Source organism: Streptomyces acidiscabies (genome assembly GCF_020010905.1).
GTDB classification, from domain to species: domain Bacteria; phylum Actinomycetota; class Actinomycetes; order Streptomycetales; family Streptomycetaceae; genus Streptomyces; species Streptomyces acidiscabies.
Genome location: NZ_JAGJBY010000002.1, coordinates 2,992,822 through 3,915,567 on the forward strand (window position 1 = coordinate 2,992,822; position 922,746 = coordinate 3,915,567).

Annotated in this window: 746 protein-coding genes, 3 tRNA genes, 15 pseudogenes and 1 riboswitch (2 of these 765 cut by a window edge); of the genes and pseudogenes, 380 read left to right on the forward strand and 384 right to left on the reverse strand. The window is 71.4% G+C overall.

Features of this window, described 5'->3' with window-relative positions; translation table 11 throughout:
* The 7 genes in view from J8M50_RS39800 to J8M50_RS39830 are tightly spaced (at most 22 nt apart) and all read left to right on the forward strand, a layout consistent with a single transcriptional unit that may run on beyond the window.
* Positions 1–13,529 carry the 3' portion of a non-ribosomal peptide synthetase gene (locus J8M50_RS39800; RefSeq protein ID WP_010357633.1) on the forward strand. Its footprint begins 10,027 nt before the window's first position, so the window shows 13,529 of its 23,556 coding nt (coding positions 10,028–23,556); the start codon falls outside the window, past its left edge; it ends in the stop codon at positions 13,527–13,529.
* A gap of 4 nt (positions 13,530–13,533) precedes the next feature.
* Positions 13,534–13,746 (forward strand): MbtH family protein, encoded by a 213-nt coding sequence (locus tag J8M50_RS39805; protein WP_010357635.1) that lies wholly within the window; start codon positions 13,534–13,536, stop codon positions 13,744–13,746.
* A 1-nt stretch (position 13,747) separates the two neighbouring features.
* The gene (locus J8M50_RS39810; RefSeq protein ID WP_010357637.1) at positions 13,748–14,971 is read left to right on the forward strand and encodes a cytochrome P450; all 1,224 of its coding nucleotides are present in this window, start codon (positions 13,748–13,750) and stop codon (positions 14,969–14,971) included.
* 8 nt (positions 14,972–14,979) lie between these two features.
* Positions 14,980–15,729: an SRPBCC family protein gene (locus J8M50_RS39815; RefSeq protein ID WP_029184358.1), complete on the forward strand. Its 750-nt coding sequence runs from the start codon at positions 14,980–14,982 to the stop codon at positions 15,727–15,729.
* A 13-nt stretch (positions 15,730–15,742) separates the two neighbouring features.
* Complete coding sequence (locus tag J8M50_RS39820) at positions 15,743–15,931, forward strand: hypothetical protein (RefSeq protein ID WP_010357640.1); 189 nt, start codon at positions 15,743–15,745, stop codon at positions 15,929–15,931.
* 18 nt (positions 15,932–15,949) lie between these two features.
* Positions 15,950–16,726, forward strand: a complete 777-nt coding sequence (locus tag J8M50_RS39825; protein WP_010357641.1) for a thioesterase II family protein — start codon at positions 15,950–15,952, stop codon at positions 16,724–16,726.
* Positions 16,727–16,748: 22 nt separating this feature from the next.
* Positions 16,749–17,621, forward strand: a complete 873-nt coding sequence (locus J8M50_RS39830) for a cytochrome P450 family protein (RefSeq protein ID WP_010357643.1) — start codon at positions 16,749–16,751, stop codon at positions 17,619–17,621.
* Between the two features lie 7 nt (positions 17,622–17,628).
* Here J8M50_RS39830 and J8M50_RS39835 read toward each other — a convergent pair whose 3' ends face one another.
* Both J8M50_RS39835 and J8M50_RS39840 read right to left on the reverse strand, forming a co-directional pair.
* Positions 17,629–17,922 carry a fascin domain-containing protein gene (locus tag J8M50_RS39835; RefSeq protein ID WP_010357644.1) on the reverse strand — a complete coding sequence of 98 codons (294 nt, stop codon included), beginning with the start codon at positions 17,920–17,922 and terminating at the stop codon, positions 17,629–17,631.
* A 275-nt stretch (positions 17,923–18,197) separates the two neighbouring features.
* Positions 18,198–18,572: a hypothetical protein gene (locus J8M50_RS39840; protein ID WP_010357645.1), complete on the reverse strand. Its 375-nt coding sequence runs from the start codon at positions 18,570–18,572 to the stop codon at positions 18,198–18,200.
* Positions 18,573–18,706: 134 nt separating this feature from the next.
* Between J8M50_RS39840 and J8M50_RS39845 the strand changes: the two genes are divergently transcribed.
* From J8M50_RS39845 to J8M50_RS39895, 11 genes are all read left to right on the forward strand, one after another.
* A complete protein-coding gene (locus J8M50_RS39845) occupies positions 18,707–19,720 on the forward strand; it encodes an ArsR/SmtB family transcription factor (RefSeq protein ID WP_010357646.1) in 1,014 nt (337 codons plus the stop codon).
* 168 nt (positions 19,721–19,888) lie between these two features.
* Positions 19,889–21,481 (forward strand): phosphorylase family protein, encoded by a 1,593-nt coding sequence (locus J8M50_RS49870; RefSeq protein ID WP_010361067.1) that lies wholly within the window; start codon positions 19,889–19,891, stop codon positions 21,479–21,481.
* Positions 21,475–24,420: an AAA domain-containing protein gene (locus tag J8M50_RS39855; RefSeq protein WP_223786396.1), complete on the forward strand. Its 2,946-nt coding sequence runs from the start codon at positions 21,475–21,477 to the stop codon at positions 24,418–24,420. Before J8M50_RS49870 ends, J8M50_RS39855 begins: the two co-directional genes overlap by 7 nt.
* Positions 24,417–25,499 carry a hypothetical protein gene (locus J8M50_RS39860; protein WP_010361068.1) on the forward strand — a complete coding sequence of 361 codons (1,083 nt, stop codon included), beginning with the start codon at positions 24,417–24,419 and terminating at the stop codon, positions 25,497–25,499. The genes J8M50_RS39855 and J8M50_RS39860 overlap by 4 nt, the downstream gene beginning before the upstream one ends.
* Before the next feature lie 209 nt (positions 25,500–25,708).
* Positions 25,709–27,883, forward strand: a complete 2,175-nt coding sequence (locus J8M50_RS39865) for a vWA domain-containing protein (protein ID WP_050987439.1) — start codon at positions 25,709–25,711, stop codon at positions 27,881–27,883.
* 22 nt (positions 27,884–27,905) lie between these two features.
* Positions 27,906–31,283 carry a tubulin-like doman-containing protein gene (locus J8M50_RS39870; RefSeq protein ID WP_010361070.1) on the forward strand — a complete coding sequence of 1,126 codons (3,378 nt, stop codon included), beginning with the start codon at positions 27,906–27,908 and terminating at the stop codon, positions 31,281–31,283.
* Entirely contained in the window at positions 31,280–33,556 is a 2,277-nt protein-coding gene (locus tag J8M50_RS39875) for a hypothetical protein (RefSeq protein WP_223786397.1), read from the forward strand. Before J8M50_RS39870 ends, J8M50_RS39875 begins: the two co-directional genes overlap by 4 nt.
* A complete protein-coding gene (locus J8M50_RS39880; protein ID WP_050987294.1) occupies positions 33,553–34,506 on the forward strand; it encodes a protein kinase family protein in 954 nt (317 codons plus the stop codon). The genes J8M50_RS39875 and J8M50_RS39880 overlap by 4 nt, the downstream gene beginning before the upstream one ends.
* A gap of 1 nt (position 34,507) precedes the next feature.
* The gene (locus J8M50_RS39885; protein WP_050987293.1) at positions 34,508–35,584 is read left to right on the forward strand and encodes a hypothetical protein; all 1,077 of its coding nucleotides are present in this window, start codon (positions 34,508–34,510) and stop codon (positions 35,582–35,584) included.
* Complete coding sequence (locus tag J8M50_RS49450; RefSeq protein ID WP_141655602.1) at positions 35,568–37,688, forward strand: hypothetical protein; 2,121 nt, start codon at positions 35,568–35,570, stop codon at positions 37,686–37,688. Before J8M50_RS39885 ends, J8M50_RS49450 begins: the two co-directional genes overlap by 17 nt.
* A gap of 166 nt (positions 37,689–37,854) precedes the next feature.
* Positions 37,855–39,876, forward strand: a complete 2,022-nt coding sequence (locus J8M50_RS39895; protein ID WP_010355925.1) for a phosphocholine-specific phospholipase C — start codon at positions 37,855–37,857, stop codon at positions 39,874–39,876.
* Between the two features lie 77 nt (positions 39,877–39,953).
* Here the strand turns inward: J8M50_RS39895 and J8M50_RS39900 are convergent, their stop codons facing one another.
* The 3 genes from J8M50_RS39900 to J8M50_RS39910 form a co-directional block, all read right to left on the reverse strand.
* The gene (locus tag J8M50_RS39900) at positions 39,954–41,582 is read right to left on the reverse strand and encodes an eCIS core domain-containing protein (RefSeq protein ID WP_010355924.1); all 1,629 of its coding nucleotides are present in this window, start codon (positions 41,580–41,582) and stop codon (positions 39,954–39,956) included.
* 335 nt (positions 41,583–41,917) lie between these two features.
* The gene (locus J8M50_RS39905) at positions 41,918–42,985 is read right to left on the reverse strand and encodes a DMT family transporter (protein WP_010355923.1); all 1,068 of its coding nucleotides are present in this window, start codon (positions 42,983–42,985) and stop codon (positions 41,918–41,920) included.
* Positions 42,982–43,776 carry a phosphatase PAP2 family protein gene (locus J8M50_RS39910; RefSeq protein WP_040837191.1) on the reverse strand — a complete coding sequence of 265 codons (795 nt, stop codon included), beginning with the start codon at positions 43,774–43,776 and terminating at the stop codon, positions 42,982–42,984. The genes J8M50_RS39905 and J8M50_RS39910 overlap by 4 nt, the downstream gene beginning before the upstream one ends.
* 176 nt (positions 43,777–43,952) lie before the next feature.
* On the opposite strand from J8M50_RS39910, the gene J8M50_RS39915 reads away from it, so the two are divergent.
* Entirely contained in the window at positions 43,953–44,564 is a 612-nt protein-coding gene (locus tag J8M50_RS39915; protein WP_010355921.1) for a TetR/AcrR family transcriptional regulator, read from the forward strand.
* Between the two features lie 160 nt (positions 44,565–44,724).
* Here the strand turns inward: J8M50_RS39915 and J8M50_RS39920 are convergent, their stop codons facing one another.
* Positions 44,725–45,960: a DUF2510 domain-containing protein gene (locus J8M50_RS39920; RefSeq protein ID WP_029184158.1), complete on the reverse strand. Its 1,236-nt coding sequence runs from the start codon at positions 45,958–45,960 to the stop codon at positions 44,725–44,727.
* 287 nt (positions 45,961–46,247) lie between these two features.
* Here J8M50_RS39920 and J8M50_RS39925 point away from each other — a divergent pair, with 287 nt between their 5' ends.
* Positions 46,248–48,911 carry an ATP-binding protein gene (locus tag J8M50_RS39925; RefSeq protein ID WP_010355919.1) on the forward strand — a complete coding sequence of 888 codons (2,664 nt, stop codon included), beginning with the start codon at positions 46,248–46,250 and terminating at the stop codon, positions 48,909–48,911.
* 402 nt (positions 48,912–49,313) lie between these two features.
* Here the strand turns inward: J8M50_RS39925 and pcaDC are convergent, their stop codons facing one another.
* The 7 genes from pcaDC to J8M50_RS39960 all read right to left on the reverse strand — a co-directional run bounded on the left by pcaDC (position 49,314) and on the right by J8M50_RS39960 (position 55,812).
* Entirely contained in the window at positions 49,314–50,435 is a 1,122-nt protein-coding gene (pcaDC, locus tag J8M50_RS39930) for a bifunctional 3-oxoadipate enol-lactonase/4-carboxymuconolactone decarboxylase PcaDC (RefSeq protein ID WP_029184157.1), read from the reverse strand.
* A complete protein-coding gene (pcaB, locus tag J8M50_RS39935) occupies positions 50,432–51,751 on the reverse strand; it encodes a 3-carboxy-cis,cis-muconate cycloisomerase (RefSeq protein ID WP_010355917.1) in 1,320 nt (439 codons plus the stop codon). The genes pcaDC and pcaB overlap by 4 nt, the downstream gene beginning before the upstream one ends.
* Positions 51,748–52,347, reverse strand: a complete 600-nt coding sequence (gene pcaG, locus J8M50_RS39940; protein ID WP_010355916.1) for a protocatechuate 3,4-dioxygenase subunit alpha — start codon at positions 52,345–52,347, stop codon at positions 51,748–51,750. Before pcaG ends, pcaB begins: the two co-directional genes overlap by 4 nt.
* Complete coding sequence (gene pcaH / locus J8M50_RS39945) at positions 52,347–53,120, reverse strand: protocatechuate 3,4-dioxygenase subunit beta (RefSeq protein WP_010355915.1); 774 nt, start codon at positions 53,118–53,120, stop codon at positions 52,347–52,349. Before pcaH ends, pcaG begins: the two co-directional genes overlap by 1 nt.
* 93 nt (positions 53,121–53,213) lie before the next feature.
* A complete protein-coding gene (locus J8M50_RS39950) occupies positions 53,214–54,416 on the reverse strand; it encodes a thiolase family protein (protein ID WP_010355914.1) in 1,203 nt (400 codons plus the stop codon).
* Positions 54,413–55,057 carry a CoA transferase subunit B gene (locus J8M50_RS39955; protein WP_010355913.1) on the reverse strand — a complete coding sequence of 215 codons (645 nt, stop codon included), beginning with the start codon at positions 55,055–55,057 and terminating at the stop codon, positions 54,413–54,415. Before J8M50_RS39955 ends, J8M50_RS39950 begins: the two co-directional genes overlap by 4 nt.
* On the reverse strand, positions 55,057–55,812 hold the full coding sequence (locus tag J8M50_RS39960) for a CoA transferase subunit A (protein ID WP_010355912.1): 756 nt from the start codon (positions 55,810–55,812) through the stop codon (positions 55,057–55,059). Before J8M50_RS39960 ends, J8M50_RS39955 begins: the two co-directional genes overlap by 1 nt.
* A 194-nt stretch (positions 55,813–56,006) precedes the next feature.
* Here J8M50_RS39960 and J8M50_RS39965 point away from each other — a divergent pair, with 194 nt between their 5' ends.
* Entirely contained in the window at positions 56,007–56,498 is a 492-nt protein-coding gene (locus J8M50_RS39965) for a MarR family winged helix-turn-helix transcriptional regulator (RefSeq protein ID WP_010355911.1), read from the forward strand.
* 3 nt (positions 56,499–56,501) lie between these two features.
* Here J8M50_RS39965 and J8M50_RS39970 read toward each other — a convergent pair whose 3' ends face one another.
* Together J8M50_RS39970 and J8M50_RS39975 are read right to left on the reverse strand one after the other, a co-directional pair.
* Complete coding sequence (locus J8M50_RS39970) at positions 56,502–57,467, reverse strand: DUF3048 domain-containing protein (RefSeq protein WP_010355910.1); 966 nt, start codon at positions 57,465–57,467, stop codon at positions 56,502–56,504.
* 86 nt (positions 57,468–57,553) lie between these two features.
* Positions 57,554–58,627 carry an ATP-dependent DNA ligase gene (locus J8M50_RS39975; RefSeq protein WP_010355909.1) on the reverse strand — a complete coding sequence of 358 codons (1,074 nt, stop codon included), beginning with the start codon at positions 58,625–58,627 and terminating at the stop codon, positions 57,554–57,556.
* 64 nt (positions 58,628–58,691) lie between these two features.
* On the opposite strand from J8M50_RS39975, the gene ligD reads away from it, so the two are divergent.
* The gene (gene ligD / locus J8M50_RS39980; RefSeq protein ID WP_010355908.1) at positions 58,692–59,702 is read left to right on the forward strand and encodes a non-homologous end-joining DNA ligase; all 1,011 of its coding nucleotides are present in this window, start codon (positions 58,692–58,694) and stop codon (positions 59,700–59,702) included.
* A gap of 35 nt (positions 59,703–59,737) precedes the next feature.
* Here the strand turns inward: ligD and J8M50_RS39985 are convergent, their stop codons facing one another.
* Positions 59,738–61,876, reverse strand: coding sequence for an OmpL47-type beta-barrel domain-containing protein (locus J8M50_RS39985; protein ID WP_050987295.1), 2,139 nt, complete (start codon positions 61,874–61,876; stop codon positions 59,738–59,740).
* Between the two features lie 59 nt (positions 61,877–61,935).
* The gene (locus tag J8M50_RS39990; protein WP_029184153.1) at positions 61,936–64,392 is read right to left on the reverse strand and encodes a ThuA domain-containing protein; all 2,457 of its coding nucleotides are present in this window, start codon (positions 64,390–64,392) and stop codon (positions 61,936–61,938) included.
* A 205-nt stretch (positions 64,393–64,597) separates the two neighbouring features.
* On the opposite strand from J8M50_RS39990, the gene J8M50_RS39995 reads away from it, so the two are divergent.
* Both J8M50_RS39995 and J8M50_RS40000 read left to right on the forward strand, forming a co-directional pair.
* Entirely contained in the window at positions 64,598–65,533 is a 936-nt protein-coding gene (locus tag J8M50_RS39995) for a multicopper oxidase domain-containing protein (protein WP_010355905.1), read from the forward strand.
* 105 nt (positions 65,534–65,638) lie between these two features.
* Positions 65,639–66,847 carry a LacI family DNA-binding transcriptional regulator gene (locus J8M50_RS40000; protein ID WP_010355904.1) on the forward strand — a complete coding sequence of 403 codons (1,209 nt, stop codon included), beginning with the start codon at positions 65,639–65,641 and terminating at the stop codon, positions 66,845–66,847.
* A gap of 655 nt (positions 66,848–67,502) precedes the next feature.
* Here J8M50_RS40000 and J8M50_RS40005 read toward each other — a convergent pair.
* Entirely contained in the window at positions 67,503–68,285 is a 783-nt protein-coding gene (locus J8M50_RS40005) for a VOC family protein (protein WP_010354452.1), read from the reverse strand.
* A 146-nt stretch (positions 68,286–68,431) separates the two neighbouring features.
* Between J8M50_RS40005 and J8M50_RS40010 the strand changes: the two genes are divergently transcribed.
* Positions 68,432–68,671, forward strand: a complete 240-nt coding sequence (locus J8M50_RS40010; RefSeq protein WP_010354453.1) for a WhiB family transcriptional regulator — start codon at positions 68,432–68,434, stop codon at positions 68,669–68,671.
* A gap of 103 nt (positions 68,672–68,774) precedes the next feature.
* On the opposite strand, the gene J8M50_RS40015 is transcribed toward J8M50_RS40010, so the two are convergent.
* The 4 genes from J8M50_RS40015 to ssgD form a co-directional block, all read right to left on the reverse strand.
* Positions 68,775–69,749, reverse strand: a complete 975-nt coding sequence (locus tag J8M50_RS40015) for an acyl-ACP desaturase (RefSeq protein ID WP_010354454.1) — start codon at positions 69,747–69,749, stop codon at positions 68,775–68,777.
* A 225-nt stretch (positions 69,750–69,974) separates the two neighbouring features.
* Positions 69,975–70,751 (reverse strand): dimethylargininase, encoded by a 777-nt coding sequence (gene ddaH, locus J8M50_RS40020; RefSeq protein WP_010354455.1) that lies wholly within the window; start codon positions 70,749–70,751, stop codon positions 69,975–69,977.
* Between the two features lie 128 nt (positions 70,752–70,879).
* Positions 70,880–72,481: an ABC-F family ATP-binding cassette domain-containing protein gene (locus J8M50_RS40025; RefSeq protein WP_010354456.1), complete on the reverse strand. Its 1,602-nt coding sequence runs from the start codon at positions 72,479–72,481 to the stop codon at positions 70,880–70,882.
* 252 nt (positions 72,482–72,733) lie between these two features.
* Positions 72,734–73,150, reverse strand: a complete 417-nt coding sequence (gene ssgD / locus J8M50_RS40030) for a spore wall synthesis regulator SsgD (RefSeq protein ID WP_010354457.1) — start codon at positions 73,148–73,150, stop codon at positions 72,734–72,736.
* 279 nt (positions 73,151–73,429) lie between these two features.
* Here ssgD and J8M50_RS40035 point away from each other — a divergent pair, with 279 nt between their 5' ends.
* Positions 73,430–74,518 carry a WD40/YVTN/BNR-like repeat-containing protein gene (locus tag J8M50_RS40035; protein ID WP_223786399.1) on the forward strand — a complete coding sequence of 363 codons (1,089 nt, stop codon included), beginning with the start codon at positions 73,430–73,432 and terminating at the stop codon, positions 74,516–74,518.
* Positions 74,519–74,565: 47 nt separating this feature from the next.
* On the opposite strand, the gene J8M50_RS40040 is transcribed toward J8M50_RS40035, so the two are convergent.
* Positions 74,566–75,018: a hypothetical protein gene (locus tag J8M50_RS40040; RefSeq protein ID WP_010354461.1), complete on the reverse strand. Its 453-nt coding sequence runs from the start codon at positions 75,016–75,018 to the stop codon at positions 74,566–74,568.
* Between the two features lie 151 nt (positions 75,019–75,169).
* On the opposite strand from J8M50_RS40040, the gene J8M50_RS40045 reads away from it, so the two are divergent.
* Together J8M50_RS40045 and mmpA are read left to right on the forward strand one after the other, a co-directional pair.
* Complete coding sequence (locus J8M50_RS40045) at positions 75,170–75,877, forward strand: endonuclease V (RefSeq protein ID WP_010356574.1); 708 nt, start codon at positions 75,170–75,172, stop codon at positions 75,875–75,877.
* Between the two features lie 65 nt (positions 75,878–75,942).
* Positions 75,943–76,089: a morphogenic membrane protein MmpA gene (gene mmpA / locus J8M50_RS40050; RefSeq protein WP_010356576.1), complete on the forward strand. Its 147-nt coding sequence runs from the start codon at positions 75,943–75,945 to the stop codon at positions 76,087–76,089.
* Positions 76,090–76,108: 19 nt separating this feature from the next.
* Here the strand turns inward: mmpA and J8M50_RS40055 are convergent, their stop codons facing one another.
* Positions 76,109–77,287 (reverse strand): saccharopine dehydrogenase family protein, encoded by a 1,179-nt coding sequence (locus J8M50_RS40055; protein ID WP_010356578.1) that lies wholly within the window; start codon positions 77,285–77,287, stop codon positions 76,109–76,111.
* Positions 77,288–77,439: 152 nt separating this feature from the next.
* Here J8M50_RS40055 and J8M50_RS40060 point away from each other — a divergent pair, with 152 nt between their 5' ends.
* The 5 genes from J8M50_RS40060 (at position 77,440) to J8M50_RS40080 (ending at position 85,095) form a co-directional block, all read left to right on the forward strand.
* Positions 77,440–78,561 (forward strand): CaiB/BaiF CoA transferase family protein, encoded by a 1,122-nt coding sequence (locus J8M50_RS40060; RefSeq protein ID WP_010356579.1) that lies wholly within the window; start codon positions 77,440–77,442, stop codon positions 78,559–78,561.
* A gap of 64 nt (positions 78,562–78,625) precedes the next feature.
* Positions 78,626–79,840: an acetyl-CoA C-acetyltransferase gene (locus J8M50_RS40065; RefSeq protein ID WP_010356581.1), complete on the forward strand. Its 1,215-nt coding sequence runs from the start codon at positions 78,626–78,628 to the stop codon at positions 79,838–79,840.
* A 35-nt stretch (positions 79,841–79,875) separates the two neighbouring features.
* Complete coding sequence (locus tag J8M50_RS40070) at positions 79,876–82,047, forward strand: 3-hydroxyacyl-CoA dehydrogenase NAD-binding domain-containing protein (RefSeq protein ID WP_010356584.1); 2,172 nt, start codon at positions 79,876–79,878, stop codon at positions 82,045–82,047.
* Positions 82,048–82,206: 159 nt separating this feature from the next.
* Complete coding sequence (locus J8M50_RS40075; protein WP_010356586.1) at positions 82,207–83,088, forward strand: adenosine kinase; 882 nt, start codon at positions 82,207–82,209, stop codon at positions 83,086–83,088.
* A 60-nt stretch (positions 83,089–83,148) separates the two neighbouring features.
* Entirely contained in the window at positions 83,149–85,095 is a 1,947-nt protein-coding gene (locus tag J8M50_RS40080) for a Xaa-Pro dipeptidyl-peptidase (RefSeq protein ID WP_010356587.1), read from the forward strand.
* A gap of 100 nt (positions 85,096–85,195) precedes the next feature.
* On the opposite strand, the gene J8M50_RS40085 is transcribed toward J8M50_RS40080, so the two are convergent.
* On the reverse strand, positions 85,196–86,140 hold the full coding sequence (locus tag J8M50_RS40085; RefSeq protein WP_029184237.1) for an FAD-dependent oxidoreductase: 945 nt from the start codon (positions 86,138–86,140) through the stop codon (positions 85,196–85,198).
* An 89-nt stretch (positions 86,141–86,229) separates the two neighbouring features.
* Between J8M50_RS40085 and J8M50_RS40090 the strand changes: the two genes are divergently transcribed.
* Entirely contained in the window at positions 86,230–87,870 is a 1,641-nt protein-coding gene (locus tag J8M50_RS40090) for an ABC-F family ATP-binding cassette domain-containing protein (RefSeq protein ID WP_010356589.1), read from the forward strand.
* 81 nt (positions 87,871–87,951) lie between these two features.
* On the opposite strand, the gene J8M50_RS40095 is transcribed toward J8M50_RS40090, so the two are convergent.
* Positions 87,952–90,303: a Tex family protein gene (locus tag J8M50_RS40095; protein WP_100216843.1), complete on the reverse strand. Its 2,352-nt coding sequence runs from the start codon at positions 90,301–90,303 to the stop codon at positions 87,952–87,954.
* A gap of 160 nt (positions 90,304–90,463) precedes the next feature.
* On the opposite strand from J8M50_RS40095, the pseudogene J8M50_RS40100 reads away from it, so the two are divergent.
* Together J8M50_RS40100 and J8M50_RS40105 are read left to right on the forward strand one after the other, a co-directional pair.
* Positions 90,464–91,354: pseudogene (locus J8M50_RS40100) on the forward strand (GlxA family transcriptional regulator); the annotation flags it as partial.
* Positions 91,355–91,615: 261 nt separating this feature from the next.
* Positions 91,616–92,260 carry a DJ-1/PfpI family protein gene (locus tag J8M50_RS40105; protein ID WP_010356595.1) on the forward strand — a complete coding sequence of 215 codons (645 nt, stop codon included), beginning with the start codon at positions 91,616–91,618 and terminating at the stop codon, positions 92,258–92,260.
* Here the strand turns inward: J8M50_RS40105 and J8M50_RS40110 are convergent.
* Positions 92,244–92,987, reverse strand: a complete 744-nt coding sequence (locus J8M50_RS40110; protein ID WP_010356597.1) for an enoyl-CoA hydratase/isomerase family protein — start codon at positions 92,985–92,987, stop codon at positions 92,244–92,246. The two genes, J8M50_RS40105 and J8M50_RS40110, sit on opposite strands and share 17 nt — an antisense overlap.
* Before the next feature lie 219 nt (positions 92,988–93,206).
* Here J8M50_RS40110 and J8M50_RS40115 point away from each other — a divergent pair, with 219 nt between their 5' ends.
* Entirely contained in the window at positions 93,207–93,710 is a 504-nt protein-coding gene (locus tag J8M50_RS40115) for an ATP-binding protein (RefSeq protein ID WP_050987323.1), read from the forward strand.
* Between the two features lie 45 nt (positions 93,711–93,755).
* Here the strand turns inward: J8M50_RS40115 and idi are convergent, their stop codons facing one another.
* The gene (gene idi / locus J8M50_RS40120; protein ID WP_010356600.1) at positions 93,756–94,349 is read right to left on the reverse strand and encodes an isopentenyl-diphosphate Delta-isomerase; all 594 of its coding nucleotides are present in this window, start codon (positions 94,347–94,349) and stop codon (positions 93,756–93,758) included.
* 271 nt (positions 94,350–94,620) lie between these two features.
* Complete coding sequence (locus J8M50_RS40125) at positions 94,621–95,562, reverse strand: cation diffusion facilitator family transporter (RefSeq protein WP_029184240.1); 942 nt, start codon at positions 95,560–95,562, stop codon at positions 94,621–94,623.
* 413 nt (positions 95,563–95,975) lie between these two features.
* On the opposite strand from J8M50_RS40125, the gene J8M50_RS40130 reads away from it, so the two are divergent.
* From J8M50_RS40130 to J8M50_RS40220, 19 genes are all read left to right on the forward strand, one after another.
* Positions 95,976–97,760, forward strand: a complete 1,785-nt coding sequence (locus J8M50_RS40130; RefSeq protein ID WP_010356603.1) for a DUF5941 domain-containing protein — start codon at positions 95,976–95,978, stop codon at positions 97,758–97,760.
* A complete protein-coding gene (locus tag J8M50_RS40135) occupies positions 97,757–98,494 on the forward strand; it encodes a phosphocholine cytidylyltransferase family protein (RefSeq protein WP_010356604.1) in 738 nt (245 codons plus the stop codon). The genes J8M50_RS40130 and J8M50_RS40135 overlap by 4 nt, the downstream gene beginning before the upstream one ends.
* The gene (locus J8M50_RS40140; protein WP_010356606.1) at positions 98,482–99,543 is read left to right on the forward strand and encodes an iron-containing alcohol dehydrogenase family protein; all 1,062 of its coding nucleotides are present in this window, start codon (positions 98,482–98,484) and stop codon (positions 99,541–99,543) included. The genes J8M50_RS40135 and J8M50_RS40140 overlap by 13 nt, the downstream gene beginning before the upstream one ends.
* Positions 99,521–100,300, forward strand: a complete 780-nt coding sequence (locus tag J8M50_RS40145) for a CDP-alcohol phosphatidyltransferase family protein (RefSeq protein WP_075660927.1) — start codon at positions 99,521–99,523, stop codon at positions 100,298–100,300. The genes J8M50_RS40140 and J8M50_RS40145 overlap by 23 nt, the downstream gene beginning before the upstream one ends.
* A gap of 44 nt (positions 100,301–100,344) precedes the next feature.
* Positions 100,345–101,190, forward strand: a complete 846-nt coding sequence (locus J8M50_RS40150) for a glycosyltransferase family 2 protein (protein WP_040837461.1) — start codon at positions 100,345–100,347, stop codon at positions 101,188–101,190.
* 136 nt (positions 101,191–101,326) lie between these two features.
* On the forward strand, positions 101,327–102,256 hold the full coding sequence (locus J8M50_RS40155; protein ID WP_029184241.1) for an ABC transporter permease: 930 nt from the start codon (positions 101,327–101,329) through the stop codon (positions 102,254–102,256).
* Positions 102,249–103,031, forward strand: a complete 783-nt coding sequence (locus J8M50_RS40160) for an ABC transporter ATP-binding protein (RefSeq protein ID WP_010356612.1) — start codon at positions 102,249–102,251, stop codon at positions 103,029–103,031. Before J8M50_RS40155 ends, J8M50_RS40160 begins: the two co-directional genes overlap by 8 nt.
* A 358-nt stretch (positions 103,032–103,389) precedes the next feature.
* Positions 103,390–104,283: a squalene synthase HpnC gene (gene hpnC, locus J8M50_RS40165; protein WP_010356614.1), complete on the forward strand. Its 894-nt coding sequence runs from the start codon at positions 103,390–103,392 to the stop codon at positions 104,281–104,283.
* Positions 104,280–105,230 (forward strand): presqualene diphosphate synthase HpnD, encoded by a 951-nt coding sequence (gene hpnD / locus J8M50_RS40170; protein WP_010356617.1) that lies wholly within the window; start codon positions 104,280–104,282, stop codon positions 105,228–105,230. Before hpnC ends, hpnD begins: the two co-directional genes overlap by 4 nt.
* A gap of 121 nt (positions 105,231–105,351) precedes the next feature.
* The gene (gene hpnE / locus J8M50_RS40175) at positions 105,352–106,743 is read left to right on the forward strand and encodes a hydroxysqualene dehydroxylase HpnE (protein WP_010356619.1); all 1,392 of its coding nucleotides are present in this window, start codon (positions 105,352–105,354) and stop codon (positions 106,741–106,743) included.
* Positions 106,744–106,850: 107 nt separating this feature from the next.
* A complete protein-coding gene (locus J8M50_RS40180) occupies positions 106,851–107,918 on the forward strand; it encodes a polyprenyl synthetase family protein (RefSeq protein WP_029184242.1) in 1,068 nt (355 codons plus the stop codon).
* 122 nt (positions 107,919–108,040) lie between these two features.
* Positions 108,041–110,167, forward strand: a complete 2,127-nt coding sequence (gene shc / locus J8M50_RS40185) for a squalene--hopene cyclase (RefSeq protein ID WP_010356622.1) — start codon at positions 108,041–108,043, stop codon at positions 110,165–110,167.
* Complete coding sequence (locus J8M50_RS40190; RefSeq protein ID WP_010356623.1) at positions 110,167–110,808, forward strand: phosphorylase family protein; 642 nt, start codon at positions 110,167–110,169, stop codon at positions 110,806–110,808. The genes shc and J8M50_RS40190 overlap by 1 nt, the downstream gene beginning before the upstream one ends.
* A 5-nt stretch (positions 110,809–110,813) precedes the next feature.
* Positions 110,814–111,836 (forward strand): adenosyl-hopene transferase HpnH, encoded by a 1,023-nt coding sequence (hpnH, locus tag J8M50_RS40195; RefSeq protein ID WP_010356626.1) that lies wholly within the window; start codon positions 110,814–110,816, stop codon positions 111,834–111,836.
* On the forward strand, positions 111,833–112,990 hold the full coding sequence (gene ispG, locus J8M50_RS40200; protein WP_075692597.1) for a flavodoxin-dependent (E)-4-hydroxy-3-methylbut-2-enyl-diphosphate synthase: 1,158 nt from the start codon (positions 111,833–111,835) through the stop codon (positions 112,988–112,990). Before hpnH ends, ispG begins: the two co-directional genes overlap by 4 nt.
* 29 nt (positions 112,991–113,019) lie before the next feature.
* Positions 113,020–114,954 carry a 1-deoxy-D-xylulose-5-phosphate synthase gene (gene dxs, locus J8M50_RS40205; RefSeq protein WP_010356629.1) on the forward strand — a complete coding sequence of 645 codons (1,935 nt, stop codon included), beginning with the start codon at positions 113,020–113,022 and terminating at the stop codon, positions 114,952–114,954.
* The gene (locus J8M50_RS40210; protein WP_010356631.1) at positions 114,951–116,336 is read left to right on the forward strand and encodes an aspartate aminotransferase family protein; all 1,386 of its coding nucleotides are present in this window, start codon (positions 114,951–114,953) and stop codon (positions 116,334–116,336) included. Before dxs ends, J8M50_RS40210 begins: the two co-directional genes overlap by 4 nt.
* A gap of 105 nt (positions 116,337–116,441) precedes the next feature.
* Positions 116,442–117,056, forward strand: coding sequence for a helix-turn-helix domain-containing protein (locus tag J8M50_RS40215; protein ID WP_010356633.1), 615 nt, complete (start codon positions 116,442–116,444; stop codon positions 117,054–117,056).
* On the forward strand, positions 117,049–117,174 hold the full coding sequence (locus tag J8M50_RS40220) for a DUF6126 family protein (RefSeq protein ID WP_010356634.1): 126 nt from the start codon (positions 117,049–117,051) through the stop codon (positions 117,172–117,174). Before J8M50_RS40215 ends, J8M50_RS40220 begins: the two co-directional genes overlap by 8 nt.
* A 21-nt stretch (positions 117,175–117,195) precedes the next feature.
* Here J8M50_RS40220 and J8M50_RS40225 read toward each other — a convergent pair whose 3' ends face one another.
* Entirely contained in the window at positions 117,196–117,996 is an 801-nt protein-coding gene (locus J8M50_RS40225) for a tyrosine-protein phosphatase (RefSeq protein WP_010356635.1), read from the reverse strand.
* 205 nt (positions 117,997–118,201) lie between these two features.
* Between J8M50_RS40225 and J8M50_RS40230 the strand changes: the two genes are divergently transcribed.
* The 18 genes from J8M50_RS40230 (at position 118,202) to J8M50_RS40315 (ending at position 138,282) form a co-directional block, all read left to right on the forward strand.
* Positions 118,202–120,274, forward strand: coding sequence for an alpha-galactosidase (locus J8M50_RS40230; protein ID WP_010356637.1), 2,073 nt, complete (start codon positions 118,202–118,204; stop codon positions 120,272–120,274).
* A gap of 276 nt (positions 120,275–120,550) precedes the next feature.
* Positions 120,551–120,714: riboswitch (cyclic di-AMP (ydaO/yuaA leader) on the forward strand.
* Positions 120,715–121,713, forward strand: a complete 999-nt coding sequence (locus J8M50_RS40235; protein ID WP_010356639.1) for a LysM peptidoglycan-binding domain-containing M23 family metallopeptidase — start codon at positions 120,715–120,717, stop codon at positions 121,711–121,713.
* Between the two features lie 213 nt (positions 121,714–121,926).
* Complete coding sequence (locus J8M50_RS40240) at positions 121,927–124,665, forward strand: exo-rhamnogalacturonan lyase family protein (RefSeq protein ID WP_010356642.1); 2,739 nt, start codon at positions 121,927–121,929, stop codon at positions 124,663–124,665.
* Positions 124,662–125,708, forward strand: coding sequence for a GDSL-type esterase/lipase family protein (locus J8M50_RS40245; protein WP_010356644.1), 1,047 nt, complete (start codon positions 124,662–124,664; stop codon positions 125,706–125,708). Before J8M50_RS40240 ends, J8M50_RS40245 begins: the two co-directional genes overlap by 4 nt.
* Complete coding sequence (locus tag J8M50_RS40250; RefSeq protein WP_010356646.1) at positions 125,692–126,411, forward strand: DUF6250 domain-containing protein; 720 nt, start codon at positions 125,692–125,694, stop codon at positions 126,409–126,411. Before J8M50_RS40245 ends, J8M50_RS40250 begins: the two co-directional genes overlap by 17 nt.
* 113 nt (positions 126,412–126,524) lie before the next feature.
* Positions 126,525–127,310 carry an SGNH/GDSL hydrolase family protein gene (locus tag J8M50_RS40255; RefSeq protein ID WP_010356649.1) on the forward strand — a complete coding sequence of 262 codons (786 nt, stop codon included), beginning with the start codon at positions 126,525–126,527 and terminating at the stop codon, positions 127,308–127,310.
* 176 nt (positions 127,311–127,486) lie between these two features.
* Positions 127,487–128,251, forward strand: a complete 765-nt coding sequence (locus J8M50_RS40260; protein ID WP_010356650.1) for an SIMPL domain-containing protein — start codon at positions 127,487–127,489, stop codon at positions 128,249–128,251.
* Between the two features lie 234 nt (positions 128,252–128,485).
* Entirely contained in the window at positions 128,486–129,658 is a 1,173-nt protein-coding gene (locus J8M50_RS40265; protein WP_010356651.1) for an MBL fold metallo-hydrolase, read from the forward strand.
* Positions 129,659–129,978: 320 nt separating this feature from the next.
* A complete protein-coding gene (locus J8M50_RS40270; RefSeq protein ID WP_010356652.1) occupies positions 129,979–131,874 on the forward strand; it encodes a sensor histidine kinase in 1,896 nt (631 codons plus the stop codon).
* A 120-nt stretch (positions 131,875–131,994) separates the two neighbouring features.
* Entirely contained in the window at positions 131,995–132,432 is a 438-nt protein-coding gene (locus tag J8M50_RS40275) for a roadblock/LC7 domain-containing protein (RefSeq protein ID WP_010356654.1), read from the forward strand.
* A 5-nt stretch (positions 132,433–132,437) separates the two neighbouring features.
* Complete coding sequence (locus tag J8M50_RS40280) at positions 132,438–132,803, forward strand: DUF742 domain-containing protein (RefSeq protein ID WP_040837468.1); 366 nt, start codon at positions 132,438–132,440, stop codon at positions 132,801–132,803.
* Positions 132,781–133,401: a GTP-binding protein gene (locus J8M50_RS40285; RefSeq protein WP_010356656.1), complete on the forward strand. Its 621-nt coding sequence runs from the start codon at positions 132,781–132,783 to the stop codon at positions 133,399–133,401. Before J8M50_RS40280 ends, J8M50_RS40285 begins: the two co-directional genes overlap by 23 nt.
* Before the next feature lie 28 nt (positions 133,402–133,429).
* Positions 133,430–133,963, forward strand: a complete 534-nt coding sequence (locus tag J8M50_RS40290; protein WP_010356657.1) for a GAF domain-containing protein — start codon at positions 133,430–133,432, stop codon at positions 133,961–133,963.
* Positions 133,964–134,111: 148 nt separating this feature from the next.
* Complete coding sequence (tdh, locus tag J8M50_RS40295) at positions 134,112–135,140, forward strand: L-threonine 3-dehydrogenase (protein ID WP_010356658.1); 1,029 nt, start codon at positions 134,112–134,114, stop codon at positions 135,138–135,140.
* 9 nt (positions 135,141–135,149) lie between these two features.
* Positions 135,150–136,367 (forward strand): glycine C-acetyltransferase, encoded by a 1,218-nt coding sequence (locus J8M50_RS40300; RefSeq protein WP_010356659.1) that lies wholly within the window; start codon positions 135,150–135,152, stop codon positions 136,365–136,367.
* A gap of 43 nt (positions 136,368–136,410) precedes the next feature.
* A complete protein-coding gene (locus J8M50_RS40305; protein ID WP_010356661.1) occupies positions 136,411–137,313 on the forward strand; it encodes a LysR family transcriptional regulator in 903 nt (300 codons plus the stop codon).
* A 36-nt stretch (positions 137,314–137,349) separates the two neighbouring features.
* Positions 137,350–137,895, forward strand: a complete 546-nt coding sequence (locus J8M50_RS40310) for a GNAT family N-acetyltransferase (protein ID WP_010356663.1) — start codon at positions 137,350–137,352, stop codon at positions 137,893–137,895.
* 30 nt (positions 137,896–137,925) lie between these two features.
* A complete protein-coding gene (locus tag J8M50_RS40315; RefSeq protein WP_029184244.1) occupies positions 137,926–138,282 on the forward strand; it encodes an MmcQ/YjbR family DNA-binding protein in 357 nt (118 codons plus the stop codon).
* A 2-nt stretch (positions 138,283–138,284) separates the two neighbouring features.
* Here the strand turns inward: J8M50_RS40315 and J8M50_RS40320 are convergent, their stop codons facing one another.
* Both J8M50_RS40320 and J8M50_RS40325 read right to left on the reverse strand, forming a co-directional pair.
* Positions 138,285–139,196, reverse strand: a complete 912-nt coding sequence (locus J8M50_RS40320) for a transketolase family protein (protein ID WP_010356667.1) — start codon at positions 139,194–139,196, stop codon at positions 138,285–138,287.
* Between the two features lie 38 nt (positions 139,197–139,234).
* Positions 139,235–139,960, reverse strand: a complete 726-nt coding sequence (locus tag J8M50_RS40325) for a thiamine pyrophosphate-binding protein (protein ID WP_010356668.1) — start codon at positions 139,958–139,960, stop codon at positions 139,235–139,237.
* 137 nt (positions 139,961–140,097) lie between these two features.
* Between J8M50_RS40325 and J8M50_RS40330 the strand changes: the two genes are divergently transcribed.
* The 5 genes from J8M50_RS40330 to J8M50_RS40350 all read left to right on the forward strand — a co-directional run bounded on the left by J8M50_RS40330 (position 140,098) and on the right by J8M50_RS40350 (position 144,659).
* Positions 140,098–140,171, forward strand: a tRNA-Pro gene (locus J8M50_RS40330).
* A gap of 187 nt (positions 140,172–140,358) precedes the next feature.
* A complete protein-coding gene (locus J8M50_RS40335) occupies positions 140,359–141,507 on the forward strand; it encodes an acyl-CoA dehydrogenase family protein (RefSeq protein ID WP_010356669.1) in 1,149 nt (382 codons plus the stop codon).
* A 32-nt stretch (positions 141,508–141,539) separates the two neighbouring features.
* On the forward strand, positions 141,540–141,803 hold the full coding sequence (locus J8M50_RS40340; protein ID WP_010356671.1) for a MoaD/ThiS family protein: 264 nt from the start codon (positions 141,540–141,542) through the stop codon (positions 141,801–141,803).
* 2 nt (positions 141,804–141,805) lie between these two features.
* A complete protein-coding gene (locus J8M50_RS40345; protein ID WP_010356672.1) occupies positions 141,806–142,633 on the forward strand; it encodes a hypothetical protein in 828 nt (275 codons plus the stop codon).
* Positions 142,634–142,856: 223 nt separating this feature from the next.
* Positions 142,857–144,659 (forward strand): ABC transporter ATP-binding protein, encoded by a 1,803-nt coding sequence (locus tag J8M50_RS40350; RefSeq protein ID WP_100216840.1) that lies wholly within the window; start codon positions 142,857–142,859, stop codon positions 144,657–144,659.
* A gap of 56 nt (positions 144,660–144,715) precedes the next feature.
* Here J8M50_RS40350 and J8M50_RS40355 read toward each other — a convergent pair whose 3' ends face one another.
* From J8M50_RS40355 to J8M50_RS40370, 4 genes are read right to left on the reverse strand one after another with little or no spacing between them, the layout of a single operon-like run.
* On the reverse strand, positions 144,716–145,111 hold the full coding sequence (locus J8M50_RS40355) for a (2Fe-2S) ferredoxin domain-containing protein (protein ID WP_010356675.1): 396 nt from the start codon (positions 145,109–145,111) through the stop codon (positions 144,716–144,718).
* A 7-nt stretch (positions 145,112–145,118) separates the two neighbouring features.
* On the reverse strand, positions 145,119–145,658 hold the full coding sequence (locus J8M50_RS40360; protein ID WP_029184246.1) for an NUDIX hydrolase family protein: 540 nt from the start codon (positions 145,656–145,658) through the stop codon (positions 145,119–145,121).
* 15 nt (positions 145,659–145,673) lie between these two features.
* Positions 145,674–146,786, reverse strand: coding sequence for an amidohydrolase family protein (locus J8M50_RS40365; protein WP_010356677.1), 1,113 nt, complete (start codon positions 146,784–146,786; stop codon positions 145,674–145,676).
* Between the two features lies 1 nt (position 146,787).
* The gene (locus J8M50_RS40370) at positions 146,788–148,191 is read right to left on the reverse strand and encodes a glutamine synthetase family protein (protein WP_010356679.1); all 1,404 of its coding nucleotides are present in this window, start codon (positions 148,189–148,191) and stop codon (positions 146,788–146,790) included.
* Positions 148,192–148,496: 305 nt separating this feature from the next.
* Between J8M50_RS40370 and J8M50_RS40375 the strand changes: the two genes are divergently transcribed.
* Positions 148,497–149,369 carry a Cof-type HAD-IIB family hydrolase gene (locus J8M50_RS40375; RefSeq protein WP_010356680.1) on the forward strand — a complete coding sequence of 291 codons (873 nt, stop codon included), beginning with the start codon at positions 148,497–148,499 and terminating at the stop codon, positions 149,367–149,369.
* On the opposite strand, the gene J8M50_RS40380 is transcribed toward J8M50_RS40375, so the two are convergent.
* The 3 genes from J8M50_RS40380 to J8M50_RS40395 all read right to left on the reverse strand — a co-directional run bounded on the left by J8M50_RS40380 (position 149,366) and on the right by J8M50_RS40395 (position 152,071).
* Positions 149,366–150,082, reverse strand: coding sequence for a response regulator (locus J8M50_RS40380; protein ID WP_010356681.1), 717 nt, complete (start codon positions 150,080–150,082; stop codon positions 149,366–149,368). The two genes, J8M50_RS40375 and J8M50_RS40380, sit on opposite strands and share 4 nt — an antisense overlap.
* An 892-nt stretch (positions 150,083–150,974) precedes the next feature.
* Positions 150,975–151,658 (reverse strand): ABC transporter ATP-binding protein, encoded by a 684-nt coding sequence (locus J8M50_RS40390; protein ID WP_010356682.1) that lies wholly within the window; start codon positions 151,656–151,658, stop codon positions 150,975–150,977.
* A 41-nt stretch (positions 151,659–151,699) separates the two neighbouring features.
* Positions 151,700–152,071 (reverse strand): DUF4333 domain-containing protein, encoded by a 372-nt coding sequence (locus J8M50_RS40395; protein ID WP_010356683.1) that lies wholly within the window; start codon positions 152,069–152,071, stop codon positions 151,700–151,702.
* Positions 152,072–152,267: 196 nt separating this feature from the next.
* On the opposite strand from J8M50_RS40395, the gene J8M50_RS40400 reads away from it, so the two are divergent.
* Positions 152,268–153,485, forward strand: a complete 1,218-nt coding sequence (locus J8M50_RS40400) for a sensor histidine kinase (protein WP_050987321.1) — start codon at positions 152,268–152,270, stop codon at positions 153,483–153,485.
* Between the two features lie 65 nt (positions 153,486–153,550).
* Here the strand turns inward: J8M50_RS40400 and J8M50_RS40405 are convergent, their stop codons facing one another.
* Positions 153,551–154,024 carry a hypothetical protein gene (locus J8M50_RS40405; protein ID WP_010356686.1) on the reverse strand — a complete coding sequence of 158 codons (474 nt, stop codon included), beginning with the start codon at positions 154,022–154,024 and terminating at the stop codon, positions 153,551–153,553.
* A gap of 115 nt (positions 154,025–154,139) precedes the next feature.
* On the opposite strand from J8M50_RS40405, the gene J8M50_RS40410 reads away from it, so the two are divergent.
* Together J8M50_RS40410 and J8M50_RS40415 are read left to right on the forward strand one after the other, a co-directional pair.
* On the forward strand, positions 154,140–154,784 hold the full coding sequence (locus tag J8M50_RS40410) for a PASTA domain-containing protein (RefSeq protein WP_010356687.1): 645 nt from the start codon (positions 154,140–154,142) through the stop codon (positions 154,782–154,784).
* 24 nt (positions 154,785–154,808) lie between these two features.
* Entirely contained in the window at positions 154,809–156,050 is a 1,242-nt protein-coding gene (locus J8M50_RS40415; RefSeq protein WP_010356688.1) for an amidohydrolase, read from the forward strand.
* On the opposite strand, the gene J8M50_RS40420 is transcribed toward J8M50_RS40415, so the two are convergent.
* Positions 156,019–156,822: an alpha/beta fold hydrolase gene (locus J8M50_RS40420; protein ID WP_010356690.1), complete on the reverse strand. Its 804-nt coding sequence runs from the start codon at positions 156,820–156,822 to the stop codon at positions 156,019–156,021. The genes J8M50_RS40415 and J8M50_RS40420 overlap by 32 nt on opposite strands.
* 97 nt (positions 156,823–156,919) lie before the next feature.
* On the opposite strand from J8M50_RS40420, the gene J8M50_RS40425 reads away from it, so the two are divergent.
* Positions 156,920–157,693, forward strand: coding sequence for a sulfite exporter TauE/SafE family protein (locus J8M50_RS40425; protein ID WP_010356691.1), 774 nt, complete (start codon positions 156,920–156,922; stop codon positions 157,691–157,693).
* On the opposite strand, the gene J8M50_RS40430 is transcribed toward J8M50_RS40425, so the two are convergent.
* Positions 157,620–158,504, reverse strand: a complete 885-nt coding sequence (locus tag J8M50_RS40430; protein WP_010356692.1) for a methylenetetrahydrofolate reductase — start codon at positions 158,502–158,504, stop codon at positions 157,620–157,622. The genes J8M50_RS40425 and J8M50_RS40430 overlap by 74 nt on opposite strands.
* A 95-nt stretch (positions 158,505–158,599) precedes the next feature.
* Between J8M50_RS40430 and J8M50_RS40435 the strand changes: the two genes are divergently transcribed.
* The gene (locus J8M50_RS40435) at positions 158,600–159,412 is read left to right on the forward strand and encodes a cobalt-precorrin-6A reductase (RefSeq protein ID WP_010356694.1); all 813 of its coding nucleotides are present in this window, start codon (positions 158,600–158,602) and stop codon (positions 159,410–159,412) included.
* On the opposite strand, the gene J8M50_RS40440 is transcribed toward J8M50_RS40435, so the two are convergent.
* The 4 genes from J8M50_RS40440 to J8M50_RS40455 form a co-directional block, all read right to left on the reverse strand.
* Positions 159,399–159,848 carry a hypothetical protein gene (locus tag J8M50_RS40440; RefSeq protein WP_010356696.1) on the reverse strand — a complete coding sequence of 150 codons (450 nt, stop codon included), beginning with the start codon at positions 159,846–159,848 and terminating at the stop codon, positions 159,399–159,401. The genes J8M50_RS40435 and J8M50_RS40440 overlap by 14 nt on opposite strands.
* Positions 159,849–159,900: 52 nt before the next feature.
* The gene (locus J8M50_RS40445) at positions 159,901–161,964 is read right to left on the reverse strand and encodes an MDR family MFS transporter (RefSeq protein WP_010356698.1); all 2,064 of its coding nucleotides are present in this window, start codon (positions 161,962–161,964) and stop codon (positions 159,901–159,903) included.
* A 106-nt stretch (positions 161,965–162,070) separates the two neighbouring features.
* Complete coding sequence (gene cobF, locus J8M50_RS40450) at positions 162,071–162,844, reverse strand: precorrin-6A synthase (deacetylating) (RefSeq protein WP_029184249.1); 774 nt, start codon at positions 162,842–162,844, stop codon at positions 162,071–162,073.
* A 49-nt stretch (positions 162,845–162,893) separates the two neighbouring features.
* Entirely contained in the window at positions 162,894–163,361 is a 468-nt protein-coding gene (locus J8M50_RS40455) for a DUF309 domain-containing protein (RefSeq protein ID WP_223786400.1), read from the reverse strand.
* A gap of 83 nt (positions 163,362–163,444) precedes the next feature.
* On the opposite strand from J8M50_RS40455, the gene J8M50_RS40460 reads away from it, so the two are divergent.
* Positions 163,445–163,518, forward strand: a tRNA-Pro gene (locus J8M50_RS40460).
* Positions 163,519–163,639: 121 nt separating this feature from the next.
* A complete protein-coding gene (locus J8M50_RS40465) occupies positions 163,640–164,827 on the forward strand; it encodes a fumarylacetoacetate hydrolase family protein (protein ID WP_010356702.1) in 1,188 nt (395 codons plus the stop codon).
* A gap of 3 nt (positions 164,828–164,830) precedes the next feature.
* Here J8M50_RS40465 and J8M50_RS40470 read toward each other — a convergent pair whose 3' ends face one another.
* The 4 genes from J8M50_RS40470 to J8M50_RS40485 are packed head-to-tail and all read right to left on the reverse strand — an operon-like array spanning position 164,831 to position 170,323.
* On the reverse strand, positions 164,831–167,194 hold the full coding sequence (locus J8M50_RS40470; RefSeq protein ID WP_010356703.1) for a beta-xylosidase/alpha-l-arabinosidase: 2,364 nt from the start codon (positions 167,192–167,194) through the stop codon (positions 164,831–164,833).
* Positions 167,195–167,215: 21 nt separating this feature from the next.
* The gene (locus J8M50_RS40475) at positions 167,216–168,109 is read right to left on the reverse strand and encodes a carbohydrate ABC transporter permease (RefSeq protein ID WP_010356704.1); all 894 of its coding nucleotides are present in this window, start codon (positions 168,107–168,109) and stop codon (positions 167,216–167,218) included.
* A gap of 1 nt (position 168,110) precedes the next feature.
* On the reverse strand, positions 168,111–169,013 hold the full coding sequence (locus tag J8M50_RS40480) for a carbohydrate ABC transporter permease (protein ID WP_010356705.1): 903 nt from the start codon (positions 169,011–169,013) through the stop codon (positions 168,111–168,113).
* The gene (locus J8M50_RS40485; RefSeq protein ID WP_010356707.1) at positions 169,010–170,323 is read right to left on the reverse strand and encodes an extracellular solute-binding protein; all 1,314 of its coding nucleotides are present in this window, start codon (positions 170,321–170,323) and stop codon (positions 169,010–169,012) included. Before J8M50_RS40485 ends, J8M50_RS40480 begins: the two co-directional genes overlap by 4 nt.
* A gap of 218 nt (positions 170,324–170,541) precedes the next feature.
* On the opposite strand from J8M50_RS40485, the gene J8M50_RS40490 reads away from it, so the two are divergent.
* The 4 genes from J8M50_RS40490 (at position 170,542) to folE (ending at position 173,384) form a co-directional block, all read left to right on the forward strand.
* Positions 170,542–171,570, forward strand: a complete 1,029-nt coding sequence (locus J8M50_RS40490; RefSeq protein ID WP_010356708.1) for a LacI family DNA-binding transcriptional regulator — start codon at positions 170,542–170,544, stop codon at positions 171,568–171,570.
* Positions 171,571–171,670: 100 nt separating this feature from the next.
* Positions 171,671–172,033 carry a 6-pyruvoyl trahydropterin synthase family protein gene (locus J8M50_RS40495; RefSeq protein WP_010356709.1) on the forward strand — a complete coding sequence of 121 codons (363 nt, stop codon included), beginning with the start codon at positions 171,671–171,673 and terminating at the stop codon, positions 172,031–172,033.
* Positions 172,034–172,122: 89 nt separating this feature from the next.
* Positions 172,123–172,791, forward strand: coding sequence for a 7-carboxy-7-deazaguanine synthase QueE (locus tag J8M50_RS40500; RefSeq protein WP_010356710.1), 669 nt, complete (start codon positions 172,123–172,125; stop codon positions 172,789–172,791).
* Positions 172,788–173,384, forward strand: coding sequence for a GTP cyclohydrolase I (gene folE / locus J8M50_RS40505; protein ID WP_010356712.1), 597 nt, complete (start codon positions 172,788–172,790; stop codon positions 173,382–173,384). Before J8M50_RS40500 ends, folE begins: the two co-directional genes overlap by 4 nt.
* Before the next feature lie 14 nt (positions 173,385–173,398).
* Here the strand turns inward: folE and J8M50_RS40510 are convergent, their stop codons facing one another.
* The 4 genes from J8M50_RS40510 to J8M50_RS40525 form a co-directional block, all read right to left on the reverse strand.
* A complete protein-coding gene (locus tag J8M50_RS40510) occupies positions 173,399–175,180 on the reverse strand; it encodes an ABC transporter ATP-binding protein (protein ID WP_010356713.1) in 1,782 nt (593 codons plus the stop codon).
* 82 nt (positions 175,181–175,262) lie between these two features.
* A complete protein-coding gene (locus J8M50_RS40515) occupies positions 175,263–177,086 on the reverse strand; it encodes an ABC transporter transmembrane domain-containing protein (protein ID WP_010356714.1) in 1,824 nt (607 codons plus the stop codon).
* A 39-nt stretch (positions 177,087–177,125) separates the two neighbouring features.
* A complete protein-coding gene (locus J8M50_RS40520; RefSeq protein ID WP_010356715.1) occupies positions 177,126–178,058 on the reverse strand; it encodes a UDP-glucuronic acid decarboxylase family protein in 933 nt (310 codons plus the stop codon).
* On the reverse strand, positions 178,059–179,219 hold the full coding sequence (locus J8M50_RS40525; RefSeq protein WP_010356716.1) for a glycosyltransferase family 4 protein: 1,161 nt from the start codon (positions 179,217–179,219) through the stop codon (positions 178,059–178,061).
* A gap of 182 nt (positions 179,220–179,401) precedes the next feature.
* Here J8M50_RS40525 and J8M50_RS40530 point away from each other — a divergent pair, with 182 nt between their 5' ends.
* Entirely contained in the window at positions 179,402–180,292 is an 891-nt protein-coding gene (locus tag J8M50_RS40530) for a glycosyltransferase family 8 protein (RefSeq protein WP_010356717.1), read from the forward strand.
* Here J8M50_RS40530 and queC read toward each other — a convergent pair.
* From queC to J8M50_RS40545, 3 genes are all read right to left on the reverse strand, one after another.
* Positions 180,270–181,004, reverse strand: a complete 735-nt coding sequence (queC, locus tag J8M50_RS40535; protein WP_010356718.1) for a 7-cyano-7-deazaguanine synthase QueC — start codon at positions 181,002–181,004, stop codon at positions 180,270–180,272. The two genes, J8M50_RS40530 and queC, sit on opposite strands and share 23 nt — an antisense overlap.
* Before the next feature lie 155 nt (positions 181,005–181,159).
* Positions 181,160–183,940 carry an ATP-binding protein gene (locus tag J8M50_RS40540; protein WP_202950056.1) on the reverse strand — a complete coding sequence of 927 codons (2,781 nt, stop codon included), beginning with the start codon at positions 183,938–183,940 and terminating at the stop codon, positions 181,160–181,162.
* Between the two features lie 72 nt (positions 183,941–184,012).
* Complete coding sequence (locus tag J8M50_RS40545; protein WP_100216842.1) at positions 184,013–184,915, reverse strand: class I SAM-dependent methyltransferase; 903 nt, start codon at positions 184,913–184,915, stop codon at positions 184,013–184,015.
* A gap of 234 nt (positions 184,916–185,149) precedes the next feature.
* Between J8M50_RS40545 and J8M50_RS40550 the strand changes: the two genes are divergently transcribed.
* Entirely contained in the window at positions 185,150–187,879 is a 2,730-nt protein-coding gene (locus J8M50_RS40550; protein ID WP_010356721.1) for a LuxR C-terminal-related transcriptional regulator, read from the forward strand.
* Between the two features lie 44 nt (positions 187,880–187,923).
* On the opposite strand, the gene J8M50_RS40555 is transcribed toward J8M50_RS40550, so the two are convergent.
* Positions 187,924–188,292 carry a hypothetical protein gene (locus tag J8M50_RS40555; protein WP_010356722.1) on the reverse strand — a complete coding sequence of 123 codons (369 nt, stop codon included), beginning with the start codon at positions 188,290–188,292 and terminating at the stop codon, positions 187,924–187,926.
* A gap of 145 nt (positions 188,293–188,437) precedes the next feature.
* On the opposite strand from J8M50_RS40555, the gene J8M50_RS40560 reads away from it, so the two are divergent.
* The 3 genes from J8M50_RS40560 to J8M50_RS40570 all read left to right on the forward strand — a co-directional run bounded on the left by J8M50_RS40560 (position 188,438) and on the right by J8M50_RS40570 (position 194,009).
* On the forward strand, positions 188,438–191,833 hold the full coding sequence (locus tag J8M50_RS40560) for an AfsR/SARP family transcriptional regulator (RefSeq protein WP_223786402.1): 3,396 nt from the start codon (positions 188,438–188,440) through the stop codon (positions 191,831–191,833).
* A gap of 9 nt (positions 191,834–191,842) precedes the next feature.
* A complete protein-coding gene (locus J8M50_RS40565) occupies positions 191,843–192,202 on the forward strand; it encodes a zinc ribbon domain-containing protein YjdM (protein WP_010356725.1) in 360 nt (119 codons plus the stop codon).
* A gap of 121 nt (positions 192,203–192,323) precedes the next feature.
* Complete coding sequence (locus J8M50_RS40570; RefSeq protein WP_010356726.1) at positions 192,324–194,009, forward strand: SulP family inorganic anion transporter; 1,686 nt, start codon at positions 192,324–192,326, stop codon at positions 194,007–194,009.
* Here J8M50_RS40570 and J8M50_RS40575 read toward each other — a convergent pair.
* The 3 genes from J8M50_RS40575 to J8M50_RS40585 are packed head-to-tail and all read right to left on the reverse strand — an operon-like array spanning position 193,996 to position 195,329.
* Positions 193,996–194,337, reverse strand: a complete 342-nt coding sequence (locus J8M50_RS40575) for an ArsR/SmtB family transcription factor (RefSeq protein WP_010356727.1) — start codon at positions 194,335–194,337, stop codon at positions 193,996–193,998. The two genes, J8M50_RS40570 and J8M50_RS40575, sit on opposite strands and share 14 nt — an antisense overlap.
* Positions 194,321–194,542, reverse strand: a complete 222-nt coding sequence (locus J8M50_RS40580; RefSeq protein ID WP_223786403.1) for a hypothetical protein — start codon at positions 194,540–194,542, stop codon at positions 194,321–194,323. The genes J8M50_RS40575 and J8M50_RS40580 overlap by 17 nt, the downstream gene beginning before the upstream one ends.
* Positions 194,543–194,585: 43 nt before the next feature.
* Positions 194,586–195,329 (reverse strand): TetR/AcrR family transcriptional regulator, encoded by a 744-nt coding sequence (locus J8M50_RS40585; protein ID WP_040837486.1) that lies wholly within the window; start codon positions 195,327–195,329, stop codon positions 194,586–194,588.
* Positions 195,330–195,419: 90 nt separating this feature from the next.
* Between J8M50_RS40585 and J8M50_RS40590 the strand changes: the two genes are divergently transcribed.
* The 5 genes from J8M50_RS40590 to J8M50_RS40610 all read left to right on the forward strand — a co-directional run bounded on the left by J8M50_RS40590 (position 195,420) and on the right by J8M50_RS40610 (position 199,093).
* Positions 195,420–196,853: an MFS transporter gene (locus J8M50_RS40590; protein WP_010356732.1), complete on the forward strand. Its 1,434-nt coding sequence runs from the start codon at positions 195,420–195,422 to the stop codon at positions 196,851–196,853.
* Between the two features lie 302 nt (positions 196,854–197,155).
* On the forward strand, positions 197,156–197,404 hold the full coding sequence (locus J8M50_RS49875) for an alpha/beta hydrolase fold domain-containing protein (protein WP_010356735.1): 249 nt from the start codon (positions 197,156–197,158) through the stop codon (positions 197,402–197,404).
* Entirely contained in the window at positions 197,401–197,667 is a 267-nt protein-coding gene (locus J8M50_RS40600) for an alpha/beta hydrolase (RefSeq protein WP_202950057.1), read from the forward strand. Before J8M50_RS49875 ends, J8M50_RS40600 begins: the two co-directional genes overlap by 4 nt.
* 204 nt (positions 197,668–197,871) lie before the next feature.
* On the forward strand, positions 197,872–198,426 hold the full coding sequence (locus J8M50_RS40605; RefSeq protein ID WP_010356738.1) for a Uma2 family endonuclease: 555 nt from the start codon (positions 197,872–197,874) through the stop codon (positions 198,424–198,426).
* A gap of 61 nt (positions 198,427–198,487) precedes the next feature.
* A complete protein-coding gene (locus J8M50_RS40610) occupies positions 198,488–199,093 on the forward strand; it encodes a 3'-5' exonuclease (RefSeq protein WP_010356739.1) in 606 nt (201 codons plus the stop codon).
* A gap of 443 nt (positions 199,094–199,536) precedes the next feature.
* Here the strand turns inward: J8M50_RS40610 and J8M50_RS40615 are convergent, their stop codons facing one another.
* From J8M50_RS40615 to J8M50_RS40625, 3 genes are all read right to left on the reverse strand, one after another.
* A complete protein-coding gene (locus J8M50_RS40615) occupies positions 199,537–200,343 on the reverse strand; it encodes an SAM-dependent methyltransferase (RefSeq protein ID WP_010356741.1) in 807 nt (268 codons plus the stop codon).
* A gap of 109 nt (positions 200,344–200,452) precedes the next feature.
* Positions 200,453–201,784, reverse strand: a complete 1,332-nt coding sequence (locus J8M50_RS40620) for an enolase C-terminal domain-like protein (protein WP_010356743.1) — start codon at positions 201,782–201,784, stop codon at positions 200,453–200,455.
* 47 nt (positions 201,785–201,831) lie between these two features.
* On the reverse strand, positions 201,832–203,163 hold the full coding sequence (locus J8M50_RS40625; RefSeq protein WP_010356744.1) for a gluconate:H+ symporter: 1,332 nt from the start codon (positions 203,161–203,163) through the stop codon (positions 201,832–201,834).
* Between the two features lie 177 nt (positions 203,164–203,340).
* On the opposite strand from J8M50_RS40625, the gene J8M50_RS40630 reads away from it, so the two are divergent.
* The 3 genes from J8M50_RS40630 to J8M50_RS40640 all read left to right on the forward strand — a co-directional run bounded on the left by J8M50_RS40630 (position 203,341) and on the right by J8M50_RS40640 (position 205,975).
* Positions 203,341–203,913 (forward strand): TetR/AcrR family transcriptional regulator, encoded by a 573-nt coding sequence (locus J8M50_RS40630; RefSeq protein ID WP_010356745.1) that lies wholly within the window; start codon positions 203,341–203,343, stop codon positions 203,911–203,913.
* Positions 203,914–204,035: 122 nt separating this feature from the next.
* Positions 204,036–205,214 (forward strand): acyl-CoA dehydrogenase family protein, encoded by a 1,179-nt coding sequence (locus J8M50_RS40635; RefSeq protein ID WP_010356747.1) that lies wholly within the window; start codon positions 204,036–204,038, stop codon positions 205,212–205,214.
* 2 nt (positions 205,215–205,216) lie between these two features.
* A complete protein-coding gene (locus J8M50_RS40640) occupies positions 205,217–205,975 on the forward strand; it encodes an SDR family NAD(P)-dependent oxidoreductase (RefSeq protein WP_010356748.1) in 759 nt (252 codons plus the stop codon).
* Here J8M50_RS40640 and J8M50_RS40645 read toward each other — a convergent pair.
* Positions 205,972–206,757 carry a GntR family transcriptional regulator gene (locus tag J8M50_RS40645; RefSeq protein ID WP_010356750.1) on the reverse strand — a complete coding sequence of 262 codons (786 nt, stop codon included), beginning with the start codon at positions 206,755–206,757 and terminating at the stop codon, positions 205,972–205,974. The two genes, J8M50_RS40640 and J8M50_RS40645, sit on opposite strands and share 4 nt — an antisense overlap.
* A gap of 207 nt (positions 206,758–206,964) precedes the next feature.
* Here J8M50_RS40645 and J8M50_RS40650 point away from each other — a divergent pair, with 207 nt between their 5' ends.
* The 5 genes from J8M50_RS40650 (at position 206,965) to J8M50_RS40670 (ending at position 211,433) form a co-directional block, all read left to right on the forward strand.
* Positions 206,965–207,987, forward strand: coding sequence for a sugar ABC transporter substrate-binding protein (locus J8M50_RS40650; RefSeq protein WP_029184253.1), 1,023 nt, complete (start codon positions 206,965–206,967; stop codon positions 207,985–207,987).
* Complete coding sequence (locus J8M50_RS40655) at positions 207,987–209,036, forward strand: ABC transporter permease (RefSeq protein WP_010356752.1); 1,050 nt, start codon at positions 207,987–207,989, stop codon at positions 209,034–209,036. The genes J8M50_RS40650 and J8M50_RS40655 overlap by 1 nt, the downstream gene beginning before the upstream one ends.
* Before the next feature lie 5 nt (positions 209,037–209,041).
* Positions 209,042–209,914, forward strand: a complete 873-nt coding sequence (locus J8M50_RS40660; RefSeq protein ID WP_010356754.1) for an ATP-binding cassette domain-containing protein — start codon at positions 209,042–209,044, stop codon at positions 209,912–209,914.
* Positions 209,911–210,807 carry a sugar phosphate isomerase/epimerase family protein gene (locus J8M50_RS40665; RefSeq protein WP_010356755.1) on the forward strand — a complete coding sequence of 299 codons (897 nt, stop codon included), beginning with the start codon at positions 209,911–209,913 and terminating at the stop codon, positions 210,805–210,807. The genes J8M50_RS40660 and J8M50_RS40665 overlap by 4 nt, the downstream gene beginning before the upstream one ends.
* Positions 210,808–210,899: 92 nt before the next feature.
* On the forward strand, positions 210,900–211,433 hold the full coding sequence (locus J8M50_RS40670; protein WP_010356757.1) for a GNAT family N-acetyltransferase: 534 nt from the start codon (positions 210,900–210,902) through the stop codon (positions 211,431–211,433).
* Here J8M50_RS40670 and J8M50_RS40675 read toward each other — a convergent pair.
* Entirely contained in the window at positions 211,342–212,274 is a 933-nt protein-coding gene (locus J8M50_RS40675; RefSeq protein WP_010356758.1) for a helix-turn-helix domain-containing protein, read from the reverse strand. The two genes, J8M50_RS40670 and J8M50_RS40675, sit on opposite strands and share 92 nt — an antisense overlap.
* Before the next feature lie 103 nt (positions 212,275–212,377).
* Between J8M50_RS40675 and J8M50_RS40680 the strand changes: the two genes are divergently transcribed.
* Positions 212,378–213,808: an MFS transporter gene (locus J8M50_RS40680; protein ID WP_029184255.1), complete on the forward strand. Its 1,431-nt coding sequence runs from the start codon at positions 212,378–212,380 to the stop codon at positions 213,806–213,808.
* On the opposite strand, the gene J8M50_RS40685 is transcribed toward J8M50_RS40680, so the two are convergent.
* From J8M50_RS40685 to J8M50_RS40700, 4 genes are all read right to left on the reverse strand, one after another.
* Positions 213,789–214,232: a GNAT family N-acetyltransferase gene (locus J8M50_RS40685; RefSeq protein WP_050987322.1), complete on the reverse strand. Its 444-nt coding sequence runs from the start codon at positions 214,230–214,232 to the stop codon at positions 213,789–213,791. The genes J8M50_RS40680 and J8M50_RS40685 overlap by 20 nt on opposite strands.
* 102 nt (positions 214,233–214,334) lie before the next feature.
* A complete protein-coding gene (locus J8M50_RS40690) occupies positions 214,335–215,339 on the reverse strand; it encodes a Gfo/Idh/MocA family protein (protein WP_010356761.1) in 1,005 nt (334 codons plus the stop codon).
* A 48-nt stretch (positions 215,340–215,387) separates the two neighbouring features.
* Positions 215,388–216,155, reverse strand: coding sequence for an SDR family oxidoreductase (locus J8M50_RS40695; RefSeq protein WP_010356762.1), 768 nt, complete (start codon positions 216,153–216,155; stop codon positions 215,388–215,390).
* A gap of 10 nt (positions 216,156–216,165) precedes the next feature.
* Positions 216,166–217,308: a phytanoyl-CoA dioxygenase family protein gene (locus tag J8M50_RS40700; protein ID WP_010356763.1), complete on the reverse strand. Its 1,143-nt coding sequence runs from the start codon at positions 217,306–217,308 to the stop codon at positions 216,166–216,168.
* Between the two features lie 150 nt (positions 217,309–217,458).
* Between J8M50_RS40700 and J8M50_RS40705 the strand changes: the two genes are divergently transcribed.
* Entirely contained in the window at positions 217,459–218,496 is a 1,038-nt protein-coding gene (locus J8M50_RS40705; protein ID WP_010356764.1) for a LacI family DNA-binding transcriptional regulator, read from the forward strand.
* A gap of 54 nt (positions 218,497–218,550) precedes the next feature.
* On the opposite strand, the gene J8M50_RS40710 is transcribed toward J8M50_RS40705, so the two are convergent.
* Complete coding sequence (locus J8M50_RS40710) at positions 218,551–219,705, reverse strand: Gfo/Idh/MocA family protein (RefSeq protein ID WP_010356765.1); 1,155 nt, start codon at positions 219,703–219,705, stop codon at positions 218,551–218,553.
* Positions 219,706–219,838: 133 nt separating this feature from the next.
* On the opposite strand from J8M50_RS40710, the gene J8M50_RS40715 reads away from it, so the two are divergent.
* The 3 genes and pseudogenes from J8M50_RS40715 (at position 219,839) to J8M50_RS40725 (ending at position 221,467) form a co-directional block, all read left to right on the forward strand.
* The gene (locus J8M50_RS40715; protein ID WP_010356766.1) at positions 219,839–220,849 is read left to right on the forward strand and encodes a LacI family DNA-binding transcriptional regulator; all 1,011 of its coding nucleotides are present in this window, start codon (positions 219,839–219,841) and stop codon (positions 220,847–220,849) included.
* Between the two features lie 221 nt (positions 220,850–221,070).
* Positions 221,071–221,261 (forward strand): annotated as a pseudogene (locus tag J8M50_RS40720) (GntR family transcriptional regulator); the annotation flags it as partial.
* Positions 221,207–221,467 carry a PIG-L deacetylase family protein gene (locus J8M50_RS40725; protein ID WP_010356767.1) on the forward strand — a complete coding sequence of 87 codons (261 nt, stop codon included), beginning with the start codon at positions 221,207–221,209 and terminating at the stop codon, positions 221,465–221,467. The pseudogene J8M50_RS40720 and the gene J8M50_RS40725, both read left to right, overlap by 55 nt.
* 150 nt (positions 221,468–221,617) lie before the next feature.
* Here J8M50_RS40725 and J8M50_RS40730 read toward each other — a convergent pair whose 3' ends face one another.
* Positions 221,618–222,229, reverse strand: coding sequence for a TetR/AcrR family transcriptional regulator (locus J8M50_RS40730; protein ID WP_010356768.1), 612 nt, complete (start codon positions 222,227–222,229; stop codon positions 221,618–221,620).
* A 131-nt stretch (positions 222,230–222,360) separates the two neighbouring features.
* Between J8M50_RS40730 and J8M50_RS40735 the strand changes: the two genes are divergently transcribed.
* Together J8M50_RS40735 and J8M50_RS40740 are read left to right on the forward strand one after the other, a co-directional pair.
* On the forward strand, positions 222,361–223,095 hold the full coding sequence (locus tag J8M50_RS40735; RefSeq protein WP_010356769.1) for an SDR family NAD(P)-dependent oxidoreductase: 735 nt from the start codon (positions 222,361–222,363) through the stop codon (positions 223,093–223,095).
* Between the two features lie 33 nt (positions 223,096–223,128).
* A complete protein-coding gene (locus J8M50_RS40740; RefSeq protein ID WP_010356770.1) occupies positions 223,129–223,752 on the forward strand; it encodes an NADPH-dependent F420 reductase in 624 nt (207 codons plus the stop codon).
* Positions 223,753–223,812: 60 nt separating this feature from the next.
* Here the strand turns inward: J8M50_RS40740 and J8M50_RS40745 are convergent, their stop codons facing one another.
* The 7 genes from J8M50_RS40745 to J8M50_RS40775 all read right to left on the reverse strand — a co-directional run bounded on the left by J8M50_RS40745 (position 223,813) and on the right by J8M50_RS40775 (position 239,410).
* Positions 223,813–224,886 carry a class I SAM-dependent methyltransferase gene (locus J8M50_RS40745; protein ID WP_010356771.1) on the reverse strand — a complete coding sequence of 358 codons (1,074 nt, stop codon included), beginning with the start codon at positions 224,884–224,886 and terminating at the stop codon, positions 223,813–223,815.
* Positions 224,883–226,067, reverse strand: coding sequence for a glycosyltransferase (locus J8M50_RS40750; protein ID WP_010356772.1), 1,185 nt, complete (start codon positions 226,065–226,067; stop codon positions 224,883–224,885). Before J8M50_RS40750 ends, J8M50_RS40745 begins: the two co-directional genes overlap by 4 nt.
* On the reverse strand, positions 226,064–226,867 hold the full coding sequence (locus tag J8M50_RS40755) for an alpha/beta fold hydrolase (protein WP_010356773.1): 804 nt from the start codon (positions 226,865–226,867) through the stop codon (positions 226,064–226,066). Before J8M50_RS40755 ends, J8M50_RS40750 begins: the two co-directional genes overlap by 4 nt.
* Before the next feature lie 9 nt (positions 226,868–226,876).
* Positions 226,877–227,170 carry an acyl carrier protein gene (locus J8M50_RS40760; RefSeq protein WP_010356774.1) on the reverse strand — a complete coding sequence of 98 codons (294 nt, stop codon included), beginning with the start codon at positions 227,168–227,170 and terminating at the stop codon, positions 226,877–226,879.
* Positions 227,167–231,645 carry a type I polyketide synthase gene (locus J8M50_RS40765; protein WP_040837455.1) on the reverse strand — a complete coding sequence of 1,493 codons (4,479 nt, stop codon included), beginning with the start codon at positions 231,643–231,645 and terminating at the stop codon, positions 227,167–227,169. Before J8M50_RS40765 ends, J8M50_RS40760 begins: the two co-directional genes overlap by 4 nt.
* A gap of 115 nt (positions 231,646–231,760) precedes the next feature.
* A complete protein-coding gene (locus J8M50_RS40770; RefSeq protein ID WP_010356776.1) occupies positions 231,761–238,381 on the reverse strand; it encodes a type I polyketide synthase in 6,621 nt (2,206 codons plus the stop codon).
* A gap of 450 nt (positions 238,382–238,831) precedes the next feature.
* Positions 238,832–239,410: a TetR/AcrR family transcriptional regulator gene (locus J8M50_RS40775; RefSeq protein WP_010356777.1), complete on the reverse strand. Its 579-nt coding sequence runs from the start codon at positions 239,408–239,410 to the stop codon at positions 238,832–238,834.
* 130 nt (positions 239,411–239,540) lie between these two features.
* On the opposite strand from J8M50_RS40775, the gene J8M50_RS40780 reads away from it, so the two are divergent.
* On the forward strand, positions 239,541–240,962 hold the full coding sequence (locus tag J8M50_RS40780) for an MFS transporter (protein ID WP_010356778.1): 1,422 nt from the start codon (positions 239,541–239,543) through the stop codon (positions 240,960–240,962).
* Positions 240,963–241,007: 45 nt separating this feature from the next.
* Positions 241,008–241,081, forward strand: a tRNA-Pro gene (locus J8M50_RS40785).
* A gap of 217 nt (positions 241,082–241,298) precedes the next feature.
* Here the strand turns inward: J8M50_RS40785 and J8M50_RS50475 are convergent.
* The 5 genes and pseudogenes from J8M50_RS50475 to J8M50_RS40810 form a co-directional block, all read right to left on the reverse strand.
* Positions 241,299–242,121 (reverse strand): annotated as a pseudogene (locus tag J8M50_RS50475) (ISL3 family transposase); the annotation flags it as partial.
* Between the two features lie 372 nt (positions 242,122–242,493).
* A pseudogene (locus tag J8M50_RS50480) lies at positions 242,494–242,793 on the reverse strand (transposase family protein); the annotation flags it as partial.
* A gap of 305 nt (positions 242,794–243,098) precedes the next feature.
* Positions 243,099–244,325: a tyrosine-type recombinase/integrase gene (locus tag J8M50_RS40800; protein ID WP_010356782.1), complete on the reverse strand. Its 1,227-nt coding sequence runs from the start codon at positions 244,323–244,325 to the stop codon at positions 243,099–243,101.
* Positions 244,326–245,178: 853 nt separating this feature from the next.
* On the reverse strand, positions 245,179–245,487 hold the full coding sequence (locus J8M50_RS40805) for a helix-turn-helix domain-containing protein (RefSeq protein WP_010356783.1): 309 nt from the start codon (positions 245,485–245,487) through the stop codon (positions 245,179–245,181).
* A 74-nt stretch (positions 245,488–245,561) separates the two neighbouring features.
* Positions 245,562–245,807, reverse strand: a complete 246-nt coding sequence (locus J8M50_RS40810) for a hypothetical protein (RefSeq protein ID WP_141655617.1) — start codon at positions 245,805–245,807, stop codon at positions 245,562–245,564.
* Positions 245,808–246,280: 473 nt separating this feature from the next.
* On the opposite strand from J8M50_RS40810, the gene J8M50_RS40815 reads away from it, so the two are divergent.
* Both J8M50_RS40815 and J8M50_RS40820 read left to right on the forward strand, forming a co-directional pair.
* On the forward strand, positions 246,281–246,565 hold the full coding sequence (locus J8M50_RS40815; protein ID WP_078481119.1) for a DUF397 domain-containing protein: 285 nt from the start codon (positions 246,281–246,283) through the stop codon (positions 246,563–246,565).
* 245 nt (positions 246,566–246,810) lie between these two features.
* Positions 246,811–247,635, forward strand: a complete 825-nt coding sequence (locus J8M50_RS40820; protein WP_075692559.1) for an SAM-dependent methyltransferase — start codon at positions 246,811–246,813, stop codon at positions 247,633–247,635.
* Positions 247,636–247,670: 35 nt separating this feature from the next.
* Here the strand turns inward: J8M50_RS40820 and J8M50_RS40825 are convergent, their stop codons facing one another.
* Entirely contained in the window at positions 247,671–248,606 is a 936-nt protein-coding gene (locus J8M50_RS40825) for a helix-turn-helix domain-containing protein (RefSeq protein WP_010356785.1), read from the reverse strand.
* Positions 248,607–249,402: 796 nt separating this feature from the next.
* A complete protein-coding gene (locus tag J8M50_RS40830; protein ID WP_010356786.1) occupies positions 249,403–249,723 on the reverse strand; it encodes a hypothetical protein in 321 nt (106 codons plus the stop codon).
* A gap of 181 nt (positions 249,724–249,904) precedes the next feature.
* Between J8M50_RS40830 and J8M50_RS40835 the strand changes: the two genes are divergently transcribed.
* Complete coding sequence (locus J8M50_RS40835) at positions 249,905–250,762, forward strand: hypothetical protein (RefSeq protein ID WP_029184258.1); 858 nt, start codon at positions 249,905–249,907, stop codon at positions 250,760–250,762.
* Here J8M50_RS40835 and J8M50_RS40840 read toward each other — a convergent pair.
* From J8M50_RS40840 to J8M50_RS40860, 5 genes are all read right to left on the reverse strand, one after another.
* On the reverse strand, positions 250,750–251,607 hold the full coding sequence (locus J8M50_RS40840) for an aldo/keto reductase (RefSeq protein WP_029184259.1): 858 nt from the start codon (positions 251,605–251,607) through the stop codon (positions 250,750–250,752). The two genes, J8M50_RS40835 and J8M50_RS40840, sit on opposite strands and share 13 nt — an antisense overlap.
* The gene (locus J8M50_RS40845) at positions 251,541–252,737 is read right to left on the reverse strand and encodes a JmjC domain-containing protein (RefSeq protein ID WP_010356790.1); all 1,197 of its coding nucleotides are present in this window, start codon (positions 252,735–252,737) and stop codon (positions 251,541–251,543) included. The genes J8M50_RS40840 and J8M50_RS40845 overlap by 67 nt, the downstream gene beginning before the upstream one ends.
* Before the next feature lie 85 nt (positions 252,738–252,822).
* Positions 252,823–252,993: a hypothetical protein gene (locus tag J8M50_RS40850; RefSeq protein ID WP_010356791.1), complete on the reverse strand. Its 171-nt coding sequence runs from the start codon at positions 252,991–252,993 to the stop codon at positions 252,823–252,825.
* 96 nt (positions 252,994–253,089) lie between these two features.
* Complete coding sequence (locus tag J8M50_RS40855; protein WP_050987326.1) at positions 253,090–253,455, reverse strand: hypothetical protein; 366 nt, start codon at positions 253,453–253,455, stop codon at positions 253,090–253,092.
* Positions 253,452–253,943: an ATP-binding protein gene (locus tag J8M50_RS40860; RefSeq protein ID WP_075692557.1), complete on the reverse strand. Its 492-nt coding sequence runs from the start codon at positions 253,941–253,943 to the stop codon at positions 253,452–253,454. The genes J8M50_RS40855 and J8M50_RS40860 overlap by 4 nt, the downstream gene beginning before the upstream one ends.
* A gap of 251 nt (positions 253,944–254,194) precedes the next feature.
* On the opposite strand from J8M50_RS40860, the gene J8M50_RS40865 reads away from it, so the two are divergent.
* From J8M50_RS40865 to J8M50_RS40895, 7 genes and pseudogenes are all read left to right on the forward strand, one after another.
* The gene (locus J8M50_RS40865) at positions 254,195–255,535 is read left to right on the forward strand and encodes an NsdA family TPR-like regulatory protein (RefSeq protein WP_010356794.1); all 1,341 of its coding nucleotides are present in this window, start codon (positions 254,195–254,197) and stop codon (positions 255,533–255,535) included.
* Between the two features lie 91 nt (positions 255,536–255,626).
* A complete protein-coding gene (locus tag J8M50_RS40870; RefSeq protein ID WP_010356795.1) occupies positions 255,627–256,799 on the forward strand; it encodes a serine hydrolase domain-containing protein in 1,173 nt (390 codons plus the stop codon).
* A 116-nt stretch (positions 256,800–256,915) separates the two neighbouring features.
* Positions 256,916–257,407, forward strand: a pseudogene (locus J8M50_RS40875) (transposase); the annotation flags it as partial.
* A gap of 828 nt (positions 257,408–258,235) precedes the next feature.
* On the forward strand, positions 258,236–258,481 hold the full coding sequence (locus J8M50_RS40880; protein ID WP_223786405.1) for a PDDEXK family nuclease: 246 nt from the start codon (positions 258,236–258,238) through the stop codon (positions 258,479–258,481).
* 105 nt (positions 258,482–258,586) lie between these two features.
* Positions 258,587–259,765, forward strand: a complete 1,179-nt coding sequence (locus J8M50_RS40885; RefSeq protein ID WP_075692555.1) for a tyrosine-type recombinase/integrase — start codon at positions 258,587–258,589, stop codon at positions 259,763–259,765.
* The gene (locus tag J8M50_RS40890) at positions 259,762–262,392 is read left to right on the forward strand and encodes a tyrosine-type recombinase/integrase (protein ID WP_075693844.1); all 2,631 of its coding nucleotides are present in this window, start codon (positions 259,762–259,764) and stop codon (positions 262,390–262,392) included. Before J8M50_RS40885 ends, J8M50_RS40890 begins: the two co-directional genes overlap by 4 nt.
* Positions 262,389–262,970, forward strand: coding sequence for a DUF6262 family protein (locus J8M50_RS40895; RefSeq protein ID WP_010360948.1), 582 nt, complete (start codon positions 262,389–262,391; stop codon positions 262,968–262,970). The genes J8M50_RS40890 and J8M50_RS40895 overlap by 4 nt, the downstream gene beginning before the upstream one ends.
* Here the strand turns inward: J8M50_RS40895 and J8M50_RS40900 are convergent, their stop codons facing one another.
* Entirely contained in the window at positions 262,971–263,666 is a 696-nt protein-coding gene (locus tag J8M50_RS40900) for an IMP cyclohydrolase (RefSeq protein WP_075693088.1), read from the reverse strand. It lies immediately after the preceding gene.
* 154 nt (positions 263,667–263,820) lie between these two features.
* Here J8M50_RS40900 and J8M50_RS40905 point away from each other — a divergent pair, with 154 nt between their 5' ends.
* From J8M50_RS40905 to J8M50_RS40920, 4 genes are all read left to right on the forward strand, one after another.
* Positions 263,821–264,573, forward strand: coding sequence for a DUF5655 domain-containing protein (locus tag J8M50_RS40905; protein ID WP_050987168.1), 753 nt, complete (start codon positions 263,821–263,823; stop codon positions 264,571–264,573).
* A gap of 464 nt (positions 264,574–265,037) precedes the next feature.
* Positions 265,038–265,436 carry a hypothetical protein gene (locus J8M50_RS40910; RefSeq protein WP_010352138.1) on the forward strand — a complete coding sequence of 133 codons (399 nt, stop codon included), beginning with the start codon at positions 265,038–265,040 and terminating at the stop codon, positions 265,434–265,436.
* Positions 265,437–265,458: 22 nt separating this feature from the next.
* Positions 265,459–265,860, forward strand: coding sequence for a hypothetical protein (locus tag J8M50_RS40915; RefSeq protein WP_010352137.1), 402 nt, complete (start codon positions 265,459–265,461; stop codon positions 265,858–265,860).
* A complete protein-coding gene (locus J8M50_RS40920) occupies positions 265,857–267,074 on the forward strand; it encodes a type I-C CRISPR-associated protein Cas8c/Csd1 (protein ID WP_010352136.1) in 1,218 nt (405 codons plus the stop codon). Before J8M50_RS40915 ends, J8M50_RS40920 begins: the two co-directional genes overlap by 4 nt.
* Before the next feature lie 384 nt (positions 267,075–267,458).
* Here the strand turns inward: J8M50_RS40920 and J8M50_RS40925 are convergent, their stop codons facing one another.
* Positions 267,459–268,841, reverse strand: coding sequence for an IS110 family RNA-guided transposase (locus tag J8M50_RS40925; protein ID WP_010352135.1), 1,383 nt, complete (start codon positions 268,839–268,841; stop codon positions 267,459–267,461).
* Positions 268,842–269,007: 166 nt separating this feature from the next.
* Here J8M50_RS40925 and J8M50_RS50315 point away from each other — a divergent pair, with 166 nt between their 5' ends.
* Complete coding sequence (locus tag J8M50_RS50315; RefSeq protein WP_368431573.1) at positions 269,008–269,319, forward strand: helix-turn-helix domain-containing protein; 312 nt, start codon at positions 269,008–269,010, stop codon at positions 269,317–269,319.
* A gap of 256 nt (positions 269,320–269,575) precedes the next feature.
* On the opposite strand, the gene J8M50_RS40930 is transcribed toward J8M50_RS50315, so the two are convergent.
* From J8M50_RS40930 to J8M50_RS40975, 9 genes are all read right to left on the reverse strand, one after another.
* The gene (locus tag J8M50_RS40930; RefSeq protein WP_010352133.1) at positions 269,576–270,391 is read right to left on the reverse strand and encodes a hypothetical protein; all 816 of its coding nucleotides are present in this window, start codon (positions 270,389–270,391) and stop codon (positions 269,576–269,578) included.
* 206 nt (positions 270,392–270,597) lie between these two features.
* A complete protein-coding gene (locus J8M50_RS40935; RefSeq protein WP_010352132.1) occupies positions 270,598–271,887 on the reverse strand; it encodes an SPDY domain-containing protein in 1,290 nt (429 codons plus the stop codon).
* Positions 271,884–273,038, reverse strand: a complete 1,155-nt coding sequence (locus J8M50_RS40945; RefSeq protein ID WP_010352131.1) for a DnaB-like helicase N-terminal domain-containing protein — start codon at positions 273,036–273,038, stop codon at positions 271,884–271,886. Before J8M50_RS40945 ends, J8M50_RS40935 begins: the two co-directional genes overlap by 4 nt.
* Positions 273,038–274,234: a DNA cytosine methyltransferase gene (locus J8M50_RS40950; RefSeq protein ID WP_010352130.1), complete on the reverse strand. Its 1,197-nt coding sequence runs from the start codon at positions 274,232–274,234 to the stop codon at positions 273,038–273,040. Before J8M50_RS40950 ends, J8M50_RS40945 begins: the two co-directional genes overlap by 1 nt.
* Positions 274,231–275,106 carry an adenine nucleotide alpha hydrolase family protein gene (locus J8M50_RS40955; RefSeq protein WP_010352129.1) on the reverse strand — a complete coding sequence of 292 codons (876 nt, stop codon included), beginning with the start codon at positions 275,104–275,106 and terminating at the stop codon, positions 274,231–274,233. The genes J8M50_RS40950 and J8M50_RS40955 overlap by 4 nt, the downstream gene beginning before the upstream one ends.
* A gap of 488 nt (positions 275,107–275,594) precedes the next feature.
* On the reverse strand, positions 275,595–276,197 hold the full coding sequence (locus tag J8M50_RS40960) for a hypothetical protein (protein WP_010352128.1): 603 nt from the start codon (positions 276,195–276,197) through the stop codon (positions 275,595–275,597).
* A 69-nt stretch (positions 276,198–276,266) separates the two neighbouring features.
* Positions 276,267–277,103, reverse strand: coding sequence for a hypothetical protein (locus J8M50_RS40965; protein WP_010352127.1), 837 nt, complete (start codon positions 277,101–277,103; stop codon positions 276,267–276,269).
* Between the two features lie 224 nt (positions 277,104–277,327).
* Positions 277,328–278,050: an SPDY domain-containing protein gene (locus tag J8M50_RS40970; protein WP_010352126.1), complete on the reverse strand. Its 723-nt coding sequence runs from the start codon at positions 278,048–278,050 to the stop codon at positions 277,328–277,330.
* Positions 278,051–278,328: 278 nt separating this feature from the next.
* Positions 278,329–279,189: a hypothetical protein gene (locus J8M50_RS40975; protein ID WP_010352125.1), complete on the reverse strand. Its 861-nt coding sequence runs from the start codon at positions 279,187–279,189 to the stop codon at positions 278,329–278,331.
* A 257-nt stretch (positions 279,190–279,446) separates the two neighbouring features.
* Between J8M50_RS40975 and J8M50_RS40980 the strand changes: the two genes are divergently transcribed.
* On the forward strand, positions 279,447–279,671 hold the full coding sequence (locus J8M50_RS40980; protein ID WP_158002780.1) for a hypothetical protein: 225 nt from the start codon (positions 279,447–279,449) through the stop codon (positions 279,669–279,671).
* Between the two features lie 301 nt (positions 279,672–279,972).
* Here J8M50_RS40980 and J8M50_RS40985 read toward each other — a convergent pair whose 3' ends face one another.
* The 13 genes from J8M50_RS40985 to J8M50_RS41045 form a co-directional block, all read right to left on the reverse strand.
* Positions 279,973–280,461: an XF1762 family protein gene (locus J8M50_RS40985; protein WP_010352124.1), complete on the reverse strand. Its 489-nt coding sequence runs from the start codon at positions 280,459–280,461 to the stop codon at positions 279,973–279,975.
* The gene (locus tag J8M50_RS40990; RefSeq protein WP_050987170.1) at positions 280,458–282,194 is read right to left on the reverse strand and encodes a type IV secretory system conjugative DNA transfer family protein; all 1,737 of its coding nucleotides are present in this window, start codon (positions 282,192–282,194) and stop codon (positions 280,458–280,460) included. The genes J8M50_RS40985 and J8M50_RS40990 overlap by 4 nt, the downstream gene beginning before the upstream one ends.
* A gap of 90 nt (positions 282,195–282,284) precedes the next feature.
* Complete coding sequence (locus tag J8M50_RS40995) at positions 282,285–283,055, reverse strand: SPDY domain-containing protein (protein ID WP_010352122.1); 771 nt, start codon at positions 283,053–283,055, stop codon at positions 282,285–282,287.
* Positions 283,052–283,576, reverse strand: a complete 525-nt coding sequence (locus J8M50_RS41000) for a hypothetical protein (protein ID WP_010352121.1) — start codon at positions 283,574–283,576, stop codon at positions 283,052–283,054. Before J8M50_RS41000 ends, J8M50_RS40995 begins: the two co-directional genes overlap by 4 nt.
* Positions 283,577–283,764: 188 nt before the next feature.
* Positions 283,765–284,523, reverse strand: a complete 759-nt coding sequence (locus tag J8M50_RS41005) for an SPDY domain-containing protein (RefSeq protein ID WP_010352119.1) — start codon at positions 284,521–284,523, stop codon at positions 283,765–283,767.
* A 70-nt stretch (positions 284,524–284,593) separates the two neighbouring features.
* Positions 284,594–285,433 (reverse strand): SPDY domain-containing protein, encoded by an 840-nt coding sequence (locus tag J8M50_RS41010; protein ID WP_010352118.1) that lies wholly within the window; start codon positions 285,431–285,433, stop codon positions 284,594–284,596.
* Between the two features lie 124 nt (positions 285,434–285,557).
* Positions 285,558–286,361, reverse strand: a complete 804-nt coding sequence (locus J8M50_RS41015; RefSeq protein ID WP_010352117.1) for an SPDY domain-containing protein — start codon at positions 286,359–286,361, stop codon at positions 285,558–285,560.
* Positions 286,358–286,741 carry a hypothetical protein gene (locus J8M50_RS41020; protein ID WP_010352116.1) on the reverse strand — a complete coding sequence of 128 codons (384 nt, stop codon included), beginning with the start codon at positions 286,739–286,741 and terminating at the stop codon, positions 286,358–286,360. The genes J8M50_RS41015 and J8M50_RS41020 overlap by 4 nt, the downstream gene beginning before the upstream one ends.
* 254 nt (positions 286,742–286,995) lie before the next feature.
* On the reverse strand, positions 286,996–287,757 hold the full coding sequence (locus tag J8M50_RS49880; protein ID WP_010352114.1) for a DUF317 domain-containing protein: 762 nt from the start codon (positions 287,755–287,757) through the stop codon (positions 286,996–286,998).
* Between the two features lie 519 nt (positions 287,758–288,276).
* Positions 288,277–288,906 carry a hypothetical protein gene (locus tag J8M50_RS41030; RefSeq protein WP_141655553.1) on the reverse strand — a complete coding sequence of 210 codons (630 nt, stop codon included), beginning with the start codon at positions 288,904–288,906 and terminating at the stop codon, positions 288,277–288,279.
* A gap of 160 nt (positions 288,907–289,066) precedes the next feature.
* Positions 289,067–289,825, reverse strand: a complete 759-nt coding sequence (locus tag J8M50_RS41035) for a hypothetical protein (RefSeq protein ID WP_010352112.1) — start codon at positions 289,823–289,825, stop codon at positions 289,067–289,069.
* Positions 289,826–290,026: 201 nt separating this feature from the next.
* Positions 290,027–290,869: a hypothetical protein gene (locus tag J8M50_RS41040; protein WP_010352111.1), complete on the reverse strand. Its 843-nt coding sequence runs from the start codon at positions 290,867–290,869 to the stop codon at positions 290,027–290,029.
* Entirely contained in the window at positions 290,866–291,288 is a 423-nt protein-coding gene (locus J8M50_RS41045; protein ID WP_010352110.1) for a hypothetical protein, read from the reverse strand. The genes J8M50_RS41040 and J8M50_RS41045 overlap by 4 nt, the downstream gene beginning before the upstream one ends.
* Before the next feature lie 523 nt (positions 291,289–291,811).
* Between J8M50_RS41045 and J8M50_RS41050 the strand changes: the two genes are divergently transcribed.
* Positions 291,812–292,510 (forward strand): alpha/beta hydrolase, encoded by a 699-nt coding sequence (locus J8M50_RS41050; RefSeq protein ID WP_078480598.1) that lies wholly within the window; start codon positions 291,812–291,814, stop codon positions 292,508–292,510.
* On the opposite strand, the gene J8M50_RS41055 is transcribed toward J8M50_RS41050, so the two are convergent.
* Positions 292,494–293,368, reverse strand: a protein-coding gene (locus J8M50_RS41055) for an IS5 family transposase (protein ID WP_370516671.1) whose coding sequence is annotated in 2 segments (ribosomal slippage) — positions 292,494–292,976 and positions 292,979–293,368 — 873 coding nt in all. Because the reading frame shifts where the segments join, the coding sequence is not laid out codon by codon here. The genes J8M50_RS41050 and J8M50_RS41055 overlap by 17 nt on opposite strands.
* Positions 293,369–293,697: 329 nt before the next feature.
* Here J8M50_RS41055 and J8M50_RS41060 point away from each other — a divergent pair.
* Positions 293,698–294,180, forward strand: coding sequence for a hypothetical protein (locus J8M50_RS41060; protein ID WP_010352106.1), 483 nt, complete (start codon positions 293,698–293,700; stop codon positions 294,178–294,180).
* A gap of 200 nt (positions 294,181–294,380) precedes the next feature.
* Positions 294,381–295,175: pseudogene (locus J8M50_RS41065) on the forward strand (site-specific integrase); the annotation flags it as partial.
* A gap of 189 nt (positions 295,176–295,364) precedes the next feature.
* Here J8M50_RS41065 and J8M50_RS41070 read toward each other — a convergent pair.
* From J8M50_RS41070 to J8M50_RS41095, 6 genes and pseudogenes are all read right to left on the reverse strand, one after another.
* Positions 295,365–296,663 carry a tetratricopeptide repeat protein gene (locus J8M50_RS41070; protein WP_223786406.1) on the reverse strand — a complete coding sequence of 433 codons (1,299 nt, stop codon included), beginning with the start codon at positions 296,661–296,663 and terminating at the stop codon, positions 295,365–295,367.
* An 11-nt stretch (positions 296,664–296,674) separates the two neighbouring features.
* Positions 296,675–298,576, reverse strand: coding sequence for an AAA family ATPase (locus J8M50_RS41075; protein ID WP_029184595.1), 1,902 nt, complete (start codon positions 298,574–298,576; stop codon positions 296,675–296,677).
* 176 nt (positions 298,577–298,752) lie between these two features.
* Positions 298,753–298,944 (reverse strand): annotated as a pseudogene (locus J8M50_RS41080) (ISKra4 family transposase); the annotation flags it as partial.
* 334 nt (positions 298,945–299,278) lie between these two features.
* Entirely contained in the window at positions 299,279–301,081 is a 1,803-nt protein-coding gene (locus J8M50_RS41085) for a vWA domain-containing protein (RefSeq protein ID WP_223786407.1), read from the reverse strand.
* Positions 301,078–302,178 carry an AAA family ATPase gene (locus J8M50_RS41090; protein ID WP_010359839.1) on the reverse strand — a complete coding sequence of 367 codons (1,101 nt, stop codon included), beginning with the start codon at positions 302,176–302,178 and terminating at the stop codon, positions 301,078–301,080. Before J8M50_RS41090 ends, J8M50_RS41085 begins: the two co-directional genes overlap by 4 nt.
* Before the next feature lie 362 nt (positions 302,179–302,540).
* On the reverse strand, positions 302,541–302,762 hold the full coding sequence (locus J8M50_RS41095) for a hypothetical protein (RefSeq protein WP_010359841.1): 222 nt from the start codon (positions 302,760–302,762) through the stop codon (positions 302,541–302,543).
* Between the two features lie 285 nt (positions 302,763–303,047).
* On the opposite strand from J8M50_RS41095, the gene J8M50_RS41100 reads away from it, so the two are divergent.
* Complete coding sequence (locus J8M50_RS41100) at positions 303,048–303,926, forward strand: hypothetical protein (RefSeq protein WP_010359842.1); 879 nt, start codon at positions 303,048–303,050, stop codon at positions 303,924–303,926.
* Positions 303,927–303,980: 54 nt separating this feature from the next.
* Here the strand turns inward: J8M50_RS41100 and J8M50_RS41105 are convergent, their stop codons facing one another.
* The 13 genes from J8M50_RS41105 to J8M50_RS41165 all read right to left on the reverse strand — a co-directional run bounded on the left by J8M50_RS41105 (position 303,981) and on the right by J8M50_RS41165 (position 313,703).
* Positions 303,981–304,478 carry a hypothetical protein gene (locus J8M50_RS41105; RefSeq protein WP_010359843.1) on the reverse strand — a complete coding sequence of 166 codons (498 nt, stop codon included), beginning with the start codon at positions 304,476–304,478 and terminating at the stop codon, positions 303,981–303,983.
* A 21-nt stretch (positions 304,479–304,499) separates the two neighbouring features.
* Entirely contained in the window at positions 304,500–305,606 is a 1,107-nt protein-coding gene (locus J8M50_RS49465) for a hypothetical protein (RefSeq protein ID WP_010359845.1), read from the reverse strand.
* 789 nt (positions 305,607–306,395) lie between these two features.
* Complete coding sequence (locus J8M50_RS41115; protein ID WP_010359847.1) at positions 306,396–307,523, reverse strand: hypothetical protein; 1,128 nt, start codon at positions 307,521–307,523, stop codon at positions 306,396–306,398.
* Positions 307,520–307,687, reverse strand: a complete 168-nt coding sequence (locus J8M50_RS41120; RefSeq protein WP_158002842.1) for a hypothetical protein — start codon at positions 307,685–307,687, stop codon at positions 307,520–307,522. The genes J8M50_RS41115 and J8M50_RS41120 overlap by 4 nt, the downstream gene beginning before the upstream one ends.
* Positions 307,688–307,735: 48 nt before the next feature.
* Positions 307,736–308,002 (reverse strand): hypothetical protein, encoded by a 267-nt coding sequence (locus J8M50_RS41125; protein WP_010359849.1) that lies wholly within the window; start codon positions 308,000–308,002, stop codon positions 307,736–307,738.
* A gap of 308 nt (positions 308,003–308,310) precedes the next feature.
* Entirely contained in the window at positions 308,311–308,853 is a 543-nt protein-coding gene (locus J8M50_RS41130) for a hypothetical protein (RefSeq protein ID WP_010359850.1), read from the reverse strand.
* Positions 308,850–309,917, reverse strand: coding sequence for a hypothetical protein (locus J8M50_RS41135; protein ID WP_010359852.1), 1,068 nt, complete (start codon positions 309,915–309,917; stop codon positions 308,850–308,852). The genes J8M50_RS41130 and J8M50_RS41135 overlap by 4 nt, the downstream gene beginning before the upstream one ends.
* Positions 309,914–310,255 (reverse strand): hypothetical protein, encoded by a 342-nt coding sequence (locus J8M50_RS41140; RefSeq protein ID WP_010359853.1) that lies wholly within the window; start codon positions 310,253–310,255, stop codon positions 309,914–309,916. Before J8M50_RS41140 ends, J8M50_RS41135 begins: the two co-directional genes overlap by 4 nt.
* On the reverse strand, positions 310,252–310,983 hold the full coding sequence (locus J8M50_RS41145; RefSeq protein WP_010359854.1) for a hypothetical protein: 732 nt from the start codon (positions 310,981–310,983) through the stop codon (positions 310,252–310,254). The genes J8M50_RS41140 and J8M50_RS41145 overlap by 4 nt, the downstream gene beginning before the upstream one ends.
* A gap of 20 nt (positions 310,984–311,003) precedes the next feature.
* The gene (locus J8M50_RS41150; RefSeq protein ID WP_010359855.1) at positions 311,004–311,639 is read right to left on the reverse strand and encodes a hypothetical protein; all 636 of its coding nucleotides are present in this window, start codon (positions 311,637–311,639) and stop codon (positions 311,004–311,006) included.
* 17 nt (positions 311,640–311,656) lie between these two features.
* The gene (locus tag J8M50_RS41155) at positions 311,657–312,199 is read right to left on the reverse strand and encodes a hypothetical protein (protein ID WP_010359856.1); all 543 of its coding nucleotides are present in this window, start codon (positions 312,197–312,199) and stop codon (positions 311,657–311,659) included.
* On the reverse strand, positions 312,196–312,951 hold the full coding sequence (locus J8M50_RS41160) for a hypothetical protein (RefSeq protein WP_010359857.1): 756 nt from the start codon (positions 312,949–312,951) through the stop codon (positions 312,196–312,198). The genes J8M50_RS41155 and J8M50_RS41160 overlap by 4 nt, the downstream gene beginning before the upstream one ends.
* Positions 312,948–313,703 carry a hypothetical protein gene (locus J8M50_RS41165; protein ID WP_010359858.1) on the reverse strand — a complete coding sequence of 252 codons (756 nt, stop codon included), beginning with the start codon at positions 313,701–313,703 and terminating at the stop codon, positions 312,948–312,950. The genes J8M50_RS41160 and J8M50_RS41165 overlap by 4 nt, the downstream gene beginning before the upstream one ends.
* Positions 313,704–313,948: 245 nt before the next feature.
* On the opposite strand from J8M50_RS41165, the gene J8M50_RS41170 reads away from it, so the two are divergent.
* Positions 313,949–314,158, forward strand: a complete 210-nt coding sequence (locus tag J8M50_RS41170) for a hypothetical protein (RefSeq protein WP_158002843.1) — start codon at positions 313,949–313,951, stop codon at positions 314,156–314,158.
* A gap of 240 nt (positions 314,159–314,398) precedes the next feature.
* On the opposite strand, the gene J8M50_RS41175 is transcribed toward J8M50_RS41170, so the two are convergent.
* From J8M50_RS41175 to J8M50_RS41235, 12 genes are all read right to left on the reverse strand, one after another.
* Positions 314,399–315,748: a hypothetical protein gene (locus J8M50_RS41175; RefSeq protein ID WP_010359861.1), complete on the reverse strand. Its 1,350-nt coding sequence runs from the start codon at positions 315,746–315,748 to the stop codon at positions 314,399–314,401.
* Between the two features lie 53 nt (positions 315,749–315,801).
* The gene (locus J8M50_RS49470) at positions 315,802–317,262 is read right to left on the reverse strand and encodes a hypothetical protein (RefSeq protein ID WP_029184600.1); all 1,461 of its coding nucleotides are present in this window, start codon (positions 317,260–317,262) and stop codon (positions 315,802–315,804) included.
* A complete protein-coding gene (locus tag J8M50_RS41190) occupies positions 317,192–317,944 on the reverse strand; it encodes a hypothetical protein (RefSeq protein ID WP_010359863.1) in 753 nt (250 codons plus the stop codon). Before J8M50_RS41190 ends, J8M50_RS49470 begins: the two co-directional genes overlap by 71 nt.
* A 13-nt stretch (positions 317,945–317,957) precedes the next feature.
* Complete coding sequence (locus tag J8M50_RS41195) at positions 317,958–318,731, reverse strand: HAD family hydrolase (RefSeq protein WP_010359864.1); 774 nt, start codon at positions 318,729–318,731, stop codon at positions 317,958–317,960.
* A gap of 62 nt (positions 318,732–318,793) precedes the next feature.
* Positions 318,794–320,296, reverse strand: a complete 1,503-nt coding sequence (locus J8M50_RS41200) for a putative type IV secretion/conjugal transfer ATPase (RefSeq protein WP_010359865.1) — start codon at positions 320,294–320,296, stop codon at positions 318,794–318,796.
* 28 nt (positions 320,297–320,324) lie between these two features.
* Positions 320,325–320,804, reverse strand: coding sequence for a DUF6238 family protein (locus J8M50_RS41205; RefSeq protein ID WP_308010578.1), 480 nt, complete (start codon positions 320,802–320,804; stop codon positions 320,325–320,327).
* Between the two features lie 16 nt (positions 320,805–320,820).
* Entirely contained in the window at positions 320,821–321,366 is a 546-nt protein-coding gene (locus tag J8M50_RS49475) for a hypothetical protein (RefSeq protein ID WP_010359869.1), read from the reverse strand.
* 71 nt (positions 321,367–321,437) lie between these two features.
* Positions 321,438–322,907: an SCO6880 family protein gene (locus tag J8M50_RS41215; protein ID WP_010359870.1), complete on the reverse strand. Its 1,470-nt coding sequence runs from the start codon at positions 322,905–322,907 to the stop codon at positions 321,438–321,440.
* Positions 322,908–322,994: 87 nt separating this feature from the next.
* A complete protein-coding gene (locus J8M50_RS41220) occupies positions 322,995–324,341 on the reverse strand; it encodes an SCO6881 family protein (protein WP_010359871.1) in 1,347 nt (448 codons plus the stop codon).
* 42 nt (positions 324,342–324,383) lie between these two features.
* Positions 324,384–325,082, reverse strand: coding sequence for a hypothetical protein (locus J8M50_RS41225; RefSeq protein WP_010359874.1), 699 nt, complete (start codon positions 325,080–325,082; stop codon positions 324,384–324,386).
* Positions 325,082–325,396, reverse strand: coding sequence for a DUF6112 family protein (locus tag J8M50_RS41230; RefSeq protein ID WP_010359875.1), 315 nt, complete (start codon positions 325,394–325,396; stop codon positions 325,082–325,084). The genes J8M50_RS41225 and J8M50_RS41230 overlap by 1 nt, the downstream gene beginning before the upstream one ends.
* Positions 325,397–325,529: 133 nt before the next feature.
* On the reverse strand, positions 325,530–326,645 hold the full coding sequence (locus tag J8M50_RS41235) for a C40 family peptidase (RefSeq protein ID WP_010359876.1): 1,116 nt from the start codon (positions 326,643–326,645) through the stop codon (positions 325,530–325,532).
* Positions 326,646–327,083: 438 nt separating this feature from the next.
* Here J8M50_RS41235 and J8M50_RS41240 point away from each other — a divergent pair, with 438 nt between their 5' ends.
* The 19 genes from J8M50_RS41240 to J8M50_RS41335 all read left to right on the forward strand — a co-directional run bounded on the left by J8M50_RS41240 (position 327,084) and on the right by J8M50_RS41335 (position 341,793).
* Positions 327,084–327,839 carry a DNA-methyltransferase gene (locus J8M50_RS41240; RefSeq protein WP_029184601.1) on the forward strand — a complete coding sequence of 252 codons (756 nt, stop codon included), beginning with the start codon at positions 327,084–327,086 and terminating at the stop codon, positions 327,837–327,839.
* 237 nt (positions 327,840–328,076) lie between these two features.
* A complete protein-coding gene (locus J8M50_RS41245) occupies positions 328,077–328,604 on the forward strand; it encodes a DUF4913 domain-containing protein (RefSeq protein WP_029184602.1) in 528 nt (175 codons plus the stop codon).
* Positions 328,601–329,122 (forward strand): hypothetical protein, encoded by a 522-nt coding sequence (locus J8M50_RS41250; RefSeq protein WP_223786408.1) that lies wholly within the window; start codon positions 328,601–328,603, stop codon positions 329,120–329,122. The genes J8M50_RS41245 and J8M50_RS41250 overlap by 4 nt, the downstream gene beginning before the upstream one ends.
* A complete protein-coding gene (locus J8M50_RS41255; RefSeq protein WP_010352566.1) occupies positions 329,112–329,795 on the forward strand; it encodes a hypothetical protein in 684 nt (227 codons plus the stop codon). The genes J8M50_RS41250 and J8M50_RS41255 overlap by 11 nt, the downstream gene beginning before the upstream one ends.
* 838 nt (positions 329,796–330,633) lie before the next feature.
* A complete protein-coding gene (locus J8M50_RS41265; RefSeq protein ID WP_078480685.1) occupies positions 330,634–330,945 on the forward strand; it encodes an SH3 domain-containing protein in 312 nt (103 codons plus the stop codon).
* A gap of 93 nt (positions 330,946–331,038) precedes the next feature.
* A complete protein-coding gene (locus J8M50_RS41270; RefSeq protein WP_010352568.1) occupies positions 331,039–331,518 on the forward strand; it encodes a hypothetical protein in 480 nt (159 codons plus the stop codon).
* On the forward strand, positions 331,515–331,958 hold the full coding sequence (locus tag J8M50_RS41275) for a hypothetical protein (protein WP_010352569.1): 444 nt from the start codon (positions 331,515–331,517) through the stop codon (positions 331,956–331,958). The genes J8M50_RS41270 and J8M50_RS41275 overlap by 4 nt, the downstream gene beginning before the upstream one ends.
* A gap of 10 nt (positions 331,959–331,968) precedes the next feature.
* Positions 331,969–332,379, forward strand: a complete 411-nt coding sequence (locus J8M50_RS41280) for a hypothetical protein (protein WP_010352570.1) — start codon at positions 331,969–331,971, stop codon at positions 332,377–332,379.
* A gap of 40 nt (positions 332,380–332,419) precedes the next feature.
* Positions 332,420–333,274, forward strand: coding sequence for a winged helix-turn-helix transcriptional regulator (locus J8M50_RS41285; protein ID WP_010352571.1), 855 nt, complete (start codon positions 332,420–332,422; stop codon positions 333,272–333,274).
* Positions 333,271–333,804, forward strand: a complete 534-nt coding sequence (locus J8M50_RS41290; RefSeq protein ID WP_010352572.1) for a hypothetical protein — start codon at positions 333,271–333,273, stop codon at positions 333,802–333,804. Before J8M50_RS41285 ends, J8M50_RS41290 begins: the two co-directional genes overlap by 4 nt.
* Complete coding sequence (locus tag J8M50_RS41295; RefSeq protein ID WP_029183690.1) at positions 333,801–335,036, forward strand: MFS transporter; 1,236 nt, start codon at positions 333,801–333,803, stop codon at positions 335,034–335,036. The genes J8M50_RS41290 and J8M50_RS41295 overlap by 4 nt, the downstream gene beginning before the upstream one ends.
* 20 nt (positions 335,037–335,056) lie before the next feature.
* Positions 335,057–335,362, forward strand: coding sequence for a hypothetical protein (locus J8M50_RS41300; RefSeq protein ID WP_010352574.1), 306 nt, complete (start codon positions 335,057–335,059; stop codon positions 335,360–335,362).
* Positions 335,363–335,455: 93 nt separating this feature from the next.
* Positions 335,456–336,673 carry an ATP-grasp domain-containing protein gene (locus J8M50_RS41305; protein ID WP_010352575.1) on the forward strand — a complete coding sequence of 406 codons (1,218 nt, stop codon included), beginning with the start codon at positions 335,456–335,458 and terminating at the stop codon, positions 336,671–336,673.
* Entirely contained in the window at positions 336,670–337,839 is a 1,170-nt protein-coding gene (locus J8M50_RS41310) for an MFS transporter (RefSeq protein WP_010352576.1), read from the forward strand. The genes J8M50_RS41305 and J8M50_RS41310 overlap by 4 nt, the downstream gene beginning before the upstream one ends.
* Positions 337,836–338,495, forward strand: a complete 660-nt coding sequence (locus tag J8M50_RS41315; protein ID WP_010352577.1) for an HAD family hydrolase — start codon at positions 337,836–337,838, stop codon at positions 338,493–338,495. The genes J8M50_RS41310 and J8M50_RS41315 overlap by 4 nt, the downstream gene beginning before the upstream one ends.
* A 41-nt stretch (positions 338,496–338,536) precedes the next feature.
* Positions 338,537–339,379, forward strand: a complete 843-nt coding sequence (locus tag J8M50_RS41320; protein ID WP_010352578.1) for an SPDY domain-containing protein — start codon at positions 338,537–338,539, stop codon at positions 339,377–339,379.
* 37 nt (positions 339,380–339,416) lie between these two features.
* Positions 339,417–339,905 carry a hypothetical protein gene (locus J8M50_RS41325; protein ID WP_010352579.1) on the forward strand — a complete coding sequence of 163 codons (489 nt, stop codon included), beginning with the start codon at positions 339,417–339,419 and terminating at the stop codon, positions 339,903–339,905.
* Between the two features lie 48 nt (positions 339,906–339,953).
* Positions 339,954–340,745: an SPDY domain-containing protein gene (locus J8M50_RS41330; protein WP_010352580.1), complete on the forward strand. Its 792-nt coding sequence runs from the start codon at positions 339,954–339,956 to the stop codon at positions 340,743–340,745.
* A gap of 31 nt (positions 340,746–340,776) precedes the next feature.
* Positions 340,777–341,793: a SpaA isopeptide-forming pilin-related protein gene (locus tag J8M50_RS41335; protein ID WP_029183692.1), complete on the forward strand. Its 1,017-nt coding sequence runs from the start codon at positions 340,777–340,779 to the stop codon at positions 341,791–341,793.
* Positions 341,794–341,935: 142 nt separating this feature from the next.
* On the opposite strand, the gene J8M50_RS41340 is transcribed toward J8M50_RS41335, so the two are convergent.
* Positions 341,936–342,780 (reverse strand): IS5 family transposase gene (locus J8M50_RS41340; RefSeq protein ID WP_370516674.1). Its coding sequence is split into 2 segments (ribosomal slippage): positions 341,936–342,441 and positions 342,441–342,780, totalling 846 coding nucleotides; the frame shifts between segments, so codons are not numbered across the junction.
* A gap of 642 nt (positions 342,781–343,422) precedes the next feature.
* Between J8M50_RS41340 and J8M50_RS41345 the strand changes: the two genes are divergently transcribed.
* Positions 343,423–344,793 (forward strand): hypothetical protein, encoded by a 1,371-nt coding sequence (locus tag J8M50_RS41345; protein WP_010352582.1) that lies wholly within the window; start codon positions 343,423–343,425, stop codon positions 344,791–344,793.
* 800 nt (positions 344,794–345,593) lie between these two features.
* Here the strand turns inward: J8M50_RS41345 and J8M50_RS41350 are convergent.
* Entirely contained in the window at positions 345,594–346,502 is a 909-nt protein-coding gene (locus J8M50_RS41350; RefSeq protein WP_010352583.1) for an ETEC_3214 domain-containing protein, read from the reverse strand.
* 56 nt (positions 346,503–346,558) lie between these two features.
* Here J8M50_RS41350 and J8M50_RS41355 point away from each other — a divergent pair, with 56 nt between their 5' ends.
* The 3 genes from J8M50_RS41355 to J8M50_RS41365 all read left to right on the forward strand — a co-directional run bounded on the left by J8M50_RS41355 (position 346,559) and on the right by J8M50_RS41365 (position 348,673).
* On the forward strand, positions 346,559–346,717 hold the full coding sequence (locus J8M50_RS41355) for an integrase core domain-containing protein (RefSeq protein ID WP_141655564.1): 159 nt from the start codon (positions 346,559–346,561) through the stop codon (positions 346,715–346,717).
* Positions 346,718–347,547: 830 nt separating this feature from the next.
* Positions 347,548–347,838 carry a hypothetical protein gene (locus J8M50_RS41360; RefSeq protein WP_010352585.1) on the forward strand — a complete coding sequence of 97 codons (291 nt, stop codon included), beginning with the start codon at positions 347,548–347,550 and terminating at the stop codon, positions 347,836–347,838.
* A gap of 16 nt (positions 347,839–347,854) precedes the next feature.
* Positions 347,855–348,673 (forward strand): SPDY domain-containing protein, encoded by an 819-nt coding sequence (locus J8M50_RS41365; protein WP_010352586.1) that lies wholly within the window; start codon positions 347,855–347,857, stop codon positions 348,671–348,673.
* A gap of 150 nt (positions 348,674–348,823) precedes the next feature.
* Here the strand turns inward: J8M50_RS41365 and J8M50_RS41370 are convergent, their stop codons facing one another.
* From J8M50_RS41370 to J8M50_RS41380, 3 genes are all read right to left on the reverse strand, one after another.
* Positions 348,824–349,507: a hypothetical protein gene (locus J8M50_RS41370; protein WP_010352587.1), complete on the reverse strand. Its 684-nt coding sequence runs from the start codon at positions 349,505–349,507 to the stop codon at positions 348,824–348,826.
* Positions 349,508–349,585: 78 nt separating this feature from the next.
* The gene (locus J8M50_RS41375; protein WP_370516616.1) at positions 349,586–349,987 is read right to left on the reverse strand and encodes a hypothetical protein; all 402 of its coding nucleotides are present in this window, start codon (positions 349,985–349,987) and stop codon (positions 349,586–349,588) included.
* 139 nt (positions 349,988–350,126) lie between these two features.
* On the reverse strand, positions 350,127–351,881 hold the full coding sequence (locus tag J8M50_RS41380; protein ID WP_010352590.1) for a relaxase/mobilization nuclease domain-containing protein: 1,755 nt from the start codon (positions 351,879–351,881) through the stop codon (positions 350,127–350,129).
* A 93-nt stretch (positions 351,882–351,974) separates the two neighbouring features.
* Here J8M50_RS41380 and J8M50_RS41385 point away from each other — a divergent pair, with 93 nt between their 5' ends.
* Positions 351,975–352,451 carry a hypothetical protein gene (locus J8M50_RS41385; protein ID WP_141655565.1) on the forward strand — a complete coding sequence of 159 codons (477 nt, stop codon included), beginning with the start codon at positions 351,975–351,977 and terminating at the stop codon, positions 352,449–352,451.
* Between the two features lie 9 nt (positions 352,452–352,460).
* Here J8M50_RS41385 and J8M50_RS41390 read toward each other — a convergent pair whose 3' ends face one another.
* From J8M50_RS41390 to J8M50_RS41420, 7 genes are all read right to left on the reverse strand, one after another.
* The gene (locus tag J8M50_RS41390; protein WP_010352593.1) at positions 352,461–352,979 is read right to left on the reverse strand and encodes a plasmid mobilization protein; all 519 of its coding nucleotides are present in this window, start codon (positions 352,977–352,979) and stop codon (positions 352,461–352,463) included.
* A gap of 110 nt (positions 352,980–353,089) precedes the next feature.
* A complete protein-coding gene (locus J8M50_RS41395; protein ID WP_010352594.1) occupies positions 353,090–353,323 on the reverse strand; it encodes a hypothetical protein in 234 nt (77 codons plus the stop codon).
* Between the two features lie 86 nt (positions 353,324–353,409).
* Positions 353,410–353,601, reverse strand: coding sequence for a hypothetical protein (locus tag J8M50_RS41400; protein ID WP_010352596.1), 192 nt, complete (start codon positions 353,599–353,601; stop codon positions 353,410–353,412).
* Positions 353,598–355,385, reverse strand: coding sequence for a hypothetical protein (locus J8M50_RS41405; RefSeq protein WP_223786410.1), 1,788 nt, complete (start codon positions 355,383–355,385; stop codon positions 353,598–353,600). The genes J8M50_RS41400 and J8M50_RS41405 overlap by 4 nt, the downstream gene beginning before the upstream one ends.
* Positions 355,382–356,014 carry a WhiB family transcriptional regulator gene (locus tag J8M50_RS41410; RefSeq protein WP_010352598.1) on the reverse strand — a complete coding sequence of 211 codons (633 nt, stop codon included), beginning with the start codon at positions 356,012–356,014 and terminating at the stop codon, positions 355,382–355,384. The genes J8M50_RS41405 and J8M50_RS41410 overlap by 4 nt, the downstream gene beginning before the upstream one ends.
* A gap of 154 nt (positions 356,015–356,168) precedes the next feature.
* Positions 356,169–356,885, reverse strand: a complete 717-nt coding sequence (locus tag J8M50_RS41415) for a zinc finger domain-containing protein (protein ID WP_010352599.1) — start codon at positions 356,883–356,885, stop codon at positions 356,169–356,171.
* Positions 356,886–356,887: 2 nt separating this feature from the next.
* Positions 356,888–357,769, reverse strand: coding sequence for a helix-turn-helix domain-containing protein (locus J8M50_RS41420; protein WP_010352600.1), 882 nt, complete (start codon positions 357,767–357,769; stop codon positions 356,888–356,890).
* 1,271 nt (positions 357,770–359,040) lie between these two features.
* Here J8M50_RS41420 and J8M50_RS41425 point away from each other — a divergent pair.
* Positions 359,041–360,435: a helix-turn-helix transcriptional regulator gene (locus tag J8M50_RS41425; RefSeq protein WP_162947196.1), complete on the forward strand. Its 1,395-nt coding sequence runs from the start codon at positions 359,041–359,043 to the stop codon at positions 360,433–360,435.
* Positions 360,436–360,483: 48 nt separating this feature from the next.
* On the forward strand, positions 360,484–360,894 hold the full coding sequence (locus tag J8M50_RS41430; protein WP_010352602.1) for an acyl-CoA thioesterase: 411 nt from the start codon (positions 360,484–360,486) through the stop codon (positions 360,892–360,894).
* Between the two features lie 183 nt (positions 360,895–361,077).
* On the opposite strand, the gene J8M50_RS41435 is transcribed toward J8M50_RS41430, so the two are convergent.
* The 5 genes from J8M50_RS41435 to J8M50_RS41455 all read right to left on the reverse strand — a co-directional run bounded on the left by J8M50_RS41435 (position 361,078) and on the right by J8M50_RS41455 (position 369,601).
* Positions 361,078–362,043 carry a DNA polymerase Y family protein gene (locus J8M50_RS41435; RefSeq protein WP_010352603.1) on the reverse strand — a complete coding sequence of 322 codons (966 nt, stop codon included), beginning with the start codon at positions 362,041–362,043 and terminating at the stop codon, positions 361,078–361,080.
* Positions 362,040–365,501 (reverse strand): DNA polymerase III subunit alpha, encoded by a 3,462-nt coding sequence (locus tag J8M50_RS41440; protein ID WP_010352604.1) that lies wholly within the window; start codon positions 365,499–365,501, stop codon positions 362,040–362,042. Before J8M50_RS41440 ends, J8M50_RS41435 begins: the two co-directional genes overlap by 4 nt.
* A 503-nt stretch (positions 365,502–366,004) precedes the next feature.
* Positions 366,005–366,487 (reverse strand): hypothetical protein, encoded by a 483-nt coding sequence (locus J8M50_RS41445; protein ID WP_223786411.1) that lies wholly within the window; start codon positions 366,485–366,487, stop codon positions 366,005–366,007.
* Between the two features lie 275 nt (positions 366,488–366,762).
* On the reverse strand, positions 366,763–367,668 hold the full coding sequence (locus tag J8M50_RS41450) for a hypothetical protein (protein WP_010352606.1): 906 nt from the start codon (positions 367,666–367,668) through the stop codon (positions 366,763–366,765).
* A 1,429-nt stretch (positions 367,669–369,097) separates the two neighbouring features.
* The gene (locus tag J8M50_RS41455; protein WP_162947194.1) at positions 369,098–369,601 is read right to left on the reverse strand and encodes a hypothetical protein; all 504 of its coding nucleotides are present in this window, start codon (positions 369,599–369,601) and stop codon (positions 369,098–369,100) included.
* Between the two features lie 93 nt (positions 369,602–369,694).
* Here J8M50_RS41455 and J8M50_RS41460 point away from each other — a divergent pair, with 93 nt between their 5' ends.
* Positions 369,695–370,102: a hypothetical protein gene (locus J8M50_RS41460; RefSeq protein WP_010352608.1), complete on the forward strand. Its 408-nt coding sequence runs from the start codon at positions 369,695–369,697 to the stop codon at positions 370,100–370,102.
* Between the two features lie 978 nt (positions 370,103–371,080).
* A complete protein-coding gene (locus tag J8M50_RS41465) occupies positions 371,081–372,577 on the forward strand; it encodes a hypothetical protein (protein ID WP_010352610.1) in 1,497 nt (498 codons plus the stop codon).
* 233 nt (positions 372,578–372,810) lie between these two features.
* On the opposite strand, the gene J8M50_RS41470 is transcribed toward J8M50_RS41465, so the two are convergent.
* The 15 genes from J8M50_RS41470 to J8M50_RS41540 form a co-directional block, all read right to left on the reverse strand.
* A complete protein-coding gene (locus tag J8M50_RS41470; RefSeq protein WP_010352611.1) occupies positions 372,811–373,701 on the reverse strand; it encodes an SAV_2336 N-terminal domain-related protein in 891 nt (296 codons plus the stop codon).
* Positions 373,702–374,252: 551 nt separating this feature from the next.
* On the reverse strand, positions 374,253–374,420 hold the full coding sequence (locus tag J8M50_RS41475; protein ID WP_158002785.1) for a hypothetical protein: 168 nt from the start codon (positions 374,418–374,420) through the stop codon (positions 374,253–374,255).
* A 584-nt stretch (positions 374,421–375,004) separates the two neighbouring features.
* A complete protein-coding gene (locus tag J8M50_RS41480) occupies positions 375,005–376,204 on the reverse strand; it encodes a nucleoside 2-deoxyribosyltransferase domain-containing protein (RefSeq protein WP_223786412.1) in 1,200 nt (399 codons plus the stop codon).
* 15 nt (positions 376,205–376,219) lie between these two features.
* Positions 376,220–376,738, reverse strand: coding sequence for a hypothetical protein (locus J8M50_RS41485; RefSeq protein WP_010352613.1), 519 nt, complete (start codon positions 376,736–376,738; stop codon positions 376,220–376,222).
* Positions 376,739–376,798: 60 nt separating this feature from the next.
* Positions 376,799–377,974: a KOW domain-containing RNA-binding protein gene (locus tag J8M50_RS41490; protein WP_141655566.1), complete on the reverse strand. Its 1,176-nt coding sequence runs from the start codon at positions 377,972–377,974 to the stop codon at positions 376,799–376,801.
* A complete protein-coding gene (locus tag J8M50_RS41495) occupies positions 377,971–378,138 on the reverse strand; it encodes a hypothetical protein (RefSeq protein ID WP_158002786.1) in 168 nt (55 codons plus the stop codon). The genes J8M50_RS41490 and J8M50_RS41495 overlap by 4 nt, the downstream gene beginning before the upstream one ends.
* Positions 378,135–378,767, reverse strand: coding sequence for a 2'-5' RNA ligase family protein (locus J8M50_RS41500; protein WP_010352615.1), 633 nt, complete (start codon positions 378,765–378,767; stop codon positions 378,135–378,137). The genes J8M50_RS41495 and J8M50_RS41500 overlap by 4 nt, the downstream gene beginning before the upstream one ends.
* A 173-nt stretch (positions 378,768–378,940) precedes the next feature.
* Entirely contained in the window at positions 378,941–379,741 is an 801-nt protein-coding gene (locus J8M50_RS41505) for a protein phosphatase 2C domain-containing protein (RefSeq protein WP_223786413.1), read from the reverse strand.
* A 397-nt stretch (positions 379,742–380,138) separates the two neighbouring features.
* Entirely contained in the window at positions 380,139–381,098 is a 960-nt protein-coding gene (locus tag J8M50_RS41510; protein WP_075692518.1) for an endonuclease/exonuclease/phosphatase family protein, read from the reverse strand.
* A 116-nt stretch (positions 381,099–381,214) separates the two neighbouring features.
* Entirely contained in the window at positions 381,215–381,904 is a 690-nt protein-coding gene (locus J8M50_RS41515) for an SAM-dependent methyltransferase (protein WP_010352618.1), read from the reverse strand.
* 354 nt (positions 381,905–382,258) lie between these two features.
* Positions 382,259–383,371: a hypothetical protein gene (locus J8M50_RS41520; RefSeq protein WP_079187962.1), complete on the reverse strand. Its 1,113-nt coding sequence runs from the start codon at positions 383,369–383,371 to the stop codon at positions 382,259–382,261.
* An 80-nt stretch (positions 383,372–383,451) separates the two neighbouring features.
* The gene (fxlM, locus tag J8M50_RS41525; protein WP_010352620.1) at positions 383,452–385,533 is read right to left on the reverse strand and encodes a methyltransferase, FxLD system; all 2,082 of its coding nucleotides are present in this window, start codon (positions 385,531–385,533) and stop codon (positions 383,452–383,454) included.
* A 21-nt stretch (positions 385,534–385,554) separates the two neighbouring features.
* Complete coding sequence (locus J8M50_RS41530; protein ID WP_010352621.1) at positions 385,555–386,829, reverse strand: lanthionine synthetase C family protein; 1,275 nt, start codon at positions 386,827–386,829, stop codon at positions 385,555–385,557.
* The gene (locus J8M50_RS41535; RefSeq protein WP_078480673.1) at positions 386,826–389,897 is read right to left on the reverse strand and encodes a lantibiotic dehydratase; all 3,072 of its coding nucleotides are present in this window, start codon (positions 389,895–389,897) and stop codon (positions 386,826–386,828) included. Before J8M50_RS41535 ends, J8M50_RS41530 begins: the two co-directional genes overlap by 4 nt.
* A 76-nt stretch (positions 389,898–389,973) precedes the next feature.
* Entirely contained in the window at positions 389,974–390,147 is a 174-nt protein-coding gene (locus tag J8M50_RS41540; protein ID WP_010352623.1) for an FxLD family lanthipeptide, read from the reverse strand.
* A 298-nt stretch (positions 390,148–390,445) separates the two neighbouring features.
* On the opposite strand from J8M50_RS41540, the gene J8M50_RS41545 reads away from it, so the two are divergent.
* A complete protein-coding gene (locus J8M50_RS41545; protein ID WP_010352624.1) occupies positions 390,446–391,834 on the forward strand; it encodes an NsdA family TPR-like regulatory protein in 1,389 nt (462 codons plus the stop codon).
* Between the two features lie 72 nt (positions 391,835–391,906).
* A complete protein-coding gene (locus J8M50_RS41550) occupies positions 391,907–392,389 on the forward strand; it encodes an SAM-dependent methyltransferase (protein WP_010352625.1) in 483 nt (160 codons plus the stop codon).
* A 401-nt stretch (positions 392,390–392,790) separates the two neighbouring features.
* Here the strand turns inward: J8M50_RS41550 and J8M50_RS41555 are convergent, their stop codons facing one another.
* The 14 genes from J8M50_RS41555 to J8M50_RS41625 form a co-directional block, all read right to left on the reverse strand.
* Positions 392,791–393,687: an aminoglycoside phosphotransferase family protein gene (locus tag J8M50_RS41555; protein WP_010352626.1), complete on the reverse strand. Its 897-nt coding sequence runs from the start codon at positions 393,685–393,687 to the stop codon at positions 392,791–392,793.
* Positions 393,684–393,857 (reverse strand): hypothetical protein, encoded by a 174-nt coding sequence (locus tag J8M50_RS41560; RefSeq protein ID WP_158002787.1) that lies wholly within the window; start codon positions 393,855–393,857, stop codon positions 393,684–393,686. Before J8M50_RS41560 ends, J8M50_RS41555 begins: the two co-directional genes overlap by 4 nt.
* 546 nt (positions 393,858–394,403) lie before the next feature.
* Positions 394,404–395,276 (reverse strand): GntR family transcriptional regulator, encoded by an 873-nt coding sequence (locus J8M50_RS41565; protein ID WP_141655567.1) that lies wholly within the window; start codon positions 395,274–395,276, stop codon positions 394,404–394,406.
* Between the two features lie 243 nt (positions 395,277–395,519).
* Entirely contained in the window at positions 395,520–396,056 is a 537-nt protein-coding gene (locus tag J8M50_RS41570; RefSeq protein WP_078480674.1) for a DEAD/DEAH box helicase family protein, read from the reverse strand.
* 95 nt (positions 396,057–396,151) lie between these two features.
* A complete protein-coding gene (locus tag J8M50_RS41575; RefSeq protein WP_010352628.1) occupies positions 396,152–397,063 on the reverse strand; it encodes an endonuclease/exonuclease/phosphatase family protein in 912 nt (303 codons plus the stop codon).
* A gap of 80 nt (positions 397,064–397,143) precedes the next feature.
* Positions 397,144–398,094 (reverse strand): endonuclease/exonuclease/phosphatase family protein, encoded by a 951-nt coding sequence (locus J8M50_RS41580; protein ID WP_010352629.1) that lies wholly within the window; start codon positions 398,092–398,094, stop codon positions 397,144–397,146.
* A gap of 49 nt (positions 398,095–398,143) precedes the next feature.
* The gene (locus tag J8M50_RS49885) at positions 398,144–399,841 is read right to left on the reverse strand and encodes an SAM-dependent methyltransferase (protein ID WP_010352631.1); all 1,698 of its coding nucleotides are present in this window, start codon (positions 399,839–399,841) and stop codon (positions 398,144–398,146) included.
* A gap of 217 nt (positions 399,842–400,058) precedes the next feature.
* Positions 400,059–401,327 carry an acyl-CoA dehydrogenase family protein gene (locus J8M50_RS41595; protein ID WP_010352632.1) on the reverse strand — a complete coding sequence of 423 codons (1,269 nt, stop codon included), beginning with the start codon at positions 401,325–401,327 and terminating at the stop codon, positions 400,059–400,061.
* Between the two features lie 100 nt (positions 401,328–401,427).
* Complete coding sequence (locus J8M50_RS41600; RefSeq protein WP_010352633.1) at positions 401,428–402,045, reverse strand: hypothetical protein; 618 nt, start codon at positions 402,043–402,045, stop codon at positions 401,428–401,430.
* Positions 402,042–402,659, reverse strand: coding sequence for a GTP-binding protein (locus J8M50_RS41605; protein WP_010352634.1), 618 nt, complete (start codon positions 402,657–402,659; stop codon positions 402,042–402,044). Before J8M50_RS41605 ends, J8M50_RS41600 begins: the two co-directional genes overlap by 4 nt.
* Before the next feature lie 5 nt (positions 402,660–402,664).
* Entirely contained in the window at positions 402,665–403,111 is a 447-nt protein-coding gene (locus J8M50_RS41610; protein ID WP_010352635.1) for a DUF742 domain-containing protein, read from the reverse strand.
* A complete protein-coding gene (locus J8M50_RS41615) occupies positions 403,108–403,593 on the reverse strand; it encodes a roadblock/LC7 domain-containing protein (RefSeq protein WP_010352636.1) in 486 nt (161 codons plus the stop codon). Before J8M50_RS41615 ends, J8M50_RS41610 begins: the two co-directional genes overlap by 4 nt.
* Positions 403,594–403,659: 66 nt before the next feature.
* On the reverse strand, positions 403,660–405,144 hold the full coding sequence (locus tag J8M50_RS41620; protein WP_010352637.1) for an ATP-binding protein: 1,485 nt from the start codon (positions 405,142–405,144) through the stop codon (positions 403,660–403,662).
* Between the two features lie 3 nt (positions 405,145–405,147).
* Positions 405,148–406,053: a hypothetical protein gene (locus J8M50_RS41625; RefSeq protein WP_141655568.1), complete on the reverse strand. Its 906-nt coding sequence runs from the start codon at positions 406,051–406,053 to the stop codon at positions 405,148–405,150.
* Between the two features lie 474 nt (positions 406,054–406,527).
* Between J8M50_RS41625 and J8M50_RS41630 the strand changes: the two genes are divergently transcribed.
* The 4 genes from J8M50_RS41630 (at position 406,528) to J8M50_RS41645 (ending at position 411,097) form a co-directional block, all read left to right on the forward strand.
* On the forward strand, positions 406,528–407,913 hold the full coding sequence (locus J8M50_RS41630; protein ID WP_010352639.1) for a helix-turn-helix domain-containing protein: 1,386 nt from the start codon (positions 406,528–406,530) through the stop codon (positions 407,911–407,913).
* Entirely contained in the window at positions 407,910–408,641 is a 732-nt protein-coding gene (locus J8M50_RS41635; RefSeq protein WP_010352640.1) for an HAD family hydrolase, read from the forward strand. Before J8M50_RS41630 ends, J8M50_RS41635 begins: the two co-directional genes overlap by 4 nt.
* Positions 408,642–408,746: 105 nt before the next feature.
* Positions 408,747–410,225, forward strand: coding sequence for a helix-turn-helix domain-containing protein (locus tag J8M50_RS41640; protein WP_029183704.1), 1,479 nt, complete (start codon positions 408,747–408,749; stop codon positions 410,223–410,225).
* A gap of 2 nt (positions 410,226–410,227) precedes the next feature.
* Positions 410,228–411,097: a phosphotransferase family protein gene (locus J8M50_RS41645; RefSeq protein ID WP_223786414.1), complete on the forward strand. Its 870-nt coding sequence runs from the start codon at positions 410,228–410,230 to the stop codon at positions 411,095–411,097.
* A gap of 86 nt (positions 411,098–411,183) precedes the next feature.
* Here J8M50_RS41645 and J8M50_RS41650 read toward each other — a convergent pair whose 3' ends face one another.
* A complete protein-coding gene (locus J8M50_RS41650) occupies positions 411,184–412,077 on the reverse strand; it encodes an ISAs1 family transposase (protein ID WP_223786415.1) in 894 nt (297 codons plus the stop codon).
* A 758-nt stretch (positions 412,078–412,835) separates the two neighbouring features.
* Between J8M50_RS41650 and J8M50_RS41655 the strand changes: the two genes are divergently transcribed.
* The 8 genes from J8M50_RS41655 (at position 412,836) to J8M50_RS41690 (ending at position 419,636) form a co-directional block, all read left to right on the forward strand.
* Positions 412,836–413,663 (forward strand): endonuclease/exonuclease/phosphatase family protein, encoded by an 828-nt coding sequence (locus tag J8M50_RS41655; protein ID WP_010352644.1) that lies wholly within the window; start codon positions 412,836–412,838, stop codon positions 413,661–413,663.
* A complete protein-coding gene (locus J8M50_RS41660; RefSeq protein WP_010352645.1) occupies positions 413,660–414,478 on the forward strand; it encodes a hypothetical protein in 819 nt (272 codons plus the stop codon). The genes J8M50_RS41655 and J8M50_RS41660 overlap by 4 nt, the downstream gene beginning before the upstream one ends.
* Positions 414,471–415,214, forward strand: a complete 744-nt coding sequence (locus tag J8M50_RS41665) for a phosphotransferase family protein (protein ID WP_010352646.1) — start codon at positions 414,471–414,473, stop codon at positions 415,212–415,214. Before J8M50_RS41660 ends, J8M50_RS41665 begins: the two co-directional genes overlap by 8 nt.
* Positions 415,215–415,270: 56 nt before the next feature.
* Complete coding sequence (locus tag J8M50_RS41670; protein WP_010352647.1) at positions 415,271–416,086, forward strand: FkbM family methyltransferase; 816 nt, start codon at positions 415,271–415,273, stop codon at positions 416,084–416,086.
* Positions 416,087–416,262: 176 nt separating this feature from the next.
* Positions 416,263–417,129, forward strand: a complete 867-nt coding sequence (locus tag J8M50_RS41675) for a 3-hydroxyacyl-CoA dehydrogenase family protein (protein ID WP_010352648.1) — start codon at positions 416,263–416,265, stop codon at positions 417,127–417,129.
* Entirely contained in the window at positions 417,126–417,407 is a 282-nt protein-coding gene (locus J8M50_RS41680; RefSeq protein ID WP_010352649.1) for an acyl carrier protein, read from the forward strand. The genes J8M50_RS41675 and J8M50_RS41680 overlap by 4 nt, the downstream gene beginning before the upstream one ends.
* Positions 417,404–418,516: an acyl-CoA dehydrogenase family protein gene (locus J8M50_RS41685; protein ID WP_010352650.1), complete on the forward strand. Its 1,113-nt coding sequence runs from the start codon at positions 417,404–417,406 to the stop codon at positions 418,514–418,516. Before J8M50_RS41680 ends, J8M50_RS41685 begins: the two co-directional genes overlap by 4 nt.
* Before the next feature lie 37 nt (positions 418,517–418,553).
* On the forward strand, positions 418,554–419,636 hold the full coding sequence (locus J8M50_RS41690; RefSeq protein ID WP_010352651.1) for an HAD-IIIC family phosphatase: 1,083 nt from the start codon (positions 418,554–418,556) through the stop codon (positions 419,634–419,636).
* A 6-nt stretch (positions 419,637–419,642) separates the two neighbouring features.
* Here the strand turns inward: J8M50_RS41690 and J8M50_RS41695 are convergent, their stop codons facing one another.
* The gene (locus J8M50_RS41695; RefSeq protein WP_078480676.1) at positions 419,643–420,446 is read right to left on the reverse strand and encodes an AfsR/SARP family transcriptional regulator; all 804 of its coding nucleotides are present in this window, start codon (positions 420,444–420,446) and stop codon (positions 419,643–419,645) included.
* 108 nt (positions 420,447–420,554) lie between these two features.
* Positions 420,555–421,223: an O-methyltransferase gene (locus J8M50_RS41700; protein ID WP_010352653.1), complete on the reverse strand. Its 669-nt coding sequence runs from the start codon at positions 421,221–421,223 to the stop codon at positions 420,555–420,557.
* A 424-nt stretch (positions 421,224–421,647) separates the two neighbouring features.
* Between J8M50_RS41700 and J8M50_RS41705 the strand changes: the two genes are divergently transcribed.
* Positions 421,648–424,356 (forward strand): ATP-binding protein, encoded by a 2,709-nt coding sequence (locus J8M50_RS41705; protein WP_010352654.1) that lies wholly within the window; start codon positions 421,648–421,650, stop codon positions 424,354–424,356.
* On the opposite strand, the gene J8M50_RS41710 is transcribed toward J8M50_RS41705, so the two are convergent.
* Entirely contained in the window at positions 424,323–425,636 is a 1,314-nt protein-coding gene (locus J8M50_RS41710) for an acyltransferase domain-containing protein (protein WP_010352655.1), read from the reverse strand. The two genes, J8M50_RS41705 and J8M50_RS41710, sit on opposite strands and share 34 nt — an antisense overlap.
* Before the next feature lie 213 nt (positions 425,637–425,849).
* Between J8M50_RS41710 and J8M50_RS41715 the strand changes: the two genes are divergently transcribed.
* The gene (locus J8M50_RS41715) at positions 425,850–427,181 is read left to right on the forward strand and encodes a PucR family transcriptional regulator (RefSeq protein ID WP_141655569.1); all 1,332 of its coding nucleotides are present in this window, start codon (positions 425,850–425,852) and stop codon (positions 427,179–427,181) included.
* 30 nt (positions 427,182–427,211) lie between these two features.
* On the opposite strand, the gene J8M50_RS41720 is transcribed toward J8M50_RS41715, so the two are convergent.
* The 4 genes from J8M50_RS41720 to J8M50_RS41735 form a co-directional block, all read right to left on the reverse strand.
* A complete protein-coding gene (locus J8M50_RS41720; protein WP_010352657.1) occupies positions 427,212–428,366 on the reverse strand; it encodes a substrate-binding domain-containing protein in 1,155 nt (384 codons plus the stop codon).
* Positions 428,367–428,424: 58 nt separating this feature from the next.
* A complete protein-coding gene (locus J8M50_RS41725) occupies positions 428,425–429,513 on the reverse strand; it encodes an ABC transporter permease (RefSeq protein WP_010352658.1) in 1,089 nt (362 codons plus the stop codon).
* On the reverse strand, positions 429,513–431,066 hold the full coding sequence (locus J8M50_RS41730; RefSeq protein WP_010352659.1) for a sugar ABC transporter ATP-binding protein: 1,554 nt from the start codon (positions 431,064–431,066) through the stop codon (positions 429,513–429,515). Before J8M50_RS41730 ends, J8M50_RS41725 begins: the two co-directional genes overlap by 1 nt.
* Before the next feature lie 132 nt (positions 431,067–431,198).
* Entirely contained in the window at positions 431,199–431,993 is a 795-nt protein-coding gene (locus J8M50_RS41735) for an IclR family transcriptional regulator (RefSeq protein ID WP_029183707.1), read from the reverse strand.
* A 179-nt stretch (positions 431,994–432,172) separates the two neighbouring features.
* On the opposite strand from J8M50_RS41735, the gene J8M50_RS41740 reads away from it, so the two are divergent.
* From J8M50_RS41740 to J8M50_RS49895, 4 genes are read left to right on the forward strand one after another with little or no spacing between them, the layout of a single operon-like run.
* Complete coding sequence (locus tag J8M50_RS41740; RefSeq protein ID WP_010352661.1) at positions 432,173–433,147, forward strand: cyclase family protein; 975 nt, start codon at positions 432,173–432,175, stop codon at positions 433,145–433,147.
* On the forward strand, positions 433,147–434,220 hold the full coding sequence (locus J8M50_RS41745; RefSeq protein ID WP_010352662.1) for an NAD(P)-dependent oxidoreductase: 1,074 nt from the start codon (positions 433,147–433,149) through the stop codon (positions 434,218–434,220). The genes J8M50_RS41740 and J8M50_RS41745 overlap by 1 nt, the downstream gene beginning before the upstream one ends.
* A complete protein-coding gene (locus J8M50_RS49890; protein ID WP_010352663.1) occupies positions 434,217–435,155 on the forward strand; it encodes an NAD(P)-dependent oxidoreductase in 939 nt (312 codons plus the stop codon). Before J8M50_RS41745 ends, J8M50_RS49890 begins: the two co-directional genes overlap by 4 nt.
* A 3-nt stretch (positions 435,156–435,158) precedes the next feature.
* Positions 435,159–436,043, forward strand: a complete 885-nt coding sequence (locus J8M50_RS49895) for an NAD(P)-dependent oxidoreductase (protein ID WP_223786416.1) — start codon at positions 435,159–435,161, stop codon at positions 436,041–436,043.
* A 7-nt stretch (positions 436,044–436,050) separates the two neighbouring features.
* On the opposite strand, the gene J8M50_RS41760 is transcribed toward J8M50_RS49895, so the two are convergent.
* Entirely contained in the window at positions 436,051–436,245 is a 195-nt protein-coding gene (locus J8M50_RS41760) for a ferredoxin (RefSeq protein WP_010352667.1), read from the reverse strand.
* A 12-nt stretch (positions 436,246–436,257) separates the two neighbouring features.
* Complete coding sequence (locus tag J8M50_RS41765) at positions 436,258–437,445, reverse strand: cytochrome P450 (RefSeq protein ID WP_010352668.1); 1,188 nt, start codon at positions 437,443–437,445, stop codon at positions 436,258–436,260.
* Between the two features lie 282 nt (positions 437,446–437,727).
* Between J8M50_RS41765 and J8M50_RS49900 the strand changes: the two genes are divergently transcribed.
* Both J8M50_RS49900 and J8M50_RS41775 read left to right on the forward strand, forming a co-directional pair.
* Positions 437,728–439,881: a helix-turn-helix transcriptional regulator gene (locus J8M50_RS49900; protein WP_010352669.1), complete on the forward strand. Its 2,154-nt coding sequence runs from the start codon at positions 437,728–437,730 to the stop codon at positions 439,879–439,881.
* A 5-nt stretch (positions 439,882–439,886) separates the two neighbouring features.
* Complete coding sequence (locus tag J8M50_RS41775) at positions 439,887–442,169, forward strand: ATP-binding protein (protein WP_010352670.1); 2,283 nt, start codon at positions 439,887–439,889, stop codon at positions 442,167–442,169.
* An 11-nt stretch (positions 442,170–442,180) separates the two neighbouring features.
* Here the strand turns inward: J8M50_RS41775 and J8M50_RS41780 are convergent, their stop codons facing one another.
* Together J8M50_RS41780 and J8M50_RS49905 are read right to left on the reverse strand one after the other, a co-directional pair.
* The gene (locus J8M50_RS41780; protein ID WP_010352671.1) at positions 442,181–442,945 is read right to left on the reverse strand and encodes a thioesterase II family protein; all 765 of its coding nucleotides are present in this window, start codon (positions 442,943–442,945) and stop codon (positions 442,181–442,183) included.
* Positions 442,946–442,951: 6 nt separating this feature from the next.
* Positions 442,952–448,534 (reverse strand): annotated as a pseudogene (locus J8M50_RS49905) (thioester reductase domain-containing protein); the annotation flags it as partial.
* A 280-nt stretch (positions 448,535–448,814) separates the two neighbouring features.
* Between J8M50_RS49905 and J8M50_RS41805 the strand changes: the two are divergent.
* The 13 genes and pseudogenes from J8M50_RS41805 to J8M50_RS41865 all read left to right on the forward strand — a co-directional run bounded on the left by J8M50_RS41805 (position 448,815) and on the right by J8M50_RS41865 (position 518,135).
* The gene (locus J8M50_RS41805) at positions 448,815–451,643 is read left to right on the forward strand and encodes an aminotransferase class III-fold pyridoxal phosphate-dependent enzyme (RefSeq protein WP_010352673.1); all 2,829 of its coding nucleotides are present in this window, start codon (positions 448,815–448,817) and stop codon (positions 451,641–451,643) included.
* Between the two features lie 28 nt (positions 451,644–451,671).
* On the forward strand, positions 451,672–452,865 hold the full coding sequence (locus tag J8M50_RS41810) for an acyl-CoA dehydrogenase family protein (RefSeq protein ID WP_010352674.1): 1,194 nt from the start codon (positions 451,672–451,674) through the stop codon (positions 452,863–452,865).
* Positions 452,866–452,885: 20 nt separating this feature from the next.
* Positions 452,886–454,235, forward strand: a complete 1,350-nt coding sequence (gene ccrA, locus J8M50_RS41815) for a crotonyl-CoA carboxylase/reductase (RefSeq protein WP_010352675.1) — start codon at positions 452,886–452,888, stop codon at positions 454,233–454,235.
* Positions 454,232–455,104, forward strand: a complete 873-nt coding sequence (locus J8M50_RS41820) for a 3-hydroxybutyryl-CoA dehydrogenase (RefSeq protein ID WP_010352676.1) — start codon at positions 454,232–454,234, stop codon at positions 455,102–455,104. The genes ccrA and J8M50_RS41820 overlap by 4 nt, the downstream gene beginning before the upstream one ends.
* Before the next feature lie 46 nt (positions 455,105–455,150).
* A complete protein-coding gene (locus tag J8M50_RS41825) occupies positions 455,151–456,146 on the forward strand; it encodes a 3-oxoacyl-ACP synthase III family protein (RefSeq protein ID WP_010352677.1) in 996 nt (331 codons plus the stop codon).
* Between the two features lie 177 nt (positions 456,147–456,323).
* Positions 456,324–476,258, forward strand: coding sequence for a type I polyketide synthase (locus tag J8M50_RS41830; protein ID WP_010352678.1), 19,935 nt, complete (start codon positions 456,324–456,326; stop codon positions 476,256–476,258).
* A gap of 22 nt (positions 476,259–476,280) precedes the next feature.
* A pseudogene (locus J8M50_RS41835) lies at positions 476,281–489,702 on the forward strand (type I polyketide synthase); the annotation flags it as partial.
* Positions 489,703–489,759: 57 nt separating this feature from the next.
* A protein-coding gene (locus J8M50_RS41840; RefSeq protein WP_107116120.1) for an IS3 family transposase occupies positions 489,760–490,940 on the forward strand; the annotation gives its coding sequence in 2 pieces (ribosomal slippage) (positions 489,760–490,024 and positions 490,024–490,940; 1,182 coding nt in all).
* 44 nt (positions 490,941–490,984) lie between these two features.
* Positions 490,985–498,202 (forward strand): annotated as a pseudogene (locus tag J8M50_RS41845) (SDR family NAD(P)-dependent oxidoreductase); the annotation flags it as partial.
* 21 nt (positions 498,203–498,223) lie between these two features.
* Positions 498,224–513,985 carry a type I polyketide synthase gene (locus J8M50_RS41850; RefSeq protein ID WP_223786419.1) on the forward strand — a complete coding sequence of 5,254 codons (15,762 nt, stop codon included), beginning with the start codon at positions 498,224–498,226 and terminating at the stop codon, positions 513,983–513,985.
* Positions 513,986–514,256: 271 nt separating this feature from the next.
* The gene (locus tag J8M50_RS41855) at positions 514,257–515,375 is read left to right on the forward strand and encodes a sensor histidine kinase (protein WP_010359818.1); all 1,119 of its coding nucleotides are present in this window, start codon (positions 514,257–514,259) and stop codon (positions 515,373–515,375) included.
* 138 nt (positions 515,376–515,513) lie between these two features.
* Positions 515,514–516,722, forward strand: a complete 1,209-nt coding sequence (locus J8M50_RS41860) for a DUF418 domain-containing protein (protein ID WP_010359816.1) — start codon at positions 515,514–515,516, stop codon at positions 516,720–516,722.
* Between the two features lie 138 nt (positions 516,723–516,860).
* A complete protein-coding gene (locus tag J8M50_RS41865) occupies positions 516,861–518,135 on the forward strand; it encodes a cytochrome P450 (RefSeq protein WP_040838461.1) in 1,275 nt (424 codons plus the stop codon).
* On the opposite strand, the gene J8M50_RS41870 is transcribed toward J8M50_RS41865, so the two are convergent.
* Complete coding sequence (locus J8M50_RS41870; RefSeq protein WP_078481415.1) at positions 518,062–519,048, reverse strand: EamA family transporter; 987 nt, start codon at positions 519,046–519,048, stop codon at positions 518,062–518,064. The genes J8M50_RS41865 and J8M50_RS41870 overlap by 74 nt on opposite strands.
* Before the next feature lie 31 nt (positions 519,049–519,079).
* On the opposite strand from J8M50_RS41870, the gene J8M50_RS41875 reads away from it, so the two are divergent.
* Both J8M50_RS41875 and J8M50_RS41880 read left to right on the forward strand, forming a co-directional pair.
* On the forward strand, positions 519,080–519,631 hold the full coding sequence (locus J8M50_RS41875; RefSeq protein WP_010359813.1) for a MarR family winged helix-turn-helix transcriptional regulator: 552 nt from the start codon (positions 519,080–519,082) through the stop codon (positions 519,629–519,631).
* Positions 519,632–519,781: 150 nt separating this feature from the next.
* Positions 519,782–520,888 carry an NAD(P)/FAD-dependent oxidoreductase gene (locus J8M50_RS41880; protein ID WP_010359812.1) on the forward strand — a complete coding sequence of 369 codons (1,107 nt, stop codon included), beginning with the start codon at positions 519,782–519,784 and terminating at the stop codon, positions 520,886–520,888.
* Positions 520,889–520,938: 50 nt separating this feature from the next.
* On the opposite strand, the gene J8M50_RS41885 is transcribed toward J8M50_RS41880, so the two are convergent.
* From J8M50_RS41885 to J8M50_RS41930, 10 genes are all read right to left on the reverse strand, one after another.
* Positions 520,939–521,085, reverse strand: a complete 147-nt coding sequence (locus tag J8M50_RS41885) for a hypothetical protein (protein WP_158002840.1) — start codon at positions 521,083–521,085, stop codon at positions 520,939–520,941.
* A gap of 43 nt (positions 521,086–521,128) precedes the next feature.
* Complete coding sequence (locus J8M50_RS41890) at positions 521,129–523,222, reverse strand: histidine kinase (RefSeq protein WP_010359810.1); 2,094 nt, start codon at positions 523,220–523,222, stop codon at positions 521,129–521,131.
* Between the two features lie 83 nt (positions 523,223–523,305).
* Positions 523,306–523,989, reverse strand: a complete 684-nt coding sequence (locus tag J8M50_RS41895; protein WP_010359808.1) for a response regulator transcription factor — start codon at positions 523,987–523,989, stop codon at positions 523,306–523,308.
* Positions 523,990–524,074: 85 nt separating this feature from the next.
* Entirely contained in the window at positions 524,075–525,196 is a 1,122-nt protein-coding gene (locus J8M50_RS41900; protein WP_010359806.1) for an NAD(P)-dependent alcohol dehydrogenase, read from the reverse strand.
* Positions 525,197–525,267: 71 nt separating this feature from the next.
* Positions 525,268–526,830, reverse strand: coding sequence for a GMC family oxidoreductase (locus J8M50_RS41905; RefSeq protein WP_010359805.1), 1,563 nt, complete (start codon positions 526,828–526,830; stop codon positions 525,268–525,270).
* Positions 526,827–527,360: a VOC family protein gene (locus J8M50_RS41910; protein ID WP_010359803.1), complete on the reverse strand. Its 534-nt coding sequence runs from the start codon at positions 527,358–527,360 to the stop codon at positions 526,827–526,829. Before J8M50_RS41910 ends, J8M50_RS41905 begins: the two co-directional genes overlap by 4 nt.
* On the reverse strand, positions 527,357–527,773 hold the full coding sequence (locus tag J8M50_RS41915) for a cupin domain-containing protein (RefSeq protein ID WP_010359802.1): 417 nt from the start codon (positions 527,771–527,773) through the stop codon (positions 527,357–527,359). Before J8M50_RS41915 ends, J8M50_RS41910 begins: the two co-directional genes overlap by 4 nt.
* Before the next feature lie 44 nt (positions 527,774–527,817).
* Positions 527,818–528,549: a cupin domain-containing protein gene (locus J8M50_RS41920; protein WP_010359800.1), complete on the reverse strand. Its 732-nt coding sequence runs from the start codon at positions 528,547–528,549 to the stop codon at positions 527,818–527,820.
* Positions 528,542–529,756, reverse strand: coding sequence for a sedoheptulose 7-phosphate cyclase (locus J8M50_RS41925; RefSeq protein WP_010359798.1), 1,215 nt, complete (start codon positions 529,754–529,756; stop codon positions 528,542–528,544). Before J8M50_RS41925 ends, J8M50_RS41920 begins: the two co-directional genes overlap by 8 nt.
* 721 nt (positions 529,757–530,477) lie before the next feature.
* Positions 530,478–531,302: a TetR/AcrR family transcriptional regulator gene (locus tag J8M50_RS41930; protein ID WP_010359797.1), complete on the reverse strand. Its 825-nt coding sequence runs from the start codon at positions 531,300–531,302 to the stop codon at positions 530,478–530,480.
* A gap of 195 nt (positions 531,303–531,497) precedes the next feature.
* Here J8M50_RS41930 and J8M50_RS50320 point away from each other — a divergent pair, with 195 nt between their 5' ends.
* The 13 genes and pseudogenes from J8M50_RS50320 (at position 531,498) to J8M50_RS41985 (ending at position 545,329) form a co-directional block, all read left to right on the forward strand.
* Complete coding sequence (locus J8M50_RS50320; protein ID WP_319061084.1) at positions 531,498–531,611, forward strand: putative leader peptide; 114 nt, start codon at positions 531,498–531,500, stop codon at positions 531,609–531,611.
* Positions 531,612–531,711: 100 nt separating this feature from the next.
* Positions 531,712–532,587 (forward strand): glutathione S-transferase C-terminal domain-containing protein, encoded by an 876-nt coding sequence (locus tag J8M50_RS41935; protein WP_010359795.1) that lies wholly within the window; start codon positions 531,712–531,714, stop codon positions 532,585–532,587.
* Between the two features lie 461 nt (positions 532,588–533,048).
* Positions 533,049–534,026: an amino acid ABC transporter permease gene (locus J8M50_RS41940; RefSeq protein ID WP_029184590.1), complete on the forward strand. Its 978-nt coding sequence runs from the start codon at positions 533,049–533,051 to the stop codon at positions 534,024–534,026.
* A complete protein-coding gene (locus J8M50_RS41945) occupies positions 534,023–534,817 on the forward strand; it encodes an amino acid ABC transporter ATP-binding protein (protein WP_010359792.1) in 795 nt (264 codons plus the stop codon). Before J8M50_RS41940 ends, J8M50_RS41945 begins: the two co-directional genes overlap by 4 nt.
* An 83-nt stretch (positions 534,818–534,900) precedes the next feature.
* The gene (locus J8M50_RS41950) at positions 534,901–535,923 is read left to right on the forward strand and encodes an ABC transporter substrate-binding protein (RefSeq protein ID WP_010359791.1); all 1,023 of its coding nucleotides are present in this window, start codon (positions 534,901–534,903) and stop codon (positions 535,921–535,923) included.
* 40 nt (positions 535,924–535,963) lie between these two features.
* Entirely contained in the window at positions 535,964–536,791 is an 828-nt protein-coding gene (locus J8M50_RS41955; RefSeq protein ID WP_010359790.1) for a GNAT family N-acetyltransferase, read from the forward strand.
* A 54-nt stretch (positions 536,792–536,845) separates the two neighbouring features.
* Positions 536,846–536,935, forward strand: a complete 90-nt coding sequence (locus J8M50_RS50325) for a putative leader peptide (protein ID WP_316685692.1) — start codon at positions 536,846–536,848, stop codon at positions 536,933–536,935.
* 107 nt (positions 536,936–537,042) lie between these two features.
* Positions 537,043–538,245 (forward strand): LLM class flavin-dependent oxidoreductase, encoded by a 1,203-nt coding sequence (locus tag J8M50_RS41960; protein ID WP_010359789.1) that lies wholly within the window; start codon positions 537,043–537,045, stop codon positions 538,243–538,245.
* A 20-nt stretch (positions 538,246–538,265) separates the two neighbouring features.
* Positions 538,266–539,639, forward strand: a complete 1,374-nt coding sequence (locus J8M50_RS41965; protein ID WP_010359788.1) for an NtaA/DmoA family FMN-dependent monooxygenase — start codon at positions 538,266–538,268, stop codon at positions 539,637–539,639.
* Positions 539,636–540,700, forward strand: a complete 1,065-nt coding sequence (locus tag J8M50_RS41970; RefSeq protein WP_010359787.1) for an LLM class flavin-dependent oxidoreductase — start codon at positions 539,636–539,638, stop codon at positions 540,698–540,700. The genes J8M50_RS41965 and J8M50_RS41970 overlap by 4 nt, the downstream gene beginning before the upstream one ends.
* Positions 540,701–540,718: 18 nt before the next feature.
* A pseudogene (locus tag J8M50_RS41975) lies at positions 540,719–541,061 on the forward strand (LLM class flavin-dependent oxidoreductase); the annotation flags it as partial.
* A 308-nt stretch (positions 541,062–541,369) separates the two neighbouring features.
* The gene (locus tag J8M50_RS41980; protein WP_370516670.1) at positions 541,370–542,410 is read left to right on the forward strand and encodes an MsnO8 family LLM class oxidoreductase; all 1,041 of its coding nucleotides are present in this window, start codon (positions 541,370–541,372) and stop codon (positions 542,408–542,410) included.
* Between the two features lie 405 nt (positions 542,411–542,815).
* The gene (locus J8M50_RS41985; protein ID WP_010359784.1) at positions 542,816–545,329 is read left to right on the forward strand and encodes an ABC transporter permease; all 2,514 of its coding nucleotides are present in this window, start codon (positions 542,816–542,818) and stop codon (positions 545,327–545,329) included.
* 180 nt (positions 545,330–545,509) lie between these two features.
* Here J8M50_RS41985 and absR1 read toward each other — a convergent pair whose 3' ends face one another.
* Positions 545,510–546,574: a beta-glucuronidase AbsR1 gene (absR1, locus tag J8M50_RS41990; protein ID WP_010359783.1), complete on the reverse strand. Its 1,065-nt coding sequence runs from the start codon at positions 546,572–546,574 to the stop codon at positions 545,510–545,512.
* 93 nt (positions 546,575–546,667) lie between these two features.
* On the opposite strand from absR1, the gene J8M50_RS41995 reads away from it, so the two are divergent.
* On the forward strand, positions 546,668–548,551 hold the full coding sequence (locus tag J8M50_RS41995) for a helix-turn-helix transcriptional regulator (RefSeq protein WP_223786420.1): 1,884 nt from the start codon (positions 546,668–546,670) through the stop codon (positions 548,549–548,551).
* 73 nt (positions 548,552–548,624) lie between these two features.
* Here the strand turns inward: J8M50_RS41995 and J8M50_RS42000 are convergent, their stop codons facing one another.
* Positions 548,625–551,228, reverse strand: coding sequence for a CHAT domain-containing protein (locus J8M50_RS42000; protein WP_075825527.1), 2,604 nt, complete (start codon positions 551,226–551,228; stop codon positions 548,625–548,627).
* Positions 551,229–551,537: 309 nt separating this feature from the next.
* Between J8M50_RS42000 and J8M50_RS42005 the strand changes: the two genes are divergently transcribed.
* From J8M50_RS42005 to J8M50_RS42015, 3 genes are read left to right on the forward strand one after another with little or no spacing between them, the layout of a single operon-like run.
* A complete protein-coding gene (locus J8M50_RS42005) occupies positions 551,538–552,965 on the forward strand; it encodes a S8/S53 family peptidase (protein ID WP_010360970.1) in 1,428 nt (475 codons plus the stop codon).
* Positions 552,966–553,000: 35 nt separating this feature from the next.
* Entirely contained in the window at positions 553,001–553,600 is a 600-nt protein-coding gene (locus tag J8M50_RS42010; RefSeq protein ID WP_178855141.1) for an RNA polymerase sigma factor, read from the forward strand.
* Positions 553,597–554,103 (forward strand): hypothetical protein, encoded by a 507-nt coding sequence (locus J8M50_RS42015; protein WP_010360968.1) that lies wholly within the window; start codon positions 553,597–553,599, stop codon positions 554,101–554,103. Before J8M50_RS42010 ends, J8M50_RS42015 begins: the two co-directional genes overlap by 4 nt.
* Positions 554,104–554,105: 2 nt before the next feature.
* On the opposite strand, the gene J8M50_RS42020 is transcribed toward J8M50_RS42015, so the two are convergent.
* The 4 genes from J8M50_RS42020 to J8M50_RS42035 all read right to left on the reverse strand — a co-directional run bounded on the left by J8M50_RS42020 (position 554,106) and on the right by J8M50_RS42035 (position 559,790).
* Complete coding sequence (locus tag J8M50_RS42020; RefSeq protein WP_010360967.1) at positions 554,106–555,320, reverse strand: cytochrome P450; 1,215 nt, start codon at positions 555,318–555,320, stop codon at positions 554,106–554,108.
* 49 nt (positions 555,321–555,369) lie between these two features.
* A complete protein-coding gene (locus J8M50_RS42025; RefSeq protein ID WP_100216962.1) occupies positions 555,370–556,206 on the reverse strand; it encodes an N-formylglutamate amidohydrolase in 837 nt (278 codons plus the stop codon).
* Positions 556,207–556,391: 185 nt separating this feature from the next.
* The gene (locus tag J8M50_RS42030; protein WP_010360965.1) at positions 556,392–558,608 is read right to left on the reverse strand and encodes an NADP-dependent isocitrate dehydrogenase; all 2,217 of its coding nucleotides are present in this window, start codon (positions 558,606–558,608) and stop codon (positions 556,392–556,394) included.
* Between the two features lie 117 nt (positions 558,609–558,725).
* Positions 558,726–559,790, reverse strand: coding sequence for a mechanosensitive ion channel family protein (locus tag J8M50_RS42035; RefSeq protein ID WP_029184743.1), 1,065 nt, complete (start codon positions 559,788–559,790; stop codon positions 558,726–558,728).
* Positions 559,791–560,145: 355 nt separating this feature from the next.
* Here J8M50_RS42035 and J8M50_RS42040 point away from each other — a divergent pair, with 355 nt between their 5' ends.
* Both J8M50_RS42040 and J8M50_RS42045 read left to right on the forward strand, forming a co-directional pair.
* On the forward strand, positions 560,146–563,922 hold the full coding sequence (locus J8M50_RS42040) for a hypothetical protein (RefSeq protein WP_223786421.1): 3,777 nt from the start codon (positions 560,146–560,148) through the stop codon (positions 563,920–563,922).
* Positions 563,912–564,253: a hypothetical protein gene (locus J8M50_RS42045; RefSeq protein WP_010353525.1), complete on the forward strand. Its 342-nt coding sequence runs from the start codon at positions 563,912–563,914 to the stop codon at positions 564,251–564,253. Before J8M50_RS42040 ends, J8M50_RS42045 begins: the two co-directional genes overlap by 11 nt.
* A 38-nt stretch (positions 564,254–564,291) precedes the next feature.
* Here J8M50_RS42045 and J8M50_RS42050 read toward each other — a convergent pair whose 3' ends face one another.
* Positions 564,292–565,257: a lysylphosphatidylglycerol synthase transmembrane domain-containing protein gene (locus tag J8M50_RS42050; protein WP_010353524.1), complete on the reverse strand. Its 966-nt coding sequence runs from the start codon at positions 565,255–565,257 to the stop codon at positions 564,292–564,294.
* Between the two features lie 119 nt (positions 565,258–565,376).
* Here J8M50_RS42050 and J8M50_RS42055 point away from each other — a divergent pair, with 119 nt between their 5' ends.
* Positions 565,377–567,269 carry an ABC transporter ATP-binding protein gene (locus J8M50_RS42055; RefSeq protein WP_029183825.1) on the forward strand — a complete coding sequence of 631 codons (1,893 nt, stop codon included), beginning with the start codon at positions 565,377–565,379 and terminating at the stop codon, positions 567,267–567,269.
* A gap of 43 nt (positions 567,270–567,312) precedes the next feature.
* Here the strand turns inward: J8M50_RS42055 and J8M50_RS42060 are convergent, their stop codons facing one another.
* On the reverse strand, positions 567,313–568,704 hold the full coding sequence (locus J8M50_RS42060) for an aminotransferase class V-fold PLP-dependent enzyme (RefSeq protein ID WP_010353522.1): 1,392 nt from the start codon (positions 568,702–568,704) through the stop codon (positions 567,313–567,315).
* 291 nt (positions 568,705–568,995) lie between these two features.
* Here J8M50_RS42060 and J8M50_RS42065 point away from each other — a divergent pair, with 291 nt between their 5' ends.
* The 3 genes from J8M50_RS42065 to J8M50_RS42075 all read left to right on the forward strand — a co-directional run bounded on the left by J8M50_RS42065 (position 568,996) and on the right by J8M50_RS42075 (position 571,410).
* Entirely contained in the window at positions 568,996–569,796 is an 801-nt protein-coding gene (locus J8M50_RS42065; protein WP_010353521.1) for an acyl-ACP desaturase, read from the forward strand.
* A gap of 2 nt (positions 569,797–569,798) precedes the next feature.
* On the forward strand, positions 569,799–570,275 hold the full coding sequence (locus J8M50_RS42070; RefSeq protein WP_141655581.1) for a GNAT family N-acetyltransferase: 477 nt from the start codon (positions 569,799–569,801) through the stop codon (positions 570,273–570,275).
* Positions 570,276–570,495: 220 nt separating this feature from the next.
* Positions 570,496–571,410 carry an SGNH/GDSL hydrolase family protein gene (locus J8M50_RS42075; protein ID WP_086013994.1) on the forward strand — a complete coding sequence of 305 codons (915 nt, stop codon included), beginning with the start codon at positions 570,496–570,498 and terminating at the stop codon, positions 571,408–571,410.
* 11 nt (positions 571,411–571,421) lie between these two features.
* On the opposite strand, the gene J8M50_RS42080 is transcribed toward J8M50_RS42075, so the two are convergent.
* Positions 571,422–572,066 (reverse strand): ScbR family autoregulator-binding transcription factor, encoded by a 645-nt coding sequence (locus J8M50_RS42080; protein ID WP_010353518.1) that lies wholly within the window; start codon positions 572,064–572,066, stop codon positions 571,422–571,424.
* Positions 572,067–572,171: 105 nt separating this feature from the next.
* Between J8M50_RS42080 and J8M50_RS42085 the strand changes: the two genes are divergently transcribed.
* The 4 genes from J8M50_RS42085 to J8M50_RS42100 all read left to right on the forward strand — a co-directional run bounded on the left by J8M50_RS42085 (position 572,172) and on the right by J8M50_RS42100 (position 576,649).
* A complete protein-coding gene (locus tag J8M50_RS42085) occupies positions 572,172–573,095 on the forward strand; it encodes a ScbA/BarX family gamma-butyrolactone biosynthesis protein (protein WP_029183824.1) in 924 nt (307 codons plus the stop codon).
* 63 nt (positions 573,096–573,158) lie between these two features.
* Entirely contained in the window at positions 573,159–573,788 is a 630-nt protein-coding gene (locus J8M50_RS42090) for an aspartate/glutamate racemase family protein (protein ID WP_010353516.1), read from the forward strand.
* 109 nt (positions 573,789–573,897) lie between these two features.
* Positions 573,898–575,349, forward strand: a complete 1,452-nt coding sequence (locus tag J8M50_RS42095; RefSeq protein WP_010353515.1) for an FAD-binding protein — start codon at positions 573,898–573,900, stop codon at positions 575,347–575,349.
* A gap of 118 nt (positions 575,350–575,467) precedes the next feature.
* Entirely contained in the window at positions 575,468–576,649 is a 1,182-nt protein-coding gene (locus tag J8M50_RS42100; protein WP_010353514.1) for a transglycosylase family protein, read from the forward strand.
* Between the two features lie 104 nt (positions 576,650–576,753).
* On the opposite strand, the gene J8M50_RS42105 is transcribed toward J8M50_RS42100, so the two are convergent.
* Entirely contained in the window at positions 576,754–577,905 is a 1,152-nt protein-coding gene (locus tag J8M50_RS42105; protein ID WP_010353513.1) for a DMT family transporter, read from the reverse strand.
* 211 nt (positions 577,906–578,116) lie between these two features.
* On the opposite strand from J8M50_RS42105, the gene J8M50_RS42110 reads away from it, so the two are divergent.
* From J8M50_RS42110 to J8M50_RS42140, 7 genes are all read left to right on the forward strand, one after another.
* Positions 578,117–578,902 carry a (2Fe-2S)-binding protein gene (locus J8M50_RS42110; protein ID WP_050987218.1) on the forward strand — a complete coding sequence of 262 codons (786 nt, stop codon included), beginning with the start codon at positions 578,117–578,119 and terminating at the stop codon, positions 578,900–578,902.
* 14 nt (positions 578,903–578,916) lie between these two features.
* Positions 578,917–580,077 carry a glycogen synthase gene (glgA, locus tag J8M50_RS42115; protein WP_029183823.1) on the forward strand — a complete coding sequence of 387 codons (1,161 nt, stop codon included), beginning with the start codon at positions 578,917–578,919 and terminating at the stop codon, positions 580,075–580,077.
* Positions 580,078–580,129: 52 nt separating this feature from the next.
* Positions 580,130–581,350, forward strand: a complete 1,221-nt coding sequence (gene glgC / locus J8M50_RS42120; RefSeq protein ID WP_040836385.1) for a glucose-1-phosphate adenylyltransferase — start codon at positions 580,130–580,132, stop codon at positions 581,348–581,350.
* A gap of 148 nt (positions 581,351–581,498) precedes the next feature.
* Entirely contained in the window at positions 581,499–582,917 is a 1,419-nt protein-coding gene (locus J8M50_RS42125) for a wax ester/triacylglycerol synthase family O-acyltransferase (RefSeq protein ID WP_010353509.1), read from the forward strand.
* A 63-nt stretch (positions 582,918–582,980) separates the two neighbouring features.
* On the forward strand, positions 582,981–584,465 hold the full coding sequence (locus tag J8M50_RS42130; protein WP_010353508.1) for an SDR family NAD(P)-dependent oxidoreductase: 1,485 nt from the start codon (positions 582,981–582,983) through the stop codon (positions 584,463–584,465).
* Positions 584,466–584,617: 152 nt separating this feature from the next.
* The gene (locus tag J8M50_RS42135; protein ID WP_010353507.1) at positions 584,618–585,367 is read left to right on the forward strand and encodes a peptidoglycan recognition protein family protein; all 750 of its coding nucleotides are present in this window, start codon (positions 584,618–584,620) and stop codon (positions 585,365–585,367) included.
* 73 nt (positions 585,368–585,440) lie between these two features.
* Entirely contained in the window at positions 585,441–585,983 is a 543-nt protein-coding gene (locus J8M50_RS42140) for a hypothetical protein (RefSeq protein WP_010353506.1), read from the forward strand.
* A gap of 4 nt (positions 585,984–585,987) precedes the next feature.
* Here the strand turns inward: J8M50_RS42140 and J8M50_RS42145 are convergent, their stop codons facing one another.
* Positions 585,988–587,700: an IlvD/Edd family dehydratase gene (locus J8M50_RS42145; protein ID WP_010353505.1), complete on the reverse strand. Its 1,713-nt coding sequence runs from the start codon at positions 587,698–587,700 to the stop codon at positions 585,988–585,990.
* A gap of 50 nt (positions 587,701–587,750) precedes the next feature.
* Between J8M50_RS42145 and J8M50_RS42150 the strand changes: the two genes are divergently transcribed.
* Genes J8M50_RS42150 through J8M50_RS42160 form a run of 3 tightly spaced genes read left to right on the forward strand, consistent with a single transcriptional unit; the run spans position 587,751 to position 590,422 of the window.
* Positions 587,751–588,533, forward strand: coding sequence for an IclR family transcriptional regulator (locus J8M50_RS42150; protein ID WP_010353504.1), 783 nt, complete (start codon positions 587,751–587,753; stop codon positions 588,531–588,533).
* A gap of 21 nt (positions 588,534–588,554) precedes the next feature.
* Positions 588,555–589,415 (forward strand): fumarylacetoacetate hydrolase family protein, encoded by an 861-nt coding sequence (locus tag J8M50_RS42155; protein ID WP_010353503.1) that lies wholly within the window; start codon positions 588,555–588,557, stop codon positions 589,413–589,415.
* A complete protein-coding gene (locus J8M50_RS42160; RefSeq protein ID WP_010353502.1) occupies positions 589,415–590,422 on the forward strand; it encodes a zinc-dependent alcohol dehydrogenase in 1,008 nt (335 codons plus the stop codon). Before J8M50_RS42155 ends, J8M50_RS42160 begins: the two co-directional genes overlap by 1 nt.
* Before the next feature lie 42 nt (positions 590,423–590,464).
* On the opposite strand, the gene J8M50_RS42165 is transcribed toward J8M50_RS42160, so the two are convergent.
* The 4 genes from J8M50_RS42165 to J8M50_RS42180 are packed head-to-tail and all read right to left on the reverse strand — an operon-like array spanning position 590,465 to position 594,590.
* A complete protein-coding gene (locus tag J8M50_RS42165; RefSeq protein ID WP_010353501.1) occupies positions 590,465–591,463 on the reverse strand; it encodes a sugar phosphate isomerase/epimerase family protein in 999 nt (332 codons plus the stop codon).
* An 11-nt stretch (positions 591,464–591,474) separates the two neighbouring features.
* Positions 591,475–592,665: a Gfo/Idh/MocA family protein gene (locus J8M50_RS42170; protein WP_010353500.1), complete on the reverse strand. Its 1,191-nt coding sequence runs from the start codon at positions 592,663–592,665 to the stop codon at positions 591,475–591,477.
* A 45-nt stretch (positions 592,666–592,710) separates the two neighbouring features.
* Positions 592,711–593,601: a sugar phosphate isomerase/epimerase family protein gene (locus J8M50_RS42175; RefSeq protein ID WP_010353499.1), complete on the reverse strand. Its 891-nt coding sequence runs from the start codon at positions 593,599–593,601 to the stop codon at positions 592,711–592,713.
* The gene (locus J8M50_RS42180) at positions 593,598–594,590 is read right to left on the reverse strand and encodes a substrate-binding domain-containing protein (protein ID WP_010353498.1); all 993 of its coding nucleotides are present in this window, start codon (positions 594,588–594,590) and stop codon (positions 593,598–593,600) included. The genes J8M50_RS42175 and J8M50_RS42180 overlap by 4 nt, the downstream gene beginning before the upstream one ends.
* A gap of 145 nt (positions 594,591–594,735) precedes the next feature.
* On the opposite strand from J8M50_RS42180, the gene J8M50_RS42185 reads away from it, so the two are divergent.
* The gene (locus J8M50_RS42185; protein WP_010353496.1) at positions 594,736–595,737 is read left to right on the forward strand and encodes a LacI family DNA-binding transcriptional regulator; all 1,002 of its coding nucleotides are present in this window, start codon (positions 594,736–594,738) and stop codon (positions 595,735–595,737) included.
* 17 nt (positions 595,738–595,754) lie between these two features.
* On the opposite strand, the gene J8M50_RS42190 is transcribed toward J8M50_RS42185, so the two are convergent.
* From J8M50_RS42190 to J8M50_RS42205, 4 genes are read right to left on the reverse strand one after another with little or no spacing between them, the layout of a single operon-like run.
* The gene (locus J8M50_RS42190) at positions 595,755–598,184 is read right to left on the reverse strand and encodes a TIR-like protein FxsC (RefSeq protein WP_010353495.1); all 2,430 of its coding nucleotides are present in this window, start codon (positions 598,182–598,184) and stop codon (positions 595,755–595,757) included.
* Complete coding sequence (locus J8M50_RS42195) at positions 598,181–599,182, reverse strand: AAA family ATPase (RefSeq protein ID WP_100216755.1); 1,002 nt, start codon at positions 599,180–599,182, stop codon at positions 598,181–598,183. Before J8M50_RS42195 ends, J8M50_RS42190 begins: the two co-directional genes overlap by 4 nt.
* Entirely contained in the window at positions 599,179–601,347 is a 2,169-nt protein-coding gene (locus J8M50_RS42200; RefSeq protein ID WP_010353493.1) for a VMAP-C domain-containing protein, read from the reverse strand. Before J8M50_RS42200 ends, J8M50_RS42195 begins: the two co-directional genes overlap by 4 nt.
* The gene (locus tag J8M50_RS42205; protein ID WP_010353492.1) at positions 601,340–602,542 is read right to left on the reverse strand and encodes a hypothetical protein; all 1,203 of its coding nucleotides are present in this window, start codon (positions 602,540–602,542) and stop codon (positions 601,340–601,342) included. Before J8M50_RS42205 ends, J8M50_RS42200 begins: the two co-directional genes overlap by 8 nt.
* 175 nt (positions 602,543–602,717) lie before the next feature.
* Here J8M50_RS42205 and J8M50_RS42210 point away from each other — a divergent pair, with 175 nt between their 5' ends.
* Positions 602,718–603,302, forward strand: a complete 585-nt coding sequence (locus J8M50_RS42210) for a TerD family protein (RefSeq protein ID WP_010353491.1) — start codon at positions 602,718–602,720, stop codon at positions 603,300–603,302.
* Positions 603,303–603,367: 65 nt separating this feature from the next.
* On the opposite strand, the gene J8M50_RS42215 is transcribed toward J8M50_RS42210, so the two are convergent.
* The 3 genes from J8M50_RS42215 to J8M50_RS49910 form a co-directional block, all read right to left on the reverse strand.
* Positions 603,368–603,634, reverse strand: coding sequence for a GlsB/YeaQ/YmgE family stress response membrane protein (locus J8M50_RS42215; protein ID WP_010353490.1), 267 nt, complete (start codon positions 603,632–603,634; stop codon positions 603,368–603,370).
* Positions 603,635–603,767: 133 nt separating this feature from the next.
* On the reverse strand, positions 603,768–604,337 hold the full coding sequence (locus J8M50_RS42220) for a hypothetical protein (RefSeq protein WP_010353489.1): 570 nt from the start codon (positions 604,335–604,337) through the stop codon (positions 603,768–603,770).
* A complete protein-coding gene (locus tag J8M50_RS49910; RefSeq protein WP_178854881.1) occupies positions 604,325–604,489 on the reverse strand; it encodes a hypothetical protein in 165 nt (54 codons plus the stop codon). The genes J8M50_RS42220 and J8M50_RS49910 overlap by 13 nt, the downstream gene beginning before the upstream one ends.
* A gap of 192 nt (positions 604,490–604,681) precedes the next feature.
* On the opposite strand from J8M50_RS49910, the gene J8M50_RS42225 reads away from it, so the two are divergent.
* The 4 genes from J8M50_RS42225 to J8M50_RS42240 all read left to right on the forward strand — a co-directional run bounded on the left by J8M50_RS42225 (position 604,682) and on the right by J8M50_RS42240 (position 610,989).
* Positions 604,682–606,877 carry an MMPL family transporter gene (locus J8M50_RS42225; RefSeq protein ID WP_010353488.1) on the forward strand — a complete coding sequence of 732 codons (2,196 nt, stop codon included), beginning with the start codon at positions 604,682–604,684 and terminating at the stop codon, positions 606,875–606,877.
* A 143-nt stretch (positions 606,878–607,020) separates the two neighbouring features.
* Positions 607,021–608,193 (forward strand): sensor histidine kinase, encoded by a 1,173-nt coding sequence (locus J8M50_RS42230; protein ID WP_010353487.1) that lies wholly within the window; start codon positions 607,021–607,023, stop codon positions 608,191–608,193.
* Entirely contained in the window at positions 608,190–608,870 is a 681-nt protein-coding gene (locus J8M50_RS42235; protein WP_010353486.1) for a response regulator transcription factor, read from the forward strand. Before J8M50_RS42230 ends, J8M50_RS42235 begins: the two co-directional genes overlap by 4 nt.
* Positions 608,871–609,057: 187 nt before the next feature.
* The gene (locus tag J8M50_RS42240) at positions 609,058–610,989 is read left to right on the forward strand and encodes an ATP-binding protein (RefSeq protein ID WP_223786422.1); all 1,932 of its coding nucleotides are present in this window, start codon (positions 609,058–609,060) and stop codon (positions 610,987–610,989) included.
* Positions 610,990–610,995: 6 nt separating this feature from the next.
* Here the strand turns inward: J8M50_RS42240 and J8M50_RS42245 are convergent, their stop codons facing one another.
* Positions 610,996–611,559, reverse strand: a complete 564-nt coding sequence (locus J8M50_RS42245; RefSeq protein ID WP_010361114.1) for an MBL fold metallo-hydrolase — start codon at positions 611,557–611,559, stop codon at positions 610,996–610,998.
* Positions 611,560–611,719: 160 nt separating this feature from the next.
* Between J8M50_RS42245 and J8M50_RS42250 the strand changes: the two genes are divergently transcribed.
* Complete coding sequence (locus J8M50_RS42250) at positions 611,720–613,069, forward strand: hypothetical protein (RefSeq protein ID WP_010361115.1); 1,350 nt, start codon at positions 611,720–611,722, stop codon at positions 613,067–613,069.
* 68 nt (positions 613,070–613,137) lie between these two features.
* Here J8M50_RS42250 and J8M50_RS42255 read toward each other — a convergent pair whose 3' ends face one another.
* Entirely contained in the window at positions 613,138–613,527 is a 390-nt protein-coding gene (locus J8M50_RS42255) for a cold-shock protein (protein WP_029184760.1), read from the reverse strand.
* A gap of 447 nt (positions 613,528–613,974) precedes the next feature.
* On the opposite strand from J8M50_RS42255, the gene J8M50_RS42260 reads away from it, so the two are divergent.
* The gene (locus tag J8M50_RS42260) at positions 613,975–614,736 is read left to right on the forward strand and encodes a hypothetical protein (RefSeq protein WP_223786423.1); all 762 of its coding nucleotides are present in this window, start codon (positions 613,975–613,977) and stop codon (positions 614,734–614,736) included.
* Between the two features lie 49 nt (positions 614,737–614,785).
* Here the strand turns inward: J8M50_RS42260 and J8M50_RS42265 are convergent, their stop codons facing one another.
* A complete protein-coding gene (locus tag J8M50_RS42265; RefSeq protein WP_223786424.1) occupies positions 614,786–616,120 on the reverse strand; it encodes a right-handed parallel beta-helix repeat-containing protein in 1,335 nt (444 codons plus the stop codon).
* Between the two features lie 94 nt (positions 616,121–616,214).
* Positions 616,215–616,613 (reverse strand): DUF5997 family protein, encoded by a 399-nt coding sequence (locus J8M50_RS42270; protein ID WP_010354676.1) that lies wholly within the window; start codon positions 616,611–616,613, stop codon positions 616,215–616,217.
* A 57-nt stretch (positions 616,614–616,670) separates the two neighbouring features.
* Between J8M50_RS42270 and J8M50_RS42275 the strand changes: the two genes are divergently transcribed.
* A complete protein-coding gene (locus J8M50_RS42275) occupies positions 616,671–617,396 on the forward strand; it encodes a LysR family substrate-binding domain-containing protein (RefSeq protein WP_010354675.1) in 726 nt (241 codons plus the stop codon).
* Positions 617,397–617,470: 74 nt separating this feature from the next.
* Here J8M50_RS42275 and J8M50_RS42280 read toward each other — a convergent pair whose 3' ends face one another.
* From J8M50_RS42280 to prcB, 3 genes are all read right to left on the reverse strand, one after another.
* Positions 617,471–619,957: a beta-L-arabinofuranosidase domain-containing protein gene (locus J8M50_RS42280; RefSeq protein WP_010354674.1), complete on the reverse strand. Its 2,487-nt coding sequence runs from the start codon at positions 619,955–619,957 to the stop codon at positions 617,471–617,473.
* A 121-nt stretch (positions 619,958–620,078) separates the two neighbouring features.
* A complete protein-coding gene (locus J8M50_RS42285; protein ID WP_010354673.1) occupies positions 620,079–620,555 on the reverse strand; it encodes an Lrp/AsnC family transcriptional regulator in 477 nt (158 codons plus the stop codon).
* 120 nt (positions 620,556–620,675) lie between these two features.
* On the reverse strand, positions 620,676–621,515 hold the full coding sequence (gene prcB / locus J8M50_RS42290; RefSeq protein WP_010354672.1) for a proteasome subunit beta: 840 nt from the start codon (positions 621,513–621,515) through the stop codon (positions 620,676–620,678).
* 249 nt (positions 621,516–621,764) lie between these two features.
* Here prcB and J8M50_RS42295 point away from each other — a divergent pair, with 249 nt between their 5' ends.
* Positions 621,765–623,027 (forward strand): FUSC family protein, encoded by a 1,263-nt coding sequence (locus J8M50_RS42295; RefSeq protein WP_010354671.1) that lies wholly within the window; start codon positions 621,765–621,767, stop codon positions 623,025–623,027.
* A 159-nt stretch (positions 623,028–623,186) separates the two neighbouring features.
* Here J8M50_RS42295 and J8M50_RS42300 read toward each other — a convergent pair whose 3' ends face one another.
* Entirely contained in the window at positions 623,187–624,104 is a 918-nt protein-coding gene (locus tag J8M50_RS42300; RefSeq protein WP_029183990.1) for a sirohydrochlorin chelatase, read from the reverse strand.
* Between the two features lie 184 nt (positions 624,105–624,288).
* On the opposite strand from J8M50_RS42300, the gene J8M50_RS42305 reads away from it, so the two are divergent.
* The 8 genes from J8M50_RS42305 to J8M50_RS42340 all read left to right on the forward strand — a co-directional run bounded on the left by J8M50_RS42305 (position 624,289) and on the right by J8M50_RS42340 (position 637,906).
* Positions 624,289–624,966 (forward strand): uracil-DNA glycosylase, encoded by a 678-nt coding sequence (locus J8M50_RS42305; protein ID WP_010354669.1) that lies wholly within the window; start codon positions 624,289–624,291, stop codon positions 624,964–624,966.
* A 562-nt stretch (positions 624,967–625,528) separates the two neighbouring features.
* Positions 625,529–627,043, forward strand: coding sequence for an arabinofuranosidase catalytic domain-containing protein (locus tag J8M50_RS42310; RefSeq protein WP_010354668.1), 1,515 nt, complete (start codon positions 625,529–625,531; stop codon positions 627,041–627,043).
* A 340-nt stretch (positions 627,044–627,383) separates the two neighbouring features.
* A complete protein-coding gene (locus J8M50_RS42315; protein WP_010354667.1) occupies positions 627,384–628,808 on the forward strand; it encodes an arabinofuranosidase catalytic domain-containing protein in 1,425 nt (474 codons plus the stop codon).
* Positions 628,809–628,850: 42 nt separating this feature from the next.
* Positions 628,851–630,488 (forward strand): glycoside hydrolase family 27 protein, encoded by a 1,638-nt coding sequence (locus J8M50_RS42320; RefSeq protein WP_010354666.1) that lies wholly within the window; start codon positions 628,851–628,853, stop codon positions 630,486–630,488.
* Between the two features lie 134 nt (positions 630,489–630,622).
* Positions 630,623–632,065, forward strand: a complete 1,443-nt coding sequence (locus J8M50_RS42325; protein ID WP_078480874.1) for an arabinofuranosidase catalytic domain-containing protein — start codon at positions 630,623–630,625, stop codon at positions 632,063–632,065.
* Between the two features lie 37 nt (positions 632,066–632,102).
* Entirely contained in the window at positions 632,103–634,499 is a 2,397-nt protein-coding gene (locus J8M50_RS42330; RefSeq protein ID WP_010354664.1) for a ricin-type beta-trefoil lectin domain protein, read from the forward strand.
* Between the two features lie 35 nt (positions 634,500–634,534).
* Entirely contained in the window at positions 634,535–636,517 is a 1,983-nt protein-coding gene (locus tag J8M50_RS42335; protein WP_029183986.1) for an alpha-L-fucosidase, read from the forward strand.
* 81 nt (positions 636,518–636,598) lie between these two features.
* Complete coding sequence (locus tag J8M50_RS42340) at positions 636,599–637,906, forward strand: ricin-type beta-trefoil lectin domain protein (RefSeq protein WP_010354662.1); 1,308 nt, start codon at positions 636,599–636,601, stop codon at positions 637,904–637,906.
* 65 nt (positions 637,907–637,971) lie between these two features.
* Here J8M50_RS42340 and J8M50_RS42345 read toward each other — a convergent pair whose 3' ends face one another.
* Complete coding sequence (locus tag J8M50_RS42345; protein ID WP_010354661.1) at positions 637,972–639,060, reverse strand: WD40/YVTN/BNR-like repeat-containing protein; 1,089 nt, start codon at positions 639,058–639,060, stop codon at positions 637,972–637,974.
* A gap of 273 nt (positions 639,061–639,333) precedes the next feature.
* Between J8M50_RS42345 and J8M50_RS42350 the strand changes: the two genes are divergently transcribed.
* Entirely contained in the window at positions 639,334–639,981 is a 648-nt protein-coding gene (locus tag J8M50_RS42350; RefSeq protein WP_010354660.1) for an Rv1733c family protein, read from the forward strand.
* A 35-nt stretch (positions 639,982–640,016) separates the two neighbouring features.
* Here J8M50_RS42350 and J8M50_RS42355 read toward each other — a convergent pair whose 3' ends face one another.
* Both J8M50_RS42355 and J8M50_RS42360 read right to left on the reverse strand, forming a co-directional pair.
* On the reverse strand, positions 640,017–642,863 hold the full coding sequence (locus J8M50_RS42355; RefSeq protein ID WP_141655591.1) for a hypothetical protein: 2,847 nt from the start codon (positions 642,861–642,863) through the stop codon (positions 640,017–640,019).
* Between the two features lie 71 nt (positions 642,864–642,934).
* Positions 642,935–644,584, reverse strand: coding sequence for an acyl-CoA dehydrogenase family protein (locus J8M50_RS42360; RefSeq protein ID WP_010354658.1), 1,650 nt, complete (start codon positions 644,582–644,584; stop codon positions 642,935–642,937).
* A gap of 74 nt (positions 644,585–644,658) precedes the next feature.
* Here J8M50_RS42360 and J8M50_RS42365 point away from each other — a divergent pair, with 74 nt between their 5' ends.
* Positions 644,659–645,462: a PaaX family transcriptional regulator C-terminal domain-containing protein gene (locus J8M50_RS42365; RefSeq protein ID WP_010354657.1), complete on the forward strand. Its 804-nt coding sequence runs from the start codon at positions 644,659–644,661 to the stop codon at positions 645,460–645,462.
* A 116-nt stretch (positions 645,463–645,578) separates the two neighbouring features.
* Here the strand turns inward: J8M50_RS42365 and J8M50_RS42370 are convergent, their stop codons facing one another.
* Both J8M50_RS42370 and J8M50_RS42375 read right to left on the reverse strand, forming a co-directional pair.
* Positions 645,579–646,307: a pectate lyase gene (locus J8M50_RS42370; protein WP_370517681.1), complete on the reverse strand. Its 729-nt coding sequence runs from the start codon at positions 646,305–646,307 to the stop codon at positions 645,579–645,581.
* 136 nt (positions 646,308–646,443) lie between these two features.
* The gene (locus J8M50_RS42375) at positions 646,444–647,400 is read right to left on the reverse strand and encodes a pectate lyase family protein (RefSeq protein ID WP_010354655.1); all 957 of its coding nucleotides are present in this window, start codon (positions 647,398–647,400) and stop codon (positions 646,444–646,446) included.
* Between the two features lie 341 nt (positions 647,401–647,741).
* Here J8M50_RS42375 and J8M50_RS42380 point away from each other — a divergent pair, with 341 nt between their 5' ends.
* Entirely contained in the window at positions 647,742–649,031 is a 1,290-nt protein-coding gene (locus J8M50_RS42380) for an extracellular catalytic domain type 1 short-chain-length polyhydroxyalkanoate depolymerase (RefSeq protein WP_010354654.1), read from the forward strand.
* A 61-nt stretch (positions 649,032–649,092) separates the two neighbouring features.
* On the opposite strand, the gene J8M50_RS42385 is transcribed toward J8M50_RS42380, so the two are convergent.
* Positions 649,093–650,418 (reverse strand): nucleobase:cation symporter-2 family protein, encoded by a 1,326-nt coding sequence (locus tag J8M50_RS42385; RefSeq protein WP_010354653.1) that lies wholly within the window; start codon positions 650,416–650,418, stop codon positions 649,093–649,095.
* Positions 650,419–650,534: 116 nt separating this feature from the next.
* Positions 650,535–651,866, reverse strand: a complete 1,332-nt coding sequence (locus tag J8M50_RS42390) for an FAD-dependent oxidoreductase (RefSeq protein WP_010354652.1) — start codon at positions 651,864–651,866, stop codon at positions 650,535–650,537.
* A gap of 180 nt (positions 651,867–652,046) precedes the next feature.
* On the opposite strand from J8M50_RS42390, the gene J8M50_RS42395 reads away from it, so the two are divergent.
* Positions 652,047–652,499, forward strand: a complete 453-nt coding sequence (locus J8M50_RS42395) for a DUF6214 family protein (protein WP_010354651.1) — start codon at positions 652,047–652,049, stop codon at positions 652,497–652,499.
* A 19-nt stretch (positions 652,500–652,518) separates the two neighbouring features.
* Here the strand turns inward: J8M50_RS42395 and J8M50_RS42400 are convergent, their stop codons facing one another.
* Positions 652,519–653,166 carry a DUF305 domain-containing protein gene (locus J8M50_RS42400; protein WP_010354650.1) on the reverse strand — a complete coding sequence of 216 codons (648 nt, stop codon included), beginning with the start codon at positions 653,164–653,166 and terminating at the stop codon, positions 652,519–652,521.
* A gap of 179 nt (positions 653,167–653,345) precedes the next feature.
* Here J8M50_RS42400 and J8M50_RS42405 point away from each other — a divergent pair, with 179 nt between their 5' ends.
* Positions 653,346–654,851 carry an LVIVD repeat-containing protein gene (locus J8M50_RS42405; protein ID WP_029183982.1) on the forward strand — a complete coding sequence of 502 codons (1,506 nt, stop codon included), beginning with the start codon at positions 653,346–653,348 and terminating at the stop codon, positions 654,849–654,851.
* Here J8M50_RS42405 and J8M50_RS42410 read toward each other — a convergent pair.
* The 7 genes from J8M50_RS42410 to J8M50_RS42440 form a co-directional block, all read right to left on the reverse strand.
* Positions 654,836–655,498 (reverse strand): TetR/AcrR family transcriptional regulator, encoded by a 663-nt coding sequence (locus tag J8M50_RS42410; RefSeq protein WP_010354648.1) that lies wholly within the window; start codon positions 655,496–655,498, stop codon positions 654,836–654,838. The two genes, J8M50_RS42405 and J8M50_RS42410, sit on opposite strands and share 16 nt — an antisense overlap.
* A 117-nt stretch (positions 655,499–655,615) precedes the next feature.
* Complete coding sequence (locus J8M50_RS42415) at positions 655,616–656,305, reverse strand: HAD family hydrolase (RefSeq protein ID WP_029183981.1); 690 nt, start codon at positions 656,303–656,305, stop codon at positions 655,616–655,618.
* Positions 656,306–656,420: 115 nt separating this feature from the next.
* The gene (locus tag J8M50_RS42420) at positions 656,421–657,107 is read right to left on the reverse strand and encodes a phosphatase PAP2 family protein (protein WP_010354646.1); all 687 of its coding nucleotides are present in this window, start codon (positions 657,105–657,107) and stop codon (positions 656,421–656,423) included.
* Positions 657,108–657,257: 150 nt separating this feature from the next.
* On the reverse strand, positions 657,258–658,193 hold the full coding sequence (locus tag J8M50_RS42425) for a M56 family metallopeptidase (protein WP_010354645.1): 936 nt from the start codon (positions 658,191–658,193) through the stop codon (positions 657,258–657,260).
* 89 nt (positions 658,194–658,282) lie between these two features.
* Positions 658,283–658,879, reverse strand: coding sequence for a DUF5134 domain-containing protein (locus J8M50_RS42430; protein ID WP_029183980.1), 597 nt, complete (start codon positions 658,877–658,879; stop codon positions 658,283–658,285).
* A 197-nt stretch (positions 658,880–659,076) separates the two neighbouring features.
* On the reverse strand, positions 659,077–659,838 hold the full coding sequence (locus J8M50_RS42435; protein WP_010354643.1) for a VOC family protein: 762 nt from the start codon (positions 659,836–659,838) through the stop codon (positions 659,077–659,079).
* Between the two features lie 679 nt (positions 659,839–660,517).
* The gene (locus J8M50_RS42440) at positions 660,518–660,910 is read right to left on the reverse strand and encodes a VOC family protein (protein ID WP_010354641.1); all 393 of its coding nucleotides are present in this window, start codon (positions 660,908–660,910) and stop codon (positions 660,518–660,520) included.
* Positions 660,911–661,441: 531 nt separating this feature from the next.
* On the opposite strand from J8M50_RS42440, the gene J8M50_RS42445 reads away from it, so the two are divergent.
* A complete protein-coding gene (locus J8M50_RS42445; protein ID WP_010354640.1) occupies positions 661,442–661,993 on the forward strand; it encodes a GNAT family N-acetyltransferase in 552 nt (183 codons plus the stop codon).
* Between the two features lie 60 nt (positions 661,994–662,053).
* On the opposite strand, the gene J8M50_RS42450 is transcribed toward J8M50_RS42445, so the two are convergent.
* Positions 662,054–662,722 carry a glycerophosphodiester phosphodiesterase gene (locus J8M50_RS42450; RefSeq protein ID WP_029183979.1) on the reverse strand — a complete coding sequence of 223 codons (669 nt, stop codon included), beginning with the start codon at positions 662,720–662,722 and terminating at the stop codon, positions 662,054–662,056.
* 263 nt (positions 662,723–662,985) lie between these two features.
* Between J8M50_RS42450 and J8M50_RS42455 the strand changes: the two genes are divergently transcribed.
* The 5 genes from J8M50_RS42455 (at position 662,986) to J8M50_RS42475 (ending at position 668,066) form a co-directional block, all read left to right on the forward strand.
* Complete coding sequence (locus tag J8M50_RS42455) at positions 662,986–664,383, forward strand: DUF6421 family protein (protein ID WP_029183978.1); 1,398 nt, start codon at positions 662,986–662,988, stop codon at positions 664,381–664,383.
* 41 nt (positions 664,384–664,424) lie between these two features.
* Positions 664,425–665,171, forward strand: a complete 747-nt coding sequence (locus J8M50_RS42460; protein WP_029183977.1) for an SDR family NAD(P)-dependent oxidoreductase — start codon at positions 664,425–664,427, stop codon at positions 665,169–665,171.
* Positions 665,168–666,238, forward strand: a complete 1,071-nt coding sequence (locus J8M50_RS42465) for a threonine aldolase family protein (protein WP_010354636.1) — start codon at positions 665,168–665,170, stop codon at positions 666,236–666,238. Before J8M50_RS42460 ends, J8M50_RS42465 begins: the two co-directional genes overlap by 4 nt.
* A 71-nt stretch (positions 666,239–666,309) precedes the next feature.
* Positions 666,310–666,903, forward strand: a complete 594-nt coding sequence (locus J8M50_RS42470; protein ID WP_010354635.1) for a transglutaminase domain-containing protein — start codon at positions 666,310–666,312, stop codon at positions 666,901–666,903.
* Between the two features lie 35 nt (positions 666,904–666,938).
* On the forward strand, positions 666,939–668,066 hold the full coding sequence (locus J8M50_RS42475; protein WP_010354634.1) for a hypothetical protein: 1,128 nt from the start codon (positions 666,939–666,941) through the stop codon (positions 668,064–668,066).
* 2 nt (positions 668,067–668,068) lie between these two features.
* Here J8M50_RS42475 and J8M50_RS42480 read toward each other — a convergent pair whose 3' ends face one another.
* The 3 genes from J8M50_RS42480 to J8M50_RS42490 all read right to left on the reverse strand — a co-directional run bounded on the left by J8M50_RS42480 (position 668,069) and on the right by J8M50_RS42490 (position 670,530).
* A complete protein-coding gene (locus J8M50_RS42480) occupies positions 668,069–669,085 on the reverse strand; it encodes a hypothetical protein (RefSeq protein ID WP_010354633.1) in 1,017 nt (338 codons plus the stop codon).
* Positions 669,086–669,192: 107 nt separating this feature from the next.
* The gene (locus J8M50_RS42485) at positions 669,193–669,921 is read right to left on the reverse strand and encodes a lysophospholipid acyltransferase family protein (protein WP_059048331.1); all 729 of its coding nucleotides are present in this window, start codon (positions 669,919–669,921) and stop codon (positions 669,193–669,195) included.
* Positions 669,922–670,113: 192 nt separating this feature from the next.
* Positions 670,114–670,530 carry a DUF4395 domain-containing protein gene (locus tag J8M50_RS42490; RefSeq protein ID WP_010354631.1) on the reverse strand — a complete coding sequence of 139 codons (417 nt, stop codon included), beginning with the start codon at positions 670,528–670,530 and terminating at the stop codon, positions 670,114–670,116.
* Between the two features lie 75 nt (positions 670,531–670,605).
* Between J8M50_RS42490 and J8M50_RS42495 the strand changes: the two genes are divergently transcribed.
* The 4 genes from J8M50_RS42495 (at position 670,606) to J8M50_RS42510 (ending at position 673,776) form a co-directional block, all read left to right on the forward strand.
* Positions 670,606–671,019 carry a TlpA family protein disulfide reductase gene (locus J8M50_RS42495; protein ID WP_010354629.1) on the forward strand — a complete coding sequence of 138 codons (414 nt, stop codon included), beginning with the start codon at positions 670,606–670,608 and terminating at the stop codon, positions 671,017–671,019.
* Positions 671,020–671,215: 196 nt separating this feature from the next.
* Positions 671,216–671,725 (forward strand): flavin reductase family protein, encoded by a 510-nt coding sequence (locus J8M50_RS42500; protein WP_010354628.1) that lies wholly within the window; start codon positions 671,216–671,218, stop codon positions 671,723–671,725.
* 220 nt (positions 671,726–671,945) lie between these two features.
* Positions 671,946–672,734, forward strand: coding sequence for an electron transfer flavoprotein subunit beta/FixA family protein (locus J8M50_RS42505; RefSeq protein ID WP_010354627.1), 789 nt, complete (start codon positions 671,946–671,948; stop codon positions 672,732–672,734).
* 79 nt (positions 672,735–672,813) lie between these two features.
* Positions 672,814–673,776, forward strand: coding sequence for an electron transfer flavoprotein subunit alpha/FixB family protein (locus J8M50_RS42510; RefSeq protein WP_010354626.1), 963 nt, complete (start codon positions 672,814–672,816; stop codon positions 673,774–673,776).
* 79 nt (positions 673,777–673,855) lie between these two features.
* Here J8M50_RS42510 and J8M50_RS42515 read toward each other — a convergent pair whose 3' ends face one another.
* Positions 673,856–674,785 carry an endonuclease/exonuclease/phosphatase family protein gene (locus J8M50_RS42515; RefSeq protein ID WP_010354625.1) on the reverse strand — a complete coding sequence of 310 codons (930 nt, stop codon included), beginning with the start codon at positions 674,783–674,785 and terminating at the stop codon, positions 673,856–673,858.
* Positions 674,786–675,024: 239 nt separating this feature from the next.
* Here J8M50_RS42515 and J8M50_RS42520 point away from each other — a divergent pair, with 239 nt between their 5' ends.
* Complete coding sequence (locus tag J8M50_RS42520; RefSeq protein WP_010354624.1) at positions 675,025–676,311, forward strand: DUF6986 family protein; 1,287 nt, start codon at positions 675,025–675,027, stop codon at positions 676,309–676,311.
* Between the two features lie 93 nt (positions 676,312–676,404).
* Here J8M50_RS42520 and J8M50_RS42525 read toward each other — a convergent pair whose 3' ends face one another.
* Both J8M50_RS42525 and J8M50_RS42530 read right to left on the reverse strand, forming a co-directional pair.
* A complete protein-coding gene (locus tag J8M50_RS42525) occupies positions 676,405–676,791 on the reverse strand; it encodes a VOC family protein (RefSeq protein WP_010354623.1) in 387 nt (128 codons plus the stop codon).
* Between the two features lie 92 nt (positions 676,792–676,883).
* Positions 676,884–677,672 (reverse strand): hypothetical protein, encoded by a 789-nt coding sequence (locus tag J8M50_RS42530; RefSeq protein WP_010354622.1) that lies wholly within the window; start codon positions 677,670–677,672, stop codon positions 676,884–676,886.
* A gap of 82 nt (positions 677,673–677,754) precedes the next feature.
* Between J8M50_RS42530 and J8M50_RS42535 the strand changes: the two genes are divergently transcribed.
* Positions 677,755–678,903: a class I SAM-dependent methyltransferase gene (locus tag J8M50_RS42535; RefSeq protein ID WP_010354621.1), complete on the forward strand. Its 1,149-nt coding sequence runs from the start codon at positions 677,755–677,757 to the stop codon at positions 678,901–678,903.
* A 653-nt stretch (positions 678,904–679,556) separates the two neighbouring features.
* Here the strand turns inward: J8M50_RS42535 and J8M50_RS42540 are convergent.
* Entirely contained in the window at positions 679,557–680,606 is a 1,050-nt protein-coding gene (locus J8M50_RS42540; protein WP_010354620.1) for a LacI family DNA-binding transcriptional regulator, read from the reverse strand.
* Between the two features lie 223 nt (positions 680,607–680,829).
* On the opposite strand from J8M50_RS42540, the gene J8M50_RS42545 reads away from it, so the two are divergent.
* The 3 genes from J8M50_RS42545 to J8M50_RS42555 all read left to right on the forward strand — a co-directional run bounded on the left by J8M50_RS42545 (position 680,830) and on the right by J8M50_RS42555 (position 683,449).
* Positions 680,830–681,783, forward strand: a complete 954-nt coding sequence (locus J8M50_RS42545) for an ROK family protein (RefSeq protein WP_223786425.1) — start codon at positions 680,830–680,832, stop codon at positions 681,781–681,783.
* Between the two features lie 275 nt (positions 681,784–682,058).
* On the forward strand, positions 682,059–682,253 hold the full coding sequence (locus J8M50_RS42550; protein WP_010352981.1) for a hypothetical protein: 195 nt from the start codon (positions 682,059–682,061) through the stop codon (positions 682,251–682,253).
* Positions 682,254–682,393: 140 nt separating this feature from the next.
* On the forward strand, positions 682,394–683,449 hold the full coding sequence (locus tag J8M50_RS42555) for an NUDIX hydrolase (protein WP_010352980.1): 1,056 nt from the start codon (positions 682,394–682,396) through the stop codon (positions 683,447–683,449).
* Here the strand turns inward: J8M50_RS42555 and J8M50_RS42560 are convergent.
* Together J8M50_RS42560 and J8M50_RS42565 are read right to left on the reverse strand one after the other, a co-directional pair.
* Positions 683,407–684,405, reverse strand: coding sequence for a protein kinase family protein (locus tag J8M50_RS42560; protein ID WP_010352979.1), 999 nt, complete (start codon positions 684,403–684,405; stop codon positions 683,407–683,409). The genes J8M50_RS42555 and J8M50_RS42560 overlap by 43 nt on opposite strands.
* Before the next feature lie 41 nt (positions 684,406–684,446).
* Entirely contained in the window at positions 684,447–685,802 is a 1,356-nt protein-coding gene (locus tag J8M50_RS42565) for a dipeptidase (RefSeq protein WP_010352978.1), read from the reverse strand.
* A 192-nt stretch (positions 685,803–685,994) separates the two neighbouring features.
* Here J8M50_RS42565 and J8M50_RS42570 point away from each other — a divergent pair, with 192 nt between their 5' ends.
* A complete protein-coding gene (locus J8M50_RS42570; protein ID WP_029183748.1) occupies positions 685,995–687,254 on the forward strand; it encodes a geranylgeranyl reductase family protein in 1,260 nt (419 codons plus the stop codon).
* Here J8M50_RS42570 and J8M50_RS42575 read toward each other — a convergent pair.
* On the reverse strand, positions 687,244–687,693 hold the full coding sequence (locus J8M50_RS42575) for a nitroreductase family deazaflavin-dependent oxidoreductase (RefSeq protein WP_010352976.1): 450 nt from the start codon (positions 687,691–687,693) through the stop codon (positions 687,244–687,246). The genes J8M50_RS42570 and J8M50_RS42575 overlap by 11 nt on opposite strands.
* A gap of 149 nt (positions 687,694–687,842) precedes the next feature.
* Here J8M50_RS42575 and J8M50_RS42580 point away from each other — a divergent pair, with 149 nt between their 5' ends.
* On the forward strand, positions 687,843–688,550 hold the full coding sequence (locus J8M50_RS42580) for a TetR/AcrR family transcriptional regulator (protein WP_040836076.1): 708 nt from the start codon (positions 687,843–687,845) through the stop codon (positions 688,548–688,550).
* A gap of 192 nt (positions 688,551–688,742) precedes the next feature.
* Here the strand turns inward: J8M50_RS42580 and J8M50_RS42585 are convergent.
* Together J8M50_RS42585 and J8M50_RS42590 are read right to left on the reverse strand one after the other, a co-directional pair.
* Positions 688,743–689,242: pseudogene (locus J8M50_RS42585) on the reverse strand (VOC family protein).
* Positions 689,243–689,284: 42 nt separating this feature from the next.
* The gene (locus J8M50_RS42590; protein ID WP_143576489.1) at positions 689,285–689,632 is read right to left on the reverse strand and encodes a hypothetical protein; all 348 of its coding nucleotides are present in this window, start codon (positions 689,630–689,632) and stop codon (positions 689,285–689,287) included.
* On the opposite strand from J8M50_RS42590, the gene J8M50_RS42595 reads away from it, so the two are divergent.
* Positions 689,631–690,851, forward strand: a complete 1,221-nt coding sequence (locus J8M50_RS42595; RefSeq protein ID WP_010352973.1) for a sensor histidine kinase — start codon at positions 689,631–689,633, stop codon at positions 690,849–690,851. The genes J8M50_RS42590 and J8M50_RS42595 overlap by 2 nt on opposite strands.
* Entirely contained in the window at positions 690,848–691,513 is a 666-nt protein-coding gene (locus J8M50_RS42600) for a response regulator transcription factor (protein ID WP_010352972.1), read from the forward strand. The genes J8M50_RS42595 and J8M50_RS42600 overlap by 4 nt, the downstream gene beginning before the upstream one ends.
* Here the strand turns inward: J8M50_RS42600 and J8M50_RS42605 are convergent.
* The 3 genes from J8M50_RS42605 to J8M50_RS42615 all read right to left on the reverse strand — a co-directional run bounded on the left by J8M50_RS42605 (position 691,474) and on the right by J8M50_RS42615 (position 694,312).
* Complete coding sequence (locus J8M50_RS42605) at positions 691,474–691,791, reverse strand: DUF6332 family protein (protein ID WP_010352971.1); 318 nt, start codon at positions 691,789–691,791, stop codon at positions 691,474–691,476. The two genes, J8M50_RS42600 and J8M50_RS42605, sit on opposite strands and share 40 nt — an antisense overlap.
* A gap of 33 nt (positions 691,792–691,824) precedes the next feature.
* Positions 691,825–692,556, reverse strand: coding sequence for a maleylpyruvate isomerase family mycothiol-dependent enzyme (locus J8M50_RS42610; RefSeq protein WP_010352970.1), 732 nt, complete (start codon positions 692,554–692,556; stop codon positions 691,825–691,827).
* Between the two features lie 529 nt (positions 692,557–693,085).
* Positions 693,086–694,312 carry an MFS transporter gene (locus J8M50_RS42615; RefSeq protein ID WP_010352969.1) on the reverse strand — a complete coding sequence of 409 codons (1,227 nt, stop codon included), beginning with the start codon at positions 694,310–694,312 and terminating at the stop codon, positions 693,086–693,088.
* A gap of 1,079 nt (positions 694,313–695,391) precedes the next feature.
* Between J8M50_RS42615 and htpG the strand changes: the two genes are divergently transcribed.
* The 6 genes from htpG (at position 695,392) to J8M50_RS42645 (ending at position 703,260) form a co-directional block, all read left to right on the forward strand.
* The gene (gene htpG / locus J8M50_RS42620) at positions 695,392–697,275 is read left to right on the forward strand and encodes a molecular chaperone HtpG (protein ID WP_010352968.1); all 1,884 of its coding nucleotides are present in this window, start codon (positions 695,392–695,394) and stop codon (positions 697,273–697,275) included.
* 160 nt (positions 697,276–697,435) lie between these two features.
* A complete protein-coding gene (locus J8M50_RS42625) occupies positions 697,436–699,868 on the forward strand; it encodes an MFS transporter (protein ID WP_029183746.1) in 2,433 nt (810 codons plus the stop codon).
* 122 nt (positions 699,869–699,990) lie between these two features.
* Positions 699,991–700,551, forward strand: coding sequence for an AMIN-like domain-containing (lipo)protein (locus tag J8M50_RS42630; protein WP_010352966.1), 561 nt, complete (start codon positions 699,991–699,993; stop codon positions 700,549–700,551).
* 100 nt (positions 700,552–700,651) lie between these two features.
* The gene (locus J8M50_RS42635) at positions 700,652–701,464 is read left to right on the forward strand and encodes an alpha/beta fold hydrolase (RefSeq protein ID WP_010352965.1); all 813 of its coding nucleotides are present in this window, start codon (positions 700,652–700,654) and stop codon (positions 701,462–701,464) included.
* 70 nt (positions 701,465–701,534) lie between these two features.
* Positions 701,535–702,404 (forward strand): SIS domain-containing protein, encoded by an 870-nt coding sequence (locus tag J8M50_RS42640; RefSeq protein ID WP_010352964.1) that lies wholly within the window; start codon positions 701,535–701,537, stop codon positions 702,402–702,404.
* A gap of 16 nt (positions 702,405–702,420) precedes the next feature.
* Positions 702,421–703,260 (forward strand): class II fructose-bisphosphate aldolase, encoded by an 840-nt coding sequence (locus J8M50_RS42645; protein ID WP_010352963.1) that lies wholly within the window; start codon positions 702,421–702,423, stop codon positions 703,258–703,260.
* On the opposite strand, the gene J8M50_RS42650 is transcribed toward J8M50_RS42645, so the two are convergent.
* Complete coding sequence (locus J8M50_RS42650; RefSeq protein WP_010352961.1) at positions 703,247–704,383, reverse strand: methyltransferase; 1,137 nt, start codon at positions 704,381–704,383, stop codon at positions 703,247–703,249. The genes J8M50_RS42645 and J8M50_RS42650 overlap by 14 nt on opposite strands.
* A gap of 66 nt (positions 704,384–704,449) precedes the next feature.
* Here J8M50_RS42650 and J8M50_RS42655 point away from each other — a divergent pair, with 66 nt between their 5' ends.
* Together J8M50_RS42655 and J8M50_RS42660 are read left to right on the forward strand one after the other, a co-directional pair.
* A complete protein-coding gene (locus J8M50_RS42655) occupies positions 704,450–705,145 on the forward strand; it encodes an alpha-ketoglutarate-dependent dioxygenase AlkB family protein (RefSeq protein ID WP_010352960.1) in 696 nt (231 codons plus the stop codon).
* Complete coding sequence (locus tag J8M50_RS42660) at positions 705,142–706,383, forward strand: ROK family protein (RefSeq protein ID WP_010352959.1); 1,242 nt, start codon at positions 705,142–705,144, stop codon at positions 706,381–706,383. The genes J8M50_RS42655 and J8M50_RS42660 overlap by 4 nt, the downstream gene beginning before the upstream one ends.
* A 29-nt stretch (positions 706,384–706,412) precedes the next feature.
* Here the strand turns inward: J8M50_RS42660 and J8M50_RS42665 are convergent, their stop codons facing one another.
* The 3 genes from J8M50_RS42665 to ilvY form a co-directional block, all read right to left on the reverse strand.
* The gene (locus tag J8M50_RS42665) at positions 706,413–707,180 is read right to left on the reverse strand and encodes an SDR family NAD(P)-dependent oxidoreductase (protein ID WP_010352958.1); all 768 of its coding nucleotides are present in this window, start codon (positions 707,178–707,180) and stop codon (positions 706,413–706,415) included.
* 83 nt (positions 707,181–707,263) lie between these two features.
* Complete coding sequence (locus J8M50_RS42670; protein WP_010352957.1) at positions 707,264–707,851, reverse strand: TetR/AcrR family transcriptional regulator; 588 nt, start codon at positions 707,849–707,851, stop codon at positions 707,264–707,266.
* A gap of 32 nt (positions 707,852–707,883) precedes the next feature.
* On the reverse strand, positions 707,884–708,765 hold the full coding sequence (ilvY, locus tag J8M50_RS42675; protein WP_010352956.1) for an HTH-type transcriptional activator IlvY: 882 nt from the start codon (positions 708,763–708,765) through the stop codon (positions 707,884–707,886).
* Between the two features lie 88 nt (positions 708,766–708,853).
* Here ilvY and J8M50_RS42680 point away from each other — a divergent pair, with 88 nt between their 5' ends.
* Together J8M50_RS42680 and J8M50_RS42685 are read left to right on the forward strand one after the other, a co-directional pair.
* The gene (locus J8M50_RS42680; protein WP_010352955.1) at positions 708,854–710,329 is read left to right on the forward strand and encodes a ketol-acid reductoisomerase; all 1,476 of its coding nucleotides are present in this window, start codon (positions 708,854–708,856) and stop codon (positions 710,327–710,329) included.
* 350 nt (positions 710,330–710,679) lie between these two features.
* Complete coding sequence (locus J8M50_RS42685) at positions 710,680–711,591, forward strand: NAD(P)-dependent oxidoreductase (RefSeq protein ID WP_010352954.1); 912 nt, start codon at positions 710,680–710,682, stop codon at positions 711,589–711,591.
* Positions 711,592–711,729: 138 nt separating this feature from the next.
* On the opposite strand, the gene J8M50_RS42690 is transcribed toward J8M50_RS42685, so the two are convergent.
* The 4 genes from J8M50_RS42690 to J8M50_RS42705 are packed head-to-tail and all read right to left on the reverse strand — an operon-like array spanning position 711,730 to position 714,228.
* Positions 711,730–712,641 (reverse strand): phosphotriesterase family protein, encoded by a 912-nt coding sequence (locus tag J8M50_RS42690; RefSeq protein WP_040836123.1) that lies wholly within the window; start codon positions 712,639–712,641, stop codon positions 711,730–711,732.
* Positions 712,638–713,225, reverse strand: a complete 588-nt coding sequence (locus J8M50_RS42695; RefSeq protein WP_029183745.1) for a DUF4865 family protein — start codon at positions 713,223–713,225, stop codon at positions 712,638–712,640. The genes J8M50_RS42690 and J8M50_RS42695 overlap by 4 nt, the downstream gene beginning before the upstream one ends.
* A gap of 9 nt (positions 713,226–713,234) precedes the next feature.
* Entirely contained in the window at positions 713,235–713,642 is a 408-nt protein-coding gene (locus tag J8M50_RS42700; RefSeq protein WP_010352951.1) for a (R)-mandelonitrile lyase, read from the reverse strand.
* A 10-nt stretch (positions 713,643–713,652) separates the two neighbouring features.
* Positions 713,653–714,228: a TetR/AcrR family transcriptional regulator gene (locus J8M50_RS42705; protein WP_010352950.1), complete on the reverse strand. Its 576-nt coding sequence runs from the start codon at positions 714,226–714,228 to the stop codon at positions 713,653–713,655.
* Between the two features lie 163 nt (positions 714,229–714,391).
* On the opposite strand from J8M50_RS42705, the gene J8M50_RS42710 reads away from it, so the two are divergent.
* From J8M50_RS42710 to J8M50_RS42720, 3 genes are read left to right on the forward strand one after another with little or no spacing between them, the layout of a single operon-like run.
* Positions 714,392–714,664, forward strand: a complete 273-nt coding sequence (locus J8M50_RS42710) for an SHOCT domain-containing protein (protein WP_010352949.1) — start codon at positions 714,392–714,394, stop codon at positions 714,662–714,664.
* Complete coding sequence (locus tag J8M50_RS42715) at positions 714,664–715,431, forward strand: ABC transporter ATP-binding protein (RefSeq protein ID WP_010352948.1); 768 nt, start codon at positions 714,664–714,666, stop codon at positions 715,429–715,431. The genes J8M50_RS42710 and J8M50_RS42715 overlap by 1 nt, the downstream gene beginning before the upstream one ends.
* On the forward strand, positions 715,428–718,043 hold the full coding sequence (locus tag J8M50_RS42720; RefSeq protein WP_010352947.1) for an ABC transporter permease: 2,616 nt from the start codon (positions 715,428–715,430) through the stop codon (positions 718,041–718,043). The genes J8M50_RS42715 and J8M50_RS42720 overlap by 4 nt, the downstream gene beginning before the upstream one ends.
* Before the next feature lie 56 nt (positions 718,044–718,099).
* Here the strand turns inward: J8M50_RS42720 and J8M50_RS42725 are convergent, their stop codons facing one another.
* From J8M50_RS42725 to J8M50_RS42735, 3 genes are all read right to left on the reverse strand, one after another.
* Complete coding sequence (locus J8M50_RS42725; RefSeq protein ID WP_010352946.1) at positions 718,100–718,876, reverse strand: aminotransferase class IV family protein; 777 nt, start codon at positions 718,874–718,876, stop codon at positions 718,100–718,102.
* 65 nt (positions 718,877–718,941) lie between these two features.
* Positions 718,942–719,439 carry an ATP-binding protein gene (locus J8M50_RS42730; protein WP_010352945.1) on the reverse strand — a complete coding sequence of 166 codons (498 nt, stop codon included), beginning with the start codon at positions 719,437–719,439 and terminating at the stop codon, positions 718,942–718,944.
* Between the two features lie 230 nt (positions 719,440–719,669).
* A complete protein-coding gene (locus J8M50_RS42735) occupies positions 719,670–719,981 on the reverse strand; it encodes a hypothetical protein (RefSeq protein ID WP_010352944.1) in 312 nt (103 codons plus the stop codon).
* Positions 719,982–720,223: 242 nt separating this feature from the next.
* Here J8M50_RS42735 and J8M50_RS42740 point away from each other — a divergent pair, with 242 nt between their 5' ends.
* On the forward strand, positions 720,224–721,339 hold the full coding sequence (locus J8M50_RS42740; protein WP_010352943.1) for a PLP-dependent cysteine synthase family protein: 1,116 nt from the start codon (positions 720,224–720,226) through the stop codon (positions 721,337–721,339).
* A 51-nt stretch (positions 721,340–721,390) separates the two neighbouring features.
* Here the strand turns inward: J8M50_RS42740 and J8M50_RS42745 are convergent, their stop codons facing one another.
* Positions 721,391–721,870 (reverse strand): SRPBCC family protein, encoded by a 480-nt coding sequence (locus J8M50_RS42745; protein WP_010352942.1) that lies wholly within the window; start codon positions 721,868–721,870, stop codon positions 721,391–721,393.
* Positions 721,871–721,954: 84 nt separating this feature from the next.
* Positions 721,955–722,782, reverse strand: a complete 828-nt coding sequence (locus J8M50_RS42750; RefSeq protein WP_010352941.1) for a DeoR/GlpR family DNA-binding transcription regulator — start codon at positions 722,780–722,782, stop codon at positions 721,955–721,957.
* A gap of 302 nt (positions 722,783–723,084) precedes the next feature.
* Between J8M50_RS42750 and J8M50_RS42755 the strand changes: the two genes are divergently transcribed.
* The gene (locus J8M50_RS42755) at positions 723,085–725,352 is read left to right on the forward strand and encodes a membrane protein (RefSeq protein WP_010352940.1); all 2,268 of its coding nucleotides are present in this window, start codon (positions 723,085–723,087) and stop codon (positions 725,350–725,352) included.
* 5 nt (positions 725,353–725,357) lie between these two features.
* Here J8M50_RS42755 and J8M50_RS42760 read toward each other — a convergent pair whose 3' ends face one another.
* The 5 genes from J8M50_RS42760 to J8M50_RS42780 form a co-directional block, all read right to left on the reverse strand.
* A complete protein-coding gene (locus J8M50_RS42760) occupies positions 725,358–726,812 on the reverse strand; it encodes an alpha/beta hydrolase (protein ID WP_010352939.1) in 1,455 nt (484 codons plus the stop codon).
* Between the two features lie 83 nt (positions 726,813–726,895).
* Positions 726,896–729,340: a right-handed parallel beta-helix repeat-containing protein gene (locus J8M50_RS42765; RefSeq protein ID WP_010352938.1), complete on the reverse strand. Its 2,445-nt coding sequence runs from the start codon at positions 729,338–729,340 to the stop codon at positions 726,896–726,898.
* A 120-nt stretch (positions 729,341–729,460) separates the two neighbouring features.
* The gene (locus tag J8M50_RS42770; protein ID WP_010352937.1) at positions 729,461–730,066 is read right to left on the reverse strand and encodes an Rv1733c family protein; all 606 of its coding nucleotides are present in this window, start codon (positions 730,064–730,066) and stop codon (positions 729,461–729,463) included.
* 191 nt (positions 730,067–730,257) lie between these two features.
* On the reverse strand, positions 730,258–731,082 hold the full coding sequence (locus J8M50_RS42775) for an MOSC domain-containing protein (RefSeq protein ID WP_010352936.1): 825 nt from the start codon (positions 731,080–731,082) through the stop codon (positions 730,258–730,260).
* Between the two features lie 41 nt (positions 731,083–731,123).
* The gene (locus J8M50_RS42780) at positions 731,124–731,618 is read right to left on the reverse strand and encodes a DUF6643 family protein (protein WP_010352935.1); all 495 of its coding nucleotides are present in this window, start codon (positions 731,616–731,618) and stop codon (positions 731,124–731,126) included.
* Between the two features lie 226 nt (positions 731,619–731,844).
* Here J8M50_RS42780 and J8M50_RS42785 point away from each other — a divergent pair, with 226 nt between their 5' ends.
* Positions 731,845–732,999 (forward strand): TerD family protein, encoded by a 1,155-nt coding sequence (locus J8M50_RS42785; RefSeq protein ID WP_010352934.1) that lies wholly within the window; start codon positions 731,845–731,847, stop codon positions 732,997–732,999.
* 62 nt (positions 733,000–733,061) lie between these two features.
* Here J8M50_RS42785 and J8M50_RS42790 read toward each other — a convergent pair whose 3' ends face one another.
* Positions 733,062–734,240, reverse strand: coding sequence for a glycosyltransferase (locus J8M50_RS42790; RefSeq protein ID WP_010352933.1), 1,179 nt, complete (start codon positions 734,238–734,240; stop codon positions 733,062–733,064).
* Between the two features lie 57 nt (positions 734,241–734,297).
* Here J8M50_RS42790 and J8M50_RS42795 point away from each other — a divergent pair, with 57 nt between their 5' ends.
* The 4 genes from J8M50_RS42795 (at position 734,298) to J8M50_RS42810 (ending at position 738,071) form a co-directional block, all read left to right on the forward strand.
* Positions 734,298–735,083 carry a glutamate racemase gene (locus J8M50_RS42795; RefSeq protein WP_029183740.1) on the forward strand — a complete coding sequence of 262 codons (786 nt, stop codon included), beginning with the start codon at positions 734,298–734,300 and terminating at the stop codon, positions 735,081–735,083.
* 74 nt (positions 735,084–735,157) lie between these two features.
* Entirely contained in the window at positions 735,158–735,712 is a 555-nt protein-coding gene (locus J8M50_RS42800; RefSeq protein WP_010352931.1) for a hypothetical protein, read from the forward strand.
* A gap of 92 nt (positions 735,713–735,804) precedes the next feature.
* A complete protein-coding gene (gene lnt, locus J8M50_RS42805) occupies positions 735,805–737,412 on the forward strand; it encodes an apolipoprotein N-acyltransferase (protein WP_010352930.1) in 1,608 nt (535 codons plus the stop codon).
* A 173-nt stretch (positions 737,413–737,585) separates the two neighbouring features.
* Positions 737,586–738,071 (forward strand): NUDIX hydrolase, encoded by a 486-nt coding sequence (locus tag J8M50_RS42810; protein WP_010352929.1) that lies wholly within the window; start codon positions 737,586–737,588, stop codon positions 738,069–738,071.
* Between the two features lie 194 nt (positions 738,072–738,265).
* On the opposite strand, the gene J8M50_RS42815 is transcribed toward J8M50_RS42810, so the two are convergent.
* Positions 738,266–738,670 carry a VOC family protein gene (locus tag J8M50_RS42815; protein ID WP_010352928.1) on the reverse strand — a complete coding sequence of 135 codons (405 nt, stop codon included), beginning with the start codon at positions 738,668–738,670 and terminating at the stop codon, positions 738,266–738,268.
* A 299-nt stretch (positions 738,671–738,969) separates the two neighbouring features.
* Between J8M50_RS42815 and J8M50_RS42820 the strand changes: the two genes are divergently transcribed.
* The 3 genes from J8M50_RS42820 to J8M50_RS42830 are packed head-to-tail and all read left to right on the forward strand — an operon-like array spanning position 738,970 to position 743,358.
* Entirely contained in the window at positions 738,970–740,964 is a 1,995-nt protein-coding gene (locus tag J8M50_RS42820; RefSeq protein ID WP_040836072.1) for a carbamoyltransferase family protein, read from the forward strand.
* Between the two features lie 40 nt (positions 740,965–741,004).
* Positions 741,005–741,955 (forward strand): SAM-dependent methyltransferase, encoded by a 951-nt coding sequence (locus J8M50_RS42825; protein ID WP_010352925.1) that lies wholly within the window; start codon positions 741,005–741,007, stop codon positions 741,953–741,955.
* Positions 741,952–743,358 carry a cytochrome P450 gene (locus tag J8M50_RS42830; protein ID WP_010352924.1) on the forward strand — a complete coding sequence of 469 codons (1,407 nt, stop codon included), beginning with the start codon at positions 741,952–741,954 and terminating at the stop codon, positions 743,356–743,358. The genes J8M50_RS42825 and J8M50_RS42830 overlap by 4 nt, the downstream gene beginning before the upstream one ends.
* A gap of 44 nt (positions 743,359–743,402) precedes the next feature.
* On the opposite strand, the gene J8M50_RS42835 is transcribed toward J8M50_RS42830, so the two are convergent.
* Positions 743,403–744,578 (reverse strand): cytochrome P450, encoded by a 1,176-nt coding sequence (locus J8M50_RS42835; protein WP_029183739.1) that lies wholly within the window; start codon positions 744,576–744,578, stop codon positions 743,403–743,405.
* A 169-nt stretch (positions 744,579–744,747) separates the two neighbouring features.
* Between J8M50_RS42835 and J8M50_RS42840 the strand changes: the two genes are divergently transcribed.
* Genes J8M50_RS42840 through J8M50_RS42855 form a run of 4 tightly spaced genes read left to right on the forward strand, consistent with a single transcriptional unit; the run spans position 744,748 to position 748,218 of the window.
* On the forward strand, positions 744,748–745,572 hold the full coding sequence (locus J8M50_RS42840) for a class I SAM-dependent methyltransferase (RefSeq protein ID WP_010352920.1): 825 nt from the start codon (positions 744,748–744,750) through the stop codon (positions 745,570–745,572).
* Positions 745,569–746,744 carry a cytochrome P450 gene (locus tag J8M50_RS42845; RefSeq protein ID WP_029183738.1) on the forward strand — a complete coding sequence of 392 codons (1,176 nt, stop codon included), beginning with the start codon at positions 745,569–745,571 and terminating at the stop codon, positions 746,742–746,744. Before J8M50_RS42840 ends, J8M50_RS42845 begins: the two co-directional genes overlap by 4 nt.
* Before the next feature lie 5 nt (positions 746,745–746,749).
* Positions 746,750–747,766, forward strand: a complete 1,017-nt coding sequence (locus J8M50_RS42850; protein WP_158002790.1) for a Rieske 2Fe-2S domain-containing protein — start codon at positions 746,750–746,752, stop codon at positions 747,764–747,766.
* An 8-nt stretch (positions 747,767–747,774) separates the two neighbouring features.
* Entirely contained in the window at positions 747,775–748,218 is a 444-nt protein-coding gene (locus tag J8M50_RS42855) for a VOC family protein (protein ID WP_010352917.1), read from the forward strand.
* Here the strand turns inward: J8M50_RS42855 and J8M50_RS42860 are convergent.
* Positions 748,178–749,527, reverse strand: coding sequence for an NDP-hexose 2,3-dehydratase family protein (locus J8M50_RS42860; protein ID WP_010352916.1), 1,350 nt, complete (start codon positions 749,525–749,527; stop codon positions 748,178–748,180). The genes J8M50_RS42855 and J8M50_RS42860 overlap by 41 nt on opposite strands.
* The gene (locus tag J8M50_RS42865) at positions 749,515–750,444 is read right to left on the reverse strand and encodes an NAD-dependent epimerase/dehydratase family protein (RefSeq protein ID WP_010352915.1); all 930 of its coding nucleotides are present in this window, start codon (positions 750,442–750,444) and stop codon (positions 749,515–749,517) included. Before J8M50_RS42865 ends, J8M50_RS42860 begins: the two co-directional genes overlap by 13 nt.
* A 187-nt stretch (positions 750,445–750,631) precedes the next feature.
* Between J8M50_RS42865 and J8M50_RS42870 the strand changes: the two genes are divergently transcribed.
* Genes J8M50_RS42870 through J8M50_RS42880 form a run of 3 tightly spaced genes read left to right on the forward strand, consistent with a single transcriptional unit; the run spans position 750,632 to position 753,926 of the window.
* Complete coding sequence (locus J8M50_RS42870; protein WP_010352914.1) at positions 750,632–751,909, forward strand: nucleotide disphospho-sugar-binding domain-containing protein; 1,278 nt, start codon at positions 750,632–750,634, stop codon at positions 751,907–751,909.
* On the forward strand, positions 751,906–752,997 hold the full coding sequence (locus J8M50_RS42875) for a polysaccharide pyruvyl transferase family protein (protein WP_010352913.1): 1,092 nt from the start codon (positions 751,906–751,908) through the stop codon (positions 752,995–752,997). Before J8M50_RS42870 ends, J8M50_RS42875 begins: the two co-directional genes overlap by 4 nt.
* A 2-nt stretch (positions 752,998–752,999) precedes the next feature.
* The gene (locus tag J8M50_RS42880) at positions 753,000–753,926 is read left to right on the forward strand and encodes a Gfo/Idh/MocA family protein (RefSeq protein ID WP_010352912.1); all 927 of its coding nucleotides are present in this window, start codon (positions 753,000–753,002) and stop codon (positions 753,924–753,926) included.
* Here J8M50_RS42880 and J8M50_RS42885 read toward each other — a convergent pair.
* Positions 753,923–754,216, reverse strand: a complete 294-nt coding sequence (locus tag J8M50_RS42885; protein WP_010352911.1) for a carbohydrate-binding module family 14 protein — start codon at positions 754,214–754,216, stop codon at positions 753,923–753,925. The two genes, J8M50_RS42880 and J8M50_RS42885, sit on opposite strands and share 4 nt — an antisense overlap.
* 213 nt (positions 754,217–754,429) lie before the next feature.
* On the opposite strand from J8M50_RS42885, the gene J8M50_RS42890 reads away from it, so the two are divergent.
* The gene (locus J8M50_RS42890; RefSeq protein WP_079187953.1) at positions 754,430–756,634 is read left to right on the forward strand and encodes an ArnT family glycosyltransferase; all 2,205 of its coding nucleotides are present in this window, start codon (positions 754,430–754,432) and stop codon (positions 756,632–756,634) included.
* A gap of 18 nt (positions 756,635–756,652) precedes the next feature.
* Here J8M50_RS42890 and J8M50_RS42895 read toward each other — a convergent pair whose 3' ends face one another.
* The 3 genes from J8M50_RS42895 to J8M50_RS42905 are packed head-to-tail and all read right to left on the reverse strand — an operon-like array spanning position 756,653 to position 760,923.
* Positions 756,653–756,808: a hypothetical protein gene (locus J8M50_RS42895; RefSeq protein ID WP_158002789.1), complete on the reverse strand. Its 156-nt coding sequence runs from the start codon at positions 756,806–756,808 to the stop codon at positions 756,653–756,655.
* A gap of 39 nt (positions 756,809–756,847) precedes the next feature.
* Positions 756,848–758,794 carry a glycoside hydrolase family 84 protein gene (locus tag J8M50_RS42900; RefSeq protein ID WP_010352909.1) on the reverse strand — a complete coding sequence of 649 codons (1,947 nt, stop codon included), beginning with the start codon at positions 758,792–758,794 and terminating at the stop codon, positions 756,848–756,850.
* A gap of 11 nt (positions 758,795–758,805) precedes the next feature.
* The gene (locus tag J8M50_RS42905) at positions 758,806–760,923 is read right to left on the reverse strand and encodes an endo-beta-N-acetylglucosaminidase (RefSeq protein WP_010352908.1); all 2,118 of its coding nucleotides are present in this window, start codon (positions 760,921–760,923) and stop codon (positions 758,806–758,808) included.
* Positions 760,924–761,083: 160 nt separating this feature from the next.
* On the opposite strand from J8M50_RS42905, the gene J8M50_RS42910 reads away from it, so the two are divergent.
* From J8M50_RS42910 to J8M50_RS42930, 5 genes are all read left to right on the forward strand, one after another.
* Positions 761,084–762,127 carry a LacI family DNA-binding transcriptional regulator gene (locus J8M50_RS42910; protein WP_010352907.1) on the forward strand — a complete coding sequence of 348 codons (1,044 nt, stop codon included), beginning with the start codon at positions 761,084–761,086 and terminating at the stop codon, positions 762,125–762,127.
* A gap of 156 nt (positions 762,128–762,283) precedes the next feature.
* Complete coding sequence (locus tag J8M50_RS42915; RefSeq protein WP_010352906.1) at positions 762,284–763,564, forward strand: ABC transporter substrate-binding protein; 1,281 nt, start codon at positions 762,284–762,286, stop codon at positions 763,562–763,564.
* Positions 763,561–764,460, forward strand: coding sequence for a carbohydrate ABC transporter permease (locus tag J8M50_RS42920; RefSeq protein WP_010352905.1), 900 nt, complete (start codon positions 763,561–763,563; stop codon positions 764,458–764,460). The genes J8M50_RS42915 and J8M50_RS42920 overlap by 4 nt, the downstream gene beginning before the upstream one ends.
* Positions 764,457–765,269: a carbohydrate ABC transporter permease gene (locus tag J8M50_RS42925; RefSeq protein ID WP_050987198.1), complete on the forward strand. Its 813-nt coding sequence runs from the start codon at positions 764,457–764,459 to the stop codon at positions 765,267–765,269. The genes J8M50_RS42920 and J8M50_RS42925 overlap by 4 nt, the downstream gene beginning before the upstream one ends.
* Positions 765,270–765,282: 13 nt before the next feature.
* Positions 765,283–765,714: an LLM class flavin-dependent oxidoreductase gene (locus J8M50_RS42930; protein ID WP_223786426.1), complete on the forward strand. Its 432-nt coding sequence runs from the start codon at positions 765,283–765,285 to the stop codon at positions 765,712–765,714.
* Here J8M50_RS42930 and J8M50_RS42935 read toward each other — a convergent pair.
* From J8M50_RS42935 to J8M50_RS42970, 7 genes are all read right to left on the reverse strand, one after another.
* Complete coding sequence (locus J8M50_RS42935) at positions 765,612–766,169, reverse strand: SMI1/KNR4 family protein (RefSeq protein WP_010352902.1); 558 nt, start codon at positions 766,167–766,169, stop codon at positions 765,612–765,614. The two genes, J8M50_RS42930 and J8M50_RS42935, sit on opposite strands and share 103 nt — an antisense overlap.
* A 42-nt stretch (positions 766,170–766,211) precedes the next feature.
* On the reverse strand, positions 766,212–769,070 hold the full coding sequence (locus J8M50_RS49510) for a caspase, EACC1-associated type (protein WP_010352901.1): 2,859 nt from the start codon (positions 769,068–769,070) through the stop codon (positions 766,212–766,214).
* A 7-nt stretch (positions 769,071–769,077) separates the two neighbouring features.
* Positions 769,078–769,491, reverse strand: a complete 414-nt coding sequence (locus tag J8M50_RS42950) for an effector-associated constant component EACC1 (RefSeq protein ID WP_010352900.1) — start codon at positions 769,489–769,491, stop codon at positions 769,078–769,080.
* 92 nt (positions 769,492–769,583) lie between these two features.
* Positions 769,584–770,420: a polysaccharide deacetylase family protein gene (locus tag J8M50_RS42955; protein ID WP_010352899.1), complete on the reverse strand. Its 837-nt coding sequence runs from the start codon at positions 770,418–770,420 to the stop codon at positions 769,584–769,586.
* A 290-nt stretch (positions 770,421–770,710) separates the two neighbouring features.
* On the reverse strand, positions 770,711–772,084 hold the full coding sequence (locus tag J8M50_RS42960; protein WP_223786427.1) for a carbohydrate binding domain-containing protein: 1,374 nt from the start codon (positions 772,082–772,084) through the stop codon (positions 770,711–770,713).
* Between the two features lie 14 nt (positions 772,085–772,098).
* Positions 772,099–772,926: a hypothetical protein gene (locus tag J8M50_RS42965; RefSeq protein ID WP_010352897.1), complete on the reverse strand. Its 828-nt coding sequence runs from the start codon at positions 772,924–772,926 to the stop codon at positions 772,099–772,101.
* Positions 772,927–772,949: 23 nt separating this feature from the next.
* Positions 772,950–773,417, reverse strand: a complete 468-nt coding sequence (locus J8M50_RS42970; protein WP_010352896.1) for a hypothetical protein — start codon at positions 773,415–773,417, stop codon at positions 772,950–772,952.
* 299 nt (positions 773,418–773,716) lie between these two features.
* Between J8M50_RS42970 and J8M50_RS42975 the strand changes: the two genes are divergently transcribed.
* From J8M50_RS42975 to J8M50_RS42985, 3 genes are read left to right on the forward strand one after another with little or no spacing between them, the layout of a single operon-like run.
* Positions 773,717–774,898, forward strand: a complete 1,182-nt coding sequence (locus tag J8M50_RS42975) for an RCC1-like domain-containing protein (protein WP_010352895.1) — start codon at positions 773,717–773,719, stop codon at positions 774,896–774,898.
* Positions 774,888–776,039, forward strand: coding sequence for an RCC1 domain-containing protein (locus J8M50_RS42980; protein ID WP_029183734.1), 1,152 nt, complete (start codon positions 774,888–774,890; stop codon positions 776,037–776,039). The genes J8M50_RS42975 and J8M50_RS42980 overlap by 11 nt, the downstream gene beginning before the upstream one ends.
* A 16-nt stretch (positions 776,040–776,055) precedes the next feature.
* Positions 776,056–777,222, forward strand: a complete 1,167-nt coding sequence (locus J8M50_RS42985; RefSeq protein ID WP_029183733.1) for an RCC1 domain-containing protein — start codon at positions 776,056–776,058, stop codon at positions 777,220–777,222.
* Positions 777,223–777,288: 66 nt separating this feature from the next.
* On the opposite strand, the gene J8M50_RS42990 is transcribed toward J8M50_RS42985, so the two are convergent.
* The 3 genes from J8M50_RS42990 to J8M50_RS43000 form a co-directional block, all read right to left on the reverse strand.
* On the reverse strand, positions 777,289–778,113 hold the full coding sequence (locus J8M50_RS42990) for an SAM-dependent methyltransferase (protein WP_010352894.1): 825 nt from the start codon (positions 778,111–778,113) through the stop codon (positions 777,289–777,291).
* A gap of 322 nt (positions 778,114–778,435) precedes the next feature.
* Positions 778,436–780,139 carry an ABC transporter permease subunit gene (locus J8M50_RS42995; RefSeq protein WP_010352893.1) on the reverse strand — a complete coding sequence of 568 codons (1,704 nt, stop codon included), beginning with the start codon at positions 780,137–780,139 and terminating at the stop codon, positions 778,436–778,438.
* Positions 780,136–781,632, reverse strand: coding sequence for an ABC transporter substrate-binding protein (locus J8M50_RS43000; RefSeq protein ID WP_010352891.1), 1,497 nt, complete (start codon positions 781,630–781,632; stop codon positions 780,136–780,138). Before J8M50_RS43000 ends, J8M50_RS42995 begins: the two co-directional genes overlap by 4 nt.
* 201 nt (positions 781,633–781,833) lie before the next feature.
* On the opposite strand from J8M50_RS43000, the gene J8M50_RS43005 reads away from it, so the two are divergent.
* Positions 781,834–782,352, forward strand: a complete 519-nt coding sequence (locus tag J8M50_RS43005) for an NUDIX hydrolase (protein ID WP_040836069.1) — start codon at positions 781,834–781,836, stop codon at positions 782,350–782,352.
* Here J8M50_RS43005 and J8M50_RS43010 read toward each other — a convergent pair.
* The 3 genes from J8M50_RS43010 to J8M50_RS43020 all read right to left on the reverse strand — a co-directional run bounded on the left by J8M50_RS43010 (position 782,349) and on the right by J8M50_RS43020 (position 785,663).
* Positions 782,349–783,794: a glyceraldehyde-3-phosphate dehydrogenase gene (locus J8M50_RS43010; protein WP_010352889.1), complete on the reverse strand. Its 1,446-nt coding sequence runs from the start codon at positions 783,792–783,794 to the stop codon at positions 782,349–782,351. The two genes, J8M50_RS43005 and J8M50_RS43010, sit on opposite strands and share 4 nt — an antisense overlap.
* A gap of 82 nt (positions 783,795–783,876) precedes the next feature.
* Positions 783,877–785,286 (reverse strand): MFS transporter, encoded by a 1,410-nt coding sequence (locus J8M50_RS43015; RefSeq protein ID WP_010352888.1) that lies wholly within the window; start codon positions 785,284–785,286, stop codon positions 783,877–783,879.
* Positions 785,283–785,663: a hypothetical protein gene (locus J8M50_RS43020; RefSeq protein ID WP_010352887.1), complete on the reverse strand. Its 381-nt coding sequence runs from the start codon at positions 785,661–785,663 to the stop codon at positions 785,283–785,285. Before J8M50_RS43020 ends, J8M50_RS43015 begins: the two co-directional genes overlap by 4 nt.
* A 110-nt stretch (positions 785,664–785,773) precedes the next feature.
* Here J8M50_RS43020 and J8M50_RS43025 point away from each other — a divergent pair, with 110 nt between their 5' ends.
* Complete coding sequence (locus tag J8M50_RS43025; RefSeq protein ID WP_010352886.1) at positions 785,774–786,400, forward strand: MerR family transcriptional regulator; 627 nt, start codon at positions 785,774–785,776, stop codon at positions 786,398–786,400.
* Between the two features lie 57 nt (positions 786,401–786,457).
* Here J8M50_RS43025 and J8M50_RS43030 read toward each other — a convergent pair whose 3' ends face one another.
* The 5 genes from J8M50_RS43030 to J8M50_RS43055 all read right to left on the reverse strand — a co-directional run bounded on the left by J8M50_RS43030 (position 786,458) and on the right by J8M50_RS43055 (position 792,405).
* Complete coding sequence (locus tag J8M50_RS43030; RefSeq protein ID WP_010352885.1) at positions 786,458–787,720, reverse strand: beta-ketoacyl-[acyl-carrier-protein] synthase family protein; 1,263 nt, start codon at positions 787,718–787,720, stop codon at positions 786,458–786,460.
* Between the two features lie 44 nt (positions 787,721–787,764).
* The gene (locus tag J8M50_RS43035; protein WP_010352884.1) at positions 787,765–788,010 is read right to left on the reverse strand and encodes an acyl carrier protein; all 246 of its coding nucleotides are present in this window, start codon (positions 788,008–788,010) and stop codon (positions 787,765–787,767) included.
* Between the two features lie 145 nt (positions 788,011–788,155).
* On the reverse strand, positions 788,156–788,995 hold the full coding sequence (locus J8M50_RS50485) for an IclR family transcriptional regulator (RefSeq protein ID WP_075660853.1): 840 nt from the start codon (positions 788,993–788,995) through the stop codon (positions 788,156–788,158).
* Between the two features lie 243 nt (positions 788,996–789,238).
* The gene (locus tag J8M50_RS43050; protein WP_010352882.1) at positions 789,239–790,216 is read right to left on the reverse strand and encodes a hypothetical protein; all 978 of its coding nucleotides are present in this window, start codon (positions 790,214–790,216) and stop codon (positions 789,239–789,241) included.
* Positions 790,213–792,405 carry an MMPL family transporter gene (locus tag J8M50_RS43055; protein WP_223786428.1) on the reverse strand — a complete coding sequence of 731 codons (2,193 nt, stop codon included), beginning with the start codon at positions 792,403–792,405 and terminating at the stop codon, positions 790,213–790,215. Before J8M50_RS43055 ends, J8M50_RS43050 begins: the two co-directional genes overlap by 4 nt.
* Positions 792,406–792,713: 308 nt before the next feature.
* Between J8M50_RS43055 and J8M50_RS43060 the strand changes: the two genes are divergently transcribed.
* From J8M50_RS43060 to J8M50_RS43105, 10 genes are all read left to right on the forward strand, one after another.
* Complete coding sequence (locus J8M50_RS43060; protein ID WP_010352879.1) at positions 792,714–793,415, forward strand: TetR/AcrR family transcriptional regulator; 702 nt, start codon at positions 792,714–792,716, stop codon at positions 793,413–793,415.
* Between the two features lie 361 nt (positions 793,416–793,776).
* Positions 793,777–798,453, forward strand: coding sequence for a type I polyketide synthase (locus J8M50_RS43065; RefSeq protein WP_029183732.1), 4,677 nt, complete (start codon positions 793,777–793,779; stop codon positions 798,451–798,453).
* Between the two features lie 162 nt (positions 798,454–798,615).
* A complete protein-coding gene (locus J8M50_RS43070) occupies positions 798,616–799,731 on the forward strand; it encodes a Gfo/Idh/MocA family protein (protein WP_010352877.1) in 1,116 nt (371 codons plus the stop codon).
* The gene (locus J8M50_RS43075) at positions 799,732–801,384 is read left to right on the forward strand and encodes an acyl-CoA dehydrogenase family protein (RefSeq protein WP_059042693.1); all 1,653 of its coding nucleotides are present in this window, start codon (positions 799,732–799,734) and stop codon (positions 801,382–801,384) included.
* A gap of 46 nt (positions 801,385–801,430) precedes the next feature.
* Entirely contained in the window at positions 801,431–801,583 is a 153-nt protein-coding gene (locus J8M50_RS43080) for a hypothetical protein (RefSeq protein ID WP_159060509.1), read from the forward strand.
* Positions 801,580–802,593 (forward strand): AvrD family protein, encoded by a 1,014-nt coding sequence (locus J8M50_RS43085; RefSeq protein WP_010352875.1) that lies wholly within the window; start codon positions 801,580–801,582, stop codon positions 802,591–802,593. The genes J8M50_RS43080 and J8M50_RS43085 overlap by 4 nt, the downstream gene beginning before the upstream one ends.
* Positions 802,590–803,273, forward strand: a complete 684-nt coding sequence (locus J8M50_RS43090; RefSeq protein ID WP_010352874.1) for an AAA family ATPase — start codon at positions 802,590–802,592, stop codon at positions 803,271–803,273. The genes J8M50_RS43085 and J8M50_RS43090 overlap by 4 nt, the downstream gene beginning before the upstream one ends.
* 37 nt (positions 803,274–803,310) lie before the next feature.
* Positions 803,311–804,399 (forward strand): NADH:flavin oxidoreductase, encoded by a 1,089-nt coding sequence (locus J8M50_RS43095; protein ID WP_010352873.1) that lies wholly within the window; start codon positions 803,311–803,313, stop codon positions 804,397–804,399.
* A gap of 41 nt (positions 804,400–804,440) precedes the next feature.
* Positions 804,441–805,715, forward strand: coding sequence for a nucleotide disphospho-sugar-binding domain-containing protein (locus J8M50_RS43100; RefSeq protein ID WP_010352872.1), 1,275 nt, complete (start codon positions 804,441–804,443; stop codon positions 805,713–805,715).
* Entirely contained in the window at positions 805,712–806,656 is a 945-nt protein-coding gene (locus J8M50_RS43105; RefSeq protein ID WP_010352871.1) for a dTDP-glucose 4,6-dehydratase, read from the forward strand. The genes J8M50_RS43100 and J8M50_RS43105 overlap by 4 nt, the downstream gene beginning before the upstream one ends.
* Positions 806,657–806,915: 259 nt before the next feature.
* Here J8M50_RS43105 and J8M50_RS43110 read toward each other — a convergent pair whose 3' ends face one another.
* Entirely contained in the window at positions 806,916–807,809 is an 894-nt protein-coding gene (locus J8M50_RS43110; protein ID WP_010352870.1) for a helix-turn-helix transcriptional regulator, read from the reverse strand.
* Between the two features lie 170 nt (positions 807,810–807,979).
* On the opposite strand from J8M50_RS43110, the gene J8M50_RS43115 reads away from it, so the two are divergent.
* Positions 807,980–808,768, forward strand: a complete 789-nt coding sequence (locus J8M50_RS43115; RefSeq protein WP_010352869.1) for an IclR family transcriptional regulator — start codon at positions 807,980–807,982, stop codon at positions 808,766–808,768.
* A gap of 150 nt (positions 808,769–808,918) precedes the next feature.
* A complete protein-coding gene (locus J8M50_RS43120; protein WP_010352868.1) occupies positions 808,919–809,470 on the forward strand; it encodes a cysteine hydrolase family protein in 552 nt (183 codons plus the stop codon).
* 72 nt (positions 809,471–809,542) lie between these two features.
* Here the strand turns inward: J8M50_RS43120 and J8M50_RS43125 are convergent, their stop codons facing one another.
* Genes J8M50_RS43125 through J8M50_RS43160 form a run of 8 tightly spaced genes read right to left on the reverse strand, consistent with a single transcriptional unit; the run spans position 809,543 to position 817,404 of the window.
* The gene (locus J8M50_RS43125) at positions 809,543–810,925 is read right to left on the reverse strand and encodes an FAD-binding oxidoreductase (protein ID WP_010352867.1); all 1,383 of its coding nucleotides are present in this window, start codon (positions 810,923–810,925) and stop codon (positions 809,543–809,545) included.
* Positions 810,922–812,028: an acyl-CoA dehydrogenase family protein gene (locus J8M50_RS43130; protein WP_010352866.1), complete on the reverse strand. Its 1,107-nt coding sequence runs from the start codon at positions 812,026–812,028 to the stop codon at positions 810,922–810,924. The genes J8M50_RS43125 and J8M50_RS43130 overlap by 4 nt, the downstream gene beginning before the upstream one ends.
* The gene (locus tag J8M50_RS43135) at positions 812,025–813,017 is read right to left on the reverse strand and encodes an ABC transporter substrate-binding protein (RefSeq protein WP_029183731.1); all 993 of its coding nucleotides are present in this window, start codon (positions 813,015–813,017) and stop codon (positions 812,025–812,027) included. The genes J8M50_RS43130 and J8M50_RS43135 overlap by 4 nt, the downstream gene beginning before the upstream one ends.
* Positions 813,018–813,033: 16 nt before the next feature.
* Entirely contained in the window at positions 813,034–814,134 is a 1,101-nt protein-coding gene (locus J8M50_RS43140) for an LLM class flavin-dependent oxidoreductase (RefSeq protein WP_010352864.1), read from the reverse strand.
* 27 nt (positions 814,135–814,161) lie between these two features.
* Positions 814,162–815,127 (reverse strand): ABC transporter substrate-binding protein, encoded by a 966-nt coding sequence (locus tag J8M50_RS43145; protein WP_010352863.1) that lies wholly within the window; start codon positions 815,125–815,127, stop codon positions 814,162–814,164.
* The gene (locus J8M50_RS43150; protein ID WP_010352862.1) at positions 815,124–815,840 is read right to left on the reverse strand and encodes an ABC transporter ATP-binding protein; all 717 of its coding nucleotides are present in this window, start codon (positions 815,838–815,840) and stop codon (positions 815,124–815,126) included. Before J8M50_RS43150 ends, J8M50_RS43145 begins: the two co-directional genes overlap by 4 nt.
* A gap of 2 nt (positions 815,841–815,842) precedes the next feature.
* On the reverse strand, positions 815,843–816,709 hold the full coding sequence (locus J8M50_RS43155; protein WP_010352861.1) for an ABC transporter permease: 867 nt from the start codon (positions 816,707–816,709) through the stop codon (positions 815,843–815,845).
* Positions 816,706–817,404: an alpha/beta hydrolase gene (locus J8M50_RS43160; RefSeq protein ID WP_010352860.1), complete on the reverse strand. Its 699-nt coding sequence runs from the start codon at positions 817,402–817,404 to the stop codon at positions 816,706–816,708. Before J8M50_RS43160 ends, J8M50_RS43155 begins: the two co-directional genes overlap by 4 nt.
* Positions 817,405–817,707: 303 nt before the next feature.
* On the opposite strand from J8M50_RS43160, the gene J8M50_RS43165 reads away from it, so the two are divergent.
* Entirely contained in the window at positions 817,708–818,556 is an 849-nt protein-coding gene (locus tag J8M50_RS43165; protein ID WP_029183730.1) for a LysR family transcriptional regulator, read from the forward strand.
* A gap of 33 nt (positions 818,557–818,589) precedes the next feature.
* Here the strand turns inward: J8M50_RS43165 and J8M50_RS43170 are convergent, their stop codons facing one another.
* The 6 genes from J8M50_RS43170 to J8M50_RS43195 all read right to left on the reverse strand — a co-directional run bounded on the left by J8M50_RS43170 (position 818,590) and on the right by J8M50_RS43195 (position 823,743).
* Positions 818,590–818,982: a MarR family winged helix-turn-helix transcriptional regulator gene (locus tag J8M50_RS43170; protein ID WP_010352858.1), complete on the reverse strand. Its 393-nt coding sequence runs from the start codon at positions 818,980–818,982 to the stop codon at positions 818,590–818,592.
* Between the two features lie 65 nt (positions 818,983–819,047).
* Positions 819,048–819,398: a VOC family protein gene (locus J8M50_RS43175; protein WP_010352857.1), complete on the reverse strand. Its 351-nt coding sequence runs from the start codon at positions 819,396–819,398 to the stop codon at positions 819,048–819,050.
* 169 nt (positions 819,399–819,567) lie between these two features.
* Entirely contained in the window at positions 819,568–820,599 is a 1,032-nt protein-coding gene (locus tag J8M50_RS43180) for a LacI family DNA-binding transcriptional regulator (protein WP_010352856.1), read from the reverse strand.
* Entirely contained in the window at positions 820,596–821,501 is a 906-nt protein-coding gene (locus J8M50_RS43185; RefSeq protein ID WP_010352855.1) for a carbohydrate ABC transporter permease, read from the reverse strand. Before J8M50_RS43185 ends, J8M50_RS43180 begins: the two co-directional genes overlap by 4 nt.
* Positions 821,498–822,424, reverse strand: a complete 927-nt coding sequence (locus tag J8M50_RS43190; protein WP_010352854.1) for a carbohydrate ABC transporter permease — start codon at positions 822,422–822,424, stop codon at positions 821,498–821,500. The genes J8M50_RS43185 and J8M50_RS43190 overlap by 4 nt, the downstream gene beginning before the upstream one ends.
* Complete coding sequence (locus tag J8M50_RS43195; RefSeq protein WP_010352853.1) at positions 822,421–823,743, reverse strand: ABC transporter substrate-binding protein; 1,323 nt, start codon at positions 823,741–823,743, stop codon at positions 822,421–822,423. Before J8M50_RS43195 ends, J8M50_RS43190 begins: the two co-directional genes overlap by 4 nt.
* A gap of 228 nt (positions 823,744–823,971) precedes the next feature.
* Here J8M50_RS43195 and J8M50_RS43200 point away from each other — a divergent pair, with 228 nt between their 5' ends.
* Both J8M50_RS43200 and J8M50_RS43205 read left to right on the forward strand, forming a co-directional pair.
* Positions 823,972–825,990, forward strand: a complete 2,019-nt coding sequence (locus J8M50_RS43200; RefSeq protein WP_010352852.1) for a beta-galactosidase — start codon at positions 823,972–823,974, stop codon at positions 825,988–825,990.
* A gap of 146 nt (positions 825,991–826,136) precedes the next feature.
* Positions 826,137–827,705, forward strand: coding sequence for a glycoside hydrolase family 53 protein (locus J8M50_RS43205; RefSeq protein ID WP_010352851.1), 1,569 nt, complete (start codon positions 826,137–826,139; stop codon positions 827,703–827,705).
* 80 nt (positions 827,706–827,785) lie between these two features.
* Here the strand turns inward: J8M50_RS43205 and J8M50_RS43210 are convergent, their stop codons facing one another.
* Complete coding sequence (locus J8M50_RS43210; RefSeq protein ID WP_010352850.1) at positions 827,786–828,172, reverse strand: VOC family protein; 387 nt, start codon at positions 828,170–828,172, stop codon at positions 827,786–827,788.
* A 286-nt stretch (positions 828,173–828,458) separates the two neighbouring features.
* Between J8M50_RS43210 and J8M50_RS43215 the strand changes: the two genes are divergently transcribed.
* From J8M50_RS43215 to J8M50_RS43265, 11 genes are all read left to right on the forward strand, one after another.
* A complete protein-coding gene (locus J8M50_RS43215) occupies positions 828,459–828,752 on the forward strand; it encodes an ArsR/SmtB family transcription factor (RefSeq protein WP_010352849.1) in 294 nt (97 codons plus the stop codon).
* Between the two features lie 128 nt (positions 828,753–828,880).
* Positions 828,881–829,837, forward strand: a complete 957-nt coding sequence (locus J8M50_RS43220; protein ID WP_010352848.1) for an SMP-30/gluconolactonase/LRE family protein — start codon at positions 828,881–828,883, stop codon at positions 829,835–829,837.
* 67 nt (positions 829,838–829,904) lie between these two features.
* Complete coding sequence (crcB, locus tag J8M50_RS43225; protein ID WP_078480718.1) at positions 829,905–830,333, forward strand: fluoride efflux transporter CrcB; 429 nt, start codon at positions 829,905–829,907, stop codon at positions 830,331–830,333.
* Positions 830,330–830,710: a DUF190 domain-containing protein gene (locus J8M50_RS43230; protein WP_010352846.1), complete on the forward strand. Its 381-nt coding sequence runs from the start codon at positions 830,330–830,332 to the stop codon at positions 830,708–830,710. Before crcB (J8M50_RS43225) ends, J8M50_RS43230 begins: the two co-directional genes overlap by 4 nt.
* Positions 830,707–831,072 carry a fluoride efflux transporter CrcB gene (crcB, locus tag J8M50_RS43235; RefSeq protein ID WP_010352845.1) on the forward strand — a complete coding sequence of 122 codons (366 nt, stop codon included), beginning with the start codon at positions 830,707–830,709 and terminating at the stop codon, positions 831,070–831,072. The genes J8M50_RS43230 and crcB (J8M50_RS43235) overlap by 4 nt, the downstream gene beginning before the upstream one ends.
* An 86-nt stretch (positions 831,073–831,158) precedes the next feature.
* Complete coding sequence (locus J8M50_RS43240; protein WP_010352844.1) at positions 831,159–831,998, forward strand: undecaprenyl-diphosphate phosphatase; 840 nt, start codon at positions 831,159–831,161, stop codon at positions 831,996–831,998.
* Positions 831,999–832,155: 157 nt separating this feature from the next.
* Positions 832,156–832,833, forward strand: a complete 678-nt coding sequence (locus J8M50_RS43245; protein WP_010352843.1) for a FadR/GntR family transcriptional regulator — start codon at positions 832,156–832,158, stop codon at positions 832,831–832,833.
* Positions 832,830–834,269, forward strand: a complete 1,440-nt coding sequence (locus J8M50_RS43250; protein WP_010352842.1) for an amino acid permease — start codon at positions 832,830–832,832, stop codon at positions 834,267–834,269. Before J8M50_RS43245 ends, J8M50_RS43250 begins: the two co-directional genes overlap by 4 nt.
* A gap of 37 nt (positions 834,270–834,306) precedes the next feature.
* Positions 834,307–835,323: an asparaginase gene (locus J8M50_RS43255; protein WP_010352840.1), complete on the forward strand. Its 1,017-nt coding sequence runs from the start codon at positions 834,307–834,309 to the stop codon at positions 835,321–835,323.
* A gap of 134 nt (positions 835,324–835,457) precedes the next feature.
* Entirely contained in the window at positions 835,458–836,867 is a 1,410-nt protein-coding gene (gene aspA / locus J8M50_RS43260) for an aspartate ammonia-lyase (protein WP_010352839.1), read from the forward strand.
* A 230-nt stretch (positions 836,868–837,097) separates the two neighbouring features.
* A complete protein-coding gene (locus J8M50_RS43265) occupies positions 837,098–838,582 on the forward strand; it encodes an alpha/beta hydrolase (protein WP_010352838.1) in 1,485 nt (494 codons plus the stop codon).
* Here J8M50_RS43265 and J8M50_RS43270 read toward each other — a convergent pair.
* Positions 838,579–839,661 carry a hypothetical protein gene (locus J8M50_RS43270; RefSeq protein ID WP_010352837.1) on the reverse strand — a complete coding sequence of 361 codons (1,083 nt, stop codon included), beginning with the start codon at positions 839,659–839,661 and terminating at the stop codon, positions 838,579–838,581. The genes J8M50_RS43265 and J8M50_RS43270 overlap by 4 nt on opposite strands.
* 111 nt (positions 839,662–839,772) lie before the next feature.
* Here J8M50_RS43270 and J8M50_RS43275 point away from each other — a divergent pair, with 111 nt between their 5' ends.
* The 3 genes and pseudogenes from J8M50_RS43275 to J8M50_RS43285 all read left to right on the forward strand — a co-directional run bounded on the left by J8M50_RS43275 (position 839,773) and on the right by J8M50_RS43285 (position 844,013).
* Positions 839,773–841,092: a tetratricopeptide repeat protein gene (locus J8M50_RS43275; RefSeq protein WP_010352836.1), complete on the forward strand. Its 1,320-nt coding sequence runs from the start codon at positions 839,773–839,775 to the stop codon at positions 841,090–841,092.
* A gap of 60 nt (positions 841,093–841,152) precedes the next feature.
* Positions 841,153–842,655 (forward strand): annotated as a pseudogene (gene mptB / locus J8M50_RS43280) (polyprenol phosphomannose-dependent alpha 1,6 mannosyltransferase MptB); the annotation flags it as partial.
* Between the two features lie 20 nt (positions 842,656–842,675).
* Positions 842,676–844,013: a glycosyltransferase family 87 protein gene (locus tag J8M50_RS43285; protein ID WP_029183729.1), complete on the forward strand. Its 1,338-nt coding sequence runs from the start codon at positions 842,676–842,678 to the stop codon at positions 844,011–844,013.
* Positions 844,014–844,096: 83 nt separating this feature from the next.
* Here the strand turns inward: J8M50_RS43285 and J8M50_RS43290 are convergent.
* The 3 genes and pseudogenes from J8M50_RS43290 to J8M50_RS43300 form a co-directional block, all read right to left on the reverse strand.
* Positions 844,097–844,951 (reverse strand): annotated as a pseudogene (locus J8M50_RS43290) (D-alanyl-D-alanine carboxypeptidase family protein); the annotation flags it as partial.
* Between the two features lie 88 nt (positions 844,952–845,039).
* The gene (rho, locus tag J8M50_RS43295; protein WP_010352833.1) at positions 845,040–846,179 is read right to left on the reverse strand and encodes a transcription termination factor Rho; all 1,140 of its coding nucleotides are present in this window, start codon (positions 846,177–846,179) and stop codon (positions 845,040–845,042) included.
* Between the two features lie 381 nt (positions 846,180–846,560).
* Positions 846,561–846,944 (reverse strand): nuclear transport factor 2 family protein, encoded by a 384-nt coding sequence (locus J8M50_RS43300; RefSeq protein ID WP_010352831.1) that lies wholly within the window; start codon positions 846,942–846,944, stop codon positions 846,561–846,563.
* 54 nt (positions 846,945–846,998) lie between these two features.
* Here J8M50_RS43300 and J8M50_RS43305 point away from each other — a divergent pair, with 54 nt between their 5' ends.
* Positions 846,999–847,703 carry a class I SAM-dependent DNA methyltransferase gene (locus J8M50_RS43305; RefSeq protein WP_010352830.1) on the forward strand — a complete coding sequence of 235 codons (705 nt, stop codon included), beginning with the start codon at positions 846,999–847,001 and terminating at the stop codon, positions 847,701–847,703.
* Between the two features lie 22 nt (positions 847,704–847,725).
* On the opposite strand, the gene J8M50_RS43310 is transcribed toward J8M50_RS43305, so the two are convergent.
* The 4 genes from J8M50_RS43310 to J8M50_RS43325 form a co-directional block, all read right to left on the reverse strand.
* The gene (locus tag J8M50_RS43310; RefSeq protein WP_010352829.1) at positions 847,726–848,865 is read right to left on the reverse strand and encodes an EstA family serine hydrolase; all 1,140 of its coding nucleotides are present in this window, start codon (positions 848,863–848,865) and stop codon (positions 847,726–847,728) included.
* A 103-nt stretch (positions 848,866–848,968) separates the two neighbouring features.
* Entirely contained in the window at positions 848,969–849,943 is a 975-nt protein-coding gene (locus tag J8M50_RS43315; protein ID WP_010352828.1) for an acetylxylan esterase, read from the reverse strand.
* 105 nt (positions 849,944–850,048) lie between these two features.
* On the reverse strand, positions 850,049–850,642 hold the full coding sequence (locus tag J8M50_RS43320; protein WP_010352827.1) for an Rv1733c family protein: 594 nt from the start codon (positions 850,640–850,642) through the stop codon (positions 850,049–850,051).
* 59 nt (positions 850,643–850,701) lie between these two features.
* Entirely contained in the window at positions 850,702–851,373 is a 672-nt protein-coding gene (locus J8M50_RS43325; protein WP_010352826.1) for an NUDIX domain-containing protein, read from the reverse strand.
* A 49-nt stretch (positions 851,374–851,422) separates the two neighbouring features.
* On the opposite strand from J8M50_RS43325, the gene J8M50_RS43330 reads away from it, so the two are divergent.
* Positions 851,423–852,181 (forward strand): DeoR/GlpR family DNA-binding transcription regulator, encoded by a 759-nt coding sequence (locus J8M50_RS43330; RefSeq protein ID WP_010352825.1) that lies wholly within the window; start codon positions 851,423–851,425, stop codon positions 852,179–852,181.
* A gap of 111 nt (positions 852,182–852,292) precedes the next feature.
* On the opposite strand, the gene J8M50_RS43335 is transcribed toward J8M50_RS43330, so the two are convergent.
* The 11 genes from J8M50_RS43335 to J8M50_RS43390 all read right to left on the reverse strand — a co-directional run bounded on the left by J8M50_RS43335 (position 852,293) and on the right by J8M50_RS43390 (position 864,435).
* Entirely contained in the window at positions 852,293–853,225 is a 933-nt protein-coding gene (locus J8M50_RS43335; RefSeq protein ID WP_010352824.1) for an LLM class F420-dependent oxidoreductase, read from the reverse strand.
* 53 nt (positions 853,226–853,278) lie between these two features.
* Positions 853,279–854,208: a squalene/phytoene synthase family protein gene (locus J8M50_RS43340; RefSeq protein ID WP_029183728.1), complete on the reverse strand. Its 930-nt coding sequence runs from the start codon at positions 854,206–854,208 to the stop codon at positions 853,279–853,281.
* Between the two features lie 148 nt (positions 854,209–854,356).
* The gene (locus J8M50_RS43345; protein WP_010352822.1) at positions 854,357–854,878 is read right to left on the reverse strand and encodes a hypothetical protein; all 522 of its coding nucleotides are present in this window, start codon (positions 854,876–854,878) and stop codon (positions 854,357–854,359) included.
* 161 nt (positions 854,879–855,039) lie between these two features.
* The gene (locus J8M50_RS43350) at positions 855,040–855,705 is read right to left on the reverse strand and encodes a response regulator transcription factor (protein WP_040836096.1); all 666 of its coding nucleotides are present in this window, start codon (positions 855,703–855,705) and stop codon (positions 855,040–855,042) included.
* A gap of 252 nt (positions 855,706–855,957) precedes the next feature.
* The gene (locus tag J8M50_RS43355; RefSeq protein ID WP_010352820.1) at positions 855,958–856,626 is read right to left on the reverse strand and encodes a DsbA family oxidoreductase; all 669 of its coding nucleotides are present in this window, start codon (positions 856,624–856,626) and stop codon (positions 855,958–855,960) included.
* A gap of 160 nt (positions 856,627–856,786) precedes the next feature.
* A complete protein-coding gene (locus J8M50_RS43360) occupies positions 856,787–858,412 on the reverse strand; it encodes a S53 family peptidase (protein ID WP_029183727.1) in 1,626 nt (541 codons plus the stop codon).
* 121 nt (positions 858,413–858,533) lie between these two features.
* A complete protein-coding gene (locus tag J8M50_RS49515; protein WP_308010577.1) occupies positions 858,534–861,278 on the reverse strand; it encodes a helix-turn-helix transcriptional regulator in 2,745 nt (914 codons plus the stop codon).
* Positions 861,279–861,363: 85 nt separating this feature from the next.
* Entirely contained in the window at positions 861,364–862,371 is a 1,008-nt protein-coding gene (locus tag J8M50_RS43375) for a S66 peptidase family protein (RefSeq protein WP_010352816.1), read from the reverse strand.
* A gap of 25 nt (positions 862,372–862,396) precedes the next feature.
* On the reverse strand, positions 862,397–863,017 hold the full coding sequence (locus tag J8M50_RS43380; protein ID WP_010352815.1) for a histidine phosphatase family protein: 621 nt from the start codon (positions 863,015–863,017) through the stop codon (positions 862,397–862,399).
* A gap of 73 nt (positions 863,018–863,090) precedes the next feature.
* Positions 863,091–863,837, reverse strand: a complete 747-nt coding sequence (locus J8M50_RS43385; RefSeq protein WP_010352814.1) for a ferredoxin reductase — start codon at positions 863,835–863,837, stop codon at positions 863,091–863,093.
* The gene (locus J8M50_RS43390; protein WP_010352813.1) at positions 863,830–864,435 is read right to left on the reverse strand and encodes a sulfite oxidase-like oxidoreductase; all 606 of its coding nucleotides are present in this window, start codon (positions 864,433–864,435) and stop codon (positions 863,830–863,832) included. The genes J8M50_RS43385 and J8M50_RS43390 overlap by 8 nt, the downstream gene beginning before the upstream one ends.
* A 160-nt stretch (positions 864,436–864,595) precedes the next feature.
* Here J8M50_RS43390 and J8M50_RS43395 point away from each other — a divergent pair, with 160 nt between their 5' ends.
* Together J8M50_RS43395 and J8M50_RS43400 are read left to right on the forward strand one after the other, a co-directional pair.
* Positions 864,596–865,516, forward strand: coding sequence for an NADP-dependent oxidoreductase (locus J8M50_RS43395; protein ID WP_010352812.1), 921 nt, complete (start codon positions 864,596–864,598; stop codon positions 865,514–865,516).
* Positions 865,513–866,211, forward strand: coding sequence for a GNAT family N-acetyltransferase (locus J8M50_RS43400; protein WP_010352811.1), 699 nt, complete (start codon positions 865,513–865,515; stop codon positions 866,209–866,211). Before J8M50_RS43395 ends, J8M50_RS43400 begins: the two co-directional genes overlap by 4 nt.
* Before the next feature lie 27 nt (positions 866,212–866,238).
* On the opposite strand, the gene J8M50_RS43405 is transcribed toward J8M50_RS43400, so the two are convergent.
* Entirely contained in the window at positions 866,239–867,018 is a 780-nt protein-coding gene (locus tag J8M50_RS43405) for a response regulator transcription factor (RefSeq protein ID WP_010352810.1), read from the reverse strand.
* 52 nt (positions 867,019–867,070) lie between these two features.
* A complete protein-coding gene (locus tag J8M50_RS43410) occupies positions 867,071–867,670 on the reverse strand; it encodes a TetR/AcrR family transcriptional regulator (RefSeq protein WP_010352809.1) in 600 nt (199 codons plus the stop codon).
* A gap of 446 nt (positions 867,671–868,116) precedes the next feature.
* Here J8M50_RS43410 and J8M50_RS43415 point away from each other — a divergent pair, with 446 nt between their 5' ends.
* The 4 genes from J8M50_RS43415 to J8M50_RS43430 are packed head-to-tail and all read left to right on the forward strand — an operon-like array spanning position 868,117 to position 871,944.
* Complete coding sequence (locus J8M50_RS43415) at positions 868,117–869,181, forward strand: ABC transporter substrate-binding protein (protein ID WP_063748048.1); 1,065 nt, start codon at positions 868,117–868,119, stop codon at positions 869,179–869,181.
* Positions 869,178–870,083, forward strand: a complete 906-nt coding sequence (locus J8M50_RS43420) for an ABC transporter permease (RefSeq protein WP_010352807.1) — start codon at positions 869,178–869,180, stop codon at positions 870,081–870,083. The genes J8M50_RS43415 and J8M50_RS43420 overlap by 4 nt, the downstream gene beginning before the upstream one ends.
* Positions 870,080–870,874 carry an ABC transporter permease gene (locus J8M50_RS43425; RefSeq protein WP_010352806.1) on the forward strand — a complete coding sequence of 265 codons (795 nt, stop codon included), beginning with the start codon at positions 870,080–870,082 and terminating at the stop codon, positions 870,872–870,874. The genes J8M50_RS43420 and J8M50_RS43425 overlap by 4 nt, the downstream gene beginning before the upstream one ends.
* Before the next feature lie 2 nt (positions 870,875–870,876).
* Positions 870,877–871,944 carry an ABC transporter ATP-binding protein gene (locus tag J8M50_RS43430; RefSeq protein WP_050987196.1) on the forward strand — a complete coding sequence of 356 codons (1,068 nt, stop codon included), beginning with the start codon at positions 870,877–870,879 and terminating at the stop codon, positions 871,942–871,944.
* A gap of 74 nt (positions 871,945–872,018) precedes the next feature.
* Here J8M50_RS43430 and J8M50_RS43435 read toward each other — a convergent pair whose 3' ends face one another.
* Positions 872,019–872,594: a helix-turn-helix domain-containing protein gene (locus tag J8M50_RS43435; RefSeq protein ID WP_223786429.1), complete on the reverse strand. Its 576-nt coding sequence runs from the start codon at positions 872,592–872,594 to the stop codon at positions 872,019–872,021.
* Positions 872,595–872,682: 88 nt separating this feature from the next.
* Between J8M50_RS43435 and J8M50_RS43440 the strand changes: the two genes are divergently transcribed.
* From J8M50_RS43440 to J8M50_RS43470, 7 genes are read left to right on the forward strand one after another with little or no spacing between them, the layout of a single operon-like run.
* Complete coding sequence (locus tag J8M50_RS43440) at positions 872,683–873,573, forward strand: DODA-type extradiol aromatic ring-opening family dioxygenase (RefSeq protein ID WP_010352803.1); 891 nt, start codon at positions 872,683–872,685, stop codon at positions 873,571–873,573.
* The gene (locus J8M50_RS43445) at positions 873,570–874,343 is read left to right on the forward strand and encodes an HpcH/HpaI aldolase family protein (RefSeq protein WP_010352802.1); all 774 of its coding nucleotides are present in this window, start codon (positions 873,570–873,572) and stop codon (positions 874,341–874,343) included. The genes J8M50_RS43440 and J8M50_RS43445 overlap by 4 nt, the downstream gene beginning before the upstream one ends.
* Complete coding sequence (locus J8M50_RS43450; RefSeq protein WP_010352801.1) at positions 874,333–875,601, forward strand: glutamine synthetase family protein; 1,269 nt, start codon at positions 874,333–874,335, stop codon at positions 875,599–875,601. The genes J8M50_RS43445 and J8M50_RS43450 overlap by 11 nt, the downstream gene beginning before the upstream one ends.
* Positions 875,602–875,626: 25 nt before the next feature.
* A complete protein-coding gene (locus J8M50_RS43455; RefSeq protein WP_010352800.1) occupies positions 875,627–876,475 on the forward strand; it encodes a fumarylacetoacetate hydrolase family protein in 849 nt (282 codons plus the stop codon).
* Positions 876,475–876,840 carry a cupin domain-containing protein gene (locus J8M50_RS43460; protein WP_010352799.1) on the forward strand — a complete coding sequence of 122 codons (366 nt, stop codon included), beginning with the start codon at positions 876,475–876,477 and terminating at the stop codon, positions 876,838–876,840. Before J8M50_RS43455 ends, J8M50_RS43460 begins: the two co-directional genes overlap by 1 nt.
* A gap of 8 nt (positions 876,841–876,848) precedes the next feature.
* The gene (locus J8M50_RS43465; protein WP_370516648.1) at positions 876,849–878,348 is read left to right on the forward strand and encodes an aldehyde dehydrogenase; all 1,500 of its coding nucleotides are present in this window, start codon (positions 876,849–876,851) and stop codon (positions 878,346–878,348) included.
* Positions 878,345–878,995, forward strand: coding sequence for a gamma-glutamyl-gamma-aminobutyrate hydrolase family protein (locus tag J8M50_RS43470; RefSeq protein ID WP_010352797.1), 651 nt, complete (start codon positions 878,345–878,347; stop codon positions 878,993–878,995). The genes J8M50_RS43465 and J8M50_RS43470 overlap by 4 nt, the downstream gene beginning before the upstream one ends.
* Here the strand turns inward: J8M50_RS43470 and J8M50_RS43475 are convergent.
* Complete coding sequence (locus J8M50_RS43475) at positions 878,982–879,470, reverse strand: MarR family winged helix-turn-helix transcriptional regulator (protein ID WP_010352796.1); 489 nt, start codon at positions 879,468–879,470, stop codon at positions 878,982–878,984. The genes J8M50_RS43470 and J8M50_RS43475 overlap by 14 nt on opposite strands.
* A gap of 161 nt (positions 879,471–879,631) precedes the next feature.
* Here J8M50_RS43475 and J8M50_RS43480 point away from each other — a divergent pair, with 161 nt between their 5' ends.
* The 4 genes and pseudogenes from J8M50_RS43480 (at position 879,632) to J8M50_RS43495 (ending at position 883,409) form a co-directional block, all read left to right on the forward strand.
* Positions 879,632–880,741 carry an ABC transporter substrate-binding protein gene (locus tag J8M50_RS43480; RefSeq protein WP_010352795.1) on the forward strand — a complete coding sequence of 370 codons (1,110 nt, stop codon included), beginning with the start codon at positions 879,632–879,634 and terminating at the stop codon, positions 880,739–880,741.
* Positions 880,742–880,880: 139 nt separating this feature from the next.
* Positions 880,881–881,003: pseudogene (locus J8M50_RS43485) on the forward strand (threonine dehydratase); the annotation flags it as partial.
* Positions 881,004–881,130: 127 nt separating this feature from the next.
* Positions 881,131–882,714: an alpha/beta hydrolase gene (locus J8M50_RS43490; protein WP_040836081.1), complete on the forward strand. Its 1,584-nt coding sequence runs from the start codon at positions 881,131–881,133 to the stop codon at positions 882,712–882,714.
* Between the two features lie 56 nt (positions 882,715–882,770).
* Entirely contained in the window at positions 882,771–883,409 is a 639-nt protein-coding gene (locus J8M50_RS43495) for a nucleoside/nucleotide kinase family protein (RefSeq protein ID WP_010352793.1), read from the forward strand.
* A 3-nt stretch (positions 883,410–883,412) separates the two neighbouring features.
* Here J8M50_RS43495 and J8M50_RS43500 read toward each other — a convergent pair whose 3' ends face one another.
* The 7 genes from J8M50_RS43500 to J8M50_RS43530 all read right to left on the reverse strand — a co-directional run bounded on the left by J8M50_RS43500 (position 883,413) and on the right by J8M50_RS43530 (position 892,024).
* Positions 883,413–884,327, reverse strand: a complete 915-nt coding sequence (locus J8M50_RS43500; RefSeq protein WP_010352792.1) for a UTP--glucose-1-phosphate uridylyltransferase — start codon at positions 884,325–884,327, stop codon at positions 883,413–883,415.
* A gap of 71 nt (positions 884,328–884,398) precedes the next feature.
* Complete coding sequence (locus J8M50_RS43505) at positions 884,399–885,160, reverse strand: SDR family NAD(P)-dependent oxidoreductase (protein WP_010352791.1); 762 nt, start codon at positions 885,158–885,160, stop codon at positions 884,399–884,401.
* 85 nt (positions 885,161–885,245) lie between these two features.
* Complete coding sequence (locus J8M50_RS43510) at positions 885,246–887,711, reverse strand: carbohydrate-binding protein (protein WP_010352790.1); 2,466 nt, start codon at positions 887,709–887,711, stop codon at positions 885,246–885,248.
* An 82-nt stretch (positions 887,712–887,793) separates the two neighbouring features.
* Complete coding sequence (locus tag J8M50_RS43515) at positions 887,794–888,615, reverse strand: carbohydrate ABC transporter permease (protein WP_075660835.1); 822 nt, start codon at positions 888,613–888,615, stop codon at positions 887,794–887,796.
* The gene (locus J8M50_RS43520) at positions 888,612–889,532 is read right to left on the reverse strand and encodes a carbohydrate ABC transporter permease (RefSeq protein WP_010356962.1); all 921 of its coding nucleotides are present in this window, start codon (positions 889,530–889,532) and stop codon (positions 888,612–888,614) included. The genes J8M50_RS43515 and J8M50_RS43520 overlap by 4 nt, the downstream gene beginning before the upstream one ends.
* A 2-nt stretch (positions 889,533–889,534) precedes the next feature.
* Positions 889,535–890,866, reverse strand: coding sequence for an ABC transporter substrate-binding protein (locus J8M50_RS43525; protein ID WP_010356963.1), 1,332 nt, complete (start codon positions 890,864–890,866; stop codon positions 889,535–889,537).
* Positions 890,867–890,986: 120 nt separating this feature from the next.
* Positions 890,987–892,024 (reverse strand): LacI family DNA-binding transcriptional regulator, encoded by a 1,038-nt coding sequence (locus J8M50_RS43530; RefSeq protein WP_050987333.1) that lies wholly within the window; start codon positions 892,022–892,024, stop codon positions 890,987–890,989.
* A 47-nt stretch (positions 892,025–892,071) separates the two neighbouring features.
* Between J8M50_RS43530 and J8M50_RS43535 the strand changes: the two genes are divergently transcribed.
* Positions 892,072–894,204: a glycoside hydrolase family 36 protein gene (locus J8M50_RS43535; RefSeq protein WP_040837558.1), complete on the forward strand. Its 2,133-nt coding sequence runs from the start codon at positions 892,072–892,074 to the stop codon at positions 894,202–894,204.
* 45 nt (positions 894,205–894,249) lie between these two features.
* Here the strand turns inward: J8M50_RS43535 and J8M50_RS43540 are convergent, their stop codons facing one another.
* From J8M50_RS43540 to J8M50_RS43555, 4 genes are all read right to left on the reverse strand, one after another.
* A complete protein-coding gene (locus J8M50_RS43540) occupies positions 894,250–894,708 on the reverse strand; it encodes a peptidoglycan-binding domain-containing protein (RefSeq protein WP_010356966.1) in 459 nt (152 codons plus the stop codon).
* 153 nt (positions 894,709–894,861) lie between these two features.
* Entirely contained in the window at positions 894,862–896,349 is a 1,488-nt protein-coding gene (locus J8M50_RS43545) for a family 43 glycosylhydrolase (protein ID WP_010356967.1), read from the reverse strand.
* Positions 896,346–899,606, reverse strand: a complete 3,261-nt coding sequence (locus J8M50_RS43550) for a discoidin domain-containing protein (RefSeq protein WP_010356968.1) — start codon at positions 899,604–899,606, stop codon at positions 896,346–896,348. The genes J8M50_RS43545 and J8M50_RS43550 overlap by 4 nt, the downstream gene beginning before the upstream one ends.
* A 149-nt stretch (positions 899,607–899,755) precedes the next feature.
* The gene (locus J8M50_RS43555) at positions 899,756–900,784 is read right to left on the reverse strand and encodes a LacI family DNA-binding transcriptional regulator (protein WP_010356969.1); all 1,029 of its coding nucleotides are present in this window, start codon (positions 900,782–900,784) and stop codon (positions 899,756–899,758) included.
* A 193-nt stretch (positions 900,785–900,977) separates the two neighbouring features.
* Between J8M50_RS43555 and J8M50_RS43560 the strand changes: the two genes are divergently transcribed.
* The 4 genes from J8M50_RS43560 (at position 900,978) to J8M50_RS43575 (ending at position 906,106) form a co-directional block, all read left to right on the forward strand.
* Positions 900,978–902,264, forward strand: coding sequence for an ABC transporter substrate-binding protein (locus tag J8M50_RS43560; RefSeq protein WP_029184275.1), 1,287 nt, complete (start codon positions 900,978–900,980; stop codon positions 902,262–902,264).
* A 68-nt stretch (positions 902,265–902,332) separates the two neighbouring features.
* Positions 902,333–903,280 carry a carbohydrate ABC transporter permease gene (locus J8M50_RS43565; protein WP_010356972.1) on the forward strand — a complete coding sequence of 316 codons (948 nt, stop codon included), beginning with the start codon at positions 902,333–902,335 and terminating at the stop codon, positions 903,278–903,280.
* The gene (locus tag J8M50_RS43570; RefSeq protein ID WP_010356973.1) at positions 903,277–904,089 is read left to right on the forward strand and encodes a carbohydrate ABC transporter permease; all 813 of its coding nucleotides are present in this window, start codon (positions 903,277–903,279) and stop codon (positions 904,087–904,089) included. Before J8M50_RS43565 ends, J8M50_RS43570 begins: the two co-directional genes overlap by 4 nt.
* A 133-nt stretch (positions 904,090–904,222) precedes the next feature.
* Complete coding sequence (locus J8M50_RS43575) at positions 904,223–906,106, forward strand: glycoside hydrolase family 127 protein (RefSeq protein WP_040837573.1); 1,884 nt, start codon at positions 904,223–904,225, stop codon at positions 906,104–906,106.
* Between the two features lies 1 nt (position 906,107).
* Here the strand turns inward: J8M50_RS43575 and J8M50_RS43580 are convergent, their stop codons facing one another.
* The 12 genes from J8M50_RS43580 to J8M50_RS43630 all read right to left on the reverse strand — a co-directional run bounded on the left by J8M50_RS43580 (position 906,108) and on the right by J8M50_RS43630 (position 919,206).
* Positions 906,108–907,526 carry a GntP family transporter gene (locus J8M50_RS43580; RefSeq protein ID WP_010356976.1) on the reverse strand — a complete coding sequence of 473 codons (1,419 nt, stop codon included), beginning with the start codon at positions 907,524–907,526 and terminating at the stop codon, positions 906,108–906,110.
* Entirely contained in the window at positions 907,523–908,440 is a 918-nt protein-coding gene (locus tag J8M50_RS43585; RefSeq protein ID WP_223786431.1) for an NAD(P)-dependent oxidoreductase, read from the reverse strand. Before J8M50_RS43585 ends, J8M50_RS43580 begins: the two co-directional genes overlap by 4 nt.
* 106 nt (positions 908,441–908,546) lie before the next feature.
* Positions 908,547–909,947 carry a four-carbon acid sugar kinase family protein gene (locus J8M50_RS43590; protein ID WP_010356978.1) on the reverse strand — a complete coding sequence of 467 codons (1,401 nt, stop codon included), beginning with the start codon at positions 909,945–909,947 and terminating at the stop codon, positions 908,547–908,549.
* A gap of 39 nt (positions 909,948–909,986) precedes the next feature.
* Positions 909,987–910,679 carry a FadR/GntR family transcriptional regulator gene (locus tag J8M50_RS43595; protein ID WP_010356979.1) on the reverse strand — a complete coding sequence of 231 codons (693 nt, stop codon included), beginning with the start codon at positions 910,677–910,679 and terminating at the stop codon, positions 909,987–909,989.
* A gap of 113 nt (positions 910,680–910,792) precedes the next feature.
* Complete coding sequence (locus J8M50_RS43600) at positions 910,793–912,406, reverse strand: dipeptide ABC transporter ATP-binding protein (protein WP_010356980.1); 1,614 nt, start codon at positions 912,404–912,406, stop codon at positions 910,793–910,795.
* Between the two features lie 58 nt (positions 912,407–912,464).
* Entirely contained in the window at positions 912,465–913,343 is an 879-nt protein-coding gene (locus tag J8M50_RS43605; protein WP_010356981.1) for an ABC transporter permease, read from the reverse strand.
* A complete protein-coding gene (locus J8M50_RS43610; RefSeq protein ID WP_010356982.1) occupies positions 913,340–914,299 on the reverse strand; it encodes an ABC transporter permease in 960 nt (319 codons plus the stop codon). Before J8M50_RS43610 ends, J8M50_RS43605 begins: the two co-directional genes overlap by 4 nt.
* A gap of 4 nt (positions 914,300–914,303) precedes the next feature.
* Positions 914,304–915,914 (reverse strand): ABC transporter substrate-binding protein, encoded by a 1,611-nt coding sequence (locus J8M50_RS43615; protein WP_010356983.1) that lies wholly within the window; start codon positions 915,912–915,914, stop codon positions 914,304–914,306.
* Positions 915,915–916,048: 134 nt separating this feature from the next.
* Entirely contained in the window at positions 916,049–916,165 is a 117-nt protein-coding gene (locus J8M50_RS50490; protein WP_435032965.1) for a putative leader peptide, read from the reverse strand.
* A 156-nt stretch (positions 916,166–916,321) separates the two neighbouring features.
* Positions 916,322–916,900, reverse strand: a complete 579-nt coding sequence (locus J8M50_RS43620) for a hypothetical protein (protein WP_010356984.1) — start codon at positions 916,898–916,900, stop codon at positions 916,322–916,324.
* 60 nt (positions 916,901–916,960) lie between these two features.
* Complete coding sequence (locus J8M50_RS43625; protein ID WP_010356985.1) at positions 916,961–918,082, reverse strand: PP2C family protein-serine/threonine phosphatase; 1,122 nt, start codon at positions 918,080–918,082, stop codon at positions 916,961–916,963.
* Between the two features lie 176 nt (positions 918,083–918,258).
* A complete protein-coding gene (locus J8M50_RS43630; RefSeq protein WP_010356986.1) occupies positions 918,259–919,206 on the reverse strand; it encodes a methionyl-tRNA formyltransferase in 948 nt (315 codons plus the stop codon).
* A 255-nt stretch (positions 919,207–919,461) separates the two neighbouring features.
* Here J8M50_RS43630 and J8M50_RS43635 point away from each other — a divergent pair, with 255 nt between their 5' ends.
* The 3 genes from J8M50_RS43635 to J8M50_RS43645 all read left to right on the forward strand — a co-directional run.
* Positions 919,462–920,808, forward strand: a complete 1,347-nt coding sequence (locus tag J8M50_RS43635) for a lysine N(6)-hydroxylase/L-ornithine N(5)-oxygenase family protein (RefSeq protein WP_029184277.1) — start codon at positions 919,462–919,464, stop codon at positions 920,806–920,808.
* Positions 920,809–920,888: 80 nt separating this feature from the next.
* Positions 920,889–921,947: a FecCD family ABC transporter permease gene (locus J8M50_RS43640; RefSeq protein ID WP_029184278.1), complete on the forward strand. Its 1,059-nt coding sequence runs from the start codon at positions 920,889–920,891 to the stop codon at positions 921,945–921,947.
* Positions 921,944–922,746, forward strand: partial view of a FecCD family ABC transporter permease gene (locus J8M50_RS43645; protein ID WP_010356989.1) — the 5' portion only. The gene runs 268 nt beyond the window's last position; only the first 803 of its 1,071 coding nucleotides appear in the window; its start codon is at positions 921,944–921,946; its stop codon lies beyond the right edge, outside the window. Before J8M50_RS43640 ends, J8M50_RS43645 begins: the two co-directional genes overlap by 4 nt.

Genomic DNA, 922,746 nt, shown 5'->3' on the forward strand with positions numbered 1-922,746 from the left:
GCCGTCAGGGCGCGAGCCTCTTCATGGTGCTCCAGGCCGGTCTTGCCGCGCTGCTGAACAAGCTCGGCGCAGGCGACGACATCCCCGTGGGCAGCCTCATCGCGGGCCGCACCGACCAGGCGCTCGACGACCTCGTGGGCTTCTTTGTGAACACCCTGGTCCTGCGCACCGACACGTCCGGCGACCCGACGTTCACCCAACTCCTGGGCCGCGTACGGGAGTCGGCCCTCGCCGCCTACGACCACCAGGAGCTGCCGTTCGAGCACCTGGTCGAGGCCCTCAACCCGACGCGCTCGCTGGCCCGGCAGCCCCTGTTCCAGGTGCTGCTGGCGCTCCAGAACGTACCCGGCGGGACCTTCGAACTCCCCGGCGTCCAGGCCGAGATCGTGCCGGTGCACGCGCCCACGGCCATGTTCGACCTGTCGTTCCACCTGCTGGAGCGGGACGGCGCGGGCGTCCATGGATACGTGGAGTTCGCCGCCGACCTGTTCGACACGGACACCGTGGAACGGCTCCTCGCGCGCTGGGTCCGGGTACTGCAAACGGCTGTCGCCGAACCGGAGTCGAGCCTCAGCCGGTTCGATGTCCTGCTCGACGACGAACGCACGCCCGTACCGGAACTCGCCCTGGGGCAAAGCGAGTTCATCCCCCTGCCCGCCCTCTTCACCCGCCGGGCCGCCGAACTCCCCGACGCCCCCGCCGTCGTCTTCGAGGACAGCACTCTCACCTACGCCGACCTCGAAGCCCGCGCCAACCGCCTCGCCCACTCCCTGACTTCACGCGGGATCGGCCCTGAGGACATCGTCGCGATCTCCCTGCCGCGAGGCGTCGAAGCGGTCGTCGCGACCCTCGCCGTACTGAAGACGGGCGCCGCCTACCTCCCCGTAGCCCCCGAATACCCCGCTGCCCGCCGCGAGTTCATGCTCGCCGACGCCCGCCCGGCCCTCGTCCTCGACGACCCGGCCACCGTCGACCCCGGCCCCGGCCACCCTGACACCGCCCCCGAGGTGTCGTATGCGGCGCAGCACCCGGCGTACGTGATCTACACGTCTGGCTCGACCGGACGCCCCAAGGCGATCGTCATGCCCGCCGAGGCGCTCGCGAACCTCCTGCACTGGCACCACACCACCCTCGGCGGCCAATCCGGCACGCGCGTCGCGCAGTTCACCGCCGCAGGCTTCGACGTCGCCGTCCAGGAGACCCTGTCCGCGCTGCTGTACGGCAAGACGCTGGTCGTGCCCACGGACGACGAACGGCGCAGCGCCGAACGGTTCGTGGGCTGGCTGGAGCGGCACCGGGTCGAGGAGCTGTACGCCCCGACCCTGATGCTGGAGGCGGTCGCGCAGGCCGCCGAGGAGCAGGGCAGGGACCTCCCGGACCTGCGGCTGATCGTGCAGGCCGGCGAGGCCATGCGGGTCGGCGGGCTGCACGCCTTCCGGGACCGGCGGCTCCACAACCACTACGGCCCGGCGGAAACGCACGTAGTAACCGCTTACGCACTGCCCGCCGGACACGACACGCACCCCGTGCCCATCGGCCGCCCGATCGACCAGGTCCGCGCCCACGTCCTGGACCCGGCCCTGCGCCCGGTCCCGCCCGGCGTCCCCGGTGAGCTGTACCTGTCCGGCACCTGCCTGGCACGTGGCTACCTCAACCGCCCGGCCCTGACGGCGGATCGCTTCGTCGCCGACCCCTACGGCCCGCCCGGCGCTCGCATGTACCGCACCGGCGACCTCGCTCGCCGTCGCACCGACGGCGAGCTGGAGTTCCTGGGCCGCGCCGACCAGCAGGTCAAGGTACGGGGCTTCCGCATCGAACCCGGCGAGGTCGAGGCCGCGCTCACCGCGTACCCCGGCGTGTCCCGGGCGGCGGTGCTCGTGCGCGACGACCGCCTCGTGGCCTACGTCGTCCCGGCGGACGTACCCGCGGCCCCCCTCCTCGCTCATCTCCGCGACAGGCTCCCGGACTTCATGGTCCCCTCGGCCGTACTCGCCCGGGACGCCCTGCCGTTGACCCCCAACGGCAAGCTCGACCGCGCCGCCCTGCCCGCACCTGCCCCCGAGACGACGGGCCGAGCCCCGCGCAGCGCACGCGAACAGCTGCTGTGCGACCTCTTCAGCGAGGTGCTCGGCGTCGCCCAAGTCGGCCCGGACGACGACTTCTTCGCGCTCGGCGGCCACTCCCTGCTCGCCACCCGCCTGATCTCCCGCATCCGCGCGACCCTCGGCGTCGAACCCGAACTCCGTGCCCTCTTCGAGGCCCCCACCCCGGCCGCCCTCGCTGCCCGCCTCGGCGACGCGGACACGGCGCGCCCCGCGCTCACCCGCCAACTCCGCCCCGGCGTCCTGCCGTTGTCGTTCGCCCAGCGCCGCCTGTGGTTCCTGCACCGCATGGAGGGCCCGAGCGCCACCTATGCCATGCCGCTCGCCCTGCGCCTGACCGGCCCCCTCGACCGCGAGGCACTCCGCCTCGCCCTCGGCGATGTGACGGATCGTCATGAAAGCCTGCGGACGGTCTTCCCGGACGTGGACGGCGTCCCCCACCAGCACATCCTGACGGACGCCCACCCCGCCCTGACCGTCATCGACACCGACGAGGCCGGCCTCCCCGAGGCACTGGCCCGCGCCGCGAGCCACGGATTCGACCTGGCCACCGAAATCCCCCTGCGCGCCAAGCTGTTCACCCTCGCGCCAGAGGAACACGTCCTGCTCCTCCTCCTGCACCACATCGCGGGCGACGGCTGGTCGCTCCGGCCGCTGTCGCGAGACCTGGCGACGGCGTACGCGGCCCGCAGCCGGGGCGAGGCGCCGGACTGGGCCCAACTCCACGTCCAGTACGCCGACTACACCCTCTGGCAACGCGACCTCCTCGGCGAGGAGTCCGACGCCACGAGCGCCTTCGCCGGACAGACCGCCTACTGGCGCGAGGCGCTGGCGAGCCTCCCCGAACAGCTCCACCTCCCCACCGACCGCCCCCGCCCGGCGGGCACCACCCACCGAGGCGGCCTCCTCGCGGCGACCGTGGACGCCGAACTCCACGGCGCGCTCCACGAGTTGGCCCGCCGCAACGGCGCGAGCCTGTTCATGGTGCTCCAGGCCGGTCTCGCTGCTCTGTTCACGCGGCTCGGCGCGGGCACGGACATCGCGGTCGGGAGCCCGGTGGCGGGCCGTACGGACCAGGCGCTGGACGACCTGGTGGGCTTCTTCGTCAACACCCTTGTCCTGCGCACCGACACGTCCGGCGACCCCACCTTCACCGACCTCCTCGGCCGCGTCCGGGAGAGCGCGCTGTCGGCCTACGACCACCAGGACGTGCCGTTCGAGCACCTGGTGGAGACCCTCAACCCGGTTCGCTCCCTCGCCCACCACCCCTTGTTCCAGGTCCTGTTGGCTCTCCAGAACACCCCCGAGGGCGACTTCGCCCTCCCCGGTCTGCACACCGCCCCGGTCCCCGTCGGCAACGGCACCGCCCGCCTCGACCTCGCGATCGCCGTCACCGAACACCGCCGCCCCGACGGCACCCCCGACGGCCTCGAAGCGGTCCTGGAGTACAGCGCCGACCTCTTCGACGAGGACTCCGTACGCACCCTCTTCGACCGCTGGCGACGGCTGTTGACCGCTGCCGCCACCGGCCCCGGCCGCCGCATCGGCACGCTCGACGTCCTCGACGCGCGGGAACGCCTCACCCTCCTGCACGACCGCAACACCACCCGCGAGGTACCGGAAGCCGTCCTCCCGGACCTGTTCCGGCGACAGGTGAGCCGCCGCCCCGACGCCCCCGCGGTCGTCAGTGGCGAAACAACGGTCACGTACGCCGAACTCGACGCCCGCGCCAACCGGTTCGCGCACCAACTGATCCAACAGGGCGTCGGCCCCGAGGACTTGGTGGCGCTGAAGCTGCCCCGGTCCGTCGAGCTGATCGTCGCCATCCTCGGCGTCCTGAAGGCGGGCGCGGCCTACGTCCCCGTCGACCCGGAGTACCCGGAGGCGCGGATCGCGCACATGCTGGACGACGCGCGGCCCGTGCGCGTCGTCGAGGCCCCGGAGACCGTTGCAGCAACCGATTACCCCGACACGACACCGCAGGTCCGCAGCCTGCCCCAGCATCCGGCGTACGTCATCTACACCTCGGGCTCGACCGGCCGCCCCAAGGGCGTCGTCGTCACCCACGCCGGCATCCCGAGCCTCGTCGCCACCCAGGTCGAACGCCTCGCCCTCGACGACGACAGCCGCGTCCTCCAGTTCACCTCCACCGGATTCGACGCCTCCTTCTGGGACCTGTGCGCCGCACTCCTCACGGGCGCCGCCCTGGTCCTCGCCCCCACCGACGCCCCCTTGCCCGCGCTGACGGACCTCGACGTGACGCATGTGACGGTTCCGCCGTCCGTACTGGTGGCGCTGGAAGGAGAGTTGACTGCTACGACACTCGTGGTCGCGGGGGAGGCGTGCTCGCCGGAACTCGTCCAGCGCTGGGCACCCGGCCGTCGGATGATCAACGCGTACGGCCCGACCGAGACGACGGTCTGCGCCACGGCGAGCACCCCGCTCACCCCGACGGGTCAACTCCCGCCCATCGGCGGCCCGATCACCGGCGCCCGCGTGTACGTCCTCGACGCCGGCCTCCAACCTGTGGCGCCCGGAGTCGCCGGTGAACTCTATGTCGCGGGCGCCGGGTTGGCGCGTGGCTACCTCAACCGGCCCGCCCTGACGGCGGATCGGTTCGTCGCCGACCCCTACGGTCCTCCCGGTGCCCGCATGTACCGCACCGGCGACCTCGTCCGCTGGACGCGTGACGGCGAGCTGGAGTTCGCCGGACGCGCCGACGACCAGGTCAAGGTGCGCGGCTTCCGTATCGAACCGGCGGAGATCGAGGCCCAGTTGGCCGAGCACCCCGAGGTCGCGCACACGGTCGTGGCGGTACGGCGGGAGCGGCTCGTCGGTTACGTCGTCCCCGTGCCGGGCGCCGAGCCCGCCCCCGCCGCGCTGCGGGCGCACCTGAAGGAGCGGCTGCCGGACCACATGGTGCCCAGCGCGTTCGTCGTGCTGGACGCGCTGCCGCTGACGCCGAACGGCAAGCTGGACCGAGTCGCCCTGCCCACCCCGGAGTTCACCTCAACCGGTCGCGAAGCCCGCACACCCCGCGAGCAGTTGCTCGCCGGACTCTTCGCCGAAGTGCTCGGCGTCGCTCAAGTAGGCGCGGACGACGGCTTCTTCGACCTCGGCGGCCACTCCCTGCTCGCCACCCGCCTCGCCTCCCGGGTCCGCGCCACCCTCGGCGTGGAACTCCCGCTGCGCACCCTGTTCGAGACGCCTACCGTCGCCGGACTCGCCGCCGCACTGGACTCCGCAGGACAGGCCCGGCCCGTCCTGACGAGCCAAGTCCGCCCGGACGTCCTGCCGTTGTCGTTCGCCCAGCGCCGCCTGTGGTTCCTGCACCAGATGGAGGGCAGCGAGGCCACCTACAACATCCCCCTCGCCCTGCGCCTCACCGGACAGCTCGACGAACGCGCCCTCGAAGCGGCCCTCGCCGATGTCGCGGACCGCCACGAGACCCTCCGCACGGTGTTCCCCGAAGGCCCGGACGGCACCCCGACCCAACACGTCCTGGACGCCGTCCACCCCCGCCTCAGGGTCACCCACACCGACGAAGCCCGCCTGCCGGAACTCCTCTCCAGCGCGGCCCGCTCCACCTTCGACCTGACCGCTGAACTCCCCCTGAAGGCCGAGCTGTTCGCGCTCACCGGCGAGGAACACGTCCTGCTCCTCGTCATGCACCACATCGCCGGCGACGGCTGGTCCACCGGCCCCCTCTCCCACGACCTCGCCGAGGCGTACGCCGCCCGCCGCGCCGGCCGCAAACCGGACTGGCAGCCCCTGCCCGCGCAGTACGCCGACTACACCCTGTGGCAACGCGCCCTCCTCGGTGATGAGTCCGACCCCGCGAGCACCTTCGGCGGACAACTCGGCTACTGGAAACACCAGTTGGCCGACCTCCCCGACCAACTCCGCCTCCCCGCTGACCGACCGCGCCCGGCGGTCGCCGGATATGACGGCGCCCACCTCCTCGTCGACCTCGACCCGGAACTCCACCAGGGCCTGCGCGACCTCGCCGGGCGGCAGGGCGCGAGCCTGTTCATGGTGCTCCAAGCAGGTCTGGCAGCGCTGTTCACGCGGCTGGGAGCGGGCACGGACATCGCGGTCGGGAGCCCGGTGGCGGGCCGTACGGACCAGGCGCTGGACGATCTGGTGGGGTTCTTCGTCAACACCCTTGTCCTGCGCACCGATACATCCGGCGACCCCTCCTTCGAGGAGCTGGTCCGGCGGGTCCGGGAGACGTCCCTGTCGGCGTACGCCCACCAGGACCTGCCGTTCGAGAACCTCGTCGAGGAACTCAACCCGGTCCGTTCCCTCTCCCATCACCCGCTGTTCCAGGTGATGTTCGCCCTCCAGAACGCCCCGATGGGCACCTTCGACCTGCCCGGCCTGCGCGTCACCCCGCTGACCGTGCCGACCGGCACCGCCAAGTTCGACCTCGGCTTCAACCTCTACGAGCGCCCCGAGGGCGGCATCTCCGGAGCCGTCGAGTACGCCACCGACCTCTACGACCCCGACACGGTCACCGGCCTCGTCGACCGCTGGACCCGCTTGCTGCGAGCGGGAGTTGAAGAACCCACCCGGCCCATCGGTCGCGCCGACATCCTCACCGCCGACGAACGCCGCCGCCTGCTGGAGCCCGCCGCCGACAGCGGCATCCCCGCCGAGCCCCTCCCGACCTCCTTCGCCCGCCAGGTACGGACGACGCCCGACGCCGTCGCGCTGGTCGCGGGGGAGCGGGAGCTGTCCTACGCCGAACTCGACGCCCGCGCCAACCGGTTCGCGCACCACCTGATCCAACAGGGCGTCGGCCCCGAGGACTTGGTGGCGCTGAAACTGCCCCGGTCCGTCGAACTCGTCGTCGGCATCCTCGGTGTCCTGAAGGCGGGCGCGGCCTACCTGCCCGTCGACCCGGCGTACCCGGAGTCCCGGATCGCGTTCATGCTGGACGACGCGCGACCGGCGGTCGTCGTCGACTCCCCGGAAACTGTTGCAGCAACCGATTACCCCGACACGACACCCCCGATCCACGCCCTCCCGCAGCACCCGGCGTACGTCATCTACACCTCGGGCTCGACCGGCCGCCCCAAGGGCGTCGTCGTCAGCCACTCCGGGCTCGCCCACCTGGTCGCGGGCCAGGTCGAGCGGTTCGCCATCGACGCGGACAGCCGGGTCCTCCAGTTCGCCTCGCCCAGCTTCGACGCGTCCGTGTCCGAGCTGTACACGGCCCTGCTGACCGGCGCGACCCTCGTCCTGCCGCCACCCGGCAACCCGCTCCCGGCGCTCACCGAACTCGACGTGACGCATGTGACGGTGCCGCCGTCCGTACTGGTGGCGCTGGAAGGGGAGTTGACGGCCACGACGCTGGTCGTGGCGGGTGAGGCGTGCTCGCCGGAACTTGTCCAGCGCTGGGCACCCGGCCGTCGGATGATCAACGCGTACGGCCCGACCGAGACGACGGTCTGCGCCACGATGAGCGACCCGCTCACCCCGACCGGCCAACTCCCGCCCATCGGACGCCCGATCACCGGCGCCCGCGTATACGTCCTCGACGCCGGCCTCCAGCCGGTCCCGCCCGGAGTGCCGGGCGAACTCTACGTATCCGGCGCCGGGTTGGCGCGCGGCTACCTCAACAGGCCCGCCCTGACGGCGGATCGGTTCGTCGCCGACCCCTACGGTCCTCCCGGCACCCGCATGTACCGCACCGGCGACCTCGTCCGCTGGACCCGTGACGGCGAGCTGGAGTTCGCCGGACGCGCCGACGACCAGGTCAAGGTGCGCGGCTTCCGTATCGAACCTGCCGAGGTGGAAGCCCAGTTGACCGACCACCCGGCCGTGGCGCACAGCATCGTGACGGTACGGGACGATCGCCTGATCGCCTACGTCGTCCCGGCCACCGCACGTCGTGACCACGAACTGGACATCGTGGAGACCTGGCGGGAGACCTACGACGCCCTCCCCGTGACCGCAGCGCAGACCGCGTTCGGCGAGAACTTCACCGGCTGGAACAGCAGTTACGACGGCCGCCCCATCCCGGAGGCGGAGATGCGCGAGTGGCGGGACGCCACCGTCGACCGCATCCGAGCGCTCAAGCCCCGCCGCATCCTGGAGGTCGGCGCCGGAACCGGCCTGCTGCTGGCGAAACTCGCGCCCGACTGCGAGACGTACTGGGCGACCGACTTCTCGGCGACCGCGATCGGCGTCCTCAGCGAACACGTCGAACAGCGGCCGGAGTTGACCGGCAGGGTGGTCCTGCGCACCCAGCCCGCGCACGACGTGACCGGCCTGCCCGAGGGTGAGTTCGACACGATCGTCATCAACTCGGTGATCCAGTACTTCCCGAGCGGCGAGTATCTCCGGGACGTCGTGGGCAAGTTGACGGGTCTCCTTGCACCCGGAGGCGCCCTGTTCCTCGGCGACGTCCGCAACCTGCGGCTGTTGCGCCCGTTCCTTGCCGCCGTCCACGGCATGGACCCGGACGCGATCGACCAAGCGGTACGGCGCGAGGAGGAACTCCTCGTCGACCCCGACTGGTTCACCATGCTGGGCCAGAACCTGGACGTCTCCATCGAGATCCGCCGGGGCCGCCACCACAACGAACTCACTCGCCACCGCTACGACGTCACCCTCCGCAGGGCGACCGGGACCACAGCACAGTCCCTCACTCAACTCGCCTGGGGTCAGGACGTGTTCACCCTGGACCAGGCCCTCGCGGCAGCCGCCGCGACCCCCGCCCTGCGGATCACGGGTGTCCCCAACACCCGCCTCGCCACCGAGACCGGCCACGACCCGCAAGGCGTTCCGGACCCCGAGGACTGGTACACCTGCGGTCGCCCCACCCACGTCACCTGGTCCCCGGACGGCCCCGACCTCCTCGACGTCAGCTTCGTCGCCGAGAGCCACCCCGCCGCCTACGGCCACACCACTCCCCACGGCCACTCCATCTCCCACGGCCGCCCCACCCCGTACCGCCCCGCAGCCAACAAGAGCACCCCCCTCACCAACACCCCCCGCGCCACCGGCAACCTCCCCGCCACCCTCCGCACCCACGCCCGCGATCGGCTCCCCGAGCACCTCGTCCCATCGGTCTTCGTCATCCTCGACGACCTCCCCCGCACAGCCAGCGGAAAGCTCGACCGCGCCGCCCTGCCCGCCCCCGAGGCGGACCGCACGACCACAGGACGCGCCCCCCGCACACCCCAAGAGGAGCTGCTGGCCGACCTGTTCGGCGAGATCCTGAACACCGGACGCGTCGGCGTCGACGACAACTTCTTCGACCTCGGCGGCCATTCACTCCTCGCGACCCGCCTCGCCTCCCGGGTCCGCGCCACCCTCGGCGTCGAACTCGACGTCCGGGCCCTGTTCGAGGCGCCCACCCCGGCTGCCCTCGCCGCCCGCCTCGACCAGGCCGGCACCGCAAGGCCCGCGCTGGTCAAGGCCGAACGGCCCGAACAGGTACCGCTGTCGTTCGCCCAGCGCCGCCTGTGGTTCCTGCACCGCATGGAGGGCCCGAGCGCCACCTACAACATGCCGCTCGCCCTGCGCCTCACCGGCCGTCTCGACCGCGAGGCCCTGGAGTCGGCACTGCATGATGTGACGGACCGTCACGAAAGCCTGCGGACCGTCTTCCCGGACGTCGGCGGCGTGCCTCACCAGCGCGTCCTGGCCGACGCCCGCCCCGCGCTGCCCGTCCTCGACGCCGACGAGGAGCAGCTCCCAGGACTCCTCGCCGAGGCCGCCGCGCACGGCTTCGACCTCGCCGACGAACTGCCCCTGCGCGCCCACCTGTTCAGGCTCGGCGCCGAGACGCACGTCCTGTTGGTCGTCGTCCACCACATCGCGGGCGACGGCTGGTCCATGGGCCCGCTCTCCCGCGACCTGGCGAGCGCGTACGCCGCTCGCTGCCGGGGCGAGGCGCCGGATTGGGCCGAACTCCCTGTCCAGTACGCCGACTACACGCTCTGGCAACAGGACCTGCTCGGCGACGCCGACGACACGGACAGCCGCCTCGCCGGACAACTCGCCTACTGGAAGCGGGCATTGGCGGGCATCCCGGATCAGACCCCGCTGCCCACCGACCGTCCCCGCCCCGCCACCGCGTCCCAGCGTGGCGCCCAGCTCGCGCTGCACATGGATGCCGAACTCCACGGCAAGCTCCGCGAGTTGTGCGCCCACCACGGCGCCAGCATGTTCATGGTGCTGCAAGCCGGTCTCGCCGCACTCCTCACCCGGCTCGGCGCCGGCGAGGACGTGCCGGTCGGCAGCCCCGTCGCCGGGCGCACCGACGAGGCCCTCGACGACCTGGTCGGGTTCTTCGTCAACACCCTTGTCCTGCGCACCGACACGTCCGGCGACCCGACATTCGCCGAACTCCTCGGCCGGGTCCGGGAGACCGCCCTGTCCGCCTACGCCCACCAGGACGTGCCGTTCGAGCACCTCGTGGAGGTCGTCAACCCGGCCCGCTCCCTCGCCCACCACCCCTTGTTCCAGGTGATGTTGGCCCTCCAGAACGCCCCCACGGGCGAGTTCACGCTCCCCGGACTCACCCTCGGCCACGAGTCCGTCCCGACCGGGACCGCCCGCTGTGACCTCACGTTCAGCCTCGCCGAGCGGTACACCGAGGACGGGCGGCCGGACGGGCTGGTCGGCGCGGTCGAGTACGCGACCGACCTGTTCGACCCCGAGACGGTCGGCGCACTCGTCAGCAGGTGGGTGCGGTTCCTCGAAATCGCCGCCCAGCACACCGAGATGACGCTCAGTCAGGTCGATGTTCTGGACGACGAGGAACGCCGGCACCTCCTCGCCGTCGCCACCGGCGCCGAACTCGCCCCGGTTCACCCCCTCACCGACCTGTTCGCCGAGCAGGTGCGGGCCACCCCCGACGCCGTCGCCGTAGAGCAGGACGGCACGACCTGGTCGTACCGGCAGGTCGACGAGCGGGCCAACCGGCTCGCGCACGCCCTCGCCGGGCAGGGAGTCGGCCCCGAGACGGCCGTCGCCGTCCTCATGGAACGGTCGGCCGAACTCGTCGTCGCGCTCCTCGGAATCCTCAAGTCGGGCGGTACGTATGTGCCGTTGGACCCCGGCTTCCCACCCGCGCGCGTCGACCTCGTCGTCCGGGAGACCGGCGCGGCACTCGTCCTCACGGAGGACGTCCTCACCGCGCTGATCCAGGCCGAGACGCGCACCGAGGCACCGGAGATGACGTGCCGGGCGGATCAGGCGGCGTACGTGATGTACACGTCCGGATCGACCGGACGGCCCAAGGGAGTTGTCGTCACGCACGGCGACGTCGCCGGGCTCGCGCAGGCGCCCTGCTTCGCCGGGGGCGCGCACCGGAGGGTGCTGTTGCACGCGCCGGTCGCGTTCGACGCCTCGACGTACGAACTGTGGGTGCCGCTGCTCAACGGCGGCACGGTCGTCGTCGCTCCCCAAGGCCGGTTGGACGTCCGGGAGTTGGCGCGGGCCATCGGCGTTGGCCGGGTGACCGGGCTGTGGCTCACCGCCGGGCTGTTCCGGCTGCTCGCCGAGGAGGAGCCGGGGGCGCTGGCCGGCGTGCGGGAGGTGTGGACCGGCGGTGACGTCGTGTCCGCCGCCGCGGTCGCCCGGGTCATGGCCGCCTGCCCCGGCCTGCGGGTCGTCGACGGGTACGGCCCCACCGAGACGACCACCTTCGCCGCCCACCACGTCATGGACACGGAACCCGACCAGGCCCGCCCGGTCCCGCTCGGCCGTCCCCTGGCCGGGATGCGGACGTACGTCCTCGACGGCCGCCTGCGCCCGACGCCCCCCGGCGTCGTCGGCGACCTGTACCTCTCCGGTACGGGGGTAGCCCGGGGCTACCTCGGCCAGCCCGCCCGCACCGCCGAACGCTTCCTCCCCGATCCGTACGGCCTGCCCGGCACCCGCATGTACCGCACCGGCGACCTCGCCCGGTGGACGCGCGGCGGCGAGCTGGAGTTCGCCGGACGCGCCGACGATCAGGTCAAGGTACGAGGCTTCCGCGTGGAGCCCGGCGAGGTCGAGGCCGCCCTCGCGGCCTGCCCCGGGGTGGCCCAGGCGGCGGTCGTCGTGCGGGAGGACCGGGAGGGGGACAAGCGGCTGGTGGCGTACGTAGTACCTGAGAGGGACGGGGTGTACGACGCTCCGTCGGCGGCTGAGGACGGTACGGGGGGTGGGGTAGTACCACTAGCCCCTGAGGCGGATGCCGCGCGTGATGCCCCCCTGAGCCCTACCACCCTCACCCCCCACCTCCGCCGCCACCTCCCCCCGTACCTCATCCCCTCGGCCTACATCCCCCTCCCCACCCTCCCCCTCACCCCCAACGGCAAGCTCGACCACGCCGCCCTCCCCACCCCGGACCACACCCCAGCCACCACCCCCCACCGAGGCCCCCGCACCCCGCAGGAACAGGTCCTGTGCGACCTCTTCGCGGAAGCGCTCGGTGTCGAGCGGATCGGCATCGAGGACAGCTTCTTCGACCTCGGCGGCCACTCGCTGCTCGCGGCCCGCCTGGTCGCGAGGGTCAGGGACACCCTGGGCGTCGAGATCGGCATGCGGACCCTGTTCCAGGCCCCGACCGTCGCCGAACTCTCCGGCAGGCTGGCGCTCCAGGACGCGGACGGCTCGCTGGACGTCGTCCTGCCGCTCAGGCCCACCGGCACCGGCACGCCGCTGTTCTGCGTTCACCCCGGCGGCGGCGTGAGCTGGTGCTACAGCGGACTGCTCAGCCACGTCGACCCCGAGCACCCCGTGTACGCCATCCAGGCGCGCAGCCTCGCCCGGGACGAGCCGAGGCCGGGCAGCTACGAGGAGATGGCCGCCGACTACGTGGAGCAGATCCGCAAGATCCAGCCGGAGGGCCCGTACCTCCTCCTCGGCTGGTCGGCCGGCGGACTCATCGCGCACGCGGTCGCCACGGAACTCCAACGCCTGGGTCGGCGCACGGCGTTGCTCGCGATCCTCGACGCGTACCCGGTCGTCGACCTGACCTTCGACGAGGCGCCGGTCCCGGCCGAACGGGACGTCCTGGTCGGCATGTTGGACTGCGACCCCGACGAACTCCCGGCCGGGGAGCTGACGTACGACGAGGTGATGGCCGTCCTCAGGCAGCGCGGCAGCGCGCTCGCCGGCCTGGAGCGCCGCCACCTCGAAGCCGTCGTCGCCGTGATGATCAACAACGCGAGCCTGGCCCTCACCTTCGAACCGGCCGTGTTCCAGGGCGAGATGCTCCTGTTCAACTCCACGATCGACCGTGAGCAGGACTCGCCGGGCGCCGACGTGTGGCGGCCGTACGTGGACGGCCCGATCACCTCGTACGACATCACCGCACGCCACGACCGCATGACCCGGCCGGGCGCACTCGCCCAACTCGGCCCCGTGCTCGCCGCACGCATCGCCGAACTCACCAACTCAACCGATACAGAGGAGATCTGACGCCATGTCGACCAACCCCTTCGAGGACGACGACGCCCGCTACCTGGTGCTCACCAACGACGAGGGCCAGCACTCGCTGTGGCCGGCGTTCGCCGAGGTGCCGGACGGCTGGACCGTCGCACATCCCGAGGACACGCGCCAGGCGTGCCTGGAGTACGTCGAGCGGAACTGGACGGACATGCGGCCCAAGAGCCTCGTGGAAGCCATGGGCGCCTGAGATGACGGCGACCCCCACCGACACCCTCGACTACCCGGCGGCGATGGCGAGCGACGCCTTCCGCCGGGACCCGTACCCCTTCTACGCCCGGATGCGGGACAGCGACCCCATCCACCGTACGGCGCAGGGGATTTGGTACGTCTTCCGGTACGACGACATCGAACAGGCCCTGGGCGACCTGCGGTTGTCCAACGACAAGGACCGGATGACCGGCGCGCTCGTTGCGCAGGACGGGCGGATGCGGCAGCTGAGCCGGCTGGTCGCGCGGCTCGGACGCGTCATGAGCAACACCGACCCGCCGGACCACGCGCGGCTCAGGAAACTCGTCAACAAGGCCTTCACCGCACGGCGGGTGGAGGAACTGCGGCCCAGGATCCAGGGGGTCGTGGACCGGCTGATCGACGAGGCCGACGGCTCCACGTTCGACGCGCTCGCCGCCGTCGCCTCCCCCCTCCCGCACGCCGTGGTCTGCGAGCTGTTCGGCATCCCCGAGGCGGACCGCGCCCAAGTCAAGGAGTGGTTCCGGGGGTTGGGCCGGATCCACGAGGACATCGAGAAGGCCGAGAAGGTCGTCGACGCCTTCGAGACGTACCTGACCGGCCTCGCCCGCGAGCGCCGCGCCGACCCGGGCGACGACCTGATCAGCGCACTGGTCACCGCGCAGGCGCAGGACGACCGGCTCACCGACCACGAGGTCCTCTCCACCTGCTTCATGCTGATCACGGCGGGCGACGAGACCACCACCAACCTCGTCGGCAACGGCCTCCTCGCCCTCCTGCGCCACCCCGACCAGCTCGAACACCTGCGCTCCGAACCGGAGTTGATCCGCCAGGCGGTGGAGGAGTTCGTCCGGTACGACACCCCGAGCCAGGCCATCGTGCGGGTGGCCGCCGAGCAACTCGACCTCGGCGGCCGTACGTTGCCCCCCGGTGACCTGGTCTACCTGCTGCTCGCCTCGGCGGGCCGCGACCCCGGACGGTACGACGACCCCGACCGCCTCGACCTGACCCGCGCCCACCCCCGGCACCTCGGCTTCGGCCACGGACCGCACTTCTGCCTGGGCGCCCCGTTGGCCCGCCTGGAGGCCGAGATCGCCGTCTCCACGCTCCTCGCCCGCTGCCCCGGCCTGCGCCTCGCGGCCGGCCCGGACGCGCTGGACTGGCGCCCCAACCCGCTGCAACGCCGCCTCACCGCGCTGCCCGTCACCCACGACTCAAGGAAGTGATCACCGAGGTGACCGAGACTCAGGAACTCACCCCCACCCGCGAGTTGAAGGTGAACCGCGAACAGGTCCTGCCCCGCACGCCGGACCGTGTCTTCCGGGCCGTCGCCACCACCGAGGGCAACGTCGGCTGGCTGTACCCCATGGACGTCGAACCCCGTCTCGGCGGCGCCGTCTCGCGCGGCTCCTCCACGGTCGTCGCCTGGGACCCGCCGCACGAATTCGCCTGCCGCACACCGGACTTGGACGGCTTCACCAACACCCTCAGCTACCGCGTCGAGCCGCACCCGGACGGCTCCCTGCTGCGGATGGGCATCCACTGGGTGCACACCGGCACCCCCGACGACGGCTGGGACACACGCGCCGACGCGGCCGAACGGCACGTCGACTTCTACCAGCACAGCCTCGCGGAGTACCTGCGGCACTTCGACGGCCGCCCCGCCACGTACGTGAAGGCGTCCAGGCCCGGACCGCCGACGTCGCCGGATGCCTTCGACGCCGTACGGGAAAGGCTCGGTGTGCCCCCGGAAGCCGCAGCGGGAGACATCGTCCGGGCCCTGCTGCCCGGCGGCCCGGTCGAGGTCCAAGTCGACCATCGCGACGGGGACTTCCTCGGCCTGCGCGGTCCCGACGGCCTGTACCGCTTCTACAACGGGGCCCGCTGGGGCTGGCCGTTGTGGGTCGGCCACCACCTGTTCACACCGGTGCCGGACACCGACGACGCCACGTGGGACACGTGGCTCACCGAAACGGCCCCCTGAAAGGAGCACACCCATGCAGACGCAGACCCCGACCCTCGTCTACTCCGCCGAACTCGTCGAGCAGGACGGCGTCTTCACCCTCGTCGTCACCGACCGGACCCACGACACCGTGCAGTCCGTCCAGGTCCCGAAGCGGGCCGTCGACAAACTGCCCTACTTCCTCTCGCTGCTGACGTCACGTCAGTTCGGCATGTTCCGCTAGCAGTTAGGCGCCATCTCCATGCCCCACCTCGCTCCCACCCGGCACCTCGCCCCGCCCCCACAGCACACCGCCGACCGCTGGTTCCGCGTCCACCGCACCGCCCGCCCACCCCGCCGGCGCCTGATCTGCTTCCCCCACGCGGGCGGCACCGCCCAGTTCTTCCACGGCTGGAGCGCCCACCTCCCGGCCGACGTCGAAGTGCTCGCCGTCCGCTACCCCGGCCGCCAGGACCGGCTCATGGAGCCGTGCATCGCGGACATGACCGCGATGGCGGACGCCGTCACCGAGGCCCTCGCCGGTCAACTGGACCTCCCCGTCTCGCTGTTCGGCCACAGCATGGGCTCCGCGATCGCCTACGAGGTCGCCCTCAGGCTGGAGCGGCGCGGCGTACGCCCCGAGCGGCTGTACGCGTCCGGCAGGGCCGCCCCGCACCGCGCCCGCCCCGCCGGGGTGGACCCGGACGACGAGGCAGGACTGATCGCGACCGTGCGCGCACTGGGCGACTTCCAGGCCGAGGTGTACGACATCCCGGAGCTGCGCGAACTCCTCCTGCCCGCCCTGCGCGCCGACTACCGCCTGATCGAGACCTACCGCCCGCCCCGCGCGATCCCCCTGCGCACCCCCGTGACCGCCTACACCGGCCTCGACGACACCCACTGCCCTCTCGCCGACGTCCACGCCTGGTCCGAACTCACCACCACCGACTACGAATTGCGCACCTTCCCCGGCGACCACTTCTTCCTCGTCCCCCACGAGGCGGAACTCGTCCAGGACATCGCCGTCCGCCTGCACTGAACTCCCCGCTCTGGAGCACCACGTGACCGACCTGACGGACACCCCGCCCAGCCGCCCCCCGAACGAACTCCTCCTTCTCGACCCCGACTTCCTCGCCGACCCGGCTGCCAGCTTCGGCGCGGTCCGCGAGCAAGGCCCTGTCGTACGCGGCTGGTTGACCGAGACGCAGCCCGTATGGCTCGTCACCCGCTACGACGACGTCCGCGAGGGGCTGCGCGACCACGCGCGCTTCGTGCACACCCCCGCGAAGATCGACGGGCACACCGGCGAGGACCCGCGCCGCGTCCTCGTCGACATGCTCAACCTGCCCGAGGAGATGCGGAAGTACTTCCTCGTCTCCGCCCTCGACGCCGACCCGCCCGCCCACACGCGGCTGCGCGGGGCCGTCGCCCGCACCTTTACCGCCCGCCGTATGCAGGCGCTGCGCCCGCGCATCGCCGAGATCACGCACGACCTGCTCACCGAGGCGCTCGCCAACTCGGTCGACGGGACACTGGAGTTGGTGGAGATCGAGACGATCACCCGGCTGCTCGACGAACGCCGCCCGGCCCCCGGCGAAGACCTCCTCAGCGGGCTCGCGTGCGGGCTGGACGAGGTCGAAGCCGTCGCCATGGTCATGAACATCGTCATGGCCGGCTACGACAACACCGCCCAGCTCCCGACATCGTCGTCCGGATGCGGCTCGCCGCCGAGGATGTCGAACTGCACGGGGTGCGGGTGCGGAAGGGGGACTGCGTGCAGTTCGTCCTCGTCTCCGCCAACCGCGATCCCCGGCGCTTCCCCAACTCCGGCTGGCGGGTGGGGCGGAGAGCCTGAAGCGGGACGTCATTCCGGGGACCGCGCCGAGACTTCCGGAGCTGCGGGTACTGGTCTGACGGCACCGTCGGCTCCCTGATATCCCATCACCCGGTGCAAGTGAGGTGGAACAGTTCCCACGAGCCGAAGGTCGCCAAAGTCGCATCCGTATGGAGGGCTTCGGTGGTCCGGCCACCCCCACCCACAGCAGTGAGAAGATGCCCGTCGACCACTTGGATGAGATTCGGGTTGGAGAAGAAGCGGAACTCCTCCCAGGTCGACAAGACGGTCGCATCTGTGTGGATGGCGTCGGCGCTGGCCTGACCTCCTCCGCCCACGGCGGTGAGGTAGTTCCCGTTACTGGTTCTCAGCCCGTAGTGGAGGTTGTCTCCCGCAGGCACGAACGTGAACTTCTCCCATGCCCCGGCAACGGTCCGATCGGTCTGGATCGCGTTCGTCGTGTGCCCTCCCCCGTCGACCGCCGTCAGGTGGTTTCCGTTGACGGTCCGGATGGTGCAGGCCTGTAGAGCCGCCGGCTAAGCCTCGCTCGCCGACGCCTCTGCGGGCAGGTTCAGCCCCACGATCCCGGCTGCGGCAACCGCAACGCCCGCAGCACGCCCGAGCTTGTTCCTGATGTTCATGCTTCATTTCCTCGTTCCAGCAGAACGGCGTCCGGTCAGCAGTGCGGAATGGACCCGTTGGCTGCGGCGCTGTTGTCCACGTACGGTGCGTACGTCCATCCGGTGACGGTCAGTTCGAGTCCGCCGAGGTGGGCGTAGCGCTCGTCGAGGGTGTGGTACCAGATGTTTCCCCGGCCCAGGTTCTGACCGGTGCTCCAGCAGTTGGTCAGGAGCTGGTCACCGCTCCAGAGGTCCGGTACTCCGACCGTGCCGGAGGCCAAGTTGGTGCTGACGAAGACGGCCGCGCCGACCTGCACGGTGAGCAACGAGCTCGCGGACGCGCTCCCCGCCGTCGCCAGCACCAGCCCCCCGGCACTCAGCGCGGCAACTGCCGCCATCGAGGCGCCACGGCGCCGGATCTTGACTCTCATATCTGCCTCCCGATCACTTGGGTGAGCACACCATCCCGGCCGCCGGCGGCGGGGAAAATACGTTTCGGCCCTCGCCGAAACCTGGGACGATCGCCATCGCCAGCACGTCCCGACGTACCGCGGAGGGCAATACGGTGTTGCGCATCCACTTCACGCTCACCGACCTGGCGCGTACCCGGCTGGCAGATGCACCGAGTCCCCTCGGCGTGACTGCCTTCAGCGCCAGCCGACTTGTGCACCGTACGGGGACCTCGGAACTCGACCTGTGGCGTCGTACCGTCAGAACCGCGTTGAAGCCGTCCGCGCCGCCACTGCTGAGCGGGCTGACACCGACCTCGTCCTCCCACCCCGTGCCCCGCTTCCTCCGTCCTCAACAGGGCCTGCACACGCTGGAGGAGGAACTGGACCGGCTGCTGGCCACGCCCCGACAGGAGTTGCGCGCGGACCTGGAGTACGTGGCCCAGCACCGGAGTCTGCCCGGGTGGGCCCGCGAGCTTGCCGACGGTGACCGGGCCGCCGCGGCCAGGCTTGCCCAGTCCATCCGCGACTACCACCGCATCGCCGTCGCACCGTACTGGCGCGGCCTGGCCTCCACGATCGCCGCGGACCTGGCGGAGCGTGCACGGCAGTTACGGCACGGCGGCCTGGAACAAGTGCTGAGCACCTTGCACCCGCGCATGCGCTGGCGCCCGCCACACCTGGAGATCGAGGCCCCGGACGACCTGGACTTCCACCTGGGCGGGCGGGGACTGCTGCTCGCCCCGGCCGCCTTCATGTCCTACGTTCCCTGCGACCCGGACGAGGAACGGGCGACCGAGCAGCCGACGTTGTACTACGACGTCGCCGGCGACGGCCCTCCCCGGGCTCTGGCAACCGGCCTCCACGGTCCCCATGGCGGGCTGGCCGCCCTGCTGGGGCACAGCCGCGCGGCTGTGCTGGAGGTGATCGCGGAGGGGGCTTCCACCAGCCAACTCGCCCGCAGGGTGGGCCTGTCGATCGCCTCTGCCAGCGAACACGCGACGGTCCTGCGGCACGCTGGCCTGGTGACCACCCACCGCACCGGCAGGACCCGCCACCACAGTCTCACCCCCCTGGGCGCGGAACTCCTCCTCCACGCCGCGGCCTCACCCCTGCCCGACCGCCGCTGACCCCTCCAACTGAGGTCAGGAAAGGCTCACTATCAACTGAGTTCGAAAAACGGCTCAGTTGTGCGAATTCCGCCGCGCCCCGGGGATTGCCGAATTCCTCCCTGGTCCCCGTATTCCCGTCGCTAAAGTGGCCGTGCTGTCAACCGGTCAGGGTGAGGGGAGGTACGTGTGCGCGATACGCGGGAAAAGGAGAACGACGGCCCCACGGTCGTCGTTCTCACCGCGTCGGACATCGAATTCGACGCGGTGGAACGGCTGTTGGCGGGGGACCCGGAGAGTGCCGCCCGCGACGAGATCGGCACCGTGTACCGGCTCGGCTGGATCGACGGGACACCCTGGCGGGTCGCTCTCGCGGAGATCGGTACGGGGAACGGGGGAGCGGCGGTGGTCGCGACCCACGCGGTGAAGCGGTTCCAGCCCCGGCTGGTGATGTTCGTCGGCACCGCCGGGAGCCTGAAGGAGAGCGTGGCCGTCGGGGACGTGGTGGTCGCGACCAAGGTGTACGGGGTCCACGGCGCCAAAGTCACCGACGACGGCTTCCACGCCCGGCCCGAGTCCTGGCAACTCGCCCACGAGGTACGGCAGTCGGCGACCACAGTGCACCGCCGCTGGCGCCGGGACCCCGCCGCACCGCCCGTCCACTTCAAGCCGGTCGCCGCCGGGGAGGTCGTCCACGCGGGGGAGGACACCGCGTACTCCAGGCAGTTGCGCCGGCACTACGAGGACGCCGTGGCCGTCGAGATGGAGAGCGCGGGGGTGTCGCAGGCCGCGCACATGCATCGGGGGTGGCCTGCGGTGACCGTACGGGGGATCGGTGACCGGACGCGCGAGGGGACGGAGTTGGGGGCCCGGAACGCGGCGGCGTTCGCGGTGGCGGTGATCCGGGAGGTGGAGTGCGACGAGGGCGAGGTGGCCGTACCCGAGGTGGTCGTACGGCGGGCAGGGGCTCCGCGCGGGTGGCGGGCGGGGGCCTCTGTGCGCGTCGGACACGCGGAGTTTCTGCTGGAGGCCGATCAACTCGGTGAGCTGGGTGGGGAGTTCTGGGGGAGGGCGCTGTGGCTCGGCCGGAGACAGCAACATGCCTGGCTGCGGCGGGTCGACGGGCCGGGGGACGGGCGGGAAGCGCTGCGGTTGGAGAACGAGTTCCTCACGCGAAGGCCGTACGGGGCGCTCCCGGGACGCGGAGTCCATGAGGAACTGGGCGGCACCGCCGTGCTGGCTCTGCCCTGGCCGGGCCGGTCCAGGGGGCCGGCGCCGACCGCTGCGGAGGCCTACGGCACGGAACCGGTGTTCGGCAGCGCACAGGGATGGGTCCTCCTGGCCTGCGGCCACTTGGCCGAAACGCTCGGCGTCCTCCACGAACAGGGTGTGACCCACCGCTGCCTGGCCCCGGAGACCGTCCTCCTGTGGACGGCGGGAAAGCCGCGTCTGCGCGACCTCGGCGCCGCCTTCCGCCGCCCCCGCCCCGGCGAGGGCTACGCCGGCTACCGAGCCCCCGAGCAGGAGTACGCCACCTACCGCCCCGACCTCATCGGCCCGCCCACCGACGTGTACCAACTCGCCGCCCTCACCTACCGCTTGCTCACCGGCACACCCCCGACCCCACCCCGCGTCCTCCCCCTGCGGACGTACCTGCCGGACGCCCCCGCCCACCTGGACGACCTCCTCCGCGCCGCCCTCGCCCCCGACCCCGCCGCCCGCCCCACCGCCCCCGAACTCGCCGCCCACCTACGCCGATCCGAGAACCACACCTCATGCTGACCCGCACCCTGGACCTCCCCACCCCCCTGGTCCTCACCCCCTCCCGCTCCCTCGACGGCATCCTCGCCCGCCTCTGCCGCGACCACCCCCATCTCCCCGGCACCATCGAGGAGTTGGAGGCCGACCTCGCCGCGAGGGACGCCACCCCCGCCACCTTCCCCCCGCCCGGCAAACGCCAACAGGCCCTCGCCCTGTACGGCAGGGGCTGGCTCGCCCTCCTCGTCCCCGCGCCGGACGCCCGTGGCTACCAGGTCCGCACGGTCACCCCCCTCCGCTTCGACGACCACCACCGCCTGGCCCGGGGCTGCCTCCTGCTGCGCCCCACCGCATGGACGGTCCGCGACACACCCCCGGCCCACGCGGACACCCACTGGGACCGCCTCACCGCCGAATGGGACCTCCTCCGCAAGGAGATCGCGACGAAGGGCCACACGGCCCCCGACGGACGCGAGGCCCGCCACCTCGACCTCCTCACGAAGGCCGTCGACACGGAACACGAGCTGCAACGCGAACGAGCGGCGGCGGCACGGCCGTTCACCTACCGGGACGTCCTCCCGACGGCCCACCGCGCGACGTACACGTTCGTCCTGCACGGACGCCGGTTCCCCGCCGAGGACGAGGTCCTCAGGATCGGCGGCGAACCGGCCCTGCGCGGCCAGGTGTTGTCGGTCGACCAGCGAGGCGCCCGCCTCACCCTGGCCCTGGACCGGCCCGTCGACTGGCAACACCTCCCGAAACAGGGCGAGTTGCAGCGCGTCGAGAACACCACGGTCCACGCCCGCCGCACCGACGCCCTCACGGCGCTGCGCGACGGCCACACCCGCAACCCCCACCTCCTCCCGATCCTCGCGGGCACCCGCGCACCCCGCCCGGGTGCGGGCACGGAACCCCGCAGAGCCCTGCGGGGCCAGCGCAACCCCCGTACACAGCACGACACTTCGGTTCTCGACCAATGGCAGCAAGCCGCCCTCCACACCGCCCTCGCCACCCAAGACCTCACCGCGATCATCGGCCCGCCCGGCACCGGAAAAACCACCGTCATCACCGAACTGGCCCGCGCATCAGCCGGATCGGGCCAACGCGTCCTCCTCACCGCCCACAGCAACACCGCCGTCGACAACGTCCTCACCCGCCTCCCCGCCGACCTCGTCACCCTCAGAGTCGGCCCCGAGCACCGCGTCGACCCCGCCGCCCGCCACCTCCTCCTCGACCACCGTGCGACGGACCTCCGCCAGGGCATCCTGGACCGCGTCGGCGCCCGCCTCTCCGCGCACACCTCGGGCGGCCCCGGCGCCGACCACTGGCCGAAGGCGCTGTACGAGGCCGTCGGCGCCCTGGAGACGGCGCTGGGGCGGGAGCGGGACGCGAGGGCGGCACTGGACGAGGCCCGCCGCAGCGTCGCGGGCCCGGCGCAGCTGCGTCTTGACCGCATCGCCGTACGCCTGAGCCGCACCCTGGACCGCAGGACCCGCACGGCGGACCGGCTCACAAAGCTCACCGACCTCACCAACCCCACCGACCTCGCCGAGGAACGCCCAGGCTGGTGGCGCCGACGCCAACTCGCCCGCGCCGAAAAGGCATTGACCGTCTACGACGAGGCGATCGAGCAGGCCGAACGTGAGCGCCGTACCGCCGAGGACGCGCTCGACGAGGCGACCCGCGACCACCCCGCCGTGCACGAGCAGCGTGAGAACGTGGAGCGGGCCGCGCGGGAGGTGACCCGGTGGCGCAAGGAGGCGGAGTACGCCGAGGCCCCGTGCCGCGCGCTGCTCGCGCCCGTGGGCGACGCACCGGAGGACCTGTACGAGTTCGCCCGCTGGACCCGCACCGCGCACCCCCTCCTCGCGGCCCGCCGCACGGTCCTCGCGCAGTGGCGGGACGACGTCCGCGCGGCGAACGGCCAACTGCACGCCGAACTCGTCCGGTACGCCCATGTCGTGGGCGCCACCAGCAGCGGCTCCGCCGGACCGGCGCTGCTGACCGGCGTCGAGTTCGACCTCGTCGTCGTGGACGAGGCCGGGCAGATCACCACGGCCGACGCGCTCGTCCCCCTGGTGCGCGCCCCGCGCGCGGTCCTGGTCGGCGACCACCGCCAGCTCCCGCCGTACGCGGACGACGAGACGGTCTCCCGGGTCCACGCCGAACACGGCCCCGACGCCGCCGAGTTGACCGTACGCAGCATCCTCGAACTCCTCCAGGACCACCTCCCGGACACGGCGGTCGCCCACCTGCGCACCCAACGCCGCATGCCCCGGGAGATCGCCGACTTCTGCTCGAAGGCGTTCTACGACGGCCAGTTGCTCACACCGGCCCCCCCGGACCCCGGCAGCACGAGCCACCCCCACCACTCAGCCAACCCCCGCCGCCCCCACACCACCCCCCTGGAAATCCCCGACTGGCCCACCCTCACCCCCCTCTTCCGCACCCCCCTAGCCCTGATCGACACCTGCGACCTCCCCCCGACAGACCGCGCCGAAAGCGGCGACCCCCGCTCCCGCGTCAACCGCGCCGAAGCCGACCTCCTCGCCGCCCTCGCCCGCCGCTGCACGGCCGACGACGAGGAGTGGGCGGTCATCGTCCCCTACCGCGCCCAAGCCGCCCTGATCCGCAACCTGTTGAAGGACCTCCCGCCCGGCACGGGCGACATCGCGACCGTCGACTCCTTCCAGGGCGGCGAACGGGACGTGATCCTGTACGGCTTCACCCGCTCCAACCCGAGCGGAGCGGTCGGCTTCCTGGACGAACTCCGCCGCGCGAACGTCGCGTTCACCCGGGCCCGGCGCCGCCTGATCCTCGTGGGCGACTTCGACACCCTCACCCGGGCCACCGACGAGGGCTTCCGGGACCTCGCCCGCGCCCTGCGCGAACACACGGCGGACGTCGGCGAGTTGCTGCCGTCCCGCGACCTCGAAGCACGCCTCGGAGCCCGCACCGCATGATCCCCCGCCAGCGCAACAACCCCCTCGGCTTCCCGCCCGCCCGCGCCGTCGAGCACGCGGCGTTCCACCTGAGGGCCGCCCCCGAGACGGTCCACCACCTCCTGCTGCCGGTGTGGCGGGTGGAGGTCGAGGCGAAGGTGACGACCGCCGAGCCGTACCAGCTCATCGACCGCTACCTGATCCGAGCCGTGGCCGAAGCGGGGGTCACCACTCCCGAGGGACTCGCCTCGTTCCTCGCCCTGGACCCGGCGCTGACCCGCCAGGCCCTCGCCTACCTCACAGCCGTCGGCCACCTCACCGAAAACCAGGGCGAGTTGGCGCTCACCCCCCTCGGTGAACGCTCCCTGGAAGCGGGCGAGATGTACACGGTGAAGCTCGGCGACCGCCGCATCGTGTACTTCGACGCCTGGACCGGCACCCCCCTACCCGAGAGCTACGCCGAACGGGGACCGGCAGGCCCGTCCCCCCTGGACACCTGGACCTCACCCCCCGCCCTCCTCGCCCCCGACCCCTTCCGCCCGGAGGCCGCCGAGGCCCTCGCGGAACCCGGCGTCGCCGACCCCAAGGCCCTGGCCTGGGACGTCGAGTACCTCCTCGCCCACGTCGTGCGCACCGCCGACGGCCGCCACCTGGTCTGCACCCGCCCCCACCGGGGCGAACCCGACCCGGTGCTGAGCCGCGCCCTGGACGGCGCCCCCGGCTGCGTCAGCGCCCTCGCGGTGGCGAGCGGTGACGCGCGCCGGCGGTTCGAGGAGGAGGCGGGCCGCTGGCTGAGCCGCCACAGCCTCGCCGACCACCGCCCCCACCGCGACCCCGGGGGCCCGCACCGCGTACGTCTTGCGGAGGACGCCTGGGCCGAAAACGCCGGCCACCCCGACCTCCCCCCGCTCGGCTCGGTCGTCGTCCTGCGCTCCGGCGGCTTCTTCCAGCTCTGGTGCGAGGACCCCCGGGCCCGCCGCCGCGAACTGCGCCGCCGCATGGACGCGTTCGGGACGGCCCGCCCGCGCGACACCGAGACGCTGCGCCTACAGGAATTCCGGTTCGCCGCACTCCTGGACGTCCAACCCGGTCAGAAATAGTCACCGGAAAGAGAAAAAAGAACACAGTCAACCGCTGATCGATTTCGCATCGAACTCCCCGCAACTAATTCGCCACGCTCTTATGGAAATCAGACACGTCGGCTGCCCGGCGGGAATAGCGTGAATGTCCACACGGAGGTGCCCCTGGGGAGAGGGGCGCCTCCTGAGGTGACGCGATTTCCGGACGCGATTTCAGGGGAGCACCGAGATTGACCATTTCACGGGTACTGTGCGCCGTCACGGCCGCCCTGGCCATACCCGCAGCAGCCGCACCCGCCGTGCAGGCCGCACCCGCCCCGGCGTCCGACCGTCCCGTCCACTATGTCGTGGCCGCCGACGAGTCCGCCAGCCTGGACCCCACCGACGTCGACCGGGAGCGTGAGGCCGTCGGCGCGATCGCCGTCAGCGAGCCCTCGAACCGCTCCACGCTGGAGGTCCTGGGCTTCGCGAGCGCAGAGAAGGAGGGCCAGACCGCCGTCGACAAGGTGTGCCCGGCCCGCGCCCTGGACGCGCTGGCGCGGGCCAAGACGGCCGACTGCGCCCGGCAGTTGCGCCGCCGCGAGCAGAGCGAGGGCGCGGGCACGGACTTCATCGAGGTGATCCGGCAGGCCGTCGCCGACCTGCGGACCGCGCCGGACACCGACCCGCGCGTCCTGTTCCTGATGACGGACGGCGTCCTGGAGGTGAAGGACAGCCTCAAGTACCGGAACCTGGACGCCCGTACGGCCCAGGACGCGGCGGAGAAGGACCTCGCCGACGCGCTCGCCGAGGCCGCCGCCGCACGGGTGCAGATCTGGCCGCTCGGCTTCGGCAAGGCCGACGAGGAAGCGCTCAAGAAGATGGCCGACGCCGGCTACCGGGCGGGCTGCGCGAACCTGAAGGACGCCCGCCCCCGCCCCCACATGGCCGTCGACCCGCAGCAGATCAGCGGCGCCCTCCAGGACGCCTTCGCGACAGCCCGCTGCTACTACCGCGAGGAGGGCGGCTCGAAGCGCCCGCCGGGCGAACTCGCCGTACGGATCTCGCCGTTGGCGACGGAGGGCACGATCGTCGTCGAGAAGGGCGACCCGGCCGTCACCGTCAAGTACTACGACCCGAGAGGCAGGCGCGTCGACCCCGGCACGCGGGACGCGGACTCGACGTACGCGTTCACCGGCCAGGGCACCGCCACCGAGTCCCTGCGCATCACCCGCCCCCTGCCCGGGAGTTGGCGGGTCGCGCTGGACGCGCCCGAGGGGCACCGGGACAAGGCGGCCAGCGTCAGCGTCCTGTGGCACGGCGCGGTGCGCTCCACGATCTCGCTCAGCGAGTACGCGCCCGCGCCCGGCGCGAAGGTCGAGATGCGGGTGCCGATCCTGACCCGCGAGGAGTCCGTCCCGGACCCGCGCGACCTGCGCGGCATCACGGTCACCGGCACCCTCACCGGCAAGGGCATCGACAGGCCGGTGCCGTTCGCGCTGGCCGGGGACGGCCACGGCAGGTTCGCCGGCACCGTCACCGTCCCCCGCCAGGCGTCCGGCGCCCTCATGTTCACGTCAACCGTGTCCGCCGTCGGCCTCCAGCCCGACGTACGCAGCCAGCCCGCCGCGATCTTCACCGCCGGCCGGGCCGTGGAAGCCGCCCTCGCGCTCGGCGGCGCCGAACTGCACCCCGGGGACACGCACGAGGCGCAGCTCACCGTCACCAACACGGACACGAAACCCCACACCCTGACCCTCGCCTTCGCCGACACGAAGGCCACCGGACTCACCCTCACCCCACGCCACGTGACGGTCGGACCCGGCGCCGAGGCCCACCGCACGACGGTGAAACTGACCGTCGGCGACCACCTCGGCTTCCGCGTCCGCACCGACCCCACCGCCCTCGGCGGCAAGATCGTCGTCACCGACGACACCGGCGTCGTCCTCGACGACCAGCTCCTCGACGTGGTCTCGGTCAGCAGGAAAAGCAACCCGTTGAAGTGGATCGTGGCGGGCGCTGCCCTGCTCCTGCTGCTCGCCGCCGCCTTCTACGGCCTGCGCCTCTACACCCGCAGGCGGGCCGCACGCCCGCGCGGGACGCTCGTCCTGGAGGACCCCTGGGGCCGCGAACTGGCGACCCACCCGGTGCTGGACGGCCGCGCGGGCTGGTACCGGTTCGACGTCGAGGACGACGGCGACAGCCCCCGCGTACGGCGCTCCGCGCAAGGCGAGTGGGCCATGCGCCGCACCCCCGAGGGCGACGTCCAACTGCGGCGCGGCGCCGAGGAATCGGTGACCGTACGGCCCGGCGAGGGCGCGAGCGCCGGCGCCGACCTGGTCCTGAAGGTCGTCGACGGTACCCCCTCGCCGCCCCCGGACACCTGGTCGCCGTACGCCTCCGAGGTCGGCCACCCCGACCTGTGAACCGCCCGCAGGAAGGCACCCCATGAAGATCAACCAACCGATGCTGTACGTCGGCCTGGGCGGCACCGGCGGGCTCGTCGGCGCCGAACTGGAACGCCGGCTGCGCGCCGCCCTGTGCGGCCCGGACGGCACCGCGCTCGCCTCGCGCGGCATCAACCAGCGCTACCAGCTGCCCGAATGCCTCCAGTTCGTGTACGCCGACTACAGCGAGGCCGAACTCGCCCGGCTCCCGCACCTGAGCGTGGAACCCGCGCTCCAGGGGGCGTACGCGCGCACCGCCCGCGCCACCCACGATCTCCTTCCCGGCTACGACAGTTCGCCGAGCGTGACGCGCGAACTGCGCGCCGCGATCCCGCGCGAGACCCGCGACTGGCTGCCCCCGCAGGCCACCGAACCGAGGATCACCCCGCTGCGCAACGGCGCGGGCCAGCTCCCCACGGTCGGCCGCGCCGCCCTGTTCGGGACGCTCCTGCGGGACGATCTGACGCCGGTGATGGGCCCGTTGCAGCAGGCCATCGACATCATCGGGCGCTCCGGCGGCGAGTTGAGCCGCCTCGGCGGCGGACCGATCTCCGGCTGCGACGTGTTCGTGGCGTTCTCCGTCGCCGGGGGCACCGGCACCGGGATCTTCCTGGACTACCTGCACTTCATCGGGCAGGCGTTCAAGGAGAAGAACTTCAGCGGCGCCCGCATCTACCCGCTGGTCGTGATGCCGTCCGCGTTCCCGCTCGCCAAGGGCGGCGGCCGGGACGCCGAACTCAACGCCGCACGCGCGGTGGTGGACCTGTTCCGGCTGGTCGACGAGCAGAACGTGCCCGTCGCCGACGACGTGATCGGCGACGTCGACCACGCCTCCGGGACCGCGATCCGCTACCCGCACGACCGCGTCGTACGCCTGGACGCCGGGGTCATGCCGACGGCGTTCCTCTTCAGCCGCACCGCCGGGATCCGCCCGGACGACCTGCGCCGGTCGATGGTGTCGCTCATCATGTCGCTGATCGGCGCCGAACTGGGCGACGCGCCCGGACGGGACGACGAGCACCAGACGTTCGCGTCCAGCTTCATCAACTCCGATGCCAAACGGCGGATCCGCGCGAAGTCGGGCATCGGTCACCGGGGCGTCTCGACGAGCCTGGTCGCCTCGATGACCGTCCCCTTGGAGCCCCTCGCCGACCTGGTCTCGGCGCGTCTGCTCGCGCACGGCGTGTCCCGGCTCGCGGACTCCTCCGCGCAGCACAGCCACGAGTACGCCGGGACGGTGCGCCGCATGTTCGCGGACGCGGGCCTGGAGGAGCTGTGGAACCGCGACCCCCTCCCGCCGCCCGAGGCACGCCCCGCGCAGCGCGGCGGCGCCGGCATCGAGGAGTCCCTGACGACCCGACTGCGCGAGATGCAGGCGACGTTGGAGGATCTACGGCGCCGGGTGGCGCGCCGCGTGCCGGTGCTCGCGGAGCAGTTCTCGCCGCAGACGGCGCTGGAGCGCGCCCTGCGCACCATGGACCCCTTCCAGGTCGAACGCGTCGTCAAGGGCGTCCCCGGCGACCCCGACCCGGTCACCCGGCAAGGTGTCCTCGGCATGCTGGAGAGCCGGGGCCGCGAACCCGGCGGCGGCGAGCACCGGGCCCTGCTCCCGCCGCCCGTACCGAAGTTCAAGGACGGCATCACCGCCCGCCTCGCCCGCACCCGGCACGACGAGCTGAGGGCGCGCACCGAGGCCGAGCAGAACACCTGGTACGCGGCGCGCTCCAAGGCGATCTGGCACGAGGCGTGGCGGGCGGAGGAACAGCGCTGGCGCCCCAAGGCCGCCGCGCTCACCGCCGAGATCACCGCCCTCGTCGAGGTGTTCCACAAACACCGCGAGGAGGAGCCGCGCGCCTACAAGGCGCAGGTTCTGGAGCTGTACGACGACCGCACGGGTGTCTCCTACCTGCTGCCGCCGCAGAACAACCTCACCGATTTCTACGACGACCTGCGCGAACGCCTCACGAAACGCGAGAACTTGAGGGACAGCGACGACGAGGCGGCGCTCGTGCACGCGCTGGTCGGCGCCGACGCGTGGCAGGCCGCGCGCACGACCGCCCGCCGCAACCCGGACGCGGCCGTCGCGCCCGTGAAGGCGGCGATCGAGCAGCGGATCAAGCAACTCTTCGCGCAGAGCGGCACGTTGCACGACGAGAAGCCTCTCCTGCCGTCCATGGCCATGCTGCTGGAGGCTGCGGCCGGGGTCGGCGCCGCCGCCGAGTCCGTCGGCAAGGCCGCGCTCGACCAATTCCGGTTCAAGATCGCCGGGTTGATCCCGCACGGCTTCGTCCCCGAGGGCGGCGGACCGCTCAAGGTCCTTGTCGTCTACCCGCGTTCCTCGGCGAAGGACACCGTCGAGGACTACCTCCGCAAGCACCTCTCGCTGCCGCGCGGGAGCACCGAGTTCAACGGCGTGGACACCGACTCGATCACCGTCGTCCTGTTCCGCCGCGAGATGAGCCTCACCGAAGTCCCCGAGGTCCGCAAGGTGTTGAAGCGCTGGGCGAAGGCGCGCGAGACGGAGGTCGCGGCCGACTACCTCGACTGGCGCCAGCGCCTCGGACGCGGCGGCGAGTGGCTCGCGGCGACCACCGAGGACCGCCGCGAGATTCTGCACCGGCTGCTGTGCGCCCTGTGGAAGGGGCAGGTCGAGGTCGTCGAGGGCACCGACCACGAGCCCGTGAAGGTCCTGGTCCGCCTGCACAGCAGCCTCCCCGACGACGTCACCACCGACGTCCCCGGCATCGAACTGCGCCTCGGCGACCGGCCCCAGCGCGGCGTCTCCGGCTGGGCGAGGCTCCTGCACGCCTACGAACAGATCGCCCTCCTCACCGAGGACGCCGTCGTCGAGACGTACTGCCAGGCCCTCATGGAACGCAGCGCGAACAACCTCGGCGAGGAGCCCCACCCGCTGTACACGTACGTCGTCGAGGAACTGGCGCCCCGTCAGATCGCCCTGATCCGCGACCGGTTGACGCGCTCCGTGCACACCTCCGGCGAATGGGCCGACTCCCTCCTGGAGTTCTGGACCGACCTCCTGCCCGCCGCCCTCGACATCCCGTTCGCCGACAAGAACGCCGTCGCGCCGACCCTGCGCTCACTGCGGCACGCGCTGCGCGAGATCGACGTCATCGAGGTGACGGAACGTCAGGAACCGCGTGCCCGGGGCGCGTTCCCCTGGGACAACCGCCCCGACGCCGGGGAACCCCAGCGCGAACGGCCCCTGCCGCCCTTCGCCGGTGCCACCGCCGGGTCCGACGGCTGGCCCGGCGAGGAACCCGACACCCCCGCCCCCGTCTGGGCCGAGGCCCGCGAACAGGAGCCGGTCCGGCGCCCCGGCGCGGGCGAGGCCGGCGACCCGTGGAAGGACGTCGAATGACGAGCCCGGTCATCGTCCTCGACCTCAGGCAGGGCGCGAGCGGCCTCACGGACGCGGCCGGGCTGCGGTCCGCCGTCGCCGAACGGCTGCGCGAGGTGGGCCGGCCCGAACCCGCCGACGGCCACTACCGGTTCCTGATCGTCGACACGCCCGCCGGGCTCGGGCTGCGGCACAGCGTGTACGAGCGCGTCATCGCCTACGGCAAGCGGACCTCCGTACTCGCCCTGGCCGTCGGGGAGTTGACGCCGCCGCCGGAGCCGCCCGCGCCCACCGCCGAGGCGTGGGACCCGCTCGCGGGGCCGTGGGACTTCGGGCCGGGCGACGGCTGGGGCGCTTCCCCGGGCTCCGCCACAGCACCGGCGTACGCGCCCGCCGACCCCTGGAACCCCGGCGCCCCCGACCCCGCCCGCCCCACCCACCACGGCCCCCGCCTCACCCGCCCCGCCGCCCTCCGGGGCGAGGGCTGCGGGCTCCTGTGGGCCGGCGACCTTCGCGCGGCCCGCACGGCGGGCGACCCCGACGTCACCCCCGACGACCCCCGCGCCCTCTCCGTCCTCGTCGATGTCCTGTGCGGCCTCTTCGACGACGTCCTCGACCGGCTCGCCGCCCTCACCGACTCCGCCGCCGTCCCCGCCGTCCGCTTCCTGGAGCACGACCTGTCCCCGGCGGCCCGCGACCGGGCCTGGACGGACGCCCTGCTGCGCCTCGCGGGCGACACCGAACAGCCCCTGCCGGAAGGGGTGCTGGACCTGGGCGACCTGCTCTCCGGAACCGGCGCGGACGTCCGCGCCACCCCCGGAGGCCGCCTGGACCGCTCCCGCAGGCGCTGCGCCGACACCCTCGCCGCGCTCGCCCGCGCCCGCCGCACCGGCGCTGCCCCCGACGCGCTGGCCGACGCGGTGGAGGCCCTGGAACGCCACCGGGCCCTGATCGTCGAGGTGTTGAGGTTCGAGGACCCGCCGACGGCGGACGTGACGGTCGCGCCGAGCGCGCTCACACGCGAGGACCTCGCGCGGGCCCTGCGCGTCGCGACCGAGCAACTCCTCGACCGGGGAACCCCGTTGCGCGCGGTGGCCGCGCAACTCGTCGCCCTCGGCGAGGAGATCGTGCCCGCCGCGAGCACGGAAGCCGTCTCGGAGGCCGACCGCCGCTGCTCGCCCGACCGCATCGCCGCGATCACCTCGCACCAGCCGTACCCCGTCCGCCCCAGCCTCCCGCTCGCCCTCCTCGCGGGCGCCGCGTCCGGGCTCGTGCCACTGGGCGCGCCGGTCGTGCTGGCCGCGATCTGGGCGGGCCTGCGGAACCTCAGGGCCGGGCTCCTCGCGACCGCCGCCTTCGTCCCCGGCGTCGCGGCCGGCGTCCTCGCGGCCCGCGCGCTCGACCTGCCCGCCTGGACCCCCGTACCCGCCCTGACCTGCGGCCTGCTCGCCGCCCTGCTGCTGGCCCGCCTCGGCCGGCGGGCCGCCGCCGACGCCTGGTGGCGGACCTCCGGCGCCGACGGCACCGGCCGTATCCTCACCGACCTCGACGCGGCCCTCGCCGAGGGCGCCGCCCGCCGCTGGTGGGCCGCCGGGCACCGCCGCGACCTCGCCGACCTGGCCCGCGCCGCCGCTGGGGTCCTGCGCGCCGCCGCCGACACCGCCCAGGAGTGCGCGGGCGTCCCCCGGCCCCGGCAAGGGGCGTACGACAGCCTGGGGGAGGGCCTCAGGCTCGTCCCGCCGGAGCTGCTCGACCCGCCGACGGCCACCGGCGCCGACGTACCCCGCTGGCTGGGCCGCGAGGCCGGCGAGGGCGGACCGGCGCTGGTCGCGACCCTGCGCGACGACCTCGACGCGGCCGTACGCACCACCCTCAGCTGGAGCGCGTCCCGGACGCGCGGTGACGTACGCGCCCTGTTCGACGCGGCCCGGCGGCACATCGACCGGCACGGCGTCGTCGCCCCCTCCCCGCACCGCCCCGACCGTGAACGCCCCGACACGGAGGCGCTGTTGGGGGTCGCCGCCCGCGAATCCGATGATGACGCGGCGGATACGGCGGACCTCGTCGAACTGGTCACGCCGAAACAGTCCGCGCTGCTCAGCAAGGACCCCGGCCAGGCCCGCCGCATCCGGTTCGCCCCGCACACCGCGCGCCGCCCCGCCTGGGCCGCCGACCAGCCCGTCCTCTTCCCCGGCCGCTACAGCGGCACCCTGCGCCTCACCCCCCTGCGCCACGGCGTCATCGACACCGTCCGCCGCACCGCTGCCGCCGCCGACACCGAGGACACCTGGTGAACGACACCCCCAAGGGCCGCCTGTCCTTCCTCACCCCGCAGGGCGTACGCCGCACCGAGCCCGTGACCGTCGGCGAACCCCGCCGCCGCACCGTCCCGCCCCCGCTCACCGCCCGCGACGCACGCCTCGCCGACCGCCCCGTCGTCCGGCTCACCGCCGCCGACCCCGAGACCGGACCCGCCCGCCTCGAAGCCGAGGCCCGCGCCGCGCTCACCGTGCACCGCGCCTTCGGCACCACCCCCTACCGCAGCCTGTTCCCGGCGCTCGTCGGCCACGACATGGACGCCGACGAGCCGTTCCTCCTCTACGAGCCCCCGCGCGGCGAACCAGCCGCCCGCCTCTCCTACGGCATCTCCACCACCGAACAGCGCACCGTGGAACGCGACTTGGTGCTCGCCGTCCGGCTCCTGGAGAGCGTCGGGCTGGTCCACACGGGGCTCGTCCCGGCGGCCGTGCGCTGGGACGGCAAACACGTCCAGCTCTGGGACCTCGCCTCCGCCGCCCCGCTCGGCGCACCCCGGCTGCCCGCCGGGACCCCGCCGTACGCATCTCCCGAACAACGCAGGGGAGTTGGCCGCTACGACGCCCGCGACGCCCTGTGGAGCGCCGCGCAGATCGTCTACCAGCTCGCCGCCGGACACCCCGGCGACCCCGACGGGCCGCCCGCCGACCTCGCCTCCTACCGCTCCCTCGAACTCGGCGACGCCTTCGCCCCCTTGGCCGACGCCCGCCCCGAACCCGCCCTGGTCCTGGCCCGGTTGATGCCGGGCCCCGACCCGGCCGCGCTCGCCGAGGCCCGCCCCGACCCCCTCGAACCCCACCGGCAGGAGTACGACCGCGCGATGGAACGCAAACGCAGGGCCGCCGGCGTCGTCCCCGACCGGCCCCCCGCCCCCGCCGGGCCCGGGCCCGCCCGGCGCCGCACCTGGTTCGGCGGGAGGGCCTACTGAGATGACCGTCCACGAACGCGTCCTGTGCCCCTACTGCCTCGACCACGTCCAGTACGACGAGTCCCGGCTGCACCGCCGCACCGAGACCTTCAGCTACGAACGCCTCGACCCCGCCGACCTCGTCAGCCCCCTGCGCCGCGCCGACGTCCTGCGCTCCGCGTTCCAGGCGTGCGCCGGCGCCGAGGGCGGCGAACCCCACTTCGTGCCCGTCCCCTACCTCACCAACGGCCGCCCCTTCACCGTCGCCATGATCGGCGCCTCCGGCAGCGGCAAGAGCCACCTCCTCACCCAGATGGTCGCCGAGGTCATCGGCGGCGGCCTCGACCCCTACGGCGTGCGCTGGCAGTCCGTGAACCCCGCCGACCACGCCGCGTTCGTCCGCGAACGCGTCGTACGGCTGCGCCAGGGACGGCAGTTGGAGGCCACCGGGCAGACCTCGTTCGCCGAGTTCGTCGAAGCGCTCCTGCTCACCGGCGCCGACCGGCAGGTACGGCCCGTCGCCTTCTTCGACCTCGGCGGCGAGGACCTCATGCGCACCGACAGCCTGCTGCGCTTCCTCCTCGGCGTCGACGCCCTCGTCTTCGTCGTCGACCCGCTGCTCGCCCTCAAGCTGCCCCACCTCGACGAGCCCCGCAAGGACGCCGGGCTCGAACTCACCGGCAGCGACCCGGCGTTCGAGACCGTCCTCGACCGGCTCCCGCTGCGCGACGGCTACCTCGACATCCCCTGCGCGCTCGTCGTCGGCAAGGCCGACCTGCTGCGCTTCGAACCCCCGGTGGACCGCTGGCTCGGCCAGGACTCCTCGTACGACCCCCGGCTGCTGCGGGAGGAGAGCCGCGACGCGTACGCCTTCCTGCGCCGGCACGCCGACCCCGGCTGGCTGCGGCCCTTCGACAGCGCGCTGCGCTGCACGCTGCACTTCGCGTCCGCGACCGGGGGCAGTGCGCGTGACAGCCACTTCCCCCAAGGGGTGCGCTCCCGGCGGGTGTTGGGGCCACTCGTGTCCATCCTCGCGATGTGCGGCATGTTCACGAAGGAGACCGCTGCGGGGGGTGTCGCCGGTGGCGGACTCCGCTGACGCCGACCTCCTGCTGTTCCGCTGGGAGGGCAACCGCGACCGGTACGGCACCGGGATCGCGGCGAGCGCGCACTCCTGCGGGGAGGCGCGGGCCGAGGAACTGCGGCTGCTGCTGGCGCCGTTGCTGCGGGTGGAGGGCGCGCAGAGCCGCCGCTCCAGCGTCGTACGGTGCTTCGACCCGGCCACCGGCGAAGCCGTCGTCGTCCACCGCCGGCCCGCACTCGACGCGCGCGGCCGGGAGTCGACCGTCTCCCGCGTGCTCGTCGGCGACCCCGCGCTCCTCACCGCCCGCGACTCCGTCACCCTCGCCGACCAGCACTGGGAGTGGCTCGGCGTGCCCGACGACGTGTCCGGGAAACTGGAGCGGGTGCCCACCGACACCGTGCGCGGGCAGTTCGCGGAGGCGTTTCCGCGCTACCTGAACAACGTCGCCTACATCCGTACGCCGCTCGAAGTCGCCGTCGCCCAGCTCATCCGGACGCCGGGGCACCGGCTCACCTTCCTGCGCCGCGAGGTGCAGAGCCTGGAGAAGGCCAGCTATGCGCCGCTGCTCATCTGGGGGGTGTGCGCGATGCTCGGGGAGTGGCTCGGGGACACGTCGTTGACGTACGCCAGCTTCGACACCCAGGCCGATGCGCGGCTGCGGCTCGTCTGCGTGCCGGAGTGGCCCCGGTCGGCGGTGGGGGGAGTCGGCGTGGAACGGATCTCCTTCGCGCAGGCGCCCCGGGACGAGGCCCGGCAAGTCGCCGCGCGGCTCGTGGAGTTGTTCCTCGCCGAGCCGGAGAGGCCGGAGGCGCTCGCGGCGGTGCTGCGGGGATGTCCGGGGCCCGGGGACATGGGGGCGGGGGAGCGGCTGGACCGGTTGATCGGGGGGTTGGTGGGGGGTGGGGGAGAGGTGCGGGCAGTTCCTGTGGTGGAGAGGGGGCCCGAGGTGGTGCCTGGGCAGGGGCCTGAGGTGCTGTCAGAGGTCGTGTCCGAGGCGGTGTCCGAGGTGGTGCCCGAGGTGCCGGCCGCGCCGGAACCCGTACCCGTAGTACCCGTGATACCCGTAGCACCCGCGCCGGAGCCGACACCCGTCTCCCCGCTGGTCATCCCCGTACCCTCCGTAGTACCCGTCGTACCCCTCGTGGTCCGCGCAGTTCCTGTGGACCCTCCTCACCCCCCACCCCCCGACCCGCTACCCCCCGTCGCCGCCTACGTCCCCGTCGACCCCCTACCCGTAATGCCCGTAGTACCCGTAGTACCCCCCCTCCCCAAGTCCTACGACCACCCCGCCCCGCAACTCCCCGCCCCCGAACCCCCGCCCCGAGCCGACCGCCACCTCCCCCACCGCACCCGACGCCTCGGCCGTCTAGTCAAGTACTCCTCCCCGGAGTGGTGGCGTCAGCGGCCCACCCGGGAGGCACCCGGCCCCCTCCTCACCCGGCTGACGGGACTGGACCGCCTGTCCGACGGCACCCTCTGCGGGGAACTCGCCCGCCCCGACCTGTCCCCCCGGGCCGCGCAGGAGATCCTGCGGGCGCTGGAACGCCGGACCAGGTGGCGTACGTTCGCGGAGGCCGTCGCCCTCGCCGGGACCGTCTTCGGCCACGGCATGTTCCTGCGGAGCGAGTGGCGGACGGCGCTCGCCGAGGAGGACACCCGGCACGGGGGAGTCGCGGGCGCCGTACGGATGTTCCGCTGGGCGGTGCTGCCGTACCTGGGCCGGCCGGAGCTGGCGGCGAGGGTGACCGGGATGCTGGCACCGCTGGCGCACCGACAGCCGCCGGAGGTACGGGAGTTCTGGCGCCGCGCGCTGTTCGAGCAGGACCCCGCGCCGGAGCTGCCGGCCGTGCTGTGGCGGGAGCTGGCGAGGACCCGGCCGTGGGAGGAGCACGTACCGGTACCGGACGAGCTGAGCCCCATCATCGAGTTCGACCACCCGGCCCCGGCGGACCACGTACCCCCTCAGTCGTACCCGGTGACTACCCCCGCCCCTCCCCTCACCCCCATCCGCACCACCCACCGCACCCCCTCACCCCCCGACGACACCGCGAAGTTCGTCACGATCGCCCTGGCCCTGCTCGCCCTCTTCGTCCTGCTCATCCTCCTGCTGAACCGGTAAGCCTCTTACCTCCCTCCGACCCCGCCGCCCCCACCCGTACCCGTCGCCTTCACGCCACCGCCACCCACCCCACCCCGCTCGTTCGACCCCCCTCGCGACACTCCTGGCGCACGCATTCCGACACGAACCGGCCGGCAGACGTCCGCCCAGGTCGAGAGGGACCCCCATGTCAGAGGTCAACCGGCGCCGCTTTCTCCAACTCGCGGGTGCCACCACGGCGTTCACCGCGCTGTCCGGGAGCATCGAGCGGGCGGCGGCGCTGCCCGCGAACCATCGGACGGGGTCGATCGAGGACGTCGAGCACATCGTCGTCCTGATGCAGGAGAACCGCTCCTTCGACCACTACTTCGGCCGGATGAGCGGCGTACGCGGCTTCGGCGACCCGCGCCCGGTCGTCACCCGCCAGGACGGCAAGCCGGTCTGGTACCAGTCGGACGGCAAGAAGGACGTCCTGCCCTTCCGCCCCGACCACGACGACCTGGGCCTCGCCTTCGTCCAGGACCTCCCGCACGGCTGGAACGACGGCCACGCCGCGTTCGACGGCGGCAAGTACGACAAGTGGGTCCCCTCGAAGGGCTCCACGACGATGGCGTACCTGCAACGCGGCGACATCCCCTTCCACTACGCGCTCGCCGACTCCTTCACGATCTGCGACTCGTACCACTGCTCGTTCATCGGCTCGACCGACCCCAACCGGTACTACCTGTGGACGGGTCACACCGGTAACGACGGAAAGGGCGGCGGCCCGGTCCTCGGCAACGACGAGGCCGGGTACTCCTGGACGACGTACCCGGAGCGGCTGGAGAAGGCGGGTGTCTCCTGGAAGATCTACCAGGACGCCGGTGACGGTCTCGACAAGGCGGGCGGCTGGGGCTGGATCCAGGACGCCTACCGGGGCAACTACGGCGACAACTCGCTCCTGTACTTCACCCAGTACCAGAACGCGAAGCCCGGCGACGCCCTCTACGACAAGGCCCGCACCGGCACTGACGCCAAGAACGGCGAGGACTACTTCGCGCAGCTGAAGGCCGACGTCAAGGCGGACAAGCTCCCGCAGATCTCCTGGATCGTCGCCCCCGAGGCGTTCACCGAGCACCCCAACTGGCCCGCGAACTACGGGGCTTGGTACGTCTCGCAGGTCCTCGACGCGCTCACCTCGAACCCCGAGGTGTGGTCGAAGACGGCCCTGTTCATCACGTACGACGAGAACGACGGCTTCTTCGACCACGTCGTACCCCCCTTCGCGGAGGAGGGCCGCTCGACGGTCGAGGTCGGCACCGAGGTCTTCAAGGGCGATGCCGCAGGGCACGTCCCCGGCCCCTACGGGCTCGGCCAGCGCGTCCCGATGATCGTCGTCTCGCCCTGGAGCAAGGGCGGTTACGTCTGCTCCGAGACCCTCGACCACACCTCGGTCATCCGGTTCATGGAGCGCCGCTTCGGCGTCCACGAGCCCAACATCTCGCCCTGGCGGCGCGCGGTCTGCGGCGACCTGACGGCCGCGTTCGACTTCTCCCGCAAGGACGTCCGCCCGGTGACGCTGCCCTCGACGGCCGCGTACGAGCCCGCCGACCGTAACCGGCACCCCGACTACGTCCCGACCCCGCCGGCCCACCCCGCCCTGCCCCGGCAGGAGCGCGGCCACCGGCCCACCCGGCCCCTCCGGTACGCGCCCAGCGTCGACGCGAAGACCGGCTCCGGGGCGCTGACCCTGACGTTCGCCTCCGGGGCGCACGCCGGGGGCGCGTTCCTCGTCACCACGCCCGGCGTAACTCCCCGGAGCTACACGACCGGCGCGGGCAAGAAGATCTCGGACACCTTCACGGGCGCCTCCTACGACCTCACGGTCCACGGGCCGGCCGGCTTCCTGCGCACCTTCAAGGGCGAGACCGCGCACACCGGCCCCGAGGTCGTCGCCCGCCATGTCGGCGACCACGTCGAGCTGACCTTCACCAACAAGTCCAAGGACACGGTCGAACTCCGCGTCACCGACGCGTACCGCTCCCGTACCACCACGGTGAAGCTCCGCCCGAAGGCCGTCCTCAAGCGCACGGTCGAGACGAGTAAGGGCCACCGCTGGTACGACCTGACGGTCACCTCGCACGCCTCCTCCACGTTCCTGCGCCGGTTCGCGGGGCACGTGGAGAACGGACGGCCGGGGGTCAGCGACCCGGCGATCATCACCGAGTAGTCGTACCCGGGTAGTACTACGGGACCACTCACCCGAGGGGGCGGGTGGTCCCGTAGTACTGGGTCACACGTACCGGATCACACGTACTGGGCCGTCTTGTACTTGCCCTGCTCCGTGCGGTCCACCACGTCGTCGCTCCACGAGTTGGGAGTGGTCAGCCCCCACTCCTCCCGCAGCGCCGCGTGCTCCGCCTTGTTCATGCTCACGTACCACTGGCCCCAGCGGCACCACCCCATGGGCTCGTCGCTCTCCGTCGCCACCGCCTTCACCAACTGCGCCACCACCGGCCGCATTTCCGCCGCCTGCGCCTCCAGGTACTGGTTCTGCCGGTAGGTGGCCTGGTCGCCGTGCTGGAACATGGCGTACGCGGAGTCCTCCATGTGCAGGCCGTGCCCTTCCAGCTTGGCCGTCCCCTCCCGCCGCACCGGCACGGAGGAACTGTTCGCGACCCCGGCGTTGAGCCGGTTCAGCAGGTTGACCTTCTCGGTCGACGCCTCGGCGATCTGGCCGCCGCCGGCCATCGCGCCCATCGTGGAGTACGCCTCGTGCAGGTCGTAGTCCCCGGTGTACAGGTACGTCTTCCAGTTCGGGAGCGACTTCAGGGCGGTCAGCTGCGGGCCGCCGCCTTGTGTCAGCACCGTGACCGGCACGTACTGCTCACTCCGGGCGCCGGTCCGCACGATGCCCAGGTCCAGGACCTCCTGGGCCGGGTTGTCGACGCGCACCCCCAGCAGCCCGCCCTGCCCCCAGTGCCCGACGAAGCCGTCCAGGTCTTCGTCAGCGAGCCACTTCAGCACCGCGTCCGGGTCGGCCTGCGAGCCCTCGCGCCCGTACTCCTTCTTCACCGAGGACGGTTTGATGGACTTCTCCAGGATGGTGTGCGGCTTGGGCTTCGCCCCCTCCGCGATGCGCTTGACCGAGAACTCGCCGGTCTCCCGCACGGCGATCGTGTAGTGGTACTTCTTGCACACCTCCGCGATGGGAGCCCAGTGCTCCTCCCACGCGATCTGCCGGAGCACCGCCGCACGGGGGCCGGGGGTGACGGCGCCGTCGGAGTCGGTCGTGGCGGCGGCGAAGTCCCGCAGGGGGTTGGCGGGTTGCTGCTGGGCGGGCTCGGGGTCCTCGTCGTTGAACATGCGCTGGAGGGATGTCTCCGACGCGGGCCGGACCACGGTTTCCGCAGCCGCCTCGACCGCCGCCCCCGGCGCCCGCTGGACGGACGCCCGCTGCGCCACCCCGGACGACTCCGCCGCCGGCACCGGCCCCGCCAACACCCGGTGCGCCGTCCGCTCCGCCTCCCGCTCGAAGCGGTCCGACGGATCCGACACCCGCAGCCCCGAACCGTTGTCCGTGCCCGACACCGGCCCCGAACGCTGCTGCACGACGTGGACGAGTTCATGCGCGAGCGTGTGCCGGTCGCCCCCGCCCTCGCCGATCACCACATGGTGCCCGGACGTGTACGCCCGCGCCCCGACCTCCGTCGCGGACCGCTGCGCGGCCGGGCCGTCGTGCACACGGACGTCGGAGAAGTCCGCCCCGAGCCGCTGCTCCATCTCGGCGCGCACGGGTTCCGCGAGGGGACGCCCCGGCGAACGCAGCACATCGGGCACGGCCGACCGCTGCACGGCCTGTCCCTCCGGCCCGGCCTCGTCCCGCCACCGCTGCATCATCCGGGCGACGGCCGCGTTCCCGACGGCACGCTGCATAGGCGCAAGGCCCTGCGGTAAAAGAAACCCGTCCCCATCACTCCGCCGAACCGGACCCGCCCCACGACGCCCCTCGACGGCCGTCTCCGGCTGTTCCTTCTTGGCGTACATGACGAACCCACCCCACTTCTCTCCGCGATCTTTCCCCCTTGCTACGAGCACCCTCACCACGGATGAAGAGCCGAAGGGGCAGCACGGAGGCAACACCGACTGCCCGAAGGGAGCCCCGGTGGGACGTGGACGGGCGGAGGCCGGTTCGGCGGGGTGTGCGCTCAGTTCAGCCGCTTCACGCTCCCCGCCACCTGACGGCCCCCGCCCTGATCGTGGGCGCGGGGCTACAACGCCGTCAGCTGGCCAGGACCCGTCGTCGGGCGCGGCAGCATCGCCGGTTCCTGCGACGCCGACTCCGGCCGCAGCGCGAGGACCGCCGCGACGGGGTGCTCGTCGTGCGGGACACCGGCGGGCTCAGGGAGCGCGATGTGGTCGGGTACGACGATGTCGCCGGGTACGCCGTCGTCGTGCGCGACCTCGCCGGTGCGCTCGACATCCTCGTACCGATCGGAATCCTGTACGCCGCTCCCGGCCACCTCAGGCGTCGCCCGGGACAGCAGCACCACGCCTCTGCCCGCCAGCCCCGCCCCCGCGGCGGCGACGAGGATGCCCCCGGCGCCTCCCTGGAGGCTCTCGCCCAGCAGGGTCAGGCCGATGACCGCAGCGGCCACCGGGTTGGAGAGCGTGACCATGGAGAGGGGTGCGCCGAGGCCGTCCTGGTAGGCGGTCTGGGAGAGGAGCAGGCCCGCCGTCGCGAACGCGGCGACCAACAGGGCGATCCCCAGGACCTGGTACAGCGGCAGCGACCCCGTGTCGGTGAGCGCCACCGTCACCGTCTGGGTGAGCGCCGAGGCGACCCCGGAGGCGATGCCGGACGCGGTCGCGTGCCGGAGGCCGGGCTTCGCGCCGGGCTTCGCCAGGAACGCGATCACCGCGACGGTCGCACTCGCGACGGCGATGGACTGCGCACCGTCGAGCGTCTTCTCCGGCGCGGGCCCCGACGCGACGACGAGGATCGCCGCGAGCCCGGCGAGGGTGTACGACGTCCCCCGCCACTCGGCCCGGCTGACCTTGCGCCCGGCGATCCGCGCACCGAGCGGCACAGCGGCGACGAGCGTGAGCGCCCCCAGCGGCTGCACGACGGTCAGCGGACCGTAGTTCAGCGCGACGACGTGCAGCAGCGCGCCGCCCCCGTTGAGCAGCACGGACCCCCACCAGGCACCCCGCCGGACCATCCGCATGATCCCGGCCCCGGACGACTGGGACGCCAGCCGCTCCTGGGCGACCGCGGCGGCGGCGTACGCGACCGCGGAGAACAGTGACAGGACGACCGCGACGAGGGTGGCGTTCATCGGCCAACTCCCACGAGTTCCTTGACGGGCTCGGCCGTCGTCTCCGGTTCGGGTAGTACTTCAGGGGTACGGGTCCTGGGCGGCCGGACGAAGGCCAGCGCGACCCCGAGCAGGGCGCCCGCGACGATCGCGTCGAGCCAGTAGTGGTTGGCCGTCCCGACGATCACCAGCAGCGTCAGCGCGGGGTGCACCAGCCACAGCCACCGCCACCGGGACCGCGTGGCGACGATCATCCCGATCGCCAGCATCAGCGCCCACCCGAAGTGCAGCGACGGCATCGCGGCGAACTGGTTGGAGAGGTGGTCCGTCTGCGGCGGCCCGTACACGGAGGGCCCGTAGATCCGCGCGGTGTCGATCAGCCCCGTACCGGACAGCATCCGGGGCGGCGCCAGCGGAAAGAGGAGGTGGCCGACGAGCGCGGCCCCGGTGACGACGGCGAGCACCCGCCGCGCCCACACGTAGTGCGCGGGGCGGCGGAGGTACAGCCAGACCAGGAAGGCGAGCGTCGCCGGGAAGTGGACGGTCGCGTAGTACACGTTCGCGGCCTTCGCGAGGCCGTCCCCGTGCAGCAGGAGGCCCTGCACGTCGACCTCGGAGGGGAGGCGGGCCCAGCGTTCGAAGTCCCACACGTGATGCGCGTTGCGGAACGCTTCCCCGGTATGGCCGGTCGCCAGCTGACGGCCGAACTTGTAGACGAGGAAGAGCCCTGCGACCAGCAGCAGCTCGCGGACTATCGGAGGCCGGGCCGCTGTGGACCCCGCTCCCTCTCCAGGCTCGGTGCGGGCATTCATCCCCATGCCTTTTCGTTCACGGTGGTGCGCTGCGACGGTGGCCGCAGTGTCGATACGAAAGCGTATCGATACGACAGTGTACCGATACGATCGAGTACCGGTACACTGGAGTATCGATTGACTTACGCCACATCGATCCGGTCCCCGGACCGGGAATGAAACGGAGAGGGAGAACGATGACGTCGCAGGCCGCGGAGGTGCCGGAGACGGCCGCGTCGCGCCGCTCCAAGCTCACGCCCGAACGCGAGCAGGAGTTCTTCGACGCCGTCCTCGAACAGCTACGGGCGTGCGGGTACGAGGCCGTCACGATGGACGGCGTCGCCACGAGCACGCGATGCAGCAAGTCCACGCTGTACCGGCAGTGGAAGACGAAACCCCAGTTCGTCGCCGCCGCCCTGCGCTCCTGCCGGGAGGTCCGCTTCGCCGGCATCGACACGGGCTCCCTCGCGGGCGACCTCCGCGCGGCGGCCCTCGTGGGCACGGACTCGGCGGGCAAGGACACGGCGCTCATGCAGGCGCTGGGCCACGCGGCCATCCAGGACCCCGAACTCCGCCAGGCCCTCCGGGAGACGCTGATCGAACCCGAGGTCGAGGCGGTCCGCCAGATACTCCGCCGGGGCGTGGAGCGCGGCGAGATCCCGGCCGACCACCCGGCGCTGGAGTTCGTGCCGGTCCAGCTGTACGGAGTGCTGCGCGTCCGCCCGGTCCTGGAGGGCAAGGAAGCGGACCCGGACTATCTGCTCCGCTTCGTGGAAGCCGCCGTCCTGCCCGCCCTCGGCATCCCCTAAACCCAGGTCGGACGTCCACGGGATGACTGGACGCCGACCTGCCGCGCCGCACCGTGGGGACGGGGGCGGCGCACCACCCGGCCGGGTGGGCCCCCTCTTGAGCGGAGAGGGGTCCCACCCGGCCGAACATTTTCCGGGGCCAGTTTTTTTCCGGGGGCCGTCAGATGTCGTGCCCGCTGCCTCCGCCGGAGGCCGGCTTGATGCCCGTGGTGATCTGGTCGATCACCGTGAGCTTCTGGTCCGCGTCGACGCCGAACCGCAGGACGACGAAACGGGTGGGGTCGGCCGGGGACGGGAACGCCACGGACTCCACGATCCCGTCCGCGCCCTTGCTGGTCACCGCCTTCCAGCGGATCTGGTAGCCCTTCTGCCCGGCGACGGTCACCGCCTTGGACGCGAGGACCTCGTGGGAGGTGATCGCGCCGTACGTGGTCCCGCCGTACGACTGCTCCGCGTTCGCGGAGATGTCGGCCTTGGCGACCTCCTCGGCGGTGGACCCGGCGATCCTCAGCGCGTCCGCGGGGGCGGAGTAGACGCCGCCCTTCGTGCAGCTCTTGGACGTGTCGCCGGGGCAGGGGTACGAGGAGTCGGAGTTCACCTGCGCACCGACGCCCATCTGCTGCCCGGTCCAGCCCTCGGGGATGGGGATGCTGATGCCGTTGACGGTGTCGGTGACGGCCCCGCTCTTGATCTCGGGCGCCTCGGACTGCCCGGGAGCGGGACCCCCACCGCCGGAACCGCCCGAGCCGCCGGACCCACCGGAGCCGCCGGACCCTCCGCCGTTGCCCCCGAAGGGCCCGCCCTGCCCGCCGCCAGGCCCCTGCGCGGTCCCGGGCCCGTTGCTCCCCCCGCTGTCCTTGGTCAGCGCGTACACCCCGACCCCGATGCTCGCGAGCACCGCGACAGCGGCGGCGACGGCTATCCCGATCCGCACACCGGTCCGGGACCCGCCCCCGGGCGCGGCCGGATACCCGGGCTGCCCCGGATAGGGGTCCTGCCCGGGGTACACGGGGTACGCCTGAGGCGCGGTGGGATACCCGGAGGCGAGCACGTCCCCCTGACCGCCCCCGTAATACCCAGGAGCTCCGGTACTAGTACCTGAGACCCCCACCCCCGAGAACTCGGCGGGCCCCACGGCCCCTATAGCCCCTGAGGACTCCGCGCTCTTCTCGAACTCCACGCCCGGCGCGGAGTCTTCGCGCCCTTCTTCGGCCGCACTCCCTTCCTCGGAATGCTCCGAACCGCCCGTCGACGGCTCGGGGGAAGCGGAGCCGTCCGCCCCCACGACCCGGGTCCGTTCGGTCCACGCCCCACCGTCCCACCACCGCTCGGAGGAAGGACCGTCACTCGTCTGCCCCGGGTCGGGGTACCACCCGGGTGGTATCGCCTGCGTCATGCCCCCACCGTATGAGGCATCGGTGAAAGCCGTATGAGAGGAAGCCCCCGGGCACCGGGGAAATCCCCCCGGCATGGCGCGATCTCGCCGCCCGACGCCCGTCAACCCAGCTCCCCGCGCACCGGAGTTGACCCGCACCCCCGTCCGGCGCAGGCCGCGAGGCCCCCGTACCCCACCCCGATGTCACCCACCCGAGGAACGCCTCCCCGGACCGGCCCCTAACACCCCTCCCGTGCGGCTACGCTCAAGGTTTGTACGTCGTTCGGGCGACTCGGGGAGGTAACGGGATGACGGAGGCAGGGCCACCGCCGGCCACCTCGGCCTCCCTGTGGGAGCGCGACGCGGAAGTCGTCACCATCGCCCGGGCGGTGGCCGACCTGCGCGCCGACGCGCCTTCCCGGGGCCGTCTTCTGGTCTTCCGGGGCGAAGCGGGCCTCGGCAAGACCGCGCTGCTGGCCGAGACCCGCCGCCGGGCGGAGGCCGCGGGCTGCACGGTCTGGTCCGCGCGGGCCGGCGAGACCCTCCGCTCGGTCCCCTTCCACGTCGTACGCCAGCTCCTGCAACCGGCGCTCCTGTCCCTCATGGAGGAGGAGGCCCGCACGTACCTGGGCGACTGGTACGACATCGCGGGCCCGTCCCTGGGCCTGACGCGACCGGGCCTGACCCCGAGCGACCCGCAGGGCGTGTACGACGGCCTGGTGGAACTCGTACGGCGCCTGGCGGCCCGCGACTACCCCCTGGTCCTGCTGATCGACGACGCGCACTGGGCGGACCAGGAGAGCCTGCGCTGGCTGGCCGCGTTCGCGGAACGCCTGGCCGACCTGTCGGTCCTGGTCGTCGTGGCGCACCGCCCCGGCGAGGCGGACGAGGCGGGAGCGGCGTACCTGAGGGCGGTGGACGACCTCGCGGGCGACGCCGTGCGCGGCCTGGCCGTCCTCTCCCCGCCCGCCGTCGCGGAGCTGACCCGCGCGACGCTCGGCGACCGGGCGGACGACCCGTTCTGCCGCGAGGTGTGGGCGGTGACCGGCGGAAACCCGTACTACACGGTCGAGTTGCTCGCGAAGGTCCACGACCGGGACCTGGAACCGACGGAATCGGCCGCCGAGGAACTCCGCGCCATCAACAAGGCGGCCCACGACGGCGGTTTCCTCGCCCACCTCGAAGGACTCGGCATCGAGGCGACCCGCTTCGCGTGGGCGGCGGCCATCCTCGGCACCGGCATCTTCGTCGACCACGCGGCCGGCATGGCGGGCCTCGGCCGCGACAAGGCCGACCAGTGCGTCGAGGTGCTGCGCACCGCCCGTATCCTCACCGCGCCGGGCCCGGCCGACGACGGCGACCTCGTCTTCGTGCACCCGCTGATAGCGACCGCCGTCTACAGCAACATCCCCGAGTTCCTGCGCGGCGCGATGCACGGCGTCGCCGCGAAGGTCGTCCTGGACGCGGGCCGGGGCATCGCTGCCGCCTCCCGCCACCTCCTCGAAGTGCACCCGGAGGGCGACGCCGACCTCGTCGAACAGCTCCGCGAGGCCGCCCGCGCCCACCTCTCCGTCGGCGCCCCCGACGCGGCCCGCCGCTGCCTGGAACGCGCGCTGGAGGAACCCCCGGCCGCTCGGGTGCACGCCCAGGTCCTGTACGAACTCGGCTGCGCGACCCTCCTCACGTCCCCGTCCCAGACGGTCGCCCACCTCAGCCGCGCCCTCGAACTCCCCGGCCTGGAAGGGGAGTCGCGCGTCGACGCCGTATGCCGTCTCTCCCAGGCCCAGATGCACAACAACGAGCTGGACGCGGCCGTCCGCACGGTCCGTACGGAAGCCGCCCGGCACGAACCGGGGCCCGCGCGGATGCGGCTGACGGCCGTCCAGTTCATGTGGGAGCGCCTCGTCCTCGGCGAGGCGTCAGCCCCCGGCAGCTCCGAACGGCTCGCCGAACTCGCCGCGACCTGCACGGGCCGCGACAACGGCGAACGCGCGCTGCTCATCCTGCGCGGCTTCGACGCGACGTGCCGGGGCGAGAACGCGGAGGAGATCGCCGAACTCTGCGACCGCGCCCTGGAGAACGGCGGCCTCGCGCCCGGCATCGACTGGACCGGCACCGAGTGGGGCATCGAACTGCCGATGATGCTCGCGTCCGCGTACGCCTACACGGACCGCCTCGACCGTGCCGACACCCTCTTCAACGGGGCCCTGCGCGCGTACACCTCCGCCGGCTGGAGCGGGGGCCATCTCTCGCTGGCCCACGCGTACTTGGGCCTGGGGCTGCGGCGCCGGGGCCGCTTGCGGGAGGCGGAGGAGTCCCTGCGCGAGGCACTGCGCCTCGCGGAACGCGTGGGCCGGGGACTCCCGCTGTACTGGTCGGCGATCTGCAACCTGGTCGATGTCCTGCTGACGCGGGGCCATATCGAGGAGGCGTGGCGGGTGGCGCAGCAGTACGACTTCGTCGCGCCCTACCCCTCGACGATCGTCCTCCCCGACCCGCGCTCGGTCCGTGGCCGTCTGCTTCTGGCGGTGGGCCGCACGACGGAGGGCATCAACGAGCTGGAGGAGGCGGAGAAGTCGGCAGCGGCGCGGGGCCACTTGAACCCGGTGATGGTCCCCTGGGCCCTCGACCTGGCCCGAGCCCTCTCGACAGAGGACCCCGCCCGAGCCTCCCGCCTGGCGGCCGACGCCCGCACCCGAGCGGAACGCCTGGGCACGGACACGGCGATCGGAGAAGCACTGCGCTGCGCGGCATCACTGGAAACGGGCCAACGAGCGGTCCGCCTGGCAACGCAGGCGGTCACGTACCTGGAATCGTCCCCGTGCCAGTACGAACACGCGGCGGCGAGGATCGAGTACGGGGAGCTGTCGCGCTCGGCGTCGGAGTTGAAGAGGGGGTTGGCGTTGGCGCGCTCGTGTGGGGCGGACGGTTTGGTACGGCAGGCGGAGGGGGCGTTGGCGGCGCTGGAGTAGGGGTGCCGTCTCAGGGGGGGGGCGGGGCGTGGAGCGGGGCTGTCTTGTGAGGCGGTGGCTGGGGTAGCGGTGTCTTTTGGGATGGCGGGCGTGGGGCTGGGCTGCCGTTTCAGGCGGTGGCTGGGGTAGCGGTGTCTTTTGGGATGGCGGGCGTGGAGCTGGGCTGCCCTTTCAGACGGCGGCTTGGGGTAGGGCTGCCGTTTCAGGGGGAGGCTGGAGCAGGGCCGACTTTTCGGGCGACGGCTGGAGCTGGGTGCTTTTCATACGGCGACTGGAGAGGCGGTGTCTTTTCAAGCGCCGGCGAGCTGTGTTCTTTAGGGGCGCGGGGAACTGCGCGACCAGCCACGACGGCGCCGCACCAGCCCACTCACAAGCCCACCCACACAGCTCACAACCACCCCCTCACCCCGCCTCTTCCTCCGCCAAAACCCTCTGCGCCACGGCAAACGCAGAATTCGCCGCAGGCACCCCGCAATAAACAGCCGTCTGCAACAACACCGCCCCAATCTCCTCCGGCGTCAACCCATTCCGCCGAGCAGCCCGCACATGCATCCCCAACTCCTCATAATGCCCGTGCGCGACAAGTGCCGTCAGCGTCACAAGACTCCGCTCCCGCCGAGACAACGTCGGATCAGTCCATATCTCCCCCCACGCATACCGAGAGATGAAGTCCTGAAACCGCGAGGTAAAAACGGACTGCCGCTCCTGAGCCCGATCAACATGCGCATCCCCGAGAACCTCCCGCCGCACAGCCATCCCCAACGCGGCCCCACCCCCAAGATGCACACGCAACGCACTCAACACGGCGTTGGGACACTGCACAGGAGCAAGATGCGCGGCCCCGGGAATCTCCACCAGCGTCGAACCAGAAACCCCGTCGGCGATCTCCCGAGCATGCGAGGGAGGCGTAGCCGGATCCTCCCGCCCGGCGATCACCAGGGTCCGAGCCTGAATCTCCCCCAGCCGCTCCCGCACATCGAAGGACGCAAGGGCGTCACAACAGGCGGCATACGCCCCGGAATCGACGACGGCAAGGTCCCGCAACAACGAGGGAACCCGAAACTCCCCGGCGAACCACCGCCCAGCGGTGCTCTCAAGAAGCCACTCCACGCCCTCCTTCCGCACACGAGAGGCCCGCTCCTCCCAAGGAGCAGCCCCACCGAAATACGCGGAAGAACACACCACGGCCAACGAGGAAACCCGCTCGGGATACTCCAAGGCCAACTGCATCCCAATGGCCCCACCGATGGAAACCCCGGCATAAGCAAACCGCTCGATCCCCAGAGAATCCGCCAACCGCACAACAAGCGCGGCAAGTTCACTCATACTCGCCCCGGCAGAAACCAACTCCGCCGCAGACCCCCCATGCCCAGGCAGATCCCACCGCACGACCCGATGAGTCACGGACAACTCAGGCGCAACCTGATCCCACAACGCGTACGAGGTCCCCACCGAAGGCCCCAGCAACAACGGCGGAGCCGAAGGAGCCCCCTCGGCACGATAGTTGAGCAGCTTCTCGGTCAACGTCGCTCCAACGCACGATCGGTGAGAACACCGGCAAGCCCGGTATAACGAACAGGATCGGCAAGATCCGAAAGATCAAGCCCCTTCAACTCGGCCTCGTCCGAAAGAAGTTCCACGAGAGACCGCCCCTCCGCATAGGTCCGCCGAGCAAGGGAGGACAACAACTCCTTGGCCCGCCCCCGCCCAAGAACAACGGCCAACTCGGCGGCAAGCCGCTCGGACATGATCAACCCATGCGTGAGCCCGAGATGCGACCGCATCACCTCGCCCAACACCCGCAACCCCTCGACAAGTTGCACAGCATCCCGCGCGGCCCCACCAACGAGCCGCAGCAGATCCCGAAGCGGCTCCCACTCGGCATGCCAGGCCCCCGCAGGCCGCTCGTCCTCGGCGACAAGCGCCCCGTACAAGGTCGCGGCAAGCTGCGGCGCCCGCCGAGCCGCAGCCGAAATCAGCGTGGACCGCACCGGGTTGGCCTTGTGCGGCATGGCGGAGGACCCGCCCCCACTGCCCTCGGCGACCTCCCCCACCTCGGTGCGCGCCAGCGTCAGCACATCGACGGCGACTTTCCCGAGCGCCCCCGCCGTGAACGCTAGCGCCCCGGCAAGATCCGCGACCGGCGTCCGCAGCACATGCCAGGGCAACTCCGGCTCCCGCAGCCCGACTTCGACGGCGAAGACCCCCGGCAGAGAGCTCACATCACCGGCGCCGTACACGGTGAACGCGGCCAACGTCCCCGCCGCACCCCCCAGTTGCGCAGGCAGCGAGTCCCGTACGGAGGCCACCCGATCCCGCGCGTCCAGCACCAGGGCCCGCCAGCCGGCGGCCTTGAGCCCGAAGGTCGTCGGCACGGCGTGCTGGGTGAGCGTACGGCCCGGCATCACGGTGTCGCGGTGGACGGCGGCGAGACCGGCCAGCGCGTGCGCGGTGCGGTCGAGGTCGGCGAGGACCAGGTCGAGGGTGCGGGCGGCGACCAGCATCGCGGCGGTGTCCAGGATGTCCTGGCTGGTGGCACCCCGGTGCACGTACGGCCCGTACTCCGCGCCGACCGCCGCCGTGAGGTCGGCGACCAGCGGGATCACCGGATTCCCGCCCGCACGGGCGCGCTCGGCGAGGGCGTGCACGTCGAACCGCGCCGGATCGGCCGCCTCGGTGACGGCGACAGCGGCCTCGGCGGGCGCCAGGCCCAGCGCCGCCTGCGCACGGGTCAGCGCGGCCTCCGCGTCGAGGAGGGCCCGCAGATACGCGGCGTCACTCGTCGCGGCTGCGGCCGGAGAACCGGTCCAGCCGGGAGCGAGCAGGCCGTCGTCACTCACCGGAACTCCAGGAAGACCGTCTCGCCCTCGCCCTGGAGCCGTACGTCGAACCGGTACGACCCCGGCCCGTCCTCGGCGGCGACCAGCGTGCCGCGCCGCTCCGGGGCGACCCGCGTCAGCAGCGGGTCGACGGCGTGCGCGGCCTCGTCGCCCGGCAGATAGATCCGCGTGTACAGATGCACCAGCAGCCCGCGCGCGAACACGCACACACTGACGTACGGCGCACTCGCCCCGCGCGCCGCCGGGCGCAGCGTCCGCGCCGACCAGTGCCCGTTGCTGTCGGTCTGGACCCGGCCCCACCCGGTGAACTCCACGCCGTTGCGCCCCAGGAACCCGCCGGTCGCCGGGTCCCTGCGCATCGACCCGTCCACGTGCGGGATCTTGCCCTCGGGGTCGGCACTCCACAGTTCGAGCAGCGCGTCCGGCAGGGGATTGCCCTCACCGTCGTACACGTACCCCTGGAGGGTGATCGTCCCCGGATGCCCCACCGGCGCGATCTCCCCACCGCCCGGGAACGGCAGCGCGTGTCCGTAGAACGGCCCCACGGTGTGCGAGGGCGTCGGCAGTACCGCCCCGCTCGTGTCGTCGATCCTCATCAGCGCCCCTCCTCCATCCACGTCGCCTGCGGCCCGTCCAGCACGATGTCCCACCGGTACCCCATCGAGAACTCCGGCACCGACAGCCCGTGGTCGTAGGTCGCGACGAGGCGCTGGCGCGCGGCGTCGTCGGTGACGGACTGGATGATCGGGTCGTACGGAAACAGCGGATCGGCGGGAAAGTACATCTGCGTCACCAGCCGCTGGGTGAACGCACTCCCAAAAAGGGAGAAGTGAATGTGAGCGGGCCGCCAGGCATTTACATGCTGCCGCCAGGGATAAGGACCGGGTTGAATGGTGGTGAACTGATAGAACCCGTCCTGATCGGTCAAAGTCCGCCCGACCCCGGTGAAGTTGGGATCCAGTGGCGCATCATGCTGCTCACGCTGATGCGCATACCGCCCGGCAGAGTTGGCTTGCCAAACCTCAACAAGCTGCCCCCGCAAGGGCTTTCCCCCCCGATCAACAACCCGCCCGGAAACGGTAATCCGCTCCCCAACAGGCTCCCCGTTGTGCTGCCGGGTCAGATCATTATCGACCTCGGTAATATCCCGCTCCCCGAAGGCGGGGGAGGAGAGCTCAACGAGTTCGGGATCTTTGCTGGTGTCGATGGAGACGAGGGGCTGCTTGGGATGACGCAGGACGGACGAACGATAGGGTGCATAGCCACGCCGAGGATGATGCTCAACGGGAGCCCCATCACCGACCCGCTTCTCATAAGCGGCGTGCTCGGCGGCTATCTCAAGGTCAATATCATGCTGGGTGAGAGTCATAAGAGGGGAACCTTTAGCTACCTAGGGGCGCGGGGAACTGCGCGATCAGCCACACACAACCCGCACCAGCCAGTGAACAGAACCAGGCAGGACCTACCGCTCAAACACAACCGCGAGCCCCTGCCCAACACCGATACACAACGTGGCAACCCCAACCCCCCTCCCCTTCCGAGTCAGTTGATGAGCCACAGTCCCCGCCAACCGAGCCCCAGAAGCTCCCAACGGATGCCCAATGGCAATAGCCCCACCCTGCGGATTAAGAACCGCCGGATCAAACTCAGGCCACTCAGCCACACACCCCAACACCTGCGCAGCAAACGCCTCGTTCAACTCCAACACATCCAGATCCCCAAACCCCTTACCAGCCTTACCCAACGCCCGCTGGACAGCCTCAACAGGAGCCAACCCAAAATACTGAGGCGCGATCCCAGCAACCCCCACAGCGGAAACCCGGGCAAGAGGCTCACGCCCGGTCCGGCGAAGCCCTTCCTCATCCACCAACAACACCGCAGCCGCACCATCATTCAACGGCGAAGCATTTCCAGCGGTAACACTCCCACCCTCGGCCCGGAACGACGGCTTCAACTTGGCCATAGCCCCCAGCGAAGCATCCCCCCGCACACACTCATCCACCCCGAAGGCAACATCGCCCCCCTTCCGCTGAGGAACGGAAACGGAAGCCAACTCAACGTCGAACAACCCTTGTTCCCGAGCAGCCGCAGCTTTCCGATGCGACCCCAACGCGAACTCATCCTGCTGCTCACGCGTGATCTTATGCTTATCGGCAATCAACTCGGCCGACTCCCCCAGCGGAATGGTCCACTCGGGCGCCATCTTGGGATTGACCATCCGCCACCCCAGCGTGGTCGAGTACAACTCGGCGTTGCCCGCAGGGAAAGGCCGATCACTCTTGGGCAGCACATACGGCGCCCGAGTCATCGACTCCACCCCACCGGCGACAACAACAGACGCGTCCCCGACGGCAATAGCCCGAGCCCCCTGAACCACCGCCTCCAACCCGGACGCACAGAGCCGATTGACGGTCACCCCAGGCACACTCACCGGCAACCCCGCGAGCAACGCGGCCATCCGCCCGACGTTGCGATTCTCCTCGCCCGCCCCGTTCGCGTTCCCGAAGTACACGTCCTCCACGAGCGCGGGATCCAACTCAGGCGTACGCCCGAGCAGTTCCCGGATCACATGCGCCCCGAGATCGTCGGGCCGCACACTCGCGAGCCCCCCGTTGTAGCGCCCGAAGGGCGTACGGACCGCGTCGACGATGTAGACGTCCTTCATTCCAGACCCTCCGTCACGATCACCTTGGCCTCGGTCTTGGCCGCGATCTCCTCCACGCGCACCCCGGGAGCCGTCTCGACGAGCACGAGCCCTTCCCCGGTGACGTCGAGCACCCCCAGGTCGGTGATGACCCGGTTCACGCACCCCTTGCCGGTGAGCGGCAGCGCACACTCGGAGAGGATCTTCGGCGACCCGTCCTTGGCCGTGTGCGTCATGACGACGATGACGGTCCGCGCCCCGTGCACGAGGTCCATCGCCCCGCCGATCCCGGTGATGAGCTTCCCGGGAATGGCCCAGTTGGCGAGGTCACCACCGGCGGAGACCTGCATCGCCCCCAGCACGGCGACGTCGATGTGCCCGCCCCGGATCATCCCGAAGGACAGCGCGGAGTCGAAGAAGGAGGCCCCCGGCAGCACGGTGACGGTCTCCTTCCCGGCGTTGATCAGATCCGGGTCGACGTCGTCCTCGTACGGGTACGGCCCGGTCCCGAGGATGCCGTTCTCGCTCTCCAGGATCACTTCGACCCCGGCGGGAAGGTAGTTCGGGATGAGCGTCGGCAGCCCGATGCCGAGATTGACGTACTGCCCGTCGCGCAGCTCGCGCGCCGCCCGCGCGGCCATCTCCTCGCGTGTCCAGGCCATCAGCTGCTCACCGTCCGCTGCTCGATCTTCTTGTCGGCGGCCTGCGAAGGGGTCAGCGCGATCACGCGCTGGACGAAGATCCCCGGCAGATGCACGGCGTCGGGGCCGATCTCGCCGGGCTCCACCAGCTCCTCCACCTCGGCGATCGTGACCCGCCCGGCCATCGCCGCGAGGGGGTTGAAGTTCCGCGCCGACTTGTTGAAGACGAGGTTCCCGTGCCGGTCGCCCTTCGCCGCCCGGACCAGCGCGAAGTCGGTCCGGATGCCGCGCTCCAGGACGTACTCCACCCCGTCGAACTCCCGCACCTCCTTCGGTGGCGAGGCCACGGCGACGCCGCCCGCACCGTCGTACCGCCACGGCAGCCCGCCGTCCGCGACCTGCGTGCCCACCCCGGCCGGGGTGAAGAAGGCCGGGATTCCCGCACCTCCCGCGCGCAGGCGCTCCGCCAGCGTGCCCTGGGGGATCAGCTCGACCTCCAGCTCACCGGCGAGGTACTGGCGCGCGAACTCCTTGTTGGCCCCGATGTAGGACCCGGTGACCCGCGCGATCCGCCCGGCCGCGAGCAGCACCGCGAGGCCGGACTCCATCGCACCGCAGTTGTTGGAGACCACCGACAATCCGCCCGACCCGCGCGCGAACAGCGCGTCGATCAGCACGGTCGGCACACCGCTCAGTCCGAACCCGCCCACCGCGAGCGACGCGCCGTCGGGTACATCGGCCACCGCCTCCCGGGCCGTGGCGACCACCTTGTCCATCCGTCGAGCCCCATCTCTCCCATTGCTCAGCGCACTGAGCATTTCAGCGAGGATGTCCTCACGCTCCCACCGTGACGGCCGACCGTCAAGACTCTTGCATTGAAGCAGGTAGGACGTGTGCGGAGAGTAAAGACAGCGAGTGGACCGTGCAGGTATCGTTCAGTGCACCAACGAATTCGACGAGGGGAGCGTCCATGGGCGCGGTGGACCTCACCACTCATCCCGGGCACCTGGCCCGGCGGCTCCAGCAGGCCCACTACCTGCTGTGGAACACGATGGTCTCGGAGGAGACCACCTCCCCGCAGTTCGCCGTCCTGAACACGCTCGTCGACGAACCCGGCCTCGACCAGCGGACGGTGGGGGAGCGGGTGGGGCTCGACCGGTCGACGATCGCCGAGGTGATCAGCCGGCTGAGCAGGCGCGGACTCATCGACAAGGTCCGCGACCCGCAGGACGGCCGCCGCTCCCTGCTGCGGCCGACCGAGGAGGGCGTCCGCGTCCACCGCAAGCTGACTGTCCGTACGGCGCGCATGAACCAGGTCTTCCTCGCGCCCCTGTCGGTCACCGAACAGGCCCTGTTCTTCGCGCTCGTCCAGCGGCTCGCCGACGCGGCGGAGAACCTGCGCCACCCCGGCGAACCGGCGTACGCGCGCGAGACCGCCCCCGACCCGCAGACCGCCCGCTGACCCTCAGGACGCCCGCGCGAACACCACCCACACCTGCCCGCGCGCGAAGTTCACGCCCTTCCCGTCCCGCGTGGTGAACCGCGTCCCGTCCGCCGCCCTAGCCCGCTTCCAGACGACGTCGTACGACCGCCCGCCGCGCAGCACGGTCGCCCGCCCGGAGCCGACGGTCTGCGGATACGGCGTGTGGTTGCCCAGGACGTCGTGGAAGCGGCTCCTGCGGACCTTCACGTACTGCACGACGACCGTCGCCGGAGCCACCCGCCGGGCCGCCGCCCCGTCCATCCGCACCAGCCAGCGCGCCCGGCCCGCCGACCAGGTGAACGTGAACCGCGCCGCCGGATAGCGCACCGTACGGGAGTTCACCGCCCGCCCTCCCGCGGGCGCGGGCCCGAAGCGGAACCCGGTCGCCTCCAGCGCGCCGGCCCCCGGCGCAGAGCGCACCAGCCGGTCGGGGCGCAGATAGAGGTTGTGGGGCGCCGGTTTCGCGCGGCCCCGGTAGTACGCGCCGGACACCTCACCGGGCTCGATCGCCCTGAGCGGCGCCCTGTCGATCAGCGGGTGCAGCTTGCGCTGGGCGCCCGAGAACGCGAGCACCGGCCGGTCGAACTGGCGCAGCAGCTCCAGGTCCGACTGGCGCGCGCTGCGGACCGGTCCGACGGCCTGGGGGAGCTTCGTCGCGTACACCGCCATCAGGCGGCTCATCCCGCCCTCGACCGGCTCGACGTACACGACGTCCGCCGCGTCGAGGCCAGTGTGGGGGCGGGCGGCGCGCGCGTTGTCGATCTTCACGGCGAGGACGGGGCCCGTGCGCGTACGGGGCTTCAGGGCGCCGTTCACCGCGTCGTCGCCCGCGCGCGGGGTGATCGTACAGCCCGCCGCCAGAGCCGTCGTGAGGGTCGCGGTCAGCAGGAGCGCGGCTGTGCGGGCCGTACCTGTCAGATTCGGTCGTGCGATGTTCACGGGTGCCACCAGTCCGTATCCCTAAGAGGTGCGCCGAAGAGGTCGCTGGTGGCCATACCCGATCAAAAGCGATCAGGCTCGATCTGTTGCGCCGTTCAGGTGGCGGGCGTCCCCAGGATCTCCCCGAGGTCGTACCGGACCGGCTCCTCCAGCTGCGCGTACGTACAGCTCTCCGGCGTCCTGTCCGGGCGCCAGCGGCGGAAGCGGGCCGTGTGGCGGAAGCGGACGCCGTTCTCCATGTGGTCGTACGCCACCTCCGCGACCCGCTCGGGCCGTACCGGCACCCAGGAGAGGTCCTTCTTCCCCGACCAGCGGCTCGGCGCCCCCGGCAGTCTGGCCGCCTCGTGCGCCGCCGCGTCCCCCCAGGCCGCCCACGGATGCGCCGAGGCGTCCGCCATCCGCAGCGGCTCCAGCTCCTCGACCAGCTCCGCGCGCCGGGCCATCGTGAACGACGCCGACACGCCCACGTGCTGGAGGGTGCCCTCACCGTCGTACAGGCCCAGCAGCAGCGAACCCACCACCGGGCCGCTCTTGTGGAAGCGGTACCCGGCGACGACCGCGTCCGCCGTGCGCTCGTGCTTGATCTTGAACATCGCGCGCTCGTCCTGGAGGTACGGCAGCGCGAGGGGCTTCGCGATCACGCCGTCCAGTCCGGCGCCCTCGTACTGCTCGAACCAGCGCGCGGCCACCGCCGTGTCGGTCGTCGCCGGGGCCAGGTGGACGGGCGCGGGCACGCCGTCCAGCGCGCGTTCCAGGAGGGCGCGGCGGTCGCTGAGGGGGACGTCCAGGAGGGCCGTGTCGGCGAGCGCGAGCAGGTCGAAGGCGATGAACGACGCCGGGGTGCGCTCGGCGAGCGTGCGGACCCGGGAGGCCGCCGGGTGGATGCGCTCGGTCAGCGCGTCGAAGTCCAGCCGCCCGTCCCGCGCGATCACGATCTCCCCGTCCAGCACGCACCGCTCGGGCAACCGCTCCTTGAGCGCCGCCACCAGCTCGGGGAAATACCTGGTCAACGGCTTCGTCGTCCGGCTGCCCAGCTCGGCGGCGTCCCCGTCGCGGAACACGATCGCGCGGAAACCGTCCCACTTCGCCTCGTACTGCATGCCCGGCGGGATCTTCGCCACCGACTTGGCGAGCATGGGCTTCACGGGAGGCATCACCGGCAGATCCATGGGGGAATTCTGCTCTTATGTGACAGAAAATGCCTGATATGTGAGGTTCGCCTACCGTGGCCCCATGGGCGATGCGGTCGAGCTGGAAGCGGGCGGACGGACGGTACGGCTGTCCAGTCCCGACAAGATGTTCTTCCCGGAGCGCGGATTCACGAAGCTGGACCTCGCCCGGTACTACCAGGCGGTCGCCCCCGGCATCCTGCGCGCCCTGCGCGAGCGCCCCACCACCCTGGAGCGCTACCCCGACGGCGTGACCGGCGAGAACTTCTTCCAGAAGCGCGCCCCCAAGAACATGCCCGACTGGATCCCCACCGCCCACATCGCCTTCCCCAGCGGACGCAGCGCCGACGAGATGTGCCCCACCGAGGAGGCCGCCGTCCTGTGGGCCGCGCAGTACGGCACCCTCACCTTCCACCCCTGGCCCGTCCGCCGCGCCGACGTCGACCACCCCGACGAACTCCGCATCGACCTCGACCCCCAGCCCGGCACCGACTACGACGACGCGGTCCGCGCGGCCCACGAACTGCGCGCCGTGCTCGACGAGTTCGGCGGGCTGCGGGGCTGGCCGAAGACCTCCGGCGGGCGCGGACTGCACGTGTTCGTCCCCATCGAACCCCGGTGGACGTTCACCGAGGTGCGGCGCGCGGCGATCGCGGTCGGGCGGGAGATGGAACGCCGGATGCCGGACGCCGTAACCATCAAGTGGTGGAAGGAGGAAAGGGGGGAAAAGATTTTTCTTGACTACAACCAGACCGCCCGCGACCGCACCATCGCCTCCGCCTACTCCGTACGTCCCCACCCGCACGCCCCCGTCTCCGCCCCCCTGCGCTGGGACGAGCTGGACGACGCACACCCCCGGGACTTCGACCTCGCGACCATGCCCGCGCGCTTCGCCGAACTCGGCGACGTGCACGCGGACATGGACGATCACGCGTACTCGCTGGACGCGCTGCTGGAGCTGGCGCGCCGGGACGAGCACGAGCACGGGCTCGGCGATCTGCCGTACCCGCCCGAGTACCCCAAGATGCCGGGGGAACCCAAGCGGGTACAGCCGAGCCGAGCCCGCGCTGACTAACGGCGCTTGGCCGCAGGGGAGTTGAGGCAGCTGGGCTACAACTCCTTGATCCTGACGTCCCGGTACGACACGACGTCCGTCACGCTGTGGACCTGGAGCCCGATGTACCCGGCCGCGTACCGCCGCCCGTCGGTCCCCGGATCGTCGCTGCGCGGCGGCTCGAAGACCTGACCGCCGATGTTGTCGAACTCGTTGATCAGCACGCCGTTGCGGAACACCGAGTAGTGCTGGTCGACCACCCGGATCTCGTAGTCGTTCCAGGTCCCCTTCTGCGTGACCTGCGCCCCGGCGAGCCCGACCCGGTCGAAGCCGTACACCGACCCGGTCTTGTACATGTCGCCGGTGGGCGAGTCGAACACCTGCACCTCGTGCCCGTACTTGATGGCCGCCCACTCCGGACGCGGCTCCTCGGGGTGGTCGTGGACCCACGGGAACCGCACGAACACACCGGAGTTGGCGTTCCCGGTGCCCGGCGCGTCGTCACGCCACTGGAGGCGCAGCGAGAAGTCGCCGTACGTGCGCTGCGGGAACCACAGCATGCCGAGGCCCGCACGTGTCGTGCCGCTGGTGATCGAGCCGTCCGCGTTCAGCGCGAACGAACCGCCGCCCACCTGCTGCCACTTGGCGAACGATCCGGCCGTCCCGTCCATGATCGTGCGGTAGCCCTCGGTCTGGCCGGGCGTGCCGATCCCGGACTCCCGGGCCGCCGCGTCGATCGCGTCGTACTCGCGCTCGTCGACGACGCCGTCCCTGAACAGCCCGTCCAGGACGGTCTTCACGTGCTTGAGGAACAGCGCGTGGGACGTCCACTCCTTCTCGTCCTCGATCAACTCGTTGATCCTGCACCGGCTGTTGGTGAGCCGGTTGGGTACGCCGGAGTCGACCGTCCCGACGATCACGGTCAACCGCTCGTCGAACTCGGGGCAGTTGGGCGCCGGGACCTGGCTCCCCACGACCGTGAAGGTGACGTTCCGCGCGGCCGACGTGTTCCCGGCCCGGTCCGTCGCCCGGTAGGCGAGCGTGTGCGTGCCCGCCCGGTCGACGACCACGGGTGCCCCGTACGCCAGATAGGGCCCGGCGTCGATGGAGTACTCGATCCGGTCGACCCCCGAACCGCCCGCGTCCGTCGCGCTCACGGTGGCACGCGCCGAACCGACGTACGCGCCGTCGGAGTTGCGCGTCCCGGCGACGGCCACACCGGTCACCGGCGGGACGGTGTCGGGAGCAGGGGCCGCAACTACCGTGAACTGCACGGACTTTGCCGCCGAGGCGTTGCCCGCCTTGTCGGTGGCCCGGTAGCGGACCGTGTGCGCGCCGAGCTGGTGCACCATCACGGGCGCGGTGTACGGCTGCCAACTCCCGTCGTTCACCGCGTATTCGATGGTGTTGACGCCCGAACCGGTGTCGGACGCCGTGACGGTGACGGTCGCCATGTCGATGTACGTGCCGTCGGGCCGCTGTTCACCGCTGACCGTCGCCGAGGTCTCCGGCGCGGTCGTGTCGTCGCTCTGCGGCGCGACGACCGTGAACCGGACGCTCTTCTCGGCCGACACGTTCCCGGCCTTGTCGAACGCCCGGTAGCGACCGCTGTACTGGCCCACCTGGTCGACGACGACCGGCGCGGTGTACGGCCGCCAGACGTCCTCGTCGCCGATCGCGTACTCGATCCGGTCGACGCCCGAGCCCGCGTCGGTCGCGGTGAGGGCGACGCTCGCCGAACCGACGTACTCGCCCTGGGCGTTCTGCGTGCCGGACACAACAGCGCTGGTCTCAGGGGCCGTTGTGTCCTCCCCGGTGCCCTCGGTGACGACGAGGATGCCCTGCATCTGGCCGTGGCCCGGGATCGTGCAGTGGTAGAAGTAGCGGCCCGGGGTGAGGGTCACCTCGGCGGTGTGCCGACCGCCCCCGTCGTCGAACGGGTTGGCCAGGATGTTGAGCTGGACGTCACTGTTGAACTCGGGGTCGCTCGTCACGAACGTCAGCGTGTGCGGCATCCCCGTCGTGTTGCCGGTCGCCGCGCTGTTCTCGAAGACGATCGTCGCCTTGCCGGCCACGGCGGTCTTCGGCGCCGAGACGTACTTCGTGATGTCGTCACCGGCCGTCCAGGTCAACACCTGCTCCTGCACGGCCTGTTGACGCGCGCTGCTGGGCAGGGCCTGGACCCCCAGCACCATCAGTACGGCCGCCAGCAGGGCCGTCCAGAGGCGTTGGCGTTGTCGTTGTTGTTTCACCGTCACCACCCCCGCGCCAGTTGCCCGGCGGCCGGGGTCGGCCCGCCGCCCGTGTAAGTGACCTTCCACAGCGCAGACTTGGCGTCGGAGGTGAAGAAACCCCGGCCGTAGTCGAGGACGTACAGCGCGCCGTCGGGACCGAACTTCCAGTCCATGAGGTTCTTGATGCGGTCGTTGCCGACCGGCACGATCTTCTTCAACGACTCGGAGTGCACGGGGAGTCCGCCGTCACCCTGGTTCGCCGGGTCCATCACGACCGCGTTGCGCGGCTGGTCGGCGTCGTAGAAGTCGCCCACGAACCACTTGCCGTCCCAGTACGAGGGCCACTTGTCGGCGCTCGTACTCGCCGCGTCGTACCGGTAGACCGGGCCGTTCATCGCGGCCTGGCCGCCGCCCTTCAGCCACGGCAGCAGGTAGGTGGCCTGCGACTGCTGGTAGGAGGGGATGCCGTTCGCGTCGCGCGGGTAGTCCGGGGCGCCGCCCTGCGGCGAGTACCAGATGTTGTTGCCGGTGACCGGCGGCAGGTTGACCAGTCCGTCGTTGTTCGGCGACTCGTTCTTCGGGTGGTCGCAGTCGTACCAGCCGAGCGGCTGCGACGGGTCCGGCAGATTGCGGTCCCGGTAGGGCTGCTTGTTGCCCATGCAGTACGGCCAACCCCGGTTGCTCGCACGGGTGATGACGGCGAACGTGTCGTACTTCGCCGGACCCCACGTCGTCGAGGGGGCGCCCGCGTCGGGGCCCACCCACCCGGCGTACAGGATGTCCGTCTTCCTGTCGACGAAGATGCGCGCCGGGTTGCGGACGCCCATCACGTAGATCTCGCCGCGCGTCTTGCCGCCGCCCTCGGCGGTCTCCTTGCCGGTGAACAGGTTCCCTTGGGGGAGCGTGTACGTGCCGTCGGGCTCCGGGTGGATGCGCAGGATCTTGCCGTTGAGGTTGTTCGTGTTCCCGGCGGTGCGGCGCGCGTCCGCGAAGGAGACGCCCTTGTAGTTCGGCGCCGGGTTGTTGCCCGAGTAACCCTCGCTGAACTGGCTGGAGTTGTTGTCACCGGTCGCGATGTACAGGTTGCCCTTCGAGTCCCAGGACATCCCGCCGCCCGAGTGGCAGCAACTGTGCACCTGCACCGGCCACTTGAGGAGCACCTTCTCGCTGCCCAGGTCCAGCTTGTTCGTCGCCAGGTCCAACGTGAAGCGGGAGACGCGGCGTTCGGCGATCTGCGTGTCCCGGTTCAGCTGCGCGTGCGGCGTGTAGTGCAGGTACACCCAGCCGTTGTCCTCGAAGCGCGGGTCCAACTCGATGCCGAGCAGGCCCTCTTCGACCTTGACCAGCTCGTCGCCGCCGCCCTTGTTGCCGAAGACGGTCAACGCCCCGGCCAGGGTCACCTTCTTGGTCCTCGGGTCGTAGACGTGGATCTCGCCCTTGCCCTTGCCGATGTCCGGGTTGTTCCAGTCGGTGATCACCGGCTGGGAGGAGTCGGCGCCGCCCCGGCCGATGTACAGCACCCGTCCGTCGGGCGCGGTCACCAGCCCGTGCGGCTCGCCGATCTGGTCGTTCTGGCCCGGCTGGTTCGGCTGAGTCAGGCGCTCCGCACGGTAGTTGGCGTTGATGGTGGCCTTGCAGTCGGCCTGGACGAGCCGTGTCGTCCACAGCAGGGCGCCGCGCAGATGCGCCCGGAACTCGGTCTCGTCGTACGACGACACCGTCCCGCCCATCCCGGTGTAGAAGGACCGGCCGCCGTCGTAGTCACGGCACCAACTCACTGGATGATCAGCGCCGTTGGCACCCGTACCGGGCTGGTACGACCGCTCGCGGACCCGCGCGACCGTGTGGACCTCGCCGGACGGGTTCTTCGCCCAGTTGAACCACTGGTCGGCCCGCTTCCACTGCACCGGCACGTCCTTCGTCGCCGGATGCTGCCGGTCACCCACCTCAACGACCGCGCGCTGTACGGCCGTTGGGCTCGACGCGGCCGGGCGGGCGCCGATCAGGCCGGTGAACCAGTCCGAGTACGGCTCGGCACGGGCCGCGTCGTGGACGCCGAGGAAACCGCCGCCCGCCTCCATATAGGCCTCAAGACCGGCCTCTTGGTCCGGATCGAGGACGTCGCCGCCCCCGGTCAGGAACGCGACCGCGTTGTAACTCCCCAGCGCCGTACCGTCGGTGAAGATCCGCGCGTCGTCCGTCGCGTCCACCGCGAACCGCTGGTTCGCCGGGCCCGTCAGGCCGATCCGCTCGATCGCCGCGATCCCCGCGTTCACGACCGGCGACTCGTCACCGGCCGCCGCCGAACCGTAGAAGACCAGCACCCTCACATCCGCGCCGCCCGGCGGCGACTTGATAGATATCGTTGTCGGGGGTGGCAGCGCCTGCGCGGCGGTCGGCGCGGTCAACAGCCCCGCTACGACCACCCCGGTGGCCAGCCAGATCCGTCTTCTCGTGCTCGATCCTCGTAAGTGCACGGGCACCTCCTCGGTCACGGCTCCTCGGTCACGGCGGACAGCGCCAAGGAAGCTAGACGGCTTTGTGCCGTTCGCCAACACCTAAAACCGGAATTCCCCGAACTTTGTCCTGAGTGTGGAGAAACAGCCTCAGGGCCGGTACCGTCTCACAGGCTCATCACAGGCACGCCTGCGCACAAACCTTCTCAGGACGGGGAGTTGGGGCATGGACGGACGCGGCTTCGACCGGCGGACCCTGCTCGGAGGCGCTGCCGCAGCCGCCTCGCTGAGCCTCGCGCCGACCACCCGCAGCGCCGCCGCCGCGCCGCCCGGCGGCACGGTCCGCCACCTCACGATGTACGCCGAGAAACTTCCCGACGGACAGCTCGGCTACGGCTTCGAGAAGGGCAAGGCGACCGTCCCTGGTCCGCTCATCGAGCTGTACGAGGGCGACACCGTGCACATCGCCTTCGAGAACACCCTCGACGTACCCGTCAGCCTCCACGTCCACGGCCTCGACTACGAGATCACCAGCGACGGCACGAAGATGAACCACAGCGACGTCGCCCCCGGCGCGACCCGCACGTACACCTGGCGCACGCACCTCCCCGGGCGCCGCGCGGACGGCACCTGGCGGGCCGGGAGCGCCGGGTACTGGCACTACCACGACCACGTCGTCGGCACGGAACACGGCACCGGCGGCATCCGAAAAGGCCTGTACGGACCGGTGGTTGTGCGCCGCAAGGGCGACGTCCTCCCCGACGCGACCCACACCATCGTCTTCAACGACATGCTCATCAACAACCGGCCCGCGCACTCCGGGCCCAACTTCGAGGCCACGGTGGGGGATCGGGTCGAGTTCGTCATGATCACGCACGGGGAGTACTACCACACGTTCCACATGCATGGTCATCGCTGGGCGGACAACCGCACGGGCCTCCTGGCCGGGCCCGACGATCCAACTCGCGTGATCGACAACAAGATTGTGGGTCCTGCCGACTCGTTCGGGTTCCAGGTGATCGCCGGGGAAGGGGTCGGGGCGGGGGCGTGGATGTACCACTGCCATGTCCAGAGTCACTCCGACATGGGGATGGTGGGGCTGTTCCTGGTGAAGAAGGAGGACGGGACCATTCCGGGGTACGAGGGCGGGCACGAGCACTGAGGGGGCGGCCGGAGGTGCTCAACTGACCTGCGCCAAGGGGTTGTTGGGTCCGGGCACGTGAGCGGTGACTATTCTGAACCGCAGACCGGCCCTGGAGGAGACGACGTGACCGACACCGCCCCGCGCCCCACTCTGGAGGCCGTGGCCGCGCGGGCCGGGGTGTCGCGGGCGACCGTCTCCCGTGTGGTGAACGGCGGCGACGGGGTGCGCGAACCCCTCGTCGAACGGGTTCGGCGGGCGGTGGAGGAACTCGGGTACGTCCCGAACCGGGCGGCCCGCAGCTTGGTGACCCGACGCCACGACGCGATCGCCGTCGTCATCGCGGAACCGGAGGCCCGAGTCTTCGCGGACCCTTTCTTCGGCCGCCAACTCCGGGGCATCAGCAAGGAGTTGACGGCCCACGACAACCAACTCGTCCTACTGCTGACGGAAGGCCGGGACGATCACGCGCGGGTGGCCCGATATCTGGCGGGCGGGCATGTGGATGGTGCGCTGGTGTTCTCCCTGCACCTTGACGATCCGCTGCCGGGGTTGATCCAGGGGGCGGGGGTGCCGATGGTGATCGGGGGGAGGCCGGGGTGGGGTGGGGAGGCGGCTGCGGGGGAGTGGCGTACCGCGTGGAGTGGTGGGGCGCGTCGAGGTGGCCGTGCTGCGGGCGGTGCGGGGGCGCAGCGAGGCGCCGGGTATCCGGTGGGTGGCGGTCTCGCCCGTGAGCTGGACGCGTACGTCGGAGCAGTCGGCGGTGAGCGTGAGGCGGGGCGGCGTTTCGGTGGCGGCATCCTCTACGTCGACAGCGACAACCGGGGTGGCGCCCAGGGCGCCGTACGTCATCTCGTCGACCTCGGTCGTACCCGTGTCGCGCACATCACCGGTCCCCTCGACCAGACCTCGGCGGTCGACCGGCTCGACGGGTACCTCGATGTCATGGGCGACGCCGATCCGGCACTCCTCGCCGAGGGCGACTTCACGTCGGCCGGCGGGGAACACGCGATGCGGGAACTCCTCGCCCGGCGCCCCGACCTGGATGCCGTCTTCGCCGCGAACGACCTCACGGCGTCGGGTGCGCTGCGCGTCCTGCGGGAACAGGGACGCCGGGTGCCCGAGGACGTCGCGGTGATCGGCTTCGACGACATGCTCCCGATCCCCGAACAGACCGACCCTCCCCTCACGACTGTCCGCCAGGACATCGAGGAGATGGGCCGCCTGATGACCCGCCTCCTCCTGAACCGCCTCGCCCGCACCCCGTCGACGACCGAGGCCCCCCTGAGAAGCGTGGTCCTCCCGACAAGGCTGATCCACAGGTCATCGGCCTGACCCCGGACTCCCGAACTCCGCACGGGGCCAAGGCGCTTGAGCCTGAACGACCCGGCCGCATCGAGACCGACCCCGGACGTACACCCCCACCCACGTACCCTCCCCGCAGCCCCGCAGCCCCGCAGCCCCGCAGCCCCGCAGCCCCGCAGCCCCGCAGCCCCGCAGCCCCGCAGCCCCGCAGCCCCATCACCCAGCCGCGCCCCCCGACCTGTCGCCCGACCGCCCCACCCCGGACACCCACCCAGCTGCTTCACCCAGCCGCTTCACCCCGGAACCGTCACCCAACCGCACCGCCCCAACGCCTCCGCCCGACCGCACCGTCTCAGGCACCCCACCCGGCCACACCACCCCCGGCCCGTCGCCCGACCGCACCGCCCTGGACACGCCACCCAACCGCCCCACCCCGGAACCGTCGCCCGGCCGCACCACCCCCGCCCCGTCGCCCGGCTGCGCCGCCTCGGATACCCCACCCGGCCGCCCCTCCTCCGGCACCCCACCCAGCCGCGCCACCTCCGGCCCGCAGCCCCGCAGCCGCACTGCCTCAGGCCCGTCACCCAGTCGCCCCGCCCCGGACCCGCCCCCCCAGCCGCGCTCCCCCGGCCCGCAGCCCCGCGTTCAGTCCATCGCCTCCCCCCTCACCGCGCCCTGCCCCTCCTCACCCCTCCACCCGCGTCGCGCTCTTGATCACCGCGAAGCGTGCCCCGTACGGATCCGCCAGCTTCGCGAAGCGCCCCACCCCCTCCAGGTCCACGGCCGGCAGGCGCACGCTTCCGCCCCGTTCCACCGCCGTCGCGACCGCCGCGTCCGTGTCGGGGACCTCGAAGTACGGGAGCCAGTAGGCGCTGTCCTCGTCAGGAGCGTCGGCGAGAGGGACGAAGCCGGCGAACATCGCGTCGTCGCCCATGCCCTGCGGGTTGACGCAGGTGTACGTACCGCCGGGGAACGGCATCGCGGAGGTCTCCAGACCGAGCGCGGAGCGGTAGAACGCGGCCGCAGCGGCGATGTCGGCGGTGTAGAGCTCGGCCCAGCACAGGGACCCCGGTTCGTTCACGACGTCGAGCCCCGGCATAGCGGCCGGCTGCCAGAGCCCGAACGGCACGTCCGCCTCGTCCGCGAGGACCGCCATCGTGCCCTGCCCCAGCACCTCCATCGGCTGGACCAGCACCTTGCCGTGCGCCTTCTCGGCGGCCAGCGCGGTCGCGCGCGCGTCCAGCGTCTGGAAGTACAGCGTCCAGGACGGCGCCCCCTCGGTCGTCTGCATCCCCGCCGCCACGGTCTTCCCGTCGAGCTGGAAGAACCCGTACCCGCCCGCCTCCGGCCCCGCCGACACGAACCGCCACCCGAACAGCGCGCCGTAGAACGCGCTCGCCCCCTCGATGTCGGCCGTCCCGAGATCGATCCAGTTCGGTGCGCCCTCGACGAATCGTGTGGTCAGCATCGCCAGCCTCCTCGCTAGGAACCCCTGCCCTGCCGAGTCTTGCACCGCCCACTGACAATCGCCCCCGAACCCCCCGCCCGACCCCCGCACCGGCCCGTTGATCGGCCGTTGATCAAACGTTTTCCCGCATCCGGCACGATCCCGGCATGTCCACCGACACGAAGCCCGTACCCGACCTCTCCTGGCAGCAGGAAGCCCTGTGCGCACAGACCGGGTCGGAGTTCTTCTTCCCGGAACCGGGCAGCTCGGTCCGCGAGGCGAAACAGATCTGCGGCCTGTGCCCGATCCGCCCCGCCTGCCTCGACCACGCCCTCACCCACGACGAACAGTTCGGCGTCTGGGGCGGCCTGTCGGAGAAGGAACGCCACCACCTCAGACGCCACTGACGGCAGACACCGCTGACGCGCCCGCGTACGACGAAGGGCGGCCCGGAAACCCCGGACCGCCCCTGTCACCGCCCGCAGTCACCCCGCGAGCCGAAACCGACGCCTACGCGCTCGCCCGCGCAGCCATCCGCGCTTTGCGCGCCGCCAGCTTCTCGTCGAACTTCGTCGCCTCCGCGTTGAGCCCGCCCATGAACATGCCGAGTTCCTCCTGCGCCTGGCGCCCGTCGGGACCGAGCCCGTCGATCTCCATGACCTTGAGGAAGCGCAGGACGGGCGCGAGCACGTCGTCGTGGTGGATGCGCATGTTGTAGACCTCGCCGATGGCCATCTGCGCGGCGGCCCGCTCGAAGCCGGGGATGCCGTGCCCGGGCATCCGGAAGTTGACGACGACGTCGCGGACGGCCTGCATGGTCAGATCGGGAGCGAGCTCGAACGCGGCCTTCAGGAGGTTGCGGTAGAAGATCATGTGCAGGTTCTCGTCCGCGGCGATGCGCGCGAGCATCCGGTCGCAGACCGGGTCACCGGACTGGTGCCCGGTGTTGCGGTGCGAGATGCGGGTGGCGAGCTCCTGGAAGGACACGTAGGCCACGGAGTGCAGCATGGAGTGGCTGTTGTCCGACTCGAAGCCCTCGCTCATGTGGGACATCCGGAACTGCTCCAGCTTGTCCGGGTCGACCGCGCGCGAGGCGAGCAGGTAGTCGCGCATGACGATGCCGTGGCGCCCCTCCTCGGCCGTCCAGCGGTGCACCCACGTGCCCCAGGCGCCGTCACGGCCGAAGAGGCTCGCGATCTCGTGGTGGTAGCTCGGCAGGTTGTCCTCGGTCAGCAGGTTGACGACCAGCGCGATCCGCCCGATCTCGGTGACCTTCGACTGCTCCTTGCCCCACGCCTCGCCGTCCTCGAAGAAGCCGGGGAAGTTGCGCGCGTCGCTCCACGGGACGTACTCGTGCGGCATCCAGTCCTTGGTGACCTGCATGTGCCGGCTGAGTTCCTTCTCGACCACTTCCTCCAGCGCGTACAGCAGCCGCGCGTCGGTCCAGCCGGCGGAACTGCCCAGGTGGGGAGAAGTGATCGTCACAAGAACTCCAGGGACGTGAAAACGGAGCGGAACACTCCGGCGAGCGGTGCCGGAACCTACCGGAACCTACGGGATCGTAGGCTACGAAACCGTAGGTTACGGGACCGTAGGTTAAGTGTGTTGTAAAGGCTGCTGATCAGCAGGGACGCGGTCGATCTTCCGAACGCTCCGACGCCCCGGAACCCCCCCAGGTCCCGGGGCCGTCCGAGTGACGTCGTCAGCCGGTCAGTCGTACAGCCCGCGCAACCTTACCGAGAGGCATGTCACACAGCCCTCCAGCTTCTCGAACTCGCTGATGTCGACCGTGACGACCTCGTGCCCGAGGTCGGTGAGCAGTTCGGCCGTCTTCGGCGCGCTCGCCGCCATCAGCAGCTTGTGCCCGCCGAGCAGCACCACGTGCGCGCCGGACTCCTCCGGCACGGACAGGAAGCGCGGGAACAGGGCGGGCCGGTCGACCTGCGGGATGTGCCCCATCACGGTCCCGTCGGGCAGCGCGGTGACCGCCGACTTCAGATGGAGTACACGGCTGACCGGAACGGCCACCACGCGCGCGCCGAGCGGTTCGAACGCGGCCCGCAGCTGCTGGATGCCCGCCGCGTTCGTGCGCCCGCCGCGCCCGACGTACACCGTGTCGCCGACCTTGAGGACGTCGCCGCCCTCCAGGGTGCCCGGCTCCCAGATCCAGTTCACCGAGCAGCCCAGCCGCGCCACCGCCTCCTCCACACCGGCCGTCTCGTCCCGCCGGGAACGCGCGCCCGGGCGGGTGATCAGCGCGACGTTGCGGAACATGACGACGGTGTCCTCGACGAACACCGCGTCCGGGCAGTCGTCGGCGGGCTCCACCTCGGTGGTCTCCCAGCCGTGCGCGGCCAGCGCCTCGACGTACCCCTCCCACTGTTCCAGGGCGAGGTCCGGGTCGATCTTCTCGCGCTCGATGTGCGTGACCAGCCCTTCCGAGAGGCGCGGGCCGGGGCGGCGGATGAGGGCCTTCTTGCTGGGCACGTCCAGGTCTCCGAATCGGCGGTTTCCCGGCGCCCTGGAACGGGGCACCGGTCCGCCATCATGCAACCCCGCGCGCGTGGCGCAAAAGCCCTCCCGTGCGGCTGTGGCTCAGCTGAGATACCGGTGGGTCACCCCGCGTCGCCCTCGCGCAGCTCACCGTCGAGCTCCAGCCAGCGCGTCACCCCGATCGACCTGAGGAACGGCAGGTCGTGACTGGCCACGATCAGCGCGCCCTCGTACGACTCCAGAGCCGTCGTCAGCTGGCGCACGCTCGCGAGGTCGAGGTTGTTCGTCGGCTCGTCCAGCAGCAGGAGCTGCGGAGCGGGCTCCGCGAGCATCAGCGCCGCCAGCGCCGCGCGAAACCGCTCCCCGCCCGACAGCGTCCCGGCCCTCTGGTCCGCTCTGCCGCCCCGGAACAGGAACCGGGCCAGCCGGGCCCGGATCCGGTTGTTCGTCGCCTCAGGCGCGAACCTGGCCACGTTCTCGACCACCGTCAGCTCGTCGTCCAGCACATCGAGCCGCTGCGGCAGGAACCGCATCGGGACATGGACGGCGGCCTCGCCCGCGACCGGCGCCAGCTCCCCGGCCACCGTCCGCAGCAGCGTCGTCTTGCCCGCCCCGTTGCGCCCCACCAGCGCGACCCGCTCCGGGCCGCGCAGATCGAGGTTCCCCACGCGCGCGCCGTACACGATCTCCAGGTCCAGCAGCGTCAGCACGCCCCGGCCCGGCGGTACGGCCGTGTACGGCAGGTCGACGCGGATCTCGTCGTCCTCCCGGACCGCCTCCGCCGCCTCGTCGAGCCGCTCCTTCGCCTCCGCGAGGCGCTCCTGGTGCAGGATCCGGTGCTTGCCCGCCGACTCCTGCGCGGACCGCTTGCGCAGCCCCATGACGATCTTCGGCTCGCGCTTCTGGTCCTGCATCTTCTGCCCGAACTTCTTGCGCTTGGCCAACTTGACCTGTGCGTCGCTCAGTTCGCGCTTCTGCCGGCGCACGTCCGCCTCGGCGACGCGCACCATGCGCTCGGCCGCGTCCTGCTCGACGGCGAGTGCCGCCTCGTACGCGCTGAAGTTGCCGCCGTACCAGGTCACCTCGCCCGCGCGCAGGTCGGCGATCTGGTCGACCAGGTCCAGGAGTTCACGGTCGTGACTGACGACGACCAGGACACCCGACCACGCGGAGACGGCGGCGTACAGGCGTGCGCGCGCGTGGAGGTCGAGGTTGTTCGTCGGCTCGTCCAGCAGCAGGACGTCCGGGCGGCGCAGCAGCAGGGCCGCCAGCCGCAGCAGGACGGACTCGCCGCCGGACACCTCGCCGATCGTGCGGTCCAGGCCGACATGGCCCAGGCCCAGTTCGCCCAGCGTCGCCAGGGCGCGCTCCTCGACGTCCCAGTCGTCGCCGAGGACCTCGAAGTGCTCCTCCGAGGCGTCGCCGCCCTCGATGGCGTGCAGGGCGGCCCGCCGCGCGGCGATCCCGAGGGCCTCGTCGACCTTCAGGGCCGTGCCCAGGGTGACGTTCTGCGGGAGGTAGCCGACCTCGCCGGCGATCCGTACGGCGCCGTCCGCCGGAGTCAGCTCCCCGGCGATCAGCTTCAACAGGGTGGACTTGCCGGACCCGTTGACCCCGACGAGCCCGGTCCTGCCGGGGCCGAAGGCGAGGTCCAGGTCCTCGAAGACGGGGGTGCCGTCGGGCCAGGCGAAGGAGAGGGCGGAAGCGGTGATGGAATGACTCAAGAAAGCCTCGCGGTGTGCGCATGCGGTCAGGGGCAGACGCGTGTCGAGACACCGGAGGTCGGCTCGGGATGCCGTAGGGCCGCGGGGACGGCTCGTACGCCGAGGTCGGACGCAACGCACACAGCTCGCGAAGGCGGTGGCTGTGCGACGCGGTGTCTCGGGACCTCAGACGAGCAACGTCCTTCTCCAATCGGCGGCAACAGAAGCGGGATCAACCGTAGGGAGGGCGCTGTGAGGGTGTCAAAGGATTAATCAGTACGCGTCGCGCATCAGCTCCGCGAGGTCGTGGTCCAGGTCCAGCTGGAGGTGTTCCAGACCGACCGGGACCAGCTCGCTCGTCGCCCGCAGGAAACGGCGTACGTCCGCCGAGTGCACGTGCACGATCGCCGTACCCTCCGGGGCGTGGAACTCCAGCACCGTCCGGTCGAAGCCGTACGGCCGCACCCGTACGTCCCCGTCGCCCTCCGCCTCCGTCAGGCCCGCCGCGAGCAGTTCCCTCGCGAACGTCCAGCACACCTCCACGCCCTCCAGCGTCGCGGGCGCCGGGAACGCCATCCGTACCGCGAACGGATCGGTCCGGTCGTACTGCAGCGTGGCGGGGATGCTCTGCATCCGAGGCGCGGCGGCGACCAGACGGGCCTCCACGGGCTGCTCGATGACGGTGGACATCGCCTTGCTCCCTTGTGACTGCTGGACGAACTTCCTGCCGGACGACACTCGACACTTGAAGAGACGCCGGAACCCCCGGATCCGTGCACCTGAATTCCACGTGACATCGGTCACCGTACGAGGGGGACCAAGGGGGCTTGTGGGGACATCGGGGATGACGGTGGTGGAGGGGACGGAGGGTGGGGGGTACCCAGGAGTGGCGGAAGCATGCGGGAGAGGGCCACTGGACGGAGCCGGAGGCGTCCGCTAGCTTCGCCCGGCATGAGGCGCTCGGGGATCATGCGACGTGTTGCGGGCAGAGGACGGAAGAGTGCTGCCCTGGGGGTGGTCTGCGGGGTGATGCTGGCCGCGCTGGGCGCTGTTCCCGCGCAGGCCGGTACGGCGCCGTCCGGCGGCCCGCAGTGGGCGCTCAAGGACACCGGGACGCCCACCGTACGGTTCCGGGGGCTCGCGGCCGTCAGCAGGGACACGGCGTGGCTCGCGGGGACGCAGGGGACCGTCCTGCGGACCACGGACGGCGGGGCGAGCTGGCGGAACGTGTCGCCGCCCGGCGCGCAGGACCTCCAGTTCCGGGACGTCGAGGCGTTCGACGCGCGCCGCGCGGTGGTGCTGGCGATCGGCGAGGGCGAGGCGTCGCGGATCTACCGCACGGACGACGGCGGGGCGACCTGGACGGAGTCCTTCCGCAACACCGACGCGCGCGCGTTCTACGACTGCCTGGCCTTCTTCGACCACCGCCACGGCCTCGCGATGAGCGACCCCGTGGACGGAAAGTTCCGCATCCTGTCCACCGCCGACGGCGGACGCACCTGGACCGTCCTCCCGGACACCGGCATGCCCGCAGCCCTCGACGGCGAGGCGGGCTTCGCGGCGAGCGGACAGTGCCTCGTCACCTCCGGCCCGCGCGACGTCTGGCTGGCGACAGGAGGCGCCGCGCATGCACGCGTACTGCACTCCGCTGACCGGGGCCGCACCTGGACCGCCGCCGACACCCCGATCCCCGCCGGTGACCCGGCCCGGGGCGTCTTCGCCGTGACGTTCCGCGACCCCCGCCACGGCATAGCGGTGGGCGGCGACTACCGCGCCGACCAGCCCTCCCCACAAGCGGCGGCCGTCACCACCGACGGGGGCCGCACCTGGCAGCCCGCCTCCACGCCCCCGCCGTCCTACCGCTCCGGCGCCACCTGGCTCCCCCACAGCCGCACCGCGGCCCTGGCCGTAGGCCCCACGGGCACCGACATCACCACCGACGCGGGCCGCACCTGGCACCCCCTGGCCCCGGGCTCCTTCGACACGGTCACCTGCGCGCCGGACCACACCTGCTGGGCGGCCGGCGAACAGGGGCGGGCGGCCCGCCTGGAACGGTGATTCCGCGCGCGGGGACCTGGGCGACCGGGACCTCGCGCGCGGGGGGTTCAGCCGGCGTAGACCCTGCCCTGCTTCACCACATAGTGCACGGGGTCCGAGCAGCCGAGGGAGGGGGTGAGCAGCAGGCTCACGGTCAGCGGCGCGGGCTCGGTGCTTGCGGCCGAGAACTGACAGACCGCGCCCTTGCCGGTGAGCGGGTACCAGAACCAGCCGTCGACGTCGCCCACGGTGACGCGGTCCGACTCCTTCCAGGCGCCGCCCGCCTGCGTGTAGACCTGCAACCGCACGGAGGCGGCGTACTCGTCCTCCGTCGAACGCAGCGCGGTCAGGGTGATTTTGTAGTCGGAGCCGAGGGTGGACGAGGCGATCTCCCGCGTCTGCGGCGGTATGGCGGCGGTTGCGTTCGAGGCGCCCGCGCCGGCGGCGCCGAGGCCGGCCGCCGTCAGGAGGGTGAGGGCCGCGGCCGTGCCGCGGCGGGTACGAGTGCGTGTCGAGTTCATGCGTTCCCCCGTGGAACGAGTTGGTCCGGAACGTCTGAATGTTCCGTTGTCGGTGAAGACGCGTCAGATGGTTCGAAGGTTGCACGGCGATTCCCGTGTGGCCGGTCCACGAAGGCCGGGGGAAGCTCCCACCCCGTACCCTCGACCCACCATGACGACCGTACAGATCCCCGCAGGCTGGCCCACCACCGAAGCGGAAGCCCGAGCCGTCCAGGACGCCCTCCGCGCGCGCGTGGTGCTCGACGAACCCGGCCCGCCCCCGGGGACGGGGCACATCACCGGCGTGGACGTCGCCTACGACGACGAGCGGGACGTCGTCGCGGCGGCGGCCGTCGTGCTGGACGCGGGGAGCCTGGAGGTCGTCGCGCAGGTCACGGCGGTGGGGCGGATCTCGTTCCCGTACGTCCCCGGACTGCTGGCGTTCCGGGAGCTGCCGACCGTCATGGCGGCGCTCGACGCACTGCCCTGCGCTCCGGGGCTGGTCGTGTGCGACGGGTACGGCCTCGCGCACCCGCGCAGGTTCGGCCTGGCGAGCCACCTGGGCGTTCTCACCGGCCTGCGCACGATCGGCGTCGCGAAGAACCCGTTCACGTTCACGTACGACGAACCGGAGCCCGCGCGCGGGGCGTCGGCGCCCCTCAGGGCGGGCCACGAGGAGGTCGGCCGGGCGCTGCGCACACGCGCGGGCGTGAAGCCGGTGTTCGTCTCGGTGGGCCACCGCACCACCCTGGACGCCGCCTGCGCCCACACCCTCGCGCTCACCCCCGAGTTCCGCCTCCCGGAGACGACACGCCGGGCGGACGCCCTGTGCCGCAGGGCGCTCCAGGAGGCCACGGACACCTCGGCAGCGCGGATCTGACACCCAGACCGATCTGAGTACCTGTACGGATGTCACGCCCGGTACGCCCCGGCAGGCTGGCACCCATGACGAGCCACCGCGCCCCCAAGCCCCTCACCGACCCCGACCGCCCCGTCGAGCGCGCGGTCAACGCCGCCCTCATCCTCGCCGTCCTGGCGGGGTTCGGCTGGATCGTGGGCATGATCTACACCCTCGTGGAGTGGCAGATCTGACCTGGCCGGAACGCGCCCCTCACACCCGGGCCGCCACCCGGAACCGGATGCCCGCCTTCTGCAACCGCCCGATCAACGCGTCCCCCATGGCCACGGCGGTCGTCACCTGCCCCGCCACCGGCGGAAGTTCATCGACGGCCAGCGACATGGCGCTCTCCGCGAACATCTTCGCCGTCTCCCCGTACCCGGGATCCCCGCCTGACACCTCGGTGAACACCCGCTGTCCCCCGCCCTCGCCGACGAACCGCACGGAGAACCAGCTCCGCGCCCGCTTCTCCTCGCTGGGCCCCTCTCCAGGCTCCAGGCGCGCGGACAGCCACCGGCGCGCGGGCGGCACCTGCGCGGCGGCGACGAGCGCGCCGACCCCGGCGACACCCCCGAGGGCGACCGGCAGCCGGCGGACGGCGGCGTAGTGCCGGTAGCGGAAGTCGGGCCCGTATCGGGGCAGCGCCCGCGCGGAGCGCACGACGACCTGAGGGTCGAGGGTGGGCAGCGGCAGCGCCCACGCGCCCACCTCGGAGGCGAACCGGGGCGCGGCGGCGGGCGCGGTGGCCCGGCGCCCGACGAGCCGGGGCTCGTACCGCGCGCGGTCGCGGGCGGCGGCGAACACCTGGCGCCCGCGCGCGAACTGGTTCAGCGCGGAGGCGAGCGTCCCGCCGGAGATCATCGCGTCGGCGCTCACGAACCCGTCGACGCCGATCGGCACCCCCTCGGGCAGCTGACGCACCGTGAAGTACGCGCCCAGGTCGTGCGGCACGGAGTCGAACCCGCACGCGTGCACGATCCGCGCCCCGGTCTCCCGCGCGCGGGCGTCGTGCCGCACATAGGTCAGGTCGACGAACTCCGGCTCCCCGGACAGGTCGAGACAGTCGGTGCCGCTGTCCGCGCACGCGGCGACGAGGTCGTCGCCGTAGGTCACGTACGGCCCGACGGTCGTGGCGACCACGCGCGCCTGCTCGGCGAGCGCCCGCAGGGACGCCGCGTCGGCGACGTCCGCGCGCAGCACCCCGACGCCCTCGCCACCGGGCAGCCGCTCGCGCAGCGCCTCCAGCTTGGCCTCGCTGCGCCCGGCGACGGCCCACCGCAGCCCGTCGGGGGCGTGCGCGGCGAGGTACTCCGCGGTGAGTGTGCCGACGAAGCCGGTGGCCCCGAACAGCACGACGTCGTAGGGACGGTCCGACTTCTTCGGCCTGCTCATGACACCCCTCGGGTCGTTGTCAGTGCCCGAGGCTAGCGTGGGAGGTGCGGCACTCGATCAAGCACCCAGGCGGCCTAGTTTCTAAGCGCTTGCTCTTGTGTTCGACCGGAACACGTTCCTAGCATCGGCGGTGACGACAGCGAGGGGGCTGGATGACGACGGCAGGGCACGGACCGCTCGCCGGAGTGCGCGTGGTCGAGCTGGCCGGCATCGGCCCCGGCCCGTTCGCCGCGATGCTCCTGGCCGACCTCGGCGCCGACGTCGTCCGGGTGGACCGCCCCGGCCGCCCGGTCCTCGCGATCGACCCGGCGTACGACGTCACCAACCGGAACAAGCGCTCGGTGGTCGTCGACCTCAAGTCCCCGCAGGGCGCGCAGCAGGTGCTCGACCTGGCCGCCCGCGCGGACGTCCTGGTCGAGGGCCTGCGCCCCGGCGTCGCCGAGCGCCTCGGCGTGGGCCCGCGGGAGTGCCACGCCCGCAACCCCGCGCTGGTGTACGGCCGGATGACCGGCTGGGGCCAGGAAGGTCCCCTCGCGCACCGCGCGGGCCACGACATCGCGTACATCGCCGTCACCGGCGCCCTCGGCATCACCGGCACCCCCGACCGACCCCCGCCCGCCCCGGCGAACCTCCTCGGGGACTACGCGGGCGGCTCGCTCTACCTCGTCGTCGGCGTCCTCGCCGCACTGCACCACGCGCGCGCGACGGGCACCGGCCAGGTCGTGGACGCCGCGATCGTCGACGGCACCGCACACCTGACGTCGATGCTCCACGGCATGCTCGCCGCCGGCGGCTGGCAGGACCGGCGCGCGGCCAACCTCCTGGACGGCGGCTGCCCGTACTACGGCACGTACGAGACGGCCGACGGCGGCCACATGGCGGTCGGCGCGCTGGAGCCGCAGTTCTACGACGAGTTCACCGCCCTCCTCGGCCTCGACGGCTTCGCGGACGCCCGCAAGGACCCGGCCCGCTGGCCCGCCCTGCGCGAGGCGGTCGCCGCCCGCTTCAAGGCCCGTACGCGGGACGAGTGGACGGCCCGCTTCGAGGACTCCGACGCGTGCGTGGCACCCGTGCTGTCGCTGCGCGAGGCCCCGCACCACCCGCACCTCGCCGCGCGCGGCACCTTCACCGACCACGGCGGCATCACCCAGCCGGCCCCCGCGCCCCGCTTCTCCGAGACCCCCACCACGATCCGCACGCCGCCCCCGCAGCCGGGCGCGGACACGGCGGACGTGGCCCGGGACTGGGGGATACCCGGCCTCACGACCGACTGACCGACACCACCGGACCCCGCCCCACCCGAAAAGCTCGGCTCACGACCCCCGAAAGGCCCACCCCTTGAGCACCGAAGCGTACGTGTACGACGCGATCCGCACCCCCCGCGGTCGCGGCAAGGCCACCGGCGCGCTGCACGGCACGAAACCGATCGACCTGGTCACCGGCCTCCTGCACGCCCTCCAGGAGCGCCTGCCGAGCCTCGACCCGGCGGCGATCGACGACATCGTGCTCGGCGTCGTCGGCCCGCACGGCGACCAGGGCTCCGACATCGCACGGATCGCGGCGATCGCGGCGGGCCTGCCGGACACGGTCGCCGGGGTGCAGGAGAACCGCTTCTGCGCCTCGGGCCTTGAGGCCGTCAACTCGGCGGCGGCGAAGGTCCGTTCCGGCTGGGAGGACCTCGTGCTCGCGGGCGGCGTCGAGTCGATGTCGCGCGTGCCGATGGGCTCCGACGGCGGCGCCTGGTTCAACGACCCGATGACGAACCTGGCCGTCAACTTCGTGCCGCAGGGCATCGGCGCCGACCTCATCGCCACCATCGAGGGCTTCACCCGGCGCGACGTCGACGAGTACGCGGCCCTCTCGCAGGAGCGCGCGGCGACCGCCTGGAAGGAGGGCCGCTTCACGCGCGCGGTGGTCCCGGTGACCGACCGCGCGGGCCTGACGGTCCTCGACCGCGACGAACACCCGCGCCCCGGCACCACCGCCGACTCCCTCGCCGCCCTGAAGCCGTCCTTCGCGGACATCGGCGAACTCGGCGGCTTCGACGCGGTCGCCCTCCAGAAGTACCACTGGGTCGAGAAGATCGACCACGTCCACCACGCGGGCAACTCCTCCGGCATCGTCGACGGCGCCGCCCTCGTCGCGATCGGCTCGAAGGAGGTCGGCGAGCGCTACGGCCTCACCCCCCGCGCGCGGATCGTCTCCGCCGCCGTCTCCGGCTCCGAGCCGACCATCATGCTCACCGGCCCCGCACCCGCCACCCGCAAGGCCCTCGCCAAGGCCGGGCTGAGCATCGGCGACATCGACCTCGTCGAGATCAACGAGGCGTTCGCGGCCGTCGTGCTGCGCTTCGCCAGGGACCTGGACATCCCCCTGGACAAGATCAACGTCAACGGCGGCGCCATCGCGCTCGGCCACCCGCTGGGCGCGACCGGCGCGATGATCCTCGGCACGCTCGTCGACGAACTGGAGCGCCAGGACAAGCGCTACGGCCTCGCCACCCTGTGCGTGGGCGGCGGCATGGGCATCGCCACCATCGTCGAGCGACTCTGACCCCCTCCCGACGGATCACCGAGAAGGCACCCTCCATGAACTCCACCACCATCCGCTGGGAACAGGACCGCGAAGGCGTCGTCACCCTCGTCCTCGACGACCCGGACCAGTCCGCGAACACCATGAACGCCGCCTTCCGCGCCTCCCTCGCGGCGGTCACCGGCCGCCTGGAGGCCGAGAAGGACACCGTCAAGGGCGTCATCGTCACCTCCGCGAAGAAGACGTTCTTCGCGGGCGGCGACCTGCGCGACCTGATCCGCGTCACCCCGGACACCGCGCAGGAGCTGTTCGACGGCGGCCTGGAGATCAAGCGCAACCTGCGCCGTATCGAGACCCTCGGCAAGCCGGTCGTCGCCGCGATCAACGGCGCGGCCCTGGGCGGCGGTTACGAACTCGCCCTCGCCTGCCACCACCGCGTCGCCCTCGACACGCCCGGCACGAAGATCGGCTGCCCCGAGGTCACCCTCGGCCTGCTCCCCGGGGGCGGCGGCGTCGTCCGCTCCGTACGCCTCCTGGGGATCGCCGACGCTCTGCTGAAGGTTCTCCTCCAGGGCACCCAGTACAACGCCCCCAGAGCCCTTCAGAACGGCCTGATCGACGACGTGGCCGGCACGCGCGAGGAACTCCTCGCGAAGGCCCGCGCGTTCATCGACGCCAACCCCGCCTCCCAGCAGCCCTGGGACCGGCCCGGCTACCGCATCCCCGGCGGCACCCCGGCCAACCCGAAGTTCGCCGCCAACCTGCCCGCCTTCCCGGCGACCCTGCGCAAGCAGACGGCGAACGCCCCCTATCCGGCGCCGCGCCGCATCCTCGCCGCCGCCGTCGAGGGCGCGCAGGTCGACTTCGAGACCGCGCAGGTCATCGAGGCCCGCTACTTCGTCGAACTGGCCGCCGGGCAGATCTCGAAGAACATGATCCAGGCGTTCTTCTTCGACCTCCAGGCCGTCAACTCCGGCGCCAGCCGCCCGCAGGGCGTCGAACCCCGGCCGGTCCGCAGAGCGGCCGTCCTCGGCGCGGGGATGATGGGCGCGGGCATCGCCTACGCGTGCGCGCGTGCGGGCATCGACGTCGTCCTCAAGGACGTCACCGCCGAGGCCGCCCGCAAGGGCAAGGGCTACTCCGAGAAGCTGTGCGCCAAGGCCGTCGCCAAGGGCCGTACGACCCAGGAGAAGGCCGACGCGCTGCTCGCGCGCATCACCCCCACCGCCGACCCCGCCGACCTCGCGGGCTGCGACGCGGTCATCGAGGCCGTGTTCGAGGACGCCTCCCTCAAGCACAAGGTGTTCCAGGAGATCCAGCACGTCGTCGCCCCCGACGCGCTGCTGTGCTCCAACACCTCCACGCTCCCCATCACCGCCCTCGCCGAAGGCGTCGAACGGCAGCAGGACTTCATCGGCCTGCACTTCTTCTCGCCGGTCGACAAGATGCCCCTCGTCGAGATCATCAAGGGCGAGCGGACGAACGAGGAGACGCTCGCGCGCGCCTTCGACCTGGTCCGGCAGATCCGCAAGACGCCGATCGTCGTGGGCGACTCGCGCGGGTTCTTCACCTCACGGGTGATCGGCCACTTCATCAACGAGGGCGTCGCCATGGTCGGCGAGGGCATCGAGCCCGCCTCCGTCGAACAGGCCGCCGCGCAGGCGGGTTACCCCGCCAAGGTGCTCTCCCTGGTCGACGAGCTGACGCTCACTCTGCCCCGCAAGATCCGCAAGGAGTCCCGGCAGGCCGTCGAGGAGGCGGGCGGCACCTGGACCGCGCACCCCGCCGAGGCCGTCATCGACCGCATGGTCGACGACTTCGGCCGTCCCGGGCGCGCGGGCGGGGCGGGCTTCTACGACTACGACGACAGCGGCCGGCGTACGGCCCTGTGGCCGGGCCTGCGCGAGCACTTCACGCGCGCGGGCGCCGAGATCCCCTTCCGCGACATGCAGGAACGCATGCTGTTCGCCGAGGCCCTGGACACGGTCCGCCTCTTGGAAGAGGGCGTCCTCACATCGGCAGCCGACGCCAACATCGGCTCCCTCTTCGGCATCGGCTTCCCCGGCTGGACTGGCGGCGTCCTCCAGTACATCAACGGCTACGAGGGCGGCCTCCCCGGCTTCGTAACCCGAGCCCACGAACTGACGACCCGCTACGGCACCCGCTTCACCCCACCGGCACTGCTCGTGGAAAAGGCGGAGAAGGGCGAGACCTTCACGGACGCGTAACCCCGCCAAGAAGCTGCCCGACCTGACGAAACAGCAGGTCAGCCCGATTGTCAGTGGCGTCGCCTACCGTGGTCGCATGTCGGAGATCACGTACACGAGGGGTGACGCCACCACACCATTGGTGAAGGGCGTCAAGGTGATCGCCCAGGAGGGCCTGAGTTGAGCCGTAACGACATCGACGTCCTCGTTCTCGGCGGAGCCGGCGTCGACACCATCATCTCCGTGCCCGAGCTGCCCCTCCCGTACGCCGACAGTCATATGGTCGACGGCATCCACGCGCGGGCCGGGCAGACCGGGGACTTCGTGGCGTTGGGGCTCAGTGCGCTCGGGCTCGTGGTGCACCATCTCGACTTTCTCGGTGATGATCCGGAAGGCGTGCTGGTGCGGGACTTTCACCGGGAGCACGGCATCGCGCTGACCGCCCTGCCGCAGGCCGCCGGGACCAAGCGGGCCACGAACCTGGTGGCGCCGGACGGGCGCAGGCTGTCCCTGTACGACACGAGCCGCACCCGTTTCGAGGACCGGTTCCCCGAAGGCACCCTGCGGGAACTCGCCGCCCGCAGCAGGCACGTACATGTCTCGCTCACCCAGCCCTGCGCCGACGCCCTCCCGGTCCTGCGCGAGACCGGCGTCCCCCTCTCGACGGACCTGCACGACTGGGACGGCGAGAACCCGTACCACGAACCGTTCGCCCTCGCCGCGGACATCGTGTTCCTCTCGGCGGCGGCCCTCACGGACGTGGAAGCGACGATGCGCCGCATCGTGAGGGACGGCCGCGCGAGGACGGTCGTGGTGACGGCCGGCGCGAAGGGCGCGTACCTCCTCGAAAAAGGCGACCTGATCCACGTACCCGCGTCCCTCCCACCCGCCCCGGTCGTCGACTCCAACGGCGCCGGCGACGCCTTCGCCGCGGGCTTCCTGTACGGCACCCTGACCGGTGCGACCCCGCAGGAGAGCGCGGGATACGGCGCCCGCGCGGGAGCGTACGCGTGCACCGTCCCCGCCACCCGCGCCGCCGCCCTGACGAGGGCCGACCTGTGATGCCAGAACTTCACAAACACCCTCTACTGCGCAGGAGTTCGCAGAGGTACCGTCCCGCCCATGCCTCTACGCAAGCGCTTCACGACCTGGAGACCCCTCGCGGCCACCACCCTCACCGTCCTGGCGGCCTCCCTCCTCACCCCCACCGCGGCGCAGGCGGGTTCACGGGAGAGCCTGCCGGTCTACTCGTACGACAAGGCGATACGCCAGTCGGTATGGGTCGACACGGGCCTGGACGGGGACGGCGACGGCAAGAAGGACCGGGTCGCCGTCGACATCGTCCGCCCCCGGGAACCGGCCCAGCAGGGCCGTAAAGTGCCGGTGATCATGGACGCCAGCCCGTACTACTCCTGCTGCGGCCGGGGCAACGAGAGCCAGTTGAAGACGTACGACGCGAACGGCAACGTCGTCCAGATGCCGCTCTTCTACGACAACTACTTCGTCCCGCGCGGCTACGCGTTCGTCGGCGTCGACCTCGCCGGCACCAACCGCTCCGATGGCTGCGTGGACATCGGCGGCCCCTCGGACATCGGCTCCGCGAAGGCGGTCGTCGACTGGCTGAACGGCCGGGCGACCGCGTACACGACCCGCACGGGCACGACGACCGCGAAGGCCGACTGGACCAACGGCCGCACCGGCATGATCGGCAAGAGCTGGGACGGCACGATAGCCAACGGCGTCGCCGCGACCGGCGTCAAGGGCCTCAAGACGGTCGTCCCGATCAGCGCGATCTCCTCCTGGTACGACTACTACTTCCAGCAGGGCGCCCCGCTGTACGACGGCGGCCCCGACGACCTCTCCGACTACGTCGACAGCCCGGACGCCCGTGCCAAGTGCGCCGCCGTGCAGCAGCAGCTCAAGAACGGCGCGCCCCGCACCGGCGACTGGACCCGCCTGTGGACCGGCCGGGACTACGTCAAGGACGCGGGCAAGGTGAAGGCCAGCGTCTTCGCCGTGCACGGCATGCAGGACCTCAACGTCCGCACGAACCACCTCGGCCAGTGGTGGAACGCCCTCGCGAAGAACGGCGTCAAGCGCAAGATCTGGCTCTCCCAGACGGGCCACGTCGACCCCTTCGACTTCCGGCGCGGCGCCTGGGTCGACACGCTGCACCGCTGGTTCGACCACGAACTCCTCGGCTACGACAACGGCATCGACCGCGAGCCGATGGCCGACGTCGAGCGCCACCCCGACCAGTGGGAGACGTCCCGCGCCTGGCCCCCGTCCGGCACCCGGACGACGACCCTGCGCCCCGCGGCCGGCACGCAGCCCGGCGTAGGGAGCCTCGGCCTGCGCAAGGGCACCGGCACGGCGACGTTCACCGACAACCCCGCGCTGGACGAGACCGACTGGTCCGCGAAGATCGACACGGCGACACCGGAGAAGGCCGGGTTCACGACAGGGCCCCTCACACGCGACCTGCGCCTCGCCGGTTCCCCGACGGTCACCGTCACCGCGACGCCCACGACGCCGACGGCACACCTCTCCGCCGTCCTCGTCGACCTCGGCCCCGACACGATCCGCGACTACGCGGCGGCGGGCGAGGGCATCACGACCCTCACGGACCGCACCTGCTGGGGCGCGAGCACGGCCGGCGACAGCGCCTGCTTCAAGCGGACGGCGGCGAAGACGACGGCCGTCGACTACACGGTCGTCAGCCGGGGCTGGGCGGACCTCGGTACGTACGCCGACCCGGGCCACGGTGTCCCGCTCACCCCGGGCAAGCGCTACACCCTCACGATCGCGCTGGCCGCGACCGACCACGTCGTCCCGGCGGGCCACCGCCTCGCGCTGATCGTCGCGGGCACGGACAAGAACCTCATCGAACCCCCCGCCGACAAGCCGACGCTGACCCTGGACCTGTCCCGCACCTCGGCGAACGTCCCCCTCGTGGGCGGCGCCCCGGCCTTCGCCCGCGCGACGGCGGGAACGGTCACGAAGCCGCCGAGGACGACGGCTCCGCTGGAGGGCGTGGGCCCGAACGCACAGGCACGGCGCGTGCCGTAACCGGAACGCCGGGGACGCTGCCGCGTACGGCACTGTCCAGACGTACGGCGTCCCGCTGACAACCGGCGCCGCAGGGCTCACCTGCGGCGCCGCACCCCCCTCACCCACCCCCCTCCACCAGCTCCGCCGCCTCCCGCGCGCACCCCCAAGCCACCGTCACCCCCGCACCCCCGTGCCCGTAGTGATGCACCACGACCCGCCCGTCGCCCAGCACCCCCCGCTCCAACCGCACCACCCCCCGCGCGGGCCGCAACCCCACCCGGTGCCCCAGCACCCGCGCCCCCGCGATCTCCGGCCGCAGCCGCGCGCAGCGCCGGACGATCGCCTCCGCCACGGCGGGATCGGGTACGAGGGACCAGGCGCCCTCCTCGGCCGTGCCGCCCAGCAGCAGCCGACCGGGCTGGGGGAAGAAGTACGTGAGGGAACCGTCCGCGCCGTCGGACACGGCCCAGTTGTCGATGCCGGGGTTCTCGACGATCACCAACTGCCCGCGAACCGGGTGTACGTCGGGATCGCCGGCCAGCTCCCGCGCCCCGAGCCCGGCGCAGTTGACGACCACGGGCGCGTCGGCGTCGGCGAGACCGGTCACGGCACGCACCTCGACCCGGCCCCCGGCCTCCTCGAACCGCCTCCGCAGCCACGGCAGATACACGGCCATGTCGACCAACGGCAACCGGGCCCACAACCCGGCCCCCGCCGCGTACTCACCCGGCGTACAGTCCCGCAACCCCAACGCCGCCCCCTCCAGCCACCCCACCTCGTCGAGGGACGTCCCCCCGAGCACCCCCTCTGCCATCCGCACCCCGGCCGCCCCGCCTTGCCGCGCCAACTCCCGGTACACGTCGAGCGACTCCAGCGCCCAGGCGCGCGCGGTGAGCCGGGGCTCGATGTGGTACGGCCACCACAGCGCACCGGCGACGGCCGAGGTCGTCGCCTCACCCACCTCGCGGGCCCACACCCGCACCCGCCACCCCCGCTCGGCCAGCACCACTCCGGTCGTCAGCCCGACGACCCCGGCCCCGATGATCACGACGTCACGATTCATCCCCGGAACCTCCCCGGAGAACCCCCGCCTCATCCCCTCCTGGAACCCGGAAGCCCCCACCCCCCGACCCCCGCTAGGATCTACCCTCTGTGACCGCCACCCTCGTCGCCAAGAACCTCGCCGCCGGCCACGGCGACCGCTCCCTCTTCTCCGGACTCGACCTCGTCGTGGCCCCCGGGGACGTGATCGGCCTGGTCGGGGCCAACGGTGCGGGCAAGTCCACGCTGCTGAGACTGCTCGCGGGACTGCTCGCCCCGGAGGAGGGCGACCTCAAGCTCTCCCCGCCGACCGCGACCGTCGGCCACCTCCCGCAGGAACCCGAACGGCGCCCCGGCGAGACGATCCGCGACTTCCTGGCCCGCAGGACCGGCGTCGCCGAGGCACAGCGCCTGATGGACGAGTCCGCGCAGGGCCTCGCCGACGGAGTCCCCGGCGCGGACGACGCCTACTCCGTGAACCTGGAGCGCTGGCTCGACCTCGGCGGCGCCGACCTCGACGAACGCGCGGAGGAAACCGCCGCGACCCTCGGCCTCGCCGTGGGCCTGGACCAGCCGATGACGTCCCTGTCCGGCGGCCAGGCAGCCCGCGCGGGCCTCGCCTCGCTGCTCCTGTCCCGCTACGACGTCTTCCTCCTCGACGAGCCCACCAACGACCTCGACCTCGACGGCCTGGAACGCCTGGAACGGTTCGTGAAGGGCCTGCGCGCCGGCACGGTCGTCGTCAGCCACGACCGCGAGTTCCTCACCCGCACGGTCACCAAGGTCCTCGAACTCGACCTGGCCCAGGGCCAGATCAACCTCTACGGCGGCGGCTACGAGGCGTACCTCGAAGAACGCGCCACCGCCCGCCGCCACGCTCGCGACGACTTCGAGGAGTACGCCGACAAACGCTCCGCGCTCCAGGACCGCGCCCAGATGCAGCGCTCCTGGATGGACAAGGGCGTCAAGAACGCGCGGCGCAAGGCGAACAACGACAACGACAAGATCGGCCGCAAGTTCCGCAGCGAGGCCAGCGAGAAGCAGGCGGCGAAGGCACGCCAGACGCAGCGCATGATCGAACGCCTCGACGTCGTCGATGAACCCCGCAAGGAGTGGGAACTGCGGATGGAGATCGCCTCCGCACCCCGCTCGGGCGCGGTGGTCGCCTCCCTGCGGGACGCGGAGATCCGTCTCGGCGACTTCGCCTTCGGCCCGGTCACCCTCCAGATCGACTGGGCGGACCGGGTAGCGGTGACCGGCGCGAACGGGGCAGGAAAATCAACCCTGTTGGCAGCGCTCCTGGGCCGCCTCCCGCTGGACTCCGGTACGGCGACGCTGGGTTCGGGCGTCCTGGTCGGCGAGGTGGACCAGGCCCGCAAGCTCTTCTACGGTCCCGAGTCGCTGCTGGACGCGTTCTGCGCGGCGGTCCCGGACACGGAACCGGCGGAAGTCCGCACCCTCCTGGCCAAGTTCGGCCTCAAGGCGGACCACGTCCTGCGCCCGGCGGCGACCCTGTCCCCGGGGGAGAGGACGAGGGCGGGCCTGGCGTTGCTCCAGGGCAGGGGCGTGAACCTCCTGGTCCTGGACGAGCCGACGAACCACTTGGACCTACCGGCGATCGAACAGCTGGAATCGGCGCTGGAGGAGTACGAGGGAACGCTGCTCCTGGTCACTCATGACCGCAGAATGCTGGACGCGGTACAGGTGACACGCCGCCTAGAGGTAGCGGCAGGAAAAGTAACAGAGCGTTAAAGCCCCTTTAGGGCAACGCCCCAAAGGGGCGCGGGGAACTGCGCGACCAGCCACATCGGACCCGCAGTCCCCCGCGAACCTTTAGCGCTTCCCCCTCTTGGGATTTACCAGCCCAGCCTTCCGCAAGGCATCAGCCATCGCACTGTTGGCCGGCGCGGGCGCAGAAGCCGACCGCTGACGCTGCTGAGGCTGACGCCGAGGACCGGACCCCGCACTCGGTTTCGCCGCTTCATCCTCAAGCCGCAGAGTCAACGAAATCCTCTTCCGGGGAATGTCGACGTCAAGCACCTTCACCTTGACGATATCCCCGGGCTTCACCACGTCCCGAGGGTCCTTGACGAAATTCCGCGACAAAGCGGAAACATGCACAAGCCCATCCTGATGCACACCGACATCGACGAACGCCCCGAACGCGGCCACGTTCGTGACAACCCCCTCCAGCACCATCCCGGAGGACAAGTCGGCGATCTTCTCGACCCCGTCCTTGAACGTCGCCGTCTTGAAGGCAGGCCGAGGATCCCGCCCCGGCTTCTCCAGCTCCTTGAGAATGTCGGAAACGGTAGGAAGCCCGAACGTCTCATCGACGAAGTCACTTGCCCGAAGCGACCGCAGAGTAGCCGTATTACCGACGAGCGAGGCGACTTCCTGCCCGGACGTCTTCACCATCCGCCGGACGACGGGGTACGCCTCGGGGTGCACGCTGGACGAGTCGAGCGGATCGACCCCGTCCCGGATCCGCAGGAACCCGGCACACTGCTCGTACGCCTTGGGCCCGAGCCGGGCGACTTTCTTCAGCTCGGTACGGGACCGGAACGGCCCGTTGGCATCGCGGTGGGCGACGATGTTCTCCGCGAGCGTGGAGGTCACCCCGGACACGCGGGCCAGCAGCGGCGCGGACGCCGTGTTGACGTCGACCCCGACGCCGTTCACACAGTCCTCCACGACCGCGTCGAGGGACCGCGACAGCTTCACCTCGGAGAGATCGTGCTGGTACTGCCCGACCCCGATGGACTTGGGGTCGATCTTCACGAGCTCGGCGAGCGGGTCCTGGAGCCGCCGCGCGATGGAGACGGCGCCGCGCAGCGACACGTCCATGTCGGGCAGCTCCTGAGAGGCGAACGCGGACGCCGAGTACACGGAGGCACCGGCCTCGGAGACCATGACCTTCGTGAGCTTCAACTCGGGGTGCTTGGTGATGAGTTCACCGGCGAGCTTGTCGGTCTCGCGGGACGCGGTCCCGTTGCCGATCGCGACCAGCTCGACCGCGTGCTCCTTCGCGAGGCGCGCGAGCTTGGCGATCGCCTCGTCCCACTTGTTCGCCGGGACGTGCGGGTAGATGACGTCGGTGGCGACGACCTTGCCGGTCGCGTCGACGACGGCGACCTTCACGCCCGTACGGAAACCGGGGTCGAGGCCGAGCGTCGCGCGCGTGCCCGCGGGGGCGGCGAGCAGCAGGTCGCGGAGGTTGGCGGCGAACACGTTGACCGCCTCGTCCTCGGCGGCCGTCCGCAGGCGCAGGCGGATGTCGATGCCGAGGTGGACGAGGATGCGGGTGCGCCAGGCCCAACGCACCGTGTCGAGGAGCCACTTGTCCCCGGGACGGCCGCGCTCGGCGATCCCGAACCGCGAAGCGATGATCGGCTCGTACGACGAAACCGAAGAACCCGAACCGGCACCCGCACCCGCAGCGTCCGCCGAAGGCTCCTCCGGCTCCAGCACGAGATCGAGGACATCCTCCTTCTCCCCCCGCAGCATCGCCAGAATCCGGTGCGAGGGCAGCGCCGTGAACGGCTCCGCGAAGTCGAAGTAGTCGGCGAACTTCGCGCCCGCCTCCTCCTTCCCGGCCCGCACCTTCGCGGCCAGCCGCCCGCGCGTCCACATCCGCTCCCGGACCTCGCCGATCAGGTCGGCGTCCTCCGAGAACCGCTCGGTGAGGATCGCGCGCGCCCCGTCCAGCGCGGCCTGCGGATCGGCGACGCCCTTGTCCGCGTCCACGAAGGCGCTCGCGGCGGCCAGCGGGTCGACGGACGGGTCCCCGAGCAGGCCCTCGGCGAGCGGTTCGAGCCCGGCCTCGCGCGCGATCTGGGCCTTCGTACGCCGCTTCGGCTTGAACGGCAGGTAGATGTCCTCCAGCCGCGCCTTCGTCTCGGCGCCCCGGATACGCGCCTCCAGCTCGCCCGTCAGCTTGCCCTGTTCGCGGACCGACTCCAGGACCGCCGTCCGTCGTTCCTCCAGCTCGCGCAGGTAGCGCAGGCGCTCTTCGAGCGTGCGCAGCTGCGCGTCGTCGAGCATCTCCGTCGCTTCCTTGCGGTAGCGGGCGATGAACGGCACCGTGGAGCCGCCGTCGAGCAGCTCCACGGCCGCCCTGACCTGCCGCTCCCGTACGCCGAGTTCCCCGGCGATCCTGCCTTCGATGGACCCTGCTTCGGTCACGACCCGTACCGCCTTCTCCAACGTCAGCTTGCGTCGCAATTGTGGCAGGTGCCACTGACAGCGGGTGACCTGGTGCACGAACTCGTCCCGGACGGCCGTGGCCGAAAAGGTGGGAAGCGCGTCATTGCAGCCGCCCCGCCACCCGCGAAGAATCGGCGGCATGGAAGAGCGCACCGTCCTCGTCGTCCTCTTCGACGGCGTCCAGAGCCTCGACGTGAGCGGCCCGGCGGAGGTCTTCGCGGGCACGCACGTGCTCGCCCCCGGCAGCTACCGGATCGTCACGGCTTCCCTGGACGGCGCCCCCGTACGCACCACCAGCGGCTTGACCCTCGTCCCGGACACGGCCCTGTCCGACGCACCCGTCCCCGACACCCTGCTGGTGCCCGGCGGCCAGGGGACGCGGGGCGAGGCACCGGAACTCGTCGCCTGGCTGCGGGACAACGGCACGCGCGCACGGCGCCTGGTGTCGGTGTGCACCGGCGCGATCCGGCTCGCGCAGGCGGGGTTCCTCGACGGGCGGCGGGCGACGACGCACTGGGCGTACTGCGCGAAACTCGCCGAGGACCACCCGGAGGTCGACGTCGACCCCGAGCCCATCTACGTCCGTGACGGCGCCGTCTCCACCTCGGCGGGCGTGACCGCGGGCATCGACCTCGCGCTCGCCCTCGTCGAGGAGGACCTCGGCCGCGACATCGCCCTCGCGGTGGCCCGCAACCTCGTCGTGTTCCTGCGCCGCCCGGGAAACCAGGCCCAGTTCAGCGCCCAGCTCACCGCGCAGATGGCCCGGCGTGAACCCCTGAGGGAGGTCCAGCGCTGGATCTCCGAGCACCCGGCGGCCGACCTGGACGTCGATTCGCTGGCCGCTCGCGCGGCTCTGTCTCCCCGCCACTTCGCGAGAGCCTTCCGCGCCGAGACCGGCACCACCCCGGGCCGCTACGTGGACCGCGTCCGCCTCGAACACGCCCGCCGCCTCCTGGAGGACACCACGGCCGGCATCGAACAGATCTCCCGCACGAGCGGCTACGGCACCCCCGAAGCCATGCGCCGGGCCTGAGAGCCTGTGTCACATCCCCGGCCGGGCGCCCGCCGCCTGGCACGCACGCTCGCGGCGTTGCCGAACCGCCCACGTGACTCCGCCACGCGGGCGCTCCGGCGCCTTGCGATCGCACGCACCAGACGACGTGCGCTGATCCGACCGGGGATGCGACACAGGCTCTCATCAAAGCCCTCGGCACACCCCCGGCGGAATACCGCCGCCGCTTCCGCCCGACCACGACCTGAGCCACCCGCCCACGACCGGAAGGCCCCACCCATGCAGATCGCCGTCCTCCTGTTCGACGGATTCACCGCCCTCGACGCGGTAGGCCCCTACGAGCCCTTGGCGGGCGTCCCCGACGCCGAGATCGTCTTCGTCGCCGAGCAGACCGGCCCCGTCCGCACGCACACTGGACACCTCGCCCTCACCGCCGACCGCACGCTCGACGAGGTCACCCGCCCCGACATCGTCGTGGTCCCCGGCGGCCCCGGCCAGACCCGGCAGATGGACAACGAACGCCTCCTGGACTGGCTGCGCGAGGCCGACGGGGCCAGCACCTGGACGACGTCCGTGTGCACCGGCTCGCTGCTCCTGGGCGCCGCGGGCCTGCTCGAAGGCCGCCGCGCGACCTCCCACTGGCTGGGCCTCGACACGCTGCGCACCTTCGGCGCCGAACCGACCGGCGAGCGGGTCGTGTTCGACGGCAAGTACGTCACTGCGGCGGGCGTCTCCGCCGGCATCGACATGGGGCTCGCGCTGCTCGGCCGGATCGCCGGTGACACCGTCGCGCAGACGGTCCAGCTCGTCATCGAGTACGACCCGCAGCCGCCCTACGGCGCGGGCTCGCCGCAGAAGGCTCCCGCGGAGATCGTCGAGTCCCTGCGCGCCCGCAGCCGCTTCGTCCTCAACGGGACCAGCTGAACCTCGGCGCCCTGCGCTCCAGGAACGCGGCGACCCCCTCGGCGCCGTCGCCGCTGCCGCGTTCCGCCTCGGCCCAGTACGCGTCCCGGTCCGTGCGCCCGTTGGCGAACTCCTTCGCCGCCGCCTGCGTCAGCCGCGAGCGGGAGACCAGGATCCGCGTGAACTCCCCGACCCGCTTGTCCAGTTCACCGGCAGGCACCACCTCGTCGACGAACCCCGTGCGCAGCGCGCGCTCCGTACCGATCAACTCCCCGGAGAACAGCAGCCACTTCGCGGTCGCCGGCCCCACCAGGGACACCAGCCGCCGCGTGGTGGACGCCGGATAGACCAGCCCGAGCTTCGCGGGCGTCACCCCGAACAGCGCCCCCTCCTGCGCGAACCGCAGATCGCAGGCCGCCGCCAACTGCGCCCCGCCGCCCACACAGTGCCCGCGTACGGCGGCCAGGGTGGGCCGGGGGAACGCGGCCAGCGCCTCCTCCGCGAGGACCGGCAGCTCCCGCGCCTCGGCGGTCGACCCGCGCAGGCTGGAGATGTCGGCGCCCGCGCAGAACGTGTCGCCCTCCCCGGTGAGCACCAGCGCGCCCACGCGCGGGTCGTCCGCGAGGGACGCGAGCAGCGGCGGCAGGGCCCGCCACATGTCCGGGGTCATGGCGTTGCGCCGCGCGGGATGGCCGATGACGACGGTGGCGACCGAATCGGCCACCCGGTGGGACAGACGGGGCTCCATGTCAGGGGATGCTAACCGCCGCCCGGAGGAACGTTTCGGGCAACCGCCTGATCAACGAAACGGTCGTATCCGTAAACCGTCACCCCTAGGGACCTGCGATCCGATCAATATCGATCTATTTACGGCCAGTCAACAGGAGTGGACGGCGCCGTTGCCAACACTCGACGTGTGGTGACAACCGAGTACAGCGGCATCGAGGACAGAGGCGGCGACCGGACGATGGACGATCACGGGCGCGGGCCCGACCCACGCCCAGAGGGCGGCGACAGCACGACCGGGGCGGCGCCGGAGCCGCTGCCGTACGAGGGGGTGTGGCGGTTCACCGCGCCCGCCGTGGACGCCTCCGTCCCGCAGGCGCGGCGCGCCGTACGAGACCTGCTGCACCGGCAGGGCGTGCCGGTCGCGGACGACATCGTCGACGGGCTCCTGCTGATCGTGTCGGAGCTGGTGACCAACGCCGTCAAGCACGCGGCGCTGCTGTCGCCGACGCTCGCGCTGGAGGTGGCGGTCGGCGCGGAGTGGGTGCGGGTGTCCGTCGAGGACAACCACCCCTACCGCCCGACCGCCCTGGAGAACCCCCACAGCGAGACCGGCGGCCGGGGGCTGCTGCTGGTGCGGGAGTTCACCCGGGAGGCGGGCGGCGTGTGCGACGTGGAACACACGACGACGGGCGGCAAGGTCATCTGGGCGGCGCTCCCGCTGAAACCTTTGCGCAGGGGCTGACCAGGGAACCCGGGAGGCGGCCGGCCGCCTCCCACCGGTCCGTCCCTACCAGCCCGCCGCGTCGCCCGTCAGCTCGCGTACCGCCGGGCGCGCGGCGTCCAGGACGGTCATGAACCAGGAGGAGAACGGGTCCTTCGCGTGCCGCTCGGCGAGTTCCGCGGCCGTCACGAAGACCGTGTCGCCGACCTCCTCCGGGTCCGGCCGCACCGGCGACTGCACGAGGCCGACGAAGAGGTGGTTGAACTCCTGCTCCACCAGGCCCGATTCGGGGTCGGGGTGGTTGTAGCGGACGGTGCCCGCCTCGGCCATCAGCGAGGGGGAGACGCCCAGCTCCTCGTGCGTGCGCCGGGCCGCCGCCGCGAACGGGGCCTCACCGGGGTACGGGTGGCCGCAGCACGTGTTCGACCACACGCCGGGGGAGTGGTACTTGCCGAGCGCGCGCTGCTGGAGCAGGAGACGGCCCTGTTCGTCGAAGAGGAACACCGAGAACGCGCGGTGCAGTTGCCCCGGCGGCTGGTGCGCGGTCAGCTTCTCGGCCGTGCCGATCGTGACGCCGTTCTCGTCGACCAGTTCCAGCAGGATCGGGTCCGCGGTGCCGCTCGGTGAACTGTGCGTCGTGGTGGCAGGTGTGATCGGCATACCCATCCTTAGCATCGGTCCTCGCGCCCCCAGTCTGCCGTACACGTCCGGCACTCCCGGCGCGAAGCGGTGCCGGGAACGGGGCCCGATGGGTGATCTTGCCCGCCCCGGCAGCCCCGGAACCGCCCCCTGCGGGGCGCGGGCCGACAACCAACCCGGACGAGTGGTACGTCGCAAACACGGCCGAAAATCGGATGGTCCGACCACGTCCGCCGCAGCCCCGCAGCCCCGCAGCCCCGCAGCCCCGCAGCCCCTCAGCTCCTCACGCCCTTCAGTGACAGAGCCGCGCCTCATGCTGCGCGTGCCCGCTCGGCTCCAGCTGGAACGTGCAGTGCTCGACGTCGAAGTGGTGCCCCAGACAGCCCTGGAGATCGTGCAGCAGCTTCTCGTGGCCGATCGCGTCCAGGACGTCGGAGCGGACGACGATGTGCGCGGACAGCACCGGCAGGCCCGAGGTGATCGTCCAGGCGTGCAGATCGTGGACGTCCTCGACGCCGTCCAGCGCGAGGATGTGGTCGCGGACCTCGGTCATGTCGACGTCCTTGGGCGCGGACTCCAGCAGCACGTCCAGCGTCTCGCGCAGCAGCTTGACCGTCCTCGGGACGATCATCAGGCCGATCACCAGCGAGGCGATCGGGTCGGCGGTCTGCCAGCCCGTCGTCAGGATCACCGTGGCCGAGATCAGTACCGCGACCGAGCCGAGCGCGTCGGCGGCGACCTCCAGGAACGCGCCGCGCACGTTCAGGCTCTCCTTCTGGCCGCGCATCAGGAGCGTGAGCGAGATCATGTTCGCGACCAGGCCGATCGCGCCGAACACGACCATGAGGCCGCCCTCGGTCGGCGCGGGTGTGAAGAACCGCTGCACCGCCTCGTACAGCACGTACCCGCCGACCCCCAGCAGCAGCAGGCAGTTCGCGAGCGCCGCGAGGATCTCCGCGCGGGCGAGCCCGAACGTCCGGTGCGTACTCGCCGGCCGCCCCGCGAACCGGATCGCCAGCAGCGCCATCCCGAGCCCCACGGCGTCGGTGGCCATATGGGCCGCGTCCGCGACCAATGCCAGCGAGTCCGCGGCGAGTCCGCCGACGATCTCCACCACCATTACGCTCAGCGTGATCCCGAGCGCGATCCGCAGCCGCCCCTTGTACGCGGCGGCGGCCGTCCCGCTCGGCGGCGCATGACTGTGCCCATGACCGTGATCGTGTCCAGCACCCACGACAACACCCTCCCGGCGCTAGTTCCGGATCACAGTGAACTACGGGTGGGGGGTATCCGGCAACGCGGCACTGAACACCGTTGTCATGTGCTCTGACCTGCGCAAATGAACCGCAGGTCAGAGTCGGGGCGAGGGTTTCGCGAGTACGTGGACACAGGGGCCCGTGACAGAGGGATCACCGGTCGTCACCGCCCTGCCGGCACGGTTTGGCCGGAACCCCCTTGATCACCGATGATGATCTCGCCCGAGCCCGGTGTGGACGGTCTTGAGCACGGTTGAACGGGCAGTGAACGTAAGCCTTCGGGTATCCGATAGCCTCTGCCGTCATATCGCCCGCCCGGAGTCCGGGAGCAGGGCGCGGAACATTCGTCGTACGTGGCCGGGACGCGCCGGCTCTCAGGGAGTGAGTTCGGTTGTCGACCGCCATCCTCACCGGCACTCCGGTCCCCGGATCGTCGGTCGAGGCGGATCTGAGGTCCCTGGGGTTCGAGGTCAGGGTTGTCGAGGGCGCCGAAGAGGCGGAACGGGCCATAGCCGAGTCGCCGTGCGAGGGACGCGTCGCGCTGGTCGACGCCCGGTTCGTGGGGCATGTGCACGCGCTGCGGCTGGCCCTCACCGACCCCCGGTTCCCGCTGTCCGCCGTACCCGGCGCCGTCACCGCCCGCCCCGACGCCCGCGCCGCCCTGACGCGGGCCCTCGCGCGGGAGACCTCGGCGGGTGGCCGTACCGCGATAGCCGTCGACAGCGTCGCCGACCGTGTCGTCCAGGCCCTCGACGCGGAGGGCACCCCCCCGCACCGCCCCGCGCTGGGCAGCCTCGTGGCCGTCGTCCCGCAGGACCCGCAGGCCCGCAACGAGGCGCGGCAGGCGGTCGCCGCCGTCGACGACGAGGCCGTACGCCTCAAGTCCTCCGTGAAGTCCGGCGACGGCTTCTTCACGACCTTCTTCATCAGCCCATACTCCCGCCACCTCGCCCGCTGGTGTGCGCGCCACGGTCTGACCCCGAACCAGGTCACCACCGCCTCCCTGCTCACGGCCCTGATCGCGGCGGGCTGCGCGGCGACCGGCACGCGCGGAGGGTTCGTCGCGGCCGGCCTCCTGCTGATCGTGTCGTTCGTCCTGGACTGCACGGACGGCCAGCTCGCCCGCTACGCACTCAAGTACTCGACCCTTGGCGCCTGGCTGGACGCGACCTTCGACCGGGCCAAGGAGTACGCGTACTACGCGGGCCTCGCCCTCGGAGCGGCGCGCGGCGGCGATGACGTCTGGGCCCTGGCGCTCGCCGCGATGGTCCTCCAGAGCGTCCGCCACATGGTCGACTTCGCGTACCACGAGGCCGAGGACGACGTCGCGCCCCCCGCGACCGGACCGGTCAAGAAGGTCGGCCTGTCGGTGTGGATACGCCGCATGATCATCCTGCCGATCGGCGAACGCTGGGCGATGATCGCGGTCCTGACGGCTGTCGCCACCCCCCGCATCACCTTCTACGCCCTGCTGATCGGCTGCGCCTTCGCCGCCGCGTACACCACGGCCGGCCGCGTCGCCCGCTCGGTCCGCCGCCGCACCCCGAACACGGACCGCTCCGCGCAGGCGCTGGCGGACATGGCGGACAACGGCGCGCTCGCGACCCTGCTGGCCCCCCTCCTGCGGGGCAGGACCCCGCGCACCGGCCCCCTCAGCGCCGCCCTGGGCGCGGTTCTGGTGGTGGCCGCGAGTGCCGCGTGGGAGCCGGACCGGTGGACGGTCCTGCTCGCGGGCGTCTACGTCCTGCTCTCCGCCGAGGCGCTCGCCCACCCCCTGAGCGGCTCCCTCGCCTGGCTGGTCGTCCCCCTCTTCCGCACCGCCGAATACACCACCGTTCTGTTGCTCGCGGCCCAAGCCGACGTGAACGGAGCGCTTCCGGCGGCTTTCGGGCTGGTGGGTGCCGTCGCCTACCATCACTACGACACGGTGTACCGCATCCGCGGTGGCGCCGGAGCGCCGCCGGCCTGGCTGGTGCGCGCCATCGGGGGGCAGGAAGGACGGACGCTGCTCGTCTGCGTCCTCGCCGCCCTGCTCGACGGGAAGCCGTTCACGCTCGCGCTCACGGCGCTCGCCGTGGCCGTCGCCCTGCTGGTGCTCGTCGAGAGCATCCGCTTCTGGGTCGCCGCACACAAGGCCGGCGCCCCTGCCGTACACGACGAAGGAGAACTCGCATGATCGGCCTCGTGCTGGCGGCCGGCGCCGGCCGGAGACTGCGCCCCTACACCGACACCCTGCCCAAGGCACTGGTGCCGGTGGACGGCGAGACGACCGTCCTCGACCTGACCCTCGGCAACTTCGCCGAGATCGGCCTCACCGAGGTCGCGATCATCGTCGGGTACCGCAAGGAGGCCGTGTACGAGCGACAGGCGGAGCTGGAGGCCAAGTACGGCCTGAAGCTCACCCTCATCGACAACGACAAGGCCGAGGAGTGGAACAACGCCTACTCCCTGTGGTGCGGCCGTGACGCCCTCAAGGACGGGGTGATCCTCGCCAACGGCGACACCGTGCACCCGGTCTCCGTCGAGCGGACGCTGCTCGCCGCGCGCGGCGAGGGCAAGCGGATCATCCTCGCGCTGGACACCGTCAAGTCCCTGGCGGACGAGGAGATGAAGGTCGTCGCCGACCCCGAGAAGGGCGTCAGCAAGATCACCAAGCTGATGGACCCGGCCGAGGCGACCGGCGAGTACATCGGGGTCACCCTCATCGAGGGCGAGGCGACCGACGACCTCGCCGACGCGCTCAAGACCGTGTGGGAGACCGACCCCCAGCAGTTCTACGAGCACGGCTACCAGGAGCTGGTCAACCGCGGCTTCCAGATCGACGTGGCGCCCATCGGCGACGTCAAGTGGGTCGAGATCGACAACCACGACGACCTGGCCAAGGGGCGGGAGATCGCATGCCAGTACTGACCCGGCTGATCCCGTCGCCGGTCGTCGTGGACATCCGCGCGGGTGCCCTCGACGACCTGGCGTCGGTGCTCGCCGACGAGCGCATCTCGCACTCGGGAAAGCTGGCGGTCGCCGTCAGCCCGGGTTCGGGAGCGCGCCTGCGGGAGCGGCTCCAGCCGAGCCTGCCGGGCGCGAGCTGGTACGAGGTCGGGGGCGGCACCCTCGACGACGCGATCAGCCTCGCCAACGACATAAAGGCCGGCCACTACGACGCGGTCGTGGGGCTCGGCGGCGGGAAGATCATCGACTGCGCGAAGTTCGCCGCCGCGCGCGTCGGGCTGCCGCTGGTCGCCGTCGCCACCAACCTCGCGCACGACGGCCTGTGTTCGCCGGTCGCGACCCTCGACAACGACGCGGGGCGCGGCTCGTACGGCGTACCGAACCCGATCGCGGTCGTCATCGACCTCGACCTCGTCCGTGAGGCCCCCGTCCGCTTCGTGCGGTCCGGGATCGGGGACGCGATCTCCAACATCTCGGCCGTCGCGGACTGGGAGCTGTCCAACCGGGTCAACGGCGAGAAGATCGACGGCCTCGCCGCCGCCATGGCCCGCCAGGCCGGCGAAGCGGTGCTGCGCCACCCCGGGGGCGTCGGCGACGACGGGTTCCTCCAGGTCCTCGCCGAGGCGCTGGTCCTCACCGGGATCGCGATGTCCGTCTCCGGCGACTCGCGGCCCTCCTCCGGCGCCTGCCACGAGATCAACCACGCCTTCGACCTGCTGTTCCCCAAGCGTGCCGCGGCACACGGCGAGCAGTGCGGACTCGGTGCCGCGTTCGCCATGTACCTGCGGGGCGCGCACGAGGAGTCCGCGTACATGGTGGAGGTCCTGCGCCGCCACGGGCTGCCGGTGCTGCCGGAGGAGATCGGCTTCAGCGTGGACGAGTTCGTCCAGGCCGTCGAGTTCGCCCCGCAGACCCGGCCGGGCCGCTACACGATCCTCGAACACCTCGACCTCAAGACCGACCAGATCAAGGACGTCTACGCCGACTATGTCAAGGCCATCGGTAGCTGAACTCCGGCCGGTAGTCCACCCCGCCGGGGTCAAGGACCGCCGCAGCGGCGAGCACTGGATGGGCCGCCTCTACATGCGCGAGGTGTCCCTCAGGATCGACCGCTACCTGGTCAACACCCGCGTCACACCGAACCAGTTGACGTACCTGATGACGGTCTGCGGCGTCCTGGCCGCACCCGCCCTCCTGGTGCCCGGCATCTGGGGCGCGGTCCTCGGTGTCGTCGCGGTGCAGCTGTACCTCCTGCTGGACTGCGTGGACGGCGAGATCGCGCGCTGGCGCAAGCAGTACTCGCTGGCCGGGGTCTACCTGGACCGCGTCGGCGCCTACCTGACCGACGCGGCCGTCCTCGTCGGCCTCGGCCTGCGCGCCGCCGACGTGTTCGGGAGCGGCCGTATCGACTGGCTGTGGGCGTTCCTCGGGACGCTCGCCGCGCTCGGCGCGATCCTGATCAAGGCCGAGACGGACCTGGTCGGGGTGGCCCGGCACCAGAACGGGATGGCGCCGGTGAAGGAGTCGGCGTCCGAGCCGCGCTCCTCCGGGATGGCGTTCGCCCGCAAGGCCGCCGCCGCGCTCAAGTTCCACCGGCTGATCCTCGGCATCGAGGCGTCCTTGCTGATCCTGGTCCTCGCGGTCGCCGACCACTACCACGGCGACCTGTTCTGGACCCGCCTCGGCACCGCCGTCCTCGCCGGTATCGCGCTGCTCCAGACGCTGCTGCACCTGGTGTCGGTGCTGGTCTCCAGCAGGCTGAAGTGACCACCGTCGAGGCCGGCCCGAAGGTCGGCGCCGTCGTCATCACGATGGGCAACCGCCCCGAGGAACTGCGGGCGCTGCTCGACTCGGTCGCCAAGCAGGACGGCGACCCGGTCGAGGTGGTCGTGGTCGGCAACGGCTCGCCCGTCCCCGACGTACCCGAGGGCGTGCGCACGGTCGAGCTGCCGGAGAACCTCGGCATCCCGGGCGGGCGCAACGTCGGCATCGAGGCGTTCGGGCCGAGCGGGCGGGACGTCGACATACTGCTGTTCCTCGACGACGACGGCCTGCTGCCGGAGCACGACACCGCCGAGCTGTGCCGCAGGGCGTTCGCCGAGGACGCGCGGCTCGGGATCGTCAGCTTCCGCATCGCCGACCCCGAGACGGGGGTGACGCAGCGCCGGCACGTGCCGAGGCTGCGGGCCTCCGACCCGATGCGCTCCTCGCGGGTCACGACGTTCCTCGGCGGCGCCAACGCCGTACGCACCCAGGTGTTCGCCGAGGTCGGCGGGTTGCCGGACGCGTTCTTCTACGCCCACGAGGAGACCGACCTCGCCTGGCGGGCGCTGGACGCGGGGTGGGGGATCGACTACCGGTCCGACATGGTGCTGTTCCACCCGACGACGGCGCCCTCGCGGCACGCGGTCTACCACCGGATGGTGGCCCGCAACCGCGTGTGGCTGGCCCGCCGTAACCTGCCCGCCGTCCTGGTCCCGGTCTACCTCGGGGTGTGGCTGGCGCTGACCCTGGTCCGCCGGCCCTCCATATCCGCGCTGAAGGCGTGGTTCGGAGGTTTCCGGGAAGGCTGGAGAACCGACTGCGGCCCACGCAGGCCGATGCGGTGGCGTACGGTGTGGCGGCTGACCCGACTGGGCCGTCCGCCGATCATCTGAAAAGCTCGTCCCTCAGGCCCGGTCGGCAACGGGAATCCGGCGACAGGGCCTACCAGGTCACCCCCGGCCGCGAGACGGCCCCCGCCTCGTGCCAGGCCCGCCCAGGCCGCGCATCCCGAGACGAAAGTTTCCGCTTGTGAGTGAGAGAACCCATGAAGGCGGCGTCATGACGAGTGAGCCCCCGTCACCGGACGACGGACTCACGCCGCTCCAGCTCGCCGAGAAGTACGGCCTCGCGGTCAGCGGCGCCCGGCCGGGCCTGCGCGCCTATGTCCGCCAGCTGTGGGGGCGGCGCCACTTCATCCTGGCCTTCTCCTCGGCGAAGCTGGCCGCGCAGTACAGCCAGGCCAAGCTGGGCCAGCTGTGGCAGGTGGCGACGCCGCTGCTGAACGCGGTCGTGTACTTCCTGATCTTCGGGCTCATCCTGAACGCCGGGAAGGGCATGCCGAAGGACGTCTACATCCCGTTCCTCGTCACGGGCATCTTCGTCTTCACCTTCACGCAGAGCTCGGTCATGTCGGGCGTGCGGGCGATCTCCGGCAACCTCGGCCTGGTGCGCGCGCTGCACTTCCCGCGCGCGTCCCTGCCGATCTCCTTCGCGCTCCAGCAGCTCCAGCAGCTGCTGTGGTCGATGCTGGTGCTGTTCCTGGTCGTGATGGCGTTCGGCAGCTACCCGGACCCGTCCTGGGCGCTGATCGTGCCGGTGCTGGCGCTCCAGTTCCTCTTCAACACCGGCCTCGCCCTGATCTTCGCCCGCGCGGGCGCCAAGACCCCCGACCTCGCGCAGCTCATGCCGTTCGTGCTGCGGACGTGGATGTACGCGTCGGGCGTCATGTTCTCCATCCCGGTGTACCTCGCGGAGCGGCCCGGCTGGGTCTCCACGGTGCTCCAGTGGAACCCGACGGCCGTCTACATGGACCTGATGCGTTTCGCCCTGATCGAGGACTACGGCTCGTCCAACCTCCCCGACCACGTCTGGATGGTCGCGGGCGGCTGGGCCGTCCTGTTCGCCGTCGGCGGCTTCGTGTACTTCTGGCAGGCGGAGGAGAGGTACGGCCGTGGCTGAGCAGAACCCGAAGGTCCCCACCGTCATCGCGCAGGACGTGCACATCGTCTACCGCGTCAACGGCGCCAAGGGCGGCAAGGGCAGCGCGACCGCCGCGCTGAGCCGGATCGTCCGGCGGAAGAAGACCGGCGAGGAGCGCGGCGTCCGCAAGGTCCACGCCGTACGGGGTGTGTCGTTCACCGCGTACCGGGGCGAGGCGATCGGGCTGATCGGCACCAACGGCTCGGGCAAGTCGACGCTGCTGCGGGCGATCGCCGGGCTGCTGCCGCCGGAGAGCGGCAAGGTGTACACCGACGGGCAGCCCTCGCTGCTCGGCGTCAACGCGGCCCTGATGAACGACCTGACCGGCGAGCGCAACGTCGTCCTCGGCGGGCTGGCCATGGGCATGTCCCGGGAGCAGGTCAAGGAGCGCTACCAGGAGATCGTCGACTTCTCGGGCATCAACGAGAAGGGCGACTTCATCTCGCTGCCGATGCGCACCTATTCCTCCGGGATGGCGGCGCGGCTGCGGTTCTCCATCGCCGCCGCCAAGGACCACGACGTCCTGATGATCGACGAGGCGCTCGCGACCGGCGACCGCAAGTTCCAGGTGCGCTCCGAGGAACGCATCCGGGAGCTGCGCAAGCAGGCGGGCACGGTGTTCCTCGTCAGCCACAGCAACAAGTCGATCCGCGACACCTGCGACCGGGTCCTGTGGCTGGAGCGCGGCGAGCTGCGGATGGACGGTCCGACGGACGCGGTGATCAAGGAGTACGAGAAGTTCACGGGCAAATAGCCCGCCGGACACCGGGGCCCCGTCGGAACCTTCCGGCGGGGCCTCGCGTCTGCAAAAGAAATGTCAACTCGGCGGGCCCCAAGGAATCTTGACGGCAATCGGTGTGTTGTTGTGATCTGCGGGAGACCCCGACGAACCACCGTGCGCTGTACAACGTAAGCTGTAGCGGTCTCGAATCGCGGCAAGTGGGGCGATAACGTGCGCGGACGACTTCAGCTGGACACCGCCGCGCGGGGGTCCGGGCGGCGTGTCCGAAATAGTGTGTATTGGGTCGGCAGTGTAGAACGGGAGATGTGACGGCAATGGCTACGGAGACCCCCAGGACCGACGCACAGCGTGCCGTCTTGGGCGGCGGCCGATGACCGACACCACCCTCGCGCACGACGCCCGCAGCACGCTCGACAAGGCCGCCGACGAGAATTTCCCCGTCGCCCCCTTCTTCCTCCCCCGCGCCTGGCGCGACGACCTCATGGCCGTCTACGGCTTCGCGCGCCTCGTCGACGACATCGGCGACGGCGACCTCGCCCCCGGCGGCGCCGACGCCCGCCACCTCGGCGTCCCCGACTCGCAGGCCGACGACCGCGTCGCCATGCTCGACGCCTTCGAGACCGACCTGCGCCGCGTCTTCGACGGCACGCCCCGCCACCCCCTCCTGCTGAACCTCCAGCCCACGGTCCGCCGCCGCGACCTCACCCCCGGGCCCTTCCTGGGCCTGATCGCCGCCAACCGCCAGGACCAGCTGGTCAGCCGCTACGCGACGTACGACGACCTCCTCGCCTACTGCGAGCTGTCCGCCAACCCGGTGGGCCGCCTGGTCCTCGCCGTCACCGGCACCGCGACCCCCGAGCGGATCCGCCGCTCCGACGCGATCTGCACCGCCCTCCAGATCGTCGAGCACCTCCAGGACGTCGCCGAGGACCTCGGCCGCGACCGCATCTACCTGCCCGCCGAGGACATGGACCGCTTCCGTGTCACCGAGACCGACCTTGCGCAGGCGCACGCCGGCGCGTCCCTGCGCGCACTGGTCGCGTTCGAGACGGAACGCGCCTGTCAACTCCTGAATGAAGGCGCCCCCCTTGTGGGTAGCGTCACCGGCAGGCTCAGACTGCTGCTCGCGGGGTTCGTGGCGGGGGGACGGGCGGCGGCGCACGCGATCTCCGCCGTCCGGTACGACGTACTTCCCGGCCCGCCGAGGCCCGGCAAGCTCAGGCTGCTGCGCGAGGTGGGCGTGACCCTGCGAGGAGAGGGGTGATCCGGTCCGTGGAACCGTCACCGAACGTGTCCGCGCCGGTACTCGCCGCCTACAGCTACTGCGAGGCCGTCACCGGCACACAGGCCCGCAACTTCGCTTACGGCATCCGGCTGCTGCCCACATCCAAGAGACGCGCGATGTCCGCGCTGTACGCGTTCTCCCGACGCGTCGACGACATCGGCGACGGCGACCTGAAACCCGAGGTGAAACGCACCCGTCTCGACGAGACCCGCGTCCTGCTCGCGCGGGTGCGCCAGGGCGACGTCGCCGAGGACGACACCGACCCCGTCGCGGTCGCCCTCACCCACGCCTCCCACGTCTACCCGGTGCCGCTCGGCGGGCTCGACGAGCTGATCGACGGCGTCGAGATGGACCTGCGCGGCGAGACCTACGAGACCTGGGACGACCTCAAGACGTACTGCAAGTGCGTCGCCGGAGCCATCGGCCGGCTCTCCATCGGCGTCTTCGGCACCCGCCCCGGCGCGCGCGGCGTCGAACGGGCCCCCGAGTACGCCGACACCCTCGGCCTCGCCCTCCAGCTCACCAACATCCTGCGCGACGTCCGCGAGGACGCCGAAGGCGGCCGTACCTACCTCCCCGCCGACGACCTCGCCAAGTTCGGCTGCGCGGCCGGCTTCGCCGCCCCGACGCCCCCGCCGGGCTCCGACTTTGCGGGCCTCATCCACTTCGAGGTACGGCGCGCCCGCGCGCTGTTCGCCGAGGGCTACCGCCTGCTGCCGATGCTGGACCGGCGCAGCGGTGCGTGCGTGGCCGCGATGGCCGGGATCTACCGGCGCCTGCTCGACCGCATCGAACGCGACCCCGAGGCCGTCCTGCGCGGCCGGGTCTCGCTGCCCGGCCACGAGAAGGCGTACGTCGCCGCGCGCGGCCTGTCCGGACTCGACGCCCGGCACATCTCCCGACAGACCGTCAGGAGGAACCCCTGATGGGCTCACACGCCCCACGGGCACCTCGGGCAACCTCCGGCCCCGGCGCGGCGTCCCTGTCTGCGACAGCCCCCGGTGCACAGTTCATCCACCACCGCGGGGGATCAGGAAAGGGCGCACGATGACCGACGAGAGCACCGGCCGTTCAGCCGTCGTCGTCGGCGGCGGCCTCGCCGGGGTCACCGCGGCGCTCGGCCTCGCGGACGCGGGCGTGGAGGTCACCCTCCTGGAAGGCCGGCCACGCCTCGGCGGCCTCGCGTTCTCCTTCCAGCGCGGCGAGTTGAGCGTCGACAACGGCCAGCACGTCTACCTGCGCTGCTGCACGGCCTACCGCTGGTTCCTGGAGCGCATCGGCGGCGCCGCACTCGCCCCGCTCCAGCCCCGGCTGGACGTACCGGTCGTCGACGTCGCCAGACCCGAGGGACGGCGCCTGGGCCGGCTCAGGCGGGACGCCCTGCCGGTGCCGCTGCATCTCGGGCGCAGCCTCGCCACGTACCCGCATCTCTCGCTCGCCGAGCGCGCCAAGGTGGGCCGCGCCGCGCTCGCGCTGAAGGGGCTCGACCTCGCCGATCCGGCGCTGGACGACCAGGACTTCGGCGGCTGGCTGGCCGCGCACGGCCAGTCCGCGCGGACCGTCGAGGCCCTGTGGGACCTGGTCGGGGTCGCCACCCTCAACGCGGTCGCGGCAGACGCCTCGCTGGGGCTCGCCGCGATGGTGTTCAAGACCGGTCTGCTGTCCGACCCGGGCGCCGCCGACATCGGCTGGGCCCATGTACCGCTGGGCGAACTGCACGACCGGCTGGCCCGCAAGGCGCTCGACTCCGCGGGCGTGAACATCGAGGTCCGAACACGCGTCACCTCCATCTCCCGCCAGGACAACGGCCGGTGGACCGTGGAAGTTCCCGGCCGCACCATCGAGACGGACGCGGTCGTCCTCGCCGTACCCCAGCGCGAGGCGTACGACCTCCTGCCGGACGGCGCGCTCGACGCCCCCGAGCGGCTGCTGGAGATCGGCACCGCGCCGATCCTGAACGTGCACGTGATCTACGACCGGCCGGTCATGAACGTCCCCTTCCTCGCCGCGCTCGGCACCCCCGTGCAGTGGGTCTTCGACCGCACCGCCGCCTCCGGGCTCACCGAGGGCCAGTACCTGGCGCTGTCCCAGTCGGCCGCGCAGGACGAGATCGACGCGCCCGTGGCGACGCTCCGCGAGCGCTACCTCCCCGAGCTGGAGAAGCTGCTGCCGAAGGCGCGCGGCGCCGCCGTACGCGACTTCTTCGTCACCCGCGAGAAGACCGCGACCTTCGCCCCCGCCCCCGGCGTCGGGCGGCTGCGTCCCGGCGCCCGCACGAAAGCACCCGGCCTCTACCTGGCCGGCGCGTGGACCGCCACCGGGTGGCCCGCGACCATGGAGAGCGCGGTCCGCAGCGGTACGAACGCGGCGGACGCCGCGCTCGGCGCGCTCGGCCGCCCACGACCCTCCCGGCTCTTCGCATCTGAGGAGGCCGCCTGATGCTCCGCCAGCACAGCACGGCAGGTTCCCGCACCTCCGGTACCGCGGCCCCCGATCACGCCGCGCACGCCGCGCACACCGCGACAAGAGGAGAAACTGTGCCCACTGTGCCCCCGGCTACGCCGGCCGCCGCTCGAAGGACCGCGGTGGACGTGGCCGCGCTCCTGGAGCGCGGACGCACCCTGGCCAGCCCGGTGCTGCGGGCCGCCGTGAGCCGGCTCGCACCCCCCATGGACACGGTCGCGGCCTACCACTTCGGCTGGATCGACGCCCTGGGCAACCCCACCGAGGGCGACGGCGGCAAGGCCGTACGCCCCGCGCTCGCCGTGCTCTCCGCCGAGGTCACCGGCGCCGACCCGGCCGTCGGCGTACCCGGCGCGGTCGCCGTCGAGCTGGTGCACAACTTCTCCCTCCTGCACGACGACCTGATGGACGGCGACGAGCAGCGCCGCCACCGCGACACCGTCTGGAAGGTGCACGGCCCCGCCCAGGCGATCCTCGTCGGCGACGCCCTGTTCGCGCTCGCCTACGAGGTCCTCCTGGAGCCCGGCACCGCCGGCGCCGGCCGCGCCGCACGCCGGCTCACCGCCGCGACCCGCGCCCTCATCGACGGGCAGGCCCAGGACATCTCCTACGAGCACCGCGACCGCGTCAGCGTCGAGGAGTGCCTGGAGATGGAGGGCAACAAGACCGGCGCCCTCCTCGCCTGCGCCTCCTCCGTCGGGGCCGTCCTCGGCGGGGCGGGCGAGAAGGACGCCGACACCCTGGAGAAGTACGGCTACCACCTGGGCCTCGCCTTCCAGGCCGTCGACGACCTCCTCGGCATCTGGGGCGACCCGGACGCGACCGGCAAGCAGACCTGGTCCGACCTGCGCCAGCGCAAGAAGTCCCTGCCCGTCGTCGCCGCCCTCGCGGCCGGTGGCAGCGCCTCCGACCGGCTCGGCGACCTGCTCGCCGCCGATGCGAAGAGCACCGACTTCGCGAACTTCTCCGAGGAGGAGTTCGCGGCCCGCGCCGCCCTCATCGAGGAGGCGGGCGGCCGGGAGTGGACGGCCGCGGAAGCGCGCCGCCAGCACACCATCGCCATCGAAGCCCTCGGCGACGTGGACATGCCCGAGCAGGTACGGGAGAAGTTCACGGCGCTCGCCGACTTCGTCGTCGTACGAAAGAGATGATCACTATCGGTCGAATAGCCCTCGCGTAGTCGCCGGCCGGTGCCGCGAGGAGAACGGAAGCACCGGCCGACGGCGGACCCACAGCAGCACGACTTCGCACGACTGCACTGATAGGGGAAGCCATGACAGCGACGACCGACGGAAGCACCGGTGCGGCACTCCCGCACCGCGCTGCCTCGGCCAGCGAAACCGACATCACGATCCCCGTGGCGGCCGGGGTACAAGAAGCCGCCGAGCGCGCGATGCGCCGCGCCACCGACCACCTGCTCGCCCACCAGGACGCGCAGGGCTGGTGGAAGGGCGACCTGGAGACCAACGTCACCATGGACGCCGAGGACCTGCTCCTGCGGCAGTTCCTCGGCATCCGCGACGAGAGGACCACCCAGGCCTCCGCCCTCTTCGTGCGCGGCGAACAGCGCGAGGACGGCACCTGGGCCACCTTCTACGGCGGCCCCGCCGACCTCTCCGCGACCATCGAGGCGTACGTCGCCCTGCGGCTCGCCGGGGACGACCCCGGGGCGCCGCACATGGCGAAGGCGTCCGCCTGGATCCGTGCGCAGGGCGGCCTCGCCTCCGCCCGCGTCTTCACCCGGATCTGGCTCGCCCTGTTCGGCTGGTGGAAGTGGGAGGACCTGCCCGAACTCCCGCCGGAACTCATCTACTTCCCGCGCTGGTTCCCGCTGTCGATCTACAACTTCGGCTGCTGGGCCCGGCAGACCATCGTCCCGCTGACCGTGGTCTCCGCGAAGCGCCCGGTGCGCCCGGCGCCCTTCCCGCTGGACGAGCTGCACACCGACCCCTCGGTGCCCAACCCGCCCAAACCCCTCGCCCCGCTGGCGAGTTGGGACGGGCTGTTCCAGCGGCTCGACAAAGTCGTGCGCGGCTACCGGCCGTTCGCGGTGCGCAGGCTCAGGCGTTCCGCGCTGAACTCCGCCGCCCGCTGGATCGTCGAGCGGCAGGAGAACGACGGCTGCTGGGGCGGCATCCAGCCGCCCGCCGTGTACTCCGTGATCGCCCTCCACCTGCTCGGCTACGACCTCGAACACCCCGTCATGCGCGCCGGGCTGGAGTCGCTGGATCGTTACGCCGTGTGGCGCGAGGACGGCGCCCGGATGATCGAGGCGTGCCAGTCGCCGGTGTGGGACACGTGCCTGGCGACCATCGCGCTCGCCGACGCCGGAGTGCCCGCCGATCACCCGCAGTTGGTGAAGGCCGCCGACTGGATGCTCGGCGAGCAGATCGTGCGGCCCGGCGACTGGTCCGTGTCGCGGCCCCAACTTCCGCCGGGCGGCTGGGCGTTCGAGTTCCACAACGACAACTACCCGGACATCGACGACACCGCCGAGGTCGTCCTCGCGCTCCGCCGGGTCCGCCACCACGACCCGCAGCGCGTGGAGAAGGCGATCGCGCGCGGGGTGCGGTGGAACCTCGGGATGCAGTCCCGGGACGGCGGGTGGGGCGCCTTCGACGTCGACAACACGAGTCCCTTCCCCAACCGGCTGCCGTTCTGCGACTTCGGCGAGGTCATCGACCCGCCGTCCGCCGACGTCACCGCGCACGTCGTCGAGATGCTCGCGGTCGAGGGCCTCTCCCACGACCCGCGCACCCGGCGCGGCATCGCCTGGCTGCTGGCCGAACAGGAGCCGGACGGCTCGTGGTTCGGGCGCTGGGGCGTCAACTACGTGTACGGCACCGGGTCGGTGGTCCCCGCGCTCGTCGCCGCCGGGCTGCCCGCCCAGCACCCCGCGATCCGGCGGGCCGTGACCTGGCTGGAGCACGTCCAGAACGAGGACGGCGGCTGGGGCGAGGACCTGCGCTCCTACCAGGAGTCCACGAAGTGGGCGGGCAGCGGCGACTCCACGGCGTCCCAGACCGGTTGGGCCCTGATGGCGCTCCTCTCGGCGGGCGAGCGCGACTCCCGCGCCGTCGAGCGGGGCATCGCGTGGCTCGCCGAGACCCAGCGGGAGGACGGTTCGTGGGACGAGCCGTACTTCACCGGTACGGGCTTCCCGTGGGACTTCTCGATCAACTACCACCTGTACCGGCAGGTGTTCCCGCTGACCGCGCTCGGGCGGTACGTCAACGGGGAGCCGGTGTTCGCGAGGACACCGGACACGGCGCAGAGGGGGGCCGGTTCAGGCGGCCGGCCCTCCACCGGCGCCGGGCGGGGCGGCACGACGGTCTCCGCCGACAGCCGGGGCTCCCGGGAAGCGCCCTCCGCCGGGTCGCCCGAAGTCAAGGCGAGCTGATGGGGGCCCCGCCCGCCCCGGCCCCGCTGCTGATCGCCTGTGCGCTGGGCATCGAGCATGTCGCCCTGCGCCTGGGGGACCGCAGCGGGGCCGCCGGGCCCGTGACCGTCCTGCGCACCGGGATGGGGCCGAGGGCCGCCGAGCGGTCGGTCGGGCGGGTGCTCGGGGATCCGGTGCTGGCGGGGGCCGCCGTCCTCGCCACCGGGTTCTGTGCGGGGCTCGCTCCCGGGATGCACCCCGGTGACCTGGTGGTCGCCGAGGAGACCCGGGACCCGCGCGGGAGCGTCCCGTGCGTGGATACGGAACTGCTCGTCAAAGAACTCGCCCGCACCCTGCCGGGGTGCACCGTCCACACGGGCCCCCTCGTGGGGTCCGACCACGTCGTCCGGGGCCCGGAACGTTCCGCGCTCAGGGCCACCGGCGCGATCGCCGTGGACATGGAGTCCGCCGCCACGCTCCTGAGCGCCGTGCGCGCGGGCACACGCCCCGTTGCGGCCGTCCGGGTGGTCGTGGACGCTCCAGAACATGAACTCGTCCGGATCGGCACGCTGCGCGGTGGAATATCGGCTTTCCGCGTCCTTCGTTCCGTCCTGCCTTCTTTCTTCGAATGGCACCGTAATGTGCTGCTCCCTCGGAGGTGAGCCAGATGGCCATGCCGCTGCGTCAGTCCATCAAAGTCGCCACATACCTGGTCGAACAGAAGCTCCGTAAGCGGGACAAGTTCCCGCTGATCGTGGAGCTGGAACCCCTGTTCGCCTGCAACCTGAAGTGCGAGGGCTGCGGCAAGATCCAGCACCCGGCCGGTGTCCTCAAACAGCGCATGCCCGTCGCCCAGGCGGTCGGCGCGGTCCTGGAGTCCGGCGCGCCGATGGTGTCCATCGCGGGCGGCGAACCCCTGATGCACCCTCAGATCGACGAGATCGTGCGCCAGTTGGTGGCCCGGAAGAAGTACGTCTTCCTCTGCACCAACGCCCTGCTGCTGCGCAAGAAGATCGAGAAGTTCACGCCGTCGCCGTACTTCGCGTTCACCGTGCACATCGACGGGCTGCGCGAGCGGCACGACGAGTCGGTGGCCAAGGAGGGGGTGTTCGACGAGGCCGTGGAGGCGATCAAGGAGGCCAAGCGGCGCGGCTTCCGCGTCACCACCAACTCGACGTTCTTCAACACCGACACCCCGCAGACCATCATCGAGGTCCTCAACTACCTCAACGACGACCTCAAGGTCGACGAGATGATGATCTCGCCCGCCTACGCCTACGAGAAGGCGCCCGACCAGGACCACTTCCTCGGCGTCGAGCAGACCCACGAACTGTTCCGCAAGGCGTTCTCCGGCGGCAGCCGGCGCCGCTGGCGGCTCAACCACTCCCCGCTCTTCCTGGACTTCCTGGAGGGCAAGGTCGACTTCCCCTGCACGGCCTGGGCGATCCCCAACTACTCCCTCTTCGGCTGGCAGCGACCCTGCTACCTGATGGCCGACGGCTACGTCCCGACGTACCGCGAACTCATCGAGAAGACCGACTGGGACAAGTACGGGCGCGGCAAGGACCCGCGCTGCGACAACTGCATGGCCCACTGCGGCTACGAACCGACCGCCGTCCTCGCCACCATGGGCTCGCTGAAGGAGTCGCTGCGGGCCATGCGCGAGACCGTCGCCGGAAACCGCGAGTGACCTCGGTCCCTCTGGGCGTCCCCGAGGTACCGGCCCGTCCGATCGCCGCGCGACGCGTCTCGCGGCGGATCGACGTCGGGCCGGTACCGGTCGGGGGCGGGGCCCCCGTGTCGGTGCAGTCGATGACGACGACCCGTACGTCGGACATCGGCGCGACCCTCCAGCAGATCGCCGAACTCACCGCGTCCGGCTGCCAGATCGTCCGCGTCGCCTGTCCCACGCAGGACGACGCGGACGCGCTCGCGACCATCGCCCGCAAATCGCAGATCCCGGTGATCGCGGACATCCACTTCCAGCCGAAGTACGTGTTCGCCGCGATCGAGGCGGGCTGCGCGGCCGTCCGCGTCAACCCCGGGAACATCAAGCAGTTCGACGACCAGGTCCGCGAGATCGCGCGGGCCGCCCGCGATCACGGGACGCCGATCCGGATCGGGGTCAACGCGGGGTCGCTGGACCGGCGGCTGCTCCAGAAGTACGGCAAGGCGACGCCGGAGGCGCTGGTGGAGAGTGCGCTGTGGGAGGCGTCGCTGTTCGAGGAGCACGGGTTCCGCGACATCAAGATCTCCGTCAAGCACAACGACCCCGTCGTCATGGTCGAGGCGTACCGGCAGCTGGCCGCGCAGTGCGACTGTCCGCTGCACCTCGGGGTCACCGAGGCGGGGCCCGCGTTCCAGGGGACCGTCAAGTCGGCCGTCGCGTTCGGGGCGTTGCTGGCCCAGGGCATCGGCGACACCATCCGCGTCTCGCTGTCCGCGCCGCCCGCCGAGGAGGTCAAGGTCGGCATCCAGATCCTGGAGTCGCTGAACCTGCGGCAGCGGCGGCTGGAGATCGTCTCCTGCCCGTCCTGCGGGCGCGCCCAGGTCGACGTGTACAAGCTCGCCGACGAGGTCATGGCCGGGCTCGACGGCATGGAGGTGCCGCTGCGGGTCGCCGTCATGGGGTGCGTCGTCAACGGCCCCGGCGAGGCGCGGGAGGCCGACCTCGGGGTCGCCTCCGGGAACGGCAAGGGGCAGATCTTCGTGAAGGGCGAGGTCGTCAGGACCGTACCCGAGTCGAAGATCGTCGAGACCCTGATCGAGGAGGCGATGAAGATCGCCGCACAGCTGGAGAAGGACGGCGCCGGGACGGGAGAACCGGCCGTCACCGTGAGCTGAGAACAGCACGGACCGAAGGGGGACCGAGCGTGACGATTCTGGAGAGCATCCGGCAGCCGCGAGACCTGAAGGCGCTGAACGAGCCGCAGCTGCGCCGACTGTCCGAAGAGATCAGGGAGTTCCTGGTGCACGCGGTCGCCAGGACCGGCGGCCACCTCGGACCCAACCTGGGCGTGGTGGAGCTGACGATCGCCCTGCACCGGGTGTTCGCCTCGCCCGTCGACCGCATCCTGTGGGACACCGGCCACCAGGCCTACGTCCACAAGCTCCTGACGGGCCGTCAGGACTTCTCCAAGCTGCGCGGCAAGGGCGGCCTCTCCGGCTACCCCTCCCGCGAGGAGTCCGAGCACGACGTCATCGAGAACAGCCACGCCTCCACCGCGCTCGGCTGGGCCGACGGCCTCGCCAAGGCGCGGGACGTGCAGGGCGAGAAGGGCCACGTCGTCGCCGTCATCGGGGACGGCGCACTGACCGGCGGCATGGCCTGGGAGGCGCTCAACAACATCGCCGCCGCCAAGAACCGGCCCCTGATCATCGTCGTCAACGACAACGAACGCTCCTACGCGCCCACCATCGGCGGCCTCGCCAACCACCTCGCGACCCTGCGCACCACCGACTCCTACGAACGCGTCCTCGCCTGGGGCAAGGACGTCCTCCAGCACACGCCGGTCGTCGGACGGACCGTGTACGAGGCGCTGCACGGCGCGAAGAAGGGGTTCAAGGACGCGTTCGCGCCGCAGGGGCTCTTCGAGGACCTCGGCCTGAAATACGTCGGCCCCATCGACGGCCACGACATCAAGGCCGTCGAGTCCGCGCTGCGCCGCGCGAAACGTTTCCACGGGCCCGTGCTGGTGCACTGCCTCACGGAGAAGGGGCGCGGGTACGAGCCCGCCCTCGCGCACGAGGAGGACCACTTCCACACCGTCGGCGTCATGGACCCGGAGACCTGCGAGCCCCTCGCGCCCTCCAACGGGCCTTCCTGGACTTCGGTGTTCGGGGAGGAGATGGTCAGGATCGGGGAGGAGCGGGACGACGTCGTGGCGATCACGGCGGCCATGCTGCACCCCGTCGGGCTCGGCAGGTTCGCGGAGCGGTTCCCCGACCGGGTGTGGGACGTGGGGATCGCCGAGCAGCATGCGACGGTGAGCGCGGCGGGGCTGGCCACCGGGGGGCTGCATCCCGTCGTCGCCGTGTACGCGACCTTCCTCAACCGGGCTTTCGACCAGCTCCTCATGGACGTCGCCCTGCATCGGTGCGGGGTGACGTTCGTCCTCGACCGGGCCGGGGTGACCGGGGTCGACGGGGCGTCCCACAACGGGATGTGGGACATGTCGATCCTCCAGGTGGTGCCGGGGCTGCGGATCGCCGCGCCTCGGGACGCCGATCAACTCCGGGCGCAGTTGCGGGAGTCGGTGGCCGTGGACGACGCGCCCACGCTGATCCGGTTCCCCAAGGAGTCGGTGGGGCCTTCGATCCCGGCCGTCGAACGGGTCGGGGACATGGACGTGTTGCGGGCGGGGGCGGACGTCCTGCTCGTCGCCGTCGGGGTGATGGCGCCGGTCTGTCTCCAGGCCGCCGAACTGCTGGCGGCTCGGGGGATCGAGTGCACGGTCGTGGATCCTCGGTGGGTCAAGCCCGTCGACCCCGAGCTGCCCGGTCTTGCCGCGCGGCATCGGCTCGTTGCCGTGGTGGAGGACAACTCGCGTTCGGGCGGGGTGGGTTCGGCGGTTGCGCTGGCGCTGGGGGATGCCGAAGTGGACGTTCCCGTACGGCGGTTCGGGATTCCGGAGCAGTTCCTCGCGCACGCGAAGCGGGGGGAGGTGCTGGCGGACATCGGGCTGACGCCGGTGGAGATCGCGGGGCGGATCGGGGCGAGCCTCGCGGTCAAGGACGTGGCCGGGCAGGGGGGTTCCGCTGTCGCGGACGGGGCCGTCAAGGATGTCGCAGTCAAGGAGAAGGAATGAGCACGGAGTTCGACCTCGGCGCCCTCCTCGCAGCGCGCGGCGGCGAGCGCTACGAGCTGCACGGCAAGCACCTCAACCCCCAACTGCCGCGCATGCTGCACACCATCGGCTTCGACAAGGTGTACGACCGTGCCGAGGGCGCCCACTTCTGGGACGCCGACGGCAACGACCACCTCGACATGCTCGCCGGGTTCGGAGTGATGGCCCTCGGCCGCCACCACCCCGTCATCCGCAAGGCGTTGCACGACGTCCTCGACCTCGACCTCGCCGACCTCACGCGCTTCGACTGCCAGCCGCTGCCCGGACTCCTCGCGGAGAGGCTCCTCGCGCACAGCCCGCACCTGGACCGCGTGTTCTTCGGCAACAGCGGCACCGAAGCGGTCGAGACAGCGCTGAAGTTCGCCCGGTACGCGACCGGCAAGCCGCGCGTCCTGTACTGCGAGCACGCCTTCCACGGCCTGACCACCGGCGCCCTCTCGGTCAACGGCGAGGACGGCTTCCGGGACGGGTTCGCGCCGCTGCTGCCCGACACGGCCGTACCGCTCGGCGATCTCGACGCGCTGGCACGGGAGTTGAAGAAGGGTGACGTCGCCGCGCTGATCGTCGAGCCGATCCAGGGCAAGGGCGTGCACGAGGCGCCGCCCGGGTATCTGCGGGGCGCGCAGGAGTTGTTGCGCAAGCACAAAGCGCTGCTGATCGCCGACGAGGTGCAGACCGGGCTCGGGCGGACCGGGGACTTCTACGCCTACCAGCACGAGGACGGGGTCGAGCCGGACCTCGTGTGTGTCGCCAAGGCGCTGTCCGGCGGGTACGTGCCCGTGGGGGCGACGCTCGGGAAGGACTGGATCTTCAAGAAGGTCTACTCGTCGATGGACCGCGTCCTCGTGCACTCCGCGAGTTTCGGGTCCAACGCGCAGGCCATGGCTGTCGGGCTCGCCGTCCTCAGCGTCATGGAGAACGAGCAGACCGTCGCCCATGTCCGCCGGGTCGGGGAGCTGCTGAAGTCGCGGCTCGCGGCGCTGGTCGGGAAGTACGAGCTGCTCGCCGATGTGCGCGGGCGCGGGCTGATGATCGGCATCGAGTTCGGGAAGCCGTCCTCGCTGAAGCTGCGCAGCAGGTGGGCGATGCTCCAGGCCGCCCGCAAGGGGCTGTTCGCGCAGATGGTCGTCGTCCCGCTGCTCCAGCGGCACCGGATCCTCACGCAGGTCTCCGGGGACCATCTGGAGGTCATCAAGCTGATTCCGCCGCTCGTCGTGGACGAGGCGGACGTCGAGCGGTTCGTGGACGCGTTCACCGAGGTGATGGACGACGCGCATGGCGGGGGCGGGCTGATGTGGGACTTCGGGAAGACGCTGATCAAGCAGGCGGTGGCGAACCGGTGATCGAGTGGGGGGCGGCGGGCTGGTGACTGGCGGGCCGCTGATCCGGGATTTTGCCTGTGAGGCAAGAAAGTTGCCTCACAGGCAAGCTCGCGGCTGAATGGAGGCATGAGCACTCCGGACGCCGAGCCGACCACGGCCCTCCCGGCGATGGCCCCGCACCTGCGGGCCCTGCGCCGCCGCGCCTCCCTCACGCTGGAGGCCGCCGCGCGGTCCGCCGGGCTCTCGCCCGCCTACCTCTCCCGGCTGGAGACCGGCCAGCGCCAGCCCTCGCTGCCGATGCTGCTCGCGCTCGCCCGGGTCTACGGTACGACGGTCTCCGAACTCCTCGGCGAGACGTCCGCCGTACGGGACGCGGTCGTGCGCGCCGGGGACATGGAGCCCACCGAGGCGGGCGGCTGGACGTACGTCCAGGCCGGGGCCGCCGGGCGCGGGATGCAGGCCCTGCGGGTGCGGGTGCCGCACGGCGCGCAGGGCGACATCGTGCGCGTGCACCCCGGTGAGGAGTGGCTGTACGTCCTCAAGGGGCGCCTGCGGCTGACCCTCGGCGACTCCACGCACCTCCTCGACCCCGGGGATAGCGCGCACTTCGACTCGCTGACCCCGCACCGCATCGCCGCGCGCGACGCGTCCGGCGTCGACCTTCTGTTCGTCCACACCCTGCTGCAGAGCCCCACGGCCACGCTGTGCCTGGGGACCGACCCTGGAGAACGCCATGAGTGACAACCGTGAGGAAGGCTTCCCGCGTGCGCTGTGGATCAGGCTGCTGATCTATGTCGTCGGCGGCCACGTCCTGGCGCTGTTCATCTGGTTCCTGTTCGAGGCGGGAGCCCGGCAGTAGGCGGGTCGAGGGCCGGGGGGATCACTCCAGGAAGCGGTCCTTCAGGCGGGCCCGCAGCTCCGGCGTCACCCCGAGGCCCTGCTCCAGATACGCGTCCACCGACCCCCAGTGCTCGTCGATCGCGGTGAAGGCCGCCTGGAGGTACTCGGCGCGGGCCTCGAACAGGGGGCTGAGGAGTTCGGTGATCTCGGGGTCGCGCGCGGGGGGCACGGAGCCGTCCGTCCGGCGCAGCTGGTAGCGGCGGTGGGTCGCGTTGGACTCCAGGTAGTCCGCGACGATCGCCTCGCGCTCTACGTCCAGCGCGAGGAGCGTCACCGCGATGGACAGGCCCGCGCGGTCCTTGCCGGCGGCGCAGTGCATCAGCGCGGGCGTGCTGTCGTCGGCGAGGGCGGCCAGCACCTGGGAGTGCTCGGGCGTGCGCCCCTTGATGATCGTCCGGTACGAGGCGATCATGCGCCCGGCCGCCTTGCCCCCGCCGAGGAGCTCGCGCAGCTGCTCGATCCTGCCGTCGCGGACCATCGCCCAGAACTCCGCGCCGTCCGCCGGGTCCGACAGCGGCAGGTTCACATTGCGCGTGCCCGGCAGTTCGACGTCCGGGCCCTCCAGCTTCTGGTCCGCCGCGTTGCGGAAGTCGAAGACCGTGTGCAGCCCCAGCGAGGCCAGGAACGCGGCGTCCTCCTCGGTCGCGTGCGCCAGATGGCCGCTGCGGAACAGCACGCCCTGGCGCACCCGGCGCCCGTCGGTCGTCGGCAGGCCTCCGACGTCACGAAAGTTGCGCACGCCTGCCAGCTCGGGTTCGGTCGAGGGGATCTGCTGCGTCACGGGGTCTCCCTCCCAGTCGGTCCCGGACCGGCGCGGCTCAGGAAAATGGCCGGTGGGACACGCTGTCGACGATACGACATGGGGGTGACACCTCATGAGTTATCCACAGGCGTTGCAGGCGGCCCCCGGGACCCCCGATGATGTTGCTGTCTGGTCGTACGTGTTCGTATGTGTTTTAACTGATTTTCGATCGTGTGAGGGTCTGATGCTGGAAACCGCTGAGAACGGGCGTACGTGGCTCCTGTCGGGCCCCACGAGCAGTTACGCCCTCCACCTCACCGAACGCGGCGAACTGCTGCACCTGCACTGGGGACCGGCGATCGCCCTCGCCGACGCCGAGGCGCTGGCGGCCGTCCCGCTGCCGCACGGCTCGTCCTTCGAGTCCGCGCTCGACGGCCGTGAGGAGTACCCCGTCGAGGGCGGCCCCCGCTTCACCCGCCCCGCGCTCTCCGTGCGCACACCCGCGCGCCGGGGCACCGAGTGGGCCTTCGAGTCGTACGAGGCGGACGGCAATGAACTCCGGCTCGCGTTCCGGGACGGCGGACTGACCGTCGCGCTGCACTACCGGATGCGCGGGGACGTCGTCGAGCGCTGGGCCGTCCTCGGCAACGACGGCGCCGAACCCCTGGAGCTGCTGCGCGCCGACTCCGCGACCTGGACCCTCCCGCACCGCGAGGGCTGGCGCCTCTCCCAGCTCCACGGCCGCTGGGCAGCCGAGTCCCGCCTCACGCGCACGCAGCTCACCTACGGCGAGAAGGCCATCGGCAGCCGTCGCGGCCACACCGGCCACCCGCACCTGCCCTGGGTCGCCCTCGACACCGACGCCACCGAGGAGACCGGCGAGGTCTTCACCACCGCCCTCGGCTGGTCCGGCTCCTGGCGGATCGCCGTCGCCCAGCTCCCCGACGCGCGCGTACAGATCACCGGCGGCGCCGGGCACGACGACTCGGGCCTGCTCCTCCTCGCCGACGGCGACTCCTTCACGACGCCCGTCTTCGCGGCCCTGTGGTCCGACGGCGGCTACGGCGGCGCCAGCCGCGCCTGGCACGTCTACCAGCGCGAGCACGTCATTCCGGACGCCCACGAGAACCGCCCGGTGCTGTTCAACTCCTGGGAGGCGACCACCTTCGACATCTCCGAGGAGCAGCAGCTCGTCCTCGCGCGCAAGGCCGCCGACATCGGGGTCGAGCTGTTCGTCGTCGACGACGGCTGGTTCGGCAAGCGCGTCAGCGACCGTGCGGGCCTCGGCGACTGGACGCCCAACCCCGACCGCTTCCCGCAGGGCCTCAAGCCCCTCGCCGACCAGGTGCACGGCCTCGGGATGCAGTTCGGCATCTGGGTCGAGCCCGAGATGGTCAACCCGGACAGCGACCTCTACCGCGCGCACCCCGACTGGGTGCAGTTCCAGGAGGGCCGCACGCGCAGCGAGTTCCGCAACCAGCTGATGCTGAACCTCGCGCGCGAGGACGTCCAGGAGTACCTCTGGGAGCAGCTCGACACGCTCCTGTCCAGCGCCCCCATCGACTACGTGAAGTGGGACTTCAACCGCTGCTTCACCGACGCCGGCTGGCCCGGTGACCCCTACCCGCAGCGCCTGTGGGTCGACCACGTGCGCGCGCTGTACCGGCTCCTGGACCGGCTGCGCGCGGCGCACCCCGGTGTCGCCTTCGAGTCCTGCTCGGGCGGCGGCGGCCGGATCGACCTCGGCATCCTCAGCCGCACCGACCAGGTGTGGACCTCCGACAACACCGACCCGTTGGACCGGCTCGCCATCCAGCACGGCTTCAGCCAGATCCACCCCGCGCGCGTGATGGCCGCCTGGGTCACCGACAGCCCCAACACCCAGCTCAACCACCGGGTCAGCTCGCTGAAGTTCCGGTTCGTCAGCTCCTTCGCCGGGGTGCTCGGCGTCGGCGGGGACCTCTCGGAGTGGACCGACGCGGAACTCGCCGAGGCGCGCGAGTGGGTGGATCTCTACAAGAAGATCCGGCCCGTCGTCCAGCAGGGCGACCTGTACCGGCTGCGCGCCCCCGAGGGCGGTCTCAGCGCCGTGCAGTACGTGCGCGGTGACGACACCGTCGTCCTGGCCTGGCTCCAGGCCCAGCACTACGGGGAGCCTGTACCGGCGGTGCGGCTGCGCGGACTTGACGCGACGGCGTCGTACGAATGCCTCGAAACCGGCGAAATCCACCGAGGTGCGGTGCTGGTGCATCACGGGCTGCGGACCGGGCTGAGCGGTGACCTCGATGCGGCGGTATTCCGGCTGCGCCGCATCTGAGGTTTCTGTCCGAATTGGGAAATCTGTGAATCGGTCGCGTGAGCAGGGTCATATTTCTGGCCCTGCGCCACGCGTCATGCGCACGTAATAGGCCGGATTTTCAAGGGGATTCAGGGGTTCGGGAGGGTTTTCACGCGGTGTGCGGAGACGGTCGAAACGCACCATGAATCGGCAGGAAAAAGATTCATATACAACTTCTGCTTGTCCCCGTGCGTCCGCGTCGCCTACGTTCATCACCAATCCGGACGGACGCCGAATCCTGCCGCGGTCCGGAGCCGAACACATCCACCAACGAAACGGCAGGAGCGGGGGACCCACAGGCAGTTCCGCCTGGTCCGGTCTTCCCGGAGCAGGCTTGGGGTAAAGCGGCGCCTCGGCGCCGCCGGACATCTCCTGTCCGCACCCGACAGCTCACCTCGTAGGCGCAGGAGAGGAAATCCATGCCCGCCAGGGGTAAGCACCGCCGCCCGAAGCCGCCTCGTTTCTCCCGGTCGCTCGCCGTGGCCGGAACGGGTGGCGCGGCGCTCGCCATTCCGCTCATCGGGGCCACCGGGGCACACGCCCAGACGGCGTCCGCCGCGGGCACCACCGCTACCGCCGCCTCCGTGGCGCCGGTCTCCGGGAAGACGGTCCAGGCCGTCCCGGTCGCGCGCACGGCCTCGGCGACGACGTCGGCCACCACGCGCAAGACGACCACCTACACCGTCCGCTCCGGCGACTACCTCTCGAAGATCGCCGATGAGCAGAACCTCACGGGCGGCTGGCAGCGTCTGTACGAGGACAACCGGGACGCCGTCGGCTCCGACCCGTCGCTGATCCACCCCGGGCTGCGGCTGTCGCTCGGCGCGAAGGCGGCGCGGGCGGAAAGCTCCTCCGGCTCCTCGTCGTCGAGTTCGTCCTCCGGCTCGTCCTCCTCCGGCTCGCGGTCGTCGCAGAAGTCGCAGGGTTCCTCGGACTCCTCGGCTTCCTCGAAGGGCTCCTCCTCGAAGAGTTCCTCCTCGAAGGCCACCACCGAGAGCGCCTCGTCCTCCTCCGGCTTCACCCTCCCCGTCCGGGGCGCGATCATAGGCACCGGCTACCGCGTCGCCGGCAGCATGTGGTCCAGCGGCTACCACACGGGCGTCGACTTCGTCGTCCCGAGCGGTACGACCCTGCGGGCGGTCGGCGCCGGTACGGTCGTCGCGGCCGGCTGGGGCGGGGCGTACGGCAACCAGGTCGTCATCAGGCTCGCGGACGGCTACTACGCGCAGTACGCGCACCTCTCGGCGCTCAACGTCTCGGTCGGCCAGACCGTCGGCGAGGGCCAGCAGATCGGCTACTCCGGCGCCACGGGCAACGTGACCGGAGCGCACCTGCACTTCGAGATGCGCACGACCCCGGACTACGGCTCGGACATAGACCCGCTCGCGTACCTCCGCTCGCACGGAGTCTCCGTCTGACACCAGCATCGTCTGTACACGCCTCCGAAGGCCGGACCCCCGATCCCCGGGTCCGGCCTTCGGGGCGTTCGCGGACGTTCACCGGGGGCAACGATGTTGCTTCTTGCGCGAACATGATCGTTCTGTTGCGGTCGTGTGGCATCCGTCGACAGCCGGGAAAGCGCGGAGACACAGTGATCTCCGTTCCCTCGCAAGCGCTTTCCTGGAGGTCCCGTGTCCGGCGTCCACCGACGTACCGTCATCAAGGGCGCCGCAGTCGCGGCAGCCGCCACCTCGTTCTCCTGGGCCCTGTCCCGCCCCGCAGCCGCAGCCGCAGCCGCAGCGTCCGGCACGGCCACCGGCACCGAGCTGCACTGGCTGGAGGGCACCCCCGACGCCCACGCCGGCACCACCTGGGGCGTCCCCTGGGCGCGCGGAACGCACAGACCCGGACAGCCCCTGAAGCTGACGACCGCCGACGGCACCGACGTCCCCGTCCAGACCTGGCCCACCGCCTACTGGCCCGACGGCTCGGTCAAGTGGACGGCCCACGCGATCGCCCCCGACGCCCCCCGCTCCGACCGCTACCTCCTCGACGCGGGCACCCCGGCCGCACCGGAACACCGGGTGACGGTCCGGCGCGCGAAGGGCGGCGTCGAGGTCTCGACCGGCGTCCTGACGGCGCTCTTCGCGGAGAAGGGCGCCGACACCGTCGTACGGAGCCTGAAGCGCGGCGGGGTCGAGGTCGCGCGGGACGGGCGGCTGGTCGCGCTGCGGCAGGGGAGTGTGCGGGACGGGGCCGACGTGGAGGCGTTCGCCGGGCGGGTGGAGAAGGTGGAGGTCGAGCAGGACGGGCCGGTGCGGGCCGTCGTACGGGTCGAGGGGCGGCACCGGCACGGCGGGCGGGGGTGGCTGCCGTTCGTGCTGCGGTTCGCGTTCTCGGCCGGGGCGGAGTCGTTCCGGCTCGTGCACACCTTCGTCTGGGACGGCGAGCAGGAACCCGGCCGCGACCAGGGCGACTTCCTGCGCGGGCTCGGGGTGCGCTTCACGGTCCCGCTGCGCGACCAGGCGTACGACCGGCACATCCGCTTCGCCGACTCGGGCGGGGGCCTGTTCGCCGAGGCCGTCCAGGGCATCACCGGCCTGCGCCGCGACCCCGGTGCGGCGGTCCGGGCCGCGCAGGTCGCCGGGGAGAAGCTGCCCGACCTCGCGACCTGGGACACGCGCGTGTCGAGCCGCCTCGCCTACATCCCCCAGTGGGGCGACTACACGCTGGCCCAACTCACCGCCGACGGCTACCAGATCCGCAAGCGCACCAAGGCCGGTCACGGCTGGATCCCGGCCGCCGCCGGTCAACGTGCCGGTGGATTCGGGTACGTCGGCGGCGCGAGCGGCGGACTGGCCTTCGGCGTACGGGACTTCTGGCAGCGCCATCCCACCCAGCTCGACGTGCGCGGCGCCGCGAGCAGCGCCGCCGAGGTCACCCTCTGGCTCTACGCCCCGGAGGCCCAGCCGCTCGATCTGCGCTTCTACCACGACGGGTTGGGCCAGGACACGTACGACAAGCAGTCGGACGGCGGCCTGGAGATCACGTACGAGGACTACGAGCCCGGCTTCGGCACGCCGTACGGGATCGCGCGGACCAGTGAACTCACGTTCTGGGCCGTGGAGAAGACACCGGCCGCCGCTCAACTCGCCGGTTTTTCTAGAGCTGTTGCGGCCCCGCCCCTTCTGACCGCCACGCCTCAACGCCTGCACTCCGCCGGGGTGTTCGGCGACTGGGCGCCCGTCGACCGTTCCTCGAAGGCCCGCGCGGTCGTCGAGGACCACCTCGACGACCTGTTCGCCTACTACCGCGACCAGCGCGAGGAGCGGCGCTGGTACGGGTTCCTCGACTACGGCGACGTCCAGCACACCTACGACACCGACCGGCACGTCTGGCGCTACGACGTCGGCGGATTCGCCTGGGACAACTCGGAGTTGGGGACCGACCTCTGGCTCTGGTACCACTTCCTGCGCACCGGCTCCGCCGAGGTGTTCCGGTTCGCGGAGGCGATGACGCGGCACACCGGCGAGGTCGACGTCTACCACCTCGGCAAGTGGGCGGGGCTCGGCACCCGGCACGGCGTCCAGCACTACGCGGACAGCGCCAAGCAGGTGCGGATCTCGACGGCGGCCAACCGGCGCTTCTTCTACTACCTCACGGGCGACGAGCGCACCGGCGACCTGCTGCGCGAACTCGCCGACGTGGAGCGGACGTTCCTCGCCGTCGACCCGCAGCGCAAGGTCCGCACCGACGGCTACACCCCCGGCGACCGGCACGCCCTCTCCGTCGGCTTCGGCACCGACTGGGGCGGCATCTTGGCGGCCTGGCTCACCGAGTGGGAGCGACGTGGACCGCGGGCGGAGCAGGCCCGGACGAAACTGGTCAACTCCCTGCGGACGATAGCCGCGCAGCCCAACGGCTTCTTCACCGGCGCCGGTCTCCTCGACGCCGACACCGGCCGGTTCGCGCTCACGGCGAGCACGGCGGTGAACGTGTCGCACCTCAGCGCCGTGTTCGGGCTCGTGGAGACCACCAGCGAGATCGTCGCTCTCCTGGGCGACCAGGAACCGGAGTTCCGCACGGCCTGGCTGAACTACGCCCGCTACTACAACGCGACCGACGCCCAGAAGCGCCAACTCACCGGCTCCACCTGGAAGTCGGCCCTCCCGGCCGCCCACTCCCGCATCACCGCGTACGCCGCCCGCCACCAGGACGACCCCGCCCTCGCGAGCCGCGCCTGGAAGGAGTTCTTCACCGGCGCCGACACCTACTTCCCGTCGAACGACTGGTCCCGCGTCACCGTCCCCACGCCCCAAGTCCTGCGCACCACGCGGGAGATCCCCTGGGTCTCCACCAACTCCTCGGCGCAGTGGGCACTCGCGGCGATCCAGAACCTCGCCCTGATCGGAGATGAGATCCCGTCATGAAACGCCTCCTGATACCGGCGCTCGGCCTCGCCTTCCTCGTCCCGCAACCCGCCCACGCGGTAGGCACGGACACGGTCCGCCCCGACGACCGACGCCTCGCCTACGAGGGCCACTGGAGCCGGAGCGCCGAGGCCGCCGTGACCGTCAACTCCGGTTCCCGGCTGCGCTTCTCCTTCACCGGGAACACCGTCCACGCCCTCTTCGACGTCGCCTCCGTCACCGTTCCCGCGCAGGTGTACGTGTCCGTCGACGGCGGCCCCAAGCAGCGGTACGACGTCGACCGCGCCGACATCGAGATCACCGCGCAGGGGCGCGGACCGCACACCGCCGAACTGTCCGTGAAGGACGTGTTCTCGCGGGTGAACCGGTGGGTGCCGCCGCTCCAGACGGGGGTGACGCTCACCGGGCTCAAGGGGCGGGTGATCCCTCAACGCGCTGAGCACAAGCGGCAGTTCGCGTTCTACGGCGACTCCGTCACGCAGGGCGTCAACGCTCTGTGCGGCAGCAGTACGACCGACTGCGCCGACGGAACGGCCGCCTACCCGACGCTGGTCGCCGACGCGCTGCACGCCTCGCTGACCCAGGTCGGGTTCGGGCGGCAGGGCGTGATCCTCACCGGGAACGGGGGAGTGCCGAACGCCCGGGACGCGTACGGCTGGAACTACGCGGGATCGGCGGCGAGTTCGGACCGCGAGGCCGATGTCGTCGTGGTCAACCAGGGGTCGAACGACGCGGCGTACGGGGCCGAGGAGTTCACCGCCGCCTACCGTGCGTACCTCGCGCAACTGCGTCAAGCCGCCCCGCACGCACGGATCTTGGCGCTGCGGCCCTTCAACGGCACGCACGCGGCGGACGTTTCGGCGGCCGTCTCCCAACTCGCCGATCCCCGCACCGAGTTCGTGGACACCACCGGATGGATCTCCACGGAAGATCTCAACGACGCGGTCCACCCGAGCGTCCAGGGCCACCGTAAGGTGGCGGACCGGTTGATCACTCTGCTGACCCCGACCGAAGGAGCGCACCGACATGACGACCACGCGTAGAGCGTTCGGCGCCCTCGCGGCGGGAGCCGCCCTCGCCGCCGTCGCCCCCGCGACGCAGGCCGCCGCCGCACCGCGTCGCCGGCTCCTCGCCCACGACGACTTCTGCCACGGGCTCGGGAAGTGGGCCGTGGAGCTGGAGAAGGGCGGCACGGTCACGGCCTCGCGGGGTGTGCTCGAAGTGGACGTGCCCGCCGGGGCGACCATCTGGCTCCGGCAGCCCCTCCAGGGGCCGTACGTCATCGAGTACACCGCGACCCCCGTTTCCGCCGGGGGTGTCAACGACCGGGTCTCCGACCTCAACAACTTCTGGAACGCCGTCGACGTCCGCTCGCCGGACGACCTCTTCGCGACCGCTCGCGGGGGCGCGCTCGCGGAGTACGACTACCTGAAGACCTACTATTCCGGGTACGGCGCCAACTACAACACGACGACCCGGCTGCGGCGGTATGTCGGTCAGGCGGGGGTCCGGCCGCTGATCTACGACTACACCGAGCCGCTGCTCGTCGCGAACGAGCCGAACCGGGTGCGGATCGTCTCCGACGGGTCGACCGTGCAGTGGTGGGACAACGGGCGGCTCGTCTTCGACTACCGCGATCCCGAGCCGTACACGGGCGGGCATTTCGCCTTCCGGACCACCTGGAGCCATTTCCGGATTGAAAGGTTCCGGGTGTGGGGCGTATTCCCGGGTTGGACAACTCTTTAGAAGTGTCTTATCTCACCGTCCGTCAACCCTTTATTACGGTCGCGTAGGTCACATTCGAAGGTGAATCATGGGCTGTTGTGGCAGACGATTCGAAGAGTGACAGCAAGACAGTGATGATCGGGTCGTACGTGGCGGTGGGGGACAGCTTCACCGAAGGCGTCGGCGACCCCGGTCCCGACGGGGCGTTCGTCGGCTGGGCCGACCGGTTCGCGGTACTCCTCGCGGACCGGCGGGCCGAGGGCGACTTCGCGTACACGAACCTGGCGGTGCGCGGGAAGCTGCTCGACCAGGTCGTCGCCGACCAGCTTCCCCAGGCCGCCGCGTTGGCCCCCGACCTGGTGTCCCTGTGCGCGGGCGGCAACGACATCCTGCGCCCCGGGACCGACCCCGACGAAGTCGCCGAACGGTTCGAACTCGCCGTCGCGCAGATGGTGTCCGCGGCCGGCACGGTGATGGTGACGACCGGGTTCGACACCCGGCAGATGCCGGTCCTCAAGCACCTGCGCGGCAAGATCGCGACGTACAACGGACACGTCCGTGCCATCGCCGACCGGTACGGGTGTCCCGTCCTCGACCTGTGGTCCCTGCGCTCCGTCCAGGACCGCAGGGCCTGGGACGACGACCGGCTCCACCTGTCCCCGGAGGGGCACACACGCGTGGCGCTCCGCGCGGGGCAGACGCTGGGCCTCGACGTTCCGGCCGACCCCGAGCAGCCGTGGCCCGCGCTCCCGCCGCGCGGGCCGCTGGACGTCCGGCGCGACGACGTGCACTGGGCGCGCGAGTACCTCGTGCCGTGGATCGGGCGCCGACTGCGCGGCGAGTCCTCCGGGGACCATGTGACGGCGAAGGGCACGCTGTCGCCGGACGACATCAAGATGCGGATCTCGGCGGTGGCCTGAGGCGCCGGCGTACGGAGTGGCGCCGTTCGCTTGTCACGGGGGCTCGGCCAGTGAGGTGATCGTACGGGAGTGGTGCGGATGGGGGTCCCGGTGCGGGTGCTGGGATGGCCGGACGCCTCCGGGGGTTTCCCGGGCGGCGGAACGTCGTCCCCGATCTGCGTAAAGGACCGGCCCGCATGCCCCGTTCCCGTACGTCCCGAGCCACCGCCGCGCTCGCCGTGACCCTCCTCTCGCTGGGCCTGTCCGCGCCCGGTGCCGCCGCGCTGGACGCGGGGCACGCCTCCGCGCCCGTCGCCGCGCGCGCCGCGTCCGCGCCGACCACGGTCACCGTGACCGGGGACGGCACCGCGAGCGCCGAGCCCGACCTCGCGGTGCTGGGCGTCGGGGTCGAGGCGACCGCGAAGACCGCGAAGGAGGCGATGGCCGCGCAGAACAAGGCGGCCGACGCGCTGCTGAAGGCGGTGCGCGGGCAGGGGGTCGCCGACAAGGACATCCACACCGACGGCGTCGCCCTGAACCCCGTCTACGACTACACGGACGGCACCTCCGTCCTCACCGGCTACCGCGCCGCGCAGTCCTTCACGGTCAAGGTCCGCGTCATCGACCGCACCGGCACCGTCCTCCAGGCCGTCACCGACGCCACCGGCGACGCGGGCCGCGTCAACTCCGTCGTCTTCGACCTCGCGAACCGTGAACCCCTCCAACGCGCCGCCCGCAAGGCCGCGTTCACGGACGCCCGGTCCAAGGCCGAGCAGTACGCCGCGCTGAGCGGGCACCACCTCGGCCGCCTGGTGACCTTGAGCGAGGGCAGCACGGGGTACGCGACCCCGGCCCCGCCGATGGCCGCGGACATGCCGGCCGGCGGCCTCGGCGCCGTACCGCTGGCACCGGGCGAGATCAAGGCGACGTCCTCGGTGACGGTGGTGTACGAGCTGGACTGAGCGGGGTCGTGTGCGCAGGCCGTCCGGGCTGGGGCTCGGGCGGCCTGCGGTGTTTTTATCAGGTCACCTTCCGGCGATGCGGAATCAAGTCGGCTGTCGCAGCGTTTTCCCAGATGGTCCGGCGGCGCCGGGGCGCGGCTCGGCGGAGGGTTCGTGCAGGGTCCTGGGGCCCGGGCCGGTTGTCAGAGGGGCCGACCATAATGGGAAGTCTCAGCAGAACCATCTGGAGGTACCGTGGCCGGTTCCCGTTCCCTCAGCTCCGGGCTCCGCGCGTTGACGCCCGCGGCGTTCGGCGTGGACCCGAGCGGTGAGCGTATGGCGCGGATCCGCAGATCGCCGCATTTCAAGGACGGGGTCTTCGTCAATCCGGGTGGCCCGGCGACGGTCAGGCCCGCCGGTTCCGCCGCCGACTTCGCGCGCGCCTTCTTCGACAAGGACACCCGCCCCCAGCGAGCCCCCTCCGGCACCATCCCCGTCCACGCCACGACCCTCGCCGACCTCGCCAAGCCCCCGGCGACGGGCCTGCGCGTGACCTGGATGGGCCACTCCAGCGTGCTCGCCGAGATCGACGGCCACCGCGTACTGTTCGACCCGGTCTGGGGCGAGCGCTGCTCCCCCGTACCCTTCGTGGGCCCCAAGCGCCTCCACCCCGTGCCCCTCCCGCTCGCCGCCCTCGGCCCGGTCGACGTCGTCGTCATCTCGCACGACCACTACGACCACCTCGACCTGCCCACGATCAAGGCGCTGGCCGGCACGGACACCCTGTTCGCCGTCCCCCTCGGCGTCGGCGCGCACCTGGAGCACTGGGGCGTCCCCGCCGATCGCCTGCGCGAGCTGGACTGGCACGAGGAGACCAAGGTCGGCGGCCTCACCCTGACCGCGACCCCGGCCCGCCACTTCTGCGGACGAGGCCTGCGCAACACGCAGCACACGCTGTGGGCGTCCTGGTCGGTCGCCGGTTCCGAGCACCGGATCTACCACAGCGGCGACACCGGCTACTTCGAGGGCTTCCGGGACATCGGCGCCGCGCACGGCCCGTTCGACATCACGATGATCCAGATCGGCGCGTACTCGGCGCTGTGGCCGGACATCCACATGACGCCCGAGGAGGGCATGCGCGCCCACCTCGACCTCCAGGGCGGCGCCCCGTCCGGCGTGATGATGCCGATCCACTGGGGCACGTTCAACCTCGCGCAGCACCCGTGGGCGGAGCCGGGGGAGTGGACGCTGGCGGCGGGCGAGGCCGTCGGCCAGGCCGTCGCCGTACCGATCCCGGGCCAGCCCTTCGAACCCGGCGGCGAACTGCCGACGCGGGCCTGGTGGCGGAGCATCTCGGCGCCGCTGGAGAAGGAGTGGCCGGTGCCGACGGTGTCGCGGGGCGACCTGGGGCTCGTCGGCGAGGGCTGAGACCGGTCGGTCGTACGCCGGGGTGGGGTTCTTTCGAGCCCGCCCCGGCTTTTTGTTGGCCAAAGCGAACACGCTGAGTGACCGGCGTCCGGGGCGGGTGTCCGGCTTCCGTACGGGACCGCTTGAGACCGTCCCTGATCAGTTCTTTTCCCTACGTGACACCCGTCCGCAGCGGGTTATCGGGCAGGCGTGCGAGCGCTCATACCAGAGCGGGACGATTGCCGCAGGAGTTCGCCAACTGCCCGCCGTACCTGCCTCGTTGGCAACTACTGTGAGTCGCCGCACAGCCAGGGACCCGACGGATCAGGACGAGGACACGGATGTCGCACCTCCGCGCACCCGCCGCACGCGCAGACCGCCGTGAGGGCGGACGGCACGGACGACCGGTCGCCCGCACGACCGAGACCCACATACGGCCGCACCTGCTGCGGCTCGCGGTACTGCCGCCGACCGCCGTCGCGCTCGGCGCGTGCGCGGTCGTGCTGTTCACCGTGCGCGCCACCGGCGTCCCGCTCGGACCCACCCTGTGGGCCGTCATCGCGGGCGCGGTCGTCGTCACCGGCGCGGGGATCGGGGTCGCCGCCGTCGCCGCGGGACGTACCGCCCGGTCGGTCACCGACCGGATCGACGCGCTGCGGCGGGCCGCCGCGCGCGGAGAGGCCGATCTGCGGGCGCTGGTCGAGGCGTTACGGCGCGGGGAGGCGCCGCCCCAGCGCCGTACGCGGGGGCTGCCGCCCGGGGACGCCGACGAGTTCGAGCTGCTCGCGGCGGATCTCGCGCGGGCGCACGACGGGGCTGTGGCGGCGGTCGTCCAGGCGACGCAGTTGTCCAGCCGGACCGGGAGCGAGCAGAAGCTGGAGGTGTTCCTCAATCTCGCGCGGCGCCTCCAGTCCCTCGTGCACCGGGAGATCCTGCTCCTCGACGAGCTGGAGAACGAGATCGAGGATCCCGACCTGCTGAAGGGGCTCTTCCACGTCGACCACCTCGCGACGCGGGTGCGGCGGCATGCGGAGAACCTCGCGGTGCTGGGGGGTGCAGTGTCGCGGCGGCAGTGGAGCCACCCCGTCTCCATGACCGAGGTGCTGCGGTCCGCGATCGCCGAGGTCGAGCAGTACTCGCGCGTGAAGCTGGTCCCGCCCGTCGACGGCGACCTCCGGGGGCACGCCGTCGCGGACGTCATCCACCTCCTCGCCGAGCTCGTCGAGAACGCCACGGTCTTCTCCGCTCCCCACACCCAGGTCCTCCTGCGCGCCAACCTCGTCACCTCCGGCCTCGCGGTCGAGGTCGAGGACCGGGGGCTCGGCATGCCGCCGGAGGAACAGGCCCGCATGAACGCGCTCCTGGCGGACCCGGACCAGGTCAACGTCGGCCGCCTGCTGGCCGACGGCCGGATCGGACTGTTCGTGGTCTCCCAGCTCGCCCGCCGGCACGGGATTCGGGTGCGGCTCCAGAACAACATCTACGGCGGGGTCCAGGCGATCCTGGTGGTGCCGCAGGCGCTGCTGGGGGAGGCGGGGCGGGGGCCGTTGGGTACGACGACGGCGGGGCCCCAGTCGACGGACGGCACCGGCATCGTCGTACCGGAGGCCGCGCCGACCGCCACGCGTGTGACGCCGACGGCCACCCCACCGCACGGTACGCACACGCCGTCACCCGCCACCCCGGGTCCCCGCCACGCGAGCCCCCGGACGGCACCGAGAGCCAACGGCACGCAGCCGCCTGCCGGGGCACACCGGGTCAACGGCACGCACCCCACCGACCCCGCCCCCGGCAACGGCGTACGCCCCGCCCCTCTCCCCACGCGCAACACCCGGGAAGCGCGGCCCAACCCCGCCGAGGCGCGGCCCGGGATCAGGGTCGGGGACCGGGCCGCCGTCGAGGAGGTGCAGGGGGAGGTGCCGGTGCCGAGGGTGGGGGCCGTGCGGGGGACGATCGGGAAGCCCAGGCTGCCCCGGCGCCGGGCGCAGGAACACCTGGCTCCGCAGTTGCGCGGGGGGCCCGTACCGAGGCCCGAGAACGAGGAGCCCGGGGGACACGATCCGGGGCTGATGGCGGCGTTCCAGCGGGGGATGGGCCTCGCGGAGGCACAACTCGGCATGGAAACGGCCGAACTCGGCCAGGCCCAGGCCCCCGACACCCCCCTGACTTTCCCTACTCCTTTGACTTCCCCCACCCCCCTCACCCCGACCTCCGACGGAAACCCCCTCTCACGATGACCCCGTTACCAAGCCCCACCGCCACCCCGTCCCCCGAGCCCCCCACCCACCGCGGCCCCCCGAACCACCCCGCGCCCCCACCCCACACCTCCGCAACCCCCCTCAAGGAGTCGATCCACCATGGCGAGCGACGCGCCGGCCACCGGACACGCATCCGATCTCGACTGGCTGATGAGCGGCCTCGTGCAGCGTGTGCCTCACACGACGAGCGCGGTGCTGTTGTCGTGCGACGGGCTCGTGAAGTCTGTGCACGGGTTGGACCACGACAGCGCGGACCATATGGCGGCGCTGGCGTCGGGCCTGTATTCGCTGGGCCGCAGCGCGGGCGTGAGGTTCGCGGACGGCGGGGACGTGCGGCAGGTGGTGGTGGAGCTGGACTCCGCGCTGCTGTTCGTGACGACGGCCGGATCGGGCACGTGTCTCGCCGTGATGGCCGGCCGGGAGGCCGACGCGGCGGTGCTCGGCTACGAGATGGCGATGCTCGTCAAGAGCGTACGGCCGTACCTCGTGACCGCCCCCCGCCAGCACCCCGCCGAACCCCCGGCGATGAGGTCGTGAACGTGATGGCGGCCGACGGGCCGTGGCTCGACGACGCGGCCGGCCGCCTGGTGCGTCCCTTCACCGTGAGCAACGGCCGCACCAGGCCCACCGTCGCCCTGGACCTGATGTCGCAGGTACGGGTCACCGGGACGAGCCCCCTCGGCTATCTGGGCCCGGAGCACGCGCAGGCGCTCGACCTGTGCCGCGCCCCGGTGCCGGTGGCCGAGGTGGCCGCCCATCTGAAACTCCCGGCGGCGGTCACCAAAGTGCTGCTGTCGGACCTGGTGGACTGCGGGGCTCTGACCACGAAACCCCCGGAGTTCCACCACAACCCCACCGACCGGGCCCTACTGGAGGCGGTGCTCGATGGACTACGACGACAGCTGTGAGTACGACGCGTACGGCTCCCGCGATGATCAGACCCCGTTCCCGACCGCGCTGAAAGTGCTGGTCGCGGGCGGGTTCGGGGTCGGCAAGACCACCTTCGTCGGCGCGGTCAGCGAGATCGCGCCGCTGTGCACGGAGGAACTGCTCACGACCGTCAGCGCCGGCACCGACAGCCTCGACGGCGTCGAGAACAAGGTCGAGACGACCGTCGCCATGGACTTCGGCCGCATCAGCCTGGACCCGGACCACGTCCTGTACCTGTTCGGGACGCCGGGCCAGCAGCGGTTCTGGTTCATGTGGGACGAACTGTGCGAGGGCGCCCTCGGCGCGGTGATCCTCGCGGACACCCGCCGCCTCCAGGACTGCTTCGCGGCGGTCGACTTCTTCGAGGAGCGCGGCCTCGGATTCATCGTCGCCGTCAACGAGTTCGACGGCGGCCACCGCTATCACCCGGAGGAGGTTCGGGCCGCTCTGGACCTCAACCCGGCGATCCCGGTGGTCCGTTGCGACGCGCGGATCTCCGCGTCCGGCGTCCAGACCCTGCTGACCCTCGTCAAGCACCTGATCGCCCACACACCCGCCGAGAACGCCCGTGCATGACCCTCAACTCGCAGAGAGGAGCCCTGGGATGAGCTACGGACCGCCGCGGCCGGTGGGGCGGCTGCTGGTCACGCCGGAGGACCGGGAGGCCCCCGCACGGGCCCGGAGGCTGAGCCGACTCGGCCTCGGGGAACGCGCGGAGCCGATGCTGGACCGCCTCGCCGAACGCCTCGCGGAGATCACCCGGACGCCGTACGCGATGGTCAACTTCGTGGGCGAGGAACGCCAGTTCTTCGCCGGTCTGTACGTCGCGCCGGGCGCCAAAGGGTCGTTGGAGCGCGCGCTTCCCCGCGACCACGGCTACTGCCCCCATGTCGTCGTCAGGCGGCGCGCGTTGGCGCTCGGCGACGTCGGCGACTACCCGCGCTTCGCCGGCAACCCGATCGTGGACGAGTACGGCGTCCGCTCCTACCTCGGCGCCCCCCTGATCGACAGCACCGGCATGGTCCTCGGCACGGTCTGTGTCGCCGACCTCACGCCAAGGGCCTGGGGGACCACGGGACTTGAGACGGTCAAGGCCGCCGCCGCCGAACTCGTGGTCCGGCTGGAGGAGAGGGCGTGAAGCGGAGCTGCGGCGCCGTTTAAGAAAAGCTCGATGGACCGGGGCGGCCCGGGTACGGCAGATTCGTCGTCGTATCCATCCCCCTCCCCGGACCCGGGTCACGTCGTCGTGCCCGCGAGCCGGTCGACTCACGTCAGGAGCCGCTGCGTTGAAGGCGCTGGTCAAGGAGAAGGCGGAGCCGGGACTGTGGCTGCGGGACGTCCCGGAGCCGGCGGTCGGCGCCGGGGACGTACTGATCAAGGTGCAGCGCACCGGGATCTGCGGCACCGACCTGCACATCCGGTCCTGGGACGGCTGGGCGCGGCAGTCGATCCGGACGCCGCTGGTCGTGGGGCACGAGTTCGTCGGCGAGGTCGTCGAGGTGGGCGCCGCGGTCACGGACGTCGCGATCGGCGACCGGGTCAGCGGCGAGGGGCACCTCGTGTGCGGGAAGTGCCGCAACTGCCTCGCCGGGAGGCGGCACTTGTGCCGGGCGACGGTCGGTCTGGGGGTGGGCCGGGACGGCGCGTTCGCGGAGTACGTCGCGCTGCCCGCGTCCAACGTGTGGGTGCACCGCGTCCCCGTGGACCTCGATGTCGCCGCGATCTTCGACCCGTTCGGCAACGCCGTGCACACGGCCCTGTCGTTCCCGCTCGTCGGGGAGGACGTCCTCATCACCGGCGCGGGGCCGATCGGCTTGATGGCGGCGGCAGTTGCCCGCCACGCCGGTGCGCGCAACGTCGTGATCACCGATGTCAGCGAGGAACGCCTTGACCTCGCACGGAAGGTCGGTGTGAGCCTCGCGCTGAACGTGGCTCGTTCCAAAATCGCCGACGGGCAGCGGGAGTTGGGGCTGCGCGAGGGCTTCGACGTCGGCCTGGAGATGTCCGGCCGCCCCGAGGCGCTGCGCGACATGATCGCCAACATGACGCACGGCGGCCGGATCGCCATGCTGGGCCTGCCGACCGAGGAGTTCCCCGTCGACTGGTCCCGGATCGTCACCTCGATGATCACCCTCAAGGGCATCTACGGCCGTGAGATGTTCGAGACCTGGTACGCGATGTCCGTCCTCCTGGAGGGCGGCCTCGACCTCGCCCCCGTCATCACCGGCCGCTACGGCTACCGCGACTTCGACGCCGCCTTCGCCGACGCCGCGAGCGGCAGGGGCGGCAAAGTCATCCTCGACTGGACGACCTGAAGGATCACCATGTTCGACTCCGTACGCGACGACCTGCGCGCCACCCTCGAAGAGATCCGCGCCGCCGGGCTCCACAAGCCCGAACGGGTCATCGACACCCCGCAGTCCGCGACCGTCAACGTCAGCTCCGGCGGCCGGCCCGGCGAGGTCCTCAACTTCTGCGCCAACAACTACCTCGGCCTCGCCGACCACCCCGACGTGATCGACGCCGCGCACCGCGCCCTCGACCGCTGGGGCTACGGCATGGCCTCCGTCCGCTTCATCTGCGGCACCCAGGAGGTCCACAAGGAGCTGGAGGCCAGGCTCTCGCGGTTCCTCGGCCAGGAGGACACGATCCTCTACTCCTCCTGCTTCGACGCGAACGGCGGCGTCTTCGAGACGCTGCTCGGCGAACAGGACGCGGTGATCTCCGACGCCCTCAACCACGCGTCGATCATCGACGGCATCCGCCTCTCCAAGGCCCGCCGCTTCCGCTACGCCAACCGCGATCTCGCCGACCTGGAACGGCAGTTGAAGGAAGCGGGGTCGGCCCGGCGCCGTCTGATCGTCACCGACGGCGTCTTCTCCATGGACGGCTACCTCGCGCCGCTGAAGGACATCTGCGACCTCGCCGACCGGTACGACGCGATGGTCATGGTCGACGACTCCCACGCCGTCGGCTTCACCGGGCCCGGCGGACGCGGCACCCCCGAGCTGCACGGCGTCATGGACCGGGTCGACATCATCACCGGCACCCTCGGCAAGGCCCTCGGCGGAGCCTCCGGCGGGTACGTCGCCGCCCGCGCCGAGATCGTCGCCCTCCTGCGCCAGCGCTCCCGGCCGTACCTGTTCTCCAACACCCTCGCGCCGGTCATCGCGGCGGCCTCCCTGACCGTCCTCGACCTCCTGGAGTCCGCCGGTGACCTGCGGGAACGGCTCGCCGAGAACACGGCGCTGTTCCGGCGGCGGATGACCGAGGAGGGGTTCGACATCCTTCCCGGCGAGCATCCCATCGCGCCGGTGATGATCGGGGACGCGGCGAAGGCGGGGCGGCTGGCGGAATTGCTGCTGGAGCGGGGGGTGTACGTGATCGGGTTCTCGTATCCGGTGGTGCCGCAGGGGCAGGCGCGGATCCGGGTGCAGTTGTCTGCGGCGCATTCGCTGGAGGACGTGAATCGGGCGGTGGAGGCGTTCGTGTCGGCGCGGGAGGAGCTGGAGGCGTCGGCTGGGGCGGAGCTGGAAGGCTGAGGGCGTTTCGAGAGGCTTGGGATATCTTGCGATAATCGGACCCATGATCGAAGCTCGGCGGCTCCACATCCTCCGCGCGGTGGCCGACCACCGTACGGTCACCGCGGCTGCCGCCGCGCTCTACCTCACCCCCTCCGCCGTCTCCCAGCAGCTCGCCGCCCTGGAACAGGAGACCGGCCACCGCCTCGTCGAACGCGGCGCCAAGGGCGTACGGCTCACCCCGGCCGGCGAGATCCTGCTCGGCCACACCAACGCCGTGCTCGCCCAACTGGAGCGCGCGGAAGCCGAGTTGGCGGCGTACAGCAACGGCGAGGCGGGCACGGTCACCGTCGCCGCGTTCGCGACCGGCATCGCGCTGGTCGTCGCGCCCGCGATGACCCGGCTCGCCCGTACCGCCCCCGGCATCCGGCTGCGCGTCCAGGACGCGGAGGGGGACGCGAGCCTGCCGATGGTCCTCGACCGGCAGGTGGACGTCGCCGTCGCCGTCGAGTACCGGGGCGCCCCCGCCGCCGACGACCCCCGCCTCACCCACGTACCCCTCTACGCGGAACCCTTCGACGCGGTCCTCCCCTCGCACCACCGCCTCGCGGACACGCCCGAGGTTCCGCTCGCGGAGCTGGCCAAGGACACGTGGGTCGGCCCCTACCCCGGCAACCCCTGCCACGACGTCGCCGTCCTGGCCTGCGAGAACGCCGGTTTCCAGCCGCGTATGGAACACGCCTCGGACGACTTCCGCGCGGTCGTCGCGCTGGTCGCGGTAGGCGCGGGAGTCGCCCTCGTACCCCGTTCCGCCCTGCTCGGAACCGACCTCGCGGGGGTCCGTGTCCGGCCCGTGGACGGGGTCGCGCCGACGCGGCGGGTGTTCGCGGCGATAAGGCGGGGCGCGGAGACACATCCGCTGATCAGACCTGTCCTGGAGGCGCTGGGCGAGGTGAGTCATCCGTAACGGAGGTGTCTCGCGCCGGGGATAACGTCTCGGGGTATGACGCGCTTTGTGGGTGATGACCCGATCGTACGACTGGACCCCTCCGCCCTGGACGGCCTCGCCGACCTCCTCGTCGAGGTCGTGGACGACGGCGCCTCCGTCGGCTTCCTCGCGCCGCTGGACCCTGCGGAGGCCCTGGCCTGGTGGTCCGCGCGGGCGGCTGACCCCCAGCTCGCGGTCTGGGTCGCGTACGACGGTCCGCGCGTCGTCGGGACCGTGTCGCTGGCGTACCCGGACAAGCCCAACAGCCGGCACCGGGCGGAGCTGGTGAAGCTGATGGTCGCGAAGGACGCGCGGGGCAGGGGGCTCGCGCGGCGGCTGCTGGGCGTCGCCGAGGAGGCGGCCGTCGCCGCCGGGGTGACGCTGCTGCATCTCGACACCGAGACCGACAGTCCCGCCGAGCGGCTGTACGCGGGGGCCGGGTGGACGCGGGTCGGGGTGATCCCGGACTACGCGGCCGATCCCGGCGGGGTGCTGCGGCCGACCACCTTGTATTACAAGCGGGTTGGGGTTCTGGAGGGGGGATCGTCCTGCGGAGGGTGACTGTCAGTGGCGGCCGGTACGGTCGGGAACATGCCGGACGCCGAAGATGTACGCCGAATCGCCCTGTCGCTGCCCGACACCACGGAGAAGATCGCCTGGAACATGCCGACCTTCCGGGTCGCCGGGAAGATGTTCGTCACGCTCCCCGAGGACGAGACGTCCATCGCGGTGCGCTGCCCCAAGGAGGAGCGCGACGAACTCGTCCTCGCCGAGCCGGGGAAGTTCTGGATCGCCGACCACGAGGCCCAGTTCGCGTGGGTGCGGGCGCGGCTCGCCGAGGTGGAGGACGAGGAGGAGCTGAGGGCGATCCTCGCGGACTCGTGGCGGCAGGCCGCGCCTACGCGGCTGCTGGAGGCGTATCCGGGGCTGGGGGTGACAGAGGTGTGACGTCAGGCGGCGGCCGTCCTGCTCAGGAAGCTCCCGATCCGCTCCCGCAGGGACCCGGCGTCCAGACCGTGAGCTGCCGTGTGCTCCTCGACCGTGCCGTACCTGCGCAGTTCACGGCGGCCGACCCCCATCCCGAGGACCCGGTGCGGGCGGTCCGCCAGCGCGTCGTTCGCGGCGGGCGTCGAGGTGCCCGCGAGGTACGGCTCGACCAGGACGACGTCCGTGCCCGCCGCGTCCGTCGCCCGGCGCAGGGCCTGCGCGTCGAAGGGGCGGACCGTCGTGCCGTACAGGACCGTCACGTCCAGGCCCTCCGTCGCCGCGAGTACCGCGTCCAGCGTCGGTCCCACGGCGAGGACGACTCCGCGCCGGCCCTCCCGTACGGTCAGGAAGCCGTGTCCGTCGACCGGGCGGGCCTCGGCGTTGGACAGTTCCGACAGCCGGACGTACACCTTGTCGTCCCCGGCGCGCGCCGCGTGCCGCAGCAGCGTCTCGGCCTCGTCGGGGTGGCCGGGGACGTGGACGGTCCAGCCGTCCAGCGTGTCCAGCAACGCGACGTCGCCGGGCGACATGTGCGTGAAACCGCCCGCGGGCCAGTCGTACGACGCCGCCGCGCTGACCAGCACCGCGCCCACGTCCTGGTGCCCCAGATCCAGCTTGACCTGCTCGAAGGGGCGCTCCACGAGGAAGCTGGCGAAGGTGTGCATGACGGGGCGCATACCGGTGAGCGCCAGCCCCGCGCCCGCGCCGATCAGCAGCTGTTCCCTGATGCCGACGTCGATGACGCGGCCGGGGTGACGGCGGGCGGCTTCGGCGAAGCTGTCGGAGCCGATGACGGCGAGGACGACGGCGAGGCGGGGGTCTTCGTCGAGGAGGCGGGTGAGGGTGGGGGCGAGGCGGTCGCGCATGGTGTCCATAGGGGTTCCTTCGGAGTGCCGGTGCTTTGTGTGGAGCTTCAGACCCGTCGGGCCTGGGCCGGGTTCTTCGGTTCCACCCGGGCGATCACCGCGTGCGGCCGTCCGGCGTGCGGCGCTGTGTACGCCTCGTACAGGGCCGTGTGGTCCCGTCCGTCGACCGTGGCCGTCGACCAGCCCGCCGCCTCGAACCGCGCGGCGATCCCGCCGGGCCGGGCGTGGCCGGCGGAGGCGTTGTCGACGACGACCGTGTGCAGGCGGTCGAGGCCGGCCGGACCGGCGTACGCGATGGCCTCGTGGTTGCTGCCCTCGTCGAGCTCGGCGTCTCCGGTCAGGACCCAGACGGCGGGGTCGGGCCGGTGCTGGGCGCGCAGGCCCAGCGCCGTACCGACGGCGAGCGGCAGACCGTGCCCGAGGGAGCCGCTGCCGATCTCCGCGCCGGGGACGAGGACGCGGTCGGGGTGGTGGCCGAGGGGCGAGTCGTACGAACCGAAGCCGTCCAGCCACTCCACCGGCAGGAACCCCTTCGCGGCGAGGACCGCGTAGTACGCCATCGGCCCGTGCCCCTTGGACAGCAGGAACCGGTCCCGCTCCGGATCCTCGACTCGCTCGGGCGTGACCCTCAGTACCCGGTCGTACAGCACCCACAGCACGTCCAGCGTCGACGTCGCCGCCGGTCCGTGCTTCTCCGCGCCGGTCATCCGCCCCATCAGCCCGGCCAGTTCGTCGTACCCGTACGCCCGACGTGTTCCCTCGGTGATCGTCATGCCACCGATCGTGCAACCTCGACCAAGCTTGAGGTCAACTCCGCGCCGCCGCGGAAAGGGATGCGCGACCAGCGATCCGAGTGCGGTATATTTTCCCTGCGCGTTCAACCAGGGGAAACCCCAGGTCAAACGGGCAACGGGACGTGGCGCAGCTTGGTAGCGCACTTGACTGGGGGTCAAGGGGTCGCAGGTTCAAATCCTGTCGTCCCGACTTAGATAGTCGGAGGCCAGAGGCCGTGTCAGAGAAATCTGACACGGCCTCTGGCTCGTTCTTGGGGGCCATCTGAAGGAGCCTCCCCCACCGGGCGGAGCGCTTCGTGCGCCCGGGGGCACGCTCTGCCCGCGCCGGTCCGCCGTGTGTCAGCGTGGCGGTGACCTGACCGAAAGGGCACCAGATCATGACGACGCAGATCCACGACCTGTCCGGCGACGCCATCGGTGAACTCGTCGGAGAGCGGTGGGGCGGGCTGCTGGAGGAGATCGGCGCCGGAGCCGCCGAGCGGTACGCGGCGGGAGAAGCGTTTCCCAGGAGCTTTCTGGCCCGGGCCGCCCAGGCGGGTCTCCACCGGCTCTCGATGCCGAAGGACGTCGGCGGGGAGGGCCTGGGATCGAACGTCTGGGGCCGTGTCCTGGAGGAGATGACCCACCGGTGCGACGAGGCGGCGTTCCCCCTCGTGGTGAGCATGTCGACGAGCATCGCGTTCACCCTGCACCAGTCCGGGGACGCCGCCCTGACCGAGAACTACGTGAGGCCGCTCGTGTCCGGCGAGCTGACGGCGACCCTGGGCTTCACCGAGGACGCCGACTTCTGGTCCTGGGAGACGGAGTTGACCCGCGACGGGGAGTGCGGGGTGCTGTCCGGGAGGAAGTCCTACCTGACGGGAGGGCTCCTCTCCCACGTCTTCCTGGTGTACGCCGGCTCGGGCCAGGGCCGGCTGGCCGCCTGCCTGGTGCATCACGACGATCCGGGGGTGACGGTGACTCCGGCGAACGGGATCGGCCTTCAGTCCGCCGGCATGGCCGTCCTGGACCTGGCCGAGGTCCGGCTCGGCCAGGAACGGATCCTGACCTGGACCGACGGTCTCGACCACTCCCAGCTGTACCTGAACGAGCGCCGGAGCATGCAGGCGGCGTGGACCGTCGGCAGGATGCGCGCGCTCGTCGACCGCTGCGCGGCCCGGCTGCGCACCGCGACCCGGCAGGGCCGGCCAGTGCTGGACTACCCCAATGTGGCAGCGGGGCTCGGGCGGATGCACATCGTCACGGACGCGGCCCGGACCATGACGCACGACGTCCTCGACCGGCAGGCACGCGGCGAGACGGATCTGACCTACGACGCGAAGATCTCGGCGGCCAAGCACTTCTCCGCCGAACAGTCGATGCTCATCGCCCACGAGGCACTGCGCGTGCTGGGCGGCCACGCCTTCTACGGCGACGAGTTCTACGGACGGTACCTGCGGGACTGCGCGGGCCTGATCCCCGCGGGCGGCACCCAGCACTCTCTGGAGATCACCATCGGAAACATGGTGGCCAAGCACCTGATCTGACCGTTCCCGCGGCAACGAAGGCGAGCCCTTTCATGGACGTACACTTCTCCGGCCTGCTGCTCCGGTTCACCGACTACGAACGCACCGTCAGCGTCCAGGCCGACACCGTCGGGGACGCGATGGAGGCCCTGCGCCTGCGCTTTCCCCGGCTGGGCCCCGTCCTGTGGGACGACGAGGGCGGCCTGCGGCAGGTCCACCGCCTCATCGTGAACGGGGAGGTCGTCCCCGTCGACGTCGCCCATCCCCTGCTGGACACCGACCGGCTGGAGTTCCTGACCGCGGTCGCGGGCGGCTGACCGTGCCTCGCCGGATCAGCTACACCGAACCCAGCGCCACCACCATGTTCAGCCCGCTGCAACTGCGCCCGCGGATGCTGCTGAGCCACGTCGCGTCGGGGGTCTCCCGCTGGCTCGCCGAGTACGTCACCCCGTTCCCGTCGATGGTGGACACCTACCGCAGCGCGGTCGTGGTCACTTCGGTGCGTATCGACTACGCCACCCCCTGCCCGGGGTTCTCCGACGCGCCCTGGCTGACCGTCCGATTCGGTCTCCGCGTCGATCCCAGCGGGGAGCGGATGCACGCGGAGACCGACTGCACGGCCGACGGTCGGCCCGTCGCGCAGGTCTCCACCACGATGCGCGTCCTCGTGGTGGCCGACGGCGACAGCCTGTCCGCGAGCCCCGGTGTCCTGCACCCCGAACTCCGCAAGGCGTTCACCCCGGCCGAGACCGTCGCCACGCCGCGCCCGCCCGACCTGTCTCCCGGAGGGGCGACGGTCGTACTGCCGCCCCGGGAATGGCACACGTTCATCAGCCGCAGCCATGCCGAGGTCGCCGACCAGTGGTCGTTCATCGAGATGATCGAACTGGCCACCCAGGCCCGGGACCGGCTGTTCGCCGAGAAACTCCACGCCCCGCTGCCGCCCCGCCAGGTGATCGGCACCCCGACGCGCACCCTGCACGCCGTCTTCCGCCGCCCGATGTTCGTGTACGACCCCTGCGTGGTCACCACTTCCGCCCACCGTGCCCCCGGCGCTTCCGGCCTGTACTTCCACCACGAGATCGGTCCCCCCGACTCCCCGCAGCCCCACCTGACCGTCCGGGAGACCCTCGATCCCACGGACTGACGAGCCGGGCGTCCACGTGCCGCGCGCAACTCTGCTGGAACAGTGGCGTGTTGGCGGTAGTACGCGTTCCTGTGTTCGACCCGGCCGAAAACCCCTGCCGCCGCCGAAAAACGCTTGGACGCCGGCCCCGCCCGCGCGGGAGACTTCCCGTTCCTCCTCCGATTTGTCCCGCTTGCGCGTGCCGTTTTTCGCGTGCCCGGGGCCTGAGCGATGCAGGGACGGGATGAATACGGCTGAATCACGCAAGGGCGCGGTGATGCTCGCCCTTCGGTACTACGGACGGGAGTTGGGACGGCTGAAATGGCTGGCGCTGCCGGCGTTGCTGCTGCCCGCGCTGGGGAACGCGGGCATCAACTACGTGGCGCCGCTGGTGGTGGCGAAACTGGTGGGGCGGATCGCGGACGACGGGGATGTGGTCGTCTCGACCGCGCTGCCGTACGTCGTGGGGTTCGCCGTCGTGATGCTGACGGCCGAGGTGCTGTGGCGGATCGGCATCCACTGCCTGAACCGGGTCGACGCGCTCGGCATCGAGAACCTGTACGTCGTCGGCATGGACGAACTCTTCGCGAAGGACGCCGCGTTCTTCCACGACAACTTCGCGGGGTCCCTCACCAAACGGGTGTTGAGTTTCGCCGGGCGGTTCGAGGATTTCGCGGACACGCTGGCTTTCGAGATCGTGGGGAGCCTCGTACCGCTGGTGTTCGGGTCGATCGTGCTGTGGCAGTACGAACCCTGGCTCGTCGTCTGCCTGTTGACGATGATCGTGCTCACGGCCGTCGGGGTGACGCCGCTGATCCGGCGCAGGCAGCGGCTCGTCGCCCAGCGCGAGGAGGCGATCGCCCGGGTGTCGGGGCACGTCGCCGACAGCCTCATGAACATGGACACCGTGCGTGCCTTCGCCGCCGAGGAGCGCGAGGCCGCCGAACACCGGGTGCGGGTCGCGGAGTCGAAGCGGCTGACGCTGAGGTCGTGGGACTACGGGAACCTGCGCATCGACACGTTCGTCGCGCCGATGTCCGTCCTCACCAACGCACTCGGTCTGCTGCTCGCGGTCACGCTGGCCGGGGGCGGGCACAGTGTCGAGGGCGTCATCGTGGCGTTCATGTACTTCATGAGCGCCACGCGCATCATGTTCGACTTCAACCGGATCTACCGGCGCATGGAAGGTTCCATGACCGAGGCGGCGCAGTTCACCGAGCTGCTGCTCACTTCGCCGACCGTCGTCGACCCGCCCACCCCGGAAGCGCTGGCGCCGCGCTCCGCCGACGTCCGCTTCGAGCAGGTCACCTTCGCGCACGGCGGGGGCAACCCCCTCTTCGAGAAGCTCGACCTGGACGTGCCGAGCGGTACGAAGATCGGGCTGGTCGGCAGGTCCGGCGGCGGGAAGACGACGCTCACGCGGCTGCTGCTGCGGATGACCGACATCGACGGCGGACGCATCCTCGTCGGCGGCCAGGACATCAGCCGGCTGCGCCAGGCCGACCTGCGCGGCCTCATCGCGTACGTCCCGCAGGAACCCGCCATGTTCCACCGCAGCCTGCGCGACAACATCGCCTTCGCCCGGCCCGACGCCACCGACGCGGACATCCGCCGCGCCGCCGAGGCCGCCCACGTCACGGAATTCGCCGACGGGCTGCCGGAGGGCTTCGACACGATGGTCGGCGAGCGGGGCGTCAAACTCTCCGGCGGCCAGCGCCAACGCGTCGCCCTGGCCCGGGCGATCCTGCGCGACGCGCCGATCCTGCTGCTCGACGAGGCGACGAGCGCGCTGGACTCCGAGAGCGAGGTCCTGGTGCAGGACGCGTTGTGGCGGCTCATGGAGGGCCGTACGACGCTGGTCGTCGCCCACCGGCTCAGCACCGTCGCCGGGATGGACCGGCTCGTCGTCCTCGACCGGGGGCGGATCATCGAGCAGGGGAGCCATGGGGAGCTGCTGGCGGCGGAGGGGGCGTACGCGAAGCTGTGGCAGCACCAGTCGGGCGGGTTCCTGGACGATACGGAGGAGCCGACGGGGGTGAGGGCGTGAGGTGAGGGGCGGGGGTGAGCGGCGGTTTCGAGGAGAGTCGCCCCCGAGTTGCCCCCTCAGCGTCGATTCCGCGCCTTGCTCCCCCTCGGCGCCTTCACGAACTGCATCTCCAGCGTGACCGGCGGCTCGGCCACTCCCGGGCCGCCCGCCTCTGCCCACGCGATGACCTCCTCCGTCGCGTCGTCGTCCGTGGCGAAGCCGATCCACACCGCCCGCGCCCCGGCGAGGCGCGCGGCGGTGGACGGCTGGACGACGAGGACGTTCGCCTGGTCGCAGGGCCCGAGGCAGTCGGTCGTACGGACCGTGAACGTACCGCCGGACGAGGCGGCCGAGGCGCGGAGCCGGTCGAGCTGCCAGCCGTGGTCGAAGCCGGGGTGTTTGCGGCGGTCGCCGCAGCAGCAGCCCCTGCACACCACGACCGTGCAGGGGGCGCCGCGCTGGGAGGGGAACATCAGAACGTCAGGACGCCGAGAGGCCGACGTGCGCGAGGGCCTGGCGCAGCAGGAACCCGTGCCCGCCGGGCATCTCGCTCTGCACGGCCGGGGACGCGGCCTCCTGCGGCTCGAACCACACGAGGTCCAGCGCGTCTTGACGCGGCTGGCAGTCACCGGTCACCGGAACGATGTACGCCAGCGACACCGCGTGTTGACGCGGATCGTGGTAAGGAGTGACGCCCTGCGTCGGGAAGTACTCGGCCACCGTGAACGGCTGGAGCGCGGCCGGCAGCCGGGGCAGCGCGACCGGCCCGAGGTCCTTCTCCAGGTTGCGCAGCAGGGCGTCGCGGACGCGCTCGTGGTGCAGGACCCGGCCCGAGACCAGGGTCCGGCTGACGTCGCCGTCCGGTCCGATGCGCAGGAGCAGGCCGATGCTGGTGATCTCGCCCCGCTCGTCCACGCGGACGGGCACGGCCTCGACGTACAGGATCGGCATCCGGGCGCGGGCCAGTTCCAGCTCGTCCTGGCTCAGCCAACCGGGCGTGGTCTCGGTCATGTCAGACATTGCTTGATCATACTTTCAGAACCGGTCGGACAACCGGTAGACCCGGCGGGCGTTCTCCGCACCCGCCCACCGCGCGAGGCGCACCGCGTCGGGCGGACTCAGCTCGCCCGCGTCCACCCGGTCCTGGAGCAGATCCCCCAGACCCCGGCGGAACGCCAGCGCGCCGAGCGCGTAGAACTCGGCCAGACCGTACGCGTCGGAGCTGTACAGCAGCTTGCCGAACGGTGTCATCTCCAGCGCCTCCGCCAGCACCGCCCGCGCCCGCACCGGCCCCACGTGGTGCAGCGTGAGCCCCACATCCAGGTACACCTGAGGAAACACCGAGGTCAGATAGCTCGCCTGCCGCTGAAACGGCCAGCAGTGCAGCAGCAGCACCGGCACGTCCCCCGGAACCGCACGCAGCCAGTCGGTCAGCAGACTCGGGTCCACCTGATGCAGCCGGATGTCCCTGTCCCCGAACCCGGTGTGCAGCTGGAGCGGCAGTCTCAGGTCGACGGCCGTCCACAGCAGATGCCGGACGAGTACGGGGTTGTCGAGGCGACCCGCGTCCCCGAACCACTCCCGGGCGGCCCGTTCGATCTCCTGCGCGGCCGGGCGTGTCGGCGCGAGAGCGAACCCGGTGCGGTAGGCGGCCACCGACTTGACGCCGACGACTCCCGGGGCGCGCACGGCGTCGTGCACGGCCCGCGTGAACTCCTCGGCGTAGGCGCTCGGTTCGACTCCCCGCGCCTTCAACTCCTCGGCGACGGTCTCCAGCCGGACCACCTCGTACGTGGTCGTCCGCCCGGCGTCGGCGAGTTCGGCCGGGGTGGTGAGGGGGAGCGGGGTGTGGCCGGTGTCGACGAGGTGGGCGCCGGTGCGGGAGGCGTGCAGGAAACGGCGGTTGACCTCCTCGGCGCCCAACTCGGCGCGCCGGTCCAGGTATTCGTCCGGCGGCGCGTGCGGCGGGAGGTCCAGGACGGGCGCGCAGTGGCGCCGTACCGCGATGCCCGTCGGGGTGTCGAAGGGGGTGATGCCGCCCTCGGTGAGCAGGGACTCGAAGGCGGGGCGGGTCAGGTCGTGGGCGGTCACGCCGTGGCAGTGGTGGTCCACCAACTCCAGTTCGGCGAGCGCCTCGTGGACCCGCATGTCAGTAGGCCCAGCGGTAGGCGGCGGCGATCTGCTCGCCGTCCAGGCCCTGGACGGCGTCGAGTTCGCCCGCGCGGACCGCGAGCACGGCGTCCGCGAGGTGCGGGCCGAGGGCGGCGCGCACGACTTTGTCCTCCCGGAACTCGGCGATGGCCTCGGCGAGGGAGGTGGGCAGTCGGCGAACTCCCTTTTCGTGGGCCTCGGCCGGGGTCAGCGTGGCGGGGTTGCCCGTCGTCTCCTCCGGGAGGGTCCTCTGCGCCGCGAGTCCGTCGAGCCCGGCGGCGATCAGGCCGGTCAGTGCCGCGTACGGGTTCGCGGCCAGGTCGACCGGCTTCACCTCCAGGTTGGCCTGCTCGGCGCGGTGGCCCTTCGTGCCGGGGACCAGACGGACGGCCGTCTCCCGCGTCTCCAGGCCCCACGCGGTGAACACCCCCGCCCACTGGGACGGTTTGAGCCGCAGGTAGCTCGCCGGACTGGGCGCGGTGAGCGCCATCAGTGCGGGCAGGTGCGCGAGGACACCGGCTGCGAACGACTCCGCCTCCGGGGTCAGGCCGTGCCTGCGGTCGCCGCCCGTGTGCAGGTTGCGGCCCTCGCGCCATGCGGAGAGGTGGACGTGGCCGCCGTTGCCGACCCCCGTCGCCGCCACCGCCGGGGCGAACGAGACGCGCAGACCGTGGTGCCCCGCGACCGCGCGGATCGTCTGCCGGGTCAGCACGCAGCGGTCGGCCGCCGCGACCGGGTCCGCCGCGCCCACCGAGATCTCGAACTGGCCCGCCGCGTACTCCGGATGGACCTGGTCCACGTCCAACTCCTGCGCCGCGCACGCCTCCAGCAGGTCCGCGAGGAACGCGCCCAGCTCCACCTGGCGCGTCGCCCCGTACGCCGGAGCCGTCGTCGCCGGCACGAACTCGCCGGGGGCCGCCGTGCCCAGGCCCAGCATCCACTCGACCTCGATCGCCGCGCGGAAGGCCACGCCGTGGTCGAGGGCCGCGCGCTCGGTGATCCGGCGCAGGGCCGTGCGGGAACAGCCCGGGTGCGGTTCGCCGTCCTGCGTGATGCGGTCGACCGGCGCCCACGCCCAGCCGGGCTGCGCGGCCAGCACCGTCAGCAGGTCCAGGTCCGGGTAGAGGCGCAGGTCGCCGTCCGGGGAGCCGAGGACGTCCGTCGTGGCGATGTGGTCGTTCGCGAGGAACGTGTCGAACACCGGCGACATGCCCACGCCCCAGGCCGCGGCGGCGGGGAGCTTCGCCGTGGGGACCGTCTTCACGCGGTGCACGCCGGCCGTGTCCACGTATGCGAGGACGACGCCGTGCACCTTCCGGGCGGCCAGGGTCTCGGCGAGGGACACGGCCCGCTCGACGTCCCCCGGCCTGCCGCCGGGGATCGGGTCGGTGAGGGTGGTCATAGAGGGCGCTCCTCGGGCAAGTCGGGCTTTCGGGCCAGGGTTTCACGTCCGGGGGGTGGGGGTGGGGTGTGGTCGTTGCGCGGGGGGCTTGTGGCGTGGGGTGTTTGTGGTGCGGGGTGCTCGTGGTGCCCAGGTCCGGTGGGCCTCGTGCCTGTGCCGGTTCGTGCCGGTGGCGTCCGGTGGTGGAGTTCACCCGTACCGGTGTCGTGCTGTGCCGGGGTGTTCCCGCCGGTGGGACGGGGCGGGGGGCTTTTGGGTGCCCCGGTAGTCTGACAATCGGACCGCCTCCGTACAGAAAGCAGGACATGCCCTCCTCCGCCGCGCCCCATCTCGCCCCGACCGAGCCGTCCGCCCCCGCCGCCGACATCCGGCTGATCGTCACCGACATGGACGGCACGCTCCTCGACGACGACAAACGGCCGCCTCAGGGCCTCGCGGACATGCTGGGCCTGCTCCGCGAGCGCGGCATCCTCTTCAGCCCGGCCAGCGGACGCCAGTACGCCACCCTGGAGCGCGACTTCACCGGCCTCGCCGACGGCATGGTCTTCATCGCCGAGAACGGCACCTACGTCGTCCGCGACGGCCGCGAACTCAGCTCCGACCCGCTGGATCCCGCCGTCGCCGCCGAGGTCGTCCACACCGTACGGCGGCTCGCCGCGGCCGGGGTCGACGTGGGTGTCGTCGTCTGCGGCAAGCGGTCCGCTTACGTCGAGCAGACCGACGCACCCTTCCTCGCCGAGGTACGCAGCTACTACCTGCGCAACGAGATCGTCGAGGACGTCACCACCGTCGACGACGACATCATCAAGGTCGCCCTCTACTCCTTCGGCTCCGCCGAGCAAACCGTCGCCCCCGCGCTCGCCGCCTTCGCCGAGGCCCACCAGGTCGTCGTCTCCGGCGAACACTGGGTCGACATCATGAACCGCACCGCCAACAAGGGCGCCGCCCTCCGCCGCCTTCAGGGGGAACTCGGCATCACCCCGGCCCAGACCATGGTCTTCGGCGACTACCTCAATGACCTGGAGATGCTCGACGCCGCCGAGTGGTCCTTCGCGATGACCGGCGCCCACCCCGACGTGATACGCCGGGCCCGCCACCTCGCCCCCTCCAACAACGACAACGGCGTCCTGCGCACCATCGCCCGCGTCCTCGACCTCGGTCCCGACGCCGCCCGCTAGACCGGGTTCACCTGCCCGTGCCGCCAGGCCCACGCGGCGATCTCCACCCGGTTCCTCGTCCCCAACTTCACCTGCACGCTGGAGAGATGCGTCTTTACCGTGGACAAGGAGACGAACAGCTCGGTCGCGATCTCCGCGTTCGTCCTTCCCAGCGCCACCAGTCGTACGACCTCCAGCTCCCGGTCCGTGAGCGGGTCGGCCGGCGAGGGCGCCGGCGCAGTGGATCTGGCGGCTCGGGTCTCCTCCTGCTGCGTCAGGTGCTTCAGCAGCCGGACCGTCACCGACGGCGACACCAGTGAGTCGCCCGCCGCTGCCGCCCGTACCGCCTCCGCGAGCAGCGTCGGCCCCGAGTCCTTCAGCAGGAACCCGCAGGCCCCACCCCGCAGCGCCCCGTACACGTACTCGTCGAGGTCGAACGTCGTCACCACGACGACCCTCAGCGGATCCTCCACGCCCGGCCCCGCCAGCAGCCGCGTCGCCTCCAGGCCGTCCAGCCTCGGCATCCGGATGTCCAGCAGACACACGTCCGGCCGCAGCTGCCGGGCCAGTGTCACCGCTTCCTCCCCGTCCGCCGCCTCCGCGACCACCGTCATGTCCGGCTGCGCGTCCAGGAAGAACCGGAATCCCGTACGCACCATCTCCTGGTCGTCGGCGATCAACACCCTGATCGGGGCGGCGGGGTTCGGCGTCGGGGCGGGGGAGGGGGCGATCATGGGACAGATCATGCCTCAAGGGGAGGGTGGGGGCGGGCGTGCGCCTTGGCGGGGGTTCGAGGGAGTGGGGGAGGCGGGTTCGGGGCGGGGAGAGGGGGCCGGGGGTCTGGTTCTGGGGTGGGGGGAGAGGGTTGGGGCGCTGGGCCCGGGATGGAGAGAGGGGGTCGGGGCGCTGGGTCTGGGTCAGGGAGAGGGGGCCGGGGCGTTGGGCTTGGTGTGAGGGGAGAGGGTCGGGGCGCTGGGCCTGAGGTGGGGAGAGGTGGTTAGGGGGCTGGGCTCGGGGTGGGGAGAGAGGTCCGGGGCTGTGAGGCCGGGGTGGGGAGGGGTGGCCGGGGCGCTGGGTCCGGTTCGGGCCGAGGAGGTGAGGTCGTCGAGCCTGTGGTGAGGTGGGGTGGCTGGGGCGCTGGGCCCGAGGCAGGCCCAGGAGACGAGGCCGTCGAGCCTGCGGTGAGGCGAGGCGGCGGTGGCATCGGGTCCGGTGTGGGGTGAGGGGACGGGGGTGTCGGGTTCGAGGTGGGCCGAGGGGGCGTGGCCGTCGAGCTTGTGGTGAGGTGAGGCGGCGGTGGCATTGAGCCCGGCGCGGGGTGAGGGGATGAGGGCGTCGGCCTCTGGGCGTGCCGAGGGGATGAGGGCGCTGGCCCTCGGGCGGGCGGAAGGGATGGGGGTGTCGGCCACAGAGCGGGCCGAGGCTGTGGGGGCGGTGAGGAGGGCCGTTCTCGGTGTGGGGGCGCTTTGTCACGTGGCCTTGCCTTCTTTCTCGGGTTCCTCCGGGGCGTTTTCTGTGGCGTGTCCGACGGGGTCCGTGGGGGCGGGTGCTGTGCTGGCGGTGGCCGTTCGGCGGGAAGCCGGTGTCGGGGCGGCTGGGTTCGTGTGGGCCCGTGCTTCTGTGCCCTCAGGCCACCGTGTACTGCGTGTGCCCGCTGATGCGGCCGTCCCTGACCTGGAGGATGCGACCGCAGTGGGCGGCGACGTCGGGGTCGTGGGTGACCATGACCAGGGCGGCTCCCTGGGCTCGGGTGACGGACGTCAGGAGCGTGACGACCTCCGTGCTGGTGCGCTGGTCGAGCGCGCCGGTCGGCTCGTCGGCGAAGACGACGTCCGGCTCTATGACGAGGGCGCGGGCGATGGCGACCCGCTGTGCCTGACCGCCGGACAGGGCACCGGGGCGGCGCGCCTCAAGCCCCTCCAGACCGAGCGGCGCGAACCAGCGGCGGGCCCGCTCCACCGCCTGCTTGCGCGGCACGCCCTCCAGCATCAGCGGCAGCGCCACGTTCTCCTCGGCCGGCAACTCGGGCAGGAGCTGGCCGAACTGGAACACGAAGCCGAACCGCTTGCGGCGCAGCGCGCTCAGCCGGTTCTCGCCGAGCCGCTCGATGCTCTCGCCGCGCAGCATGACCGTCCCCGAGTCGGGGCGGACTATGCCGGCCAGGGTGTGCAGCAGCGTCGACTTGCCGGAGCCGGACGGACCCATGATGGCGAGCGAGTCACGCTCCTGTACCTGGACGTCCACGCCGTCGAGCGCGACGGTCGAGCCGTACTTCTTCACGAGGCCGAGACCGGCCAGAACGGGGGTCATGAGAGGGAGGGCCTTTCGTCAGGTGGTGAGTGAGCCTCTGCTCAGCGTTCGAACTTCCAGGTGACGGAGGACGTCGTCGCCTTGACGACGCGGACCGGTATCTCGACGCTCCGCCCGTCGTTCCTCTCTCCCCTGCACGTGATCGTCGCGCCGGCGACCGCCTTCAGACCGGTCGGACAGTTCACGCCCTTGAGCTTGTCGCCGACCCACGGCAGCGGGTGGTACCTGCTCTGGATCCGGCCCTCGGCGATGTCCTTGGGCAGGGCCGGATAGCCGTTCACCCGCACCGCCGACCGCGCGTTCAGCCCCGTCGTCGACTGGGTGCCCGACAGCAGGTGCGTACCCACCGCGCCCACGGCGACGGCGGCGGTGGCACAGCCCACCAGACCGATCACGAACCTGTCGCGCTGCATGACATGCCTCCGAACCATGAGCAGGGGAGAAGAAGAGGAGAAGCGAAGCGACCGTTTCGCTCCGTGCCTCCACTTTCGCCGCTCGGCCCCGCCCTCCGCCTCGGCCGTCCGGCCAGGTTCTCGGCCCGTTTCACCCACTCGCCCTCGGCCGTTCGGCCGATACGGGGAGGGGTCCGGCGGCGCTACCGTGATCGCCATGTCATCAGTCACCGGCAGGGCCCGGGGCTGTGCACGGGGCCTGGCTGCCGGGACCCTGCCCGCCGCCGCGGTCCTGGACCTCGTGTACGCCGAATCCGTGGGCGGGTCGGTCTGGGCGGTGGGTGCCGTCCTCGCCGCAGGCATCGCCGCCGTGCTCTGGCCCGTGAAGAAGCGGCCCGCCTGGCTCACCGAGCAGGTCCGCACCGCCGTACCCGCCCTGCTCTCCCTTCTCTACACGGGAGTGATGCTGGGCCTCGGGCGGCCGGCGGCGTTCGGGCCGGGCGAGGTTCTCGTCCTGCTCTGTCTCCTCTTCCTCGCCGTGCGGCAGGTGCCGGGGCCGTGGGCCGCCGGGTGCGCCGTCCTGGACGGCGCCGCGCTGTTCGCCCTGCCGGTGCGCTACCTCCAGTCCTTCTCCCTGCGTGACGACGAGCTGCTCGCGACGCTGGTCATCGGCTTGGTGCTCGTCGGGCCCGTCGCCGGGGTCGCCGGATATCTGCGGTCGCTGGACTACCGCCGCGTCGTCGCCGTGGGGGAGACCCGGCGCGCCGAACGGCTCGCCATCGCCGCCGACCTCCACGATTTCGTGGCGCATCACGTGACCGGCATCCTCGTCCAGACCCAGGTCGCCCGGATGATGTCCGACGCCCCGCAGTACGAGATCGACGGCGTCCTCGCCGGCATCGAGCGCGCCGCGACCGAGGCGCTCGCCTCGATGCGGCGCACGGTCGGCGTCCTGCGGGACGTCGGACCCGAGGCCGTCGAACGCCGTCCCGTCGGCGACCTCGACGGCATCCACGAACTCGTCGACCGCTTCCCCGGCCCCGGCCAGCGCGCGATCCTCCACCGCGACCCCGAACTCCCCTCCGGCCTCCCCCACGAGATCCAGGCCGCCGCCTACCGTGTCGTCCAGGAGTCCCTCACCAACATCCGCCGCCACGCCGCCGACGCCACCGACATCCTCGTCACCCTCTTCCCCCACGCCGGCCGACTCGTCGTCATCGTCCAGGACAACGGCCACGGCACCACCCACCTCCCCACCGAGGCCCACGGCGGCGGCTTCGGCCTCGTCGGCCTCAAGGAACGCGTCACGGCCCTCGACGGCGAGCTGACCGCAGGGCCGCGACAGGGGGAGGGCTGGGAGGTCCGGGCGGAACTTCCGACAGGGGTGAAGTCCCGGGCGAGGAGCGGGGGCACGGGGGAGAGGGAGCTGCGGTGAGGCGAACCGGGGCTGGAGGAGGGTGCAGGTCTGCTCCCTTTAGGGACGGTCGAGTCCTGGGCAGGTCACGGCCGGTAGGCCGACGGCGGGCCTGTGCGTACGCCGAGGAGGCTCATCTGCACCAGAGCGGGGCGGTCGTCGGTACGGCCCGTGGCAGCGGCGGCGAGGGAGACCATGCGGGTGCGCAGGTCCTCGGCGGGCTCGGACAGGGCGTACGTGCGCAGGACGAGTTCCAGCATCACCGCGTCGAACTCCGCCCCGAAGTTCAGGTACCGGTCCGGGTCCCGCTCAGCCTCGGCCCGGACGATGCGCCACCCGCCGCCCTCGGACGCGTCCACCGAGCCGAACTCGGCCCAGTAGATCTCGTGTCCCGTCCAGCTCCTCAGCAGCCGGACGATGTCCCCCTCGGAGGCCACGTTCCACTTGCCCTCCATCTCCCGGCTGACGTGACCGAGCCGGATCGCGTCCCACTCGTCGTCACTCCATACGCAGGTGGGAAGCACGGTCAAGGACTCCGGGCGCACCAGGGAAGTCTTCATGGGCGGGATCGTAGCCGCCCGTTTTTCCTCGCCGAGCAGGGCGAATCGGCAATCGTCGCCACATTCAGTGCACGGGCGCGCATCATGGCCTTCGGCGCCAAAATGTGGGGGGACCATGCACCAGCGCACCGTCATGACCGTTCTGGCCGTCACCGGGATCCTGGCTCTCTCGGCCTGCAACCCGGCCGCGAGCAACAGCGGCAGTGCGAAGACCAGCCCCGCCGCCTCGGCACCCGGCACGCCCGCGCCGACGGACACGGCCAAGACCGGCAGCGCATCGGCGAAGGCCGGCACGTTGCCGGAGATGAAGGGCAAGGGGCTTCAGGCCGCCCAGGACCAGGCGCAGGCCGCCGGGTTCTACCACCTCACGTCGCACGACGCCCTCGGCCGTGGACGCATGCAGGCTTTCGACCGGAACTGGAAGGTCTGCTCGCAGACCCCGGCCGCCGGTGGGCATCCGACGGACACGAAGGTGGACTTCGCGGCGGTCAAGCTGGAGGAGAGCTGCCCCGCCAAGGACGAGGGTGCTGTGCGGCAGGCGGGATCGACGATGCCCGACTTCAGAGGCAAGTCGGTCAAGGTTGCCCGCCAGGCCCTCGACTCCTCCACCGGCATCACCGTCAAAGACGTCTCGGGCGAGAGCCGCATGATTCTTCTGGAGTCCAACTGGAAGGTGTGCACCCAGACCCCGAAGCCGGGAGCCAAGCTCGACGGGCAGCCCGTCGAGTTCGGCGCGGTGAAGTTCGGGGAATCTTGCTGACGCCCGGCCAAGAAGGGAAACCCCATGTCAGCCCCCCACACCCTCGACCTCACCGCAGCCCTGAAGGCCGCTGACCTGGAGGACTTCTACCAGGACCTCCACCGCCACCCCGAACTCGCCTTCGAGGAACACCGCACGGCAGGCAGACTCGCCGCACGCCTCAAGACCGCCGGTTACGAGGTCACGGAGGGCGTCGGAGGCACCGGCGTGGTCGGTGTGCTGCGCAACGGCGACGGGCCGGTCGTGTGGCTGCGGGCCGACATGGACGCGCTGCCCGTGCGAGAGGCGACGGGGCTGCTGTATGCCTCGACGGTCGACGGAGTGATGCATGCCTGCGGTCACGACCTGCACGTCACCTGGCTCGCCGCTGCCGCCGAGGCGTTGGCCGGCGGGCGGGACGTGTGGGCGGGCACGGTCGTGGCGATCGGCCAGCCCGGGGAGGAGGCCGGGAGCGGCGCTGCGGCGATGGTCGCGGACGGGTTGCACCAGCGATTCCCCCGGCCCGATGCCGTTCTGGGGCAGCACGCCGCGCCCGGTCCCGTGGGCTTCTATCCGCACACCCCCGGCCTGACCATGTCCGCCTCGGACGACATCGACGTCGTCGTGCACGGCGTCGGCGGACACGGCTCGCGGCCCGAGTCGACGGTCGACCCCGTCGTCATCGGCTCCTACATCGTCACCCGGCTCCAGACCGTCGTCGCCCGGGAGATCGCGGCGAGCGAGTCGGCCGTGCTGACCGTGGGCGCGTTCCAGGCAGGGGCCACGCACAACGTCATTCCCGCCGAGGCACGGCTCGCCCTCAACCTCCGTACACAGAACCGGCGTACCCGGGACAAGGCGCTCGACGCGATCCGGCGGATCGTCACCGGCGAGTGCGGCGCGGCCGGCTGCCCGCAGGCGCCCGAAGTGGACGTCGTCTCCAGCTATCCCGTGACCGTCAACGACGCCGCCCTCGACGGACGTATCGCCGAGACACACCGCCAACTCTTCGGCGAGCACACCGTGTTCGACTTCGGGCCCGTCATGGGGAGCGAGGACTTCTCCGAACTCGCCCCCGAAGGCGTCCCGTACGACTACTGGTACGTCACCACCACCCCCGCGGACGTCTGGGAGGCCGCGCAGGGCGAGGAGTTGAGGGAGAAGTTCGCCAACGTGCCGGGAAACCACAGCCCGTTGTTCGCCCCCGACCTGTCGGCGCTCGTGCCGGGGGCGCAGACCCTCGTCTCGGCGGCACTCACCGTACTGCTGAGTCCAGGAACCGCGTGAGGTCCCCGAACACCTCCGCGCGGTTCGTCTCCGCGAACACCTCGTGCCGGGCCCCCGGATAGACGTACGAGGTCAGCGAGCCGCCCTCGGTGAGCCGCTCCACGCCGGGGCGGCTCCCGGCGAGCGGGACCAGCCGGTCGTCCTCGCCGTGCAGCCACAGCACCGGCACCCGCCCCACGCCCCCGCCCGAAGCGACCGCCCCCAGCGTCGTCGTGAACGCCTCCAGCGTCGCCCGCTTCATCGCCCCGTGCCACACCAGAGGGTCCGCCGTGTACGCCGCCCCGACCGCCGGGTCCCGCGAGAGCGCGGCGGGGCTGATCGGGACGTCCGGGATCTCGTCGTACGCCAGGAGCCGGCCCGGCAGCGCCCAGTTGCCGATGACCGGCCCGGACAGGACCAGCGCGGCGAGCTGTTCGCCGAGGCGCTGAGCGATGCGGGCGGCGATCAGGCCGCCCATGGAGTGGCCCACGACGACCAGCGGCACCCCCGGCCACGTGTCCCGCGCCACCGACACCACCGCCTCGGCGTCCGTGACCACGTCCTCGAAGTCCCCGACCAGCACCCGCTCCCCGTCCGACAGCCCGTGCCCGGCGTGATCCGGCCCCAGGACGGCCGCACCGTGCGCCCGCAACACCCCCGCGACCTCCTCGTACCGGCCGAGGTGCTCCCCGTAGCCGTGGACCAGCAGCGCGACGTACCGAGGCCGGGGCGTCGGCCACTCGTGCACCGCGATGCGGCCCTGTACGCCGGTCAAGTAGCGGATGTCGGCCACATTGCCTCCGATGATCTGAAAAGCGCCGTTATGGGGTTCACGCGGTGAGACGGTCTTTCCCTACCCCGGATGCATGGGCATAGCATCGGTCAACGCAATGAACACGATGACTCTGTGGCACATCACCGGCTGGGAATTCGCCGCCCTCGCCCTCGCCGCCCTCCTGGTCGGCTTCTCCAAAACGGCCGTCAGCGGCGCGAACACCGTCAGCCTCGCCGTCTTCGCGGCGGTCCTGCCGGCCCGCGCGTCCACCGGCGTCCTGCTGCCGATCCTGATCGCCGGGGACATCCTCGCCGTCCTGACCTACCGCCGGCACGCCCACTGGCCCACGCTGTGGCGGCTCTTCCCGGCCGTCGCGGCGGGGGTGATCGTCGGGACGGTGTTCCTCGTGTGGGCCGACGACAAGGTCGTACGGACCTCGATCGGGGCGATCCTGCTGTTCATGACGGGGGTGACGGTGTGGCGCCGGCGTCGGGCCGACGCCGCCGACGACCCCGATGCCGTCGTCACCCGCGCCGGGCGGTTCAAGGCGCGGTCGTACGGGGTGCTCGGGGGGTTCACGACGATGGTCGCGAACGCCGGGGGGCCGGTGATGTCGATGTATCTGCTGTCCGCCGGGTTTCGGAAGCTGGGGTTCCTGGGTACGTCCGCGTTCTTCTTCCTCATCGTCAACGTGTCCAAGGTGCCCTTCAGCGCCGGGCTCGGGCTCATCGACGGGAACTCGTTGCTGCTCGATGCGGCGCTGGTGGGGTTCGTCGTGCCGGGGGCGGTGATCGGGCGGTGGGCCGTCGACCGGATCAACCAGCGGTTGTTCGAGAGGCTCGTGATCGCGGCGACCGTGCTGGGAGGGGCGCAGTTGCTGCTCCGGTGAGCCACGCCGACGTCGCTTCCAGGCCGCCGAACGTGTAGAAGTGCAGGGCCACTTCGCCGTGCCGCTCCGGTACGAGGTCCGCCGCGAGCGCCCGCAGGAAACGGTCCGGGCCCGCCGTACCCATCAGGTGCGTCAGCGAGAAGCCGTACTTGCGGGCTATGCCGGTGCTCGTGCTGACGCCGAAGCGGCGGGCGTACGCGACGAGACGCCGTACGCCGGCCGGGCCCGGGACGCCGATGCGTACGGGGACGTCGATGCCCCTCGCCCTCGCCTCCTCCAGCCACGTCAGGACCGGTTCCACCGCGAAGCCGAACTGGGTGGTGACGGTCGCTGTGAGGGACTGTTCCTTCAGCGCCGCCGTCTTCTCCTCCAGCGCCGACCACAGGGCCGGGGTGCCGATCGCCGGGTGGCCCTCCGGGTAGCCGGTGATGCCGACGTGCCGTACGCCGTGCTCCTCCAGCAGGCCCGAGCGGATCACCGACAGGGCGTCGGGGTACGGGCCGTGCGGGGTCGTGGGGTCGCCGGCGACGACGAACACCGACTCCGTCGCCTGCGCCGAGCGCAGGGCTGCGAGGGTTTCGCCCAGCTCGGCCGGGGAACGCAGGCGGCGGGCCGAGAGGTGGGGTACGGGTGTCAGGCCGTGCTTTCCGACAGCCCGCGCGGCGTCGATCCTGGTGTCCAGGTCCTCGGACGCGAGGTGCGTGATGTTGACCCGGGTCCCCGGCGCGAGCGCCGCGCCCTCCAGGGCCGGGGCGTCCTTCCCGGTCATCTCCAGGGACGCGTCGAGGAACAGGGGGTGCGGGGCCGTCATACGTCGTCGAGTTCCTCACCTGGAGAAAGGGGCGGGCCAGGCTAACAAGCGGGGGTACGGGTGCGCTGTGGCGGAGGTCTCGTAGGGTCGGGGGCATGCATGTGCTGATCCTTGGGGGGACGACGGAGGGGCGGGAGCTTGCCGCTGCGCTGAGCGGGGTGGGGGCGGAAAACTCCGAGGCGCGGGGGGTTGCCGCCGAGCTGAACGGGGTACGAGGGTCCGCTGCCGAGGTTCAGAAGGTTGCCGTGCGCGTCACCACCTCCCTCGCCGGACGCGTCTCGCGGCCCGCTGCCCTCGCCGGGGACGTCCGGATCGGGGGGTTCGGCGGGGTCGACGGGCTCGCTGCCTGGGTGCGGGAGCATCGCGTGGACGCCCTCGTCGACGCCACCCACCCCTTCGCCTCGCGGATCACCGCCAACGCCGTCGCCGCTGCCGCCCTCACCGGCGTACCGCTCGTCGTGCTGCGGCGGCCGGGGTGGGAGGCGGGGGAGGGGGACCGGTGGTACGACGCCGGGTCGCTCGCGGAGGCCGCCGCGTTGCTGCCCCGGCTCGGACGCCGGGTGCTGTTGACCACCGGGCGGCTGGAGTTGGCCGCCTTCGCCCGGGTCGCCGGGGCGCATTTCGTCGTACGGTCCGTCGAGGCGCCCGAGCCGCCGCTCCCGGCCGACTGCGAAGTGCTGCTCGCGCGCGGGCCGTTCACCGTCGAGGACGAACTCCGGTTGCTGCGGGACCGCCGTATCGACGTCGTCGTGACGAAGGACAGCGGGGGCGCCGCGACGGCCGCGAAGCTCACGGCCGCGCGGGAGTTGGGGGTGCCGGTGATCGTCGTACGCCGGCCCCCGGCGCCGTACGGGGTGGACGTGGTCGGCGATGTCGCCGGTGCGGTCGCGTGGGTCAGGGGTTTGTGACCGACGTCCGCAGGCGGTCGATCGTACGGAGGATCTCGGCGCGGTTCTTGGCGGACTTGATCCAGGTGGGGAGCTTGCCGACGTAGGTCATCCGGCGGTGCTCGTGCTCGTACCAAGGGGCGTGTTCGCGGAGGTCGGCGGCGACGAAGTCCCGTAGGACGGTGAGGTGTTCGAGGTTGTAGGCCCAGATCGTGCCGTGGCGGGTGTCGGCTTCGAGCCAGAGGGACAGGGAGTGCGGGTCGGGTCCACAGCGGCCCTCCCGTACCCAGGACAGTCCGCACGAGCGGCAGACCACCCGCCTCTGCGAGGCTTCCCCGGCCGTCCCGCGCCGGTGCTCGCGGTGCGCGAGGCGGTCGCAGCGCGGGCAGTGCACGAGGGCCGAGTCCGCGTAGTGGAACAGCTCCGTGCGGCGGTCGTAGAAGCGGGTCGGGGACATGGGAGGAGAGTATGCGAGGGGGTGGGGGAGCGAGGCATCCGGTTTTCGGCGCCTACCCCGCCGTGACCTCCTTCCGTTCCCGCATCCCGCTGCTCAGGTCCTCCACCAGCAGCCTCTTCGCGATCGCGTCCACCGCCGCGTGGAGGTCCCCGCTCGACGGGCGGCCGAGGTCGCGTTCCACGTGGTCCTTCAGCCAGTCGCCCCACGCCTCCGAGATGGTGTGCGCCTCTCGGGTGCCCGCGTCCGTGTGGGAGAGGAGGGTGCCGGTGCGGGTCAGGTAGCCCTCCTCGACCATGCGGTCGAAGACCGGGAGGAGGACCTCCGGGGGGAGGTGGCGGCGGGCCGCGATGAGGCCGAGGCTCGCGTGGCCGACCATGCGGGTGTGGAGTTCGACCTGCATGACGGCCCACGCGCCGGCGATGTCGAGGCGGGTGTCGGAGTCCTCGACGATGCGGCGGGTGGTCTCCAGGTCCGTGCTGCCGATGATTTTGGCGACCGAGGCTTCCAGGACCCGGCGGGAGTCCGCGCCGCTGGGGGACGCGAAGCCCTCGCCCATGTCCGTGGAGCCGGCGCGGGCGCTGTCGCGCAGGGGGACCTGTCTCAGCAGCAGGGCGACCAGGAAGCCGAGCGCCGCGACCGGGACCGTCCACAGGAACACCGTCTGGATGGTGTCGGCGTACGCGCCGATGATCGGCCCGGCGGCCCGCGCGGGCAGGCGGTGGACGCCGTCCGGGCTGCTCGCGGCCTTCGCCAGCGACGCCACGTCCGCCGTACCCGTCGCCGCCGCCTCGCGGATGCCGTCCCGCAGGTTGGGGGTCAGCGCGTTCGTGTAGATCGTGCCGAAGACGGCCGTACCGAAGGAACTCCCCAGCGTACGGAAGAAGGTGACGCCCGAGGTCGCGGTGCCCAGGTCCGCGTACTCGACCGTGTTCTGCACGGCGATCGTCAGCACCTGCATGCACAGCCCGATCCCGAAGCCGAGGACGAACATGTACAGCGACTCCAGCCAGGCCCCCGTACCCGGCCCCATCCGCGACATCAGGAACAGCCCGAGCCCCATCACCAGCGAGCCGATGATCGGGAACACCCGGTACCTGCCGGTCTGGCTGATCACGTTGCCGCTGCCGATCGACGCGATCAGCAGGCCGAGCACCATCGGCAGCGTCCGTACCCCGGAGACGGTCGCCGAATCGCCGTCCACGTACTGGAGATAGCTCGGCAGGTATGTCATCGCGCCGAGCATCGCGAACCCGACGATGAAGCTCAGCACCGAGCACACCGTGAACACCGGGTTCCTGAACAGCCGCATCGGCAGCATCGGCTCCGCCGCCCGCGTCTCCGTCCAGCAGAACAGGCCGAGCGCGATCACACCGCCCACGAACAGGCCGACGATCACACCGGAACCCCACGCGTACTCGTTGCCGCCCCAGCTCGTCGCCAGGATCAGGGCGCTCGCGCCGAGCGCGACCCACGCGATGCCGAGGTAGTCGATGACCGGGCGGGACACGGACTTGACCACCGGGATCGTGCGGGCCGCCGCGATGACGACCACGATCGCGATGGGGACGTTCACGTAGAACGCCCACCGCCAGGTGAGGTGGTCCGTGAACAGGCCGCCGAGCAGCGGGCCGATCACCGTCGCGACGCCGAACACCGCGCCGATCGCGCCCTGGTACTTGCCGCGCTCCCGCAGCGGGATGACGTCCGCGATCAGCGCCATCGCCGTCACCATCAGGCCGCCCGCGCCGATGCCCTGCACCGCGCGCCACGCGATCAGCAGCGGCATGTTCGTCGCCAGACCGCACAGGAACGAGCCCGTGATGAACACGATCGCCGAGACCTGGAAGACCACCTTGCGGCCGAACAGGTCGCCGAACTTGCCGACCAGGACCGTCGCGACGGTCTCCGCGAGGAGGTACGCCGTCACCACCCACGACATGTGGGAGGCGCCGCCGAGGTCCGACACGATCGTGGGCAGGGCCGTGCCGACGATCGTCTGGTCCAGGGCCGCGAGGAGCATGCCGAGCACGATCGTGATGAACACGACGTTGCGGCGGCGGGGGTCCAGTACGGGGGGCTGCGCGGCGGCCGGTGGGGAATCCTGGGTGACGGTCACGGGGACACCATCGCGCCGGGGGGTGGAGGGCGCACGCGGGGAGGGCCGACCGGGGGTGTCTGGTGGGGGAGGGCGCCGGTCACTCTTCCTTCGGCCTCACCCCGCCTTACCTCTCCGTGGGCCTGCGCCGCAGCAGGTACGTGTCCATGATCCAGCCCTTCCGCTCCCGAGCCTCCGCCCGTGCCTCCTCGATCCGGGGCGCCGCCTCCGCGATCGGACCGGACACCAGGATCTCGTCCGGTGTGCCGATGTACGCCCCCCAGTAGATGTCCACGTCCTCCTGAGCGAGCCCCCGGAACGCCTGGTGCGCATCCAGCATCACCACCACGTCGTCCACCCCCTCCGGGAACCCCTCCGCGAGCCGCCGCCCGGTCGTGATCTGCACCGGCCTCGCCACCCGGTTCAGCCCCGTACGGTGCCGCGCGACCAGCGCGGAGACACTGCTGACGCCCGGGATCACGTCGTACGCGTACGCGACGTTCCCCCGCGCGAGGACCTCGTCCAGGATCGCGATCGTGCTGTCGTACAGCGCCGGGTCGCCCCAGACCAGGAACGCGCCGGTCTCCCCGTCGGCGAGTTCCTCGGTGATCAGCCGCTCGTAGATGTCCGCGCGGGCGCTGCGCCAGTCGCCGACGGCGGGGGAGTACGCGGCGGTGTTCGCCGTACGGTCCCGCTCCGGGTCACGGGCCTCGACGACCCGGTACGTCCCCTCCGGCACATGCGTCCGCAGCATCTCCCTGCGCAGGTCCGTGAGGTCGCTCTTCACCTCGCCCTTGTCCAGGACGAAGAACACGTCCGCCTCCCGCATCGACCTGACCGCCTGGAGGGTCAGGTGTTCCGGGTCGCCCGCGCCGATACCGATGACATGAATCCTTCGCACGTCCCCGAGTGTGCCGTACGGCACTGACAACGAGGTCGGCGCGGGGTGATCAACGCAGTCTCGGCGCCCGCGCCACCGGGTCCACGGGGTGTCCGTCGACCTCGTCCGCGAGGGCCCGCGCCCAGGTCACGACGCCGGGGAGGTCCATGCCGTACGCCGCTCCCGCCCACCGCTCGACCTCGTCCGCACCGCGCCGCAGCAGCCGTACCCCGCCGGTCCGGTTGCCCCGCGCCGCGTGCGTCAGCCCCACGGCGAGCTGCGCGAGCGCCCGCCACAGGGGGCGCTCCTCCTCGGGGCCCGTCTTCCAGGCGTCCTCGAAGACCTCATGGGCATGGAACGGCTTACCGGCGTCGAGCAACGCCTGCGCCTCGGTGACGGTCTCCTCGGGGCGGCGTGCGATCCCCTCCGGCTGCCTCGGCACGCCCTCCGCCCCGTACGCCAACGGCCGCCCCAGCCCGTCCCTGGGCCGCGCACTCCTCGCCCGACCCGCACTGTCCCTGTCCCGCGCCTCAGCCATACCCCGATTGTCCCGCCTGCGGAGCGGCATCCCGGGTGGGGTAGAGTTCGGTTCGCGCGATCGCCTACGTGTGGGCCGCGCATCGGGACGTGGCGCAGCTTGGTAGCGCACTTGACTGGGGGTCAAGGGGTCGCAGGTTCAAATCCTGTCGTCCCGACTTAGATAGTCGCAGGTCAGGGGCCTTGCCGGAGAAATCCGGCAAGGCCCCTCGATCGTTTTGTCATTCATCGGCTCATTTAATGATTGCGTGCCCCCTCGAACCCGGGAGAGCATCGATCGTGGAATCGGCAGCAGCACGCCCCCGTCCGGTCCTTACGGCCGCCTCCGTCCTGCCCGCGGACGCCGGCCGGGCCGCCCTCGTCGCGCGTGTCCACGACCCGGAAGGGGACGGGCCGTGTGTGGCCGCGGTCCGCGGTGAGCAGGTCGTCGACCTGACCGCCGTCGCGCCCACCGTCTCCGACCTCGTGGAACGCGACGACGCGGTGGCAGTCGTCCGCGAGGCCGACGGCGGACAGGTCTGGCGCCTGGACGAACTGCTGGCCGCACCGCCCGGCCGCCGTGACGTTCCGCGTCTGCTCGCCCCCGTCGACCTGCAAGTGATCAAGGCTGCGGGCGTCACCTTCGCCCGGAGTCTGCTGGAACGCGTCATCGAGGAGCGCACGGGCGGCGATCCGGCGCAGGCCGCGCAGATACGGGCCCGCGTCGGGCAGGCGGTGGGCGGCACGCTCGACGGCATCCGCCCCGGATCGCCGGAAGCGGACAAGGCCAAGGAACTGCTCGTCTCCGAAGGACTGTGGTCGCAGTACCTGGAGGTCGGGATCGGTCCTGACCCGGAAGTGTTCACCAAGGCCCCGGTCCTGTCCGCGGTCGGCACCGGCGCCGACATCGGCGTGCTCGGCGCCTCGGTGTGGAACAACCCCGAGCCCGAGGCCGTCCTCGTCGTGGACTCGCGCGGCCGGGTACGCGGCGCGACGCTCGGCAACGACGTCAACCTCCGCGACATCGAGGGACGCAGCGCCCTGCTGCTGTCCCGCGCGAAGGACAACAACGCCTCGTGCGCGATCGGCCCGTTCGTCCGCCTGTTCGACGAGGACTTCGGCCTCGACACCGTACGCGGGCTCGACATCGACCTCCGGATCGACGGCACGGACGGCTACGTACTGCGTGGCAGCAGCTCCATGCGCGAGATCAGCCGCGACGTACTGGACCTGGTGGCCGCCACGCACGGTCCGCACCATCAATACCCGGACGGCTTCGTGCTGTTCACCGGAACGCTGTTCGCCCCCACCGAGGACCGACAGGCACCCGGCGCGGGCTTCACCCACGAGTACGGCGACGTCGTGCGGATCTCCAGCCCGCGCCTGGGCGCCCTGGTCAACACCGTCGTCCCCAGCGAGCAGGCCGCGCCGTGGACGTTCGGCGTACGAGAGCTGATGCGCAGCCTCGCCCGGCGCGGCCTGCTGTGAGCTTCAGGCCCCCGCGACCGGTTCCTGCACGATGGTGGCGTGCAGGCGCCGTGTGTGGTCCACCCGGCGCTCGGCCCCGGTCAGCGTGACCCTGGCCGTCAGGCGCGGATCCGCGCTGGAGGCAGCGAGCCGCACCTCCAGCTCGCCCGGTTCGACGGCCCGGCGGCCGTCACGTCCGGTGAAGGAGGCGAGGTCCGCCGGGACCGTGACCCACAGCCGCCGCGCCTCGCCCGGCCCCAGAGCCACCCGCGTGTAGCCGACGAGGCGCTGCACCGGCTGGACGACGGAGGCGACCGGGTCGTGCAGATAGAGCTGGACGACCTCGGTCCCGGACCGCTCGCCCGTGTTGCGGACGGTGAAGGCGAGGGTGAACTCGCCGTCCGTCGGAGCCTCCTGGACGTCCACGGTCAGGTCCGTCCAGTCGAACCGCGTGTAGGACAGACCATGACCGAAGGCGAACGCGGGGGTCGGGTCGACGGCGGACACCTCGCTGACGTGAGCGAGCCGCGCCCCGAGGTACGTGGCCGGCTGGGAGCCCGGCCCGCGCGGCACGCCGACCGGGAGACGCCCGGAGGGATCGGTACGGCCACTGAGCACCCCGGCGATCGCGTGCGTGCCCTCCTCGCCGGGGAAGAAGGACTGCACGATCGCGGCGGACTCCTCCACGGCGCGGCCGAGGGCGTACGGCCGTCCCGCGAGCAGGACGGTGACCACGGGTGTCTCCAGGTCGAGCAGGGCGTCGAGCAGTTGCTGCTGTGCGCCGGGCAGCAGCAGCGAGCCGACGTCGCATCCCTCGCCGCTGGTGCCCCGCCCGAAGACCCCGGCGCGGTCGCCGAGCACGACCACGGCGATGTCGGCCTCGCGTGCCACCCGGGCTGCCTCGAAGATGCCCGAGAGATCACCGTCGTCGATCCCGGTGCCCCGGGCGAGTGTGATCTCGGCGTCGGGGAACTCGGCGGTGAGCGTGTCGCGCAGCGTGGGCAGCTCGATGCCGAGGGGGGTACCGGGGTGGCGGACGCCGATGTGCTGGGGGAAGGAGTAGCAGCCGAGCACGGCGCCCGGCTCGTCGGCGTTGGGGCCGAGCAGGGCGATGCGGCGTGGCCTGCGCAGCGGCAGGGTGCCGTCGTTGCTCAGCAGCACGACCGCTTCCTCGGCGACCGTGCGGGCCAGCGCGCGATTGGCGGGACCGTCCAGGTCGATCAGGCCGCGCAGGGCGGCCGGGTCGTCCAGGTCCACCCCGTCGAGCGCGGGCGGCACGGGGTTCCAGTCCGGGTCGAGCAAGCCGAGCAGCACCTTCTGGGTGAGTGTCCGGCGCACGGCGCGATCGACCAGCGCCTCCGGTACGCGGCCGTCGGCGACGGCTCCGGCCAAGGGGGCGCCGTACGTCTTGACCGTGGGCAGTTCGACGTCGATGCCCGCGCGCAGTGCCGTGCCGGCGGCGTCGGCCCAGTCGCCCGCGATGCCGTGCAGCGTCTTCAGGAAGGCGATGGCGAAGTAGTCGGCGACGACCGTGCCGTCGAAGCCCCACGTGTCGCGCAGCAGCCCGGTGAGCAGATCCTCGTCGGCCGCTGAGGGGATGCCGTCGGTGTCGGTGTAGGCGTTCATCACCGACCGGGCGCCGCCTTCACGGACCGCCATCTCGAAGGGAGGCAGCAGAACGTCGGCGCGTTCACGCGGGCCCATGGAGGAGGGGGCGAGGTTGCGGCCGGCGCGCGAGGCCGAGTAGCCGGCGAAGTGCTTGAGGGTGGCGACGATCCCGGCGGATTCGAGGCCCTGCACGTAGGCCGTCCCGATGGTGCCGACGAGGTACGGGTCCTCGCCGATGGTCTCCTCGACCCGGCCCCAGCGGGCGTCGCGCACCACGTCCAGGACGGGGGCGAGTCCCTGGTGGACGCCGACGGCCCGCATGTCGCGGCCGATGGCGGCGGCCATGCGCCGCACGATGTCCGGATCGAAGGTGGCGCCCCAGGACAGCGGAACGGGGTAGGCCGTCGCCCCCCAGGCGGCGAAGCCGGCCAGACACTCGTCGTGCGCGAGAGCGGGGATGCCGAACCGGTTCGTGGCGGCGATACGGCGCTGGGTGCGGGCCAGGGAGAGCGCGCCCAGCGCCGGGTCGACCGGGACCGTGCCGAAGGGCCGGGTCAGCTGGCCGAGGCCGTCGGGCAGGAGCGCGTCGAGATCGACGGACTCCTCCATGTCGTGCTGGTGGGGGGCCACTTCACCGCCCTGATCGGAGGCGCCCACCCACACTCCGTACAGCTGGGCGAGCTTCTCCCGAAGGGTCATCGCCCCGATCAGGGCGTCGACTCTCGCGGCGACAGGAAGGGCGGGGTCGTTCCAGGTTCTGGTGGTGGTCTCAGCGGTCACGTCGGCGTTCGCTTTCCTCGGTCAACGGCTGAATCCGGCGGTCAGGCCGCTCAGCAGCTGACGGCGGCCGAACACGTACAGGATGATCAGGGGCAGGGTGGTGAGGACGACGGCGGCCAGGAGGGCGGGGACGTTGACCCCGTACTCGCCCTGGAAGGTCCACAGGGCGAGCGGCAGTGTCCGCCGGGAAGGGCTCTGGGTGAGGATCAGCGGCAGCAGGAACCCGTTCCAGATGGTCAGCGCGTTGAAGATGGTCACGGTGAGGATGGCCGGGCGGGTGAGCGGCGCCACCAGGCGCCACAGCGTCCCCCACTCGGTGGCTCCGTCCACCCGCATCGAGTCGAACAGCTCTTTGGGCACGTCGCGGATGAAGTTGGCGAGGATCAGCACGGACAGCGGGATGGCGAAGGCGATCGACGGCAGGATCAGCGCCAGCAGGCTGTCGTACAGCTGCAACTTGATGATGATCAGATAGATCGGGATCACCGTCGCTTGCAGCGGGATGGCGAGGCCCATGAGGAACAGGCCGTTCACCACGCGCAGGAACCGCATGCGCCAGCCGCGCACGATGGCGTAGGCGGCCATGAAGGAGACCGCGACCGCCGGTACCACCGCGCCGACGGTGACCACGATGCTGTTTGTGAGGTAGCTGACGAAGTCGGACTCGAAGACCAGTCTGTAGTTGGCCAGCGTGGGATCGGTCGGCGGCGCCAGCGGGTTGCTCGCGTAGTAGGTGCTCTGCTCCTTGAGGCTGGTGATGAGGATCCAGTACAGGGGGATGACGACGACGGCCAGCCAGAGCCATCCGGCCAGACCGCCCAGCCAGTTGCGCCGCCCGGCGGTCGTCCCGCGACGGTGTCCCCGCTCACGGCGGGGCGTCTTCTGCGGCTGCGGTTTGGTCAGTGTGGTGGTCATGTCACACCCCCTCCAGTTGGCTCTCGCCGGCGTCCCGGCCGCCGAGCCGGCGCAGCAGCAGGGCGAGGGCGAGGCCCACCAGGACGAGGATGACCGCGATGACGCTGGCCGGCCCCATCAGGCTGGCCTGGAAGCCCCGCTTGTACATGTCCAGCGCGAGGACCCGGGTCGCGTCCGACGGGCCGCCCTCGGTCAGGACGAAGATGAGGTCGAAGAAGGTGAGCGAGCCGACCACCATCAGCGTCGACGAGGTGATGATGGTGTACCTGAGCTGGGGCAGCGTGATGCTGAAGAACTGGCGGATCTGCCCGGCGCCGTCCAACTGCGCTGCCTCGTACAGGGACCGCGGGATCTGCTGGACACCCCCCTGGTAGATCAGCGAGTGGAACGGGACGAACTGCCAGGAGACGACGAAGATGACGACGCCGAAGGCGAGCCCGGAACGCCCCAGCCAGTCCTTGCTGAGCCACTCGACCCCGAGCCCCGCGCCCAGCCCGAAGTTGGGGTCCAGCAGCGCCTTGTACGCGACCGCGATCGCCGCGGAGCTGAGCAGGAGCGGGACGAAGTAGACCAGGCTCAGCACCGCACGGTAGCGCTGGCGGCCGGCCAGGAACGTGCCGAGCAGAATGCTCGCCGGTGTCTGGACCGCCCAGGACACGGCCATCACCAGGAACGTCACCCACAGGGCGTGCGGCAGCCCGGGGTCGTTGAGCACCGCACGCCAACTGGTCAGCCCGGACGGGTGGATGGCGCCGATCCCGTCCCACGTCGTGAAGCTCAGCACGAAGACGCCGACGAGCGGGACCACGGCGAAGCCGACGAAGAACAGCAGCGCCGGCACGGCCAGCCAGGGCAGGATGCCGCTCCGGCCCTCGTGCCCCGCGGAGCCCGTGAGTGCGCTCACGTGCCGATGACCTTGTTGAGATTGCCGGCGAACTGCTGCGGCGTTATGGACAGTTGGAACAGCTTGCTGATGTTGTCCAGCAGCGCTTCGGCGGCCGTCGGGCTGAGCGCCTGGTCCCAGGACTGGCTGAACGACTTCGCGTTGCTCGCGACGCCGTACACGAACTCCAGGAACTCGGAGCCCTTGGCCCCGGCCAGCAGTTTCTGCGAGTCCTTCCGGATCGGCACCGCCCCGGTCCCGATCCACTCCTTCACCTCCTCGTCCGTGAGGACGCCGGTGGCGAAGAACTTCTTCGCGATCTCCTTCTGCTCGGCACTGGCCTTCGAGGAGAGGGACAGGTACTGGGCCGGGTTGCCGACGGAGTTGCTCGGATCGCCCTTGCCGCCTTCGACGGGCGGGAAGTTCATGAAACCGAGGCCGCCGCTGGAGACGAAGTCCTTGCCCTCGGTCTGCTGGATGCCGTACGACCAGGAGCCGTGCAGCATCATCGCGGCCCTGCCGGTGTACAGCAGCGCCTGGTCGGCGTTGGAGTCCGCGGTGATCGAGGAGAAGCCCTTGATGAATCCGCCCGCCTTGACCAGGTCCTGGAGTTTGGTCAGCGCCTCGATGGCGGCCGGGTGGGACCAGGCGTCCTTCTTGCCGTCGTAGGCGGCCTGGAACACCTCGGGGCCGCCGATGCGGTCGAACAGGAACTCCAGCCACATCATGTTCGTCCACCGGGACTGGCCGCCGAGGGCGAACGGGGCGATGCCCTTCGCGTTGAACCGGGGCACCAGGGCCATGATGTCGCCCCACGACCGGGGCGGCTGGACGCCGACGTCGGCGAAGACCTTCTTGTTGTAGAACAGGACGATCGGCTCCACGCTCTCAGACGGCACCGCGTAGATCTTGCCGTCGACGGTCGCCGGGCCGAAAGAGTTCGGGAAGAGCCGGTCCTTGAGGTCGGGGTGTTCGGCGAACCACGGGGTGAGGTCGTCGACCTGGCCGGCCTTCACGTAGCTGCGCAGGGTGCCGCCGCCCCACCCCCAGATGATCGTGGGTGCCTTCCCGGCGCCGACGGCGGTCTTGATCCTCGTCTTGTAGGGGTCGTTCGCGAAGGTGGTGACCTTGATCTTGCCCTTGGGGTTGGCCTTGTTGAACCGCTCGACCGCACCGGTTCTGACGCCTTCCTGAGGCTGGCCGCTCAGGTGCCAGTACGTGGCCGTTCCGTTGCTGTCGCCGGGGCCGGACGAGCCGCCGCAGGCCGCGAGGGCCGTGGAGGCCGGCACGGCGGCGGCCAGGCCGAGGAGTGTACGTCGGGAGAGCGCCATGTTCTTCTCCGTGAGTCATCGTGAAAGGTTTTCGAAACTGCTTTCTCCGAGCTCTGTTCGTGCAACGTAGGTTTCGAACTGACGGCCTGTCAAGGTGCGTGCAGGCTTGTTGTCGTGCTGCGAACTGCCCAGTAATATCGGGCAATGATGACCCTCAGGAGATCTTGACGGGGACCGAAACTATTTCGAAGCCGACTGGCTGAGGACGGGAGGGACCGATGCGTCCGAACGCCAGGCGTACCACCTTGGCCGACATCGCCCAAGCGGCGGGAGTCTCCGTCGCGACCGTGTCCAAAGTGGTCAACGGCCGCGGTGACGTGGCGCCGCACACCCGCAGCCGGGTGCAGGAACTGCTGCGTCAGCACGACTACCTCGCGCCCGTGTTCCGCCACACCGAGGTCGTCGAGAGCCCGACCGTCGAGGTGCAGTTCCAGGGTGGCCTCAAGGCGTACGTGGCCGAGACCCTGGAAGGCATCATCGACTCCGCCGCCGCGTCGGGGGCCTCGGTGGTGATCAGCAAGGCGTCCCATGCCCCGAACTGGGCCCGGGACCTGGTCTCGGCCGGGCGCAGCGCCGTCATCGCGGTCACCAGCGTGTACACCACGGCGCACCTGAACGAACTGGCCCGGTTCGGGCTGCCGTTGGTCGTGCTGGACCCGCTGCACCTGCCGGACAGCCGTGTCCACAGCGTCGGGTCGACCAACTTCGGCGGCGGCCTGGCCGCGACCCGGCACCTGCTCTCCCTGGGGCACCGCCGCATCGCCTACATCGGCGGACCGGCCATGGCCGTGTGCAACCAGGCACGCGTGCACGGCTACCGCGCCGCCATGGAGGCGGAGGGAGCGCAGGTGCCCGACGCCTACGTCCGGCCCGGGGAGTTCACGTACGAGGCCGGGTTGCTCGGTGCCACGGCGCTCCTGGGTCTGCAGGAGCCGCCGACGGCGATCTTCGCGGGCAACGACGAGATCGCCATCGGTGTCATCGAGGCCGCCCGCACGCGGGGTCTGCGCGTCCCCGAGGACCTGAGCGTGGTCGGCTTCGACGACACGAGCGTCGCCCGGATGGCCTCGCCGCCACTGACCACGGTGCGCCAGCCGCTGCGGGAGATGGGCGGTGCCGCCCTGCGCACCGTCCTTCGGCTGGCGGGCGGTGAGAAGGTCGAGTCCCACCACATCGAACTCGCCACGGAACTCGTGGTACGCGCCTCTACGGGGCCGCCCCGGGAAGAGAACCCGGCGCGCAGGTAGCGGTGGCCGGTGCCTTCGGAGGGTGGCCCCGGGTGTTTCGGTCCGGACCGTGATGTGCCGGTCCTCGCTCGATCGCAGCATGGAGCGAGGAGGTCGAAGCATGGGTTTTCGGATCAGCAAGGAGTTCCACTTCTCCGCCAGTCACCGGCTCGACGGGCTGCCGGAGGGGCACCAGTGCGGCCGGATGCACGGCCACAACTACCTCGTACGGGTCGAGCTGTTCGCCGGCCCGGACGACCTGGACACAGTGGGTTTCGTCCGGGACTACGGCGAACTGGGCAAGGTGAAGCGGTGGTTGGACGACGAACTCGACCACCGGCATCTGAACGACGTCATGGACCGCAACCCCACCGCCGAGCACCTGGCGCAGTGGATCTTCGAGCGCTGGAGCGGGCACTTCCCGGAGCTGACGGCGGTACAGGTCTCCGAGACGCCCAGGACGTGGGCGGAGTACCGGCCGTGAGCGCCGAGGTGCTCGCGGAGCTCGAAGGGGGTGGTGCCGCAGTGGGTCCGAAGCTCGTCGTGAACGAGATCTTCGGCCCCACATGAGCGGTGCAGGGTGAGGGGCCGTCCCTCGGCCGCCGGTGCGCGTTCGTCCGGCTCGGCGGCTGCAACCTGTCGTGCCGCTGGTGCGACACGCCCTACACCTGGGACTGGAAAGGCGTCGCCGACTCAGGGGTCGCGTACAGCCCCGGGGCCGAACTGCACACGGTGCACTGGCGGGACGTCCTCGACCGGCTGACCGGGTACGGCGTACCGATGGTCGTCGTCTCCGGCGGTGAGCCGCTGGGGCAGCAGCGCAGGCTGGTCCCCCTGCTGAGAGCACTGGCCGAGAGCGGGCACGCCGTCGAGATCGAGACCAACGGGACCGTCGTACCGGACCCGGACGTCGCGGAACGGGTGCGGTTCAACGTCTCGCCTAAGCTGGCGCATTCGGGCGACCGGAGCGGGCGCCGGATCGTGCCGCGCGCGCTGCGGGCGTTCAGCCGGCTGCCCGGCACCGCCTTCAAGTTCGTCTGCCGGGACAGCCGCGATCTCGACGAGGTGGCCGAGGTGGCGGGCATGTGCGACGCCGAATCCGTCTGGATCATGCCCGAAGGCAGAACGGCGGACGAGATCCACCGGACGCTGCGCATCCTCGGCGACGAGGTCATCGAACGCGGGTGGAACCTCACCACCCGGCTCCATGTAACCCTGTGGGACAACCGAAGAGGTGTGTGACCGTGAGCGATTTCGACAGCCCCGAGTCCGTCGACACCCCCTTGTCCGTGCGTGACCCCCTGGAGGACATCGCGCGCCGCCTGCTGACCGAGATCGGTGAGGACCCCGACCGGGACGGCCTGAAGGAGACGCCCGCCCGGTTCGCCCGCTGGTGGCGGGAGTTCAGCGGCTACGAGGCCGGCAAGGTGGACACCCGCTTCCCGATGTTCACCCAGGGCCAGATCGTCATGGTCTCCGACATCGACGTGTGGTCGCTGTGCGAACACCACTTGCTGCCGTTCTCCTGCACGCTGACCATCGCCTACCGGCCGGACGGCGAGGTGCTGGGCCTGTCCAAGTTCGCCCGGATCGCCCACCGGCACGCCCACCGTCTCCAGGTCCAGGAGCGGCTGGTCCGCGACATCGCCGAGGAGGTCGTCGCGACCACCGGCTCCGCCGACGTGGCGGTCGTCGGCCGGGGCGAGCACCTGTGCATGAGCATGCGGGGCGTGCGCGCCTCGGCGCGGATGACGTCGTCGGTCTTCACAGGCGTCTTCGAGGAGTACGGACCGGCGCGCGAGGAACTCATCGCGACGATCTCCGCGGCGCGGTGACACCAGCCGCGCGGCTACCGTTCGTCGCGCCATGAGCGCCACAGCGCGGCGTACGCGCCGTCCGCGGCGAGCAGTTCGGCGTGGCTGCCGTACTCGGCGATGCGGCCGTCCTCGACGACGGCGATCCGGTCCGCGTCGTGGGCGGTGTGCAGGCGGTGGGCGATGGCGATCACCGTGCGGCCTGCCAGCACCCGGCTGAGCGAACGCTCCAGATTCCGCGCGGCACGGGGGTCCAGGAGCGAGGTGGCCTCGTCCAGGACGAGGGTGTGCGGATCGGCGAGCACGAGGCGGGCCAGCGCCAGTTGCTGGGCCTGGGGCGGGGTCAGGTGATGGCTGCCGGAACCCACCCGGGTGTCCAGTCCGGCCGGCAGCGCGTCCACCCAGTTCCCCGCGTCCACCGCGTCCAGCGCGGCGCGCAGTTCGGTGTCGTCGGTGCCGGGCCGGGCGAGCAGGAGGTTGTCGCGCAGGGTGCCGACGAAGACGTGGTGCTCCTGGTTGACGAGGGCCACATGGGAGCGGACGCGCCGGGCGGGCATCCGGGCGAGTGCCGCCCCGCCCAGGGTGACGCTGCCGGTGCGGGGCAGGTAGATGCCGGCGAGCAGCCGGCCCAGCGTGGACTTGCCCGCGCCGGACGGGCCGACCAGGGCCAGCCGGCTGCCCGGGCGCACGTCGAGGGTGATGCCGTGCAGCACGTCATGGCCCTCGTGGTAGCCGAAGCGGACGTCCCGCGCCCGCATCTCACGTCCGTCGGGCCGGACGGTCTCGTCCACTTCCGGGTCGGGGATCTCCCGGACGCCGACCAGGCGGGCCAGCGATGCCTGGCCTATCTGGAGTTCGTCGTACCAGCGGAGGATCAGGTCGACCGGTCCGGAGAGCATCTGCGTGTACAGGACGCCCGCGGTGAGCTGTCCGACCGTGATCCAGCCGTGCAGGGTGCACAGGCCGCCGAAGGTGAGGGTGGCGACCACGGCGAGGGCCGGGGGCAGACCGACGGTGGGGAGGAAACAGCAGCGCAGCCACATGGTGTAGCGGTCCCAGGACAGCCACCGGCCGATCCTCTCGTCCGTCGCCCGCACGCGCTCGGGGCCCAGCCGCAGCGCTTCCACCGTGCGTCCGGCGTCCACGGTCTCCGCGATCGCCGTGTTGACCGCGGCGTAGGAGACGGCCCTGGCGCGGTAGGCCTGCGGGGCGCGGCGGAAGTACCAGCGTGAGCCGGCCGCCAGGATCGGCGTGCCGATCAGTGAGGTCAGCGCGAGCAGGGGGGAGACGACCAGCGTCGCGCCGAGGACGAGCAGCACGGAGGTGACGGCGACGGCGAGTTCCGGTACCGCCTCACGGGCCGAGCCGGCCAGCCGGTCCACGTCGGTGGTGGTGCGGGAGACCAGGTCGCCGGTCCCCGCCTGTTCCAGGACGCGTGGGGGCAGGGAGACCGAGCGGACGAGAAAGTCTTCACGCAGGTCGGCCAGGAGGCGCTCGCCGAGGACCGCGCCGCGCAGCCGGGACAGGCCGGTGAAGGCCGACTGGGCCAGGACGGCGGCCAGGTACCACGCGGCGGCCTCCGCGATCCGGGCCGATGTGGTGGTCGTGCTCAGGTCCACGACGAGCCGGCCCATCACCCAGGGCCCGACGAGCCCGGCCAGGGTGCCGACGGTGTGCAGGCCGATCACCGCGAGGAAGGCGCGGCGGTGGCGGTGGGCGAGCTGCCGTACGTAGGCGCGCACGCCTGCCGGTGAACCGACCGGTAGCAGGGTGGCGGTCTCCCGCTCGTGCCGGGCGGGGTCCGCGGGCGGTTTCATCGGGGCTCTCCTTCGTGGACGCCCCGGCCTTCGGAGCGGGGAGGGCTGGTCTGCACGTTCGGCTGCGGCGTCCCGGCCGCCGTCAGACGGTTTCCCTGGCGGCGTCGGCCGGGAATCCCTGCCCGGTCTCGTCGCGGGTGACCACGGCGCGGTAGCCGTGGTCGGTGCCGATGAGGTGGCGATGGGTGCCGGCGGCGGCCACGCGGCCACCCTGGACGAACAGCACCCGGTCGGCACGGTCCAGGAGCAGCGGGCTGGTGGCGAAGACGACCGTGGTGCGCCCGGCCCGGATACGCCGCAGCGCGGTGGCGATCCGGTTCTCGGTGTGCGCGTCGACAGCGCTGGTGGGTTCGTCCAGCACGAGTACCGGTGGATCGGCGACCAGCGAGCGGGCCAGTGCGAGGCGCTGGCGCTGGCCGCCGGAGAGCGAACGTCCGCGCTCGGTGATCCGGGCGCGCATCGGGTCACCGCCCGCGTCCGGGCTGCCGTCGGCGAGGGCGTCGAGGGCGTCCCGCGCCTGTACGGCCCGTAGTGCTTCGGCGGGCGTGACCCGCCCGGACGCGGGCACGGCGAAGAGTTCCGCGAGGGTGCCGGACAGCAGCGCCGGGTCCTTGTCGTGGACGAGTACGAGGGCACGCGCCCGCTGGAGCGGCAGGGCGTCCAGTGGCACGCCGCCGAGCAGTGTCCGAGGCCGTGCGGGCGCGTGTTCCGCGTCCGGGGCGGCAGAGCGGGGCAGGTGACCGCCGAGGCGTTCCGCGATGGCACCGGCCAGATCGGGGTCGCCGCAGACCACCGCGGTCAGGTGTCCGGCGGTCGCTGTCATCCCGGTCACCGGGTCGTGCAGGTCCGAGCGGGCGGCTTCCTCGGTGGTCAACTCGCCGTGGCCCGCCGTCTGTGAAGGCTCGTCGGGATCGAGACCGAGTCCGAGAACGCGGACCGCGCGTGCCGAGGAGACCCGGGCCACCGACCAGGCGTGCGCGGTCTCGCCGAGCACCAGGAGGGGCCCGGCGAGGAACGCGGTGGCGCCGTAGACGCCGATCAGGTCGCCGATGCCGATCCGGCCCCGCACCGCGAGGGTGGCGCCGTACCAGGTGACGGCGACGACGAACAGGCCTGGCAGCAGCACCTGCTGGGCACGCATCAGGAACTGGACGCGGGCCACGCGCACCGCGGCGACGCGTACTTTCTGGGAGGCCGTCCGGTACCGGCTCAGGAACAGCTCCTCGCCTCCGATGCCCCGCAGCACCCGCAGCCCCGCGACCGTGTCGGCGGCCAGCTCGCTCGCCTCACCGCCGAGCTCGCGCTGCCGGTCGATACGGCGCTCCAGCGGGGCGATCAGCGGCCACACCGAGATCGCGAGCACCGGTACACCCAGCAGCACGGTCAGGCCGAGCAGCGGATGCAGGAAGAGCACCCAGGCACTGATGCCCAGCCACACCAGGACCGCACCCCACAGCCGGGCCAGGGCCTCGACGTACCAGCCGATCTTCTCCACGTCACCGGAGCTGACCGCGACCACCTCCCCGACGGCGATGCGCCGGGAGAGGCCCGGACCCAGCACCGTCGCCCGACGGGCGATCAGCTGCCGGATCTGGGAAGCCGCGTGGACCCAGTTCCACGCTCCCTGGCGGAGCTGGAGCACGGTGGCGGCCGACGTGACCGCGCTCAGCAGCAGGGCTCCGGCACCCGCGAACCAGAGATCGGTGCCACGCCCGTCGATCACGGCCTGCACGCCGCGGCCGATGACATACGGCTGGGCGGCCTGGGCACCCAGGCCGAGGGCGCTCCAGAGCACGGCCTTCAGGCGTCCGCGCCGCTGGGAACGGCCCAGCCAGGCCAGGAATCGGCCCGCGGACCGCAGATCGGGCCTGCCGGGGTCGGACAGGGGCAGATGAATCAGCGGCATGACACTCCGAGGTCGGTCCGGCGCCGGAGACGGCGCGTTTCACAGGCGGCCCTCGAACCAGTCGATCGTCCTCGCCAGGCCGTCCGCCCGGGTCACCCGGGGTTCCCACGCCAGCGCGCCCTTCGCCGCGGTGATGTCGGGCAGCCTGCGTTCCGGATCGTCCTGCGGGCGCCCGATGAACTCGACGTGAGAAGGCGAACCTGTGAGGTGTATGACCTCTTTGGCCAGGTCGAGCATGCTCACCTCCTCGGGGTTCCCCAGGTTCAGCGGGCCGCTGCCGTCGCTCTTCGCGAACTGGAAAATTCCTTCGACGATGTCGTCGACGTAGCACAGCGATCGCGTCTGCGAGCCGTCGCCCGCGACCGTCAGAGGCTCTTTGCCCAGCGCCTGCCTGATGAACGTGGGAACCGCACGGCCGTCGAACAACCGCATCCTCGGTCCGAAGCAGTTGAAGATGCGGACGATCCCGGCGTTCGTGTCACGATGGCGGCGGAATGCCATCGTCAGAGCCTCACCGAAGCGCTTCGCCTCGTCATAGACGGATCTGGGCCCGATGGGGTTGACATTGCCCCAGTAGGATTCGGGCTGCGGGTGGACAGCCGGATCCCCGTAAACCTCCGAGGTCGAGGCGAGAACGAAACGGGCATTCATCGACATCGCCAGGTTCAGCGCGTTGAGAGTTCCCAGAGAGCCCGCGCCGAGTGTTTCCACGGGAAAGCGCAGGTAGTCGATCGGGCTGGCCGGAGATGCCAGATGGATGACCACCGAGACGGCTTCGGGACTGTCGAAGGGGACGGTGACGTCGTGCTCGATCACTTCGAGGGCGGGATTGTTTTCGTGCGCACCGATGTTCTCCCGGCTTCCGGTGAGGAAGTTGTCGATACAGACGACCCGGTGGCCCGTTTCCAGATAGCGTTCCACCAGGTGGGATCCGATGAATCCCGCACCACCGGTGATCAGTATGTTTTCCATTCAGGATTCCATCATCCGCAAGAATTGTTCCGCGACCGCGGCGGGCGTATAGGAAGCGGTCTGCGACGGTCCATGGCGTGAGGCCGTGTGATAGCCGTCATGGTCGTCGAGAAGGCCGGTCGTGGCGTCCCACAGCGTGCGCATGTGCCGTGCCACCGAGGGCATGTGCGCCGCCGGCCCCGTCAGTACCGGGAGGCTCTCCTCCCCGGTGGATGTGACATCCACCGTGCGCCCACCGGGTCCGGCCAGCACGGGCAGGTGTCCCATCCGGAACCCGAGCACGGGAGTGCCCACGGACAGCGCTTCGGCGGCGACGTTGCAGAAGGACTCGGGTGCGGTCGAAGGCACCACCGCCACCGCCGCACCCGCGAAGAACGACTGGACCTCGTTCCAGGGCAGCGGCGGCAGCAGCTCCACGGCGTCGAGGGCGTCGGCCAGCTCGGAACACTCGCGCAGATACGCGTCCTGCAACCCCGGCGAGATCTCGAATCCCGCTTTCGCCAGCACGATCTGCACCGGACGGTTCAGCTCCGGCGGGACGCACCGCAACAGGTCGGCGACACCTTTCGCGGGGTCGGCACGTGCCACCACACGGACGGGGCCCGTACGGCGGAGCTCTTCGCGCCGGGCACGGGCCGGCGGATCCTCCTTGCACAGAAGCGCGTTGGGCAGCGTCCTCCAGGTACTGGAGTCGATCCCGGCGCGCGCCGCCTCCTCGACCATGAAGGGGCTCACGGTGATGACCGCGTCGGGCTTGTGCGCGAGGCTCTGGTGCATCCCGTCGTCCGTGCGCGGGAAATGCACCATCAGCGCGGTCCGCGCCGACCGGGGCGCCGGACCGAGGAACCCCAGACCCGATACGGCGTCTCCCCAGACGACGATGTCCGTCTCGTGGTCCTCGAGGATCTGCCGGACCTCCTGCCCGATCGTCGCGGTGTCGGCGAGCAGCGCCGGGATCTCCTCGTACGGAACAGGACGGGGGAACGTCACCGAGGTCAGGTGGACGACGTCCGGGTCGGTGACGGCGTGCCGCGAGCCTGCGGCGACCACGATCGTGCGGTGTCCGAGCTCACGCAGCCCGGCAGCCAGCGAGGCCAGGGAACGTTCGATCCCCGCCGGCTCGTCCGAGTGGTACGGAAGCATGACAAGTGCGATGTTCACAGGTCCACTCCTTGCACGGAAGTGCAATTCTCGCTTCGAATATCTCCGCCCGATCCGATGAATGCATCACGGTCGCCACCGATAGATTTACCGGACTCCCGCGAAGGAGTTGTAGCGGACCTTTCGGCTGCTTACCATGCAAGCATCCGCCACCATCCACCGATTTCGTTGCAGGAGGTCCGGTGAGCACCAGTACGAGCGGAGTGGTCCTGTGTTTCGATTCCACCTACACCTGGCCGGCGTGCGTGGCCATGCATTCGGTCATCCAGACCTGGGAATCCCCTGATCCGCTGAACATCTACTGCCTGTGCAACTCGACTCTCACGCCAGCGGACAGGGCTGCGGTCGAATCGGTGGGAAAACAGCGGAACACCCGACTGCACATCATCGACATCGACATCTCGGTCCCGGAGATACGCATCGAGCATCTCAGTGCCATGGCTTATGCGCGTGCTGTCGCCCCGGAGCTGATCGACGCCGAATTCCTGGTGTACATCGATTGTGACGTCATCGCATGCGCCAGTCTGCACACGCTCCTGCGCCCGATAGCGTCGGACTATCCGTTGGCGGCAGCACGAGATGTCTACGGGCCTGAACTCGCGGCCCCTCACATCGGCCCCGACCGTTTTCCGTTCGGCCGACGCGCGGGAACCTTTCCCTACTTCAACTCCGGAGTCATGGCGATCGACGTGGCCCGATGGCGGAAGCAGAAGATCACGCCGCGCGTCAGGGACCTCATGCGCGATCCGGACTGGCGGCCCGCACTCGACGACCAGGACACCCTGAACCACGTCCTGGACGGCCGGTTCGAAATGCTCGACCCCCGCTGGAACGTCGTACCGGTCGGCTTCCTCAACCGGAGTTTCAACTCGACGTCCATACCGGGCGACCGCTATGTGCCCGCCGAGTACCAGCGCGATCTCGAAGAATCGCCCTGGATGGTCCACTACCTCACCGGCCGGAAGCCATGGCTGGTGGACTACGGCGACGATCCCCTGGGCCACAGGTGGCACGCCGTGGAGACCGAGGTGGCCGGTGTGCTCGGGAGGGTCACGGCGCCGCGAACCGGGTGACGCTGTCCAGGTACGCGGTGGGATCGGCGACATCCGCCTCCCGGAAGGCTTCGCGCCGTTCGTAACAGGTCCCGCACGTGCCGCAGTGGATGTCGCCGCCCTTGTAGCACGACCAGCTCAGCTCCAGCGGCGCGCCGAGTCGCGTCCCGTGCAGGGCTATGTCGCGCTTGGACCAGGTCATGAACGGCGCTTCGATCCGCGGCACGACGAATCCCTCGTTGGCCACCGCCGCCAGGTGGCGCAGGGCGTCGATGAAGGCCGGGCGGCAGTCCGGATAGACGAAGTGGTCGCCGGCGTGCATGCCGAGCGCCACCGTGTCCGCTCCGCGGGCCACCGCGACCGACAGCGCGATATTGGCCAGTACGGCGTTCCGGTTCGGTACGACCGTGGCCCGCATGGCATCCTCCGCGAAATGCCCGTCGGGTACGGCGACATCGGCGTCGGTGAGTGCGGAACCGCCCAGCAGCCGTCCGAAGCCCGCGAAGTCCACCACATGGTGCGTCGCGCCGTAGTGCCGCGCGATCCGGCGGGCCGAGTCGATCTCCTTCCGGTGCCGTTGCCCGTAGTCCACGGTCACCGCGACGAGCGTGAACCGCAGCGCCGCGTAATGAGCGAGCAGTGTCGTGGAGTCCATCCCTCCGGACAGCACCACGACAGCGGTGAAGGGGTCCCGGCCTGCGTCGTGGTGCGCTGCGGTGTCCTGGGTGTCCATGGGCCTCTCCTCATGTCCGGGGCGCGGCACCGGGTCCGGCACCACGGCCTGTCGATCCGACGTGCTGACAGCGTTGTGCTCCCGGCCTCTCGGCACATCACGGTGCACCACCGAAGTATTCGGGCCGGCCCGCCGAAGCGGCGGAGAACCCGGCGTCAGGTCCCGCCGACCAGGATTTCCCACTGGCCGGGACTGCCGAGGATCTTGCCGAACTCGTTCCGCCCGGAGATACCGAGTTTTCGGTAGGCGCTCGACAGGTGCAGTTCGACGGTGCGGCGGGTGATGTGCCGGTTGCTCGCGATCCGGTTGTTGGCATGGCCCTGCACGGCGTCGATGAGGATCTGCCGTTCGCGAGGTGTCAGCGAGAGAATGCCCCGTACCGAGACGTCCGGCGAGGCGCGCCGCTCCAGAGCCACCAGGTGCCGTCGTATCCTCGCGCCGAGATCGCGTGCTCCGCAGTCGGCCGTCAGACGCGCCGACCGGATCAGTGCGGCGACCGCCTCCTGACGTCTGCCCTGCCGCGACAGCGCGATGCCGAGTTCGGCGGCGGTACGTGCCTTCTCCAGGTCGTCGCCGCCTTCCAGCAGATCCGCGGCCGACGTCAGCAGCGCTACCGCCTGCGGCCCTTCGGCGAGCGTGCCCAGCACACGCAGCGCCCGTGCCCGTTCGCGTGGCGAGCCGGTGAGCTCCGCGAACTCCACCTGACGGCGGGCGTGTCGCAGCGCCTCGCCGCGTTGCCCGGTCTGGTCGAGGAGAGCGGCTCCCTCGCTCCGCCAGCAGATCGTCCCCGGCCCGCGGATGCCCGCCGACCGGTAGCGCCGGACGATCTCGGCGAGTTCGTCACCACCGCCGGTGAGGTCGCCGGCCCGCACCCGCAGCCGCGCCCGGGCCAGGAGCACATCGGCGTAGTACCACTCGGGGAGCAGGTCGCCGTCGCAGTGATGACGGCGCAGCAGTGCTTGTGCTCCGGCCGGGTCCCCGAGGTCGAGGTGGAGGTTGGCCAGGACGCCGATCACACCGGTCCGGATCTGGTGGAACGCGGGGCCACCCCGCTCGGTGAGGTCGGTGAGCTGATCGGTGAGCAGCCTTTGTGCCGTCGGCAGCCCGCCCGCGGTGCGGTGTCCGACAGCCTCGACGAACCTGACCGCGGCACGCACCCAGCGGGGCAGCCGGGCGTCGTCGTCGACGAGCAGGCGCCACCGTGCGAGGGCCTCCTCCTGGTATCCGCTGCTGATGAGGACGGTGAGAGCGGCCGGCAGTGCGAACGGATGAAGAAGAAGGTCGTCGACGGGGTGGTCGAGCGCCTCCCGCGCGCCGCGCAGCGCGGCCTGCGGATCCGTACCCGCCAGGTGCACCGACAGAGCGGCGACCGCCGCTGCCGCGGGGCCCGGCCACGCGTCGGCCGGCCCGCGCAGGACGCCCGGTTCTCCCGCGCCGGGCCGCGAAGGCAGCGACCGGGCCAGGGCGAGGTAGGCGTGCGGCCAGTCGTGGAACTCCGTCCCCGCGACAGCGGACCGCACCGCCTCCAGGACGTGACGTTCGTCGTCGCCGAGCCCGGCTTCGCACAGGGCGGCCCCGATGGTGCCGAGCAGGCGCCGGCGCACCGGTACGTCGGTGGTGCGGCCGAGCATGTCCACCGCACAGCGCAGACCTTCCGCCCGGTCCAGTTCGATCCGCGCGGCGACGAGTTCGGGTACGACACGGGGCCAGACGTCATCGGCACTCGCGCGGGCCGCTCGTTCCAGGTAACGCACCCGGTCCTCGGCCGTGGTGTCCACCGACCGGGCCGCCGTGACCAGGAGATCGACGGACCACGCGCTGTCCAGCGGCACTGTCGATGCCACGAGATGGCGGGCCACCCGCTGAGCGGCGTCGTGGCGCTGATGGAGATACGTGGCAGCGGTCAGATGCGCCGCGTTGCACCTCATCCGCGTCATGGTCCTGAGCAACGCGGTGCCCAGGAGCGGGTGGCGCAGCGTCACGGCGTGGTCGTCGGTGACAAGACGCATCCGCACCAAGCGGTCGAGTGTCGCCAGCGTGCCCTGGAGCGGCTCCCCGCAGAGGTGCGCTATCAGGGCCGGGTCGGCTTCGCCGGAACTCGCCGCGATCGCGATGGCTTCGGCCACCGGCCGGGCCCGTGGATCGATCCGGCCGGCCCGGCTCATCATCACGTCGGCGACCGACGGAAGCACGACGTCCCGAAGGCCGGCCGGACGGCCCACCCGGCCCGGATGTTCGCGGATCCAGTCGCACAGCTCACCGATCAGGAACGGATTGCCGGCCGTGATCCGATGACACATGGAGACGAACTCGGTGTCGAACCGCCGGTGCAGCCGGGTGTGCAGCAGGGTCGCCGTCTCCTGCTCGGACAGCCCGGCCAGGACGGCCGTACGCGCCCCGAGCAGCAGGTCCGCGAGTTCCACCGGCGCGACGGGGGGCTCTCCGCTCCGGGTCGAGGCGATGAGCGTCACCGGTAGGTGGACCAGGCCCCGTAGCGCGCGCCGCAGGAGGACGATCCCGCCGGGGCCCGCCTGGTCGACATCGTCGAGTGCGATGACCAGCGGAGCGTCGCGGGTCAGCGCCTCCACCAGCTCCTGGAGACCGGCCGGCCCGGCGTCCTCGGCCTGCCCCGGGGCGCGCCCGGTCCGGACGGTGGACCGGAGCGCCGCGGTGGCGCGGTCGACGCCGGCGCCGCGACGGTCCGAGGCCAGCCGGAGCAGACCGTCCACGAGCGCCGGGACGAGCCGGTTCGCGTGCCGGGCGCACCCGATACGGACCGCCAGGCCGGCGGTGGACGGCAGGGGACCGCACGCCGTGGTGAGCAGGGACGTGCGTCCGATCTTCGGCTCTCCCGTCACCACCCAGCAGGTCAGCCCGGTTCGCGCACTGTCGCGGCGTGCCGCCAGGAGTTGTGCGAGCAGATCTGCCCGGCCCACGGTGCCACGGTGCCGGGTCCTCGTACCCATCATTCGAGTCCCTCGCGATCGGGGGAAGCCAGCCGGGTGCGGTCAGGAGGCGGGGCGCGCGACCAGTGCGATGCCCTGGTCGCCGATCCCGTGCGGCCTGCGACCGAAGTGGCGGACCAGGGCCGGCTCCAGGGCGGCGCGTATGTCCGCCGCCTTCGGATGCCGTTCGTACCAGAAATTGGTCAGTACGGCTGCCGCTGTCGCGGCCCGCTCGGACGCTCCCACCTCGTCGAATCGGATCGATGCTTCGGTGCGATGCAGGGAGAAGCGGGAGAATCCGTGCTCGGCCAGCACTCCGGCGGCAGTCGACAGCAGGTAGCCGTGGTGGTCGTAAGGCTCGTCGGCGACCGGAATGCAGACCTCGTTGAGGAGGTTCAGGAGTTCGTTTCCCGAGCCGCCGGACATCACTATGACTTTCGCGTCCGGATCGCTGGAATCGCAGACCCTGACCATTTCCGCAATGGCTTTTCCTATATCGCTGACATAGGGCAGGACCCAGGCGCAGTACACGGCGTCGAACGCCGCGTCCGCGAACGGAAGCAGTTCGGCGCTCCCCTTGAAGACGTCGACGGGCCCGGTGTCGTCCGCTTCCCCACCGATCGACTCGACCAGCTGATCATGGGGCTCGACGGCCGTGCACCGCCCGATCCGTGCCGCGACGGCACGGGCCAGCTCACCGCTTCCGCCTCCGACGTCGAGCACCCGCCGATTGGCCGCCGTGAGACTTTGTATGAGAGAGATCTCCTCGCCGCGCTCCAGCCGGCCGGCGAAATCCACCCACCCGGCAGCGGTGACCTCACGCGGGCCGCGATAGTGAACGGGCATCCGGTCTCGCGGGCCCAGAGCGGGGTCCTCAAGAATGTCGGCCAGCGTGAGCGGAACAGGGTCCACCGAATTCCCGGAGTCTTCTCGACGCGCTGTCGAACAGGACTTTTCTTCCATCATGGAGAACCTGACCTCTCGTGATCTGTCGGGGATCCGTCCGCCTGCGGCGCTGTAGACAGGGGGTGAAGGTGTGTGCCACGTTTTCCATGGTCGTTTCCGGGCACCCCTGTGCGCTCCGAGTCCGCCGGCCAACCGGAACTCCAGCTTCCTGTGAAGGCGGTGCCTTCCGCATCGTGGTCGACCACGAGACCAACCACGAGATCGAAGACCGTACCCACACCCCGGGAGGATCCGATGACGCGGACGGACACGCTGGGCGGACTCTCCGGCGGCCTGGACCTGGCGGCCTCGGAGATCCGGCGCGCTCGGGCCGGCTCCGGGCGGATGACGCTGCTGAGAGGCGCCACCGGCACCGGGCGCAGCACACTCCTCGAAGCCATCGTGGAGATCGGCGCCACCCACAGGATGCGGGTGCTGCGCGCCCGCTGCTCCACCGAGGACTCCCGCACCGAGTTCGCGGCCGTGACGCAACTGCTGGACTGCGTCGGTGACACGTCCGACCCGGATCTCCCGGCCCGGGCATGGAGGCTGCTGCGCTCGTACGCCGCCGACTCGCCCCTTCTGCTGGCGGTCGACGACGTCCACCTCGCCGACCACGCCTCGCGGCGCTGGCTCACGCAGGCGGCCCGGCGGCTCGACCGGTCGGCGATCATGATCGTCGCGACCGAACGCAGCCAGTACGACATCGCCCTGCCGGCGCCGGGACTCGCCCACGTCCTCCCGCCCGCCGTGGTCCGTGTCCACACGCTCTCCCCGCTGAGCCGCACGGCTGCCGAGTCCCTGGTCCGCGACCGCCTCGGGCACCGCGTCCCGGACCTGTGGGTGGACGGCTACGTCCGGGCCGGCGCGAGCAACCCCATGCTGCTCCAGGCGCTGCTGGACGACCAGAGCCTGCTGGCCCCGGACCGGATCGCCACCGCGGAACTTCCCGAGAGCTGCGCCGACCTCTACCCCGGAGCCTTCGCCGCCTCGGTCGCCTGGTGGCTGGAGAGCGCGGGACCCGCGACGGCCGCCACGGCCCGCGCCCTCGCCGACCTGGAGGCCGAGGAGTACAGCGGCTGTCTGCTCGCCGAGGCGGCCGGGGCCGACCCGGCCAGGGTGTCGGGCTGGGTCACCGCGATGATCCGGCTCGGGTTCCTGCGCGGCAATCCCGCGCACGGCCGGGTCCGCTTCGCGCATCCCCTGCTCCGGGACGCGGTCCTGGACCGCTGGCCCCGCCCCGATCGACAGGCGGTACACGCGAGGATCGCCGCGTTCCGCCACCGCCGCGGCGACCCCGCCGAGGCCGTGGCCGACCACCTGCTGCGGACGACCCCGCAGAAGACGGAGTGGGCCGTGGACGCCCTGCTCGACGCGGCGACCGCCGCGGCCAGGGCAGGACGGACCGCGGACGCCACGGACCACCTGCGCCGCGCGCTGGACGAGCCGATGAACCGCGAGCGCAAGGCGGAGGTGCTGACCGAACTCGGCTCCCTGGAGTTCGCCCTGGCGCCGGGCGCCGGGATTCCGAGGCTCGCCGAAGCGATGCGATTACAGGACATCCCTCGCGCGCGGGTACAGGCGGCGGTCACCCTCGGTTCCGCGCTGGCCCGGCGGGGCGAGACGCGTGCCGCGTTCACCTTGCTCGACGACCTCGACCGCGACCTGGGCGAAGCCCCCGGCCTGGGACACACCGTACGGGCGGCGCTGGTGCTGCTCTCGGACCACGACCAGGAGACCAGGATCACGACCTACACCAGCCTGCGTGACACCGCGGTGCGGTCTCCCGTGCAGGTCGGACCGGCTGAGCAAGCCCTGTTGACCAGGTACGAGGCCACCGCCGGACAGCTGTCGGCCGATCAGGCCAGAAGACGGATCCGCGTTCTGCTGTCCGCCCCGGAGGACCCCCTCCTGATGCCCTACCTCCTCGGCACGGCCGCCGCCGTCGCCCAGTGGGCCGACACGCTGGACGACGCCGAACGGCTGGTGCGGCGCGGTCTCGCGGAGCGCGCCCTCTCGCCCCTGCACCCGATGCGGCAGGCCCTGCTCGATGTCCGGCTGGACATCGCTGTGGCACGCGGTCGATACGCCGACGTACTGGCGAGCCTCCAGAACGAGGAAGCCGCAGCGGACCGGGCCACGCCCGACGGCCCCGGCAACGTCCATGCCCAGTGCCTCCTCGCCCTGGTCGAATCCGGCCGGCTGGCCGAGGCCGAACGGCTCGCCGAGGCGGTCACCGTCCACCCCGCGCACGACAGCTGGGAGCTGAACAGGTTCCTGTACGCCCGCGGCATGCTGCGTTTCGCTTCGGGCGACCTGGAAGCCGCCGTCCAGGACTTCCTGGAGTGCGGCCGGCGGCAGACCGCCCGCGAGGTCCTGAGTCCCGTCGTCACCCCCTGGCGGTCGGCAGCCGCCGAGTGCCTGCTGGCGCTCGGCTCCCGGCAGGAGGCCCTGCCCCTCGCCGAGGAGGAGTACCGGCTCGCCGCCGTATGGAACACCCCCCGGGTGCTCGGGCGTGCCCTGCGTGTCCTGGGCGAGGCGAGCGACGGCCGGCGTGGACAGGAGCTGACCGCGCGAGCCGTCGAGATCCTGCGTGGTGCCTGTCTGGACACCGAAGCGGTCGCCGCTCTGATCTCCCAGGGACGGCAGTTCAGCGCCACCGGGCAACGCGGACGTGCCCGCACCCTCCTGCGCGAGGCCGCCGTCACCGCCGAACGTCTTGGCGCCGTACGGCTGCTCGCGCTCGCGCGCAAGACGCTGCGGGAGTGCGGAGCCCGGCCCAGGGGCGCTCACTTCACCGGCGTCGGCGCTCTCACCGACGGCGAGCACCGGGTCGCCCGGCTCGCCGTCGCCGGCCACACCAACGCGGAGATCGCCGAACTCCTGCACCTCGCCCGGCGCACCGTCGAGACCCACCTCACCAGTACGTACCGCAAACTCGGCATCCGCCGCCGCAGCCAACTCCCCGACGTGCTGTCGGAGTGATCCACCGGGTCAAGGGGGCGGCACGGCCTTCGGTGTCGGTGGGGTCAGGCCTGGAGCCTGATCGAGTTGATGGGGGTCATGTCCTTGTCGATCCAGTCGCCCATCTGGAGTTTGCCCTCGCAGCGGGTGCCGTTGGAGCCGAGGCAGGTCGACATGGTGGCGCCGCCGGTCTGGTTGTTGAAGATGCGGTAGAGGCCGTAGAAGCCCCTGAGGTTGTAGTAGCCGTAGTCGAAGTAGCGGTAGCTCGGCTTGTCGTTGTTCCAGCTGGGGCCCGGGTAGATGCAGACGTACCCCGACTTGCAGCCGTGGGCGTCCGCACGCACGGCCGGTGCGGCGGAGGCCGACGTTGCGAGGCCGGTGCCGGCGAGGGCCAGGGATGCGAGGGTTGCTGCGACGAACGTGCGTACTGCCATGGTTCCCCCTGAGTGGGTTCGGTTCCTGGGGGATCGGAGGCTCCCCACGTGGTCTCCGATCCGGGGCACCAGGGTGTGGCGTGAATGTGGGCAGGAACCTTGCGCAAACCTTGCTTCACTGGTCCAGGACGTATGGGGGCGGCGCGTGACGGAATTCCTGCTGCTGGGCCCGGTGGAGTTACGGGGCCCGGACGGTACGGCGGTGGAGCTGGGCCCGGCGAAGCGGCGCACGGTGCTGGCGGCGCTGCTGGTGGACGCCGGGCGCTGGGTGAGTGTGGAGACGCTGGTCGACCGGGTGTGGGGCGAGGACATGCCGGCCCGGGTACGTCCCTCCCTGTACGCCCACATCGCGCGGATACGCCGGTCGCTCGCCGACCTGCCCCCGGCGGCGGACGGGCCCCGGCTGCGGCGCGGACCCGGCGGTTACCTCCTCGACGTGCCTCCCGGCCAGGTCGACGTCCACGGCTTCCGGCACCTCGTCCAGCGGGCCCGCAGCGCGGACTGCCCCGATGCCGAGCGCGTGGAACTGCTGCGCCGCGCCCTCGACCGGTGGCGCGGCGAGCCGCTCGCGGGGCTGGCCGGCGTGTGGGTGGAGCACACGCGGGAGAGCTGGGCGCAGGAACGGATCGAGGCGGTGCTGGAGTGGTCCGCCGCCGAGTACCGCACGGGCCGGCACGCCGGGGTGATCGGCACACTGACCGCCCTCGCGGCCGAGCATCCACTCGTGGAGCCGCTCACGGTGGCACTGATGCGCGCGCTCCAGGGGGCAGGCCGAAGCCCGGAGGCGCTGACCCGGTACGCCGTCCTACAAAAGCGGCTGGCCGAGGAACTCGGCACGGACCCGGGCACGGAGGCCCGGCAGATACACCAGGCGATCCTGCGGGGCGAAGCACTCCCGCCGCCCGCGTACGGCACCGCGCCGCCCGCCTACGGACCCTCGCCGTCGGCTCCCGGCACGCCGCCGTCCGCTCCCGGCACTTCGCCGCCGGTTTACGGCGCTCCGCCGCCCACCCCCGGCACCTCACCCACCGCCCCCGGCGCCCCGCCGCCTGGCCACAGCGTTGCGCCGCCCGCTTACGGACCCTCGCCGCAGGCTCCCGGCACGCCACCGTCCGCTCCCGGCGCTCCGCCGCCGGTTTACGGCGCTCCGCCGCCCACCCCCGGCACCTCACCCACCGCCCCCGGCGCCCCGCCGCCCGGCCACGGCGCTGTGCCGCCCGCTTACGGACCCTCGCCGCAGGCTCCCGGCACGCCACCGTCCGTTCCTGGCGCTTCGCCGCCGGTTTACGGCACCCCGTCGTCCGCTCCCCGCACCTCACCCACCGCCCCCGGCGCCCCGCCGCCCGGCCACGGCGCTGTGCCGCCCGCCTACGGACCCTCGCCGCAGGCTCCCGGCACGCCACCGTCCGCTCCTGGCACTCCGCTGCCGGTTTACGGCGCTCCGCCGCCCGCCCCCGGCACCTCACCGACCGCCCCCGGCACCCCGCCACCCGCTCCCATCACCCCACCCCCCGCCCCAGCCCAACTCCCCCTAGAACCCCGGGGTTTCATAGGCCGGGAAAAAGAGCTCGCCCGCCTGGACCACATCCTTGCCACCGCCTCCCACCGCCCCGCCTCCGTCGTCGTCTCGGCCGTCTCCGGCACCGCAGGTATCGGCAAGACCGCGCTGGCCGTGCACTGGGCCCACCGCGTCGCCGACCGCTTTCCGGACGGGCAGTTGTATGTGAATCTGCGTGGCTTCGACCCCTCCGGTGTGGCCGTGACGCCCGATCAGGCGGTGCGGGACTTTCTCGACGCGCTCGGTGGGGCGGCCCAGCACGTTCCGGCGGACCCGCAGGCGCGCGAGGGGCTCTACCGCAGCCTTCTCGCCGGGCGCCGCATGCTTCTCGTGCTCGACAACGCCCGGGACGCCGACCAGGTCCGCCCCCTGCTGCCGGGCGCGCCCGGGTGTCTGGCCGTCATCACCAGCCGCAACCGGCTCACCGGCCTCGTCGCCGCCGAGGGTGCCCACCCGCTGCCCCTGGACCTGCTCTCACCGGCCGAGGCCCGCGCCCTGCTGGGCAGGCGGCTCGGTGAGGAGCGGGTCGCGGCCGAACCGGACGCCGCCGAGGAGATCATCGCCCGGTGCGCACGCCTCCCGCTGGCCCTCGCCATCGTCACCGCCCGCGCGGCGGCCCACCCCGGCTTCCCGCTCCGCGCGGTCGCCGAGGAACTCCGCGACAGCCTCGACGCGTTCACCGGCGGCGACCTCGCCACCGACGTACGGGCCGTCTTCTCCTGGTCCCACGACGCCCTCACCCCCGTACAGGCCCGCCTGTTCGCGCTGCTGGGCCTCGCCCCCGGGCCCGACATCGGGCTCTTCGCGCTCGCCTGCCTCGCCGGGCTGACCGGGCCCGCGACCCGGACGGCGCTCCAGGCGCTGGAGAACCTGCACCTCGTCGAGCAGCCGGAGCCGGGCCGCTGGCGGATGCACGACCTCGTCCGCCTGTACGCCGCCGACCGGGGCCGCCAGGACCTCGAACCCGGCGACCGGGACGCGGCGCTGCGCCGGCTGACCGGGTTCTACCTGCACACCGTGTGCGGAACCCTCCGGCTGATGCCCCTCGACGACGTACCGCCCGACCTCGGCGCGCCCGAACCCGGCTGCCTCCCCCAGCCGCTCGCCACCCGCGCGCAGGCCCTGGAGTGGCTGACCCGCGAACTGCCCAACCTGCTCGCCGCGCAGCGCCTGGCGACCGAGCGGGGCTGGCGCCGGACCGTGTGGCAGTTCGCCTGGAGCCTCGACCAGTTCTACGGCCTGATGGGCCACGTCCACGACCGGGTGGCCATGTGGCGGGCCGCCCTCGCCGCGCTCGGCCCCGACGACGCGCCCTACGTCCGTATGCGCGTCCACCGGCGCCTCGGGCACGCCGTCAACCACGCCGGGGCGCACGACGAGGCCCTGCGCCACCTCGACCACGCGCTGGACCTCGCCGACGACCCCGCGGACCAGGTGCGTATCCACATCGCGCTCGCCCAGACGTACGGCCGGCAGAACCGCCTCCGCGAGGCCCTGCGCCACTCCTACCGCGCCCTGCGCAACCTGCGCGAGGAGGACCTCCCGGCGCTGAAGGCCGCCGCCCTCAACTCGGCCGGCTGGTACGAGGCGCGGGCCGCCCACTACGCGCCGGCCCGCGCCCACTGCGAGTCCGCCCTCCCGCTCGCCCGGGGCGCCGGGCACGACAGCATCGAGGCGGACATCCTCGACAGCCTCGGCTACATCGCCCACCACACGGGCCGCCACGAGGAGGCCGTCGCCCACTACCGGCTCGCCCTCGCCCGCTACCGGGGCTCCGGCTCGGACCACTGGGTCGCCGACACGCTCGAACGGCTGGGCCGCACGTACGCCGCGCTCGGGCGGACCGGGGAGGCGCGGGGCGTGTGGGAGGAGGCCGCGGCGATGTACGGCGAACAGCATCGCGGCGAGCCCGCCGAACGCGTACGGCGCCGGCTCGGCGAACTCGGGTCCTGGGCGGCGGGCCGGGCTCCCGGGAGCGGTTAGGCTCCCCGGATGATCGAGAACCCTCCTCCCTGTCCGACGTGCTCGTGCGAGTACACCTACGAGATGAACGCCCTGATCGTGTGCCCCGAGTGCGGGCACGAGTGGGTGCCCGGTGAGGCCGCCGCCGTCCCTGTCCTCGCGGAGAGCGAGCGGGTCGTCAAGGACTCCGTCGGGAACGTGCTGCGGGACGGGGACGCCGTCGTGGTCGTGAAGGCGTTGAAGGTGAAGGGGAGTCCGTCGGGGATCAAGGCCGGGACCAAGGTGCGCGGGATCCGGCTGGTGGACGGGGTGGACGGGCACGACATCGACTGCCGGATCGACGGGTTCGGGGCGATGCAGCTGAAGTCGAGCGTGGTGCGCAAGGCGTAGGGACGGGCCCTCGCGGGCCTCGGCGTCACGCTGATGCGGAATTGCTAAATTTCGCAAGTGGTTAGATGCTGTATCCGCCGTGCTCGCAGGTGTGCCGGGGACCGACCATGGGAAGGCAGCCGTGTCCGTTCCGCTGTACCGGAGGGCCGTCGCGCGGCTCGCCTCGCTGTTGCCTTCGCGTACGGACCTGGAGCAGATACGCCGCGACCCGCGTCGTGACCTCCTCGCCGGGCTGACGGTCGCGGTCGTCGCGCTGCCTCTCGCTCTCGGGTTCGGGGTGTCCTCCGGGCTCGGTGCCGAGGCGGGGCTCGCGACGGCGGTGATCGCGGGTGCGCTGGCCGCGGTCTTCGGCGGCTCGAACCTCCAGGTGTCGGGCCCGACCGGCGCGATGACGGTCGTGCTGGTGCCGATCGTCGGCGAGTACGGTCCGGGCGGTGTCCTCACGGTCGGGCTCATGGCCGGCGTGATGCTGGTCGTGCTGGCCGGGCTGCGGGCGGGCCGGTACATGCGGTACATCCCCGCGCCCGTGGTCGAGGGGTTCACGCTCGGGATCGCCTGCGTGATCGGCCTCCAGCAGATACCCAACGCGCTGGGCGTACCCAAACCGGACGGCGACCGTGTCCTCGTCGTCGCCTGGCGCGCGGCCGGGGAGTTCGCGAAGGCGCCGAACTGGACCGCCCTCGCTCTCGCCGTGTCCGTGGCCGCCCTGATGCTGGCCGGCGCCCGGTGGCGGCCCACCGTCCCCTTCTCCCTCGTCGCGGTGGCCGCCGCGACCGCCGTGGCCCACTTCGCCCACCTCGACGCGGCTCACCCCATCGGCGACCTGCCCGCCGGGCTCCCCGCACCCTCCCTCGCCTTCCTCGACCCCGGCGCGCTCGGCACCCTGCTCGCCCCGGCCGTCGCGGTCGCGGCGCTGGCCGCGCTGGAGTCGCTGCTGTCGGCGTCCGTCGCGGACGGCATGACCGTCGGCCAACAGCACGACCCGGACCGGGAGCTGTTCGGCCAGGGCCTCGCGAACATCGCCGCCCCGCTGTTCGGCGGCGTCCCCGCGACCGGCGCCATCGCCCGCACGGCGGTCAACGTCCGCACCGGCGCCGCCTCCCGCCTCGCCGCCCTCACCCACGCGGCCGTCCTCGCACTGATCGTCTTCGCCGCCGCACCCCTCGTCTCCAAGATCCCGCTGGCCGCACTCGCCGGGGTGCTGCTCGCGACCGCGGTCCGGATGGTCGAGGTCGGCTCCCTCAAGGCGATGGCCAGGGCGACCCGCTCCGACGCCGCGATACTCGTCCTGACCGCCGCCGCGACCCTCGCCCTCGACCTCGTGTACGCGGTCGTCATCGGCCTCGCCGTCGCGGGCGCCCTCGCCCTGCGCGCCGTCGCCCTCCAGGCCCGCCTCGACGAGGTCCCCCTCGACCGGGGCGACCACACCGCCGAGGAACACGCCCTGCTCGCCGAGCACATCGTCGCCTACCGCATCGACGGGCCCCTCTTCTTCGCCGCCGCCCACCGGTTCCTGCTCGAGCTGACCGAGGTCGCCGACGTCCGCGTCGTCATCCTGCGCATGTCCCGCGTGACCACCATGGACGCCACCGGCGCCCTCGTCCTCAAGGACGCCGTCGACAAGCTGCGCCGGCGCGGCATCGCCGTCCATACCTCCGGCGTACGGCCCGGCCAGCGCCAGGTCCTGGAATCCGTGGGCGCCCTCGACCCCGTACACGACCACCCCAGCACCCCCGAGGCGATCCACGCCGCCCGCGCCCACCTCGTACGGACCGGGGTCACCGGGTTCCGGCTCAGCCAGGCCTGACGGCTTCCGTCGCGCGCAGTTCGGCCAGCAGGCCCTGGCGGTCCGTCAGCAGGGTCGTCAGGATGCGGCGGGCGGCGGCCAGGAGCGCGGCGACGTCGCCGCCCGCCAGCTCGTACGTCACCGTCGAGCCCGTGCGCGTCGCCGTCACGATGCCGGAGCGGCGCAGGACCGCGAGGTGCTGGGAGAGGGTCGACGGTTCGACCTCGATCCGGGCGAGGAGGTCCCGTACCGGCTGGGGGCCGTCCAGGAGGAGTTCCAGGACGCGGATGCGTACGGGGTGGCCGAGCATCCGGAACAGGTCGGCCTTCGCCTCATACAGAGGGACCATCGGTGTCCTCCTCCACGCTCACGCCGTGCGCCCGCGCGATCCGCAGGGCGTCGTCCAGCTCGTCCTCCGCGACCGCCCGCTCGTACGCGTCCCCCTCCCGGACCGCCGCCGCGACCCGCGCCCGCGCCGCCCGCACCCGCTCCCGCAACGCCTTCGCGAACCCACCCACCAGGACGACCCCTCCACGATCCGCGTGCTCGGCCAACTGATGAATTCAGCAAGTCCGCAACGGTTAAGTGTACTGAGAATCACGGGAGTTCGGCGGGTCGCGGCTGCTCCGGTCCGAGCCCTCCGAGCAGTGCGGTCAGGGTGAACTCGAAGCGTTCGTGGCCCTCGCCCGAGGTCAGTTCGTCGAGGTGGGCGACCGTGTTGGGGAAGCGGTCGGCGGGGAGCAGGCGGTAGCGGTCGGCGAGGGCGGCGCGGTCCAGGACGCGCTGGTCGGTGCCGGTCGCGGGGTCGTGGCGCAGGGAGACCTCGAAGCAGTACGCCGAGACGTAGAGGAACGCGGCGTCGATCGCCCACGCGGCGGATCGGGGGGTCACTCCGGCGGCCAGCAGGATGCCGAGCATGCCTTCGCTCAGGCGCAGCGCGTCGAGGCTGTTGGGGGCGGCGGCCAGGGCGGCGCGGGAGATCCCGGGGTAGCGGAGGTATTCGTCGCGCAGGGCCCGGCAGACGTCCAGCATCTGCTCGGTCCAGCGGGCGGGGTCCGGCTGCGGTACGGGGATCCTGGCGCAGACCTCGCTGATCAGGAGTTCGTCCAGTTCGGCCTTGTTGCGTACGTGGGCGTACAGCGAGGCCGGGCCGGTCTGGAGCGCGGCGGCGACCTTGCGCATCGTCAGGGCCTCGTAGCCGTCGGCCTCGATGAGGCGGAACGCCTCGGTCATGATCCGGGCGACGGTGATCGGGGGTTTTCCGGGGGGCTGGTCCGGCTTGTCGAGGGCGGCGATCTTCGCGGCCCAGTCGTCCCGGTCTGCGGCGCTCTTGTTCGTCACGGGGGTCAGCATAGCTTGACTCGAACGTCGTTCCTTGCGTAGAACAGTGTTCGTCAGTGGAACACTGTTCGTTGTCCTTTGAGGAGCGCCATGACCACCACCGCCCGGGAGCCCACCTTCCGCTCCCTCCGCGAGGCCCGCCTCGCCCTCGTCGGCCTCTCGGCCGTCTTCCTGTTCGAGATGATGAGCAACACCGTCCTCAACGTCGCCCTGCCCACCATCGGGCGTGAACTGGACGCCCCGACCGTCGCCCTGCAATGGGTCACGAACGGTTACTCCGTCGTCTTCGGCGGCCTCATGCTCGTGTTCGGCGTCCTCGCGGACCGGCTCGGACGGCGGCGCGTGATGATCGCCGGGCTGGTTCTGCTCGGTGTCGCCAGCCTCGCGACGGCCGCCGTCACCAGTACCGGTGAGCTGATCGCCGTCCGCGCGGTGATGGGGCTCGCCGCCGCGATGACCACGCCGGGGACCATGGCGATGGCTTTTCGGCTGTTCGAGGACGAGGGGCTGCGGGTCCGGGCGATCACGCTGATCTCGACGGTCGGGATGGTGGGGCTCGCGATCGGGCCGACGGTCGGGGGGTTCGTGCTGTCCTTCGCCCCTTGGCAGGTCCTGCTGTTGGTGAACGTGCCGATCGTGGTGCTCGCGGTCGTCGGTATTCGGGCCGGGGTGCCGGCTGATGATGCCGGGGAGTTGCATCGGGCGCCGGTGGATCTGCCGGGTGGGGTGCTCGGTACGGGTGCGGTGGTGCTGGTTCTTGTCGCGCCCAGCTTGTTCGTGGAGTTCGGGGCTGGGGTGTGGGCGTGGGGTGCTGTCGGCGGTGCCTTCGTCGCCGGGTTCCTGTTCGTGAGGCGTCAGCGGTCCGTCGCGTATCCGCTGCTCGACCTCTCGCTCGTCGCCCGGCCCCAGGTGTCCGGCGGGCTGGCGTACAAGGCGGCTGCGGGGCTCGCGAATGCGGGGCTGGCGTACCTGGTCACGCTCCAGTTGCAGCTTGACTGGGGGTGGTCGCCGGGGCTGGCTTCGCTCGGGATGTTGCCGCAGGTCGTCGTCCTGATCGCCGGGGGCCCTTTCGTGCACCGGTTCGTCGGGCGGGTCGGCATCGACCGGGCCGCCTGGATCAGCGCCGCGTCCGTCGTCGCCGGGCTCGCGGTCTACACCCTGTCCGGGCGCCTCGGCTATCCGTGGGTGGCTCTCTCGCTGGTGTTCGTCGCCGCCGGGATGCGTGTCGTCGGCGCGGCGGCGGGCGTCAACGTCCTCAACGGCCTTCCCGCCGACCGGACGTCCACGGGGGCGGCGCTCATCGACACGGCGGCCGAGGTCACCGCTGCCGCCGGGGTCGCCACGGTCGGCACCGTACTCGCGGCGGTCTTCGCAGGGAACGTCACGGCGGGGCACTGGACGGCAGCGCAGGCGGGCCAGTTCCACGAGGCGGTCACCGTGTCCGGGACCGTCCTCACGCTCGCCTCCGCGGGGCTGCTCGGCTGGGCCGTGCGCCGTACCCGCCGGGCCACCGCCTCGGCCTGACCGACGAACCATCGACGACGAGGACCACACCATGCGCGCCGAATTCCCGCCTCCGTCCGGGCTCAGCGACGAAGCCGTACGCGGCCTGCGGGCGCCCCGGGTCGACCTCCGGTTCCCCGATGCCGACGACCATGCCGGGTGGCGGATGCTCGTCGACACGTGGAACGCCGGGAAGGCCGGGCCGAGCGAGCCGTCGTCCGGGTACGACGTCGACGGGGTCCGCGTCCACGTCGTACGCCCCGGCGCCGGTGGCGAGCCCGTCCACCTGTACTTCCACGGCGGCGCCCTCATCTTCGGCGCCGGTGCCCTGTGCCGCGGCGTACAGCGGCCTCGAAACCCACGCCGTCGACCACCGCATGCCGCCCGACCACCCCTTCCCGGCCGCCCTCGACGACGCGATCACCGTCTACCGCCGCCTCCTTGAGGTGCGTGCACCGCACGACATCGTGGTCGGCGGCGGCTCGGCGGGCGGCAACATCGCCGCCGCGCTGCTGGTACGGGCGTACGACGAGGGGCTGCCGATGCCCGCCGCAGCCCCGAGGTCGACCTGACGGAGTCCGGCGACACCTTCCGCACCCTGTCCGGCGTCGACCACCTCCCGCCCACCTACCTCCAGTCCGGGACCCGCGACCTGTTCCTCTCCAACACGGTCCGCATGCACCGCAAACTCCGCTCGTCCGGCGTCCACGCGGAACTCCACATCGGGGAGGCCATGCCGCACGGAGGTTTCGGGGGCGCACCGGAGAACCTCGAACTCGACGCGGAGGCGGGCCGGTTCATCGCGGGCCACGTCCGGCACGGGCGGGGTGGCTGAGGCGGGCAGCTCTGGCATCGCGATCGAGGGCACCTCGTACGGGGCGGGGAACAGGAATGGCGGCCTCCTCGCCGACGGTCGGTCAGTGCCCTGCTGACAGTCTCACGTCCGCATTGGCGTACCGACTTCGGCGGACCTTGGCGGGGAACGCGGGACGGTAGGTTGAGCCCTGCGGGGCCGCGCCCGGTGTCCAGGAGGTACGTCATGACAACCCCCACGTGGATGCGCGCGCCGATCACGGCAGATGCGTACGACTCCTGGACCGAGGAACAGTGCGTGGGGATCGAGATCGTGGAGGGGACGGCCGTAACGATTCCCAGCGCGTCCAAACGCCACACCCGCTTGGCTCGACATCTGGCCAACGCCCTGGACACTGCCGGTGGGCCGGTCTGGAACGCCGATACCGACTTCGACGTCCGGCTCCAGGACATCCCCCTCACCAACCGCCGCCCGGACGTCGTCGTGTACCGCGCGGACACGATCGACATCACCCCCACCCGTCCCGAACACGTCCTCCTGGTCGTGGAGGTGGTCTCGCCGGGCTCGGAGACCACCGACCGGGTCGTCAAGACCGACCAGTACGCCAAGTCGGGCATCGCCTTCTACTGGAGCGTCGAGCAGGCCGCGACCGGTGTCCCGCTCGTCTATACGTACGTCCTTGATCCCGCGACCAGGACCTACCGGGACGGCGACGTCTTCACCGGCACCGTCAAGGCCGTGGCACCTTTCCCCGTGGAGATCGACCTCGCCCGGATCTGACTCCGCACCGCCGGGGAAAACGGGGTGCCGGGGCCTGGGTCGTATCCCTGCCCTCGGCCCCATGCGTCCCGAATCCGTCCTCCTCAACGTCATCGACCTGGAGGCCACTTGCTGGGACGGGCAGCCGCCTCCCGGTTCCGTGAGCGAGGTCATCGAGGTCGGGCTCACCGTGGTGGATGTGGTGGCCCGGACCCGGGTGTCCCGGCATCGGATTCTGGTCCGGCCCGTCCGGTCCAGGGTGAGCGCATTTTGTACCGAGCTGACCGGGCTTACGCAGGACGAGGTGGCGAGGGGGGTTTCCTTCGCCGAGGCGTGCCGGGTGCTCGTCGAGGAGTACGGCGGTGGGGAGCGGCCCTGGGCGAGTTGGGGCGAGTACGACCGGCGGCAGTTCGCGCGGCAGAGCCAGGCCGATGGGGTGGCCTATCCGTTCGGGTACCCGACCGAGCGCACGCACACCAACGCGAAGGCCGTGTTCGCCGAGGCGTACGGGCTGCGCAGGAAACCCGGCATGGCCCAGGCGCTCCAGATCGCCGGGCTGCCGTTGGAGGGACGGCACCACCGGGGTGAGGACGACGCGTGGAACATCGCGGCGCTGGTTCTCGACCTGGTGGGGCGGGGGGCGTGGCCGGGCGAGGGGGCTGCCTGGCGGGGTACGCCGACGGGGTGAGGCGGGGGCGCGGCGGGGTACGCCGACAGCGCGGGGCGCGGCGGGGTGCGCCGACGGCGTGAGGTGCGGGGTGTGGCGAGGTGCGCTGGCAGCGCGGGGCGCGGCCGGGGGACCGGCCCGGCGGATGCGTGGGTCGGCCACCGCGACCCTCGTCGCTCCCGACGCCACGCCGGCCGGCTTCCGTGATCGTGGCCTGTGCCTGTCCGACCCTCGTCGCTCCCGACGCCACGCCGGCCGGCTTCCGCGATCGTGGCCTGTGCCTGTCCGACCCTCGTCGCTCCCGACGCCACGCCGGCCGGCTCCCGTGATCGTGGCCCGTGCCTGTCCGACCGTCGTCGCCCTCAATGCCACGCCGGCTGGCTTCCGCGACTGTGGCCCGAGCCTCGTCGCCCCCGACGCCACACCGGCCAACCCCCGCGACCACGGCCCGAACCGCCGGAGGCCTACGCGTCCTTGCGTCCCACACCCCCGTAGAACCCGATCGGCGGCAGGCTCGGGTCCGGCGTCTCGTCCGTGCCGTCCGGGCGCCAGTTCGGGACCGCCACCACGCCCGGTTCCAGGAGCGTGAAGCCGTCGAAGAACTCCAGGACGCGGGCGTGCGGGCGGGGGTTCATCGTTGCCGAGGCGTTTTTGTAGATGGCTACCGCGTCTTCGCGGCGGTCCTCGTGGAAGTCGACCGTGGCGTGGGTGAGGACGAGGTAGGAGCCGGTGGGGAGGGCGTCCAGGAGGGTCGACATCAAGGTCGTGGGGTCCTCCTCGTCCTGGATGAAGTGCAGGACCGCTACCAGGAGGAGGGCCACCGGCTCGTCGAGGTCGATGACCTTGCGGACGTCCGGGTGGTCCAGGATCGCGCGCGGGTCGCGCAGGTCCGCGAGGACGACGGAGATGCCCTCGTCGTCGTCCAGCAGGGCCATCGAGTGGGTGCCGACGATCGGGTCGTTGTCGACGTACGCGACCCGCGTCTCCGGCGCGATCTCGCGGGCGATCTGGTGGACGTTCGGCTCGGTCGGCAGGCCCGTGCCGATGTCCAGGATCTGCCGGATACCGCCCTCGCCCACCACATGCCGCACGGCCCGCCGCATGAAGGCACGGTTCGCGCGGACGGCGACCCGGACCTCGGGGGCCGCCGCGATGAAGCGTTCCGCGGCCTCCTGGTCGACCGGGTAGTTGTCCTTGCCGCCGAGGAAGTAGTCGTACATCCGCGCCGGGTGCGGACGGCTTGTGTCGATCTTCGGCGGGTGTGCGGTCATGGGCGGGCTCCGTCCTGGCGGTCGGCTTCGCAGAGCCGGGCGCGGGATGACTTGCGGAACATCATCTTGGCACGCGGAGAACGGTGCCCGGCGCCGGGTTACCGTACGGTCAACTCCGCACCAGGCAGGGGCGTTTGGCGTCGAACGTCCACTCCGGGACCAAGTACCGCATCCCTACGGCGTCGTCGCGCCCCGCGAGCGAGTGCTCCGCGTACAGCGCCTCGGCGGCGGCGAGTCGATCCCGGTCGAGCGTCACGCCGAGACCGGGCGCGTCCGTCACCGCGACCTCACCGGCGACGATGCGCGGCGGCTGAACGGTGAGGCGTTCCAGGCCCTCCTGCCAGATCCAGTGCGTGTCCAGGGCGTTGTACACGCCGGGCGCGGCGGCGCCGCAGTGGGCCATCATCGCGAGCGAGATGTCGAAGTGGTTGTTGGAGTGGCAACCCCACGTCAGGCCCAGGGAGTTGCAGAGCTGCGCGACCCGCACCGAGCCGGACATCGTCCAGAAGTGCGGGTCGGCCAGCGGGATGTCGACCGACCCGAGCGTGAGGGCATGGGTGAGCTGGCGCCAGTCGGTGGCGATCATGTTCGTGGCCGTCGGCAGCCCGGTCGCCCGGCGGAACTCCGCGAGGATCTCCCGCCCCGAGAACCCGTCCTCGGCGCCGCACGGGTCCTCGGCGTACGCGAGCGTCCCCCGCAGCGGACGGCACAGCTCGACCGCCTCCGCCAGCGACCAGGCGCCGTTGGGATCGAGGGTGATCCGCGCCTCGGGGAACCGCGCCTTCAACTCCCGTACGGCGGCGACCTCTTGGTCTCCCGCCAGCACACCCCCCTTCAGCTTGAAGTCCCGGAACCCGTACCGCTCGTACGCCGCCTCGGCCTGCCGCACGATCGCCTCCGGCATGAGCGCCTCCTCGCGGCGGACGCGGTACCACTCGACGTCCGCGTCCTTCTCCCGGACGTACGGCAGATCGGTGCGGTCCGGGTCGCCGACGTAGAAGAGGTAGCCGAGGACCCGTACGGCGTCGCGCTGCTTGCCGTCGCCGAGGAGGGCCGCGACGGGCACCTCCAGATGCCGTCCGAGGAGATCCAGGAGCGCCGACTCGATCGCCGTGACGGCGTGGACGGTCGTGCGCAGGTCGAAGGTCTGCTCACCGCGGCCGTGCGCGTCGCGTCCCGCGAAGGTCTCGGAGACGGCGCGCAGGACGCGCTTGTAGTCACCCAACTCCGCGCCGACGACGAGGTGTTCGGCGTCGCGCAGGGTACGGGTGATGGCCTCGCCGCCGGGGACCTCGCCGAGGCCGACGTGGCCGGAGGAGTCCTCGACGACCAGGACGTTGCGGGTGAAGAAAGGCGCGTGGGCGCCGGACAGGTTGAGGAGCATCGAGTCGTGGCCCGCGACAGGGTGCACGGAGTAGCGGGTGACGACGGGCTGGGGCATGGGGTTCCTTACGTGAGCCAGAGGGAGCCGGAGAGAGTCGGAGTGAGTCAGAGGGTGTCCAGGACGAGTTCCAGCAACAGCGTTCCCCCCAGGCCCAGGATCGCCAGGACCGTCGTATAGGTCGTCCGCGCCTTGATCGCCTGGACCACCGACAGGTTGAAGTACTCCTTGAACATCCAGAACCCCGGATCGTTCACATGGGAGAACGCGATCGAGCCGCAGGACACCGCGAGGACCATGATCTCGGCGTGCACGCCGCTGCCCGCGACCAGCGGGAGCACGACGCCGGAGGCGGTGACGACGGCGACCGTCGCCGAGCCGAGCGCGACCCGCAGGATCGCGGCGACCAGCCACGCGAGGATGATCGGCGAGATCGACCAGCCGTCGGTGGCGTCCTTGATGTAGTCGGATATCCCGCCCTCCACCAGGACCTGCTTGAACGCGCCGCCCGCGCCGATCACCAGCAGGATCATCGCCATCGCCTGCGCGGCGCCCCGGCAGGACGCGCTGACCTCCTCCAGGCTGCGCCCGATGCGCGGCCCGAACGCCCAGATCGCCACGAGCAGCGTGAGCAGCAGGGCGACCGGCGCGGAGCCGATGAACTCGACGGTGTGCACGAGGCCCGTCTCCGCGTCGGTGGCCATGTCGGTGACGGCGGCGCCCGCGATGAGGACGACGGGCAGCAGCGCGACCGCCAACGACCAGGCGAGGCCCGGGAGTTCGTCCTCCTCGAAGACCTTGTCGCTGACCAGCCCCGTCGGCACGGCCGGGTTCATCGCGCGCACGAACGGCAGCCGGGGCCAGATCAGGGCGATGGCCGCGCCGATCGGGACGGCGATGAACAGGCCGTAGAACAGGGTGAGTCCGACGGACGCGTGGAACGTCGCGGCGACCGCCGTCGGGCCCGGGTGCGGGGGCAGGAAGCTGTGCATCGTCGACAGCGCGATCGACATCGGCAGCCCCACCCACAGCAGGTTCACGCCGGTCACTCTGACCAGGGTGAACGCCACCGGCACGATGATCACGAACGCGACCTCGTAGAACATCGTGACGCCGATCAGCATCGCCGTCAGCACCATCGCGACCTGTACCCAGCGCGGGCCGCACACCTCCAGCAGGCGCCCCGCGATCCGCTGCGCGGCGCCTGAGTCGCCCATCACCCGGCCGACCATCGCGCCGAGCCCGATCGTCAGCATCGTGTCGCCGATCTGCCCGCCGAGGCCGTCCGCGAGGACGTCCGGGATCGTCGCCACGGGGATGCCTCTGACCAGCGCGACCCCGACCGCGACCAGCAGGAGCGCGGCGAATCCGTTGAGTTTGAGCCTCGTCATGAGGAACAGGAGGACCAGGACGCTGATCCCGACGACCACGAGCGGCATGTGCGGTTCCCCTGTCCATGGAGGAGACGCTGACGATGTCCTGTCTGTTCTGTCTATGTCCTGAGACAGAGGTTAAGTATGTGGACGGGAGTTATCAATGAGCGTGCACGGACGGGATGGAAACGGTTCGCTCGCGCCCTCCCTACCCGCCGGTCACTTCTGGACTACGCTGGGATCATGCCCTCCGCTCGCCGCACCGCCCGCCAGGCGGACCTGCTGGAACGCCTCGTCGCGCTGGTCACGGCGGAGGGGTTCGCCGATCTCACGCTGGACGACCTCGCCGAGCGGCTGCGGTGCTCCAAGACGACGCTGTACCAACTGGCGCGCAGCAAGCAGGGGTTGGTCGTCGAGGCCGTGAAGCACTACTTCCGGGGGGCCACCGAGGCGGTCGAGAAGCGGGTCGTGCAGACCGCCGACCCCGCCGACCGGGTGCGCGTGTACCTGACGGCCGTCGCCGAGCAACTCCGGCCCCTGTCGCGGCGGTTCGTCGACGACGTGGCTCATTTCCCGCCCGCCCGCGAGGTGTACGAGGCGAACACGCGGTGGGCGTCGGAGCGGGTGCGGCAGCTGATCGCCGACGGGGTCGCGCACGGCGCGTTCAGGGATGTGCACGCCGGGTTCGTGGGGGAGGTGGCGGCGGCGACCATGCGGCAGATCCAGGGGGGCGAGCTGAAGGCGCGTACGGGGTTGTCGGACGCGGAGGCGTACGAGCAACTCGCTTCGCTGATCGTGCACGCGGTGTCGTCGTAACAGCGTATTACCTGATCTTTGCCGGAAGGGCTGGACCCCTGTCGTCGTCGGCCCCGCTGGCGTACTGTGGATGATACGCAGGTACTCGTTCCAGTATCGTTTCCGTTCCTCGGGAGGCCCCCGTGCCCGCCACTCGCGCCCTGCCCACCGAGGAAGCCCTCGACCTGGTCCGGCTCACGCGGATGCTCGCCGCGAAGGAGCTGACGCCGCGCGTCGCCGACGCCGAGGCGGAGGCGGAGTTCCCGAGGGACGTGTTCCGCACGCTCGGCCGCAGCGGGCTGCTCGGGCTGCCGTTCGCCGAGGAGGACGGCGGGGCGGGACAGCCGTACGAGGTGTACCTCCAGGTTCTCGAAGAGGTCGCCGCCGTCTGGTCGAGCGTCGCCGTCGGGATCTCCGTCCACGCCCTGTCCTGCTTCCCGCTGGCCCGGTTCGGGACGGACGGGCAGCGCGCCGAGTGGCTGCCCGAGCTGCTCGGCGGGGAGCTGCTGGGCGCGTACTGCCTCTCCGAGCCGCACGCGGGCTCCGACCCGGCGGCGATGCGGACGCGCGCGGTGCGCGAGGGGGACGAGTACGTCATCAACGGCGCCAAGGCCTGGACCACGCACGGCGGTTACGCCGATTTCTACACCGTCATGGCGCGCACGTCCGAGGACCGCACGCACGGCATCTCCTGCTTCCTCGTCCCGGCCGGCACCCCGGGGCTGAGCGCCGATCCGCCGGAGCGGAAGATGGGGCTGACCGGGTCGGCGACCGCGACGATGCGGTTCGACGACGTCCGCGTACCGGTCTCGCGGCGGATCGGGGAGGAGGGCCAGGGTTTGCGGATCGCGCTCGCCTCGCTGGACTGCGGACGCCTCGGGATCGCCGCCGTCGCCACCGGCCTCGCGCAGGGGGCTCTCGACCACGCCGTGCGGTACGCGCGCGAGCGCGAGACGTTCGGGAAGCCGATCATCGAGCACCAGGGGCTCGCGTTCGTCCTCGCGGACATGGGGGCCGCCGTCGAGTCCGCGCGCGCGACGACGCTGGCCGCCGCGCGGCTCAAGGACCAGGGGCTGCCGTTCACCAGCGAGGCGTCCATCGCCAAGCTCGTCGCCACCGACAACGCGATGAAGGTGACCACCGACGCGGTCCAGGTCCTCGGTGGGTACGGCTACACGCGGGACTTCCCCGTCGAGCGGTACATGCGCGAGGCCAAGGTCATGCAGATCTTCGAAGGAACCAACCAGATCCAGCGCATGGTCATCTCCCGTGCGCTCGACCGGAGCGAGGGCGGTGCGCTCACCGTCCTCGGCAAGGAGTGAAGATGCAGCTCGCCGACACCGCCGCGCTCGTCACGGGCGGGGCGTCCGGACTCGGTGCCGCCACCGCGAAGGCGTTCGCACAGGCCGGGGCGCGGGTGTTCGCCGTCGACCTGAAGTCCTCGATCGACGGCGCGCCCGAGGTGGCCGGGGTGACGTACGTCCCCGCCGACGTCACCGACCCCGAGCAGGTGGCCGCCGCCGTCGCCGTCGCGTCCGGGGAGGGTCTGCCGCTGCGGGCCGTCGTCAACTGCGCCGGGATCGGGCCGTCCATGCGGATCCTGGGCAAGAAGGGGGTCCACGATCTCGCGCTCTACGCGAAGGTGATCCAGATCAACCTGGTCGGGACGTTCAACGTGCTGGCGCTCGCGTCCGAGGCCATCGCGCAGACCGAGGCGGACGCGGACGGGCAGCGCGGGGTCATCGTCAATACCGCGTCCATCGCCGCGTACGACGGGCAGGTGGGGCAGGCCGCGTACGCGTCGTCCAAGGGGGGCGTCGTCGGGCTCACGCTGCCCGCCGCGCGGGACCTCGCGCAGTACGGGATCCGGGTGTGCACGATCGCGCCGGGCATCGTCGACACGCCGATGATGGGGACGGTCTCGGAGGAGTTCCGTACGTCGCTGGCGGCGGGGGTGCCGTTCCCGCACCGGTTCGCTTCGCCGGAGGAGTACGCGAAGCTGGCGCTGATGATCGTGGACCACGACTACCTGAACGGGGAGACGATCAGGATGGACGGGGCGCTCAGGATGGCGCCGCGTTAAGCGCGTACGAGGAGCTGGAAGTCGAACGCGTACCGGGACGCGCGGTAGATGTGCGTCCCGTACTCCACCGCTCGGCCCGTGTCGTCGTACGCCGTGCGTTGCATCGTCAGTAGTGCGGCGCCCGCGTTCTCCTCAAGGAGCTTTGCCTCCTCCGGAGTTGCCGCGCGGGCGCCGATCGTCTGGTGGGCGCTGTGGAGGGTGATGCCGGCCGTGCGGAACATGGTGTAGAGGCCGGTGGATTCCAGGTGGGGGGTGGAGAGGTCCAGGAGGTTCGGGGGGAGGTAGTTGGAGAGGCGGGCCACCGGCTGGCCGTGGGTCGCGCGGAGGCGTTCGATGTGGGTGACCTCGCTGCCCTCGGGGACGGAGAGGGCGGCGGCGACGTCGGCCGGTGCCGGGACGGTCTCGTTGTGGACGACGACCGTGGTGGGGCCCTGGCCGGCCGCCGCGAGGTCGTCGTACAGGCTGCTGAGTTCGAGGGGGCGCTTCACCTGGCTGTGCACGACCTGCGTACCGACGCCTCTGCGGCGCACCAGGAGCCCCTTGTCGACGAGCGACTGGATCGCCTGGCGGACCGTGGGGCGGGAGAGGCCGAGGCGGGTGGAGAGGTCGATCTCGTTGCCGAGGAGGTTGCCCGGGGCGAGCGCGCCGTGCTCGATCGCCGACTCCAGCTGCTGGGCGAGCTGGTAGTACAGCGGGACGGGGCTGCCCCGGTCCAGTGCGAAGTGCACCGCGTCCAGCGCGGAGGCGGACACGGGACGGGCCCGCTCACCGGTCTTCGGCATGCGAGGCACCTCCTCGGGGGTAGAGATCGGCTCCGGAGTGTGCGTTCCTCAGGTGTAGGTCCCGGCAGTCTCCTCTGTCAATGATTTGTTCTTACATTTGGACCTGTTACTGAAATGATGTCTTAACAAAGTATTGACGCCGGGTTCGGCAAGGGGTTTGATCCCGTCCCAACAGCGCAGCGTCCCGCACAGTGAGGTGCCGGAAAGATGGACAGTGCAACGTCAGCCCGCTCCCGTAGATTCGTCCCGCTCGTGGCCCTCGCCGCCGCCGCGGCACTGACCGTCGCGGGGTGCTCCAGCAGTTCCGGCGGCAAGAAGGCCCAGGAGGACGCCTCGTCCGGCGCCTCCGCCGGCAAGGCCACCACCGCCCGGATGAAGGTCGCCTTCGTCACCCACGCCGCCCCCGGCGACACCTTCTGGGACACCGTCCGCAAGGGCGCCGAGGCCGCGGCCCAGAAGGACAACATCGAGCTGATCTACTCCCACGACCCGATCGCCGGCAACCAGGCCAACCTGGTGCAGAACGGCATCGACCAGAAGGTCGACGGCATCGCCGTCACCCTCGCCAAGCCCGACGCGCTGAAGAGCGTCATCGCCAAGGCGAAGACCGCTGGGATACCCGTCGTCGGCCTCAACTCCGGCCTCAGCGACTGGAAGAAGCTCGGCCTCCTCGAATTCTTCGGCCAGGACGAGTCCGTCGCGGGCGAGGCGTTCGGCAGCCGCCTCAACACCGACGGCGCGAAGAAGGTCGTCTGCGTCATCCAGGAACAGGGCAACGTCGGCCTCACCCAGCGCTGCGACGGCCTCAAGAAGACGTTCACGGGGACGACCGAGATCCTCAACGTCAACGGCACCGACATGCCGTCCGTCCAGTCGACGATCACCGCCAAGCTCCGCCAGGACACCGGCATCGACCACGTCGTCACCCTCGGCGCGCCCTTCGCGCTGGCCGCCGTCAAGTCGGTCTCCGAGGCCGGGTCCAAGGCGAAGGTCGCGACCTTCGACCTCAACAAGGACCTCGTCAAGGCGGTCCAGTCCGGCACCATCGAGTTCGCCGTCGACCAGCAGCCTTACCTCCAGGGCTACTTGGCCGTCGACGGACTGTGGCTCTACAAGAACAACGGCAACTCCAGCGGCGGCGGCGAGCAGGCCGTGCTGACCGGTCCCGCCTTCGTCGACAAGACCAACGTCGAGAAGGTCGCCGAGTACGCGGCGAAGGGGACGCGGTGATGAGTACGGCCCAACTGGCGCCCCCCGCACAGGACAAGGACGGGCGCACGGCCGAACGGCCCGTCGTCGTACGGGTGCTGGCGCGCCCCGAAGTCGGTGTGTTCCTCGGCGCGGCGGCCGTGTTCGTCTTCTTCCTGATCGCGGCGCCCACGCTGCGTGACGGCGGCTCGATGGCGACGGTCCTCTACCAGTCGTCGACCATCGGGATCATGGCCCTGCCGGTCGCGCTGCTGATGATCGGCGGCGAGTTCGACCTCTCGTCCGGCGTCGCGGTCATCTCCTCCGCGCTCACCGCGTCCATGCTCAGCTACCAGCTCACCATGAACGTGTGGGTCGGTGTGGTCGTCGCGCTGATCGTCTCCCTCGCGGTGGGGTTCTTCAACGGCTGGATGGTCGTGAAGACCGGACTGCCCAGCTTCCTGGTGACCTTGGGGACGTTCCTGATCCTCCAGGGCGTCAACCTCGCGGTGACGAAGCTGGTCACGGACAACGTCGCGACCGACGACATCAGCGACATGGACGGCTTCGACCAGGCCCGCAAGGTCTTCGCGTCGTCCTTCGACGTCGGCGGCGTCCAGGTGAAGATCACGGTCGTGTGGTGGCTCGTGTTCGCCGCCCTGGCCACCTGGGTGCTGCTGCGCACCAAGTACGGCAACTGGGTCTTCGCCGTCGGCGGCAACAAGGAGTCCGCCCGCGCCGTCGGCGTCCCGGTGAACTTCACGAAGATCACCCTCTTCATGGCCGTCGGGTTCGGCGCCTGGTTCATCGGCATGCACAACCTGTTCTCCTTCAACACCGTGCAGTCCGGCGAGGGCGTCGGGCAGGAGCTGATCTACATCGCGGCGGCCGTCATCGGCGGCTGTCTGCTCACCGGCGGCGCCGGCTCGGCCATCGGCCCGGTCTTCGGCGCCTTCATGTTCGGCATGGTCCAGCAGGGCATCGTCTACGCCGGCTGGAACCCCGACTGGTTCAAGGCCTTCCTCGGCGTCATGCTCCTCGGCGCCGTCCTCATCAACCTGTGGATCCAGCGCACGGCCACCCGGAGGTGACTTCCATGACGACCGAAGGAACACACGGGGCGATCCTCCAGGACACGCCCCCCGGGAGCGGCGCGATCGTCGAACTGCGCGGGGCGGGCAAGTCGTACGGCAACATCCGTGCCCTGCACGGGGTTTCCCTCGCCGTGCACCCCGGCAAGGTGACCTGCGTCCTCGGGGACAACGGGGCCGGGAAGTCCACGCTCATCAAGATAGTCTCCGGGCTCCACCAGCACACGGAGGGGGAGTTCCTCGTCGACGGGGAGGCGGTGAGGTTCTCGACCCCCCGCGACGCTCTCGCGCGGGGCATCGCCACCGTCTACCAGGACCTCGCCACCGTGCCGCTGATGCCGGTGTGGCGGAACTTCTTCCTCGGCTCCGAGATGACCAAGGGTCCCTGGCCCGTACGGCGGCTGGACATCGAGCAGATGAAGAAGACCGCGGATGCCGAGCTGCGGAACATGGGGATCATCCTCGACGACCTGGAGCAGCCGATCGGTACGTTGTCCGGTGGTCAGCGGCAGTGTGTCGCCATCGCGCGGGCCGTGTACTTCGGGGCCCGGGTGCTGATTCTGGACGAGCCGACCGCCGCGCTCGGGGTGAAGCAGTCCGGGGTGGTGCTCAAGTACATCGCCGCCGCCCGGGACCGGGGACTCGGGGTCATCTTCATCACCCACAACCCCCACCACGCCTACATGGTCGGCGACCACTTCAGCGTACTGCGCCTGGGAACCCTGGAGTTGAGCGCCGCCCGGAGCGAGGTCAGCCTTGAGGAGCTGACCAACCACATGGCCGGTGGCGCCGAACTCGCGGCCCTCAAGCACGAGTTGGCACAGGTCCGGGGCGTGGACGTGGACGAGCTGCCGGACAGCGTGGGGGAGGGGACGTGACGCTGGACCGTATCCGGGTCGGGTCCGCTCCCGACTCCTGGGGCGTCTGGTTCCCCGACGATCCGGCGCAGGTGCCGTGGGAACGGTTCCTGGACGAGGTCGCCGAAGCCGGGTACTCCTGGATCGAGTTGGGGCCCTACGGCTATCTCCCCACCGACCCCGTGCGGCTCGCGGAGGAGGTGGCCGCGCGGGGGCTGAAGGTGTCCGCCGGGACCGTCTTCACCGGCATGCACCGAGGGCCCTCCGTGTGGGAGGCGACCTGGGAGCACGTCAGCCAGGTCGCCGCGCTCACGCAGGCGATGGGCGCGGAGCACCTCGTCGTCATCCCCTCCTTCTGGCGCGACGACAAGACCGCCGAACTCCTCGAACCCGCCGAGCTGACCGCCGCCCAGTGGGCCCACCTCACGAAGGGCATGGAACGGCTCGGGCACGAGGTCAAGGAGACGTACGGGCTCGACATCGTCGTCCACCCGCACGCCGACACGCACCTCGACACCGAGGACCACGTCGAGCGGTTCCTCGACTCGACCGACGGTGAACTCGTCAACCTCTGCCTGGACACCGGGCATTACGCGTACTGCGGCGGCGACAGCGTCAAGCTGATCGAGACGTACGGGGAGCGGATCGGGTACCTGCACCTCAAGCAGGTCGACCCCGAGATCCTCGCCGACGTCCAGGCCAAGGGGACGCCGTTCGGGCCCGCCGTCGCGCAGGGTGTGATGTGTGAACCTCCCTCCGGGGTACCGGAGTTGGGGCCTGTGCTGGAGGCCGCTCAACGGCTCGGCGTCGAGCTGTTCGCGATCGTCGAGCAGGACATGTACCCGTGCGCGCCGGACAAGCCGCTGCCGATCGCTGTGCGGACGCGGCAGTTCCTGCGGTCGTGCGGGGCGTGAGCGCGGGAGGGTGAGTTCGCGGGCGGGGCTGCGCCGGGCTCTGGGCGGGGCTGCGTTGGGCCGGCCCGGCCTCGGCGATTTACCCTGCCGGCATGGACAAGATCGTCATACCGCTGGAAGCCGGCTCCTCGGGGCCGGCTTCCGCGCTGTCGCTGCGGCCCTGGCAGCCGTCCGACGCCCCGGCTCTGCTGGTCGCGGCCCAGGACTCCGCGCTACGACGCTGGACGAGCCTCGACGTCAACGACCCGTCCGACGCCGGGCGTTGGATCGACGAGCAGCGGCGCGGATGGGAGAGCGGGGAGCGCCTCGCCTTCGCCGTCGTGGGGGACGAGATCCTCGGGCACGTGGTCCTGAGGCGTTCGGCGGTCGCGGTCGCCGAAGTCGGCTACTGGACGGCTGCTGCGGCCCGGGGGCGAGGCGTCGCCCCGAACGCCCTGCTGGCCCTCACGGAGTGGGCCCTCTCCCGCTACGACTCCCTGGCACGCCTGGAGTTGATCCACCAGGTGGACAACGCGGCGTCCTGCCGGGTCGCGGTCAAGTGCGGGTACGGCCTCGAAGCGACGCTGCCCGCGCATCCGCCGACGTATCCACTGGACGGGCATCTGCATGTACGGGCCCGGAGTTGATGCTCAGCAGGCTCAACGCGTCCGCTGACGCCGGGTCGTTCGGCGTGTAGATCTCCAGCCGGTGGTCGGGGCTCTCGGGCTGGAGCCAGACCTGGTAGTCCACGTCGAGGTCGCCGACGCCCGGGTGGCGCAGCCGCATCGTGCCGACCGTGCAGTCGGCCACCTCGCCCTGGGCCCACAGCTCGGCGAACTCCCGGCTGTGCATGGCGAGTTCGCCGATCAGTTCCGCGAGGCGGGCGTCCGTGGGGTGGCGGCCCGCGGTGAGGCGGAGGTAGGCGACGTGAACGCGGGCGAGGTCGGTCCAGTTGCGGTGCAGGGCCCGGGTGTGGGGGTCGAGGAAGAACATCCTCGGGACGGACGGGCGTCGGGCGGGGTCGTGCGGCGCGTCGAAGGCGGTGTGTTCGGCGACCAGGGCGTGGCCCGTGCGGTTCCAGGCGAGGATGTCTCCCCGGCGGCCGAGGATCACGGCGGGGGTGCGGTCGCCCAGGGACGCGAGGAGGGCCAGGACCCGGGGGTGGGGTGTCTCCGGGGCGGGACGCTTCAGCCGCCGCTGCTGTGAACCGGCCCTTCCCCGGGCGAGGTTGCGCAGGTGTGCCGCCTCGGCGGGGTCCAGCCGCAGCACCCGGGCGAGTGCCTCCAGGACCTGCTCGGACGCCGTGCCCGCCTGGTTCTGCTCCAGCCTCGTGTAGTAACCGACGCTCACACCGGCGAGGTGGGCCAACTCCTCGCGGCGCAGGCCCGGGACGCGGCGGACGGTGCCGTAGGTGTGCAGTCCGGCGTCGGCGGGGGTGACGCGGTCCCGGCGGGTCCTGAGGTAGGTGCCGAGGGTCTCCAGTTCCATGCGTCGAGCGTAGGCGGGGAGGGGGCGTCGGCGGGTGCCCCTGTGAGGGGTACCCATGAGGCGGGGATGGCTGGTGGGCGGTGCCGGCAGCACCGTCGTACGCATGAACTCTGTTGGTTTGTCGGTCCGTTCGCGGGCCTGGGTCGGGCTGGGTGTCGTGCTGGGGCCCGTGGTGCTGGTGTCGATGGACGGGGCCGTGCTGTTTCTGGCGATGCCGGAGGTGACCGAGGCGCTGGCGCCGAGTGCCGGGCAGGCGTTGTGGATCCTGGACGTGTACGGGTTCGCCGTCGGGTCGCTGCTCGTCGCGTTCGGGAGTGTCGGGGACCGGTACGGGCGGCTGCGGCTGCTTCAGGCGGGGGCGGCCGTGTTCGGGGCGGCGTCCGTGGGGGCCGCGTTCGCGCCCAGCGCCGAACTCCTCATCGTCTTCCGGGCGTTGATGGGGGCGGCCGGGGCGACCTTGCTGCCGTCGGCGCTGGCCGTGGTGAGTGAGCTGTTCGCCGATCCCCGGGAGCGGTCGCGGGCGGTCGGGGTGTTCGCGGCGGCCTTCGCGGGCGGGTTCGCGGTGGGGCCGGTCGTCGGGGGGTGGCTGCTCAGCGGGTTCTGGTGGGGGTCGGTGTTCCTGGTCAACCTGCCTGTGGTCGTGGTGTTTCTGGCGCTGGCGCCGGTCACTCTGCGCGAGGTGCGGGGTGGGCGGGGCGGGCGTGTGGATCTGCTCAGCGTCGTGTCGTCCGCCGTCGGGATCCTGTCGAGCGTCCATGCAGTCAAGCGGTTCGCCGCCGACGGGCCGGACGCGGTCGGGGCGGTCACGGGAGCCGGGGGTGTCTTTCTGCTCGTCTGGTTCGTGCGGCGCCAACTCCGGCTGGACGAACCGCTGATCGACGTCCGGCTGTTCCGGGACCGGGTCTTCGCGGTCGCCGCCGTCACCGGGTTCCTGCCGTTGGCCGCGTGGTCCGCGTCGGCCTATCTCGGCGGGGTGTACCTACAGCGGGTTCTCGAACTCACGTTCATGGAGGCGGCGTTGGCCGCGCTGCCGGGGGCGGTCGTTCTGACGGTGACCTGTGTCGTCACGCCTTCGGTCGTGGAGCGGATCGGGAGCCGGGCGGCGCTCGTCGCCTGCCATTTCCTTGTCGCGGCAGGGGTGTTGATGCTGGCCGCCACCGGGGGTCTCGGGTGGTACGTGCCGGCCACGGTCGTCGCCGGGGTCGGTTACGGGATCTCGTTCAGCATCGTCGCCGACACGGCCATCGCCGCCGTCCCCGTCGAACGCGCCGGTTCGGCAGCCGCGATCGCCGAGACCGCCAACGAGATCGGCAACGCCCTCGGCATCGCGCTGCTCGGGTCGCTGGCGGCGTTCGTATACCGCCTTGAGGGGGCGGGCGAACTCGCCGACGGAGCAGCCGAGTTCGGGTCCGCCGGGAAGGCGGCGTTCGTCGCCGGGTTCCATGCGGCGGTCCTCGTCGCGGGGCTGCTCCACGTCGCCCTCGGCGTGTTCGCGCTGCGACGGCTTCCCCGGGTCAGGGGAGCGGGCGGGTGAACACGGCCATGTCCTCGCCGGGCCCGTTGTAATCCGCGACCACGGCCACGCTGAACCCCAACGCCCGGTGGAACGCGATCGACCCCGCGTTGCCCGTACTGGTGATCGCCTTCAACCGCACGGCACCTTGCGCCCGAGCCGCCTCGCCGAACGCCCCGTACAACTCCCGCCCCAGCCCCGTCCCCCGCGCATCGTCCCGCACGGCGACGACATGGACGTACCCGGTACCTGTCGGCGTGACGAAACCGAGCAGGTACCCATGGATGCCGTCTGCCGTACGGGCCACGAGACAGGTCTCGGGGAACTCCTGGACCAGGGCGCGGAGATGGAGCGAACGGAGGTCGCGCTCGCCCCAGTAGCGGGGGTGGTCGGCGAGGACTTCGTGGAGGTCGGTGATGCGGGCGGGGGTGATGGGGGTGGGCATGGAGGTGAGGATGGCAGAGGGCGCCAGGGCGTCCCGAGGTGGGGGCGGCGCACGGTGCTGTACGACCACCACCCCGTCGTACGGCACAGCGCGCGTCGCGCCTCAGGCCCCCCGTACCTCCGCGATCGTCACCGGACGGTGCTCGTGCAGCGACAGCGTGCACGCCTCCGCGATCCAGCCCGCCTCCAAGGCGTCCTCGATCGTGCAGGGGGACGGGCGGGTGCCCGCTACCACCTCGGTGAAGGCGGTGAGTTCGGCTCGGTACGCCTCCGTGAAGCGGTCCATGAAGAAGTCGTGCGGGGTGCCGGACGGGAACGTGACGCCGGGTTCCACCGAGCGGAGCGGGAGTTTGTCCTCCAGGCCGACCGCGATCGAGTCCGTGAAGCCGTGGATCTCCATGCGGACGTCGTAACCGCGGCCGTTGTGGCGGGAGTTGGAGACGACCGCGATCGTGCCGTCGTCCAGGGTGAGGACCGCGCCCGTCGTGTCGGCGTCGCCCGCGGCCTTGATGTAGTCGGCGCCCCGGTTGCCGCCGACCGCGTACACCTCCGTGACCTCGCGGCCCGTCACCCAGCGGATGATGTCGAAGTCGTGGACCGAGCAGTCGCGGAAGATGCCGCCGGACGCGGCGACGTACGCGGCGGGCGGCGGCGCCGGGTCGAGGGTCGTCGAGCGGACCGTGTGGAGGGTGCCGAGTTCACCCGCCAGGACGGCCGTGCGCGCCGCGACGAAACCGGCGTCGAAACGGCGGTTGTAGCCGATCTGGATGGGTACGCCGCTGCCCTGGACGGCCTTGAGGACCTCGACGCCCTCGGCCATCGTCTTCGCGACCGGCTTCTCGCAGAAGACGGGGATGCCGGCCTCGACGCCCGCGCGGATCAGCGCCGGGTGCGCGTCGGTCGCGGCGGCCACGACGATGCCGTCCACGCCCGCCGCGAGCAGCGCCTCGGGCGAGTCGACGACCTGCGCGCCGAACTTCTCGGCGGCGGCCTTCGCGGCCTCGGCGAAGGGGTCGGTGACGACGAGGGAGTCGACGGCGTCGAGTTTCGAGAGGGTCTCGGCGTGGAAGGCGCCGATGCGGCCGAGGCCGAGGATTCCGATGCGCATGGGGGTGCAGCTCCTAGAGGGGGTGGTGCGAAGAAATGACAGGGAGGTCTAGTCGAGGCCGCCGAGCACGTTCTGGTCCCAGTCGATCACCGAACCGGTCACCACGCCCGACCGCTCGGACAGCAGCAGGACCACGAAGTCGGCGATCTCGTCGGGCTGGCCCAGCTTGCCCATCGGCAGCTTCGCGGACGCCTCCGCGAGCCACCCGTCCTCGGCCCCGTGGAAGGCCCGCTGGGTCGCGTCCTCGCCCTCCGTGGCCGTCCAGCCGATGTTCAGCCCGTTGATCCGGACCCGGTCCCACCGGTGCGCGTGCGCGGCGTTGCGGGTGAGCCCGATGAGCCCCGCCTTGGCGGCGACGTACGGCGCCAGGAACGGCTGGCCCCCGTGCGCCGACGAGGTGATGATGTTGACGACCGTGCCGGGCTCGCCCCGCGACACCATGTCGGCGACGGCCGCCTGCATCGCGAAGAACGGCCCCTTGAGGTTGATCGCGATGTGCGCGTCGAACAGCTCGGGCGTCGTGTCGAGGAGCGTCCCGCGCGAGGTGAGGCCCGCCGAGTTGACGAGGCAGTCGACCCGGCCGTACACGTCGACGACCGTACCCACCGCCGCCTTCGCCTGACCGGCGTCGGAGAGGTCCGCGCGCACGTACAGCGCGCCCTCGCCCAGCTCGGCCACCAGCGCCTCGCCCGCCTCCGGGCGGCGGCCGGTCACGGCGACCTTCGCGCCCTCCCGCACGGCCGCCCGCGCGATCGCCGCCCCCACGCCCTGGCTGCCGCCGTTGACGAGGACGACTTTGTCCTTGAGGAGTGTCATGCCGGTCCTTTCAGCTCTCGCGCCGTACGGCGCCGGCCCGCAGCGCGTCACGCAGCGCACGGGTGGTCCAGCCCTCGGCGAGCGCGCGCCGCACGACGTCGGCCTGCGAGGGCGGGGCCATGCCGTCGACCGGCGGATCGCGGTCGAGGTTGGTGGGGAAGGCGTAGCCCTCGGCGCTCGCGGCGATCACCCGCTCCACCCACCCGGGGTCGTCGGCGTGCTGGAGGAGCGCCGGGTAGACGGCGTTCGCGACCGCCTCCCGGTCGACGGTCTCCATGGCCCGCCCGAACGGCGACGACACCTGGAGGAGGTTCGCGACCCGCCGTACGTCGAGGGTGCGGTTGGTGCCGGCCGCGTGGAACACCGCCGGGTTGAAGAACACCGCGTCACCCTTGGCCAACGGCAGCTGGACGTGCCGCTCCTTGAAGTACGCCTGGAACTCCGGCCGGTGCCACGCCAGATACCCGGGGGTGTATTGCTGCGAGTACGGCAGATAGAGCGTCGGCCCCGACTCCACCGGCATGTCGCAGTGCGCGACCGCGCCCTGGAGGGTGAGGACGGTCGACAGGCGATGTACGTGCTCCGGGTACGCGGCGACGGCCGACGCCGACAGGAACCCCAGGTGGTAGTCGCGGTGCGCGGTCTGCGCGGCCCCGCCCGGGTTGACGACATTGACCTGCGAGGTGACCTGGTAGCCGGGGCCCAGCCAGGCGCCCGAGACCAGGGCGACGACGGGGTTCGCGTAGTAGTCGGCGAACGCGGCCGGGTCGTACAGGGCCGCCTTCTCCAGCGCGTTCCACACGCGTTCGTTGGCGCCCGGCTTCGCGAAGTGGTCGCCCGCCGGGGCCTCCGCCGCGTGCTGCTCGTTGATGAGGGCGTCGAACACCGAGGTCAGCCGGTCGACGACCGCCGGGTCGGGGAAGGCGCGGCGGAACAGGACGATGCCGGGGCCGTCGGTGAGCGCGCGCACCAGCTCGGGGCCCTCAGGGAGGTCCTCGCTGTCGTACACGAGGACGTTGTCCTCGACCGCACGCGCGCGCGGGTAGTCGGTCGCGTCGGTGGTGCGCTCGACGAGCGCGCGGAAGGCGTCCAGGTCGCAGTCCTGGTCGGTGAGCCAGGCGGCAGGCGCGGGGGCTTCGGGAGTGAAGGACATCCTCGTCCTTTCGGTGCACAGGAGGGCGACTCGGGACACGTGGTGCTGCGGCTCTGTCATTGTTGTCAGTACAAACCCCTCGAACAACCGGCAGTGGGCCATCAAAAACCCTTCAAGAATCCGGTGCCGGTGAGGTCTTAGGAGTCAGCTGTGGGCCACCCCTTCCCGATCCGCGAGATCGCCCGCCAGGCGGGGCTCAGCGAGGCCACCGTCGACCGCGTGCTGAACGGGCGCGGAGGCGTGCGCGCCTCCACCGAGCAGGAGGTACGGCGGGCCATCGCCGACCTCGACCGGCAGCGCACGCAGGTCCGGCTGGTCGGACGGACCTTCATGCTGGACATCGTCATGCAGGCGCCCGAACGGTTCACGACGGCCGTACGCGCCGCCCTGGAGGCCGAACTCCCCGCCCTGCACCCGGCGGTCCTCCGCTCCCGTTTCCACTTCCGTGAGACCGGCCCGGCGCGCGAGACGGTCACCGCCCTGGAACGCATCGCCCGGCGCGGCTCCCAGGGCGTCATCCTCAAGGCCCCCGACGCGCCCGAGGTCACCGACGCGGTCGGCCGCCTCGTCGACGCGGGCATCCCCGTCGTCACCCTCGTCACCGACCTGCCCGCGAGCGCGCGCCTGGCGTACGTCGGCATCGACAACCGCGCCGCCGGCGCCACCGCCGCCTACCTGATGGGGCAGTGGCTCGGCGAACGGCCCGGGAACGTCCTGACCAGCATCAGCAGCGGGTCGTTCCGCAACGAGGAGGAGCGGGAGATGGGGTTCCGCAGCGTGATGCGGGCGCGTCATCCCGCGCGCGTGCTGGTTGAGATCACCGAGGGGCAGGGGCTGGACGCGACACAGTACGAACTGGTGCGGGCCGCGCTGGAGAAGGACACGGAGATCCGTGCCGTGTACTCCATCGGCGGCGGCAACAACGCGACGCTGCGGGCGTTCGCGGATCTCGGGCGGGAGTGCGCGGTGTTCGTCGCGCACGATCTGGATCAGGACAACATGCGGTTGCTGCGGGAGCAGCGGATCTCCGCGGTGCTGCATCACGATCTGCGGCAGGACATGCGGGATGCGTGTCAGACGGTGATGCGGGCGCATGGGGCGTTGCCGCCGACGGGGGCGGTGGTGGCGTCGGCGATCCAGGTCGTAACGCCGTACAACTTGCCACAGGGGTCGGTGAAACGTACTTAGGGGCGCGGGGAACTGCGCGACCAGCCACGACGGCGCAGTAGACGAACAACAGCCTTAGGACCCGACGGCGACCCAGACGCCGCTTGCCGCTGACTCCGACATTGCGTCCAACACCGTCGCACTGCGCACCGCGTCCGCGAGGGTGGTCCCGTACGCCGTCCCCTCGGCGACAGACCGGAGGAAACGGTACGCCTCGATCACCTTCAGGTCGTCGTACCCCATCGCGTTCGCCGCCCCCGGCTGGAACGCCGCGAACTCCCCGTCCCCCGGCCCGACGTACACCGTGCTGACGGGCTGGTCCTGGTACGACGTACCGACGCTCACGCGCAGCTCGTTCATGCGGCGGAAGTCCCAGAACACGGCGCCCTTCGTGCCGTGCACCTCGAACCCGTAGTTGTTCTGCTCGCCGACGGACACCCGGCACGCTTCGAGCACCCCGCGCGCGCCCGAGGCGAACCGTAGGAGGCAGTTGACGTAGTCCTCGTTCTCGACGGGACCGAGGACGCCGCCCGAGGCGAGCGCGTGGCCCGACGTCGCGCCCGTGGGCCGCGCCCTCTCGGGGACGAACACGGCCGTGTCGGCGGTCAGCGAGACGATGTCGCCCAGCAGGAAGCGCGCCAGGTCGGCGCCGTGCGAGGCGAGGTCGCCGAGGACCCCGCTGCCGCCGCGCTCCCGCTCGTACCGCCAGGTGAGCGCGCCGTCCGGGTGGGCCGCGTAGTCGCTGAAGAGCCGTACGCGCGCGTGGGTGACGTTGCCGAGCTCGCCGGAGGCGATGAGGTCCCGCGCCTTCTCGACGGCGGGGGCGTTGCGGTAGTTGAAACCGACCGTCCCCTGGACGCCCGCCTTGGTCACCGCGTCGGCCACCGCGCGCGCGTCGCGCGAGGTGAGCCCGACCGGCTTCTCGATCCACAGGTGCTTGCCGGCCTCGGCCATCGCCACGCCGATCTCGCGGTGCAGGAAGTTCGGGGCGGTGATGCTCACCGCGTGCACGCGCGGGTCGTCGGCGATGTCCCGCCAGTCCCGGGTGGCCGATGCGAACCCGTACCGGTCGGCGGCCTCCTGCGCGCGGCCGGGGACCTCCTCGGCGACGGTCACCAGGCGCGGGCGGACGGTCAGGGCGGGGAAGTGGTGCGGTACGCGCGCGTACGCCTGTGTGTGGACACGGCCCATCCAGCCGAATCCGATGACGGCGATACCCAGGTCGGTCACGGCAACCCCTTTGTTTGGACCGGTCCACAAACTGTCCGAGCCACCTTGGGGCCGGTGGAGTGGGGCTGTCAACGGGGTGGAGGCGTTGATGTGCGGCTTTGACAACGGGTCGGGCGGATGGAACGGTCCACGCATGAGACCGCCCACCATCCGTGACGTCGCCGAGCGGGCCGGGGTGTCCAAGTCGCTGGTCTCCCTCGTGCTGCGCGGGGCGTCCCAGGTCCGGCCCGAGAAGCGGGAGGCCGTGCTGGCGGCGATGCGCGAACTGGGCTACCGGCCCAACGCCGCCGCGCGCAGCCTGAGCGAACAGCGCACGCGTACGGTCGGGGTGCTGTTGAACGACCTGCGCAACCCCTGGTACGTCGATCTGCTGGACGGGCTCAACTCGCTGCTGCACGCGAGCGGGCTGCACATGCTCCTCGCCGACGCGCGGCTGAACCGGCGGGTCGGGCAGGACCTCGCGGATCCGTTCCTGGCCCTCCAGGCGGACGGACTCGTCGTCGTCGGGACTTTCCCCGAGGGGACCGCTCTCGACGCCGTGGCGGGCCGTATGCCGGTCGTCGTGGCCGGTGCGCGGGAGGCGGTGCCGGCGGGGGTCGACGTCGTCGCCGCCGACGACGAGATGGGGGCTCGGCTCGCGACCGAGCATCTGCTGTCGCTCGGGCACCGGCGGATCGCGCATGTCGCCGGGTACGGGGCTGTGGGGGAGCTGCGGCGGGAGGGGTACGAGGGGGCCATGCGCGCGCACGGGGTCGATCCGGTGGGGCTCGGGCTCGTGGAGGCCAGCGATATGACCGAGGAGGGCGGGTACCGGGCGACCGTGCGGCTGCTGAGCCGTGCTGAGCGGCCCACCGCCGTGTTCGCCGTCAACGACATCGCCTGCGTGGGGGCGTTGTCGGCCGCCGAGGAGATGGGGGTGCGGGTGCCGGGGGAGTTGTCGGTGGTGGGGTACGACAACACGAGTATTTCCCGGCTGCGGCATCTGTGGCTGACGACGGTGGATCCGGCCGGGCGGGAGGTGGGGCGGGAGGCGGCTCGGTTCTTGTTGTCGCGGTTGGAGGGGGAGCGGGGGGTGGGGCGGGTGCGGTTGGCTGTGCCGGTGTTGGAGCGGAGGGGGAGTACGGGGCCGGTTGGGCGGGGGTAGGGGGAGTTGGTGGGGTGGGTGGGGCGGTGGGTTGGGTGGGCTGGCGAGGTGGACGGGTCAGAGGGTTGGGTGGGCCAGATGGGTGGGCGGCGGGTCGGCAGGCTGGATGGGTCGGCGGGCTGGACGGGCTAGGGGGATGGGCGGGGCAGAGGGATGGGCGGGTCGGCAGGTCGGGTGGGCTGGAAGCTGGTCCGGGCGCCGGGGAGTGGGCCGAACAGCACGTGCCCGCGCAGTTGCGGCAGGCGATTCCGCGCGGCGCTCGTCGACCTCGAAGCACGGGGGACTGGTCGAGCGGATTCGCAACCGGGGTTCCCGGGTGCGGGTCGTGTCGGTCGAGGAGGCCGTCGGCATCGGCGAGTGCCGCAGGGGTGTCGAAGGGGTGCCTGTCTTACCTGCGGCGAGCGCCGCGAGTCCGCCAAGGCGTGGCGCGAGGGCAACGCCCATGACCAGATCGGGGAGTTGAGGCGCGGCGAGGCCGAGCGTGCCGTCGCCGTCCTCGGTGCCGAGGTGTTTTTCTACGACGCTGGGGGCTATCTCCCGCTGCCTGCACCGGAGTTGACGGACCGTCTGGTCGCGCCGTACAGCCCGATGTCGTCCTCACCCACCCCGGCGATGTGATCCTCACCGACGACGGCGTCCCTCGCAGCCGCGCCCGTGCCGTCGTTGTCGCCCCCGAGGCTCGCGAGGCCCGTACGCGTGCCGCCCTTCCTCGGCCCTCACCCCGACCCCTGGCAGCTCCACCTCCAGCACCGGCCGCAGAGCGCCAACTCAACGCGACGCTTCCTCCCGACGCCGGTCATCGCCAGCCGTCGCGGGAATCGCGTTGTCGATGAGGACGGCGGCGATGGCGGCGGCAGTGGGGAAGCTGTCGGTGTCGAGGAGCCGCGTCCGCGTCGCCGCGCCGTCGAGGAGCAACGCGAGTTGCTCGCCGAGTTGTTCGGGGGCGGTGGCGCCGGCTTCGCGGGCCGTGTCGGCCAGTCGTGCGGCGACGGCTTTTTTGTAGTCGCGGGCGTATTGGGACGCGGGGTGCTGGGGGTCGTGGAGTTCGACGGCGGCGGCGATGTAGGGGCACAGGGGGGCATCGGGGGGGACGGCGAAGGCCGCGAGGAGTCGTTCGCGGGGCGTGAGGTCCGTGCGGTCGAACACGCCGGGCATGACGGCGGGGTCGAACAGGCGCAGGTACTCCGCGACGAGTTCGTCCTTGCCAGCGAAGTGCTGGTAGGCCGTCCGCTTGGACACCTCGGCCGCCGCGCAGAGCTGGTCCATCCCGGTGCGGTTGATCCCCTGTTCGCGGAACAGCCGCCGGGACGCGCCGAGGATGCGCTCACGGGCGCCCCGGCCGCGTCGCTGCCCTGTGGGGCCCTTCTCCAACTCCGTCATGGGCCCACGGTACCCCAGCAGGGTAACGACCGGTGTACATAGTTGCGCCCCAGCCCCCCGCCTCGTACCGTAAGTACACGAGTCGGTGTGCTTAACACCGCCACCCCAGATACGTACGGAAAGAGGCAGACATGGGAAAGCTCGACGGCAAGGTCGCGGTCATCACCGGCGCGACCACCGGCTTAGCGCTGGCCGGCGCGAAGCTGTTCGTGGACGAGGGGGCGTACGTCTTCATCACCGGCCGCCGCCAGGACGCCCTGGACGAGGCCGTACGGCAGATCGGCCGCAACGTCACCGGCGTCCGGGGCGACGCCGCCGACCTGGCCGACCTGGACCGCCTGTACGACACCGTCAAGCGGGAGAAGGGCAGCCTCGACGTGCTGTGGGCCAGCGCCGGCGGCGGCGAGCCCGCCCCGCTCGGCGAGATCACCGAGGCCCAGTTCGACACCTGGTTCGGGCTCAACGCCCGCGGCACCCTGTTCACCGTCCAGAAGGCCCTCCCGCTGCTCAACGACGGCGGCTCCATCCTCATGACCGGCTCCAGCGCCTCCCTCGGCGCGTACCCCGGCTGGAGCGTCTACGCCGGCAGCAAGGCCGTCCAGCAGGCCTGGGCCCGCACCTGGCTCAACGAGCTGAAGGACCGCCGTATCCGCGTCAACGTCCTGACCCCCGGCCAGGTCGCCACCGCCAAACAGGAAGAACTCTTCGACGAGGCCACCAAGCGCCAGTTCGAATCCCTCATCCCGCGCGGCGAGATGGGCCACCCCGACGAGATCGCGACCGTCGCCCTCTTCCTCGCCTCCGACGACTCCAGCTACGTCAACGGCATGGAACTCGTCGCCGACGGCGGCACCACCGCTGTCTGAACCCGACACCCCATACCCAGGGCAGGACATCTCATGAGTGGCATCAGCATCATCGGCACCGGGAACATGGCCCGCACCATCGGCGCGCGGGCGCTGGCGGGCGGCAACACCGTCGAGGTCATCGGCCGCGACCGGGCCAAGGCCACCGACCTGGCCAAGGCTCTCGGCGACGGCGCCACGACGGGAGAGTGGGGCACCGCCCCGGCGGGCGACCTCGTCATCGTGGCCCTGCTGTACGACAGCGTCGTGCCGGCCGTCGTCCAGTACGGAGACGCGCTCGCGGGCAAGGTCATCGTCGACATCAGCAACCCCTTCAACGCCACGTTCGACGGGCTGGCCCACCGCGAGGAGACCTCGATCGCGCAGGAGGTCGCCAAGGTGGCCCCGGCCGGTGCCGGGGTGGTGAAGGCGTTCAACACCGTCTTCCGCCACGTCCTGGAGAAGGGCCGGCCGGACATCTTCATCGCCGGTGACGATGTGCGGGCCAAGGCGAGTGTGGAGGCGTTCGTCAAGAGCCTCGGGCTGCGCCCGCTGGACGCCGGCGGCCTGAAAATGGCGCACTGGCTGGAGGGCGCGGGCGTGGTCACGGCGGGCCTCGCCAACCACGGGGTGGGGAACTTCGACTTCTCCCTCGGGGTCACCGAACTCCCCGTGTGAGCAGACGGGTTGACGGATCACCCGAGGAACTCGCCGAGGTCCACCGCGACGTGGGTCGCCCTACTCCCGGCGCGCGACCAGCCGGTACGCGTTGGACACCGGCCACCGCCGCGTCAGCGGGCGTACGGCGATCCGGTCCAGGGCCGTCGCCGCGAGGAGGGCCGGAATTCCCGCCAGGAACACGGCGGTTCGGGTCGCCCGGCGCAGCGCGCTCGGCGGGCGCGGCAGCCAGGGGGAGTTCTCGGGCGGCGAGACGCGGCCCAGCGCCATCCAGACGGCGGCCACCAGGTCGACCGCCGCGTGGGGCTCGGCGTGTTCCTCGGAGACCACGGTGAACCCCAACTCCTCAAGCCGGGCCCGCAGGTTGGCGACCGGCATGAAGTGCAGGTGCTGCGGCTGGAGCCACGGCAGCCACCACCGCCCGAGCACCCGCGACAGCCGGCTCGCCGCGTCGGGCACCTCGACCAGGAGGTGCCCGCCCGGACGCACCACCTGCCCGGCCGCCCGCAGCTCCCGGTCGGGGTCGGCGGTGTGCTCCAGGTAGTGGAACATGCTCACCGCGTCGTACCGACCGGAGAGTTCACCGGCCAGCTCGGGGAAACTGCCCCGGAAACCGCGCTCCACGCGCTTCTCCCGCTCGGCGATCTCCGCCCCTTCGGTGAAGTCGAGCCCGTCGAAGACGGTGTCCGGCAGGAGCCCGTCACGCACGGCCGCGCAGAAATGCCCCTGCCCGGTCCCGACGTCCAGCCACCGCTTCGGCGCCGGATCGTGCGCGGTCATGGAGCGCGCCCGCCCCAGATACGCCGTGTGCTTCCCGTCGAAGAGGGACTCGAGCTGCTTCTCGCCGAGCCCGTCGTAGAAGTCCCGATAGTAGAACTCCAGCCCCTCGGCGGTCAGTTGAGGGTTCTGGAAGGTGTGCCCGCACGTCTCGCACCGGTCGAGCACGAACCGTCCCGGCTTGCGCTGCAACAGGTCGGTGGTCCGCAGCCAGGTCCGCAGCGACGTCCCGCCGCACCAGGGGCAGTCGGCCCGGCGCGGCGCGAAGAACCGCTCCGTCCCGTCCGCCAGGTCCCGCTGATAGCGCGGTCGCAGCTCGGCGATCCGCCGCTCCCGCTCGTCCTTCGCCTCACTCATGCACGGCTCCTCTCGGCAAGCTCTTCGAGATGGACGGCGGCGGCGTCCGCGCCCCCGGCCGCCCGGAACGCCGCCCCCACCCGCGCGGCCCGCGCACGGTAGGACGGCTCGTCCAGCACGGCGTCCAGCGCCGCCCCCAACTGCTGCGCGCCGACCCGCCCGAACCGCACCCGCACCCCGGCCCCGGCGGCCACGACCTGCCCGGCGATCACCGGCTGGTCGTCCCGGATGGGCGCGACGACCAGCGGTACGCCGTACCAGAGCGCCTCGCACACGGTGTTGTGCCCCGCGTGACACACGACGGCGTCAACTCCCTTGGCCAGCAAGGCGATCTGCGGGACGGACGGCACGATCAGCACGTTGTCGTCGGTTCCGGCGCCCAGCACGCCACCGGGATCGACCACCACCGCCCGCAGCCGCCCCGCCCGTTCGCGCGCCACGTCCCGGCACACGGCGAGGAACCGCTCCCCGGCGTCGGCGTTCGCCGTGCCGAGGCTCACGAGGACGGTCGCGCGGTCCGGGTCGAGCCACTCCCACGGGAATCCTCCGGCGTCGGGCCGGCCGGTGACCGAGGGCCCCACCCAGCGAACTCCCTCGACGTCACCGGCGAGTTCGGGCGCGCTGAAGCCGATGACGAGGTGCGGGGAGAACCGGGGGTCGGCGCCCTCGGACGCGTTCCCGACGGTCCGCCGCAGCTCGCCGAGCCGGGCGTCGATCCACTCCCGCACCTTCGGGAGGCCGGCCAGCGGGTCCGTGAACTCGGCCGTGGTCGTCGCGGACGTGGCCCACGGAATCCCGGCCCGCTCCGCCACCAAGGCTCCCGCGAACGCCTGTTGGTCGGCGACGACCACATCGGGGCGGAACACCTCCACGGCCCGCCGTACACCGGGCGCCATCGCCTCCGCGAGCGGCAGCAGAAACCGCTCCCACAGGAACTTCAGCGCCTCGGGGCCACGGACGTCGGCCGGGCGGTGGGAGGCGGCTTGGGCGTGCGTGATCCGCGACAACTCGTCCCCGCACCCGAACACCACCGCGTCCGCCCCCGCCAGCCGCCGCACCAACTCCCGGTCCGGGCACACCCACGCCACCCGGTGCCCCCGGGCCGCGAGGCGCGCGGCGACGCCGACCGCCGGGTTGACGTGGCCCGTCAAGGGCGGGACGACGAAGAGGAAGCCGCTCACCCGGCCGTCACCGCCGCGCAGGCCCCGGCGATGTGCGACCGGATGTGCTCGCCGATCGTGGCCGGGGCCTCGACGAGGATCGAGTGCTCGTGGCCGGGGACGATCACCGTCCGGCAGTCGGGCAGCAACCCCTCCAGCAGGGGCGCGAGTTCGGCGACGTCGGACTCGCCGCCGTACAGCGCGAGGACCGGACAGGACACCGCGGAGATCTGATGGTCCGTCAGAACGGTGCTGGCGGGGATGTCCTGGCCGATCGACGTCTCCCGGGCCAGGCGGGCGGCGCCCCGTGCGAGGCGGGCCGTGTTGTGGCCCCGGTGCGCGGCGATCCATGTGATGGCGTCCGACTCGTTGTGCGCCAGCTCGTGCACGACTCGCCCGAGGATGCCGCGGAGCTTCGACGCCCAGGCGGGCGTGGCCGGTTCGGACTCGATCAGACTGAGACTCGCGACCCGCTCCGGATGCCGGACGGCGTACCCGAACGCGATCGTCCCGCCGTACGAGTTGCCCACCAGATGCACCGGCCCGGTCACCTTCAGCCGCTCCAACAGGGTTTCCAGATCAGTGATGTTGTCGTCGAGGGAGTACCCGCCGGGCGGCCGGTCGCTGCGGCCGTGGCCGCGCAGGTCGTACATGACCACATCGAGCCCGTCCGCCGCGAACGAGGGCGCCACGGTGAAGTAGTAGCTGGCGAGGCTGTCGGTGAGCAGCCCGTGGACCAGTACGACGGTGCCGCGCGAACTCCGGCTGCCCCGGGGCCCGATGCGCTGGACGTGCAGCCGGAGCGCGCCGGTGTCGACCATCGACACGGGTCAGCCCTCCTCGGCCGCTTTGAGACCGAGCACGACGTACTCGACGAGCCGCCCGACGGTGAGTTCGATGATCTCCTCGAACTCCATCCCGGCCAGGAACTCGGCGAAGTTGATCCGTTCGCCGTACCGCTCCTGGAGGAGCCCGGCCAGCGTCACGAGGTCGATGCTCTCCAGCTCCAGGTCCCGGTTGAAGGACGTCGCCATGTTGATCTCGGCGTCGTCGACGCCGTACTCGTCCTCCAGGAGGCGGGCGAGCATGCCGGACACGTCGGCGAGAACGGTTTCCTCGTTCATCGGGCCTCGTACTCCTCTTCGTTCGCGTGTCCCGTCGTCCAGGCCACGACGTACTCCCGCGCCGGCAGGCCCGGCGGGTTGACGGCCGGTGCGCAGTGCACCGGGTAGGCGCGCTCCAGGCGGCCCGAGACGGTCAGCAGATCGCCGTCCGGGGTGGCGTCCAGGACCGTGAACTCCCATGGTCTGCCGCCGAGTCCGGTCCCCTCGGCCTTGGCGACCGCCTCCTTCGCCGCCCAGAACCGGGTGAACCACAGCGCGCGGGACCCCACTAGGCCGTCCAGCAGCCGGAGTTCGGCCGGAGCGAGGGCGACGGCCTCCGTCTCCGGAGTGCGTGCGGTGACTTCCTCGATGTCGATGCCCGGTCCCGGTCCCGCCCGGTGCGGGCGGACGATCGCGACGCCGGCCTCCGCGCAGTGCGCCAACGACACGTCCAGCGCGGGCAGTTCACGCCCGTGCACGCCCACGACGTACGGCCGTCCCAGGTTGTCGTTCTCCACGCGCAGCTCCGCCGGGAACACCGGGCCCTCGCCGTGCTCCCACAGCCACCTGCGCACCGCGTCCTTCACGGCGATCCGCCCCAGCAGCCACTGCCGCCGCCCGCGCGGCGCGTGCTCGGCGTAGCGCGAACGCTCCACACCGGCCAGGGAGTTGCGCATGATCAGGTCCCGCGAGGCGAGGTCCGGCCACCGCTCGTGCAGCAACGTCCAGCCGCCGGGGCGGAGTTCGGAGAGCGTGTGGCGTTCCGGGAAGCGTTCCACGGGGCGGGTGCGCGGGTCGTTGTCGAAACGGCGGTCCTGCCAGCCGGTGATCTTCGCCCAGAGCCTGCCGCCGACGGTGAGTTCGACGTCCGCCTCAAGGGCGGTGTCGGTGAGCGCTGTGATCCTTACCAGGCAGGCGACTTGCGTGCCGGGGGAGGGGTGGGGGCCGTGGAAGCGGATCTCCCGGACGCCGACCGGGAAGACGACCGTGCGCTCGGTGCGGGTCGCCATGATCCAGTAGCCGAGGATCTGGCCGACGTTGTCCAGGAGGGCGCCGGGGGCCGGTGGGGTGGTGATGACGCCTCGGACGTGGCGGTCGCCGATCCCGGTGAGTTCGGTGACGCCCTGGAATGCCGGGCCGTGGAACATCCAGCGTTCTTCGTAGAGTTGGGCCGCTGTGTGGTCGGGGGCGCGTTCCGGGGTGGGGGGTGTGCTGCGAGGGGCGGGGTGCGGGTAGGCGGGGGCCAGTTCCACGGTCGCGCGGGCGCGGGGGCCGAAGGAGACCGCCAGGCGGTTCGTGGTCTGCGGGGTGACGGTCACCGGGACGTCCACGGCTGGTGTGGCGGTGAGCCATTCCTCGAAGCGGGCGTCGTGGACGGCCACGGGGAGGAGACCGGGGCGGGCTTGGGCGGCCGTGTCCATGATGTGCTGGACGATCGTGGTGGCGGGGACCACTGGCCAACGGTCGGAGACGTCGGGCCAGTTGGGGCGTTGGGGGAAGAAGCAGTGGTCCAGGAGGTAGGGCATGGTGTCGGGGGAGACGTGGACCGTGGTGTGCTGCGGGGTGGTGCTTTGCCGTGGGGTGGCTCGGGCCGTCATCAGGGCGGTCGCCGTGTCGGCCGTCTCCCTCAGGAGCGCGCTGAGTTCGGCGGCGATCGGCAGGTCGGCGGCGATGGCGTCCAGCGGGTCGGAGACTGAGCGGTCCGAGGCTGGGCGGTCCGAGGCTGTGTGGTTTGAGGCTGGGCGCAGGACCGGGCGGGCCTCGGGCGGGAGTGAGACGAGGGCGCCGCTCAAGTCCAGGCGTATGGGGGCGGGTTGGGGGCGTGCGGGAGCTGCCGTGGGCCGGTCGGCCGAGGGGCGTAGGGGCGGGAGTGCCTGGCGGTTTGGGGACGGGAGCGCCGGGGCCACCTTCGCCCCTGCCGCCCACAACGCCGCTGCCACGCGGCGGAGTTGGGGAAGGCCGTCGCGGTGCGGGGAGTTGGCCGCGACCGTGAGGTGGTCCTGGGTGCCGAGGGTGTCGTCCACGAGGGAGCCGAGGCGGCCGGGGCCGACCTGGACGAAGACGCGGTGACCGGCGTCGTACAGGGACTGGGCCAACTGGCGGAAGCGGACGGGCTCCAGGAGGTGGCGGACGAACAACGCCCGTATCGCGTCCGGGTCTTCGGGGAAGGGGGAGGCCGTCGTGCCCGACCAGAGGGGGACCGTCGGCGGGTGCAGGCGGAAGCGGTTCGCGGCCTGTTCGATGGGGGCGAGGTGGGGGCGGAGCATCGGCGTGTGGAAGCCCGAACGGAACGGCAGGACCTGGCTGATGACACCTCGGGCACGGAAGGCGCGGACGAACTCCTCGACCGCCGCGTCCGGGCCGCACACCATGGACTGACTGGGCGCGTTGTCGTGCGAGAGAACGATGTCGCCGTGCCCCGACTCGCTGATCGCGTCCAGGACTTGTCCGGCCGGTGCGCCGATCGCGCCGAACGCCAGGCCCGGGACGGTCACCGAGGCGGGGTCGAACTCGGCCATGAACGCGTCGACTTCGGCCCCGTCGTACAGGCCCGACGCGACCATCGCCGTCCACTCGCCGACACTGTGCCCGGCGACCGCGTCGGGGACGATGCCGCTGCGGCGCAGGGCGGAGTCCAGGAGGCGGCTGACGGTCACCACGTCGAAGCCGTGCCGGCCGACGTCGTCGACCTGCTCGCCGGGGGTAGGGAGAGCGGGGAGGTCGAAGTGGGCGGCGATGTCGTCGACGTGCGGGGTGAAGTCGACTTCGAGGCCGGGGAACAGGAAGGCGGTCTTTCCGCTGTCCCTGCCGAGCAAGGGAGTAGGCCGGAGCCACACGTCGCTGCGGCCGTTCCAGGGGCGGGACTTGGCGGCGGCGCGGCGGGCCAGGGTGAGGCGTTTGGCGGTGGGGTCGACGATGGCGAGGCGGGCAGGGCCTGCGGTGGGGTGTGGGCGGGCGGGGTCGAGGCCGGTGGCGAGAACAGTGGTGTCGTCGGCGTCCAGAAGTGCCGCGAGGGCGGTGGGGGAATCGGCGGCGAGGAGGAGGATGCGCTCGCTTTCGGTGACCTTGGCCTGAGCGGCCCCCTTCACTTCCGGGACAACTCCGACGGCAACGCCCTTGATATGCCCGCGAGTTGGCGACTCCAGCACCACATGCCCGTTGATCCCGCCGAACCCGAACGCGTTCACCGCCGCCCGCCGCACCTCCCCCTCCCACGGCTCCGCCTTCTCCAGCGGCCTGAACCGGGTCCGCGCCAGCGCGGGATGCGGATCGTCGCAGTGCAGCGTCGGCAGCAGCATCCCGTGATGGATGGCCAGCGCGGCTTTCACCAGCCCGGCGACCCCGGCGGCCGGCATCGCGTGCCCGATCATCGACTTGACCGACCCGATGACCGCGCCCCCGTCGTCCAGAGGCCCGCCGAACACCTCGGCCAGCGTGGCGAGTTCGGCCCCGTCACCGGCGGGCGTCGCCGTGCCGTGCGCTTCGAGGAGCCCCAGCGAACCGGGCTCCGACGGGTCGAGACCGGCGGCCCGCCACGCCTGGCGTACGGCGCGTGCCTGTCCGCCGGGGTCGGGGTTGACGAGGCCCGACGCGCGCCCGTCGCTGGAGATGCCGGTGCCCCGGATCACGGCGTACACCCGGTCGCCGTCGCGTTCGGCGTCGGCCAGCCGCTTGAGGACGACGACGCCGGTGCCCTCGCCGATGAGGATGCCGTCCGCGTCGCGGTGGAAGGGGCGGATGCGCTCGCTGGGGGAGAGGGCGCGGAGTTGGGAGAAGACGCTCCACAACGTGATGTCGTGGCAGTGGTGGACACCCCCGGCCAGCATCACGTCACAGCGCCCGGACGCCAGTTCGCCCACCGCTTGGTCGACGGCGACCAGCGAGGACGCGCACGCCGCGTCCACGGTGTACGCCGGTCCGCGCAGGTCCAGACGGCTCGCGACCCGCGACGCGGCGAGGTTCGGCACCAGCCCGATCGCCGCCTCCGGACTGTCGGGCCCGAGCCGCTCGGTGAACGCCTCGCGTACGCGGTCGAGTTGCCCGGCGGACAGGTCGGGCAGCAACTCGCCGAGTGTGCGCACGAGTTGGCCCGCCGTCCGGACCCGCTGATCGAGCCGGACCAGCCCGGGAGTGAGATAACCGCCCCGGCCCAGCACGACGCCGACCCGCTGCCGGTCGGGCAGGCGAGCGGTCCCGCCCGCGTCGTCCAGCGCGGCGGCGGCCACGTGCAGCGCGATGAGCTGGTCCGGTTCGGTGCCGGCGACCGACGTCGGCATGATCCCGAACCGGGTCACCTCCACCTCGGCGAGCCCGTCCACGAACCCGCCGCGTCGGCAGTACACGCGGTCCGCGACGGCCGGTTCTGCGGCGGTGCCGGGACGGTAGTAGTCGGCGTCCCAGCGGCCGGCGGGCACTTCACCGACCGCGTCGACGCCGTCGCGGAGGTTCTGCCAGTAGGTGTCGAGGTCGGGGGCGCCGGGGAACAGCACGGACATCCCCACGATGGCGACCGGGACTTGACGACCGACGGCACCCTCGGCCGGACGGCCGCCCTGGGCTTGACGGTCAGTCGGATCAACGGCGTTTTCGGGGCCTCTGAGGTCCACCCCGTCACCAGCCCGACGCCGTGTGCACGACCGCCGTGAGCGACGGATCGCCCCACGCCAACTCCCGCAGCAGCGCCGCCGTTCCCTCCTCCGGATCGATCAGCGCGACCCCGCGCCGCGCGTACTCCCGCGCCAACTCCGGCCCCACCATGCCCCCGTGGGCGGTGTCGGGCGCCCACGGCCCCCAGTGCACGGTCAGCGCCCGCAACCCCGTACGCGCCGCCCACGCCGAACCCAGCGCCTCCAGCGCGTCGTTGGCAGCCGCGTAGTCGACCTGCCCCCGATTGCCCAGCACCGCCGAGATGCTCCCGAACAGCACCGTGAACCCCGGTCCGCCCGGCAGCTCCTCCAACGCCGTCAGCAGCGCGTGCGCGCCCAGCGCCTTCGTCGCGTACACCCGGCGGAACGACTCCGGACTCTTCTCGGCGATCAGCCGGTCCTCGATCACCCCGGCCGCGTACACCACACCGTCCAGCCGCCCGTGCTCGGCGTGGATCTCCTTCACCGCCTGCAACACGGCCTCGGACTCCCGGAAATCGACACTCCGGTACCGAACGGCACTGCCCAGAGCGGTCAGTTCGGCCAGCGTCGCCCTGATCTCCCGCTGCGCGAGCAGGAGTTCGGTCTCCCGGTTGACCTCCGCGAGACTGCCGCCCCGCGCGGCCAGGACGGCCCGCAGCTCGGCCGGGGTGCGCGCGGCGGCCGTCGCCTGCTCCTCCGGACCGTCCGGTACGGGCGTACGGCCCAGCAGTTCGAGCCGGCACCGCGAGGCCCGCGCCAACGCCACGGCGCACTGCGCGGCGATCCCCCGCGCCCCGCCCGCCAGCAGGACGACGGCGTCCCGGTCGAGCCCCAGCGCGGCGGCCTCCGCGACCCCGTCCCCGGCGGGACCGGCCCCGGTGCTCCCGAGCGCCCCGAGCGGCGCCTCGGCCAGCTCGAACCCGTGCCGACCGACTGCCCTCCACACCACGGCAGGTGACGTGTCGTCGGCCAGGATCTCGCCGATCACGGTGTCCGCCACGTCCTCGTCGACGTCCACCACCCGCGCCACCGTCCCCGGGTACTCCCGCGCCGCGCTCCGGAACAGCCCGCGCAGCCCCACCGCGTCCCCGTCCACCGGCCGCACCGCCAAGAGCCACTTGGGCTCCCGGGCCAGCGCCGCCTTCAGCACCGCGAAGGCGTCCGGCAACACCGGCACACCGTCGGCCGCCCCCAGATAGATCACGCCGTCCACCGGACCGTCGGCCTCGGTGAGGAGGTGCTCCATGTCCTGGACGGTGACCTCGGCGCCGTGCGCTGTCAGCCGGTCGGCGATGTCGGTGCCTTCGTCGCCGAGCAACACCCAGTGAGTGCCCGCGAGTTGGGACGCCGGGTGGTTGCCGGTGTCGAGCAGGACGGGTTGGAGGACGAGCCGCTTGGGCGCCTGCCCGGTCACCGGTTCCTCTGCCTGCACGGGTTCCTCGGCGGCCACCGGTCCCGACAGGCGCGAGGTGAGCCAGTCGGTCACGGCGGCGGCCGTACGCGCCTTCGTCAGCTCCTCCAACTCGTCGTCCGCCAGGCCCGCGAGGTCGGTCGAGCCGCCGAGGCGGCGGGCCAACTCGCCCGCGATCTCGGCCCGTTTGATGGAGTCGATGCTGAGGTCGGCCTCCAGATCGAGGTCGGGCTCGATCATGTCGACGGGGTAGCCGGTGCGTTCGCTGATGATGTCGAGGACAACTTGGCCGACGTCCACGGCCTCCGGTGCCGGGGCCGGGGCCGGGGTGACGACGGGGGCCGCCTCAACAGGTCGCTGCGGTACGGGAGTTGCCTCCAGGATCGGCATGGGTGGAGCCGCCGGTCTCTCCACCGCCCCCGCCCCTGCCCCGAAGTACGTGAGCAGCACGTCCCGTTGGGCCGCGATCATCTCCCGGCTGGTCCGCAGGAACTCCGCTATGAGGGCGTCCTGACCCTGATGGGGGTTCGTCGTCACGTTCGCCTCCGAGGAATCCAGGGACAGGGGGAAAGTTGAGGAGCCCGGCAGCTGTGCCACACGCCGGGCCGGTGTCAGTCCACCGGCCACCGGCTTGCCGTCGGCGGTCCGCACGAGCTGTCCGTCGACCGTCCAACCGGGCTGCTTCGGCGCCGGTGTCCGCACCGCGTCCACCGCTTTGCGCCCGCGCAGCAGCCACCCGGCCCGCACCGGCACCCCGGCGAGGGCGAGTTGAGCGAGCGCGTCGAGCCAGCCCCGCAGTCCGCTGCCGTGGCGCGGCTCGCAGGCGACCGTCCGGTGCGGGCGCTCTCCGAGCACCTGCCCGACCAGCCGCGTCAGCACCGACCCCGGCCCGGCCTCGACGAAGACGCGCGCGCCGGCCTCGTACATGGCCTCGATCTGGTCGGCGAAACGGACGGGGGAGCCGATCTGGGCGGCCAGTTCGGCGCGGGCCGCATCGGGGCCGTCGCCGTAGGGGGCCGCCGTGCGGTTGGCCCAGACCGGGAACTCCGGGGCGTGGAAGGCGTGTTGGGCGAGTGACGTGGCGAACCGGGGGCCCGCGTCGGCGACGACGGGGCTGTGGAAGGCGCAGGCGACCGGGATACGGCGCGCGGTGAGCCCGGCCTCGCGCAGGAGCCGTACGGCTTCGGCCACAGCCTCCGTGGGGCCCGAAATCACCGTCTGGTCCGGCGAGTTGAGGTTGGCGAGCACCACGTCGCCCGCCTCGCCGAGGACGTCGGCGACCGTCGCCGCGTCGGACGACACCGCCGCCATCGTGCCCGGGTCGTCCCCGGCGGCGGCCAGGATCGCCGACGCCCGCTCGCCGCTCAACTCCAGCAGCGTTTCGGGGGAGATGACCCCGGCCGCGGAGAGGGCGACCAGTTCGCCGTAGCTGTGTCCGGCCGCCATGTCGGGGTGGACCCCGGCGGCCGTGAGGAACGTGTACGCCGCCAACCCGGCGATGCCCAGGGCGGGTTGGGCGACGCGGGTGTCGGTCAGGGCGGCTTTCTGGCGGTCGCGTCCGGCGTCGTCGAAGGCGGCGGGCGGGTACATCGTCGGGGCGTGGGCTCTGCCCAGGTCCAGGTAGTGGCGGAGGCCGGGGAAGGCGATGAAGAGGTCGGCGAGCATGCCGGGGCGCTGGCTGCCCTGGCCGGGGAAGAGGAAGGCGACCTTGCTGTCCGCCTCCGGCGTGGGCGCCGTGCTCGCGTCCGCCCCCTCCAGCGCCTCCCGCAGCTCCCGCGTCAACTCCTCCACATCCGACGCCACCACCGCGAACCGCACCGGTTCCTCGCTCGCGTCCGCCCGCCGCGCCGCACTCAGCGCCAGGTCCCGGAGCCGCCACGGCCCCTCGGCCGTCTTCAGCAGCTCCTCCACCCCCCGCCGCGCGGACGCCACGTCCCGCCCCCGGAACAGGAACAGCTCGGCGGGCCACTCCTCGGCCCCCCGCACCCCCTCGTCATGAGCGGCGAGCACCACATGGAAGTTGGTCCCGCCGAACCCGAACGCGCTGACCCCGCCGATCCGTTGGGCCGCCGGACCGTCCCAGGGCCGGGCCTCGGACGACAGCGCGAAGGGGCTCTCCCCTTCCTTCCAGGCCGAGTTGGGGGCCTGCACGTGCAGGGTCGGCGGCCGGACCCCCGTGTACAGCGCCAGCGTCGTCTTGATCAGCCCCGCCAGCCCGGCCGCGCACTTCGTGTGCCCGATCTGCGACTTGACCGACCCGAGCACACAACTCCCCGGCTCGGCGCCCGCGTCGCCGAACACCTCGGTGAGGATGGACAGTTCGGTCCGGTCCCCGACGACCGTCCCCGTACCGTGCGCCTCCACGATCCCGACCTCGGCCGGTGACACCCCCGCGTTCCGGTACGCCCGTTCCAGCGCGGCCCGTTGGCCTTCGGGCCGGGGTGCGGTCAGGCCCAGGGAGCGGCCGTCGCTGGAGGAGCCGAGCCCCTTGACGACGCCGTAGATCCGGTCCCCGTCGCGCTCGGCGTCGGCGAGGCGCTTGAGGACGACGCAGGCGACGCCCTCGCCGAGCGCGATGCCGTCGGCGGTGGAGTCGAAGGCGCGGGAGCGGCCGGTGGGGGAGAGGGCGTGGACGGAGGAGAACAGGGCGAAGTCGTTGATGCCGTTGTGCAGGTCGGCGCCGCCGCACAGGACGACGTCACTCGTCCCGGACAGCAGTTCCTTGCAGGCGACGTCCACCGCCGCCAGCGAGGACGCGCAGGCCGCGTCCACCGTGTAGTTGGCGCCGCCGAGGTCGAGGCGGTTGGCGATACGGCCCGAGATGACGTTGGCGAGCATGCCGGGGAACGAGTCCTCGGTGAGGCGCGGGAGCTGGCCGTCCAGCGCCTGCGGGACCTCGCCGTAGTACGAGGGCAGGACGGAGCGTACGGTCGCCGCGTTCGAGAGGTCGCTGCCCGCCTCCGCGCCGAACACCACCGAGGTGCGCGAGCGGTCGAACTCCCGCCCCCCGTCGCCGTATCCGGCGTCGTCGAGCGCGCGCCGGGCGGCCTCAAGGGACAGCAGCTGGACCGGCTCGACGCTGCCGAGGGAGGTCGGCGGGATGCCGTACCGCAGCGGGTCGAAGGGGATGCGCGGCAGGAAGCCGCCCCACTTGGAGTCGGTGGACGTGCCGTGGTGGACGGCGGGATCCCAGCGCTCCGGGGGGACTTCGGTGACCGCGTCGACGCCCGCGACGACGTTCGCCCAGAAGGAGGGGAGGTCGGGAGACCCGGCGAACATGCAGGCCATGCCGACGATCGCGACGTCCAGCGGCGCCGGTGCCTGCGGCTCGACTGCCGTGCGCGGCGAGACCCGTTCGGCGAGGAAGGCCATCGCGCCGGTCGTCACCGAGGCGTGCAGCGCGGCGATCGTCGTCGTACGGGAACGCAGCACGGCCACCTCCCCGGCCATGAACATCCCCTCGGCGAGCTGCCGTTGCTCGTCCACGGACGCCAGCGCCCCGTCCTCGTCGCGCTCGACCCCCTTGCTGGCGATGCGCAGCCGGCCCACGTTCAGCCGCTCCAGCCGCTCCCACACCTCCCGCTCGGGCAGGCCCCGCGCCCGCAGCCGGGCCGCCTCCTCGCGGTAGCCGTCCGCGAACGGACTCGGCACGCAGCGGGTGGCGTGACCCGGCGCCGACTCCAGCAGCGTCGTCGCCCCGGCCTCCAACACCCGTTCCTGGAACAGGGGTTGGATGGCGCCCTGGCCGACGGCCTCCTCCGTGAAGAGGTACGCCGTCCCCATCAGGACGCCGACCGCCGCGCCCCGCGCGCTCAACGGGCCCGCGAGCGCCGCGACCATCGCCGCCGACCGCTCGTCGTGCACCCCGCCCGCGAAGAACACCTCCACGTCCGAGACGTCCCCGAAGTCCTCCAGGACCGCCAACTGGGCTTCCCACAGAGGGAACGCGGCGCGCGGACCGACGTGACCGCCGCACTCAGCGCCCTCGAACACGAACCGCCGGGCGCCCGCGTCGAGGAACTGCCGCAGCAGCTCCGGCGACGGCACGTGCAGGAACGTCCGGATGCCGGCCTCCTCCAACGCCCGTGCCTGGGACGGACGTCCGCCCGCGATGATCGCGTGGGTCGGCCGGGACAGCCGTACCGCCTCCAGCTGGGCGGCGCGCAGTTCCTCCGGCGCGAAGCCCAACACACCCACGCCCCAAGGGTGTTCGCCCACCGCCTCCCGGGCCTGCGCGAGCATCGCCCGCGACCGCTCGCCGTTCGCCAGAGCCAGCGCGATGAACGGCAGCGCCCCTTCCTCGGCCACGGCCGCCGCGAACGCCGCCCGGTCGCTCACCCGCGTCATCGGGCCCTGCGCGACGGGGAGTTGGGTGCCGAGTGCCCGGCTCATCGCCGAGTCCGGGCCCAGTGTCCGGACGAGGCCGCCGTCGCACAGGGCCGAGCGCACCGCGCCGCTCACCTCCCGTACCGTGCCGTGTACATCGCCCCACCGGTCGGCGAACCGGGCGGCGAGGAAGCCGTCCTGGCCCACCGGGAGCCGTACGCCCCGGCGTTCCACGGCCCGGACGCCGTCCGTGACGGTCGACTCGGAGCCGTCCAACGTCCGGACGAGAGCGGCGAGTTGGTCGGGGAGTGACGATTCGGCCAACAGGGCGAGCTGGGAGTCCAGGACGACCCCGGCCGCGCCGCCGGCGACCGCCGCAGCGGCCGTACGCGGTCCGATCCCGCCGGCGGCCCACACCGGTACGTCGACCTCGGACAGGAGCTGCTGGAGGAGCACGAACGTGCTCAACTCGCCTACGGGGCCGCCGGATTCGGAGCCGCGCGCGATCAGGCCGTGGGCGCCGCGGGCGATGGCCGCGCGCGCCTGTGCGAGGTCGGTCACCTCGGCGAGGACCCGGTGGTGGCTCGAAGCCGCCCAACTGCGGCCGGCGGCAAGGACGATGGTCAGTTCGCGGTCCGGCAGGTCCGGCAGGTCCGCCGGGGTCAACCGGCAGTGCGGGCCTATCCGTACCCCGACCGGCGCCCGCCGTACCCGCTCCAGGGCCTCGCGTGCCGTGCGGTCGCCGTCGCCGAGGTCGAGGATGCCGAGGGCGCCGGACCGGGCGAGGGCGAGGGCGAGTAAGGCGTCGGGCCTGCCGAAGGGAGTGATGCCGATGATCATGTCCTCGGGGCGCACAGCGGGCGTCATGTCTCTCCAGAATCAACGCTTCGAGGAGGAAACTGCACAGTGGGGGGTGCGGGGACAGCAGCGGAAAACGGCAGGGCCGGACAACGGCTTCCCCGGCCACGCCATTTGGGCAGGGCTCACCGGGGAAACGCCGGTCCGTCTTTCGGCGCGAGTGCGTGAAACGCTGGAAAGGTAGTGCGGTTATTACTCGCGGGTCAATAACCGCGCTGCCCCCTGACCGGCCGTCGAACCGATTCGGTCAGACGCAGGTCAGGGGGCAGCAGGGCGGAAAATGGACCAATCGTGGTGCGCGCGGGCGCCGTTCACGCCGGGCTCACGCCGCCGAAACACGGATGGTGGCGGGAAATGCGCTCGGATGGCCGCGCATGTCCGAAACGGCCCCCGGAATCAGGGCCGTTGATGACCGCGGCGGAAATTCCATGTAGCGATCTCGGTGTGACCAGGAAAGGATCAGGCGGTCTTGCGGACTCCGTCGAGCGCGATCGACAGGACGTGCTCGCGCTGCGCGTCGCTCGGGAAGTGGGTGGCGGTGACCCCCGCGACCAGTCTCAGCAGGTCCCCGAACTCCATGTCACCGCGGGCCTCGCCGGCTTCCTGGGCGCGCAGGAACAGCGGGCCGCCCGACGCGTACAGCGACTCGCGGCAGGCGTCGAAGATCTCGGACTCGTTCTCCAGCGCCTCGCGCACCGCGCGCTTGGTGACCATGTACGCGGTGAAGGCTTCCAGCCACGTGACGACCGCGGGCCACGGCGGGAGGCCGGAGACCTCCTCGGCCGTCTCGCACAGGGCGTTGACCTCGTTCGCGTACACGCTCTCGAACAGGGCGCGGCGGGTGGGGAAGTTGCGGTAGAGCGTGCCGATGCCGACGCCCGCGCGGCGCGCGATGTCCTCCAGGGACGCGTCGGAGCCGTGCTCCGCGAACGCCTCGCGCGCGGCGGTGAGCAGGGCGTCGTAGTTGCGGGCCGCGTCTTTACGGTGCGGGCGCTGGGCGGCGACGATCTCGGCGATGGGGTACGAGTGGGCGGTCACGGTGGCCTCCCGGGGCCGGTTCGGCGAAAGCGGAGGTTCATCTCCGGAACGCCTTGAAGCGGAGGGTTCCCTCCAGTAGAGTGGAGGCGTACCTCCACTTTACCAGCGCTTCTCGCCCGAGAGGTCCTCCATGCCTCGCACGTCCTCCCGCCTCACCTTCGCGGTCCTCGCGACAGGCGCGGGTGTGTTCGCCATGCTCCAGTCGCTCATCGCACCCGCCCTGCCGACCGTGCAACACGCCCTGCACACCTCTCAGTCGACGGTGACATGGGTGATGACCGCGTACCTGCTCTCCGCATCCGTGTTCACCCCGATCCTCGGCCGCGTCGGCGACCTGATCGGCCGCAAGCGCACGCTCGTCGCCGTCCTGGCCGCCGTCCTCGTGGGCTGCCTGCTCGCCGCGCTCGCCCCCACCATCGGCGTCCTCATCGTCGCCCGCGTCATCCAGGGCATCGGCGGCGCGCTCTTCCCGCTCTCCTTCGGCATCATCCGCGACGAGTTCGCCCCCGAGGCCGTGCCCGGGCGCATCAGCACCCTGTCCGCCGTCATCGCCGCGGGCGGCGGCGTCGGCATGGTCGCCGCCGGGCCGATCGTCTCCGCGCTCGACTACCGCTGGCTGTTCTGGATACCGGTCGCGATCGTCGCGGGGGCCGGACTGATCGCCGTACGGTACGTCCCCGAATCGCCCAACAGGGCCTCGGGCACGGTCAGTTGGCTCGGCGCCGTCCTGCTGTCCGGCTGGCTCGTCGCGCTCCTGCTGCCGCTCAGCCAGGCTGGCAGGTGGGGCTGGGGCTCGGCCCGCGTCCTCGGACTCCTCGGCCTCGCCGCCGTACTCGCCGCCGCCTGGCTGTACGCCGAGTCCCGCGCCGCGAGCCCCCTCATCGACCTGAAGATCATGCGGCTGCCCGCCGTGTGGACGACCAACCTCGCCGCCCTGCTGTTCGGCGCGGGCATGTACGCGATCTGGTCCTTCCTGCCCGGCTTCGTCCAGACGCCGTCCAGCGCCGGGTACGGCTTCGGCGCCAGCGTCACCGCGTCCGGTCTCCTGATGCTGCCGATGCTCCTCGCGATGTTCGTCTCCGGCCTGCTCAGCGGACGCCTCGCGCCGCGCGTCGGCTCCAAGGCCCTCCTCGTCACCGGCTCCGGACTCGGCGCCCTCGCCCTCGGCTTCCTCGCGCTCTGGCACGACACACAGTGGCAAGTCGCCCTCGTCGCAGGCGTGTTCGGCCTCGGCATCGGGCTCGCGTTCTCGTCCATGGCGAACATCGTCGTGGCCAGCGTGCCGCCGGCGCAGACCGGGGCGGCCACGGGCATGAACGCCAACATCCGTACGATCGGCGGCTCGATCGGCGCGGCGGTCACGAGCGTCCTGGTGACCGGCCGCCTCCAGCCGTCCGGGCTCCCGTACGGCAGCGGCTACACCCACGGCTTCACCCTGCTCGCCCTGCTCTGCCTCGCGGCGGCCCTCGCGGCGCTCCTGGTGCCGGCGGCCCGCTCCTCCCGCCCCTCGCTGCACTCCGCGCCGACGAAGGCACCCGCTCCCGTGCGGTAAGGTTTACCTGCGTGTTCACGCGGTCACCGACCGCGCGGACCGCACCGGGACGTGGCGCAGCTTGGTAGCGCACTTGACTGGGGGTCAAGGGGTCGCAGGTTCAAATCCTGTCGTCCCGACTTAGATAGTCGCAGGTCAGGGGCCTTGCCGGAGAGATCCGGCAAGGCCCCTCGATCGTTCTTGGGGACCATTTGGGGACCAGATGGCAGGGGGACCTGTCAGGGGCCTGGAAGGAAGTCTGGTGGGAGGTGCGGCCGGGCTGGTGTGCGAGGGGAGCGAAGGGGAGCGTCACGGTGTTGGCTCTGGCCCGTAGTCGGTGTTGACGTTGGGTGTCTGTCAGGGCAGGAGGATGCGGTGGTAGGAGGTCGAATCCGGCGCGTCCGTTGTGGTGGGGCAAGGCGAGGCCGGCGTTCACCGCGGGCCGGTCGATTTCGAGGCCGTTGGTGAAGCTGCGCAGGTGGGGTAGGTCGACGGTGCGGGCGGCCGTGATCCACCCGGTGAGTTTCACGTCGTTGCCCTCGGCCGGTTTCAGCAGGGTGGTGAAGCCGCGTACGAGATCGGCGAGTGCGGTCGTCTCCGGACAGGCCGCGGCGATCTTCTCCAGCAGAGGCGTTTCCTTTGGACGCAGGTTTTCGGGATCGGTGAGCAGGAGGCGGCTGGCGTGACGTGGGGTGGTGACGGGGCGGTCGCCTTCGGCGCGGCCCTGGTTGAGGTAGCGGACCAGGAGGTTCGCGCTGCCGGTGCAGCCCAACTCCCGGATCTCTTCGAGGAGGTGGGTGACAGGAACTGCCGGTTCGGCCGCACGGCGGGTGCGCAGATGGTCGAGGTAGGGGGCGACGAGGGTGGGCCGGTAGGCGGGGGCGATGCGCAGAGCCTGGGGCCTGAGCATGCGGGCGTAGCGTTTGACGGTGTTCAGGGCCACTCCGAGGCGGCGGGCACAGTCGAGGAGGCCGACGCCCTGGCCGAGGAGGCCGTGGATCTTGTTCCAGCGTTCGAGGGTGGTCTGCTCGCGTACTCCGCCGGGGCGGGCTGGGTTGATGGTGGCCCGGCATCCGGTGTGCGCGCGGACCTCGAGCCGGACCTTGTCGCAGAGGTTTCTCCAGAGGAGCCATCGGTCGCTGACCTGTACCGCGTGGGGCAGGGCGCGGCGGATGGCCTCTAATGGTGGAGTCGGGTATTGGAACTGTCCGAATGCCTCGGGGTCAGGTCCTCGTGCGCCGGCTGACGTCGGCGGCGTGGGAGTTCCAGTCACCGGCGGCGATCTTCTGCCACTGGACCGCGCTTTGGATATGGAGTCCCAAGGTCTTGGCCAGGATCGCTGCGGGGAGTTCGGCCGCGAGCGCGAACGGAGCGGTGTTCCGGCTGTGCCGTGGGGTGATCCCGAGGGCGTGCAGACGCCGGGCGAGGGCGCCTTCGGTCAGCGGGAGCCCTCGGCGGTGCCCTGGGAACAGCCAGATGGACTCCTCGTAGAGGGCACCGCTTCCCGGTGACCTGCGGGTGGCGACGAGTTCGTCGACGAGAGCGTCCAGCGGGGTGGGCAGGCGGGCGGCCTCCCGACCGCACAACTCCCGCGCTGCCCGGGATATCTGCCGGGCGAGGCGCACCGTGCGGCGCTGATGGCGTTCCAGCGGTCCAGGAATCTGCTCGCGGAAGGTCAGCCGTCGGCAGCCCGGACCGGACAGACCGGCCGCCGTGCCCGCAGGTGGACGACAACCGGGCGGCCGTCGACCGGCACGTCCGTCACCGTCCGGCGGTGATACCCGTGCACCTTCGCCGTCGGCGTCCGGCACACCGGACACGGCACCGCCGCATCCCGCGTGCGGGCCGTGACCACCACTGCGTCACCACAGCCCTCCACGTCCTCGTCAGTTGCCGGAGGGATCCGAAGGGGGCGGCGGACCGTGATCGTCTCAGGCTTGACGGGAGCCGCGATCCCGGCAGGAACTCAGTGGCCTCGTTGAAGTGAGCGAACGCATGTGCCGCTCTGGTTGGGGACCTGTTTTGGGGACCAGGGTGGCATGGATGAGCTGAAGGGCTGCCGTGGCGGGTCGAAAACTTGCAGGCCAGAGGCCCTGCCGGTGGGACCCGGCAGGGCCTCTTGATCGTTTTTGGGGACCAGCGGGTGGCGGGGTGGGGTCAGCGGGCGTGTCGGGGGCTTGCGGGGAGGACGGGGAGGGTGGTGGGTGCGCGGAGGTAGGTGAGGTGGGCGGTGAGGGCGGCGCCGGCGGCGGTGATCTGGCGGAGGTCGGGGTGGAGGTAGCGCTGGGTGGTGGTGATGGAGCCGTGTCCGGCGATCTTGCGGAGGACGTGGACGGGGACGCCGGCGTCGGCGAACCAGGTCAGTCCGGTGTGGCGCAGGTCGTGGCGGCGCAGATGTTCGAGGCCGAGGGTGGTGACGACGTCGTCCCAGTGGGTGGCGTCGCGCAGGACGGCGGTGGAGATGCGTCCGCCGCGTGGGCCGGTGAACAGGCGGGCGTCGGGGTTCGGGCCTGCGGCGAGGAGACGTGCGGCGACGAGGGGGCGGATCTCCTCGATGAGGGGGACCTGGCGGGCGCGTTTGCCCTTGGTGTTCTTGTCGATCAGGCCGCCGGGCCCGGGGGTGGTCTGGCGGCGCACGGTCCAGATCCAGGTGGCGGGGTCGATGTCGCCGACGCGGACACCGGAGACTTCGCCGATGCGTGCGGCGGTGGACGCGGCGAACAGGACGACGTCGCCCCAGCCCTGGTACTGGTCGTGGGAGCGTTCGACGAGGGCGTTGGCGAGCCGGACGAGGGTGGTCCAGTCGGGCAGGGCGAGGGCGCGGGGGTCGTCGAGTTCGTCCTCGGCCTTCTTGTACTGGGCCTGCCAGCCGGTGATACGGGCCGGGTTGATGGTGATGAGGCCGTCGCGGACGGCCTGTTCCATGACACGGACGAGGACGGCCAGGCTGTTCTTGACGGTTGACTGGCTGTGTTCGTCGGCGATCCAGCCGTGGACGGTGCGGTCGACGGCGCCGTTGGTGATCCGTTTGACGGGGAGGTGGCCGAGGGAGGGGATGACGCGGCGTCGCCAGCCGGCGAGGTAGGGGTCGTGGGTCTTGAGTTCGAGCCCGCGCAGGGCGAGTTCCATGTTGGTGTTGCCGTAGTCGGTCAGCGCCATGGTCGCGAGGCGGGGAGTGATACCCGCCTCTGCGGCCTCTTCCATCTCCTGGATCCAGTCGTTGGCCTCGTCCTCGGTGGCCTTGGCTACGGAGATGGAGTCGCGTTTCTTGGTGGTGGGGTCGAACCAGCGGACGCGGGCGCGGTAGGGGGTGGGGCGGTCGGGGCGGAACTCGACGGTGGGGGAGAGCCGGACACCGATGGGGATGGCTGTGGTGTGACCCATCAGGCGGCGGTGCCCGGTGTGGTGCGGTGCTGGTGGAGCCAGGTCTCGACGTCGTGGTCGCTGTACATGACGACGCGTTCGGAGAGCCGGACGAAGGGCGGGCCCTGGGGAGGGCGGGCGGTGCGCCAGCGGCGCAGGGTCGAGGGATCGATGTTCAGGAGGAGCGCGAGTGTCTCGGTGGTTAGCCAAGTCCCGCTCAGGAGAGCGGTGTCGGTGGCGGCCGTGGCTGAGGACTCGTCGGGTGCGGGATGTACGGAAATAGGGGTGGGGGTCAGGAGCGTGCGATTCTGTGCGAGGCGTGTTTGTGGAGGGCGGGAAATACAAGGGGAAGGCCAGGATGTGTGCCTGCGGCAGCCAGCAGAACGTTCCTGAGAGCGGGGGTGAGCTGCTGGAACTGGTGGGCACTCATACCAGGTGTGTCCCAGCGGAGAAGAGTGTCGTGCCGCGGGGCGAGTGCCGTCTGATGGATGCGAGATGAGGGCGAAGGCGGGCTATGAGTGGTGGGTCGGGGATGGGGTGCTTCGGCACGGTGGACGTAGGTGTGTTGGCGGAGTTTCTATCGTCACGAGGATCGCCGGTTTGGCTAACCGGCGATCCTCAATAAAATGGGCCCCTTTCGGCGAAGGCTGTTGGTGGTGAGGTGCGGTGTTGTGAGCAGCTTCTTGGTCTGTTGGTGGTACAGGCTCGATACTGCGCTGACCAGCAGAAACGGTGGAGGGCTGAGTCGGGGTGGTGACGTTGGCCCGTGTATGGTCCGGATCTTGGTGCGTGTGTGTCGGTGCTGATTCCCTTGCTCATGTCGGAACGGGAATGCGGGATTGTGGAGTGTCGGGCACATTGGCTGGCAGGCTCGTCATGGCTCTTCGGTCCGGGACTGCCGGTTGTCCGTCGAGGTGTGTGCGCGGGGAGTGGCGCGGGCCCGTTCGTCGTCCCAGATCTTGATCAGGACCTGGGTGTCTGCCCCGCATGCCTGAGCGCACCTGACGGTGAAGTTTCTGGTGGGGAAGTTCCTGCCGGCGAGGACTTCGATGACGTATCCGGGGGCGGTGCCGGTCTTGTGGGCCAGAGTGCGCGGCGTCAGGCGGGCTTGACGGCAGATCTGTTCCAGAACGAGGCCGATGTGCGCCGAATTGCTCGGAGCGGAGTGGCGGGAATCGGGCATGGAGAACTCCGGCGGAAGGGGGTTGGGTGTGCGTCTGGGCGCTGCGGGTCGGCAGCGCCCAGACGGCAGGGGTGTCACATGCGAGGCCGGTCGGAGCGGTGGCGGGCGTGGCGGCGTGCCAGCCCCAGGCTCAGGAGGGCGATCGATCCTGTGGTGTTCAGCCAGTGGCCGGGCTGTTGAAGGAACAGCAGCCATCCACTGGGGGCGCTCACGAGTTCCAGGAAGTCGGGCAGGCAGCGCCTGCACAGCCGGGCCCGGACGGTGGCGCGAGGACGGGCGTGGCGTGGTTTGCGGTGCCGTCGTCGGGGGGAAGCCCTCAACGCGTTCTCCTTCGAGAGTCGTCGACACGGGGCCCCGGTTGAGGCCGTCATTCCTGATCCGGGGTCCTGATGCCGCTCAGCGTGGTGGCTGAGCGCGAACGACGGTATGCGGAACGTGTCCGATCCGCTCTCCTTGTCTGGGTGTCAGGCTTCGCCGTAAGGGCCTCAAGGGCCGCAGGTTTCACCCTCGTTGGACTGTCCGCTCCGGTTGCCGCGGAGGGCCGGAGCCGATGCGGGCTTCCGCTTCTTGCCTGGTCGGTGCCGCTGCCGCACCGAGTTCGCACACCTGACTCGGACACATGCACGAGAGTCCCGTAGATGAATGGGTAGCCCCGTGGGACGGTCTGACAGTGCGATGAACACGCCTCCGCTGTTGCTGCACTTGCACGCGACTAGCGGCAGAATCAAGACATTTTCCTCTTAAGGTCGCATAGGTGCCCGGCCTGGCGGTGAACCTCTCCTGGTCGGACAAGATGCAATTGCATGCCGATGACGGAGAGTTCGTTCACCTTGGAAGGTGGCTGGTGAGGAGATCTGTGGGTGTACCGCGCCGAGACCCGGGCGGCCGACGTCAGGTCGGCCTGCAATGGCGCAAAAGTTCGTGGAGCAACCCCAATGGGGCATGCGTGGAAGTCGTGCGGCCGGGCGACGGGCGCCTCCTCTTCCGTGACTCGAAGAGCCGTCACGGGCCCGTGCTCGCGGTGTCCGAAGAATCCGCAGGATTCTTCATGGCCGCCCTGGATCGAGGGGTGATGTAAACCGGTCGACCGCCATCAAAAGCATCCTGTGCTTCAGCAAATGAGGGTGGCCGGGAGTGAGCCCTCTGCTACCTTGGCTGGCTTCTGACCTGCGGAGCGTTCACTTCGCGGCGTCGTTGTGGCGCGAAGGGAAGAAGGTCGTTCAGCCCTGGACAAAGCCTATAACCGGTCAGTAAGCATGGGAATAATGCAAGTGCATCCCCGGCACGGGGCAGTGGGGGTGCCGACTACTTGGGAGGGCCACCGTGGGCAATCAGCCCGTACCTGGACGGGACGGCACGGACTTAGGACAAGGCAGAGCCCACAGCGCACGCATGTACGACTACTACCTCGGCGGGAAGACCAACTACACCGTCGACAGAGAAGCAGCCGAGGCCATCAAGAAGCTGTTCCCCACGATCGAGACCTCAGTACAGGTCAACCGGGCCTACATGCACCGCGCCTTGCGCCACCTGGCCCGGCAAGGGGTGCGCCAGTTCATCGACGTGGGCACCGGCATCCCCCACGCACCCAACCCCCACGACATCGTCCAGGACGTCGCACCGGAATGCAAAGTCGTCTACGTCGACAACGACCCGATCGTCCTCGTCTACGCCGACTCACTCCTGGACGGAACCCCTGAAGGGCGAACCGCTTATGTGTACGCGGAGATCACGGATCCCGCCGGCCTCCTCGCCACGGTGGAAGGCGAAGGCATCATCGACTTCACCCGCCCAATCGCGCTGAGTCTCCACTCCCTGCTCCACTTCATCCCTGACGACCAGGACCCCTACAGCCTGGTCGCCGACCTCATGGACCGGCTGCCCGGCGGTTCGTACCTCAGCCTGACCCACTACACCGGCGACTTCGCCCCCAGCACCTGGCGGGCCGTCACCGACGCCTACAAGGGACGAGGAACCCCGGCCCAGGTCCGCACCAGGGCGGACGTCGTGCGCTTCTTCGACGGCCTGCTCCTGGCCGACCCGGGCGTGGTGGTGGCCCACCGCTGGCACCCCGAACCCGCCAGCGGACCGAGCCTGGTCGGCGACGCCTCCGTCGCCCTGTACGCGGGCGTCGCCCGCAAGCCCTGACGGGTGCGCCCGCACCGGGGGGCACCCGTCAGCTTTCAGCGGTAGTAGTTGGACGTCAGCAGGTCTTTCAGTCGCTGCACCGTCTTCGGCGGCGTCAGAGAGCCGACGCGCAGCGCGTCGAACACCTTCGCGCGCCGGTCCACCGACTCCTCGTCCTGGATGATCAGGCCGGCATCGAAGCCCTCCTCGTAGACGAGGGTCGGCAGCACGCGCTCGGCGAAGTCGAAGATGGTGGTCGACCCCAGCTCGACGGGCAGGTTGCAGCGGCCGAGCTCGGCGAGCCGGAGCTGGTACTGGGGATTGCCCTCCAGCTGGATCAGGTGTTCCACCTGCCGGCGCATGATCTCCGGCGACCCGACCGTGCGCCGGAGCGCCACCTCGTCGATGACACAGATGAGCCTCTTGCCCGGCACCGAGGCGAACTTGGTCTGGCGCTCCGCACGTAATGCCGCCAGCGCCTCATGGCGGTCCTGCGGAGCGGACGACCGCTCGATCAGCGCCCGCGAGTACTCCGGGATCTGCAACAAGCCGTGAAGATACTGGGGTTCGTAGGACCTGATGCGCTGGGCCATGTCCTCGAAACTCACCACGGCTTGCAGGTACCGTGGCGCAACCGAGGACCACCGCTGCCACCACACCGGCTTGCTGGCATCCTGTGCCAGTGAGCGAAGCATGGTCTGCTCGCGCGGATCATGGATCTCGTACAGGGCGAAGAGGCTGTTCAGATCCCGCTCTTTGGAGCGGACGTGACCGCTCTCGATCCGGCTGACCTTCGAACGTGACAAGCCCAGCCGGAAGGCTACTTCCTGCTGCTGCAGGCCGAGAGCTTCGCGCTGCTTGCACAGCGCGTCCCCCAGCACCATACGGGGTGCGGAAGGCGCGGCCTCGTCCTGGAGGTACCGCACCCGGCGGCTGGATTTCTGGCCGCCGCCATCGCCGGGCTCGTCGGCGCCCGCCACCTGCTGGACCACACTCGCTCCTCGACACTGAAAGCGGACGGTAATGCTTGTGACGCTCATAGTGCACGACGTACCGGCGCATGACAGGGGAATCGCAAAAAAGTCCTATATCACCCATGTGGGTGCTTCTGGCATATGTCAAACGCCTATCTCCCCAGGATGCAAGGAGCCGGCATCTCCGTCAACATGGCGCGGCATGGCGCGAGTTGGCGTGCGCCCGCGTCCTCCGCGGTAGATGCGAGGGCCGCCCACCGGAACGGGTCCGGAAGAGTGAGCAGCAGGGCGCAGCGCCGGTAGCGAGCGACGTCGCTCCGCTCTCGTCCCCGCACGTGCTCCTCTCGGGGCATGTTCGGCCAGCCGGTTCCGAGGGGGAAGTGGTTCCGTCCTGTCATGCTCGCTGTCCTGGCCCGTGGGTATGGTGTGACCGGGTGCCGGGGTCTGGTCGTCACCCGTATGGCGGATAAGATGCGGAGCTCGCGGGCGTCAACGCCCTTTATTCTGTTGCGCCATGCACGCCTACGGACACTCTGTGTATCGAGTTCCGGCGAGGCGTCCGTTTCTGCTGAGGGAGCTGCGGAACAAGCTGCCCGGTGTCGATGACCAGATGATCTGGTGTTCCGGGACTTCGGCTCTGATCTTTCAGGACGTGATCAGTGGGGGCAATCGGATCGGGATGAAGGCGCGGATGCCCGAGAACCCGGCCGCACGTCCGGGCTGTGAGCCAAGGCGGTCCGGATGCCCGCACGGCTACCCCAGCGGGCCGTGGCCGATGTACCGAACGGCCGTGTCCACCCAGAAGACACGCGCTCTACAAGGCGCGGAGGCCACTCCGGTAGCCGCAGATCCCTGAGGAGGCCGGCCTGCGGAACAGGGGCCGCCGGTGGTGATGGAGTTGCTCGGCTTCCAGGAAGTTCCGCGCGCCGAGCACGATCGCGCACGCGAGTTGGACCAGTGCCGTGCCCCTGTCCCGCCATCCCGGTCCCGTAGCCCTGGAGAGCGCCGCGCTCAACGCGGCGGCCAGGCGGAGGCGGTCGGCGAGCTTGCGCAGCAGCATCATCCCGGCGTGCCCGATCAGGTTCTTGCCGTCGGTCCGCATGCCGAGCCGGTAGTCCCAGCAGGTAGTCTTCACCTGTTGGGTGCCTCTTCCTCGCGGCGTTCATGATCTCGACAGTCCAGATCATCGCAGGTGGGAGGCGCCCTTCAGCTGTCAGGGCGTCAGTTCACGGGCGAGTAACCGCCGTAGCTGAATATGTGAGGTTGATCCATCAGTTGTGTGCACCTCCGGTTGCACCGCTGCTACGGTCGCGCTCATGACGCTCTCGGTCTCTACGGGTCAGGCTGTCGATCTTCGGGTGCAGTCGGTTGACGAGGTTCTGGATCGCATCGAGCGGGCTCTTCAAGTGCGCCTGCTTCCAGGTTCGTTGGTGCGCAAGCGGCGGTCAGTCGGGGCCCGGACGGACCGTGACACCTGGGTGCGGGTCGAGCGGCGTCTGCTCGCCAAGATTTCCGACCAGGGGTGGAACGGTACGGAGGCAGCCGCCCGTCTGGAAGGTATCGCCCAGCCCGTCTGGCATGGCTGCGTGGTCTGGCGGGACCAGGACGCGTCGGCGATGTGGCGAGCCGATGAGACCGAGCTGCTGCTGGCGGCTCCTGTTGGCAATGCCATCTTGAGCGAAGCCCCAGAGCTGGGGGACGACTGGTGGGCGGCCCTGAATGCCTCGCTGGACGCCCTGGCCGCTCAGGAAACAAGGCGAGTCGCTACCCCGGATAGCGAGACCATCACGCAGGCCCTTGTCACCGAGGCCATCCGCGGTGTCTTCTCCGGCGGCTTCGACACGACCGTCGAGCGCTGGGTGCCGGCCCACGCCGATCTGAACTGGGCCAACACGACCGCGCCAACGTTCAACGTCTTCGACTGGGAGGACTGGGGCAACGCCCCGCTGGGCTTGGACTCGGCCAACTTGTGGGCGAGTTCGCTCGCTGTCCCGGCTCTGGCTGACCGCGTACGGCACGAGCGACGGGCCGACTTCGAGAGCCGGGACGGCAAGCTGATGACGTTGTTCGTCTGTTCGAAGATTCTCGGGCCGTACGCGCATCCGGAGGACCCTCGGCTGGAACCTGCCCGGCGGATGGCCGAGCAGGTCATCACGGAGCTTCAGGCCGGCTGACCCGGCGAGTGGTCGCGGAGGAGATTCCGGTACTCCTCGACGGTCTGTTCCTCGACCTGGCCCGCCAGGGCGCCGATGAGTTCGCCGAGATGGGCTGGCTCGTCGGTGCCCACGGCAACGGCGTCGACCTGCGGCAGGTGGTAGGCGGCTCTGAACGCCGCCTGCACTTGGGACAGTCGGCTGCCGTCCTGGAGGAAGATGCGGGTGTCGATCCGGTTCCAGACGGAGTCGCTGGTGTTGCCTCCGAACGGGCTCATCCCCCAGACCGTGATCTTGTTCGGGCCCCAGGCTTTCGTGAGGCTTTCTGCGGCGTCCAGGGCTCTGGCTCCGACCAGGAGGCCGGCGCGGACCATGAGAACGGCCGGCCTCGGGCTGGTGCCGTCGATCAGGCTCAGCAGCGGCGACGGGTCCCAGGAGGCGATGCCCCAGGCGGCGCACAGTCCTTTGGCCGCAGCCTCGTCGAGTGTCTCGCATGCCTGCATCAGCACGGTTTGGTGGTAGGCGCCGGCGGTCCGGAGCGACTGTTCCGGGTTGTGGAGGAAGACCAGGTCCGGTTCCCGCCCGAGGTCCTTGGCCGCCTGTTCCGTCGCCGCTCGCAGCCGTATCGGGTCCAGCGAATGTTCCGCCGAGCCCGGAGTCGGGAAGTAGCCGACCTTGGTGGAGACCGAGAACTTCGGCAGCAGGTCGCCGGCCATTTGTGCCAGGACCTGATGCGAGCGAAAGCCGAGGTAGTTGGTGCTGGTGTCGAGTGCGGTGACGCCGAGGTCGAGTGCTCCGGTCAGGAGACGGCGTTCGTGACGAGACCGGTGTAGCCCGAGGACAATTCGGGGGTCAGTACCGCGCACAGCTCCTCCTTCACCAGGATCTCGGCGACCTCCGTCACCTCGGTGCCGACAATGGCGGCGGCCTGTTCCAGGTCGACCGGCCGGCCACTGGTCAGGAGACGCAGCGCGGGCAGGGCCTTGGCCGCGAGCGTCAGCCTCTTCCCCGAGGCCACGACGTCGACGGTGTCGCCGTTTTCCACAATCTGTGGACGGAAGCGAGTGGTGCAGACCACGGCGTCGAGCGGTCCGAGTATGCCGAGGAACGGCACGTGCCGCGGCAGCGTTGCCTCCTGCTCGTACGCGGCCAGGTAGTCGGCCGGAGAACGCTTGCTGACCAGTTCGGCGGCAGCGGTGACGAGGGCGTCGTCGCCGGTGCCGTGCCGCCGGTCGAGGTCGTGGCGGAAGAGCTCCTGCTCGCGACACCAGTCGGCCAGCCAGGTGAGGTAGCTCGCTCCGGTGCGCTTGGTGATGCCGAAGGTGACGTGGAGGCTCTTGCCGGAGCCGCTGCCGGTCCGGGTCGCCTGGTGCCAGTGGCCTCGCGGGATGTGCATGACGTCGCCGGTGCGCATCACGCCGGACCAGATGATCTGGTCACTCGGTGCGGTGTTGGGGTCGGCGTCCCGGTACATCGGGACCTTGCGGGAAGTCGAGCGCACTTCCCACTCCTTCTCGCCGGCCAGCTGGACGATGATGACGTCATGGTCGTCCCAGTGCAGAGGGAAGCCGGCGGCGTCGTTCGTCGTCAGGTAGGCGTTGACCTGCACCCGCTCGTGGGACCACCACTGCAGGGCCCGGCAGGTGACCTCCATGGTGGGGTCGAAGACGTTGGCCTGGTCCATGATGACGGTGGCGCCTTCGCCCAGGAGCCTGCCCAGGCTGCGCATGTTCACCATGGAGATGCTCTGGCCCCTGGGGCTGACGCTGTCGGTGTAGTAGATGGCCGGATGAACCTCCTCGCCCTTCTGGAAGCAACGGAACTGCGGGCGGTTCAGGCTCCGGCGCATCGCGATGTCGAGCAGCCGGTTCGGCGTCATGATGCGGGAGACGAGGCCGAGGTCGTCCATGCTCCCGCGAACGAAGCCTCTGCCGAGTTCCTCCGCTCCGTTCCAGCCGAGCGCTGTTTCGATGGCGCTGATCAACTGATGTTCCATCGTGCTCCTCCATGGAATTGACCAGGTGGTTCGGGCACGGTGAGGGCCAGCACAGTCGACCGCGCCGGCCCTCACCGATTCATGGCTACTCGCCGTCGTGCAGGTTGCCGTCGCCACCGGGCCACGGCGAGTCACCGGAGCTTCCGGCGTTGTCCGACCGGAGGCTGTCGTAGCGGTCGTGGACGGCGGTCAGTTCCGTCACCGCCATCAGGAGGCCGCTTCGGACCCGAGGCGGTGTTGCGATGAGCTCTGCCACTTCGTGCTCCTTCCTCTTCGGTTCTCCCGTCAGGACTCCGACGGGAGCTCTGTGGCCGCTCCACGGCCGGGGAGTGGAGATGCCGTGGAGCGGCGGTCATTGGGGCCGGTGAGTCGCGTCCTGAACCCGCGACTGGGCCGGTTCGCGACTGGTCGGCGGCAGACCGGTGTCGCGGTGCATGATGGTCTTCAGAACGCGCTGATCCAGTTCGTACAGACAGGCCCGGCAGAGGTAGAAGGCCGCGTGCATGCCGCTCGACTGGACGGCCTCGATCCACGTCACTTCGATGTCGGTGCTTCCGCACCACAGCCAGCACTCACCGTGGGCCTGCCATTCGTGGTGATCCCACAGCGCGTGCTCGGTGAATTCACGGGTGTTGGGGTCGACGTCTCGGCGGGTCGGGCGGAAGACCACATCAGGATCGGGCAGCGGAATCGGTCGCAGCTCGCGCCGGCCCATCATGCGACCGCCAGCGTGAGCGGCTCGGTCGCGGCCACGATGCCGTTCTTCGGCCCACGTCCGAAGAACCGACTCAGAACGGCGGCTCGAATGGCCGGCGCCACCATGGGCAGCTCGATCTCGGCCCACACACGCTTACCTCGTCCGGAAGGCATCCAGGAACAGTGCAAGGCGAGACGGTCGACCATCGCCAGCCCCCTGCCGTTCTCGTCATCGTCCTGGGCCCAACTCATCTGCGGCGCAGCGGGGTTGGTGTCGAAAACGTCGATCACCAGACGGCCGGGACGATGGAAGAGCGTGACTGTCACAGGACCCTTGCCATGGACCACGGCATTGGTGACGAGTTCGGAGGCGATCAGACGGACGGTGTCGGCAGCGTCGTCGTCTGTCGACAGGCCCCACCCGCGCATCCGGTCGATGACCTTGTGCCGGGCAAGAGGCACGTCCTCTTCCACACCGGCGAGGACGAATCGATGGACGAGCGTGGACATGGGGGAACGCCTCCGAAGAGATGGAAAGCGGCTCCGTCCCCGACAGGGAAGCGGGAACGGAGCCGCCGATCTGAAGCCGTTTCCGCAGCGAACGCCTTACGCGTGCTGCCCGAACGGCTGATACTCAGTCAACGGCTGCCGCGCGCAAGGCGGAACGTTTCTAGGGGGTTCCTCATGGGGACGCCAACTCCGTACGTGGGCACGCGAAGCAGCCTCGCCACTGCGCGATGAAGGAACGAGGGAGTGATGACATGCCTGGTGAGCCGCTGGCCGTCCACCCGCTGAGCTTCCTTCGCCAGATGCGCGGCTGGGGCAAGGCCGAGTTCGCCCGACTGATGCAGGCCCACGGGCAATCGCTCGGCATACCGCTGGCTACCAACCGGACGACCGTGTGGAAGTGGGAGCAGGGCCAGGAGCCGGACGCGGATGCCCAACGCGTGCTCGCCGACCTCTTGCGCGTGCCGTACGAGCAGGTGCGTGAGCTGGGCTGGCCCGGCTGGCTGCCCGTGTGGGAGGTGACCGGGCTGACGGCTTCGTGGACCGAGGCCGGTACCGTTGAGGCCCTGTCCGAACTTGTGGGGAGTGGCCGCATGGACCGCCGGGGCTTTCTCACCATCACCGGCGCGGCTCTGACGGGCCTGGCGGCAAGCTGGGTGGACGCTCCTTCCGCTTTCGCTTCGGCCCTGGGTGGCGACCAGGTCACGGACACCATGGTCTCGACGATCGAGCAGCGCATCAGCACGCTCCGGACGCTCGACGACCAGCTCGGCGGCGCCAGGCTCCTCGAACAGGCCCGAGGCGATCTGGCCCTGGTCACCGGTCTGCTGAGTGCCGGCCGCTACTCGGACAAGAATCGCCTCCGCCTCTACGGCCTGGCCGCCCAGGTGTCGCACCTGACCGGGTGGATGGCGTACGACGCCGGTCTGCGGTCCGCCGGCCAGCGCTACCACGTCGCTTCGCTGCGCAGCGCCCGGACCGCTGGAGACGACGCCTTCGGCGCTTTCATCCTGGCCGAGATGGGTGTACACGTGTCCGAGGCCGGCCGGACTGCCGAGCGGGTCGACCTCATCTCGACCGCGATCGACAACGCGCCGGGGACCTTGTCGCCGCACACGCAGTCCTTCCTCTACCTCCACAAGGCTGAGGCTTCCTCGCGTGACGGCGATCATCAGACTGCCGGGACGGCACTCAACCGCGCTGTTGCCCTCTGGGATCGTGGCGGAACAGAAGAGAACCCGGACTGGCTCGGCTGGTTCGGTGAGGCCCAGCTGAAGTCGACCGAGGGCAAGGTCCTGCTGCGGGCCGGGCAGGTCGAGCGAGCCACCAGTTCTCTGGAAACCTCCGTGAAGACGGCGGCTCCCCGGGACAAGGCCGTACGGTCCAGCCGCCTGGCCGAAGCCCGGCTGGCCGGTGGTGACCTGGAAGGTGCGCTGGACGCTGCGAACTACGGTGCCGAGCTGCTGGAGGCCAGTGTCAGTTCGGTACGAGCCGTGGACCGCTTGAAGGAGTTCTCCGCCCGGCTCGAACCGAGCAAGGCCGTTCCGGCTGTCCGCGAGTTCCGCGAGCGGCTTCAGGCACTGCCAGCAGCTTGATTCTCCCAAGGAGCCGAAGCATCGGTGCTTGGGACTCCGCAAGGTCGAATTCTCCTACGTCAAGGAGCTAAGTGGCTGGGAGAATGGCGCCATGACGACGATCGACGGCGAGGTTGCGCCCGGATTCGAACCAGTCCGGGAGGCGTTCGAGGCGAATTTCGCCCGGCACGGTGACATCGGCGCGGCGTTCTGTGTCTACCAGGATGGCCAGCCGGTGGTGGATCTGTGGGGCGGCGTCGCTGATCCCGACACCGATCGAGTTTGGACGCGGGACACGTTGCAACTGGTCTACTCGGCAACCAAGGGAGCGACCGCTACAGCGGCCCACATGCTGGTCGAACGTGGTGAGCTGGATCTCGACGCACCGGTGGCCAAGTACTGGCCCGAGTTCGCCGCAGGCGGCAAGGCGGACATCACGGTGCGGTGGCTGCTGTCCCACCAGGCCGGCCTTGTCGCATTGGACCAGCCTGTGCCGTTGAGCCAGGCACTGGCCTGGCACCCGATGGGGGCGGCTTTGGCCGCCCAACGTCCGCAGTGGACGCCAGGCACGGCCCACGGATATCACGGCCGAACCTGGGGCTGGCTGGTCGGTGAGGTGATCCACCGAGTGTCCCGCCGTTCGCCGGGCCGCTTCTTCGCCGACGAGATCGCTGGCCCTCTGGGGCTGGACTTCTACATCGGGCTGCCGGTCAGCGAACGGCAGCGGGTTAGCCGCATGGCGTATCAGCCGCCGACTGTCGACCTCACCACCTTGCCGCCAGAGCAGATTCCCGAGGACCTACGCGAACTGGTGGCGGCTTGGCGCGACCCGAACTCACTGAGCAACCGGGCCTTCGCGGTGACCGACCCAACCGCCATCGACTTCAACTCACCCGAGGTCCAGGCCGCCGAGCTGCCGTCCTCCAACGGCATCGGTACCGCCCGCTCACTGGCAAGGATGTACGCGGCGGTGATCGGCGAGGTGGACGGCGTACGCCTGGTCAGCGAAGAGACCCTCGCGGCAGCGACCAAGGAACAGGCCAGCGGGCCGGACCAGGTCATGGTGCTGCCCAGCAGGTTCAGCTCCGGGTACATGCTGCCGACCGAGGACAACCCCATGACCGGGCCGAACGCCTTCGGTCACACCGGCCGAGGCGGATCGCTCGGCTTCGCCGACCCCGAGCACGGCATCGCATTCGGCTACGCCATGAACAACATCATCAGCGGGTCCGATGACGTGCGTGCGGCGTTGTTGGTCGATGCGGTACGCAGGTGCTTGGCGTAGTGAGGTTCTTCGAGTTGGCCACCGATCAGGTGACGGTCCGTGAAACGCAACGAGCGAGGCCCCCGGACTGTTGATCGAGATGTCTGACGTCTCCATCACGTTGCTCGGGGGCCTCGTTGGCCGTCCATCCTGCCGCACTCGACCTGCCGCATGCACTCGTGGAATGGGTCACCGTGCTGGTCGTCACCCGTGAGGGTGACCGCCGCTGCAAGCTCCGGCCATCCCAACACGCGATGGTGGCATTGGTGTACCTGCACGAACACACCACCCTGGCAAAGATCGCCACCGGGTTCGGGACCAGCGAGTCCACCGCCCACGCCTACACCAGCCAGGTCATCGGCCTGCTCGCCGAACGGGCACCGGGTCTGCTGAAGGTCCTGCGCGAGACCAAGGCGGACTTCGTCCTGCTGGACGGAACCCTGGCGGAGTGCGACCGGGTCGGCGACGGCCGGGCCGACTATTCCCACAAACACCGGCGCCACGGCGTGAACGTGCAGGTCGTCACCGACCCCGACGGCCAGCTGTGGCTCTCACTCGCTCTGCCGGGCCGGGCCCACGACCTGACCGCAGCCCGGACCCACCGGATCATCCGCATCTGCGAGCGCCAGCGGGATTTCAAGTCCAGTGAGACGGTTGTGACGCTATGAGGTTTGTGGTGAGGGTTCCTTGCGCTTGGCCGGGGCGGGTCCGGCGGGCGTGGTGCTGGTCATGAGGGGATGGTTCTCATGTTGTGCCCTCTCAGGCTCACCCGCCGAAACGGGGCGTCTCACCCAAGGCTGACAGAGAGGGGTGGCGTCAAGAGGTGTAGAGCGAGCTGCCCTGAGTTCGTAGCGCTCGGCGATCTTGTTTCAGGTGGACCGCAGAGGTGTCCCTGGCCCTGCCGTGAGGCTTCCTCGCGCTCGGTAGGTGGGACGTAGGCGGGTGCGGAGCCGCTCTTCCCGATGGAGTGTGAGGCGGGGTTTGGGACAGGCTAACGTGCTGACCGCCCCCACCGGACAGCTCTCCTTCACCGCATGAGGGTGCGTCAAAGACCTGCCTCCCTGTCCCGGATGCAGTGACGACAGAGCGGGATCGGGGCCATTGACGGCTGATGCGTGATGTCAACGGACTTGTGAGCATGGCGTTTCCGGGACCGAAGCCCTGACCATTGAGGACGTGATCGGTGAATGCGATCAGATTTGGGGGAGGGCGTCGATGCCCGAGGAGTCGGCTGCGTGTCCGGGCGGCGGAGCCAAGACGGCCGGGCGTACGTGAGGGCCGGCTGATAGTTCCGATCGACCGTGTGGGCTCAGCGGCGCCGTTCCCTGGGGCCCAGGGGAGCGTTCACGTGCCGGGCGGTACATGGCCCTCACGCCATCTTCACATCTTCGTAGGCTCTTGCGGAAACAATCCTGCATCCCCTTGACGTTGATGCCCTCTGAGTCGAGGAGGGGAAGGTGCCGGGCCTGAAGCTGTTCCGCACGGACACGACAAAAAGCGGCATGATCGAGGTCATACCGCGTTTTGCTGAGGTCGAGGCTGATGTACAGGGTCTCGTCGAGAGCCACATGGAGACGCTGCTGGGTGTCAGGTTCCTGGCGAGCGAGTACAGCACCGGGCGGGTCCACGGGGGCCGGATTGACTCGCTCGGGCTGGACGAGAACGGGGCGCCGGTCGTCGTGGAGTTTACCGACCGCAGGTAGTCCTGCCCGTGATGTCCGTCTGGGACTGTGACCAGCACGTCCCAGGCTTGTTTACCGACCGTGTCCGGGACGTCTGTCATGTTCTGGAGTCGGTACGGAGGACGAGTGGCACGGCGTGTGGTGGTCGGGGACTTGCGGGTCCAGCAGATCGAGCGGAAGGACGGGCGGCGGTCGTGGACGATCGTGTGGCCCGAGGGGACGGTGTACGCGGAGGCGGACCGGTTCCTGCGTCTGCATGATGGTTCGGGAACGCAGAGGACGTACGCGTATCTGCTGGTGGACCATCTGCGGTGGCTGGAGCGGGAGGGCCTGACCTTCGCCGCAGTTCAACTGCGGGACCTGGAACGGTACATGGGTATCGTCGGTGCCGAGGTCCGCATGCCGCTCGGCGAGCCGTGGCGGGTCGGCAAGCGCCCCTACGGCCACTCCGCGTTGTCGACCGCGGCGGCTTGTCTGAAGGGCTTCTACCTGCACCAGTCCTCCCTCGGCATCAACGGCGAACTCGGCAAGAAGCTCGACAAGTCGCGGCTGCCGTCGCGGGTGGACCGACGCCGTTCGTTCCTCGGGCATGTGAAGTCGTCGCTGCCCAGCAACCCGCTGGCGCCGAAGGGGCCGCACCGCCGGCATCCGAAGATGCTTCCGGACGGCGCCCGGGAGAGGCTGCTGGAGACGGTGAACGGCGCCCGGGACCGGCTGGTGGTTACCTGGCTCGCCGACGGCGGGCTGCGCATCGGCGAGCTCTGCGGGCTGCACCTGGTCGACCTGCACTTGCGCGAGAACGCGGCCTGCGGCGAGTGCCGCGCCCCTCACCTGCACGTCTGCCACCGGCCCGGCAATCCGAACCGGGCCGAGGCCAAGACCAAGCACCCCTGGCGGGTCGAGCACGGCATCGTGACCGGCGGGCTGATCAAGCGGGTCAGCCCGGCAATGGTGCACACCTACTTCGAGTACGTCACCACCGAGTACCCGCGCGGCGCCGGGCACGGCATGCTCCTGGTTCAGTTGCACGGCGCCGATACCGGACAGCCGTGGGCGCCGGTCGGGGCCCGGCGGATGCTCGGCCGGGCCGGGAAGCGCGCCGGACTCGGGGTCGTGAAACCCCATGCCTTCCGGCACTCGTTTACTTCCGCGGTTCTCGACGCGGCCGACGGCAACACGCTGATCGCCCGGGACGCCGGCGGCTGGGCCTCGGCCGCGATGGTGGATGAGGTGTACGGCCACGTCGATGTCCACGACCCGGTCTTCGACGCCGCTCTGCGCACGGTCTGGGGTGAGACGAAGTGACGACGCCGTCGCTGCTGCCGCAGCAGGATGCCCGCACGCGACGGGACCGGCTGGAAGTGCTCACCGCGCTGATCAACGGGCCCGAGTTCGACCCGGTGCTGCGCGGCGGGGTGCTGAAGATCCCGCCGACGCACCCGGTCTATCCGTGGAGCTGCACAGTCGTCGACTGCGAGCGGCCCCGCTGGCGGCGCTACGCGATGTGCTCGGTGCACGCCGGGCAGTGGCAGGAGGCGGAGGCGCGCGGCATAAGCCGGGCTCAGTTCCTGCGGACCGCGGAGCCGCTGCCGGCCACGGAGATGCCGGAGGCGATGATGTGCCGGATCTGCCCGCAGCGGCCGGCGTTCAGCCTGCAACTGGTGCTGTGCTTCCGGCACCGCAACCGGTGGCTGAGCCACCTGAAGCGGCACCCCGAAGGACGTGTGAACGAGGGGGAGTTCGAGCGATGGCTGGCCGACCAGCCGTGCCTGCCGGGCTACGGCGAGTGCCGCGCGGACGTGTGCGACGAACTGGCCGCCTCGCCGCTGGGGTTGTGCGGCGCGCACGAGCGCGGCTACATCCGGGCCGGGCGCCCGGGCGGGGCGAAGCCGCCGAAGAACTTCTTCGCCACCTACGAGCGCAGTGATCGCCCCGTGCCCGTGACCTGTGAGGACGAAGTCGCCTTCCGTACCTGGTGCAGCGCACAACTGCCGGTGCACCGCACCGGAACGGTCAACCTGCGCGGGCTGCGGCCCCTGCTGAGGGCGGAGTTGCAGTGGGGCATGTATGTCCACGGCCTGCAGCCCGTCGCCGTGTGGCACCTGACGTGGGTGCAGTCGCTCGCGGACGAGTGCCAGCGCCGCGACGTGGACTCCCTGGCCGGCCTGGAAGCCTCCGTCTTCCGCCGCGCCTACCACCAGCGCATGGTCCAGGAGATGCAACAGGCCCTGCGGAAGATCTACTTCACCCCCTCCGACACCCGGGATGCCGGCTACATCGAGACCGAGCACTTCGGGGTGCGCTTCCCCCACCGCTCCAGCTACGTCGACCTGACCTGCATCACCCAGCAGTGGCTGCGCGACCTCTTGTGGGATCACATCGCCGACGTACTGCGCTCGCCCACCTGCCCGCGCAGCGCCCAGCCGGTGGACTTCGTGCGCCGCGCCGGCGCCGAACTGTCCGCGTTCTTGGAGGCGGAGGCGCCGGGCGGCGGCCACGACCCCACCGTGCTGCGCAGCGAGCACGTCCACCGCTTCGTCGCGGACCTGCGCAACCGCGAACGCCTCGGCCTGGCCTTCCGCGGCCAGGCCCGCCTGGACGGCAAAAGGGCGAAGGTCACCGAGAACTCGCGCCGGATGGTGTTCAACTACGGCCGGTCCCTGCTGCGCGGCGCGCTGGACAGCGGCAGCGCCGAGAGAATCGGCCTGGACCGCACCTTCATCGCCGCCATGCCGGTCGGCGGCCCGGGCACGCCCCGCAGCCGCAACCCCTTCCCCGACGAAGTCGCCCGCGCGCTTGCGGACGAAGCCAACCTGCAGCAGCTCGCCGACGGCTACGACCCGCACGACCGGGGCCTGCGGGACATGTGGGAGACCATCATCGTCACCGGCCGACGCGCCAGCGAGGTCATCCAGCTCCGCCTGGACTGCATCGGCCGCTACGGCGGGCTGCCCCTGCTCTGGCACGACCAGACCAAGGTCGGCAACCTGAACGCGGCCGTCCGCATCCCCGACCAACTCCTGGACCGGCTCGAAGAACGCCGCCAAAAGACTCTGACCCACTACGCCGACCGGCACGCCGGCCGCCCGCCCACTGCTGCCGAACGCGCTCACCTGGCCCTGTTCCCCACCGACATCCTCAACCCCGACGGCCGCCGCGCTTTGTCCTACACCTGGTTCCACACCGGCTTCCGCAGCTGGATCGCCGACCTTGACCTCGGCGGTCACTACGTCGCCCACCAGGCCCGGCACACGCTGGCCACCCGGTTGCTGCGGCACGGCGCGAGCCTGACGCACATCCGCCGCTACCTCGGCCAGGTCTCCGACCGCATGGCCGAGCACTACGTCCACCTGACCCAGTCGGACCTGGACAACGTCCTCCAGCATGTATGGGTCGCCGGACCCGGCACCACGAGTCCCGGCGAAATCCTCACCAGCGACACCATCCCGCTTACCCGAGAACAGGCCCAGGCCCTGGCCATCGACCTGTCACGCCGCAGCACCCCCGCCGAGGGCGGGTTCTGCACCTTCCAGCCCGTCGTCGACGGCGGCGCCTGCCCCTGGAGCCTCGACTGCCACAACTGCGACAAGTTCGTCCTGTCCGGCGCCGATTTGCTGTACTGGCGGCGGAAACGTGAGCAGTGGCGGCTGCTGGCTGAGGGTGCCCCCGATGACGCCACCGCCGACTACCTCCACCGCTACTTCGAGCCCACTGCCCGCGCCATCGACGGCCTGGAGAAGGCCCTGGCCGGCCTCGGTCTCCTCGACGACGCCCTGGCGCTGGACCTGCGCAAACCCCAGGACTACTTCCACCGCGTGTGGTCCACCGCCTTCCGCGCCGCCGACCTCGCCGACGCAGGCAGCGACGAGCAGGGCGAATACAGCGATACGTGCACAGACGACGGAGACGCCCCCGAACAGGACGCCGCATGAACACCGCCACGGTCCCCGAACCCCGCACCGCGGCGGCCCTGGCCGCACGCCGCCGCAAAACCGAAGCCGCCCTGGAGCGCATCCACGACGCGATCGCCCGGATTCGACGCGAGAAAGCCCAGGTCAGTGTCGCCGCTGTTGCCCGCCGCGCGGACGTCTCGCGCACCTTCCTCTATGACAACCCCGATGCCCGGGCCGCCATCGCTTCGGCGATGGCAGAGGCCGGCGAACGACGGTCGGGGATGCTCGTCGAGCAGGACACCGAGCGGCAGGCGACCTGGCGCGAACGTGCGCTGAACGCCGAGGAGGCTATCAAGGGCGCCCACGCCGAGATCCGCATCCAGCGCACCCGCATCGGCGAACTCCTCGGACAAATCCGGGACTTGGAAGCAGAGTGGACCGAGGAGGCCATCCAGCGGATCACCACCGAGAACACCACCCTCAAGCAACGAGTCCGGCAGCTCACCGCCGACAACCGCACCCTCGACGAACGGCTCAAGGCCGCCCGCTCCAACCTCCGCTTCCAAGACCGCCGCGTCGCAGACCTCGAAGCCCAACTCGCCGCTCCTGACAGCTGATCACACCCAAGCAGACACCTCGTGGCGGATGGCGGCATCGGCCAGCCGTCCCGGCTCGAAGACCGCCACCGCCACGCGGAGCTCGGGAGTGAGGGCGCCCCAGAGCTCCTCCAGGAGTTCGTCCTGGTCGGCTGCCTCGGTCCGGGCTTCGAGGAACGGCTCGCCGGTCGCGACCGAGCGACCATCGGAGCGGTACGTCGTCATCAACACAGCGTCCCCCGGCTCCAGATCCCTGACCGCGAGCGTCAGCACGTCAGCCGCCGCCCGACCGCTGCGGCTCCGCCGCGCAGCACCGAACCACGCCGCCTGTCCCGAGTGGACGTCCGCCACCACGGTGACACGGGGCGTGAAGATCGGTGGATCGGGCTCGTACTCCAGCCCGCCCAGCGCGTCGACCGGGCTTTGAGTCTCCTGCAGCCGGTCCGACACCACGGCGACCTGCTCGCCGTTGCCGAAAACCAGCCACCCATCCCGCTCGCGGGCCGCAACGTAGTGCCGAAGCGGATCGTGTTCGGCCTCGCCGGTCGGCGCGACGATCAGTTCTCCCTCGCCGCGGCGCACGGCGCGGGCTTTGGAGGCCGCACTGCGTCCGGTCAGGAAGTAGCCACCGCACAGCGCGCCGCTGAGCGTCCTCGCCCACAGCACGCCCCGCCCCGGATAGCGATTGCCTGCGACAACCTCGTGCACCAGATCCACCGGGCCGCACACTCCTCTATCTACTCGAACGCGAAGCGCAGGTCTCTACGCACCGCCATCCAACCGCAACGGCATCGGCGTCCGCTGGACAGGCCCCTATTCGACGCATCAGGCTCATCTTGGCAATGCCTCGGAAGAGCGACACTGATAGGTAGTGAGCCAGCGTCACGGACATGTAGTCTATGAATCGGCGCAGTTCAGAGCCGGTGCACGGGCTCCTGCGGTCAGTAATGTCGAGTACAAGCGCGGTGTGGATGCCGGGGTCATCAACCAGGGGCTGTTTTACCTGGCGTGGCTGATGGACCACCGGGCCGAGTTCGAGCACCTTGTCCGCGGCCGGTTCGGGGTGACGGCTGCATCCCAGGTTCTGTGGAGTGCGCCCCGTCTGATCTGTATCGCCGGAGACTTCACGCGCTACGACGTGCACGCCGTGCGGGAGCACCGGCGGTCGATCGACCTGGTCCGATACCGGCTCTTCGGCGGCGATCTGCTCGGGCTGGAGACCGTGGCGTCCGTGAACGGCGGCATCCGGCCGGCGCGTCGGACCTGCGGTCGGGCGGCCGTCCGGGCGGGGGCCGGCGTTCAGGACGCGTCGATGGTTGAGCTGGCGGGCGCGGTCGACGAGATTCTGCTCGGGCTCGGGGAGGGTGTGAACCGTGTGGAGCGTCAGCAGTACCGGGCGTACCGGCGGCTGCGGAACTTCGCCTGCCTGTGCCCGCCGCAGCGCAGCAAGTTGCTGGTCTACCTGAGGGTCGACCCGAAGAAGGTCGACCTCGTGCCCGGCTTCACCCGGGACGTGACGGGGCTGGGACACCATGGCACGGGGGACCTGGAGGTGCAGGTGCGTACGGAGCGGGATCTGGAGCGTGCCCGGGACCTGTTCCGGCTCGGCTATGCCGGAGCCTGACCCACAGACGTCGTGGGCGGCGGAGCAGCGCGGGGCAGGGGGTCTCTGAGCGGCGGGGCACGGCGGTGGGTCTCTCGACGGTTGGTGAACCGGCGGTTTCCGGCTCTTTGTTCTCCAGGCTTGTGCCGTCGGCTCGGCCGCCCGGACTGACTGCCGGGTACCGTTCTCCTCCGCCTTCATCTGCGGCAGTCCGTGTATGCCCGCGTCGCCCCCGCCGCGGAACTCCTCGGTCGTATGCCCGGACTTCTCGCAGGTGGCCGTGAGTTTGTACCTCGGCCGCAGTACGGCGCGCTCCCGCCTCCCGTTCCCACCCCTCGCTCGGGGGTTGTCGCCGTCCTGTCGCTGCCACGATCGGCTTCGTCGAGCGGCTGCGGGGCGGAGCGGTTGGCTCAAATCGGGCCCCTCGTCCGGTGATTCGGGCACACGCCCCTAGTGTGCACACCCTGGATGTGCATACTGGGGGTATGCGGTCGTTCTTGGGGGTCGTGAACCCGCTCGGCGTGAAGGTGTTCGACACCTCCGGCTATGCCTCGCTCCATGAGGTGCGCGATCGGGCGCACCGGGATGCCCTCACGGCGGACATGCGCCGGCGGGGATGGCAGGGCCCGCCCACGGTGGTCCTGGCCGACCATGCGATTTCGCTGACCGGCGTGCACCGGCGGTCCGCCGCCGCGCAGGCCGGGCTCGACGAGGTCCCGGGCGTGTCCCTGGAGGACCTGTTCGGGGCCTGCGGGAAGGACATGTGGGAGCTGGTCAACGGCAGCGAGGAATACGCGACTTCCTACTACTACGACTTCAGCCGGCTGATCAACGATCACCTGCCCGAGACCGTCATCGAGTCCTACGGACTCGACATGCAGTGACCGGACGTCACGGAGGACCACAGTGAGCACTGACATTACGACCACCGGGTACGAACCCGAACTGCACGACGTCGCCGCCGAGGTGGCGTCGGTCCTGGAGGAGATCACCGACCCCACCGAAATGTACGCACGCGCGACAGCGGCGCAGGTGCACCACCAGGCCGTGGTCTCGGCCCTGGCGCTGGTCCGCAGCCGCTGCATGGCCGAATTCAATACGCCAGACGCCGACGGGAACAAGTATTCCTTCGACCGGATCGGCGACTTCACGGGGGTGAGCGCGTCCGGTGTGCAGAAGCTTGTCGTGCGCGGGCGTCCCCTGCTGGAGCGTCCCTTCCCCGTGCCGCTCACGGTGGACGACGTCCTGCGGTTCCTCCAGCACGCACCCGGCGGGCCCGACGCGGGCACCGAGGGGGATCTGTCGTGAATCTCGCCCGCCTGGTGCGTTACGCCACCGACCGGAACCTGGCCTACGGGTGGCGCCGCCGCCGCGTCCCGTGGGTACTGGACATCACCGACCCGCACGCACCCGCCTTCACCCCGTACGGTGAGACGGAGGAGGTGCCGTACGTGCGAAGGTCGGGCACGGGCTCGGCTCCCCGGCCCGGCTGCGACAACCTCGAGTACCTCATGGGCCGCCACAAGGACGCCTGGAGAGACCAGATCGCCTCTTTCACCGATCAGGACGACGGTCCTGCTGCCCGTGACCTCCGCGCGGCGCTCGACGCGGGAGTCTTCACCGCCCTGGCCCCACCGCCGGGGTCGAAACCGGCAGACCTTGTCGTCCTGCGTGCGCGTGGAGGGTTCCTCCACAACGACCCGGGACTGCGCAGGTTCTGGCAGGACCGGCTGCGGGCCGGGCTGGACAGCGGTCTGAGCGGCGTGTGCCTGGGCTGTGGCGGCACCGGAGTACCGCTGGCTCGGCTGGTGCCCGCCTACCTTCCGCCCTCCGCGTTCGGGCAGAGCGGTTCCGGAGACCTCGCCATGTATCCCTCCGGCCCGGAACGTTCCGGCTCCCGCTCCGGCGCCGCATCGATGCCGGTCTGCCTGGACTGCGCGTGCGCGCTGGGCGCCGCCCTGCCCTCCCTCGCGGGCGGCCCCGGCCATCACCACCGCACCCGGGAGGGAAAACTCCTCCTGTGGTGGGGGCTGGACGGCGCGGGAGACATCGACCTCAGCCGGCTCCTTACCCGTCCCGACCGCGCCGATCTGGACGCCGTGCCCTCCGGCGGACGCATGTGCGTGATGCTGCTGCAACCCGTCAACGGACGGATCTCCCCGATCTGGTACCTCGACGAGCCCACCCAGACGGTGCTCGACCGCATCCGCCGCTGGTACGACCGCACCGGAGTCCTCGACGGATGGTCCGACACCGTCGAGCTGACCGGTATTCCCGTCATGCACGCACAGCTCGAACGCTGGAATCCCGCGACGAAGACGTACAAGTCGAGGCCGTCTCTCCTCCCGTCAGAGGCCGATCTGTGGGAGACGGCCCTGTCCGGCCAGCCGCGGCCGGGCTACGCCAACACCGTCCTCATCGCCATCCGCGGCGACGGCCGGATCTCCACCGGGCGCACCGCACTGCTCCAGTACTGCCAGTCCGACACCGCCCTCCCCGCCCCGGGAAACCGGAAGGAGTGAGGTCCCGGCTCCTGCCCCGCCGGGGCAGGAGCCCGCATTCCTGGTCCCCGGAGCAGTCGGTACCCGCCCGCGAAGCTTCTACTCTGCCGTCGTACGCGCCGGAGGCCGTCCTCGCCGCAGGCGGGCTCACCGGCCTGCTTGCCGCCGGCCGCCTCCTTGGGGCGACGGTCCGGTTGGCGTGCGGGCTGCCGAGAGGCGGACGGACGACGCGGTCGCCATTCCCACGTAGGGGCTCCAGGGCCCTGAGGTAAGCGGGCGTGCCGCGCCGTCCGCCCGCGGTTCCCGTCCATGGCCGAGGACGGGGGCCTTCCCCTCGAGCCTTTTGCTCGCGGTGAACGCCTTCGCCCTCGGACCGGAACGAGGCCCGAAGAAGCGGGAAGAGACTCAGGGGCGCCGGTCGCGGCGGCCGAGCACATGACGGTGGATCGTTGCCGGGCTGACGTCGAACTGCTTCGCCACGGCGGACACCGGCGTGTCGGCGTCGAGCAGACCGCGGGCCAGGCAGATCTGGGCCTCGGACAGGGGCGGCGTCCGCCGCGGCCTGTCCGGAGCCCCGGGCGCGTCCGGGTCGTAGGAGAACGCGATGCCGTCGTCGTACGGCGTCCGCGCCGCCATGCAGTGGTACAGGCACAGGACGAGCCGGCGTGCCGTCTTGCGCAGCGCCGTGGCGTGGGCGTCGCCGGCGGCGCGCCGGCGCCGGTAGTACTGGTGGGCGCCAGGGGAGTGCGACGCCATGGAGAACGCGGCCTGGTGCAGGGTCGCGCGCAGGAGGGTCGATGATGCTTTGCGGGCGGAGACGCGGCAGATCGTGCCGGACGCCCAGGTGACGGGGGAGACGCCGGCGTAGGCGGCCAGGGACCGGCCGCCGGGGAACTGCTCGGCAGCGTCCCCGATCTCGGCCAGCAGGTGCGCGCCGAGCGTCGCACCGATACCGGGAACCGCGCGGAGCACGGAGTGGTGCGGATGGCGGCCGTAGTAGATCTCCATGTCCTGGGCCAGGCGGTCCGTCCGGCGCACGGTGTCCTGCACGGCCGCCACCAGGTCCCGGATGCGTATCGCCTCGGCCTCCTCCACGTCGGGGTCGAGGAGCATGACGGGCCGGCAGAACAGCATCCTCAGGCGTTCCGCCTCCCGGTCCACGGCCCGCACACGCCCGGCCTGGGAGACCAGGTCCGCCAGGCCGGCCCGGGTGAGCCGGGAGGCCGCGCGCGGGCCGGGAGCGGCGGCGAGAACCGCGAGGGCCTGAGGACTGCGCAACCCGCCTACGCTCGCAGGCCAGGCGCCGACGGCGGCAGGCCAGGTCCGCACCAGGCCGGCGCGCAGACGGTGCAGTGCCTCGGTGCGTTCCTGTGCGGCGGCGCGATGGCTGCGGGCGACCGCCCTGAGAGCCAGGGTCGCGGAGCTGCCGGGGACGGGCGCCCGGTAGCTTCCGGCACGGACCATCGCGGCGAGCATCCTGGCATCCGCACGGTCGCTCTTGGCGACACCGAGGGCCGCGCGCTGGCGTGCAGCGCGGAACGGGTCGACATGGACGACCGCCATCCCCGACGAGGCCAGGGCCCGCGCGAACGGGAGGGTGGTGTCCTCGATCCCGGTCACCGTGGCACGCCACTGCCGCGCGAACGTGGACAGGAACGCCCTGTACTCGGCGACCGGGTCGTGCCCCGCCGTGTAGACGATCCGTGTTTCCGCCACAACGGACCCGGCTGCGTCCACGACGGCGAAGTCGAGCCACCGGTCCGCCCAGTCGCATCCCGCGAACAGCATGTGACGACGCTCCTCACTGCCCCATCCGGGGTGGTAGAAAAATCTACCACCCTTGATTGGGGGTGGAGTGCGACCGGATCGGCGAGAATGGGTGTGAGGAATGTTGGATCAGGCAACTGGCACGGTGGAGTGGGATGTGGCGCGGGAGGTTGTCCCCCGGGATCACATGGCGCCAGGAGCTGAGTGGCCGGACGGGGAACTTGCCGACGATGCGCCTGCTACCGCCCGCCTCGGCCAAATCATCGCGCAAGCACTCCGTCGGGTAATAGTGCAGAGAGCCCTCGGGGCGCGTGAGCTTGCCCGTCTTGCCCAAATGTCGCACCCCACGATCAAGAGCATGTTGGACGGGGAGCGGCTTCCTTCAGTGCACACCCTTTTTCTCCTGGAGCGGGCGTTGCAGGCTCCTCTGTATCCGGGCGATCTGTACAGAACCTCCGAGAGAGGCGACGAGCAAGAGGGGGAACTGCCCGGTCCGTGAGGAATCTCTGTACAGGGGCAGTTGACGGCGGTTCGGCCCAGATCTGGCTGCTCCGGAAGGTGGCCGCGAGCCGGGCCTGGAGTAGTACTTGGGCGCTGTGCGGGCTTGGCTGTCCCGGAGCGGGAGACGTCGGACGGCCGTTGCGGGCGCCGAGTTCGGCATCGTGTGCGGGCCCGGTCGTGGTGCGGGCATCGGCGGCCTGGTGCCAGGCGCCTGTCTGCGGTGAACGGCGTGACGCGGGGTGGCGCAGTGATGGCTACGGTCGGTGATGGGTCGATCGGTGGTTGCGGCTGAGTGGCGGTTCCGTGGGCTGGTTCAGCAGGTGCGTGGAAGTGCCCGGAGGGGATAGGTGGCGGGGCGCGAGGCGGGTCCGGGAGCGGTTCGTGGAGGGTGAGGCTGGAGACAGCCCGAGGACCGGAGCGAGCGCGGTGATGCCTGCGGGGGTGAGGTGGATGCGGTCCCAGTGCGGGCCGCCAGGGTAGGCGGGAGGCACGGTCCGGGGAACACGGTGGACCAGGCCCTGCGATTCCAGGGTGCGCAGTGCGCTGACCGGGACGCGGTTCTCGCGGGAGCGGGTGCGGTCGCGTCCGAGGGAGTTGTCGGCGCAGGCGTGTCCGCGGGCGATGTCGGTGAGGGCGGTGTGCTCGCCGGAGGTGAGCTGCCGGGCGGCGATGGCGGTTCCTGTGCGCCGCCGTGTTTCGGCGGCGAGGACTTCGGCGCAGTCGACTGCTGCTTCAGGCGCCCAGGTGGTGAGTGCGCGGGCGACGTGGTGGTCCTGGCCGACGGATCCGGAGCTGAGATGGGCGAGCTGGGTGAGCCGGGTGAGGACGGCCGCCAACTCCGCGTTCGCCGGGAGCCGTTGCTCCTGGACGGTGCTGATGGCGGCCCGGGTGGCGGCGGAGAGCCGGACGGCCGAGGCGCCGAGGGTATCGGCGAGAGGGACGGTTGCGTGGTGAGGGGCACGGATGTCGAGCATGTCGTTGTGCCGGGTGAACTCGGCGGCGAGGAGAAGCAGTTGCTCGACGGGGGTGGGTACATCGAACAGGGCGGCGGTGGCGGCCGGATCGGTCATGGGAGTCGAGATGTAGTGGGGGCGGTGCCGGCAGCGCTGCTCATGCGGTTCCGGTCGGGGAGGCGCTGGTGGTGCTGGAGGGCCGCGCTGGCGGCTGCGCGGCCCGCGTCCGCCGGGGGACGCTGTGGTCGGCGGACGGGGACGATGGTTCGGGGCCGTGCAGCGGGTTTGACGGTGGGGTGGATCACGTGTGTCCGTGGCCGGGGTCAGCGGCGGTGGTGCGCGGAGGGTGCCGGTGGAGGCGGGACGGGGAGCGAGGGAGCGCTGGCCGCTTCGACGAGGCGGGTGGTGGTGCCGGTGGCGAGTTCGTCGGTGAGTTCGGTGAGGAGGTGCGTGGGGGTGTAGGCGCTGGCGTGGATCGACCAGGTGGGGTGGTCGATGCTGTGGCCGGACCAGATGGTCCAGGTGGCGGTGGACTGGGACTCGCGGGCGGCGAAGGGGTCGAACTGGATTCCGGCGTTCAGGGTGTTGGGCGTGCGGGTCTGCGGGGGGTGCCAGCGCAGGAGCTGTCCGTGGGCGCTACAGGTCCAGCCGGCGTCGGTGAGGGGGCTGGTGGCGGCGGTGACGTCCTTCTCGGTCAGTGAGCTGCCGAGGGCCATGTCCATGGGGTCGGCTACGGCGAAGGCGCTGAGGACGGAGGTGAGGATGTCGTTGGGGGCGCCGCAGGTGACGGTCATCTTCCAGGTGCGATCGCTGACCGGTGTCTCGTAGGCGGCGATCGTCCACGCGGCGCCGCGCAGATTGGTGTCGTGGTCGACGAGGATGCGCAGGGTGAGGGATTCGTGCGCGGCGACGGAGGCGCTGTCGTCCCAGGTGCTGTAGCGCGTCCAGGTCGGGTTGCCGGCGAGGAAGGTGTCGAGGACGCTGTCGTGGTCGGCGGGAGCTGCGGCGTGGGAGGGGATGGTCTCGACGCGGGGGACGGCGCGGCGGGCATCGGCGACGCGGCGTTCGTCGGGGGTCTCGGGGGCGGGGCCGAGGCGTACGGCGTCGCCGTGGAGGTCCTCGAAAGCGGCGATGGCTTCGGCGGTGGTGGGGTAGGTGCTGGTCACGGTGCGCCGGTCGTCCTCGCCGACGAGGTGCACGCTCTTGCCGCGGGTGTAGGTGCCGACGGCGGCGGTGGTGTCGGCGTCGCCGGGCACGTGGGCGTGGATGGTGAGGTGGCCGTGGGATATGTCGTCGTAGAGCGCCTGGCTCTCACCGGGGACCTTCTGCTGGGTGAAGGGGTGCCGGGTGAGCGTGCCGTACAGCCGGGGGGTGTATTCGATACCGATGCCGGGGTTCAGGCTGCGCAGGGTTTCCGTGGCGAGGACGAGTGCCTCGAGGGTCAGGTTGTCGATGCGGGCCAGGACGAGGGTGCGGCTGTCGACGTGGGTGAAGCCGCAGTCGATGAGGTCGGTGCCGGCGCTGAGGGAGCGGGAGCCGGTGACGGTGGCGACGACGGCGTCGGGGTGGACGGGGTGGTGGGCGAAGCGGACGTGGGTGTCGGGGGTGGTCATGTTCCTCGGGCTGCCGGTGCGGGGGACGGGGTACGGGGGAGCGGCGGGGTGTGCGGGGGCCGGGGTGGGGCGGTGCGGGGGCCTGCGCGCGGTGAGCGGCTGAGGGCGGTCGGGGTGCGGGGGCCGGCGGGGGTGGTGGCGGTGTGCCAGCGGGTGCGCAGGGTGGTGAGGGCGGCCAGCGAGCGGCGGGTGCCGGTGACGAGCTGGTGCGGGGTGGTGGTGGGGTCGTCGGCGTAGGCGGTGATGTGGGCGGCCAGGGTGCAGGTCTGGGTGAGGATCGCGCGGTGGAGGACTTTCTCGCCGAGGTGTTCCGGGCTCACGTCGGGGACGGCGAGCAGGTCGAGGAGGGCGCGTGCCGGGAGGGTGTCGGTGATCAGGCCGCGGTACTGGGCCTGGCCGAGGACGGTGACGGGGTCGATCATGTCGCCGCGGTGGGCGAGGGTGGTCAGGCACCGCCACAGGGCGGCGTGGAGGGGGTGGGCGAAGTCGTCGGCGGCGAGCCAGCGCATCTGGGGGACCGTGTACGGCTGGGCGGTCGCGGTGGCGAGCAGGAGCCGCTCGTCGTGCAACTCCTCCTCTCCCGCCTGCCGTTGGGTGGAGGGGAGCGGGGTGCGGGGGAGGGAGCCGGGGTGCGGGGTGATCTGTCCGCTCAGTTCGTCGAGGGCGGTGTGGAGGGTGTCGGCCTGGGCGAAGACGTCCTGGGGGCGGCTGAGGGTGGGGTCGGTCGCGGCCCGGGTGAGGCGGTCGGCGTGGTGGCGCAGGCGGCGGCGGACGTGGTCGTCGCGGACCATGCGCGCATAGGCGGCGACGTGCGCGGGGTGCGGGCAGGACTGGATCAGGGAGTGGAGCAGGGACGCGTCCAGGCCGCGGGTGCGGGCCTGGGCGTCGGCGAGCACTGTGTTGAGCCAGGCCGTGCCGGTGGCGTGCTGCGCCGGATCGGGTGCCGGATGGGTACTGATCGCGGTGAACAGCGCCTGGTGGACGGGGTGTTCGAGGTACTCGGCGTGCAGGGGGCGGGTGTCGGGCAGGCGCCAGGGTTCGAGGAGGAGGCCGCCGATGAGGGCCTGGCCGGCGTAGTGGGCGGGACGCTGCGCCGGCACCTGGCCGGGGTCGTCGTCTTCGGGGCGGGCGGGGGAGATGGTGGGGTTCATCAGGCGGCGAGTGAGAAGTCGTCGGGGGTGTAGGTGCGGTCGAGGTGCGGGGCCAGGAGGTGGGCGGCCAGGCGCGGGGGAACCGCGTTGCCGATCTGGGAGAACTTCTGGCCTTTGTTGCCCTGCCAGGGGTAGTCGGCGGGGAACGACTGGAGCAGGCCGGCCTCGACGGCGGTGATCCGGATCGGCGTGGGCGCCGGGAGGACGTCCGTGTCCGCCGCGGGGCCGACGGGCTCGGCGGTCCAGGTGCACTCGTTGGCGCGATGGCCGAAGAACAGGGTGCCGGCCGGTTCGAATTCGAAACGGACGGTGGCGTTGGTCTGATTGTTGCTGCGCAGCGCCCACCTCCACCCCGCCGCACCGGGAACGGCCGCCGGAGCGGGCCGGGGTCCGGACCGGGCGGGTTTCCACGTACCGCGGGCGCGCGCATCGGTGAGGGTTTTACGGGAGCCGGAGGGGAAGGGCTCGGCGCCGCCGCCCGGCCCCCCGCCGGCACAGATGGTGGGGACGGGCCGGTCGGTGGCACCCCAGCCCAGGGCCTGCGCCATCGACACCCACCGCGCGCGGCCCGGCCCGAACAGGCTGTCCGGCTCGGGGAGTTCGGCGTGCGTGGGCGGCGGAGGGGCGGCTGTGCGGGTGCGGGAGGCGATCAGGATCGCCCGCCGCCTCGTCTGTGCGACACCGTAGTCGGCCGCGTTGAGGATTCCCGCCCACACCGAGAACCCCCACCCGCGCAGGACCGCCGCGTACTGCCGCCACAGCGGGAGGACAGCGGGAACCTCTTCCATGAGCACCCACTCCGGCTGCCCGGCGGCGTGCAGTGCGTGCAGGTAGCGCATCGGCTCGGCGGCCAGGAGGGAGCGGGCGTCGGCGCACGCGCCGAGCAGCCGTTCACGGGTGTCGCGGCCGGCGGCGAGGTCGGCGACGGCCTGGTGGACGAGCGGCTGGTCGATCAGCCCCAGCCGATGTCCGGCCGTCGACCACGCCTGGCACGGCGGGGACGCGATCACCCCGCGCACGCGGCCCACGAACGGTCGTACCGGGTAGGCGGCGACGTCGGTACGGACCGTCGCCAGCCCGGCCGCCGCCCGGGTCCGGCACGCCCACTCGTCCCACTCCAGACCGACGTCCCGGGCGCCGAGCAGGGTGAGGGCGTGGCTCCAGCCACCGGGACCCGCGAACAGGTCGATGATCACGTCGCGAGCCCGAAGTCCTCCCGGACCGGCTCGGGTTCTTCGCCGCGGCACGCCCAGGGCGAGCACCCGTCGGTGACCCCGTGCTCCAGTTCGTCCGCGGCATCGGCGTGGTCGCCGATTTCGGCCTGGCGGGCGGCCCACTCGGCGGCCGTGACGTGGTCGATGGGGGCCTCGCCGAGCGGGACGCGGGAGCGGTGCAGGAACGCCTGGCCGAGCAGGGGGTTGCCGGAGGCGTTGGCGCGGGCGTTGCCCTGGCGGATCGCCGCGTCGAATTCGACGACGTCCGCCCATTCCTGCGGGCTCTCGTCCCGGATTTTCCGCCACTGGGCGTTCCCGTGGAAAGGGCAGCCGAGGCAGCTGGATTTCGGAGTGTCCGTGAGGCCGATCGAATTCAGGTACCGGACACAGTCCGCCCGCGACCAGTCCAGGTCGATCAGCGGGTGCCGGTTGCGCATGTAGCGGACGTCGGCGTCCTTGGCCCGGTGGAACTCGTCGGTCGAGATCCCCACCCACTGCTCGACGAATACGCCCTTCGGAATGCGCTGCGGATACGGATATCCCAGAAGTTCCCGGACCTTCTTCTTGATGGGTTTGATCTTGTATTCGCCTGTGCACTGGCGCCTCGTCATGCCTGCTCTGCCATCCTGGTTGAGGATGTAGAGGGGCATGGACGCGAAGCGATGGTCCGGGTCGAGAGCGTCGTCCCTGATGTTTCCCGCGGATACGCGGAGGACGGGTATTCCGGCGGGTTTCGCTATCTCTTCTTCGAGGCGGTCGAGATGGGAGTAGACGCTGGACGGCTCCCATCCCGTGTCGGCGAATATCGCGTAATCGACCTTGGGGAGGATGCCGTGGGCGGACAGGGCAAGCATCGTGCTGGACTGGACACCGGCACCGAGGGAGAGTGCACGGAATCGGGGCTGATCGGAAATGGGTTGTCCTGGGTTCGGGGAAACGGGAGGAAAAGCGCCGGAATGGCGGCAGCTGCGTCAGAGGCCGGGAAATTTTGGCCGCCGGCGGGCTACGGTCCGGCGTGGGGCGGGGGCGCGGTGGAGGAGGCGGGCGTCCGGCTCGATGAACTGCTGCGGGGCCGGCGCGATCAAGGCGACCCGTCCTGGCCGGGCGCCGGCCCGACGGCGCTGGTTCCCCACGCTGCGGCCAAGAGCTGTGGCCGGTCCGGCAGCGGCGTTCCGGCCGGGTCGGCGGCGCCTGGCATGCTGCCTGTGCGGTCCGGCGGGAGCGAACACACCACGCGCACAGCGGGATTGGGTGAGGAGGGCGCGCCGAGGGGAGGGGAGGGCGGGGCAGGGAAGGTGTTTCGTGGCGGGCGCCGTCGTCGCGCTGGATGCTGCGGGGGCGGTCAGAGCGCGCGGCGACGTGTCGGTGGCAGGGGCTGCGGACCGGTGGCGGCCCGGGAGCGGCGGCGGGCGCCGGCGGGGATGTCGGCTGGTGCGGGGATGCCCAGGTGGACGCGGGTACTGAGGCCGTGGGCGTATGCGTGTGCTTCGGCAGCGGTGACGGCGCCGAGCAGGCCCCGCTCGTCCAGGCCCTTCTGCGGGCTGTAGGACGCGCCGTCCGCCGTGGGGACGAAGCCGTGCTGCTCCAGGAGGGACCGGGCGGTGGTGGTCGAGGCGGCCACGACAACGGTGCCGTCACCGAACTGGAAGCGCAGGTCTGGTCCACCTGCCGGCCGGCCGGGGCTCCATCGGGTCGTCCAGGACAGGTCGACGAAGTCGTGCGTGTGGGCCAGCAGCCCGTACATCGCGACACCGGCGCGCTCGTGCACGTCCCGCGCGGTACCCGGTGGCATCAGGTAGAGCGTTCGGCCGGGATGCTCGCGCAGGAGGAAGCCGGCCTCGGTGAGCAGTTGGCCGGCGTCGGGGATGGAGCGGTTGAGGATGACGAAGGTGTGCCCGTCGTCGGTGGACCCGATGAATACGTCGGGGACGTCCAGGATCGACATGGTGGTCCAGCGGATGTGGTGAGTGGGTGCGGGGAGAACGGCTGTTGGGGTACGGCGGGTGCCGGTGTGTCAGCGGGTGGGGAAGAAGTCGGTCCGGTGGGGAGCGGGCCGCGCCGGGCCGGTGGTCCGTGGGCGCTGGGGGCGGCCGAACCCGTCGGCGAGGACGGCGATGCCCTGGGCGGTGAGGAACAGCCGCCGGTTCGGCACGGCGCCGGGGATCCGCGGGGGCAGGAGGCGGTGCGCGACGAGTTCGCGGGCTTCGAGGGAGCGGATCGTGCCGAGTGAGGGCCGGGGGTAGCGGCAGGAGACGTACTCCTTGCCGAGGTCGGTCCAGATCCTGATGTGCCCGCACGCGATGGCGTGCAGCGCGGCCCGCTGCACGGGCGACAGCCGTACGGCGGGGGGAGCGGCGGGCCCGGCACGGCGCAGGGCGATGTATTCGCCGACTCGCTGGGCCTGTTCGACGGCCGCCTGCGGTGCGAGGGCGGTCAGGGTCTCGGCGAGCCGCAGGTGCTTCGCGGCCTCGGACACGCTCGTCGGATCGGCGAGTTCCACGGGCTTCGTGCCGTCTTCGGCGTTGTAGAGCATGGCGAGGAGGACGTCGCAGGCGGTGGTCAGGTGGCGGACCGCGGTCGACGTCAGGAGGCCGAGCTGGGTGAGCTGCGTGCGGGCGTCGAGTTCCACGTCACTCAGCGGGGGAGGGAGATCGGTGAGGAGGTCGGCCGTGCGGAGGGTGGCGTGGACGGCGCGATGGGCGGTGCGGATGCTGTCCATCATCGCCGCCGTCGAGCGCAGTGCCGTGGGCGCGTAGAGGCTGTCGTTGAGCCGGGTGTAGAGATCGGCGAGGGCCAGCAGCCGCTGCGGGGAGGAGGGGGCGTGGGGCGGTTCGGGTTCGGGCGATGTCATGGGTGTGCTTTTCGGGACAGGGAGTTCGCACGGCTGGGGTGGGCCGTCGCACAACGCCGCGGGCGCACGGAGGGGGAGCGGGAACCACCGGTGCGGGCCGTCTGCACGAGGGGGCATGGTGGTCGCGCCTCGGCCGGGGACTGGAGGGTGTGGGCGTCCTGGACGAGGTCCGGGGGCTGTGCCGGGGAACGCGGAACAGGGAGGACCGGGATCGTCGTGGAGGGTCAGGCGCGGCCCGCGGATCGATGGAGCTGGGCGACGGCGTGGTGGACGTCCGGGGGGAGGGCGGTTGTGCGCACGGGGGTGATGAGGACGTCGTCCAGGCGCTGCACGAGGTAGGGGAGGTCACGGAAGGCGCGCTCGACCGGGGTGGACGTCGCGAGGTGGGTGAAGAACTGGCCGACGATCCGCTCGGGCGTGTCCTGGGTGAAGGTGGCCTCCCAGTGGGTGTCGACGCCGTCGTGCACGTGGTGGCGGAAACGCCACGGTATCTCGTCTTCTGGAGTGTGCTGGAGGCGGCAGTGGCCGTCGGGCGAGGTGAGGGTGTTCCCCTCGCTGTGCCAGTCGTTGAGGTCGGCGATCTGCACGGGAGTGCTGGTCGTGAGCGGGATCCGCTCGACGTGACGGGGGTCGCCGAGGAGTTGGGGCAGGGCCTGGGTGACGGCGGCGATGGCCTCGATCGGCGTCTGCCGGGTGAACCGGGCTTCCCAGAACGGCTCGTGGTGCGTGATGGACCACCAGCGGCCGTGCGGGTCGTGGGAGTTGAAGTTCACGTACAGGCCCCCGTCGGGGCTGCTGAGGGAGAGGAGTCCGCGGGCGCGGTCGTACTCGCCCGGCCAGCCGAAGAGGTGTACCAGCGGGCCGATCGCGTCGGTGAGCCGGTCCCCGGCTCCCGCCAGGTAGCGCGGGGACACCAGGACGCGGTCGTGGGGTTCGTGGGCCGTCACCGGCGCGTTCCTCGCACTGCGGGCGGGGGGACGTGGGGAGCGGGGGGAGAGGAGATGTCGGGGAATCCTTGCGGTGATCGGTGCGTCCGGGTCTCCTGTGGTCAGGCGGAAGGCGTTCGGGGTGCTGTTGCGGGCAGCGACTCGGGTCGCGTTCGCCCCTGGCGGTGCGGTCTCGTACCGGCGGTCTTCCGCCGAGGGCGAGCGTTTGGAGTGCGGCGTACTGGCTGTGGTGCAGCGACGGGGCGGCAGCGGCCGGTGGTGTTGCCGGTGCGGTGTGTCTAAGGCGGGCCCGGGGCGCGGCGCGTTGTGTGTGCGGGAGGAGGTGCGGGGACGGTGCGGGACGTGGCCGCTGCTGTCGGTCGGGGGCTGTTGAGGGCTTGGTGGCCGTGCTCGGTGACGGTGATGAGCTGGCCGTGGTGCAGGAGGGGTGTGCTGGTGTCGTGGACGACGAGCTTGTGTTTGGCCAGGGCCCGGAAGGTGGTGATCGAGACGCGGGTGCCGTCCTTGGTGGCCACGCGGGTTGCGCCCGTCCCGCCTTGCCGCGATTCGTACAGGCGTCCTTCGCCGAGGGCGAGCGTTTCGAGGGCGGTGTACTGGGCGGAGGTCAGTGCGGGGACGGCGGCAGCCTGTGGGAAGGGCGTTTGTCCGTGTCCGGTGGTCAGGGCGTGGGTGATCGCGGTGGCGATGGAGCGGCATCCGGTCGCGCTCAGGTCGAGCAGGTGGGCGGCGTCGGTGAGGTGGCGGGTCGCCTCCGGAACCGGCTCGCCCGGGCGCGCGACGTGCGCCGGGGTGCTGTCGTCGGTGTGGCCGGGGAGCAGTGTTCCGGCGTAGGGGGTGGTGGACAGTGTGCGGGCGAGATGGCCGGCGGCTTGTGAGGAGCCGACCACGACGGCGGTCAGGCATTCGAGAGCCGGTCGGCTGCCGGGGAGGGCTGCGTACCCGGTGGAGTCCAGTGCGGCCAGACGGGCGAGGGCCTCGGCGGTGAGGCCGTGGGTCTTGAGGAGGAGCGGGTGGATCTGGCGCAGCGCCGGGGTGCCGGGTGCGAGGGCGGCGTTGTGGACGCGTGTGCGCAGATCTGCGAAGTCGTCTGCCAGGGCGCGTAGTTGTGAGGGTTGTTCGGCCAGGTCGGGCGGAGGCATGGGGGTGGAGTGGCTCCGGTGTATCGGTCAGTGGTTCCGGGCGGCGGTCGTCGCCGCAGCGGGGGCAGGTGCGGGTGTCGTGCCCAGGGTTCTGGTCGTTGGTGGTGGGGGGAGGGCTGAGGGCGGTGGCCAGAGCGGTGGTGCAGGCGGTGGTGAGGCGGACCCGGTCGTGCAGGAGCCCGCCCGCGTAGGCGGACGGCACGGCGCCCGGGACGCGTTCGGCCAGGCCGCCCGCCTCCAGCGACCGCAGAGTGGCGATGAGGACCGGTTCGCCGTGGTGGCGGACGTACTGCCGGCCCAGAGTGCTGGTGGCCTCGACGTGCCCGCAGGCGATCTCCCACAGCGCGGTGTGCTGTGCGGCGGTCAGCGCGATGCCGGGGGCATCGGCGGCGCCCCGGCGGCGGATCGCTTTGGCGAGGGCCGCGGCGCAGCTCATGGTGGTCTCGGGGGCCAGGGCGGTGAGCGTTCGCGCCGAGGCGTGAGGGTGGTCTGCGGAGGCGCTGCTGAGGAAGGCGAGCTGCTGGAGGCGGACCTGCGCGCCCGACAGATCGTGACGTGCGGGCAGCCGTTCGCCGGTCACGGCTCTGAGCGCGGCGCGGGTCGCGGAGGCGAGCTGCTGTGCGGAGGCGGCATGGGCGTCGGGCCCGGCCGGCGCTCCGGCGCGCAGGAGGCGGTCGAGCGTGTCGTTGTGCTGCACGTACTGGTCCGCGAGGAGCAGCAGCGGTTCGACCGGTGTCGGCTCGGGGGCCACGTCGAACACGAGGGTGCCGGCGGGAGGGGTCGTCATGCGCGGCGCCGGACGGCCCGGGTGGATAAGGGGGCCTCCCACAGGAGGCGGGTGATGTGGTCGTTGCCGTGGCCGGTGCGGGGTCGGGAGGGGGTGTCCCATCCGGCTCGGGGCGGGCGCTGGGCGATCAGGTGCCAGCCCGCGCCGCGCAGGGACGCGCCGCTCTCGCCCTCCTGCGTGTAGGTGATCAGGCGCCGGTAGCCGAGTGCTTTCGCCGCGCGCCACGACGCCGCGTAGAGCAGGGAGTTGGCGTTGCGTGCGCCGTCGCCGGCGGTGCGGGTGACTTCGAGGGTGGTGCCGTCGTCGAGGTGGCGGGCGACGGGTCGGCCGACGATGGCGACGGCGCGCAGGGTGCCGGTGTCGTCGGCGGCGCCGACGGCGAAGATCTGGCCCGGGGGCGGCGGGTGGTGGCGGTGCCAGGTGCGCACGAAGTCCTTCGCCTCGCGGGAGCGTACCGGCACGAGGTGCAGCCGGGTTTCGTTCACGCGGCTTTCCCGAAGCCGGGCTTCACGGGTGTGTGTTTGGCGAGGGCGCGTTCGGTGATCGCCCGGGACGCGCGGGCTGATGCGGCGGACAGTTCGTCGGCTCCGGGCTCGGTGTACCAGGGGCGCAGGTCGAGCATGGCGGCGCGCAGGCCGGTCGCGAGGCAGATCGCGGTGCCCTTGGGGAGGGCGCGGATGGCGTCGGCGGGCAGGATGCGTTCCTGCCGCATCGAGATGCTGGTGGACTTTCCGGAATCGGAGATGGAGGTGGAGGTGGTCTCGACGTCGTGGTCGCCGATCGCGCGGGAGAGTTTGTCGGCGAAGTCGATGTCGTCGATGCCCGAGCCGATGACCTTGACGGTGGCTGCCGACCACATGGCGTCCATGCCCGCGTCGCCCCACACTTTCTGGCCCTGGCGGTAGGACTGGAGGATGGTGATCGGGATGATGCCGCGGGAGCCGAGGTGGGAGTACAGGTCGGGGAGGTCGCTGATCTTGCACACGTTGGCGGCCTCGTCGAGGATCGCCAGCATGGGCGGGTCGAGGCGCCCGCCGGCGCGTTCGGCCTGTGCGGTCGCGGCCCGCATCACCGAGTCGGCGCAGGCGGCGATCAGCGCGCTGGCTCCGCCGCCGCCGTCCTTGCTGAGGAGGAACAGGGTGTCGGTGGAGGTCACGAACGCGGCCGGCCGGAACTCGGGGACGTCCTTCTGCGGGGTGACCCAGGCGGCGATCTGCGAGTTGAGGAGAGCCGCGGCGTACTGGCGGGCGGTCTCGTAGATGCCGTCGCGGGTTTCGGGCGGGCCTTCGACGGTGCCCTTGAGCTGGGCGGCGACGGCGGTGAACTGGTGGTCGCGCAGGATGTCGAGGGGGGTGCGGTCGGCGGGGAAGGCGAGCCAGGTCATGACGTCGGTGATCGGCCGTTCGTCGAGGGCCGCGGCCAGGAACAGTTGGCTCAGGATGTTCGATCCGGCCTTGGACCAGAAGTCGCCCTGCTGGCTCGCGTCGACGGATGCGGCGAGGAAATGTCCGGCCAGCCGCCCGGCGCCGTCCAGGGTTTTGGCGTCCGCCAGGGGGTTCCACCACATGGCCCGTTGTGCGTGGGCGATCTGCTGCGGGTCCATCGACCACACCTGCCCGGTGCGGGCGCGGGCGTCGTAGGTGGCGGTGTAGGCGTCACCGGCGGCTTTGTTCGAGGTCAGCAGGACCGGTCCGGGCGCGGCGAGGACCGAGGGGATCGCGAGGCTCGTCGTTTTCCCGGAGCGGGGCGCCATGATCGCGACGGCCACGTCCTCCCAGCCCATGCGGACCTCGTGGCGGCTGCCCTGGAGGTTGCCGAGCAGGATGCCGGTGTCGGCGGCCTCGATGTGTCTGGCGTCCTTCAGGCTCGGGCGCAGGGAGCGGGCCTTGCCGGTGACCGCCCTGGCCATCAGCGGTTCGACGTCCCGGGCCCGGGCCATACCGGTGACCTTCTTGTTCCGGCCGCCGCTTCGGTTCTTGTACCGGGACCACAGGAGGCCCGCCGCCGCCCCGAGAGCGAGAAGGAGCAGGACGGGGACGATGCGGGCGCCGATCAGCAGGGACGTTTCCCCGGTGGCGGGCCAGACCCGGTCGGGGTGCAGGAGGGCGGCGGTCGGCTGGTAGGGGGCCCAGCGGTCGCCGGTGAGGCGGGCGGTGATGTTGCCGGACAGCCAGGCCAGGTTGGCCAGGGGGACGGCGACGGCGAGCACGCCGAGCATCAGGCGCAGGACGAGGTCGTACCCGTCGGCGCTGCTGGAGGAGGGAGAAGGGGACAAAGAGCTGGGTGTTTCCGGGAGGGAACGGCGGGGTCAGCGGATGCGGCGCTTGCGCAGCGGCACCTGCGGCTGTGGGCGGGACGGGTGCGGGGTGTGCCGGGTGGCGAGGGAGCGGACGCGGTCTTCGAGGGCTGCGGCGACGTCGGCGGCGAGGATCGTCGTGGTCTCGCGGGTGATGACGCCCGGGGTGTGGGGGAGGCTGTGCAGGTCGTCGGTGCGCGCGACGGGGTCCGGGTCGGTGAGTGCGGCGGTGAACGCGCCGAGCAGGCGTTCGGGTGTGTGCCTGCTGAAGTGGGCCTGCCACACCGTCTGGCAGGTGAGTTCGGCGGTGACGAAGCAGCCCCATGCTTCCTCGCGCGGTCCCAGGCTGTTGATCGAGACGGTCTCGTCCGGCGATACGAGGCCGTGCTGTCCGTACGGTGTCCAGCCGGCCTGCCGGAGCGGTGCGTACGCGTCCGACGGCGCGTCGTCGGCGGGGGCTGGGTCGGTGAGGGCGTCGGTGACGGCGGCGATGAGTTCGACGGGGGTGCGGGCGCCGAAGCCGGCCCACCAGCCGGGCCGGTCCTTCCCGGCGGCGTGGGTGAGGGTCCACCACGGGCCGTCGGGCAGCGGGTCCAGCCACAGCCGGGCTGTGTTGCCGGGGCCGGAGAGCCGGACGCGGGGCCTGAGGGGGGTGCTCTCCTGTCTCCAGCCGCAGGCGCGGTGGAGGGGCACGGTGATCCAGGCGGGATCACCGCCGCCGGCCAGATGGCGCGGGGTGATGAAGTCGACCGGGACGCTCTCGCCGGGCGGGAGCACGGTCACCGCCGTGCCGGGGTGCGCGGGCCGGCGGCCGGTGCCGGCCGGGCGGTCTGCGGCGGGGCGAGAGGGGAGGGGGCCGTGCCGGCGGCGGTGTTGATCTCGCGGAGCACGGCGCCGTGGGTGGCCCACTCGTCGAGGTAGGTCCACGACGCGGCGTGGTGCTCGGCGAGGGCGTCGTCGTAGACGAGGGTGCCGGGCGCCGCGTTGAGAGGGAGTGTGTCCTGGGTCGCCCGCCACTGTTCGTCGAGTTCGTCGAGCCGGTCGAGAGCGGTGCGCAGGACGTCCAGCTGGTGGACCCAGCGGCTCTGGCCGGTGCCTGCTGGCAGCAGGCCCAGCTGGATTCCGGCGGTGGCCAGCAGGTGGCGGGCGCCGTGCCGCAGCTGCTCGAACGCGGCGGCGGTGTCGGCGTTGCGGCGGCTCGCGCGCAGGCCGTAGGCGTGGTCGTCGTGGGGCCACCCGTCGAGGTCGGTGTGCTCCTCGGAGTAGGCGTCCCAGGCGTCGAGGATCGTCTTGCTGTCGCGCACGTAGCGGTCGAGGCGGCGGAGGTAGGCGCGGTGCGCGCGGTGATCGGAGGAGATGAGGAAAGTCCTGTCGGTTCGGCCGTGGGTGGCCGGTGGGGTCGTGTACGGCTCTTTGCCGGTGGGTGTCGCCCGCCGTCGCCGGCAAGGGTGCCTGGGCGTGCGGTGTGGGTATGGGCCTTCTTCGGCGGAGGTCAGCGGGTGTGCCGGGGCGGCGGCTTCGGCGCGGGGGATGCGGGTCCGTGCTGATGAGGGGTGGTGAGGTCCTGGAGGCGTTGTTCGAGCCGGTCTTGGGCGGTGTGCGTGCCGGCCGGCGCGGGGGAGGTGCGGATGCGGGAGGTGAAACGCCGGGGGAGTGCGGCGCGGTTGCGGTGCAGCGGGGTGGGGTCGGTGAGGGCGCGGAAGAAGCCGCAGACCAGGTGGCTGGGGATGTGTTCGCTGAGACGGGCGTTCCACACCAGGTTCTCGGGATCCTTGCCGACGGCTGCGGTGACGGTCCAGTAGCCGTTGTACCGTTCGGCCCGGGCGATGCCGTCGGGGGAGACGGCGCTGTCGTGTCCGGTCCCGGCCCAGCCCGCGGCCAGGAGCAGGTCGAGGGGGTCGGCCAGGAGCGTGTGGTCGGGCTGTCGTGCGGTGAGCCTGTCGGTGAGTCCGGCGATGAACTCGACCGGGGTGCGTGCACCGAACTGCGCGTACCAGGCTGGCCGTTTGGCGGCGTGGTGCAGGAGGGTCCACCGCTGCCCGTCGGGTTCGGGGTCGAGGAGGAGTTCGGCGACCCGGGCGGGGTGGACGAGACGGACGTGGGGGCTGAGCGTGGCCGGGGCGGCGCGCCAGTGGCGGGCGAGGCGGAGGGTGGCGGTGATCCAGAGCGGATCCCCACCGCCGGCCAGCCAGGCGGGCGCCACGAGGCGGCCGTCGTCGGGAGCGCCGGTGGTGGTGTGGGGGGTGTTCACCGGCGGGCGGCCCGGGCAGCGGTCAGGACGTGCGGGGTGAGGGTGTGGGGCACGGACAGGTTCTCCGGGGTCATCGGGCGAGGGCCGAAGGGGAGTTCGGGGCAGGGGAGTGCGGGACGGCGGCGGGGGGTTTGCGGCGGGCGGCTCGGACGCGGGCCGCGATGTGTTTGACGCGCTGTTCGTGGGCGGTGGCGACGACCGCACCGATCTGCCGGTCGGACTCGGGCGGATTCGGGGTCCAGTTGGTCTGGCTCCATGGCCGCCAGAGCGGTTCGGTGCTGGTCAGCGCGGTGAGGAAACCGGTCATGGCGTCGGCGGACGTGCCCTTGGAGAGCTGGCCGTCCCAGACCGCGGAGCCGCCGTAGACGGAGCCGTCGGGCGGGAGCGCGGACTTCAGGGCCCGGATCGTCCAGTAGCGGTGGTCGGGTACGTCCTCGGCCGGCTGGACGAGGCCGACGGCGATACGCCGGTCAGGGGACGTGGCCTGCCGCAGGACGAGGAATTCGCCCGGGGTGACGGTCCATCCGGCGCGTTGCAGGAAGTTCCAGGTGCCGGTCACGCCGGCGGCTTCGGTGTCGGCGGGGGCCGGGGTGAGGAGGGTGTCGGTGAGACCGGCGAGGATCTCGACCGGTGTGGATCTGCTGAACGAGGCGTACCGGTGCCCGCCGTGCTGGGTGCGCAGCGTCCATGCGGTGCTGTCGAGACGCAGGCCGAAGTGCCGGTCGGGGCCGGTGAGTTCGACTTCGAGGTGGGCCGGGTCGGAGGTGAGTGTCCAGCCGGCGGCGAGCAGGGCGTGGGTGATGTGGCGGGGGTCGCCGGGACCGGCGAGATGCCGGGGGCCTGTGGGGAGGACGTACGTCGATTCGTACTCCCTGCGCAACGCCTCCAGTTGCCGTTCGGTCACCGGCATGCGCGGTTCCTGCGGGCCGTGTCCGGCGGGTCGGCGATACACGTCTGCCGGCGGCGGGTGAGGGCTCCGGCCGGACTGGCTGCCTCTTTCGAGGGGAGCGGATGCGGGTGGGTGAAGGGGATGGTCAGCGGCGTCTGCTTCCGGCTACGGAGCGCAGGCCCGGGCCCGGGCCCGGGCTGGTGCGGGGGTCGGCGGCGGTGGAGAGGGCCCAGGTGCGGGCGCGGGCCTCGGTGATGCGGGCCTGCTGCCAGGCGGCGAGTTCGGCGGGGAGCACGGACACGGAGGTGGTGCGGATCTGCCGGGTGTGGGGGAGATGGCCGCGGGGCCGCATCACCGGCCGGGGGTCGGCGAGGGCGTGGGTGACCGCCTGGACGAGGTACAGCGGGGTGGCCGTGGTGAACAGGGCGTCCCAGGCGCGGCCGTGTTCGTTGCGGGCCCCGGCTCTCCAGTGGGACGGGCCGCCGGGGGAGGCGGTGTGGAAGGTGACGAACGCGCCGCGGTCCGGGCTCACCATGGTGTGGTGGCGGCTGCGTCCGCGCTCCCAGCCCGCCTCTTCGAGGGGCGCCCACACATTGGGGGCGTGCGCGGAGCGCGGCAGGGTGAGCGTGTCGGTGAGACCGGCGATCACCTCGACGGGTGTCTGGTGGCTGAACGTCGCCTGCCACGCCTCCTGTCCGGTGGGGCGGGCGGAGACGGTCCAGCCGCCGGGCTCGGTGTGGGGGTCGTAGCCGATCCGGATCGTGCGGTCGGGGCTTTCGAGGATGATCAGGCCGGTTCTGCGGCGGGGCGCGCGGTCCTTCCAGCCGCAGGCGCGCAGGAATTCGGTGACGTGGCGCAGGTCGCCGCCGCCGGCGAGGTGGCGGGGCTCGACGAGGTAGTGCTGCTGGGGCTCTGGGCTCGCCGCCCAGCCGGTGGGGTGGCCGGTCATCGGTGGCGCCGTACGACGAGCGGCGCGGCGGCGGGCGGCGAGGCGGACGGTGAGGCCGGGCGGTGGGCGAACTCCCGGAGCGCGTCGGTGTGTTCGCCGAGATCGAGGCCGATGTCGGAGAGCTCGTTCGCGGCGCGTCCGAGGGCGAGCCACACCTCGGCGGGCAGGGTGCCGCGTTCGGCCTCGCGCTGGGCGCGGCGGCTTCCGGTGACGAGGACGCCGGTGAAGCCGGCGAGGACACCGTTGTCCGGGTCCATGACGCGTGCGACGAGCTGGAGCGCTTGTCCGGCGGGGAGTTGGCCGAGGTGGTCGGCGAGGCGGTCGAGGTGGCGGGCGATGTCGTCGGCTCGCTGGAAGGGGGTGGTGGCGGGGAGAGGCATGGCCCTCCTGAAGGGGGCGGGAGGGGTTCTAGTGGTGGTCGAGGCGGCGTGCTTCGTCCATGACCGCCTCGGGGCGGGCGCCGGCCAGTGGCGTGGGGCGTTCGGGACTGACGGCGAGGGCACGCAGGTAGCGGCGCAGGAGGACGGTGGCGAGCCGGGGCGGGCGGGACGCGGAGATCGGCGGCGGGGTACGGCGGGCACGGTGAGCGGGACGGACGGAAACTCCTGTACGGGAAGAAAGAAGGGAGGCGGGGTCAGCGGGGGCGGTGCGGTGCCACGGTTCCGGGCCGGCACGGGGATGCGGGCGGCGGTGGGGCCGCGGGGGCGGGGCGGCGTGCGGCCCGGGCTTGTGCGATGCGGGCATCGAGCCCGACTCGTTCGCCGTGCCAGCTCACGTCGGTGGGGGTGAAGCGGGTGTAGGAGCCGCAGTTGTACAGCGGGATACCGACGGCCATCCTCACGAGCGGGTCGGGTGAGGCGAGGGATCCGGTGAAGGCCGCGGCGACCTGGAGCGGGGTGCCGACGGGGAACACGGCGTTCCACCAGGTCAGGCCGCCGGCCGTGCAGGAGGCGTACCAGGCTTCGGGTGTTCCGTCCGGGGCGCGTTCTTCCGTGACGCTCACCGTTTCGTCGGGGGAGACGGCCGTACGGGCGGTGCCGCAACGGCGGGTGGTCCAGCCCGCCGTGGCCAGCGGGTCCAGGGCGGCCGGCGGATCGGGTGCGGGAGAGCGCATCGCGTCCACGATGGCGGTGACGTACTCGACGGGAAGGAAGACACCGATCCGCGCCTGCCAGGCCGGGCCGGTGAGGATCCATTCCGGGTGGGGCCTGGCGTGCGCGAGCGTGACGTGCAGACGCTGGTCGGGGCTGGTCAGGCGGGTGTGGAGGTCGGTTTCCGAGGTGTAGTGCCAGCCGTGGCCGTGATGGAGGAGTTCGGTGAGGTGGTCCCAGCTGCCTCCGCCGGCGAGATAGCCGGGCGCGGCCAGGACGTAGGGGACCTGGGGCGTCGGGGGCACGGGAAGGACGACTCCGGGGGAAACGAGCGGTGCGGGGTGGTCAGCGGCTGCGGCCTGCCGCAGCCGAGCGGCGGGGCGACCGGGGTGCCGGGCGGCGGGGCGGGGGCCGCGCCGGAGGTCTGTCCGCGCGCGTCGTTCACCAGCATGGCGAGGCGGGAGATGTCTCCGAGCGCGGTGCTCAGGAGGACGACGGCCGCTTCCTGGCGTCCCGTGGGAAGGGGGGAGCGGTCGTCCCCCGAGAGACGGACGCGGAGGACGACGTCGTCCACGCGCTCCAGGATCGCGTCGGGGGTGGTGAGGTCAGCGAGGACGCCGGCCAGGCTGTGGGCGTCGGCGGCCTGGGCGGCGCGGCCGGAGAGGTGCTCCAGGTGGCGGTGGGCTGTGATCCGGTCCTCGTCCCGTGTGGTGAGGGTGTTGAGGCCGGGTCGAGGCAGACGCTGCAGCCGCTCTGGAGCAGGGCCAGAGTGCTGGCGGTGCGGCGCTGCTGTTCGTCGGGCGGCTTGTCGGGTTTCTGCTGCCTCATCGGGCTCGGCGTGCTGCTGGGGCAGCGGGTGCGGGGGTGCGGGCGGGGCGGCCGGAGTCTGGCGCACGGCGTTCGGCCAGCTGGTCGCGCGCGTGGGAGAGCTCCGTACGGACGGGGCGCAGATGCTCGGCGGCGACGTGACGCAGTCGCTCGGCGATGTATCGGTCTGCGGGGTCCCCGAGGGTGTCGTGGAATTCCGCGACGGCGGTGACGATCCCGTCGAGGGTGGCGAGGACGCCGCCGTCGGAAGCGGTCAGCTCGGTGAGGAACCCGGCGACGTCGTCGGCCGTGGTGGCTTCGCGGATACGGTCGGCGAGCGCTGCCACCGACAAGCCCGCGCTCGCGGGGCGTGAGACCACGACGTCCGGCTCGAAGCACGGGTTGCAGAGGACCCGGTGGCCGTCGGCCCGCAGCGCTACGGCGACCTTGCGGGCGACGAGGTTCTCCTCGTCGGGCTGCCGCCCGGCGGGCAGACGGTACCGGGTCCCGTCGGTGCCGAACACCGGTTCGAAACCGGCCTGCTGGAGGATGCCGTGGGCCTGCTGGCCACCGTCGTAGACGGTGATCTCCCGGGAGCGGGTGTCGCGGGAGACCACCAGAGTGCAGTCGTCATCAGGATGAGGCAAAAGGAACGATTCTCCTAGAGCGTGGGGCCGGTGGACGGGCGGGCGGGGCTGTGGTCCGGGGCCGGGCCGGTTCCGGAGGGGGCGCCGGTTCCTGGGCAGGTTCCGGGCCGGGGAGAGAGCCCCTGGCGCCGCAGCCGTACGGGTCGGAGGGCGGTGCTGGTCACCGCGCCCTGCCGGCTGCCGTGACGGAGGCGGCGGAGGACGGCGGCGCGGTGGCCGGCGCGGCGGCGGGTGCGGTCCGGCCCGTCGGGTGCTGGAGGGCGGTGCCGATACCGAGCGCGTCGAGGCGTGGGCCGATCTCGCGCAGGATGCGGGCCTGAGCCTGGGTGTCGTCGCCGGTGAGGCGGCAGATGCCGCTGTGCGGGTCGCGGGCGAAGCCGTGGGCGGTGAGAACCGCGCCGGCACGGGCGTCGGCGGCGGCGGCGACGCTGCCGTCCGGCTGCCAGGCCAGGACGACCCGGTCCGGCCGGGAGGCTGGGAGGCCGGCCAGCGCGTTGGCGCGGACCTGGGCGAGGGACCTGTCGTAGCGGGCGAGAAGGTCACCGGCTATCTGCTCGGCGCTCAGTGACGGATCGTCCCCGTTGAGGGCGATCCCGTGGGGTTCGGCGACGTCGCGGTATGCCTCGTCGGGCAGGGCGCTGGGGGCGACGGCCGCGATGAGGAATCCGTCGTGTCCGCGGGGCCGGTCCAGGACGGCGAGCTGGGCGCCGTCCGGGCGGCTCAGGACGGCGGCCTGCCGCAGCGGCTTCTCGGCGAGCGCGGCGGCGACCAGGTCCAGGTCCCAGATGCGGTCGGCGAGACGGGCGAGGTCGTCCTTGGCGTCCGCCGGGAGGAGGGTGCTGGTCCATGTGTCGGGGAGTTCGCCGGCGAGGACGTCGGCGTAGGAGGCGAGGCGCTCGGAGGTGTTGTGGTCGTGCATGGGGTCCTTGGGCGGGGTGGGGTCAGCGGTTCGGTCCGGCGGCCGGCGGCGTGGCCGGGGAGAGGCCGGTGGGGCGCGGTGGCCGGTCTCGTGGACACGGACGACGGAGATGCACTCCGTGCGCTGGAGGATGCGGTGCGCGGCGGAGTCGCCGCCGCGGGCGAGGAGTTCACCGGAGTGTGGGTCACGGTGGAGGGCCGGCTAGAGCGACCGGGTGGTGTGCCGGCCGGAGAGCGGTGCGGGAGCGGCCGGGGGCCGCAGCAGGCGGGACGCGGTGCTCTCCAGGTCCTGCTGGATGCCGTGGAGGCGGCGGGCGATCAGCTCCAGGCGGTGCGCCGTGTCATGGCCGGCGCCTTCCGGCCGGCGGGCGAGCTGGTGGGCGGTGTGCTCGACGAGTCCGCGCACCGCGGCCAGCGGGCCGTCCTGTTCGTCGGCGAGCTGGGTGAGGACGCCCGCGAACTGGACCGATGCCGTGGGCGCCGGACGGCCGGCGGGGGGTGCCGTGGGGCCGGAGCGGACGGGGACCAGGCGGAGGTCCTGCTCGATGCTCCGTGTCTCCTGAGCGAGGCGGCGCACGACGTCCGTGGGCGGGGAATGCCAGGCGCCGTCCAGGTGGATCATGTTGGCGATCAGGTCGAGGCGTCCGGGCCGGGCGCGTACGGCGATCCAGTGGCAGCCGTCCTCCTCGCCGGGGATCTCGATGCCGGCGGCCCGGGCGAAGCGGCGGGCGACGTGGGCCCACTGCGGCCCGGTCAGCTCCCGGTCGTCGGGGTGAAGCCGGACTTCGAGGTGGAGGATCGCCCGCCGGTCGTCGTCCTGGCTCGCGGCGAACGGATTTTCGAGGAGGGGCTCTTCGAGGTGATCGGCCCACCGGTCGGCGCTCCAGGTCTTCCGCTCACCGTGCAGGGTGTAGTCGTCCAGGCCCGCCCAGTGGGCCACGAGAACGCGCTCCCCCAGGGCCTCAGCCGGCGAGAACAGCGGCCCCAGCGCTTCGAAGAGCGGGCCGTGGGGCGTGTTGTCCCGCTTGTGGAGACGGGGGATCACCGGCCGCCCCGGACGTCGGCGATGTGCACCAGCTGTCCCAGCGCGGTCGTGGTGTACCAGCCGCAGTCGATCAGCTCGTCGCGGCCGGCGAACCGGGGAAGGAGCGCTTCTTCCATGGCCCGCAGGTGGATCAGGCAGTCCGGGCAGCGGCGTGAGAGGTGCACGAGGTAGCGGGGGTGGGCGGTGACATAGGTCTGGGCGCCGCCGGTCGGATCACGCAGCCGCCAGCCGTCCTCGTCGGTCAGGGTGTGCCAGGAAGGGGCGACGACGCGCATCGCGTCGCCCCACAGTTCCCCACCGGCTACCCCTTTGAGGACGACGACGGTCTCACCGGCCCGGAAGTGGGCGTGGGTGATGTCCCGGTCGGGAGTGAGAGGGTCGGGTGTCGGCGTGAACGCCGAAGTCGGGGGCTGGACCATGGGTTCCTTCCACGGTGGTGGGGCGGGAGGAACAATGGTCCGGAGGACCGCCGGTTTGGCCAACCGGCGGGTCCCGGCTATCTTCCCGGCAGCCATCGGAACGGGTTCCCCGTCCCGCACTCCGCCTCGGCCGTCGTGCCGAGGAGTTCGAGCAGGCCGGCGGGTACGCGTGGCGGCCCTGGGGGGGCAGGGTTTGCAGGGCGGGTCCCGGTTGGGCGTGTGACCGCGTCGGGAAGGTGAGGCGTGGTCTTCCGGCGGATTCGTTCAGTCCGCCGCGCGATCTCGGCTCCTGGAGGCCGGTAACGGGCTGTGGGAGCCGTGCACCGGCAGCAGGAGGCCGCGGCGGGACGAAGCCGCACGGGCCGCGACGGCTCTCCTGTGGTGATCACCACGATCTGCGGCGGACCGTGGCGGCTGTGGGCGCTGGGCGTGTTTCGGAAGTGGATCAAGGTAGTGAGTGATGGCCGGCCATGGTCCAGAGCTAAGATCACTGGCCTGACGCCGACCTGAGGAGGCGGGCGAATTGGCCGCCGTGGTGCTCGTTCACGGCCTGTATCACCGTCCCGAGCACTTTGCCGTGGTGGCAGAACGCTTGCGGACTGCAGGGACCGAGGTTGTCGTTCCCGAGCTCCACCGGGGTTCATTGCCCGCTGACACAGCCATGGTCCAGGCTGCCATCGACGCGCTGCACGAGCCTCCGATTGTGCTCGGTCACTCCTACGGCGGGTCAGTGATCACCGGGGTGCACGGAGCGGGACACCTGGTCTATCTTGCGGCCTTCGTGCTGGATGTCGGCGAGAGTGCAGCCGGTCTGGGTGGGGCGTCCCCGCAGCTCCAGGGCGCGATTAACCCCGAGCCCGACGGCTCGACCAGCCTGCATCCCGACCGGGCTGTCGACACCCTCTACGGCGACTGTCCCGAACCTCTCGCCGCCTGGGCAGTTGGCCTGCTGCGTGCGCAAGCCCCCGGCTGCGGGCGAGGAGTTCCGGAGCGCCACAGCTGGAAGCACACTCCCTCCACCTACGTCGTATGTGGACGGGACCGGGCCATCGACCCGGGCCTGCAACGGAAGATGGCCTCACGCTGCACCGACGTGCGCGAGTGGCAGACGGGCCATTCTCCGTTCGTAGGACAGCCCGGTCTCATCGTTGAACTCCTGCGGGAACTGCTCGCCACCGACACCCCGCGCAAGCGGGATGAAGGAGTCACAACCACTCATTGATGGCTGCAATGAGGACGGTCGCCTCGTAGCGGACAGCGAGCTTGTCGTATCTCGTGGCGACCGCGCGGTGGCGCTTGAGGCGATTGATTCCGCACTCCACCGCGTGGCGCTCTTTGTAGTCGGCCTTGTCGAACGTGGGTGGCCGGCCCCCGTGGGAACCGCGCTTCTTGCGGTTGGCGATCTGGTCGCGCTTCTCCGGGATCGTGCAGCGGATACCGCGCTTGCGCAGGTAGGCGCGGTTCGCCCGGGAGCCGTACGCCTTGTCGGCGCGAACCTTGTCCGGCCGGGTACGCGGACGGCCCGGGCCGAGCCGAGGCACCCGGATGCGGCCCAGGACCACCTGGAACTGCGGGGAGTCACCGCGCTGCCCGGCCGTGATCACCAGCGACATCGGCTTCTGGGCCTGCTCTACCGCCAGGTGCAGCTTGGTGGTCAGCCCGCCCCGGGAGCGTCCGAGCCCGTGGTCGTCGGGCTCGGTGAAGACACCACCGGGCGGCTCGATCTGCAGATCCCCTTTTTGCGGGCACCGGCCGCACGCTGGTGGGCGCGGGCGATGGTGGAGTCCACCGAGACATCCCAGGTGATCAGTCCTTCGGCGTCGGCCCGGGTTTGCAGTTGCTCGAAGATGCGGTGCCAGGTGCCGTCCCGCTGCCAGCGCCGGAACAGTCCGTAAACCGTCTCCCACGGGCCGTACCGCTCAGGCACGTCCCGCCACGGAGCACCGGCGCGGGTGCGCCAGCGTATACCGTCTATCAGCTGCCGCTTGGTGTGCACCGGCGGCCGTCCAGGCTTCTTCCCGACCGGGAGCAGCGGCTCCAGCTTCGCCCACTGCACATTCGTCAGAACATGCCTCCCCATGAAGTGGATCTTGACACATCAAGATCCACTTCTGAAACAGGCCCTAGGCTGCCCGCCCGTTGTGGTGGAGAGAAAAGGGAAGGGGCGCACGTGATGGTGGACAGGCTCTCCACAGCGGTACGCGGGGCGTTCACGCCGTCGGTGAGATCCTCTTCGGTCCTTCATCGCGATCGCGGCCGGAACGCCCTGACGGCAGGGGTTCTCGGGATTGGTTGCGGTGGGGACAGGCAATCAGGTACACACAGGAGCGACGTCCGCTGTTCGGCCAGGGGAGGAACGCCGTGTTCGGTCAGCCAGACGGGAAGAGTGCTCAGCAGGAGGAGCGCAGCGTGGCCTGGCACACTCAGCTTTCCCTCGCGGGCCGTGCACCGTTCTCGGTGATCGCCGGCGGCCGGGCCGGACAGTATCCCGACTCGCTCGTCGGCGAAGCGGTGTTCGACAGCGAGCATGTCCGGGACACCTTGATGGCGTTCCTGAATGACATCGACCCTCGGCAGCCGATCGCGGAGACGGCGATCGACACCCTGGCCAGGACATCCGTGCTCGTGGAACTCCGCCCGTCCTGGGTGGCGTACTGCGACCGGCGGACCGGGCTCGGCCCGGGAGCCGCGGACCGTGACAGCGACATCTGCCGGACATGGGTCAGCGGTGACGTGGCCCGGGCCTGGCCGCGGTTCGCGGAGGGGCGGATCGCGTTCGATGCTGCTGCCGAGGCGGCCGTCCGCTTGCAGAAAGAGCTCGACGGAGTCTGCGGCGCGGACATCACCGTGCTGGAATCGAGGGCCGAAGCGCTGCTGAGGGGCGCGGCGTAGTGCGGTACGTCGAGGCGCCCGACGAGTTCACGGGCCCAGGACGCTGCCTGTTCCTTACTGGAGTACGCGTAGGTTCCTGATGGGCGCCGTACGGCTACCACAACTGTCTGAGCTGGTCGGGGCTTTGCGCCCTGCGCCATCCGCCCGTGGGGGATTGTGACGCTAGCTCCTGGAATCCAGGAGCTAGCGGCGTAACTTGCTTGTTCGCGGCCGATTCCCGGACTCCCACGCTGCACCCGGTCCCCGCGCCCGCCGCCCGTGAGCCGGGGCTCGCGGACGTGGTGACGCTGCAGCGCCGGCGCCAGGCCGAGGCGCACCTGGAGGATGAGGAGGGCTTCTTCCTCGACACCCTCGCCGAGTACCGGTGGGCCCGGGACGCGGCGGGGCTGGCCCCGAGCACCCTCGACCAGCTGATCAAGCCGGTCATCGAGCTGTGCGACTACTACTCGTTGGCGCCGTGGCGGATCACTCCGCGTCACCTCGACAGCTACTTCGCCGGCCCTGGCAAGCGTGCTCGGGACACCACACGGCAGAAGATCACGCGGATCGACGCGTACTTCGCCTTCCTGGAGCAGCGGTACGCAGGCGAGATCTCCCGCGCCTTCGGGGCGACGGTGGAGTCGCCGGTCGATCCGTTCAACCGCCCCCGACACCGTGGCGACTTCGGGCTGCGCATCCCACCCTCGGCACAGCCCATGACGGACTTCTTCCGGCGGTGGCGGACGTCGCTGCCCGAGGCCCGGAAGTACGCGGTCGCTGCCCGCGACTACGTGATGAGCAAGATTGCTTACCTGTCAGGGGCACGGGCGGCCGAACTGTGCCCGGTCCGGCTCAACGAGGTCTTCTGGCACCACGGCCAGTGGGGCCGGTTCCTCGTCCACGGCAAGGGCGCCCGCGGCTCGGGGCCTCGGGACCGGGAGGCGTATCTCTTCGCCGAGGGCCGCGAGTTGCTGCGGTGGTACGTCGAGCAGATACGGGGCCTGTTTCCCGATGAGCCTAGCTCCTTCTGAGGGACGCTCCTACCTACGCTGACACGCTGATTCACGGCCAGCGCGTGCTCCTTCCATCCCTCTCGGCCAGGTCGGGTGCTCACCAGCGGCAACCGCAACGGACGATCTCGTACCCGTGCTGGCGCGCCAGCCGCGTCGCACGGCGACTACCTCCGCGGACTCTCGGGTCGGCGCCTACCCAGCGGTCCCTCCGGCCCGGTGGTCCTCGCCACATGGGCAGATGAGCGGCTGTCCTCCGGGGCTGCCGCCCCCTGGGCGGACCATGCGGGCGCCCTGCCGGGCCACGACGAGCGTCTGACGGACTGCGGTCACCGGGTTGTGGTCGAGTTCCTCCCGGACGTACAGCCAGGCCGCCCGGCAGAGGAGTACGAGCAAGGCGCTCAGGCGGCGCTGTCGGATCAATAGGCGGAGCCGCTTCGCCAAAAGCACCAGTTCGACCCGTGCCCCGCCCTCCTCTTTGCGACTCAGCTTGATTGCATCGGCCACAGCATCCTCGGCCTGGTCTAGGTCACCGGTGCGGAGAAAGAAGTCGGTCCAGGTGCCTCCGAGCAGGGCCAGAGCGCTGCTGCGCTGGGCTGCCTGGTCGAAAGTTTGCTGACTGCGCGTTAGATGGTAGGCGGCCTCTTCGATCGTTCCGTGCACCACCAAGATCTCCGCCACACGCTGGTGATAGTAGCCATGCGAAGACAGTCGCTTGTCAGAGAGCCTCTCGCCTTCGGCATAGAGGTCCAGTGCTCGGGCGTAGTCGCGACGCTCTGCTGCAAACCGACCCAGGTAGTGCAGCGAGGACGCGACGGCCTGGCTGACACCAGACCGTTCGATCACAGGTCGCCCCAACTCCACTGACTTCTCGAAGTGGGCTGCGGCGCGCTCTGGATCTGCGTAGTAGTGGGTGAGTCCGAGGCTGTGCTCGTATTCCGCTCCCCAGTGCGATGTCGATTCCTGTCGGACCAGCAAGGCGCACTCCGCCAGTGCCGCCCGCGCGCCCTGGTAGTCACTGATGTCGGTGCGTGAGCGAGACATGGTCAGCAGTGCCGCGATGCGCTCGTCGGCGGTCCGGCTGGCGGCGACGGCACGGACAATGAGATCCAGGCGGGACCGGTCACCGTTGGCAAAGAGTGCCTGGAAGCGGGCAGCTGAGAGCAGCAGCCCGGACACCGGTGCCCCGGTCTCATCCAGGACGTCGATGAGGGCCAGGACGCTCCGTCCGAACTCTTCGTGTTCGCGGAACCGGCTGCTCGCGCCCACCGTCAGCGCGATATCGAAGGCCAGACCGAGTAGTGCGCGGGTCAGCTCCAGGGCGAGGGTTTTCTGCACCATGACTGCACCACTGACAAGCAAGGCCAGCTTCGGAAACCGCTCCGGGGCCGCATAGCGCTCAGGATGGGCCACGGCGTCCGCTATCCGTGGGGGGTACTCCTCCTCCGCCTCCTCCTGCACCTCCCGTTGCCACGCCGTCAGGCCGACTGCCACGTGGTCTTCCACTAGATCGACTTTCCGTACCCGACCCGCGGGCAGGTGTGCTCGTAGAGCAGGCTGTGGACCGAGTAGCGACGGTCGCGTCCGGACGCTCGCACCAGTCCCAGTCGACACGCGGAAGTCATAAGGGTGTTGAACCGGTTCACGTCGTCAGAATGGACGCTCTCCTCGAACAACTCCTCATAGGTCATGGCTCCGCCCCGCCCGTTGGCACAGAACGAGAAGAGGAGCCGGCGGGCTTCCTTGCGTGACGAGCGACGGGCCAGTTCCTCCAGCGACTGCTCGAAGAGCCACGCTTTCACCGCCGCGCCCAGTTCCCCGGTCACCTGGCGCAGCTCTTCGATGATCCGTGGCAACGGAAGGCCGCTCACGGCGTAGCGGCGAGTGATGAGTTTGATCAGGAACGGATTCCCCTCGGTGATCCCGTAGACGGACTCCAGTTCCTCGTCCCGCGCCTCCGCGAGGTCCGAGCTGCTGTCGTGTGCCGTCAGCCGGACCAGGTTGTACGTCTCCCGCTCCCCGAGCGGGTGGATGGGCATGTTCCGGACCCCCATCTCGTTGCCCGACGACTTCAGACGGGTGGTGGCCACGATGCGGTGGGGACGGCGGAAGCCGAGGGATCGCAGCTGCTCGATGACCTCGTCGGCGGCATCCACGTACTCCAGGTTGTCCACAACCACCAGCACACGGGCGTCGTCGAGCTGGTGCTCGATGTGATTGCGAAGCTCACCCTCCCAGAGCGCCTGAGCGGGTGAGAGCTCACAGTCCACCTGCTGCGCGATGATGCGAAGCAGGTCGTGCCAGTACATCGAGTTGACCGACGCTTCGGTAGCGTTGGCCGCCGAGAACCGGGCGTTGCGTGCCGACGCCCAGACGATATGAGTGAAGCTGTCTCCCTTGGCAACGCGCTGGACAGCCGCATGGGTGATTGCGGTCTTGCCGAGGCCGCCCTCTCCCCAAACGGCTACCGCAGACGCGGCCGTGGCGCGCGGGTCCTCGATCGCGGCAGTGACGTCATCGATCACCTTGTCGACGTGGATCAGTTCTTCGGGCTCGATGAGCACGTAGCGGTCCCAAGCGCTCAGGGACCGGTGCCGCGCCGCAGGGGCGTGTGGCTCTCTTTGTACTCGGCGCAGGGGAGTAACCAGTGCCGAAGCGTCGGCGGGAGCGGCGTCCAAGGGGGTCGTGCCATGCCTATCGCGTGCGGCTAGGAGGCTTGCCCGCAGCTGCCGGTAGCGATCGTCTTCCTCGCTCTTTGGACGGATCAGTGTCCGGTGGTCACCCGACACGACACGGCGGTCCGGGAACACGGTGTGGGCCGATGCCGGTGGCACCACCCCATCCTCCTCACCCGCGTAAGCGATGATCGGGATGGGCCAGGAGGCAGGACCTGCCTCGCTGGCATGCACCACACGGTTGACGACGGTCCGGAGCGCCTCAGTGACCGCTGCGTTCAGAGGCCGCAATTGCGGCTCCTGCGGATTCCACCCAAACAGCCCGCTACGCCGGAGACTGAGCGCGAGCTGTGAACCGGCGCTAGGACAAGCGAACATCACGATCCCGCTGATCCGGCTGAGTTTGAGTCCTTCCGCATCGCTGAGTGTCCGGTGCAGATACCTCTGGACGACGAGACCGCCCTGGCTGTGCGTGACGAGGACCAGCTTGCGGAAAGCTGCGGCGTCCACCTCGATGAAACCAGCCAACTTGTCTGCGATGACCTCAAAGGTTGGAACCGTACGTAACGGGTGTATGCGGAATCGAGGGGAGGAGTAGCGGAACAGTAGCGGAGTAGCGAAATCCAGTTCTGGGTCTTGACGGATGAGCTCCGCCGCAGCCGACCAAATTCGAGGGCTGGACATGAATCCGTGAACGAAGACGAGCCCCACTTGACCGTCAGCTGTGGTCATGCGTTCCCCCGCTGATCGACGCTGTCCATCCGACCCACGTCAGCCTGTCCAGCCGATCAGGCTCGCAACCTTTGCCGCTGTCTGCAGGTCAGTCACACCGCAGCGTAGGGGCAAAGTACTTGGTCTGTGGCCCAGTTCAGAGAACAGGTGCGGATCTTCTGAAGTGAGCTCGTCGGTCAGGCCGGGAGTTCGTTGTTGTGCTGGTCGGGCCGGGGGTAGAGGCGTTCGCGTTCTCTGCGGTTGTGAAAGGTCCGGTACTGCGGGAAGTCGCTGTTGCTGATGAGGGCCCGGAGGGTCAGGACGGCTTCGGCTCCGGGGACGGTCCACCGGCTGCCAGTGATATCGAGCCTGTCGGCCACCAAATCCCTCCTTCATACGTGGGAACAGGCCCGTACGACCGATGTGTGTGTTCTGCGGCCCGTCGCCGACTGGTGATCGATCTCGCTTTCCCGAATCGCCCAGATGCTCGACAAGCGTCCCGTAGGGATCTCTGACCGTGCCGGCTGAAGCGCTCAGTCGCAGATGCCGGTATGCCCAGGTGCTTCCCGCCGCCTCCGGGGCCCGGCCACCCCGGAACGGATCGATGAACCCTGCGGAGTCTCGGTGAGCCTGGCTGGTGGTCCGCCCCTGGTCTCGGTGCAGCCGGCGAAGCTGGCGGCGAGGGGCTTGTGCGTCTGGTCACCGTGGTGGTGTGACGGCGTCTCAGCGTGTTGTGCGGATGGCGTCGGCAGCGGCTTTGGCGATGGCGGTGGGGGCGCTGGAGGGCTGGGACAGGTGGAGCAGGGTGGTCCCTGGCAGGTGGAGGGAATTCTTGGTGAGGGTGAGCTGGAGTACGGCGCAGCCGGCGGCGGTGAGGCGTTTGACGCGGGTGACGGCCTCGGTGGTTTCGCTGTCGGTGTACTGGGCGTCGGTGACGATCACGAGGAGACGGCCAGTGCCGGGGCGGCTGAGGTCGAGACCGTGGTCGAGTGCGTCGATGGCATCGCCCAAGTTGTGACTGCCGCCATTGGCATCGAATGTCGTCACGCGCTCCGGCGCCCGGTGGGTGGGCCGGGTCAGCGCGGTCAGATCGCGGTCGTAGGCGACGGTGGCGGTGCGGGAGTCGGGGTCGGTCAGGGCTGCCGCGCGGGCCACTATCCAGGCGGCGGACGCGACGGGCTTGCAGGCGGCGCTCATGGAGCCGGAGACATCCACGGCGATGCCCACCCGCAGCGGTGGGGTAGGCGAGTTGCGCCGGCGGGTGTGGGTAAAAGGTTCCGCGGTGGGCATCGCCCCGGCGGCGCGCTGGGCGTCGCGGGCGAGGGCCTGGCGCATGTTGAGGCGGCCGGGCGGGGTGGGGCTGGTGGTCCGCTCCTCGGTCCGTTCGCGGTAGGCGGCGGCACGCAGCGCGCGGCTCAGGCGCGCGGCGGCACTCTGCTCGGCGGCGGTGGGCCGGCGGGTGCCGGTGACCGGGTTGCCGCAGGGCGCCGGTGTGCCGTCGGGGGTGACGGTGGTGCCACGGGCGTTGAAGACGCTCTTGGCGGTGGCGGCGGCTTTGCGCCGCTGGCCGGCTCGCTGGGCGCGGTCCTGCGCCTGTGCCTTGGAGCGGGCGGCCACCGCATTGTTGGCGGCGGCTTGTGCCGCGAGGTCGGCGGCGTCGTTGGCGGCTGTGCTGTCCATGACGGCCGTCACGGCGCCGGACAGGAGATCGGCGAGGTTCTTCGGCGGGGAGGGCAGGGCGGGGGCGGCGGTGTCCAGGGCGTCGCACCAGTCCTGGGCGTGGGCGAGCATGGTGGTGGCGTCGTGGTCGGCGCACCGGTGGGCCGCGGTCCAGATACCGGTGAGGGTGGCCAGCAGGTCGGCGCCCAGGACCCGCTGGCACAGATCGGCGACGGCTTTGGTCTCGTCGGCGTCCAGGATGCCGGCGTCCCGGCGGCCGAGGATCAGGGCCGCCGCGCCGGCGGCCTGCTCGATGCCCTGGACACTTGGGTGGGCGATATCGGGCATGACCAGGGTCCGGGCGCTGGTGCGCAGGTATGTGCGGTCGGTGGGCCGCCTGACCAGATGGGCGCCTTCGACACGGCTCTCCTCCAGCAGGAGCGCGGCCTCGACAACACGGTGGTCCGCGCCGGCCGGCTCCTCCCATACGGAGTGGACGGCGTGGGCGGCCTCGTGGACGAGCACTCCCCAGGCCGCGGGATAGCGCTCCTCGTCGCCCACGATCCGCGGGCGGACCTCGTGGGGCTGGAGAGGTGCGAACAGGCGGGCGTCGAACTCGATCTCCGCCAAGGCGGGGATGTACGCGGCCGGTGCGCCGCTGCGGGTGCCGGGGCGGCAGGTGACGAGGAGGTCCTGGCGGCCGGAGAGGGCGACCAGCCGGTCGCCGAGTTCGGCTCCCACGCGCAGCCACGCGGCCGGGGAGGAACGTGGTTGTGCGGGTGGGGCCCCGTCGTCGTCCCAGCGCGCGAGGTCGGCGTCGTCCTCGGGCGTGGTGGCAGGAGACTGGACGTGGTGATGGGCACTCATCGCGAGCGGCCCCGCTGGGCGGAGCCGGTGCTTGGCGGGGGCTGCCGGGCGGCCGATGTGGTTGCGGTGGGGAGCTGCTTGCCGAGGGTGAGGGGAGTGACGTCCTTGATGCCGACAGTCTTGCTGACGGCATCGGCCACCGCGTCGCGGTCCTCCAGGGGAGCGATGCCGATCAAGTTCGCGAGCGCGGCCTTGGTCCCGAGGACGGCCTCGGTCCGCTGGTAGCTGAGCAGCTCCCGCAGTTGAGGGGCCCAGCCCAGTTCGCCGAGTTCGACCTGGGCGGCGAGGTGCCGGGCGACTCGGACCACTCGGGCGTCGATCTTCAGGGCTAGGGCGAGGTCGTAGTCCGTGCCGACCTGGATCTGTACGGAGAACCGGGACGCGAGCGCCTCGGTCAGCACGGCACCGTGAACGCCCGGGTTGTGGCCCGCAACCACGTAGAAGCCGGGCTCGGCCTTGATGGTCTCGCCCTTGTGAGCCTTGACCTGGATCTGGCGGCGCCCGTCCATGGCCGGGTAGAGCGCGGCCAGAACCTTCGGGGAGATCAGGGTGGCGTCGTCGATCAGCAGGGCGCGGCCCTCGGTCATCGCGGCGACCAGCGGGCCGTACTGGAAGACGTAGCCTCCGCCGTCGTCCTGGGTGTACTCGCCGATCAAGTCGCCGACCGTGGTGTCGCCGTCACCGGCGACGGTGATCAGGTCCGGGAACGCCGCCTCGACCAGACTCGTCTTGCCGGTGCCCGGGGGGCCGTAGAGCAGCACCGGCACGTCGGCGTCGCGCAAGCGGTTCAGAGCCTCGACGTCGGGCAGGTCGGCCAGCTCCCGGGGGTGGTAGAGCTGGCCCCCGGCGCGGCGGATCGGGCCGACCTGCTTGGGCCTGGTCGGTGCGGGAGCGGTCGTGCGGGCCATGGCCGCCTGGACACGGGGGGAGTGGGTTCCCGGTGGACTGATCACAGCGGTCTGCGCGGCTGCTGCGGTCTGGTTGTTCGCGCGGAACTGCGGCTGTCCGGTGCCGAGTTTGTCGGCCTCGCCGCGTTTCGCCAGGGTGAGGGCGGCATTGCGGACGGCACCGTGGGAGTGGCCCAGCTGCCTGGCCATGTCCCTGATGGTGAGCTTGTCCGCCGGACGGTCGGCCAGCAGTCGGGCTACCTTGGCCCGTAGTTCGCCGCCCTTGGTACGGGGTGGGGTCGTGGGCGGTCTGGGTGTGGTCAAAGCGAGGATCTTTCAACGGGCGGTCGTGCAGGCGGGGTTGGCAATGCTCTGGGAAGGCGGGCCGGTCTCGGAACGGATCACGGGCTGTGCCGACGCTGGCGAACGGCCCCGGCAAGAGGGGACACCGGACCGTCCGCTCGCGCGGGCTGGAAGCACTGAGGCTGGGCCGGGTGGTGCGGCGGCCTCGGCGTGGGAGGTCGTGTCGCCGGTCTGTACGGGGGTGGCCGACAGGGGCGTACCGGCGGCGCTCACCGGCTGACCGAGTGCTCGGTGCAGGCGCAGGGGGTGGCCGGCGGCGAGCAGTTGGCTGGCTGCTGAGCAGGCCCGTGTATCGAGTCGGTGCTGGTTTGCGTCGCTGGGCAGGTGCAGTCAGGAGTCTCCACGAAGCCGGCCTGGAGCAGGATCCGCCGGGCGGCGGCGTTGTAGCGGGTGGTGGTGATCTCGCCGGTGTGGGCGTGCTGGATCACCACGAACGGCTCGGCTGTGCGCCCGGCCGGCGCTGCCGTCTCATGGACGGGCGAGGGCCCCTGCGAGGGGGTGTGGTTGTCGGTTACTGCGTACCTCCGTGGAACGTGGGGACCGCGGGGCACGAACCTGGGGTCGAGTGTGGCCAGGGCAGTGCTCCTGCGGCGCTGAGTGGTGTTGTCAGTGCGGTCCTCTGGACCGCCGATGTGACCGACCGCCGGCTTGCCGCCGAGTGCCTTGCCCGCGCGACCGGGTGCGGCATCGCGTGGAGGGGCCCATAGAGTGAGCCGATGCAGCCGAAGAAGGCTGGGAAGCCGGTACCTTCCCGCCCTGACGAAGTCCTCGCCGAGGCCATCGTGAACGCGGTGCTCGGCACGTATACCGTCGACCGCGACGACAACACGGAGAACGGCAAGCCCGACTTCGTGCTGGCTCCGCGCAGGGGAGGGGCGGCAACGGTCGCGCTGGAGGTTTCCTCGTGCCGCGACAGTAAGTTGCAGGAGCTCTGGAGCAGTCTGGAGGAGCAGTACCGGGACGAGGTCCTGCCGGGGCTGCGCAAAGGGTGGTTCGTCGAGTTCACCTCCGGCTCCCGTGTGAAGGGCAAAGGGGCGCATCGGCTTGCCGGCCTGCTCGCGGATCTCGAAGCCCGCGGCGTTGACCGTGTGAGTGTCCGGGAGTGGGAGAATCCTCGTGATGGGTCTGCGGGAACACCGGACGTTCAGCAGCTCAAGGACATCGAGACCGTCAAGAGCCTTCGTATCAAGGCGGTCGCGCAGGTCGGGGACACCCTGGACGTGGCCGGCCGGATCTTCTGCGGCAGTCTCGCGTCCGGAGTGGGGCTGTCCACCGCTGCCGACGTGCCGCCCTACGTGGAGGAGTTCCTCGCGGGACCAGCCGGCGCCAACAAGATCAAGAAACTGGGCAGGGCCAGGGCCAAGGGCTTGGAGCCGCACCTGTTTCTCTGGGCCGACGCCGTGGACCTGAGCATCGGCACTGCCCTGGACCACAGGTTCATTCCCTGCGAGGACCCCGTGGTGCCGCCGGAGATTCAGGTGGTGTGGCTTTCAAGTTTCTCCTGTACCGGCGCTGTGTACCAGTGGGACCGCGACGGCGGGTGGCGCGTGCACGATGTCACCGGTGTCACGGCTTCGGACGCCGGCGCTGTGTAGATGCGGGCGGTCGGCTGGCGGGTCGGGGGTCATGGCCGTGCCGGTGTCGGTGTTTCAGAAGTAGGGGTTCTCGGTGGGCCGGTCCGTTTCGGTGGCGGCGGCCAGCAGCTCGGGGAGGTCGGCGGGATCGGTTTCCCTCTGATCGATCCACCATCCGGCTCGCGTCAGGGGCCGCGCGGCGTCCTCGACGGCCTCCCAGTCCGTGTCGCTGGTGGTGCCGTCGGTGACGAGTGCGGTGTACGCGGCGGTCATCAGCTGGTGGCGGCAGCGCTCGCCCCACTCCAGCGCCCGCTCGGGGCCTTCCAGCGGCGGCATGTTGAAACGGGTGGCCCACTCGGCGGCGGCCAGCTGCTCCTCGGCCCGCCTGGCGGCGAGCCACTGATCCTTGGACTGGGTGTCGGCGTCGCGGGCGGTCCGCCAGCAGCCGGAGCAGTCCTTGCCGGCGAGCCAGCGGGCGTATCCGGCCCGGCGGTCGGCGGGCCGGTTGGAGAGGTCGTGGTCGATGAGGTGGCCGCAGGTGTGCTCGACGGGCCATCGGGTGGGTACTGCCATCAGAGGTTCCTCGGGGAGGAGTTATCGGTGGTGGGCGGGTGCCTGGGTGGGTGCGCGGGGCGGGAGGGGCGGTGGTGTGGTGTCCGGGGTGGGGCGCGGTGGCGGTGGGGTTCTGGGGACGCGGTGCGGCGGGAGGACGGCGACGGTGGCGTCGAGGTCTTCGGCGGCTTCGTGGATCTCGGCGTGGAGGAAGGCGAGCTGGCGGGCGGCGGCGCCGAGTCTGGCGGAGATCTGTCGGCCGTGTGCGGTCTCCAGGGCGGCGGCGAACTGGGCTGCCGTATCGATGAGTTGTTGCAGGCGGGGGAGGGGACCGGCTTCGTAGCCGGAGTGGGTGGCGGTCAGCAAGACGTCGGCGACGTCACTGGCCGACCGCGCGAGGACTACCTCCGTGAGCAGGTCCTGGAGGGTCTGCTCGGGCATGAGGTCGGGCTGGTGGGAGCGGGAGACGGTCGGGCGCAGCACACCGGGAGGGGCCGGGCGGGGCAGGGTCTGCCGGGCGGTGGCGTCGTCGGGGTAGTGGCCGATCACCGTCCAGCCGGGGACGCCCGGATCCCCGGCGAGCGCGACGAGCGAGTGACCGGCGTACGGCTCGGGGAGGTGGGCGAGGGTGATGAGGCGGCCGTCGTCGGTGTACCAGGATTCGACGAGGTCGAGGTCACCGCGGCGGGATGCCGCCCGGGCGCGCTCGGTCACCTGGCGCTGGTGCTCGCCGGCAAGTTCGGGGCCGGGCGGGCGGGGTGGTTCGGTGAGGTGGTCGAGGAGGTGGCTGTGGTCGCTCCAGGCGGCGAGGTGCGGCCACAGGGTGCGGTGCTGTTCGCGTTCGGCGGTGCTGCCCGGCGGGGCGGGGTGTTCCAGGGCGTGGGCGATGGTGGCGTGGGAGGTGGCCAGGCCGTCGACCAGGGCGGTCCAGGCGGGGGCGTACGGGCTGGAGACCAGGGTGCGGAGGCGCTTGCGGGCGGCGGCGATCAGCACGTCGGCGTGCGGGGCCAGCAGCGCGGTGTAGGTTTCCGCGCCGGCCCGGTCGCGGCGGGCGCGGGCCTCGGCGGCGGCCGGGAGGTCGCGGGGGGTGCCGCGGCGGTCGTGGGCGGCGGCGGACGTCCTGTAGGCGGTGGCGGTGAGGGCGGCCATCCGGAGGCGGAACTCGCGTATGGCGTCGGCCGGTTCGGTGGAGGTGGCGGGGATCGGTGCTCCGGGGGTGGGGGCAGCCGCGCGGCTGGGACGGGTACTTGGCGGTCGTCACCGGCGGCGCGGATGCCGGTGGTGTGCCGGGCCGGGGCGGGTGGTCGAGGCCGGCGGGGTAGCGGGCGGCGGCCAGCATCGTCACGGCCCCGTCAGAAGGGGAGGCGGGTTCAGGTGCCGGGCAGGGGAAACGCGAAGCTGGCGTGGAGCAGGATGCGGTCGGCGAACTCGCACAGAGGGCAGATGACTTCGGCCTCGCCGCCTTCCCCGTGTACGGTCCGGACCCGTCTGCGGGCCGTGCTCACCTGCGCCGTCCGAGGCCGGCTGCATCCGCAGCGGGAACCGGTGCGGTCGGGGACGGCGGGGCGGCGGCGGGATGCGGTGTGGCGGTGGGGGAGCGGCGGGCGGCGGCCTGCGCGATGCGGGAACGCCGCTCGGCGGCCTCGGTGGCCGCTGTGCGCGCGGGGGCCCGCGGTGCGGGGGCGGCGAGGACGGTGTCGGTGTCGACGCGGTGGCCGAGACGGCGCAGGTCGTGGACGGCTTGGCGGGCGCGGCGTTCACCGTCGCGGTGGGGGTCGGTGAGCCGGTACAGGCCCGGGGTGTCGGGGACGGGCTCGAAGGTCTCGTGGGTCAGGAGCCAGTCGGTGAGGTGGGCGGGGACGGCCTGGGCGGTGGCGGTGTAGCCGTGCCGGGCATCCGAGCGGATGAGGAAGTGAGGGGACAGGCCAGGACCTTTGGTCAGTGGTGCGGGCGGCGTGGGGGAGCGGCGGCCTGGAGTGCGGGACGGTGGCCGCCGGGGAGAGGTGCGGCCGGTGGGGGCTGCGGGGCGGCGCGGGCGGCGATCCGCAGGAAGACGTCACGGTCGGCGAGCCAGGTGGCGATGTCCGGGAGCGCCTGGTGGGCGAGACGGGCGCGGGCATCCGTGGGGATCCAGCGCAGGGCGGCGGTGAGTGTTTTCTCGCGTCGGCCCCAGTCGTCGAGCGCGGCCTGCCCGGAGGCGAGCGCGGTCTTCAGCCGCGCGACCACGGCGGCGTCGGCCGCCTGTTCAGCGGCGGCGGCGCACTCGTCGATGACACCGGGGCCATGGGCGAGGAGCCCGTGGAACGCGGTCCAGATCTCGGCGGCGTCCTGGCCCTGTGTCACCAGCTCCCGCTCTGCGGGGCGGGAATCGCCCTTCGGTGCCTGGGGGCTGAGCCGGGAGTCCAGGGTGTCGAGTGCGGCGGTCACCGTGTCCAGACGCCAGGCGTAGGCGGCCTGGCGGTAGGCGGGCAGGAGCTGGTCCGCGATGGCCCGGGCGGCGTGCTCCGGCTGGGCGGGCAGGGTGAGGGAGGGCAGCGTGTACGGGGGGTGGTAGACGACCCCGAACTCTTGGGGGATGTACGGCGCGACCCACAGGCCGCCTTCGGGGCCGCTGGTGTCTTCGGCGATCAGGAGGGTGAGGTCCGTGCCGTTGGTGAGGTTCGCCGCGTAGGGGACCTGTTCGTCGTGCAGGGCCTGGACGAACGGGCCGTGGTTCCACAGTTGGCCGATGTGGTCGCCCTGCCAGAGGGGATGGCTGTGGACGTGGATCTCGGCCGCCCAGCTGCCGGGCAGGCGGGCGGCGATCCGGCCGGCGATGTCGGCGAGGTAGGGGCGGCGGCTCACGCTCACGCGGACACCGTGGTCGCCGGCAAGACGTTGGAGCAGGGTGGCGGCGGTGCGGACGTCGCCTGCGGGCGCGGTGTGGATGCCGGAGGTGTGCCGGGTGAATCCGGCCTGCTTGAGGACGCTGTGGGCCCGTCCGTACTGGGTACCGTGGCCGATGGCGATCAGGCCGTGGGTGGTGCTGTAGGCGAGCGTGATCTCGGCCTGGGGATGAAGGGTCATGAAACCTGGGAGAGGACGAGGAGTTGCAGGCGGAGGCTCGGAGGCTCGGAGGCTCGGCGGAAGACGGTGTCGGCGAGCTTCGTGGCGCCTGCGGTGGGGACTGCGGCATCGGAGGCGGTGAGGGCGCAGGCCGATGCGGTCAGCAAGGTGGCGGGCAGGCGCACGGGGACACGCTGCGAAGAGAGCGGGGAGACACCGCGGGGGCGAGGCGGTCAGCGGCGCTGCGCGGCGTGCACGTTGGCGGGAAGGGCGGGTGCGGTGGTCTGCGGGGGCTGGGGCGCCGTGGCGGGGCGCCAGTCGGCGGGGAGGCTGGAGAACATGGTTTGCGGGTCGGTCGTCCAGTCCACGAGGCGACCGCGCTCGTGGTCGGACCGCGCGATGACCTCGATACCCGTGGGGTGCAGGACGTAGGCCCAGTCGAGACCGCCGCTGGACTCCTCGGTGATGAGCCACTCCTCGACGTCGCCGAAGCCGGGCATCTTCCTGCTGTCGTACTCGCCGTGGGGCGTGAGGGCGGTCCGCAGGGAGTCGGGAGCGTTGTCGAGGAGGTCGGTGCCGAGCTGGTTCCAGCCGGTGGGGGCCTCGTCGATGAGATGCCGGCACAGTGCGTCGAGGTCGCCGGCGAACCGGTGCTGGTACGCGCCGAGGAGGAGGGGGAGCTGGTGGTCGGGGTAGCCGTCGAAGTGTACGTAGGCGCCGGCGTATCCGGTGGCGGTGGGGCGGGCGATGACCGATCGGGTGGCCAGGGCGGACTCCAGGTGGGTGAGAGAGGGCGGGGCCGGGTGGTTCAGGGGCGGCGGCGAGCCGGCTGCGTGGGAGGGGCATCCGCCGTCCGCACGTGTTCGCCCACCGGCGCCGGTGCGGGGCAGGCCGCAGGATCTGCGGGCGGGCGGGTGACGGTGTCGAGTGCGCGGCCCAGGCTGCGCAGGGCGGCGGCATGAGCGAGGCGGACCGTCAGGTACTGCTCCGCCGGAAGTCCGGCGGCGTCGGGGTGGTGCGCGTGCTGGTGGGACTCGGTCAGGGCGGTCACGGCCGTGCTGAGGTGCGCTGCCGCACCGGCGGTGCGGGCCAGCGCGCCGGCCAGCCGGGTGAGGTAGTCCCGTCCGGGGGCGGACGCCGTGAGGGGAGGGCTGTCGGCGTCGCGGCGCAGGTCTTCGACGAGCCCGGAGGTGAGATTGCGCAGGGCGACGAGCTGGTCCAGGAGAGGGCCGAGGACGAGCAGCGGGCGGCCGGTGCCGGGCGCAGGGGCGGCGGCGATCGTGTTGCGCAGGTGCCGCTCCCAGTGGGCGAGACGGTCGTGGATGAAGGCTTCGTTGTCGGCGGCGGTCATCGGCGTCGCCCCCGGAGGTGAGGGTGGGGCAGCGGCGGTCGGGAGATGGTGCCGATGGGGGTGTGGACGATGACGTGGTAGCCGCGTCGGCGCAGCCGGTGGAGGCTGATCGCGAGACGGCGCTGGGCCTGGCCGGGGCTGCCGGTGTCGGGGACGTGGCAGTCGCCGGTGACGGGGTCGATCCGGGCGCCGTGGTCCAGGAGCTCGCGCAGTACGTTGACGTGGCCGGTGCGGATACGGGGGCGCTGGCGGGCGTCGGTGTCGACGTGGATCTGGAGGCGTCCGGGGCTGCTGCGCCCGAGCGCGGCGAGCGAGGCGGCCCGGTGGTCGTCCAGGAGGCGCCGTCGTACGGCGGCGGTGGCGCGGGCCGGGTCGGCGGGGACGGCGATGCCGCGCGGGGCCGTGATCCCCTGGACGTGCCGGTGGCCGGTTCCCGGGGGGAGCATGGGCAGCACCAGGTACTGGCCGTGCCGGTGGGGGCGGGGCATGACGTAGAGCTGGAGGCCGTGGCCGGAGGTGAGGATGCTGCGGGGGGTGGCGGCCGTCTCGAAGGCGGTGTACGGCAGGGGGCCGCTGTCCCAGATCCGGGCGCCGGCTGCGTCCGTGCCGGTGAGGGCGGGGGTGGGGTCGGGCTGCCATCCGCCGGGCAGGTGTCGGGCGAGGTCGCGGGTGAAGTCGCTGACAGGCATGGGGTGTTGGGAATGGTGCGGGGGTGCGCAGGGACGGGGCGGGACGTGGAGGCGGTCGAGGTGGGTGTCGAGGGCGTGTAGGAGCGGGAGGAGGCGGCCGTGCTGGGCTTCGTCGAGTCCGCCGGGGGTGGAGTCGTACAGGAGCCGGTGCGCGGGCGGGGTGTCGCGGTTCCAGGACGCGGTCCACGCGTCAGGCCGGCCGGCAGGGTGGTGTCCTGGGGGTTCCTGGGGCGGCGAGATGATCAGGTAGGAGTGGTCGGGGAGTTCGGCGTGGACGATCCAGTCCGACAGCCCGTACTCGACGGTGCAGGTCAGGCCGCGTGCGGTGAGCGGACCGGTGACCCCGCCGTACAGGTCCTGGACGTCGGGCCTCACCGGCCGCGCCGGGGCGAGGACGGGCGGGTGCCGGGGAGCGTGGTCACGGCGGCGGGGTGTGCCGCAGCCTGCTGGGTGCGGGCGGGCGTGGACGCCGGCCGGGTGAGCGGCGCCGGTCCGGACTCGGTCTGTGCGGAGGAAGGATCGGCGCGACGCCGGTCCTGCGTGAGGCTCTGCGGCAGGTTGTTCGCGGTGACGAGGTGGCCCGGAACGGGGGCGGGCATGGTCTGGCCGGGACCGGCGGCGGGGGTGCGGACGGCCTCGACGGTGCTGCGGAGGATGCGCTGCCGGTCCGGGAGGATCAGCCCGATGAGGACTTCGTCGTCGTTCGCGCTCATCGGCGCCTCGGCTGCGGGAGGCGGGCCGGGCGCGCCGGGGGCCTGGAGTGCAGGCCCGTCGGGGTGCGCACGATGACGTGGTAGTCGTGGTCGTGCAGCCGCGACAGGCAGACGGCGAGCGCGCTTGCGGTCTGTTCGGGGGTGTGGGTGCCGGGGAAGCGGACGTCGCCCGTGGCGGGGTCGATCACAGCGCCCGCGTCGAGGACTTCGAAGAGCGCGTGGAGGTAGCCGGTGCGGATCCGGGCGCGCTGGCGGGTGTCGATGTCGATGCGGACCTGGAGGTGGCCGGGGCTGCTGCGCCGCAGGGCGGTGAGCGAAGCGATACGGAAGTCGTGCAGGACGCGGCGGCGCACGGCCGCTGATGCGCGGGCGGGGTCCGCGGGCACGGCGATGCCGCGCGGTGCCCGCAGGCCCTCGACGTGCCGGCGGCCGGTGCCGGCGGGGAGCATCGGCAGCACCAGGAACTGGCCTGGGCGCCGTGGGCGGGGCGTGACGTAGAACTGGTGGCCGTGGCCGGAGGTGAGGATCGCCCGGTGGACCGTCTTCGCCTTGGCCGTGCTGTTCGGCAGGGGGCTGTTGTTCCAGATCCGGGTGCCGGCCGGGTCGGGGCCGGTGGCTGTGGTGGTCGGGTCGGTCGTCCACCGGCCGGGCAGGTCTGTGGCGAGAGCGCGGGCGAACGCGTCGAGGAGAAGGGGCTGTTGGGTGTTCGGTGTGATGGTGGACGCCAAGTGTCGCGAGCGGGGCGGGGTCAGCGGGAGGGGCGGGGCATGTAAGCGAGAGGACGCGGTGGGGGAGGCGGGGCCGGTGAAGGTGCCGGCCGCAGCGGTGCGGTGCGGGGGGCGGGGCGCGCGGTGTCGAGTCGTTCGGCTGCCCGCCACAGCATGGTCGCGGTCGTCCGGAGTTTGTCGAGGACGAGGTTCACACGGTCCTGGACGATGTCGGTGGCGGCCTGGCGGACGAGGCGCAGGAGCTCCGGGGCCAGGGCGGGCGCGTCGGCGTGCAGGGAACTGACCTGTTCGACGACTTCGCAGTAGTCGCTGAGCGCGTTCCCGGCCGCGACCGTCGCCTGGGTGTAGGCGGCGTGGACCGGGTGGGGCACGGGGTCGATGGCGGACACGCCCACCTCGCCGGCGGCGTTTCTCGTCAGGTCCGCGAGGGCCATGGCCAGGCGGCACACGGTGGCGAGGTCGGGCAGGGAGCCGCGAGGATGGGCCTGGGCTATCTCGGCGCGGAGGTTGTCGAACATCCAGGCCGTCTGGAGCAGGACGCTCTTCTCCCCTTGGATGCGGCCGGTGGGGTGGGGGACGGTGGACTCCGGTGGCTGGGTCGGTCGGGTGGTGAGCTGGGAGAGGTTGTGCCGGTACCTGAGGGGAGTGCGTCGCACGCGGGAGCGGGACACGCTCACAGGCGGCGGGGCAGGGGGACCGGTTGCGGCGGCGGGGCGGGGATCGCGGACGCGGCGCGGGCGTCGGCGGTGGTTCTCAGCTGCCTGGCGCCGTGGTGGAGGTGTCTTCGGCTCGTCCTGATGCCGAGGACGGTCTGCCGGAGCGCGGTGTCGACGGTCGTGGCGGGGGCGCGGCGGCGGGTGAGGTCGGTGAGGCGGGCGAGGTGGCGGACGGCGGTGCCGAGGGACGCGAGCGCGTGGCCGGCGGACTCGGCGGCTTGGGCGAGCGCGATCGTGACCGTGCGGTCGGTGTCCGTGACGTCGCCGGGGTGGTCGGCGGCGTCACGGTGCCGGGTGGACGTCGCACCCGCCAGATACCCGAGCAGGCGTGCCAGGCGACGCATTTCGTCCTCGAGGGTCAAGCTGACCGGCGGGTCCGGGTGGACCTGGTCGTCGAGGGGGAGACCGTCGGCGATGTGCTGGAGCGAGTCGGCGACGGTGTGCAGCAGTACACGCTGGTCGAGCGCGGAGCCGTGGACGCCGGGGCGAGGCCGGTTCACCGGCGCCGCCCCGGCGGGGAGGGCCTGCGGGGTGGCGGTGCCGGCGCGGCGTGGCGGATGTTCACGCCGATCCCCGTCCGGGCCAGTGTCCGCGCCGCTTCCTGGAGCGCTACGGCGTGCTCGGCGGCGCGGAGGAGGACGAGGGCGGCCTCGTCCAGCCGGTACTGGAAGGAGCGGGCGAGCAGGACGTGGCGGGCGTCGGCGGGAACGGCGGCGTACGGCGTGCCGATGGCGCCGTCCGGGTACCAGACGAGCGTGACGGTCCGGGAGACCTCGGGAGCGGAAGGCCGGTGCGGAGGGTGCGGCCTGCGGCGCGCTTCGGCGCGTACGGTGTCCAGGGCGTGCCGGTAGGCGGGGAGCAGACGGCGTGCGACCGCGGCGGCGGCACGGGCGGGGTCGGCGGGGACGGAGATACCGCAGGGCTCGTCGACCGCGCTGACGTGGTGGGGCGCGGCCTCGGGTTCGAGCGGGACGACGAGGAACTCGCCCCGGCGGCGGGGACGGTCGATGACGCACAGGACCTGCTGGCCGGGTCCGTGGAGGAGGACGTCGTGGCCCAGCATGTGGCCGGCGACCGCGTTGCGGATCTCACCGTTGTCCCAGACCCGGTCGTGGAGCGGGAACGGGTCCCCGCCGGGCCGGTAGGAGCGGTAGGCGGACATCCACGGGCCGGGGAGACGCTCGGCGAGCGCGGCCCCGAAGGCGCGCAGGAACGTGGTGCGGTGAGGAGGGAGCGGGACCGTGGGGGTCATCGGCTGTTCGGCCTGTCCGGCGGTGTCGGGGGCGGTCCGGCGGGACCGTCGGCCGGTGGTGTGGGGCGGGTGTCGAGGCAGACGTGGAAGCCGAGGCGGCGCAGACGGGTGGTGGCGCGGGCGAGTTGGAGGAGGGCGCCCTTGCGCGGCAGACCGTCGGGGGACCGGCAGTCGCCGGTCGCGGGGTCGAGGATGTAGCCACCGCGGCCGAGGAGTTCGTACAGCCCGCTGGCGTGGTGGCAGCGGATCCGGATGCCCTGGTCCGGGGTGATGGCGACAGAGACGCGGCGCTGTCCGGCATGGGCGCGCCGCCATGCCGGCAGGGCGGTGAGGACGAGGTCGATGGAGGAGCCGAGGCGGCGTTGCACAGCGGCGGCGGCGCGGGCGGGGTCGGCCGGGACGGCGATGCCACGCGGTGCTGTGAGGCCGCGGACGTGCTGGTGGCCGGTGCCGGCGGGGAGCATGGGCAGGACGAGGTACTGGTGGGGGTGGCGGGGGCGAGGCATCACGTAGAGCTGGATGCCGTGGGGGTGGGTGAGGACCCGGCGGTGGGCGGCGGGGGTTCCGGGCTCGTGGAGGAGAGGGCCGGTGTCCCAGATCCGGGCGGTCGCGTCGTCGTCGCTGACCGGCGGGCAGTCTGATTCGATGCGCCACCGGCCGGGCAGCCGCGCGGCGAGGTCGGCGGCGAACCGGGTCACGGTGATGATTTGACGCAGTTGCGGCCCGAGCGGGGGAAGGCGGCGGTGGTTCATCGGCGCGGTCCTGCGGTGCCGGGAGCGGGCGGTGGTGCCGGGGGCTTGGGGGTGGCAGGGGTGTCCGCAGACGGTACCGGCGACGAGAGTGGGTCGTAGTGCGCGCGCAGAGCTTGGAGGTGCGCGTCGTCGGCCAGGGTGAGCCCGAACAGCAGGCGGCTGGCGGCGTCGCGTATGAGCCGGGCCGGTGAGTCGAGCTCGCCGCCGCCGTTGTGCTTCTTCCAGCGGTAGAAGTGCTCCTCCAGATGGTTGACGATCTCGTGGACGGCCGGGGTAACGGCTTCCAGCAGGGTGTCGAGGACGTAGCTGAACTCGGCCGGGCTGCCGGCTTCGGCGAGAGCAGCGCGGTAGGGATCCAGGTCCGGTGTGGGGAACGGCTCGGTCAGGGGGTGGTCGGCACGGAACCTGTCGGCGTCACGGCGAGCCCAGCGGCGCAGGTCGTCGCTGGTGGCTGAGCCGGTGCGGTGGGCGTTGACCTGGTTGCTGGTCCGGCCGGTGTTGTCGTTGAGATCGAAGTCCGGGTGGCGCAGGGGTGTTCCTCTTCAGAGTCGGTGTTGTGCACAGGGGAGAAGGACGGCGCGTCTCGGCTCTCGACGGGGAAGCGCGGGCCCGGCAGGCTCTTTCGACGGTGCAGGTCAGGCCACGTGCGGTGAGCGGGCCGGTGACCCCGCCGTACAGGTTCTGGACGTCGCGCCTCACCGGCCGCGCCGGGAGGAAGCCCCCGAGCAGGGCGCCTGAGGGGTCGGTTCGGGGGCGGGCTTCCGCGCTGCGACCGGCGTTGGGGGCGGCGGTGGGGGTGTGCCGATGCGGGGGGCGACGTGGCGGGCGGCGCGGATCATGGTGTCGCCTGCGGTGGCGAGGCCCATCGCGTGGTGCCATGCGTCCTGGGCGTGCTCCAGGGTGAGGAAGGACTGTGCGGTGGCGGGAGCTTCCTGGATCTCCGAGAGCGCCTGGCGGATGCGGGTGATGCCGGTCAGGTGCTGACGGACGTAGTCCAGTTCGTACAGGACGCCTCGGAGCGGGCCGGCGAGGTGGTCGGTGGGGGTCGTCACGGCGGTGATGCCGTCGAGCAGGGCGGGCGCGTGGGCGAGGTAGACGTCGACGGCGTCCTGGGCGCGGACGTCGCGCAGCGACATGGCGGTGCCACGTGCGGCTTCGGCGAGCGGGTGGCCGGCGTAGGTGGGGGAGACGACCTGCCAGGAGGCGGCGGTGTGGTGGAGTTCGACGGTCGCGTGGGCGAGCAGGCTGATGCGAGCGTCCCAGACGTTGCGGGTCCAGACGGGCAGGAGGGTGTGGTAGATCCTGTCGGCGGCCTCGTGCGGGTCGGATGGCAGGACGAGCGGGCCGGGACCGGGGATCGCGTCGCTCTGCGAGATGAACGGCGTGGTGGGAAGAAGAGTGGCGGCGATGATCAGGGCTCGGGAGCCCGCCTCCTGGAGGAGGACCACGTCGTGGTCGGGGCCGGACAGGAGCGAGGCGCGTGCCGCGCGGCGGCTGAGTGCCGTTGCGTCGTCCGATCCGCTGGTCCACAGCCTGTCACCCAGCAAGTCCCTGTCGAAGGGGCGCAGAGGAACGGGGGCGGTGGCCCAGTCTCCGGGAAGTACCTCGGCGATGCTGCCGGTGTAGGCGGTGAACGCCTGCCCGCGGCGGACCGCTTCGCCGGGGTTGCGCAGGAGGAAGAGGTGGTCCTCCCATTCACGGGCGAAGTGCTCGACGAGGCCGGCGGTACGGGGCAATTGGTCGGCGAGGACGACGAGCACGGTGGCAGGTTTGTGCGGGCTGGCCTCGAAGACGGCCTCGGCCGGGAGGTCGTCGGGCAGGCGGGGGACGATGGAGTACGCGCCCGGTTCGGCAGCGGCGGTGGCGATGAACTGAGTGCCGTCTGGCATGGTCAGCAGTGCCGCAGGGATCTCCGCGTCGGACAGGGGAGGATTCGACGCCTTCAGGCCGATGCGCTGGGTGCCGGGGACCAGGGTGGCGGTCCAGCCCAGGTGTTCGGCGAGCGTGGTGGCGAAGAGATACAGGTCGGAAGACGGGGAAGACATGGGTGATGTTTCTTCTCGGCGGAGGGGAGGGGCGCGGGGGGTGCAGGGGCGTTTCACTTGCCGCGCCGGGTGGGGCCGATGATCAGGACCGGTGCAGGTGCCGGTGGAGGAGTCGGTGCGGTCAGGGATGCGGGGGCCTTCGCCGGGGGTGGCGGGGGTGTGCCGATGCGGCCGGTGACGTGGCGGGCGGCGCCGATCATTGCTTCGCCCGTGGCGGCGAGGTCGACGGCGTGGGACCACATCTCGGCGTTGCGCTCCTCGACGAGGAGCGGCTGTTCGGCGGCGGGTGCCTGGCGGATGCGTGCGTCCCATTCGCGCCTGAGGCGGCCGGCGTTGCGCAGGGTCTCCCGGAGGTGGTCCAGGGTGCGCAGGTCACGGCTGACCGGCCCGGCGAGGCGGTCGGCGCCGGTGGTCACGGCGGTGATGGCGTTGAGCGTGGCGGGGGCGTGGGTGAGGTAGGTCTGGACGGCGGTCCAGGCGCGGGCGTCGCGTATGACCGCGCCGGCGCCGGGGTCGTGGGCGGCGTGGTAGGTGTCGCCGACGGCGTCCCAGGAGTCGATGGCCTGCCGGAGTTCGGCGGTGGCGTGGGCGAGGACGCCGGTGCGGGCGGAGAAGACTGCGCGGTCCCAGGCGGGCAGGAGGAGGGAGCGGATGCTCTGCGCTGAGGCTGCGGCGTCGGCGGTCAGGGAGAGGGCCGCCGGGCCGGGGACGGGGCTGTCGGGGGTGATGCGCAGGCGGGCCGGGAGGAAGGTGACGGCGGTCGTGTCCCGGTGGGGGCCGGCGTCCTGGACGAGCAGGACGCGGTGGCGCGGGCCGGTCAGGAGCGCGGCGCGGGCTGCCGTGGCGAAGGCTTTGCGGCCGGTGTCGGGCCCGGTGGCCCACAGGGTGGGGAAGAGGCGTTGGTGGGCGCGGGAGTCGAGGTCCAGGACCGTGGCGGTCCAGTCGCCGGGGAGCGTGGCGGCGACGGTCCCGGCGTAAGCGGTGAAGACGTCGTCGAGGCGTGCCGCCTCGACGGGTTCCAGCGCCGCCCGTGCGCGGGTGAGGTGGTCCTCCCAGCCGGAGAGGAACATGCTGAAACGGTCCGCCGCGTGCTCGGGGGTGGCCGCCGCGTTGAGGAGGACGACGGTGGGTTCCCGTTCCTGTATCGCCGCGGTCGTGTTGGCAGGGAGGTCGGTGGGGCGCAGGGGGCCGACGAGGTAGCGGTAGGCGTCCGGGTCGGTGCGCGGGGCGATGATGAACTCGGTGCCCCCGGGAGTGGTCAGCAGCGCCGCTTCCGACGCCTGGTCCAGGGCCTCGTGCAGACGGGTGCCGAAGCCCCAGAGCGGGTGCCCGTGCGGCTGCGTCGGTGTGGCGGTCCAGCCCAACTGGCCGGCGAGGGCGGTCGCGAAACGGATGAGGTCGGAGGACAGGGAGACATTCCTTCTCAGGCGGAGGGTTTTGTCGTCAGCGACGCCGGTACGCGCCCGGTGAGGAACGCGGAGCCGCGGGAGGGCTGTGGCCGGCTGCGGCGGCATCCTGGCCAGCAAGCGCATGGCGTCGGGGATCTGCTCGCGGGCGTGGGGTTCTCGGCACCGTGGCGGAGCCGCTGGATGCGTGCGTGCCGCCGACGAGGGAGGGGCGGCCGTCGAGTTCGTCGAGCCAGTCGAGGAGCCTGGGCAGGTTCTTGTCGGGCCCGTAAGCGAGATAAGTGCCGTCGGCCGAGTCACAGCCGAACCACTCGGCTATCCGAAGGCGGCGCAGGGAGTTGACGCGGCCCATGTGCACGCCTTTGCCGCGGGTCTTCGCCTCGCGGGCCAGCCGTTCGGCGACGGGGCCGAGCTTCCACTCGGTCGATCCGGCCAGGAACAGGACGTCGAAACCGTCCCACGGCAGCAGTCCGGGTACCTCGCACCCGTCCTGGGCCGCGTAGGCGGCCGGGATGTCCAACTCACGGATGCGAGCCAGCCAGGGCAGGGACTCGGTGAGAGTGCCGGCGGCGTCGAACGGCTGGTCCGGGGCGAGCGCCCACAGACACCGGTCCGGTCCGTACCGTTCGACAGTGCGCCACAGCCAGGCGAACCATGCCTCGGCGCCGGGCCAGTAGCGGCCTTTGCCGTCGCTCCCGAACCTTGAGTTGTCGCAGGCGAACAGCGCGCCCTCGGGGATCCGGGCGCCCTGCGCGGGGGTGGTCATGCAGCCGATGCGTCCGGCGCTCATCGCGGCCCGTATCTCAGGTCCCGAGGGAGTGCCGAGGTAGCGCAGTGTGCCCTCCTGGACCGTGGAGGGAGTGATCGCCGGGGCTGCCCGGCGGGAGAGGCCGGTGCGGGCCGGCTGGAGCGGCGGACGATTTCGCGCGTCCGGCGAGGCCGCGGAGCCCCAAGTCCACGGCGGCATCGAGACTTTCGGTGACCGGCAGCAGCGTGGCGCGCAGCCGGTCCGCCGTTTCCAGGCCGCCGGTGTGCAGGACGGCGTGGGCACCGACAGCGCACGCGGCCCGTCCGTCGTCGGCGGTGTCGCCGATGACGAGGACAGGGCGTGAGCGGAGGCGGTCGGGGAGGGCTTTGAGATGCTCGGTGAGGACGTGTTCCTTGGTTCCGTCGGGTCCGCGGCGGCCGTCGATCCGTGTGAAGAAATCCGCGATGCCCAGGCGCCGGACTTCACCGCGCAGCAGGTCCTCGGGATACAGGGAGAGCAGGGACTGGCTGTGCCCGAGGTCGCGCACGCGGGCCAGAACCTGTTCGGCGCCCGCCCGCAGCCGTGGCGGCCGGGAGCGCAGGAAGCTTGCGAAGTCCGTCTGGGCCTGGGCCCATTCGTCGTCGGTGAGCGGCCGGTTGACCAGCCGGGTGTAGAAACGCCGGACGGGCAGGATGTGTTGTGTCTGGTAGGTCGGGAGGTCGATGGGAGGGGTGTGCAGCCTCTGGAGTGTGTGGTTCACGGCGGCGAGCAGGTCGGCCTGGTCGTCTTTGAGGGTGCCGTTCCAGTCCCAGACGATGTGGACGGGCATGGTGCGGTGCTGGCTCCGGTAGGGATGCGGACGGTGCGGGGATGTCCCGGGGAACTCGGCGCTCAGCGCATGCGTTCGTCGGTGTCGAACAGGCGGCGCTCGTCGGGGTGGAGGGTGTGCTGGACGATGAAGGACCGGCCGGCGACCTTCCACAGGGCGCGTCCGCGGTTGAGATGTGAGATGGCGTCGGATTCGACCGAGGTCAGGCCCAACAGTGAGGCTGAGTCGGTGAGTTGGTCGGTTTCCTGCCGGTAGACGATGCGGGTGGAGCAGTCGGCGAGCAGGCCCTCGGCGAGGGCGCGGCCCCGGGATCCGGCGTCGCCCGCGGTGAGCAGGTCGGACAGGCGGTGGATGACCATGAGGTTGGCGATGCCGAGGCCGCGGGAGAGTTTCCACTGGGCCTGCATGCGCTGGAGGAGTGCGGGGTGGCGCATGAGGCGCCATGCCTCGTCGTAGACGATCCAGCGGCGCCCGCCTGCCGGGTCGGTGAGCGCGGATTCCATCCACGCGCTCGCGCACGTCATCGCGAGGACGAGCGCGGTGTCGTCGCCGGCTCCACCCAATCGGGACAGGTCGATGGTGAGGACCGGGCTGTGCGGGTCGACGCGGACGGTGGAGGGGGCGTCGAACATGCCGGCGAGGTCGCCGTGGACGAGGCGGCGCAGGGCGTGGGCGAGGTCGCGTGCGGCGTCGCCGAGCCGCCCCGACACGTCGGCGGCGTCCAGGCCGGGGTCGTTGAGGGCGCGGGCGACGTCCCCGAGCAGCGGGGTGCGGTGCGCGGCGTCGGCGAGGGCGAGGTCCAGGGCGAGGTCCAGGGCGACGTCGAGCGCGGTGTGCTCCATCGGCAGCAGGTCGCGGCCCAGGACGGTGCGGGCGAGGGAGGCGAGCAGGAGCAGCCGCCGCGTACGGACCTCCCCGGCCCAGTCGCTCTCGGGGACGCCCTCGGGCCGGGGGGCGGCGTCGAGCGGGTTGAGCCGGCCGGGCAGGCCGGGCCCCAGCGCGATGGACGTCCCCCCGAGCGCCGCGGCGACCGGCGTCCATTCGCCCTTGGGGTCGCAGGGGACGTAGACGCGGTAGCCGTGGGCGACCGAGCGCAGCGCGATCGACTTGGCGAGCGCGGACTTGCCCTGCCCGATCACCCCTGCCAGCAGGACGTTCGGGTTCGTGAACCCGTCGAGACGCCCGTACAGGGTGAACGGGTCGAACGTGAACGCCGCTTCGGCGTGGACATCGGTGCCGATGTAGATGCCGTCGGCGCCGAGCCCCCCTTCGGCGAGGAACGGATAGGCGCCGGCGGCGAGCGCGGTGGTCATGCGGTGCTGGGGAAGCCGCAGCCGGCTGCCCCGGGCAGAGGCGGGTCCGGGGCGTCCGGAGACAGGGTGGAGAGCGCCCGGCATGATCGCCGAGGCGTCGGAGGAGTCGGCCGTACGGGCGGATTCTTCGGCGCGGGCCTGCGCGGTGGCGTCGGCGAGACGGCGGCGTGCGATCTTGCGGTCCGCCCGGCCGACCCCGTGCGGGGTGAACAGCGGGGAGGCCGAGGCACGGCGGGCGGGCCGGTGGGGCATGACGGGTGGGCTCGTTTCGGCAGGGGTGTCAGACGGTGCAGCTGGTGGAGTGGGCAGGAGGCGGCGCGGCGAGCCGGGCGGGCGTCGTCGTACGGCGGATCGTGTGGGAGACGGCCAGGTGCCGCTGGCAGATGGTCAGTACCAGCGGGCCGTCGGGGAGTTGCTCGGGGCGGCACTCCTGCGAGGCGGCCGAGCTGGTGTCGGCGGGCGTGGTGTGGAACGCGTCGTGGACGGCGGCGCTCGCCTGCCACAGGCGCAGGCGGGCGTCGGCCAGGTGTCGGCCGGCGGCCGGGCTGGTGGGCCGGGTGGCGTCGGCGAGCTGGTCGACGAGGCGGGTTGCGGCCGTCAGATGGGCGTGCAGGGTGTCCAGGTGCGGCCGGTCGGCGGCAGGCGTGGAGGTGGAGTGGGCGCGGGTGTGGTGGCGCAGGCCGACCGTGGCGGCGCGGAGGTAGGGGTGCGCGTCGGGGGTGTGGTCGTTCAGGGAGGGTCCTTGGGCCGCGGAGGGGATGGTGACGGAGCGTCAGTCAGCGGGAGTGGCGGCCGGGAGCGGCGGGCTGGGGCGGCGCGGGCGGTTGCGGCGTCCGCTGCGGGGACGGCGGGGTCTGCTCGGGCCGCAGGTCGACGACGTGGCCGGGGAAACGCACGCCGGGGTGGCTCTCGGAGGGGACGAACTCGATGCCGGTCCCGTCGTGGGCGTCGTGCCATTCCCGGAAGCCGGGGAGCTGCTGGACGGTGCGGCGGGCGTCGTCGTAGCCGGCGGCGTCCACGAGGAAGCTGGTGGGTTTGTGTCCGTCGCGGCGTTCGAGACCGGCGAAGGTCATGGTGTAGGTCTGGAGTGTGGTGGGGGTCAGGAGCCGGGTGAGGTGGGTGATGACCGTGCCGAGGTGGTCGCTGGCCTCGATGGCGGCGGTGATCCGTTCGTCCTCCCAGTCGCGGTAGGAGTCCTGGCGGACGGAGCCGTCCGTGTCGAGGTAGGGGGCCAGAGCGGCGGCGTGGCGGTCGGCGAGGTCCTGGCAGGATGTGAGCAGCCGGTGCAGGTCGTGGCGCAGATCGTGGTCGGTGTTCGTCATGGGCGGCAGACCTGTGTCCTGTGTCGGGCCGGATGTGCCGGCGGTGCGGGGGGCGGGGGTTGTGCTGCCGGTCACAGGAGGCGGGCGAGGGGGAGGGCGGCGGCGGTGAACGCCTCGGGCTGCTGGTGCAGCAGCCGCCGCAGGTCGACCTGCGCGGTGACGGCGGCGGTCTCGATCTGGGCGCAGGCGGCGTCGAGCGCGGCGTCGGTGTCGGCGGTGACGGTGAGCAGTCCGGTCAGGCTCACGTCGGCGTGTCCGGCGATCAGCTGCTGTTCGCGCTGTTTGACGTCGGCGTACTCGACGGCGTCGGCTTCGGAGTCGACCTGCCCGCGGCGGGTGCGTTCGGCGGCGTCGGCGAGGATCGTGGCTTTGGTGCGCTGGACGTCGCGCAGCGCGGAGTCGAGGGTGCGGGGCGTGTAGAGGAGGGTGAGGGCGCGGCGGACACCGGCGGTGAACATCAGTCCGTGCAGGAACCCGAGGTGCACCTCGGTGCGGGGCCAGTCCTCGATCCAGTAGGTGGCGTGACGGGCGCTGTCGGTGCCGAGGCGGTCGTACTCCTCGACCTGGACGACGGGCCCGGCCGCGGCGGGGTCGGCCTCGGCGCGGCCGGCCGGGGACCACTGCTGGAGCGCGGACAGTGCGCGGGGGTCGTAGGCGGTGCGGATGACGGCGGCGATCTCCCGTGCGGTCAGCCATCCGGTGACCTGGAGGCCGGCGGTGCGGGCGGCCTGGGCGATCGCCGAGGTGGCCTGCTCCATGACGGTGAATGCTCCGGGGAGCCCGCCGCCGGCCTGGGAGATGAGGCGCCGGGCGGCCTTGAGGTCGAGGGCGACGGCGAGATAGGTCTCGTGCGGGGCGGAGGCGGGACCGGCGGAGGCGACCAGATCGGAGTAGATCTGTCCGGCGACGGGGGTCTGCGGCTGCCCGGTGCGCATCCAGTGCCGGGCGAGGGTGTCGCCGCTGTCGGGGACGGTGCGTTCCAGGACCTGGACGGTGGCGATGTGCCCGGTGCGGGCGATGCCCGCCAGGGCGCGCCCCCAGGCGGCGACGTGGTGGTTCTGGGTGGCGGGGTCGAGGAGGGCGAAAGCCTGGGAGGTGACGCGGGCGACGGCGGTGAGGGTCTGGCGGTGGGGGTCGTGGACGGCTGAGGCCCGGTTCGCGGAGTCGCCGGGGGTGACCACGCGCAGGGAGGCGGCGGTGCCGGGCAGGTGGAGGATGCCGTCCTGGTGGGGGCGGGTGACGGGCCGGGCGAGCCAGAGGGACTGGCCGGTGCGGCGGCGCAGGGCGTGGCGGGTGACGACGGGCGTCCAGTCGATCAGGGAGCGTCCGTGGCGGCGGATCGCGACGAGCGCACCGGACGCGGCCCACAGCGGGGCCAGGGCGACGGCGCCGACCAGTCCGGTGGAGACGACCGTCATCAGCAGCAGCGTCAGCGTGCACGAGACGAGGACGAGCTGGGGCAGGGAGAGGCCGAGGAGGATGCCGCGGCGGGATCGGTGCGGGAACTTCACCGCGACCGGGGCGGCGGGGAGATCTGTCACAGCGGGTGCGGGTCCTGGAAGCGGGAGAGGGGGGGACCCGGGGACGGGAGGTGTGGGCTCCCGCCCCCGGGGTGCCGGGCGGAGGGTTCAGATGCCGGCTGCGGGCGGCGGTCCGCTCGCACCGGGTGTGGCGTGGTGCGAGCCGGAGGACGGGGGCGCGCCCTGCGGCGGCGGGCTGGTGGCCGGCGTCGTGGACCGCCACATGCCGCTCTGCCCGGGTGCCGTACCCGTGCCGGAGCCGCCCGGTGGCGGGCTGCCGCCCGTCTGGCCGCTGGTGTCGGCGGACACGCTCGTCGGCGCGGGCTGGACAGTCTTGCGCAGACCGGAGGCGATGTCGCCACCGGATGCGCCGCCCGGTGCGCCGCTGCCAGGACCCTCCGTGCCTCCGCCGACAGGGGTGGCGGCGATGTCGCCGGGGAATCCGCCGGCGGCGTCGGGCCCCTGCGGCGCGGCTGCTGCGGCGGCGCCTGCGGTGCCGGCGGTGGCCGCGGAGACGGCCTTGCGGGCGGCCTTCTCGGAGTAGGCCCGGGCGACCTGCGCTCCGGAGCCGCCGGCGCGGTGGATGGTCTCGCCGTCGGTGCCCTCGGCGGCCCAGTGCGCGAACTTGAACACCGCGTACGGGCACAGCAGGACCAGGATCATGATGACGATGCCGGACATGACGTCGGCGAGGGCTGCGGTGCCGTCCTTGGCCTCGGTCCGGCCCATGGCGGCGATACCGAGGATGAAGATCACGGTCATCAACAGCTTCGAGGCGACGAGGGTGGCGGTGGCCTCGATCCAGCCTCGCCTCCAGCGCCGGGCGGCCTCCCAGCCGCCGCCGGCGGACGCGAAGACCGCGAGGGTGACCATGACGAGGATGCCGACCTTGCGGACCATCATGACGCACCAGTAGAGGAAGGCGCCGACGGCGGCGCCGAGTCCGGCGACGACCGGGACGAGCCAGCCCAGGCTGGACAGCGACGCGATCTGGCTGACCTTCACGAGGCGCCGTACGGCCGTCGCGACGTCCAGGTGGGCGGCGCGGAACAGGCCGTCGGAGAGGGCGTCGGTGACTTCGACGGCGACCGTGGTCAGGGCGACGGCGCTGAACGCGAACAGCACACCTGAGACGGTGCCGGTGAACGCCTGCGCCAGCGCTTGTCCGTCGCGCCGGACGGCGGCCCGCACCAGCTGCGCGCTGAACGTCGCGACCAACAGGATCAGGCCGATCGGCAGCAGGAGTTCGTAGTTGTCGCGGAACCAGGTCGCGTTGAGGTCCACCCGGGTGGTGGTGTCGACCGCCTCGGCGGCCAGATCGGCTGCGGCGGCGGCCAGTTCACCGGCCGACTTCGCCATCCAGTCCCCGATGGCCTTGCCGGGGTCCGAGGCGAAGTCGACCGCCCCGCCGACGGCGCACAGCTTGTCGGCCAGGGGGTAGTCACAAAAACCCACGGGGCGTCACTCCTCCTTCTCTTGTCGTGTCCGGGGCGCGGGTCACTGGGTGACGGACGGGGCGATGGCGGCCAGGGTGCAGTCGTGGCCGGGACGGCACTGGACGGCGAGGGTCACGGCCCGGTCCTCGGCCCCGCCGCCGCCCTTGGCCCAGGTGATGTGCTGCGTGCCGGTGACGGTGACGACGTAGATGTACGCCTCGGTGATCGCGGACGGGTCGTCCGCCAGCGCCTGCTTGAACGCGGAGGGGTAGTGGCCCTCGGTGATGTGGGCGGCGGCGTGCTGGTCCTGGTCGGCCATCCGCGACCACAGCACCGGGTCGGGGACCTGGCCGGAGACCGACGGCCAGTCCGCGTACCGGGTCTCGGGGGTCATCCAGGCGCGCATGCCGGTGAGCTGCTGGTCGCGGCTGGTGCCGCGGGTGTCGTAGGACCACAGCATCTGCGCGGCGGCCCGGGCGTAGGCGACCGGATCCGAGATCCGCGCGGGCTTCGGCACTGTCCCCGAGCCCGCGGACGGCGGCGGGTTTGTTCCGGAGGCGGGCGGGGCGGGTGCGGCAGGTGCAGCGGTATCCGATGGGCGGCGGTCATTTTCGCCGCCGGTCAGCAGGGCGACGGCGGCGGCGACGGCGAGCAGGACGGCGACGGCACAGGCGACGACCGCGATACGCCGCCGCGCCGGCCGGCCGACGCCGTACGCGGACAGCGAGAAGGACGAGAGGGACGGTGGGCGTTTGGGCATCAGTGGACCTGCGAGCCCAGGCTGGAGAAGAACGCGACGATGCCGTTGGCCGCACCGAGGCCGAGCGCCGCGCCGGCGGCGACGGTGGCGCCCTTCTTCCCGTTGGCCTCGGCCTGGTGGCCACCGGTGTGGTGGCCCCAGGCCCAGACGGCGAGCGAGACGGCGAGGGCACCGACGACGGCGATGATCCCGAACATGGTGATCGAGCTGACGACGGTCTTCAGCACGCTCAGGCCGGGCAGGCCGCCGTCCTTGGGAGAGATTCCCGGATCGTAGGCGAGCTGGACGACACGGTCGGCGAGAGGGACGGTCATGAGGGTGGCGGGGCTCCTTGTGGACGCGGGCCGGTGAGGAGGGCCGGCGGTGAGACGGAAAGGGCGGGGCCCGCCCGGCGCGCGCAGGAGGCGCGGCAGGTTTGGGCGGGGCGGTGCCGGCCAGGGGCCGGGGTCACACCACCCGGCGGGCGGCGAGGATCTCCCAGTCCTGGAGAGGGGTGATCCTGACCGGTTTCGATGTGCGCGGCGCCTCGATCGCGAGACCCGAGCCGATGTACATGCCGACGTGTTCGGGCCGGGCGGCACTGCCGCGGCTGAAGATCAGGTCACCGGGCCGGAGCTGGGCGGGCGGGACGGCTCTGCCCTCGTTGACCTGGGTGTATGTGGTGCGGGTGAGGGTGATGCCGGCGTGCGCGTACGCCTGCTGCGTGAGGCTGGAGCAGTCGCAGCGGCCCATGGGGTCGGGGCCGTGCGGGGCCGTGCAGGAGCCGCCCCACTGGTAGAGCGTGCCGAGCTGCTGCATCGCCCACACGATGGCGGTGCGTGCCGCCGGGGCGGTGTCGGAGGGGATCGTGTAGCCCTTGGGGACGCTGCCCTCGGGGATCCGGCCGAAGCCGGAACCGTCCTCCTGGCCTGCGCAGTTGCTCGCGTCGGCTGCGGGCTGCCGGCCGTGGTCCGTGGCCGCGGCGCCGGGGACGGACCGGGCGACGGCGGCCTGCAGTGCGGTGGCCAGGGGTTCCCACTGGGCGTACGCGTCCGGCAGGCCGGAGCGCTGCACGGCCTGGGCGGCCTGGGTGACGGTCATCTGCTGCCAGCCGTCCACCCGGAGCAGGTGTCTGTAGAACTGCTCGCTCGCGTAGAGCGGGTCGCGGATCTGCTGGGCGGTGCCCCAGCCCTGGGAGGGGCGCTGCTGGAACAGACCCAGTGAGTCGCGGTCGCCGTAGTCCAGGTTGCGCAGCCGGCTCTCCTGCATCGCCGTGGCGAGCGCGACGATCTGTCCCTTCGCGGGGACCTTCAGCGAGAGGCCGGCGGTGACGATCGTCGCCGCGTTGGGGATCTGCTCGGCGGGCAGGTCCAGACCCTCGACGCGGACGTCCTTGCCGGACGCGCCGTCGAGGACCCGGGTGATCTGCTCGGCGACTGCGGCGGTGTCGTTGCCGGTCAGGCAGGTACTGAGGGCGCTGCCGGTGTGCACGGCGTCGGCGGCGGAGAGCAGCATCACGCCGGTGCCGGTGATCATGACCGGGGAGAGGACGACGACGCCGATGCCGGCGGCGAGCCACTTCACCCGCGGCGTGCTCGCGTGCCGGCGGTTTCGGGCAGGGGCGGGTGACGGGACGTCATGGATGTGTCCTTCGGGGGCGGGGTGCGGCAGAGGTGGGAGCGTGACGCAAGGGTGCGGCGCCCGGTCCGGCCGTGAGCCCGGCGGGCCGGGGCAGGAAGTACCCCGGTGAGGAAAAGGGGCGTGACCGGCCGGGCGGTGCGCGCCGGGCGGTTCCAAAACAGTAGGCGCGGATCGGCGGCTGACCAAAAAACCGGCGCGAGGTGCCGGAATCCGCTACCCCGGAAGCACGTTTTTGGCCGTCGACGGATTCGCTCCTACAGTTTTCGGACTCCCCCTCTCGCCCTCCTCGTCTGCGGCCCCGGGCTTCTGCATGCCCGCTTTTCCCGCGAGGACTCCCCTGCGACACGGGGCCCCGTGTTCCACCGAATCAGAGGTTCCTCTTTGCCTTTTTCCCTGCACCAGGGCGACGCCCTCAGTGTGCTGACCGGCCTCCCGGACGGCTGCGTCGACTCCGTCATCACCGACCCGCCCTACAATTCCGGCGGCCGGACCGCGAAGGAGCGCACGTCACGCTCCGCGAAGCAGAAGTACACCTCGGCCGATTCCAAGAACGACCTTGCCGATTTCACCGGCGAGAACATGGACCAGCGGTCGTACGGGTTCTTTCTCACCCAGATCATGACCGAAACGCACCGTCTCACGAAGACGGGCGGTACCGCGCTCCTGTTCACCGACTGGCGCCAGCTGCCGGTCACCACGGACGCCATCCAGGCGGCCGGGTGGCTGTGGCGCGGAGTGCTGGTCTGGCACAAACCGCAGGCCCGCCCGCAGAGGGGGCGGTTCACGCAGAACTGCGAGTTCGTCGTCTGGGCCAGCAAGGGGCCGATCGACGCCGCCCGTAACCCCGTCTATCTGCCGGGCCTTTACTCGGCGTCGCAGCCGTCGGGGGCGAAGCGCCAGCACATCACGCAGAAGCCGGTCGAGGTGATGCGCGAGCTCGTCAAGATCTGCCCCGACGGCGGTACGGTCCTGGATTTCTGCGCCGGTTCCGGCTCCACGGGAGTGGCGGCCCTTCTTGAGGGCCGCGATTTCATCGGCGTGGAAAAAACCGGCCACTATGCGGCGATCGCGGCCGACCGGCTCACCGCGACGCTCCGCGAGACCCTCACGCAGGACGACGTGGTGCTCGCCGTCTGAGTCGGATATCCCGGCACGGTGACCGGAACCCCGGGCGGCAGTTCGGCGGGACGGAACCGCAACGGCCCCACAGGCCGGCCGGTCCGCCGGTCACCGTATTCGTTTTCCTCGCATTCCGTGGCCCCGTAGGAGGGTGAGATTCGTATGTCCGAAAATCCGTCTGAGAGCGGGGAACTGGAGCCGGTCCGCATTCCCGATCCGCACTTGGAGGGGATCGAGGCGGATGTCCGCAGGCTCATGGAGCAGGCGTCTCAGCAGGCACAGCAGCTCGACCATCTCGCCTCCTCCCCGGAAGCGGAGGGATCGCCGTTCGCGTTCGGGCTGCCGCGGCTGGGCGGGCCGCCTGCCGCCGCTGTGCCGGAGGCCCGCCCGATCCTGGAACTCGACGGGGAGGCCCGCGAGGACGAACTCGACGCCCTGTCGGACTGGGTCGATGATTACCTCCTCCCGGTGTACGGGGCGGAGGTCACCACTGCGGCGCCGTGGTGCCTGCAGTGGCAGGAGCACGAGGACGTCGTGGCGTGGCTGCACGCGCTGTGGCTGGCCTACCAGCAGCACAAGGAGCCCGACGCGGGGCTCGCCGGCATGTTCGTGTGGCACCGTGATTTCCTCGCCCACGCCGTCGCGGTGATCCGCGCGCCGGGCGGGCCGCTGTCGGCCTGCATGACCTCTCCCGACCGGCCCGCGCACCGTCTGCTGCCCGGCCCGCCGCCGTCCGCGCGTACGCAGACGGCGTCCGCCGGGGCGGACGGGCCGGCGTCATGAGCCGGGGAGGAGAACAGCGTGGGGGTGGGGGACGGCCTGCCTTCGGACTGAGCTTCGACCCGCGTGCTCTGACCGATCTTCTCCAGGCGCCCGGCGACATCCGCGATCTCACCCTCGCCTATCTGCAGGAACTCGTGAACGCGCAGCGCTTCGGGCTGCGCCTCGACGGTGACCTGGAGGGGTACCGCAAGCTGTTCGTCGACGCGCGCAAGGAGTGGAGGGTCGTCTACGCCTTGCGTGCGTCGCCGGCGGAGTCCGCGCACCGCCGGGAGATCCACGTCGTCGCGGTCCGGCCGCGGGCGGGCAACGACGTCTACGACGAGGTCGGCCGCCGCCTGGGCCTGGCCCGCCGGCCGCGCAGCGCCCGCACCCACGCGGCACGCTCCCGCTCCCCGCAGCTGACGGCCCTCCCGCCCGTGCCCCGGCCCGTGCCGCCGTCGGCCGCCCCGCCGGGGCCGCCCCGCCCCGCCCACCGTTCCACTCGCCGAGCACACGGAGTACCGCCCCATGTCACCTGAACCCGGTCCGGTACCTGCCCAGCGCGCGCTGTCCCCGCTCGACCAGCACATCGAGGCCGTCACCGGACACGACACCGACACCCTGTGGACCTACCGCGACCGCGGTGTCCTCGACGAGCCGCACGCCCGCCTGGTGGACCGGCACCGCGAGCTGGCCGAGGCACAGACCGGTGTCACGTTCTACCGTGTCCTCCTGCAGCGCCTGGCGAGCGGCGAGTTCGAGGTCGACGGCGCCCTGCTCACCCGGATCACCCGGACGGTGGAGCAGCTGGCGGAGGCCGTCGCGGCGCGGGACGCCGCGGCGGGGGAGGTGCTCGCCGCCCTGGAGCCGGTCGAGGCCGCCGCAGCGGCCCACGCGCCCGGCGGGAACGTCCTCTCGGTGGACGACCATGCGGCGCTGCTCGCCATCGCCGGCGGTGCCACGTTCCGCGAACACCTGCTGACCGGCCAGAAGTCGGCTGTCGCCGCATCCGGTACCCGTATCCCCCACACCACGCTGCGGCGGCTGGAGGACGCCGGCCTGGCCGTCCGGGACACCAGCCACCCCGAGCACGACGGCCAGGAGGTCGCCCTCACCGACGCCGGACGTGCCGCTCTGCTGGCCGCCCGCCGGACGCCGACGTCGCCGGCCGGGCCCGCCACCCCGCCGGCTGCTCCGATGCGGCGGCGCTGACCACCGAAAGGCCCTTCTGTCTCCCGCTCAACCAGAGCCTCGCAAGCCTCTGCCCCGCGTCGATTTCCGTGTCGACGCTCTCGACGCCGACGAGGACGAGCACCTCGGCTTCTACCGGCAGGTCGGCGTCCACGAGGACATGCTCGTTCCTCTCGCCGAGCACAACTCCCCCGACGGTGTGCACAGTTACTACGTCCTGTTCGACCGCACCGCCGAGTACGGGCATCCGGGTCTGGCGCCGTACCTGGCCGTGCACCTGGAACGGGACCAGAGCACAAGGACGTTCGACTTCGAGAAGTGCCGGCTGCCGCTGCCCGCGATGGCGCAGTCCTGGCTGATCCACCGCGGCTGCCCGCCCGACGCCATCGCCCTCGACCCCGCACTGGGGCCGCCACCGGCCGACGCGGAGACCCGCGCGCTGGAGGCACGCCTGGCCGGCGACGGCGATCACTACGCCCTGGGCTACTCCTGCACCAGCGGTGATCCGGACGACATGGTCACCGTCGTCGCCCTGCGCGCCCTGGACGAGAACGCCCTCGGCCCGTTCCGGGTCGTGGTCGAGGAGGTCGACACCCTCGCGTGGACGCACACCCTGCGCGCCTCGTCCGGCCGCTCCCGCGAAGCCCTCTGTCCCGCGTCCGCCGGGCCGCTCCCGCTGAGCCCTCAGCCCGGCGAGGCGCGCAACATAGCCGACGAACGCCGGTTGGCCAAACCGGCATTCGTGCGGACTCTTGTACTGCCGCCGGGACATCTCCCGCGGCCTTTCTTCCCCCCCTTTTTCCTTCTGCACGGAGGTTTCTTCCGCATGCGCCCCATCCGAATCGCCCTGTCCGCGGCGATGCTCGGCACGCTCGCCCTGCCGGTCCTGGCGGCAGCCCCCGCCGGCGCCGCCCCCGCAGCGCTCCCGTCCATCACGACCGGCTGCGAGGACCTGCCGCCGCTGCCGTACTGGGTACACACCAAGGCGGTCACCATCCGCTCCAAGCCCACCACCAGGTCGACCGCGCTCGGTGTCCTCTACAACACCCACCGTTTCACCGTGTCCCGGACGTCCGGCGGCTGGGTGTACATCACCGACCGCACGACCGGCGTCAGGGGCTGGGTGTCCGGCACGTACGTGTACCGCGACATCCGCATGTGCCTCGACTGACACCCGAGTCCAGTCCACGCGCGGGGCGGGCCGTCCGCAGGCGACGGCCGCCCCGCACGTCCGCCCGGCCTTCCCTGAACAGGAGTCCCTTCTTTGTCCGACGGTGTATCCGATGACGCCGAGGATGTCGTGGGCGTGCTCACGGACCGGATCGAATCGCGGTACGGGATGAGGATGGACCAGCTGCGGGCCGCGGTCGCCGCGGCGCCGTCGGCCCGTCCCGACGTCGCCGGCGCCGTGAGGTGGCACGGCCTTCTCACCGAGGCCCAGGCCGTGCTCGACCGCGCGGAGGACGACCTCCTCGCCGCGCTGGAGACACAGCCCGGTGAGAGCGGCGGCCCGGTCACCGATCTCGCCCGCCGGGTGACCGAGGCCGTCACCGTACGCGACGGCCGGGCCTTGGTCGTGCGGTGGCTCCTCGACCCGGAGGCGGGCGGCAAGGACCTCGCCGCCCGCCTCCGGGCCGCACTGCGCCCGCCATCAGGTCCTGCCGTGCAGACCAGCCCCCCTCGCCGCCCCGCGGGTCCCCCCGCAGCCCATCGGGCGGACCGGGCGGGAGGGCTCGTCCGGTGAACCGGGACAAGAGCAGCACCATGGACAGCGACCTCGTGCGCGTCTTCGGCAACCCGGTCGCGGACCTGTACGGGGCGGTGGCCGCGGACGATGCGTCTCCCGCGCTCGTGCGGGCGCTGGAGTTGAGATCCTTCCTCGTGCTGGCCGAGGAGCAGGTCGCCCGGGTCCGCGACCGCGTGCACGTGAACACGGACCCCGGCCGCGACATGGGCGAGCTGTCGGCGGACCAGCTCGCTCTCGACGCGCAGTGGCTGGAGGCGGCGCTGGACGCCCGTAACGGTTACCGCACCGCTCTCGGTGAGCTGCTGCGCACCATGCCTGCGCCCGGCCCGCGTCCCCGGCCCGTTCGCATGGCGCAGCCCAGGGCCACCATGGCCCTGCCCCCGGCCGCCGCCCCGCCGCCGAGGCCCGCCGGGTCGGTGCGGCCGGGCCGGCCGTGAAAGCTCCCTCGTGTCCCACGTCACGTCCACCGAGATAGCCGGACGGATCGAGGACCTGTACGGCGCGCCGCTCGCCGACCTGCGCGCCCGTGTCCAGGACCAGCCGCCCGGCATGCTGTCCGCCCTGCTCGGCATGCACGACTCCCTCGCTCTCGCCGAGCACGGCATCGCCGTGCACCGCGACCGCCTCGCCCGGCTCGTCCTTGACGAGCGGCGGATCGACGCTCACGAGGTCTCCCACCTGCTCGACGGCGCCCGCCGGCTCGCCGAGGCGGTCGCGGTCCGCGACGCCCAGTCCGCGTCGGCCGCGGCCGTCCTGCAGAGCCTGGCCCGTGTCCCGGACCCGCCCGTCCCGGCACCGTGCCCGCCGCCCGTCGCGGCGCTGCCTCTCGCGGCCACGGCCCCGGCACCCGGCCGATGACCGCAGGCGATCCCCCTCCATCCCCTCCAGGAGTTCCCCCTTGGCCACCGTGCTGCATCCCGACACCGACGCCGACATCGCCCGGGTCACCGAGGCCCTCGCCATGATCACCCCGCGCTGGACCGCGCGGATCATGCTGGCGCTCTCCGGCCCCCCGCAGCGCTACTCGGAGCTCGCGGACAAGCTGCCCTGGCTGCAGAGCGGCCAGCTTCACCCCAAGCTCACGTCCCTGTGCGATGCCGGCCTCGCCGAGCGCACCGAACACAGCGCCCGGCACGTGACCTACGGCCACACCGGGCGGGGCGCGGCTCTGCTGCCGGTCCTGCCGGTGATCGCGGCCTGGGCCGACGAGCATCTGGAGACCGCGGACCGCCCGCCGGCCGCGATCGAGCAGATCGAGGACAGTCTCACCCTGCTCACCCGCCGGCACGCCGCCGCCATCCTGTGGGCGCTGAAGATACGGGGGGCCAGCAGCGGGCGGGCCCTGGCCCGGCTCGTGATGCCCGGCAACGACTGGACGAACATCTACCCTCCGCTGCGCCAGCTTGTTTCCGACGGTCTGGCTGCCACCGGCGGCAACGGACAGCCCTACCGGCTGACCGCGGCGGGCGACGGCCTGGGCCCGGTGCTGGGCGCCCTGTCCGCATGGTCGGCGGGACAGCCCCTCGACCAGGCCGCCCGGCACCCGGTCTGGGGCACCCAGCAGGCGGCGCCCGCCCAGAAGCCGTGGGCCAGCAGCAGTCCCCGCCCTCCCCGGACGGCGCCCCCGCAGCCCCGGACCGGCGAGCCCGCCACACCGGCGTGGCACCACCGCGACCTCTTCTCCCACCCCCCGGCCACCGCCCCTGCCACCCGCCCGGCCATGCCCACGACGGCGGGAGGCCCGCGCCGATGATCCCCCTCCTCACCCCCGACGCCATACACACCGCGGTCGGGCAGCTGTCCTCGCGCGCCCTGATCCGCCTGGTCACCGAGATCGACGACAACGGGGCGATCCCGCCGAGGCGGCTGCCGGCCACCCTGCCCGACGTCCCCGCGCACCAGCTGCGCCGCGCCGCCGGCACCGCCCGCGCCCTCGGCCTCGTCCGCGTCGTGCCCGGATCCGGCCTCCACCTCACCGGAGCGGGCTCCGAGCTGGCCGACCTGTACGACGAGGCCGCGCGCACCGCCCGCCGCCACCATCTCCCGGGCCCGGTCTGCGAGTTCACCGACCGTATCCGCCACGTCCTCGGCCTCCTGGCGCCTGCGCCCGCGACCCGGGACGACGGTGATATCAACGGCCAGGGGCCCGCGACCGCAGGGCACCAGGACGCGGACGGTGCCGCGCAGGGCGAGGTGCTCGCCGGAGTCCGCGTCCTGCTGCTGGGGTGGCTGGCCCGCCATCCACAGGCCGCCCCGCTGCTAGTACTGGGGCAGGCCGCGTGAGCACAGCGGTCATGCCCCGGCACGCGCGCCCCACCGCCGGGCCGGTGCGCGGCATCTACCTGCCGCGCACGGCGGACGCGCTGGCGTTCGCGATGTCCACCTACGGCATCCCGCTGCTGGTCCTGGCCACCACGCGCTCCGCCGAACTGACCGGCGCCGCGTTCGCCCTGGAGTGGATCCCGCGCCTGGCGGCGTTCGGGTGGGCCGGCGCGCTCGTCGACCGCCGGGGGGCCGCCGTCGTCATGCATCTCGCCTCCCTCGGGCGTGCTCTCATGCTCGCCGCGGGCGCCGTCCTGCTCCACCTGCACCCCTCCGGCCCTGCGGCGGGCGTGACCGTGATGGTCCTCGCGGCGACGACCGGCGTGCTCACCGAGTGCAGCTACGTCGGGGCCGAGACGGCGGGCGCGGCGGCCGGCCGCCGCGCGGGACGAGGCGCCCACCGTGTCCAGGCCGTGCTGCTGGGCATCGACCAGAGCGCAGGACTGGCCGGACCGGCGCTGGCCGGTGCCCTGCTGATGGCCGGGGCGCCGGTGATGCTCGCGGCGAGCTGCGGGTTCTCGCTGCTCGCCGCAGTGCTCGCGCTGCGCACACCGCCCTCGCCCGTCGTCCCGGCCCGCGCGCCGAAGACACGGCCCGGCAGCGGACTGTCCACCGGGCTGCGGACGATCCGCTCGCTGCCCGCGCTCGGCTGGCTGGTGGGCGGGCTGGCCCTGTCCAACCTGGCCAGCGGACTCTTTCAGGCGGCCGGTCCGGTGATCGTCGTCCAGCAGTACGGGCAGTCCACGACAGCCGTCGGCCTGGTCTGGTCCGCCGCCGCGGCGGCGACCCTGGTCGCGGTCACCGTCTGCCGGTTCGCGCTCGACCGCCTGGGCCTGTGGCCGGTCGGCGCCGTCTGCGCCGCCATCGCCTCACTCGCCACTCTCGCCGCCGCCCGGGCCCCCGGCTACCCGTCCTACCTCGTCCTGGTCGCGGTCCTCATGGCCGCCGAAGGCGGTCTGACGGTGGTCCTGCGCACCCTGCGCTCGCGCCTGATCCCCCCGGAGAAGGCCGGCACCACCCTGTCGGCGACCATCCTCATCCTGCTGCTGCCCTTCCCCGCCGCAGGCGCCCTCACCGCCCTCACGCCGCCCGACCGGCTGGGCCACGTCATCACCGCCTGCGCCGCACTCCAGGCCCTCGGCCTGGGCGTTGCCTTCGCCCGCCTGCGCACCGATCCCGCCCTGCGCACCTGACCCTGCCTGTGGAGAACCCGATGCCCACCACCGCAGCCACCGGGACGTACCGCGCGAGCGGTCGCACGATCAGCGAACAGTTCCACTCCTTCCACGCCCGCCACCCGCACGTCTACCGGTCCCTGGAACGCATGACGGCCCGGCGCCTGGCCGCCGGCGCCACCCGGGTCAGCCTCAAGCACCTCTTCGAGGACCTGCGCCGCGACCTCCCCGACGGCATCGCCGGCCTGGACAACAACTTCACCGCCCTCTACGCCCGCCTGCTGATCGGCGAACACCCCCGCTGGGCCGCCGTGTTCGAGCTGCGCCGCCGCCGGGCCGCCTGACCCACCCCCTCCCTTCCCCTCCCGTCCAGCCGTCCTGCCGTCCACCGAACCGAACCGATACGGAGAACCTCCCCTTTGCCTGACCGTCCTGTCGTGCTCGTCGTCTCCCCGGGTGACGAGACCTACCGCGGTTACTGCCTTGAGCAGGTCGCCGCCGCGTACGACGTCGTCCTGCTGTCCGCCGCCGAGCCGACGTGGGAGACGCCGTTCATCGTCGACCACGCCGTCGCCGACCCGGCCGATCCCGTAGCCCTGCTCGCCGCCGGCCGGGCCCTGGCCGAACGCCACGACCTGGCCGGGGTGCTCACCTGGGACGAGTGGAACCTCGTGCCCACCGCCCGCCTCGCCCGCGCGCTCGGCCTGGCCTCGCCGTCCGTCGAGGTGATGCGCGGCTGCCGCAACAAAGCTGTCGCCCGCACCCAGTTCGCCCGCCACGGGGTGCCGTCGGCCGCCTCCATGACGGTACGGACCCTGCTGGAGGCCGGCCTGGCGACGATGACGCTCGGCTACCCCGCCGTCATCAAACCCGCCGCGTTCGCCGGCAGCATCGGTGTGCGCCGCATCGACGGCCCCGAAGAGATCCCCGCCGCGTACGCGTTCGCGGCCGAGGGCGCCGGCCGCAGCCGGGAGGACACCAGCGTCCTGGTCGAGGAATACCTCGACGGGCCCGAGGTCAGCGTCGAGTGCGTGACCTTCCGGGGCACCACGACCGTGGTGGCCGTGACCCGCAAGACCCTGGGCGAGCCGCCCTACTTCGAGGAGGTCGCCCACACCGTCGACGCCGCCGACCCGCTCCTGGAGCAGGTCGCCCCGGCCGCCGCTGCCGCGGTCAAGGCCCTCGGCATCACCGATGGCGTGAGCCACGTCGAAATGCGCCTCGTCGACGGCCGGCCCCGGCTGATCGAGGTCAATGCCCGCATCGGCGGGGACATGATCGGCCACCTCGTCCACCTCGCCACCGGCGTCGATCTCCCGCGCGCGGCGGCCGACATCGCCTGCGGACACGCCCCCGACCTCACCCCCACCCGCAGCCGGGCGGCGGCGATCCGCATGATCTACCCCGCCTGCTCCGGCACCCTCACCGCCCGCCACCTGCCCGACCACATCACCCGCCGACCCTGGCTGCGGGCGTGCTTCCTGCGCGACCCCGGCGACGAGGTGACCCTGCCCCCGCAGGGAGACGTGGACAGCGCCCGGGTCGGATTTCTGATCACCACCGGGCCCAGCACCGCCGTCGCCGAGGTACGCCTCCAGGAGGCGTACCGGAGCCTCACCGTCGCCGTCACCCCTCACCAGAAGGCCGCCGGTTGAGCGCCGCCCGCACTGCCGGGGTAGACGGGCGGCGGCTGCTGGCCGGGTACTTCGCGCTGCTGGGGACGGTCATGGCCGTGTGGGGCGCGCGGATCCCGGACGTCCAGCACGCCGCCGGACTGGACACCGCCGGACTCGCGCTCGTCCTCCTCGCCGCCGCGGCCGGCATGGTCACCGGCCTGCGGGCCGGCGCCCGCCTGGTCACCCCCGCCCGCCGGCCGCTCCTGCTCACCGGCTGCGCCCTCGGCCTCGCCGCCGCGCTCGCCGTCCTCGGCCTGTGCCGCACCCCCGCCCAACTCCTCGCGGTCGGCCTGGTGTTCGGTGTCCTCCACGGGATCATGGATGTCGCGGCGAACACGGCCGCAGTCGACGTCCAAGCCGCTCTGGGCCGTCCCGTCATGTCGTCCCTGCACGCCGCCTACAGCCTCGGAGCGCTCACCGGGGCCGGATACGCCGCCCTCGCCGGCCACACCTCGGACACCTCCCACACCTGGCTGTTCGCCGCCACCGCGACCGCCGTCGCCTGCGCGGCAGCCGCCATGGCCCCGGCGGCACACGTGCTCGGAGCGGTGAAGCCGCCCTCCACCGCAGAAACCGCGCCGTCGCGGCAGGGCCTTGCGCAGGCGTGGCCGAGGGGGAGGGTGTGGCTGCTGGGCGGGCTTGCCGCCGGGTGCCTCCTGGCGGAAGGCACTGCGGCCGACTGGGCCTCCGTCCACCTCCACGGCCTGCACGCCACCACCGCGGTCAGCTCCGCCGCCTACGCCCTCTACGCCGCGGCCATGGCCGCCGGCCGGCTCACCGGAGACACCCTCACCGCACGCGTCGGCGCCCCCACCGTCGTACGCGCCGGAGCCCTCCTCGCCGCCGGCGGCCTCACCGCCGGGCTGGCCGCCGGCACCGTCCCGGCGGCTCTGACCGGCTGGGCGGCCCTGGGCCTGGGCCTGTCCGTCACCGTGCCGAGCCTGATCACCGCAGCCGGCCACGGCGGACCCCGCGCGGTCGCCGCCGTCTCGGTCACCGGCTACGCCGGACTCCTCGCCGGACCCGCCCTCATCGGCGCCCTCGCCACCGCCACCACCCTCCCGGCCGCCCTCATGCTGCCCGCCCTGCTCGCGGTCCTCGTCGCCGCCCTCTCCCACCACGCCCTGGAGCACCCCGCCCCGTGACCACCCCGACCCCACCCACCGCGCAGACCGGCATCGACGCCCTGATCATCGACTACAACGGCGTCATCGGCCTCCAGCCCGACGCGGCCCGATGGCGGCGCCTCGCCGCTCTCGCCGGATACCCCGACGCCCACCTCGCCTCGTTCCAGGAAGCGTTCTGGAGCCAGCGGCCGGCGTACGACGCGGGGGAGTGCAGCGACCTCGCGTTCTGGACAGCTGTCCTCGGAGCCCACCCCGGCCCCCGCCTACTGCGCGACCTCGTCGACACCGACACCGCGATGTGGACCCGCACCGACCCCCGCATCCTGTCCGCCCTCGCCCGGGCCCACGCCGCGGGACTGCCCATCACACTCCTGTCCAACGCCCCCGCCCCCCTCTGCGACGTCCTGGACGCCACCCACTGGCGCCGCACCCTGATCACCCACGCCCTCTACTCGGCACGCCTCCACGTGTCCAAGCCCGACCCGCGGGCCTACGAGCACGCCCTGGCCGCCTCCGCAGTCCGCGACCGTGCCCGCGCGCTGTTCGTCGACGATCGGACCGACAACATCCGGGCCGCCGCCGGACTGGGCATGCGCACCCTCCACTACACCGGCAATCCCGAGGACCTGGAGCAGCGCATCGTGCCCAGGAGCACGGGCACTCCCGTCAGCTGACCCCTCACCGATCCGCTCACCACCTCCCTCCTGGACCACCTGTGACCGATCCTGACGACGGCGACGTCTACGTCTTCCCCCGCCACCTCGCCCGCACCACCGCCACCGGCGACCCCGCCCTCGCCCCGCTCCTCGGCCTCGGCTGGGAACCGCGCCACGACGACCTCGGCAACGTTCACCTCGCCGCCCCCGACGGCACGATCCGCCTCGGCTATCTGCCCGAGGGCGAGGACGACGGCCTGTGGCGGATCAACGCCTACGACGACCCGTACGGCCCTCCGGCCTGGGGCATCTGCTGCAACGCCGACTGTCCGACGGAACTCGTCACCGCCGTCACCACGGTGCTCGCCACCGCCTACCGCGCCGGACCGGACACCTACCTCGCCCGGCCCGTCGCCGTCATCCCGGACCGGGACCCCTTCCAGACGGTCTCCCCGCTCATCCGCAGCGGCTGGCTCTTCGACCGGCCCGAACCGGGCATCTTCGCCATCCGCTCCCCCGACGGTCTCGCCCGGCTGGAGTACAACGCCGGCCCGCTCAGGCCGGACGTCGAGCTGACAAGCCGCACCGCGCGCTGGCACCTGTGGACCGGCACCGACGCCGACCGCCCTCTCTGGTACGCCACCGCCACCACCGACACCCCCGTGACCGTCCTCACCGCCATCACCGCATGGGTCAGCGACCCCGCCCCGCTGCTCCGGTGGCAGGACGCCACCTTCAGCTACGCGAAGAACGCCCGCCTCACCCCCGTCCTGCCGCCCCGCCCGCCGGTCCCGACACCGCTCGACGTCCAGCGACCGCGCCGCACGCCCGCACTGACCACCTCGAGCGTCCCGCGCTGGAGCACCACCAGCCGCCCCGCTCTCCCCGGCCCCCGGCGTTGACACCCCGTCACCCGTCACACGCCCGGACACAAACCCCATGGCCCTCCACGCCAGCGAACTCTTCGAGCGCCTGAACCTCCCCTTCGCCGACGGAGCCGTCGCCGGTGACACCTACTGCGCGACCCCTGTCCCCGGCTCCCCGCTGCGGCTGCGCATCAGCCTCTCACCGACCATCCGCACCGACGAGTACGACGGACTGTGCCTCGTCGTCGCCCACACGGAGAGAGGCGTGCTCGACACGGCCACGCTCAGCTTCGCCGGCCGCGGCACCTTCGACCACCGCGACGCCGCACTCGAACGCCGGCCCGGCCAGTCCGGGTACGCCAAGATCCTGGACTTCCGCACCCGCCCCCACCGGAGTCTCTGGAGAAGTGCCCGAACCAGTGCGCTGCGCACCGCGATCGGGCGCTGCACCAGCATGTGGTTCCCCGGCGCCTGGACCACGGCCGCGCCGGGCACCGCAGCGAGGACCGCGTACACGGCTCCCGCCGTGTCGCCCGCCCGCAGCAGCACCCGTACCCACTGAACAACGCCGGCACTTCCGCTCGCCGTTCTTCCCTCCGGAGCCCTCTTCGTGTCGCCTGACCCCTTCCAGAACCTCGATCCCACCCAGCCCGTCAAGGTACTCCCGCGCTACCTGTCCGGCCCCGGTGCGGGGGACCTCTACACGGCCTGGCCGTTGCCTTTCGACGAGGACTGGCTCATGCACCTGCCTGACGACGGCACGGCCTCCGCCATCAGCCCCTGCCTTCGCCTGTGGACCTGCTTCACCCCTGATCCCGAAGTGAGGGCGAAAGGGACATGGACCATTGGCGCGAACCAGGTCCCGTTCGGGCAGACCACCTGGCAGATCACGTTCGACGCCACCACCCCCGTCGAACTGCTCCACGATGTCCACGCCGAACTGCTCGACATCTACCGCGACGACCGCAGCAGCGACCAGGACCGGCTGTTCTGCGACTCCACGGCACCCCAGGAGGCGTACGCACCGCTGTTCGCCCGCGGCTGGACCCACAACGTCAAGACCAACGGCACACAGACCTTCCGCCCGCCCGACGGGCTCGCCGGCATCCTCCACCGCTACGCCACCAAGGACACCTCCGGCCCGGCGTGGCGAGTCTGGGGCGGAGACCCGAGCGAACCGCTCTGGCAGGCGCACTTCTCGTTCGGCACCCCCACCACCCTCGTCGCGGCCTTTACCGCATCGCTGATCTCCACCGAGCCTCTGCAGCGCACCGTCCAGGACATCCCCGTCCCCACCCGCCGTGCCCTCTACATCGCCACTCCCACACCAGGGCAGTCGCACGGCAACACACCGGGTGCGGCTCCGGCGCCTCCCGGCGCGCGTCCGGGCCGCACCAGATGACCCTCCCGCCCCCCTTGACCAAGGAGTCCTCCTGTACGCACGCTTCGTCCGCTTCGCCGCTGTCGCCGCCGTGGTGACCGCCTCCCTCGCCTGGGCGCCGGCCGCGAGCGCCCAGACTCCCGGCCCGGCCCCCTCAGCGTCCGCGGCCGAGGAGACACCGGCCCCGGAGACGGGCAACGTCGAGCTCACCACCACGGACACGGCAGGCGACGCACTCCCCGGCGCCACTTTCCTGCTCCTCGGCTCCGCCGGCCAGGAGGCCGGACAAGCGCAGACCGACGCGCACGGGGAGGCGGTGTTCTCCGGCCTTACGACGGGCGTCTACCGCCTCAAAGAAACATCGACCGGCAGCCCCCTCCACGAGGCCGCCGCCGACCAGGACGTCATCGCCACCCCGGGGGCGACCACCCGGTTGACGGTGACGGACGCGTTCAAGGCCGCCATGGTCCTCGTGCGGGCCAAGGACAGCGAAACCGGGAAGTACCTGTCCGGCGCGACCGTGAACATCGCCACCGGTTCCTCGGCCCGCCTCACCCTGACCACCGGAGCCGACGGCACGGCCTCCGGGCAACTGCCCATGACGAGCCGCAAGACCGAGTTGCGGATCGACGAGACCCGAGCCCCCGCAGGCTACGGCCTCGACAAGCAGACCATGACGGTCGCCGCAGTCCCGGGCAGCACAGCGACCGTGACCCTCATGCACACGAAGACCGCCGCCGGACCCACGAACGATCCGACGCCTACGCCGGTCCCCGCTGCGACCGGTTCCGCGGACACCACACCCAGCAGCGCCGGCGCAGCGGGCCCCGCGCCGCAGAACGGAACCGGCACGCCGGATGCCGCCTCCCCCTCCGCCGCCGGCACCGCCCTGGCAGACGACACCACGCCGACGGCGCCCACGGGCTCCCTCGCCCACACCGGCGCCGATGCCACCGCGTGGCTGGTCAGCGGCGCAGGGGCCCTGATCGCCATCGGCGGATGCGCTCTCCTCGCAGCCCGTCACCGCCGCACGGACAACTTCCCCGCCAATGATTCCTCCACGAGCTGACCTCACCCGTCGCATTCTGCAAAGCCTCCGGAATCATCGATTCCGGAGGCTTTGTCGCAAGTGAGCGTCCGATGCGGCAGGGCAGGGCCCCACCCGCTGTACACGCATGACCCATGGGCGGGACTAGGCCGTTTCGTTTGGATCACCGGGCGGACCAGAGGAAGATGCCTGCGATGTGGAGTCCGGCCAGGTAGATGGTGGCGGTCTTTTCGTAGCGGGTGGCGATGCCGCGCCATTGCTTGAGGCGGTTGATGCACCGCTCGACGGTGTTGCGCTGCTTGTAGGTCTCGCGGTCGAAGGCCGGTGGCCTGCCGCCCCGGCTGCCCCGACGTAGCCGGTGTGCGCGCTGGTCGGCGGGGACCGGGATCACTGCGCGGATGCCGCGCTTGCGCAGGTGCTCGCGGATCGCGCGGGAGGAGTACGCCTTGTCGGCCAGGACCAGGTCCGGCCTGGTGCGGGGCCGTCCTCGCCGGCGGGGAACGCGCAGGCGCGCCATGACGTCGGTGAAGGCGGGTGCGTCACCGGCCTGGCCTGGGGTGAGGACGAACGCCAGAGGCCGGCAGCGGGCATCGGCAGCGAGGTGGATCTTCGTGGTCAGTCCGCCGCGGGACCGGCCGATGGCGTGGTCGTCGGGTTCGCCGGCCGGGGCCCCTTTTTGCGGGCCCCGGCTGCGTGCTGGTGGGCTCGCACGATCGTGGAGTCGACCGAGACGGCCCAGTTGAGGTCCTCGTCCGCGTCGGCCTGGGCCACCAGTGCGGTGAAGACCCGCTCCCATGTGCCGTCGACGGCCCACATCCGCAGCCGGTTGTAGACCCCTCGCCAGTTGCCGTACTTCTCCGGCAGGTGAACCCACTGGGTTCCGGTCTGGAACTTGAAGGCGATCGCGTCGATCACCTCACGATGGTCCCGCCACCGGCCACCTCGCTTCGGCGTCCGGTCCGGGAGCAACGGCTCGATCCGCGCCCACTGCGCATCAGTCAACGGCACACCCGGACCAACGACCGACTGATCCAAACGAAACTACCTAGAGAATCGGGAAGGTTTATGCGGGTAGGTGCCGTTGGGCATGGAGCAGTTGACAGCGGCGGGGCACGGATGCGTACTCGGTCGTCTCGAACCAGTTCGAGGACGAGGGCGTACTCGACGACGAGGGAACGGTCGCTTGAGGGTGATTGGTGAGGTACTGGAATGGATGTCTGTAATGTGAGACGTAGCGGGACAAGGAGACGGACATCCCGATGCGGCTGATGTTCCTGCTGGCACGGGGCTCACCGCGAAGTGCGTGCCGACGAGACCTTGTTCGCTTCGGGGCTGGCGGCAACGCGCGATCGGGAACCCTCAGTGCGTCAGGGCTCGTTGTGGTCATTCGCCAGTGAAGCATCAGGTTGATTACGACTGACGGCACATTCATCCAGCATCGTAGGATCTCGGCACCACGACCTTGGGGGGGCCTTGTCCAGCGCTGAGCAACACGAAGAATCGTCGTCGGACCGCCTGCCGTTCGAATCGGTATTCAGTACCGTCTCCCGTGGATTGCCCATTTTCAGCCGGGGCGCAGACGGTGCCTGCGGGCCCGGCGACTCGGGCGCTGTTCGCCTCATCTTGATGAGAGACATTGGGCGAGATGGCGTGATCGCCAAGGCGGATCCGGAGGACGATAGCTGGCGCACTGATGTGCCGGAGCGGTTTCATCTGCGCGCCGGTGACATCTTGCTGTCCGAGGTGGTTCACCATCGGCCGAGGGCTGCGCTGGTACAGGAGGCCCACCTGCCGGCCGTCGCTGCTCACGGTGTTTTAGTTCTCCGCCCGTCCAAACTCTTGTCGGCGGAGCATGTCCGTTTGATCCTCGCGTTCTTGCGCTCCGATACCGTCGGCGCTCTCGGCGTCGGAACTGCGGGGCTACGGAGGCTCAGGATCTCCTTGCTCAAGACGCTGGAGCTGCCGAACGAGGACCAGGCGCTGTCTGCGGCTCTGGCCGATCTTGCTGCCGCCGGGCAGAGGCTGGGCGACATGGCTGCCGAAGCCGGTGCGCTCGCAGAGTCGGTCTTCGACAGGAACACAACCCCGGTGAGGGCCAGGCAGCTTATTATTACTGCTGGCCAGCTCACCCGGCTCCGGTCTGTCGCTGCTGCCCAACTTGACGATCCGGACTTCATCATCCGCACGCGATACCCCTATCCGATCGCTCTGCGCTGGCGGAACGTCGAGGCTCAGAAGAGTGCTGCCGGCCCGGACGATGTCCAGGCGAAGGAATACGAGGCCGTACTCAAGGCCGCAGAGACCCTGCTCGGATACAGTGCGCTTCTCACGACTGCTCTGGCGCACGAGGCCGGTATCACCTGCAAGGCCATCAGAACGTTCAAGGGAAAGATTGCAACCGGTCAGGGTGGCCCTGGCTTCGGGGACTGGCAGCGCATCCTGCAGCAGATCGCAGCGGCGGAAGGCATGTCGGGCCTTCCGCCCGAGCATCCCCTTCACGAGTTCGCGGTCCTCTTTGCGGACGATGAGGCTGAGACTGCCTGTCAAAGCCTCGGAACCAAGCGCAACAGCAGAGCCCATGGGCGTGAAGACCTCCCTGCGGTCTCGGCCGCCAGGCTGAATGACGCCCACGACGCCCTGCGCTTCCTCCTTGACCGAACGCGATTCCTCGCCGATCTGCAGCTGCTCGATGTGACCAACGTGGCTTGGGATCGCCACGAACACTCGGACACCATTACCTTTCGGCGGCTGATGGGAGACCACCCGGTCGTTCCGACCGAGACCTTGAGCCATGCGGGACCAGGTCGAATTGCCACCAACCTGTACCTGGCTGACCGCGACCAACGGCTCCACCCCCTGAGCCCGTTCCTCACCTGTGAAAAGTGTGAGGGCTGCGCCACACTGTCGCTGTTCCACGCTGACAAGGAACAGGGAGAACTGCTCCAGACGAGCCTCGACCACGGCCACTTCTATCCGTACGAGGCAGACGAGCGAGCACTTCGAGCAGTCGGACTCCGATAGCCCCAGACGTCGCGGGTGACGGTCGGAAGTCAACTTCCACGCATGACGGCACGCGTTCATGGGCCTGGCGGATCCGACTGCCGAGTCCACGAACTGCACCGTCACTCATGCCCGGGTTCGACATAATTCCGATCCCCTGGAGCCACGGCACGCGTGCTGGCCTGCGGTTTCACCTTCTCGGCTGCCGCAGGTCGTTGCTCTAGGCGCTCGCGTTTCCGCAGGTGGCGAGGCTCTCCGGTGCGGTCTCCGAGGACCTGGCCGCACGTCGCCTCCATGCCGCCCCGTGATCGACGATAGAGCGTCGATCACGGACCTCGCCCTGAGGTCGTCAATTTGCCCCGCTTCAGAAGGGTTTGCTCCCTCCATTCTTCGGCCTATTGTCGGGCCGCCGGCCCGGTCGGCCAGGTCGCTGACCTGCCCGTTTCTCTATGCCTAGAGACACGGGCGATTCAAGCCGCAGGTGGAGAGTCTGCAGGTCAGCGGGCACTTCCCCCCTCCAGGCGAGACGAATTACGTCGAACGCGGGTCATCCGACCACGCCGTCTGCTGTTGCGTGAGCCCTGCACCGACTCCGATGACGGCCGTCGCTTCTGCGAGTGCGACGGCCCCGCGCGGCTATCCGTCCAGTCTGGCTTCGGCGTCGGCCGCAGGCGCTGGCGCTCCCGGGAGACGGCTCTCCACGTAACCGCCCTGCTGCACAGCAGCACCGGGACCGACGAAGCTCCAACCGGGAAACTTCTGTTCTCGTGGTCGTTGCAACACCCTGTTCAAGAGATGCGACGGCCTTGAACCGGTCACGGTTACCGTTCTTGCCGGGCCTGTCCTTTCTCCCAGCGGCGGGACTTCCGGGTCCCGCGCCATACCCTGATGCGCCGCTGCGCACGGCCGATCCGGCTGTCGAGGACGTGGTACTCGGGATCTGTCAGACGGACCAAGTCCTGGTCGGCGCCGAAGGAGAGGCCGAAGAAGGTGCCGTCCTGCACTTCTTCGTACAGGGCGATGCCGCTGACGACGACCGTGTTGATCGGGGCGCTCGCCCGGTATCGCTCGCGCGATTCAGACAGGAGCACGGTGTGGCGAATGTCCGAATCGTCGAACCAACCGGCGGTGACAGGAATGGCGTTGTAGCCGACGTCGTTGACTCCGACGTACCACGATCGGTAGCCGCCCATGTTGCCGAAGTAGTGTTCTTCGAAGTATCCGAAGCGGCGGTTGCCGAGCCATGCCCGATGGGTGACAGCGTGGTCGGCGAGAGATGCGAAAGTGCTCTTTCCCAGCCGGACCCGCGTCTCGTGGATCCGTACCCAGGGCCGGAACCACCAACTGGCCGTCGTTATCCCGTACATGACCACGAGGTCGTCCTCACACCAGGTGACCAGGTAGCACAGATTCGACAGCAGCCAGGTCCGGGCGGTGATCTCGACCGTCCGTTCTGTACGGTGGGCCTCTTCGGGTTGCTCGTCCGCAGTGACCCGCCGACACTGCATCGTCGACTCCCATCTCGGTTCCCCGAGCAGAGACTCGACAAAGTCGTGCCGCACACCCGGGGCGATCTTACGGAGCCGGGTGGTGACGTAGCGCCGACGGCCGACGGTACGGCGCCAACCCTCGGTCAGCGCTTTGAGGAGGGTCCAGCAGGCGACTAGAACGCTCGCCAGGGTCCACAGGTTGAGGGTGGTGCTGTACCACGGTTCGGGATCGGATTGCATCGCTGAAGGATGCCGTACATCCGTGTCCAGACAGGCGATGTCTACGCTCCTGAGGCTTGCCGTCGGCGTTCCGCCGTGGCCCTGGAGACTCGTACGACAACGTGATGGCCGAGGCCCTGAACGGCACCTTCAAGGCCGAGCTGATCGAGATGCAAGGTCCCTGGAAGGACGTCGACCAGGTCGAGCGGGCCATCTTCCAGTGGGTCACGTGGTAAAACGAGGAGCGTCTGCACTCCGCCCTTGACTACGTGCCGTCGGCCGAGTACGAGGAAGCCTTCTGGCGGAGCCAGGAGCAAACCCCGCAGTCCGCCTGAAACCAGATCGCTGGACTCTACGAAAATCGGGGCATCTCGCCAACTCGCTGAGGAAGAGCCGCATCCAACTCATTTTGCCACCCACGGAGTTGGCCTCACAGACCACCGGTGCGATCACGCTGTCGTACGCCGAGTGTCAGCCGCAGCTTTCGGCTCACCGTCACCCGTCGAACGAGCGGGCGGCAGGGCGGCCTTGTCTCCGGCAACGGATCACTCGGACTCCTCGTTCGCCGTAGGCAGACAGGGAAGATCGCGGAAAGGCTGGTCAACGCGCGTGAGGCTATGTCAATGTGGACGACCTTGCAGGGAATCCGAAACCACAAGGGCCATCGGCCGCGACCGCAGCGTCTGTCGGCACAGGTCATGGGCCAGTTTTTCGAAGAGGACTTCTCCTCGAGTTACGGCTGGCCGTGCGGGTGCCCAGGCAGCTTTTGAGGACAGCCGGTTCCGCTTCGGACGGTTCCCTGCCCCGCTACCCCGGCACGGACGGCGAGAGGCAGACGATCGCAGTCACCGGCACGGGTCCCCGGTGCGTGGCCACGGCTCGATGTTCGGCACTTTGAATCCAATGGACAGCGCCGCTGTGGCCGGGCCGTGAGTGCTGAAGACCTCACGCCGTCCGGTAGCGCTGACTGCGGCAGACAGCCCTCGCCCTGCGCGGGGACCGGATTCCTGCCGGGCACCGGCTGACTTTGCTTTTTTGCGTTTCTCCGTACTACAGGAGGCTGTTCGTGACGTCCCCGGAGATGACCGTCGGCAAACTCATCGACCTGCTGTCCAGCCGGGATCCGAAGACCCCGGTCTTCCTGGCCATGAATCCGTTCTTCCCAATGGCCCACTGGCTGGAGCAGGTCGTGCAGTCGGTCGACGAAACCGGCCGGCCGGTCGTCTACCTGGCGGAGGGGAGTAGCGAGAACACGCAGCTCGGCCACCTGCCGCCGGAGGTCGCCGTCGCGCTGACGTGGCAGGGCCCCATCCAGGCACCGCCGCCCCGCTCCCGCCGACGCGTCAGCGGCAACTAGACCCGCACCGAGCCCCTTGGAGGCGCCCCTGTATCCCGAGTTCCCGATCGTCCCGCCCCCTGCGCCCGGCGGTCAGCCTGCGCGCTGGTGGGTCGGTCCCCGGTATCTGGCCGGTGACGACGGCCGCCTCTATGACGTCGTCGCCGACACACTTGCCAGCCTGGGCTGGACATCCTACACCATGGTCCGCGGGCGGCATGCCCCGGACGAGCCGGAGGAGCACCGGGAGGTCGTGCGCAGCACCGTCCTGCACACCAGTCCCGACGGCCTGTCCTGGGCGCAGTGGACACTGGCGGACGAGCCGATCAGGCTGGGCGAGCGGCCGATCGCCTGGCAGATCTCCGCCCGGGCGGAGCCGGACAGCGTCGCGTCGTGGTCGGCGTACTTCACCCCCGACGTGCCGGGGGAGGCGGTGTGCGACTTCCTCCTCGCGCTCGACGCCCGCGACCGGCCCGCCGTACCGTTTGCCGGGCCCGAGCTGGTCCTGGACGCTGTTGCCGCGCACGGCTGGTTCCGCGACATCGGTACGTACCGGACAGCGACGGACCTGACGTTCACCGCGCACATCAGCCTGCGTGAGATGCCGGATCTCATCCAGGACGGCGACCCGTGCGCCCTGACTGCCGAGGCCGGCGAGGAGGGACCCCGAGGATGGCAGGCATGGGCCGAGCCCGTCCTCGGCGCGCTGCCCCTGTGGGCGGCGTCCTTTTCCGCGAGCGTGCCGCACGATCTCGTCGCCGCTTTCGCGGCCAGCGCCAGCTCGACCGCACCGGTGCTGCGCCGGGTGCTGCCCGAGGCCACCCGGGAGAGACTCCTGCGCGCGCCCGCCGTCTGACGCGGCACCACCGCCCCGAGAACTTCGCCCGGCTCCTTCTTGTACGGAGGGGCCGGGCTTTCGTCTTCTCGGAATGGACCGTACGCGCGCCCGATGTACGGCTGCCCCCGACCGAAGTTGCGGTCGGGGGCAGCCGTGTAAGCAGGGGCGTCAGTTGGCTGTGGTGGCCTTGGCGAGGGCCGTGCCGAGGTAGCGGTCGACGAGTGTCGGGGAGCCGGAGAGGACCACAAGAAGGCTGCCGTCGCGGATCGCGGTCTCCTTGACCACGGTGCTGCGCCCTGCGGCGGAGAACGTCAGGAGCAGGCTCCACTGCTCGTCGCCGACCCGGGGCGGGGTGAGCTGCTGTGCGGTGATGTCGAGGGGGGTGGTGCCCGCGATGATCCGGTACGCCGGGCAGCCGGTCATCGCGTCGACGATCCGTCCGATACCGGCGGACAGGTCGGCCGCGTCGGCGCTGTACAGCTCCTCGGAGATCTCCGGGGAGCTGGCGTCGTTGTAGGTGAAGGCCGTCTGCGCTTTGCGGGGGAAGTCGAGCCCGCCGCCGGTGGCGGTGTCGGCGCCGAGCCTGGCGAGGGCTGGGCAGCCGACGACGGTGACGTCGTCGTGTCGGGCGGGGCGCTGCGGTGTGCGCAGGTAGCCGCCGCCGAGGTCGCTCTGGTCGAGCAGGCGCCTGTCCAGCACGGCCGACGGGAGCGCGCGGGCCTCGTGAACGGTGCCGCCCTGGTTCCCGGCCTTGGACGGGGCGGCGTGGGGCGTGGTGTGGTGGGTGCAGGCGGACAGGGAGAGGAGGGCGGCGGTGATGCCGAGAGCGGTGGCGGCGACACGAACGCGCATGGCGGAACGACCCCTTGGTGCTCGGTGACGGATGGTCAGTGCGGGCCCGCGGGCCCGGCGGGGTCGTAGGAGTAAGGGTCAGTGGCCGAGGTGGCGCAGGCAGTCCTCGAACGTTTCGTGCTCCCCGCTGGCCGGCGCCGAGTGCTGGTTGAACCAGGCGGCGTCGAGGCGCGTCTCCCGCTGTTGGTGCCCAGCCCGGCAGCGCAGCCAGATCTCGCCGCGGGTGGAGATGACGAGCCAGTCCCGGTAGGTGCCGCACCCGGCACAGACAGCCATCGCGCCGTCGATGACCAGCGGCTGCGTCCACGGCATCACTGTGCCGGCGACCTGGTCGTGGCTGGGCACCCGCGCATCGTCCTGTCCGGCCCACAGCCACTCGTCCGGCACCAGCACTGGCACTCGGTCCTCCGACGCCGTTTCGGTGAACTCGCTGGGTGTCCTGCTGGTTGCCTTGGCCCGGCGTCGTATCCGGTGAAGCACTCTGGCATCCTCCTCGTCCATGTCGCTTGGCGATCGTGCCCCATACCCTCCCCGGTTTCAATTCGCAAATCCAACAGTGGCCCGTGGGCAGACGGGGGAGAGTGCCCGTGCCCGCGGCATCCGCTGGTCTGCTGCGGTTCTACCGGGGCTTGCCCGGTGCCGTGGCCCCGTTGCGGCGCCGTCCGGAGGCGGAGGACCGGTTCGCGGCACGGCGGGGCGCGGACGCGTTCGGTGCCGTGCCTGTGGCGGGGAGGTCCGGCGCGGCGGCCGGGAGGTCGGCCAGCCGCCGTATCCGCCACACCAGCACATCGCTCACCGACTCGGCCGTGTCGAGTTCGCGCCGCTGCACCGCGTCGGACAGGAGGGCGGCCGGTGCGTGGCCGGCGGCTTCGGCCTCGACGAGGGTCGCGGCCAGGGCGTACCAGCCGGGCTCGGCGAGGATCTGCTCGGCCAGCACCGGCAGCGCCTCGCGCAGTACCACGGTCTGCCGCTGGAGAATGGGCCGGCCCAGACGGCGGCCGTGGCGGTGGAGCACGCCGAGGGGGTGGGCGGCGGCCTTCTGGTAGGCGGCGCGCAGATGCCGGGCGGCCTCGCGGGCGGCGGCGGCCTGCTGGGCGTGGCCCTTGTGCGCGTGCCAGTGGGCGGCGGCGGTGATGAGGAAGAACAGCATGTCGATGACCATCGCGGTGGTCGCGCCGTCCTCGCCACGGCCGAGCGCGGGACCGCTGCGGACGAGGTCGCGGGCGGCCCGGCGCAGTGCCCGGTCGTGCCCGCGCGCGGCCCGCACGTGCGAGCGGGACGCACGCTCGAACGCAGTGGCGGCGGCGCGCAGCTGGGCCCGGGTGGGGGCGGCGGACGTTGCCGCCAGGGCGTCCAGGACCTCACCGGCGGAGGCGATGTGGGCGGCGGCGACCGCGTCATCACCGTGCTCGACGACGAGGGTCGCCTCCCATGCCGCCGAGGCCGTACGCCGCCGCGCGGCAGACGGTCCGCTCGGCACCTCGGGCATTTCCTGGCCGGCCGGGACACCGTCCCGGCCGGGGCGTTCGACGGGGCGCTCGGCGGACCAGCGTTCCCGGATCCGGGGCAGCGACAGGTCGGGGGCGAGGCGCGCGCCGGGGTAGAAGACGGGCTCGCCGTCCTTGTTGCGGTCATCGGGCAGGGCGACCTTGTAGCCGAGCAGGTCCCCCGAGGGGGCGGCCCGTTTACGGATCAGGAGGCCGGCGGCGGCGAGCCGGTCGAAGAATTCCGCCTCGGTGACCGCGCCGGCCACCGCGCGCCGTACCGTCTCGCGCAGTTCCTCGCGTGCGGTACGTTCGCGGCCCTGGCGGTCGGCCTTGTGGCGTTCGGCGCTTGTGGGGCGCTGGGCTGCCGTGCCGTCGCCCTTATTGAGACGGTGCAGTCCCAATTCTGCTTCCAGGGCACGGGCTTGGGCCTGTACTCGGACAGCATCGTTGTTCAGATCCGGCCGGTAGCCGTCCTCGCGTACGAGGGTGGCGACGATGTGGATGTGGTCGTGGGCGTGCCGTACGGCCACCCACCGGCATCCCACGCCCCGTTCGGGGTCGTCGATGCCGGCGGCGGCGACCATGCGGCGCGCGATGTCGCCCCATGCCTCGTCCGTCAGGAGCCGGTCCTCGGCGCCGTTGCGGACGGACAGGTGCCACACGTGCCTTTTCGGCCGTTCCGACTCGTCGACGTTCTCGACGGGTTGGTCCAGGAGCTGCTGAAGTTCCTTGAGGGTCGCGGAGTCGTCGCGGCCGGGGTCGGGAGCGTTGTGGTCCCAGGACGCGACCAGATGCGGGTCGGTGTGTTCCTCGAACTTCCCCGGTCCGTACAGGTAGCAGAGGAGGCCGATGGTGCGCTTCCCGCGCTTGTGGATGCGGGGGATCATGGTGTTGTCCTAGACGGATCGGTGTGGTGAGGCTGTCGGCGGGAGGGGTGCGTTCCGGGTCCGTGCGGCGGGAATCGCCTACGGATGACCTGGATGTCGTCGCTCTTCGCGTTGGCGGGTGTTCTGCTGGGAGCCGGTACGACGGCGTGGGCCGACCGCCGGCGCTGGCACCGGGATTCGGTGACGCGCCTGCTGGAGATTCGTACGGCGGTGTACGCCGAGTATCTGGCCGCGATGGAGGACACAGGGCGGGCACTTCTGCGCGTACTCGCAGCAACGACGGGAGACGAGCGCAGAAGAGAGGCCGAAGCGGCGATCACCGCTTTCAAGCTCGGTGGTGTCCGGCAACGGATCCACGTCCTGGCTCCGGCCGACGTGATCCAAGTTGCCGACGAGGTCATGCGCACCATGCGCAGAGCACGCGATTACGTCGCCACCGCCGACCAGCAGGACATCCAAGGTCTGAGAGCGATGAAGGACACGGTCGGGACCGCACGCAACCGCTTCCAGGAGGCCGCGCGGCGCGATGTCCGTGACCTGCTGGCCGGCACGGCCTCGTGGGAGACATGAGACGAACGGTCACCGACGGCTCAGCATCTGGTCCGTGGCTGCCTGGACGCGCGAGACAGCGCGGTGGACCGCAGCGATCACCACGTCGGTCTCCGAGGGGCGTCCACCGCTGTTGATCTGCCGCGCTATCTGGTTGAGGTTGTTGCCGACCTGCCCGAGGTGCCGCCGGGCGGCGAACAGTTCGGTGGTCACTTCGCGTTCACCGGCGATGGCGGCGGCGGTCTTGTCGAGATCGCGTGCGGCGGCGAGGCCGCTGCGGGCGAGGAACGCGGGCAGGCTGATGCGCGTGGCGGCGGCTGCTGCGGAGAGGACGCTCTTCTCGTCGTCGTTGAGGCGGACGCTGCACACGTGAACACGCTTGGCGGCGTGGGACTTCGGGGCGCGCTTGCGGGAGCGGTTCTTCGGGGCGCGGCGCTTGCGCTGCGGCGCGTGTTTCTCCGGCTGCGATCCGCCCTCGGTCGCCGCCTCCCCGACCTGCGCCCCCCGGTGCAGGTCGGTTCCCGCCACCCCTGGGGCGGGATTGGCCAAGGACGCCTTCCCCGACGGGGAAGAGTGTCTTGGCCGATAACTTGCTCGCCCCGGGACCGAGTTGGAGTCGGGAGCAGGTTGCGGGGTGGTGCCGTGCCGGGAGGGGTACGTCATCGGGATTCGGGCCTCGTGGATCGGGTGCGGTGCTGGATGGTCGCGGCGAGCGCGAGGACGTCGGGTCCGTTCAGGACGCGGACGGGCCCGTCGGGGTGGTCCTGGACGAGCCACTGGCCGGTCGGCACACGGACGGCGGCGTGCAGGTGCCGGTGCCGGACCAGGACGTCCGCCCAGGCGTCGGCTTCGGCGGCCGTGGGCTCGGACGGGCGAAGGGGATACGGGATCACGATCTCTTTCCTCGATCGGGCGGTGGCCCGGCCCTGGGCCGGGCCACCTTGTTGGGAAAGGCGGTCTGAGCTGCGACTTTGCCGGTCTAACCGCACTCGGGACAGCGGCCGATGTGGGTGGTGAGCGCTCGGGCCATCCGTGCCTTCGCCGCAGCGGCCTGTTTCGCGCTGGACTTCGCCGACGGCCTGCCTTCGTGCCGCCGGGAATGGGCGAGCAGGAAGCCGATCTCCCGCTCGTACTCCGCCCGAAGGCAGTCGAACTTGCGGCAGGTCGTCATCGGGTGCTCCTGGTCGTCGTGCTGTCCTCGCTCCGCAGTTCCCGGAGGACGTACGTGATGCGGTCGTTCCCGACCCCCGGGAGGCCCTCACGGCGGATGATCTCCCGCAGCTGCACCCGGGTGATCGCCGTGTTGTTGTCCCGCGCGAGCAGGACCGGGACGTGGGGGCGGACCGTGCGGACGAGCTGCAGCTCCGACTCGTCCAGCTCGCGTACCGGGTGCTGCGTCTGCCGGGAGCGGGACCTGGCACGCTTCCCCCTGTTCTTCGTCCGCGACGTTGCCGCCGTCTTCCGCCGCTGGAGGGGCTTGCGCCCGGGGTCTGCGGTGGTGTCGGTCCCGGACACGGGGGTGGTCGGTCCGGGGTCTGCGGTGGTGTCGGTCCCGGACACGGGGGTGGTCGGTCCGGGGTCTGCGGTGGTGTCGGTCCCGGACACGGGGGTGGTCGGTCCGGGGTCTGCGGTGGTGTCGGTCCCGGACACGGGGGTGGTCGGTCCGGGGTCTGCGGTGGTGTCGGTCCCGGACACGGGGGTGGTCGGTCCGGGGTCTGCGGTGGTGTCGGTCCCGGACACGGGGGTGGTCGGTCCGGGGTCTGCGGTGGTGTCGGTCCCGGACACGGGGGTGGTCGGTCCGGGGTCCCCGGCGGTCTCGGTCCCGGACACGGTGCGGGTCCCCTCAACTGCGGTGTCCTGCCGGGAGGCTTCCAGACCTGTTCCCGGGGCCGCGCGGTCTTCGGGCGCCGTGGTCCCCGCGTCGTCGTTGTCGGTCCCTGTGTTCGGCTCGGCCTTCGGGGCCGCGATGTCGGTGACCGTGCCCTGCGGGCTGTTCGGCTCCTGGTCTGAGTCCGGCTCGCCGGGGCCGTGGATGACGGGGGTGGGGAGCGGTTCATCGGCCTGCGGTTTCGGGACGACAGGGGTTTCCCGTGCCCCGCTGTGTGCCGGGGACCAAGGAGAGGGGAGCTGTACCGTGGCCAGCCCGAGTGCGTGCCGGCGGGCGGCGAGCTGGTCGAGGAGCTGCGCGCGCTGGATGGGGTCGGTCCCGACCGATGCTCTGCCGAGCGCCTTCGACAGGCGCCGGGTCAGCCGTCGGCCGCTGAGGTTGCGCTGCTGGGCGGGGGTGCGCTCGGCGAGGCGGGCGGCGAGGGTGACCGCGCGGGCGGTGGCTCGGTCCCGGGTGATCTGTGCGGCATCGCGGTCGCGTGCGGCGATGCCGAGGCGGGACAGGAGACGCTCGCGGGCTTCCCGGCCCAGGACGGCGATCAGCCCGCGGGACGCGGCGCCGGGGGTGTGCAGGCGCAGTTCGATACCCATGGCCAGGTGCCACAGCATCGCCGCCATGACGGGCCCGACGACGGCGCGGACCGTGCCGCCGACGGCACCGCTCTCGGCGTAGGCGGGGATCACCTGCACTCCGGTGATCACCCAGACCAGGGTGCCCGGCAGGCCGGGAGCGCCCTCGGTGGCCAGGTTCTGCCGGGCCATCAGCGCGGTCGCGAAGAGCGCCAGCTCGCCGGCGGCGAACATCCCGGCCCGCTCGGCGGTACCGGCCATGTCGAGATAGTCGGCGGCGAATCGCCACGAGGTGTCGGCGCTGTAGGCGGTACAGGCGAGGGCTGCCAGGGTCGCGACCTTGACCGCCGGGCCTCCGGGACGGGGCGGCGTGCGGGGTTCCCGGCGCCGGACGGTCCAGGCGGTCAGCGCCAGCGCGAGGGCGGCGGGGACGCACGCGGCGAGGAACAGAGGGAAGTCCGGGGTGGTGAAGGGGGGCAGGATGTGCTGCAGGGTCATGCGGCCTTTCCGAAAGCACCGGGCGCCGGGCGGGCCGCCGGCTGCCGGCTGCCGGGCGCGGCAGGCGTGGGGCTGCCCGTCGGGGCGGGGGCGGGCTTCTTCCGCTTCTTCTTCTTGGGCTGCGGCACGCCGTAGGTTCGGTCGCGATGGACGACCTTGTCGGCCGACTGCCGGAGCAGGTCCCGGGCGTGCTTGTGGCTGACCTGCAGGGCGGCGGCGAGCTGGTCCGGCCGCCAGCCGCGCACGTAGGCGTGGTCGACGACGACCTGCCGCTCGGCCTCCGACAAGTGGACGTCGCGGCCCTGGAATGTGGCGATCACCCGGCGGTAGTCGAGGCGACGGTGCAGCCCCTTGTGCAGGGGGCGCCGCTCGGCCTCGGTGAGACCGCCCCAGATCCCCTCCGTGAGGCCGGTGTCCAGGGCGTAGTCCAGGCAGTCGCGGCGTACCGGGCACCAGCTGCACAACTCTTTCGCCTCCGCGATCTCCTCGTGGTCCCGGGGGCCCGGGAAGAAGACGGCGTCGGCGTCCTCGACGTCCATGCCGTGACACGCTCCGCGGGCCTGCCAGCTGGTGTCGGCGATGCCGCGCAGGCCGGTGGCCGGCGCGTCGTGGGTGGTGATGTAGCGCAAGGGGGTCTCCGATGAGGTGCCGCGTCGTCGGCCGGGACGGTGCCGGGGCGGACGCGGCGTCCGGGTACCGGCGGCGCGTGGGCGGGCGCCGCCGTGACGGAAGAGGGGGTGGATGGACGGTGCACCGGACGAGGTGTGCGCTCCGGGGTGCAGGTCAGGCCATGGCAGGCTGCGCGGCCTGCTCCGCCGTACGGCTGTGCAGGGCGGCGGCGAGATCGAGCCGCCCGGGGTGCGGGGTGGCCCGCGGGGTGCTGGCGCATACCCCGTCGTCGGGGCCGATCCGCCGGCGGCGGCAGGGCTCGCCGGGCTGGGCCTTGCACCACTCGCAGCGCACGCTCAGCGCGTCGGGCAGGCCCTGTGCGACGGCGGCCTCGCGGGCTGCCCGGGCGGGCCGGTAGGGCGCGAGGGCTGCACGGGCGGCGGGCGGGATGCAGGAGCCGACCTCCCGCAGCATCGCCTCCAGCTTCGGGTCGCTCCCGTTGCGCCCGCTGGTGATGGCCCGGGCCTGCGCGGGCGGCGCGATGCCCGCGGCGACGGCGCGGCGGGTGCGGGCCAGTTCGGCGGTCCAGGCGGCCTGGTCGTCCGGATCGGCGGACGGCGTGGGATCGGAGTGCCGCGCCAGGCGGTCACGCCGGTAGCTCCTCCAGGGCCGGGCGACGTCCGCGGGCATGATCTGGTACGCCGAGGTCTGGTAGTGCCGGTGGACGGCGGCGCGCGCGTCCCAGCCGTAGGGGGTCGCGATCGGCACGTCGCCGAGCAGTTCCTCCCAGCGGTCTACCTGCTCGCACACCTCGTCCTCGTCGGTGACAACGGTGCGGGGGTCCAGCCGGCCGATGTAGGCCAGCAGGGCGGCGACTTCACGGCGGTCCATGCTCAGCCTCCCGTTCCGGCAGGCTCACCGACAGCCGCGAGCAGCGCGGCCATGTGGGCCTGGGACCGCGTCATGCCGCCCGGGGCGGAGTGCCTGCCGGAACCGGCGTGGCGGGCGGGGCGGTGGGGGGAGTGCTCCCGGGCGACCCAGGAGCGCCAGTCGGCAGCCCAGGCGTCCGCCGACCGCCGTGCGGATCCGGCGCGGTGGGCACGCCACTTCGCGTCCGCCTCCCGCAGGCCCGCCTCGCCGAGCCGGTCGACGTGTCCCTGCTCGCGGGCCCAGGTGAGGGCGGCCGGGTCGGGCTGCCACCCCTCAGCCGGGAGGACGGCGGCACCACCACTGCTCTTCCTACGGTTCAAATCCGGTTCACTACGGTTCTGTGTGCCGGAATCCGGTACATCGCTGTGCCGGTTACCGGCACGTCGCTGTGCCGGTTTCCGCCGGGACCTGCCGGATTCCGGTACTGCCGGTTTCCGGACGCTCGCGGGGGAAACCGGCACCTCACGCGGGCGGATCCCGTACCGCCGCAGAGCCGAGACCCGCAGCGCCTGAGTGGCACCGGTGTCTTTCTCCGGCGTCTGCTCGGAGTCCTCTGGAGCGGCTTGTGCCAGAGCCTGGGCCGTGAGGGGCAGGCGGTAGACGGTGCTGCCCTGAGGGCCGACGAGGTCGTCCAGCTGCTCCAACTCGCCGGCCGCGACCAGGCGGCCGATGGCCTCGCGCACCGTGGAGACGGAGGCGTTCGTGCGCCCGGCGAGGCTGGACAGCGAGGCCCAGGCCACGCACTGTTCGTCGGGGACCCGGTCGGCGATCGACAGCAGGACCAGACGCGCAGTGCCCCGGCTGGAGCTGTACTCCCACACCCACTCGCGGGCCTCGCCGCTCATCGGCCGCTCCGCAAAGAAGCGGCGGAGGCATCTGTGGGCACCACGGTGGTCACCTGTCCGTGACGGCGGGCATGAACCGGCAAGGAAGCGGCTGATGCGTAGGCAAGACCATCAGGTCTTTTCCACAGGGCGGACCGCATGAAAGACTCTCCTCTGGTTACGTCGCCGTGCTGGGACACCCGGGCAAGGGATCGGCACGGTGATGGTGGTGACGGCGCCTCCGCCCTGCAAGGCGGAATGCACCGTGGAGCGTTCGGCGTCCGGGAGTTGCACCTCCCGGACGCCGCCGCTGAATCTGTCCTAAAAATTCCGGAGCACCGTTACACCGGTCTTCTGGCGCTGACCGTGCCCGGTGCCCCGGGGACGACGAACATACGCACAGCCCTCCGTCAAGATCCAGAGTTGGGTCTCAACCTCTCCAGCGATTGCGCACAGCGACCGAGCGGAATCTTTGCGTGGCGGGCGCAGTCGGCTGCGGCAGAAGCGATTTCCCGGAACAAACAAATCACCTCCCAGTTTCGGCGCGAAGGGCGAACAGCCGCTGACAAGAGGGGAGACGGCCCGAACGGGATGCATCGTGGCCATACACCATCACCTGTGCGGGACCGGTAACCCGTGCCCCAGGGCGTGGTATGCGGTGCGGGTTGGCCGCTGCACGCCGTGACCTGGAGCCTTCCTCGGCCTGAGGCGCTGGAAGCGCCGTCGGCCGGGGTCCGGTACCGACAGGCGACGGAGCGGGGGCTGTAGGCGGATCACCCGATGCCCCCGCCCGCTCTACGGCGTGTCGCTCTCGGCTGGTGACACCGATTTAAGTCAACTCGCATCCGGCGAGTCAACGCCGATCGTTTGTCCGGTTATGCCGTATAGGCGGCCCCGGTGTGACCGGTCGGCGTATGCGGGGGTGGTCTCGTAATTTACTTGCGGCGAAAGGAATATGACGGCCGATAGGAAAACTGGAACTGTGCCTGCAGGGTGCGGGGCGGGCCGATCGGGCTCGTCGGGTGAAAAGCGGCAACGTTTTGCCGGTCTCTCTTCCGGTCTGCGGCCACCGGAAAGATCAATGTCTGATATGAACCAAAAGGGGCGATGTGAATCCTGTCTCTTGCTGGTTTTGGGCAGAGCTTTAAATGTTCATGGAATGCGGGGCGAGATCTTTTCGGTGTGACGTACTATCCTCCCGGTGGGGGGGAGGGTGGGGTTCGGCAGGCGTCTGCCGGACCCTTTTGTTTACCCGGAACAGATCCCCGGATTCGTGTAGGGCAGGTTCACGCATGCGCGCCAATGAAAAGGAATCCGTCAACCGCGGTGCGGCGGAAGGGAATCCGGCAGAGCCGGACGGAGGCCGGCAGTTGGCCGGCCAGTACATGGGCTTCGGCGCTCTGCTGCGCAGGTGGCGCAAAGATGCGAGTGTCACCCAGCCCAGGGCGGCCCGCGCCCTGGCCATGAGTGAACGGACGTACCGCAAGATCGAGCGCGGTGCCACGCCGCCGAGGCTCTCCCGTGTGCAGTGCGACTCCCTGGCCGAACTGCTCGGACTGGACCGCGACGAGCGGCAGGCCCTCCTTCTCTACAACATCGGATCGGACCTGACCTCGCCGGGCGGGACCGGAAAGCCGGAACTCCAGCAGGCGGTACGCCTGCTCATCGACCGGCAGATGCCCAGTCCCGCCTACCTGTGCGACCAGTACTGGAACGTCCTGGCGTTCAACGTCGCCATGGCGGAATGGTGGCCCTGGGTCATGGAACCCGGCGCGAACCTGATCCGCTGGGCACTTCTCGACCCCGAGGCGCGCGATCAGTACCAGGATTGGGACAAACATGCATCAGCCTACGTGAAGGTGCTTAAATTCGCAGAGACTACGCGGAAAGATGCACATCTCACCCGCCTGATCGACGATGTCAAACAGAACCCCGAGGTACGGCACATCTGGGAAACCGAGTACGACATGGGCGAGACCCGGGACGGCCATGTGTTCCGGATGAACATTCCGGCGCTGGACTGGGAGACCGTCGAAGTCGTCAGCCACGTCCTGTATCCGGCCTCCATGCCCAGCGCGCGGTTCGTCGTGATCACCTGGGTCGAAGGCGGGGAGGACGACGGGCGCGATGCCCTCGGAGGTACCAGGGACGCCTGGGCCGCAACGTCCGCCACGCAGGACGACCTCCTCCAGTCGCAGTGGTACGCACGCAACCGTGCCGCCGAGGACGCGGCAACCCGGCGGCGCCATGAGGGCGCGGTGTACGCTCGCCGCTCCTCCGCGGCTACCGCGCGTGAAGCAGCGGAGCAGGCCGGAACGAATCACATTCCCTTGCCCGCCGTCAGCAGTCTCCTGGGGGCCGGCGTCCAGCTCACTCTGTCGCCCGAGAACCGCACCATCGTCTGGGCCGTGGAAGAGACGGCCGGCCGCTGGGCCGTCACCCATGCCACCCCGGCGACCGTGATCGCCCGTATCTCCAAGGTCGCCCGGGCGGAACTCGACGACGTCTGCCTCGACGAAGTCCGGCACCTGCTCCGCGCAGACCTCCCGGAAGACCCCTCAGCCGCCGCCGAACGCATCACGCAACGCCTCAATGCCCTTCAGACGGAGGAACGTGTACTGCGCGACGTCTTCCATACGCTCCAGGCGATCGGCACGCCTGCGCAGGAGACCCACTCCTCGACCTGACCCTCACTGTCCGCAGCCGCCTCCGCACTCCGCACAGAAAGACTCGCCATGAGCAGTGTCTACTCCTACCCCATGCCCCTGCGCTGGGCAGACGCCGATATCTACGGGCACATCAACAACGCGCTTTTCCTCCGCTACATGGAGGAGGCCCGCACCAGGATGTTCAAGGACATGCTCCCCGACAACGATGCCGACCGACGCCGCCGCGCATTCGTGGTGAGCGAAGCCCAGATCACCTACCGCAACCCGCTTGAGTACAGCGAGACGCCTGTGGACGTCCAGGTCCGGGTCCTGAAATGCCGCGGGGCGAAACTCGATCTTGGCTACGAGATCCGGGACACCGAACGGATCTACGCCGTTGCGACCACCATGATGGCCGCCTACGACCTGGACACCGGCCGTCCCCGCCGGATCTCCGAGGACGAACTCGCCTTCCTCGCCGCTTACGTTCAGGAATGACATGACAAGCAAACCAGCGTGGGTCTGTCAAACGAACGGCCCTGTCTCACATTCGGTGGTGGCGGAGCGTGCCGCCATCCCGAGCAGCACAGGCCAGGGGCGATGCTTATGAGAAGCGGAATAGTCCTGGGCGGCAGTGCACGAGGCCCCCACCTCAGGACAGTGGGGCGCGAGAGGCCGCGGTTAACTTCCTGCGCGTCGTGCGGCATGGGGGCCGAAGCGATGGCGTACGGCGTCGGCGGCCGTTTCCACGCGGCGGGCTTGTTCGTCTGCGGGGTCGAGGAGGAGCTGTCGGGGGGCGTGTTCGGCGGGGACGAGACCGTCCGCGCGGAGGAGGAGGGTACGGAGCCGGGCGCGTTGGAGGGCGAGGCGGTCGTGGAGGGTGTGGGCGGCGGTGATCAACGTGCTGGTGTGGGCGGTGGGTTCGGGAAGAGTGAGGGTGCGGGTGGTGGAGGAACGGTCGGCATAGCGGGCGGTGAGGGTGAGGGTGCGGGTGGTCTGGGCGTCGGTGCGCAAGTGCAGGCCGAGGCGGTCGCTGAGGCCGACGAGTGCGGAGCGTTGGCGGTCGCGGTCCAGTTCGTCATGGGAGAAGGGGTGTTCGACGGTGAGGGAGCGGGGTGGTGCGGCGGGGTGGACGGGGGTGGGGTCGATGCCGCGGGCGGCGTTGTGGAGGTGGCGTCCGGCGGTGGCGCCGAGGATGCGCTGGAGTGTGCCGAGGGGGGCTGCGGCGATCTTGTCGATACTGTCGAGGCCGTAGGAGGCCAGGGTGCGTGCGGTGGCGGGGCCGACGCCGTGCAGGAGGGCGGGGTGTTTCCCGGTGAGGAACGCGGTGACGGTGTCGAGGTCGTCGGGCAGGGTGCGGACGGCGGAGGGGGGTCCGTCGGCGGCGACCATCCGGGCCAGCAGCGGGTTGGCGGCCACGCCGATCGTGGTCGCGAGGCCGTAGAGGCCGGCGATGCGGGCGCGGATGCGTTCGGCGAGCGCGGTGGCGTCGGTGCCGAAGTAACGCAGTGCACCGGAGACGTCGGCGAGGGCGGCGTCGGGCGGCAGTGCCTGCACGAGGGGGGTGTACTCGCGGACCAGGTCGAGGAGCCGGCCGTAGAGGTGTTCGCCGGTCAGGCCGTGGATGTGGAGGTAGAGGACCGTCATCCCGCGCTCCCGGGGCCCCGGTGCCAGAGCCCGCGCTGTTTCACCGGGTCGCCGGGCGGCTGGAGATCGGCCCACGGGTGCAGGGCGAAGCCGGTCTGGGTCGTGAGTACGCGCTCCGCGCCCGGCGGCGGGGCGGCAGAGATGGTGGGGGTGGAGAGGTGGTCGGCGACGGCGTTCAGTCCGTGGGTGCGGCGCAGGTCGGCGAGGTGGGTGAGGTCCCAGGCGGCGTGGCCGGTGACGGAGACGGCGGTGCCGCCTTGGGTGGTCCGGCGCTGGACGACGCCCCGCACGAGGAGGAGCCAGCTGTGGAAGACGGTGTGCGCGGCGCCGTCGTGGCTGTCCTCGAAGAACGCGCAGTCGACGACACCAGAGGTGTCGTCGAGGGTCGTGAAGATGACGCGTTTCCCGGAGCGGACCGGCGGGGTCTGGACGGCGCTCTTCGCGCCGGCGACGAGGACGGCCTGACCGTGCGGGAGGTCCTTGAGACGGGCGGCGGGAACGACGCCGAGTTCCTCCAGGAGTTCCTGGTGGTCGGCCATGAGGTGGCGGGAGGCGTCGAGTCCGAGGGCGCCGAGTTCGGCGGCGAGCCGCTCGGTGTCGTCCATGTCCGGCAGCATCAGCGGGGCGGCACGGCCGTCGTCGGTGAGCGTCAGCTGCCCGGGGGAGGTGCTCCGGTGGCGGCGGTAGAGCTCCGTGAGGTGCAGGAGGAGGTCGCGGCGGTTGTCGCCGAACTGGTCGAGGGCGCCGACCTGGACGAGGCGTTCGGCGACGGGGCGGGAGGGGGTGGCGCGGGTGACGAAGTCGTCGAGGGCGGCGTAGGGCCGTCCGGCGGTGATGCGTTCGGCTTCGGCGTCGCTCATGCCGCGGACGTCGCTGAGCGCGAGCCGTACCCCGTACACCGGTCCCCCACCCCCAGTATTGGACACCAGTTCGATTCGATAGGCGGTGTCGGAGATGTTGACGTCCAGGGGCAGGATCGGGACCCCGCGGCGCCGGGCGTCCGCGAGGATCAGCCGCTTCGGGTACATCCCCGGGTCGTAGGTCAGCACGCCGGCGTAGAACGCGGCACTGTGGTGCGCCTTCAACCAGGCCGACTGGTACGACGGGACCGCGAAGGCCAGTCCGTGGGCTTTGCAGAACCCGAACCCGGCGTAGGAGGAGACCAGGCCCCAGACCTCCTCGACGGTCTGCGGGGGGTAGCCGCGCCCGCGCGCCTCGCGCTCGAACCAGTCCCGGATCCGGCCGGCCAGGCCGGGATCGCTCAGTGCGCGGCGGGTGTAGTCGCCGAAGGCGAGGGTGCAGCCGGTCATGACAGTCAGCGTCCGGATGATCTGTTCGTGGAACACCAGCACCCCGTGCGTCTCGCGCAGCACGGGTTCCAGGTCGGGGTGGGGGTAGCGGGGCTGCGTGCCGGCTCGGGCTTTCAGCAGCGGGGTGATCATGTCGGCGGCGACCGGGCCGGGCCGGAACAGGCTGATGTCGGTCACGAGATCGTGCAAGTTCTCCGGCCGTAGCCGGGCTACCAGATCCCTCTGGCCAGGCGATTCGGTCTGGAAGCAGCCCAGGGTCTGCGACGACTGGATCAGCTGGAACGTCTCGGCGTCGTCGGCCGGGACCTGGGCGGGATCGTCGAGGTCGATGCGGCGGCCGGTGGCGCGTTCGGTCTCGGCGACGGCGTACGCCATCGCCGACTGCATCCGCACCCCGAGGATGTCGACCTTGAGCAGTCCGGCGTCCTCCACATCGCGCTTGTCGAACTGGGACATGGGGAACGCCGCCCCGGGAGTCGGCACGACGGGGGTGCGGCGCAGCAGGGAGGCGTCGGAGATGATCACGCCGCAGGGGTGCATGGCCATCCCCCGCGGGAGACCGTCGAGGGCCTCGACCAGGTCCCACATCCGCGGCCCGTACGCGTCCGGGTCGATCGTCCGCAGCTCGGGCAGCTCCCGCAGGGCTGTTCGGGCGTCGCGCGCCCGGATGTGCGGGAACGACTTCGCCAGCCGGTCGATATCGGCCGGGTCCAGGCCGAGGGCGAGGCCGACGGAGCGCACCGCGTGCCGGACCCGGTAGGTCTCCGGCATCGCCACCGCCGCCACCCGCTGCGGGCCGAACCGGCCGAGGATCGCCCGGTAGACCTCCGGGCGGCGCGCGGACTCCACGTCCACGTCGATGTCGGGCAGTTCCGCGCGGTCCTCGGACAGGAACCTTTCCATGATCAGCCCGTGTGCCACCGGGTCCCCGGCGGCGATCCCCAGCAGGTGCACGACCAGCGACCCGGCCGCCGAGCCGCGCGCGGCGGCCCGGATCCCGAGGTCCCGGGTGTCGCGCACGACCTGGTGCACGGTGAGGAAAAAACCGGCGTAGTCGAGCCGCCCGATCAGCGCCAGCTCGTCCTCCATCCGCATCCGGTACCGCTCGTCACGGTCGTACCCACGACGGACAAGACCGGCCTCGCACACCTCGCGCAGCACCTGCTGCGGCGCACGGCCGGCGGCGCCGATCCGGTCCGGCTCGGGGACGAACACCCGGCCGAGCCCGAGGACTTCGGGGTCGACCCGGCATCCGGCGGCGGTCTCCTCGGTGACCTCCAGCAGCCGGTGCGCCGTCCGCGGCCCGTACCCGGCGGCCTCAGCGACCCGCCGCGCGATCCGGAACATCTCCTGCGGCGGCTTGAGCCACCGCTCCCCGCTGTCGCGCACCCCGTGCCGGTCGATCGGAACGAGCCTGCGCGCGGAGTCCAGCACATCCGCGACCGGCCCCGATCCCGGGTCGGCGTATCTCACCGCGTTGGTCAGCACCGGCAGGACGCCCTGGTCGGCCGCGAACGCCAGGGACCTCGCGGCATGGCGCACCGAACCGAACCCCGTCCCTCCACTTCCGTTTCCGTGGCAGACGACCTCGATCCGCAGCGCCTCGCCCCCGAACCGCTCACGCCACCGCTCCAGCAGCACACCCGCCCGGTCCGCCCTGCCCGCCGCGAGAGCGCGCCCCACATCGGAATCGGGACCGAGCAGCACCATGACGTGCTCACCGACAGCCTCCTCCCAGGACAGCACCGCACTCTCCCCGCCACCGGCCCGCCCCCGGTGCGCGGCGCTCACCAGACGGCACACATCCGCCCAGCCCCGCCCGCCGTCCCGGGCAAGGAACAAGACCCGGGGCGCGGACTCGTCGACGAAGACACCACCACGCGCCGGCGCCCGGACCCGGCGGCGCAGGTCCGGCCCGTCCGGCTCGACAGGCATCCCGACAGCGAGATCCACGCCGAACACCGGGCGCACGCCCGCCCGCGCACTCGCCTTCGCGAACCGCACCGCGCCACCGAGACTGTCACGGTCGGTCAGCGCGACCGCGTCCATGCCCCTCTCGACGGCCCGCCGCGCGAGAACATCGGGGTGCGAGACGCCGTAGCGCAGCGAGTACCCGGAGACCGTGCGCAGATGGGTAAACGCGCGCATACCGCACACCCCATCACCCTCAGCTCCTCTCACCGGCCCCGTACGCCGCACCAGCCACTCCGGCGCGCTGACCTCACCATAAGCCATTGTCGAATACATGTGCGATTTGAGAGGGGGGTGCCGGTGCCTGCGGTGGGCAGTACTCCTGCTGGTTCGCGGGGGCGTGGAGATCAGGTTCTGGAGGTGGCCGGCCGGGGGAGGACGGGTGCTGGGGGCTGCCGTACTGCGAGAGGGCGCGGTGGGGGCAGGGGCGGCGAGCGCTGCACGCGTACTGCACGGCACGGGATCTGCCCCCAGCAGATTCCCGCTCAACATGAAGGTGTACACGCCTGGCCTGAGGACGTGCACGGTGCCGCGAGCCCGGTCGCGAGGCGCGTCCTGCCCGTTGCCGAGGGCCCGCAGATGCAGAAACTCTCCCGTCGCCCGATCTATCCGAGGCACTTGAGCGCGTCCTGCGGAGCAGGGGCCGGCACTGTGGCGGGAAGCGAACTCGCCAACGTCGATCAGCGGTACAGAGGGTCCCAGGGGTCGTGCGGCTCGGAGTACGCCTGTGAAACGGTGCGCCCCCAGTTCCCTCGGGTGTCGAGGCGGGCGTCGCGGACGGTGAGGTGCTGCTGCGCGCCTGGCAGGAGGGCAGTCAACTCGGCGGGAGGCTGGGGCGGCTGGAGGGGAGGCTGGTCGCCGGGCGGGAGGCTGCTGCGCGTCTGCTCGTACCACCAGCGGAGCCACGTGTAGAGCACGGACGGGTACAGCTCCGCGGGCCCCGGCCGGTCGCCGCACACCTCTACCGCGTACCCCGTGGGTTCCTCCTGGTGCCGTCCGGCGTTGTCACGGATCCACACGAGGGCACTACGGGGGGTCGTGACCGCGCCGATCACCAACGCGCCGAAGCGGTAGCGTGCCACGTTGTCGTGGAGCGTGCTCCGGGCCTGAGAAGTCTCCTGGCCGCGGGCGTCCGCGACGACGACCGAGGCAATGGACGCCACCGACTCATCCGATGCCGGGGCCAGCAGATGCACATACCGTTGCCGCTCCGGCTCGTGCGACGGACGCGGTGCGCTCACCGCCATCCCGACCCCGAGGACGGGATTCGCCGTGATGACCTGGCTTTCCACACTGCAAGGCATCACGATGCTCTCCGCAACATTCACCGCAGTCCTCCGGGTTCGTACAGCAGGTCTCAGAGTTTCACGCGGCCCCGGCGCGCCGAAAGGCAGCCGCCCGCTCGCTCCGGACGGAGCGCGGGTGTGTCTGCCGGCGTCTACCGTGCCCGGAGCGCGCCGCGGAACTGGTTCCACAGGACCGCGTTGTACCTGCGGGGGTCCGCCTCCCGGGGCATGGCGGCGGAGGCGATGTACAGGTCGGCGACCGTGTGCTGCCCCTGTACGGACGGCGCTACCCCGGTCGCCCGGGCCAGCGCGAGGCGGACGTGCGCGGCCTCGACATCGCGCAGGTGCTGCCGCTGGCTTCCGCACTCGGCGGTGACCATGAATCCGTCCACGGCGAGCGCATGCAGCGGCCTTCCGCAGTCGGTGCACATGAGCAGCGGGAGGTTGTCGCGGGTGACCAGGTACACCTGGAACGCCTCGATCCGCAGGGGGCCGTCGTCCACCGCCGGGACCGCGGGCGGGATCGGGCCCTGCGGCCGGTAGCTGTTCAGGTGCGAGGCGAGGCGGCGGGCCGCGTGGTCCAGAGGGGAGGGCGCAGGGCCTTCCGGCCCGTGCTCGTGGAGGAGGCTTGTGCCGTACCAGCTCAGCATTCCGTTGTACCGGTCTGCCACGGCGGTGACGATCTGTCCCAGAGGGGTGCTGAAGGGGTTGTCGCTCTGGTGTGCGGCGGCCAGGGCTTGCCTGATCTCTGAGGTGACGGGGTGTTCTTCCCCGGGCGGGACCGGCACGTCGAGTGCCGTCAGCAGGTCCGCGACGGGGATGTCGCGGGGGGCGGCGGAGTCGGAGTGCGCGCGGGCGAACAACAACAAGGCCAGTACGTGGAGTTCGGCGACGTGGCTGTCGTCGCGGTACCGGTCGCTGAGGATGCGGGCCGCTTCGATGACCGCACCGTGCCACGCGGGGGGAGCGGTGGTGTGGAGGAGCAGGCTCACTTCCAGGGAGAGGGAGTGAGGGGCCTCGTACGTGTCGGTGATGTGATCATGATCAGCGGCAGGCATGGTGCCATTGTGCCTGTGCGGACGGGCTCCTGTCCGCAGATGCTGGAGTTGTGGGGCTGTTTGTCCCGCCATCCCCGAACGGGTGTGTGGCTGTGCGCACTTGGCGGTCGTGGAGCACTGCCCCTCTGGGCGGCGGGGACTGAGGAGGTCTGCGGCTTCGACCGGGGTGCCGTCGGCGGACGGCAGGACACGAGCGACGGCGAACGAGGGTGTCCCGGCGTGGCGGACACCCGGAGCGCTTGGCCGGGGTCCACCGGGGTGACGGTCTCGGGGGACCCGGCCGACGGCGATCCTCGGATGCTCGTTGTGGCCACCGTGGAGGACGGCACCACCGGGGCGGTCGTCAGGGACAGGCTCGCGGTCAGCCAACGCGGCGGCCGGTGGGCGAGGAGGCCGGGCCTGCCTGGTCTCCCGGTCCGCTTCGGCAAGGTCAGGGCTGGGCGGCGGACGTACTCCGGACCGCTCTGGCAGGCACCGGGCCGTCGTCCGGTGCCGCCACGCGACGCCGGAGTGCGGAGGACTTCCGACTGCGGCCCGCGTTCTCGCGCGAAGGCGGGCTTCCTCCTTGTCGCAGGGATGGCTGTGCGTATCGTGGGCCCATGAGCGATGCAGCCGACCGTGTCATGGCGTTGACGATGGGGCGCGATCTGTCCCGGCCGGAGTGCGTGGGTGACGAACTGTGGGATGTTCCGGTGGGGGAGATCCGGCTGGAAGTCGTCATTCCGCCGTGCGGCTGCGACTACGGTGACTGCACCGCGATGAACGGTGAGTACAGGACCGCCGAGTGCCCGGCATGCGGGACGTCGGAGGACCTGCATCTGATGGGCCGTTGGACCGGGCCCGTCACTTGCCGCTGTCCTGAGTGCGGTGACACCTGGCGTCTCGTTCCGGGGGATCCGGACACGGAGACGTATTTCATGCGGCGGGCGATCACCGAGGCGGTGAAACTACAGGGGAATCCCCGGTTTTCGAGGTCTCCCCGGGATTCTTCCCCGTCTGATCGCCCTTCTGCGCCGTCCGGACGACGGACGCCCCGCAATCGGCCGAGCGGGACCTCGCCGACAAGGTCCCGGGTGCAGTAGCCGCCGTACGCGGTTGAGGTCCCGGTACGGGGAGCCGACGCGTACGCAGGCCGGTGTTGCGGGTGTCCGGAAACTGGCTTCCCTGGCACAGGGAGAGATGTCGGGCACCCCCTCTTCGCGTGGGCGAGTGATGCCTGACGCAGTGAGGGGGCAAGGTGGCTAGGGCCGCTGAACGCCGCCCTAGCCAGGCAAGGAGTTCACCGAAGCTGTGCTCGTGTCAGCTCGTCGACCGCCCACGGTCCGCTGAACCGTGGCCGGCCGCGGTCTTGCCCGCTTCGTCTTTGTGGGGCGGCGGGCGGGTGTCTGGAGATCACCGGCCCAGGTGCGGGGTTTGGGTGAACTTCCGGTCAGTGGGGAGGGGGCTGGTCGGTTTCCTGGGGGCGCAGGGACTCCAGCCAGATACGGAGTTCGGAGATGAGGAGCAGGGTCTCGTCGGTCTGTGCGCGCAGTGGGCCGGGGACGTGGGTGTTGTCCCAGTGGCGCAGGTCAGCGGGTGGGGCGGGCTCGGCTGCCCAGAGTTGTTCGATGTCGCGTGTGCTCTCGCGCAGCCTGAGGCACGTACCGCCGTGCCCGGAGAGCGCCATCGCGAAAACGGAGAGGTAGCCCTCAGTCGTGCGCGGCAGGGTGTGGGCGGCCGTGCTGAGAGCGGTTCCGACGGCCAGCAGGTGACGGGCCTCGTACAGCCACAGCCTGTATCCGTCCGGACCGGTGGGCAGAGCCGGGTCGTCACGGACGACACCGGCGGCAGAAAACGCGTGCCCGGCTGTTCGCAGGTCCTCCGGGGTGACGCGCCAGCGGCCGTCGGTGCGTCTGAGCGTTGCATCCTCCCGGAACGCTCGGGAGGACCTCACGTCCGTCGGCCAGTCGCCTTGAGTCCATCCGGGCGTGGACCGCATCTCGCGGATGCGGAACCCGACGGTGCCGCCGGGGCGGTCCCGGTCCACGTGACTGTTCAGAACGCCGGCGACGTGATGGAGCAACTCGGGGGACAGTTGATCGCCGAGTCCCCGAGGCGCAGTATCGGGCAGCAGTTCCCCCGCCGGAGCAGGTGGACCGTCCGCCATCTGGAGACATTCCTGCGGGAGCACGGAAACCTCGACCTCATCGACGAGAAGCCCACGGCTGTGTGCGGCACGCCACAGGACCAGCGCGATCACGGCCGTCTCAGCAGCCCACTCTTCTTCCAGAGCCGGTCGGGAGTACACGAGTCGGAGGCGTTCCTGGGCATCGATGCCGCAATCCTGCTCCATCCGCCAGTCGACAAACTGGCGGGCATGTTCTCGCGCGCGCTCCCGCGATCCGTGGCCGTACTGATCCCGATGTCGACGCTCCCAATCCCACTCCACGCGTGAACGTTACCGCGCCACGCGGCCGACTCCATTGCCTCGGAGACATCGATGCCACGACGGAGGGCGTGATCGCTCTCCTTCCCCAGCGAGCGGGTGAACTCCGCCTCGACGAGGTGATCTTCAGCGCGGAGATCATTGCCACGGGCACGGTGTCCCCGCTCGGCTCCGGAGCCGGACCGGTCGGCGAGGCGCGCATCACCTTCGCGTTCTCCCGAGCCGAACTGGCGCGCCACTTGACGGAGTGGCAGTACACCGCGCTCCTGGGCGGCAGGTCGTGTGGGAGGCAGCGCACTGGCAGCCGGTCCGGGCCTGGTGGAGGATCGCGTACCGGCCCGCATGCCCGCCGGCCGAGGGGTGCCTCGCCTTCCGGGCCGTGGTGACCGGCCGGATCAACTCCCGCGCCTCGTCCGGCAGATCACTCGGGTACGGCTGGCGCTCGGCCCCGCTTCCCAGCGGACCGCGCCCATGCCGACCGGAGAGCGTGGAAAGCGGGTAAATCACCCGAAAATTAAACGAGAAATGTCGAAAGATAGCAGAACGCTCACTTGTGGACTTGACGGATCAGGATACGGGCCAAGGCCGGCAGCGTGCACGTGCCAACGCCGTTCTGCCGCAGGCCATTTCGTCGTGCGCATGGGGCTCCGCCTACGATGCGCTCATGACCGACGACACGGTGGCGCGACGCTGGGCAGGGGCACTCGCGAAGATTCACGAACTCAAGATCTACGACCATGCGGAGACGAGAGCCCTCGCCCTGGTCTACTACCTCATCGCCATGCAGGCCGACCGTGAGGTGGACAGTGTCTCCCTGTGCGAGGTCCGTTACCGGCTCGACGACCTGTTTTCCTTGCAGCAGGACATAGTTCAGTTTCTGGGCGGCCCGGACACTCCGCCGGGGCCCTGGAGACGCCCAAGGCCGTCTCCGCCGTCCGGCACGCGTGGTCGGTGGTCAACCTCACGCGCCATGAAACGCTCGAAGACGTGGTGCCGTCCGAATCGGCCGACGATGTCCGTGGCACCGAACGCGCCACCCCTGACAGCTACTTCGAACACGCCGCGCAGAGATTTCGCGTACAACTGGACCGCATGCTGCTGGAGTCGGCGGGCGGGATTCTGTTGTGGTCGGCCGTGGAAGCCGCGGCAGGCGTCCACGCCGGGCGATCCGGCCGGGTCTGCTCCGTCGTGTGGCCGATGGACCACGAGCGGCGCGCGACCGGCCCGGCTCCCCTCTGCGTCCGGGTCGAGTTCAGTGACACTCACGAGATGGCCGACATGGCTCCCGGTGAGCTGGTGATGCTGCCCGAGTGGGACCCGAAGTTCGTCGTGGTCCAGGCCGACGAGCCATTGCCCACCGAGTGGGCCGCCTGTGTCCTGCTGAGCGATACAGAAAGGAAGCCTGTCTGGCGGCAGGAGGCGATCGACGCGCTGCGTGAGGGCTGGAAGGGTTACGGTCGGCTTGTCGTCCTGGTTCCCGAGGATTCCGGGGCGCACCCGGTGGCCGGGGGGCACAGCGTCTGGGCGGACCGGGCATTCGCCTGGGCCGACGAGGTCATCGCCGGGGTCCCGTCCGCCGGCCCGCTCCCGCCCCGGCTCCTTCCGGACCGGGCCGCGGACGCATATAGCGGCCCCTCCCGGCTCACCCTCCTGCTCACCGGCACCGAGGACTCCACGGAGCTACGCTCGTGGGCCCGCCGCAACAGCATCCCGGCTGCCGCCACGCCGGCCGGAGCCGCCACCATCGTTCTGGACCGCATCCGCAGAGGACTCGAACGCGCGGGCGGCTTCCGCCAGGTCCCTCTGCTCGTAGCCCGTACCGGCGAGTTCGACGACTGGCGCCGGGCGCTGCGCACTGCGCGCACAACCCTGGTAGGCGCGGACATCCACTGGATCCAGCATGACGACACCGCCGAGCCTTCCGTCACCTGGTGGGCGATGAGCGTGCGGGTCCGCCACCCTGATCACCGCATCACCACCGACCTGCTCGTCGCCCGCGCCACGGTGGTCAGCATTGTCGCCTACCGCAGCCACCCCCGCTGGACCGACAGCGAGGTCGTCCTGGTCGAAAGCGACGGCAGCGGAACGGGCTACGGCCCGGAGAAGGAGCTGGTTCTGCCCACCGCCACCTTCGATTGGTGGGCGCCGGGCGGTACCTCGGAGAAGACTGCGCCGATCGTGCAGCAGGTGCTCGGCCTCAGCATCGAACCCGGGCGTATCCGTCCCTTCCGTGGCCGCAACGACTCTTCCCTCCTGGCCGCCACGCGCGTGCTGGCCGTCGTCAAACTCACCGACGAGGAGTTCGACCAGATCAGACAGCCCTCCGCCAACGGCGAGGACGGCAGGGCGTCCACGGTCGTCTGCCGTGTCGCCGACCTCCTCACTCACCCTCTCTGCGACTGGGCCACCATTGGCGCCGTCACCCGCGCGATCACCCCGACAGACCCGGTCTCATTCGGCAGCCTCCGTCCCGAGATCTACTGACCCCGGAGCCGGGACGACTTCTGAGCGCCCACGCGGCGCTGAGCCGGTCATCTCCGCGGCGACCGCAGTGGACGCCCGCGGCAGAGTCTGCGCGCCGGTACCGTTCGTGCCGGCCTGTTCATACGTCCCCACGGGCACCTCTCGCTGCGCCACCACACTAACCGGACACTTCCGGCGCTTGCCTGCCGATCGTCCGCACAGGAAGAGTTCGCAGAGTCGGCCCGGCTGCCCCGTCATGTCAGCAGATCCCTGGTGCGTGCTGCCGAGGTGCGCGGCACGGTGCGCAGCAGCAGGGGGCGTACGCCGTCGCGGAATGCGTAACTGCCGGGAGGCCCCACGGCGCGGAGCAGCCCGCTGAGGATGACCTCGGCGAGGTGGGCGGGCTGCGGATGCTTATCGAGGAGCTGGTGCATTCTGCGCATGGCGGGCAGGTCTGTGGAGCCGCTGACCGCCAGGTGCCCCGCGAAACGGACCGCGTCGGGCGACGCGGTGGATACGAAGTGGTGCACGAGTTCCTCGGCGCTGAGGTCGGCCGTCGCGAAGGAGCAGTCCGGCGTGACCGGCTCGTGGGGAAGGAACGCGATCGAGCCGGGGATCTCCCGGTGCTGGGTGCTGATGAGGGTGTACCAGTTCCTCAGCCAGGAGAGTTCGAGGACAGGGACCGGCGTGCGCTGGCCAGGTCCCTTCTGCACCGTGCCGTCGGCAGGGGTGAAACAGAGCGCCGGGTTCAGGGCCCCGGTGACGGGAGCACTGATTCGTCCCACTACCCCGGGCAGCGCGGTGCGGTCCCACAGGTGCTCGGGGAGCGGCTGCAGGACGGCGAACGGCCGTGTGCCGGCCCATCTCCGCAGGGTCGTGTACCAGCGGGTGCCGGGCGATCCGGGGTACCACTGGGGTCCGGAGCAGTCGCTGACGACGAGCGTGGCCGGTGAGTCGTCGCCGGGGTTTCCGCGCAGGGTGCCGTCGGCTTCGAGGACCGACACCGTCACCGCCCGCAGGGCTGTCCGCCGGGCGAGGGCCTGGCGGAGGGCGCGGAGGTGTGGCCGCCATACGGCCATGGTGGGGCCTGCGTCGAGGACGAGGTGGAGATCGGGAGTGAACGGTGTGGTGGTCGGTGTGTTCACCGTGCCTCCGTGTCGGGCCGCGCGGTGGATGTGATGGTGTCCGTCCGAACGACGTACCGTCTGAGGCGCATCCGGTCCCTGCTCATCGTGGGTTTCCTGTCGGCCGGCGCTTCCCGACGGCCGTCGCTGCCGCACTTATTCTTCCGTTGCCGGGGCTGTGAGGTAAGGGCGCCGAACTAACAGTCCAGACCAACAGGACCGAACGTCTGTTCGGTGGCGTAGTGGTGAGTCCGGATCCTGTCCCACGGGTGCGAGGACTCCGCAGAGGGTTGACGGCGGCCTTCGTAAGCGGTTCTGGTCCACTTCCTTGGGCTCTGCCGCTGATTTGGGGGCGCCAGGCGGTTGATCAAGGTGGGAGAAGAATGCGGCGCCGCCGGAGGCCGGAGTTGGCCCGGCCGTACATCTGCCTCTTCGGCAGCTTCTGGCGACATTGCCCTCGACCGTTCCCGAGGCGAAGGCGGTGGTCGGGGCAGCGAGTACCGCTGCGCGGTCGCGCCGTATGCTGGCGGCCGGGGTGCGGAGTTCTCGTTGTCCGTCGAGGCGGACATCGGCTAGCCGGACGTCGAGTGCCAGGCGTTCGCTGCGGAGAGCAAGCGCATCGCGGACGGCACGACGTTCGCCATGGACGCCGGCCTCGTGCAGGCGGCGCGCGAAGTCGACCAGGACCAGGCGACCCCCCTGCCGTTCACCCCGGATGTCCTGCCCGCGCCGTCGGGCATGCTCGGCCATCCGCCGGCACGCCGCCGCTCCGTCTTCGCCCAGGGGCACCGGTCTCGCGGTCACCGGAGGGCCGCTCATGGACGGCTTCTCCCTGGAGGTTCACCTGACGCGGTGGGTACTCCTGCCGGAGGACGAGCACGGGGCGGGGCGCCGTCGCCCGGAGCCGCCTGATCCCGATCGTCCCGGGCCTTGACCTCCACCTGTCCTTCCTCCCGCTCTTCGGCAATCGCCTGGCGTTGGCAGGCCCAGCCGGACGGCCAACGCATCGCCGCCTTGGGGGCCTGGCGCAGCTCAGGGCACCCCAGCGTCCCGAGCGAGCTTCCCCTGAGACAGTCGCGGCGACGTTCCCGCGGAGCTGACCGAGACCATGCCTGTTCCCCGCCCGGGCTGCGTCGTCGACAACGGCGACACCGTGCACCTGGTGCTTGCCTACCTCGACGAAGCCGACGACCTCGACACCGTGGGCGCCGAACTCGTGCTCGTCTCCGAGCTGCGGTGCCCGAGTACCGATCCGGGACCGGAGGCCGGCGTTGCCGAGGCAACGCCGGTCTGGCACCTTATCGGCAACGCAGTCCGTGGTGTGTCAGAGGACGGCGCTGTGGACGGCCTGGGTGATGATGCCGATCGTCGTCCAGTCGACCATCGGATGGCCTGGCTGGAGGAGGTCGCCGATCCGCACGACTTCGACGTACGTGTGCTCCGTTTCCTCGTCGTTGCCGTGCCGGGCCCGGTCGGAACGAAGGGCTGTGAGTTCGGCCTCGGTGAGCTCGGCCGCGTAGACGGCCTGGGTGTGGGCGGACACGGTGCCGACCGGCTGGCGCACACCGACCAGATGCAGACGGGCGGGGGAGAGGGAGAGCCCCGTCTCCTGCGTGAACTCGTCCACGGCCACCTGTCGCGGGTCGCCGCCCGTCGGCGCGGAGCCACAGGGAAGCTCACGGATGTAGGCGTCCGGTGTACGGGCGGGGGAGCGGAACTCGCGGACCAGGACGACCTCGCTGTCCAGCCAGTGAGAGGCGGGACTGAAGGCGACGACGGTCGACATGTCCGGGCGGCCGAGCACGACTTCGTTGGCCTTCACCCGCTCTTCGGCAGCGACCCACACCCGCGCCGCATACGCCCAGAACAACACGTGCGTGCGGCCGGGACCCACCCGGAAGGTCCACGCGACCCGGCCGCCGAGCAACTCGTTTCCCGCCTCCTCCTGGGCGTCGAGCCACGCGCGGAAGCTCATAGTGCGCCACAGCAGCAGCGGCACGTCGCGTTGCCCTCCGGCGCGGGCCGCGCCGGGGCCGATGCGGTCCAGAGCGAGGGCCACCGTCTTGGGCAGCGTGTTGGCGGTGGGGACCGTCAGCGTGTCGGCGAGTGAGCGCAGCAGACGGATGTGCACGGCGTGATCGGGGACGCCCAGGACCGCGCGGCCACTGTCCATGTCCTCCCCGAACTCCACATTCGTGGACAGGCCCGGCAACACGTCCATGTCGCGTGGCACCCAGTACAGGATCTCGTCGGCGCGATCCCGGCTGACGCGTTCCCAGTCCAGCTGCCCGGTGTAGTCGCCTGCGCGTTTACCGTCGCGGGCCTCCGGGACGAACACGACAAGGGTGCCGGGCTGCCGCCACTGCCCGGTGATCTCCCGCAGCGCCTGGGGCCGCCACGACGGGACCTCGGCGGTCCGCGGAGTCGGGCCCGCGAGGAAGATGCTGGCCACGTACGTTCCGGGGGGATCCTCGCCGGCGAAGACGGGCTGGACGTCGCCGGCTGCGGGCATACTTGTCGTCACTGTGTGTCCTTCATGTCATCCTCGTTTTCCGAGTGTCGGCAGGCCGCCTGACACCGCTCGTACGCTGCGTCCCCTGCGTCCCCTGCGCGCAGACCGCTTCGCCAGCATCAGCCCACGGGCCAGCGTGCCCCAGTGGGCGGCTTCGTCCCGCTGTCCCGACGCCCTCAGCAGATGTCCGGCCGTGAGCATGGCCGAGCGCGTCCGCCCGTACAGGGTGTCGGCCACCGCCGACGTTGCGCCGCGGACCCGCAGTGCGCCGGGCACGCCCCGTGCGCACAGCACCAGCCGACGGGCAGGGTCCTGCTCGTCCAGGCGCGCGGCGTACAGGCCGGCCCGGCTGCTGCCCAGGGCGATGCTCCCGAGCAGGGTCAGCAGCGCGGCGTCGCACGGCAGCAGCACCTCCTCGGGCCGAGCCTCGGGGGCAGGAGCGAGGGAGACGAGGACCGCGTGTTCGTCCTCCCGGCGGACCCACATACGCAGGGTGGGCCAGGCGGCGCCGGGGGAGAGCGCGGGATGGCGGAAGAGCGCGTCCACGAGTCGGCCTCCGAGGTCACGGGCGGGATCTGCGGCCGGGCACGGACCTGTGCCCCGCCGTCAGAGCATGAGGCCGGTGCGCTGCCCGGCCAGTTCCTTGGCCTCTGAGTCGCTCGTGGAAAGGAAACGGGCGGGCTGTTCGTCGTGCAGGTGTTTCGTGATGACCAGTTCCCAGATCTCGGCTCTGGCGGCCGATGCTGCGGTGTCCTGCTTCGTCAGTGCGTACGAGTGGAGCAGGAGTTGGACGGTGGCGCGGCGCGGTCTGGGGGCGGCCAGGCGCCGCACGTCGAGGTGACGGTGATGGTGGGCGGCCCGGATCGTCTGGCGGAGGTCCTCGGGCACGGCCTCAGGGTTGTCGGCGTCAGCCAGGAGCGCGGCCAGGTCGTCGGCACATGGCGGCGTCGGAGGAAGAGGGTCGTGGAAACCCGGGGGCGGCCCGTCCTTGAGGGAGCCGTCGGGGCGCCGAGGCCACCGGTGGTCGCTCGCCGGGGTGAGGAGATCCGCGTCGATGTCTGTGACACCTTCCTCGTCGTCGAGGTCGACGGTGTAGCCTGCCGGACCGGTTACCTGCCGGGTCTCGTCGTCCCAGACCCAGCCGATGTCCATCACGTACCCGCTCTGGCCGGCATGAGGCCCGGAGATGACACGGACCCGCTGGTGGCGGGAGCAGCCCCCCTGCTCGGCGCTCAGCACGGCGGCGACCATGCCCGCCGCCCACGAGGTGCAGATCTCGAGCGCGGGGTCCGGGAGCGCCTCGCCGATCCCCCGGCTCATCCCGTCCCACCGCGCCGTCGGCAGAGGGGTGGCGGTTGCGCCATCCGATGGCCCCAGGGCTGTCCAGGGCGCCGGTGTCTGGCCGCGGTACCTGACCAGGGCGGCGGGGTCCCAGGTCCGGTTCAGCCACGACCACCGTGCGAGGGCCGGGTGGGTTGGGTCCTCCGGTTCACCGCCGGACCCGGTGACGGCCCGGGCTGCTCCTGCGAGCGTGTCCTCCACGAGCGTGATGACGTGCTCGTCGTCCCACAGCCACCACAGGACCTGCGACCACGGCACCGATTCGACCGCTGTCCCGCTGTCCGTGTGAAGGGCGTAGAGGACCAGGGCGATGATGTCGCGCTTGGCAACCGAGCCCCAGTCGTCCTCGTGCATTCCACCGGGCTGCTCCTGGTGGACCACGGCGGTGGCACGGCGCACAGCGGCGTTCCAGGCGTCGATTGCCCTGGTATCTGGGGTCACAGGGGGCTCCGTACGGTGATGAGCGGGATCGGGCGGCAGACGCTGGAGAGAAGAGGCGGCCCGAGGGCCGCTTCATGGACGACGAGCGTGTCCGTGTCGTCGCCCGCCTCCGGCAGGACCGGCTGTCGGCCGGGCACGGTGTGCCGACCGGCGCCGACGCTCATCGGGCGCCGCCCAGGGGCACGCTGGCCAGGTGCTCCCATACGATTCGCGACCGCCCGTCGTGCCACTGCGCCACCAGCGACAGGGTATGGGCCTGCACCGTCACTGGACCGGCCTCCACGTCCGACAGCGCCACCTTGAGCGCTGTCCGGTCCGCCAGGTGGGCTTCGGGACCGGCGTAGGCCACGCTCGCGTGAGGGTAGTAGACGGCAGGGATCAGTACGAAACGCTCCTCTCCCACGACCTCTCTGGTCGCCGCCGCCGTCAGCTCCCACAGCCTCCGCGCGGGGGCGCCCGGACGTCCCGCGCACTCCAGGGCGACCGTCCCCACCGCGGGCGGAAACAGGGTCAGGGCAAACGGGTCCACCTCGGCTGCGGCAGCGCTCACCCGGTCGACCATGGCCGCCACCTCCGCGTCGCTGCTGTCCGACTGCGGTCCGGCGTGCAGGACCGTGACGTGCAGCCACTCGGCCGCCACCGGGTTGAGCCCCGGTGTACGGGTCACCTCCCGGTACGGCTCCGTCAGCGCCGCCGCCTCGTCGCGCGACGGCAGCAGGTGCCAGTGCAGGTCCCGCCGCCCCGCGGGCCAGGCGTGCGCGCGGCTCGTGACGCGAGCGAAAAAGTTGTCCATGGTGATCCTCATACTCTCGAAGCGGACCGGTGTCCGTGGCGGACCCGGCAAGGTGAAGGAACAGGGGGAGGGGGGCGTTGGCGCTGCGCCGTCACCTACGGTGTCCGTCCGGCGGGCTAGCCTGTCCTCGATCGCCCTTCCGGCGTTTCATCGCAAGGTGGGCTGCCGCCCGCTCATCGTGATGTCCCGAAGGTGATGCAGGCCAGTGCTTTGTCGTCGGCCACCTTGTAGCGGGGGTGTTTGACCCCGTCCCGGTCGTCGTTGCGCTCGTAGGCGTCGATGGTCTCGACCACCTGCTGCGGCCCGTGAGCGGTGCAGGCGTCGGCGAATGCCTTCCACGTCCACAGTCCGTAGGGCTCGATGCCGGCCAGGGCGCCGTCCGTCATGACCAGCATGCGCTCGATGTCCGAGACGGGCCAGGAGCGCACCACGGCCTGGTGGGCGGCCTGCGGGGTGGCCTCGGCCACCCAGTACGCCAGCAGGTCGCCGGGCCGGTTGATGTGCTGTATCTGGTGGTCCCGTAGCTGCTGCACCACCTGGCGGTGTCCCGAGGAATGGAACCCCTGCCCGGCATGCAGCTGGTCGAACATCACCGGCCGGTGTTCGACGGCGACGGGTGTGTCGCAGAGCACGAGCGCGTCGACCATGTGGTCGTGGGGCCGGTGTCGCACGATCGCCACAGTGGCCGCCGGTGAGGCGCCCGGAACGAGGTCGTGTTCGCCGACCACCGCAGTGAGGGCCTCGTGGAGGGTGTCACGCAGGTCGAGGTGCCGGGCGCGCTCGTGGACGGAGAGGATCTCCTCGCCGAGGGTCTGGGCGTACCAGGCACCGCGAGGGGTTTCATCGGTGAGGGTGGAGACGCCGTCGAGGACGACCACCAGGGTGGAGTCCTCGTTGACGAGGATGCGGTCCTCGGACGGGCAGCCACCGCCGGAGAGATTACCGGTCGTTATCTGCATAGATATGCCTTTCATCGTCTTTATGTAGTGAGTGGAGGCATTGGCGCGCGTGGTGCGGTCGACGAGCAAGGGCACTACGGCTGCGGGCCGGCCCTGCCGAGGTGCGGTGCGCAGACCGCGGGCAGGTGCGCGGTGCAGGACCCGCTGGACGGCCGGGCCGCAAGACGCGGACCGCTTCCTCGCGCGGCAGCGCAAGGAGAAAGGTCTGGCCAAGGGTGCGGTGTACACCGCGTCCAACTGGATCGCGCAGTTCTACGACTTCCTCGTCGAGCGGTACCAGGGCGATGTTCTGGTGCTGTTGGGCGTGGCTGTCCAGCAGCCGGTCGACGACTCAACCGGCTGGCGAAGCCCGACTTCGCCGCAGGGATGGTTCCGCCGACGGAGCTGGATGCCGACGGCCCGTCGGCCTGCCTCACCCCTGGCCTCCGGGACCAACGTTCGCGATGATCCTGGACGGGTCGATCTCGCAGATCACCGGCAGGTGGTCTGCGGCCCTCTTCGCGGCCGGGCTCGTGTGCGTGCGGTAGCCGACCAGGGCCGGTACCACAGGCCGGGTGGTGTACACCAGGTCGATACGGCGCGCACCCCACGGATCGGGATCACCCTGCCCGTCCGCCCAGTGCCCGGCCGTCGCCTGCCACGGCACGCCGAGATGGGCGGCGGCGTCGACCATGTACCCGCGCCGCAGGAGCGCCTCGGTCTGGCGGCGGTCGGCCAGCTGCTCCTTGCCGATCGTCCCCTCCACCAGCTGGTACTCCAGGTCGTCGTGGTCCTGGTCGAGGTAGGGCTCTGCGTCGTAGTACTGCCCGTCGACCGTCGCGGCGGACAAGGCGTTGAAGTCCCCCAGCAGTAGACCGGGCTTGGGGTTGCCGGTCTGCCGGAAGACACTCTTCAACCGTAGTGCCTCGTTGGCGCGGAAGTCCGGGCGGAAAGGATCACCGTGGTACGAGGCGATCGTGACCGGCTCGCCGTACCCGAGGTCGAACTGCATGGTTGTGAGGCCGTGCCAGAAATCGGGTGCCCCGTACGGGCGGAATCCACCAGGGACCGGCGTGACGGTGTCGGGGCGCCACAGGATCGCCGTGTACCAGCCGCGAGCGTGGTTGTTGGCCATTGCGGTGGGGCCCGGAGTGCCGTCGGTGCGCACCGTGGTCGCGTTCAGTCCGGTGTCGGCGGCGAGCTGCTGGATGACCGCCGACGCGTCGGCTCCCCACACGCCGACTGGTTGGGTTTCGTCGACGATCACCTCCTGGAGGGTCAGGATGTCCGGGGCGATCTCACCGATGGTGGTGACGCGCGCTTCCCAGGACGCGGTGCCGATCGTTCGCTTGCTGAGCTTGTACGTGTTGAGGTTCGCCAGCGTTATCGTCATGTCCTAATGCCTTTGAATCGTCAGATATCTACGGTCACTTGGGGCGGTGGAGTCCCCGAGCGGAGCCATGGTGGCGACCAGGTCGTGCGGGGCCGGCCGCATACGCGCGCCGACTGCTAGGGACGGCGCCGGGCGCGGATGAGCTGCTGGACGACCGGGGTGCTCTCGTCGGGGTGCGGGATCAGGTCGATGGCCTCGACGCGGAATCCGTACGCGGTGAGCAGGTCCTCCCACAGGTGCGGGGCCAGGACCCACATCAGTGTCGGCAGGGGCGGGTCGTCGCGCAGCAGGATCATCTGTTCGCGCGGTGTCACCTGGGTGGACGGGCCGCGGCCGTGGAGGTCGGTGTGCAGGAGCGAGAGGATCAGCGGGGCGCCGGGGCGCAGGCCGTCGCGCAGTGCGGGCAGCACGTGGTGCGGGTCGATGAAGGCGAGCGTTCCGATCGCGTACGCGGCGTCGTACGGTTCGGCTCCGGCGAGGTAGTCGGTCACGTCCGCGTGGACGAACTCCACGCCGTCGGTGTCTGTGTGGGCCAGGAGGGCGCGTTCGTGCTGGGTCGGGGAGAGTTCGATGCCGGTGACGCGGGCTCGGTAAGCCCGGGCGAGGTGGACGGCGTGGTGGCCGGCTCCGGAGCCGATGTCCAGGACGCGGCGGCCGGTGATGTCGCCGAGGATTTCCGCTCCCGGTCCGGTCCCGTCCCAGGGGGTCCAGCTGAGCCGGTCGGGGACGGGAGGCGTGTAAGCGTGGTCGAGTTGGCGGCGGCCGTAGGTCTGCCAGGCCCGGGTGTTGGTGTCTTCGGCGGACACGGTTGCCTCCTGGTTTTGGCATGGAGTTAGGGGTGCTGGGCGTCAGGGGTGTGTGGTCAGGCAGGCGGGGCCTTGGCAGCACCGAGTTCGTTCCAAGGTGCCGAGGCGGGCGAAGGTACGCAGCCCTATCCGCTCCTGCCAGGTCGCGGGGGAGTGGATGGCCCACATGCTGTGCTCGGTGGGATCGAGGCGGATTCGGCCGGGTCGGCTGGCGAGCCCTGCGTGCGGAAAGCGCGCCAGGAGCAGTTTCGGGGGTGTCCAGAGGCAGTTCGAGGCCCGTCTCCTCGACCTCCTCGCGCTGTGCGATCTGCAAGGGGCCCTTGCTCTGGACGCCGTTTTCGCCGGTCGCGTCGTTCAGCAAAGATTTTCCGCCCCCATGAGAGAGTGCGTGATCACGGAGCTGCTGGCGCGGAGTAGGGCTGAGAGGCTTTGGCGCACTTCGTCCGAGGCTGCTCCTGTTCCGAGTGCGCACGCTCGGACCAACTCCTCGCACTCCTGTGTTTGCCGGTCGGTGGCGAGTGAGACTGCCATCGGGTGGCTGAGGATCTCGCGGGCCGCGTAGCCGTCCCGGGCCTCGGCGGTGCGGTGCACAAGGTGGTGTGCCAGGCGTACGGACTCGGGGTGTTCGGCTGAGCCGAGGGCGTCGAGGATCGTCAGGCCGAGGCGGATGTCGAAGACGGTGAATCCTGCCTCTGCTTCGCGGTTTAGGTAGGTCTCCACCAACTCGACGAGATGGTCCTCGACGGGCTGGCCGGCCTCGCGGCGACACAGTACGACCAGGCATGCGGTGACGAGTTGCTCCCATGGATCGCCGGGGGCTGTGCTGGCGAGGAGTTCACCGGCGCGCTCCGTGTCTCCGGCGGTGAGCGACGTGAGGACGGCGACCTGCCGGCCGTCCAGCATCCTCTTGCCCACTCCCCGGTGCTTCTCGATGTGGGCCAGTGCTTCACTCCAGCGGCCCGCAGTGGTGAGTGTCCGGGTGCCGTCGGCAAGGAGCACGCGCCACAGCCAGGCGTGTACTTCCTGGCGGTCGTCCGGTGTCGCGGTCAGGTCAGCCGGTACCGCGATGTCCTCGAATACGGCGGCAGCACCTGAGCCGACGGCTTCGTACAGATCCAGAAGATGTTGTCGCGCGTCGTCGGTACGGCCGGCCCGGATGTGCAGCCGGGCGAGGTTGACGACGGGTTCCAGCGCGCGGATGGCGCTCATGGCGGGCAGTGGAGTGGAGCGCAGATAGGCGGCGGCGTGTTGGTGGCATATGTCGCGGGCGAGTTCGGGAAGCCCGAGATCTGAGGCGATCAGTGCTGACTGGTTGTAGACGGCGGAGGCGATGCCCTGGTCGCTGTGGCGTGCCGCCTTGGCCGAGAGGTCGGCCACGCTCTGGACGCGGTCGGGCAGAGGCAGGCAGGCCGGCCGGAACCGGGCGACGAGGGGGAAGCGTTTCGCTATCGGGTCGTGCGGGTCCACGTGTCCTCCCAGAAGGTGGGGTTCGACAACGGACGGGTGGCTCCCGCCAGGCGCTGCGCGCAGCTGGCGGGAGCCACGGCTCACCGCCAGTCGACGACGATGCGGTTCAACGGGGTGTAGAGGGCGAACAGGCCCGGCCGCTGCTCGATCGCGGGGGTGTCGAGAGACTGGATCTCGAAGGCGGCTTCGCGGTCGCGGAAGTCGCGGTCCCAGGTCCTGATGATGTCGGCGACCTTCGCGGCCAGCTCGTCGCTGCCCGGCCCGTGTCCGATGACGCCGAATTCCCAGAGCCGGCCGCCCTCGGGGGTCTTCTCCTCCAGTTCCCGGCGAGCGAGGTAGGTGACGGCGCCCTTGTCCACGGCGGCCGTTGACGAGGGGTAGGGGTCCTCCGTGAGGAGGGTGCCCTTTGCGCCCTTCGGGAACAGCATCCGGATCAGCCCGCTGGGCAGAGAGCAGGAGACGAACAACTCCATCCACTCCGGCGACTCACCGGCTTGGACCGTCATGCCGGTCCACTCCTCCGTGCGCGGCTGCTCCAGGACTCCGGCCAGGGCCTCGGCGTCGATGTGCTGCCCGGCAGGCGCTTGGAGGCGTACGGTGCCGTCCGTGCTGAGCGGAATGACGCGGCGGTCGTCGTCGGCGATGCCCCTTCGCAGCGGCATGAAGGTGTTCATCTTGCTGTTGACGCTGATCCAGCGGCCGTCCTGCTGCTCGTACGCGATGGAGCGGGACACACTGCCCTTGAGCCGCTGGGGGACCACGAGCCGTCCGCCAGCAGCCAGTTGCTGCATCCAGGCATGGGGAACTCCGTGCGCGCCGACCGTGGCAATGATCTTGTTGTACGGGGCGCCTTCGGCGTGGCCGAGAGCCCCGTCACGGGTCAGGGCCTCGACCTCGGTGAACCCGGCGGCGTCGAGGTGCTCGCGGGCCCCGTCCACGAGGTCGTCATCGACGTCGATGGTCGTCACGTGCCCGGTCTCACCGACCAGGTGCGCGAGCAGCGCGGCGTTGTAGCCGGTGCCGGCGCCGAGTTCGAGAATGCGATCACCGGGCCGGGCCTCCAGTTGGTCCAGCATGAGGGCCACGATCGTGGGCTGGGAGGCACAGGAGATCGACGCGCCGTCGGTGTCGTATTTGATGTTGACCGGCGCATTGGCGTACGCCTCTTCGAGCGAAGCATCGGGCACGAAGAGATGGCGGGGCACGGTGCGCAGCGCGGTTTCGACGGCGAGGGTGCGGGCGTAGCCGGATTCGCGGATCTTGTCGACCAGGGCGTTGCGGAGCCGTTCGGCGTCGGCCTCGGGGGCGGCGAGCATGTCAGTGTTCACCGCCTTGACGCTAGTGGTCTCGCTCGTCGCCTTGCTGGCCGACGCGTCGTTGTCACTCGTTCCCATGACTACCTCTCGTGCGATGTGTGAGATGGCGTGCTGGTCATCCCGGAGGAGGCCGGCACGGTTGGCGTGAAAGATCACGTGGTGGGTGATGACGGCTCGCAGGCCCCGTGTCAGGTCGCTGCTGGCGGCGAGGGCGGCGAGCGTGGCTCCGGCGCGTTCGAACGCGGCCACCCACGGGCCCTGGCCGTCCAGCGGACCGTTCGGCCGGCACAGGCTGTGGGCATCGGCGGTCATCAGCTTGCGCATGTCCGGGCCGAGAGCGGCAGCCTTCTCCGGGGTGAGCGACTCGCCGGCGGCCGGGCGGAGTTCGGCAACCCGCGCCCAGACGTCGCCTTGCTCGAACCAGTCCAGGCCCGCCGCCCGCATCATCGCGCTCATCAGGAGTACGGCAGTCTCCCGGCGCCCCAGGCGCCCCGGGCCGGGCTGGTACGCGACCAGGTGACGGCTGTCCTCGTGGAAGAGGTCGTGCGCGGCGTCCATCGCACGGGAGCCGCCGAACGCGGTGGTCTCCGGCTCATAGATTCCGGGGAGCCACGAGTGGGCATGGCCCTGGTCGATGAGGTCGGAGAGCAGGGACTCGACCAGTGGCGACGGGACGGCGGTGCGGTACCGCAGAGGCCACGGCTGCTTGTTCATGAACCACCAGCCGGCGAGCTGTCCGGCGTCCTGGGCCGCGAGCAGAGCGGGTCCGAGGCGCTCGGCGATGACGCGTCTGGCGGTCTCGCGGTCGGCAAAGGCGATGTTGTGTTGCTGCCAGTCCGGGGGCATGAAGGGTCCTTCGGTCGGCGGTCAGGCGATGAGAAGACAGGTGTCCCACGCCGAGCGGGGCTCCTCGGCGGTGGCCGGCGAGTTGAGTGCCAACGCGACGCCGGCGGCGCCGTTGAGGAAACCGGGCCCGGCTTCCTCGTCGTGGAGCAAAGCCAAGGCGAAGCTCGCGGGGTCAGTCCCCGGCGGACACACACTCCCGAGAAGCGCTGGTACGAGCGAACGAAGTTGGCCGGCGGTCGAAGGGTGGGCGTCGCCGGACATCCGAAAGGCGATGTGGGCGAGGCCAGCGGTGCCGTGACACAGGCCGTGATCGGTGGTGGCCTTGAGTTGCGCGGCATCGGTGAGGGCTCCCACGAGCGCGTTCTCCGCGTCGATCTGCCGCTGGCTGTCTCCCAGGGCGAGGGCGGCGAGCTGCTGGGCGCGGGCGACACCGGCCGTGCCGTAGCACCACGACGGCCTACGTGGCACGTACAGGGCGGGTCGGCCGTCGCGCAGCTCGGTGCGGGTAATCCAGTACGACCACGCGGGGCCGCGTCCGGATTCCTCCCGCCAGCGGTCCAGCCACGCCAGAATGGTGCGCATGGCGTCATGATGGCCGTTCACGCGGATGCCTTGCCGCGCGGAGAGCGCCAGGAGAGCGAGAACGCCACCGATGCCGTGCGCGAGGCCGGTGTTGGAGTGCCCGTCGGGAAATCTCTCGTCCGGACGTCCGGACGGCCCGCTCGTCGTCCACCAGCCGGGCAGGACATCGTCGTGATCGGCGATCGGCTCAGTGAGTCGGACGCAGTAGTCGAGCACAGTTCGCACGGCAGGGCCGCCGGGGTCACGGCGCAGGAGATAGGCGCCGTAACCGCAGAGCCCTCGGATGGTGTCGAACTCCGCGAGCTTCGGCAGGAGACCGGCTTCGATACGACGGTGCGCAGCATCGAGGCGTCGGCCGGCGTCGGCGGTGATCTGCGCGTCCAGCGAATCGAGAGCGCGCTGGTAGGGGCCGGGGTGGTGGACGGCGGCGCAGGCCACGACGTGTGCGAGAGCGGGGGCCCCGTAGAAGGGGTGACTGTCCGATCCGCTGGTGAACGGCTGCCGGGTCGCGACGGCGAGCCAGTCGTGGGCGCGCTGCCATGACCCCAGGCCGCATGCGGCCCGTTCGATGTGCATCAGGGCGATTCCCGTGGGCCCGTACGCGAGGTGCTGGCGGTGTGCGGTGGTCGTATCGGGGCTCACGGGAGCCGTCTCGGGGGCGGCGAGGATATCTGTGACGGCCCCTGCCGCCTTGAGCGCGAGAGAGTGGGTCACCGGGTCCTCCGGGAAATCCAGGCCAGGGCGGCAGCGCGCGTCAGGTAGAGGCAGATTTCCTCCTCGGGGAAATCGACCGCGACGTGCCGTACGAAATGGACATGCAGCAGGGAGGAGAGGACGTCGTCGAGCGCGACACCCACGGTGTCCGGTCCAGGAATGTGCAGGCGGTAGGCGGCCAGAGCCGCCTCCCGATCCGCCCACGCGTCCACGATGGCCTGCCCGCCGAAAACGCTGCGCAGCGCCGCAAAGTCGTTGGACGGGTCTGCGAGTCGCACGGCTTCGGCGAACTGCGGTCGGGCCACTTGGGCGGGCGCGGCAGGAGGAATGTGGTCGACGAGCCAGCGTATGCCGGCCTCTGTGCTCCCGAGGAACGTCGTGGCGATGGCGACGGTGTGCGCGGCCACCAGAGCACGCTGATGCGGGTGCTGTGGCTGGGAGAGCTGCGCGAGGACAGCACGCGAATCAGCGCGGAACACCTCCTCGGCGGCGTCCCACGCTACGCCGGAGCCCCAGCGGCCCATCTCGCGGTACGAGGTGGGGAAGCGCAGGTCTGACAGGAGCCCGGCGGTGCGCAGTTCGTCTGCCCAGGTACTGACCTCGCGGGCCGTCGCGGCGAAGGCGTCGGGGGCGGGCAGCGCGATGCGTAGCCGGAGGTGCTGGTGGGGGTCGCGGAAGCGGATGAACCACCACGGCGGCCCGCCGAGCCGCTTCAACAGGTCGGGGAGGTGCCGGCCGAGCACAGTGTCCTGGCGACGCAGGTCGCCGTACAGCGTGGCCAGGAGAAGAGAGGAGATGCCGGGGGGCTGGATCTGGGCGGGTGAGAACCGACGAGCTGGCGTAGGAGCCGGCAGAGCCGGCCACGCCGGCGGTCGCGTCGCCTTCACCGGCACGACGACCTCGTGCGAACGCCCGGCGCACCAGCCGTATGCCTCGGGCCCCGGGGCCTCGACGAGGAGGGCCAGGCGAGAGCGGTCGAGGTGCTGGCGCAGCAGGGCTCGGTGCGCGGCCTCGTCTAGGTCGAGGAGCAGACGACGGTCCCCCTCCGCCAGGCAGACCCTGTGAGGCATCCGCCGTCGGCCCCGCCACTCCTTCAGCGCCGTTTCCCACGCCGACCGAGGACGGTCGGCGGCAGGCAGCTCGGACGCCTCCAGCCGCCACCGAGCGGGGGACAGCACCGTGCGCCCGTACCGCAGGCGGGGAAGGAACGGCATCGCCCCTGCGGCACCCCAGTCGAACAAGGTGACCTGAGCGCACTGGGCGCGGGACAGCTCGGTGACGAACCGGACGAGCGGTGGAGTGTGCTCCTTCAGGTTCAGCGCATGCATCCCCACAGCCTCGACCCGCTGTCCACGCTCGGGGGCCGCGAGATACATGCGGCGACCGTCGCACGCCACCGCCAGATCGTCCGGAGTGAGCACGTCCCCACCGCCGGCCCGGTGCTCCTGCACGCTGATCACGGTAGGCAGAACCTGCGGAGCACGCGTGACGTGGGCGCTCGTGGCCCGTAGCGGAGGGAAGGACAACTGGGCGGGCACCGTGCCGGCGTCGCAGGCCGGCAGGTCGGCCAGTTCGGCGGTGAGGCGCTCACGATCTTCGGGGGACAGCACGCTGAGGAACCGGCCTGTGGTGACCCCGATGCCCCGCGAGACGCTCACGATCTCCAGCCGGAACCGTCCGCGCTCCAGCTCCTCGGAGCTGTTGGCGTATACCCGGACGCCGATCTCCAGGTGCGGCGGAACCCTGGGGTGCTCGGGGCCCAAGTCCATCGCCGCAAGCAGCTCGTCGGTGAGAACGACCTCCTCGCGGCCGTCGAGCACGGCGGCCTGCGCGAGCTGCACCAAGGCGTCGTCCCGCGTGGAGACCCGCGAACGGCGCCCATCGGCCGACGTGCCCGGGTACCCGTCGGGGAACCCGGTGCCGCTGTCGGCGACGACGTCCTTGAGCGGCACCATCGTGCCGATGCCGTAGCGCTCGTAGAATCGCCGCTGGTACGTCTTCCAGGAGGCCGTTCCGTACGGGTGAGCACTGACCCGGCTCAGGACGGTGGCGGCACTCTCGATCTCACGGGCGACCTCCTCCGGCAACTCGACCCGAGCGTCCAGGCGCATGTCGATGGCGAGAGGATGGCGGCGAAGATCCGGGGCCAGGGCCCGCATGCGTGCGGTCACGCGGTCGCGGCCCTCTGGGGTGTCGCAGTTCCTCAATTCCTCGTGCACGTAGCGGAGTTCGCGAATGGTGTCAGTGAGCGAAAGCAGGGAGCTGGCGTCGACCGCGTCGAGTTGGCCGAGCACATACCTCAAAACGTCGGTCTCGGTGCTCGGCGCACGCAGGCTGGTGATCAGCACTTGGTGTCCGACCAGCTCCTGAACCAGCCGAAGCACCTTGTCATGTCCTGCTGCGGGGAATTCCGCATCGAGTTCGTCCGCGAGGTCGCCGATCCGGATCGCCGAGCACGTCGCGTTCAGGACGGCCCGGACTGGGCCCGTCAGACCGATGGACGCCTCGACGGCACCTCTGCCCTCGCCCTCGGGGGCGGACCTGTACGGCACGACGAGCCGGTCCCCACGTACCGCGACGGCGTTATTGACGACCACCAGGAGCCGGCCCAGGAGATCAGGGTGTGCCTCCAGTCGGTCGACGACGGCCGTCAGCCACTCCGCGCTCGCGCGGCCGATCACCGCGTGATCCGGGCCCCACCTCGCGCGAGCCCTTGGTCCGAAGCTGACTGCGGACACGCCGGCGAAAAGGCCGAAAGGCGTCGCTCGATGCTCGGCGCGCAGTATGTAGCGCACCACGGAGGCGACCGCGCGGCGCACATCGCGGGAGGCTGAAGAGTCGGACGAGCACAGGCGGCGCACCTGCGCCGCGAGAACCGGGCTGGCGTGCTGGAGAGTCTCGGAAACGCGTTGGTCCGACCACACCTCCCGCAACCAGGTGAGTCGGGCGCGCTCGCCGGGCGGGGACGGGTCATCGAGATCAGGGCACGGAGGAATGGGAAGCCCTGCGTTGGCGACGGCGCGGACGAGGGCGCTCCGTCCGGTGCGGAACAAGGTGCTCGAAGCCATCACAACCTCCGTGGTCCAGGCGGCGGCCGGTGTCTTCGCGCGTGGCGAAGACACCGGCCTGGAAGGACGTGCCTTGTCAGGCGACGTTGGTGGTGCAGGCGCCGCAGGTCTCGCCGCAGCCGTCGTCCGTGAGGCTGATCAGGCCGGCGGGGTCGGACACCTCCACCAGGGAGACATCCAGCGTGAAGCCGTCGGCCGACGTCGGCTCCTGGCGGACCTGAGTGGTGCCCGGCGTGGTGCTGAGTGCCATGTGAACTCCCATGACTCGAAGGGTTGATACGGACTGCACCGCACCCTCGTGGTGACACGGAGCGCGCGGCGGGGGTGCAGGACCCCTGCATCCTGCTGGGCGGTCGGACGACCAGCAGGATGCAGGGGTCCTGCACTCACGGTTGAGGAGCGTGGTGTACCAGAGCCGGTGGACGTGCAAAATGGGTGACCCGGTCACTACGTTGAGCGAACCGTGTATTCCCGTCGCGGGGTATGCCTCCGTGGCCCGCAAGGCCGTCAAAGGCGTCAAAGATCATCTCGGAACCGAGGGGCGGTCCATGGCTCGTGTACGAAACATCGCCCTCGCCGCGCTCCTGCGCGAAGCGCACTGGTCCCAGGCCCAGGCCGCCGCCGCGGTCGCTCGTGTCGCTGTGGAGAGCGGAGCGGCCGAGTTGAAGGCCATCTCCCGCTCGCACATCGCCATGTGGGTCCAGGGCACGAAACCCAGCGGACAGGCGCCTCATATCCTGCGTGAGACGCTGTCCCGCAGGCTCGGCCGCCGCCTCACGCTCGCCGACCTCGGACTGGAAGCCGGGCCGACAGGCCCGGCTTCCAGCAGTCCTGACTGGAGCGCCGACCCTGTGACCGGGCTGGCCCAACTGGGAAGCGACGACTTGGACATGCACCGACGCAAGCTGCTGGCGACCGCCGCGTACTCGGCAGCCGGCCTCACCCTGCCCGTCGCTTCGTGGTGGGCAGCCGCCCCGGCCGCAGCGGCGTCGCGCCAGGCAGTCTCCTTCCGGCTGGTGACTCAGGCCGACATCGACGATGTCCGCAAACTGACCGCCTTCTACTCCGCACGCGACCAGCAGCGCGGCGGAGCCGCAGGACGTTCGGCCCTGGCCGGCCATCTCCGTGACGAGGCTGTGCCGCTGCTGGGCAGCAGGTACCGAACACAACAGCACCGCCGGGACACATACTCGGCCGTGGCGGAAATGACCTACCTCGCAGGATGGATGGCCTTCGACGCCTCCGAGCACCGCACCGCCCAGCGCTACCTCACCCTCGCCGCACGCCTCGCGGCCGAGGCCGGAGACGGACCGCTGGGCGGCCATATCCTGCGCGCCCTCGCTCACCAAGCAGTCGACCTCGGGCACCCGCGCAGAGCACTCGACCTGGCTGATGCCTCCATGTCCCGCACCCACTACGGTCAGGCCACCTCGCGCGAGAAAGCCCTGATCGCGATCGTTCACGCCCGCGCCCTGGCCGCCGACGGCGACCGCCTCAGCACCCTCGCGGCCATCAGCCGGGCCGAACGGAACCTCGCGCGCGCCGACAACGACGACGCACCCGGCCGCGTCGGCTTCTTCCAGGAAGCCTCCCTCTCCCACGAGACTGCCTGCGCCCTGCGGGACCTGGGCCATCCGCTCGACGCGGAAGCCCATTTCCAGCACAGCGTCGCCACCCGCCGCCGACAGCAGTACGCCCGCACCCACAGCGTGACCCTCGGCTACCTCGGAGCCGTCCAGGTCCAGCAAGGACACCTCGACGAGGCGTGCGGCACCTGGGGGCAAGCCCTCGACGCCATGGCAGGCGTCCAGTCCGGCCGTGCCCGCGACGTCATCGTCCGTATGCGCGGCGACCTCTCGCCCGTACGGCAACGGGGAGGCCGTCACGTCGCCGAACTCGACCGTCGGGCACGGGAGATGCTGCGCGCCATAAGCTGACCGCAAGGCAGACCCGCAGAGAAGGACAGTGGCTGCCGGACCAGCGAATCCCGGAGAGAGGAACGAGTGCCGATGGCAACGTACGAGGTCGAATCGGTCGCGACGGTCCTTGGAGGCCACACCCGTGTTCAGGACGACTACCAGGGCGGGGTCGAGTCGGTCATCCGGCTGAACGACACCTGCCCGCTCGAAACGCTCCAGGGGATCGGGGAGTTCTCCCATCTGACGGTGGTCTGGCGGTTCCACCTGGCGCGACCTGAGGACGTCCAGCTCCACGCGCGCAGCCCACGAGGAAACTCGGTCTGGCCCGCGACCGGCACATTCGTCCACCGCAACCACCGACGCCCCAACCAACTGGCGATCAGCCACCCGAGACTGCTCAGGGTGGACGGTCGGGACCTCGTCGTCACCGACCTGGACGCCGTCGACGGAACCCCCGTCCTCGACATCGCACCGTACTTCGAACAGATGGGTCCCCGAGGCCGGGTCCACCAGCCCGCCTGGCCGGGCGAGATGCTCACAGCCTACTGGCTCGACGCCTCGAAACGTCCGTAACCCTGCTCCCCTCGGCCGCTCGTTGTCGGCGGCGGTGATCCGGCCCTGTGAGACACCGAGATCTCCCGCACCGGAGACTCTGCGTCGCTGCGGACGCTGTCCCGGGGAACGGAGGCGCAGACTCGGGAAGCCGAGAACGTCGTACGCGAACTCTTCGACGTCGTTGCCCCCTCCGCCTCCGTGACCGTCCTCCCAGAGGCTGGTGCGGAGTCGGCCGTACTGCTCAACGCCTCCGTCGAAAAAACCGGTGCCTGCGGGGAGTCTGCGCATATCAGGTGCCAGGACGACACCGTCGAGCGGGTTCACCGTTCCGAACAGAGAGACGGCCCTCCGGGCGGGCGAGGAGTTCTTCTTCTTGACTGGGGCGTGCATTCTGCCGGCGTCAGGCCGCGAGTCCCTGTTCACAGGTGTGCCCCGTCCGACAAGCGAGTCAGGACGCGGTGTTCGGCACGTGCGGCTCGGCCGGTGGGGTTGAGGGCGAGCTGGGTGGCGCAGTGGAGCGTGACGAGGGAGACGAGGGTGCGGCGCTCGCAGGTACTGAGTCGGCGGCCGTAGCCCTGGAAGAACGCGGTGCGCAGGTGGCCGTGGTTGATCCAGCGGCAGGCGATGTGGATGAGGTCGTACACCACGGGGGCGAAGCGGCTGGCGCTGAAGTCGGTCAGGGCGAGTCGGCGTGTGGTTGTGGACCGTACCCAGGAGTCTTCATGGAAGGCGCCGTGGATGAAGCCGATCTCGTTGACTTCCGCTTCGCGGAGGTGCGCGATGCGGTCTGCGGCGAAGGCACGTTCGTCCGGGGACAGGGGCGAGGGCTGCATCAGGGTGAGGATGCGGTCGGCGCGGTCGGCTGTCTCCCGCAAGGCTGTCCGGGCGGCGGCCAGGGCGCGGGGCGCGGGCTGGAGGGCGTGGTGGAGTGAGGCGAGGAGGGTGCCGGCGCTGCGGTAGGTGTGGATGTAGGTGTCGGGGAGCAGCCGGGTGCGGGTGACGGGGATGCCGGGGAGGGCTGTGGTGATGAGGGTGAGACGGGGGTGGGATGCGGCAACGAGACAGGGGACGCTGGCGGCGTCGAGGGCGCCCAGGACACAGGAGTGGGCGTAGATTTCCCGCTGGAAAGACCGGAGGCTCGTCGCACGTTTGACGATGTATCGGCGGCCGTCGGGTCGGATGGCGTGCCAGGAGTAGTGGTCGAGCACGGGATACAGCTCGACGGGGCCCAGGACGCTCTCGATCCAGGTCTCCAGCGGGGACAGGGGCGACGGCGGGATGATCACTGGCTGTACGGAGCGGGTCATCACGCTCATTCCCCCGCTTCTGTGAGGAGGGCGAGGAACTCGGTGTCGTAGGCCGCGAGTTGTTGCCGGGGGTCGGTGCAGGAGCCGAAGCGGTGGGCTTGCCGGGTCAGGGAGAACAGCAGGTTCTCCGTGATGGCAAGGATGCGGTCGAAGGATGTGTGGGGCAGGGGAGTGGTCATGTGATGGACACCTGTGCCGCGGTGCGCGGATGGGTGAGAAGGCAGGAGATGGCGGTGGACCCGGCAAGTGCCGGCTGTTCGCCTTTCCAGACTCTTCTATTGGTCCGGAAAGGGTTTTTCTGCTCACTTCCTCGTTTCTGGGAAATCTACGCCTAGGGGCCAGAAGCTGCTGGTGTCGTTCTGCTTTAAGTTTTCCTTGACGGTATTTCTGGACGCAGGTGTACAGCCAGCTGCGAGGGTGCAACAGGATGGGCTTTTCGATGACGCAGCTACTCGGGATGTCCAGGTGGCCGTAGTGGTCCTTGAATTCGGTTACGAATTTGATGTGCAGGCCCCAGCGGTATTGCCGTGAATCCCAGATGAAGCCGATACGGTTCAGGCTTTCGTGCTGCTCCGGGGTGAGTCGATCTGGGTGGGAGCGAAATCGTCGGTATCGTAGGCAGGCAGGTGCCGCCACGAGTCGGACCGCACGCCGAACCGTGCGCTCTGAGGTGCGGGCCAGCCCGCTGTGCGGGTCCGTCTGCCCCAGGTCACGGTAGGCCGCAGTCACGGACGGTTCCGTACGGAGGTGGTGGTCCCGCTCTTCCGGACCGCGCCTGCGGCACTTACGGGAGGTTCTTCGGCCTGTTCGGTCTTCCGCTTCGGATCCTGGACATAGAGACCCCTCCCTCTCCTGGCGAGGAGCCCTTCCTCTTCCAAGGCGCACAGAACCCGACGCACAGTATTTTCGGTAGCGCCGAACGTCGCCCCTATCTCCAGCCGGGCAGGTATCGTGCGGCCGGCCCTCCAGACCCCTTCGTTCACCAGTTCAATAATGGCCTTCTTGAGGTATTCGGTATTCGGTGTCTCCGGCTCGCCGATCAGCCAGTTCACCCACATTCCGGGCCGTATGCACACCCGGAGAGTGTCCCCCTTGGGGGGATCGGCTGGGTCGACCACCACGTACCCTCTTCCGGGGAAGAAGAGCAGAATTCCGTCTGCTTCCAGTTTCCGGGCAGCTTTTTCGAAGGTCTTCCGGGTCATCCCAATTCTCTCGGCCAGGAAGTCGAGCGGGATTCTGTGGTTCATTTTGCAAGTTTTTCCAGAAAACTCCTGCCGGAGGATCCTCTCCGCTCGATCCAGGCTGGGAGTCGGAGCTTTACGGGTGCGGCGCCCGCCAGCTTTACGGGTGGAGCGTCCCCCTCCACGAGAACGGAGGGCAACCCTCCCCTGGAGGGCTCTGTGAACACTCCCGAAGGAACGGCCGACATATTTTGCTATTTCTCTGATGCTTCCTCCAGCCGAATATGCCTCACAGATCGCCTTCTGCATCTTTTCCTCTTCTTCTCCCTTAAGTCGGGCCGATTTCCCGGGTGCGCGTATTCCAGCCAGGTACTTTTTCCAGTCCAGGTCGGATTTCTCTTCGGCTACGACACTCACGGTGGGTTCCTTGTTCTCGGTGATCTTTGTCGGGTCCGCGGGTGCGATCAGGGGGCCGGATGAGGTGGTCCGGCAGAGGAAGCTGCCCTGGCCCCTGCCGGGCCCCGGCGGGGGTGGTCTGGTCACAGCCGCCCCTATTACCGCCAGGGGTACCGGGCCCCACGGTGTACCGCATCGCTGTGTGCGTTGATCCGCATGTGTCGCGATGGAGAACTTTTAACGACTCGAATAATCGCCCGAAATTCATTTCGGGGAGTTTTTGTGGATGCCACCCTTCGTCTCGCTTGGGTCTTTTGTGGACGCCCCAGTCGACTCCGAGTGCGGTGAGTGTGCCTCGGAGAGGACGCCGAGGCTCGCGTACGTGCAGGCGATGGTCGTGGGTCCGGCCGTGGTGCCGAGCTGGGCGAGGCGGATCGGATCGACGGTCACGGCCGTGTCGACCGGCGGCTTGAGGTAGTGGCCGCGCTTGGCGTTGAGGACTTCCCTGTCGGAGCACACCGCGACGATCCGGCCCATGGCCGGCCGTCCCAGGAAGCGTGTCCATTCCTGCATCGTCTGGTGGGTGAGGTCCAGAGCCGGAAGGACGACCAGGCGCCGGTTCTCCTGCGTGGCGGCGACATGGTGCGCCACTTCGGCCCCGACGAGGGTTTTTCCGGTGCCGCAGGGCAGGACGACGGTCGTGCGTGAGGAGCCGGCCAGGACCTTGAGTGCCTGTTCGGTGGCCTCGCGCTGATGAGGACGCAGTTCGGGCGGTGTATGGAGGAGCAACGGTGTTCTCATGTCGTGTCGGGGGAACGGGGAAGCGGAGCAGCCGGTGCGGTTGGCGGCGGACGGCGGGGGACGCCGGTCTTCAGCTGTCGTGCCGTCTTCGGCCCTCAGCCGGTGGTGAGGATGGCGTCGAGGACGACCGGCTTGTGGTCGGAGACCCGGCCGGTGTCGTGGGTGCGGTAGGCGTGGACGGTGAGGTTGTGGACGAGGATGTGGTCGAGGCGCATTGGGGTGGGCTCGTTCGGGTAGTAGTGGCCCACCGTTGCGGCCCGGGGCTGACGGGTGAGGGTTTCCGGGTCCTGCCAGCCGGAGTTCAGCAGGACCTGAAAGGCGCGGGTGTCGGCGTCCCCGAAGGTGCCGTCGGCTTGTACGAGGCGGTAGCGGGTCTGGAGGTTTGGGGGGACGTCACTCCAGTCGATGACGTCGCCGGGGTGCGGGGTGTTGAGGTCGCCCATGAGCAGGGCCCGGCCGGGTTCGCCGGGGAAAGGCCCGGCGTAGTCGGTCATCCATCCGGTCTCGGCGAGGCGGGTTGCGCCGTCGGTCCAGCTCAGGTGTGTGGCCAGGACGTTGAGGTCACCGCTGCCGTCGGACGGGGCGCCGTGAGGGCGTAACCGGGCCTTGATGAGGGCGTGGTGGAAGGTCTCGGCGCCGCGCAGCCGGGCCTCGACCAGGGAGAACCGGGTGGGGTTGTGCAGGAGCATCGTGTAGTTGCGGCTGGCGCCGACCCGGGAGGGCGCCATCTTGGTGATGGCCAGGCCGAGTTCGGCCGCGACCATCTCGGCGCGGTCTTTCTCGTCCCAGCGGGTGCATTCCTGGAGCGCGAGGATGTCCGGGCCGAGGTCGGCGAGGTAGCCGACCTGGGCGTCGAGCCGTACCTCGCCGGCGCCGTCGAGCCCGCCGTTGAGCAGGTTCCAGCTGACCGCGCGGAACAGGAGGCCGGCCGGGGACAACGAGGCGGAATCAGAGGGCGCGGTGGGCGAGGTGAGAGTGCCGCCGGGCGCGGTGGTCTTGGTGTTCATGGCCTGTCCTGGAAGGGAAGAAGCGGGGAGCGGACGTCTCCCGCGAGGGGCGGAGAGTGCCTCTCGCGGGAGACGGCGGGTCAGTGGATGCTGAGGTCGTACGGGGGCAGGGGGGTGATAGTGCGGCGCTGGGCTTCGATGAATTGCCGTCGGCTGTAGACGACTTCGACGGCCCTGTGGTCGGAGAAGTCGACGTCGTGGACGATGACGTCGATGACCGCGGTGACCGTGCGCGGGTCGTTGTACACGCGGTCGATGCGGCGTGGTCCTCCTTGTTCCTGGGACGAGGCGGCGTGGCCGGCGGTGTGGTCGAGGGCGCGGGGGAGGCCGAGGGTGTGGGCGGCATAGCGGGCGGGGTCGTGCAGGCCGCACTCCAGGAGGGTCTCGTCGAGGTAGGTGCAGCTGATGCGGGAGCCGTCCGGGCTCGCGTTGCTGCGGTGGACCCTGTGGGGCCGGTCGGTGATACCGGGGCTGGACCAGTCGATGTGCGCGACGGTCTCTCCGTGGGGCAGCGGGTATTCGTTGGCGTCCCCGCCGCCGATGAACGAGCAGCCGGTCTTCATCTTGTCGGCGAAGGCGGTGATCTCGTCGGCCTCCCGTTCGCGTCCCCGGGGTGAGTTGAAGGCGGCGTGCCAGCTGAGGAGGACGATGTCGCGGTCGGGGACCTCGGGGAGACGGACGATCACGTTGGTGGGCGGGGTGCGCCAGATGCCGGCGGGGTGGTCGTACTGGCGGACGATCTCGAACGTGGCGGTGTTCACGAACAGGCCGGTGGGGTTACGGCCCAGGCCCGGCGTGCCGAGGAAGCCGCGCATGCCGAGGGCGGTCTCGGCGGCGTGCAGGCGGCGGTGGCCGTCGTCGCGGCTGTAGGTCAGTTCCTGGCGCAGGAGGATGTCCGGCCGGAGCCCGGTGAGGAAGTCGTGGGCGTCGTGCCACCGCTTCGGGAGCCGGCCGTTCTTGGCACGGCCGCCGTCGTGCTCCAGGTTGAAGGTGACCACTTTGATCACGGGCTCGTCGTACGTGGTGCTCACGGAGATCCTCCTCGGAGTCCGGGTGGTGGTACGCGGAAGAGCGGGAGCGTCAGGGCAGGCGGGCGATGCCGCCGTGGATGTCCGTCGGCTCCTGACGGGTGCCGGGGGCGGGGCGCCACAGGGACACGGGGCCGATGCCGGGGTTCAGCGGGTGCGAGTCCTCGTAGAACGCGGCGATTTGGGCGGGACTGCGGAGGGTGTAGGGGGTGCCGGTGGCGTTGTGGTCGTGCTGGGCGCGGACGAGGTCGGGGCTGGTGTCGACGGCGTCGTGGTGCACGAGGTAGCTGCCGGGAGGCAGAGCACCGGTGAGGCGGCGGACGACGGCGAGGGCCTGGGTGTCGTCGGGGAGGTGGCCGAGGACGCCCAGGAGCAGCAGGGCGACCGGCCGCCCGAAGTCGAGGACGGTCCGTGCGGCGGTGGTGAGGATCGTCTCCGGGGTGCGGAGGTCGGCGTCGATGCAGGCGATGGCGCCTTCGGGGGTGCTGGGGCACAGGGCGCGCAGGTGGGTGGTGACGTGGGGGTCGTGGTCGGCGTACACGATCCGGGCGTTCGGGGCGATGCGCTGGGCGACGGCGTGGGTGCTGTCCTGGGTGGGCAGGCCGGGCCCGATGTCGAGGAACTGGCTGATGCCCAGTTCGCCGGTGAGGTGGGTGACCGCGCGGACGTGGAAGGCGCGCGCCTCGCGGACCATGCCGGTGATCTGCGGTGCGGTGTGCTGGTAGGTGTCGGCGGCGGTGCGGTCGATCTCGTAGTGGTCCTTGCCGCCGCTCCAGTAGTTCCAGACGCGGGCGGAGGAGGGGATGGTGCTGTTGATGAGCATGGGTGGTCCGGTCGGCGAGGCAGGGACGGCGGGCTGGGGCGGGGGTTCGCCGGGAGGGCCGGCGGGTGTGGTGCGGGCGGCGAGGAGGTGGCGGGCGGTCTCGCGGCTGCTGGGGGTGGTCCAGGTGCCGTAGGAGCCGCGGGTGGTGAGCAGGCCCTCGCCGGCCAGCAGGCCGACGGCCGTACGGACGACGTGGACGGACTCGGGGAGCTGGCGGGCGAGGGTTTTCTGCGAGGGCAGGCGCCCGGCGAGGTAGGTGTCGTCGGCGATCCGGGCGATGAGCGCCCAGCGGACCGCCTCGGCGCGGGCCCGGTGGGTGCCGGGCAGCGGCCAGTGCTCGGTGCGCCCGTCCACGGTCACGCCGATGAACAGGCCGTTGCGCACCGTCTCGGTCTGGGGACCGGTGACGACGGTGCCGCGGGGGCGTACGGACAGCAGCAGCTTCTCGGCGACGAGGCGCGGGATCACCCGCTTCACGGCCCAGAGCCGGGTGCCCAGGTCGGCAGCGAGGTCCACCGGCGGCGGCAGGACGCTGCCGTAGGGGTAGATGCCGTCGGTGATCCGGCTGCGCAGCGCTGTCAGGGTGTAGTCGGTCCAGTTGTCGTAGCCGTCCGGGACGTCCGGGGCTCGGCGCAGTCCGCCGCGTGGGCGCGGGACTTCCTCCCTGATGAGGATGAGCTGGACGACGCGCCGGGAGTAGCCGGTGCGGTCGTGGATACCGGGGATCGTGCCGCCTTCCCGGTAGGCGTTCGCAAACGCGGTCCTTACCAGGGGGTCGGCTGTCTGGGCGGCGATGCTCCGGGGCCGGACGGGCGGCAGGTTCTCCAGGTGCTGGTGCCACGCGGGCTGAGACGGCGGCGACGGTGACAGTACCGGGGCCAGGTCTGTCTGTCCGGGCTCGGGGGCGGGCGTCGTTGTGGTCGTCATCTTCTCTCGCCGGTGCTGGAGCGTCGGTGGGGTGGAGGCCGTCGTGGTGTGGGGTCCCTTTGCGGCTCCGTGCCGCCGACTGCCCGGAGGCGCAAAGGGAGTTGAGGGGGTGGGCCCCGCCGCCGTGCCCGGGGGATGCGGGTGAGCGGCCCGGCGGCGGGGCTGGGTGCCGCGCACGGCAGTTGGGGGTCCACGGGGTGCCGTGCGCGGGTGGTTTTCAGGCGGCGGTGGTCAGGGGCGGGTGGTGGCGGAGACGGTCGGCGAAGAGCTGCGACCACTGGGGGCGGTGCTGGTCGTGTGGGGTGGTCTCTTCTTCGACGGCGGCCTGGGCCAGGCGCAGGCGCTGGATCTCGCCGGTGCCGGCGGGGGCGTAGGTGGTCTGGATGTCCTGCCAGATCCGGGCCAGCGGGTGGTCGGTGTGGAGGGCGTGGGCGCCGTGGAGTTCGAGGGCGGCTTGGCCGGAGTCGGCGGCGAGTTCGTGGCCGGTGAGTTTGGCGGTGATGAGCTGCTGGTCGCAGGGCAGCCCTTGGTCGAGGAGGTGGGCGGCGTGGTAGAGGAGCAGGCGGGCGATGTGGGTGTTGGCGGTGATGCGGCCGAGGCGGTCCTGGACGACGCCGAGGTCGGCGAGGGTGGAGCCGTGGCGGGGGCGGGTCGCGGTGTGGCGGACGGCGAGGGAGACGGCACGCTCGTGCAGGCCGAGGTCGACGGCGGCGAGGTTGGGGCGGCCGTAGAGGATGCTGCTGGACTGGGCGACGGCGAAGCCCTCGCCGATCTCACCGAGGCGCTGGTCGTCGCGGACGCGGACGCCGTCGAGGCGGATCTCGCCGAAGGAGAAGCCGTGCAGGCCCAGCGCGGGCCGGTGCGCGGCCAAGGTCACGCCGCGCGCCGTGGCATCGACGATGAACGCGGTCAGCGCCTGCGACGTCCGTACGCCGGGGCCGGCGGTGCGGGCGACGACGATGTGGAAGTCGGCGACGTGGCTGTTGCCGACGGACGTCTTGGCGCCGGTGAGTATCCAGCCGCTTTTCGTGCGTTCGGCGGTGGTCTGGATGCCACCGAGGTGGCCGCCGTGGTCGGGTTCGGTGACCGCGATCGACGGCAGCGCCCGCATCTCGGACACGGCCAGCAGCAGCTGTGTGGTCCGCCGCCTGCCGCCGTAGAAGTGGTGGAGGGCGCCGATGGGGATGAGGCTCGCCTGGAGGATCGCGGCAGCGGCGGCGCTGACCCGGGCGAGGCGGTGGACCAGGATCACCCGGGCGACGTGCCCGGCCTGCATACCGCCGATGTCCTCGGGCAGCGTGACCCCGAACCAGCCCTGCTGGGACAGGAGCCGGGGGATCTCCCGCTCGACCACGGTGGGGTCGGCGTCCGCGCGGGCGGCCCGGGGGGCGATCTCGGCGGCGGCGAACGCATCGGCGTGCTCCCACAGGCGGCGGTGGGCGTCGGTGAGAAACGGGGCGAGCGCGGCGGGCGGGCTGTCGGGCACGGCGGGGATCTCCCTCTCCTGGTCGGCGGCCGGACGACGCGGGTGCGGCCGGAGGCGTACGGGGGCGGTGGCGCGCGAAGGCGGGCGGGGGCGGGGGTGGTCAGGTGACGGCCGCGCGGGAGGTGATGGCTTCCAGGACTTCCGCGCCGATGGCGATGACGGTGTCCCGGATCCGTACGGCGTCGCTCATCGGCCGTTCCTCGGGGTCGATGGTGCAGACCGTGCCCAGGACGATGCCGCTCGCCGTGTGCCGCAGACGCATGCCGAAGTAGGAGGAGATCCCGACGGACTCCGCGACGTAGTTGGCGCTGTAGCTGGCGCGGGCGTGGACGTTCGGGAGGGGCAGTGCCTTCTCGCGGTCCATGACGTAGGGGCACCAGCCGTCGTCGGTGCTCATGGTCCGTCCGACCACCGGGTACCCGCTGCCGGGCGGGGGCTGGTGCAGCCCGATGAAGTTCTGCTCCCGCAGGATGATGTTGACGAACCCGTACGCCATGCCGGTGCGGTGGGCCAGGAGGGTGGCGAATTCGTCGAAGAAGGAGTGGCCGTCGAGGGGGAGGCCGAGCTGCTCGACGAGGGCGGTGCGTTCCCGCAGGGCGGCCTGGCGGGCTTCGCTGCCCAGGACGATGCCGTCGGGGGCGAGCGGTTGCCTGGGCAGCTGGAGCACACCGGGCTCGGGACCCTGCGGCGACGGTGGGTGCTGGGGGTGGTGGTTCATCGGGTGTCCAGAGGGGAGAGCGGGCGGGGGAGTTGGCGTTGGACGTGGTCGACGAGGGTGAGCAGGACCGAGGCAACGGAGGCGCGCTCGCGGGCGTCGCAGGCCACGACGGGGACATTTGCGCCGACACCGAGGGCGTCCCTGACTGCGGCGAGCCGATAGCGGCGGGCGTCGGGGAACTTGTTGACGGCGACGACGAAGGGCAGCCGGTTGTACTCGGCGAAGTTGATGACGTCGAAGCTGTCCGCCAGGCGGCGGGTGTCGGCCAGGACGACGGCGCCGACCGCGCCGCGCGCGAACTCGTCCCACAGTTCCTTGAACCGGTCCTGGCCCGTCATCCCGAACAGGAACAGCTCCAGGCGCGGGTCGAGGGTGAGGCGGCCGAAGTCGAGAGCGACCGTGGTACGGGTCTTCTCGGGGACGCCGTGCAGGCTGTCGGTGTGCCTGCCCGCCACGGTCATCGTCTCCTCGGTGCACAGCGGCTCGATCTCGCTGACCGCCCCGACGGCGGTCGTCTTGCCGACGCCGAACCCACCGCCGATCACGATCTTCAGCCTCCTGACACCGTCCACCACCATGGCCGGGGCCGGGGCGTGCGGGGCGTTGACGGTCACGGCGCTCACCCGGCCCTGAGTAGGGAGCGGGCATCGGGGAACTTCCGTTTCAGGCCGGCCAGGAGCGCGGCCAGCACGTCCACGTCCGGTGCCTCGTCGTCATCGCCGTACGGGCGGGCGGTGTGCAGGGCCAGGACGTGGTCGTCGAGCAGGTCCGAGACGACCACCTTCACGGAGGCGGCCGGGCGCCGCAGCGTGCCGGCCAGCTCGGCGACCGAGCGGGGGTCTAAGCGGCACAGCGCCACGATCTGCTCGTGTACCGGGGGCAGGCCGGCCGCCGGGACAGCCGGGGCCGCCGGGCCGGGGCCCAGCACGCTGTCCAGGGCGAGGAGGCGGCGGGGACGGGTCCGGCCTCCGGTGACTTCGTAGGTGCGCACGAATTCGGACTCCTGCTCACCGGACACCACCACGACCGCCAGGGGGATAGGGGGCTGCTGGGAGACGGCGTTCACCGGCCGCCACCGCCGTCGGCGGTACGGACCTCGACCGTCATGTAGCGGGAGAACCGGTCGACGAGCCGTCCCATCTCCAGGCCGACCGTGCGCAGGATCGCGGCCGGTTCGGTCAGCACGCACAGCACCGTGTCTACCGTGCGGTTGTTGAACGCCTCGGTGCGGCCGGTGGACTGGATGAGGAAGCAGGCGTCGGGGCGTTCGATCAGGACCTGGTCGGGGTGCGCGCCGCCCTCAGGGCCGGGGATGGCGGTGGCCGTGGAGGCGAGACCGGACACGGCGGCGGCGAGGCGGGCGGCCCAGACCGTGTCCATGTCGCTGTCAAGGAGGGAGAGCCCGTCGCGGGACAGCAGCATCGCGTGCGTCACGCCGGGGGTCTGTTCGACGAACGTGCCCAGCAGCCATGCCATCTCCCCGGCCGGGGTGCCGTCAGCAGGTTTCCCGGCGATCGTGCTCGTCGCAGGCATGTCAGAGGTGGTCATCGTGGAATCACTCCGTACGGGGTGTCAGGGAGAAAGAAGAGGGAGGGGGGATGGGGGAGGAGGGGGTCAGGCGGGCGGCGCAGTGGGCCCGGGGTGCGGCGGGGCGGCGCGGGGGTGGTCGCGTCCGGCCCGCTGCCCGGCACGGAAATCCGCGAACCGTCCCGGATCGGCGGGCCGCCTCGGCGGCGCCAGTGTGGGGCGGACCGGCGGCGGCGCCGGTATCCGGCGCGGAAGGGCCGGCGCGCCGCCCTCCTCCTCGGGACCGCCGACCACCGGCTGCTGCGCGGGCGGACGGCTCCTGTGCGGTCCCGCAGGAGCGGACGCAGCCCTGGACGCGGCGGGGGCCGGGGCTGCGGGGGCCGGGACGTCCGGGGAGGCGAGGGGAAGTACCCTCAGAAGCAGATGCGCGGGCACACCCACCAGCGCCGTGGTCCCGCCGCCGGGGTTCTCCACCAGCCGGACCGTCAGACGATGCTGCCGGGCGATCGTCGACACCGTGACCAGCCCGAACTGGCCGTCGCGCACTAGCCGTGCCAGATTCGCCTCGTGGGATGCCAGCAGCCGGTTCAGCTGGGCCCGCCGGGCCGAGGGCATCGGCAGGCCCTGGTCCGCCACCCGGATCGTCAGCCCGCCCGCCGCCTCCGTCACCGACACGTGCACCTGCGTCGCCGGGTCGGAGCACTCCAGCCCGTTCTCGATCAGCTCCGCCATCAGGTGCATCACGTCCGGCCCCGCCTGCTTGGGCAGCGCGAACCCGACCCCGGCCTCACTCGCCGCCACCGTCACCCGCCGGTAGTGCTCCACCTCGCATACCGCACCGTGCAGCACGGTCGCCACCCGCATCGGCTCCGTCGCCCGCCGCAAAGACGCACCGCCCAGGATCGCGCTGCTCTCCACCCGCCGCCGCAACCGCGTTGCCAGATGGTCGATCCGGTAGATCCGGTCCAGGAGTTCCGGGTCGTCCGTCTCCTTCTCCAGCGCGCTCAAGGCGCGCAGCATCCGGTCCATCAACGGGTGCTGACGCTGCGGAAGCCGCCGCAGGAGTTCCAGCAGCACCGACGACCGCGACGCTTCCTCCACCTCGATCAACGCCGCGACACACTGCACCTTCACGTCCTCCAGCACCTCCAGCGTCCTCGCCAGCGAGCCCTCCGCCCCTACCGGCACCACCTCATCCGGAATCGGCGGACGCACCCCTCGCAGCAGCTCCTCCGTCGACCACTGCACCGTCTTCTCCACTGCTTCCGCGGCAGCCACCAACCGCTCCCCCTCTGCGGCCCGCAGACCTTCCCACCGAGCCCCCACCGCACCGGCTCCCGCACGCGCCAGCCACTCCCCGACGGCCACAGCGGCCACTAGCCCGCCCGCCACGCCGACCAGCCCCGCCACCGGCGACGCCAGCCACCCCCCGGCGGCAGCAACTCCCGGCACCAGCACGGCCGTCGACTGTGCGAGCAGCGCCACCGCCCGGAAACGACCGAGCACGAACCGGTCCGGCTCGGGCCGCAGGCGACGGTGCGCGGCCGGACGGGAAGACGCGTGGGCGAACATGAGTCAGACTTCCTCGGCGGAGACGGATGCGGACGTGACGGCGAGGGCCACGCGGTCGGTGGAGAGGACGGGAAGACGGACCGAGTCCACGTCGCCCGACCCGTCGGACTGCGGACGGCAGACGACCTCACCGCCCAACTCCCGCAGCCAGACGGCCGTGGCTTCCGCGACCGTCGCCGTCTTGGACGGGGGAGTTCCGAGGCGGGACACCGACACCGACACAACCAGCGACCCGTCGGCATCAACTGATATGACCGGCGTGACCGGACCTTGCCCACCACGCTCCACAGCCCTGCTGACCAGCTCCATGACAGCCAGGACTCCGGCAAGCGGATACCTCATCCACTCCACGGTCATCAGGACCCGGCGCGTGTCCGACCGCTCCTTCAACGGGGCCATGGTGCCCATGGAGAACTGCGTCGCCCCGTACTGGGAACGACTCATCGAACCCGGGGAAAGCGGGTTCCGCTCAGCGACGTACCCGCCCGGCGGCACCACCTCACTCGCCTCGGTCACCGCGATGAACGCCAAACTCTGTGCGAACCAGCCCAGTTGCTCCGCAACCTCGTCGGGATGGGAACTGATCACGGAGAGCGTCGGGACCACGACGCCGTTAGCACGCCCGGAGTAGATCTCCCGCCGTACCGCACCCCACCCCGGCTGGGCCGCACACGTACTCCAGCCGTAGTCGTCCGCGAATACCTGCCCGACCCGCCAGTCTTGTTTCTCGACGAAGAGGAGAGCGGCCTTCAACAACCGCTCCGGGTGTTGCGTGCCCACCGCCGACACGTATAGGCACACCTGCGGCACTTGCCCGGACTCATTGACGCGCAAGACGACCTGGTCCTGCCGGTACAGGGGGGCGGCCGAATTCAGGGGATGCGGGTCGACAGCGAGCCGGGTCGTCAAGCCCGCGTCCCTCGGCGCGGCGCCATCGGTGCCGAAACACCTCAACGCCGGTGAAGGCATGCTGTATTGAGGCCGGACGCAGCCGCACTGGCGCAAGGCCGTCGACTCCGCGACAAGAGAACCGAAGACGGCTCCAGAACCCCCCGGAAAGGCAATCACCCATGTCTCCTGTACGTCAGAACGCACCGTAGAGTGCCGTCGAGGCGGCTTCTGCCACCTGGACGCTCATCTGGGCATAGTTTGTTTAGAGTTCGGCAATGACGCACATCTCAGAAGTGATATCACTGAGGTGATTCCGGTCCGGGAGGCCCGAAACCGCATGTGCTCGGTCAGGGGGAGAGAGTGCTTCAGCACGAGCGGCGACTCTGTGAACGGTGCGGATGTTCCCTGAGTCAGTACAACGCCGACGCGCTCTGCACGGCCTGCGCTCGCTCACGAACGAGGGAGAACCGCACCCCTTCTGTCCCGCAACACGTGTGGCTCGACCCGGATGTCCGAAACGCGCTCGGCACCTGGGACTTCGGTAGCACCAGCCGCCTCATCCGACTCCGCAGCGGTCTCCGGCAGGAGGACATGGCCCACCTCACGGGCCTGAGCCAGGCGTTCCTGTCCATGTTGGAGAAGGGCAATCGCCGTCTCACCAACATCGACAAGATCATCGAGTTCCTCACGGGTCTCGATGTACCCGTCGGCCTGATCGCGCTTCCACTTCCGCAAGTTCCCGCGTCGGTGGTGCAGGAACACACGGCCCAGTTCGCCGGTGACGCTGATCCCAGCCTGCCCTGGACCGCGGCCCGTATGGTGGCAGCACTGGATATCGCGGTAGGAGGCAGAGAGATGGACCGTCGACGACTCCTCACCGCGAGCGGAGTCGCCCTCACCGCGTTCGTGAACGCATGGGACGCCGCCGAAGCCGAGCCTCTCCAGCGAGCAGCAGAAGGAAGCCGCCTCACCCACGACCTCCTCGACGGCCTCCAGCGCACGACCGACAACCTGCGAACCATGGACGCGAGCGACGGCAGCGGCACGCTCACAAGTCTCAGCAACCGTCACCTCCAGTTCCTGAAGCACCTCCTGGAAGAAACGTCGTACGACGAGGCCAGAGGGCGGCGGCTCGCGGCGATCATCGCCGACACCGCCGCGCAGACCGGATGGTTCGTCTTCGACTCCGGTGACCGCGACCGCCCGCTCAGCTATCTTTACGCCGCGCTCCGCGCCGCCAAGGTCTCACAAGACGTACGGCTCGGTGCCGGCGCCCTCTCCTACATCGCCATCCACGGCTATTCCACCGGCGCCCCTCACCACGCCGTCACCGCAGCACAGCGGGCTCGTGACAAGGTCAGAAAACTCGATACGCCTGCCCTCGAAGCGATGCTCCTGACCCGGCAGGCTCGTGGGCACGCCAAACTCGGCGAGCGGCAGGCGGCGCTCGCCGCGCTCGGAAGAGCTGCTGAACTGTGTTCCCAAGGCCGGTCGGAGCACGATCCGCACTGGCTCTACTGGATCAACGAGGGCGAGATCCACGGACAGGCGGGCAGCTGCTATCTCGACCTCGGCGACCCTCGCAACGCCGTCGCCAGCTTCATGAAGGCCCGGGAGACGCACAATCCGGCGGAGCACCGCACCAGAGGACTGTTCCTCTCCCGCGCCGCAACCGCCCACATTGAGCAGGGCGACCTCGAAGCCGGTTGCGCCACGGCGCACGAGGTACTCGACCTTTCGGAGAGACTTCAGTCGGCACGGCTCGACAGCCACGTCACGAGCATGATCCAGCAACTCCGTACGGTCGCCCACAGCCCGTACGCTCAGGACGTACTGGAGCGACACGTCGCCATGACGACCCCAGGGAGCCGAACGTGACCGACGCCGCGCAGGTCCTCGTGCTGTGGGACATCGACCGCACCCTGCTGTACGTCGGGGACATCGACCGGCAGGTGTACCGGGAGACCTTCGCCGAGATCGTCGGCCGCCCCGCGCAACGACTTCCGGCCCGCGGCACCGGCGTCACCATGCCACTCGCCATTAGATCCCTGCTCCTGGACAACGATGTCCCCGAGCCAGAAGTCCCCGCCCTGGTGCCGCGCATGGTGGCACTCCTGCCGCAGCGCCTCGCCGTGCACGCCGACGATCTTCGCGAGCGAGGCGTACTCCTGCCCGGCGTCGTGGACGCCCTCAAGGCCGTACGCGCGCAACCGAACTTGCTTCCCACCGTCCTCACGGGAAACCTCAAGCCCAACGCACTACTGAAGCTCGAAGCGTTCGGCCTCGACGAGTTCCTCGACACGCAGATCGGCGGATACTCCTCGGACAACGACCACCGCCCGGCGCTCGTCGCCGTCGCGCAGGAACGGGCCCAGGCCAAGCACGGAACCACCATCTTCACCCGCACCAACACCGTCATCATCGGAGACTCCCTCGAAGACGTCCGTACGGGGCTCGAAGGCGGCGCAGCCGTGATCGCAGTCACGTCCGGCAAGGCCACCGCCGACGAACTTGCCGCAGCCGGCGCCGACCTGGTCCTCGACAGCCTCGAAGACGTCCCCCGACTCCTGGAGGCGATCGCTACGGCGACCCGCAACCGCACCTGATGGCGGTCACCCGGTAGGAGGCTCCAACTGCCCGTATTACACAAGTGATATGAGCCCGCACGTACTCCGCCTACGCTGGCGAGCGCAGACGGAAACGGGGGCGCGATGCCAAGGTCCACTCGCGTATGCGTTGGCTGCGGATGCCACCTGAGCTTGTACAACGGCGAAGACCACTGCGCCGCGTGCGTCCGCGACAGTCGCCTCGACACCCGCGTCCAACACCACGTTCCGGACTTGGTCTGGCGAGATCCGGAGGTTCAGGCGGCACTCGCCACATGGGACTTCGGGAAGCTCAGCCGTCTCATCCGTGAACGGGCGGCGCTCCGCCAGGAAGACATGGCCCACATGACGGGGCTCAGCCAGGGCTTCCTGTCCGCGCTCGAAGCAGGAACCCGTCGCCTGAGGAACCTCGACAAGGTCGCCAGTTTCCTCGAAGGCATCGAGACACCCGAAGCCCTGCTCCCCCCACCGTTCCGTGAACATCGTGCAGCCCTCAAGCAACTGCCGCTGCCATCTCCGGACCCACCCGCCGTCGACCTCCAGGGCACGCACGGCCGGCCGACAACGGACCTCTACGAGCTTGCGGCACAAGCTGCCGCCGAGTCGCTGCTCTTCGCGGACGCCGCCACGAAGAGCAACGTAAGCGAAATCCAGCTGGAAACGCTCGAATCCAGGATCACCCGGATCGCGACGGACTACGTCCACGCCCCGTTGCGCCCGCTCTTCCACGACCTGTTGTCGACGCGAGACCAACTCTTCTCACTGCTGCGCGGCCACCAACCACCGGGCCAGACCCGCGAGCTGTACCTCCTCGCCGGTACGAGCTGTCTGCTCCTCGCCCACGCGTCACAGAACCTCGGCGACCCGGACGCCGCAGTCGCCCAGCTCCAGACGGCCGGAACCTTCGCCGAGCATGCCGACCACGCCGACCTGCGAGCCTGGGTCAAGGGCACGGCCGCGCTGATCGCGGAGTGGTCCACCCACCCATACACGGCCATCGAGTACACACACCAGGCGACCCGGTTCACCCCTGTCGGCGAGACCCGGATCCGAACCGCGGCAATCCGAGCCCGCGCAGCGGCTCGCGTCGGAGACCGGAATACGGCAGAGGCCGCGCTCAGGGAACTTGAGCGCGCCCGCGAACAGCAGACGAACCCCGCCGGACTCGTCAGATTCGGAGGGCTCCTCACTTTCCCGGAAGCCAAGCAGGAGTACTACATCGGCGGAACGTACGCCCTCCTCGGCGAGCACGAGAAGGCCGAGCAGCACGCCACCGCCGCGATCGACTTGTACGAGGCTGGCCCCAAGGAGCAGCGCTCGTACGGCGACGAAGCGCTGGCTCGCCTCGACATCGTCACAGCGCGCATCGCAACAGGGGAGATCGAGGGCGCTGGCGAACAACTCCGGCCCATTCTCGACCTACCGGCCGACCGTCGTATCCGGCAGCTCGGCGACGCCGTGCAGGGAGTGGCTAGGCTTCTCGAAGAACCACGGTTCGCCCGGAGCCCGGTGGTCCGCGAGCTTGCCGACGCCACTCGCGGCTATCAGGCCATCGACACGAGAGCGAAGGCCCTCACCTCATGACGATGACGGTCTCCCCTGAGTCCGCCGCTCGTACGGCCTGCCGGACGGTGGGCCTGACCGACTGCCTCCTTTTCCCGCTTCACCACCACGCCACTTCTGTGTACCTGCTCGCTGGGGAGGGGGTCGTGGTCCGCGTCAGTCCCGTCTCCCAGCAGCAGCGCCTGTCGACGGCCGTCTCGCTCACGCGCTGGCTCGTCGCGAACGGCTTTCCGGCGACGGAGCCGGTCGACGTGTCCCAACCGGTGGCATACGGGCCGTACGCCGTCACGTTCTGGCGGCACTATCCTCAGCCCGCGAACAGGGTGCCTCCGGCAGGGCAGTTGGGCTCTCTGTTGAGCACCCTGCATTCGCTACCAGCTCCGCCGGTGGCGCTGCCGAGGTACCAACCACTCACCTCGTTCAAGACCGCCGTCGAATCCAGTACCGACCTCGCACCGAACCACCGGTTGTGGCTCATGGAACGCGGACAAGAACTCCTCCACGCCTACGGAGAACTCGATTTCCCCCTGGGGCACGGGCACCTCCACGGCGACGCCTATCCGGGCAACACGCTCTGGGACGAGCGCGATGTCCGGCTCGGAGACTGGGACGAGGCGGCGGTCGGACCGCGCGAGATCGACTTGGCCAACACCTTCCAAGGAGTGCGCTTCGGTCGTACCTCCGCAGAACTGGACGACTTCAGCTCCCAGTACGGCTACGACCTCCGGCGCTGGCCCGGCCTTCAGGTCCTGTGCGGCATTCGGGACCTGCATACACTCGGTTCGTTCATTCGCCGGGCCGACCGCGGAGACACCGCCGCTGCGGAGCAGTTGTCGTACCGCATTGAGACGCTCAGGAGCACGGACACCCGGGCGCGATGGGGTGCGGCGTGAGGACTTCGTGACCGTCTGGGGGCAAGGGGCGCAGGTTCAAATCCTGTCGTCCCGACTGTGGAAGTCGCAGGTCGGAAGCCGTTCTCTCAATTCTGGGAGGGCGGCTTCCGGTGTGTCCGGGGCCATGGTGGTCGCAGTGTGGTCGCACGCCCGGTCTGCTGCAGTGAAGCTGAAGGCCGGGGACGCTGGGGTGGGGCGCCTACGGAGGGCGCCGCGGAGGCGGCCTGGAGGGCGTGCGGGTAGTCCAGGTGCGCGAACGCGGCGGTCTTCAGCCGACGGATCTCGTCACGATGATGGGCCCGGCTGCGCTCGCAGTGGTCCAGTCGGATGTCGCGCCAGGGCAGCCCGCAGATCTTCTCGTACAGGCCGGGGTGGTTCCGCTTGACGACGGCCAGGTAATGCGCTCCGCGATCGCTCAGGTAGGAGGCATGGCCATGCTGGGTGTGCAGCGCGTCTGCGGTGATCAACGTGCCGGTCAGATCGATGCCGTCCAGGAGCGGGGCGAAGGCCGGGATCTCGTTGCTCTTGCCGTCGACCTGCCGCTGGGCGAGGACCTGGCCGGGGTGGGTCGTCGCTGCGATCAGCACGGTGGCCGGCCGCTTCCCGGCACGGGAGCCGCGGAGCGTCTTGCCGTCGACGGCGATGACCGTCCGTCCCGGGGTTGGTGCCCGACGTTCTTGGAGGAAAAGCCCGATGGCGCGGTCCAGCGCATCGCCGTCCGCGGCGGCCAGGACAAGGCGGATGGTCGTGGTATGGGGTGGCCGGATGAGACCGGTCAACGGATCGGGGCGGAACCCGAGCGAGGCCAGGACGCGCTGCGGCGCGTCAGCGATCCACTCGCCGATCGCCGTGACGGAGGCGGCCCCGGCCAGAACGGCGGCGGCTGCGGCGGCCAGCAGAGCCAGCCACGGGTGACGGACACCGCGACGAGCCCGCGGGTCGGGCACCGAGGCCAGATACCTCCGCAGGTCAGCGGTCATTTCCAGCGGGATAGGGCTGGAGGAGTTCCCCAGTTGCTGCAGGCATAACGGGATCCGGGAAGATGGGCTCGCAGGCATGGACTCGCTCGGTGCTCATACGGACTCGACACCCACATGATCACCAGCGGCGATGCCTGTCCTGTATCCAGGTCACTCCGGAACGAAGCCGATATCTCATCACATCCTGCGCTCAGTAGGCGAACCGCCCACCTCGCGACTTCTCAAAGACCCTGAGGGATTGGTGGCCGCCATGATCGCCCAGGGTGGACTTCGCTGCGAACGGGAAGGCATGCATGAGCAGGTCCTTCCGTACCTGCACCGCTGGGTGGCCGACCTGAAACCGATCTGAATCCTCGGACCATGGCTGATTGAAGTGCTGAAGCCCCCTTGCGGCCCTTGAGTCACCCTTTATGTCGCATTGAGACCTGAGTACCGCTTCCGTTGCTTTGGGGACCAGTTGGGGACCACACGGCCTGCACCGTAGTGAACGACGAAGCGCTTCGCACACAATATGCGCCCAGATTAAGTGAGTTATGTCAGGAAAATTCCCCTGACCCTCACTCCTGGGGGTCAAGGGGTCGCAGGTTCAAATCCTGTCGTCCCGACGGTGATGGCCGCAGGCCGTGTCAGAGAGATCTGACACGGCCTCCGTGCGTTCCGGGGGAAGCGGGCGGCTTGCACGGCCATTCCGGTGAGGAGGCCGGCGGGCTAAAATCGGCCGACGCACAGGGGCGGGCTGATGCGGGGGGCGGTCCTTCATGCGGATCATCAGCTGGAATCTTCTCGACGGCGGTAGGGGAAACGGCAGCCACAAACGGCTGAACCGGGCGGTCGACATCGTGCACGCCTCCGCCCCCGACCTCGTCTTCTTCCAGGAAGCGCGCGACTTCGACGCACACGGCTGCCGCCTGCTCGACGACGTAGGGGGCCGGCTGCGGCTGTCCGGGTTCCTGTCCCCGTCGGACAGCGGATACCACGTCGCCGCATTCGTACGCCGCGATCTCGCCGTGACCTGCACCCGCTTCAGCCGTCCGGATTTCTTCCACGCCCTGATCGGTCTGCGCGTCGCGCTCCCGGACGGAGGCGTCCTCCACGCCCTGGGCGCGCACTGGTGCCCGGACTCCCCGGACGTCCGCCTGACCGAAGCGGCCAATCTGCTGAAACTCGTACGCGACGACGAGCCGACCCTGGTCGCCGGTGACCTGAACTCCCCGGACCCGCACGGCGATCACACGGCGGCGATGGCGGCGATGCGGCCCGAGGACCGTGCGCGCTACTGCGCGCCGGACGGCAGCACGACCGCGGACACCCGCGCTCTTCGCCGACTGGAATCCGCCGGGCTGGTGGACGTGGGGCGGCTCCACGGCTCGACCGGTCACACCCTGCCGACCGCGTTACCCGTGCCGGGCGCGGCCTTCTCCCCGCTACGGCTCGACTACTTCTACGCGACAGCCCGGTTGGCGGCCACGACCACGGACTACCGCGTCCTCAGGAACGCGGAGACCGACCGGATCTCCGACCACTACCCCATCGTGGTGGACCTGGACGTCACCCGGCTCGGTCCGACCACGGCCGAGCCGTCATGACCGGCGCTCCGGAGCCTTCGAGACTGGAGAGCCGGAAAGTCCGGCGCCTGCTGCTCTGCTGCCTGGTCCTGCCTCCCGTCGCCTCGGTGGTCGCCTCGGCGATCGGGGCCCTGGACCTGACCGCCAGCCTGACGATCATGGTCGGCGCCGACCTGACCCTCCTCACCATCCTGGTGGAGATCACACTCCAGGGCAGGGCCGCGCAACGCGCCGAGGTCAAGGCGTTCAGGAACGACGACGAAGCCGTGCCGTACCTGATCGCCCATGTCGTCCAGGAGCGCCCCCGCACGGTCGACCTGCTGGAGTACAGCGCGTTCGGAGCGCTGCCCCTGCTCGCGAAACTCGGCGAGGAGGGGTGCACGAGACAGGTCCGGCTCCTCGTCGCCCACCCGTCCGCCGCGATCAGCGACTACCAGCGGGACTACCGCCTCGCGGAGGGCCTGCGCGCGCTCGCGTACCGCATCCCGGCGGACCGCGCGCAGAGCATCGGGCTCCAGATCAAGTGCTACTCGGAGACCGCCTCCCTGCGGGGGAGGCTCCTGGGCAAGGAGGTCCTGGCGGTCGGCTGGTACTCCTACGACGACCGCGGACTCGCCGACCCCGGGGGCCGGCCGCTGTCCGGTGCGTCCAACTCGCTCGTCGGCACCACCGTGCACAGCGCCGAGGGCCGGCATCTGATGAACCTCTACCAGCGTGTGTTCGAGAACCTGTGGCGGGACGCCGCCGAGCCCGATCAGGCGTGGGAGCCGTACCGCGGTGTGCTGCCGCATCTGCCCAGTGCCGAGTGGCTGACCGTGGTGCGGTCACATGCCTGACCCCTCGCTCACCGCGCCGGGCCGTCTGATCGCCGAGGGGCGCGAAGCGCGGGTGTTCGGTCTCGATGGAGGGCGCGTCTTCCGGGTGAGCTGTGGTGGGTACGGCAGTGACGAGCGGGCCTTCCTGGCTCATGTCGCGGCGTGGGAGCACGGTGCCCCCGTCCCGCGTCCCTATGGACCGGCTCGCATCGGCGGGCTGCCGGGACTGGTGATGGAGCGTCTGGACCCCTTCCATCTGCTGCACAGTCTGGGCAGGGCTCCGTGGACCGTGGTCACGGCCGGGCGTGTCCTGGGGGGTGTCCACGCGGCTGTGCACGGTGTGGTGGCACCCACGTCGCTGCCCACGATGCACGACGTGCTGAGGTCGCGTATCGCCTGCCGGGACCTGCCCCGGCACCGGCTGGAGCGGCTGATGCGGGACCTTCCCACCGGGAGCCGGCTTCTGCACGGGGACTTCAACCCGGCCAACCTGCTGAGGTGTCCCGCCACCGGTGCGTGGCTGACCGTCGACTGGTCCGGCGCCGCGCGGGGTTGCCCTGCCGCCGATGTCGCGCTCACTCTCGTCACCATCGCGCGTGGTGCGGTGCCGGCGGCGGCTCCGCGGTGGGCACGCGCGGCGGCGCCGGTGGGGCGGCGGCTGCTGTCCCGTGCCTACCTCGACGGCTACCGGGCGCGGTGTCCGCTCGATCTGGACGCCGTACGGCAGTGGGCGGTGGTGTGGCGGTTGCTGCGGTGAGCGGCGCCGGAACAGAGGGGCAGGAGGGGCACACGCACGCCGGGCAGGGTGGGGCGTTGGCGCGTCTCGCGCGCCTGGTCCCGGAACACGCGGCGTCGGGTCTCACCGGTCCGTGGTTCGGCGGTACGCGCAGGGCTGCTCTGGGCCGGTGGCTGCTGGGGCCGCTGCGCCGCCGGGACGTGGTCATTCCCTTCGGGGCCTGTGCGGGAATCCCGTTCAACGCCGGGGGTTCCGCCCCGAGTTTCGCTCTGGGGATCAGCGAGCCCCATGTCCAGGCCGCGCTGCGTGATCTGCTCGGGCCGGGTGACGTGTTCTACGACATCGGCGCCAACGTCGGTTTCTATACGGTGCTCGGGGCGCGCCGTGTCGGCCCGGAGGGGCACGTCTACTCCTTCGAGCCGCTCCCGGAGAACGTGGCGGCGCTGCGGCGCAATGCCGGCTTCTCCCATTGGCCGAACGTGTCGGTGCTGGCATGTGCCCTCGCCGACCGGTCCGGACCGGCGATGCTCACGCCGGCGGGGGAGCCCTTCTGGGCGAGGCTGAGTACGCTGCCCCCGCCGCCCGGGGCGCGCGCCGCGATCCCTGTCAGCTGCCGGTCCGTCGACGAACTCGTCCGGGGCGGGCGGATCGCCCTGCCGCACGTCGTGAAGATCGATGTGGAGGGTGCGGAGCTCGGGGTGCTGCGGGGCATGGCCGGCACGCTGCGCACGGCCCGGCCCGTCATCGTGTGTGAGACGCACGGGACCGGGGAGGAGACGCGCGCCTTTCTCTCGGCGGCGGGCTACACCGTGGAGCCCCTGCGGTACGGGTCCCGTTCCCGGCGCGGTGCGTCCCGCCACGTCCTCGCCGTCGCGGCGACGCCGAGGCCGTAGAGAGGGCCGGCCGGACCGGCAAAGGGCCTTGGGGCGAAGCCCCCTTGGGACAGCTGCTCAGAGTTGGCGTTCCGGTTTGTGACTCCAGCGCGATCGGTCCGGGCGCGCCGTTGTGTTGACTGTGCACCGCATCATGCTGAACCTGCGGGTCGGATCACGTGCGGAACGGTGGTCAAGTGGGCACAGAGTCGGAGACATACCAACTGGGCGTCCTGGGCGCCGGTGTCATGGGTTCGGGTATCGCGGCTCTCGCGGTCGGGCACGGCGTGCCCGTGGTCCTCGTGGACACCGACCCAGAGGCGCTGGCCCGTGCGGAGGCCGCCGTCGCCCACCAGGTGCGGCACGCCGCTCTGGTCGCCGCGCTGCCCGCCGGGCTCCCCCGGGGCGAGCTGGTCCTCAGCACCTCCGCCGAGGACCTCGCCGGCGTCACGGCCGTCGTCGAGGCCGTCACCGAGGACTTCGCCGCCAAGACGAAGGCGCTGGCGACGGCCACCGAGGCGGTCGTCCCCGGTACACCGCTGCTGACGAACACCTCCGGCATCCCCGTCGACGAACTCGCCGACGGCCTGCCCCGCCCCGGCGACGTCATCGGCACGCACTTCATGAACCCCGCGTACCTGATCAAGATGGTCGAGGTGAGCCGGGGCCCGCGCACCGCCGACCCCACCCTCGCGGCCACCGAGCGGCTGCTCACCCGGCTCGCGCGACAGCCCGTGGTGATACGCGACGCGCCCGGGTTCGTCACCAGCCGACTCCTGCACCCGATGATCAACGACGCGATCCGGGTCGTCGCCGAGGGCACCGCCTCGGCCGAGGCGGTCGACCAGCTGATGCGAGGCTGCCTGGGCCACCCGACCGGACCCCTGCGCACCGCCGACCTGATCGGTCTCGACAACCTCGCGGACGCGCTCACCGCCCTGCACCTGCGGACCGGTGACGAACGCGCCGAGCCCTGCGCGCTGCTTCTGGAGAAGGTGCGCGCAGGCGACCTCGGCCGCAAGACGGGCCGGGGCTTCTACGACTACGGAGAGGGCATGAAGTGAGCGACACGGCAGCCGCCTCGGCGGACGAGGCGGACGAGGCGGAGGCGGCGGAGATCTCCGCCTCCCTGACGCGCTATCTCCACGAGCGGCTGAAGGTCGAAGTGGCGCCCGACGACGACCTGTTCGCCGCGGGCCTCGCCAACTCGATGTTCGCCATGGAACTCGTCGTCCACCTGGAGCAGACGTTCGGTGTGATGGTCGAGGGCCAGGACCTGAAACTCGACAACTTCCGCAGCGCCCGGTCCATGGCGGGACTCGTCACCCGGCTCCGGGCATGAGCGTCGCCGTCACCGAGGAGACCGGCGAACGGGCACTGATCGCCCGGCTCGTCGGTGACCGGCCCGGGGCCTGGGACCTCGCCGGGGAGATTCCCGCGGCGGTGCTGCGGGAACTGGGCGGGCGGGGCCTGCTGTGCGCGCAGGTCCCCGAACGGTACGCCGGACGCGGGTACACCAGTGAGCGCAACGGTGAACTGACCGCGTACGTCGGCAGCCTGTGCAGTTCCCTGCGGAGCGTCATGACCTCCCAGGGCATGGCCGCGTGGACCGTCCAGCGGCTCGCCGACGCCGGACAGCGCGAGGCGTATCTGCCCCTGCTGACCGGCGGCAGGCTCGCCGCGGTCGCCTTCAGCGAGACCGAGGCGGGCAGCGATCTGTCCGCCATCGGCACCCGGATCACCGAGGACGGCGACGAGGTGGTCGTCGACGGCGCGAAGGTCTGGGTGACCGGGGCGAGCTACGCGGACCTGGTCCTGGTCGTCGGCCGCTGCGCCGACGGGGCCGGTGTCGTCGTCGTCCCCGCCGGCGCGCCGGGGGTACGGATCGAGAAGGTCGCCGACCCGCTCGGCTGCCGGGCCGCCGGACACGCCTCGGTGCGGCTGGACTCCGTCCGGCTGCCGTCGTCCGCGCTGCTCGGCGGTGGCGGGCAGCCGCTGTCGCTGCTGGTGACCACGGCGCTCGCGTACGGCCGGATGTCCGTGGCGTGGGGCTGCGTCGGCATTCTGCGCGCGTGCCTGGACGCGGTCGCCGCGCATGCCCGTACCCGGTACCAGTCCGGCCGGCCGCTGGCCGAGCACCAGCTCGTCGTCCGGCACCTGGCCGAACTGCTGGTGTCCGAACAGTCCGCGACCCGGGTCAGCGAGCACGCCAGCCGCTGCTGGGACGCCGGTGCCCCCGACCAGGTCGCGGCGACCGTCCTGGCCAAGTACCTCAGTTCCGGACACGCCGTCCGGGGCGCGGCGTCGGCCGTACAGGTCCTCGCCTCGGCCGGGGCGACGGACGGGCACGTGGTGGCCCGCGCCTACCGCGACGCGAAGTTGATGGAGATCATCGAGGGCAGCAGCGAGATCTGCCAGCTGATTCTCGGGCAGCACGCCCTGTCCCGGTGACACGCATCCAGGAGGACCCGGAGAAGGGGAGACGCCGATGTCCGGCAACACGCCGCCGTTGGTGAAGTGTCTGGTGTGGGACCTCGACAACACCTTGTGGCAGGGCACGCTGCTGGAGGACGCCCAGGTCCGCTTCGACGAAACGGTACGGGAGGTCGTGGAGCGTCTCGACGAACGCGGCATACTCCAGTCGATCGCCAGCAAGAACGACCACGACCTCGCCTGGCAGCGGCTCGAACGGCTCGGCGTCGCCGACTACTTCGTCGTACCGAAGATCGGCTGGCGGCCGAAGTCGGAGTCGGTCCGGCGCATCGCGGAGGAACTCCGGTTCGCCCCCACCACCCTGGCGTTCGTCGACGACCAGCCGGCCGAGCGCGCGGAGGTGGCCTTCCACCTGCCCGAGGTCCGCTGCTACTCGAACGAGGACGTCCTTTCCCTCCCGGAGCTGCCCGAGTTCACCCCGGCCCGTACGACCGCCGACGCGCGCCACCGGCGTTCCCTGTACCAGGCCGGCTTCCGCAGGCAGGCGGCGCAGGAGGATTTCGCGGGTGCGGACAGCGCCTTCCTGCGCACCCTGGACATGGAACTGCGCGTCGGTCACGCCAGCGCCGAGGACCTGGCCCGGGTCGAGGAACTCACGCTGCGGACCAGCCAGATGAACGCGACGGGCGTGCACTATCCGGACCACGTGCTGCGCGGGCTGATCGACGACCCCCGCCATGCCGTCCTCGTGGCCACCCTGACCGACAGGTTCGGGACGCACGGGGCGATCGGAGTGCTGCTGCTGCGGACTCAGGCGCGGATGTGGCACCTCAAACTGCTGGCCACCTCCTGCCGCGTGGTGTCCTTCGGGATCGGCGGTGCCATCCTCAACTGGCTCATCGACGCGGCCCATGAGGCGGGCGTGCACATGGTCGCCGACTTCCGCCGGACGGAGCGCAACCGGATGATGGACATCGCCTACCGGCTGGCGGGGTTCACCGAGGAGAGCTGTTCCTGCCTGGACCCGGAGCACCTCGTGCCGGGTCCGGAGGATGACGGCGTCGTCAGACTTCACCTCGTCCCGGAGCGCAGGACGGTCCCGGACACCATCAGGCTCGTCGCCCCGTCCCTGACGTGACGGGGTTCACCAGGTGCTGTGGGCCGGTACGAGGGTGTTCTCGGGGTTCCAGTCGAGAGAGGCGTCCTGATTGAGGATGAGCAGGTAGAGGTCCCGCAGGTCCTGGCTCGGCTCGTGGCCGAGGCGCTGGACGAGCGCGAGCCGGGTGCGGCGGTAGACGGCCAGGGCGTCGAGCTGCCGTCCGCACCGGTACAGGGTCACCATGCACTGAGCGGTGATGCGTTCGTGGGGGACGGCGACCTCGGTCAGGGAGACCAGGTCGGCGACGATGTCCCGGTGTCTCCCGTAGGACAGCGCGATGCCGAAGAGGTCCTCCAGCACGGTCTGGCGCCGGTGTTCCAGGGCGCGCAGCTCGGGCCAGGACATGCCCGACTCGGCCAGGTCCTCCAGCACCGGCCCTCGGGACAGGGCCAGAGCCGCTCGCAGGGCGCGGGTCGCGGTGACCGGGGAGCCGGCGTGGAACGCCTCCCGGGACTGGCCGATCAGGGTGAAGAACCGCGTGCAGTCGAGCCGCGCGGGGTCGACATGCAGCGTGTAGCCGCCGTCGCCGGTGACGAGTTCCAGCCGGGCGTCGGGGACGGACGCGCCGGCCAGCCGGGCACGGAGCCGGGATATCGCTTTGTGCACCATTTTGCCGGCCGTCGCGGGAGGGCTGTTTCTCCACAGGGCGGCCACGAGCCTGTCGGTGGTGACGACGCGATTGTCGCGCAGAAGCAGCATTCCGAGGGCTGTGCGCTGGTGAGTTCCGGCAAGGGCTATGGGGGTGTTGTCGGCTACTACTTTCAACGGACCGAGTACAAAAAAATACATTTTTGCTCTTTCGGTTCTTGCTCTTTCGGCCGCGCTTCTTGGGTCCTACGACCTTCAACTACCCCTCGGGCGGGGTCTCCACTCCAGACGACAGGTGTGAGTGGTTTCTCAGAGTGTGTGCTTGCGGGCGAGCGTGATTCCGTCGGCCATGGGGAGGAGCGAGATCTCGACGCGCGGGTCGTGGTGGAGGAGGGCGTTGAGTTCGCGTACGGCCGTGGTGTCCTCGTGCCGGTCGGCGGGGTCGGCGACCCGGCCGAAGAGGACGGTGTTGTCGAGGACGGCGAGTCCTCCCGGCCGCAGGAGGCGGAGGGCCGTCTCGTAGTAGTGGGGGTAGCCGGCCTTGTCGGCGTCGATGAAGACGAGGTCGACGGTGGACTCGCCCTGTTCGTTCAGGAGGGCGGTGAGGGTGTCGCGGGCGTCGCCGATGCGGACGTCGATGAGGTGGTCGACTCCGGCGCGTTTCCAGTACGGGGCGGCGTAGCGGGGCCATTTGGGGTTGACGTCGCAGGTGATGAGCCGTCCGTCGGAGGGGAGGGCGCGGGCGAGGCAGAGGGTGGCGTAGCCGGTGAAGGTGCCGATCTCGACGACGGTGCGGGCCTGGACGAGCCCGGCGAGGAGCCCGAGGAGCTGGCCCTCCTCGGGCATGACCTGCATGGTGTGGCCCATGGGGAGTTCCCGGGTGTCCGATCGCAGGTCGGCGAGGACGTCGTCCTCGCGCAGGGAGACGTCACGGATGTAGGTGAGCAGTTCTGCGGAGAACTCCGTCTGGTCTGCCACGTATCGGATCCTTCCTCGGGCCGGGGAGCCGGCTGACCTGCGAGTTATGTGCGTCGTGTGGAGATGATGAACAATTCGGGAACTTGTCCGCTTCGTGGCTCTTCGGGGGTTGTGGCGGGTTGGAAATTATCGGTCAATATTGACCCAGGGGTCTGGTTTTCTGGTCCGAGGTGATGTGTATGTTCACTCATGCCCTGTGCATAGCTGACGGCGTGAGGGGGGAGTCGTGGAATTCCAGGTCCTGGGTTCGCTCCGGGTGCTCTGTGGAAACGGTGAGATTCCGCTTCCCGGGGTAAAGAGTCGTGCCGTGCTCGGATATCTGCTGCTGCACCCCAATCAGGTTGTTTCGAGCAGTGCCCTGACCGCCGCATTGTGGAACGGAAAGGAACCCGCTTCCGCCCGCAAGATTCTTCATAATTCCGTGATGCAGGTGCGCAAGACGCTTTCCGGTCATGCGAAGGACCGGGACGGAGCCGCGGTGGAACTGCTGACGCGGGCTCCGGGGTATCTGCTGAAGGTCGGCGAAGAACTGATCGACGTGACGCGGTTCGGATCGCTGGTGCGACGAGGCCGCACGCTGATGGCCGAAAGGGCACCGGAGCGGGCCGCGTCGGCCTTCCGGCAGGCGCTGGACCTGCGCCGCGGGGAGGTGCTGGTGGACCTGGTCGAGGCCGGAATCGCGTGGCCCGAACGGGACGCCGTCGAGAACGCCTGCCTGGACGCCTTCGAGGACTACGCCGAGGCGGAGCTGATGTGCGGCCGGCACGAGGAAGTGCTGGTGGAGCTCCAGCGGCTGACCTTCGCCACGGGACAGCGCGAACGGCTGCTGGGCCTGTGCATGATGGCGCTGGTCCGGTGCGGCCGGCAGGCGGAGGCCCTGGAGATGTACGAGCGCCGGTGCGCCGTACTGGAGCAGACGTTCGGCGTCGAACCCGGCCCCGAACTGCAACGGCTGCACCACGCGATCCGTACCCGTGACCCCGTCCTGCTGCTGCCCGGTGTCGGTCCGGGATGGTGCCGGACCGGTGGACAGGCCACGGCCCCGCAGCACGGGAACGTACGCGACGCCGGGCCTTCGCGGCGGTTGCCCGGCGCCGCGACGCAGGCTCCCGGACACGCCGGCCGGATGCCGGCGGAGCGCAGGCAGGTGAGCCTGCTCCAGGTGCGGGTCCTGTGGCGGTGGCGGGACCTCGACACCTTTCCCGAGTCCGTGGAGGAGAGGCAGGCGCAGATGCACGCCGCGGTCCGGGAGGAGGCCGGCCGTTTCGGCGGAACCGTCCTGTCCCGGACGGGAGCCGACTGGCTGGTGGCCTTCGGCGCCGACTCCTCCCGCGGCGACGACCCGTACCGTGCCGTCCTGTGCGCGCTGGCCCTGCGCGCGCGGTTCACCCACGGCGACCACGACGCCAGAACGGCCGACGACTACCCGGCGGCGGACGGCGGGGTGCTCGCCGTCGTCGCCTCGGGGCTCGCCCTCGTACGCGCCGGGGCCGACGGCGGGCCGCCCGCCGTCAGCGCGGCGGCCGGCGAGAGGTGCGCCTTCCTGCTGCCGTACGTCCAGCGCGACGAGATATGGGTCTGCGACCGGACCCGGCAGGCCACCGAGACCAAGGTCGTCTACCAGCGCGCCCAGATCCAGAGCGTGGTGTGGAACGCGATCGGCGTCCAGCCCTACGGCCGCGACCTGGCCGTCCCGCACGTGACGGTCGGCCGCGACCGGGAACGCATGCAGCTGAACGCGGAGTTCGGCCGCTTCCTCGGCGGAACCGGGCCCCACCTCGTCACCGTCGCCGGCGGCCCGGGCACGGGTAAGACCCACCTCACCGCGCAACTCCTGCGGACCGTCCGGCAACGGCCGGCGCACGAGCCGGCGCCGCCCATCGTGCGGCTGCCCGCCGTCCTGGACGACTGGTCCCTGGCCCACGCCCTGCGGGAATGCTGCGGCATCACCGCACGCGATCCCCAGGACGTGGCGCGGACGAAACTGGGCCGGACGGTCGCCGACACGGCCCGCACACCGGACGAGGCGGACCGGACCCGCGCCGCGCTCCTCCCGCTCCTGGAACGGACACCGGGCCGCAGGGGCAACGCCGACCGGCCCCAGGCCCTGATGACCCTGCTGGAGTCCCTGGCCCTGTCGCGCCGGCTCGTCCTGGTCGTCGACGACGTGGAGTTCGCCGACCCCCTCGTCCTGGATTTCGTCGACCGCCTCTCCGAACCGTCCGGTGACGCCTCGGTGTTCGTGGTCGCCGACGCGCGCTACGAGGCGCGGGAGACCCGGCCCTCCTGGTTCGGGACCCGGCGGCACGGTACGACGGTGACCGTGCCACCCCTTCCGGACCGGCACCTGGACACGCTGTGGGGCCACCTGCTCCGCCACGCCGGCCTCGTCCCCTGCCCCGTTCAGGAGAACGCCGCCTTGGACGACCTGCTCACCGGACTGCGCCGCGTACTCGTGCCAGTGTGCGCGGGCGTCCCCCTGATCGCCCACGACTACGTACGGCTGATCCGGGACGCCCTCCGGCCCGGCGGCGAGGCCACGGCGGACGACACGCACGCCGAACGCCTCGTCCGCGCCGTACCCCCCACCCTGCGATGGCAGTCCGAGGCCGCGCTGGACCGGCTGCCGGGCGCACTGCGGGGCACCCTCCAGGACGCCGCCACCGTCGGCACCGTGGTCTGGGCCGAGGCGGTCGCGGCGGCCGGCGGCCGGGACCCGGAGGAGGTCCGTACCGATCTCGACGACCTGGTGCACCGCGGTTTCCTGTCCGCCGCGGACGGCGATACGCCCTGCCGGCATCCGCACTACGCCTTCCGCGACGCCGTCGACCGCCATGTCGCCTACGCGCGCCTGCCGCTCCAGGCGTGCGCGCAGAAGAGCGCCGACTACGCCCTGTGGATCGCGGGACACACCCCCGGCCAGCGGGCCGAGTTCCTCCGGCACCTCGCCTGGAGCGAGGGGCTGCCCGAGCCCGGTGACGCCGCCGGGACCCAGAAGCCCGACCTGCCCCGCTGGTACCCGCACCAGCTGCTCCCCCTCGTCGAGGGAGTCAGGGCACTGCTCTGCCACGACCAGGAGACGAAGACGGCCTTCCCGCTTCAGCATGACGCGCCCTGCCCCGCCTTCCCGTAGAGGCGCCGCCAGTCCACGGGCACCCCGTGCACATGGGCGTCCGCGAGCGCGGTGACGAAGCGCCGCATGCCCCCCTCGCCGCGCCGCAGGCTGGCGAGCAGCGACACGGGGATCCCCGCCTGGTCGGCGGTCTCCTGGAGGCCGAGGTTGAGCACCGGCTGCGGACCGCACTCGACGAACGCGTCGTAGCCGTCCGCGAGGAGCGCCGTCACCGTCTCGTGGAAGCGCACGGTCTCCCGGAGATTGCGGTACCAGTAGTCGCCGCCGAGCTCGGCCGGGTCGATCCGCCCGGCGGTGACACTGGAGTAGAAGCCGACGGCGGTGTCGCACGGGCGGGTCTCCTTCGACAGGCGCAGGACCTCGTCCCGGATCGCCTCCACCTGGCCGGAGTGGGCGGCGAAGTCGACTCCCGGCAGCCGCCACCGCAGAATCCGGGCGGCGGAGAGAGCCGACTCGAAACCGGTGAGCGCCTCCAGACCGCCGGAGACGGTCAACGCGCCCGGGCCGTTGACGGCGGCCACCCACAGCCGCCCCTCCTGGCCCGACAGCATCTCCCGCACCTGCCCGCCGGAGCCCATGACGGTGACCATGGCCCCGTCGCCGCGGATCGCGTCCAGCGCCCGGCTGCGCAGGGCGACCAGCCGCGCCGCGTCCTCCAGCGAGAGCGCCCCCGCCACATGCGCGGCGGCGATCTCGCCCTGGGAGTGCCCGACGACGGCGGCCGGCTCGATCCCGAACGAGCGCCACAGGGCGGCCAGCGACACCATGGTCGCGAACAGCACGGGCTGCACGACGTCGACCCGGTCCAGTGGCGGCGCACTGTCGCAGCCCGTCAGCACCTCCTCCAGCGACCAGTCGACGTACGGGGCCAGCGCCCGCTCACAGGCACGCACGCGCTCGGCGAACACCGGCTCCGAGCGCAGCAGGTCCACGGCCATCCCGGGCCACTCGGTGCCCTGGCCGGGGAAGACGAACACCACCCGGCGGCCCGCCTCGCCCGTACCGGTGAGGAGGTTGGGTGCCTCCCGGCCGACGGCGAGCGCGTCCAGCCCCGCCAGCAGCCCTTCCCGCGTGTCGTCGACGACGACGGCGCGCTCCCCGGACGACGCGGCGCCGGCGACGAGCCGTGCGCCGATCTCGGTCTCCGGCGTGCCCGGGTCCGACCGGACCTGGCTGCTGAGCCTGGCCGCCCGGGCGGCCAGGCCGGCGCCGGTTCTCGCGGACAACACCCAGGCCACCGGTACGGAGGCGGAGTCCTTGCCGTCGGCCTCATGGCCCATGGGTTTTCCCTTCGGTCGCAGGAGATTCTAGGTAACGCCGGGCAACTCATGGCTCATTGCCGGGTATGAGTTACTCGGCTTATCACTGATACTCAGCAATTACCCAGTGATTCCTCGACCCCGATCACGGGGTGATATCTTTTGGATCACTGAGCCGCTCCCTATGGTCGGGACCATTTCCGCAGGTGAAATAGAAACGCTGGAGGATGCGTTTTGATACATTTGCTGCGCCCCATTGATCACGAGGCGCTGAATCGGTCGGCCGTCGGCAGGCAACTGCTCGACCAGGCGATTTCCTTGGTGGGCCCGGCAGCGGTGGGCTGGGTCGTGGAGAAGAGCCGGGTTCTGGTCGACCGGGTCGCCGCGAAGCCCGATTTCGGGGATCTCGGCTCCCGCATCGAGCCCCGACTTTTCGAGGCGGTCTCCCTGTGGGGGCTGCTGCGGTTGGGCGGTCTCGGCACCCTGCCGGAAAGCGTGAAGGATGAAATCGGTGACACGGTCCGCAAGGGCGTGGAATCCGGAATGCACGTCGAACAGCTGCTGCGCCGCGTGCGTTTCATTCACGCGGAACTCATGCAGGAGTTCTTCGCTTTCTGCGCCGCCGCCCTGCCCGTGGCGGAGCGCCCGGCGGCGATGCAGCGGCTCTCCGTGGAACTCTTCGACGGCATGGAGCGGCTGGTCCTGTTCGTCGGCAACACCTTCGCGCAGTGCCGGGCGCGCTGGCTCACCGGAGTCGCCCGAGGGCGGATCACGCTCGTCAACGCGATCCTGGAGGGCCAGCCGGTCGACCTGGCGGGCACGGTGCAGCGCCTCGGCTACGACCTGACGCTGCACCACGTCGCCCTGATCGTCGCCTGCGAGGAGCCCGTACCCGACCGGGTCGGCGGGATGAAGGACACGGCACTGAACCTGCTGGAGGCGGCCGGCTGCTCCTCCACGTTCCTGCTGCCCGTCGGTACCACCCGGCTGTGGGCCTGGGGAGGCCGCAGCACCGCCCGTCCCACGGCCTTCCGAAGCATCGAGAAGCCGCTCGCGGTACCCGCCCACATCCAGGTCTTCTCCGGACTCCCGGGCGACGGTATCGCGGGCTTCCGCCAGTCCCACTTCCAGGCGCGCGCCTGCGAACCGCTGGAGACGGTGGGGGAGACCCGGCCCGCCGGCGTCCGCGACTACGGCGCGCTGGAACTCCTCCTGCTGCTCGGCAACGAGATGGCGGCGGCGACGGACTTCGTCGTGCGTGAACTCGGCCCGCTGGCCACCGACGACAAGGCCACCGCCGCGCTCCGGGAGACGGTCCTGTGCTATCTGGAGCAGGAACGCAGCGTGGCCGCGACCGCCGAACTCCTCTACGTCGCCAAGAACACCGTCCTGTACCGGGTCAGGAAGGCCGAGCAACTGCTCGGCACGTCCCTGCGCGAACTGGGCGAGGACCGGCTCCGGCTGCACAGCGCGCTCTACCTGGTCCAGAAACTCGGCACCACCATGCTCGTCCCCCGGGACCGGGAGACACCGCCCGCCGCCCTGCCGAGCCGCCGCTCCGCCTGACCGTGAAACCAGGACCGCGGGCGGCCGGGGTCACTTCCCCCAGAGTTTCCGGTACCCCTCGCGGTACCCCGCCGGATCCCAGGAGGACGTGCCGCCGGCGTTGTCGGCCGTGGTGATGTGGGCGGGAGCGACGTAGCCGCTGGCCGGTGCGCCGGAGAAGGAGCGGTTGAACTCGTCGACGATCTGCCAGCCCTGTTCCGAGAGCGGTTCGGGGACCGTCGCCGACTGGAACTGCCCGCTGCCGATGCGCTGGAAGGCGGACGGGTCGCCGTCGCCCGCGCCGATGTTGAAGGGGGCTCCGCCGCCCTGCCTGCCCGCCGCCCGCAGCGCGGGTGCGGCGTCGGCGAAGTAGAGGTCGTTGATGGCGACGGAGTGCGTCCACTTCGTCCCGTACCGGGACAGCAGCGCGGACACTTCCTGCGGCGTACGGCTGCTGGCGTCGGCGATGGGGATGTTGGACGTCGTCAGGACCTTGACGTCGGAGCAGGTGGCGAGTTCCTTGGCGATCAGGTCCGACTTGCCCTTGGCGAACGGGATGGAGGCGTCGGTGAAGACCACCACCCCGGCCCGGCCGTCGGACTGGCTGATGACCCAGTCGGCGCTGATCTTCGCGACGTCCTCGACCCTGGTGGTGACGTTGCTGAAGAGCTTGGGGCTGGTGCTGGGGCCCGGTGTGCCCACGGCGTGCCAGCCGATGAGCGGGATGCCGGCGGCGTCGGCCTGGGCGACCTGCTGAGCGGTCGACCTGGGGTCGAAGCCGGACAGGACGATGCCGTCGGGCTTGACGGCGACGGCCTGGCTGAGGGCCGCCTGGATGCCGGCCGGGGTGCCCTGGCCGTCGAGGATCCGTACGTTCCAGCCGATGGCCCTGGCAGCCTCCCGGACGCCGTCGGCGGTGCCCGCGACGCCGGGGTTGGTCATGCTCTGGGCCACGTAGACGATGTTCTTGCCGGACACCGCTTTGGGGCCGGTGGCCGGGCCGTTCCAGGGGGCGTCGACGTCCTCGGCCGCCTTGACGGCCGTCCTGGCTTTGGCGAGGACGGCCGGGCAGCCGGCCTTCGCGGAGGATGCGGCGTTGGTGGCGGCGGCTTGTGAGCCGCGGGTGCAGCCCGAGGCGAGGGCGGTGACCACGGCGAAGGCGGCGATGGCCCTCAGTGGTACCGCGCGGGCGACCTGGTGGGTCACGGCGAGGCTCCTTGCTGACATGCGGAAGGGGGGGAGGGGTGCTCATCAGGAGGGGGCGTCAGGAGGAGGCGTTCCCGGCGCGCAGCCTGCGGCGGGCGGAGTAGCCGGCCAGGCCGACCGCGAGCAGGAGGGTGCCGCCGTTGAACAGGGACGTGGCCCAGAACTCGGCCCCCAACTGCTGGATGCCGGCGAGACCGATGGCGAGGACGGAGACGGCGACCACGGTGCCGGCGGCGTTGGCACGGCCGGGCCTGATGGCGGTGGAGCCGAGCAGCGCGCCGACGAAGGCGGGCAGCAGGTAGTCCATGCCGACACTGGGGTTGCCGATCTGCTGCTGGGAGGCGAGCAGGACTCCGGCGCAGCCGACCACGGTCCCGGAGCCGGCGAAGGCGTAGATGCCGTACCGGCGGGTGGGGATGCCGACCAGGTCGGCGGCCCGGGCGTTCGAGCCGATGACGTACAGATAGCGGCCCAGCGGCAGCCGCTCCAGGAGCAGCCACAGGACGACGGCGAGGCCGAGGACGTAGAACGCGGACACCGGCAGGCCGAGGAACGTCGAGTCGTACAGGTCGGTGAAGGCGGCAGGCAGTCCCTGCGGGCCGGGGACGATGCGGGCGCCGTCGGTGATCCAGCCGGTGCAGGCGTAGAGCACGCTGCCGGTACCGAGGGTGGCGATGAACGAGTCGATCCTGGCGAACTCCACCAGCAGGCCGTTGAACACGCCGACGACGCAGCCGCCGACGACGACCGCCAGGCAGGCCGGCGGCCAGGGCCAGCCGTTGTTGACGATCAGCTGCATCGTCAGCACGTGGGCCAGACCGAGGCCGTAGCCGACGGACAGGTCGAACTTGCCGGTGACGATGGGGATCATCGCGCCGAGCGCGAGCATGGCCGGGATCGACTGGTTGGACAGGATCGAGGAGATGTTGTCGAGGGTCGGGAACGTGTCCGGCAGGGCGAGGGAGAAGACCAGGAAGAGCAGGGCGGTGAGGGCGAGCAGTCCGTAGGTGCCGATCAGGTGGCCGGGGCCCGCGCGACGGGAGGCGCCCTCCGGGGCGGCGGTCGTACGGGGGCGCGTCTTCGTGCCCCGTCCACCGCCGGACTCGGGCTGCTGCGGGCTGCGGGAGGATCCGGTCTCGATGGCCATCAGTGATCGCCTGTTCCGGTCAGCGCCGGCATGGCCGACGCGGCCTGGGTGAGTTCGGTGACGGTGAGGGTGTCGCCGGACAGTTCCGTCGTCGCGGTGCCCCGTACGAAGACCAGGGCGCGGTGGCAGACATCGGCCACCTCCTCGAAGTCGGTCGAGATGAGGAGGACGGCGAGCCCTTGGGCGAGGGCGTCGTCGAGGAGCCGGTAGATCTCGGCCTTGGCGCCGACGTCGACGCCCGCCGTCGGCTCTTCGAGGATCACCACGCGGCGGCTCAGCCGCAGCCACCGGCCGATCATGACCTTCTGCTGGTTGCCGCCGGACAGGGTGGCGATCGGTGCCTCCGGGGCGGTGGGGCGGACGCCGAACCGCTCGATGAGCGAGCGGGCTTCGGCGCGCTCCTGCCGGGGGCTGATCCAGTGCCAGGGGGAGCGGGTGTCGACGCGCGGATTGGCCAGGAAGTTCTCCCGCACGGTGAGTTCGAGGGCGCAGCCCTCCTCCTGCCGGTTGCTGGTGACGAAGCCGATTCCCGCGTCCACGGCGGCGGCGACCGACTCCGGGTGATAGGGCCGGCCGTCGAGCAGCGCCCGGCCGCCGGTGAGGGGCCGGGTGCCGGCGAGGGCGCGGCCGAGGTCCAGGTGGCCGGCTCCCGTGAGGCCGACCATGCCGAGGATCTCCCCGGCGCGCAGGTCCAGGTCGACGGGTCCGGCGCCCTCGGTGGTGACGCCGGCCAGCCGCAGCACGGTGGTGGCCGCTGCCCCGGTGGTGCGGGGGCCGGGCGGCCGGTGGCTCTGCGGTTCGTGGCCGACGATGTCGCGCACCAGCCGGCCCTGGCTGTGTCCGGCGAGGACGCCCTGGCTGATGAGACGGCCGTCGCGCAGGACCGCGAAACGGTCGGAGACCCGGTAGACCTCGTCGAGGCGGTGACTGACGTAGACGATGGCGTGGCCACGGTCGCGCAGGGTGTGCAGGACGTCGAAGAGCCGGACGCAGTCCGCTGCGGGCAGGCTCGCGGTCGGTTCGTCGAGGACGATGAGACGGGCGCGGGTGGACAGCGCGCGGGCGATGGCGACGAGGGAGCGTTCGGCGCGGGTGAGGTCGGCGACGGCCGCGTCGGGGTCGAGGTGGCCGGCCACGATGTCCAGCGCCTCGACGCAGCGCCGGCGGACCTGCCGCCAGGAGACCAGGCCGGCGCGGCGGGGGTAGCCGGTGCCCAGGGCGACGTTCTCCGCCACCGTCATCCACTCGACCAGACCGAGGTCCTGGTGGATGAAGGACATCTCGGCGGACGCGGCGTCCGTGCCGAGGGGGTGGCCGGCCACGGTGATCCGGCCCTCGTCGGCACGGTGGACACCGGCGAGGATCTTGATGAGGGTGGACTTCCCGGCGCCGTTGTGGCCCAGGAGAGCGAGGACGCTGCCCGCGCGCAGGTCGAGGTCCACGTCGGCGAGGGCCAGGGTGCCGCCGAACCGCTTGGACAGTCCGCGGATCGTCGCCAGCGGGCGGGAGGCCGGGGGGTTGGGGGGAGCTGTGTCTTCGGGAGCGTCGTTCACAGACTTCTCCGGAATGTGCAGGCCGAGGACCGATCCAACGGCTCGACCAACATCCTGAACTCGGGCCAGCATTGTGGTCAATGCTCGTGCCGGCTTTTATTCCCCCGAGCGGTTCCCGGCCCGCCCGCCGGCTCATCCGCCGCCGAGGCGTGCTCCCGGCGGGAGCATGGGGTTCTCCATTCCCGCCGCGATCGTCCGCAGATCCGTCAGCAGCGCCGCGCGCAGCTCGTCGTCGAGTCGCGCCTTGAGCACGGTGACACTGATGGCGAACATCGCCGAGTCGGTACGGAACCCGCTGACCGCAACGGCCAGGCAGACGACGCCGGGTGTGGCCTCCTCGTCGTCGATCGCGTAGCCCCGCTCCCGCGTTCTCGCCAGGTCCGCCAGCAGCGCGGGCGCGGAGGTGAGGGACCGCTCGCTCAGGGCCGGCAGGGTACGGCCGCGCAGCCGGTCCTCGGCCGCCGCCGGGTTCAGGGTGGACAGGATGGCCTTCCCGGTGGCCGTGCAGTTGGCCGGGAAGCGGTCGCCGATGTTGGCGGTGAGCCGCAGCGGCTGCGTGCCGTCGTACCGGGCCAGGTAGAGCACGTCCAGGCCGTCCAGCACGGCGACGCGGGCCGTCTCCCGGGAGACGTGCGAGGTGCGCCGGCACAACTCGTAGAAGTCGCGCACCTGATCCACCGTGGACAGGTAGCGGCCACCGAGTTCGACCAGCTTGCGGCCCAGGCCGAAACCCGCTCCGTCGCGCGTGATCATGCCCGCGGCCTCCAGGGAGGCGCAGAGGTTGCCCGTCGAGGACTTCGGCAGCCCCAGGATCCGGGCGATCTCGCTGACCGACAGGCGGCGGCCCTCCGCCTCACCGAGCGTGTCCAGGATCGCCACGGCCCGAGTCACCGCCGGAACAAGGCTTTCCGGATCGCTTGCGTTCACCCGCAACTCCGTCCATCATTCTGTTCGACGTACAGCATGTTGTGATTGTCTCTCGTATCTCACCGAACGACAATGGCGTCGGCGCACGCTTCGGCGGTGAGTCCTGGTGAAGCCCCGGCCGCAGCGCGCCGTCCGGGCCGGCCGATGAGATCCTCCGAGCCTTGGAGCGCTGAGCAGCGATGACCAGCAGCCCGTTCGATTCCCTGCCTCCTCTGGCCTCTTCCGTCTCCCCCGACAACGGACCGCACCTCTCGCGCGAGGAGTTCGACGCCCTCTTCGAGACGGTCCGCACCTGGGGCCACTGGACCCCCGCCGACCGCGGCGCGTGGAACAGGGTCACCCCCGCGCACGTCCAACGCGCCACCGCCCTCGTCCGCAGCGGAACCACCGTCCCGATGGCCCTGCCCTGGAACACGAAGGCGGGACCCGACAACGGCAAACCCGCCCTGCACTATATGTCCGACCTCGGCGACGTCGAGAGCCCCGAGCCGTCCTGCCACAAGGACTTCATCGCCGTCGACTACCACGGCAAGGGCGTCAGCCACCTCGACGCGCTCTCCCACATCGCCTATCGCGGGCAGCTCTACGACGGCCGGACGGCCCGCGAGGTCGTCGACGCCGCCGGCGCCCACTTCGGCGCCGTATCGGCCCTGGGCCCCCTGGTCACCCGAGGCGTCCTCATCGACCTGCCCGCCGCCCTCGGCGTCGACTGGCTCGAACCCGGAACCGCCGTGCACGCCGAGGACCTGCTCGCCGCGGAACAGGCGCTCGGCGTGACCATCGGCGAGGGCGACGCGGTCCTCCTGCGCTCGGGACACTTCCGGCGCCGCGCCGAACTCGGGGCGTGGAACCCCGACAACGCGAGCGCCGGCCTCCACGTCGACGCCGTACCCCTGCTGGCCGAGCTCGGGATCGCGCTGCTCGGCGGGGACGGCGACAGCGATGTACGGCCGTCCCCCGTCGAGGGGCTGCACTCTCCCGTCCACGCCCTCGCCATCACCGCCATGGGCGTACCCCTGCTGGACAACCTCGATCTGGAGGCGCTGTCCACCGCCTGCGCGGCGGAGGGCCGTTACGAGTTCCTGCTCGTCGTGGCACCACTGAACATCCCCGGCGGCACGGGCTCGCCCGTCAACCCGGTCGCGGTGCTGTGATGGCCGGCAGCCGGTTCACCGTCGGCGTCAGCCACGACTTCCTCGGCCGCGACGGCCGCAACGTGTGGGGAGACATCCGGCTGAGCGAGCTGGACGCCGCCGGGGTCGCCTGGCGCTACCTGCCCAGCGACACGGACGAACTCCTCGCGGCGGACATCGACGGCCTGGACGCCGTCCTGTTCGCGGCACCCGCCGTCACCACCCGCACCTTCACCGGCGCCGGCCGGCCCCCGGTGCTCCTCGCCCGCTTCGGCGTCGGCTACGACGCGGTCGACCTCGACGCCTGCACCCGGCACGGCGTCCTGGTGAGCATCACCCCGGACGGAGCGCGGCGCCCCGTCGCCACGGCCGCGCTCACCCTGCTGCTGGCCGTGCTGCACAACGCCACCGTCAAGGACCGGCTGGTACGGGAGGGACGCTGGGCCGAGCGGGAACGGTGGATGGGGCGCGGGCTCACCGGCCGCCGTATCGGACTGTTCGGCCTCGGCAACACCGCCCGCGACCTGGTCGGACTGCTGCGGCCGTTCGAGGCCGACGTCATCGCCTGCGACCCCTACTGCCCGCCGGAGACCGCAGCGGAACTCGGGGTACGTCTCACCGACGCGGACACGGTGATGGCCGAGTCGGACGCCGTGATCGTGATGTGCGCCCTGACCGAGGAGACCTTCCATCTGGTCGACGCGCGCAGGCTCTCCCTGATGAAACGTTCGGCGGTCCTCCTCAACGTCGCCCGCGGCCCGATAGTCGACGAGACCGCCCTGATCAAGGCGCTGCGCGACGGGCGCATCCGAGGGGCCGGACTGGACGTGTTCGAGACCGAGCCCCCCGACCCCGGCAACCCGCTGCTGCGCATGGACAACGTCGTCCTCAGCCCGCACAGCCTCGCGTGGACGGACGAGATGTCCGCCGGCAACGGCGGCAGCGCGGTCCGGGCCATCCTCGACGTGGCGACCGGCAGACTGCCCCGCTTCGTCGTCAACCGGGACGTGCTCGACCACCCGGGCCTGTCCGGGCGGCTGGGCGAACTGGCGGCCCGCGATGGGCTGTTCACCGACGCGGAGCTCCCCACGTGACCTCGCCGTCCACAGAGGCCACAGAGGCCACAGGGTCCGCACGGTCCGCGACGGTCGGCTTCGTCGGGCTCGGAGCGATGGGGCTGCCGATGGCCGCGAGCCTGGCCGGGGCCGGCTTCGACGTCCTGGCCTGGAACCGCGGCCGGCCGGCGCTCGACTCGGCCGTCGAGGTCGGCTGCCGTGCCGCTGAGCACCCCGGGCAGGTGGCGGCCACGGCCCCCGTCGTCCTCACCATGCTCCCCGACCTGCCGCAGGTACGGGACGTCCTCGACGGACTGCTGGCCGAACCGGCGCCGGCCCTGCACACCCTCGTCGTGCTGGGCACCGTCTCCCCGGCCGGGGTCCGCGACCTGGCCGGCGAACTGCGACCGCGTGGCATCACGGTCGTCGACGCCCCGGTCAGCGGCGGTGTCACCGGCGCCCGTGACGCCTCCCTGTCCATCATGGCGGGCGGCCCGGTGGACGCCGTCGAACGCGTCCGCCCGTATCTCGCCGCGATGGGGTCGACCGTACGCCGTATGGGAGACACCGGAGCCGGATCGCTCGCCAAGGCGTGCAACCAACTCGTCGTCGCGGGAACCCTGGTGGCCCTCGCCGAGGCCGTCGTGCTCGGTGAGCGCGGCGGACTGGAACCGGCGGCCCTGCTGGAGGTCCTGGCGGGCGGGCTCGCCGCCTCCGAGGTGCTGGCCCAGAAACGACGCCGCCTCGCCGACGGCGACTTCAGCCCGTCAGGACCAGCGCGCTATCTCGACAAGGACCTCGGCTTCGTCCGGCAGAGCGCCGCCGACGTCCGCGTCACGCTGCCGCTGTCCGACACCGTCGCCCGGCTGTACGCGGCGGTCACCGCCCAGGGCCTCGGCGACCTGGACAACAGCGTCGTCCTGCACCTCCTGCGCGAGGGCCGCGGCCTTGCGCACCCCACGGCAGAGGACTGAACAGTGCAGACAGAAGAGGAGGTGGGGGTGGCCGGACTCGGCGTCATGGGCTCGGCGATCGCCCGCCGGCTCCTGCGGCGCGAACACGCGGTGCGGGTGTACGACATCCGGCCCGACGCCGTCGCGGACCTCGCCCGTGACGGGGCGCTCGCCGCAGAGACGGCGGCTCGACTGGCCGGGGCCCGCGCGGTGATCCTGTCCCTCAACACCGCCGAGATCGTCGAACACGTGGTGTTCGGCCCGGACGGCGTCCTCAGCGCCGCGCCGGACGGTGTGCTCGTCATCGACATGTCCAGCATCGACCCCGGCAGCACCCGCGCATTCGCCGAGCGCGCGGGGCGGCTGGGCGCGGGCTGGGTCGACGCGCCGCTCTCCGGCGGGGCTCCGGGGGCCGAGCGCGGCGACCTGACCCTGATGCTCGGAGGCGACGAGAAGGACGTGGAGCGGGCCCGGCCCGTCCTCGCCGCGCTGGCGGCCCGGCTGACCCATCTCGGGCCCGCCGGATCAGGACAGCTGGTGAAGTCCGTCAACCAGGTGCTGGTCGGCTGCGGATTCGCCGCGCTCGCCGAGGCGGCGGCCCTGGTACGGGCGGCGGGTCTGCCACCCCGGCAGGTGCTCGGCGCGCTCAGCGGAGGCAGGGCCGACTCGGCGCTGCTCCAGGAGTTCTTCGTCAAGTTCGCCGAGGCCGACCTCTCCCCGACCGGACGCGTCAGCAACATGGTCAAGGACCTGGAGGCCGCCCGCGACCACGCACGCGCGGCCGGCGTACCGCTCCCGGTCACCACCTGCGTGGCCGAACTCCACCGCTGGCTCACCACGGCCGGCCACGGCGACGCCGACAACGCGGCGCTGATGCACTACTACGCTCCGCAGGAGGTACGGCCGTGAGGGCTGCTCAGCCCTCGGAGATGCTGATGGCCCTGACCGGGCAGGTGCGGACCGCCTCCCGCAGCAGCGGGTCCCCGCCGCCGTCCTCGCGGCCCGGCAGCACCTCGCTCAAACCGTCCTCGTCCTGAGTGAAGACGCCGGGCGCGGTCAGGGCGCACTGGGCCGAGCCGATACAGACGTCCCTGTCGATCTCGATACGCATGGCGGCCAACTCCTACCAGGTGACGGGAAGTTCGAGCATTCCCTGGATCGTGTCGCCCGGCTTGAAGGGAATCTCCTCAGCGGGCGCGGCCAGCCGCAGACCGGGCAGCCGTTCGAAGAGTGTCCGCAGCGCGATCTCCATCTCGGCCCGCGCCAGGTTCTGCCCGAGACACTGGTGGACGCCGAAGCCGAACCCCAGGTGCTGCCGGGCCGGGCGGTGCCAGTCCAGCTCGTCGGGGTTCTCGAAGGCGTCGGCGTCGCGGTTGATGAGGGACGGCGTGAAGATGAGCCCCTCGCCGGCCCTGATCGTCGTACCGGCGATCTCGATGTCCTCGACGGCCAGCCGCAGGAGCCCGTCCGCGATGGCCAGGAACCGCATCAGTTCGTCCACCGCGGCGGGCCACAGGGACGGGTCGGCGCGCAGTTCGGCCAGTTTCTCCGGGTGCTGGAGCAGGGTGAAGGTACCGAGCGAGAGCATGTTCGCCGTCGTCTCGTGCCCGGCCACCAGCAGGATGAACGCCAGGGCGACCAGGTCGGCCCGCTCCATCTCCCCTTCGACCATCTGCGTCCGGATCAGGTCGTCGAGCAGTCCGCCACCGGGCGTCACCTGTTTGCGGTCGATCAACGCGCCGAGGTAGGCGTCGAGTCGGGAGCCCGCGTCGGCGGCGTCCTCGGGCAGGCCGCGCGACATCCTGCGGCACTGCGTCTCGAAGAACTCGTGGTCCTCGTACGGGACGCCGAGCAGCGAGCAGATCACCATCGACGGCACGGGCAGCGCGAAGGCGTTCACCAGCTCGGCCGACGGGCCCCGCGCCACCATCGCGTCGAGCAGTTCGTCGACGGTTCGCTGGATCTGCGGCCGGAGTTCGGCCGTCCGCTTGAGTGTGAAGCTCGGGATCAGCGCCCGCCGTTGGACGGCGTGCTCGGGATCGTCAATGCCGCACACCGTCGGACGGCGGTCCCGGACGCCCGTGGCGAAACGCGGGTCGGGGATCGGGAAGCCGTCGCGCCATGCCTCGACGGACACGCGCTGGTCGACCATCAGTTCGCGGGCCACGGTGTGGCCGGTGACCACCCACACCTCGCGGCCGTCGTACAGGGTGATCCGTGACAGCGGCCGTGACAGCTCCTCGTAGGCGGCGGGCGGGCGATAAGGACAGGTACGGTCCTGAGGAAAAGGCAGAGCGGCGGACTGCGTCATCGGTGACCTCGCAGGCGAAGGGCTGGAGTCGGCCTGCGAGCAGTAAACAGGCGGCGCCGGCCGGCCCGTTCGCGTCACGGTGCCAAAACCGGCCCCCATCTCTGGTCGCCCGGACCAATCCCGCCGGGCCCTTGGACCGTGTCACCAGATTCGGGCGCGACGTTGGGACCACGGAGCGAGAACCCGCACACACGGGGATTGTCTACTCACCGCATGCTGAGCTCGCGACCCGCCCCACCAGCGGCACGGCCGACCGCAGGGTTCCCGGACGACGGTCCGCCGGTGAGACCGGGTGCGTTCGTCGGCCGCCGCAGCGAACTGCGCATGCTCCGGCAGGCGGCCGGCAGACACCGGCTCGTCACCCTGACCGGGCCGGGCGGATGCGGCAAGACCCGGTTGCTGGCGGAGGCTCTGCGCGGCTCGCTCGCACGCGCCGACCAGAACGTGTGGTGGGTGGACCTCGCACCGGCGGCCGACGGCCCGGCCGTCACCGAGCTGATCGCCGCAGCGGTCGCCTCGAAGCCGGCTGCCGACAGGCTGGTCTCCGCCATCGGCGACCAGCACGCCGTACTCGTCCTGGACACCTGCGAGCGCGCCCTCGACCCCTGCGCCCGGCTCGTCGCCGAGCTGATCGACCGCTGCCCGGGGCTACGGATCCTGGCCACCGGCCGGGAGGCACTGGCCCTGCCCGGCGAGGCGGTCGTCCCGGTCCCGCCCCTCTCCGTCCCCCCGCCAGGGCACCGCCTCAGCCTCTGGGAGCTGGGGCGGACCGACGCCGTCCGGCTGTTCGTCGACAGGGCCCGCGCCGCCGCACCCGACTTCGAGCTGACCGAGGCCAACGCCGCCGCCGTCGGCACGCTGTGCGCTCACCTCGACGGCCTTCCCCTCGCCATCGAACTCGCCGCGAGCCGCGTGGCGCGACAGCCGCTGGACGAGATCCTCCCCGCGTTGTACCGCGACAACCGGCAAGCGAGCCTGCGCACCGTCGCCGACGGGAGCTACCAGTTGCTCGGCGCACGCCACCGGGCCGTACTGCGCAGGCTGTCGGTACTGCCGAGGGACGTCGCCCTCGACGCCGCCGAGGCGGTGTGCGCCTTCGGCGACGTATCGGCGGCCGAACTGCCCGGTCTGCTGGCGGATCTCGCGGCGAAATCGCTGCTCACCCGCTGCCCGCCCGCCGCCGGAGGCGGAATCCGGCAGCTCGGGACCGTCCGGCGGTACGCCGCCGACCGCCTCGCCGAGGCCGGCGAGCAGGCCGCCGCCCGGCAAGCCCTGATCGCCTGGCTGGACGACCGCGCGACGGAGTTCGTCCGGACCGGGTACGTACCGGAGCAGACGGCATGCTGGATCGCCGCGCGGAGCGAGTACCTGGCCCTGGCGGTCCGTTGGACCGGCGGACGTCACCTCGCCCTGGCCACGATGTACGGCTGGCACCTGGCGCGGACCGGTGACCTCCGGGCCGCCGAACGCGTCCTGGAGCAGGCGTCTCTCCGCTCACCGCATCGCGATGTGCTCCTCACTCATCTCGCCGGGGTGCGGTTCGCCTCGGGCGCGCGGGCGGCCGGTATCCAGGGCCTGGAGCAGGCGGTCTCGGCGCTCGAACAGGCGGGGAACGACGCCGGCCTTGCCGCAGCGCTGCTGGCCCTCGGTGCCGCCCGCGCGCGCGAAGGCGAGACGGCATCGGCGGTACGGCACTACGAGGACGCGTCGGCGTTGCTGACCGCGCGCGGCGAGCACGCGGGCGTCGCCGCCTGCCGGCTCTACCTCGCCTGGCTCGCGGCGCGGTGCGGGGACCCCGACCGCGCGGAGCTGGCCACCGAACAAGCGCTGCCGGTGCTGCGCCTGTACGGCGAGTCGCGCCTCGCGTCGTTCGGATGGTGCACCGTCGGCACCGCCGCGCTGGCCCGGGGCGATCTCGTGACCGCCGAGTCGGCGTTCTCGCAGGCCGTCGAGTGCGCCGAGGACGATGAGCCGGCGCCCGCGCTGGACGGACTGGCGGCAGTGGCCGCGAGCACGGGCCGGCACCGGCGGGCCATCGTCCTCAGAGCGGCGGCGGAAAGACTCACGCGCACGCCGTCCACCTCGCCGTGGCACAGCCTGTTCACTGGCAAGCCCCTCGTCACCGGCCCCCTGCTCGAAGCGGGGACGTACCGCGCCGCCGAGCGACTGGCCCGCAGGATGACCCGTCAGCAGCTCCTCGACTACGTGCACAGCGGCACCGCACGTCCCGCCACCGCCGAGCCACCGCTGAGCCGGCGGGAGAACCAGGTCGCCGAGTCCGTCGCGGCCGGGCTGACCAATCGCGGGGTCGCGGCGAGGCTCCAGATCTCGGAGCAGACCGTCGGCTCCCACATCACCAGCATCTACTCCAAGCTGGACCTGAGTTCTCGCTGCGAGCTGGCGACGTGGCTCGCGGCCAGAGCCTCCGGAGAGTGACCGCGATGACGCCGACCTGGTCGCGGTGCTCGTCCTGCGGCGGCCCCCTGCCCACCGGACGGCCGGGACCGGCCGCGACGTACTGCTCCAACGCGTGCAGGCAACGCGCCCATCGCCGGCGCCAGCACGACCGGACAGCGCTCGGTGTCGTCGGCGGCACCGGCAGCGTCCGAGCCCTCCAGCCGACGGCCGACAGCTTCGTCGGCCGCGAGACCGACATCGCGCACGCGGTACAACTGCTCCGGCGCCACCGGCACCTCACGTTCGTGGGACCGCCGGGCGTGGGCAAGTCCCGGCTGGCCCGCGAACTCGCCCACCGGACCAGGCAGTCCTACCCGGGCGGTGTGTGGCGCCTGGACCTGGGCTCCGTCACGGAACCGGCCGAGGCCCGCGCCGACCTCGCCGGGGCGCTGTGCCTCGGGCGGCTTCCCGCGCTGGTCCTGCTGGACAACTGCGACGAGGCCCTCGACCTGGCCGCCGGGCTGGCCGAGTACGTGTCCGGTCGGCGGCCCCACGCGACGACCCTGCTCACGAGCCGGGAACCGGTGCGCCTCGCCGACGAGATGCCGGTGCCGGTGAGCCCGCTGCCGGCCGCCGGACGGGCCGACCGGGACACGCCCGTCTCCGCCGCCGTCCGCCTGTTCGTCGAGCGGGCCGATCCCTCCTTCGCCCTGGACCCGGGCAACGAGGACGACGTGGTCCGCCTGTGCGCACGCCTCGACGGCCTGCCGCTGGCCATCGAGTGCGCCGCGCGGAGAACCGGGTTCTTCACGCCGGGCGAGATCCTCGAACGGCTCGGCGACGGACTCGACCTGCTGAGCGGGCCCGGCCGGTGCCGGGGCCCGCGCGAGGCTCTCCGGCGGAGCTACCTCCTGCTCGGCCGGAGCGAACAGGCGGTGTTGCGGCGGCTGTCCGTGCTGGGCACCGAGTTCGACCTCCCCGACGCGACGCTGGTCTGCGCGGGCGAGGACGTCCCCGCCACCGCCGTCGGCGACCTGGTCGCCCGCCTCGCGGCGAAATCCCTCGTCACCGTCGCCGACGGGCGATACCGCCAGCTGAACGTGGTGCGCGGGTTCGGCCGCGACGCCCTCGCCGCCGAGGGCGAGGACGCCGACGTACGCGACCGGTGGGTCGCCGCGCTCGTCCGCGCCATGGAACGGGACGGCAGCGTCGCGGCGGACCGCGAGACCCTGCTGGACGCCTACGGCTGGGGGAGCGACCGCCGCCCCGAGTGGACGGGGCCCCTCGCCGTCGCGCTCGGCCGCTGCCTGCTGTGGCACGGCCAGGTCCGGCCGTCCGACTACGACCTCGTACGGTCCGCGCGCACCGTGGTCCCGCCGGACTCCCCGTGGTCGGGCCCCCTGCTGCTGGAGTGTGCCGCGCTGGCCGGCTGGGTCGGTGACAGTGCCGGCGCCCTGGCGTTCGCGCTGGACGGCATCGAAGCCGCGCGCGCACCGGCGCTGCGGGCCCGGGCGCTGCTCGAACTCGGTGCCGCGTACTCCTCGGCAGGTGAACTCGCCCGCGCCGGGCGCTATTTGGAGGAAAGCCTCGCCATGAACCGCGCGGCCGGGCAGGAAGGACAGGTCGGCGCGTGCCTGTACCGGCTGGCGGCCAACGCCCTGTCCCTCGGGGACGCCCACCGCAGCGGCGCCCTGGCCGCGAAAGCCGTCGCGTCACTGAAGGTGTCGGGCCCCCGCCCGATGCTGCTGCTCGGCCTGCACCTGGCCGGCCATGCGGCCGTCGTCCGGGGCGACGTCGAACACGCGCGTGCGCGTTTCGTCGAAGGACTCCACGCGGCCGAGGGACTTCCCTGGGCCGCCGGTCTCATGCTGGAAGGCCTGGCCGTCAAAGCCGTACGGGACGGGTACGCGGCGCCGGGGCTCTACATCGGCGGCGCGGCGCTCCGTTTTCGCACCGTGGTCCCGCGCCCCGGGCAGGGGTGGGACCGGTTGGTGAGGACCACCCTGGAGCGTGCGCGCGGCGAGGTCGACGTACGGGAGAACCAGCGGATCGGCGCGGCAGCGGCCCGGGCGACGGTCCAGGACCTGGTGGCCTACGTCCGGCCGTGCGGGGAGTCCGGTGACGACCCGACGGCACGTCCCCTTCTCGCCGAAGGGGAACGCGACCTGCTCACGCTGGTCGGGCACGGGCTGACCAACGTGCAGATCGCGCGGCGGCTGCGGATCTCACCGCGCGCGGTCGCCTACCGGCTGACCGGCGTACGCCGCAAACTCGGCCTGCGCTCGCGGACCGACCTCGCCGTATGGGCGGGCCGCGATCCCGGCTGAGGACGGCTGTACTAGACGCGGTACGGGGACGCGGGGACGAGGGCCTCGGTGATCGCCTGGATGACCTGCGCGCTATGGGCGTTGAGGTAGAAGTGGCCGCCGGTGTACGTCCGCAGGGTGAACGGCCCGTTCGTCTGCTCGCGCCAGTCGGCCGCCTCGTCGGGGGTCACCCGGGGGTCGGTGTCGCCGAGGTGGGCGTGGATCGGTGTGTCGAGCAGCGGACCCGGTATGAAGCGGTAGGTCTCGACGGCGGTGTAGTCCGACCGCAGCGTCGGCAGGAACAGCCGCACCAACTCGTCGTCGCCGAAGACCCGTTCATCCGTGCCGCTGAGCTTCCTGACCTCCGCGAGGAGCCCGGCGTCGTCGCGCAGGTGCACGGTTTCCGGGCGGATACGGGTGGGGGCGACCCGGCCGGAGACGAACAGGGCGAGGGGCACCGTACCGGCCCGTTCGAGCCGCCGGGCCACCTCGAAGGCGACGCTGGCGCCCATGCTGTGGCCGAAGAGGACGGTGGGCCGGTCGAGCCACCGAGGCAGCAGTACCGACGCGATCGTCCCGGCGAGGTCCACGAGGGACGTGACACCGGCTTCGTGCCGCCGGTCCTGCCGGCCGGGGTACTGGATCGCCAGCACCTCGGCCCCCGGAGCCAGCGCCTTGGCGACCGGGAGGAAGTAGCTGGCCGAACCGCCGGCATGCGGAAAGCACACGACCCGGTACGGCGCGTCCTCAGCGGCGGCGAACCGGCGGATCCACCGGCCGTCGTCGTTCGTCTCCATCGTTCGTCATTTCCTTCCGTCATCGGGAAAAGCGGGAAAATAGCCGGACTCGGCGAAGAAGCGCGCATACAGTCCGAGCAGCTCGGGTGTGATCTCGGGGCAGGTGATGCCGGATCCGGCGAGGGCCTGTTCGGTCCCGCCGACGTCGACGGGGACATGGCTCGCCTCGCCCAGCTTCATGAACACGCTGAAGACATCGATGACCGGGAACAGCGCGTTGTCGCGGTCGGCCCGTACGGCTGCCACGAAGTCGGCCCAGGGCACGTCGTCGAGCCGGTAGCCGGATGCGCGGAGCCGGGCCGCCATCTCCCGGAAACCGGCCGGCTTGCGGTTCTGGAGGTGGAACGTCCGGCCGGCCGCCGACCGGGTCCGGGAGAGCCTCACCATGGCCGCCGTGACGTAGTCCACCGGGACCATGCCGATCAGCGCGTCGGCATTGGACGGCAGCGCCCCCGCCTGGATGCCGCCCTTGAGACTCAGCCAGATGAAGTCACGGGTCTGGCACGCCCCGTTGAGCTGGTCACCGCACACGACATCGGCCCGGTAGACCGTCACCGGCAGGCCGCGGCTCCTGGCGATGTCGATCATCCGCTCCGCCACGTACTTGCTCTGGGTGTATCCGGTCGGCAGCTCCGAGCCCGGCCCCGAGGGGTCGTTCGGTGCCAGCGCGCCACCGTGCGGCGCGCGGCGCGCGAAGACACCGGTCGACGAGAGGTAGTGCACCGGCACCGAGCGATACCGGGTGGCCAGCCTCAGCACCTCCTCGGTACCGGTGACGTTGGCCGCCTTCAACGCCGAGTACGGCTTCAGCCAGTTGACGTCGGCGCCGACGTGGTAGATCACGTCGACCGTGCGGGCGAGCGCGTCGGACGTCTCCGGCGCCAGACCGAGGCCGGGCCGGGCGAGGTCGCCGACGACGACCGCGAGCCGCTTCGCGTCGATCTCGTCCCAGAGCCGGTACCCCGTCAGAGTGGCGCGCAGGCGCTCGAACGCGGTCGCCTCGTCCTCGGCGCGGACGAGACAGTGGACCTTCGCCCCGGTCGACCGCATCAGGTCCCTGAGCAGGAAGGCGCCGACGAACCCGGTCGCGCCGGTCAGGAACACGGTGCCGGGGTCCGTGGGGGCCGTCTCGGCGGGCGGGACCACGTCGGCGGCGAGCCGGATCTCCGCGTCGAAGTCCACGGCGGCCTGTGCCGGGGCCAGCGAGCCGCCCATCAGCTCGGAGTGCAGGTGCTCGACCAGTGTCGTGAGGTTCTCGTGGTCGAACAGCGCACTCGGGGACAGGCGTACGCCGGTCGCCGTGCTCAGCCGGTTGCTGAGTTCGACGGCGGTGAGGGAGTCGAGGCCGAGGTCCTTGAACGGGTGGCCGGGGTCGATGCCGGTGAGGTCGTCGTGGCCGAGGGTCGCGGCGAGTTCGGTGTGGGTGTGGTGGAGGAGCTGCCGGTGCTGTTCGCCGTGGGACAGGCCGGCCAGCCGCTGGAGCAGGGGCGGGGTCGCGTCGTCCGCGAAGGTGTCCCGGGCCTCCGTCAGGTCGGCCAGCAGGGGGCTGGGACGGTGTGCGGTGAAGGCCGGGACGAACCGCCGCCAGTCGGTGTCGGTGACCGTCAGCAGCGTGTGGCCATCGAGCAACGCCTGTTCGAGCGCGGTGATCGCGGGCTCGGGGTCCATCGGCCGCAGCCCGATGCGGGCGAGGTGTTCCAGCAACTCCTCACTGGCCAGGCCGTCGCTGCTCCAGGTGCCCCAGGCGATCGAGGTGGCGGCCAGGCCCCGGCTGCGGCGGTGGCCCGCGAGGCCGTCCAGGAACGCGTTCGCGGCGGCGTATCCGGGGGAGCCCGCGCTGCCCCAGCTGGACGCGCCGGACGAGAACATCACGAACGCTTCCAGGTCCAGGCCCAGTTCTCCGGTCAGCTCGTGCAGGAGCCACGCGGAGCCGGCCTTGGCCCGCCACAGCCCCGCCAGCCCGTCGGCGGTGATCTCCCCCACCGGGGCGTCCCCGTCGCCCACTCCCGCCGCGTGCACCACCGCCGTCAACGGGAACTCGCCGGGGATCGCGGCGAGTACGGCCGTCAGCCCCGCACGGTCCGCCGCATCGCACGCGGCCACCGTCACCCGCGCCCCCGCCTCTTCCAACTGGGCCCGCAGGCCTGCCGCACCGTCGGCGGCCATGCCACGACGCGACACCAGTACGACGTGCTCGGCGCCCCGCGCCACCGCCCAGCGCGCCATGTGCGCCCCCAGCGCCCCCGTCCCGCCGGTGATCAGCACCGTTCCGCGCATCGCCCACGTGCGGTCGCCGCGCCCGACGCCCGGAGCCGACCGCACGAGCCGCCGCGCGAATACTCCGGCCGGGCGTATCGCGACCTGGTCCTCGCCTCCCGGCCCGCCGGACACCACCGACCGGAGCCGCCCGGCAACCTCCTGGTCGATCCGCTTGGGCAGGTCGACCAGCCCGCCCCACCGGTGCGGCAACTCCAGCGCCGTGGCCCGGCCCAGCCCCCACAGCGCGGTCTGCTCCGGCGAGCACACCTCGTCCTCCGTCCCGACCGCGACCGCACCCCGGGTCAGACACCACAGGGGTGCCGTCACCCCTGCCCCGGCAAGGGCCCGCACCAGCCACACCGTGCCCGCCAGCCCCACCGGCACGGACCCGGCGACACCGTCCCCGAGGGCCAGCAGCGAAACGACGGCGGTCACCTCGCGTACCTGCGCACCGGCCACCGCGTCCACAACAGCCTGTTCACCACCGGCCGGATCCACCTCGACCGGCACCGCCGCTCCCAGCCCCGACGCCACCATCTCCTTCCACTCCGCAGGCACACCCGTGGGGACGACCACCAGCAAGGTCCCGTCCTCCCTGGCAGCGGGCGCCTCCCAGGGGCGCCACCGGTCCTCGTACCCCCACTCGGACGTCCCCGCCACCGGGGAAGACGTACCGGCCTGCGCCGGGGCGAGCCAGTACGGCCTGCGCTGGAAGGGGTACGTCGGCAGGTCGATCCGGCGCGAGCCGGTACCGGCGAACACCGCGCGCCAGTCGATCCCGGTGCCGAGGACGTGCGCCTGGGCGAGCCCGGTGAGCAGCGTCCGCACCTCCGGCCGACCGCGCCGTTGCAGTGCGACGAACCCCGCGTCCACGCACTCCCGGCCCATCGCGGCCAGGACACCGTCCGGCCCGACCTCGACGAACCGGGTCACGCCCTGATCGCGCAGCCGGCGCACCTGATCGGCGAACCTGACCGGCCGCCGCACGTGCCCGATCCAGTAGTCCGGCGTGGACACCTCACTCGCCGGCGCGGCCATGCGGACCGCCGGTGTCCCGAACGCGAGCCGGCCCGCGACCTCCGCGAACTCGTCCAGCATCGGTTCCATCAGCGGCGAGTGGAAGGCGTGACTCACCTTCAGCCGGCTCACCTTGTGTCCCCGGTCGGACAGCGTGCGCGCGAGCGAGGACACGGCGTCCCCGCTGCCGGAGAGCACGACGGACCGGGGGCCGTTCACCGCCGCGATCCCCACCTCCGCCCCGCGCCCGGCCAGCAGCGGCAGCACCTCGTCCTCGGCGGCCTGGACGGCGAGCATCGCGCCGCCCTCGGGAAGCGCCTGCATCAGCCGGGCCCGCGCTGCGACCAGCGCACACGCGTCCGGCAGGGCGAGCACTCCCGCGACGTGCGCCGCGGTGAGCTCACCGACCGAGTGGCCGGTCACGTAGTCCGGGGTGACACCCCAGGACGCGAGCAGCCGGAACAGCGCCACCTCGTACGCGAACAGCGCCGGCTGCGTCCACTCGGTGCGGTCCAGGCCCGCGCCCCCGAACACCACGTCCTTCAACGACCCCGGCAGCAGTCCGGCGAAGCCGTCGCACACCTCCTCGAAGGCGGAGGCGAACACCGGGAAGGTCTCGGCGAGTTCACGGCCCATCCCGGCCTGCTGCGCCCCCTGCCCGGTGAACAGGAACGCCGTCTGGCCTTCACCGGCCACTCCGTGCAGCGTCGTGGCGCCGGGACCGCCGTCGGCGACGGCCCGTACGCCTGCGACGAGTTCGCCGACATCCTTGCCGAGCACGGCGGCCCGGTGCGGGAAGGCGGTCCGACCCGTCGCCAGCGAGTACGCGACGTCACGGGCCTCGACCTCGCCCGAGGACTCCACGAAGGACACCAGCCGGGCGGCCTGTGCGCGCAGGGCCTCGGGAGTGCGCGCGGACAACAGCCACGGAACGACCGGCAGCGTGCGGCCGGTGTCGGCGGGGGCCGGTTCGTCCTCGGGTGCCTGTTCGAGGACGATGTGCGTGTTGGTGCCGCTCACGCCGAAGGCCGACACGGCGGCGCGGCGGGGCCGGCCGGCGTCCGGCCAGGGCAGTGCCTCGGTGAGCAGCTCGACCGTGCCCGCCGACCAGTCGACGTCGGAGGTGGGTTCGTCGGCGTGCAGGGTGCGCGGCATGACCCCGTGCCGCAGCGCCATGACCGTCTTGATCACACCGCCCACACCGGCCGCCGTCTGGGCGTGGCCGATGTTCGACTTCAGGGTCCCCAGCCGGACGGGCCGCTGCGGGGTGTGCGCCTGACCGTAGGTCGCGAGCAGCGCCTGCGCCTCGATCGGGTCGCCCAGCCGGGTTCCGGTGCCGTGCGCCTCGACGAGGTCGATGTCCGAGGGCGTCAGGCCGGCGTTGGCCAGCGCCTGCCGGATCACCCGTTGCTGCGCCGTGCCGTTCGGTGCGGTCAGCCCGTTGGACGCGCCGTCCTGGTTCATGGCCGAACCGCGGATCACCGCGAGCACCGGATGCCCGTTGCGCCGGGCGTTCGACAGCCGCTCCAGCAGGACCATCCCCACGCCCTCGGCGAAGCCCATGCCGTCGGCCGCGCTGGAGAACGCCTTGCACCGCCCGTCCGGAGACAGGCCGCGCTGGCGGCTGAACTCGACGAAGAAGGCCGGGTTGGCCATCACCATCGCACCGCCGGCCAGCGCCAGGGAGGACTCGTCGCGCAGCAGGGACTGAGCGGCCAGGTGCAGCGCGACCGGGGAGGACGAGCACGCGGTGTCCAGCGTGACCGCGGGCCCCTGTAGCCCGAGCGTGTAGGAGATGCGGCCGATCGCCACGCTCGATGACGTGCCGGTCATGAGATAGCCCTCGATGCCCAGCCCGGGGTCGTCGACGCCGGCTCCGTAGCCGTTGTAGAGCACGCCTCCGAACACGCCGGTGTCGCTGCCGCGCAGCGAGCGGGGATCGATCCCGGCCCGCTCGATCGCCTCCCAGCTGGTCTCGAGCAGCAGGCGGTGCTGGGGGTCCATCGCGAGCGCCTCGCGGGGGGACGTCCCGAAGAACGCCGCGTCGAACCCCTTGACGTCGGCGAGGAAGCCGCCGCCGCGGTTGTAGAACTTGCCCGGTGTGTCGGGGTCGGAGTCGTAGCTGCCCTGGACGTCCCAGCCCCGGTCCGACGGCAGCTCACCGATGGCGTCGACGCCGTTCGTGACGAGGTGCCACAGTTCCTCGGGCGACGTCACGCCGCCCGGGTACCGGCAGCTCATCCCGATGATCGCGATCGGCTCACGGGGGAGAGACTCCAGCTCCGCTATCCGCGCTTCGGCCCGGTGCAGGTCGGCGGTGACCCACTTGAGATAGTCGAGGAGCTTTTCCCGTTTTTCCATCGATGGCCGATCCTTTTCCCGTGTCCCGGCGAGACTGACCCACGATGAGCGTGGTGTTCTCCCGGCTCCGGGGCAATCAGGGTTTTGGGAAACACGACCCGTAACACGGGCGCGCGTTACGGGTCGCGCTTCCCGAACCCACTATTGCGAGGGCTTCACCGGGCCACGGACGATGCCAAGGCACCGAGGACCGGAGACCGGTCGCGGGACGAGACGCACGTGAGGAGCCATCGTGGCAGGTCCGATCCGTTTCTCCGACTCGAGCCTGACCGAACTGCTCGGCGCCTTCGGGACCGACGTCGAGTACGTCCGGGCGAAAGGCGACACACTTTTCTATCGGGCGAGCGACGGAACAGAGGTCGCTGTGCTGGACCTCCTGAGCGGAGTCGGATCGCTCATTCTCGGACACAATCATCCGGACCTCGTGGCCGAGGCGAAGAGATTCCTGGACGCCGATTCCCCCGTCCACACCCAGATGTCCGTGCACACAGGCGCCGACGAGGTCGGGCGTCTGCTCAACGAGATCATTCACCGTGAATTCCCCGGCGCGGAGGACTATCTGATATTCCTCGCCAACTCCGGCGCGGAGGCGGTCGAGGGAGCGGTCAAGCACGCGGAGTTCGACCGGCTGCACCGGGCGACGCGGCTGCTGGAGGAGATCGAGTGCAACGCGGGCGACGCGATCGCCGCCGTCCGCAGTGGAGCGGTCCGGCTGCCGGACGGACTGCCGTCGCTCCCTCCAGGTCACCCGGTGCCCACCACCGTCGAGGAATTCGAGAGCGTCCTCGCCGAACTGCTCGCCGGCAACCGGGAGAAGCTCGGCAGGCCCCCGGTCTTCTTCGCCCTGGAGCGGAGTTTCCACGGCAAGCTCGTCGGCAGCGTCCAGCTGACCCACGGCCCCGCCTACCGCGCGCCGTTCGCGACGCTCGGTCGCGCCACCCGGTTCGTACCGCCCGACCGGCCGGACGTCCTGCGCACGATCGCCGACGAGGAACGGGTCACGGTGTTCGACGTCGTGGCCCGCGACGGCTGCATCGACATCGTCGAACGGGACTTCCCGGTCTTCGCCGCCCTCATCGTGGAACCGGTCCAGAGCGAGGGCGGCATCCACGTCCTCACCGAGGAGTTCGCCACCGCCGTACGGGAGATCTGCGACGACATCGGCTGCCCCGTCGTCGTCGACGAGATCCAGAGCGGAATGGGCCGGTGCGGAGCGTTCTTCGCGGGCTCGCTCAACGGTTTCCGCGGCGACTACATCACCTTGTCCAAGTCACTGGGCGGGGGGCTCGCGAAGGTGTCGGCGACCCTGGTCCGCGCGTCGCTGTACCGCAAGGAATTCGAGTTCATCCACAGCTCGACGTTCGGCCGGGACGGCTTCTCCACCGCCATCGCCCTCAAGACGCTGCAAATCCTGGAGGCGGACGGCGGGAAAGCCTACGAGCGCGCCGCCGAGCGGGGCGAACGCCTGCTGCACATGCTGCGCGGTCTCGCCGATACGTACCCGGATGTCATCGCCGATGTCCGAGGCCGCGGGCTGCTGCTCGGACTCGAGTTCACCCCGCAGTACACCGCGACGTCGGCGATCATCAGGCAGCACACGCTGACCGGCACCTTCGGCCAACTCGTCGCGGGCTACCTGCTGCGGGTGCACGGCATCCGCATGCTGCCGACCGGCAGCGCACCCAACGTGCTGCGCATCGAACCGTCGATCTACCTCGGCGACGCCGAGATCGCCCAGCTCGAAGAAGCGCTCACCGAACTCTGCGAGGTACTGCGCAGCCAGGACGCGCTGCACCTCGTCCACCCGGTGATCTCCCCGGAGACGCGGCCGGCAGTCGCGGTCAGGGACTTCACGGCGACACCCGACGAACAGCCCGCCCAGCTGGACGACCAGCGCCCGGCGCGCAAGGTCGCCGTCATCAGCTACCTGCTGACCCCCGGCACGCTGCGGGAACTCGACCCCTCGCTCGGCGAGTTGGACGACCGCCAGCTGGAGACGTACGGCCGCAGGCTCGAACCGCTCAGGGCGATGCCACCCCTGCCCCCGACCCGCATCGACTCCCCGCTCGGCACGTCGGTGGAGCTCACCGTGTACCCGCTGGCCGTCACCTCGCAGCGGATGGCCGAGCGCATCCGGCAGGGACGGCACGACGAGATCCGGCAGGACGTCGAGGCGTACGCGCGCATCATCAGGGACCTCGGCTGCGAGATCGCCGGGATCGGCTTCCAAGCCGGGACGGCCACCGCCCGCGTCCCCGGGATCACGTTCACCTCCGGCCTGGCGCTCACCGCCGCGACCGCGCTGCGGGACCTGACGGCCGCCGCCGAGGAACGGCAAGGGCTCACCCTGGCGGTGCTCGGCGGAGCCGGACGCGTCGGCTCCACCTGCGCGGCACTGGCGGCGGAGGACGTGTCGAAGATCGTTCTCGTGGGCAGCGGCCGTGACGGCAGCGAACAGCGGCTGCGCGCCGCAGCGCACCGGGTCTACCAGGAAGCCTGGTCACGCATCGCCGAGGGCGGTGAACTGACCGGCATTCCCGCGTTGTTGGGGAAAGAACCACTGATCGACGGCTGGCTGCGCGAACAGCGTCCCGGCGACGAACCCAGCGGCGAACTCATCACCCGGTACCTCCAGGACCGGTACGGAACCGATCCTTACGTCGCGATCACCGACGACCTCTCCGCGCTCGCGGAAGGCCACCTGGTGCTGTCGGCGGTGACGAGTCCGACACCGGCCCTGACCGGCAAGCACCTCCGCGCGGGCGCCGTCGTGTGCGACGTGGCCGTACCGGCGAGCACCGTGGACAGCGCCGCACTGCTCCGCGACGGCATCCGCTACGTCCGCAGCGGCATCCTGGCAGCGCCCGGCGGGGCCGGCCTGCCCGCCGGCGCACGGGGCGGCCTCGGCGACGGAGAGCTGTTCGCGGGGATGGCCGAGGCGGTCGTGCTGGGGCTGTCCGGCGCCGCTCCCGAACAGTTCGGCGGCCCGGTCACCCGGTCCCAGGCGCACGACATCCTCGCGCTGGCCCGCCGGCACGGGTTCAAGCAGACCACGTTCTGACTCCGACACCTTCCGAGGAGAAGACACCATGACCGCAGACTCCGGCGCCCCGGGGCCGACCGCCTCGGACGAACTGGTCGCGAAGGCACATGAACTGACCCCGTTCCTGCGCTCCCACTCCGAGACCTCGGAGCGCGAGCGCACCCTCGCGCCCGAGGTCGTGACGGCGCTGCGCGACGCGGGCTTCTTCCGGCTGACGACCCCGGCGAAGTTCGGCGGCCACGACCTCAGCCTGTCCGCCCAGGTGGAAGTCATCGCGGCGGTGGCCAGGGGATGCGCGTCGGCGGGGTGGGTCCTCGCGGCCGAAGCGGCGTCGACGATGCTCGTCCACATCGTCTCGGAGGCGGCGATGGCGGAAGTCTTCGACGGCCGGCCGGACACGTTGATGCTGTCCACCGCCGTGGACCTGACCACGGCCACGGTGACGCCGACCGAGGGCGGCTTCCTGGTCTCGGGGCACTGCCGCTTCGCGACGGGAGCCGAGATCTCCGACTGGGCGCTGGTGACCTCGCTGGTGTTCAAGGCCGGCGACGAGGACCGCGTGCTGAGCTGTGTGCTGCCGCTGAGCGACGTGACGGTCGAACGGACGTGGAACATGTCCGGCATGAGCGGCACGGGAACGCACACGATCGTTCTCGACAACGTGTTCGTGCCGGAACACCGGACCCGGCAGTTCATCGTCTCCGAGGTGTACGCCAGCGACGAGGACGAGCGGCCGTCGTACTTCGTCCGGGCCAGCCTGACGACCCTCGCGGCGCTGGTCGGCGCGGCCCGGGGCGCGCTCGACGTCGTCCGGGAGAAGTTCTCGAAGGACCCGGCCGAGACGGACAAGCCGACCGACTTCAGGGGCGCCGCCGCCATGGAGTCACCGGGTATCCGCCTGTGGTTCGCCGAGGCGGCACACCTGATCGACAGCAGCATGCTGCACCTGATGCACGCCGCGAGCCGGCTCGACGGCGTCGGGTACGAGGAACCTGTCGAGTGGCTGGAACGGGCCGAGCTCAGGATGCACGCCTCCTCGTCGGTGCGGCTCGCACGCGAGGGCATGGAGAAGCTGCTCGACATCAGCGGTGCGCGTGGCTTCGCGCTGGCGAATCCGCTCCAGCGCTACTGGCGTGACCTCGCCGTCGGCAGCCGCCATGTCTCCTTCCACGCGCCGACCGCGCTGGAGGACTACAGCCTCGCGCTCTGGGGCAAACGGCCCTCGCTCGTTCTCATCTAGCCGACTCCGAAAAGGACGCTATGGACCCGCTATCCGAGGCTGTGCTGGCCGGTGCCTCGCCGGAGGAGCTGGAGCGCATCGCGCCACCGCCCGAGTACCTCGCCGCACATCTGCGCGCCGAGGACGTCGACATGTTCCGCGACGTCGCCGACAAGGACGTACGCAAATCGCTGCGGGTCGGCCGGGTGCCGATGCCCGAACTCGCGCCGGACGAGGTGCTCGTCGCGGTGATGGCCAGCGCGATCAACTACAACACGGTCTGGTCGGCGATGTTCGAGCCGATCCCGACGTTCAGGTTCCTGCGCCAGCTCGCCCGCCGGGGCGGCTGGGAGGCCCGGCACGACCAGCCGTACCACGTGGTCGGGTCGGACGCGGCGGGTGTGGTGGTCCGGACCGGGTCAGGCGTCCGCCGGTGGCGGGCCGGCGATCACGTGGTGACCAGCCCGATGCACGTGGACAGCGAGGAACCCATCGCGCACGCCGACGGGATTCTCGGCGAGGAACAGCGGGCATGGGGGTTCGAGACCAATTTCGGCGGGCTCGCGCACTACGCGGTGGTGCGCGCGACCCAGCTGGCGCCCAAGCCGGCGCACCTGACGTGGGAGGAGGCGGCCAGCAACCCGCTGTGCGCCGGCACCGCCTACCGGATGCTGGTCAGCGACCGCGGCGCGCGGATGAAACAGGGCGACGTGGTGCTGATCTGGGGCGCCGCCGGCGGCCTGGGCGCGTACGCGGTGCAGCTCGTGCGCAACGGCGGTGGCGTCGCCGTCGGCGTGGTCAGTTCGCCGGAGAAGGCCGACCTGGTGCGCAGGCTCGGCTGCGATGTCGTGATCGACCGGCACGAGCTGGGCATGCCGGCGGACGGCCGGCCCACCCCCGAGCAGACCATCGAGATCGGCAAGCGGCTCGGGTCGATCATCCGGCGGGAGGTCGGCGAGGACCCGCACATCGCCTTCGACCACGTGGGCCGCTCGACGTTCGGGATCTCCGTCTTCGTGGTCCGCCGCGGCGGCACGGTCGTCACCTGCGGATCGAGCAGCGGCTACGACCACACCTTCGACAACCGCTACCTGTGGATGCGGCTCAAGCGGATCGTCGGCAGCCACGCGGCCAACCTCCAGGAACACACCGAGTGCAACCGGCTCCTGTCGCTCGGCAGGATCCAGCCGGCGCTGAGCGAGGTCCATCCGCTGGAGGCGGTCGGCGAAGCCGCCCGACTGGTCCAGACCAACGCGCACGCCGGGAAGGTCGGTGTGCTCTGCCTCGCACCCGAGTACGGCATGGGCGTCACCGACCCGGAGCGGCGCGCCGCCATCGGCGAGGACCGCATCACCCTGTTCCAGCGGGCCACCGCGGCCGGTGCCCGATGAACACGCCGCAGTGGCTGGGCCGCGTCGGCGTGGTGGGCTGCGGGGTGATGGGCACCGGCGTCGCCGAACTCTGCGCGGTCCGGGGCCTGGACGTCGTCGTCTTCGGACGCCGCGAGACCTCGACCGACGACGCGCGCGAACGCCTCGCCCGATCACTGGACCGCGCCGTGCGCAAGGGCCGCACGACCGAGGCGGACCGCAAGGAAGCACTGTCCCGCACCTCGTTCACCACGGACCTCGGCGCGCTCCACGACTGCCGGATCGTGGTGGAGTGCGCGCCGGAACAAGAACCCCTCAAACGGGAGATCTTCACCGCGCTGGACCGGATCGTCACCGACGACGACGCCATACTCGCCTCGGTCACCTCCTCGATCCCGATCACCCGCCTGGCCCGCGCCACCGCACGGCCCGCCAAGGTCATCGGCACCCACCTGTTCAACCCGGCACCGACCATGCCACTGGCCGAGCTGATCCCCACCCTGCTGACCGACGACGAAACGGTACGGCGGGCCGAGGAGTTCCTCGGCGACGCGCTCGGCAAGCAGGTGATCCACGCGCCCGACCGCGCGGGCTTCCTGGTGAACACCCTGCTGGTGCCGTACCTGCTGTCCGCCGTCCGCATGGTCGAGATGAACGCCGCCTCGGCCGCCGACATCGACCGGGCCATGATGGGCGGCTGCGGACACCCGATGGGACCGCTGGCGCTGATCGACCTCATCGGCCTCGACGTCATCGCCGAGGTCGCCAGCAGCCTGTACGAGGAGTACAAGGAACCGCTCCACGCCCCGCCCCCGCTGCTGTCGCGCATGGTCGAGGCCGGGCTGCTCGGCAAGAAGACCGGGACCGGCTTCCACACCTACCGGACGTGACCGCTGACGGTCCGTGCGAGCCCCGACTGTTCACAAGGAGATCGGCATGCCGGTAGGCATCCTGGGAATTGGTTCGTATCTGCCGGAGAACGAGGTCTCCAGCGCGGACATCGCGCAGCGCGTCGGCGTCACCGAGGAGTGGATCCTCAGCAAGACGAAGATCGAGACACGGCGCTTCGCGGCCGACGACGAGGCGACCTCCGACCTCGCGGCCCGCGCCGCGCGCGCCGCACTGGCCTCGGCGGGGCTGACCCCCGACGAGATCGGCACGATCATCGTGTCGACGTCCACACCGGACTCCCCGCAACCGGCGACGGCATGCCTCGTCCAGAACCTGCTGGGCGCCCGCCGCGCCGCCGCGTTCGACGTGAACGCCGTGTGCAGCGGCTTCGTCTACGCACTGGCCCTCGCCGAGGGCCTGATCGCCGTGGACCCCGGCCGACGCGTGCTCGTCGTCGCCGCCGACCTGTACTCCCGGTCGCTGGACTTCGGCGACCGCCGGACCGCCGTACTCCTCGGCGACGGCGCCGGCGCGGCGGTCGTCGGGGAGGTGGGCGAGGGCTACGGCATCCAGCGCATCGACCTGGCGGCGCACGGCGACCTCCAGGGGCTGATCCGCGTCGAGGCGGGCGGAACCCGCCGTCCGGCCTCGCACGAGACGGTGGCCGACGGCGGCCACTTCTTCCGGATGGAGGGCCGCCTCGTACGGGAATTCGTCCTCGAACACGTGCCGGCGGCGCTTGGTCACTTGGTGCGGGAGGCGGGCGTCCCGCCGACGGAGGTCGGCCACATCGTCCCGCACCAGCCCAACGGCGCGATGCTCGACGAACTCGACAAGCTGTCCGGATTCCCCAACGCGCGCTTGCACCGGACCGTGGAGCGTTACGGCAATGTCGGCAGCGCTTCTGTGCCGGTGACGCTGGATGCCGCGCACCGGGAGGGCGCGTTGGACGACGGCGATCTCGTGTTGCTGACCTCGTTCGGCGGGGGGATGTCGACCGGGCACTGTCTGCTGCGCTGGCGGCAACCCGGAACGCGGTGACCCCCGGGCGCCCGCGCCGGTACTGAGGTTCTCGACTTCATCTTTCAGCGCCTGCTCGGCCCTTGGATGCAGGATCTGCCTGCTGTTTTGGGCTGGCGAACCTATGGCGCCGATCAGGCCGAACTGTTTACTCCCAAGGGCGCGAATCCACCCAGGTCTTGTCGGCAAGGGGCAGCGATGAATGGTGTTGACGTAGCACTCACGGCCGGTGGGACCGACGCTGACGAGATCGCCGTCGTCGGACTGTCCTGCTGCCTGCCGAAAGCGGCCGGTCCGGCCGAGTTCTGGCGGTTGTTGCGTGAGGGCGTCGACGCGACCGGTGAAGCGCCGGACGACCGGTGGGCCGGCGCTTCGCACTCCCCCCGCCGAGGCGGGTTCCTCGACCGGATAGACCAGTTCGACGCGGACTTCTTCGGGATCTCCCCGAAGGAGGCCGTGGCGATGGATCCGCGGCAGCGGCTCCTGCTGGAACTGAGCTGGGAGGCGCTGGAGGACGCGCGGATCGTCCCGACGGCACTGCGCGGCAGCCGTACGGGCGTGTTCGTCGGCGCGATGGGCGACGACTACGCCGTCCTGATGAGCCGTCTCGGACAGGAAGCGATCGGTGAGCACACCCTGACGGGGGCCAGCCGCGCGATCATCGCGAACCGGGTCTCGCACTTCCTGGGACTGCGCGGACCGAGCCTGACGGTGGACACCGCGCAGTCCTCGTCGCTGGTCGCCGTGCACATGGCCTGCGAGAGCCTGCGGCGCGGCGAGTCCACCGTGGCCATCGCGGGCGGGGTGAACCTCAACATCCTGGCCGAGACCACGGTCAGCGCACAGAAGATCGGCGCACTGTCGCCGGACGGGCGTTGCTACACGTTCGACGCGAGGGCCAACGGCTACGCCCGCGGTGAGGGCGGCGTGGTGGTCGTACTGAAGAAGCTGGCCGACGCAGTCGCCGACGGGGACAAGATCTACTGCGTCATCGCCGGTGGCGCGGTCAACAACGAAGGCGACGGTGACGGCGACGGCTGCGGCCTGGCGGTCCCCAGCCGGTCGGCCCAGGCGGACGTCATCCAAGAGGCGTACCGGCGGGCCTCGGTGGACCCCGCCGAGGTGCAGTACGTCGAACTGCACGGCACGGGTACCAAGGTCGGCGATCCGGTCGAGGCCGCCGCGCTTGGCGCCGCGCTCGGCACCCGGCGTCCGGCCGGTTCCCCGCTGCTGGTCGGTTCCGCCAAGACCAACGTCGGTCACCTGGAGGGTGCGGCCGGGATCACGGGGATGCTCAAGGTGGTGCTGAGCCTGCGGTATCGGCTGCTTCCGCCCAGCCTCAACTTTGTGGCAGCCAATCCGGACATTCCGCTGGATGAGCTTCGGCTGCGCGTGCATACCCGGCTTGCGGAGTGGCCTGAGCAGGGGCGGCGGCTGGTGGCTGGGGTGAGTGCGTTCGGGATGGGGGGGACGAATTGTCATCTGGTACTGGCGGAGGCGCCTGTTCGGATTTCTGAGGGGGAGTCTGAGTCTGCGGCGTCGGCTGTGCCGGTTCCGTCGGTGGTGCCGTGGGTGTTGTCGGGGAGGTCGGAGTCGGCGTTGCGGGGGCAGGCGCGGCGGCTTGTGGAGTATGTGGAGGGGGATGCGGGGCTGGATCTGGTGGGTGTGGGTGCGGCGTTGGTGTCGACTCGGGCGAGTTTTGAGCATCGGGCGGTGGTTCTGGGCGCGGGTCGTGATGAGCTGATTGCCGGGCTGGCTGGGCTTGCGGCTGGGGAGCCGGGGGCTGGGGTGGTGGCTGGCCAAGGTGTGGCCGGTGGGCGTGGTGTGGTGTTCGTGTTTCCTGGTCAGGGGTCGCAGTGGGCGGGTATGGCGCGGGGGTTGCTGGTGTCCTCGCCGGTGTTCGCGGAGCGGATGCGGGAGTGCGCTCAGGCGCTGGCGCCGTTCGTGGAGTGGGACTTGCTGGAGGTGCTGGGGGACGAAGGGGCGCTGGCGCGGGTTGATGTGGTGCAGCCGGTGTTGTGGGCGGTGATGGTGTCGTTGGCGCGGGTGTGGGAGTCGTTGGGGGTGGTGCCGGCTGCGGTGGTGGGGCATTCGCAGGGGGAGATCGCGGCGGCGTGTGTGGCTGGTGGGCTGTCGTTGGGCGATGCGGCCAAGATCATTTCGGTGCGTAGTCGGCTGCTTGCCGAGTCCCTGGCCGGGCGGGGCGGGATGGTGGCGGTGCGATTGCCGTTGGCCGAGGTGGAGTTGTTGGTCGCTCGGTGGGAGGGGCGGTTGTCGGTCGCGGCGGTCAACGGGGCCTCGTCGGTGGTGGTGTCCGGGGACGCCGAGGCGGTCACGGAGCTGGTGTTGGTGGGGGAGGCGGAGGGCTTCCGGACTCGGCGGATGGACACGGATTGTGCGGGACATTCTCCGCACGTGGAGGAGGTCAGGGCCGAGCTGGTCGAGGCTCTGGCAGATATTGCGCCGGTGGAGGGGAGTGTTGCGTTCTACTCCACGGTGACGGGGGAGTTGGCCGATACCCGTGGGCTGGATGCGGAGTACTGGTATCGCAATGCGCGGGAGACGGTGCGGTTGGCGGACACGGCTGGGGTGCTGACTGCGGCTGGGTACGGGGTGTTTGTGGAGGTCAGTCCGCATCCGGTGTTGGTTCCTAGTCTGGAGGAGACGCTGTTTGAGTCTCATTCGGCGGCGGTGGTGGTGACGGGGACGCTGCGTCGGGGGGAGGACGAATCAGAGCAACTGTTGGTTGCTGTGGGTCGGTTGCATACCTGTGGTGTGTCGGTGGATTGGTCTGCGGTGGTGGGTCGGGGGTCGGTGGTGGATTTGCCGACGTATGCGTTTCAGCGTGAGCGGTATTGGCCTGAGTCGGTGGCTGGGCCGGTGGGGGTGGATGACGAGTTGTGGTCGGTGGTGGAGGGGTCGGATGTGGGGTTGTTGTCGGCTGAGTTGGGGGTGGGTGAGGGGGCTTTGGGTGAGGTGGTGCCGGCTTTGGCGGCGTGGCGTGAGCGTCGGCGGGCTGGGTCGGTGGTGGAGGGGTGGCGGTTCGTGGAGAGCTGGAAGCTGTTGCCTGGGGCGCCGGGGGGTGTGTTGCCTGGTCGTTGGCTGGTGGTGGTGCCTGCGGGGTGGGGTGAGGATGCGTGGGTTGCTGGGGTGATCGGGGCGTTGGGTGCTGGGGTGGTGCGGCTGGAGGTGGATGAGGACACGGATCGTGCTGCGCTGGCTGGGCGGTTGGTGGATCTGCCCGAGTTGGCTGGGGTGGTGTCGTTGCTGGGTTTGGCCGAGGAGGCGTGTTCTGGGTTCGGTGCTACGCCGGTGGGGTTGGCGGGGATGGTGGGGTTGGTGCAGGCGTTGGGTGATTGCGGGTTCATGGCGCCTGTGTGGTGTGTGACGCGGGGTGCGGTGTCGGTGGGGTCTGCTGATCCGGTGGGTAGTCCGGTGCAGACGGCGTTGTGGGGTTTGGGGCGGTCTGCCGCGTTGGATCTGCCGGGCCGGTGGGGTGGGCTGGTGGATCTGCCGGTCGCGGTCGATGAGCGGATCGGTGGGTTGTTGCGGCGGGTGTTGACGGGTGATGAGGATCAGGTCGCGGTGCGGGAGTCGGGTGTGTACGGGCGTCGGCTGGTGCGGGCCGGGGCCGGGGGTGGTGTGGCGGGTGCTGGGGTGCGGCTGAGTGGCTCCGTGCTGATCACGGGCGGGACAGGGGGTTTGGGTGGTCATGTGGCGCGGTGGGCTGTGGCGCGGGGTGCTGAGCACGTCGTACTGGTCAGCCGTCGGGGCCTGGAGGCTCCGGGTGCGTCGGGCCTGCGTGAGGAGCTCATGGCGCTGGGTGCGCGGGTGACGGTGGAGGCGTGTGACGTCGCTGATCGGGAGGCGTTGGCGGGGGTGCTGGGGCGGGTGCCGGCGGAGTTTCCGTTGACGGCGGTGGTGCATGCGGCGGGGGTTGGTGATGGGCATGTGCCGGTGGGGGAGCTTGAGTTGGAGCGGTTGGATGGGGTGTTGCGGGCGAAGATGGTGTCGGCGTGGCATCTGCATGAGCTGACTGCCGGGTTGGGCCTTCAGGCGTTCGTGTTGTTTTCTTCGGGTGCGGCGAGTTGGGGGGCTGGGGGGCAGGCGGCGTATGCGGCGGCGAATGCTTTCCTGGATGGGCTGGCGGGTTATCGGCATGGTGCAGGGCTTGCCGCGACCTCGATTGCCTGGGGGTTGTGGGCGGGGCCGGGGATGGGTGCGGCCGACGTGGAGGGGTATCGGCAGCGTGGTGTGCTGGCGATGGAGCCGGAGTTGGCGATGGCGGCTCTGGAGAGGGCGGTGGGTGAGGGTTCGGTCACTTTGACGGTGACGGACACGGACTGGGAGCGGTTCGCGCCGAGTTTCACGGTCGAGCGGCCGAGTGCGCTGCTGTCGGGTATTCCGGAAGCGCGCAAGGCGCTCGCCCGGCCTGGTGGTGAGTCGGCGTTGCGGCGCAGGCTGGCCGGGCTGGGGGAGAGGGAACGTGCGCGGGCGCTGCTCGACCTGGTGCGGCGGGAAGCTGCGGTCACTCTTGGTTTCGACAACGCTGATGCCCTGCCGGACGGGCGGGCCTTCCGCGATATCGGCTTTAGCTCGCTGACCGAGGTGGAGCTACGGAATAAGCTCGCTTCGGCTACCGGTCTTGCGCTGCCCGCGAGTCTTGTCTTCGACTACCCGACACCCGCTGTGCTGGCTGAGCATCTGGGTTCGGAGTTGCTGGGGTCGGAAGCGCAGGTCGTGGTTCCTGTTGTGGTGAAGGCTGAGCCGGACGAGCCGATCGCGATTGTGGGGATGGGGTGCCGGTTCCCGGGTGGGGTGTCGTCGCCGTCGGATTTGTGGGCCTTGCTCGCGGGTGGTGTTGATGCGATCTCGGCGTTTCCGACGCAGCGTGGTTGGGATGTGGTCGGTGACGGGTTTGCCCGGGTGGGTGGGTTTGTCGAGGATGTGGCGGGGTTCGATGCGGGGTTCTTCGGGATTTCGCCGCGTGAGGCGTTGGCGATGGATCCGCAGCAGCGGTTGTTGCTGGAGACGGCCTGGGAGGCGCTGGAACGGTCCGGCATTGACCCGAACCTGCTGAAGGGCAGCAGGACCGGGGTGTTCGTGGGCGGGACAGATTCCAGTTACGACACTGTCGGGGAGGCCTCGGCCGAACTGGACGGATACCGGCTCACTGGTGGTTCGAGCAGCGTGTTGTCGGGGCGGATCGCGTATGTGCTGGGGTTGGAAGGGCCCGCGGTGACGGTGGACACGGCGTGTTCGTCGTCGTTGGTGGCGCTGCATCTTGCAGTCCAGGCGCTGCGGTCCGGCGAGTGCTCGATGGCGCTGGCCGGTGGTGTGACCGTGATGGCCACACCGGAGGTCTTTGCCCAGTTCGCTGCTCAGGACGGGTTGGCGAGGGATGGTCGCTGCAAGGCGTTCGCCGCGTCGGCTGACGGCACCGGGTGGGGTGAGGGTGTTGGGTTGTTGGTGGTGGAGCGGTTGTCGGACGCTCAGTGCAATGGGCACCAGGTGTTGGCGGTGGTGCGGGGTTCGGCAGTGAATCAGGACGGTGCGTCGAACGGGCTGTCTGCGCCGAATGGTCCGTCGCAGCAGCGGGTGATTCGTCAGGCATTGGCCAGTGCTGGTGTGGCTGCGGCCGAGGTGGACGTGGTCGAGGCGCACGGCACCGGTACTCGGTTGGGTGACCCGATCGAGGCCCAGGCCCTGCTGGCCACCTATGGACAGGACCGGCCGGAGGATCGCCCGCTGTGGCTGGGATCGCTGAAGTCCAACATCGGTCACACGCAGGCGGCTGCCGGTGTCGCCGGTGTGATCAAGATGGTGTTGGCGATGCAGCAGGGTGTGTTGCCGCGGACGTTGCATGTGGATGAGCCGAGCCCTGAGGTGGATTGGTCGGTCGGCGCGGTGGAGTTGCTGACAGAGCAGCGGTCGTGGCCGGTGGTCGACCGGCCGTGGCGGGCGGGGGTGTCTTCGTTCGGGGTCAGCGGTACCAACGCCCACGTGATTCTTGAACAGGCTCCTGAGGTTGAACCGGCCGTCCGTGTGGAGGTGGTTCCGTCGGTGGTGCCGTGGGTGTTGTCGGCGAGGTCGGAGTTGGCGTTGCGGGAGCAGGCGCGGAGGCTTGCGGCGTATGTGGAAGCTGATTCGGGGCTGGACCCGGTCGACGTGGGTGCGGGACTGGTGTCGACCCGGGCGAGCTTTGAGCATCGGGCGGTGGTCCTGGGCACCGGTCGTGATGAGCTGATCGCCGGGCTGGCTGGGCTTGCGTCCGGGGAGCTGGGTGCCGGTGTGGTGACTGGCGAGGTCGGTCAGAGCGTGGCCGGTGAGCAGGGTGTGGTGTTTGTGTTTCCTGGTCAGGGTTCGCAGTGGGTGGGTATGGCGCGGGGGTTGCTGGTGTCCTCGCCGGTGTTCGCGGAGCGGATGGGGGAGTGTGCTCGGGCGCTGGCGCCGTTTGTGGAGTGGGATCTGCTGGAGGTGTTGGGGGATGAGGAGGCGTTGGGGCGGGTTGATGTGGTGCAGCCGGTGTTGTGGGCGGTGATGGTGTCGTTGGCGCAGGTGTGGCGGTCGTTCGGGGTGGTGCCGGCTGCGGTGGTGGGGCATTCGCAGGGTGAGATTGCGGCGGCCTGCGTGGCGGGCGGACTGTCGCTGGACGATGCGGCCAGGATCAGTGCGGTGCGTAGCCGGATGATCGCGGGGTCGTTGGCTGGGCGGGGCGGGATGGTGTCGGTGGGGCTGCCTCGTGCTGAGGTGGAGTTGTTGATCGTCCGGTGGGAAGGACGGTTGTCGGTCGCTGCGGTCAACGGGCCCTCGTCGGTGGTGGTGTCCGGCGACCCCGAAGCACTGGCCGAACTGGTCGTCGCGGGGGAAGCGGAGAACTTCCGGGCCCGCAAGATCGAGGTGGACTACGCGTCGCACTCCGCGCACGTGGAGGAGATCGAGGCGGAACTGGTCGAGGCTCTGGCAGACATCGCCCCGGTGGAAGGGACGGTCGCGTTCTACTCCACAGTGACCGGTGAGCTGACCGACACCCGTGACCTGGACGCGGAGTACTGGTATCGCAATCTGCGGGAGACGGTGCGGCTGGCGGACACCACCCGCGCGCTGGCTGCGGCCGGTCACGGGACGTTCGTAGAAGTCAGCCCCCATCCGGTGCTGACCCCCAGCCTGGAAGAGACCCTGTTCGAGTCCCACCCGTCAGCGGTGGTGACGGGGACCCTGCGCCGGGGTGAGAACGAACTTGAGCAACTGCTGGCTGCTGCGGCCCGGTTGCACACCCGTGGAGTCCCGGTGGACTGGTCCGCGGTGGTGGGCCGGGGTTCGGTGGTGGATTTGCCGACGTATGCGTTCCAGCGTGAGCGGTACTGGCCGCGCCCCCGGGCTGCGGCTGGGGATGTGCGGGGTGCCGGGTTGGTGTCGCTGAGCCACCCGTTGCTGGGTGCGGCGGTGGAGTTGGCGGGTGGTGAGGGTGTGGTGTTTACCAGCCGTCTGTCTCTGGCTTCGCATGACTGGCTGGCCGATTACCTGGTGAATGGTGTGGTGGTGGTGCCGGGCACCGCGTTTGTGGAACTGCTGGTGCGGGCGGGTGACGAGGTCGGGTGTGGTGTTCTGGAGGATCTGGCGCTGGAACGGCCGTTGGTGTTGTCCGAGCGTGGGGCTGTGCAGGTGCAGGTGGTGGTCGGGGCACCGGCGGAGTCGGGCCGTCGCGCGGTGAGTGTGTACTCCCGGCCGGAGGAGACGGCTGCGGAGGCGGGCTGGACCCGGCACGCCAGCGGAGCACTGGCCTCCGAGTCGACGATGCCGTCGGGTGCGGAGTTGACGGTGTGGCCGCCTGCGGGAGCGGAACCGGTACCGGTGGACGACCTCTACGACGGCCTGGCCGACGCCGGTTACGGATACGGGCCGGCCTTCCAAGGACTGCGGGCAGCATGGCGGCGAGGCGAGGAGGTCTTCGCCGAAGTACGGCTGCCCGGCGAAGTGACCGATCGGGCGGGCGAGTTCGGGATCCACCCGGCACTGTTCGACGCCGCCCTGCACGCCGCCGTATTCCTGCCCGGTGACGTCGAAGGCGGGCTCCCGTTCGCGTGGAGCGGTGTGTCCCTGCACGCATCGGGCGCACAGTCACTGCGCGTACGGCTGTCGGTGGCCGGGGACGGCGGGCTCTGCCTGAACGCGGTTGATGACACCGGTGCTCCGGTGGTGTCGGTGGATTCGCTGACGTTGCGGCCGGTGTGGTCGGAGTTGCTGGGGTCCGGGGATGAGCGGCGGTCGTTGTTCGGTGTGGACTGGGTGGTGTTGCCGGGTGTCGGGGACGAGGCATCGGCTGGGTCGTGGGCGGTAATCGGCGCCGGTGAGCTGGAAGTGGAGTCGCTGGGGGTGCCGTGTTACGCCGGGGTGGGTGACCTGGTGGGGGCGGGTGTGCCGGTGCCGGATGTGGTGGTGGTTGCGTGTGTGGGGTCGTTGGAGGGTGATCGAGGTGTGGATGCGCGGGTGTTGACGGGCCGGGTGCTGGGTGTGGTGGGAGAGGCGCTGGCCGAGGACCGGTTGAGTGGGTCTCGTCTGGTGGTGGTCACGTGTGGTGCGGTGGCGGCCGGGGTTGGGCGGGACGTGTCGGATCTGGCGGGTGGGGCGGTGTGGGGGTTGGTTCGTTCGGCGATGTCTGAGCATCCGGGTCGGTTGGTGTTGGCTGATGTGGAGTCGTTCGTTGCGGATGTGCCGGTTGTGGTGGGGCTGGTGGGTGGTGATGAGCCTGAGTTTGCGGTGCGTGGTGGTCGGGTGCTGGTGCGGCGGCTGGCCCGTCCGGACGCCGGGGCGTTGACCCTGCCTGCGGGCGACGGGTGGCGACTGGGTGCCGAGATCGTGGGGACACCGGACGGCCTGGCGTTCGTCCCCGACGTCGGCGGGGCCGCAGAGCTGGCGGACGGCCAGGTCCGGGTGGAGGTCCGGGCGGCGGGAGTGAACTTCCGGGATGTGCTGGTGGCTTTGGGCGTGGTGTCTGCTGATGCCCTGGGTCTGGGGGGTGAGGGTGCGGGTGTTGTGACCGAGGTCGGTCCCGGTGTGACGGGTCTGGTCCCGGGTGATCGGGTGATGGGTGTGCTGGCGGACGCCTTCGCGCCGGTCGTGGTCGCTGATCACCGCACTCTTGTTCCGGTTCCGGAGGGGTGGTCGTTCACTGACGCGGCGGCGGTGCCGGTGGTGTTCGCCACTGCCTGGTACGGGCTGGTGGATGTGGCCGGTGCGCGGCCGGGTGAGCGGGTGCTGATTCATTCCGCTGCCGGTGGTGTGGGCATGGCGGCGGTGGGGATCGCCCGGCATCTGGGGCTGGAGGTGTTCGCGACCGCCGATCCGGCCAAGCACGATGCGCTGGTGGCGATGGGTGTGGCTCCGGACCACATCGCGTCGTCACGGAGTGCGGAGTTCGCCGACCGGTTCGCGGTGGTGGATGTGGTCCTCAACAGCCTGACCGGCGAACTGGTGGACGCGTCGCTGCGGTTGCTGCGGGACGGTGGCCGGTTCGTCGAGTTGGGCAAGACCGACGTCCGCGACGCCGACGCGGTGGCCGCGGAGCATCCGGGAGTGAGGTACGAGGCGTTCGACCTGCTGCCCGCAGCGGGGCCGGAACGGCTGGGGCGGATTCTCGTCGAGTGTGTCGGGTTGCTTGCTGAGGGCGTCCTGTCCCGGTTGCCGGTGATGGTGCGTGATCTGCGGCAGGCGCCGGAGGTGTTCCGGTTCATGAGCCGGGGTGAGCACGTCGGCAAGATCGTGTTGCGTGTTCCCGGTGGTTTTGTCGGGGACGGGACGGTGTTGATCACTGGTGGGACGGGCACGCTGGGTGGTCTGTTGGCGCGGCACCTGGCCGACCGGCACGGGGTACGGCACCTGACCCTCGTGTCGCGTCAGGGGATGGCCGCCCCGGGTGCGCGGGAGTTGGTCGGGGAGTTGGCCGGGCTGGGTGCTGAGGTGCGGGTGGTGGCGTGTGATGTGTCGGACCGGGATGCCGTCGCGGAGTTGGTCGCGGGGGTGCCGGTGGAGCGTCCGCTGACGGCGGTGATTCATACGGCGGGTGTGCTGGACGACGGGACGATCACGTCGTTGACGCCGGAGCGGATCGATACGGTGATGCGTCCGAAGGCGGATGCGGCGTGGTATCTGCATGAGGCGACTGCCGGGCTGGATCTGGCGGCGTTCGTCCTGTTCTCGAGTTTCGCGGCGACGTGTGGTGCTCCGGGTCAGGGCAACTATGCCGCGGCGAACGCGTTCCTGGATGCGCTGGCGTTGCACCGGCATGCGCTGGGTCTGCCGGCGACGTCGTTGGCGTGGGGCTGGTGGGCCGATGCCAGTGGCATGACTGGGGGTCTGGGCCAGAGTGACCATGTCCGGCTGGGCCGGGCCGGGGTGCGTGCGATGCCGGCGGCGGAGGGGCTGGCGTTGTTCGATCTGGCCTGCCGGCGCCCGGAGGCGTATCTGGTCCCGGTCCGGCTCGAACTGCCGCGGCACAACGAGCCGGTGCCGCCGTTGTTGCGGGGCCTGGTGACCGGTGGGCGGGCCCGGCCGGTGGCCCGCGCGGGCGTCCGGGACGGTTCCGGTCTGGCCGGGCGGCTGGCCGGCCTGACCGCTGCTGATCAGCAGCGGCTGCTGCTCGATCTGGTGTGTGGTCATGTCGCGACCGTTCTGGGACACGTCTCCGCAGGGGTCGTCGATCCCGAGAAGGCATTGCGGGACATGGGCTTCGACTCGTTGACGACGGTGGAGCTGCGCAACCGACTGGCGACGGCGACGGGGCTGCGGCTGCCCGCGACGTTGGTATTCGACCACCCGACCGTGTCGCGGCTGGCCACCTACCTGCGGCAGCAGTTGACCGGCGCGGTCGAGGCCGCGCCGGTGGCTCCCGTGGTGGTGAAGGCCGAGCCGGACGAGCCGATCGCCATCGTCGGGATGGGCTGCCGGTTCCCCGGCGGGCTGTCGTCGCCGGAACAGTTGTGGGATGCGGTGATGTCCTCGGCTGATGTGGTGGGTGAGTTCCCTGCGGATCGCGGCTGGGATCTGGTCGGTGACGGGTTCGCCCGGCTGGGTGGGTTCGTCGAGGATGTGGCCGGGTTCGACGCGGAGTTCTTCGGGATATCGCCGCGTGAGGCGTTGGCGATGGATCCGCAGCAGCGGTTGTTGCTGGAGACGGCGTGGGAGGCGCTGGAGAGGTCCGGGATCGACCCGAACGCGCTGAAGGGCAGCAGGACCGGCGTGTTCGTGGGCGGGGCCGGTTTTGGGTACGACACCGTCGGGGAGGCCTCGGACGAACTGGACGGATACCGGCTCACCGGCGGCGCGGACAGCGTGTTGTCGGGGCGTATCGCGTACGTACTGGGGCTGGAAGGTCCCGCGATCACGGTGGACACGGCGTGCTCGTCGTCGCTGGTGGCCTTGCATCTCGCGGTCCAGGCGCTGCGGTCCGGTGAGTGTGATCTGGCGCTGGCCGGTGGTGCGACGGTGATGTCCGCACCGCGGATCTTTGCCGAGTTCGCCGTTCAGGACGGGCTGGCGGCCGATGGCCGCTGCAAGGCGTTCGCCGCGTCGGCCGACGGGGTCGGGCTCGCGGAAGGCGCCGGGTTGGTGGCGGTGGAGCGGTTGTCGGACGCTCGCCGCAATGGCCACCGGGTGCTGGCGGTGGTGCGGGGTTCGGCGATCAACCAGGACGGTGCGTCGAATGGGTTGGCGGCGCCGAGTGGCCCGTCGCAGCAGCGGGTGATCCGGCAGGCGTTGGCCAGTGCCGGTGTGGCTGCGGCCGAGGTGGACGTGGTCGAGGCGCACGGCACGGGTACTCGGTTGGGTGACCCGATCGAGGCCCAGGCGCTGCTGGCGACTTATGGGCAGGACCGGCCGGAGGATCGTCCGCTGTGGCTGGGGTCGCTGAAGTCCAACATCGGTCACACCCAGGGCGCGTCAGGAGTGGCCGGTGTGATCAAGATGGTGCTGGCGATGCAGCACGGGCAACTGCCCCGCACCTTGCATGTGGACCAGCCGAGCACGGAGGTGGACTGGTCGGTCGGCGCGGTGGAGTTGCTGACGGAACAGCGGCCGTGGCCGGTGGTGGACCGGCCGTGGCGGGCGGGGGTGTCCTCGTTCGGGATCAGCGGCACCAACGCCCATCTCATCCTGGAGCAGGCTCCGGAGGTTGAACCGGCCTCTGATGTGGATGTTGTTGCTCCGGTGGTGGTGCCGTGGGTGTTGTCGGCGAGGTCGGAGTTGGCGTTGCGGGAGCAGGCGCGGCGGCTTGCGGCGCATGCGGAAGCGGATCCGGGACTCGACCCGGTCGGCGTGGGTGCGGCGTTGGTGTCGACCCGGGCGAGTCTGGAGCACCGGGCGGTTGTCCTGGGCACCGATCGGGACCAACTGATCGCCAGGCTGGCCGGGTTGGCGGCTGGGGAGCCAGGCGCAGGGGTGGTGACCGGCAGGGCCGGTCAGAGTACGGCCGGTGGGCGTGGTGTGGTGTTCGTGTTCCCCGGTCAGGGTTCGCAGTGGGCGGGTATGGCGCAGGGACTGCTGACGGCTTCCCCGGTGTTCGCGGAGCGGATGGGGGAGTGTGCTCGGGCGCTGGCCCCGTTCGTGGAGTGGGACCTGCTGGAGGTGCTGGGAGACCAGGAGGCGCTGGAGCGGGTCGATGTGGTGCAGCCGGTGTTGTGGGCGGTGATGGTGTCGTTGGCGCAGGTGTGGCAGTCGCTGGGCGTGACACCGGCCGCGGTGGTGGGGCACTCGCAGGGCGAGATCGCGGCGGCCTGCGTGGCGGGCGGACTGTCTCTGGACGATGCGGCCAGGATCGTCGCGGTACGCAGCCGTCTGCTTGCCAGGTCACTGTCCGGGCATGGCGGGATGGTGTCGGTGCGGCTGCCGCTGGTCGAGGTGGAGTCGTTGATCGCCCGGTGGGAAGGACGGTTGTCGGTCGCTGCGGTCAACGGGCTCTCGTGGGTGGTGGTGTCCGGGGATGCCGAGGCGGTGACCGAACTGGTCATGGCGAGCGAGGCGGAGGACTTCCGGGCCCGCCGGATGGACACCGATTGCGCGGGGCACTCCGCGCAGGTGGACGAGATCAGGGCGGAGCTGGTCGAGGCTCTGGCAGACATTGCGCCGGTGGAGGGGAGTGTCGCGTTCTACTCCACGGTGACGGGTGAGCTGACCGACCCCCGTGAGCTGGATGCGGAGTACTGGTATCGCAATCTGCGGGAGACGGTGCGGCTGGCCGAGACCACTCCGGTGCTGGCCACGGCCGGCTACGGGGTGTTCGTGGAGGTCAGCCCGCATCCGGTGCTGGTTCCTAGCCTGGAAGAGACTCTGTTCGAGCCCCATCCCGCAGCGGTTGTGACGGGGAGCTTGCGCCGGGACGAGAACGAACTTGAGCAATTGCTGACCGCACTGTCCACGCTCCACACCCACGGCGTCCCGGTGGACTGGTCCGCGGTGGTGGGCCGGGGTTCGACGGTGGAGCTGCCGACGTATGCGTTCCAGCGTGAGCGGTACTGGCCGCGCCCCCGGGCTGTGGCCGGTGATGCGCGGGGTGCCGGGCTGGTGTCGGTGGGTCACCCGTTGCTGGGTGCGGCGGTGGAGTTGGCGGGTGGTGAGGGTGTGGTGTTCACCAGCCGTCTGTCTCTGGCTTCGCATGACTGGCTGGCCGATTACACGGTGAATGGTGTGGTGGTGGTGCCGGGCACCGTGTTCGTGGAGCTGCTGGTGCGGGCCGGTGACGAGGTCGGGTGTGGTGTTCTGGAGGACTTGGCGCTGGAGCGGCCGTTGGTGTTGCCCGAGCGTGGGGCTGTGCAGGTGCAGGTGCAGGTGGTGGTCGGGGCGCCGGAGGAGTCGGGGCGTCGTGCGGTGAGCGTGTACTCCCGGCCGGAGGAGACGGGCGCGGAGGCGGGCTGGATACAGCACGCCAGCGGGACGCTGGTCTCCGAGTCGACGATGCCGGGTGTGGAGTTCACGGTGTGGCCGCCTGCGGGGGCGGAACCGGTGCCGGTGGATGACCTCTACGACGGCCTGGCCGAGACGGGGTACGGGTACGGGCCGGTCTTCCAGGGAGTACAGGCGGTGTGGCGGCGAGGCGGGGAGGTCTTCGCTGAAGTGCGGCTGCCCGACGAAGTGGCTGAGCAGGCGGGGGAGTTCGGGATCCATCCGGCGCTGTTTGACGCCGCCCTGCACGCCGCCGTATTCCTGCCCGGTGACGTCGAAGGCGGGCTCCCGTTCGCATGGAGCGGGGTGTCGCTGCACGCGTCGGGCGCACGGTCATTGCGGGTGCAGTTGTCCGCGACTGACGACGGCGCGCTCTGCCTGGACGCGGCCGATGACACCGGTGCTCCGGTGCTGTCGGTGGACTCGCTGACGCTGCGACCGTTGCGCGCGGAACTGCTGGAGCCCGGGGATGAACAGCGGTCGCTGTCCAGCCTGCCACGGCATGGTGGGCGGGCCCGGCCGGTTGCCCGTGTGGGCGTCCGGGATGGTTCTGGTCTGGCCGGGCGGTTGGCCGGTCTGACCGTTGCTGATCAGCAGCGGCTGCTTCTGGATCTGGTGTGTGGTCATGTCGCGACTGTTCTGGGACACGCCTCCGCAGGGGCCGTTGACGCCGAGAAGGCGTTGCGGGACATGGGCTTCGACTCGTTGACGACGGTGGAGTTGCGTAACCGGCTGGCGGCTGCGACGGGTCTGCGGTTGCCTGCGACGTTGGCGTTCGACCATCCGACCGCCTCGCGGCTGGCCACCCACCTGCGGCAGCAGTTGCTGGGCACGGTCGAGGCCGCGCCGGTGGTTCCTGTTGTGGTGAAGGCTGAGCCGGACGAGTCGATCGCGATTGTGGGGATGGGGTGCCGGTTCCCGGGTGGGGTGTCGTCGCCGTCGGATTTGTGGGCCTTGCTCGCGGGTGGTGTTGATGCGATCTCGGCGTTTCCGACGCAGCGTGGTTGGGATCTGGTGGGTGACGGTTTTGCCCGCGTGGGTGGGTTCCTCCATGAGGCGGCGGAGTTCGACGCGGAGTTCTTCGGGATATCGCCGCGTGAGGCGTTGGCGATGGATCCGCAGCAGCGGTTGTTGCTGGAGACGGCGTGGGAGGCGTTGGAGCGGGCCGGGATCGACCCGGATGTGTTGAAGGGCAGCAGGACCGGTGTGTTCGTAGGCGGGGCCGGTTCGGGTTACGAGGCTGTCGGGGGTGCCTCGGACGAACTGGACGGATACCGGCTGACCGGTGGTGCGGGCAGCGTGTTGTCGGGGCGTATTGCGTACACGTTGGGGTTGGAAGGGCCGGCGGTGACGGTGGACACGGCGTGTTCGTCGTCGCTGGTGGCGTTGCACTGGGCCGCGCAGGCGCTGCGTGCCGGTGAGTGTGATCTGGCGCTGGCCGGTGGTGTGACGGTGATGGCTACGCCAGGGGTCTTTGCCGAGTTCGCCATTCAGGGTGGGCTGGCGGCGGATGGTCGCTGCAAGGCGTTCGCTGCGGCGGCCGACGGCACCGGGTGGGCTGAGGGCGTCGGGTTGGTGGCGGTGGAGCGGTTGTCTGATGCCCGGCGCAATGGCCATCGGGTGTTGGCGGTGGTGCGGGGTTCGGCAGTGAATCAGGACGGTGCGTCGAACGGGTTGTCGGCGCCGAACGGTCCGTCCCAGCAGCGGGTGATTCGGCAGGCGTTGGCCAGTGCCGGTCTGACCGCGGCCGAGGTGGACGTGGTGGAGGCGCACGGCACCGGTACTCGGTTGGGGGACCCGATCGAGGCCCAGGCCCTGCTGGCTACCTACGGACAGGGTCGGCCGGCGGATCGTCCGCTGTGGCTGGGGTCGCTGAAGTCCAACATCGGTCACACCCAAGGTGCGGCAGGCGTTGCTGGTGTGATCAAGATGGTGCTGGCGATGCAGCAGGGTGTATTGCCGCGGACGTTGCATGTGGATGAGCCGAGTCCTGAGGTGGACTGGTCGGCGGGTGCGGTGGAGTTGCTGACGGAGCAGCGGTCGTGGCCGGTGGTGGATCGGCCGTGGCGTGCGGGGGTGTCCTCGTTCGGGGTCAGCGGCACCAATGCTCATCTCATTCTGGAGCAGGCTCCTGAGTTTGAACCGGTCTCCGATGTGGTGGTGGTTCCGTCGGTGGTGCCGTGGGTGTTGTCGGCGGGGTCGGGGTCGGCGTTGCGGGAGCAGGCGCGGCGGCTTGCGGCGCATGTGGAGGCGGATTCGGGGCTGGATCTGGTGGGTGTGGGTGCGGCGTTGGTGTCGACTCGGGCGAGTTTGGGGCACCGGGCGGTCGTTCTGGGCGCGGACAGGGACGAGTTGATCGCGGGGCTGGCGGGGTTGGCGGCTGGGGAGCCGGGTGCTGGTGTGGTGGCCGGGGTGTCCGTTGCGGGTGGTCGTACGGCGTTCTTGTTCACGGGTCAGGGTGCGCAGCGTGTGGGGATGGGCCGTGAACTGGTCGCGGAGTTTCCGGTGTTCGCGGAGGCGTTCGGGGAGATATGCGCGGGGTTTGGGGGTCTGTTGCCGGGTTCGTTGGAGGAGGTTGTCTTCGGTGGGGATGAGTATCGGTTGACGGAGACGGGGTGGGCGCAGCCGGCGTTGTTCGCTTTCGAGGTCGCCATGTTCCGACTGCTGGGTTCCTGGGGTGTGGCACCGGATTTCGTGGTGGGGCATTCGGTGGGGGAGTTGGCGGCGGCGTATGTGGCGGGTGTGTGGTTGTTGCCGGATGCGTGCCGGGTGGTGGCGGCGCGGGCGGGGTTGATGCAGGCGTTGCCTGCTGAGGGGGTCATGCTGGCGGTGGAGGCCACCGAGGCGGAGATCGTCTCGGTGGCGGGTGAGGTTGCCGGGTGGGGTGAGCGGGCTGCCATCGCGGCGGTCAACGCCGCCCGTTCGGTGGTGCTGTCCGGTGATGCCGGGGTGGTCGGGGCGATGGGCGAGCTCTGGAGCGGTCGGGGCCGGAAGGTGCGGCGTCTGCGGGTCAGCCATGCCTTCCACTCGCCCCTGATGGATCCGATGCTTGATGCGTTCGCGGACGTGCTGGGCGGGGTGGAGTTCAACGAGCCGTCGACGGGGATGACGGTCCCGGCCGCTCAGGTGTGCAGTGTGGAGTACTGGGTGCGGCAGGTGCGTGAGCCGGTGCGGTACGCCGACATGCTGACGGAGCTGAGTACTCAGGGTGTGACGCGTTTCGTGGAGGTTGGCCCGGACGGTGTGCTGAGCGGGTTGGGGTCGGGTGCGGTGGACGGGGTGTTCGTCGCGGCCCAGCGGCGGGACCGGCCCGAGGTCCACACGGCGATGACCGCACTGTCCACGCTCCACACCCACGGCGTCCCGGTGAACTGGTCCGCGATAGTGGGCCGGGGTTCGACGGTCGAACTGCCGACGTATGCGTTCCAGCGTGAGCGGTACTGGCCGCGTTCCCGGGCTGTGGCCGGCGACGTGCGGGGCGCCGGATTGACGTCGGTGGGCCACCCGTTGCTGGGTGCGGCGGTGGAGTTGGCGGGTGGTGAGGGTGTGGTGTTCACCAGCCGTCTGTCCCTGGCCTCGCACGATTGGCTGGCCGACCACGCAGTGCGGGGTGTGGTGGTCGTGCCGGGCACCGCGTTCGTGGAACTGGTGGTGCGGGCCGGTGATGAGGTCGGGTGCGGTGTTCTGGAGGATCTGGCGTTGGAGCGGCCGTTGGTGTTGTCCGAGCGTGGGGCTGTGCAGGTGCAGGTGGTGGTCGGGGCGCCGGCGGAGTCGGGTCGTCGTGCGGTGAGTGTGTACTCCCGGCCGGAGGAGACGGCTGCGGAGGCGGGCTGGACACGGCACGCCAGCGGAACACTGACTTCCGAGTCGACGATGCCGACGGGCGCGGAGTTGACGGTGTGGCCGCCTGCGGGAGCGGAACCGGTACCGGTGGACGACCTCTACGACGGCCTGGCCGACGCCGGTTACGGATACGGGCCGGCCTTCCAAGGACTGCGGGCAGCATGGCGGCGAGGCGAGGAGGTCTTCGCCGAAGTACGGCTGCCCGACGAAGCGGCAGAGCGGGCGGGTGAGTTCGGTATCCATCCGGCGTTGTTCGACGCGGCCCTGCACGCTGCCGTATTCCTGCCTGGTGATGTCGAGGGTGGGCTTCCGTTCGCGTGGGGCGGTGTGTCGCTGCATGCGTCGGGTGCACGGTCCCTGCGGGTACGGCTGTCGGTGATCGGCGACGGCGCGCTCCGCCTGAGCGCGGTTGATGACACCGGCGCTCCGGTGGTGTCGGTGGAGTCGGTGGAACTGCGGCCGGTGTGGTCGGAGTTGCTGGAGGCGGGGGATGAGCGGCGGTCGTTGTTCGGTGTGGACTGGACGGTGTTGTCGGGTGTCGGGGATGAGGTGCCGGCTGGGTCGTGGGCGGTGGTCGGTGCTGATGGGCCGGGGCTGGAGTCGTTGGGGGTGCCGTGTTATGCCGGGGTGGGTGACCTGGTGGGGTCGGGTGTGCCGGTGCCGGATGTGTTGGTGGTCGCGTGTGTGGGGTCGTTGGAAGGTGACCGGGGTGTGGGTGCGCGGGTGTTGACCGGGCGGGTGTTGGGTGTGGTGCGGCAGGTGCTGGCCGAGGAGCGGTTGGGTGGGTCCCGGTTGTTGGTGGTCACGTGTGGTGCGGTGGCGGCCGGGGTTGGGGAGGGTGTGTCGGATCTGGCGGGTGGGGCGGTGTGGGGGTTGGTTCGTTCGGCGATGTCTGAGCATCCGGGTCGGTTGGTGTTGGCTGATGTGGAGTCGTTCGTTGGGGATGTGCCGGTTGTGGTGGGGCTGGTGGGTGGTGATGAGCCTGAGTTCGCGGTGCGTGGCGGTCGGGTGCTGGTGCGGCGGTTGACCCGCCCGGACGCCGAGGCGTTGACCCTGCCTGTTTCCGACGGTCTTGTCGGGGACGGGACGGTGTTGATCACGGGTGGGACGGGCACGCTGGGTGGTCTGTTGGCGCGGCACCTGGCCGACCGGCACGGGGTACGGCACCTGACGCTCGTGTCACGGCAGGGGATCGCCGCCCCGGGTGCGCGGGAGTTGGTCGGGGAGTTGGCCGGGCTGGGTGCTGAGGTGCGGGTGGTGGCGTGTGATGTGTCGGACCGGGATGCCGTTGCGGAGTTGGTCGCGGGGGTGCCGCAGGAGCGTCCGCTGACGGCGGTGATCCATACGGCGGGTGTGCTGGACGACGGGACGATCACGTCGTTGACGCCGGAGCGGATCGATACGGTGATGCGTCCGAAGGCGGATGCGGCGTGGTATCTGCACGAGGCGACTGCCGGGCTGGATCTGGCGGCGTTCGTTCTGTTCTCGAGTTTCGCGGCGACGTGTGGTGCTCCGGGGCAGGGCAACTATGCCGCGGCCAATGCGTTCCTGGACGGGCTGGCGTTGCACCGGCACGCGCAGGGCTTGCCCGCTACGTCGTTGGCGTGGGGCTGGTGGGCCGACGCCAGTGGCATGACCGAGGGTCTGGGCCAGAGTGACCATGTACGGCTGGGCCGGGCCGGGGTGCGTGCGATGCCGGCGGCGGAGGGGCTGGCGTTGTTCGATCTGGCCTGTCGGCGCCCGGAGGCGTATCTGGTCCCGGTCCGGCTGGAACTGTCACGGCACAACGAGCTGGTGCCGCCGTTGTTGCGGGGCCTGGTGGCAGGCGGGCGGGCCCGGCCGATCGCCCGCGCGGGCGTCCGGGACGGTTCCGGTCTGGCCGAGCGGCTGGCCGGCCTGACCGCCGATGACCAGCAGCGGCTGCTGCTCGACCTGGTGTGTGGCCACGTCGCGACCGTTCTGGGCCACGCCTCCGCAGGGGTCGTCGATCCCGAGAAGGCGTTGCGGGACATGGGCTTCGATTCGTTGACGACGGTGGAGTTGCGCAACCGGCTCGCGGCAGTGACAGGTCTGCAACTGCCCGCGACGCTGGCATTCGACCACCCGACCGCCTCACGGCTGGCCGGATACCTCCACACCCGGCTCGCGCCCACAGCGGACGCCGACTCGGCCGAGGCACGGCTGCGCGAAGCGCTCGCCTCGATCCCCCTCACGCGGTTGCGGGACGCAGGACTGATGGACGTACTGCTGCGGCTGGCCGGTGCGAGCGAAGACGCGCCCACGAACACGGAGAAACAGCTCGACGAGATGGACGCGGCAGCGCTCATCGACTTCGTCCTGGACGAAAGGAACTGAGATGACGGTTTCACAGGACAGGCTTCTCGAAGCGCTGCGTGAGTCGGTAAAAGAGACCGAGCGACTCCGCCGCCGCAATGCCGAGCTGACCACACCGGAGCCGATCGCCGTGGTCGGGATGGCATGCCGCTATCCCGGCGGGGTGGCCTCGCCCGAGGACCTCTGGCGGCTGGTCAGTGGCGGGGTGGACGCGATCTCCGAATTTCCTGACGACCGTGGGTGGTCACTGGACACCCTCGACGACTCGGACCCCGACCACCACGGCACCAGTTACACCCGGCACGGCGGTTTCCTTTACGACGCGGCGGAGTTCGACGCGGGGTTCTTCGGGATTTCGCCGCGTGAGGCGTTGGCGATGGATCCGCAGCAGCGGTTGTTGCTGGAGACGGCGTGGGAGGCGCTGGAGCGGACCGGGATCGACCCGCACGCGCTGAAGGGCAGCAAGACCGGCGTGTTCGTGGGCGGGGCAGTTTCGGGGTACGACACCGTCGGGGATGCCTCGGGCGACGCCGAGGGCTACACGTTGATCGGCGGCGCGAGCAGCGTGTTGTCGGGGCGGATCGCGTACACGTTGGGGTTGGAAGGGCCTGCGGTGACGGTGGACACGGCGTGTTCGTCGTCGTTGGTGGCGCTGCATCTGGCGGCCCAGGCGCTGCGGTCCGGTGAGTGTTCGATGGCGCTGGCCGGTGGTGTGGCGGTGATGGCCACGTCGGGGATCTTTGGTGGGTTCGCCACGTATGGCGGGTTGGCGGGGGATGGCCGTTGCAAGGCGTTCGCTGCGGCGGCTGACGGTACTGGGTGGGGTGAGGGTGCTGGGTTGTTGGTGGTGGAGCGGTTGTCTGATGCTCGGCGTAATGGTCATCGGGTGCTGGCGGTGGTGCGGGGTTCGGCGATCAATCAGGACGGTGCGTCGAACGGGTTGACTGCGCCGAATGGTCCGTCTCAGCAGCGGGTGATTCGGCAGGCGTTGGCCAGTGCTGGTGTGACCGCCGCAGAGGTGGACGTGGTCGAGGCGCACGGTACGGGCACTCGGTTGGGGGACCCGATCGAGGCCCAGGCCCTGCTGGAGACTTATGGGCAGGGTCGGCCGGAGGATCGTCCGCTGTGGTTGGGGTCGGTCAAGTCCAACATTGGTCACACGCTGGCGGCTGCCGGTGTCGCCGGTGTGATCAAGATGGTGCTGGCGATGCAGCAGGGTGTGTTGCCTCCCACCCTGCATGTGGATGAGCCGACGCCGGAGGTGGACTGGTCGTCTGGTGCGGTGGAGTTGCTGACGGAGCAGCGGTCGTGGCCGGTGGTGGATCGGCCGTGGAGGGCGGGGGTGTCCTCGTTCGGGGTCAGTGGCACCAACGCTCACGTGATCCTGGAGCAGGCTCCGGAGGTTGAACCGGCCTCTGATGTGGATGTTGTTGCTCCGGTGGTGTCGCCGGTGGTGGTTCCGTGGGTGTTGTCGGCGCGGTCGGAGTTGGCGTTGCGGGAGCAGGCGCGACGGCTTGCGGCGCATGTGGAAGCTGATCCGGGACTCGACCCGGTGGACGTGGGTGCGGCGTTGGTGTCGACCCGGGCGAGTCTGGAGCACCGGGCGGTGGTCTTGGGCGCCGATCGTGATGAGCTGATCGCCAGGCTGGCGGGGCTTGCGGCTGGAGAGCCGGGTGCTGGTGTGGTGGCTGGTCAGAGTGTGGCTGGTGGGCGTGGTGTGGTGTTCGTGTTCCCTGGTCAGGGTTCGCAGTGGGTCGGCATGGCGCAGGGACTGCTGGTGTCCTCGCCGGTGTTCGCGGAGCGGATGGCGGAGTGTGCTCGGGCGCTGGCGCCGTTCGTGGAGTGGGATCTGCTGGAGGTGTTGGGGGACGAGGGTGCGTTGGGGCGGGTTGATGTGGTGCAGCCGGTGTTGTGGGCGGTGATGGTGTCGTTGGCGCGGGTGTGGCAGTCGCTGGGCGTGACACCGGCCGCGGTGGTGGGGCATTCGCAGGGGGAGATCGCGGCGGCCTGCGTGGCGGGCGGACTGTCGTTGACGGACGCCGCCAGGATCAGTGCGGTGCGCAGCCGGATGATCGCCGGGTCGTTGGCGGGGCGGGGCGGAATGGTGTCGGTCGGGCTGCCCCGGGCCGAGGCCGAGTTGCTGATCGCCCGGTGGGAAGGACGGTTGTCGGTCGCTGCGGTCAACGGACCCTCGTCGGTGGTGGTGTCCGGCGACCCCGAAGCACTGACCGAACTGGTCGTCGCGGGGGAAGCGGAGAACTTCCGGGCCCGCAGGATCGAGGTGGACTACGCGTCGCATTCCGCGCACGTGGAGGAGATCGAGGCGGAGCTGGTCGAGGCTCTGGCGGACATCGTGCCGGTGGAAGGCGCGGTCGCGTTCTACTCCACGGTGACCGGTGAGGTGATCGACACCCGTGAGCTGGATGCGGGCTACTGGTATCGCAATCTGCGGGAGACGGTGCGGCTGGCGGATACGACCCGCGCGCTGGCCGCAGCCGGCCACGGGACGTTCGTAGAAGTCAGCCCCCACCCGGTGCTGACCCCCAGCCTGGAAGAGACCCTGTTCGAGTCCCACCCGGCGGCAGTGGTGACAGGGACTCTGCGCCGGGGCGAGAACGAACCCGAACAACTGCTGGCTGCTGCGGCCCGGTTGCACACCCGTGGCGTCCGGGTGGAGTGGGCCGAGATAGTGGGCCGGGGTTCGGCGATTGATCTGCCGACGTATGCGTTTCAGCGTGAGCGGTATTGGCCGGAGTCGGTGTCTGGGTCTGTGGTGGCGGGGGTGGATGACGAGTTGTGGTCGGTGGTGGAGGGGGCGGATGTGGGGTTGTTGTCGGCTGAGTTGGGGGTGGGTGAGGGGGCTTTGGGTGAGGTGGTGCCGGCGTTGGCGGTGTGGCGTGAGCGTCGGCGGGCCGGGTCCAGGGTGGAGGGGTGGCGGTTTGCGGAGAGCTGGAAGCTGTTGCCTGGGGCGCTTGGGGGTGTGTTGCCGGGTAGTTGGCTGGTGGTGGTGCCTGTCGGGTGGGGTGAGGACGTATGGGTTGCCGGGGTGATCGGGGCGTTGGGTGCTGGGGTGGTGCGGCTGGAGGTGGACGGGGACACGGATCGTGCGGTGCTGGCGGATCTGCCCGAGCTGGCCGGGGTGGTGTCGTTGCTGGGTGTGGCCGAACAGGCGTGTCCTGGGTTCGGGGCTACGCCGGTGGGGTTGGCGGGGACGGTGGGGTTGGTGCAGGCGTTGGGTGATTGTGGGATCACGGCGCGGGTGTGGTGTGTGACGCGGGGTGCGGTGTCGGTGGGGTCTGCTGATCCGGTGGGTAGTCCGGTGCAGACGGCGTTGTGGGGGTTGGGGCGGTCTGCCGCACTGGATCTGCCGGTTCGGTGGGGTGGGCTGGTGGATCTGCCGGTGGTGTTCGACGAACAAGCTGGTGGGTTGTTGCGGCGGGTGCTGACGGGTGATGAGGATCAGGTCGCGGTGCGGGAGTCGGGTGTATACGGGCGTCGTCTGGTGCGGGCCGGAAGCGGCGGCGCGGCGGGTGCTGGGGTGCGGCTGAGTGGTTCGGTGCTGATTACGGGTGGGACCGGGGGTCTGGGCGGTCATGTGGCGCGGTGGGCTGTGGCGCGTGGTGCTGAACATGTGGTGCTGGTGAGCCGTCGAGGTCTGGAGGCTCCGGGTGCGGTGGGTCTGCGTGAGGAACTTGAAGCGTTGGGCGCGCGGGTGACGGTGGAGGCGTGTGACGTCGCGGATCGGGAGGCGTTGGCGGCCGTACTCGGCGCGATCCCCGGCGAGTTCCCGTTGACGGCAGTGCTGCACGCCGCCGGGATCGGTGATGGGCATGTGCCGGTGGGGGAGTTGGAGCTTGGGCGGTTGGATGGGGTGTTGCGGGCGAAGATGGTGTCGGCGTGGCATCTGCACGAGCTGACGGCGGGGCTGGAGCTCCAGGCGTTCGTGTTGTTCTCTTCGGGTGCGGCGAGTTGGGGGGCTGGGGGGCAGGCGGCGTATGCGGCGGCGAACGCCTTCCTGGACGGGCTGGCGGGTTATCGGCATGGTGCGGGGCTTGCCGCGACGTCGATTGCCTGGGGGTTGTGGGCAGGGCCGGGCATGGGTGCAGCCGGTGCTGAGTTTGTGGAGGGGTATCGGCGGCGCGGTGTGTTCCCGATGGAGCCGGGGCTGGCGATGGCGGCTCTGGAGAGGGCGGTGGGCGACGGTTCGGTCACCCTCACCGTGACGAACACGGACTGGGAGACGTTCGCGCCGAGTTTCACCGTCGAGCGCCCGAGTGCGCTGCTCTCGGGTATTCCGGAGGTGCGCAAGGCACTCGCCCTGTCGGGTGTCCAGCCTGGTGGTGAGTCGGCGTTGCGGCGCAGGCTGGCCGGGCTGGGAGAGAGGGAACGTGCGCGGGCGCTGCTCGATCTGGTGCGGCGGGAAGCTGCGGTCACTCTTGGTTTTGACAATGCTGATGCCCTGCCGGACGGGCGGGCTTTCCGTGATGTCGGTTTTGATTCGCTGACGGCGGTGGAGCTGCGGAACAAGCTCGCCTCGGCCACGGGTCTTGTGCTGCCTGCGAGTCTTGTCTTCGACTACCCGACGCCCGCGGTGCTGGCTGAGCATCTGGGTTCGGAGTTGCTGGGTTCGGAAGCGCAGGTCGTGGCTCCTGCTGTGGTGAAGGCTGAGCCGGACGAGCCGATCGCCATTGTCGGGATGGGGTGCCGGTTCCCGGGTGGGGTGTCGTCGCCGGAGCAGTTGTGGGATGTGGTGGCGTCGTCGGCTGATGTGGTGGGTGAGTTCCCTGGTGATCGGGGCTGGGATCTGACCGGCGCTGATTTTGCCCGGGTGGGTGGGTTTGTCGAGGATGTGGCCGGGTTCGATGCGGGGTTCTTCGGGATTTCTCCGCGTGAGGCGTTGGCGATGGATCCGCAGCAGCGGTTGTTGCTGGAGACGGCGTGGGAGGCGTTGGAGCGGGCTGGGATCGACCCGGATGTGCTGAAGGGCAGCAGGACCGGGGTGTTCGTGGGCGGGACTGTTTCGGGGTACGAGGCTGTCGGGGGTGCCTCGGGTGACGCCGAGGGCTACATGCTGACCGGTGGTGCGGGCAGTGTGTTGTCGGGCCGGATCGCGTACACGTTGGGGTTGGAAGGGCCTGCGGTGACGGTGGACACGGCGTGTTCGTCGTCGTTGGTGGCGTTGCATCTTGCGGCCCAGGCGTTGCGGTCCGGCGAGTGCTCGATGGCGCTGGCCGGTGGTGTGACCGTGATGGCCACACCACGGGGCTTTGCCGAGTTCGCCATTCAGGGCGGGCTGGCGGCCGATGGCCGTTGCAAGCCCTTTGCTGCGGCGGCCGACGGTACCGGGTGGGGTGAGGGTGTTGGGTTGTTGGTGGTGGAGCGGTTGTCGGATGCCCGGCGTAACGGGCACCAGGTGTTGGCGGTGGTGCGGGGTTCGGCGATCAATCAGGACGGTGCGTCGAACGGGTTGTCGGCGCCGAACGGTCCCTCACAGCAGCGGGTGATTCGTCAGGCGTTGGCCAGTGCCGGTGTGGCTGCGGCCGAGGTGGACGTGGTCGAGGCGCACGGCACCGGTACTCGGTTGGGGGACCCGATCGAGGCCCAGGCCCTGCTGGCGACCTACGGGCAGGACCGGCCGGAGGATCGCCCGCTGTGGCTGGGATCGGTCAAGTCCAACATCGGTCACACGCAGGCGGCCTCTGGTGTTGCTGGTGTGATCAAGATGGTGTTGGCGATGCAGCAGGGTGTGTTGCCGCGGACGTTGCATGTGGATGAGCCGACGCCTGAGGTCGACTGGTCGGTCGGCGCGGTGGAGTTGCTGACGGAGCAGCGGTCGTGGCCGGTGGTGGACCGGCCGTGGCGGGCGGGGGTGTCCTCGTTCGGAGTCAGCGGCACCAACGCCCACCTCATCCTCGAACAGGCCCCTGAACTTGAACCGGCCTCCGGTATGGAGGTGGAGCCGGTGGTGGTTCCGTCGGTGGTGCCGTGGGTGTTGTCGGCCCGGTCGGAGTCGGCGTTGCGGGAGCAGGCGCGGCGGCTCGCGGCACACGTGGAAGCTGATCCGGGACTCGACCCGGTCGACGTCGGTGCGGCACTGGTGTCCACCCGGGCGAACTTGGGGCACCGGGCGGTCGTCCTGGGTGCCGATCGGGAGCAGCTGATTGCCGGGCTGGCCGGGTTGGCTGCCGGAGAACCGGGTGCCGGGGTGCTGACCGGGGTGTCCGTTGCGGGTGGTCGTACGGCGTTCTTGTTCACGGGTCAGGGTGCGCAGCGTGTGGGGATGGGCCGGGAGCTGGCTGCTGAGTTTCCGGTGTTCGCGGAGGCGTTCGGGGAGATAAGCGCGGGGTTTGAGGGTCTGTTGCCGGGTTCGTTGGAGGAGGTTGTCTTCGGTGGGGATGAGTATCGGTTGACGGAGACGGGGTGGGCGCAGCCGGCGTTGTTCGCTTTCGAGGTCGCCATGTTCCGGCTGCTGGGTTCCTGGGGTGTGGCACCGGATTTCGTGGTGGGGCATTCGGTGGGGGAGTTGGCGGCGGCGTATGTGGCGGGTGTGTGGTCGTTGCCGGATGCGTGCCGGGTGGTGGCGGCGCGGGCGGGGTTGATGCAGGCGTTGCCTGCTGAGGGGGTCATGCTGGCGGTGGAGGCGAGCGAGGCCGAGATCACCTCGGTGGCAGGTGAGGTCGCCGGATGGGGTGAGCGGGCTGCCATTGCGGCGGTGAACGCGGCCCGTTCGGTGGTGCTGTCCGGTGATGCCGCAGTGGTCGGGGCGATGGGCGAGCTGTGGAGCGGTCGGGGCAGGAAGGTGCGGCGTCTGCGGGTCAGCCACGCCTTCCATTCGCCCTTGATGGATCCGATGCTCGGTGCGTTCGCGGATGTGCTGGGTGGGGTGGAGTTCAACGAGCCGTCGGTGGGGATGACGGTCCCGGCTGCTCAGGTGTGCAGCCCGCAGTACTGGGTGCGGCAGGTGCGTGAGCCGGTGCGGTACGCCGACATGCTGACGGAGCTGAGTACTCAGGGCGTGACGCGGTTCGTGGAGGTGGGCCCGGACGGTGTGCTGAGCGGGCTGGGGTCGGGTGCGGTGGACGGGGTGTTCGTCGCGGCCCAGCGTCGGGACCGGCCCGAGGTCCACACCGCGATGACCGCACTGTCCACGCTCCACACCCACGGCGTCCCGGTGGACTGGCCCGCGATAGTGGGCCGGGGTTCGGCGGTCGAACTGCCGACGTATGCGTTCCAGCGTGAGCGGTACTGGCCGGAGGCGGTGGCCGGGCCGGTGGTGGCGGGGGCGGACGATGAGTTGTGGTCCGTGGTGGAGGGGGCGGATGCGGGGTTGTTGTCGGCTGAGTTGGGGGTCGGCGAGCAGGCTTTGGCTGAGGTGGTGCCGGCGTTGGCGGCGTGGCGTGAGCGTCGGCGGTCCCGGTTTGCGGTTGAGGGGTGGCGGTTCGCGGAGAGCTGGAAGCTGCTGCCCGGGGCGCCTGGGGGTGCGTTGCCGGGTAGTTGGCTGGTGGTGGTGCCTGTGGGGTGGGGTGAGGATGCGTGGGTTGCTTCGGTGGTGGGGGCGTTGGGTGTTGGGGTGGTGCGGTTGGAGGTGGCTGGGGACGCGGATCGTACGGTGCTTGCGGCGGTGCTGGCGGATCTGCCCGAGCTGGCTGGGGTGGTGTCGTTGCTGGGTGTGGCCGAACAGGCGTGTCCTGGGTTCGGTGCCACGCCGGTGGGTCTGGCGGGGACGGTGGGGTTGGTGCAGGCGTTGGGTGATTGCGGGATCACGGCGCGGGTGTGGTGTGTGACGCGGGGTGCGGTGTCGGTGGGGTCTGCTGATCCGGTGGGTAGTCCGGTGCAGACGGCGTTGTGGGGTTTGGGGCGGTCTGCCGCACTGGATCTGCCGGTTCGGTGGGGTGGGCTGGTGGATCTGCCGGTCGCGGTCGATGAGCGGATCGGTGGGTTGTTGCGGCGGGTGTTGACGGGTGATGAGGATCAGGTTGCGGTGCGGGAGTCGGGTGTGTATGGGCGTCGTCTGGTCCGGGCCGGAAGCAGCGGCGCAGCGGGTGCTGAGGCACGGCTGAATGGCTCGGTGCTGATCACGGGCGGGACCGGGGGTCTGGGTGGTCATGTGGCGCGGTGGGCCGTGGCCCGTGGCGCTGAGCATGTCGTACTGGTCAGCCGCCGGGGTGAGCAGGCTGACGGCGTGTCCGGCCTGCGTGAGGAACTCATAGCGCAGGGTGCGCGGGTGACGGTGGAGGCGTGTGACGTCGCTGATCGGGAGGCGTTGGCGGGGGTGCTGGCGAGGGTGCCGGCGGATTGCCCGCTGACCGCCGTCGTGCACGCCGCCGGGATCGGTGATGGGCATGTGCCGGTGGGGGAGTTGGAGCTTGGGCGGTTGGATGGGGTGTTGCGGGCGAAGATGGTGTCGGCGTGGCATCTGCATGAGCTGACTGCCGGGTTGGGCCTTGAGGCGTTCGTGTTGTTCTCTTCGGGTGCGGCGAGTTGGGGTGCTGGGGGGCAGGCGGCGTATGCGGCGGCGAATGCCTTCCTGGACGGGCTGGCGGGTTACCGGCATGGTGCGGGGCTTGCCGCGACCTCGATTGCCTGGGGGTTGTGGGCAGGGCCGGGCATGGGTGCGGCCGGTGCTGAGTTTGTGGAGGGGTATCGGCGGCGTGGCGTGCTGGCGATGGAGCCGGGGCTGGCGATGGCGGCTCTGGAGAGGGCGGTGGGCGACGGTTCGGTCACCCTCACCGTGACGAACACGGACTGGGAGACGTTCGCGCCGAGTTTCACCGTCGAGCGCCCGAGTGCGCTGCTCTCGGGTATTCCGGAGGTGCGCAAGGCACTTGCCCTGCCGGGTGCGGGGTCTGTTGGTGAGTCGGCGTTGCGGAGCAGGCTGGCCGGGCTGGGAGAGAGGGAACGTACGCGGGCGCTGCTCGACCTGGTCCGGCGGGAAGCAGCCATCACTCTCGGTTTCGACAACGCTGACGCCCTGCCGCAGGGACGGGCTTTCCGCGATGTCGGTTTTGATTCGCTGACGGCGGTGGAGCTGCGGAACAAGCTCGCCTCGGCCACCGGTCTTGTGCTGCCCGCGAGCCTTGTCTTCGACTACCCGACCCCTGCCGTGCTGGCCGAGCATCTGGGTTCGGAGCTGCTGGGCACGGTCGAGGCCGTGTCGGTGATGCCGGTGACCACGGTGGCGGTGGACGAGCCGATCGCCATCGTCGGAATGGGCTGCCGCTTCCCCGGCGGAGTGGAGAGCCCTGAACAGTTGTGGGCCTTGCTCGCGGGTGGTGTTGACGCGGTCTCGGCGTTTCCGACGCAGCGTGGCTGGGATCTGGTCGGTGACGGGTTTGCCCGGGTGGGTGGGTTCCTCTATGAGGCGGCGGAGTTCGATGCGGGGTTCTTCGGGATTTCGCCGCGTGAGGCGTTGGCGATGGATCCGCAGCAGCGGTTGTTGCTGGAGACGGCCTGGGAAGCGCTGGAGCGGACCGGGATCGACCCGAACACGCTGAAGGGCAGCAGGACTGGCGTGTTCGTGGGCGGGACAGGTTCGGGATACGACACGGTCGGGGGTGCCTCGGGTGACGCCGAGGGCTACATGCTGACCGGTGGTGCGGGCAGCGTGCTGTCGGGCCGGATCGCGTACACGTTGGGATTGGAAGGGCCCGCCGTGACGGTGGACACGGCGTGTTCGTCGTCGCTGGTGGCGTTGCACTGGGCCGCGCAGGCGTTGAGGTCGGGGGAGTGTGATCTGGCGCTGGCCGGTGGTGTGGCAGTGATGGCCACGCCGGGGATCTTTGCCGAGTTCGCTGTTCAGGGTGGGTTGGCGGGGGATGGTCGCTGCAAGGCGTTCGCCGCGTCGGCCGATGGCACCGGGTGGGGTGAGGGTGTTGGGTTGTTGGTGGTGGAGCGGTTGTCGGATGCCCGGCGTAATGGGCACCAGGTGTTGGCGGTGGTGCGGGGTTCGGCGATCAACCAGGACGGTGCGTCGAACGGGTTGGCGGCGCCGAACGGTCCCTCCCAGCAGCGGGTGATTCGGCAGGCGTTGGCCAGTGCCGGTGTGACCGCCGCCGAGGTGGACGTGGTGGAGGCGCACGGCACCGGTACTCGGTTGGGGGACCCGATCGAGGCCCAGGCGCTGCTGGCGACTTATGGGCAGGACCGGCCGGAGGGTCGTCCGCTGTGGCTGGGATCGGTCAAATCCAACATTGGTCACACGCTGGCCGCCGCCGGTGTCGCCGGTGTGATCAAGATGGTGCTGGCGATGCGGCATGGGCAACTGCCTCCCACCCTGCATGTGGACGAGCCGACGCCGGAGGTGGACTGGTCGGCGGGCGCAGTGGAGTTGCTGACCGAACAACAACCGTGGCCGGTGGTCGACCGGCCGTGGCGCGCAGGAGTGTCCTCGTTCGGGATCAGCGGTACCAACGCCCACGTCATCCTGGAACAAGCCCCTGAGCTTGAACCGGCCGCCGACGCGGTGGCGGTTCCGTCGGTGGTGCCGTGGGTGTTGTCGGGCAGGTCGGAGTCGGCGTTGCGGGAGCAGGCGCGACGGCTTGCGGCGCACGTGGAAGCTGATCCGGGGCTGGATTCGGTGGGTGTGGGTGCGGCGTTGGTGTCGACCCGGGCGGAGCTGGAGCACCGGGCGGTGGTCCTGGGCGCCGGCCGTGATGAGCTGATCGCCGGGCTGGCTGGGCTTGCGTCCGGGGAGCCGGGTGCCGGTGTGGTGACCGGCAGGGCCGGTCAGAGCGTGGCCGGTGAGCAGGGTGTGGTGTTTGTGTTCCCTGGTCAGGGTTCGCAGTGGGTCGGTATGGCGCAGGGTCTGCTGGTGTCCTCGCCGGTGTTCGCGGAGCGGATGGCGGAGTGTGCTCAGGCGCTGGCGCCGTTCGTGGAGTGGAACCTGCTGGAGGTGTTGGGGGATGAGGAGGCGTTGGGGCGGGTCGATGTGGTGCAGCCGGTGCTGTGGGCGGTGATGGTGTCGTTGGCGCAGGTGTGGCAGTCGCTCGGCGTGACACCCGCCGCGGTGATGGGGCACTCGCAGGGTGAGATCGCGGCGGCCTGCGTGGCGGGCGGACTGTCGCTGGCGGACGCCGCCAGGATCAGCGCGGTGCGCAGCCGGATGATCGCCGGGTCCCTGGCCGGGCGGGGCGGAATGGTGTCGGTCGGGCTGCCCCGGGCCGAGGCCGAGTCGTTGATCGCCCGGTGGGAAGGACGGTTGTCGGTCGCGGCGGTCAACGGGCCTTCGTCGGTGGTGGTCTCCGGCGACCCCGAAGCACTGGCCCAACTGGTCGTCGCGGGCGGGGAGGAGAACTTCCGGGCCCGCAAGATCGAGGTGGACTACGCGTCGCACTCCGCGCACGTGGAGGAGATCAGGGCGGAGCTGGTCGAGGCTCTGGCAGACATCGTGCCGGTGGAGGGCACGGTCGCGTTCTACTCCACGGTGACGGGTGAGCTGACTGACACCCGTGACCTGGACGCGGGCTACTGGTATCGCAATCTGCGGGAGACGGTGCGGCTGGCGGATACGACCCGCGCGCTGGCTGCGGCCGGCCACGGGACGTTCGTAGAAGTCAGCCCCCACCCGGTGCTGACCCCCAGCCTGGAAGAGACGCTGTTCGAGTCCCACCCGTCGGCGGTGGTGACGGGGACCCTGCGCCGGGGTGAGAACGAACTTGAGCAACTGCTGGCTGCTGCGGCCCGGTTGCACACCCGCGGTGTCCCGGTGGACTGGTCCGAGATAGTGGGCCGGGGGTCGGTGGTGGAGCTGCCGACGTATGCGTTCCAGCGTGAGCGGTACTGGCCGCGTCCCCGGGCTGTGGCCGGAGACGTGCGGGGCGCCGGGTTGACGTCGGTGGGCCACCCGTTGCTGGGTGCGGCGGTGGAGTTGGCGGGTGGTGAGGGTGTGGTGTTCACCAGCCGTCTGTCTCTCACCTCGCACGCTTGGCTGGCGGATCACACGGCACGGGGTGTGGTGTTGCTGGCCGGCACCGCGTTCGTGGAGCTGGTGGTGCGGGCCGGTGACGAGGTCGGGTGCGGTGTTCTGGAGGACTTGGCGCTGGAGCGGCCGTTGGTGTTGTCCGAGCGCGAGGCTGTGCAGGTGCAGGTGGTGGTCGAGGCACCGGCGGAGTCGGGCCGTCGCGCGGTGAGTGTGTACTCCCGGCTGGAAGAGACGGGCACGGAAGCGGGCTGGACCCGGCACGCCAGCGGAACACTGACCTCCGAGCAGACGATGCCGTCGGGTGCGGAGCTGACGGTGTGGCCCCCTGCGGGAGCGGAACCGGTACCGGTGGACGACCTCTACAACGGCCTGGCCGAGGCCGGCTACGGATACGGGCCGTCCTTCCAGGGACTGCGGGCGGCATGGCGGCGAGGTGAGGAGGTCTTCGCTGAAGTGCGGCTGCCTGACGAAGTGGCCGATAGCGCGGGCGAGTTCGGGATCCATCCGGCACTGTTCGACGCCGCCCTGCACGCCGCCGCGTTCCTGCCCGCCGGAGGCGAAGGCGGACTCCCGTTCTCCTGGAGCGGGGTGTCGCTGCACGCATCGGGCGCACAGTCACTGCGCGTACGCCTGTCGGTGGCCGGGGACGGCGGGCTCTGCCTGAACGCGGCTGATGACACCGGCGCCCCGGTGGTCTCGGTGGACTCGTTGGTGGTACGACCGGCGCCGCAGGGTCAGCTGAGTTCACCTGGGTCTGGCCAGGACAACCTGTTCAGCGTGGACTGGATCGTCAAGCCTGAGAGCGGGGGTTCGTTGCCCCGGTGTGTGGTGGCGGGCGCGGGCGGTCAGGATCTGGCGGCGATGTTGGGGGTTCCCTGGCATTCGGAGTTGTCCGAGTGCCAGGACGCGGATCTGGTTCTCCTGCCGACGGGCGCCGGTGCGGACGGCGGTGACGTGGTCGCGGCGGCGCGTTCTGAGGTGTGCCGGGTGCTGGGGTTGGTGCAGCAGTGGCTGGCTGATGAGCGTGGTGATACGCGGTTGGTGGTGGTGACCCGGGGTGCGGTGTCCACGGGGACGGGTGACCGGGTGGAGGACGTGGCCGGTGCCGGGGTGCAGGGGTTGGTCCGGTCGGCGCGGTCGGAGCACCCAGGCCGGTTCGGTCTGGTGGACGTGGACGGCAGTGCCGAGTCCTGGCAGTGCCTGCCCGCCGTACTGAACGGAACGGCCGATGACGAGGACGGGTTCGAACTGGCCGTACGGGCTGGGCAGGCATACACCCCCCGGCTGACGCCGACGCGTACCCGCGAGGTGCTGGCTGCGCCGGAGGGTGTGGAGGCGTGGCGGCTGGGGATGGCGGGCCAGGGCAGTGTGGACGATCTGGTGATCGTGCCGTCTCCCGAGGCTGAGGTGCCATTGGAAGCTGGGCAGGTCCGGATCGGGGTGCGTGCGGCGGGGCTGAACTTCCGCGATGTGCTGAATATGTATCCGGGTGAGGTACCGGTGCTGGGTGCTGAGGTCGCTGGCGTGGTGCTGGATGAGGGGCCACGAAGTTTCCGGACAGGCACCCAATAGTGTTGTCCTGAACAAGGAGACGAGGAAGAAGTGGCGCCACCCAGTAAATACTCGCCGGAGTTCCGCGAGGAAGCCGTCCAGATCGCGTTGAGGTCAAGCAAGACGATCTCCGAAGTCGCCCGGGAGCTTGAGGTGAACTCGGAGACGCTGCGCGACTGGGTGAAGAAGCACCAGAGGCAGCACGAACCGGCACCCGATGCGGAACTGACGGTGAGCGACCGTGCACGCCTGAAGGAACTCGAACGACGCAACCGTGAACTGGAGATGGAAAACTCCTTCCTGAAAAAATGCGCTGCGTACTTCGCGAAGGATCCCCGGTAGCAAGCAAGTACGAGTTCATCGACGAGATGCGACTCGACACCGGGAAGTACGCATACAGCGTCGAGTTCATGTGCGGCCGACTCGGCGTCTCCAGATCCGGCTACTACGACTGGCGATCCCGCCCGGAATCCGCGACAACCCAGCGGCGCGAAGAACTGAAACTGCTCATCCGGAAAGCCTTCGACATGTCCGACAGCACCTACGGGCACCGGCGCATCCAGGCCCAGCTGCACCGCTGGGGCGTCGCCGCGGGCGCGGAGCTGGTCCGCCGGCTCATGCGCGAACTGGGCCTGGTTCCCTGCCAGCCACGCCCGAAGAGGTTCAGCCTCACGCAGGCTGCGGCCGGCCGGGTGCCGGACCTCGTCGGCCGCGACTTCACCGCGGACGCGCCAGGCGAAAAGCTCGTCGGCGACATCACCTATATCCAGACCGGGGAAGGCTGGCTGTACCTCGCAACAGTCATCGACTGCTGCACGAAGGAAGTCATCGGCTACGCGATGGACGACCATTACCAAACCCCACTGATATCCAGAGCGATCCATAACGCGGCACGGAACAGGAACCTCTCGACCAGCGCGATATTTCACTCGGATCGCGGAAGTAACTACATGTCAGCCGAGTTCGGGAGGACTCTGGAACACTTCGGGCTCCGCAGATCTGCAGGCCGCACCGGGATCTGTTTCGACAACGCCATGGCCGAATCATTCTTCGGTGCCCTGAAGAACGAGCGCGTATCCAGGGTGACTTACCTGACCCGCGAGGCCGCCAGGCAGGACATCACTCGCTACATCGAATTCTGGTACAATCACAAACGCCTCCACTCGGCAGTGGGTTACCGCCCGCCGCGTGAAGTCCACGCCGAGTACGAGAAGTTGCGAATCGCCGCGTGAAATAGACAGTCAGAAGCCTGTCCGGAAAACGTGAGACCCCTCAGGAGGCGGGTCCGGGTGTGACCGGTTTCCTCCCGGGGGACCGGGTGATGGGGATGGCGGTCGGCGGGTTCGGCCCGGTGGTGGTGGCGGATGCACGGCTGATCGTGCCGTTCCCGCAGGGGTGGTCGTTCGTGCAGGCGGCCGGGGTGCCGGTGGTGTTCCTGACGGCGTTGCACGGGTTGCGGGAGACGGGTCGTCTGACGGCGGGGCAGCGGGTGTTGGTGCATGCGGCGGCCGGTGGTGTGGGGATGGCGGCGGTGCAGCTGGCCCGGTTGTGGGGCGCGGAGGTCTTTGCGACCGCGAGTCCGGGCAAGCAGGACACGGTGTGCGGTCTGGGGGTGGCGCGGGATCACATCGCGTCGTCGAGGACCACGGAGTTCGCCGACCGGTTCACAGGGATGGACGTGGTCCTCAACAGCCTGGCGGGCGAGTTCATCGACGCGTCCCTGAACGTCCTGCGCGACGGCGGCCGGTTCGTCGAGCTGGGCAAGACCGACCTCCGTGACACGGACGCGATAGCCACCACGCACCCCGAAGTGAACTACCAGGCGATCGATCTGACCGACTTCAGTCCGGACATGGTGGGAGGCATGCTGGCCGAACTGGCGGAGTTGTTCGAGTCCGGCGTGCTGTCCCCCCTGCCCACCAGGACATGGGACGTACGGCAGAGCCGTGACGCCTTCCGCTACATGGCGCAGGCCCGGCACGTGGGCAAGATCGTACTGACCGTGCCGCAGCAACTGGACCCCGACCGCACGGTGTTGATCACGGGCGGGACCGGCGGTCTGGGAGGCCTGCTGGCACGGCACCTGATCGACCGGCACGGGATACGACACCTGACCCTCGTATCCCGACAGGGGATCACCGCACCGGGCGCGCGGGAGCTGGTCGAGGAGTTGACCGGGCTGGGCGCCGAGGTGCGGGTGGTGGCGTGCGACGTGTCGGACCGGAACGCTGTCGCCGAACTGGTCGCCGGGGTACCGCAACAGCACCCGCTCACCGCAGTGATCCACGCAGCGGCCGTGCTGGACGACGGAACGATCACGTCACTGACCCCGGAGCGCATCGACACCGTCATGCGCCCGAAGGCGGACGCGGCCTGGTACCTGCACGAAGCGACCGCCGGCCTGGACCTAGCCACATTCATCCTCTTCTCCTCTGTGGCAGGCGTGTTCGGCGGGGCCGGAGTGGCAGGGTACGCAGCGGCGAACTCCGTCCTGGACGCGATGGCTCAACAGTGTGCCGCCCGCGGCGAGCCCGTCGTATCGCTGGCCTGGGGACTGTGGGGCGATGCCGGCGGAATGATGGGGCGTCTGGGCCAGACCGACCTCGTCCGGTTCGGCCGGGCCGGGGTGCGCGCGATGCCGGCGGCGGAAGGGCTGGCGTTGTTCGACCTGGCCTGCCGACGCCCGGAAGCGCACCTGGCTCCGGTCGGGCTCGAACTGTCACGACACAACGAGCCGGTGCTGCCGCTGTTGCGGGGCCTGGTGAGTGCCGGTGGGCGGGCCCGGCCGGTTGCCCGCGCGGGCGTCCAGGACGGTTCCGGTCTGGCCGGGCGGCTGGCCGGCCTGACCGCCGATGACCAGCAACGGCTGCTTCTCGATCTGGTGCGTGGCCACGTCGCCCCGGTTCTCGGGCATGCCTCTGCACAGGACATCGAGCCGGACAAGGCGTTCCGAGACATGGGCTTCGACTCGTTGACGACGGTGGAACTGCGCAACCGGCTGGCGACGGCGACAGGTCTACGGCTCCCCGCGACGCTGGCGTTCGACCACCCGACCGCCTCGCGCCTGGCCACCCACCTGCGCCAGCGGTTGACCGACACGGTCGAGGCCGTGTCGGTGACGCCGGTGACCACGGCGACGGTGGACGAGCCGATCGCCATCGTCGGAATGGGCTGCCGCTTCCCCGGCGGAGTCGAGAGCCCCGAACAACTGTGGACCCTGCTCACAGGCGGCATCGACGCCACCTCGGCGTTCCCGACACAACGCGGCTGGGACCTGACCGGCGACGGTTTCGCCCAGATGGGCGGTTTCCTCCATGAGGCGGCGGAGTTCGACGCGGGGTTCTTCGGGATCTCGCCGCGTGAGGCGTTGGCGATGGATCCGCAGCAGCGGTTGTTGCTGGAGACGGCGTGGGAGGCGTTGGAGCGGACCGGGATCGACCCGAACGCGCTGAAGGGCAGCAAGACCGGCGTATTCATGGGCGGGACAGGTTCGGGATACGACACTGTCGGGGGCACTGCGGGTGACGCCGAGGGCTACACGCTGACCGGCGGCGCGAGCAGCGTGCTGTCGGGCCGGATCGCGTACGTGCTGGGGTTGGAAGGGCCGGCGGTGACGGTGGACACGGCGTGCTCGTCGTCGCTGGTGGCACTGCACCTCGCGGCCCAGGCACTGCGGTCCGGCGAGTGTGACCTCGCATTGGCCGGTGGTGTGACGGTGATGGCCACACCAGGGGTCTTTGCCGGGTTCGCCATGCAGGGCGGACTGGCGAGCGATGGCCGTTGCAAGGCGTTCTCCGTGACCGCTGATGGGGTCGGACTCGCGGAAGGCGCCGGGTTGTTGGCGGTGGAGCGGTTGTCTGATGCCCGGCGTAACGGTCATCGGGTGCTGGCGGTGGTACGGGGTTCGGCGATGAACCAGGACGGTGCGTCGAACGGGTTGACCGCGCCGAACGGTCCCTCCCAGCAGCGCGTGATCCGTCAGGCGTTGGCCAGCGCCGGTGTGACCGCCGCTGAGGTGGACGTGGTCGAGGCGCACGGCACCGGCACCCGGCTGGGGGACCCGATCGAGGCCCAGGCCCTGCTGGAGACCTATGGGCAGGGTCGCCCGGCGGATCGTCCGCTGTGGCTGGGATCGCTGAAGTCCAACATCGGTCACACGCAGGCGGCTGCCGGTGTCGCCGGTGTGATCAAGATGGTGCTGGCGATGCGGTACGGGCAACTGCCCCCCACCCTGCATGTGGATGAGCCGACTCCTGAGGTGGACTGGTCGGCGGGTGCGGTGGAGTTGCTGACGGAGCAACAACAGTGGCCGGTGGTGGACCGGCCGTGGAGGGCGGGAGTGTCCTCGTTCGGGATCAGCGGCACTAACGCCCACGTCATCCTCGAACAGGCCCCTGAGCTTGAACCGGCCTCCGATGCGGTGGTGGTTCCGTCGGTGGTGCCGTGGGTGTTGTCGGCGAGGTCGGAGTTGGCGTTGCGGGAGCAGGCGTGGCGGCTTGCGGCGCACGTGGAAGCTGATCCGGGACTCGACCCGGTGGAGGTCGGTGCGGCGTTGGTGTCAACCCGGGCGAGCTTGGGGCATCGGGCGGTCGTCCTGGGCACCGGCCGGGACGAGCTGATCGCGGGGCTGACCGGACTTGCGGCGGGGGAGCCGGGTGCCGGTGTGGTGACGGGGGTGGCTGGTTCGGGTGGTCGGACGGCGTTCTTGTTCACGGGTCAGGGTGCGCAGCGTCTGGGGATGGGCCGGGAACTGGTCGCGGAGTTCCCGGTGTTCGCGGAGGCGTTCGGGGAGGTGTGCGACGGCTTCGCCGGGCTGTTGCCGGGTTCGTTGGAGGAGGTCGTCTTCGGTGCGGATGAGCATCGCCTGACAGAAACGGGGTGGGCGCAGCCGGCGTTGTTCGCGTTCGAGGTCGCCATGTTCCGGCTGCTGTCGTCGTGGGGTGTGGCACCGGATTTCGTAGTGGGACATTCAGTCGGGGAGTTGGCGGCTGCGTATGTGGCGGGTGTGTGGTCGTTGTCGGACGCATGCCGGGTGGTGGCGGCGCGGGCGGGGCTGATGCAGGCGTTGCCCGCTGAGGGAGTCATGCTGGCGGTGGAGGCCACCGAGGCGGAGATCGCCTCGGCGGCGGGTGAGGTCGCCGGATGGGGCGAGCGGGCTGCCATCGCGGCGGTCAACGCCGCCCGTTCCGTGGTGCTGTCCGGTGATGCCGGGGTGGTCGGGGCGATGGGCGAGCTCTGGAGCGGTCGGGGCCGGAAGGTACGGCGCTTGCGGGTCAGCCACGCCTTCCACTCGCCCTTGATGGATCCGATGCTCGATGCGTTCGCGGACGTGCTCGGGCAGGTGGAGTTCAACGAGCCGTCGGTGGGGATGACGGTCCCGGCTGCTCAGGTGTGCAGCCCGCAGTACTGGGTGCGGCAGGTGCGTGAACCGGTGCGGTACGCCGACATGCTGACCGAACTGGGTGTTCAGGGTGTGACGCGTTTCGTGGAGGTCGGTCCGGACGGTGTGCTGAGCGGGCTGGGGTCGGGTGCGGTGGACGGGCTGTTCGTCGCGGCCCAGCGTCGGGACCGGCCTGAGGTCCACACCGCGATGACCGCACTGTCCACGCTCCACACCCACAGCGTCCCGGTGAACTGGTCCGCGATAGTGGGCCGGGGTTCGGCGGTCGAACTGCCGACGTATGCGTTCCAGCGTGAGCGGTACTGGCCGCGTTCCCGGGCTGTGGCCGGCGACGTACGGAGCGCCGGACTGGTGTCGGTGGGCCACCCGTTGCTGGGTGCGGCGGTGGAGCTGGCTGGTGGTGAGGGTGTGGTGTTCACCAGCCGTCTGTCCCTGGCCTCACACGACTGGCTGGCCGACCACGCAGTACGGGGTGTGGTGATCGTGCCGGGCACCGCGTTCGTGGAACTGCTGGTACGGGCCGGTGACGAGGTCGGGTGTGGTGTTCTGGAGGATCTGGCGCTGGAGCGGCCGTTGGTGTTGCCCGAGCGTGGGGCTGTGCAGGTGCAGGTGGTGGTCGGGGCGCCGGCGGAGTTGGGCCGTCGCGCGGTGAGCGTGTACTCCCGGCCGGAGGAGACGGCTGCGGAAGCGGTCTGGACACAGCACGCCAGCGGAACACTGGCTGCGGCAGGCGTTCCCGCGCCGGTGTGGCAGGACGTGGCATGGCCGCCTGCGGGAGCGGAACCGGTACCGGTGGACGGCCTCTACGACGGCCTGGCCGAGGCGGGTTACGGATACGGCCCGGCCTTCCAGGGACTGCGGGCGGTATGGCGGCGAGGCGAGGAGGTCTTCGCCGAAGTGCGGCTGCCCGGCGAAGTGGCCGATCGGGCGGGCGAGTTCGGGATCCACCCGGCACTGTTCGACGCCGCCTTGCACGCCGCCGTATTCCTGCCTGGTGATGTCGAGGGCGGGCTCCCGTTCGCGTGGAGTGGTGTGTCCCTGCATGCGTCGGGCGCACGGTCACTGCGCGTACAGCTGTCGGTGATCGGCGACGGCGCGCTCCGCCTGAACGCGGCTGATGACACCGGCGCCCCGGTCCTGTCTGTGGACTCGCTGACACTGCGATCGGTGCGGGCGGAACTGCTGGAGTCCGGGTCTGGCCAGGACAACCTGTTCAGCGTGGACTGGATCGTCAAGCCTGAGAGCGGGGGTTCGTTGCCCCGGTGTGTGGTGGCGGGCGCCGGTGGTCAGGATCTGGCGAAGATGCTGGGAGTTGCCTGGTATCCGGAGCTGTCCGAGTGCCAGGACGCGGATCTGGTTTTCCTGCCGACGGGCGCCGGTGCGGACGGCGGTGACGTGGTCGCGGCGGCACGTTCTGAGGTGTGCCGGGTGCTGGAGTTGGTGCAGCAGTGGCTGGCTGATGAGCGCGGTGACACACGGCTGGTGGTGGTGACCAGGAACGCGGTGTCCACGGGGACGGGTGACCGTGTGGAGGACGTGGCCGGGGCCGGAGTACAGGGGTTGGTCCGGTCGGCGAGGTCGGAACACCCGGGCCGGTTCGGCCTGGTCGACGTGGACGGCAGTGCCGAATCCTGGCAGTGCCTGCCCGCCGTACTGAACGGAACGGCCGATGACGAGGACGGGTTCGAACTGGCCGTACGGACCGGGCAGGCGTACACCCCCCGGCTGGCGCCGGCGAGCGTGGGCGAGGCGCCGGAGGCACGACCGGTGGATCCCGAGGGCACGGTGCTGATCACGGGTGGGACCGGGACGCTGGGTGGGTTGGTGGCGCGGGATTGGGTGGAGCGTCACGGAGTACGGCATCTGCTGCTGGTGTCGCGGCAGGGGACGGCCGCGCCGGGCGCGCGGGAATTGGTCGAGGAACTGACCGGACTGGACGCCCAGGTGCGGGTGGTGGCGTGCGATGTATCGGATCGGGCGGCGCTGACGGCTGTGCTCGATGCGATCCCGGATGAGCATCCGTTGACGGCGGTGGTGCATACGGCGGGTGTGGTGGACGACGGGATGGTGACGTCGTTGACGCCGGCGCGGGTCGATGCCGTGATGCGCCCGAAGGCGGACGCGGCGTGGTACCTGCACGAGGCGACCGCCGGGCTGGACCTGGCCGCGTTCGTCCTGTTCTCGTCCACGTCGGGTGTGCTGGGTGCGGCTGGACAGGCGGGGTACGCGGCGGCGAACTCCGTGCTGGACGCGATAGCCCAACAGCGTGCCGCCCGTGGCGAGGCAGCCGTGTCGGTGGCGTGGGGCATGTGGGCGCCGGCCAGCGCGTTGACCGGGCAACTGTCGCAGACCGACCGCCGCCGGATCAGCGCGACGGGAGTTGTGCCGCTGACGGCGGAGGAAGGAATGGTGCTGCTGGACCGTGCCGTACGGTCGGGGCGGTCGTTCGTGGCGGGGATGCGGTGGGATCCGGCCGGGGTGCGTTCCGGCCAGCCGTTGTCGGGGCTGTTGCGCGGCTTGGTGCGTGGCCCGGTCCGCCGTAGGAGTCTCGCCACTGAGCGGGACGGCGAGGCGGCGGGTGCGGCGTTGCGGCAGCGTCTGGCCGGGCTGTCGGCTGCCGATGCCCATGCTGTGTTGGCGCAGGTGGTCACCACTCACACGGCGACAGTTCTGGGGCATGCCACCCCGGAGTCGATACAGGCCACTTCCGCCTTCCAGGAACTGGGCTTCGACTCGATGACCGCTGTCGACCTGCGTAACCGGCTCAACACGGTTACCGGTCTGCGGCTGCCGGCCACGCTGGTGTTCGACTACCCCACACCGGACACCGTGGCCGGCCACCTCCGGTCGGAGCTGCGCCCCGACATCCTGGCGGCGGAGCCGTCCGGGGATACGGACGCCCGTCTCGGAGAGACCCTGGCGACCATCCCGGTCAGCCGCCTGCGGAAGGCGGGTCTCCTGGACCTGCTGCTGCAACTCGCTGGTGAGGACGGCGAGGTCGCGCAGAACACCACGTCCGACGATGAGATCTCGATCGACGAGTTGGACGGCGAGAGTCTGCTGCGCCTGGCCGCCGAGAACACCACGAACTAGCGACGATCGAAAGGCAATCCGATGAGTGACTCCATCGAGAAGTACGTTGAAGCGCTGCGGTCGTCGCTGAAGGAGATCGATCGACTGCGCAAGCAGAACGAGCAGCTCGCCACGGCCAAGGTCGAGCCGGTGGCCATCGTGGGGATCGGGTGCCGGTTCCCGGGTGGGGTGTCGTCGCCGTCGGATCTGTGGGATGTGCTGGTCGGCGGGGTGGACGCCATTTCCGGGTTCCCGGTGGATCGGGGCTGGGATCTGACTGACGGTGGTTCCGGCAAGGGTGGTTTTCTCCATGACGCGGCGGAGTTCGACGCGGGGTTCTTCGGGATTTCGCCGCGTGAGGCGTTGGCGATGGATCCGCAGCAGCGGTTGTTGCTGGAGACGGCCTGGGAGGCGCTGGAACGGGCCAGGATCGATCCGCATTCGTTGAAGGGCAGCAAGACCGGTGTGTACGCCGGGCTGATGTACCACGACTACAGCGAACCATTGCGGGCGGCGGCAGATGAAATAGGCGGAATTCTGGGGATCGGTACCGCGGGAAGTGTGTTGTCGGGGCGGGTCGCGTACACGTTGGGGCTGGAAGGGCCCGCGGTGACGGTGGATACGGCGTGTTCGTCGTCGCTGGTGGCGTTGCATTTGGCTGCGCAGGCGTTGCGGTCGGGGGAGTGTGATCTGGCGCTGGCCGGTGGTGTGACGGTGATGGCCACGCCGGGGGCCTTTGCCGAGCAGGGTGGGGTGGCGAGGGATGGTCGCTGCAAGTCCTTCGCCGCGTCGGCCGACGGCACGGGGTGGGCCGAGGGCTCTGCGTTGGTGGTGGTGGAGCGGTTGTCGGACGCTCAGCGCAATGGGCATCGGGTGTTGGCGGTGGTGCGGGGGTCGGCGATCAATCAGGACGGTGCGTCGAACGGGTTGACCGCTCCGAACGGTCCGTCCCAGCAGCGGGTGATCCGGCAGGCGTTGGCCAGTGCTGGGCTGACTGCGGCCGAGGTGGATGTGGTGGAGGCGCATGGCACGGGTACTCGGTTGGGGGATCCGATCGAGGCTCAGGCGCTGTTGGCGACTTATGGGCAGGGTCGGCCGGAGGGGCGTCCGCTGTGGCTGGGGTCGCTGAAGTCCAACATTGGTCACACCCAAGGTGCGGCGGGGGTGGGGGGTGTGATCAAGATGGTGTTGGCGATGCAGCATGGGCAACTGCCTCGCACTTTGCATGTGGGTGAGCCGACGCCTGAGGTGGATTGGTCGGCGGGTGCGGTGGAGTTGTTGACGGAGCAGAGGCCGTGGCCGGTGGTGGGTCGGCCGTGGCGGGCGGGGGTGTCCTCGTTCGGGGTCAGCGGTACCAATGCTCACGTGATTCTGGAGCAGGCTCCTGAGTCTGAACCGACCGCCCGTGTGGAGGCGGAGCCGGTGGTGGTTCCGTGGGTGTTGTCGGCGAGGTCGGAGTTGGCGTTGCGGGAGCAGGCGCGGAGGCTTCTGGCACACGTGGAGGCGGGTCCGGGACTCGACCCGGTGGACGTGGGTGCGGCGTTGGTGTCGACCCGGGCGAGTCTGGAGCATCGGGCGGTGGTTCTGGGCGCCGATCGGGAGCAACTGATCGCCAGGCTGGCGGGGTTGGCGGCTGGGGAGCCGGGTGCTGGTGTGGTGGCCGGTCAGAGTGCGGTCAGTGGGCGTGGTGTGGTGTTTGTGTTCCCTGGTCAGGGGGCGCAGTGGGTGGGTATGGGGCAGGGTCTGCTGACGGCTTCGCCGGTGTTCGCGGAGCGGATGGCGGAGTGTGCTCGGGCGTTGGCGCCGTTCGTGGAGTGGGACCTGCTGGAGGTGTTGGGGGATGAGGAGGCGTTGGGGCGGGTCGATGTGGTGCAGCCGGTGTTGTGGGCGGTGATGGTGTCGTTGGCTCAGGTGTGGCAGTCGCTGGGCGTGACACCGGTTGCGGTGGTGGGGCATTCGCAGGGGGAGATCGCGGCGGCCTGCGTGGCGGGCGGACTGTCGCTGGACGATGCGGCCAGGATCAGCGCGGTGCGCAGCCGGATGATCGCCGGGTCCCTGGCCGGGCGGGGCGGCATGGTGTCGGTGGGGCTGCCCCGGGCCGAGGCCGAGTCGTTGATCGTCCGGTGGGAGGGGCGGTTGTCGGTCGCGGCGGTCAACGGGCCCTCGTCGGTGGTGGTCTCCGGCGACCCCGAAGCACTGGCCGAACTGGTCGTCGCGGGGGAGGCGGAGAACTTCCGGGCCCGCAGGATCGAGGTGGATTACGCGTCGCACTCCGCGCACGTGGAGGAGATCAGGGCGGAGCTGGTCGAGGCTCTGGCGGACATCGCGCCGATGGAAGGCGCGGTCGCGTTCTACTCCACGGTGACCGGTGAGCTGACTGACACCCGTGACCTGGACGCGGGCTACTGGTATCGCAATCTGCGGGAGACGGTGCGGCTGGCCGACACCACCCGCGCGCTGGCTGCGGCCGGTCACGGGGCGTTCGTAGAAGTCAGCCCGCATCCGGTGCTGACTCCCAGCCTGGAGGAGACGCTGTTCGAGTCCCACCCGGCGGTGGTGGTGACGGGGACCTTGCGCCGGGGTGAGAGCGAGTCAGAGCAACTGCTGGCTGCTGCGGCCCGGTTGCACACCCGTGGCGTCCCGGTGGACTGGGCCGCGATAGTGGGCCGGGGTCCGGTGGTCGATCTGCCGACGTATGCCTTCCAGCGTGAGCGGTACTGGCCGGAGGCGGCGGCCGGGCCGGTGGTGGCGGGGGCGGACGACGAGTTGTGGTCGGTGGTAGAGGGGGCGGACGCGGGGTCGTTGTCGGCTGAGTTGGGTGTCGACGAGCAGGCTTTGGCTGAGGTGGTGCCGGCGTTGGCGGTGTGGCGTGAGCGTCGGCGGGCCGGGTCCAGGGTGGAGGGGTGGCGGTTTGCGGAGAGCTGGAAGCTGTTGCCTGGGGTGCCTGGGGGTGTGTTGCCGGGTAGTTGGCTGGTGGTGGTGCCTGCTGGGTGGGGTGAGGATGCATGGGTTGCCGGGGTGGTGGGGGCGTTGGGTGCTGGGGTGGTGCGGCTGGAGGTGGCCGGGGACACGGATCGTGCGGTGCTTGCGGCGAGGCTGGCGAATCTGCCCGAGCCGGCTGGGGTGGTGTCGTTGCTGGGTTTGGCTGAGGAGGCAGGTGCGGAGTTCGGTGCCACGCCGGTCGGTCTGGCCGGGACGGTGGGGTTGGTCCAGGCGTTGGGTGATTGCGGGATCACGGCGCCTGTGTGGTGTGTGACGCGGGGTGCGGTGTCGGTGGGCTCGGCTGATCCGGTTGTCAGTCCGGTGCAGACGGCGTTGTGGGGTTTGGGGCGGTCTGCCGCACTGGATCTGCCGGGCCGGTGGGGCGGGCTGGTGGATCTGCCGGTGGTGTTCGACGAACAAGCTGGTGGGTTGCTGCGGCGGGTGCTGACGGGTGATGAGGACCAGGTCGCGGTGCGGGAGTCGGGTGTATACGGGCGTCGTCTGGTCCGGGCCGGAAGCGGTGCGGCGCACGGTGAGGTACGGCTGAGTGGCTCCGTCTTGATCACGGGCGGGACGGGGGGTCTGGGTGGTCATGTGGCGCGGTGGGCGGTGGCCCGTGGTGCTGAGCATGTCGTGTTGGTGAGCCGCCGGGGTGAGCAGGCTGACGGCGTGTCCGGCCTGCGTGAGGAACTCATAGCGCAGGGTGCGCGGGTGACGGTGGAGGCATGTGACGTCGCCGACCGGGAGGCGCTGGCGGCCGTACTCGGCGCGATCCCTGGCGAGTTCCCGTTGACGGCGGTCGTGCACGCCGCCGGGATCGGTGACCACCATGCGCCGGTGGGGGAGTTGGAGCTTGGGCGGCTGGATGCGGTACTGCGGGCGAAGATGGTGTCGGCGTGGCATCTGCACGAGCTGACGGCGGGGCTGGAGCTCCAGGCGTTCGTGCTGTTCTCCTCGGGTGCGGCGAGTTGGGGTGCCGGGGGGCAGGCGGCGTATGCGGCGGCGAACGCCTTCCTGGACGGGCTGGCGGGTTATCGGCATGGTGCGGGGCTTGCCGCGACGTCGATTGCCTGGGGGTTGTGGGCAGGGCCGGGCATGGGTGCAGCCGGTGCTGAGTTTGTGGAGGGGTATCGGCGGCGCGGTGTGTTCCCGATGGAGCCGGGGCTGGCGATGGCGGCTCTGGAGAGGGCGGTGGGCGACGGTTCGGTCACCCTCACCGTGACGAACACGGACTGGGAGACGTTCGCGCCGAGTTTCACCGTCGAGCGCCCGAGTGCGCTGCTCTCGGGTATTCCGGAGGTGCGCAAGGCACTCGCCCTGTCGGGTGTCCAGCCTGGTGGTGAGTCGGCGTTGCGGAGCAGGCTGGCCGGGCTGGGAGAGAGGGAACGTGCGCGGGCGCTGCTCGATCTGGTGCGGCGGGAAGCTGCCGTCACTCTCGGTTTTGACAATGCTGATGCCCTGCCGCAGGGACGGGCTTTCCGTGATGTCGGTTTTGATTCGCTGACGGCGGTGGAACTGCGGAACAAGCTCGCCTCGGCCACCGGTCTTGTGCTGCCCGCGAGCCTGGTCTTCGACTACCCGACACCGGCAGCGCTGGCCGAGCATCTGGGTTCGGAGCTGCTGGGCACGGTCGAGGCCGCGCCGGTGACGCCGGTGATCACAGCGGCGCTGGACGAGCCGATCGCCATCGTAGGGATGGGCTGTCGCTTCCCGGGCGGGGTGTCGTCGCCGGAGCAGCTGTGGAATGCGGTGGTGTCCTCGGTTGACGCGATGAGTGAGTTCCCTGCGGATCGCGGCTGGGATCTGGTCGGTGATGGTTTCGCCCGGGTGGGTGGGTTCGTCGAGGATGTGGCCGGGTTCGACGCGGGGTTCTTCGGGATTTCGCCGCGTGAGGCGTTGGCGATGGATCCGCAGCAGCGGTTGCTGCTGGAGACGGCCTGGGAAGCGCTGGAACGGACCGGCATCGCCCCGAACGCGCTGAAGGGCAGCAAGACGGGGGTGTTCGTAGGCGGGGCAGTTTCGGGATACGAGACCGTAGGCAATGTCTCGGACGAAGCGGACGGATACCGGATCACCGGTGGCGCGAGCAGCGTGCTGTCGGGCCGGATCGCGTACGTGCTGGGGTTGGAAGGGCCCGCCGTGACGGTGGATACGGCGTGTTCGTCGTCGCTGGTGGCGTTGCATCTCGCGGCCCAGGCGCTGCGGTCGGGGGAGTGCGATCTGGCGCTGACCGGTGGTGTGGCGGTAATGGCCACACCGGGCGCCTTTGCCGAGTTCGCCACGCAGGGCGTGTTGGCGGGCGATGGCCGCTGCAAGTCCTTCGCCGCATCGGCTGACGGCACTGGGTGGGGTGAGGGTGCCGGACTGTTGGTGGTCGAACGGTTGTCGGACGCCCGGCGTAACGGCCACCGGGTGCTGGCGGTGGTGCGGAGTTCGGCGATCAACCAGGACGGTGCGTCGAACGGGTTGTCGGCGCCGAACGGTCCCTCCCAACAGCGCGTGATCCGGCAGGCGCTGGCCAGCGCCGGTCTGACCACGGCCGAGGTGGACGTGGTCGAGGCCCACGGCACGGGTACCCGGTTGGGGGACCCGATTGAGGCTCAGGCCCTGCTGGCGACCTACGGACAGGATCGGCCGGAGGACCGTCCGCTGTGGCTGGGGTCGCTGAAGTCCAACATCGGTCACACCCAGGCGGCTGCCGGTGTCGCCGGTGTGATCAAGATGGTGCTGGCGATGCAACACGGGCAACTGCCCCGGACGTTGCACGTGGATGAGCCGACCCCTGAGGTGGACTGGTCGGCTGGCGCGGTGGAGTTGCTGACGGAGCAACGCCCGTGGCCGGTGGTGGACCGGCCGTGGCGGGCAGGAGTGTCCTCGTTCGGCGTCAGCGGCACCAACGCCCACGTGATTCTTGAACAGGCCCCTGAGCTTGAACCGGCCTCCCGTGTGGAGGCGGAGCCGTCAGTGGTGCCGTGGGTGCTGTCGGCCAGGTCGGAGTCGGCGCTCCGGGACCAGGCACGGCGGCTCGCGGCGCACATGGAAGCTGATCCGGAACTCGACCCGGTCGACGTAGGCGCGGCATTGGTGTCCACCCGGGCGGGGCTGGAGCACCGTGCGGTGGTCCTGGGCACGGACAGGGACGAGCTGATCGCCAGGCTGACCGGACTTGCTACCGGAGAACCGGGCACCGGGGTGGTGACCGGGATAGCCGGCCAGACCGGCGAGCGTGAAGTGGTGTTCGTCTTCCCTGGCCAGGGTGCACAGTGGACCGGCATGGCCCAGGAACTACTGGCGGCCTCCCCCGTGTTCGCGGAGCGTATGGCGGAGTGCGCCCAGGCGCTGGCCCCGTTCGTGGACTGGGACCTGCTGGAGGCACTGGAGGACCAGGAAGCGCTGGGCCGGGTCGAAGTGGTGCAGCCGGTGCTGTGGGCGGTGATGGTGTCGCTGGCACAGGTGTGGCAGTCGCTGGGCGTGACACCCGCTGCGGTGATGGGGCACTCGCAGGGCGAGATCGCGGCGGCCTGCGTGGCGGGCGGACTGTCGCTGGCCGACGCCGCCAGGATCATCGCGGTACGCAGCCGTCTGCTCGCCAAGTCACTGTCCGGGCGGGGCGGAATGGTGTCCGTACGGCTGCCCCGGGCCGAAGCGGAGTCGTTGATCACCCGGTGGGAAGGACGGTTGTCGATCGCGGCGGTCAACGGCCCCTCGTGGGTGGTGGTCTCCGGCGACGCCGAAGCGGTCACGGAACTGGTCGTCGCAGGCGAGGCGGAGGACTTCCGGACCCGCCGGATGGACACGGACTGCGCGGGACATTCCCCGCAGGTGGACGAGATCAAGGCCGAGCTGATCGAGGCTCTGGCAGACATCGCCCCGATGGAAGGCACGGTCGCGTTCTACTCCACCGTGACCGGTGAGCTGACCGACACCCGTGACCTGGACGCGGAGTACTGGTACCGCAACGCGCGGGAGACGGTGCGGCTGGCCGAGACCACCCCGGTGCTGGCCACGGCCGGCTACGAGATGTTCGTGGAGGTCAGCCCCCATCCGGTGCTGACTCCCAGCCTGGAGGAGACGCTGTTCGAGTCCCACCCGGCGGCGGTGGTGACGGGGACGCTGCGCCGGGGTGAGAACGAACCCGAGCAACTGCTGACCGCACTGTCCACTCTCCACACCCACGGTGTTCCGGTGGACTGGTCCGCGATAGTGGGCCAGGACTCGACGGTCGAGCTGCCGACGTATGCGTTCCAGCACCAGCGGTACTGGCCGCGCCCCCGGACTGTGGCCGGAGACGCGCGGGGTATGGGATTGACGTCGGTAGGCCACCCGTTGCTGGGCGCAGCGGTGGAGTTGGCCGGTGGCGAGGGTGTGGTGTTCACCAACCGTCTGTCTCTCACCTCGCACGCTTGGCTGGCCGATCACACGGCACGGGGTGTGGTGTTGCTGGCCGGTACCGCGTTCGTGGAGCTGGTGGTGCGGGCCGGCGATGAGGTCGGGTGCGGTGTCCTGGAGGACTTGGCGTTGGAGCGGCCGTTGGTGCTGTCCGAGCGCGGAGCCGTGCAGGTGCAGGTAGTGGTTGAGGCACCGGCGGAGTCGGGCCGTCGCGCGGTGAGCGTGTACTCCCGGCCGGAAGAGACGGGCACGGAGGCAGGCTGGACCCGGCACGCCAGCGGGACACTGACTTCTGAGGCAGGAGCGCCGTCGGGTGTGGAGCTGACGGTGTGGCCGCCTGCGGGAGCGGAACCGGTGCCGGTGGACGGGTTCTATGAAGCCCTGGCCGAGACGGGCTACGGATACGGCCCGGCCTTCCAGGGGGTACGGACGGTATGGCGACGTGGCGAGGAGGTCTTCGCCGAAGTGCGGCTGCCGGACGAAGTGGCCGAGCGGGCGGGGGAGTTCGGTATCCACCCGGCACTGTTCGACGCCGCCCTGCACGCCGCCGCGTTCCTGCCAGCCGGAGGCGAGGGCGGGCTCCCGTTCTCCTGGAGCGGTGTGTCCCTGCACGCATCGGGCGCACGCTCCCTGCGCGTACGCCTGTCGGAGACTGACGACGGCGCGCTCTGCCTGAACGCGGCTGACGACACCGGCGCCCCGGTACTGTCCGTGGACTCGCTGACACTGCGACCGTTGCGGGCGGAACTGCTGGACGGGGATGCGCAGCGCTCACTGTTCAGCGTGGACTGGACCCTCAAGCCTGCTGTCCCGACCGGGACCGAGAACTCGCCGCGGTGTGTGGTGGCGGGCGCGGGCGGTCAGGACCTGGCGAAGATGCTGGGAGTTGCCTGGTATCCGGAACTGTCCGAGTGCCCGGAGACGGATCTGGTTCTCCTGCCGACGGGCGCCGATGCGGACGATGGTGACGTGGCTGCGGCGGCGCGTTCTGAGGTGTGCCGGGTGCTGGAGCTGGTGCAGGAATGGGTGGCTGATGAGCGTGGTGATGCGCGGTTGGTGGTGGTGACCAGGAACGCGGTGTCCACGGGGACGGGCGACCGGGTGGAAGACATGGCCGGGGTGCAGGGGTTGGTCCGGTCGGCGCGGTCGGAACACCCGGGCCGGTTCGGTCTGGTCGACGTGGACGGCAGCGCCGAATCCTGGCAGTGCCTGCCCGCCGTACTGAGCGAGACGACGGATGACGAGGGCGATTTCGAACTGGCCGTGCGAGCTGGGCAGGCATACACCCCCCGGCTGACGCGTACCCGCGAAGTGCTGACGGCGCCCATGGAGACATGGCGGCTGGGGATGACCGGCCAGGGCAGCGTCGACGATCTGGTGCTGGAACCGTCTCCCGAGGCTGAGGTGCCACTCGAAGCCGGACAGGTCCGCATCGGGGTACGTGCCGCAGGGCTGAACTTCCGGGACGTGCTGAATGTGCTGGGTGTGTATCCGGGTGAGGCGCCGCTGCTGGGTGCGGAGGTCGCCGGTGTGGTGCTGGAGGCAGGTCCGGGTGTGACGGGCTTCGTCCCGGGGGACCGGGTGATGGGTATGGCGGTCGGCGGGTTCGGCCCGGTGGTGGCGGCGGATGCGCGGCTGATCGTGCCCATCCCGCGGGGGTGGTCGTTCGCGCAGGCGGCCGGGGTGCCGGTGGTGTTCCTGACGGCGTTGTACGGGCTGAGGGAGACGGGGCGTTTGACGGCGGGGCAGCGGGTGCTGGTGCATGCGGCGGCCGGCGGTGTGGGGATGGCGGCGGTGCAGTTGGCCCGGCTGTGGGGCGCGGAGGTCTTCGCGACCGCGAGTCCGGGCAAGCAGGACACGGTGTACGGGCTGGGAGTGGCGCGGGATCACATCGCGTCGTCGAGGACCACGGAGTTCGCCGACCGGTTCACGGGGATGGACGTGGTTCTCAACAGCCTGGCGGGCGAGTTCATCGACGCGTCCCTGAACGTCCTGCGCGACGGCGGCCGGTTCGTCGAGCTGGGCAAGACCGACCTCCGTGACACGGACGCGATAGCCACCACGCACCCCGGGGTGAGCTATCACGCGATCGACCTAGAGATCGACCTGGACGTGGTGGGAGGCATGCTCGCCGAACTCGCGGAGCTGTTCGAGTCCGGTGTCCTGTCCCCCCTGCCCACCAGGACATGGGACGTACGGCAGAGCCGTGACGCCTTCCGCTACATGGCGCAGGCCCGGCACGTGGGCAAGATCGTGCTGACCGTGCCGCAGCAACTGGACCCCGACCGCACGGTGTTGATCACCGGTGGCACCGGCGGTCTGGGCGGCCTGCTGGCACGGCACCTGGCCGACCGGCACGGGATACGGCACCTGACCCTCGTATCACGCCAAGGAATCGCCGCACCGGGCGCGCAGGAACTGGTCGAAGAACTGACCGCACTGGGCGCCCAGGTGCGGGTGGTGGCCTGCGACGTGTCGGACCGGAACGCCGTCACCGAACTGATCGCCGGGGTACCGCAACAGCACCCACTCACCGCAGTGATCCACGCAGCGGCCGTGCTCGACGACGGAACGATCACATCGTTGACCCCGGAGCGCATCGACACCGTCATGCGCCCGAAGGCAGACGCAGCCTGGTACCTGCACGAAGCAACCGCCGGCCTGGACCTGGCCGCATTCATCCTCTTCTCCAGCTTCTCAGCCACCTCCGGCGCCCCGGGCCAGGGCAACTACGCCGCCGCCAACGCATTCCTGGACGCACTGGCGTTGCACCGCCAAGTCCAGGGCCTCCCGGCCGCATCGCTGGCCTGGGGCTGGTGGGCCGACACCAGCAGCATGACCGGCCTGGGCCACACCGACCACGCCCGGTTCGGCCGGGCCGGGGTGCGCGCGATGCCGGCGGCGGAGGGGCTGGCGTTGTTCGATCTGGCCTGCCGACGCCCGGAGGCGTATCTGGTCCCGGTCGGCCTCGAACTGCCACGGAATGGCGGCTCGGTGCCGCCGCTGCTGCGGGGGTTGGTGGCCAGTGGTCCGGCGCGACCGGTCGCCCGTGCGGGCGTCCAGGACAGCTCCGGCCTGGTCCGGCGACTGGCTGGCCTGACAGCCGCCGACCAGCAGCGACTGCTGCTCGACCTGGTGTGTGGCCACGTCGCCACCGTTCTGGGACACGCCTCCGTGGAAGCCGTCGACCCCGAGAAGGCATTGCGGGACATGGGCTTCGACTCCTTGACGACGGTGGAGCTGCGCAACCGGTTGGCAGCGGCGACGGGTCTACGGCTCCCCGCGACGCTGGCGTTCGACCACCCGACCACCTCGCGCCTGGCCACCCACCTGAGGCAGCAATTGTTGGGCACGGTCGAGGCCGTGTCGGTGACGCCGGTGACCACGGCGGCACTGGACGAGCCGATCGCCATCGTAGGGATGGGCTGCCGCTTCCCCGGCGGAGTCGAGAGCCCCGAACAACTGTGGACCCTGCTCACAGGCGGCATCGACACCATCTCGGCGTTCCCGACACAACGCGGCTGGGACCTGACCGGCGACGGCGCCACCCAGACGGGCGGGTTCCTCAAGGACGTGGCGGGGTTCGACGCGGGGTTCTTCGGGATCTCGCCGCGCGAGGCACTGGTGATGGATCCGCAGCAGCGTTTGCTGCTGGAGACGGCCTGGGAAGCGCTGGAACGATCCGGCATCGACCCGAACACGCTGAAGGGCAGCAGGACCGGCGTGTTCGTGGGCGGGACAGGTTCGGGATACGACACGGTCGGGGACGCCGCAGACCAAGTGGACGGATACCTGCTCACCGGTGCCGCGAGCAGCGTGCTGTCGGGCCGGATCGCGTACACGTTGGGATTGGAAGGCCCCGCCGTCACGGTGGACACGGCGTGCTCGTCGTCGCTGGTGGCACTGCACCTCGCGGCCCAGGCGCTGCGTTCCGGCGAGTGCTCGATGGCGCTGGCCGGCGGCGTGACCGTGATGGCCACACCGGGAGTCTTCATCGCCGGGTCCGCCATGCAGGGCGGTGTGGGGGGCGATGGCCGCTGCAAGGCGTTCGCCGCAACCGCTGACGGGTTCGGAGTCGCGGAAGGCGCCGGGTTGTTGGTGGTGGAGCGTTTGTCGGACGCCCGGCGCAACGGCCACCGGGTGCTGGCGGTGGTGCGGGGTTCGGCGATCAACCAGGACGGCGCCTCGAACGGGCTGACCGCACCGAACGGTCCCTCCCAACAGCGAGTGATCCGCCAGGCGTTGGCCAGCGCCGGGGTGCCCACCACCGAGGTGGACGTCGTGGAGGCCCACGGCACGGGTACCCGGTTGGGGGACCCGATCGAGGCCCAGGCCCTGCTGGCGACGTACGGACAGGACCGGTCGGAGGATCGCCCTCTGTGGCTGGGATCGGTCAAATCCAACCTCGGTCACACCCAGGCGGCTGCTGGTGTCGCCGGTGTGATCAAGATGGTGCTGGCGATGCAACACGGGCAACTGCCCCGGACGTTGCACGTGGACGAGCCGACCCCAGAGGTCGACTGGTCGGCCGGTGCAGTGGAGTTGCTGACCGAACAACAACCGTGGCCGGCGGTCGACCGGCCGTGGCGCGCAGGAGTGTCCTCGTTCGGGATCAGCGGCACCAACGCCCACGTCATCCTCGAACAGGCCCCCGACCAGGCCCCCGACCTTGAACCGGCCCCCGACGTGGAGGTGGTGCCGTGGGTGTTGTCGGCCCGGTCGGAGTCGGCGCTCCGGGACCAGGCACGGCGACTCCTGGCACACGTGGAAGCGAACCCGGAACTCGACCCGGTCGACGTAGGCGCGGCACTGGTCTCCACCCGGGCGAGCTTCGGGCACCGAGCGGTCGTCCTGGGCACCGACCGGGACCAGCTGATCGCCGGACTGGCCGGGCTGGCCGCCGGAGAACCGGGCGCCGGAGTGGCGAGCGGAGTGTCCGCCGCGAGTGGCAGGACGGCGTTCCTGTTCACGGGCCAGAGCGCGCAGCGTCTGGAGATGGGCCGCGAACTGGCCGCCGAATTCCCGGTGTTCGCCGAGGCATTCGACGAAGTACGCGCACGGTTCGCCGAGTGGCTGCCGGGGTCCCCGGAACCGGCGGCCACCGACGACGGACTCGCCGATCCGGCATGGGCGCAAGCGACGCTGTTCGCGTTCGAGGTCGCCATGTTCCGGCTGCTGTCGTCGTGGGGCGTCACGCCGGACTACGTCGCCGGCCACGCGACCGGCGAAGCGGTCGCGGCCTACGTGGCGGGAGTGTGGTCGCTGGACGACGCCCGCAGGGTGCTGACCGCCGGGGACGACGAGAACGGGACGGCGCCTACCGAGAGCCCGGGGCCTTCGCGGATCGTGCTGGTATCGCTGGAGAGCGGCGAACCCGTGCAGGAGCGCCCGGAGTTCGCCGTAGCGGACACGCAGCGGCCGGCACGGTTCGCCGAAGCCGTGGGCTGGTTGCGCGAGCAGGGAGCGACCCGGTTCGTGGAACTGGGCCCGGACGCGGCGCTGACCGGACTTCGGCCGGACGGCGTGGACGCCGAGTTCGTCGCCATGCAACGGCAGGACCGGCCTCAGGTGTACGAGGCCATGGCGGCGCTGGCGTTCCTGTACACCCGCGGGGTGACCGTCGACTGGCGGGCGATGTTCGCTCGCTCAGGTGCGCGGCGGGTCGAGTTGCCGACGTACGCGTTCCAGCGGGAGCGGTTCTGGTCGCTGGCCTCGGGAACGGGCGGGGTGGCCGGTGCGGGCCTGTCCACGGCCGGTCACGCTCTTCTCGGCGCGGTGGTGCGGTTGGCCGACCGCGATGAACTGGTGTTCACCAGCCGGTTGTCGCAGGCCACCCACCCGTGGCTGGCCGAGCACCACCTCGGCGCGACCGCCGTTCTGCCGGTGACGGCGCTCGTCGACATAGCGATGCGGGCCGGTGACGAGGCCGGGTGCGCTGTCCTGGAGGAGTTGACCGTCCACGCGCCCCTGGTGATTCCCGACCACGGCGCGGTTCAGGTGCAGGTCGTGGTCGGCAGCCCCGACGAGGAGGGCAGGCGCCCGATCGTCGTGTACGCGCGCCCGGAGAACACGGACGACGAGTGGCTGTCGTACGCCACCGGCCTGCTCGCCGCGCTGGGCGGCGAGCCCGGATGGACCGAGCGGACCTGGCCGCCGGCGGATGCCCGGCCGGTACCGGTCGAGGACGCCTACGACCTGCTCGCCGAGCGCGGGCACCGGCACGGGCCGGTGTTCCAGGGACTGCGAGCGGTGTGGCGCCGGGGCGACGTGGTGTTCGCCGAGGTCGCCCTGCCGCAACGGGCGGCCGGGGACTCCGCCCGGTTCGGCATCCACCCGGCCTTGCTGGACGCGGCTCTGCACCCGCTGCTGATCGCGTCCGAGGACGTCCGGCTGCCGTCGACGTGGACGAACGTCTCGCTCCACACCACGGGCACGACCGCGCTGCGGGTCGCCCTGACCCCGGCAGGTGACGACGACGGGTACCGGCTCGACGTGGCCGACGAAGTCGGCAACGCCGTGGCGACGGCCCGGCTCTCGCGGTGGGAACGCGTGTCCACCGGGCAGCGAGGCGACGAGGACGACCTCCTGCGGGTGGAGTGGGCGCCGGTCGGATCGCTGGAGGACACCGGGGAACACGAGGATTCGGTGGCGCTGCTCGGCGAAGTGAGCAGCGAGCTCTCGGAGGCGGGATTCCTGCGCTTCGGCGACATTACCGAGGCCGCCCTCTCCTACGAGCCCTGGGACATCCTGGTCGCCGAATCGCCTGCGGACGGCGAGCTGCCGTCCGTAGCGCATCGGGCGGTACGGCACGTGCTGACCCGGCTCCAGGAGTGGGTCACCCGGGACGACCTGCCCGACAACCGGCTGGTGGTGGTCACCCGTGGCGCCGTCGCGGCGAGCGAGGGCGAGGCCGTGGTGGACCTCGCGGGCGCGGCGGTATGGGGACTGGTGCGGTCGGCCCAGTCGGAGCACCCGGACCGGATCACCCTGGTGGACATCCCCGACGGTGGGTCGGTGCCGTGGGCGCGCATAGCCGCAGCCGCCGCGATCGAACCGCAGCTGGCGGTCCGTGACGGTGAGCTGCTGGTGCCCCGGCTGGTCCGGACGACCGGCGCCGGGACGGCTCGGCCGGCACTGGCGGGACAGGGCACTGTGCTGGTGACCGGAGGCACGGGCGCGCTGGGAGCACTGTTCGCCCGGCATCTGGTCACCCGTCACGGCGTACGGCACCTGGTCCTGGCCAGCCGTCGCGGCGCTCAGGCACCGCAGGCGGACGTACTGCGGGAAACGCTGGCCGAGCTGGGCGCACAGGTGGAGTTCGTCGCCTGCGACGTAGCGGATCGCGAGTCGGTCGCCCACCTGCTGGCCGGGATCGGCGAGGAGCACCCGCTGGTCGGGGTGGTGCACGCGGCCGGAGCGCTGGACGACGGAGTGGTCACGTCCTTGACCGGTGAACGGGTCACCGAGGTCCTGCGGGCGAAGGCCGACGGAGCCTGGCATCTGCACGAACTCACCCAGCATCTGGACCTGGACCTGTTCGTCCTGTTCTCCTCGGTGTCGGGCGTCCTGGGTATCCCGGGACAGGCCAACTACGCGGCGGCGAACGCGTTCCTGGACGGCGTGGCCGAGCACCGCCGGGCCCGCGCCCTGCCCGCCGTCTCCCTGGCCTGGGGTCTGTTCGACGACACCGCCGGGGCGGCCAAGCAGTTGGGGCTGAAGCCGATCACCACCGAGACGGCGGTCCGGCTGTTCGACCAGGCGTTGCACGACGGCTCGGCGGCGGTCGTCCCCGCGCCGCTGGATCTGGGCCGCCTCGGACAGGAATCCGTCCGGGTGCCCACGCTGCTGCGTTCCCTGCTGCCGGCTCGGGGCACCGGTTCTGTGGCCGGTGCCGAGGAGTCGCTGACCGAGCGGCTGGCCGGGATGCCCAGGAGCGAGGCCGAGCAGTACGTGCGGGATCTGGTGCGCCGCGAGACGGCGACGGCATTGGGGTACGCCAGTGCCGGCGAGGTCGCGCCGGAGGTCTCCTTCCGGGACGCCGGGTTCGACTCGCTGGCAGCGGTGCGGTTCCGCAACCAGCTGGTCGACAAGACCGGCCTGGCCCTGCCCACCACGCTGGTGTTCGACCACACCTCGCCCGCCGTCCTCGCCGACCACCTCGTCGGCCGGCTCGTCGTCACCGGGGAGAGTCCCGAACAGGCTGTGCTGGCCGAGTTGGACAGGCTGGAAGCGGTGCTGATGTCAATGCCCGGCGGAGACCCCGAGACCGAAGCGATCGGTTCCCGGCTCGACGCGGTGGTGTCGCGATGGCGAACCGCCTTCCGCCCCAGCGGCACCGACGACCACGCCGAGACGGTGACCAAGCTTCAGGACGCGACCGAGGAGGAGGTACTCGACTTCATCGACCGGCAGTTCCGCCGCGACGAACGGTAAGGGTCCAGCATTCGATCAGGTCCCCCCGACCGGCGGGGGGCACCCCGCCGTGTGGCTGGAGCTTGTGCGCGTCGGCCGGCCGACGGTTTCGGGGGCTTTAGGGTCGGTGCGACAGGGGTCGGACGAGCTGGGTGAAGGCGGGGCGCGTGACGCGGGCGGTGGCGGCGGCGAGGCTGGGCAGCGGGGAGCACACCGGAGTTCCTGGTCTGGCGGGGGTACGGGGGGACAGCGGCGCCCGGCACGCCGTACCCCCGTCGTCGGGGACCCCGCGATGAACCGTGCCCGCGCGCTGTGGGACCGCGTCCCCGCCCCGGTCGTCGATCTCCTGCTGGTAGTGGCGGCGGCCGTGGACCTGCGGCTGAACCTGTGGGACGACACGCGCCTCGGCATCACGCTGGCCGGGCTCGGTGTCGTCGCGCTGGCCCTGCGGCGCCGGTTCCCGCTCGCCGTGTTCCTGCTCACCGTGCCCAGCGCGCTGACGCAGCCCGTCGCCGTCGCCCCGGTCGTGGCGCTGTTCACGCTGGCCGGGCGTTCCCGCGACCGGCGGCTGCTCGCGGGGTGCGTCGCCCTGACCGCCGTCGCGAACAGCACCCCGTGGCCGCTGGAGAGCCTCACCGACGTCGGCCGGGCCATGACGCTGGTGACCTTCGTGTACGGCCTGGCGATCGCCGCCGCCCCGGTCCTCATCGCCCAGCTCCTCCAGACCCGCCGGGACCTGGCGCGCCGGCTCGTCGAGATCGAGGAGGCCAGGGAGCACGAGCGGGCCCTGCACGCCCAGGCCGTCCTCGCCCGGGAACGCACCCAACTGGCACGGGAGATGCACGACGTGGTCTCGCACCAGGTCAGCCTCATCGCCGTACAGGCCGGCGCCCTCCAGGTCGCGAGCAAGGACGTGGACACCAAGGAGGCCGCCCGCACGATCCGTTCGCTGAGCGTCACCACGCTCGACGAGCTGCGCACCATGGTCACCCTGCTGCGTGCCTCCGGCGGCAGCGCCACCGAGCTGACTCCCCAGCCCACCCTGGCCGACCTGCGCACCCTCGTGGAGTCGAGCGGCACCCACGTACAGCTGACCGGCGAACTGCCGCCCGCCGTCGGCACCCCGGCCCAGCGCGCCGTGTACCGCACGGTCCAGGAGGCGCTGACCAACGTCCGCAAACACGCCCCCGGCGCGACGGCCCGCGTGGAGCTGTGGCAGGACGGCGACGGCATCGGCGTGACCGTCACCAACACCGCGCCCACGCGCCCCTCCCTGGCCCTGCCCGGCTCCCACCAGGGCCTGGTCGGCCTGCGGGAACGGGCCGACATCCTGCACGGCACGCTGGAGGCGGGGCCGACCGCGCAGGGGGGTTACCGGGTGAGCCTGCGCATCCCGCTCGACGGGGACTGACCTCGGCAGGGTTGCCCGCCCGGTCACCGGACGGCAGAAGCCCCCGCCGGACGGCAGGGACGTACCCCCCGACCGGCGGGGGCGGTACCGACAGGTGCCGGATGGTCCGCCCCCGGGTGCCCGCGCGAGATTCTTCCCATGACCGATCCGCAGCCGCTGCTGAAGCCGCCCGCCCCGCAGGAGAACTCGCCTCCGCCGCCCCGGACCGCCTCCGCTCCCTCGATGGGACGTCTCGTCGGTGTGGACCTGGCCCGCGCGCTGGCCGTGTTCGGCATGTACGTCGTGCACATCGGGCCCCCGCTGTCCGCGACGCACGGCGTGGCGAGCTGGGTCCGCTACCTGGCGGACGGCCACTCGTCGGTCCTGTTCGCCACCCTCGCCGGGTTCTCCCTGATGCTGCTCGCCGGCCGCCGGGAGCCGAGGACCGGCCTCGCGGGCCGGCAGGCGAAGGCCCGGATCGCGATCCGCGCCGTGATCCTGATCGCCCTCGGCACCGTGATGGCGATGGAGTACGGCGGGGTGATCATCCTCGCCTTCTACGGCGTCTACTTCCTGCTCGCCCTCCCCCTGGTGCGCCTGAGCGCCAAGGCGCTCGCGATCACCGCCGGGACCCTCGCCCTCGTCACCCCGCAGCTGGCGTTCGTCCTGAACCGCGTGCTGACCGACTCGGTCAGGCAGAGCGTCAACGCCTACGACCCGCTCCACCGGATCGGCGACGTCGGCGTGCTCGACCTGCTGTTCACCGGCTTCTACCCGACGATCACCTGGATGTCGTTCGTGGTCGCCGGCATGGCGCTGGCCCGCCTCGACCTGTCCGCGCCCGTCGTCCGGCGGCGCCTGGCCGCGTTCGGCGCCGCCCTCATCGTGGCCGCGTACGGCCTGTCCCTGCTGCTCGCCGGCCAGGGCGCGCTGAGGAGTACGGCCGAGGACGGGGCGTCGTCCGGCGGCTCCGTGTCCCTCGACGGCGGGGCGCCCTCGGCCTCGTCGCTCCTGACGGCCGGCCCGCACAGCGGCACCACGTTCGACATCGTCGGCAGCGTGGGTGTCGCGATCCTCGTGATCGTGGGCGCGACCGCGCTGATCGAACGCCTCCCGCGACTGGGCCGCCTGGCCCGGCCGGTCATCGCCGTGGGCACCATGTCCCTCACGGCCTACGTGGGCCACTTCGTCGCGCAGTCCGTGCTGTCCACGTCCGGCGGGGACAGCTCCCAGCAGTCCTGGACACCGCTGCTCCTGTACGTCCTCGGAGCGATCGTGTTCGCCGGTGTGTGGTCCCGCTTCTTCCGGCGCGGACCCCTGGAGCACCTGCTCAACGTCGCGACCAAACCGGCGAAGTACGTCCGGTGAGACCCCGCGGCGGCGTTCCCGAGCGTCCCCGGGAACGCCGTCGCGGCTGTACACGAGGGGGTCGTCTCCCGTCGTGTCGCCCCGGTCACCCGCCGCTATCATGTGGGCCGTCCGCAACATGCCCAGCGGGAGGTCGAGTTGACCCGTGCAGTGCCGGAGTTGTCCGAGGCCGAGGTGGTGGCCTGGCGGGAGAGCGGGGCATCGGTCATCGAACTGCTGGGGCGCGCCCAGCGGTTGGGGCCGGTCAGCGGGATCCGGCTGGGGGACCGGCCCGTCGTCCTGGTGACCGGGGCGGAGGAGGTGCGGCACGTGCTCGCCCGTCATCCGGAGCGGTACGTGAAGCGGTCGCACCGGCTGCGGCCCCTCCTCGGGGACGGGGTGCTCACCGTGGACGGGGAGGCCTGGCGGGGGCAACGGCGGCTGTTCCAGCCCAAGTTCACGGTGCAGGGGGTCCGACGGTACGAGCGGGCCATGCGGGACGCCGTCGAGGATGTCGCCCGGGCGTGGGGGGAGTCCGCCCGCAGCGGGCGGCCCCGGGACCTCGTCGCCGACATGCGGCGGTTCACCATCGACGTGATCTGGCGGGCCACCACCGGGCTGCCCCTCGACGACACCACCCACCGGCAACTCCTCGCCGCCGCGCGCATCGTCGCCGCGATCTCCGCGCTCGGGGCGGCCGACAGCACGCACTTGTCGGCCGATCTCGCCGAGGTCGACGCGGCGGCCGAGCGCGCCGTCGCCGCCGCCCGCGCCAACGGGGACCCCGGGATCCTCGACGCGCTGCTCGACGCCGTCGAACTTCCCGACCCCAGTGGGCGGTTGGTGCGCGACAACTTCGTCACCTTCCTCGTCGCCGGGTACGAGACCACTGCCGCCACGCTCAGTTGGCTCCTGCTGCTTCTGCACGAGCATCCCGGGCACCGGGAGTGGGCGCTCGCCCAGGGGCCCGCCGGGTCGCCCGCGCGTACGGCCGCGATCCGGGCGCTGATCAGCGAGACGCTGCGGCTCTACCCGGCCGCGCTGCTGATGTTCCGCAACGCCACCGAGGGCGACGTCCTCGCCGGGTGCCGGATCGAGGCGGACGCGACTGTCGCGCTCTGCGCGTACCTCACGCACCGCGATCCCGAACTCTGGCCCGAGCCCGAGCGGTTCGTGCCGCAGCGGTTCCATGAGCCGGCTCCTCGGCCCGCGCTCGGTACGTACTACCCGCTCGGGCTCGGGCCGCGTACGTGTCTGGGGGCGCAGTTCACGCTTCAGGAGATGTCCTTCCTCGCGGAGGCTCTGTTGCCGGCTTTCGAGTTCACGGTCGTGGGGGAGCGGCCGGAGCCCGCGTTCGACGTCACGATCCGGCCGAGTGGGCCGATGGTTGCGACGGTGAGGGCTCGGGGTGGGCGGGAGCCGGTTCTTCCTTGACCGGTGTCTTTCGGTTCGGCGTCGTCCCCTTCCTGTTCCTGTTCGTTGCCCGGTTCTCCTTGCTTCCGGCTCGCCCCGGTCTCCCCAGCACCACCCCCGCCAACACCAGCACCAGCCCGCCCAGTTGGCGCCCGCTCAGGCTGTCTCCCGCGACCGCCGTGCCCAGGAGCACTCCCGTCACCGGGTTCAGGAGCCCTATCAGCCCCACCGTCCCCGCAGGGAGATGCCGTAGCCCCGCGAACCACACGGCGAACGCCAGGGCCGTGGCTATCAGGGACGTGTAACCGACCGCGAGGAGCGCCGAACCGGAGAGCGCGGGCGGGGCGCCCTCCACCACGGCGGCGACCGGGAGCAGGAACAGGCCGCCCGCGGTGAGCTGCCATGCCGTCGCCGCGAGGACGTCGACCCCGGAACTCCAGTGCTTCGTGAGGACGTGCCCGAACGACGAGACCAGCATCGCCGCGGCCGAGGCGAGGACGCCCACGAGGCTCGTCCCGTCCGCACCGGTGAACAGCATCAGGCACACGCCGGCCAGGCCGACGGCGGCGCCCGCGAGGTGCGCGGACCGGGGGCGTTCGGCGACCATTCCCCACGCGATCAGCATCATCGTCAGCGGGGACACCGCCATGACCGTCGACGCGACGCTCGTCGGGAGCAGTTGGGAGGCGACGTACACGAGGACGAAGAACACGCTCGCGTTGAGCAGCCCCAGTACGGCGGAACGCCCCCACCACACGCCGCGCGGCAGCCGCCGGCGCAGGACCAGAAGAACCAGCCCCGCGGGCAGCGCGCGCAGGGCCGCGCCGTACAGCGGGCTGTCGGGCGGCAAGTACTCATGCGTCACGAAGTAGTTCGCGCCCCACGCCACCGGCGCGAGCGCCGTGAGAAGGGTCCACCGCACATTCGCTTCCATGGAAGAGAATGTAACTTCCCGGGAAGGTATTATGGAAGACGTGGACGAGAACACTCACTCGAAAGAGCGGCAAACCGAGGATCGTGTCGCCCGCATCCAGGCCGACTGGCGTCGCGAGCGACCCGACCTCGACGTCTCCCCGCAGGGCGTGATCGGCCGGCTGCACTCCCTCGCGGGCCGCCTGACCGACGAACTGTGCCTGGTCTACGGGCGGTACGGCCTGGGGGAGGGCGAGTTCGACGTCCTGTGCGCCCTGCGCCGCGCGGGAGCGCCGTACGAAAGAGCGCCCGGTGAACTCGCCGCGCACACGATGGTCACCACCGGCGCGATGACCAAACGCATCGACCGCCTGGAGCGCGCCGGCCTCGTCACCCGCCGCCGCGCGAGCGACGACCAGCGCGGCCGGATCGTCGCCCTCACCCCACCAGGCCGGGACCTGATCGACCGAGCCTTCACCGACCACATGCGCAACGAACGCAGATTGCTGGACGTGATGACACCGACCGAGGCCGCGATCCTCGAACAACTCCTCGGAGTATGGCTCGCGAGACTGGACGGCAACCACACGCCGACCGACTCCTGATCGAGCCCCGTGCTTTCACGGTATGCCCACCACTCCTCACCGTTTCTTTAGACTTCAAAAGCTACGCTCGCGGTCAAGTCGAGCGGTCGAGAACGGCCCCCACGCCGCGGCGCTCGCGTGTTGCACCCCCACAGGTACAGGAGACAGGCCGTGCGCGACGGCGACGTAGTGGTGATCGGCGGCGGTTATGCCGGAGTCCGGCTGGCCAAGCGGCTGGACGCGAGCGCGCGGGTGACTCTGATCGACCGTAAGGAAGTCTTTTTTCACCGGATCGCCTCCCTGCGCGCGGGCGTGGACCCCGAGTGGACGTCGACGCCGTTCATCCCGTACGACCGGCTGCTGACCCACGGCAGGATCGTCGTCGGCAAGGCGCTGCGCATCGACACGGACGCGCGCAACGTCGTACTGGCGACCGGCGAGAGGATCCCGTACGACGTCCTGGTCGTGGCGACGGGCGCGGACTACCCGGAGCCCGCGAGGTTCACGGGGACGACCGTCGAGGAGGCGTCGAAGGCGTTCGTCGGGCACCAGCAGAAGATCGCCGGGGCGGGGCACGTACTGATCGTCGGCGGCGGCCCCTCCGGCGTGGAACTCGCCGCGGAGATCCGCCTGGCGCGCCCGCACGCGCGCGTGACGCTCGCCCACGCGGGCGAGGCGCTCCTCGACGCGACCGGCAGCGCGTGGGCGGGCCGCAGGGCGCGCAACTGGCTGGAGTCCCACGACGTCGACGTACGCCTCGGCTCGTTCATGGCCCCCGGCACCGAGTTCGGCGTCTACAAGGACGCGCAGGGCGGCACCATGACGGCGGACGTCTCCTTCTGGGCCACCGGCATCACCCCGAACACCCTGTGGCTGCGCCTCGCGGGCCACGGCGACTGGCTGAACCCGGCGGGACACATCAAGGTCGACCGCGCGCTGCGCGTCACCGGCCTGCGCGACGTCTTCGCCGTCGGCGACGTCAACGACGCGGCCGACCAGAAGATCACCCAGGCCGCGATCGCCCAGGCCGACCTCGCCGCGCACAACATCCGCGTCCACCTCACCACGCAGGGCCGCCACCGCAAGGAACCCCGCCTCTACCGGGCCCCCCACCGCAGCCCCCTCATCGTCCCCTTCGGCGGCGCCGACGGCCTCACCCTCGTACCCGTCCCGGGCGGCGAGAGCGCGGTGCTGGGGAGCCGGACGACGACGGTCGCGAAGGCGAAGACGCTGATGACGCCGTACATGCGGCGGCAGCTGGGGTACACGGCGGCGTGACGCGAGGAGGCCGCCCCGCGGGGAAGCGGGGCGGCCTCGGACGGTGGAGGTCAGTTCTTCTGCTGCGCGCACTGCGGGAACTGAGGGCACTTGGCGAGCTTCGCCCTCGCGCCGGGAAGGCGCACAGCCGCGGCGAACTTCATGGCGCGCGCCAGCACCTTGTCCTTCAGTGAACGCGCGGACGGGTTGCGATGCATGTCCATCTCCCTTCGCCACCGCCTGTGCGGGGCTTGCTCTCGCTCACGAGTCTTCGGTGCCCGTGGCCCCGGACGCATGGGGCGCACGTCCCGACCCGGTCCCGTACCCGGCCGGGAACGCCGCGTCCACGACCGTCCCGTCCACGCTGCTGGTCAGGGCGAACGACCCGCCCAGCTCCTCCGACCGCTGCGCCATGGAGCGCAGCCCCACTCCTGGGCAGTCCCGGTGGGAGGGGAAGCCGTCCCCGTTGTCCGAGATCCGCAGGGTCACCCGGCCGTTCGACGCGGACACCAGTGCCTGCGCCCAGTCGGCGTGGGAATGACGCACCACGTTGTTGAGCGCCTCGGAGGCGATCCGATACACCGCCACCTGGAGCGCGGCCGGCAGCGGGGGCAGCGGGTCCGGGTCCACCGCGACCCCGATGCGCAGACTGCGGCTGCTCAGATGGGCGGCCAGCTGCTGGAGCGCCCGCGTCAGGTCGGCGCCGTCCAGCGCGGCCGGCGCCAGCCCGTCCGTGATGTGCCGCAGCTCCTTGATCGCGTACCCGATGCCGCCGGAGACCTCCGACAGCGGCTGCGCGACCTGAGCCGACGCGCCGCGCCGTACCGCGTCGACCTGGAGGCGCAGCCCCGACAGGGCGGGCCCGAGCCCGTCGTGCAGCTCGTGCCGCAGCCGGCGGCGCTCCTCCTCGCGCGCGTGGATGAGCTGTTCGCGGCTGCTCTGGAGGTCCTGGTGGAGCCGGGAGCCGGCCAGCGCGGGCGCCGCCTGCTCGGCGAGGACCTGCACGGCCTCCCGGTCCTGCGGGTCCAGGGCCAGCTCACCGGCGCGCGGCGCCACGGTCAGCCGTCCGATCTCCTCCCCCCGGTAGACGATCGGGAAGTGCTCGGCGTTCGGCCCCGGGTCGTCGATCCGCACCAGTTCGCGCGGCCCGTGATGGGTGTCGACGGTGACGGAGGCCGCCGGCAGCCCCAGGGTGCGCACGACGGTGTCGCCGAGCAGCTGCGGGGTGTCCCCGGGGTCCGGGGCGCGGTTGAGCCGCTCGGCGAGGTTGCGCACCACCTGGTAGGGGTGCGCGCGGTCGCCGTAGAAGTAGTGGTCCATCACGCGCTGCGCCCAGTGGTACGTCGGACGCAGCAGCACCCCCAGGACGAGGCCCAGGGCGCAGGCGGGCAGCAGTCGCCCGGCCTCGCCGGTGTGCGGGGCCAGCCACAGCAGGATGCCCGCGACGGCCGTGGCCGCCGCCAGCAGGAGGAACGTCAGCAGCAGGACCGCGAGGATCCGGCGCGCGGCCCGGTCGAGGTACCAGGTGCGAGCACGGGCGGTGAGGTAGCCCAGGCACAGCGGCCAGGTCACCGCGGCGGCGTACCGCAGCGGGAGGTCGACGGAGTCCGGCATGGCGACCCGGAACGTGAGCAGCGTCCACAGCGCCCACACGGCGTGCGGCACCGACACCCACCAGGTCTCCCGCCGGTAGTCCGCCGACAGCACCATCCGCGCCGCCAGCACCAGCAGGGCGAGCGCCAGCGCGAGCTGCGTCCCGTTGGTGTTGACCCAGCCCATGACGGGTTCCGTACCGGTCCAGAAGTCCGCCCACGCGCCCCGCGCCATCGGGTTGCGCACGCCCATCACGGCGCCGATGACGGCCGACCACAGGTACAGCTCCTGGGCGACGCACAGCACCAGCATCGCCAGCACGTACCCGCGCGCCCACACACCGCGCAGCCGCCCGTCCGGCAGCCAGACCGGCTGGGTGAGCAGCAGCAGCGCGAACGGCGTGTAGAACAGCAGGTCGGCGAGGAACGCGGGCCAGGCCAGCGAGGCGGGCAGCAGTCCCACGGCGATCGTGATCAACAGGGTGTCGGCGACCGTGACGGACGCCCCGGCGGTCAGCAGCAGCCACCCGAAGACCTTGCCCGAGCGGCGCGAGAGGAACAGCATGCCCGCCAGCGAGAACCCGAACCCGAGCAGCAGGTTCTGCACCGCGTAGTGGAATCCCCGGTACGACGTGACGGTGTCGACGTGGGTGAGGGTGAGCACGGACCAGGCGGCGCCCGACAGGACGACGACCACGCACACCAGATACGCCGGAAGCAGCTCCCGCCCCGTCCCGGGAACCTTGGTGTCGCTCGCGCCCATGTCCACTCCTCGCCGTCGCCGACCGGAACCTTCAGCCTCGCCCGCCCGCTGTCCCGGACGCATGGGGCACCGGTCCCGACCCGCTACCGCTCCTCGCCGAGCCCGGCGTCCCGCGCGCGGGCGACGGCCTCCGCGCGCGTGGCGACGTGGAGCTTCTCGAAGATGTGCGTGACGTGGTTGCGGACGGTCTTCTCGGAGAGGACGAGTTCGCGGGCGATACGGCGGTTGTCGAGCCCGCGCGCGATGAGCCCGAGCACCTCGCACTCGCGCGCGGTCAGCGCCGGGAACAACTGCTCGGCGTCCCGCCGCCGCGACCCCGCGACGAGCGTGCTGAGCCGCGCCGCCACCCCGGCCCCGAACACCGCGCCGCCCGCCGCGACGGTCCGTACGGCGTGCAGGACCTCCTCGGCGGCGGCGCCCTTGACGATGTAGCCCCGCGCGCCCGCCTGGAGCGCGGCGAGGAGGTCGCCCTCGTCGTCGGACATGGTGAGGGTGAGGACGGGCAGCCCGGGGTGCTCCTCGGCGAGGGAGCGGATCGCGGAGATGCCGGAGCCGTCGGGCAGCCCCAGGTCCATGATGATCACGTCGGGGGTGCTCGCGGACACCGCGGCCGGGACCTCGGCGACCGTCTCCGCCTCCGCCACGACGACCACCTCGCCGAGGCTCTCCAGCGCCGCTTTCAGCCCGCTGCGGAACAGCGGATGGTCCTCCACGACAAGCGCCCGCAGCACGGACCGGTCCACGGACGACGGGGGATCCTCGTTCACTCTCGAAAGGTAGTCCCTTCGAGGGGGGATCGTCATATTTTATTCCGGTACGTCTTTTGGGGCGGGCGTCTGGGACCTACGACGCTCACGGCATCAGCAGCACCGGCTTCACCGCCTCCCCCCGCACCGCCGCCGCCCCCGCCTCCTCGACCGCCTCGAACGGGAACACCGACACGATCGCGTCCACCGGCAACCGCCCCGCCAGATACAGCTCCACCAGCGCCGGCACGAACACCCGGGGCACCGCCTCCCCCTGATTGACCCCCACCACCCGGGGCCCCCGGTCCAGCATCCCCGGCACGTCGAACGCCGCCTCGGTCCCGGCCGGCGGCGCCCCCACCACCCCGCACACCCCGCTCACCGCGAGCCCGTCCACGGCCTGCCGCAGCACCTTCGGCACCCCGCTCGTCTCCAGCGCCCGCTCGGCGCCCCGCCCGCCGGTCAGATCCCGTACGGCGCTCAGCGCGTCGTCCTCGTACGGGTTCACGGCGTCGGTCGCCCCCAGTCGCCGCGCCAGCGCCAGCCGACGGGGGTCCGGATCGACGGCAATGACCCGTGTCGCCGCCGTCAGCCGCGCCGCCATCACCGCCGCGAGCCCCACCGAGCCGACGCCGTACACGACGAGCGTGTGCCCCGCCTCGGGCCGCAGCACGTTCAGCACCGACCCGGCGCCCGTCTGCACCCCGCACCCCAGCGGCGCCAGCACCTCCGGCGGCAGCCCGGCGGGGACGGGGACGACATTGCGCTCACCGGTCAGCGCGAGCGTCGAGAACGACGACTGGCCGAAGAAGTGCCCGTGCAACGGCTGACCGGCACGCCGGCCCGTCCCTCGCACCGTCGCGCTGCCGTCCAGCCTGCTCCCGCCGAACAGGTTCAGCGCGGGCCAGTGCGCGCAGCGCACCGGGCGGCCGGTCAGACACGCGGCGCAGTGTCCGCACGACGCGAAGCTCAGGACGACGCTGTCGCCGGGCGCCACGGACGTGACCCCGGCGCCGACCGCCTCCACGGTCCCCATGCCCTCGTGACCCAGCACTGCCGGGACGGGGAACGGGGTGTGGCCCGCGCGGACACTGAGGTCGGTGTGGCAGATGCCGGCGGCCTGGATCCGGACGAGGACTTCGTCGGGGCGGGGGTCGTCGACGTGGATCTCTTCCAGGGTGAAGGGGGTGTTGTGGGCGCGGACCACGGCTGCGGTGGCGGTGTGCATGGGGGGCTCCGGGGGCGGGTGTTGCACAACAGGGCGTGTTTTGGCGGGAGTTGCTGGATCGGGCACTGTCTCTACGGCAGCACCCCGCCCTCCCGCACCACCCGCAGCGCCTGCGCCGCGATCGTCAGCGTCGGGTTCACCGCCGCCGACGACGGGAAGAAGCCGCCGTCGACGACGAAGAGGTTCGCCACCTCGTGGCTGCGGCAGTACGGGTCGAGGACGGACCGCGCGGGATCGGTCCCGGCGACGGTCGTCCCGCACTGGTGGCCGGTCGCCTCCACGCCCAACTGGCGGGAGAACACGAGGGGATAGCCGGCGCGGCGCATCATCGAGGCGGCGGCGCGGACCAGCTTGCGGTGGGTGCGGGTGTTGGTGGGGTGCCAGCGTACGGTCACGTCGTCGGCGCCGGGGCCGGGCAGGACGCGGTTCTCCGGGTCGGGGAGGTCCTCCGACATCACCCACCAGTCGACGCTCCGCGCGGCCAGGGCGCCGAGCAGCCGCCGGGGGAGCCGGGGACGGTCGGCGGCGAGCGTCGCCTCGTACACCTTGCCCATCAACTGGAGGTTCCCGAGCGGGTGTCGGCCGTGCGGGCCGTCCGGGAGGTAGAAGTCGTTGACGGCCAGGGTCTTCTGGAACGTCACGGGGTTGCGGCGGCGCGGATCGACCGCCATCAGCACGGAGTTGTTGTGCAGCATGAGGTTGCGGCCGACGAGCCCGCTGCCGTTCCCGAGCCCGTCCGGGTGTTCGGCGCCGCCCGAACGCAGCAGCAGAACGGCCGAGTTGACGGCCCCGCACGCCACCACAACGGTTCCGGCCCGCAGTTGGACCGTACGCCCGTCGCGCACCGCGTCCACGGACGTGACCTGCTTGCCGCCGGGGTCCGTCCGCAGCCGGACAACTCGCGTACGGGTGAGGAGCCTTACCGTCGGCGTGCGCAGCGCGGGGCGCAGGGCGCGGGTCTCCGCGTCGCTCTTCGCGCCGACCCGGCACGGGAACGCGTCACAGGTGCCGCACCGCTCGCACGCCCCGTCCCGCGCCAGGTCGACGCCGAGTTCGACGGGGTAGGGGTGCAGGCCCTGCGCCGTGAGCCGGTCGGCGAGTTCGGCGATGACCGGCTCGTGCGGCACCGGCGGCCACGGGTACGGGGTGCTGCGCGGCGGGCCGCTCGGGTCGGTGCCGTCGGCGCCGTGGACGCGGTAGAGACGCTCGGCCTCCGCGTAGTACGGCTCCAGGTCGCCGTACGCGAACGGCCAGGCGGGCGAGGTGCCTTGGAGGTGCTCGACCGCGCGGAAGTCGCTCGCGCGCAGCCGGGGGAGGGCGGCGCCGTACACCTTCGTGGTGCCGCCGACGCCGTAGAAGCCGCCGGAGGTGAAACGGCGGCCCTCGGCCGTGTGCCAGGAACCCGTGTTGTGGTAGCGGCCCTGCTCGAACACGGCCTCGGGGGACCAGTTCTCGGGCTCGCGGGGCAGGAAGTCGCCCCGCTCGACGACGAGTACGCGCGCACCTGTCGAGGCCAGCGCCCAGGCGGTCGTGGCACCGCCCGCGCCCGACCCGACGACGAGGACATCGGCTTCGTACACCTCCCGCTCCTCCGTGACGACCGGCGGCGAGCCGGGGCCCCAGACGCCGGTCATGACGCGGCCCTCGGCGGGTCGTAGAGGCGGACGGATGTGCTGGCGTGGAAGGGGAGTTGGTCGGGGATCTCGGAGAGTTCGAGGTGGAGGCCGAAGGGGGTGCGCAGGTAGATGAAGCGGACGCCCGCGATGGGGCCGTCGGTGACGGTCTGCGGATCGCCCAGGGCAACTACCCCGTCGTACGCGGTGAGATGGTCCAGCGAGGCGTCCAAGTCCGTGGTGGCCAGGGCGAGATGGTGGCCGCCCCAGTCGCTGTTGCGGGGGTAGACGCGGCGCTGGTCGGGGGACGTGTACTGGAACAGCTCGACGTTGGTGACCGGGCCGAGGCGCAGCATCGCGATGTGCGCGACGGCGTCGCGGTGGACGCCGAGCTGGCGCAGCATCCACAGGCCCGCCGGGTCCTCAACAGGGCCGGTGAGGTAGGCGAGTTGGGCGCCGAGGGCGTCGGTGAAGAAGGTCACGGCCTGGTCGAGGTCGGGGACCGTGTACGCGACGTGGTGGACGGCGCCGACGCCGGGGACGGTGATCATGGCTGGTCCTTGCGGGAGTTGTGGGAACTGAGGGAATCGCGGGCGGTGCTCGGGGTGCGGGCGGGCAGAGCGCGGGTCACGGACGCCGGGCCGAGCGTCAGGCACAGCAGCCGGGCGCCCTTCCGGCCCGCGGTGAGGGTGGTGGCGCCGCCGTGCGGGGCGAGGACGAGGCCGCCCGCGGTGAGCGGGACGGGGCGCCGGTCGGTGCGCACCGTCCCCGTCAGGACGTACCAGACGGTCTCGGTGCCGCCGACGCCGGCCGGCTCCCAGCGGGTGCCGGGGGCCAGCTCGACCTCGTCGAACGCCTCGCACTCGCTGTGCAGCATCCCCCGCCGGGCGAGGCAGCGGACGGTGGCCCGCTCCTCGCCCGGCCCGAACAGGACGGCGCTGGACGGTCCGTCGTGGACGATCACGGCCGACTCCCTTTTTGTCGAGGTGAGTTGATCTGGGCGGTGTCCTACGCCGCGAGCCGGCGCTCGTCCGGCAGCGGGACGTCCAGGACGGCGTGGAAGAACTCCAGGCCGCCGTCCCCGGCCCACAGCCGCACCGTCCCGCCCAGCGGCAGGGTCAGCGCGGTCCCCGAGGTCAGCCGGACCTCGCGGTCGGCGGTGCGGGCGACCCCCGTACCGCTCAGCACGAACACCGTGTGCTCGGTGCCGCGTGCCGCGAACTCCACGCCCGCGTGCGGCGGGAGGTCCTGGACGCGGATGGTGCGCAGCGGCCCGGTGAGGACGCTCTGGGCGTCCAGCGGGCCATGGGCGCGCAGGTCGCGTACGACGATGCTGTTCACGGAAGGCTCCTCTTCCTCCGGAGACCGGCGGGGCCTCGGGAAGACGGCGGGCAACTCCACCACCAGCCAGGACAGCGGCCGTTGCCCGGTGTTGTGCAGCGCGTGCCGGGACCCGATCCCGGTGAGGACCGCGTCCCCGGCGCGCACCGGATGCGCCACGCCGTCGAGGTGGATCTCACCCCGGCCGCGCAGCAGGAAGTACAACTCCTCGGTACGGGAGTGCAGATGCTCCCCGCTGACCCCGCCCGGCGGCAGCCAGGCCCACTCGACGGCCTCCCAGCCGCCGTACAGACCGGTCCGCCGCGCCAGGCAGGACCAGCGGGAGATCCCGTCCGAGTCGTGCACGCCGTGCACCACGGCGGGGGCGTGCACGTCGGCTACTACCAGTGCGTCACGCATGGGAACGCACCTCCTTCGCGGCGCGCGCCAACTTCTCGGCCGCGCCCGTGATTTCACGATCCGTCAGGTCGTTCACGAACACCGCGTCACCGATGCCGACCGGCAGCGGCAGCCGCTGCATGCCGTCCCGGTGGCGGACCGTGTCCGCGAGGGCGGAGCGGAGCAACTCCGGCTCCAGCAAGGGGTGGTGGACCGGCAGACGCAGGGCGCGCATCGTGTCCAGGACGCGCGTGCACTGACGGTCCGTCATGAGGCCGCGCCCGCGCGCGATCACGGTGGTCAACGCCATGTCGAGGTTGACCGCCTCGCCGTGCAGCAGGGCGGGCAGGGCCCGCATCTCCAGCGTCGGGCTGAAGGAGTGGCCGTAGTCGACGACCCGCTCCAGGCGGTGCTCCCACAGGTTGTCGTGGAGTTCTTCGAGCATGCCGTGCACCGCGCGGGCTAGGACGTGGTGTGCCGTGGTCCGCAGCGGGCCGTCCGCCTGGAAACGGCCGGCGAGCAGGCGCTCGCCGCTGCTCTCCAGCAGGTCGAACAGGTCGCGGTCCTTGATCAGGGCGATCTTGAGGATCTCGGCGAGGCCGTTGGCGACGTGCCGCTCGTCGAGCGTCGCGAGGAACGCCGGGTCGAGCAGTGTCTCCGTCGCCGGGTGGTACGTACCGAGGCGGTTCTTGCCGGCGCCGAAGTTCACGCCCGTCTTGGCGCCGACTCCGGCGTCGACCAGGCCGATCAGCGTGGTCGGCACCCGGACGTACGGCGTGCTGCGCCGGTACAGGCTGCACGCCAGGCCCACGATGTCCAACAGGACGCCGCCGCCGATCGCCACGACCGGCTCGCGCCGGCGGTCCAGACCGAACCGGTCCATCGCGTCGACCACGGAGTACACGGAGTCCATCGTCTTCAGGCGCTCGTGCGCGGGGAGCACGTGGACGGTGTACGACGCGTGCCGGGCGGCCTCGCAGTAGGCGCGGAGCTGTACGCCGTACAGCCGGTCCACGTCCTCCTCGACGACCAGCAGGCGCCGGGGCGGGGTGTCCTCGCCGTCCGGGAGGCCGGCGCGGGCGAGGGCGGGGTTGCGGGGGTCCAGGACGCCGGGGGCGAAACGGACCCGGTAGCTCACGGGCTTCGCGGTGGCCACGGTCCAGCTGCGCGCGGGGCCGGGGCCGTCTGTGGTGGTGAGGCCGTGGGTGGTGGGAGGGGGGAAGGGCATGGCGGGTCCTTGGGGGATGGGATCGGGCTGGGGGTGGGGCTGAAGCTGGCGGGGTGCGGGATCGGGCTGGCGGGGTGCGCGTTCCGGTCGGCGGTGACGCTCGGGCCAGTGGCTGCGGAGTGCGGGGTCGAGCTGGAGGTGATGAGGTGCCCACGCTCCGCATGAGGCCGGCGGAGGCACCGGGGCGGCCTCATGCGGGCGGGGCCGGGAAGCCGGACCGGTGGCCGCTCTCGCCTGCCGCCGCTGCGCCGCACCCCTACGGCGCCCCCGTCGGCGGCCGGCGTCGCGGGCAGCTCGCGGGGAGCGTGCCGGCCGGTCCGGCTGGTCTGTGGGCAGGGGCTCCGTGGTGATCCTGGGGGCGGCGTCTGTGTTGTTCGCCATCTGACCCACCACCTTCGGAAGCGACCCTTGCGGAACCTTGCTCACCCAAAGTCCTCCGCCCGGGGTCCCGGGGGCTTGAGCCTCCGGCCCTGTCGAGGCCCTGCCCGGGCCCGGCGGGACATGGGACCGGGGCCTGGTGGGCGTGGGGCAGCGGGGTGGGGGTGGGTTCGGGGGTGGGGTGGGATCGAGGTCCCGGGAGCGGAGGGGGGACGGTCAGGGATGACCCCTAGGGACCGTCACTCCGGGGGAGCCCGGCGCGCTGCGGTGGTGCACGCGGCGGTGGTGCGCGCGGCGAAAACCCCCGCACACCGTGTGTACGGGGGTTCCGGATCGCTCGCGGTCAGGCGGACTCGTTGGTCGCCGGTCCCGAACTCGGCTTGCGGGACGCGGACTTGGCGGTCCTGGCTGCCGTGGACTTCGTGGCCGTAGGGGACTTGGCGGCCGTACTCCGCGAAGTCTTACGGGCCGTCTTCTTGGCCGGGGGAGTAGCGGTTTCGGCCGGCGCGGGAACCCCCGTGATGCCGCCCACGCAGAACGCCCAGACCTCCTCCGCCGAGATGGGCGAGGGGTGCGCGCCGACGGGTGCGCGGGCCGTGAACATCGCCGTCTGCATGATGAGGGAGGCGACGCGGCGGGGCTGGGGAGCCGTGGCCTGACCTGCGGCGACCGCCTCTTCGACCAGCTCCGTGAAGAAGCCGAGCAGGGGCAGGTGGGCGGTGGCGACCTGGTCGGGATGGGTGACCAGGAGCTGGATCGCGAAGTCGGTGAACAGGGGCGACTGCGCACCGGGTCTGGGCTCGGAGGAGCGGTGGAGGAGGTCGACCGCGATCCGCAGCCTGTCCAGGGGATCCCGGCCGGCCGCGGCGGCCTCGCGGATCTCCCCGGCCGACCTCGACAGCGCGTCCTCGAAGAGAGCGAGCAGCAACTCGTGCTTGCCGCCGAAGTGTTGATAGAAACTGCGCAGCGACTGACGCGAACGCTCCACGACCTCCTGCACGGTGAAGTCGGTGGTGCCCTTGTCGGCGATCAACTCCTGTGCGGCGTCGAGGAATCGCTGCACGCGCTGCTCCGCGCGAAGCTTCGCCGCCCGGGTGGACCGCTCGACGGCACGCTGCCGCCAGGCGGGCTCCGGGCTCTCGGCCGGTTCTACGGGGACGGCACTCATGAGCGGAACGCTACTTCACACAGGTGAAAAGCGAGGCCGTTCCTTCTGCCGCATTCCCCTCCCCGGAAAACGAGACCGACATGTCCGCCACCAAGAACGCCGTTCTCGGATACTCACCCCTCGGACGCCCTCTTGACGCACCCAGGGCCTCGATCGACACTCGAACCGGGAATCCTAGTGAACAGGTAGGGAATCATGGGGCGCCTGGAGCCGACCGTCAGCCGGACGAGCCGCACGGCCTGGTCGTCGCCCCTTCTCACCTCCCGCCGTCACATCGACCTGCTGCGCGTGTGCAGCGCACAACGCTGACCCGAGCGCCTTCTCAGGTCCCCGCTTCTCAGGTCCCCACCCCCTCAGTCGCCGCAACCGCCGCGCGCTCACCCCCGCGCGCCCGCCCCCGGGGAGACTCATGTCCATCACACCGCTGGCCGCCCACGCGTACGACCGCCCGGCCCCCGCCTTCCGGGGCCGCATCGGCCGCGACGCCCGCAGCGGCCACTACGCCGTGCCGCGCCGCTACCGTCTCCACCTGTCCACCGCCGACCCCGACGGCCTGCGCATCGCCGTCACCCACAGCCTGCTGCGCCTGGACCAGGCGTGTCCGGTCACCTTCCTGCCCGCCGTCCCGGACTGTCCCGACGGCGGCCACGCGACCCTGCGCCCGCTGTACGACGCGAGCGCGCACCGCTACCGGGGCCCGGCCCTCGCCCCCGTACTGAGCGACGACTGGTCCGGCCGCATCGTCTCCACCCACGGCCCGGACATCGCCCGCGACCTGGCCCGCCACTTCGGCGGCGGCAGGCCCTCGCTGCACCCCTGCGGCACCGAGCAGGAGACCGAGACGGCCGCACGGCTGTGCGCCGAGGTCGAGTGCTCGGCCCAACTCGCCGGTGAGGCAGGCGTATCGGAGCCGGGGCACGCACTCGGCGCCCTCCTCGACGCGCTCGGCGGCCTGGAGCAACGCCTCGGCTCAGGACCCTATCTGACGGGCGATCAACTCACAGCCGCCGACGTCGACTTGTGGGTCACTCTCGTCCAGCTCGACACCGTGCACCGCCACCACCTCGACGCCGGAGCCGTCCAGCGGGTCGCCGCCCACCACGCCCTGTGGGCCTACGCCCGCCGCCTCACCGCCCACCCCGCCTTCGGCACCCACCTCGACCTCGACGGCATCGACCGCCGCCACCGCGCCCGCTGCCAGGGCCTCGAAGCCGCCGGCTCCGCTGTCCAGATCCTGGACTGGGCGGCGTACAGGGCCGACGAAAACCGGACCCACCAGGGCTGATCCGGTCCGAAACCTGGACGACCGTTGACAACGGTCCGGGCAACTGGCTTAACTGCGGCCCGGAAACGGTCTTCCGACTCCGCACCGCACCTCCCCGACGGCCACCTCGGCCGCCGCACGAAGCAGAAGCAGAGGACGACATGTACGCAGCTCCCCGGACGGCGCCCCGCCGCTCCCCGGGCTGCGTACGCCCGTACCTCAGCCACCTCGTCGCGAACCGCGCCGTCGATCTCCTGCGCGTCAGCAGCGCACTGTGTACCGCACCGGGCCGTGCCCGCTGTCGGGTCTGACCTCGAAGCCAGGCCCGACCGCAGCGCCCTCGCCGGCCACCGCACTCGCGGTGCGCCGCCCGCCGCCCTCGACCCCGGTCCCGTACACAGCCGTTGCACGCCCACTCCCACCGGAGCCGTGCGCCTGCGGCCCGTGACGCCGGGGTAGCCCGCCTCCCGCCGGAGCCCCTCATGAGCGAATCACCGGGCGCCGTGTCCCTCGCCACGGCACCGCCACCCGACGTACCGTCAAAAACCCTCGTAGCACAGCGAGTTCAGCCACTGCGCCGCCCCGGACGCTGGATCGCCACCGCGATCGTCCTGGTCCTGGCCGCCCAGTTCGCCCACGGCCTGGTCACCAACCCGTTCTACCAGTGGGACCGCTTCGGCTACTGGTTCCTGCGCCCGACCATCCTCGACGGACTCCTCGTCACCCTCGAAGTCACCGCCTACAGTGCGGTGTTGGGCCTGCTCGGCGGCATCCTGCTGGCCCTCGCCCGGCTCTCGAAGAGCCCGGTGCTGCGAGCTGTCAGCTGGGTCTACATCTGGGCGCTCCGCTCGGTGCCGCTGATCGTGATCCTGCTGTTCCTGTACAACTTCAGTGCCCTGTACCAGACGTTGAGCGTCGGCGTCCCCTTCGGACCGGCCTTCTTCACCTTCGACGAGTCGCGCCTCGCCACCGACATGGTCATCGCCGTCGTCGGACTCAGCCTCCACGAGGCCGCGTACGCCGCCGAGGTCGTCCGGGGCGGCATCCTCTCCGTCGACCAGGGCCAGCACGAGGCCGCCGCCGCCCTCGGCCTCCCCAAGGGCTACCAGTTCCGCCGGGTGGTCTTCCCGCAGGCCCTGCGCTCGATCGTGCCGAACTACGTCAACCAGCTGATCGGCCTGGTCAAAGGCACCTCGCTGGTCTTCTACGTCTCCCTCCTCGACCTCTTCGGCGCCGCGCAGACCATGGGCTCCACCTACCCCGGCGACATCGTCCCGCTGCTGCTCGTCGTCACCGTCTGGTACCTGATCCTGACGAGCCTCGTCTCGGTCGTCCAGTTCTACGTCGAGCGGCACTACGCGCGCGGCGCCACCCGCACCCTGCCGCCCACCCCGCTCCAGCAACTGCGCGCCGCCTTCGGCCGGTTCAGGGAGCGCCTGCGCAAGGAGGCCGCCGTATGAGCGCCGCCACCGCCACCGCCACCGTCGCCGCGCCCGCCGCCGTCGAACTCCACGGCGTCCACAAGTGGTTCGGCACCCACCAGGTCCTCGACGGCATCGACCTGACGGTCCGGCCCGGCGAAGTCACCGCGCTGCTCGGCCCGTCCGGCTCCGGCAAGTCCACGCTCCTGCGCGTCATCAACCACCTGGAGAAACCCGAACGCGGGTACGTCAGCGTCAACGGCGAGCTCATCGGCGTACGCCGACACGGCGACCGGCTACGGGAGTTGAGCGAGCGCGCCATCCTCACCCAGCGTGCCGGGATCGGGTTCGTCTTCCAGAACTTCAACCTCTTCCCGCACCTCACCGTGCTGGACAACGTCGCCGCCGCCCCCGTCGCCACCGGCCGCCTCGCCAAGCCGGCCGCGCTGGAACTCGCCCGCGAACTCCTCGACCGCGTCGGTCTCGCCGACAAGTCGGCCGCCTATCCACGGCAGTTGTCCGGCGGACAGCAACAGCGCGTCGCCATCGCCCGCGCCCTCGCGCTGCGCCCCGGCGTCATCCTCTTCGACGAGCCGACCTCCGCGCTCGACCCCGAGCTGGTGGGTGAAGTCCTCGCCGTCATCAAGGACTTGGCGACCAGCGGCACGACGCTCCTGATCGTCACGCACGAGATCGGCTTCGCCCGCGAGGTGGCCGACCGGGTGGTGTTCCTGGACGCCGGGAAGATCGTCGAACAAGGGCCGCCGGAACAGGTGCTGGACAGGCCGCAGCACGAACGGACCCGCGACTTCCTCGCCAAGGTCCTCTGAACCGAGGGTGCCTGACTCGGTCAAGGCCCTTTGAAATCAACCCCGTTGACCCCCGTACGACCCACGAATCCCTAAGGACAGCCATGCCCGCGCCCCTCTCCCGACGTGCCCTGATCCGAGGCATCACCGCGACGGCCGCCGTCGCCACCCTCGCCGGCGGGCTCGCCGCCTGCGGCGGGGACAGCGAGGCCGCCACCGTCGCCGCCGACACCTCCGGCTCCGTCACCATCGGCCGCGTCTCCAACGGGGCCGCGAAAGAAGCGACGTTGAAGGTCTCCGAGGTGAAGTCGATCAGCGCCGAGGTGCCGGAGGCGATCCGCAAGCGCGGCACCCTCGTCATCGGCAGCGGCTCCCTGCCCTCGGGCTCCGCGCCGCTCGGCTACATCGGCGACGACCAGAAGACCCTCACCGGCGCCGAACCCGACCTCGCCCGCCTCGTCGCCGCCGTCCTCGGCCTCAAGTCCGAGAACAAGCGCTTCACTTGGGAGAACCTCTTCGTCGGCATCGACAGCGGCAAGGTCGACATCGGCTTCTCGAACATCACCGACACCGAGGAGCGCAAGCAGAAGTACGACTTCGCCTCCTACCGCCAGGACAACCTCGGCTTCGAGAAGCTGAAGTCCAACTCCTGGACGTTCGACGGCACTTACCGAAGCCTCGCGGGCAAGACCGTCTCCGTCGGCGCCGGCACCAACCAGGAACGCCTCCTCCTGGAGTGGCAGAAGAAGCTCAAGGCCGAGGGCAAGAACCTCACCATCAAGTACTTCCAGGACAGCAACAGCACCTACCTCGCCCTGAACAGCGGCAAGATCGACGCCTATCTCGGCCCCAACCCGAGCCTGTCGTACCACGTCACCCAGACCGCGAAGTCCCCCGCGCCGACCGCCATCGCGGGCACCTACTCCGGCGCCGGCGAGACCCTCCAAGGCCTCATCGCGGCGACCGTCAAGAAGGACAGCGGACTCGCCAAACCGGTCGCCGACGCCATCAACCACCTCATCGACAACGGCCAGTACGCCAAGTGGCTGGACTCCTGGAACCTCGCGAACGAGGCCGTCACCAAGTCCGAGATCAACCCGCCCGGCCTGCCCCTCACCAACTCCTGACGGCACGTCAACTCACCCTGACCGAAAGGACTTCGCCTCCGTGACCCACCCGAACCACCCTCGCGGAGGCGGAGTTCCGGTCACCACCGCACCTCATCCGCTCGACAACGCCGTGTGGACCGCTCTCGACGGTCCCCACGCGCACCTCGCCGAACGCCTCGGCCGAGCCGCCCGCTACCCCGCCGACATGTACGCCTTCGCCGCTCTCGACGACCCCGCCGACCCGGCCGCCTGGACCGACCTGCACCGGCTCGCCGGCCCGGCAACGGCCGTACGTGTCAAGCCTGTCGACGCAGTCCCCGACGGCTGGGAGCTGATCCGGGAGGGGTACGGCGTACAGCTCGTCGACACCTCGCCGCGTGCCGGAGCCGACCCCGAGGCGGTGCGGCTCGGACCGGACGACGTACCGGAGATCCTGGACCTCGTCGCCCGCACCCGGCCGGGACCGTATCTGAAGCGGACGATCCTGCTCGGTACCTATCTCGGCATCCGGCACGACGGACGGCTGATCGCGCTCGCCGGGGAGCGGCTCAAGCCACCCGGCTGGACGGAGATCAGCGCCGTCTGCACCGATCCCGCGTATCGGGGGAGGGGACACGCGACCCGGCTGATCCGTGCAGTCGCCGCCGGGATCCGGGAGCGAGGGGACACGCCGTTTCTGCATGCCGCCGCCGACAACCTGAACGCGATCCGGTTGTACGAGTCGATCGGGTTCACGTTGCGGAGGTCCTCGCGGATCGTGGAGGTGCGGACTCCGGCGGGGCCTGCCGGGGGTGCCGGGGGCGCTGGGGCCGCAGAATCGATTTCGCACAAAAGTTCGGGAATTTCCCGGGAATCGGGAACACGGCGGGCGAACGGCCCGTTGTGAGGGATGAGAGCCACGATCGGGCCGCACAGAGCGAGGAAGAAGGGGGGAACGGCAGTGACCGACATACACATACGCCACTCCGCGCACCTCTACTCCCGGCCCCACATCGACCTCCTGCGCGTGGCCGGCGCGCTCTGTAGCTGACCCCAGCGCTCCAGCACCCCCACGCCCCACCCCAGCCTTGCCGCCGTTGCCCGTGTCCCGGGCGGGCCCGGCGTCCTCGTACGGACCTCCAGGAAGGCACTCCACCCGTGTCCCCTTCTTCTCCCGCACCCCTGCACCTCGCGGTGGCCCTCGACGGCACCGGCTGGCACCCCGCCTCCTGGCGCGAGCAAGTCGCCCGCCCCCGCGACCTGTTCACCGCCGGATACTGGGCCGACCTGGTCGCCGAGGCCGAGCGCGGCCTCCTCGACTTCGTGACGATCGAGGACGGCCTCGGCCCCCAGTCCTCCCGCCTCCTCGACCCCGACGACCGCACCGACCAGGTACGAGGCCGGCTCGACGCGGTCCTGATCGCCTCCCGCGTCGCCCCGCTCACCCGGCACATCGGCCTCGTCCCCACCACCGTCGCCACCCACACCGAGCCCTTCCACATCTCCAAGGCGATCGCCACCCTCGACTACGTGAGCACCGGCCGCGCGGGCCTGCGCGTCCAGATCACCGCCCGCCCGAACGAGGCCGCGCACTTCGGCCGCCGCACGATCGAGCGCATCGAGTCGTACGACACCCCCGACACCCTCGCGGTGGTGACCGACCTGTTCGACGAGGCCGCCGACTACGTCGAGGCCGTCCGGCGCCTGTGGGACAGCTGGGAGGACGACGCGGAGATCCGTGACGCCGCCACCGGCCGCTTCGTCGACCGCGAGAAACTCCACTACATCGACTTCGAGGGCCGCCGCTTCAGCGTCAAGGGCCCCTCCATCACTCCCCGCCCGCCCCAGGGCCAGCCCCTCGTCACGGCCCTCGCGCACGCGACGGTGCCCTACCGGCTGGTGGCGCGCGCGGCGGACGTCGGCTTCGTCACCCCGCACGACACCGGCCAGGCCCGCGCCATCGTCCAGGAGATACGCACCGAACAGGAGGCCGCCGGCCGGGCCGCCGATCCGCTGCACGTCTTCGCCGACCTCCTGGTCTTCCTCGACGACGACCCCGCCGAGGCGCGGGCACGCCGGGCCCGGCTCGACGAGGCGGCGGGCGAGCCGTACACGAGCGACGCGCGGATCTTCGCCGGCAGCCCCGCCGAACTCGCCGACCTGCTCCAGGAGTTCCAGACGGCCGGCCTCACCGGATTCCGGCTGCGCCCCGCCGTCGCCGGACACGACCTGCCGGCCATCAGCCGGGGTCTGGTCCCCGAACTCCAGCGGCGCGGCGCCTTCCGTACGGCGTACGAGGCCGACACCCTGCGCGGGCTGCTCGGCCTGACCCGTCCCGCCAACCGTTACGCAGCCCTCTGAGCGCGAGGAAGAGACCGACGATGAGCAAGCCGCTGAAGCAGATCCATCTCGCCGCGCACTTCCCCGGCGTCAACAACACCACCGTCTGGAGCGACCCGCAGGCGGGCAGCCACATCGAGTTCAGCTCCTTCGCACACCTCGCGAAGACCGCCGAACGCGCCAAGTTCGACTTCCTGTTCCTCGCCGAGGGCCTGCGTCTGCGCGAACAGGGCGGCAAGATCTACGACCTCGACGTGGTCGGCCGCCCCGACACGTTCACCGTGCTGGCCGCGCTCGCCGCCGTCACCGACCGGCTCGGCCTGACCGGCACGATCAACTCGACGTTCAACGAACCGTACGAGGTGGCCCGGCAGTTCGCGAGCCTCGACCACCTCTCCGCCGGTCGCGCCGCGTGGAACGTGGTCACTTCCTGGGACGCGTTCACCGGCGAGAACTTCCGGCGCGGCGGCTTCCTCCCGCAGGACGAGCGCTACTCCCGCGCCAAGGAGTTCCTCGCCACCACGCAGGAACTCTTCGACTCCTGGCAGGGCGACGAGATCCTCGCCGACCGGGCCACGGGCGCCTTCCTGCGGGACGCGCGGGCCGGTTCCTTCGTCCACACCGGACAGCACTTCGACATCCACGGCCGGTTCAACGTCCCGCGCAGCCCCCAGGGCCGCCCGGTGATCTTCCAGGCCGGGGACTCCGAGGAGGGCCGCGAGTTCGCCGCCGCCGAGGCCGACGCCATCTTCAGCAGGTACGCGCAACTGGAACAGGGCCAGGCGTTCTACACAGACGTCAAGAACCGCCTCGCCAAGTACGGCCGCCGCGCCGACCAGTTGCTGATCCTGCCCGCCGCGACCTTCGTCCTCGGCGACACCGACGCGGAGGCCCAGGACGCCGCGAAGGAGGTGCGCCGGCAGCAGGTCAGCGGGGCCACCGCGCTCAAGCACCTGGAGTTCGTCTGGAACCGCGACCTCTCCGCGTACGACCCCGAAGGACCGCTGCCCGAGATCGATCCGGACGTCAGCGCCGAGCACATCTCGCGGGGCCGCGCGCAGGTCAGGATGTACCGCGACCCGCTCGCCACCGCCCGCGAATGGCGGGAGCTGGCCGAGGCCAACAAGTGGTCCATCCGCGACCTCGTCATCGAGACCGGCAACCGGCAGAACTTCATCGGCACCCCCGAGACCGTCGCCCGCACGATCAACGAGTACGTCCAGGCGGACGCGGCCGACGGGTTCATCCTCGTCCCGCACATCACCCCCGGCGGACTCGACGACTTCGCCGACCAGGTCGTCCCGCTCCTCCAGGAACAGGGCGTCTTCCGCACCGACTACGAGGGCACCACCCTGCGCGACCACCTCGGCCTCGCCCACCCCGACGAGGCGCGCGACACCCGGGCGGTGTCGTGAGGTTCCTCGCGATCACCCTCATCGTCCACCGCCCCGACCCCGCTACCGGCGTCCAGAAGTCTACGCAGGACCGGTTCCGGGAGGTCCTCGACAACGCGGTGCTCGCCGAGGAACTGGGCTTCGACGGCTTCGGCGTGGGGGAGCGGCACGAACGCCCGTTCATCTCCTCCTCGCCCACCGTCGTCCTCAGCCACGTCGCCGCCCTCACCCGCCGCATCCGCCTCTTCACCGCCGTCACCACCCTCAGCCTCCTCGACCCGGTCCGCGCCTACGAGGACTACGCCACCCTCGACCACCTCTCCGGCGGCCGGCTCGACCTGATCATCGGAAAGGGCAACGGCGTGGCCCAGCGGGAGTTGTTCCAGGTCACGCCCGAGGACCAGTGGGACCGCAACGCCGAGAGCTACGAGGTGTTCCGGCAGTTGTGGCGGCAGGACAAGGTCACCGCCGGCACCCGCTTCAGGCCGCCCCTCACCGACGCGGAGGTGTGGCCGCGCCCCTACCAGCAGCCGGTGCGTGTGTGGCACGGCAGCGCCACCAGCAAGGAGTCCGTCGACCTCGCCGCCCGCTACGGCGACCCGCTGTTCTCGGCGAACGTCACCCACCCCATTGAGCCGTACGCCGAGTTGATCCGCCACTACCGGGAGCGGTGGGAGCACTACGGGCACGACCCGGCGGCGGTCGCGGTCGGCGCGGGGTCGGCCGGGCTGTACGTGGCGCGGACCTCGCAGGAGGCCGTCGAGACGTACCGGCCCGTCTTCGAGAGCACCCTCGACTTCCAGCGGGCCGCCGGACTGCCCGTCGTGTTCGAGACCGTGGAGGACTTCGTCGAGCGCAGCTCCGCGCTCATCGGCAGCCCCCAGCAGGTCATCGAGAAGGTCCACCGCTACCACGCCGAGTTCGGGCACACCGTCCTGCACGTCCACGCGGATGCCGGCGGGCTGACCGACGTCCAGCACCGGGACTCCCTGGAGCGGTTCCAGGGCGAGGTGGCGAGCGTGCTGCGCAAGGAGATCCCCGACCCGCCGTTCGACTGGGCACCCGTCCTGCCCGTCGCCTGACAGAAGGAGGACATGTCCATGCCCGGTACGCCCCTCGGCATCCTCGACCTGGTGCCGGTCCCCTCCGGCTCCACCGCCGCCGACGCCCTGCGCAACTCCATCGACCTCGCTCGCCACGCCGAACGCCTCGGCTACACGCGGTACTGGTTCGCCGAGCACCACCTCAACCCCGGCGTCGCGGGCACGTCCCCGGCGATCCTCCTCGCCCTCACCGCCGCCGCGACCGCCACGATCCGCCTCGGCTCGGGCGCCGTACAACTCGGCCACCGGACGGCGCTGAGCACGGTGGAGGAGTTCGGCCTGATCGACGCGTTGTATCCGGGGCGGCTGGACCTGGGGCTGGGGAGGTCGGGGGCACCGAGGAGGGGGACGGTGTCGCCGGGGGCTTCGGGAGGAGCGGCGGGGGAGGGCCGGGCTTCTGGGGTGGGGCCGGGTGGGGTGGCGGTGGAGGAGGGCCGGGCTTCTGGGACGGGGTCGGGCGGGGTGGCAGCGGAGGGCTGGGCTTCTGGAGCGGGGCCGGGTGGGGAGACGGTAGCGAGCCGGGTTTCCGGGGAGGTGCCCGGGGCGGAGGGGCGTACGCGGGGTGGTGCGGGAGGGCTGTCGGGGGAGGCGCCTTCCGGGGGAGTGCTGGGTGGGGGGCAGCTGAAGGCGGAGGGCCGGGTTTCCGGGCTGGTGCGTGGGGAGGAGGGGCGCGTGCGGGGCGGCGGGGAAAGGCCGTTGGGGGAGGGGGCTTCCGGGGAAGCGCCGGGTGGGAGTGAGTTGACGGCGGAGAGCCGGGCTTCCGGAGAGGGGCTGGGCGAGGAGGCGGTGGAGGGGGCTTCCGGGGAAGCGCCGGGCCGGAGTGAGTCGACGGCGGAGAGTCGGGCTTCCGGAGCGGGGCCGGGTGACGAGGCGCTGGTGGTGGATCGTGCCGTGGTCGGAGCGGGCGTGTCGCGCAGGGGGCCCGTCGTCGGCGGTCGTGCTCCCAATGGGCTCCTCATCCCGCCCCCGTTCTCCTTCGAAGCCGTTCTGAAATCACCCCGGTTCGCGCTTCAGCGTGAGCTGCTCCAGCTTCCCGGGGCGCGGTCGCAGGACTACGCCGGGCAGATCGACGACCTTCTCGCGCTCCTCGCGGGGACGTACCGTTCGGCGGACGGGGAGGAGGCACATGTCGTGCCCGGCGAGGGGGCCGACATCGAGGTGTGGATCCTCGGCAGCAGCGGCGGGGAGAGTGCCGAGGTCGCCGGGGCGCGGGGACTGAGGTTCGCCGCGAACTACCACGTCAGCCCGGCGTCCGTGCTGGACGCGGTGGACGCGTACCGGGAGCACTTCGAACCGTCGGCGGCCCTGGACCGGCCGTACGTCAGCGTCTCGGCGGACGTCGTCGTCGCCGAGGACGAGGCGCGGGCCCGCGAACTCGCCACCGGCTACCCCCTGTGGGTGCGCAGCATCCGCACCGCCGAGGGCGCCATCCCCTTCCCGACCCCCGAGGAGGCCCGCGCCCACACCTGGACCGACGAGGACAGGGCCCTCGTCCAGGACCGGGTCGACACCCAGTTCGTCGGCACCGCGGCCCAGGTCGCCGACCGCCTCGAACAACTCCAGGAGGCCACGGAGGCGGACGAACTCCTCGTCACGACGATCACCCACGACCACACCGACCGCGTCCACTCCTACCGCCTGCTCGCACAGGAGTGGGCCCGCAGAGGCCACTCGGCCGAGTCGAGCTGACACGCGGGCGCCCCCACGGCCCGCCGTCGCCCGGATGGCGCGGATTTCCGACCTGGTCCCCCTCCGGCGCGCACCCGCACAGGAGCCGACTCGGCCGAATGACCGAGGCGACGACGGGGCCGGGCCTGTTTCCAGGAGGCGCCTCCCGGCGGTGAGAAGAGGGTGATCCCCGTGGCAACCCCCGTTTCCCGGGCGGTTCTCACCGGGCGTCATCCCGGGAGCTGACGCGACGGCATACCTGAGGCTGACAGAACGGCCGCTCGCGTCACCCTCAGGTGGTCGGCTTTTCGGCCGATACGCGGGACCCGCCCGAACCGGATCATGGAGAGGACCCCACCGGTACGGATTCCTCGCCGGCGGGCCCCCGAAGCCGCCGCCCTCTCACCTCACCGGGACCACCCCACCATGCTCCGCACAGCCCTCCGCAACGTCCTCGCGCACAAGGCCAGACTGCTGATGACCGTGCTCGCCGTCATGCTCGGCGTCGCGTTCGTCTCCGGCACCCTGGTCTTCACCGACACCTTCGAGAACGCCTACCGCGCACAGGCGGCCAGGAGCTACGCCCACGTGGACGTCGAGATCGAGGCGTACGCCGACGAGTCCGGCGGGTTCCCCGGCATCAGCCGGAAGACGTTGGAGGAGATCGCCCGACTCGACGGGGTCGCCGAAGCCGCCGGGCGCGTCGACGGGCTCGCCTCCGTCGCCGCCAGGGACGGCGGACTCATCGGCGCCGGCATGCTCAACGAGGGAGCCAACTTCGCGCCGGGGAAGGACGGCAAGGACGGGCTCTACACGTTCACCGACGGCAGCGGACCCACCGAGGCCGGCCAGATCGCACTCGACAAGGACACCGCCGACAAGGGCGGGTACGACGTCGGCGACACCGTACCCGTAGCCCTCACGGGTCAGGCGAAGCCGTACAAGCTCTCCGGTATTTTCACCACCGAAGCCACCTCGGTGGCCGAGGGCGGCAGCCTGGTGCTGTTCGACACGCCCGTCGCCCAGCGGCTGTTCCTGCGGCCGGGCATCTATCAGTCCGTCACCGTCACCGCAGCCCCGAGCACGTCGAGCACCGAACTCGCCGCCGCCGTCAGCAAGTTGCTCCCGGACCACGCGCAGGCCAGGACAGGTCGTCAACTCGCCGCCGAGGAGGCCGACAGGGCGGGGGGAGACGCGACGACACTCAGCACCCTGCTGCTCGCCTTCGCGGGCGTCGCGGTCTTCGTCAGCGTCTTCCTGATCGCCAACACCTTCACCATGCTGGCCGCCCAGCGCAGCAGGGAACTCGCGCTGCTGCGCGCGGTCGGCGCCTTCCGAGGGCAGGTCACCCGGTCCGTGCTGATCGAGGCGACGGTGATCGGCGCGGTCGCCTCGGCCGCCGGGCTCGCGCTCGGCACCGCCATGGCCGCCGCAGCGCGTGCCACGGTCGATCTCGGCGGGGGAAAGATCCCGGACGGGCCGCTGACCGTGACATCGACGACCGTCCTGGTCGCGGCTGGCGTCGGCGTCCTGGTCACGATGGTGGCCGCCTGGCTGCCGGCCCGCCGCGCCGCGAAGATCCCGCCGGTCGCGGCGATCGGCAGCGCCCACCTGCCGGCCACCACCAAGTCCCTGGTCGTGCGGAACTCCCTCGGCGGCATCGTCGCCCTGCTCGGCGCGGCGGCCGTCGTCGCGGGCGCCGGGGCCGGCGGCTCCACGGGCACGAAGCTCGCCGGGCTCGGCGCCTTCCTCGCCGTGACCGGTGTCATCGTGCTGATCCCGTCGCTGTCCCGGCCCGTGATCGCGGTCGTACGGCCGCTGCTGCGGCGTGCCTTCGGGGTCTCCGGCAAGCTCGCCGGCCAGAACGCCGTACGCAGCCCGCGTCGCACCGGCGCCACCGCCTCCGCGCTGGCCATCGGGCTCACCCTGGTCAGCGCGCTGACCGTGTACGGCGCCACCCTCGGCCGGTCCGCGGACAGGATCACCACCGACATCGTCAAGGCCGACTACCGGGTCACGGACGACGGCATGGGCCTGGACGCCTCGACGGTCGCCGCCCTGCGCGGGGCCGGGGGCGTCAGGGCGGTGTCGCAGGAGCAGGCCGGGGCGATGACGGTCGACGGCAGCCCGCAGCAGGTCTCCGGCGTCGGCGCGGCGGACTTCCCGGAGGTCGTCCACCTCCCGGTGGTCTCCGGCTCACTGGACACGCTCACCCGGGGGCAGATCGCCGTCGCCGACGACGTCGCACGGTCCAACGGCTGGAAGGTGGGGGACCGCCTGCCCGTGGAGTACGACGACTCCGAGACCGGCGAGCTGACCGTCGGGGCCGTCTTCGAGAGCAACAGCGTCGTCTCACCGGTCGTCGTCTCCGCGGACGTGCTCAAGCCGCACGAGGACGGGAACAGGGTCCTGTGGATCTACGTCAGGACGGACGGCAGCACGAGCGCGGAAGCACTCGGCCGAGCCGTCGCCGGGCAGCCGGGCATCAGGGTCGGCGGCCGGGAGGACATCCGCGACCACTTCAACGGGGGCGTCGACACCGCGCTGAACGTCACGTACGGGCTGCTCGCGCTCTCCCTCGTCATCGCCGTGCTGGGAGTGGTGAACACCCTCGCGATGTCGGTCTTCGAACGGCGCCGGGAGGTCGGCATGCTGCGCGCCGTCGGGCTCGACCGGCGGGGCGTGACGCTGATGATCCGGCTGGAGGCCGTGGTCGTCTCCGTCTTCGGCGCGGCCGTCGGGATCGGGCTCGGAGCCTTCCTGGGCTGGGCCGTCTGCGAGATCTCGAAGGCGGACATCCCCGGGTACGCGCTGGTGCTGCCGTGGGGCAGGTTCGCGCTCTTCCTCCTGCTGGCGGCGCTGGTCGGCATGCTGGCCGCCCTGTGGCCCGCCCGCAGCGCGGCCCGGCTGAACATGCTCACCGCCATCACGACCGAGTAGACGGAACGGAACGCTGTACGGCCGAGGGGACGTCACCCCGGTCGTAACCGTCGGCGTCGGCAGGGAGGCTTCCACCCCAGCGGAGACGCGCCGCCCGCCGGTGTGGCCGGGCCGTCCGCCCTCCCCCGAGAGCGGACGGCCCGGCCTTTCCCCCGGCGCCGGACCATGGTTCACGAGCGGTCACCAGCACATGACCGCGCTCCTCCCCGCCCCCCAGGCCGAGTACAGGCGCATACGGACGAAGTACCGCCGCCCCTTCACGAGCCGCACCCGCAGCGACGCGTTCCCCTGCGTCCCCCCGTCGTCGTCCCCCGCGAGGAAACGCGGCTCCCCCTCGCGCTCCTCGAAGAGGACGACGACGGTGTCGCAGTCGCCGAACGCGGCGAGCCGGTAGTCGCGGGTCTCGGACGGCTCCAGCGCGAAGTCCGCCTGCTCACCCGGCCCCAGGGCCAGCGGCGCCGACCGGAACGGCACGAGCGCGGCGGGCCGGGGCGTGAGCGGCGGCGGGTACCAGCGCTGCACGAACTCCTTGTCCAGCGTGGACAGCGCGCCCGGCGGATGCACGCCCTGCCGGAACTGCTCGGGCTCCAGGATCAGCCCCGCCGGGAAGGGGTACTCCATCACCGACTGCGGGTCCCACACCATGCCGTTGACCTCCGTCGCGTCCAGCTTGCGCAGGATGTTGACGTACGTCCGCTCCCGGCTCCAGTGGTTCGGCGGGCCCGCGAGGTCCGCGTACACCGCCTCCTCGTCCCAGTGGATGCCGGCGTACGGGCTCTGGTGCTCGTGCTGCATGCCCAGCGCGTGGCCGATCTGGTGCAGGGCCGTCGCCCGCTCGCCCGGGGCCGTGAGGTCCCAGCCGAAGTTCATCGTCCGCTCGTGCACCCCCACGAGCAGCGCCTCGCGGCCGACGGCCGACCAGGAGCCGTCGCTCTCCTCGAACCCGATGCGGACCTCGGCCTCGCACCGGTCGGCGACCTCCGCGAACGTCAGGCCGATGCCGAGGTCCTGCCACTCCCGGAAGCAGTCCCGCACCACGTCGCGCTGCGCCTCGCCGCCCGCCCACGAGACCCGCCGGCTCCCCCCGGTGCCGGCGTTCTCGGAGTCGAAGAAGCAGTAGTGCAGGACCGTGCCGTTCACCCACATCCGTCGCCCGCTCATGAGCGCGCCGAGCCGCTCGGCGGCCAGTCCCGGGGTGAACCCGGGCTCCGGCGGCCGGACGAGCGAGCAGTAGCGGGTGGTCATGGGTCCAGCGTGCCCGGTCCAAGGTCACCGCGCCTGAGTCGGGAGCTACTCAAGTCGCCTGTATCAGACCTGAGTACCCCCGCTCATGATGACGTGACGACTCTCGGACCCGACCCCAAGTCCCTCGACCAGCCGTGGCCGTTCACCGGCCGTGAGGAGGAACTCGCCCTGATCCGCCAGGCCCTGACCGCCGCCCGCCCCGGCATGATCCTCACCGGCCCGGCCGGCCACGGCCGCACCCGCCTCGCGGCGGAGGCGGTGAAGGACCTCGAACCCGGGGGCGCGCGCGGCGGATCGAGGGGGGCGCGCGGAAGAGCTGCGCGCGGAGCGTTCCCGGGAACGCGGGGCGCCGGCGCGCGCGGGGCGCGGGGACGGGCAGCGGCGGCCACCGGGCCACACGGGCGGGGCGTCACCGCGCAGGTCGCCGACGGTGCGGCCGAGGGCCCCGCAGGCGCCCGCCCGCGCGTGCACACCCCCGGCGCCAAGCCCCACCCCTACGCGCGCGTCTCCGGCACCCCCGAGATCCGGCACCTTCCCTTTGCCGCCTTCGCCCACCTCCTCCCCGAGGACGTCACCCTCCACCGCGCGGTGGAACTCCTCGCGCCCGTGCGCCTGTTGCTCGTCGACGACGCGCACCTCCTGGACGACGCCTCCGCCGCCCTCGTCCACCAGCTCGCCGTGCAGGGCCGCACCCGCCTCCTGGTCGTCACGACGGAAGGCGCCCCCGCCCCCACCCCGATCACCCGCCTGTGGGCCGACGGACTCCTCCCGAGGCTCGTCCTCGGCCCCCTCCCGTACGACGCGACGGTCCAGCTCCTGTCGTCCGGCGCGGGCGCCCCTCTCGACGCGCTCACCGTCGACCGCCTCGACCGCCTGACCCGGGGCGACCTCGGGCTCCTGCGGGACCTGGTGGACGCCGTACGCGAACAGGGCCTGCTGGAGCCGTCCGGGGACGACGCGTACGCCTGGCGGGGCCCCGTCCCCCTCACCCCGGCCGTCCGCGAACGGGCGTCCGGCGTCCTCGCGCGCACGGACGCCGACCGCGAGACCCTCGACCGGCTGGCGTTCGCGGAACCCCTCCCCGTGCGGGCCGAGAAGCTCGACCTGGGCGTCCTGGAGTGCCTGGAGGCCGACGGCCTCATCGAGGTCGGCGACGACACGGCCGTACACCTCGCGGACCCCCTGCACGGCCCCGTCCTGCGCGCCGCCGCGGGCCGGCTGCGGACGCTCCGGCTGACCGGCGAGCGGGAGCCGTACGGCGTGGCGCTCGCCGAGGAGTCCGCCGAACTGGTCCGCCGGATCGGCGCGGCGGACGTCCGCGACACACGCGCGCCCGTGGGGGAGTGGCTCGTCGCCGAGGGCGAACCGGTGCCGCCGGTCCACGCGTGCGTGCGCGCACGGTTCGCGCGACTGCGCGGCGAACTGCGGCAGGCCGCCTCCTGGGCGCGCGAGGGGCTGCGCCACAGCCCCGCCGACGCCGACTGCCGTACGGAGCTGGCGCGGGCCGAGGAGGGCGGCGTACGGCTCGACGAGATGGCGGCGGACGACGGGGTGTTCGCCCACTACGCGCGGGCGCTCGCGCAGGGCGACGCGACCGCGCTGGACGAGGTGGCGGGGGAACTGGAGGAGCGGGGCTTCCTCCTGTACGCCGCCGAAGCCCGCACCCGAGCCGCCCACGCCCACCGCGACCCCCGCGCGGCCCGAGCCGCCCGCACACGCGCCGTCGCGCTGGCCCGCCGCTGCCAGCCCTCCGGCACCCCTGGCACCCCCGCACTCTCGGGCCTCGCCCTCGACGACCTCACCGCCCGCCAACGCCAGATCGTCACCCTCGCGGCAGCAGGCCTGAGCAACCGCCAGATCGCGGATCGACTGACCCTGTCGATCCGAACGGTCGGCAACCACCTGTACAGCGCGTACACGCGACTGGGGGCGAGCGACAGGGGCGCGCTGCCGTGGGTGGTGGGGCAACCGGCGTGAGGGGTGGGGGAGTCAGTAGGGACGCGGCGAGACACGTGCGCGGGCGACGGGACTGTCAGAAATTTTCACTGCCTCACGCCGCCCCGAACGCCGTGAACGCCCACCCCGTCGCCTGGTGCAGCGCATCCCCCGGCACCGCCCCGCGCGCGTCCCGCAACGCCTCCGCCAGCGAGCGCCCGTCCGCGAGGCTCTTGTGGAGCGCCAGCATCAGCGGGACCACCGCCGCGTCGTTGACGGGCGCGCTGCTCGCCAGGACGCCCGCCGTCCCCAGCGGGAGCAACGCCGTGACCAGGCCCAGGAGTTCGTCCGCGCCGACCGAGGCGAAGCGGGCCGTGTCGCAGCTGGAGAGGATGATGCGGTGGGGACTGCGGTCGAGGCGCTCGAAGTCGTGGACGATCAGGGGCCCGTCGGCCATCCGCAGGGACGAGAACAGCGGGCTGTCGGCGCGGAACGTGCCGTGCGCGGCGATGTGCGCGAGCGCCGCTCCGTCCAGCTCCTGAAGCACGCGCGGCACACGCGCCTCGTCGTGCTCCAGGACGACGGGACGGCCGTACCGGCCCGCGACCTCCGGCACCTCGGCGCCCCCCGTCGCGAGCCCGGGCCCGCGCACGAGGACGTGCCGTCCCCCGGCCGGCGCGGGCGTCTCCTTCGCGCGCAGCCAACTGCTCGCGGACGGCGACACACTGAGCACCCGTTCGCGCAGTGCGGGCAGCAGCGCCCACGGCACCTGGTGCAGGCGCGCGGGAGGCACGACGACCACGGGACCCTCGCCGAGCCGCTCGGCGGCGGGACCGAGGAGCAGCTTCTGGAGCCGGCGGCCCATCTCCTCGACGAGCGGCAGCCGCCCTTCCGCGCCCGGGTGTGCGAGCCTGCGCAGGGTCGCCTGGACGTGCTCGGCCTCCCGCTCCGCGTCCGCGAGCTTCCCGCCCGCGAACCGCCGCACCCGCCCGCCCCCGACGAGCAGCACCTGCACGCGCCCGTCCAGCACGGCGAGTTCGACGAGCCGCCCGTCCCCCAGCCGCTCCAGGAGCCGCGCCACGTCGAACCGGTGGCCGTACCCGGGGGACTCGCCCCGGATGTGCAGGGTCCGGGACCTGATCTCCTGCTCCAGACGCCGCTGCTCGCGCTCCAGGGCGGGCAGGGGGCGCCCGGAGATGCGGGCCTGCTCCGCCTGGTCGGCGATGACGCGGAAGGCCGTCAGACCGCTCAGGAGGGCCGCGTCGGCGGGCGGCCTGGTCGGCGGCGCCGACAGCACCGTGGCCCGCCACCGCTCGCTCCACAGCAGCAACTGGCGCGGCCCGCCCCCCTCCAGGCTCACCTGCTGGGCGAGCGCGGCGAGTTCGGCGCCCTGCGCGGTCGCACGGGCCCGCAGCTCGGAGGCGCCCAGCGTCATCCGGTGGTCGTCCAGGACGTCGAGACCGCGCCGGCACGCCTCCAGGACACCCCGCCCCGAGCCCGCCGCGCGGGCGCGCAGGGCCTGCGCCGCCCACCCCGTCACCCGGGCCAGCGGAGGCCCGCTGTGCCGGCTGCGGGCGGCCAGCGAGAGATACCGCTCGGCGTCGGCCGTCCAGTCCAGGACCAGCGCGATCCGGCCCGCCAGCAGCCACGCCTCGGGCGCCGCGGGCGCACCGAACGACGCGAGTCGTCCGGCGACCTTCGCGGCGTCCGCGACGAGCCGTCCCGACGCCCGCCCCGCCGTCAGCTTCGCCTCGATCAGCACCAGTTGGGCGTGCGTCTCCCACCAGGACCGCCGCTGCGCCGCGAACAGCCGCACCGCGACCGCCGCACGGGCTATCGCCGTCCCGGTGTCGCCCGCGTGGCGCGCCGCCTTCGCCGCCGTCAGCAACAACTCGGCCTTGCGTGTGGACTGCCCCCGGATACCGTCCAGGACGGCGATCGCCGCGTCCGCCTCGGCCAGCGCCTCCGGGGCGAGCCCGGCGGCCATCAGCACCTCGCAGCGCCGGATGTTCAGCATGATCCCCGGGGTGCCGAGCTTCGCGTACCGCTCCTCCGCGTCGTCCAGCAGACTCAGCGCGCGCGGGATGTCGCCGGAGCGGAACGCGGCGATGCCCTGGCTCTCGACCGCGTCCGCCTTGTCGTGCTCCTGGCCGGTGGTGTCCCACAGGGCCTGCGCCGCCGCGTAGTCCGCGTCCGCCCGGTCCACCGCGCCCAGTGCCAGATGCACCGTCGCGCGCAGGTTCAGCGCACGCGCCGTCCAGATCGTGTCGCCCACCTGACGCAGCACCGGCACCGCACGCCGCAGATCCTCCAGCGCCTCCGGGTGATGCCCGAGGACCTCCCACGAGTACGCCCGCCGGAACAGCACCCGCGCGCGCGTCAGACCCGTACCGCGCTCCACGCCCCGCTCGAACGCGGCGAGCCCCTGCCGGGTACGGCCCGCGTGCACGAGGGCGACACCGAGGGTGCCCAGGATGTCCGCCTCCCGGTCGGCGGAGTCGGCGCGCGCCGCCAGGTCACGGGCTCGGCGCAGGTGGCGCAGCGCGAGACCCAGATCGCCCCAGTCCCGCTGCCAGATCCCGATCACCTGATGCGCGATCGAGGCGTGCAGCGCCGGCGGATCGGCGCGGAGCAGTTCCTCCGCCCGTGCCAACGCCTCATGGGGGGCGGCGAACACCAGAGGCAGCAGTTCGAGGACCGGTTCGTGTGCCGCTGTCACCCCACGGATGGTATCGGGCAGCGGAGCGCACCACACCGGTTGGTGCGCTTCCGGCACAGCGCCCCGCCACCGGGCCCCGCCGGACACGCCGCGCGCACTCCGGCGCACGGCACTCCGCGCGCCCCCGGCACGCCCGCACACCACCCCGCAGGCTCGTAGCACCGACCGGCCTGCGACGACACCCCTCCCGCCGTACCACCCCCACCTCCGGTGAAACGATCCTTCACGCGGAACGCTAGCTTCCCCTGTATCAACCGCCGCCCTCGCGGCTCTCACTGACGACCATCGCCTCAGGGGAAGAGGACAGCCATGGCGCCACAGCGATTCCAGGAGCAGTTCGACCACATGCAGCGTTCGATGCCGGACGTGCCGCTCGCCATGGGTCCTGACGATCTCGGGGAGTTCGTCTACGAGAAAGGCGTCGTCCTCGCGCGCGACGGCGAGGAGGCGCGCCTCGTCGAGGACACCGTGCGCGCGCACTTCACCGAGGCGGCCGGCCTGACCGCGGACCACGTCCGCCGCGCGGGCCCCGAGACCAACCGCTCCGGCATCACCCGCATCCAGGTCGGCGACCCCGGCCAGGGCGTCCGCGCGGGCGGCGACGACCAGACCGTCGCCCACGCGCTGCGCGCCCTCAGCGCCCGCGAGGGCCGCGCCGGACGCCGTCTGATCAGCCGCAACCACGTCGTCCACATCGCCACCAACGCCTGCCCGGGCGACGAGCCGGTGCCCGCCGCCCGCACCGAGGGCACCAACCCGGCGCCCGCCGACGCCGTCCACGACCCCGACACCGCCGTCCGTGTCCTGGTCATCGACAACGGCCTCACCCACGACTACCGCGCCTGCCCCGGTCTCGGGAACGTCACCGGCGACGCGCAGCTCCGCGAGACCGACGACCACGGCGTCCTGCGCCAGTACGTCGGCCACGGCACGTTCATAGCGGGCCTGCTCACCGCCGTCGCCCCCAACACCGACGTCACCGTGCGCGGCACCCTCAACGACGCGGGCGCCATCCTGGAGTCCGAGTTCGGCGAGCGCCTCTTCGACGCCGTCGCCGACGGCTGGCCCGACATCCTCAGCCTCTCCGCCGGCAGCGTCAACGGCCGCACCGACGGCCTCCTCGGCGTCGAGGCGTTCATGACCGCCCTCCAGACCCAGCGCACCCTGCTCGTGGCCGCCGCCGGGAACGACAGCAGGGCCACGCCGTTCTGGCCCGCCGCCTACGCGGGCCTGCCCGAGCACGCCGACTCCGTCCTGTCCGTCGGCGCGCTGCGCGCGGACGGCGCGTTCGGCGCCTGCTTCACCAACTACGGCCCCTGGGTGAAGGTCTACGCCCCCGGCGAGCGCCTCGTCAGCGCCCTCACCGGCTTCGACGCGCCCGTGCCGTACGTCTACCAGCACTCCACGTACGAGACCTGCCGCTTCGGCTTCGGCTACGCCTGCACCTGTAGCTCCCCCCGGCACACCGGCGTCCTCAGCGACCCCGACGAGAAACCCGATCAGGTGATGTTCGAGGGGTACGCCGCGTGGAGCGGCACCTCCTTCGCCACCCCCCTGGTCGCGGGCCTCGTCGCCGCCTGGATGACCGCGAGCCGCGAGAGCGACCCGCGCGCGGCGGCCCGCGGCCTGCTCACCGCCTGCGCGGACTTCGCCGAGGTGCGCGGTGCGCACGTGACGGCGCTGCGTCCGCCGACCTGGCTCCCGGCCGTGGCCGGGCAGCTCGTCGCCCACTCATGAGGGCCGTCGCCACCCCCGTCACGGCGTACGATGACATGCCGTACACGAGGGGTGGGGCCGTGGACCGTACTGATGTCGGCGCGCTCGTCCAGGCCGCGATCGACGGTGATGCGGCGGCCTGGAAAGCGTTGGTGGAGGGGCTCAGCCCGCTGGTCTGGTCGGTGGTGCGCGCGCACCGGCTCTCCGAGGCCGACGGACACGAGGTGGCCCAGACCGTGTGGCTGCGCTTCGCCCAGCACCTGCACCGCATCCGGGAGCCCGAGAAGGCGGGCGCCTGGCTGGCGCGCACCGCGCGCAACGAGTGCCTGAAGGTCATCAAGGGCCTCAGGCGCCTCACCCCGACCGACGACCCCCAGGTCCTGGACCGGGTCAGCGAGGACCGCACCCCCGAGCAGTCCGTCCTCGACTCCGAGGAGGCAGCCGCGCAGAGCGAACGCGTGCGCCGCCTCTGGCAGGAGTTCGACGCCCTCGGCGAACGCTGCCGGGAACTGCTGCGGGTGCTCATCGCCTCGCCCCCGCCCAGCTACCAGGAGGTGGCGGACTCGCTCGGCATCGCCGTCGGCAGCATCGGCCCGATGCGCCAGCGCTGCCTGCGCCGTCTGCGCGCCCGCCTGGACGCCCGGGGGCCGCAGTGAACCACGACGTGTACGACGGAATGGACGAGCCGATGAACGACGCCCCCCACGGCGACGAGGCCGGAGACGACTTCGCGGACGACTGCCTGGAGGAGGAACTGCGCCAGGCCGCCGCGATCCTCGACCCGGTGCCCCCGGAGGTGTACCGCACCGCCCTGGAGGCGTACGCCCTGGTCGACCTCGACGCCAAGATCGCCGGGCTGACCTTCGACTCGCTGACCCACGGCATTCCCGTGCGGGGGGAGACGGACGGGCCGCGCATGCTGACGTTCGTCACCGGCGAGCTGACGGTCGACGTCGAGGTCACCGCGCACGGCATGTTCGGCCAGCTCATGCCCCCACAGACGGCCCGCATCGAGGTCCTCGGCGGCTCGCGCGCGAGCCACGCGCTCGACGCCGACGAACTCGGCCGGTTCACCAGCGACGACCCCCTCTCCGGCCCGTTCGCGCTCAGAGTGCGGGCCGGCGAGGACGTCGTCGTCACCGAATGGCTGCGGGCCTAGCGCTACCAGGTGACCGGCAGCGTCCGCGGTCCCCGGATCATGGTCTTCCTGCGCCACTCGACCTGATCCGAGGGCACCGCGAGACGCAGCCCCGGCAACCGCCTCGGCAGCGTCTCCAGCAGCAGGTCGATCTGGAGGCGCGCGAGGACCACGCCGGTGCAGTGGTGCGCGCCGTTCCCGAACGCCAGGTGCGGGTTCGGGTCCCGGCCGACATCGATGACGTCCGGCCCCGGGAAGACCTCCGGATCGCGGTTGGCGGCCAGGTACGACACGTACACCGGCTCGCCCGCGCGGATCACGTGCCCCGCCAGCTCGACGTCCTCCAGGGCGATCCGCGCCAGGCCCACACTGCTGCGGTGCGGGATGTAGCGCAGCAGCTCGTCGATCAACGTGCCGCGCGCGTCCGGGCGTTCCCGCATCCGCACCAGCAACTCCGGGCGGGTCAGCAGCAGATACAGCATCTGGCCGACGTTGTGCGTCACCGCCTCACCGCCGATCTGCAACGGACCCGCCAGCCCCACCGCCTCCTCCTCGCGCACGTCCCCGCGCGCGACGGCCGCGCCCAGCAGCGCGTACACGTCCTCGCCGGGCTCCTGCGCGCGGGCGCGGATCGTCTCCGTGATCCAGCCGTACAGCCCCTCCTTCGCCCTCCCCGCGCCCGCCGCGCCGCCCGACGTCGAGATGATCTCCCGCGTCCACGCGTGCACCCGCTCCCGGTCCGCCTCCGGGACCCCCATCACCTCGCTCACCACCGCCAGCGGGAACGGCTCCAGCACGCGCGCGACGAGATCGGCGGGCGGGCCGTCCCGTACGACGCCGTCGACCAGGCCGTCCAGGATCGCCTGGGCCGTCGGGCGCAGCCGCTTCATGCCGCCCACCGTGAACGCCCCCGCGACCGCCCTGCGCAGCCGGTTGTGGTCCGGCTGGTCCGCGAACGCCAGCGAGCCCGGGCGCGGCGCGAAATGCGGGGCCATCCTCGTGACCTGGCACTTCGTGACCTCCGCGCGGCTGAAACGGGGGTCGTTCGTCACCGTCCGCACATCGTCGTACCGCGTCGCCAGCCACGCCCAGCCCTCGCCGAACGGCAGCCGGATCCGGGTCAGCGGGCCCTCCCGCATCAGCTCCGCGAGGAACGGGTCGAACGCCGTGCCCTCCAGGTCGGGGGTGGGCCAGTCCCGTACGGCCGGCGGGGCCGGTGTCGTGATCTCCTCGGTCATGCGTCCACCCTCACCGGGGGAGGGCGGTGTGTCGCGCGGGAGTGCTGCGTCAGCGTGAGACGGCGTCCACGAGAGCGGCCAGCGCCGCCGCGACGCCGTCCAGACCGGGACCGGCCTCGCCGCCGGGCTCCGTCATGTAGACGTCCCGGCGGACCTCGATCATCAGCGCCGTCACCCGGGCGTCCACCCCGTAGTACTCCAGGGGTACGTACGTCCCGCTGAACGGGCTGTCCAGCCCCACCTCGAACCCCGCGAACGCGTCCCGCGCGGCGGCGAGGAGCGCCGGGGGTGTGTGGAAGGGGTCGGTGCCCAGGCACACGGCGGGGCGCTCGCCGGCCGCGTGCAGCTCGTACGGCAGGGGCTCGCTGGGGTACGAGTGCACGTCGATCACCACCGTCCGCCCCGTCGCCTTCAGCCGCTCGGTGACGGCGTCGGTCATCGCGCGCGCGTACGGATGGAAGTAGCGCTGGACGAGAGGCTCCGGGTCGACGGTGTCGTCCCGTAGTACTTCCCGGTGAGTCGTCCGGGTGTAGACGGCCCCCATCCCCACCGCCCGCATCTCCTCCCGCTCGTCCGGGAACCGCTCCGGGTCCACGACCAGCCGCGACAGCAGGTTGACGAACCGCCAGGGCCGTACGACCGCCCCCTCGGCCGCGCGCCCGGCGATCTGATCGGTATGCGCGTCCACGATGTGGTCCAACTCCCGCTCCAGCGCGGCATCCCCCAGCACGATCCCCTCCCGCACCCCCACCGGGATCTCCCGCGCCGAGTGCGGCACATGCAGGATCACGGACGACCTCTCCGCCCCGGGAAGGTACGCGAAGGAGGACGGTACTGCGCTGGTCACGGCTTCTCCCGGGGCGTTGTCAGTGGCGTGGTGCACCATCGGATCAAGGTGCCATATCGAGCGACACAGGAGGGACCGTGGGGGGAGTCCGGACAAGCCGCCGCGCGCAAGGCCGACAGCCCGGCCCGTCTCCCGTGCCCCGCGCACAGCTCCGCCCCGGCCGGAAACCTCCCGGCCGGGGCGGACCCATGTCTCAGCCACTCAGCAGCGGCTCACCGACAACCTCAGAGCGCAGCCAGCGCCGCGTTCCACGTCGCCGACGGCCGCATGACCGCCGCCGCCTTCGCCGGGTCGGGCTGGTAGTAGCCGCCGATGTCCGCCGCCGAACCCTGCACGGCGTTCAGCTCGCCGACGATCTTCTCCTCGTTCGCCGCGAGGGTCTCCGCGAAGGACGCGAACGCCTTCGCGAGGTCCGCGTCCTCGGTCTGCGCGGCCAGCTCCTGCGCCCAGTACAGGGACAGGTAGAAGTGGCTGCCGCGGTTGTCGATGCCGCCGACGCGCCGGGTCGGGGACTTGTCCTCGTTGAGGAAGGTCGCCGTGGCGCGGTCGAGGGTGTCGGCGAGGACCTTGGCCTTCGGGTTGCTCGTGACCTCGGCGTACTGCTCCAGGGACGGCACCAGCGCGAAGAACTCACCGAGGGAGTCCCAGCGCAGGTAGTTCTCCTTGACGAGCTGCTGCACGTGCTTCGGCGCGGAGCCGCCGGCACCCGTCTCGAAGAGGCCGCCGCCCGCCATCAGCGGGACGACCGACAGCATCTTGGCGCTGGTGCCCAGCTCCAGGATGGGGAAGAGGTCGGTCAGGTAGTCGCGCAGCACGTTGCCGGTGACGGAGATGGTGTCCTCGCCCCGGCGGATGCGCTCGATGGAGAACTTGGTGGCGTCGACCGGCGCGAGGATGCGGATGTCCAGGCCCTCGGTGTCGTGCTCCGAGAGGTACGCCTTGACCTTCTCGATGATCACGGCGTCGTGGCCGCGGTCCTCGTCCAGCCAGAACACGGCCGGGGCACCGGTGGCCCGCGCACGCGTGACGGCGAGCTTCACCCAGTCACGGATCGGCGCGTCCTTGGTCTGGCAGGCGCGGAAGATGTCGCCCTCGGCGACCTCCTGCTCCAGCACGACGTTCCCGGCCTGGTCGACCAGGCGGACCGTGCCGGCGGCCTTGATCTCGAAGGTCTTGTCGTGGGAGCCGTACTCCTCGGCCTTCTGCGCCATGAGGCCGACGTTCGGGACGGAGCCCATGGTCGACGGGTCGTAGGCGCCGTGCGCGCGGCAGTCCTCGATGACGGCCTGGTAGACACCCGCGTACGACGAGTCCGGCAGGACCGCGAGGGTGTCGGCCTCCTGGCCGTCCGGGCCCCACATGTGGCCGGACGTGCGAATCATGGCCGGCATCGAGGCGTCGACGATGACGTCGGACGGCACGTGCAGGTTGGTGATGCCCTTGTCGGAGTCGACCATCGCGAGCGCGGGGCCCTCGGCGAGCTCGGCGTCGAAGGAGGCCTTGATCGCGGCACCGTCGGCGAGCGCGTCGAGACCCTTGAGGATGCCGCCGAGACCGTCGTTCGGGGTCAGACCGGCGGCGGCCAGCGTGGCGCCGTACTGGGCGAACGTCTTCGGGAAGAACGCGCGGACCACGTGGCCGAAGACGATCGGGTCGGAGACCTTCATCATCGTCGCCTTGAGATGCACGGAGAACAGGACGTCCTCCGCCTTCGCGCGGGCGATCTGCGCGGTGAGGAACTCGCGCAGCGCGGCCACGTGCAGCACGGACGCGTCGACGACCTCGCCCGCGAGGACCGGTACGGACTCGCGCAGCACGGTCGTCGTACCGTCGGCCGCGGCCAGCTCGATGCGCAGCGCGCCCGCCTCGGAGATCACGGCCGACTTCTCGGTGGAGCGGAAGTCGTTCTCACCCATCGTCGCCACGTTCGTCTTGGACTCGGAGGTCCAGGCGCCCATGCGGTGCGGGTGGGTCTTCGCGTAGTTCTTCACCGACGCGGGGGCGCGGCGGTCGGAGTTGCCCTCGCGCAGCACCGGGTTCACGGCGGAACCCTTGATCTTGTCGTAGCGGGCCTGGATCTCCCGCTCCTCGTCGGTCTTCGGGTCGTCCGGGTAGTCCGGCAGCGCGTAGCCCTGGCCCTGGAGCTCGGCGATCGCGGCCTTCAGCTGCGGGACGGACGCCGAGACGTTCGGCAGCTTGATGATGTTCGCGGCCGGCGTCTTGGCCAGCTCGCCCAGCTCGGCGAGGGCGTCCGGGATGCGCTGGTCCTCGGTGAGGTGCTCCGGGAACACGGCGATGATGCGCCCGGCCAGCGAGATGTCCCGGGTCTCCACGGAGACGCCCGCCTGGCCGGCGTACGCCTCGACCACCGGCAGGAACGAATACGTCGCCAGGGCCGGGGCCTCGTCAGTGTGGGTGTAGATGATGGTCGAGTCAGTCACCGGGTGCTCCGCTCCACGTCTGCAACATTGCTCGACATCAAGATATCTCGTGACGCGGGCGGGCTCGACAGGGGTCCGCACGCCGCCGGCGCCGACCCCCTCCGGCGAGGACGTTTCCTAGGAAGCCGCCTCCCGCTGCTGCGGTATCACCAGCGACCCCTGCTGCAACGACACGTTCCGCGCCGGCGCCGGAATCCTGATCCCCTCCGCCCGGTACCTCTTGTGCAGCCGCTTGATGAACTCGTGCTTGATCCGGTACTGGTCGCTGAACTCCCCGACCCCGAGGATCACCGTGAACCCGATGCGGTTGTCCCCGAAGGTGTGGAACCGGACCGCGGGCTCGTGGTCCGGTATCGCCCCGGTGATCTCCGTCATCACCTCGGAGATGACGTCCATGGTGACCTTCTCGACCTGGTCGAGGTCGCTGTCGTACGCCACCCCCACCTGCACGAGGATCGTCAGCTGCTGCTCGGGCCGCATGAAGTTGGTCATGTTGGCCTTGGCGAGCTGCCCGTTGGGGATGACGATGAGGTTGTTGGAGAGCGCGCGGACGGTCGTCTGACGCCAGTTGATGTCCTCGACGTACCCCTCCTCGCCGCTGCTCAGCTTGATGTAGTCGCCGGGCTGGACGGTCTTCGAGGCGAGGATGTGGATGCCGGCGAAGAGGTTCGCGAGCGTGTCCTGGAGCGCCAGCGCGACCGCGAGACCGCCGACGCCGAGGGCGGTCAGCATCGGCGCTATCGAGATGCCGAGCGACTGGAGCATCACGAGGAACCCGATCGCGAGGATCAGCACCCGCGTGATGTTCACGAAGATCGTCGCGGACCCGGCGACCCCGGGCCGCGACTGGGTGATCGTCTGCATGAACCCGGCGACGACCCGCGCCACCGACACGGTCACCACGAAGATCAGCACGACGGTGAACGCCTGGCTGGACGTCCGGTGCCACACCTTCGCCAGCGGCAGCACGGCCGCCCCCGAGGCGACGCCCCCGGCGACCGCCGCCCACGGCAGGACCCCGCGCAGCGCGGCGACCATCACGTCGTCGCCGCCCCACTTCGTGCGCTTGGCGTGCTTGCCGAGCCACAGCAGCAGCGACCGCGACAGGAACGCGATCAGCAGCCCGGACCCGACCGCGATGCCGGCCAACACCGCGTCGTGCACGGTGAGTTCACGTGTCAGCACGGGCCACCTCCCGCCAACTCGCCCATAAGAGGCCGGATGTGAAATGTCGTCACCTGGTCACCTGCTCGATTCCGGGATGTGCTGAGCCGCCCGCGAGGCGAGCGTGATCATCCATCCTGCCGTATCCGGGAAAGACCTTTCGCAAGCCCTTTCGATGTGTCAGGATCTGCGCGTTCAACGGGGGAAGAGGGCGGCCGTCCACTCGCGACCACAGCGACGGCCCTGCCTGATTCAAAGAGATTCTTCACGCGCCGTGTGGCGCTGTCATGCCCGCCGTCGGCTGCCCGACGGCCCGTCCTGACGTCACGCGCGCCCGCTTCCTCCTGGTACGTACGACCTGAGAGGGAGCCACGTGACCAGACACCCACGCTTAGGACGAGGCATCGCGGGAACGGCGCTGACCACCGCCGTCTCCCTGCTGACCGGCCTGGCCTACGCCCTGCCCGCGCAGGCGGCCGACCCGCTGCCGGACAACGGCGCCGGAGCCCGCATCACCTTCGGCCAGGGCCCGCGCGCCGACCGCTGCGAGGTGGGCCACGCCCTCCACATCGGCGGCGCCGCCGTCAAGGCCGCCGCGTCGAAGGCCCTGGGCGGCACCGACGCCGACCTGGCCGCCGCCCTGTTCCGCAAGGACAACCTCTACCCGAGCCCCCTGGACGACGCCCTGCGCGCCGACCGGGCGAGCGCGGTCGCCTACGTCCAGGGCGCCGACACCCGCAAGAAGGGCTGGGAAGCCCTGAACCGGCCGTACGCGATGAGCGCGACCGGCTCCACCGGGATGTCGCTGCACGCACCGGAGTTCGACGCGGGCATCCGGGCCTTCACGCTCGACACCCAGGAAGCGCTGTACGACACGTTCGGCCAGGACGGCCGCAGCGCGCCGAGCGCCGCCTCCCTGGACGCGGCCCGCAGACTCGCCGCCTCGCTGAAGGGCAAGAGCCCGGCGGGCGACGACCAGCTCGCCGACTTCATGCTGTACCCGAGCAACGTCGAGGGCCCCTTCAACTCCACCACCTCCAGCGACGTCGCCCGCTATCTGCGCCAGGGCGGCTTCCCGGCGCAGGCTCCCACCGAGGGATCGCCGGAGTACCGCACGGAGGTGGAGACCCTCAAGGTCTCCTGGGCCGGCTGCGACAGCTGGAACCCCGACGACCCGCGCCGCGTCCTCGCGCCGGTGACGGCGAGCGCGTACGCCGAGTGGGAGGCGGAGTACGCCGGGCAGGCCAAGCCGCGCGCCGACATCTCGGCCGCCGAGACGACGGCCGCCGCGCAGGCGCAGAAGGCCACCGACGCGATGATCGAGTCGATCGGCCAGGCGTGGCTCGCCGACCAGATCCTGACCTGGCAGAAGTTCTGGGCCGGGAAGCCGGCCAACGACCCGAACCGCCCGGCGAAGGCCCTGTTCACGCAGGCCGGCACCGACCTCACCAAGGCCCGCGACAAGGCCGCCGCGCAGGTCACGCTGGCCAACGCCGCCGTCACGGCCGCGAAGACCGCCGCCGACAAGGCAGCCGCCGCCCAGACCAGCGCGTACGCCATCGCCGACACCGCGAAGACGCCGCGCGGCCGGGGCCTGCTCTACGCCCAGCAGTCCGCGCAGGTCGTCAAGGCGTCGTACGCCGCGACCCAGGCCGCCGCGAAAGCCACGCTCACCGCGCTGAACGCCGCGAAGGCGACCGCCGCCGACAGCAAGGCGCAGCTCGCGCTGTCCCAGACGCAGGCGCACGCCATCAACACCGAGTTCCGGCGGGCCGCCGCCGAGGAGGCAGCGGCTCAGGCGAAGGCAGCCGCCGACGCGGCCGACGCGCAGGCCAAGGAGGCCGCCGCCAACGCGGCGAAGGCCAAGGCCGCGCAGACCACCGCCGAGGCCGCCGAGAAGACGGCGCAGTCGGGGGCGGCGACCGCGAAGGCGGCCCGCGCGACGGCCGAGGCCGCTTCCGCGACCGCCAAGGCCGAGCACGCCAACGCGACCCGCGAGCGCGGCAAGGCGCAGGCCGCCGAGACCCGCGCCCAGCAGGACGCGGCGACAGCGGCCACGGCCCGCTCCGCCGCCGACTCCTCGGGCGCCACCGCCGCGGCCGGGTACGCGACCGCGATCGAGGCACAGCAGCGGGCGTACGCGGCGAAGACCCGCGCCCAGGACGCCCAGCGCGACAAGCAGGCCGCGCTGTCCCGGGCCGCCGCGCTCGAAGCCGCAGCCGCTGCCGCCGAGGGGACGGCCGCCGCGCAGGAGACGCGGGCCGCCGCTACCGAGGCGCGGTCCGCAGCGAACACGGCGACCACCGCCGCCGCGAGCGCCCAGCAGGAGGCCGCCACGGCGACCACGGCGGCCGTCGCCGCCCGCGCCGCGTCCGTGCGGGCCGACGCCGCCGCGTACCGCTCGGAGTCCGCCGCGCAGACCGCGCAGGCGGCGGCGCAGACCACGCACGCGGCAGCCGTCACCGCGCACGCCGCCGCCGCTACGGCGATCGAGGCGTCCAAGGCCGCGCAGAAGAACGCCGAGAACGCGGAGGCGGAGGCCAAGAAGGCCGCCGCAGCCGCCGTCACCGCCCGCACCCAGGCGACCGCCGCACGCGACGAGGCGAACAAGACCGCGTCCTGGGCGGCCGTCACCGCCGGGTACGCGTACGCCGCCGCCGAGCACGCCACCGCCGCCCGCGACTCGGCGGCCGAGGTGATCAAGCCGGCCAACGAGGCCATCAACATCGGCACCGCGTACAAGGAGGTCGACTCCTCCGCCGCGTACGCCGTCCTGATCGGCCAGACCGCGCTCACGCTCGCCGAGCAGCAGGCCGCCGCAGCGAAGGCCAAGTCCGACGACGCCGCGAAGGCCGCCGCCACCGCCAAGGCCCTCGCCGACAAGGCCGCCGCCGACGCCAAGGCCGCGGCCACGGCAGCGTCGGCAGCAGCGGCCGACGCGGCCCGCGCAGCCGCCGCCGTCACCGCCGCACGGGCCTCCGCCGCAGCCGCCGCGAAGTCCGCCGAGGCCGCCAAGAAGGCCGACGCGAACGCCCAGGCGTACGACGCTCAGGCGGGCGCCGACGCGTCCGCCGCCCAGTCCGCCGCGTACACCGCGCGCTCCGAGGCGAACGCCGCCGACGGCGAGGCCACCGAGGCCGAGCGCGACGCGGCCGGCGCCCGCTCCGCAGCGCAGGCCGCCGAGAACGACGCGGCGAGCGCGCGGGCCACCGCGACCGAGGCCGAGAGCGACGCCACCGGCGCCGAGGCCGCCGCCAAGGACGCGCAGGGCTCCGCCAAGGACGCCGACACCGCAGCCGACGCGGCCGAGGAGGAGTACCGCAAGCGGATCGAGGCGGACCGCGCCTCCACCGCGACCGGCACCCCCGACTCGGGCCCCGGGCTGAACGCGAGCGACGAAGCTCTGCTGCTCAAGGAGTGCGGCCAGTCCTGCGTGGACGACTACCGCGCCGCGAAGGCGCTGGCGTCCCTGGACGTCATCGACTGGGTCAAGCAGAACGGCGCGGACATCCTCCTGGAGTTCATCGGCGAGAAGGACCTCAAGCGCTGCCTGGGCTCCGGCGACGTCGAGAGCTGCCTGTGGACCATCGTCAACGGCCTCGGCCTGGTCTTCGCCGTCGGCAAGATCCCTCAGCTCAGCAAGGCGATCGTCAAGGTCAGCAGCGGGATCGCGAAGTTCCTCGACGACGTCGTACAGGCGAAGCACACCCTCGACCGGCTGCGGAAACTGCTGGAGACGCTGAAGAAGGGGCAGACGGTCGCGCAGTGCCTGCTGAGCCTCGCGGACGCGACGGTGGGATTCGCGCCGGCCGCCTCCAGGTCGTCGCTCGCCGCGGCGGCTCCCGCGAAGTTCTGCATGAAGTCGGCGATCGGCAAGGACAAGAGGCTCACCAACCTGGCCGAGCTGTCGACCAAGAACGAGAAGGTCCAGGCCGACCTGAACGCCCTGTTCCGCAAGCTGATGGAGGGGAACCTCAACCCCGGCATCAGCAACGGCGGACTCTCCAACGGCATCAGCTACGCACGCACCAGGGACGGCGCGCGGCTCTTCTACCGGAAGCTGGGTGACACGATCGAGATCGTCGGCAAGTCCGACAAGAAGTACGAGGACAAGGTCATCGCGCGGCTGAAGGAGATCTATGGAAATTGAGGTCGACGAACCGTTCTGGACGGTCCGCAGACCCCAGCTCACCTTCCGGTTCACGGTCGGTGAACCCGCGGATCCCACGACCCTCGACGACGGCGACACGCTGGTCACCGGACCCGGCGGCGAGAAGTGGTTCGCCACGATCATGACCCCGGACCGGATCCGCCGGATCATGGATCGCTGGCGGGACACCGGCGAGAGTCTCGCGGGCGCCTATTTCCAGGTCCCGAGCCTCGTCATCGTCCGCGAACCCGGCGTGGAGTCCATGGTCCGGGCCGTCGAGGACCTGTACGAGGAGTACGGCACCCTCGACGACACCTTGCCGAGACTCTGAGAAGGTGCGCCCGTCTCACCCGGAGGCGGGCGCACCGCTTATATGACCTTGAACCGCACCAGTGCCCCCAACGTCACCGCCCCCGGCACCAACGGCACCCACACCGTGATCACCCGGTACGTCAGCACCACAGCCGTCGTCAGCGCCAGCGGCCCGCCCGCCGCCACCAGCGCGATCACCAGCGCCGCCTCCACCGACCCGATCCCGCCCGGCGTCGGCACGAGCGCCACCGCGACGGTCGCCGCGAGATACGCGAGCGCCATGTGCAGAGCCGGCACCGGCAGCTCCAACGCCCGCCCCACCGCGACGAGTCCGGCCGCCTGGAGCAGCGGGAAGGCCAGCGACCCGCCCCACAGCGCCAGCGCCCGCCCGGGACACGTGTGCACGGACCGCGCCTCCGCGAGCGCGGCCCGCAGGAACGTCACGACGGACGCGCGCAGCCGCCGTACGAAAGACAACCGTACGAAAGACAGTGCGACGGCGACGACGACCGCGCCCCCGGCGACGGCCGCGAGGAGCGGACCGGCGTCCGTGTCGGGCAGCAGCGCGCCCAGCCGCAGCGCGTCGGGGAAGGCGAGCAGCAGCGCGGCCAGCAGACCGATCCGCGCGACGCTCTCCGCGAGGAGATACAGCGCGAGGGCCGCCGAGGAGCGGGCCAGCGGCACCCCGCACACGGTCATGAACCGCAGATTGACCGCGCCCGCGCCGAGGCCGGTCGGCAGCAGGTGGTTGGCGGCGCCCGCCGCGAACTGGGTGGCCAGCAGCCGCAGCCGGGGCAGGCGCTGCGACACCGCGCCCTGCCGGGTGACGGCGGAGGCGACCCAGGTCAGACAGGTCGCCCCGGCGGCGGCGAGCAGCCAGGGCCACTCGGCGTCGTGGAGGTGCCCGAACCCCTCGGCGAGGACACCGCGGTGGCGGACCGCGACGACGGCGACGAGGACGACGGGGACCAGACAGAGGAGCGGGCGCAGGGGAAGGCGCCGGGGTGCGATGGGGACGGTCACGTCGGTAGAGGTTCTCCACCCGGGCACAACGGGGGGTTGCGGACGCGAGGACAGCGCATGACGAACGCCCGCACCCTTGACCTCAAGATTGGTCGAGGTCCTACGGTCGTCCCATGAGCATGGAGACCACCGCCTGGGCGCAGATGCAGAGCGCCATGACCGCCCGCACCGGGGACGGCAGACCTTTCGACCGCTCCACCCTGCGCCGCATCGGCGCGTTCGCCCGACCGCACCGCAAGAGGATCGCGCTCTTCGTCGTGCTCGGGATGGTGACCGCGCTCCTCGCGGTCGCCGGACCCGTGCTCGCCGGACGCGTCGTCGACACGATCGTGTCGCACGGCCGGCCCTCCGTCGTCGTCCGTCTCGCGCTGTTCATCGCCGGGATCGCGATCCTCGAAGCGGCCCTCGGCATCCTGGGCCGGCGGCTCTCGGCGACGCTCGGGGAGGGGCTCATCCTGGATCTGCGCACGGCCGTGTTCGACCATGTGCAGCGCATGCCGGTCGCGTTCTTCACCCGGACCCGTACGGGAGCGCTGGTCTCCCGGCTCAACAACGACGTGATCGGCGCCCAGCGCGCCTTCAGCAACACCCTCTCCGGCGTCGTCAGCAATATCGTCACCCTGCTCCTCACGCTCGCCGTGATGCTCACCCTGTCCTGGCAGGTCACGCTCCTCGCGCTGGCCCTGCTGCCGGTGTTCGTGATCCCCGCGCGGCGCATGGGCGCGCGGATGGCCGGCATGCAGCGCGAGGCCGCGACCCTCAACGCCGCGATGGGCACCCGGATGACCGAGCGGTTCTCCGCCCCCGGCGCGACCCTCGTCAAGCTCTTCGGCCGCCCCGAGGAGGAGTCCGCCCAGTTCGCCGACCGCGCGTCCCGCGTCCGCGACATCGGGGTCCGTACGGCGACCGCCCAGTCCGTCTTCATCACCGCCCTGACCCTGGTCTCCGCGCTGGCCCTCGCGCTCGTGTACGGCCTCGGCGGGCGGCTCGCCCTCGGCGGCACCCTGGAGCCGGGCGCCGTCGTCTCCCTCGCGCTGCTCCTCACCCGCCTGTACGCGCCGCTCACGTCGCTCGCGGGGGCGCGCGTCGAGGTGATGAGCGCGCTGGTGAGCTTCGAGCGCGTCTTCGAGATCCTGGACCTGAAGCCGCTGATCGCGGAGAAGCCCGACGCCGGTGAACTCCCCTCGGGGCCGGTCTCCGTGGAGTTCGACGACGTCCGCTTCGGCTACCCCGCCGCCGACCGCGTCTCCCTCGCCTCCCTGGAGGAGGTCGCGGCGCTCGACACGCGGGGCGGTACGGAGGTCCTGCACGGGCTGACGTTCCGCGCGGAACCCGGCCAGACCGTCGCCCTCGTCGGCTCCTCCGGCGCCGGGAAGTCCACCATCGCGCAGCTCCTGCCGCGCCTGTACGACGTCGACTCCGGTGCCGTACGGGTCGGCGGCGTCGACGTCCGTGACGTCACCGCGCGCTCCCTGCGCGAGACCGTCGGCATGGTCACGCAGGACGGCCACCTCTTCCACGACACGGTCCGCGCGAACCTGCTCCTCGCGGCGCCCGACGCGACCGAGGCCGACCTGTGGGACGCCCTGCGCCGGGCCCGCCTCGACACGCTCGTCCGCGAACTCCCCGACGAACTCGACACGGTCGTCGGCGAACGCGGCTACCGCCTCTCCGGCGGCGAACGCCAGCGCATGACCATCGCCCGTCTCCTCCTCGCCCGCCAGCGCGTCGTCATCCTCGACGAGGCGACGGCCCACCTGGACAACACGTCCGAGGCGGCGGTCCAGGAGGCGCTCACCGAGGCGTTGGCCGACCGCACGGCCCTGGTCATCGCCCACCGCCTCTCCACGGTCCGCTCGGCCGACGTGATCCTGGTCCTGGAGGCCGGGCGGATCATCGAACGGGGCACGCACGAAGGGCTGTTGGCGGCGGAGGGACGGTACGCGGAGCTGTACCGGACCCAGTTCGCGGGACGGGAGGAGAAGGCGGGGGTGAAGGAGGCGGTGGTGTAGGGGAGTTGGGGCCGGTCGTACGGCGCTGGGTGGGGTGTACGTTTCAACACCCCACCCGGGGCCCGAACACCCCCTCCGCCCCCCGCGCCAAAACCTCCGCGCACACCTCCAACAACCGGTCCACGTCCCGTGAGTTCGTCGCCACCCCCATCGACGCCCGCACCGCCCCCTGTGCCTGGACGGCGAGTTGGCGCAGATACGCGTCGACATCCGACGGAGTCCCCCGCACCAGCGCCTCCCGCACCACCTCCGGCGTCATCCCGTTGGCCTCCTCCGCGACGCCGGGGTTGCAGAAGCAGCCCGTGCGCAGGCTGATCCGGGCCTCGGCGGCGGCCCGCTGGAGGGCGCGTTCGTCGACGGGGGAGCCGTCCGGGCGCAGGAGGTTGAAGGTGACCGTGGGACCCCGGTCCCGGGCGGCGAGGGGGCCGAGGACGCGGACCGCCGGTTCGCCGCCGGGGTGGCGCAGAGCCGTCAGCCCGTCCAGGAGCCGGACGGTGAGCCGGGTGACGTGGCGGTGGACGGCGTCGTACCCGATCGCCCGGTGCCAGGCGACCGCCGCCGTCACGTCGGGCAGCGCGAGGAACGGGAGGGTGCCGTCCTCGAAGCCCTCCGGCGCGGGCGCGGGGAGGTGCCAGTCGGTGTGGGAGGAGGAGGCGCGGACGGTGCCGCCCGCGAACCAGGGCCGGTCAAGGCCCGCGAGGGCGTCGCGGCGGGCGATCAGGCAGCCCACGCCGGTCGGGAAACCGGTGATCTTGTACCAGGACAGCGCGACGAAGTCGGCGGGGACGGCCGTCAGGTCGAGCGGCCCGGTCGGCAGGTACGCGGCGGCGTCCAGCGCCACCCGCCACCCCCGGCGCCGAGCCTCACCGGCCCACTCCAGCGGATGCCGTACGCCCGTCGCGTTCGACTGCGCCGGGAACGCGAACAGCCCCCGCCCGCCCGCGTCCAGACACACCGTCACCGCCTCGGTCCGCGTACGGAACCCGGGCCCCAGCGGCACGACCCGCACCGGCGCGCCCGCGCGTACGGCGTACCGGCGCATCCCCAGCACCGAGTTGTGGTCGTCCCCGAGGAACGCGAGCGGCGCGTCGGGGCCGAACGGGTACGCCTCGGCGACCAGCCGCAGGGCCGCCGTCGCGTTCGGCGTGAAGACGGCGACGTAGTCCTCCGGGGACGCCCGGCAGAACGACAGCGCCGCCCGGCGGGCCTCCTCCACCAGCCGGGTCGAGGCGAGCGAGGCGGGGCTCGCCGTGTGCGGGTTGCCGTACACGCCCGAGGCGAGCCGGGCCGCGCCGCCCCGGACCAGGGAGAGCGGGGGCAGGGCCGCGCCCGTGTAGTCCAGGTAGGCGTGGTCCTCCGCGTCCAGGTACGGGAACTCCTTCTCGCGCAGGGCGTCGACGTGGCACGCGCGGTCCGCAAGGGATGTGGTCGGCATCTCGGAACCTCCTCACCCATTTCCGAAAATCCTTCCGGAAACGAGCCGATAAAACCCACGGAAAATGATCCGACGTGACGCAAGAACGCATGGTCCGCATTTCGCCCCTTCCGGGTGAAACATGCGACGGGGAACACTCCGTCCAGCGGAAACGGGCCGTCGGCGGCCCCCTGGTCATGGCAACCTGCGACGCGGGAACGATAAGGACCATTATGGGACGTCTTCCTTCGGTACGGACGAAAAACACGGTCCGTCCACCCCGCCCTCCGTAATTCGAACCGGGACATCGCCATGCCGATCGATCTGCGCGCGGAACTCGAACCCCGCGTCGCCCACCGCCTCGACGACCACCTGACGGCCGCCCGGGACTGGATGCCGCACGACCTCGTGCCCTGGTCCCTCGCCTGGGACTTCGACAGCTCCCCCTGGCACCCCGGACAGTCCCGGCTGCCCGAACCCGCCCGCACCGCGCTCACGTCCCTCCTCGCCGAGGAGGAGGACCTGCCGCGCCGGCACGCCGCTCTCGCCGCCGTCTACGGCCGGCGGGGCGCCTGGGCGCAGTGGCTGCACCGCTGGACCGCCGAGCAGCAGCGCCACGGGACCGCCCTGCGCGACTACCTCCTCACCACCCGCGCCGCCGACCCGGCCGAACTGGAGCGGGCCCGGCTGCGGACGCTGTGCGCGGTGCGCGGGGAGCCGGTGCGCGACCTCGCCCGCACGCTCGCGCGGCTCACCGTCCAGGAGGAGGCCGCCGCCGTCCGCTACCGGGCCGTCACCGGCGTACCCGACTGCTGCGGTGCGCTGCTCGCGCGGATCGCCGGGGACAAGGAACTCCACGCGCGCTTCCACCGTTGTCTTCTCGACGACGCCCTGCTGATCGACCCCTCCCGCACGGTCGCCGCGATCTGCGCCGAACTGCTCGCGCCCGAGCTGTCCGACGGGTACGGCCTCGGCGTCCACCTCGACCGGGTGGTCCGGCCGCTCCTCGGTCACTGGCGGCTGTCCGAGCTGCCGGGCCTCTCCGCGGACGCGCTCCGGCATCTCGATGCGGTCGACGCGCTGCTGAGCACACCCGCCGGGGCGCTGTTGTGACCGTGTCCGTCCGCACCGGGGACACCGGCGACTACGACGCCGTCCGCGCGCTGCACGCCCGCTGTTCCGTCGCGACCCGGGCGCGGCGCTACCACACCGGGACACCGCAGCTCACGCGTCCCGCGTGGGAGCGGATGAGCGGGCCCCTCGCCGGGTGCACGCTCCTCGCGACACCCTTCGGGCTGCCCGAGCGGGTCGTCGCCGTGGGGCATCTCCTCTACGAACGCCACCCCGACGTCGCCGAGTTGGCCGTCCTCGTCGAGGACACCTGGCAGTCCCACGGGCTCGGCGGCGTCCTCTCCCGGCGCCTGTACGGGCTCGCCCACTTCATGCGGGTCCGCACGATCGTCGCCTACGTCGCCACCGACAACATCCGCGCCCGCCGCATGGTCCAGGGCCTCGCCCGCACCGCCGGCGGCCACGGCCCCGACGTCCACCTCCTCTCCGACTCCGACGTCCTCGAAACGGTCCTCTCCTAACCGCCGCGGAAGGTCTTTGATGCGCTGGTCCCGCCCTGCACGTTGGCTGACGGTCTGGTATGCGCGGGTGTTCCTGCGCTCACTGCGGCATCTGGATCCGCGGGGGGTGCATCGGGGCAACGGGGTTTATGTGCCGGGGGGTTGGGGGGAGAGGGTGAGGGGTTCGGTGGGGGTGAGGGCTTCTTCGGGTGGGGGTTCAGCCGGGGGCGCGGGTACGGGGGTGAGGTCGCGTCTGAGTTCGGGGGAGGTCGGGGTGGTGAGGTCGGTGGGGGTGGCGGTCGCCGTGGTTTTCGGTGGGGCCGGAGCGGGGGTTTCCCCGGGGGCGGTCGGTGATGAGATCCGGCTCGTGGTCGTCGGGGACTCCACCGCGCTCGGGATCGGGGTGGGGGAGGCGCGGCAGGCGCCGGGGGCCGTGCTGGGGCAGTGGCTCGCCGAGGAGACGGGGCGGGCCGTACGGGTGTGGGTGTACGGGCGGTTCGGGGCCACGACGTCGTCGCTCGCGGGGAAGGTCGAGCAGGCGGTGACCGTGCGGCCGGATCTCGTGGTCGTGCTCACGGGCGCCAACGACAGCCTGCTGCCGGTGCCGTTGGGGCGGGCCGCGCGGGCGCTCGGGCGGCATGTGCGGCGGCTCGTGGGGGAGGGGGCGGCCGTGGTGGCGGCGGTGAGTCCCGACGCCGGGTGCGGGGGCGCGATCCCCGGGTTCCTCGGCCGGCTGCTGTCCCTGCGGTGCCGGAAGCTGGGCCGGCTCCAGGCGCGCCACGCGCTGAAGGCCGGCGCGCGGATCGTCTCCTTCCGCGACGACGACTTCCGTACGCACCGCTCCCGGCTGATCGCGCCCGACGGCTTCCACCCCTCGGCGGCGGGCTACGAACTCCACGCGGGCCGCCTGATGCACGCGATGCTGGCGTCCCTCGCGAACCCCCAACTACCGGCGGTCCACGCGGCTTTGTGCCTACGCCGCACCGACTCCCTGCGCTCGACGTCCCGTCGGGTGGCCCGCACCCCCAACTCCCACGCCGCACCCACCACTTCGAGCGCCGAGTACGAGGTACAGGTACTCCCGCCGAAACGCCGCCGCCAGGGGTTCGTGCCGGGCCAGAAGGAGGGGAAGACGCCGACGCGCACAGAGTCCTGAGGACGTCCCCCTCACCCCACCCCCACCGAAAGAACCCCCAACTCCCGTGCCCGGCCCAGGCACCCCTCCGTATCGGCGTGGGACTGAAGGGCCGGGAGCAGGAGGCGCCACATGTCCGTCACCGCCTCCTCCACGTCCTCGCGGCGCGAGAGCGCGTCGGAGACCGTGTGCGTGCCGAAGAACGCAGCGATGACGGTGCGGGCGGCGCGGGGGATGTCGACGGTGGGGGAGAGCTCGCCGGCGGTGCGGGACTCCGTGAGGACGCCGGCGACCGTCGAGATCCAGCCCATGAACGGCACCGGCAACTCAGCGGAGATCGCGTGCCGTTCGTTCCAGAGCCGGTTCCCGGCCCGGACGACGTGGTCGTCACGGAACTCCCGGGCGACCTCGAAGCTCAGCAGGACGAGCCGCTCCAGCGCGCTGCCGCCCCGCCGCAGGCACCTGGCGACGACCGGCGGCCAGTGCGCGAAGTGCGCCTCGACGACGCTGCGCGCGAGTTCCTCCTTGCTGCCGAAGTGGAAGTAGAGCGCCCCGCTCGTGTACCCGCTGACCCGCGCCACGTCGGAAATGCTGGTGCCCGCGTATCCGTACTCCTCGAAGAGCTTCGCAGCCGCGACGAGAATGGCCTTCCTGGTCGTTTCCGCGCGTTCCTGCATCTCCGCCTCCGGGTCGTGGGGTGGCTCATCCGCCTTTCAGGTGATCTATAGGCACGGCGGGAAAATGTCAGAAGCGACACGGCGAAACATTGTTTTCATGATTTTATGTCTGAAACTCTTGTCATTCAGCCCGACTTGTCCGCCGCCCCGCAGACCCCGGCCTGGGACCGCACGGTCCCCCGCCACCTGGTCCACCGCCGCTCGGTCGCGGAGGTCCTGCTCACGGACGCGCTCAGAGTCTCGGACACCCGCTTCCTGATCGCCGCGCAGTGGCCGCTGCGCCACTCCACGTTCCGCCCCGACCCCGAGGGCCGCCACGACCCGGTGTTCGTGGTGGAGACGATCCGTCAGATGGGCCTGCTGATCCCCCGCGTGTTCCTGGGCAGCCCCCCGGACACCCGCCTCCTCATCAGAACCGTCGGCTTCACCCTGGACCCCGCCGCCGAACCCCGCACGGCGTACGGCGCGAGCGACGTCCTGTGCGAGGCGGAACTGTCGGACGTACGCCAAGTCCCGTCCCGCCCGGGCCCGTTGTCGCTGGCGATGAAGGTCGCGTTCTCCTGCGCCGGTGTCCCCTTCGGCCACGCGGAGGGCCGCCTGCGCACCCTGACCCCGCACCAGTACACCGCCCTGCGCACCGGCCGCGCCCAGCGCCCGCCGCTCGGCCTCGCCGGGGAGCGCCCCGGACCCGCCGAGGTCGGGGTGGCCGGCGAGGGCGGGGTGATGGTCCGCCGGGCGCCGGACGGCACCGTGCGCGTCGACCCCGCCGACCTCGGCCACCCCCTCTTCTTCGACCACCCCAGCGACCACGTCCCCGGCATGGTCCTGCTGGAGTCGGCGCGCCAGGCCGCCTGCCTCGCCCTCGGGCGCGGGGCCAGGCTCCTCGGCGCGGACCTGAGGGCGACCGGCTTCACGGAGTGGACACCCGCGGCGAGCTTCGAGTGCACGCCGGGGGAGGGGAGTTGGGGCTTCAAGGTCGTACAGGAGGGGGTGGCGACGGCGGCGGGGACGCTGACTTTCGGACACTGACCGCGCGATTGTCGGGGTCGCCAGCCGGCCACCACCCGGCGTCAAGGCCCTAAGGTCACCCCCATGCGCCTGGCCCTCCTGCACACCTCCCCCGCCCACATCCCCGTCTTCGACGCCCTGCGCGACGAACACCACCCGGCCCTGGCCCTGCGCCACCACGTGGACGAGACCCTCCTCGCCAGGGCCCGCGTGGAGGGCCCGGAAGCGGTCGCGCCCGCCGTGCGGGAGGCGTTGGAGCGGGCCGTCGCGGAGGGCGTGGACGCGGTGCTGTGCACGTGCTCGTCGATCGGCGGGGTCGCGGAGGAACAGGGCGAGGGACTCGCCGTACCCGTCATCAGGGTGGACCGCCCGATGGCCGCCGAGGCGGTCGCCGCCGGGGAGCGGATCGTCGTCCTCGGGACGGTCGCCAGCACGCTCGCACCGACCGCCGCCCTGGTCACCGAGGAGGCGGGCGGCCGTCCGGTCACCGTGCGGACGGTCCTGGTCGAGGGCGTCTGGGAGCTGTTCGAGGCCGGGGACGCGGAGGGGTACGCCCGTGCGGTCGCCGACGCGGTGGACGCGGTGACCGGCGCCGACGCGATCGTGCTGGCGCAGGCGTCGATGACCCCGGCGCAGGGCCTCGCCCGGACGCCGGTACCGGTGTTCTCCAGCCCCCGGCCGGGTCTCGCGGCAGCCGCCGCACAGTGTGTTTGAAACCACAAGTACCCGGTGATCAAGATCGCCCTACCATGAGTCTCCGACGACTTGATGCCCTTTCAGGCCGCCCCCACCATGGGCCGAAAGACCGGACGAGGCGAGGCACATGACCCCCACACCCTCCCGACGCACTCTGCTCCAGGGCCTGGCCGCCGGTACGGCCGTGGTCGCGTTCGACCCCGTCACCCGCAGCTGGGCCGCGACGGCCGACAGCGCCTTCGCGGCGGTCCCGCCCCTGGACGGCACCCTGCTCACCGACCCCGCGTCCCTCGCGGCGGCGGCCGACGACTACGGCCACATCGTGCACCGCACCCCGGCCGCCGTCCTGCGCCCCGGCTCGGTCGACGACGTCGTCACGATGATCCGCTTCTGCAACACCCACGCCATCGACGTCGCCCCGCGCGGCCAGGGTCACGGCACCTTCGGCCAGGCCCAGGTGCCGGACGGCGTGATCATCGAGACGAGCCCGCTGAACCACATCGGCACGCCGGGGAACGGCAGGGTGACCGTCGGCGCGGGCGCCGTGTGGAGCGACGTCCTGCGCGCGACTCTCCGACACGGCCTCACGCCACCGGTGTTCACCGACTATATCGAGCTGTCCGTCGGCGGCACCCTCTCGGTCGGCGGCATCGGCGGCCAGACCCACCGGCACGGCGCCCAGGTCGACAACGTCCTCGCCCTCGACGTCGTCACCGGCGCGGGCGAACGCGTGCACTGCTCCCCGACCCGCCGCGCCGACCTCTTCCACGCCGTCCTCGCGGGCCTCGGCCAGTGCGCGGTCATCGTCGCCGCGACCCTGCGCCTGGTCCCGGCGCCCACCGCCGCGACCGTCCGCCACTACCTCCTCCCGTACACCGACCTCGACACCTTCCTCACCGACCAGCGCACCCTCACGCGGGAGCGCCGCTTCGACTACGTCGAGGGCCAGGTCACCGCCGACAAGAACGGCGCCTTCACGTCGTACGTCCTGGAGGCGGTCGCCTACGACGCCGAGGTCCCCGAGCCGACGCTGCTCGCAGGTCTGTCGTACGACCCGGCGGGCGTGCAGCGGACCACGCCGACGTACTTCGACTTCGTCAACCGGGTCGGGCCGGTGGCCGAGGAGCTGAAGAAGTCCGGGATCTGGGCGTACGCGCACCCCTGGCTGAACCTGCTGATCCCGGGCGAGCGGACCGCCGAGGTGACCCGGGAGATCCTCGCCGGGGTCACCGCCGCCGACGTCGGCGCCGGGCTGATCCTGCTCTACCCCCTCGACCGGGCCCGCCTGCACACCCCGCTGCTGCCCATGCCGGACGACCCGGTTCCGTACCTGTTCGCGATCCTCGCGGCGACCCCGCCCGCCGACACGGCCACCGTCGACCGGCTCCTCGCCGCCAACCGCGCTGCGTACGAGCGGACCGCGGCGGCCGGCGGGACGCAGTACCCGGTGGGGTCCATCCCGTTTCGGCCGCAGGACTGGCGGACGCACTTCGGCGCGGTCTGGCCGCAGCTCGCGGCGGCGAAACACACGTACGACCCCCGGGGTGTCCTCGTGCCGGGGCAGGGCGTCTTCGGCTGAAACGCGGTGACATGAGTCGAACCGATCGGGGTAAAAGAGCGGCTGATTCGCGGTCTTGCCCTGGCCGGTTCGCCCCGCTTACTTTTTGCCCTCCTGACGCCTGTACAGGGGGTTCACCATGGCCGTACGCGGCCGGCACCGCCGATACCAGCCGACCCGGATCAACCGCGCCTCGCTCACCGTCACCGCAGGTGGCGCCGGTATGGCGCTGCCCCTCATAGGCGCCGGCACCGCGCACGCCGCCGATGTCCACACCTGGAACAAGGTCGCGGCCTGCGAGTCCACGAACAACTGGAGCATCAATACCGGCAACGGCTACTACGGCGGCCTCCAGTTCACCCGGTCCACCTGGGAGGCGTACGGGGGTCTGCGGTACGCGGGGCGCGCGGATCTGGCCACCAAGGACCAGCAGATCGCGGTGGCCGAGAAGGTCCTCGACGGCCAGGGGCCCGGCGCGTGGCCGGTGTGCTCGGTGCGGGCGGGGCTGACGCGGGGCGGGAACGCGCCCGACATCGAGCCGGTCGCGCAGAAGAAGGCTGCCCCCGAGAAGGCGGTTCAGCAGAAGGCCGCCAAGAAGGCCAAGGCGCCGGACGTCAGAGCCCAGGCGACCCCGCAGTCCCGTGCCGGGCGCACCGAGATGTACACCGTCGTGCACGGCGACACGCTCTCCGGGATCGCCGACGAGCGGGACGTCCGGGGCGGGTGGCGGGGGCTGTACGCCGCGAACCGGAAGACCGTCGGCGCCGACCCCGATCTGATCCTGCCGGGGCAGCGGCTGAGCCTGGACGGGAAGAAGGCCGCCCAGGCGAAGGCTCCGGCCAAGGCCAAGCCTCATACCAAACCGCAGGCCAAGCCCAAGGCGACCAAGCCGAAGACGGTCACGAGCGAGCGGGGCGGTTCTCTCGTCGCCCCCGTCAACGCCGACACCGGCACGCGCTACCACGCCACCGGGTCCTCCTGGTCGAAGGGCTACCACACCGGCGTCGACTTCCCCGTCCCCACCGGGACCTCCGTGAAGGCGGTCGGCGCGGGCGAGGTCGTCAGCGCCGGGTGGAGCGGCTCCTTCGGCTACCAGGTCGTCATCCGGCACGCCGACGGCCGCTACACCCAGTACGCCCACCTCTCGGCGATCTCCGTCAGGGACGGGCAGTCCGTCGGTGCGGGCCAGCGCATCGGCCGGTCGGGGTCCACGGGGAACAGCACGGGGCCGCACCTGCACTTCGAGGTACGGACGGGGCCCGGCTTCGGGTCCGACGTCGACCCGGTCGCGTACCTGCGGGCCGGGGGCGTCAAGATCTGAGCGGCCCAGACGTCGTCCGGTTCGCCCGCGCGCGGGCCGGCGCCGTCAGGATCCGGCCACACCGGTTCCGGTGCCGTCCGGCCCACCTGCGGGCCGGCGCGTCGTCAGGATCTGACCTTCGCGCGGTGCCGGTCGGTGGTCCGGACGGCCAGGGACAGGCCGTCGTAGTAGAGCCGGTAGGTCCCGTCCGCGAGGTGGGCGGACCCGTCGGCCGACACCCACGCGGGAGTGCCCTCCGGCACCTGTGCGGGGCCCGGCTTCGGCAGGCCGTCCGCCTGGGCGGCGGGGCGGGTCTCCGGCAGCTCCTTGCGGGCCGGTGCCGACTGCTCGGGCAGCGTCGGCAGCAGGGCGTCGCCGGGCTCCCGGGCGGGCTCGGCGGGCCCCTCCTGCGCCGGCTGCGCCGTCTCCTGTGAGTGCTCGCGGGCCAGCCGCTCCGTCGTCAGCAGGATCAGGCCGCCCGCCGCGACGACACCGCAGCCCAGCGCCAGGGCGGTGCCCGTCGCGCCGTAGCGGAACGTCTCGCCGAACATCGTGATCCCGACGGCCGCCGCGACCACCGGGTTGACGACGGTCAGCGTCGACAGCGGGGCCGCGAGGCCCGCGCCCCGGTAGGACGCCTGGGACAGCAGCATCCCGGCGGTGGCGAGGACACCGATCAGGACCAGGGTGGGCAGGTCACCGGCGGTGACGCCGCCCGACCAGTCGACGGCGACCGTCTTCGTGAACACCGAGGACATGCCGAACGCGATACCGGACGCCGTCGCCAGCAGCATCGCGCGGACCGCCGGATGCCGGTGCACCGCGCGCGCGGCGACCATCAGCGCGGCCACCGCACCGGCCGTGGCCGTCGCGACCGCGATCCGCTCGGGCGTCGTCAGGGACTGCGAGTCGGAGGAGCCGACCAGGGCCAGCAGACCCGCGAGGCCGACCGTCGCCATCAGGGCGCCGCGCCAGGCCGTCGCCCCCGCGCGCTGCTTCACGAACAGGGCCGCCATTGGCAGCGCGAACACGATCGTCAGCGCGCCCAGCGGCTGCACGAGACTCAGCGGGCCGTACGCCAGCGCCACCACGTGCAGCACCCCGCCCATGCCGTTCAGCGCGACCGCGCCCCACCACGCCGGGCGGCGCAGCGGAGCGTACTGCCCGGGGGAGGCGCTCGGGGAGGAGAGCGCCACCTGCTCCTGCACGATCGCACCCGCGGCGTACGCCACGGCAGAGATCAGCGACAGGACCACGGACAACGCGAGGGCGCTCATGAGCTGCTCCTCTGCGTGAGGCGGGGGCACCAGGCCCGGCGCGGCGAACGGTCGGCTTCCATGACAACCACGATGCCCTGTCGATCTGTTCCTGTCGTCGTACCTGAGCACTCATTGCGTCGTACTACTCAGGGAGTACATGAGGGCTGCACCCCCCACCTTGGGTGGGGGTACGTACACCGTCGGGCAGAGTCTCCCTCTCCGACCGTTCTTGGTACTACTGCTTTTCGTGGACCACGAACCCGGCCTCGACCCCGCCCTCGCCGCGCTGCGCCCGCTCGGCGGCTTCTTCGTCCTGCGCACCCTCCTAGACGAGGCAGGAGACCCGCCAGGACCGCTGCCGACCCTCGCCGACGCGTACGAAAACCAGTCGTCGGACGTTTACGGAAATCCGCTGATTTTCCGTGTCCGCAAGGTCGCCGGGAGTGTCCGCGCCCCCGAGGACCGGGTCGCCGCCTCCCTCGCGCACCAGTCCCTCGCCTCCCGCCTCTGGTCGATCGCCCTGGGCTCGGCCGCCCTCCTCGGCCGCCTCCCCGACCTCGACCCCGCCCTCCTGCGCTGGAACCCCGACGCCTCCGCCCCGGACGACCTGTGGCTCACCGAGGCCCGCCCCCGCCCGGTCGCCGACCTCGCCGCCCTGATCCTCGACGCCCACCTCGAACCGCTGGCCGCCGCCCTGCACGCCCACCACCGCATCGCCCCCGGCCTCCTGCGCGGCAACGCCGCCTCCTCCCTCGCCGGAAGCGCCCGCCGGCTGACCTCGTGGGCCCGGCAGCACGGCCGCAGCGACGTCGCCGCCACCACGCGCGCGCTGACCGCCGAACTCTTCGCCCACCCGCTCCTCGCCGGCACCGGAACGTTCACCGGACCCCGGTTCCGGCGCGGCAGCTGCTGCCTGTACTACCGGGTGCCCGGAGGGGGCCTGTGCGGCGACTGTTGTCTCGATGCTCTTCCCCGCGCGCCCCGTCTGGGTGACCATGAGGGAACTGGCCGCTGAGAAGGGGGCTTAGGTTGCGAGTGGGCCTGCTGACCCGGGAGTACCCGCCGGACGTGTACGGCGGCGCGGGTGTCCATGTGGAGTTCCTGGCACGGGAGTTGAGACCGCTCGTCGACCTCGACGTGCACTGCTGGGGCGAGGGCCGTACCGACGGCGTCCTGCGCCACCGGCCCTGGTCCGCGCTGGACGGCGCGAACGACGCGCTGCGCACGTTCTCCGTCGACCTCGCCATGGCCGCCGGACTCGAAGGACGCCAGCTCGTCCACTCGCACACCTGGTACGCCAACCTCGCGGGCCACTTCGCGAAGCTCCTGCACGGCGTGCCGCACGTGATGACCGCGCACTCCCTGGAACCCCTGCGCCCCTGGAAGGCCGAGCAACTCGGTGGCGGATACGCCCTGTCGAGCTGGGCCGAGCGCACCGCGATCGAGGCCGCCGACGCCGTGATCGCCGTCTCCGGCGCCATGCGCGAGGACATCCTCGCCTGCTACCCGGCGCTCGACCCGGACCGCGTACGCGTCGTCCACAACGGCATCGACACCGGTCTTTACCGCCCCGACCACGGCACCGAGGCCCTCCTGCGCGCCGGACTCGACCCCGACCGGCCCTACGTCCTGTTCGTCGGCCGCATCACCCGGCAGAAGGGCGTCCCCCATCTGCTGCGCGCCGTACGGGACATCGACCCGCGCGCGCAGGTCGTGCTGTGCGCGGGCGCCCCCGACACCCCGGAGATCGACCGTGAATTCCGGGAGCTGTACGAGGAGTTGAGCAGCGTCCGGGACGGCGTGCACTGGATCCCGAAGATGCTGCCGCGCCCCGAGGTCATCCAACTCCTCACGCACGCCGCCCTGTTCGTGTGCCCCTCGGTCTACGAGCCGCTGGGCATCGTCAACCTGGAGGCGATGGCGTGCGGGACGCCGGTCGTCGCCTCACGGGTCGGCGGGATCCCCGAGGTCGTCGACCACGGGCGTACCGGTCTGCTCGTCGAACTCGGCGACTCCGACGGGGAGTTCGAGGCCGGGCTGACCCGCGCGATCGACTCCGTGCTCGGTGATCCGGACGCGGCGCGGCGGATGGGCGAGGCCGGACGGGCCCGCGCCGTCGGGGAGTTCGGGTGGGACGCGGTGGCCCGGCGGACTGTCGCGCTCTACGCGGAGATCCTCAAACAGGGTTGAGCCGCCTCGCCGTGGGGCAATCAAGGGGAACCATAGGGTGAGGGGAGCGGCCATGCGTCGTGGTGGACCTTCGGTGCTCGGGATCGTTCTGGCGGGCGGTGAGGGCAAACGGCTGATGCCCCTGAGCGCGGACCGGGCGAAACCCGCGGTCACCTTCGGGGGGACGTACCGACTGGTGGACTTCGTCCTGTCGAACCTCGTCAACGCGGACATCCTGCGCATCTGCGTGCTCACGCAGTACAAGTCGCATTCGCTGGACCGGCACATCACGACCACCTGGCGGATGTCGAGCCTGCTCGGCAACTACGTCACACCGGTCCCCGCGCAGCAGCGGCTCGGGCCGCGCTGGTACCTCGGCAGCGCGGACGCGCTCCTCCAGTCGCTCAACCTCGTCCACGACGAACGGCCCGAGTACGTCGCGGTGTTCGGCGCGGACCACGTCTACCGGATGGACCCCCGGCAGATGCTCGCGCAGCACATGGAGTCCGGCGCGGGCGTCACCGTCGCGGGCATCCGCGTGCCGCGCACCGAGTCCTCGGCCTTCGGGGTCATCACCCCCGGCAGCGACGGGCAGGTCGTCGAACGGTTCCTGGAGAAGCCGCTCGACCCGCCCGGGCTCGCGGACGCCCCCGACACCGTGTTCGCCTCCATGGGCAACTACATCTTCACCACCAAGACCCTCATCGAGGCGCTCCAGCGCGACGCCGAGGACGAGAACTCCGTGCACGACATGGGGGGTTCGATCCTTCCCCAGCTCACCGCCCGCGGGGAGGCGTACCTGTACGACTTCAGCCAGAACCACGTACCGGGCGAGACCAGCCGGGACCGGGGGTACTGGCGGGACGTCGGGTCGCTCGACGCGTACTACGACGCACACATGGACCTCATCGCCGAGCGGCCCGCGTTCAACCTCTACAACCGGAGCTGGCCCATCTACACCCACGCCAACCAGCTCTCCCCGGCGCGCTTCAACGCGGGCGGCATGGCCAGCGAGTCGATCATCAGCGCCGGGTGTCTGATACGGGGGCAGGTCACGCGGTCCGTGCTGTCGCCGGGGGTCGTGGTGGACCCCGGGGCGGTGGTGCAGGGGGCGGTGCTGCACGACAACGTCCGGATCGGGCGGGGGGCCGTGGTGCGGGGCGCCGTGCTGGACAAGAACGTCGAGGTTCCGCCGGGGGCGACGATCGGGGTGAACCCGGAGCGGGACGGGGAGCTGTACACGGTGTCCAAGGGCGGGGTGATCGCGCTGGGGAAGGGGCAGATCGTGAGCTGAGGGGCGGGGTGCGGCGGGAGTGACGGCGGCGGCGATGGCAGCGGCGACTTAATCCGTTGTTAACTGAGCGTAGCTTGATCGTACTTGACCGTAATCGGTCGAACGGGTTTGACTGCTGCTCCACCCGTCGCCGACGCGAGGCAAGCCCTTGACTGCCGACCTGCTCGCACCCCTCGATCTGGCGTTCTGGAACCTGGAGACCGCCGAGCACCCCATGCACCTCGGCGCCCTCGGCGTCTTCTCCGCGCACTCGCCCACCGCGGGCGCCCACGCGGCCGACCTCCTCGCGGCCCGCGCCGCCGCCGTCCCCGGCCTGCGCATGCGCATCCGCGACACCTGGCACCCCCTCGCCTTCGGCGCCGCCGTCCGCGAACCCGCCCCCGGCTTCGACCCCCTCCACCACGTCGTCCTCCACGCCCCCACCCCCGACTTCCAGACCGAGGCGGGCCACCTCATGCAACGCCCCCTCGACCGGACCCGGCCCCCCTGGGAGGCCCACGTCCTGCCGGGCGAGGACGGCGTGACCTTCGCGGTCCTGTTCAAGTTCCACCACGCCCTGGCGGACGGCCTGCGCGCACTGACACTGGCGGCGGCGGTACTGGACCCGATGGAGGGGCCGGAGCGACCGGGCAGGAGCCGGAAGCAGCCCGCGCACGAGGAGCCGCCGACAGGGGTACGCCGCCTGGCAGGGTTGGCGCGAGCCGCGCTGCCGGGCCCGGTGCGCGGTGCGCTGAACGCCACCGCCGCGCTCCCCGGCCGTATCCAAGGCGCCCTCTCCGGCACCGGACGCGCACTCGACATCGGGGCCTCCGTCGCCGTGTCCGGGCTCGCCGTGCGGTCCACTCCGGCGCTCACCTCCGAGCCCTCCGGCACGCGCCGTACCGCCGGGGTCGTCATCGACGTCGACGACGTGCACCGGGTGCGCAAAGCCGTCGGGGGGACCGTCAACGACGTACTGATCGGCGTCGTCGCGGGGGCGCTGCGGCGGTGGCTCGACGAACGCGGGGACGGGAGTGCGGGGGTGGTGCCCCGGGCGCTCGTGCCGGTTTCGCAGCGCCGTCCCCGTACCGCTCATCCGCAGGGGAACCGGCTCTCCGGGTACCTCGTGCGGCTCCCCGTCGACCAGGCGGAGCCGCTCGCGCGGCTCGCCGCCGTACGGGCCGCGATGGACCGCAACAAGGACGCCGGACCCGGCCGGGGCGCGGGGGCCGTCGCGCTGCTCGCCGATCATGTGCCCGCGCTCGGGCACCGGCTCGGGGGGCCGCTCGCCGGGCAGGCCGCGCGGTGGTGGTTCGACGTGCTCGTGACCAGCGTGCCGCTGCCCGGCGTGGCGCTGAGGCTCGGCGGGCACCCCGTCGTCGAGGTGTATCCGTACGCGCCCCTCGCGCGCGGACAGGCGCTCGCCGTCGCCCTGTCCAGCTACCGCGGACGCGTGCACGTGGGGCTCGTCGCGGACGGCGCGGCCGTCCCCGATCTCGACCGGCTCGCCGCGGCCGTGACCGCCGAGGTGGAGACGCTGGTCACGGCGACCGCCGCGGGTTTGGAGGACGGGCCCGGCGCTCCGTAAAATCATCCGTTCGAAAGCGGACGCGACCGGCGCGCCGCACGGCGAGTCGAGGAACACAGCGCGATGACGGTGACAGAGGACGGCGAGGCCGTGTACGGCCCCGGGATCGACCCCGAGCGGCTTGCCGTCTGCCTGAGCGTGCTGGACGAGCTGGACAAGCTCGACGTGGACCACCCCGACGCGATCGCCGTGCGCCGCGCCACCGCCGGCATCTACCGCACGGTCAAGCAGCGCCGCAGGCAGGAGCGCCGCGCCTCGAAGACCGCGCACGACAAGGCGGTCACCGAGGCCACCGCGACCGGCTCCGCGCAGCGCATCGACGACGAGACGGAAGGCATCCTGCCGTCCTCGGTCACCGAGGCCGGACGCATCGCCGGAGTCCTCCAGCGCCCGCGCTCCTGCTACACCTGCAAGACCCGGTACGTCGAGGTCGACTACTTCTACCACCAGCTCTGTCCGGACTGCGCGGCCCTCAACCGCGAGAAGCGGGACGTCCGCGCCGACCTCACCGGCAAGCGCGCGCTGCTCACCGGCGGCCGGGCCAAGATCGGCATGTACATCGCCCTGCGGCTGCTGCGCGACGGCGCGCACACCACGATCACCACCCGCTTCCCCAAGGACGCCATCCGCCGCTTCAAGGCGATGGACGACTCCGCCGACTGGATCAACCGCCTCGAAGTCGTCGGCATCGACCTGCGCGACCCCGCCCAGGTCGTCGCGCTCGGCGAGCGGATGACCGAGGCCGGGCCGCTCGACATCCTCATCAACAACGCGACCCAGACGGTACGGCGCCTGCCGTCCGCGTACGCCGCCCTCGTCGACGGCGAGTCCGCGCCGCTGCCCGCCGGGGAACTGCCCGCGCACCACGTCATCGGGGCGTTCGGGTCCGGCGCGGTCGACGGGATCGCCGCGCTGCCGCTCGGGTCCGGGTCCTCCGGGATCGACGCGCAGAAGGTCGCGGACCTCGCCCTCGTCGCCGGGAACGCGAGCGTCGAGCGGCACCTCGACGGGACCGCCATCGACGCGGGCGGGCTCGTCCCGGACGTCGTCGACACGAACACCTGGGTCCAGTCCATCGAGCAGATCTCGCCGGTCGAGCTGCTCGAGACCCAACTCTGCAACTACACCGCGCCGTTCATCCTCATCAGCGCGCTGCGGCCGATCATGGCCGACGCCGCGCGCAAGGCGGTCAGCAAGCGGTCCTACGTCGTCAACGTCTCCGCCATGGAAGGCGTGTTCGGCCGGGGCTACAAGGGCGCCGGGCACCCCAACACCAACGCCGCCAAGGCCGCGATGAACATGGTCACCCGGACCAGCGCGGACGAGATGTTCCAGACCGACGGCATCCTCATGACGTCCGTCGACACGGGGTGGATCACCGACGAGCGGCCCCACTACGACAAGCTGCGGCTGGCCGAGGCCGGGTTCCACGCGCCGCTCGACCTTGTCGACGGGGCGGCGCGGGTGTACGACCCGGTCGTGCGCGGGGAGGCGGGGGAGGACGTGTACGGGGTGTTCCTCAAGGACTATGCGCCCGGGAAGTGGTAGGGGTCTGTTTCCTCGGGTGGTAGAGGGCTGACCAGCGTTTTCAGGCCGGGTTCGAATGTCGTGGCGGTGAGTTCGGGGGCGCGGGGAAGGTGGGGATGTCGCACCACAGCGACACCCTTCCTCGTGTCACGACGACAGGACAGGACCGGGTCATGGGACGTTCGGAACTCTCCGCTTCCGGTGGGGCCTTTCTGCCGGGGCGCCGCAGTGTGCTCCTGGGGGCGCTCGGCGCCGCCGCCACGGGCGTACTGGCCGCTCGACCGGCGTTCGCCGCAGCCGCGCCGGGCTACACCTTGCGGACCCGCGCCGACTGGGGCGCCGACGAATCGCTCCGGTTCGCCGCCGACGGCACCGAGAAGTGGCCGCCGGGGTACTACCCTCTCCAGACGGTCAGCATCCACCACACCGCCGACGGCAGCACCGACCCCGACCCGGCCGCCCGGGTCCGCGCCATCTACCGCGAGGACGCCATCGGCAAGAAGAACTTCGGCGACATCGGCTACCACTACCTGATCGACGAGAACGGCCGTGTCTATGAAGGCCGTTGGTCCGGCACGGACGGCACCCCGGCCCACGACGCCAGGGGCCGACTGGTGACCGCGGCCCACATAGGCGACTACAACTCGGGCAACGCGGGCATCGCCCTGCTCGGCGACCTGACCTCGACCCCGGCGTCACCGGCGGCCCGGGCAACCCTGATCCGCCTCCTCGCGGACTTGTCCACGCGCCACACGCTCAACCCCCTGGCCACCGTCCGCTACCGCAACCCGATCAGCGGAGTCACCCGAACCGTCCCCACGATCAGCGGCCACAAGGACTGGGCGGCCACGCTCTGCCCCGGCACGGTGCACGCGGATCTCCCGGCGATCCGCCGAGAGGTCGCCGCGCTGCTCGACGGCTGACGGCCCCGCTGAAGGCGCCCGCACCCCGTCCGTACGATGAGACCCGGCCGCGTCGACCGGAACGGACACCAGGGTGACGAACAGCACGACTTCCCGCCTCCACACCACCGTGGACGCCCTGCGGACCGCCCTGGCGGACAGCCCCGACCTGCTGTCGTTCACGCTAGGCGGGACGATCGACGGGCCGACCGCCACCGCCGCGCTGGCCGAGGGCGTCCCCGGTGCCTTCGTGGACTTCTGCCGGGTGCTGGACGGCGCGAGCTGCGGACCGTCCGTACAGCTCTTCGGACTCGCCGAGGCCCGGTCACACCAGTTCTACTGCACCCCGATCGTGGACTCACCCCTGGACCTCTCCCCGGAGAAGCTCTACTGCATCGGCGTCCTCCACGACACCCCGATCCACCTGGACCGCGCGACCGGCACGGTCCTCGGCATCCCCGACGAACACTGGGAGTGGCCGGACGCGGAACGTTTCGACGAACTGGCGTCGGGGGTGACGGAGTTCTTCCTGGAGCGGCTGGCTGTGCCGGGGTATCAGCAACTGGCGTTGGTGGACGACGAGTTGGTGGAGTACGACGGGTGGCTGACGCTGCTGAGGCGGGCCGGGATCGTTTGAGGGGTCAGTGCGACTCCCGGCTCACCTCGCTCCCGCTCGATCCCACCAGGAAGTCGAGGTCCGCGCCGGTGTCCGCCTGGAGGACGTGGTCGATGTAGAGGCGTTCCCAGCCTCGGTGGGGGCTGGCGAAAGCCGCTGTAGTTGTTTTGGTGGGTTCCCGGCGGGAGAGTTCCGGCTCGGGGACGTCGAGTGTCAGGCGGCGGGACGGGACGTCCAGTTCGATGATGTCGCCTGTGCGGACCAGGGCCAGCGGGCCGCCCGCCGCCGCTTCGGGGGCTACGTGCAGGACCACCGTGCCGTACGCCGTGCCGCTCATGCGGCCGTCGCAGATGCGGACCATGTCGCGGATACCTTGCGCCAACAGCTTTTTCGGGAGGGGCATGTTCGCCACCTCCGGCATGCCCGGGTAGCCCTTCGGGCCGCAGCCGCGCAGGACGAGGATCGAGTCGGCGTCCACGTCCAGGTCGGGGTCGTCGATGCGGGCGTGGAAGTCCTCGACGGAGTCGAAGACGACTGCCCGGCCCCGGTGTTGGAGGAGGTGGGGGGAGGCTGCGGCCGGTTTCAGCAAGGCGCCGTCGGGGGCCAGGTTGCCGCGCAGGACGGCGATGCCGCCCTCGGTCACCAGGGGTTCCGTGCGGGAGCGGATGACCTCGGCGTCCCAGATCGCCGCGTCGGACAGGTACGACACCAGAGGGGCGCCGGTGACCGTCAGCGCCGTCGGGTCTAGCAGGTCCTGGACCTCGCGCAGGACCGCCGGCAGGCCCCCCGCCCGGTGGAAGTCCTCCATCAAGTACCGCCCGGCGGGCTGGAGATCGACCAGAACGGGGACGCGGGAGCCGACGCGGTCGAAGTCGTCGAGGGTGAGGTCGATCCCCAACCTCCCGGCGATGGCGAGGAGATGGACAACGGCGTTGGTGGAGCCGCCGATCGCGGCGAGGGCGACGATCGCGTTGTGGAAGCTCGCCTTCGTCAGGAAGGTCCCGGGCCGCCGGTCGGCGGCGACCATCTCCACCGCCAACTTCCCTGTCCCGTGGGCGGCTTGGAGGAGACGGCTGTCCGGCGCCGGGGTGCCCGCGACGCCGGGTACGACGGTCCCGAGCGCCTCGGCGATCAGGGCCATCGTGGACGCCGTACCCATCGTGTTGCAGTGCCCCTTGCTGCGGATCATCGCCGACTCGGAGCGGGTGAAGTCGGCCTGCGAGAGGGTTCCGGCGCGGACCTCCTCGGAGAGTTTCCACACGCCGGTGCCGCAGCCCAACAGGGCGCCCTGGAACGTGCCGTTGAGCATCGGGCCACCGGGTACGACGACCGCGGGGAGGTCAACTGAGGCCGCTGCCATGAGGAGTGAGGGGATCGTCTTGTCGCAGCCCCCCAACAGGACCACGCCGTCGATGGGGTTGGCCCGCAGCATCTCCTCGGTCGCCATCGCGGCCATGTTCCGCCACAGCATCGCGGTCGGCCGGACCTGCGTCTCGCCGAGCGACACGACGGGCAGGTCCAGCGGGATGCCCCCGGCCTCGTAGACACCGTTGCGGACGGACGCGGCGACCTCGTCGAGGTGCGCGTTGCACGGCGTGAGATCGGACGCCGTGTTGGCGATGGCGATCTGCGGGCGGCCCGTGAACGCGTCGTCCGGGACTCCCCGGCGCATCCACGCCCGGTGGATGTACGCGTTGCGGTCCTGACCCTCGTACCACTGAGCGCTGCGGAGCGTCACGATGAAGCGCCTTCCAATAACCGACACGCAGGTCTAATCTTTGGAACGCCATGGAGCATACGCAGACGTACGACGGACCGACAGACCCCGGAGCCGACCGGCTCGTGGGGGCGGACCGGGTGCTCGCGGTCCTCAAGGAACTCGCCCGCCACCCGGGCGGCGTCGGCCTGGACGAGCTGACGCGCGTGATCGGCAGCCCGAAGCCGACCGTGCACCGCGCCCTGAGCGCCCTGCGCCGCGCGGGCCTCGCCGACCACGACGCCCCCGGCCGGTACGTGCTCGGCGACGAGTTCCTGCGCATGGCGTTCGCGCACCACGAGGCCCGCCCCGACCACGTCCGCGTCCGCCCGGTCCTCGAAGCGCTCGCCCACCGCTTCGGCGAGACCGCGCACTACGCCGTCCTCGACGGCCACGAGGTCGTCTACCGCGCCAAGGTCGACCCCCCGTCCGGCGCGGTCCGCCTCACCTCCACGATCGGCGGACGCAACCCCGCCCACACCACGGCCGTCGGAAAACTGCTGCTGGCAAGGGAGTTGACGACCCTCGCGGACGTCGAGGCGTGGATCGGCGACCGCACGCTGGAACGCCGCACCCCCAGGACCCGCTGTACGGCGGAAGAGCTGTACGCCGAACTGACCGTGACCCGGCAGCGCGGCTACGGCCTCGACGACCAGGAGAACGAGACCGGCATCCACTGCCTCGCCCTCCCCGTGTACCTGACCTCGCCGTCCACCCCCTCGGGCGCGGTCAGCGTCAGCGCGCTCGCCTACCGTTCGCCCCTCGCGGCGATGGTCGACGCCCTCGACGACATCCGTGCCCTGCTGCCGAGTTGACCTCTCAGGAGACGAACCCCCATGCACCTCATGCGAATTGGCGCCCCCGGCGCGGAGAAGCCCGTCGCCCGGATCGACGACGACACGTACGTCGAACTCGCCGACCTCGTCACCGACTTCGGCGAAGGCTTCTTCGGCGGCGGCGGAATCGACCGCATCCGCCCCGTGGTTGCCGAGCGCGCGGCGGCCGGCCGGGTCTCCCGCTTCGCCGGTGAGCGCATCGGCGCCCCCATCGCCCGCCCGCACCAGATCCTCTGCATCGGCCTCAACTACCGTGACCACGCCGCCGAGTCGGGCATGGCCGTCCCCGACGAGCCGATCCTCTTCACCAAGTCCCCGAACACGCTGATCGGCCCGAACGACGACGTCCGCATCCCGCGCGGCTCCACCAAGACCGACTGGGAGGTGGAGTTGGGCATCGTCATCGGCAAGCGCACCAGCTACCTCGACTCGGTGGACGACGCCCGCGACGCGATCGCCGGGTACGTCGTCGTCAACGATGTCAGCGAGCGCGCCTTCCAGTTGGAGCGCGGCGGTCAGTGGGCGAAGGGCAAGTCCGCCGAGACCTTCAACCCGGCCGGACCCTGGCTCGCCACCGCCGACGAGATCGACGACGTCCTCGCCCTCGACATGTGGCTCGACGTCAACGGCGCCCGCCGCCAGACCGGCAACACCAAGACGATGATCTTCGACCCCTATTTCATCGTCCACTACCTCAGCCAGTTCCTCACCCTGGAGCCCGGCGACCTCATCAACACCGGCACCCCGCCCGGCGTCGGCATGGGCCTCACCCCGCCCGTCTACCTCAAGCCCGGCGACACGGTGGAGCTCGGCATCACCGGCCTCGGCACCCAGCGCCAGCACGTCATCGCGCCCCGCTGATGCGCGCGTTCGTCCTCACCGCCCCGGGCGCGTACGAGGTCGCCGACCTCCCCGCGCCCGAGGCGGCGCCCGGCGAAGTCGTGGTCGACGTCGAACGCGCCGGGGTCTGCGGCACCGACGTCGAGTTCTACACCGGCCACATGGCCTACCTCCACCAGGGTTACGCCGCCTACCCGTTGCGCCCCGGCCACGAGTGGTGCGGATGCGTGCGGCGGGTCGGTCCCGGCGTCGACCGCGCCTGGCTCGGCCGCCGCGTCATGGGCGACACCATGCTCGGCTGCGGAGACTGCCGCCGCTGCCGACGCGGGCGTCAGCACGTGTGCGACCGACGCCAGGAAGTCGGCGTACGGGGCGGCCGGGCGGGCGCCCTCGCGGAACAACTCGCCGTCCCCGCCAGCTCGTTGCACGCCCTGCCGGACGAAGTCGACGCCGAGCTGGGCGCGTTGGTGGAACCCGGCGGCAACGCGCTGCGGGCCGCCCGCGCGACCGGCGCGGGTCCCGACGACCGGGTCCTGGTCCTCGGGCCGGGCACGATCGGGCTCCTCACGGCCCTGTTCCTGCGGGCCCAGGGCGCGGAGGTCCACCTCCTGGGCGTCACCCCCGAGTCCCTCTCCTTCTCCCGCGCGCTCGGCTTCACGCACGTGTGGCAGTCCGTCCCGGATCTGCCGTACGACGCCGTCGTGGACGCCTCGACGGCCACCGAACTCCCCGCGCGGGCACTGGAGTTGGTGGAGCCCTCCGGGAGGCTCGTGTACATCGGGCTGGCCCGGGAACCCAGCCTGATCGACACGCGGACGCTGGTCCTCAAGGACGTCACGGTGACCGGGGTCCTGTCCGCGTCACCGGGACTCGACCCGGCGATCCGGGCCTACGCGGAGGGAGTTGTGGACCCACGGCCGCTCGTCGCCGCGACCGTGGGCCTCGATCAGGTGGGGGCCGTCCTCGGGGGCAAGCGCCCTGCGGAGAGTGGGCCCGGGCCCAAGGTGCTGGTGGATCCGGCGAGTTAGCCCGACCGACCGGCCCGCCCTCTCACAGCGCGGCCGGCCCCCTCACAGCGCCGCCGCCGCGCTGTGCAGGTTCTTCGCCGCCAACGCCAGCCCCTCCGTCTGCGAGTAACTCGCGTCCTCGTGCTCGATGTTGACCGCCATCTCCGGGTCGACCTCCGCGAGGGCGCGCAGGAACTCCGTCCAGAACGGCACCTCGTTGCCGACGCCGACCGCGACGAACTTCCACGCCGGGTTCTCGGGCCAGGCGTTGCACCAGAACCCGTACCCGGTGGGCACCTTGCCCGGCGCGTCCGCCGGGACGCGGGTGAACGACGTGTCGAGCACGCCCCGGATATCGGCGCCGGGGCACAGCGCGGCGTCCTTCGCGGCGGCGTGGAAGACCAGCGGGCCCAGCCACTTGATGGACGCGATGACGTCCATGCCCTGCCACATCAGGTGCGAGGGGTCCATCTCGGCGCCCACGTTGGTCAGTTGCCCCGCATCGACCAGCCGCTTCAGCGTCACCGGCGAGAACACCAGATTGTGCGGATGCATCTCGATCGCGACCCGCACCCCGTTCTCCCGCGCCAGCGCGTCGATCTCCGTCCAGAACTCGACGGCCACACCCCACTGGTAGTCCAGGACGTCCATATAGACGCCGTCCCACGGATTCACCACCCACGACGGGTACTTGGCGTCCGGATCGGACCCCGGCGTACCCGACATGGTGACGACGTGCCGCACCCCGAGCAGCCCCGCCAGCCGGATCGTGCGCCGCAGGTCGTCCGCGTGCTTCGGGCCCACCCCCGGCAGCGGGTTCAGCGGGTTGCCGTTGCAGTTCAGGCCGGTCAGTTCCATACCGCGCTCGGCGAAGACGGCGAGGTACTCCTCGCGGGCCTGCGCGGAGGACAGCAGCAGGTCGACCGGGCAGTGCGGGGACGGGATGAAGCCGCCCGTGTTCACCTCGACCGACGTCAGCCCGTTCTCCTTGAGGACGTCGAGGGCCTCGGTCAGCGTGCGGTCGTGCAGACAGGCGGTGTAGGCGCCGAGCTTGAGAGCCATGTGCGTAACTCCTAGGAAAGGGCGGGGACTTCGACGGACGCGCCGTCGCGGCGGGAGGACTCGACGACCGCGCGGATGATCTCCATCGTCCGCAGCGCGTCCGCGAACGAGGCGCACGGCTCCAACGGATCGGCCACACCCGCGACTTGATCGAGGAACGCCCGCGCCTGGTACGTGAAGCTGTCGCCGTTCGCGACCCCGACGCCCGGAGCCTCCATCGGCACCCCGCCCGCGAAGTACGGCAACTGAGGCCCGGCGACGACCTGTCGGGCGCCGCGCGTACGCGCCTCGGGCTGGGCGTCGTCGAAGAGGTACTCGGCCGGCCGGTGCTGGTCGAACGCGGCCCGCCCGCCCACGCCGACGACGTCGAACGCGAGCCCGTTCGGCAGCCCGAACCCGGTCCGCGTCACCGAGAACGTACCGACGAGCCCCGAGGCGAACCGGGCCGTGAACGACGCCGTGTCCTCGTTCCCGACCTCCCCCAACTCGTCCGACACAGGAGCCGCGTTGTGCCCGACGACCGCGCCCAGCGGCACCGGACGCTTCGCGATCTGCGTCGACAGCGAGGCCCCCGACACCGAGGCGATCGGCCCCACGACGTACTCCGCGACGTCGATGACGTGCGAACCGACGTCCCCGAGCGCCCCCGACCCCGGACCGCCCTTGAACCGCCAACTCAGCGGCCCTGAGGGGCTGGTGGCGTAGTCGCACCAGTAACGCCCGCTGAACAGCGTCAGATCGCCCAGCTCACCCGCCCGCACATGCTGGCGGATGCCCGCGATCCCCGGCGAGCGCCGGAACGTGTACCCGACGGCCGTCACGACCTCCGCGCCCTGCTCCAGCTCCGCCATCGCCCGCGCGTCCTCGACCGACCCGGCGAGGGGCTTCTCGCACAGCACGTGCTTCCCGGCGGCGACCAGCGCCTCGGCGATCGGCCGGTGCAGGTCGTTGCCGACGACGATGCTGACCGCGTCGATCGACGGGTCCTCGGCGACGGCCTCCCAGCTCGGCAGCGCCCGGTCGAAGCCGTAGCGGCGGGCGGCGTCCTCGGCCAGCGCCGTGTTCGCGTCGGCTATCGCGGCGAGCCGGACCGGCGGGAGACCGGCGCCGAACACGGTGTTGACGTTGCGGTATCCGGCCGCGTGACTGCGCCCGGCCATTCCGGCACCGATGACGGCGACGGAGAGGGGTTTGTCGGACATGCGGTTCCTTAGAGAGAAGAGTATGGAGCGATCTATTGGAGCGCTTTAAAGAAGGGCCTGGGAAGACCCCGCACCGGAGAACCCCGCCCCTGCGAGCAACTCCCCGATCCGCTCCCGCATGAACACCGACGACTCCCGCGCCCGCTCCTCCCACGCGAACACGCACGCCGTGAGCGTCCCGTCGAACCCGTTCGCCCGCAGCGCCCCGAACAGCTCGTCGAAGTCCACCTCGCCCTGTCCGATGTCCAGATGCTGGTGCACCCGGGCGGCGGTGCCGGGCGGGTTGAGGATGTACCGGTTGCCGGAGGACGCCGTGTGGTCGAAGACGTCCGCCAGGTGGACGTGGGTCAGCAGATCACCGGCGTGCGAGATGATCCCGGGCGCGTCGTCACCGATGTGGAAGGTGTGCGGGGCGCAGTAGAGGAACGTGACGTTGGGGTGGTTGATGCCCCGGATCAGGTTGACGGCGTCGTACCCGTTCTCGACGAAATCGTCCGGGTGCGGCTCCAACGCCAGCTTGATTCCCTCGCGTTCGAACAGGGGGAGCAGTTCGTCGAGGGACTTCCAGAACTGGGCCTCGCTGCGGTCCGGGTCCTCGGGGCGGCCGTTGAACTCGGAGATCATGCTGTCGACGCCGAGGTCGGCGGCGATCTGGATCGACCGTTTCCAGTAGCGGACGGCGGCCTGGCGGGCGTCCTCGTCGGGGCCCGACCAGCGGAACAGGGGGAGCAGGGAGGAGATGCGGACGCCGGCCGCGTCGAGGGCCTTGCGGAATCTGCGGACCGTCGCGTCGTCCACGCGGGGGTGGCGGAAGAAGGGGATGAAGTCCTCGCGGGGGGAGAGCTCGATCCAGTCGTACCCCAACTCGGCGACCGTGCGCGGGAGTTCGAGGAGCGGAATGTCGCGGATCATGTAGGGGTCCAGGGCGATCCTCATCGGGTTCCCTTCGCCGCGAACGCCGAGACCTGCGCGACGTCGGACTTGTCCACGAACGCCGGACCGGTCAGCACGGGAGCCTCCCCGCCGCCGCTGTAGTTGCCGTTGTTCTTGTAGAGCCACAGCGCGTCGACCGCCAAGTAGCCCTGGAGGTACGGCTGTTGGTCGACGGCGAACTCGATGGTCCCGTTCTGGATCGCGGCGACCATCTCCTTGTTGAGGTCGAAGGTCGCCACCTTCGCCTTGGACCCGGACTCGGAGACCGACTGCACGGCGGTGAGCGCGATCGGGGCGCCGAGGGTGACGACCTGGTCGATGTCCGTGCTCTGGCGGAGCTTGGCGGTGATCGTCGCCTTCACGGACGGCATGTCGGTGCCGTTGACGTTGAGGATCTCGGTCCTGCCGCCGAACGTCTTCTTCACCCCGGCGCAGCGCTCTTCGAGGTTGACGTCTCCCTGGGACTGGATGACGCACAGGGCGTGTTTGGCGCCGGTGCCGGTGAGGCGGGTGCCGAGGGCCTGGCCGGAGACGGACTCGTCCTGGCCGAAGAAGGAGAGCAGGCCCTGCTGTTTCCAGACGGCGAGGCCCGCGTTGAGGCCGACGACCGGGATACCGGCCCGCTCCGCCTTGGCGACGACGGCCTTGAGGGCGTCCGGCTTGGCGAGGGTGACCGCGATGCCGTCGACCTTCTGGTCGATCGCGTTCTGCACGAGGTTCGCCTGGTCGCCGGCCGTCTCGTCGTTCGCGTAGATCAGCTCGACGTTGTCCTTCGCGGCGGCGGCCTCGGCGCCCTTGCGGATCGTGTCCCAGAAGGTGTCGCCGGACGGGGCGTGGGTGACCATCGCGATCTTCATCCGGGGGGTGTCGGCCTTGCCCGCCGAGGTGTCCTGGGCGCGTTCCTCGGCGTTCTTGCCGCCGGACGCGCTGGAACAGCCCGCGAGGGTGAGGGCGGCGACGGCCGCCATCGTGAGGGTGAGTCTGGGGTTCATGGTGGGTGCACCTCGCTGTGCAACAAAGAGGGGGAGTGCGACGTCGGGGTCATTTAAAGCGCTTTAAGTGCTGGTACTATCAGCCTGGCTCCAGCAGGGTGTCAAGGGTGCTGCAAGGGTCGGATTCCGGTACGGGGAGGCACAGGTGGAGAACGGCAGGCGCCCCCGGCTGGAGGACGTCGCCGCGAAGGTCGGCGTCTCCACGGCCTCGGTGTCCCTCGTGCTGCGCGGCGTCCCCGGGCCCAGCGAGCGCACCCGCCGGCGCGTCCTGAAGGCCGCCGCCGACCTCGGCTACCAGGTCGACCGCACCGCCAGCACCCTCGCGAGCCGCCGGTCCAGGCTGCTCGGCGTCATGGTCGACATCCACAGCCCGTACCACGCGGAACTCGTCGAGCACCTGCACGACGCCGCCGAGGAGGTCGGGTACGACCTCGTCCTCAGCACCCTCACCCGCACCCGCGACGAGAACACCGCCACCCGCACCCTCCTCGCCTTCCGCAGCGAGGCCCTCATCCTGCTCGGCCCGACCTCCCCCGCCGAGACCCTCGCCGCCCTCGACGCGCAGGCCCCCGTCATCGTCGTCGGCCGCCGCATCACCGGCGCCGCCCTGGACGTCGTCCGCACCGCCGACGACGACGGGGTCGGCCAACTCGTCGACCACCTCGTCGGGTTCGGGCACCGCGACATCGTGTACGTCGACGGCGGCAAGGGCGTCATCGCGACCGACCGGCGCCGGGGCTACCGTACGGCGATGCGCCGGCACCGCCTCGGCGACCGGATCCGGGTGCTGGGCGGCGATCACACGGAGGCGGCGGGGGAGCGGGCGGCTCGGCAGCTCCTCGCCGGGCCCGAACTGCCCACGGCTGTCGTCGCGTTCAACGACCCGTGCGCGATTGGCGTCCTGACCGCCCTGACCCGCGCGGGAGTCGAGGTACCCGGCCGGGTCTCCGTCGCCGGATACGACAACGACACGCTGTCCAGGCTGAGTTGCTTCAACCTCACGACCGTCGGCCAGGGGGCGCGGGAGCAGGCGAGGCATGCGGTGACGGCTGCCGTCGAGCGGCTGGACCAGGGGCGTAAGGCTCCGCGCGAGGTCGTGCTGACGCCGCAGCTGGTCGTACGGGGGACGATCGCCCGCGCGATCTGAACGGGTCTCGTAGCCGGTCAGGCGGGAGGCGTCGGGGGGTTGGCCGTGCGGCTGCCGGGGGAGCCGAAAGCGCTCGGCAGATTCGTGAAGTCCGTGTGGACCCCGGGTTCCAGGTCGATGTTCTCGGCCCTGGCGACGATGTGCGTGGCGATCTGTAGCACGGCCCGCTCGTAGTCTCTGCGGAACGTGTTCACTTTCATGAGTCCGTACATGCCGAAGTGCCGGTATCTCTCCGGCTGTTCGGGGGTGAGGTACTGCACCTCGCTGACGACGCGCGGGAGTGTGCGTCCCTCCATGGGGGTCCACAGGATCGGGATGATCGGGGCGTACCGCCCGTACCTTACGGTCGCTGTGCGCTGTGCGAAAGCCCACCACTCCCTGCCGCACCACTCGCTGGTGACATAGCGGGGCGAGAGGAGCGGTACGAACACCCGGCAGGTGTTGAGCGCGTACGCGAGTTCGTCGTTCCAGATCCGCCCGGAGGTGAGTGACCGGTCCATGAATCCGACGGAATCCGGCGGCTCCATCGTCAGGTTGGCGATGGAGTTGCTCAGGTCGTGGAAGAGACGGTGCACCCAGTGGTCCGGGTCGCCGCCGCCGGAGGCGCTACGGGGGACGTGGGCGTAGCTCAGGAAGAAGTACGGCCGCGCCGAACTCGGCCCCGGAGCAGGGGACTTGAGGGCCGGCCGGTACTGCTGGGCCAGCTCCGGCCGGTCCAGCGCCCTGGCCAGCGTCAGCAGCACCGCGCACAGTTCGTCCCGTGAGCCCCGCACCTCGCCCGCCCGGACCAGTGACTCCGCCGCGAGCTGGACCCCCGCCGCCCCCTGCCGCGCCGCAGCCTCCTCGACCCAGTCCAGCCGGGGCAGCCCCAGCGCGTCCAGCACGCCGTCCAGTGGCCGCACCAGCGAGGAGAGCGGCACCTGCCGTACCCCCCCGGACGTCCACCGCGCCCCGATGCTCCCGAGTTGCAGATCCCCCCGCGCCCGCAGCGCCCCCGCCGGATCCGACACCAGGGCCGCCCCCGCCCCGGCCGAGGGATACCGCCCCGCCAGATACCGCGTCACCTGATCCCGGGTGGCCCGCTCCTCCGACCTGCGCACCAGCTCCCGCAACTCCTCGGCGATCCCCGGCGGGTAGGCGAACGCCCGATGGTTCCAGGGCAACGCCTCGTGCGGCAGCGGATCGGCCCCGTCGGGCAACACGGGCGCGTACGGCGCGAGCATCCCCGAGAGGAACACCTCGGCGAGATGCTCGGGCCCGGACTCGGGCACGGCTGACCGCTGCACGAGCCGCATCAACGGCACGGTCAACGCGGTCCCCGCACAAGCGAGATGAGCCGCCAGCCGCCGAGCCTCGTCGGAGGCGCCGGAGAGAAAGTCCTCCAGCGCGTCTTCGGACAACTCCTCCTGCGAAGCCGCGACCCCGCCGAGCTGCTCCGCGTCGTAGAAATGCAACGCCACTTCCCCCACCGGTGCCCCCACCAACCGCGCCCACCCCCGCACGGAAGTACCCCGCATGACATCCACCACCGGCACGGGAGGCGTCGGCACAGCCAACACCCCCCGCCCCAACTTCGGGTGCCGCACCCGGAGTTGATGATTGGCGACGGCGGGCCGCGCGGCCGAGGCCATCAGCCGGACCGTGGGCAGTCCGGTCCCCGCCCACATCTCCACCGGCAGCACATGGAACACAGCGGTGGGCCCCTTCACCGCCCACCCCGCCAACACCCTCTGCACAGCCCCGCTCTGCCACTGATACCCCACCCCGTCGGTGAGCACGACGAGCAACGTCCGCTCCCCGGGCCCCGGATGCGCGGGCGGAGCCCCCCGCCGGTACGGCTCGGCGGTCACCCGGGGCCCCGCGGGATCGTCCGTGTCCATCCCCAGCAGCCGAATCCGCCGGAACGCCCGCAACCGGTGCAGTTCCTGCCGCAGTTCGAGCGCGGCGTCGTGCCACACGGCCATGGACACCCCGTCGTCCACGACGAGCGTGAGATCGAGCAACGGCTCCCGCGCGGGCGCGAGAACGACGTCCCGGAACCCGTCGGCGATCGCGTCGACCGTGGCCCCGACATCGAGCCGCAGCGCGGTACGGGACCGTACGGAGGACCGCAGTGGCCGCAACGACCGGGCCAGCGCACGGGCGTCGGGCAGTGCCCGGGGCGTGGGCAGCCGGGTCGGTGACACGGCGGTCGCGGCGCCGTCGCCCCAGTCCGCGGCGGCGTAGAGGGTACGGGCCGCAGCGGACCCGGAGTCGCCGGGCCCCCGCCCGCCCCGCCCCCGCCCCGGCGCCCGCGCGCCCTCCGGCACCGCAGCACCGTCCCCCGGACCCCCCGCCCGCCGGACCGGCGTACGCGGATGGGCCGCGAGCCACAGGATGTCGGCGAGTTCCTCCGGCGTCGCGTCGTACCCGGCGGCGGCGAGGGCCGCGTGCAGGAGGTCGATCATGGGACGGGGTCCGTGCCGTCGAGGGGCCGCAGCACGGCCCGCAGGACGTGCGGTTCGAGGGAGACGGTGTTCAGCCGCAGGTGGATCGCGTTGAGGAGCTGGTCCGTGGCGAGCCGTCCGCCGCGCCCCGCGTCGTCGAACTCGGCGATCATCTCCTCCACGGCGGCCACCGTCTGCGCGTCGGCCCCGGTGAACTCGGCCCCGAACTGGGCCCGTACGACGTCCTTGAGGTGGTCGGGGTCGGGGTCGCGCAGGTCGAGGCGGACGCAGCGGCGCAGGAACGCGGGCGGGAAGTCGCGCTCGCCGTTGCTGGTGATGACGACGACCGGGAACTCCCGGCAGTACACCCACCCGTCGACGACGGCCGCCTTCGGCGCGGGCTCCGCGTCGAGGGGAGCCCGGTAGGGGACCGGCCGGGTCAGCGCGACCCGCGCCTCCCGGTCGCCGGTCGCCTCGGAGCTGCGGCTCAGCTCCGGGATCTCGAACGCGCCCTCCTCGAACACCGTCAGCAGGTCGTTCGGCAGGTCGATGTCCCCCTTGTCCAGCTCGTCGACCAGCAGGACACGCGGGGCGCCCGGCGCGGAGGCGAGCGCGGTGCCGAGCGGCCCGAGAGCGACGTACCGCTCCACCGGCGGCGTACGGGACGGGTCGGCCGTCGCGTCGCGCAGGCGGGCCACCGCGTCGTACCGGTAGAGCGCGTCGGTGAGGAGCGAGCGGGAGTTGACGGCCCAGTGCAGGACCTCGCCGAGCCCGAGGTCGTCGGCGATCGCGTGCGCCAGCGACGACTTGCCCACCCCGGGGAAGCCGGTGACCAGCAGCGGGCGCCGCAGGTGCAGGGCGGCGTCCACGACGGCCGCGTCCTCCGGGCGGATCACGTACGCCGGGCGGGCGGGGCGCTCCTCGCCGAAGCGGCGCCAGGGCGGGCCGGGCGGCAGCGGCACGGGCAGGCTGTCGTGCGGGTGGCGGAACAGCCCGCCGGGGGAGTCGGGGCTGGTCACGGGCGTGGTGTCCTTCCGGGAACGCGCGGGCGTGGCCGGGGCGGCAGCCGGCCGGGGTCGTCCCACAGCAGCACCAGGCCGGGCGCGGGCCCGTCCCGGTCGCCGCGCAGGTCGCGGACCTCCTCGGGCAGCAGCCTCGGCGGGACGCCGGTCCGCAGGTCGGCCAGGTCGCCGCCCTGCCGTACGCCGTCGACGCGCCGGTGCCAGGTCATCACCGGCACCCCGGCCTCCGCGCAGTACGCCAGCGCCGGAGTGAACTCCCGGCAGTCACCGGACAGTTCGACACACCCCACGTCGGGCGCGGCGGCCAGCGCGGACCGCAGCCCCGCCAGGTCCCCGGCGTCCCGCCGCAGCCAGTGGTGGTCGCCCGCCGCCGCGTTGTGCCCGCAGGCCAGCCACCGCCGCTCCCACGGCGTACGCCGCCCCACGCACCGCACGACGACCGTCGCGACCTGCCCGAGCGCCGTGTTGTCCACGCCCCGGTGCCGGACCGGTATCCGCTCGACCTGGAGCTCCAACTGGCCGTGCGGCAGGAAGAACTCGACCCCGAGGTCGTGCCGTGCGCCGAGGAGCGGCTCGATCAGCTCGGCGAGCGTGAGCTGGGTGCGCCGCCAGTTCGCCGGCCGCGCCCCCGGCAGCCGCTGCGGGCGCTGCTCGGCCGGGTCCACCAGCCAGGCGGCCGACGTGTAGCGGCCCTCGCCGGCCGCCGCCTCCGGGTCGTCCACGTCGAGCAGGACCAGCAGCCACGCCTTGCCGCCACGCCGCCGTACGGCCTCCTGCCCGGCCGCCGTCACCCGCGCCCTGAGCGCCCCCGCGTGCCCGGTGCGCCGCGCCACGTCCGCGCCCCAGCGGATCAGGCCCCCGCCGTCCCCGGTCCGCGCCTCCGCCTCCGCCGCCACCAGCGACGTGAACCGCAGCAGGGGCGGCAGCGCGATGTCCTGGCCGCAGCCGGCCGCCTCCAGGGAGCGCAGCAGCGCGTCCGTGCCGTCCGTCGCCGTCACGTGGTGGCGCAGCCGCCGGTCGTACAGCGCCGTCGTCCGCACGTCCGGCACAGCGGCCAGGAGCGCGGTCAGGCGGGCGTGCTCCTCGTGCGTGAGGAACTCGTTGGGCCGCAGGTCCCGGCCCGCCGCGCGCAGATCGCCGGGCAGCAGGTCGACGAGCGTGGGCACGCCGTGCGGGGTGCGCGCGGCGGCCGTCACGATCTGCCACGCCGTCGGCTCCCCGGCCCCGTCGCTCACCGGCACCACCACCGGCGCCCGCTCCGCGAGCCGCCGCGCGCACTGAGCCCGCGCCGCCCCGTCCGGCAGCACCGCGTCCAGCGACTCCGCCAACGCCACCTCCTCGGCCGTCGGCGGCACCAGGAACTCGCCCGACACGGCCGTACGCCCGTCCCAGTTGCGGCGCGACAGGCTCGGCTTCTGCGCCGTCAGCCGCTTCTCGCGCAGCACCGCGAACTCGGCGTCCACCCGGTCGCTCACCCGGTGCAGATCGGGCAGCACGTCGCGCGAACCGTCGTCCAGGAAACGCAGCAGCGTACGCGGGAACAGGCTCGCCGCCTCACCGGGCGCCCAGCTCTCCGCCGGCGCGACCCGCGCCCGCTGGCCGGTGCTGCACGCGTGCAGGACGAACAGGCCGCGCTCCGTGACACGGGGACTGTCGGTCACCACGCCCACCCTGCTCAACCCGCCTCCGCGCGGCTGGTTCTGACATGCGTTCAGGGCGACCGCGACCTTCGGCACACCGCGCCCCTGGCGGGCCCCGACCCGCGTGGACTGGAGGGCGAGCTGCAACGCGTCCACGTCCACGGCGTACTTCGTCGCCGGGGTGCTGTCGGCGAGGAGGAGTACGTGGCTGCCGCTGCCGTCGACCAGACCGTGCCCCGACCAGAACACCCACAGGAGGTCGGCCTCCAGGTCCGCCATGCCTTCGAGGAGGTGCCGGGAGACGGCGCCGGAGGACGCCTCGCGCCAGTCGGCGCCGGCCGACCGGGCGGGGTCGAGGGGGGAGGCGAAGACGGTGATGTTCCCGGCGGGCACTCCGCAGCCGTCCACGAGCCAGGACACGAAGGCGGACGCGTCCGCGCAAGGGCCCCGGACGTTCCATTCGGGGTCCTCGTGGGCCTCCACGGCGACGATCAGGGCGTGCGTACGGCGCGGGTCAGCCATCGGCGCCCCCGAACAGCTCCCGCTCCAGCGCGCGGTACAGCGGGGCGTGGTCCCAGTACGCCGAGTGCGCGCGCAGCAGCGGGCGGCGGGTGTCGACGGCGACGTCCGTGACCCGGTCCGCGCCGAACACCGGGGCGGCGACATGGGCCAGCGGGTCGCGCGGGTCGTACACGTTGATCCAGTGCCGGGGGAACGTCGCGGGCAGCGGGTCGCCGACCGACAGCGAGTGCAGGGCGTCCAGCTCGTACAGGAACGGCGCCTGCGAGCCGACCGTCACCAGCGCGCGGACCTTGTCCCGGAGGTCCTCCGTGGCCAGCAGGTCCACGCAGGCGATGCCGCCGAGGCTGTGCGCGAGGAGGACGACGGGCGGTGGCGCGGCCTCCACGACGTCCCGGATGTGCCGGCGCAGCCCCTCGCCCCGCGCCTGGTAGCGCAGGATGTCCCCGATCGGCGGCGCCGCCTGCGCGCTCAGCTTCGTCCGGCTCCTGCGCACCCGCCACGACGCGGCCCACTCCGTACCCCGCCAGAACGGCAGCCACACCGGGCGCGTCACGTCCGACACGACGCCCAGCGCCGCGCCCGGTTCCCCCAGCGCCCGCAGCACCACGCCGAGCAGCTCCTCCACGCCGCGCCCGTCGAGACTCGCGCCCGCCGCGTCCCAGCGCAGGTCCGCCGAGGCCAGCGCCGAGGCGACCACGGCCCGCGCGGTGACCTGACGGACGGTCGTGACCTGGGCGGCCGTGTCCGGGAGCAGGGTGGTCAGCGCCTCGCCGACCTCGCGGGCCGCCTCGGCGAGGTCCCCGGGGAGCAGGCCGTGCGTCTGCGCCGCCTGTCGTACGACGGGGTCCTCGGCCAAGTCCGCCAGCAGCGGGGCGAGTTCTTCCACGGGGGTGAGGTCGCGCGGCGGTACGTACGCGTCGGTGTCGCGCTCGTCCTCCTCAGCTAGCAGCCGGAGTTCGGCCAGGGGGTCGGCGTCCAGGAGGCCCCAGGACGCCAGCCGGATGTCCTCGCGCGGGCGGGTCGGCAGTGAGGCGCCGTCGAGGTGGAGGCGGGCGCCGTGCTCCTCGCCCCAGAAGCAGGGTACGGGGGTCAAGTCGCGTTCCAGCTCGGCGAGTTGACGGGAGACCAAGGTGAACAGGGACGCGTACCCGTCCTCGCGTACGCCTGTTCCGTGGACCAGAACAACGCTCGTCATCTGCGCCCCCCGCCGCTGGATTCCGGGGTCAGTGTGGCAGAGGCAGTGCGGGGGGCGGGCCCTGTTGTGCGGTTTCGTGCCGGTGCGGTTCCGGGCAGATTTCTACAGTGCTGTAGATTTTGCCTCGGGTTTGCCGGGGTCCGCCCGGCCCCGCGACCAGAGAGCGAGGTGACCCATGTCCGTCGACATGACGAAGGGTCAGCGGATCAGCCTGAACAAGTCGGACGGCGGTGCGCTGACGTCCGTCCGGATGGGGCTGGGGTGGCAGGCCGCCCAGCGCAAGGGGTTCCTGGCGAAGCTCACCGGGCCCAGGGAGATCGACCTCGACGCGTCCGCGCTGCTCTTCGCCGACGGTCAGCTCGCGGACGTCGTCTTCTTCCAGCACCTCGTCAGCGACGACGGGTCCGTACGGCACCTCGGTGACAACCTCACCGGGGGGAGCGGGGCCGGCGGGGACGACGAGGTCGTGCTCGTGGACCTCGGGCGCGTGCCGGGGCGCGTCGACCAGATCGTGTTCACCGTCAACTCGTTCACCGGGCAGACCTTCGCCGAGGTCGAGAACGCGTTCTGCCGCGTCGTCGACGAGGTCACCGGGCAGGAGCTGGCGCGCTACACGCTCAGCGGGGGCGGCGCGTACACCGCGCAGATCATGGCCAAGTTGCGGCGGACCGGCGGGGGCTGGCAGGTCGAGGCGATCGGGGAACCGGCCACGGGGCGGACGTTCCAGGATCTGCTGCCGGCGGTCTCCGCGCACCTGTGAGACGTACGGGACCCCGCGAGCCCGCCGGAAACCGGGCTCGCGGGGTCCGTGGGATCTGTCCGGGGTCAGTCTCGGGAGTTGCCGAACAGCAGGCGGTAGCCGACGAGCAGGACCAGCGAACCGGCTATCGCCGCGCCCCACGTGTAGAGGTCGAAGAAGTCCTTCACGACCGGGCGGTCCAGGAACTTCGAGGACAGCCAGCCGCCGATGAAGGCACCCGTGATCCCGATCAGGGTGGTGCCGATCAGGCCGCCCGGGTCACGGCCGGGCAGCAGGATCTTGGCGATCGCTCCGGCGAACAGGCCCAGGATGACCCAGCTGATGATGCCCACGTTGACCTCCGTAGGGGGCGGCGGGCGTTCACGCCGCCGACGTTCAAGGTTTGCGTACTTGCGCAATCCTATGAATAACGCGGGTGGCCTGACCAGGGTTTTCCGCCCCCGGTGCCGCCCCGTCGAGGTTCTGTCACAAGATCAGGACATAAGGGAGCGCCGGAACTCCCCCGGCGTCACCCGCCCGTCGATCTTCTGCGACCCGCTTCACCGGCACCCCGGTCGCCGCGAGGCACGCCCGCGTCAGCGTCTTGACGGTGTATCCGAGGCGCCGCGCGTAGTCCTCGGCCCGCCGCGTCACCGCGTACGACACCTCCAGCTCGGCCCGCAGCCGCACGTACACCTCGCTCCCGGCGGCCCCCTCACCGCCGGTCCCCGGCAGCCGGTCCACCTGCAACAGCAGCGCGGCGAGCAGGAGTTGGAGGATCTCCGGCGACACCCGGCCCGGCCGCGTGAACTCGGCCCGCGGCTGGGCCGGCAGCGTCGAGACGGCCGCGTACTCCCGCCCCGTACCGAGCTGACGGCAGACCGGCCCGCGCCACTCCCGCACCAGCCGCTCCACCCCCGCGACGGCGGGCGGGAACTCCGCCGTGAACATCAGGTGGACGCCGTCGAGCGCGCCGCCCGCCCCGAAGCGCCGCACCTGCCCCGGCCGGATCCACAGCAGCGTCCCCGGCCGGCAGGCGTACGTCACGAAGTCCACCGCGTGCTCCCCGCCGTGACCAGCGTGACCGTGTGGAAGCCGACCCGGTGCACCCGCTCGGCCGTCCGCTCCCGCACCGCGCCCAGCCCGGCGATCTCGAAGCCGGGGATCGCTTCCACTGTCCTGCCCTGTTCCTGTCCGATTCCGACCACGGTAGGTCACGGTCGTCACCGAGATTATGGCGCCGGTCCGGAATCCGGATGTCATACCTGAGGAGGAGCCGCACCGCCCCGCCTGGTGCCGTCGCACCAGCCCCAACTGCCAGTAGGGGCACGATGCCCGGACCGGGTGCCGAGGGCGAACCTGTCAAGGTCCCTGCACCTTGACCTGGAGAGACCCTTTCCGTGGCTACCTTTCTCTACCGCATGGGCCGCACGGCCTTCCGACGACGCTGGCTGGTGGTGCTGCTCTGGGTCGCCCTGCTCGGCGGCCTCGGCGCGGGAGCCGTGAGCGCGCCCGCCGCCGAGGACAACGGCACCTCGTTCATGCCCGGCATCGAGGCGCAGAAGGCGTTCGACCTGATCGGCCAGCGCTTCCCGGGCCGCGACTCCAACGGCGCGAACGCCCGCATCGTGTTCGTCGCGCCGAAGGGCGAGAAGGTCACCGAGGGCGGCAACAAGGCCGCCATCGACCAGCTCGTAGGGGAGGCCGCAGACGTCTCCAAGGTCGAGCAGGCCGTCAGCCCCTTCGCCGCCGGAGCCGTCAGCAAGGACGCGACGACCGCGTACGCGCAGGTCACCTACAAGGTGAAGTCCGCCGACCTCACCGACGCCGACAAATCGGCCCTGGAGAAGGTCATCGACCGGGCCAGGGACTCCGGCCTGACCGTCGAGGTCGGCGGCAACGCGCTCGGCTCCCAGCCCGCCGCCGGGGGCTCCTCGGAGCTGATCGGCGTCGCGCTCGCCGCCGTCGTCCTGCTCATCACGTTCGGCTCCCTCGCGGCGGCCGGGCTGCCGCTGCTCACCGCGATGGTCGGGGTCGGCGTCAGCATGGCCGCGATCATGGCGTTCGGCAGCCTCTTCGGGCTCACCGCGACCACCGGCACCCTCGCCACGATGCTCGGTCTCGCCGTCGGCATCGACTACGCGCTGTTCGTCGTCTCCCGCTACCGCGAGGAGCGCGCGGCGGGCCGTGAACCCGCCGAGGCCACCGGGATCGCCGTCGGTACGGCGGGCAGCGCCGTCGTGTTCGCCGGGCTGACCGTCGTCATCGCGCTCGCCGGGCTCTCGGTCGTCGGCGTGCCGATGCTCACCAAGATGGGGCTGTGCGCGGCGGGCGCGGTCGTCGTGGGCGTGCTGGTCGCCCTCACGCTCGTACCGGCCCTGCTCGGCATGTGGCCGAACGCGGCGCTGTCCCGGAAGGTCCGCCGCAACAAGGCGCGTCAGAACACCCCCGAGAACGGCGGCTCGCGGTGGGCGCGGTTCGTGCTGCGCCGTCCGGTGCCCGTGCTGCTCGCCTGCGTCGCCGGGCTCGGGGTCGTCGCGATTCCCGCCGCGCACCTCGAACTCGGTATGCCGGGTGACGAGGCGAAGCCGACCTCGACGACCGAGCGGCGCGCGTACGACGACCTCGCGCAGGGGTTCGGGCCCGGGTTCAACGGTCCGCTGACCGTCGTCGTCGACGCGAAGGGCGCGAGCGACGCGAAGGAGGCCGCCGACCGGATCGCCGCGAAGATCAAGGACACGAAGGGCGTCGTCTCCGTCTCCGCACCGCGCTTCAACCAGGCCGGTGACACGGCCCTGTTCTCCGCCGTGCCGTCCACCGGACCCAACGACGAATCCACCAAGGACCTCGTCCAGCACATCCGGGGCGAGCGCGCGGCGGTGGAGAAGGAGACCGGGGCGACCTTCGAGGTCACCGGCACCACGGCCATGAACATCGACGTCGCGCAGGCCCTCCAGGACGCGCTGGTGCCCTACCTCACGGTCATCGTCGGGCTCGCGCTGGTCCTGCTGCTGCTCGTGTTCCGCTCGGTGCTCGTGCCGGTCAAGGCCGCGTTCGGGTTCCTGCTGTCCGTGCTCGCCTCGCTCGGCGCGGTCGTCGCCGTCTTCCAGTGGGGCTGGGGCGCCTCCCTCATCGGCGTCGAGCAGACCGGGCCCATCATGAGCCTGATGCCGATCTTCCTCGTCGGCATCGTCTTCGGCCTCGCGATGGACTACGAGGTGTTCCTCGTCGCCCGGATGCGCGAGGCGTACACCCACGGCGAGTCCGCGCCGAACGCCGTCGTCAGCGGCTTCCGGCACAGCGCGCGCGTCGTGGTCGCCGCCGCCGTCATCATGATCGCCGTCTTCTCCGGCTTCATCGGGGCGGGCGAATCGATGATCAAGACGATCGGCTTCGGCCTCGCGATCGCCGTCCTCTTCGACGCGTTCGTGGTCCGCATGGCGCTGGTCCCGGCGGTGCTGGCCCTGGTGGGGGACAAGGCGTGGTGGCTGCCCGGATGGCTCGCGCGCGTCCTGCCCCGGGTGGACGTCGAGGGGACAGGGCTGCGGGCGGGGGAGGCGGAGGAGGTGCGGGAGAACGAGGCGGTACGGGTCTGAGGCGCCGATTCCTGGAATCCGTACGGTGCTGAGGTTCGCGATTCCCGATGCGCCGAGCCTCGGCGGCCGTACGGGCCGGCTCTCGTACCGTCTCCGTCTGACAGCATGATCCCCGGCCGACCGTCCCACCCCGGAGCCCTCTCGTGAACACCCCCCGGCGCCCGCACGCGCCCACCGCCGACGTCTGGCTGATGGCGCTGGCCATCGCCTCCGGCGTCACCGGTGCCGTGCTGAGCGCCGGGTGGCGGTTCGGGGAGGGGTACCTGTTGCCCGCCGCGATCCTGGCGACCGTCGGCGGGGTGACCCTCCCGTGGCGCCACCAGCGGCCCCTCGCGGTCGTCACGCTCACCACGCTGTGCGCGATGGGCCAGGGCCTGCTGGGGATGCTGGTCACGCCGTTCCTCGCGGCCCCGCTGACCGTCGCGCTCTACTCCGTGGGCACCCGCGAGGACGCCAGGACCCGGCGGATCGCCGCCCAGATCTCCGGGCTCGGCATGACGGCCGCCGGGATCGCGCTGACCCTGCGCAACCACGAGTTCTTCCTCACCGTCGTCAACCCCGTCGCCTGGGCGCTGCTGCCGGTCGCGTTCGGCAGCTACGTACAGGTCCGCCGCGCGCTGGCCGCCTCCCGCGCCGAACAGGCCGTACGCGCGCGCGAGGAGGAGGCCCACCGGCGGGTCATAGAGGAGCGGATGCGCATCGCCCGCGAACTCCACGACGTCGTCGCGCACCACCTCGCCCTCGCGAACGCGCAGGCCAGCACCGCCGCGCACCTCAAGCGCAGCAACCCCGAGCAGGCGTTCGCGATCCTCGACCAGCTGTCCGGTACGACGGCCTCCGCGCTGCGCGAGCTGAAGGCGACCGTCAGCGTCCTGCGCCAGACCTCCGACGACGAGAACCTCGCACCGGCACCGGGCCTCGCCCGCCTGCCCGAGCTGACGGCGTCCTGCGCGGCGGCGGGCGTCACGGTGAGTGTCGTCGTCGACGGCATCGCGCGGGACCTGTCGCCCGCCGTCGACCTCACCGCGTACCGCATCGCGCAGGAGGCCCTCACCAACGTCACCAAGCACGCGGCCGTCCCCGAGGCGGAGGTGCGACTCGCGTACACCGACCGGTACTTGACCCTGACCGTGCGCAACGCCCCCGGCGCCGTACGGCCGCGCGGCGGGCACGGCTACGGCCTCATCGGCATGCGCGAACGCGCCCTCTCCGTCGGCGGCACCTTCCACGCCGGACGGCGGCCCGACGGCGGGTTCGAAGCCGCCTGCACCCTCCCGCTGCACCACCGCGACCCCGACGAAGGCGACGGCCCATGACCACGCGCGTCCTGCTCGCCGACGACCAGGCGCTCCTGCGCGCCACCTTCCGCATCCTCATCGACTCCGACCCCGGCATGACCGTCGTCGCCGAGGCGGCGGACGGCCGCGAAGCCGTCGACCTCACCCGCGAACACGCCCCCGACGTCGTCGTCATGGACATCCGCATGCCGGGCACGGACGGCCTCGCGGCCACGGCGGAGATCTGCGCGGACGAGTCCCTCGCCGCCACCCACGTCCTCATCCTCACGACCTTCGAGGACGACGAGAACGTGGCCCGGGCCCTGCGCGCGGGCGCGGGGGGCTTCCTGGGCAAGGACGTCGGCGCGGACGTCCTCCTCGCCGGCATCCGTACGGTCGCGGCGGGCGAGTCCCTCCTGTCGCCCGCCGCGACCCGCACCCTGATCACCCGCTTCCTCACGACCCCGGACCCGGCCGAGGCCCTGGCCCCGCCGGCTCTCCTCACCACGCTGACCGACCGCGAACGCGAGGTCATGTCGCTGGCGGCCCTCGGGAAGTCCAACGCGGAGATCGCCGAGCAGCTGGTGCTGAGCCACCTGACCGTCCGGAGCCACATCCAGCGGGCGATGACGAAGCTGCACGCCCGTGACCGGGCCCAACTGGTCGTCATCGCCTACCAGTCGGGGCTGGTGGAGGCGAAGCCGCCGGGGAGGTGACCGGGTCCGTCCGCCTGTTCCCCCGTTCATCCGCACAGGTGATCCCACCCGTGGCGGCGCCACCCGGCGCAAGGGTCTCGCGTTGGGGTCCGTGACGACAGTGCAGTGACGGTTCTGCAACCGGGCCGCCGATCGGCTCCCGACCCCGGTTCGCTGCCGTCCCGCTCGCGAACACGCAGGTCACGGTATGGAGAGTTACAACGTGTGGACATGTGCCGACACCCTCGGGACCCTGCCCGCGCCCCGGCGCGGACGAACGGTCGACGGAAGGCTGCTCGGCCGCGCATCCGAACTGGCGGACCTGCGCGCGGCACTCGCGGCGCGCCGCCTGGTGACGGTGACGGGTGCGGCGGGTGTGGGGAAGAGCAGGCTGGCCCGGGCGGCGGCGGGGTCGGGTGCCGTGGTGTGGGTGGGGGAGAGCGGGGAGGGGAGGCTGGCGGAACGGGTGGTGCGGGCGGTGCGCACGCCGGAGCACTCACCGGCTCACGCGACCGCCCGCCCCGACCCCGTGGCCGCTCTCCGCGCCCTCCCCGCCCCTCACCCCCTCCTGGTCCTCGACGGCGTGGACCCCGTCCACACCGAGTGCGTCGGCCTCGTACAGCGCCTCCTGATGGACGTACCGACCCTCAGGGTCCTCGTCACCGCGCGCAGAGCCCTCGGCCTGGGCGAGGAACACGTCCTGAAACTCGGCACGTTGGGCCTGCGCGGCCCGGCCGTGGAGCTGTTCCTCGACCGTGCCCGCACCGCGACCGGACACGAACTGCGCAGCGACGACCTGGCGGCGGCGCAGCGGATCTGCCGGCTCCTCGAAGGCGTCCCCCTGGCCATCGAACTCGCGGCCAGCCAGCTCACCCGCCACTCGGTCACCGACCTCGCCGCACGCCTGGAACGCGACCAGTGCTGGCTCACCGGCCCCCACCCGGGCCCCCGCCGACGCCGTTCCCTGCGGGACGCGGTCGGCGCCGGATACCGCCTGTGCGAACGGGAGTCGAGGGTGGTCTGGGCTCGCGCGAGCGTCTTCACGGGCTCGTTCACGGAGGCCACGGCGGTCTTCGTGTGCTCCGGCGCGGGCGTGGAACCGCACCAAGTGCCGGGCATGCTCGCCCAGTTGGCGGCATCGGGCGTACTGGAGACCCTCGGCGAGCCCGGCGGCGTACGCCTCTCCCGCTACCGGATGACCCGCGCGGCCCGGGACTTCGGCGCGGAACGCCTGCGCGAGGCCGGTGAGTCGACGGTCGCGTACGAACGGCACGCCCTGCACTACCGCCGCGTCGCGGCCGTCGCGGAGAACCTCTGGACCAACGGCCAGCAGCGCCAGGCGGTCCGGCTCGTCCGCGAGGAGTACGACGACCTCACCGCCCTCGTCCGGCACGCGCACGCCCGCCCCGGGCACGTCGAGGCCGCGCTGGAGACCGTCGTCGACCTCTGGTTCTGGTGGGCCGTCCACGGCCACGCGGCGCAGGGCCGCGCCCACCTGCGCCGGCTGCTGCCGCTGGCCGAACCCGGCAGCCCGCTCCTCCCGCGCGCCCTGTGGCTCACGGCGTGGCTCGGCACCGCCGACCCCGAGACGGCCCGCGAACTCCTCGGCCGCGCCTGGACCGGCGCGGTGCTCGCGGGCGACGACGCGACGGTCGGCCGGATCGCCCACGTCGAAGGCGTACTGGCCTGGCGGGACGGCTCCCTCGGCGTCGCCGAGTCCTGCTTCGCGCAGGCCGCCGACCTGATCCCGCCGGGCGCACCCGGCGGCCCCGCAGCGCCGGTCAGCCTCGCGGCCCTGGCGATCGTCCAGTCGTACCGCTCGCCCCGCGCGGCCCGCCGCACCGCCCACCGCGCCCTGTGCACCCCCGGCGCCGACTCCTGGTCCACCCTCCTCTCCCGCTACGCCCTGGCGGTCACCGACCACCCCACCCACCCCGCACGGGCCTGGCACCGCGCCCGCCGGGCCCTGTCCACGATCGACACCCACATCGACGCGCCCCAGGGCACGGCGGCCCTCCTGCGCCTGATCGCGGACGTGGAGTGCGGACGAGTGGGCGACGGGGGGATCAGGGCCTTCGTGCCGGCGGGGGCGGAGGGGGTGCGGGAGGCGCCGGTGAACACGTCCTCGCCTGCGAACTGACGCGGTTCAGGCGGGCGTCCCCGCGTCCGGTACGAACGCGGCGCCGTGTCCCGGCACGATCAGCGCGGGTTCCATCGCCAGTACCTTCGCCCGCGACTCGTGCAGCAGATCGGCGCTGGCCGCGAACGGGTCCTCCACCGGGCCCTCCGCGCTCCACCACAGGTGCGTGAAGACGACCAGCCCGTCCCGCGTCTCCACCAGCGTGCTGATGTCCTCGGCCGTGTGCCCCGGCGTCGCGGCGAGCCGGACCGACGGCGACAGGAAGAGCCCGTCGGCCGGCCGGTCGGTCCACACGTCGTTCTGGTAGGTCGCCCAGTGGTCGTGGAACCGGGCTACCGGGAACAGCGCCGCGTTCAGCGTGTGGTCGGGGTGGTGGTGGCTGAACACGACGTCCGTGACCTGGGCGGGGCCGAGCCCCTCCGCGGCGAGCGGATCGAGGATCAGCCCCCGGTCGGCGACCATGCCCGGGTCCACGACGAGCACGGTCTCGCCGTCGCGCACGAGGCTCACCGTGCTGGCGGTGCGCGGTCCGACGTAACCGGACGTCAGGATGCGGAAGGTGGCGCTCATTTCGGAACCCTAGCCGCCGGATGCCCCGGCGCACAGGGGTGTGCGTGGGCCGGAAGTGATCCCCCGGGGCAGTCGATGTTGTGCAAATCATTGACGACGATGAGAAAACAGCCCTAGATTCCGTGCGCTCCCCCTTCCCCCTGACAGGAGCCCACGACCCATGCGAACCCGCCCCCGTACCGCCCTGACAGCCTTAACGCTCAGCCTCGCCGCCGTCCTCGCCGCCCCGCCCGCGCACGCGGACACCCCGGCCCCGGCCCGCCTCACCGGTACCCTCGCCGACGGCGCCACCTGGATCGCCGACGTCCCCGCCGCCTGGAACGGCACCCTGCTGATCTTCAGCCACGGCTTCAGCGGGCTCGTCGCCCGCAACGCCCCCTCCGAGGCCGTCCGCCTCGACCTCCTCGCGCGCGGGTACGCGCTCGCGGGATCGTCGTACGACCCGAACGGCTCGATGTGGGCCCTGGAGAGCGCGGAACGCGACCAGTTCCAGACGATCGACGCGGTCACCGCCGAGATCGGCCGTCCCACGCGCGTGCTCGGCGTCGGCCAGTCCATGGGCGGCCTCGTCAACGCCCAGATGACCCGCGACGGCGCCGGACGCATCGACGGCGCCCTCGGCCTGTGCAGCCTGGTCACCGGCGCCACCGACCTCGACAACTACCAGCTCGACGCCGAGTACACGATCGCGAGCCTCCTGCTGCCCGGCGAGGACGTGAAGCTCGTCGGCTTCACCTCCGCCGCCGAGGCCGCCACCACCGCCCAGCGCCTCACCGACGCCGTCAACGCCGCCCAGAAGACCCCCGAGGGCCGTGCGCGCGTCGCCCTCGCCGCCGCCTTCCTCAACCTCCCCGCGTGGGCGCCCGGCGAGGACAAGCCCGCCCCCACCGACTGGGCCGCCCAGCAGGAGCAGCAGTACGCCTGGTTCGCCCAGGGCATCCTGTCCTTCGTCGAGGGGGGCCGCTACGCGATCGAGCAGTCCGTGGGCGGCAACAACTCCTGGACCAAGGGCGTCCGCTACGACCGGCTGCTCGCCGGTTCCGTCCACGCGCCCCAGGTCCACGCCCTGTACCGGGCCGCCGGACTCGACCTGCGCGCCGACCTCGCCCGGCTCACCGCGCGCGCGGACATCACCGCCGACCCGGCCGCCGTCCGCACGGCCGCGCGCACCTCGTCGGCCGGCCAGAGCCTCGCCGTACCACTGCTGAACGTGCACACGATCGCCGACAACCTCGTGCCCGTCGAACAGGAGAGCCGCTTCGGCGCGCGCGTACGCGCGGCGGGTGACGGCGCGCTCCTGCGCCAGGCGTACGTCGACCGGCAGGGGCACTGCGCCTTCACCACAGCGGAGACCGTGGCCGCCCTGCACGCGCTGGAGGACCGTGTCGACAGCGGCCGTTGGGGTGCCTCCGCGACCGCCGCCGCGCTCCAGACCTCGGCCACCGCCCTCGGCCTCGACGGCGCCGCCTACCTCCCGTACCGGCCCGCCACGCTGACGGTCGGCAGGTGACGGACCGTACCGGGACATGACTGAGGGGCGGGCGATGATCTCATCGCCCGCCCCTCAAGCCTGCCGGATCAGCCCTCGACCCAGCCGTGATGCTTGGCGAACTGCGCGAGGCCCTGACGCACCTGGAGGATCTGCTCGCCCGTGAGCGAAGCGGCGGAGGACAGCAGCGTCTCCGTCACCTCCCGGGTGAACTCCTCGGTGTTCAGCACGTCGCACAGGACGTCGTCGTCCGGCGTCAGCGGCTTTCCGTCCGCGCCGCGTGCGAGCCGCACGTCGGACGCCTTCGGACCGCGTTCGCCGTCCTCGATCTCGAACTCCACGGCAACGCCGCGGCGGATCTGCGATTCAGGCATCAACATGTCATTGACGTGCAGGAAGACATCTTCCCCGCCGTCATCGGGAGAAATGAATCCATAACCCCGCGCGCTGTCGAAGCGCACCACACGACCGGCAACCATCCCGACCCCCAACAGCCTCGAAACACCCACTCCGGTGAACTTGTGGCAGATCGTAACCAAGGCGGGCCCCTGAGGGCGACTCCCGGGCGTTCACTGTGCGCGATACGGGGTGGTCGACGACTCGGTCACGCTCTGCACGGCGGGAAACGGATCGCCCCGCCACCCACTAAGCGTACGGCCCCGGCCCGCCCTCCGGCACCGGTCGGCGGACGAATCCGGACGAGCCGCAGCGCCGCCAACCGGAGTCCCCTCACGGAGAGTTCACGCGTGCGGGCCGCGGGAACGGCGGTTCACCCGTATGAGGTGCGGATCCGTCGCGCGAGACACCCTGTGCCCGTTGCACAACCGCCCGCCCTGTGATGTCCGGCACATCGACGGGGCCCGGGTGGGTGACCGGACCGCGCGGCTGACGGACACGGCGCCGGCGGGGCCGTATAGAGACCTGCCATGCGGACACGACGACTCTCCCGGCTCCCCCTCGCCGCGCTCGCCCTGAGCGCCCTCCTGACGGCCTGCGCGGGCCCCGCCGACACCGAGCGGCCCCTCACCGCCGACGAGGCCCAGCGGCTGGCCCTGGCGCGCTTCAGGACGTACCAGGCCGGTACGGCGGCGATGGACCTGCGGATCGCCGCGCCCGGCGGGACCACCGAGGTGCACGCCGTCGTCGACCACCGCGCGCACCGCGCGGTCGGCTGGTACGCCACGGACGGCGCCCCGAGGCTGCTCGCCTGGAGCCCCGAGGGGCTGGCGGTCGCGAAACGCGGCACGTACGGCGGGCCGGCCGCGAAGGCGTCCACCGGGGACGCCCCGCGCGGGGACGCCCTGCTGGAGGCCGCCCGCCTCAACACCGCCTCCTGGGACCGCCGCCCCTACGGCCGCGCCCCCCTCGACACCGCCCTCCAGCTCGCCCTCTCCCTCGCCGCCGACCGCCCCGACAACGCCCAGCTCCTCGCCCAGTCCGGACCCCTGCACCTGCGCGAGGACACCATCGACGGCCGCGCCTACGACGTCCTCGCCGGCCCCCGCCCGCGCCCCGCCGCCACCGGCCGCCCCCTCACCGGGCGTTCACCCGTCACGTACTGGGTCGACGCGGAGGGAGCCCTACGGCGCGTGTCCGCGCGCGTGGGGGACGCGCGGACGGTGACGCTCGACCTGACGGGGGAGCGGGTGCGGGGGAGCGTCCCCCAGGGGCCGTGGGACGGAAAATGACCGGAACGCGGCCCCCTGAGGGAGCCGCGTTCCGAACATCCGCGATCACCTACGACGGCACCCGGTACGCCCGTACGTCCACCCGCCCCGGCAGCCCCGTCGCCGCCCGCGCGGGTGCGCTCGGCGCGTCCGGCAGGTTCGGCTGGGCGGGCGGCGCGGGCGCGTCCTGGAACGAGACGCCCGGAGGCGCCGCGACGACCGGTACCGCCCCCAGCGCGCGGCCCGTCGGCCCGGACGCGTCCGGCGCCGGAGCCCCGCACCCGTCCCGCCCCGGCAGCAGCTCCGGGCTGCGCCGCGCCTCCCCGTTGCGCACGAAGCAGTTGCCGCCCGCGTTCCCCGTCGCCAGCACCAGGTCCGCGCCGTTGCCCGACACGCGGTTGTCGCGCACCGTGTTGTCGCGCGCCGGATACCCCTGGACGTCCGCGAGCACCACCCCGGCCGCCCGGTTCCCGGTGACGAGGTTGCGCTCCACGACGTTCTCCCGGCCGCCGCCCGAGCCGATACCGATGCCGAAACCGCCGTCCGCCTGCTCCGGGCTGCGCGGGTCGTTGTTGTCCGTGAACGCGTTCCCCGCGACGACCGCGCCGTGCTGCGGGCCCAGCGCCTCCAGGTCGTTGGAGTTGAGGGTCAGCCCGACCCGGTTGCGGGACGCCCGGTTGCCCAGCAGGTACAGCCGCTCCGAGGCGTTCGTGACCTCCAGGCCGACCGCGTTGTGCTCGACCACGTTGTCCCGCACGACCGTGTCGCACGGCCGGCACTGGCCGACGTAGATCCCCGAGTCCGCCTGCCCCGACGCGTACGACCGCTCGATGATCCCCGCGCGCGCGTCGAACGCGTAGATCCCGTACAGGGCGTTGTTGTACGCGGTCACGTACGACGCCCGGAACCCGCGCAGCGGCGGGAACTTGGCCGTGTCCAGCGGGTCGTACGCCGAACCCCCGGCCCGGCCCGCCTGGAGCCGCTCGTCGGTCACACCGGTGAACAGGACGCCGTTCGCCAGGTGGTTGCGGACGGTGAGGTTCTCGACGACGGCCTCCGCGCCGGTCACGGTGACGCCATTGGCCCGCTTGAACTCGCCGTCGATCACGACCCGGTTGCGGTCGGTCCCCCGCAGCACGACACGCGGCTTGGCGACGGTCACGGACTCCCGGTACACGCCCGGCGACACGAGCACCAGCCCGCCGTCCCGCACCATCTCGACGGCCCGCCGCACGGACGAGGCGTCCTGCGGCACCCGGACGACAGCCGCCGTACCGCCGCTGCCGGCCCCCTGGGCGCCCTCGTCACCGCCCCCGGAACATCCCACGGCTCCCACCGCGACGACGGCCGTCAGACACCAGCGGGCGAGAGCCCGGACACCGGGAAGAAAGAGAAGATTTCGCACGGACGCACATCTATCGCCCCGAGCCCCGGGCGGACAGCACCGACGCCCCGCGACACGCCTCCGGTTCGGACCGGGGGCGCCTCAGCCCCCGGTTCTAGTCCTGGTCCGCCTTCGCCGCGCGCTCCTCGTCCCGCTTCTTGAGCCGCGCCGCCTCCTTGCGGACCTCCGCCTGCGTGGCGCGCTCCTTCTCCAGCCAGGACGGCATCTCGTCGCGCAGGGCCTCGATCTCGGCGCTGGTCAGCGGGTCGGTGACGCCGCCGCGGGCCAGGCCCGCGATCGAGACGCCGAGGCGGGCGGCGACCACGGGGCGGGGGTGCGGGCCGTCCAGTCGCAGGTCCTGAAGCCACTGCGGGGGGTTCTCCTGGAGCTCGGTCAGCTCGGCGCGGGAGACGACACCCTCCTGGAACTCGGCGGGGGTGGCGGGGAGGTACACGCCCAGCTTCTTCGCCGCGGTGGCGGGCTTCATCGTCTGGGCGGTCTGGTGCGACTTCATGGGCCCAGGGTATCCGCCGCCGGACAGAGGTCCGAACACAGCCGGTAACCTTGGGGCGTGACTGACTCGGCGGATTCCCCCACGTTCCGGCTCGCCTACGTACCCGGCGCGACCCCCGCCAAGTGGGCGCGCGTCTGGACCGAGCGCTACCCCGGGGTCCGCCTCGCCCTCCTCCAGGTGACCTCCACCGAGGTGTCCGACGCCCTGCGCTCCGGCACGGCCGACGCCGGCCTCGTACGGCTCCCCGTCGACCGGACGACGTTCAGCGCGATCCCCCTCTACACGGAGACGACGGTCGCCGTCGTCCCCAAGGACCACGTCTTCACGGCCGCCGAGGAGATCACCCTCGCCGACCTCGCCGACGAAACCGTCCTCCACCCGAAGGACGACGTCTTCGACTGGGACCAGCCCCCCGGCGAACCGGCCTTCGAACGCCCCGAGACGACGGCCGACGCGATCGACCTCGTAGCAGCGGGCATCGGCGTCCTCATCGCCCCCCAGTCCCTGGCCCGCCTCCACCACCGCCGCGACCTCACCTACCGCACGATCACGGACGCCCCCCAGTCGACGGTGGCCCTCTCCTGGCCGGAGGAGGCGACGACGGACCTGGTGGACGACTTCATCGGGGTGGTACGGGGCCGGACGGTGAACAGCACGAGGGGCAGGACCAAGGAGGAGCCGAAGAAGACGCCGGTGAAGAAAGCACCGGCGAAGAAGGCGGCGAGCGCAGGCAGGAAACCGGCACGGAAAGCAGCACCCCAGAAGCCCCGCCGCCGAAAGTGAACGACGGCCGAAAGCAAACGACGGCGGGATCCCAAGTCTTTTAGGGGTGCGGGGATCACCTCGCCATCCCCAGTTCACACCTCATCGAGGAGTGAACTCCCATCCCCCTTGACGGGATCGGCAACCTGCACATACACATGCGAAGGCTCCGCAGTGCCCTCGAAGAACGGCGCGAACTCCACACCGCCCAAAGAGAAGTGCAGCGGCTTCCCCTCAACCGCCGTGAACGAGGACACCAGATCCCCCGACAACGCGGAATTCCGGTAAAGCGCGACGGAAAGATACGACGTGGACGCACTACGCGCAACGAGATTCACCGGCCCGTAGAACACCGCCTGCACGGACGAATCATCCGGCGTCCGCTCCACCCGCATCCGGAACGGCACCTCCACCCGCACCACATCCCCGTCCCGCCACTCCCGAGACACCCCGAAGTAACTCCCCGGCATCGGACTCCCGCTCACCGCCTGCCCGTTGACGAAAACCCGGAACCCATCGACGGCCCACACAGGCACCCGCAAACGCATCTCGAACAGCCCGCCACCGCGAACCGTGAGAGTCGTCCCCTGCTCGAAGGGGAAAGCCGTGTCCTGCACGACACGAACCCCCTTCGCCGCCCACTCAAGCGTGGACGGCGAGAAGAGATTGACGTACAGCGAACTCCCGTCGGCGGCAACGAAATACACCGTGTCCTGGTATTTCGTGGCGCTCTCCAGCCCCGTACCCTCACAGCACGTGGTGCCCTGCTTGGGCGTGTAATCCCGCACATGCCCAGGATTCAGCCCGAGGAAATACGTGACGAGAGGCTTCTCCGCGTCGGCGACATCCCGCTTGGACCCGAGCACTTGATTGAACAGGGCCCGCTCGTAGTAATCCATGTACTTCGCGTCCTGCGCGTGCAGGAACAACGCCCGGCTCAGCTTCAGCATGTTGTACGCACAGCAACTCTCCGCCGACGCACCGCTGATGGCCCCGGCGACAACATCCCGCGCCCGCCAGAACTCCGCATCGCTGGTCCCGCCGATGGAGTACATGCGATGCGGTACGACCATGTCCCAGAAGTTCCGCGCGGCGGCCAGGTACCGCTCCTCGCCGGTCGCGTCGTACAACCGCAGGTACCCGGTGAAGATCGGGATGTGCTGGTTGGCGTGCAGCCCGTCGAGGACGTCGGTGTTCGCGGCGCACGCGTCGATGAGCCGGTCGAGGTCGAACAGCCGCGCCAGCGCGAGGTGTTCACCCTTGCCCGTCAGGTCGTACAGATCGCACAGCGCCTCGACGATCCCCCCGAACTCACCGCTGGAGAACAGCCCCCACATCCGCTGGAGCGTCGCCCCGGGCAGCTTCGACAGCCGGGAGTGCATCCAGTCGGCCATCCCGCCCGCGAGGTCGAGCGCCCGCGCGTCCCCGGTCGCGGCGTACGCGTCGAGCAGCCCGCGCAGGATCTTGTGGGCCGTGTAGTACGGCGCCCACACCTTCGAGTAGTCGCTCGCGGTCATCGACTCCAGCTGGATGAACTGCGTCTCGGGATACGCCGCGAGGAACCCGGCATGGCTGGGGGAGCCCCAGGTCCGCCGCAGGGTCGCGGTGAGACCACGCCCCGAGGAGTCGGCGAACGTACTGCCTGACGTCTCGTCACATCGGTACGAGGCAAGGTCTCCTGAACCTCTGCCGCTCTGAAGTCCCGTGATCTCGGCGGCGGTCAGCGCCCGCGACCACACGTCGAACCCGCCGAAGGCCCCCGCGAACACGGGATCACCGGAGTAGTTGGACCGCCCCAGCCAGTTGTTGGCGAGCGTCCCGAGCGCGGCCGGGGTCAGGGTCAGCGCCGAACTCCGGCCCACCGCCTGCCCGTTGACGTACAGCGTGCCGACCCCGCCGCCGATCGTCACCGCGAGATGGCTCCACCGGTCCAGCGGCAGCGCGGCCGTACCGTCGATGCCCTGCTCGCCACCGGCCCCGCTCGTGGTGATCGCGAACCGGGGTACGCCGGCGGCGTTGCGGGCCGCGAGATAGAGGTAGCGCGTCGTGTCGTCGCCGAAGTCGAAGACGCGGGCCCAACTCCCCTCGTGCGTCGGCCTGATCCACGCCGCGAGCGTCACCGAGGAGGCGTCGCCCAGGACTTGGGCGGGGAGTTCGACGTACTGGTAGGAACCCCGCACGTTCTCGGCGGCCGTCCCGAACCTGCCCTGCACGCTGAGCACTTGGGGTGCGCGGCGCAGCGCCTCGCGGGACTCCGTCAGGGCGCCGACGATCGTGCGGATCTTCTCCGCGTAGACCTCGTCCCCGGTGCTCGCGTACGCCTGGGACAGCATCGTCAGGAAGTGGCCCGTGTAGTGGCCGCGCAGATTCCCGTTCGCCTCGCCGTCGAGGCCCTCCCAGCCGCCGGGGGCGACCGCGCCGAGCGTGGCGAGACCGGCGTTCGCGCGGAACACCTGGAGCAGCCGGTTCACGTCGTACCCGCGCGCGTGGTCCAGCATCAACTGCCGCTTGTCCGCGAGGAGTCCGGGGCCCAGAGAGACCTTGTCCAGCGGGAGGGGGAGCAGGGGCCGGGCGGCGGTCATCGCGCTCCTGAGGAGGGTGAGGGGCGTTCGAGATTTCGGGTGCCGTTCGAGAAGTCGTCCAGAAGATAGGCAGGGGGCAGCGGCACGTCAACAGAACTGCCCGGTGCGGAAGTTTCGACGGTTACTTCGCCGCCGCCCGCCCCACCGACTCCACCAGCGGCAGCAACCGGTACGGCACCCTCTCGCGCAACGCGACCTCCGTCCGCGTACGCACCACCCCCGGCACGCTGATCAGCTTCTGGATGACGTCCTCCAGATGGAGGTTGTCCCGCGCCACCACCCGCGTCAGCAGATCCCCGCCGCCCGTGATCGAGAACGCCTCGACGATCTCCGGTACGGCGGCCAGCGCCTCGCCGACGTCGTCGAGGTGGCCCTGCGTGACCTCGATGTGCACGAACGCGAGCACGGGGTGGCCGAGCGCGCCGGGGGAGAGGGACGGGCCCGTACCGGTGATCACCCCGTCGCGCTCCAGCCGGTCCAGGCGGGCCTGGAGCGTGCCCCGGGCGACGCCGAGGATCCGCGCGTACTCGCGCACGCTGGTGCGCGGCTGCTCCAGCAGCAGCCGCAGGATGCGGGTGTCGAGCTCGTCCACCGCCATGCCGTCGGCCTTCCCGGTGCGCTGATGATCACCGGTGACTGTACCAATGGCCCAGTGCGGGGGCCTGTGGTGAGCGCGCTGCACCGAGGCGCCCCCACGAACGCCCGCCGCCCCACCACCTCACAGCACCGGCGCCCGAGGCCCGTCCGGCGCGTCCCTGCGGCCCTCCACCACCGTCCGCGACACCTCCGCGACCTCCGCCGCCTCCAGCAGCCGGAACCCGTCCGCCGTCACCAGCGAGACCAGCGGGAACAGGCGGCGCGAGAGGTCGGGGCCGCCGGTCGCCGAGTCGTCGTCGGCCGCGTCGTACAGCGCCTGCACGACCGCCGTGACCGCGTCCGCCTCGCTCATCCCCGGCCGGTACAGCTTCTTCAGCGAGCCGCGCGCGTACACCGAGCCCGACCCGGTCGCCGCGAACCCCGAGGACTCCTCGGACCGGCCGCCCGTCACGTCGTACGTGAAGATGCGGCCCTCGCCCCGGTCCACGTCGTACCCGGCGAAGACCGGCACCACCGCGAGGCCCTGCATGGCCATGCCCAGGTTGCCGCGCACCATCGTCGTCAGACGGTTCGCCTTGCCGTCCAGAGACAGGGCGGTGCCCTCGATCTTCTCGTAGTGCTCCAGCTCCAGTTGGAAGAGCCGGACCAGCTCGATCGCGAAGCCGAGCGTGCCCGCGATCGCCACCGCCGAGTACTCGTCGGCCGCGAACACCTTGTCGACCTCGCGGTTGGCGATCACGTTCCCCATCGTGGCCCGCCGGTCGCCCGCGAGGAGCACGCCGTCCGCGTACGTCGCCGCGACGATCGTCGTACCGTGCGGCGCCTCGAAACCGGGAATCTGCGGGAGCGTGCGGCGCGACGGCAGCAGCTCGGGGGCCTGGGCGCCGAGGAAGTCGAGGAAGGACGACGATCCGGTGGCCGTGAACGCGGACGGCAGCGCGCCGCCCTGCTGGTGGCTCATGGGGCTCCCTTTCTGTCGGGTCGTGATCGGCCTACCCGACGGGCCGCCCGCGTATGCGCCGGGCGCGCGGATGGTCCGTTGGCCCGGCACTGGACCATGGGAGGCCGAATTGGCTGAGCCAATGGACCACTCAATCCGAGGGCACTTGAGCCAGAAGGGCCGTAGATGGTCTGATAATCGCGTCAATGGCGCTGCGGAGACCCGCGGCGCCTTTCTCGTGCCGGAAGAGATGCAAGGGGTGGGCGGCAGATGCTGAGGAAGGTGTTCACGGCTCCCGACCCGGGCCGGCTGAGGCTGCGCGCCGCCTCCCGGGCCGTCCTCGGCGTCGGCCTCGCCGTCGTGGCCTGCGCCGTCGCCGGGCACTCCCTCGTCGCCGCCGTCACGGGCGGCCTCGCGGCCGTCCTCGCCCTGTTCACCGTGACGGACGCGACCGTACGGGGCCAGGCCGTCACGACCGCGCTGCTGCCCGCCGTAGGGCTCCCGGTCTTCGCGCTCGCGGCGGAGGTCCACGACCACGTTCTCGCGCGCGGCCTCGCCTTCCTCGCGATCATCGGCGCAGGTGTGTACGCCCGCCGCTGGGGTCCGCGCGGCCACGCCCTCGGCGTCTTCGCGTTCATGGCCTTCTTCGTGACCCTGGTCCTCGGCACGACCCCGGCGCACCTGCCCGAGCTGTACGCCGCCGTCCTGCTCTCCCTGCTGGTCGCCGCCACCGTCCGCTTCGGCCTGTGGTGCTACGAACGCGGCCTCCCCACACCCCCCGCCGTGACCGTCCCCGCCCTGACCCGCGTCACCTCCCGCCAGGCCGTCCAGGCGACCACCGCCGCCACCCTCGCCCTCCTCGCCGGCCAGGCACTCTCCCCCGACCGCTGGTACTGGGCCGTCGGCGCGACCTGGTGGATCTTCGTCAACACGACGTCACGAGGCGAAACCCTGGTACGCGGCTTCCGCCGGGTCCTGGGCACGGTGGTGGGCATCGCCGTGGGCCTCCTGATAGCCGTCCCCCTGAACGGCGCCCCGGTCCCCACGGCGATCGGCCTGACGGCGGCGGTCTTCGGCATCTTCTACACGGCGGCGGTGTCGTACACGTGGATGATGCTGTGGGTGACGATGCTGGTGGAACTCCTGTACGGAGTCCTGGGCGTCCTGACACCGTCACTCCTGGCCCTCCGCCTGGCGGAAACGGGCCTGGGCGCCCTGGCCGCAGCCCTGGCAGTGGTCTTCGTCCTCCCCAACACGACGAACATGGTGACGGACGCATGGATCCACCGGACGCTACAGGCGGTGCACGCAGGGAGGACGGCGGAACTGGAAGCGCTACTGCCAAGGGTCCGCCAGGCGGTAGCTCCCTTGATCCACCCGCTGAACCCACTAAGGGAACGCAAGGCGAGGGCACACCAGGCCCTGACGCTGCTGGACACGTGTGCAAGGGAAATCCGCACGTCGACGAACGGCACACCATCGGCGCACCTGCAAGAGGCGGAGCAGGCATTGGCAGGACTACTAACTCGCTGAGGACGAAGTTTTTTAGGGGCGCGGGGAACTGCGCGAACAACCACGAAGCACCCGCACCCGCCGAACAACCCGTACTGGCACCCCAATAGGCGAAGGGCCCACCCCCACAAGGGAAGCGGACCCTCCGGACGTACCGCGTCCTGTCTGCCAAGGCCAGCGCTAGCGCACCGCAGGTGCCTGCTGAGGCGAGATCCCCAGCGCAGTCGTGTACTTGGCCAACGCCAGCTTCCCGATAGCCGGATACGGCCCCAGCGCCTCCGCAGCCGCGCAGTCCACCTCCTTGGCCGCCTCCTCCACCACGACGGAGTCGATCTCGGGCCCGATGAGATACGGCGCGAGAGCAAGCTGCTGAGACCCCGACGCCCGCAACTGCTCGGCGACGGAAGCCACGGCCCCTTCCTGGTCCAGCGCCGCGGCCATCACCGGCACCGCAAGCCGCGCAGCGAGCAGCATCCCGGTGATCCCGGCGGCCTGCACAGCCTCGTCGCCCCCGACGGACGCGAGGATGATCCCGTCCGCAGCGGTGGCGACGGTGAACAGCCGAGCCCGGTCCGCGCGCGCGAGCCCCGCCTCGGAGAGGCGGACGTGCAGCGCCTCGGCGAGCAGCGGGTGCGGACCGAGGACGTCGGTCAGATCGGCCGCGACCTTGCTCTCCATGACGGCCTGCCGAACCTGCCGCAGCAGCGCGCTGTCCGGCCCGGCCAGCAGCGGTACGACGACGGCGACGGGCCCGTCGGGCTGCTTGACGTCGTGCCCGGCGGCCAGCGCCTGCTCGTACCGCGCCGCGCGCTCGTCGGAGGCGTGCGCGAGGATCGCCTGGAGGGTCGGGTACTCGGTGTCGTCCCCGTCCAGGTACCCGATGCGCGCGTCGAGGCCGGGGAGTTCGGAGCGGGCGATGCTCACGATCTCCTCGGCGAGGCCCCGGGTGGCTTCGCCGGGCGTACCCGGCACCGCGAGGACGAGCGCGGGTGCGCCCTCGGGAGCCGCCAGAGGCTCGGGTCGGCGGTGCCGACCGGGCTGTCGGGGGCGCGGCATTCGTACTGGCAGGCCGGACGCGGGCCCAGTGGGGGAACTCATGGCGCCGCATGTTACTGGTTTCCCGGGTTCCTCCGTTCGGGGAGGGTGAGGGTGAGCGGTATCCGTCCTGTTTTGTCTGATGAGTTACGTGCGGATCAGACGTGATCAGCATGATTTTTGGGTGACTTGTCCTGGTCGGGCCGCACTCGACCGCCGACGATCCGACGCCGTAGGGTGACGCGTTGTGGCACCACGACCTTTGCATGAACTTGTTGAAGACGGCTGGGCGAAGGCTCTCGACCCCGTGGCCGGACGCATCGCGGAGATGGGGGACTTCCTCCGGGCCGAGATAGCGGCGGGCCGGACCTACCTCCCGTCCGGGGCGAACGTCCTGCGGGCCTTCCAGCAGCCCTTCGACGACGTCCGGGTCCTGATCGTCGGACAGGACCCCTATCCCACGCCGGGGATGGCGATCGGGCTGAGCTTCGCGGTCTCGCCCGAGGTGCGGTCGCTGCCGGGGAGCCTGGAGAACATCTTCCGGGAGATGAACACCGACCTGGGGCTGCCCAGGCCGTCGAACGGTGACCTGACGCCGTGGACGCGGCAGGGCGTACTGCTGCTCAACAGGGCCCTCACGACCGCTCCCCGCAAGCCGGGCGCGCACCGGGACAAGGGCTGGGAGGCGGTCACGGAGCAGGCGATACGGGCGCTGGCGGCGCGCGGAAAGCCGCTCGTGTCGATCCTGTGGGGCCGCGACGCCCGCAACCTGCGCCCCCTGCTGGGCCAGTTGCCGGCGATCGAGTCGGCGCACCCCTCCCCGATGTCCGCAGACCGAGGCTTCTTCGGCTCCCGCCCCTTCAGCCGCGCCAACGAACTGCTGGCGCAGCAGGGCGCGGAGCCGGTGGACTGGCGCTTGCCGTAAGCGGTGGCGCGGGTGGGTCCGCAAAGATCTCGTCCACCGGAGCGGTGCGCAGGGTGCCGCTCCGGTGGTTCATATGCCGGTGGAATCAGGCGAATCGGTTCGACGTAAGCGCTTCGACACCCGGCCGCGAGTGATGACGCGCGCCGGTGGACCGCCGTACGGCTCACCGGCGCGTAGCGCAAGGCCTGAGTGTCCCCTCGCCCGCCCTCCTGGTCCGACCGTTCGGTCGCCCCGCTGCTCAGCCCGCCGCGCGGACACCGGCCGTTTCCGTCGCGCGGGCCCTGCGGGCACCTGCGTCGGGTTGCCCCGCCCGCCGCGCCGCAACTTTTCGACGGCGCAGATGCCTTGCGGAACACCGCGATCAGCAGTCGAATCGATTCGGCGCCAAGGTGCGCAGACGGAGCCTCCCCACCACGGACAGCCCCGTGACGTCGAGGGCACCATCTCCCCTCCGCGACCTTTCCGCGTTCCCCCGCACCACGGCACGTTCCAGCGCGCCCGGCAATCGCCGGCGCCGTCCCCACGACCCGACCGGTGGACGCCGAGACGGTAGGGAGACCAGATGAGAGCCGTACGAACGAGACACCACCCGCTGTCGAACCGCGACGGCGTCAAGCCCATACCTGCCCGGAGGGCGTTCGGCCGGGCCGCCGCCGCAGCCGTACTCCTCTGCGGAGCCCTGGCCGGTGCCACCGCCACGGCAGGACAGGCAGGGGCGGCCACATCCGGCCCGTGCGACCTCTACGCGACCGGGGGCACCCCGTGCGTGGCGGCGCACAGCACGACGCGGGCGCTGTACGCCGCGTACAACGGGCCGCTCTACCAAGTCCGGCGCGCCTCCGACAACACCACGCGCGACATCGGCGTCCTGGCGGCGGGCGGCACCGCCGACGCGGCCTCCCAGGACGCGTTCTGCGCGGGCACGACCTGCCTGATCACGGTCGTCTACGACCAGTCGGGCCGAGGCAACCACCTCACCCAGGCCCCCGGCGGCGGCGCGGCGGGAGGCCCCGACAACCTCGCGAACGCGACCGCCGCGCCCACGACGGTGGGCGGTCACAAGGCGTACGGCGTCTTCGTCGCACCCGGCACCGGCTACCGCAACAACCGCACGAACGGCATCGCCACCGGTGACAGCCCCGAAGGCATGTACGCGATCTTCGACGGCACGCACTACAACGGCGGCTGCTGCTTCGACTACGGCAACGCCGAGACGGACAACAACGACGACGGCAACGGCACCATGGAGGCCATCTACTTCGGCAACATCAAGGTCTGGGGCTACGGCAGCGGCAACGGCCCCTGGATCATGGCCGACCTGGAGAACGGCCTGTTCTCGGGCGTCAACCAGCACTACAACGCGAACGACCCGACGATCAGCCACCGGTACACGACCGCCGTCGTCAAGGGCGGCCCGAACCACTGGGCGATCCGGGGCGGCGACGCGCAGTCCGGCGGCCTGTCCACCTTCTACGACGGGGTGCGCCCCAACGTCGCGGGCTACAACCCGATGCGCAAACAGGGAGCCATCATCCTGGGCATCGGCGGCGACAACAGCAAGGGCGCCCAGGGCACCTTCTACGAAGGCGTGATGACCACCGGCTACCCGTCGGACGCCACCGAGAACGCCGTCCAGGCGAACATCACCGCCGCCGGATACAGCACCTCCACCGGCGGGACGAGTACGGGCGCGCTGCACGCGGTGGGCGCGGGCAAGTGCCTGGACGTGCCGAACTCGTCCACCACGGCGGGCACCCAGCTCCAGATCCGGGACTGCTCCGGGGGCGCCAACCAGACCTGGACCCGGACGGCGTCCGGCCAGCTGACGGTCTACTCCGGCAGCGGCCAGATGTGCCTGGACGCCTACGGGGGCCAGACCTCCGCCGGTACGAAGGCGGTGACCTGGCCGTGCAACGGCGGGGCCAACCAGCAGTGGCAGCTGAACGCCGACGGCACGGTCACGGGCGTCCAGTCCGGCCTCTGCCTGGACGTCACCGGGGCCTCCACGGCCAACGGAGCCCTGGCGGAACTCTGGACGTGCAACGGCGGTTCGAACCAGCGCTGGAACCTCGGCTGACCTGAACGACGGCGGTCCGTACGGACCCACCCGCGCCCGGCATGACAGCCGTCGCCGGACGCGGGTCTCGGCGCGCCCTCAGACCTCTCTGACCAGCAGAGACATGGGATGTATGGGATCAGAAATCGCTGAGACAGGTCTATTGACAGGGTATTGAGCCTGTGGGACCACTGACGACATGGGATGTCTGAGTGCTCCACGACACCCCCTTCGCACCGGCACGGCACACTCCCCACCCCCCACGCCCAGCCGAGGACACAGGATGCAGTCTCCATCCGCTCCGCCCCGCAGCCTCGCGGCTCGCCTCTCCCGCTTACCGGCCCCGGCCGTGATCGGGGTGATGGCCCTGCTGGCCATGCTCCTGGCCGCCGCGCCCACCTGGCCGGCCCCCAAGTCCGGCCCGGCGCTGGTGAGTTCGGCGTCCGGACGATGTCTCGACGTCAAGGGCGAGGCCGACACCCCGGGCACGGCGCTGGAGATCCGGGACTGCGGCGACCAGGCCGGCCAGGCCTTCCAGTTCAGCGCGGCCGGCGAGCTGAAGACGCTGAACGGCACCCGGTGCGCGGACGCCGTCGACACCCGGACCACGCCCGGAGCCCCCGCCGTCATCCGCGCCTGCGACGGACGGGCGACCCAGGTGTGGCGGCAGAACACCGACGGCTCCGTCACCGCCACCGCCTCCGGATTCTGCCTGGACGTCAGCGGGGCGGCCACGGCCAACGGCACCCCGGTCATCCTGTGGACCTGCAACGGCCAGAGCAACCAGAAGTGGACCACGTCGACGCCCCCGCCCGCAGGCGGCTCCGGACCGTGCGACCTCTACGCGGCGGGCGGCACGGCGTGCGTGGCCGCGCACAGCACGGTGCGCGCCCTCTACGGCACGTACAACGGCTCCCTCTACCAGGTCAGGCGCGCCTCCGACAACGCCACCAGGGACATCGGCGTACGGGCACCCGGCGGCTTCGCCGACGCCGCCGCGCAGGACACCTTCTGCGCGGGCACCACCTGCGTGATCACCGTCGTCCGCGACCAGTCAGGACGCGGCAACGACCTCTGGTACCAGGGCTCGGCCCAGGTCCCGGGCTCCAGCCAGAGCAGCCCCGCGAAGGCGACCTCCGAGTCGCTCACAGCGGGCGGCACCAAGGCGTACTCGCTGTACATCAACCCCGGGAACAGCTACTGGCGCGACGGCCACCTCACGGGCGTACCGACCGGCGCCGCACCCGAAGGGGCGTACATGGTCACCAGCGGCACCCACGTCAACGCGGGCTGCTGCTTCGACTACGGCAACAGCGAGACGACCCGCAAAGCCGACGCGGCCGGGGCGATGGACGCGATCAACTTCGGCACCGAGTGCTGGTTCGGCGGCTGTGCGGGCAGCGGCCCGTGGGTGCAGGCCGACCTCGAATGGGGCCTGTACTCCGGCGGCAGCCAGTCCTGGAACCCGGGCCAGCGGGCGTTCCCGAACAAGTTCGTCACCGCGATGCTCAAGAACAACGGCACCTCGCGGTTCGCCCTCAAGGGCGGCAACGCCCAGTCCGGCGGCCTGACCACCCTCTGGGACGGCGGCCTTCCCGGCGGCTACAGCCCCATGAAGAAGCAGGGCGCCATCGTCCTGGGCAGCGGCGGAGACTGCTGCAAGCCGGGCGGCGGCGCCAACCAGAGCGCCGGCACCTTCTACGAAGGCGCGATCGTCGCCGGCTACCCCTCCGAGGCGACCGACAACGCGGTGCAGGCCAACATCACCGCCGCCGGCTACCGCTGACGGCCCCTCACCTTCCGTCCCCGCACCAGGAGTCGATGCCCCATGCCCTCGACCACCGTGAAAGCCGGACGCCCCAGGCAGCCCCGGCGCAGAGCCCTGGCCCTCGCCTTCTGCGCCACCCTGCTCGCCGCCGCCGTCCCCCTGCTCTCCCTCGGCACCGCCCAGCCCGCCGCCGCCCTCGGCAACGGGCTCGCCCTCACCCCGCAGATGGGTTTCAACGACTGGAACGCCTACGGGTGCAACGTCTCCGAGTCGCTGATCAAGTCCACCGCCCAGGCGATGCACACCAACGGCATGCAGGCCGCCGGCTACACGTACGTCAACATCGACGACTGCTGGATGACCCACAACCGCGACGCGGCCGGCCGTCTGGTCCCGGACCCCGCCAAGTTCCCCGACGGCATCAAGGGCACCGCCGACTACGTCCACTCCCTGGGCCTGAAACTGGGGATCTACGAGGACGCGGGCACCGCCACCTGCGCGGGCTACCCGGGCAGCCTCGGCCACGAGACCACCGACGCCCAGTCGTTCGCCTCGTGGGGCGTGGACTACCTGAAGTACGACAACTGCAACAACACCGGCGCACCCGCCCGGAACCGGTACACCGCGATGCGGGACGCCCTGGCGGCCACCGGCCGGCCGATCCTGTACAGCCTGTGCAACTGGGGCCAGGACAACGTGTGGACCTGGGGCGCGGACGTGGGCAACAGTTGGCGCACCACCGGAGACATCAGCGCGAACTTCTCCAGCATGCTGTCGATCTTCCACAGCAACGTCGGGCTCGCCTCCTACGCCGGTCCCGGCCACTGGAACGACCCCGACATGCTGGAGGTCGGCAACGGCTCGATGACGGCCACCGAGAACCGCAGCGAGTTCAGCCTCTGGGCGGAGATGGCCGCACCGCTCATCGCGGGCACCAACATCCCGCAGGCGAGCGCCGACACCCTGGCCGTCCTCACCAACTCCCGCGTGATCGCCGTCGACCAGGACCCGCTCGGCAAACAGGGCACCCTGGTGTCGTCCTCGGGAGGCCGGGACGTCCTGGCCAAGCCGCTTGCAGGCGGGGACGTGTCGGTGGCCCTGTTCAACGAGACGGGCTCCACCACGACCATCTCCACCACGGCCGGCGCCATCGGCAAGACGGGCGCGTCCTCCTACACCCTCACCGACCTGTGGTCCGGAGCGACCTCGACGACATCGGGCACCATCAGCGCCTCGGTACCGGCCCACGGCACGGTCATGTACCGGGTCGCGGGCGGCACCGGCGGGGGCGGCACCGGCGTGACCGGAGCGCTGCACGCCGTCGGCGCGGGCAAGTGCCTGGACGTGCCCGACTCCACCACGACGGCCGGGACCCAGGTGGTGATCTGGGGCTGCCACAGCGCCGCCAACCAGACCTGGACGCACTCCGCCTCCGGTCAACTCACCGTCTACTCCGGCCAGATGTGTCTGGACGCCTACGACAACCAGACCACGCCAGGCACCAAGGTGGTGATCTGGCCCTGCAACGGCCAGCGCAACCAGCAGTGGACGCTGCACCCCGACAGCGCGGGCGGCACGATCACCGGCGTCCAGTCCGGCCTGTGCCTGAACGTCACCGGAGGCGCCACAGCGGACGGAAGCCCCGCCGAGCTGTGGACCTGCAACGGCGCCGGCAGCCAGCGATGGACGCTGGCATGACCCGGCCACCGGCAGTCTCGGTGCCGCCCCACGGCACCGCCATCAAGGAGGTCTCCTTGACCGCAGCAGCAGTACCGACAGCGGCCGGCCGCCGGCCGAGGCGATTCCCGGTGGCGCTCCTGATCGCCCTGGTGATGGCCCTCGCCGCGCTGGGCACCCCGGCGTTCGCGACCTACACCCGTGGTGAGGCACCCGCCGTCGCGGACGCGTCCCTCCCCTGCGACCTCTACGCCGCAGGCGGCACCCCCTGCGTGACGGCGCACGCCACGACCAGGGCGCTCTTCGCGGCGTACAACGGGCCGCTCTACCAGATCCAGCGGAACTCCGACCGCGCCTACCGCGACATCGGGCTGCTCGCCCCGGGCGGCTACGCCGATGCCGCCGCACAGGTCTCGTTCTGCGCGGGCACCTCGTGCACCATCACGAAGATCTACGACCAGACGGCCCGGCACAACGACATGCCCATCTCCTGGGGCGGCTTCTGGAAGGGGCCGGGACCCAATGGCGCGGACGTGGGGGCCGACGCCATGGCCCTGCCGGTGACCGCCGCCGGGCACCAGGTCTTCGGCGTCAAGGTCACCCAAGGCGTCGGCTACCGCGTCGACCACGCGAGCGGCGTCCCCACCGGCTCCCAGCCCGAGGGCCTCTACATGGTGACGTCGTCGAACTACACCAACCAGTGGTGCTGCTTCGACTACGGCAGCGGCGAGAACTCCCACACCGACACCGGCAACGCCACCATGAACGCCATCTACTGGGGCAACGCCTGCTGGTTCAAGAACTGCACCGGAAGCGGGCCGTGGGTCGAGGCCGACCTGGAGAACGGCATGTTCCACACCAACACCGGCTCCAACAAGGACCCGAACAACCAGGGCGTGCACCTCCCGTTCGTCAGCGCGTGGCTGAAGAACAACGGCACCAGCAACTTCACCCTGAAGTACGGCAACGCCGCCACCGGCGGGCTGACCACCACCTTCTCCGGACCTCTGCCGGCCGGTTACTCCCCGATGAAGGTCGACAGCTCCGTCCTCCTCGGCACCGGGGGCGACAACAGCGTCTCGGGCCAGGGCGAGTTCTTCGAGGGCGCGATCACGGCGGGCTACCCCTCCGACGCCACCGAGAACGCCGTCCAGACCGGCGTCACCGCCGCCGGCTACGGCACGGGGAACGGCGGCGGCACCACCACCGGCGCGCTGCACGCGGTGGGCGCGGGCAAGTGCCTGGAGGTGCCCGGCAGTTCCACGACACCGGGGACGCAGACACAGATCCGGGACTGCTCCGGCGCCGCCAACCAGACCTGGACGCGCAGCGACTCCGGCGAACTGGCCGTCACTCTCGCGGGCAACCGCCTGTGCCTCGACGCCTCCGGGCAGGGCACCAGCAACGGGACCAAGGCCATCACCTGGACCTGCAACGGCCAGAGCAACCAGCGCTGGACGCTCACCCCCGACACCACCGTCACCAGCGCCCCGTCCGGACTGTGCCTGGACGTGTCGGGCGCGGCCACCGCCAACGGGACCCCCGTACAGCTGTGGGCGTGCAGCGGCCAGGCCAACCAGAAATGGACGCTGAACTGACCGCACGACCCCACCGACCTGCGAAAGGAACCCCACCGTGTCCGCATTCAGACGGCTGCTGCGGCGCCTGCGTGTCCCGACGGCCGTGCTCACGGGCCTCCTGCTGGCCGCCGGCGGCCTCGTCGGCACGGTCGCCACGCCGGCCCAGGCCGCCACCTCGATCACGGTCAACGGCACGTCCGGCGGCCGGACCTTCGACGGCGTCGGCGCGATCAGCGGCGGGGGCGGCAACAGCAGACTCCTGGTCGACTACCCCGAGCCCCAGCGAGGCCAGGTCCTCGACTACCTCTTCAAGCCCGGCTACGGCGCCTCCCTCCAGATCCTCAAGGCCGAGATCGGCGGCGACACCAACTCCACCTCCGGCGCCGAACCGAGCCACCAGCACACCCGCTCCGACCTGAACTGCGATCGGGGCTACGAGTGGTGGCTCATGGAGCAGGCCAAGGCCCGCAACCCCGCCATCAAGCTCTACGGCCTCGCCTGGGGCGCGCCCGGCTGGATCGGCGGCGGCAACTTCTGGTCCACCGACATGGTCAACTACCTGGTCTCGTGGCTGGGTTGCGCCAAACAGCACGGGCTGACCATCGACTACCTCGGCGGCTGGAACGAGCGCGGCTACAACGTCTCCTGGTACGTGCAACTACGTAACGCGCTCAACGCGGGCGGCTACGGCAACGTCAAGATCGTCGCCGCCGACTCGGACTGGGCCGTGGCGAACGACGTCAACTCCAACGCGGCGTTCCGGGCGGCGGTGGACAGCATCGGCACGCACTACCCCTGCGGCTACCGGTCCGCACAGACCAACTGCTCGGTCCCGGCGGCGGCCACCTCGACCGGCAAGCAGCTGTGGGCCAGCGAGAACGGCTCGGACGACTACAACGCGGGCGCCCCGGCCGTGGCCCGCGGCATCAACCGCGGCTACATCGACGGCCGGATGACCGCCTACCTCAACTGGCCGGTGGTCGCCGCGATCACCCCCAACCTGCCGTACCCCACCATGGGCGTCGCCCTGGCCGCGCAGCCGTGGTCCGGGCACTACGCGGTCGGCAAGAACACCTGGGTCATGGCGCAGACCACCCAGTTCACCGCCCCCGGCTGGAAGTACCTCGACTCCTCCAGCGGTTACCTCGGCGGCAACCGGAACAACGGCAGCTACGTCTCGCTGAGGTCCCCCGGCACCTCCGACTACTCCACCGTCATCGAGACGATGGACGCGGGCAGCGCCCAGACCCTGGACCTGAACGTGACCGGCGGCCTGTCGAACGGGACCGTCCACGTCTGGTCGACCGACGTCAACTCCACCAACCCGGCCGACCAGTTCGCGCACACCGCCGACATCACGCCCTCCGGCGGCTCCTTCAGCCTGACCGTGCAGCCCCACCGCGTCTACACCCTCACCACCACGACCGGCCAGGGCAAAGGCACCGCCACCGGCCCCGCCCAGGGCGCCATGAGCCTGCCGTACAGCGACTCCTTCGACGGCTACGCCACCGGCACCGAGGCGAAGTACCTCATGGACTGGCAGGGCGCCTTCGAGGTGACGGCCTGCGGCGCCGGACGCGGCGGCAGGTGCGTACGCCAGATGAGCCCCCAGAAGCCGATCACGTGGGACGCGCTGTCCGACCCGCACGCCCTGCTCGGCGACGTCGGCTGGGGCAACTACACGGTGTCGTCCGACGTCCTGCTCGAACAGCCGGGATACGTCGAGCTGATCGGCCGCGCGAACGGCCAGGACTACAGCAGCACCGGCGGGCTGAACGCCTACCACCTGCGGGTCAGCGACACCGGGGCCTGGCAGATCCTCAACTCGAACACCAACGGGAACGTCGCCACCCTCGCGAGCGGCACGACCGGAGCGCTCGGCACCGGCCGGTGGCACACCCTGGCCCTCACCTTCTCCGGCACCACCATCACCGCCGCCATCGACGGCGCGACGGCCGGTTCCGCGAGCGACCGCACCTGGGCGGGCGGGCAGATCGGCTACGCGACCAGCCAGAGCGAGACGGCGCAGTTCGACAACCTGTCCCTCACCCCCGGCAGCGGGGGAGGCGGTACGACCGGACGGATCGTCGGGGTCGCCTCCGGCCGGTGCGTGGACGTGCCCAACCAGTCGCAGACCCCCGGCACCCAGGTGACGCTGTGGGACTGCAACGGCGGCGCCAACCAGCAGTGGGCGAGCACCACGGCCGGTGAACTGCGGGTCTACGGCAACTCCTGCCTGGACGCGGGGAGCGGCGCCACCGGCGCCAAGGCCGTCATCGCGGCGTGCACGGGCGCCGCCGGACAGAAGTGGGCGTTCCACGACGACGGCACCATCACCGGCACCCCGTCCGGCCTGTGCCTGGACGCCACCGGCTCGGGAACCGCCAACGGCACCCTGCTGGCGCTGTGGACCTGCACCGGAGCCGGCAACCAGAAGTGGACGCGCGACTGACCGGCGCACCCATCCCGATTTTGAAGGGCACCCGCATGACCTTCACCCAGCACCCCCTCAGCCGCCGCCGGCTGCTCGCGGCGACCGGCGCGGCCACCGCCCTCGGCCTGCTGCGGTTCGCCCCGCAGGCCGCCGCCACCGACGGCCCCTCCAGCTACACCGCGAGCTGGGCCTCCGTCGACCAGCACCCCCCGTCCCCGGCCTGGTTCCAGGACGCCAAGTTCGGCATCTACTACCACTGGGGAGCCTTCAGCGTCCCCGCGTTCGGCAACGAGTGGTACCCGCGCAACATGTACGTCGGCGGCTCGAACGAGAACCGCCACCACATCGCCACCTACGGCGACCCCTCGGCGTGGCCGTACCACAACTTCATCGACGGAGCCCGCGACAAGGCGGGCAATTTCGTCCAGTTCGCCCCCAAGCTCGCCTCGCAGGGCGGGAGTTGGGACCCAGACGCCTGGGCCAGGCTGTTCAAGGCGGCGGGCGCCCGGTTCGCGGGCCCTGTCGCCGAACACCACGACGGGTTCTCGATGTGGAACAGCCGCGTAAACCCCTGGAACTCCGTCCAGCACGGCCCGAGACTCGACCTCGTCGGGCTGCACGCCCAGGCCATCCGGGGGCAGGGCCTGAAGTTCATGGCCTCGCTGCACCACGCGTACCACTTCAACGGCTACTACGACCACGTCCCCGGCCAGTCCGACCCCGCCCTGCGCATCCTCTACGGCCAGCAGGGCACGGCGGCCGAGAACAAGCTCTGGTACGACAAGCTGATCGAGGTCATCGACGGCTACCAGCCGGACCTGGTCTGGCAGGACTTCGACCTGAACCTCGTACAGGAGTCCTACCGGCTCCAGTTCCTCGCGCACTACTACAACCAGGCCGTCGCCTGGAACAAGGACGTGGCCGCGACCTACAAGGACGGCCTCAACAACAAGGGCGAGGTCTTCGACTTCGAGCGCGGCGGCCCGGCGGGGCTGCTCACCCCCTACTGGCTGACCGACGACAGCATCTCCTCCTCCAGCTGGTGCTACACCGTGGGCATCGGCTACTACACGACGCAGGCCCTGCTGCACGCGCTGATCGACCGGGTCAGCAAGGGCGGCACCATGCTGCTGAACATCGCGCCGATGGCCGACGGCACCATCCCCTCCGGCCAGCAGTCGATCCTGCTCGGCATGGGCGACTGGCTCGGCCGCTTCGGCGAGGCCGTCTACGGCACCCGCACCTGGACCAGCTACGGCGAGGGCCCCACCAAGATGGGCGGCGGCTCGTTCAGCGGACCGGTGGCCGGGAAACCGCAGGACGTCCGCTTCACCCGCAGCCAGGACAACAAGGTCCTCTACCTCACCGCGCTGGGCTGGCAGGGCGCCACCCTGACCGTCACCACGCTGAGTTCCGGGCGGTTCAACCTCGGCACCCTGACCTCGGCGCAGCTGTTGAACAACACCGCCGGTACCTACACCAACCTGCCCGCCCCGACGCAGGACGCCTCCGGCCTGCACTTCGCCATGCCGTCGTCGAATCCGCCGTACAGCGCGCTGGCCTACACGGTCAAGCTCACGTTCTCCGGTGAGATCCCCGTGCTGGGCGCACCGGGCGGCTCCACCGCCTGGGTCAGGATCGCCAATGTGACCAGCGGGCTGGTGCTCGACAGTGGGGGCTCCGTCGCCTCCGGTTCCAACCTCAAGCAGTGGAACTACGACGGCAGCGCCAACCTCCAGTGGCAGCTCGTCGACCTCGGGAACGGCTACTTCCGCATCATGAACCGCGCCAACGGCATGGCCGCCGACAGCTGGGGCAACGCCGCCAACGGCGCTCCCGCCCGGCAGCAGGCGTGGAACGGCGGCAACAACCAGCAGTGGTCGCTGAACAGCCTCGGCGGTGACCGCTATCAGATCGTCAACCGGGGGACCGGTACCGCCCTCGACGGCAGCGGGAGCACGACCGTGGGTGCGACTGCGGCGCTGTGGGCACCGAATGCGAGCACCAACAACGCGTGGACGGTCACTGGGGTGTGAGCTGCCCGGTCGGCCCGTCTGTTGGACGACTCTCTGTCATCCGCGCTTCCTGTTCATCCCCCACAACGGAAGAGGACGTGCATGAAACACAAACCGCTCCTGCTGTCCCTCGTGGCAGCGATGCTCCTCGTTCTGTCAGCCGCCGGAACCTCCTTAGGCCAAGGCCGCGCCGCGCCGACCTCCGGTTGCGGCAAGGCGCCGACCCTGACCAGCGGCACCCACACGATCCAGAGCGGTGGCCAGAACCGCAGCTACATCCTCAGGGTCCCGGCTGGCTACGACAACAACCGCCCCTACCGGCTGGTCTTCGGCTTCCACTGGCTGGGCGGCACCATGAACGACGTCGACTCGGGCGGCACCGACGGATACAACTGGTCCTACTACGGCCTGCGGCGCCTCGCGGACAGCGCGAACAACGGCACGATCTTCGTCGCCCCCCAGGGCAACGGCAACGGCTGGGCCAACCCCGGCGGCCAGGACGTGGCCTTCGTCGATGCCATGGTCAGCCAGATCGAGTCGGGCCTGTGCGTCGACTCCAGCCAGCTGTTCTCCGCCGGCTTCAGCTACGGCGGCGCGATGTCCTACGCCCTCGCCTGCTCCCGGGCCACGGTCTTCCGCGCGGTCGCGGTCTACTCCGGCGCGAACCTCAGCGGGTGCAGCGGCGGCAACCAGCCCATCGCCTACATGGGACTGCACGGCCTCCGGGACAACGTGCTGCCCATCCAGTCGGGACGGGACCTGCGCAACACCTTCGTCCGGGCCAACGGCTGCACCCCGCAGAATCCGCCCGAGCCGGCCAACGGCAGCCTGACGCACATCATCACCACCTACTCCGGATGCCGGTCCGGATACCCCGTCACCTGGGCCGCGTTCGACGGAGCGGGACACGACCCCGGCCCGATCGACGGCTCCACCGGTGACGGCTGGCGCACCTGGACGTCGGGGGCGGTGTGGCAGTTCTTCACCCAGTTCGGCTCCAACAACGAGCCGCCGCCGACCACAGGGAACCAGCAGATCGTCGGCCGGCAGTCCGGGCGCTGCCTCGACATCAACAACTCCACGACCACCAACGGCACCCAGGCCCAGCTCTGGGACTGCAACAGCGGCTCGAACCAGCGGTGGACCTACTCCACCGGAAAGCAACTGGTCGTCTACGGCACCAAGTGCCTGGGCGTCGGACAGTCTCCCGCCAGCGGTACACCGGCGACGATCGGGGACTGCGGCGGGCAGGCGGACCAGCAATGGAACGTCAACGCCGACGGCACGATCACCACGGCGCAGGCGGGCCTGTGTCTGGACGCGGTCGGCCAGGGCACCGGGAACGGGACGAAGATCCAGGTGTGGAGCTGCTCGGGAGGTGACAACCAGCACTGGAGCATGCGGAACTGACCTGTCTGCGGGGGCCAGGCACGGTGACGTGACCGGGCCTGGCCCCCGGTTTTCTGTAAGAGCCGTCAGCCCACGACCGCCGCGCGTACGCACAGTACGTCCGGCAGGTGCGAGGCCAACTGCCGCCAGGTGTCGCCCTCGTCGGCCGACGCGAACACCTCGCCGTTGCGGTTGCCGAAGTAGACGCCCGCCGGGTCCGCGTCGTCCGTGCACAGCGCGTCCCGCAGCACCGTGCCGTAGTGCGCGGCCTGCGGGAGGCCCGCGCTCAGCGGCTCCCACGTCTCGCCCGCGTCCGTCGTACGGAACACCCGGCAGCGGTGGTCCGCCGGGACCCGGTCGGCGTCCGCCGTGATCGGGAAGACGTACGCCGTACCGCCCCGGTGCGGGTGCGCGGCGACCGCGAAGCCGAACGTCGACGGCAGACCCGCGCCGATGTCCTTCCAGTGCGCGCCCCCGTCGTCGCTGCGGTACACGCCCCAGTGGTTCTGGAGGTACAGCCGGTCCGGGTCCGCCGCGTCCCGCGAGACCTTGTGCACGCACTGGCCGAACTCCGGGTCCGGGTCCGGCAGGAACACCGCCGAGACACCCGAGTTGGACGGCGCCCAGCTCGCCCCGCCGTCCGTCGTACGGAACACGCCCGCCGTCGACACCGCGACCGTCACCGCGCGCGGGTCGCGGGCGTCCGTCAGGACCGTGTGCAGGCCCTCACCGCCGCCGCCCGGAACCCACTTCGAGCGCGTCGGGTGCTCCCACAGCGGCCGGACCAGCTCGAAGCTCTCGCCCCGGTCCTCCGAGCGGTACAGCGCCGCCGGTTCCGTGCCCGCGTACACCACGCCCGGTTCGGCCGCCGCCGGGTGCAGCTGCCAGACGCGCTCCAGCGAGGCCTCCGTGTCCTGCGGGAACTTCACCGCCGGCTTCGCCGGTTCCGTCCACGTCCGCCCCAGGTCGTCCGAGTGGAACACCGACGGGCCCCAGTGCGCGCTGTCGCCTCCGGCGAGGAGGCGCGGCGATGCGCCCCTCGTGTCGATGGCGACCGAGTAGATCGCCTGCGCGTTGAAGTACGGGCTCTCGTCGAACTCCCACTCCGTGCCGCTCTTCCTGCGCCCGATGAACAGGCCCTTGCGGGTTCCCACGGCGAGCAGTACCTCGGTCATTTCCGGTCACCTCCGCGACGTCTTTGTCCCAGCACCGGCCAGTCTGCACCCCGCCACTGACAGTCACCTCCGGAGTCCATATCGTCGCAGGTCAGCAGGGTCGGACAGAGGTTCGAGCGCCTCTCCTCGGGCGCATTCCGGCGGACGCCTGCGCGGGTGGCGGGGTGCGTGGGAATGTCGGGTCACACGACTCGCCCTGAGCATCCGGGCGGCTCGCTTCGTATGGAAGTGCGGTCGGGGGATGTTCGCGCGCTCATGAGGAGGAAGCCTGCGATGGCGTTCCGTGGTCCGGGGATGTGGCTGTGGCGCGATCGGCGCCCGCAGGGGTCGGTGTGGCGTGATCGGCGGGCGCGGGTGCTGCTGTGGCGCTGGCGGAGCAATCCCCTCCGGCGGCGTTCCGACGTCGTCGAGGCGTGGGTGCTGCTCGGGGCGTGGGTGTTCGCCGTCCTGACCGGGGTCCTTGCCGGGTGGGCCGCCGCCGACAGCATGGAACAGGGGCTCGCCCGCGAGCGCGCGGAGTGGCACACGGTCGAGGGGACCCTCGCGGAGTCGGCTCCGCCGCCGTCCGCCGACCCGCAGAGTCCCGCCCGTACGGAGCAGCTCTGGACCAAGGTCACCTGGCCCGGGCCCGACGGCATACCCCACTCCGGCCAGGTCCGGGTCCCGGCGGGCAGCTCCGCGGGCACGCACGTCCAGGTCTGGACGGACGCGCAGGGCCGCCTGGTCACCGAGCCGACCACCCCTTCCCAGGCCCGCCTGCGCTCCACCCTGGTCGGCACCCTCGCGGGCACCGCGACGGCGGCGGTCCCTTTCATCACCGGCAGGCTCCTGCGGGGGCGGCTGGAGCGGCGGAGGATGGATCAGTGGGGGGCGGACTGGGCTCGGTTCGATCCGCTGTGGGGGAGGCGGCAGACGGGGTGAGGGTGGTCCGAGTGTGTGAGGCTGGGAACCGGGGTTCAGAGGTGTGCCGTCAGGGTTCGGCACAGGGTCAGTAGCTTCTCGTCCTGGACGATGGTCTGTCCGCTCGGCCCGGTCGTGTGGCGGCGTCGGTGGGTCAACTCCGTTGTCGCCAGGTCGAGTAGAGGTGCGGCGGCTTCGGGGGTGAGGTTCGTCAGGGTTGTCGCTATGTGTACGCGGGTGTGGGGATGCGATTGCCAAGCGGACCGTAGGACGGTGTTCACCTCGCTCTCGATCTCGCCGGTGACAGAGGTGATCGCGCAGGCCGCCGAGACTCGTTCCCACGTGTCGGGGGAGTCGGTCATGAGACGCCTCAGGCGGGGCAGCGCGGGGCGGGCCGCAGGGCCCAGGTGGGACAGGCGGCGGGCTGTGAGGGCACGGTGGTGGGGGTCGGTGCTGCTCAACTCGTCGAGCAGCACCGGGAGTACGAGGGACACGTCCGGCTCGATCGCCCAGAGTGCCGCAGCAGCAGCCCCCTTGTGTACGCCGCGCAACGCGTCGCGCACGACCGGCAGAGCCTCCCGCGCGGCACTTTCCATCGCCTCCAACGCCCCGAACCCCGCCTCGACAAGCCCGGCAACCCCACGCTCCAACACCCGCACCACCCCAGGCACGGCGCCCGGATCCCGCAACTCCCCGACGGCGACAAGCAACCCCCGGACAACCTCCTCCGACTCGGGCTGCTCAAGAGGCACAACTTCCAAATGCCGCCGCAAGACAGGCGCGAGCGAGGCTCCCTCCGCCCCCAAATACGGCACCACGGCCGCAGCATGCCGAGGCAACTCCCCGTCACCCAACACCTCCCTCAACACCCCCACAGCCCGCCGATCCCCACACCGAGCCAACGCAAGCAACGCCCCTCCCAGCACAACAACTCCCCGAGGCCCACCACCGGAGGCCGTACCCGACCCAACCGATCCACCCCCTCCAACACTCTCGGGCCCAACCTCGCCCACCTCGGCACCCCCTCCGGAAACCACCGACCCCTCAGACCCGCCCACCCCTCCGAACCCAGCCGACCCACTCACCCCACTAGGCACCACCTCGCTCCCCAACGCCCGCACCTCACCAACAGGGAACACCTCGCCGGAAGCTACGGAACTGCCCAGCCTCCTCACCCCTGCGTCGGTGGAGTCCGTGGGGCCGTCCAACTCGCTCGCCTGCGCGTTGCTGGAAGCCGTGGAGCCGCCTGGTCCGCCCGCCTCTGCTGCCTCGGGGGTCGTGGAGTCGTCCAACCTGCTTGTTCCCGCCTCGCCGGAGGGCGTGGTGCCGCTTAGCCTGCTCACGCCTGCGTCGGTGGAGTCCGTAGGTCCGTCCGGTTCGCTGGCTTCCACGTTGCCGGAAGCCGTGGTGCCGCTTAGCCCGCTTACCTCCGCTGCGTTGGAGGTCGAGGGGGCGTCCGGTTCGCTGGCCTGCGCGTTGCTGGAAGGCGTGGCGCCGCTTAGCCTGCCCGCCTTCGCCGCCTCGGGGGCCGTGGGGTCGTCCAGCCCCCTCGTCCTTGCCTCGCCGGAGGTTGTGGTGCCGCCCAGCCCACCCACCCCCGCCTCGGCGGCAGCCGCAGAGCCACCCAGCCCCCTCACCCCTCCGAACCCCGTCACCCTTCCGCCCACCCCCACACCACCGCCCGAAGCTGCCGCCTCCCCCGACCCCGTCCCACCCCCCGCCCTCCACCTCTCGACCCACCCCTCAGGCCGCCCCGCCACCAGCGAGTACAACCGGTCCGCAGCAGGCGCCCCCACCCCGAACAACCCTCCGAGCACAGACACAGCCGCATCCCGCAACCGCCCCTCCTCAGCGACCAGTTGCTCCCCGATCAGCGCGACGAGCCCCGAGTGGTCCGCGCGCCACTCCCGGATGAACCCGGCGGAGAGCAGCACGGCGTTGCAACGGTCTGTGGGGGAGGGGAGGCGGAGTTGGGTCTGGAGGAGGGCGGTTCGGGTGGGGACGTCGTCGGCGAGGGCGCTGTGCAGCGTACGCATCAGATGCGCGCCCTGCTCGTCGGACGGCCGCAGCCGGTGCAACCGCCCCGTGAGCGTCTGCTCCGAGCCCGGCGACTCGCACGCGCGCGTGGACTGCGACGACCGTTCCCGCAGGAGCCGCGCCGTGAGGGCGACCAGGTCGGGCGGGAGCCGATCAGGCGCGTACGCGGCGAGTTGACCGAGGACGGCGAGGCGCAGGACGGGCGGGTTGGGCGAGGGAAGGTACGTGGTGAGGAGCGCGACCGCCTCGCCCGCGTACGCGGGATGCCGCCGCACGAAGAGCCCGACGGCCTCGACGACGGCGATCAGCGCATCGTCGTCCCGCTCGAACCGCAGCCGCCGGCTCAGAAGCGGCAGCACCCGCGAGGGCTCGTCCAGAAACCGCGCCACCCCGGTGACGGCAGCACGCCGAACGGCAGGATCGGAATCAAGGGTGAGCGCGACGAACAACTCACCCCCCGCACGAACGGCAGCCGCCCCCGAACCACCCACCCAGCCAGAAGCACCCTCCGCACCGACCTCACCTGAACCGCCAAACCGGCCCACCGAATCACCCCCCTCCTCCCCAATGCTCAACAACAGCTCCAGCACCCCCGCCCGATCCCCGCCCCCCTCCCGCGCGGCCACCGCCAGCAAGAACGGCACCGCCGCCAGTGTCGAGTCGTACACCCCGCCCCCGTGATGCACAGCCCCGTACAACGCGTCCAGCGCCGCCTCCCGCTCGCCCCGCTCCTCGGAGGCCAGCGCCCGCAGCCACCCGGGTACGTCCCCGGCGTCGCCGTGTGCGTGGTGCAGTGAGGTCCAGTCGACCTCGTCGATCCCCGTGAACACCTGGTCCTCCCCCGGACGGTGTGTCAGAAGTGCCACCTGATCACGAGTGTGCACCACGCCACTGACAACGATGCGGAGTCGAGGGGTGACTCAGAGGAAACGGGACGTCAGAGCCCTGGGGGAAGCGCGCGGTCGAGGATCGCGGTGAGGTCGGCGGAGTCGGGGAGCGTACCGAAGGAGTGCCCCCAGTCCCCGTCGAGCCGGCTCGCGCAGAACGCATCGGCGACGGCGGCCGGGGCGTGCCGGACGAGGAGGGACGCCTGGAGGGTGAGGGCCATGGTCTCGACGACACGGCGGGCCTGGGAGGGGGAGGCGGTCGCGGCCAGACGCCGTACGCGCGCGTGGGCCGCGTCGAGGCGCGCGTCCGCCCCACGGGCGAGGGCGAGTTCCGCGTCGTACGCCTCGGCGGTGGCCGGATCGCGGGTCAGCGCGCGCAGGACGTCGAGCGCGTTGACGTTGCCGGAGCCCTCCCAGATGGACAGCAGGGGGGCTTCCCGGTAGTGGCGGGGCATGCCGGAGTCCTCGACGTACCCGTTGCCGCCCAGGCACTCCAGGGCCTCGGCGGTGAACGCGGGCCCGCGCTTGGTGACCCAGTACTTGCCGACGGCGGTGGCGAGGCGGCGGAAGGCCCGCTCACCGGCGTCCCCGCGCGCGGCGCGGTCGGCGGCGCCCGCGAGGCGCAGGGTGAGCGTCGTCGCCGCCTCGGATTCGAGCGCGAGGTCGGCGAGGACGTTGCGCATGAGGGGCTGGTCCAGCAGGCGCGCGCCGAACGCGGTGCGGTGGCGGACGTGGTGGCCGGCCTCGACGAGGGTCTTGCGCATCAGGGTCGCCGTCGCCATCACACAGTCCAGACGCGTGCAGTTGACCATGTCGATGATGGTCTTCACACCCTGCCCCTCGGGCCCGACCAGCCAGCCGACCGTGCCGTCGAACTCGGGCTCGGAGGACGCGTTGGAGCGGTTGCCGAGCTTGTCCTTGAGGCGCTGGATCCGGAACGGGTTGCGGGTGCCGTCGGGCAGGACGCGCGGGACGAGGAAGCAGGACAGGCCGTCGGGCGCCTGGGCCAGCACGAGGAACACGTCGCACATGGGGGCCGACGTGAACCACTTGTGCCCGCGCAGGACGTACACGCCGGGCTCGGCGGTCGGCGTGGCCGTCGTCGTGTTCGTCCGGACGTCCGACCCGCCCTGCTTCTCGGTCATGCCCATGCCCGCGAGGATGCCGCGCTTCTCCGTCGGCACGCGCAGGCCGGGCTCGTACGCGCGCGCGGTGAGCAGCGGTTCGTACACCTTCGCGAGGTCCGGCTGGTGGCGCAGGGCCGGGACGGCGGCGTACGTCATCGAGACCGGGCAGCCGTGGCCCGCCTCGGTGTGGTTCCACACGAGGCCGCCCGCCGTACGCGCGACGTGCGCGCCGGGGCGGTCGTCCGCCCACGCGGAGCCCGCGAGGCCCTCGGAGACGGCGACGTCCATCAGGGAGTGCCAGCTCGGGTGGAAGTCGACCTCGTCCACGCGGTGGCCGTAGCGGTCGTGCGTGCGCAGGGTCGGTTCGTGGCGGTTGGCCAGGTCGCCCCACTCCTGCGCCTCGACGCCGCCCGCGCGCAGGCCCAGCGCGCGGACGTCCGCCTCGGCCCACGCCGCGCCCTCGCGGCGCAGGCCCTCCAGGAGAGCGGGGTCGGCCGAGGCGTCGTAGGGGGCGAGGGGCGGCGGCTGGTTCGTGACGTCGTGGGTGGCGGACGGAGCGGGCGTCGATGACATGCATCCATGTTGCGCCTCCGCTGCGGCTGTAGCAATAGTGCAACACGAAGAGGCGGGCCGTAGAGTACGTGCCCATGCGCAGGGAGGTTTCGGCGGAGACGGGGCTACGGCCGCTGTCCGCCCGGTCGGTCGTCCTGAGTCTGCTGCTCGGCGCGCAGCCGCCCGAACTGCCGGTGCGGGAACTCGTACGTCTCGTCGAGCCGTTCGGCATCGGCGGGTCCACCCTCCGCGCCGCCCTCAGCCGGATGACCGCCGCCGGCGACCTGCGCTGCGCGGACGCGGTGTACGGCCTCAGCGACCGCCTCCTCGAACGCCGCCGGCGCCAGGACGAGGCGCTGCACCCGCGCACGCGCGCGTGGACCGGCGACTGGGAGATGGCCGTCATCACGACGACGGGCCGCCCGGCGGCGGAACGAGCGGAACTCCGGGCCGACCTGACGGCCCTGCGCCTGGCGGAACTCCGCGAGGGCGTCTGGCTGCGCCCGGCAACGCTCCTGCGCCCTTGGCCCGCCCGCCTCACCGAGCTGACCCACCACTTCACGACACGCCCGACGAACCCGTCCCGGGAACTCGCGGCGACCCTCTGGCCGTTGACGGACTGGAAGACCACCGGCACGGCCCTGCTCCGCCACACGGACCGCTCCACAACCCCAGCCGACCGCTTCACGACTTTCACCGCAGTAGTCCGCCACCTCCTCTCCGACCCCGTCCTCCCACCCGACCTCCTGCCCCCCGGCTGGCCGGGAGAGGCCCTGCGCAGGGCCTACGCCGACTACCGCCAGGAGTTCGAAACCCAACTCACCGGCGAAGGGGACACCGACAACGCGATGGGCGCGGGGCGAAGCAGGGAGGCGGAGGGAGCGCAACGGGCGGAGTGAGGGCCGCACGCGCAGAGGCGGCACGCCGAGGACGGTGCTCAGCCGAAACCCCGAACCCCGGCCGCGCGCAACACCGTGCGGGTGCGTTGCGTGCGGCCGGGTATCCCGTGGGAGGACTACCTGTACGTGATGTCCGACGTCGCGTACTTGCAGTACGTGCCGTCCGGGCCGGAGCCGTTGGTCGTCGGTTCCTTGCCCGTGTTGTTGCCGATGTACTTCTGGCAGGGCACGATCTTGCGGCTGCCGTCGCCGACGATGGTGATGCCCCGCAGGGTCGCGCTGTCACCGTAGTTGGTGTTGATGCCGACGAGCTTGCCGCCGGAGTAGGTCGCCTCGATGGAGTTGAGGTTGACGGTCCGCTTGTACTGCGTCGAGCAGTTGCCGCAGGACCGCACGAAGGTGCCGAAGTTCTGGACGGCGAAGTTGGACACGTTGAGCGTCCCGGCGCCGTTGAACTGGAACACCTTGTCGCTGGCGGAGCGCGCGCCCCCGCCGGAGACGGTGTAGACGTTGGAGGAGGACGAGCCCCGGAAGGTCGCGGCGTCCTCGCCGACGTCCTCCCACCAGACGTTCTGGAGTGTGCAGGCGCCCTTGCAGTGGATGCCGTCGGCGGCGGGCGCCCCGATGATGACGTTCTTCAGGACGGCCCCGGCGGCGAGTTCGAGGATCGGGTCCTGGTCCTCGTTCTGCCCGCCGGTGCCGAGGTCGCCGCTGCCGTAGAGCCGCTTCATCCCGTAGTCCTTGGTGCCGGAGACCGGGATCGTCGCGGTGACGGCCTGGCTCCCGTTGGCAGACGGCCAGGTCGCCGCCTGCACGGGTGAGGCCGCGCCGCTAGTCATGATCATGCCAAACGAGAGCGAGAGTGCGGCGAGGCCACTGCCTGCTGCACGCGTTAAAGAGGTCATGTCCCGTGTGCCTTCTTCCTGTTGGGGAGTGAAACGCCGTGGAAAGAGGGGAGGCGTTCGCGAGGAGTACGAGCCGTCAGAGCTTCCCGACCCCCGCCCCCGCCGACACCGACGCCACCACGGACGACGCCGGCTCAGCGGTGTACGCATACGGCGGCGCCGTGAACGACCCGGTCCGCGACACCTCGGTCACCGCGCCCCCGAGATCGTTGCCGCGCAGATTCGCGAACCCGTCGACATCGCTGCTCCGACTCGTCGTCACCGCGATCTTCGTGTTCCGGAAGACGTTGTTCTCGACGAGCATCTGCGCACCCATCCGCGAGTGCACGCCGGTCTCCGCGCCGGTGACGTAGTTGTCGTAGAAGTGCCCGGTCCCGAACCGCAGACTGGGGATCCGCGAGTACACGTCGCTGAACAGGTTGTGGTGGTACGTCACCCTCAAGTGCCCGGTGTCCTCGGCGGAGTTCTTGTCGCTGTGCCCGACGAGCGACCCCTTGAAGTGGTCCTTGAAGGTGTTCCAGGACACGGTGACGTGGTCCGAGCCGTGATTGATGTCGAGCAGGCCGTCGTAGTGGTCCTTGTCGTGACTGCGGTCGGCGGAGAAGGAGTTGTGGTCGATCCACACCTTCGTCGAGCGCTGCACCTCGATGCCGTCGGCGGGAGCCAGCGGCTTGCTGATGGCGAGGTTGCGGATCACGACGTTCGTGACGTTCTTCAGCCGCAGCCCGCCACCGGTGAACCCGGACGACGAACCGACGCCCAGAACCGTCGTGTTGGACCCGACGTCGACCTGACCGCTCAACGTGATCAGGCCGTTGACCCGCACGACCTTCGAACTACCGCCGGTCACCGCCGACTTGAACGCGTCCAGGGTCGAGACGGTGACCGCCGAGGCGCTGCCGCCACCGGTCGTCCCGGCGCCGAACCCGACGGGCGAGGACTCTGCCGCCCCGGCAGGGTGGGGGAGGGCGAGGGCAAGCGCCGCCGCCAGTGCGGCCTGTGCGGTCCTGCGGGCCAGGGGATGCGTACGCATGGGGGGCGTCCCTTCACGAGGGCATGGTTGTACATGTCCGTGAACAAAAAACGTGATGTTGAGCGCCAGTGCGAGCGTGATGCGGCCTTTGGGGGGAACTAAAGCGCGGCTCGGTCACATCATTGAACGGAACGTAGAGGGCAAGCGCTTTCTGGTCAACGCCTCGCGCAGAACGGATCCGGCCGCTCCGAAAGTCCCGAAAGTCGCGTGGGAGCGCTTCCATGGGGTGGCGTGCCCATGCCACCATGCGAATCGGACGACCGCCGAAGCCGCGCCCTGCCGACGCGACCGAACTCCCCCCGCTGACCCGTCCCCGAGCCGTGACCAGAAGGGACCGATCCGTGTCCACCCTCAATTCCCCCCGCACGGCGCTGCGTTCGGCGCTCACTGCGCTCGTCGTGCTGCTGGCGGCGCTGTTCCTCGCCCCGCCGCCCGCCTCCGCCGCACCCGTGCCGCCCGCGACCTTCACCGAGGTCACCGGCTTCGGCGCCAACCCCAGCAACCTCCGCATGTGGGCGTACGCGCCGGCCAATGTCAGCGCCCACCCGGCCGTCATCGTCGCCGTGCACTGGTGCGGCGGCTCCGCGACCGACATCTACAACGGCAGCGAGTACAAGTCCCTCGCCGACCGGTACGGCTTCGTCGTCGTGTACCCGTCGGTGACCCGCGCCAGCAAGTGCTGGGACGTCTCCTCCCCGCAGGCACTCAAGCGCGGCGGCGGCAGCGACCCCGTCGGCATCAAGTCGATGGTCGACTGGGCGGTCACCAACTACGCCGCCGACAAGACCAAGATCTTCGTCACCGGCATGTCGTCCGGCGCGATGATGACGAACGTCCTGCTCGGCGACTACCCGGACGTCTTCGCGGCCGGCGCCGCCTTCGCGGGCGTCCCCTTCGCCTGCTTCGCCACCACGAACGGCTCCGAGTGGAACAGCGACTGCGCGAACGGCACGATCATCCGCACCCCGCAGGCGTGGGGCGACCTCGTCCGCGGCGCCTACCCCGGCTACACCGGCCCCCGGCCGCGCATGCAGCTGTGGCACGGCACCCAGGACGACACCCTGCGCTACCCCAACTTCGGCGAGGAGATCAAGCAGTGGACCAACGTCCACGGCCTGACCCAGACCCCGTCCTTCACCGACTCGCCGAACGGCTGGACCCGCACCCGCTACGGCTCCACCGGTGACCGGGCCCCCGTCGAGGCGATCAGCGTCCAGACCGGCCATGGCGTGTACGCCGCCGGCATGGGCGCCCGCGTCCTGACCTTCTTCGGCCTCACCCCCGACCCCGGCGGCCCCGGCAACCCCAACCCGCCGACCGGGCCCTGCAAGGTGACGTCCAGCGTCAGCGCCTGGAACACCGGCCTCACCAACTCCGTGACCATCACCAACACCGCCACCGCCGCGGTCAACGGCTGGCGCCTCGCCTTCACCCTCCCCGCCGGCCAGACCATCACCAGCGGCTGGGGGGCGACGTACGCGCCCGCCTCCGGCGCGGTGACGGCCACGAACGTGGCGTACAACGCGGCGCTCGCGCCCGGCGCGTCCGTGACCGTCGGCTACCAGGCCAACCACACCGGCAACTCGGCCGCGCCGAGCGCCTTCACCCTCAACGACACTGCCTGCTCGTAGAGTTGACAGGACGTCAAGAAGCCGGGGGGTCCTGTGACTTCCCGGCTCCGTCCTCTGGACGTCAGCTTTCTGCCTGCGCGGCGACCGGTGAACTCGCCTTCGAGGGAAGGTGGTTGAAGAGCAGGTTCAGGACGATCGCCGTCAGGCACCCCGCGCTGATCCCGCTGTTCATGACCGTCTGGAACCAGTCGGGGAACTTCGCGTAGACCGTCGGCACCCCGACCGGCAGCAACCCCACCGCGACCGACACGGCGACGACGGTCAGGTTGTGGTTGTCGCGGAAGTCCACCCCGGCCAGCGTGCGCAGACCGCTCGCCGCGACCGTCCCGAACATCGCGAGCCCCGCTCCGCCCAGCACGGGCGCCGGTACGGCGGCGACCACCGCGCCCAGCTTGGGCAGCAGCCCGAGGACGACGAGCATCCCGCCCGCAGCCGCGACGACCCACCGGCTGCGCACCCGCGTCATCCCGACCAGCCCCACGTTCTGCGCGTACGCCGTGTACGGGAACGTGTTGAACACCCCGCCGAGGACGGTCGACAGGCCGTCCGCGCGCAGCCCGTCCGCGAGCGAACTCTCCTTCACCTCACGGCCGGTGAGCTCGCCGACCGCGATCAGGTCGCCGGTCGTCTCGGTCATCGTCACCACGGCCACGACCAGCATCGAGATGATCGCCGACGCCTCGAACACCGGCGCCCCGAAGTGGAACGGCGTACTGATCCCGACCCAGTCCGCGTCCCCGACCCCGCCGAAGTCCGTGAACCCGAACGGGACGGCGACCGCGAGCCCGACGACGATCCCGGCGAGCACAGCGACCCGGCTCAGGAAAGGCGGCCCGAACCGCTGGACGAGCAGGACGACCGCGAGGACGAACGCGGCCAGCCCGATGTTCTTCGGCGCCCCGAAGTCCGCCGAACCGACCCCGCCCGCAGCCCAGTTGCCCGCGACCGGCAGCAGCGACAGGCCGATGACGAGGATCACCGTCCCGGTCACCAGCGGCGGGAAGAACCGCAGCAGCTTCCCGAACACCGGTGCCAGCAGCATGATCGCGAGCCCCGCCACGATCACCGAGCCGTAGATCGCGGGGAGTCCACCTCCCGTCGTACCGATCAGCACCATCGGTGACACCGCCGCGAACGTACAGCCCTGCATGATCGGCAGCCGTACGCCGAACCGCCAGAACCCCACGCACTGGATCAGCGTCGCGATCCCGCACACCAGGAGGTCGGCGGTGATCAGGTACGCCAGGTCGGCCGCCGAGAGCTTCATCGCGCCGCCGACGATCAGCGGGACGGCGACCGCACCCGCGTACATCGCGAGGACGTGCTGGAGGCCGAAGGCGGCCAGGTGACGTATCGGCGGCACCTCGTCGACGGGGTGGACGGTCATGTGCGCTCCTGAGCGGAAGGGGACGGAAAGCGGCAGGATGTGACCGTAGGACGGTTGAACAGATTGTTGATTTCCGGGGTGTTGCCGCTCTGTATCCCGCGTATCAGGTGCCGGTATCAGGCGCTGGGGGACGCCGCCGCCCGCAGCGCCGCCCAGTCCGGCAGCTTCACCACGCCCCGCCCGAGCGACGCACCCCACGCGGCCTCCGCCCGCTCGATCGCCCGCCACCCCTCCCACCCGACCGGCTCCACGCCGTCCGCCCTCAACAGCGGCAACGGATCAGGGAGTTGATGATCCGTCACATCGGCTAGCAGCGACAGCGCCGTCTCCTTCGCGCACGGCCGGTTCGTCCCGATCACCCCCGTCGGCCCCCGCTTGATCCACCCCGCCACGTACTCACCCGGAGATACGACCCCGTCCCGCAGCACCCGCCCGGCCCTGTGCGGTACCGTCCCGAGCGCGTCGTCGAACGGCAGCCCCGCCAGCGGCACCCCGCGATACCCGACCGACCGCAGCACCAACTCGGCCCGGATCTCCTCGAATTGCCCCGTGCCCCGCACACCCCCGCTCCCGTCGGGCCGCGTCCGCTCGAACCGCACGGCCCCCACCCGCCCCCGCGCATCGGGCAGCAGCGCGACCGGCCGCAGGAAGAAACGCAGCCGGATACGGCGGCTCGCCGCGCCCGCGCCGGAAACCGCCCACCCCCGCAGCGCCGCCACGTTCCGCCGCTGGGCCGCCGCCAGCCCGGACGGGTCGACGTACCCCGGATCGAGCGCCAACTCCCGTTCGTCCAACGAGACTTCGACCCCCGGCAGGCTCCCCAGCTCCCGTAGCTCCTTCGTCGTGAACCGTGCCTGCGAAGGGCCGCGCCGGCCCACCATGTGCACCTTGCGCACCCCGCTGTCCGCCAGCGCGAGCAGCGCCGACTGAGGCATGTCGGTCGGGCTCAGCTCCGCTTCGCCGCGCGCCAGGATGCGCGTCACGTCCACCGCGACGTTCCCCACCCCGATCACGACGGCCGAGCGGACGCCGGTCAGGAAGCCGTCGGCGACGGCGTCGGGGTGCGCGCTGTACCAGGACACGAACTCCGTCGCCGACCAGCTTCCCGGCAGCTCCTCCCCGTCGATCCCGAGCCGCCGGTCGGTCGCCGCGCCGACGCAGTACACGACGGCGTCGTACATCTGGCGCAGTCGTACGACCGTCACGCCGGACGGGCCGACCTCGACGCCGCCCAGGAAGCGGACCCGGTCGTGCTCCAGGACCGTCCGCAGGGTGTTCTGGAGGGACTTGATCTTCTCGTGGTCGGGGGCGACGCCGTAGCGGACGAGGCCGTACGGGCACGGCAGGCGGTCCAGGACGTCGACGACGACCTCGGGATCGCGCTCCACCAGGGACTGGGCGGTGTAGACCCCGCTCGGCCCGGAACCGACGACGGCGACTCGCAGCACGCGCAACTCCTCACGCGGGGGAGGTCTCCAGGATGGCACCGGGCGGGCTGCGCTGTCAGGGTGCCGGGCCGGACCGGTGTGCGTGTCTGTTCGTATGGAAAGTGATGATGCGGTTACGTTGCGTGTGTGCTAGAAGCATCTTTTCTTAATCTTTCTGATCGCCCCGCCGAGGACGCCGAGGTGTCCGTGTGGCCCGCGTGGGAAGTGCGGGAGAGCGGCGGCGCGACCGCCTGGTACACCGTCCGCCTGGCCTTCCCCGACCGCGCGTGGGTCGAGGTCCTCGCGGTGGTCTGCGGCGGCGACGTCTCCATCGAGGACGTCAAGGCCCAGCCCGCGCTGTCCCTCGTCGACCTGACCGTCCTCGCCGACTGGATCGAGGGCCCGCTCTTCGAGATGTGCGGCGGGGAGGGCGGCGAAGGACACACCGGCCCGAGCCGCGCCCGCCCCGCCTGGCCGCCCGGCGCGGAGGGCCACCGGCTCGTCGCCCGGGAGTACCGGGCCGCCCAGGAGGAGGGCGCCGACCCGGTCCTCGCCGTGATGGGCGCGACCGGCCACAGCAGGCGCCGTTCACTGGGGCTCATCGCGCAGGCGCGGGACGCCGGATTCCTGACGCCTCGTCATATCAGGCCCTGAGCGCGTCAGTTGACGCCGGTCACTGGAGCATCGTGCGCATCCGGGCGATCTCACTGGCCTGTTGGGCGACGACGTCGTCCGCCATCTCCTCCGCCTGGATGTTGTTCCCCTGTGCCTTGACGTCCGTCGCCATGGTGATCGCCCCCTCGTGGTGGGTGATCATCAGGGTGAGGAAGAGCTTGTCGAACGCCGCGCCCTTCTTGCCGCGCAGCTCGGCTAGTTGGGCGTCCGTCGCCATCCCCGGCATCGCCGCGTGGCCCGCATGCCCCTGCGCCTGCTGGGGTTTCTTGTGGGACGTCAGCCAGTCCCGCATCATCTCGATCTCGGGCTTCTGCGCCGCCGCGATCCGCTCCGCGAGCCCCTTCACGGCCGCCGACCCGGCGCGGTCCGGGGTGAGTGCGGTCATCTCCAGCGCCTGCGCGTGATGGACGATCATCATCTGCGCGTACGACACGTCCGCCGTGTTGGGCGAGTCGTCCTGCGCCCGGTGTTCGGCCGCCTCCTCGGCGGACATCGTCCGGTTCGCCTCACCCGGCATCCCCGGCACGAGCACCGTCGGACCCCCGCTGCGCGCCGCCTTCGGCTCGTCGTCCGACCCCGAGTCGCAGCCGGCCAGAGCGAGCGCCACCAGTGCGGCGGCGACCACGGACGCGCGGCGAGAGCGCACAAGGACCTCCAGTTGCAGGCGAGTTGGAACAGCTGTGACCGTCCTAGCACGGATCTGTGCCCCGCTGATCGAAAAGTTATGTGACGAGCTTGTTGCCGTCTGTTGGTGTGGGCATGACTAAGACGATACTTCGGGGACTGCGAACCGTTCCGTGAGGAACGGCGACGAGGGAGGACACAGTGATCCTGTTGAAGGAGCCCCGAACGCGGCGCAGACGACTGGGAGTTCTGGTCGGTGTGATCGGACTGCTGGCCACGCTGCTCACCGCCGCCCCGGCGCTCGCGATCCCCGACCCCGGGGATACGCCCGCCGCGGAGCGCAAGGTGTCCCAGAGCGACCGGGCCGAGGTCGCCGAGGCGATAGCCGCCGGGGAGATACCCGGCGTCGGCGAGATCGTCCACTCGGCCAACATCAAGCACCTCGCCAACGTCCCCAAGGACGTGCTGCGCGACAAGAACTCCGACCTCGCCTTCCAGGGCAGGTACGCGTTCGCCGGGAACTACGACGGCTTCCGCATCTTCGACATCAGCAACCCGAAGGCCCCGAGGACCGTCGCCCAGGTACTGTGCCCCGGCTCGCAGAACGACGTCACCGTCGAGGGCGACCTGCTGTTCCTGTCCACGGACTCCTCGCGCAGCGACGCGAGTTGCAACTCCACCACCCAGCCGGCGACCGAGAAGTCGTCCTGGGAGGGCATGAAGATCTTCGACATCAGCGACAAGCGCAACCCCGAGTACATCGCCGCCGTGGAGACCCCCTGCGGCTCGCACACCCACACCCTGGTGCCCGAGCGCAGGAACATCTACCTCTACGTCTCCTCGTACTCGCCGAACGCGACGTACCCGGACTGCCAGCCCCCGCACGACGGCATCTCCATCATCAAGGTGCCGCGCAACGCCCCTGAAAAAGCGGCCATGTTGAACTTCACCGTGCTCTTCCCCGGTGAGGGCCCCGACGGCGGCGGCAACCCCGGCTCGCCCACCAACCCCGGCGTCGCCAAGACCACCGGCTGCCACGACCTCACCGCCCTGCCCGAGCTGGACCTCGCGGCCGGCGCCTGCATGGGCGACGGCATCCTGATGTCCATCAAGGACCCGGAGCGGCCGAAGATCATCGACCAGGTCCAGGACAACGTCAACTTCGCGTTCTGGCACTCGGCGACCTTCAACCAGAAGGCCAACAAGGTCGTGTTCACCGACGAGTTGGGCGGCGGCGGGGCGGCCACCTGCAACGCCGAGATCGGCCCGAACCGCGGCGCCGACGGCATCTACGACATCGTCGGCAAGGGCGAGAAGCGCAAACTCGTCTTCCGCAGCTACTACAAGATCCCCCGCCACCAGGCGAGCACCGAGAACTGCGTCGCCCACAACGGCTCGCTGATCCCGGTCAAGGGCCGCGACCTCATGGTCCAGGCCTGGTACCAAGGAGGCGTCTCCGTCTGGGAGTTCACCGACTCCAGCCGGCCCAGGGAGATCGCCTACTTCGAGCGCGGCCCCGACAACGCCACGACCCTCACCAGCGGCGGCTCGTGGTCCGCGTACTACTACAACGGCTACATCTACTCGAACGACATCAGCAACGGCTTCGACGTCCTCAGGATCGACGACTGGCGCACGGATCCGGCCAAGTGGGTGCGGCTGGACCAGCTCAACGTCCAGACGCAGCCGGACTATTTCGGCTGGTGACCCGTCTCGAAGAAGCGTGACAGATCCAGGTCGCGCACCCCGCCGGACGCCTCGGCGTCCGGCGGGAACCCCTGCCCCCACTCCAGCCCGTACCGCCCGAACAGCTCCGCCCGCAGCGTCTCCAGCGCCAACGGCACGTTCGGCAGCACCATCCCGTACACCGCGCCCATCAACTGCGCGCGCAGCATCGGGTAGTCGGTGTCCACGTCCCGCGAGCCGTGCCGGACGACCGTGTCGCGCAGCAGCTCCGCCAGCCGCCGCTGCTCGGGGCACTGCACGAACCCTTCCGTGTCCAGCATCCCCGCCATGTGCTGGCGCATCAGCACGGTACGGTCCCTCGCAAGACCCAGCACCGCGTCGATCGCCCGCGCCATCCGCTCCGCGCCCCCCTCGACGCACGGCTCGCTCTCCAGCGCCTCCTGCAACGTCCGGTGCATGAGCCGGTGCACGGCCGACTGCACGAGCTGACGCTTGCCCGGGAAGTAGTACGACACCAGCCCGCGCGCCGATCCGGCCCGGTCCGCGATGTCCCCGAGCGTCGTCGCGTCGTACCCGCGCTCACCGACCAGCTCCAGGGCCGCCAGCAGCAGCCGCTCACGGGAACGCCTTCGCAATTCCTCATTGACCGATGCGCTGCGCGGGGACATTCTGTAACTCCTGCGTTGACTGGTCGGCAGCCAACTATAATCGACGCGGTGACACGGGCCGGGCGGCCTTGTTCGGGCGATGCGGGGGATCGCCCGAACAAGACCGCCCGGCCGTACTCAGCCCACGAATTGCAGCAACGGCCTTAGCCCGTCCGGCCGTTCGGCCACCGGCAGATGGTCCACGAAGTGCACCCGGCAGCCCAGCGCGGCCGCCCCGCCGTCCGCCCGCCGGTCGTCCCCGACCATCACCGCCGACCGCGGCTCGACCCCGAGGGCCCCGCAGGCGATCGCGAACAGCTTCGACTCCGGCTTCTGCACGCCGTGTTCGAACGACAGGATGTACGCGTCGACGAGCCGGTCCAGACCGTGCGCGCGGAACACCGGCCGCAGGTCCCACCCGATGTTGCTCACCACCGCGATCCTGACGTCCCGCGTTTTGAGCGCCCCCAGCACCTCGGCCGCGTCCGGGTACGGCGACCAGGCGGCAGGCTGCTTGTGCCGCTCGTACAAGGCGTCGTGGAGCGCCGGGTCGGGCAGCGGGACCAGCCGGGACAGGCCCGTGTACGCGGCTCGGTGCGCCTCGGCGCTCTCGTCCCGTACCCGCCACACCTCCGCCAGCTCCTCCGGCACCCGGACCTCTCCCTTGCCGCCGGGCAGCGCGCCCACGTCCTCCAGGGCGCGCGCGTACTCGGCCAACTCGGCCTCGGGCAGGGCGAGTCCGGCGTCCTCGACCACCGCGCGGAGCCAGGAGTCGGTGGACTCGATACGGAAGAGGGTCCCGGAGAAGTCGAACAGCACTGCGCTCATGCGGTGGACTCTACCCGGGGGGCTTGTTGGCGCAGGGGGCTTGACCTGCGGGTCAGTTGAGGGCAGGCGGCGGGGGAGTGCCGTAGCGCGTGATCGGCGGCCGGTGAGGGGGCGTTCAGCGGTGCGGGTCGCCGTTCAGGATGCGGCGGTGCGCCTCGATCGCCGCTACGACGATCAGCGCGCCCAGCAGCCAGCCGCCGAGGACGTCCGTCGGCCAGTGCACGCCCAGCCAGACCCGGGTCAGGCCGACGCCGGCGACGGATACCGCCGCGACCGTGACCGCTGTGCGCCACACCGTGCGTGAGCAGCCGTGCACGTGCAGGAGCCAGAGCAGAAGCCCGGACGCGACCGTCGTGGTGAGGGCGTGGCCCGAGGGGAAGGCCGCGTAGTGGGCCGAGTCGAGGGGGTCGGGCCAGACCGGGCGGTCCCGGCCGACGGCGCTCTTCAGGCCCTGCTGGATCAGCGTCCCCACGGCCGAGGTGACCCCGAGCCACAGTGCTGTGCCCCATGCGTGCCAGCGGATCACGAGCCCTACGGCCACCGCACCGAGCAGCAGGCGCATCGTCAGGGGGTCCCATACCCAGTCCGTGAGGATGCGGGACGCCTGCGTGAGGGCGGGGGAGTCGACTGCCCAGCGGTGTGTGGTGCGCGAGACCTCGCCGTCGGCGTCGAGGATCGGGGGCCACTCCGCCCAGACCAGGGTGAGGAGGAGGGCGAAGGAGGCGCCCAGGAGGAGGGCGGCGCGGGCGGCCGGGGGGTGGGTCGGAGGGTGGGGCGGGGAGGCGAGGGGTGGGGGGTGCATGGGTCGATCCTCGCGGATGGGGGGTGGGGGAGGCGAACGGGGGGTGGAGCGGGGGTGGCTTCGGGGGGTGGGGATTCGGGGTGTGCCGGGCCCGGACTCAGCGTCTCGCGCGAGGTGTGCCGGGCCTGGCCTTGTGCGGGGTGTCCGCCCTCAGCTCAGTGCGCGCAAGCCCGGGACCAGCGTGATCAGGACCGGGATCGCCGGGACCAGCGTCGCGAGTGCCGTGAGGCGCAGGCGGTGGGTCGGGGGGAGGCGGTTCGGGGGTGTCAGGAGGCGGTCGACCCGTTGGGAGAGGTGGGCGTCCGGGGTGGGCGTGGGGCCGAACACCCCTCTGTCCTCGTTGAGTTCGACGAGGGCGAGGGCCGTGGTGAGCCGGCCGAAGCGGCGCGACGCCATGTCGTCCGCGGCGAGTTCGACCAGCCGGTGCATCTCGTCGCGGAACGCCGCGAACACCGGCACCTGCGGGAACCCGTTCGCCAGCGCCCCCGAGGCGTGCAGCAGCCAGTCGTGCCGAGCCTGCGCGTGCCCCTGCTCGTGAGCGCGTACGGCGTCCAGCTGACGCCCCTTCAGGCGGCGCAACGCGGCTGTGGTGACGACGAGTTGAGGCTTCGCGCCGGTCAGGAACCAGGCGTCGGGACGGTCGCCCTCCAGCACCACGAGCCGCTCGCCGCCCGGCTGCTCACCCGGCAACAGCGGTACCCGCAGCCGGAGTTCGGCCCGCCGGACCCGGTGCCGGCGTCGGGCGCGGACGATCTCCCGGACCAGCATCGCCCCGCTCCACAGGCCCGCGCACGCCAGCGACACGGCCGTGGCCGCAGCCCAAGGGCCGGTCGTCGTCAGGGCGTACGCCTCCACGACCCCGTGCGGCGCCGGGGCGAACACGTGTCCCCGCACCGCCTGCCAGGCCGCCGCCGCGCTCAACGTCATCGACAGCGCGCAGCACAGCAGCACCGCCGCGACCACACACTGCCAGGCCCACAACGCGACCACCGGTTCCCGGTCCGGCCAACTGGCCCGGGCGAGCAGCCGGGGGGCCGCGACGGCGGTCACGAAGCCGAGCAGGAGGAGGACCGCGGGGACCGTCATGGGCAGCAGCCTATGAGCGGGGGTGTGATCAAGGGTGGTGCCGGGGTGGCAAAGTGACGCAGGACACTGTTTGGGGGTGGGGTGGGGTGTCACATGCTCAGGAGCATCGCCAGCATTCCGATTCCCATCGACAAGCGGCACGCCCGCGCCAGTTCCGGGCGGTCGCCCCATCCCGGACGGCCGCCTTCGCTGACGTCCCCACCGGTCGTCGTTCCCACGGGTACGAGTCTCGCGCCGGATGCCAGGACGTACGCTGCGAAGTACATGAGCAGTACGCCCGTGAGCAGCGGCACGCCTGAACTCCCGTGCGCATGCACGTGCGACGGCGTCGCGGCCATCACGGCGGCCATGTAGACCATCGCCAGCGCGCCCACGAGGTGATGCGCATGGTGTCCGACCAGCCCGCTCAGGACGCCGGAACCGTCCCGTCCACCCCCGCGCACCGCCCACAGCGAGCGCACCGCCGCCACTCCGAACACCGTGAGGTAGACCGGCCACGCCCACCCCGGCGGCGTGAACACCCCCGCCGGTACCGCCATCGCGGCCATTCCGAACCCCATCACCGCCTCACCGCCCGCGGCCCTGCGCTGCCCCTCGTCCGTGCTGCGCATCCGCAGCAGGCAGTAGGCCCCCGTCGCCGCGCACAACGCCACCAGCAGCCAGCTGAGCGAAGCCGGTCCGTGCACGTGCACCTCCCCGTGCCGTGTCCTGTGCGTGAGTGAATCCGCGCCGGGCGTTCGCGTGCCGGGTGTTCGCTTGTCGGACCTCTCGTTCCTGGCGTTCCGCCCCGAGCGTTCCGTACGGAGTGAGCGATGCCCGGGGTTGGCGGCGCGCACACGAGCGCAGAAGTGCACGAGGGGGCGTGAAGGGGGTCGCCGACGCGTCAGGCGGCGGTGCTGTGGTAGACGCCGAAGACTCCGCCCTGCGGGTCGCGGAGGACGGCGATGCGGGGGCCGTCGGGGACCGTCATCGGTGCCATCAGGGTCGTACCGCCCGAACTCGCCGCGGTGGACGCCGTGTTGTCCACGTCGGTCACCGCGAAGTAGGGGAGCCAGTGCGGGGGGACCTCGGGCGGGAAGCGGTCGTCCATGGTGAGCATGCCGCCGAAGTCCTCGCCGCCTACGCCGAGTTGGGGGTAGCGGGCGGAGGGGCGGATCGTCCAGCCGAAGACCGTCGTGTAGAAGGACTCGGCGCGGGCCGTGTCGCGGGTGAGGAGTTCGACCCAGCCGAGGGCGCCGGGGGAGTTGAAGACTCCGGCGCCGGGGAAGGTCTTGCCCTGCCAGAGCTGGAAGACCGCGCCGCCCGGGTCCGCGGCTACGGCGAAGCGGCCGATGTCGAACACGTCCATCGGGCCGACCAGCACCTTGCCGCCGGCCTCGACGAGCAGGCGGGTGCTGACGTCCGCGTCGGACACGGCGAACGACACGTTCCAGGTGACCGGCTGACCAGGCTGGTACAGCGGCGTCAGCGCGGCGACGGCGTCCTCGCCGAGGTACGCCATCGTGTAGCCGCCCGCTTCCTGCCGGGGGTCCGTCTCCGTCCGCCAGCCGAACAGCCCGCCGTAGAACTGTTTCGCCGCGTCCAGGTCGCTGGTACCCAACTCGGTCCAGCAGGGCCCGCCGGGCACGGGCGCGTCGAGCTTCATGACGTACCTCCCAAAGTACCCCGAGAACAGAGCACGGAAGCTTCCCAGGGCCGGCACCTCGGAGGCGGGAACCCCTGAGAGCAGAGCTCCTTGAGGCAGAGGCCATGGGTCGCGAGACTTCCGCAGCCCGCAGCCCGCAGCCCGCAGCCCGCAGCCCGCAGCCCGCAGCCCGCAGCCCGCAGCCCGCAGCCCGCAGCTAGGACGGGGGGCGAAGCCTCCCGAGGCCAGCGCCTCCCGAGGCCAGCGCCTCCCGAGGCCAGCGCCTCCCGAGGCCAGCGCCTCCCGAGGCCAGCGCCTCCCGAGGCCAGCGCCTCCCGAGGCCAGCGCCTCCCGAGGCCAGCGCCTCCCGAGGCCAGCGCCTCCCGAGGCCAGCGCCTCCCGAGGCCAGCGCCTCCCGAGGCCAGCGCCTCCCGAGGCCAGCGCCTCCCGAGGCCAAAGTCCCTGAGGTCAAAGCCCCTTGAGGCCGAGGCCCCTGAGGGCGACCCTCCCGAAGCCGAAGCCGAAGCCGAAGCCGAAGCCGAAGCCGAAGCCGAAGCCGAAGCCGAAGCCGAAGCCGAAGCCGGGCCCCGGAAGCAGCGTTCCGGAAGCGTTCCCAGGGTGCGCCCGTCGGAGAGGGACCCCGGTAAGAGCCCCTCCCTGCACGCTAAGCCCCCACCCCCGCCCCGGCCATCCGAGCGGCTCAGATACCGGGCCGATACCTGATCGGATGGTCCGCCGGGACCTCCACCAGCACGATCGGCGTTCCGTCGGGATCCGCGATCCACATCTCGATCAGCCCCCACGGCTCCTTCACCGGCTCCCGCACGATCTCGACCCCCTTCGCGGCCAGCTCGTCACGGGCCGCCGACACGTCCGGGACCTGGAGCCACAGCCGTGTCCCGGGGTCCCGGGGCGTGTCCGTGCGCCCCGCGACCTCCAGGAACCCGCCGCCGAGGAAGTACACCGTCCCCCGCTCCGGCCCGGTGCCGAACTCACGGTAGACACCGAGGCCGAGCTGCTCGCCGTAGAAGCGGCGGGCGCGCTCGGGGTCGGCGGGGTGGAGGAGGATCCGGCTGCTCAGTACATGCACCATGTGTCCGGAGCCTACGGGAGGGTTAGGCTCTGCGAGGCTCCGGGCCTGGGAGAACCGCAGGTCACCCCGGAGCCCCGGACCTTGAGCCCGAAACCCCGGGACCCGGCCCCGAGCCCTGGATCCGGGAGCCCGGACCCGAGTCCGAAACTCCGGGAACCGAACCAGAGTCCCCGGACCCGAGTCCGAAACCCCGGGAACCGAACCAGAGTCCCGGGACCCGCCCCCAAAACCCCGAGAGCCGAACCCGAGTCCCGGACCTTGGGCCCGAGACCCCGGAACCCAAACCCCGGGCTCTGAGCCAAACCCCGAGACCCCCGAACCCGAACCCAAACCCCGAGCTCCAAGCCCCGGAACTCCGGAACCCCGAGCCCCAAATCCCGAGGCCCGAGCCCCAAACCCCGAGGCCTCCAAACCCCGGGCCCCGGGCCCCGAGATTCGAGCCCCGAGACCCAGGGCCCGCCCCCGGACCGGACCCCCGCAGCACACCCCCACCCCCACAGCCCCCTCCGCCCCCAGAACGGACCCACCCCCATGAACACCCCCGACCCCGACCTGACCTACCGCGACGCCACCGACACCGACATCGACGCCCTCGTCACCCTCATCGAGTCCGCATACCGAGGCGACACGAGCCGCACCGGCTGGACCACCGAAGCGGACCTCCTGGACGGTCAACGCACGGACCCCGAGGGCGTACGGGAGGTCATCGCGAAGCCGGACGGCCGGCTCCTGATCGTCGAGCGCGCCGGCACGGTCGTCGCCTGCTGCCAGCTCGAACACCGAGGCACGCACGCCTACTTCGGCATGTTCGCGGTGAGCCCGGCGCTCCAGGGCGAGGGCCTCGGCAAGCGGATCATCGCGGAGGCGGAACGGCAGGCACGCGAGAGCTGGGGCGCCACCGAGATGCACATGACGGTGATCTCGGCACGGGAGGAACTGATCGCCTGGTACGAGCGGCGCGGCTACCGCCGTACCGGCAGGACGACTCCCTTCCCGTACGGCGACGAACGCTTCGGCATCCCGCGCCGCACCGGCCTGGAGTTCGAACTGCTGGTCAAAACCCTGGACCGAAAAGGCACTTGAGACGCCCGGCTCCTTCGGGCTGATCGAGACCCTGAACGATTCGATCAGCCGTCCGGCCGCTCAACTCCCCTTGATCTCCGGGTAGTCCGTCGTCACCCCGTCCAACTCGAAGGCCCGCGCGAGCCGTAGCTGATCCTGCGTGTTCACGACCCACGCGAGGACCCGCAGATCGTGCTTGCGGGCATGCTCGACCGTCTCCAGCGTGAGGCGGCGGAGGTTGAGGCACAGTGTGCGCGCTCCCACGTCCACCGCGCGGTCGGCGATATCGGCGCCGTAGCGCCCGCCGATCAGCGCGGTCCGCACGCCCGGCACGAGCCGAGTGATCTCGGCGAGCGCCTGATCGTGGAAGGACGACACCTCGACCCGCTCCACGAGCTCCCGCTTGAGCATGACCTCGGCGAGCGCCTGGGCCGCCCGCGTGTCCTTGATCTCCGCCTGGATCGGCGCCGTGACCACGTCGAGAACCTCGTCGAAGGTCGGGACGCGCTCCCCGCGCCCCGCGTCCAGCGCGCGCAGCTCCTGGAGGCTGTGCGCGGAGACCGGCCCGCTGCCGTCGGTCGAACGGTCCACGTCGGCGTCGTGCATCACCACCAGCGTGCCGTCCGAACTGAGGTGCAGATCCAGCTCGATCCCGTCGAGACCGGCCTCCTGCGCCGCCACGAACGACCGCAGCGTGTTCTCGGGCTCGACGCCCATCACCCCGCGATGCCCCATCGTCACAAACTCCAAGGCCCGTCTCGCTCTCCGTCGACGCCAGTTCGCTTGGCAGCCTAGGCCCTGCGACCCCCTCCCCGCCCCCGTGCCCCGGAGCGCGCGGGCGCGGGGGAGGGCTCGGGGCGCTCGCGCGAACTACCCGTGCCCGGCGTGTACGGCAGGAAAAAATTCGGTGACCATGAAGTCGCGCAGGATAATTTCCCGAGGTTCTTCTTGCTCACGGAAACGCCATATGTCTACGGTGTCCTTACGTGAGGTTCTCCCGTGGAGGATGGGACATGACAGAAATTCTTGTGCGGGCGACGGCGGGGGAGCGGCTTCCTCCCGAGGTCAGGGTGGTCGAACAGGCCGCGTGGCCGGTTCTGAAGGCCGCCGTGGAGCGCATCCGCCCCTGGCAGGCGGCGAACGGCTCGATCGACTTCGAGGCCGACGGCGCCCCGACGCACGCCGAGGCGGAGGCCGCCGTACACGAGGTGATCATGGCGGTCGGCGAGCTGTCCCCGCTGCTGCCGCACGACGCGGACTACCACCGCGCGCTGGTCGCCGACCTCACCGCCTGGTCCGAGGGTGGCTTCCCGGTCCCCGACTTCCTGGACTCGCTGCTCGCCTTCCAGCCCGCCGCCGACCGGCGCGACGGCCTCCAGCACCTCGTCGTGTTCCCGATGTACACGCAGAACGGCAATCCGGACCGCAATCTCGAAGCGGTCGTCCTGCGCATGGTGTGGCCCGACTGGCTGGCCGAACTGGAGCGCACCCGGTACGACAATCCGCTGTTCTGCGGCATCACCTTCGAGGACTTCACCCCCGGCTACGACACCAACTCGGCCGTCCTGTTCCCGGAGACCATCGCCGTCCGCGAGGCACCGGAACGTTTCTCCTGGGGCGGGATCTTCTGCGACCGCGAGGCCGCGCGCTTCCGCCGGGTCACCGAGTCCGCCGTATCGATCCTCGGTATCGACCTGCCCGAGGACGTCGCCGCGATGGTCCACGACCAGAAGCGCTGCGAGGAGGCGTTCGTCCTGTGGGACATGGTCCACGACCGCACCCACAGCCACGGCGACCTGCCGTTCGACCCGTTCATGATCAAGCAGCGCCAGCCGTTCTGGATGTACGGCCTCGAAGAACTCCGCTGCGACCTCACCGCCTTCAAGGAGGCCGTGAAGCTCCAGGCGGACGGCGTTCCGCAGGCGCGCGACGTGCAGTACGCGGTCCTCTTCGACCGGATGTTCCGCTTCCCCGTGACGGGCGACCGCGTCCGCAACTACGACGGACTCGGCGGCCAGCTCCTCTTCGCGTACCTGCACCGCAACGACGTCGTCCGCTGGACGGACAACAAGCTGCACATCGACTGGGACCGCGCCCCCAAGGTCACCAACGACCTGTGCGCCGAGATCGAGAAGCTCTACAAGGACGGCATCGACCGCCCCAAGCTCGTCCACTGGTTCGCCGGGTACGAGCTGGTCGCCCGGTATCTCTCCCCGCACCCGGCCTCCAAGTGGGCCAAGGGTCCTGACGCCCTCGACCTCTCCCAGCCGCCGCGCAAGCTGGTGGACGACGTGCTGCCGGACGAGTTTCCGCTGAGCATGTTCTATGAGGCCCTGGCGAAGAAGCTGAAGAATGTGATCGCCTCGGCGAAGGGGATCACGGCGGACGACGTGGAACGCACGGCCGCGTGATCGACCGCACGACACGAGCGAACAAGAGCGAGGCGAGGAACATGACCAACGGCGCGCTGAGCGGTGCGGTGATCGCGGTCGCCGGAGCGGGCGGACCGGCAGGCCGGGCGACGCTGATCAGGCTGGCCGAGGCGGGGGCGACCGTCGTCGGCGCCGACAATGACCCGGAGCGGCTCGCGGCGGCCGTCGACGCGGCCCGGTACGCGGCGGGCGGCGCGACCGTCACCGGGGAACCGGTCGACCTGCTGGACCTGGACTCCACGCGCGCGTGGGCCGACCACACCGAGAAGGAGTTCGGCCGCCTCGACGGCCTCGTCCACCTCGTCGGCGGCTGGCGCGGCAGCGAGACCTTCACCAAGACCAGCCTCGACGACTGGGACTTCCTGGAGCTGCTGCTCATCCGCACTGTCCAGCACACCTCCCTGGCCTTCCACGAGGCGCTCCAGCGCAGCGAGCGCGGCCGGTACGTCCTGGTCAGCGCGGCCGGCGCGAGCGCACCCACGGCGGGCAACGCCGCGTACGCCGCCGGCAAGGCCGCCGCCGAGGCGTGGACCCTCGCGCTCGCCGACTACTTCCGCAAGGCCGGCGGCGAGGGCGGCCCCACCTCCGCCGCCGCGATCCTCGTCGTCAAGGCGCTCGTGCACGACGCGATGCGCGCGGAGCGGCCCAACGCCAGGTTCGCGGGCTTCACCGACGTCAAGGACCTCGCCGAGGCCGTCACCGGCGTCTGGGACAAGACCGCCGCCGAAGTGAACGGACAGCGCCTGTGGCTCACCGAGAAGCCGTGAACCCCCCGAAGACCGACGCCCGCCGCCACCACGACCCCGAGGTCCGGGGCTTCGCCAGCGACAACTACGCGGGCGCGCACCCGGAGGTGATGGCCGCCCTCGCGCTCGCCAACGGCGGCCACCAGGTCGCGTACGGCGAGGACGACTACACCGAGCACCTCCAGACGGTCGTCCGCAGCCACTTCGGCCCCACCGCCGAGGCGTTCCCCGTCTTCAACGGCACCGGCGCCAACGTCGTCGCCCTCCAGGCGGTCACCGACCGCTGGGGCGCCGTGATCTGCGCGGAGAGCGCCCACATCAACGTCGACGAGGGCGGCGCGCCCGAGCGCATGGGCGGGCTCAAGCTGCTCACCGTCCCCACGCCCGACGGCAAGCTCACGCCCGAGCTGATCGACCGGCAGGCGTACGGCTGGGACGACGAGCACCGTGCGATGCCGCAGGTCGTCTCCATCACCCAGAGCACCGAACTCGGCACTCTGTACACGCCGGACGAGATCCGCGCGATCTGCGACCACGCGCACGCGCGCGGGATGCGCGTCCACCTCGACGGGTCCCGGATAGCCAACGCGGCGGCCTCGCTCGACGTACCGATGCGGACGTTCACCAACGCCGTCGGCGTCGACATCCTGTCGCTGGGCGGCACGAAGAACGGCGCGCTGTTCGGTGAGGCCGTCGTCGTCATCAACCAGGACGCCGTGCGGCAGATGAAGCACCTGCGCAAGCTGTCCATGCAGCTCGCCTCCAAGATGCGGTTCGTGTCCGTGCAGCTGGAGGCGCTGCTCGCCAAGGACCTCTGGCTGCGCAACGCCCGGCACGCCAACGAGATGGCCCAGCGCCTCGCCGAGGGCGTCCGCGCGGTGCACGGCGTCGAGATCCTGTACCCGGTCCAGGCCAACGGCGTCTTCGCGCGCCTGCCGCACGACGTGAGCGTCCGGCTCCAGGAGAGGTTCCGGTTCTACTTCTGGGACGAGGCGGCCGGGGTCGTGCGGTGGATGTGCTCGTTCGACACGCGCGAGGACGACGTGGACGCGTTCCTGGCGGCGCTGAAGGAGGAGATGGCGAGGTAGGTGTGCATAGTTATACGACCTCCCGTAAATGAATTGACGATCGGGTGGTCGTATTCCTATGCTCGGCGGGCATGGAGCTGATCCAGAACACCCCCGACCTCTCCGCGTACCTGGCGGCCGACGAGGTCATCGACCACCACCATCCCGTCGTACGGCAGACCGCGGCCCGGCTCGCCGCAGACGTACCCGACTCGTATGCCTATGCAGAGGCCGCGTTCGTGTACGTCCGTGACGGGATCCCCCACTCCCAGGACGCCCAGGACCCCCGCGTCACCTGGCGGGCCTCCGACGTCCTGCAACAACGCACCGGCATCTGCTACGCCAAGGCCCACGCCCTCGCCGCCCTCCTGCGCGCCGAGGACATCCCCACGGCCCTGTGCTACCAGCTCCTGCGCGACGACGACGGTCCCGGCCATGTTGTCCACGGCCTGGTCGCCGTCCGCTTCAACGGTGCCTGGCACCGGCAGGACCCGCGCGGGAACAAGGCGGGGGTGGATGCGCAGTTCTCGTTGACGGGGGAGCGGCTGGCGTGGGTTCCCGACGCGAGGGAGGGCGAGTTGGATTATCGAACCCTCTACGCGGAGCCCCATCCCGCCGTCCTGCGCGCGCTCCAGGAGGCCACCGACCGAGCGCACCTCTGGACGACGCTCCCGACCGCCCTCTGACGACCCCGCCGGGCGTGGCCGTTAGGCTTCCCGGCATGTCTGACGGGGGAGGGCGCTTCGCGCCGCTGCGCACGCACTGGAAGCTCACTTCGGCGGTCGCCGTGGCGCTCGCCGCGCTCGCTGTCGCCGTGCCGGTGGTCCTCGCGGACTCCGACGACACGCCGCCCTGCCAGGCGGTGCCGGCGTCTACGCGGGCGCTCGCGGACGATCCGACGGCGGCGACGCGTGCGCTCGATCCCGGCGCCGACATGGGGCGCATGACGGCCGTCCGCGCCCTGTTCGTCGAGCGGCCCTGCGGGGACGGCGGCGAGGCGCTGGGGCGGGTCGTGGACGCGGGGACGCGGACCGAGGGGCAGCCGCACACGCTGGAGCAGGCGCGGAGCGCGTACGGGGTGGTGCTCGCGCTCGGGAAGGGGCGGGGGCCGCTGCCGACGGGGCTGACCACCGCCGCCGCGAGGCTGCTCGGCGAGTACGTCGTGGACCAGAACCTGTACTTCGGGATCGACCGGGACGCCCGGCATCCTGCGGTCACGGCGCGGCAGGCTGCGACCGCCACGGACGACCCCGGCCGCTTCCTCGCCCCCGGCGAGGCTCACGTGGACTTCAGCTACTCCGGTTCCTCCTTGGCGGGCGACGCCCGCATCAACGCGCTGCTGGCCAGGACCGTCTGGGACCCCGAGGCGTTCGCGATCGTCTACGACGCCGAACGGGCTTACTTCGCGCACTACTTGGAGCGCCTGACCGACGACGGCGCGGACCCCGACCACGAAGCCGGCGCCGGCAAGGGGTCCCCGACCTCCGGGCCGGACCGAGACCTGAGCCTCTTCGGGAACCGCTTCGGCGCCCTGATGGGCCTGCGGACCGAGTTCGTGCGGGACGGTACGATCCCCGACCTCGCGGCCTTCGACCGGACCGTACGGGAGCACACCCGGGGCACCTACGCGCCCGCCGGGCGCCGGGTGACCAGCAGACCCGCACAGGGCACCATCGCCGCGCGGCCCGTGTCGGGGACGGCCGAGGGGGAGCTGATGGACGGCAGGGGGCAGGTGTACCCGGTGCTGGAGAAGTGGGCGGCGGCGCGGAAGACGCCCGGGAAGCGGGTCGCGGAGATGCGGCGGGCGATCGACGGGGGGTACGTGCCGACGTTCGCGTACCCGTACTGAACTCAGCCGTCCAGCCGCAGGTCCGTACAGCCGCGCCGCTCGGCCTTGCCCTCGGCGAACGCCGTGAGCAGGGCGCGCCGCTTCGCCAGGCCGAGCTTCGGGGACCCGTCCCCGCTGAGGACGAAGTGCGCGGCCTCGCCGTCACAGCGGGCCGTCGCCGTCAGCCGGTGGTCCCGGCCCAGGTCGTCGCGGACGAGACGTTCGCTCCAGTCGCCGTACCGCGCCTCGAACGCCAGGCCGCTCGGCTCGTCGGTCGTGGAGAGGCGAGGCCGGAAGGAGCAACGGCCCAGCGGCGCCGCGTCGTTCATGGTGTCGGTGACGAGCCACTCGGCGGGACCGGACGGCAGCCCGGCGTCCCGCGCCCACGCGCAGCCGGTGTCGCCGGCCTGGTCGAGCCGGACCTCCTTCTGCTCCTTCTCGAGGTCGGGCAGACCGTCCGTGTCGGCGGGGACCTTGAGCGGCTTCGCGCCGCAACCGAGGCGCTCGGAGGCGGAGTTGACGAGCGACACGGCCGCCTCGTACACGGCCGGGGAGCCGGACCGCGTCTCCCGGCCGAAGAACGTGCGCACCAGGAGCTTCGCCGGACGGCCGTCGGAGGTCTTCGGCAGGTCCGGGCACGGCGCCAGGAAGTCGAGCGTCCTGAACCGGGTGACGAAACCCGGCAGTCCGTCCGGCATGGCGGCCATGGTCCGGAATCCGGCCTCCACCGACGTCAGCAGCGTGGCGTCCACGGAGTCCCGGCCGGTGTACGCCGACATCTCCACCAGCCGCTGGTCGCGGACGTCGTCGCCCTCGACCGTGACGCTGCACCGGTACTCCCCGAGCCCCCGCAGCGTCCTCGACTCGGCCTTCCCGAAGTGCGTGCCGTCCGGCGCCAGTTCACGCGCCGCCCCCGACGGCAGCCCCCCGTCACAGGCGTCCCGCACCACCCACCAGTCCTTCACGTACGGCTGCGCGAACCAGCCGCCCACGCTCAGCACCACCGCGGCCGTCACCGACACCTTGACCCAACGCCGCATTCCCCGCCCCCGTGGCGCACTTGACGGTGTCGGCCGGACGGGGCGCGCCAAGACCCCGGCGCGGCCCTCGACTTGCCGGACCCTATCGCCCGGTCACGCGCGCGCGGTCAGCGGGCCTCGGCCGCGCGGACCTCTTCCGGGGTCGGCGCCGTGCCGCCCAGGTGCGCCGGCATCCACCACGTGTCGCTCGCGTTCTTCGGGCGCACCGGGTACGCGCGCTGGGCGGCCTCCAGGAGCTCCTGGACGCGCTCGCGGAGCTGGCGGGTGATGGCGCCCGCGTACTTGTCCTTGGAGGCCTCGAACGCCTCGCCGACGCGGATCGTGATCGGGATGTGGCTGCGCTTGAAGTTGCGGGGGTGGCCCTTCGTCCAGAGGCGCTGGGTGCCCCAGACGGCCATCGGGATCAGCGGTACGCCCGCCTCCTGGGCGAGCCGCGCGGCGCCGGACTTGAAGGTCTTGAGGGTGAACGACTGCGAGATCGTCGCCTCGGGGAACACACCGATGATCTCACCGGAGCGCAGCGAGGCGAGTGCGTGCTGGTAGGCGGCCTCGCCCTGCTTGCGGTCGACGGGGATGTGCTTCATGTTGCGCATCAGGGGGCCGGAGACCTTGTGCCGGAACACGGACTCCTTCGCCATGAAGCGCACCAGGCGCTTCTGGGGGAGCGCTGCCAGGCCGTCGAAGATGAAGTCCAGATAGCTGATGTGGTTGCTCACCAGCACAGCGCCGCCCGACCGCGGGATGTTCTCCGAACCCCGAAGGTCGATCTTGAGGTCCCAGGCATTGAACAGGGTCTTCGCGAGACCGATTGCGGGACGGTAGACAAGCTCTGCCATGGGTGAGGCGGACCCTTCCTTCACTCGGCCTGAGGAGGGGAACTCCCGGCGAACAAGTTACGCAGCCGTAGGTTTACGGCATGTCGCAGATCGTGCCCCAAGAACGTGCGACGGGCCAGTCCTGGTTCCTGACCGCGTCGGAGATCCTCGTCACGTCCGCACCTTGATCCACCTCGGGCTTTGATTCTTTCTTTACTCCGCGCGGACCGCGACGCGCCGGACGATCAGGTACAACTCGCAGCCCAGGCAGTACCCGAAGGCCGCGTTCAGGAACGCCGCCGCCAGCGCGAGCCCCGTCGCCGCGAGCCCCAGCCACTCCACCCCGAGCCCGAGCCCGGCCAGCCCCACGCCCGCGAACAGCAGCCCCACGGCCTGCGCGAACCTCGGCGGCTCCGGCGCCTCGAACGCGACCGGCGGCCCGAGCCGGGGCCGTACGACCGTCCTGAACAGCCATCCGTACGGCGAGCGGGCCACCCCGCCCGCCGCGCCCAGCGCGAACGCCAGCGTCTGCCAGGCGAGCAGCCAGGCGCTGCCGGTGATCAGTACGACCGCCAGTACGGCGGTCGTGACGGCCGCGCCGAAGCGTGGCCCACGTGCGTCGATGTCCATGAAGCCAGCATTCCGCATCGGAAACGGTCCGGGGAGCCGGGAATGTTTGCGGTCTCGTGAACGCTTGAGCGGCTGATGACCGGACTCATGGTGTGTGTCGCGGTGCTCGCTGCGGCGAGCGCCTACGGAGTGCTGCACAGGCGGCACGGCGGGAGGGTACGCGTGCGCGCACGGGACGACGGCAGACGGCTGGACGCCGTACGGCTCGGCGCCGAACTCGGCGAGCGGGCCACCCTCCTGCAGTTCTCCAGCGCCTTCTGCGCACCCTGCCGGGCGACCAGGCGGACCCTCGGCGAGGTGGCCGACATGGTCCCCGGCGTCGCGCACATAGAGATCGACGCCGAGCAGCACCTCGACCTCGTCCGCGACCTCGGCATCCTCAAGACGCCGACCGTGCTGGTCCTGGACGCCGGCGGGAACGTCGTCCGGCGCGCGAGCGGTCAGCCGCGCAAGGCGGACGTCATCGCCGCGCTGGGGGAGGCGGTGTGACGGAGCGGCAGCTTCCAGATCCCGGAACGCCCTTGACTGGACATGCCAACTATCGTCAGCCTGACGTCATGCCTGAGGAACTCCTTCTCTACGGACGGGTCCACGTCGACCTGGCCCGGAGCACCGCGAGCGCACGCTGTCCGGGCCGCTGAGCACCCCGGACCCTGCTCGTCCCTTCAGCCCGAAGGACATCCCGATGACGGCCTCGCCCGACCTCGCCGCCGCCAAGCTCGCCTCCCCCGACCTCCTGCGCTCCGTCTTCCGCCGGCACGCCGCCGGTGTGGCCGTGATCACCGCCTCCGGCGAGCACGGCCCCGTCGGATTCACCGCCACCTCCCTCACCTCCGTCTCCGCCGAACCCGCGCTGCTCTCCTTCGGCATCGGCACCGGCGCCTCCAGCTGGCCCGCGATATCCCGCGCGCAACACGTCGGCGTGCACCTGCTCGGCGAGCACCAGGCCGACCTGGCAGCCACCTTCGCGCGCAGCGGCGCCGACCGCTTCGGCGCGCCCACCGCCTGGCGCGAGGGTCCCGAAGGGGTGCCCGTCCTGGACGACGTCCTCGCCTGGCTGGTGTGCCGCGTGCACACGCGCGTGCCTGCGGGCGACCACCGCATCGTGCTCGCGGAGGTCGTTCTCGGCGACCCCACGCGCGCGGGACGGCCGCTGCTCTACCACCAGGGACGGTTCAACGCGCTGCGTGACTGAGATCGCTTGCCCGCCCCCTGCGGGGCCGTCGAGTTCCGGTTACGCTGCGTTGCGAAGGTCACAGTTCAAAGCGCTTGCTTAGCGGGCAGGAACTGGGTGTACTGGTGAGTAATATTCGGGTCGGAGGCGGGCCGCCCCCGATCCGGGAACGGCCTCTTCAGGCGCCTATGCTGCCTGTAAGTAGGCAGCCGAGAACTGACGATGCAGTAGGAGAGCCGGCGTGAGCTTGAGGATCGTTGTCACTGTGAAGTACGTGCCCGACGCCACTGGCGACCGGCACTTCGCCGATGACCTGACCGTCGACCGGGACGACGTGGACGGTCTGCTCTCCGAGCTCGACGAGTACGCGGTCGAACAGGCCCTCCAGATCTCCGAGAACTCCGATGACGACGTCGAGGTCACCGTCCTCACCGTCGGCCCCGAGGACGCCAAGGACGCCCTGCGCAAGGCCCTCTCCATGGGCGCCGACAAGGCGATCCACGTCGAGGACGACGACCTGCACGGCACCGACGTCCTCGGCACCTCCCTGGTCCTCGCCAAGGCCATCGAGAAGGCCGGCTTCGACCTCGTCGTCTCCGGCATGGCCTCCACCGACGGCGGCGGCGGCGTCGTCCCCGCGCTCCTCGCCGAGCGCCTCGGCGTCCCGCAGGTCACGCTGCTGTCCCAGGTCGAGGTCGCGGACGGCGTCGTCAAGGGCCGCCGCGACGGCGACGCCGCGTCCGAGCAGCTCGAAGCGTCCCTGCCGGCCGTCGTGTCCGTCACCGACCAGTCCGGCGAGGCGCGTTACCCGTCCTTCAAGGGCATCATGGCCGCCAAGAAGAAGCCGGTCGAGTCCTGGGACCTGTCCGACCTCGACATCGAGGCGGAAGAGGTCGGCCTGGACGGCGCCTGGACCAAGGTCGACGACGCGACCGCGCGCCCGGCCCGCACGGCCGGCACGATCGTCAAGGACGAGGGCGAGGGCGGCAAGCAGCTCGCTGAGTTCCTCGCGGGCCAGAAGTTCATCTAGGCCCCGCGCGCGGGGCAGAGGTTCATCCAGCGCCCCTTGCTGACCGCCCTTCAACTTCGTTTCGCAGGAGAGCATTCCCATGGCTGAAGTCCTCGTCTACGTCGACCACGCGGACGGCGCCGTCCGCAAGCCCACCCTTGAACTGCTGACGCTCGCGCGCCGCATCGGCGAGCCCGTCGCTGTCGCGCTGGGCGCCGGCGCCGCCGGTACGGCCGCCGTCCTCGCCGAGCACGGCGCGACGCGCGTCCTGACGCACGAGGCGTCCGAGTACGCCGACTACCTCGTCGTCCCCAAGGTCGACGCCCTCCAGGCCGCCTACGCCGCCGTCTCCCCGGCCGCCGTCCTGGTCTCCTCCTCCGCCGAGGGCAAGGAGATCGCCGCCCGCCTCGCGCTGCGCATCGAGGCCGGTCTGATCACCGACGCGACCGACCTGGAGGCCGGTGACGAGGGCCCGGTGGCCACGCAGGCCGTGTTCGCCGCGTCGTTCACCACCAGGTCCCGCGTCATCAAGGGCACGCCGGTCATCACCGTCAAGCCCAACTCCGCCGCCGTCGAGGCCGCTCCGGCCGCGGGCGCCGTCGAGGACCTCGCGGTGTCGTTCTCCGCCGCTGCCACCGGCACGAAGATCACCGGCCGCACCCCGCGCGAGTCGACCGGGCGTCCGGAGCTGACCGAGGCCGCGATCGTCGTCTCCGGCGGCCGTGGCGTCAACGGCTCCGAGAACTTCGGGATCATCGAGGCCCTCGCGGACTCCCTCGGCGCGGCCGTCGGCGCCTCCCGCGCCGCCGTCGACGCCGGCTGGTACCCGCACACCAACCAGGTCGGCCAGACCGGCAAGTCCGTCTCGCCGCAGCTGTACATCGCCAACGGCATCTCCGGCGCGATCCAGCACCGCGCGGGCATGCAGACGTCCAAGACGATCGTCGCGGTCAACAAGGACCCCGAGGCGCCGATCTTCGACCTCGTGGACTACGGCGTCGTCGGCGACCTGTTCGACGTGGTGCCGCAGCTCACGGAGGAGATCAACACCCGCAAGGGCTGATCTCCGGGTTGTACGAGGCCCTGTGACCGGTGTCGCCGGTCGCGGGGCCTCTGGCGTGCGCGGGAGGGGGGGCTGGGGGCTATGTCAGGTCCACGCTCGCGCACACCGGCAGGTGGTCGCTCGGGTACTGGCCCCCGCGCGTGTACGTGTCCACCCAGGCTCTCCGCGCGCGTACGCCGGGTGTGGCCAGCACCCAGTCGATCCGCCAGCCGTCCGCCACCAGGCCGCGGTAGTTGTGGAACGTCCCGAACGACGGCCCGCGCGTGAGGGCGCTGTCCCACGTGTCGACGAGGTCCGCGCGCAGCAGCGTGTCGTACACCTCGTTGTCGTGCGCCGCGACGTTGAAGTCCCCGAGCAGCAGGGCGGGATGGGTGAGCGCGCTCATGCGGGCGGCGATCAGGGACGCCGCACGCGCGCGTGCGTACTGGCTGCGGTGGTCCAGGTGTGTGTTGAGGACGTAGAACTCCCGGCCGGGGCCCAGCCGGTCCCGGAACCGGACCCAGGTGCACATCCGGACGAACGCGGCGCCCCAGGTGTTCGACGCGAGGTCCTCCGGCGTGTCCGAGAGGGCGTACGTGCCGTGCGCGAGGGGCTGGAGGCGGGCCGTGTCGTAGTAGATCGCCAGGGACTCGTCCGTCGTACGGCCCTCAAGTCCCGTACCGATCCACGCGTACCGGGGCCCGAGGTCGGCGGCGATGTCCAGGATCTGCCCGTGCACGCCCTCCTGGGTGCCGACGACGGACGGGGCGGCCCGCAGGAGCAGTTCGCGGGTCACGGGGCGGCGTGCGGCCCAACTGTTGGGCTCCTGGGCGCTGGCGAAGCGGAGGTTGAAGGTCATTGCCCTCAGCGGGGGGACGGGCTGTACGGGGCGCGCCGACTGGTTCGGGGGCTCGGCCTCGTCGATGTGGGCCTGCGAGGCTCGTACGGTGGCGAGCAGCGGGACGGCCAGGGCCGCCGCCAGGGTGGTCCTCAGCCCCGCGCGCCGCGTCACTCCGCCGGTGCCCGTCATGTGCGCCCCCTCGCCTCGGGGATCAGGATGAGGGTGCGAACGGCTGGGCGAAAGAGGGTCCGGGTGAAGAAAAGGATCAGCGGGGGTGAACCGTTTCGAGGGGCCGGAACGATGAAGGGGTACGAGGCGGGCTGAAGGGGACCGCTGGGTGGACGGGGTGTTGACCGGCGGCAAGATCCGTTGTTGGCTTCCGTCGCTGGAGTGTTGATTCCGTAGAGCGGAAAACTGGAGGGTGCGGGATGGGGTCAGGGCAGCAGGAGCCGGTCGTGACGAGCCTGGCGAGCGCCGTCGGCGAGGAGATCGCCGCCCGGCTCGCCCCGGTCGACGCGGAGCTGGCCCGCCGCTACCCCGGCGACCCCGGCACCCGCCAGCCCGTCCACACCGTGTACGTCCCCGGGGACGTGTTCGCCGCCGACACCGTCCGTGCCTGGGGCGACCGCGCGCTCACCGCCCTCGACGAACACGCCCCGGACGCCGCCTCCTTCGCCGCCGTCCTCGGCCTCGCCGACGACCTCGCCGAACCCGTGTACGCGCGCGTGCGGGCCAAGCTGGAGCGCGAACCGGTGGAAGACCTGCGCGTCGACTTCGAGGACGGGTACGGGCCCCGCCCCGACGCGGAGGAGGACCAGCACGCGGCCCACGCCGCCCGCCTGGTCGCCCGCGCGTACCGGGACGGCACCGCCGCGCCGTACACCGGCATCCGCATGAAGTGCATGGAGGCCGCCGTCCGCGACCGGGGCATCCGCACGCTCGACATCTTCCTCAGCGGCCTCATGGAGGCGGGCGGGCTGCCCGACGGGCTCGTCCTTACCCTCCCCAAGGTGACCTACCCCGAGCAGGTCACCGCCATGGTCCGGCTCCTGGAGGCGTTCGAGAGGACCCGGGGCCTCGACAGCGGGCGCATCGGCTTCGAGATCCAGATCGAGACCAGCCAGGCCGTCCTCGCCGCCGACGGCACCGCGACGGTCGCCCGCATGATCGACGCCGCGGAGGGGCGGGCCACGGGGTTGCACTACGGCACGTTCGACTACAGCGCCTCCCTCGGCGTCTCCGCCGCGCACCAGGCCAGCGACCATCCCGCCGCCGACCATGCCAAGGCCGTCATGCAGGTCGCCGCTGCGGGCACGGGGGTACGGGTCTGCGACGGTTCCACGAACGTTCTGCCTGTCGGGTCCACCGAGAAGGTCCACGATGCTTGGCGGCTGCACTACGGGTTGACGCGGCGGGCTCTTGCGCGTGCGTACTACCAGGGGTGGGACATGCACCCTGGGCACCTGCCGACCCGGTACGCCGCAGTGTTCGCGTTCTACCGGGAGGGGTTCGCACAGGCCGCTGCGCGGCTCTCGCGGTATGCCAGCCGCACTGCTGGGGACGTGATGGATGAGCCGGCTACGGCGAAGGCGCTCAGTGGATATCTGCTGCGGGGGCTGGACTGTGGGGCGCTGGATGTGGATGAGGTGGGGGAGGGGAGTGGGCTGACTCGGGGGGAGTTGGAGGAGTTCGCGGGGCGGCGGAAGGGGGTGTGAGGGGGTTTGCGGGGTGCCGGGTGCCGGGTGCCGGGTGCCGGTCGGCCTGAGGGGGCCGACCGGTGTTGTGCTGAGGGGGCGTGCCGGTGAGGGTTACTTCCCGTTGGTGTACGGGCGCGTGATGATCTCCATCGTGTGGCCGGACGGGTCCAGGAAGTAGACGCCACGGCCGCCGTAGTAGTGATTGATCCGGCCCGGGCGCCGCAGGTGCGGATCGTCGAAGTACTCGATCTTCGCCTCCTCGATCCGGGCGAACGCGGCGTCGAACTCCTCGTCGGTCACGAGGAAGGCGTAGTGCTGGGTGGTGATCGACCCCTCCGGCACGGTGAGGAAGTCCAGCGATACGCCGTTCGCGGTGTTCACGGGGAGGAAGGGGCCGAGCGGCGGGGCGACCTCTAGTCCGAGGACGTGGGCGAGGAAGTGCGCGGATTCGTGCTGGTTCCGGGCGGCCACGATGGTGTGGTTCAGTTCGACAGACATCTGTGGAGTGCCTCCGTAAGGCAATCTCACAGGCACCTCCATGCCGCACCGGGACGGTGACCGGCACGCGATGCCTTGTCTCCGACGGTAACTCAGCTTTCCGGCCTACCTGATCTGCGGGGAAGTGTTTCGGTCTGGGGGTGGAGGTGTTCCAGGCCGGACGTCGTGACCAGTTTTTCCTCCCTCAGTAGTCGGGTGCCCCGGTCGCACAACTTCGCGTCTGCGCGGGCCCGTTCGCTGAACTGCTCCGGGGTCTTGCCGAAGAGGCGTCGCAACTCCGGTGAGGTCTTGAGGAGTTCGGCGATCAGGGTGCGCTGGTCTCCGTGGCGGCGCGGGGTTCCCGTGCCGTCGTGGAGGACGCCGTGGCGGTTCACATAGACGTAAGTCCCGGGCAGTGCATGGCCGTTCTCCAGCTCCACCCTGAACTCCGGCGTGGGCAGCCGGACTCGGGCGTAGTTCCCCTGGGGCGAGTGCGCGCCCTCGCTGGCGTCGACGACTTTCAGCTGCTCCTCGTCCAGCCAGATGACGAACAACTCCCGTGTGACGTCCGGGGCGTTGAGCGGTGACGCGGAGATGTAGCCCATCCGGCTCACGTGCGCGGAGACGCCGATGTCGAGGCCGGTGACGTGTGCCTTCGTCATCGGGACGGGGGAGGTGATGCCGAACTCGTCCATCTTGTGCCGCAGTTGGCCGGGGCAGGCGTTGGAGCCGACGGCCAGGACGGGGGTCCGGTCGGGGTGGGTCAGGCGGTCCAGGGGGAGGAGGCGGTCGCCTTGGAGGAGGGCGGAGGCGGTGGGCCAGGGGCCGGGGTAGGTGAGGGGGTGGTCCCGGGGGGCTTGGGCGAGGCCCAGGGAGGTGAGGGTGGGGGCGGAGAGGGGCATGTGAGGTGTCCTATACCACCGGGGCGGTACCACGCACCGACGCGGTGTCCCTCATTCCGCCGTGTCGTGGAAGGGTCGCCGTATGCCTGACGCGAGTTTCCGACCCGACCTGTACCGGGGCACCGCTGGTTACTACGACTGCTTCCGCCTCGCCTACCCCGACACGATGCTCACCGACCTGATCCGCCGTACGTCCCCGTCCGGACACGGACGCTTGCTGGACCTGGCCTGCGGCACCGGCCAGCTCGCGTTTCCGCTGCGTGCTGGGTTCGCGGAGGTGCGGGCGGTGGATGCGGAGGCTGATATGGGGGAGGTGGTCCGCGCGAAGGTGGAGGCTGGCGGGGAGGTGGGTGATGTGGGGGCTGGCATCGTCAGGGCGGAGAGCAGCGGGGACGTGGCCGATGTTGGGGTCGGCGCTGTCGGGGCGGCGAGTCGCGGGGACGGGGCCTTCGTTCGGGCCGTCACAGCCAAGGCAGCGGTTACTGGTGACGCGGTCGATGCCAGGGCCAGCATCGCCGGAGCGGCGGCCAGCGGGGACGTGGCCGATGTTGGGGTCGGCGCTGTCAGGGCGGCGAGCAGTGGAGACGCTGCCTTCGTCCGGGCCGTCACAGCCAAGGCAGCGGTTACCGGCGATGCGGTCGATGCCGGAGAGGCGAGTCGCGACGGTGCGGCTCGCGTCCGGGTCGTCACCGCCAAGGCCGAGGACCTCGACGTGGACGCCGGAAGCGTTGAACTCGTCGTCATCGGCAACGCCTTTCACCGTCTGCCCCGGGATTTGGTCGCCCGGCGTGCCCTGACCTGGCTTGAACCCGGCGGGCACCTGGCTCTCTGCTGGTCGACGAGTCCCTGGGCGGGGCCGCTGGACTGGCAGCGTGCGTTCGGTGACGTCCTGCGCCGGTGGCAGGAGGCGTTGGGGGCGGCGAGCCGGGTGCCGCCCGGCGCCGAGCAGCGCCGGCAGACGGACCCCGACCGGGAGGTGCTCTCCCGCGCCGGGTTCGAGCCCTCGGTACGGCACGAGTTCGCGGTCGAGTACCGCTGGACGGTCGAGGAACTCGCCGGGCACGTCCGCTCGACGTCCTTCTTGCCGCCGTCCGTACTCGCGGACCGCGCCACGGAGTTCGACGGCGACCTCATGACCGTACTCAGCCCCTACGCGACCGACGGCCACCTGACGGAGACGGTGAGCTTCGCGTACGACCTGGCGCGCAAGCCGGGCCGGACCGCCGGCTGACCGGCTGCCGTACGGGTTCGCCCGGGGCCGGGATGTCCGCTCGGTGCGCATCCCTGCCGGCTCCGCCTCGGTGAGCTGGTTCGGGCGTCCTGCGGAGGCCCGGGAACGGCTGCTCACCGCATCCCGCCCTGGTGAGCTGATTCAGGCGCCCCCGAGACCCGGGAAGGCCGTTCACCGCGTCCCCCGTCGGACCCGCCCTTGACTCCCGCTCAGGCGTTTGGCCGGCCCGGAGACGGCCTCCGGCTCAGGTGCCCCCGGCCCGGGGAAGGTTGTTCACCGCATTCCTGTCGGCCCCGCCGCGTTGAGCTGGGGGCGTCCCCCGGAGGTCCGGAAACGGCTGCGCACCGCACCTCCTGCCTGGCCCCGCCTCGTCGGCCGGCTCAGGCGCGCCCTGTCGGCCCGGCGTGGAGGTGCACCGCCCGGCTCGGGAGGGCCGTTCACTGCATCCCCTGTTGGGCGTTGAATTCGGGTGTCCCCTAGAGGTCCGGAAACGGCTGCGTACCAAACCTCCCGCCTGCCCCAGCCTCGGCGGCCGTCTCAGGCGCCCCCTGCCCCGGGGAGGGCCCGTTTGCCGCCCCCGTCGAGCCCGGCCGGGCTCCTGCCCGCAGACGGCCGTCCGGGTCCAGGCACCCGCCTGACCCCGGTGCCGCCGTTCAGTCCGCCGGTGGCAGTTCCCCCGACCCCCGGGCGATCAGACGGGTCGGCAGGACGATGTGTTCGGGGACGATGTGGGTGCCTTCGAGTTGCTGGAAGAGGCGTTCCGCGGCGGTGCGGCCGATGATCGCCGCGTCCTGGGAGATGACCGTCACGCCGGGCTGGAGGAGGTCGGCGAGTTCGAGGTCGTCGAAGCCGATGAGGGCGACGCGGCGGGCGTGTTCGGCGAGGACGCGGATGACGGTGACCGTGACCCGGTTGTTGCCGGCGAAGATCGCGGTGACCGGCGAGGGCCCCGACAGCATCAGCTCGGCGGCCCGGCGTACCCGGTCGGGGCTGGTGACGCCGAGGGACATCCAGTCGTCCTCGACGGTTATCCCGGCGTCGCCCATGGCGGCCCGGTAGCCGCGCAGGCGCTCCGCGGCCGTGTGGATGCGCGGCATGTCGCCGATGAACCCGATCCTGCGGTGCCCGTGCGCGAGGAGGTGGGCGACGCCTTCGAGGGCCCCGCCGAAGTTGTCGGACAGCACGCAGTCGGCGTCGATCCGCCCGGCCGGCCGGTCGACGAACACCGTCGCGACGCCCGCCTTGATCTCCGGCTCCAGATACCGGTGGTCGTCGCCCGCCGGAATCACCACGAGCCCGTCGACCCGCCGCGCGCACAACGCCAGCGCCAGCTCCTGCTCGCGCTCGGGGTCCTCGGCGCTGGAGCCGTTGATCAGCAGGGCGCCGTGCGAACGGGCCACCTCCTCGACCGCACGGCTCAGCGGGCCGTAGAACGGGTCGGCGAGGTCTTCGAGGACCAGCCCGATGCTCGCCGTACGGCCCTTGCGCAGTACGCGCGCGCTGTCGTTGCGGCGGAAGCCCAGCGCGTCGATGGCCTCCTGCACGCGCCGCTCGGTCTCGGGGGTGACGCCGGGTTCGCCGTTGACGACGCGGGAGACGGTCTTGAGTCCGACACCGGCGCGGGCGGCGACGTCCTTCATCGTGGGACGGTTGCCGTAGCGGGCGGTGGTCAGGGAGGCGGCGCGTCGGGGCGTCTCTGGCACGATGCGGGGTCCTGTTCCTGTCGGCCTCGGGGATACGGCGATGTCCGGGTTTGCGGGGGGTCGCGCGATCCCTGGGGTTGTATGAGGATGTGGCGTCGAGCATAGAGCCTGGACAACGTTGTCAGATGCCGAGAGACTGTCCGACGCCTTCTCCGGTCCGCGTCCCCCACCGCTGGACCGGCCCGCTCTTTTCCACGGTCGACTGGGGAGAACCGAGACTTTGATGCACACCGACCTCGTGGCCGCGCTCGACATCGGCGGCACCAAGATCGCCGGCGCCCTGGTGGACGGCGACGGCGCGATCGTGGCCCGCGCACAGCGGCCGACCCCCGCGCGTGAGGACGGCGAGACCGTGATGGGCGCCGTCGAGGCGGTGCTCGGAGAGCTGACCGCGTCGCCGCTGTGGGACCGCGTCCACAGCGTCGGGATCGGCAGCGCGGGCCCCGTGGACGCCTCCGCGGGCACCGTCAGCCCGGTCAACGTGCCCGGCTGGCGCGGCTTCCCGCTCGTCCCGCGCGTGCGCGCGGTCACCGGTGAGCTGCCCGTCGAGCTGATCGGCGACGGGGTCGCCATCACCGCCGCCGAGCACTGGCAGGGCGCTGCGCGCGGGCACGACAACGCGCTCTGCATGGTCGTCTCCACCGGCGTCGGCGGGGGCCTCGTCCTGGGCGGCCGACTCCACCCGGGGCCCACCGGGAACGCCGGTCACATCGGGCACATCTCCGTCGACCTCGACGGCGACCCGTGCCCCTGCGGCGGGCGCGGCTGCGTCGAGCGCATCGCCAGCGGCCCCAACATCGCCCGCCGCGCCCTCGACAACGGCTGGCGCCCCGGGCCCGACGGCGACGCCACGGCCGCCGCGGTCGCCGCCGCCGCGCGCGCGGGCGACCCGGCCGCCCTCGCGTCCTTCGACCGCGCCGCCCAGGCCCTCGCGGCGGGCATCGCGGCGACCGCGACGCTGGTCGAGATCGACATCGTCGTGATCGGCGGGGGCGTGGGCAAGGCCGGGGACATCCTCTTCGGGCCGCTGCGCCGCCATCTCGCCGACTACGCCACGCTGTCCTTCGTCCAGGGGCTGACGATCGTGCCGGCTCAGATGGGGACGGACGCGGGGTTGGTGGGGGCGGCTGCGGCGGCGCTCGTAGGGCGGGAGGGGGCTGCGGCGGCGGGGGTGTAGCTGCGGGGTGCCGTGCGTGCGGGAGGGGGGCCGGTTTCGGGTACGCGCGTGGAGGTGCGGGGCGATGCGCCACGCGCGGGGGTGCCGGTATCGGGACGGCCCCACGCGCGGGGACGCGTGTTGCGAGTTGCGGGCCCGCGCGCGGGAGGCGTGGTTCGGGTACGGGGCGATGCGCCACGCGTGCGTGCCTGTTCGGGGCGTGTTCCCCGTCCGTGTGCCCTGTCCTCGCCAACCCCGTGCGTGACCTCTCACCCGGCGGGGGCGTTGGAGTGGGCATGAAGAAGCGCAGCATGCTTGCCATCGCCTCCCTGGCCACCGGGTTCGTCGTCGCCGCGATCACGCCGTCGCACGGGGCGGACCACGACAAACTCGGGGGGCTCGACGTGGGGGACACGCTCAGCCAGCTCGACCACACGGTGGCCGACGACAGCCTGGCCGTCGACGACAACGCGCTCGGGCAGGGCGGTTGACGAAAGCCGTACGCGAGCGCGAGGCGCCGGCCCCTGAGGGGTCGGCGCCTCGGTGCTTTTCCCGGTCCTCAACGGGAACTGGTTTCCGTGGCAGGGTGGAGCGGGCAAGCCTCAGGGGGCCAACGGAAGAGGGGGGAACCGTGACCGTCGTCTGGATCAACGGCGCGTTCGGTGCGGGAAAGACGACCACCGCACGGGAACTGAACGATCTGATCCCGAACAGCACGCTCTTCGACCCGGAGTTCGTCGGCGGCACGCTCCCGCACCTGCTTCCGGCCAAACACCTGGCTGAGGTGAGCGACTTCCAGGACCTGCCGATCTGGCGCAGGCTCGTCATCGACACGGCTGCGGCCGTGCTCGCCGAGGTCGGCGGCACCCTGCTCGTCCCCATGACGCTGCTGCGCCAGGAGTACCGCGACGAGATCTTCGGCGGCCTCGCCGCCCGCCGCATACCGGTACGTCATGTGCTCCTCGCCCCGGCTGAAACGATCCTGCGTGAACGGATAGCGGGCCGACCCGCCCCGCCGGACCTGCCGGACGGCGAGATGCGGGTAGGGCAGTGGGCGTACGACCACATAGAGCCGTACCGCGCGGCGCTCGCCACCTGGCTGACGGCCGACGCCCACCTCATCGACACCGGCGCCCTCACGCCGTACGAGACGGCCCTGAGGATCGCGGAGGCGGTCGGGACGGGCGCCGTCCCCGTGTGCGACATCGTCCAGACGCCCGAGCCGACGGCGGAGACGCTCGCCTCGGGGGTGCTGCTCTTCGACGAGGACGACCGTGTCCTGCTCGTCGACCCGACCTACAAGGCCGGCTGGGAGTTCCCCGGAGGCGTCGTCGAACCCGGCGAGGCGCCCGCGCGCGCGGGCATGCGCGAGGTCGAGGAGGAGACCGGGATACGTCTGACGGACGTGCCCGAACTGCTGGTCGTCGACTGGGAGCCGCCGCAGCGTCCCCGGTACGGCGGGCTGCGCTTCCTCTTCGACGGCGGTCGCCTCGCCCCCGACGCCGTGGCGAACCTGTCGCTGCCCGGCCCCGAACTGCGCGCCTGGCGCTTCGTCACCGAACGCGAGGCCGCCGACCTCCTGCCTCCCGCCCGCTACGAACGCCTGTGCTGGGCCCTGCGGGCCCGGGAGCGCGGCGCGGCGATCTACCTTGAGTCGGGCGTCCCCGTGCCCGGAGACGGCCACTGAGCGGCTTCGTCCGCCGGGAACGCGGTGGTGGCGTCCTGACCCAGCCGTGACTCGAACGCGTCCATCACCGCGCCGACAGCGGCGTGCCGCCGGACCAGTTCGGCCGCGCCGTCCGGCATGCCTTCCGGCCGGGTCCCCTTCGCGTACGCGCGCAGGCGGGCCAGGCGGTCGGCGCGGCCGTGGAACTCGGTGACCAGCCAACGGGCCAGGTACGCGCGCGTGTAGGCGTCGTCGTACGACAGATGGGCGGCGCGGAAGGCGCGTTCCGCCGGGGTGAGGGCGAACTCGGGGGAGAGCGCCAGGCCGTGGTCGGTGAGGTAGAGGCGCCGGCCGTCCGTGAGGATGTTGCGGAAGTGGGCGTCGAAGTGGACGAGGCCCGTCGTTCTCAAGAAGGCCGTCAGGGTCGTCAGCTGACGGCCCACCAGAGCGCACGCCGCGTCCGCGTCGGGCCCGTGCACGCGGGCGCGCAGCCAGTCGTGCAGGGTGGACGGGACGTGCTCCAGGAACAGCGTCAGGCTCGCCGGTGCCGTACGCAGGGCCTCGATGCGCGCGCGGACGGCCGGGCCCCAGTAAGCCACGGCCTTCTCGACGTCGGGGGCGTCCGTCGGGGCGGTGGTGGGCAGTACGCGTGCGTGGTGCAGCAGCGGGAAGCCCGGGAAGCGGCCCGAGACGGCCCACCGGGTGGTCGTCTCGTACACCGCCAGCTCCCGCCAGGCGCCGAACCCGGGGCTGGGGACGGCGCCGATGCCGTAGTGGCAGGCGGGCGGGAGGCCGAACACGTTCGCCGTGGTGCGGCGGCGGTCGGTGTCCGTGAGCGGCATGCGCTTCACGAACACCTGATGTCCGGCGACCCGCACGCGCGCGGTGGTGCCGCCCACGCCCGTGCTGTGCGGGTCGGCCGTGTCGAGGAGCGCGGTCAGCTCCATGTCGTCCAGGCGGGCCAGGGCGGCGGACACCGCGCTGTGAGCGGCTGTCCGCGCCTGACCGCGCAACGGACTCAGCTCGCCGCGTAGTTGAGCAGGAACAGGGCCTCCGCCACCGACAGCCGCTCCAGCTCCTGCGGCGACACGCTCTCGTTCACCGCGTGGATCTGCGCCTCCGGCTCACTGAGGCCGATGAGGAGGATCTCCGCGCGCGGGTAGAGCGCGGCGAGGGTGTTGCACAGCGGAATGGAGCCGCCCTGGCCGGCGTACTGCATCTCCTCGCCGGGGTAGGCGACCGCCATGGCCTCGGCCATCGCCGCGTACGCCGGGCTGGTCGTGTCGGCGCTGAACGGCTGGCCCTGGCCGACCTGTTCGATCTCCACGCGCGCGTGCCACGGCGTGTGCGCCTCCAGGTGCGCGCGCAGCAGCTTCGTCGCCTCGGCGGCGTCCGTGCCCGGCGGGACGCGCAGGCTCACCAGCGCGCGGGCGTGCGCCTGCACGGACGGGGTGGCGCCGACGACCGGCGGGGAGTCGATGCCGAGGACGGTGACGGCGGGGCGCGCCCAGATGCGGTCGGCGACCGTCCCCGTGCCGATCAGGCCGACGCCGTCGAGGACCTTGGCGTCCTGCCGGAACTGCCCCTCGTCGTACTGGAGGCCCTCCCAGCGGGCGTCGGACGTCAGCCCGTCGACGGTCGTCGAACCGTCGTCCGCGCGCAGCGAGTCGAGGACCCGGATCAGCGCGGCGAGCGCGTCCGGGGCGGCGCCGCCGAACTGCCCGGAGTGCAGGTTGCCGCCGAGGGTGCTGACGCTCACCCGGAGCATCGTCATCCCGCGCAGAGTGGTCGTGACGGTGGGCAGGCCGACGCGGAAGTTGCCCGCGTCGCCGATGACGATCGTGTCGGCGGCCAGCAGCTCGGGGTGGGCCTCGGCGTACCGCTCCAGGCCGCCCGTGCCCTGCTCCTCGGAGCCCTCGACGATGATCTTGACGTGCACCGGGACGCCGCCGTTCGCCCGCAGGGCGCGCAGCGCGAGGAGGTGCATGATCAGGCCGCCCTTGCAGTCGGCCGCCCCGCGCGCGTACCAGCGCCCGTCGCGCTCGGTCAGCTCGAAGGGCGGGCTCGCCCAGGCGGCCTCGTCCAGCGGCGGCTGCACGTCGTAGTGGGCGTACAGCAGGACCGTGCGCGCGCCCTCGGGGCCCGGCAGGTAGCCGTACACGGACTGGGTGCCGTCCGGGGTGTCCAGCACGGCGACGTCCTGGAAGCCCTCCGCGGCGAGCGTGTCGGTGATCCAGCGCGCGGCGGCCTCGCTCTCGGAGCGCGGGAACTGGTCGAAGTCGGCCACCGACCGGAAGGCCACCAGTTCGGCCAGCTCCGCCTTCGCCCTGGGCATCAGGGAAGCGACGGTCTCGGCGACCGATTTCGACGACATGGGCACGCTCCTCGTGGGTGCGACGTTGTATGAGGTGAGCACGCGTCCGTACGGGTTCGTACGGCGGGGATCTCGCAGCCGAGCGTACGCGTTCGGGCCTGTGGGGCCTCACCGGAGGACCTCGGCGATCTCCGCCGTAGGATGCGGGTGGACAGGTGCGACAGGCGGCCGGATCGGGAGCAGCAGACCATCGTGAGCAGCGAGAACTCTTCGGCGGACGACGTGCGTGAGACCGAGGACGCGCGTCAGGTGTGGGACGTCGTCGTGGTGGGTGCGGGCCCCGCGGGTGCCTCGGCCGCCTACGCGGCGGCGGTCACGGGGCGGCGTGTGCTGCTGTTGGAGAAGGCCGAGCTGCCCCGCTACAAGACGTGCGGCGGCGGCATCATCGGCCCTTCGCGCGACTGTCTGCCGCCCGGTTTCGAACTGCCCTTCAAGGACCGGGTGCACGCGGTCACGTTCTCCAACAACGGCCGCTTCACGCGTACGCGCAAGTCCCGGCAGATGCTGTTCGGGCTGATCAACCGCCCCGAGTTCGACCAGCAGCTGGTGGAGCACGCCCTGAAGGCGGGCGCCGAGCTGCGGACGGGTGTGACGGTGACGCGGGTCGAGCAGCACGGCTCGGCGGTCCCGGACCGGCGCAGCGTCGCCGTCGTCCTCCAGGGCGGTGAGACGCTGCTGGCGCGCGCGGTGGTCGGCGCCGACGGCAGCGCCAGCCGCATAGGGGCGCACGTGGGCGTGAAGCTCGACCAGGTGGACCTCGGCCTGGAGGCGGAGATCCCGGTGCCCGAGACGGTCGCCGAGGACTGGAAGGGCCGCGTCCTCATCGACTGGGGCCCGATGCCCGGGAGTTACGGCTGGGTGTTCCCCAAGGGCGACACCCTGACGGTCGGCGTGATCTCCGCGCGCGGGGAGGGCGCGGCGACCAAGCGGTACCTGGAGGACTTCATCGGGCGGCTCGGGCTCGCCGGGTTCGAACCGAGCATCTCCTCCGGCCATCTGACGCGCTGCCGCGCGGACGACTCGCCCCTCTCGCGCGGGCGCGTGCTGGTCTGCGGCGACGCGGCCGGTCTGCTGGAGCCGTGGACCCGTGAGGGCATCTCCTTCGCGCTGCGCTCCGGACGGCTCGCGGGGGAGTGGGCGGTGCGCATCTCGGAGGCGCACGACGCGGTCGACACGCGCCGTCAGGCCCTGAACTACGCGTTCGCCGTCAAGGCGGGCCTCGGGGTCGAGATGAGCGTCGGCAAGCGCATGCTGGCCGCCTTCGAGCGCCGTCCGGGCCTGTTCCACGCCGCCCTCACCGGCTTCAGGCCCGCCTGGCGCGCGTTCGCCGAGATCACTCGCGGCAAGACGACCCTGGGCGAACTGGTCCGTACGCATCCGCTCGCGCAGCGCGTGCTGATCGGGGTGGAGCCGAGGCCCAAGGTGCCGGACGAGGCCGAGGTCAGTTCTTGACGGTGATCTGGAAGACGGGGTGGTCGCCCGCGGCGGCGGCGATCTCCTCGTCCGACGACTTCGCCGTGACCCCCTGGAAGTACTGGTTGACCTCCCAGCCCCATTTCTCCAGGTAGGTCCGCAGGATCGCGGTCTTCTCGGTGTCGGGCACCTCCACGGCCGTGAACTCCCGGACCTTGCGGCCGACGCGCAGGTCGCCGCCGCCCGCCGCGCGCATGTTGCGCACCCACTGGGAGTGGCCCCGCGCGGAGACGAGGTACTGCGCGCCCTCGTAGATGTGCGGGTTCACCGGGATGCGCTGCATCTGCCCGCTCTTGCGGCCCTTCACGGACAGTTCGGCGGTGCCGGCGAGGCTGAAACCGTGCCGGGCGAGCCAGCCGATGACGCCGTTGAGGCGGACGTTCAGGGGGCTGCCCTTGAGGTAGTACGGCTGCGGCATGGTGACTCCCGAGTTTCGGAGAGCAGTGCTCTCGTTTCCTGGGTCCGAGTCTGCACGAGGCGTTCCCTCAATGCAAGAGCAGTGCTCTCTCTTTTGTTCGCCGTTCTCCAATGTGTGCACCGCTCCGTTTTGGTGGAAGACTTGCCCGCATGAGCCGTAACGTCTCGCCAGGGGCCCGAGCCCGCGCCCGGATCGAAGTGACCGCCGCCATCAAGGAGGAGGCCCGCAGACAGCTTGCCGCGGCGGGCGCCGCCCAGCTCTCCCTGCGGGCCGTCGCTCGTGAGCTCGGCATGGTCTCCTCGGCCCTCTACCGCTACTTCCCGAGCCGCGACGACCTCCTAACGGCCCTCATCATCGATGCGTATGACAGCCTCGGGGAGTCCGCCGAGAAGGCCCACGCCGAGATCGCCCAGGGCGACGCCGTACGGCGCTGGGTCGCCGTCTGCGAGGCCGTCCGCGCGTGGGCGCTCGCCCGGCCCCAGGAGTACGCGCTCATCTACGGCTCGCCCGTCCCCGGCTACCAGGCGCCCGACTCCACCGTCCCCGCCGCCGCGCGCGTGGGCTTCCTCCTCATCGCCATCACCCGCGACGCCCACAGGGTCGGCGCCCTCGCCGAACCGCCCCTCACGCCCGCTCTGCGCCCCGAGGCCGAGCGCATCGCCGCCGACCTCGCCCCCGACCTGCCGCCGGGCGTCGCCGCCGCTCTCGTCGCCGCCTGGGCCCAGCTCTACGGCCTCGTCGGGTTCGAGCTCTTCGGCCAGTTCCACCGCGTCGTCGAGGACCGCGACCCGTTCTTCCACGAGGCGGCGACGCGCCTCGCGCACGGGGTGGGGTTCCTGGGGAAGAAGCCGGCCTAGGGCCTGCGTGGAGTTGTGATCGAGGCTGGGCTCCGAGGTGTCGGATCCGGAGAAGGCCAGCTTTGTCGTAGCGGACGGCGAGACCGCGCCAGTGGGAGGAGAGACCGTGCAGTCAGCAAGTCCTTTTGAACGGGCGCATGCCACAGCACTCCGCCCGCCGACCGGTCTCGCGCCGCCGGCTCCGATGCGCTGTCATGTGACCGAACCGGCAGCCGCTCCCGTTCTCAGATCGGGGCCCCATCGGTCGATCGCCGACCGGAGGTCCAGCGGGAGCGGTTTCTGGTTCTCCTCCGAGATCGGCCAGTCGGCGCGTGGGGCACGCCACAGCACCTCGAACTCGTTGCCGTCCGGGTCCACGCCATGCAGGGACTTGGCCACCAGGAAGTCGGTGCTCCCGGTGAGGGCCTGGCGCGCCTGAGCAGCTCCGCCGTCTCGGCGAGTTCACTGAGTGTGCCGACCTCCCAGGCGAGATGGTGCAGTCCGACGCGGTCGCGCTGCGGGCCCGGTGCGTCGGGTCCGAGCGCGAAGAGGCCGAGGTCGTGGTCGTTGTCGCTGCCCGGGGCCCTGAGGAAGGCGGCCCTGCCGGGCATCTCGTGCTCGACGGCGAAGCCGAACACCTGGCTGTAGAAGGCGACGGAACATTCGATATCACGGACGAACAGGACAGCGTGGTTGAGCCGGCGTACGGACATCGGGCCCCATCCCTCTTGGTGCTGCCGCATGCCCAATCGATCTTACCCAGCTGAGGAAGATGTACCGATCGGAATGATCGAACTGCTGGGCTGGTCGACGCCGAGCGCGGTGGCCGCGTCCGTCACCGTGAGGGACTCGCCCCGGTCGGCGGCCGACTCGACCGCGTCGAGCAGTTCGAGCACCGCGTCCGGCAGCCGCTCGCGGTGCTGGCCGTCGACGTGGAGGCGGACCTTGCCGGCCGCTGACGCCCCGCCCCGTACTCCCGGGGAAGTACGGGCGACCGCTCCGCCCGGCGGACGTGCCGTACCCCGTGATCCGTCTAGCGTGGCCGGTATGGAGGAACGGCGGACAGTGGGACGGTGGCCTGACGGGCCGGCGTGGGCGCGCATGGCGGAGAACACCCGGCGCCGGCCCTGGCGGTCGACCGCCGTCGTCACCGCGTTCGTGCTCATCGGCTCGACCTACGCGGCTCACGGCCAGGAAGGCAGCCGACAGCCCCTCGACGTCTACGCGCGCCTGCTGCTCGTCGCCGCCTCCGGACTCCTCCTGTGGCGCCACCGCCGACCGGTGGCCGTCGTGTGGGGTACGGCGGGGGCGGCGGCCCTGTACCTCGGCGCGGGGTATCCGTACGGGCCGGTGTTCGTGACCGTCGCCCTCGCCTGCTTCTCCGCCGTCGTCGCCGGCCACCGCAAGGCCGCGTGGGCCGCCGTCGGGATGCTGTGGGCCGTCCACCTGGTGGTCACCCAGTGGCTGTACCGGTGGCTGCCCCCGTCCGGCGACGGATCCGCGCCCCTGGGACAGGAGTTCGCCGTCGCAGCCTGGGCCGTGGTGATCGTGGTCGTCTCGGAACTGGCCTCCACCCGGCGCGAGCAGTGGGCGCGGGAGCGCGCCGAACGTGCCCAGGCCGCCCGGCGCCGCGCCGACGAGGAACGCCTGCGCATCGCCCGCGAGCTGCACGACGTCCTCGCGCACAGCCTCTCCGTCATCAACGTCCAGGCGGGCGTCGGCCTCGCCCTCCTCGACACCGACCCCGGGCAGGCGCGCGCCGCTCTCACCACCATCAAATCCGCCAGCAAGGAAGCCCTCGGCGAGGTCCGCCAGGTCCTGGACACCCTCCGCACCCCCGGAGACGCCCCGCGCACCCCGGCGCCCGGCCTCGACCGGCTCCCGGAACTCGTCGAACAGGCCGCCCACGCGGGCCTGACCGTCCAGGTCGACGGCACCCCGCCCCGCCTCTCCCCGGGCACCGACCTCGCCGCCTTCCGCATCGTCCAGGAAGCCCTCACCAACGTCGTCCGCCACTCCGGCTCCCGCCACGCACGCGTACGCCTCGACAAGACGGGCGGCGCCCTGCGGCTCGTTGTCGACGACGACGGCCCGGCGACCGGAGCGGACGCGGGCGGCAGCGGCAACGGACTCGCCGGGATGCGGGAGCGGGCGGCGGCGCTCGGGGGGACGATCGAGGCGGGGGCGCGGGAGGACGGGGGGTTCCGGGTGGTGGCGGTGCTGCCGGTACGCGGTACGGCGCCCTCCGGGGCGCTTCCCGAGAGGGCGTCCTCGGTGCCGCCGGCCTCGGACGCCTCTGCTGCGAAGGAGGGCGACCAGTGATCCGCGTACTCCTCGCCGACGACCAGTCCCTCGTCCGCGCCGGGTTCCGTGCCCTGCTCGACGCGCAGGCCGACATCGAGGTGGTCGGTGAGGCGGCGGACGGCGAGGAAGCCGTACGGGCCGTGCGGGAGGCGGCGCCGGACGTCGTCCTCATGGACATCCGGATGCCCGTGCTGGACGGGCTCGCCGCGACCCGCCGGATCACCGGGGACGCTGCGCTCCAGGGCGTGAAGGTGGTCGTCCTCACCACCTTCGAACTCGACGAGTACGTCTTCGAGGCGATCCGCTCCGGCGCCTCGGGGTTCCTCGTGAAGGACACCGAACCGGACGAACTCCTGCGCGCCGTACGGGCGGTGGTCGCCGGGGACGCGCTGCTCTCACCCGGCGTGACCCGGCGGCTGATCGCCGAGTTCGCGGCGCGCTCGAAGGAGCCGTCGAGCGTCGACGCGCTCGCGCCGCTCACCGAGCGGGAGCGGGAGGTGATGGCGCTGGTCGGGATCGGGCTGTCCAACGAGGAGATCGCGCGCAGGCTGGTCGTCAGCCCACTCACCGCGAAGACGCATGTCAGCCGGACGATGGTGAAGCTGGGGGTGCGGGATCGGGCGCAGCTGGTCGTGCTGGCCTATGAGTCGGGGTTGGTGCGGCCCGGGTGGCTGGGGTGATCCGAGGGGGCGGCTTGGTCCGCGGGGTCGGACCGGTTCGCGGTGAAGGTCATCAGCACGCTGATCACCCGTGCGAGGAACACCACCGGCGCGAGCACGATGCCCGCCTTGAGCAGCAGGCTCTCCGCCGGACCCGGCAGGTCGAAGAGCAGCGCCGGACCGGCCACCGCTCCGAACACGACCGCCGCCGCGAACCCCGCGCTGAACAGCGCGTACCCGATCTCCACCGTGATCGCGTCCCGATCGGCCTGCGTACGGCGTCCCCTGTGCCCCGTCATGCCGACGAGTCTCGCACAGGGGATGCCGCCCCGTCAGATCGCCGACCGCTCCGTCCACAGCGTGGCCAGCGTTCCGTCCCCGTGGACCTCGGGGAACGGGCACCGGTTCCACAGGGCGAGGTACAACGTGCGGGCGGGACCGGCGAGTTCGCAGTCGGCGTCCGCCGCGTCCGCGCGTACCGTCACCGGCGGGCCGGGGGACAGTCGTACGGTCCACACCGCGTCGTCCGCGTCCGTCGCGCGTACGCGCAGCAGGCGGGGTTCCTCCGTGCGCACGCGGCTGCGCTCGCGCGCGTGGAAGCCGCGCAGGAGTTCGTCGATGCCGTCCACGGCGAAGTCGGTGGCGACCGGGGCGGGTTCGGCGCCGGTCGCGGACTCGGCGTCGTACCGGTGCACGGCCGTCTCATGGGCCTGGCGGCGGGCCCAGAAGGCGAGCGGGGAGGGGGTGGGCAGGAAGGCGAAGCAGGCGGTGTCGGGCGGCGCGGCGGTGAGCGTGTCGACGAGCAGGCGGTGCCCCTCGCGGAACCAGTCCAGCAGGCCGGGGCCGTCGAGGCGCGGCACCGGAGCCAAGGGCCGCCGCTCGGCGATCCCCTCGGTGACGTAAGCGCGCGCCCAGCGGTGCACGACCCCTGTGTGCTCCACCAACTCCCGCACCCGCCACTCCGGGCAGGTGGGGACGGCACTGTCGACTCCGGCGGCTTCGGCGGCAGCGGCCAGGGCGCGGCCCTCACGGTCGAGGACGCGGATGAACTCACTCGTCTCCATGGGGACGAGTGTGGCGGGCTGGAGGGGGGTGCGGCATGCGATGGGGGTGGCCGGGGGGCCTGCGTGGGTGGTCGGGGGCTGTTTGGCTCTGGCGGGCGGGGGGGTGGTCCGTGCGGACTGTTGTGAGGCGCGCGGCTTGGGTGGGCGAGGGGTGCTCGGTTCGGACGGTCGGGGCCTGCTCGGCCCTGGCGGGCGAGTGGTGGTCTGCGTGGGCGGTCGTGAGCTGTGCGGCGCGGGCAGGCGAGGGGTGCTCGGTTCGGACGGTTGTGAGGTGCTCGGTGCAGGTGGGCGTTTGGTGGTCTGCGCGGGGGGTTGGGGGGTGTACGGCTCGGGCGGGTGCGTGGCACTTCGGTCGGATGGGTGCGGGGTGTTCCGTGCGGGTGGTTGCGGACCGCGTGGCTTGGGCGCGTGCGTGGCGTTCCGTGCAGGCGGTTGCGGATCGCTCGGCTCGGGCGGGTGTGTCGTGTTCCGCGCGGGCGGCCCTGCGCTGCTCCGCTCAGGCGGGCGCGACCTCCGTGGGGCGCTCGGCTCAGGTCGTCGTACGGCGCTCCGCGCCCGCCCCGATCAATGCGGCCAGTCCCGCCAGGACCGCGACGCTCGTGAGGGCGGTCGGCAGGGAGAGCCAGTCGGCCATGAAGCCGATCGCCGGTGGGCCCAGCAGCATGCCGCCGTAGCCGAGGGTGGAGGCGACGGCTACGCCGTGCGGTCCGGCCAGTGCGCCTGCGCGTTCGACGGCGACCGGGAAGAGGTTCGCGAGGCCGAGGCCCGCGACGGCGAAGCCGATCAGCGCTGCCCAGAACGCGGGGGCCAGTGCGCCCAGCAGCATCCCGGCCGCCGCGAGGGTGCCGCCGGCGACGACCGTGCGGCTGCGTCCGAGCCGCTCCAGCAGTGTCGTCCCGGAGAGGCGGCCGACCGTCATGGCCAGCGCGAAGCACGAGTATCCGACGGCGGCGGCTCCGGCGGACGCGTTCAGGTCTTCGCGCAGGTGCAGTGCGCCCCAGTCGGCGAGGGCGCCCTCGCCGTAGGCCGTGCAGCAGGCGATCAGGCCGAAGACGATCACGAGTCGTCGGGTGCGGGGGCCGCCGGCGGGCTTGTCGTCGTCCCTGTGCGCGCGGACCGGTCGTACGGCTCTGTCGTGATCCCCCGCGTGCGCGCGTGCCGGTGGCAGACGCAGGAGCGTGCGGCCCGCGACGGCGGTGACCACGAGGCCGACGACGCCCAGGAGCAGCAGGTGCCAGGCGGGGGAGAGGCTGCCCGCGACCAGTGCGCCGAGGCCCGCCCCCAGCATGCCGCCGAGGCTGAACGCGGCGTGGAAGCTGGGCATGATCGGCCGGCGCAGGACGGTGACGAGGTCCACGGCGGCACTGTTGAAGGCGACGTTGATCCCGCCGTACGCCACGCCGAACAGCAGCAGGACGGCGCCCAGGGTCGGGACGGAGTGGGCGTGCGGGGGGAGGGTGATCGACAGGGAGAGAAGGACCGCGCAGATCACGGTGATCAGGTGGCTGCCGTGGCGCTGGCAGAGGCGGCCCGTGAAGAGCATCGTCACGACGGCCCCGGCGGACACGCAGAGCAGGGCCAGGCCGAGGGAGGAGGCGGAGGCGCCGGTCTGCTCCTTGATGTCGGGGATGCGGACGACCCACCCGGCGAATATGAAGCCGTCCACGGCGAAGAACACGGTCAGGACGACCCGCAGAAGACCGAGGTCGCTGCTCGGCGCGACGCTGCGCGAGCGGAGTTTGTTTATCAGCGGCACAAACTCAGGCTAGGGAGCTGGGGAGGAGGGGGCAAGGGTGTTGCCGGTCACTCTGCGCGGGGGCGTGCGTGTTGTGGGCGTGCAGGTCGGGGCGGTGGTGAGGGAGGGCGGTGATGGTGTGGATCGAGGAAGGCGGGGCGTTGGCGACTGAGGGCAGGGCGTGTACGCCGGTGCCGACCGGGCCCTCGCCGGGGCGAGGTTGAGCTGGCTGGCCGATCAGCGGAGGGGGCACCGACCGTGGCTTCGAGGCGGGTTCGGCGTGAGGTGTCGACGGTGGTGGTGAGTGGGGGCCGCCCTGGTCGTGGCGCTGGGGAAGGTGGGAACCGGCGGCTCGGTCACGGCGACGCGGGGGGTGGCCGGGATTGCCGTATCGGACGGTGGGGGAAACGCGATCCGGACGCTCCCGAGAGGCAATACCCGGCAGCACCAGGGAAGTTCACCGTGCCGCGTGCCGATCCGCTGACCGGCCTGGCTGCGCCGGACTTCCCGCTCGGCCGCCTGCCGCTAGCCGCCGAATGCCGGGGGGGCCGAACGACTCGGCCCAGCAGCGCGACGCACGTGGGGCGTCAGCGGTGAGCATCCCCCGACCCCCGACGTGTGCCGGGCCGGCATCGGTTCCCGTGGCTCCGCCGCCTCCCCCGGTCGCAGGATTCCCGCCCTCGTCCTCAGCCCAACACCCCTGCCCCGACCGCAGGTTGGCCGGTGTCGGCACTCGCGGATCGTGTCGGCGTGGCCGACTCCTGCCCTACCTCGGCCCAAAGCGTCTCTGATTGACTTAGTGATCCCTGGTGTTGCTCAGGGATGTAAGCCGATTGTCTTCGTGCCCTGGTGCCGGACGGCGGAACCGTCAGCCCTCGTGGCACGTCCCTCCGGACGCTGATCGGTGAGGTCTCACGACCTCGCCGAGGAGGGTGCCCGACGTCGCCTGGGCGCCGGGCGTGCGAGTGACACTCTGCCACAGGATCGCTACGATCCGCTAATCCAACTGATAAGCCCGCCATGCCGCCCCACTTGGTGTTTTAAAGTGGTTCTCGCTTTTGTGAACCGGTTGAATCGGCATGTGGGAGGACGCGCGCATCATGGCGACGGAAACGTTTGAGTTCCAGGTAGAGGCCCGTCAGCTTCTCCAGTTGATGATCCACTCGGTCTACTCGAACAAGGACGTGTTTCTCAGGGAGCTCGTCTCGAACGCCTCCGACGCGCTCGACAAGCTGCGTCTCGACAAGCTGAGGGACGACAGCCTCGACGCGGACACGACCGACCTGCACATCAGGATCGAGCTGGACAAGGACGCGCGGACGCTCACCGTCCGCGACAACGGCATCGGCATGTCGTACGACGAGGTCGGCAAGCTGATCGGCACCATCGCGAACTCCGGAACCGCCGCGTTCCTCAAGGAGTTGAAGGAGCAGGACGGCGAAGAGGACGAAGTCGAGGGCCTGATCGGCCAGTTCGGCATCGGCTTCTACTCCGGTTTCATGGTCGCCGACGAGATGACGCTGCTGACCCGCCGGGCCGGCGAGAGCGCGGGCACGCGCTGGTCGTCGCGCGGTGAGGGGACGTACACGCTGGAGAGCGTCGACGACGCCCCGCAGGGCACGGCCGTCACGCTGCACCTCAAAGAGGCCGACCCCGACAACCAGTTGCACGACTACACGGCGGCCTGGACGGTCAAGCAGATCGTCAAGAAGTACTCGGACTTCATCACCTGGCCGATCCGCCTCGACGCCGAGGAGGAGCCGCTCAACTCGATGAAGGCCCTGTGGGCGCGTTCGCGCGACGAGGTCACCGACGACGAGTACCACGAGCTGTACAAGCACGTCAGCCACGACTGGCGCGCGCCCCTGGAGACCATCCGCCTCCAGGCCGAAGGCACCTTCGAGTACCAGGCGTTGCTGTTCCTGCCGGAGCACGCCCCGCACGACCTGTTCACCCGCGACTACCGCCGCGGCCTCCAGCTCTACGTCAAGCGCGTCCTGATCATGGACGACTGCGAGGCGCTGCTCCCGCCGTACCTGCGGTTCGTCAAGGGCGTCGTCGACGCGGCCGACCTCTCGCTGAACGTCTCGCGCGAGATCCTCCAGCAGGACCGCCACATCCTGATGATCCAGCGCCGGCTCGCGAAGAAGCTCCTCTCCTCGGTGAAGGAGATGCGGGCGAACGCGGCCGACAAGTACGCCACGTTCTGGCGGGAGTTCGGGGCGGTCCTCAAGGAAGGGCTGCTCAGCGACACCGACAACAAGGACGCGCTGCTCGGGGTTTGCTCCTTCGAGAGCACCAACGCCTCCGCCGAATCGGGTGAGTTGACGACGCTTCAGGAGTACGTGGAGCGGATGAAGGACGGTCAGGAGGACATCTACTACCTGACCGGCGAGTCCCGCGAGAGCATCGAGAACTCCCCGCAGATGGAGGCGTTTTCGGCGCGCGGCATCGAAGTCCTGCTGCTCACCGACGCAGTTGACGAAGTGTGGGTCGACGCCGTCCCCGAGTTCGAGGGCAAGCAACTGCGGTCCGTCGCCAAGGGCGAGATCGACCTCGACGCGAAGGACGACGAACAGGCCGGTGAGGAACGGGAGAAGCAGACCGAGGAGTACGCCGGGCTGCTCGACTGGATGAAGGAGCGGCTCGCCGAGGAGGTCAAGGACGTACGGCTCTCCGCCCGCCTCACCGTCTCCCCGGCCTGTGTCGTCTCCGACACGGACGACATCACGCCCGCGCTCCAGAACATGTACCGGGCCATGGGCCAGGAGATCCCCGCCGCCAAGCGGATCCTCGAACTCAACGCCGGGCACGCGCTCGTGCAGGGCCTGAACCGGGCCTACCAGGAGGAGGCGCGGCGCGAAGGGCTCGTGGAGACCGCCGAGTTGCTGTACGGGCTGGCGGTCCTCGCCGAGGGCGGGCGGCCGAAGGAGCCCGGCAAGTTCGTACGGGTGGTGGCGGAGCGGCTGGAGAAGTCGCTCTGACCCGCTGACGTACCCGGCCGTGCCCCCCCCCCCCGGGGGCGGGCCCCCCCGGCTCATTTCCCCACATAATCCCCCCACTCTCTGGTTGCTTAAGTCAATCAACCGGGCGTACATTCGTCGGCGGCGCACCGGCCCGACATCCCCCCACGGAGGCCCGACCATGTCCCACGCTCAACCCCGGTCCGTGGAGCCGGGGGTGGCGTCCGCGCCCCGGGTGAACCTCGTCGTCGCGGTGCTCGCCTTCGGCGGGATCGTCGTCTCGCTGATGCAGACGCTGGTCATCCCGATCGTCCCCGAACTCCCGAAACTCCTGGACGCCTCGGCCTCCGACGCGACCTGGGCGGTCACCGCGACCCTCCTCGCCGCGGCGGTCGCCACGCCGGTGACGGGCCGCCTCGGCGACATGTACGGCAAGCGGCGGATGCTGCTGGTCAGCCTGGTGACGCTGGTCGCCGGATCGGTCGTCGCCGCGCTCAGCGACGCGCTCGCCCCCATGATCGTCGGCCGCGCCCTCCAGGGCCTCGCCTCCGGAGTGATCCCGCTCGGCATCAGCATCATGCGCGACGAACTCCCCGCCGAACGACTCGGCTCCGCGACCGCCCTCATGAGCGCCTCCCTCGGCATCGGCGGCGCCCTCGGCCTGCCCGCCGCCGCGCTCATCGCCGACCACTTCGACTGGCACATGCTGTTCTGGACGTCCGCCGCGCTCGGCGCCGTCGCGCTGGTACTGGTACCGGCGTTCGTCCCCGAGTCCCGGGTGCGCGCCGGCGGACGCTTCGACTTCCCCGGCGCCGCCGGGATGGCCGCAGGGCTGATCTGCCTGCTGCTCGGCATCTCCAAGGGCGCCGACTGGGGCTGGACCAGCGGGACGACGCTCGGGCTGTTCGCCGCCGCCGTCGTGGTCCTCGTCGGCTGGGGCTTCTTCGAACTGCGGGTCGCCGCACCGCTGGTGGACCTGCGCACCACCGCCCGCCGCCAGGTCCTCGTGACCAACCTCGCGTCCCTGGCCTTCGGGTTCTCCATGTTCGCGATGTCCCTCGTCCTGCCGCAGCTCCTCCAGCTCCCCGAGGCCACCGGGTACGGCCTCGGCAGGTCGCTCCTCGACGCGGGCCTCGTCATGGCGCCGACCGGGCTCGTGATGATGGCCGTCGCCCCGGTGTCCGCGCTCATATCCAAGAAGTGGGGCGCCAAGGTCACGCTGATGGCCGGGGCGGTGATCGTCGCCGTCGGCTACGGCCTCGGCGTCGTCCTGATGTCCGAGGTCTGGCAGCTCGTCCTGGTGTCCTGCGTCGTCGGTGCCGGTATCGGGTTCGCCTACGGTGCGATGCCCGCGCTGATCATGGGCGCGGTGGACCCGGCCGAGACCGCCGCCGCGAACAGCCTCAACACCCTGATGCGGTCCATCGGCACGTCGACCGCCAGCGCCGTCGCCGGGGTGATCCTCGCGCAGCTGACGACCGGGTTCCACGGGGCGGCGCTGCCGTCGGAGAACGGGTTCAAGGTGGTCATGGCGGTCGGGTCGGGGGCGGCGGTGCTGGCGTTCGTGGTGGCGGCGTTCATTCCGCGACGTCGGACGGCGGGTACGGGTATCGGGGCTGGTACTAGTACTGAGGCCGGTACGGGTACCGAGCCGGCGACGAGCGCGCCACCGGCGGATGCACGTGCAGTCGCACCGCAGCCGTACGGAGCGAACGCACCGGCATCCGCAAGCGCGGGCCCGCAGGCCGGAACCCCCGACGCCTGCACCATCGGCGCCGCCGTGGCCATCCCCCTCTCCCGCGCCGTCGCCGAACTCGTCGCGGCCGTCCCGAACCTCGGTGACGGCGTCCCGGGCGGCACCGGACGTCCGGTGCGCGGCCAGGTGCGCGGCGCTGAGAACGTCCCCGTCCCCGGCGCCGCCGTGACGCTGATCTCCCTGGACGGACGGCAGTTGGGCCGCGCGGTCGCCGAGGCCGACGGTACGTACGAGGTCCAGGCGCCCGGCGAGGGCACGTACGTCCTGCTCGCCGCCGCCGACGGGCTCCAGCCGCAGGCGACCACCGTCGTCGTGGGCGCCACGCCCGTGTCGTACGACGTCCTCCTGAGCGGCAGCAGCGGCCTCGCCGGCGTCGTACGCGGCGCGGACGGCGGGGCGCCGGTCGCGGGGGCGGTGGTGATCGTGACCGACGTGCGCGGCGACGTCCTCGCGACCACGCGCACCGACGGGCTCGGGGAGTTCGCGCTCACCGAACTGGTCCCCGGCGCGGTCACGGTCGCCGTCAGCTCGCCCAAGCACCGGCCCCTCGCGCTCCCCGTCGAGATCGCCGGCACCGGCGTGACCCGGATCGAGGCCGAACTCCAGCCCGGCGCGCACGTGCGGGGGACCGTGCGCGGCGCCGGGTTCCCGCTCGGCGACGCCCGGGTGACGCTGGTGGACGCCGCCGGGAACGTCGTCGCCACGACCACGACTGGCGCCGACGGCGCGTACGCCTTCTCCGACCTCGACAGCGGGCAGTACACCGTCATCGCGACCGGCTACCCGCCCCGCGCGACCGGCGTCAGCCTGGCCGGTGACCTCGACGGCCACGACATCGAACTCGCCCACGCGGAGTAGAAGTTGCCGGGTCCCATGTGCGAAGTGCCGCGTGCACGGGACCTGTTCGCGCACCGAACCATTCGCGGGCCCGGGGCGTCTTACGACGCGTCACTCTCACAGCATCCGCACAAGGGGAAACAATGCGACGCACAGCAGCGGCAGTTGCGGCTCTGGCCCTCGCCGTGACGGCACTCGGTACCGCGGCGACCACCGCGACCGCGGCCACGGGGGAGACGGTCGCCGCCTGTCCCACCGGCTGGGGAAGCCTCGACAAGTCCACCTCCTCGTCCACCTACGCCTCGCTGACGAACATCCGGACCGGGCAGCACGACTGCTACGACCGCATGGTCTTCGACATCCCGGGCGGCGGCACCGGCATCGGCTACAACGTCCGGTACGTCGACGCCCTGTACCAGGACGGCAGCGGCGACCTCATCCCCGTCTCGGGCGGCGCGATCCTGGAGGTCCGCGTCTCGGCGCCCAGCTACAACTACGAGACGGGCAAGCCGAGTTACCCCGGCCGCGCCCGGCAGCCCCTGCCCGGTGTCGACATCACCGGCTACAGCACCTTCCGCGACACCCGCTTCGCCAGCAGCTTCGAGGGCGACACCCAGATAGGGCTGGGCCTGCGGGCCCGACTCCCGTTCCGCGTCCAGCAGTTGGCGGACAAGATCGTCGTCGACGTGGCGCACTCCTGGTGAAACCACCGCCGGGGGTCGGCCGTCTCACACCGGCCCCCGGCCCCGCCCCGCAGGCGAGCTGGTTGACTGTGCACGAGCACGTGCACGGCGAAGGAGGACCATGCCCGACCTGCGGATCGGCGGAATCCGGCTCCAGTACGACGACGAGGGCACCGGCGACCCCGTCGTCCTGGTGATGGGACGAGGCGCCGGGGGCCGCGTCTGGCACCTCCACCAGGTCCCCGCCCTCAAGGCGGCCGGGCACCGCGTCGTCACCTTCACCAACCGGGGCATCCCGCCGAGCGACCCGAGCCCGCAGGGGTTCACCATCGACGACATGGTCGCCGACACGGCCGGCCTCATCGAGCACCTCGGTCTCGGCCCGTGCCGCGTCGTCGGCACCTCCCTGGGTGCGTACGTCGTCCAGGAACTCATGCTCGCCCGGCCCGAGTTGGTCAGCCAGGGCGTCCTGATGGCCACCCACGGCCGCACCGACGCCTACCGCCGGGCCGCGATCGCCGCCGAACGCGCCCTGTACGCCGAGGGGTTGACGCTCCCCGCCGCCTACACGGCCTGGAACCGCGCCCTGCGCAACCTCTCCCCGGCCACCCTCGACGACGAACAGAGCCTCCAGGACTGGCTGGACCTCTTCGAGTTCGCCCGCGAGGACACCGGCCCCGGCAGCCGCGTCCAACTCGAACTCAACGCCCCCGAAGGACGGTTGGCTGCCTACCGGCAGATCGGGACGCCCACCCTGGTGATCGGGTTCGCCGACGACGCGGCCCTCCCCGCCAGGCTCAGCCGCGAGGTCGCCGACGCGATCCCCGGGGCCGTGTACCGGGAGGTCAAGGACTGCGGCCACTACGGCTATCTCGAACGCCCGGACGCCGTCAACCGGTTGATGCTCGACTTCTTCCGGGGCGCCGGCCGCTGAGGCGTTCTTGAAGCCCCGCGCCGAGCCCCCGTACCGTGCGGGGACGATCGTCGCCGGGGAAAGGCGGGGCATGACCCACGTCGAGGACGAACTGCTGACCCAGCCCGAGTGCTGGACCCGCGCCGTGTCCCAAGCCGCCGACCACCAGGCCGAGTTACCCGCACCCGGCGAACGCGTCGCGATCGTCGGATGCGGCACCTCGTACTACATGGCCCAGGCCGCAGCAGCCCTGCGAGGCGGCGAGACGGACGCCTGGGCCGCCTCGGAGTTCCCGTACGACCGGCCCTACAACCGCGTCGTCGCCCTCACCCGCTCCGGTACGACCACGGAAGTGCTGGACCTGCTGCGGCGGGTACGCGGACGGGCCCGCACGACCGCCGTCACCGCCGACCCGGACACGCCTGTCGCGACGGCCGCCGACGCCGTCGTCACCCTCGACTACGCCGACGAACGCTCCGTCGTCCAGACCCGGTTCGCCACCACGGCCCTCACCCTCCTGCGCGCCCACCTCGGCCTCCACCCGGACACGGCAATACCCGACGCCCGTACGGCACTTGCCGAGCCGCTGCCCCAAGGGCTCGTCGAATGCGGACAGTTCACGTTCCTCGGGCGCGGCTGGACCGTCGGGCTCGCGAACGAGGCGGCGCTGAAGATGCGGGAGGCGTCGCTGGCGTGGACCGAGGCGTATCCGGCGATGGAGTACCGGCACGGGCCCATCAGCGTCAGCACGGCCGGGACGGCGACCTGGATGTTCGGCGAGCAGCCCGACGGGCTCGCCCAACAGGTGCGTGACACCGGGGCGTTGTGGGTCCAGGGGGAGTTGGACCCATTGGCTGAACTGGTCCGGGCGCAGCGGCTCGCGGTGGCCGTCGCGGCAGCCCGGGGGCTCGATCCCGACCGGCCTCGTCACCTCACGCGTTCGGTGATCCTCACGCCCTGACGTCCGGAGGCGCACGATGACCCTCACCACCACGGCCGACCTCGTCACCCACGCCGCTCGACTCCGGTCCGCCGTCGCCGCGTTCAACATCATCACCCTGGAGCATGTCGAGGCGGTCGTCGAAGGCGCCGAGTCCCTCGGGGCGCCGGTCGTGCTCCAAGTCAGCGAGAACGCGGTCAAGTTCCGCCGGGACGACGTGCACCCCCTCGCCCGCGCTGCTCTCGCCGTTGCCCAACAGGCCGTCGTACCCGTCGCGTTGCACCTCGATCACGTCCGTGACGACCGGCTGCTCCGGCAGGCCGCCGACGCCGGGTTCAGCTCGGTGATGTACGACGCCTCGCACTTGCCGTACGACGAGAACCTCGCCGCGACGCGGGGCGCCGTCGACTGGGCGCATGCCCAAGGGCTGTGGATCGAGGCCGAGTTGGGGGAGATCGGCGGGAAGCGGGGTGCGCACGCGCCGGGTGTGCGCACCGATCCCGGTGAGGCACGGGCGTTCGTCGCGGACTCCGGTGTGGACGCGCTGGCCGTCGCCATCGGCAGCACGCACGCGATGACCAGCCGCACCGCCGCCCTGGATCACGACCTGCTGAAACGGCTCGCGGACGCCGTCGACGTCCCCCTCGTCCTGCACGGCTCCTCCGGCGTCCCCGACCCCGAACTCACCGCCGCCGTCGCGGGCGGCATCACCAAGGTGAACGTCGGCACGGCCCTCAACGTCGCGCTGACCGAGGCGATTCGCGTGCACCTGCGCGAGCATCCGGACGCGGCGGACTGCCGTGCGTACCTCGGCGCGGGCCGGGAGGCGATGGCGCGGGAGGCCGCGCGGATCATCCGGGTACTCAGCTCTGCTTGACCGCCTTCAGCACCACGAACTTCGGGTTCCCGGCGACGACTTCGCTGTTCCCGAACAGTTTCCGCAGCTTCACGTGGTAGCCGAGGTGCCGGTTGCCCACCACCCACAGTTCGCCGCCCGGCCGCAGGACCCGCCGCGCGCCGGTGAACATGCGCCACGACGTCGCGTCCGTCGTCGCCTGGTGGGAGTGGAACGGCGGGTTGTTGAGGACGACGTCCACGCTGGCGTCCGGCACGCCCGTGAGGCCGTCGCCGACCCTGAACTCGGCATGTCCGGGTACCCCGTTGGCCTTGTACGTCGCCTCCGCCGAGGCCACCGCCTGGAACGACTCGTCCGTGAAGAGGACCTCGGCCTCGGGGTTGGCGAGCGCCACCGCCGTACCGACGACGCCGTTGCCGCAGCCGAGGTCCACGACCCGGCGCACACCCGTCGTACCGGGCAGATGCGTGAGGAAGAAGCGCGTGCCGATGTCGAGGCGGTCGGCGCAGAAGACGCCCGCGTGCCCGACGACCGGGTGGCCGGAGAGGGCGCCGACGTCGTCCGGGAGGGTGTAGCCGTACGGCCACGGGTTGGCCGGGCGCTCCAGCGCCGGGTCCGGGGTGGAGAAGATCAGGCGGGCCTTCTGGTGGGCCAGGGACGTACGGGTCGGTCCCAGGATCCGCTCGAACAGGCGGAGCGTCGAGGTGTGGATCTCCTTGACCATGCCGGTGCCGACGACGACCGTGCCCGCGTGCAGCGACGGCGCGAGCCGCAGGAGCTGGTCCTCCAGGAGCGCGAGGCTCTTGGGGACGCGCACGAGCAGCACGTCGATACGGGCGGGCGGCGGGTCCTGCGAGGTCAGCAGGCGTACGGCGCCGGTCGCGACACCGGCGCGCGCGAGGTTGGCGCGGGTCGCCTCCTGGCCCAGCCACGAGTCGGTGATCTGCGTCGGCCCCGCCTGCGCGAGCGCCGTCACCAGCGCACCCCATCGGTCGCCGAACACGACGACCGTGCCGGTCAGCGGCACCGCCTGCTCGTGCAGATGCGTGAGCAGATACGCGTCGGCGGCGTCCCAGGCACGCAGCCGGTCGCGCGGGTCCTCGGGGAAGCGGCTCAGCTCAAGCTCGCCCCACGGCGTCGTCATACGGTCGTTCATCGTCAGCCAGGCTAGCCGAACCGCAGCTCAGACCGGGTGCGGCAGGATGGTGAGATGGACGACGAGCTGTTTCCCCGGGAGCGTACGCAGGTCGCGCCGGGCGCCGTGCACGTGCCCGACTGGCTGGACGCCGCTGCCCAGCGCGACCTGCTCGAAGCGTGCCGGGAGTGGGCGCGCCCGCCGGCCGGCCTGCGCACGGTCCGCACCCCGGGCGGCGGCACCATGACCGCCCGCCAGGTCTGCCTGGGCTGGCACTGGTATCCGTACGCGTTCGCCCGCACGGTCGTCGACGGCGACGGGAGCGCGGTGAAACCTTTCCCCGCGTGGCTGGGGGAGCTGGGGCGGCGGGCGGTCGCGGCGGCGTACGACGGACCGCCGGAGCCCGGACCGGCGTACGACATCGGCCTCGTCAACTTCTACGACGCCGACGCCCGCATGGGCATGCACCAGGACGCCGAGGAGCGGTCGGACGCGCCGGTGGTGTCGCTGAGCCTGGGGGACCGGTGCGTGTTCCGGTTCGGGAACACCGGGTCGCGGGGGAAGCCGTACACGGACGTCGAGCTGCGCAGCGGGGACCTGTTCGTGTTCGGCGGGGCGTCGCGGAGGGCGTTCCACGCGGTGCCGAAGGTGTTCCCGGGGACGGCGCCGGACGGGCTCGGGCTCGTGGGGCGGCTGAACGTGACGCTGCGCGTCAGCGGTCTCGCGCACGGCCACGGCACCGAGCGGATCATGGGAGACTCGCTCTCATGAGCGGCAAGGCGGACCCCCGGCCGGCGGGGGAAGGGACCACCTCAAGGGCGCGGCTGGACCGGGGGCGTGGCGCGCTCGGGCCCGCGCTGGAGCTCGTGCACACCGGGCGGGCGCCGACGCGCGCGGTCCTCACGGCCGAACTCGGTGTGACGCGTGCCACTGCGGGCGCGGTCGCCGCCGAGCTGGAGGCGCTCGGCCTGATCCGGGTCGACGCGCACCCCACGGCCGCCGCCGGCTCCCAGGGCCGGCCCTCGCACCGGCTCGAACTCGCCGAGGACGGACCGGTGGTGCTGGCCGCGCAGGTCCACACCGACGGTTACCGGGCCGCGTTGGTCGCGCTGGGCGGCCGGATCGTGGCGACGACCCCGAGTTGCGAGGCGGTCGACGCGGATCCGGCGAAGATCCTCAGCGCGGTCGTCGAGGCGGGCGCCGAGCTGCTGCGGAGCAGCGGACGCCGCTGCGTCGGCGCCGGGCTCGCCGTACCGTCGGCCGTCGCCGAACCCGAGGGCCTCGCCCTCAACCCCCTGCACCTGGCCTGGCCGGTGGGGGCGCCGGTGCGGGAGATCTTCGCCGAGCGGATCGCGGCGGCCGGTGTCGAGGGGCCCGCGTTCGCCGCGAACGACGTGAACCTCGCGGCGCTCGCCGAGCACCGGCACGGCGCCGGGCGGGGCGCCCGCGACCTGCTGTGCGTGGCCACCGGACACCGGGGCGTCGGCGGCGCGCTCGTCCTCGACGGCCGTCTGCACACGGGGAGTTCGGGGCTCGCGCTGGAGGTCGGCCACCTCACCGTGAACCCCGAGGGCCGCCCCTGCTACTGCGGCAGCCGAGGCTGTCTCGACGTCGAGGCCGACCCGCTGGCCCTGTTGACCACCGCCGGGCGTGAACCCGGGCCGGAGGGCTCGCTGTTGCACCAGGCGAACCGGCTGGTGCGTGAGGAGTACGGCGATCCCGTGGTCCGCGCGGCGGCCGAAACCCTCATCGACCGGCTGGGGTTGGGGCTCGCCGGGCTGGTGAACATCCTCAACCCCGACCGGATCATCCTCGGCGGGCTCCACGGCACGCTCTTCGACGCCGCCCCGGAGCGGCTGCGGGCCGTCGTCGCCGACCGGAGCCTGTGGGGGAGGAGCGGTGGGGTGCCGATCCTCGCGTGTTCGCTGGACCACAACAGCCTTGTTGGGGCTGCTGAGTTGGCTTGGCAGCCGGTGCTGGACGATCCGTTGGGGACGGTGAGCGCGTAGGCGGAGTGGCGCCTGAGGGGCGAGTCGGCTCAGAGTGTCGTCCCGCCGTCGATCACCAGGTCCGTGCCGACCAGCGGGGCCGCGTCCTGCGACGCCAAGTAGAGGACGGCGCGGGCGACTTCGTCCGTCGTGACGGCCCGGCCCAGCGGCGACTGCTCCTTCATCCGCGCCGCGCGGCCCTCCTCCGTCTCGCCCGGCAGCAGGGACATGGAGGTCCGAGTGACGCCGGGGCTCACGGAGTTGATGCGGACGCCGTCCCGGATGTGCTCCAGGGCGGCGCCCCGGGTGAGGGAGGCGACGGCGGCCTTGCTCGCGGAGTAGGCGGTCATGCCCGGCTTCTGCGTGTGGACGCCGAGGTTGGAGGCGATGTTGACGATCGCGCCGCCGTGGGGCTGGGCGCGCATCTGCCGTACCTCGGCACGCAGCGCGAGGAAGAGGCCGGTCAGGTTGGTGTCCATGAGCGCGTGCCAGTCCGCGAGGCCGGTGTCGGCGAGCGGCTGCCCGGCCCGGGCGATGCCGGCGTTGTTCACCGCGACGTCCAGGGAGCCGAACCGCTCTACGGCGGCCCCGATCAGCGCGTCGATGCTGTCGGGGTCCGTCACGTCGGCCGGCTGGGCGATCGCGACGCCGCCCGCCCGCTCGACGAGCGTGACCGTCTCCTCCAGCGCGGTCCGGGTGCGTCCGGAGGCGACGACGTACGCGCCCTCGGCGGCGAAGGCGAGTGCGAGGGCGCGGCCGATGCCGGAACCGGCGCCGGTGATCAGGGCTGTGCGGCCGGAGAAACGGGGCTGAGACATGGTGAGCCTTTCCAGAACGGTCGGTCTTGAATGAGGGCGGGAATGTCTGAGGCAGGGGGCGGGAGTGTCGGTCGAGCGGACTGTCAGTCGAGCAGCGTCAGCGCCTGCTCCACCGCGTCCCGCACCCGTGCCGTCGGGTCGGTCGACGCCTTGCCGATGATCCGCAGGCCCTGGAGGAAGACCAGCAGCATCCGGGCGAGCGCGCGCGGATCGCGGTCCTGCGTCAACTCGCCCTGCGCCTGGGCCCGTACGAGGGCTGAGTGCAGCAGCGTCTCCAACTGCTCCCAGCCCGCCTCGACGAGGCGCGCGGCTGCGGGGTCGTGCGGGGCTAGCTCGGCGGCCGTGTTGACGATGAGACAGCCGCGCCTGCGGTCGGGGTCGCCGGTGGCCTCGGCGGCGAACCGCCGCACGACCGCCCGGACGCCGGGCAGCGCCGGGCCCGGTGCCGCCAACTCCCGTACCAGGAACGAGAGGTTGAGGTCGCTGTAGCGGTCCAGCGCCTTCAGGTACAGGTCGTGCTTGCTGCCGAAGGTCGCGTAGATGCTGGCGCGGGCGATGCCGAGGTGCTCGACGAGGTCGGCCATCGAGGTGGCCTCGTAGCCGCGCCGCCAGAACAGGTCCAGAGCGGACTGGAGGGCGGCGTCCGGGTCGAATTCCTTGGTCCTCGCCATGGGGGGAGACTAGGCTATTCGAGAACGAGTGGTCAATTAAGGGCGGTGAGGCTCCACAGTGCCGCCACCACCGGGCGCCGCAGGTCCGCGCGGCGTACGCAGAGTCCGACCGTGAGGGGTTCTGGGCGTGGTGTCACGGGGACGACGGTCAGGCGGTCGCGTACGGCGCTGTGCTCCAGGACCAGGCGGGGGACGATGCCGGTTCCGCAGCCGAGGGCGACGAGGGTCAACAGGCCCTCGTGGCCGTCGGGTTCGCATGCGACCTCGGGGGTCACGCCCTGGGTCCGGAACCAGCGGTCGGCGGCTTCGCGGACCAGGCCGCGTTGGGGGAGGACGAAGGGGCCGGTGAGGGCGGCTCGGGTGTGCGCCGCTCCTTCGGTCCGCGCCTCCCCGGCACGCGTCGTCACGAACACCAGCTCCGTCCTCGCCACCGTCCTGCTCGCCAACCCCTCCGGGAGCCGCTCCGGGATTCCCGCCACGGCGACGTCCGCGTCCCCCTCGTCCAGCCGGGCCAGTGCCGCCGCCGCGTCCCCGGTGCGCAGGTCCAGCCGTACCTGTGGGTGGGCCGCGCGGAACGGGGCCAACAGGTCGGGCAGCAGCGCCTGGCAGGCCGTCACCGTCGCGAACACCGAGAGGCTGCCCGTGAGATGGGCCGGGTCGGGATGCTCCTCGCGGTACGCGCGCCACAACTCCAGCGCCTGGACGGCGTATTCACGGAACCGGTGGCCCTCGGAGGTGAGCGCGACCCCGCGCGGGCCCCGGTCGAAGAGCCGGTGGCCGAGGTCCGTCTCCAGCCGCTGCACGGTCCGGGTGAGCGTCGCCGGGCTGACATGGCAGTCCAGACTGGTCCGCCCGAAGTTCAGCGACTGCGCCAGATGAAGGAAGAGACGCAGCTCCCGGTGATCGTCACGCATACCCTGACCTGCCTGTTTCGTTTCCCGCAACGCTGCGGTACAAGAGTTGCGCTTGTCGCAACACCCGGCCGGAGCCTACAACTCGGACATGACCTTCACCTCCCGCGTCTTCCCCCTCGACACGCTCGACGTCCCCGGCGGCACGGAGACCGTCCTCCCCGGCGGACGGCACCTCTTCCCCCTGCTGCCCCGGGCGTTCGCGGGCGTCGAGCGGATCGGCGTCCTAGGCTGGGGTCCGCAGGGCCGCGCCCAGGCCCTCAACCTCCGTGACTCCCTTGCCGGTTCACCGATCCGGGTCACCGTCGGACTGCGCCCCGGCTCCCGCTCGGCCGCCGACGCCCGCGCCCTCGGCTTCGTCGAGGAGGACGGCACCCTCGGTGACTGGCTCGCGGTCGCCGCCGAGAGCGACCTCGTCATCCTCCTCATCTCGGACGCGGCTCTCGCGGCCCAACACGCGGAGATCTTCGGCGTGTTGAAGCCCGGCGCCGTCATCGGGCTCTCGCACGGCTTCCTCCTCGGCCATCTCCGCGAGACCGGCGGGGAGTTCCCGCCCGGACACGGTGTCATCGCCGTCTGCCCCAAGGGCATGGGTGACTCCGTCCGCCGCCTCTACGAACAGGGCGCGGAGGTCAACGGCGCCGGGATCAACAGCAGTTTCGCCGTCCACGCCGACCCCGACGGCCGCGCCACCGAACTCGCCCTCGGCTGGTCGGTCGCCCTCGGGGCGCCGTACACCTTCCGGACCACCCTGGAGAGCGAGTACCTCTCCGACATCGTCGGTGAACGCGCCATCCTGCTCGGCGCCGTGCACGGCATGGTCGAGAGCCTGTACGGACGGTTCCGGCTGGCTGGGGACGACGAGGTCACGGCGTACACGAGATCCTGCGAGGCGGTGACCGGGCCGATCGCCCGGACCATCTCGCGTGCCGGACTCCGGGCCGTGCGCGAGGAGTTGGGGGACGAGGGGCGGGACGTCTTCGACCGCGCGTACACCGCGTCGTACGGGCCCGCGCGGGAGATCGTCGCCGAGATCTACGACGAGGTCGCCGACGGGACCGAGCTGCGCAGCGTGATCCTTGCCGAACGGCGGCTCGCGGCGCGGGAGATGAGCCGGATCGGTGGGTCGCCGATGTGGGCGGTGGCGCCCCGTGTGCATGCCCGGCGTGGTCAACTCGGCGACACTGGCGGGGCGTTCACCGTCGAGCCGTTCACCGCTGGGGTGTTCGTCGCGACGATGGTCGCGCAGATCGACGAGTTCGCCGAACGCGGGCACCCCTGGTCGGAGATCGTCAACGAGTCGGTGATCGAGGCGGTGGATTCGCTGCTGCCGTACATGCATGCCCGCGATGTGGCCCACATGGTCGACAACTGCTCGCGGACCGCCCGGCTGGGGGCGCGGCGCTGGGGGCCGAGGTTCCAGGCGGCGTACGAGCAGGTTGCGTTCCCGTCCGCTGAACTCCCGGCTGACGGCGGCTTGTTGAAGGCATTCGACCAGCATCCGGCGCATCGGGCGCTGGCTGCGGCGGCCCGGTTGCGGCCGTCTGTGGACATCTCCGTGGCGTGACGCGGGTTGATGTGGACGGGGGGCGGGCCGACGAGAGCGGGACGCGCTGACGCAGGCGGGGCGTGGGCCGACGAGAACGCGATGCGCTGGCTCGGACGGGGCGAGAGTTGACGCAGGCGTGACGCGGGTTGAGGAGAGCGGGACGCGCCCACGCGGACGGACATGCTGACGTGGGCAGGGGGCGGGCAGACGCGGGCGCGCCGCCGCCTCGTACGCAAACCGCGTCGGTTCGCCCACCCCGTACGTGACCAGCGAGGATGGGCGGGACCACCCCGCACCGGGAACCACCCCCGCACCGGGACCACCCCGCTGCACCGGAACCACCCCCGCCCCACCAGAAAGCTGACGTCATGACCGACAAACTCACCGTCACCGTCCTCGGCACCGGCATCATGGGCGCCGCGATGGCCCGCAACCTCGCCCGCGCCGGGCACACCGTCCGCGCCTGGAACCGCACCCGCGCCAAAGCCGAACCGCTGACCGCCGACGGAGTCACCGTCGTCGACTCCGCCGCCGAGGCGGTGCGCGGCGCCGACGCCGTCGTCACCATGCTGTACGACGGCGGCGCGGTACGGGACGTCATGCGCGACGCGCTGCCGGGCCTCGGGGACGGGACGCTGTGGGTGCAGTCGACCACCGCCGCGCTCGACTCCGTCGAGGAGTTCGCGGAGTTCGCGCGCGAGCACGGCCTCGTGTTCTTCGACGCGCCCGTCCTCGGCACCCGGCAGCCGGCCGAGGCGGGTCAGCTCACGGTGCTGGCGGCCGGTGCCGTGTCCCAACGTGCCGCCGTAGCCCCGGTGTTCGACGCGGTCGGCGCCCGCACCGTCTGGACCGGCGAGGAGCCGGGCGGCGCGACCCGCCTCAAACTGGTCGCCAACAGCTGGGTGTTGGCCGCGACCGCCGCCACCGGTGAGGTCCTCGCCCTCGCCCAGTCCCTCGACGTCGACCCCCAGGACTTCTTCGCCCTGATCGCCGGCGGCCCCCTCGACATGGGCTACCTGCACGCCAAGGCGGCCCTCATCCTCGAAGACCGCCTCTCCCCGGCCCAGTTCGGCGTGACGACGGCGGAGAAGGACGCGCGGCTGATCGTCGAGGCGGGCAGGGCGGGAGGCGTCCGCCTCGACGTGGCCGAAGCCGCAGCAGAGCGCCTGGCACGGGCCGCAGCAGCGGGACACGGCGAGGAGGACATGGCGGCGGCGTACTTCGCGAGCTTCGGTCCGGACGCCTCGGGTACCGGTTCCGGCGAGCAGCAGAACGGCTGAGCGCCCGAACTCACCGCCACGCCTCCGGGCCCCCACGGTCCCAACTCACCCCCCCGCACCCGTCCGGGCTCACCCGCCCAAGGCCGTCCGGGCTCACCCCTCACGGCCGCCCCAACTCCCCCCCCAGCCCACCCCAACTCACCCCCAAGCCACGGAGAACGCCCGCCCCGCGTTCTCCGTGAGCATCCTCCCCACCACCCCCTCCCCAACAACCGCCACCAACCGCTCCCGCACTCGCCGCAACAGATACGGCATCCCCGGCCCCCCATTCACCGACCGCGCCCCAGCAGTCGTCGTATCACCCCCAAGAAGCACCCGATCCCCGAACCCGCCCTCCACAAGGGCGAGTACAGCGTCCGGCATCCGCCAGTCGGTGGCGTGATTAGCGTGGGACGGCCCGTCGAACGCCAAGTAGCACCCGCTCTCCGCGATATGACGATGCGTCAAGAAGTCCGGCGAACGGTTCAGATGCCCCAGGACCACGGACTCCGGCGCAACCCCCAACTCCCCGCACAACAGGTCGAGTACATCGAGCGCCCCCGTCCCCAGCTCCAGATGCACAGCGACCGGCGCCCCCGTCGCATGGTGGGCCTCGGCAGCGGCGGCCATGGTCCAGCGGGCGTGCGCATCCAGCCCATGGAACCCGCCCGCCACCTTCACGAACCCCGCCCGCACCCCCGACGCCCCGATCCCCACGGTGAGTTCGGCGACGAACACCTCCGCGAGCCGCGCCCCGCGCACCTCCTCGACGACGCCCTCGTCGTAGTGCCGGGCCTGGTGCAACCCGGTCGCGGCGACGACGTACACCCCCGACTCCCGTGCCAGCGACGGCAGATCGGCCGCACGCCGGCCCATCCGGTACGGCGTCCACTGCATCACGGCCCCGCCGCCCAGCTCCCGGAACGCGGCCAGTTCCGCCCGCGCGGCCGAGGGGCTGTGCAACTCCTGTCCGGGGAGGATCGGGCTGCTGAGGAAGAGATGGTCGTGGGCGTCGCAGATGCCGAGCTGTTCGGGCGGTACGTCACCGAGGACCGTCCGGACGGTCCTCACCACTGTCGCCCCCTGGGCAGCTCCGCGAGCCCCGGCGCCGACAGGTGCAGCACGCGGAACACAACGCCCTCCGCCCCCGGCGCATCGTGCGCCCACAGCGAGAACCGCACGATCTCCCACCGCGAGGTGTCCACCCCCGCCGCGGCCACCACCACCCCGTCCTCCCGGGCCAGCTTCCCGACCGCCTCCGCCTCGCCCTCCATCACCTCGGCGTACACCGCGCCGTCCGGCGGAACCGGCACCCGCTGCCGCACGGCCACGACGGCGGGCGAGCCGACGGCGCCGCCGACGTCGTACGCCGTACCGCTCCACTGCCGTACGGCCGGCCGCCCGAAGTCGTCGCTCAGCCGCTGGAACGCGCCGCCCCAGAGGAAACGGTTCATGCCCTGCGCGGTGTGCCACAGGTAGAACGGGGCGTACTGGTTGACGGGCGAGCCGTCGACGCCGCGTTCGCGCAGGAGGTACGCCTTGAGGCCGAGGCCCTGCCAGTCGTCCAGGAGATGCCCGGCGCGGGCCACGCGCGCGTGCACGATGCTCATGTCGTAGTCGGCGGGAAGGGTGAGTTCGTACTGCATCGCATGCATGACGGCTCCTCAGGCGGAGTGCGCGCGGGCGTAGTCGTGCGGGTCGACGTGGTCGGCCCAGTCGACGGTCGTGCCGTCGGCGGCGGCCTCGACGGTGGCGATGTGCGACATGCCGGTGCGGGGCCCGGCGCCGTGCCAGTGCAGCTCGCCGGGTTCGATCCACACGGTGTCACCCGCGCGGATCGCCTCGACGGCACCGCCCTCGCGCTGCACCAGACCCTCGCCGTCGGTGACGTGCAGGACCTGGCCGTGCGGATGGCGGTGCCAGGCGGTGTGCGCGCCGGGGGAGAAGTGGACGTGGTAGATCCGCAGCCGGGACGGCGCGGGCGGCACGGCGATCTCGTCGAGCCGGACGGCGCCGGTGAAGTTCTCGGCGGGACCCTGTACGGAGTCGGGCCGAACTCGGGTGATCTGCATAGGAGTTCCTCTAACTTTGGGGTGCCAGCAGGGCGAGCAGGCCTCGGACGCCCGCGTCGAACGCGTCCGGGGAGCCGGAGGCGCGGGCCAGGACGTAACCGCCCTGGACGGTCGCGACGACCGCCGAGGCGATCTCCGCCGCGTCCAGCGAGGGCGCGAACTCGCCCTGTTCCTGGCCCAGTTCGACGACCTCGGCGATCCGCGCGCGGATGCGGGCGAGCGTCTCGTCGACGGGTGCGCGCAGTTCGGGGCTGGCCATGATGTCGGGGTCCATCGTGAGACGGCCGACCGGGCAGCCGCGCAGGACGTCGCGCTCGCGGCGCAGGTACGCCGCGATGCGCTCGTACGGAGTGCCCGGCGCGTCCAGGACCGCCTCGGCCGTGGCCAGCAACTCCTCGGCCGTACGCCGGATCGCGGCCAGCGCCAGATCGGGCTTGCCCTTGAAGTGGTGGTACATGCTGCCCTGCCCGGCGCCCGCGCGCTCCAGGATCGCCTTGGGGCTGGTGCCCACGTAACCGCGCTCCCACAGCAGCTCGCGGGTGGACTCGATGAGGCGTTCCGAGGTGCTCATGATCGTACTGTACATACTAGTAGTTACAGAATCCAGGCTCCGGGGGAGTACCGAGTGACCCCCCACGTACTCCCCAGGAGGTACGCGAGGTACCGCCACCCGTGCGACGACCCGACCCCCCTCCCGGCGAGAGCCTCGGCAGTGACAGACGAATCGCTGCCGAAGGAGATGACCAGCGATGGACACCCTCGCGAGCGGATACGGCGGCCCCGGCCCCTGGATCCTGCTGTTCCCCCTGTTCTGGGCGGCTGCCGTGGCCGCAGTCGTCACCGTCGTACGCCGTACGGGTGGCTGGCGCGGGCGCACACGCCCCGGCGCACGCTCCCTCGGGGACGCGCCCCTCGCCGTCCTCGGACGCCGCTTCGCCGCCGGGGAGATCGACGAAGAGGAGTACTGGCGCCGCCAATCGGTGCTGGAGGAGCACTTCGGGCGCAAGGGCGGTGACGCGTGATGGCGACGACGGCTGCCGCGCGGGTCACCGGCGCGGTGAAGGTGTACGGCGCCGGCGACACCGCCGTACGCGCGCTGGACGGCGTGAGTGTGGAGTTCCCGGCCGGGCGGTTCACCGCGATCATGGGGCCGTCGGGGTCGGGGAAGTCGACGCTGATGCACTGTGCGGCGGGGCTCGACACGCTGTCCTCGGGGGCCGCGTGGATCGGTGACACCGAGCTGGGGGCGCTGGACGACCGGCGGCTCACCGTGCTGCGCCGGGACCGGGTGGGGTTCGTTTTCCAGGCGTTCAACCTGCTGCCGACGCTCACCGTCGCCGAGAACATCCGGCTGCCCCTCGACCTCGCCGGGCGGCGCGGGGACGGCGAGTGGATCGACGCGCTGATCGACGTCGTCGGCCTGCGCGACCGGCTCCACCACCGCCCCTCGCAGCTCTCCGGCGGCCAGCAGCAGCGCGTCGCCGTGGCCCGCGCCTTCGCCGGGCGCCCCGACGTCGTCTTCGCCGACGAGCCGACCGGCAACCTCGACTCGCGCGCGGGCGAGGAGGTGCTCGGGCTCCTCGGCCGTACGGCGCGGGAGACGGGCCGCGCGGTGGTCATGGTCACCCACGACCCGCTCGCGGCGGCCCATGCGGACGAGATCGTGTTCCTGGCGGACGGCCGGCTGGTCGACCGGATGGAGGCGCCGACGGCGGAACGGGTGCTGGACCGGGTGAAGGCGTTCGAGGTACGGCAAGGAGAGGTACGGCAGGGAGAGGTGCGGTCATGAACAACGTCATCCACGACAACGTCCCCCACGACAACGCCCCACTCACCCCGCCCCCGACCTCAACCACCCGCACCACCCTCCGCCTGAGCCTCTCCGCCCTCCGAGCCCACCGCCGCCGCTTCGCCGGAACCTTCCTCGCCGTGTTCCTCGGTGTCTCCTTCCTCGCGGGCACCCTCGTGATGGGCGACACCCTGCGCGCCGGCTTCGACACGATGTTCGGCAGCGCGACGGCCGGTACGGACGCGGTCGTACGCGGCGCGGACGCGATCACCACGCCGGGCGACAGCCAGGGCGTACGGCGGCCGGTGCCGACCGCGCTGGTGCGTGACCTGGCGGGCGTCCCCGGCGTCGCCGCCGCCGAGCCCGACATCCAGGGCGCCGGACAGCTCCTCGGCCGCGACGGCAACCCCATCGGCGGCAAGGGCCCGCCCACCCTCGCGGGCAACTGGATCACCGACCCGCGCCTCAACCCGTACCGCCTGGCCGAGGGCCGCGCCCCCGCGCACCCCGGAGAGGCGGTCGTGAACCGGGCCACCGCGAAGAAGGGCGGCCTGCGTCTCGGCGACACGACGATCCTGCGTACGCCCGACCCCGTACGGGTCAGGATCGTGGGCCTGGCGACGTTCGGCGGCGCCGACGGCATGGCCCAGGTCACCTACACGGGCCTGACCCGAGCGGACGCGGAACGGTACCTCACCGCACGCCCCGGCCTCGCGACGAGCATCCTCGTGCGGGCGGCGGACGGGGTGAGCCAGAAGGAGCTGGTCGAGCGGCTGACTCCCGTGCTCCCCAAGGGAGTCGAGGCCATCACCGGCCAGGAGGTCGCCCGCGAGGACACGGACATGATCGGCCGTCAGTTCCTGGACGTCTTCACGGCGTTGCTGCTGGTCTTCTCCGGAATCGCCCTGCTGGTCGCGACGTTCTCCATCCACAACACGTTCGCGATCGTCGTCGCCCAACGCACCAGGGAAAACGCCCTGTTGAGGGCCGTGGGAGCATCCCGGCGGCAGGTCACGGCAACCACCCTCACCGAGGCGGCAGTTGTCGCGCTCACCGCGTCGGCGGCCGGACTCGCGGGCGGCATCGGCATCGCCACCGGACTGAAGGCCCTGTTCCCGGCGCTCGGATTCCCCTTCCCCGAAGGCGAGTTGGTGGTCAGCGTGCTCTCACTCGCCCTGCCGCTGCTGGTCGGCACGGTGGTGTGCTTGGTCTCCGCGCTGCTGCCCGCTGTACGGGCCGGGCGTACGGCCCCGCTCGCGGCGCTGCGGGACGTGGCGGTCGACGTGTCGGGTACGTCGCGCCGGCGGGCCGTCGTCGGGGTCGCGCTGCTGGCGGTCTCGGCCGGCGTCCTGGTCTCACCGTCCTTGTGGACGGCGGGAGTCGGCGCCGTCCTCGTCCTGGTGGCCTTCGTGGTGCTGGGCCCGGTCGCGTCGTCGGCCGTGATCCGGGTACTGGGCGGACCGCTGGCGAAACTGCGGGGCGTCACCGGCGCCCTGGCCCTGCGCAACGCGCTGCGCAGCCCCCGGCGGACGGCCGCCACGGCGAGCGCGCTGATGATCGGCGTGGCCGTCGTGTCCCTGTTCACCGTGTTCGGCGCCTCGCTGAAGGCGACGATGGACCGGACCGTCGCGAGGTCGTTCGCGGGCGATCTCGCCGTGAGCGCACCGGCGTTCGGCGCGGGCGGCAGCGGACTGAGCCCGAAACTGGCCCCGGCGATCGACAGGCTGCCGGAGGTCGACACGGCCGTGGGCCTCGGCAAGGGAGTGGCCGAAGTGAACGGCGACGGACGCGAGTTGACGGTCACCGACCCCACCGCCCTCGCCCGCACCTTCGAACTCGGCACGGTCCAGGGCGACATGAACTCCCTCGGCGCCGACGGCATCGCCGTCACCCGCACAGAGGCCCGCAAGCAGCACCTCACGGTCGGCGCCACGACCCGCCTCACCTTCACGGACGGACAACGCCTCACCTTCACCGTCCGCGCCCTGTACGGCCGTTCGGAACTCGCCGGCGACTACGTCATCACCCGCCAGGCCTGGTCCCCGCACCGCACGCAGGACCACGACACCCTGGTCGCGGTGTCCCTCAAGAAGGGCGTCGGCGAACACGCGGGCAAGGCGGCCGTCGAGCAAGTCGCCGAGCAGTACGGCGATCCGAAGGTGCAGACCCGGGACGAGTACGCCGAGTCCTCGGCGGGCGGCATCGACATGATGCTCACCCTCGTCTACGCGCTGCTGGCGCTCGCCGTCCTCATCGCCCTGCTCGGCATCGCCAACACCCTGACCCTCGCGATCCACGAACGCACCCGGGAACTGGGCTTGTTGAGGGCGGTCGGCCAGACCCGCGCGCAACTGCGGGCCATGGTCCGCTGGGAGTCCGTCCTGGTCGCGGCGTTCGGCACGACAGGCGGACTCGCGCTGGGCGGCTTCCTCGGCTGGGTGCTCGTCAGGGCCTCCGACGGGGCGAGCGACAGCGAATTCGCCTTCGCCGTACCGGTGTTGCGGCTGGCGATCGTCGCGCTGGTGGGCCTGACGGCGGGCGTACTGGCCGCGCTGAGGCCGGCGCGCAGGGCGGCACGGCTCAGTGTGCTGGGGGCCGTGGCCGTGGAGTGAGACCGGGAAGCGTGTGCCGGGTCGCATCGGTTGCGGCCCGGCACGTACGCGTTCGCCTATACGGGTTCCCAGGGGTTCGTCTCGTAGCAGTCCAGCAGCAGGCTCCTGGCGTCCGGATCCACGGCCAGCCGCACCCCGTCGACGCTCGCGACCGGCAACGCCGGTGAGATCGAGTTCGTGAGGAAGGCGGACAGCGCGGGAGTGAGGTCGGCGGGCCGCACCTCGCGCTGCTGCGACAAAACGCCCTTCGCCTCCAACCCCCGCCGCAGCAACTGCATGGTGATGCCCGGCAGCACGGCAGCCTCGGGCCAGACGACCCGCTCGCCGTCGTAGAAGCAGACGTTCCACACCGACGCCTCGGAGATCCGGCCGTGCCGGTCCGTGAACAGCGCGTCGTCGTACCCGGCGAGGGCCGCCAGCCGCCGGTGGTGGGTGAGGCCGAACGTCGCGGCGTGCTTGATGTGCGGCAGGTCGCGTTCGTACGGCACCGTCCGTAGCCGCATCGGCTCGGACCCCGCCTCGACGGGAGCGCTCGTCGTCACCGCGAGTCGCGGCTCCACGGCCTCGCCGCGCGCCACCAGGTCCAGCCCGTGGGCGAAGACGGTCACCCGGACCGACACGTCGTCCGGACCCGCGTCGAGGGCGTGCCGCAGACACGACCGCACCCGCTCGGCGGCGACGCCGGTGCCGAACACATCGCGCGCGCTTTCGTCCAGCCGCCGTAGGTGCAGGTCGAGACCCCGGACCGCGCCCCCGCGCACCTGCATCGACGTGAAGTGCGCGTAGCTGGATCGCGCCAGCAGCTTCAGATCCTCGACGCCGTCGACTTCCACCCGCTCGATGACAACCCCCTCCTTCGCGCGACCACGCCCACCCTAGGCCGCCGGGAAACGGGGCGTCAGACCCGGGCCGCCGCCCGGTGCGGCTCGGCCACGGGCTGCGGGGCGGCGAGTTCGGCGGGCGACATCACGTCCCCCAGAGGGCTCGCCGGGTCCGTCACCGACAGCGTGAACCACACGACCTTCCCCTCCGCCCCCTCCGACCGCGCGCCCCAGCTCTCGCTGACCGCCGCCACCATCGCGAGGCCCCGGCCGCAGGTGGCCAGCGTGTCGATGTCGTCCATCGCGGCCACCACCGGCAGCCGGGGATCCCGGTCGCGCACCGAGACGGTCAGCTGCCCGAGCAGCAGTTCCATCTCCACCACGCAGGTGTTGTCCGGCCGCGCGTGCCGGTGGACGTTGGCCAGCAGCTCCGTCACACCGAGCACGGCCCGGTCTATGAGGGGGTCCAGCTGCCAGTACCGCAGATGTGCGGCAACGATTCTGCGGACCTGGCCGATCCGCGACGGCAGGGCTTGCAGCTCCACCGTGCAGTGCCTGTTCGGGTTGCTGATCACGCTGCGACTCCCCGACGTGAGGTCCGGAGGAAAACGGAGTTCGGATCGTTTCGGCAGCGCGTCCCGGACAGCGGCCGGCTGCGTTCGTGCCCGGCGGGCTGGTTCGCAGCGTTATCGCCGGTAAACCCAGAGTGACGTCAGTTCAGAGTGGCTCAGGGGGAGCGGGGGCGCAACTTCGGGAGGGAGGGGCGTACGGCATCACGCACCACGACGCACCACCCCCGTCGGCCTCACCCGCCCCCAGCCCTCCGCACCGCCTCGACGAACCTCCGCGCGGCCGGAACCCCGGTCCGCCCCGGCCCCGACGTGGCTAAAGTCAGCGAGTACCGCGTCCCGTTGACCTCGGCACGCGCGCGGCCGTCCGCGCCGAACCAGGCCCTGGACGCGCGGACCGAACCCACGGGCGCGCTGTCGATCTCGCTGCCGTGGCTGTTGAGCAGCTCCAGCCGGCCGTCGCTGATCCGGACCCGCCCGGCCCGGGTCAGCGACCGGAGTCTTCTGCCGATGCGGACGCCCGTCGCCGTGAACTCCGGCTCCGCCATGCCGCTCCGCCCCCTCGCCGCCCGTGAGTGCCCCCCGGTGCCGTGCAGTCTGCCGCCCGGGGACGTACGGCACCAGTGGGCCGGGAGGACCCGCGGCGCTCGCCCGGAGCACTCGCGCGAATGCGCCCCCTGAGGGTTCCTTTGGGGTGCTCAAAGGTGTGTTTATGCAGGTGGGAAGCGTGTGACGGGTGTCTATGATCGAGGCGACGGCCGCCTGAGCGAGCGTATGAGGAGCCCCCACCGTGACCACCCCCCAGCAGACCTCGACCCTGGACGAGGACCGCAGCGACGACGCGTACCGCGCCTGGCTGAAGGACGCCGTGCGCAAGGTGCAGGCGGACGCGAACCGCTCCGCGGACACCCACCTGCTCAAGTTCCCGCTCCCCGAGGCATGGGGCATCGACCTGTACCTGAAGGACGAGTCGACGCACCCCACCGGCAGCCTCAAGCACCGCCTCGCCCGCTCGCTCTTCCTGTACGGCCTGTGCAACGGCTGGGTCCGCCCGGGGCGCCCGGTCATCGAGGCGTCCAGCGGTTCCACGGCCGTGTCGGAGGCGTACTTCGCGAAGCTGATCGGCGTCCCGTTCGTCGCCGTCATGCCGCGCACGACCAGCGCGGAGAAGTGCCGGCTGATCGAGTTCCACGGCGGCCGATGTCACTACGTCGACGACCCCCGCACGATGTACGAGGAGTCCGCCCGGCTCGCCGCCGAGACCGGCGGGCACTACATGGACCAGTTCACGTACGCCGAGCGCGCCACCGACTGGCGCGGCAACAACAACATCGCCGAATCCATCTTCAGGCAACTGGAGTTGGAGCCGTTCCCCGAGCCCGCGTGGATCGTCGCGACGGCCGGTACGGGCGGCACCTCGGCGACGCTCGCCCGGTACGTCCACTACATGCAGTACGACACCCGGATCTGCGTCGCCGACCCCGACAACTCCTGTTTCTACGAGGGCTGGACGACCGGCGACCCCGACGTCACCTACGACTGCGGCTCCCGTATCGAGGGCATCGGACGGCCGCGCATGGAGCCGAGTTTCGTGCCCGGCGCGATCGACCGGATGATGAAGGTCCCGGACGCCGCGAGCGTCGCCGCCGTACGCGCCCTGGAGTCGGCCATCGGACGCAAGGCGGGCGGCTCGACGGGGACCGGGCTGTGGAGCGCGCTGAAGATCGTCGCGGAGATGCTCGCCGAAGGGCGTCGGGGGAGCGTCGTCACGCTGCTGTGCGACCCCGGGGACCGGTACCTCGACAAGTACTACTCCGACGCGTGGCTCGCGGAGCAGGGGCTGGACATCACGCCGTACAGCGAGGCGATCGGGACGCTGCTGACGACGGGGAAGTGGCAGGACTGAATTCCCGGCCGCCCGGGGCGAGTTCGCGGCACCCTTTCCCCGGCCGGGCCCTCAACTCCCCGGCTTCCCCAGCCTCTTGTCCAACTCCCGTACGGCGCCCCGGAACGCGGTTCCGAACCCCGGCCGGGCCACCTTGAGCGCGACCCGCAGCGCCGGCACCGCGTCCGCCGCGAACGTCCACCGCACCCGCGTCCCCGCGCCCACCGGAATCAGCCGCCACTCCTCCACGAGGGCTTTCATCCCTGGTGCGTTGAGGGTGTCCAGACGGTAGGCGTACACCTCGGGAGCCTTCGCCGCGAGGATCGTCTCGCGGAACCTCCCGCCGCCCACGAGGCGGATCTCCCGCTGCCCGCCGTCCCCGAGGGGCCGCGCGAGCTTGACCTGACGGAACCAGTCGGCCCAGCCGGGGACGTCCTCGGCGAGGGCGTGGAAGACGGCCTCGGGAGGCGCGGACATCTCCTGCGCGAACAGGAAGCGGACGGGTGCGGTCTCGACGAACTCAAGACCCACCGGGGCCAGATGACGCTCCACGCGAAGTCCCCTTTCTGCCGGCGCACTCCAACGATCAGGAAACTCACCCTAGTTGACGGACCGTCAGAAGTCGTGGCCCGCGCGTCACATGTCCACGGCCTGCACGGCTTCCCCCGCCACCACGACCCGCAGATGCTCGGCCATCTCCGCACGGGCCGCCGCCGGCAGCCCCGCGTCCGTCACCAGCGAGTCCACCTGGTCCAGCGCCGCGAACGAACTCAGGCCCACGACACCCCACTTGGTGTGGTCGGCGACCACCACGACCCGCCGCGCGGAGTGCACGAGGCGCCGATTGGTCTCCGCCTCCGCGAGGTTGGGCGTCGACAGACCCGCCTCGACCGATATGCCGTGCACGCCGAGGAACAGCACGTCGAAGTGGAGCGCGGCGATCGCCTGGTCGGCGACGGGGCCGACGAGGGAGTCCGAGGGGGTGCGGACCCCGCCGGTGAGGACGACGGTCGCGGCGCCCTGACGCGGCCCGGACGTGCGCTGCGCGGCGTGGAAGACGTCCGCGACACGCACCGAGTTGGTGACGACGGTCAGGTCCGGCACGTCCACCAGCCGGTGGGCGAGCGCGAAGGTCGTCGTACCGCCGGAGAGGGCGATCGCGCTGCCGGGGGCGACGAGCCCGGCGGCCGTACGCGCGATGTCCTCCTTCGCGGTGAGTTCGAGGCCCGACTTCGCCTCGAAGCCCGGCTCGTGGGTGCTGGCCTCGACGACCGGTACGGCACCGCCGTGCACCTTCTCGACGACGCCCTGCTTGGCGAGCGCGTCGAGGTCGCGGCGGATCGTCATGTCGGACACGCCGAGCCTGCGCGTGAGTTCGTTGACGCGGACACCGCCCCGGCGGCGCACCTCGTCGAGGATCAGGGCGCGGCGCTGCTCCGCGAGGAGGTTCTGATTCTCGCTCACGTACGCTCCGGTCCTTCCCGCGTCGAACCCCGCCCGGTCGGGTCGGGACGGTCCATCCTCGCACGTCGCAGGCGCTGTCGCGGCCTTGTTGGGAAGGGACCGGGGACCACAAGCGCTTGCCCCCGCACACCGTCTCGTCACGGTTGCCTCACGGAACGGGGAGATTCCGTGACAACGGGTGTGTTCAAGGGCCGTAGCGGCCATCCTGGCTGGGCACGGAAAGATGCCGACGGCGCGTCACGGGGGAAGTGCGAACAGTGGAACTCATCGTGGGCGGGGTACCGAGCCCTGCCGCACCACCAGTGGAAGAACCGACCGGACCGGAGCGGGCCGCCCAGCCGGTGGCCGCTCTCGAACTCCTCGTCCACGGCGTGGGCGGGGCCACGCCGGAGAAGATGCTCGACGACCCGCGCACGGTACGGGTCACCGGCGACGACACGGCGGCCGTCTACCGCCGGGCCGACGACGCGGAGGCGGAGACCCGCGCGGGCGCGCGCGTCGACCGGCCGATCCCGGAGGCGTACGTCTGGTCCAACCTCACCTCCGGCAACGGCACCCGCGCGCTGTGGCTGTTGCTGCTGCCGTTCATGGTCGTCAACCTCGCCCACTGGATGCGCCCGGCGGCCCGCGCGGGCACGCGTACGGTCCGCGCCTACGGCCTCCTCGTCCGCCTCGCCGCCCTCTCTCTGACCGTCCTCCTGGTCGCCGCCGCCTGCGAGGTCGCCCTCGACCTCACCGCCTGGCAGTGCGCGGGCACCCACGCGTGCGCGCAGGCCCACTCCTGGCTCGGCTTCCTCGAACCCGGCGGCTGGTGGGGCCAGCCCGGCCGCCGCCTCGCGCTCGCGGCCCTCGTCCCGACCGCGCTCGTCACCCTGCTGTGGTACCTCTCGCACCGCACCTGGCGCGCGTACGAGTCGCAGGAACCGCTGCCCCGCACGGACGGCGCCGACGCCGTGACGACCCTCAGCCGCCCCGGCTTCTGGTACGGCCGCCGTCTGGTCTCCCGGCTGCGCGCCGCGCACACCGCGGCGGGCCTCCTGACGGTCGCAGCGACCGTCGGCACGGCCGCCGCCCGCCGGGACCACGAAAGCGGCGCACCGGCCCTTCTGGACGCCCTGGGGCACGTCCTGGAGGCCGTCCTGCTCGTCGGCGCGGTCTGCGTCGTGTGGGTGGTCTGCGGCCGGGGCCGCACCGAGGAGCGCCTCGACCACAAGATCGACCGCCACCTCGTACGCCGCCTGCCGCTCGGCTCCCTCGCCGTGCTGGCGTTCTCCCTGCTGTACGCGGCCTGGTCGCGGCCCGGCTGGACGTCGACGGGACGCCTGCCCGGCGACCTCACGTTCGGCGGCATCGCGGTCGCCCAAGGCGTGGTCGCGGTCGCCCTCGCGGTCGTCGCCCGCAAGCTGTACGGCGCCGACCCCGAGCACCGCTCGGCCCTGCGCGGCCTCGGCGGGCCCGCCGTCGTCATGCTGGCGTGCGCGCTCGGCGGCGTGATGTCCGGCGGCGTCGCCCAGCGCGTCGCCGACTGGCTGGACGGCACCGGCGGCGTCCTGCCGGGCCCGCCCGTCCTGCTGACCTGGCAGGCGTCCGTCATCCCGGCCGTCCTGCTCGTCGTCCTCGCTCACTGCTCGCTCCTCGGACAGCGCGCGATCAGCAGGGCGAAGGCACAGGAGCCGGCCGTCGAGAAGCAGTACGGCGTCGAGAACGGCGACCCCGCGCGCACGCGCACGATCTCCCGCGCGCGGGCGATGGCCGGGCTCACCGACCGGGCGCCCCTGCTCGTCGGCGTCACCTCCGGGGCGACGCTCCTGCTGGGCGCTGCGGCCGTCGTGGGCGCGCTGGTCAGCGGGAAGACCCCGGTGGGGGCCGCCGTCGGGACGTACCCGTTCGTCGAGGGGGCCGCGCGCATGGGGCAGGCGCTCGGGTCGTGGCTCATCGGGTTCGCGTTCCTGACGTTCGTCACCTGGGGGCGGCGCGCGTACAAGGACCCGCACGCCCGGCGCACGATCGGGATCCTCTGGGACGTCGGTACGTTCTGGCCGCGCGCCGCGCACCCCTTCGCGCCCCCCTGCTACGCCGAGCGCGCCGTCCCCGACCTCACCTGGCGCATGACGACCTGGACCCGCGCCACCGGCGGCCGGCTCGTCATCTCCGGCCACTCCCAGGGCAGCGTCCTCGCCGCAGCCGCCGCCTGGCAGCTGGAACCCGCCGACCGCAAACGCGTCGCCCTGCTCACGTACGGCTCGCCGATCGAGCGCCTCTACGGCCGCTGGTTCCCCGCCCACTTCGGCCCCGACTCCCTCAAGGCCCTCCACGCGGACGTCGACTGCTGGCGCAACCTGTACCGCCTCACCGACCCGATAGGCGGCCCGGTACGCCTCCCGGACGTCGACTGCGGCCCGTTCGCGGACCCGGTGGAGTACGGCCGGACGACGCTGCACCCGCTGTCTGCGCCGCTGTTGGGGCACTCCGACTATCAGGCCGATCCGGGGTTCGCGCGGGAGCGGGGGCAGTTGCTGGCGCGGCTCGGTCTGGGCAGCCGGGTACAGCGGCCGACCGCGGAGGTGTGACCCGGTCAGTCGCAGACCACATCCCGCGCGGGCCGCTCGCCCGTCACCAGGTACCGGGTCACGAGCCGGTCCGCGCAGGGGTGTTGACCGAGGTAGACGCCGTGCCCGCCACCTTCCACGGTGACCATCCGCGCCCGGTCGCCGAGCGCCGAGCGCAGCTTCAGCGCGCCCGCGTACGGGGTCGCCGGGTCGCGGCGGAACTGGACCATCAGGACGTTGGACGGACCCTCGCCGGTGATCCGGACCGGCTTCTCGGTGGGCGCGTCCTTCCAGAACGAGCACGGCGTGATGTTCGCCGGCATCCCGGCGGTCAGCGGATACCGGGCACGGTTCTCGGCGACGGAACGCTCGTACGCGGGCACGGAGTTCGGCCAGCGGACGTCGTTGCAGATGACCGCCATGGTGATCGCCGCGTCCTCGTCGGGCATCGGGCCCGCGACGTCCGGGGTGAGTACGGGGGTAGCCGCCGGGTCCATCGCCTGCCGCATGAGCAGGGCGAGTTGAGGGAACGAGGTGTCGTTGTAGAGAACCGTCTGCATCGCCTGCCGCAGCCGGTTCCCGGTCAGCGGTACGCCCGGAGTGGTCGTCGCGCGCGGCTGCCGGTCCAGGTCGGCGGCGAGCGACAGGAACAACTCCCGTACCTGCTCCGGGCGTTCGGCCAGCCGCAGGTTCCCGCGCGCGGGGTCGGCGGCCCACGCCGCGAAGTCCGGGAACCGGGCCTCCGCGCCGACCGCCATGTTCGCCAGCCAACCCCGGGCGACCTTACGGGGGTTGGGGTCGTCGTTGCTGTCCAGTACCCAACGGTCCGTGCGCGCCGGGTACTTCTGCGCGTAGACGGCTCCCACGTACGTTCCGTACGACACCCCGTACGCCGACAGCTTCTCCTCGCCGAGCGCCGCCCGGAGCCGGTCGATGTCGCGGGCCTCGTTCAGGGTGCTGAGGCTGCGCAGCAGGGGCCCGCCGTTGTCGGCGCAGGCCTGAGCGGTACGCCGGGCCCTCTCGACGTTCTCGGCGATACCGCCGTCCGCTGCGGGCCAGGACCTCAGGGTCACCAGATGCCGGTCCTCGCCCGGCAGTTCGCAGCGCGCCCGCGAACTGGCGCCCACACCACGGGGATCGAAGCTGACGAGGTCGTAAGCGCTGCCCAACTCCCGCCGCAGCGCCTCCCCTTGCTGGGACAGCCGCTTGACGCCGGAGCCGCCCGGACCACCGGGGATCACCAGCAGGGTGCCGCGCCGGGCCTCGGGGTCCGTGCCGGCCAACCGGGAGACGGCGAGGGTGACTTGGGGGCCGCCGGGGTCGCCGTACGAGAGCGGGACGGAGAGGTCGGCGCACTCCTGGCCGGGGATGCCGCAGGGGTGCCAGTCGAGGGCGGGGGCCGCCGCCGAGGAGGGGGCGGCGGAGAGGGTCAAGGCCGTGAGGGTCAGGGCGAGTACGCGGGAGATCGTCATGCCGACCATGCTGTCCGGACGCCGGACGCGTCACCATCCGGCGGACAGCATGATCGGGGTGGGGCTTACCCCCGTACGAACGACCTTGTTCCTCACGGGAGTTCGGGCAGGTCCACCGCGTACAGCAGGGTCAGTTCGTCCGTGCTCGGCTCCAGGACCTGGGCGATGCGGCTCGCGTGCCGCTCCACCATCGCCTCGAACGTCTGGCGCGCGGTACGGCCGTTGCCGAACGCGGGGCCCTTCGGGATCGCCGCGAAGTACTTCAGGAGGGCCTCGGGGGCGCCGCCCGCGAGCCGGTACTCGTGCTCGTCCGTCTGCTGCTCGACGATCCTCAACAGTTCCTCGGGGCCGTAGTCGCCGAAGGTGATGGTCCGTGAGAAACGGGACGCCACACCGGGGTTGACGGCCAGGAAGCGCTCCATCTCGGCGGTGTACCCGGCGACGATCACCACGACCGCGTCGCGGTGGTCCTCCATCAGCTTCACCAGCGTGTCGATGGCCTCCTTGCCGAAGTCACGCCCCGCGTCCTCCGGCGACAGCGCGTACGCCTCGTCGATGAACAGGACGCCGCCACGCGCCCGTTCGAACGCCTCCTGCGTGCGGATCGCCGTCGACCCGATGTGCTCGCCGACGAGGTCGACGCGGGACACCTCGACCAGGTGCCCCTTCTCCAGGACGTCCAGCGCGGCGAGGATCTCCCCGTACAGGCGCGCGACCGTCGTCTTGCCGGTGCCGGGGGAGCCCGTGAACACCAAGTGCCGTTTGACGGACGCCGCCTTGAGGCCCGCGCGCTGGCGGCGCCGGCCGACCTCGATCATGTCGATCAGCGCCCGCACCTCGCGCTTGACGCTGTCCAGGCCCACCAGCGCGTCGAGTTCGCCCAGGACGTCCTTCGGCGCCTTGATCTCCATCGTCCGCTCGGACACCGACAGCTCCGCCGCCACGACCGGCCGCTGCTCCGGGAGCGCGCTCAGCAGCCCGGGGGTGTGGGCGGCGGTCTGTACGGCCGGCGCGAACGCCCCTGCGGGCGTCGTCGGAGTGCGTGCGCCGCCGCTCTCGTCGCTCGTGCAGTCCTCGACCAGCGGCCCCGAACCGGGCGCCGAGTCGGGAGCCTCCGCGAACTCGTAGCCACCGCGCGCGCACCGCTCCGTACGGCACTTGCGCAGGGTCGTGCGGCTGCCGTCTATCACGTGGAAGCCGTAGCCGCCGCTGCCCGTGACCTTGCAGCCGACGAACGAGCCCCGGCCGCCCGCCGACACGTAGAACCCGGCCTCGGCGGGGGAGTCGACGGTGCACCGCTCGACCGTCGGGTCGGCGCCCTTCGTGACGATCACGCCGGTCTGGACGGAGTCCACCGTGCAGTTGCTGAGCGTGCCGCCGCTGCCGTGGTCGCGGAACCAGGCGCCCGTCGCGGCCTCGCGGATCCGGCAGTCGTCGAGCTGCGCGGTCGCCCCGTCGCTCACCGAGACGGCCGTGTTGCGGACCTGCGTGAGGTCGCTGTCGACGACGTCCGCGCGCGAGCCCCGGTCGAGGACGAACAGGGCGTCCGGCACGTCGTGGACGCGGCAGGAGTCGAGGACGGCCGTCGCCCCGTCGCTCACCCACACCGCCGGGTAGTCGCCGGTGCTGTCGAAGATCTCGCACTGGTTGGCGTCCACCCGCGTGCCCGGGTCCCACACCGACAGGCCGTTGCGCCCGAACTGCCGCACCGAGGTGCGGGTCAGCGTCAGGACACTGCGCGAGCGCAGGTCCACCGCGTTCTCCGGGATGTCGTGGATGCGGCAGTCCGCGAGCGTCAGCACCGCGTCCGTGTCGAGGGTGACGCCGTCGGCGGTGGTGCGGTGCACGTCGCAGTCCGTGAAGTGCGCGGTGGCGCGCGCGGTGATCTGTACGCCGCTGCCGCGCACCTCGTAGATCTCGCAACCCACCGCTTCCAGCGCCGAGTTGTCGCCCGTCACGCTGACACCCGTACCCGAGGTGTGGTGCACGCGGGAGCGCTCCAGGCGCGGGTGCGCGCCCCCTCGTACGGAGACCCCGGCCTGTCCGGCGGCCAGCACCTCGCACTCCTCGAAGACCCCGCCGGCCCCGTCGAGGACGGCGATGCCGATGCCCGCCGGGTTGTCGACCGTGCACCTGCGCACCGTCGGCCGGGCGCCGCCGCGCACCTCGATGCCGGCCGCCGAGCGCGTCACGACCCGCACGTCCAGCAGTTCCGGCGTGCCCTCCTCGACCAGCAGCGCGGGGGACGTCGTGTCCTGGCCCTCGACGTGCAGGTCCTGGACGACGGCGGAGGCGCGCACGGTCAGCGGCACGCCGTCCACGGGGGCGATCCGTACCGAGCCCGGGGCGCCCTCGGGGCCGCGCAGGGTGACCGAACGCTCGACGACGAGGTTCTCCCGGTACGTGCCGGGGGCGACGGTGAGGACGTCTCCGTCGGCCGCGGCCTCCAGGGCGGCGGCGAGCGAAGCGTACTCACCCGTGCGGCGCCGCCACCGCGATGTACCGGTGTGCGTCACCTGGACCGTGCCCTGTGCCATGACGATGCTGTGCCCCCACCTCGTGATACGCGGGTCGATGCCGAAGAAGGTCGGCTGGTCCACCGTAGCGTGCGCGCGGGTGGTGGGTTGACCACCGGCGAGGCGTGCGGTGCACCCGCCTCAACTGCCGGTGCCGGTACGCCCCCAGTCCGGTCCCGCGCGGTCCCACGCCTGGTCCCAGCGGGCGTAACGGCGGCGGACCATCGTCCACACGACCGCCCGGCGCGCGCTCTCGACCAGGCCCGCGGCGCACAGCGCGGCGCCCAGTCCGGCCAGCACGCCGTGGGTCTCGGCCGTCGCCACGTCCAGCGGGCGGCTCATCGGGCGGCCCGCGCCGTCCGTCCACAGGGAGAACCGGTCGCCCGCGTGCGGGGTGTCCAGCGCGGCCGTCACCGGGCCGTGGTGCGTACTGCCGTCCGGCGCGGTCCAGTCGGCCTCCACGCGGCTGCGCGCCTCCCGGCCGGAGACGGCCTCCGGGTCCGTCACGAACGCGGAGCCCTTCAGCTCCTTCACGACCGTCGCCGTCGTCTCGAACCGGGTGCTCGCCTGGTCGCGCACCGACCTCAGGAGCGCGTCCTGCACGAAGGCGCCGACGACCATGCCCGCCACCGGCGCGACGACCAGCACCAGCAGCAGGGCGCCCGCCGCCACCCACGCCTCGACCAGGTCCGTCGTACGGCGCACCGGGTTGTGCCGCCAGCGCCACAGTCCACGGATCGCTCGCACCGCCTCGCACCCCCTTCCCGCTCCGTCATAACCCCCGAGCCCGCCGTTCATCCTCGATCCCGGTCGAAGAGAGAGCGAAATCACCTGCGTACGGGCTCTCCCGGGGGTCTCTCATGAACTTCTCACGATGCGTCAACGCCCGAGGTCCGGCCGCGGGTTCCCGGGACGAAGGAGGAAATGTCGGCGCGTTCTCAGTCCAGGATCCGCACCGGGTCGCCGACCCGGATCAGGCCGCGTGTGAGGGGCACCAGGTTCTGGCCGAAGACCAGCTTGCCGTCGATGCGGCGGTGCCGGCCGAGGGTGTACAGGGGTTCCTTGCCGCGTTCGGCGGTGGCCTGGTCGGTGGTGGTGACCACGCACCGGCCGCACTTCTTCGCGGCCCGGAAGGTCACCTCGCCGATCGTCAGGCGCGACCAGCCGTCCTCGGCCCACGGTTCGGTGCCGCCGACCACCGCGTTCGGCCGGAAGCGGTTCATCGGCAGCGGGCCCTCGGCGGCGTGCTCGCCGTGCGCGATCAGGGAGTTGAGGGCGTCCAGGGAGGCCGTCGTCGTGACGAGCAGGGGATAGCCGTCCGCGAAGCCGACCGTCTCGCCGGGGCGCGCGTACGCGGGGTCGACCGGACGGCGGGTCGCCGGGTCGTCCATGTGCACCAGGCGTACGTCCGCACCGAGGAACGCGCTGCACCACGCGTGCGCGCGGGCGTCGGCCAAGGCGCCCTCCACCTTGTCGCGGAAGATCTCCACGACGACCGTATTCGCCGGCTCGGGCACCGCGACCTCCAGCGGTGCGACACCGGGCCCGGACAGCAGAACGCCGCCACCGGGCAACGGCTCGGCGGCGGCGAGCGCCAGACGCGGCCTCTGGCGCTGGGTGACGACCTTCCCCCCGTCGTCGATCAGCGCCCACCGCCGGTCCCCGGCCGGCCCCCAGGGCTCCACGACGGCCTCCCGGGGACTCACTCCCCGCAGCGCCTTCACCGGGTGGACGTGGATCGACAGGAGTTCCGCAGGGGCCATGGGACCCATCCTGCCAGGCGGCAGGGGCCGGTCCCGGGGGCCTAGTAACCCCGGTACTGCTGCTGTTGGTTGTACGGGTCCTGGTAGGGAGCCGGGTTCGGGCGGGGTGCCGCCGGACGCATCGCCTCGTACCCCGTACCGGCCGCCATCGGGTTCATCCCCATGGGAGCGCCCACCTGGCCCGGCTGCTGCTGCATCGGCATCTGCATCGGCGCCTGCGCGGCCGGGTACCCGCGCTGCATGCCGCCCTGCGGCGGGACGTACGCCGCCGGGGCCTGCTGGAGCGGAGCGGGCTGCTGGGCCTGCTGGTAGCCGTAGGGCGCCTGCGAGGGGCCCGCCGGGAGGGCGGGGAGCGCCGACGGCAGCGCGGGCAGGTGGCTGCTCGGCATGCTCGGCACGTCGTAGGCGGCCGGGACCCGGATCGGGGCGATCTGCGGGGTCCCCCGCTCGGCCACGAGGGAGTCGTAGATCGGGGTGTCCGGGAAGGAGGCGGACGAGTAGTAGCCGCCACCATAGGTGGAGCGGGGGGAGGTCATGGCACCTAAGGTAAGCCCACGAAGAGCCGGTTGGGGAGACGGGTATGCGGGTTGTTTTCCGTGCCGGGAGTGGCCCTGTATCCCCAATACGAGCGAACGTGGGAAAAAGGGGCGACAATGCGGGTTGGAATTGTGTAAAGAGCAAGTTCCGGCGGGGTTTCCGGGGGCCGAACGGACGTGTTCCCGCGCCCCCGGCGGGAGTTGAGCGGGAGGGGAAAGAGGCCGCATGCCGATGCCGTCGTTGTCCAAGGGAGCGAACGTACCGGTGCCCACGACGGCGCTGAGGATCGAATGCGGACGCCGCTCGGGCCGGGGCGTCCCCGACGTCGACGCCTCCGCGCTCCTGCTCGTCGGCGGAAAGGTGCGCTCCGACGACGACTTCGTGTTCTACAACCAGCCCGCGCACGCGTCGGGGACCGTCCGCCACGAGGGCAAGCAGACCTCCGGCGACCTCGTCACCGACACGCTCGTCGTCGACCTCGCGCGCGTGGAGCCCGACGTCGACACCGTCCTGCTCGCCGCCTCTGCCGACGGCGGCCCCTTCGGGCGCGTCCCCGGGCTGTACGTCGAGGTCCGCGACGCCGCGCGCGGGACGGTCGTCGCCCGCTTCGACCCCGCCGGCGCGAGCGTGGAGACCGCGTTCGTCCTCGGCGAGCTGTACCGCCGCCAGGGCGCCTGGAAGTTCCGCGCGGTCGGACAGGGCTACGACAGCGGCCTGGAGGGCCTCGCGACGGACTACGGCATCACCGTCGACGAACCCCAGCACACCGCCCCTCCCGTACGGCTCACGAAAGTCACCCTCACGAAGTCGGCACCGTCCGTCTCGCTCACCAAGCAGGGCGGTACGTCGGGCGCCCTGCGCGTCAACCTCAACTGGCAGTCCCGCTCCGGCTCCGCGCACACCGGCCTGGACCTCGACCTGTGCGCCCTGTACGAGCTGGCCGACGGCCGCAAGGGCGTCGTCCAGGCCCTCGGCAACGCCTTCGGCGCACTGGAGAGGCCGCCTTACATCCACCTCGACGGCGACGACCGCACGGGCGCCGTCGCGGCCGGCGAGAACCTCACCGTCAACCTCGACCACGCCGCCGACCTGCGGCGCGTCCTGGTCTTCGTGACCATCTACGCGGGCGCGCGCTCGTTCGCCGACCTGCACGCGACGGTCACCCTGAGGCCGCAGCACGGTGCGCCGGTCGACTTCTCGCTCGACGAGTGCACGGTCGCGTCGACCGTGTGCGCGCTCGCGCTGATCACCAACACCGGGGGCGATCTCGTCGTCCGCAGGGAGGCGCGGTATCTGGTCCCGGAACGCGGGGTGAGTCCGCAGCGGACCGTCGACCGCGCTTATGGGTGGGGCATGAACTGGACGCCGGGCAGGAAGTGAAGACGCGGGGAGCACGTGAAGACGCCGCGAGTAATTGAGGAGAAAACCATTTCCTTGATTACTCAAGTTTCGTCCGGGACGGCTTCCGGGCGCGCATAAGTCCGCCCCTTCCACGCCGCTCCCCGCCCCCGGTAGTGCTGCACCGCCGAGTCCACCGTCATCAGCAGGTACAGGAACGCCGTGAACGGCAGCAGGAGCGCCAGCCACAGGGGCTCACGGTAGTAGCGGACCATCGGGACGTACGTCGCCGTCATCACCGCCCACGCGAGGCCGCCCAGCACGGCCACGGGCGCGCTCCCCGCCGCGCCGCCCGCGACGAGGGCCAGCGGCGGCACCAGGTACACCAGCGCCAGCCCCAGGACCGTCCCGGCGAGCAGCAGGGGGTTGTGCCGCAACTGCGCGTACGCGCTGCGCGAGACCATCCGCCACAGGTCGTGCAGACGCGGATACGGCCGCACGCTGTCGACCCGCTCGGCGAGCCCCAGCCAGATCCGCCCACCGCTCCTCTTGACGGCCCGCGCGACAGCCACGTCGTCGATCACCGCGTGCCGGACCGCGTCCGGGATCCGCGCCCGCTCGGCGGCCTCCGTCCGCAGCAGGACACACCCGCCCGCCGCAGCGGCCGTACGCCCGCCCGGGCGCGCGATCCGGCGGAACGGGTAGAGCTGCGCGAAGAAGTACACGAAAGCGGGTACGACGAGCCGCTCCCAGAAGCTCTCCACGCGCAGGCGCGCCATCTGGGACACCAGGTCGTAGCCCCCCGCGCGCGCCGACGCCACCAGACCGCGCAGGCTGCCGCGCGCGTGCGCGATGTCGGCGTCCGTCAGCAGCAGGAACTCGGGCTCCCGCGCACGTGCCAGCGCGACACCGTGCCGTACGGCCCACAACTTGCCCGTCCAGCCGGCCGGCGGCTCACCCGGCGACGACACCGTCAGCGGCAGACCGCCGTACCGATCGGCCAGTGCGCGCGCGAGGTCGCCGGTGCCGTCCGTGCTGCCGTCGTCGACCAGGAAGACCTCCGCCCGGCCCGGATAGTCCTGCGCCAGCAGGGACGGCAGGCTCAGCGGGAGCACGGCGGCCTCGTCGCGCGCGGGGACGACGACGCACACGTCCGGCCAGTCGGCGGGGTCCTCGGGCGCGGGCGGCAGACGCACGTCCGTGCGCCAGAAGAAGCCCTGGCACAGCAGCAGCCACAGCCAGGCGACGAGGGACAGGGCGGCGATCCACACGAAGGCGCTCACCAGCGCAGTGTGCCCCACGGCCGGGGCCCGGACCGGGCCATCGTCTATCGTGGCCGGGTGAAGATCGCGCTCATGGACTCCGGAATCGGCCTGCTGGCGGCCACCGCTGCGGTACGGCGACTGCGACCCGACGCCGATCTCGTCCTCTCCTTCGACCCCGAGGGCATGCCCTGGGGTCCGCGCACCCCCGAGGACGTCACCACGCGCGCGCTGGCCGTCGCCGAAGCCGCAGCCGCGCACGCGCCGGACGCGCTGATCGTCGGCTGCAACACAGCCACCGTGCACTCCCTGCCCGCCCTGCGCGCGCACCTGGAGCCCGGCATCCCCGTCGTCGGCACCGTCCCCGCGATCAAGCCCGCCGCAGCCCTCGGCGGCCCCGTCGCCATCTGGGCCACGCCCGCCACCACCGGCAGCCCCTACCAGCGCGGCCTCATCCGCGACTTCGCGGGCGGCGTCAGCGTCGCCGAGGTGCCCTGCTGGGGGCTCGCCGAGGCCGTCGAGCACGCCGACGAACCCGCCATCGCCGCCGCGATCACCGCCGCCGCCGCGCTCACGCCGGACGATGTAACGACCGTCGTCCTGGGCTGCACCCATTACGAACTCCTCGCCGAACGCATCCGCACGGCCCTCCAGCGGCCCGGCCGCCCCCCGCTCGTCCTGCACGCCTCCGCCGACGCCGTCGCCGCCCAGACGCTGCGCCGCATCGGCGCCCCGCCCGCGCCCGACGCCCCCGCCACCGGCGGGCTGACCGTGCTCCTCAACGGGCGCGAGGGCGTGCTGCCGGACGCCGCGTTCGCGTACGCGGAAGGCCGCTCGCTGCCCGTCCCGACGGTCGCCTCGTAACGCGTGACCCGCTCGGACCAGTCACTCCGCGAGACAGCCTCCCCGGCGGGAGAAACCTGAGTAACCTCGTAGGCATGAGGGAGCATCCCCGAGACGAGTACGTCGAGCAGACCCCGCACCCGGACGTGTGGACCGGACGGGCCACGAACCGGTTCCAGTGGCTGCCCGCGCTCGCGGGCGCCGCCTGCCTGGCACTCGGCATCGAACTCGCCGTGGACTCCGCGTGGAACTCCGGGGTCGCCCCCCTCGCGATGTCCGTCGTCGGCTGCATCGCCGCCGGGCTCCTCGTCCTCTTCGGCACCCTCGCCTTCCTCCACGTCGCCCTCAAGGTCGACCGCGACAGCCTCGAAGTGCGCTGCGGGCACATGGGGCTGCCGCGCCGCCGCATCCCCCTCGCGCAGGTCGCCGACGCCGACTTCGACCCCCACGTCACGCCGCGCCACTGGGGCGGCTGGGGCTACCGCTGGCGGCCCGAGAAGGGGACCGCCGTCGTCGTACGCCGGGGCGAAGGCGTCGTGCTGCGGCTCTGGGACGGGCACACGTTCACGATCACCGTGGACGACGCGGAGGCGGCCGTACGGGTCATCAGGGACCGGCTGAGGGCGGCGCGGCCGGGGGCGGCGCACTGAGACGGTGACGGGACGGCCGGGCACGGCGCCGAGGCTGTGAAGTGCGTCAACCGAACTGTCGGCCAAAAGGTCACCCGCCGTACACTCCCCGAGTGACCGTCACCGCACCCCCCGCAGAGCCCGCAGGACAACTGGAGCCCGAAGCCGCGCCTCCCGCGCGCGGGCGCCGCCTCCTGCGGTTCGCCCCGGCCGCCGTCGCCGTGCTCTCCGGCGTGCTCCTCTACCTCAGCTTCCCGCCGCGCCCCCTGTGGTGGCTCGCGGTCCCCGCGTTCGCCGCGTTCGGCTGGGTCCTGCGCGGGCGGAGCTGGAAACCCGCCCTCGGCCTCGGCTACCTCTTCGGCCTCGGCTTCCTCGTCCCCCTGCTGAAGTGGACCGGCGTCGAGGTCGGACCGCTGCCGTGGCTCGCGCTCGCGGCCATCGAGGCCCTCTTCGTCGCCCTGGTCGGCGTCGGCGTCGCCGCCGTGTCCAAACTGCCCGGGTCGCCGGTGTGGGCTGCGGCCCTGTGGACCGCCGGGGAGGCGGCCCGCGCGCGGGCGCCGTTCAGCGGGTTCCCGTGGGGGAAGATCGCGTTCGGGCAGGCCGACGGGGTGTTCCTGCCGCTCGCCGCCGTGGGCGGGACGCCGGTACTGGGCTTCGCCGTCGTCCTGTGCGGGTTCGGGCTGTACGAGGCCGTCCGCCTCGCGCGGGAACGCCGTCTCGCGCGCGCGGTGACGCGTCCGGCTGCCGCGGTCGCGCTGCTCAGCGTCGCCGTCCCCGTGGCCGGTGCGCTCGCCGCCCGCACGCTGGTCAGCGACAAGGCCGAGGACGGCACCGTCACGGTCGCCGCGATCCAGGGCAACGTGCCCCGCCTCGGGCTGGAGTTCAACGCCCAGCGGCGCGCCGTACTGGAGTACCACGCGCGCGAGACGGAGCGGCTGGCCGCCGAGGTGAAGGCCGGGAAGGTCGCCAAGCCCGACTTCGTGCTGTGGCCGGAGAACTCCTCCGACGTCAACCCCTTCACCGACGCCGAGGCCACCGCCGTCATCGATCAGGCGGTGCGGGCCATCGGCGCACCCGTCTCGGTCGGCAGCGTCGTCGAGCGCGACGGGAAGCTGTTCAACGAGCAGATCCTGTGGGACCCCGAGAAGGGGCCCACCCAGACCTACGACAAGCGGCAGATCCAGCCGTTCGGCGAGTACATGCCGCTCCAGGGCCTGGTCAAGGCGATCAACCCCCAGTGGACCGCGATGGCCTCGAACTTCACCCGGGGCACCAAGCCCGGCGTGTTCACGATCAACGGCACCAAGGTCGGCATCGCCACCTGCTACGAGGCCGCGTTCGACTGGGACGTCCGAGACACCGTCACGCACGGCGCGCAGCTCATCTCCGTACCCAGCAACAACGCCACCTTCGACCGCAGCGAGATGACCTACCAGCAGCTCGCGATGTCCCGCGTGCGCGCGGTGGAGCACAGCCGCACGGTCGTCGTTCCGGTCACCAGCGGCGTCAGCGCGATCATCATGCCGGACGGGCGGATCACGCAGAAGACCGGCATGTTCGTCGCCGACTCGCTGGTGCAGAAGGTGCCGCTGCGGTCCTCCGAGACGCCGGCGACGAAGATGGGGATCCTGCCCGAGATGCTGCTCGTGCTGGTCGCCGCCGGTGGGCTCGGGTGGGCGATCGGCTCGGGGCTGCGCGCCCGGCGTGCGGGGGACGCGTAGGCGTACGCGGGCGCTTGCCGGGTGTTGTACGTGACGGATGTGCGCCCGGCGCGTGGGTGCGCTTTGTCGGGGCGTGTGCTGCGCTCCGCGCGCCGGTGACCTGCGGCCGTACATCCGGCGTACTGCGTCCGACACCGGCCGGTCCACCAAGATCGGCCGGTTAGGGTCGAGGCATGGCAACTCCTGAGTTCATCCGCGCGATCCGGGCCTCCGCCGGACACCAGCTGCTGTGGCTTCCCGGGGTCACCGCCATCGTCTTCGACGACGAGGGCCGGGTGCTCCTCGGACGCCGCTCGGACACCGGCGAGTGGTCGGTCATCGGCGGCATCCCCGACCCCGGCGAACAGCCCGCCGTGTGCGCGGTACGGGAGGTGTACGAGGAGACGGCGGTGCACTGCGTCGCCGAACGCGTCGTCCTCGTCCAGGCGTTGGAGGAGCACACCTACCCCAACGGCGACAACGTCCAGTTCATGGACATCACGATCCGCTGCCGCGCGACCGGCGGCGAGGCCCGTGTGAACGACGACGAGTCCCTCGAAGTCGGCTGGTTCGCCGTGGACGACCTGCCCGAGCTGCCCGAGTTCGCGGTCTCCCGCATCAAGCAGGCCCAGGCGGGCGACGGTCCTACCTGGTTCGAGAACCCCGCTCAGGCGCTGTAACCGCCGTCCACGCCGAGGGACTTGGCGCCGATGACCTTCATGACCTGTCAGGAGGCGTCCGGAGGCGAGGCCTGAACTGCCCGATCGAGGCGATCTCCGTCGCGGACGCGCGGACGGGCAAGTCCGTGTTCCCGCCGGAGAGTTGAGCAGGGGGCGGCAGGCCCCGACGTACGCGGTCCGCCGCCCCCGGCCGCTCAGGTCTTGACGTGGAAGTACCAGCGGACCCCGAACTGGTCGAACACCCCGTGGGCCTGGTCCTCCTGCGCCGTCTCGGTCATCTCGAAGTGGACCTCGCCCTCGCCGTGCGTCAGCGCGGTCGACAGCCGCTCGGCCTCCTCCACGGAGTCGAGGACGAGGAGGATTGAGTAACCCCCGTACCGGATCGGCTCCAGCATCACGTCACCGCAGGTCAGGCGGCCCTCACCGATCTTCAGCGTGGCCAGGAGCACCTTGTGCCCCAACTCGTCGGGCACGTTGTGGAACTCCGGCAGGTCGCTGTAGCGGTGCAGGACCTCGACCTCCGCGCCGAGGGCGGACTTGTAGAACTCGACGGCCTCCTCGCAACGCCCGAAGAAGTCCACGTGGGGCAGTACCTGCATGGTCACTTTCCTCTCCGCTGACGGGGTCGGGGCAGGGGAGGGGCGCCGACAGGTGTCCCCCCGGACGCACGTGCGCCGACACGGTCCAGGCTATCCGCCGAGGGGACGCCACAGGGAAAATTGTCCGAAAAGCAGACCTCTCCTCCCCAACGCCACGAAAGCCACACGACGACCGTCCGCCTCGCGACTACCGTCCCCGCGACGGGATTTCCACACACGTTCGGCCGAACGTGTACAGCTGTCCGATCCCTCCTTGTTCGAATTGCAGAGGCGTGTTCCACGCCACTACGTTGTCGAACATGCTGACGATCGGTTTGAACGGAAACTTCTCTCCCGAGAACTCCGATATCGTGCCCGGTCTGCGCGAGTACATGTACCATGACGCCGCTGCCGCCCTCGTCCAGGACGGCGTGCTGATCGCGGCGGTCGAAGAGGAACGGCTCAACCGGATCAAACACACAACCAAATTCCCCGGCAACGCCGTTCGGGCCTGCCTGGAGATCGCCGGAGCGACCCCGGCGGACATCGACGGGGTCGGCTACTACTTTCCCGAGCAGTACCTCGACCTGATGCTCAACGGCCTCTACGCCGACAACCCCGCCGTCCCGCTGTGCTATTCACGCCGGCTCATCAAGGACCGCCTCAAGGAGGCGCTGGCCTGGGACCTTCCCGACGAGAAGCTGTTCCACGCCTCGCACCACCGCGCCCACGCCGTCTCCGGCCTCGTGCGCTCCGGAATGTCGGAGGCCCTCGTCGTCGTCCTCGACGGCATGGGCGAGGATTCCTCCGGGACTGTGTTCGGCGCCACCGGCGGCGAGTTGGAGATCCTCACCAAGTTCGCGATGCACAAATCGCTGGGCCTCCTCTACCTGAATGCCACGAGACACCTGGGATTCAGGTTCGGCGACGAGTACAAGGTGATGGGACTTGCGCCGTACGGAGACCCCGCCGTATACCGTCCGGTGTTCGACTCGATGTACACGCTCGGACCGGACGGCGATTACGAATTCCCGCCCCACGCCCTCGCCTTCGAATACGTCAGCAACACGTTCTTCTCCTGCGGAATGCCGCCCCGGCGTTCGAACGGACCACTGGAACAGCACCACAAGGATTTCGCCGCCGGACTCCAGGAAATGCTGGAGCGGATCGTCCTGCACGTGCTGACGCACTGGCGCCGCACCACCCGGCACACCAAGCTCGTGTTCAGCGGCGGCGTCGCCCACAACTGCAGTCTCAACGGCGCCGTCCTGCGCTCGGGCCTGTTCACCGAGATGTTCGTGCACCCCGCCTCCCACGACGCGGGCACCGCCGAAGGTGCCGCGCTGCTCGCGCAGGAGGCGCTGTCCGGGACGGTACGCCTCAAGGAGCGGATGCGCGGCGCGAGCCTCGGGCCCGGCCTCGGCAGCGCGGACGCCGTGGAGGAGACGGTCCGCGCGTGGAGCGGGCTCGTGGAGTACGAGCGGCCCGCCGACGTCGTCGAGACCACCGCCCGCCTGCTCGCCGGGGGCGCCGTCGTCGGATGGGCGTACGGGCGCTCGGAGTTCGGGCCCCGCGCACTCGGCCACCGCAGCATCCTCGCCGACCCGCGACCCGCCGGGAACCGCACCCGGATCAACGCGATGATCAAGAAACGGGAGAGCTTCCGGCCGTTCGCGCCGATGGTCGTCCCCGAGGCCGCCGACACGTACTTCGACCTCACCGACACCACCGCGCACCACGACTTCATGTCGTACGTCGTGAGCGTGCGCCCCGAACACCGCGAGCACCTCGGCGCGGTCACCCACGTCGACGGCACGGCCCGCGTCCAGATCGTCGACCCGGAGGCGAACGAGCGCGTCCACCGCTTGATCAGCCGCTTCGGCGCGCTCACGGGTACGCCGGTGCTGCTCAACACGTCGATGAACAACAACGCAGAACCGATCGTGCAGAGCGTGCAGGACGTACTGACGTGCCTGCTGACGACCGAGCTGGACTGCGCCGTCGTCGATGACCTCCTGGTCCGCAGACGCCCGGGGTTCATGGCCGGCCTCGACGACCTCGTGCTGACGTTCCGCCCCGTGACCAGGCTGGTCAGGACGGTGGCGGAGGGCGCCGTCAGCCACGAGATCCTCCTCGACTACGCCACCGGACCCCGGGCCGCCGTGTCCCCCGAGCTGTTCGCGGTGCTGGAGAAGGCGGACGGCACGAGCCCGGTCGGGCCGCTCACCGACGCGATCCGGTCCGAACTGCACGCCCTGTGGCAGCAACGTTTCTTCACCCTCGCCCCGGCTTCTCCGAAGACACCGGCCCCCTGAACGCCACCAGCCTCCTGAACGACACCCGAAAGGCAACCGCATGCGCAACGCCGAGTACCTGGAGCTGGTGAGGACCCCCGAGGACCGGGAGCACCACTACGCCCGCGTCGTCGACCGGTACTACGAACAGGTCACCGACGTCTGCCGGGACGTCTGGTCCGACTCCTTCCACCTCGCCTGGTTCACCGAGGGACAGCAGCTCCACGACGCCCAGCACACGATGCAGCGCTGGCTCGCCGACCAGGCACGCTTCACCGCCGGTGACCGACTCCTCGACGTCGGCTGCGGCATCGGCGGCCCCGCCGCGACCGTCGCCGCGCACACCGGGGCCGAGGTGACCGGCGTCAACATCTGCGGCCACCAGGTACGCGTGGCCCGCTCGCTGCACGCCGGCACCGAGCGGCTCACGTTCGTCGAGGCGGATGCGATGAACCTGCCTTTCGGCGCAGGGGAGTTCGACGGCGTCTTCTCCATCGAGGCGCTCTGCTACGCGCCGGACAAGCGGCAGGTGTACGCCGGGATCGCGAAGGTGCTGCGGCCCGGCGGGGCCTTCGTCGGCGCGGACTGGTTCTGCGCCGACGGTCTCTCCGAGGCGGAGTACGCGCGCTGGGTGGAGCCGATGTGCCAGGGCTTCGCGATCCCGCACGTCATCCCGTTCGGCGAGCTGAAGGGGTACCTGGAGGAGGCCGGGTTCGAGGTCGAGTCGGTGTCCCGGTACGACGACCACGGCGACATCGGACCCAACTGGACGCCTGCCGCGCCGGGTTCGGACGCGGCGGGGGACGAGCGGCCGGACCTGACGGCGGACGGGTTCGAGAACCTGCTCGCGCGGTCGCTGCCCGCGCTGCGGGACGGGTGCGTGGAGGGGAAGGTGATCATGGGGTGCTGGGTGGCGCGGAAGCGTATGGACGAAGGCGCCGGGTCACATGAATACGACCGTGCAGGCGCACAAGCCCCGGCACCCGCCCCCGACACGGCCCCCCGAGCATGACCACCCCCGTACGAGTCGCCCCCGCCCCCGGCGCGCTCCCCGTCCTCGGGCACGCGCTCCCCCTCGGCAGACACCCCCTCGCCTTCCTCGCGTCCCTGCCCGCGCACGGCGACCTCGTCCGGATCAAGCTCGGCCCGGTCCCCTTCCACGTGCTGTGCGATCCCGACCTGGTCCATCAGGTGCTGGTCGACGACCGGACGTACGACAAGGGCGGCGCGATCTTCGACCTCGTACGGACGATCGCCGGGAACGGCCTCGCGACCTGTCCGCACAAGGACCACCGGCGGCAACGAAGGCTGCTCCAGCCCGCCTTCCACCGCGAACGCCTGCCCGGCTACGCGAAGGTGATGTCCTCGGAGATCACCGCGATGCTCCAGGGCTGGACCGAGGGCCGTGAACTCGACGTCCTCGCCACGATGAACGAACTCACCGCGAACCTCGCGACCCGCACCCTGTTCGCCGCCGAACTCGACGACGAGACGTTCGGGGAGCTGCGGCTGTGCATGCACGACGTGATGACCGGCATGATGCGCCGGATGCTGCTGCCCTGGTCGGTCCTGAACCGGCTGCCGACGCCGGGCAACCGCCGTTTCGTCAGGGCCCGTTCACGCCTGCGGCAGTACGTCGCGCAGCTCACCGACGACTACCGGCGTGCGGGCGTCGATCACGGTGACCTGCTGTCGATCCTGCTCGCGGTCCGCGACGACGACGGGAACGGCCTCACCGAGGACGAACTCCACGACCAGGTCTTCACGTTCTACCTCGGCGGCAGCGAGACCACCGCGCCCCTGCTGTCCTGGGCGCTGTACCTGCTCGGCCGACACCCCGCCGTCCGGGAGGAGTTGCACGCCGAGGTGGATACCGTCCTCGCCGGGCGGGTCGCCGTGCACGACGACATCCCGCGCCTGGACGTGACCCGCAGGGTCGTCATGGAGACGCTGCGTCTGTACCCGCCGGGCTGGCTGTTCACCCGAGTCACCACCAGGGCCGCCGAGTTGGCGGGGCACCGGCTCCCGGCCGGCTCGATCGTCATCTACAGCCCGCACATCGTGCACCACCGCGCCGACCTCTTCCCCGACCCCGAACGCTTCGACCCCGACCGCTGGCGCGAGGGCGAAGGACGGCCGCCGCGCGGGGTGTTCACGCCGTTCGGCAGCGGCGCGCGCAAGTGCATCGGCGAGGTCTTCGCGCTCACGGAGGCGACCCTCGCGCTGGCGTCGATCGTGGCCCGCTGGCAACTCGACCCGCTGCCGGGGGCACACGCGCGGATGGCACCCCGGCTGTCCTCCACGCCACGCTCGCTGCCGATGTCCCTGCGGGAGCGGTCGGGCAACCAGGAGAAGTTGGGGAACGCCGAGTGGCCGGGCAATCGAGATCCGTCGGAATACGCGGACCCGAGGTGATCCGTACGCCGCCCCCGGCCCCCAACCCCCTCACCCCCCACCGCTCACCACTCCACCGGCATCCGCCGCACCCCCCTCAACGACATCCGCGTCTTCCACTCCACGTCCCCCGCCAGACGCAGCCCCGGCAACCCCAACAGCAGCCCCCGCAACGCCTCTTGGATCTCCAGCCGGGCCAACGCCGAGCCGGGGCAGTAGTGGACGCCGTACCCGAACGCCACATGCTGGTTCCCCGTCCGGTCGAGGTCGAGGACACCGGGCTCGGCGAACCGCCGCGCGTCCCGGTTCGCCGAGCCGACCGAGACGACCACCGGCTCGCCCTCAAGGACCAGCGTCCCGCCGACATGGACGTCCTCGGTGGCCCAGCGGGCGGCGAGTGCGCCGGTGCGCAGCGGGACGTACCGGAGCAACTCCTCGACGGCGGACGGGATCAGCGCGAGGTCCTCGCGCAACCGCCGCAGCTGGTCGGGGTGTTGGAGGAGCGTGTACAGGAAATTCGGCACCGAGGTGGCCGTCGTCTCGTGGCCCGCGATCAGCAGCCCCACGCACTGCTCGAACAACTCCGCCTCGGACAACCGGTCTTCGTCGTCCCGCGCCGCGATCAGCGCCGACATCAGATCGTCCCCCGGCCGCTCCCGGCGTTCGGCGACGAGGCCGGACATGTAGGCGTGGAAGTCCCGGCGGCTGGCTTCGGCCTCCTGCGCGCCGACCGCGCTGGACACCGTGTTGTCGCTCCAGGTACGGAACAGATGCTGGTCGGCCTCGGGTACGCCGAGCATCCGGCAGATCACCGTGACGGGGAGCGGCAGCGCGAGGGACTCCACGAGGTCGGCGGGCGGACCGGCGGCGACCATGTCGGCGAGCAGGCGCTCCGTCAACTCCCGTACCTGGGGCCGCATCCGCTCGATGCGCTGCACGGTGAACGCCTTCGAGAGGAGCCGCCGCAGGCGGGTGTGGTCCGGCGGGTCCATCGCCATCATCCCCTGGTTGACCTGGAGTTCGGCCTCGCGGGGTTCGTCGTTGACGGCGCAGGCGGCGCGGCTGAAGCGGGGATTGCCGAGGACGGTACGGACGTCCGCGTACCGGGTGGCGAGCCAGGCGGGTTCGCCGTACGGCAGTCGTACGCGCCGCAGCCCGTCGTCCGCGAGTGCCTCCTCGTACCGGTCGGACAGTTCCAGGCTGTGCCCTTCGTTGAAGGGGTAGTCGAGGGGCTCGGGCATCGGGACCTCTTTCGCGTGGGTGACGGGACGTTCCCCGCTCGTGCGCCGCCCGCTCTCCGCGAAGTACCCATACGGCGTCAGCATTTCCCTCGAACGGTGCCTCTCCCGGCGGGATGCGTTTCGTGCGAGGGCCGACGGAAACAGAGTTCAGGCACCCGAGGAGGACCAGATGACGACAGACCCCGTGACGACCCCCGCCCCCGTGGCCGAGGAGGTCGGCCGGATGTACGACCGCATGACCCTGCTCGCCGCCGACCTCGTCGGGGGCGACGGCTTCAACGCCCACCTCGGGTACTGGGACACCCCGGACAGCGCGCTCACCTACGACGAGGCCACCGACCGGCTCACCGACGTCATGACCGACCGCCTGCGCATCGGCGCCGGATCCCGGCTGTTGGACGTCGGCTGCGGGGTGGGCGCCCCGGCGGTACGGATCGCGCGCCGGACCGGTGCGGAGATCGTCGGCATCTCCGTCAGCGGCGAACAGGTCGCCCGCGCCCGGCAGTTGGCCGCCCAGCTCCCGGGGCAGGTCGCCTTCGAACAGGCGGACGCCATGCAACTGCCGTACGAAGACGACTCGTTCGACGCGGCCTTCGCCCTCGAATCCATGCCGCACATGCCCGACCGGCCGCACGTCCTACGGGAGGTGAGGCGCGTCCTGCGTCCCGGCGGGCGGGTCGTCCTCACCGACTTCTTCCGCCGTCCCGCACCCTCGGACGGCGCCCGCGCCCTGCACGAGACGATGGGCTCGACCAGCGCGCGACTCGACGACTATCCGGCCCTTCTGCGGTCGGCGGGACTGGAGTTCGTGGAGATGCTGGACATCACCGACGAGACCGTTCCCCGGTCGTTCACCGAACTCGCCGAACGCGCACGGGCGTTGGACATCCCGCCCGACGACACCGAAGCCCGCTGCTACTTCGACCCGCAGGCCGTGATCGACCCCGCCCTGCTCGGTTACCTCCTGGTCGTCGCCCGACGCCCCCTCGCATGACCACCGTGACCCAACTCCCCTTCGAACAAGGGGACCCGCTACGGATGGCGGCCCGGCTGCGCGAACTCCAGGACCAGGGAACGGTGCACCGGGTCCGTACGGCGATGGGCGACCCGGCCTGGCTGGTCACCGGCCACGAGCACGTCCGGAACCTGCTGGACGACGACCGGCTCGGCCGCACTCACCCCACCCCCGAGACCGCCGCGCGCACGGACGAGACCCTCTTCAACGGCCTGCTCGGCGACTTCGCCACCGAGGCCGCCGACCACGCCCGCATCCGCTCCCTGCTGCGCCCGCACTTCTCCCCCCGGATCATGCGGGACCTCACACCCCGCGTCGAGACCTTGACCGCGCGCCTGCTGGACGACCTCGCCGAGCACGGCCCCCCGGTCGACCTGCACGCCACACTCGCCGTCCCGCTGCCGATCCTCGTCATCTGCGAACTCCTCGGCGTCCCCTACGAGGACCGCGACCGCTTCCGCGCCTGGACCGACGCCGCCGCCACCCTCGGCGACCCGGCGAGCTGCGAGCGGGGGATGCTCGAACTCTTCGGGTACGGCCGCGAGTTGGTCGCCCGCAAGCGTGCCGAACCCGGCGACGACGTGATCTCCCGGCTGGTCGCGACCGAGGGCGTCCCGGACGACGAGATCGCCGGGCTGTCGATGGCCCTGCTGTTCGCCGGGCACGAGACGACCGTCGTCCATATCGGCCTGGGCGTCCTGCTGTTGCTGACGAACCCGGAGCAGTGGCGGGCGCTGGTGGACGACCCCTCGCTGATCCCCGGCGCGGTCGAGGAACTGCTCCGCGCCTCGGTGAAGGGGACGGGCGGCGGCATTCCCCGGTACGCGCGCGAGGACCTGGACATCGACGGCACGGCCGTCCGCGCCGGTGACCTCGTCCTGCTCGCCAACAGCTCGGCCAACCATGACCCTTGCGTCTTTCCGGACCCGCACCGGCTCGACATCACGCGCCGGGCGGCGGGGCACGTCACGTTCGGTCACGGGGGCCGGTACTGCCAGGGGGCGCCGGTGGCGCGGATCGAACTCGGGGTGGTGCTGGGGCAGTTGGCGAGACGGTTCCCGACGCTGGAACTGGCCGTGGAACCCGATGAGTTGACGATGCGCCAGAACACCTTGACCGGCGGGCTGGCCGAGCTGCCGGTGCGGTGGTGACGGGCGTGGCGCTTCTCCTCGGACGCCGGCATCTGAAGCTGTTCCGGCACGGCGCGGGGGCGACACCTGCCACCTTCGACGAAGTGGCCCCCCTGCCCCACCCCGACGGCTGGTTCTGCCTCGCCCTCAGCCACGAGATCCGCCCCGGCGCCCTCCTCACCCGCCGCCTCGCGGACGCGGACGTCGTCCTCGCCCGAGGCGCGAGCGGCGTCCTGCGCGCCCTGCACCCCCACTGCCCCCACCTCGGCGCGCACCTCGGCGTCCTGGGCGAGGTCTCCGGCGACGAGATCACCTGCGGATTCCACCGGTTCACGTTCAGCCTCGACGGCCCCTGCCTGCGCACCTCGTACAAACACCCCGCGCCCCGCGCCACGCTCGGTACGCTGCACGTGCGCGAGAGTGGCGGCCTCGTCCTCGTGTGGCACGGCCAGGAACCCCCGTCCTGGGAACCCCCGGCGATCCCGGCCGACGGCTGGCAGCGCCCGCGCGGGACGATGTACGAGGTCGCGAGCCACCCGCAGCAGATGACCGAGAACGTCATCGACTTCGGCCACCTGGAACAGCTACACGGCGCGACCCTCGCGAGGACACCGGACGTGGCGTTCGACGGCCCCAGCTGCACGGGCGGATTCCAGGTCGTCAGCACACTCCCGCGCATCGGACGGGTCGAGACGGAGTACACGTTCGCCGTCCACGGCCTCGGCCTGACCGTCATCGAATGTGCCCTGCCCTTCGGCGCCGCCCGCACCAGGTTCTTCGCCCTGCCCACCCCGGTCGGCCCCTGGCGGACCCAGTTCCGGTTCGCGGCGACGGCGACGACCGGCTCGTACGGCCCGCTGGGCACCCTGGGCGCGCGCCTCCTGCGGGAGGTCTTCTACGCCGTCCACGCCACCGGCAGCCTCCCGGACCTGCCGGTGTGGCAGTACCAGGCGTACCGGCGCACGCCGCGCCTGGCCGCCGGGGACGGGCCGATCGGCAAGTACCGGAAGTGGGCCGAGCAGTTCTACCCCGCCGAGCAGTAGGAGTACCCATGCCGTTCACGACATGCATCAGCGTCCGGGACACCGCCGCCAGCATCGCCTTCTACGAGTCCCTCGGATTCCAGGTGGACTCCACGATCGCGCGCCCCGGCGACGACGTCCATCTCCTGCTGCACCAGGGCGAGTTCTGCGGCCTGCTCTACAGCAACGCCGACCTCAAGGAGTGGCTGCCCCCGCTCGCCGATACGCCCATCGGCCTCGCCGGGATGCTCTATCTGACCGTCGACGACTTCGACGCCTTCCACGACCGCGTCGCCCGCAAGGCCGAGATCCTCAAAGGCCCGTTGACGGACGACGTGGGCCAACGCGTCTTCTACTTCCGGGACATCGACGGGTACGTCATCGGCATCCACGACAACACGGCTTTCCAGGCGAGCGAGTTGGCCGGGAACCTCACAGCAGGCAGGCCATCAGACTCCGCGTCTCCACATTGACGTAATACCCCATCCGCATCAGCCGGTTGAGCAACCCCAACGTCATCCAACGGTAGTTGGGCGGCGCCTCGACCGTCAGATCGTCGGGGACCCGGACGACGAGGTGCCGTGTGTCGGCGTTCTGGAAACGCCCGCCGTCCTCGGACTGCACGCTGTCGAGGACCGTCCACGACGGATCGCGGTCCAACAACTCGGCCAGCGGCGGCAGATCGGCCAGCCCCCGGTACGTGCCCGGCGTCAGCTGGACCGTCGGGGCCAGCTCCACCCGGTCCGTGGCACCCGGCTGGGCCATCGCCTGGACCAGGAACTGGAGTGTCCCGTCGCGGAGTTGGCAGACGAACGCGGCGACGTTGCCGGGGTTGGGCCGCAGCATCGGCTGAGTCCAGGAGGTCACCTCGCGGCTGGTCGCCCCGACGGACAGGCCGACGATCTGGAAGTAACGGCCCTCCTCGTGCCGGACGCTGTGCCCGTCGCAGATCCAGCCCGGCATGTCACGCAGGCTGATGCGCCGCACGTCCAGATCGAACCGCGCCTTCTGGTCGATGAGCCAGGTCATCGCCGCCGCGACGTCACCGTCCGAGGTCTGCCGCTGATGCGACCGGACGACGTCCGTGTCCGGTGGTCCGGCGTAAGTGATGGTGGAGAGCACGGTCCGCGCGTTCATGTTCACCCGGTCGCCCAGCGCGAGCATCCGCCGCAACTGCCCCAGCGTCAGCCAGGTGAACTCCTCCCCGACCGGCACCTCTTCGTGCTCAGGGATCTCCACGATCATGTTGCGGTTCCTCTTGTAGAGGTACCAGGAGGAATGCTCGGACAGGAGTTGGTCGAAGACGACCGGGCGCGAGCCGGGGCGCAGGAAGTAGTCCAGGTACGGCGTCGACCTCCCGCCGTGCACCCGCTCGTAGTTGCTGGGCGTCGCCTGCACGGTCGCGGAGTACTGGACCAGCGCCGTGTTGCCGGGCTCCATCTTGGCCTGCATCAGGAAGTGGTGGACGCCGTCGATGCGCTTGACCAGGATGCCGAGGATCCCGATGTCGGGCTGCACGATGACCGGCTGGCACCACCGGGGCGTCGTACCGAAGGTCGTGCGCACGGACAGCCCCTCGACCGTGAAGAACCGGCCCGAGACATGGCCGAGTTGATGCCCGAGGCGCCAGTTCGTGAGGGAGTCCAGCGGAACCTGCTCCACCCGGAACGCGGACGCGGCGGCGCGTTCGCGCAGGAAGGCTTCCGGGTCCGGCGTCAGCGGGCTCTCGGCCGTACGCACCGAGGACAGGAAGTCCCGGGCGCCGCTGATCAGAACCGACATGCCAACTCCCGTGCCATCAGGGCGAATCCGGCGGCCGGGGGCAGCGGGTCGAAGTCGACGAGGGAGCGCAGCAGCGACGCGTCCACGATCAGATCACCGGTGTCGGTCCCGGAACTCGGTCCCGTCTCGACGGGGATGTGCCGCTCCGTCGCGGCGGACACCAGGTCGACCACCTCGGCGACCGAACACCCCACGCCGGAGCCGATGTTGACGGTCCCCGGCAACTCCCCGCGCAGGGCGAGCAGTTCGAGGACGGCCAGGACGAGGTCGTCCACGTGCAGGAAGTCCCGGCGCTGTTCACCGGTCCCGTGCAGCACGAACGCCTTCCCGGTCAGCGCGCAGCGGAACGCCGCCGACACCACGCCCTGCCCCCGCGACTCCGGCAGCAGCCGGCCGTACACGTTGGAACAGCGCAGCGCGGTCGCCGGCAGGCCGTGCACCCGGCGGTAGAAGTCGAGGTACTCCTCGGCCGCCAGCCGCGACATGCCGTACGGGGAGACGGGGCGCGCGGGATGGGACTCGGTGCGCGGCCCGGGGCCCGGCGCGTAGACGCCGCCCGCCGAGGAGAGGAACACGACGTGGGTGGCGGGGCTGAGGGTGCGGACCGTCTCGCAGACGGTGACGATCAGCGACAGGGTCTCCACCACATCGGCCTCCGGCTCGTCCGCCGAGGGGACCGGGAAGCGGCCCCCGGCGGCGATGACGACCGAGTCGACACCGCGGGCGAGGACGGCCGGCAACTCCTCGGCCCCGTCGCCCCGCACGAACCGCAGCGGGTCCCGCCCGCGCAGCGCGTACGGATCGGAACGCCCGATCACGGTGACGTCCCACCCCCGGTCCACGGCCCCGAAGGCGAGCGCGCTCCCCAGGAATCCGGCGCCTACGACGGCGACCCGCGTGAGTGAAGTCATGGTCATCCGGTCCTCTCCTCGACCCACCCATCCGTTGTCCGTTCGGAGCACAGGGACCCCGCGGGAGCGCACGGGTTAACCCAAGTGCCGTAGCCGGGAACCCGATGTGAACTCGATCGGCCTATACGGATGTACGACCGGACCCGGCCCCGGGAAAGGCTGGCGGCACCCCCGCACCCCCTTGGAGCCCCGCATGCGCGTAGTCCTGGCGGTCCTGCCCGTGAAAGCGCACCTCAACGCGGTGATCCCGCTCGCCTGGGCCCTGCGCGCCGCCGGACACGAGGTCGTGGTCACCGGCGACTGGGGCCCGGAGCGCGAGGCGGCCCGGCACATCGAGGAGGCGGGACTCACCGCCGTACCGCTCGGCGGCGAGGGCGACATCTCGCCCGTACGCCCCGGAGCCCACAACGAGTCCGGGTTCCTGGCCCTGGACCCCGACTCCGACGACCCCCGGGAGTGGGACCGCTTCCACGAAGCGCTGCGGTTCCTGTGCACGGAGGTGTACGCGCCGGACGTCCCCCTCGGCGAACGCCATGGCCTGCTGCGGAAACTCGTCGCGTTCACCGGCGCCTGGCGGCCCGACCTCGTCCTGTGGGACATGCTCATGTTCCCCGCGCCGGTCGCCGCCCGCCTCTGCGGCGCCGCCCACGGCCGGCTGCTCTGGGGCACGGACACCGTCGCCCTGCTCCGCGACCGCCTCCTCGAAACGGACCCGGAGACCGACGCGGACCCGGCGACCGACCCCGGCGCCGACTGGCTCGGCCGGCTGCTCGCCCCGTACGGCCTGGAGTTCACCGCCGCGACCCTGCTCGGGGACTGGTCCGTCGACCTGAACCGCCCCCACCCCTACCCCGCGCACGGCACGACCGTCCCCGTCCGCCGCATCCCCTACGGCGGACCCGCCGAACTCACCCCCTGGCTCCACGAACCCCCGGCCCGCCCCCGGGTCGTCCTCACCCTCGGCATGACCCGGCAGGAGATCCGCTGCCACGAGACCGCGTTCCCGCTCGGCGACTTCCTGCGCGCTTCTTCAGATCTCGACATCGACCTCCTCGTCACTCTGACGACCGACCAGCTCTCCGACCTCGCCCCGTACCCCGCCAACGTCCGGCCCGTCGGATACGTTCCCTTCGACCACCTTCTTCCGTCCTGCTCCGCGATCGTCCACCAGGGCGGGCGCGGCACCTTCGCCACGGCCGCCGCCTGCCGGGTTCCGCAGATCGTCGTACCGCAGCCCCTGTGGGACGAGGCGGCCACCGCGCGCCAGGTCACCGCGTACGGCGCCGGACTCGCGCTCGACCTGGCCGGGCTCGACGGGGAGGCCCTGCGCAAGGCGCTCGTGCGCGTCCTCGAAGAACCCGGCTTCCAGGAAGGGGCCGAGCTGCTGTACGACGATCTGACCGCCGACCCGCCGCCGACGGCCTGCGTGCCCCGCCTGGAGGAGCTGACCGCGCTCCACCGCGCCTCATGACCGGCGCCCACTACCTCGTCTGCCCGGCCGGGATCCCCAACTACGGCGACGAAGTCATCGCGGCGACCTGGCTGCGCCACCTCGCCGGGACGGCCCCCGCGACCGACGTCGTCGTCGACTGCCTCTACCCCGAGACCGCCGCCGCCCACCTCGACGGCATCCACCCGCGCGCCCGCTTCACGAACACGCTGTGGAACCTGTGCCTGAGCCTGTGGCCCGAGGACGATCCGGCCGTCGTCTGCGCGTGGGTGACGGACGCGGTCCGGGACCCGGGCCTCGCGGATCTGTACGGGGCCCAGGTGATCCACCTCGCGGGCGGCGGCTACCTCAACGCGATCTGGCCGTACTTCGCCGGGCTCCCGGCGGGCATCGTGACCGTCGCGGAGGCGAGTGGGGCGCGGACGGCGGCGACCGGGCAGGGGCTGTGGCCTCCGGCCGACGACAGCGGGCTGACCCGGTCCTTCCTCGACCGCTTCGACGTCGTCGACGTACGGGACGCGGCGTCCGCCGAGTTCGCGGGACTCGCACCCCAAGATGCCTACTGCGACGACGTGTTCCTCGGAATGGGGCCCCAACTCCTGCGTACGGAAGGGGAGATGCCGGAGGTCATGGTGAGCGTCCAGTCGCTGCTGGCCGACAACTCGCCCGAGGACACGGCCCGTTACGTCGCCGAGGTGCTGCGTTCGTGGGATGCCACGGACGTCGGGCTGCTGGAGTGCTCGCCGGAGAAGGACCGGGACGTGCTCGACGCCGTCGAGAAAGAGGTGCCCGGGGTGCGCCGTTACGGTCTCGACGACGTCCTCGCGAACGGGCTGCCCGCACGGGCCGGTCAGCGGTGGCTCGGGACGCGGTTCCATCCGCACCTGGTGGCGGCTGCCGCGGGTGCGTACGGAGTGGGGCTGGTCGTGGGAGACGGGTACTACGGGACCAAGCATCAGTCGTTGATCGACGCCGGGTCCGGGTGGGGGCTGGTGCGCGTGCCCGAGATCCCTCCGCCGCCCGACTCCGGTGGTTTCAGCGGGGATCGGCTGGCGGAACTGCGCGCCGCCAAGCTGGCCGTCGCCGAGCGCGTGTACGGACGGAGCTGACGATGGACCTCCTGCTCATCGGCCTCTCCTCGTTCGCCCGGCGCAGGGTGCTGCCCGCCGCCGCGAGCCTGCCGGGCATCACCGCCGTCGACATCGCGAGCCGCCATGCGACGCCGGACGACGTGGCCGGGTTGCCCAAGTCGCGGGCGCTGTACGGGGATTGGCGCAAGGCCCTTGCGGAGTGCCCGCCGGGGCTGGCGTACGTGTCGCTCGTCAACGCCGAGCACGCCGCCGCCGTACGGGAAGCGCTGGAGCGGGGCTGGCACGTCGTCGTCGACAAGCCCGCGCTCTACGACCCTTACGGCGTCGCGGAGTTGGTGGAGCTGGCGCGGCGGTCGTCGCTCGTGCTGGCCGAGGCGACCTGTTACGCGTTCCACCCGATGTTCTCCGTCGTCCGGGAGTTCGCGGTGGACGCGACCAAGGCGGTGGCCGTCTTCACGCCGCCGGTGCCGGCGGGGGACTTCCGGCACGATGCCGTACGCGGTGGCGGGGCGCTGCTCGACACCGGGCCCTATCTCGCGTCTCTGGGGCGGGTGTTGTGGGGGCTGGAGCCGGAGGAGCTGAGCGTCGTGACGGAGGACGGGGCCATGTCGTCGTACAGCGTGCTCGGGCAGTATCCGGGCGGGCGGACCGTCGTCGGGCACTTCGGGTTCACCACCGTCTACCAGAACACGCTCCAACTGCTCAGCGCGCGGGCGGCAGTTGACGTCGAGCGGCCCTTCTCGATGCCGCCGGGGCTGGAGACGGCGGTCTCGGTGCGGGACGGTGACGGGGAGCGGGTGCTGCGGGTGCCGCCCGCCGACAGTATGGCGTTGTTCCTGGACGCCGTACTGGGCGCCGTCCGTACGGCGTCCAGGGAGTTCGACGCTGCCGTGCTGAGCGACGCGCGTGCGCTCGGGCGGCTCGTGCGCGCCGCAGTCAGGGCTTAGGGCCGGTAGTTGGGCGGGAAGAGCTGATAGCCCGGGTCGGCGCTGGTGGGCCAGTCGCAGTATCGGCCGTGCGCGTTGAAGTTCAGGCCCGACGGGCAGGATTGGAGCACGGCCACCCCCGCTCTGCACTCGACGTAGAGCTCCACGACTCCGGGGTAGGAGTAGAGGCCGTCCGGGGCGCCGTAGCAGTAGTCGCTCGGCAGCGCGGACGACGGCGAGGCGGTTCCCAGCACGAACGCGAGGGCGCCGGCGGTCGCGGCGACTGTGGCACAGAGGGCACGGATCTTCATGCCGGGACAACGAACCGCCCGCACCGGGCGACACGTCGTTTGCGGCTGTGCGAATCCTGTGTCTGGTCCTGTCGATCGACAGGCAATGAAATTCCCCGCACAGGTTGAAAAGCGTCCCTCGTAATTAAAGTGCGGTCCTCCAGACGATGAGAATTCTCTTGGAGGGGGCTGATTCGGGAGGGTCGGCGCGGCGCGTAACGAACACTGCTGTGCATGGCTACGACAGTCCCCGCGCCGACCGCGCCCTCATGGCGTGCACCCTGGCGCTCCCCCTCCGACCAGCCCTCCTACGCGCGACCGGCGCTGCTGGGCCTCCTCGTGCTCGCCGCCGTGCTCTACACGTGGGGAATCGACCACAGTTCGTACCACGCGTTCTACGCCGATGCCGCGCGCAGCATGTCGGAGAACTGGAAAGCGTTCTTCTACGGCTCTTTCGACCCCGGGAATTCGATCACGCTCGACAAACTCCCCGGATTCCTCTGGCCACAGGCGCTGTCCGCACGTGTCTTCGGATTCCATCCGTGGGCGCTGGTCCTTCCGCAGGTGATCGAGGGCATGGCGAGCGTGCTCGTGCTGCACCGGCTCGTGTCCCGCTGGGCGGGCGCGAACGCGGCACTCGTCGCCTGCACGGCCTTCCTGCTGACGCCGGTCTCGGTCGGGTTGTTCCGTACGGCTGTCGAGGACCCGGCGTTCACGCTGTGCGTGCTGCTCGCGGCTGAGGCGACGCAGCGGGCCGCGCGGGACGGGCGGATGCGGACGCTGGTCGTCGCGGGGGTGTGGGTCGGGGTCGGGTTCCAGAGCAAGATGCTGGAGGCGTGGGCGGTGCTGCCCGCGCTGGCCGTCGTGTATCTGGTGTCGGCGCCGATTCCCTTGCGGCGCAGGGTGGTTCACCTTGGGGTGTCCGGTGTGGTGATGGCCGCTGTGTCGGTGTCGTGGATGGTGGCGGTGACGTTGGTGCCGGCGAAGGATCGGCCCTATGTGGACGGGACGACGGACAACTCCGCGTTCAGCATGGTGGTCGGGTACAACTTCCTGAACCGGTTCTCCTCGTTGGGGGTCAGTGCGGCTTCTACGGGGAGTGTGAGCGGGACTCAGGGGGGTGGGCATCGGGAGGGGGGTGCTCAGCGGGGCGGTGAGGGGATGGCGTCTGCGGGTGCGCGTGCAGATGCCGGTGCTTTCGGTGGTGGCGCTCAGGGGAGGGGGCCGGGTCAGGGTCAGGGCCCGGGTCAGGGGCAGGACGGCTGGGCGAAGATGTTCGGGACCTCGCTCGCCTCGCAGACCGGGTGGCTGTATCCGTTCGCCGCCCTGTGTGTCGTATGCGGGCTGCTGTGGAGCCGGGGACGGCCGCGTACCGACGGGCTGCGTGCAGGGTTCCTGCTCTGGGGGACCTGGCTGGCGACGTTCTTCCTGGTCTTCAGCGCGGGGAGCGTGGGGGGTCACACGTACTACATGGGGGTGATCGCGGTACCGCTGGCCGCGTTGACGGGTGGCGGGACCGTCGTGTTGTGGCGGGCGTACCGGGCCGGTGGGCGGCGGGCTTGGGCGTTGCCGGGGGCGGTGGCGGCCACGACCGTGTGGAGCACGTATCTCGCGGGGGAGTTCAGCTCGTTCCTGCCGTGGCTGGCGCCGGTCGTGGCGATGCTGGGCGCGGCGGCCGTTCTCCTGCTGGCGGTGGCGCGTCCTGGAGGGCGGCCGGGGAGGTTCGGGGGGCTGTCGGGCGGGCGATTCGGCGGGCGCCTCGCTCTCGCCGGGCTCGCCACCGCCCTCGCCGCCGTACTGATCGCGCCGGGTGCGTGGGTGGCGCAGGTGTTCAACCCCTCGTACCGCAGTACCGGTATGGGCGCGGTCGGGCCGTCCGACACGCGCGGGGCGTCGGGGACCTTCGTGTCGGCGGGCGGCCGGACGGACCGGCTGCGGTGGGGTGGCGGCACGGGCGGGCGCACGCGCGGAGACGGACGTACGGGTGGGCGTACGGGTGGGCGTACAGGCGGACTTATGGAGGACGCCGTACCTGCCGGAGGCTTCGGCTTCGGCTCGAACGGTGGACTCACCGCCTCCCAGCGGGAGTTGCTCGCCTACACGACCGCCCACCAGGGCTCCGCGTCGTACACCTTCGCCACCACGAACTGGAGCACCGCGTCCCCGTACATCCTCGCCACCGGCGCCCACGTGCTGCCGGTCGGCGGGTTCAGCGGCCGGGTGCCGTTCCCGACCGAGGCGGGGTTCCGGCGGCTCGTGGGGGCGGGTGAGCTGCGGTACGTCCTGGTGGGCGGCGGTCGAGGCTTCGGCGGGGCCGGGTCCGGTACGACGACCGCCACCCGGATCACGGCGTGGGTACAGTCTGCCTGCACCCTCGTACCGGCCTCCGCCTACGGGGGCACGGACACCGGCGAGACGCTGTACCGCTGCGGCAACTGAGTTCGGGCCAGGGCGAGTTCAGGTGACCGGTATCCCGCCGTCGCCCATCCCCTCGTCCAGGTCCACGCCGAACGCGTTGTACACCATGGCCTGCATGACGTACGCGCCGACGACGAACACCAGCTCCAGTTGACGAGGGTGGGGTCGCCGCGTCGTACGCCCGCCGTACCGCACGGCCGGGGGTACCTACCGGGACGACGTGTGACGTGCCGCTTATCGCAGGGAGCGCGCCTCCGTCAGGAACGTGTCCAGGACCCCGTCCGCGACCCGTACCGGGCCCTGTGGGCGGGTCTCGCCGGGGATCGTCTGGATGGCGCCCGCGCGAGTGGCGAGGCTGGATGCCTCGGTGAACAGGCGTTGAGCTTCGGGCTCGTTGGCGGAGAGGCGGGCCGTCAGGGCGTCCAGGGTGCGTTCGAAGGCCGGGCCCCAGAGGCGGAGGGCGTTCAGCCAAGGGGTGCAGTCGGCGACAAAACCCGGGTCTGTCACGCCTGTTGTGATGCGGTCCGGGGTGGCGGTGAGGAGTTGGGCGTACGGGCGGAGGGCGCGTAGGGCGGAGTCCTTGGCGCCGGATGCCCAGGCTGTGCGTAACTCGCTGAGTTTCGCCGCCAGTTGGGGGGCTTGGGGTTGCCAGGGCGACGCACCGAACGTTGGCGCCAGGTGCTCGACGTCGAAGAACGCCAAGAGGGCCTCTACGGTGGAGGGGTTGCCGTTCGAGAGGTACGCGGCGGCTGCCCGCCATGCCCGCTGGGCGTCGTAACTCGTGTCGTTCCAGGCGAAGTCGGCGCCCCCGAAGAGAGCCACCTTGCTGGCCGCCGCCTGGTTCATGGGGTTGAGGACCAGGCCCGACAGCTGGGCGTGCAGGCCCGGTTCGCGTGCGGAGTACGGGGCCAGGAGGAGACGGCCCTCGGCCTGGCCGTAGTCGTTGACGGGGTAGTTGTCCCACAGGAACACCTTGCGGCCCCACACCGCCGCCGCGCGCGACGCGTCCTGGACGGTGATGCGGGGCGGGACGGTGTCGGTGCCCGTCCACATCACCTCGACGCGGGTGTCCAGTTGCTCGCGGATCGTCTTCTTGTAGGGGGTGTCCGTGACGTCGCCGTACTCGGTCGGGACCATCTGGAGCGGCTGGGTTCCGGGGCGGGCGGCGAGGAACTGCCCTTGCAGGGCGTTGAGCAGACCGACCTGCGCCCGTGCCGCCGACTGCTGCGAGGGCGCGCCGTACGCGGTCTGGTCGGCCGTGCAGTTCCAGCGCGTGTAGCTGATGTCGTCGAGCGGGACGGAGAAGCTGCGCACGCCGAGGTCGTACACGGCCTGGAGTTTGGCCTCCAGGGCCGTGCGGTCGGCGGCCGAGCTGTAGCAGATGGAGACGCCGGGGGAGAGGGCGAAGGTGAAGCGGACGTGGTGGTCGGTCGCCTGGCGTACCAACTCGCCGAGCTGGGCGAGGAGTTGGGGAGGGTACGGGTCGCGCCAGCGCTCGCGGTGGTACGGGTCGTCCTTCGGGGCGTACAGGTACGTGTTCATCTTCAGCGCGCCGTAGAAGGCGAGTTGGTCGAGGCGTTCCGCGTGGGTCCACGGGCTGCCGTAGAAGCCCTCGATCGCGCCGCGCAGCGGCATGAGCGGATGGTCGACGACGGAGACGGCCGCGAGGCTTGTGCCGGAGGCGAGTTGGCGCAGGGTCTGCGCGGCGTAGTACATGCCGCTCGCGTCGGCGCCCGCGAGGATTATGGAACCGCCGCCGGGTGCTGCGCGGGAGGCGAGTGCGTAGCCCTCGGCGGGGAGGGTGGCCGGGACCTGTCCGCCGGCCGCGCGCAGGGCGTCGGCGACGCGGGTGTCCTGGATGCCGCCGATCACCACGGTGAGGTCGGCCGGGTCAACTCCCGTTGCAGGCAAGGGGGCTTCGTCGATGTCCGTGGCGCCTGCTGCGCGGAGGGTGGAGACGACGAGGTCGTGGGTGGGAAGGTCCTGCTGTCCGGCGGTGCGGATGTGGACGCGGGGTGGGACGGTCAGGAGGGTGCCGTTGGCTGTCAACTGCTGGGGCTGCGGGGTGACTTGGGGGAGTGCGACATCTGTTGGGGACGCGGCGTCGGTCGCGGACGCCGGTGGGGAAGTGGCGAACACGCAGGACACCACGAGCGCGGCGACGGTCAGCCTGAGGCCCATGCCGTTCCCTTCTACCAGGTCAGCGAGGTCGAGGCGGCACAGCTGCGGCGTCCGGTCACGGACACCGCCTCCAGTTCGAGCGTCGTCACCGAGTCACCGCCCCGGTCCAACGGTGATACGCAGTACGCGCCGTCGTACGTCCGCCCCAGCCACCGCCGCCCCTCGGAAGTGCGCCGGAAAATGTCGTACCGAGCCACCTCGGACGGCACGAAATCCCAGGTCAGATAGACACTCGCGGAGTCCCCGGCCGTCACCGCCCGCTCGACGGCGAACCCGGTCGGACACTCCGGCGCCGGATCGGGCCCCGAGTCCGCGATCCGCAACTCGCCCAGGTTCACGGCGATTCCGGAGGCGCCACCGGTCCCGGCCAGCAGTGAGACGTGTACGGCGACGACCGTACGGCCCGCCCACGCCCCGAGGTTGCCGGTCCACCGCGTCCAACTCCCGGACACCGAACCGGCGTTGATCCACACCACCTCGGCGGGAGCGTCCTCGAACACCAGCCCCAGCCGCAGCGCCGCCGTCCCGGTCGAACCCCGGTGCACCAGCGAGGCAGTCGACGCCGAGGTGAGCGGCAGCCGCGTCTTGTAGAGGCGCACGACAGCCGACGCGGACGCCCCGAGAGCGCCGGTCAGCCGCAGGGAGTTGCCGCCGTCGTACGCGACCGTGTGGTCGTAGTCCGCGCGGACCGCCGTACTCGCAGCGCCCGCGCCGTCGCGGACCCACCACTGCCAGGTCGGCAACAGGTCCTGGACACCGATGTCGAACCACGGCCGGTCGCCGACCTGCACGCCGTCCACGAAGAACCGCTCGCCCGTGCCGGTGCAGAACCTTGTGACGAACGGGAGTTGGCCGATCACCGACTTCTCGACGATGTTGTGGGCGGTGCCGTCCCAGCCCGCCGGGTCGAGCGGGCTGCCGCTGCTGGGCTGCCGGGTGCGGCCGGTGCGCGAGGGGTCCTCAGCGGGCCCGCACCACAGTTGGCGTTCACGGGCGTAGACCGGCGCCTGCTTCGCGAGGGTGGTCTTGTCGCCGTCGACCGTGTACCAGACCATCTCGGAGCCGAGGAACGCCCAACTCGTGCGCGGCTCACCGCCGTCGGGGAAGATCGCGCGCGGGTCGTAGGGCTGGGCGAAGCGGTACATGCCGATCTCGCTGCCCGCGTAGACGACTTGGAACGGGTCGAGGCCCAGGGACTGCGCGTGGGCGCGGGACGCCTGGATCTTGGCCGAACTCCACCAGTAGTTGAGGAACACGCTGCTGTTGACGGGCTGTCCGCCGGACACGATCCAGGGGGAGTTCACCGAATTGAACTCGTTCTGGTAGGAGATCCGGCCGTCGACCGTGAGGGAGTCGTACCACTGGAGGTGGAAGCCGGCCGGGGCCTTGCGGGCGAGATAGGCGAGCATCTCCATCAGGAGCTTCGCCTGGGCCGCCGTGATGGTGGCCTCCTGGTTGATGAAGTACCCGTCGAAGCCGAAGTAGCCCGCCATCGCGATGAGTTGGTCCGCGAGAGGGAACGTGCCCTGCGGGGTCTTCTCGACGATGTCCGCGAAGTTCTCCGGGCGCGGCCAGAACCAACACCCCAGGCTCAGCACGCCGTTGCGGTGCGCGGCATCCGTGTAGCCCGGGTTGGGGAGGTTCAACAGGCCGTAGGGCGGGTTGGGTTCGGTGTGGCGGCCGTCCAGCGGGAGGCCGTGCCAGGAGGCGTACAGGTCGGGGTACTGCCAGAAGCGCAGCGCGTACGCCTCGGCGACCGGGCCGTACGGGTAGCCCTCGGTCTCCCAGCTCGGCTGGACGTAGTCGTTGGCGAGGACCGCCAGCCGAGGGCGGGGGTCCAGGCCCCGGCGGGACTGGGTCGGCTCGAAGGGGGCGATGCGCGTCGCGAGGGGGACGCGGGAGCGCAGATAGCGGGCGTGACGGTCGGTGTCCGGGCTCCACGACTTGATCTGCGGGCCGGAGTAGCCGTGCATCAAAGGAGGTTCGGGGCCGAAGCCCGCCGCCGCGAGGGACTGCGCGTGTGCGGCTGTCGCGGGGAGGGCGGTGGCCAGCAGTCCGGCACCGGCAGCTTGCAGAAGACTGCGGCGCCGCAGGGCTCTGGAGAACGGGCCTGACGCGTCGACGGGCATGGAATCCCCTCTCCTCGGTAAGGCGAGAGCCGACACTAAAGCGCTAAAGTCCGTGTCGCAAGAGGGAGTTGACGACGTATCAGGCCAATGGGGCGGGGGAGTGCCCGCCGACGTCAGGTTCCCGCGCGAGGGAGCGCCGTACCGACCATCGAGGTTCGCCATGACCGCCGAAGGCCGCCGTCCCACCCTCCGTGACATCGCCCAGCGCTGCGGCATATCCGAAGCCGCCGCCTCCTTCGCCCTGAACGGCCGCCCCGGCGTCTCCGAGGCCACCCGCAGGCGCGTCCTCGATGTCGTCCAGGAACTGGACTGGACTCCGCACCCGGCCGCCCGCGCCCTCACCGGCGCCGGGTCCTCGACCGTCGGGTTCGTCGTCGCCCGCGACGCCCGGGACGTCGGCACCGAACTCTTCTTCCACCGCCTGATGACCGGCATGCAGACCGTGCTGAGCGGTCGGCATTACGGACTGTTGTTCCAGGTCGTTGCCTGCGTCGAGGAGGAGATCGCGACCTATCGCCGGTGGCGGCACGAAGGAAGAGTCGACGGCGTCGTCCTGGTCGACCTGCGGCAGGACGACCCGCGCCCGGCGGCCGTCGCCGCCCTCGGCCTGCCCGGCGTCGTCGCGGGCGGCCCCGACCCCGGCGGCCACCTCCCCCCCGTACCCGTCGACGACGCCGCCGCGATGCGCGCCGTCATGGGCCACCTGCGCGAACGCGGCCACGACCACGTCGCCTACCTGTCCGGCACCGCCGCCATGCTGCACGTGCACCGCCGCATCGAATCCTTCCAACGCACAGGCCATGAGCTGGAGTTCACCGGCCTCAGGACCCTGTCCACCGACTTCTCGGCGGCGGCCGGCGAGACCGCGACCGAGACCGCGCTCACCGGCACGCCCCGCCCCACCGCGCTGATCTACGACAACGAGGTGCTCGCCGTCGCCGGTCTGGACGTCGTCCGCCGCCACGCCCTGCGCATCCCGGACGACGTCGCGGTGGTCGTCTGGGAGGACACCCCGGTCTGCACGGCACTCAGACCCGCACTCACCGCGCTGCGCCGGGACGCGGTCGGGTTCGGCGCGGACGTGGCCCGGCGGCTGCTGAACCTGCTCGACGGTCAGCCGGCGACGGACCCGGCGGAACTGGTGCCCACGCTGGTCGCCCGCGCCAGCACAGGCATCAACTCACCTGAAGATCACGAGGATTGACGGACCATCAGTCACATGTACCCACCCTGTCCCGGCCGTTGACACCCTCAACTTAAGCGCCTTAGTGTCGGCTCTCGCCGTCCCCGGCACGACCCGCCGGGGCAGTGAACGCACGGGAACTCGCCGAACCGACCGATCGACGCGAGGGAGTTCACGATGAGACGTCTCGGCATCGCAGGAGCGATCCTGGTACTGGCAGGGTGCGGGGTGGGCGGCGGGGACGACTCCGGCGGCGGCACCGACGGACCGGTCGACGGCAAGGTCACCGGCTCGATCACCTTCCAGACCTGGAACCTCAAGGGCAACTACGCCGGCTACTTCACCGGCCTGGTCGCCGCCTTCGAGAAGGAACACCCCGGCACGAAGGTCAAGTGGATCGACCAGCCCGCCGACGGCTACTCCGAGAAACTCTCCGCCGACGCCGCGGCCGACACCCTCCCCGACGTCATGGACCTCGGCCCCGAGGCCGGCTACACCCTGGCCGGCGCCGGGAAACTCCTCGACATCGCCAAGGCCGACCCCGCAGCGAAGGCCGACTTCCTCCCCGCCGCCTGGAACGCCATGACCTGGGCGGGCATCGACGGCGGCACCTACGGCTACCCCTTCTACCTCAACACCGGCCCCTCCTTCTTCAACACCGCCCTCCTGACCAAGGCGGGCCTCGACCCGAAGAACCTGCCCAAGACCTACGACGAACTCTTCACCCAGGCCGAGAAGATGGCCGGTTCCGCGAAGGGCGCGTACTCGATGCTCGGCCGCACCCCGGTCATCGAGACCTTCGGGACGTACGGCGTCGAGCTGATGAACAAGGACGCCACCGCGTTCACCTTCAACAACGCCAAGGGCATCGAACTCCTCACCCGCTACAAGAAGTTGTACGACGCCGGCGCGCTCACCGAGGACATCCTCAACGAGAAGCAGGTCGGCGAGGTCGACAAGTTCAAGGCGGGGGAGCTGGGTTGGCTGCCCGGCAGCGCCTACAACCTCGCCGACTTCAAGAAGAACGCCCCCGACATCTACAAGAGCGTCGCCATCGGACCGATCGTCGCGAACGCCGCGCCGAACATGTACATCGAGTCCCTCGCGGTGAGTTCGAGGACCGGCAACGCCGCGACGGCCGTCGCCTTCGCCAAGTTCGCGACGAACAGGGCGAACCAACTCGCCTTCGCCCACAAGGCGGCGATCTTCCCGGCCACGCAACACACCCTGGACGACCCGTACTTCACGAAGGACGACGGTACGGACGAGGGCCGGGTCCGCGTCGAGGCGGCGGCGCAGATCGGGCGGGCCGTCGTGTACTGGCCGCCCGCCTTCTCCCAGGCCATGGTCGACGAGCTGCGCGAACAGGTCGCGCTGGCGCTCAAGGGGGACAAGTCGCCGAAGAAGGCCCTCGATGACACGGTCGCCTTCTGCAACGAGAAGCTCCGCCGGGCGTGACAGCCTCTGTCACCCGTACCCACCGCTGGTGGACCGCCCCCTGGCTCTTCCTCGCCCTCGGGCTCGCCGTCACCGCCGTCTTCGTCCTGTTCCCGTTCCTCAACACCGTCGTCCTGTCCTTCACCGACGCGACGATGGTGCGCGGCGGGAGGTTCGTCGGACTCGACAACTACCGCCGCCTGAGCGACGATCCGCGGTTCTGGACGGCGCTGCTCAACTCCAGTCTGTACGTCGTCTGCGTCGTCCCGTTCATGGTCGTGCTCCCGCTGCTGCTGGCGAGCCTCGTCAGCGGGCCCGGCCGGCTCATCGGGGTGTTCCGCAGCGCCTTCTACACGCCGGTCGTCATGTCCGCCGTCGCCGTCGGGCTGATCTGGACCAACCTTCTCGACAGCCGGGGACTCGTCAACGAGGCATTGTCGTGGCTGGAGTTGGTGTCGAAGCCGGTGCCGTTCATCGCGGACCGCTGGCTGCTGCTGATCAGCGCGATGTTCGTGACCGTGTGGACCGGGGTCGGCTACTACATGGTCATCTACCTCGCCGCCCTCGCGCACATCCCGACGGCCCTGTACGACGCCGCGTCCGTCGACGGGGCCGGACCCGTACGCCGGTTCGTGTCGGTGACCGTCCCCGGGGTGCGGTCCACGATGGCGTTGGTCGGGGTGCTGTCGTCGGTCGCCGCGTTCCGGGTGTTCAGCGAGGTGTACGTGCTGTCAGGGAACACGGGCGGTACCGGCGGCAAGGACATGACCATGACCATGCTCATCCAGCGGGAGGGTACGGGGCTCTCTGCGGACACCGGGTACGCGACGGCGATCAGCGTCGTCATGTTCGTGATCACGCTCGCGCTGCTGATCGTGCAGTTGCGCATGCAGCGGCGGGACGGGGACGCGGAGTGAGACGCGGGGTGCGGTACGCGCTGCTGGTGCTGGTCTTCGTGATCCTCGTCGGGCCGTTCCTGTGGCAAGTGTCCTTGTCCTTCAAAGGTGCTGGGGATGATCTGTACACGCGTCCGCCTCAACTCCTGCCGAGCGACCCGACGTTCGGGAACTATCAGGAGGTCGTGCGCAGGGTCCCCGTACCGGGCTACCTCCTCAACTCCACGATCGTCGCCCTGATTTCGGTCGCCGGGAACGTCGCCGGGGCGACCTGCGCGGGGTTCGCGCTCGCGCGGCTGCGGTTCCGGGGGCGGGGGCTCGCGCTGTCCGTGTTCGTCGCCGCGCTGCTCGTGCCGGGGGAGACCGTCATTGTCGCGCAGTTCCTGCTGATGCGGTCGCTCGGGCTCAACGACACGCTGCTCGGCGTGGCCCTGCCGACAGCGGTCGCCGCTCTCAACGTCCTCCTCATGCGCAACGCGTTCCTCGCGCTGCCGGTCGCGCTGGAGGAGGCGGCCGTCATCGACGGGGCGAACGTGTGGAAACGGTTCGTCCTCATCTGCGTACCGCAGGTCAAGGGGGCGATGGCGGTCGTCGCGATCTTCGCGTTCGTCGGGGCGTGGAACGACTTCCTGTGGCCGCTGATCGTCCTGTCGGACCAGGACAAGTACACGCTGACCGTCGGCCTGAACGCGCTGCGGGGCACGTTCTTCGACAACCCCCGGGTGGTGGCGGCCGGCACGATCGTCGCGGTGGCGCCGGTGCTGGTGTTCTTCTTCGGGTTGCAGCGGTTCTTCTTCCGGGGGATCGAGGAGGGCGGGGTGAAGGGGTGAGGGGGAGGCGGCGGTGCGCAGGGCCGGTGGGGCGGTGTGGATGGGGCAACTGCCGGTGCTCGTGGCCGCCCTCAGGCCCGTGATGCTGCGCATCGCGGGGGAGTTGGCCGACGGGACCGTGCTGTGGGTGGCCGACGAGTATGTCGTCCCCGCGATCACCGAGTCCGCAGAGGCGGCGGGGCGTTCGGCGCCTCGTGTCGTCGCCGGGATCCCTGTCTGCGTCTGCACGCCGCACGAGGTCGACGCCACCCGCATCCTCGGTGAGGCCGAGATCTCCATTCACCTGGCGGGCCACGAACCGACGTACGGCCCCTCCGCCACACCTCGGGGAACACGGCGACTTCAGCTGAACGCCTTCAGCCCGAAGCCGAGTTCGGGCAGGGCCCACGGCTCCAGCGTTCCGGAGACCCACTCCGCGAGGAACTGCACAGCGCCACCTGAGTAATGCCACCATTCGAGGTTCCGTGAGGCGACCGTGACGAGCCAAGGCTCCGCCGTGGTCCACAGAAAGACGTCGCCCGACAGGGAACTGGCCCACGGCAACAGTCCACCGGGTGCCGGATGTGGACGCAACCCGATCGACATCTCGTCTTCCCACCAGTCCCGCACGGTCTCCAACTCGTGATCGACGCCACCGAGCCAGTCCGCCTCGCGGCCCGGTTCGGGAAGCGGGACGTGGAGAAAGTTACCGAGGCCGAAGGACGGGTAGTTTTCCGCCAACAACCGGAAATCGGCCGGGAGCCGGGTACCGAGAGTCCCCTCGATCCGTGCCCAGTCAGGCGGGGTCGCCGAGGTGCGGCGGTGATACGTCAGGCCGGGGACGGCCGCTTCGAGAGCGGCGATCGCCTCGGCCGGGGCGAGGTGCCGGTCGGGGTGCTGCGTGCCGATGAGGTCTTCCATGCGGTCACGATGCCAGGCGGGTACGGGACGATCGTCGGCGTCTCATGAAGGTGAAGGTGACACCCATGAGGGCCAGTTGAGCATCCACACCTGCACCCTTCCGTTCTGGGCCGCCGTCGTCAGTGCGCTGCCGTCCATGCTGAAGTCGACCGTCTGGGTTTTTTCCGAGGTGCTGCTCAGCGGCATGAGGGTCTTCGCCGGGGTGGAACTCGTGTAGTCGAGCAGGCTGACCGTGCCGGTTTCGGAGACGAGGGCCAGGCGTTCGCCGGATGGGCCGAACTTCGCCGTGGCCATGCCGGGGAAGGTGCGTTCGCGTGCGTGGTCGGAGATTCGCCAGAGTTGTGCGGTGCTGCTGCTGTCCATGAGCGCGAGTAGTTCGCCGTCGCCGCTGAAGCCGAGGGGACGGCCTTCGGCGAGTGCGGCGATGCGTTTTCCGGTCGTGATGTCCCACAGGCTCGCCTTGTGGTCGGCGGCGAACTCGCTGCTGGTGGCGAGCGTCTTGCCGTCCGGGCTGAGGGCGATCACGTAGCCGGTGGCGAGCGTGGCGGTGACCTTGCCGGTCGTCACGTTCCAGAGCTTCACCGTGCCGGGGTCACCCGCCGCGCCTGCCGCGAGCGTCTTGCCGTCCGGCGTGAACACCATGCTCTGGACGCCGTTGTCGAAGCCGGTGAGGGTGGTGACGAGCTTGCCCGTGGTGGTGTTCCACAGGCGGATCGGGTTGCCGTAGTCCTGGTTGGCGGCGAGACCGGCGGCCGTCGCGAGGAGGTCGCCGCGGGGACTGAACGCCATCGTGACGCTCGACGGAGCGCCGGTGGCGATGTCGGTCCTGCTGTTCGCGGTCAGGTTCCACAGGCGGACCGTGCTCTTCGCGGCGTTGTCCGTCTGCACCGTGGCCAGGAGTCCACCGGCCGGGCTGAACAGGGGGTACGCCTGATCGGGGAACGTGTTGACGGTCCCGGCGTCCGCCGCACGCAGCAGCTGTACGCCTTTGCTGCCGGTCGCCGCGATGAGTTTGCCGTCCGGGCTGAACACGGCGGAGGTACCCGCGCCGGCCACAGCTGCGCGGAGGACGGGGCCGGCTACGGCTCCGCCTGTCGAGGCGGACGAGTCCGAGTCGCCGCCCTTGTCCTGGAGGAGCGTCAGGGTCACCGGGACGGACACGCCGATCACCAGCACCACGACGGCGGCGAGGATCTTGGCGCGGGTGGAGAGGGCGGGTCTGCGGGGGCGCGAGGGGGATGCGGTGGCTCGGGAGCGGGCGGGCGAGGGATCGGCGGGCCGGGGAGGGGCGGAGGGGAGTGGCGGGATCAGGACAGGTGCATTGCTCGCGGGTGCGGGTGCGGGTGCGGGTGCGGGTGCGGGTGCGGGTGCGGGTGCGACGGGTGTGGGTGCGTTTGTCGGTGTCGGTGCCGGTGCGGATTCGGGTGCCGATGCACGTGCGGCAGCGGACCCCAAAGCCTCAGTGCCCGTCCCCGCCACGATCTCCGACCTGGTCTCCGGCTCCGCCCCCGGCTCCGTCCCGGTCCCGGCCATCGTCTCGACCCCCGGCTCCGTCCCGGTCCCGGTCACCGTCTCGACCCCCGGCTCCGTCCCGGTCCCGGCCATCGTCTCGACCCCCGGCTCCGTCCCGGTCCCGGCCATCGTCTCGACCCCCGGCCCCGTCCCGGTCCCGGTCACCGTCTCGACCCCCGGCTCCGTCCCGGTCCCGGTCACCGTCTCGACCCCCGGCCCCGTCCCGGTCTCGGCCACCGACTCCGTCTCAGTCTCGGTCCCCGTCCCGGCCACCGACCCGGTCCCCGGCTCCGTCCCGGCCACCGACCCCGTCCCCGGCTCCGTCCCGACCCCCAGCTCCCTTTCCACAAGCCCGCCAACTACCCCCGCAACCGCTCCCGATCCCACCTCCGGAGCCACCGGCAGCACAGGAGCCACCGGAACCACAGCAACCTCCGGCACCACCGGCCGAGGCACCAGCGACGTCAGTCGGATCGTCGCCGCCGCAGACACCTGCTTGCTGTCGTCCTCCTCCAACCGCCGCACCTCCTCCAACACCGCCGCCCGCACCTGCACATTCCCGATCCGATGCAGATGCATCAGCCCCTCCAAAGCCCCCAGCCGATCACCCACCATCGGACTCGCGAGAGCGTTCCGCAGGTGCAGCGGCAGGCGCCAGTTGATGTTGTGCGCGATGACGATCCGGCCCTCGACATCGTCCTGCTTCTTGGGCCGCTGCTGAGGCATCGCCTCCACGACCCGGTCATGGACGTACCCGTACAGCTCGTCGAGCGTGATGTCGCCGTCCCCGTCGAGATCCGCGCTCCCGTCGCGCAGGCCCTCCACGAGGTACCGGGTGAACACCGACTGCGCGGCCTGCCCCTGCGCGCGCTCGCCGTCGAAGGAGTACTGCGTGGAGTCCGAGGCGGTGAGGACCGTACGGCCGCGCCCCTGGAACCGCTCCAGCGCGTGCACCTCGGTGTCACCCTTCGTGCGCGCCGGGAACGCGCCGCTGTAGCAGCAGTCGAGGATCAGCACCATCCGCCGGGACGCGCACCCCTCCATGGCCTGGTCGATCTGCTCGGCGGACAGCGCGGTGAACAGGAGGCTGTCGTGGCGGGTGTCGGTGGTCGCGAGGTAGAGCCGGCCGTGGTCGTCCTTGAGACCGTGGCCGGTGAAGTACAGCAGGGTGAGGTCGTCGCGGCGCCGGTCGCGGTACAACTCGCTGATCGCCGAACCGACGCGGTGGTAGGGCTCGTTGACGAGGGTGGTGACCTCGAACCCGGCGATGTCCGGGTCCCGCAGCACCGCCGCCAGCGCCTCCGTGTCGTGCGCGGGCGAGGTCAACTGCCGCAGCGTGGCGTCCTGATGGTCGTACGTCGCGACGAGCAGCGCGAGCCGGCGCCCCACGGCCCGCTCACCGGCCTTCGCCGGAGTGGCGGCGCACGAACGCCTCGACCAGCGCCCGCCGTTCGGCGTCCGTCGCGGCCTCCAGCTCGATCGTGTCACCGTCGACGGTGACCGACACCCGGTGCCGTGCGGAGGAGCGGCCGAGCCAGTCCCGTACGGCGCCGATGAGCGAGGTGAACACGCCGCCGGACGCGCTGAGCGCCACCACGATCGCGCCGAGCGTCACCGTGTCCGGCCCCTTCGCCCCCTCGGGAGCAGCGGGGCCGGGTACGAACCGGGCCGACTCGACGTCCAGCGCGGCGAGTTCGGCCCGCAGCCGGCGCAACAGCCGTTCGGCGGCCTCCGGGTCGAGTTCGGGGTCGGGTGTGACGTCCAGCCGTACGTCCCGCACCCGCTCCGGAGCCGAAGCGTTCTCCCACATGCCGTCCCCCGTTCCACCGTCTCCAGTGTGGCCGTCCACAGGGCTTTGCGGGAGTCTCCGGGGAAAATCGGGCGGGGAGCTTCCCCGGGGTGCTAGAGGTAGTCCTCCAGCCGGGCCACCGTGAAGCCCTGCTCCTCGATGTGCCGCAGCATGTTCACCGTCATCTGCGTGATCGTCCGGCCCTTCAGCTCGGACGGCCCCCGGAAGTGCGCCAGGATGATGTCGCCGGGGCGCAGCTTCTTGCCGGGTAGCTGGTACTGCATGTTCTTGATCTGCATGGACTCGCGCCACAGGACGATCGCCTGGAGCCCGCAGGACGCTGCGGCGCTGCGGGTGGCCTCGTTCCAGTTGCCGTAGGGCGGGCGGAAGAGGCGCGGCGCGGTGCCGTAATGGTCCGTCAACTTCTGCTGCTGGCCGCAGATTTCCTGCTTCTGGGCGGAGGCGCCCAGCGTGGGGAGGTTGGGGTGGGACAGGGTGTGGTTCTCGACGGTGTTGCCGAGGGACTGGAGCTTCGTGAAGTAGCCGTAGTCCGAGCGGATCGCCGCGTCCGTGAGGAACATGGTGATCGGAAGCTTCAACTCCCGCATCATCGTGATGAATTGGGGGTCCTGCTCGGTCCCGTCGTCGAAGGTGAGGAAGACGATCTTCTCCTTCGTGGGTATCTCGCTGATCACCGGTATCTCACCGCCGGACTTCAGCGTGACCGGCTTCACGGCGGGCGGCTCAGGCGCCTCGGCGAGCGGCTTCAGCCCCCACTTGCGGTACGCGGCCTCGACGGCGGCCCGGGGATTCGCGGAGGGCGCGGCGCTCGACGCGGACGGCGACGCCGACGGCCGGGACACCGCCGAGGACTCGGTCGTACACCCTGTCGCCAGACCCGCGACGAGAAGGGCGCAGACCGCCACCGCTCCCTTGATCCGCCAGTGCATCGCGCTGCTCCCTGAAACCGTGTGATCCGTACGCCGTCCCCGTTCACCTGTTGGGATGTCGAACAGGCGTCCACGGTTCCGTGATCACACGATCGCACAACCCGCTGACTAGGGCATTCCCCCGCCCATCGCGTCGGACAGCACCGCAGGCCCTCACCGACCGCACCTACGAGGTGTACGCGACCTGGACCCTCCAGGACTTCGGCGGCAAGCTCCCCTCGGCGCCCTACGCGCGAGGGGACCGAAACGAGAGGGGATGGCCCGTAAGAGGCCACCCCCTCACCCTCACCTCACCCGATCCGCCGCACCCCCGCCGCCGTAGGCGCAGCCGGCCCCGTCACCCCCTTGTCCGCAGACCACGCAGGCGCCTCCGCCCCCACCGGCGTCATCGTCATCGGCCGGGCGGCGGAGCAACGCTGCTTCTCCGCCACCGACATGGGCCCCGTCCGCTGAAGAAGACGATCCGGTACGGCTCGTGACGGGCCGTCAACCACCGCGTGCACGCGATAGTCGTCCTTCTTGCTGACGAACCACCCCTCCACCCGCTCCCGGGTCGGCTGCAACTCCACCCAACTCACCTCCCCGGGCTGGATCCGCTCCACCACCGTCCGCTGATCGCTGCTGAACCACTGCCACGGCCGCTTCCACGCCTTCTCGTAGGCGAGCGCGAACTGAGTAGCCATCGGGCGGGACTTGACGCGTTTCTCGTCCTCCGTACGGTCGCCGGACGTGGGCAGCCGAGCCACCTCCTCCAGCGACTGCCCGGCATCCGTGTACGTCTGCGCGATGCTGTCGTGACTGCGCTCGGCGAAGCTCAACACCCGGCTGTGCTCAAGGGTGTTGCGCGTGCAGTTGACGAACGCCTCGCCGATGACCCGGGACTGCCCGTAGTACCGGAACGACGTCCGCGCGTCGGGCCGGAACTCGCACGCGTTCTCCCCGTTGCACGCGGCGAGCGCGTTGTGCAGCCACTTCTCCTTGTCGTTCCCCTTGAACGCCTCGGACGTGCCGAGCGACGTCCGGTCGACGGTCTGGTCCACGGCGGGCGGCACCTCAACCGCCCTGATCCGCGCGACCATCGGCGAACACGTGATGTGCGTCTTGGAGTTGGCCACCTTCGAGGTGAACGTCAGCAGCGGCTCGTTCTCGGACGCCGTGAAGCTGTACGTCCGCTGAGCCCAACGCCCGCTTCCCGGCGTGCCCTTGACCCGCCCGGGATCCCCGGCGGTGGTGACCGCCTGCACCGCGCCGCCGCTCGCCTCCACGGTGTACGGCTGCCCGTCAGCGACCTCGGCGGGGAGGCACTCCTTCGACACGGCGGGACTGTCCTCGTACGACACCGTGACCCGAGCCCCGGCGCGTACCCCGCGCAGCCGCTGCTGGAGTGTGTTGCCGTCCTTCTGAAGGCCGACCGCGTTGGAGCCGTCGGACCGGCCGGACGCCGTGGCGGAGTAACGCTGGTTCGCGCCGGTCCAGTTGTCGATGCCGACGGTGGTGGGACCGTCGCCTTTCATCGCGGGCTCGACGAAGTCGCCGTTGAGCACAGGGACGGGCTGCTCCCCAGGCGCCGCGAACAGAGGCGTGGCGAACACCGGCGCGGCGAACACCGGCGCGGCCAGCGCGAGGGAGACGGCGAAGGGAACGACCAGCAAAGGCCCGCGCATGAAGTGACTCCGCATCAGTTTCCGTCCCCGGGTGCCGTGTTACCGGTGGGCCGGGTCCCCTGGCACACGTTCGGCGGCGCCGCATACGTCTGCGCCACGAACGAACTCGTGTTGACCATCGACGGACTGTCCACGGAGATCCCGAGGATCTTGCTCCCGATGTCCGTGAGCAGGTTCCCGGTCACCCGCCGCATCGCCGCGCTCGCCCCGAACACCAGGATGTCGTGCGGCTTCACGGTCGTCTTGTACGTCGTCTGCTCGGTGTTCTCCACCGTCCACGACTTGGAGTACGTCGCCTTGAACTCGGCCTCGAACGCGAGCCGCGCGGTCAGCGACCCGCCGACGGTCGCGCCCCCGGACACGGTGGTCTTGGTGCCGGTCTCGCTGGTCGGCCCCTTGTCGAGGTCGGGCGTCTTGTGGCTGCTGGAGATCTCCTGGGCCAGGTTGGTGGTGACCGAGCCGGTCGCGTTGACGGTCCCCTCGGCGGTGACCTTCCCGGAGATCTCGCCGCCGATGTTGTCGGTGCTGCTCGCGCGCAGCGTCACCGCACGCTCGATGTTCATGTCGCTCTGCGTGCAGTTGACGACCGAGTTCCCCAACGACCGCACGGCCGTCGCGAACTCCCGGTCCAGCGCACGGTTGATACGGAACGAACACGCGGACTTCTTGGTCTCGCAGTACTTGAGGACGTCCTTGACCTTCGCGGGCTTCCCGTCGGCCCCCACCGCACGCGCGGCCGGCGGCGGACCGGGATCGTCCCCGGGCAGCGGCGCGGCGGAGGCGGGCGCGGCGAGCGCGAGGGAGGTCAGCAGAGCGGGGACGAGCAGGGCGGTACGGCGCACAGCACTCTCCTAGACGGTGGGGTTCAGGAACCGAGCAGCGAGCACAACTGGTCGGCGGGGAACGGCGTTTCACCGGCACCGCCGGGGAGTGTCGCGGTGAAGCCGGAGCAGACGCCGGTCGAGGTCGACGACGCGTTGTCACCGGGTTCCGTCTTGAACCCCTTGATCGTCGAGGTCATCTCCTCGACCCCCTTCTTCTCGGAGGTCCCCGCCCCGGCGAGCTTCGTCATGCACTCGGACGACCCCGGCGCGCACTCCTTGAGCTGCTTGTCCACCGCGTCGATCTGGCCCTGCGCCTTCGCCGCGTCCGCCTCGGTCTTCTTCTGCTGCTCCTCGATCTTCTGCGCCGACGCCTCGTCGTCGTTGCACTGCTCGTCGTCGGGAGCGCACTCCGAGGCGGCGACGGCGACAGCGTGCGCGGGCGACGCGTACGCGGCGGAACAGACGGCCAGCGCGAGGGCGCAGGCGCACAGGAAACGGCGTGCGGGCATGACGGCTCCCGGGGAGAGAAGAGGGGGATTCGAACAAGCGGGTCAGACGCTAATCGGACAAGCGCACGGAAAACCCCCCGAGGTGCGCGCGTCGATCATGGTTCACCACATCGGCCCAAGGGCCCTGACCGGCCGGTTTCCCACCCCGCCCGGAATCCGCCACGCCGGGCAACTCGAACGGACGTCCGTCATTCAGGTGTTTCGAACATCTCGGCTCGCGGCGGTGATCGTTCACGGCCAGGCTGCTGAAGGGATCACCCCCTGGTCCGCACTCCCAACCCCCGAAGGAGAGCACAGCCATGTCCCCCCTGAGAACGCTCGCCGTCCTCACCGCGACCGCCGCCGCCCTGGCGCTCGCCCCCGCCGCCGGAGCCAACGAGGGCAACCCCACCGTCCTCAGCTGGGGCGCTGGCCGCACAGGCCAGCTCGGCAACGGCACCCTCTCCGACAGCCTCTCCCCGGCCTCCGTGACCAGCCTCTTCCGGGGCGACGTCGACCAGATGTCGGCCGGCGGCACCTCCTCCGCCGACTCCTTCACGCTCGCCCGCACCGACAAGACCGTCAAGGCGTGGGGCCACAACTCCGCCGGCCAGCTCGGCAACGGCGGCAACACGAACCAGGCCGTCCCGACGACCGTCCCCCGCCTCACGAACGTCAAGGACATCGCCGCAGGCGGCAAGCACGCCCTCGCCCTCGACACGTCCGGCCAGGTCTACTCCTGGGGCGACAACTCCTACGGCCAGCTCGGCAACAACCGCACCGGGGACAGCCGTACCGTCCCCGACCGCGTCCAGGGCATGCCCAAGGCCAAGCAGATCTCCGCCGGCTGCGACTTCAGCCTCGCGCTCCTGGAGAACGGCAAGGTGTACGCGTGGGGGCGCGGCATCCACGGCCAGCTCGGCACCGGCAACCGCGCCACCAGCTCCGTACCCCGCCAGGTCACCGGCCTGGAGGACATCGTCAAGATCGACGCCGGCTGCTACCACGCGCTCGCGATCACCGCCGACAACACGGTCAAGTCCTGGGGCTACAACCTGTACGGCCAGCTCGGGAACTCCGCCACGAAGTCCTCGACCGTCCCCGTCGACGTCGACTGGCTGACGGACGTCTCCGACATCGAGGCGGGCGCCTGGCACAACTACGCGATGACCAGCGACAGTCACGTGTACGGCTGGGGCAACAACCAGTACGGCCAGCTCCTCGAAGGCGACCAGGCCGACGGCGACAACATCTCCCGCACCAACCGCACGGCGCCGGTGGAGATCCCGCGCCTGGAGGGCGTCCAGCACCTCGCCGCGGGCGCCCGGCACGGGGTCGCGGTGACCGCCGACGACGTCTTCACCTGGGGCAACAACAGCGAGGGCCAGCTCGGCAACGGGACGACCGTCTCCCGGTTCGACTCCGTGAAGATCCTCCAGGAGGGCTCGGCGATCAAGAACGTGACGGCGTCGCTCGGGGGGAACACGACGTATGCGTACTGAGGCTCTCGCGCTGGCGGCGGTGCTGCTGGCGGGGGCCGCCGGGCCGTCGTACGCGGAGCCGAGTGATCCGTGGGTACGGGGGTGGGGGGCCAACGGTATCGGTCAGCTCGGCACCGGCTCCACGCTCGACCAGCAGACCCCGGCCGTGGTCACGGGGCTGCGCCGCGCGGACGTACGGGAGCTGAGCGCGGGCGGCGGGGACGGCGACAACTCGTTCGCGGTCGCCCTGCTCGACGACGGCACGGTCCGCACCTGGGGCGCCAACCTCAGGGGCCAGCTCGGCGACGGTACGACGACCTCGCGGCCGTATCCGGTGACCGTGGCCGGCATCGACAAGGCGTCCGAGGTCGCCGCCGGGTTCAGCTTCGCCTTCGCCGTACGCGGCGGCCGGGTGCTCGCCTGGGGCATCAACTCCTTCGGCCAGCTCGGCAACGGCTCCACCGGCGGCCAGAACTCCCTGCCCGCTCCCGTACAGAGCCTGAACCGGGTCAAGGACATCGCGGCCGGATGCAACCACGTCGTGGCCCTGCGGGACGACGGGACGGTGTGGGCCTGGGGCCGCAACCACGCGGGCCAGCTCGGCGACGGTGCCACGACGGACCGGAACACCCCGCACCGGGTGCCGGACCTGACCGGCGTCGCCGCGATCTCCGTCGGCTGCCATCACAACCTCGCCCTCATGGCCGACGGCAAGGTCAAGGCGTGGGGCAGCAATGCCTTCGGCCAGCTCGGCGACGGTTCCACCACCAACAGGACCACTCCCGTGGACGTCGGGTTCCCGAAGCCGGTGACCGCTCTGTACACGGGGGCCCACCACAGCTTCGCGGTCCTGGAGGACGGCGGCGTCCGCGCCTGGGGCTGGAACACCAGCGGTCAGCTCGGCGACGGCACGACCGGCAACCGGACCAGCCCGGTACCGCTTCCCGCCCTCACCGGCGTGACCTCCATGGCCGGCGGAAACAAGCACACCCTCGCCGCCCTCGACGACGGCTCGGTCCTCGCCTGGGGCGCGGGCGACAAGGGCCAGCTCGGCGACGGCACCGCCACCACGTCCGGCACGCCGGTCACCGCCCTGCCCCCGGACAGCGGCGTGACCCACGTCGCCGCCACCAACATCTCGGACAGCAGCTACGCCTACTGAACCGAAAGGCAAGCCCATGAGACCCCTCCTCCTCGCGGCCCTCGCCGCCACCACCCTCACCCTCGCCACCCCCGTCCCCCTCGCCCATGCAGCCGGCCCCGCCGACCCCTGGGCCCGCGCCTGGGGCGACAACGCCCAGGGCCAGCTCGGCAACGGCAGCGTCCTCGCCCAGCAGACCCCCGCCGCCGTGACCGGCGTCGCCCGCGACGACGTCCGCGAGGTCTCCGCCGGAGGCGGCGCGAACAAGGACGCCTTCACCGTCGCGCTCCTGAACGACGGCACCGTCAAGAGCTGGGGCGCCAACGACAAGGGCCAGCTGGGCAACGGCACGATCACCGCGCAGTCGTTCCCGGGCACGGTCGCCGGTCTGTACGGCGTGAGCGACCTCTCGGCGGGTGCCGACCACGTCCTCGCCGTCAAGTCCGGCCGCGTCCTCGCCTGGGGCAGCAACGCGAAGAAGCAGCTCGGCACCGGCCAGGACACCACCAACCCCTACAAGACCCCGATGACCGTCCAGAGCCTCGACAAGGTCAAGGACGTCGGCGCGGGCTGCGAGTTCAGCGTGGCCCTGCGCCAGGACGGCACGGTGTGGACCTGGGGCGCGGGGGCGAACGGCCGCCTCGGCACCGGCGGTACGGCCAACCGCGAGACCCCGCAGCAGGTCCCCGACCTCACCGACGTCGACGCGGTCTCCGTCGGCTGCGACCACGTCCTCGCGCTCACCGCCGACGGCGTCGTCAAGGCGTGGGGGAAGGGGACAGAGGGCCAGCTCGGCGACGACCTGAAGACCGACAGCCCCAAGCCGGTCGACGTCGCCTACCTGGACTCCGTCGCCAAGATCTTCGCCACCCACTCCTCGTCGTTCGCGGTCCTCGACGACGGCAGCGTCCAGGCATGGGGCAAGAACGACACCAAACAACTCGCCGACGGAACCACCGCCAACCGCACCAGCGCGGTCCCCATCGACATCCTCACCGGGGTCCAGGAGATCGCGGGCGGCCCCGACTTCACGCTCGCCGCGCTCGACGACGGCTCGGTGATCGGCTGGGGCGCGAACACCGCCGCACAGCTCGGGGACGGTACGGTCGTCAGCCCGCCGGGTACGACGCGGACGCTCCCGCCGGGCAGCGGCGTCACCCACGTCACCGCGACGAAGGCCGGCAAGTCCGGGTTCGCGTACTGACACGCCGAGGCGGGGCCGGACAGACTCCGACCCCGCCTCACGAAAAGCCTTACCCCGTACGGGAGTTCACGCCTTGCGCGCGACCGCCCCGTACGCGTCCACGTACACCCGCTGCGTGTCCGCGCCCGGCCGCCACTCGGTGACCTGCACGACCCCGGGCTCCAGCAGATCGAGGCCGTCGAAGAACCCGCCGATCTCCTCCACGCTGCGCACGTAGTACGGCACCGCGCCGCTCTTGTTGTACGCGTCGGACGCCGCGATCATGCCCTCGCTCGTCGCCGTCGAGTCGCTGATGACGAGGTGGCTCCCGGACGGCAGCCCGGCGACCAGGTCGCGGACCAGTTGACGCGCCTGCTCGTACTCGCCGACGTGCCCGAGCGTGTTGAGGATCATCAGCGCGACCGGCTGCGAGAGGTCCAGCGTCCCGGACGCCTTCTCCAGGATCGCCGCCGGGTCGTACATGTCCGCGTCGAGGTAGGCGGTCTCGCCCTCCTTCGTGCTGGTCAGCAGCGCGTTGGCGTGGGCGAGGACGATCGGGTCGTTGTCGACGTACACGATCTTCGTCTCGGGGGCGACGCGCTGCGCGACCTCGTGCGTGTTGTCGGCGGTCGGCAGGCCCGTGCCGATGTCCAGGAACTGCCGGATCCCGACCTCACCGGCGAGGTGCGTGACCGCGCGCCCGAGGAAGTGGCGGCTCGTCACCGCGACGTCGACCAGCCCGGGGAAGATCTCCTTGATCTGGTCCCCGATCTGCCGGTCGACCTCGTAGTTGTCCTTGCCCCCGACGAAGTAGTTCCAGAACCGCGCCGAGTGAGGCGTGGACGTGTCGATCCGCGAGCGGGCCTCCTGGGCCTTGCCCGCGGGGGATTGGGTGTCCTGGGTGTCCGACACGGCAAAGCCTCCTGCGACTGATGAACAACGCTGATCAGAACGCCACCCTAGGCGAACACCCTTTGACCGAAAGCCACTTGGGCCCACCGGATGCTACGGACCGTAAGGTTTTGGCCATGAGGTGAGGCCGGGGTCCAACTGGCGTACAGGCAGGGCATGTTCGCAATCCGGAGACACCTCGACCGGCATACAGGCAGGCCAAAACCCGATACGGGCGACCCGAGTTCGCGACCGCATCCGACGTGGCACGCCCCGCCGCCGCCGTACGGCCGCCGGCACCGGCGAGCGACCCCGGCCCGAACTCGCCGCTACGCGCGGGTAGTTAAAGAGTCCCTCGCCGCCCAAGTCCCGACACCGACACCGCGAGCACCGCCAGCAGCACCAGCGCCCCCGCAGGCCCGAGCACCGTCCACGGTGCCAGCTCCAGATACGGCTGGTTCTCCGACATCAGGCGCCCCCACTCCGGCGTCGGCGGCTGCTCCCCGAGCCCCAGGAACCCCAGCGACGCGAGGACGAGCACGGCCGTCGGCAGCCGCAGCAGCGCGTTGCGGATCACGGCGGGCAGGACCGCCGGGATGTGGTGGCGGTACAGCAGATACGCGGGGCCTGCACCCAGCGAGCGGGACGCCAGCGTGTGCCCGGCGGCCCGTTCCTGGGCCAGCAGCGCCGCCGTCTGGGCCGCGTACGGCGCCCAGCCCACCAGACACACGGCCAGCGCCGCGCCCCACACCGACGGCCCGGTCACCGCCGTCGTCAGCAGCCCGGCGAGCACGGCCGGCAGCGTCGACACGACCTCCGTCAGCCCCGCCCCCACCCGCCCCGCGACCCCCAGCAGCAGCCCCACGAGCACGCTCACCCCCGTCACGGCGAACGCCACGGAAGCCGTCCGCAGCGCCCCGTGCCCCAGCCGCGCCAGCATGTCCCGCCCCAACGAGTCCGTGCCCAGCGGATGTTGGGCGGACGGCGACAACAGCCGCGCCCCCGTGTCCACCTGCGCCGGATCCCGCAGCAACCCGGCGACGACCAGCGAGACCAGCACGACGCCACAGACCACCGCGAGCCACCCCCGCGCCCGCACCCTCACCACCGGCACGGCGGGCAACGCCCCGTCCCGCAACGCGGGCCCGAGCAGCACCCGGCAGACACCCCGGATCGCCAGCCCCGCCCCCACACCCAGCAGCACCAGCACCAGCGTCACCGTCTGAAGCGGCGGCAGGTCCTGAGCCAGCGCCGTGTCCAGCGCGAGCCGCCCGAGCCCGGGAATGTTGAAGATCTTCTCGACGGCGACCGACCCGCCCACCAACCCCACTACGGTCGGCAGGAGTTGAGGCAGCACCCCGGGCAACGCCCGCCGCAGCGCGTTGCGCGCCACATACCCGCGCGACAGCCCGAACGCGCGAGCCGTACGCACCCACGGCTCCCGGAACACCCCCGGCAACGCCTGCTGCAACAACCCCCCGATCATCGCCCCCGACGGCACCCCCAGCGCCAGCGCGGGCAGCACCATCGACCGCGGCCCCTCCCAGCCGCCGGCCGGCAGCCACCCCAGCCACACCCCGCACACCGTCGCGAGCAGCGAGGCCAGCAGGAACTTCGGCAGCGCGGCGAGCACGGCCGCGAACACCCCGCCCCCGGCCCGCCTCAGCCGCCCGCGCGACCCCAGCCACAGGGTCCGCGCGCACACCAGCCCGACCACGGCGACGGTCACGACGAGCGCGCCCAGCATCATCGTCACCGACACCGCGAACGCGTCCGAGACCTGCGGCCACACCGCCTCCCCGGACACCCACGAGGTCCCCGCGTCCCCGCCGAGCCACCGCACGAGGTGCGCCAACGGGCCGTCGTCGAGGCCGAGTTGCTCCCGTACGGCCGCCAACTGGCCCGGCGTCGGGTCCTGGTCGCCGGAGCGGGCGCGAAGTACCGTCAGCGCGGGGTCGGTTCCGGAGAGCCAGGGCAGCGAGGTGACGGCGGCGAGGAGAGCGGCGCCGGCCAGGACCCGGCCGGCGACCGTGCGGGAATCGGTCACTTCAGGTGCGTACCGATGGTGATCAGCGTCCGTTCACGCGGGTCGAGGGCGACGCCCTCGACGTCCGCCGAGATCCCCTGCACGACCTTCTCGTGCACGAGCGGCACCACGGCGTCCGTGCGCAGGACCTCCGCCTCGGCCTGCATGATCTTCTTGTGCCGGGCGGCCGGATTCCCCTCGGCGGCGGCGGACTTGATCGCCGCGTCGACCCTCGCGTCCTTCAGCCCGGCGATGTTGTACACCCCGTCGCTGGTGAAGTCGCTCGCGAGGTACGCGACCGCGTCCCCCGTGTCGAGCAGCGTCACCCGCGAGAACACGAGCGCGTCGTACTTCCCGGCGAGAAGGTCGGCCTCCATCTGCGTGTACTCGCGCACGTCCTGCTTCACCGTGAACCCGGCCTTCTCCAGCTGCTGTTGGAGCACGGTCGCGGCCTCGGGCAACTCGGTACGGTTGGTGTACGTGGCGAGCCGCACGGTCGTCCCCTTGGGGACCTGCACCGCAGCCGCCCGCCCGGTCACCGGGACCCGGTCGGCGGCGGCCCAGGACACGGCGGGCCCGAACAGCCCCTGTCCGGCGTCCGCGTACCCGCCGAACACCGACTTGACGAGCGCGGAACCGTCCACGGCGTCACGCGCGGTGGCCCGCAGTCCAGCGTCCGCGAACGTGCCGGAGCGGGTGTTGAGGACGAGGCTGTCGGTCCGCACCGACGGCACCTCGTGCCGGGCGCCCGCGTCGAGGAGCCCCGCCTGCGAGGTCGGTATCCACTCCGCGACGTCGACGTCCTTGCCGCGCAGGGCGTTCGCGCGGGCCGTGCCGTCCGCGATCCAGGTGACGTCGACGCCGGGCGCCTTCGCCTTGCCGCCCCAGTAGCTGTCGTACCGGTCGAGCGTGGCGCTCGTCTTGCCGGTCAACTTGGTGATCTCGAAGGGGCCCGTGCCGGTGCCGACCGGGGTGACGGCGCCGTTCGCGCCGTACGCCTTCGCGGAGAGGATGCCGAGCGCGGGGCTCGCCAGGCGCAGGGGGAGGACCGGGTCGGGGGTCTTCGTCGTGAGGGTGACCGTGTCGGGGTCGTCTGCCTTCGCGGTGAGGGTGACGTCGCTCAGGACACGCGGCTTGGTCGCGGCGGAGTTGGCGTGGTCGAGGGCGTTCACGACCGAGGCGGCGGTCACCGAAGTGCCGTCCTGGAAGGTCGCCTTGCGCAGGTCGAACGTCCACGTCGTGGGCGCCGTCTGCTTCCAGGACGTGGCCAGCGCGGGCGCCGCCGCGCCGTTCTTGTCCAGCGCGGTCAGGCCCTCGGTCACCGAGAGCTTGCTCAGGACGGTCGCGTCGTTGCTGTACGGCGACAGCGCCTGCGCCGGCGGCACCGCGAGGGCGACCCGCAGCCGTCCGCCGTCGGAGCCCTGCGCGGAACCGGACCCGCCCGAGGAGAAACAGCCGGCCAGCAGCGGGGTGAGAGCGAACGCCGCGAGCAGACCGCGGGAGGTGGTGCGCATGGATGTCCTGTCGACGGGGAACGAACGCGCCCCCGGCGTACGGACATATGCCTGTACGACGACCGAGGACATGTACACCTTATAAGGCAAGCCTTACCAATCTCCACCATGGGGCCACGTACGCGGAACACCCGGCCGTCCCCCGGGCGGAACTCGGTCGTTGACCAGGGCGAGTCGACCCTCCGCAGGAAGGAACCCGCCGTGGACGAGACCGTCACCGTCGAGAACCCGCAGGCATGGCTGCCGAGAGCGGAGTGGGTGAAGACCCAGCCGCAGACCCTGCTGGCGTCCTGCGTCCTCCTCCTGGACGGCGCGGGCCGCGTCCTGCTCCTGCGCTACGCCCCCGGGCAGCCCGCCGCCGGGAACTGGTGGCTCCCCGGTGGCATGCTCGACCACGGCGAGGACCCCTGGACGGCGGCCCGCCGCGAACTGAGCGAGGAGGCGGGCCTGGAGATCCCCGACGCCCCCCGCCTGATCGGCATCGACCACCGCGCGGACGTCGAGAAGTGCGGCCCCGTCCTCGACTGCTACTTCTACGGCGGCACGCTCCCCGCAGGCGCCCCCGTCGCCCTCAGTGAGGAGCACGACCGGTACGCCTTCCACGGCTTGGAAGACCTCGACGGCCTGCTCTCCCCGCCCCAACTGCGCACCCTGCGCGCGCTGTACGAGGCGGCGGCGAGCGGCGCGACGCTCTGCCTGCGGGAGGGGGCCCCGCTCTAGACGGCCGTCGCCGGGAACGTCGGGTACTCGACGCCCGACACGTGCTGCACGACCCGGACCACCTGGCAGGAGTACCCGAACTCGTTGTCGTACCAGAGGTAGAGGATCGCGTTGTCGCCCTCCACCTTCAGCGCGCCCGCGTCGACGATCGAGGCGTGCCGGGAGCCGATGAAGTCGCTGGAGACGGCGTCGGGTGCGGTCGTGAAGTCGATCTGCCGCCGCAGCGGGGAGGTCAGCGACACCTCACGCAGGTAGTCGTGGACCTCCTCGCGGGTGGTCTCGCGCGCGAGTTGGAGGTTGAGGATCGCGATGGAGACGTCCGGGACGGGCACCCGGATCGAGCTGCCGGTGATCCTCGCCTTCAGGTCCGGGAGCGCCTTCGTGACGGCGGAGGCGGCGCCCGTCTCCGTGATCACCATGTTGAGCGGCGCGGAGCGGCCCCGGCGCTCGGACTTGTGGAAGTTGTCCAGCAGGTTCTGGTCGTTGGTGAACGAGTGCACCGTCTCGACGTGCCCGCGCTCGACGCCGAACGCGTCGTCCATCGCCTTCAGCGGCGGCACGATCGCGTTCGTCGTGCAGGACGCGCAGGACAGGATCCGCTCGTCCGGCTTGATCGTGTGGTGGTTCACGCCGTGCACGATGTTCGGTACGTCGCCCTTGCCGGGCGCGGTCAGCAGCACCTTGTCGATGCCGGGCCGCAGATGCTCGCTCAGCCCCGCGCGGTCGCGCCACTTGCCGGTGTTGTCGATGAGGATCGCGTTGGAGATGCCGTACGCGGTGTAGTCGATCTCGGAGGGGTCGTCCGCGTAGACGACCTTGATCTCGTTGCCGTTGGCGGTGATCGTGCCGGCCGCCTCGTCGACGGTGATCGTGCCGTGGAACTGGCCGTGGATCGAGTCCCGGCGCAGCAGCGAGGCCCGCTTGACGAGGTCGCCGGGACCGCCGCCTCGTACGACGATGGCGCGCAGGCGCAGGCCGTTGCCGGAGCCGGACTTCTCGATCAGCAGGCGCGCCACGAGCCGTCCGATGCGGCCGAAGCCGTACAGGACGACGTCCCGTCCCGAGCCCCGCTCGATCTTGTTCGCGCCGGTCGCCCCGGCCACCGCCTCGGCCGTGAACTCCTCGACGCTCAGGCCGCGTTCGTCGGCGCGGTGGCTCTCTGCGAGCAGCCCGAGGTCGATCTGCGAGGGGCCGAGGTCGAGCGCGGTGAGCGCCTGGAGGAAGGGCATCGTCTCGGTGACCGACAGCTCCTCGCCCGCGATCTGGCGGGCGAACCGGTGGGTCTTCAGGATGCTGACGACCGACTTGTTCACCAGGGAGCGGCTGTGCACGAGGACGGTCACGTCCCGTTCACGGTGCAGCTTCCCGATGACCGGGATCATCGACTCCGCGGTCTCCTCGCGGTTCATCCAGTTGGTGAACGAGTCCTCGTTGAGGGTCACAACGCTCTCTTTCGAGCTAGGCGGCGCTCATGTGCACGAGCGGACGGCGCTCAAATGGTAACCCAGCGTTCATATGAGCGGTCTAGTGGGCCTCGATGTGATCCCGTACCCGTACCTTCACGGGCCCCGGAATGCCGAGCGCGCACACCGCCCCCGCGAACACCACCACGACCCCCACCCACACGGCCGGCCTCAGCCCGTCCACGAACCCCTGCGCACTCCCGCTGTCCCCGTACGCCACGAACACCGTGCTGAGTACGGCGATCCCGAGCGCACCCCCGATCTCGCGGACCGTGCTGTTCGCGCCCGAAGCCTTCCCCGCGTGCTCCTTGGCCACCGAGCCGAGCACCACGGCCGCCGTCGGCGCGAACACGAACCCCATCCCGATCCCGGCGACGACCATCGGCCCCACGAGCGCCGCGTACGCCGTGTCGGTCCCGGCGACGAGGTCGATCCAGCCGAGCCCGACGCCCTGGAGGAACAGCCCGAGCGCCATCAGCCGTCCGCCGCCGACCCGGTCCGTGAGGATCCCGGCGACCGGCGCGACGAACATCGGCATCAGCGTCCACGGCAGGGTCCGCACCCCCGCTTCGAGCGGTGTGCGCGGCGGCGCGATCTGGAGGTACTGGGAGAGCAGGAAGAGGGAGCCGAACACCCCGAAGTACATCGCCGCCGAGACGACGTTGGTCAGCGTGAACGCCCGTATCCGGTAGAACGACAGCGGCAGCATCGGCTGCGGTGCGCGCGCCTCCCAGGCGACGAACGCCACGAGCAGGACGACACCCGCCGTGAACGCGCCCAGCACCGTCCCCGAGGTCCAGCCGTCGGTCTCGCCGTGCACGATCCCCCACACCACCGCGCACAGGCCGGTCGCCGCGAGCACCATCCCGCCCAGGTCGAGGCGGGTGCCCGGCAGCCGGCTCTCCTTCAGGGCGACGTACACGAGCGGGATCGCGATCACGCACACCGGCACGTTGACCCAGAAGATCCACCGCCAGTCCAGCCCCTCGACGACCGCCCCGCCGACCACGGGACCCATCGCCACGGCCAGCCCGCTCACCCCGGACCACACGCCGAGCGCGAGCCCCCGCAGTCGGTCCGGGACCGCCTGCGACAACAGGGTCAGCGACAGGGGCATCACCGCCGCCGCGCCGAACCCCTGTACCGCCCGGAACGCGATCAACTGCCCACTGGTGTCGGCGAGTCCGCACCCCGTCGAGGCGAGCGTGAACAGCGCGATCCCGGCGACGAAGACCCGCCGCCGCCCGAAGCGGTCACCGAGCGCGGCGCCGGTCATCAGGAGGCAGGCGAAGCCCAGGACGTACGCGTTGACGAACCACTGGAGTTCCTGGGTGCTCGCCCGGAGGTCGACGGCCAGGGTGCGCAGGGTCGTGGAGACGACCAGGTTGTCGAGGGCGACCATGAACATGGGGACGCTCGCGGCGAGGATCGCCAGCCACAGGGGGGTGCGGCGCGGCTCGGTGTGGGTCACTTCGCCGCCTCCTCGGCCAGGCGGTTCTTCGCGTCGGTCCAGTCGATCGCGGGCGCGCCGGTCCAGTAGGTGAAGGTGGCGGACCGCATCGTCGACCGCAGGCCGGTCATCACCGACCTGTGCGGTTCGGCGCGGGCGTACGCGTACAGCGCTTCCTTGCTCTCCCAGGCCGACAGGGTCCAGAACGTGCGCTTCAGGGGCTCGGCGACCAGCGAGGCGCCGTACGCGCCCGGCGCGCCCTTGATCTGCTTCCAGACCGCGGGGGTCTTCAGCAGGAAGCGCAGGGCGTCGGCGAGGGTGCGGACCTCGAAGCGGGAGGCCATGAGGTGGGCGTCGGTGTGGGGCGGGGTCGGGGTGGTCCAGCGGAGCGTGGGCATGGCTGCGCCCTCTCAGTATTAGATACCTTCACTATCTATGTTAGACAGTAGAGGTATCCAATCGAGAGTCGCAAGCCTGTAAGGCCACAAGGCAGAGCGGAGCACCACCGATGCGCATGTCCGAACTGAGCCGCAGCAGTGGCGTCTCCGTCACGACGATCAAGTACTACCTGCGCGAGGGCCTGCTCCCGCCGGGCCGTCAGACCTCCGCCACCCAGGCCGAGTACGACGAACAGCACCTGCGGCGGCTGCGGTTGATCCGTGCGCTGACCGGTGTGCGCGGGCTGCCGGTCAGCACCGCCCGCCAAGTCCTCGACGCCGTCGCCGAGTACGGCGGAGACCCGCACATCCTGCTAGGCCTCGTCATCGGCGCGATCAGTGTCACCGACGAACCGGCCGGGTCGCCCGCGCCGGAAGGGGCCGCCGAAGTCGACGCCCTCATCGCCGAGTTGGGCTGGAACGTGCACGCCGGAGCCCCCGCGCGCACCGCCCTCGCCGAGACGATCGCCTCACTGCGCTCGCTCGGCGCTCCTGTCGACCGCCACACCCTCCTGCCGTACGCCCGCCTCGCGGAGCGCACCGCGGAACTCGACCTCGATCAACTCGACGGCATCGGCGACCCGTTGGAGAGTGCCGAGCGCGCCCTCCTGCTGACCGTCCTCCTGGAGCCGGCGCTCCTCTCGCTCAGGCGCCTGGCGCAGCAGAACGAGTCGGCGCGCAGACACGGGCACAACTGACCGCAGGCCAGCTCCCCTCTCGGAGAGGGGAGCTGACCTGTCGTCGGAGAAATGGGTTCACGGCGTCCGGAACGCCAGCACCACGTTGTGCCCGCCGAAGCCGAACGAGTTGTTCAGCGCCGCGATCCGCCCGTCCGGCAGCGCGCGAGGCTCGTCGCGCACGATGTCGGCCTCCACCTCCGGGTCCAGGTTCTCGATGTTGATCGTCGGCGGGGCGAGCCGGTGGTGCACCGCCAGCACCGCCGCGACCGTCTCCACGCCGCCCGCGCCGCCGAGCAGATGCCCGGTCATCGACTTGGTCGCGGAGACCGCGAAGTGGTCGGTGGCGTCGCCGAACACCTTCCGCAGCGCCTTGATCTCGGCCACGTCACCCTTCGGGGTGGACGTCGCGTGCGCGTTGACGTGCACGATCTGCGCGGGTGTGAGGTCGGTCGTGTCGAGCAGCGTGCACAGCGCCGCCGCGATGCCCCGGCCCGAGGGCTCGGGCTGGGTGATGTGGTGGCTGTCCGAGGACATCGCCTGGCCCACCGCCTCCGCGTACACCCGCGCGCCGCGCCGCTCGGCGTGCTCGGCCGACTCCAGGACGACGACCCCGCAGCCCTCCGCGATCACGAACCCGTCGCGGTCCGTGTCGTAGGGGCGCGAGGCCCGCTCGGGCGCGTCGTTGCGCTTGGACATCGCCATCATGTTGCCGAACGCGGCCATGTTCAGGGCGCAGATCGCGGCCTCGGTGCCGCCCGCCACCACCACGTCGGCCCGGCCGGTGCGGATCATCTCGATCGCGTAGGCGATGGACTCGGCACCGGAGGCGCAGGCGCTCGACGCGGCGTGCACCCCGGCACGGGCGTTGAGCTCCAGGCCGACGTTGGCGGCCTGCGTGTTGGACAGCATCATCGGGATGGTGTGCGGGGAGACCTTGCGGAAGCCCTGCTCCTTGAGGATGTCGTACTGGTGGAGCATGGAGGTCACGCCGCCGACGCTGGCCGAGAGCGCGACGCCGACCCGGTCGGGGTCGGCCTCGCCGCCGTCACCGGCGGGGCCGGTGAAACCGGCGTCCGCCCACGCCTCGCGGGCCGCGATCAGCGCGAACTGCGCGGAGCGGTCCAGCTTGCGCAGCTCGGTGCGGGGCAGCACCTTCTCCGGTTCGACGGCGATCTCGGCGCCGATGCGCACGACGACGTCTTCGGTCCAGGGGTGGTCCAGGAGGCGGATGGCGGAGCGGCCTTCGATCAGCCCCTGCCAGGTGTCGGAGGCGGTGCCGCCCAGCGGCGTGGTGGCTCCGAGCCCGGTGACGACCACACGGCGATCTGACGAGTTCATTGCGAATCACTCCACAGCGGGGAAGGGACGTACGGACGGGTCCGTCAGCGGCTGGCGAGGATGTACTCGATGGTGTCGCCCACCGTCCTGAGGTCGGTGGCCGCCTCGTCGGGGATGGCGACCCCGAAACGCTCCTCGGCGGCGACGACGACCTCGACCAGGGAGAGCGAGTCGACGTCGAGGTCGTCGCGGAACGACTTCTCGCCGAGGACGTCGGCGAGCGGGACTCCGGAGATCTCGCTGACGATGTCGGCGAGTCCGGCGTGGATCTCGTCTCGGGTGGCGATCACGTGGTGCTCCTGTTCTGGGGGACGTGCTCGTGGGGAGGAGAGCGGAGAGCAGGGGAGTGGTGTGCGGGTGATGCCGGACGGGGTCCGTTCCGGCAGGCCGGTGCGAGGCGGTTTCCGTTCAGGGCCTGTCGGGTGACACGTGCGCTCAGGCGCAGCTGGGGCGCGTGATCCTGCGTCCGCGTCCGCCCCGGGAGGCGGTGGCGGGGGCCGGCTCGCTCTTGCGGGAGCGCAGGGCGAGGGCCTGGGTGATGCGGCGGGACGTTTCGAGGGTCAGGGTGATGTGCCGGGGGGTGAGGACGGCCGAGGACTCCGTGACGAGCCCGAGGGCGCCGATGCCCACGCCGTTCTCGTCGAGGACGGGCACCGAGATGCCGGCGACGTCCTCGGTCAACTCCCCGCCGCAGACGGCGTATCCGCGCTTCTGGTTCTCGTCGAGCAGGCCCCGCAGGGCGTCCGGGTCGGTGACCGTGCCGTCCGTGTACGCGGGGAGTCCGGCGGCGAAGGTGTCCTCCCGCACGGTGGCCGGGGCCTGGGCGAGGAGCACCAGACCGCAGGCCGTCGCGTGCAGCGGGAAGCGGTTTCCCGTCGACCAGGTCTTGTGACGCGCGCCGCCCGTACCCGAGACCGACTCCAGCCAGACGCCCTCGCGGCGGTCCCGGACGGAAATCATCACCACAGAATGAGTTTTCGCGTGCAGATCAAGCATAGGCGATATCGCGGCCCCGCGTAAAGCCGCATGCCTCGGTGCGAGCGAGGCGACCTCCCATAACCGGAGGCCGATGCTGTACCTGTTCGCGCCGATCCGCTCCAGGGCTCCCCAGTCGAGCAGCTTGGAGACTATGCGGTAGGTAGTGGCGACGGGTATTCCGGTACGCCTGCTTATTTCACTGGCTGAAAGACTCACGTTCCCTGAGTCGAATGCGCCGAGGACGTCGAAGGTGCGCTCGATGACCGAGCGTCCTTCGGGGGTGGGGGGTGACTCCATTGGACATTTCCCTTCCGCGGAAACACCTTGATAATTGCACTTTCAAGGAGCTTAGGGAAGAGGTTGTGAAGGTTGTTCTTCGCGTGTTCACATTTCGCGTGTCCGTAGGCGCGTGAATCCAATACGACAGGTAATCGCCGTACGGCGGTGAATTGACGCAAGAACGCTTTCGGCGTCGCGATCATGAACAAGAGGGTGCGAAAGGGACGGGACGTGCCCGTCCCTTTCGCCGCGCACAGCCGCTCAGCGCCGGGGGTGCCGGGGCCGCAGCGCCGGGTCGCTCGCCGGATGGCCGACCCGGAAGAACACCAGCGGACGCTCACCCGGCTCGGCCCCGCACACCCGCGCCAGGTCGTCGTGCGTGCCGGGGCAGTCGATGACATGGCTCTGCGGATGGACGTACACACCCTGCCGGTACAGGTCCAGCCACAGCCGGGTCACCAGCCGGCCCGCCTCGACCTCGTCCGCCGGACCGGCGTCGCGGCCGAGGATCACCAGGACGTCCCCGTCGCCGCTCGTCGCGCTCGACGTCAGCGACGTCAGCAGCTTGACCAGGCCCAGCGGGCGCAGCGCGCGGTAGACGGGGCGGGAGAAGAGGAGGCCCATCACCGAGCGCTCCGCCTTGTTGAGGACGAGCATCACGTCGTTCAGCCCGTCCTCGGCGTACGCCGGGTGCTTCGGTGAGAGGCGGGTCCAGGCGAGGAGTTCCGCCGCGATCCCCTCGTGGCCGAAGAACCAGTGGTACGCGCGGATCAGCAGCGGACGCGCGGTCGCCGTCGGCACCACGGCGATCCGGAAACCGGCCTCAAGGGCGGTGGACTGGGCCTGTTCCAGCAGCTCGGGGGCGACCCGGTCCGGCTTCCAGGGACCGCGCCAGACGCGCCTGCGCTCCACGTCGGCGGCCCGGTCGACGTCCGGTACGGCGCGCTCGGCGGGCACGATCCGGCCCACGCGGGTCGCGCCGGCGTCGTAGTCGGGCACGAAGCGCACGGCCGTGCCCTCGGTGTTCGCGCAGATCAGGAACGTCTCGATGTACGTGCCGAGAGACAGCCTGAGGTCACGGTGGGAGGGGTCGCTGGGGCCGAGCGCGTAGCGCGTGTCCCAGCCGACCTCGATGTGGTCGCCCCGGTGGCGCAGCTCCCAGGGCTGGGTGTTGTGCGCGTTGGCGGCGCGGGCGGCGGCTGCCGCCGCGTTGTGCAGCTGGGGCAGGGTGTCGGTCATCGCGCGCTTCCCGTCCGCTCGGGCTCGGGAGCCGCCGTCGCCGAACCGGCGTCCGGGGTTGTCCCGTGCTCCTCCTCCAACGACTCCTTGATGCCGAAGCGCCGGTGCACGGCCTTGAGGGGCGCCGGGGCCCACCAGTTGTAGTTGCCGGCCGCCCGCATGAAGGCCGGGACCAGCACCCCGCGCACCAGGAACGCGTCGATCACGATCGCGAGGCCCGTGGCCAGGCCGTACATCTTGATCAGGGACACGCCCGAGGTCAGCATCGCGAAGAAGGACACGGCGAGGATGGCCGCCGCGGCGGTGATCACCGGCCCGCTCGCGCCCAGGCCCTCACGTACCGAGCCCTCCAGCGAGCCGGTGCGGTCGTAGCGCTCCTTGATGCGGGCGACCAGGAACACCTCGTAGTCCATCGACAGGCCGAAGGCGATGCAGAACATCAGCACCGGCATCGACACGGCCAGCGGGGACGCCGTGAAGTCGAGGGCGCCGGAGAGGTGGCCGTCCTGGAAGATCCAGACGGCGACGCCCAGGATGCCCACCAGGCTCAGCGTGTTGAACACGAGCGCCTTGATCGGCATCAGCACGCTGCCCGTCAGCAGGAACAGGAACAGCAGGCTGAAGACGCTGATCAGGACGATCGCCAGCGGCAGCTTGCCCGCGATGGAGTGCGTGATGTCGACGAGCTGCGCCGCCTGTCCGCCGACCAGGACCTTCCCGCCCGCGGGGTCGATCCCCCGGACCGCGCGCGCGAGGTCGCCGCCCTTCTCCGAGTACGGCACGACGTCTGACTGCACCTGGATGCGGACGGCGTCGCCCTTCTGGTACCCGGCGGCAGCGGCTGCGGGCAGCACGGTCACCTGGGCGCCGTCCTTGTACACCCCGGCCGCCCCGATCACCTGCGTCACGCCGGAGACCTTCGACAGCGCGGCCGAGTACTGCTGGAGCTGCGCCTCAGTACCCTTCCAGTCCTCCGAGACGAGGTTCAGCGCGCGGTCGTCGCCCGCGCCGAAGTCGTCGCGCACGGCCTCGGTGACCACACGGCTCTCGGTCGCCGCCGGGAGCACCCGCTCGTCCGGCACGCCGAACTGGGCGTTCGCGAACGGCACCGCCATGAACAGCAGCAGCGCGATGACCGGGGTGGCCAGCAGCGCCGGGCGCTTGAAGGCGAGGCCCGCCATCCGGCCCCAGAACGTCTCGGCCGGCTCCTGTCGCGGGCGCGGGCTGCGGCGCTTGAAGGCCAGCTTGTCGATGCGGTCGCCCAGCAGGATGAGGGCCGCGGGCAGGAGGTACAGCGAACCCAGCACCGCGAACAGCACCACGGCGATGCCGGCCAGCGCGAAGGAGCGCAGGAAGTACTGGTCGAAGACGAACAGGGTGGCCAGCGCCGCGCCGACCACGCCGCCGCTGACCGCGACCGTACGGCCCGCCGTCACGCGGGTGATGCGCAGGGCCTCGGCGTTGGTGCGGCCGGCCGCGCGCTCCTCGCGGTAGCGGGTGACGATCAGGAGGCTGTAGTCGACCGAGAGGCCGAGGCCCAGCGCCGTGATCAGGTTGACGGCGAACACCGAGAGCGAGGTGACCTGGGCGCCGACGTTCACCGCCGCCAGCGCGCCGACGATCGTCAGGACCGAGAGCAGCATCGGCAGCAGCGCCGCGACCAGGCCCCGGAAGACGAAGACGAGCAGCAGCAGGGTGATCGGGATCGCGATCGTCTCCGCCGCGATGATGTCCTTCTCGACCTGGCTGTTCATGTCGTTGTTGATGGCGGTGATGCCACCGAAGGAGACCGCGACCGCGCCCTTGGGGTCGGAGAGCTCCTCGTGGAGCTTCTTGGCGGTGGCGATCGAGGCGTTCTCGTCGCCGTCCACGCGGACGAGGACCAGGCCAGCGTCCTTCGCGCGCAGGGACGCGTCGCCGGTCGTCCAGTAGGAGGCGACGACGCGTGCGCCGTCCGTCCCCTTGACCGTCGTGGCGATCTCACCGGCCTTGGTGCGGGCGGCGGTCGAGTCGACACCTCCCTTCGCGTCCTTCACCAGGACGACCAGGTTGGGCTGGCTGTCCGGGAAGGAGCGCTCCAGGGCCTCGGCGGCGGCCACCGAGTCCGAGCCGGGGTCGTCGAAGCCGCCCGACTTGAGGTTGTCCAGCACTCCGGCGCTCGCGGCGGCGGTGATGAGCAGGAAAAGCATTCCGGCGAGAAGGGTGAACCACGGCCCGCGGCGGTTCGTCCTGTCGTTCCCGGATGGCACCGAGGTGACCATCACGTGGGTCCTTTCTTCCTCTGCGGCTACGGCCTGGAAGGGGTGGGGGAGCCGGGCGAGGGCGGCTGACCTGCGAGGACGCCACGCTGCGAGGCCCGGGGAGAAGACGTAGGGAGGCGCTCCCATTCCGGAGCGCTGCTCTTTTCCTGGAGCAGTGTTGCAGTGAGCACCGCCTCAAAGCAAGAGCGCTGCTCTCACTCTTGGTCGGTGCTTCGCGGGATGGCAGACTGCTCGGTATGGACGTGATCCAAGGAGCCAAGGAGCGGGCCCGTGCGGAAGTCGCCCAGGCCATCAAGGAACAGGCCCGCGTGCACCTCGCCACGGAGGGGCCCGGCCGGCTCTCCCTGCGCGCCGTCGCGCGCGAGCTGGGGATGGTGTCGTCGGCCCTCTACCGGTACTTCCCGAGCCGCGACGAGCTGCTGACGGCGCTGATCGTCGACGCGTACGACGCGATCGGGGGCGCCGCGGAGTCCGCGTACGCGCAGGCCGCCGGCTCCTCCCCGTGGGACGCCTGGCACGCCACCTGCAAGGCCGTCCGCGCCTGGGCCCTCGCCCATCCCCACGAGTACGCCCTCATCTACGGCTCGCCCGTCCCCGGGTACGACGCCCCTGCGGACACCGTCGCACCCGCGTCCCGGGTCGCCCTCGTCCTGCTGAACGTCCTGGAGAAGGCGCACGCCGCGGGAGCCCTGGCCGTCGCCGCGCAGGCCGCCGACGCCGAGGCCGTCCTCAGCCCCGACGTCCGCGCCCTCCTCACCGAACGCTCCCTCCCCGCCGGCACGGTGATCTCCGCCGCAGCCGCCTGGGCCCAGCTCTTCGGGCTCATCAGCTTCGAGGTGCTGGGGCAGTTCAACCAGGTCATCGACGACCGGGAGGCGCTGTTCACGCAGGGGGTCACAGCGCTGGCGCGGCAGGTGGGACTCTCGGCGGAGAGGTAGCTGTACCGCTCGGCCCGAGGGGGTGGTCCTGGACGGGGCCACCCTCTTACCTGTTCCCGCACGCGGACAGGTTTCCTTCGTGCGTGAAGTGGTTTTCGCCCCTCCCGTACCCATTCCCCGGTGCTACTCGCTGGTTTCTTTTCCGCTCGATGAGAAGGCGGGTTGTGTGCGCTCCAGGGTCGGATGCAAGCTCTGCGTGTCGACGTCGGGAGACCGGGGCGCGGTAATCCTGGTGTTTCTCATGATGTCGCCCGGTGTTTTCCCGCAATTCCCGAGGGACGGGTCCGTCTGTGACCCGGGGGCAACCGGCGTCGGCTTCTAGGGCATTTACAGAATCGACGTTGGATCGAGGTACCGGTCAATGGCTGGAATGGCTGTCGTCGGCATGTCGTGCCGATTCCCTGGAGCCGCCAATATCGACGAGTTCTGGCAGATCCTGGTGAAAGCGGAACCACAGTTCGCGGCTGTTCCGGCATCGCGCTGGGACCACTCCGTGTATCACCGCCCGGGTGATTTCCGAGATCCGCACTCCGTGTACACGGACCAGGTCGCGTTCCTGGACGAGGTGGACCGCTTCGCCCCCGCGCATTACGGAATCCCGCCGCGCCGGGCGAGGGTGATGGACCCGCAGGCGAAACTGTTCGTCGACCTCTCGCGGGAGGCGCTCCAGGACACCGGCTGGGAGCAGGACGGGTTCGACAGGTCGCGGACCGGGGTCTTCTGCGGGGTCACCTCGCTCGACCACCGGGACATCAGCGTCTCCCGGATCACCGCGAACCTCCTCGCGGACGGCTCCCTGCACGACGGCGAGAGCGACCCGGAGCTGATGGACCGCCTCCACGAGGCGCTCGGCTCCTCGCTGATGCCGATGAACCCGTTCACGATCCCGGGCTGCCTCGCGAACATGGTCCCGTGCACGGTCAGCGAGGTCCTCGACCTCGGCGGCCCGTCGATGTCCCTGGACGCGGCGTGCTCCTCGGCCCTCGTCGCCCTCGACACGGCGGTCAAGAGCCTCACCACGGGCGCCTGCGACATCGCCCTCGTCGGCGGGGTCTACCTGAGCTTCAGCCCGACCCCCCTGGTCGGCTTCGCACGGGCCGGCGCCGTCTCCCGCGCGGGCCGCTGCCGCCCCTTCGACGAACGCGCCGACGGATTCGTCCTCGGCGAGGGCGGCGCCACCCTCGTCCTGCGCCCCGTCGAGGACGCGATCGCGGCCGGCGACCGCATCTACGCCGTCATCACCGGCGTCGGCTCCGCCAACGACGGGCGCGGCGGCGGTCCCATGACCCCGCAGGCCCAGGGCCAGCTGGCGGCTCTGCGCGCCGCCTACAAGGACGCCGGGATCGGCATCGGTGACGTCGACCTGCTGGAGGCCCACGGCACCGGCACGCCCGTCGGCGACCGCACCGAGGTCGAGGCGATCGGCATGCTGCGCGCCGAGGAGGGCGCCGACCGGCCCTGCTACCTCGGCTCCTCGAAGGCGCTGATCGGCCACAGCCTCTCCGCCGCGGGCGCGGCCGGCCTCGTCAAGGCGGCCCTCGCCGTCCACCACGGCGTCGTGCCCCCGCAGCCGGCGGAGATGCGCGTCAACGCCGACATCCCCGTCGACCAGGCCGGGCTGAGCCTGACGGTGACCCCGAAGGAGTGGCCGCACGACGGCGTCCGCCGGGCCGGCGTCAGCTCCTTCGGCTTCGGCGGCACCAACGTGCACGCCGTCCTGGAGAGCGCCCCGCAGACCGCCCAGCCGCAGGACGAACGCCCCGACGAGCCCTGGCTGTTCCTGCTCTCCGCCGGAGACCCGAAGGTCCTCGCCGAGTACGCCGACACCCTGCACGACTCCCTCGTCCGCGACCCGTCCGCCACCCCCGAGGAGGTCGCCCGCACCCTCGCGACGCGTGAACTCCTCACCGCCCGCCTGTCGTTCGTCGCCGCGAACCGCGAGGAACTCCTCGACAAGCTCCGCCAGTCCGCGAGCCGCCTCGCGGACGGCGCCCTCGGCGAACTCGCCCCCGGCATCCACGCCTCGGCCAAGCCGCTGCCGCCACAGGAGCGCCGGATCGCGTTCGCCTTCCCCGGCCAGGGCTCCCAGCGCCCCGGCATGCTCGCCGACCTCGCCCGCCGCTTCCCGGCCGTCGCCGCCCGGGCCGCCGAACTCGCCGCCGCCACCGCCGAGGACGCCCCGACCGTCGCCGAGTTCCTCCCCGGGCTGCTGTGGGAGGCCCACGGCGAGGACGACACCGAGGCGCAGGCCGCCCTCACCGTCACCGACATGTGCCAGCCCGGCCTCGGCATCACCGGCGTCACCACCATGGAACTCCTCGCCGCCTGCGGCATCGAACCCGACCTCGCGGTGGGCCACAGCGTCGGCGAGTTCCCCGCCGCCGTCGCCGCCGGCGCCTTCGCACCCGAGGACGCCGTCCGGTTCATGGCCGTCCGCGGCGCCGCCCTCGCCGCCGCCGTCCCCTCCGGCACCGGCGCCATGCTCGCCGTCCAGGCCCCCATAGCCGACGCCGAACGCCTCGCCGAAGCCGTCGAGGGCGTCTGGCCCGCCTGCTACAACCACGAGGGCCAGGTCGTGTTCAGCGGCAGCGCCGAGGCCGCCGAGGCCCTGCGCGAACACTGCGCCGCGAACGGCACCGCCGCCGTCCTGCTGCGCGTCTCCCACGCCTTCCACTCGCCCCTCGTCGCCGCCGCCGACGAGGTCATGGCCGACACCATCGCCGCCCTCCCGCTCACCGGTCCCGCCCGCCCCTTCGTCTCCGGCGTCAGCGGCGCCAGTGCCGAACACCCCGACGGCATCAAGGAGTTGTGGGCCCGCCACAACACCGCGCCGGTCCGCTTCACCGACGCCGTCCGCACCGTCGCCGACTCCGGCGCGGCCTTCCTCGTCCAGATCTACGGCGGCGACACGCTGCTGCGGATGGCCCGCCGTACCCAGGCGGGCGCCGGGCTCGGCCTCGTGCCGCTCACCGTGTCCCGCGCCGACGACGGGCGCGCGCTGCTCACCGGGCTCGGACGGCTCGCCGTCGCGGGGGCGCCGGTGAACACGGCGCCGCTGTTCGCCGGGAGCGCCGGGCGACTGCTGTCGCTGCCGCCGTCGCCGCTCGCGACCGGCGTCTACACCATCCGTACGGGGGCCGGGCGGCCCCAGCGCGAGGCGGCCGAGCGGGTCGTGGCCGCTCAGGTCACCGGGTCCGCCGAGTCCGTCGAGTCTGTTACGGCGCCGCTGCGCTCTGTCATTCCTTCCCCCGTCCCCGCCACGTCCCACCAGAACGGAGAGCCTCGGATGAGCGGACTCATCGAGTTCCTGCACGCCCAGGTGTCCCTGCTCCAGTCCTTCGACCCGGCCGCCGCGCGCGTCCTGCCGCTCCCGGCGACGCCCGTGCCCGTCCAGGAGGCCGCGCCCGTCGCCGCCCTCGCGCCGGTCCCTGCGCCCGCTGCCGCTCCTTCGGCCGCCGCACCGGTCGCCGCTCCGGCCGTTCCTTCGGTGCCCGAGGACGTCTTCGGCACCGTCATCGACACGATCACCAAGGTCAGTGCCTACCCGCAGGACTTCCTGCGCTCCGAGCACGTCTTCGCCACCGACCTCGGCTTCGACTCGATCATGCTCGCCGAGCTCGCCACGCGGCTGCGCAAGCAGTGGCCGCACCTGGAGGTCAAGGCCGCCGAGATGATGGAGATCGCGTCCGTCGGCGACCTGGTGCGGACCGTGGAGAGCCGGCTCGGTACGCCGTCCGCCACGCCGTCCGTGCAGCGGACGGTCATCCCGAGCCCCAAGGCGGCGCCCGCGCCCGCCGCGCCCGCACCCGCTCCGGTGTCCGCCCCGGACCGCCGGGAGTCCGCCGACGTACGGCTCTTCCCCGAGGTCCGCGCCTCCCTGGAGCGCAAGGCCGGCCTGGAGGCGGCGGCGACCGTCAACCCGTACTTCCTGCGCCACGAGGGCACCATCCGCGACACCAGCCGGGTCGGCGACCACGAGCTGATCTCCTTCTCCAGCTACAACTACCTCGGCCTGTCCGGGCACCCCGAGGTCGCCGACGCGATCCAGGAGGCCGTCGCCCGTTACGGCTCCTCCGTCTCCGCCGCGCGCATCCTGTCCGGCAACCGGCCCCTGCACGACGAACTCGACCAGGGCCTCGCCGAACTCGTCGGCGCGCAGGATGCGTTGAGCCTCGTCAGCGGACACGCGACCAACGTCACCGTCATCGGGCACCTCATGGGCTCCGAGGACCTGATCCTGCACGACGCGCTTGCGCACGACAGCATCATCCAGGGGTGCCGGCAGTCCGGCGCCGCGCGCCAGCCGTTCCCGCACAACGACCTCGTCGCCCTCGACCGGATCCTCGGCCACGTCCGCGGCAACTACCGGCGCGTGCTGATCGTCGTCGAAGGCGTCTACAGCATGGACGGCGACACCGCCGACCTGCCCGCCCTCGTCGCCATCAAGCAGAAGCACGACGCGCTCCTCATGGTCGACGAGGCGCACAGCATCGGCGTCATGGGCAAGACCGGCGGCGGCATGGCCCAGTACTCCGGCGTCCACCCCGACGACGTCGACGTGTGGATGGGCACACTCTCCAAGTCCCTGGCGAGCTGCGGCGGTTACATCGCCGGACGCCACGAGCTCATCGAGCACTTCCGGTACACGCTCCCCGGCTTCGTCTTCAGCGCGGGGCTGCCGCCGGCCTCCACCGCCGCCGCGCTCACTGCACTGCGCCTGATGCGCAAGGAGCCCGAGCGCGTCACCCGCCTCCACGACAACGCGGCGCTCTTCCTCAAGCTCGCCGGGGAGGCGGGGGTGGACGTCGGCACCAGCTCCGGAACGCCGATCGTCCCGGCCATCACCGGCGACTCGACCAAGGCCCTCCTGCTGGCCGACCGCCTCTACGCCCGCGGCATCAGCGCCAACCCGATCCTCCACCCCGCCGTCGAGGAACGCCTCGCCCGGCTGCGCTTCTTCATCACCTCCGAGCACACGGAGGAGCAGATCACGGAGTCGGTACGGATCCTCGCCGAGGAGCTGTCGGCGCTGTCCTGAGCCGGAGGGGTGCTGCCGTCCCCGGGCACCCCTCCACCGCTCCTCGCCGTCCCCCTGCGCACCCCCCAGACCGGCACCGGGGCAGCCCCACGGGTTCCCCCGCCCCTGGCCCTCGCCCCGGTGCCCCCTCCCTCGTCCGCACCTCCTCCCCAGGAAGCAGCCATGACCGAACCGATTCGCGTGGGCGTCATCGGAGCCTCCCCCGAGCGGGGCTGGGCCACGATGTCCCACCTGCCGGCCCTCACCGCGCTGCCGGACTACGAGATCACCGCCGTCGCCACCACCCGCACGGGCAGCGCCCGCCGGGCCGCCGAACGCTGCGGCGCCGCCCACGCGTTCACCGACCCGGCGCGCCTCAGCGGCCACCCCGACGTCGACCTCGTGGTCGTCGCCGTGAAGACCCCGGACCACGCCGACCTCGTCCTGCCGGCGCTGGACGCGGGCAAGCACGTCTACTGCGAGTGGCCGCTCGCCCGGACCACGAAAGAGGCGGAGGTGATGGCCGAGGCGGCGGCGCGGGCCGGCGTCCACCACGCCGTCGGCCTCCAGGCCCGCCACGCGCCCGCCGTACGGCACGCCCGCGCCCTGCTCACCGGGGGCGCGATCGGCAGGGTCACCGGCGTGAACGTGTACGCGGCGCGCGCCAAGGGCGTCGGCGGCACGATCACCTCCGACGCCGTGTACACCCTGGACCGCAGGAACGGCGCGGGCACCCTGGAGGTGGCCGGCGGCCACACCCTGGACCTCCTGGAGTTCCTGGCCGGACCGGTCACGCGGCTGTCCGCCGACCTGTGCGTGCGCCAGCCCCGGCTGACCGTCTCCGACACCGCCGAGAGCGTCGGCGTCACCAGCCCCGACCACGTCATGGTGCAGGGCCTGCTCAGCACCGGCGTGCCCGTCAGCGTCCACATCCACGACGGCAAGAGCGGCGACGCCCGCACCCGCCTGGAGTTCTCCGGCACCCGCGGCAGCCTCGCCGTCGTCTCCGAGGGCCCCGCGGCGGGGCACGGCATCCAGGTCAGCGACGTCCACCTGTACGAGGCCGCGGCCGGCGGCGCCTGGACCCCCGTCGACACGCCCCCGGAGCACCGCGCCCCCGTCGACGTCCCCGCCACCGCCGTACGCAACGTCGCCGAGCTGTACACGGCCCTCGCCGCCGACATCCGCACCGGCACCCGCACGGTCCCCGACTTCGAGACGGGCCTGCGCCTGCACGGCCTCCTCGACACGGTCCGCACGGCCGACGAGACGGTCTCGGGACAGGTCAGGGGGCTGTAGATGACCACCGCCGGCACCTTCCTCACCTCCCTCCTCGACGGCCGCCCCGACTGGCCCGCCTGGACCACCCCGCCCCGCCTCGACCGCGCCGCACAGCTCCGCGCCGACGCCGCCGCCACCCGCCTCCTCACCTTCCTCGACACCGACGCCGACCTCGAAGCCGTCGAGCGGGACGGCGAGTTGCCCGAGGGGTTCCTCAAGGCGCTGCACGACGTGGGGGCGTTCACGCTGGGCGCCGACGAGGACCTCGGCGGCCTCGGACTCGGCGCGTACGACGTGTTCCGCGTCGTCGAGGCGGCGGCCACCCGCTCGGCCGCCGTCGGCTTCCTCCTGGGCGTGCACAACGGCATCGGTGTCGGCGTCTCCCTCCTCCCGGTCCTGCCCGAAGGGCCCCTGCGCGACCTGATCCGCCGGCACATCGCCGACGGCATGATCTCCGGCTGGGCCGACACCGACCCGGAGGGCCAGGGCAACCAGTGGCCGACAGTCACGGCGACCCCCGCGTTCGACGGCGACGGCTACGTCCTGGACGGCGAGAAGCTGTTCATCAGCAACGGCCCCGTCGCGACCCTCCTCGGCGTCACCGTGACGGTCCGGGGCGACGCGCAGGCGCCGCGCGTGGGCCTCGCGGTCGTCGACACCTCCGACCCCGGCTTCCGCGTCGAGGACGAGCTGGAGCACCTCGGCGTACGGGGCCTGCCGAACGCACGGCTGACCCTGACCGGCGTCCGCGTCCCCGACGCGCATCTCGTGACCGTCCCGGAGGGCGACCCCCGCCGCACCCCGGTGTTCGCGTCGGCGGTGATGACCGCGCGCCTGCTCATCCAGGCGGCCCCCGCGCTGGCGATCGCCCGCAACTGCCTGCGCTGGTCGGTGGAGTTCACCGCGCGCCGCCGGATCGACGGGGCGGGCCTGGGGGAGTACGACCTGACCCGCCGCACCCTCGCGCAGAACGCCGCCGACGTCCGGCTCATGGAGAGCGCCACCCGCTGGGCGCTCGCCGGACCCGCCCCGCAGGACCACTTCTTCGAACGCCAGCTGACCCGCAACATCTGTACGGACGCCTGCGCGCGGGTGGTCGACCGCACCCTGTCCCTGATGGGCGGCGAGGGCATGGAGACCGCCCGCTCCAAGCGGGCCCGGGGCGCTCTCCCGGTCCCGATGGAGCGCGCCTACCGCGACGCCCGCGTCCTGCGCACGGCGGGCGGCGTCGACTTCCTGGCCGACGTGCAGACGGCGAGCGCGCTGCTGGCGCGCCGGACGCCCGGCACGGCGCAACCGGCCCCCCACCAGGCCCCGGCGCAGGGCGAACTCTCCCCGCGCAACCGGCACCACTTCGACACCCTCACCGACCGCCTCGCCCGCTTCCCGGCCACCGTCGAGGCGGTCGCCGGAGCCGTCGCCTCCGACCCGCGCGCCCGCCAGTACCCCCTGCTGCTCCTCGGCCGCATCGCCCGCGAACTCTTCGGCACCGCCGCCGTCCTGGCCGCCGCCGCGCACGACGGCGAGCAGGCCCTCACGGACGCGCACTGCACCGCCGCCGAGGCCCGCCTGCGCGACCTGACCGCCCGCCTCGACGACCCGGAGGGCCCCGACCACGCGGGGATCGCCGCCGCCCTGCTGGCCGGCTCCGGACCGACGCCCGCGCCCTGACACCCGGCGACCCGCACCCGCCACCCCACCCCCGCAGGAGCCCGTCATGCCCACCTCACCCGCAGTCGAGGTACCACCGCTCCTCCCCGCCCCGCCGCCCCCGAATCCCGAACTCCGCCCCGCGCACGAGATGTTCCTGGCGGTGATGGCCGCGCCGTACCTCCACCGCCCCGCCCCCACCTCCGGGAGACGACGGTGACCGTCGGCAGGCTGACCGCCGGGGACGTCGAGGACTACCTGGGCCCCGCCGAGGGCCGCTACTTCGGCAGTGGCTTCCGGCGCGTGCGCCAGCGGCTGACCGCCATCGCCCTGACCGGCGGCCCGGAGTCCACGCGGGCGACCGCGACCGCGTCGGTCGGCTACCCGGGCGACTGGTCCGCGAAGGGCACCGGCGGGCTCGTCCCGCACCTCAGCACCATCGACGCCCTGGTCCTGGCCGCCCGCACCGCCGAACTCCTCCTCACCCACGCCTACGGCCTCGACGCGGGCGCCCGCTCCCGGATGTGGCTGCGCCGGGTCGTGATCCGGGCCGGCGACCGCCCGCAGGAGGACCTCGCCCGGCTCCCCGTGCACGGCACGGTCCGCCCCGCCGAGTCGGTCGCCGTCGCCGACGGCCTGCGCACCTCCGTCGTGGGCGTCACCATCGGCTCGATGGACGTGCGCTGCGAGGTCCAGCACGAGGACCAGGGCGGCTACCGCCCCTCGCCGGGCGCGCTGTACGAGGACGCCGACACGGCGCTGGGCGCGCCGGACGGCCAGTACTACGCCGAGCTGTTCCGGTGGCGCGGACAGCGCGTCACCCACCTCGCCGTCGACGCCCCGGCGGGACGCGCGGACGCCGAGGTCACCCTCACGCCCGCGCCCGGCGAGAGCGCCGGCACCGGCCTTGAGGCCGCGTACGCGCCGAGCGCCTCGATGGTCGACGCGATCGCCGTCATGGGCCAGCTCGCCCAGATCCTGATGTACGAACTCGACGGCCTCACCCGCGGGGGCAGCGACACGCTGTGGCTGCGCCGCGCGGAACTCGCCACCGACCTGCCGCTGCGCGCCGTGGACCGCGCCTTCCCCGTGCACGCGCGGGTCGCCGACTCCCGGCTCGTCGACATCGACGACCGCCGGTGGCGGGTCTGCGACCTGTCCTACGGCTTCCACGGCATCACCGGCACCTTCTCGGTGACCCACCGACTTCCCGACCGAGGAACGCGATGACTCCTCCCGCACGGCCGCGCAGGATCGCCGTCTCCGGCACCTACTGCACCGGCAAGACCACCACCACGATCGCCCTGGCCCACCTCACCGGCGTACCCCGCACGCACGCGCGCACGATGCGCGAGATCCTCGCCGACGCCCTGCCCGGCAGGCGCCTCGAGGAGTGCACGGCGCCGGAGCTGATCCAGCTCGGCATCCAGCGCTACACCGAACGCGCCGTCCAGGAGTCCCGCCTCACCGGCGGCTTCCTCTCCGACGGCTCCTCGCTGCACGAGTGGGTCTACGGCAAGGTGCGCGTCCGCGCCGGCATCCACCCCACCGACGGCTACGACGCGAGCGACACGCCGCCCGACTTCTACGAGGAGGTCGTCGACTCCCTGGGCGCCGTGTTCCGGCGGCACGCGCGCACCGCGTACGACGTCTTCGTGCACCTGCCCGTCGAGTTCGACCTCGTCGAGGACGGCCACCGGCCCGTCTCGGAGCGGTTCCGCCGGATGTCCGACGAGCTGCTGCGCACGACCCTGGACGACCTCGCGATCCCCTACCACGTCGTCGGCGGGCCGATCGAGGAGCGCCTCGCGACCATCGTCGACATCTTCGGCCTGCCGACCCGCATGGGTCTCACGCACGCCGTCGACCTCGCCTGTGCGGAGACCGCTCGCACCGCCGCTCTCGCCTGACACCACCCGCCGCACCGCCCTCCCCAGGAGCACCCTTATGCCCGAAACGACTGACACCTCCGCGTTGTTCCGGCCTTTCTCCATCGGCTCCCTGAATCTGCCGAACCGGATCGTGATGTCGCCGATGACCCGCGACTTCTCGCCCGGCGGCGTGCCCGGCCCGGACGTCGCCGCCTACTACGCGCGCCGCGCCCAGGGCGGGGTCGGCCTGATCGTCACCGAGGGCACGGTCGTCGGCCACCCGGCGTCCGCGCCGACCCCGACCGTGCCCCGCTTCCACGGCGAGGACGCCCTTGCGGGCTGGGCGCGGGTCGTCGAGGAGGTCCACGCGGCGGGCGGCCGGATCGTCCCCCAGCTGTGGCACGCGGGCCTGGAACGCAAGGGCGACGGCGTCCCCGACCCGCACGTCCCCGCCGTCGGCCCGGACACGCTCACCGAGCCGGAGATCGCCGGGATCGTCGCCGCCTTCGGCCGGGCCGCCGCCGACGCCCGCCGCCTCGGCTTCGACGGCGTCGCCCTGCACGGCGGCCACGGCTACCTGATCGACCAGTTCCTGCGCCCCGGGACCAACCACCGCACCGACGCGTACGGCGGCGACCTGAAGCGCCGCACCCGCTTCGCCGCCGAGGTCGTCGCCGCCTGCCGCGCCGCCGTCGGCCCCGACTTCCCCGTCATCCTGCGCGTCTCGCACTGGACAGTCAGCGACTTCGACGCCCAACTCGCCTCAGGACCCGAGGAGTTGGCGGAACTGCTCGACCCGCTGGTACGCGCCGGGGTGGACGTCCTCGACTGCTCGGCCCGCCGCTACTGGCTGCCCGGCTTCCCCGCCACCGGCTCCGAACTGAGCCTCGCCGGCTGGGTCCGCAAACTCACCGGCCTGCCCACGATCGCCGTCGGCTCGGTGGGCCTGACCGGCAGCGAGTTCCTCACCACCCTCATCGAGGGCAAGGGCGCCGACAACGCCTCCCTCGGCGGCCTCCTGGAGCGCCTGGAACGCGACGAGTTCGACCTCGTCGCCCTCGGCCGGCTGCTCCTGTCCGACCCCGGCTGGCCGAACAAGATCCAGGGCGGCCGGCACGACGAACTGCGCCCGTTCACCGCCGAGAGCCTCCTCAGCCTCGACTGAAGCCTCGACCGACACCCCCTCACCCGACCGGAGACCTTGTCATGCGCGTCATGTTCACGCTGTTCCCCGCGACCGCCCACCTGCACACGATGGTCCCCCTCGCCTGGGCGCTGCACAGCGCCGGCCACGAGGTCGTCGTCGCCTGCGAGGCAGGCGCCCTCGACCCGGAGATCACCAGCAACATCACCGCGGCGGGCCTCACCGCCGTACCGCTCGGCGCCGGCATCGCCGGGCCGCCCCCGGAGGCCATGCAGCAGGGCCTGATGGCCTTCGCCGACGCCTGGCGCTTCGACCCGTCCCACCCCGGCGAGACGGCCGACTGGCACGCCGCGCGCGCCCTGCTCGGCGGGATGTTCTCGTTCGCCTACCCGGAGCCCGGCGAGGACGGCTCGTTCCTGGACGAGCTGATCGCCTTCACCCGCTCCTGGAAGCCCGACCTGATCCTGTGGGACAAGCTGATGATCCCGGCGGCGATCGCCGCGCGCGTGACGGGCACCCCGCACGCCCGCATCGTCTGGGGCCTCGACAGCATCGCCGCCCTGCACGAACTCACCGAGGCCGAGACCCCCGGCCGCCACGACTGGCTGAAGTGGCTCGACCCGCTGCTCTCCCGGCACGGCCTCGCCTTCAGTGACGACACCCTCCTCGGCCAGTGGAGCCTCGACCTCGTCCCGCCCGCCATGCGGCCCCCGCTGAAGCTCCCCGCGATCCCCGTGCGCCGCCTGCCCTTCAACGGCTCCTCCGAACTCCCCGACTGGCTGTACGGCGCACCCGAGCGCCCGCGCGTGGTGCTCACCCTCGGCGTCAGCCGCCGGATGATCGGCGGCGGCACCGTCTTCCCCGCGCCGGAGTTCCTGGAGCGCGTCGCCGAACTCGACGTGGAGGTCGTCGCGACCCTCGGCAGGGGCCAGATCGCCCCCGACGTGACGCTCCCCGCCAACGTCCGCACGGTCGAGTACATCCCCCTCAACCAGGTCCTGCCGACCACGTCCGTGATCGTCCACCAGGGCGGCACCGGGACGTTCACCGCCGCCGTCGCCCACCAGGTGCCCCAGCTCGTCGTCCCGGTCGTCGCCTGGGACGAGCCGCAGAACGCGCGGCACGTCGAGAAGACCGGCGCGGGCCTCGTCGCCGACGTCGACGCCCTCGACCCCGACACCCTGAGCAAGCAGGTCGCCCGCCTCCTCGAAGAGCCGTCGTTCAAGGAGGGCGCGCGCCGCCTGTACGAGCAGACGCTCGCCGCACCGGTCCCCGCCGACGTCGTGCCCGTCCTGGAGCAGCTCGTCGCCCGGCACCGGGAGGAGGCCCGCGCGTGAGGATCCTCGTCACCGGAGCCGCCGGGTTCGCCGGCTCCCACTTCGTCCGCTCCCTCCTGGCCGGCGCCTACCGCGGCTGGGAGGGGGCCCGGGTCACCGCCCTCGACAAACGGTCCGTGCCCGAGCGCCACGCGCGCGTGGAGGCCGTCCGCGGCGACGTCGGCGACCCGTTCCTGCTGCGCGACCTGCTCCCCGGCCACGACGCCGTCGTCCACTTCGCGGACGCCACGCGCGCGGACACCGGGGAACTCGTCCGCACCAACGTCCTGGGCACCCACACCCTCCTCGACGCCGTCCGGGGCAGCGGCGTGGAACGCACGGTGGTCGTCTCCAGCGCCGACGTGTACGGCCCTCCCGCGGGCGACGGCGCCCCGTGGACCGAGGAACACCCCGTGCGCCCCGTCACGCCGTACGCGACCTCCCGGGCCGCCGCCGACCTCGTCGCCCGGTCCGCCTGGCACACCCACGGCGTCGACCTGTCCGTCACCCGCTCCGCCGCCTGCTACGGCCCCCGCCAGCAGCCGGACCGCCCGCTCCCGCGCCGCCTCACGGCCCTCCTGGAAGGCACCCGCCCACGCCCGTACGACGACGCGCCGGCCGTCACCGAATGGCTGCACGTCGACGACCACTGCCGCGCCGTCCACCTGGTCCTCAACCGGGGCCGCGCGGGCGAGACCTACCACGTCGGAGGCGAGGCGGTCGCCCCCGCCGCCCTCGCCGAACAACTGCACACCCTCACCGGCACGCGCGCGGTGGCGCACGACAGCGCCGTACCCGCGCGCACGGCGCTCGACGACAGCCGTATCCGCGACGAACTCGGGTGGGCGCCCGCCGTCCCCTTCGAGCAGGGGCTCGCGGACACGGTCGACTGGTACCGCGACCACCCCGGCTGGTGGACCGCCGCGCGCCGCGCGCGCGAGACGACGACGGCAGCCGCCTGACACGCGAGGCCGAGGGCATGGGGACCCCTCGGCCACGCGCGCATTGCACCGCGCCATTGCCGAAGGTTCGGACTAATGACACGGACCTTGTTCCCGTGCAACGGAAGGTCGCCCGAAGCACGCAGGGCACAGTCTTGCCACTTCCGGTAATCAGGAACAACCGTTCTTCCGAACAGTGGAAAGAAATCCAGGTTTACGGGCGTAGATCTCCGCCCTTAATAGAGCGACTGAACGACTAAGCGAGTCCGAGGTGCCCGAATCACGCCTGGTGCCCCCCTTTTGACTCACGCCGGAACGCACCCGGTGTCATATTCACGCGGCGCACGAAGAACTTGCCGAAGTTGGTCACCTCGGAGAATCCGAGCTGACGCGCGATCGCGTTGATCGGCAGGTCCGTGTGGACCAGCAGCCGGCGCGCCTCCAGCGCCACCCGCGCGTCGATCACGTCCTTCGTCGACGTCCCCGCGACCGCCCGGCAGGCCCGCGACAGCGCGCGCGTGGAGCAGCGCAGCGCCGCCGCGTACTCCTCGACCAGCCGGGTCGTCGCGAACGAACGGTCCAGCTCGCGGCGGAAACGCAGGAACAACTCGCCGTGCTCGCCGCTGAACGCGGACGTCTTCTCCCTGTGCCGCAGCCTGCACATCTGGTCGATGTGCAGCAGGGCGACGGCCATCAGATGCTTCAGCAACTCCTCGCCGAGCCCCTGGTCGGGCCGCGTGTACTCCTCTCCCAGCAGGTCGAGGACCCGCCGGAACGCGGCCAGTTCACCCTCCCGCAGGCGCCAGTGCGAGGGCCGCAGGACGTCGTCGAGCATCCCCATGTGCGCACTCATGCGCAGCGGGAACGCCTCCGTGAACATGATGATGTCCGCATCCAGGGCCGGGTCCGCGGTGAACTGCACGACCTGATTGGGGCGCGTCCACAACAGCGTTCCCGGGCGGATCGCGAACCGGTCGGAGTCGATGGAATAGTTTCCTCCGCCTTCCGTCACGAGCATGACCTGATGGAAGTCCAGGCGGTGCGGACTGGCGTAGAACTCCATGTCCGCGAAGGTGCGCAGCGTGCCCAGCGAGGTGACCGCGAGACCGAGTCCGGGGCGGCAGACGGGTGAGAAGGGGACGACGGGGATCGCTAACGATGCGAAATCGACCATGGGCGTTCCGGAATCGACCTTTCTCGCTGCTCTTGAGGGTTCAATCATAGACGTGGTCGCCCGATGCCGGATCACTTCTGGTTCCCCACACGTGCTGTCAGGTGCCCGCACGTGTCAACACGCATCCCCGTAAGCACCCTTGTCATGAAGGTGAAAGGAACCTGAACGGGATGACCACTCCCCACTCCTCCCCGGAGCGTTCGGTCGTCGACCGGACGCTGAGCATCCTTGCCGCCTTCGACGCGGACAGCAGGACCCTGTCCCTCAGCGACATCAGCCGGCGCTGCGGCCTGCCCGTCGCCACGGTCTACCGCATCGTGAACAAACTCCACGGCTGGGGCGCCCTCGAACGCTCCGCCGACGGCGGCTACAGCATCGGCCTGCGCCTGTGGGAGACCGCCTGCCTCGCCCCGCGCGTCTCCCACTTCGTCGAGGCCGCCCACCCCCATCTCGTCGCCCTGGCCCAGCAGACCTCGGCCGCCGCGACCATCGCCATCCGCGACGGCAGCGAGAGCCTCTGCCTCGCCTTCGTCTCCGACGACCCCCACCCCGCCGCCGGCGGCAACCTGGAGCGCCGCCGCGTCCCCCTGCACGCCACCGCCGTCGGCCTGGTCCTGCTCGCCCACGCCGACGAGACCGCCCAGCAGGAGGCCCTGGCGCCGCCCCTGCGCGCGTACACACAGACCACCGTCACCGACGTCACCGAAGTGCGCCGCGGTCTGGTCCGCGTGCGCAGGGAGGGGCACGCGTTCCTCCACGGCGCGTACGCGCCGGGCCGCAGCAGCCACGCCGTACCCGTGCGCGACGCGCGCGGGACCGTCGTCGCGGCCCTCGGAGTGATAGGGCCGCCCGAGGTCGTCCAGCCCGTGCGCACCGCACCCCATCTGCACGCGGCGGCGGGCGCGATCGCCCGGGGGCTGCGCGCGGACGGGTTCGCCTGGACCGAGATGGGAGCCTGACGTCCGCGCGGTGCGCGAGGGGCTTCGGCCGGGTAGGACTGATCCGGACGACCCCTCGCGCCCGCCCCGGAAGACAGGCAGACAGCAGACGATGACGGACCCTCAGGACTCCAGCACCTCGGCCCGCGTGCGCGCCCGGGAGGACGCGATATGACCCATCTCGCCGTCATCGACATGCAGCACGTCTTCGCCGACCCCACCAGCCCCTGGGCCGCACCCCGCTACCGCGAGGCCGCGACCGGCGTACGGGGCCTGCTGCCAGCCTTCGAGGACGGGGACGACGTCACGTTCACCCGCTTCGTCGCCCCCGAGGAGCCGGCCGGCGCCTGGCGCGCGTACTACGCGCAGTGGCCGTTTGCCCTCCAGCCGGCGGATGCCGCCCTATGGCATCTGACGGATGGTTTCTGCGCCTTCGCGCCGCAGGTCCTGGACGTCTCCGCCTTCGGCAAGTGGACCCCCGCACTCGCCGCCCGCGTCGCCCCGCACGGCCGCCTCGTCCTCGCGGGCGTCAGCACGGACCGCTCCGTCCTGTCCACGGCCCTCGCCGCGGCCGACGCGGGCGTCGAGGTCCTCGTCGCGGCGGACGCGTGCGCGGGGGCCAACGACACGGCGCACGCGAAGGCGCTGGACGTGATGGACCTCTACCAGCCGCTGATCAAGGTGACGACGGTGGCGGGGGTGAGGGCGCTGCTGGGACGCTGAAAGAGCGTCAGAAAGGGCGTCAGAAAGGGCGCCGGAAAGGGCTCGGAGGCCACCGGAGCCCCTCAGAACCCCTCAGAACCCCTTCCCGGGGTTCAGGATGCCCAGCGGGTCCAGCGCCTCCTTCACGCGGCGGTGGAGCCCGTACGCCGCCGGCCCCAGCTCCTCCGCGACCCACTGCCGCTTCAGCACCCCCACCCCGTGCTCCCCGGTCAACGTGCCGCCCAGCCGCAGCGCCAGCGCGAAGATCTCCCCGGCGGCCTCCCACGCGGCGTCCGGGAGCCGGTCGAGCGCCGGGTCCACGACGACGATCGGGTGCAGGTTGCCGTCGGCGGCGTGCGCGAGCGTGAACACCGGCACGCCGTGCCGCGCCGAGATCGCCCGGATCTCCCGCGCCGCCTCGGCGAGCCGCGACCGGGGTACGGCGATGTCCTCGATCAACGGCCGCCCCAGCCGCTCCAGCGCGGGCAGCGCCTGCCTGCGCGCCGCGAGCAGCGCCTCCGCCTCCGCCGGGTCCTCGGTCCGCTCGACGGCCGTCGCGAGCGGCGCCAGCACCTCGGCGACCGCCGCCGCCTCCACCCCCGCACCGGCCCCGTCGCACTGCACCACCAACAACGCCTCCCCGCGCGCCCTGAGCGCCGGGTCGACCGCCTCCAGCACCGGCCCGTCCAGCAACTCCGCCAGCGCCGGCACCACGCCCGCGCGGGCGATCGCGTACGACGCCCGCGCCGCCGCCTCGAACGACGCGAACCACGCCGCCAGCGTCGCCGACGCGACCGGCACCGGCCGCAGCCGCAACGTCGCCGACGTGATCACCGCGAGCGTCCCCTCCGAACCCGTCAGCAGCGCCGTCAGGTCGTACCCGGTGACCCCCTTCACGGTCCGCCGCCCCGTCCGTACGACCGTCCCGTCCGCGAGCACCGCCTCCAGGCCCAGCACGCTGTCCCGGGTCACCCCGTACTTCGCGCACCTCAGCCCGCCCGCGTTGGTCGCGATGTTCCCGCCGATCGTCGACCACGCCGCGCTCGCCGGATCCGGCGCGTACCGCAACCCGTGCGCGCCCGCCGCCCGGTCCAGGTCGGCCGTGACGACCCCCGCCTCCACGACGGCCAGTTGGTCCTCGGCGTCGAGTTCGAGGACGCGGTCCATCCCCGACAGGTCGAGCACCAAGGAGCCCTCACCGGCCGACGCACCTCCGGAGAGCCCCGTACCGGCACCCCTGGGGACCACCGGCACGCCCAGAGAGTGGGCGTGCCGCAGCACCGTGCCGACGTCCTGCACGCGCCGCGCATGCACCACCGCCAGCGGCAGCCCGTCCGGACGCGTCCCCGACCGGTCCGTGCAGTGCGCGGCCAGCGTGCGCGGGTCCGTACTCAGCCGGTCCGGCGGCAGGTCCCGCGCGAGCAGACCCAGCACGCGCGCGGGCGCGACCGCCGACGTACCCACGGACGCGCTCACAACCCCAGCGCCTTCCCGCCGATCGCCAGCAGCGACACGTCCTCCTGCGGCGCGTGCACCGGCGCGCACTGGACGTCCCGGAAGTGCCGCTCCAGCGGATTCCCGCGCGCCAACCCCGGATTCCCCAGCAGCCGCACTGCCAGCTCCACGGCCCGCACCCCGTGCCGGTCCGCCAGCACCCGCGCGCCCAGCGCCTGTTCCGGCGTGTACGACGCGTCTCCCGCGTCCAGCCGCGCCGCCCCGCCGAACACCAGGTCCTCCGCGCCCGCGAGCAGCACCTCGATCTCCCCGGCCGTCCGCCTGAACCGCTCCGTACGCGCCACCGCGTGCCCCAGGTTCGCCGGCACGCGTGCGTGCGCGAACGTCCGGAAGAAGTCCTGCGCCGCCCTCGCCACGCCCAGGTACAGCGCCGCCAGCGGCAGGTGCAGCGCCGCACCCGCGCGGTTGTCCTGCTCGGCGGCTGGACCGTACGGGCCCAGTCCGGTCACCTGCTCGTACGGCACCTCCACGCCCCGGAACGTCACGTCGTGGCTGCCGCTCGCCCGCAGGCCCAACTGGTCCCAGCGACCGGTGATCTCGATCCCCGGTGAGCCGCCCGGTACCAGGAACGTGCCCACGCGCGGCTCGTCCTCGTCCGTCGTCGCCCACACCAGGAACCAGTCCAGGCCCTCCGCGCCCGTCACGAAACGCTTCGTTCCCTCGATCGACCAGCCGTCCGCCGTTCGCCGGGCCCTCGTCGAGGGGAGTCCGCCTCTCGCCGGGGAGCCCAAGTCGGGTTCCACGCGCGCGCGGTTGATGTGCACCGGCCTCGCGAACGACTCCTTCACCACGCGCGCGTACAGCTCCTGCGGCCAGTGCGGGTGCGTCGCCTGGCGCGCGTGCGTGGCCAGGGTCATCGCCGTGATCAGTGCCACCGACGGGTCCAGGCGGCCCAGTCTGTGCAGGATTCGGGCCGACTCCTCGACGCCGGCACCCCAGCCTCCGTACCGCTCTCCGACGGTCGCCGTCAGCAGTCCCTCCGCGTGCGCCATCGCCAGCGACTCGGCGGGAAAAGCGCCGGAACGGTCGTACTCGGCGGCGAGTTCCGCGATGCGCTCGGTCACAGGGACTTCTCCAGTTCGGCGTCGAGGTCCGTCGTCCAGAACGAGGCGACGTCCAGGCGGGAGCCGAGCGCGCCGAGTTCCGTGAACACGTCCGCGACCTTCTGCTCCGACGCGGTCGCCGCCGCGTCCACCGGCCTTGCCGCCGTGGGGCGTTGCTTCTGCTGGGCCACGAGGTCGGTCTCGGCCTGTGCGACAGGCTGGTGCGTGTTCCGCGCGATCACCTTCGCGAACTCCGCCTCGTGGCCGTCCCGTACGTACGCGTACGCCTTCGAGATCCTCGCGATCAGATCGGCTGCGGCCTCCTTCTGGGCCGCGCTCTTCAGCACGCTGTCCCTCGCCGACCACAGGAAGTTGCCCGAGAGGATGTCCGCGCCGGAGCCGATCGTCGTCGCGCCCTGCTGGTGCGCGGTGATGATCGACGTGCCGTACGAGGCGAACGCGTCGATGGAACCGCCGTTCAGTGCGGCCAGGCCGTCGTTGGGGAGGAGGGGTTTGGCGTCGATGTCGGACCACTTGAGGCCGGCTTGCTTCAGGAGTTCGTACAGGAAGTAGTGGGCGGTGGTGTTCTTGACGTAGCCGACGGTTTTTCCCTTGAGCCCACCGATGTCGGTGACCTTCGACCCCTTGGGGACGACGACTTCCTGGTTGAGGGTGGATCCCGACTGGACTGCTACGACTTTGAAGTTGGGTTTGCCGTCGGCCGCGGCGAAGACGGGTGGGATCTCGCTGGAGGAGGCGAGGTCGAGTGCACCGGCTCGAACGGCTTCGAGTTGTTTGTCGCCGCCTTGGAAGGTGCTCCACTTGATGTGGTAGGGGGTGTTGTCGAGGTTCGCGAACTTCAGTGCCGCTTCCTCGACTTTCCATCCTGTGGCGCCCACTCGGAGGGTTACGTCGGAATCTGCTTGAGCGTTACCGCCGCAGGCGGTGGCAACCGGCAGAAGGAGAACGGCGAGGAGAAGGGAGGCGCGACGGCCGGGACGAAACAACACGGGGTTCTCCAGTTCTTCAGGCAACCTTTGAAACGCCGGCTCGATGAGCCAACTCCTGCCGGACCAACGGCAATACGAACCGCGCATAGTCGATCGCGTCGTTCAGCGGGTCGTACCCCCTGATGGACAGCAGGTCACACCCGATGTCCACGTAGTCCAGCAGCGCCTTCGCAACAGTCTCCGGCGATCCCACCAGTGCCGTAGATGCCCCAGCCGCATTCGTCGCCACCGCCGGTGCGGTCCACAAGCACCGGTCATGAACCTCCCCCCGGCCGGCGATATCAAGAAGCCGCTGCGACCCCACATTCGCAGGCCGCCCCGCAGTCTTGTAATGCCGCAGCAACTCCGTGTTCCTGGCCTGGTCCTTCAGCACCCCGAGTGTCCGATAAGCCTTCTCCCAGGCGAGTTCATCGGTAGCCGCGATGATCGGCCGGAACGACACCCAGATGCGGGGCCGAGTCCGCCCCGCCGCATCGGCAACGGCATTCACGGAGGCGATCTGCTCAGCCGTTTCCTTCAGCGGCTCACCCCACAAACCGAAGATGTCCCCCTGCTGTCCACCGACCCGATACGCGTCCTGCGAAGACCCCCCGACAGAAATCGGAATGAGCCCGTTCACCGGCTTGACGTCGGAGTGATACCCCTCGAACCGGAAGTACTTCCCCTCGTGGGAGACAGGCCCCTCGGCCTCCCACACCTTCCGCAGGATCTGGATGTACTCGTCCGACCGCTCGTACCGCTCGGCCTTGTCGAGATAATCCCCCTCCCGCCGCTGCTCCTCGTCACTCCCCCCGGAAATGATGTGCACGGTCAACCGCCCCCGGCTGATCCGGTCCAGCGTGGCGAGAGCCCGGGACGCGTGGGTCGGGAAGATCACCCCGGGCCGGTGGGCCAGAATGGGCCGCACCCGCTCCGTGTGCGTCGCGACGAACTGCGCGATCTGGAACGCGTCCGGCGACGCCGAGTGGTACGCGACGAGCGTGTGGTCGAACCCTCCGTCGTCCAACGCCCGCGCGTACTTGCGGAGATGGTCGACGTCGAGGCCGGTCCGGCTCGCGGCGGCCGGTCCTGAGGCCCCCGCGTCGGTGTGGACCGCGCTGATGAACTCGACAGGCATGATGGTCAACTCCCTTGAACGAGAAGGTCACTTGAGTACGGACGTATCGGCTGCCGAGGCCACCTCGACGTTGGGCTTCAGCACCCCGATCCCGTTCATGAGGTCGGCGACGCCCTGTACGGTCCTGTCGATCTCCGGTGTCACCGGCAGGACTTGGCTGTACGCCGCCGACGCGAGCGTCCTCGCGACCGCCGCGTCCGCGCCGTTGCGGTCCTGGATCGCCCGCGCGTACGCGTCCTGGTGCGTGCTCGTCCACGTCAGCGCCGTACCGAGCCGCTTGAGGAAGTCGCCCAGCGCCGCCTTCTTCGCCGGGTCCGCCAGCGTTTTCTCCGCCGCTCCGATGAAGCCGTAGCCGCTGACCCTGCCGTCCGCGCCGTCGACGATCAGCTTGCCGCCCTGGTCGAGTGCCACGGCCTGGTAGACGCCGAAGATCGCCCACGCCTTGATCTTCCCGGAGGCGAACGCCGCCTGTGCGTCGGTCGGCAGGAGGTACTGGACCTGGACGTCCGAGTACGTGAGCCCCGCCTGCTGGAGCGCGTTCGCGAGGAGGTACTCCGCGATGCTGCCCTTCGCCGAGGAGACGACGACCTTCTGTCCCTTCAGGTCCGCGACGCGGGTGATCCCGGAGTCCTTGCGTACGACGATCCCCACGTGCCGGCCGTCGTTCTTCAGCGCGGCGACGTTCTTGAACTTCACGCCCCCGCTGAGCGCTTGGAGCGTCGGCAGGTCCGCCGCGTACGTCGTGTCGGCCGCGCCCGCCTGAACCGCCTGGAAGAGCGGGGCCGCGCCCTCGAACTCCGCCCACTTCACCTTGTAGTCCGCGCCCTTGAGCGCGCCGGACGCGGCGGCGATCGTCTGGAGCGTCTTCGCCTGGTCCCCGATCGTCAGGGTGACCTGGCCCTTCGACGAGGACGCGTCCGCGTCCCCGCCGCACGCGGTCAGGGACAGCAGGGCGGTCAACGTCAGCGCGGCGGCTGCGAGTCGGCGGATCACGAGGGGGTTCCTTCCAGAGTGCGGGTGACGCCGAGCCAGCCCAGGAGGCGGGCGCGCAGTGATACGAAGCCGGGGGCCATGAGGTCGCGCGGGCGGGGGAGGTCCACCGTCACCTCGTGCGCTATACGGCCCTCGTCCATCACGAGGATGCGGTCCGCCAGGAGCAGTGCCTCCTCCACGTCGTGCGTGACCAGGAGGATCGCGCAGCCGTGGGAGCGCCAGAGCTCCGCGACCAGGTGCTGCACCTTGCCGCGCGTCAGCGCGTCCAGCGCCCCGAACGGCTCGTCCAGCAGCAGGAGTTCGGGTTCGCGCACCAACGCCCTTGCCAGCGACACCCGTTGGGCCTGGCCGCCGGAGAGGGTCTTCGGCCAGACGTCCGCCCGCTCCGCGATCCCGACCTCGCCCAGCGCCCGGAGCGCCAGCTCGCGGTCCGCCTTTCCCGGCAGGCCGAGGACGACGTTGCGCCACACCTTCAACCACGGGAGCAGGCGCGGCGATTGAAAAGCCGCACTGCGTTTCAGCGGGACCGTCACCTCGCCGTCGATCTCCTCGTCGAGCCCGGCGAGGATCCGCAGCAACGTCGACTTCCCGCACCCGCTGTGCCCGAGCAGCGCCACGAACTCGCCGTCCCGGACGTCGAGTCGCAGGTCGTGCAGGACCGTGTTGCCGTCGAACGCCTTCGAAAGCCCCCTGATCTCAACACTGTTGCCCATCTCTACGCCTCCCCCTCGAAGTTGGCCCGCCACCGCAGCAGCCGCCTCGACAGCACCCGCACCGCGAAGTCGCAGGCGAGCCCCAGCAGCGCGTACACGGCGAGGCACAGCACGATCACGTCCGTACGGAAGTACTGCTGGGCGTTGCTCATCAGGTAGCCGAGTCCCGCGTCCGCGTTCACCTGCTCGGCGAAGACCAGCGCCAGCCACGCCGTCGACAGGGCGTACCGGAGCCCCACGAGGGCACCGGGCAGCGCGCTCGGCAGGATCACGTACCGGATCAGCCCCAGCCGCCCGAGCCCCATCATCCGCGCGGCCTCCACGAGCCCCGCGTCCGTCGAGCGGATGCCGCCGTAGATGTTGAAGTACAGCGGGTACGTCACACCGAGCGCGACCAGCGCGATCTTCGGGGTCTCCTCGATGCCGAACCACACGATGAACAGCGGGATCAGGCCCACCCACGGGATCGCCCGGAACATCCCCATCGAGGAGTCGATGACGTCCTCCCCGAGCCGGAACAGCCCCGCCAGCAGCGCCAGCGTCAGCGCGACCACGGCGCCGATCACGAACCCGGTCGCCGCGCGCCGCCCCGACGCCGCGACGGCGCTGGGGAGTTCACCGGATTTCGTCAACTCGACGGCCTGCTTGAGGACATCGACCGGCGACGCCAGCACCGACTCCGGCAGCAGCCCCGTCGCCGACGTGAGGAACCACAGCAGCACGAGTCCGACCGGCCCCGCCGAACGCCGCACGGAACGCGGCACATTGAACCGCCGGGCAGACTTCGCCGACCCGCGCAGCGTCACGCGGGACGCGTCCGAGATCGCCCCGGCCGCCACCTCCGACCCGGCCGTGGCCGTCGCACTCATGCCAACCCCTCGGCGATCGGGGCGAGTTCGGGGGAGAGGCGCAGGCGTTCCAGGAAGAGGACGACCGTCGCGGCGGCCGTGCGGTGCAGCGCGTCGTTCAGGACGTCGTGCCGCCCGCCCCGGAAGGTCACCAACCGCACGGCGTGGTCGGCGTACACCGCGCGCGCCGACTCCAGCGGGCTCACCGTGTCGTCCGCGCCGTGCAGCGCCAGCACCGGGACGCGCACCAGGTCGAGGCGCGGGGTGTCCGGGGCCTCGGCGAGAGCGCCCCGGCGGAAGTCCGGGTCGTTCGTGAGGCGGCCCCGGTGCGTCGGGCAGGCCGTGCGCGCCTCGGCCTCCTCCTCCCAACTCCCCGCGCTCCAGGGGCGGGTGGGCAGACCCGCGAGGATCAGCGCGGCCACGCCCGGGTGTTCGGCGGCGAGCTGTGCGGCGTACGAAGCGCCGGTGTCCGAGCCGACCAGGACCTTCGGGCCCGGCAGCGACTCGTCCGCGAGCAGCTTCGCCGCCTCGTCGAGGACCGCCGGGTCGGTGGAGGCGTCGCCGAGGGCGCGTACCCGGTACGCGTCGAAGGCCAGGCGGCGGCCGAACCGCTCGTACACACCGCCGTGTTCACCACGGCCCGCCAGCAGGATCAGCGTGCCGCGCGCCGCGAGACCTTCGGGCTCGTCCCAGGAGAAAGGGGTAGCAGAGGGCATGGGTGGACCACTTCCGTGAAAGTGAAAGAAGGAAGAAAGAAGGAAGAAGGCAGGGGAGAGCGGCCGTCACACGCCGGTCGGCGCGTACGGATCAGCCGCGGGGGAGAGGGAGTTCAGCGACAGCGCGCGCTGCACGCGACGCCGAAGTCGATGACTCGGCGCTGCGTCAGAAGGGCAGCGGAAGGGGCCGTGAACAGCATGCGCCCATGATGGCCGGACGTGGCCGGATGCGTCCAACGACGATTCGGTATCGAAACCGATCAGCCATCGCGATCGATCACGCCGAGCGGCTACGGTCGCGGCATGTCCCGACCCGTGCTCGACATCGTGGCCCTGCGCAGCCTCACCGCGATCGCCGACCACGGCGGCTTCCACCGCGCCGCCGAGGCGCTCGCGCTGAGCCAGTCCGCCGTCAGCCAGCACGTCCGGAAACTGGAGAAGACCCTCGGCCGGCCGGTCGTCGAACGCGCGGGCCGGGGCACGCGGTTCACCCCGGCCGGGCGCGGCCTCGTCGAACAGGCCCGGCGGATCCTCGCCGTCCACGACGAAGCCGTCCGCGCGCTCCTCGACGTCGAGAGCGACACCGTCACCATCGGCTCCACCGAACACGCCGCCGACCAGTTCCTGCCCCGCCTCACCGCCGCCGTCCAGGCGATCCGCCCCGGCTGCCGCGTCCGCTACCGCATCGACCGCTCGGCCCGCCTCGTGGAGGCGGTGGAGCGGGGGACGGTCGACGTCGCGGTGTACGTCACGGAGGCGGCGGCGACCGAGGGCACCCCGGTCGGCGGCCTCCCCCTGACCTGGTACGCCCGCCCCGGCTGGCAACGCCCCCCGGCCCCCGCCCCGGTCCCCCTGGTCGCCATCGAGGACCCCTGCGCGATCCGCCGCCGGGCGATCGCGACCCTGGCGGCCCACGGCGTCCCGTCGACGGTGGTCGGCGACGCCGGCTACCTGGCGGGCGTCCTGGACATCGCCCGCACCGGCCAGGGCGTGGCCCTCCTCGCGGCAGTGGGCCAGCCCCCGGACGGCCTCACCCCCTGCCCCGGCCTCCCCCCGGTCCCCCCGATCCCGATGAGCGCCCTGGCGGGCCCCGGCACGGACCCGGCGACGGCACAGGCGGCGTTCGAGGCGGTACGGGGGCTGCTCACGTGAACCGGCCCACGTCTCCTGTCCCTGCGGAAAACCTCACCCCTGCCCCAACCCCCGCTCCAACGCCGCCCGCTGCAACGGCAGCACCTCCGCATGCACGCCCCGCCCCTTCGCCGTCAGCGACACATACACCCCCCGCCGGTCCTCGGCACACACCGACCGCTCGACCAGCCCGTCCTTCTCCAGCCGCCCGATGAGCCGCGACAGCGCGCTCTGGCTGAGATGGACGCGGCCGACGAGGTTCTGTACGCGGCACTGGTCGCCGTGGCGCGGCGCCTCGGCGGCGAGGAGGTCGAGGACCTCGAAGTCGCTGGCACCGAGGCCGTGGGGGTGCAGGGCGCGGTCGATCTCGCAGAGCGTGCGGGCATGCACCGTCAGGATGTCCCGCCACCGGTCCTCAAGGTCCGCCGCGGTCGCGTTCGCTGCCATGAACCGACCGTAACACCGAAATGAACGGTCAATGATCGTGCAACTTGTGCGGATGCATGTAGTGGTCAGGCAACCGGGTCCTGGAGAAGTCCGACGAGGTTTCCGTCCGCGTCCTTCACCGACGCGACGATCCGCCCGTTGCCGACGTCCTGCGCGTCCTGGAGGAGTTCGGCGCCCGTGTCCAGGAGGGCGGCGAGGCGCTCGCGCAGGTCGGTGACGTGCCAGTAGGGGACCGGCCCGGTCATGCCCTTGCCGTGGCCATTGGGGTCGAGGCCGATGTCCTGGCCGGCGGCCTTGTAACCGACGTAGTACGGCGTGTCCGCGTACGGCTCGACGCCGAGCAGCGCGCCGAACACGGCCTTCGCGCTGGTCAGGTCCTTGACGGGGTAGATGATCGTCTGGAGTCCGGCGGACATGGGGTGCTCCTCGTGGGTCTGGGCTCGTGCTGTGCCCACCACGCTAGGCCGGGCGCCGGAGATCCGCTTCTCCGATCCTGACCGGTCGTACGGAGCCTCCTCGGCGACGCGCAAAGAAGAGGGGGTGCGAGCTCCCCCGCGGCTCGCACCCCCTCCTCTGCACCTCACCTCACGTCGAGTCCCGCTTCACCAGCTCCGTCGGCAGGATCACCGCCGCCGGGTCCTCCCCGCCGATCTGCGCGAGCAGCACCCGCACCATCTCGCCGCTGATTCGGTCCCACGGCTGGCGGATCGTCGTCAGCGCCGGGCTGGACGCGACCGCGGCGGGCGAGTCGTCGAACCCGCCGACCGCGACGTCCTCCGGCACCCGCCGCCCCGCGTCCCGCAGCACGGACAGCACGCCCTGCGCCATGAGGTCGGACGCGACGAACACGGCGTCGAGGTCGGGCGCCCGCTCAAGGAGCGCCCGCGCCCCCGCCTCCCCGCTGGTGCGGCTGTAGTCCCCGGACGCGACGAGCCGCTCGTCGTACGCGATGTCCGCCTGCGCGAGCACCTCCCGGTACCCGGCGAGCCGCTCCACACCGCCCGGCGTGTCCAGCGGCCCGGTGACGACGCCGACGCGCCGGCGGCCGAGGGACAGGAGATGGCGGACCATGTCGCGGGCGCCGTCACGGTCGTCGGCGGCGACGTACGAGACCTTCGAGCCGATCCCGATCGGTTTGCCGCAGGCGACGAGGGGTACGCCGGCCTCCCGCAGCTCCTGCGCGATCGGATCGCCGGAGTGGCTGGAGACGAGGAGCACCCCGTCGACGTGCCCGGCGGTGATGTACCGCGTTATGCGCCGCCGCTCGTCCTCGGTCGCCGCCAGCATCAGCAGCAGCGGCACGTCGTGCGTGGCCAGCGCCTGGGTGCAACCCCGCAGCAGGACATTGAAGTTGGGGTCCTCGAAGAACCGCTCCTGAGGCTCCGTCAGCAGGAAGCCGACGGAGTCGGAGCGGCCGGTGATCAGCGAGCGCGCGTGCCGGTTGACGACGTAACCGGTCCTGCGGATCGCGGCGTTGACCGCCTCCTGTGCCGAAGGGCTCACGTAGTGGCCGCCGTTGAGGACCCGCGAGACGGTGCCCCGGGAGACTCCCGCCTCGCGTGCCACGTCGTGGATGGTCGGCGGCTTGCGCCTGCCCCCCGGAGTGCTCATGGTCATGACTTTACGGCCCCGGACAGCAGATCCAGGCTCCAGAACCGCTGAATGACCAGGAACAGCGCCACCAGCGGGATCACCGCGAGGAACGCGCCGGTGATCACCAGCGTGTACAGCGCGGGAGCCGCCGCGCCCTGCTTCAGGAGCGTGAACAACCCAAGGGTGATGGGGAACTTGGTGTCGTCGCTGAGCATGATGTACGGCAGCAGGAAGTTGTTCCAGATCGCGACGAACTGGAACAGGAACACCGTCACCAGACCGGGGATCATCATCGGCAGCGCGATCCGCGTGAAGATCCGCCACTCGCTCGCGCCGTCCATCCGCCCGGCCTCGACGACGTCCGCCGGAACGGCCGCGCTCGCGTAGATGCGCGCCAGGTAGACGCCGTAGGGGGAGAGGATCTGCGGCAGCATCACCGAGATGTACGAGTCGGTGACACCGGCCTTCGCCATCAGCAGGTACTGCGGGATGGCGAGGATGATCGGCGGCATCAGCACGCCCGCGAGCAGGATGCTGAACATGGACTCGCGGCCCCGGAACCGGTAGACCGCGAGCGCGTACCCGCTGAACGCGGACACGGCCGTCGACAGCAGCGCGCCGACCCCGGCGTAGAGGGCGGAGTTGCCCATCCACTGCCAGTAGACGCCGTCCCGGTAGGCGTTGAGCTGCTTGACGTTGTCGACGAAGCCCGAACCCGGCCAGAACGTGAACGTGGAGAAGAGTTCGCTACCGGACTTGGTGGACGCGATGACCACCCAGGCGACGGGCAGCAGACAGTAGACCGCCCCGATCAGCAGAGCGACCGTCGGGACCAGCGCGATACGGCTGCGCAGCGGCGGCTTCTTCTGCGCCGTGCCCGTCGTGTCGGCGGCCGAGGGGACCTTCTGGACGGCAAGAGAACTCATCGGGCTCCCTCCTCCTGCTTGGAGCGGCGGTTCGCGGCGCGCAGGAAGCCGAAGGAGAGCACCAGCGTGGCGAAGGCGATGATCACGGCCTGGGCGGCTGCCTGGTAGATGTCACCGTTGCCGAAGGCGTCCTGGTAGACCTTCATCAGCGGACTCCACGTCGTGGACACGGAGTTGGTGAGCGGTTTCAGGGTCGTCGGCTCGTTGAACACCTGGAGCGTGGCGATGATCGAGAAGAAGAACGTCAGCACCAGCGACGGCGCCACCATCGGGATCTTGATCCTCAGCGCGATCTGGAGCGGCGTCGCCCCGTCGAGCTTCGCGGCCTCGTACACCTCGACCGGGATCGCCTGGAGCGCCGTATAGATGACGATCATGTTGAAGCCGGTGCCGCCCCACACCGCGATGTTCGACAGCGCCAGGTACAGCGGCCCGCCGTCCAGCAGATCCGGCTGCGGCATCCCGAGCCGGTCGAGGATCCAGTAGAACGGGCTGACGTCCGGCAGGTACAGGAAGCCCCACAGCAGGGCGGCGACCACACCGGGAATGGCGTACGGCAGGAAGATCGCGAGCCGCGTGAACGGCGTGAACCGCACCTTGTCCGCGTCCAGCATCAGCGCGAACAGCAGCGCGAGGCCCAGCATCACGGGGACGACGATCATGCCGTACCCGACGACGCGCAGCGCGCCGTGCAGCAACTCGCTGTCGGAGAGCGCGTCGGTGTAGTTCTCCAGCCCCGCCCAGACCTCTTTCCGGGCTCCCGACCCGAGGCCGAGGCCCGAGACGTGCACCTTGCGGAAGCTGAGGTAGACCGCGTACCCGATCGGCAGCGCGAAGAACAGGGCGAACAGGACGATTCCAGGAAAGAGGAAGGCGTACGGGGCCGACTTGACCCCGTACGACTGCCGGCGTGCGGTTTTCACTCGGAGACCTCGAAGCCCTGCTTCTTCATGTCGGCGACGGTGTCGGACTGCATCTTCGCCAGCGCGGCGGAGAAGTCCGACTTGTTCTTCGCGGCGGCGCCGAACGCGTCCTTGAACGTGGTGTACGCGACGTTGACGTTCGGACCCCACGCGGAGGGCGCCGTGGTCTTGGCGACGCTCGCCGCGACCTTGTAGAAGTCGGGCTGGTTCGCGAAGTACTCCGGCGGGGTGGTGAACGCGCCGGACAGCTGCGCGGAGGTGGACGCCGGGTAGATCCCGCCCTCCTTGGCGAGCGCGTTGAGGGCGTCGCCGTCCGTGTTCAGCCAGGCCGCGAACTTCGCGGCGGCCGACTTGTGCTTCGAGTCGGTCGTCACGCCGGTCGAGGAACCGCCCCAGCTGCCGGTGGTGTTGTCGCTCGCCGACCACTGGGGGAGCGGGGCCACGGCCCACTTGCCCTTCGTGGAGGGCGCGGCGGAGGAGAGCGTGCCGGGCGCCCACACGGCGGAGACCCAGGCGATCTGCTTGCCGGTGTCGAGCGCCTTGTTCCAGGCCGGGGTGTACATCGGCTGGTTGTCGACGGCGCCCTCCTTGACGAGGCCGCCCCAGAAGTCGGCGACCTTCTTCGTCGCCGCGTCGTCGATGCCGACCTTCCACTTGTTCCCGGAGGTCGTCCACCACTTGGCGCCGGCCTGCTGGGCGAGGCCCGCGAAGAGGCCCGAGTCGTTCGCGGAGAACGTCGTCAGGTCGGTGTCCGGGGACTTCTTCTTCAGCGCGCGGGCCGTCTCGGCGAACTGCTCCCAGGTGGTGGGGACCGTCAGGCCGTACTGCTTGAAGAGGTCCTGGCGGTAGTAGAACATCATCGGGCCGATGTCCTGCGGGATCGCGTAGACCGCGTCCGTGCCCAGCGTCGTCTGCTGCCAGACGCCCTCGGCGAACTTGGACTTCGCGTCGCCGACGTTCTTCCCGATGTCCGCGAGCGCGTCGTTGGAGACCAGCGTCGGCAGCGCCTGGTACTCGGCCTGCACCAGGTCGGGGCCGTTGCCCGCCTTGTGCGCGGTGAGGATCTTGGCGACCAGGTCGTCGCCGGACGCCTGCTTCTGGACGGTGACCTTGATCTGGTCGGCCTTGCCGGGACCGTCGTTCCAGAGTTTGACGACCTTGTCCATGCCGGGCGTCCAGGTCCAGTACGTCAGCGAGACCGGACCGGAGGACTCGGATCCACCGTCGTCGTCGGACGATCCGCACGCGGCGAGCGCGGTGGCGCCGAGCGTGACGGCGATGGCGGTTGCCACGAGGCGACGGCGCTTCGTGTTCGGCATGGAACTCTCCCCTGACCTGGGCCCCACGCCTCACGCGGGGGCCTGCCATGCGATGGCACGACCTCGGACACTGCCCGTCGCAGTGCCCCGTCATGCTTCTGTGAGCGTTCACAGTAGAGAAACATCCCGGACACTTGTCAATGGTTGTTGCTGTGCGGTTATGTTGGGCTTCGAACGCCGCAGCGGTCTGTGCACGTTCCCAAATGATCGATTAACCGGGAGAGATCCATGCCGGACACCAGCCCCCAGGGCCTCACCAGGCTCGCCTTCGGCGGGGACTACAACCCCGAGCAGTGGCCGGAGAGCGTCTGGCAGGAGGACGTCCGGCTGATGCGCGAGGCCGGCGTCACCATGGTGAGCGTCGGGATCTTCTCCTGGGCCCTGCTGGAACCCGCGCGCGGGCAGTACGACTTCGGCTGGCTCGACCGGATCATCGGCCTGCTCCACGACAACGGCATCCGCGTCGACCTCGGCACCCCCACCGTCGTCCCCCCGGTCTGGTTCTACCGCGAGCACCCCGAGGCTCTCCCGGTCGCCGCCGACGGCACCCGCTACGCCTTCGGCTCACGCGGCGCCATCTGCCACAGCAGCGCCGTCTACCGCGCCGCCGCCGCGAACATCACCACCCGGCTCGCCGAGCGCTACGCCGACCACCCGGCGCTCGCGATGTGGCACGTCCACAACGAGTACGGCGTCCCCGTCTCCGCGTGCTACTGCGACTCCTGCGCCGCGCACTTCCGCCGCTGGCTGGAGACGACGTACGGCGGCATCGAAGCCGTCAACGCCGCCTGGGGCACGGCCTTCTGGGGCCAGCGTTACGCGAGCTTCGAGGACATCACCCCGCCGCGCACCGCGCCGACCGTCGGCAACCCGGGGCAGGCCCTGGACTTCAAGCGGTTCGCGGACGCCACGATGCGCGAGAACTTCACCGCCGAGCGGGACATCCTGCACCGCCTCGCGCCGGGCGTCCCCGTGACGACGAACTTCATGACCGCCCTCAGCCAGTGCGACTCCGTCGACTACTGGGCCTGGGGCCGCGAGGTCGACATCGTCACCAACGACCACTACCTGATCACCGACGGCCGCCGCACCCACGTCAACCTCGCGATGGCCGCCGACCTCACCCGCTCCGTCGGCGGCGGCGCCCCCTGGATCCTCCTGGAGCACTCCACCTCGGGCATCAACTGGCAGCCCCGCAACCCCGCGAAGGCGCCCGGCGAGATGGCCCGCAACTCCCTCGCGCACGTCGCGCGCGGCTCCGAGGGCGCCATGTTCTTCCAGTGGCGCCAGTCCCGGCGCGGCGCCGAGAAGTTCCACTCCGCGATGGTCCCGCACGGCGGCACCGACACGCGCGTGTGGCGCGAGGTCGTCGAACTCGGCGCGTCCCTCGACGCGTTGAACCCGATCCGCGGCTCCCGCACCGAGGCCGACGTCGCCGTCCTGTGGGACTGGCAGTCCTGGTGGGCGCAGAACCTCGCCTGGCGCCCCAGCGAGGACGCCGACCCGCGCGAGCGCGCCGACGCGTTCTACGAGGCCCTCTACGACCGGCACCTGACCGTCGACTTCGCCCACCCGGAGTCCGACCTGTCGACGTACCCGCTGGTCGTCGTCCCCGCGCTCTACCTGATGACCGAGGCAGCCGGGAACAACCTCCGCGCGTACGTCGCCGGCGGCGGCACCCTCGTCGTGTCGTTCTTCTCCGGCATCGTCGACGAGCACGACGCCGTCCACGACGGCGCCTACCCCGGCGCCCTGCGCGACGTCCTCGGCCTCACCGTCGAGGAGTTCTCGCCGCTGCTGGCCGGAGAAACGGTACGGCTGACCGGTGCGGACGGTGCCGAGCTGACCGGTGACGTGTGGAGCGAGTTCGTCGTGCCGCGCGGCGCCGAGACCGTGTGGTCCTTCGCCGACGGGCTCGCCGCCGGGCGGCCCGCCGTCACCCGGCACCGGCTCGGTGAGGGCACCGCCTGGTACGTCTCCACGCGCCTCGGCGCCGAGGGGCTCGACACGGTGCTGGCGCGCGCCGCCGACGACGCCGGGATCACGCCGCGCGACCTGCCCCGGGACGTCGAGGTCGTGCGCCGGTCCGGGGAGAACGCGGACTATCTGTTCGCCATCAACCACACCGCCGGTGACGTCAAGGTGCCGCTGGAGTCCGCCGGCACCGAACTCCTCACCGGCGATCCGGCCTCCGGTCACCTCGCCGTTCCGGCGGGCGCCGTGCGCGTCGTACGGCTCGACGGCTGAGCCGGACACCGACTCCCCCTTCGCCCGTGGAGCCGCGAGCCGCGGGCGGAGGGGGGCCCTCGCACCTGTACGGTCCCGCAAGGGGCTTGTGGTTGTCAGGTGCGGGACACTCCACCCCCATCACGTCGAAGGGACGACGGACGACGATGTTCCATCCCAGACGCACTCTCCAGGCCCTCCTGCTGCCGCTGGCCGCGGGCCTCGCCCTCACCGCCCTGCCCGCGCAGACCGCTGCCGCCGCCTCCACGCTCACCAACGGCGGCTTCGAGTCCGACGGCACCGGCACCGCGACCCCCGCCGGGTGGTCCACCTACTCGGCAGGCGGCCAGAACTCCGCCTCCTTCACCGAGTCCGGTGGCCACGGCGGGAGTTACCGGCTCACCCAGTGGGCGTCCAGCGCCTACAAGGTGGAGACGTACCAGTACCTGTCGGGGCTGGCCAACGGGAACTACACGCTGACCGCGTGGGTCCGCTCCGGTGGCGGGCAGAACGCGGCGTACATAGCGCTCAAGGGGTGCGGGGGCACCGAGCAGCGTACCGACATACCGGTGTCGTCCAGTGGTTGGATCCGCATTGTCACGCCGGTCAATGTGACGAACAACCAGTGCACCATCAGCATCAACAGTGACGCCAACGCCGGTAACTGGATCAATGTTGACGACCTGTCGTTCAGTGCAGGGACCACCGGTACATCGATCCATGGTGCCGACATCTCCTCCCTCGCCAAGAGCGAGGCCAAGGGCGGCGTCTACAAGAACGCCTCCGGCACCAGCGGCGACGCCCTCGGCATCCTCCGCAACGCCGGCATGAACTACGCGCGCCTCAAGGTCTGGGTCAACCCCGCCGACGGCTACAACGACAAGGCGCACGTCCTGGCGATGGCCAAGCGGATCAAGGCGTCCGGCATGAAGCTGCTGGTCGACTTCCACTACTCGGACACGTGGGCCGACCCGGGCGCGCAGTCCAAGCCGGCCGCATGGGTGGGCCATACATACAGTCAACTCAAGACGGACGTGTACAACCACACGTACGACGTGTTGAACGCGTTGAAGGCTCAAGGCACCACCGCCGACATGGTCCAGGTGGGCAACGAGATCAACGGCGGCATGCTGTGGAACGAGGGATCGACCAGTAACTGGTCCCAGCTCGCCGGACTGCTCAACAGCGGATACGACGCCGTCAAGGCGGTCAACTCGTCCACCACCGTCGCCCTGCACCTCGCCAAGGGCGGCGACCTGTCCGGCACCCGCTGGTGGTTCGACAACGCCGTCTCCAACGGCGTCAAGTTCGACGTGATCGGCCTGTCGTACTACGGCTACTGGCACGGCCCGCTGTCCGACTTCCAGACGACCCTGGACGACGCGGCGGCGCGGTACGGCAAGCCGGTGTACGTGGCGGAGACGGCGTACCCGTTCACGCTCGCCCAGGACGACTCGCTGGAGAACCAGATCGACCTGAGCAGCGAGCTGGTGAGCGGCTACCCGGCCACGGTCGCGGGCCAGACGAAGTGGATGAACGACGTCGCCAGCATCGTCGAGGCCGTCCCGAACGGCCGCGGCCTGGGTGTCTTCTACTGGGAGGCCACCTGGACCGCCGTCACCGGCAACGGCTGGGACCCCAAGGACGCCGCCTCGGGCAACGGCTGGGAGAACCAGGCGCTGTTCGGCTACGACGACAAGGCGCTCGGCTCGATGACGTGGTTCAAGCACCGGTAGCCCCCTCGGGCACCAGTGGTCACCGGCTGAACCAGTGACGAGCACGCAGGCCCGGCCGCGCACACCCCGCGCGGCCGGGCCTACTTCGTCTGCATCAGCTGGATCAGGTTGCCGCAGGTGTCGTCGAGGACCGCGACGACGACCGGCCCCGCGTCCACCGGCTCCTGCGCGAACCGCACCCCGAGCCCGGAGAGCCGCTCGAACTCGGCGCGCACGTCGTCCACGGCGAACGAGGCCGCCGGGATGCCGTCCGCGAACAACGCGGCCTTGTACGGGCCCACGGCGGGGTGCCCGGAGGGCTCCAGCAGCAGCTCGGGACCGTCGGGGTCACCGGCCGCGACGACGGTCAGCCAGCGGTCCGTCCCCACGGGCACGTCGTGCTTCGTCACGAAGCCGAGGACGCCGGTGTAGAAGCGCCGGGCCTTCTCCTGGTCGTCGACGAAGACGTTGGTCAGACGGATCCGCACGAGGTGCTCCCTGGGGGCGTGGACGGGCGTTGGCCCCCTCACCGTAGAACCCCGGCGTCCCCCGGCCGAACGGGCGCGCCCGCAGGTCGGGACGCCGTCGCCGCACGTCCCCCGCGCCGATCCGGAACCGTGCCGCACGCCCCGCGCGCGTGCGGCGTCCGTGCAGGCCGGACGGTGTGTTCCGGACGGGCACGGCGGAGTCCGGGACGGGGAGGCGTCGACTGCGGGAGAGTGGACAGACGCGGTAGGAGGAGGCCCCGACGCGAGGACGGAGGGACAGGTTCAGATGCTGAGGACTCCCGTGGCCGGGCGGCGCCTGGAGATTCTGGAATGGCTCAAGGAGCCCGCCCTGCACTTCCCCGCGCGGCGGCGCGCAGCGTCCCCCGGGCACGGCGTCACCGCCGACGCGCTCGCCCACAAGCTCGGCGTGCGCCGCAAGGCCGCCGAGGCCCACCTCGACCTCCTCGCGCGCGTGGGCCTGCTGCGGGCCGAGAAGGTCGGCCGGCGCACCTACTACCGGCGCGACGAGATCCGTATCGCCGAGGTCGCCCGGATGTTCGAGAAGGGCTGGCAGAGGTAGCGCGGGAGGGCTGCTGGGACGGGGGAGACGGGCCCGGGGAAAGCCCCGGCAAAGCCCCCTGCCCGCGCGCATGGAGACGGGTGCCGACTGAAAGGATTACCCGACTCCGACAGGAAGGTCCCACGTTCATGCACCGTCGCGCGGCTCTCGTCCCCCTCCGGTACGTCACCCTTCCGGGCCACGGCCCCGAGGACGTCGTGGCGGACGGGCAGGGCAGAGTCCTGACCGGCGTCGCGGACGGGAGGATCTTCCGGATATCCGGCCTCGACGACCCGCGCGCGGCCCGCGTCGAGCACGTGGGGGAGATCGGCGGCCGTCCCCTCGGTCTCGAACTCCTCCCGGACGGCGGCCTGCTGGTGTGCGACGCGGAGGGTGCCCTGCTGCGCGTGGACACCGGCGACGGCAGCGTGCGCGTGCTGACCGAGTCGGCCAAGGGCGAGCCCCTGAGGTTCTGCAGCAACGCCGTCGCCGTACCCGACGGGACGGTCTACTTCACCGTCTCCAGCCGGGAGTTCGCGCTGGGGGAGTGGCTCGGCGACCTCGTCGGCCACACCGGCACCGGACGCCTCCTGCGGCTCTCGCCGGGCGCCGACACGCCCGAAGTGCTCCTGGAGGGGCTCCAGTTCGCCAACGGGCTCGCGGTGAGCGGCTGCGGCGCGTTCCTGATCGTCGCCGAGACCGGCGCCCGCCGCCTGACCCGGTACTGGCTCACCGGCCCCCGTACGGGCGTCGCCGAGCCCTTCCTGGAGGACCTCCCGGGCTACCCGGACAACCTGTGGCGCGAGAGCCCCGACGGCCCCGTCTGGGTCGCCCTCGCGGGCCCCCGCGTCCCCGCGCTGGACCTCCTGCACCGCGCGTCCCCCACCGTCCGCCGCAGGGCCGCACGCCTCGCCCTGCACGCCCCCTACCGCCCCTCCGGCACGATCGGCGTCCTCGCGGTCGACGACACCGGCCGCACCGTCCACCACCTCACCCGCCGCCGCTCCGGCTTCCGCATGGTCACCAGCGTCTGCCGCACGACGGACGGCCTCCTGGTCCTCGGCAGCCTGAACGAGCCCGGCATCGCCGTCTGCGCGCCCGTATAGGACCTCACCAGCGGAGTTACGCTGAGGCCCGGCCGTGATCACGGCGGCCGGGCAGGAGATGTACGACATGACAGCGCCGAAGGCACAGCGCGTGCGCGGGGGACAGCTTCCGGTGGTCGCGGTGGTGGCCGCCGGGGGCGCCGCCGGGTCCCTGATCCGGTACGGGGCGGGCCAACTGTGGCCCGCGCGCGCGGGCGGGTTCCCGTGGGCGACCTTCGGGATCAACGTCGTCGGGTGCGCGGTGATCGGCGTGTTCCTGGTCCTCGTGACCGAGATCCTCACCGTGCACCGGCTGGTGCGGCCGTTCTTCGGGACCGGGGTCCTCGGCGGGTTCACGACGTTCTCGACGTACGCCGTCGACATCCGGAAACTGGTGGGAGAGGGCCATCCCGCCACCGGCTTCGCCTATCTGGCGGGCACCCTGTGCGCGGCTCTGGCCGCCGTATGGCTCGCGGCCGGCGCGACACGCCGTCTCTTCGCGAGGAGGCAGACATGACGAGGTTGACCGGCAGTGCTCTGAGGTTGACCGTGTTGATCGGGGAGAGCGACACCGTCAACCATCGACCGCTGTATGCGGAGATCGTGCACCGCGCGCACGCGGCGGGTCTCGCCGGGGCGAGCGTGTTCCGGGGCATCGAGGGCTTCGGCGCGTCCTCGCGCGTGCACACGACACGGCTGCTGTCCCTCAGCGAGGACCTGCCGGTCGCGGTGGTCGTCGTCGACGCGGAGGAACGGGTCCGCGCCTTCCTGCCGCAGCTCGACGGACTGGTCGCCGAGGGGCTGGTGACGCTGGAGCCGTGCGAGGTCGTGACGTACACCGGCCGCCCGGATAAATCCGGCGAAGCGGACAAGAAGGGTAAGAAATCGTTGTGAACTGGCTGCTGGTCGCCGTCGGCGGCATGGTCGGGGCGCCCCTGCGCTACCTGACCGACCGCGCGGTGCAGTCCCGGCACGACTCGGTGTTCCCGTGGGGGACGTTCACCGTCAACGTCGTCGGGTGCCTGATCCTCGGCACGCTGACGGGGGCCGCGTCCGCCGGGCCCGATCTGCGGCTGTTGCTGGGGACCGGCCTGTGCGGCGCGCTGACGACGTACTCGACGTTCTCCTACGAGACGCTCAGGCTGACCGAGACGGGCGCGGGACTGTACGCCCTCGCCAACGTCGCGGGCAGTCTCCTGGCGGGGCTGGGGGCCGCCTTCGGGGGCGTGTGGATCGGGCAGACGTTCTGGTCGTAGCGGGGAAACGGGAGGGACGGCGCCCTACCCGGGGCTGGTAGGACTGTCCCTCATCAGCCGTCCCCCTTCCCGCAGAACTGGATTCCATGAGCGTCACCATCTCTGTCGGCCAAGCCGTCGTCCTCGGAGTCGTCGAGGGAGTGACGGAGTTCCTCCCCGTCTCCTCCACCGGCCATCTGAAGATCACCGAGGGCCTGATGGGCATCTCCGTCGACAACCCGGCGGTCGTCGGCTTCTCGGCCGTGATCCAGGTCGGCGCGATCGCGGCCGTGTTCGTGTACTTCTTCAAGGACATCGTGCGGATCGTCTCCGCGTGGGGCCGGGGGATCGCGAACAAGGAGGAGCGCCACCACCACGACTACAAGTTCGCCTGGTGGGTCATCTACGCGACGATCCCGATCGTGATCGTCGGCCTCGCCGCGAAGCCGCTGATCGACGGCGCCCTCGGCTCGCTGTGGGTGGTCGCCGCCTCCCTGATCGTCGGCAGCGGCGTGATGTGGGCCGCCGACCAGATGGGGCGCCACAAGCGCGGCGAGGACGACACCTCGTTCAAGGACGCGATGCTGGTGGGGAGTTCGCAGATCCTCGCGTTGCTCTTCCCGGGCTTCTCCCGCTCCGGCGCCACCATGTCGACCGCGCTCATCCTCGACCTCGACCGGGTCGCGGCCACCCGCCTGTCGTTCTTCCTGGGCATCCCGGCGCTGACCGGAGCGGGTCTGTACGAGCTGAAGGACGCGCTCGGCGCGGGGGTCGGCGCCGTTCCGCTGGCCGTCGGCACCGTGGTGTCGTTCGCGGTCGCGTACGTCTCGATCGCCTGGCTGCTGAAGTTCGTCGCCAAGCACTCGTTCAACGCGTTCGTCGTCTACCGCATCATCGTCGGCGTCCTGCTCTTCGGCCTGCTCGCGACGGGTGCGCTGAGCGCCTGATCAGATCACCGGGCGTGCGACCGGCTTTCAGCCGGCCCGCCCGGTGAATTTTTCTTTTCGTTCGTCTTGACACCACCTGTCGCGCAGCCGCACCATCACTCCCGTGAACCTGTCAGACAGCCAGACAGGTGGTTCGGGGCCCCGTCGCGTGAGCGCGATGGAGGCGGTCCTCACCCACCTCCGCCGCGCCATCGAACGCGGCCAGTACGCCATTGGCGACAAGCTCCCCTCCGAGGCGGAGCTCTGCCGCACCCTGGAGGTGTCCAGGCCCGTGCTCCGCGAGGCCCTGCGCGCCCTCCAGACGATGGGCCTGACGGTCGCCAAGACCGGCAAGGGCACCTTCGTGGTCGCCAACACCGTCGAGGACCCCACCTTCGGCGACTACGCGGCCAGCGACCTCCTCGAAGTGCGCCGCCACATCGAGATCCCGGTCGCCGGGTACGCCGCCCTGCGCCGCACCCCGGAGAACCTGGACCACCTCGCCCACCTCCTGGACCGGATGGAGCGGGAGACGGACACCACCGCGTGGGTCGCGATGGACACCCTCTTCCACCTGGCCGTCGCCGAAGCCGCCCAGAACCCGGTCTTCCGCCGGGTCATCGAGGAGATCCGCGACGCGCTCGCGCGCCAGTCGGCCTTCCTCAACGAACTGGGCGGACGCCGCGAGCAGTCCAACCGCGAGCACCGGGCCATCGTCGAGGCCCTCATGGACGGTTCCGAGCCCGACGCGGTGGAGGCCATGAGCCACCACCTCGACCGCGTCGAGACGTCCCTCACCGACATCGTGCGCACCCCGCGCGCGGAAACTCCCCTGGAAGGCGGACCCGAGGCGTGAGCGAACAGCACCTCAAAGACGAGACGCGCCCCTCGTCCCCGCACGTCGACGCCGGAGACGAGGGATACAGCAAGTCCCTCAAACACCGGCACGTCAACATGATCGCCATCGGCGGCGCCATCGGCACCGGCCTCTTCCTCGGCGCCGGCGGACGTCTCGCCGACGCCGGACCCTCCCTCTTCATCGCCTACGCCGTCTGCGGGATCTTCGCCTTCCTCGTCGTACGAGCCCTCGGCGAACTCGTCCTGTACCGGCCCTCCTCCGGCGCCTTCGTGTCGTACGCCCGCGAGTTCCTCGGCGAGAAGGGCGCCTACACGGCCGGCTGGATGTACTTCCTCAACTGGGCGACGACCGGCATCGCCGACATCACGGCGGTCGCCACCTACACGCACTACTGGGGCATGTTCTCCGACATCCCCCAATGGGTGCTCGCACTGATCGCCCTGGCCGTCGTGCTGACCGTCAACCTGATCTCCGTCAAGTTCTTCGGCGAGCTGGAGTTCTGGTTCGCGATCATCAAGGTCAGCGCACTGGTGGTCTTCATGCTGATCGGGATATTCCTGCTGGTCACCCAGCACCAGGTCGACGGCCACACCCCGGGACCCTCCCTGATCACCGACAACGGCGGCATCTTCCCCAACGGCCTGCTGCCCATGCTGCTGATCATCCAGGGCGTCGTCTTCGCCTACGCCTCCGTCGAACTCGTCGGTGTCGCGGCGGGCGAGACCGAGAACCCCGAGCAGATCATGCCGAAGGCGATCAACTCGATCATGTGGCGCGTCGGCCTCTTCTACGTCGGCTCCGTCGTCCTGCTGTCGATGCTGCTGCCCTGGAACGTCTACAAGTCGGGCGAGTCCCCCTTCGTGACGGTCCTGTCCAACATCGGCATCCCGGCCGCCGGCGGCGTCATGAACCTCGTCGTCCTCACCGCCGCCATGTCCTCCCTGAACTCCGGCCTCTACTCCACCGGACGCATCCTGCGCTCCATGGCCGTCAACGGCTCCGCCCCCGCCTTCACGGGCAAGATGAGCCGCACCCAGGTCCCCTACGGCGGCATCCTGCTCACCAGCGGCGTCTGCGTCCTCGGCGTCGGCCTCAACTTCGTCGTCCCCGCCGACGCCTTCGAGATCGTCCTCAACTTCGCGGCGATCGGCATCCTCGCCACCTGGGGCATGATCATGGTCTGCCACCTGATGTTCTGGCAGAAGACCCAGAAGGGCGAGCTGACCCGCCCGAGCTACCGTCTGCCGGGCTCCCCCTGGACCGAACTCGTGACGCTGGCGTTCCTCGCCTCCGTCCTGGTCCTCATGTACGCCGACGGCGGCGCCGGACGCACCACCGTGCTGTGCCTGCCGCTGATCGTCGGAGCGCTCGTCGCCGGCTGGTACGCCATCCGGGGGCGCATCGCGCGCATCTCCGCCAAAACCGACGCGTGACCCCTGCGCCGGACCACGACAACCCGCAGGCAGAGTGATGTTCAGCAGCACCCCCACCGACGCCCCCCTCGTCCGTGAACCCCTCCACGCCCCCGTCGCCCACCTGGTGCGCGGCGGGGTCACCGAGGGCGTCCACTACGGCTCCGTCGTCGTCCTCGGCGCGGGCGGCGAGGTCACCCTCCAACTCGGCGACATCGAGGCCGCCTTCTACCCCCGCTCCGCCCTCAAGCCCGTCCAGGCCGTCGCCATGGTCCGCGCCGGGCTCCCCCTGGACGGCGGACTCCTCTCCCTCGCCGCAGCCAGCCACTCCGGCGAGGAACGCCACCTCGCCGGAACCCGGCGGATCCTGGAGGAGGCCGGAGTCACCGAGGACGACCTGCGCAACGTCGAGGACCTGCCGTACGGCGCCGCCCAGCGCGACCAGTGGATCCGCGAGGGGCGGGGGCCGTCGCGGCTCGCGCACAACTGCTCCGGGAAGCACGCGGCGATGCTCTACACCTGCAAGCTCAACGGCTGGTCCCTGGAGGGCTACCTCGACCCCGGCCACCCCCTCCAGCAGGCCATCGCCGAGATCGTCGAGGACCTCACCGGGCAGCGGATCGCCCAGGTCACCGTCGACGGGTGCGGAGCGCCCCTGTTCTCCGTCTCCCTGCACGGCCTCGCCCGCGCCGCCGCCCGCATCACCACGGCCGTCCCGGGCACCCCCGAGGCCAAGGTCGCCGCCGCCATGCGGGACTTCCCCGAGATGGCCTCCGGCACCGACCGCGACGTCGCCGCCCTCATGCGCGCCGTCCCCGGACTGCTCGCCAAGGACGGCTTCGAGGGCGTCGAGGTCGCCGCCCTGCCCGACGGGCGCGCCGTCGCCGTCAAGATCTCCGACGGCGCCAACCGCGCGCGCGTACCGGTCACCGCCGCCGCCCTCGCGCGCGCGGGCGTCGACCCGGCCCGCCTCACCGCGTTCGCGGGCGAGCCGCTCCTCGGCGGCGGCGAACCCGTCGGCGAGATCCGCGCGGTGCGCGCGCTGGACCCCGTCGCCTTCCCCGCCTGCGCGTAGGCGCCCCACCGGACGCCGCGCCCGCCTGTGCGGGGCGCGCGCGGCGTCGGGACAGGGGTACGGCGAGTGTGCGCGCCGTACCCCTGTCCAGCTCCTCCACACCCTCACCCACCCGAAAGAGGACACCCCTCACCATGACCGCCGTCACCCGCAGCGAGCACGACCTCCTCGGCTTCCGTGACATCCCCGCCGACGCCTACTGGGGCGTCCACACCCTGCGCGCCACCGAGAACTTCCCCATCACCGGTACGGCCATCTCCGCCTACCCGCACCTCATCGACGCCCTCGCCGCCGTCAAGGAGGCCGCCGCCCTCGCCAACGAGGAACTCGGGCTGCTCACGCCCGACAAGGCCGCCGCGATCGTCGCCGCGTGCCGGGAGATCCGCGCGGGCAAGCTGCACGAGCAGTTCGTCGTCGACGTCGTCCAGGGGGGTGCCGGGACCTCCACGAACATGAACGCCAACGAGGTCATCGCCAACCGGGCGCTCGAACTGCTGGGGCACGCCAAGGGGGAGTACCAGTTCCTGCACCCCAACGAGGACGTCAACCTCGGCCAGTCCACCAATGACGTCTACCCGACCGCCGTCAAGGTGGCGACGGTCTTCGCGGTACATGGACTGCTCAAGGCGATGGCTGTACTCCAGGACGCGTTCGGCCGCAAAGCCGTCGAGTTCCGTGACGTGCTCAAGATGGGCCGTACACAGTTGCAGGACGCGGTTCCCATGACGCTCGGTCAAGAGTTCTCCGCTTATGCCGTCATGATTGACGAGGACCGCAGCCGTCTTGACGAGGCCGTCGAGTTGATCCATGAAATCAACCTGGGCGCCACGGCCATCGGCACCGGTCTCAACGCCCCCGCCGGGTACGCCGAGGCCGCCCGCCGCCACCTCGCCGACATCACCGGCCTCCCGCTCGTCACCGCCGCCAACCTCGTCGAGGCCACCCAGGACTGCGGCGCGTTCGTCCAGATGTCCGGCGTCCTCAAGCGGATCGCCGTCAAGCTCTCCAAGAGCTGCAACGACCTGCGCCTGCTCTCCTCCGGCCCGCGCGCGGGGCTCGGCGAGATCAACCTGCCGCCCGTCCAGGCCGGTTCGTCGATCATGCCGGGGAAGGTCAACCCGGTCATCCCCGAGGTCGTCAACCAGGTCGCCTTCGAGGTCATCGGCAACGACGTCACCATCACCATGGCGGCCGAGGCGGGACAGCTCCAGCTGAACGCGTTCGAGCCGATCATCCTGCACTCCCTCTCCGAGTCGATCACCCACCTCCGCGCGGCCTGCCTCACCCTCGCCGAACGCTGCGTGGACGGCATCACCGCGAACACCGAACGCCTGCGCGCGAACGTCGAGAACTCCATCGGCCTCGTCACCGCGCTCAACCCGCACATCGGCTACGAGGCGGCCACCGACATCGCCAAGGAGGCGCTGGAGACCGGCCGGGGCGTCGCCGAACTCGTCCTGGAGAAGGGCCTGTTGCCGGCGGAGTCCCTCGCCGCGCTGCTGCGTCCCGAGGTGGTCGCGGGGAGCGGATCGCCGCTCGCGTAACCGTGGGGGGTGGTACTGGTGCCACCCCCAAGACGGGTATCAGCGTGATCGATTCAGCAGGGTGCCGGACCTGAACATCGACTCAGACGCCGCGCGGCCTCGCGCGGCAGTGAGGGGATTCGATGTCCAGGTTCTCGGTGTTTTCGGCGGTCTCGGTGTTCTCGACAGTCACGCCGTCAGCGTCCGGTGTCCGCAGGGGAGCCGCTGTCTCCGGAGCGGTGGCCGCGGCCATGGCGCTGGCGGCAACGGGCCTGACCACGGCGCACGCCGCCGCCCAGCCCGCCTCGACGGCCGCCCCACAGGCGCCGATCCCGCCCCGCTACACCACCCAGCGCCTCGACTGGCAGCCCTGCCCCAGCACCCCGGCCCTGGAGTGCGCCCCGATGACCGTCCCCCGCGACTGGCACCACCCGGGCACCGGCGCCGACCTCACCGTCCAGGTGTCCCGCCACCGAGCACCCGACCCCGCGCAGCGGCGCGGAGTACTGGTCATGGCCGCAGGCGGACCCGGCGCGTCAGGACTGAACCGCCCCGCCGGGTTCGTGAAGGCGTCACCGGCGGTCGGCGCCGCGTACGACGTCGTCGGCTTCGACCAGCGCGGCGTCGGCAGCAGCACGCACGCCACCTGCCAGACGGACGCCGAGTTCCAGGACTTCTACGCCGGCGACTTCCGCGACCGCACGCCCGCCGCCCTCCAGGGCGTGATCAACCGTTCCCGTCAGTTCGTCCACAGTTGTCTTGATCGCAGCGGTGATCTCGTCAAGTACTTGACCACCGATCAAGCTGTCCACGACATCGACCTGCTGCGCACCCTGCTCGGCGTACAGAAGATCTCGTACTACGGCCCCTCGTACGCCACCTGGCTGGGCGCGTACTACGCGACCGAGTACCCGCAGCACGTCGAACGCGCCGTCCTGGACAGCAACCTGGCTTTCGACGGGACCTGGGAGCAGGCCGAGCTGGGGCAGCCGATGAGCTTCCAGCGCCGCTTCGAGCAGGACTTCCTGCCCTGGCTCGCGCAGCACGACGCGGTCTACCACTACGGGCGTACGGCGGCCGAGGCGAAGGCCACCTGGGAGGCGCGTCGGGCCGTGCTGCACGACCGTCCGCTGACCGCCGGCACGGTCACGGTCGGGCCCAACCAGCTCGACAACGCCACGATCCAGGGCATGTACAACACGGGCCTGTGGCCGTCCCTGGCGTCCGTGCTGGCCTCCCTGGAGCACTGGGACACGGCGACGGCGGCCGAGCGGCAGACGGCCGGGAGCGCCTTCGCGAACTACCTCTCGCCCGGCTTCACCGCCACCTACTTCCCGGTCACCTGCAACGACACGCCGTGGAACCGCGACCTCGGCCACTGGCTGCGGCAGAGCGCGGCGGACACCCGGAAGCACCCCCTGGTGGGCGCGCGGGAACTCGCGTTCGCGGCGGTCTGCGCGTTCTGGCCGGAGTCGGACGCCCCGCACGTCAAGGTCACCGGCGAGGGCCTGCCGCCGACCCTGATGCTCAACTCCGTGCACGACCCGGCGACGTACTACGAAGGCGCGCTGCGGGCGCACCGCGCGCTGAAGGGCTCGCGGCTGGTCACGGTCACCGGCGCCGGTGACCACGGCCAGTACCGGAACGGCAACGCGTGCGTGGACGCGGTCGTCGACGCCTACCTGCTCGACGGGAAGGTCCCGGAGCACGACATGACCTGCGCCGCCGGCTCCTAACGCGCCGTCACCGTCAGGTACACCGTCTTCTTCACCCGGCCGTGATGCGCGACGACCGTCACGGGGTAGCGGCCGGGCGTGAGGCCGGGCCGGACGGTGGCGGTGCCGAGGAAGCGCGGGTCGTCCCCGTCGGCGCCCTTGCTGTCGTCGTGCCGCAGGCGGACCGTCCCGGTGAACGCCGGGGACGTGGCGGTCAGCCGAGTCTCCTCGCCCGGGTCCGGGTACACGTCGTGCCACATGACGGCGACCTGTCCTCCGGCGACGGCCCGGAACGTGCTGTGGGCGCCGCCGGAGTAGCCCGCGTCCGGGTCGAAGAACTCGGGGCCGGACGGCTTCCCCCGGTAGTCGCGGTCACCCGGCCGGGACGCGCGGACCGTCAGCCGCTTCTCGGCGATACGGCGGCCGTCCGCGCCGTACAGGGCGAAGGTGTACGTGCCGTCCGCCAGACGGGTCCTGAGCTCCGGGCGCGCCGAGAACGCGCGCGGGTTGTAGAAGTCGGTGCCGTCGTCGTGGACCAGACGCACGGGCGCGGGGAGGGCGGCGGACCGCACGGTGAAGCCGGTGCCCCGCTCGCCCGGGTACAGGTCGTCGAAGCCCAGCCACACGGGCTCGCCGGGACGGGTCGCCTCCTGGGACGCGGAGAGGGTGAACGAGGGCCGCTGGGAGGCGACGACCTTGACCGTGTCGTGGGCCACGTCACGGCCGTGGACCGCGACCGTCAGGGGGTACGAGCCGGGCTTGTCCGTCATCCTGAGGGTCCCCACGGCCCAGAAGTGGTCGTCCTCCCAGCTCAGGCGCACCGGCCCGGTCAACGCGGCCGACCGCGCGATGACCGCATCGCCGCCCCGCGCGCGGGTGACGCCGTAGAGCATCATGTGGACGCGCTCCCCGGGGCGGGCGTCGGTCTGGCCGTTGAGGATCAGCGAGGGCGCGGGGGACGGCGAGGGCGCGGGAGGCGTGGGCTTGGCCGCCGTACGCGAGGGCGGGGCAGCCTTCGGCGTCGCGCTGCCGCCCGTGCCGGCGCACCCGCACAGGACGAGGCCGGCAGCCGCTGCGGCCACGGTCCTGGACCACTTCATCGTTCCCCCAATAGGTCGGTCACAGGGGAAGACGGAGAAACCGCGCCATCGGTCACAGCCCGCCGGAAATCCGGTTGAGGACCCCCGCCGCCCTCAGGGAGAATCGCACGCATGTTCTCCCGCAAGCCGCGCCGCCCCACGTCCCCCGACACCCTGAAGGCATGGGAATGCCTGGACCAGGGCGACGTCCCCGGCGCCCTGAGGCTCCTGCGGGCCGCCGCCGACAACGCACCGCTCGCCGAGGTCGCCCTGGTCGCAGGGCGGGCGGCCGAAAAGGCCGGGTTCGACGACCTGCGCGAGGCCGCGAAAGCGGTCGTCGCCGGTCCCGGACAGCCGCGCGCGCTCTACGACTTCGGGTACGTGTGCATCGAGCGCGGCGTCGCCGACCTGGCGATCCCCGCGCTGCGCGAGGCGCTGCGGCTGGCACCCGGCGCGAAGCCCCTGCTGCGCGAACTGGTCGCCGCCTACGAGGACCGCTCGCGCCACCGCGAGGCGGCCGACGTCCTGCTCGCGCACGAGACGGAACTGGACGACTGGCCCGACCGCTACCTCCTCGTGTTCAACGCCGTCCTCGCGGGCGACCTGCCCCTGGCCCGGCGTCAGCACGCGCTCCTCGGCGACCCCGAGGACGACATGTGGACCTCCGCGCAGGCCCGCCAGCGCAGGGTCCTGAAGCGCGCCGACGCCGCCGGGACGGTGAGCCCGCTGGACCGCGCCGACCTGCGCGGCTGGCAGTACGTGATGGGCGGGACCGTCCTCGGCACGCTCTCGCCGTACGGCTACGACGCGGGCATGAGCGGGCGCTACGCCTGGCTCCAGGACACGTACGACCAGTGCCTGCGCGGCCTGCTGCGGCTCCGGGCGGCGCTGGAGGCGGCCCAGGTGCGCCCGGCGTCCGTGTCGCTGCTCCCGGACCGGTCGAGCCGCGTCCTCGGGCTCGCGGCGGCGCAGGTGCTGGGGCTGCCCGCGGTGCCGTTCGAGGCGGGGCGCGAGGACACCGTCGTGATCGCGTACGACCTCAACGAGACCGCCGAGGCCGAGCAGGGCCCCGAGATCCTGGGCGAGCTGTTCGGCCGGACGCCGGGACAGGTCCTCCACGAGCACGCGAGCTGCTGGACCGACCCGCCCGCCGTCACCCCGGACAGCGTGACCCTGCTGCACCAGTCGGTCGTCGCGCCCTGGGGCGACGCCCTGCGCGTGGGCGAGGACGGCGAGGTCGAGCGCGGCGGCCCCGACCCGCGCGCGGAGACCGAACTCGCTGCGGAGATCGTCGCGGCCGACCCCACGCCCGACGAGGGCGACGGCGCGACCCCGGACGACCCGCAGGAGCGGCTCACGGAGTTCGTGGCGGCCGTACGCGGGACCTGGCTCACCGGCGACCGCGCGCGGGTACGGAGCACGGGCCCCGTACCGAGCACCCGGTTCGCCTGACTCCCACCAACCCGGGGTGAACTCCCGGCTCCCGTACGGCTCTGCGCGCCGCGATCACGCTCCGGTCATGCACAGACCACCGCCCCGAAGGCGGAACGTCGCTTACAGGCCACCCGGCGTCGCCACGCTGGCAGAGTGCTGGCCAAGGCTTTCCCCGTCGCTCTCCGCCGCTGCCAGGTGCTCGGCCTGGCCGGTACCTCCTGCCTGGCGCTCGGCGGCGAGAGTGCCGGCGCCCTGCCCGCGCGCGAGCTGCTCGCCCCCTCCTCCCCGCACGCCGTGCTCGGCCTGGTCGGCGTCTACTTCGGGCTGGTGCTGCTGACCGCCGCCTGGGTGCTCCTGGGCCGTAGGGTGCGCGGCGATAAACCGCCCTCCCCGCGCGCGCTGGTGCTCGTCCTCGCCGTCTGGGCGGCCCCCCTGATCGTCGCGCCGCCCCTGTTCAGCCGGGACGTCTACAGCTACCTTGCGCAAGGCGCGATGGTCGACGCCCACATCGACGTCTACTCCTACGGCCCCTCCAGCCTCGGCGGGCCGCTCGCCGACGAGGTCGCGCCCCTGTGGCAGCACACCGGGGCGCCGTACGGACCGGCCTTCATGGGCCTCGCCGGGGTCCTCGCGGACCTCACGCGCGGGGAGCTGCCCGCCGGGCTGTACGGGATGCGGTGCGTGGCCCTCCTCGGCGTCGCCCTGATGGCCGCCGCCCTGCCCCGCCTCGCCCGGCACTGCGGCGCCGACCCGGCGCGCGCGCTCTGGCTGGGGGTGCTCAACCCGCTGGTGCTGCTGCACCTCGTCGCGGGCGCCCACAACGACGCGATCATGTTGGGCCTGCTCGGCATCGGCCTGGTCGCCGCCCTCGGCGGACGCTTCACCCTCGGCGCCGTCCTGGTCACCCTCGCCGCCCTCGTCAAGGCACCGGCGGCGCTCGGCCTCGCGGTGATCGTGCTGCTCCACTACAGGGAGCACGGCCGGTCCGGCCCTTACGGCGCTCTGCGCGCGTGCGCGACGACCCTCGCCCCGGCCGCCGTGACGACCGTCGCCGTCACCGCCGCCACCGGCACCGGATACGGCTGGATCAGGGCCCTCAGCACCCCCGTCTCCCCCCAGAACTGGGCCCTCACGAGCCTCCTCGGCCGCGCCACCGGCGCCCTCCTCGAACACGCAGGCAGCGACCTCGCGCCGCTCGCCGTGCCCGTCTGGCACGCCCTGGGCCTCGCGATCACGGCAGGGCTCGTCGCGGCCATCTGGTGGCGCCTGCGCCCCCGCCCGGTGTACGCGCTCGGCCTCAGCCTCGCCGCCCTCGCCGCCTTCGGCCCCGCGATCCGCCCCTGGTACGCGCTGTGGGGCCTCTTCCTGATCGCCGCCGCCGCACCCGACACGTCGGTACGGCACCGTACCGCCGTCGCCGTGGCCGGGGTGCTCGCCCTCGCCGTCCTGCCCGACGGAGGGCCCGCCGACGCCGGACAGGTCCTGCTGGCCGTCTCCGGCGGCGCCCTCGCCGTCGTCGTCCTGTGGCAGGCCCGCCTCGCCACCCGCGCCACCGGCCTCCAGCACGGCCGTACGGCATGACCCCACGAACCCCGAGGACCATGAGACTCCCCGAGACCGACCGCGGTCGCCTGTACCTGTTCCTCGCGCTCGCCGCCGCCGTGACGGCGTTCACCGCGACCGTGCCGCTCCTGCGGGACTGGTTCGACCTGCGCGTCTACTGGGGGACCATCGACCACTGGGTCCACCACGGCGGACGCGTCTACGACTACCGCGTCCCGGGCACCCCGTACGGCTTCACCTACCCGCCCTTCGCGGCCGTCGCGATGCTCCCCATGGCGCTGATGAGCCTGCACACGGCGATCGCCGCCGCCCTCCTGCTCAACCTCGCCGCCCTCGCGCTGGTCCTGCGCCTCCTCGCGGGCCGCGAGTGGAAGCGGCACGGCTGGTACAGCGTCGGCCTCGCCCTCTGCGTCCTGGCCCTCTTCGAACCCCTGCGGGACACGATCAGCTTCGGCCAGGTCAACATCCTGCTGCTCGCGCTCGTCCTGATCGACGCCCACCTCCTCGCGACCGGCCGCGAACGCTGGGCGGGCATCGGTATCGGCCTCGCGGCGGCCGTCAAACTCACGCCCGCGCTGTTCATCGGGCTGCTCCTGGTGACCCGCCGCTGGCGCGCGGCCGGGGTCGCCACGGCCGTCGCCGTCGGCGCCACCGGACTCGCCGCGCTGGTCGCCCCCGGCCCGTCACGGTTCTACTGGACGACCGCCCTATGGGACACCACGCGCGTGGGACGCCTCGACTACGTCTCCAACCAGTCCCTGCAAGGGGTCCTCGCGCGCCTGGGGGTGGAGAGCAAGGCCGTGTGGGCGCTGGTCGTGCTGGTGGTGCTCGCCGTGTGGGCGTGGCGGGTGCGGCGCGCGGGGGAGTGGCGAACAGCGTTCGCATTGACCGGGTTGACCGCCTGTCTGGTCAGTCCCGTCACTTGGGTGCATCACTTGATCTGGTTGATTCCGTCGTTCGTCGTGTTGATCCGATCCGGTTATGTACGGATCGCATCAACTCTGTACGCCGTCATGTGCACCAGTGTTGTATGGATCTGGTTCCATGACGCGTCCGGCCTCGACGGGTTCCTCGGCAGCAACATGTACGTATGGATCACCCTCGGCCTCCTCCTGTGGCTGCCGACCGGTCAACGCCGCCTCCCCGCGCGCAGCACGAACGACACCCCGCCCGCCCCCAGCGCCGCCGCCCCGGCGACCATCGCCGCCTCCGGCCAGCCGGATCCGTCGTCCCCCGTCGGGACGGCCGCCGCGACCGCCGGGCGCACGTCGGGACCCGGCCGGGGCCGCACCCTCAGCGCGTCCAGTGAACCCACCGGATCCACCCGCCCCGCCGCCGCGAACCCCCAGTCGAGCAGGTCACGCGCCTCCTCGTAGACCGCGAACCCCCCGCCCGCCTGCGGGTTCATCACCGTCACCACCAGCGTCCGGCCACCCTTGCGGGCCGCGGCGACCAGCGTGTTCCCGGCGTTGGTGGTGTAACCGTTCTTCACGCCGACGAGCCCCGGATACTCCGCGACCCCGTCCTCCCCGGTCAGCAGCCGGTTCGTGTTCTCGATCTCGTACGACCAGCCGCCGCCCCCGGGGAACCGGGCCCGCGCGAGCCCGCAGTACCGCGCGAAGTCCGCGTTGCGCAGCCCCGCGCGGCCGAACACGGCGAGGTCGTACGCCGACGACACCTGGCCCGGCGTGTCGTACCCGTCCGGGGACAGCACGTGCGTGTCCAGCGCGCCCAGCGCCCTCGCCTTGGCCTGCATACGGGTCGCCGTCGTCTCCCAGCCGCCGTTGAGCGCGGCCAGGACGTGCACGGCGTCGTTGCCCGAGTTCAGGAACACGCCGCGCCACAGGTCGGCGACCGTGTACGTACGGCCCTCCGCGACGCCGACCATGCTGCTGCCCGCGCCGATGCCCTCCAGTTCCCGGGGGGTGACGCGGTGCCGGGTGCCGGCGGGGAGGACCGGCAGGACGGTCAGAGCGAACAGGGTCTTGAGGGTGCTCGCCGGGGGCAGCTTGCGGTGCGCGTCGGAGGCAGCGAGGACCGCGCCGCTGTCCACGTCGGCGACGACCCAGGAGAGGGCCGAGACGCCGGGGAGCGCGGGGGCGCCGGGGCGGGGGTGGACGTGGGGGCCGGGGCGGTGCAGGAGAGCGGGGGAGGGGGCGCCGGACGTCCGGGGACGATCGGGGGACGACGTCCGGTGCGGATCGGGGGTGCCCGGTCCGGCCGACGCGAACGCCAGCGGTCCTGCCGCCAGGGACACCACGGCACACAGCGCGCAGGCCGACACGGCGGCCCGGGAGGAAAATCCGATCGTCATACGGTCAACGTAGAAACGATCATGCGGATCGGCGTGCTGCCCGTGCCGATCGGGGGGCGGCGAGCACTCGGATGCCGTACGCGCGCCCCTACTGACCCGGCAGCGTCGGCTGTACCTGTCGCAGGAACGTCGCGTTGTCCGGCGTCTTGCGCATCCGCTCCAGCAGGGTCTCCAGACCCGTGCTGGTGTCCCGGGAGGCCAGTGCCCGGCGCAGGCCGCGCGTCGCCGTCAACTCGGCCGGGGTCAGGAGGAGTTCCTCGCGGCGGGTGCCGGAGGCGTACAGGTCGACGGCGGGGAACAGGCGCCGGGACGCGGACTCGCGGTCGAGGCGCAGCTCCATGTTGCCGGTGCCCTTCAGCTCCTCGAAGTAGTAGTCGTCGGCCCGCGACCCCGTCTCGACCAGCGCGGTCGCCAGGATCGTCAGGGAGCCGCCCTCCTCCAGGGCGCGCGCGGCGCCGAAGAACCGCTTCGGGCCGAGCAGGGCGGCGGCGTCGACGCCGCCGCTGAGGGTACGGCCGTTGCCGGGGGCCGCGTTGTTGTGGGCGCGGCACAGGCGGGTCAGGGAGTCGAGGAGGATCACGACGTCCTCGCCGGCCTCGACGAGCCGCTTCGCGCGTTCGACGACCAGCTCGGCGAGCGCCGTGTGCTGGCGGGCCGCGCGGTCGAACGTCGAGGCGTACACCTCGCCGCGTACGGAGCGGCGCATGTCGGTGACCTCCTCGGGGCGCTCGTCGAGCAGGAGGACCATCAGGCGGGCGTCCGGGTGGTTGCCGGCGACGGCCGCCGCGAGCTGCTGGAGCAGGACCGTCTTGCCGGTCTTCGGCGGGGCGACGAACAGGCCGCGCTGGCCCTTGCCGACGGGGGCGAACAGGTCGGTGACCCGGCCGGCGAGCCCCGAGGCGGGGTGCTCCAGGCGCAGCCGCTCGTACGGGTGCAGGGGCGTCAGCTCGGCGAACGTGCGGCGCCGGGGCGCCACTTCGGGCGTACGGCCCTCCACCGAGGTGACCTCGGTCAGGCCGCGCCGGTCGCGCAGGCCCTCCACGAGGTCGCCGCGGCGCAGGCCGTGACGGCGGATCAGCGCCGCCGGGACCTGCGGGTCGTCCGGTTCGGCCAGCAGGCCGGGGCCGCGCAGGTGGCCCTTCCCGCCGCCGTCGACGTCGAGGACGCCGGCCACGAGCCGGGTCGGGGGCTGCTGCTGGATCGGGGGGTGTTCGAGAGTGGTGGTCATGAGGGTCGGTCCTTTCGCGGACGGACGGGGCATGTGGCATGCGATGGGGAAGGAGAACGCCGCGAAGAATTCGGGAGGCGACACGCGCTCCCGGCGGCTGAGAGACACCCCGGCTTTCACGGGGCGCAGAAGAAGGGAATTCGCACCGGCGTCCACGACGGGACGTACACAAGTGCTCTCCGCAATGTAACACCGGAAGTACCCGGGTCTGTCAACCCCGAACCTTCCCCCACTATTCCCCGAGCCCGCTTTCCCACATGACCGGCCCCACGGTCTCCCCGAACGGCGCGTCGAGGTAGGAGCGGCGCGTCGTCCCCCGGTGGTCCGCGACGAGCCGCCCCGGCATCTCGCCGTGAGGCGAGGCGTACAGGCTGCCCTCGACTACCGCGCCGCGTCCGCCGCGATCTCCGTGAACTTGGCCTCCATCGCGGCCTGGAGAGCCTGGGCCGCCGACAACGGGCGTACCATCACCATGAGTTCGTCGATCTGGCCCGTCTCGTCGACGTGGATGAAGTCGCAGCCGGTCAGGTCGCGGTCGCCTACGCGGGCCGTGAAGATGAGGGCGTGGTCGGGGCCGTCGGTCAACTCGCGTTGGTAGCGGAGGTCTTGGAAGACCTGGGCCACGGCGCGGAGGATCGCGGCGGTGATGGGCTTGCCCCGGTAGGGCTTGTGGACGACCGGGCTGGTGAAGACGACGTCCTCGGACAGCAGCGCGACGGCGGCCTCCATGTCGCCGGACTCGACTGCCTCACGAAACGCGCGCACGGGTATCCCCCTCAGGTCAGGACAAGGACCGCCAGGATAGCTACGCTGACCCGGATGTTCAGTCCCGAGGGCCCCAGTCTGCGCGAACTCGCCGTCCAGGCGCTGTCGTCCGTCGAGCACGGCTACGACCTGCTCGCGCCGAAGTTCGACCACACCCCGTTCCGTACGCCCGACTCCGTGCTCGACGCGACCGTCGAGGCGCTGAAGGGGATGGGCCCGTACGGCGACGGCCTCGACCTGTGCTGCGGGACGGGCGCCGGGCTCGGGGTGCTCGGCGAGGTGTGCGGGAGCGTGACCGGCGTCGACTTCAGCGCGGGGATGCTGGAGCGGGCGAAGGGACAGGGCGCGCGGCTCGTACGGGCCGACGCGAGGGCGCTGCCGTTCACCGCCGCGTTCGATCTCGTCGTCAGTTTCGGGGCGTTCGGGCATTTCCTGCCCGGGGAACTGCCGGGCCTGTTCCGCCAGGTGCACACCGCGCTGCGGCCCGGCGGAACGTTCGCGTTCCCCGTCGGCGCCCCGCCCAAGGCGTCAACTCCCGCGTACTGGGCGCTCCTTGGCTTCGACGGCGCCATGCGGGTCCGCAACGCCCTGTGGCGTCCCCCGTTCGTGATGTACTACCGGACCTTCCGGCTCGCCGACGTACGACGGGAGTTGGAGCGCGCCGGGTTCGCGGTGAGCCTGCGCGCGCTGCCGGAGTTCGGGACGCGGGACGACGGGAGCCCGAGGGCGCGGCTGATCGTCGGCCACAAACCGGCGTAGACGGCCTTTCGGGAACCAGCCCTCACAAGGCCGCGTAAACCGCCTCCACCAACGCCGACTTACGCGGATCGTCCGCGATCCGGGACCCCATCCGGTTCATCACGTACCCCAGCGACACCCCCGCCTCCGGGTCCGCGAGCCCGCAGGACCCCCCGAACCCGTCGTGCCCGAACGCCCGCGGGTTAGGCCCGTACGACCCGTGCGCCCCGCTCAGCCACAGCCCGAGCCCGATCTCCGTGTCCCGCCCGAACTGCGCCCCGATGACCAGGTCACGGCACGCGCCCTGCCCCTCGCGGACCCGCTCGACGGACGAGGGGGACAGGAACCCCCGGTCACCGGCGAGCAGGCCGTACAGCTCGGCGACGGCCCGCGCGGTGCCGTGGCCCCCGGCCGCCGGGATCTCGGCGGCGCGCCAGGCGGGGGAGTTGGCGGCGGGCGCGCCGACGGGCGGGTTGGCGAGCGCGGCGACGGCGATCGGCGTCAACGAGGCGAGCATCGCGGCCTGTTGGGTGCTCGTCATGGCGGGCGGCGCGACGAGTTCGGCGGCGCGGTCGGCGTCCTTCTCGGGCAGCCCGATCGTGAAGTCGATCCCGAGCGGGCCGGTGATCTCCTGTTCCAGGAAGGCACTTGGGCGGAGGCCGGTGACGCGCCGGACGACCTCGCCGATCAAGTGGCCGAAGAGCAGGGCGTGATACCCGGAGGCGCTGCCGGGCTCCCACAGCGGGGAGGCCGCCGCGAGCCGGGAGACGGTCAGCTCCCAGTCGTACAACTCGGCGACGCTGTGCGGGACTTGGAGACCCGAGAGGCCCGAGCGGTGGGACAGCAGGTGCCGTACGAGGACGTGCTCCTTGCCGTTCGCCGCGAACTCGGGCCAGTAGTGGGCGACTTCGGTGTCCAGGTCCAGGAGGCCGCGGTCGGCGAGGAGGTGGGCGCACAGGGAGGTGACGCCCTTGGTGGTGGACCAGACGTTGACGACGGTGTCCCGCTCCCAGGGCCGGGTGCGGGCGGCGTCGGCCCAGCCGCCCCAGAGGTCGGCGACCGGTTGCCCGGCCACGAACACGGTGACGGCGGCGCCGAGTTCGTCCCGCTCGCGGAAGTTCTCCTCGAACGCCGCGCGCACTGAGGCGAACCGGTCGTCGCAGTGGCCGTGCACCTCGGTCATGGGTCCTCCGCAGGGGGTCGGGAAGCAGGGCACCCAGAACGTACCGACCGGTCGGACGGAGGGGAAGGGGAGGCTCCGGGAAAGTGCCGGCCGATCGCGTCGCTCAGCGTGCGGTGAGCGCCCGCAGCCAGCGGAGCTTGGTCTCCTCCTGGTACGGGCCGCCGCCCTCGTGGTCGTTGAAGTCGTACACCTCGATCTGCTTGTCGTCGTGCGCCCACGCGTTGAACGCGGCGAACACCGTCGACGGCGGGCACGTCTGGTCCTCCAGGGCCGCCGAGAACAGGGCGGGCGCGTTCGCGCGGGCCGCGAAGTGGACGCCGTCGAAGTAGGCGAGGGTGCGCTGGACGTCGGCCGCGCGGCCCCGGTGCGTCTTCAGGAACAGGCCGATCTCGCGGTACGGGTGCCGGTCCGTGAGGATCGTGGCGCGCGGGAAGTCGCACAGGAACGGTACGTCCGGGGCGGCGCCCGCGAGATCCGGTACGAGGCCCGAGACCGCGATGCTGATGCCGCCGCCCTGGCTGCCGCCGAGGACCACCGTGCGGGACGCGTCGGCCAGCGGGTGCGAGCGGGCCGCCTCCACCGCGCGCACGCCGTCCGTGAACACACGCCGGTAGTAGTAGTTCTCCGGCGCGTCGATCCCGCGTGTCATGAACCCCGGGTACGCGGGCGCGGCGCCCACCGGGTCGGCCGTACCGCCACCGCCGCCCCAGGCGCTGCCCTGGCCCCGGGTGTCCATGATCAGGTGGGCGCGGCCCGTCGACGCCCACAGGAGGTGCTCGTGCGGGAGGCCCCGGCCGCCGCCGTAGCCCACGAACTCCACGACCAGCGGCAGGGGCTCGGTCGCGCCGGACGGGACGGTGAACCACGCCTTCACCGGGTGGCCGCCATAGCCCGCGAACGTCACGTCGTACACGTCGACCGTCGTCAGGCCCGTGTCGACCGGCTCGAAACGGGCGTCCAGGTCGTGCTCCCGCGCTTCCTGGAGGGTCTTCGTCCAGAACGCGTCGAAGTCCTCCGGGGCCACCGACTCGCTGCGGTACTCGTGGAGTTCTTCGAGGGACAGGTCGAACAGGGGCATCGGGAAACCGCCTTCGGGGAAGTGGCCGGACGATCTCACCGTACGTGGCGTGCGGGAGGCCCACCAGAGGTCGAAAGTTTTCGGTTCCCGCAGGTCATGCGGGGTTCACGCGCGGCGGCGCGTCCAGCGGGGTTCCGTCAGGGCCCAGTCCCGCTCCCACTCCGCCAGCCGGTGCCGCAGCGCCGTGCGGCGGAAGGCGGCGTACCCGACGACGATCGTCCCGGCCGTGGCGCCGCCCGCGCAGAACGCGACCGAGAGGGACTGCTGCCACACCATCGCCGAGCTGGGCGGCGGGCGCACCCCGTGGCCCCGGGCGTCGAGCCACACGTCGACCCGGTCGCCGGTGCGGGTACCGGCGTCGACGGGCGCCGTCGTCGTACGGGGCTGCCCGCCCGGCGGGGTCCAGCGGACCGCCACCCGGTACGACTGCTCGCGCCCGCCCACCGACGCGGGGGTGTCGGGGATGCGGCCGACGACCTCGGCCCGCACCTCGTGGCGCTCGGTCCGTAGCCGGTCGGCCACCGCCTGTCCCTCCCGCTGCGCCCACATCCCCGCCAGCACCCCCACCAGCGGCGCCGCGACCAGCAGCAGGACCGCCAGCGCGAGCACCGTCCACCCCTCGACGACGTCCGACGGACGGCGCAGCGCATTGCTCCGCCACCGCCAGCCGCGCACCCGGGTCCGTGTACGAGCGCCCATACCTTTCTCGTACCCAGTTCGGAGGGTCTTCCCGCACGAAACGGGCGGTATGGCGCGAATCAACTGCCGAAGGGACCGTCGAGGGCGGCCCACTGGAGCAGCATGATCGTCTTGCCGTCCGCGATCCTGCCGTCGCGGATCATGGCCAGGGCCTCCTTGAAGGGGAGTTCCAGTACGTCGATGTCCTCGCCGTCCTCCTCCAGGCCGCCGCCGGGGCCGGTGCGGTCGGCGGGCGTGTAGGGGGCCGCGTAGAAATGCAGGCGTTCGGTGACCGAGCCGGGGCTCATGTACGCGTCGAAGACGTGGGTGAGGGGGCCGAGGGTGACGCCGAGTTCCTCCGTCGCCTCGCGGCGGATCGCGGTCAGAGGGGTGTCGTCGTCCAGGAGGCCGGCCGCGGCCTCGACGAGCATGCCGTCGGGGTGGTCGTTGACGTACGCGGGGTAGCGGAACTGGCGTACCAGCAGGACCTGTTGGCGGTCGGCGTCGTAGGGGAGGACCACGGCGCCGTTGCCCCGGTCGTACGTCTCGCGCTGCTGGGTGACCCAACTGCCGTCGCGGCGGCGGTAGTCGTACGTGGTGCGGCGCAGGACGTGCCAGCCCCGGGAGGTCAACTCCACGTCACGGATGCGGACATCGGGGTTGCGGGTCAGGTCGCGTCCGGTGCGGTCGAGGTGCGTGCGGCCCCGGTGGTCGGGGGTGTCGTAGCCGGGGAGGGGGAGGTCGGTGGTCATGGCGGGTTACAGTACACGCAGAAACGTGCAAGAACAGGAGAGAGTGTGCATGCTGGCTGCTGAACGGCGGGATCATCTGCTGGGTCTGCTCGCGCGGGAGGGGAAGGTCGTCGCGAAGGACGTGGCCGCCGGCCTGGGGATCTCCGAGGACAGCGTGCGGCGGGACCTGCGGGATCTCGCGGCGGAGGGGTTGTGCCAGCGGGTGTACGGCGGGGCGCTGCCGGTCTCGCCGGCCGTCGTGGACTACGCCGCCCGGCAGGGCGTCACGCCTGAGGGGAAGCGGAAGGTCGCCGCTGTGGCCGCGGGGCTGGTGCGGCCGGGGGGTGCCGTGATTCTGGACGGGGGGACCACCGCGCTGGCTGTCGCGCGCGCTCTTCCGGCGGACCTGGAGTGCACGGTCATCACGCACAGTCCGACTGTCGCGTCCGCCTTGCTGGAGCATCCTGTCGCCGAGGTGTTTCTCCTCGGGGGGCGGCTCTTCAAGCACTCGGCGGTGGCCTGTGGGGCTGCTGCCGTGGAGGCGGCGCAGAACGTCTCCGCCGATCTGTGTCTGCTCGGGGTGACCGGGGTGCATCCCGAGGCTGGGTTGACCACCGGGGACGCCGAAGAGGCCGCCATGAAGCGGGCGTTGGCGGGGCGGGCGGCGGAGACGTACATCCTCGCGTCGTCCGAGAAGATCGGGGCGGCGTCGCGGTTCCGGGTGCTGGCTTGGGAGGACGTGAGCGGGGTGGTGACCGATGCGGATCCGGGGCACGCCGTTCTTGGGCAACTCGCGGCGCGGGGGGTGGAGGTGCTGGCGGCGGGCTGAAGGGGTGCGCGGCGGACCCTGTGTGGGCAACTCGGGCTGCCGAGGCCCTGGCGGTCACGAACCGCCGCGCTCCCTCGCTGAGGCGGGTGAAGGGGCTTCAGCCAGGCCAACTCACCCTTCTCGGCGGGCCAGTTCGCCGAGCAGCGTCCACGTCCGCCTGCGGGCTTCCTCCCCCGCGAGTTCCGTCCCCGCGAACACGACCTCCGTCGCCCCCGCGTCCCGGTACCGCCGCACCTCCGCCTCGACGGCCTTCTCGTCGCCGATCACCGCGAGGTCGGCGGCGCGCCGGCCGCCGGACAGCTCGATGACACGGGCGTAGGACGGGATCTGTTCGTAGAACGCGAGGCTCTCGGTCGCCTTGGCGCGTACGGCGTCCACGTCGTCCGTGACCACGCCGGGCACCAGCGCCACGACCCTCGGGGCAGGGCGCCCGGCGGCCTCGGCCGCCTTGGTGAGCGCCGGGACGATGTGCTCGGCGAGGGCACGCGGGCCCGCCAGGTACGGCAGGATTCCGTCCGCCAACTCGCCGCTGGCCCGGAGTGCTTGGGGTCCCATCGCGGCGACGAGGACAGGAACCCCGCCCTCCGCGCCGGGTACGCGCGCCGGGAGCGGAGGGGTCGCGGTGAGCAGTTCGCCGCGGAAGTCGGCCGTACCGGTCTCGGTCAACTGCCGTAGCGCGGTGAGGAATTCACGCAGCCGGGCGACGGGTCGCTCGAACGGCAAGCCGAAACCGCCCTCGGCGAGGAGCTTCGTCCCCAGCGCCAGCCCCAGGTGATAACGGCCGTGTGTGGCGGCCTGAGCGGTCTGCGCCTGGCTGTTGACCACCAACGGGTGACGGCCGAAGACGGGAATCGCGGACGTCCCCACCTGCAAGCCGGGCACCTCCCGCCCGACGATCGCCGCGAGCTGCGGGGAGTCCGCGCCGAAAGTCTGCCCGAACCACGCGGACCTGAGCCCGGCGGCAGCGGCCTCCTTCGCCAACTCCACAGTCGCATCAACCTGGTTGGACGCGTCCGGCGCGTTGAGCGCCACTCCGACAGTCATGTCGGTCCCAACAGCCCTCCCGGCGAAGGAAATTCCGGCCGGGTGTGACAGCTTCATGTCGGTCGTGCGAACTGGCCCCCGGAACTCCGGCGGCCCAGGCGGGACTTGAGGAGTACCCGCAGCGCTCCCGCCGGTGACGGCTCCGCCGAGCCCTTCAGGAGCCCCGCGCCCCGGGCGAGTGCCGCGTCCGCGGTGAGGAGTTCGATGTCGATCAGGGCCAGGAGGAGGGGGCGGTAGGGGGCGGGGGCGAGGTGGGGGAGGCGGGCGGCGGCGTCGAGGTCGGCCCGGGCCCTGGTGATCTCGTGGGTCACCAACTCCCGTATCGCGTCCGTCTCGTGGCCCGCCCTCAAGTCGTCCTCCGTCAGCGAGAACCGCTTCAGGGTCTCCGACGGGATGCCCGGGCGTCCCTCGCGCAGGTCCTCCGCGAGGTCGTTGGTGAAGTCGAGGCGCTGGCTGCCGTCGATGTAGGTGCGGCAGGCGGCGCGGAAGTCCCCGTCGTCCTCCTCGGGGCCGACCAGGGTGGCGATCAGCATGAAGGCGGGGAACGTGTAGGCGTCGACGTACGCCTGGTAGTCGGCCTCGGTGGTGAAGCCGGCGAAGTCGAGTTCGGCGGTGGCGGTGGCGAGGTACGTCTCCAGGACGCCGCGCAGCCGGGGGCGGGCGGCGACCGTGTGGACCAGCGCGCGCAGGACCGCGTCGGAACTCGTCCCCGTCCGCAGAGCCTCCCGGACCTGCCGCTCCCACTCGGCCCACGCCGCCGCGCGCTGCGCGTGGGGGCCGGTGTCGAGGAGGCCGTCGCTGTGGTGCATGAACGCGGTGGCGGCCAGGACGTGCGGGAGGGCCGGGGCGGGAAGCAGAAGCCGGACGGCGACGTACGAGGCCCGCCGATACCGGGCCACCGTCCGCCGCTGCTCCCCGTAGTCCCGCCGCAACCCGGGCTCCCGTACACCTGCCGCGTCCAGACTTCGCTTCCACGTGCTCACGCGGTGATCGTAGGGCAGCGGACGATGTCGATCCGTGCCGAGCCGGGCGCGACCATCAACGCCGCTGTGCTCGGCACGTACTTGTACGGTTCACCCCTGCTCACCGACGGCGCCGGGCTCGCCCGACACGGACCGGTACGGCACGGTGTCAGTCCCAGCCGCCGAAGATCCCCTTGTTCGCCTGGGCGTGGCAGATGTTGTAGCCGCCGGAGGCGTGGGCCTTTTCGGTGTGGTCGGTGATGGTGACGGAGCAGTTGATGTCGCCGGAGCCCTGGAGTTGGGCGGTGATCGTGTAGTAGAGGGCGTCGTTGTGCAGGGGGAGGGTGGTGGTGAACTCGCCGTTCTTGAAGGTGCCTTGGCGGGTGTCGTTGTCGGAGCCGTAGGTGATGTTCATGGGGCCGAGGGCGCCTGCGGGGGCGGTGCCCCAGACCTTGAGAACGACGGTTTTGGGCTTGTGCTCGGTCTTCGGTTTCGCGTCGGTCGCGGGGCGTTCGACGCGGGAGGTCGTCGGGGTCACCTTGGTGCCGCTGGACTCCTTGTCGTCGCCTCCGCTGACGAGGGCTCCGACGATGCCGAGGACGACGAGGAGGCCGAACGCTCCGCCGCAGCCGATGCCGATGGTCTTGCCGACGGACCGCTTCTTCGGCGGCTGCGGGTGCTGCTGGTTCATGTGTCCCCCCAGAGTGAGATGCGAGTTACTGGTGAGGAACTGGTGGGGGAGATGTGTGGTTGCCGGAGGCCGGGGCAAGCCATCCGATCGGGTGGTGCGGATTCAAAAGGGATGTGCCGGAAGCGGTCGCATGCGGTCCTGCGTCGGACGGCCGGTGCCGGCTACGTACCGCCGGTGACCGACGTGCGGAACCCGACCCCCCGTACCGACTCGATGCGCAGCGCGGTGCCGAGTTTGCGGCGTAGTACCGACACGTGTGCGTCGAGTGTCTTCGTCGAGCCGTACCAGTTGGCGTCCCAGACCGCCGACATGATCGTCTCGCGGGGGACCAGTTCCTCCAGACGGTCCGTGAGGAAGGTCAGGAGGGTGAACTCCTTGGGGCGCAGGGGGACTTCGGTGCCGTCCAGGTAGACGCGGTGGGCGGGGCGGTGGACGGTTAGGCGGCCGTAGACGTCGGGGGGTGTGCGGGGGCGGTCCCGGTGGTGTCTGCGGGTCACCGCCCGCATGCGGGCTACGAGTTCGCGGATCCGGAACGGCTTCACGACGTAGTCGTCCGCTCCGAGTTCCAGGCCCACGACCTTGTCGGTCTCGCTGTCGCGTCCGCTGACGATGACGATCGGTACGTCGCCGCGCGCCCGCAGTTCCTGGCAGACGTCCAGCCCGTCCATGTCGGGCAGGCCGAGGTCCAGCAGGACGATGTCCGGTTCCACGGCGGTCAGGGCGGCGTGACCGGTGGGCGCCCAGGTGACGTGGTAGCCGTGCCGGGTCAGGCTGCGCCGTACGGCGTCGGCGGTGTCCCGGTCGTCCTCGACGAGCAGTACGCGCACGGGGTTCTCCTCGAAGGGGGCTGCGGTCACGGGGTGTTGAAGCCCGCCTCCGTCATGCGCGTGCCCCGGACCTCCAGCGCAGCCAGGAGGTCGGGGGCGTTTCGTCGCGGAAGGCACGGTGGTTCCTCGGGGTCGTCTCGGTGGCCGGCGCGGACATCACGTCCGGGCCCACCCGAGGACACCAACCGAGTGTGTCGACGGACCGGAGATCACATCACAGGTTGCCGAAGGAAACGACGTACGGCCCCGCTCTCAGCCCCCCACCCCCTCCCACGCCCGCTCGATCGCAGCGGCGTACTGGCTCCTGCTCGCCGCGCCAGGGATACCGAGGCGGCCCCCGAGCACGGTGAACGGAACGCCGGTCGCGCCGAGAGCCACGGCCTCCGCGTGGTCCGCGCGCACCGCGTCCAGGTAGCGGCCGGTGGAAAGGGTCTCGCGGATCTCCTCCCCGGGAATCCCGAGCCGCTCCCCGAGCCGGACCAGCGTGTCGTGCTCGAAGGCGTTCCCGTTGCCGGTGAACACCTCGGTCTGCATCGCCCGCAGGTACTCCCACGCGAGCCCGTGCCCCTTGCCGAGGTGGACCAGTCGCAGCATGTCCGACGTGTTGCCGACCGGCCGGTCGATCTCGTACCGCAGCCCCTCGACGGCGGCCCGCTGCGCCAGCCCCGCTTCCGTGGCCCTGGCCTGCGCGGGGGAGATGCCGTACGTCCGCGACAGGTGCTCCAGGGTCCGGGAGACGGTGGCGGGTGCGGCCGGGTCGAGCTGGAAGGTGCGGATCCGCAGGTCGATGGCGTCGGCGTGCGAGGAGGTCCGGACGGTCCTGACCAGCCGGTGTCCGCCGATGTAGCACCAGGGGCAGAGGACGTCCGCCCACAGGTCGACCGTCAGCCGGGTCGTGGCGGGGGCTGTTGTCGAGTCCATCGGGGGACCGCCTTCCAGTAACTTGATGTCACCCTCAAGATGTGACTCTAGCACCCAAGTTGAGAGTGCCATCAAGTTACGCCGCCGACCCCGCCGACCCCGGCGGCACAACGAAAAAGGGGTGGGCACCTGGCCCACCCCTTCTCCGTCCCCCTACGGCTCAGCCAAGCAGCTTCGCCGCCAGCGTCCCCGCGTTGTACGACCCCCACCCGGTCGTGAAGTCCCAGCCCGACGCCGCCGAGTACGCACCGTTGCTACCGCTGGTCACGTCATGGAACCCGGTGCCGTTCGCCGCGTACAGCGACGGGTTGGCGAACCCGAGGTTGGCCTTGCCCGCAGCCGCCGCCTGCTGGTTGTAGAGCGCCGCGAAGGCCGCCCACTCCGGCGCCGCCGCGCTGGTGCCGCCCACCGAGGACCAGGAGCCCTGCGAGTAGATGGACAGACCGGGCGTCGGGTTGGCGTGCGCGGCGACGTCCGGGACCTGGCGGAAGCCGCCGCCCGCGCTCTTCTGGACGGCGGTCTGCCAGCTCGGGATCTTGAAGACGGAGGACTTGCCGCCACCGCCGCCGGACCAGGCCACCTCCTTGCTGAAGGCGTTGCCGGAGGTGACGGTCAGCCGCGTGCCGCCGACCCCCGTGACGTACGGGTCGCTCGCCGGGTAGTCGACGGACGTACCGCCGTCCTTCGCGTCGTCGGAACCGTCGTCACCGGAGGCGGCGTAGAAGCCGAGCCCCTGCGCGGCGCCCGCCTTGAACACGGCGTCCACGGCGTTCATGTTGGACGTGGTGCGCGCCGACTCCGCCGCACCCCAGCTGATGGAGGTGGTCGGGATGCCGCTGTCGACGATCGCCTGGTACGTGTCGACCTCCCCGGCGTCGGAGTTGGGCCCCTCGAAGACCGTCACGTTCGCCTTGGGCGCGATCGCGTGCAGCACCTCGATGTCCAGCTCGACCTCGACCTGCCCGTCACCGAGCGCCCCGGACCCGCCGTCGACCTTCTGCACGGTCGGCGCGGGGGAACCCAGGCTGTAGTTCGTGTCGTACTTCGTGATGTTGGCCTGCTGGAACCCGTCGAACTCCAGCAGCGCGATCTTCTGCCCGCTGCCGGTGTACGTGCCGGACACGTTGTAGCCGCCCTTGAGCTGGGCCGGGGTGTAGCCGCCGCCGGGGCCGTCCTTCGGGGTGACCGTCCGCGAGATGGCCTGGTGGTGGAGCTGGGCGCGGTTGTTGAGGCCGGCGACGTCGCTCACGAGGGAGGCGATGGCGGAAGGGAGCGTCGGCGCCGAGGAGTTGGCGTAGAAGGTCCGGCCGGTCGCCGCGTCCTTGTACGTCGCCAGCTCCGTGCCGAATGCCTTCTGCAACTGCGCGGCGGTGCCGCTCGCGTCGACGAGGAGGTTGCCCGCGTGGACCTTGCCCACGGTCAGGCCCTGCGCGCGGAGGTAGTCCTTGACCTGCTCGACCTCGGCGTCGCCGCGCCCGAAGCGGGCGGCGAACTGGGCCTTGGTGAGGTAGTGGCGGTACGAACTCGACTTGGGGTCACTGACCTTGGCGACGAACGTGTCCAGCGCCGAGCCGCCTCTGGGCGTCAGGCTCACGGCCACGGATATGCGCTTGCCGGAGGCGACCTGCCCCGTACGGGCCGCGTCGTGGCCGAGGCCCTTGACGACGTCACCGGCGATCGCGGCGCGCGTCGTGTGCGGGGCGTCGGAGGCGTACGCGGCGGGGATCGCGGCGGTGAGGAGAGCCGGGACGGCGACCAGACCGAGCAGTTTCAGGCGTGACTTCACCGAGTCCTCCGGGGAGTGGGGGGTGCTGTTCCTGAAGCGGAACGGCTTCACCGTAGGAAGATCCGGCCACCCCTCATAAGCGGGGGAACCCTTGCGTCACGTGTTAACAGCGCATGTCGTGTCAACGCCGTGTGTCGAAACGCCGGTTGTAGGAGCGGCTCGGCTGACCGACCGTCACCGCCGGTACGACCCGCTCGTCGTCGGGGGCGTCCACCGCCGCGCCCGAGGCCAGCACGGCGACCGCCATCGCGTGCGCGAGCGCCGTCCGCGACCGCACCCCCACCTTCCGGTAGACCCGCGACAGCGCCCCCTCCACGGTCTTGACGCTGATGAACAGCTTCGCGGCGACCTCCCGGTTGGTGGCCCCGCCCCCGACCAGCTCCGCGATCCGCGCCTCCGTCGGCGTCAGCCCGGGACCCTCGCCGCGCTCCCCGGCGTCCAGCCGCGCCAGCTCCGCCCCGGCCCGCACCGCGAGCGCGGCGGCCCCGATCCGCTCCGCCGTCTCCAGCGCCTCCCCGAGCACCGCCCGCGCCGCGCTGCGGTGCCGGGCCCGCCGCTCGACCGTCCCGAGCGCGGTCAGCGTCCGTACGAGGTCCACCGGCAACGGCAGCCGCCGCAGCCGCTCGACGGCCGTCCGCAGCCGTACGACCCCCTCCTTCGCGTCGCCGAGGCCCGCCGCGTGCAGCCCCTCCGCCCGCTCCAGGGCCGCCAGCGCGCTGCCCGGTACCTCCCCCGACATGCGTGCGCGGGCCTCGCGCAGCACCGCACCGGCCTCGTCGCTCTCGCCGAGGACCACCAGGGCCTCCGCGAGATCCGCGTACCAGTGCAGCAGCGGCGGATCGGCGGCGCCCATCGCCTCCCCGAGGTCCCGCACCCGCTGGAGCGCCTCGACCGCCGTCGCCGCGCCCTGCGGGTCGCCGGTGAGGAGTTCGGCCTGTCCGAGGACCGCGAGCGCGCGCACCAGGAACAGCCGGTCGCCGTCGGCCTCCGAGGCGCGGACCGCGTCCCCGGCGAGACGGCGGGCCTCGTCGGCGGTGCCGCCCACGGTCGCCGCGAGGGCCCGCGCGTACAGCACGGGCGCCGTCCCCACGCCCGCCTCGCAGCGCGCGGCGGTGGCCAGGGCCTCGCGGCAGTCCCCGGCGCGCACCTGGATACGGGTCAGCGCGACCAGGGTGGCCGTCGTCTCCTCGACCCCGGCGACCTCGCCGATCACCGCGAGGAGCCCGGCGACCTGCGCGCGGGCCTCGCCGACCCGGTCCGAGTCCAGCGCGAGGATCGCCCGCATCCGGATCAGCCCCCAGCCGTCGGGCCCGCTGTGACCGCCCGTCAGCGCGAGCGCCTCCTCCAGGGCGGCCCCGGCCGCGTCCGGCTCCCCGGCCAGCGACAGCACCCGGCCGAGCGTGGCCAGCGCGCCGACCCGGGTGTCCGTGTCGCCGAGCACGGCGGCCCGGCGCGCGTGGCGGGCCGCCTCGGTCAACTCCCCGCACAGCAGGCCCCGTACGGCAGCCCAGTAGTGCAACCAGCCCTCGGCCTCCGCGTCCCCGGCCGCGTCCCGCAGCCCCTCCGCGATCAGCTCGTGCGCCCCCTCCAGCGCCTGCCCGGCGTTGCGCAGCAGCACCACCCGCGCCCGCACCCGCTGCCGGGCGTGCCCCGACCCGGCCAGCACCGCCTCGGCGGCCTCGCCCGCCTCCTCCTGCCGCCCCGCGTCACAGGCGTACCCGGCGGCGGCCAACAGCCGTTCGGCGCGCGCGTGTTCCCCTGGGGTACGGCGAGCCGCGAGCCGCGCCAGCTCGAACGCGGCGTCGGGCTCCCCGCGCCCGCGCGCGTGCTCCGCCGCCGACTCCAGCGTGCGCGCGGTGTCCTCGTCCTCGTACGGGCGCGCGTACGCGAGATGCCGGGCCCGCTCCACCAGGTCGCCGACCGCACCCGCCAACAGGGCGTGCGCCTCCCGGCGTTCACCCGCCGACGCGTCGGCGTACACGGCGGCCCGTACGACGGGGTGCGCGAACCGTACGACCCCGTCGCCGCCGGCCGCCGCGAGGCCGCAGGCCGGGTCGTCGAGCCCGGCGGCCCGCAGCACGGTGAGGCTCGGACGCTCGGCGGCGCTCGCGACGAGCAGCGTCCGCCGTACGCCTTCCGGCATCTCCGCCAGCAGCCGGGTACGCAGGTGCCGGGGGACGTCCAGCACCGGGCCGAGCAGGGCGGAGTGCTGCAACTCCAGTGCGTACGACGGGTTTCCGGCGGCGGTCTCCTGGAGCGCACGCAGCACGTCAGGTGGCAGGTCGGCGCGCACGATCCGCGCCACCTCGTCGTACGACAAGGGCGGCATCCGCAGCACGGCCGTACCCGGCGGACACACCCCCTCCGGCCGCTCCCCGTCCGCGACCCGCTCGGCGGCCACCACCCGCAGATCGAGCCCGCCCACCCGGCGCACCACGAACGCGAGCACCTCGGCGCTCTCCGCGTCGAGCCACTGCATCCCGTCGACGACCAGCAGCACGGGCCCCGCGAGCCCTCGCAGGACGTCGAGCACGGCGACGCGTACGGCGAGCCTGCCCCGGCCGTCGCCCGGTGCCTCGCCCCGCAGCAGCGCGCCCCGCAACGCCTCCCGGAGCGGCGGCGCGAGGGAGTCCAGGCGGCTGTCCGGCACCTGCGCGAACAGGTCGACGAGCCCGGCGTACGGGAGTTCGGCGTCGTCTTCAGAAGGGGAGCAGCGCAGGACCGTCGCGGCCTGGGCGGTCGTCAGGAGCGCGTCCACCAGCGTGGACTTGCCGATTCCGGCGGGGCCGTGGAACAACACCCCGGGGGCGGTGGCCAGTTCGGCCCGTGCGGTGTCGAGCAGGTCCCGGCGGCAGGTCAGGAGCACAGGGGGCGGTGGCCTTCGGCGCCGGGGACGGGTCTGCGGTCGGGGCGGATCATGTGCTCATGACAACCTGGCTGGATTCCGCTTGTCAATAACCGTCCATGCCACCGTGTGCGTCCCGTATGGCTGGTTCGAGCAGCGACAGCGTCCGCGCCCCCGCGTCCAGCCCCGCCCGCACCCCCACCGGCATTGGCAGGTTCGCCCCCGCGTGCCCGAAGTCGACGTTGCCGAGCACGGGGATGTCCCGGTCGCCGAGGGCGTCGAGGACGAGGTCGCGCAGGGTCGGGTCCGGCGTACCCGTACCCAGGCCCGCGATGCCGTCCGGGACGCCGACGACCATGCCCGCGATCCGGTCGAGGATGCCGCAGTGCCGCATGACCTGGAGGTACGTCCACACGTGCGCCGCGAGGCCGCCCGCCTCCTCCCAGAACAGGACCGCGCCGTCGAACCGTTCGAGGGGGAGCGCGTACGGCGTCGCCTGGTTGAGGGCGATGCGGTTGATGACCCCGCCGACGAGGGGGCCCTCGGCGTGGCCGGGGCGCCAGCACTCCCACGTCGGTGCGGACGGCAGCGCGCCGATCGGCTCCGTGCTGGTCAGCAGCGTCGTGTAGAGCCGCGCCAGCTCCGCCCGGCGGGCCGGGGACGCGCGCTGCCAGTGGCCGCCGAGGCCGGGGGTGGCCACGTCGGTGTGGAAGCCGACCAGGCCCGTGCGGGCGTACAGCACCAGGTGCAGGAGGGAGATGTCGCTGAGGCCGAGGACCGGCTTGGGGTCGGCGGCGACCGCGTCGTAGTCGATGAGGTCGAGATAGCCGAACACGGTCTGGCCCCCGTCGTGCGCGACGATCGCCCGCACCTCGGGGTCCCGCAGCAGGCTGTTGAACTCCTCGGCGATCTCCGCCGGCCGCGCCGCGCTCCACCAGCGCCGCCGCCCGGCTTCGAGGAGCGGCGCCCGGCGCACCCGGAACCCCATCCCCTCCAGTACGGCCACGGCCCGGCCGAGATCGGGCTCGTACTCGGCGTGCAGCGGCCCGGACAGCGAGGCGACGACGACGAGGTCCCCGGGCTTGAGGGCACGGGGACGAAGCAGGCTGATCATCGCCGCAGTCTCACCGCTCCCGCGATCACCCGCCAGCCAATTCCGGCTCCGGCATGCCCTCCCAGCTCAGGACCCGCCACCCCGCGTCCGGCGACCCGGTCAGGGTGACGACGCCCGTATTCGCCAGGGGATGACGCAGCGCGTAGTCCGCGTCGACGTTCTCCGCGCGGGCCGCCACCCACATGCGGATCGCGGCGCCGTGACTGACCATGGCGACCGTGTCCGCTCCCGACGCGGCGGCCTCCCGCACCACGGAGTCGAACCGCGAGAGGGCCTCGACCCCGTTCTCGCCGCCCGGGACGCGGTGTTCCGTGTCCCCGCAGGGCCAGGCGAAGACGGCCGCGTGGTAGAGGGCGATGGCCTCGTCGTCGCCGCGCATCTCCAGGTCCCCGGCGATCACCTCCCGGATGCCGTCCCGGACCTGGACGTCGAGGCCCGTCGCGGCGGCCAGCGGCGCCGCGGTGAGCTGGGTGCGCCGGAGCGTGGACGCGTAGAGGGCGTCGATCCGCTCGCCGGCCAGCAGCGCGGGGAGCGCCTGCGCCTGTTCCTGTCCCAAGGGGGTCAGTCCTGGTCCGGGCTCGGCGGTGTCCAGGAGGTGCGTGAGGTTGGAGGGGGTCTGGCCGTGGCGGATCAGCAGGAGGCGCATGGGGGGAGTATGGACGCGGGCCGGTGCGTACCGGTATGTCGAACCTCACCCCCGCTGCGTCAACTGACCTTGCTCAGCCGTACCGTTCGATCCTGATCCGGTCGACCGGCTGGCCCGCGTCGACCAGCAGCCGCGAGGCGTGCTCGGCGAAGGCGTTGGAGCCGCAGACGTACGCCTCCCAGGCGGTGCCGTCGGTGAAGAGGGGTTCCAGGTGGGATGAGTTGAGGCGTCCCACCGGGGACCCTTCGGGCGCGCTGCGGGTGAACACCGGCGTCGTCTCCGTGCCGTACTCGTCCGCGTAGATCAGCTCCTCGGGGCTGCGCGCGGACACCAACAGGCGTAGCGGTACGTCGAGTTGGTGTGCCCGGTGGTGGCGGACCATCGACATCAGCGGGACGACCCCGGAGCCCGCGCCGATCAGCAGCGCGGGGCGGTCGCCGGGCCAGGCGAAGAAGCCGGAGAGCGGGCCGCGCACCTCGACCTGGTCGCCGGGTTTCGCGACCGTGTGGAACCAGCCCGAGACCTCGCCGTCCTCGACGTGGTCGAGGGTCAGCTCGATGTGGCCCGAGGCGTCCGGCGCGGAGGCGAGCGAGTAGTGGCGCTGCGCGGTGTAGCCGTCCTCGGCGGTGAGGCGGAGCATCAGGTGCTGGCCGGGGAGGTGCCCCGCCCAGGCGGGCACGGCGAACCGGAACGTCGCCGCGTACGGGGTCTCGCGGCGGACCTCGGTCAGCGTCGCCGTCTGCCAGACGGCCGCCGCGCGGTTGGACACGGCGATACGGCCGGGCACGGCGAACCGGGTCTCGAACGTCTGCTCAGTCACCGGAGTACCTCTGCTCCTCCCACGGGTTGCCCCGCGCGTGGTACCCGTTCTGCTCCCAGAACCCCGGCTCGTCGTGGTCGAGGAGCCTGATGCCCGCGACCCACTTCGCGCTCTTCCAGAAGTACAGGTGCGGCACCAGCAGCCGCGCGGGCCCGCCGTGCTCGGCCGCGAGCGGCAGGCCGTCGTACGTGAAGGCGATCCACGCCTTGCCGCCGGTCAGGTCCGCGAGGGGCAGGTTCGTCGTGTAGCCGGTGTGCGAGTAGGCGACCGCGTGCGTGGCGGCCCTGTCCGGGCGTACGGCCGCGAGGAACGCGTCCAGCGAGATCCCGCCGAAGCGGACGCCGAACTTGGACCAGCTCGTCACGCAGTGGATGTCGCCCCGGTACTCGGAGCCGGGCAGCGCCTGCGCCTCCTGCCAGGTCCAGGTGCGCGGCTCCGCCACCAGGCCGTCGACCCGGAACGTCCAGTCGGCGGGCGCGAGGTCCGGCGTGACCTCGGCGGACAGGACGGGCCAGTCGTCGCCCGCGTCGTACTGGCCGGGCGGCAGCCCCGGGTTGTGGACGCGGGGGCGCCCGGCGAATCCTCGGGTGACGTTCATGGGTGCCTGTCTCGGAGAAACGTTCGTGCGGCCTCCACGATACGCGGCGCGCGCGGCGGCCGATCATTACGTCCGTATGAACGCTCGCGGCGCCCGGGAATACCCTCCCACCTGGGGTTCTTGGTGAGGGATGACACAGACGAGCCGTAGAGAGGGAGCCATGTCCAAGGCGTACGTCTTCACCCGCCACGGAGGCCCGGAGACCCAGGCCCTCATCGACCTCGACCGCCCCGCCCCGGGCCCCGGCGAACTGCTGATCGCCGTCCGCGCGGCCGGCGTCAACCCCGTCGACTGGAAACTCCGCGCGGGCCTGCGCCGCCCCGGCGACACCGGCGAGCGCGTCTTCCCGTCGGTCCTCGGCAGCGAGGCGTCCGGCGTGGTGACCGCGCTCGGCGAGGGGGTGACCGGGTTCGCCGTCGGCGACGAGGTCTTCGGCACGGCCCTGACCGGCGGCTACGCCGAGGAGACGATCCTCCCGGTGGCCATCGCCGCCCACAAGCCCGCCGCCTTGTCCTTCGCCGACGCCGCGACCCTCCCCGTGGCCGCCGCGACCGCCTACGACGGCGTCCACCAGCTCGCCCTCCCCGCCGGCGCGACCCTCCTGATCGCCGGCGCGGGCGGCGGCGTCGGCGTGGCCGCCGTCCAGATCGCGCGCGCCCTCGGCCTGAAGGTGGTCGGCGTCGCGAGCGCCGCGAAGAAGGAGTTCCTGGAGTCGCTGGGCGCGCTCCACGTGCCGTCCGGCCCCGACTGGGCCTCGCGGGTGCCCGGTCCCGTCGACGCGGTGTACGACCTTGTCGGCGGCGAAGTGCTGGAGCAGGCGGCCGGACTGGTCAGCGGGCCGGGCAGGCTGATCACGGCCGGGGCCTCCGAGGAGGCCGTCGCCGCGCTGGGCGGGGCACGCGTCACGCGGGCCCGCAACGCGGCCGTACTGGAAGCGGTCGCCGACCTCGTCGTGCGGGGCGCCCTCGATCCGTACGTCACCGCGCGGTTCTCCCTCGACGACGCCGGGGAAGCGCTGCGCAGCGTCGAGGACGGGCACGCCCGCGGCAAGGTCGTGATCGAGATCGGGGGAGCGGCGTGAGCCACGTACTGGACAATCCGGCGCTGCACTCCCTGACCGGGCCGCACGCGCGGTTCGCCGAGCGCAGGGGGCGGGTGCTGCGGTACCCCGTCGACGTCTCGCCCTGGCTCGCGCTGCCGGAGGAGCCGGACGCGCGGGACTGGGCCGACCTCGTCGCGCTCGCCGGGCCCGGCGCCGAGGTGCCGCTGCCCGGCTACCGGGGTGACGTGCCCGCCGGGTGGGAGGTCACCTTCCAGGTCGAGGGCGTGCAGCTCGTCGACGACGGGCTCGACGCGGCGCCGGACCCGGAGGCCGTACGGCTCGGCGCCGCCGACGTCCCCGAGATCCTGGACCTGGTGGCCCGTACCCAGCCCGGCCCGTTCCTGCCGCGCACCATCGAACTCGGCACCTACCTCGGCATCCGCCGCGAGGGCGCGCTCGTCGCGCTGGCCGGGGAGCGGCTGCACCCGCCGGGGTACACGGAGATCAGCGCCGTGTGCACGGACCCGGCGTACCGGGGGCAGGGCCTGGCCACGCGGCTCGTCCTCGCGGTCGCGCACGGCATCCGGGAGCGTGGGGAGGTGCCGTTTCTGCATACGGGGGCGGGGAACACGAACGCGATCCGGCTCTACGAGTCGCTCGGGTTCAGCCTGCGGCGGCGTACGGCGTTCCTCGCCGCGCGGCCTCTGCGGGCGGCCGAGGCGCAGTCCGTGTGATCGAGGTGCAGTCCGTGTGACCGGCGGTCAGGACGCCGGCTGGTGTGCGGGGGCCCCGGTCCGCACCGCCAGCCGGAAACCCACGCCCCGCACCGCCTCGATGCACACCGCGTCCCCCAGCTTGTGCCGCAGCCCGTACACGTGCGTGTCCAGCGTCTTCGTCGGGCCGAACCAGTTGCTGTCCCACACCGCCGCCATGATGTCCTCGCGGGTCACGAGGGCGTCGAGGCGGTCGGCGAGGTAGACGAGGAGCGCGTACTCCTTCGGGCTCAGCGGGATCTCCGTGTCGTCGAGGTACGTGCGGTGCGCGAGCCGGTCGATGGACAGGCGGCCGTAGCGGTCCAGGGAGCGGCGGGGGAGGCCTATGACGACACCGGAGGCCGGACCGGGGGCTGAAGAACCGGGGGTCGCACCAGGGGCGGTGGGCCGGGGCACGGCGGCGGCCGGTGGCGGGGCCAGGCGCCTGCGCTGTACCGCGCGCATACGGGCGATCAACTCCCGTACGGTGAAGGGCTTCACGACGTAGTCGTCCGCGCCCAGCTCCAGGCCGACGACCTTGTCCGTCTCCGAACTCCGCGCGCTGATCATGATGAGGGACACCTCGCTGCGGGCCCGCAGCCGGCGGCACACGTCGAGGCCGTCCATGTCCGGCAGCCCCAGGTCCAGGAGGACCATCTCCGGGTCGCCGCCCGCGAGCAGCGCCTCCTGCCCGGTGGCGACCCAGTGGACGTCGTGGCCGTATCGGGCGAGGCCGCGGGCGAGGGGGCCGGCGATCTCGGGATCGTCCTCGACGAGGAGTACGTGCATGGTGTTTCTCCTGGTGACTCCGGGCGGAGCTGTCTGTGGGGGCGGGGGAGTCTCAGGGGCCGGTCAGGGCCGGGTGCAGGCCCAGCGCCGGGAACACCAGCGCGTCCAGGTGGCGCCGCATCTCGACGACGGTCAGCGGTTCCTCGCCGAGCAGCGGCCGGGCGAGGATGACGCTCAGCAGCAGCCCGGGGACGAGGTCGAGGGCCGGACAGTCGGCGGGGACCTCGCCGCGCCGCACCGCGCGCCGGAGCAGCGTGGCGAGGTCGGCCAGCGCGGGCTCCAGCATCGACTGGCGCAGCGAGCACCGCAGTTCGGGGTTGCCGAGGATCGCGCTGCCGACGCCGAGGTGCAGGGCGGGGCCGCGCGACAGGGCCTCGTCACCGACCCGGTCGATGACCTCGTACAGGTCCCCGGGCAGCGAGCCCGTGTCGATCTCGGTGATCCGCAGCGGCACGCGCTGGCCGAGAGCCGCGACGACCAGCTGGGGCTTGCTGCCCCACTGCCGGTACAGCGTGGCCTTCCCGGCGCGGACACGGGCGGCGACCGCCTCCATGGTGAGGGCCTCGTACCCGACCTCGCGGAGCAGGGCGAGTACGGCCTCGTACACCTGGGCGGCGCGCAGCGGAGTGATCCGGGTGCGGCGGACGGCCATGGGCACCCCTCCTCGGCGTGAACGGCCTCAGGCTAGTCGCGCCGCTAACGGAACGGGCGCGTCTCGCTTGTGGCATCAGTCACTTCCGGGGCGGGAGAGGTTTCGGGGATTCACGCAACTCCCGTGTCGTGAAAGGCCTGTTGGGGCGTGGGCGGGTGCCGGCAACAGGTCGTGCCCGTCGGGCTCCTGGAGGTGTCGGCTGCGCGGCCTGATTCACGAAGCCGCCCGGAACGCCGGCCAGGCGGCGTTTCCCCCCTCCCGGCTCGCCCGGGCACTCGCCACATGATCCATGCTGCGGATCTCGACGGCCCTCTTGCCCAGTCGTTGTTTCTTGAAATACGCTACGCATGCTCTTAAAAGATACAGACATGGCGTTCGCGCCGAGCGCACACCTCCCCTCAGGGCCTCGGAAGGCCCACCCCCGGCCCAGGAGGCCCGTCATGAGGATGTCTCGATCTGTCCGGCGCTCACGCGCCATCGCCGCCGTGGGAACAGTGCTGAGCGCGCTCCTGGTGGGCGCTTGCGGCGGGGCGGCGAACGGAGCGGCCGACGGCTCCGTCACCCTCACCTTCGCCACCTACGGCGGCCCTTACGAGGCCGCGCAGAAGCAAGCCTGGATCGACGGCTTCCAGGCGGCCAACCCCGGCATCAAGGTGCTCGTCACCGGCCCCGTGGACTACGGCAAGATCAAGGCGATGACGGAAGCCGGGAACGTCGGCTGGGACGTCGTGGACGTCAACGGCGACTACGGCATGGAAAGCCAGTCGAAGTACCTGACCCCCATCGACTGCGCCCGGGTGACGGCCTGCGCCACTCCGCTGCGCGGCCTGACCAACACCCGGTGGCGGATCGCGGAGAACACCAGCGCGCTCACGCTCGCCTACAACACCGACAAGGTCTCCGGGACGCCCGAGGACTGGGCCGACTTCTTCGACACCGCCAAGTTCCCCGGCAAGCGCGCGCTGCCCAAGTCCGTGGGCTCCGGAGCGCTGGAAGCGGCGCTGCTCGCCGACGGAGTGCCCGCGGATCAGCTGTATCCGCTGGATGTGGACAGGGCTCTGAAGAAACTGGACACGATCAAGAAGGACATCGTGTGGTGGGAGACCGGCACACAGTCCGAGCAACTGGTGAGCAGCGGCGAGGTGGTCATGGGCGGCATCTGGTCCCCGCGTGCCTACAACCTCGCCGTGACCTCGAAGAAGCCGGTCGCGATCCAGTGGAACCAGCAAATGGTCTTCGGCAGTTACCTGGTCGTGCCGAAGGGCGGCAGGCACACCGCCGAGGCGATGAAACTGATCGACTGGATCACCTCGCCGAAACGCAACGGTGCCATCTCCGCCTACTACCCGGTGGGTCCGGGCACCGCCGACGCGAAGGCCGCCGCGGACGCGGCGATGGTCTCCTGGCTGCCGTCCAGCCATCTGCAAGGATCTGCGGCCCAGAACGACGCGTGGTGGGACAAGAACCTCGACGAGGTCGGCGACGGGTTCCAGACCTGGCTGCAGTCATGAGCGCGCAGCAGACCGCCATTCCGGCCGAGCCGGCGATCGAGACGCCCGCCCCGGCCGCCCGTCGACCGCGGCGCCGTACCGACGGATGGCTGTGGGTGGCGCTGCCCGGAGCGCTGTTCCTGCTGGTCATGTTCGGCTTCCCGCTCATCGAGATCGTCCGGCGGAGCCTCACCGACCCCTCGCCCCAGGTGTACCGGGTGTTCATCGACACCCCCCTCTATTGGCAGACCCTGCTGCGCACCTTCCGGGTCGCGGCGCTGGTGACCCTCACGTCGGTGCTGCTGGGCTACCCGTTCGCCTATGTCATGGCTCGGGCCAGACCGGCCTTGCAGGCACTGCTGATCGCGGTCGTCCTGCTGCCCGTCTGGACGAGCTTCCTCGTACGCACCTTCGCCCTGCAGATCTGGCTCCAGGACAGCGGCCTGATCAACAAGCTGCTGATGCGCGCGCATCTGATCGACGATCCCGTCCCACTGATCAGAACCAGTTTCGGGGTCACGGTGGGCATGTCCCAGATCCTGCTTCCCTTCATGATCCTTCCGCTGTACTCGGCCATGCGCCGCGTCGATCCGGAACTCGTCCGGGCCGCGACCGGACTGGGTGCCTCCCCGGTGCGAGCGTTCTTCCGGGTCTTCCTGCCACTCACCCTGTCCGGCGTGTACGCCGGCTGCCTGCTCGTGTTCGTCCTGTCGCTGGGCTTCTACATCGCTCCGGCCATCCTGGGCGGGCCGGAGTCGACGATGATCAGCACTCTCATCGTGGACCTCGTCCAGACGCGGTCGGACTTCGGCACGGCCAGCGCCGTGGCGGTGGTGCTGCTCCTGGCCACGTTCGCCGTCCTCGCCGTGGGCAGTAGGTTCGTCCGCATCCGTGACCTCGTCTCGACGGAGGTGGAGCGATGAACGCGCTGCGCAAGGCTCCGCTGGCCGTCGTCACCTTTGGTGTGGCAGCGCTGTTGGCGGCCCCGAGCCTGGTCCTGGTCCCCATGTCGTTCACGTCGGGCGCCCTGCTGGAGTTCCCGCCGCCGGGCTACGACACTCAGTGGTACGAGCGGTATTTCGCCGACGTGCAGTGGCAGCAGGCGACACTGCACAGTCTCTGGATCGCGCTGTGGACAGTACTGCTGTCGGTCGTCCTCGGAACGGCGACCGGACTGGCCCTGGTACGTGGCAGGTTCCGCGGTGTCGGTCTGCTCAACGCCCTCACCCTGGGGCCCGCGATCGTCCCCACGGTGATCACCGCGATCGCGCTCTATTCCGTGATGTCCAGGTCGGGGCTGACCGGAACGCTGACCGGGCTCGTCCTGGGCCATACGGTCCTGGCCTTCCCCCTGGTCGTGGTGACCGTGTCGGCGAGCGCGCGCACCCTGGACCCGGCGCTCGAACTGGCGGCAGCGAGCCTGGGTGCGGGGCGGCCGGCGACCTTCTGGCACGTCATCCTGCCGGGCCTCGCCCCGGGCATCACGATCGGTGCCGTCTACGCCTTCGTGACCTCCTGGGACGAGCTCATCGTCTCGATCTTCCTGACCAGTCCGACATACACCACCCTGCCGGTGCAGATGTGGTCGCGGATCCGGCTGGAGAGCGATCCGACCGTCGCGGCGGTCTCCACCCTGCTGGTGGCGCTCAGCACGCTGGGCCTGCTCTTCATCATGTTGTTCCGCTGGATCGACTCCCGGAGGACGAGGACGTGACCATGTTGTCCCTCACTCAGGTCAGGAAGACCTACCACGACTTCGTCGCGGTGGACTCGGTGTCGCTGGACGTGGCAGAAGGCGAGTTCGTCTCGTTCCTGGGGCCGTCGGGTTCGGGCAAGACCACGACGCTCCGCATGATCGCCGGGTTCACCGAGCCGGACGCGGGCTCGGTGGTCCTCTCGGGCCGGGAACTCACCAGGGTTCCGGCGTTCCGGCGGGACATCGGCATGGTCTTCCAGCACTACGCCCTGTTCCCCCACATGACGGTGGCCGAGAATGTGGCCTTCTCGCTGAAGATGCGGAAGGTCGACCGCACCGCCGCGCGCCGGCGCGTGGAGGCGGCGCTGGAACGGGTTCAGCTGGCGGAGCTGGGCGACCGCAAGCCGGCCCAGTTGTCCGGTGGCCAGCAGCAGCGGGTGGCACTGGCCCGGGCCATCGTGTTCGAGCCCAAGCTGCTGCTCATGGACGAGCCGCTCGGTGCGCTGGACAAGAAGCTGCGCGAAGCGCTCCAGGTCGAGATCACCCGGATCAGCCGTGAACTCGGCATGACCGTGGTGTACGTGACGCACGACCAGGACGAGGCGCTGGCCATGAGCGACCGCATCGCGATCTACAACCATGGGCGGATCGAGCAGCTCGGCACCGGTCGTGATCTCTACGAGCGGCCGACGTCGCTCTTCGTCGCCACCTTCATGGGCGACTCCAACGTTCTCACCGGGACCCTGGAGAAGGGCGAGGTCTCCTGTCCCAGCGGTCGTATCCAGGTGGATCGGGCGCATGTGGCCGCGCGTTCGCTGCGCGACGGTGACCGCGTCTCGGTGGTCGTCCGGCCGGAGAAGCTGTCGGTGTCCACGGCCGCGCCGGAGCGCAACCGGGTGAAGGGGACCGTGGCCGAGGTCGTCTACCTCGGGGCATCGCAGCGTGTGCTCGTGGATGTTCCCGGCTGCACCCTCACGGTCAGACAGCCCGCCGCGATCGCCGACGGCGGCCTGCGGCCGGGCGACGTCGTCCAGGTCGGCTGGCCCGCCGACCACGGTGTGGTGGTCCCGGCGGAGGCGTCGTCATGAGGGTGCTCGCGGTGCGCGGCTCCCTCCGGGACATCCCGCGTCGAGGCGTTCCTCGCCCGCATACGCGCCGGAACTCAGGTGACGATGTGACCGGCGGGGTGCGGAATGGTGTGCACGATCCACACCTCGGCGTCGCGCTTGCCCTGCACGACCCACCGGTGCGGCTCGTCAGCGGCGTAGTTGGCGTAGTCACCCGCCGAAATGATGGCCGGCTGTTCCAACGGGCCGACCTGAATGCTCCCGGATCGCACGAAGACGTGTTCCCGGGCGCCCTTGCCATGGGACATCGAGGTCTCGGAGTGGCCCGAGCGGAAGATCTGGTGGTGGATCTCGATGAAGACGGAACCCACCAGGGTGCTCTTGACCACCCGGCCGATGGAGGCGGAGTCGGAGATGTCCAGACCCTCGTTGGCCCGCACGACCTCCACACCGCTCGGCTCCTCGGACCGCAGAAGGCTGATCGGGTCCACCCCGAGCGCCTCCCCGATCGCCGTGATCGTGTCCAACGTGGGGTTGGTGTTCTCACGCTCCACCTTGGAAAGCGTCGCCTTGGCCACGCCGGAGCGCTCGGCGAGCTGATTCAGCGATAGGCCGCGGGCCTCGCGAAGGCGCCGCACGTTCTCCGCGAGAGTCGTACCCAGCTTGGTCACGTGAGCACGGTACCCCATACCTACACCGTCCCTTTTACGAATACGAACGTTCCACTTTAGTAACCAACGAGCGAGAAAGAGAGCTGCGATGGGCGAGATCGTCGGAGCCGGGCTGCTGGCACACGTGCCGTTGATCATGCTCCCTCACGAGGCGCGACTAGAGGAGAACGACGGCAAGGAGATCACTCTTGTCACCGGGCTCCAGGCGCTGCGCCGGGAAGTCTTCGAGGTCGCCGACTACGACACCGTCGTGGTCATGGACAGTCACTGGGCCACCACGGTGGAGTTCGTGGTCACCGCCCATGACCGCCGCGCGGGGTTGTTCACCTCCGACGAACTGCCACGCGGCATGTGCCGCATCCCCTACGACTGGCCCGGGGACCCGGAGCTGGCGGGCGAACTGGTCCGCGCCGGCACGGAACAGGACGCCTGGATCACCGGCATCGACGACCCCTACCTGCCCACCCACTACGCCACGGTGAACCTCTGGCACTACCTGGGCCGCGGCCTGGCCGACAAGCGGTGGGTCTCCATCGGGGTGTGCCAGACCGGCGAGGCCGAGGACCACCTCCGGGTCGGTCGAGCGCTGGCGACAGCCGTGGAGCGCACCGACCGCAAGGTCCTCGTGATCGCCTCGGGCGCGCTCTCCCACGCCTTCTGGCCGCTGCGGCAGACGCCGCTGCACACCGCCGCGGCGATCGAGCACATCAGGACGCCGCAGGCCGCCCGGGCCGACCTCGAACGGATCGCCTGGTTCCAGGAGGGAAACCACGGGAAGGTGCTCGCCACGATGGACGAGTTCCGCGCCTTCAGACCTGAGGCGGGCTTCGCGCACTACCTCATGCTGGCGGGGGCGCTGGGCGGAGCGGAATGCACGGCTGCGGCCCGGCAGTTCGGCGAGTACGAGAACGCGCTCGGCACCGGGCAGGTACACCTGTGGTTCGACCGGCCCGAGTCGGGCTGGACCGGCCGGTCATGACCGTCCCCCTGCCCCAGGGCCGGGCCGCGCTGGGGTCGTTCGTCCTGCTGCCCTCGCCCGAGAGCGCCGAACTGCACGCCCGCTGCGGCTACGACTTCCTGCTGATCGACGCCCAGCACGGGCTGTTCGCGGAGAGTGCCCTGCACGGTCTGATCACCGCGGTCGAACTCGCCGGCGCCCTGCCGATCGTACGGGTCGCCTCCGGGGACCACGCCTGCATCGGCCGGGCCCTCGACCTCGGCGCCCGGGCCGTCGTCGTCCCCATGGTGTCGACGGCCGCCGAGGCCGCCTCGGCGGTGGCCGGCTGCCGCTATCTGCCGCACGGCAGGCGCAGTTACGGGCCGATCCGACTGCTCCACACCGGGCGCGCCGCCGAACCCGTCGGCTGCTTCGCCATGGTGGAGACCGCCGAAGGAGTGGCCGACGTGGACGCCATCGCGGCCACCCCCGGGCTGACCGGCGTCTTCGTCGGACCCACGGACCTGGCGATCAGCCTCGGGCTGCCCGCCGACCACCGGGTGGAGGACCCGGTGCACGACGGCGCGATCCAGCGCGTGGCGGACGCGTGTCGCCGCCACGGCATCGCGGCTGCGATCCAGACCTCTTCGGCCGCCGAGGCACAGCACCGGATCTCCCAGGGCTACACCCTGGTCAGCCTGCGCAGCGACGTGGCCCTTCTCACGAGCGCGAGCAGGGACATCGCCGGCAGCGTCCGCACGGCAACCGAGCACACCCGACTCCCGCACAGGAAGAGCGCCCATGTCACGTGACCCGGCCAACGAGCCGCTCCCGGATCCACGGGTGCTCCGGCTGATCCACCCGGACCTCTTCGGCCGGGAGCGCTCGAAGCAGTTCCCCGCCTCTCTCCTGCCCTCCCTGCTCCACGGCGTGGGGTACTCCAAGGTGAGCCTGATCGAAGGACTCACCGGAATCCCTCTGGAGGGCGAGGAGTTCCCCGACCAGAAGACGCACCCCGATCTGCTCGCCGTCCCCGACCGGGCCACGGCGCGCCGGCCGCCCTGGGAGCCGGACGCCGTCTGGCTCCTGGCCGACCTGGTCGAGGAGGGTCCGTCACGGTTGTGCTCCCGTACCGTGCTGCGCGATGCCTGCGCGGCGCTGAAGGAGCGCGGCCTCGACGCCGTGGCAGCCCCGGAGCCCGAGTTCTACCTCCTCCACGGGGACGACGGGCGGCTGCCGTACTCGATGCACGGAACGTCGTACATGATCGGGCGGGAGGTCGACCCGGACGGCGCGTTCGGGCGCCTCCACCGCTCCCTGATGGACTTCGGTGTCGCCGTCACCTGCGCCAACCGGGAGTTCACCCCGGGACAGTTCGAGATCAACATGCATCATGCGGACGCGCTGACCGCGGCCGACAACATGTTCCTGCTGAAGATCGCGGTCAAGGAACTCGCCCGGGGAGAAGGACTCACCGCGACCTTCATGCCCAAGCCCTTCACCGACGGAGAGGGCAGCGGCATGCACGTCCACCTGTCGCTGTGGCGGGACGGTGTCAATGCCTTCGCCTCCGACGACGACGGCGTCTCGGACCTGTGCCGCGCCTTCATCGGCGGTATCCAGTCGCACGCCCGGGCCATCAGCGCGTTCGCCTCCCCGACCGTCAACTCCTACAAGCGGTTCGTCCCGGGCAGCCTGACCCCGACCACCGCCTCCTGGGGCGACGACAACCGCTTCTGCTACCTCCGCATCCCCAGGGAACGGGGAGCGGCGACCCGGGTGGAGGTCCGCGGCGGCGACGCGAGCGCCAACCCCTACCTCCTGCTGGCCGCGATCATCCAGGCCGGCATCGACGGCATCGACAACGACCTGCGACCGCGGGAGAACCCCGACCCCCTCCCCCGTTCCCTGCGCGAGTCGCTGGACGCGCTCGCCGCCGACGACGTGCTCGGCAAGGCCCTGGCACCCGAGCTCGTCAGTGTCTTCATCGGACTCAAGAACGACGAGATCGAACGCTCCGAGCGCACCGTGACCGACTGGGAATGGGACCACTACATCCGCAGGGCCTGACCTGCGCCGAGAAAGGACACCACACATGAAACTGGCGAACGTCAACGGCCGAGCGGCGATCATCGTCGACAACCGGGTGCTCGACATCGAGACCGCCACCAACGGCCGGCTCACCTCGGATCCGGCCGTCCTGAGCGACCTGGCACACCACGAGGAACTCCGCGCCCTCACCACCACGGCCACCGCCACTCTGCCGGTGCTGGACGAGGCCCTGCTCGGGCCGCCCGTGCCCAAGCCCGGCAAGGTCATCGCCCTCGCGCTCAACTACCGCACCCACGCCGAGGAGTCCGGAAAGGCCATCCCGGACGAGCCGCACGTGATGGTGAAGTTCCCCAGCAGCATCACCGGCCCGTACGACGAGATCGTCGTCCCCTCCGGGCGCGAGATGATCGACTACGAGGCCGAGATCGTGCTCGTCATCGGCCGCCGGTGCACCAGGCTCACCGAGGAGGAGGCCTGGGACGTGGTGGCCGGGATCACGGCCGGCCAGGACATCTCCGACCGTGAGGAGCAGTTCCGCCCACCGGTCAAGCAGTTCTCCATGGCCAAGTCGTACGACACCTTCGGTCCCACCGGACCGTACCTGGTCACCCCGGACGAACTGTCCGACCGTGACGACATCGGGCTGATCGGCCGGGTGGACGGCCAGGAGACACAGCGCACCAGGTCCAGCGACTTCATCTTCTCCGTCCCGCGCCTGCTCGTCTGGCTGACCCGGTTCGTCACCCTGGAGCCCGGCGACCAGGTGTGGACGGGCACGCCCGGCGGCGTCGGTGAGGCCCGGACGCCGCCGCTCTACCTGCGCGACGGCACCCTCGTCGAGACCGAGGTCGAAGGCGTCGGTGTCATGCGCAACCGTGCGGTGGTGAAGTGATGCGCGTCATCGGCGAGAGCGAACCCACCGGCGTGTACGGCGGGCAATTCATCGGAGACGTCCGTCTCAGCATGCTGCGCGCGGCGCCCGCGAAAGGCGAACCCGACGTCGCCCTGGTGGCATTCACCGACGGCGCCGTCACCTGCTGGCACGCCCACCCGGGCGGACAGCTCATCTACGTGGTACGCGGCACGGGCGTCGTCGGAACCGACGACCGGTCCGGCGTCGTCCTGGCGCCGGGCACGCTGGTCGAGGCCCCGGCAGGTGAACGGCACTGGCACGGGGCCGCGCCGGGCCAGGACGCCACGCTGCTCTGCTTCACCTGGGGAGCGACGGAATGGACCGACGAGGCACCACATTCATGACCGAACTCATGCCAGACCTCATACCGGACGCCACGGCCGCAGGAATGACGCACACGGACTGGAAAGCCCTGGCCGCGACCCTCGGCCCACCGACGCGGCACCACGTCGACGGCGGCGAACTGTTCCTCTCCGGGCGGACGTACCCGGTGATCTCCCCACGCGACGAGTCGGTGCTCGCCGAGGTCGCCGACGCCGGACAGGAGGACGTCGACCGGGCGGTGGCAGCCGCCCGGCGGGCGTTCGACCATGGCCCGTGGCCCCGGCTCGACCCACTCGAACGCGGCGGCGTCCTGCTCAGACTGGCCGAACTGGTGGAGACCCACCGCTGCGAACTGGCGCTGCTCATCAGCCTGGAAATGGGCAAACCGATCTCCGACGCGTTCGGCATCGAGCTGCGCGCGGTCGTCGACACGCTGCGGTACTACGGCTCGCTGGTCGGCCGGCCGGCCGGCGAGATCCCGCAGGCCGGTGCCGACGCGCTTGCCCTGGTGACCCGTGAGCCCATCGGCGTGGTGGCCGCGATCGTGCCGTGGAACTTCCCCCTCACACTCGGCACTTGGAAGATCGCCCCGGCTCTGGCGGCGGGCTGCACGGTGGTGCTGCGGCCCTCCGAGCAGACGCCCCTGTCCGCGCTCCGCCTGGCCGAGCTGGCGTCCGAGGCCGGAGTGCCGCCGGGAGTCCTCAACGTCGTCACGGGTCAGGGCAAGCTCGCCGGCACGGCCCTCGGCCTGCACCCGGACGTCGACGTCGTGGCGTTCACCGGGTCCACCGAGGTCGGCCGCCACTACCTGCGCTACTCGGCCGACTCCAACCTCAAGCGCGTCTGGCTGGAGCTGGGCGGCAAGTCGCCCAACATCGTCTTCCCGGACGCGCCCTCGCTCGACACGGCGGCGGCCACCGCGGCCTGGGGCATCTTCTTCAACTCCGGGGAGATGTGCACCGCACCCTCCCGGCTGCTCGTCCACACCTCCGTCGCCGAGCGGGTCGTGTCGGCCGTCGTGGAACGGGCGCGGTCGCTGCGGATCGGCGACCCGCTGGACCCGGCCACCGAGATGGGCCCGATCGCCACCGCCCGCCAGTTCGCCACGATCAGCACGTACCTCTCCGATCCCGAAGGCGCCCGACTGCGCACCGGCGGGCTCTCACCGGGCGGCCTCTACCTGGAACCCACCGTCTTCGACCAGGTCGCTCCCGCCTCCCGGCTCAGCCGGGAGGAGATCTTCGGCCCCGTCCTGTCGGTGCTGACCTTCGACACGACCGACGAGGCGGTGGCCCTGGCGAACGACACCGACTACGGCCTGGCCGCCGGGCTCTGGACCTCGGACCTGTCCACCGCGCACCTGGTCGGGCGCCAGCTCAAGGCCGGAACCGTCTGGATCAACTGCTACGAGGAAGGCGGCCTCGACGTGCCCTTCGGCGGCTACAAGCAATCGGGCAACGGCCGGGACAAGTCGTTGCACGCCCTGGAGAAGTACACCGAGCTCAAGACCACCTGGATTCGGCTGTGAGACCACTCGTCGCCGTCCCCGCCCGCGTGGCCGCCACCTCCTCGGCCCTGCGGTACTCCGCCGAGGTCGCCGCGCAGGCCCTCGTCGAGGCCGTCTACCGGGCGGGCGGGGAACCGTTCATCATGCATCCCGCCGACACGGACCGGATCGGAGCACGGATGAGCCGGTGCGACGCCGTGCTGCTGCCCGGCGGCGGTGATCTGGCACCGCATCGTTACGGTGCGCGCACCGTACACGAGGCCGTCTACGACGTGAGTGAAGAACTGGACGCCTTCGACCTGGCCGTGGCCAGGCACGCGCTGGGAGCCGGGATGCCGCTGCTGGCGATCTGCCGTGGCCTGCACGTGGTCAACGTGGCCCTCGGCGGCACGCTGCAACAGCATATGGAGCCCGACCACCGGCACCTCGTGCACCCGGTCGTGTTCCGGGGCGAGAAGGTGGTCGTCTCCTGCTACCACCACCAGCGGATCGACGAGCTGGGCACCGGTCTGCGCGTCGTCGCCGGGGCCGCGGACGGCACGGTCGAGGCCGTGGAGCTGCGCGGTGCCGAGGGCTGGTTCCTCGGTGTTCAGTGGCACCCCGAGGACACGGCCGCGGACGACCCCGCGAACCAAGCCCTGTTCGAAGAGCTGATCAGGGCTGCTTGAGCGGCCCGGCAGGAGTGGCGACCGTGCCGCGCGTCGAGTGGGCGAGCAGCTTGGTCACCAGCTCGCGCAGGATCAGCCGCTCGATGACGGTGAGCGGTTCCATCAGGTCGGCGGTCATCTGCGGGACGTGTGCGGCGAGGGCACGCTCCAGCAGGTCGTTGCCCTTCTCGGTGGCCTCCAGGAGGGAGGCCCTGCGGTCCTCGGGGTGAGGGTGCCGGGTGATCAGCCCGGCCTCTTCCATCCGGGCGATCAGCCGGGTCAGGCCGCCGGAGGTGAAGGAGAGGTCCTCGGCGAGGCGGGCGCTGGTGCTACGGCGTTGCGGATGCCGCGCCAGACGCAGCAGCACCTCGAACTCGGAGCCGCCGAGCCCGGCGGCCTCGCGGATCGTGCGATCGGCCCGTCCACCGAAAGCGTCGGTCAGGCGCAGGATGTCGCCGTACAGGACGACTGCCTCATCGTTCAGAAACTCACTCATAAAGCTGAACCTACAGCAATATTTGTGCCCGATAGTTGAGTATTTATACAAATAAACAGCATGTTATTCGGTTCTTGAAGCTTGAAATATAGCTGCCTTTGCAGATACTTTCCCTGTAGCCGATCACACCGCACCGCACCGCACCGAAGGGACCACCCCCCATGCCACTCGGACGACGTCAGGTACTCGTCGCAGGCTCACTCACCGCCGCCGCAGGCGCCTTGGGCGCCGGAACGGCGCACGCCACGGGACGCGGAGAGGAGACGAAGAGCCTGGAGCAGCTGTACCGCGAGGCGAAGGCGGAAGGCGGCTCGCTGATCGTCTACGCGGGCGGCGACACCCCGACCCAGCAGGACGGCAACAAGGCCGCCTTCGAGAAGGCGTTCCCCGGCATCACGCTGGACATCGTCGTGGACTACAGCAAGTTCCACGATGCCCGCATCGACAACCAGCTCACCACCGGCACCCTCGTCCCCGACGTCGTCCAGCTGCAGACGCTGCAGGACTTCCCGCGCTGGAAGCGGGAAGGCGTACTGCGCTGCTACAAGCCGGCCGGCTTCTCCCGCGTGCACCCCGCCTTCAAGGACCCCGACGGCGCCTGGACCGGCATCTTCGTCGACGCCTTCTCCACGATCTACAACGTCGACAAGACCGGGGCCGCCGCGCCCGCCTCCGCCCGGGACCTCCTCGACCCCCGCTGGAAGGGGAAGATCGTCTCGACGTTCCCGAACGACGACGACGCCGTCCTCTACCTCTACAAGGTCATCGTCGACACGTACGGCTGGGACTGGCTGCGCCGCTTCGTCGCCCAGGACATCGCCTGGGTACGGGGCACCCAGGAACCCGCGGACCGGGTCGAGGCCGGCACCGCGGCCGTCGCCCTCGGCACCGACGGCATGCTGACCCCGGCCGACGGGGTCAGGACCCGTTTCGTCCTGCCGAAGAGCGACCCCTTCATGGCCTGGGCCCAGCGCGCCGCCATCTTCGAGAACGCCAAGCACCCGGCCGCCGCCAAGCTGTACCTGAACTGGTGGCTCGACAAGCAGACCCAGTCGGACTTCTACATGTGGTCCGTCCGCACCGACGTCGCCCCCCACAGCGGCTACCGCCCCATCTGGGACTACCCCAACGCCAACCTGGACGGCTTCGACACGTTCATGGCCGACCGCGCCCTCGTCGAACGCTTCCGGCAGCAGCTGACCCTCTACGTCGGCGAGGTCACCGGAGCACCGTCCCCGGGCTGGCTGGGACTGCACCCCGGCCGCCGCTGACATCTGGTCGGCCGTCTTTCCCGCCTCGTCGGACGGCGCCGGGAGGGGCGATGTCCAGCATTATCTCCGGGGCAGCCAGTGTCCTTGACGGCTGTGAAGTTCGAGGAGTCATGTCCGTAGCGTCTCCGGCGCGCTCCGGCTGACCTGCGAGGGCGCGGCGACCATCGGCCTGGAACTGGTGGACAACGTGCCGTCGTTCGGCGCCGTCCTGATTGCTTTCGGTGGCGGGGCGCTGGCCACCGGCGTGGGGCATGTGGCAAAAACGGAACGGGCGCGTCTCGCTTGTGGCATCAGTCACTTCTGAGGCCGGGGAGGTTTTCCGGGATTCACACAACTCCCGTGTCGTGAAAGGCCCGTTGGGGCGTGGGCGGGTGCCGACAATGGCCGACATGAGCACACAGCATTCGCATAGTCACCGCACAAGAACCCGTCGCGTTCTCGCGGTCGGTGCCCTCGCCGCCGCTCTGCTGGGCCAACTCCTCGGCGGGACAACGGCCATGGCGGCGCCGGTCGGTTTAACCGAGGCGGCAGCAGGGCGAATAGCCTGGAAACCCTGTACCGCGCCCGACGGCACGGGCGGATTCGAGTGCGCCACCCTCAAGGTCCCGGTGGACCGCGCCAAGCCCAAGGGCGCGACCATCGACCTCGCCCTCAACCGGCACCGCGCCACCGACCCGGCCCGCCGCATCGGCCCCCTGCTCATCAACCCCGGCGGACCCGGCGGCTCCGGCGTCGACTTCGCCTTCAGCGCGCCGTCCTCCTTCTCGCCCGAACTCCTCGCCCGCTTCGACATCGTGGGCTTCGACCCGCGCGGCGTCGGCCGCAGCCACCCCGCGACCTGCGACTGGGACCTCATCCTGAAACAGGACCCGCTCCTGTACCCCGGCAGTCCCCGCGACTTCGCCGCCCTGCGCGCCGCCACCGGGGCCCTCGGCAAGGACTGTCTCGCCCGGACCGGCCCCCTCCTGCGCCACATGGACACCGACAACGTCGTCCAGGACATGGACGCGATCCGCGCCGCCCTCGGCGAGCGGAGGATCAGCTACTACGGCGTCTCCTACGGCACGGCCATCGGCCAGCAGTACGCCGCCCGTTACCCCCACCGCCTCCGCGCGCTCGCCCTCGACTCCAACATGGACCACAGCCTCGGCCGTTCGGCGTTCCAGCGGACCGAGGCCGTCGGGATGGAGGAGGTCTACGGCCAGTTCGCCGACTGGTGCGCCCGTACGCCCGCCTGCGAGCTGTACGGCCGTGATGCCCGCGCCCTGTTCGACTCGCTGTACCGGCGCGCCGAGGCCGGTGAGCTGGAGCTGCCGGGCGGGATCCAACTCAGGCCGCAGGACGTCCAGGTGACCGTCATCGGGTTCCTGTACGACCCGGCGTCCTGGTTCCAACTCGCCGACCTGCTCCGCGACATCGACGACCCGACCGAGGGAACGGCCCGCCGCGTCGCCGCGTTCGGCGAGCCGATGCCGTACCCGTTCCCGGCGGTGATGTGCCAGGACTACCGGTTCGGCGTCCCCTCGTACGGCACGCTCGCGAGGGAGAAGAAGGCACTGTCCCGCGTCGCCCCCGTCACCCGGCTCAGCCCGCTCGGCTGGACGGTCATGGCCTCGTGCCAGAACTGGCCGGCCAAGGTCACGAACCCGCCCCGGCCGCTCAAGGTCGACGGCACGCCGCCGATCCTCCTCACCAACAGCCGCTTCGACCCGGCCACTCCGTACGCCTGGGGGACCAACGCCGCGCGGCAGATCGGGCGGGAGGCCGTGCTGCTGACGTACGACGGTGCCGGGCACGGGGATTACTGGCTCAGCCCGTGCGCGCGGGACGCCATCGACACGTACCTGTTGACGCTGAGGACGCCGCGTCCCGGGACGCACTGCCCGGCCGTCTGGCCGGTGGAACCCGCGCCCGAACGCAAGGGTGCGCTGGTCAATCCGCTGCCCGAGCTGGTCGGCACACCGGCGTACTGATGACAAGAGGGCCGGTTCCGGACGGATTCGGGACCGGCCCCCGCGACACTGGTCCCATGACCTCTTCCTTGACTTATGGCGCGCTGGTGCACAGGGCCGCCGCTCTCGTCCGCCCCGGGCGCCGGGTGATTCTCGGGATCGCCGGGAGTCCGGGGGCCGGGAAGACGACGCTCGCGCAGCGGCTGGTGCGGGATCTGGGGCCGGTCGCGGCGCACGTTCCCATGGACGGGTTCCATCTCGCCGACGTCGAGTTGGACCGGCTGGGGTTGCGGGACCGGAAGGGGGCGCCGGAGACGTTCGACGCGGCGGGGTACGCGGCGCTGCTGAAGCGGCTTCGGACGTCGGAGGAGCTGGTGTATGCGCCCGGGTTCGAGCGGGTTCTGGAGCAGCCGATCGCCGGTGCGATTCCCGTGCCGCCCACCGCGCGGCTCGTCGTCACGGAGGGCAACTACCTTCTGCTGGGCGCCGGTTCGTGGGTACGGGTCCGGGCCGAGCTCGACGAGGTGTGGTTCTGCGCGCCGGACGAGAAGGAGCGGGTGCGGCGGCTCGTGGCGCGGCACGAGGAGTTCGGGAAGAGCCACGAGGACGCGGTGGCTTGGGTGTTGGGCAGTGACGAGCGCAACGCCGAGTTGGTGGCGGGGACGCGGGAGCGGGCGGATCTGGTGCTGACGTCCGCCCAACTCCCGGCGCCGTGAGGGTTATTCGCCTGCGTCCTTCGTGCCGTCGAGGCTGCGGACCAGGCCGCGCAGGACCGGGCCGTACTCGGGGTGCGAGAGCGCGTGCGCCATCTGGGCGACCAGGTAGTCCGCCGGGTTGCCGGTGTCGTACCACTCGCCCTGGATCACCTGGCCGTACACGGCGCGGGTCGCGGCGTACGCGTTGATCGCGTCGGTCAAGTAGATCTCGCCGGTGCGGTGTTCGTGCCAGCGGCGGGTCTGCTCGCGCAGCTCGTCGACGATGCCCGGGGTGATGACGTAGCCGCCGATCGCCGCGTACGAGGAGGGGGCGTCCTGCTGCTTCGGCTTCTCGACCAGGCCCGTGATGCGGAGCTGCCCGTCGCCGAGGTCCTCCTTGACGATCGGGACGCCGTAGCGCTGCGAGTCCTTCGGGTCCATCGGGAGCAGGGCGAGGACCGGGCAGCCGGTCGCCTCGTACGCCCGGATGAGCTGCTGGGCGCGCGGGACCTCGGCCACGAACACGTCGTCCGGCCACAGGACGAGCACCGGCTCGTCGTTGAAGGAGCGCGCCGCGTTGAGCACGGGGGTGCCGTTGCCGTACGGGCCGCGCTGGTCCAGGTAGGTGATGTGGCCGCGCCGGGCCAGCTCGGCGACCTCCTCCACCGCGTCCGCGTACGCCGTCTTGCCGTCCGCCCGCAACTGGTCCACCAGCGCCGGGTTCGGCCGGAAATGGTCCTGGATCAGGGACTTGCCGCCCGACACGACGATCGTGATGTCCGTGATGCCGGAGTCCACCAGCTCACGCACCGTGTGCTCGACGACCGGCTTGTCGCCGACCGGCAGCATCTCCTTCGGGATCGCCTTGGTGAGGGGCAGCAGGCGTGAACCGAGCCCGGCGGCGGGGATGACGGCCCTGCGGATCGTGGGGGAGGACATCTGCTCTCTCTCGTACGTATGGGTGCGCTGGCTCTTCGAAGTGAGGCTGAGGACGACGCTACCAACGCGGGCTAACCCTTGAGCGCGTCCGAGATCGACTTCACGCCGCCGTGGGCCGTCAGGCCGCCGTCCACCGGGATCTCCGTGCCCGTGATGAACGAGGACTCGTCGGAGAGGAGGAACACGACCAGCGGGGCGATGTCGTCGACCGTGCCGGAGCGGCCCAGGGGGGTCTCGCCGATCGTCGCGTCGCGGAACGCCTGCGAGGCGGCGGCCGTCATCTCCGTCTCGATGTAGCCGGGGAGAACGGAGTTGACGCGGATGCCCTTCGGGCCCAGCTCGGTCGCGGCGATCTTCGAGACGGCGCGCAGGGCCCACTTGCTGGCCGTGTAGGCGACGGGGTAGTAGCCGGTCAGCGCGGTCGCCGAGCCGATGTTGACGATGGACGAGCCCGGCGGCATCAGCGGGGACAGCTTCTGGATGCCGAGGAGGGGCCCGGTCGTGTTGACGGCCTGCACCCGGGCCATGTCCTCGGGCCGCACGGTGTCGAGGCGCTGGCGCTCGATGATCCCCGCGTTGTTGACGAGGCCGTGGATCTGGCCGTACGACTCGCGCAGACCGCCGGCCAGCGCGTCCCAGTCGGCCTCGCAGCTGATGTCGAGCTTCAGGCACCCGTCGTTCTCGGGGCGCGCGTCGGTGGCGACGACGGTCGCGCCGGCCCGGGTGAGGGCGTGGGCCTCGGCCAGTCCCTGTCCGCGTGCCGCGCCCGTGACGACGATGACCTTGCCTGCGAGACGGCCCGTGGGCTGCCCGTTCTCCGTGATCGTGCTCATGCCGGACAAGTTACCGTCCCGGGTGCGGGCAGCCGTTGGGAGGCTGCCCGCAGGGGGGGCTCAGTGGGTCAGGGGCTTGGTGGGGTCAGGGCTTCGCTGCGATCCGGCCCAACTCGATCCGTGCGATGTCGGGGGCGGCTGCGGTCGCGTTGCCGAACGTCACCGTGTTGCCCCCCTTTCGCAGCTCGACCGGGACACCGACCGTCCAGTAGTCGTCGGTGCTCCACGTGTTCTTGAACGTGACCGTGCGTGGCGCGCCGGTGTCGACCGTGACGTTCGCCGTGCGGGACATGATGTCGGTGTTGTAGGCGTGCCCGTTGTCGCGTCGGTCGTTGTGCGCGTAGGTCACGACCAGCAGATACCGCCCGGACTTCGGCGCGTTCACCCTGAACTCGGCAGTGCTGTCAGGGCTGTTGCCGAGGCTGCCGATGTACGCCCCACCGGGCGCGTACGCCGAGTCGACGAGCTTGGCGCCGCCCGCGAGCACGGCATCGGCGGCGCTGTACGTGAGGACGTTCTTGTCGGACCCGTCCCCCGACACGTCGAGCGAGCGCAACGACGCGTGGCCCGACGTCACCGCGACGCGGTTGTTCCCCGCGACCAGGTACAGCCGCAGCGCACGGTTCGGCACGGCGGCCAACTTCTCTCCGTGCAGGGCGAGTTGGACCGGCCCCGATCCCTTCGGTACGACCGTGTAGTAGCCGTCACGCGGCGCGTACACGTCGAACACGGCCTTGTCGCCGCCGCGCAGCACGAGCGAACCGGTGCCTGTTCCGGCGGAGGAGGCGTAGTCGTACGCCGGACGCCCGCTGATGTCCGTGAGGGTGGCCTCGTACGACGCGGTCGGCGTTGCGCTGCGCCGGGTGAGGTCGATCCGGTCGAGCGTGACCTCGGCGTCGCCCTTCGCGAGGCTCAACACGTGGGTGCCGGAGGTCAGTTGGAGGCTGACGTCCTGCTTGGCGCGGTAGGTCCAGTTCTGGGTGGAGGGGTAGGTCACGGTGACCGGGGCGCCGCCGTCGACGGACAGTTTCTGCGTGGCCGGGCGGCCGGACTGGTTGCCGTACAGGACCGCCAGGTCGTACGTCCCGTCCTCGGGGACGGTCACCGTGAAGTCGACTTTGCTGGCAGGGGTGTTGAGGGAGCCGACGTCCTTGGTGCCGGACGCCGCGTAGCCGTTGGCGTTCTGGACCGTGCCCTGCGTGTAGACCGTGCCGCCGGTGATCGCCGCGTCCTCGGCCTCGTACGACGCGGACCAGGGGACTGCGGGTGCGGCGGGGGTGCCGGTGCCGGACGGGGTCAGGACGATCCGGTAGGCCGACATCTTGTGCAGGCCGCGCAGGGGGACGGTGACCGTGCCGTCGGCGGCTACTTGGGTCTTGACGCGGCTCAGGACCTGCGGCGCCGCGTGCTGACCCTCGTACCCGGACCAGCCGGCCTCGGCGACCGTCGCGGTGACCGTACGGCCGAAGAGCTTGCGGGGGACGTTCTGTACGACGACGTCCGCGTCACCCGCCGAGCCGCCCAGCAGAACCTGGGCCTGACGGCGCGAGGTGTCCAGCGAGGCCAACCCCTGGAGCGTGTCGATGGTGTTGGGCTGCGGCGGGGTCACCTTGACGGTGTCGCCGGTCAGGCCCGCGTACCAACGCAGCAGCCACCAGCCGCCGTTGGGGATGTTGGAACGGACGACGTGGCCGCTGAGGTTGCCCGCCGCGTCCCAGTACGCCATGTTGGCGTACACCTTGTTCCTCTCGAACATCGAGATCCACTGCACGAGTTGGCCCGGCACGGACAGGTCGCGCCGGTTCGCGTACTCGTCGATGTTGATTTTGAGCGGGCCGATGCCCAACTCCCGCTCCAGGGCACGGTAGTTGTCGTAGTGGCCCTGAAAGTCGCGCAGGGAGCCGGAGTTGAGTTCGTGCCAGGTCATGATCTGCGGGAGGACGTTCTCGCGCTGCGCGAAGGTGAGGAAGTCCCGCAGGAAACGCGGGTAGTAGCCGGTCTCGTTGGGCCCGGCGATCACCGCGTCCGGGTCGATCGCGCGGATCCGCTCGTACACCGTCTTCCAGTGCGTGAGGAAGCGGTCGCGCTCCACCTCGTACTCCGCCTGGGGGCCGTTGAGCTTGTACCAGATGAAGTCCGGTTCGTTGAACGGGATGTAGACGAACCGCTCGCTGTTCGGGTCGGCGGCTATGCGGCGGGTGATGCTGTCGACCTTGGGGAGGTAGTCGTCGATGCCGAGGTCTTCGTACGGCCACTTGGCGTAGATGTCCTGCATCATGACGTTGATCTCGCCGCCGCCGTTGCGGAAGAACGCCTTCGACACGGCCTGCGCGTCGCCGTTCGGGTGCTGGAGACCGCCGTCCGGCTTCTGCGAGACGCTGGTGATCTTCAGGGGTTCGAGGGCCGCGTCGCTCGGTACGCCGTCGTCGCCGAGGCCGTACAGGGCGCCGTTCGCGCCGAGTTGGACGGGGCCTTCGGAGGCGGCGAGGTCGACGGTCAGGCGCTGGGTGTCGAGGGGGGTCTGAGCGGTCGAGGGGAGTGCGCCGGTCATGAGGGCGGCTCCAAGTGCGGTGGTGACAAAGGCGGTTCGGAGTCTCGTGCGGGTGGGGGCGGTCACGCTGATGGACCTCCGGTCATTTGACGGCTCCACTGGTGATTCCGGACACGATCTTTCGCTGGCCGACGAGGAACACGGCGACCATGGGCAGGCTCATCACCACGACGTACGCGAAGACGAGGTGCCAGTTGTTGAGGTAGAGCTGGGCGCTGGCCACCTGGTAGAGGTTGAGCGGCAGGGTGGCCCGCTCTCCGCCGCCGAGGACGAAGAACGCGTAGAAGACGTCGCTCCACGCATAGAGCGTCACCATGATCGTCGCGGTCGCGATCACGGGCCTGAGCAGCGGCAGGACGATCCGTACGAAGATCCGCGCCGGCCGTGCCCCGTCGATCCGCGCCGCCTCCTCCAGCTCGAAGGGGATCGCGCGGATGAACCCCGTCATGAAGAAGATGGACGTCGACAGATACATGCCGGTGTACACGGCGATCATCCCGGGCCGGGTGTTCGCCAGCCCCAGTTGCCGCAGCTCCATCACGACGGTGACGACCGCCGGAGGCAGCAGCAGCCCGCTGATGCACAGCGCGTAAGCCGCCGACACCAGACGGGACTTGCGCCGAGCGAACACCCACGCGGCACCTGCGCCGAGCACCAGCACGAGGACGACCGAAGGCACCACGACCAGCAGGGAGTTGAGCAGCCCGCGCAGCATCTCGCCTTCGCTGACGGCGTCTTGGTAGTTGCTCGCGGGCTGCCAGTGTTGCGGCAGGTCGAGGTTCGGCTTGATGGCCTCCGCCTGCGGCTTAGCGGAGGTGACCGCGACCAGCCACAGAGGTACGCCGATGGCGAGCGCGGCGATGAGTATGACGAGGGCTGGGCGGCCAAATCGCCAGAGTCTCACAGCAGTTGCTCCCTTCGTCTGAGACCGACGACCAGCGGGATCGCCACCGCGACCACGATCAGGAAGAGGACCAGGCTCATCGCCGTGGCCTGCGCGTACAGGCCCTGGCCGAAGATCCGGAACATGTAGATGTTGAAGACCTCCGTGGAGGCGGCCGGGCCGCCGCCGGTCGTGGCCTGCACGATGTCGAAGGTGTTCATCGAACCGATCAGCGCGGTCGTCACGTTGAAGGTCACGGCCGGTGCGAGCATCGGCCAGCGCACCGACCGGAACGTCCGCCAGGGCCCGGCGCCGTCCATCCGCGCGGCTTCGAGCATGTCGTTCGGGATGCCCTTGAGCCCCGCGAGATAGATCAGCATCGCGAGGCCCATCCACTTCCAGCCGTGGATGACACTCACGATCACCAGCGTCCAGGTCGTCGACCCCAGCCACGGAACGTCCGTCCCCAGCACGGAGTTGAGGGCGCCGTCCTGGTCCAGGAGCGCCTGGAACACGTACCCCGTGGCGAGCGCCGAGATCAGCACCGGCAGGAAGAACACGGCCCGGAAGAACCGGTTGAACCGGGTGTCCGCCTCCAGCAGCAGCGCGAGGCCGAGACCGAAGCCGTTCTGGAACAGCGCGGCGAGGACGGCGTACAGCAGCGTCGTACGGATCGCCCGCAGCAGGGAGCCGTCCTCGGCGACCGCCTTGAAGTTGTCCAGGCCCGTGAACGAGATGTCCGAGTGGTACGACGACCAATTCGTGAACGGGTAATAGAAGTTGAGCAGGTTGGGGGCGAGGAAGAAGCCCGCGAAGACGAGGATGGCCGGGAGCGCGAACCACCAGGGGTGGTGGACGGCGGCGCGGGGGAGTCGGCCTGGCTTGGGCTGACGGCTCTTCGGAGCGCGGGAGTTGGCTCTTGGGATGGTCTGAGTCATCGTCAGAATCCGGGCGCGCCCTGCGCCTTGGCGACCTGGGCGAACTGGTCCTGGATCGCCTGCGCTACCTGCTGCGGACTCTTCTTGCCGTAGATCATGTCGGCCAGGTAGAGGTGCGTGTCGGGGGCGACGATCGCCTTGGCCTGGAAGACGCCGATCGCCTTGGGCAGCGCGGCGACTTGAGCCTTGGACGTCTCCGGGAGCCCGTCCGGGGTCGGCACCGACGGCTGGACGGACGGGATCTTCATCGCCGCGATGTAGTCGGTGTAGTCGGGCCCGAGCCAGTACGCGAGGAACTGCCGGGCCGCGTTCTCCCGCTTCTCGTCACCGGTGCGGAAAGCGACCACGCCGTTCGTCTGGTCCGGTGAATACAGCCCTGTCGCCGAGGAGTTGGCGACCGGGAACCAGCCGATCCGCTGGTCGATCTCGGCGGTGGAGTACTTGGCCTGCAACTGGCTCTGGAACGAGGTGACGTTGAGGACCATTCCGGCCTCGCCCTTCCACAGGGCGTCCGCCTGGCCCGTGAACGTGCCGGTGCGGTAGTTCTTCTGCGCGAGCCCCGCGTCGAGGAGTTGGTCCTTGTACTTCTTGATCGCGGCGACCACGACCGGGTCGGTCCACTTCTTCTCGCCCTTGTTGAGGCCGTCCCACCACGCCGGGTCCAGGTCGGTCAACTGGAGCTGCATCTGCCACTGGAGGGGCCACTTGTCGCCCCCGGCCTCGTAGAAGCCCGCCGCGTCCGTCTTGTCGGTCACCGTACGGCCGAGCGCGAGGAGTTGGTCGTAGGACTTCGGGAAGTCCTTCTCGCTCAGGCCCGCTTGCCGGAAGACGTCCTTGTTGTAGTAGACGCCGAGCATCGCGGGACTGGTGACGATCGCCGCGTACCGCTTACCGTCGATCACGCCCAACTTCTGTTCCGTGCCGCCGAGTTTCGCGACCCACGGTTCGTCGTCCAGCGTGAGCAGGTTCTGCTTCGGCTGGATGAACGGCAGCGTGGAGATGGAGGGCTGCCAGAACATCAGGTCCGGGCGGTCGCCCGAGGCGAGCTTCGTCGGCACGTTCTGCTCGTACAGGTCCGGGACCGCCTGCGTCTCGACCTGCGCGCCGGTCGCCTTCTCGAAGGCGTCGATCACCTGCTTCGGCGCGGTGACCGTGTTCTGCGCGGTCCACATCGTCAGCTTCACGCCGTCCAGGCGCGCGGTCGGGTCGACGGCCGCGCGCTTCGTGTCCTTCGCGTCCGTGCCGGAGTCCCCGGCGGTCGGGTCGCTGCACGCGGTGGCGGCAAGGCCTAGGGCGCAGATCAGCGCCAGGGCTGGGAGAGCTCTTGTCTGCATCACGTGCCTTTCGAGAACGGGGTGGTTCCAGGAAGCAGGATCAGAACAGTGGTGCTCGTGAGGGGTGTTGTGTTGTGCGGGGAGTTCAGGGCGTGGTGCGGCGTTGCTCGTGCGGGGAGTTCAGGGCCCGGTGTGCGGTGCTGCCGTGCTCTCCCGCACCACCAACTCCGGTACGGAGACGGGGTGCGGGGCGATCTGGGCCGACTTCTCCAGCACCCCGTGCAGCGAGGCGAACGCCGCTCTGCCGAGGCCGGTGAAGTCGAGGCGGACGGTCGTCAGGGACGGGGTGAGGTAGGCCGCGTGGGGCGCGTCGTCGAAACCGGCCACGCTGACCTCGCCGGGCACACTGCGCCCCGCCTCGTGCAGCGCGCGCAGGACACCGAGCGCCAGGTCGTCGTTGCCGCACAGGATCGCCGTGACGGCGGGGTCGCGGGCCAGCCTCCGGCCCGCCGTGTGTCCGCCGGCCGGTCCCCAACTCCCTTGCAGCGGACGGGGGATGGCGGCACCGGCCTCGCGCAGTGCCTGACGCCAGCCCTCGGTGCGGGCCGCCGTACGCCGGGTGCTGGAGGGGATCGCCACGTACTGCACCGTGCTGTGGCCCAGCGCGAGGAGGTGGCGCGTCACCTCGTACGCCGCCTCGCGGTCGTCCGTCCACACCCAGGGGCGGTCGCCGTCCGGGGGGCTCGCCGGGGTCTCCACCACGCCCACGACCGGGAGTTCGGCGGGGACGGACGTCAACGCCCGTACGCCTGCCGGGTCGTATGCGATCACGATGAGACCGCCGCTCGCGTCCGCCGCGCGCCGCACCTCTGCGGTGACGGCAGCCTCGTCGGCCGATTCCAGGACGCCGATCCCGACCGCGTACGCCGCCGCGCGGGCCGCCTCCTCGATGCCCTGGAGGATCGCCGCGTACCCGTAGTGCGTCGTGTTCGCCGTCAGCACCGTCACGCTGCGGCTGCGCCCGCTGGCCAGCGCCAGCGCCGTCGCGTTGCGGCGGAAGCCCAGTTCGCCGATCGCCGCGAGCACTCTGTCGCGTGTCTCCTGGCGCACGCTGGGGTGGTCGTTGATCACCCGGGACACGGTCTGGTACGAGACACCGGCGGCGCTCGCCACATCCCTGATGCTCGCCGGGCGCCTTGTGTGACCGGTCACATCCATGCCAGGATTGTGACCGGTCACACAAGGGTCGTCAAGAGACCGTAACGATGGATTCACACGACGGATTCACGCGGACGGGAGGTGCCGTGACCGGCACGGTGGACGGGCTTGTCTGGGGTCATGAGGGTCTTGAGGTGGAGTTCGGGGTTGCTTCCGATGGGACGCCGAGGGTGGTGCGGGTGGGGGTTGACGGGAGGCGGGTCGATCCTGAAGTCGCGTTGCCGTTGGTTGAGTTGACGGCGTTTGGGCGGGGGAGTGGGTGGTCGGGGCCGCGCTTCACGGGGACCGCACTCGGTAACCGGCTGCGGTACCGGGGGCATTCGGGTGGGGCCTCGTTCGGGGGGACAGCCGGGTTTGAGGGGATGACTGTAGAACTCCACGACGCCGAGACCGGGTTGACCGCCTTCGTCGAGTTCGAGGGTGTCGCCGGGGTGTCGGTGCTGCGGTCACGGGTGCGGCTCCGGAACGACGGCCGTGAGCCTCTTGTCGTCCAGTCCGTCAGCAGTCTGCTCCTCGGTGTACTGCCGCCTCCTCACTTGCTGGACGTGCACTGGGCTCGTAACGACTGGCTCGCGGAGTGCCGTTGGGACTGTGCGCCGGTCCGGGACGTCGTCGCCGATATCGGGGCCGCCGTCCATCAGCACGACAGCCGGGCCGCGTTCCGCCTTACCGGGCGCGGGAGTTGGCCTACCGACGGGCACCTCGCCATGGGCGCGCTGACCGAAGTGGGCGACGGGCGGGCCTGGTTGTGGCAGATCGAGTCGCCCGCCGGGTGGCGGTGGGATCTGGGGGAGCGGGACGGGCGGACGTGCCTCGCGCTCAATGGGCCCACCGACGCGGAGCATCAGTGGCGGGTGCGGCTCGGGGTGGGGGAGTCGTTCACGACCGTGCCGGTCGCCCTGGCGGCCGGTGCCGGGTTCGACGACGCCATGGGGGCGTTGACCTCGTACCGGCGTGCTGTGCGGCGTCCGCACGCCGACCATGTGGCGCTGCCTGTCGTCTTCAACGACTACATGAACACGCTGATGGGGGACCCGACCACGGCGAAGCTGCTGCCGTTGATCGACGCGGCGGCCGAGGTGGGGGCGGAGTATTTCTGCATCGACTCCGGGTGGTACGACGATGACGCCGACGGGTGGTGGGACAGCGTCGGCGCGTGGGAGCCGTCCGCCCGGCGTTTTCCCGACGGGGGCATTCAGCGGGTGCTGGAGCGGATCCGGGAGCGCGGGATGGTGCCCGGGCTCTGGCTGGAGCCCGAGGTCGTGGGCGTACGCAGCCCTGTCGCCCGGTCGCTTCCCGACGACGCCTTCTTCCAGCGGGACGGCATCCGGCTCACCGAACAGGGCCGCCATCAGCTCGACTTGAGACACCCGGCGGCTCGTGCACACCTTGACCGGACCGTCGACCGGATCGTCGGGGAGTGGGGGGTGGGGTATCTCAAGCTCGACTACAACATCGTCGTTGATCCCGGGACGGTCGGGCCTGAGGACCTTGCGCCAGGGGCGGGGCTGCTCGGGCATGGCCACGCGTATCTGTCGTGGCTGTCAGGGGTGTTGGACCGGTATCCGGGGTTGGTCGTCGAGAACTGTGCGTCCGGGGGGATGCGGATGGACGGCGCGACCCTCGCGGTTTCCCAACTCCAGTCCACCAGTGACCAACAGGACCCCTTGCGCTACCCGCCCATCGCCGCGTCCGCGCCTACGGCTGCGCCGCCTGAGCAGGGGGCCGTGTGGGCCTACCCCCAGCCGTCGTACTCCGACGAGTTGATCTCGTTCACGCTGGGTGGGGCGTTGCTGGGGCGGGTTCATCTGTCGGGGCATCTGGATCAGATGAGTTCTCGTCAGATCGCCTTGGTTCGCGGGGCGTTGGACACGTACAAGGCGATTCGGGGTGACCTGGCGCGGGGGTTGCCGTTCTGGCCGGTGGGGTTGCCGGGGTGGGGGGACGAGTGGGTGGTGTTGGGGATGCGGGTGCCGGGTGGGGCGACGTATCTGTCCGTGTGGCGGCGGGGAGGGGAAGACGAACTCCGGGTGCCTGTTGAGCATTTGGCGGGGCCAGGGGTGGGGGTCGAGGTGCTGCATCCGGGTGCTGCGGGGAGTGGGGGCGCAGTGTGGGACGGGGGTGGGGTGGTGGTGTCGGTGCCGCTCGTGCCGGGGGTGGTGCTGGTGCGGTTGAGCTGAGCGTGGCCGTGGGCGGTACGAGTCTCCTCGTACCGCCCGGTCGGGTCAGAGCATGCAGCCGTTGGGGCAGAAGGAGGCCATCCGCTTGAACGCGGCCCGGGTGTTCGGTCCGGGATCTCCGTCGATCGCGTCGTTGTAGTCGTAGAACCGCGCGAGGAAACGCTGGAGCGCCTCCACCGTGTTGGGGCCGACGATGCCGTCGATGGTGTCCCTGTAACCGAAGTTCGCCTTGAGGTAGCGCTGGATCGCCTTCCAGCTCTCGGTGCCGAGCAGGCCGTCGAGGTCGCCGCGGTAATCCCAGCGGGCCTGGAGCGCGCCCTGGACCTTCCTGGCCTCCGCCTGGCTCAGGCCGAGGTTGACCGTCGCGAGGATGCGGGCTTCGGTGCTGGACGCTGCTTTCGTCTCCTGTGCGGGTGCGGCGAATCCCGCGCTTGCGCCTGCCAGACTGCCGGCGGCGATTGCGGCGGCCGTCGCCGCGCCGACGAGGGTCCTGGTCAGAGTCATGGGTCGCATTCCTGTCCCGTTCGGTCGTGAGGCGGCACCCGATGTGCCGGATGCCGCCCCTTTTGTTCAGAGCGTCTTGCTGCCCTGGAAATGCTGGCCGGTACGGGGGATGCGGGGTACCTCGAAGGTTCCAGGTACGTAATCGGGGGGTGGTTACTCTCCTGACGGTGCTGTCTGGGGGGTGCCCAAGGCCACCGGGGTTCCGAAGTTCGGTGTGCCGTCCGTGTTCCACGTGAACTTCTGTGCCCGTGTCGAGCGGTTCATGTCGCAGCCGCCGCCCGCTGAGCTGTTGGCGTGGTAGACCATCCAGTCCTCCGTGCCGTCCGGGGACTTGAAGAAGCCGTTGTGGCCCGGGCCGTAGACGCCGTTGGCGTTGGAGCGTTGGAAGACCGGGTTGGGGGACTTCGTCCAGGAGGACGAGTTGAGGGGGTCGCCGCCGGTGTAAGTGAGCATGCCCAGCTTGTAGTCCGGTGTGGAGCAGTGGCTCGCCGAGTAGACGATGAACGTCCTGCCGTTGCGCTGGAGGACTTCCGCGCCCTCGTTGACCGCGCCGCCGACCGTCTCCCAGCTGTAGGTCGACGTCGAGAGGATGCGTCGAGTGCCGCTCGCTGTCCACGGGTTGGAGAGCGGACGGATGAACATGGGCTGCGAGCCGTTGTAGAACGTGCCCAACAGGTAGAGCTGGCCGTTGAGTTGGAGGATGCCCGGGTCCAACTCCCAGGTGTTGTCCTGGGACGGGTCCAGGAGGTCCGCCTTGAACGTGTACGGGCCCATCGGGTCGAGACCCGCGCTCTCCAGGACGTGGATGCGCTGTGTGCCGAGGTCGAACGGCTCACGTCCGGCCGTGTAGTAGAAGTACCAGCGCTGGCCGTTCGGCCCGTTGAGGAGATGGAACTCCGGCGCCCACATCGTGCCGGCGCCGTTCGGCCGGGTCAGGTTGAAAACGACCTGGTCCGAGGCGGTCGCGAGCCCCGCGAGGGTCGGCGACTTGCGCATGGTGATCGTGGAGTTCCACGTCGTCGTCGCCAGGTAGTAGTTGCCGTTGTAGTACGTCATCCACGGGTCGGGCCCCTGCTGCTTCAGCGGATTCGTGAAGGTCCCCGGCGTGGACCCACCCCCGCTGAAGCCGGGCAGCCGCCACACCCTCCCGCCCGTCGAACTGCACGGCAACTGCACGAGGTTGGTGTTCGACGCCGACGAACCCCCGCTCGGCGCCACGCACTTCCCCGACCCGACGGACACGAGGGTGAACGTCTTGTCCGTCCCGCTCACCGCGACCGGCGCCAACCGCCACTGCTGGTTGGTCCCGCCATGGCACGGCCACTGGATGACGGCCGCGTCGTCGGCGCTGGACGCCCCGTACACGTCGACGCACTGCCCGGACTGCGCGGTCACGGTGTAGACGTCACTCGTCCCGGCGACCGGCGTGTAGGTGAAACTCTGATTGGCACCGGACGAGCAGGAGAACGCCCGCAACTGCGTCCCGTTGGCCGTCGAACTTCCCGGCAGATCCAGGCAGTTGCCACCGTTCTGGTTGACGCCCGTCGAGGTGAACGCCACGGCGGCGGACGCGGACTGCGGCGCCACGAGGAAGGCGACCGCGAGCGCGAACAGGGCGAGGAGCACCCGGGATCTGGTCATGGTCCGTACACCTTCGCTTCGAGAAGACCGACCGAACTGCTGCCGGTACCGGTCAACAGCACCCGCAGCCGACTGGTGTTCGTGGCGGTGAACGCCACATGGTTGTACTGGTCCTTCGCGAGCGTGTACGCACTCGCCCCCGGCACATCGACGTACGAACTCCCGTTCCAGTACTGGAGTCTCCAGGCCGACGGCATGTCGATGCCTTGGTCGTCGTCGAAGAAGTACACGTCCGCCGAGCTGACCGTCCGCGCGGCCGGCCACGTCAACTCGGCCCACTGCTGGCCGGTCTCGGGCCAAGTCCCCCAGCGTGGATTCACCGTGTCGTTCGACGACGGCGGATCGACCCCGTCGTTGACGGCCGCGACGCTCTCCCACGACGACGTGTACGACGCCGAAGCGGTCGCCGACAGCGCCTGGTTGGACGGCGGTTGGACGCCACCCCGGTTGAACACCTTCACCTCGGTGAGCCCGGTCCTCGCCCCGGACGCGTTGGTCGCGAGCACCCGGACCCGCTGCGCGCTCACCGCCGGGAACGTCACGAGGTTGTAGTTGGCGCGCGGCACCGAGGGACTCTTCGTCTGACTCGGCACGTCCACCCACGAACTCCCGTTCCAGTACTGGATGGTGTACGCCGACGGCGCCCGGTACGTCGTACTGGCCGGGCGGCTGTCCTTGAAGTACAGGCGCACCTCGTTGAGCGTGCGGGACGTCCCGAGGTTCAGCTCGTACCAGTCCTGCGCGTTCGGGGAACCGCCCGCACCCCAGAAGGGTTCGTTGGTCGGATACCCGTCGACGGCACCGGACGTCGCGCTGCCGGAACCGGTGTAGGAGGCCGAAGTCGTCGCGCCCGAGGCGAGGTTGGTGAGGTCGGCGGTCAGGTCGACGCCCGCCTTCGCGAGCATGTCGGTCATGCGGGGACTGTCCTGGACGACCTGGTTCGGCGCCTTCAGCCCGGCAACCGCCGTGTGATAGCTGACCGTTCCGCTCGTCGTCACGTCACCCGTCGCCGGGTCCCACGTGAACGGCACCAGTGAGTTCACGGTCGCCACCCGGCTCCCGTTGATGAAGATCGAGTACCCCTCGGGGACCCCGGGATAGCGCACGACACCGTCGGACGGGTCGTCCCACACGATCGTCAAGTCGGCACCCCGGTAACGGACGTTGTTGACCGTGAAGTGCGACCAGCCGATATCGATCGGCGACAGCTCCACCTTCGCGTCGTTGCGCGGACGCAGACCCGCCGCGTCCTCGATGACCGTCCAGTTGCTGCTGCCCAGGATGTTGTGGTGGATCCAGGAACGGTAGGTGATCGCGCTCCCGTTCCAGTCCGCCCAGAACTCGTTGGCGTCCGGCCACTGCGTGTTGCCGTTGACGTACTGCGCCCACGTGTTCCAGTACAGGAGCTTCTTGTAATCCGTCGCGCTCATCCAGGAGTTGGGGTAGTTGCGCAGGACGGACGAGTAGAGCCTGAACTGCACCGTGGAGTTGATGGTCGAGAAGTTGTTGGAGCCCGGCTGGCCCGCGTCGGCCGCCGCCTGCTTGTCGACCTGGTTCGCGGTGTAGAACGGGAACACCGGGTACTGCGCGGGGTCGTCGAACAGACGCAGCGCCTGCCGGTAGGTCGCCGTGTTGGGGACCGCGCCGACCGAGAACGGGTAGTAGTTGTTGATCTCCTTCCATGGCACCCACTCGTTGGTGGACTTCAGCCGGTGCTCGAAGAGTTGGCGGTTCGGGTTCCACAGGACGTTGACGATGGCGTCCTTGATCTGGTTCGCCAGCGTCCGCATCTCCGCCGCCTTGGCGGTGTTCCCGGTCGCGTCGTACGCCTGCGCCGCCGCCAGCGCGCCGCTGTACTGGTACGCGGACTCGGCGCGGTCCATATTGCCGGGCTTCCAGTGGAAGGACACGGCGTCCGCGTCGTTGCCGGTCAGCGCACCCCAGTCGTACTCGATGAGCTTGTTGTTGTCGTGGTCGTAGTAGGCGAGTTGGCCCTTCACGTCGCCCTCGGCGTAGTGCGCGAGGTTCGCCGCGATACCGGGCTGGCCGCCGTGGAGCTGGTAACTGCGCCACGCCGCCTCGGCGATGTACTGCGTGTAGCTGTTGGACCAGTTCTCCGGGTCGCCCGGGTTGTCCAAGAAGCGTCCGCCCTTGGAGACTTGGCCGACGCTCAGCCAGTCGCCGTACGAATACGCCGGGTCCCGCAGGTACTTGAGGTCGTCGATGTGCATCGGCTGGGTCAGCGCGATCGCGTTGTTGTAGCCGAGGACACCCTCGGTCGACGTCGGGAACTGGAAGGTCTGGCCCGGGATGTCGGCGTCCAGGTTGTTGAAGCGCATCAGCCACCAGCGGTAGTAGATGTTTTTCTTGATCGCCGGTTCGGGTACGTCGATGTAGGGCACGTTCTTCGCCCACCACTGGTTGTAGGCGCGCACGTGCGTCGCGAACGCGGTGTCCGGGGTGTATCCGGCGTACGCGGTGTACTCGGTCAGCGAGGCCGGGATCTCGTCGGTGACGAAACCCATCACGACCTTCACGGTCACCGTCGCCCCGGCCGCGACCGTCACCGAGCGGTTCAGGCCGCCGCTGGAGACGGTGAACCCGTCGCCGGTCAGGCGGGGTCTGATCGTCGTGAGGTTGTTGTACGCGTTGACCTGGCCCGTGAGTTCACTCCCGCTGCCGGTCGTCGCGTACGGCGAGGTCGCGCGGAGTTGGAGCGTCGTCGACGCGGTGCCGTTGTTCCTGATCGCGAGGTTCGTCACGGCGACGTCGTTGTCCGTGATGAACTTGGTCTGCGTCACCGTCGTCGAGCCGCCGGTGTGCACGCTCTTCCAGTAACTCGGCGCCTGCCAGCGCTGGTTGACCTGTTCGGTGAACGTGCCCGGGGTGATCGCGACCGTGTAGGCGTTGTTGTCGCTGATGCTCTCCCAGTACGCGACCTGCCCGCCGAAACCGAGCACGCCCGGGTTGTGGGTCTTCATGAACAGGGCCCGGCCCCGGCTCATCAGCCAAGGCCCCGCCGGGTCGTCGCCGGAGCGGGCGAGCAGGCGGTCCATCCAGAAGTCGGTGCCCGAACTCTCCGCGTCGTACACGGACTTCATCATGTCGCCGGTCGTGTAGCCGACCGGCGGGTTCGGGATCGCGGGCCCGTTGAAGGTGGGGAAACCGATCGTCTGCGCCGCGTGGGCCGGGGGCGCGGTGAGGAACGGACAGAGCGTGAGCAGTAACGCGAGAAGCAGGGCGTGCGGTCTTCTCATCGGAGGCTCCCTGGGTGGGGGTGACGAGAGGCACGGAAAAGAACCTAAAAGGTTTTCGCAAAGTAGGAGCGAGCTGATGAGGTGTCAAGGCATCGCGGATGAAGCGGAGTTCGGGAGCCGTCGAACCCCGGATCACCACCGGCCCGGCGTCACGACAGGGGCGCCGTCGACCCCCTGATCACGACCCGGCATCGCACCGTCTCCACCCCCGACCGCCGCGCCCCCTCGATCGCCCCCGACAGCGCGTGCGCCGCCGCCCTCCCCACCTGCTCCAGATTCATGTCCACGCTCGTCAACGGCGGACGCGAAGCCGCCGTCAGCACCTGCCAGTTGTCGAACCCCATCACCGACACGTCCTCCGGCACCCGCCGCCCCCGCTCCCGCAACACGTCGATGACCCCCCGGGCGATCTGATCGCTCCCGCACAACACCGCGTCGACCTCGGGGTGTTGGTCGAGGAGCAGCACGGTCGCCGCCCGCCCCCACCCCTCCGACCAGGCCCCGAACCGGGGTTCACCGACCAGGTCGAGCCCGGCGTCCGCGAGCGCGGACCGCGCCCCCGTCACCCGGTCGTGCGCGGCGGCGTACCCGGGGTCGCCGGTGATGTGCGCGATCCGGGTCCGGCCGCAGGCCAGCAGATGGGAGACGGCGATCCGGCCGGCGTCCACGTTGTCCGGGACCAGCGACAGATCCTCGGGGTCCTCCGAGGGCGCGTACGCGTACACCACCGGCACCGGCAGGTTCCGGCCGAGCGACGGACGCGGATCGGTACGGCTCCCGACGACGATCAGCCCGTCCACCCGGCGCCCCAACAGGGCCCGTACGTGGTGCTGTTCACGGATCGAGTCGCCCCGCGCGTCGCACAGGAACACCGCGACCTCGCCCGCGCCGAACGCGTCCTCCGCGCCCATCAGGATCGGGATGCTGAACCGGCCCTCCAGGTCGCTGGTGAGCAGACCGACCGTGCCCGAACGGCCCTCCAGCAGGCCCCGGGCGAGCTGGTTGGGCCGGAACGCGAGCCGCTCCGCCGCCTCGATGACCCGCTGCCGGGTCTCCGCGCGGACCTGGCTGCGCCCGTTGAGCGCCTTGGACGCGGTCGCGATGGACACCCCCGCCAGCCGGGCGACGTCACCGAGGGTCGAGGGCTGCGAACGAGCGGGGCCTGGGGCCGGGGTCATGTGGTTCTCCTTCTCGCGTCGCGTGCGTAAACGGTACGCGAGTTGTTTTCGGCAAGGTGGGCGCACCGGCGTATCCACAGGTTTCGGCGTACGAGCAAGAACCGTGTCTTACAGGGGGATTGACGAGCCATCAGGTCCGTCCTAGCTTTCTGAAAGCCTTTTCGGTTCGTTTCCGCGGGACTGGGGGATCGACATGAGGAGCACCACCAGACGGGTCGCCAGTGGGGCCGTGGCGCTCCTGGCCGCCGCGAGCCTCGCCACGGCCTGCGGATCGTCGGGCGGCGGCGGCGGGGGAGGAGGCAAGTCGTCGGGTGACGTCGACGACGGCGCGAAACTCACGATGTGGACGCGCGCCGCGACCCGCCCGCAGAGCGAGGCCCTGGTCAAGGCGTACAACGACAGCCACAAGAACAAGGTCGAGCTGACCGTCGTCCCCACCGACGACTACCAGGCCAAGGTCGGCGCGGCGGCCGGCTCGCGCGAACTGCCCGACCTGTTCGCCTCGGACGTCGTGTTCGTGCCCAACTACACGTCCAGCGGCCTGTTCGCGGACCTCACCTCCCGCATCGACGCCCTCCCCTTCGCGTCCAAGCTCGCGCAGTCGCACATCAAGGCCGGGACGCACGACGGCAAGAAGTACGTCGTCCCGCACACCCTCGACCTCTCCGTCCTCTTCTACAACAAGTCCCTTTACAAACAGGCGAAGTTGGACCCGGAGAAGCCACCCACCACCCTCGCTGAATGGGACCAACAGGCGCGCGCGGTCAACGCGTTGGGCGGCGGAGTCAACGGCACCTTCTTCGGCGGGAACTGCGGCGGCTGCGGCGTCTTCACCTGGTGGCCGTCCATCTGGGCCGCCGGACAAGAGGTGTTGAACGACGACGGCACCGCCGCCACCCTCGACTCGCCGGCCGCGAAGAAGGTGTACGACGTCTACCGCGGCTGGGTGAAGGACGGCATCCTCGCGCCCGGCGCCAAGGAGGAGACCGGCACGACCTGGACCGGCGTCTTCCCCAAGGGCAAGGTCGGCGTCATGCCGATGCCCTCGACGACCCTCGGCCTGATGCCGAAGAACCTCGACCTCGGCGTCGCCCCCATCCCCGGACCCGACGGCGGCAAGTCCACGTTCGTCGGCGGGGACGCCATCGGCATCGCCGCCACCAGCAAGAACGCCGACCAAGCGTGGAACTTCCTCGCCTGGTCCCTCGGCGACGACGCGCAGGTGAACGTAGTCGCCGCGCACAAGGACGTCGTCGCGCGCACCGACCTCGCGTCCAACAAGTTCTCGGCCGCCGATCCGCGCCTGGTCACCGTCAACCAGCTGGTGGCGGACGGCCGTACGCCCTACGCCCTCAAGTTCGGGCAGACCTTCAACGACCCCAACGGGCCCTGGCTGAAGCTCATGCGGGACGCCGTGTTCGGGGACGGGTCCGGCATCGACAAGGACAACAAGGAGGTCTCCGCGTCGCTGGCCGACTGAGCCGTGAGCCCAGGGCGGGCGTCGCTCCCCACCGGGTGCCGTACGCCGGCCGTCATCGGAGGATCTCCATGCAGGTCAAGGCAGTTGAGCGGACGGTGACCCCGCCGCCGTCCGTCTCTCCCGGCCCACCCCGCCCCCGCCGCTGGTGGCGCACCCGCACCGCGCAGGGCATCGGGTACGCCACCCCCACCGCCCTCTTCGTCGCCGTCTTCTTCGTCCTCCCGCTCGTCCTCGTCGCCCAAATGTCCCTCAGCGACTGGCCGTTGCTCGCGGGAGACCGGGGCGGCAACGCTCCCGAGAACTACACCGACGTCACCGGCGGCTCCCTCTTCTGGCCCGCCGTCCGCTTCACCCTCCTCTACACGGCCCTCGTCACCGTCGTCCTCCTCGGACTCGCCCTGCTCCTCGCCCTGTTGGTGCAGGAGTCCCGCCCCGGCGCCGGGTTCTTCCGCACGGTCTACTTCCTGCCCGGCGCCCTCGGACTCACCTCCGCGTCCCTCCTCTTCTGGGGCCTCTACAGCCCCAACACCGGCCCCCTCAGCAGGACTTTGGAGAAACTCGGCCTCGTCGACGACCCCGTCTCCTTCCTCGGCTCGCCCACGGCCGCCCTCTGGTCGACGGTGTTCCTCGTCGTGTGGAAGTTCGCCGGGTTCTACATGCTCATCCTGCTCGTCGGACTCCAGCGCATCCCGCACGAGTTGTACGAGGCGGCCCGCATGGACGGCGCGAGCCGCTCCCAGATCTTCCGCTCGATCACCCTGCCGCTCCTGCGCCCCTCGCTGGCCCTGTCGTTACTGCTCTGCGTCACCGGATCGCTGCTGGCCTTCGACCAGTTCTTCGTCCTGACCAAGGGCGGACCGGACAACAGCACAGTGACAGTGGTCCAGTTGATCTACCGCGAGGCGTTCCAGCGCCTCAACCTCGGTACGGCGGCGGCCCTTTCGATCATCGTGCTGGCCGCTCTGCTCCTGCTGAACGCCCTCCAGTTCCGGGGGCTGCGAAGGGAGGACTCGTGAAAGGGACGCGCACGCCGTACTACGTCGTCACCGGCGGCCTCGCCGTCATCTTCCTGTTCCCGCTGCTCTGGAACACCTGGGCGTCGGTGAGCCCCCAGCCCGGTACCGCCCAGGAGTCCGGGTACGGCCTCGGCAACTACCGCACTCTCCTCGACTACGACGCCGGGCTGTGGCAGTACTTCCTCAACAGCACCGTCGTGTCCGTCCTCACGGTCGTCCTCACCCTCGGGGTCTCGCTGCTCGGCGGATACGCCTTCGCCCGCTTCCGGTTCCCCGGCAAGAACCTGCTCTTCCTGGTGACACTGGCGATCCTGATGGTGCCGTACGCGACCCTGCTCATCCCGCTGTACGTCCTCCTCGGCCGCCTCCACCTCCAGAACTCGCTGATCGGGCTGAGTCTGGTGCTCGCGATGTTCCAACTCCCCTTCGCCACCTTCATGATGAGGATCTCCTTCGAGTCGGTGCCGCGTGAGCTGGAGGAGTCGGCGCTGGTCGACGGGTGCGGGACGGCGGGGGCGCTGCGCCGGATCCTGCTGCCCGCCGTACGGCCGGGGCTCATCACCGTCGGACTCTTCGCGTTCCTCGCCGCCTGGAACGACTTCATCGCCCCGCTGATCCTCATCTCCGACAGCGCGAAGGCGCCGTTGCCGCTCGCCGTCGCGAATCTGCGCCAGCAGAGCATGGGGGCGGTGGACTACGGCGCCACCGAGGCGGGGGTCGTGGTGCTCGCGGTGCCGTGTCTGCTGCTGTTCCTGTTGCTGCAACGGCATTACGTGCGGGGGTTCATGTCGGGCGCGCTCAAGGGCTGAGCGCGTCAGGAGGCCGCGCACCTTCAGCCCTGTGCACCTGCACCCCTGTCGCACGGCACAGCCAACTCCGCACGGCACAGGCAACTTTCCCCTGGTTCCGACGACCGGAAGGCTTGAACTGGTGACGGACAACATGGCGGGCCCCCTCGCGACGCCGGTCGTACCCGGCCGGGGCCGGCTGCGGCCCCTCGGGCTCGGCGAGGTCAGGATCACTGGCGGGTTCTGGGCCGGGCGCAGGCGGACCAACGCGACCGCCACCCTCGACCACTGCCGGTACTGGATGGAACGCGTCGGCTGGATCGGCAACTTCCGCGCCGCCGCCGAGGGCCGCATCCGACACGACCGCAGGGGACGGGAGTTCGCCGACTCCGATGTCTACAAACTCCTGGAGGCCATGGCCTGGGACGGCGACCGCGACCCCGAGATCGCCGCCCTCACCGAGGCCGTCGCGCTCGCCCAGGAACCCGACGGCTACCTCGGCACCGCGTACGGCCGCCCCGGCCAGCAGCCCCGCTACAGCGACCTCGCCTGGGGCCACGAGCTGTACTGCTACGGCCACTTGATCCAGGCCGGGGTCGCCCAGACCCGGGCGCGCGGCGAGGGCGAACTCGCGAAGATCGCCCGCCGGGCCGCCGACCACGTCTGCACGACCTTCGGCGCCGGTGCGAACGACGGCATCTGCGGCCACCCCGAGATCGAGACCGCCCTCGTCGAACTCTTCCGCGCGACCGGCGAACAGCGCTACCTCGACCAGGCCGCCCTGTTCATCGAACGCCGGGGTCAACACACCCTGGCCGACGGCGAGTTCGGCCGCGCCTACTTCCAGGACGACGTACCCGTCCGCGAGGCGACCGTCTTCCGGGGCCACGCCGTACGGGCCCTCTACCTCGCCGCCGGCGCCGTAGACGTAGCTGTAGAAACCGGTGACGACGAGTTGCTCGCGGCCGTCGAACGGCAGTGGGAGGCCACCGTCGCCCGCCGCACCTACCTCACCGGCGGCATGGGCTCCCACCACCGCGACGAAGCATTCGGCGACGACCACGTCCTGCCCCCCGACCGCGCCTACTCCGAGACCTGCGCCGGAGTCGCCTCCACCATGCTCGCCTGGCGCCTCCTCCTCGCCACCGGTAACCCCCGCTACGCCGACCTCGCCGAACGCACTCTCTTCAACGTCGTCGCCACCTCCCCCTCCCCGGACGGCCGCTCCTTCTTCTACGCCAACACCCTCCACCGCCGCACCCGGGGCACGGTCCCCGCCCCCGACACGGAGAGCCCCCGCGCCCAATCCAGCCTGCGCGCCCCCTGGTTCGCGGTCTCCTGCTGCCCCACGAACGTCGCCCGCACCCTCGCCGCCCTCCCCACCCAGCTCGCCACCACCGACGCCCACGGCATCCAACTCCACCAGTACGCCGACGCGGAGATCACCACCGGCCCGTATGCCCTGCGCATCCGCACGGACTACCCCTACGACGGCACGGTCACCGTCACCGTCGACCGCACCCCCGCCCACCCCTGGACCCTCTCCCTCCGCGTCCCCGCCTGGGCGCGGGGCACCGCCGCCTGGCTCACCGACTCCACGGGAACCCGCCGACCGGTCACCCCGGGCACAGCCACCGTGACCCGCGCCTTCCGCCCCGGCGACGAGATCACACTGACCCTGCCGGTGACCCCCCGCTGGATCACCCCCGACCCCCGCATCGACGCCGTACGCGGGACGGTCGCCGTACAGCGCGGCCCGGTCGTGTACTGCGCGGAGTCCACCGACCTCCCCGGCGACCGGAACGTGGACGCCGTACAGATCACCCCGGACGGCCCCTTGGAGGACGGCCCCGGCGGGACGGTCGTAGCCCCCGGCGCGACCACGACGCCGCCGGCCGACGACTGGCCGTACCACCCACGAGACGAAACACGACCCGCACCCGCCCCCCAGCCGACCGGCATCGTTCTCGTGCCCTACCACTCGTGGGCGAACCGGGGGCCGTCGACGATGAGGGTGTGGCTGCCGGTGGAAGGGTGACTCACACGACCGGCCACAGCGCGGCCGTCAACCCGAACCCCGCGAACCCCATCACCGTCGTCAACACCGTCCACGTACGCAGCCCGGACGCGACGTCCAGGCCCGCGAGGCGGGTGAACATCCAGTAGCCGGCGTCGTTGATGTGGGAGAGGGTGAGGGCGCCGGCGCCCATCGAGAGGGCTACCAGGGAGAGTTGGCCGGTGGAGAGGTCGGCGCGTTCGAGGAGGGGGGTCAGGATGCCGGCCGTTGTGATCAAGGCGACTGTTGCCGAGCCCTGGGCCGCTCGTAGGGCGAGGGCCGTGAAGAAGGCGAGGAACAGGGCCGGGAGGCCGGTGCGTTCGAGGGTGTCGGCTATCGCGTCGCCGATGCCGCTCGCTACCAGGACCTTGCCGAAGACGCCGCCCGCCCCGGCGACCAGGATGACCATCGCCACCGGCGGGAGCGCCGAGCCCATCACCTCCGCGATTCTGGACCGGTCCCAGCCGCGCCGGGCGCCCAACAGCCAACCGCACAGGGCGACATCGATGAGCAGCGCGACCATCGGCGCGCCCAGGACGGTGAGGACGGCCCGCGGCGTCGACCCCTCGGCGAGGGCGTTCTCGCCGATCGTGCCGAGGAGGATCAGGAGGATGGGGGTGACGATGAGGGCGAGGACCATGCCGAAGGAGGGCGGTCGTACGTCGGTCTCTACGGGAGAGGGTTTGGTGAGTACGGCGGTGCCGTGACCGTCACCGGCGCCTGTAGCGGGTGAAACCCCCTCAGGATCAGCCGAGTTGACCTCCGCCCGCACCGTCGGGTCCATCGGATACTCCCGCCGCGTCATCCGCCGCGACACGAAGTACCCCAGCACCACCACGGCCGCCGTCACCGGTATCCCCATCAGCAGCACTAGCCCCTGACTCGCCCCGATCGCCTCGATCCCGGCGACGGCACCCGGGTGCGGCGGCAGGAACGCGTGGACGGTCAGCATCGCCGCGCCCATCGGCAGCGCGTACACCAGCAACGGCTTGCCGGACGCCCGCGCGACCCCGTACGCGATCGGCATCAGGATGATGAGCCCGACCTCGAAGAAGACGGGGATGCCGAGGACGAACCCGGCGACGGTGAGCGCGAACGGGGTGCGCCGGGAGCCGAAACGGTCGATGAGGGAGTGGGCGAACGCGTGGGCGCCGCCGGAGAGTTCGATGATGCGGCCGATCATCGCGCCGAGAGCGATGATGGTCGCGATGTGCCCGAGAGTCGCGCCCATCCCCTCCTCGATGGTCTTCACGAGGTCGGCGGCGGGCACCCCGGCCACGAGAGCGACGCCGATACTGACGACGACCAGCGCGACGAACGGCTGGACCTTGCCCCACAGGATCAGCAGGAGCAGCAGCCCGACCCCGGCCGCCGCGATGCCGAGCAGCGCGCCGTGGCTCACCGGCCGGTCCCTTCCGCAGCCGGCGACGGGGACAGGACGGTGACGACCGTCGAGTCGTCGCGCGCCCCCAACCCGGCCTGCTCGCCCAGGAGATAGAGCTGTTCGGCGGCTGCCGCGAGCGGTACGGGTACGTGCGCGTCGCGCGCGACCCCGGTCACGATCCCCATGTCCTTGACGAAGATGTCGAGCCGCGACTTGACCTCGGGTTCGCCGGAACCGTCGTACAACTGGACCATGCGCGGCCCCCGGTCGGCGAACATGAAGGAACCGGCGGCCCCTTGACTCAGGCTCTCGACGACGGTCGCGGGGTCGAGCCCGAGCCCGCGCGCGAGGGCGATCGCCTCGGCGGCAGCGGCGATGTGCACCCCGGCGAGCAGCTGGTTGACGGCCTTCATCGCCTGCCCGTCCCCGGGCCGCGCACCCACCAACGTGAGTGTGGACGCGAGCCGTTCGAGCACCGGCCGGGCCGTCTTGAGCGCGGTCTCCTCGGCGCCCACGACGATCAGCAGATCCCCGGCCCCGGCCCGCACGGGCCCACCGCTCACCGGCGCGTCGACCGTCAACACCCCACGCTCCGCGAGTCGTTGGGCCGTCGACCGAGCCGCCTCGGGCCCGACGGTACTGGTGAGGACGACGACGGCTCCCGCCCGCAACGCCTCCACCGCCCCCGCCGTCCCGAACAGCGCGCCCTCCACCTGGAGTTGGTCGCGTACGGCGACGAGGACCACCTCGGCGCCCTGTACGGCCTCGGCGGGTGACGCGGCGTCATGTGCACCCTCGGCGGCGAGAGTTGCCCGGCGCGAGGCGTCGATGTCGTAGACGGAGAGGGGGAGTTCGGTGGCGAGGCGGCGGGCCATGGGCAACCCCATGGCACCCAGGCCGAGGACAGCGGTACGGGGCAGGGCGGACATCATCGTCCTCTCTGAAGGCGGCCGTGGAGGCAGCCAGGATTGGGGGGGGCAGCCAGGATGGGGGAGTCGAGCCCCCGATCAGTGAAGGTCTTTAAAAAAAAGGGGGGAGTTACCGCAGCAGCGCGACCGCGTCGGCCAACGCCTCGTCGTCCCCGACGTTCCCCGCGAACACGACGTACGGAATCCCGGCGGCGGGCCCCTCCACCGGCTCCCACAGCGAGACGATCCCCGGCAGCAGCGTCCCGCGTGCCCACGCACGGCGGATCCCGAGCCCGTCGGTCGCCGTGTCGCTGGAGGTGATCCCGCCCTTGGCGACCACGAACCCCGGTCGGCGAAGGGCGGTGACCCGGCGGACGGTCTCGACCAGCGCGGCCGAGACCCGGCGCGAGATCGCGAGGCAGGCGTCCGCGTCCGCACCGGTGACCAGCGTGCGGGACGTACGGATCACGACGTCCGACGAGCCCATCCCCGCAGCGGCGGCCGACGCGATCTCGGCGACATGCGCGTCCCGCCGGTCGTCGTCGAGCAGCGCGGCCACGTCGAGTTCGTACTCGGCGACCCCGCCCCGCTCCCGGAGCCGGTCCAACTGCCGTGTGGTCAGGGAGACATGGGAGCCGACGACGATCAACCCGTGCCGTCCCGCCTCCCGTATCCCGCTCAACTCGCCCCGAGTCAGCGGCGGTCGGCCCTCCTGACCCGCGCGGGCCCGCACGAACGACGGCCCCACCCGGTACAGCAACCGCGTGTCTTTCGCCTCGGTCGCCGCGACCGCGAGGACGCGCAGATCGTCGTCGCACACCGCGTCCACGACGGCCGTACGGCCACCCCGCAGCGAGCCCAACAGGCGGGCGGTGTGGGCCGGTCCGCCGCCGCGCAGGTCGTCGAGGGTGATCCGGAGGACCTCGTCGGAGCGCACCCGGCCGCCCGTCTTCTCCTCGACCCAGTCGGGCAGGAAGGAGCTGCGGTACCCGAACGTCGCGTCGCGCGCGAACTCGCTTTCTCCGACGGGGAGTAGGCCGTCCGGCGTACGCATCCAGTGCCGGGAGTCGACGGTCAGCCGCCCAGCCTCGATGTAGGCCGGGACCAGCACGACGCCGTCGACGTCCGCCAACTCCTCGGCGAGCACGTCGGTTTCGAGCGGGAAGTGTCCCCGCAGCGTCGAGTCACCCCGGCTCGCGAGGACGCACGCGACCCCCTCGGCCGCCGACGCCTCCCGCAGGGCGCGCACCACCTCGCGGTTGCGCTCGGCCGCCGAACCGGCGGACAGGCTACGGGTGTTGGTGAGGACGAAGAACGCGGACGTGCCCTGACGCAGCGCCCAGCGCAGGTCGTCGACCGTCCAGGAGGTGAGGACGGGGACACCGGCGACGGTCTGGGTGCCGGTCGGGTCGTCGTCGAGGACGACCAGACGGGGCGCGCCGTACAACCGGGCGGCGACGTCGGCGGCGCCGACCTCGCGGACCGGGGGGAGACCGGCGAGGACGGTGGTTTCGGGGATGTGCGAAGGCATGAGAAGGCAGCCTCTCTTCCTCTGTCATGTCTCGAAAATTCAGGCCCGCTTGATCACATGCGTCCGCAGGTCGTCCGCCGTCTGCTCCATGTGCCCGTCCATCGCCGCCCGCGCCGCCTCCGCGTCGCCCAACTCCAGCGCGGCCAGCACCCGTTCGTGATGCGCGATGGCGTGCGTCCGGATCTCCGGCACGGCCGACGTCTCCCGCCGCCCCTCCACCAGCAGCGCCCCGAACGGCTCGAACAGCAGCGGCACGAACAGGTTTCCCGAGGCCCGCATCACGATGTCGTGGAAGTCGATGTCGGCCTGCACGAACAGTTCGGTGTCCGCGTGCTCGGCGGCCTCCCGCATCAGCTCCAACTGCCGCCGCAGATCCGCGAGATCCTTCTCCGTACGCCGCGTCGCGGCCAGCTCGCACGCGCCGTTCTCGATCAGCCGCCGCGCCTCGATCAGCCGCTCCGACAGCGCCCCGCTCGCCGACCGGGAGGCGGCCCGCACGACGGGTTCGAGCGCCGTCCACCGGTCCGGCGGGTTGACGTACGTGCCGCGCCCGCGCACCATCCGTACGACGTTCTGCGCGCGCAGCGCCTTCACGGCCTCGCGCACGGTCAGCCGGCTCACCCCGCCGATCCCGGACAGCTCGCCCTCGGGCGGGAGGGCGCTGTCCGGCGGGTACTGCCCGTCGATGATCGCGGTCAGCAACTGCTCCGCGAGGTCGTCTGCGAGGGACATGGACGTGTCTTTCGCTCGGCTCCTACATCTGACGTCAGACGTCTGATGTCTCGGTGCCGGAAACGATGGCAGCAGGGATGTGGGCCGTCAAGACAACGGCCCACATCGATCAGTCAGTTGGCGATCGCGTGCTGCCCAGGGATCGCCGCGAGCAGCTCGCGGGTGTACGCGTGCCCGGGCCGCGCGAACAGGTCGTCCGCCGTGCCCGTCTCGACGACCCGGCCCGACTTCATGACGGCGACCTCGTGCGCGAGCTGCCGGACCACGGCCAGGTCGTGCGAGATGAACAGGTACGCCACCCCCGTGTCGGCCTGCAACTCCGCGAGCAGCTCCAGGACTTGGGCCTGCACGGAGACGTCCAGCGCGGACACCGGCTCGTCGCACACCACGAGGTCCGGCGAGAGCGCCAGCGCCCGCGCGATCGCGACGCGTTGCCGCTGCCCGCCCGACAGCTCCGCCGGGTGGCGCTCCAGGTACGACGCCGGGAGCGCGACCCGGTCCAGCAACTCCCGTGCCCTCGCGAGCCGTTCGGTCCGGTCGCCGACCTTGAACGCGCGCAGCGGCTCGGTGATCGTCTCGCCGATCGAGAAGCGCGGGTCAAGGGAGGCGTACGGGTTCTGGTACACGAGCTGGGCCCGGCGCCGGAGTTGGCGTGTCCTCGCGCCGCGTACGGTCGTCACGTCGTCGCCGTCGAACAGGATCTGCCCGGCCGACGCGTCCGTGAGGCGCAGGGCCAGGCGCGCGGTCGTCGACTTGCCCGAGCCGGACTCGCCGACCAGGGCGAGGGTGCGGCCCCGGTGCAGGGTGAGGCTGACGTCGTCCACGGCGCGCAGGGTGGTGCCGCCGGGGAGCTTGAACTCCTTGACCGCGTTCCGGAGTTCGAGGAGCGGGGTCGGTGAGGTGAGGGGTGCGGTGGGACGGGGGCGGGCCTCGGCGAGGCGCGGGGCGCTCGCCAACAAGCCGCGCGTGTAGGGGTGCTGAGGGTTCGTCAGGATCTCGTGTGTCGGGCCCGCTTCGACGACCTTGCCCTCGGACATGACGACCAACTGGCGTGCCCGGTCCGCCGCCACGCCCAGGTCGTGGGTGACGAGGAGGATCGCTGTACCCGTCTCCTCCGTGAGGTGCTGGAGGTGGTCGAGGATGACGCGCTGCACCGTGACGTCCAGCGCGCTCGTCGGCTCGTCCGCGATGATCAGTTCCGGGCGGGCGGCGATCGCGACGGCGATCAGGGCGCGTTGGCGCATGCCGCCGGAGAGCTCGTGCGGGTACTGCCGGGCACGCATCGCCGGTTCGGGCAGGCCCGCTTGCGCGAGGACGTCGATCGCCTCGCGGGGTGCTGTACGCCGGGTCGCCAGGCCGTGGATGCGCAGGACCTCGGCGACCTGCTCGCCGATCCGCTTGACCGGGTTCAGCGAGACGGTCGGGTCCTGCGGGACCAGGCCGATCCTGGCACCCCGGATCGTGCGCAACTCCGGTTCGGACAGGGCGGTGAGATCGTGCCGGCCGAACCGGACGGTTCCGGCGTCGATCCGCCCGTTCGCCGCGAGGAGCCGGGTGACCGCGTGCGCGGTCGTACTCTTGCCGGACCCCGACTCGCCCACGACGGCGGTGATTTCACCGGCGCGGACGTCGAGGTCGACGCCGCGTACGGCGGGGACGCGGGCGCCGGTACGGGTGCCGTAAGAGGCGGTCAGGCCGCGTATCTCAAGAAGTGGCTCAGTGGTCATGCCAGTTGCCGATCTCTACGAAGTGCCAAATGCCGCCCGCTCTCAGGAAACGCCCCCCTCACACCCGCCCCCACTCATCGTCCAACGCCCGCGCGATCCGGTTCGTCGACAGCACCGCCGCCGCGATCACCACCCCCGGCAACACCGTCAACCACCACGCGTTCGCCAGATAGTTGCGCCCGTCCGAGATCAACGTCCCCCACTCCGGCGCCGGCGGCGGAGCCCCGTACCCGAGGAAGCTCAGCGCCGACACCGCGAGGATCGCGCTGCCCAGCTCGATGGTCGCGAGGACGATCACCGGCCCGGCGGAGTTGGGCACGACATGCCGGCCCAGGACGGAGTACCAGCGGGCCCCGGACGCGTGCGCGGCCTCGACGTACACCGCCTGCCGCACCCGCAGCACCTCGGCCCGGGTCACCCGCGCGAACGGCGCCACACTCGCGATGCCGACCGCGATCGCGACCTTCACCGTGCCGTACCCCAGCGCGGTGACCAGCGCGAGGGACAGGAACAGCGCCGGGATCGACAGCAGGACGTCGACGACCCGCATGAGGACGTCGTCCACCCACCGCCCGACGAACCCGGCGATCAGCCCCAGCGCCCCGCCGACGACGAACGCGACGCCCACGGCGACCAGCGTGCCCTTGAGGGACAACTGGGCGCCGTGCACGACCCGGGTGAACACGTCACGCCCCAACTCGTCCGTACCGAACCAGTGTTGGGAACTCGGCGCGCGGAAGTTCTCCGAAGGAACCCCCTTCAGCGGGTCCTTGGACGTGAACAGGTCCGGCCAGAACGCGGCCAGCACCACCAGCACGACGACCACGCCCGAGACGACGAGACCGGGCCGGCGCACCAAGAACCGCACCACGCGCCGGGGTTCGGGCGCGGGCTCGGCCCGCGCCTCGTCGGCCCTCTCCAGGACGGCCTGACTCACGCGGCCACCGCCTTCCGGCTCGGCGCGACCACGATCCGGGGATCGAGCAGCGGATAGACGAGGTCGACGAGGAGGTTCGCCAGCACGAACACCAGCGCCCCGAACACGACGACCCCTTGGACCAGCGGAATGTCCTGCGCGGTGACGGCGGCTGCGGTCACCCGCCCGAGCCCGTCGCGCGAGAACACCGTCTCGACGACGACAGACCCGGCGACGAGCTGCCCGACGAGCAGCCCCACGACGGTCAGCGCGGGCAGCGACGCGTTGCGCAGCGCGTGCCGCAGATGGATGCGCCACCGCCCGGCGCCCTTCGCGCGAGCCGTCTCGACGTACGCCTGATCCAGCGCCGTGAGCAGGCTCTTGGCCAGCACCTGCGCGACCAGCGCGCCGGTCGGGACGGCGAGGGTGACGGCGGGCAGGATCAGCCCGTCCAGCCCGTCGTTGCCGAACGCCGGGAACCAGCGCAGCCGGAACGAGAACAGCTCGACGAGGACCAGCCCGACCCAGAACGTCGGCACCGACACCCCGAGCGGCGGCAGCGACAGCAGCGTCTGCCGCAGCCAGCGCGCCCGCGTGTACGTCGCGAGGACCGCGAGCCCGCCCCCGCAGACCACCGCCAACAGCAGGGCCAGCGAGGTGAGTTGCAGGGTCTGCGGCAGCGCGTCGGCGATCGTCGAGGCGACCGGGCGGCCGGTGGAGATCGCGTCGCCGAAGTCGCCGCGCACCGCCCGCCCCAACGCGTCCGCGTACTGCGCGAGAAGCGGCTTGTCGAACCCGTACTCGCTTCGCAGCGCGGCGAGTTGGGCCGGGTCGATCTGCGCCGAGTCCGCACCGGCCCCGGCCATCGCCGAGACCGGGTCGCCCGGCAGGTAGTAGAGGATCACGAACGACACCGTGAACGCCGCCCACAGCACGCCCACCGCCTGGGCGAGCCGTTTCAGCACGTATCCGCGCACCGGCTCAGCCGATCCACGTGTCGTGGAGCTGGATACGACTGGAGGCGTCGAAGGCCAGGCCGTGCACCTTCTTCGCCACGCCGAGCTGTGTCTGGAGTTCGACGACCGGCACGGTGTAGGCGTTGTCGACGATCAACTGCTGTGCCTGGGCGACGAGTTCCTTGCGCCGGGCGGGGTCGGTGGCCGCCGCCTGCCCGGTGAGCGCGGTGTCCAGCGGTGTCGCGGGCAGCCGGTAGAGGTTCGCGAGCTTCGTGGAGAACGAGGAGCGCAGGATGTCCGGGTCGGCGCGGGTGATGTTGCCCCACAGGCCGTCGAAGTCGCCGGACTGCTGGACCTGGGCGAGCTGCGAGATCTGGAGCTGCTGGAGGACGATGCCGACTCCGACTTCCTTCAGCTGCTGCTGGATCAGCTCCAGGGCGGGCTGGTTGGTCGCCGAGTTCGCGAACCACTTCACCGTCAGGCTGAGTTTCGCGCCGTCCTTCGTACGGATGCCGTCGCCGCCCGGCTTCCAACCAGCCGCGTCCAGCAGGGACTTGGCCTTCGCCGCGTCGAACGCCAGGCCCGCGCCGAGGTCGGTGTAGTCGGGGGTCGTGTGGGCGAGGACGCTCGTCGCCGGCTGGGTGCCGGTCGGGAAGACGGTCGTGGCGACCTGCTGCCGGTCGATCGCGGTCCGGATCGCCTGCCGGACGCGGACGTCCTTGAGGACCGGCCGCGCGTTGTTCAGCGACAGGCCGAACACGATCCCCGGGTTGGCCCGCCGCTGGAGGTTCACCGAACCGCCTTGCAGCGCCGCCTCGTTGGCCTTGCCGACGCTGCTGATCGCGTCGACCTGACCGGACTGGAGACTCCCCGCGCGTACGCCCGCCTCGGGCACCACCTTGAACACCAGCTTGTCGAGATACGCCTCGCCCTGCTTGGTCCACAGCGACGAACCCCACGCGTACGCCGCGCGCCTGGCCAGCGTGATCGACTGGTTCTGGACGTACCGCGTCAGCGTGAACGGCCCCGACCCGACGACCCCCTTGCTGCACTTCTCCTGCGGGGTGAGTTTCACGCTCGCCGAGGACTCGATGCCCAGCGAGTGCGTCGAAGTCGCTTGCAGGAACTGGGCGTTGGGGTTCTTGAACGTCACCCGTACGGTCAGCGGGTCGACGGCCGTCGTGCTCTCGACGCCGCTCAGATAACCCTGCGCGAGGGTACCGAGCGCGCCGAGCTTCGGGACCGCGTCGAAGTTGTCCTTCACCACCTGTGCGGTCAGCGCCGAGCCGTCGCTGAAGGTCACTCCGGGCCGCAGGCGGAACGTGAACTGCCGGGCGTCCGGGCTGACTTCCCAGCTCTTCGCGAGCCACGGCACGATCTTGCCGGTCTTCGGGTCCTGGTCCGTCAGCGAGTCCACGAGCTGCCGTACCGAGTAGATCGTGTCGTTGCTGCCGACCTGCTGCGGGTCGACGCAGCCGGCGTCCGAGCCGACGGCGAAGGTGAGCGTGCCGCCAGAGCGGGGCACGGTCGCGCCGGAGGCGGCGTCATCGGCTCCCGAGGAGCACGCGGCGAGCAGAAGCGCAGAGGTCACCAGTGCCGCCGATCTCGCGGCGCGCAGGGGAAGTTGAGCCGTCACGGGACGGGGTCTCCTGTTCGTGTCACCGCGCGCCGCAGAGCAGGAGGGCGCGCGGAGTGAGCACCTCCGGTGGTGGGGGAGCGGAGGCGTGAAGGAAGAAAGGGGGGAGGGTCAGGCGGCGACGCGGAACGCGGTCAGCCGCGACACAGACAGCTGGTGCAGCGCTGGAGGTCGATGTGCCAGCGGCGGGAGAGCCCGGAGAAGAGCGCCAACTCGGCGCGAGGGACGCGGAGTTCACTGTCGTATGTCACGCCGGTCCCTCCCTGTCCAGAAGCCTGCTCCACAGGGGTACACACTGAGGGAGCCTCACTACCGATCACGAGCGTAAGGAGTGGCCTCCGCGAACGTCAACGGGTGATCCGAGGCGTGAGACATGGGCACGGCGGCACCGGCCCCGAACGCCCACCTCACCTGCGGAAGCTGAGCCGGAACAGCAGTGAGTGCGCGTCGTCCTCCGTCAGGCCGAGGGCCTTCGCGATGGTCTCCCAGGAGAGTTCGTCGGCCCGGACGTTGTAGGCGGCCTCGCGGCCCGCGTCGGAGGTGATGCGTTCCAGGGCCGTCACCGCGCGCAGCGCCGCCAAGGGGGCCTGGTCCGCCAAGTCGCCCAGTCTGCGGTCGAGTTCGTCGATCATCGCCTCGATGTCGGTGGGGAGGGGGACTGAGCGGGACTCCACCTCGCGGATGTGCCGGTCCCACTCCTCCTCCAGCGCCGAGGTGTCGTAGTCGTACGGGTGGTGGCGCGGGACCCGGGACCAGTCCAGGGGGTGGTGGGTCTCGCCGCGCCAGCCGCAGGAGCACGCCGCGCGCAGATGGCTCGCCTCGGGGGCGCGCAGCGTGCCGTCGTACACCCACCACTCGGTCGACTTCGGGATGTCGGCGCCGCTGCCGACGTCGAAGTACACCGGTCCCGGCTCGGTGCCGTCCGGGAGCACGGCGCGCGGCCTGCCCTCGTGCGACGTACCGAAGTTCTCCGTCCGCCACTCCACGACCCCTCCAAAGTCCGTGCCGTCCCTGGCACCTACCCCAGGCCGGAGCGGTCATGACTGTCAAGGGTGGCGCGGTGCCCGGCGCACGGTGAGGACGGCGACGTCGTCGTGCCGGCCGCCGTGCCCGGCGTACGCGCGGGCGTCGTCGTACAGCGCCTGCGGCAGGGCCGTGGGGGAGAGGTCCGAGAGGGCGGTGAGGCGTTCGTCGGCCGGGTAGAACGTGCCGTCCGCCGCGCGGGTCTCGGTGAGGCCGTCCGTGCTGAGGACGAGCGTCGCGTGCGCCGGGAAGTCGAACCAGTCGACGATCGTCGGCTCGGCCGCGAGTTCGGACAGGCCGAGGGGGACGCCGGAGTCGAGGTGCGGGGTGCTGACCTTGCCGTCGAGCACGACGTACGGCAGGACGTGGCCGCAGTTGACCGCCTGCGCCTCGTCGTCCAGGTCGATGCCGAGGATCAGCGCCGTGACGAACCGCTCGTCCTCGCCGGTGTCGGTGGCGTAGGAGTTGTGGCGGACGACGGCCGCGTCCAGCGCGTCGACCAGGGCCGTCAGGGTCGGCTCGCGGTGGGCCGCCTCGCGGAACGCCCCTATCACCGCGAACGCCGCGCCCACCGCCGTGAGGCCCTTGCCCTGGACGTCGCCGATGAGGACGCGGGTTCCCCACGGGGTCGCGACGACGTCGTAGATGTCGCCGCCGACGAGGCGGTCCTCGTGGAGGGGCTCGTACACGCCGTTGACCAGGACGTCGTCCGTGACCAGGGGGAGGGGGTGCAGGATGTGGCGCTGCATCGCGGCGGCCGTCGAGCGCAGGCGGAGCATCTCGTGCTCACGCCGGATGCGGTAGCCGCAGGCGTACGTCGACGCGATGCCCAGCGCGATCGTGATCGCCACCATCAGGATCCGGTCGAGCCAGTGCCCGCCCGGCCCGCGTGTCACCACCGTCGTCGACACGACGACCGCCGTCCACGAGGCGACGAACGCGGTCTGCCGTACGGTGCACAGCGCGGCGGCGGCCCCCGGCAGGAACACCAGCAGCCCCAGCAGCAGCACCGCCGAACCGGACAGCTCCCCCAACGCCTCCACCGACACCGTCACCCCGACAACGGCCAGCGCGAGCTGAACGTTCCCGGGCGGCTCGATGGCCTCGATGGCCTCAACAGGTCTCGCACGACGGCTACCGGACATCGGAACTCCCGGGCAGGTGATGATCTGGTCATACCGTATGCAGTCACACTGCCTTACGAAGAATCGCCCCGCCGCTCCGAAGCGTCTGCGGCAAAGCCGATCGCCGCCGCCCCCGACAGGGATCGGGCGCGGCGGCGATCGGAGGCCGGCCCCGGGACCGTACCGGGGCCGACGGATCAGGGGCGGGTGGTGAGGTAGCCGCCCATGGAGGTGAAGTAGTCGGTGGCCGCGAGTTCCTGGCCGTCCGCCGTGCGGACCCGGGTGATCGCGAGGCCGTGGTTGCGGCCCGTGCGGGCGTCGGCGCCGGCGACGATGACCACGCCCTCGCCCTCGCGGTAGAAGATGCGGCCCGGGGTGCCGCCGTAGCGCGCTTCGGACACGAAGGACGCCAGGATCTCCAGGCGCTTGCCCTTGTGGTACGTGAACGCGCTGGGGTACGGGGCCGACTGGGCGCGGACCAGACGCTCCAGGACCTCCGCCGGCCACTCCCAGTCGATGCGGATGTCGTCCTCGGCGCGCTTGTGGAAGAACGTCGCCTGCGAGCGGTCCTGCTTCGTGAACTCCGTTTTCCCGGAGGCGATTTCGGCGAGCGCGGCGACCGTGACGGGGGCGATGAGATCGACCGTCTTGTGGAAGAGGTCGGTGGTCGTGTCGGTGGGCCCGACAGCCACGGACTCCTGGCGGACGATGTCACCGGCGTCCAGCTCGTCGTTCATCATGTGCGCGGTGACGCCGACTTCGGGCTCCCCGTTGATGAGCGCCCAGATCAGCGGCGAGAACCCGGCGTACTTCGGCAGCAGCGAGTCGTGGATGTTGAGCGTGCCGTGCCGGGGCAGCCCGAAGATGCGCGGCGGGATCCACGTACGCCAGTTGTTGGCGACGATGATGTCCGGGTCGGCGTCCTTGAGGCGCTGGAAGAGTTCCTCGTCGTCGGGCCGGTTGCGGATGACGACCGGTACGCCGTGCTCCTCGGCGAGGTCGGCGACCGAGTCGCTCCAGATCTTCTCGTAGGCGTGCTCGCTCCTGGGGTGCGTGACGACCAGCACCACGTCGTGCTCGGAGTCCAGAAGGGCTTGGAGGGTGCGGTGCCCCCAGGTCTGGTAACCGAACATGACGACCCGCATGGGGTTCCTCCTCGAAGCAGGGCTGACCGGATCAAGCGACGTGCGGATCAAGTAAAGCAAGGCTTACCTTAGCTTTCAACGGGCGCTTCCGGATCGCCTGTTGATGCCGGGTGGTTCACGGCACCCCTATCGACAGCTCAACCGGATTAGCTTAGGCTCACCTAAGTTGCCGGTGTGCCGCTGTTCGGCATGCCCGTCATCCCGCACTTTCCCCCACGCCGACACATGGCGACTGCCCCGCACGATGGGAGAGACATGTCACAGGTGCTTCCTGCTGGCTCACCACTGGTCCACGACCTCATTGGGATCGGCTTCGGCCCGTCCAATGTGGCCATGGCGATCGCTCTGGAGGAGCACAACACCCGTATCGGCGACGGGAAGGCGGTGACCGCCCACTTCTTCGAGCAGCAGCCCCGCTTCGGCTGGCACCGGGGCATGCTCATCGACGACGCGACGATGCAGGTGTCCTTCCTGAAGGACCTGGTGACGCTCCGGAACCCGGCCAGCGAGTACAGCTTCCTGTGCTACCTCCAGAGCAAGGGCCGGATGATCGACTTCATCAACCACAAGAGCCTGTTCCCGCTGCGCGTCGAGTTCCACGACTACTTCGAGTGGGCCGCAGCCAAGGTCGGCGACATGGTCTCGTACGGCCATGAAGTCGTCGGCGTGGAACCGGTGTTGCGCGACGGCGAGATCGACTACCTCGACGTCACCGTCCGTTCCCCCGAGGGCCTCGCCGTCCACCGCGCCCGCAACCTCGTCATCGGCACCGGCCTGCGCCCCCTCATGCCCGAGGGCGTCGAGCGAGGCGAGCGCCTCTGGCACAACTCCGAACTCCTCGCGAAGGTCGAGGGGTTGGAGGGCACCGACCCGACCCGGTTCGTCGTCGTCGGGGCCGGCCAGTCCGCCGCCGAGAACGTCGCCTACCTGCACCGCAGATTCCCGAACGCCGAGGTGTGCGCGGTCTTCTCGCGCTACGGCTACAGCCCCGCCGACGACAGCGCGTTCGCCAACCGCATCTTCGACCCGCAGGCCGTCGACGAGTACTTCGAGGCGCCCGAGGCCGTCAAGAAGCGGCTGATGGACTACCACGGCAACACCAACTACTCCGTGGTGGACATCGATTTGATCGACGACCTGTACCGCCAGTCGTACCAGGAGAAGGTCCTCGGCACCGAGCGCCTGAAGTTCATCAACGTCTCCCGCCTCACCGGCGTCACCGAGACCGAGGAGAAGGCCACGGCCACCGTGACCTCCCTGGTCACGGGCGAGGAGACGGAACTCGACGCGGACGTCGTCGTGTTCGCCACCGGCTACAGCCCCGTCGACCCCCTCGGCCTCCTCGGCGAGGTCGGCAGCCGCTGCCTGCGCGACGACGAGGGCCGCGTCCGCGTCGAGCGCGACTACCGCATCGCCACCGCGCCCGGCGTCAACGCCGGCATCTACCTCCAGGGCGGCACCGAGCACACCCACGGCATCACCTCCTCCCTGCTCTCCAACACGGCGATCAGGGTCGGCGAGATCCTCGACTCGCTCCTCGACCGGGGCCTCAAGTCCGCCTCGGACGCGGCCCGTTCGGTCGCTGAGGGCACCACCCGCTGAGCCTTCCGGCCCCGCGCTCCCGGGCGCGGGGCCCGACCGGCCGCGATCACCCACAGACCGAAGAGATAACGTACGACGACATGGGCACGACTACTGCTGCGCGCCCCGTGACCGGGGGGTCGAGGCACACCCGCCGACGCCGGGTCGCGGGTCTGGGCACCCTCCTGGTGGTCCTGGTGATCGCCTCGGCACTCTCCCTGGCCGTCGGGGCGCGGGCGCTGAGCCTGAGCGAGGTGTGGCACGGCCTCCTCGGCGCGCCGACCGACGACCAGCGGCTCACCGAGATCCGTCTCATCGTCCGGACGGTACGGGTGCCGCGCACGGTCCTCGCGGTCGTCGCCGGCATCGCGCTCGGCGTCGGCGGCTCCCTCATCCAGGGCTACACCCGCAACCCCATAGCCGACACAGGGCTGTTGGGCGTCAACGCGGGCGCGTCCTTCGCGGTCGTCACCGCGATCGCCGTGTTCGGGTTCACCAGCCCCTTCGCGTACGTGTGGTTCGCGTTCCTCGGCGCCGGGCTCGCCGGAGTCGTCGTGTTCGGACTCGCCAGCATCGGCCGGGGCGCCGGGAACCCGCTCACCCTCGCCCTCGCCGGGCAGGGCATCACCGTCTTCCTCGCCGCCATGACCACCGCGATCTCGCTCGGCAACCAGACCGCGCTGAACGCGCTGCGGTTCTGGAACGCCGGGTCGGTCGCCGGGGTCGGCTTCGACGTCATCTGGCCCATCGCCGGGTTCGTCGCCGTCGGCCTCGTCCTGGCCGTCGCGACCCTGCCCGCGATGAACCTCCTCAACCTGGGCGACGACGTGGCGCGCGGACTCGGCGTCGACGTCACCCGCAGCCGGATCATCGGCATCACGGCCATCACGCTTCTCGCGGGCGCCGCCACCGCCGCCTGCGGGCCCATCGCGTTCCTCGGCCTGATGGTCGCCCACATCGCCCGCTCCCTCACCGGCCCCGACTACCGCTGGCTCGTGCCGTACGCCGGACTGCTCGGCGCGGTCGTCCTGCTGGTCTGCGACATCGCGGGCCGACTCGTCGTCAGGCCGGGCGAGTTGGACGCCGGAGTCGTCGTATCGCTGCTGGGGGCGCCGTTCTTCGCCGTCCTCGTCTACCGAGGAAAGTTCAAGAGCGCATGAACGGCACGGAGTTGAAGCCCCCGAAGCCCCCGATGGCGCCCGGCATCCGGCTGGGCGGGCTCTCGTTCGTGTGGCGGCCGTGGGTCGCCCTGGTCACGCTCGTCCTCGCGGCGGCGGCCTTCCTGCTGTTCTGCCTCTCCATCGGCATCGGCGACTTCCCGATCAGCCTCTCCCGGGTGATCTCCACGATCTTCGGCGGCGGCGAACAGGTCGACAGGTTCGTCATCATGGACCTGCGGATGCCGCGCGCGCTGGCCGGACTCGTCGTCGGCATCGCGCTCGGCGTCTCGGGCGCGATCACCCAGTCCATCGCCCGCAACCCGCTGGCCAGCCCCGACATCCTCGGCATCACCAGCGGCGCCAGCGCGGTCGCCGTGTTCCTCGTCACGGTGTCGGGCGGGGCCGCCACGGCGATCTCCGACACCCTCGGCCTGTCGGCGGCGGCCCTGCTGGGCGGCCTCGGCACCGGGCTCCTCGTCTACTTCCTCGCCTGGCGGCGCGGCATCGACGGCTTCCGGCTCATCCTGATCGGCATCTCCGTCAGCGCCGTCATGCAGGCCATCACGACCTGGCTGCTCGTCGGGGCCGACATCAGGGACGTCGCCCGCGCGCAGGCGTGGCTGGTCGGCTCGCTGGACAACCGGTCGTGGAACGAGGTGTGGATCGCCCTGTGGAGCACGCTCGCGCTGGTGATCGTCGTGACCTGCGTGGCCTTCCAGTTCAAACCCCTCCACTTCGGCGACGACGTGGCAGCGGGGCTCGGCGTCCGCTACTCGGCCGTACGGTCCGTGCTGCTGCT

Excerpts from the sequence above, each read along its gene's own strand:
- J8M50_RS41130 (WP_010359850.1), bottom strand. The coding sequence starts at position 308,853 with ATGACCGCCGCCGACAACGAAGCCTTCATCCACGACCGTCTCGCCCAC.
- J8M50_RS40380 (WP_010356681.1), bottom strand. The coding sequence starts at position 150,082 with ATGATCGCCCCCTCCCCCGCCCCGACGCCGAACCCCGCCGCCCCGATC.
- J8M50_RS39805 (WP_010357635.1), top strand. The coding sequence starts at position 13,534 with ATGTCGACCAACCCCTTCGAGGACGACGACGCCCGCTACCTGGTGCTC.
- J8M50_RS42500 (WP_010354628.1), top strand. The coding sequence starts at position 671,216 with ATGACGGCCTCGCCCGACCTCGCCGCCGCCAAGCTCGCCTCCCCCGAC.
- J8M50_RS41950 (WP_010359791.1), top strand. The coding sequence starts at position 534,901 with ATGCCCGCGCCCCTCTCCCGACGTGCCCTGATCCGAGGCATCACCGCG.
- J8M50_RS40590 (WP_010356732.1), top strand. The coding sequence starts at position 195,420 with ATGACCACCACCGCCCGGGAGCCCACCTTCCGCTCCCTCCGCGAGGCC.
- J8M50_RS43275 (WP_010352836.1), top strand. The coding sequence starts at position 839,773 with ATGTTCTCCCGCAAGCCGCGCCGCCCCACGTCCCCCGACACCCTGAAG.
- J8M50_RS42095 (WP_010353515.1), top strand. The coding sequence starts at position 573,898 with ATGACCCCCACACCCTCCCGACGCACTCTGCTCCAGGGCCTGGCCGCC.
- J8M50_RS39950 (WP_010355914.1), bottom strand. The coding sequence starts at position 54,416 with ATGAAGGACGTCTACATCGTCGACGCGGTCCGTACGCCCTTCGGGCGC.
- J8M50_RS41655 (WP_010352644.1), top strand. The coding sequence starts at position 412,836 with ATGCGGATCATCAGCTGGAATCTTCTCGACGGCGGTAGGGGAAACGGC.
- J8M50_RS42715 (WP_010352948.1), top strand. The coding sequence starts at position 714,664 with ATGGCGACGACGGCTGCCGCGCGGGTCACCGGCGCGGTGAAGGTGTAC.
- J8M50_RS40975 (WP_010352125.1), bottom strand. The coding sequence starts at position 279,189 with ATGCCTCCGCCCGACCTGGCCGAACAACCCTCACAACTACGCGCCCTG.
- J8M50_RS49470 (WP_029184600.1), bottom strand. The coding sequence starts at position 317,262 with ATGCCGCCGCAGCCGGCCACAGCCCTCCCGCGGCTCCGCGTTCCTCAC.
- J8M50_RS41505 (WP_223786413.1), bottom strand. The coding sequence starts at position 379,741 with ATGAAAGGCATATCTATGCAGATAACGACCGGTAATCTCTCCGGCGGT.
- J8M50_RS41575 (WP_010352628.1), bottom strand. The coding sequence starts at position 397,063 with ATGAACACCAAGACCACCGCGCCCGGCGGCACTCTCACCTCGCCCACC.
- J8M50_RS40925 (WP_010352135.1), bottom strand. The coding sequence starts at position 268,841 with ATGCTGTTCGCGGGATGCGACTGGGCGGACCGGTGGCTCGACTTCGCC.
- J8M50_RS40865 (WP_010356794.1), top strand. The coding sequence starts at position 254,195 with ATGCCTGGTGAGCCGCTGGCCGTCCACCCGCTGAGCTTCCTTCGCCAG.
- J8M50_RS42800 (WP_010352931.1), top strand. The coding sequence starts at position 735,158 with ATGAGGGAGCATCCCCGAGACGAGTACGTCGAGCAGACCCCGCACCCG.
- J8M50_RS41500 (WP_010352615.1), bottom strand. The coding sequence starts at position 378,767 with ATGGACAACTTTTTCGCTCGCGTCACGAGCCGCGCGCACGCCTGGCCC.
- J8M50_RS42300 (WP_029183990.1), bottom strand. The coding sequence starts at position 624,104 with ATGAGTTCCCCCACTGGGCCCGCGTCCGGCCTGCCAGTACGAATGCCG.
- J8M50_RS41830 (WP_010352678.1), top strand. The coding sequence starts at position 456,324 with ATGAATGGTGTTGACGTAGCACTCACGGCCGGTGGGACCGACGCTGAC.
- J8M50_RS42700 (WP_010352951.1), bottom strand. The coding sequence starts at position 713,642 with ATGCAGATCACCCGAGTTCGGCCCGACTCCGTACAGGGTCCCGCCGAG.
- J8M50_RS41075 (WP_029184595.1), bottom strand. The coding sequence starts at position 298,576 with ATGACCACAGCTGACGGTCAAGTGGGGCTCGTCTTCGTTCACGGATTC.
- aspA (WP_010352839.1), top strand. The coding sequence starts at position 835,458 with ATGACCGCCGTCACCCGCAGCGAGCACGACCTCCTCGGCTTCCGTGAC.
- J8M50_RS43505 (WP_010352791.1), bottom strand. The coding sequence starts at position 885,160 with ATGAGCACGATCACGGAGAACGGGCAGCCCACGGGCCGTCTCGCAGGC.
- J8M50_RS43165 (WP_029183730.1), top strand. The coding sequence starts at position 817,708 with ATGTCCCGACCCGTGCTCGACATCGTGGCCCTGCGCAGCCTCACCGCG.
- J8M50_RS40835 (WP_029184258.1), top strand. The coding sequence starts at position 249,905 with ATGACGCTCTCGGTCTCTACGGGTCAGGCTGTCGATCTTCGGGTGCAG.
- J8M50_RS40300 (WP_010356659.1), top strand. The coding sequence starts at position 135,150 with ATGTTCGACTCCGTACGCGACGACCTGCGCGCCACCCTCGAAGAGATC.
- J8M50_RS41725 (WP_010352658.1), bottom strand. The coding sequence starts at position 429,513 with ATGGCCATCGAGACCGGATCCTCCCGCAGCCCGCAGCAGCCCGAGTCC.
- J8M50_RS39975 (WP_010355909.1), bottom strand. The coding sequence starts at position 58,627 with ATGGATCTGCCGGTGATGCCTCCCGTGAAGCCCATGCTCGCCAAGTCG.
- J8M50_RS41200 (WP_010359865.1), bottom strand. The coding sequence starts at position 320,296 with ATGCCCCACCGGCCCGCCCGCCGTGCCTCGGCCTCCCCGCTGTTCACC.
- J8M50_RS41020 (WP_010352116.1), bottom strand. The coding sequence starts at position 286,741 with ATGCCTCTCCCCGCCACCACCCCCTTCCAGCGAGCCGACGACATCGCC.
- J8M50_RS41105 (WP_010359843.1), bottom strand. The coding sequence starts at position 304,478 with ATGGCAGTACCCACCCGATGGCCCGTCGAGCACACCTGCGGCCACCTC.
- J8M50_RS43540 (WP_010356966.1), bottom strand. The coding sequence starts at position 894,708 with ATGACTCTGACCAGGACCCTCGTCGGCGCGGCGACGGCCGCCGCAATC.
- J8M50_RS43115 (WP_010352869.1), top strand. The coding sequence starts at position 807,980 with ATGACCACTCCCCACTCCTCCCCGGAGCGTTCGGTCGTCGACCGGACG.
- J8M50_RS43560 (WP_029184275.1), top strand. The coding sequence starts at position 900,978 with ATGAGGAGCACCACCAGACGGGTCGCCAGTGGGGCCGTGGCGCTCCTG.
- J8M50_RS40475 (WP_010356704.1), bottom strand. The coding sequence starts at position 168,109 with ATGACCACCACACTGACCAAACCGCAGCCGCAGAAGACGCCCCGCCGT.
- J8M50_RS40365 (WP_010356677.1), bottom strand. The coding sequence starts at position 146,786 with ATGCGGGTCCACGAGGCGCTCGCCGAACTGGAGTTGGTGGACCACCAC.
- J8M50_RS42250 (WP_010361115.1), top strand. The coding sequence starts at position 611,720 with ATGCGAACCCGCCCCCGTACCGCCCTGACAGCCTTAACGCTCAGCCTC.
- J8M50_RS42760 (WP_010352939.1), bottom strand. The coding sequence starts at position 726,812 with ATGGTCGGCATGACGATCTCCCGCGTACTCGCCCTGACCCTCACGGCC.
- J8M50_RS42685 (WP_010352954.1), top strand. The coding sequence starts at position 710,680 with ATGACCGACAAACTCACCGTCACCGTCCTCGGCACCGGCATCATGGGC.
- J8M50_RS42735 (WP_010352944.1), bottom strand. The coding sequence starts at position 719,981 with ATGGCGGAGCCGGAGTTCACGGCGACGGGCGTCCGCATCGGCAGAAGA.
- J8M50_RS42605 (WP_010352971.1), bottom strand. The coding sequence starts at position 691,791 with ATGACGGGGCACAGGGGACGCCGTACGCAGGCCGATCGGGACGCGATC.
- J8M50_RS40005 (WP_010354452.1), bottom strand. The coding sequence starts at position 68,285 with ATGCTGACCACACGATTCGTCGAGGGCGCACCGAACTGGATCGATCTC.
- J8M50_RS42080 (WP_010353518.1), bottom strand. The coding sequence starts at position 572,066 with ATGCAGGAACGCGCGGAAACGACCAGGAAGGCCATTCTCGTCGCGGCT.
- J8M50_RS43355 (WP_010352820.1), bottom strand. The coding sequence starts at position 856,626 with ATGGACTCGACAACAGCCCCCGCCACGACCCGGCTGACGGTCGACCTG.
- J8M50_RS40765 (WP_040837455.1), bottom strand. The coding sequence starts at position 231,645 with ATGTCCGTGCTGTTCCCCGGCGCCCCCGACCTCGACACCTACTGGCAG.
- J8M50_RS40650 (WP_029184253.1), top strand. The coding sequence starts at position 206,965 with ATGGACAGTGCAACGTCAGCCCGCTCCCGTAGATTCGTCCCGCTCGTG.
- J8M50_RS41710 (WP_010352655.1), bottom strand. The coding sequence starts at position 425,636 with ATGGGCCATGAGGCCGACGGCAAGGACTCCGCCTCCGTACCGGTGGCC.
- J8M50_RS41640 (WP_029183704.1), top strand. The coding sequence starts at position 408,747 with ATGCCAAGGTCCACTCGCGTATGCGTTGGCTGCGGATGCCACCTGAGC.
- J8M50_RS40405 (WP_010356686.1), bottom strand. The coding sequence starts at position 154,024 with ATGAAGACTTCCCTGGTGCGCCCGGAGTCCTTGACCGTGCTTCCCACC.
- J8M50_RS43455 (WP_010352800.1), top strand. The coding sequence starts at position 875,627 with ATGAAACTGGCGAACGTCAACGGCCGAGCGGCGATCATCGTCGACAAC.
- J8M50_RS43555 (WP_010356969.1), bottom strand. The coding sequence starts at position 900,784 with ATGACCCCGGCCCCAGGCCCCGCTCGTTCGCAGCCCTCGACCCTCGGT.
- J8M50_RS42020 (WP_010360967.1), bottom strand. The coding sequence starts at position 555,320 with ATGACCGAGGAGATCACGACACCGGCCCCGCCGGCCGTACGGGACTGG.
- J8M50_RS43200 (WP_010352852.1), top strand. The coding sequence starts at position 823,972 with ATGCCGGACACCAGCCCCCAGGGCCTCACCAGGCTCGCCTTCGGCGGG.
- J8M50_RS41015 (WP_010352117.1), bottom strand. The coding sequence starts at position 286,361 with ATGACCGGCCACCCCACCGGCTGGGCGGCGAGCCCAGAGCCCCAGCAG.
- J8M50_RS42190 (WP_010353495.1), bottom strand. The coding sequence starts at position 598,184 with ATGATCGACCTCCTGCACGCGGCCCTCGCCGCCGCCGGGTACGACGCG.
- J8M50_RS40145 (WP_075660927.1), top strand. The coding sequence starts at position 99,521 with ATGTCAAGGCCATCGGTAGCTGAACTCCGGCCGGTAGTCCACCCCGCC.
- J8M50_RS42410 (WP_010354648.1), bottom strand. The coding sequence starts at position 655,498 with ATGTCCCCGCGCAGCGCATCGGTCAATGAGGAATTGCGAAGGCGTTCC.
- J8M50_RS41290 (WP_010352572.1), top strand. The coding sequence starts at position 333,271 with ATGATCCCCCTCCTCACCCCCGACGCCATACACACCGCGGTCGGGCAG.
- J8M50_RS40085 (WP_029184237.1), bottom strand. The coding sequence starts at position 86,140 with ATGAATCGTGACGTCGTGATCATCGGGGCCGGGGTCGTCGGGCTGACG.
- J8M50_RS43520 (WP_010356962.1), bottom strand. The coding sequence starts at position 889,532 with ATGACTCAGACCATCCCAAGAGCCAACTCCCGCGCTCCGAAGAGCCGT.
- J8M50_RS40990 (WP_050987170.1), bottom strand. The coding sequence starts at position 282,194 with ATGCTCGGCGTGCTCGCCGTCGCCGTCCCCCTGGCCAACCTGGCCTGG.
- J8M50_RS43525 (WP_010356963.1), bottom strand. The coding sequence starts at position 890,866 with ATGCAGACAAGAGCTCTCCCAGCCCTGGCGCTGATCTGCGCCCTAGGC.
- J8M50_RS41400 (WP_010352596.1), bottom strand. The coding sequence starts at position 353,601 with ATGACGACCTGCCGCAAGTTCGACTGCCTTCGGGCGGAGTACGAGCGG.
- J8M50_RS42370 (WP_370517681.1), bottom strand. The coding sequence starts at position 646,307 with ATGATCATGACTAGCGGCGCGGCCTCACCCGTGCAGGCGGCGACCTGG.
- J8M50_RS40235 (WP_010356639.1), top strand. The coding sequence starts at position 120,715 with ATGCCCGCCAGGGGTAAGCACCGCCGCCCGAAGCCGCCTCGTTTCTCC.
- J8M50_RS43565 (WP_010356972.1), top strand. The coding sequence starts at position 902,333 with ATGCAGGTCAAGGCAGTTGAGCGGACGGTGACCCCGCCGCCGTCCGTC.
- J8M50_RS40615 (WP_010356741.1), bottom strand. The coding sequence starts at position 200,343 with ATGACCGCACACCCGCCGAAGATCGACACAAGCCGTCCGCACCCGGCG.
- J8M50_RS42055 (WP_029183825.1), top strand. The coding sequence starts at position 565,377 with ATGGAGACCACCGCCTGGGCGCAGATGCAGAGCGCCATGACCGCCCGC.
- J8M50_RS42255 (WP_029184760.1), bottom strand. The coding sequence starts at position 613,527 with ATGGTTGCCGGTCGTGTGGTGCGCTTCGACAGCGCGCGGGGTTATGGA.
- J8M50_RS40895 (WP_010360948.1), top strand. The coding sequence starts at position 262,389 with ATGAACACCGCCACGGTCCCCGAACCCCGCACCGCGGCGGCCCTGGCC.
- J8M50_RS39900 (WP_010355924.1), bottom strand. The coding sequence starts at position 41,582 with ATGCAGCGTGCCGTCGGGAACGCGGCCGTCGCCCGGATGATGCAGCGG.
- J8M50_RS42475 (WP_010354634.1), top strand. The coding sequence starts at position 666,939 with ATGTCTGACGGGGGAGGGCGCTTCGCGCCGCTGCGCACGCACTGGAAG.
- J8M50_RS42480 (WP_010354633.1), bottom strand. The coding sequence starts at position 669,085 with ATGCGGCGTTGGGTCAAGGTGTCGGTGACGGCCGCGGTGGTGCTGAGC.
- J8M50_RS42785 (WP_010352934.1), top strand. The coding sequence starts at position 731,845 with ATGCCGATGCCGTCGTTGTCCAAGGGAGCGAACGTACCGGTGCCCACG.
- J8M50_RS42875 (WP_010352913.1), top strand. The coding sequence starts at position 751,906 with ATGACCGGCGCCCACTACCTCGTCTGCCCGGCCGGGATCCCCAACTAC.
- J8M50_RS41765 (WP_010352668.1), bottom strand. The coding sequence starts at position 437,445 with ATGACGCAGTCCGCCGCTCTGCCTTTTCCTCAGGACCGTACCTGTCCT.
- J8M50_RS40230 (WP_010356637.1), top strand. The coding sequence starts at position 118,202 with ATGCTGGAAACCGCTGAGAACGGGCGTACGTGGCTCCTGTCGGGCCCC.
- J8M50_RS41550 (WP_010352625.1), top strand. The coding sequence starts at position 391,907 with ATGGCAACGTACGAGGTCGAATCGGTCGCGACGGTCCTTGGAGGCCAC.
- J8M50_RS41615 (WP_010352636.1), bottom strand. The coding sequence starts at position 403,593 with ATGACCACCTCTGACATGCCTGCGACGAGCACGATCGCCGGGAAACCT.
- J8M50_RS42810 (WP_010352929.1), top strand. The coding sequence starts at position 737,586 with ATGGCAACTCCTGAGTTCATCCGCGCGATCCGGGCCTCCGCCGGACAC.
- J8M50_RS42970 (WP_010352896.1), bottom strand. The coding sequence starts at position 773,417 with ATGCCCGCACGCCGTTTCCTGTGCGCCTGCGCCCTCGCGCTGGCCGTC.
- J8M50_RS41475 (WP_158002785.1), bottom strand. The coding sequence starts at position 374,420 with ATGCCCGACGGCGCGGGCAGGACATCCGGGGTGAACGGCAGGGGGGTC.
- J8M50_RS43245 (WP_010352843.1), top strand. The coding sequence starts at position 832,156 with ATGGAGGCGGTCCTCACCCACCTCCGCCGCGCCATCGAACGCGGCCAG.
- J8M50_RS42365 (WP_010354657.1), top strand. The coding sequence starts at position 644,659 with ATGCGCAGGGAGGTTTCGGCGGAGACGGGGCTACGGCCGCTGTCCGCC.
- J8M50_RS40870 (WP_010356795.1), top strand. The coding sequence starts at position 255,627 with ATGACGACGATCGACGGCGAGGTTGCGCCCGGATTCGAACCAGTCCGG.
- J8M50_RS40930 (WP_010352133.1), bottom strand. The coding sequence starts at position 270,391 with ATGACCGATCCGGCCGCCACCGCCGCCCTGTTCGATGTACCCACCCCC.
- J8M50_RS42975 (WP_010352895.1), top strand. The coding sequence starts at position 773,717 with ATGTCCCCCCTGAGAACGCTCGCCGTCCTCACCGCGACCGCCGCCGCC.
- J8M50_RS42455 (WP_029183978.1), top strand. The coding sequence starts at position 662,986 with ATGACAGAAATTCTTGTGCGGGCGACGGCGGGGGAGCGGCTTCCTCCC.
- J8M50_RS41385 (WP_141655565.1), top strand. The coding sequence starts at position 351,975 with ATGTCGTCGCTCTTCGCGTTGGCGGGTGTTCTGCTGGGAGCCGGTACG.
- J8M50_RS40375 (WP_010356680.1), top strand. The coding sequence starts at position 148,497 with ATGCCCTCCTCCGCCGCGCCCCATCTCGCCCCGACCGAGCCGTCCGCC.
- J8M50_RS43220 (WP_010352848.1), top strand. The coding sequence starts at position 828,881 with ATGCACCGTCGCGCGGCTCTCGTCCCCCTCCGGTACGTCACCCTTCCG.
- J8M50_RS43310 (WP_010352829.1), bottom strand. The coding sequence starts at position 848,865 with ATGACCGAGGTGCACGGCCACTGCGACGACCGGTTCGCCTCAGTGCGC.
- J8M50_RS40745 (WP_010356771.1), bottom strand. The coding sequence starts at position 224,886 with ATGAGTGAGGCGAAGGACGAGCGGGAGCGGCGGATCGCCGAGCTGCGA.
- J8M50_RS42350 (WP_010354660.1), top strand. The coding sequence starts at position 639,334 with ATGGCGTTCCGTGGTCCGGGGATGTGGCTGTGGCGCGATCGGCGCCCG.
- J8M50_RS40760 (WP_010356774.1), bottom strand. The coding sequence starts at position 227,170 with ATGAACGAGGAAACCGTTCTCGCCGACGTGTCCGGCATGCTCGCCCGC.
- J8M50_RS42135 (WP_010353507.1), top strand. The coding sequence starts at position 584,618 with ATGGGACGTTCGGAACTCTCCGCTTCCGGTGGGGCCTTTCTGCCGGGG.
- J8M50_RS43430 (WP_050987196.1), top strand. The coding sequence starts at position 870,877 with ATGTTGTCCCTCACTCAGGTCAGGAAGACCTACCACGACTTCGTCGCG.
- J8M50_RS42910 (WP_010352907.1), top strand. The coding sequence starts at position 761,084 with ATGACCGCCGAAGGCCGCCGTCCCACCCTCCGTGACATCGCCCAGCGC.
- J8M50_RS43255 (WP_010352840.1), top strand. The coding sequence starts at position 834,307 with ATGTTCAGCAGCACCCCCACCGACGCCCCCCTCGTCCGTGAACCCCTC.
- J8M50_RS42345 (WP_010354661.1), bottom strand. The coding sequence starts at position 639,060 with ATGACCGAGGTACTGCTCGCCGTGGGAACCCGCAAGGGCCTGTTCATC.
- J8M50_RS42645 (WP_010352963.1), top strand. The coding sequence starts at position 702,421 with ATGACCCTCACCACCACGGCCGACCTCGTCACCCACGCCGCTCGACTC.
- J8M50_RS41250 (WP_223786408.1), top strand. The coding sequence starts at position 328,601 with ATGAGCCGGGGAGGAGAACAGCGTGGGGGTGGGGGACGGCCTGCCTTC.
- J8M50_RS42610 (WP_010352970.1), bottom strand. The coding sequence starts at position 692,556 with ATGGAGACGAGTGAGTTCATCCGCGTCCTCGACCGTGAGGGCCGCGCC.
- J8M50_RS43120 (WP_010352868.1), top strand. The coding sequence starts at position 808,919 with ATGACCCATCTCGCCGTCATCGACATGCAGCACGTCTTCGCCGACCCC.
- J8M50_RS41855 (WP_010359818.1), top strand. The coding sequence starts at position 514,257 with ATGAACCGTGCCCGCGCGCTGTGGGACCGCGTCCCCGCCCCGGTCGTC.
- J8M50_RS42515 (WP_010354625.1), bottom strand. The coding sequence starts at position 674,785 with ATGACGGGCACCGGCGGAGTGACGCGGCGCGCGGGGCTGAGGACCACC.
- J8M50_RS40645 (WP_010356750.1), bottom strand. The coding sequence starts at position 206,757 with ATGCCGAAGACCGGTGAGCGGGCCCGTCCCGTGTCCGCCTCCGCGCTG.
- J8M50_RS42010 (WP_178855141.1), top strand. The coding sequence starts at position 553,001 with ATGCCGTACACGAGGGGTGGGGCCGTGGACCGTACTGATGTCGGCGCG.
- J8M50_RS41495 (WP_158002786.1), bottom strand. The coding sequence starts at position 378,138 with ATGAGCGTCGGCGCCGGTCGGCACACCGTGCCCGGCCGACAGCCGGTC.
- J8M50_RS42440 (WP_010354641.1), bottom strand. The coding sequence starts at position 660,910 with ATGGTGCATGTACTGAGCAGCCGGATCCTCCTCCACCCCGCCGACCCC.
- J8M50_RS42150 (WP_010353504.1), top strand. The coding sequence starts at position 587,751 with ATGGAGCATACGCAGACGTACGACGGACCGACAGACCCCGGAGCCGAC.
- J8M50_RS41425 (WP_162947196.1), top strand. The coding sequence starts at position 359,041 with ATGCGCGCCAATGAAAAGGAATCCGTCAACCGCGGTGCGGCGGAAGGG.
- J8M50_RS40255 (WP_010356649.1), top strand. The coding sequence starts at position 126,525 with ATGATCGGGTCGTACGTGGCGGTGGGGGACAGCTTCACCGAAGGCGTC.
- J8M50_RS41175 (WP_010359861.1), bottom strand. The coding sequence starts at position 315,748 with ATGTCTTCCCCGTCTTCCGACCTGTATCTCTTCGCCACCACGCTCGCC.
- hpnE (WP_010356619.1), top strand. The coding sequence starts at position 105,352 with ATGACCGACGAGAGCACCGGCCGTTCAGCCGTCGTCGTCGGCGGCGGC.
- J8M50_RS41665 (WP_010352646.1), top strand. The coding sequence starts at position 414,471 with ATGCCTGACCCCTCGCTCACCGCGCCGGGCCGTCTGATCGCCGAGGGG.
- J8M50_RS43070 (WP_010352877.1), top strand. The coding sequence starts at position 798,616 with ATGACCGAACCGATTCGCGTGGGCGTCATCGGAGCCTCCCCCGAGCGG.
- J8M50_RS50315 (WP_368431573.1), top strand. The coding sequence starts at position 269,008 with ATGGCGCCAGGAGCTGAGTGGCCGGACGGGGAACTTGCCGACGATGCG.
- J8M50_RS39810 (WP_010357637.1), top strand. The coding sequence starts at position 13,748 with ATGACGGCGACCCCCACCGACACCCTCGACTACCCGGCGGCGATGGCG.
- J8M50_RS43100 (WP_010352872.1), top strand. The coding sequence starts at position 804,441 with ATGCGCGTCATGTTCACGCTGTTCCCCGCGACCGCCCACCTGCACACG.
- J8M50_RS43500 (WP_010352792.1), bottom strand. The coding sequence starts at position 884,327 with ATGTCCTCCCCCACGATCCGCAGGGCCGTCATCCCCGCCGCCGGGCTC.
- J8M50_RS43320 (WP_010352827.1), bottom strand. The coding sequence starts at position 850,642 with ATGGGCGCTCGTACACGGACCCGGGTGCGCGGCTGGCGGTGGCGGAGC.
- J8M50_RS41875 (WP_010359813.1), top strand. The coding sequence starts at position 519,080 with ATGGAAGACGTGGACGAGAACACTCACTCGAAAGAGCGGCAAACCGAG.
- J8M50_RS42885 (WP_010352911.1), bottom strand. The coding sequence starts at position 754,216 with ATGAAGATCCGTGCCCTCTGTGCCACAGTCGCCGCGACCGCCGGCGCC.
- J8M50_RS43060 (WP_010352879.1), top strand. The coding sequence starts at position 792,714 with ATGGACGTGATCCAAGGAGCCAAGGAGCGGGCCCGTGCGGAAGTCGCC.
- J8M50_RS40510 (WP_010356713.1), bottom strand. The coding sequence starts at position 175,180 with ATGAAACCGCCCGCGGACCCCGCCCGGCACGAGCGGGAGACCGCCACC.
- J8M50_RS42205 (WP_010353492.1), bottom strand. The coding sequence starts at position 602,542 with ATGACGAGCGTTGTTCTGGTCCACGGAACAGGCGTACGCGAGGACGGG.
- J8M50_RS40035 (WP_223786399.1), top strand. The coding sequence starts at position 73,430 with ATGCGACGTGTTGCGGGCAGAGGACGGAAGAGTGCTGCCCTGGGGGTG.
- J8M50_RS40610 (WP_010356739.1), top strand. The coding sequence starts at position 198,488 with ATGCGTCCCGAATCCGTCCTCCTCAACGTCATCGACCTGGAGGCCACT.
- J8M50_RS43080 (WP_159060509.1), top strand. The coding sequence starts at position 801,431 with ATGCCCACCTCACCCGCAGTCGAGGTACCACCGCTCCTCCCCGCCCCG.
- J8M50_RS42680 (WP_010352955.1), top strand. The coding sequence starts at position 708,854 with ATGACCTTCACCTCCCGCGTCTTCCCCCTCGACACGCTCGACGTCCCC.
- J8M50_RS43185 (WP_010352855.1), bottom strand. The coding sequence starts at position 821,501 with ATGAGTTCTCTTGCCGTCCAGAAGGTCCCCTCGGCCGCCGACACGACG.
- J8M50_RS42210 (WP_010353491.1), top strand. The coding sequence starts at position 602,718 with ATGTCCGTCGACATGACGAAGGGTCAGCGGATCAGCCTGAACAAGTCG.
- J8M50_RS43390 (WP_010352813.1), bottom strand. The coding sequence starts at position 864,435 with ATGAACGTCACCCGAGGATTCGCCGGGCGCCCCCGCGTCCACAACCCG.
- J8M50_RS40690 (WP_010356761.1), bottom strand. The coding sequence starts at position 215,339 with ATGCGCATCGGAATCCTCGGCCTCGGCCGCATCGGCGCCTTCCACGCC.
- J8M50_RS43140 (WP_010352864.1), bottom strand. The coding sequence starts at position 814,134 with ATGCCTGTCGAGTTCATCAGCGCGGTCCACACCGACGCGGGGGCCTCA.
- J8M50_RS40040 (WP_010354461.1), bottom strand. The coding sequence starts at position 75,018 with ATGAACTCGACACGCACTCGTACCCGCCGCGGCACGGCCGCGGCCCTC.
- J8M50_RS40640 (WP_010356748.1), top strand. The coding sequence starts at position 205,217 with ATGCAGCTCGCCGACACCGCCGCGCTCGTCACGGGCGGGGCGTCCGGA.
- J8M50_RS42650 (WP_010352961.1), bottom strand. The coding sequence starts at position 704,383 with ATGACGACGCCGTGGGGCGAGCTTGAGCTGAGCCGCTTCCCCGAGGAC.
- J8M50_RS42815 (WP_010352928.1), bottom strand. The coding sequence starts at position 738,670 with ATGCAGGTACTGCCCCACGTGGACTTCTTCGGGCGTTGCGAGGAGGCC.
- J8M50_RS42565 (WP_010352978.1), bottom strand. The coding sequence starts at position 685,802 with ATGTCGTCGAAATCGGTCGCCGAGACCGTCGCTTCCCTGATGCCCAGG.
- J8M50_RS40955 (WP_010352129.1), bottom strand. The coding sequence starts at position 275,106 with ATGCTTGCCCTGTCCGCCCACGGCATCCTCCCCAAGGTCGATTACGCG.
- J8M50_RS40770 (WP_010356776.1), bottom strand. The coding sequence starts at position 238,381 with ATGACGCCCGCTGTGCGCCCCGAGGACATGATCATCGGCATCACTCCC.
- J8M50_RS41170 (WP_158002843.1), top strand. The coding sequence starts at position 313,949 with ATGGTTGACGATCTCGTGGACGGCCGGGGTAACGGCTTCCAGCAGGGT.
- J8M50_RS40355 (WP_010356675.1), bottom strand. The coding sequence starts at position 145,111 with ATGTTCCCCTCCCAGCGCGGCGCCCCCTGCACGGTCGTGGTGTGCAGG.
- J8M50_RS40625 (WP_010356744.1), bottom strand. The coding sequence starts at position 203,163 with ATGCCGCTCGTGGTCGTCGGGATCAGCGTCCTGGTCCTCCTGTTCCTC.
- J8M50_RS41850 (WP_223786419.1), top strand. The coding sequence starts at position 498,224 with ATGAGTGACTCCATCGAGAAGTACGTTGAAGCGCTGCGGTCGTCGCTG.
- J8M50_RS49465 (WP_010359845.1), bottom strand. The coding sequence starts at position 305,606 with ATGGCCGCCCTCACCGCCACCGCCTACAGGACGTCCGCCGCCGCCCAC.
- J8M50_RS41985 (WP_010359784.1), top strand. The coding sequence starts at position 542,816 with ATGCTCCGCACAGCCCTCCGCAACGTCCTCGCGCACAAGGCCAGACTG.
- J8M50_RS41965 (WP_010359788.1), top strand. The coding sequence starts at position 538,266 with ATGAGCAAGCCGCTGAAGCAGATCCATCTCGCCGCGCACTTCCCCGGC.
- J8M50_RS42065 (WP_010353521.1), top strand. The coding sequence starts at position 568,996 with ATGCCGATCGATCTGCGCGCGGAACTCGAACCCCGCGTCGCCCACCGC.
- J8M50_RS43330 (WP_010352825.1), top strand. The coding sequence starts at position 851,423 with ATGCTGGCTGCTGAACGGCGGGATCATCTGCTGGGTCTGCTCGCGCGG.
- J8M50_RS41600 (WP_010352633.1), bottom strand. The coding sequence starts at position 402,045 with ATGAACCACCACCCCCAGCACCCACCGTCGCCGCAGGGTCCCGAGCCC.
- J8M50_RS40815 (WP_078481119.1), top strand. The coding sequence starts at position 246,281 with ATGCAATTGCATGCCGATGACGGAGAGTTCGTTCACCTTGGAAGGTGG.
- J8M50_RS41930 (WP_010359797.1), bottom strand. The coding sequence starts at position 531,302 with ATGAGTGCCGTCCCCGTAGAACCGGCCGAGAGCCCGGAGCCCGCCTGG.
- ilvY (WP_010352956.1), bottom strand. The coding sequence starts at position 708,765 with ATGCGTGACGATCACCGGGAGCTGCGTCTCTTCCTTCATCTGGCGCAG.
- J8M50_RS41115 (WP_010359847.1), bottom strand. The coding sequence starts at position 307,523 with ATGACCCTTCATCCCCAGGCCGAGATCACGCTCGCCTACAGCACCACC.
- J8M50_RS40390 (WP_010356682.1), bottom strand. The coding sequence starts at position 151,658 with ATGACCCCCGTTCTGGCCGGTCTCGGCCTCGTGAAGAAGTACGGCTCG.
- J8M50_RS41690 (WP_010352651.1), top strand. The coding sequence starts at position 418,554 with ATGTCCGGCAACACGCCGCCGTTGGTGAAGTGTCTGGTGTGGGACCTC.
- J8M50_RS43315 (WP_010352828.1), bottom strand. The coding sequence starts at position 849,943 with ATGCCCCTGTTCGACCTGTCCCTCGAAGAACTCCACGAGTACCGCAGC.
- J8M50_RS42060 (WP_010353522.1), bottom strand. The coding sequence starts at position 568,704 with ATGCCGACCACATCCCTTGCGGACCGCGCGTGCCACGTCGACGCCCTG.
- J8M50_RS41430 (WP_010352602.1), top strand. The coding sequence starts at position 360,484 with ATGAGCAGTGTCTACTCCTACCCCATGCCCCTGCGCTGGGCAGACGCC.
- J8M50_RS40960 (WP_010352128.1), bottom strand. The coding sequence starts at position 276,197 with ATGTCGATCCTGGACGTCCCCGACGTATTCATCGGGTCCACCGACGAC.
- ssgD (WP_010354457.1), bottom strand. The coding sequence starts at position 73,150 with ATGTCCACCGTCATCGAGCAGCCCGTGGAGGCCCGTCTGGTCGCCGCC.
- J8M50_RS41945 (WP_010359792.1), top strand. The coding sequence starts at position 534,023 with ATGAGCGCCGCCACCGCCACCGCCACCGTCGCCGCGCCCGCCGCCGTC.
- J8M50_RS43240 (WP_010352844.1), top strand. The coding sequence starts at position 831,159 with ATGAGCGTCACCATCTCTGTCGGCCAAGCCGTCGTCCTCGGAGTCGTC.
- J8M50_RS41380 (WP_010352590.1), bottom strand. The coding sequence starts at position 351,881 with ATGATCCCCCGCATCCACAAGCGCGGGAAGCGCACCATCGGCCTCCTC.
- J8M50_RS43445 (WP_010352802.1), top strand. The coding sequence starts at position 873,570 with ATGACCGTCCCCCTGCCCCAGGGCCGGGCCGCGCTGGGGTCGTTCGTC.
- J8M50_RS40425 (WP_010356691.1), top strand. The coding sequence starts at position 156,920 with ATGAACACGATGACTCTGTGGCACATCACCGGCTGGGAATTCGCCGCC.
- J8M50_RS40630 (WP_010356745.1), top strand. The coding sequence starts at position 203,341 with ATGCCCTCCGCTCGCCGCACCGCCCGCCAGGCGGACCTGCTGGAACGC.
- J8M50_RS42545 (WP_223786425.1), top strand. The coding sequence starts at position 680,830 with ATGCACACCGACCTCGTGGCCGCGCTCGACATCGGCGGCACCAAGATC.
- J8M50_RS41860 (WP_010359816.1), top strand. The coding sequence starts at position 515,514 with ATGACCGATCCGCAGCCGCTGCTGAAGCCGCCCGCCCCGCAGGAGAAC.
- J8M50_RS39825 (WP_010357641.1), top strand. The coding sequence starts at position 15,950 with ATGCCCCACCTCGCTCCCACCCGGCACCTCGCCCCGCCCCCACAGCAC.
- idi (WP_010356600.1), bottom strand. The coding sequence starts at position 94,349 with ATGCCGATCACACCTGCCACCACGACGCACAGTTCACCGAGCGGCACC.
- J8M50_RS43405 (WP_010352810.1), bottom strand. The coding sequence starts at position 867,018 with ATGCACGTACTCCTCGTCGAGGACGATCCCGAGATCGCCGGCCCCCTC.
- J8M50_RS40320 (WP_010356667.1), bottom strand. The coding sequence starts at position 139,196 with ATGGACACCATGCGCGACCGCCTCGCCCCCACCCTCACCCGCCTCCTC.
- J8M50_RS41555 (WP_010352626.1), bottom strand. The coding sequence starts at position 393,687 with ATGAGCGTGATGACCCGCTCCGTACAGCCAGTGATCATCCCGCCGTCG.
- J8M50_RS42495 (WP_010354629.1), top strand. The coding sequence starts at position 670,606 with ATGACCGGACTCATGGTGTGTGTCGCGGTGCTCGCTGCGGCGAGCGCC.
- J8M50_RS40485 (WP_010356707.1), bottom strand. The coding sequence starts at position 170,323 with ATGGCGCTCTCCCGACGTACACTCCTCGGCCTGGCCGCCGCCGTGCCG.
- J8M50_RS39875 (WP_223786397.1), top strand. The coding sequence starts at position 31,280 with ATGACGAGCCCGGTCATCGTCCTCGACCTCAGGCAGGGCGCGAGCGGC.
- J8M50_RS40060 (WP_010356579.1), top strand. The coding sequence starts at position 77,440 with ATGACGACGGCAGGGCACGGACCGCTCGCCGGAGTGCGCGTGGTCGAG.
- J8M50_RS41940 (WP_029184590.1), top strand. The coding sequence starts at position 533,049 with ATGAGCGAATCACCGGGCGCCGTGTCCCTCGCCACGGCACCGCCACCC.
- J8M50_RS42900 (WP_010352909.1), bottom strand. The coding sequence starts at position 758,794 with ATGGGCCTCAGGCTGACCGTCGCCGCGCTCGTGGTGTCCTGCGTGTTC.
- J8M50_RS41100 (WP_010359842.1), top strand. The coding sequence starts at position 303,048 with ATGCAGCCGAAGAAGGCTGGGAAGCCGGTACCTTCCCGCCCTGACGAA.
- J8M50_RS40860 (WP_075692557.1), bottom strand. The coding sequence starts at position 253,943 with ATGTCCACGCTCGTCCATCGATTCGTCCTCGCCGGTGTGGAAGAGGAC.
- J8M50_RS40550 (WP_010356721.1), top strand. The coding sequence starts at position 185,150 with ATGACGCGGACGGACACGCTGGGCGGACTCTCCGGCGGCCTGGACCTG.
- J8M50_RS42865 (WP_010352915.1), bottom strand. The coding sequence starts at position 750,444 with ATGACCATGACTTCACTCACGCGGGTCGCCGTCGTAGGCGCCGGATTC.
- J8M50_RS41870 (WP_078481415.1), bottom strand. The coding sequence starts at position 519,048 with ATGGAAGCGAATGTGCGGTGGACCCTTCTCACGGCGCTCGCGCCGGTG.
- J8M50_RS42580 (WP_040836076.1), top strand. The coding sequence starts at position 687,843 with ATGAGCCGTAACGTCTCGCCAGGGGCCCGAGCCCGCGCCCGGATCGAA.
- J8M50_RS40755 (WP_010356773.1), bottom strand. The coding sequence starts at position 226,867 with ATGGTCGACACCGGCGCGCTCCGGCTGCACGTCCAGCGCATCGGGCCC.
- J8M50_RS40495 (WP_010356709.1), top strand. The coding sequence starts at position 171,671 with ATGGGTTTTCGGATCAGCAAGGAGTTCCACTTCTCCGCCAGTCACCGG.
- J8M50_RS42315 (WP_010354667.1), top strand. The coding sequence starts at position 627,384 with ATGGCCCTGCTGGCCATGCTCCTGGCCGCCGCGCCCACCTGGCCGGCC.
- J8M50_RS41325 (WP_010352579.1), top strand. The coding sequence starts at position 339,417 with ATGGCCCTCCACGCCAGCGAACTCTTCGAGCGCCTGAACCTCCCCTTC.
- J8M50_RS41705 (WP_010352654.1), top strand. The coding sequence starts at position 421,648 with ATGCAGGTGCGCAAGACGCTTTCCGGTCATGCGAAGGACCGGGACGGA.
- J8M50_RS43425 (WP_010352806.1), top strand. The coding sequence starts at position 870,080 with ATGAACGCGCTGCGCAAGGCTCCGCTGGCCGTCGTCACCTTTGGTGTG.
- fxlM (WP_010352620.1), bottom strand. The coding sequence starts at position 385,533 with ATGCCCCCGGACTGGCAGCAACACAACATCGCCTTTGCCGACCGCGAG.
- J8M50_RS43195 (WP_010352853.1), bottom strand. The coding sequence starts at position 823,743 with ATGCCGAACACGAAGCGCCGTCGCCTCGTGGCAACCGCCATCGCCGTC.
- J8M50_RS40270 (WP_010356652.1), top strand. The coding sequence starts at position 129,979 with ATGTCGCACCTCCGCGCACCCGCCGCACGCGCAGACCGCCGTGAGGGC.
- J8M50_RS40605 (WP_010356738.1), top strand. The coding sequence starts at position 197,872 with ATGACAACCCCCACGTGGATGCGCGCGCCGATCACGGCAGATGCGTAC.
- J8M50_RS41085 (WP_223786407.1), bottom strand. The coding sequence starts at position 301,081 with ATGAGTGCCCATCACCACGTCCAGTCTCCTGCCACCACGCCCGAGGAC.
- J8M50_RS41035 (WP_010352112.1), bottom strand. The coding sequence starts at position 289,825 with ATGCACGACCACAACACCTCCGAGCGCCTCGCCTCCTACGCCGACGTC.
- J8M50_RS42695 (WP_029183745.1), bottom strand. The coding sequence starts at position 713,225 with ATGCATGCGATGCAGTACGAACTCACCCTTCCCGCCGACTACGACATG.
- J8M50_RS39905 (WP_010355923.1), bottom strand. The coding sequence starts at position 42,985 with ATGAACGCCACCCTCGTCGCGGTCGTCCTGTCACTGTTCTCCGCGGTC.
- crcB (WP_078480718.1), top strand. The coding sequence starts at position 829,905 with ATGACAGCGCCGAAGGCACAGCGCGTGCGCGGGGGACAGCTTCCGGTG.
- J8M50_RS42415 (WP_029183981.1), bottom strand. The coding sequence starts at position 656,305 with ATGAGCGCAGTGCTGTTCGACTTCTCCGGGACCCTCTTCCGTATCGAG.
- J8M50_RS43510 (WP_010352790.1), bottom strand. The coding sequence starts at position 887,711 with ATGACCGGCGCACTCCCCTCGACCGCTCAGACCCCCCTCGACACCCAG.
- J8M50_RS41925 (WP_010359798.1), bottom strand. The coding sequence starts at position 529,756 with ATGCCCTTCCCCCCTCCCACCACCCACGGCCTCACCACCACAGACGGC.
- J8M50_RS42825 (WP_010352925.1), top strand. The coding sequence starts at position 741,005 with ATGCGCAACGCCGAGTACCTGGAGCTGGTGAGGACCCCCGAGGACCGG.
- J8M50_RS40735 (WP_010356769.1), top strand. The coding sequence starts at position 222,361 with ATGGGAAAGCTCGACGGCAAGGTCGCGGTCATCACCGGCGCGACCACC.
- J8M50_RS43175 (WP_010352857.1), bottom strand. The coding sequence starts at position 819,398 with ATGTCCGCCGGACTCCAGACGATCATCTACCCCGTCAAGGACCTGACC.
- J8M50_RS41435 (WP_010352603.1), bottom strand. The coding sequence starts at position 362,043 with ATGACGGTCCTCTACCTCCACATCCACGGCCTGACCGGCGAACACCTC.
- J8M50_RS41190 (WP_010359863.1), bottom strand. The coding sequence starts at position 317,944 with ATGAGCGCCGGACGCATCGGCTGCATGACCACCCCCGCGCAGGGCGCC.
- J8M50_RS42100 (WP_010353514.1), top strand. The coding sequence starts at position 575,468 with ATGGCCGTACGCGGCCGGCACCGCCGATACCAGCCGACCCGGATCAAC.
- J8M50_RS43420 (WP_010352807.1), top strand. The coding sequence starts at position 869,178 with ATGAGCGCGCAGCAGACCGCCATTCCGGCCGAGCCGGCGATCGAGACG.
- J8M50_RS40575 (WP_010356727.1), bottom strand. The coding sequence starts at position 194,337 with ATGGTCCCTCTGTATGAGGCGAAGGCCGACCTGTTCCGGATGCTCGGC.
- J8M50_RS41910 (WP_010359803.1), bottom strand. The coding sequence starts at position 527,360 with ATGATCACCGTCCCCGGCGTCGGCGCCGTCCACCACGTCGCGTACACG.
- J8M50_RS40805 (WP_010356783.1), bottom strand. The coding sequence starts at position 245,487 with ATGCCCGATTCCCGCCACTCCGCTCCGAGCAATTCGGCGCACATCGGC.
- J8M50_RS43095 (WP_010352873.1), top strand. The coding sequence starts at position 803,311 with ATGCCCGAAACGACTGACACCTCCGCGTTGTTCCGGCCTTTCTCCATC.
- pcaG (WP_010355916.1), bottom strand. The coding sequence starts at position 52,347 with ATGAGGATCGACGACACGAGCGGGGCGGTACTGCCGACGCCCTCGCAC.
- mmpA (WP_010356576.1), top strand. The coding sequence starts at position 75,943 with ATGACGAGCCACCGCGCCCCCAAGCCCCTCACCGACCCCGACCGCCCC.
- J8M50_RS42005 (WP_010360970.1), top strand. The coding sequence starts at position 551,538 with ATGGCGCCACAGCGATTCCAGGAGCAGTTCGACCACATGCAGCGTTCG.
- J8M50_RS40055 (WP_010356578.1), bottom strand. The coding sequence starts at position 77,287 with ATGAGCAGGCCGAAGAAGTCGGACCGTCCCTACGACGTCGTGCTGTTC.
- J8M50_RS42550 (WP_010352981.1), top strand. The coding sequence starts at position 682,059 with ATGAAGAAGCGCAGCATGCTTGCCATCGCCTCCCTGGCCACCGGGTTC.
- J8M50_RS42775 (WP_010352936.1), bottom strand. The coding sequence starts at position 731,082 with ATGGCCCCTGCGGAACTCCTGTCGATCCACGTCCACCCGGTGAAGGCG.
- J8M50_RS42335 (WP_029183986.1), top strand. The coding sequence starts at position 634,535 with ATGACCTTCACCCAGCACCCCCTCAGCCGCCGCCGGCTGCTCGCGGCG.
- J8M50_RS40700 (WP_010356763.1), bottom strand. The coding sequence starts at position 217,308 with ATGTCCTTCACTCCCGAAGCCCCCGCGCCTGCCGCCTGGCTCACCGAC.
- J8M50_RS42200 (WP_010353493.1), bottom strand. The coding sequence starts at position 601,347 with ATGGCTGACCCGCGCCGTACGCACGCCCTGATCGTCGCCGTGGAGGCC.
- J8M50_RS40435 (WP_010356694.1), top strand. The coding sequence starts at position 158,600 with ATGCATGTGCTGATCCTTGGGGGGACGACGGAGGGGCGGGAGCTTGCC.
- J8M50_RS43025 (WP_010352886.1), top strand. The coding sequence starts at position 785,774 with ATGCGCATGTCCGAACTGAGCCGCAGCAGTGGCGTCTCCGTCACGACG.
- J8M50_RS42860 (WP_010352916.1), bottom strand. The coding sequence starts at position 749,527 with ATGTCGGTTCTGATCAGCGGCGCCCGGGACTTCCTGTCCTCGGTGCGT.
- J8M50_RS40305 (WP_010356661.1), top strand. The coding sequence starts at position 136,411 with ATGATCGAAGCTCGGCGGCTCCACATCCTCCGCGCGGTGGCCGACCAC.
- J8M50_RS42445 (WP_010354640.1), top strand. The coding sequence starts at position 661,442 with ATGAACACCCCCGACCCCGACCTGACCTACCGCGACGCCACCGACACC.
- htpG (WP_010352968.1), top strand. The coding sequence starts at position 695,392 with ATGGCGACGGAAACGTTTGAGTTCCAGGTAGAGGCCCGTCAGCTTCTC.
- J8M50_RS41090 (WP_010359839.1), bottom strand. The coding sequence starts at position 302,178 with ATGGCCAGGCAGCTGGGCCACTCCCACGGTGCCGTCCGCAATGCCGCC.
- J8M50_RS39870 (WP_010361070.1), top strand. The coding sequence starts at position 27,906 with ATGAAGATCAACCAACCGATGCTGTACGTCGGCCTGGGCGGCACCGGC.
- J8M50_RS43075 (WP_059042693.1), top strand. The coding sequence starts at position 799,732 with ATGACCACCGCCGGCACCTTCCTCACCTCCCTCCTCGACGGCCGCCCC.
- J8M50_RS42485 (WP_059048331.1), bottom strand. The coding sequence starts at position 669,921 with ATGGCAGAGCTTGTCTACCGTCCCGCAATCGGTCTCGCGAAGACCCTG.
- shc (WP_010356622.1), top strand. The coding sequence starts at position 108,041 with ATGACAGCGACGACCGACGGAAGCACCGGTGCGGCACTCCCGCACCGC.
- J8M50_RS42180 (WP_010353498.1), bottom strand. The coding sequence starts at position 594,590 with ATGAACCCCAGACTCACCCTCACGATGGCGGCCGTCGCCGCCCTCACC.
- J8M50_RS42915 (WP_010352906.1), top strand. The coding sequence starts at position 762,284 with ATGAGACGTCTCGGCATCGCAGGAGCGATCCTGGTACTGGCAGGGTGC.
- J8M50_RS42935 (WP_010352902.1), bottom strand. The coding sequence starts at position 766,169 with ATGGAAGACCTCATCGGCACGCAGCACCCCGACCGGCACCTCGCCCCG.
- J8M50_RS40245 (WP_010356644.1), top strand. The coding sequence starts at position 124,662 with ATGAAACGCCTCCTGATACCGGCGCTCGGCCTCGCCTTCCTCGTCCCG.
- J8M50_RS40490 (WP_010356708.1), top strand. The coding sequence starts at position 170,542 with ATGCGTCCGAACGCCAGGCGTACCACCTTGGCCGACATCGCCCAAGCG.
- J8M50_RS41740 (WP_010352661.1), top strand. The coding sequence starts at position 432,173 with ATGACCAGCAGCCCGTTCGATTCCCTGCCTCCTCTGGCCTCTTCCGTC.
- J8M50_RS40910 (WP_010352138.1), top strand. The coding sequence starts at position 265,038 with ATGCGGTCGTTCTTGGGGGTCGTGAACCCGCTCGGCGTGAAGGTGTTC.
- J8M50_RS40285 (WP_010356656.1), top strand. The coding sequence starts at position 132,781 with ATGGACTACGACGACAGCTGTGAGTACGACGCGTACGGCTCCCGCGAT.
- J8M50_RS40730 (WP_010356768.1), bottom strand. The coding sequence starts at position 222,229 with ATGACGGAGTTGGAGAAGGGCCCCACAGGGCAGCGACGCGGCCGGGGC.
- J8M50_RS41230 (WP_010359875.1), bottom strand. The coding sequence starts at position 325,396 with ATGACCGTCCCTCTCGCCGACCGTGTCGTCCAGCTCGCCTACGATCCG.
- J8M50_RS43395 (WP_010352812.1), top strand. The coding sequence starts at position 864,596 with ATGTCCAAGGCGTACGTCTTCACCCGCCACGGAGGCCCGGAGACCCAG.
- J8M50_RS42890 (WP_079187953.1), top strand. The coding sequence starts at position 754,430 with ATGGCTACGACAGTCCCCGCGCCGACCGCGCCCTCATGGCGTGCACCC.
- J8M50_RS42375 (WP_010354655.1), bottom strand. The coding sequence starts at position 647,400 with ATGCGTACGCATCCCCTGGCCCGCAGGACCGCACAGGCCGCACTGGCG.
- J8M50_RS41140 (WP_010359853.1), bottom strand. The coding sequence starts at position 310,255 with ATGAGCGCGAACGACGACGAAGTCCTCATCGGGCTGATCCTCCCGGAC.
- J8M50_RS42655 (WP_010352960.1), top strand. The coding sequence starts at position 704,450 with ATGGACGACGAGCTGTTTCCCCGGGAGCGTACGCAGGTCGCGCCGGGC.
- J8M50_RS39960 (WP_010355912.1), bottom strand. The coding sequence starts at position 55,812 with ATGGACAAGGTGGTCGCCACGGCCCGGGAGGCGGTGGCCGATGTACCC.
- J8M50_RS43380 (WP_010352815.1), bottom strand. The coding sequence starts at position 863,017 with ATGCGCCTCCTGCTGATCCGCCACGGCCAGACCCCCTCCAACCTCACG.
- J8M50_RS41645 (WP_223786414.1), top strand. The coding sequence starts at position 410,228 with ATGACGGTCTCCCCTGAGTCCGCCGCTCGTACGGCCTGCCGGACGGTG.
- J8M50_RS41570 (WP_078480674.1), bottom strand. The coding sequence starts at position 396,056 with ATGAGAACACCGTTGCTCCTCCATACACCGCCCGAACTGCGTCCTCAT.
- J8M50_RS50485 (WP_075660853.1), bottom strand. The coding sequence starts at position 788,995 with ATGGAGTCACCCCCCACCCCCGAAGGACGCTCGGTCATCGAGCGCACC.
- J8M50_RS42085 (WP_029183824.1), top strand. The coding sequence starts at position 572,172 with ATGTCTGAAACTCTTGTCATTCAGCCCGACTTGTCCGCCGCCCCGCAG.
- J8M50_RS43480 (WP_010352795.1), top strand. The coding sequence starts at position 879,632 with ATGCCACTCGGACGACGTCAGGTACTCGTCGCAGGCTCACTCACCGCC.
- J8M50_RS41935 (WP_010359795.1), top strand. The coding sequence starts at position 531,712 with ATGTCCATCACACCGCTGGCCGCCCACGCGTACGACCGCCCGGCCCCC.
- J8M50_RS42660 (WP_010352959.1), top strand. The coding sequence starts at position 705,142 with ATGAGCGGCAAGGCGGACCCCCGGCCGGCGGGGGAAGGGACCACCTCA.
- J8M50_RS41820 (WP_010352676.1), top strand. The coding sequence starts at position 454,232 with ATGAACACGCCGCAGTGGCTGGGCCGCGTCGGCGTGGTGGGCTGCGGG.
- J8M50_RS43155 (WP_010352861.1), bottom strand. The coding sequence starts at position 816,709 with ATGAGTGCGACGGCCACGGCCGGGTCGGAGGTGGCGGCCGGGGCGATC.
- J8M50_RS42155 (WP_010353503.1), top strand. The coding sequence starts at position 588,555 with ATGCACCTCATGCGAATTGGCGCCCCCGGCGCGGAGAAGCCCGTCGCC.
- J8M50_RS41440 (WP_010352604.1), bottom strand. The coding sequence starts at position 365,501 with ATGCGCGCGTTTACCCATCTGCGCACGGTCTCCGGGTACTCGCTGCGC.
- J8M50_RS42530 (WP_010354622.1), bottom strand. The coding sequence starts at position 677,672 with ATGCCCCTCTCCGCCCCCACCCTCACCTCCCTGGGCCTCGCCCAAGCC.
- J8M50_RS41125 (WP_010359849.1), bottom strand. The coding sequence starts at position 308,002 with ATGCCCGGCTTCGGCGACGTCGAGGAGTGGCTCATCACCGAGGAGTCC.
- J8M50_RS43490 (WP_040836081.1), top strand. The coding sequence starts at position 881,131 with ATGAGCACACAGCATTCGCATAGTCACCGCACAAGAACCCGTCGCGTT.
- J8M50_RS40135 (WP_010356604.1), top strand. The coding sequence starts at position 97,757 with ATGATCGGCCTCGTGCTGGCGGCCGGCGCCGGCCGGAGACTGCGCCCC.
- hpnH (WP_010356626.1), top strand. The coding sequence starts at position 110,814 with ATGGCCATGCCGCTGCGTCAGTCCATCAAAGTCGCCACATACCTGGTC.
- pcaH (WP_010355915.1), bottom strand. The coding sequence starts at position 53,120 with ATGACTCTCACCCAGCATGATATTGACCTTGAGATAGCCGCCGAGCAC.
- J8M50_RS42845 (WP_029183738.1), top strand. The coding sequence starts at position 745,569 with ATGACCACCGTGACCCAACTCCCCTTCGAACAAGGGGACCCGCTACGG.
- J8M50_RS49885 (WP_010352631.1), bottom strand. The coding sequence starts at position 399,841 with ATGACGACCACAACGACGCCCGCCCCCGAGCCCGGACAGACAGACCTG.
- J8M50_RS41775 (WP_010352670.1), top strand. The coding sequence starts at position 439,887 with ATGACGCCGACCTGGTCGCGGTGCTCGTCCTGCGGCGGCCCCCTGCCC.
- J8M50_RS43635 (WP_029184277.1), top strand. The coding sequence starts at position 919,462 with ATGTCACAGGTGCTTCCTGCTGGCTCACCACTGGTCCACGACCTCATT.
- J8M50_RS40415 (WP_010356688.1), top strand. The coding sequence starts at position 154,809 with ATGTCAGCCCCCCACACCCTCGACCTCACCGCAGCCCTGAAGGCCGCT.
- J8M50_RS43495 (WP_010352793.1), top strand. The coding sequence starts at position 882,771 with ATGACCTCTTCCTTGACTTATGGCGCGCTGGTGCACAGGGCCGCCGCT.
- J8M50_RS40220 (WP_010356634.1), top strand. The coding sequence starts at position 117,049 with ATGAGTGACAACCGTGAGGAAGGCTTCCCGCGTGCGCTGTGGATCAGG.
- J8M50_RS43600 (WP_010356980.1), bottom strand. The coding sequence starts at position 912,406 with ATGACCACTGAGCCACTTCTTGAGATACGCGGCCTGACCGCCTCTTAC.
- J8M50_RS39820 (WP_010357640.1), top strand. The coding sequence starts at position 15,743 with ATGCAGACGCAGACCCCGACCCTCGTCTACTCCGCCGAACTCGTCGAG.
- J8M50_RS41300 (WP_010352574.1), top strand. The coding sequence starts at position 335,057 with ATGCCCACCACCGCAGCCACCGGGACGTACCGCGCGAGCGGTCGCACG.
- J8M50_RS40370 (WP_010356679.1), bottom strand. The coding sequence starts at position 148,191 with ATGACCACCCTCACCGACCCGATCCCCGGCGGCAGGCCGGGGGACGTC.
- J8M50_RS41420 (WP_010352600.1), bottom strand. The coding sequence starts at position 357,769 with ATGAGCGGCGAGGCCCGCGAGTGGGTGTGGGAGTACAGCTCCAGCCGG.
- J8M50_RS43595 (WP_010356979.1), bottom strand. The coding sequence starts at position 910,679 with ATGTCCCTCGCAGACGACCTCGCGGAGCAGTTGCTGACCGCGATCATC.
- J8M50_RS40290 (WP_010356657.1), top strand. The coding sequence starts at position 133,430 with ATGAGCTACGGACCGCCGCGGCCGGTGGGGCGGCTGCTGGTCACGCCG.
- J8M50_RS41540 (WP_010352623.1), bottom strand. The coding sequence starts at position 390,147 with ATGGCACTCAGCACCACGCCGGGCACCACTCAGGTCCGCCAGGAGCCG.
- J8M50_RS43215 (WP_010352849.1), top strand. The coding sequence starts at position 828,459 with ATGCTGAGGACTCCCGTGGCCGGGCGGCGCCTGGAGATTCTGGAATGG.
- J8M50_RS39995 (WP_010355905.1), top strand. The coding sequence starts at position 64,598 with ATGGACGGACGCGGCTTCGACCGGCGGACCCTGCTCGGAGGCGCTGCC.
- J8M50_RS42905 (WP_010352908.1), bottom strand. The coding sequence starts at position 760,923 with ATGCCCGTCGACGCGTCAGGCCCGTTCTCCAGAGCCCTGCGGCGCCGC.
- J8M50_RS40565 (WP_010356725.1), top strand. The coding sequence starts at position 191,843 with ATGATCGAGAACCCTCCTCCCTGTCCGACGTGCTCGTGCGAGTACACC.
- J8M50_RS42235 (WP_010353486.1), top strand. The coding sequence starts at position 608,190 with ATGACCACGCGCGTCCTGCTCGCCGACGACCAGGCGCTCCTGCGCGCC.
- J8M50_RS43630 (WP_010356986.1), bottom strand. The coding sequence starts at position 919,206 with ATGCGGGTCGTCATGTTCGGTTACCAGACCTGGGGGCACCGCACCCTC.
- J8M50_RS40655 (WP_010356752.1), top strand. The coding sequence starts at position 207,987 with ATGAGTACGGCCCAACTGGCGCCCCCCGCACAGGACAAGGACGGGCGC.
- J8M50_RS41510 (WP_075692518.1), bottom strand. The coding sequence starts at position 381,098 with ATGACGATAACGCTGGCGAACCTCAACACGTACAAGCTCAGCAAGCGA.
- J8M50_RS39955 (WP_010355913.1), bottom strand. The coding sequence starts at position 55,057 with ATGGCCTGGACACGCGAGGAGATGGCCGCGCGGGCGGCGCGCGAGCTG.
- J8M50_RS43180 (WP_010352856.1), bottom strand. The coding sequence starts at position 820,599 with ATGACCATGAGCACTCCGGGGGGCAGGCGCAAGCCGCCGACCATCCAC.
- J8M50_RS39915 (WP_010355921.1), top strand. The coding sequence starts at position 43,953 with ATGACGTCGCAGGCCGCGGAGGTGCCGGAGACGGCCGCGTCGCGCCGC.
- J8M50_RS42310 (WP_010354668.1), top strand. The coding sequence starts at position 625,529 with ATGAGAGCCGTACGAACGAGACACCACCCGCTGTCGAACCGCGACGGC.
- J8M50_RS42780 (WP_010352935.1), bottom strand. The coding sequence starts at position 731,618 with ATGACCTCCCCCCGCTCCACCTATGGTGGCGGCTACTACTCGTCCGCC.
- J8M50_RS43450 (WP_010352801.1), top strand. The coding sequence starts at position 874,333 with ATGTCACGTGACCCGGCCAACGAGCCGCTCCCGGATCCACGGGTGCTC.
- J8M50_RS42285 (WP_010354673.1), bottom strand. The coding sequence starts at position 620,555 with ATGGCGGTGGACGAGCTCGACACCCGCATCCTGCGGCTGCTGCTGGAG.
- J8M50_RS42510 (WP_010354626.1), top strand. The coding sequence starts at position 672,814 with ATGGCTGAAGTCCTCGTCTACGTCGACCACGCGGACGGCGCCGTCCGC.
- J8M50_RS41890 (WP_010359810.1), bottom strand. The coding sequence starts at position 523,222 with ATGGGCGCGAGCGACACCAAGGTTCCCGGGACGGGGCGGGAGCTGCTT.
- J8M50_RS40070 (WP_010356584.1), top strand. The coding sequence starts at position 79,876 with ATGAACTCCACCACCATCCGCTGGGAACAGGACCGCGAAGGCGTCGTC.
- J8M50_RS40935 (WP_010352132.1), bottom strand. The coding sequence starts at position 271,887 with ATGACCACCCCCGACACCCACGTCCGCTTCGCCCACCACCCCGTCCAC.
- J8M50_RS40675 (WP_010356758.1), bottom strand. The coding sequence starts at position 212,274 with ATGGAACTGGAGACCCTCGGCACCTACCTCAGGACCCGCCGGGACCGC.
- J8M50_RS43465 (WP_370516648.1), top strand. The coding sequence starts at position 876,849 with ATGCCAGACCTCATACCGGACGCCACGGCCGCAGGAATGACGCACACG.
- J8M50_RS40335 (WP_010356669.1), top strand. The coding sequence starts at position 140,359 with ATGACGACGCAGATCCACGACCTGTCCGGCGACGCCATCGGTGAACTC.
- J8M50_RS40045 (WP_010356574.1), top strand. The coding sequence starts at position 75,170 with ATGACGACCGTACAGATCCCCGCAGGCTGGCCCACCACCGAAGCGGAA.
- J8M50_RS43590 (WP_010356978.1), bottom strand. The coding sequence starts at position 909,947 with ATGCCTTCGCACATCCCCGAAACCACCGTCCTCGCCGGTCTCCCCCCG.
- J8M50_RS40325 (WP_010356668.1), bottom strand. The coding sequence starts at position 139,960 with ATGACGATCACCGAGGGAACACGTCGGGCGTACGGGTACGACGAACTG.
- J8M50_RS43065 (WP_029183732.1), top strand. The coding sequence starts at position 793,777 with ATGGCTGGAATGGCTGTCGTCGGCATGTCGTGCCGATTCCCTGGAGCC.
- J8M50_RS42470 (WP_010354635.1), top strand. The coding sequence starts at position 666,310 with ATGGAGCTGATCCAGAACACCCCCGACCTCTCCGCGTACCTGGCGGCC.
- J8M50_RS42165 (WP_010353501.1), bottom strand. The coding sequence starts at position 591,463 with ATGGCTCTCAAGCTCGGCGCCTACACCGCCTGTCTGCACGACCGCACG.
- J8M50_RS41620 (WP_010352637.1), bottom strand. The coding sequence starts at position 405,144 with ATGTTCGCCCACGCGTCTTCCCGTCCGGCCGCGCACCGTCGCCTGCGG.
- J8M50_RS40340 (WP_010356671.1), top strand. The coding sequence starts at position 141,540 with ATGGACGTACACTTCTCCGGCCTGCTGCTCCGGTTCACCGACTACGAA.
- J8M50_RS41695 (WP_078480676.1), bottom strand. The coding sequence starts at position 420,446 with ATGTATTTTTTTGTACTCGGTCCGTTGAAAGTAGTAGCCGACAACACC.
- J8M50_RS39910 (WP_040837191.1), bottom strand. The coding sequence starts at position 43,776 with ATGAATGCCCGCACCGAGCCTGGAGAGGGAGCGGGGTCCACAGCGGCC.
- J8M50_RS40215 (WP_010356633.1), top strand. The coding sequence starts at position 116,442 with ATGAGCACTCCGGACGCCGAGCCGACCACGGCCCTCCCGGCGATGGCC.
- J8M50_RS42625 (WP_029183746.1), top strand. The coding sequence starts at position 697,436 with ATGTCCCACGCTCAACCCCGGTCCGTGGAGCCGGGGGTGGCGTCCGCG.
- J8M50_RS42425 (WP_010354645.1), bottom strand. The coding sequence starts at position 658,193 with ATGACGGTCCCCGCGGTCCTCCTCCTGCTCGGCTTCGTGACCGCCGTC.
- J8M50_RS41535 (WP_078480673.1), bottom strand. The coding sequence starts at position 389,897 with ATGGCTTCGAGCACCTTGTTCCGCACCGGACGGAGCGCCCTCGTCCGC.
- J8M50_RS43170 (WP_010352858.1), bottom strand. The coding sequence starts at position 818,982 with ATGGCAGCGAACGCGACCGCGGCGGACCTTGAGGACCGGTGGCGGGAC.
- J8M50_RS42090 (WP_010353516.1), top strand. The coding sequence starts at position 573,159 with ATGCGCCTGGCCCTCCTGCACACCTCCCCCGCCCACATCCCCGTCTTC.
- J8M50_RS42435 (WP_010354643.1), bottom strand. The coding sequence starts at position 659,838 with ATGAAGCTCGACGCGCCCGTGCCCGGCGGGCCCTGCTGGACCGAGTTG.
- J8M50_RS41405 (WP_223786410.1), bottom strand. The coding sequence starts at position 355,385 with ATGACCCTGCAGCACATCCTGCCCCCCTTCACCACCCCGGACTTCCCT.
- J8M50_RS41165 (WP_010359858.1), bottom strand. The coding sequence starts at position 313,703 with ATGAACCACCGCCGCCTTCCCCCGCTCGGGCCGCAACTGCGTCAAATC.
- J8M50_RS43090 (WP_010352874.1), top strand. The coding sequence starts at position 802,590 with ATGACTCCTCCCGCACGGCCGCGCAGGATCGCCGTCTCCGGCACCTAC.
- J8M50_RS39965 (WP_010355911.1), top strand. The coding sequence starts at position 56,007 with ATGGGCGCGGTGGACCTCACCACTCATCCCGGGCACCTGGCCCGGCGG.
- J8M50_RS40520 (WP_010356715.1), bottom strand. The coding sequence starts at position 178,058 with ATGGAAAACATACTGATCACCGGTGGTGCGGGATTCATCGGATCCCAC.
- J8M50_RS43265 (WP_010352838.1), top strand. The coding sequence starts at position 837,098 with ATGGCGCTGGCGGCAACGGGCCTGACCACGGCGCACGCCGCCGCCCAG.
- J8M50_RS40080 (WP_010356587.1), top strand. The coding sequence starts at position 83,149 with ATGCCTCTACGCAAGCGCTTCACGACCTGGAGACCCCTCGCGGCCACC.
- J8M50_RS42520 (WP_010354624.1), top strand. The coding sequence starts at position 675,025 with ATGGGGTCAGGGCAGCAGGAGCCGGTCGTGACGAGCCTGGCGAGCGCC.
- J8M50_RS43335 (WP_010352824.1), bottom strand. The coding sequence starts at position 853,225 with ATGACTGTCGGAGTGGCGCTCAACGCGCCGGACGCGTCCAACCAGGTT.
- J8M50_RS41885 (WP_158002840.1), bottom strand. The coding sequence starts at position 521,085 with ATGCATCGCAACCCGTCCGCGCGTTCACTGAAGGACAAGGTGCTGGCG.
- absR1 (WP_010359783.1), bottom strand. The coding sequence starts at position 546,574 with ATGACCACCCGCTACTGCTCGCTCGTCCGGCCGCCGGAGCCCGGGTTC.
- J8M50_RS42420 (WP_010354646.1), bottom strand. The coding sequence starts at position 657,107 with ATGCACCCCCCACCCCTCGCCTCCCCGCCCCACCCTCCGACCCACCCC.
- J8M50_RS42175 (WP_010353499.1), bottom strand. The coding sequence starts at position 593,601 with ATGAGGATCGCCCTGGACCCCTACATGATCCGCGACATTCCGCTCCTC.
- J8M50_RS42320 (WP_010354666.1), top strand. The coding sequence starts at position 628,851 with ATGCCCTCGACCACCGTGAAAGCCGGACGCCCCAGGCAGCCCCGGCGC.
- J8M50_RS42880 (WP_010352912.1), top strand. The coding sequence starts at position 753,000 with ATGGACCTCCTGCTCATCGGCCTCTCCTCGTTCGCCCGGCGCAGGGTG.
- J8M50_RS42575 (WP_010352976.1), bottom strand. The coding sequence starts at position 687,693 with ATGCCGCAGCCGTACTACCTCAAGGGCAGCCCCCTGAACGTCCGCCTC.
- J8M50_RS43550 (WP_010356968.1), bottom strand. The coding sequence starts at position 899,606 with ATGAGAAGACCGCACGCCCTGCTTCTCGCGTTACTGCTCACGCTCTGT.
- J8M50_RS43625 (WP_010356985.1), bottom strand. The coding sequence starts at position 918,082 with ATGTCCGGTAGCCGTCGTGCGAGACCTGTTGAGGCCATCGAGGCCATC.
- J8M50_RS42045 (WP_010353525.1), top strand. The coding sequence starts at position 563,912 with ATGGAAATTGAGGTCGACGAACCGTTCTGGACGGTCCGCAGACCCCAG.
- J8M50_RS42170 (WP_010353500.1), bottom strand. The coding sequence starts at position 592,665 with ATGTCCGACAAACCCCTCTCCGTCGCCGTCATCGGTGCCGGAATGGCC.
- J8M50_RS42105 (WP_010353513.1), bottom strand. The coding sequence starts at position 577,905 with ATGAGCGCCCTCGCGTTGTCCGTGGTCCTGTCGCTGATCTCTGCCGTG.
- J8M50_RS41010 (WP_010352118.1), bottom strand. The coding sequence starts at position 285,433 with ATGCCGGTGACCGAACGGCAACTGGAGGCGTTGCGCAGGGAGTACGAA.
- queC (WP_010356718.1), bottom strand. The coding sequence starts at position 181,004 with ATGGACACCCAGGACACCGCAGCGCACCACGACGCAGGCCGGGACCCC.
- J8M50_RS41905 (WP_010359805.1), bottom strand. The coding sequence starts at position 526,830 with ATGACCGGCGTCTGGGGCCCCGGCTCGCCGCCGGTCGTCACGGAGGAG.
- J8M50_RS40280 (WP_040837468.1), top strand. The coding sequence starts at position 132,438 with ATGGCGGCCGACGGGCCGTGGCTCGACGACGCGGCCGGCCGCCTGGTG.
- J8M50_RS42870 (WP_010352914.1), top strand. The coding sequence starts at position 750,632 with ATGCGCGTAGTCCTGGCGGTCCTGCCCGTGAAAGCGCACCTCAACGCG.
- J8M50_RS41660 (WP_010352645.1), top strand. The coding sequence starts at position 413,660 with ATGACCGGCGCTCCGGAGCCTTCGAGACTGGAGAGCCGGAAAGTCCGG.
- J8M50_RS40260 (WP_010356650.1), top strand. The coding sequence starts at position 127,487 with ATGCCCCGTTCCCGTACGTCCCGAGCCACCGCCGCGCTCGCCGTGACC.
- J8M50_RS39840 (WP_010357645.1), bottom strand. The coding sequence starts at position 18,572 with ATGAGAGTCAAGATCCGGCGCCGTGGCGCCTCGATGGCGGCAGTTGCC.
- J8M50_RS43000 (WP_010352891.1), bottom strand. The coding sequence starts at position 781,632 with ATGCGCACCACCTCCCGCGGTCTGCTCGCGGCGTTCGCTCTCACCCCG.
- J8M50_RS42595 (WP_010352973.1), top strand. The coding sequence starts at position 689,631 with ATGGCGGAGAACACCCGGCGCCGGCCCTGGCGGTCGACCGCCGTCGTC.
- J8M50_RS39985 (WP_050987295.1), bottom strand. The coding sequence starts at position 61,876 with ATGGTGCTGGGGGTCCAGGCCCTGCCCAGCAGCGCGCGTCAACAGGCC.
- J8M50_RS42950 (WP_010352900.1), bottom strand. The coding sequence starts at position 769,491 with ATGTGGGAGAACGCTTCGGCTCCGGAGCGGGTGCGGGACGTACGGCTG.
- J8M50_RS41195 (WP_010359864.1), bottom strand. The coding sequence starts at position 318,731 with ATGCCCGTCCACATCGTCTGGGACTGGAACGGCACCCTCAAAGACGAC.
- J8M50_RS41685 (WP_010352650.1), top strand. The coding sequence starts at position 417,404 with ATGAGCGTCGCCGTCACCGAGGAGACCGGCGAACGGGCACTGATCGCC.
- J8M50_RS40965 (WP_010352127.1), bottom strand. The coding sequence starts at position 277,103 with ATGACATCGCCCGAACCCGAACCGCCCCACGCCCCCTCCTCCCCGCAG.
- ligD (WP_010355908.1), top strand. The coding sequence starts at position 58,692 with ATGGGCGATGCGGTCGAGCTGGAAGCGGGCGGACGGACGGTACGGCTG.
- J8M50_RS42960 (WP_223786427.1), bottom strand. The coding sequence starts at position 772,084 with ATGCGCGGGCCTTTGCTGGTCGTTCCCTTCGCCGTCTCCCTCGCGCTG.
- J8M50_RS43230 (WP_010352846.1), top strand. The coding sequence starts at position 830,330 with ATGACGAGGTTGACCGGCAGTGCTCTGAGGTTGACCGTGTTGATCGGG.
- J8M50_RS40350 (WP_100216840.1), top strand. The coding sequence starts at position 142,857 with ATGAATACGGCTGAATCACGCAAGGGCGCGGTGATGCTCGCCCTTCGG.
- J8M50_RS41810 (WP_010352674.1), top strand. The coding sequence starts at position 451,672 with ATGACCGCAGACTCCGGCGCCCCGGGGCCGACCGCCTCGGACGAACTG.
- J8M50_RS40620 (WP_010356743.1), bottom strand. The coding sequence starts at position 201,784 with ATGCCCCAGCCCGTCGTCACCCGCTACTCCGTGCACCCTGTCGCGGGC.
- J8M50_RS42835 (WP_029183739.1), bottom strand. The coding sequence starts at position 744,578 with ATGCCCGAGCCCCTCGACTACCCCTTCAACGAAGGGCACAGCCTGGAA.
- J8M50_RS42130 (WP_010353508.1), top strand. The coding sequence starts at position 582,981 with ATGACGGTGACAGAGGACGGCGAGGCCGTGTACGGCCCCGGGATCGAC.
- J8M50_RS40455 (WP_223786400.1), bottom strand. The coding sequence starts at position 163,361 with ATGGCTGAGGCGCGGGACAGGGACAGTGCGGGTCGGGCGAGGAGTGCG.
- J8M50_RS41745 (WP_010352662.1), top strand. The coding sequence starts at position 433,147 with ATGGCCGGCAGCCGGTTCACCGTCGGCGTCAGCCACGACTTCCTCGGC.
- J8M50_RS40980 (WP_158002780.1), top strand. The coding sequence starts at position 279,447 with ATGAGGACCGGTTCGCCGTGGTGGCGGACGTACTGCCGGCCCAGAGTG.
- J8M50_RS42665 (WP_010352958.1), bottom strand. The coding sequence starts at position 707,180 with ATGTCTCAGCCCCGTTTCTCCGGCCGCACAGCCCTGATCACCGGCGCC.
- J8M50_RS43585 (WP_223786431.1), bottom strand. The coding sequence starts at position 908,440 with ATGATGTCCGCCCTGCCCCGTACCGCTGTCCTCGGCCTGGGTGCCATG.
- J8M50_RS41265 (WP_078480685.1), top strand. The coding sequence starts at position 330,634 with ATGCTCGGCACGCTCGCCCTGCCGGTCCTGGCGGCAGCCCCCGCCGGC.
- J8M50_RS42820 (WP_040836072.1), top strand. The coding sequence starts at position 738,970 with ATGCTGACGATCGGTTTGAACGGAAACTTCTCTCCCGAGAACTCCGAT.
- J8M50_RS43305 (WP_010352830.1), top strand. The coding sequence starts at position 846,999 with ATGTTCAGTCCCGAGGGCCCCAGTCTGCGCGAACTCGCCGTCCAGGCG.
- J8M50_RS41545 (WP_010352624.1), top strand. The coding sequence starts at position 390,446 with ATGGCTCGTGTACGAAACATCGCCCTCGCCGCGCTCCTGCGCGAAGCG.
- J8M50_RS43410 (WP_010352809.1), bottom strand. The coding sequence starts at position 867,670 with ATGGCCGTCCGCCGCACCCGGATCACTCCGCTGCGCGCCGCCCAGGTG.
- J8M50_RS40140 (WP_010356606.1), top strand. The coding sequence starts at position 98,482 with ATGCCAGTACTGACCCGGCTGATCCCGTCGCCGGTCGTCGTGGACATC.
- J8M50_RS41920 (WP_010359800.1), bottom strand. The coding sequence starts at position 528,549 with ATGCGTGACGCACTGGTAGTAGCCGACGTGCACGCCCCCGCCGTGGTG.
- J8M50_RS42245 (WP_010361114.1), bottom strand. The coding sequence starts at position 611,559 with ATGAGCGCCACCTTCCGCATCCTGACGTCCGGTTACGTCGGACCGCGC.
- J8M50_RS42955 (WP_010352899.1), bottom strand. The coding sequence starts at position 770,420 with ATGCACTGGCGGATCAAGGGAGCGGTGGCGGTCTGCGCCCTTCTCGTC.
- J8M50_RS40110 (WP_010356597.1), bottom strand. The coding sequence starts at position 92,987 with ATGGAGCCCCGTCTGTCCCACCGGGTGGCCGATTCGGTCGCCACCGTC.
- J8M50_RS43020 (WP_010352887.1), bottom strand. The coding sequence starts at position 785,663 with ATGCCCACGCTCCGCTGGACCACCCCGACCCCGCCCCACACCGACGCC.
- prcB (WP_010354672.1), bottom strand. The coding sequence starts at position 621,515 with ATGAGCCACCAGCAGGGCGGCGCGCTGCCGTCCGCGTTCACGGCCACC.
- J8M50_RS41900 (WP_010359806.1), bottom strand. The coding sequence starts at position 525,196 with ATGCACACCGCCACCGCAGCCGTGGTCCGCGCCCACAACACCCCCTTC.
- J8M50_RS43325 (WP_010352826.1), bottom strand. The coding sequence starts at position 851,373 with ATGACCACCGACCTCCCCCTCCCCGGCTACGACACCCCCGACCACCGG.
- J8M50_RS39925 (WP_010355919.1), top strand. The coding sequence starts at position 46,248 with ATGACGGAGGCAGGGCCACCGCCGGCCACCTCGGCCTCCCTGTGGGAG.
- J8M50_RS40395 (WP_010356683.1), bottom strand. The coding sequence starts at position 152,071 with ATGCAGCGCGACAGGTTCGTGATCGGTCTGGTGGGCTGTGCCACCGCC.
- J8M50_RS42830 (WP_010352924.1), top strand. The coding sequence starts at position 741,952 with ATGACCACCCCCGTACGAGTCGCCCCCGCCCCCGGCGCGCTCCCCGTC.
- J8M50_RS40410 (WP_010356687.1), top strand. The coding sequence starts at position 154,140 with ATGCACCAGCGCACCGTCATGACCGTTCTGGCCGTCACCGGGATCCTG.
- J8M50_RS40545 (WP_100216842.1), bottom strand. The coding sequence starts at position 184,915 with ATGATGGAAGAAAAGTCCTGTTCGACAGCGCGTCGAGAAGACTCCGGG.
- J8M50_RS40800 (WP_010356782.1), bottom strand. The coding sequence starts at position 244,325 with ATGGGTCACACCACAGCCATCCCCATCGGTGTCCGGCTCTCCCCCACC.
- J8M50_RS40715 (WP_010356766.1), top strand. The coding sequence starts at position 219,839 with ATGAGACCGCCCACCATCCGTGACGTCGCCGAGCGGGCCGGGGTGTCC.
- J8M50_RS40440 (WP_010356696.1), bottom strand. The coding sequence starts at position 159,848 with ATGTCCCCGACCCGCTTCTACGACCGCCGCACGGAGCTGTTCCACTAC.
- J8M50_RS43640 (WP_029184278.1), top strand. The coding sequence starts at position 920,889 with ATGGGCACGACTACTGCTGCGCGCCCCGTGACCGGGGGGTCGAGGCAC.
- J8M50_RS43285 (WP_029183729.1), top strand. The coding sequence starts at position 842,676 with ATGAGACTCCCCGAGACCGACCGCGGTCGCCTGTACCTGTTCCTCGCG.
- J8M50_RS42670 (WP_010352957.1), bottom strand. The coding sequence starts at position 707,851 with ATGGCGAGGACCAAGGAATTCGACCCGGACGCCGCCCTCCAGTCCGCT.
- J8M50_RS40660 (WP_010356754.1), top strand. The coding sequence starts at position 209,042 with ATGACGACCGAAGGAACACACGGGGCGATCCTCCAGGACACGCCCCCC.
- J8M50_RS42240 (WP_223786422.1), top strand. The coding sequence starts at position 609,058 with ATGGAGAGTTACAACGTGTGGACATGTGCCGACACCCTCGGGACCCTG.
- J8M50_RS42765 (WP_010352938.1), bottom strand. The coding sequence starts at position 729,340 with ATGGCACAGGGCACGGTCCAGGTGACGCACACCGGTACATCGCGGTGG.
- J8M50_RS41780 (WP_010352671.1), bottom strand. The coding sequence starts at position 442,945 with ATGGAGACGAACGACGACGGCCGGTGGATCCGCCGGTTCGCCGCCGCT.
- J8M50_RS42260 (WP_223786423.1), top strand. The coding sequence starts at position 613,975 with ATGCGGACACGACGACTCTCCCGGCTCCCCCTCGCCGCGCTCGCCCTG.
- J8M50_RS42710 (WP_010352949.1), top strand. The coding sequence starts at position 714,392 with ATGGACACCCTCGCGAGCGGATACGGCGGCCCCGGCCCCTGGATCCTG.
- J8M50_RS40400 (WP_050987321.1), top strand. The coding sequence starts at position 152,268 with ATGTCATCAGTCACCGGCAGGGCCCGGGGCTGTGCACGGGGCCTGGCT.
- J8M50_RS43160 (WP_010352860.1), bottom strand. The coding sequence starts at position 817,404 with ATGCCCTCTGCTACCCCTTTCTCCTGGGACGAGCCCGAAGGTCTCGCG.
- J8M50_RS40115 (WP_050987323.1), top strand. The coding sequence starts at position 93,207 with ATGGACGATCACGGGCGCGGGCCCGACCCACGCCCAGAGGGCGGCGAC.
- J8M50_RS42490 (WP_010354631.1), bottom strand. The coding sequence starts at position 670,530 with ATGGACATCGACGCACGTGGGCCACGCTTCGGCGCGGCCGTCACGACC.
- J8M50_RS40190 (WP_010356623.1), top strand. The coding sequence starts at position 110,167 with ATGGGGGCCCCGCCCGCCCCGGCCCCGCTGCTGATCGCCTGTGCGCTG.
- J8M50_RS42840 (WP_010352920.1), top strand. The coding sequence starts at position 744,748 with ATGACGACAGACCCCGTGACGACCCCCGCCCCCGTGGCCGAGGAGGTC.
- J8M50_RS40010 (WP_010354453.1), top strand. The coding sequence starts at position 68,432 with ATGTCCACCGACACGAAGCCCGTACCCGACCTCTCCTGGCAGCAGGAA.
- J8M50_RS42720 (WP_010352947.1), top strand. The coding sequence starts at position 715,428 with ATGAACAACGTCATCCACGACAACGTCCCCCACGACAACGCCCCACTC.
- J8M50_RS42325 (WP_078480874.1), top strand. The coding sequence starts at position 630,623 with ATGGCCCTCGCCGCGCTGGGCACCCCGGCGTTCGCGACCTACACCCGT.
- J8M50_RS43055 (WP_223786428.1), bottom strand. The coding sequence starts at position 792,405 with ATGCTTTTCCTGCTCATCACCGCCGCCGCGAGCGCCGGAGTGCTGGAC.
- J8M50_RS41825 (WP_010352677.1), top strand. The coding sequence starts at position 455,151 with ATGCCGGTAGGCATCCTGGGAATTGGTTCGTATCTGCCGGAGAACGAG.
- J8M50_RS43415 (WP_063748048.1), top strand. The coding sequence starts at position 868,117 with ATGTCTCGATCTGTCCGGCGCTCACGCGCCATCGCCGCCGTGGGAACA.
- J8M50_RS41160 (WP_010359857.1), bottom strand. The coding sequence starts at position 312,951 with ATGACCCCCACGGTCCCGCTCCCTCCTCACCGCACCACGTTCCTGCGC.
- J8M50_RS42340 (WP_010354662.1), top strand. The coding sequence starts at position 636,599 with ATGAAACACAAACCGCTCCTGCTGTCCCTCGTGGCAGCGATGCTCCTC.
- J8M50_RS40360 (WP_029184246.1), bottom strand. The coding sequence starts at position 145,658 with ATGTCTGACATGACCGAGACCACGCCCGGTTGGCTGAGCCAGGACGAG.
- J8M50_RS43375 (WP_010352816.1), bottom strand. The coding sequence starts at position 862,371 with ATGATCAGCCTGCTTCGTCCCCGTGCCCTCAAGCCCGGGGACCTCGTC.
- J8M50_RS40315 (WP_029184244.1), top strand. The coding sequence starts at position 137,926 with ATGCCGGACGCCGAAGATGTACGCCGAATCGCCCTGTCGCTGCCCGAC.
- J8M50_RS49475 (WP_010359869.1), bottom strand. The coding sequence starts at position 321,366 with ATGACGAACACCGACCACGATCTGCGCCACGACCTGCACCGGCTGCTC.
- J8M50_RS40670 (WP_010356757.1), top strand. The coding sequence starts at position 210,900 with ATGGACAAGATCGTCATACCGCTGGAAGCCGGCTCCTCGGGGCCGGCT.
- J8M50_RS40555 (WP_010356722.1), bottom strand. The coding sequence starts at position 188,292 with ATGGCAGTACGCACGTTCGTCGCAGCAACCCTCGCATCCCTGGCCCTC.
- J8M50_RS42635 (WP_010352965.1), top strand. The coding sequence starts at position 700,652 with ATGCCCGACCTGCGGATCGGCGGAATCCGGCTCCAGTACGACGACGAG.
- J8M50_RS43150 (WP_010352862.1), bottom strand. The coding sequence starts at position 815,840 with ATGGGCAACAGTGTTGAGATCAGGGGGCTTTCGAAGGCGTTCGACGGC.
- J8M50_RS39895 (WP_010355925.1), top strand. The coding sequence starts at position 37,855 with ATGTCAGAGGTCAACCGGCGCCGCTTTCTCCAACTCGCGGGTGCCACC.
- J8M50_RS43050 (WP_010352882.1), bottom strand. The coding sequence starts at position 790,216 with ATGACCGACACCCTGCCCCAGCTGCACAACGCGGCGGCAGCCGCCGCC.
- J8M50_RS42525 (WP_010354623.1), bottom strand. The coding sequence starts at position 676,791 with ATGTCTGTCGAACTGAACCACACCATCGTGGCCGCCCGGAACCAGCAC.
- J8M50_RS40855 (WP_050987326.1), bottom strand. The coding sequence starts at position 253,455 with ATGATGGGCCGGCGCGAGCTGCGACCGATTCCGCTGCCCGATCCTGAT.
- J8M50_RS39860 (WP_010361068.1), top strand. The coding sequence starts at position 24,417 with ATGATCCCCCGCCAGCGCAACAACCCCCTCGGCTTCCCGCCCGCCCGC.
- J8M50_RS50320 (WP_319061084.1), top strand. The coding sequence starts at position 531,498 with ATGGGGCGCCTGGAGCCGACCGTCAGCCGGACGAGCCGCACGGCCTGG.
- J8M50_RS42385 (WP_010354653.1), bottom strand. The coding sequence starts at position 650,418 with ATGACCGTCCACCCCGTCGACGAGGTGCCGCCGATACGTCACCTGGCC.
- J8M50_RS42630 (WP_010352966.1), top strand. The coding sequence starts at position 699,991 with ATGCGACGCACAGCAGCGGCAGTTGCGGCTCTGGCCCTCGCCGTGACG.
- J8M50_RS43110 (WP_010352870.1), bottom strand. The coding sequence starts at position 807,809 with ATGGTCGATTTCGCATCGTTAGCGATCCCCGTCGTCCCCTTCTCACCC.
- J8M50_RS42270 (WP_010354676.1), bottom strand. The coding sequence starts at position 616,613 with ATGAAGTCGCACCAGACCGCCCAGACGATGAAGCCCGCCACCGCGGCG.
- J8M50_RS42280 (WP_010354674.1), bottom strand. The coding sequence starts at position 619,957 with ATGACCGCCGCCCGGCCCCTGCTCCCCCTCCCGCTGGACAAGGTCTCT.
- J8M50_RS40945 (WP_010352131.1), bottom strand. The coding sequence starts at position 273,038 with ATGAACCCCACCATCTCCCCCGCCCGCCCCGAAGACGACGACCCCGGC.
- J8M50_RS41415 (WP_010352599.1), bottom strand. The coding sequence starts at position 356,885 with ATGGACCGCCGTGAAGTCGCCGCCCTGCTGGCCTACATCGGCCGGCTG.
- J8M50_RS43535 (WP_040837558.1), top strand. The coding sequence starts at position 892,072 with ATGGATTCACACGACGGATTCACGCGGACGGGAGGTGCCGTGACCGGC.
- J8M50_RS40275 (WP_010356654.1), top strand. The coding sequence starts at position 131,995 with ATGGCGAGCGACGCGCCGGCCACCGGACACGCATCCGATCTCGACTGG.
- J8M50_RS39885 (WP_050987293.1), top strand. The coding sequence starts at position 34,508 with ATGACCGTCCACGAACGCGTCCTGTGCCCCTACTGCCTCGACCACGTC.
- J8M50_RS43440 (WP_010352803.1), top strand. The coding sequence starts at position 872,683 with ATGGGCGAGATCGTCGGAGCCGGGCTGCTGGCACACGTGCCGTTGATC.
- J8M50_RS41760 (WP_010352667.1), bottom strand. The coding sequence starts at position 436,245 with ATGCGTATCGAGATCGACAGGGACGTCTGTATCGGCTCGGCCCAGTGC.
- J8M50_RS42025 (WP_100216962.1), bottom strand. The coding sequence starts at position 556,206 with ATGGTGCACCACGCCACTGACAACGCCCCGGGAGAAGCCGTGACCAGC.
- J8M50_RS43545 (WP_010356967.1), bottom strand. The coding sequence starts at position 896,349 with ATGACCAGATCCCGGGTGCTCCTCGCCCTGTTCGCGCTCGCGGTCGCC.
- J8M50_RS40105 (WP_010356595.1), top strand. The coding sequence starts at position 91,616 with ATGCAGATCGCCGTCCTCCTGTTCGACGGATTCACCGCCCTCGACGCG.
- rho (WP_010352833.1), bottom strand. The coding sequence starts at position 846,179 with ATGACCACCACTCTCGAACACCCCCCGATCCAGCAGCAGCCCCCGACC.
- J8M50_RS43460 (WP_010352799.1), top strand. The coding sequence starts at position 876,475 with ATGCGCGTCATCGGCGAGAGCGAACCCACCGGCGTGTACGGCGGGCAA.
- J8M50_RS43205 (WP_010352851.1), top strand. The coding sequence starts at position 826,137 with ATGTTCCATCCCAGACGCACTCTCCAGGCCCTCCTGCTGCCGCTGGCC.
- hpnC (WP_010356614.1), top strand. The coding sequence starts at position 103,390 with ATGACCGACACCACCCTCGCGCACGACGCCCGCAGCACGCTCGACAAG.
- J8M50_RS39855 (WP_223786396.1), top strand. The coding sequence starts at position 21,475 with ATGCTGACCCGCACCCTGGACCTCCCCACCCCCCTGGTCCTCACCCCC.
- J8M50_RS41350 (WP_010352583.1), bottom strand. The coding sequence starts at position 346,502 with ATGCAATCCGATCCCGAACCGTGGTACAGCACCACCCTCAACCTGTGG.
- J8M50_RS39920 (WP_029184158.1), bottom strand. The coding sequence starts at position 45,960 with ATGACGCAGGCGATACCACCCGGGTGGTACCCCGACCCGGGGCAGACG.
- J8M50_RS42985 (WP_029183733.1), top strand. The coding sequence starts at position 776,056 with ATGAGACCCCTCCTCCTCGCGGCCCTCGCCGCCACCACCCTCACCCTC.
- J8M50_RS42590 (WP_143576489.1), bottom strand. The coding sequence starts at position 689,632 with ATGCGCGCCCACGCCGGCCCGTCAGGCCACCGTCCCACTGTCCGCCGT.
- J8M50_RS43345 (WP_010352822.1), bottom strand. The coding sequence starts at position 854,878 with ATGAACCAGCAGCACCCGCAGCCGCCGAAGAAGCGGTCCGTCGGCAAG.
- J8M50_RS41370 (WP_010352587.1), bottom strand. The coding sequence starts at position 349,507 with ATGCGCGTTCGTGTCGCCGCCACCGCTCTCGGCATCACCGCCGCCCTC.
- J8M50_RS42535 (WP_010354621.1), top strand. The coding sequence starts at position 677,755 with ATGCCTGACGCGAGTTTCCGACCCGACCTGTACCGGGGCACCGCTGGT.
- J8M50_RS43475 (WP_010352796.1), bottom strand. The coding sequence starts at position 879,470 with ATGAGTGAGTTTCTGAACGATGAGGCAGTCGTCCTGTACGGCGACATC.
- J8M50_RS40150 (WP_040837461.1), top strand. The coding sequence starts at position 100,345 with ATGGGCAACCGCCCCGAGGAACTGCGGGCGCTGCTCGACTCGGTCGCC.
- J8M50_RS43030 (WP_010352885.1), bottom strand. The coding sequence starts at position 787,720 with ATGAACTCGTCAGATCGCCGTGTGGTCGTCACCGGGCTCGGAGCCACC.
- J8M50_RS40740 (WP_010356770.1), top strand. The coding sequence starts at position 223,129 with ATGAGTGGCATCAGCATCATCGGCACCGGGAACATGGCCCGCACCATC.
- J8M50_RS40250 (WP_010356646.1), top strand. The coding sequence starts at position 125,692 with ATGACGACCACGCGTAGAGCGTTCGGCGCCCTCGCGGCGGGAGCCGCC.
- J8M50_RS40515 (WP_010356714.1), bottom strand. The coding sequence starts at position 177,086 with ATGCCGCTGATTCATCTGCCCCTGTCCGACCCCGGCAGGCCCGATCTG.
- J8M50_RS41650 (WP_223786415.1), bottom strand. The coding sequence starts at position 412,077 with ATGACCGCTGACCTGCGGAGGTATCTGGCCTCGGTGCCCGACCCGCGG.
- J8M50_RS41045 (WP_010352110.1), bottom strand. The coding sequence starts at position 291,288 with ATGGTCCAGCCCCCGACTTCGGCGTTCACGCCGACACCCGACCCTCTC.
- J8M50_RS40680 (WP_029184255.1), top strand. The coding sequence starts at position 212,378 with ATGAACTCTGTTGGTTTGTCGGTCCGTTCGCGGGCCTGGGTCGGGCTG.
- J8M50_RS40210 (WP_010356631.1), top strand. The coding sequence starts at position 114,951 with ATGAGCACGGAGTTCGACCTCGGCGCCCTCCTCGCAGCGCGCGGCGGC.
- J8M50_RS42640 (WP_010352964.1), top strand. The coding sequence starts at position 701,535 with ATGACCCACGTCGAGGACGAACTGCTGACCCAGCCCGAGTGCTGGACC.
- glgC (WP_040836385.1), top strand. The coding sequence starts at position 580,130 with ATGCGTCGTGGTGGACCTTCGGTGCTCGGGATCGTTCTGGCGGGCGGT.
- J8M50_RS41450 (WP_010352606.1), bottom strand. The coding sequence starts at position 367,668 with ATGCCTGCCGCTGATCATGATCACATCACCGACACGTACGAGGCCCCT.
- J8M50_RS40310 (WP_010356663.1), top strand. The coding sequence starts at position 137,350 with ATGACGCGCTTTGTGGGTGATGACCCGATCGTACGACTGGACCCCTCC.
- J8M50_RS41245 (WP_029184602.1), top strand. The coding sequence starts at position 328,077 with ATGGAGCAGGCGTCTCAGCAGGCACAGCAGCTCGACCATCTCGCCTCC.
- J8M50_RS42855 (WP_010352917.1), top strand. The coding sequence starts at position 747,775 with ATGCCGTTCACGACATGCATCAGCGTCCGGGACACCGCCGCCAGCATC.
- J8M50_RS40685 (WP_050987322.1), bottom strand. The coding sequence starts at position 214,232 with ATGCCCACCCCCATCACCCCCGCCCGCATCACCGACCTCCACGAAGTC.
- J8M50_RS42980 (WP_029183734.1), top strand. The coding sequence starts at position 774,888 with ATGCGTACTGAGGCTCTCGCGCTGGCGGCGGTGCTGCTGGCGGGGGCC.
- J8M50_RS40695 (WP_010356762.1), bottom strand. The coding sequence starts at position 216,155 with ATGACACTCCTCAAGGACAAAGTCGTCCTCGTCAACGGCGGCAGCCAG.
- J8M50_RS41255 (WP_010352566.1), top strand. The coding sequence starts at position 329,112 with ATGTCACCTGAACCCGGTCCGGTACCTGCCCAGCGCGCGCTGTCCCCG.
- J8M50_RS43575 (WP_040837573.1), top strand. The coding sequence starts at position 904,223 with ATGGCGGGCCCCCTCGCGACGCCGGTCGTACCCGGCCGGGGCCGGCTG.
- J8M50_RS42460 (WP_029183977.1), top strand. The coding sequence starts at position 664,425 with ATGACCAACGGCGCGCTGAGCGGTGCGGTGATCGCGGTCGCCGGAGCG.
- J8M50_RS42360 (WP_010354658.1), bottom strand. The coding sequence starts at position 644,584 with ATGTCATCGACGCCCGCTCCGTCCGCCACCCACGACGTCACGAACCAG.
- J8M50_RS41225 (WP_010359874.1), bottom strand. The coding sequence starts at position 325,082 with ATGCCCAAACGCCCACCGTCCCTCTCGTCCTTCTCGCTGTCCGCGTAC.
- J8M50_RS43270 (WP_010352837.1), bottom strand. The coding sequence starts at position 839,661 with ATGAAGTGGTCCAGGACCGTGGCCGCAGCGGCTGCCGGCCTCGTCCTG.
- J8M50_RS43530 (WP_050987333.1), bottom strand. The coding sequence starts at position 892,024 with ATGGATGTGACCGGTCACACAAGGCGCCCGGCGAGCATCAGGGATGTG.
- J8M50_RS42160 (WP_010353502.1), top strand. The coding sequence starts at position 589,415 with ATGCGCGCGTTCGTCCTCACCGCCCCGGGCGCGTACGAGGTCGCCGAC.
- J8M50_RS40845 (WP_010356790.1), bottom strand. The coding sequence starts at position 252,737 with ATGGAACATCAGTTGATCAGCGCCATCGAAACAGCGCTCGGCTGGAAC.
- J8M50_RS40430 (WP_010356692.1), bottom strand. The coding sequence starts at position 158,504 with ATGACGGCCCCGCACCCCCTGTTCCTCGACGCGTCCCTGGAGATGACC.
- J8M50_RS41560 (WP_158002787.1), bottom strand. The coding sequence starts at position 393,857 with ATGACCACTCCCCTGCCCCACACATCCTTCGACCGCATCCTTGCCATC.
- J8M50_RS40780 (WP_010356778.1), top strand. The coding sequence starts at position 239,541 with ATGCCTCGCACGTCCTCCCGCCTCACCTTCGCGGTCCTCGCGACAGGC.
- J8M50_RS42705 (WP_010352950.1), bottom strand. The coding sequence starts at position 714,228 with ATGTACAGTACGATCATGAGCACCTCGGAACGCCTCATCGAGTCCACC.
- ccrA (WP_010352675.1), top strand. The coding sequence starts at position 452,886 with ATGGACCCGCTATCCGAGGCTGTGCTGGCCGGTGCCTCGCCGGAGGAG.
- J8M50_RS42295 (WP_010354671.1), top strand. The coding sequence starts at position 621,765 with ATGCTGAGGAAGGTGTTCACGGCTCCCGACCCGGGCCGGCTGAGGCTG.